Origin of the sequence: Streptomyces sp. NBC_00250 (genome assembly GCF_036192275.1) — a bacterium.
Taxonomy (GTDB): domain Bacteria; phylum Actinomycetota; class Actinomycetes; order Streptomycetales; family Streptomycetaceae; genus Streptomyces.
Genome location: NZ_CP108088.1, coordinates 4,035,565 through 4,934,993, shown reverse-complemented (window position 1 = coordinate 4,934,993; position 899,429 = coordinate 4,035,565). Strand labels below are relative to the sequence as shown.

General features: G+C 71.3%; 839 protein-coding genes, 19 tRNA genes, 3 rRNA genes, 1 other RNA gene, 8 pseudogenes and 3 riboswitches (1 of these 873 running past the window's edge). Of the genes and pseudogenes, 437 read left to right on the top strand and 433 right to left on the bottom strand.

Going from position 1 to position 899,429, the window contains the following annotated elements:
- Window positions 1-12 precede the first annotated feature (12 nt).
- Both OG259_RS22400 and OG259_RS22395 read left to right on the top strand, forming a co-directional pair.
- Window positions 13-2,274: a (Fe-S)-binding protein gene (locus OG259_RS22400; protein WP_328943881.1), complete on the top strand. Its 2,262-nt coding sequence runs from the start codon at window positions 13-15 to the stop codon at window positions 2,272-2,274.
- A 262-nt stretch (window positions 2,275-2,536) separates the two neighbouring features.
- Entirely contained in the window at window positions 2,537-3,418 is an 882-nt protein-coding gene (locus OG259_RS22395) for a Yip1 family protein (RefSeq protein WP_328943880.1), read from the top strand.
- A gap of 70 nt (window positions 3,419-3,488) precedes the next feature.
- Here OG259_RS22395 and OG259_RS22390 read toward each other — a convergent pair whose 3' ends face one another.
- Together OG259_RS22390 and dcd are read right to left on the bottom strand one after the other, a co-directional pair.
- A complete protein-coding gene (locus OG259_RS22390; protein WP_030323619.1) occupies window positions 3,489-3,986 on the bottom strand; it encodes a phosphoribosyltransferase in 498 nt (165 codons plus the stop codon).
- A 13-nt stretch (window positions 3,987-3,999) separates the two neighbouring features.
- Window positions 4,000-4,575: a dCTP deaminase gene (gene dcd / locus OG259_RS22385; protein ID WP_315894033.1), complete on the bottom strand. Its 576-nt coding sequence runs from the start codon at window positions 4,573-4,575 to the stop codon at window positions 4,000-4,002.
- A 401-nt stretch (window positions 4,576-4,976) separates the two neighbouring features.
- On the opposite strand from dcd, the gene OG259_RS22380 reads away from it, so the two are divergent.
- Window positions 4,977-5,047: transfer RNA gene (locus OG259_RS22380), tRNA-Gly, on the top strand.
- An 88-nt stretch (window positions 5,048-5,135) separates the two neighbouring features.
- On the opposite strand, the gene OG259_RS22375 is transcribed toward OG259_RS22380, so the two are convergent.
- From OG259_RS22375 to OG259_RS22365, 3 genes are all read right to left on the bottom strand, one after another.
- Window positions 5,136-6,410, bottom strand: a complete 1,275-nt coding sequence (locus tag OG259_RS22375; protein ID WP_328943879.1) for a M23 family metallopeptidase — start codon at window positions 6,408-6,410, stop codon at window positions 5,136-5,138.
- A 484-nt stretch (window positions 6,411-6,894) separates the two neighbouring features.
- Window positions 6,895-7,347, bottom strand: coding sequence for a GNAT family N-acetyltransferase (locus tag OG259_RS22370; protein WP_328943878.1), 453 nt, complete (start codon window positions 7,345-7,347; stop codon window positions 6,895-6,897).
- 126 nt (window positions 7,348-7,473) lie between these two features.
- Window positions 7,474-8,109: a TetR/AcrR family transcriptional regulator gene (locus OG259_RS22365; RefSeq protein ID WP_328943877.1), complete on the bottom strand. Its 636-nt coding sequence runs from the start codon at window positions 8,107-8,109 to the stop codon at window positions 7,474-7,476.
- Between the two features lie 127 nt (window positions 8,110-8,236).
- On the opposite strand from OG259_RS22365, the gene OG259_RS22360 reads away from it, so the two are divergent.
- A complete protein-coding gene (locus tag OG259_RS22360; protein ID WP_328943876.1) occupies window positions 8,237-9,172 on the top strand; it encodes an alpha/beta fold hydrolase in 936 nt (311 codons plus the stop codon).
- Window positions 9,173-9,647: 475 nt separating this feature from the next.
- Here the strand turns inward: OG259_RS22360 and OG259_RS22350 are convergent, their stop codons facing one another.
- The 4 genes from OG259_RS22350 to OG259_RS22335 form a co-directional block, all read right to left on the bottom strand.
- On the bottom strand, window positions 9,648-10,751 hold the full coding sequence (locus tag OG259_RS22350; protein ID WP_328943875.1) for an HTTM domain-containing protein: 1,104 nt from the start codon (window positions 10,749-10,751) through the stop codon (window positions 9,648-9,650).
- Window positions 10,752-10,818: 67 nt separating this feature from the next.
- Complete coding sequence (locus OG259_RS22345; protein ID WP_328947149.1) at window positions 10,819-11,430, bottom strand: DUF5819 family protein; 612 nt, start codon at window positions 11,428-11,430, stop codon at window positions 10,819-10,821.
- 245 nt (window positions 11,431-11,675) lie between these two features.
- Window positions 11,676-12,926: an ice-binding family protein gene (locus tag OG259_RS22340; protein ID WP_328947148.1), complete on the bottom strand. Its 1,251-nt coding sequence runs from the start codon at window positions 12,924-12,926 to the stop codon at window positions 11,676-11,678.
- Between the two features lie 458 nt (window positions 12,927-13,384).
- A complete protein-coding gene (locus tag OG259_RS22335; RefSeq protein ID WP_328943874.1) occupies window positions 13,385-14,239 on the bottom strand; it encodes a helix-turn-helix domain-containing protein in 855 nt (284 codons plus the stop codon).
- A 1,443-nt stretch (window positions 14,240-15,682) separates the two neighbouring features.
- On the opposite strand from OG259_RS22335, the gene OG259_RS22330 reads away from it, so the two are divergent.
- From OG259_RS22330 to OG259_RS22315, 4 genes are all read left to right on the top strand, one after another.
- Entirely contained in the window at window positions 15,683-15,886 is a 204-nt protein-coding gene (locus tag OG259_RS22330) for a cold-shock protein (protein WP_328943873.1), read from the top strand.
- Window positions 15,887-16,228: 342 nt separating this feature from the next.
- Window positions 16,229-17,743: a DEAD/DEAH box helicase gene (locus OG259_RS22325; protein WP_328943872.1), complete on the top strand. Its 1,515-nt coding sequence runs from the start codon at window positions 16,229-16,231 to the stop codon at window positions 17,741-17,743.
- Window positions 17,744-17,788: 45 nt separating this feature from the next.
- Complete coding sequence (locus tag OG259_RS22320; RefSeq protein WP_328943871.1) at window positions 17,789-18,190, top strand: CBS domain-containing protein; 402 nt, start codon at window positions 17,789-17,791, stop codon at window positions 18,188-18,190.
- A gap of 48 nt (window positions 18,191-18,238) precedes the next feature.
- On the top strand, window positions 18,239-18,550 hold the full coding sequence (locus OG259_RS22315; RefSeq protein ID WP_328943870.1) for an SCO5918 family protein: 312 nt from the start codon (window positions 18,239-18,241) through the stop codon (window positions 18,548-18,550).
- A gap of 112 nt (window positions 18,551-18,662) precedes the next feature.
- On the opposite strand, the pseudogene OG259_RS22310 reads toward OG259_RS22315, so the two are convergent.
- Window positions 18,663-19,019 (bottom strand): annotated as a pseudogene (locus OG259_RS22310) (hypothetical protein); the annotation flags it as partial.
- A 669-nt stretch (window positions 19,020-19,688) separates the two neighbouring features.
- Here OG259_RS22310 and OG259_RS22305 point away from each other — a divergent pair.
- A complete protein-coding gene (locus tag OG259_RS22305) occupies window positions 19,689-20,027 on the top strand; it encodes a MerR family transcriptional regulator (RefSeq protein ID WP_209495626.1) in 339 nt (112 codons plus the stop codon).
- 78 nt (window positions 20,028-20,105) lie between these two features.
- Here the strand turns inward: OG259_RS22305 and OG259_RS41795 are convergent, their stop codons facing one another.
- From OG259_RS41795 to OG259_RS22280, 5 genes are all read right to left on the bottom strand, one after another.
- Window positions 20,106-20,372: a hypothetical protein gene (locus tag OG259_RS41795; RefSeq protein WP_443051996.1), complete on the bottom strand. Its 267-nt coding sequence runs from the start codon at window positions 20,370-20,372 to the stop codon at window positions 20,106-20,108.
- On the bottom strand, window positions 20,369-20,593 hold the full coding sequence (locus OG259_RS22295) for a hypothetical protein (protein WP_328947337.1): 225 nt from the start codon (window positions 20,591-20,593) through the stop codon (window positions 20,369-20,371). The genes OG259_RS41795 and OG259_RS22295 overlap by 4 nt, the downstream gene beginning before the upstream one ends.
- Before the next feature lie 229 nt (window positions 20,594-20,822).
- Window positions 20,823-21,482, bottom strand: a complete 660-nt coding sequence (locus OG259_RS22290) for a response regulator transcription factor (protein ID WP_328943869.1) — start codon at window positions 21,480-21,482, stop codon at window positions 20,823-20,825.
- A complete protein-coding gene (locus OG259_RS22285) occupies window positions 21,479-22,543 on the bottom strand; it encodes a sensor histidine kinase (RefSeq protein ID WP_328943868.1) in 1,065 nt (354 codons plus the stop codon). The genes OG259_RS22290 and OG259_RS22285 overlap by 4 nt, the downstream gene beginning before the upstream one ends.
- Before the next feature lie 35 nt (window positions 22,544-22,578).
- On the bottom strand, window positions 22,579-23,214 hold the full coding sequence (locus OG259_RS22280; protein WP_328943867.1) for a DUF998 domain-containing protein: 636 nt from the start codon (window positions 23,212-23,214) through the stop codon (window positions 22,579-22,581).
- A gap of 506 nt (window positions 23,215-23,720) precedes the next feature.
- On the opposite strand from OG259_RS22280, the gene OG259_RS22275 reads away from it, so the two are divergent.
- The 7 genes and pseudogenes from OG259_RS22275 to OG259_RS22245 all read left to right on the top strand — a co-directional run bounded on the left by OG259_RS22275 (window position 23,721) and on the right by OG259_RS22245 (window position 28,173).
- Complete coding sequence (locus tag OG259_RS22275; RefSeq protein WP_328943866.1) at window positions 23,721-24,068, top strand: transcriptional regulator; 348 nt, start codon at window positions 23,721-23,723, stop codon at window positions 24,066-24,068.
- Window positions 24,065-24,734, top strand: a pseudogene (locus OG259_RS22270) (nucleotidyl transferase AbiEii/AbiGii toxin family protein). Before OG259_RS22275 ends, OG259_RS22270 begins: the two are co-directional and overlap by 4 nt.
- A gap of 426 nt (window positions 24,735-25,160) precedes the next feature.
- Window positions 25,161-26,360 (top strand): PP2C family protein-serine/threonine phosphatase, encoded by a 1,200-nt coding sequence (locus OG259_RS22265; RefSeq protein ID WP_328943865.1) that lies wholly within the window; start codon window positions 25,161-25,163, stop codon window positions 26,358-26,360.
- Window positions 26,361-26,707: 347 nt separating this feature from the next.
- Entirely contained in the window at window positions 26,708-27,262 is a 555-nt protein-coding gene (locus tag OG259_RS22260; RefSeq protein ID WP_328943864.1) for a DUF5994 family protein, read from the top strand.
- A 4-nt stretch (window positions 27,263-27,266) separates the two neighbouring features.
- The gene (locus OG259_RS22255; protein ID WP_328943863.1) at window positions 27,267-27,476 is read left to right on the top strand and encodes a hypothetical protein; all 210 of its coding nucleotides are present in this window, start codon (window positions 27,267-27,269) and stop codon (window positions 27,474-27,476) included.
- 105 nt (window positions 27,477-27,581) lie between these two features.
- Window positions 27,582-27,860 (top strand): hypothetical protein, encoded by a 279-nt coding sequence (locus tag OG259_RS22250; protein WP_328943862.1) that lies wholly within the window; start codon window positions 27,582-27,584, stop codon window positions 27,858-27,860.
- A gap of 40 nt (window positions 27,861-27,900) precedes the next feature.
- Window positions 27,901-28,173, top strand: a complete 273-nt coding sequence (locus tag OG259_RS22245; protein WP_328943861.1) for a hypothetical protein — start codon at window positions 27,901-27,903, stop codon at window positions 28,171-28,173.
- A gap of 32 nt (window positions 28,174-28,205) precedes the next feature.
- Here OG259_RS22245 and OG259_RS22240 read toward each other — a convergent pair whose 3' ends face one another.
- From OG259_RS22240 to OG259_RS22230, 3 genes are all read right to left on the bottom strand, one after another.
- On the bottom strand, window positions 28,206-29,063 hold the full coding sequence (locus OG259_RS22240) for a hypothetical protein (protein WP_328943860.1): 858 nt from the start codon (window positions 29,061-29,063) through the stop codon (window positions 28,206-28,208).
- Window positions 29,064-29,455: 392 nt separating this feature from the next.
- On the bottom strand, window positions 29,456-30,748 hold the full coding sequence (locus OG259_RS22235) for an MFS transporter (protein WP_328943859.1): 1,293 nt from the start codon (window positions 30,746-30,748) through the stop codon (window positions 29,456-29,458).
- A gap of 8 nt (window positions 30,749-30,756) precedes the next feature.
- Window positions 30,757-32,010, bottom strand: a complete 1,254-nt coding sequence (locus OG259_RS22230) for an aminotransferase class V-fold PLP-dependent enzyme (RefSeq protein WP_328943858.1) — start codon at window positions 32,008-32,010, stop codon at window positions 30,757-30,759.
- On the opposite strand from OG259_RS22230, the gene OG259_RS22225 reads away from it, so the two are divergent.
- Entirely contained in the window at window positions 32,009-33,439 is a 1,431-nt protein-coding gene (locus tag OG259_RS22225) for an aminotransferase-like domain-containing protein (RefSeq protein ID WP_328943857.1), read from the top strand. The two genes, OG259_RS22230 and OG259_RS22225, sit on opposite strands and share 2 nt — an antisense overlap.
- A 64-nt stretch (window positions 33,440-33,503) precedes the next feature.
- Here the strand turns inward: OG259_RS22225 and OG259_RS22220 are convergent, their stop codons facing one another.
- Window positions 33,504-34,310: a GNAT family N-acetyltransferase gene (locus tag OG259_RS22220; protein WP_328943856.1), complete on the bottom strand. Its 807-nt coding sequence runs from the start codon at window positions 34,308-34,310 to the stop codon at window positions 33,504-33,506.
- A gap of 282 nt (window positions 34,311-34,592) precedes the next feature.
- On the opposite strand from OG259_RS22220, the pseudogene OG259_RS22215 reads away from it, so the two are divergent.
- A pseudogene (locus OG259_RS22215) lies at window positions 34,593-34,694 on the top strand (hypothetical protein); the annotation flags it as partial.
- 486 nt (window positions 34,695-35,180) lie between these two features.
- Window positions 35,181-35,882 carry a response regulator transcription factor gene (locus tag OG259_RS22210; RefSeq protein WP_328947147.1) on the top strand — a complete coding sequence of 234 codons (702 nt, stop codon included), beginning with the start codon at window positions 35,181-35,183 and terminating at the stop codon, window positions 35,880-35,882.
- 60 nt (window positions 35,883-35,942) lie between these two features.
- Here OG259_RS22210 and OG259_RS22205 read toward each other — a convergent pair whose 3' ends face one another.
- From OG259_RS22205 to OG259_RS22180, 6 genes are all read right to left on the bottom strand, one after another.
- Window positions 35,943-36,170, bottom strand: coding sequence for a DUF6243 family protein (locus tag OG259_RS22205; RefSeq protein WP_328943855.1), 228 nt, complete (start codon window positions 36,168-36,170; stop codon window positions 35,943-35,945).
- Between the two features lie 184 nt (window positions 36,171-36,354).
- Window positions 36,355-37,725, bottom strand: a complete 1,371-nt coding sequence (locus tag OG259_RS22200; RefSeq protein ID WP_328943854.1) for an FAD-binding oxidoreductase — start codon at window positions 37,723-37,725, stop codon at window positions 36,355-36,357.
- Between the two features lie 268 nt (window positions 37,726-37,993).
- A complete protein-coding gene (locus OG259_RS22195) occupies window positions 37,994-38,737 on the bottom strand; it encodes a response regulator (protein WP_443051995.1) in 744 nt (247 codons plus the stop codon).
- Window positions 38,738-38,742: 5 nt separating this feature from the next.
- Entirely contained in the window at window positions 38,743-39,924 is a 1,182-nt protein-coding gene (locus OG259_RS22190; protein WP_328943853.1) for a sensor histidine kinase, read from the bottom strand.
- Window positions 39,925-39,934: 10 nt separating this feature from the next.
- Entirely contained in the window at window positions 39,935-42,154 is a 2,220-nt protein-coding gene (locus OG259_RS22185; RefSeq protein ID WP_328943852.1) for an MMPL family transporter, read from the bottom strand.
- A gap of 104 nt (window positions 42,155-42,258) precedes the next feature.
- Window positions 42,259-43,143: an aldo/keto reductase gene (locus OG259_RS22180; protein WP_328943851.1), complete on the bottom strand. Its 885-nt coding sequence runs from the start codon at window positions 43,141-43,143 to the stop codon at window positions 42,259-42,261.
- Between the two features lie 57 nt (window positions 43,144-43,200).
- On the opposite strand from OG259_RS22180, the gene OG259_RS22175 reads away from it, so the two are divergent.
- The gene (locus OG259_RS22175) at window positions 43,201-43,863 is read left to right on the top strand and encodes a DNA-binding response regulator (RefSeq protein WP_328943850.1); all 663 of its coding nucleotides are present in this window, start codon (window positions 43,201-43,203) and stop codon (window positions 43,861-43,863) included.
- 138 nt (window positions 43,864-44,001) lie between these two features.
- On the opposite strand, the gene sigJ (OG259_RS22170) is transcribed toward OG259_RS22175, so the two are convergent.
- Complete coding sequence (sigJ, locus tag OG259_RS22170) at window positions 44,002-44,958, bottom strand: RNA polymerase sigma factor SigJ (protein ID WP_328943849.1); 957 nt, start codon at window positions 44,956-44,958, stop codon at window positions 44,002-44,004.
- Window positions 44,959-45,104: 146 nt separating this feature from the next.
- On the opposite strand from sigJ (OG259_RS22170), the gene OG259_RS22165 reads away from it, so the two are divergent.
- The 7 genes from OG259_RS22165 to OG259_RS22135 all read left to right on the top strand — a co-directional run bounded on the left by OG259_RS22165 (window position 45,105) and on the right by OG259_RS22135 (window position 49,117).
- Window positions 45,105-45,548, top strand: coding sequence for a hypothetical protein (locus OG259_RS22165; protein ID WP_328943848.1), 444 nt, complete (start codon window positions 45,105-45,107; stop codon window positions 45,546-45,548).
- Window positions 45,549-45,726: 178 nt separating this feature from the next.
- Window positions 45,727-46,137: a VOC family protein gene (locus OG259_RS22160; RefSeq protein ID WP_328943847.1), complete on the top strand. Its 411-nt coding sequence runs from the start codon at window positions 45,727-45,729 to the stop codon at window positions 46,135-46,137.
- Between the two features lie 31 nt (window positions 46,138-46,168).
- Window positions 46,169-46,615, top strand: a complete 447-nt coding sequence (locus OG259_RS22155) for a helix-turn-helix transcriptional regulator (RefSeq protein WP_328943846.1) — start codon at window positions 46,169-46,171, stop codon at window positions 46,613-46,615.
- Between the two features lie 5 nt (window positions 46,616-46,620).
- On the top strand, window positions 46,621-47,268 hold the full coding sequence (locus OG259_RS22150) for a glyoxalase (RefSeq protein WP_328943845.1): 648 nt from the start codon (window positions 46,621-46,623) through the stop codon (window positions 47,266-47,268).
- 97 nt (window positions 47,269-47,365) lie between these two features.
- Window positions 47,366-47,863: an iron chaperone gene (locus tag OG259_RS22145; RefSeq protein ID WP_328943844.1), complete on the top strand. Its 498-nt coding sequence runs from the start codon at window positions 47,366-47,368 to the stop codon at window positions 47,861-47,863.
- A 573-nt stretch (window positions 47,864-48,436) separates the two neighbouring features.
- The gene (locus tag OG259_RS22140) at window positions 48,437-48,640 is read left to right on the top strand and encodes a cold-shock protein (protein WP_055598357.1); all 204 of its coding nucleotides are present in this window, start codon (window positions 48,437-48,439) and stop codon (window positions 48,638-48,640) included.
- A 192-nt stretch (window positions 48,641-48,832) separates the two neighbouring features.
- Window positions 48,833-49,117, top strand: a complete 285-nt coding sequence (locus tag OG259_RS22135) for an SCO5918 family protein (protein WP_328943843.1) — start codon at window positions 48,833-48,835, stop codon at window positions 49,115-49,117.
- 60 nt (window positions 49,118-49,177) lie between these two features.
- Here the strand turns inward: OG259_RS22135 and OG259_RS22130 are convergent, their stop codons facing one another.
- Window positions 49,178-49,537 (bottom strand): hypothetical protein, encoded by a 360-nt coding sequence (locus OG259_RS22130; RefSeq protein WP_328943842.1) that lies wholly within the window; start codon window positions 49,535-49,537, stop codon window positions 49,178-49,180.
- 69 nt (window positions 49,538-49,606) lie between these two features.
- A complete protein-coding gene (locus tag OG259_RS22125) occupies window positions 49,607-50,206 on the bottom strand; it encodes an MBL fold metallo-hydrolase (protein WP_266893758.1) in 600 nt (199 codons plus the stop codon).
- Window positions 50,207-50,333: 127 nt separating this feature from the next.
- On the opposite strand from OG259_RS22125, the gene OG259_RS22120 reads away from it, so the two are divergent.
- The 3 genes from OG259_RS22120 to OG259_RS22110 all read left to right on the top strand — a co-directional run bounded on the left by OG259_RS22120 (window position 50,334) and on the right by OG259_RS22110 (window position 53,347).
- On the top strand, window positions 50,334-51,296 hold the full coding sequence (locus OG259_RS22120; RefSeq protein ID WP_328943841.1) for a GlxA family transcriptional regulator: 963 nt from the start codon (window positions 50,334-50,336) through the stop codon (window positions 51,294-51,296).
- Window positions 51,297-51,449: 153 nt separating this feature from the next.
- Window positions 51,450-52,913 carry an APC family permease gene (locus tag OG259_RS22115; RefSeq protein ID WP_328943840.1) on the top strand — a complete coding sequence of 488 codons (1,464 nt, stop codon included), beginning with the start codon at window positions 51,450-51,452 and terminating at the stop codon, window positions 52,911-52,913.
- Window positions 52,910-53,347 carry a hypothetical protein gene (locus OG259_RS22110; RefSeq protein ID WP_328943839.1) on the top strand — a complete coding sequence of 146 codons (438 nt, stop codon included), beginning with the start codon at window positions 52,910-52,912 and terminating at the stop codon, window positions 53,345-53,347. Before OG259_RS22115 ends, OG259_RS22110 begins: the two co-directional genes overlap by 4 nt.
- Window positions 53,348-53,374: 27 nt before the next feature.
- Here the strand turns inward: OG259_RS22110 and OG259_RS22105 are convergent, their stop codons facing one another.
- Window positions 53,375-54,340: a S1 family peptidase gene (locus OG259_RS22105; RefSeq protein ID WP_328943838.1), complete on the bottom strand. Its 966-nt coding sequence runs from the start codon at window positions 54,338-54,340 to the stop codon at window positions 53,375-53,377.
- A gap of 233 nt (window positions 54,341-54,573) precedes the next feature.
- On the opposite strand from OG259_RS22105, the gene OG259_RS22100 reads away from it, so the two are divergent.
- Window positions 54,574-55,533 (top strand): D-2-hydroxyacid dehydrogenase family protein, encoded by a 960-nt coding sequence (locus OG259_RS22100; protein ID WP_328943837.1) that lies wholly within the window; start codon window positions 54,574-54,576, stop codon window positions 55,531-55,533.
- A 148-nt stretch (window positions 55,534-55,681) separates the two neighbouring features.
- Here OG259_RS22100 and OG259_RS22095 read toward each other — a convergent pair whose 3' ends face one another.
- The 4 genes from OG259_RS22095 to OG259_RS22080 all read right to left on the bottom strand — a co-directional run bounded on the left by OG259_RS22095 (window position 55,682) and on the right by OG259_RS22080 (window position 58,643).
- The gene (locus OG259_RS22095) at window positions 55,682-56,038 is read right to left on the bottom strand and encodes a GntR family transcriptional regulator (RefSeq protein WP_328943836.1); all 357 of its coding nucleotides are present in this window, start codon (window positions 56,036-56,038) and stop codon (window positions 55,682-55,684) included.
- A gap of 2 nt (window positions 56,039-56,040) precedes the next feature.
- Window positions 56,041-57,000: a hypothetical protein gene (locus OG259_RS22090; RefSeq protein ID WP_328943835.1), complete on the bottom strand. Its 960-nt coding sequence runs from the start codon at window positions 56,998-57,000 to the stop codon at window positions 56,041-56,043.
- Between the two features lie 207 nt (window positions 57,001-57,207).
- Window positions 57,208-58,083, bottom strand: coding sequence for an alpha/beta fold hydrolase (locus OG259_RS22085; RefSeq protein ID WP_328943834.1), 876 nt, complete (start codon window positions 58,081-58,083; stop codon window positions 57,208-57,210).
- Between the two features lie 116 nt (window positions 58,084-58,199).
- Complete coding sequence (locus OG259_RS22080) at window positions 58,200-58,643, bottom strand: MarR family winged helix-turn-helix transcriptional regulator (protein ID WP_266893774.1); 444 nt, start codon at window positions 58,641-58,643, stop codon at window positions 58,200-58,202.
- 92 nt (window positions 58,644-58,735) lie between these two features.
- On the opposite strand from OG259_RS22080, the gene OG259_RS22075 reads away from it, so the two are divergent.
- Window positions 58,736-59,083 carry a DoxX family protein gene (locus OG259_RS22075; RefSeq protein WP_328943833.1) on the top strand — a complete coding sequence of 116 codons (348 nt, stop codon included), beginning with the start codon at window positions 58,736-58,738 and terminating at the stop codon, window positions 59,081-59,083.
- A gap of 2 nt (window positions 59,084-59,085) precedes the next feature.
- A pseudogene (locus tag OG259_RS22070) lies at window positions 59,086-59,541 on the top strand (ATP-binding cassette domain-containing protein); the annotation flags it as partial.
- A 4-nt stretch (window positions 59,542-59,545) separates the two neighbouring features.
- Here the strand turns inward: OG259_RS22070 and cobN are convergent.
- The gene (gene cobN, locus OG259_RS22065; RefSeq protein WP_328943832.1) at window positions 59,546-63,166 is read right to left on the bottom strand and encodes a cobaltochelatase subunit CobN; all 3,621 of its coding nucleotides are present in this window, start codon (window positions 63,164-63,166) and stop codon (window positions 59,546-59,548) included.
- A gap of 72 nt (window positions 63,167-63,238) precedes the next feature.
- Window positions 63,239-63,390, bottom strand: a riboswitch (cobalamin riboswitch).
- A 181-nt stretch (window positions 63,391-63,571) separates the two neighbouring features.
- On the opposite strand from cobN, the gene OG259_RS22060 reads away from it, so the two are divergent.
- From OG259_RS22060 to cobJ, 3 genes are read left to right on the top strand one after another with little or no spacing between them, the layout of a single operon-like run.
- Window positions 63,572-64,810, top strand: a complete 1,239-nt coding sequence (locus tag OG259_RS22060) for a cobalamin biosynthesis protein CobG (RefSeq protein ID WP_328947145.1) — start codon at window positions 63,572-63,574, stop codon at window positions 64,808-64,810.
- 14 nt (window positions 64,811-64,824) lie between these two features.
- Window positions 64,825-65,460, top strand: a complete 636-nt coding sequence (locus OG259_RS22055) for a precorrin-8X methylmutase (RefSeq protein WP_266900827.1) — start codon at window positions 64,825-64,827, stop codon at window positions 65,458-65,460.
- A complete protein-coding gene (gene cobJ, locus OG259_RS22050; RefSeq protein ID WP_328943831.1) occupies window positions 65,457-66,965 on the top strand; it encodes a precorrin-3B C(17)-methyltransferase in 1,509 nt (502 codons plus the stop codon). Before OG259_RS22055 ends, cobJ begins: the two co-directional genes overlap by 4 nt.
- Before the next feature lie 7 nt (window positions 66,966-66,972).
- On the opposite strand, the gene OG259_RS22045 is transcribed toward cobJ, so the two are convergent.
- Both OG259_RS22045 and OG259_RS22040 read right to left on the bottom strand, forming a co-directional pair.
- A complete protein-coding gene (locus tag OG259_RS22045) occupies window positions 66,973-68,487 on the bottom strand; it encodes a serine hydrolase (RefSeq protein WP_328947144.1) in 1,515 nt (504 codons plus the stop codon).
- A 185-nt stretch (window positions 68,488-68,672) separates the two neighbouring features.
- A complete protein-coding gene (locus tag OG259_RS22040; RefSeq protein ID WP_328943830.1) occupies window positions 68,673-69,404 on the bottom strand; it encodes a cobalt-precorrin-6A reductase in 732 nt (243 codons plus the stop codon).
- Between the two features lie 12 nt (window positions 69,405-69,416).
- Between OG259_RS22040 and OG259_RS22035 the strand changes: the two genes are divergently transcribed.
- Window positions 69,417-70,544: a cobalt-precorrin-5B (C(1))-methyltransferase gene (locus tag OG259_RS22035; RefSeq protein ID WP_328943829.1), complete on the top strand. Its 1,128-nt coding sequence runs from the start codon at window positions 69,417-69,419 to the stop codon at window positions 70,542-70,544.
- Window positions 70,545-70,562: 18 nt separating this feature from the next.
- Here the strand turns inward: OG259_RS22035 and OG259_RS22030 are convergent, their stop codons facing one another.
- A complete protein-coding gene (locus OG259_RS22030; protein WP_328943828.1) occupies window positions 70,563-71,276 on the bottom strand; it encodes a hypothetical protein in 714 nt (237 codons plus the stop codon).
- 62 nt (window positions 71,277-71,338) lie between these two features.
- Between OG259_RS22030 and OG259_RS41790 the strand changes: the two genes are divergently transcribed.
- Window positions 71,339-71,413, top strand: coding sequence for a 50S ribosomal protein bL37 (locus tag OG259_RS41790; protein ID WP_015034725.1), 75 nt, complete (start codon window positions 71,339-71,341; stop codon window positions 71,411-71,413).
- Between the two features lie 106 nt (window positions 71,414-71,519).
- On the opposite strand, the gene cobM is transcribed toward OG259_RS41790, so the two are convergent.
- The 3 genes from cobM to OG259_RS22015 all read right to left on the bottom strand — a co-directional run bounded on the left by cobM (window position 71,520) and on the right by OG259_RS22015 (window position 73,701).
- Entirely contained in the window at window positions 71,520-72,269 is a 750-nt protein-coding gene (cobM, locus tag OG259_RS22025) for a precorrin-4 C(11)-methyltransferase (protein WP_328943827.1), read from the bottom strand.
- Entirely contained in the window at window positions 72,266-73,489 is a 1,224-nt protein-coding gene (cbiE, locus tag OG259_RS22020) for a precorrin-6y C5,15-methyltransferase (decarboxylating) subunit CbiE (RefSeq protein ID WP_328943826.1), read from the bottom strand. The genes cobM and cbiE overlap by 4 nt, the downstream gene beginning before the upstream one ends.
- 83 nt (window positions 73,490-73,572) lie before the next feature.
- A complete protein-coding gene (locus OG259_RS22015; RefSeq protein WP_328943825.1) occupies window positions 73,573-73,701 on the bottom strand; it encodes a DUF6126 family protein in 129 nt (42 codons plus the stop codon).
- A 153-nt stretch (window positions 73,702-73,854) separates the two neighbouring features.
- On the opposite strand from OG259_RS22015, the gene OG259_RS22010 reads away from it, so the two are divergent.
- From OG259_RS22010 to OG259_RS22000, 3 genes are read left to right on the top strand one after another with little or no spacing between them, the layout of a single operon-like run.
- Window positions 73,855-74,940: an LLM class flavin-dependent oxidoreductase gene (locus OG259_RS22010; RefSeq protein WP_328947143.1), complete on the top strand. Its 1,086-nt coding sequence runs from the start codon at window positions 73,855-73,857 to the stop codon at window positions 74,938-74,940.
- 3 nt (window positions 74,941-74,943) lie between these two features.
- Entirely contained in the window at window positions 74,944-75,582 is a 639-nt protein-coding gene (locus OG259_RS22005) for an FMN reductase (protein ID WP_328943824.1), read from the top strand.
- Between the two features lie 52 nt (window positions 75,583-75,634).
- A complete protein-coding gene (locus OG259_RS22000) occupies window positions 75,635-76,063 on the top strand; it encodes a universal stress protein (protein WP_328943823.1) in 429 nt (142 codons plus the stop codon).
- Between the two features lie 10 nt (window positions 76,064-76,073).
- On the opposite strand, the gene OG259_RS21995 is transcribed toward OG259_RS22000, so the two are convergent.
- On the bottom strand, window positions 76,074-77,246 hold the full coding sequence (locus OG259_RS21995) for a MerR family transcriptional regulator (RefSeq protein WP_443052138.1): 1,173 nt from the start codon (window positions 77,244-77,246) through the stop codon (window positions 76,074-76,076).
- Between the two features lie 148 nt (window positions 77,247-77,394).
- On the opposite strand from OG259_RS21995, the gene OG259_RS21990 reads away from it, so the two are divergent.
- Window positions 77,395-77,766, top strand: a complete 372-nt coding sequence (locus OG259_RS21990) for a VOC family protein (RefSeq protein WP_266893801.1) — start codon at window positions 77,395-77,397, stop codon at window positions 77,764-77,766.
- Between the two features lie 9 nt (window positions 77,767-77,775).
- Here OG259_RS21990 and OG259_RS21985 read toward each other — a convergent pair whose 3' ends face one another.
- Both OG259_RS21985 and OG259_RS21980 read right to left on the bottom strand, forming a co-directional pair.
- The gene (locus tag OG259_RS21985) at window positions 77,776-78,642 is read right to left on the bottom strand and encodes an ABC transporter permease (RefSeq protein WP_328943822.1); all 867 of its coding nucleotides are present in this window, start codon (window positions 78,640-78,642) and stop codon (window positions 77,776-77,778) included.
- Complete coding sequence (locus OG259_RS21980; RefSeq protein ID WP_328943821.1) at window positions 78,639-79,688, bottom strand: ATP-binding cassette domain-containing protein; 1,050 nt, start codon at window positions 79,686-79,688, stop codon at window positions 78,639-78,641. The genes OG259_RS21985 and OG259_RS21980 overlap by 4 nt, the downstream gene beginning before the upstream one ends.
- A gap of 176 nt (window positions 79,689-79,864) precedes the next feature.
- Between OG259_RS21980 and OG259_RS21975 the strand changes: the two genes are divergently transcribed.
- The gene (locus tag OG259_RS21975; RefSeq protein WP_328943820.1) at window positions 79,865-80,428 is read left to right on the top strand and encodes a hypothetical protein; all 564 of its coding nucleotides are present in this window, start codon (window positions 79,865-79,867) and stop codon (window positions 80,426-80,428) included.
- On the opposite strand, the gene OG259_RS21970 is transcribed toward OG259_RS21975, so the two are convergent.
- The 4 genes from OG259_RS21970 to OG259_RS21955 all read right to left on the bottom strand — a co-directional run bounded on the left by OG259_RS21970 (window position 80,386) and on the right by OG259_RS21955 (window position 83,521).
- Window positions 80,386-80,790, bottom strand: a complete 405-nt coding sequence (locus OG259_RS21970; RefSeq protein WP_328943819.1) for a hypothetical protein — start codon at window positions 80,788-80,790, stop codon at window positions 80,386-80,388. The genes OG259_RS21975 and OG259_RS21970 overlap by 43 nt on opposite strands.
- A gap of 130 nt (window positions 80,791-80,920) precedes the next feature.
- A complete protein-coding gene (locus OG259_RS21965) occupies window positions 80,921-81,391 on the bottom strand; it encodes a RidA family protein (RefSeq protein ID WP_328943818.1) in 471 nt (156 codons plus the stop codon).
- Window positions 81,392-81,586: 195 nt separating this feature from the next.
- On the bottom strand, window positions 81,587-82,060 hold the full coding sequence (locus OG259_RS21960) for an RrF2 family transcriptional regulator (protein ID WP_328947141.1): 474 nt from the start codon (window positions 82,058-82,060) through the stop codon (window positions 81,587-81,589).
- A 129-nt stretch (window positions 82,061-82,189) separates the two neighbouring features.
- Entirely contained in the window at window positions 82,190-83,521 is a 1,332-nt protein-coding gene (locus tag OG259_RS21955; RefSeq protein WP_328943817.1) for an aminotransferase-like domain-containing protein, read from the bottom strand.
- A gap of 76 nt (window positions 83,522-83,597) precedes the next feature.
- Between OG259_RS21955 and OG259_RS21950 the strand changes: the two genes are divergently transcribed.
- From OG259_RS21950 to OG259_RS21915, 8 genes are all read left to right on the top strand, one after another.
- Window positions 83,598-84,404 (top strand): alpha/beta fold hydrolase, encoded by an 807-nt coding sequence (locus tag OG259_RS21950; RefSeq protein WP_328943816.1) that lies wholly within the window; start codon window positions 83,598-83,600, stop codon window positions 84,402-84,404.
- A 37-nt stretch (window positions 84,405-84,441) separates the two neighbouring features.
- Window positions 84,442-84,873, top strand: coding sequence for a DUF7144 family membrane protein (locus OG259_RS21945; RefSeq protein ID WP_328943815.1), 432 nt, complete (start codon window positions 84,442-84,444; stop codon window positions 84,871-84,873).
- A gap of 12 nt (window positions 84,874-84,885) precedes the next feature.
- Complete coding sequence (locus OG259_RS21940) at window positions 84,886-85,326, top strand: hypothetical protein (RefSeq protein ID WP_328943814.1); 441 nt, start codon at window positions 84,886-84,888, stop codon at window positions 85,324-85,326.
- An 85-nt stretch (window positions 85,327-85,411) separates the two neighbouring features.
- Window positions 85,412-86,407: an endonuclease/exonuclease/phosphatase family protein gene (locus tag OG259_RS21935; RefSeq protein ID WP_328943813.1), complete on the top strand. Its 996-nt coding sequence runs from the start codon at window positions 85,412-85,414 to the stop codon at window positions 86,405-86,407.
- An 18-nt stretch (window positions 86,408-86,425) separates the two neighbouring features.
- Window positions 86,426-86,662, top strand: a complete 237-nt coding sequence (locus OG259_RS21930) for a DUF2630 family protein (protein ID WP_266893823.1) — start codon at window positions 86,426-86,428, stop codon at window positions 86,660-86,662.
- A 112-nt stretch (window positions 86,663-86,774) separates the two neighbouring features.
- Window positions 86,775-88,727, top strand: coding sequence for an FUSC family protein (locus OG259_RS21925; protein ID WP_328943812.1), 1,953 nt, complete (start codon window positions 86,775-86,777; stop codon window positions 88,725-88,727).
- Between the two features lie 197 nt (window positions 88,728-88,924).
- Window positions 88,925-90,397, top strand: coding sequence for an APC family permease (locus OG259_RS21920; RefSeq protein WP_328943811.1), 1,473 nt, complete (start codon window positions 88,925-88,927; stop codon window positions 90,395-90,397).
- Between the two features lie 80 nt (window positions 90,398-90,477).
- On the top strand, window positions 90,478-91,467 hold the full coding sequence (locus OG259_RS21915; RefSeq protein WP_266893829.1) for a hypothetical protein: 990 nt from the start codon (window positions 90,478-90,480) through the stop codon (window positions 91,465-91,467).
- A 32-nt stretch (window positions 91,468-91,499) separates the two neighbouring features.
- Here OG259_RS21915 and OG259_RS21910 read toward each other — a convergent pair whose 3' ends face one another.
- Window positions 91,500-93,560, bottom strand: a complete 2,061-nt coding sequence (locus tag OG259_RS21910) for a PhoX family protein (RefSeq protein ID WP_328943810.1) — start codon at window positions 93,558-93,560, stop codon at window positions 91,500-91,502.
- Between the two features lie 256 nt (window positions 93,561-93,816).
- Between OG259_RS21910 and OG259_RS21905 the strand changes: the two genes are divergently transcribed.
- The gene (locus OG259_RS21905; RefSeq protein WP_328943809.1) at window positions 93,817-95,553 is read left to right on the top strand and encodes a VWA domain-containing protein; all 1,737 of its coding nucleotides are present in this window, start codon (window positions 93,817-93,819) and stop codon (window positions 95,551-95,553) included.
- Here OG259_RS21905 and OG259_RS21900 read toward each other — a convergent pair.
- Both OG259_RS21900 and OG259_RS21895 read right to left on the bottom strand, forming a co-directional pair.
- Window positions 95,520-96,668, bottom strand: a complete 1,149-nt coding sequence (locus OG259_RS21900; RefSeq protein ID WP_328943808.1) for an ATP-binding protein — start codon at window positions 96,666-96,668, stop codon at window positions 95,520-95,522. The two genes, OG259_RS21905 and OG259_RS21900, sit on opposite strands and share 34 nt — an antisense overlap.
- Entirely contained in the window at window positions 96,665-97,321 is a 657-nt protein-coding gene (locus OG259_RS21895; RefSeq protein ID WP_266893837.1) for a response regulator transcription factor, read from the bottom strand. The genes OG259_RS21900 and OG259_RS21895 overlap by 4 nt, the downstream gene beginning before the upstream one ends.
- Before the next feature lie 89 nt (window positions 97,322-97,410).
- On the opposite strand from OG259_RS21895, the gene metG reads away from it, so the two are divergent.
- Window positions 97,411-99,018, top strand: coding sequence for a methionine--tRNA ligase (gene metG / locus OG259_RS21890; protein ID WP_328943807.1), 1,608 nt, complete (start codon window positions 97,411-97,413; stop codon window positions 99,016-99,018).
- A gap of 75 nt (window positions 99,019-99,093) precedes the next feature.
- Here metG and OG259_RS21885 read toward each other — a convergent pair whose 3' ends face one another.
- Window positions 99,094-99,447, bottom strand: a complete 354-nt coding sequence (locus OG259_RS21885; protein ID WP_328943806.1) for a DoxX family protein — start codon at window positions 99,445-99,447, stop codon at window positions 99,094-99,096.
- A gap of 100 nt (window positions 99,448-99,547) precedes the next feature.
- Window positions 99,548-99,652 (bottom strand): annotated as a pseudogene (locus OG259_RS21880) (Uma2 family endonuclease); the annotation flags it as partial.
- Window positions 99,653-99,945: 293 nt separating this feature from the next.
- On the opposite strand from OG259_RS21880, the gene OG259_RS21875 reads away from it, so the two are divergent.
- On the top strand, window positions 99,946-100,722 hold the full coding sequence (locus tag OG259_RS21875; RefSeq protein WP_328943805.1) for a triphosphoribosyl-dephospho-CoA synthase: 777 nt from the start codon (window positions 99,946-99,948) through the stop codon (window positions 100,720-100,722).
- Here the strand turns inward: OG259_RS21875 and OG259_RS21870 are convergent.
- The 3 genes from OG259_RS21870 to OG259_RS21860 form a co-directional block, all read right to left on the bottom strand.
- Window positions 100,719-101,654, bottom strand: coding sequence for an intradiol ring-cleavage dioxygenase (locus OG259_RS21870; protein WP_328943804.1), 936 nt, complete (start codon window positions 101,652-101,654; stop codon window positions 100,719-100,721). The two genes, OG259_RS21875 and OG259_RS21870, sit on opposite strands and share 4 nt — an antisense overlap.
- Before the next feature lie 77 nt (window positions 101,655-101,731).
- Window positions 101,732-101,941 (bottom strand): DUF397 domain-containing protein, encoded by a 210-nt coding sequence (locus OG259_RS21865; RefSeq protein WP_328943803.1) that lies wholly within the window; start codon window positions 101,939-101,941, stop codon window positions 101,732-101,734.
- Complete coding sequence (locus OG259_RS21860) at window positions 101,938-102,813, bottom strand: helix-turn-helix domain-containing protein (protein ID WP_328943802.1); 876 nt, start codon at window positions 102,811-102,813, stop codon at window positions 101,938-101,940. The genes OG259_RS21865 and OG259_RS21860 overlap by 4 nt, the downstream gene beginning before the upstream one ends.
- Before the next feature lie 154 nt (window positions 102,814-102,967).
- On the opposite strand from OG259_RS21860, the gene OG259_RS21855 reads away from it, so the two are divergent.
- Entirely contained in the window at window positions 102,968-103,399 is a 432-nt protein-coding gene (locus OG259_RS21855; protein WP_328943801.1) for an ATP-binding protein, read from the top strand.
- A gap of 295 nt (window positions 103,400-103,694) precedes the next feature.
- The gene (locus tag OG259_RS21850; RefSeq protein WP_328943800.1) at window positions 103,695-104,600 is read left to right on the top strand and encodes a helix-turn-helix domain-containing protein; all 906 of its coding nucleotides are present in this window, start codon (window positions 103,695-103,697) and stop codon (window positions 104,598-104,600) included.
- On the opposite strand, the gene OG259_RS21845 is transcribed toward OG259_RS21850, so the two are convergent.
- Window positions 104,564-105,418, bottom strand: coding sequence for an MBL fold metallo-hydrolase (locus OG259_RS21845; protein WP_328943799.1), 855 nt, complete (start codon window positions 105,416-105,418; stop codon window positions 104,564-104,566). The genes OG259_RS21850 and OG259_RS21845 overlap by 37 nt on opposite strands.
- 87 nt (window positions 105,419-105,505) lie before the next feature.
- On the opposite strand from OG259_RS21845, the gene OG259_RS21840 reads away from it, so the two are divergent.
- Window positions 105,506-106,114: a helix-turn-helix domain-containing protein gene (locus OG259_RS21840; RefSeq protein WP_328943798.1), complete on the top strand. Its 609-nt coding sequence runs from the start codon at window positions 105,506-105,508 to the stop codon at window positions 106,112-106,114.
- 55 nt (window positions 106,115-106,169) lie between these two features.
- Here the strand turns inward: OG259_RS21840 and aspS (OG259_RS21835) are convergent, their stop codons facing one another.
- Window positions 106,170-107,996, bottom strand: coding sequence for an aspartate--tRNA ligase (gene aspS / locus OG259_RS21835; protein ID WP_328943797.1), 1,827 nt, complete (start codon window positions 107,994-107,996; stop codon window positions 106,170-106,172).
- 170 nt (window positions 107,997-108,166) lie between these two features.
- Here aspS (OG259_RS21835) and OG259_RS21830 point away from each other — a divergent pair, with 170 nt between their 5' ends.
- Both OG259_RS21830 and OG259_RS21825 read left to right on the top strand, forming a co-directional pair.
- Window positions 108,167-110,281, top strand: a complete 2,115-nt coding sequence (locus OG259_RS21830) for a SpoIIE family protein phosphatase (protein ID WP_328943796.1) — start codon at window positions 108,167-108,169, stop codon at window positions 110,279-110,281.
- Window positions 110,282-110,503: 222 nt separating this feature from the next.
- The gene (locus OG259_RS21825; protein ID WP_328943795.1) at window positions 110,504-111,319 is read left to right on the top strand and encodes an MBL fold metallo-hydrolase; all 816 of its coding nucleotides are present in this window, start codon (window positions 110,504-110,506) and stop codon (window positions 111,317-111,319) included.
- A gap of 14 nt (window positions 111,320-111,333) precedes the next feature.
- On the opposite strand, the gene OG259_RS21820 is transcribed toward OG259_RS21825, so the two are convergent.
- The 3 genes from OG259_RS21820 to OG259_RS21810 all read right to left on the bottom strand — a co-directional run bounded on the left by OG259_RS21820 (window position 111,334) and on the right by OG259_RS21810 (window position 114,272).
- A complete protein-coding gene (locus OG259_RS21820; protein ID WP_328943794.1) occupies window positions 111,334-112,422 on the bottom strand; it encodes an AI-2E family transporter in 1,089 nt (362 codons plus the stop codon).
- A 276-nt stretch (window positions 112,423-112,698) separates the two neighbouring features.
- Window positions 112,699-113,661: a pirin family protein gene (locus OG259_RS21815; RefSeq protein ID WP_328943793.1), complete on the bottom strand. Its 963-nt coding sequence runs from the start codon at window positions 113,659-113,661 to the stop codon at window positions 112,699-112,701.
- A gap of 119 nt (window positions 113,662-113,780) precedes the next feature.
- Window positions 113,781-114,272, bottom strand: coding sequence for an SseB family protein (locus tag OG259_RS21810; RefSeq protein WP_266893878.1), 492 nt, complete (start codon window positions 114,270-114,272; stop codon window positions 113,781-113,783).
- Window positions 114,273-114,531: 259 nt separating this feature from the next.
- Here OG259_RS21810 and OG259_RS21805 point away from each other — a divergent pair, with 259 nt between their 5' ends.
- Window positions 114,532-116,361 carry an acyl-CoA dehydrogenase gene (locus tag OG259_RS21805; protein WP_328943792.1) on the top strand — a complete coding sequence of 610 codons (1,830 nt, stop codon included), beginning with the start codon at window positions 114,532-114,534 and terminating at the stop codon, window positions 116,359-116,361.
- Between the two features lie 109 nt (window positions 116,362-116,470).
- Here OG259_RS21805 and OG259_RS21800 read toward each other — a convergent pair whose 3' ends face one another.
- Entirely contained in the window at window positions 116,471-117,022 is a 552-nt protein-coding gene (locus OG259_RS21800) for a YciI family protein (RefSeq protein ID WP_328943791.1), read from the bottom strand.
- A gap of 86 nt (window positions 117,023-117,108) precedes the next feature.
- Between OG259_RS21800 and OG259_RS21795 the strand changes: the two genes are divergently transcribed.
- Window positions 117,109-118,416 carry a M18 family aminopeptidase gene (locus OG259_RS21795; RefSeq protein WP_328943790.1) on the top strand — a complete coding sequence of 436 codons (1,308 nt, stop codon included), beginning with the start codon at window positions 117,109-117,111 and terminating at the stop codon, window positions 118,414-118,416.
- Window positions 118,417-118,480: 64 nt separating this feature from the next.
- The gene (locus OG259_RS21790) at window positions 118,481-118,825 is read left to right on the top strand and encodes a hypothetical protein (protein WP_328943789.1); all 345 of its coding nucleotides are present in this window, start codon (window positions 118,481-118,483) and stop codon (window positions 118,823-118,825) included.
- A gap of 56 nt (window positions 118,826-118,881) precedes the next feature.
- Here the strand turns inward: OG259_RS21790 and OG259_RS21785 are convergent, their stop codons facing one another.
- Window positions 118,882-120,684: an NHL domain-containing thioredoxin family protein gene (locus OG259_RS21785; protein ID WP_328943788.1), complete on the bottom strand. Its 1,803-nt coding sequence runs from the start codon at window positions 120,682-120,684 to the stop codon at window positions 118,882-118,884.
- 99 nt (window positions 120,685-120,783) lie between these two features.
- Here OG259_RS21785 and OG259_RS21780 point away from each other — a divergent pair, with 99 nt between their 5' ends.
- From OG259_RS21780 to OG259_RS21770, 3 genes are read left to right on the top strand one after another with little or no spacing between them, the layout of a single operon-like run.
- The gene (locus OG259_RS21780) at window positions 120,784-122,277 is read left to right on the top strand and encodes a DUF7507 domain-containing protein (protein ID WP_328943787.1); all 1,494 of its coding nucleotides are present in this window, start codon (window positions 120,784-120,786) and stop codon (window positions 122,275-122,277) included.
- Window positions 122,278-122,279: 2 nt separating this feature from the next.
- The gene (locus OG259_RS21775) at window positions 122,280-123,029 is read left to right on the top strand and encodes a bestrophin-like domain (protein ID WP_328943786.1); all 750 of its coding nucleotides are present in this window, start codon (window positions 122,280-122,282) and stop codon (window positions 123,027-123,029) included.
- A gap of 32 nt (window positions 123,030-123,061) precedes the next feature.
- The gene (locus OG259_RS21770) at window positions 123,062-123,553 is read left to right on the top strand and encodes an LURP-one-related/scramblase family protein (RefSeq protein WP_328943785.1); all 492 of its coding nucleotides are present in this window, start codon (window positions 123,062-123,064) and stop codon (window positions 123,551-123,553) included.
- 12 nt (window positions 123,554-123,565) lie between these two features.
- Here OG259_RS21770 and OG259_RS21765 read toward each other — a convergent pair whose 3' ends face one another.
- A complete protein-coding gene (locus tag OG259_RS21765; RefSeq protein ID WP_328943784.1) occupies window positions 123,566-124,768 on the bottom strand; it encodes a trans-sulfuration enzyme family protein in 1,203 nt (400 codons plus the stop codon).
- Between the two features lie 63 nt (window positions 124,769-124,831).
- Here OG259_RS21765 and yczR point away from each other — a divergent pair, with 63 nt between their 5' ends.
- From yczR to OG259_RS21740, 5 genes are all read left to right on the top strand, one after another.
- Window positions 124,832-126,337: an aminotransferase-like domain-containing protein gene (yczR, locus tag OG259_RS21760; protein ID WP_328943783.1), complete on the top strand. Its 1,506-nt coding sequence runs from the start codon at window positions 124,832-124,834 to the stop codon at window positions 126,335-126,337.
- A gap of 101 nt (window positions 126,338-126,438) precedes the next feature.
- Window positions 126,439-126,879, top strand: coding sequence for a hypothetical protein (locus OG259_RS21755; RefSeq protein ID WP_328943782.1), 441 nt, complete (start codon window positions 126,439-126,441; stop codon window positions 126,877-126,879).
- 14 nt (window positions 126,880-126,893) lie between these two features.
- Entirely contained in the window at window positions 126,894-128,351 is a 1,458-nt protein-coding gene (locus OG259_RS21750) for a hypothetical protein (RefSeq protein WP_328943781.1), read from the top strand.
- A 40-nt stretch (window positions 128,352-128,391) separates the two neighbouring features.
- Window positions 128,392-129,000 carry a hypothetical protein gene (locus OG259_RS21745; protein ID WP_328943780.1) on the top strand — a complete coding sequence of 203 codons (609 nt, stop codon included), beginning with the start codon at window positions 128,392-128,394 and terminating at the stop codon, window positions 128,998-129,000.
- 113 nt (window positions 129,001-129,113) lie between these two features.
- The gene (locus tag OG259_RS21740) at window positions 129,114-129,956 is read left to right on the top strand and encodes a histidine kinase (protein WP_328943779.1); all 843 of its coding nucleotides are present in this window, start codon (window positions 129,114-129,116) and stop codon (window positions 129,954-129,956) included.
- Between the two features lie 200 nt (window positions 129,957-130,156).
- On the opposite strand, the gene OG259_RS21735 is transcribed toward OG259_RS21740, so the two are convergent.
- Window positions 130,157-130,954, bottom strand: a complete 798-nt coding sequence (locus OG259_RS21735; RefSeq protein ID WP_328943778.1) for a carbon-nitrogen family hydrolase — start codon at window positions 130,952-130,954, stop codon at window positions 130,157-130,159.
- 155 nt (window positions 130,955-131,109) lie between these two features.
- On the opposite strand from OG259_RS21735, the gene OG259_RS21730 reads away from it, so the two are divergent.
- Window positions 131,110-131,937, top strand: coding sequence for a maleylpyruvate isomerase family mycothiol-dependent enzyme (locus tag OG259_RS21730; RefSeq protein WP_328943777.1), 828 nt, complete (start codon window positions 131,110-131,112; stop codon window positions 131,935-131,937).
- Window positions 131,938-131,941: 4 nt separating this feature from the next.
- Here OG259_RS21730 and OG259_RS21725 read toward each other — a convergent pair whose 3' ends face one another.
- The 6 genes from OG259_RS21725 to pdhA (OG259_RS21700) all read right to left on the bottom strand — a co-directional run bounded on the left by OG259_RS21725 (window position 131,942) and on the right by pdhA (OG259_RS21700) (window position 138,163).
- Complete coding sequence (locus tag OG259_RS21725) at window positions 131,942-133,297, bottom strand: MFS transporter (protein WP_328943776.1); 1,356 nt, start codon at window positions 133,295-133,297, stop codon at window positions 131,942-131,944.
- Window positions 133,294-133,935 (bottom strand): GntR family transcriptional regulator, encoded by a 642-nt coding sequence (locus OG259_RS21720; protein WP_328943775.1) that lies wholly within the window; start codon window positions 133,933-133,935, stop codon window positions 133,294-133,296. The genes OG259_RS21725 and OG259_RS21720 overlap by 4 nt, the downstream gene beginning before the upstream one ends.
- Before the next feature lie 66 nt (window positions 133,936-134,001).
- The gene (locus tag OG259_RS21715) at window positions 134,002-134,469 is read right to left on the bottom strand and encodes a hypothetical protein (RefSeq protein ID WP_328943774.1); all 468 of its coding nucleotides are present in this window, start codon (window positions 134,467-134,469) and stop codon (window positions 134,002-134,004) included.
- A gap of 82 nt (window positions 134,470-134,551) precedes the next feature.
- Window positions 134,552-135,955 carry a dihydrolipoamide acetyltransferase family protein gene (locus tag OG259_RS21710; RefSeq protein ID WP_328947140.1) on the bottom strand — a complete coding sequence of 468 codons (1,404 nt, stop codon included), beginning with the start codon at window positions 135,953-135,955 and terminating at the stop codon, window positions 134,552-134,554.
- Between the two features lie 31 nt (window positions 135,956-135,986).
- Entirely contained in the window at window positions 135,987-136,967 is a 981-nt protein-coding gene (locus OG259_RS21705) for an alpha-ketoacid dehydrogenase subunit beta (RefSeq protein WP_328943773.1), read from the bottom strand.
- 2 nt (window positions 136,968-136,969) lie between these two features.
- The gene (pdhA, locus tag OG259_RS21700) at window positions 136,970-138,163 is read right to left on the bottom strand and encodes a pyruvate dehydrogenase (acetyl-transferring) E1 component subunit alpha (protein ID WP_328943772.1); all 1,194 of its coding nucleotides are present in this window, start codon (window positions 138,161-138,163) and stop codon (window positions 136,970-136,972) included.
- A gap of 343 nt (window positions 138,164-138,506) precedes the next feature.
- Between pdhA (OG259_RS21700) and OG259_RS21695 the strand changes: the two genes are divergently transcribed.
- From OG259_RS21695 to OG259_RS21685, 3 genes are all read left to right on the top strand, one after another.
- Window positions 138,507-139,166 carry a response regulator transcription factor gene (locus tag OG259_RS21695; protein ID WP_328943771.1) on the top strand — a complete coding sequence of 220 codons (660 nt, stop codon included), beginning with the start codon at window positions 138,507-138,509 and terminating at the stop codon, window positions 139,164-139,166.
- Window positions 139,167-139,312: 146 nt separating this feature from the next.
- Entirely contained in the window at window positions 139,313-139,765 is a 453-nt protein-coding gene (locus OG259_RS21690) for a pyridoxamine 5'-phosphate oxidase family protein (protein ID WP_328943770.1), read from the top strand.
- Between the two features lie 213 nt (window positions 139,766-139,978).
- Window positions 139,979-140,977, top strand: a complete 999-nt coding sequence (locus OG259_RS21685; protein ID WP_328947139.1) for a phosphotransferase — start codon at window positions 139,979-139,981, stop codon at window positions 140,975-140,977.
- Window positions 140,978-140,983: 6 nt separating this feature from the next.
- Here OG259_RS21685 and OG259_RS21680 read toward each other — a convergent pair whose 3' ends face one another.
- The gene (locus OG259_RS21680) at window positions 140,984-142,615 is read right to left on the bottom strand and encodes a protein kinase domain-containing protein (protein ID WP_328943769.1); all 1,632 of its coding nucleotides are present in this window, start codon (window positions 142,613-142,615) and stop codon (window positions 140,984-140,986) included.
- Between the two features lie 274 nt (window positions 142,616-142,889).
- Here OG259_RS21680 and OG259_RS21675 point away from each other — a divergent pair, with 274 nt between their 5' ends.
- A complete protein-coding gene (locus OG259_RS21675) occupies window positions 142,890-144,554 on the top strand; it encodes a protein kinase domain-containing protein (protein WP_328943768.1) in 1,665 nt (554 codons plus the stop codon).
- A gap of 188 nt (window positions 144,555-144,742) precedes the next feature.
- Here OG259_RS21675 and OG259_RS21670 read toward each other — a convergent pair whose 3' ends face one another.
- Window positions 144,743-145,237 carry a hypothetical protein gene (locus OG259_RS21670; RefSeq protein ID WP_328943767.1) on the bottom strand — a complete coding sequence of 165 codons (495 nt, stop codon included), beginning with the start codon at window positions 145,235-145,237 and terminating at the stop codon, window positions 144,743-144,745.
- A 148-nt stretch (window positions 145,238-145,385) separates the two neighbouring features.
- Here OG259_RS21670 and OG259_RS21665 point away from each other — a divergent pair, with 148 nt between their 5' ends.
- From OG259_RS21665 to OG259_RS21645, 5 genes are all read left to right on the top strand, one after another.
- A complete protein-coding gene (locus OG259_RS21665; RefSeq protein ID WP_328943766.1) occupies window positions 145,386-145,508 on the top strand; it encodes a hypothetical protein in 123 nt (40 codons plus the stop codon).
- Window positions 145,509-145,604: 96 nt separating this feature from the next.
- Complete coding sequence (locus OG259_RS21660) at window positions 145,605-146,330, top strand: PadR family transcriptional regulator (protein ID WP_328943765.1); 726 nt, start codon at window positions 145,605-145,607, stop codon at window positions 146,328-146,330.
- Between the two features lie 136 nt (window positions 146,331-146,466).
- The gene (locus OG259_RS21655) at window positions 146,467-147,201 is read left to right on the top strand and encodes an ABC transporter ATP-binding protein (protein WP_266893935.1); all 735 of its coding nucleotides are present in this window, start codon (window positions 146,467-146,469) and stop codon (window positions 147,199-147,201) included.
- Window positions 147,198-150,065, top strand: a complete 2,868-nt coding sequence (locus OG259_RS21650) for an FtsX-like permease family protein (RefSeq protein ID WP_328943764.1) — start codon at window positions 147,198-147,200, stop codon at window positions 150,063-150,065. Before OG259_RS21655 ends, OG259_RS21650 begins: the two co-directional genes overlap by 4 nt.
- A 97-nt stretch (window positions 150,066-150,162) precedes the next feature.
- Entirely contained in the window at window positions 150,163-150,708 is a 546-nt protein-coding gene (locus OG259_RS21645; protein ID WP_189833073.1) for a bacterial proteasome activator family protein, read from the top strand.
- A 126-nt stretch (window positions 150,709-150,834) separates the two neighbouring features.
- Here the strand turns inward: OG259_RS21645 and OG259_RS21640 are convergent, their stop codons facing one another.
- The 7 genes from OG259_RS21640 to pdhA (OG259_RS21610) all read right to left on the bottom strand — a co-directional run bounded on the left by OG259_RS21640 (window position 150,835) and on the right by pdhA (OG259_RS21610) (window position 159,017).
- Window positions 150,835-151,821, bottom strand: a complete 987-nt coding sequence (locus tag OG259_RS21640; RefSeq protein ID WP_328943763.1) for an NAD(P)H-quinone oxidoreductase — start codon at window positions 151,819-151,821, stop codon at window positions 150,835-150,837.
- Window positions 151,822-151,908: 87 nt separating this feature from the next.
- Complete coding sequence (locus OG259_RS21635) at window positions 151,909-152,970, bottom strand: potassium channel family protein (RefSeq protein WP_328947138.1); 1,062 nt, start codon at window positions 152,968-152,970, stop codon at window positions 151,909-151,911.
- A gap of 20 nt (window positions 152,971-152,990) precedes the next feature.
- Window positions 152,991-154,403, bottom strand: coding sequence for a molybdopterin molybdotransferase MoeA (locus tag OG259_RS21630; RefSeq protein ID WP_328943762.1), 1,413 nt, complete (start codon window positions 154,401-154,403; stop codon window positions 152,991-152,993).
- Window positions 154,400-155,254, bottom strand: a complete 855-nt coding sequence (locus OG259_RS21625) for an NTP transferase domain-containing protein (RefSeq protein WP_328943761.1) — start codon at window positions 155,252-155,254, stop codon at window positions 154,400-154,402. The genes OG259_RS21630 and OG259_RS21625 overlap by 4 nt, the downstream gene beginning before the upstream one ends.
- 144 nt (window positions 155,255-155,398) lie before the next feature.
- Complete coding sequence (locus OG259_RS21620) at window positions 155,399-156,793, bottom strand: dihydrolipoamide acetyltransferase family protein (protein WP_328943760.1); 1,395 nt, start codon at window positions 156,791-156,793, stop codon at window positions 155,399-155,401.
- Window positions 156,793-157,767, bottom strand: a complete 975-nt coding sequence (locus OG259_RS21615) for an alpha-ketoacid dehydrogenase subunit beta (protein WP_266900833.1) — start codon at window positions 157,765-157,767, stop codon at window positions 156,793-156,795. The genes OG259_RS21620 and OG259_RS21615 overlap by 1 nt, the downstream gene beginning before the upstream one ends.
- Window positions 157,768-157,856: 89 nt before the next feature.
- Window positions 157,857-159,017 (bottom strand): pyruvate dehydrogenase (acetyl-transferring) E1 component subunit alpha, encoded by a 1,161-nt coding sequence (gene pdhA, locus OG259_RS21610; protein WP_328947137.1) that lies wholly within the window; start codon window positions 159,015-159,017, stop codon window positions 157,857-157,859.
- Between the two features lie 177 nt (window positions 159,018-159,194).
- Between pdhA (OG259_RS21610) and OG259_RS21605 the strand changes: the two genes are divergently transcribed.
- Complete coding sequence (locus OG259_RS21605; protein ID WP_443051994.1) at window positions 159,195-159,785, top strand: Lrp/AsnC family transcriptional regulator; 591 nt, start codon at window positions 159,195-159,197, stop codon at window positions 159,783-159,785.
- A 206-nt stretch (window positions 159,786-159,991) separates the two neighbouring features.
- Here OG259_RS21605 and OG259_RS21600 read toward each other — a convergent pair whose 3' ends face one another.
- Both OG259_RS21600 and OG259_RS21595 read right to left on the bottom strand, forming a co-directional pair.
- Window positions 159,992-160,585, bottom strand: a complete 594-nt coding sequence (locus tag OG259_RS21600; RefSeq protein WP_328943759.1) for a TetR/AcrR family transcriptional regulator — start codon at window positions 160,583-160,585, stop codon at window positions 159,992-159,994.
- Complete coding sequence (locus OG259_RS21595) at window positions 160,582-162,189, bottom strand: 3-hydroxyacyl-CoA dehydrogenase (RefSeq protein ID WP_328943758.1); 1,608 nt, start codon at window positions 162,187-162,189, stop codon at window positions 160,582-160,584. The genes OG259_RS21600 and OG259_RS21595 overlap by 4 nt, the downstream gene beginning before the upstream one ends.
- A gap of 124 nt (window positions 162,190-162,313) precedes the next feature.
- Here OG259_RS21595 and paaN point away from each other — a divergent pair, with 124 nt between their 5' ends.
- The gene (gene paaN, locus OG259_RS21590; protein ID WP_266893951.1) at window positions 162,314-164,011 is read left to right on the top strand and encodes a phenylacetic acid degradation protein PaaN; all 1,698 of its coding nucleotides are present in this window, start codon (window positions 162,314-162,316) and stop codon (window positions 164,009-164,011) included.
- 92 nt (window positions 164,012-164,103) lie between these two features.
- Here the strand turns inward: paaN and OG259_RS21585 are convergent, their stop codons facing one another.
- The 3 genes from OG259_RS21585 to OG259_RS21575 are packed head-to-tail and all read right to left on the bottom strand — an operon-like array spanning window position 164,104 to window position 166,963.
- Window positions 164,104-164,805: a TrmH family RNA methyltransferase gene (locus tag OG259_RS21585; RefSeq protein ID WP_443051993.1), complete on the bottom strand. Its 702-nt coding sequence runs from the start codon at window positions 164,803-164,805 to the stop codon at window positions 164,104-164,106.
- Window positions 164,802-166,082 (bottom strand): HTTM domain-containing protein, encoded by a 1,281-nt coding sequence (locus tag OG259_RS21580; protein ID WP_328943757.1) that lies wholly within the window; start codon window positions 166,080-166,082, stop codon window positions 164,802-164,804. The genes OG259_RS21585 and OG259_RS21580 overlap by 4 nt, the downstream gene beginning before the upstream one ends.
- The gene (locus OG259_RS21575; RefSeq protein WP_443051992.1) at window positions 166,079-166,963 is read right to left on the bottom strand and encodes a DUF5819 family protein; all 885 of its coding nucleotides are present in this window, start codon (window positions 166,961-166,963) and stop codon (window positions 166,079-166,081) included. Before OG259_RS21575 ends, OG259_RS21580 begins: the two co-directional genes overlap by 4 nt.
- Before the next feature lie 112 nt (window positions 166,964-167,075).
- Here OG259_RS21575 and paaA point away from each other — a divergent pair, with 112 nt between their 5' ends.
- The 6 genes from paaA to OG259_RS21545 all read left to right on the top strand — a co-directional run bounded on the left by paaA (window position 167,076) and on the right by OG259_RS21545 (window position 171,980).
- Window positions 167,076-168,098, top strand: coding sequence for a 1,2-phenylacetyl-CoA epoxidase subunit PaaA (gene paaA, locus OG259_RS21570; RefSeq protein WP_328943755.1), 1,023 nt, complete (start codon window positions 167,076-167,078; stop codon window positions 168,096-168,098).
- Window positions 168,095-168,382 carry a 1,2-phenylacetyl-CoA epoxidase subunit PaaB gene (paaB, locus tag OG259_RS21565; protein WP_266893959.1) on the top strand — a complete coding sequence of 96 codons (288 nt, stop codon included), beginning with the start codon at window positions 168,095-168,097 and terminating at the stop codon, window positions 168,380-168,382. Before paaA ends, paaB begins: the two co-directional genes overlap by 4 nt.
- Window positions 168,379-169,134: a 1,2-phenylacetyl-CoA epoxidase subunit PaaC gene (paaC, locus tag OG259_RS21560; RefSeq protein ID WP_328943754.1), complete on the top strand. Its 756-nt coding sequence runs from the start codon at window positions 168,379-168,381 to the stop codon at window positions 169,132-169,134. The genes paaB and paaC overlap by 4 nt, the downstream gene beginning before the upstream one ends.
- Window positions 169,128-169,625 carry a 1,2-phenylacetyl-CoA epoxidase subunit PaaD gene (gene paaD / locus OG259_RS21555; RefSeq protein WP_328943753.1) on the top strand — a complete coding sequence of 166 codons (498 nt, stop codon included), beginning with the start codon at window positions 169,128-169,130 and terminating at the stop codon, window positions 169,623-169,625. The genes paaC and paaD overlap by 7 nt, the downstream gene beginning before the upstream one ends.
- The gene (locus tag OG259_RS21550; RefSeq protein WP_328943752.1) at window positions 169,626-170,729 is read left to right on the top strand and encodes a 2Fe-2S iron-sulfur cluster-binding protein; all 1,104 of its coding nucleotides are present in this window, start codon (window positions 169,626-169,628) and stop codon (window positions 170,727-170,729) included. It begins immediately after the preceding gene.
- Window positions 170,730-170,846: 117 nt separating this feature from the next.
- Complete coding sequence (locus OG259_RS21545; RefSeq protein ID WP_328943751.1) at window positions 170,847-171,980, top strand: acyl-CoA dehydrogenase family protein; 1,134 nt, start codon at window positions 170,847-170,849, stop codon at window positions 171,978-171,980.
- A gap of 6 nt (window positions 171,981-171,986) precedes the next feature.
- Here the strand turns inward: OG259_RS21545 and OG259_RS21540 are convergent, their stop codons facing one another.
- The 4 genes from OG259_RS21540 to OG259_RS21525 form a co-directional block, all read right to left on the bottom strand.
- Window positions 171,987-172,331 carry a rhodanese-like domain-containing protein gene (locus OG259_RS21540; protein WP_030321294.1) on the bottom strand — a complete coding sequence of 115 codons (345 nt, stop codon included), beginning with the start codon at window positions 172,329-172,331 and terminating at the stop codon, window positions 171,987-171,989.
- Window positions 172,332-172,388: 57 nt separating this feature from the next.
- Window positions 172,389-173,132 (bottom strand): hypothetical protein, encoded by a 744-nt coding sequence (locus OG259_RS21535; RefSeq protein WP_328947135.1) that lies wholly within the window; start codon window positions 173,130-173,132, stop codon window positions 172,389-172,391.
- A gap of 543 nt (window positions 173,133-173,675) precedes the next feature.
- Window positions 173,676-175,175, bottom strand: coding sequence for a DUF2252 domain-containing protein (locus OG259_RS21530; protein ID WP_328943750.1), 1,500 nt, complete (start codon window positions 175,173-175,175; stop codon window positions 173,676-173,678).
- Window positions 175,176-175,278: 103 nt separating this feature from the next.
- Window positions 175,279-176,352, bottom strand: a complete 1,074-nt coding sequence (locus OG259_RS21525; RefSeq protein WP_328943749.1) for a hypothetical protein — start codon at window positions 176,350-176,352, stop codon at window positions 175,279-175,281.
- A gap of 228 nt (window positions 176,353-176,580) precedes the next feature.
- Here OG259_RS21525 and OG259_RS21520 point away from each other — a divergent pair, with 228 nt between their 5' ends.
- Window positions 176,581-177,012: a MarR family winged helix-turn-helix transcriptional regulator gene (locus OG259_RS21520; RefSeq protein ID WP_328943748.1), complete on the top strand. Its 432-nt coding sequence runs from the start codon at window positions 176,581-176,583 to the stop codon at window positions 177,010-177,012.
- Window positions 177,013-177,045: 33 nt separating this feature from the next.
- Here OG259_RS21520 and OG259_RS21515 read toward each other — a convergent pair whose 3' ends face one another.
- The 4 genes from OG259_RS21515 to OG259_RS21500 form a co-directional block, all read right to left on the bottom strand.
- On the bottom strand, window positions 177,046-177,705 hold the full coding sequence (locus tag OG259_RS21515; RefSeq protein WP_328943747.1) for a response regulator transcription factor: 660 nt from the start codon (window positions 177,703-177,705) through the stop codon (window positions 177,046-177,048).
- 37 nt (window positions 177,706-177,742) lie between these two features.
- On the bottom strand, window positions 177,743-179,524 hold the full coding sequence (locus tag OG259_RS21510) for a sensor histidine kinase (protein ID WP_328947134.1): 1,782 nt from the start codon (window positions 179,522-179,524) through the stop codon (window positions 177,743-177,745).
- Between the two features lie 292 nt (window positions 179,525-179,816).
- Window positions 179,817-180,851 carry an aldo/keto reductase gene (locus tag OG259_RS21505; RefSeq protein WP_328943746.1) on the bottom strand — a complete coding sequence of 345 codons (1,035 nt, stop codon included), beginning with the start codon at window positions 180,849-180,851 and terminating at the stop codon, window positions 179,817-179,819.
- Between the two features lie 22 nt (window positions 180,852-180,873).
- Window positions 180,874-182,343, bottom strand: coding sequence for an MFS transporter (locus OG259_RS21500; RefSeq protein ID WP_328943745.1), 1,470 nt, complete (start codon window positions 182,341-182,343; stop codon window positions 180,874-180,876).
- A 57-nt stretch (window positions 182,344-182,400) separates the two neighbouring features.
- On the opposite strand from OG259_RS21500, the gene OG259_RS21495 reads away from it, so the two are divergent.
- From OG259_RS21495 to OG259_RS21485, 3 genes are all read left to right on the top strand, one after another.
- Complete coding sequence (locus OG259_RS21495) at window positions 182,401-183,276, top strand: helix-turn-helix transcriptional regulator (protein WP_328943744.1); 876 nt, start codon at window positions 182,401-182,403, stop codon at window positions 183,274-183,276.
- A 181-nt stretch (window positions 183,277-183,457) separates the two neighbouring features.
- Window positions 183,458-183,994 (top strand): cupin domain-containing protein, encoded by a 537-nt coding sequence (locus OG259_RS21490; RefSeq protein ID WP_328943743.1) that lies wholly within the window; start codon window positions 183,458-183,460, stop codon window positions 183,992-183,994.
- Window positions 183,994-185,037, top strand: a complete 1,044-nt coding sequence (locus tag OG259_RS21485; RefSeq protein ID WP_328943742.1) for a 3-oxoacyl-ACP synthase — start codon at window positions 183,994-183,996, stop codon at window positions 185,035-185,037. Before OG259_RS21490 ends, OG259_RS21485 begins: the two co-directional genes overlap by 1 nt.
- 217 nt (window positions 185,038-185,254) lie before the next feature.
- Here OG259_RS21485 and OG259_RS21480 read toward each other — a convergent pair whose 3' ends face one another.
- From OG259_RS21480 to OG259_RS21465, 4 genes are all read right to left on the bottom strand, one after another.
- Window positions 185,255-186,106, bottom strand: coding sequence for an AfsR/SARP family transcriptional regulator (locus OG259_RS21480; RefSeq protein ID WP_328943741.1), 852 nt, complete (start codon window positions 186,104-186,106; stop codon window positions 185,255-185,257).
- A 301-nt stretch (window positions 186,107-186,407) separates the two neighbouring features.
- Window positions 186,408-186,857 carry a MarR family winged helix-turn-helix transcriptional regulator gene (locus OG259_RS21475; protein WP_266893988.1) on the bottom strand — a complete coding sequence of 150 codons (450 nt, stop codon included), beginning with the start codon at window positions 186,855-186,857 and terminating at the stop codon, window positions 186,408-186,410.
- Between the two features lie 92 nt (window positions 186,858-186,949).
- Window positions 186,950-187,381 carry a hotdog fold thioesterase gene (locus OG259_RS21470; protein ID WP_266893990.1) on the bottom strand — a complete coding sequence of 144 codons (432 nt, stop codon included), beginning with the start codon at window positions 187,379-187,381 and terminating at the stop codon, window positions 186,950-186,952.
- Window positions 187,382-187,392: 11 nt separating this feature from the next.
- The gene (locus tag OG259_RS21465; RefSeq protein WP_328943740.1) at window positions 187,393-188,952 is read right to left on the bottom strand and encodes an MFS transporter; all 1,560 of its coding nucleotides are present in this window, start codon (window positions 188,950-188,952) and stop codon (window positions 187,393-187,395) included.
- Between the two features lie 175 nt (window positions 188,953-189,127).
- Here OG259_RS21465 and OG259_RS21460 point away from each other — a divergent pair, with 175 nt between their 5' ends.
- The gene (locus OG259_RS21460; RefSeq protein WP_328943739.1) at window positions 189,128-190,096 is read left to right on the top strand and encodes an aldo/keto reductase; all 969 of its coding nucleotides are present in this window, start codon (window positions 189,128-189,130) and stop codon (window positions 190,094-190,096) included.
- A 285-nt stretch (window positions 190,097-190,381) separates the two neighbouring features.
- Here the strand turns inward: OG259_RS21460 and OG259_RS21455 are convergent, their stop codons facing one another.
- The 10 genes from OG259_RS21455 to OG259_RS21410 form a co-directional block, all read right to left on the bottom strand.
- Complete coding sequence (locus OG259_RS21455) at window positions 190,382-191,119, bottom strand: HAD family hydrolase (protein ID WP_328943738.1); 738 nt, start codon at window positions 191,117-191,119, stop codon at window positions 190,382-190,384.
- The gene (locus tag OG259_RS21450; protein ID WP_328943737.1) at window positions 191,116-192,762 is read right to left on the bottom strand and encodes an FAD-dependent monooxygenase; all 1,647 of its coding nucleotides are present in this window, start codon (window positions 192,760-192,762) and stop codon (window positions 191,116-191,118) included. Before OG259_RS21450 ends, OG259_RS21455 begins: the two co-directional genes overlap by 4 nt.
- Entirely contained in the window at window positions 192,750-193,508 is a 759-nt protein-coding gene (locus OG259_RS21445) for an SDR family NAD(P)-dependent oxidoreductase (protein ID WP_328943736.1), read from the bottom strand. The genes OG259_RS21450 and OG259_RS21445 overlap by 13 nt, the downstream gene beginning before the upstream one ends.
- Before the next feature lie 108 nt (window positions 193,509-193,616).
- Complete coding sequence (locus OG259_RS21440) at window positions 193,617-194,603, bottom strand: 3-oxoacyl-ACP synthase III family protein (protein WP_328943735.1); 987 nt, start codon at window positions 194,601-194,603, stop codon at window positions 193,617-193,619.
- Window positions 194,604-194,657: 54 nt separating this feature from the next.
- Window positions 194,658-195,410, bottom strand: a complete 753-nt coding sequence (locus OG259_RS21435; protein ID WP_328943734.1) for an SDR family oxidoreductase — start codon at window positions 195,408-195,410, stop codon at window positions 194,658-194,660.
- Entirely contained in the window at window positions 195,407-196,666 is a 1,260-nt protein-coding gene (locus OG259_RS21430) for a beta-ketoacyl-[acyl-carrier-protein] synthase family protein (RefSeq protein ID WP_328943733.1), read from the bottom strand. Before OG259_RS21430 ends, OG259_RS21435 begins: the two co-directional genes overlap by 4 nt.
- Window positions 196,666-196,905 (bottom strand): acyl carrier protein, encoded by a 240-nt coding sequence (locus OG259_RS21425; protein WP_266894008.1) that lies wholly within the window; start codon window positions 196,903-196,905, stop codon window positions 196,666-196,668. Before OG259_RS21425 ends, OG259_RS21430 begins: the two co-directional genes overlap by 1 nt.
- A 109-nt stretch (window positions 196,906-197,014) precedes the next feature.
- Window positions 197,015-198,070 carry a ketoacyl-ACP synthase III family protein gene (locus OG259_RS21420; RefSeq protein ID WP_328943732.1) on the bottom strand — a complete coding sequence of 352 codons (1,056 nt, stop codon included), beginning with the start codon at window positions 198,068-198,070 and terminating at the stop codon, window positions 197,015-197,017.
- A 6-nt stretch (window positions 198,071-198,076) separates the two neighbouring features.
- Entirely contained in the window at window positions 198,077-199,135 is a 1,059-nt protein-coding gene (locus OG259_RS21415) for a ScbA/BarX family gamma-butyrolactone biosynthesis protein (protein ID WP_328943731.1), read from the bottom strand.
- Between the two features lie 342 nt (window positions 199,136-199,477).
- On the bottom strand, window positions 199,478-200,407 hold the full coding sequence (locus OG259_RS21410) for an NADP-dependent oxidoreductase (RefSeq protein ID WP_328943730.1): 930 nt from the start codon (window positions 200,405-200,407) through the stop codon (window positions 199,478-199,480).
- A gap of 171 nt (window positions 200,408-200,578) precedes the next feature.
- Here OG259_RS21410 and OG259_RS21405 point away from each other — a divergent pair, with 171 nt between their 5' ends.
- The 8 genes from OG259_RS21405 (at window position 200,579) to OG259_RS21370 (ending at window position 210,661) form a co-directional block, all read left to right on the top strand.
- A complete protein-coding gene (locus tag OG259_RS21405; protein WP_266894016.1) occupies window positions 200,579-201,220 on the top strand; it encodes an MBL fold metallo-hydrolase in 642 nt (213 codons plus the stop codon).
- Window positions 201,217-202,239 carry a quinone oxidoreductase family protein gene (locus OG259_RS21400; protein WP_328943729.1) on the top strand — a complete coding sequence of 341 codons (1,023 nt, stop codon included), beginning with the start codon at window positions 201,217-201,219 and terminating at the stop codon, window positions 202,237-202,239. The genes OG259_RS21405 and OG259_RS21400 overlap by 4 nt, the downstream gene beginning before the upstream one ends.
- Before the next feature lie 45 nt (window positions 202,240-202,284).
- The gene (locus tag OG259_RS21395; RefSeq protein WP_328943728.1) at window positions 202,285-203,862 is read left to right on the top strand and encodes an acyl-CoA mutase large subunit family protein; all 1,578 of its coding nucleotides are present in this window, start codon (window positions 202,285-202,287) and stop codon (window positions 203,860-203,862) included.
- Between the two features lie 63 nt (window positions 203,863-203,925).
- Entirely contained in the window at window positions 203,926-204,336 is a 411-nt protein-coding gene (locus OG259_RS21390) for a cobalamin B12-binding domain-containing protein (protein WP_328943727.1), read from the top strand.
- Window positions 204,333-207,143: a non-ribosomal peptide synthetase gene (locus OG259_RS21385; protein WP_328943726.1), complete on the top strand. Its 2,811-nt coding sequence runs from the start codon at window positions 204,333-204,335 to the stop codon at window positions 207,141-207,143. The genes OG259_RS21390 and OG259_RS21385 overlap by 4 nt, the downstream gene beginning before the upstream one ends.
- Before the next feature lie 13 nt (window positions 207,144-207,156).
- Window positions 207,157-208,113: an NAD-dependent epimerase/dehydratase family protein gene (locus OG259_RS21380; RefSeq protein ID WP_328943725.1), complete on the top strand. Its 957-nt coding sequence runs from the start codon at window positions 207,157-207,159 to the stop codon at window positions 208,111-208,113.
- Window positions 208,114-208,127: 14 nt separating this feature from the next.
- Window positions 208,128-209,225 (top strand): methyltransferase, encoded by a 1,098-nt coding sequence (locus tag OG259_RS21375; RefSeq protein WP_328943724.1) that lies wholly within the window; start codon window positions 208,128-208,130, stop codon window positions 209,223-209,225.
- Window positions 209,222-210,661: an FAD-dependent oxidoreductase gene (locus OG259_RS21370; protein ID WP_328943723.1), complete on the top strand. Its 1,440-nt coding sequence runs from the start codon at window positions 209,222-209,224 to the stop codon at window positions 210,659-210,661. The genes OG259_RS21375 and OG259_RS21370 overlap by 4 nt, the downstream gene beginning before the upstream one ends.
- A 145-nt stretch (window positions 210,662-210,806) precedes the next feature.
- Here OG259_RS21370 and OG259_RS21365 read toward each other — a convergent pair.
- Window positions 210,807-210,893, bottom strand: a tRNA-Leu gene (locus OG259_RS21365).
- Window positions 210,894-211,326: 433 nt separating this feature from the next.
- Here OG259_RS21365 and OG259_RS21360 point away from each other — a divergent pair.
- From OG259_RS21360 to pknB, 6 genes are all read left to right on the top strand, one after another.
- Window positions 211,327-212,187 carry a DUF3662 and FHA domain-containing protein gene (locus OG259_RS21360; protein ID WP_328943722.1) on the top strand — a complete coding sequence of 287 codons (861 nt, stop codon included), beginning with the start codon at window positions 211,327-211,329 and terminating at the stop codon, window positions 212,185-212,187.
- 10 nt (window positions 212,188-212,197) lie between these two features.
- The gene (locus OG259_RS21355; protein ID WP_328943721.1) at window positions 212,198-212,725 is read left to right on the top strand and encodes an FHA domain-containing protein FhaB/FipA; all 528 of its coding nucleotides are present in this window, start codon (window positions 212,198-212,200) and stop codon (window positions 212,723-212,725) included.
- A gap of 179 nt (window positions 212,726-212,904) precedes the next feature.
- Complete coding sequence (locus tag OG259_RS21350; protein WP_328943720.1) at window positions 212,905-214,398, top strand: Stp1/IreP family PP2C-type Ser/Thr phosphatase; 1,494 nt, start codon at window positions 212,905-212,907, stop codon at window positions 214,396-214,398.
- Between the two features lie 26 nt (window positions 214,399-214,424).
- Window positions 214,425-215,864: an FtsW/RodA/SpoVE family cell cycle protein gene (locus OG259_RS21345; protein ID WP_328943719.1), complete on the top strand. Its 1,440-nt coding sequence runs from the start codon at window positions 214,425-214,427 to the stop codon at window positions 215,862-215,864.
- The gene (locus OG259_RS21340) at window positions 215,861-217,327 is read left to right on the top strand and encodes a peptidoglycan D,D-transpeptidase FtsI family protein (protein WP_328943718.1); all 1,467 of its coding nucleotides are present in this window, start codon (window positions 215,861-215,863) and stop codon (window positions 217,325-217,327) included. Before OG259_RS21345 ends, OG259_RS21340 begins: the two co-directional genes overlap by 4 nt.
- Window positions 217,328-217,482: 155 nt before the next feature.
- Window positions 217,483-219,501 (top strand): Stk1 family PASTA domain-containing Ser/Thr kinase, encoded by a 2,019-nt coding sequence (gene pknB, locus OG259_RS21335; protein WP_328943717.1) that lies wholly within the window; start codon window positions 217,483-217,485, stop codon window positions 219,499-219,501.
- A gap of 81 nt (window positions 219,502-219,582) precedes the next feature.
- Here pknB and OG259_RS21330 read toward each other — a convergent pair whose 3' ends face one another.
- From OG259_RS21330 to OG259_RS21305, 6 genes are all read right to left on the bottom strand, one after another.
- Complete coding sequence (locus tag OG259_RS21330; RefSeq protein ID WP_328943716.1) at window positions 219,583-220,257, bottom strand: class E sortase; 675 nt, start codon at window positions 220,255-220,257, stop codon at window positions 219,583-219,585.
- A gap of 37 nt (window positions 220,258-220,294) precedes the next feature.
- The gene (locus OG259_RS21325; RefSeq protein ID WP_328943715.1) at window positions 220,295-221,503 is read right to left on the bottom strand and encodes a class E sortase; all 1,209 of its coding nucleotides are present in this window, start codon (window positions 221,501-221,503) and stop codon (window positions 220,295-220,297) included.
- Window positions 221,500-222,138, bottom strand: coding sequence for an aminodeoxychorismate/anthranilate synthase component II (locus OG259_RS21320; protein WP_328943714.1), 639 nt, complete (start codon window positions 222,136-222,138; stop codon window positions 221,500-221,502). Before OG259_RS21320 ends, OG259_RS21325 begins: the two co-directional genes overlap by 4 nt.
- On the bottom strand, window positions 222,135-222,296 hold the full coding sequence (locus tag OG259_RS21315; RefSeq protein ID WP_015034837.1) for a hypothetical protein: 162 nt from the start codon (window positions 222,294-222,296) through the stop codon (window positions 222,135-222,137). Before OG259_RS21315 ends, OG259_RS21320 begins: the two co-directional genes overlap by 4 nt.
- A 64-nt stretch (window positions 222,297-222,360) precedes the next feature.
- On the bottom strand, window positions 222,361-223,029 hold the full coding sequence (locus OG259_RS21310) for a class E sortase (RefSeq protein WP_328943713.1): 669 nt from the start codon (window positions 223,027-223,029) through the stop codon (window positions 222,361-222,363).
- Between the two features lie 61 nt (window positions 223,030-223,090).
- Window positions 223,091-223,858, bottom strand: coding sequence for a DUF881 domain-containing protein (locus OG259_RS21305; RefSeq protein WP_328943712.1), 768 nt, complete (start codon window positions 223,856-223,858; stop codon window positions 223,091-223,093).
- A 140-nt stretch (window positions 223,859-223,998) separates the two neighbouring features.
- On the opposite strand from OG259_RS21305, the gene crgA reads away from it, so the two are divergent.
- Complete coding sequence (gene crgA / locus OG259_RS21300; protein ID WP_030321260.1) at window positions 223,999-224,253, top strand: cell division protein CrgA; 255 nt, start codon at window positions 223,999-224,001, stop codon at window positions 224,251-224,253.
- Between the two features lie 326 nt (window positions 224,254-224,579).
- On the opposite strand, the gene OG259_RS21295 is transcribed toward crgA, so the two are convergent.
- Both OG259_RS21295 and OG259_RS21290 read right to left on the bottom strand, forming a co-directional pair.
- Complete coding sequence (locus tag OG259_RS21295; protein ID WP_328943711.1) at window positions 224,580-225,464, bottom strand: rhomboid family intramembrane serine protease; 885 nt, start codon at window positions 225,462-225,464, stop codon at window positions 224,580-224,582.
- Window positions 225,465-225,486: 22 nt separating this feature from the next.
- Window positions 225,487-226,014, bottom strand: coding sequence for a peptidylprolyl isomerase (locus tag OG259_RS21290; protein WP_328943710.1), 528 nt, complete (start codon window positions 226,012-226,014; stop codon window positions 225,487-225,489).
- A gap of 174 nt (window positions 226,015-226,188) precedes the next feature.
- Here OG259_RS21290 and OG259_RS21285 point away from each other — a divergent pair, with 174 nt between their 5' ends.
- Window positions 226,189-226,902 carry a DUF5324 family protein gene (locus tag OG259_RS21285; RefSeq protein WP_328943709.1) on the top strand — a complete coding sequence of 238 codons (714 nt, stop codon included), beginning with the start codon at window positions 226,189-226,191 and terminating at the stop codon, window positions 226,900-226,902.
- Window positions 226,903-227,228: 326 nt separating this feature from the next.
- On the opposite strand, the gene OG259_RS21280 is transcribed toward OG259_RS21285, so the two are convergent.
- A complete protein-coding gene (locus OG259_RS21280; RefSeq protein ID WP_328943708.1) occupies window positions 227,229-227,615 on the bottom strand; it encodes a DUF6344 domain-containing protein in 387 nt (128 codons plus the stop codon).
- Between the two features lie 419 nt (window positions 227,616-228,034).
- Between OG259_RS21280 and OG259_RS21275 the strand changes: the two genes are divergently transcribed.
- Window positions 228,035-228,283 carry a hypothetical protein gene (locus OG259_RS21275; protein WP_328943707.1) on the top strand — a complete coding sequence of 83 codons (249 nt, stop codon included), beginning with the start codon at window positions 228,035-228,037 and terminating at the stop codon, window positions 228,281-228,283.
- Window positions 228,284-228,362: 79 nt separating this feature from the next.
- Here the strand turns inward: OG259_RS21275 and OG259_RS21270 are convergent.
- A tRNA-Ala gene (locus tag OG259_RS21270) sits at window positions 228,363-228,435 on the bottom strand.
- Window positions 228,436-228,563: 128 nt separating this feature from the next.
- Here OG259_RS21270 and OG259_RS21265 point away from each other — a divergent pair.
- Together OG259_RS21265 and OG259_RS21260 are read left to right on the top strand one after the other, a co-directional pair.
- Window positions 228,564-229,112 (top strand): helix-turn-helix domain-containing protein, encoded by a 549-nt coding sequence (locus tag OG259_RS21265; RefSeq protein ID WP_328943706.1) that lies wholly within the window; start codon window positions 228,564-228,566, stop codon window positions 229,110-229,112.
- 59 nt (window positions 229,113-229,171) lie between these two features.
- Window positions 229,172-230,539: a serine/threonine-protein kinase gene (locus tag OG259_RS21260; RefSeq protein ID WP_328943705.1), complete on the top strand. Its 1,368-nt coding sequence runs from the start codon at window positions 229,172-229,174 to the stop codon at window positions 230,537-230,539.
- Between the two features lie 22 nt (window positions 230,540-230,561).
- On the opposite strand, the gene OG259_RS21255 is transcribed toward OG259_RS21260, so the two are convergent.
- The 12 genes from OG259_RS21255 to dnaA form a co-directional block, all read right to left on the bottom strand.
- On the bottom strand, window positions 230,562-231,869 hold the full coding sequence (locus OG259_RS21255; RefSeq protein WP_328943704.1) for a hypothetical protein: 1,308 nt from the start codon (window positions 231,867-231,869) through the stop codon (window positions 230,562-230,564).
- The gene (locus OG259_RS21250; RefSeq protein ID WP_328943703.1) at window positions 231,866-233,776 is read right to left on the bottom strand and encodes a vWA domain-containing protein; all 1,911 of its coding nucleotides are present in this window, start codon (window positions 233,774-233,776) and stop codon (window positions 231,866-231,868) included. The genes OG259_RS21255 and OG259_RS21250 overlap by 4 nt, the downstream gene beginning before the upstream one ends.
- A gap of 153 nt (window positions 233,777-233,929) precedes the next feature.
- Window positions 233,930-234,064, bottom strand: coding sequence for a DLW-39 family protein (locus OG259_RS21245; RefSeq protein WP_003958712.1), 135 nt, complete (start codon window positions 234,062-234,064; stop codon window positions 233,930-233,932).
- Between the two features lie 158 nt (window positions 234,065-234,222).
- A tRNA-Ile gene (locus OG259_RS21240) sits at window positions 234,223-234,296 on the bottom strand.
- Window positions 234,297-234,394: 98 nt separating this feature from the next.
- The gene (locus OG259_RS21235; protein ID WP_328943702.1) at window positions 234,395-234,961 is read right to left on the bottom strand and encodes a DUF3566 domain-containing protein; all 567 of its coding nucleotides are present in this window, start codon (window positions 234,959-234,961) and stop codon (window positions 234,395-234,397) included.
- A gap of 106 nt (window positions 234,962-235,067) precedes the next feature.
- The gene (gene gyrA, locus OG259_RS21230; RefSeq protein ID WP_328943701.1) at window positions 235,068-237,704 is read right to left on the bottom strand and encodes a DNA gyrase subunit A; all 2,637 of its coding nucleotides are present in this window, start codon (window positions 237,702-237,704) and stop codon (window positions 235,068-235,070) included.
- Window positions 237,705-237,745: 41 nt separating this feature from the next.
- Complete coding sequence (gene gyrB / locus OG259_RS21225) at window positions 237,746-239,776, bottom strand: DNA topoisomerase (ATP-hydrolyzing) subunit B (protein ID WP_328943700.1); 2,031 nt, start codon at window positions 239,774-239,776, stop codon at window positions 237,746-237,748.
- A 412-nt stretch (window positions 239,777-240,188) separates the two neighbouring features.
- Window positions 240,189-240,767: a DUF721 domain-containing protein gene (locus OG259_RS21220; protein WP_266894081.1), complete on the bottom strand. Its 579-nt coding sequence runs from the start codon at window positions 240,765-240,767 to the stop codon at window positions 240,189-240,191.
- The gene (gene recF / locus OG259_RS21215; protein WP_328943699.1) at window positions 240,764-241,885 is read right to left on the bottom strand and encodes a DNA replication/repair protein RecF; all 1,122 of its coding nucleotides are present in this window, start codon (window positions 241,883-241,885) and stop codon (window positions 240,764-240,766) included. Before recF ends, OG259_RS21220 begins: the two co-directional genes overlap by 4 nt.
- A gap of 60 nt (window positions 241,886-241,945) precedes the next feature.
- On the bottom strand, window positions 241,946-242,824 hold the full coding sequence (gene gnd / locus OG259_RS21210) for a phosphogluconate dehydrogenase (NAD(+)-dependent, decarboxylating) (RefSeq protein WP_030321240.1): 879 nt from the start codon (window positions 242,822-242,824) through the stop codon (window positions 241,946-241,948).
- Between the two features lie 120 nt (window positions 242,825-242,944).
- Complete coding sequence (dnaN, locus tag OG259_RS21205; protein ID WP_015034855.1) at window positions 242,945-244,075, bottom strand: DNA polymerase III subunit beta; 1,131 nt, start codon at window positions 244,073-244,075, stop codon at window positions 242,945-242,947.
- 1,017 nt (window positions 244,076-245,092) lie between these two features.
- Complete coding sequence (gene dnaA / locus OG259_RS21200) at window positions 245,093-246,856, bottom strand: chromosomal replication initiator protein DnaA (RefSeq protein ID WP_328943698.1); 1,764 nt, start codon at window positions 246,854-246,856, stop codon at window positions 245,093-245,095.
- A gap of 394 nt (window positions 246,857-247,250) precedes the next feature.
- Here dnaA and rpmH point away from each other — a divergent pair, with 394 nt between their 5' ends.
- The 9 genes from rpmH (at window position 247,251) to OG259_RS21155 (ending at window position 253,987) form a co-directional block, all read left to right on the top strand.
- Window positions 247,251-247,388, top strand: coding sequence for a 50S ribosomal protein L34 (gene rpmH, locus OG259_RS21195; RefSeq protein WP_030205020.1), 138 nt, complete (start codon window positions 247,251-247,253; stop codon window positions 247,386-247,388).
- Window positions 247,389-247,408: 20 nt separating this feature from the next.
- The gene (gene rnpA, locus OG259_RS21190; protein WP_328943697.1) at window positions 247,409-247,780 is read left to right on the top strand and encodes a ribonuclease P protein component; all 372 of its coding nucleotides are present in this window, start codon (window positions 247,409-247,411) and stop codon (window positions 247,778-247,780) included.
- A complete protein-coding gene (gene yidD / locus OG259_RS21185; protein ID WP_215065479.1) occupies window positions 247,777-248,103 on the top strand; it encodes a membrane protein insertion efficiency factor YidD in 327 nt (108 codons plus the stop codon). The genes rnpA and yidD overlap by 4 nt, the downstream gene beginning before the upstream one ends.
- Before the next feature lie 3 nt (window positions 248,104-248,106).
- Window positions 248,107-249,429 carry a membrane protein insertase YidC gene (gene yidC, locus OG259_RS21180; RefSeq protein ID WP_328943696.1) on the top strand — a complete coding sequence of 441 codons (1,323 nt, stop codon included), beginning with the start codon at window positions 248,107-248,109 and terminating at the stop codon, window positions 249,427-249,429.
- A 29-nt stretch (window positions 249,430-249,458) separates the two neighbouring features.
- A complete protein-coding gene (locus OG259_RS21175; RefSeq protein ID WP_189833698.1) occupies window positions 249,459-249,968 on the top strand; it encodes a Jag family protein in 510 nt (169 codons plus the stop codon).
- A 117-nt stretch (window positions 249,969-250,085) separates the two neighbouring features.
- Window positions 250,086-250,802, top strand: coding sequence for a 16S rRNA (guanine(527)-N(7))-methyltransferase RsmG (rsmG, locus tag OG259_RS21170; protein ID WP_328943695.1), 717 nt, complete (start codon window positions 250,086-250,088; stop codon window positions 250,800-250,802).
- Window positions 250,803-251,038: 236 nt separating this feature from the next.
- A complete protein-coding gene (locus OG259_RS21165; RefSeq protein WP_328943694.1) occupies window positions 251,039-252,115 on the top strand; it encodes a ParA family protein in 1,077 nt (358 codons plus the stop codon).
- Window positions 252,112-253,212, top strand: a complete 1,101-nt coding sequence (locus OG259_RS21160; protein ID WP_328943693.1) for a ParB/RepB/Spo0J family partition protein — start codon at window positions 252,112-252,114, stop codon at window positions 253,210-253,212. Before OG259_RS21165 ends, OG259_RS21160 begins: the two co-directional genes overlap by 4 nt.
- A 157-nt stretch (window positions 253,213-253,369) precedes the next feature.
- A complete protein-coding gene (locus OG259_RS21155; protein WP_266894112.1) occupies window positions 253,370-253,987 on the top strand; it encodes a GNAT family N-acetyltransferase in 618 nt (205 codons plus the stop codon).
- A 97-nt stretch (window positions 253,988-254,084) separates the two neighbouring features.
- On the opposite strand, the gene trxA is transcribed toward OG259_RS21155, so the two are convergent.
- The 7 genes from trxA to OG259_RS21120 form a co-directional block, all read right to left on the bottom strand.
- Entirely contained in the window at window positions 254,085-254,417 is a 333-nt protein-coding gene (gene trxA, locus OG259_RS21150; RefSeq protein ID WP_328943692.1) for a thioredoxin, read from the bottom strand.
- 46 nt (window positions 254,418-254,463) lie between these two features.
- On the bottom strand, window positions 254,464-255,429 hold the full coding sequence (gene trxB / locus OG259_RS21145) for a thioredoxin-disulfide reductase (RefSeq protein WP_328943691.1): 966 nt from the start codon (window positions 255,427-255,429) through the stop codon (window positions 254,464-254,466).
- Window positions 255,430-255,568: 139 nt separating this feature from the next.
- The gene (locus OG259_RS21140; RefSeq protein ID WP_328943690.1) at window positions 255,569-256,516 is read right to left on the bottom strand and encodes a zf-HC2 domain-containing protein; all 948 of its coding nucleotides are present in this window, start codon (window positions 256,514-256,516) and stop codon (window positions 255,569-255,571) included.
- Window positions 256,513-257,223, bottom strand: a complete 711-nt coding sequence (gene sigM, locus OG259_RS21135; RefSeq protein WP_328943689.1) for an RNA polymerase sigma factor SigM — start codon at window positions 257,221-257,223, stop codon at window positions 256,513-256,515. Before sigM ends, OG259_RS21140 begins: the two co-directional genes overlap by 4 nt.
- A 106-nt stretch (window positions 257,224-257,329) precedes the next feature.
- A complete protein-coding gene (locus OG259_RS21130; protein ID WP_328943688.1) occupies window positions 257,330-259,054 on the bottom strand; it encodes a protein kinase family protein in 1,725 nt (574 codons plus the stop codon).
- A 119-nt stretch (window positions 259,055-259,173) separates the two neighbouring features.
- Window positions 259,174-261,417: a murein biosynthesis integral membrane protein MurJ gene (gene murJ, locus OG259_RS21125; protein WP_328943687.1), complete on the bottom strand. Its 2,244-nt coding sequence runs from the start codon at window positions 261,415-261,417 to the stop codon at window positions 259,174-259,176.
- Between the two features lie 45 nt (window positions 261,418-261,462).
- A complete protein-coding gene (locus OG259_RS21120) occupies window positions 261,463-263,838 on the bottom strand; it encodes a DUF6049 family protein (RefSeq protein ID WP_328943686.1) in 2,376 nt (791 codons plus the stop codon).
- A 211-nt stretch (window positions 263,839-264,049) separates the two neighbouring features.
- Here OG259_RS21120 and OG259_RS21115 point away from each other — a divergent pair, with 211 nt between their 5' ends.
- The gene (locus OG259_RS21115; protein ID WP_328943685.1) at window positions 264,050-265,516 is read left to right on the top strand and encodes a CCA tRNA nucleotidyltransferase; all 1,467 of its coding nucleotides are present in this window, start codon (window positions 264,050-264,052) and stop codon (window positions 265,514-265,516) included.
- 80 nt (window positions 265,517-265,596) lie between these two features.
- Here the strand turns inward: OG259_RS21115 and OG259_RS21110 are convergent, their stop codons facing one another.
- The 3 genes from OG259_RS21110 to OG259_RS21100 form a co-directional block, all read right to left on the bottom strand.
- Window positions 265,597-266,856 carry an MFS transporter gene (locus tag OG259_RS21110; RefSeq protein WP_328943684.1) on the bottom strand — a complete coding sequence of 420 codons (1,260 nt, stop codon included), beginning with the start codon at window positions 266,854-266,856 and terminating at the stop codon, window positions 265,597-265,599.
- Window positions 266,857-266,931: 75 nt separating this feature from the next.
- Entirely contained in the window at window positions 266,932-268,014 is a 1,083-nt protein-coding gene (locus OG259_RS21105; RefSeq protein ID WP_266894130.1) for an inositol-3-phosphate synthase, read from the bottom strand.
- Between the two features lie 48 nt (window positions 268,015-268,062).
- A complete protein-coding gene (locus tag OG259_RS21100; protein WP_328943683.1) occupies window positions 268,063-268,743 on the bottom strand; it encodes a PadR family transcriptional regulator in 681 nt (226 codons plus the stop codon).
- Window positions 268,744-269,296: 553 nt separating this feature from the next.
- On the opposite strand from OG259_RS21100, the gene OG259_RS21095 reads away from it, so the two are divergent.
- The 3 genes from OG259_RS21095 (at window position 269,297) to OG259_RS21085 (ending at window position 273,529) form a co-directional block, all read left to right on the top strand.
- Window positions 269,297-269,476 carry a hypothetical protein gene (locus OG259_RS21095; protein WP_328943682.1) on the top strand — a complete coding sequence of 60 codons (180 nt, stop codon included), beginning with the start codon at window positions 269,297-269,299 and terminating at the stop codon, window positions 269,474-269,476.
- Window positions 269,473-271,890 (top strand): transglycosylase domain-containing protein, encoded by a 2,418-nt coding sequence (locus OG259_RS21090; RefSeq protein WP_328943681.1) that lies wholly within the window; start codon window positions 269,473-269,475, stop codon window positions 271,888-271,890. The genes OG259_RS21095 and OG259_RS21090 overlap by 4 nt, the downstream gene beginning before the upstream one ends.
- Before the next feature lie 127 nt (window positions 271,891-272,017).
- Window positions 272,018-273,529, top strand: a complete 1,512-nt coding sequence (locus OG259_RS21085; protein WP_443051991.1) for a glycosyltransferase family 87 protein — start codon at window positions 272,018-272,020, stop codon at window positions 273,527-273,529.
- A 29-nt stretch (window positions 273,530-273,558) separates the two neighbouring features.
- Here OG259_RS21085 and OG259_RS21080 read toward each other — a convergent pair whose 3' ends face one another.
- The 3 genes from OG259_RS21080 to OG259_RS21070 form a co-directional block, all read right to left on the bottom strand.
- Entirely contained in the window at window positions 273,559-274,590 is a 1,032-nt protein-coding gene (locus tag OG259_RS21080) for an alanine racemase (RefSeq protein ID WP_328943679.1), read from the bottom strand.
- A gap of 103 nt (window positions 274,591-274,693) precedes the next feature.
- Window positions 274,694-275,812 (bottom strand): lipid II:glycine glycyltransferase FemX, encoded by a 1,119-nt coding sequence (locus tag OG259_RS21075; RefSeq protein ID WP_266894140.1) that lies wholly within the window; start codon window positions 275,810-275,812, stop codon window positions 274,694-274,696.
- Window positions 275,813-275,931: 119 nt separating this feature from the next.
- Window positions 275,932-276,246 (bottom strand): hypothetical protein, encoded by a 315-nt coding sequence (locus OG259_RS21070; protein WP_328943678.1) that lies wholly within the window; start codon window positions 276,244-276,246, stop codon window positions 275,932-275,934.
- Between the two features lie 284 nt (window positions 276,247-276,530).
- On the opposite strand from OG259_RS21070, the gene rpsF reads away from it, so the two are divergent.
- The 4 genes from rpsF (at window position 276,531) to rplI (ending at window position 278,249) form a co-directional block, all read left to right on the top strand.
- Window positions 276,531-276,821 (top strand): 30S ribosomal protein S6, encoded by a 291-nt coding sequence (gene rpsF, locus OG259_RS21065; RefSeq protein ID WP_015034882.1) that lies wholly within the window; start codon window positions 276,531-276,533, stop codon window positions 276,819-276,821.
- A 74-nt stretch (window positions 276,822-276,895) separates the two neighbouring features.
- Complete coding sequence (locus OG259_RS21060; protein WP_328943677.1) at window positions 276,896-277,492, top strand: single-stranded DNA-binding protein; 597 nt, start codon at window positions 276,896-276,898, stop codon at window positions 277,490-277,492.
- A gap of 55 nt (window positions 277,493-277,547) precedes the next feature.
- Complete coding sequence (gene rpsR, locus OG259_RS21055) at window positions 277,548-277,784, top strand: 30S ribosomal protein S18 (protein WP_003956534.1); 237 nt, start codon at window positions 277,548-277,550, stop codon at window positions 277,782-277,784.
- A gap of 18 nt (window positions 277,785-277,802) precedes the next feature.
- Window positions 277,803-278,249 carry a 50S ribosomal protein L9 gene (gene rplI / locus OG259_RS21050; RefSeq protein WP_266894146.1) on the top strand — a complete coding sequence of 149 codons (447 nt, stop codon included), beginning with the start codon at window positions 277,803-277,805 and terminating at the stop codon, window positions 278,247-278,249.
- Window positions 278,250-278,368: 119 nt separating this feature from the next.
- Here the strand turns inward: rplI and OG259_RS21045 are convergent, their stop codons facing one another.
- Window positions 278,369-279,706 carry an MATE family efflux transporter gene (locus OG259_RS21045; RefSeq protein WP_328943676.1) on the bottom strand — a complete coding sequence of 446 codons (1,338 nt, stop codon included), beginning with the start codon at window positions 279,704-279,706 and terminating at the stop codon, window positions 278,369-278,371.
- A gap of 423 nt (window positions 279,707-280,129) precedes the next feature.
- Between OG259_RS21045 and dnaB the strand changes: the two genes are divergently transcribed.
- From dnaB to OG259_RS21030, 3 genes are all read left to right on the top strand, one after another.
- Entirely contained in the window at window positions 280,130-281,611 is a 1,482-nt protein-coding gene (dnaB, locus tag OG259_RS21040) for a replicative DNA helicase (protein WP_266894150.1), read from the top strand.
- 84 nt (window positions 281,612-281,695) lie between these two features.
- Window positions 281,696-282,289, top strand: coding sequence for a TetR/AcrR family transcriptional regulator (locus OG259_RS21035; protein WP_328943675.1), 594 nt, complete (start codon window positions 281,696-281,698; stop codon window positions 282,287-282,289).
- Window positions 282,286-283,122, top strand: coding sequence for an alpha/beta fold hydrolase (locus OG259_RS21030; RefSeq protein WP_328943674.1), 837 nt, complete (start codon window positions 282,286-282,288; stop codon window positions 283,120-283,122). Before OG259_RS21035 ends, OG259_RS21030 begins: the two co-directional genes overlap by 4 nt.
- Before the next feature lie 150 nt (window positions 283,123-283,272).
- Here the strand turns inward: OG259_RS21030 and OG259_RS21025 are convergent, their stop codons facing one another.
- Window positions 283,273-284,130 carry an alpha/beta fold hydrolase gene (locus OG259_RS21025; RefSeq protein ID WP_328943673.1) on the bottom strand — a complete coding sequence of 286 codons (858 nt, stop codon included), beginning with the start codon at window positions 284,128-284,130 and terminating at the stop codon, window positions 283,273-283,275.
- 2 nt (window positions 284,131-284,132) lie between these two features.
- Between OG259_RS21025 and OG259_RS21020 the strand changes: the two genes are divergently transcribed.
- Complete coding sequence (locus OG259_RS21020) at window positions 284,133-284,423, top strand: hypothetical protein (protein WP_328943672.1); 291 nt, start codon at window positions 284,133-284,135, stop codon at window positions 284,421-284,423.
- A gap of 42 nt (window positions 284,424-284,465) precedes the next feature.
- Entirely contained in the window at window positions 284,466-285,848 is a 1,383-nt protein-coding gene (locus tag OG259_RS21015; RefSeq protein WP_328943671.1) for a serine hydrolase domain-containing protein, read from the top strand.
- Between the two features lie 75 nt (window positions 285,849-285,923).
- Here OG259_RS21015 and OG259_RS21010 read toward each other — a convergent pair whose 3' ends face one another.
- The 3 genes from OG259_RS21010 to OG259_RS21000 form a co-directional block, all read right to left on the bottom strand.
- Window positions 285,924-286,376 carry a GNAT family N-acetyltransferase gene (locus OG259_RS21010; protein ID WP_328943670.1) on the bottom strand — a complete coding sequence of 151 codons (453 nt, stop codon included), beginning with the start codon at window positions 286,374-286,376 and terminating at the stop codon, window positions 285,924-285,926.
- 52 nt (window positions 286,377-286,428) lie between these two features.
- A complete protein-coding gene (locus OG259_RS21005; RefSeq protein ID WP_328943669.1) occupies window positions 286,429-286,887 on the bottom strand; it encodes a MarR family winged helix-turn-helix transcriptional regulator in 459 nt (152 codons plus the stop codon).
- A gap of 210 nt (window positions 286,888-287,097) precedes the next feature.
- The gene (locus OG259_RS21000; protein ID WP_328943668.1) at window positions 287,098-287,961 is read right to left on the bottom strand and encodes a GNAT family N-acetyltransferase; all 864 of its coding nucleotides are present in this window, start codon (window positions 287,959-287,961) and stop codon (window positions 287,098-287,100) included.
- Between the two features lie 119 nt (window positions 287,962-288,080).
- On the opposite strand from OG259_RS21000, the gene OG259_RS20995 reads away from it, so the two are divergent.
- Together OG259_RS20995 and OG259_RS20990 are read left to right on the top strand one after the other, a co-directional pair.
- The gene (locus OG259_RS20995; protein WP_328943667.1) at window positions 288,081-288,734 is read left to right on the top strand and encodes an HAD family hydrolase; all 654 of its coding nucleotides are present in this window, start codon (window positions 288,081-288,083) and stop codon (window positions 288,732-288,734) included.
- Between the two features lie 106 nt (window positions 288,735-288,840).
- A complete protein-coding gene (locus OG259_RS20990) occupies window positions 288,841-290,196 on the top strand; it encodes a globin domain-containing protein (protein ID WP_328943666.1) in 1,356 nt (451 codons plus the stop codon).
- Here OG259_RS20990 and OG259_RS20985 read toward each other — a convergent pair.
- The 5 genes from OG259_RS20985 to OG259_RS20965 form a co-directional block, all read right to left on the bottom strand.
- The gene (locus OG259_RS20985; RefSeq protein ID WP_266900841.1) at window positions 290,139-290,618 is read right to left on the bottom strand and encodes an NUDIX domain-containing protein; all 480 of its coding nucleotides are present in this window, start codon (window positions 290,616-290,618) and stop codon (window positions 290,139-290,141) included. The two genes, OG259_RS20990 and OG259_RS20985, sit on opposite strands and share 58 nt — an antisense overlap.
- 91 nt (window positions 290,619-290,709) lie before the next feature.
- The gene (locus OG259_RS20980) at window positions 290,710-291,606 is read right to left on the bottom strand and encodes a LysR family transcriptional regulator (RefSeq protein WP_328943665.1); all 897 of its coding nucleotides are present in this window, start codon (window positions 291,604-291,606) and stop codon (window positions 290,710-290,712) included.
- 325 nt (window positions 291,607-291,931) lie between these two features.
- On the bottom strand, window positions 291,932-293,056 hold the full coding sequence (locus OG259_RS20975; protein ID WP_328943664.1) for a cystathionine gamma-lyase: 1,125 nt from the start codon (window positions 293,054-293,056) through the stop codon (window positions 291,932-291,934).
- 5 nt (window positions 293,057-293,061) lie between these two features.
- Entirely contained in the window at window positions 293,062-293,553 is a 492-nt protein-coding gene (locus tag OG259_RS20970) for a low molecular weight protein-tyrosine-phosphatase (RefSeq protein WP_328943663.1), read from the bottom strand.
- Window positions 293,554-293,562: 9 nt separating this feature from the next.
- Entirely contained in the window at window positions 293,563-293,940 is a 378-nt protein-coding gene (locus OG259_RS20965; protein WP_030317984.1) for a phage holin family protein, read from the bottom strand.
- 51 nt (window positions 293,941-293,991) lie between these two features.
- On the opposite strand from OG259_RS20965, the gene OG259_RS20960 reads away from it, so the two are divergent.
- The 4 genes from OG259_RS20960 to OG259_RS20945 all read left to right on the top strand — a co-directional run bounded on the left by OG259_RS20960 (window position 293,992) and on the right by OG259_RS20945 (window position 296,437).
- Window positions 293,992-294,309, top strand: coding sequence for a cupin domain-containing protein (locus OG259_RS20960; RefSeq protein WP_328943662.1), 318 nt, complete (start codon window positions 293,992-293,994; stop codon window positions 294,307-294,309).
- A 319-nt stretch (window positions 294,310-294,628) separates the two neighbouring features.
- Complete coding sequence (locus OG259_RS20955) at window positions 294,629-294,847, top strand: DUF5326 family protein (RefSeq protein ID WP_266894180.1); 219 nt, start codon at window positions 294,629-294,631, stop codon at window positions 294,845-294,847.
- A 237-nt stretch (window positions 294,848-295,084) separates the two neighbouring features.
- On the top strand, window positions 295,085-295,855 hold the full coding sequence (locus tag OG259_RS20950; protein WP_328943661.1) for an IclR family transcriptional regulator: 771 nt from the start codon (window positions 295,085-295,087) through the stop codon (window positions 295,853-295,855).
- 138 nt (window positions 295,856-295,993) lie between these two features.
- Window positions 295,994-296,437, top strand: a complete 444-nt coding sequence (locus tag OG259_RS20945) for an SsgA family sporulation/cell division regulator (protein ID WP_266900842.1) — start codon at window positions 295,994-295,996, stop codon at window positions 296,435-296,437.
- A gap of 9 nt (window positions 296,438-296,446) precedes the next feature.
- On the opposite strand, the gene OG259_RS20940 is transcribed toward OG259_RS20945, so the two are convergent.
- Window positions 296,447-297,856 carry a YibE/F family protein gene (locus OG259_RS20940; RefSeq protein ID WP_443051990.1) on the bottom strand — a complete coding sequence of 470 codons (1,410 nt, stop codon included), beginning with the start codon at window positions 297,854-297,856 and terminating at the stop codon, window positions 296,447-296,449.
- A gap of 211 nt (window positions 297,857-298,067) precedes the next feature.
- Between OG259_RS20940 and thiC the strand changes: the two genes are divergently transcribed.
- Complete coding sequence (gene thiC, locus OG259_RS20935) at window positions 298,068-299,861, top strand: phosphomethylpyrimidine synthase ThiC (RefSeq protein WP_328943659.1); 1,794 nt, start codon at window positions 298,068-298,070, stop codon at window positions 299,859-299,861.
- Between the two features lie 87 nt (window positions 299,862-299,948).
- Here thiC and OG259_RS20930 read toward each other — a convergent pair whose 3' ends face one another.
- The 3 genes from OG259_RS20930 to OG259_RS20920 all read right to left on the bottom strand — a co-directional run bounded on the left by OG259_RS20930 (window position 299,949) and on the right by OG259_RS20920 (window position 303,614).
- The gene (locus OG259_RS20930; protein ID WP_328943658.1) at window positions 299,949-300,614 is read right to left on the bottom strand and encodes a hypothetical protein; all 666 of its coding nucleotides are present in this window, start codon (window positions 300,612-300,614) and stop codon (window positions 299,949-299,951) included.
- A gap of 159 nt (window positions 300,615-300,773) precedes the next feature.
- A complete protein-coding gene (locus OG259_RS20925; protein WP_328947133.1) occupies window positions 300,774-302,189 on the bottom strand; it encodes a metallophosphoesterase in 1,416 nt (471 codons plus the stop codon).
- A gap of 318 nt (window positions 302,190-302,507) precedes the next feature.
- Entirely contained in the window at window positions 302,508-303,614 is a 1,107-nt protein-coding gene (locus OG259_RS20920) for a LacI family DNA-binding transcriptional regulator (RefSeq protein WP_041130217.1), read from the bottom strand.
- Between the two features lie 484 nt (window positions 303,615-304,098).
- Here OG259_RS20920 and hisC point away from each other — a divergent pair, with 484 nt between their 5' ends.
- The gene (gene hisC, locus OG259_RS20915; RefSeq protein ID WP_328943657.1) at window positions 304,099-305,202 is read left to right on the top strand and encodes a histidinol-phosphate transaminase; all 1,104 of its coding nucleotides are present in this window, start codon (window positions 304,099-304,101) and stop codon (window positions 305,200-305,202) included.
- Between the two features lie 111 nt (window positions 305,203-305,313).
- Here hisC and OG259_RS20910 read toward each other — a convergent pair whose 3' ends face one another.
- Complete coding sequence (locus OG259_RS20910) at window positions 305,314-305,694, bottom strand: cyclophilin-like fold protein (protein WP_328943656.1); 381 nt, start codon at window positions 305,692-305,694, stop codon at window positions 305,314-305,316.
- Between the two features lie 204 nt (window positions 305,695-305,898).
- Between OG259_RS20910 and OG259_RS20905 the strand changes: the two genes are divergently transcribed.
- The 4 genes from OG259_RS20905 to OG259_RS20890 are packed head-to-tail and all read left to right on the top strand — an operon-like array spanning window position 305,899 to window position 313,824.
- The gene (locus OG259_RS20905; protein WP_328943655.1) at window positions 305,899-307,407 is read left to right on the top strand and encodes a cytochrome ubiquinol oxidase subunit I; all 1,509 of its coding nucleotides are present in this window, start codon (window positions 305,899-305,901) and stop codon (window positions 307,405-307,407) included.
- Between the two features lie 18 nt (window positions 307,408-307,425).
- Window positions 307,426-308,427, top strand: coding sequence for a cytochrome d ubiquinol oxidase subunit II (gene cydB, locus OG259_RS20900; protein WP_328943654.1), 1,002 nt, complete (start codon window positions 307,426-307,428; stop codon window positions 308,425-308,427).
- A gap of 28 nt (window positions 308,428-308,455) precedes the next feature.
- A complete protein-coding gene (gene cydD, locus OG259_RS20895; RefSeq protein ID WP_328943653.1) occupies window positions 308,456-312,091 on the top strand; it encodes a thiol reductant ABC exporter subunit CydD in 3,636 nt (1,211 codons plus the stop codon).
- A gap of 20 nt (window positions 312,092-312,111) precedes the next feature.
- Window positions 312,112-313,824, top strand: a complete 1,713-nt coding sequence (locus OG259_RS20890; RefSeq protein ID WP_328943652.1) for a GAF domain-containing sensor histidine kinase — start codon at window positions 312,112-312,114, stop codon at window positions 313,822-313,824.
- A 22-nt stretch (window positions 313,825-313,846) separates the two neighbouring features.
- On the opposite strand, the gene OG259_RS20885 is transcribed toward OG259_RS20890, so the two are convergent.
- Window positions 313,847-314,707 carry a Cof-type HAD-IIB family hydrolase gene (locus tag OG259_RS20885; RefSeq protein WP_328943651.1) on the bottom strand — a complete coding sequence of 287 codons (861 nt, stop codon included), beginning with the start codon at window positions 314,705-314,707 and terminating at the stop codon, window positions 313,847-313,849.
- Between the two features lie 196 nt (window positions 314,708-314,903).
- On the opposite strand from OG259_RS20885, the gene OG259_RS20880 reads away from it, so the two are divergent.
- Window positions 314,904-315,560, top strand: a complete 657-nt coding sequence (locus OG259_RS20880) for a DUF6083 domain-containing protein (RefSeq protein WP_328943650.1) — start codon at window positions 314,904-314,906, stop codon at window positions 315,558-315,560.
- A gap of 126 nt (window positions 315,561-315,686) precedes the next feature.
- Here OG259_RS20880 and OG259_RS20875 read toward each other — a convergent pair whose 3' ends face one another.
- The 6 genes from OG259_RS20875 to OG259_RS20850 form a co-directional block, all read right to left on the bottom strand.
- Window positions 315,687-316,580, bottom strand: coding sequence for an LLM class flavin-dependent oxidoreductase (locus OG259_RS20875; protein WP_328943649.1), 894 nt, complete (start codon window positions 316,578-316,580; stop codon window positions 315,687-315,689).
- Window positions 316,581-316,605: 25 nt separating this feature from the next.
- Entirely contained in the window at window positions 316,606-317,058 is a 453-nt protein-coding gene (locus OG259_RS20870; RefSeq protein WP_328943648.1) for a hypothetical protein, read from the bottom strand.
- A gap of 15 nt (window positions 317,059-317,073) precedes the next feature.
- On the bottom strand, window positions 317,074-317,634 hold the full coding sequence (locus OG259_RS20865) for an RNA 2'-phosphotransferase (RefSeq protein ID WP_328943647.1): 561 nt from the start codon (window positions 317,632-317,634) through the stop codon (window positions 317,074-317,076).
- 141 nt (window positions 317,635-317,775) lie between these two features.
- Window positions 317,776-318,705, bottom strand: coding sequence for a MerR family transcriptional regulator (locus OG259_RS20860; protein ID WP_328943646.1), 930 nt, complete (start codon window positions 318,703-318,705; stop codon window positions 317,776-317,778).
- 199 nt (window positions 318,706-318,904) lie between these two features.
- On the bottom strand, window positions 318,905-320,740 hold the full coding sequence (locus tag OG259_RS20855) for an SDR family oxidoreductase (RefSeq protein ID WP_328943645.1): 1,836 nt from the start codon (window positions 320,738-320,740) through the stop codon (window positions 318,905-318,907).
- The gene (locus OG259_RS20850; protein WP_328943644.1) at window positions 320,740-321,585 is read right to left on the bottom strand and encodes a M24 family metallopeptidase; all 846 of its coding nucleotides are present in this window, start codon (window positions 321,583-321,585) and stop codon (window positions 320,740-320,742) included. The genes OG259_RS20855 and OG259_RS20850 overlap by 1 nt, the downstream gene beginning before the upstream one ends.
- Before the next feature lie 264 nt (window positions 321,586-321,849).
- On the opposite strand from OG259_RS20850, the gene OG259_RS20845 reads away from it, so the two are divergent.
- Genes OG259_RS20845 through OG259_RS20830 form a run of 4 tightly spaced genes read left to right on the top strand, consistent with a single transcriptional unit; the run spans window position 321,850 to window position 325,380 of the window.
- Window positions 321,850-322,830: an ABC transporter ATP-binding protein gene (locus OG259_RS20845; protein WP_328947132.1), complete on the top strand. Its 981-nt coding sequence runs from the start codon at window positions 321,850-321,852 to the stop codon at window positions 322,828-322,830.
- A complete protein-coding gene (locus tag OG259_RS20840) occupies window positions 322,827-323,738 on the top strand; it encodes an ABC transporter permease (RefSeq protein WP_328943643.1) in 912 nt (303 codons plus the stop codon). Before OG259_RS20845 ends, OG259_RS20840 begins: the two co-directional genes overlap by 4 nt.
- Complete coding sequence (locus OG259_RS20835; RefSeq protein ID WP_328943642.1) at window positions 323,735-324,646, top strand: ABC transporter ATP-binding protein; 912 nt, start codon at window positions 323,735-323,737, stop codon at window positions 324,644-324,646. Before OG259_RS20840 ends, OG259_RS20835 begins: the two co-directional genes overlap by 4 nt.
- 14 nt (window positions 324,647-324,660) lie before the next feature.
- Window positions 324,661-325,380, top strand: a complete 720-nt coding sequence (locus OG259_RS20830; RefSeq protein ID WP_266894232.1) for an ABC transporter permease — start codon at window positions 324,661-324,663, stop codon at window positions 325,378-325,380.
- Between the two features lie 92 nt (window positions 325,381-325,472).
- On the opposite strand, the gene OG259_RS20825 is transcribed toward OG259_RS20830, so the two are convergent.
- Window positions 325,473-326,789, bottom strand: coding sequence for a CynX/NimT family MFS transporter (locus OG259_RS20825; protein WP_328943641.1), 1,317 nt, complete (start codon window positions 326,787-326,789; stop codon window positions 325,473-325,475).
- Window positions 326,789-327,466, bottom strand: coding sequence for a FadR/GntR family transcriptional regulator (locus OG259_RS20820; RefSeq protein WP_328943640.1), 678 nt, complete (start codon window positions 327,464-327,466; stop codon window positions 326,789-326,791). Before OG259_RS20820 ends, OG259_RS20825 begins: the two co-directional genes overlap by 1 nt.
- Window positions 327,467-327,589: 123 nt before the next feature.
- Here OG259_RS20820 and lpdA point away from each other — a divergent pair, with 123 nt between their 5' ends.
- Both lpdA and OG259_RS20810 read left to right on the top strand, forming a co-directional pair.
- Window positions 327,590-328,993: a dihydrolipoyl dehydrogenase gene (gene lpdA, locus OG259_RS20815; RefSeq protein ID WP_328943639.1), complete on the top strand. Its 1,404-nt coding sequence runs from the start codon at window positions 327,590-327,592 to the stop codon at window positions 328,991-328,993.
- Window positions 328,994-329,082: 89 nt separating this feature from the next.
- Complete coding sequence (locus tag OG259_RS20810; protein ID WP_443051989.1) at window positions 329,083-329,688, top strand: rhomboid-like protein; 606 nt, start codon at window positions 329,083-329,085, stop codon at window positions 329,686-329,688.
- Window positions 329,689-329,886: 198 nt separating this feature from the next.
- On the opposite strand, the gene OG259_RS20805 is transcribed toward OG259_RS20810, so the two are convergent.
- The 9 genes from OG259_RS20805 to OG259_RS20765 form a co-directional block, all read right to left on the bottom strand.
- On the bottom strand, window positions 329,887-330,693 hold the full coding sequence (locus tag OG259_RS20805) for an HAD family hydrolase (RefSeq protein WP_328943637.1): 807 nt from the start codon (window positions 330,691-330,693) through the stop codon (window positions 329,887-329,889).
- Entirely contained in the window at window positions 330,690-331,979 is a 1,290-nt protein-coding gene (serS, locus tag OG259_RS20800; protein ID WP_266894242.1) for a serine--tRNA ligase, read from the bottom strand. The genes OG259_RS20805 and serS (OG259_RS20800) overlap by 4 nt, the downstream gene beginning before the upstream one ends.
- Window positions 331,980-332,478: 499 nt before the next feature.
- The gene (gene pheA / locus OG259_RS20795) at window positions 332,479-333,414 is read right to left on the bottom strand and encodes a prephenate dehydratase (protein WP_266894244.1); all 936 of its coding nucleotides are present in this window, start codon (window positions 333,412-333,414) and stop codon (window positions 332,479-332,481) included.
- A 147-nt stretch (window positions 333,415-333,561) separates the two neighbouring features.
- Window positions 333,562-334,833 carry an iron uptake transporter deferrochelatase/peroxidase subunit gene (efeB, locus tag OG259_RS20790; protein WP_328943636.1) on the bottom strand — a complete coding sequence of 424 codons (1,272 nt, stop codon included), beginning with the start codon at window positions 334,831-334,833 and terminating at the stop codon, window positions 333,562-333,564.
- A gap of 3 nt (window positions 334,834-334,836) precedes the next feature.
- Complete coding sequence (locus tag OG259_RS20785) at window positions 334,837-336,786, bottom strand: copper resistance CopC/CopD family protein (RefSeq protein ID WP_328943635.1); 1,950 nt, start codon at window positions 336,784-336,786, stop codon at window positions 334,837-334,839.
- A gap of 45 nt (window positions 336,787-336,831) precedes the next feature.
- Window positions 336,832-337,287: a copper chaperone PCu(A)C gene (locus tag OG259_RS20780; protein ID WP_328943634.1), complete on the bottom strand. Its 456-nt coding sequence runs from the start codon at window positions 337,285-337,287 to the stop codon at window positions 336,832-336,834.
- On the bottom strand, window positions 337,284-338,018 hold the full coding sequence (locus OG259_RS20775) for an SCO family protein (protein WP_328943633.1): 735 nt from the start codon (window positions 338,016-338,018) through the stop codon (window positions 337,284-337,286). Before OG259_RS20775 ends, OG259_RS20780 begins: the two co-directional genes overlap by 4 nt.
- Before the next feature lie 48 nt (window positions 338,019-338,066).
- A complete protein-coding gene (locus tag OG259_RS20770) occupies window positions 338,067-338,849 on the bottom strand; it encodes a YcnI family copper-binding membrane protein (RefSeq protein WP_328943632.1) in 783 nt (260 codons plus the stop codon).
- A 122-nt stretch (window positions 338,850-338,971) separates the two neighbouring features.
- Window positions 338,972-339,763: a hypothetical protein gene (locus OG259_RS20765; protein ID WP_328943631.1), complete on the bottom strand. Its 792-nt coding sequence runs from the start codon at window positions 339,761-339,763 to the stop codon at window positions 338,972-338,974.
- A gap of 214 nt (window positions 339,764-339,977) precedes the next feature.
- Here OG259_RS20765 and OG259_RS20760 point away from each other — a divergent pair, with 214 nt between their 5' ends.
- Entirely contained in the window at window positions 339,978-340,463 is a 486-nt protein-coding gene (locus OG259_RS20760) for an ATP-binding protein (RefSeq protein ID WP_328943630.1), read from the top strand.
- A 164-nt stretch (window positions 340,464-340,627) separates the two neighbouring features.
- Here OG259_RS20760 and OG259_RS20755 read toward each other — a convergent pair whose 3' ends face one another.
- Both OG259_RS20755 and OG259_RS20750 read right to left on the bottom strand, forming a co-directional pair.
- Window positions 340,628-342,088 (bottom strand): aminopeptidase P family protein, encoded by a 1,461-nt coding sequence (locus OG259_RS20755; protein WP_328943629.1) that lies wholly within the window; start codon window positions 342,086-342,088, stop codon window positions 340,628-340,630.
- 135 nt (window positions 342,089-342,223) lie between these two features.
- Window positions 342,224-343,675 (bottom strand): PP2C family protein-serine/threonine phosphatase, encoded by a 1,452-nt coding sequence (locus tag OG259_RS20750; protein ID WP_328943628.1) that lies wholly within the window; start codon window positions 343,673-343,675, stop codon window positions 342,224-342,226.
- Window positions 343,676-344,240: 565 nt separating this feature from the next.
- Here OG259_RS20750 and OG259_RS20745 point away from each other — a divergent pair.
- A complete protein-coding gene (locus OG259_RS20745; protein WP_328943627.1) occupies window positions 344,241-344,921 on the top strand; it encodes a bifunctional DNA primase/polymerase in 681 nt (226 codons plus the stop codon).
- Window positions 344,922-345,191: 270 nt separating this feature from the next.
- A complete protein-coding gene (locus OG259_RS20740) occupies window positions 345,192-345,836 on the top strand; it encodes a hypothetical protein (protein WP_328943626.1) in 645 nt (214 codons plus the stop codon).
- Between the two features lie 219 nt (window positions 345,837-346,055).
- On the opposite strand, the gene OG259_RS20735 is transcribed toward OG259_RS20740, so the two are convergent.
- The 3 genes from OG259_RS20735 to OG259_RS20725 all read right to left on the bottom strand — a co-directional run bounded on the left by OG259_RS20735 (window position 346,056) and on the right by OG259_RS20725 (window position 348,829).
- Window positions 346,056-347,033, bottom strand: a complete 978-nt coding sequence (locus OG259_RS20735) for a DUF5926 family protein (protein WP_328943625.1) — start codon at window positions 347,031-347,033, stop codon at window positions 346,056-346,058.
- A gap of 237 nt (window positions 347,034-347,270) precedes the next feature.
- Complete coding sequence (locus tag OG259_RS20730; protein WP_266894270.1) at window positions 347,271-347,894, bottom strand: ATP-binding protein; 624 nt, start codon at window positions 347,892-347,894, stop codon at window positions 347,271-347,273.
- A 104-nt stretch (window positions 347,895-347,998) separates the two neighbouring features.
- Window positions 347,999-348,829, bottom strand: a complete 831-nt coding sequence (locus OG259_RS20725; protein WP_328943624.1) for a glycerophosphodiester phosphodiesterase — start codon at window positions 348,827-348,829, stop codon at window positions 347,999-348,001.
- 202 nt (window positions 348,830-349,031) lie between these two features.
- Here OG259_RS20725 and OG259_RS20720 point away from each other — a divergent pair, with 202 nt between their 5' ends.
- The 13 genes from OG259_RS20720 (at window position 349,032) to OG259_RS20660 (ending at window position 361,192) form a co-directional block, all read left to right on the top strand.
- Complete coding sequence (locus OG259_RS20720; RefSeq protein WP_328943623.1) at window positions 349,032-350,531, top strand: S1C family serine protease; 1,500 nt, start codon at window positions 349,032-349,034, stop codon at window positions 350,529-350,531.
- A 48-nt stretch (window positions 350,532-350,579) separates the two neighbouring features.
- Window positions 350,580-350,667, top strand: a tRNA-Ser gene (locus OG259_RS20715).
- Window positions 350,668-350,871: 204 nt separating this feature from the next.
- The gene (locus OG259_RS20710; RefSeq protein ID WP_328943622.1) at window positions 350,872-351,081 is read left to right on the top strand and encodes an antitoxin; all 210 of its coding nucleotides are present in this window, start codon (window positions 350,872-350,874) and stop codon (window positions 351,079-351,081) included.
- 120 nt (window positions 351,082-351,201) lie between these two features.
- On the top strand, window positions 351,202-351,726 hold the full coding sequence (locus OG259_RS20705) for an O-acetyl-ADP-ribose deacetylase (RefSeq protein ID WP_328943621.1): 525 nt from the start codon (window positions 351,202-351,204) through the stop codon (window positions 351,724-351,726).
- A gap of 457 nt (window positions 351,727-352,183) precedes the next feature.
- Window positions 352,184-352,489, top strand: coding sequence for a hypothetical protein (locus OG259_RS20700; protein ID WP_015034951.1), 306 nt, complete (start codon window positions 352,184-352,186; stop codon window positions 352,487-352,489).
- 202 nt (window positions 352,490-352,691) lie between these two features.
- Window positions 352,692-353,858: an acyl-CoA dehydrogenase family protein gene (locus tag OG259_RS20695; protein ID WP_328943620.1), complete on the top strand. Its 1,167-nt coding sequence runs from the start codon at window positions 352,692-352,694 to the stop codon at window positions 353,856-353,858.
- On the top strand, window positions 353,855-354,817 hold the full coding sequence (locus tag OG259_RS20690) for a bifunctional MaoC family dehydratase N-terminal/OB-fold nucleic acid binding domain-containing protein (RefSeq protein WP_328943619.1): 963 nt from the start codon (window positions 353,855-353,857) through the stop codon (window positions 354,815-354,817). The genes OG259_RS20695 and OG259_RS20690 overlap by 4 nt, the downstream gene beginning before the upstream one ends.
- 1 nt (window position 354,818) lies before the next feature.
- Window positions 354,819-355,883: an acyl-CoA dehydrogenase family protein gene (locus OG259_RS20685; RefSeq protein ID WP_328943618.1), complete on the top strand. Its 1,065-nt coding sequence runs from the start codon at window positions 354,819-354,821 to the stop codon at window positions 355,881-355,883.
- A gap of 56 nt (window positions 355,884-355,939) precedes the next feature.
- Window positions 355,940-356,323: a MaoC family dehydratase gene (locus tag OG259_RS20680; RefSeq protein ID WP_328947131.1), complete on the top strand. Its 384-nt coding sequence runs from the start codon at window positions 355,940-355,942 to the stop codon at window positions 356,321-356,323.
- Window positions 356,320-357,486, top strand: a complete 1,167-nt coding sequence (locus tag OG259_RS20675; protein ID WP_328943617.1) for a lipid-transfer protein — start codon at window positions 356,320-356,322, stop codon at window positions 357,484-357,486. Before OG259_RS20680 ends, OG259_RS20675 begins: the two co-directional genes overlap by 4 nt.
- Before the next feature lie 283 nt (window positions 357,487-357,769).
- Window positions 357,770-358,702: a DUF1906 domain-containing protein gene (locus OG259_RS20670; protein WP_328943616.1), complete on the top strand. Its 933-nt coding sequence runs from the start codon at window positions 357,770-357,772 to the stop codon at window positions 358,700-358,702.
- 125 nt (window positions 358,703-358,827) lie between these two features.
- Entirely contained in the window at window positions 358,828-359,373 is a 546-nt protein-coding gene (locus tag OG259_RS20665; protein WP_266894292.1) for a SigE family RNA polymerase sigma factor, read from the top strand.
- Window positions 359,374-359,539: 166 nt separating this feature from the next.
- The gene (locus OG259_RS20660) at window positions 359,540-361,192 is read left to right on the top strand and encodes a long-chain fatty acid--CoA ligase (RefSeq protein WP_328943615.1); all 1,653 of its coding nucleotides are present in this window, start codon (window positions 359,540-359,542) and stop codon (window positions 361,190-361,192) included.
- Between the two features lie 70 nt (window positions 361,193-361,262).
- Here OG259_RS20660 and OG259_RS20655 read toward each other — a convergent pair whose 3' ends face one another.
- Entirely contained in the window at window positions 361,263-365,294 is a 4,032-nt protein-coding gene (locus OG259_RS20655; protein WP_328943614.1) for a PAS domain-containing protein, read from the bottom strand.
- 147 nt (window positions 365,295-365,441) lie between these two features.
- The gene (locus tag OG259_RS20650; RefSeq protein WP_328943613.1) at window positions 365,442-365,867 is read right to left on the bottom strand and encodes an SSI family serine proteinase inhibitor; all 426 of its coding nucleotides are present in this window, start codon (window positions 365,865-365,867) and stop codon (window positions 365,442-365,444) included.
- 344 nt (window positions 365,868-366,211) lie between these two features.
- Here OG259_RS20650 and OG259_RS20645 point away from each other — a divergent pair.
- Together OG259_RS20645 and OG259_RS20640 are read left to right on the top strand one after the other, a co-directional pair.
- Window positions 366,212-366,302: transfer RNA gene (locus tag OG259_RS20645), tRNA-Ser, on the top strand.
- Between the two features lie 200 nt (window positions 366,303-366,502).
- A tRNA-Arg gene (locus OG259_RS20640) sits at window positions 366,503-366,575 on the top strand.
- A 92-nt stretch (window positions 366,576-366,667) separates the two neighbouring features.
- On the opposite strand, the gene OG259_RS20635 is transcribed toward OG259_RS20640, so the two are convergent.
- Window positions 366,668-367,027, bottom strand: coding sequence for a hypothetical protein (locus OG259_RS20635; RefSeq protein ID WP_328943612.1), 360 nt, complete (start codon window positions 367,025-367,027; stop codon window positions 366,668-366,670).
- A gap of 556 nt (window positions 367,028-367,583) precedes the next feature.
- Here OG259_RS20635 and OG259_RS20630 point away from each other — a divergent pair.
- The 5 genes from OG259_RS20630 to OG259_RS20610 all read left to right on the top strand — a co-directional run bounded on the left by OG259_RS20630 (window position 367,584) and on the right by OG259_RS20610 (window position 371,358).
- Complete coding sequence (locus tag OG259_RS20630; protein WP_328943611.1) at window positions 367,584-367,925, top strand: hypothetical protein; 342 nt, start codon at window positions 367,584-367,586, stop codon at window positions 367,923-367,925.
- A 217-nt stretch (window positions 367,926-368,142) separates the two neighbouring features.
- Entirely contained in the window at window positions 368,143-368,802 is a 660-nt protein-coding gene (locus OG259_RS20625; RefSeq protein ID WP_328943610.1) for a signal protein, read from the top strand.
- A gap of 450 nt (window positions 368,803-369,252) precedes the next feature.
- Window positions 369,253-369,837 carry a hypothetical protein gene (locus OG259_RS20620; protein WP_328943609.1) on the top strand — a complete coding sequence of 195 codons (585 nt, stop codon included), beginning with the start codon at window positions 369,253-369,255 and terminating at the stop codon, window positions 369,835-369,837.
- 188 nt (window positions 369,838-370,025) lie between these two features.
- A complete protein-coding gene (locus OG259_RS20615; RefSeq protein ID WP_030318096.1) occupies window positions 370,026-370,391 on the top strand; it encodes a PH domain-containing protein in 366 nt (121 codons plus the stop codon).
- 142 nt (window positions 370,392-370,533) lie between these two features.
- Window positions 370,534-371,358: a BRO-N domain-containing protein gene (locus tag OG259_RS20610; RefSeq protein WP_328943608.1), complete on the top strand. Its 825-nt coding sequence runs from the start codon at window positions 370,534-370,536 to the stop codon at window positions 371,356-371,358.
- Here OG259_RS20610 and OG259_RS20605 read toward each other — a convergent pair.
- The gene (locus OG259_RS20605; RefSeq protein WP_328943607.1) at window positions 371,343-371,738 is read right to left on the bottom strand and encodes a hypothetical protein; all 396 of its coding nucleotides are present in this window, start codon (window positions 371,736-371,738) and stop codon (window positions 371,343-371,345) included. The genes OG259_RS20610 and OG259_RS20605 overlap by 16 nt on opposite strands.
- A gap of 25 nt (window positions 371,739-371,763) precedes the next feature.
- On the opposite strand from OG259_RS20605, the gene OG259_RS20600 reads away from it, so the two are divergent.
- From OG259_RS20600 to OG259_RS20560, 9 genes are all read left to right on the top strand, one after another.
- Entirely contained in the window at window positions 371,764-372,633 is an 870-nt protein-coding gene (locus OG259_RS20600) for a DUF2797 domain-containing protein (protein ID WP_328943606.1), read from the top strand.
- Between the two features lie 96 nt (window positions 372,634-372,729).
- Entirely contained in the window at window positions 372,730-373,065 is a 336-nt protein-coding gene (locus OG259_RS20595; RefSeq protein ID WP_328943605.1) for an antibiotic biosynthesis monooxygenase family protein, read from the top strand.
- Between the two features lie 112 nt (window positions 373,066-373,177).
- Complete coding sequence (locus OG259_RS20590; RefSeq protein ID WP_328947130.1) at window positions 373,178-374,050, top strand: amidohydrolase family protein; 873 nt, start codon at window positions 373,178-373,180, stop codon at window positions 374,048-374,050.
- 68 nt (window positions 374,051-374,118) lie between these two features.
- Window positions 374,119-374,862, top strand: coding sequence for a response regulator transcription factor (locus OG259_RS20585; protein WP_328943604.1), 744 nt, complete (start codon window positions 374,119-374,121; stop codon window positions 374,860-374,862).
- A 6-nt stretch (window positions 374,863-374,868) separates the two neighbouring features.
- Complete coding sequence (locus tag OG259_RS20580; RefSeq protein WP_328943603.1) at window positions 374,869-376,443, top strand: sensor histidine kinase; 1,575 nt, start codon at window positions 374,869-374,871, stop codon at window positions 376,441-376,443.
- A gap of 26 nt (window positions 376,444-376,469) precedes the next feature.
- The gene (locus OG259_RS20575; protein ID WP_328943602.1) at window positions 376,470-377,753 is read left to right on the top strand and encodes a bifunctional glycosyltransferase family 2/GtrA family protein; all 1,284 of its coding nucleotides are present in this window, start codon (window positions 376,470-376,472) and stop codon (window positions 377,751-377,753) included.
- Window positions 377,750-379,945: an ArnT family glycosyltransferase gene (locus OG259_RS20570; RefSeq protein ID WP_328943601.1), complete on the top strand. Its 2,196-nt coding sequence runs from the start codon at window positions 377,750-377,752 to the stop codon at window positions 379,943-379,945. Before OG259_RS20575 ends, OG259_RS20570 begins: the two co-directional genes overlap by 4 nt.
- A gap of 79 nt (window positions 379,946-380,024) precedes the next feature.
- Window positions 380,025-381,551 carry an MFS transporter gene (locus OG259_RS20565; protein WP_328943600.1) on the top strand — a complete coding sequence of 509 codons (1,527 nt, stop codon included), beginning with the start codon at window positions 380,025-380,027 and terminating at the stop codon, window positions 381,549-381,551.
- Between the two features lie 35 nt (window positions 381,552-381,586).
- Window positions 381,587-382,402, top strand: a complete 816-nt coding sequence (locus OG259_RS20560) for a TetR/AcrR family transcriptional regulator (RefSeq protein WP_328943599.1) — start codon at window positions 381,587-381,589, stop codon at window positions 382,400-382,402.
- An 81-nt stretch (window positions 382,403-382,483) separates the two neighbouring features.
- On the opposite strand, the gene OG259_RS20555 is transcribed toward OG259_RS20560, so the two are convergent.
- Together OG259_RS20555 and OG259_RS20550 are read right to left on the bottom strand one after the other, a co-directional pair.
- On the bottom strand, window positions 382,484-384,115 hold the full coding sequence (locus OG259_RS20555) for an MDR family MFS transporter (RefSeq protein WP_328943598.1): 1,632 nt from the start codon (window positions 384,113-384,115) through the stop codon (window positions 382,484-382,486).
- Between the two features lie 15 nt (window positions 384,116-384,130).
- The gene (locus OG259_RS20550) at window positions 384,131-384,622 is read right to left on the bottom strand and encodes a MarR family winged helix-turn-helix transcriptional regulator (RefSeq protein ID WP_328943597.1); all 492 of its coding nucleotides are present in this window, start codon (window positions 384,620-384,622) and stop codon (window positions 384,131-384,133) included.
- A gap of 190 nt (window positions 384,623-384,812) precedes the next feature.
- Between OG259_RS20550 and OG259_RS20545 the strand changes: the two genes are divergently transcribed.
- Complete coding sequence (locus OG259_RS20545) at window positions 384,813-385,046, top strand: hypothetical protein (protein ID WP_266894332.1); 234 nt, start codon at window positions 384,813-384,815, stop codon at window positions 385,044-385,046.
- Between the two features lie 72 nt (window positions 385,047-385,118).
- On the opposite strand, the gene OG259_RS20540 is transcribed toward OG259_RS20545, so the two are convergent.
- Window positions 385,119-385,751, bottom strand: coding sequence for a TetR family transcriptional regulator (locus OG259_RS20540; RefSeq protein ID WP_328943596.1), 633 nt, complete (start codon window positions 385,749-385,751; stop codon window positions 385,119-385,121).
- 100 nt (window positions 385,752-385,851) lie between these two features.
- Between OG259_RS20540 and OG259_RS20535 the strand changes: the two genes are divergently transcribed.
- Window positions 385,852-386,790 (top strand): oxidoreductase, encoded by a 939-nt coding sequence (locus tag OG259_RS20535; RefSeq protein ID WP_328943595.1) that lies wholly within the window; start codon window positions 385,852-385,854, stop codon window positions 386,788-386,790.
- Here the strand turns inward: OG259_RS20535 and OG259_RS20530 are convergent.
- From OG259_RS20530 to OG259_RS20490, 9 genes are all read right to left on the bottom strand, one after another.
- Window positions 386,777-387,601 (bottom strand): hypothetical protein, encoded by an 825-nt coding sequence (locus OG259_RS20530; protein ID WP_328943594.1) that lies wholly within the window; start codon window positions 387,599-387,601, stop codon window positions 386,777-386,779. The genes OG259_RS20535 and OG259_RS20530 overlap by 14 nt on opposite strands.
- A 50-nt stretch (window positions 387,602-387,651) precedes the next feature.
- On the bottom strand, window positions 387,652-388,557 hold the full coding sequence (locus OG259_RS20525) for an RNA polymerase sigma factor SigF (protein ID WP_328943593.1): 906 nt from the start codon (window positions 388,555-388,557) through the stop codon (window positions 387,652-387,654).
- A 235-nt stretch (window positions 388,558-388,792) separates the two neighbouring features.
- A complete protein-coding gene (locus tag OG259_RS20520; protein ID WP_030318136.1) occupies window positions 388,793-389,638 on the bottom strand; it encodes an RNA polymerase sigma factor SigF in 846 nt (281 codons plus the stop codon).
- A gap of 244 nt (window positions 389,639-389,882) precedes the next feature.
- Window positions 389,883-390,176 (bottom strand): Dabb family protein, encoded by a 294-nt coding sequence (locus tag OG259_RS20515; protein ID WP_055599441.1) that lies wholly within the window; start codon window positions 390,174-390,176, stop codon window positions 389,883-389,885.
- Between the two features lie 10 nt (window positions 390,177-390,186).
- Window positions 390,187-390,351, bottom strand: a complete 165-nt coding sequence (locus OG259_RS20510; RefSeq protein WP_015034987.1) for a hypothetical protein — start codon at window positions 390,349-390,351, stop codon at window positions 390,187-390,189.
- Window positions 390,352-390,821: 470 nt separating this feature from the next.
- Window positions 390,822-390,906, bottom strand: a tRNA-Ser gene (locus OG259_RS20505).
- Window positions 390,907-390,973: 67 nt separating this feature from the next.
- Window positions 390,974-391,402, bottom strand: a complete 429-nt coding sequence (tadA, locus tag OG259_RS20500; protein ID WP_328943592.1) for a tRNA adenosine(34) deaminase TadA — start codon at window positions 391,400-391,402, stop codon at window positions 390,974-390,976.
- Window positions 391,403-391,464: 62 nt separating this feature from the next.
- The gene (locus tag OG259_RS20495) at window positions 391,465-392,001 is read right to left on the bottom strand and encodes a tRNA adenosine deaminase-associated protein (protein WP_266894349.1); all 537 of its coding nucleotides are present in this window, start codon (window positions 391,999-392,001) and stop codon (window positions 391,465-391,467) included.
- A gap of 283 nt (window positions 392,002-392,284) precedes the next feature.
- Entirely contained in the window at window positions 392,285-392,494 is a 210-nt protein-coding gene (locus OG259_RS20490; RefSeq protein ID WP_328943591.1) for a hypothetical protein, read from the bottom strand.
- 92 nt (window positions 392,495-392,586) lie between these two features.
- Here OG259_RS20490 and upp point away from each other — a divergent pair, with 92 nt between their 5' ends.
- Window positions 392,587-393,222, top strand: coding sequence for a uracil phosphoribosyltransferase (gene upp / locus OG259_RS20485; protein WP_015034991.1), 636 nt, complete (start codon window positions 392,587-392,589; stop codon window positions 393,220-393,222).
- Between the two features lie 100 nt (window positions 393,223-393,322).
- Here upp and OG259_RS20480 read toward each other — a convergent pair whose 3' ends face one another.
- Complete coding sequence (locus tag OG259_RS20480; protein WP_328943590.1) at window positions 393,323-393,952, bottom strand: LytR C-terminal domain-containing protein; 630 nt, start codon at window positions 393,950-393,952, stop codon at window positions 393,323-393,325.
- A 117-nt stretch (window positions 393,953-394,069) separates the two neighbouring features.
- Window positions 394,070-394,366 carry a type II toxin-antitoxin system VapB family antitoxin gene (locus OG259_RS20475; RefSeq protein WP_015034993.1) on the bottom strand — a complete coding sequence of 99 codons (297 nt, stop codon included), beginning with the start codon at window positions 394,364-394,366 and terminating at the stop codon, window positions 394,070-394,072.
- 97 nt (window positions 394,367-394,463) lie between these two features.
- Here OG259_RS20475 and OG259_RS20470 point away from each other — a divergent pair, with 97 nt between their 5' ends.
- Window positions 394,464-396,080 (top strand): helicase HerA-like domain-containing protein, encoded by a 1,617-nt coding sequence (locus OG259_RS20470; RefSeq protein WP_328943589.1) that lies wholly within the window; start codon window positions 394,464-394,466, stop codon window positions 396,078-396,080.
- A 14-nt stretch (window positions 396,081-396,094) separates the two neighbouring features.
- Here the strand turns inward: OG259_RS20470 and OG259_RS20465 are convergent, their stop codons facing one another.
- The 5 genes from OG259_RS20465 to OG259_RS20445 form a co-directional block, all read right to left on the bottom strand.
- Window positions 396,095-397,648, bottom strand: coding sequence for a M28 family metallopeptidase (locus OG259_RS20465; RefSeq protein ID WP_328943588.1), 1,554 nt, complete (start codon window positions 397,646-397,648; stop codon window positions 396,095-396,097).
- A gap of 115 nt (window positions 397,649-397,763) precedes the next feature.
- Window positions 397,764-398,417, bottom strand: coding sequence for an HhH-GPD-type base excision DNA repair protein (locus OG259_RS20460; protein WP_328943587.1), 654 nt, complete (start codon window positions 398,415-398,417; stop codon window positions 397,764-397,766).
- A 42-nt stretch (window positions 398,418-398,459) separates the two neighbouring features.
- Window positions 398,460-399,488: an alpha/beta fold hydrolase gene (locus OG259_RS20455; RefSeq protein ID WP_328943586.1), complete on the bottom strand. Its 1,029-nt coding sequence runs from the start codon at window positions 399,486-399,488 to the stop codon at window positions 398,460-398,462.
- Between the two features lie 10 nt (window positions 399,489-399,498).
- Window positions 399,499-400,059 carry an RBBP9/YdeN family alpha/beta hydrolase gene (locus tag OG259_RS20450; RefSeq protein ID WP_328943585.1) on the bottom strand — a complete coding sequence of 187 codons (561 nt, stop codon included), beginning with the start codon at window positions 400,057-400,059 and terminating at the stop codon, window positions 399,499-399,501.
- A gap of 77 nt (window positions 400,060-400,136) precedes the next feature.
- Window positions 400,137-402,419: an excinuclease ABC subunit UvrA gene (locus OG259_RS20445; protein ID WP_328943584.1), complete on the bottom strand. Its 2,283-nt coding sequence runs from the start codon at window positions 402,417-402,419 to the stop codon at window positions 400,137-400,139.
- A gap of 99 nt (window positions 402,420-402,518) precedes the next feature.
- Between OG259_RS20445 and OG259_RS20440 the strand changes: the two genes are divergently transcribed.
- Window positions 402,519-403,304: a TetR/AcrR family transcriptional regulator C-terminal domain-containing protein gene (locus OG259_RS20440; RefSeq protein ID WP_328943583.1), complete on the top strand. Its 786-nt coding sequence runs from the start codon at window positions 402,519-402,521 to the stop codon at window positions 403,302-403,304.
- 65 nt (window positions 403,305-403,369) lie between these two features.
- Here OG259_RS20440 and OG259_RS20435 read toward each other — a convergent pair whose 3' ends face one another.
- Entirely contained in the window at window positions 403,370-404,008 is a 639-nt protein-coding gene (locus OG259_RS20435) for a TetR/AcrR family transcriptional regulator (protein ID WP_328943582.1), read from the bottom strand.
- Window positions 404,009-404,187: 179 nt separating this feature from the next.
- On the opposite strand from OG259_RS20435, the gene wrbA reads away from it, so the two are divergent.
- Complete coding sequence (wrbA, locus tag OG259_RS20430; RefSeq protein WP_328943581.1) at window positions 404,188-404,796, top strand: NAD(P)H:quinone oxidoreductase; 609 nt, start codon at window positions 404,188-404,190, stop codon at window positions 404,794-404,796.
- A gap of 82 nt (window positions 404,797-404,878) precedes the next feature.
- Here wrbA and OG259_RS20425 read toward each other — a convergent pair whose 3' ends face one another.
- Window positions 404,879-405,166 (bottom strand): metal-sensitive transcriptional regulator, encoded by a 288-nt coding sequence (locus OG259_RS20425; protein WP_266894376.1) that lies wholly within the window; start codon window positions 405,164-405,166, stop codon window positions 404,879-404,881.
- A gap of 79 nt (window positions 405,167-405,245) precedes the next feature.
- Window positions 405,246-406,007: a TetR/AcrR family transcriptional regulator gene (locus tag OG259_RS20420; protein ID WP_328943580.1), complete on the bottom strand. Its 762-nt coding sequence runs from the start codon at window positions 406,005-406,007 to the stop codon at window positions 405,246-405,248.
- Between the two features lie 64 nt (window positions 406,008-406,071).
- On the opposite strand from OG259_RS20420, the gene OG259_RS20415 reads away from it, so the two are divergent.
- Window positions 406,072-407,541 (top strand): MFS transporter, encoded by a 1,470-nt coding sequence (locus OG259_RS20415; protein ID WP_328943579.1) that lies wholly within the window; start codon window positions 406,072-406,074, stop codon window positions 407,539-407,541.
- 97 nt (window positions 407,542-407,638) lie between these two features.
- Here the strand turns inward: OG259_RS20415 and OG259_RS20410 are convergent, their stop codons facing one another.
- Window positions 407,639-408,181, bottom strand: a complete 543-nt coding sequence (locus tag OG259_RS20410; protein ID WP_328943578.1) for a GNAT family N-acetyltransferase — start codon at window positions 408,179-408,181, stop codon at window positions 407,639-407,641.
- A 91-nt stretch (window positions 408,182-408,272) separates the two neighbouring features.
- Window positions 408,273-408,689 carry a YciI family protein gene (locus tag OG259_RS20405; protein WP_328943577.1) on the bottom strand — a complete coding sequence of 139 codons (417 nt, stop codon included), beginning with the start codon at window positions 408,687-408,689 and terminating at the stop codon, window positions 408,273-408,275.
- A 159-nt stretch (window positions 408,690-408,848) separates the two neighbouring features.
- On the opposite strand from OG259_RS20405, the gene OG259_RS20400 reads away from it, so the two are divergent.
- Window positions 408,849-409,478, top strand: a complete 630-nt coding sequence (locus OG259_RS20400) for a MarC family protein (RefSeq protein WP_328943576.1) — start codon at window positions 408,849-408,851, stop codon at window positions 409,476-409,478.
- 15 nt (window positions 409,479-409,493) lie between these two features.
- Here the strand turns inward: OG259_RS20400 and OG259_RS20395 are convergent, their stop codons facing one another.
- Window positions 409,494-410,786, bottom strand: a complete 1,293-nt coding sequence (locus tag OG259_RS20395; protein WP_328943575.1) for a winged helix DNA-binding domain-containing protein — start codon at window positions 410,784-410,786, stop codon at window positions 409,494-409,496.
- 16 nt (window positions 410,787-410,802) lie between these two features.
- The gene (locus tag OG259_RS20390) at window positions 410,803-411,720 is read right to left on the bottom strand and encodes an alpha/beta fold hydrolase (RefSeq protein WP_328943574.1); all 918 of its coding nucleotides are present in this window, start codon (window positions 411,718-411,720) and stop codon (window positions 410,803-410,805) included.
- 149 nt (window positions 411,721-411,869) lie between these two features.
- Here OG259_RS20390 and OG259_RS20385 point away from each other — a divergent pair, with 149 nt between their 5' ends.
- Entirely contained in the window at window positions 411,870-412,730 is an 861-nt protein-coding gene (locus tag OG259_RS20385; RefSeq protein WP_328943573.1) for a helix-turn-helix transcriptional regulator, read from the top strand.
- A 179-nt stretch (window positions 412,731-412,909) separates the two neighbouring features.
- On the opposite strand, the gene OG259_RS20380 is transcribed toward OG259_RS20385, so the two are convergent.
- The 3 genes from OG259_RS20380 to OG259_RS20370 are packed head-to-tail and all read right to left on the bottom strand — an operon-like array spanning window position 412,910 to window position 415,845.
- Window positions 412,910-413,968 carry an aldo/keto reductase gene (locus OG259_RS20380; protein ID WP_328943572.1) on the bottom strand — a complete coding sequence of 353 codons (1,059 nt, stop codon included), beginning with the start codon at window positions 413,966-413,968 and terminating at the stop codon, window positions 412,910-412,912.
- A 9-nt stretch (window positions 413,969-413,977) separates the two neighbouring features.
- The gene (locus OG259_RS20375) at window positions 413,978-414,853 is read right to left on the bottom strand and encodes an alpha/beta fold hydrolase (RefSeq protein ID WP_328943571.1); all 876 of its coding nucleotides are present in this window, start codon (window positions 414,851-414,853) and stop codon (window positions 413,978-413,980) included.
- Between the two features lie 14 nt (window positions 414,854-414,867).
- The gene (locus OG259_RS20370) at window positions 414,868-415,845 is read right to left on the bottom strand and encodes an ArsR/SmtB family transcription factor (RefSeq protein ID WP_328943570.1); all 978 of its coding nucleotides are present in this window, start codon (window positions 415,843-415,845) and stop codon (window positions 414,868-414,870) included.
- Between the two features lie 140 nt (window positions 415,846-415,985).
- On the opposite strand from OG259_RS20370, the gene OG259_RS20365 reads away from it, so the two are divergent.
- Window positions 415,986-417,263 (top strand): MFS transporter, encoded by a 1,278-nt coding sequence (locus OG259_RS20365; protein ID WP_328943569.1) that lies wholly within the window; start codon window positions 415,986-415,988, stop codon window positions 417,261-417,263.
- 10 nt (window positions 417,264-417,273) lie between these two features.
- Here the strand turns inward: OG259_RS20365 and OG259_RS20360 are convergent, their stop codons facing one another.
- From OG259_RS20360 to OG259_RS20345, 4 genes are all read right to left on the bottom strand, one after another.
- Complete coding sequence (locus OG259_RS20360) at window positions 417,274-417,483, bottom strand: DUF4287 domain-containing protein (protein WP_328943568.1); 210 nt, start codon at window positions 417,481-417,483, stop codon at window positions 417,274-417,276.
- A gap of 76 nt (window positions 417,484-417,559) precedes the next feature.
- Window positions 417,560-419,812 (bottom strand): FtsX-like permease family protein, encoded by a 2,253-nt coding sequence (locus OG259_RS20355; protein ID WP_443051988.1) that lies wholly within the window; start codon window positions 419,810-419,812, stop codon window positions 417,560-417,562.
- A complete protein-coding gene (locus tag OG259_RS20350; RefSeq protein ID WP_328943567.1) occupies window positions 419,809-420,483 on the bottom strand; it encodes an ABC transporter ATP-binding protein in 675 nt (224 codons plus the stop codon). Before OG259_RS20350 ends, OG259_RS20355 begins: the two co-directional genes overlap by 4 nt.
- Window positions 420,484-420,546: 63 nt before the next feature.
- Window positions 420,547-420,960: a hypothetical protein gene (locus OG259_RS20345; RefSeq protein ID WP_328943566.1), complete on the bottom strand. Its 414-nt coding sequence runs from the start codon at window positions 420,958-420,960 to the stop codon at window positions 420,547-420,549.
- A 288-nt stretch (window positions 420,961-421,248) separates the two neighbouring features.
- Between OG259_RS20345 and OG259_RS20340 the strand changes: the two genes are divergently transcribed.
- Window positions 421,249-421,833 carry a hypothetical protein gene (locus OG259_RS20340; protein WP_328943565.1) on the top strand — a complete coding sequence of 195 codons (585 nt, stop codon included), beginning with the start codon at window positions 421,249-421,251 and terminating at the stop codon, window positions 421,831-421,833.
- 82 nt (window positions 421,834-421,915) lie between these two features.
- Here the strand turns inward: OG259_RS20340 and OG259_RS20335 are convergent, their stop codons facing one another.
- Together OG259_RS20335 and OG259_RS20330 are read right to left on the bottom strand one after the other, a co-directional pair.
- Entirely contained in the window at window positions 421,916-422,320 is a 405-nt protein-coding gene (locus tag OG259_RS20335) for a VOC family protein (RefSeq protein ID WP_328943564.1), read from the bottom strand.
- A gap of 116 nt (window positions 422,321-422,436) precedes the next feature.
- The gene (locus OG259_RS20330) at window positions 422,437-422,631 is read right to left on the bottom strand and encodes a hypothetical protein (protein ID WP_328943563.1); all 195 of its coding nucleotides are present in this window, start codon (window positions 422,629-422,631) and stop codon (window positions 422,437-422,439) included.
- Between the two features lie 112 nt (window positions 422,632-422,743).
- On the opposite strand from OG259_RS20330, the gene OG259_RS20325 reads away from it, so the two are divergent.
- Window positions 422,744-423,388 (top strand): TetR/AcrR family transcriptional regulator, encoded by a 645-nt coding sequence (locus OG259_RS20325; RefSeq protein ID WP_328943562.1) that lies wholly within the window; start codon window positions 422,744-422,746, stop codon window positions 423,386-423,388.
- 229 nt (window positions 423,389-423,617) lie between these two features.
- Here OG259_RS20325 and OG259_RS20320 read toward each other — a convergent pair whose 3' ends face one another.
- Complete coding sequence (locus OG259_RS20320) at window positions 423,618-426,344, bottom strand: DNA translocase FtsK (protein ID WP_328943561.1); 2,727 nt, start codon at window positions 426,342-426,344, stop codon at window positions 423,618-423,620.
- 545 nt (window positions 426,345-426,889) lie between these two features.
- The gene (locus OG259_RS20315; protein ID WP_328943560.1) at window positions 426,890-428,440 is read right to left on the bottom strand and encodes a hypothetical protein; all 1,551 of its coding nucleotides are present in this window, start codon (window positions 428,438-428,440) and stop codon (window positions 426,890-426,892) included.
- A 1,237-nt stretch (window positions 428,441-429,677) separates the two neighbouring features.
- Here OG259_RS20315 and OG259_RS20310 point away from each other — a divergent pair.
- Both OG259_RS20310 and OG259_RS20305 read left to right on the top strand, forming a co-directional pair.
- Entirely contained in the window at window positions 429,678-430,280 is a 603-nt protein-coding gene (locus tag OG259_RS20310; RefSeq protein WP_328943559.1) for a restriction endonuclease, read from the top strand.
- A 202-nt stretch (window positions 430,281-430,482) separates the two neighbouring features.
- Window positions 430,483-431,325, top strand: a complete 843-nt coding sequence (locus OG259_RS20305; RefSeq protein WP_328943558.1) for a PE-PGRS family protein — start codon at window positions 430,483-430,485, stop codon at window positions 431,323-431,325.
- Here OG259_RS20305 and OG259_RS20300 read toward each other — a convergent pair.
- Window positions 431,255-432,586: a hypothetical protein gene (locus OG259_RS20300; protein ID WP_328943557.1), complete on the bottom strand. Its 1,332-nt coding sequence runs from the start codon at window positions 432,584-432,586 to the stop codon at window positions 431,255-431,257. The genes OG259_RS20305 and OG259_RS20300 overlap by 71 nt on opposite strands.
- A gap of 396 nt (window positions 432,587-432,982) precedes the next feature.
- Window positions 432,983-433,270 carry a hypothetical protein gene (locus tag OG259_RS20295; RefSeq protein WP_328943556.1) on the bottom strand — a complete coding sequence of 96 codons (288 nt, stop codon included), beginning with the start codon at window positions 433,268-433,270 and terminating at the stop codon, window positions 432,983-432,985.
- 285 nt (window positions 433,271-433,555) lie between these two features.
- On the opposite strand from OG259_RS20295, the gene aspS (OG259_RS20290) reads away from it, so the two are divergent.
- A complete protein-coding gene (gene aspS / locus OG259_RS20290) occupies window positions 433,556-434,872 on the top strand; it encodes an aspartate--tRNA(Asn) ligase (protein ID WP_328943555.1) in 1,317 nt (438 codons plus the stop codon).
- A 65-nt stretch (window positions 434,873-434,937) separates the two neighbouring features.
- Here the strand turns inward: aspS (OG259_RS20290) and OG259_RS20285 are convergent, their stop codons facing one another.
- The 6 genes from OG259_RS20285 to OG259_RS20260 all read right to left on the bottom strand — a co-directional run bounded on the left by OG259_RS20285 (window position 434,938) and on the right by OG259_RS20260 (window position 438,967).
- Complete coding sequence (locus tag OG259_RS20285; RefSeq protein ID WP_328943554.1) at window positions 434,938-435,720, bottom strand: hypothetical protein; 783 nt, start codon at window positions 435,718-435,720, stop codon at window positions 434,938-434,940.
- A gap of 15 nt (window positions 435,721-435,735) precedes the next feature.
- Window positions 435,736-436,614 (bottom strand): radical SAM protein, encoded by an 879-nt coding sequence (locus OG259_RS20280; protein ID WP_328943553.1) that lies wholly within the window; start codon window positions 436,612-436,614, stop codon window positions 435,736-435,738.
- On the bottom strand, window positions 436,611-437,912 hold the full coding sequence (locus OG259_RS20275; RefSeq protein WP_328943552.1) for a radical SAM protein: 1,302 nt from the start codon (window positions 437,910-437,912) through the stop codon (window positions 436,611-436,613). The genes OG259_RS20280 and OG259_RS20275 overlap by 4 nt, the downstream gene beginning before the upstream one ends.
- 4 nt (window positions 437,913-437,916) lie before the next feature.
- The gene (locus OG259_RS20270; RefSeq protein WP_019888352.1) at window positions 437,917-438,276 is read right to left on the bottom strand and encodes a hypothetical protein; all 360 of its coding nucleotides are present in this window, start codon (window positions 438,274-438,276) and stop codon (window positions 437,917-437,919) included.
- 212 nt (window positions 438,277-438,488) lie between these two features.
- Window positions 438,489-438,755, bottom strand: coding sequence for a hypothetical protein (locus OG259_RS20265; RefSeq protein ID WP_328943551.1), 267 nt, complete (start codon window positions 438,753-438,755; stop codon window positions 438,489-438,491).
- On the bottom strand, window positions 438,752-438,967 hold the full coding sequence (locus OG259_RS20260; protein ID WP_328943550.1) for a hypothetical protein: 216 nt from the start codon (window positions 438,965-438,967) through the stop codon (window positions 438,752-438,754). The genes OG259_RS20265 and OG259_RS20260 overlap by 4 nt, the downstream gene beginning before the upstream one ends.
- 538 nt (window positions 438,968-439,505) lie before the next feature.
- Between OG259_RS20260 and OG259_RS20255 the strand changes: the two genes are divergently transcribed.
- Window positions 439,506-440,525 carry a DNA-binding protein gene (locus OG259_RS20255; RefSeq protein ID WP_328943549.1) on the top strand — a complete coding sequence of 340 codons (1,020 nt, stop codon included), beginning with the start codon at window positions 439,506-439,508 and terminating at the stop codon, window positions 440,523-440,525.
- 16 nt (window positions 440,526-440,541) lie between these two features.
- Here OG259_RS20255 and OG259_RS20250 read toward each other — a convergent pair whose 3' ends face one another.
- Window positions 440,542-441,564 (bottom strand): NAD-dependent epimerase/dehydratase family protein, encoded by a 1,023-nt coding sequence (locus OG259_RS20250; protein ID WP_328943548.1) that lies wholly within the window; start codon window positions 441,562-441,564, stop codon window positions 440,542-440,544.
- 198 nt (window positions 441,565-441,762) lie between these two features.
- Here OG259_RS20250 and serS (OG259_RS20245) point away from each other — a divergent pair, with 198 nt between their 5' ends.
- Complete coding sequence (serS, locus tag OG259_RS20245) at window positions 441,763-443,055, top strand: serine--tRNA ligase (RefSeq protein WP_328943547.1); 1,293 nt, start codon at window positions 441,763-441,765, stop codon at window positions 443,053-443,055.
- Window positions 443,056-443,336: 281 nt separating this feature from the next.
- Here serS (OG259_RS20245) and OG259_RS20240 read toward each other — a convergent pair whose 3' ends face one another.
- The 5 genes from OG259_RS20240 to OG259_RS20220 form a co-directional block, all read right to left on the bottom strand.
- Window positions 443,337-444,128 (bottom strand): plasmid replication/partition related protein, encoded by a 792-nt coding sequence (locus tag OG259_RS20240; protein ID WP_328943546.1) that lies wholly within the window; start codon window positions 444,126-444,128, stop codon window positions 443,337-443,339.
- 324 nt (window positions 444,129-444,452) lie between these two features.
- Window positions 444,453-446,153: a relaxase/mobilization nuclease domain-containing protein gene (locus OG259_RS20235; RefSeq protein WP_328943545.1), complete on the bottom strand. Its 1,701-nt coding sequence runs from the start codon at window positions 446,151-446,153 to the stop codon at window positions 444,453-444,455.
- Window positions 446,150-446,710, bottom strand: coding sequence for a MobC family plasmid mobilization relaxosome protein (locus OG259_RS20230; protein WP_328943544.1), 561 nt, complete (start codon window positions 446,708-446,710; stop codon window positions 446,150-446,152). The genes OG259_RS20235 and OG259_RS20230 overlap by 4 nt, the downstream gene beginning before the upstream one ends.
- 215 nt (window positions 446,711-446,925) lie before the next feature.
- Window positions 446,926-448,287 carry a hypothetical protein gene (locus OG259_RS20225; protein ID WP_328943543.1) on the bottom strand — a complete coding sequence of 454 codons (1,362 nt, stop codon included), beginning with the start codon at window positions 448,285-448,287 and terminating at the stop codon, window positions 446,926-446,928.
- Between the two features lie 251 nt (window positions 448,288-448,538).
- Entirely contained in the window at window positions 448,539-450,059 is a 1,521-nt protein-coding gene (locus OG259_RS20220; RefSeq protein ID WP_328943542.1) for a DnaB-like helicase N-terminal domain-containing protein, read from the bottom strand.
- 322 nt (window positions 450,060-450,381) lie between these two features.
- Here OG259_RS20220 and OG259_RS20215 point away from each other — a divergent pair, with 322 nt between their 5' ends.
- The 3 genes from OG259_RS20215 to OG259_RS20205 all read left to right on the top strand — a co-directional run bounded on the left by OG259_RS20215 (window position 450,382) and on the right by OG259_RS20205 (window position 453,106).
- Entirely contained in the window at window positions 450,382-450,876 is a 495-nt protein-coding gene (locus tag OG259_RS20215; RefSeq protein ID WP_328947128.1) for a helix-turn-helix transcriptional regulator, read from the top strand.
- 170 nt (window positions 450,877-451,046) lie between these two features.
- A complete protein-coding gene (locus OG259_RS20210) occupies window positions 451,047-451,343 on the top strand; it encodes a helix-turn-helix domain-containing protein (RefSeq protein WP_328943541.1) in 297 nt (98 codons plus the stop codon).
- Window positions 451,340-453,106, top strand: coding sequence for a tyrosine-type recombinase/integrase (locus tag OG259_RS20205; protein ID WP_328943540.1), 1,767 nt, complete (start codon window positions 451,340-451,342; stop codon window positions 453,104-453,106). Before OG259_RS20210 ends, OG259_RS20205 begins: the two co-directional genes overlap by 4 nt.
- 127 nt (window positions 453,107-453,233) lie before the next feature.
- On the opposite strand, the gene OG259_RS20200 is transcribed toward OG259_RS20205, so the two are convergent.
- From OG259_RS20200 to OG259_RS20185, 4 genes are all read right to left on the bottom strand, one after another.
- Window positions 453,234-456,311 (bottom strand): type I restriction endonuclease subunit R, encoded by a 3,078-nt coding sequence (locus OG259_RS20200; protein WP_328943539.1) that lies wholly within the window; start codon window positions 456,309-456,311, stop codon window positions 453,234-453,236.
- Window positions 456,312-456,314: 3 nt separating this feature from the next.
- Window positions 456,315-457,604 (bottom strand): restriction endonuclease subunit S, encoded by a 1,290-nt coding sequence (locus tag OG259_RS20195; protein WP_328943538.1) that lies wholly within the window; start codon window positions 457,602-457,604, stop codon window positions 456,315-456,317.
- On the bottom strand, window positions 457,597-459,150 hold the full coding sequence (locus OG259_RS20190) for a type I restriction-modification system subunit M (protein ID WP_328943537.1): 1,554 nt from the start codon (window positions 459,148-459,150) through the stop codon (window positions 457,597-457,599). Before OG259_RS20190 ends, OG259_RS20195 begins: the two co-directional genes overlap by 8 nt.
- Before the next feature lie 427 nt (window positions 459,151-459,577).
- Window positions 459,578-459,665, bottom strand: a tRNA-Ser gene (locus OG259_RS20185).
- 117 nt (window positions 459,666-459,782) lie between these two features.
- Here OG259_RS20185 and ffs point away from each other — a divergent pair.
- The 6 genes from ffs (at window position 459,783) to OG259_RS20155 (ending at window position 468,544) form a co-directional block, all read left to right on the top strand.
- An RNA gene (ffs, locus tag OG259_RS20180) (signal recognition particle sRNA small type) lies at window positions 459,783-459,881 on the top strand.
- A gap of 205 nt (window positions 459,882-460,086) precedes the next feature.
- Window positions 460,087-462,204, top strand: coding sequence for a DNA polymerase III subunit gamma and tau (locus tag OG259_RS20175; RefSeq protein WP_328943536.1), 2,118 nt, complete (start codon window positions 460,087-460,089; stop codon window positions 462,202-462,204).
- Between the two features lie 61 nt (window positions 462,205-462,265).
- Complete coding sequence (purD, locus tag OG259_RS20170; RefSeq protein ID WP_328943535.1) at window positions 462,266-463,516, top strand: phosphoribosylamine--glycine ligase; 1,251 nt, start codon at window positions 462,266-462,268, stop codon at window positions 463,514-463,516.
- 251 nt (window positions 463,517-463,767) lie between these two features.
- On the top strand, window positions 463,768-465,708 hold the full coding sequence (locus OG259_RS20165) for a hypothetical protein (protein WP_328943534.1): 1,941 nt from the start codon (window positions 463,768-463,770) through the stop codon (window positions 465,706-465,708).
- A 378-nt stretch (window positions 465,709-466,086) separates the two neighbouring features.
- A complete protein-coding gene (locus tag OG259_RS20160) occupies window positions 466,087-467,547 on the top strand; it encodes a N,N-dimethylformamidase beta subunit family domain-containing protein (RefSeq protein WP_266894422.1) in 1,461 nt (486 codons plus the stop codon).
- Between the two features lie 88 nt (window positions 467,548-467,635).
- The gene (locus OG259_RS20155) at window positions 467,636-468,544 is read left to right on the top strand and encodes a phosphoribosylaminoimidazolesuccinocarboxamide synthase (protein ID WP_328943533.1); all 909 of its coding nucleotides are present in this window, start codon (window positions 467,636-467,638) and stop codon (window positions 468,542-468,544) included.
- Window positions 468,545-468,647: 103 nt separating this feature from the next.
- Here OG259_RS20155 and OG259_RS20150 read toward each other — a convergent pair.
- The 8 genes from OG259_RS20150 to OG259_RS20115 form a co-directional block, all read right to left on the bottom strand.
- Window positions 468,648-468,723: transfer RNA gene (locus OG259_RS20150), tRNA-Gly, on the bottom strand.
- 22 nt (window positions 468,724-468,745) lie between these two features.
- On the bottom strand, window positions 468,746-469,378 hold the full coding sequence (locus tag OG259_RS20145; RefSeq protein ID WP_328943532.1) for a response regulator transcription factor: 633 nt from the start codon (window positions 469,376-469,378) through the stop codon (window positions 468,746-468,748).
- Entirely contained in the window at window positions 469,375-470,619 is a 1,245-nt protein-coding gene (locus OG259_RS20140; protein WP_328943531.1) for a sensor histidine kinase, read from the bottom strand. The genes OG259_RS20145 and OG259_RS20140 overlap by 4 nt, the downstream gene beginning before the upstream one ends.
- 29 nt (window positions 470,620-470,648) lie before the next feature.
- A complete protein-coding gene (locus OG259_RS20135) occupies window positions 470,649-471,428 on the bottom strand; it encodes an ABC transporter permease (RefSeq protein ID WP_328943530.1) in 780 nt (259 codons plus the stop codon).
- On the bottom strand, window positions 471,425-472,399 hold the full coding sequence (locus OG259_RS20130) for an ABC transporter ATP-binding protein (protein WP_328943529.1): 975 nt from the start codon (window positions 472,397-472,399) through the stop codon (window positions 471,425-471,427). Before OG259_RS20130 ends, OG259_RS20135 begins: the two co-directional genes overlap by 4 nt.
- 172 nt (window positions 472,400-472,571) lie before the next feature.
- Window positions 472,572-472,647: transfer RNA gene (locus OG259_RS20125), tRNA-Gly, on the bottom strand.
- Between the two features lie 82 nt (window positions 472,648-472,729).
- A tRNA-Gly gene (locus OG259_RS20120) sits at window positions 472,730-472,801 on the bottom strand.
- Between the two features lie 134 nt (window positions 472,802-472,935).
- Window positions 472,936-473,277, bottom strand: coding sequence for a histone-like nucleoid-structuring protein Lsr2 (locus OG259_RS20115; protein WP_266894434.1), 342 nt, complete (start codon window positions 473,275-473,277; stop codon window positions 472,936-472,938).
- A 366-nt stretch (window positions 473,278-473,643) separates the two neighbouring features.
- Between OG259_RS20115 and purS the strand changes: the two genes are divergently transcribed.
- From purS to OG259_RS20090, 5 genes are all read left to right on the top strand, one after another.
- Window positions 473,644-473,889 (top strand): phosphoribosylformylglycinamidine synthase subunit PurS, encoded by a 246-nt coding sequence (purS, locus tag OG259_RS20110; RefSeq protein WP_017240564.1) that lies wholly within the window; start codon window positions 473,644-473,646, stop codon window positions 473,887-473,889.
- Window positions 473,886-474,566 (top strand): phosphoribosylformylglycinamidine synthase subunit PurQ, encoded by a 681-nt coding sequence (gene purQ, locus OG259_RS20105; protein WP_030318250.1) that lies wholly within the window; start codon window positions 473,886-473,888, stop codon window positions 474,564-474,566. Before purS ends, purQ begins: the two co-directional genes overlap by 4 nt.
- Window positions 474,566-476,815, top strand: coding sequence for a phosphoribosylformylglycinamidine synthase subunit PurL (gene purL / locus OG259_RS20100; protein WP_328943528.1), 2,250 nt, complete (start codon window positions 474,566-474,568; stop codon window positions 476,813-476,815). Before purQ ends, purL begins: the two co-directional genes overlap by 1 nt.
- A gap of 114 nt (window positions 476,816-476,929) precedes the next feature.
- Complete coding sequence (locus OG259_RS20095) at window positions 476,930-477,439, top strand: ArsR/SmtB family transcription factor (protein WP_328943527.1); 510 nt, start codon at window positions 476,930-476,932, stop codon at window positions 477,437-477,439.
- A 31-nt stretch (window positions 477,440-477,470) separates the two neighbouring features.
- A complete protein-coding gene (locus tag OG259_RS20090) occupies window positions 477,471-478,301 on the top strand; it encodes a M23 family metallopeptidase (RefSeq protein WP_328943526.1) in 831 nt (276 codons plus the stop codon).
- On the opposite strand, the gene OG259_RS20085 is transcribed toward OG259_RS20090, so the two are convergent.
- Window positions 478,289-478,693 (bottom strand): nuclear transport factor 2 family protein, encoded by a 405-nt coding sequence (locus OG259_RS20085; RefSeq protein WP_266894442.1) that lies wholly within the window; start codon window positions 478,691-478,693, stop codon window positions 478,289-478,291. The two genes, OG259_RS20090 and OG259_RS20085, sit on opposite strands and share 13 nt — an antisense overlap.
- Before the next feature lie 76 nt (window positions 478,694-478,769).
- Here OG259_RS20085 and OG259_RS20080 point away from each other — a divergent pair, with 76 nt between their 5' ends.
- The 4 genes from OG259_RS20080 (at window position 478,770) to purM (ending at window position 483,388) form a co-directional block, all read left to right on the top strand.
- A complete protein-coding gene (locus OG259_RS20080; protein ID WP_328943525.1) occupies window positions 478,770-479,558 on the top strand; it encodes a maleylpyruvate isomerase family mycothiol-dependent enzyme in 789 nt (262 codons plus the stop codon).
- 61 nt (window positions 479,559-479,619) lie between these two features.
- A complete protein-coding gene (locus OG259_RS20075; RefSeq protein ID WP_328943524.1) occupies window positions 479,620-480,519 on the top strand; it encodes an META domain-containing protein in 900 nt (299 codons plus the stop codon).
- 217 nt (window positions 480,520-480,736) lie between these two features.
- On the top strand, window positions 480,737-482,263 hold the full coding sequence (gene purF / locus OG259_RS20070; RefSeq protein WP_030318264.1) for an amidophosphoribosyltransferase: 1,527 nt from the start codon (window positions 480,737-480,739) through the stop codon (window positions 482,261-482,263).
- Between the two features lie 57 nt (window positions 482,264-482,320).
- On the top strand, window positions 482,321-483,388 hold the full coding sequence (gene purM / locus OG259_RS20065) for a phosphoribosylformylglycinamidine cyclo-ligase (RefSeq protein ID WP_328943523.1): 1,068 nt from the start codon (window positions 482,321-482,323) through the stop codon (window positions 483,386-483,388).
- Between the two features lie 140 nt (window positions 483,389-483,528).
- Here purM and OG259_RS20060 read toward each other — a convergent pair whose 3' ends face one another.
- A complete protein-coding gene (locus tag OG259_RS20060; protein WP_030318267.1) occupies window positions 483,529-483,783 on the bottom strand; it encodes a DUF3073 domain-containing protein in 255 nt (84 codons plus the stop codon).
- 280 nt (window positions 483,784-484,063) lie between these two features.
- Window positions 484,064-485,155: a Leu/Phe/Val dehydrogenase gene (locus OG259_RS20055; protein ID WP_328943522.1), complete on the bottom strand. Its 1,092-nt coding sequence runs from the start codon at window positions 485,153-485,155 to the stop codon at window positions 484,064-484,066.
- Window positions 485,156-485,311: 156 nt separating this feature from the next.
- On the opposite strand from OG259_RS20055, the gene OG259_RS20050 reads away from it, so the two are divergent.
- Both OG259_RS20050 and bldC read left to right on the top strand, forming a co-directional pair.
- Window positions 485,312-486,220, top strand: coding sequence for a hypothetical protein (locus OG259_RS20050; protein WP_328943521.1), 909 nt, complete (start codon window positions 485,312-485,314; stop codon window positions 486,218-486,220).
- A gap of 592 nt (window positions 486,221-486,812) precedes the next feature.
- Window positions 486,813-487,019, top strand: coding sequence for a developmental transcriptional regulator BldC (bldC, locus tag OG259_RS20045; RefSeq protein WP_003949541.1), 207 nt, complete (start codon window positions 486,813-486,815; stop codon window positions 487,017-487,019).
- Between the two features lie 341 nt (window positions 487,020-487,360).
- Here bldC and OG259_RS20040 read toward each other — a convergent pair whose 3' ends face one another.
- The 3 genes from OG259_RS20040 to hrpA all read right to left on the bottom strand — a co-directional run bounded on the left by OG259_RS20040 (window position 487,361) and on the right by hrpA (window position 491,824).
- Entirely contained in the window at window positions 487,361-487,600 is a 240-nt protein-coding gene (locus tag OG259_RS20040; protein WP_328943520.1) for a DUF6274 family protein, read from the bottom strand.
- A gap of 127 nt (window positions 487,601-487,727) precedes the next feature.
- Window positions 487,728-487,801: transfer RNA gene (locus OG259_RS20035), tRNA-Asp, on the bottom strand.
- A gap of 84 nt (window positions 487,802-487,885) precedes the next feature.
- Window positions 487,886-491,824 (bottom strand): ATP-dependent RNA helicase HrpA, encoded by a 3,939-nt coding sequence (hrpA, locus tag OG259_RS20030; protein WP_328943519.1) that lies wholly within the window; start codon window positions 491,822-491,824, stop codon window positions 487,886-487,888.
- A gap of 124 nt (window positions 491,825-491,948) precedes the next feature.
- On the opposite strand from hrpA, the gene OG259_RS20025 reads away from it, so the two are divergent.
- Genes OG259_RS20025 through OG259_RS20015 form a run of 3 tightly spaced genes read left to right on the top strand, consistent with a single transcriptional unit; the run spans window position 491,949 to window position 494,029 of the window.
- Complete coding sequence (locus OG259_RS20025) at window positions 491,949-492,305, top strand: hypothetical protein (protein ID WP_328943518.1); 357 nt, start codon at window positions 491,949-491,951, stop codon at window positions 492,303-492,305.
- A gap of 57 nt (window positions 492,306-492,362) precedes the next feature.
- Window positions 492,363-493,190, top strand: a complete 828-nt coding sequence (locus OG259_RS20020; protein WP_328943517.1) for a DsbA family protein — start codon at window positions 492,363-492,365, stop codon at window positions 493,188-493,190.
- On the top strand, window positions 493,187-494,029 hold the full coding sequence (locus OG259_RS20015) for a cytochrome c biogenesis CcdA family protein (RefSeq protein WP_328943516.1): 843 nt from the start codon (window positions 493,187-493,189) through the stop codon (window positions 494,027-494,029). Before OG259_RS20020 ends, OG259_RS20015 begins: the two co-directional genes overlap by 4 nt.
- A gap of 97 nt (window positions 494,030-494,126) precedes the next feature.
- Here OG259_RS20015 and OG259_RS20010 read toward each other — a convergent pair.
- The 3 genes from OG259_RS20010 to OG259_RS20000 form a co-directional block, all read right to left on the bottom strand.
- Window positions 494,127-494,200 (bottom strand) — tRNA-Phe (locus OG259_RS20010).
- A gap of 22 nt (window positions 494,201-494,222) precedes the next feature.
- A tRNA-Asp gene (locus OG259_RS20005) sits at window positions 494,223-494,296 on the bottom strand.
- 40 nt (window positions 494,297-494,336) lie between these two features.
- Window positions 494,337-494,409: transfer RNA gene (locus OG259_RS20000), tRNA-Glu, on the bottom strand.
- 104 nt (window positions 494,410-494,513) lie between these two features.
- On the opposite strand from OG259_RS20000, the gene OG259_RS19995 reads away from it, so the two are divergent.
- The 6 genes from OG259_RS19995 to OG259_RS19970 all read left to right on the top strand — a co-directional run bounded on the left by OG259_RS19995 (window position 494,514) and on the right by OG259_RS19970 (window position 500,685).
- Window positions 494,514-494,864 (top strand): metallopeptidase family protein, encoded by a 351-nt coding sequence (locus tag OG259_RS19995; RefSeq protein ID WP_328943515.1) that lies wholly within the window; start codon window positions 494,514-494,516, stop codon window positions 494,862-494,864.
- Between the two features lie 112 nt (window positions 494,865-494,976).
- Window positions 494,977-495,699 (top strand): hypothetical protein, encoded by a 723-nt coding sequence (locus OG259_RS19990; RefSeq protein WP_328943514.1) that lies wholly within the window; start codon window positions 494,977-494,979, stop codon window positions 495,697-495,699.
- Window positions 495,700-495,896: 197 nt separating this feature from the next.
- Complete coding sequence (locus OG259_RS19985) at window positions 495,897-498,305, top strand: DEAD/DEAH box helicase (RefSeq protein ID WP_328943513.1); 2,409 nt, start codon at window positions 495,897-495,899, stop codon at window positions 498,303-498,305.
- A gap of 153 nt (window positions 498,306-498,458) precedes the next feature.
- Window positions 498,459-498,531, top strand: a tRNA-Lys gene (locus OG259_RS19980).
- 150 nt (window positions 498,532-498,681) lie between these two features.
- Window positions 498,682-500,079, top strand: a complete 1,398-nt coding sequence (locus tag OG259_RS19975) for a diacylglycerol/lipid kinase family protein (protein WP_328943512.1) — start codon at window positions 498,682-498,684, stop codon at window positions 500,077-500,079.
- Window positions 500,080-500,085: 6 nt separating this feature from the next.
- Window positions 500,086-500,685, top strand: a complete 600-nt coding sequence (locus tag OG259_RS19970; RefSeq protein WP_328943511.1) for a phosphatase PAP2 family protein — start codon at window positions 500,086-500,088, stop codon at window positions 500,683-500,685.
- 31 nt (window positions 500,686-500,716) lie between these two features.
- On the opposite strand, the gene sigJ (OG259_RS19965) is transcribed toward OG259_RS19970, so the two are convergent.
- Entirely contained in the window at window positions 500,717-501,667 is a 951-nt protein-coding gene (gene sigJ / locus OG259_RS19965) for an RNA polymerase sigma factor SigJ (RefSeq protein WP_328943510.1), read from the bottom strand.
- A gap of 196 nt (window positions 501,668-501,863) precedes the next feature.
- On the opposite strand from sigJ (OG259_RS19965), the gene OG259_RS19960 reads away from it, so the two are divergent.
- From OG259_RS19960 to OG259_RS19920, 9 genes and pseudogenes are all read left to right on the top strand, one after another.
- Window positions 501,864-502,358, top strand: a complete 495-nt coding sequence (locus OG259_RS19960; RefSeq protein WP_328943509.1) for a rhodanese-like domain-containing protein — start codon at window positions 501,864-501,866, stop codon at window positions 502,356-502,358.
- 53 nt (window positions 502,359-502,411) lie between these two features.
- Window positions 502,412-502,485, top strand: a tRNA-Met gene (locus OG259_RS19955).
- 108 nt (window positions 502,486-502,593) lie between these two features.
- Entirely contained in the window at window positions 502,594-503,334 is a 741-nt protein-coding gene (locus OG259_RS19950; protein WP_328943508.1) for a MerR family transcriptional regulator, read from the top strand.
- Between the two features lie 110 nt (window positions 503,335-503,444).
- Complete coding sequence (locus OG259_RS19945; protein ID WP_328943507.1) at window positions 503,445-503,834, top strand: hypothetical protein; 390 nt, start codon at window positions 503,445-503,447, stop codon at window positions 503,832-503,834.
- A gap of 64 nt (window positions 503,835-503,898) precedes the next feature.
- Complete coding sequence (locus OG259_RS19940; RefSeq protein WP_328943506.1) at window positions 503,899-504,939, top strand: PLP-dependent cysteine synthase family protein; 1,041 nt, start codon at window positions 503,899-503,901, stop codon at window positions 504,937-504,939.
- The gene (locus OG259_RS19935; protein WP_328943505.1) at window positions 504,936-506,153 is read left to right on the top strand and encodes an MFS transporter; all 1,218 of its coding nucleotides are present in this window, start codon (window positions 504,936-504,938) and stop codon (window positions 506,151-506,153) included. Before OG259_RS19940 ends, OG259_RS19935 begins: the two co-directional genes overlap by 4 nt.
- Window positions 506,154-506,322: 169 nt before the next feature.
- Window positions 506,323-507,553 (top strand): annotated as a pseudogene (locus OG259_RS19930) (PP2C family protein-serine/threonine phosphatase).
- 201 nt (window positions 507,554-507,754) lie between these two features.
- Window positions 507,755-507,900: riboswitch (cyclic di-AMP (ydaO/yuaA leader) on the top strand.
- Between the two features lie 11 nt (window positions 507,901-507,911).
- On the top strand, window positions 507,912-509,075 hold the full coding sequence (locus tag OG259_RS19925; RefSeq protein ID WP_328943504.1) for a M23 family metallopeptidase: 1,164 nt from the start codon (window positions 507,912-507,914) through the stop codon (window positions 509,073-509,075).
- A gap of 63 nt (window positions 509,076-509,138) precedes the next feature.
- On the top strand, window positions 509,139-510,086 hold the full coding sequence (locus OG259_RS19920; RefSeq protein ID WP_328943503.1) for an aldo/keto reductase: 948 nt from the start codon (window positions 509,139-509,141) through the stop codon (window positions 510,084-510,086).
- 52 nt (window positions 510,087-510,138) lie between these two features.
- Here the strand turns inward: OG259_RS19920 and OG259_RS19915 are convergent, their stop codons facing one another.
- The 4 genes from OG259_RS19915 to OG259_RS19900 all read right to left on the bottom strand — a co-directional run bounded on the left by OG259_RS19915 (window position 510,139) and on the right by OG259_RS19900 (window position 515,191).
- Window positions 510,139-511,467: a PrsW family intramembrane metalloprotease gene (locus OG259_RS19915; RefSeq protein ID WP_328943502.1), complete on the bottom strand. Its 1,329-nt coding sequence runs from the start codon at window positions 511,465-511,467 to the stop codon at window positions 510,139-510,141.
- Between the two features lie 67 nt (window positions 511,468-511,534).
- Entirely contained in the window at window positions 511,535-512,338 is an 804-nt protein-coding gene (gene trmB / locus OG259_RS19910) for a tRNA (guanosine(46)-N7)-methyltransferase TrmB (RefSeq protein WP_328943501.1), read from the bottom strand.
- Between the two features lie 71 nt (window positions 512,339-512,409).
- Window positions 512,410-513,594, bottom strand: a complete 1,185-nt coding sequence (lhgO, locus tag OG259_RS19905; protein WP_328943500.1) for an L-2-hydroxyglutarate oxidase — start codon at window positions 513,592-513,594, stop codon at window positions 512,410-512,412.
- A 109-nt stretch (window positions 513,595-513,703) separates the two neighbouring features.
- Window positions 513,704-515,191 carry an MFS transporter gene (locus tag OG259_RS19900; RefSeq protein WP_328943499.1) on the bottom strand — a complete coding sequence of 496 codons (1,488 nt, stop codon included), beginning with the start codon at window positions 515,189-515,191 and terminating at the stop codon, window positions 513,704-513,706.
- A 571-nt stretch (window positions 515,192-515,762) separates the two neighbouring features.
- Between OG259_RS19900 and OG259_RS19895 the strand changes: the two genes are divergently transcribed.
- The 3 genes from OG259_RS19895 to OG259_RS19885 all read left to right on the top strand — a co-directional run bounded on the left by OG259_RS19895 (window position 515,763) and on the right by OG259_RS19885 (window position 522,166).
- Window positions 515,763-517,991, top strand: a complete 2,229-nt coding sequence (locus tag OG259_RS19895) for an asparagine synthase-related protein (RefSeq protein WP_328947127.1) — start codon at window positions 515,763-515,765, stop codon at window positions 517,989-517,991.
- A 116-nt stretch (window positions 517,992-518,107) separates the two neighbouring features.
- Window positions 518,108-518,704: a Uma2 family endonuclease gene (locus tag OG259_RS19890; RefSeq protein ID WP_443052137.1), complete on the top strand. Its 597-nt coding sequence runs from the start codon at window positions 518,108-518,110 to the stop codon at window positions 518,702-518,704.
- Between the two features lie 72 nt (window positions 518,705-518,776).
- Window positions 518,777-522,166 carry an AfsR/SARP family transcriptional regulator gene (locus OG259_RS19885; protein ID WP_328943497.1) on the top strand — a complete coding sequence of 1,130 codons (3,390 nt, stop codon included), beginning with the start codon at window positions 518,777-518,779 and terminating at the stop codon, window positions 522,164-522,166.
- Between the two features lie 84 nt (window positions 522,167-522,250).
- Here the strand turns inward: OG259_RS19885 and OG259_RS19880 are convergent, their stop codons facing one another.
- Together OG259_RS19880 and OG259_RS19875 are read right to left on the bottom strand one after the other, a co-directional pair.
- Window positions 522,251-524,329, bottom strand: coding sequence for a sigma-70 family RNA polymerase sigma factor (locus tag OG259_RS19880; protein ID WP_328943496.1), 2,079 nt, complete (start codon window positions 524,327-524,329; stop codon window positions 522,251-522,253).
- A 264-nt stretch (window positions 524,330-524,593) separates the two neighbouring features.
- On the bottom strand, window positions 524,594-525,391 hold the full coding sequence (locus OG259_RS19875) for a TetR/AcrR family transcriptional regulator (RefSeq protein ID WP_328943495.1): 798 nt from the start codon (window positions 525,389-525,391) through the stop codon (window positions 524,594-524,596).
- 353 nt (window positions 525,392-525,744) lie between these two features.
- On the opposite strand from OG259_RS19875, the gene OG259_RS19870 reads away from it, so the two are divergent.
- Together OG259_RS19870 and OG259_RS19865 are read left to right on the top strand one after the other, a co-directional pair.
- Entirely contained in the window at window positions 525,745-527,109 is a 1,365-nt protein-coding gene (locus OG259_RS19870; protein WP_328943494.1) for an NAD(P)/FAD-dependent oxidoreductase, read from the top strand.
- A 106-nt stretch (window positions 527,110-527,215) separates the two neighbouring features.
- A complete protein-coding gene (locus OG259_RS19865; RefSeq protein ID WP_328943493.1) occupies window positions 527,216-528,880 on the top strand; it encodes an ATP-binding SpoIIE family protein phosphatase in 1,665 nt (554 codons plus the stop codon).
- A gap of 4 nt (window positions 528,881-528,884) precedes the next feature.
- On the opposite strand, the gene OG259_RS19860 is transcribed toward OG259_RS19865, so the two are convergent.
- Window positions 528,885-530,153 (bottom strand): MFS transporter, encoded by a 1,269-nt coding sequence (locus OG259_RS19860; RefSeq protein ID WP_328943492.1) that lies wholly within the window; start codon window positions 530,151-530,153, stop codon window positions 528,885-528,887.
- A gap of 154 nt (window positions 530,154-530,307) precedes the next feature.
- On the opposite strand from OG259_RS19860, the gene OG259_RS19855 reads away from it, so the two are divergent.
- The 4 genes from OG259_RS19855 to rrf all read left to right on the top strand — a co-directional run bounded on the left by OG259_RS19855 (window position 530,308) and on the right by rrf (window position 536,665).
- On the top strand, window positions 530,308-530,874 hold the full coding sequence (locus OG259_RS19855; protein WP_030318311.1) for a MarR family winged helix-turn-helix transcriptional regulator: 567 nt from the start codon (window positions 530,308-530,310) through the stop codon (window positions 530,872-530,874).
- Window positions 530,875-531,537: 663 nt separating this feature from the next.
- Window positions 531,538-533,063, top strand: a 16S ribosomal RNA gene (locus OG259_RS19850).
- Window positions 533,064-533,352: 289 nt separating this feature from the next.
- Window positions 533,353-536,474, top strand: a 23S ribosomal RNA gene (locus OG259_RS19845).
- 74 nt (window positions 536,475-536,548) lie between these two features.
- Window positions 536,549-536,665, top strand: a 5S ribosomal RNA gene (rrf, locus tag OG259_RS19840).
- Together the 16S, 23S and 5S rRNA genes form the textbook arrangement of a ribosomal RNA operon.
- 100 nt (window positions 536,666-536,765) lie before the next feature.
- On the opposite strand, the gene OG259_RS19835 is transcribed toward rrf, so the two are convergent.
- From OG259_RS19835 to OG259_RS19820, 4 genes are read right to left on the bottom strand one after another with little or no spacing between them, the layout of a single operon-like run.
- Complete coding sequence (locus OG259_RS19835) at window positions 536,766-537,434, bottom strand: response regulator transcription factor (protein ID WP_328943491.1); 669 nt, start codon at window positions 537,432-537,434, stop codon at window positions 536,766-536,768.
- A gap of 50 nt (window positions 537,435-537,484) precedes the next feature.
- Window positions 537,485-538,735 (bottom strand): sensor histidine kinase, encoded by a 1,251-nt coding sequence (locus OG259_RS19830; protein WP_328943490.1) that lies wholly within the window; start codon window positions 538,733-538,735, stop codon window positions 537,485-537,487.
- A gap of 12 nt (window positions 538,736-538,747) precedes the next feature.
- On the bottom strand, window positions 538,748-539,548 hold the full coding sequence (locus OG259_RS19825) for an ABC transporter permease (RefSeq protein ID WP_328943489.1): 801 nt from the start codon (window positions 539,546-539,548) through the stop codon (window positions 538,748-538,750).
- Window positions 539,545-540,447 carry an ABC transporter ATP-binding protein gene (locus tag OG259_RS19820; RefSeq protein ID WP_328943488.1) on the bottom strand — a complete coding sequence of 301 codons (903 nt, stop codon included), beginning with the start codon at window positions 540,445-540,447 and terminating at the stop codon, window positions 539,545-539,547. Before OG259_RS19820 ends, OG259_RS19825 begins: the two co-directional genes overlap by 4 nt.
- 133 nt (window positions 540,448-540,580) lie before the next feature.
- On the opposite strand from OG259_RS19820, the gene OG259_RS19815 reads away from it, so the two are divergent.
- Window positions 540,581-541,138, top strand: coding sequence for a GNAT family N-acetyltransferase (locus OG259_RS19815; protein WP_328943487.1), 558 nt, complete (start codon window positions 540,581-540,583; stop codon window positions 541,136-541,138).
- A 3-nt stretch (window positions 541,139-541,141) separates the two neighbouring features.
- Here OG259_RS19815 and OG259_RS19810 read toward each other — a convergent pair whose 3' ends face one another.
- The 6 genes from OG259_RS19810 to OG259_RS19785 form a co-directional block, all read right to left on the bottom strand.
- Window positions 541,142-542,689 carry a type IV secretory system conjugative DNA transfer family protein gene (locus OG259_RS19810; protein WP_328943486.1) on the bottom strand — a complete coding sequence of 516 codons (1,548 nt, stop codon included), beginning with the start codon at window positions 542,687-542,689 and terminating at the stop codon, window positions 541,142-541,144.
- On the bottom strand, window positions 542,690-544,084 hold the full coding sequence (locus tag OG259_RS19805) for an ATP-binding protein (protein ID WP_266894529.1): 1,395 nt from the start codon (window positions 544,082-544,084) through the stop codon (window positions 542,690-542,692).
- Between the two features lie 20 nt (window positions 544,085-544,104).
- Window positions 544,105-545,658, bottom strand: a complete 1,554-nt coding sequence (locus OG259_RS19800) for an SCO6880 family protein (RefSeq protein WP_328943485.1) — start codon at window positions 545,656-545,658, stop codon at window positions 544,105-544,107.
- A complete protein-coding gene (locus OG259_RS19795; RefSeq protein WP_328943484.1) occupies window positions 545,655-546,977 on the bottom strand; it encodes a hypothetical protein in 1,323 nt (440 codons plus the stop codon). Before OG259_RS19795 ends, OG259_RS19800 begins: the two co-directional genes overlap by 4 nt.
- Window positions 546,967-547,800 (bottom strand): hypothetical protein, encoded by an 834-nt coding sequence (locus OG259_RS19790; protein ID WP_328943483.1) that lies wholly within the window; start codon window positions 547,798-547,800, stop codon window positions 546,967-546,969. Before OG259_RS19790 ends, OG259_RS19795 begins: the two co-directional genes overlap by 11 nt.
- A 144-nt stretch (window positions 547,801-547,944) precedes the next feature.
- A complete protein-coding gene (locus tag OG259_RS19785) occupies window positions 547,945-548,253 on the bottom strand; it encodes a hypothetical protein (protein ID WP_024757447.1) in 309 nt (102 codons plus the stop codon).
- A 320-nt stretch (window positions 548,254-548,573) separates the two neighbouring features.
- Between OG259_RS19785 and OG259_RS19780 the strand changes: the two genes are divergently transcribed.
- From OG259_RS19780 to OG259_RS19765, 4 genes are all read left to right on the top strand, one after another.
- Window positions 548,574-549,608, top strand: a complete 1,035-nt coding sequence (locus tag OG259_RS19780; RefSeq protein ID WP_328943482.1) for a C40 family peptidase — start codon at window positions 548,574-548,576, stop codon at window positions 549,606-549,608.
- Between the two features lie 248 nt (window positions 549,609-549,856).
- A complete protein-coding gene (locus OG259_RS19775) occupies window positions 549,857-550,579 on the top strand; it encodes a phosphatase PAP2 family protein (protein WP_328943481.1) in 723 nt (240 codons plus the stop codon).
- A gap of 313 nt (window positions 550,580-550,892) precedes the next feature.
- The gene (locus OG259_RS19770) at window positions 550,893-551,738 is read left to right on the top strand and encodes a hypothetical protein (protein WP_328943480.1); all 846 of its coding nucleotides are present in this window, start codon (window positions 550,893-550,895) and stop codon (window positions 551,736-551,738) included.
- Window positions 551,739-551,855: 117 nt separating this feature from the next.
- A complete protein-coding gene (locus OG259_RS19765; protein ID WP_266894543.1) occupies window positions 551,856-552,041 on the top strand; it encodes a hypothetical protein in 186 nt (61 codons plus the stop codon).
- 87 nt (window positions 552,042-552,128) lie between these two features.
- Here the strand turns inward: OG259_RS19765 and OG259_RS19760 are convergent, their stop codons facing one another.
- The gene (locus tag OG259_RS19760) at window positions 552,129-552,485 is read right to left on the bottom strand and encodes a metal-sensitive transcriptional regulator (RefSeq protein WP_266894545.1); all 357 of its coding nucleotides are present in this window, start codon (window positions 552,483-552,485) and stop codon (window positions 552,129-552,131) included.
- Between the two features lie 192 nt (window positions 552,486-552,677).
- Between OG259_RS19760 and OG259_RS19755 the strand changes: the two genes are divergently transcribed.
- Complete coding sequence (locus tag OG259_RS19755; protein WP_229315230.1) at window positions 552,678-553,298, top strand: DUF47 domain-containing protein; 621 nt, start codon at window positions 552,678-552,680, stop codon at window positions 553,296-553,298.
- A gap of 6 nt (window positions 553,299-553,304) precedes the next feature.
- Window positions 553,305-554,303, top strand: coding sequence for an inorganic phosphate transporter (locus OG259_RS19750; RefSeq protein WP_328943479.1), 999 nt, complete (start codon window positions 553,305-553,307; stop codon window positions 554,301-554,303).
- Between the two features lie 104 nt (window positions 554,304-554,407).
- Here the strand turns inward: OG259_RS19750 and pstB are convergent, their stop codons facing one another.
- The 11 genes from pstB to mshD form a co-directional block, all read right to left on the bottom strand.
- Window positions 554,408-555,184, bottom strand: a complete 777-nt coding sequence (gene pstB / locus OG259_RS19745; RefSeq protein ID WP_121830846.1) for a phosphate ABC transporter ATP-binding protein PstB — start codon at window positions 555,182-555,184, stop codon at window positions 554,408-554,410.
- 29 nt (window positions 555,185-555,213) lie between these two features.
- The gene (gene pstA, locus OG259_RS19740; protein ID WP_328943478.1) at window positions 555,214-556,287 is read right to left on the bottom strand and encodes a phosphate ABC transporter permease PstA; all 1,074 of its coding nucleotides are present in this window, start codon (window positions 556,285-556,287) and stop codon (window positions 555,214-555,216) included.
- Window positions 556,284-557,258: a phosphate ABC transporter permease subunit PstC gene (gene pstC / locus OG259_RS19735; protein WP_328943477.1), complete on the bottom strand. Its 975-nt coding sequence runs from the start codon at window positions 557,256-557,258 to the stop codon at window positions 556,284-556,286. The genes pstA and pstC overlap by 4 nt, the downstream gene beginning before the upstream one ends.
- 107 nt (window positions 557,259-557,365) lie before the next feature.
- Entirely contained in the window at window positions 557,366-558,508 is a 1,143-nt protein-coding gene (gene pstS / locus OG259_RS19730) for a phosphate ABC transporter substrate-binding protein PstS (RefSeq protein WP_328943476.1), read from the bottom strand.
- A 306-nt stretch (window positions 558,509-558,814) separates the two neighbouring features.
- On the bottom strand, window positions 558,815-559,258 hold the full coding sequence (locus tag OG259_RS19725) for an NUDIX hydrolase (protein ID WP_328943475.1): 444 nt from the start codon (window positions 559,256-559,258) through the stop codon (window positions 558,815-558,817).
- On the bottom strand, window positions 559,255-560,238 hold the full coding sequence (locus tag OG259_RS19720) for a CHAD domain-containing protein (RefSeq protein WP_328943474.1): 984 nt from the start codon (window positions 560,236-560,238) through the stop codon (window positions 559,255-559,257). Before OG259_RS19720 ends, OG259_RS19725 begins: the two co-directional genes overlap by 4 nt.
- Window positions 560,225-562,501, bottom strand: a complete 2,277-nt coding sequence (locus OG259_RS19715; protein ID WP_328943473.1) for an RNA degradosome polyphosphate kinase — start codon at window positions 562,499-562,501, stop codon at window positions 560,225-560,227. Before OG259_RS19715 ends, OG259_RS19720 begins: the two co-directional genes overlap by 14 nt.
- 212 nt (window positions 562,502-562,713) lie before the next feature.
- Window positions 562,714-563,670 (bottom strand): ABC transporter permease, encoded by a 957-nt coding sequence (locus OG259_RS19710; RefSeq protein ID WP_328943472.1) that lies wholly within the window; start codon window positions 563,668-563,670, stop codon window positions 562,714-562,716.
- Window positions 563,667-564,521 (bottom strand): ABC transporter ATP-binding protein, encoded by an 855-nt coding sequence (locus OG259_RS19705; protein WP_328943471.1) that lies wholly within the window; start codon window positions 564,519-564,521, stop codon window positions 563,667-563,669. Before OG259_RS19705 ends, OG259_RS19710 begins: the two co-directional genes overlap by 4 nt.
- The gene (locus OG259_RS19700; RefSeq protein ID WP_055601792.1) at window positions 564,518-564,904 is read right to left on the bottom strand and encodes a GntR family transcriptional regulator; all 387 of its coding nucleotides are present in this window, start codon (window positions 564,902-564,904) and stop codon (window positions 564,518-564,520) included. Before OG259_RS19700 ends, OG259_RS19705 begins: the two co-directional genes overlap by 4 nt.
- A gap of 88 nt (window positions 564,905-564,992) precedes the next feature.
- Window positions 564,993-565,919 (bottom strand): mycothiol synthase, encoded by a 927-nt coding sequence (gene mshD, locus OG259_RS19695; RefSeq protein ID WP_328943470.1) that lies wholly within the window; start codon window positions 565,917-565,919, stop codon window positions 564,993-564,995.
- A 152-nt stretch (window positions 565,920-566,071) separates the two neighbouring features.
- Here mshD and OG259_RS19690 point away from each other — a divergent pair, with 152 nt between their 5' ends.
- Window positions 566,072-567,895 (top strand): bifunctional metallophosphatase/5'-nucleotidase, encoded by a 1,824-nt coding sequence (locus OG259_RS19690; RefSeq protein WP_328943469.1) that lies wholly within the window; start codon window positions 566,072-566,074, stop codon window positions 567,893-567,895.
- A 147-nt stretch (window positions 567,896-568,042) separates the two neighbouring features.
- Window positions 568,043-568,906: a phosphatidylinositol-specific phospholipase C gene (locus OG259_RS19685; protein ID WP_328943468.1), complete on the top strand. Its 864-nt coding sequence runs from the start codon at window positions 568,043-568,045 to the stop codon at window positions 568,904-568,906.
- A gap of 52 nt (window positions 568,907-568,958) precedes the next feature.
- On the opposite strand, the gene OG259_RS19680 is transcribed toward OG259_RS19685, so the two are convergent.
- The 5 genes from OG259_RS19680 to OG259_RS19660 all read right to left on the bottom strand — a co-directional run bounded on the left by OG259_RS19680 (window position 568,959) and on the right by OG259_RS19660 (window position 574,390).
- Window positions 568,959-570,386, bottom strand: coding sequence for a sensor histidine kinase (locus OG259_RS19680; protein WP_328943467.1), 1,428 nt, complete (start codon window positions 570,384-570,386; stop codon window positions 568,959-568,961).
- A complete protein-coding gene (locus tag OG259_RS19675) occupies window positions 570,383-571,111 on the bottom strand; it encodes a response regulator transcription factor (RefSeq protein WP_328943466.1) in 729 nt (242 codons plus the stop codon). Before OG259_RS19675 ends, OG259_RS19680 begins: the two co-directional genes overlap by 4 nt.
- A gap of 32 nt (window positions 571,112-571,143) precedes the next feature.
- The gene (locus tag OG259_RS19670) at window positions 571,144-572,346 is read right to left on the bottom strand and encodes a S1C family serine protease (protein ID WP_328943465.1); all 1,203 of its coding nucleotides are present in this window, start codon (window positions 572,344-572,346) and stop codon (window positions 571,144-571,146) included.
- Between the two features lie 172 nt (window positions 572,347-572,518).
- Window positions 572,519-573,547, bottom strand: a complete 1,029-nt coding sequence (locus OG259_RS19665) for a LacI family DNA-binding transcriptional regulator (RefSeq protein WP_328943464.1) — start codon at window positions 573,545-573,547, stop codon at window positions 572,519-572,521.
- A 24-nt stretch (window positions 573,548-573,571) separates the two neighbouring features.
- On the bottom strand, window positions 573,572-574,390 hold the full coding sequence (locus tag OG259_RS19660) for a response regulator transcription factor (RefSeq protein WP_328943463.1): 819 nt from the start codon (window positions 574,388-574,390) through the stop codon (window positions 573,572-573,574).
- A gap of 257 nt (window positions 574,391-574,647) precedes the next feature.
- Here OG259_RS19660 and OG259_RS19655 point away from each other — a divergent pair, with 257 nt between their 5' ends.
- From OG259_RS19655 to OG259_RS19625, 8 genes are all read left to right on the top strand, one after another.
- Complete coding sequence (locus OG259_RS19655) at window positions 574,648-575,469, top strand: alpha/beta hydrolase family protein (RefSeq protein WP_328943462.1); 822 nt, start codon at window positions 574,648-574,650, stop codon at window positions 575,467-575,469.
- Window positions 575,470-575,514: 45 nt separating this feature from the next.
- Window positions 575,515-575,769: a MoaD/ThiS family protein gene (locus OG259_RS19650; RefSeq protein WP_030323286.1), complete on the top strand. Its 255-nt coding sequence runs from the start codon at window positions 575,515-575,517 to the stop codon at window positions 575,767-575,769.
- Window positions 575,770-575,779: 10 nt separating this feature from the next.
- Window positions 575,780-577,036: a hypothetical protein gene (locus OG259_RS19645; RefSeq protein ID WP_328943461.1), complete on the top strand. Its 1,257-nt coding sequence runs from the start codon at window positions 575,780-575,782 to the stop codon at window positions 577,034-577,036.
- A gap of 122 nt (window positions 577,037-577,158) precedes the next feature.
- The gene (locus tag OG259_RS19640; RefSeq protein WP_328943460.1) at window positions 577,159-577,845 is read left to right on the top strand and encodes an LmeA family phospholipid-binding protein; all 687 of its coding nucleotides are present in this window, start codon (window positions 577,159-577,161) and stop codon (window positions 577,843-577,845) included.
- Window positions 577,846-578,165: 320 nt separating this feature from the next.
- Window positions 578,166-578,246, top strand: a complete 81-nt coding sequence (locus OG259_RS41785) for a putative leader peptide (RefSeq protein ID WP_350203226.1) — start codon at window positions 578,166-578,168, stop codon at window positions 578,244-578,246.
- 197 nt (window positions 578,247-578,443) lie between these two features.
- Window positions 578,444-579,289: a sulfurtransferase gene (locus OG259_RS19635; RefSeq protein ID WP_266894598.1), complete on the top strand. Its 846-nt coding sequence runs from the start codon at window positions 578,444-578,446 to the stop codon at window positions 579,287-579,289.
- A gap of 51 nt (window positions 579,290-579,340) precedes the next feature.
- Entirely contained in the window at window positions 579,341-579,628 is a 288-nt protein-coding gene (locus OG259_RS19630; protein WP_015035121.1) for a DUF1416 domain-containing protein, read from the top strand.
- A gap of 96 nt (window positions 579,629-579,724) precedes the next feature.
- Window positions 579,725-579,988, top strand: coding sequence for a DUF3099 domain-containing protein (locus OG259_RS19625; RefSeq protein WP_073911713.1), 264 nt, complete (start codon window positions 579,725-579,727; stop codon window positions 579,986-579,988).
- Window positions 579,989-579,999: 11 nt separating this feature from the next.
- On the opposite strand, the gene OG259_RS19620 is transcribed toward OG259_RS19625, so the two are convergent.
- Window positions 580,000-580,365 (bottom strand): DsrE family protein, encoded by a 366-nt coding sequence (locus tag OG259_RS19620; protein ID WP_328943459.1) that lies wholly within the window; start codon window positions 580,363-580,365, stop codon window positions 580,000-580,002.
- A 259-nt stretch (window positions 580,366-580,624) separates the two neighbouring features.
- On the opposite strand from OG259_RS19620, the gene OG259_RS19615 reads away from it, so the two are divergent.
- From OG259_RS19615 to ygfZ, 6 genes are all read left to right on the top strand, one after another.
- Complete coding sequence (locus OG259_RS19615) at window positions 580,625-581,440, top strand: hypothetical protein (RefSeq protein WP_328943458.1); 816 nt, start codon at window positions 580,625-580,627, stop codon at window positions 581,438-581,440.
- Between the two features lie 17 nt (window positions 581,441-581,457).
- Complete coding sequence (locus OG259_RS19610; RefSeq protein ID WP_328943457.1) at window positions 581,458-582,300, top strand: hypothetical protein; 843 nt, start codon at window positions 581,458-581,460, stop codon at window positions 582,298-582,300.
- Window positions 582,297-583,172, top strand: coding sequence for a hypothetical protein (locus OG259_RS19605; protein ID WP_328943456.1), 876 nt, complete (start codon window positions 582,297-582,299; stop codon window positions 583,170-583,172). Before OG259_RS19610 ends, OG259_RS19605 begins: the two co-directional genes overlap by 4 nt.
- Before the next feature lie 238 nt (window positions 583,173-583,410).
- Complete coding sequence (locus OG259_RS19600; protein WP_266894612.1) at window positions 583,411-583,983, top strand: FABP family protein; 573 nt, start codon at window positions 583,411-583,413, stop codon at window positions 583,981-583,983.
- A 39-nt stretch (window positions 583,984-584,022) separates the two neighbouring features.
- Window positions 584,023-584,517 carry a Fur family transcriptional regulator gene (locus tag OG259_RS19595; protein WP_328943455.1) on the top strand — a complete coding sequence of 165 codons (495 nt, stop codon included), beginning with the start codon at window positions 584,023-584,025 and terminating at the stop codon, window positions 584,515-584,517.
- A gap of 30 nt (window positions 584,518-584,547) precedes the next feature.
- Window positions 584,548-585,513, top strand: a complete 966-nt coding sequence (gene ygfZ, locus OG259_RS19590; protein ID WP_328943454.1) for a CAF17-like 4Fe-4S cluster assembly/insertion protein YgfZ — start codon at window positions 584,548-584,550, stop codon at window positions 585,511-585,513.
- Window positions 585,514-585,544: 31 nt separating this feature from the next.
- Here the strand turns inward: ygfZ and dtd are convergent, their stop codons facing one another.
- A complete protein-coding gene (gene dtd / locus OG259_RS19585; protein WP_266894618.1) occupies window positions 585,545-585,970 on the bottom strand; it encodes a D-aminoacyl-tRNA deacylase in 426 nt (141 codons plus the stop codon).
- A gap of 138 nt (window positions 585,971-586,108) precedes the next feature.
- Between dtd and OG259_RS19580 the strand changes: the two genes are divergently transcribed.
- Entirely contained in the window at window positions 586,109-586,729 is a 621-nt protein-coding gene (locus OG259_RS19580; RefSeq protein WP_328943453.1) for an RsiG family protein, read from the top strand.
- Window positions 586,730-586,827: 98 nt separating this feature from the next.
- Window positions 586,828-588,084, top strand: a complete 1,257-nt coding sequence (locus tag OG259_RS19575; RefSeq protein ID WP_328943452.1) for a GNAT family N-acetyltransferase — start codon at window positions 586,828-586,830, stop codon at window positions 588,082-588,084.
- A 13-nt stretch (window positions 588,085-588,097) separates the two neighbouring features.
- Here OG259_RS19575 and OG259_RS19570 read toward each other — a convergent pair whose 3' ends face one another.
- Together OG259_RS19570 and OG259_RS19565 are read right to left on the bottom strand one after the other, a co-directional pair.
- Window positions 588,098-588,865: an ABC transporter permease gene (locus tag OG259_RS19570; RefSeq protein ID WP_328943451.1), complete on the bottom strand. Its 768-nt coding sequence runs from the start codon at window positions 588,863-588,865 to the stop codon at window positions 588,098-588,100.
- Window positions 588,858-589,823, bottom strand: a complete 966-nt coding sequence (locus OG259_RS19565; RefSeq protein WP_328943450.1) for an ABC transporter ATP-binding protein — start codon at window positions 589,821-589,823, stop codon at window positions 588,858-588,860. Before OG259_RS19565 ends, OG259_RS19570 begins: the two co-directional genes overlap by 8 nt.
- A gap of 251 nt (window positions 589,824-590,074) precedes the next feature.
- On the opposite strand from OG259_RS19565, the gene OG259_RS19560 reads away from it, so the two are divergent.
- The 3 genes from OG259_RS19560 to OG259_RS19550 all read left to right on the top strand — a co-directional run bounded on the left by OG259_RS19560 (window position 590,075) and on the right by OG259_RS19550 (window position 593,533).
- Window positions 590,075-590,803 (top strand): TetR/AcrR family transcriptional regulator, encoded by a 729-nt coding sequence (locus tag OG259_RS19560; RefSeq protein WP_328947126.1) that lies wholly within the window; start codon window positions 590,075-590,077, stop codon window positions 590,801-590,803.
- Window positions 590,800-591,456: a TetR/AcrR family transcriptional regulator gene (locus OG259_RS19555; RefSeq protein ID WP_328943449.1), complete on the top strand. Its 657-nt coding sequence runs from the start codon at window positions 590,800-590,802 to the stop codon at window positions 591,454-591,456. Before OG259_RS19560 ends, OG259_RS19555 begins: the two co-directional genes overlap by 4 nt.
- A 70-nt stretch (window positions 591,457-591,526) precedes the next feature.
- Entirely contained in the window at window positions 591,527-593,533 is a 2,007-nt protein-coding gene (locus tag OG259_RS19550; RefSeq protein ID WP_328943448.1) for a HelD family protein, read from the top strand.
- Here the strand turns inward: OG259_RS19550 and OG259_RS19545 are convergent.
- From OG259_RS19545 to OG259_RS19535, 3 genes are all read right to left on the bottom strand, one after another.
- Complete coding sequence (locus OG259_RS19545) at window positions 593,445-594,452, bottom strand: helix-turn-helix transcriptional regulator (protein ID WP_328943447.1); 1,008 nt, start codon at window positions 594,450-594,452, stop codon at window positions 593,445-593,447. The genes OG259_RS19550 and OG259_RS19545 overlap by 89 nt on opposite strands.
- Window positions 594,449-595,894 carry an MFS transporter gene (locus OG259_RS19540; protein WP_328947125.1) on the bottom strand — a complete coding sequence of 482 codons (1,446 nt, stop codon included), beginning with the start codon at window positions 595,892-595,894 and terminating at the stop codon, window positions 594,449-594,451. The genes OG259_RS19545 and OG259_RS19540 overlap by 4 nt, the downstream gene beginning before the upstream one ends.
- 176 nt (window positions 595,895-596,070) lie before the next feature.
- Window positions 596,071-596,556: a MarR family winged helix-turn-helix transcriptional regulator gene (locus OG259_RS19535; RefSeq protein WP_328943446.1), complete on the bottom strand. Its 486-nt coding sequence runs from the start codon at window positions 596,554-596,556 to the stop codon at window positions 596,071-596,073.
- A gap of 76 nt (window positions 596,557-596,632) precedes the next feature.
- Here OG259_RS19535 and OG259_RS19530 point away from each other — a divergent pair, with 76 nt between their 5' ends.
- Together OG259_RS19530 and OG259_RS19525 are read left to right on the top strand one after the other, a co-directional pair.
- Window positions 596,633-597,112, top strand: coding sequence for a hypothetical protein (locus OG259_RS19530; protein WP_328943445.1), 480 nt, complete (start codon window positions 596,633-596,635; stop codon window positions 597,110-597,112).
- A gap of 166 nt (window positions 597,113-597,278) precedes the next feature.
- The gene (locus OG259_RS19525) at window positions 597,279-598,025 is read left to right on the top strand and encodes a class I SAM-dependent methyltransferase (RefSeq protein WP_328943444.1); all 747 of its coding nucleotides are present in this window, start codon (window positions 597,279-597,281) and stop codon (window positions 598,023-598,025) included.
- Between the two features lie 36 nt (window positions 598,026-598,061).
- Here the strand turns inward: OG259_RS19525 and OG259_RS19520 are convergent, their stop codons facing one another.
- From OG259_RS19520 to OG259_RS19505, 4 genes are all read right to left on the bottom strand, one after another.
- Window positions 598,062-598,772, bottom strand: a complete 711-nt coding sequence (locus OG259_RS19520; protein WP_328943443.1) for a DUF5710 domain-containing protein — start codon at window positions 598,770-598,772, stop codon at window positions 598,062-598,064.
- Between the two features lie 82 nt (window positions 598,773-598,854).
- Window positions 598,855-599,268: a VOC family protein gene (locus tag OG259_RS19515; RefSeq protein WP_328943442.1), complete on the bottom strand. Its 414-nt coding sequence runs from the start codon at window positions 599,266-599,268 to the stop codon at window positions 598,855-598,857.
- 64 nt (window positions 599,269-599,332) lie between these two features.
- Window positions 599,333-599,740, bottom strand: coding sequence for a helix-turn-helix transcriptional regulator (locus OG259_RS19510; RefSeq protein WP_328943441.1), 408 nt, complete (start codon window positions 599,738-599,740; stop codon window positions 599,333-599,335).
- An 88-nt stretch (window positions 599,741-599,828) separates the two neighbouring features.
- A complete protein-coding gene (locus tag OG259_RS19505) occupies window positions 599,829-600,503 on the bottom strand; it encodes an ATP-dependent endonuclease (RefSeq protein WP_328943440.1) in 675 nt (224 codons plus the stop codon).
- A gap of 95 nt (window positions 600,504-600,598) precedes the next feature.
- On the opposite strand from OG259_RS19505, the gene OG259_RS19500 reads away from it, so the two are divergent.
- From OG259_RS19500 to OG259_RS19490, 3 genes are all read left to right on the top strand, one after another.
- Entirely contained in the window at window positions 600,599-601,051 is a 453-nt protein-coding gene (locus tag OG259_RS19500) for a helix-turn-helix domain-containing protein (RefSeq protein ID WP_328943439.1), read from the top strand.
- 46 nt (window positions 601,052-601,097) lie between these two features.
- Window positions 601,098-601,676 carry a hypothetical protein gene (locus OG259_RS19495; RefSeq protein WP_328943438.1) on the top strand — a complete coding sequence of 193 codons (579 nt, stop codon included), beginning with the start codon at window positions 601,098-601,100 and terminating at the stop codon, window positions 601,674-601,676.
- Window positions 601,677-601,765: 89 nt separating this feature from the next.
- Window positions 601,766-602,110 carry a DUF2516 family protein gene (locus tag OG259_RS19490; protein ID WP_266894651.1) on the top strand — a complete coding sequence of 115 codons (345 nt, stop codon included), beginning with the start codon at window positions 601,766-601,768 and terminating at the stop codon, window positions 602,108-602,110.
- A gap of 118 nt (window positions 602,111-602,228) precedes the next feature.
- Here the strand turns inward: OG259_RS19490 and OG259_RS19485 are convergent, their stop codons facing one another.
- From OG259_RS19485 to OG259_RS19475, 3 genes are all read right to left on the bottom strand, one after another.
- Window positions 602,229-603,467: a PP2C family protein-serine/threonine phosphatase gene (locus OG259_RS19485; protein ID WP_328943437.1), complete on the bottom strand. Its 1,239-nt coding sequence runs from the start codon at window positions 603,465-603,467 to the stop codon at window positions 602,229-602,231.
- A 436-nt stretch (window positions 603,468-603,903) separates the two neighbouring features.
- Window positions 603,904-604,953 carry a C40 family peptidase gene (locus tag OG259_RS19480; protein ID WP_328943436.1) on the bottom strand — a complete coding sequence of 350 codons (1,050 nt, stop codon included), beginning with the start codon at window positions 604,951-604,953 and terminating at the stop codon, window positions 603,904-603,906.
- Between the two features lie 310 nt (window positions 604,954-605,263).
- Window positions 605,264-606,058, bottom strand: a complete 795-nt coding sequence (locus tag OG259_RS19475; RefSeq protein ID WP_266894657.1) for a class I SAM-dependent methyltransferase — start codon at window positions 606,056-606,058, stop codon at window positions 605,264-605,266.
- A 244-nt stretch (window positions 606,059-606,302) separates the two neighbouring features.
- Between OG259_RS19475 and mshA (OG259_RS19470) the strand changes: the two genes are divergently transcribed.
- From mshA (OG259_RS19470) to OG259_RS19460, 3 genes are all read left to right on the top strand, one after another.
- Window positions 606,303-607,670: a D-inositol-3-phosphate glycosyltransferase gene (mshA, locus tag OG259_RS19470; protein WP_328943435.1), complete on the top strand. Its 1,368-nt coding sequence runs from the start codon at window positions 606,303-606,305 to the stop codon at window positions 607,668-607,670.
- On the top strand, window positions 607,663-608,175 hold the full coding sequence (locus OG259_RS19465; RefSeq protein ID WP_328943434.1) for a YbjN domain-containing protein: 513 nt from the start codon (window positions 607,663-607,665) through the stop codon (window positions 608,173-608,175). The genes mshA (OG259_RS19470) and OG259_RS19465 overlap by 8 nt, the downstream gene beginning before the upstream one ends.
- A gap of 85 nt (window positions 608,176-608,260) precedes the next feature.
- A complete protein-coding gene (locus OG259_RS19460; protein ID WP_328943433.1) occupies window positions 608,261-609,916 on the top strand; it encodes a glycosyl hydrolase family 28-related protein in 1,656 nt (551 codons plus the stop codon).
- Here the strand turns inward: OG259_RS19460 and OG259_RS19455 are convergent.
- On the bottom strand, window positions 609,900-610,880 hold the full coding sequence (locus OG259_RS19455; RefSeq protein ID WP_328943432.1) for an AraC family transcriptional regulator: 981 nt from the start codon (window positions 610,878-610,880) through the stop codon (window positions 609,900-609,902). The genes OG259_RS19460 and OG259_RS19455 overlap by 17 nt on opposite strands.
- Before the next feature lie 106 nt (window positions 610,881-610,986).
- Here OG259_RS19455 and OG259_RS19450 point away from each other — a divergent pair, with 106 nt between their 5' ends.
- Window positions 610,987-611,919 (top strand): MBL fold metallo-hydrolase, encoded by a 933-nt coding sequence (locus OG259_RS19450; RefSeq protein WP_328943431.1) that lies wholly within the window; start codon window positions 610,987-610,989, stop codon window positions 611,917-611,919.
- Here OG259_RS19450 and OG259_RS19445 read toward each other — a convergent pair.
- A complete protein-coding gene (locus OG259_RS19445; protein WP_328943430.1) occupies window positions 611,909-613,213 on the bottom strand; it encodes an MDR family MFS transporter in 1,305 nt (434 codons plus the stop codon). The two genes, OG259_RS19450 and OG259_RS19445, sit on opposite strands and share 11 nt — an antisense overlap.
- Window positions 613,214-613,349: 136 nt before the next feature.
- Here OG259_RS19445 and OG259_RS19440 point away from each other — a divergent pair, with 136 nt between their 5' ends.
- A complete protein-coding gene (locus OG259_RS19440) occupies window positions 613,350-614,108 on the top strand; it encodes a phosphoglyceromutase (protein WP_055601085.1) in 759 nt (252 codons plus the stop codon).
- Window positions 614,109-614,222: 114 nt separating this feature from the next.
- Here the strand turns inward: OG259_RS19440 and OG259_RS19435 are convergent, their stop codons facing one another.
- A complete protein-coding gene (locus OG259_RS19435) occupies window positions 614,223-615,368 on the bottom strand; it encodes an epoxide hydrolase family protein (protein ID WP_328943429.1) in 1,146 nt (381 codons plus the stop codon).
- Between the two features lie 63 nt (window positions 615,369-615,431).
- Between OG259_RS19435 and OG259_RS19430 the strand changes: the two genes are divergently transcribed.
- From OG259_RS19430 to OG259_RS19415, 4 genes are all read left to right on the top strand, one after another.
- Window positions 615,432-616,460, top strand: a complete 1,029-nt coding sequence (locus tag OG259_RS19430) for a helix-turn-helix transcriptional regulator (RefSeq protein ID WP_328943428.1) — start codon at window positions 615,432-615,434, stop codon at window positions 616,458-616,460.
- A gap of 170 nt (window positions 616,461-616,630) precedes the next feature.
- A complete protein-coding gene (locus tag OG259_RS19425) occupies window positions 616,631-617,968 on the top strand; it encodes a S41 family peptidase (RefSeq protein ID WP_328943427.1) in 1,338 nt (445 codons plus the stop codon).
- 157 nt (window positions 617,969-618,125) lie between these two features.
- Entirely contained in the window at window positions 618,126-618,476 is a 351-nt protein-coding gene (locus OG259_RS19420; protein ID WP_328943426.1) for a hypothetical protein, read from the top strand.
- Window positions 618,477-618,532: 56 nt separating this feature from the next.
- The gene (locus tag OG259_RS19415) at window positions 618,533-619,012 is read left to right on the top strand and encodes a GNAT family N-acetyltransferase (RefSeq protein ID WP_328943425.1); all 480 of its coding nucleotides are present in this window, start codon (window positions 618,533-618,535) and stop codon (window positions 619,010-619,012) included.
- Between the two features lie 468 nt (window positions 619,013-619,480).
- Here OG259_RS19415 and phoU read toward each other — a convergent pair whose 3' ends face one another.
- Complete coding sequence (phoU, locus tag OG259_RS19410; RefSeq protein ID WP_266894680.1) at window positions 619,481-620,161, bottom strand: phosphate signaling complex protein PhoU; 681 nt, start codon at window positions 620,159-620,161, stop codon at window positions 619,481-619,483.
- 265 nt (window positions 620,162-620,426) lie between these two features.
- On the opposite strand from phoU, the gene OG259_RS19405 reads away from it, so the two are divergent.
- A complete protein-coding gene (locus OG259_RS19405; RefSeq protein ID WP_328943424.1) occupies window positions 620,427-621,656 on the top strand; it encodes a sensor histidine kinase in 1,230 nt (409 codons plus the stop codon).
- The gene (locus tag OG259_RS19400; protein WP_017242433.1) at window positions 621,653-622,333 is read left to right on the top strand and encodes a response regulator transcription factor; all 681 of its coding nucleotides are present in this window, start codon (window positions 621,653-621,655) and stop codon (window positions 622,331-622,333) included. The genes OG259_RS19405 and OG259_RS19400 overlap by 4 nt, the downstream gene beginning before the upstream one ends.
- A 67-nt stretch (window positions 622,334-622,400) precedes the next feature.
- Here the strand turns inward: OG259_RS19400 and OG259_RS19395 are convergent, their stop codons facing one another.
- On the bottom strand, window positions 622,401-623,039 hold the full coding sequence (locus OG259_RS19395; protein WP_328943423.1) for a DUF461 domain-containing protein: 639 nt from the start codon (window positions 623,037-623,039) through the stop codon (window positions 622,401-622,403).
- 628 nt (window positions 623,040-623,667) lie between these two features.
- Here OG259_RS19395 and OG259_RS19390 point away from each other — a divergent pair.
- The 5 genes from OG259_RS19390 (at window position 623,668) to rlmB (ending at window position 628,314) form a co-directional block, all read left to right on the top strand.
- Window positions 623,668-624,150 (top strand): CarD family transcriptional regulator, encoded by a 483-nt coding sequence (locus OG259_RS19390; RefSeq protein ID WP_003953493.1) that lies wholly within the window; start codon window positions 623,668-623,670, stop codon window positions 624,148-624,150.
- 331 nt (window positions 624,151-624,481) lie between these two features.
- Window positions 624,482-625,231 (top strand): 2-C-methyl-D-erythritol 4-phosphate cytidylyltransferase, encoded by a 750-nt coding sequence (ispD, locus tag OG259_RS19385; RefSeq protein ID WP_328943422.1) that lies wholly within the window; start codon window positions 624,482-624,484, stop codon window positions 625,229-625,231.
- Window positions 625,221-625,730: a 2-C-methyl-D-erythritol 2,4-cyclodiphosphate synthase gene (ispF, locus tag OG259_RS19380; protein ID WP_328943421.1), complete on the top strand. Its 510-nt coding sequence runs from the start codon at window positions 625,221-625,223 to the stop codon at window positions 625,728-625,730. Before ispD ends, ispF begins: the two co-directional genes overlap by 11 nt.
- 124 nt (window positions 625,731-625,854) lie before the next feature.
- Window positions 625,855-627,255 (top strand): cysteine--tRNA ligase, encoded by a 1,401-nt coding sequence (gene cysS / locus OG259_RS19375; RefSeq protein WP_328943420.1) that lies wholly within the window; start codon window positions 625,855-625,857, stop codon window positions 627,253-627,255.
- Window positions 627,256-627,354: 99 nt separating this feature from the next.
- Window positions 627,355-628,314: a 23S rRNA (guanosine(2251)-2'-O)-methyltransferase RlmB gene (gene rlmB, locus OG259_RS19370; RefSeq protein WP_328943419.1), complete on the top strand. Its 960-nt coding sequence runs from the start codon at window positions 627,355-627,357 to the stop codon at window positions 628,312-628,314.
- 116 nt (window positions 628,315-628,430) lie between these two features.
- On the opposite strand, the gene OG259_RS19365 is transcribed toward rlmB, so the two are convergent.
- Together OG259_RS19365 and OG259_RS19360 are read right to left on the bottom strand one after the other, a co-directional pair.
- Complete coding sequence (locus OG259_RS19365) at window positions 628,431-629,063, bottom strand: NUDIX hydrolase (protein ID WP_328943418.1); 633 nt, start codon at window positions 629,061-629,063, stop codon at window positions 628,431-628,433.
- A gap of 37 nt (window positions 629,064-629,100) precedes the next feature.
- The gene (locus OG259_RS19360; RefSeq protein ID WP_328943417.1) at window positions 629,101-630,744 is read right to left on the bottom strand and encodes a hypothetical protein; all 1,644 of its coding nucleotides are present in this window, start codon (window positions 630,742-630,744) and stop codon (window positions 629,101-629,103) included.
- A gap of 160 nt (window positions 630,745-630,904) precedes the next feature.
- On the opposite strand from OG259_RS19360, the gene OG259_RS19355 reads away from it, so the two are divergent.
- Entirely contained in the window at window positions 630,905-632,518 is a 1,614-nt protein-coding gene (locus OG259_RS19355; RefSeq protein ID WP_328943416.1) for a DoxX family membrane protein, read from the top strand.
- 72 nt (window positions 632,519-632,590) lie between these two features.
- Here OG259_RS19355 and OG259_RS19350 read toward each other — a convergent pair whose 3' ends face one another.
- The 3 genes from OG259_RS19350 to OG259_RS19340 form a co-directional block, all read right to left on the bottom strand.
- The gene (locus tag OG259_RS19350; protein WP_328943415.1) at window positions 632,591-633,307 is read right to left on the bottom strand and encodes a nucleotidyltransferase family protein; all 717 of its coding nucleotides are present in this window, start codon (window positions 633,305-633,307) and stop codon (window positions 632,591-632,593) included.
- A gap of 67 nt (window positions 633,308-633,374) precedes the next feature.
- Complete coding sequence (locus OG259_RS19345) at window positions 633,375-633,785, bottom strand: hypothetical protein (protein ID WP_328943414.1); 411 nt, start codon at window positions 633,783-633,785, stop codon at window positions 633,375-633,377.
- Between the two features lie 226 nt (window positions 633,786-634,011).
- Window positions 634,012-635,109: an ABC transporter ATP-binding protein gene (locus OG259_RS19340; RefSeq protein ID WP_030323200.1), complete on the bottom strand. Its 1,098-nt coding sequence runs from the start codon at window positions 635,107-635,109 to the stop codon at window positions 634,012-634,014.
- Between the two features lie 182 nt (window positions 635,110-635,291).
- Between OG259_RS19340 and OG259_RS19335 the strand changes: the two genes are divergently transcribed.
- Window positions 635,292-635,365: transfer RNA gene (locus OG259_RS19335), tRNA-Thr, on the top strand.
- Window positions 635,366-635,436: 71 nt separating this feature from the next.
- On the opposite strand, the gene OG259_RS19330 is transcribed toward OG259_RS19335, so the two are convergent.
- The 6 genes from OG259_RS19330 to OG259_RS19305 form a co-directional block, all read right to left on the bottom strand.
- Complete coding sequence (locus OG259_RS19330) at window positions 635,437-636,582, bottom strand: tyrosine-type recombinase/integrase (protein ID WP_328943413.1); 1,146 nt, start codon at window positions 636,580-636,582, stop codon at window positions 635,437-635,439.
- Complete coding sequence (locus OG259_RS19325; RefSeq protein ID WP_328943412.1) at window positions 636,582-636,785, bottom strand: helix-turn-helix domain-containing protein; 204 nt, start codon at window positions 636,783-636,785, stop codon at window positions 636,582-636,584. The genes OG259_RS19330 and OG259_RS19325 overlap by 1 nt, the downstream gene beginning before the upstream one ends.
- Before the next feature lie 2 nt (window positions 636,786-636,787).
- On the bottom strand, window positions 636,788-638,191 hold the full coding sequence (gene repSA, locus OG259_RS19320; protein WP_328943411.1) for a replication initiator protein RepSA: 1,404 nt from the start codon (window positions 638,189-638,191) through the stop codon (window positions 636,788-636,790).
- Between the two features lie 4 nt (window positions 638,192-638,195).
- Window positions 638,196-638,372, bottom strand: a complete 177-nt coding sequence (locus OG259_RS19315; RefSeq protein ID WP_328947336.1) for a hypothetical protein — start codon at window positions 638,370-638,372, stop codon at window positions 638,196-638,198.
- A 91-nt stretch (window positions 638,373-638,463) separates the two neighbouring features.
- Complete coding sequence (locus OG259_RS19310; RefSeq protein ID WP_328943410.1) at window positions 638,464-638,841, bottom strand: GGDEF domain-containing protein; 378 nt, start codon at window positions 638,839-638,841, stop codon at window positions 638,464-638,466.
- A gap of 575 nt (window positions 638,842-639,416) precedes the next feature.
- The gene (locus tag OG259_RS19305) at window positions 639,417-640,376 is read right to left on the bottom strand and encodes a tyrosine-type recombinase/integrase (RefSeq protein WP_328947124.1); all 960 of its coding nucleotides are present in this window, start codon (window positions 640,374-640,376) and stop codon (window positions 639,417-639,419) included.
- Window positions 640,377-641,604: 1,228 nt separating this feature from the next.
- On the opposite strand from OG259_RS19305, the gene OG259_RS19300 reads away from it, so the two are divergent.
- Window positions 641,605-642,000 (top strand): hypothetical protein, encoded by a 396-nt coding sequence (locus OG259_RS19300; protein ID WP_328943409.1) that lies wholly within the window; start codon window positions 641,605-641,607, stop codon window positions 641,998-642,000.
- A gap of 791 nt (window positions 642,001-642,791) precedes the next feature.
- Here the strand turns inward: OG259_RS19300 and OG259_RS19295 are convergent.
- Window positions 642,792-642,938 (bottom strand): integrase, encoded by a 147-nt coding sequence (locus tag OG259_RS19295; RefSeq protein WP_328943408.1) that lies wholly within the window; start codon window positions 642,936-642,938, stop codon window positions 642,792-642,794.
- A gap of 956 nt (window positions 642,939-643,894) precedes the next feature.
- Between OG259_RS19295 and OG259_RS19290 the strand changes: the two genes are divergently transcribed.
- The 4 genes from OG259_RS19290 (at window position 643,895) to OG259_RS19275 (ending at window position 647,243) form a co-directional block, all read left to right on the top strand.
- Entirely contained in the window at window positions 643,895-644,479 is a 585-nt protein-coding gene (locus OG259_RS19290) for a hypothetical protein (protein ID WP_328943407.1), read from the top strand.
- Window positions 644,480-645,102: 623 nt separating this feature from the next.
- Window positions 645,103-645,969: a tetratricopeptide repeat protein gene (locus OG259_RS19285; RefSeq protein ID WP_328943406.1), complete on the top strand. Its 867-nt coding sequence runs from the start codon at window positions 645,103-645,105 to the stop codon at window positions 645,967-645,969.
- Window positions 645,918-646,247, top strand: coding sequence for a CPCC family cysteine-rich protein (locus OG259_RS19280; RefSeq protein WP_328943405.1), 330 nt, complete (start codon window positions 645,918-645,920; stop codon window positions 646,245-646,247). The genes OG259_RS19285 and OG259_RS19280 overlap by 52 nt, the downstream gene beginning before the upstream one ends.
- A gap of 735 nt (window positions 646,248-646,982) precedes the next feature.
- On the top strand, window positions 646,983-647,243 hold the full coding sequence (locus tag OG259_RS19275) for a hypothetical protein (protein WP_328943404.1): 261 nt from the start codon (window positions 646,983-646,985) through the stop codon (window positions 647,241-647,243).
- Between the two features lie 87 nt (window positions 647,244-647,330).
- Here the strand turns inward: OG259_RS19275 and OG259_RS19270 are convergent, their stop codons facing one another.
- Together OG259_RS19270 and OG259_RS19265 are read right to left on the bottom strand one after the other, a co-directional pair.
- On the bottom strand, window positions 647,331-648,059 hold the full coding sequence (locus OG259_RS19270; RefSeq protein WP_328943403.1) for an AAA family ATPase: 729 nt from the start codon (window positions 648,057-648,059) through the stop codon (window positions 647,331-647,333).
- Between the two features lie 69 nt (window positions 648,060-648,128).
- Window positions 648,129-649,529, bottom strand: a complete 1,401-nt coding sequence (locus tag OG259_RS19265; protein ID WP_328943402.1) for a hypothetical protein — start codon at window positions 649,527-649,529, stop codon at window positions 648,129-648,131.
- Between the two features lie 432 nt (window positions 649,530-649,961).
- Here OG259_RS19265 and OG259_RS19260 point away from each other — a divergent pair, with 432 nt between their 5' ends.
- Window positions 649,962-652,046, top strand: a complete 2,085-nt coding sequence (locus OG259_RS19260) for a restriction endonuclease (RefSeq protein WP_328943401.1) — start codon at window positions 649,962-649,964, stop codon at window positions 652,044-652,046.
- A gap of 174 nt (window positions 652,047-652,220) precedes the next feature.
- Here OG259_RS19260 and OG259_RS19255 read toward each other — a convergent pair whose 3' ends face one another.
- The gene (locus OG259_RS19255) at window positions 652,221-653,609 is read right to left on the bottom strand and encodes an NAD(P)/FAD-dependent oxidoreductase (protein ID WP_328943400.1); all 1,389 of its coding nucleotides are present in this window, start codon (window positions 653,607-653,609) and stop codon (window positions 652,221-652,223) included.
- A gap of 150 nt (window positions 653,610-653,759) precedes the next feature.
- Between OG259_RS19255 and OG259_RS19250 the strand changes: the two genes are divergently transcribed.
- The 3 genes from OG259_RS19250 (at window position 653,760) to OG259_RS19240 (ending at window position 655,593) form a co-directional block, all read left to right on the top strand.
- Window positions 653,760-654,647 (top strand): aminoglycoside phosphotransferase family protein, encoded by an 888-nt coding sequence (locus OG259_RS19250; RefSeq protein ID WP_328943399.1) that lies wholly within the window; start codon window positions 653,760-653,762, stop codon window positions 654,645-654,647.
- A 111-nt stretch (window positions 654,648-654,758) separates the two neighbouring features.
- The gene (locus OG259_RS19245; RefSeq protein WP_328943398.1) at window positions 654,759-655,238 is read left to right on the top strand and encodes a GNAT family N-acetyltransferase; all 480 of its coding nucleotides are present in this window, start codon (window positions 654,759-654,761) and stop codon (window positions 655,236-655,238) included.
- Window positions 655,239-655,248: 10 nt separating this feature from the next.
- The gene (locus tag OG259_RS19240) at window positions 655,249-655,593 is read left to right on the top strand and encodes a hypothetical protein (RefSeq protein WP_266894719.1); all 345 of its coding nucleotides are present in this window, start codon (window positions 655,249-655,251) and stop codon (window positions 655,591-655,593) included.
- 52 nt (window positions 655,594-655,645) lie between these two features.
- Here the strand turns inward: OG259_RS19240 and OG259_RS19235 are convergent, their stop codons facing one another.
- Together OG259_RS19235 and OG259_RS19230 are read right to left on the bottom strand one after the other, a co-directional pair.
- Window positions 655,646-656,644 carry a zinc-binding dehydrogenase gene (locus OG259_RS19235; protein ID WP_328943397.1) on the bottom strand — a complete coding sequence of 333 codons (999 nt, stop codon included), beginning with the start codon at window positions 656,642-656,644 and terminating at the stop codon, window positions 655,646-655,648.
- A 57-nt stretch (window positions 656,645-656,701) separates the two neighbouring features.
- Entirely contained in the window at window positions 656,702-657,892 is a 1,191-nt protein-coding gene (locus OG259_RS19230) for an NAD(P)-binding protein (protein WP_328943396.1), read from the bottom strand.
- A gap of 126 nt (window positions 657,893-658,018) precedes the next feature.
- Here OG259_RS19230 and OG259_RS19225 point away from each other — a divergent pair, with 126 nt between their 5' ends.
- Window positions 658,019-658,693 carry a pentapeptide repeat-containing protein gene (locus OG259_RS19225; protein WP_328943395.1) on the top strand — a complete coding sequence of 225 codons (675 nt, stop codon included), beginning with the start codon at window positions 658,019-658,021 and terminating at the stop codon, window positions 658,691-658,693.
- A 23-nt stretch (window positions 658,694-658,716) separates the two neighbouring features.
- Here OG259_RS19225 and OG259_RS19220 read toward each other — a convergent pair whose 3' ends face one another.
- Genes OG259_RS19220 through OG259_RS19210 form a run of 3 tightly spaced genes read right to left on the bottom strand, consistent with a single transcriptional unit; the run spans window position 658,717 to window position 661,260 of the window.
- The gene (locus tag OG259_RS19220; RefSeq protein ID WP_266894727.1) at window positions 658,717-659,217 is read right to left on the bottom strand and encodes a hypothetical protein; all 501 of its coding nucleotides are present in this window, start codon (window positions 659,215-659,217) and stop codon (window positions 658,717-658,719) included.
- 13 nt (window positions 659,218-659,230) lie between these two features.
- Window positions 659,231-659,947: a response regulator transcription factor gene (locus OG259_RS19215; RefSeq protein ID WP_328943394.1), complete on the bottom strand. Its 717-nt coding sequence runs from the start codon at window positions 659,945-659,947 to the stop codon at window positions 659,231-659,233.
- Complete coding sequence (locus OG259_RS19210) at window positions 659,944-661,260, bottom strand: sensor histidine kinase (protein WP_328943393.1); 1,317 nt, start codon at window positions 661,258-661,260, stop codon at window positions 659,944-659,946. The genes OG259_RS19215 and OG259_RS19210 overlap by 4 nt, the downstream gene beginning before the upstream one ends.
- 132 nt (window positions 661,261-661,392) lie before the next feature.
- Between OG259_RS19210 and OG259_RS19205 the strand changes: the two genes are divergently transcribed.
- Both OG259_RS19205 and OG259_RS19200 read left to right on the top strand, forming a co-directional pair.
- The gene (locus OG259_RS19205; protein ID WP_328943392.1) at window positions 661,393-662,391 is read left to right on the top strand and encodes an ATP-binding cassette domain-containing protein; all 999 of its coding nucleotides are present in this window, start codon (window positions 661,393-661,395) and stop codon (window positions 662,389-662,391) included.
- Window positions 662,388-663,194 carry an ABC transporter permease subunit gene (locus OG259_RS19200; RefSeq protein WP_328943391.1) on the top strand — a complete coding sequence of 269 codons (807 nt, stop codon included), beginning with the start codon at window positions 662,388-662,390 and terminating at the stop codon, window positions 663,192-663,194. The genes OG259_RS19205 and OG259_RS19200 overlap by 4 nt, the downstream gene beginning before the upstream one ends.
- A gap of 7 nt (window positions 663,195-663,201) precedes the next feature.
- Here OG259_RS19200 and OG259_RS19195 read toward each other — a convergent pair whose 3' ends face one another.
- From OG259_RS19195 to OG259_RS19185, 3 genes are all read right to left on the bottom strand, one after another.
- Window positions 663,202-664,407, bottom strand: a complete 1,206-nt coding sequence (locus tag OG259_RS19195; protein ID WP_328943390.1) for an FAD-dependent monooxygenase — start codon at window positions 664,405-664,407, stop codon at window positions 663,202-663,204.
- A gap of 103 nt (window positions 664,408-664,510) precedes the next feature.
- On the bottom strand, window positions 664,511-665,131 hold the full coding sequence (locus tag OG259_RS19190) for a response regulator (protein WP_030223700.1): 621 nt from the start codon (window positions 665,129-665,131) through the stop codon (window positions 664,511-664,513).
- The gene (locus tag OG259_RS19185) at window positions 665,131-666,396 is read right to left on the bottom strand and encodes a histidine kinase (RefSeq protein WP_443051985.1); all 1,266 of its coding nucleotides are present in this window, start codon (window positions 666,394-666,396) and stop codon (window positions 665,131-665,133) included. Before OG259_RS19185 ends, OG259_RS19190 begins: the two co-directional genes overlap by 1 nt.
- Window positions 666,397-666,647: 251 nt before the next feature.
- Here OG259_RS19185 and OG259_RS19180 point away from each other — a divergent pair, with 251 nt between their 5' ends.
- Window positions 666,648-667,187 carry a GlcG/HbpS family heme-binding protein gene (locus OG259_RS19180; protein WP_266894742.1) on the top strand — a complete coding sequence of 180 codons (540 nt, stop codon included), beginning with the start codon at window positions 666,648-666,650 and terminating at the stop codon, window positions 667,185-667,187.
- 104 nt (window positions 667,188-667,291) lie between these two features.
- On the top strand, window positions 667,292-668,728 hold the full coding sequence (locus tag OG259_RS19175) for a M1 family metallopeptidase (RefSeq protein WP_328943389.1): 1,437 nt from the start codon (window positions 667,292-667,294) through the stop codon (window positions 668,726-668,728).
- Here the strand turns inward: OG259_RS19175 and OG259_RS19170 are convergent.
- Genes OG259_RS19170 through OG259_RS19160 form a run of 3 tightly spaced genes read right to left on the bottom strand, consistent with a single transcriptional unit; the run spans window position 668,725 to window position 672,176 of the window.
- Window positions 668,725-670,383 carry a sensor histidine kinase gene (locus tag OG259_RS19170; protein ID WP_328943388.1) on the bottom strand — a complete coding sequence of 553 codons (1,659 nt, stop codon included), beginning with the start codon at window positions 670,381-670,383 and terminating at the stop codon, window positions 668,725-668,727. The genes OG259_RS19175 and OG259_RS19170 overlap by 4 nt on opposite strands.
- 10 nt (window positions 670,384-670,393) lie before the next feature.
- The gene (locus OG259_RS19165; protein ID WP_328943387.1) at window positions 670,394-671,245 is read right to left on the bottom strand and encodes an ABC transporter permease; all 852 of its coding nucleotides are present in this window, start codon (window positions 671,243-671,245) and stop codon (window positions 670,394-670,396) included.
- Entirely contained in the window at window positions 671,223-672,176 is a 954-nt protein-coding gene (locus OG259_RS19160) for an ABC transporter ATP-binding protein (RefSeq protein WP_328943386.1), read from the bottom strand. Before OG259_RS19160 ends, OG259_RS19165 begins: the two co-directional genes overlap by 23 nt.
- A gap of 108 nt (window positions 672,177-672,284) precedes the next feature.
- Here OG259_RS19160 and OG259_RS19155 point away from each other — a divergent pair, with 108 nt between their 5' ends.
- Both OG259_RS19155 and OG259_RS19150 read left to right on the top strand, forming a co-directional pair.
- A complete protein-coding gene (locus OG259_RS19155) occupies window positions 672,285-672,977 on the top strand; it encodes a response regulator transcription factor (protein WP_328943385.1) in 693 nt (230 codons plus the stop codon).
- Window positions 672,974-673,432 carry an NUDIX domain-containing protein gene (locus OG259_RS19150; protein WP_328943384.1) on the top strand — a complete coding sequence of 153 codons (459 nt, stop codon included), beginning with the start codon at window positions 672,974-672,976 and terminating at the stop codon, window positions 673,430-673,432. Before OG259_RS19155 ends, OG259_RS19150 begins: the two co-directional genes overlap by 4 nt.
- Here OG259_RS19150 and OG259_RS19145 read toward each other — a convergent pair.
- Both OG259_RS19145 and OG259_RS19140 read right to left on the bottom strand, forming a co-directional pair.
- Window positions 673,395-673,934 (bottom strand): GNAT family N-acetyltransferase, encoded by a 540-nt coding sequence (locus tag OG259_RS19145; protein ID WP_328943383.1) that lies wholly within the window; start codon window positions 673,932-673,934, stop codon window positions 673,395-673,397. The two genes, OG259_RS19150 and OG259_RS19145, sit on opposite strands and share 38 nt — an antisense overlap.
- A gap of 65 nt (window positions 673,935-673,999) precedes the next feature.
- Entirely contained in the window at window positions 674,000-674,575 is a 576-nt protein-coding gene (locus tag OG259_RS19140; RefSeq protein WP_328943382.1) for a TerD family protein, read from the bottom strand.
- A 115-nt stretch (window positions 674,576-674,690) separates the two neighbouring features.
- Here OG259_RS19140 and arfB point away from each other — a divergent pair, with 115 nt between their 5' ends.
- Window positions 674,691-675,131, top strand: a complete 441-nt coding sequence (gene arfB, locus OG259_RS19135; RefSeq protein WP_266894752.1) for an alternative ribosome rescue aminoacyl-tRNA hydrolase ArfB — start codon at window positions 674,691-674,693, stop codon at window positions 675,129-675,131.
- Window positions 675,132-675,147: 16 nt separating this feature from the next.
- On the opposite strand, the gene OG259_RS19130 is transcribed toward arfB, so the two are convergent.
- A complete protein-coding gene (locus OG259_RS19130) occupies window positions 675,148-675,711 on the bottom strand; it encodes a flavin reductase family protein (protein ID WP_328943381.1) in 564 nt (187 codons plus the stop codon).
- Window positions 675,712-676,120: 409 nt separating this feature from the next.
- On the opposite strand from OG259_RS19130, the gene cdgB reads away from it, so the two are divergent.
- On the top strand, window positions 676,121-677,848 hold the full coding sequence (cdgB, locus tag OG259_RS19125) for a diguanylate cyclase CdgB (protein WP_328943380.1): 1,728 nt from the start codon (window positions 676,121-676,123) through the stop codon (window positions 677,846-677,848).
- 95 nt (window positions 677,849-677,943) lie between these two features.
- Window positions 677,944-678,918: a CBM35 domain-containing protein gene (locus OG259_RS19120; RefSeq protein ID WP_328943379.1), complete on the top strand. Its 975-nt coding sequence runs from the start codon at window positions 677,944-677,946 to the stop codon at window positions 678,916-678,918.
- Window positions 678,919-679,006: 88 nt separating this feature from the next.
- Here OG259_RS19120 and OG259_RS19115 read toward each other — a convergent pair whose 3' ends face one another.
- The 4 genes from OG259_RS19115 to OG259_RS19100 form a co-directional block, all read right to left on the bottom strand.
- The gene (locus OG259_RS19115; RefSeq protein ID WP_328943378.1) at window positions 679,007-679,426 is read right to left on the bottom strand and encodes a hypothetical protein; all 420 of its coding nucleotides are present in this window, start codon (window positions 679,424-679,426) and stop codon (window positions 679,007-679,009) included.
- Window positions 679,427-679,557: 131 nt separating this feature from the next.
- Entirely contained in the window at window positions 679,558-680,478 is a 921-nt protein-coding gene (locus tag OG259_RS19110; protein WP_328943377.1) for a 1-phosphofructokinase family hexose kinase, read from the bottom strand.
- A 136-nt stretch (window positions 680,479-680,614) separates the two neighbouring features.
- On the bottom strand, window positions 680,615-681,757 hold the full coding sequence (gene nagA / locus OG259_RS19105) for an N-acetylglucosamine-6-phosphate deacetylase (protein ID WP_328943376.1): 1,143 nt from the start codon (window positions 681,755-681,757) through the stop codon (window positions 680,615-680,617).
- Window positions 681,757-682,707 carry an ROK family protein gene (locus tag OG259_RS19100; protein ID WP_328943375.1) on the bottom strand — a complete coding sequence of 317 codons (951 nt, stop codon included), beginning with the start codon at window positions 682,705-682,707 and terminating at the stop codon, window positions 681,757-681,759. The genes nagA and OG259_RS19100 overlap by 1 nt, the downstream gene beginning before the upstream one ends.
- 252 nt (window positions 682,708-682,959) lie before the next feature.
- On the opposite strand from OG259_RS19100, the gene OG259_RS19095 reads away from it, so the two are divergent.
- The 3 genes from OG259_RS19095 to otsB all read left to right on the top strand — a co-directional run bounded on the left by OG259_RS19095 (window position 682,960) and on the right by otsB (window position 685,557).
- A complete protein-coding gene (locus OG259_RS19095) occupies window positions 682,960-684,243 on the top strand; it encodes an ABC transporter substrate-binding protein (protein WP_443052136.1) in 1,284 nt (427 codons plus the stop codon).
- 78 nt (window positions 684,244-684,321) lie between these two features.
- Complete coding sequence (locus tag OG259_RS19090; RefSeq protein WP_328943373.1) at window positions 684,322-684,582, top strand: DUF3263 domain-containing protein; 261 nt, start codon at window positions 684,322-684,324, stop codon at window positions 684,580-684,582.
- Window positions 684,583-684,714: 132 nt separating this feature from the next.
- The gene (gene otsB / locus OG259_RS19085) at window positions 684,715-685,557 is read left to right on the top strand and encodes a trehalose-phosphatase (RefSeq protein ID WP_328943372.1); all 843 of its coding nucleotides are present in this window, start codon (window positions 684,715-684,717) and stop codon (window positions 685,555-685,557) included.
- A 47-nt stretch (window positions 685,558-685,604) separates the two neighbouring features.
- Here the strand turns inward: otsB and OG259_RS19080 are convergent, their stop codons facing one another.
- Window positions 685,605-686,492: an NAD(P)-dependent oxidoreductase gene (locus OG259_RS19080; protein WP_328943371.1), complete on the bottom strand. Its 888-nt coding sequence runs from the start codon at window positions 686,490-686,492 to the stop codon at window positions 685,605-685,607.
- Between the two features lie 97 nt (window positions 686,493-686,589).
- On the opposite strand from OG259_RS19080, the gene OG259_RS19075 reads away from it, so the two are divergent.
- Window positions 686,590-686,937 (top strand): winged helix-turn-helix transcriptional regulator, encoded by a 348-nt coding sequence (locus OG259_RS19075; protein WP_328943370.1) that lies wholly within the window; start codon window positions 686,590-686,592, stop codon window positions 686,935-686,937.
- Window positions 686,938-686,973: 36 nt separating this feature from the next.
- Here OG259_RS19075 and OG259_RS19070 read toward each other — a convergent pair whose 3' ends face one another.
- The 3 genes from OG259_RS19070 to OG259_RS19060 form a co-directional block, all read right to left on the bottom strand.
- Complete coding sequence (locus tag OG259_RS19070) at window positions 686,974-688,416, bottom strand: alpha,alpha-trehalose-phosphate synthase (UDP-forming) (protein ID WP_328943369.1); 1,443 nt, start codon at window positions 688,414-688,416, stop codon at window positions 686,974-686,976.
- Between the two features lie 94 nt (window positions 688,417-688,510).
- Window positions 688,511-690,337 (bottom strand): DUF7927 domain-containing protein, encoded by a 1,827-nt coding sequence (locus OG259_RS19065; protein WP_328943368.1) that lies wholly within the window; start codon window positions 690,335-690,337, stop codon window positions 688,511-688,513.
- 77 nt (window positions 690,338-690,414) lie between these two features.
- Complete coding sequence (locus OG259_RS19060; protein ID WP_328943367.1) at window positions 690,415-691,383, bottom strand: glucosyl-3-phosphoglycerate synthase; 969 nt, start codon at window positions 691,381-691,383, stop codon at window positions 690,415-690,417.
- A 149-nt stretch (window positions 691,384-691,532) separates the two neighbouring features.
- A riboswitch (SAM riboswitch) is annotated at window positions 691,533-691,677 on the top strand.
- Between OG259_RS19060 and thrC the strand changes: the two genes are divergently transcribed.
- The 4 genes from thrC (at window position 691,671) to groL (ending at window position 695,861) form a co-directional block, all read left to right on the top strand.
- Entirely contained in the window at window positions 691,671-692,981 is a 1,311-nt protein-coding gene (gene thrC, locus OG259_RS19055; protein ID WP_328947122.1) for a threonine synthase, read from the top strand. Its footprint overlaps the riboswitch before it by 7 nt.
- Window positions 692,982-692,995: 14 nt before the next feature.
- Complete coding sequence (locus OG259_RS19050; RefSeq protein WP_328943366.1) at window positions 692,996-693,274, top strand: MoaD/ThiS family protein; 279 nt, start codon at window positions 692,996-692,998, stop codon at window positions 693,272-693,274.
- 411 nt (window positions 693,275-693,685) lie between these two features.
- The gene (locus OG259_RS19045; protein ID WP_015035246.1) at window positions 693,686-693,889 is read left to right on the top strand and encodes a cold-shock protein; all 204 of its coding nucleotides are present in this window, start codon (window positions 693,686-693,688) and stop codon (window positions 693,887-693,889) included.
- A gap of 343 nt (window positions 693,890-694,232) precedes the next feature.
- Window positions 694,233-695,861 (top strand): chaperonin GroEL, encoded by a 1,629-nt coding sequence (gene groL, locus OG259_RS19040; protein WP_017238234.1) that lies wholly within the window; start codon window positions 694,233-694,235, stop codon window positions 695,859-695,861.
- 90 nt (window positions 695,862-695,951) lie between these two features.
- Here groL and OG259_RS19035 read toward each other — a convergent pair whose 3' ends face one another.
- Complete coding sequence (locus OG259_RS19035; protein WP_328943365.1) at window positions 695,952-697,685, bottom strand: hypothetical protein; 1,734 nt, start codon at window positions 697,683-697,685, stop codon at window positions 695,952-695,954.
- Window positions 697,675-699,309, bottom strand: coding sequence for a hypothetical protein (locus OG259_RS19030; protein ID WP_328943364.1), 1,635 nt, complete (start codon window positions 699,307-699,309; stop codon window positions 697,675-697,677). The genes OG259_RS19035 and OG259_RS19030 overlap by 11 nt, the downstream gene beginning before the upstream one ends.
- A gap of 222 nt (window positions 699,310-699,531) precedes the next feature.
- Between OG259_RS19030 and OG259_RS19025 the strand changes: the two genes are divergently transcribed.
- Window positions 699,532-700,002 (top strand): SRPBCC domain-containing protein, encoded by a 471-nt coding sequence (locus OG259_RS19025; protein WP_328943363.1) that lies wholly within the window; start codon window positions 699,532-699,534, stop codon window positions 700,000-700,002.
- Between the two features lie 16 nt (window positions 700,003-700,018).
- Here OG259_RS19025 and OG259_RS19020 read toward each other — a convergent pair whose 3' ends face one another.
- Both OG259_RS19020 and OG259_RS19015 read right to left on the bottom strand, forming a co-directional pair.
- On the bottom strand, window positions 700,019-700,375 hold the full coding sequence (locus OG259_RS19020) for a deoxyxylulose-5-phosphate synthase (RefSeq protein ID WP_328943362.1): 357 nt from the start codon (window positions 700,373-700,375) through the stop codon (window positions 700,019-700,021).
- 41 nt (window positions 700,376-700,416) lie between these two features.
- Window positions 700,417-701,256, bottom strand: a complete 840-nt coding sequence (locus OG259_RS19015) for a class I SAM-dependent methyltransferase (protein ID WP_328943361.1) — start codon at window positions 701,254-701,256, stop codon at window positions 700,417-700,419.
- 414 nt (window positions 701,257-701,670) lie between these two features.
- On the opposite strand from OG259_RS19015, the gene OG259_RS19010 reads away from it, so the two are divergent.
- Window positions 701,671-704,766, top strand: a complete 3,096-nt coding sequence (locus OG259_RS19010) for an FG-GAP-like repeat-containing protein (RefSeq protein WP_328943360.1) — start codon at window positions 701,671-701,673, stop codon at window positions 704,764-704,766.
- 441 nt (window positions 704,767-705,207) lie between these two features.
- Window positions 705,208-706,506 carry a lysine 2,3-aminomutase gene (locus tag OG259_RS19005; protein ID WP_328943359.1) on the top strand — a complete coding sequence of 433 codons (1,299 nt, stop codon included), beginning with the start codon at window positions 705,208-705,210 and terminating at the stop codon, window positions 706,504-706,506.
- Window positions 706,507-706,520: 14 nt separating this feature from the next.
- On the opposite strand, the gene OG259_RS19000 is transcribed toward OG259_RS19005, so the two are convergent.
- Both OG259_RS19000 and OG259_RS18995 read right to left on the bottom strand, forming a co-directional pair.
- Window positions 706,521-707,264, bottom strand: a complete 744-nt coding sequence (locus OG259_RS19000) for a transporter substrate-binding domain-containing protein (protein ID WP_328943358.1) — start codon at window positions 707,262-707,264, stop codon at window positions 706,521-706,523.
- A gap of 11 nt (window positions 707,265-707,275) precedes the next feature.
- Window positions 707,276-708,211: an aldo/keto reductase gene (locus OG259_RS18995; RefSeq protein ID WP_328943357.1), complete on the bottom strand. Its 936-nt coding sequence runs from the start codon at window positions 708,209-708,211 to the stop codon at window positions 707,276-707,278.
- 83 nt (window positions 708,212-708,294) lie between these two features.
- Here OG259_RS18995 and OG259_RS18990 point away from each other — a divergent pair, with 83 nt between their 5' ends.
- Together OG259_RS18990 and OG259_RS18985 are read left to right on the top strand one after the other, a co-directional pair.
- Window positions 708,295-708,837: a GNAT family N-acetyltransferase gene (locus OG259_RS18990; protein ID WP_328943356.1), complete on the top strand. Its 543-nt coding sequence runs from the start codon at window positions 708,295-708,297 to the stop codon at window positions 708,835-708,837.
- Between the two features lie 111 nt (window positions 708,838-708,948).
- Window positions 708,949-710,442 carry an alpha/beta hydrolase gene (locus OG259_RS18985; RefSeq protein ID WP_328943355.1) on the top strand — a complete coding sequence of 498 codons (1,494 nt, stop codon included), beginning with the start codon at window positions 708,949-708,951 and terminating at the stop codon, window positions 710,440-710,442.
- 61 nt (window positions 710,443-710,503) lie between these two features.
- Here OG259_RS18985 and OG259_RS18980 read toward each other — a convergent pair whose 3' ends face one another.
- The 3 genes from OG259_RS18980 to OG259_RS18970 all read right to left on the bottom strand — a co-directional run bounded on the left by OG259_RS18980 (window position 710,504) and on the right by OG259_RS18970 (window position 713,949).
- Window positions 710,504-711,985 carry a PTS transporter subunit EIIC gene (locus tag OG259_RS18980; RefSeq protein WP_328943354.1) on the bottom strand — a complete coding sequence of 494 codons (1,482 nt, stop codon included), beginning with the start codon at window positions 711,983-711,985 and terminating at the stop codon, window positions 710,504-710,506.
- 34 nt (window positions 711,986-712,019) lie between these two features.
- A complete protein-coding gene (gene murQ, locus OG259_RS18975; RefSeq protein WP_328943353.1) occupies window positions 712,020-712,949 on the bottom strand; it encodes an N-acetylmuramic acid 6-phosphate etherase in 930 nt (309 codons plus the stop codon).
- Between the two features lie 82 nt (window positions 712,950-713,031).
- Entirely contained in the window at window positions 713,032-713,949 is a 918-nt protein-coding gene (locus OG259_RS18970; RefSeq protein WP_266894811.1) for a MurR/RpiR family transcriptional regulator, read from the bottom strand.
- 113 nt (window positions 713,950-714,062) lie between these two features.
- Between OG259_RS18970 and OG259_RS18965 the strand changes: the two genes are divergently transcribed.
- Window positions 714,063-714,419, top strand: coding sequence for a hypothetical protein (locus OG259_RS18965; protein ID WP_328943352.1), 357 nt, complete (start codon window positions 714,063-714,065; stop codon window positions 714,417-714,419).
- A 13-nt stretch (window positions 714,420-714,432) separates the two neighbouring features.
- A complete protein-coding gene (locus OG259_RS18960) occupies window positions 714,433-714,702 on the top strand; it encodes a DUF4031 domain-containing protein (RefSeq protein ID WP_328943351.1) in 270 nt (89 codons plus the stop codon).
- Between the two features lie 21 nt (window positions 714,703-714,723).
- On the opposite strand, the gene OG259_RS18955 is transcribed toward OG259_RS18960, so the two are convergent.
- From OG259_RS18955 to OG259_RS18925, 7 genes are all read right to left on the bottom strand, one after another.
- A complete protein-coding gene (locus tag OG259_RS18955; RefSeq protein ID WP_328943350.1) occupies window positions 714,724-716,076 on the bottom strand; it encodes a hemopexin repeat-containing protein in 1,353 nt (450 codons plus the stop codon).
- A 73-nt stretch (window positions 716,077-716,149) separates the two neighbouring features.
- Window positions 716,150-716,380, bottom strand: coding sequence for a hypothetical protein (locus OG259_RS18950; protein ID WP_328943349.1), 231 nt, complete (start codon window positions 716,378-716,380; stop codon window positions 716,150-716,152).
- A 73-nt stretch (window positions 716,381-716,453) separates the two neighbouring features.
- The gene (locus tag OG259_RS18945) at window positions 716,454-716,654 is read right to left on the bottom strand and encodes a hypothetical protein (RefSeq protein WP_328943348.1); all 201 of its coding nucleotides are present in this window, start codon (window positions 716,652-716,654) and stop codon (window positions 716,454-716,456) included.
- A gap of 137 nt (window positions 716,655-716,791) precedes the next feature.
- Window positions 716,792-716,998: a hypothetical protein gene (locus tag OG259_RS18940; RefSeq protein WP_328943347.1), complete on the bottom strand. Its 207-nt coding sequence runs from the start codon at window positions 716,996-716,998 to the stop codon at window positions 716,792-716,794.
- Window positions 716,999-717,043: 45 nt separating this feature from the next.
- Window positions 717,044-717,244 carry an anacyclamide/piricyclamide family prenylated cyclic peptide gene (locus OG259_RS18935; RefSeq protein ID WP_328943346.1) on the bottom strand — a complete coding sequence of 67 codons (201 nt, stop codon included), beginning with the start codon at window positions 717,242-717,244 and terminating at the stop codon, window positions 717,044-717,046.
- 27 nt (window positions 717,245-717,271) lie between these two features.
- On the bottom strand, window positions 717,272-717,454 hold the full coding sequence (locus OG259_RS18930) for a hypothetical protein (RefSeq protein ID WP_328943345.1): 183 nt from the start codon (window positions 717,452-717,454) through the stop codon (window positions 717,272-717,274).
- 33 nt (window positions 717,455-717,487) lie between these two features.
- Window positions 717,488-719,908, bottom strand: coding sequence for a S8 family serine peptidase (locus tag OG259_RS18925; RefSeq protein WP_328943344.1), 2,421 nt, complete (start codon window positions 719,906-719,908; stop codon window positions 717,488-717,490).
- Window positions 719,909-720,449: 541 nt separating this feature from the next.
- On the opposite strand from OG259_RS18925, the gene OG259_RS18920 reads away from it, so the two are divergent.
- Complete coding sequence (locus tag OG259_RS18920) at window positions 720,450-720,929, top strand: AfsR/SARP family transcriptional regulator (RefSeq protein ID WP_328943343.1); 480 nt, start codon at window positions 720,450-720,452, stop codon at window positions 720,927-720,929.
- Here the strand turns inward: OG259_RS18920 and cpt are convergent.
- The 3 genes from cpt to OG259_RS18905 form a co-directional block, all read right to left on the bottom strand.
- Complete coding sequence (gene cpt / locus OG259_RS18915; RefSeq protein ID WP_328943342.1) at window positions 720,926-721,468, bottom strand: chloramphenicol phosphotransferase CPT; 543 nt, start codon at window positions 721,466-721,468, stop codon at window positions 720,926-720,928. The two genes, OG259_RS18920 and cpt, sit on opposite strands and share 4 nt — an antisense overlap.
- Window positions 721,469-721,548: 80 nt before the next feature.
- Entirely contained in the window at window positions 721,549-722,751 is a 1,203-nt protein-coding gene (locus tag OG259_RS18910) for a Cmx/CmrA family chloramphenicol efflux MFS transporter (RefSeq protein WP_328947121.1), read from the bottom strand.
- A gap of 223 nt (window positions 722,752-722,974) precedes the next feature.
- Window positions 722,975-723,745, bottom strand: coding sequence for an HD domain-containing protein (locus tag OG259_RS18905; protein ID WP_328943341.1), 771 nt, complete (start codon window positions 723,743-723,745; stop codon window positions 722,975-722,977).
- 177 nt (window positions 723,746-723,922) lie between these two features.
- On the opposite strand from OG259_RS18905, the gene OG259_RS18900 reads away from it, so the two are divergent.
- From OG259_RS18900 to OG259_RS18820, 17 genes are all read left to right on the top strand, one after another.
- Window positions 723,923-725,356 carry an MFS transporter gene (locus tag OG259_RS18900; RefSeq protein WP_328943340.1) on the top strand — a complete coding sequence of 478 codons (1,434 nt, stop codon included), beginning with the start codon at window positions 723,923-723,925 and terminating at the stop codon, window positions 725,354-725,356.
- Window positions 725,357-725,455: 99 nt separating this feature from the next.
- The gene (locus OG259_RS18895; protein ID WP_328943339.1) at window positions 725,456-726,685 is read left to right on the top strand and encodes a trans-sulfuration enzyme family protein; all 1,230 of its coding nucleotides are present in this window, start codon (window positions 725,456-725,458) and stop codon (window positions 726,683-726,685) included.
- A 64-nt stretch (window positions 726,686-726,749) separates the two neighbouring features.
- Window positions 726,750-727,289: a MaoC family dehydratase gene (locus tag OG259_RS18890; RefSeq protein ID WP_328943338.1), complete on the top strand. Its 540-nt coding sequence runs from the start codon at window positions 726,750-726,752 to the stop codon at window positions 727,287-727,289.
- Window positions 727,290-727,476: 187 nt separating this feature from the next.
- Window positions 727,477-728,325 carry a class I SAM-dependent methyltransferase gene (locus tag OG259_RS18885; RefSeq protein WP_328943337.1) on the top strand — a complete coding sequence of 283 codons (849 nt, stop codon included), beginning with the start codon at window positions 727,477-727,479 and terminating at the stop codon, window positions 728,323-728,325.
- Entirely contained in the window at window positions 728,322-729,365 is a 1,044-nt protein-coding gene (locus OG259_RS18880) for a class I SAM-dependent methyltransferase (protein ID WP_328943336.1), read from the top strand. The genes OG259_RS18885 and OG259_RS18880 overlap by 4 nt, the downstream gene beginning before the upstream one ends.
- A 26-nt stretch (window positions 729,366-729,391) precedes the next feature.
- The gene (locus OG259_RS18875) at window positions 729,392-730,285 is read left to right on the top strand and encodes a diiron oxygenase (RefSeq protein ID WP_266894836.1); all 894 of its coding nucleotides are present in this window, start codon (window positions 729,392-729,394) and stop codon (window positions 730,283-730,285) included.
- A gap of 42 nt (window positions 730,286-730,327) precedes the next feature.
- On the top strand, window positions 730,328-731,227 hold the full coding sequence (locus OG259_RS18870) for a hypothetical protein (protein WP_328943335.1): 900 nt from the start codon (window positions 730,328-730,330) through the stop codon (window positions 731,225-731,227).
- Between the two features lies 1 nt (window position 731,228).
- Entirely contained in the window at window positions 731,229-731,666 is a 438-nt protein-coding gene (gene acpS / locus OG259_RS18865; protein WP_266894838.1) for a holo-ACP synthase, read from the top strand.
- Between the two features lie 19 nt (window positions 731,667-731,685).
- Window positions 731,686-731,937, top strand: a complete 252-nt coding sequence (locus tag OG259_RS18860; protein WP_328943334.1) for an acyl carrier protein — start codon at window positions 731,686-731,688, stop codon at window positions 731,935-731,937.
- Window positions 731,934-733,142: a methionine adenosyltransferase gene (gene metK, locus OG259_RS18855; RefSeq protein WP_328943333.1), complete on the top strand. Its 1,209-nt coding sequence runs from the start codon at window positions 731,934-731,936 to the stop codon at window positions 733,140-733,142. The genes OG259_RS18860 and metK overlap by 4 nt, the downstream gene beginning before the upstream one ends.
- 3 nt (window positions 733,143-733,145) lie before the next feature.
- Window positions 733,146-734,129, top strand: a complete 984-nt coding sequence (locus OG259_RS18850; protein WP_328943332.1) for a carbohydrate kinase family protein — start codon at window positions 733,146-733,148, stop codon at window positions 734,127-734,129.
- A complete protein-coding gene (gene metH / locus OG259_RS18845; RefSeq protein WP_328943331.1) occupies window positions 734,126-737,599 on the top strand; it encodes a methionine synthase in 3,474 nt (1,157 codons plus the stop codon). The genes OG259_RS18850 and metH overlap by 4 nt, the downstream gene beginning before the upstream one ends.
- Window positions 737,596-738,456, top strand: coding sequence for a methylenetetrahydrofolate reductase [NAD(P)H] (gene metF, locus OG259_RS18840; RefSeq protein ID WP_328943330.1), 861 nt, complete (start codon window positions 737,596-737,598; stop codon window positions 738,454-738,456). The genes metH and metF overlap by 4 nt, the downstream gene beginning before the upstream one ends.
- The gene (gene ahcY / locus OG259_RS18835) at window positions 738,449-739,882 is read left to right on the top strand and encodes an adenosylhomocysteinase (RefSeq protein WP_328943329.1); all 1,434 of its coding nucleotides are present in this window, start codon (window positions 738,449-738,451) and stop codon (window positions 739,880-739,882) included. The genes metF and ahcY overlap by 8 nt, the downstream gene beginning before the upstream one ends.
- A gap of 2 nt (window positions 739,883-739,884) precedes the next feature.
- Complete coding sequence (locus OG259_RS18830) at window positions 739,885-740,556, top strand: maleylpyruvate isomerase family mycothiol-dependent enzyme (RefSeq protein ID WP_328943328.1); 672 nt, start codon at window positions 739,885-739,887, stop codon at window positions 740,554-740,556.
- A gap of 208 nt (window positions 740,557-740,764) precedes the next feature.
- Complete coding sequence (locus tag OG259_RS18825) at window positions 740,765-744,475, top strand: non-ribosomal peptide synthetase family protein (RefSeq protein ID WP_328943327.1); 3,711 nt, start codon at window positions 740,765-740,767, stop codon at window positions 744,473-744,475.
- A gap of 155 nt (window positions 744,476-744,630) precedes the next feature.
- Window positions 744,631-745,383, top strand: a complete 753-nt coding sequence (locus OG259_RS18820; protein ID WP_328943326.1) for a DUF4232 domain-containing protein — start codon at window positions 744,631-744,633, stop codon at window positions 745,381-745,383.
- 22 nt (window positions 745,384-745,405) lie between these two features.
- On the opposite strand, the gene OG259_RS18815 is transcribed toward OG259_RS18820, so the two are convergent.
- Window positions 745,406-746,260, bottom strand: coding sequence for an ABC transporter permease (locus OG259_RS18815; RefSeq protein ID WP_328943325.1), 855 nt, complete (start codon window positions 746,258-746,260; stop codon window positions 745,406-745,408).
- The gene (locus tag OG259_RS18810) at window positions 746,257-747,177 is read right to left on the bottom strand and encodes an ABC transporter ATP-binding protein (RefSeq protein WP_328943324.1); all 921 of its coding nucleotides are present in this window, start codon (window positions 747,175-747,177) and stop codon (window positions 746,257-746,259) included. Before OG259_RS18810 ends, OG259_RS18815 begins: the two co-directional genes overlap by 4 nt.
- Before the next feature lie 207 nt (window positions 747,178-747,384).
- Between OG259_RS18810 and OG259_RS18805 the strand changes: the two genes are divergently transcribed.
- Window positions 747,385-748,560 (top strand): sensor histidine kinase, encoded by a 1,176-nt coding sequence (locus OG259_RS18805; RefSeq protein WP_328943323.1) that lies wholly within the window; start codon window positions 747,385-747,387, stop codon window positions 748,558-748,560.
- Window positions 748,557-749,219, top strand: a complete 663-nt coding sequence (locus OG259_RS18800; protein ID WP_328943322.1) for a response regulator transcription factor — start codon at window positions 748,557-748,559, stop codon at window positions 749,217-749,219. Before OG259_RS18805 ends, OG259_RS18800 begins: the two co-directional genes overlap by 4 nt.
- 5 nt (window positions 749,220-749,224) lie before the next feature.
- On the opposite strand, the gene OG259_RS18795 is transcribed toward OG259_RS18800, so the two are convergent.
- Window positions 749,225-749,971, bottom strand: coding sequence for a dienelactone hydrolase family protein (locus OG259_RS18795; protein ID WP_328943321.1), 747 nt, complete (start codon window positions 749,969-749,971; stop codon window positions 749,225-749,227).
- A 108-nt stretch (window positions 749,972-750,079) separates the two neighbouring features.
- Between OG259_RS18795 and OG259_RS18790 the strand changes: the two genes are divergently transcribed.
- Entirely contained in the window at window positions 750,080-750,259 is a 180-nt protein-coding gene (locus tag OG259_RS18790; RefSeq protein ID WP_328943320.1) for a hypothetical protein, read from the top strand.
- A 6-nt stretch (window positions 750,260-750,265) separates the two neighbouring features.
- Here OG259_RS18790 and OG259_RS18785 read toward each other — a convergent pair whose 3' ends face one another.
- Complete coding sequence (locus OG259_RS18785) at window positions 750,266-750,622, bottom strand: hypothetical protein (protein ID WP_328943319.1); 357 nt, start codon at window positions 750,620-750,622, stop codon at window positions 750,266-750,268.
- 265 nt (window positions 750,623-750,887) lie between these two features.
- On the opposite strand from OG259_RS18785, the gene OG259_RS18780 reads away from it, so the two are divergent.
- The 5 genes from OG259_RS18780 to OG259_RS18760 all read left to right on the top strand — a co-directional run bounded on the left by OG259_RS18780 (window position 750,888) and on the right by OG259_RS18760 (window position 756,574).
- Window positions 750,888-751,706: a DUF397 domain-containing protein gene (locus tag OG259_RS18780; protein WP_328943318.1), complete on the top strand. Its 819-nt coding sequence runs from the start codon at window positions 750,888-750,890 to the stop codon at window positions 751,704-751,706.
- 178 nt (window positions 751,707-751,884) lie between these two features.
- Complete coding sequence (locus OG259_RS18775; protein WP_328943317.1) at window positions 751,885-752,853, top strand: hypothetical protein; 969 nt, start codon at window positions 751,885-751,887, stop codon at window positions 752,851-752,853.
- A 101-nt stretch (window positions 752,854-752,954) separates the two neighbouring features.
- The gene (locus tag OG259_RS18770; protein ID WP_328943316.1) at window positions 752,955-753,407 is read left to right on the top strand and encodes a nuclear transport factor 2 family protein; all 453 of its coding nucleotides are present in this window, start codon (window positions 752,955-752,957) and stop codon (window positions 753,405-753,407) included.
- A gap of 313 nt (window positions 753,408-753,720) precedes the next feature.
- Complete coding sequence (locus OG259_RS18765) at window positions 753,721-755,280, top strand: carboxylesterase/lipase family protein (RefSeq protein WP_328943315.1); 1,560 nt, start codon at window positions 753,721-753,723, stop codon at window positions 755,278-755,280.
- 163 nt (window positions 755,281-755,443) lie between these two features.
- Window positions 755,444-756,574 carry a serine hydrolase domain-containing protein gene (locus tag OG259_RS18760; RefSeq protein ID WP_328943314.1) on the top strand — a complete coding sequence of 377 codons (1,131 nt, stop codon included), beginning with the start codon at window positions 755,444-755,446 and terminating at the stop codon, window positions 756,572-756,574.
- Between the two features lie 101 nt (window positions 756,575-756,675).
- On the opposite strand, the gene OG259_RS18755 is transcribed toward OG259_RS18760, so the two are convergent.
- Together OG259_RS18755 and OG259_RS18750 are read right to left on the bottom strand one after the other, a co-directional pair.
- Window positions 756,676-757,422 carry an NUDIX domain-containing protein gene (locus tag OG259_RS18755; protein ID WP_328943313.1) on the bottom strand — a complete coding sequence of 249 codons (747 nt, stop codon included), beginning with the start codon at window positions 757,420-757,422 and terminating at the stop codon, window positions 756,676-756,678.
- On the bottom strand, window positions 757,419-757,799 hold the full coding sequence (locus tag OG259_RS18750; protein ID WP_328947120.1) for a DUF4406 domain-containing protein: 381 nt from the start codon (window positions 757,797-757,799) through the stop codon (window positions 757,419-757,421). Before OG259_RS18750 ends, OG259_RS18755 begins: the two co-directional genes overlap by 4 nt.
- Before the next feature lie 124 nt (window positions 757,800-757,923).
- On the opposite strand from OG259_RS18750, the gene OG259_RS18745 reads away from it, so the two are divergent.
- The 8 genes from OG259_RS18745 to OG259_RS18710 all read left to right on the top strand — a co-directional run bounded on the left by OG259_RS18745 (window position 757,924) and on the right by OG259_RS18710 (window position 763,570).
- The gene (locus tag OG259_RS18745) at window positions 757,924-758,682 is read left to right on the top strand and encodes a DeoR/GlpR family DNA-binding transcription regulator (protein ID WP_328943312.1); all 759 of its coding nucleotides are present in this window, start codon (window positions 757,924-757,926) and stop codon (window positions 758,680-758,682) included.
- A 110-nt stretch (window positions 758,683-758,792) separates the two neighbouring features.
- The gene (locus OG259_RS18740; protein ID WP_328943311.1) at window positions 758,793-759,071 is read left to right on the top strand and encodes a hypothetical protein; all 279 of its coding nucleotides are present in this window, start codon (window positions 758,793-758,795) and stop codon (window positions 759,069-759,071) included.
- A gap of 98 nt (window positions 759,072-759,169) precedes the next feature.
- Complete coding sequence (locus OG259_RS18735) at window positions 759,170-759,478, top strand: DUF2087 domain-containing protein (RefSeq protein ID WP_328943310.1); 309 nt, start codon at window positions 759,170-759,172, stop codon at window positions 759,476-759,478.
- Window positions 759,475-760,104, top strand: a complete 630-nt coding sequence (locus OG259_RS18730; protein WP_328943309.1) for a LysE family transporter — start codon at window positions 759,475-759,477, stop codon at window positions 760,102-760,104. Before OG259_RS18735 ends, OG259_RS18730 begins: the two co-directional genes overlap by 4 nt.
- Window positions 760,105-760,161: 57 nt before the next feature.
- Window positions 760,162-761,112, top strand: coding sequence for a MerR family transcriptional regulator (locus tag OG259_RS18725; protein ID WP_328943308.1), 951 nt, complete (start codon window positions 760,162-760,164; stop codon window positions 761,110-761,112).
- Between the two features lie 147 nt (window positions 761,113-761,259).
- A complete protein-coding gene (locus OG259_RS18720) occupies window positions 761,260-761,709 on the top strand; it encodes an SRPBCC domain-containing protein (protein ID WP_328943307.1) in 450 nt (149 codons plus the stop codon).
- Window positions 761,706-762,056 (top strand): ArsR/SmtB family transcription factor, encoded by a 351-nt coding sequence (locus OG259_RS18715; RefSeq protein ID WP_328943306.1) that lies wholly within the window; start codon window positions 761,706-761,708, stop codon window positions 762,054-762,056. The genes OG259_RS18720 and OG259_RS18715 overlap by 4 nt, the downstream gene beginning before the upstream one ends.
- A 164-nt stretch (window positions 762,057-762,220) precedes the next feature.
- The gene (locus OG259_RS18710) at window positions 762,221-763,570 is read left to right on the top strand and encodes an amino acid permease (protein WP_328943305.1); all 1,350 of its coding nucleotides are present in this window, start codon (window positions 762,221-762,223) and stop codon (window positions 763,568-763,570) included.
- On the opposite strand, the gene OG259_RS18705 is transcribed toward OG259_RS18710, so the two are convergent.
- Window positions 763,521-764,213, bottom strand: coding sequence for a TetR/AcrR family transcriptional regulator (locus OG259_RS18705; protein WP_328943304.1), 693 nt, complete (start codon window positions 764,211-764,213; stop codon window positions 763,521-763,523). The two genes, OG259_RS18710 and OG259_RS18705, sit on opposite strands and share 50 nt — an antisense overlap.
- 77 nt (window positions 764,214-764,290) lie before the next feature.
- Window positions 764,291-765,475 (bottom strand): MFS transporter, encoded by a 1,185-nt coding sequence (locus OG259_RS18700; protein ID WP_328943303.1) that lies wholly within the window; start codon window positions 765,473-765,475, stop codon window positions 764,291-764,293.
- Window positions 765,476-765,612: 137 nt separating this feature from the next.
- Here OG259_RS18700 and OG259_RS18695 point away from each other — a divergent pair, with 137 nt between their 5' ends.
- A complete protein-coding gene (locus tag OG259_RS18695) occupies window positions 765,613-766,179 on the top strand; it encodes an NADPH-dependent FMN reductase (RefSeq protein WP_328943302.1) in 567 nt (188 codons plus the stop codon).
- Here OG259_RS18695 and OG259_RS18690 read toward each other — a convergent pair.
- Entirely contained in the window at window positions 766,160-766,495 is a 336-nt protein-coding gene (locus OG259_RS18690) for a hypothetical protein (protein ID WP_328943301.1), read from the bottom strand. The two genes, OG259_RS18695 and OG259_RS18690, sit on opposite strands and share 20 nt — an antisense overlap.
- Before the next feature lie 87 nt (window positions 766,496-766,582).
- Complete coding sequence (locus tag OG259_RS18685) at window positions 766,583-766,747, bottom strand: hypothetical protein (protein ID WP_328943300.1); 165 nt, start codon at window positions 766,745-766,747, stop codon at window positions 766,583-766,585.
- Window positions 766,748-766,815: 68 nt separating this feature from the next.
- Here OG259_RS18685 and OG259_RS18680 point away from each other — a divergent pair, with 68 nt between their 5' ends.
- Window positions 766,816-767,871 carry a saccharopine dehydrogenase family protein gene (locus OG259_RS18680; protein WP_328943299.1) on the top strand — a complete coding sequence of 352 codons (1,056 nt, stop codon included), beginning with the start codon at window positions 766,816-766,818 and terminating at the stop codon, window positions 767,869-767,871.
- Window positions 767,872-768,264: 393 nt separating this feature from the next.
- Window positions 768,265-769,785: a chitinase gene (locus OG259_RS18675; RefSeq protein WP_328943298.1), complete on the top strand. Its 1,521-nt coding sequence runs from the start codon at window positions 768,265-768,267 to the stop codon at window positions 769,783-769,785.
- Window positions 769,786-769,937: 152 nt separating this feature from the next.
- Here the strand turns inward: OG259_RS18675 and OG259_RS18670 are convergent, their stop codons facing one another.
- Window positions 769,938-770,681, bottom strand: a complete 744-nt coding sequence (locus OG259_RS18670) for a PIG-L deacetylase family protein (protein WP_328943297.1) — start codon at window positions 770,679-770,681, stop codon at window positions 769,938-769,940.
- Window positions 770,682-770,821: 140 nt separating this feature from the next.
- Here OG259_RS18670 and asnB point away from each other — a divergent pair, with 140 nt between their 5' ends.
- The 6 genes from asnB to OG259_RS18640 all read left to right on the top strand — a co-directional run bounded on the left by asnB (window position 770,822) and on the right by OG259_RS18640 (window position 778,020).
- A complete protein-coding gene (asnB, locus tag OG259_RS18665; RefSeq protein WP_328943296.1) occupies window positions 770,822-772,642 on the top strand; it encodes an asparagine synthase (glutamine-hydrolyzing) in 1,821 nt (606 codons plus the stop codon).
- Window positions 772,643-772,751: 109 nt separating this feature from the next.
- A complete protein-coding gene (locus OG259_RS18660) occupies window positions 772,752-773,663 on the top strand; it encodes a hypothetical protein (RefSeq protein ID WP_328943295.1) in 912 nt (303 codons plus the stop codon).
- Window positions 773,664-773,754: 91 nt separating this feature from the next.
- Window positions 773,755-774,501, top strand: a complete 747-nt coding sequence (locus OG259_RS18655) for an SDR family oxidoreductase (RefSeq protein ID WP_266894913.1) — start codon at window positions 773,755-773,757, stop codon at window positions 774,499-774,501.
- Window positions 774,502-774,574: 73 nt separating this feature from the next.
- Window positions 774,575-776,140 carry a class I tRNA ligase family protein gene (locus OG259_RS18650; protein ID WP_328943294.1) on the top strand — a complete coding sequence of 522 codons (1,566 nt, stop codon included), beginning with the start codon at window positions 774,575-774,577 and terminating at the stop codon, window positions 776,138-776,140.
- 145 nt (window positions 776,141-776,285) lie between these two features.
- A complete protein-coding gene (gene mshA / locus OG259_RS18645) occupies window positions 776,286-777,599 on the top strand; it encodes a D-inositol-3-phosphate glycosyltransferase (protein WP_328947119.1) in 1,314 nt (437 codons plus the stop codon).
- Window positions 777,600-777,816: 217 nt separating this feature from the next.
- Window positions 777,817-778,020 carry a hypothetical protein gene (locus tag OG259_RS18640; protein ID WP_328943293.1) on the top strand — a complete coding sequence of 68 codons (204 nt, stop codon included), beginning with the start codon at window positions 777,817-777,819 and terminating at the stop codon, window positions 778,018-778,020.
- A gap of 142 nt (window positions 778,021-778,162) precedes the next feature.
- On the opposite strand, the gene OG259_RS18635 is transcribed toward OG259_RS18640, so the two are convergent.
- The 7 genes from OG259_RS18635 to OG259_RS18605 all read right to left on the bottom strand — a co-directional run bounded on the left by OG259_RS18635 (window position 778,163) and on the right by OG259_RS18605 (window position 784,146).
- The gene (locus OG259_RS18635) at window positions 778,163-779,215 is read right to left on the bottom strand and encodes a helix-turn-helix transcriptional regulator (protein WP_328943292.1); all 1,053 of its coding nucleotides are present in this window, start codon (window positions 779,213-779,215) and stop codon (window positions 778,163-778,165) included.
- A gap of 126 nt (window positions 779,216-779,341) precedes the next feature.
- Window positions 779,342-780,460 carry a helix-turn-helix domain-containing protein gene (locus OG259_RS18630; RefSeq protein WP_328943291.1) on the bottom strand — a complete coding sequence of 373 codons (1,119 nt, stop codon included), beginning with the start codon at window positions 780,458-780,460 and terminating at the stop codon, window positions 779,342-779,344.
- 142 nt (window positions 780,461-780,602) lie between these two features.
- Window positions 780,603-781,043, bottom strand: coding sequence for a Fur family transcriptional regulator (locus tag OG259_RS18625; protein ID WP_266894922.1), 441 nt, complete (start codon window positions 781,041-781,043; stop codon window positions 780,603-780,605).
- 111 nt (window positions 781,044-781,154) lie between these two features.
- A complete protein-coding gene (locus OG259_RS18620; RefSeq protein WP_328943290.1) occupies window positions 781,155-782,048 on the bottom strand; it encodes an SAM-dependent methyltransferase in 894 nt (297 codons plus the stop codon).
- Between the two features lie 165 nt (window positions 782,049-782,213).
- Window positions 782,214-782,489 (bottom strand): GNAT family N-acetyltransferase, encoded by a 276-nt coding sequence (locus OG259_RS18615; RefSeq protein ID WP_328943289.1) that lies wholly within the window; start codon window positions 782,487-782,489, stop codon window positions 782,214-782,216.
- Between the two features lie 353 nt (window positions 782,490-782,842).
- A complete protein-coding gene (locus tag OG259_RS18610) occupies window positions 782,843-783,760 on the bottom strand; it encodes a M56 family metallopeptidase (protein ID WP_328943288.1) in 918 nt (305 codons plus the stop codon).
- Window positions 783,757-784,146 (bottom strand): BlaI/MecI/CopY family transcriptional regulator, encoded by a 390-nt coding sequence (locus OG259_RS18605; RefSeq protein WP_328943287.1) that lies wholly within the window; start codon window positions 784,144-784,146, stop codon window positions 783,757-783,759. The genes OG259_RS18610 and OG259_RS18605 overlap by 4 nt, the downstream gene beginning before the upstream one ends.
- Window positions 784,147-784,229: 83 nt before the next feature.
- Between OG259_RS18605 and OG259_RS18600 the strand changes: the two genes are divergently transcribed.
- Window positions 784,230-784,397, top strand: coding sequence for a hypothetical protein (locus OG259_RS18600; protein ID WP_328943286.1), 168 nt, complete (start codon window positions 784,230-784,232; stop codon window positions 784,395-784,397).
- A gap of 27 nt (window positions 784,398-784,424) precedes the next feature.
- Here the strand turns inward: OG259_RS18600 and OG259_RS18595 are convergent, their stop codons facing one another.
- The 3 genes from OG259_RS18595 to OG259_RS18585 form a co-directional block, all read right to left on the bottom strand.
- Window positions 784,425-784,706, bottom strand: coding sequence for a metal-sensitive transcriptional regulator (locus tag OG259_RS18595; protein ID WP_189834861.1), 282 nt, complete (start codon window positions 784,704-784,706; stop codon window positions 784,425-784,427).
- 82 nt (window positions 784,707-784,788) lie between these two features.
- Entirely contained in the window at window positions 784,789-787,056 is a 2,268-nt protein-coding gene (locus OG259_RS18590; RefSeq protein WP_328943285.1) for a heavy metal translocating P-type ATPase, read from the bottom strand.
- 97 nt (window positions 787,057-787,153) lie between these two features.
- Window positions 787,154-787,435 (bottom strand): heavy-metal-associated domain-containing protein, encoded by a 282-nt coding sequence (locus OG259_RS18585; RefSeq protein WP_116159589.1) that lies wholly within the window; start codon window positions 787,433-787,435, stop codon window positions 787,154-787,156.
- A 189-nt stretch (window positions 787,436-787,624) separates the two neighbouring features.
- On the opposite strand from OG259_RS18585, the gene OG259_RS18580 reads away from it, so the two are divergent.
- The 3 genes from OG259_RS18580 to OG259_RS18570 all read left to right on the top strand — a co-directional run bounded on the left by OG259_RS18580 (window position 787,625) and on the right by OG259_RS18570 (window position 790,340).
- Entirely contained in the window at window positions 787,625-788,614 is a 990-nt protein-coding gene (locus OG259_RS18580) for a hypothetical protein (protein ID WP_328943284.1), read from the top strand.
- A 52-nt stretch (window positions 788,615-788,666) separates the two neighbouring features.
- On the top strand, window positions 788,667-789,356 hold the full coding sequence (locus OG259_RS18575; RefSeq protein ID WP_328943283.1) for a copper homeostasis protein CutC: 690 nt from the start codon (window positions 788,667-788,669) through the stop codon (window positions 789,354-789,356).
- A gap of 69 nt (window positions 789,357-789,425) precedes the next feature.
- Window positions 789,426-790,340 carry an aminoglycoside phosphotransferase family protein gene (locus OG259_RS18570; protein WP_328943282.1) on the top strand — a complete coding sequence of 305 codons (915 nt, stop codon included), beginning with the start codon at window positions 789,426-789,428 and terminating at the stop codon, window positions 790,338-790,340.
- Here the strand turns inward: OG259_RS18570 and OG259_RS18565 are convergent.
- From OG259_RS18565 to OG259_RS18555, 3 genes are all read right to left on the bottom strand, one after another.
- Window positions 790,337-790,909: a dihydrofolate reductase family protein gene (locus OG259_RS18565; RefSeq protein ID WP_328943281.1), complete on the bottom strand. Its 573-nt coding sequence runs from the start codon at window positions 790,907-790,909 to the stop codon at window positions 790,337-790,339. The genes OG259_RS18570 and OG259_RS18565 overlap by 4 nt on opposite strands.
- 87 nt (window positions 790,910-790,996) lie before the next feature.
- Window positions 790,997-791,416, bottom strand: a complete 420-nt coding sequence (locus OG259_RS18560) for a VOC family protein (protein WP_328943280.1) — start codon at window positions 791,414-791,416, stop codon at window positions 790,997-790,999.
- Window positions 791,413-793,440 (bottom strand): HelD family protein, encoded by a 2,028-nt coding sequence (locus OG259_RS18555; protein ID WP_328947118.1) that lies wholly within the window; start codon window positions 793,438-793,440, stop codon window positions 791,413-791,415. Before OG259_RS18555 ends, OG259_RS18560 begins: the two co-directional genes overlap by 4 nt.
- A 268-nt stretch (window positions 793,441-793,708) precedes the next feature.
- On the opposite strand from OG259_RS18555, the gene OG259_RS18550 reads away from it, so the two are divergent.
- Both OG259_RS18550 and OG259_RS18545 read left to right on the top strand, forming a co-directional pair.
- The gene (locus OG259_RS18550) at window positions 793,709-793,897 is read left to right on the top strand and encodes a hypothetical protein (protein WP_328943279.1); all 189 of its coding nucleotides are present in this window, start codon (window positions 793,709-793,711) and stop codon (window positions 793,895-793,897) included.
- 49 nt (window positions 793,898-793,946) lie between these two features.
- Window positions 793,947-794,255, top strand: a complete 309-nt coding sequence (locus OG259_RS18545; protein ID WP_328943278.1) for a hypothetical protein — start codon at window positions 793,947-793,949, stop codon at window positions 794,253-794,255.
- Window positions 794,256-794,302: 47 nt separating this feature from the next.
- Here OG259_RS18545 and OG259_RS18540 read toward each other — a convergent pair whose 3' ends face one another.
- Both OG259_RS18540 and OG259_RS18535 read right to left on the bottom strand, forming a co-directional pair.
- On the bottom strand, window positions 794,303-795,943 hold the full coding sequence (locus OG259_RS18540; RefSeq protein WP_328943277.1) for a DNA repair helicase XPB: 1,641 nt from the start codon (window positions 795,941-795,943) through the stop codon (window positions 794,303-794,305).
- A 169-nt stretch (window positions 795,944-796,112) separates the two neighbouring features.
- Window positions 796,113-798,635: a helicase C-terminal domain-containing protein gene (locus OG259_RS18535; protein WP_328943276.1), complete on the bottom strand. Its 2,523-nt coding sequence runs from the start codon at window positions 798,633-798,635 to the stop codon at window positions 796,113-796,115.
- Window positions 798,636-798,707: 72 nt separating this feature from the next.
- Here OG259_RS18535 and OG259_RS18530 point away from each other — a divergent pair, with 72 nt between their 5' ends.
- Window positions 798,708-799,766 (top strand): hypothetical protein, encoded by a 1,059-nt coding sequence (locus OG259_RS18530; protein WP_328943275.1) that lies wholly within the window; start codon window positions 798,708-798,710, stop codon window positions 799,764-799,766.
- A 132-nt stretch (window positions 799,767-799,898) separates the two neighbouring features.
- On the opposite strand, the gene OG259_RS18525 is transcribed toward OG259_RS18530, so the two are convergent.
- Genes OG259_RS18525 through OG259_RS18515 form a run of 3 tightly spaced genes read right to left on the bottom strand, consistent with a single transcriptional unit; the run spans window position 799,899 to window position 802,818 of the window.
- Complete coding sequence (locus OG259_RS18525; protein ID WP_328943274.1) at window positions 799,899-800,729, bottom strand: ABC transporter ATP-binding protein; 831 nt, start codon at window positions 800,727-800,729, stop codon at window positions 799,899-799,901.
- The gene (locus OG259_RS18520; protein ID WP_328943273.1) at window positions 800,726-801,817 is read right to left on the bottom strand and encodes a FecCD family ABC transporter permease; all 1,092 of its coding nucleotides are present in this window, start codon (window positions 801,815-801,817) and stop codon (window positions 800,726-800,728) included. Before OG259_RS18520 ends, OG259_RS18525 begins: the two co-directional genes overlap by 4 nt.
- Window positions 801,814-802,818, bottom strand: coding sequence for a FecCD family ABC transporter permease (locus OG259_RS18515; protein ID WP_328943272.1), 1,005 nt, complete (start codon window positions 802,816-802,818; stop codon window positions 801,814-801,816). Before OG259_RS18515 ends, OG259_RS18520 begins: the two co-directional genes overlap by 4 nt.
- A gap of 107 nt (window positions 802,819-802,925) precedes the next feature.
- Between OG259_RS18515 and OG259_RS18510 the strand changes: the two genes are divergently transcribed.
- A complete protein-coding gene (locus OG259_RS18510; protein WP_443051984.1) occupies window positions 802,926-803,561 on the top strand; it encodes an HAD family hydrolase in 636 nt (211 codons plus the stop codon).
- Here OG259_RS18510 and OG259_RS18505 read toward each other — a convergent pair.
- Window positions 803,549-803,827: a hypothetical protein gene (locus OG259_RS18505; RefSeq protein WP_328943270.1), complete on the bottom strand. Its 279-nt coding sequence runs from the start codon at window positions 803,825-803,827 to the stop codon at window positions 803,549-803,551. The genes OG259_RS18510 and OG259_RS18505 overlap by 13 nt on opposite strands.
- 140 nt (window positions 803,828-803,967) lie before the next feature.
- On the opposite strand from OG259_RS18505, the gene OG259_RS18500 reads away from it, so the two are divergent.
- Window positions 803,968-804,351: a cold-shock protein gene (locus tag OG259_RS18500; RefSeq protein ID WP_030322122.1), complete on the top strand. Its 384-nt coding sequence runs from the start codon at window positions 803,968-803,970 to the stop codon at window positions 804,349-804,351.
- A gap of 15 nt (window positions 804,352-804,366) precedes the next feature.
- Here OG259_RS18500 and OG259_RS18495 read toward each other — a convergent pair whose 3' ends face one another.
- The 4 genes from OG259_RS18495 to OG259_RS18480 form a co-directional block, all read right to left on the bottom strand.
- On the bottom strand, window positions 804,367-805,221 hold the full coding sequence (locus tag OG259_RS18495) for a 1,4-dihydroxy-6-naphthoate synthase (RefSeq protein WP_266894975.1): 855 nt from the start codon (window positions 805,219-805,221) through the stop codon (window positions 804,367-804,369).
- Window positions 805,218-806,015, bottom strand: coding sequence for a futalosine hydrolase (locus tag OG259_RS18490; protein ID WP_328943269.1), 798 nt, complete (start codon window positions 806,013-806,015; stop codon window positions 805,218-805,220). The genes OG259_RS18495 and OG259_RS18490 overlap by 4 nt, the downstream gene beginning before the upstream one ends.
- Window positions 806,016-806,022: 7 nt before the next feature.
- Window positions 806,023-806,502: a DUF2771 domain-containing protein gene (locus tag OG259_RS18485; RefSeq protein ID WP_328943268.1), complete on the bottom strand. Its 480-nt coding sequence runs from the start codon at window positions 806,500-806,502 to the stop codon at window positions 806,023-806,025.
- A 107-nt stretch (window positions 806,503-806,609) separates the two neighbouring features.
- Window positions 806,610-807,989: an MFS transporter gene (locus OG259_RS18480; protein ID WP_328943267.1), complete on the bottom strand. Its 1,380-nt coding sequence runs from the start codon at window positions 807,987-807,989 to the stop codon at window positions 806,610-806,612.
- 529 nt (window positions 807,990-808,518) lie between these two features.
- Here OG259_RS18480 and OG259_RS18475 point away from each other — a divergent pair.
- Window positions 808,519-809,448 (top strand): DUF3027 domain-containing protein, encoded by a 930-nt coding sequence (locus OG259_RS18475; protein WP_328943266.1) that lies wholly within the window; start codon window positions 808,519-808,521, stop codon window positions 809,446-809,448.
- A gap of 105 nt (window positions 809,449-809,553) precedes the next feature.
- Here the strand turns inward: OG259_RS18475 and OG259_RS18470 are convergent, their stop codons facing one another.
- Complete coding sequence (locus OG259_RS18470) at window positions 809,554-809,805, bottom strand: type II toxin-antitoxin system RelE family toxin (RefSeq protein WP_328943265.1); 252 nt, start codon at window positions 809,803-809,805, stop codon at window positions 809,554-809,556.
- Window positions 809,802-810,056, bottom strand: coding sequence for a type II toxin-antitoxin system Phd/YefM family antitoxin (locus OG259_RS18465; protein WP_328943264.1), 255 nt, complete (start codon window positions 810,054-810,056; stop codon window positions 809,802-809,804). The genes OG259_RS18470 and OG259_RS18465 overlap by 4 nt, the downstream gene beginning before the upstream one ends.
- A 151-nt stretch (window positions 810,057-810,207) precedes the next feature.
- Between OG259_RS18465 and OG259_RS18460 the strand changes: the two genes are divergently transcribed.
- Window positions 810,208-813,351, top strand: coding sequence for a sacsin N-terminal ATP-binding-like domain-containing protein (locus tag OG259_RS18460; protein WP_328943263.1), 3,144 nt, complete (start codon window positions 810,208-810,210; stop codon window positions 813,349-813,351).
- A gap of 18 nt (window positions 813,352-813,369) precedes the next feature.
- On the opposite strand, the gene OG259_RS18455 is transcribed toward OG259_RS18460, so the two are convergent.
- A complete protein-coding gene (locus OG259_RS18455) occupies window positions 813,370-813,810 on the bottom strand; it encodes a hypothetical protein (RefSeq protein ID WP_328943262.1) in 441 nt (146 codons plus the stop codon).
- 182 nt (window positions 813,811-813,992) lie between these two features.
- Here OG259_RS18455 and OG259_RS18450 point away from each other — a divergent pair, with 182 nt between their 5' ends.
- On the top strand, window positions 813,993-815,240 hold the full coding sequence (locus OG259_RS18450) for an esterase/lipase family protein (protein WP_328943261.1): 1,248 nt from the start codon (window positions 813,993-813,995) through the stop codon (window positions 815,238-815,240).
- Between the two features lie 1,223 nt (window positions 815,241-816,463).
- On the top strand, window positions 816,464-817,399 hold the full coding sequence (locus OG259_RS18445) for a hypothetical protein (RefSeq protein ID WP_328943260.1): 936 nt from the start codon (window positions 816,464-816,466) through the stop codon (window positions 817,397-817,399).
- Between the two features lie 134 nt (window positions 817,400-817,533).
- On the opposite strand, the gene OG259_RS18440 is transcribed toward OG259_RS18445, so the two are convergent.
- The 3 genes from OG259_RS18440 to OG259_RS18430 all read right to left on the bottom strand — a co-directional run bounded on the left by OG259_RS18440 (window position 817,534) and on the right by OG259_RS18430 (window position 822,623).
- Window positions 817,534-819,666 carry a protein kinase domain-containing protein gene (locus OG259_RS18440; RefSeq protein ID WP_328943259.1) on the bottom strand — a complete coding sequence of 711 codons (2,133 nt, stop codon included), beginning with the start codon at window positions 819,664-819,666 and terminating at the stop codon, window positions 817,534-817,536.
- A gap of 76 nt (window positions 819,667-819,742) precedes the next feature.
- Window positions 819,743-822,151 (bottom strand): HAD-IC family P-type ATPase, encoded by a 2,409-nt coding sequence (locus OG259_RS18435; RefSeq protein WP_328943258.1) that lies wholly within the window; start codon window positions 822,149-822,151, stop codon window positions 819,743-819,745.
- A 100-nt stretch (window positions 822,152-822,251) separates the two neighbouring features.
- Window positions 822,252-822,623, bottom strand: coding sequence for a DUF2530 domain-containing protein (locus OG259_RS18430; RefSeq protein ID WP_328943257.1), 372 nt, complete (start codon window positions 822,621-822,623; stop codon window positions 822,252-822,254).
- Window positions 822,624-822,772: 149 nt separating this feature from the next.
- On the opposite strand from OG259_RS18430, the gene OG259_RS18425 reads away from it, so the two are divergent.
- Window positions 822,773-824,224 carry an NCS2 family permease gene (locus OG259_RS18425; RefSeq protein WP_328943256.1) on the top strand — a complete coding sequence of 484 codons (1,452 nt, stop codon included), beginning with the start codon at window positions 822,773-822,775 and terminating at the stop codon, window positions 824,222-824,224.
- On the opposite strand, the gene OG259_RS18420 is transcribed toward OG259_RS18425, so the two are convergent.
- On the bottom strand, window positions 824,194-824,484 hold the full coding sequence (locus OG259_RS18420; protein ID WP_328943255.1) for a hypothetical protein: 291 nt from the start codon (window positions 824,482-824,484) through the stop codon (window positions 824,194-824,196). The genes OG259_RS18425 and OG259_RS18420 overlap by 31 nt on opposite strands.
- 200 nt (window positions 824,485-824,684) lie before the next feature.
- Here OG259_RS18420 and OG259_RS18415 point away from each other — a divergent pair, with 200 nt between their 5' ends.
- The 3 genes from OG259_RS18415 (at window position 824,685) to OG259_RS18405 (ending at window position 828,264) form a co-directional block, all read left to right on the top strand.
- Window positions 824,685-825,128, top strand: a complete 444-nt coding sequence (locus tag OG259_RS18415) for a MarR family winged helix-turn-helix transcriptional regulator (protein ID WP_015035348.1) — start codon at window positions 824,685-824,687, stop codon at window positions 825,126-825,128.
- Window positions 825,129-825,154: 26 nt separating this feature from the next.
- Window positions 825,155-826,492 carry an MFS transporter gene (locus OG259_RS18410; RefSeq protein ID WP_328943254.1) on the top strand — a complete coding sequence of 446 codons (1,338 nt, stop codon included), beginning with the start codon at window positions 825,155-825,157 and terminating at the stop codon, window positions 826,490-826,492.
- A 365-nt stretch (window positions 826,493-826,857) separates the two neighbouring features.
- Window positions 826,858-828,264 (top strand): phage baseplate protein, encoded by a 1,407-nt coding sequence (locus OG259_RS18405; protein ID WP_328943253.1) that lies wholly within the window; start codon window positions 826,858-826,860, stop codon window positions 828,262-828,264.
- A 59-nt stretch (window positions 828,265-828,323) separates the two neighbouring features.
- Here OG259_RS18405 and OG259_RS18400 read toward each other — a convergent pair whose 3' ends face one another.
- The gene (locus OG259_RS18400) at window positions 828,324-828,830 is read right to left on the bottom strand and encodes a GNAT family N-acetyltransferase (RefSeq protein WP_328943252.1); all 507 of its coding nucleotides are present in this window, start codon (window positions 828,828-828,830) and stop codon (window positions 828,324-828,326) included.
- Window positions 828,831-828,863: 33 nt separating this feature from the next.
- Between OG259_RS18400 and thpR the strand changes: the two genes are divergently transcribed.
- Together thpR and OG259_RS18390 are read left to right on the top strand one after the other, a co-directional pair.
- Entirely contained in the window at window positions 828,864-829,436 is a 573-nt protein-coding gene (gene thpR / locus OG259_RS18395) for an RNA 2',3'-cyclic phosphodiesterase (RefSeq protein ID WP_328943251.1), read from the top strand.
- Between the two features lie 200 nt (window positions 829,437-829,636).
- Window positions 829,637-830,626 carry an aldo/keto reductase gene (locus OG259_RS18390; protein WP_328943250.1) on the top strand — a complete coding sequence of 330 codons (990 nt, stop codon included), beginning with the start codon at window positions 829,637-829,639 and terminating at the stop codon, window positions 830,624-830,626.
- A 60-nt stretch (window positions 830,627-830,686) separates the two neighbouring features.
- On the opposite strand, the gene OG259_RS18385 is transcribed toward OG259_RS18390, so the two are convergent.
- Complete coding sequence (locus tag OG259_RS18385; RefSeq protein WP_443051983.1) at window positions 830,687-831,247, bottom strand: MarR family winged helix-turn-helix transcriptional regulator; 561 nt, start codon at window positions 831,245-831,247, stop codon at window positions 830,687-830,689.
- 47 nt (window positions 831,248-831,294) lie between these two features.
- Here OG259_RS18385 and OG259_RS18380 point away from each other — a divergent pair, with 47 nt between their 5' ends.
- Both OG259_RS18380 and OG259_RS18375 read left to right on the top strand, forming a co-directional pair.
- The gene (locus OG259_RS18380; protein ID WP_443052135.1) at window positions 831,295-831,696 is read left to right on the top strand and encodes a carboxymuconolactone decarboxylase family protein; all 402 of its coding nucleotides are present in this window, start codon (window positions 831,295-831,297) and stop codon (window positions 831,694-831,696) included.
- A gap of 86 nt (window positions 831,697-831,782) precedes the next feature.
- Window positions 831,783-832,481, top strand: a complete 699-nt coding sequence (locus OG259_RS18375) for a PH domain-containing protein (protein ID WP_328943247.1) — start codon at window positions 831,783-831,785, stop codon at window positions 832,479-832,481.
- 47 nt (window positions 832,482-832,528) lie between these two features.
- Here OG259_RS18375 and OG259_RS18370 read toward each other — a convergent pair whose 3' ends face one another.
- Together OG259_RS18370 and OG259_RS18365 are read right to left on the bottom strand one after the other, a co-directional pair.
- Entirely contained in the window at window positions 832,529-833,209 is a 681-nt protein-coding gene (locus tag OG259_RS18370) for a GDSL-type esterase/lipase family protein (protein ID WP_328943246.1), read from the bottom strand.
- Between the two features lie 118 nt (window positions 833,210-833,327).
- Entirely contained in the window at window positions 833,328-834,167 is an 840-nt protein-coding gene (locus OG259_RS18365) for an alpha/beta fold hydrolase (protein WP_328943245.1), read from the bottom strand.
- Between the two features lie 95 nt (window positions 834,168-834,262).
- Between OG259_RS18365 and OG259_RS18360 the strand changes: the two genes are divergently transcribed.
- Complete coding sequence (locus OG259_RS18360) at window positions 834,263-835,258, top strand: WD40 repeat domain-containing protein (protein ID WP_328943244.1); 996 nt, start codon at window positions 834,263-834,265, stop codon at window positions 835,256-835,258.
- Between the two features lie 69 nt (window positions 835,259-835,327).
- On the opposite strand, the gene serC is transcribed toward OG259_RS18360, so the two are convergent.
- A complete protein-coding gene (gene serC / locus OG259_RS18355) occupies window positions 835,328-836,446 on the bottom strand; it encodes a phosphoserine transaminase (protein ID WP_328943243.1) in 1,119 nt (372 codons plus the stop codon).
- A 51-nt stretch (window positions 836,447-836,497) separates the two neighbouring features.
- On the opposite strand from serC, the gene OG259_RS18350 reads away from it, so the two are divergent.
- Window positions 836,498-839,296, top strand: a complete 2,799-nt coding sequence (locus OG259_RS18350; protein ID WP_328943242.1) for an FAD-binding and (Fe-S)-binding domain-containing protein — start codon at window positions 836,498-836,500, stop codon at window positions 839,294-839,296.
- A 45-nt stretch (window positions 839,297-839,341) separates the two neighbouring features.
- Here the strand turns inward: OG259_RS18350 and OG259_RS18345 are convergent, their stop codons facing one another.
- Window positions 839,342-839,764, bottom strand: a complete 423-nt coding sequence (locus OG259_RS18345) for a MarR family winged helix-turn-helix transcriptional regulator (protein ID WP_328943241.1) — start codon at window positions 839,762-839,764, stop codon at window positions 839,342-839,344.
- A 202-nt stretch (window positions 839,765-839,966) separates the two neighbouring features.
- On the opposite strand from OG259_RS18345, the gene eno reads away from it, so the two are divergent.
- The gene (gene eno, locus OG259_RS18340) at window positions 839,967-841,268 is read left to right on the top strand and encodes a phosphopyruvate hydratase (RefSeq protein WP_328943240.1); all 1,302 of its coding nucleotides are present in this window, start codon (window positions 839,967-839,969) and stop codon (window positions 841,266-841,268) included.
- Window positions 841,269-841,417: 149 nt separating this feature from the next.
- Here eno and OG259_RS18335 read toward each other — a convergent pair whose 3' ends face one another.
- Complete coding sequence (locus OG259_RS18335) at window positions 841,418-842,275, bottom strand: LysR family transcriptional regulator (RefSeq protein WP_328943239.1); 858 nt, start codon at window positions 842,273-842,275, stop codon at window positions 841,418-841,420.
- A gap of 254 nt (window positions 842,276-842,529) precedes the next feature.
- Here OG259_RS18335 and OG259_RS18330 point away from each other — a divergent pair, with 254 nt between their 5' ends.
- The 9 genes from OG259_RS18330 to OG259_RS18290 all read left to right on the top strand — a co-directional run bounded on the left by OG259_RS18330 (window position 842,530) and on the right by OG259_RS18290 (window position 853,071).
- The gene (locus OG259_RS18330) at window positions 842,530-843,450 is read left to right on the top strand and encodes an EamA family transporter (RefSeq protein WP_443052134.1); all 921 of its coding nucleotides are present in this window, start codon (window positions 842,530-842,532) and stop codon (window positions 843,448-843,450) included.
- A gap of 178 nt (window positions 843,451-843,628) precedes the next feature.
- Window positions 843,629-844,006 (top strand): VOC family protein, encoded by a 378-nt coding sequence (locus OG259_RS18325; protein WP_328943238.1) that lies wholly within the window; start codon window positions 843,629-843,631, stop codon window positions 844,004-844,006.
- Between the two features lie 1,054 nt (window positions 844,007-845,060).
- Entirely contained in the window at window positions 845,061-845,243 is a 183-nt protein-coding gene (locus OG259_RS18320) for a DUF1272 domain-containing protein (protein WP_266900861.1), read from the top strand.
- Between the two features lie 181 nt (window positions 845,244-845,424).
- On the top strand, window positions 845,425-845,856 hold the full coding sequence (locus OG259_RS18315; protein ID WP_328943237.1) for a hypothetical protein: 432 nt from the start codon (window positions 845,425-845,427) through the stop codon (window positions 845,854-845,856).
- A 97-nt stretch (window positions 845,857-845,953) separates the two neighbouring features.
- Window positions 845,954-846,748, top strand: coding sequence for a TIGR03084 family metal-binding protein (locus tag OG259_RS18310; protein ID WP_328943236.1), 795 nt, complete (start codon window positions 845,954-845,956; stop codon window positions 846,746-846,748).
- Complete coding sequence (locus tag OG259_RS18305; protein WP_328943235.1) at window positions 846,748-848,439, top strand: acyclic terpene utilization AtuA family protein; 1,692 nt, start codon at window positions 846,748-846,750, stop codon at window positions 848,437-848,439. The genes OG259_RS18310 and OG259_RS18305 overlap by 1 nt, the downstream gene beginning before the upstream one ends.
- Window positions 848,436-850,034: an acyl-CoA carboxylase subunit beta gene (locus OG259_RS18300; RefSeq protein ID WP_328943234.1), complete on the top strand. Its 1,599-nt coding sequence runs from the start codon at window positions 848,436-848,438 to the stop codon at window positions 850,032-850,034. Before OG259_RS18305 ends, OG259_RS18300 begins: the two co-directional genes overlap by 4 nt.
- Before the next feature lie 8 nt (window positions 850,035-850,042).
- On the top strand, window positions 850,043-851,941 hold the full coding sequence (locus OG259_RS18295; protein ID WP_328943233.1) for an acetyl/propionyl/methylcrotonyl-CoA carboxylase subunit alpha: 1,899 nt from the start codon (window positions 850,043-850,045) through the stop codon (window positions 851,939-851,941).
- On the top strand, window positions 851,938-853,071 hold the full coding sequence (locus OG259_RS18290) for an acyl-CoA dehydrogenase family protein (RefSeq protein WP_328943232.1): 1,134 nt from the start codon (window positions 851,938-851,940) through the stop codon (window positions 853,069-853,071). Before OG259_RS18295 ends, OG259_RS18290 begins: the two co-directional genes overlap by 4 nt.
- Before the next feature lie 47 nt (window positions 853,072-853,118).
- Here OG259_RS18290 and OG259_RS18285 read toward each other — a convergent pair whose 3' ends face one another.
- The 3 genes from OG259_RS18285 to OG259_RS18275 form a co-directional block, all read right to left on the bottom strand.
- Window positions 853,119-854,777, bottom strand: a complete 1,659-nt coding sequence (locus tag OG259_RS18285; protein WP_328943231.1) for an FG-GAP repeat domain-containing protein — start codon at window positions 854,775-854,777, stop codon at window positions 853,119-853,121.
- A 252-nt stretch (window positions 854,778-855,029) separates the two neighbouring features.
- The gene (locus tag OG259_RS18280; protein WP_328943230.1) at window positions 855,030-855,836 is read right to left on the bottom strand and encodes a sporulation protein; all 807 of its coding nucleotides are present in this window, start codon (window positions 855,834-855,836) and stop codon (window positions 855,030-855,032) included.
- An 82-nt stretch (window positions 855,837-855,918) separates the two neighbouring features.
- Window positions 855,919-856,314 carry a RidA family protein gene (locus tag OG259_RS18275; protein WP_328947116.1) on the bottom strand — a complete coding sequence of 132 codons (396 nt, stop codon included), beginning with the start codon at window positions 856,312-856,314 and terminating at the stop codon, window positions 855,919-855,921.
- A 100-nt stretch (window positions 856,315-856,414) separates the two neighbouring features.
- On the opposite strand from OG259_RS18275, the gene OG259_RS18270 reads away from it, so the two are divergent.
- The 4 genes from OG259_RS18270 to OG259_RS18255 all read left to right on the top strand — a co-directional run bounded on the left by OG259_RS18270 (window position 856,415) and on the right by OG259_RS18255 (window position 860,407).
- Window positions 856,415-857,386, top strand: coding sequence for a helix-turn-helix transcriptional regulator (locus OG259_RS18270; RefSeq protein ID WP_328943229.1), 972 nt, complete (start codon window positions 856,415-856,417; stop codon window positions 857,384-857,386).
- 161 nt (window positions 857,387-857,547) lie between these two features.
- The gene (locus OG259_RS18265) at window positions 857,548-859,119 is read left to right on the top strand and encodes an AMP-binding protein (protein ID WP_328943228.1); all 1,572 of its coding nucleotides are present in this window, start codon (window positions 857,548-857,550) and stop codon (window positions 859,117-859,119) included.
- A complete protein-coding gene (locus tag OG259_RS18260) occupies window positions 859,116-859,841 on the top strand; it encodes an enoyl-CoA hydratase family protein (RefSeq protein ID WP_266895056.1) in 726 nt (241 codons plus the stop codon). The genes OG259_RS18265 and OG259_RS18260 overlap by 4 nt, the downstream gene beginning before the upstream one ends.
- Entirely contained in the window at window positions 859,829-860,407 is a 579-nt protein-coding gene (locus OG259_RS18255; protein WP_266895058.1) for a TetR/AcrR family transcriptional regulator, read from the top strand. Before OG259_RS18260 ends, OG259_RS18255 begins: the two co-directional genes overlap by 13 nt.
- A gap of 12 nt (window positions 860,408-860,419) precedes the next feature.
- On the opposite strand, the gene OG259_RS18250 is transcribed toward OG259_RS18255, so the two are convergent.
- Window positions 860,420-861,475, bottom strand: coding sequence for a M4 family metallopeptidase (locus tag OG259_RS18250; RefSeq protein ID WP_328943227.1), 1,056 nt, complete (start codon window positions 861,473-861,475; stop codon window positions 860,420-860,422).
- A 392-nt stretch (window positions 861,476-861,867) separates the two neighbouring features.
- Here OG259_RS18250 and OG259_RS18245 point away from each other — a divergent pair, with 392 nt between their 5' ends.
- Window positions 861,868-862,911: an isopenicillin N synthase family dioxygenase gene (locus OG259_RS18245; RefSeq protein WP_328943226.1), complete on the top strand. Its 1,044-nt coding sequence runs from the start codon at window positions 861,868-861,870 to the stop codon at window positions 862,909-862,911.
- Between the two features lie 171 nt (window positions 862,912-863,082).
- On the opposite strand, the gene OG259_RS18240 is transcribed toward OG259_RS18245, so the two are convergent.
- The gene (locus OG259_RS18240; RefSeq protein WP_328943225.1) at window positions 863,083-864,183 is read right to left on the bottom strand and encodes a citrate synthase 2; all 1,101 of its coding nucleotides are present in this window, start codon (window positions 864,181-864,183) and stop codon (window positions 863,083-863,085) included.
- A gap of 263 nt (window positions 864,184-864,446) precedes the next feature.
- On the opposite strand from OG259_RS18240, the gene pdxH reads away from it, so the two are divergent.
- The 4 genes from pdxH (at window position 864,447) to OG259_RS18220 (ending at window position 869,127) form a co-directional block, all read left to right on the top strand.
- The gene (gene pdxH, locus OG259_RS18235) at window positions 864,447-865,076 is read left to right on the top strand and encodes a pyridoxamine 5'-phosphate oxidase (protein ID WP_328947115.1); all 630 of its coding nucleotides are present in this window, start codon (window positions 864,447-864,449) and stop codon (window positions 865,074-865,076) included.
- A gap of 177 nt (window positions 865,077-865,253) precedes the next feature.
- Entirely contained in the window at window positions 865,254-866,576 is a 1,323-nt protein-coding gene (locus OG259_RS18230) for a PAS domain-containing protein (RefSeq protein WP_328943224.1), read from the top strand.
- 110 nt (window positions 866,577-866,686) lie between these two features.
- Window positions 866,687-867,574, top strand: coding sequence for an isocitrate lyase/PEP mutase family protein (locus tag OG259_RS18225; RefSeq protein WP_328943223.1), 888 nt, complete (start codon window positions 866,687-866,689; stop codon window positions 867,572-867,574).
- A 263-nt stretch (window positions 867,575-867,837) separates the two neighbouring features.
- Window positions 867,838-869,127, top strand: coding sequence for a serine hydrolase domain-containing protein (locus tag OG259_RS18220; protein WP_443051982.1), 1,290 nt, complete (start codon window positions 867,838-867,840; stop codon window positions 869,125-869,127).
- Here the strand turns inward: OG259_RS18220 and OG259_RS18215 are convergent.
- On the bottom strand, window positions 869,124-869,891 hold the full coding sequence (locus OG259_RS18215) for an SIS domain-containing protein (protein WP_266895072.1): 768 nt from the start codon (window positions 869,889-869,891) through the stop codon (window positions 869,124-869,126). The two genes, OG259_RS18220 and OG259_RS18215, sit on opposite strands and share 4 nt — an antisense overlap.
- A 185-nt stretch (window positions 869,892-870,076) precedes the next feature.
- Between OG259_RS18215 and OG259_RS18210 the strand changes: the two genes are divergently transcribed.
- The 4 genes from OG259_RS18210 to OG259_RS18195 all read left to right on the top strand — a co-directional run bounded on the left by OG259_RS18210 (window position 870,077) and on the right by OG259_RS18195 (window position 875,455).
- Window positions 870,077-870,766 carry a metal-dependent transcriptional regulator gene (locus OG259_RS18210; protein WP_030322213.1) on the top strand — a complete coding sequence of 230 codons (690 nt, stop codon included), beginning with the start codon at window positions 870,077-870,079 and terminating at the stop codon, window positions 870,764-870,766.
- A gap of 809 nt (window positions 870,767-871,575) precedes the next feature.
- Complete coding sequence (locus OG259_RS18205) at window positions 871,576-872,652, top strand: alpha/beta fold hydrolase (RefSeq protein ID WP_328943222.1); 1,077 nt, start codon at window positions 871,576-871,578, stop codon at window positions 872,650-872,652.
- A gap of 115 nt (window positions 872,653-872,767) precedes the next feature.
- On the top strand, window positions 872,768-873,991 hold the full coding sequence (locus OG259_RS18200) for an FG-GAP-like repeat-containing protein (RefSeq protein WP_328943221.1): 1,224 nt from the start codon (window positions 872,768-872,770) through the stop codon (window positions 873,989-873,991).
- A gap of 234 nt (window positions 873,992-874,225) precedes the next feature.
- A complete protein-coding gene (locus OG259_RS18195) occupies window positions 874,226-875,455 on the top strand; it encodes an FG-GAP-like repeat-containing protein (RefSeq protein ID WP_328943220.1) in 1,230 nt (409 codons plus the stop codon).
- 540 nt (window positions 875,456-875,995) lie between these two features.
- On the opposite strand, the gene OG259_RS18190 is transcribed toward OG259_RS18195, so the two are convergent.
- Window positions 875,996-876,430, bottom strand: a complete 435-nt coding sequence (locus OG259_RS18190) for a VOC family protein (RefSeq protein WP_328943219.1) — start codon at window positions 876,428-876,430, stop codon at window positions 875,996-875,998.
- Between the two features lie 165 nt (window positions 876,431-876,595).
- Here OG259_RS18190 and OG259_RS18185 point away from each other — a divergent pair, with 165 nt between their 5' ends.
- Complete coding sequence (locus tag OG259_RS18185) at window positions 876,596-877,522, top strand: hypothetical protein (protein ID WP_328943218.1); 927 nt, start codon at window positions 876,596-876,598, stop codon at window positions 877,520-877,522.
- A gap of 45 nt (window positions 877,523-877,567) precedes the next feature.
- Here the strand turns inward: OG259_RS18185 and OG259_RS18180 are convergent, their stop codons facing one another.
- Window positions 877,568-878,107 carry a hypothetical protein gene (locus OG259_RS18180; protein WP_328943217.1) on the bottom strand — a complete coding sequence of 180 codons (540 nt, stop codon included), beginning with the start codon at window positions 878,105-878,107 and terminating at the stop codon, window positions 877,568-877,570.
- A gap of 226 nt (window positions 878,108-878,333) precedes the next feature.
- Between OG259_RS18180 and OG259_RS18175 the strand changes: the two genes are divergently transcribed.
- On the top strand, window positions 878,334-879,197 hold the full coding sequence (locus tag OG259_RS18175) for an alpha/beta hydrolase (protein ID WP_328943216.1): 864 nt from the start codon (window positions 878,334-878,336) through the stop codon (window positions 879,195-879,197).
- Window positions 879,198-879,210: 13 nt separating this feature from the next.
- On the opposite strand, the gene OG259_RS18170 is transcribed toward OG259_RS18175, so the two are convergent.
- Window positions 879,211-881,685 (bottom strand): bifunctional serine/threonine protein kinase/MFS transporter, encoded by a 2,475-nt coding sequence (locus OG259_RS18170; RefSeq protein WP_328943215.1) that lies wholly within the window; start codon window positions 881,683-881,685, stop codon window positions 879,211-879,213.
- Window positions 881,686-881,899: 214 nt separating this feature from the next.
- Between OG259_RS18170 and OG259_RS18165 the strand changes: the two genes are divergently transcribed.
- The 3 genes and pseudogenes from OG259_RS18165 to OG259_RS18155 form a co-directional block, all read left to right on the top strand.
- On the top strand, window positions 881,900-882,451 hold the full coding sequence (locus OG259_RS18165; protein WP_328943214.1) for a DinB family protein: 552 nt from the start codon (window positions 881,900-881,902) through the stop codon (window positions 882,449-882,451).
- A gap of 73 nt (window positions 882,452-882,524) precedes the next feature.
- Window positions 882,525-883,304 carry a class I SAM-dependent DNA methyltransferase gene (locus OG259_RS18160; RefSeq protein WP_328943213.1) on the top strand — a complete coding sequence of 260 codons (780 nt, stop codon included), beginning with the start codon at window positions 882,525-882,527 and terminating at the stop codon, window positions 883,302-883,304.
- 4 nt (window positions 883,305-883,308) lie between these two features.
- Window positions 883,309-883,404 (top strand): annotated as a pseudogene (locus tag OG259_RS18155) (DUF1801 domain-containing protein); the annotation flags it as partial.
- An 81-nt stretch (window positions 883,405-883,485) separates the two neighbouring features.
- Here OG259_RS18155 and OG259_RS18150 read toward each other — a convergent pair.
- Window positions 883,486-883,596, bottom strand: a pseudogene (locus OG259_RS18150) (GNAT family N-acetyltransferase); the annotation flags it as partial.
- On the opposite strand from OG259_RS18150, the gene OG259_RS18145 reads away from it, so the two are divergent.
- Entirely contained in the window at window positions 883,570-883,707 is a 138-nt protein-coding gene (locus OG259_RS18145) for a hypothetical protein (protein ID WP_328943212.1), read from the top strand. The pseudogene OG259_RS18150 and the gene OG259_RS18145 overlap by 27 nt on opposite strands.
- A gap of 87 nt (window positions 883,708-883,794) precedes the next feature.
- On the opposite strand, the gene OG259_RS18140 is transcribed toward OG259_RS18145, so the two are convergent.
- Window positions 883,795-884,253: an Lrp/AsnC family transcriptional regulator gene (locus OG259_RS18140; RefSeq protein WP_328943211.1), complete on the bottom strand. Its 459-nt coding sequence runs from the start codon at window positions 884,251-884,253 to the stop codon at window positions 883,795-883,797.
- Window positions 884,254-884,346: 93 nt separating this feature from the next.
- Between OG259_RS18140 and OG259_RS18135 the strand changes: the two genes are divergently transcribed.
- From OG259_RS18135 to OG259_RS18120, 4 genes are all read left to right on the top strand, one after another.
- Entirely contained in the window at window positions 884,347-885,276 is a 930-nt protein-coding gene (locus tag OG259_RS18135; RefSeq protein WP_328943210.1) for an LLM class flavin-dependent oxidoreductase, read from the top strand.
- Window positions 885,273-885,707 carry a nucleoside deaminase gene (locus tag OG259_RS18130; protein WP_328943209.1) on the top strand — a complete coding sequence of 145 codons (435 nt, stop codon included), beginning with the start codon at window positions 885,273-885,275 and terminating at the stop codon, window positions 885,705-885,707. Before OG259_RS18135 ends, OG259_RS18130 begins: the two co-directional genes overlap by 4 nt.
- Window positions 885,708-885,890: 183 nt before the next feature.
- Window positions 885,891-886,364 carry a carboxymuconolactone decarboxylase family protein gene (locus tag OG259_RS18125; protein ID WP_328943208.1) on the top strand — a complete coding sequence of 158 codons (474 nt, stop codon included), beginning with the start codon at window positions 885,891-885,893 and terminating at the stop codon, window positions 886,362-886,364.
- Window positions 886,365-886,405: 41 nt separating this feature from the next.
- Window positions 886,406-886,792: a DoxX family protein gene (locus tag OG259_RS18120; protein ID WP_328943207.1), complete on the top strand. Its 387-nt coding sequence runs from the start codon at window positions 886,406-886,408 to the stop codon at window positions 886,790-886,792.
- On the opposite strand, the gene OG259_RS18115 is transcribed toward OG259_RS18120, so the two are convergent.
- The 4 genes from OG259_RS18115 to OG259_RS18100 form a co-directional block, all read right to left on the bottom strand.
- Window positions 886,782-887,300, bottom strand: a complete 519-nt coding sequence (locus OG259_RS18115) for a hypothetical protein (protein WP_328943206.1) — start codon at window positions 887,298-887,300, stop codon at window positions 886,782-886,784. The two genes, OG259_RS18120 and OG259_RS18115, sit on opposite strands and share 11 nt — an antisense overlap.
- A gap of 102 nt (window positions 887,301-887,402) precedes the next feature.
- On the bottom strand, window positions 887,403-889,055 hold the full coding sequence (locus OG259_RS18110; RefSeq protein WP_328943205.1) for a transporter: 1,653 nt from the start codon (window positions 889,053-889,055) through the stop codon (window positions 887,403-887,405).
- The gene (locus tag OG259_RS18105) at window positions 889,052-889,897 is read right to left on the bottom strand and encodes an ABC transporter ATP-binding protein (protein WP_328943204.1); all 846 of its coding nucleotides are present in this window, start codon (window positions 889,895-889,897) and stop codon (window positions 889,052-889,054) included. Before OG259_RS18105 ends, OG259_RS18110 begins: the two co-directional genes overlap by 4 nt.
- A 76-nt stretch (window positions 889,898-889,973) precedes the next feature.
- On the bottom strand, window positions 889,974-890,651 hold the full coding sequence (locus OG259_RS18100) for a bifunctional DNA primase/polymerase (protein WP_443051981.1): 678 nt from the start codon (window positions 890,649-890,651) through the stop codon (window positions 889,974-889,976).
- Window positions 890,652-890,918: 267 nt separating this feature from the next.
- Between OG259_RS18100 and OG259_RS18095 the strand changes: the two genes are divergently transcribed.
- Complete coding sequence (locus OG259_RS18095; protein ID WP_266895106.1) at window positions 890,919-892,301, top strand: transcriptional regulator; 1,383 nt, start codon at window positions 890,919-890,921, stop codon at window positions 892,299-892,301.
- 123 nt (window positions 892,302-892,424) lie between these two features.
- On the top strand, window positions 892,425-893,936 hold the full coding sequence (locus OG259_RS18090; protein WP_328943202.1) for a hypothetical protein: 1,512 nt from the start codon (window positions 892,425-892,427) through the stop codon (window positions 893,934-893,936).
- Between the two features lie 9 nt (window positions 893,937-893,945).
- Here OG259_RS18090 and OG259_RS18085 read toward each other — a convergent pair whose 3' ends face one another.
- Entirely contained in the window at window positions 893,946-895,256 is a 1,311-nt protein-coding gene (locus OG259_RS18085; protein ID WP_443051980.1) for an ABC transporter substrate-binding protein, read from the bottom strand.
- Window positions 895,257-895,448: 192 nt separating this feature from the next.
- Between OG259_RS18085 and OG259_RS18080 the strand changes: the two genes are divergently transcribed.
- The gene (locus tag OG259_RS18080) at window positions 895,449-895,892 is read left to right on the top strand and encodes an SCO4402 family protein (protein WP_266900866.1); all 444 of its coding nucleotides are present in this window, start codon (window positions 895,449-895,451) and stop codon (window positions 895,890-895,892) included.
- A 64-nt stretch (window positions 895,893-895,956) separates the two neighbouring features.
- Window positions 895,957-896,808 (top strand): formyltetrahydrofolate deformylase, encoded by an 852-nt coding sequence (purU, locus tag OG259_RS18075; protein ID WP_328943200.1) that lies wholly within the window; start codon window positions 895,957-895,959, stop codon window positions 896,806-896,808.
- Between the two features lie 64 nt (window positions 896,809-896,872).
- Here purU and OG259_RS18070 read toward each other — a convergent pair whose 3' ends face one another.
- From OG259_RS18070 to OG259_RS18060, 3 genes are all read right to left on the bottom strand, one after another.
- Window positions 896,873-897,685, bottom strand: coding sequence for a hypothetical protein (locus OG259_RS18070; protein ID WP_328943199.1), 813 nt, complete (start codon window positions 897,683-897,685; stop codon window positions 896,873-896,875).
- A gap of 97 nt (window positions 897,686-897,782) precedes the next feature.
- A complete protein-coding gene (locus OG259_RS18065) occupies window positions 897,783-899,054 on the bottom strand; it encodes a maleylpyruvate isomerase N-terminal domain-containing protein (RefSeq protein ID WP_328943198.1) in 1,272 nt (423 codons plus the stop codon).
- On the bottom strand, window positions 899,051-899,429 hold the 3' portion of the coding sequence (locus tag OG259_RS18060) for a sigma-70 family RNA polymerase sigma factor (protein ID WP_328943197.1). The gene runs 203 nt beyond the window's last position; 379 of the gene's 582 nt are visible here — the last part of the coding sequence; its start codon lies off the right edge, out of view; the stop codon is at window positions 899,051-899,053. Before OG259_RS18060 ends, OG259_RS18065 begins: the two co-directional genes overlap by 4 nt.

Sequence of the window (899,429 nt, the reverse complement as noted above, 5' to 3'; positions counted from 1 at the left end):
GAGGAGCCCCTCATGCAACTCGCCGCGATCGTCGTGTCGATCGTCATCACGGTGGTGGCCGTCGCGCTGTTCGGCCGTGCCACCGTGCAGATCTACCGGTTCGTGCGCCTCGGCCAGCCCGTGCCCGCGGGCACGCGCACCGGCGACCCCACCCAGCGCACCATCACCCTGGTCAAGGAATTCCTCGGCCACACCCGGATGAACCGCTGGGGCATCGTCGGCTTCGCGCACTGGTTCGTCGCGGTGGGCTTCTTCTCGCTGCTCCTGACGATCGTGAACGCCTTCGGCCAGCTCTTCCAGGCCGACTGGCTGATCCCGATCATCGGCGACTGGCTGCCGTACGAGATCTTCACCGAGTTCCTCGGTCTGATGACGGTCCTGGGCATCGTGACGCTCATCGTGATCCGGCAGCTCAGCAAGCCGACCAAGGCGGGCCGCAAGTCCCGCTTCGCCGGCTCGAAGACCGGCCAGGCGTACTTCGTCGAGGCCGTCATCCTGATCGTCGGCGTCTGCATCATGACGCTGCGCGCCCTCGAAGGCGTCCAGCACCACGTGACCGGCTGGGAGCCGGGCTTCTTCGCCTCGTACCCGCTGATCGCGCTGCTCGACGGCCTGGACCTGAGCACGATCCAGTACCTCACCTACTTCTTCGCGTGCCTCAAGATCGTCACGTCCTTCACCTGGATGATCACGGTCTCGCTGAACACCAACATGGGTGTCGCCTGGCACCGCTTCCTCGGCTTCCCGAACATCTGGTTCAAGCGGAACGCCGACGGATCCACCGCCCTCGGCGCGCTCCAGCCGATGACGACGGCCGGCAAGGAGATCGACTGGGAGGACCCGGCCGAGGACGCCGTCTTCGGTGTCTCCCAGGTCGAGCAGTTCTCCTGGAAGGGCATCCTCGACTTCTCCACCTGCACCGAGTGCGGCCGCTGCCAGTCGCAGTGCCCCGCCTGGAACACCGGCAAGCCCCTCTCCCCCAAGCTCCTCATCATGTCGCTGCGCGACCACGCGCACGCCAAGGCGCCGTACCTGCTCGCGGGCGGCGGCAAGGACATGGAGGGCAACGAGAAGGCCACCGAGGAGCAGCTCAAGGACGTCCCCGCGTCGGCGATCGCCGAGGCCGAGCGCCCCCTCATCGGCACCGCCGAGGAGAACGGCGTCATCGACCCCGACGTCCTGTGGTCCTGCACCACCTGCGGCGCCTGCGTCGAGCAGTGCCCGGTCGACATCGAGCACATCGACCACATCGTCGACATGCGCCGCTACCAGGTGATGATCGAGAGCGCGTTCCCGTCCGAGGCGGGCACGATGCTCAAGAACCTGGAGAAGAAGGGCAACCCCTGGGGCCTGGCGAAGAAGCAGCGCGTCGAGTGGACCAAGGAGGTCGACTTCGAGGTCCCGATCGTCGGCAAGGACGTCGAAGACCTCTCCGAGTTCGACTACCTCTACTGGGTCGGCTGCGCCGGCGCCCTGGAGGACCGGGCCAAGAAGACCACCAAGGCCTTCGCGGAGCTCCTGCACATGGCGGGCGTCAAGTTCGCGATCATGGGCGGCGACGAGAAGTGCACCGGTGACTCCCCCCGCCGCCTGGGCAACGAGCCGCTGTTCCAGCAGCTCGCGCAGGAGAACGTCGCGATGCTGAACATGGCGTTCGGCGAGGACGACGAGGACGAGTCGACGAAGAAGCCGAAGTCGGCGAAGAAGATCGTCTCGACCTGCCCGCACTGCTTCAACACCATCGCCAACGAGTACCCGCAGCTCGGCGGCGAGTACGAGGTCATCCACCACACCCAGCTGCTCCAGCACCTCATCGACGAGGGCAAGCTGGTCCCGGTGACCCCGGTCGACGGTCTGATCACCTACCACGACCCGTGCTACCTGGGCCGCCACAACAAGGTCTACACGCCCCCGCGCGAGATCATGTCGGCCGTCCCCGGCCTGCGTCAGCAGGAGATGCACCGCCACAAGGAGCGCGGCTTCTGCTGTGGCGCCGGTGGCGCGCGGATGTGGATGGAGGAGCGGATCGGCAAGCGCATCAACAACGAGCGCGTCGAGGAGGCCCTGTCCCTCAACCCGGACATCGTCTCCACCGCCTGCCCGTTCTGCCTGGTCATGCTGACCGACTCGGTCAACGGCAAGAAGAACGAGGGCAAGGCCAAGGAGTCCGTCACGGTCGTCGACGTGGCCCAGCTGCTGCTCGAATCGGTGAAGACCCCGGTGGACCCGGAGCCGGAGCCGGCCGAGGAGCCGGAGCCGGAACCGGCTGCCTGAGCCCGATGTGAAAGGGCCGCCCCGCGCGTGAGCGCGGGGCGGCCCTTTTCGTCGTGCCGGAGGCCCCCGTCGCCGACATCTCCGACGCTACGAGTACGACATTGAGCTGATACGTCGGATTTATGGCAGCGACCCCGAGCCTGCCCGCCGACCGTGTCACAGCGTGGTTCGACCCTGGCCACCCCCTAGGGGATGTCACAGCTCAGTGGCAAGGACAGGTCCGGGGAGCGCCCGCACGGCGGAAGCGGGTACGTTCGACGACGTGGCTGGATTCAGGAACGGACGCGGCCGGGACAACCGCCCCCCGCACAATCAACCGCAGCAGGCGCCGTACGGGTACAACGCGGCCCCGCCGCCGTACCCGCAGCAGCAGTGGCAACAGCCACCGCAGGGGCAGCAGGGGCAGCAGGGACACCAGAGGCAGCAGCAGGGCGGCGGGCAGCCCTACGGGGAGCCGGAGTACTTCGGGGAGCCCTACGGCCAGCCGCAGCACCCGCACGCGGCGACGGCGAACAACCCGGGCCACACCCAGATGTTCAGCGTCGACGACCCCTACGCCGGCGCCGCGCCCCACCACGCCGGCGCCGCCCCCGTACCGACGGGCCCCCGGCTCCCGTGGAAGCCCCTCCTGAGCGGCATCGTGCTTCGTCCTGCGGACACGTTCCTGCGGATGCGGGACCACGCCGTCTGGGGCCCTGCGCTGGTCGTCACCTTCCTGTACGGACTGCTCGCGATCTTCGGCTTCGACAAGGCGCGCGCCGAGGCGATCGACGCACCCCTGTCGACCGCGATTCCGTACATCCTGATGACCGCCCTCGGCTTCGTCGTCGGCGGTCTGATCCTGGGCGCGGTGACGCACACGCTGGCGCGCCAGCTGGGCGGCGACGGGGCCTGGCAGCCGACGGTGGGCCTGTCCATGCTGATCATGTCGATCACGGACGCGCCGCGGCTGGTCTTCGCGCTCTTCCTGGGCGGCGAGAACGGCCTGGTCCAGGTGATCGGCTGGCTGACCTGGCTGGCGGCGGGAGCGCTCTTCACGATGATGGTGAGCCGTTCGCACGACCTGCCGTGGCCGAAGGCGCTGGGCGCGTCGGCGATCCAGCTGGTGGCGCTGCTGAGCCTGATCAAGCTCGGCACGCTCTGACCGACGGGAACGAGACGCGAAGAGGCCCCCACCGGTGCGGTGGGGGCCTCTTCGCGCGCTGTGCCGGGGATCAGGCGTCGAGGACCTGGCCCTCGCGCTTGACGACGGGCGGCTCGACCGACCAGGGGAAGTTGATCCACTCGTCGGTCTTCTTCCACACGTACTCGCACTTCACGAGGGAGTGGGACTTCTCGTAGATGACGGCGGAGCGGACCTCGGCGACGTGGTCGACGCAGAAGTCGTGGACGAGCTTGAGGGTCTTGCCGGTGTCGGCGACGTCGTCGGTGATGAGCACCTTCTTGTCGCTGAAGTCGATCGCGTCGGGCACGGGCGCCAGCATGACCGGCATCTCCAGCGTGGTGCCCACACCGGTGTAGAACTCCACGTTCACGAGGTGGATGTTCTTGCAGTCGAGGGCGTAGGCCAGACCGCCGGCGACGAAGACGCCGCCACGGGCGATGGAGAGCACGATGTCGGGCTCGTAGCCGTCGTCGGCGATGGTCTGCGCCAGCTCACGCACGGCGCGCCCGAAACCCTCGTACGTCAGGTTCTCGCGTACTTCACTCATGCCTGCGACCGCCTCACACCTGGGTCCGATGGAAGTTCATGAACGAGCGGGAGGCCGTCGGCCCCCGCTGGCCCTGGTACCGGGAGCCGTACCGCTCGCTGCCGTACGGGAACTCGGCGGGCGAGCTCAGCCGGAACATGCACAGCTGCCCGATCTTCATGCCCGGCCAGAGCTTGATCGGCAGGGTGGCGAGGTTCGACAGCTCCAGGGTCACGTGCCCGGAGAAGCCGGGGTCGATGAACCCGGCGGTGGAGTGCGTGACCAGCCCGAGCCGGCCGAGGGAGCTCTTGCCCTCCAGCCGCGACGCGATGTCGTCGGGGAGGCTGATGACCTCGTAGGTCGAGGCGAGCACGAACTCGCCGGGGTGGAGGATGAACGCCTCGTCGCCCTCGGGCTCGACCTCACGGGTCAGGTCGAGCTGCTCGACCGCGGGGTCGATGTGGGGGTAGCGGTGGTTCTCGAACACCCGGAAGAAGCGGTCAAGCCTCACGTCGATGCTCGAGGGCTGCACCATGAATTCGTCGTACGGGTCGATGCGCACCCGTCCGGCATCGATCTCGGCCCGGATGTCCTTGTCTGAGAGAAGCACGCCCCCACGATACGCAGAGGGCGCGGACCTGCCCCAATCGGCAGGCGTCCGCGCCCCGCCACTCGTCAGCGCCGCCCGGTCTCCACCGGCACCGCGTGCCGCAGCCGCGCACACCTGGGACACCGGATGAGCCGTCCTGGCCCGATCCGCCCGGTCCCGAGCTGCTGAAGCGGGAACGAAGAGGTACTGAACACATGCCCTTCGGCACAACGGACGACGGTGCGCTCCATCGGACCCATCAAGTCCCTTCCCCTACACATGTGGTGGACGGGAAGCCACATTAGGGGATCAACGGGACACCCTCCACGCGGCACTCCGCGCGCGCGGAGGCATGAACTTCGCCTCAAGTGGCGCATGGGGTACAGTGTGCAACGATGCGGCACCGTTCATCAGGCCGCTGTGCGGATGTAGTTTAATGGTAGAACATGAGCTTCCCAAGCTTATAGCGCGGGTTCGATTCCCGTCATCCGCTCTCGAATGAAGGCCCTGGTCTCTGACCAGGGCCTTCATCGTCGTCCATGCCTCTTCAGGTATCGCGTACCGGTGGGGTCGGCCGGGGGTCAGAACTCCAGGACCTCGCGGTCGAGCGGGTAGCGCGCACGGTGGGGTCCGTCGTACGGCGAGGGCGTGATCGGGAGGACACCGGTGGGCTGCAGGCCCAGGTTGTCGTCCCAGAGCCTGGGTTCGACATGTCCGACGACGCGGAACTTCCGGAAGGTGAACGGGGGGCTGTCGGTCGGGAAGAACTCGGGCGTCGTCATCACCTGGAAGTGCAGGTGCGGCGTGGTCGAGTTGCCGCTGTTGCCGATCAGCCCGAGGACCCTGCCGGGTTCGACGTGGTCGCCTTCCCGGACCCTGAGCGAGCCGGGCTTCAGGTGCGCGTAGAGGAGGTAGCGGCCGGGCGCGACCTCCACGGTGACGTGGTTGCCGACGGTCTCCTCGATGGGCGGGACCGGCGGCGTGACGGGCGGCGTGTTGTCGGGGATCCCGTCCTGGACCTCCACCACCCGGCCGCCGGCCGCCGCCACGACGGGCTGCCGGTAGCTCAGGTAGCTGGTGAGCCGCGCGGGGTCGCCCTCCCAGGTCTGCCCCTGCTCTCCGACCCGGTACCAGTCGATCGCGAAGCGCTGCGGTACGTAGAAGCGACCGTTGATCGGGCCGAGGCCGCGCCGGTGGTGGGTGTTGCCGCAGCACGACTCGCTGGAGTACCAGGTGCCGGGGCGGACCGGCGCGTCCAGGTTCAGCGGCGCGGTGCGGTCGGTCGGGGTGATCTGGACCGTCTCCTCGAACGGGGAGGAGCCCGAGGCGGTGAGGACGGCGCCAGAGAGGTGGTGCTCAAGGACCTTGGGCACCCGCTCGCCGCGGTCGAGGGCCAGGTCGATCCAGACGACCCACTGCTGGGAGCCCGGGATCACGGTCGGCGTCGGCCCCGGCGGCGCCGGCGTGTATCCGTCCGCACCGGGCAGGGGGGCGCCCACCGGGTTGGCGGCATCGGCCAGCGCCTGCCCGCTCAGCGATCCCACCACCCGGTGCGTGCGGGCGTCCCGGACCTCGACACGGTCCAGCCGCACCCGTGCGCTGCTGGCCAGCGCGTTCGTGGTGAGCAGTTCGTACGAGAGGTGCGTCTTGCCGTCCGTGGCAATGAACGGAGCCGGTTCCGTCATCACCGTCGCCGTCAGCGGCGTGAACTGGGGGCCGGGCACCGGCGCGGCCTCGCCTGTGCCGTATCCGGGTGTCGTCGAAGCCGTCAGCATGCCGACCGCGAGCACGGCGGCGGCGAGCCCGCGACGTAGCGGGCCGCGGCCGGTGCGGTTGCGAGGGTGGCGCTCTGCCATGGTGCTCTTCCAGTCGTCGGGTCCGGGACCGCGAAGGGCACCGGCACGCCCCGCGCCGGGGCGCAGGCCCATGTAATCCGGCGACGCGGCGCTCGTCGCGCACAGCGCCGGAGGCCGGTGCCGAACTACACCCGTCCAGCCGCACCGGGCCGCCGGGCGGGAGCCGGTACGTGCCCCATCCGTGCCCTCCAGGGCGGTGAACAGCGGTCACCACGGGTACGAGCAGAGCCTCCCGACAGGACCCGCGAAGAGACTTGTCCGCAGGTCAGAGGCCATATGGACGGCCAAAGCAGCGGTGATTCCCAAGCTTATAGCGCGGGTTCGATTCCCGTCATCCGCTCCATGACAAAGCCCCAGGTCAGCGACCTGGGGCTTGTTTGTTGCCCGATCCAGATCCGAGCCTCACACCACCTGTGCACCACATGGGCCCCCGCATGGCCCGCAGTTGGTGCTCAGCTGACGTGGGGATCCGCGTCAGATCCGGTCAGGGCGCCGCATTGCGAAGGTCGGGGCGGTTCCTGGGCAGTCCGAAGCCCGCCATCTCCTTCTCCTCGTACGACAGGAACCCCAGGCTCCGGTAGAACGCGTGGTTGCGTTTGCCCTCGGGTGTCGACTCGTGGTCCGTGGACAGGAGGAAGAAGCGGCAGTGCGAGTACCGCCGCATGAGGTGCTCGACCAGGGACCGGCCTACGCCCTGCCGGTGATACGCAGGGTTGACCACGACATCCTGGACGTAGCAGATGTGTTCGTCGTCGGAGATCGTCCGGGCTAGACCGAGGAGTGTTCCCGAACCGTCTCGTGCCGTGATGACCAGGTGGGAGTTGGCCAGGCCCCGGCACAGCCTGTCGACGTCGCGGGTGTAACCCTCCCATCCGACCGAGTCGTAGAGGCTCAGCATCTCCTCCGGATCGAATGCATCCTCTTTCGCTACGAACACGCTGAGACCCCCATGCGGCAGCGCCGCTCCTCATCCCCGATTCGACACCCCGCCCGACTCCACGTCCGTCGGACCGGTCCAGATCGGTACCACACTCTGCGCCGCGCGCGAGTGCTTCGCGACACGTCAGGTTGAGCCCGCTCCCCTCTCGGACGTCCCGGCAGCCGTGAAGATCCGGTCCAGGTGGTGGCGGAGCACCGCGATCGCCGACTCCGGACTCCGCTGGCCCACGAGGATGCTGGTGCCCATGGTCGCCGCCATCGCGAGCAGGCTGATCGCCTCCGTGCGCGCGTCGGCGTCCGGGTCGGCCAGGCCGGTCCCCTGCGCCTGTTCGAGGAGTCCGGTCATGGCGTTCTCCGCGGCGTCGGGGTTGTCGATGAAGGGCTGGGCGGCCAGCGCCTCGTCGGTCACCGACAGGATCGCGTAGGAGCTGTACAGCAGGTGGAACGTGCGGCTCTCCTCGTCGGTCGGCAGCGAGGCCAGCAGCAGCGCCTCCACCGTGACGCGCGGGCCCGGGTCCGGGCCGACAGCGGCCAAGCGGGCACCCACCCTCGCGGTGAAGCGGTCGGTCAGGTGCTGGAGGCCGTAGAGGAGAAGCTTCTCCTTGGTGTCGAAGTAGTACTGCACGAGCCGGAGCGACACACCGGCCTCCGCGGCCACGTCGCGCATGCCGACGGCATGCAGCCCCTGCCGCCCCGCGACCCGGATGAGCGCCTCGGCGATCTGGGCGCGCCGCTCCTCGTGATCCACACGCTTCGGCATGTTCCCGTGTCTCCGCCTGTCGATGGTGGGTTCGTGCTCCGCTACCCGAACCCCTTCATGATACCGATGTACCACATTGGTGATACGGTCGTACCACGAAGAACGGATCTTCACCGGAGGTGCCGCCGTGCCCGAGAACACCGCCCGCGTACGCGACGTCGGCCGCTACGTCAACGACACCCTGCGCGACCGCTACTTCGCCGCCGCCGATGTCCTCTACGCAATGGGGGCACCCGCCCGCTCCGAGACGGACGTTGAGACGAGCTTCGGCACCACCCACGTCTACCGGTACGGCCCCTTGGACCCCGCCGCCGACTCCCGGACCCCGATCGTCCTGATCCACGGCGCCGGCTACAGCTCGGCGATGTGGTACCCCAACACCCCCGGGCTCAGCCTCGACCGCCCCGTCTACGCCCTCGACACCCCCGGCGACGCCAACCGCAGCGTCCACCGCGAGCCCATGTGGCAACCCGAGCGCGCCGCGCAGTGGATGGACGAGGCCCTCGACGCTCTCGGCCTCGACCGGGTCCACCTCGTCGGCTCCTCCTACGGCGGCTGGCTCGTGCTCAACCAAGCCCACCGGCGGCCCGGACGGCTCGCCTCGGTCACCGCCCTCGACCCCGGCGGCCTGGAGAAGGTCGGCCTGCGCTTCTTCGCCTGGGTCTTCGTGAGCCTGTTCGCCACCTTCGCCCCCAAGGCGCTGCGCCCCCGGCTCGCCAAGTGGCTGGACCAGCCGGTCATCGCCGTCCCCGAGATGCGTAAGTGGATCCAGCTCGGAGCCCGCGCGTACCGGATCCGCCGCCCCGCACCGCTGCCGCTGACCGAGGACGCGCTGCGATCCATCCGGACCCCGCTCTACGTCATCATGGGCAAGCACAGCCTGCTCGTACACCCCAAGCGGCAGCTGGAACGCGTTCCGCGCCTTGTTCCCGGAGCCCGCGCCGAGATCATCACCGCGACGGGGCACGGCCCGCAGATCGACCACCCCGACGTGGTCAACGCCCGGATGCTGTCCTTCATGGAGGACATCGACTCCCTCGGCCCTGCTGCGGTCGACGCATAGGGCTACGACAGGGGGAAACGGCGTCGGCGACGCCCGCGCCGTGCCACAACGTGCCAGTCGGGGCGGTGAACAGCGGTCGACAAGGGGCTCGCAGAAGCGGCCGGGACAGGTCCGCTACCGAACATTCCGGCAGGTCAGAGGGTATATGCACGCCCAAGTGCCGGGTGATTCCCAAGCTTATAGCGCGGGTTCGATTCCCGTCATCCGCTCTTGCATGAAGCCCCAGGTCAGCGACCTGGGGCTCATTGTTGTCTAGACCTCTTGGGGACTCCTCCCGCACCACCTACGCGGCGCCATAGCGTCGCGCGGGTGCGCCTCTGGCTGGAGCCTGACGCGCAACCGCGGCAGACCCTGGGGCGGCTCGGCCGGGAGACGCTCGCACGCGCACGGGACTCGGCAGGCCTGGACCGTCTCCCGTCCGAGGTCAGCCTCCGGGAAGTCCGCCACAGGGCCCATCGCGTGGACTGAACCGCTTTTACCCTCCACTCGGAACGACCTGGTCCTGCGGGGCGGGTAGCTCCGGTCTTCCCTGTGCGGGTACGGATCCCGATCCTGTGGCCCGGCCGGGTGCCGCCTGCCGCATTCCGGTGCGCCGTGCCGCACGGCGCCACAGTCGGGGCAGGAAGGTGTAGAAGCGGTCGGGCAGGAACACGGCGTCCGCGATGATCATCGCGCCGGAGAAGAGCGGCAGCCCCATGAGTACGGCGATGCCGATGTGCATCCCGAGCAGCACAGCAAGAACGGGATACTTGAGCCGGCCGAAGAGTACGAACGGGAAGGCGACCTGGACGAGCACCGTGACGTAGCCGGTGATGGCGATCACCATCGGGAAATCGTCTACGAGGTGGGAGAGCGCGGGCCAGGGCTGGAACAGTTCGAGGTTCAGCGCGTAGTGCAGAGCGGTGCCGCCGCCCCAGGTGGAACCCTGGACCTTGTACAGGCCCGCCGATCCGTAGAGGAAGCAGACCTGTGCGGCGATGACGAAGACGCCGCAGTTGTGCACCACGGTGGTCAAGGTGACGCGGGCGTGGCGGAGTTCCTGCGCGTACAAGCCCCGCACCAGCTCGGGCACGTCGCCCGCACGAGCCGACTTGCGCCGGTCGCGGCGTGCGTCCAGGGACCAGTGCCGACCACACGCGGTCAGGACGAGGTACACGGCCATCAGCAGGACCAGGTTGTCGCCCCCGTCCGTCATGAAGATCGACCTCGCGTGGAACGAGATCACCACGACGGCGAAGAGGACGGACATGACGCGGGTCCGCCAGCCCAGGATGAACAGTACGGACGTGACGACGGCCATCGCGTAGCAGAACTCGAAATAGGCGGGGCTGTCAGACAGGATCAGGACGCTGTTCCAGCCTGTCTGCTCGAAGAGCTGTTCCGCCAGCGCAGGCGTCCAAGGGGAGTCGGGTCCCCAGATCTCTCCGCGGTGCGGGAACTCGCGGAGCAGGAAGACCAGGTAGAGCAGCCCGTAGCCGATGCGCAGCACCGAGGCGGCATACAAGGACACCGGGCGGCCGGTGAGGAGGGCCCACAGAGTGCTGACCTGGCCGAGGAGCCACTGATGGGCGGCACCCATGAGCGAAGTCCCCTGATTCGGCGGGGGTTGGGGCGCGGCTGCCGCAGAGGAGGGCCGGGAGGGCTGCTCATTTCCCATGGGGGGTCACCTTCCACCAGGGCAGGAGCCGGTTCTCGGTGGGTACCGGCGGGCGGTCGCCGACGGCGGTGCCGGGGGCGGCGATGGGCGTCGTGACGACCCGAAGCTGAACGAAGTCGAACGTGTCGCCACCGTGGCGGGCGGCGAAGCGGTCCGCGGCGATATTGCGCAGGTACTTCTGCATCATCGCCGCCCGTTCCGAGCGTGCCGTGTCACTTCCTCCGTGCGTCTCGGCATAGGAGCTCCAGGCGCGGCGCAAAAGGTTCTGAGCCGTGTGGCTCGGAAATGCGTTGTGGTCGACTGCGGCATTGTCCGCGGCGGCCAGGTCGAACCAGGGGCTCACTCGTACCGATCCGTCGGAGGCCGTTCGTGCAGTTCTTGCCAGGACCTTCCGGTTGAAGGAATCGGGGTCCGGTGCGAAAAGTCGCCAATTCTGCTCGAAAAGGGGGTACACCCATCCGTTGACCTGCGGGCTGTACCGCTTCGACACGGGGTTGGAGGGGGCTACGTGAAGGAACACCATGACGACATGGACCAGCGTGGTCACCAGACACAGGACCACGGCCGTGCGCAGCCCCGCTCTCAGTGCCCGGACCCTCATGGGCCGTCTGTCCGGCGGGGTCGCTCTGTCGTGTTCTGGTGGCAGGGGGGCCGGATCGGAACCGCACTGCTGAAGTTCCTGCACGGCCGCTGATTCGATTCCGCTCGACACCGCCCACCCTGTCCTTCGCGTATGCGCTGCTCGCGCCTGAGTCCCTGCGTCTCTCACCGGCGGCACACGACGGAACCGCTGAGGATTCCGCCGCGCGCCGTCATCCGATGAACGGTCTTGATGCGGCCTGCTGCTCAGCCCTCGTGGACCGCGGGCTTGTCGGCGTAGCCGTAGTGCCCGTCGGCCTGCTCACCGTGGTCGCCGTAGTCGCCGTGCTCGCCGTGCTCGCCGTGCTCCGGCTTGCCGGGCCCCTCGTCGTGCCCGTGCTCCGGCCCACCGTGCTCGGGCTTGCCGCCGTGGTCCGGCCCACCGTGCTCGGGCTTGCCGCCGTTCCCGCCGGCGACGTTCCCGCCGGTGATGGAGCCGCCGGTCGTGTTCCCAGCGCTGTTGCCCGACGTGTTACCGCCAGTGGTGTTCCCGGCGGTGTTGCCCACGGTGTTCCCGGACGTGTTGCCCGCGATGTTCCCCGAGGTGCCGCCGCCCACCAGGTTGACGCTGGGCCCGCCGATGAGGGTGCCGCCGATCAGACCCAGAGTCGTACCCGTCGTCGCCCCGGTGGTCCCTCCGGCCGTCGTTCCGGTCGTCGTTCCGGTGGTCGTTCCCGTCGTCGCGCCGGTCGTCGTACCGCCGGTGGCGCACCCGCCGAGGAAGATCCTGTTGTTGTTGAGCGTCACCTCGCCGTTGCGGGCCAGTGCCCGGCCCTCGACGCTCGCCCCCTGGTTCACGAAGATCGAGGTCAGGGCCATGATGGTGCCCACGAAGGTGGAGGTGGTGCCGAGGGTCGCCGAACTCCCGATCTGCCAGTAGACATTGCACGGCGAAGCACCGTTGGTGAGGAGGATCCTGCTGTTGGATGCCGTCGTCAGGGCTTCGGGAATCTGGAACACCCAGACCGCGTTGGGGTTTCCCCCGGCGTTCAGGATCAGGTCACCGGTGAGGCCGACACCGGAGGTGGCCCTGTGGACGCCGGGAAGCAGCTCCTGACCCCCGCCGATTCCTGCGGCGAGCGGGAAGTCCGGCGCCTGGCCCGTGAGTTGGCCGGCCGCGTTGTTGTAGGCCACGATCAGATCGCTCTTGGCCTGGGCGGCCGCGGCGTCCGCGGGGTGCACAGCGCCGAGTACCAGGCCGGGCGGGAAGCCAGTGATGGCCGGGTTCGGGTGCGTCCCGAGGTCGTGGTCGAGCACCGAGTTGCCGGTGTTGGTGACTCCCTGCCCTGCCAGGACCGAGTAGCTGGCGGTCGTGCCCAGAGGAACGGGCGTAGCGATGGCGAGTGCCTGCGTCGACGTGACGGCGACCATGGCGGCGGCAACTGCTGTGGCGAGGGCCGAGGCCAGCCCGCCGGACAGAATGCGGCGCTGAGTCGTTCGAGGGATGTGCAGCTTCATCAAGAGGCCATTTTCTGTGGGGGGCCATGGCACACGCCGGGCCTACGGATCACCCGGGGCGCCTTCTAGCTGTGGCCGCATATTACGCATGAAAATTTGCGCACCCGCACCGGCCGAAAAAGAGGAGGGGGATGAATATAAAAACATTCAACGCCGCGGGGTGTGATGAAAATACGCAATCCCGCGCCGCCGACGGTTCGGAACATCGCCGGATGAGTGAAATTCGATCAGTTCACACGAAGCGACACCGCACACCTGTCCTGAAACCGACCCCGAGGTGAACACGGATGTACGCCGACCGGGTCGAATCAGGACCGCTGCGGCATGGGCGTGGCGCACCCGGGGCGAAAAGCGCAACGAGGCGCGGCAGCAGCGGCGGGTTCTTCCCGGTGCCGGCCGCGTGTGGAGGAGCAGCGGTTCCGGGGCACTGTCGCAGCCCGGCGCGTCGCCCTCGGGGTTCAGGACGCGTAGAGCTTGATGGCGTCGGTGATGAAGTGCCGGCTCTGCTCCGGGGCGAGGGCCAGCGCCCGCAGCCGGGCGTGCGTCACGCTGTACTGCTGTACGTCGGACGCCTTCGCCAGGCAGAGGCCGCTGGTGAACCTCTCCAGATACACCACCGCCTCACGGGTGTCGGAGAACTCCAGGAGGGAGAACTGTCCCGTCAGCCCCGGGTGAGCGCCTGCGCTGTGGGGGAGCACCTCGACGGTGATGTGCGGTTCTGTGCTGAGCGCGTGCAGGTGCTCCAGTTGTTCGCGCATGATCTCCCGGCTGCCGACGACGCGCCGCAGGGCCGATTCGTCCAGGACGACCCAAAGATGCAACCGGCGGGCGGGGTCATAGATCCGGTGCTGACGACGAAGTTGCACCTTCAGCCGCGCGGCGGCCTGGTCGACCGTGACGAGAGGGATCGTTTCCTCAATGACTGCGGCGGCGTAGGCGGGGGTCTGCAGCAGGCCGGGGACCACGATGGCCTCGTAGGCTCGGATGCAGGCGGCGGCCGCTTCCAGGTCGAGAAGGGCGCTATGGGGGATGTCGCCGTAGGAGTGCCACCAGCCCTGACGGCTCGACTCCCTGGCCAGTGCTGTCAGGTGGTCGACGAGACGCCAGTCGGTGACGCCGTAGAGCACGCAGAGATCGCGTACGTCGCGGGGGCTGACCGCACGGCGACCTGTCTCCATGTGACTGACCTTGGCCTGGGAGATCAGCAGTTCCGCCGCGACCTGCGTGCCGGTCATACCGCGGTCCTCACGGAGCCGGCGCAGCTCCGCCCCCAGTCGTCGTCCTGTGACGGTGGGGTTGTTGTTCGCCGCCATGGGCGGTGTACCTCCGGCTCCAAGCCACTACGTGCCCGAGCAGATTGGCATGGAGCACCGGTTGTTGATCACGCGCCGTGCCGCCGGTGTCGTGCGTCGGTAAAGAATTGTGACTAATCAATCTGCCCGGCGTCGCCCATACGAACCAGCGCTCCGCGTGGCCCACGGCGCCCTACGGCGCGCAAGCCGGGCCGCGGGGAGGGAACGGCGGGTGGATCAGTGGGCGAAGCGGCGGGGTGCCACGGAGTTCACGCCGAGGTCGAGAACGGCGGCGATGAGCACCAGTACGCCGGTGGAGAGGAGTTACAGCGCACCGCCGAGCGTCGAGCCGGCGATGATCAGCGCGACCACAACCTCGGCGTCTGTGTCCGTGTTCTGCATCGGGGGCATTCTGCGCTGACTCGGTGCCGCTGCCGGTGCCCCGGCGGGGCGAGCCTTGGCTTCGAGGGCGCGACCCCGCCCAGCCCTTCCAACGTGGCACACCGGCTGCTCCCGGTCGTGGGTCTGCCTGGCGTTGTGCAGCTCATCGGTCTTGGTGTCCGCGTAGACGACTCGACTGCGCCCCCGATTCCTGTGGCCGGCACCCCCTACCGCGCCATGGCCCGTCTGAGCCGCCCGGCCTTGACGTTCACGGGCTCCACCGCCGCCGCCCGGGACTCGACGCCGCGGCCGGGCGCGTCCATGAGGGCACCTCGGCTCTGCAGCCGAGGCCCCGTGGCATCGTGCCCCATCCGTGCCCTTCGGAACGGTGAACAGCGGTCAACACGGGTATCGCCGGATCACCGAGAGGAGCCGCGAAGAGGGGCATTTTCGCAGGTCAGGCACCTTCTGATCGGTGCCGGCTTCGGTGATTCCCAAGCTTATAGCGCGGGTTCGATTCCCGTCATCCGCTCTTGCACGAAGCCCCGGGTCAGAGACCTGGGGCTTCGTCGTTGTCCTGACCTCTCACGACCCGCGTGCCATTCGCGCGCCACTCAGGGCTGTACCGCCGCGCCGAGTGGCCGGCGCCCACCTGCCCGACAAGGGGCTCGAGAGCCCACCACCTGCGGCGACCACCACACCTGGTTCGAGGTCTCTGCGATCGGCGACCTGAACTGCGCGGACGATTGAATCGGAGCTCACGCTTCCGAAACACTGCGCTCGGGGTGAATCAATATCTACGCCCGCGGGGTGAGAGTTTAACGGGCCCCGCAGGGAGAGTATTTCCCCCAACGCGCAGAGCGGGATTATTTTACGCACCGAAGCCCTGCGGCATGCTACTGTCGATCTCGGTTGCAGTTTTGGTACCCATAAAACTTCAAGCGCCTCCGTTCAATCTTCATGCGATCTTGATGACGTAGGCGGCGCTTTATATTTCCGGTCATTTTCCGGTCAGGGCATCATCGCGGCGACACGGCATCCGCACAGTGCGGATTCCGGCGTACTGCCCAAAGGAGAAATGACATGACTGCCGGCACCGTGAAGTGGTTCAACGCGGAAAAGGGATTCGGCTTCATCGAGCAGGACGGTGGCGGCCCCGACGTGTTCGCCCACTACTCGAACATCGCCGCCCAGGGCTTCCGCGAGCTGCTCGAAGGCCAGAAGGTCACCTTCGACATCGCGCAGGGCCAGAAGGGCCCGACGGCCGAGAACATCGTTCCTGCCTGAAGCTGACGCGCAGTTCGTAGCTGGGGCCCGCATCCCTCGGGGTGCGGGCCCCAGCTACACGCATTTTCCGGCAGCGGTTCCACTTGCAGGGCGTCCGCCGATGACCGCCGCCCACGGACCCCCCGGGGACGCCGCCGCTTCGAACCCGCGTCCCGCTGTTGTCCTGGATTTCGAGGTTCGTTCGACGTCGCTCCATTTCAGATTCCAGCGCCTGCGCCGACACGAATTCCATGCGGGCGAGATTAGCTTTCGCATTCCCTTCGGCCCGTTCTTGTGGTTCCCCGCGCTGCTCCACCGTTGCGGGAATTCCTTGGTGACGTGCCGCATCAAGGAAGGTTCTGAATGAACCCCACACGTACGAACAGCCGCTCCTCCCGCAACCGCCGCCGCACCGGCGGCTCCGGTTTCGGCTCCACAGCCGCTCCGGTTCGGGCCGGTCGCTTCGGTTCGTCCGCCCCCAGTCGTGCGGGAGGTCCGAGCCGTTCGGGCGGCCACGGCCGCCGGCCCGCCGCGGTACAGGGAGACTTCGCCCTCCCGAAGACGATCACCCCCTCGCTACCCTCCGTCGAGGCGTTCGGCGAACTCGACATGCCCAGGGAGCTCCTGGCCGCGCTCACCGCGCAGGGCGTGTCCGTGCCGTTCCCGATCCAAGGCGCGACCCTGCCGAACTCCCTCGTGGGTCGTGACGTGCTGGGCCGCGGCCGGACCGGCTCCGGCAAGACCCTCGCCTTCGGCCTGGCCCTCCTGGCCCGCACCGCCGGGCAACGCGCCGAGCCCCGCCGGCCGCTCGCCCTCGTCCTCGTCCCGACACGCGAGCTGGCCCAGCAGGTGACCGACGCCCTCACGCCCTACGCACGCGCCGTCAAGCTGCGCCTGGCGACCGTGGTCGGCGGCATGCCCATCGGACGCCAGGCCGGTGCCCTGCGCGGGGGTGCCGAAGTCGTCGTCGCCACGCCCGGTCGCCTCAAGGACCTCATCGACCGAGGTGACTGCGGGCTGAGCCAGGTCGCGATCTCCGTCCTGGACGAGGCCGACCAGATGGCCGACATGGGATTCATGCCCCAGGTCACCGCCCTCCTGGACCAGGTGCGCCCCGAAGGCCAGCGGATGCTGTTCTCCGCCACCCTGGACCGCAACGTCGACCTCCTGGTCCGCCGCTACCTCACCGACCCCGTCGTCCACTCCGTCGACCCCTCCCAGGGCGCGGTCACCACGATGGAACACCACCTCCTGCACGTGCACGGCGCCGACAAGCACCGGGTGACGACGGAGATCGCGGCGCGCGAGGGCCGGGTGATCATGTTCCTGGACACCAAGCACGCCGTGGACCGGCTCACCCAGGACCTCCTCGACAGCGGAGTGCGCGCCGCGGCACTCCACGGCGGCAAGTCCCAGCCCCAGCGCACCCGCACCCTCGCCCAGTTCAAGACCGGACACGTCACCGTCCTGGTCGCCACGAACGTCGCCGCCCGTGGCATCCACGTCGACAACCTCGAGCTCGTCGTCAACGTGGACCCGCCGACCGACCACAAGGACTACCTCCACCGCGGCGGCCGCACCGCCCGCGCGGGCGAGTCCGGCAGCGTCGTCACCCTGGTCACCTCCAACCAACGCCGCGGCCTGACCCGCCTCATGGCCGACGCCGGCATCGTCCCCCAGATCACCCAGGTCCGCTCCGGCGAGGAAGCCCTCCACCGGATCACCGGCGCACGGACCCCTTCCGGCGTCCCGGTCACCATCACCGCGCCGGCGGCCGAGCAGCGCAAGCGCGGCTCGGTGTCCCGCGGTCGACGCAGTCCCGCTGCGGCGGCCCGCCGCGTGAGCGCGCGGCAGTCCGCCGTCGACGCGGCGGCCTGAACGCCGCGTGAGCAGGCAACCGACCCACCTCTGCAGGAGGCACTTTTGACGCCGGTCCAGACGCAGCCCCGCTCAGCGAACGCCACCCCCATGCACAGGACGGTGGCCGACGCCATGGACATGGCCGCACCACAGGTCTGCGATGACATGACCGTCGAAGTGGCCCTGTCCGTCATGATCAGTGCCCGCGCGGGGCATCTGCTCATCTGTGACGACGACGGGCTGTGCACACGGCTGGTCACCCGAGCCCTGCTCGCCGCCGTCCGTGACAGTGACGCGTACACGGACCGCATCCGGCTGCGCGACGTCCCCGGCGACCGCGGGCCGTTCACCGCACCCCGCACCCCGATGAACCAGGCCGAATACCCGATGAGCCACCGCCGGCTCGACGCCCTGCCCGTCGTGGCCGAACAAGGCAGCGCTCCGGGCGTCCTCGCCCCTGCCTGAACCACCTTCCGCGGCCGGACCCTTCTCTCCTTCTCCCTGTGAGGCAACATGCGCTGCGTCATCGCCCGGTTCCCGTTCGATCTGACCAAGAGCGGCGTCCTGGAATCCATGAAGGGCATCAAGCCCGAGGAGGTCATCGGCGAATCCGTGATCATCGGCCGCCGCACCTACCCCGTCAAACAGGTCGGCCAGGTCATCACCCGCCAGGACCGCCGCGACTTCAGCGCCGGCGAAGTCCTGCGAGCAATGACCCGGCTCGGCTTCACCTGCCGCGACCTTCCCCGGAACGCCACACCCGCACACGCCGTCACCTCGGTCCAGCAGGCATCCGCGCTGCTCGGCACCCCGGTGACCGTCTGACCGACGGGACCGGCGTGAGCCGCCACCCGAACAGCGAAGAGGGCCCGACCAGCACGCATGCTGGTCGGGCCCTCCCGCATACCGACAGGTTTCCCCACGCGGCGCCGTGGCAGTGGTCGGAGTAGCTGAAGTCGCCCATGGTCCAGGCACTGGCATCCGCGATCGAGACGCCGTACATCCCGCCCGTCTCCGGGATCCCCACCGTGCCCTGAAGGATGCGGGCCACATGGAAGTGCAGATGCGTGGGCGGCTCCTCCCCGCGTGGCACAGCGGTGAAGACGGCGGAGAACTCGCCCAATCGGGCCGAGTCCGCCAGGACCTCCGAGACCCGCCGCCTCCACACGGCTTCGGGAGCCAGCCGACCGGTGATGACAGCACCACCGGTGACCACGGTCAGGGACATCTGATTGCTCTGCCCGGACTCCACCAAGGTGGCGACGTCAACGAGCAGCTCGTCAGGCTTCGACATGGGACTCGCGCCCCACGCGCTCTGCTGTGGCCGACCCGAGTGCCTGACCTGCAGTGCAGGTGCTCTGCAGATCCTGGACCGGCCACGAATGTCTACCTCTCCCCAGGGGGCACGAAAATCTATCGCGGCCAGAGTAGACATTGGTCAGTGGCGTGGTTATGGTTTCTCTCGTAACCCAGCGAGACAAGAGAGCCTGGCAGAGACGAACTGCCGGGCCGCAGTACCCGCAAGTGCAGTTGGCAGGACGGTGCGGTGGTGGAGTTCCGAAGCCAGGGTTGTTGCAGGACGGCGACGGGACTGGCGACCGGACCGGGTGGCCCGCAGTAATCAGGGGCCGCCGTGAGCGGGACCGCTGTCATGGCCCCGTAAGTGCAGTACGCAGTCCCCCGTTGGGTAAGCAGTTGATCACCGAGGGAAGAACGGAGGAGCCGAGCGCCATCAGGATCGCCCGGGCGGAATTCTTGAGCCCGGGTACCGCAGGACATCGATAGTGAGGTGGTCTCCGGTCAAGCAACCGCGATCCCCGCGTGCCCGACAGCGTCTCGGTCGGGTCAGCGGAAACAGAAGGCCGGTGCGGTATCAGGACCGGTAGATGGTGTAGTAGTTCCTTCGGGGCCCTGGTGCCGTACGGCACCAGGGCCCCTCAACGCGTTCACCAGAGAGGTGCAAGTGACAGCAGGCGACTCCTTCGACCGTCTCGATGACGACGACTACCCCGCCTACACGATGGGCCGGGCCGCCGAGATGATCGGCACCACCCAGGGATTCCTGCGCGCCCTTGGCGAAGCGCGCCTCATCACCCCGCTCCGCTCCGGCGGCGGCCACCGCCGATACTCCCGCTACCAGCTGCGCATCGCCGCACGCGCCCGGGAACTCGTCGACCAGGGCACCCCCATCGAGGCCGCCTGCCGCATCATCATCCTCGAAGACCAGCTCGAAGAAGCCCAACGCATCAACGCCGAGTACCGCCGCGCTGCCGAATCATCCCCTCCGCCGGCCTCGGACTGAGTTGAGTGTGCCCGTCGGTATCGGCGGGCCCCGCTTCGATACAGGTTCCCGTCATCCGCTCTTGAACAGCGCCCCGGGTCAGCCACTTGGGGCTCTCACCGTCCAGCGCAGCTCGCCGGTGGGGCGGGTCATCGTACTGGGCGGCGGTGGGCGGAGCGGCGCATGCGCATGGTGACGTAGATGAGAGCAGTCCGTCGGCGATGGCACCGATGATCGACCGTGGCCATGGCCACGGTCGTCGGTGCTGGTGTCGACGTAGATCGCCTCCAGCTCTCCGATCCTGCGGCCCCGCGTGTCCACGACGTCGTGGGTGCGCCACTCACGGATGTCCGCCATCTGGATCATGTCGACTCCTTGCGGTCGGTCACCGGTTCGGGAAGCGTGGCGAGAAGGATCTCGGCGGCTTGGGTGACGTTGTCGGCGTGGACCGCACGGGCCATCGCCGCGCGGGCCGCATCCGCCGTGGTGTGCGGCGGGACGGGGCCGACGAGAGCCGCATGGAGGCAGAAGAAGAACGCGGGTGAACCGCGGCCGGGGACGATCCGGCGCCCGATCAGGAGCCGCATGAAGTCGGCTGCCGTGCCACAACGTGCCAGTAGCAGCGGTGAACAACGGTCAGCAGGGGACGGGCCGCGACAGCCCACCCAACACCCTCGACATCCGTTTCCGCAGGTCAGACACCACATGCGGGATCAAGTGCCGGGTGATTCCCAAGCTTCTAGCGCGGGTTCGATTCCCGTCATCCGCTCTTGCACGAAGGCCCTGGTCAGAGACCAGGGCCTTCGCTTTTACTCGTCATCGACCATCGGTGCGCGAGGCGCTGACGAGACCGTGCTCGTAGGCGGTGATGACCAGTTGCACACGGTCGCGCAGGCCCAACTTGGTGATGGCCCGGGAGATGTGGGTCTTCACGGTCAGCGGGCTGATCACCAGTACGGCGGCGATCTCGTCATTGGACAGCCCTTCCGCCACCAACCTGACCACCTCGTTCTCACGTGCCGTCAGCGCGTGCAGTGTGACGGTGGGCCGGGGGCGGTGCGCGAAGCGCTCGATGACGCGGCGGGTCACGCCCGGTGACAGCAGGGAGTCGCCCGCCGCCACGACCTCGACCGCCCGACGTAGTTCGGCCGGTTCGACCTCCTTGGTGAGGAACCCGCTCGCCCCTGCCTGCAGCGCTTCGAAGACGTGCTCGTCGGTGTCGAACGTGGTCAGGATGATCACCCTGGTCGTCGGCTGCTCGGCCAGGATGAGACGGGTGGCCTCGATGCCGTCCATGCCCGGCATTCTGATGTCCATCAGCACGACGTCCGGTCGCAGCAGGGCGGCCTGCCGTACCGCCTCCTCTCCCGAGGCGGCCTCGCCGATGACGGCCAGGATCTTGGCGCGCCCGAGCAGGCTGCGGAACCCCGCCCGCACGAGCGCCTGGTCGTCGGCGAGCAGCACACTGATGGTCATGGCGCCAAGCCTGTCACGCGGTCCGTCAGCGGCAGGACGGCATGCACGGCGAACCCCTTGCCGGCATCGACGCGCAGCGTTCCCCCAAGGGCCGTGACGCGCTCGCGCATCCCGGTCAGGCCGTGCCCTTCCGCGAAGCCCACCGCTGAGCGTCCGTCGTCGGTGACCGTCACCTCCAAGGCTCGTGGCCGGGCCTGCACCCGGATGGTGAGGCGCCCGGCGTCGGAGTGACGCAGGGTGTTGACCACGGCCTCCTGAACGACTCGGTACGCGGTGAGCGCCTGGGCCGCCGGCACGGCATCGGAGTCGCCCTCCGAGTGGTAGCGCACTTCCAGCCCGGCCGCCTCGGCCTGCGAGACCAAGCCGGCAACGGACCCCAAGCCCTGTTGCGGTACGTCGCGAAGCTCACCCACGAACGCCTTCAGGTCGATCATGGCCTGGTTGCGCACCGCGATCGCGGTGCGCAGGGCGGCGCGCGCATCCTCGGGCGCATCGTCCAGAGACTCGACGGCGACGTTCAGGTGGACACCGACGACGGCCAGGGTGTGGGCGACCACATCGTGAACCTCCCGGGAGATGATCAGGCGTTGCTCGACCAGACGGGTCTGTTCCAGCTGCAGGAGACGGGCCTGGCGCTCGGCCCGCCAACGGCCGTACTGGCGCCAGGAATTCGCCGCAGCCGACACCAAGGCCAGCCAGAGCAGTTCGACGCCGCCTCGGGCAAGGGCTTCGGAGGCATCCAGCCCTTGCAAGGCCAGGCCGCATGCCAGGGTGAGGGCGCCGACGGCGGCGGCCCAGGCCGGGCGGCTGAGGGCGGCGGTGAACAGGGCGACGGACAGGGGCCAGACCCCGCCGCCGTCGAACAGGCCGGCACTCTGGTAGCCGACGAGCGCGGCGGCGGACAGGGCGAGCACGAGCACGGGGCGGCGTCTGCGGACCAGCAGCAGACCGCCCAGGATCACACCCAGGCCGAACGTGCCGTGCCACGACAGCGGCGCGCCCATCGCGGCAGGACCTGCACCGATACCCACGGCGGTCAACAGCGCCAGGGCCGGGTCCACCAGCCGCGCCCGCCACCCGCTCTGCGGACGTGAGCTCACTTGACGATGCCTGACGTCACGCATCCCACCGTGGCCGACGTCGAAGGCCGGGGCTTCGCCGAGATGGCGGCCAGGGCCAGCCAGGCCAGATTGAGGGCGATGACGATGCGTTCGGCCAGACCCAGAGGGGCCGTGTGGGTGAGGGCCGTCTTGTCCACCAACGCCACGGCGAACAGCACGAACGCCACCGACGACGCCCACGCGAGCACGGTCAGCCCACGCGCCTTCGAGGTCCGCGCCGGCTCGCGCCGCCACACCACGGTCAGCCGGACGATCGCGATCGCCAGTGCGAGGAATCCCGCCGAGGCCGCGACTCCGTGCACGCCGTCGGAGAGCGAAGGGCGGCTCCAGTTGCCCGGCGGGTCAGCCGGAAAGACAGCAGCGAGCAGTACACATCCCGCCCAGAAGTGCAGCAGCCACCCACCCCGTCCACTGCCGGCGGCCCGCACTGCCACGGCCGCCGACCCGACCGCGACCGCCAGCAGACCGACGGTCACCAGCCAGCCGTGCGGCAGGTTGACGTACCTGCTGACCGTCTCGGCCAACGGGTCATATCCCCTGTTGACCGCATCGGATATCGCGAAGGCAAGGACGGCGACGGCGAAGCCGGCCAGAGAGATTGTCTTGGTCATAGGGCCAGACAGTAGGTCTGGCCTCAGCCCGGGAACATCGTCCTCGACGCGTCATCCGAGTCTGCGTCAGCGGAGTACACGACTACTCCGATCGATGTACGACAGACCAGGACCGTCACACGCTGCCCGGCCCGTCCCCCACGTCACCCTCGGGTCGTGCGCTCGGCCGCGAAGACCTCGTCGAGACCTTGAACGCGGCAATCACCCCCATCGTGTGACGGCCGCCGCGCCGAGCTCCGCGCAGACGGAGGGAGCGTGACCCAGCCGTGCCCTTCGGGGCGGCGAACAGCGGTCACCACGGGTACCCGCGCGCCTGCGGGAAGAGCCCCCCGGGGGCACGCGGAGGGCATGAAGCCCGCATTGTCTCGCCGAAGGTCCCGCATGAGCCCTCTGACCTGCACCTACGCCGTCATCACCACCCCCTGCTGCCCGGTGGAGGCTCTGAGCCGGGGGTTCCCTGTGGCGGAATCACCCGGCCGCCTCCCCTCCTGCGGAATAATCAAGGCATGGCAGCCACGCCCAGCGTCCCCGAGCTCCGCCGCACCAGATTCGCCCGGCGGCTTCCTGTCGAGCTCTCGGAGCTCGCCGGCCCCGCCCACGGCCACATCGACCTTCCGCTGCACCTCGCGTGGTCCGGCCTGTCCCGGTTCGATCTCGACCAGCCCCGATTGCGGATGAGTTGTTACCGGATCGTCCTGGCCGAGGCTCAGCATGATGACCTGGTCCGCTACCTGAACCGGGAACTGCTCGTCATCATGTGGCCTGTCCTGCGCACTCTGATCAGCCGGGACATCCGTGACGTCTGGGAGAACGCCTTCAACGAACTGACCCCCGACGCCCGGGCTGCTGCGTGAATCTCACGGAACTGCACCGGCGGCTCCTCGCAGATGTCCTCGCCGTGGGCGACGTCTACCCGCTCGTACTCACGGGTGGCTACGCCGTCCAGGCGCACGGACTGGTCAACCGGCTCAGCAACGACCTCGATGTCGCCACCGAGAACCCGGAGCCGATGGAGAAGATCGCCGCCACCGTGCGCGCCGGGCTGGAACAACGCGGCTGGCAGGTGCGGGGGTTGGAAACCGACCCTGTCCGCGCGGCTGATCGTCACCGACGCAGCCACAGGCGAGGAGTGCGAGGTCGACGTCCTCAAGGAAGCACTCTGGCGTCCGCCGGTGAAGACCGAGCATGGCCTGGTGCTCTCGCTGGAGGACGTGGTCGGCACGAAGGTCCGCGCGCTGGCGGACCGTGGCCTTGCGCGTGACTTGATCGACGTCCGGGCGGCAGCCGATCGCTGGAGTCACATCGAGCTCGAAGAGCTCGGCCGCCGCCACGCCCGTGACACCTTCGACCTCTCCGACCTTCAGGCCCGGCTCGCCGGGGCGGACTGGATCGATGACACCGAATTCGTCGCGTACGGACTCGACGACCACCAGACCGTCGAGCTGCGCCAGTGGGCTCAGGAGTGGGCCGACGACATCGCCGAGAGACTCCAGGAAGCGGAAAGCCCGCCCGACGACTGATCACCGGGCACCGAGCACGGCGAGAAAGCACTGCATCTCCGAGAAAGGCTGGTCGTGCCCCAGCCGTGCCCTTCGGGGTGGCGAACAGCGGTCGCCACGGGTATCGCCCAGCCAGCGAGAAGCGCCGCACCAGGGGCCGTATTCGCAGGTCAGGCAGCAGATGATCAAGCTGGCGTCGGTGATTCCCAAGCTTATGGCGCGGGTTCGATTCCCGTCATCCGCTCTTGAACGAAGGCCCTGGTCAGAGACCGGGGCCTTCGTCGTCGTGTGGCGTGGCCTGCCGCCGAGGAGCATGCTGATGGCGAGACCGCCGCCAACGGGCCCCGGCCCCCGTGCCTGTCGGGCACCGGCTGCCACCGGCCTGCGTCAGCCCCGGTACGGCCAGGCGCCGCGCAGCCCGTCCGTCGCCCTGTGGAAGGGAGCGGGATGACAGTCGGATCGGCCGGGGATCCGGATCGCTCGGAGAGCTTCGGAGAGGGGCTGCTGGGCGGGCTCCTGGACCGGGCCCACGAGCTGCCACCGCATCTGGTCGGGCCGGTGCTCGCCGACACGGTGGCGCGGCTGAGGGGACGGGATCCGCAGATCCTGCTCCAGGACTACGGGCAGCAGAGACTGGTCCCCCTGCCGGGCGAAGGGCTGGTGGGCGGGGAACCGCAGGTCATCGACGGCTCCGCGGCCGGCCGGTGCTTCCTCACCTCGCGTCCGGTCGAACTCGTGCTGGCCGACGGCGTACGGGTCCTGCTGCCGTTGCTGGACGGGGGCGACCAGGCGGGCGTCCTGGCCGTCACGCTGGACGCCGTCGACGACGACGACCGCCGCCTGCTGCGCAGGATCGCCGGTCTGATCGCCGACATGTTGCAGACCAAGAACGGCCACACCGATCTCTTCTTCCGCACCCGTCGCAGCGAACCGATGAGCGTCGCCGCCGAGATCCAGTGGTCGCTGCTGCCGCCTCTGTCGATGGTGACGCCGCGCGTCACCGTCGCCGGCGTTCTGGAGCCCGCTTACGACGTGGCGGGCGACAGCTTCGACTACGCCCTGAACGGGGACACCTTCCACCTCGCCATGATCGATGCCATGGGTCACGGTCTGGACGCGGCCACGATGGCCACCGTGGCCATCGGCGCGTACCGGCACGCCCGCCGGATCAGCATCGAACTGTCCGAGATCTACCACTTCATGGACCGGGCCGTGGCCGAGCAGTTCGCACCCGACCACTTCGTGACCGCGCAGATGATGAGGCTGGACACGAACACCGGCCGCCTCCAGTGGGTCAACGCCGGGCACCCCGCCCCCCTTCTGATCCGCGGGCACCGCGTCGTAGGCCGCCTGGACAGCCCCACGACCCTGCCCGTCGGCTTCGGAGGAGCACAGCCGCAGGTCAGCGAAGTGACGCTCGAACCGGGGGATCGCGTCCTCTGCTTCACCGACGGGTTGATCGAGGAACACGAGAGCGGACAGGAGGAGTTCGGCGAGGAACAGCTGATCGACTGGGTGAACCGACTGGAGCGGGCGGACCGAGAGGTCCGCGCGGTGGTACGGGACCTCTCCCACACCCTCAAACGGGCACGGGGCAACGCCACTTCGGACGACGCCACGCTGGTCCTGGTCGAGTGGCGTGGATGACGGAGGGCCGTGCCGTGAGGTGCCGGTGAGGCGGGATGCGGGGCGGCAGGAGCTTCGCCGTACGGATCACACCTGCTCCGGGCGGGGTGTCACCGGTTCTGGATGCGTGGCGACGAGGATCTCGGCGGCCTGGGTGACGTCACCGGCCCGCGGACAGGCCCGCGGCCATCGCCCGGACGGCGTGCCCGGCAGGAAATCGCCTGGTCAGAGCGGCTCGTCCGACCGCTGGGCGGAGTACGCTGAAAGTACCGGGAGTAAGTCGAGCACCCGCTCCCACGCGGACGTCGTTTCCGGCGATGAAGACACTGGGCCGCCCTGCAGGGCGGCCCGGAGACGGGTCCGCGGTCATGACCACCACCCTGGCACCCACGCTTTCGGCGCGCCTTTCGCTGACGCCGAAGACCACCCTCGCCGGCCGCCTGGACGGCGCCTGGTGGCCTCGCTCGCGTGACCTGGCCGCCGAACTTCCGCCTCTGGTCGACGCACTGGAGGAGCGCTTCGGACGCATCACACGCGTCGCGGTGAACCCCACCCGCTGGCCCGTCGTCCCGCACAAGGTCGCCGCCACCGGGCACACCGTGCACGTCGGCTGGTTCACCGAACAGGATCCCGACAAGTTGATCCTGCTCTCCTACACCATCGGCCGCTGCGATCTGCTGGTGATCCCACCCGACACCGAACCCGCCGCAGCCGCCCGGCTCATGACCGCCGCCGCCGTCCCCGGCAGCGTCCTGGCCGCCGGTGCCCTGATGTCCGACGAGGCCGCGACCGGCCGCCGTATGCGAGACGCCCGCAGCAGCGAGGACGCCTGGGACACCGACGGCGGATCCGCCCCGGCACCGTTGCGACACCCGGTCGTCGGAGCACGGATGATCCTGCTGCGCGGGAAGCCGCGGAGGTGACCCCATGGAAACCCTGATCACGCTCGCCGTCATCGCCCTCATGATCGCGCTCGGCATCCGCCTGATCCACCGGCTCAATGCCCAGCACGACGCACGCATCGCCACCCACCACTTCGGCGACCCCTTCCCGGCCATTCGCCGACCCCCCGGCCACAGCCACCGCACACCGACGGAGCAAGCCGCCCACCGCCGGATCACGGGCACCTGGCCGTGAGCACCCCTGACCATTCCTCCGACCGAAGGCCGCGGGTGGGGCACCCGACACCCGGGACAACCCACCCGCCGGCTTCTCGCTCGCCCTCCGAAGGGACCACGCACCTTGTACCCCACCGAGTACCCCATCGACACCGCGACCCTGCCCTCGGCCGGTCACGCCGAGATCCGTATCGTCGCCGCCACCCCCGAAGCCGCCCGCGCGGTCGCCCAAGTGATCCGCTGCTCCTTCGCCGGGGCGGAACAGCGCAGCTACCCCGTGCCCGAAGGCGGCACCCGGCTCCACCTCACCGTCGACACCGGATCCGGCGCGGAACCCGCCCTCTCCTGGCTCGCCACCAGCAGACCGACCTCTCTTGCCGGCACCCACGTCGACGAGGTGTGAGGAGCGTCGGCCTTCCTCACACGCATGAAAGGACTCGGTCATGGCGACACTCCGCGAGCGACAGGGCTACCGCGAACGAGTCCTGACCGCCCTCTACGAAGCCACCGAAGGCAACCGTCTCCTCGGAGTCCCGGGGCGGAAGCTGCGCAACGACCTGCGCATCCCGGAGGAAGACCTGGCCGCCGCATGCACGTACCTCGCCGGCGAGGACCTGATCACCGTCGACTGGGAACCGGGCAACACCCCCGCGATGGTCTCCCTGACCCACCAGGGAATCCGCCGCATGGAAGCCGAGGAGGAAGAACGCGGCTGAACCGGACTGCCGTCGGCCCGCTCCTCCCGACGTCATGTCGCTGCCCGGTGCTGGTGACCCACCTCGCGCGCGAGGTCCAGTCCGAGGACGCGGTCGAGAAACGCGAACGTCTCGAACTTGGCACCGGCCGGTACGTCCGCGCGTGACGCCACGGTGAGCAGCGCGTCCAGGACGGCGGGGACGCCGAGATCATCAGCCAGCACGTCATGGGCGTGTCGCAGCACATCGGCAGGCATCGGCCGGGACGGCTCCTGTGCCCAGTCGGCCACCAGCTGCCGCCAGTCCTCCAGCGTCCGCCGGGCCTCTTCGAGCGCAGTACCGGTGACGAAGACCGGCGTGCGGTAGGCGTGGCCGAGCATCAACATCCTCATGGCCAGCGGATCGGCGCCCTCCGGGGCGACGGCCCCCAGGAGCCCTGGGGACGGGAGGTGGGCACGGTCCGCGACGCCCTTCTCCCCCGATGCCGGGCCGACCTGGCCCACGTCGATACGGACCCCGCCGACCGCGTCCTGTGCCGCGGTCCCGTACGCGTGGACGTGAACGTCGGCAGCGGCGCAGAGCGTTCCCTTCGGATGGTGAACACCGACGGTGTCGGGCGGGTGGATGCCAAGGGCGGACAGGGAGCGGTCAAGCGCCTCGGCCTGCTCGTCCGGCAGGTCCGGCAGGTCCGGCATGTCCGGCAGGTCCGGCATGGTCCGGAACGTGCGGGACTGCAGGCCGTGCAGCTCCACTGTGCGCGCCAGTACGTCACCGACCAGGAGCGCCCGCAGGTCCCCCAGGCCGAGCCCGACGTCGCCGGCCGACAGGTGGACGCAGATGCTCAGCAGATGACGGCGTACGGAGGGAATCTCCACGAGATGGCCGGTACGGGTGTCGACGATACGCAGCATGATGCGGAGGCTAGTCGCGGAAACCGCCGGCACCGGGGAGGACCTGACCGGGCGCCCGACATCGGCAGGGCATCGGGCAGAAACGTGCCCCATCCGTGCCCTCAGCGGCGGATGACAGCGGTCGACATGGGCGTGCCAGAGCCCTCGCCACACGTCGCCTGACAGTCTATACGTGCAGGTCAGAGGGCACGTCAACACCCCAGGAGGACGCCGACTCCTTCGACCCCGCTACGGCCGACGCGTAGATTCCCCGGCTTTTGGCGCGAGTTCGACTCCCGTCCTCCGCTGTTGCACGAAGGCCCAGGTCGGCGACCTGGGCCTTCGTCATCGTCCCGAACGGTTCGACCGCGCCGCACCCTCCGTGGGTCCCCAGGAGGACGGGTGGACGCGGATCAGGACCTCCTCTCGGCCGGCGGTTCCGTCGGCAGGGCGGCGAGCCGGCTCACGGGTGACAGAACGAGCGCGATCAGCACGCCGGCGGATCCGATCGCCGCGACGGTCAACGCGCCGTGGGCGCCGAGCCGGCCCGACAGCAGGCCCGCGGACAGGCCGCCGAGGGCGCCGCCGCCGAACAGCAGGGTGCGGAAGACCGCCGTCATCCGGCCCATCATCGACTGCGGGGTACTGGCCTGGCGCAGGCTGACGATGACGACGCCGGCGACACCGAGGCCGAGGTAGCTGGTGAAGAAGGAGAGGACGAACATCCCCACCATCACCGGCCGGGGGCCGGTGGCCAGGACGATCAGCAGGGGGCCGAGGAGAAGGGCCGACTGCGCGACGAGGTAGACCGGCCCGAGCCGGAAGCGTCGGATCACCCTGCGGGAGATCGCCGCGCCGATCAGACCGCCCACCGAGGCGGTCGCCAGGACACCGCCGAGGGCCGTCGATCCCAGGTGCACGTCTCGTGTCCCGTACAGCAGGAACATGGTCCACACGGTGACCATCGAGAAGTTGCAGCAGAACCCGATGAGCGCGAGCGACCGCAGGACCGGATTCCCCAGCACCCAGCGCAGACCGTCCCGGAGTTCGGTCGGCACGTGGCGTTTCACGGTCGCGGGCTCGGGCCGCGGCTCGGGGGTGCGGATGAGCAACAGCGAAACCACGGACGCCAGATAGGAGAACGCGTCCGCGATCAGCGCCACGGGTGCGGTCAGGGCGCCGACCAGGACACCGGCGAGCCCGGGTCCCGCCACCTCGGCCGCCGACGAGCTCATCCCCATCTTCGCGCCGGCCTCGACGTAGCGTTCGGGACCGCGCACCAGGGTCGGCACGTAGGACATCCAGCTCACGTCGAACAGCACCGAGGCGACGCCGACGGCACAGGCGATCAGCAGCAGCGAGACCATGCCGAGCGCGTCCGTCCAGTACAGGACGGGCACGAGGGCCAGCAGGACCATCCGGACGAGGTTGGCACCGAGCATGATCCGCCGCCGCCGGGCCCGGTCCACCCACACGCCGAAGATCAGGGCGAGCCCGAGGTACGGGACGAGCTGCAGGAACCGCAGGACACCGACCTGTTCGTCGGTGGCGTCGAACGCGGTGATCGCGGTCAGCGGCAGGGCCAGGTTCGTGACCTGGGTGCCCAGCAGGGACAGCGTCTCGCCGAGCCAGAACCTGAGGAAGTCGCCGTTGCGCCACAGGCTTTCCGGGGTCGCCTCCGCGGTGGGCGCCTGGAGGGCGGTCACCGGCGCCGTCACCGTCCCCGTCGGCGGTCGGGTGCCTGGCGGACGAGGTCGGCGACCGCGTCGGCGACGTGGTCCACCTCCTCCTCGGTGTTGTAGTAGTGCGGAGACAGGCGCAGACACCATTCGATGCCCTTGTCCCCGAAGTCGAACTGCGCGAACTCGCGGAAGCTGAGCGCCGAGTTGATGCCGCGGGCGTCCATGGCCGCTTTGAACGGCTGGGGCTGCCAGCCCTCCACCGCGAAGGTGACGAGCGCGGCCAGTCGCGGACCGCGGTCGAGCACCCGCACCCCCGGGACGAGTGCGAGCCGGTCGCGCAGCCGGGCCGCGAGCGCGGGTGTGCGCTGCTCGATGGCCTCGATGCCGACCTCGCGGGCGTAGCGCGTCGCGGCGGCGCTGCCGAGCACCGTGGCGTAGGGGAACTCCCATTCCTCGAACCGGGCCGCCGTCGGGGCGGGCTCGTACGCGCCCGGCGCGGTCCAGCGGGCGCCGTGCATGTCGATGAACAGCGGTTCGTAGTCCGCCCGCAGGACGCGATCGGATACGTACAGGAATCCGGAGCCGCGCGGGCCGCGGAGGAATTTGCGGCAGGTGGCGGTGAGGAGGTCGCAGCCGATCTCCTCCACGTCGATGACGAACTGGCCCACCGATTGGCACGCGTCCACCAGGTAGAGCAGGTCCAGCTCCCGGCAGTGCCGGCCGATCTCGGCGATCGGCGAGACGAGTCCCGAGTTGGTGGGGACATGGGTGGCGGACACCAGGCGGGGCCGGTGGGTGCGCATCAGGGCGGCCATCGCCTCCACGTCGACGCCCCCGTCGGGGGTGTCGGGTGCGTGGACGATGCGTACGCCGAATCGCTTGCGCAGGGACAGGAAGGCGATCTGGTTGGAGACGAAGTCGTCACGGGTCGTGAGGATGACGTCGTCGGCCTCGAAGGGGATCGAGGACAGGGCGTTGGCGTAGGCATGCGTGGCGCTGCCCGCGAAGGCGATGTTGTCGGGCGTGGTGTTGATGAGGGCGGCGATCTCCGTGTAGAACGCGCGCACTTCGGTGGCGCGGGCGGCCGACGCCTCGTAACCGCCCATCCGTGCTTCGAGGTTCAGATGGCCGACCATCACGTCGAGTACGGGGGTGGCCAGCAGGCCGCAGCCCGCGTTGTTGAAGTGGATGACCTTCCGGCACCCCGGGGTGTCGGCCCGCAGAGCGGCGACGTCCAGCTGAAGTGCTTCTGAACCAGGGCCAGTAGCGCTATTCTTCTCTCTCATGAATGACGGTAGCACTTCTGGTGAGTTGGCCGACAGCCTTCGGACACTGCTCTCCCGGCTCTCGCCCGGCGACCGACTGCCGAGCAGCCGCGAGCTGATCAAGGAGTACCGGGTCGGCCCCGCGACCGTGGCACGGGCCATCGCCGCACTGGCCGCGGAGGGGGCGGTGGTGACCCGCCCGGGCAGCGGGACGTACGTCGCGCAGCGCACCCGGCTCCGCGACGAGGGCTCCGACACCGGCGCCAACACCGACTGGCAGACGGTCGCCCTCACGGACCGCGCCGTCGACACGCACCTGATCGCCGACCCGCTCGGACCTCCACCGGCCGGGACGATTTCCCTGGACGGCGGCTACGTGCACCGCTCGCTCCAACCCACCCGGGCCCTGAGCGCGGCGCTGGCGCGGGCAGCACGCCGTCCGGACGCCTGGGACCGCGCCCCGGCCGGCGGTCTGACGGCGCTGCGCACCGCGTTCGCCCGCATCGTCGGCGGCAGCGTGGCACCGCAGGACGTCCTGGTCACCGCCGGCGGACAGAGCGCCCTGTCGATCGCGTTCCGGGCCATCGCCGGACCCGGCAGCCCGGTCCTGGTGGAGTCGCCCACCTATCCGCGCGCCCTGACCGCCGCCCGCGCCGCGGGACTACGGCCGGTGCCGGTCCCGCTCGACGCCGACGGACTGCGGCCCGACCTGCTGGCCGACGCGTTCGCGATGACCGGCGCACGGCTGCTGTACTGCCAGCCGACCTTCCAGAACCCGACCGGCACGGTCCTGGCGCCCGACCGTCGCCGTCAGATCCTCGATGTGGCGCGCGCCTCGGGCGCGTTCGTGATCGAGGACGACTTCGCGCGGCACCTGGGACACGGCGGCGCCGTGCCGCGACCGCTGGTCGCCGATGACCGCGACGGCACGGTCGTCCACGTCACCTCACTCACCAAGCCCGCCGCACCGAGCCTGCGGATCGGGGCACTCGTGGCCCGCGGGCCGGTCATGGAGCGCATGCGGGCGGTGCGCCTGGTCGACGACTTCTTCGTCACGCGCCCGCTCCAGGAAGCCGCGCTGGAAGTGCTCAGCTCCCCGTCCTGGGACCGGCACGTCCGCTCTCTCGGTACGGCGCTGCGCGAGCGGTGCGCCGTGCTGGCCGCCGCGGTCGGCGAGGAGATCCCGGGCGCGACCCTGTCCGGGCTGCCGACCGGGGGCCTGCACCTGTGGGTCCGTCTGCCGCCCGGCGTGGACGACGCCGTCCTCACGAGCGCCGCCCGGCAGCGTGGCGTCGCCGTGAGCGCCGGCAGCCGCTACTTCGCCACGGAGCCGCCGGCCGCCCACCTGCGCATCGGGTTCGCCGCCGCGGCCGACCACGCGGAGCTGACGCAGGGGGTACGCCGGCTGGGAGCCGCGCTCCTGGATCTCGGCCCGAAGCGGGAAGAGTGAGGCGCCGGAGGACTTCGTCGTCCGGACCTCTGTCGGCGAGCCGGCGGGCTCTACCGCGACGGTGTCACGAAGCAGAGGCCCACCAGGTCGAGGGCGCCGCGACGGTGTAGCCCAGGGACTCGTACAGCGGCCTGCCCAGCTTCGAAGCGGTGAGGGTGACCGGCAGGTCCGCCACGTGGGCGAGGGCTCCGAGCATGACGGCCCTCCCGACGCCACGCGAACGGAAGGCCGTCGACGTGGCGACCCAGTAGTGGCCGCCGATGCCGTCGTCCACGACGCTGACGCAGGCTCCCGCGGCCACGCCGTCGTGCAGGGCGACGAACACGTCCACGCCCGACTGCCCGATCAGCGCCATCGGGAACAGCTCGCCGGGGCGGTGGGGCTCGAATCCGGCCAGTTCGAAGCCCTCGATCACGATCCGCTCGGCCACCTGGAGGTCCTCGGACCGCTCTACCCGGATCACGTCCAGCGCCGGTTCGCCGACGGGCCCGGGCAGGCGCAGCATGACCGGCATCTGCCAGTTGCGCATGCCCAGATGGTTCAGGTCCGTCGAGCTGAACGGATCCTCGGCGTTCACCGGGCCCGCGGCCCGCCGAACCAGCTCGCTCAACTCGGCCAGTTCGCCCGGGTCGAGGTCGGACTCCTGAATCAGGACCCGCATGCCGGCACGCTCGCCGCCGTCGACCGCGACGAATCCGCGGCGCCGGACGACCTCATGCCCCCGGGACCGGCCGGTCGCGATCCACAGGGCGGCGGAGTTACGGGCCTGACGCATCGGCGCATCGGCCAAGGCCACCGACGTGGACGGGGTCGCGGACGTGGGCGCGGACGTGGGCGTGGCCTGGTCGGCAGAAGTAGATCTTGTTGTCATTGCGCTTACGGTAGTGCGCAGTTGACCCTTCACACAGGCCAATTCCGTGCGCTTCGACTGGGCCACTTTCGGCCCGCGCCACGGCCCGAGGAATCCCCCGCCGAGACCTGGAGCGGGGCCGTCGGCGTCGCCGCCATCGTCTGGCTGGTCCTCGGCGGCGGCTGGACGGCGGGCTTCGCGGTACGCGCCCACCGCGCCCGGCAAGCAGACCAGGCCGCCCGCCGCACCGAACACGCCATCGCCGAGGAACGGCTGCGCATCGCACGGGAGTTGCACGACATCGTGTCGCACAGCCTCAGCCTGATCGCGGTGAAGGCGGGCGTCGCCGGGCATGTCGCCCAGCGCCGCCCCGAGGAGGCCGTGGATGCGCTGCGCGTCATCGAACAGACCAGCCGGGCCGCCATGACCGAGATGCGTCGCACCCTGGGCGTGCTGCGCACCGACTCGGCCACCGCCCCGCTGAGCCCGGCGCCCGACCTCGACGCGCTCGACCGGCTGGCCGATCAGGCACGACAGGCGGGCGTGGAAGTCGAGTTGGACGTCCGGGTCCCGGACGCCGGCCTGCCCGCCGGCATCACCCTGGCCGTTCACCGGATCGTGCAGGAGTCCCTCACCAACGTGGTGAAGCACGCGGCCCCCGCACGCTGCCGGGTGACGGTCGAGGTCGACCTGCGCGAGGTGCGGATCGATGTCACGGACGACGGCGTGCGGGGCGCCGACACCGAGCGGGTCGGGGGGGCACGGCCTGGTCGGCATGCGGGAGCGGGCCATGATGTACGGCGGGACGTTCAGCGCGGGCCCGCGCCCGCGCCCCGGGGGAGGCTTCGCGGTCTCCGCCCGCCTGCCGCAGGACGGCGTGAGGAGGAACGCATGACGGACGCGACCCGGGTGCTGGTCGTCGACGACCAGGTGTTGCTGCGCGGTTCCTTCCGGATCCTCGTCGAGAACGAACCCGGCCTCACCGCCGTGGGAGAGGCGGGCGACGGGGCGGAGGCCGTCGAGCTCGCGCGCCTGCACCGACCGGACGTGGTCCTGATGGACGTCCGGATGCCGGTCATGGACGGCATCGAGGCGACCCGGCAGATCTGTGGATCCCCGGAGACCGCCGGCGCACGGGTACTGATCCTGACCACGTTCGACCTCGACGAGTACGTCTACGCGGCGCTGCGGGCCGGCGCTGCGGGCTTCCTCCTCAAGGACGCCCCGCCCGCGGAGGTGCTCGCCGCCATCCGGGTCGTCGCCACGGGCGACTCCCTGCTGGCTCCGTCGGTGACCCGCCGGCTCATCGAGGAGTTCGCCCGCCGCCCGGACCGGGACTCGGACCAGGACCCGGTCCGGAATCACCGCCCCGCCCTTCTGACCGGGGTGACGGAGCGGGAGCGCGAGGTCCTGAAGCTGATCGCGCGGGGCCTGTCGAACGACGAGATCACGGCGCGCCTGCATCTGAGCATGGGCACCGTGAAGACTCACATCGGCCGTCTGCTGTCCAAGCTGGCCGCCCGCGACCGCGCCCAGCTGGTGATCGCGGCGTACGAGTCGGGAGTGGTGTCGGCCTCCGACGGCGGCCTGTGAACGCCGACCGCGCAGCGGCGGCGTCGTCCTGCGGAGTCCCGCACGGCGGCGGTGTGTCCGTCAGCTCCGTGCGGTGTCCTCGCCCGTCTGCCCCGCACCCTCGGCCGTGCCCTCGGCCGCGCCTGCCTTCTCGCGCATCTTGCGCACCAGCTCCGCCTTCTGGTCGGCGGCACCCTTGCGGTCGAGGTTGCGGTGCGGACCGTTGTTCTGCCGCTCGGCGCGGGACAGCCTCTTGCGCTGGCCGCCGCCCTGGCCCACGGGGTTGTTGATGTTCTTGCTCACGGTCATGGGCTCTCCCGGTGAAGATGCGAAGTGATGTACGGATTCGTCGGTGGGGGGACGGGCGCGGCGACGTCCAGGGACGTCAGCGGGGGCCCATCACACTCTCACTCGTGAATCGGCGTCTGGAAGAACATGACAATGACGTTACCCGGTTCCGTCGGCCCGGCACACCAAGCTCTACGCCGCCCCCCTAGGGCTTGATGTTCTGGTTCAGGTGGAACAGGTTCCCTGCGTCGTACTTCCGCTTGACCTCGACGAGGCGGTCGTAGTTGGTCCTGTAATTGGCCCTGATCCGGTCCTGGTCGTCGTCGGCCATGAAGTTGATGTATCCGCCTTCCTCCGAGTGGGGGGCGGTCGCTTCGTAGTAGTCGCGGACCCACGCGATGTTGGCCTCGTTCGCGGACGGGTCGGGCCACATGCCGGCGATGACGGTGGCGAACGAGGCGTCCCGGTAGGCGAAGGCCGTCGCGTCCGGTGCGACACGGTGGCAGGCACCGTTGATGGGGTAGATGTGGACCGTCGAGTTCACGGCCGGCAGGCGTGGCCCGTACCGCATGTGCGCCTCGATCGCGGCATCGCTGAGGTCGGTCACGAAGTTGGCCTTCCAGTAGTGCTGGAGGCCGGGCGGCACCAGCGCGTCGAAGGCGCTGTTGAGCGCGGGATACGGCATGGGGCCGACGTGCTCGGCGACCACCGGCGCGAAGTCGCGGAAGGCCTGGAGGGCGCGCGGCCCCTCGTCCAGCGGCCCCGCCCAGCACGCCACGATCAGGACGAACGGGTCGCCGTGCCGGTTCTCCGGGATGAACGGGAGCGGCGGGGCCAGCTGGAAGGCCGGGAAGCCGCCGAGTTCCTCCGGCGCGTCGGCGATGTAGTCGGCGAAGGAGCGCAGCACGGTGGCGGCGTCCTCCAGCTCGTAGAGGAGCGGCCCGCCGTAGATGTCCTTGACGGGGCTGAGCCGGAACTCGAAGGAGGTCACCGCGCCGAAGTTTCCGCCGCCTCCGCGAAGGGCCCAGAACAGGTCGTCGTTCTCCTCCTCGTTCGCGACGAGCAGCCTCCCGTCCGCGGTCACCACGTCGGCGGAGATCAGGTTGTCGCAGCTCAGGCCGAGTCCGCGGGCGAGATAGCCGATGCCGCCACCCAGGGTGAGCCCGCCGACACCGGTGGTCGAGATGATCCCCCCGGTCGTCGCCAGGCCGAAGGCGTGCGTCGCCGCGTTGAAGTCACCCCAGGTCGCGCCGCCTTCGGCGCGTGCCGTCCGCCGCACGGGGTCGACCCGCACGCCGCGCATCCCCGACAGATCGGCCACGACGCCGCCGTCGCAGGTACCGAAGCCGGGCACGCTGTGCCCGCCGCCACGCACCGCCAGGTCGACCTCGTTCTCCCGCGCGAAGTCGACCGCGGCCATGACGTCGCCCGCGTTGACGCAGCGCGCGACGGCGGCCGGCCTCCTGTCGATCATGGCGTTGCGGACCTCGCGTGCCGCGTCGTAGCCATCGTCTTCAGGGGTGGTGACCGCCCCGCGGACCCGTTCACGCAACTGCTCGATCGAGAGCTTGCCCATAGCGATCGCTCCTCGTGCCTCTACCCCGCCGGCTCCGCCGGCGAGGGCGCGACACCGGAAGCGGGCATCAGGGCGGGCTCGGGCGGGCATCGTGCGGACAGCCGGGCTCTCTGTGGGATGTCACACCCAGCCACGCACCCTGCTCACCGAGCTCGGCCCCTTCCACGCTACGCCTGTGGCGCGAGGCCTCAACCCGAGATCCGCGGAGGCCGTCCCATGACACCGACCCAGGTCTGCGACCCGGGGCTTTCGTGTGTTCCCTGCCGGGCTAGCGCTGCTCCAGCAGCCCGCTGTTCATCGCCACGACCACGGCGCGCGTGCGGTCGCCGACGTCGAGCTTCGCGAAGATCCGCAGGAGATGGGTCTTCACCGTGGCCTCTCCGATGAAGAGACGCCGGCCGATCTCCGCGTTGGACAATCCGTCGGCGACCGCGCGCAGCACGTCGGCCTCCCGCGCGGTGAGTGCCACGGGCACGGGCCGGCGCATCCTGGCCACGAGCCGTTGCGCGACGCGCGGGGCGAGGACGGTTTCGCCCCGGGAGGCGGAGTGGATGGCTTCGACCAGCTGGTCACGGGTGGCGTCCTTGAGGAGATAGCCGGTGGCCCCCGCCTCGACGCCCCGCTCGATGTCCGCGTCGGTGTCGTACGTGGTCAGGATGAGGACCCGGGTCCGCGCGCCGCTTCCGACGATCTCGGTGGTGGCGCCCACACCGTCGAGTACGGGCATCCGCAGGTCGAGGAGCACCACATCCGGGTCGAGCTGTTCGACGAGCCGTACGGCCTCGCGGCCGTCTCCCGCCTCGCCGACGATGTCGATGGTGGGCTCGGAAGCCAGCAGCGCGACAAGTCCGGCACGCATCACCGTATGGTCGTCGGCCAGGACGACGCGCAGGCGGCGCCCTTGGCTCGTGGCCGTGGTCGCGGTCGCGGTTGTGGCCGTGGTCGCGGTTGTGGCCGTACTCCCGCTCGTACTCGTGCTCGCGCTCGCGCTCGTGGGCTCAGTCGCCGTCATGTCTGTCACACCTGGCCGTTCATGGGGATCATGGCGAGGATCCGGGTCCCGTCGCCGAGCGAGCTGGTGACGGTGAGATCGCCGCCGAATTCGGCGAGGCGCTTGCGCATGCCGTCCAGGCCGAAGCCCTGGGACTCCTCGACGACGAACCCGCGTCCGTCGTCGGTGATCTCCAGCTCGACGCCGTTCCGGTGGCGCGCGAGGACGACGCCGACCGTGGAGGCGTCCGCGTGCTTGCGGATGTTGGCCAGGGACTCCTGCGTGCACCGCAGCAGGGCGACCCGCGTCGGCTGGTCGCACGCGAGGTCCGCCAGCTCCGCCGTGACGATGAGCCCGGTGTCCTCGGTGAACCGGTCCAAGGTGCGGCGGAGCGTCGTCGCGACCGATCCGGCGGCCACGCCGCTGCGGGGGGCCGCGCCGACGAGGACGCGGGCCTCGGCGAGGTTCTCCCGGGCGGTCTGTTCGATGGACTGCAGCTGCTGGGCGCTTCTGTCGGGGGCCACGGCGAGCCCGGACCGGGCCGCCTCCGCCAGCACGATGATGGAGGCGAAGCCCTGGGCGAGGGTGTCGTGGATCTCCCGGGCGAGGCGCTCGCGCTCCTCCGCGGCGCCCTGGCGCTGGTACGCCTCGACCAGCTCCAGCTGGGCGGACCTCAAGTCCGCTCTCAGCCGGGCCCGTTCGTCCCGCAGTGCCAGGGCCCGGGGCGTCACCACCGCGATCAGGACGCCGACCGCGAACACCGCGAGGGAGGAGACGGTGTTGGTGAACAGGACGTCGAAGCGCCGGCCTTCCCGCAGGGTGCCGCCGACCGTGATCGCCGCCGCGCCGAGACCCGAGGAGACGACCGCCGCCTTGAGGCTGTCCGCGAAGACGACGAACTGCGCGAGCATCACGGTGTAGAAGACCCCGAGGCCGTCGCCGACGTACGAGAGACCGCCCAGCGCTGCCACGAGGACGCCCAGATAGCCGTACGGGCGAAGCAGAGGGTTCTCGGGGCGGCAGCGCACGAGCGCGTAGCCGAGGGCCAGGACGCCCACCAGTACCGGTACCCCGACCTTCGTCGTCGTCGGAGCGTCGCCCACGACGGTGATCAGGGTGACGAGGGCGATGAGCGCCCAGGACAGCCCCTCCCACCCGTGGAGTGCCCAGATCCATAACGGGTCGCCGCGCTGCGGTCGTTGAAGCATGATCGTCAGATTACGCACCGGAGCGGACGGGGAGAGCGGCTTCGGGAGCGGCGGGCGTCTCCACGGGCCTCGGCGTGGGTCGCCGTGGCCACCAGGCCCGCTCGCCGAGGAGCAGCAGGAGCGACGGCAGGATCATCATCCTGATGATCACTGCGTCCAGCAGGACCCCCACCGCCAGGCAGAAGCCCATCTGCTTCATCTCGGTGAGGTGCAGGAAGACGAAGGCCGCGAACACCGTGACCATCACCATCGCCGCGCTCGTCACCACCTTGGCCGAGCGGCCGATGCCGTCCAGTACCGCCGCGCGGGCCGTCGTCCCGGTGTCCATCGCCTCCTTGATCCGGCTGACCACGAACACCTGGTAGTCCATCGACAGCCCGAAGAGGATCACGAAGAGGAAGAGCGGTACGCGCGACGCGATCGCCCCGAGGGAGTCGAAGTCCAGCAGGTTCTCCGCCCACGTTCCCTGGAAGACCAGGACCAGCGCGCCGAGCGCGGCGGCGGCGGAGAGCAGGTTGAGGAGGACGCCGATCAGGGCGATCACCACCGAGCGGAAGGCCCAGACGGTCATGAGGAAGGTCAGCAGCAGAAGGGCCCCGATGACCAGCGGCAGCTTGCCGTTCTCGTGCTCCACATAGTCCTGGCCGCGGGCCACGTCACCGCTCACCGCCGTCTCCACGCCGGGCAGCGTGCCGACCGTGGCGGGCAGATGCACCTCGCGGAGGCGGTGGAGCGACTCGATCGCCGGGGCGGAGGGCGCGGGGTGGGGGACGGCCAGTTCGAGCACGCTGGTCCGGCCGTCGGCCGAGGTGCGCACCGTCGGCTCGGCGTTCCGGGCGAAGAGCGGGTCCGTCTGGGCCCGCCGGCCCAGTTCCACCAGCGCCTGCCGGACCTGCGGTGCCCGGTCGGGGGTGGAGCGGGCCACGACCTCGTGCTTGACCAGGAGCTCCGGGAACTTCGCGGTCAGCCGGTCGTAGACCTGCATGGCCGGGATGTCGCGGGAGAAGGTGTCCTTGCCGGGGTCGATGAGCTTCATGCCGAGCGCGGGGGCCGCGATGCCGAGCATGAGCAGTACGGATACGCACAGGGTGATCGCGGGGTGCCGCCGCGCGGGGCGCAGCAGGGCGGTGAACACCCTGCCGTTCTCCGGCTTCACCGGCTTCGTACGCACCGGCTCGCCCCGGCTCGCCCGCCGCGCGGCCTTCTTGGCGGCACGGCGCTCGGTACGGTGGCCGATCTTCACGAGCAGCGCGGGGAGCACGGTCAGGGAACTGGCCACGGCGACCGCCACGACCAGGATCGTGCCCGTCGCCAGCGAGGAGAAGATGACGTCCGTGGCCAGGTAGAGCGTCGCGGTGGAGACGATCACCGCGAGGCCGGATGCCACGATGGCGCGGCCGGCCGTGGCCGCCGCGAGCTCCACCAGTGCCTCGGGGCTGAGCCGGCCTTCGGCGCGGGCCCGTTCCTCGCGTTCGCGCTTGAGGTGGAAGAGCGTGTAGTCGACGCCCACGGCCAGGCCGATGAGCAGGATCATGTTGGTCCCGACGCCGGCGTCGGGGAGGGCGTGGGAGGCCAGCATGGCCAGGCCTATGGTGGCGGCGATCGAGGAGAGTGCGAGGAGCAGCGGCACACCGGCCATGACCACCGAGCCGAAGACGATCAGCAGGATGACGAGGGTGACCGGCAGGGTGATGCGTTCCGAGAGCGCGAGGTCGTCCGAGCGCTGATCGTTGACGCCCTTGCTGATGGCGGGCGATCCGGACTCTTCCACGACCAGGCCGGGGTGGCCGGCGGCCACCTTCGCCGTCTGTTCGAGGAGCGGGACGACGTTCTTCCGCCCCTCCAGCTCGGCGCCCTTCAGGACCACGGTCACGCGCAGGGTGCTGCCGTCCTTCGAGCGGACCGGGGCGGCCACGCTGTCCACCTCCGGCAGCCCGGCCATCCGGTCGGTGAGCTCACGGACCGCGGCACCGGCCGCCTCCGGGTCCAGCGGACCGGACTTCGCGCGGATCAGGACGTGCTCGGTGGGCCGGCGTTGGAGACCGCCCTCGGTCGCCATCGCCTCGGCGTGCCCCGCCTCCCCGACCCAGAAGTCCTTGGTGGTCGCCGCGTTGCTGCCGGACGCGATGCCTGCGCCGAGGCACAGAACGACGAAGACGAACCACCCGATGATCGCGCTCCACGGGTGCCGGGCACTCCAACGGGCCAAACGAACCGGTCGATTTCTCATGCCTCAGATGCTCGTCCGCGGGCCCTTCCTCCCATCAGCCTCGACCGGTTGAACCCGGTGTCCACCAGTCGGTGGACACGACGGGCCCGCATGGCCGAACCGACTCAGTGGGGCAGCGCGTCGAGCTCGGCCAGGTCGGCCTTGGTGAGGGTCAGGGCGGCCGCTGCGATGTTGTCCTCCACGTGGGCCACCGAGGACGTGCCGGGGATCGGAAGGACGACGGGTGACCGGGCCATCGTCCAGGCGAGTTTGATCCGGGCGGGGGAGACGCCGTGTCGGGCGGCGATGCGCCTGAGCGGTTCGGCGGGCTCCGGGCGGCCCAGGCTTTCCAGGGAGAAGAACGGGACGAAGGCGATGTTCTGGCGGGTGCAGGCGGCGAGGACGGCCGGGTCCGGGCGGTGGAACAGCCCGTACAGGTTCTGTACGGCCGCCACCGGGGCGATGCGTTGCGCCTCGGTGAGCTGTTCGGTGGTCGTGTTGCTGAGGCCGAGGTGCCGGATCAGGCCCTGCTCGCGCAGGGCGGCGAGCGCGCCGAACCGCTCGGCGAGCGGCCCGGCCTCGCCGCCGTCCTCGTCGGGCTGGAGCCTCAGGTAGACGAGGTCGAGGCGGTCGAGGCCGAGTTCACCGAGCGTGCGGCGGACGCCGGCGGCCAGCTCGCGGGGCCCGGCCGGGGCGCCCCGGCCGCCGTCGGGGTGGCGGACCGGGCCGACCTTGGCCGCCAGGACCAGGTCCTCGGCGTAGGGGTGCAGGGTGCGGCGGATCAGGTCGTTCGCCGAGAGGCCGCCGTGGAAGTAGAACCAGGCGGTGTCGATGTGGTTCACCCCGAGCTCGACGGCCCGCCGCAGTACGGCCGCCGAGGTGGCCGGATCGTTCGCGGGGCCGGCGATCTCCCGGGCCGGGAGCCGCATGGCGCCGAAGCCCATGCGGGCGACGGGAAGGTCTCCGCCGAGGAGGAAGGCGGAGGAGGCGTTCTCATGGATCGTGGTCATGCCTCCAGATCCTCGGGACCGCTCGTGCCGGAGACGAACGGCTGGCAGTTTGGTGCCATGACGACGAAGAGCATCGTGACGCTGCGGGGCGAGAACGAGCTGATGCGGCGCGCGGGCGCCCTCTTCGACGGTGTGCGGCGGGAGTTCCTCTGCGCGGCCGGGGAACCCGGGACCTGGTCGGCGGCGGCCACGGGTTCCCGTCGCACACCCGTACCGGGCCTGGTGATACGCAAGTTGTACGGGCCCGACGTCTTCCGGGCCTCCGGCGGACGGGAGTTGCTCGACCTCCTCGTCGGGGCCGGTGCGGAGATCCGGATCTCGCCCGCTCCCCCGGCCCGCGAGGCGATCGTCGTCGACCGGCGCCTCGCCGTCCTCGCGGCCCCACGGCCCGCCGCGGGAGGACCCCGTACGTACAGCGTCGTCCAGGAGCCGGACGTGGTGGCCGGGGTGCGAGCCCTGTTCGAGACGGCCTGGGAGACCGCGACGGACCTCGCCGTCTACCGCCGCACCCCGTTCCCCCACCTCGGCGACGCCGACCGGGCCGTACTGCGATCCCTGGCGGCCGGCCACACCGACGAGACGGCGTCCCGCCTCCTCGGAGTGTCCCTGCGCACCTACCGGCGCCGCGTCGCCTCCCTGATGACCGCCCTGAACGCCCGCTCCCGCTTCCAGGCCGGCCTCCGGGCCCGCGAGGTCCTCGGCCACCGCTCGGACACGTGACCGGTCCGCCTCCGCTCCCCGGCCTTCCGCTCCTCTGCCTTCCGCTCCCGTCCTTCCGCTCCCCGGCCTTCCGCTCCCGTCCTTCCGCTCCCAGGCCCGGGACCGGTACGTCCGCTCGCCCGCGTACCGAGACGCCGGTCACCGATCCCGTACGGCCGTGTCCTCCGGTGCGGCCCACGGCTGGAGCTTCTCCGGGTTGCGGACCGCCCAGATGTGCGTGATCCGGTCGCCCGCGAGGCCGAAGGCCGCCACCGTCACGGTGGCGCCACCGCGCTGGGCCACCAGACCGGGACGGCCGTTGACCGAGCGCACCAGGAGCTTCATTCCGGGCACCTGGTCGCCGATCCCGACGATGTAGCGGGCGATCTCCCCGGCACCGACGATCGGGCGGAGCGCCGCGCCGACCAGACCGCCGCCGTCGGCGACCATCGTGGCGTCCGGGTTGAGCAGGCCGACGAGCGCGGCGATGTCCTGGGTCTCCCACGCCTGCTTGAAGTCCTTGATGACACGCGCCTGCAGGCCGGTCGGTGGCTCCGGGGGCCGGGCCGCGCCGACGCGGCGGCGGGCCGACGAGGCGAGCTGCCGGCAGGCCGCGGGGGTGCGGCCGACGATCGTGGCCACTTCGGTGAAGGCGTACCGGAAGACGTCGTGCAGGATGAACGCGACCCGTTCGGCGGGGGTCATGGATTCGAGGACGACGAGGAAGGCCATGTCGACCGACTCGTCCAGGGCGATCCGGTCGGCGGGGTCGGCCCCGCTGTCGCCCGGCCGTCCGGTCGCCCATTCCCTGGAGTCCGGCAACGGCTCCGGCACCCACTCGCCCACATAGCGTTCGCGCCGGGCCCGCGCCGAGCCGAGTACGTCGAGGCAGATGCGGCCGACCACCGTCGTCAGCCAGGCGCCGGGGGACTCGATGGCCTCCTGCTGCCGGTCCGACATGGCGTACCAGCGGGCGAAGGCCTCCTGAACGGCGTCCTCCGCCTCGGCCAGGGAGCCGAGCAGCCGGTAGGCGACATTGATCAACTGCCGGTACTCGCCCTCGGGCCGGGCGGGTACGGGCACGAGCCCGGGTTCTGGTTCCGTACGGCTGCTCATGGTGGTTGCCCCCTCGTTCGATGCGCGCTCGCCATGATCGGTGAGACGCGCATCACTCCGTAACCCCGGTATGCCACCTCACATTCTCGGTGGCTGCGTCGTCGGGCTGTCGAGAGAGCGACCGGCAGCGGAAGGACGGGATCATCATGGCCACGCGGACGACGACGGAGACGGCGGCATCGATGACGGCATCGGCGGGGGCGGAGCGGCGCGACGGCCGGTTCGCGGGGTTCGTGCGCGTCTCGATCGCCCTGCAGACGGTGGGCATCTTCTTCCAGGCGGTCACGGCCGGGATGGCGGTGTCCTCATCAGAGGTCGGATCGACCGTGCACGACCTCGGGTCCAAGGGCATGTACGCGATGTCGATGCTGTACCTGCTCGCCGCGATCCTGGCCTGGCGGCCGGGCGGCGGCCCGGCCCGGCCGATCCTCTACGCGACCGGCTTCCTCGCCCTCGGGACCCTGCAAGTGGTCATGGGCGTCAACCATGTGATGGAGGTTCATCTTCCGCTCGGCGTCTTGATGTTCGGTCTGAGCCTGCTCGATCTCGGTCGGGTGGCGCTCCAGCGGATGCGTCCGGCGAGGGGGTGACCGGGGGCGTCCGGCGAAGCGGCGACCGGGGCGTCGGCGAGGGTGCCCGGAGCGCGTCGGCGAGGGAGACCGAGGGCGTCAGTGAGCGTGACCGAGGGGCGTCGGCGGGAGTGCCCGACATCCACATTCGTCAGGAATCGAGAAGCGGGGGCGATCTCCCCCAACTAGCGTTGTGGGCATGGACATCACCATTCACACCACCGTCCTCCCGCACGACGACCCCGACGCCTCCCTCGCCTTCTACCGCGACGCCCTCGGCTTCGAGGTGCGCAGCGACGTCGGGCAGGGCAGGACCCGGTGGATCACCGTCGGACCCGTCGGTCAGCCCGGTACGTCGATCCTGCTCGCGCCGCCCGGCGCCGACCCGGGGGTCACCGAGGCCGAGCGGCGCACCATCGCCGAGATGATGGCCAAGGGCACCTACGGCTGGATCCTGCTGGCCACCCCCGACCTCGACGCCACCTTCGAGAAGGTGCAGGCCGGGGACGTCGAGGTGGTCCAGGAGCCGACCGACCAGCCGTACGGCGTGCGCGACTGCGCCTTCCGCGATCCCGCGGGCAACCTCGTCCGGGTCCAGCAGCTCCGCTGAAAGGATTCCCCTCATGTGTCATCCTGCGTGGATGAGCGCACTGACCGAGGCGCAGCGCCTGAGTGATCTGGCGCGGTTGCGCCGCGTACGCGACCGGATCGACCGGGAATACGCGCAACCGCTGGACGTCGAGGCGCTCGCCCGCGGGGTGAACATGTCGGCCGGGCACCTCAGCCGCCAGTTCAAGCAGGCGTACGGCGAGGCCCCGTACTCGTACCTCATGACACGGCGCATCGAGCGGGCCATGGCCCTGCTCCAGCGGGGCGAGCTCAGCGTCACCGACGTCTGCTTCACGGTCGGCTGCTCCTCGCTCGGCACCTTCAGCACCCGCTTCACCGAGCTCGTCGGCGTGTCGCCCAGCGTCTACAAACGCCAGGTCGCGGATGGTGAGGCGGGGCTGCCGTCGTGCGTCGCGAAGCAGGTCACCCGACCGGTCAGGAATCGAGAAGCACCGGTCACCACCCCGCAACTAGCGTGAATCCCATGAACGCCAACGACCTCACCAACGCCATCGCCGCCGTCACGATCGAGGTGGCCGACCTCTCGGCCGCCGAGCGTTTCCACACCGCCTCCGGCCTCGGTGCCCATGTGCGCCTGCGGGCCTCGGACGTGCCGACCACGGGCTTCCGCGGGTTCTCGCTCTCGCTCACGGTGTCCCAGCCGGCCGACGTCCGGCACATCGTGGACGCGGCCCTCGCCGCAGGCGCCACCTCGCTCAAGCCGGCCGCGAAGTCCTTCTGGGGCTACGGCGGCGTGTTCCAGGCCCCGGACGGCACCATCTGGAAGGTCGCCACCTCGGCGAAGAAGGACACCGGCCCGGCCACCGGCCACGTCGAATCGTTCGTGCTCCTCCTCGGAGCCACCGACGTCGCCGAGACCAAGAAGTTCTACGTCGAGCACGGACTGACCGTCGCGAAGAGCTTCGGCCGCAAGTACGTCGAGTTCGCCGCCGCCGAAGGCAGCCCGGTCAAGCTCGCCCTGTACGGGCGCCGCGCGCTCGCCAAGGACGTCGGCGTCCCCGTCGACGGCGAGGGATCCCACCGGATCGTGCTCGCCGGCGAGGGCACCGGTGCCTTCACCGACCCGGACGGGTTCACCTGGGAGGCCGCTTCCGTGGCCGCCGCGTCCTGACCCGTACGCGGTAACCCTCCCCCGTCCAGCTCCAGCTCCAGCTCCATTTTCAAGCTCCCACCTCATCCCCAGCCAGCCTTGTGAGAGGAACCCCGTCATGTCGAACACGCGGTCGTCCACCAAGAGCACCAGCACCGGCACCGCCGCCGAGGGCGAGAGCGGTGCGAAGTACGACGGCTTCACCGAGGAAGAGCGGGACGCGATGAAGGAGCGCGCCAAGGAGCTCAAGAGCCCCGCGCGGCGCGTCTCGCGCTCGGCCAAGGCCGACGGGGAGGCCGATGTTCTGGCGAAGATCGCCGAGATGACGGACGCCGACCGTGTCCTCGCCGAGCGGATCCACGCGATCGTCAAGGAGCACGCCCCCGGCCTGGCACCGAAGACCTGGTACGGGATGCCCGCGTACGCCAAGGACGGCAAGGTCGTCTGCTTCTTCCAGAGCGCGCAGAAGTTCAAGTCCCGTTACGCCACGCTCGGCTTCAGCGACCTGGCGCAGCTCGACGACGGCGCCCTGTGGGCGACCAGCTACGCCCTGACCGAGCTCAGCGTCGCCGACGAGACCCGGATCGCCGCGCTGATCGAGAAGGCCGTCGGCTGACACCACCGACGCTCAGGCGGTACGTGAGTGCGGCGGGCGAGCGGGCGGTGCAGGCGGGGGTACGGGAGCGGAACGCGCGGCGCGAGCAGGAGTACGGGAGTGCGGCCGGGAGCGGAACGGGCCGCGCGAGCAGGGGTGTTGAGAGCGGCGGTCGTGGCGGGTCTTCCGCGTCGCGCGGGTGTCGCCGTGACGACCCGCCCGGGAGGACCCGGCCGTCGGCCGGAGGACGCGGCCCGGGTCACGGCGCCGAGGCCCCGCCCGGCCCCTGCTCCACGTGGGCAAATATCCGAGATCGCCCCGTGAGAATTCGAAGCTACGCGCGGTGAAAATTTGTCATGTAAACACACGGGATGGGGCCGCGCGAAATCTTCACCCCGCACGCTCCGTCCCATCGTGCTACTGTCGATATCAGTTGCAGTTGTGGGTCCCGAACGTACGAGTGCCCTTCCGGTTTTTCCGGCGCGCTGGGCACCCTTTTTCATTTCCGGGCTTTTTCCGGGCGGGGCGATCATCGCAGCGACACGGAGTGCGCACCGCGTGCGCTCCGAGCACTGCCCCGAAGGAGAATTTGGCATGGCGACTGGCACCGTGAAGTGGTTCAACTCGGAAAAGGGCTTCGGCTTCATCGAGCAGGACGGTGGCGGCCCCGACGTCTTCGCCCACTACTCGAACATCGCCTCCTCCGGCTTCCGTGAGCTGCAGGAAGGCCAGAAGGTCAGCTTCGACATCGCGCAGGGCCAGAAGGGCCCGACCGCCGAGAACATCGTCCCCGCCTGACACCAGGCGCTGACGCGTAGCACAAGCTGACGAGCTGAGGCCCGCACCTTTGGGGTGCGGGCCTCAGCTCTTTGCAACCCTCAGTACCTCGCAGTACCGCCGTACCCTCAGTACCTCAGGCTTCAGTACCTCATCGGCTGCGGGAATTTCCTGGCCGGCCCCCCTCTGGACCACTTCTCCGCAGGAGTCACCATGCGCTGTGTCATCGCTCGCTTCCCCTTCGAACTCACCAAAGCCGGTGTCATCGAATCGATGAAGGGCGTCAAGCCCGAGCCCGCCGTCGGGGATGTCGTCGTCATCGGGCGCCGCCAGTACCCCGTGAAGCAGGTGGGCGAGGTCGTCACCCGCCAGGACCGCCGTGACTTCAGCGTCGGCGAGGTCGTGCGTGCCATGACCAAGCTCGGCTTCACCTGCCTCACGGTCAGCGCCGCGGAGCAGTCCTCGCCGTCCGAGCCGACCTCCGAGACGACCTTCTGACCGTCCGCGGAGCCGTCCGCGGAGCCACTGGCGGGGGCAGTGGCGAGGCCGGCGCCGGCCTCAGTGGTCGAAGTAGCTGAAGTCGCCGACCGTCCAGGCGCTGACGTCCTCCAGGGCGACCCGGTACATTCCGCCGGTCTCCGGGATACCCACCGTGCCCTGGAGGATCCGGGCGAGGTGGAAGTGCAGGTGGGTGGGTGGCTCGTCCTTCCGTTCGGAGGGACTGAAGATGCCGGAGAACTCACCCAGGCGGGCCGAGTCCGTCAGGACCTCCGACACCCGCTGTCGCCACAGGGCCTCCGGGGCCAGCCGACCGGTGAGGACCACACCCCCCACGACCACCGTCATGGACATCTGATTGCTCTGCCCGGACTCCACCGTGGCGGCAATGTCAACGAGCAGCTCGTCAGGCTTCGACATGGAAGTCGATTCTAGGCGGCGCCCCCTCCCCCGGCCCCCTTCCCGCGCCCCCGGCCGGACCCGTGCCCGCTAGAGCGGCGCCGTGTCGTCCGCCGGGAACGCCGGGCCGTGGCCCGGGACGATCACGTCGGCCGTGGCCAGGACGCGGAGGCGGGAGTCCTTGAGGACGGTGTGGTCGGGGGCCACCGGGTCCTCCACCGGGCCGTTCGGCCGCCACCACAGGTCGCCCACGAAGGCGACGACGCCCGTGTCGGTGCCCGCGAGGAGAGTGATGTCCTCGGGGCTGTGGCCGGGGGTACGGATCAGCCGCAGCGACGGGGCCAGCTCGTGGCCCTCGGCGTCGCGGTCGGTCCACTGGTCGTTCTCGTAGATCGCCTTGTGGTCGTGGACACGGGCCCGGCCGAAGAGGCCGACGTTCATGGTGTTGTCCGGGTGGTGGTGGCTGAGCACCACATCGGTGATGTCGTCGGGGCCGAGGCCGAGCTCGGCGAGCGGGCCGAGGATCCGGTCGCGGCTCGCCACCATGCCGGGGTCGACGATCACATGCCGGTCGCCGTCCCGCACGTAGGAGACGGTGGCGGCCACTCCGGGGCCGGTGGAGAGCGTGTAGCCGGTGGTCAGGATCGTGAAGGTGGCGGTGCGGCCGCTCGGTGCGTCGTGGTTCGTCATGCCCCCAAGTCTTCTGTGCGGCGCGCTCCCTCACGAGTGGCCGTGCTGCCACTGATCGCGGGAATCGTGCCACTCGCCGTACACCGTCACCGTCACCGTCAGTGCCGCGCGTGTCAGACTCGGCGCCATGCCGCCCTTCGTCACCGTCGCCGCCTACGCCCCGCACGGGGTCGGCATGCTCGGCGCCGGCATCGTCTCCGAGGTGTTCGACGCGCGCGGCGGAGGACTCCCGCTCTTCGACTTCGCCCTCTGCACCGACCGGCCGGGCAAGGTCCGCACCGATGTCGGGCTGCCGCTCGTGGTCGAGCACGGTCTCGACCGGCTCGCCGGTGCCGACCTGGTGATCGCCCTGCCCTGGGCGGAGTTCCGTACGCCCCCGGCGCCCGCCGTGCTCGACGCGCTGACCGCCGCGCACGCGCGCGGGGCGCTCGTCGCGGCCCACTGCGTCGGCGCGTTCGCGCTCGCCTCGGCCGGACTGCTCGACGGGCGGCGGGCCACCACGCACTGGCGGTTCGCCGGGCTCCTGGCCGAGCGCCACCCGGACGTCACCGTCGAACCCGACGCCCTCTACATCGACCAGGGCCCGATCGTCACGGGCGCGGGCGCCGCCGCGGGCTTCGACCTCTGCCTGCACCTGCTGCGCCGGGAGTACGGGGCCACCACGGCCAACGCCATCGCCCGGGACCTGGTGCTGCCCTCCCACCGGGACGGCGGCCAGGCCCAGTACCTCGCCACTCCCGTACCCGAGGACAGTCGGGACGAGCGGCTCACCGACGTCCTCGCCTGGGCCCGGGAACACCTCCACGAACCACTTCCCGTAGCGGAGTTGGCGCGCAGGGCGCTGATGAGCCGCCGCTCCTTCGCCCGCCGGTTCGCGGCCTCCACGGGCACCACCCCGCACGCGTGGCTGCTCTCCCTGCGCCTCGGCCGCGCCGAGGAGCTCCTGGAGACCACGGACCTCCCGGTCGAGGAGATCGCCCGGGCGGTCGGCTTCGGGAGCGCGGCGGTGCTGCGCGCCCAGTTCGTACGCCGCCGGGGCGTGCCGCCCCGGTCGTACCGCCGTTCCTTCACCCGTACGCCCACCGTCTGAGGGCGGACCAGGGCCGCGGCCGTCAGGGCCGGGGCCGAGCCGGCCAGCCGGTGCGTCCGCGCACCGGGGTCCCCCTTCCGGACGCCCTCCGCTTGTGGAAGGTCCCCGCACGACCGAGCTTGGGCTCAGCGTGCGACCAGAGGAAGGGCCTCCATGAGCAGCATCGACACACCGGCCGACGTCCCCAGGCCGCGGGCGGCGACGCGACCGGCACCCACCACCCTCACCTGGGTGACGCTCGCCCTCATGACCACCGCGTCGGTGGCGAGTCTGCGAGCCGCACCCACCATGGCCGTCTACGGCCTGGCCTGCGTGTTCCTCTATCTCGTCCCGGCGATCGTGTTCCTGCTGCCGACCGCCCTGGTCTCCGCGGAGCTCGCTTCCGGCTGGAACGGCGGCGTGTACCGATGGGTCTCCGAGGGGCTGTCGAAGCCGCTCGGATTCCTGGCCGTGTGGTGCCAGTTCGCGATGACGATCTTCTACTATCCGAGCCTGCTCGGGTTCGTCGCGTCCACCATCGCCTACATCATCGACCCGGCGCTCGCCAACAGCGGCCCGTACACCGCGATCGTCATCGTGGTCCTCTACTGGTCGGGCGTGTGGGTCTCCTCGCGCGGCACGAAAGCACTGGCCGGACTGGCCAGTGGGGGCCTGATCATCGGCACCCTGATCCCCGGCACCCTGCTGGTGGTCCTCGGCATGGTCTTCCTCGCTCAGGGCAACCCCTCGGCCGCCCCGATGACCGCCTCGAACCTGCTCCCGCAGTGGACGGGCCTGGCCAGCCTCGTCCTGATCGTCAACAACTTCCTGTCGTACTCCGGCATGGAGATGAACGCCGTGCACGTCTCCTCGCTCAAGGACCCGCCGAGGGAGTACCCCAAGTCGATGTTCCTGGCGATGGGCCTCGTGCTGCTGATCTTCATCCTGCCGGCGCTCGCCATCAGCTGGGTCGTGCCCGCCGACCAGCTCAGCCTCACGGCAGGCGTGATGCAGGCGTTCGACGCCTTCTTCGCGTACTTCGACATCGGCTGGCTCACCCCGATCGCCGCCGTCGCCCTGGTGTCCGCCTCCCTCGCCGGCATGCTCACCTGGCTCGCCGGGCCCTCGAAGGGCCTCCTTGAGATCTCCCGCCAGGAGGGCTACCTGCCGCCGTACCTGCAGAAGCTGAACAAGAACGGCATCCAGCAGAACATCCTGGTCACCCAGGGCATCGTCACCACGATCATCGCCCTCGGGTACGCGCTGATCCCGAACGTCTCCAGCGCCTACTGGATCTTCTCGGTCATCACCACGCAGGTGTACCTCATCGTCTACCTGCTGATGTTCGCCGCGGCGATGCGGCTGCGGAAGACCCAGCCCGACCACCCCCGCGGCTACCGCGCACCCGCGCTGAGCGTCCTGTGCGTCGTCGGTCTGCTCGCCTCGCTCGCCGCGCTGTGCATCGGCTTCGTCCCGAGCTCCCAGTTCGGCAGCGGCAGCGTCTGGGCGTACATCGGCATCATCGGTGGCGGCCTCGTCATCCTGGGCTTCCTGATCCCGTGGGCCTTCCTGAAGTTCCGCAAGCCGAGCTGGAAGACGGCCGCCGCCACCGCTCCGAGCGAGGGAGAGCAGGCATGAGTCCCACCCGCTTCGCCTCCGAGCACAAATGGGTCTACGTGGGCGCGATCGTGATCCTCGTCGGCCTCGTCATCACCGGCCTCATCCGGTACGAGAGCGTGAAGACGAACAACGAGACCGCGGCCAAGGCCAACCAGCTCCAGGACGCGCTGGTGGACGCCGGATACCCCTCCCCCGAGACCGACACCATCGAGCGGCTGCTCGGCACCGACGGCGGCCCGGTCTGCGAGGATCCGGGCAGCGCCCTGAAGACGGCGCTGTGGAAGATCCAGCAGGCGAACGGCGCCGCCGGCCCCGGGATGCGCCCCGTCATCACCGACACCAAGGCCGTCGAGGTCGAGCGCATCGTCCTCCAGGTCTACTGCCCGGACCAGGTCGACGACTTCGACGACGCCCTGAACGACCTCAAGACCGACGACACCGTCCGGCGGTAGGGCGCGGGGGCCGGGCGGCTGTACGCGTCAGGCGGAGCGGCGGGCCTTCCTCCGGCGCAGGCCGAGGGTGGTGGCTCCGCCGGCGAGGATCAGTGCGGCGGCCACGCCGGCGAGCGCCGGAGTGTCATCGCCCGTACCGGTCTCGGCGAGGCCGGCGCCCTCTCCCGCGGGCGCCGGGCCGCCGTTGTCCTTCATGGTCCTGCCGATCCAGTCCGCGTAGGCGGGTGCGCTGGTGTAGAGGCCCGGTCCCCCCGAGCAGGGCACGTTCCGGGCGCCGGGGCCCGAGGTCACTCCGATGAGCTCCCACCGACCGTCCCTGCCCTTCTGCAGTTGCGGTCCGCCGGAGTCCCCGACGCAGGCCATGGCCTTGGGCACCGTGCTGATCGTGCACAGCCGGGTCCGGTCCGCGTAGCCGGGCGCGCACTCGGACTCGGCGCCCCTGCGGGTGTCCAGCTCCTGCAGCCGGGGCGCGAAGGCGAACGCGCCGTCGACTGTGGTCCCGAAGCCCAGGAGACGAGTCGGGGTGCCCGGCCGGCCCACCTGCCGTGCGAGGGGGACGGGCTCCCGGTCGACCGGGCGGTCCAGCCGGATCAGCGCGATGTCGTCCTTGTTGGCGGCCTTGTTCTCGCCGTTCACATAGCCGGGGTGGATGAAGGTCCGGTCGAACTTCCGCACGGTGCCGCCGGACTTCCGCCGGTCGCTGCCGACCCTGACGACGCCCTCCACGACGAGGCCGTCGCCCTTCAGACAGTGGGCCGCCGTCAGCACCCACTGCCGGTCGATCAGCGACCCGCCGCAGTTGCCGTCGTTGAGGCCGTACTTCGGGGCCGACTCCGGGATCGTCACCATGAAGGGGTAACTCTCGCTGGAATCATGACCGTTGACGATCGCCGAAGCACTGCCGGTCATCAGGGTGACGCAGGTGGCGGCGGCGAGGACACCGACGGCAGCGGTGCGCGCCGCACGACGGCGCACCGGCTTGTTGCTGAACACAGAGAGTTCCTTCGGCTGGGACATCCGTACGTGCTCAGCCTGCTCGGCCGAGATCCACCGGACCATGGAGCGAGCAGGCGGAAGGCGACTCCGGGCAGCGGCCCGAGGCCGGTGGGGGTATCCCCCCACCGGCAGGTCGTCGGGGGGGGGGAGCCCTCACCGACACCGCCGGGGAGGCTCCCCCCGGCACCGTCGCTCTGGGCAAGGCATCGGGCGTACGCGATCATGCCGTCATGAAGCTGCGCTGCGCCGTACTCGACGACTACCAGGGCGTCGCCCTGACCTCCGCCGACTGGAGCCCGCTCGCCGACCGCGTCGACGTCCGGATCCTGCGCGAGCACCTCACCGACCGGGACGCGCTCGTGGCCGCCGTCGAGGACTGCGAGATCCTCGTCGTCATGCGGGAACGGACCCCGGTCGACGCCGAGCTGCTCGCCCGGCTCCCCCGGCTCCGGCTGCTCATCACCTCCGGGCTGCGCAACGCCTCCATCGATGTCGCCGCGGCACGCGCGCGCGGTGTGACCGTCTGCGGGACCGCCAGCAGCTCCGAGCCGCCCACCGAACTCACCTGGGCGCTCCTCCTCGGCCTCGCCCGGCACGTACCGGCCGAGGCCCGGGCCCTGCGCGAGGGCGGGCCCTGGCAGTCCACCGTCGGTGCCGACCTGGCCGGCCGCACCCTGGGGCTCGTCGGCCTCGGCAAGATCGGCGCCCGGGTGGCCCGGATCGGTCTCGCCTTCGGGATGGACGTCCATGCGTGGAGCCCGAACCTGACGGAGGAGCGGGCGGCCGAGCACGGCGTACGGCTCGCGAAGGACAAGCGGGAGATGCTCTCCGACAGCGACTTCGTCTCGCTCCACATGGTCCTCTCGGACCGCACCCGCGGCCTGATCGGGGAACCCGAGCTGAGGGCGATGCGCCCGCACGCGTACCTCGTCAACACCTCACGGGCGGGACTCGTCGACGGCGGGGCGCTGCTGCGGGCGCTGCGCGAGGGGTGGATCGCGGGGGCGGGCCTCGATGTCTTCGAGACGGAGCCACTGCCCGTGGACGACCCCCTGCGGTCCCTGCCGAACGTCCTCGCGCTCCCGCACCTCGGGTACGTGACGGAGGGGAACTACGGGCGGTACTTCGGGCAGGCGGTCGAGGACGTCGAGGCCTTTCTGGCGGGTGCGCCGGTACGCGAGCTGGGCTGATCCGTTCGCCTGCTCACCCGGCCACCTGATGCACCCGTTCGCCGGAGTCCCGAGCCGCGCGAGTCGCCTGACCTGCCTGAGCCGGCTGACCTGCCTGAGTCGCCGGGGCTGCCTGAGCCGGCTGACCTGCCTGCCTGAGCCGCCTGACTCATCCCAGGCTCGTACGCGCCAGTTCCACGAACTCCTCGTCGGTCAGGCCCAGCTCGCGGGCGTCCGCCGCCGCCTCGCGGAGCCGGGAGACCAGGCGGGCCCGGTCGGGGGCGGTGGCGCCGGGGACGATGACGGCGCCGCGGCCCCGGCGGAGTTCGATCAGGCCCTCCTCGCGGAGCCGCTGGTAGCCGCGGAGGACGGTGTGGACGTTGACGCCGAGGGAGTCGGCGACTTCCCGGGCGGCCGGGAGGCGCTCGCCGGGTGCGGCGGAGCCGTCGGCGAGGGCGCCCCGGACGCAGGCGGCGATCTGGTCGCCGAGGGGCACGGCGGAGGCCGGGTCGACACGGAAGAGCACGGTCAGACCTTCCCATGCCGTTCGGCGAGCGTGTTGAGGAGGGCGGCGGCGGTGTGCGCGTCGGGCACGGTGACCACGAACTCCCGCCCGCTGTTGCGCCGGACGACGAGGGCCTCGCCGGAGTGCAGCATGATGCCGGTCCGGTCGCCCCGGACCCGGTAGCCCCAGCCGCCGAAGTCGGTGTGCACGGCGGGGATGTCGAGCTCCCGGACGCTCGCGCCCGCGACCTCGTCCAGCGGCACGCGCACGCGTGGCCAGGAGAAGAGCGAGGGCCTGACGGTGACGCCGCGCCGGTCGACGGTGACCCGGATCCTGGCGAGGGCCAGGCTCGGTACGCCGATGACCAGACCGGGCAGCGCGAGCAGGGCGTCGGGCCAGGGCTCCCGGACCAGGCCGACCGGGACGGCCAGGGCGATCACCCCGATGAGGGTCATCGGCAGGGAGGCGGTGGCGCGGGTCCAGCCGGCCACCTCGCTCGCGCCGAGCGCGAGCCGGGGGCCGTCGGTCTCGGCGGGCAGTCCGGCCAGGTCGCCCGGCGGGACGAGCAGGGTCAGCCCCCACCCCACGAGGGCGAGTACGGCGGCGACCGCCGCGGCGACCGCCAGGTTGGTGAGCGGCGAGGTGACCCGGGCCGGGTCGACGGCGTCCAGGTTGTCCCGCAGGACGAGGACGAGCAGCGTTCCGGCGAATCCGGCGGTGGCCCACGCTCCCCACAGGGCGGTACGGCGGACGAGGACCCTCCAGCCGGTGCGGAGCACGAGGAGCAGGCCGACGCTGATGCCAGCGAACGCGACACGACCGGTGAAACCGTCGGCACGGCCGCCGTCGCCGCCGCCGAAATGCGTGGCGAGGGTGTCGGGGATCCGGTCGTCCCAGACGGTGAGCAGGATCAGGTAGGTGACGATCGTGAGGTCGAACGGGAGCGCGGCGAAGTTGCGGACTCGGAGCGTGGCGCGGTGCATGAAACCCCCCTTTGTTTGCATCAGGATAGAACAAGTTGTTCGTACTTCGCTAGAACAACTCGACTTCCCGTCGTGTCTCCGTCGCCGACGGCAAGGGCGCGGTCGTCGCCGCCGCGGGCAACGACTCCACCGCGCTCCAGCCCGGAAACGTCGACGCGGCGGCGGCCGTGCAGGCCGCCGCCGCGTCGAAGGGTTGACCGGGGGAGGTCAGTCGGTGCTGTCGTCGAGGGCCGCGCGCAGCGCCTCCGCGAACTCCTCCGGGGCGCCCTGCTGGCCGAACTCGCCGCCCAGGAAGCCGCCGTGGTGGCTCGGGAAGACGGCGAGCGGGGTGCCGACGCCCTCCGCGACGGCGACCGCCGCGCGGGCGGCGAAGGTGCCCTCGGACTCCTTGCCGGCGGCGACGACGATCCGGGTCGGCGCGGCGCGCAGGGCGGTGAAGTCGGGGACGTAGGAGGTGCAGCCGCGCATGTTCTGGCCGAGCAGCGGGTCGCCGCGCGAGCCGTCGTCCTCGGCCGGCAGGCCGAACGCGGCCGGGGAGGGCGCGGGCTCCTCGGCCCAGTTCGCCGGGAACTCGCCCTTGCGGCCGGCCAGCGCGAGGAACTTGGCCATCGCGGGCCCCCAGCCCTCCCGCAGATAGGTCGCGTGGACGTCGGCGCAGACCCCCAGGACCGCCTCCCGGTCCGGGACGACCTGGGCCGTCGGGGGCTCGTGCGCGACGAGGGTGTGCACCAGGTCGCCGCGCCGGGCCACCAGGGCGAGGGCGTTGACGGCGCCGCCGCTGCTCGCGAAGACGTCCACGGGGCCGGCGCCGAGTGCCTCGATCAGCCGGGCCAGATCGTCGGCGTGCTCCTCGGGGAGCGTCTCGGTCGCGCCGTCGGTGCGCTCGCTGCGGGCCACCCCGCGCGGGTCGTACGTCACGACGGTCCGGTCGGTGAAGCGGGAGGCGAGCGTGGTGAAGCCGCTCGCGTCCATCGGGGAGCCGATCAGCAGCAGGGGGCGCTCGTCGGTCCCGGTGCCGGGGCGAACGTCGTAGCGCAGGGTCGCGCCGGCGGTGACCAGGGTGCGGGTGTCGGTCTCGGCCATGGTGATGTCTCCTCGGTGGTGGGCGCTTCACGGGGGTAGACCCCCGGCCCCACCGGAACTCATCGGTCGCGCGCCCGTTCGGGCACCCTTTTGCCCGGCGTCCTTACCCGGCGTCTCTACCCGCCGTCGCAGTCATGCTCGGCGGGGTCCACCACGACCCGGCCCAGCAAACCGCGCAGCAAGGTCTGTTCGGCTTCGGTGAGGTCACCGAAGAGCTCGCGCTCCGCCGCGCTCACCGCCGCGTCGACCCGTTCGAGCGCCACCGCGCCCGCCTCGGTGATCTCCACGATGTGACGGCGCCGGTCGGCCGGGTCACGGCGCCGCTCGGCAAGCCCGTCCGACTCCAACTCGTTGAGGATCGCCACCAGTTGACTGGGGTCGACCTCCATGGCGGCGGCCAGTTCCCGCTGACTCATGGATCCGGGGGCGAGCCGCATCAGCGTCATCGCGTTCCTCGGGTGCAGTCCGGCGACGCCCAGGGCCGCGCGGATGCGCGCGCCGGTGAGCTCGCCGCGGAAGGAGAGGAGGAAGCCGAGGCGGTCGGTCGGGAGAGCTGCCATGCCGTCCACCGTAGCAACAACCCTATTGTGGAGCGATGGAAATCGTTGATACAGTTCAACGATTGAAGCTGTCAGATCATTGGAGTACGTCCATGTTCATCGGTTATGTCGTCGTCGCGGCGCTGCTCGCCTTCGCGCTCTCCGCCTCCGCCTTCCTGACCTTCACGCGCAACCCGCAGATCGTCGGCAGCATGACCAAGCTGGACGTGCCGGAGTCCTGGCTGCCGAGACTGGCGAGCCTGAAGGCGGCGGGCGCGCTCGGCCTGCTCGCGGGGCTCGCCGTGCCGGCGCTGGGCGGGGCGGCGGCGATCGGCGTGGCCCTCTACTTCATCGGCGCCCTGATCACCCACCTGCGGGCCAAGGACTACGAGATCGCACCGGTCGTGGTCCTCACCCTGCTCGCGATAGCCGCGCTGGCGCTCCGCACGATCTCCGCCTGAGCCCGAACGGCGCCGGGAAGAGCACCCTGTTGAAGGGGCTCGCGGGTGAACTCGCCCCGGACGCGGGCACGGTGAAGGTGCCCGCCCGGGTGGGAACGCTCGGTCAGGAGACGGCCCCACCCACCGACCCCCGTACGGTGGGCGAGGCCTTCGGAGTGGACCGCACGGACGAACTGCTCGCCCTCGGTCTCTTCTCCGCCGGGGACCTGACGACCCCGGTCCGGTATCTGTCGACAGGACAGCGCCGGAAACTGGAACTGGCGCGCCTCGTCGCCGAACCGGCCGATCTGCTCCTCCTCGACGAGCCGACCGACCATCCGGCCCCGGCGCTCGTGGAGGAGATCGAGGCCGCGCTCGCGCACTACTCGGGCACGCTGGTCGTGGTCACCCACGACCGTCGCCTCAGGGAGGGCTTCCGGGGCCGCCGCCTCGAACTGGCACCGGCCCCGCCCTGGTGAGGAGTCAGTCCTCGTCGGAGGAGTCCGCCGCCCCTTCGAGGTCGCCCTCGGTCTCCAGGAACACCTGGCGCAGGGCGGCCAGGGTCTCCGGGTCCGGCTTCTCCCACATGCCGCGCGACTCGGCTTCGAGGAGCCGCTCCGCGATGCCGTGCAGGGCCCAGGGGTTGGCCTCCTTCAGGAAGGCCTGGTTCTCCGGGTCGAGGACGTACTCCTGGGTGAGCTTGTCGTACATCCAGTCGGCGACGACGCCGGTCGTGGCGTCGTACCCGAAGAGGTAGTCGACGGTCGCCGCCAGCTCGAACGCGCCCTTGTAGCCGTGGCGGCGCATCGCCTCGATCCAGCGCGGGTTGACCACGCGGGCGCGGAAGACCCGGGAGGTCTCCTCGACGAGCGTCCGGGTGCGGACGGTCTCGGGGCGGGTGGAGTCGCCGATGTACGCCTCGGGGGCCGTGCCCTTGAGCGCGCGGACGGTCGCCACCATGCCGCCGTGGTACTGGAAGTAGTCGTCGGAGTCGGCGATGTCGTGCTCGCGGGTGTCGGTGTTCTTCGCGGCCACCGCGATCCGCTTGTACGCCGTCTCCATCTCGGCGCGAGCCGGGCGGCCTTCGAGCCCGCGGCCGTACGCGTAGCCGCCCCACACCGTGTACACCTCGGCGAGGTCCGCGTCCGTACGCCAGTCGCGGGAGTCGATCAGCTGGAGGATGCCCGCGCCGTACGTGCCCGGCCGGGAGCCGAAGATACGGGTCGTGGCGCGCCGCTCGTCGCCGTGCTCGGCGAGGTCGGCCTGGGCGTGCGCCCGGACGTAGTTGTCCTCGGCGGACTCGCCCTCAAGCCCCGCGACGAGCCGGACGGCGTCGTCGAGGAGGCCGATGACGTGCGGGAACGCGTCGCGGAAGAAGCCCGAGATGCGCAGGGTGACGTCGACGCGCGGGCGGCCCAGCTCGGCGAGCGGGATCGGCTCCAGGCCGTTCACCCGGCGCGAGGCCTCGTCCCACAGCGGGCGGACGCCGAGCAGGGCGAGCGCCTCGGCGACGTCGTCACCGGCGGTACGCATCGCGCTGGTGCCCCACAGGGAGAGGCCCACGGACGTCGGCCACTCGCCGTTGTCGGTGCGGTAGCGCTCCAGGAGGGAGTCGGCGAGCGCCTGCCCGGTCTCCCAGGCGAGCCGGGACGGCACGGCCTTCGGGTCGACCGAGTAGAAGTTCCGGCCGGTCGGCAGGACGTTGACCAGGCCGCGCAGCGGCGAACCGGACGGTCCGGCCGGGACGAAGCCGCCGTTCAGGGCGTGCACCGCGTGGGTGAGCTCGTCGGTGGTGGCGGCCAGGCGCGGCACGACCTGCTCGCAGGCGAAGCGCAGCACGGCGTGCACCTCGGAGCCGTACGCGGCCGCCACGGCCGAGATCGCGTCCACGGACCAGCCCGCCGCCTCCATGCCCTCGACCAGCTCGCGGGCCTTCGCCTCCGCCTCGTCGGCGGTCGTGCGGGTCGCTGCCGACTCGTCGAGACCGAGGGCCTCGCGCAGACCGGGCAGCGCCTGCGTGCCGCCCCAGATCTGGCGGGCGCGCAGGATGGAGAGGACCAGGTTGACCCGGGCCTCACCCTCCGGGGCTCCGCCGAGGACGTGCAGACCGTCGCGGATCTGGGCGTCCTTGACCTCGCACAGCCAGCCGTCGACGTGCAGCAGGAAGTCGTCGAAGCCGTCGTCCTCGGGACGCTGCTCCAGGCCCAGGTCGTGGTCGAGCTTGGCGGCCTGGATGAGCGTCCAGATCTGGGCGCGGATCGCGGGCAGCTTCGCCGGGTCCATGGAGGAGATCTGCGCGTACTCGTCGAGCAGCTGCTCCAGGCGCGCGATGTCGCCGTACGAGTCGGCGCGGGCCATCGGCGGCACCAGGTGGTCTACGAGCGTGGCGTGCACGCGGCGCTTGGCCTGGGTGCCCTCGCCCGGGTCGTTGACCAGGAACGGGTAGATCAGCGGGATGTCGCCGAGGGCCGCGTCGGGGCCGCAGGCGGCGGACAGACCGGCGTTCTTGCCGGGCAGCCACTCCAGGTTGCCGTGCTTGCCCAGGTGGACCATGGCGTCGGCGCCGAAGCCGCCGTCCTCGGCGCGGGCGGCGATCCAGCGGTAGGCGGCCAGGTAGTGGTGGGACGGCGGGAGATCGGGGTCGTGGTAGATCGCGATCGGGTTCTCGCCGAAGCCGCGCGGCGGCTGGATGAGGATCAGCAGGTTCCCGCGGCGCAGGGCCGCGAGGACGATGTCGCCCTCCGGGTTGCGCGACCGGTCCAGGAACATCTCGCCGGGCGCCGGGCCCCAGTGCTCCTCGACGTGGGTGCGCAGCTCCTCGGGGAGCGTCGCGTACCAGCGCTTGTAGTCGGCGGCCGGGATGCGGACCGGGTTCTTGGCGAGCTGCTCCTCGGTCAGCCAGTCCTGGTCGTGGCCGCCGGCCTCGATGAGGGCGTAGATCAGCTCGTCGCCGTCGCCGGAGACGAGGCCGGGAAGGTCGGCCTCGGGGCCGAAGTCGTACCCCTCGGCGATCAGTCGGCGCAGGAGCGAGACGGCGGAGGCGGGGGTGTCCAGGCCGACGGCGTTGCCGATGCGGGAGTGCTTCGTCGGGTACGCGGAGAGGACGAGCGCCAGCTTCTTCTCGGCGTTCGGGATGTGCCGGAGCCGGGCGTGCCGGACGGCGATCCCGGCGACGCGGGCCGCGCGTTCGGCGTCGGCGACGTACGCGGGCAGACCGTCCTCGTCGATCTCCTTGAAGGAGAACGGGACGGTGATGAGCCGGCCGTCGAACTCGGGCACGGCGACCTGGCTGGCGGCGTCCAGCGGGGAGAGACCCTCGTCGTTCTCCTCCCAGGCGGCGCGCGAGCCGGTCAGGCAGAGAGCCTGCAGGATCGGCACGTCGAGCGCGGCGAGCGCGCCCGCGTCCCAGGCCTCCTCGTCGCCGCCGGCCTGTGCCTCGGCGGGCTTGGTGCCGCCCGCCGCGAGGACGGTGGTGACGATCGCGTCGGCGGTGCGGAGGCGGTCGAGCAGCTCCGGCTCGGGGGCGCGCAGGGACGCCACGTACAGCGGGAGTGCCTGGGCGCCGGCGTCCTCGATCGCCCGGCACAGCGAGTCGACGAAGGCGGTGTTCCCGCTCATGTGGTGGGCGCGGTAGTAGAGCACCGCGATCGTCGGGCCGTCGGTCGTCCGGGGGGTGCGCTCCAGCGGGCCCCAGGTGGGGGCGGCCGCCGGGGACTCGAAGCCGTGACCGGTGAGCAGGACAGTGTCGGAGAGGAAGCGGGCCAGCTGCTCCAGGTTCGCGGGGCCGCCGTGCGCGAGGTAGGCGTGCGCCTCGGTGGCGACGCCGACGGGGACGGTGGACGCCTCCATCAGCTGCGCGTCGGGGGCCTGTTCGCCGCTGAGGACCACCACCGGCTTTCCGGCGGCGCGAACCGCGTCGAGGCCCTCCTCCCAGGAGCGGAGGCCGCCGAGGAGCCGTACGACGACCAGCTCGGCCTCGGCCAGCAGGCCGGTCAGTTCGGCGAGGGGCAGGCGGGCGGGGTTGGCGAAGCGGTACTCCACCGGGCCGCCGGCCGCGCGGGCGCTGAGCAGGTCGGTGTCGGAGTGCGACAGCAGCAGAAGCATGGCGAGCGCAGGCCTTCCTCGGGGTTGTCCGCGCCCCGGGTGGTCGTATGGGTTGGGCCTCCCCTTGCTCGAGCAAGCCGAGAGCTTGGGGAAGGGAGTTCCTGACTCACCGTCCCGGGAGCGCGCAGACGCACAGCCCGGGTCGGCTCACAGTGGCGGGACCGCGCCGGATTCTCACCGGGCTTCCTCCCCGGGGTCCTGGGACCCCATGCCGTCTGCATAGTAGATCGTGCGGTCGACGGGCCGGGCCGGGTGACGGAGTCGGCCGGATCACACTGCGGATCACACGGCGGGCGGGATCGTGCGCCGGGCCCGCTGCCGGCCCCGGACCGACCGGCCTCCGCCGCCGCGTCGGCTGCCGCGTCGGCCGGATCGCGCCCGGTGGCCGCCCGGTGGCCCGTCGGTATGCTCGCCGCCATGCCGCCCACCCCGCCCCCGACGCCCGACCCGGGCGAACCTCGCATACGGGACCGTGGCGACGCGTGCCCCGGGGCGCTGCGCCTGCACTCCGCCGACGACGGCCGCCTCGCCCGACTCCGCCTGCCCGGAGGCCGCCTGACGTCCCGTCAGGTCGAGCTCCTGGCGGACGCGGCGGAGACTCTGGGCGACGGACGGCTCAGCATCACCTCGCGTGGCAACGCCGAGCTGCGCGGCCTCTCCGAGGACTGCGGGGCCGAGCTGGCGGCGCTCCTCGCCGAGGCGGGCCTGCTGCCCTCCCCCACGCACGAGCGCGTCCGCAACATCGTCGCCTCCCCGGCCGCCGGGCTCGACGGACTCGGCACCTCCGACGTGCAGTTGTGGGCCCGCGAGCTGGACGCGCTGCTGTGCGCCGCGCCCTGGGCGGCGGCGCTTTCCGGCCGATTCCTCTTCGTCCTCGACGACGGACGCGGTGACGTGGCCGGGCTCGGCGGGGATGTGACCTTGGTCGCAGTGACGTCCGGAGCGGCGGAACTGCACGTCGGCGGTCGAGCCGTCCGGCTCTCCGGCTCCGACGCGCCCGCCGCGGCCCTGGCGGTGGCGGGCGGGTTCCTCGCCACGGCGCGGAAGGCCGGAACCGGGGCCTGGCGGGTCCGGGAACTCCCGGAGGGGTACGAGGTGGACATGGCGGAGTCGGGGGTGACGGCGGAGCCCGTCCACGCACCCGTACTCCCCCACGGCTCACCCCCTTCCCCCGGCGTCCTGGGCCCCACCGCCCTCTCCGTGCTCGCGCCCCTCGGCCGTCTCACCGCCGCCCAGCTCCGGGCGCTGCTGCCCGCCGAAGAGGTGCGGCTCACGCCCTGGCGCGGCGTCGTCGTGGTCGGGGCCGGCGCCGACCGGCTGCCCGCCCTCGACGCACACGGCCTGATCACCCGCCCCGACTCCCCCTGGGCCGGTGTCACCGCCTGCACCGGGCGGCCCGGCTGCGCCAAGTCCCTCGCCGACGTCCGCGCGGACGCGGCCCCGGGCCCCGCACCCGGCCGCGGGCACGGGCACGGCCCCGGCCTCCCCGTGCACTTCTCCGGCTGTGAGCGCCGCTGCGGACATCCGCACGGCGACTGGACCGACGTCCTCGCCACCGCCGGCGGCGACTACCTGGTGGACGGCGTCCCCACCCCCCGTACCGCCCTGCCCGAAGCCGTGACCACGGCCCGCACGACGAGATGAGCGAGAGCAACAGGATGTTCGACTACGAGAAGGACGGGGCGGAGATCTACCGCCAGTCCTTTGCCACGATCCGCGCCGAGGCGGATCTGGCGGGCCTGCCCGCCGACGTCGCCCAGGTGGCGGTCCGGATGATCCACGCCTGCGGCATGACCGACCTCGTCCAGGACATCGCGTACTCCCCCGGGGTCGTCGCGAACGCCCGCGCCGCGCTCCGCGCCGGTGCGCCGGTCCTCTGCGACGCCCAGATGGTCGCGAGCGGTGTCACCCGGCGTCGGCTGCCCGCCGACAACGAGGTGATCTGCACCCTCTCCGACCCGTCCGTGCCGGCGCTCGCCGCCGACCTCGGCACCACCCGCTCCGCCGCCGCCCTCGAACTGTGGCGGGACCGCCTCGAAGGGTCCGTCGTCGCCATCGGCAACGCGCCGACCGCCCTCTTCCACCTCCTGCAGATGGTCGCCGACGGGGCCGGAAAGCCCGCTGCCGTCCTCGGCATACCGGTCGGCTTCATCGGCGCCGCCGAGTCCAAGGAGGCCCTGGCCGCGCAGCAGCTGGGCCTCGACTACCTCGTCGTACGGGGCCGCCGCGGCGGCAGCGCGATGACGGCCGCAGCCATCAACGCGATCGCCCACGAAGCGGAGATCCAGGCATGAGCAAGACCGGAACAGCGTCCGTGAAGGGCAAGCTCTACGGCGTCGGGCTCGGCCCCGGCGACCCGAACCTGATGACGGTGGCCGCCGTGAAGGCCATCGCCGCCGCCGACGTCATCGCGTACCACTCGGCCCGCCACGGCCGTTCCATCGCCCGCTCGATCGCCGCCGAGCACCTCCGTGCGGACCACATCGAGGAGCGGCTGATGTACCCGCTCACGGTGGAGACCACGGACCACCCCGGCGGCTACCGGGGCGCCCTGAACGACTTCTACGAGGAGGCCTCGGCCCGCCTCGCCGCGCACCTCGACGCCGGCCGCACGGTCGCCGTCCTCGCCGAGGGCGACCCGCTGTTCTACGGCTCGTACCAGCACATGCACAAGCGGCTCGCGGACCGCTACGACACCACCGTCATCCCCGGTGTCACCTCGGTGTCCGCCGCGGCCGCCCGGCTCGGCGAGCCGCTGTGCGAGGCGGAGGAGGTCCTCACGATCATCCCCGGCACCCTGCCGGAGGACGAGCTGACGGCCCGTCTCGCGGGCACCGACTCGGCGGTCGTGATGAAGCTCGGCCGTACCTTCCCCACCGTGAAGCGGGCCCTGGAGCGGGCCGGGCGGCTCGACGACGCCCGGTACGTGGAGCGCGCCTTCATGGCGGGCGAGCGGACCGGCGACCTCGTGGACGTCGACCCCGCGTCCGTCCCGTACTTCTCCGTCGCCGTGCTGCCCTCCCGCATCGACCGGGAACCCGCCGTACGCGAGCGGGGCGAGGTCGTCGTCGTCGGCACCGGACCGGCCGGCGCGCCCTGGCTCACCCCCGAGTCGCGCGGCGCGCTCGTCAACGCCGACGTCCTCGTCGGCTACACCACGTACCTGGACCGGGTGCCGGTGCTCCGCCCCGGGCAGATCCGGCACGGCTCCGACAACAAGGTCGAGTCCGAGCGCGCCGAGTTCGCCCTCGACCTGGCTCGCCGCGGCCACAAGGTCGCGGTCGTCTCCGGCGGCGACCCGGGCGTCTTCGCGATGGCCACGGCCGTCCTGGAGGTCGCCTGCGAACCGGAGTACGCGGACGTCCCGGTACGGGTCCTCCCCGGGGTGACCGCCGCCAACGCGGCCGCCGCCGCCGCGGGCGCCCCCCTCGGCCACGACTACGCGACCATCTCGCTCTCCGACCGGCTCAAGCCCTGGGACGTCATCGAGGCCCGGCTGCGCGCCGCGGCCGCCGCCGACCTGGTCCTCGCGCTGTACAACCCGGGGTCGAAGTCCCGTACCCACCAGGTGGCCGCCGCCCGCGACCTCCTGCTCGAACTCCGCTCCCCGGAGACCCCGGTGGTCGTCGCCCGTGACGTCGGCGGCCCCGAGCAGTCCGTACGGGTCGTCACCCTGAAGACCCTGGAGCCCTCCGAGGTCGACATGCGCACCCTGCTGCTCATCGGCTCCTCGCAGACGAGGGCGGTCGAGCGGGCCGACGGCCGGACCATCACGTGGACGCCGCGCCGCTACGGGTGAACGGCGCCTACTGACGGGTGAAGGTGCCGAGACCTTCCTCGTCCAGGTACTCGACGCGGACGGTCCTGCCGTCCGGGGAGAACGTGACGCCGGTGGGACCGACGGCGTTCTCCCCGCGCGTCACGAAGCTGAACGTGTCGCCGTCGTAGTGGGTGAGCTTGTACGACTGGGGCTCCGGCCCCAGTCGCAGGACCAGCCCGCCGTCCGCCTCCACCACCGTCAGACGGCCGTAGTAGTCGTTGGCGTACGTGCCGGTGTAGGCGCTGTTCTCCTTCGCGGCCGTCGCGTCGGCCGGGGGCTTCGCGAAGTCCGTGTCGGAGCGTCCGGCGTCCGCCTCCTGCTCGTACAGGGCGTTGACGAGCGGCAGCCAGTCCCGGCTCGGCTTCCCGTCCTGCGCGGTGTCGAAGAAGTCGAGGGCGACGGCGTCGGCGACACCGACCGGCGCGCCGTTGGTGAGGACGACGATGCCGAGCTGCTCGCCCGGCAGCATCGTGACGTTGGTGTGCGCGCCGAGCGCGAACGCGCCCGTGTGCGAGAGGCGCAGCCGGCCCTCGTCGTCGTACGACACGTTCCAGCCGAGGCCGTAGAAACCGGTCCTCCCGGCGGGTGCGTGCGCCGGGTTGGCGACGGACTCGGGGTGGTGGGTGAGGTCGAGGGCTTCCTCTTCGATGATCCGGCGCCCGTCGAGCGAGCCGTTGGCGAGCTGGAGCCGCAGCCAGGTCGCCATGTCACGGGCCGAGGAACTGACGCCGCCGGCGGGGGACTGGGCGTCCGGGTCCCGCACGAACTGCGCCTTCCACGTCCCGTCGGCCTGCTTGACGTGGCCGTGGGCCCGGTCGGGGTTCGCGATGAAGTCCTGGAAGGTGGAGCTGGTGTCGTTCATGCCGGCGGGCTTGTAGAGCGTGTCCTCGGCGAGCTTCGCCCAGGGCACGCCCTTCTCCGCGGCGACGGCCTCGGCGGCCGCCGTCAGACCGAAGTTGGTGTACGCGTAGCTCGCGCGGAACGGCGCGAGGGGCGCGTACCGCAGGTGGGACAGGATGTACTCCTGGTCGTAGCCGAGGTCTTCCAGCAGGTCGCCCATGTGGTCGGGGAGGCCGCTGCGGTGCGAGAACAGGTCGGCGGCCGTCACGTGATCGGTCACCCACGGGTCCTTCAGCCGGAATTCGGGAAGTTCGGGATTGACCGGCTTCTGCCAGCCGTCCACACCGACGGCCCCGGCGACGACGGTGGAGGCGATCGGCTTGGACACGGAGGCCAGTTGGAAGACGGTGTCGGCGTCGACCTTGCCTTCCCTGCCGACCTCGCGGACGCCGTATCCCTTGATGTGGACGACCTGGTCCTTGTACACGACGGCGACGGAGACCCCGGGCACCCCGGTCTTCCTCATCAACTCCGCGACGCTCGGGTCGAGCCGGTCGACCGCCCGGTCCACGTCCGCCCGGTCGAGCTGCGGCGGCGGCTGAGCCGGGGGCGGTTCGGGTGTCGGGGTGGGGGTCGGACCGGTCCCGGCGAGGGAACCCATGCCCAGCACGGACACGATCCCCGCGGTGACCAGCCATCGGACGGTAACCACGCTTCCATTGAACGCCTGCCGGGGTTGTCTGTCGCGCGGGGGGAACGGAGCCCAGTCCGTACCCGGCCGGCCGGGTACGGACTCCTGCTGCTCGACGACGCCGGGCGGCCGGAGGCAGGGGGCTCTGCCCCTCCTCACACGATGCGCGACTGCACCCAGGCCGCCGCTTCTTCCGGCGTCGTCGCCACCGGTACGCCCTCCGGGACCGGGGGGCGGCGGACGACGACGACCGGAAGGCCCGCCTCGCGGGCCGCGGTCAGTTTCGGGGCGGTCGCCGCGCCGCCGCTGTCCTTCGTCACCAGGACGTCGATCCGGTGGCGGGCGAGGATCTCCCGCTCACCGTCCGGGGTGAACGGCCCCCGGTCGAGGAGGATCTCGGTGCGGGCCGGCATCGGGGCGTCCGGGGCGTCCACCGAGCGGACCAGGAACCACTCCGGGCGGTCCGCGAAGGCCGCCAGGCCCATCCGGCCCGTGGTCAGGAAGACCCGGTCGCCGAGGCCGTCCAGGGCCCCGGCCGCCTCCGCCAGGGACGCCACGGAGCGCCAGTCGTCGCCGTCCCCCGGGACCCAGCCGGGGCGGCGCAGCGCGAGCAGGGGAACATGGGCGGTGGCGGCCGCCCGGGCCGCGTTGAAGCTGATCCGCTCGGCGAAGGGATGCGTGGCGTCGATGACCGCGTCCACGGCGTGCGCGCCGATCCACTCCACGAGCCCGTCGACGCCCCCGAACCCGCCGATCCGGACCTCGCCCTCGGGCAGCCGGGGACTCGCCACCCGCCCCGCGAGGGAGCTGGTGACCCGGGTCCGGCCGTCCAGCAGGCCCGCGAGGGCGCGGGCCTCGGTGGTCCCACCGAGAATGAGTATGTGCACAGGAGCCTCTTCGTGACTTCAGGCGGCGGGCGTGAGGCCCAACTCAAGCACACCGGTCTCCGCCCGGGCTGGACCACGGGCGCCTGCGCGACGGCGGCCACGACGGCCGCGTACACGGCGCTCCTGACCGGCGATTTCCCGGACCCGGTGACCGTCACGCTGCCGAAGGGCCAGACCCCGTCCTTCGCGCTGACGGCGGAGTCCCTCGACGCCGGTACGGCCATGGCCGCCGTGACCAAGGACGCGGGCGACGACCCGGACGTCACGCACGGGGCCGTGATCCGCTCGACGGTACGGCTCCTGCCGGCCGGCTCGGGCGTCGTGTTCCGGGCGGGCGAGGGCGTCGGCACGGTCACCCTGCCGGGGCTTCCGCTGGAGGTCGGCGAGCCGGCGATCAACCCGGTGCCCCGGCAGCTGATGCGGGAGCACGTGGCGGAGGTCGCGGCCCGGCACGGCGGGAGCGGCGACGTCGAGATCACCGTCTCCGTCGACAACGGCGCCGAGATCGCCCGCTCCACCTGGAACCCCCGGATCGGCATCCTGGGCGGCCTGTCGATCCTCGGCACGACGGGTGTCGTGGTCCCGTACTCGTGCTCGGCGTGGATCGACTCGATCCGCCGGGGCGTGGACGTGGCCCGCGCGGGCGGTCTGACGCACGTGGCGGGCTGCACGGGCTCGACGTCCGAGCGGACGGTCGCGGGCCTCTACGAGCTGCCGGAGATCGCGCTCCTCGACATGGGCGACTTCGCGGGCGCGGTCCTCAAGTACATCCGCCGCCACCCCGTCGACCGCCTCACGATCTGCGGCGGCTTCGCGAAGCTCTCCAAGCTGGCCGCCGGCCATCTGGACCTCCACTCGGCCCGCTCCCAGGTCGACAAGGGCTTCCTCGCCGACCTGGCCCGCACCGGCGGCGCCTCCGAGGCCCTCGCCGCGGAGATCGCCGAAGCCAACACGGGCCTCGCCGCGCTCCGCCTCTGCGAGGCCGCGGGCGTGCCCCTCGGCGACCTCGTCGCCGCCCGCGCCCGCGACGAGTCCCTCGCGGTCCTGCGGGGCGCCCCGGTCGCGGTGGACGTGATCTGCATCGACCGGGCGGGGACGGTCGTGGGGCGGTCGGAACCGGCAGGACCTGCGAGCACGTGAGGCTGGAGAAGCCGGGGGTCAGGCCGTCGGGTAGCCGATCTCCCGCACGTCCTCGGCGAGGTCCGCGAGCGTCGCCTCCGGGTTGAGGGCGGCGACGATCTCCGCCGTCAGCGGACGCAGCGCGAGCACGTGGCGTACGGCCTCGATGTCGATCGGCCGCTCGTAGTAGTCCTCGGCGAACTCCACGTACGCCTCCGCCGTGCGGTTCGTCAGCAGGTGGAGGAGACGCCCGGAGCCGTCCGGGTCCTCGCGGTCCTCCAGGTCCGTGAACTTCACCGGGCCCGTGTGCCAGGCCGTGTCCGTGGTCTCGCGCCACAGGCAGGCGGTGGTCACGTGGACCCCGTCCTCGTCGGTGAACGCGGGCTCCGTCAGGTACTCCCGGAAGGCCTCCGGGACCCCGTCGAGCACCCCCGGCCAGGTCTGCCCGTCCGCGAGCGGCCCGAAGGGGCTCATCTGCGACTCGTGGTCGAAGGCCCGCGCGAACGCCCCCGCGGAGGAGAGGACGATCGTGTACTCGCCGCCCGAACCGTCCTTCATCGACGCCAGCTGTTCGCGCTCCGACCAGTGGGCGTCGAAGGAGTAGTACCGGCTCTCCCACTCCGGGCAGAGCACGGCCTCCACCATCGCGAGCCCCCGGCTGTGGTCGCGCAGTTCCTCGATACCCGGCAGCGCCCGGGCCACGTCGTAGACAGTCACCCCTCCATGAGACCGCACGCCGCTGACGGCCGACATGCGGCCCCCAGGTCACGAACCTAGGCTTACCAGCACATACCCCCCGAGCGAGAGGGAGCCCCATGGCCAAGCGAGGCAACAAGAGGCGCGCCCGCAAGAAGAAGAACGCCAATCACGGCAAGCGTCCCAACGCCTGACGTACGGCGCCGGCGTACGGCGCCCGACGTCGGAACAGCCGACGTCCACGCGCCGGGGCCCCGGGGATCGGACTCCCCGGGGCCCCGGCGCGTGCGCCGACGGAGATCAGCAGACGTGCCGGTCGCGCGCCGGGTCGTACAGGTGGCTGTCGCGGAACTCCGAGGCCGCGAGCGTGCGGCCGACCAGGATGACGGCCGTCTTCGTGATGCCGGCCTCCTTCAGCTGGGCCGCGATGTCCTCCAGGGTGCCCCGCAGCACGATCTCGTCGGGGCGGCTGGCCATGGCGACGACCGCGGCCGGGCAGTCCGCGCCGTAGTGGGGGACGAGTTCGCCGACGACCCGGTCCACGTAACGGGCGGCCAGGTGGAGGACGAGCAGTGCGCCGCTGCGGCCCAGGGTCGCCAGGTCCTCGCCCTCCGGCATGGGCGTGGCCTGCTGCGCGATGCGGGTGAGGATGACGGTCTGGCCGACCGTCGGGACGGTCAGCTCGCGCTTCAGCGCGGCAGCGGCCGCGGCGAAGGCCGGGACGCCGGGGACGACCTCGTACGGGATGCCTGCGGCGTCCAGGCGTCGCATCTGCTCGGCCATCGCGCTGAACACCGACGGGTCGCCCGAGTGCAGCCGGGCCACGTCCTGTCCGGCCTCGTGGGCGGCGGCGATCTCGGCGACGATCTGGTCCAGGTCCATCCGCGCCGTGTCGACGAGCTTCGCGTCCGGCGGGCACTCGGCGAGCAGCTCGGTGGGGACGAGGGAGCCGGCGTACAGGCAGACCCCGCACTTCGCGAGCGTCCGCGCGCCGCGCACGGTGATCAGGTCGGCCGCGCCGGGGCCCGCGCCGATGAAGTAGACGGTCATGCTTCCTCTTCCTTGGTGACGGACCACTGGGTGACCGGCATCGCCTGGCGCCAGCCGGTGAAGCCGCCGACGGGGACCGCGGCGGCGACGGCGAGCCGGATCAGTTCGCCGCCGTGGCGGCGGTAGCGGTCGGCGAGCAGCGCCTCGGATTCCAGCGTCACGGTGTTGGCGACGAGCCGGCCGCCGGCCGGGAGTGCGTCCCAGCAGGCGTCGAGGAGGCCGGGTGCGGTGAGGCCGCCGCCGATGAAGATCGCGTCGGGGGCGTCCAGGCCGGTGAGGGCGGCGGGCGCCGGGCCCGTGACCACCCGCAGGCCGGGGACGCCGAGGGCGTCGGCGTTCCGCTCGATCCGCGCCGCGCGTTCCGGTGACTTCTCGACCGCGAGCGCCCGGCAGGAGCGGTGCGTCCGCATCCATTCGATGCCGATGGAGCCGGAGCCGCCGCCGATGTCCCAGAGGAGTTCGCCGGGCGCGGGCGCGAGGGCGGCGAGCGTGGCGGCCCGTACGTACCGCTTGGTGAGCTGCCCGTCGTGTTCGTACGCCTCGTCCGGCAGTCCGGGCACGGCGCCGAGCCGGAGCGTGTCCGGGTCCCGTACGCAGTCGAGCGCGAGGACATGGAGCGCGTCGGTCCGCTCGTAGGGCCAGTCGGCGGCGGTCGCGTCGAGGAGCCGCTCACGGGGTCCGCCGAGCTGTTCGAGGACCCGGACGCGGGTGCCGCCCCAGCCGGTCTCCCGGAGCAGGGCCGCGACCCGGGCGGGGGTCTCGGGGCCTTCGCCGAGGACGAGGAGCCTGCGCCCCGGGTGGAGTGCGGCGGACAGCGCGGCGAGCGGCCGGGCGACGAGCGAGACGGTCTCGACGGCCTCCAGGGGCCAGCCGAGGCGGGCGGAGGCGTACGAGACGGAGGAGGGGTGGGGGTGGATCCGGAGGCGGTCGGCGCCGACGGTCTCGGCGAGGGTGCGGCCGATGCCGTAGAAGGACGGGTCGCCGCTGGCGAGGACCGCGATGGTCCTGCCCTGGTGGGCGGCGAGCAGGCCGGGGACGGCGGGGCGGAGCGGAGAGGGCCAGCTGATCCGCTCGCCGGGGCAGTCGTCGCGGGGCAGCAGGTCGAGCTGACGGGGGGCGCCGATCAGGACCTCGGCGTCGCGCAGGACGCGGCGGGAACCCTCGGGGAGCCCGTCCCAGCCGTCCGCGCCGATTCCGACGACCGCTATCGCACCGTTCACCTGCGTGACTTTACGTGAGGGCCGTTTTCCGGCGGTACGTGGCGGGTCCCACTCGGGCGGCCTCGCCCCCGTCGGGCGGGCCGCTACTTCTGGGCGTGCTGTCCCACGTAGAAGAGGATCCAGACGAAGCCGGCGAACGCGTGCGTGGCGAAGACGTAGATGAAGACACGGAGCATCACTCCGCGCTCTTTCCAGCGCTCCAGATCGGTCATGCGCTCCAGGGTACGGGCCGGGGCGGGCTCGGTACGGGCCGGAGGAGGCGGAGGGGTGGCACCGGAATAGGCGGAGGGGTGGCACCGTTGAGCGGGATAGTTTAAGCTTCAACCACTAGCCGCGAGGCACCAGGAACGCGAGAGGTGAGCACGATGCAGTTCGGGATCTTCACCGTCGGCGACGTGACGACCGACCCCACCACCGGCCGTACCCCGACCGAGCACGAGCGGATCAAGAACACCGTCGCCATCGCGCTCAAGGCCGAGGAAGTCGGGCTGGACGTCTTCGCGACCGGTGAACACCACAACCCGCCGTTCGTGCCCTCCTCCCCCACCACCCTCCTCGGGCACATCGCCGCCCGCACGGAGAACCTGATCCTCTCCACGTCCACCACGCTGATCACCACCAACGACCCGGTGAAGATCGCCGAGGACTACGCGACCCTCCAGCACCTCGCCGACGGCCGCGTGGACCTGATGATGGGCCGCGGCAACACCGGCCCCGTCTACCCGTGGTTCGGCCAGGACATCCGGCAGGGCATCCCGCTCGCCATCGAGCACTACGCGCTCCTCCACAAGCTGTGGAGGGAGGACGTGGTCGACTGGGAGGGCAAGTTCCGCAGCGCCCTCCAGGGCTTCACCTCCACCCCGCGCCCGCTCGACGGCGTCCCGCCGTTCGTCTGGCACGGCTCCATCCGCTCCGCGGAGATAGCCGAGCAGGCGGCCTACTACGGTGACGGCTTCTTCGCGAACCACATCTTCTGGCCCAAGCAGCACACCGAGAAGATGGTCCGCCTCTACCGCCAGCGGTACGCCCACTACGGCCACGGCACCCCCGAGCAGGCGATCGTCGGCCTCGGCGGCCAGGTCTTCATGCGGAAGAACTCGCAGGACGCGGTACGGGACTTCCGCCCGTACTTCGACAACGCGCCGGTCTACGGCCACGGCCCCTCCCTGGAGGAGTTCTCCCGCGAGACCCCGCTGACCGTCGGCTCACCGCAGGAGGTCATCGAGCGCACCCTCTCCTTCCGCGACTACGTGGGCGACTACCAGCGCCAGCTGTTCCTGGTCGACCACGCGGGACTGCCCCTCAAGACGGTCCTGGAGCAGCTCGACATCCTCGGCGAGGAGGTCGTCCCGGTGCTGCGCAAGGAGTTCGAGAACCTGCGCCCGGCCGGCGTCCCCGCCGCCGCGCCGCTCCACCCCGCCGTCATCGCCGCGCACACGAAGGAGTCGTAAGCCATGCAGACCCTGAAGCTGGTCGCGGTCTCCGCCGGCCTCAGCTCCCCCTCCTCCACCCGGCTGCTCACCGACCGGCTCGTGCAGGCCGCCCGGTACCGGCTGGCCGAGCAGGAGTACGCCGTCGACGTCCAGGTCGTCGAACTGCGCGACCTGGCCGTCGACATCGCGAAGAACTTCGTGACCGGCTTCCCCTCCGGGCAGCTCCAGGAGGCGATCGACGCGGTGACCGGCGCGGACGGGGTCATCGCGGTGACCCCGGTCTTCACCGCCTCGTACAGCGGTCTGTTCAAGTCGTTCTTCGACCTGATCGACCCGGCCGCGCTGACCGGCACCCCGGTCCTCATCGGGGCGACCGGCGGCACCGCCCGGCACTCGCTCGTCCTGGACCACGCACTGCGGCCGCTCTTCGCCTACCTGCGGGCCCTCGTCGTCCCGACCGCCGTCTACGCGGCGTCGGAGGACTGGGGTTCCGGCGGTGACGAGGCCTCCCCGACGGGATGGGGGGAGGGGCTGCCCTCCCGGATCACCCGGGCGGGCAACGAGTTCGCCGACACGGTCGCGGCCCGGCCGTCCCGGCGGCTCGACGACGACGAGGTCGTCCCGTTCGAGAAGCAGTTGGCCGATCTGCGCCTGGATTGATCCTTTTGTTACGTTGTGGGGGAGGGTTCCCGACAACGAACGGAGGTCGGCGATGGCCGGCAGGATCGTGGTGGGCGTGGACGGCTCGGAACCGTCCCTGAAAGCGCTGCAGTGGGCGGCCGGGCAGGCCGCCCTCACCGGGGACTCCCTCCAGGCGGTCATCGGATGGGAGTACCCGGCGTCCTGGGCGGCGGCGCCCGGGGTACCGCCGGACTTCAACCCCGAGATGCTCGCCGAGCAGTCCCTGGACGAGTCCCTGTCCAAGGCGCTCGACCCGGCCGTCGCCGCCGGCGTGACCCGTACGGTCGTCAGCGGCAGCCCGGCCCAGGCCCTGATCGACCAGGCCGAGGGCGCGTCCCTGCTGGTCGTCGGCGACCGCGGCTACAGCGGCTTCAAGGCGGCGGTCCTGGGCTCCGTCTCCAGCAGGGTGACCCAGCACGCGCCGTGCCCGGTGGTGGTCGTACGGGGCACGGACGACTGACGGGGCGTCCTCAGGCGGGCACCACGTCCGCCACCACGCACGCCACGTTGTCCGGGCCGCCCAGGTCCCGCGCCAGCGCGACCAGCGCCCCGGCCGCGTCGTCCGGGCCGACGCCCGCGGCGAGCGCGCGGCGGATGTCCTCGGCCGACGCGATCGCCGAAAGCCCGTCCGTGCACAGCAGATAGCGGTCGCCGGGCCGCGTCTCGTGCACTCCCAGCTCCGGCTCGGGCGGCACGTCCCCGCCGTCCAGGGCCTTCAGGAGCAGCGCCCGGTCGGGGCGGTCCGCCGCCTCGGCCGGGTCCAGTTCGCCCGCGTCGACGAGGGCCTGGACGACGGTGTGGTCGCGGGTGAGGCGTACGAACGTGCCGTCCCGCAGCAGGTACGCCCGCGAGTCGCCCACGTGCGCGAGGGCCAGACGGCCGCCCGTCCACACGGCCGCGGTCAGCGTCGTGCCCGAGTCGGCCAGGCCGGAGACCGCGCCGTCGGCCGTGCGGACAGCGTCCTCCAGGGCGTTGAGCACGTCCCCGGCGCGCGCCGAAGGCGACGGCGGCGGTACGGCTTCCAGCGCGCCGACCGCGGCCAGCGCGGCCCGCTCACCCTCGGGGCCGTACCCGTCGGCGACGGCCAGCAGGTGCGGGCCCGCGTGGGCCGCGTCCTGCTGGGCGGCGCGGACCAGGCCGCGGTCCAGGCACACGGCGGTCCGCAGGACGAAGGCGGGAGCGTCGGTCCTCCCCGCCGTCGCCCCCGCCGTCGCCGCGGTCGTCGCCTCTACGTTCATCTCGCCGGTCATCTCGTCGGTCATCTCGGTGTGTCCCCTCAGCCGGTCCACCAGGGAGGCCGCCAGGTCTCGCCGCGCCTCGGTCTCCGACTCGACCCGCGCCCAGTAGCCGCGGATCGCCCGGGCCGCGGCCGCCGCGTCCGACGCGTACAGCCCGCAGACCCGTCCCACCTCGGCGAGCGGCATGTCGATCCGCCGCAGCCAGGAGATCAGCCGGGCCCGTTCGAGCTGTTCCACGGCGTAGTAGCGGTAGCCGGTGAACGGGTCGACACGGGCGGGCGGCAGCAGGCCGAGCTCGTCGTAGCGACGCAGCACCTTGGCGGAGAGCCGGGAGGCGCGGGCGAAGTCCCCGATGGTCAGCATCGGCCCGGGCACGGGCGTGCCCTCGGGCAGGGACGTGGACATGGGCTCTTCGTCGCGCACGGCTCGATTCTCCTCCCTGCGCCGGGCTTTCCGCCCGGCACGACGATGCTGGGCCTTCCCCGCGGGGGAAGGTCAACCGTGAGGCGGCGCACGCCGTGCGCCCGGCTGCCGCCCGGCGCATGATGCCCCCATGGACATCAGACTCGAACTGATCGGCGTGCCCGTCACCGACATCGACCGGGCCAAGGCCTTCTACGAGCGCGTGGGCTTCCACGCCGACCACGACATCCCGGTCAGTGACGACATCCGCTTCGTCCAGATGACCCCGCCCGGTTCGGCCTGCTCGATCGCCTTCGGCAAGGGGATCACGGAGATGGCCCCGGGCTCCCTGGACAACATGCAGGTCGTCGTCACCGACATCGAGGAGGCCCACCGCGAACTCAGCACCCGCGGGATCGAGGTCACCGAGATCGACGACCAGCCCTGGGGTTCCTTCGTCTACTTCGCCGACCCGGACGGCAACCGCTGGGCCGTCCAGCAGACCACCCCACGAGGTCGGTGACAGCGGTGGCTACTTGCGGTTGTAGAGCCGCATGGTGACCGTGCCGAAGACCACCACGAACAGCACGGACCACCCCAGCGACCACGCGATGTCCGCCGCCGGCCAGTTCCCGGCCATCAACTCCCGCACCGCCGAGGCCAGGTGCGTCACCGGGCTGTTGTTCACGAAGGCCTGCAGCCAGCCCGGCATCGTCTTCGGGTCGACGAACACGTTGGACAGGAACGTCAGCGGGAAGATCACCATCATCGACACGCCCATGACGGACTTCTCGCTGCGCAGCAGCAGACCGAACATGGTCCAGATCCACGAGAACGCGAACGAGAACACCAGCAGCAGCGCGACCCCGAGCAGCACGCCCACGATCCCGCCGTCCGGCCGGTAGCCGATGATCATGCCGACGGTCAGCATCACCGCCGAGGCGATCAGATAGCGCACCACGTCGCCGAGGAGATACCCGACCATCGGCGCCGGCCGCCAGATCGGCAGCGTGCGGAAGCGGTCGAAGACGCCCTTCTCGATGTCGGTGTTGACCGAGACCCCCGTGTACATCGTGATCATCACGACGCTCATCACGAGGATGCCGGGCAGCAGGAACTGGATGTACGAGGAGACCGAACCGGCCAGGGCACCTCCGAAGAGGTACGTGTACATCAGCACCATCATGATCGGGAACGCCGTCACGTCGAACAGCTGCTCCGGCACGTGCTTGATCTTCAACATGGCCCGCCAGCCGAAGGTCATCGAGGCGGAGACCGCACTGGGGCGCGGCGGGCGGGACTGCCCCACGAGCAGCTCCGCGAGTTCGTCCGCCTTGGGGGCGACGAAGTCGAGCGCCTCGGTCGTCTGCGTGTCCTTGCCGGTGGTGACGGTGCTCATGCCGTCGGTCCCTTCCGGTGGGTGTCGATGCCGTCGCTGCCGTCGCCGTCGCTGCCGTCGCCGTCGCTGCCGTCCCTGCCGGTCGTGTCCGCGGGCCGGTCGGTCAGCGCCAGGAACACCTCGTCGAGGCTGGGCTGCCCGAGCGCGAAGTTGTCGACCAGGATCCCGGCCCTCGACAGCTCCGCGAGGGCCCGCGCGGCCTGCTCGGCGGCGCCCAGGTCCGTCCCGTGGCCGTTGACGGTGGCGGTGAGCGCCACGGGGTCGGGTTCGAGCTGCACGGACGCCTTCAGAGCGGCCTGGAGGACCCGCTCCGCCTCCGGGCGCTGCTCGGGGTCCCGGAGCCGTACGTGCACCGAACCGGAGCCGACGGAGGCCTTCAGCTCGCCCTTCGTGCCCTCCGCGATCACCCTTCCGTGGTCGATGACGGCGATGCGGGAGGCCAGCTGGTCCGCCTCGTCCAGGTACTGGGTGGTCAGCAGGACGGTGGTGCCCTGGGCGACCACCGCGCGGACGATGTCCCAGACCTGGTTGCGGCTGCGCGGGTCGAGGCCGGTGGTCGGCTCGTCGAGGAACAGCAGGTCGGGGGTGTTGAGGATGGACGCGGCGATGTCGATACGGCGCCGCATGCCGCCCGAGTAGTTCTTGATCTGCTTGTCGGCGGCCTCCGCGAGCCCGAACGCGGCGAGCAGCTGCCCGGAGCGCTCGCGGGCGGCGGGCCGGGAGTGGCCGAGCAGCCGGCCGAGCAGGACGAGGTTCTCGGTGCCGGTCAGGTCCTCGTCGACGGAGGCGTACTGGCCGGTGAGACTCACCCGGCCGCGCACGGTGTCGGCGTCCTTGACGACGTCCTTGCCGAAGACGCGGGCCCGGCCGCCGTCGGGGCGGAGCAGGGTGGCGAGCATCTTGACGGCGGTGGTCTTGCCGGCGCCGTTGGGGCCGAGGACCCCGTAGACGGTCCCGGCGGGGACTCGCAGATCGATCCCGTCGACGGCGCGGTTCGTACCGAAGACCTTGACCAGGCCCTCGGTCTCGATGGCGAGGTCGGTCATACCGTGGATCCTCCAGGAGAGGGCGCGGAAGAGCGCGCGGAAAAGGGCGCTCCCACCAGTCTCCGTCGCCCGGCGCCGTCTCGCCAGGGCGGAGGATCCCGTCTCCGCCTCGCGGTGGAGGCGGACCGCTCTCCGGGGCGACGTCAGGACCCCGGCCCCGGCGGAACGCTGGACGCATGATGAGAACCAAAGCCCTTCCCGACGTGCCCCGTTGGGCCGTCCTCGCCGCTCACGCCGTTCCCCTCGTCACCCTCCCGTCCGGTCTGTGGCGCCTCGCGCTCGTCGCCGGTCTCCCGGTCACGCAGGACGCCGACCTCGGCGCCATGAGCCCGGGGGAGTCGGTGTACGTCGTCTCCCTCAGCGTCGTGTCGGAGCTCCTCGCCTTCCTGACCCTGGGGCTCGTCCGCTCCTGGGGCGAGGTCTTCCCCCGCTGGATGCCGTTCCTCGGCGGGCGCCGGGTGAACCCGGCGGCGGCGACCGGCGCGGCCCTGGCCGGAGCGGCGGGACTGTGCGCGATCGTCGGGTGGGGCGTGTACGCCTCGTACGCGGACCTGGGGCCGGGCATCCAGGGCACTCCGGCACAGGAGGCCCTGCTCGTCGCCTGCTACGCGCCGCTCCTGGCCTGGCCGGTACTGCTCACCGCGGTGGCGGTGGCCTACCGCCGGCGCCGTCGCGACGACGGGAGGCGCGGGGCCGCTCAGTACGGCGCGGGCCGTCCCTCGGCGTCCTCGTGGGTGTAGAAGAGGTAGTAGGCGGCAGCGGCGTTGACCCCGGCGACGATGAGTCCGAGCCCGCTGGACGAGAAGATGCTGGCGCCGGACAGGCTGTAGAGGAACCCGACCGCGATGCCCGACAGGGAACCCCAGGCGGCGGCCCGCAGTTCGCGGGGCAGGGCGCGGCCGAAGCGCCGGAGGACGTAGATCCCTCCGGCGAGCACCACGGCCGAGATCAGCCCGAGCCACAGCTGACCCAGGGTCGTGGGTCCGCCCTGGCGTGCGACGGTCGCCGCGTAGAGGCCGTACAGGACACCGATGATGGTCGGGGTGGCCAGGCCGTGCGTGCTGAACGGCTTCCGGACGGGTATCGCTGCGTGTGCGGCCATGGCAGGAGCTCCTTCGTCTCTCGCCCCCCTGCTGCTTCCCGCACCCTCCAGGGCACACCCGCGCCCGGCGCCCCGCAAGTGGATCAGGCGGCGGGCCGGGCGGCGGGCGGTACGCGCGTCGGGCAGCGGGTCAGGCGGCGGGCCGCACGGCCACCGCGTCGATCTCGAAGAGCATCCCCGGCAGGGCGAGCGCGGCGACCCCGCTGAGGGTCTGGGCCGGCAGCCGCTCGCCGAAGTGGGCGTGCAGGCCCTTGCCGAGGGCCTCCAGCTTGGCCATGTCGTGCTCGACGACGTACGTGCCGAGGCGGACGACGTGCTCCAGGCCGAGGCCGACGCCTTCGAGGGCGAGCCGGAGGTTGGTGAGGGAGAGCTCGACCTGGGCGGCGAAGTCGCCGGGGACGGGGGCGCCGGTGGCGTCGGAGGCGTACTGGCCGCCGATGAAGACGAGCTCGCCGGGCGCGGAGACGGCGTGGCTGTAGCCGAAGGGGGTGGGGTCGTGGAGGGTGCCGGGGTTGGTGATGACCCGCTGGTCGGCGGCGGCTGCGGAGGCGCCGACGGTCTGAGCGGCGGAGGTCTGAGCGGCGGAGGTCTGAGCGGTCATGAGTGATCGTTCCTTCCGGAGAGCGCGGCCACCGGGCAGGCGGCCAGGGTGAGTGCGGCGCGCGAGCGTACGGCCCGTGGAACGGGCGGCCCGGGGTCGACGAGGCAGAAGCCCACCCGAAGCCGGGAGGGCGGCCGTTTTCGGACGTCGGCGCACGTCGCACGTCGCACGCAGAACGCAGAACGTCGGTGGACGTCAGACGTTGGCGAACCAGTGGCGGATTCGCTCCGGCGCGGCCGGTGCCTGGAGTTCGGCCCGCTCCCGGACGTCGTCCAGGGTCTGGGCCATGAGCTCCCGGCGCCAGGCCAGGTCGGCCCGCCCCATGGCCCCGGCGATGGCGCACTCCGCGGCGTACGCCCCCGGCGCCCCCGCACCGGGTCCCTGCTGCCGGATCTCGGTGCAGCGGAAGGCCTCGTCAGGGCCTTCGACGGCGGCGACGACGTCCATCAACGTGATCCGGTCGAGGCCGCGGGCCAGCCGGAAGCCGCCCTTGGGGCCCGAGACCGAGGTGACGATCCCGGCGCGGGCGAGCGCCTGGAGCTGCTTGTTGAGGTAGGCCGGGGGCAGCTCGTGATAGGCCGCGAGGCGCGCGGCGGTGACCGCCCTCCCGGACCCGATCCAGGCCAGGTTCAGGCAGCTGTGCAGTGCCCATTCCACGCCGTCGCCCATCTTCATAACCTGGACTTTACATATCCAGAATAGAGACCGCAAGGAACGTCCCCGAACAGGCCCTGGGGAGAGGGCCGTTCAGGAGGAAGGCCCGTTCAGGAGGAAGGCCCGTTCAGGGGACGGGCGCGCTCAGGCCCCCGCCTCCGCCAGCGCCACGAGTCGCCCCAGGGCCTCGTCGAGCACCGCGCGCGGCGGCGACGCGAGCCCGACCCGGATCGCGTCCGGGGCCGTTCCCGTGCCCACCGCGAAGGCGCTGCCCGGGGTGACCGCCACGCCCGCACGTGCGGCGGCGGCCGCCGTGAACGTCTCCGCCCGCCAGGGCGCGGGCAGCTCCCACCAGCAGTAGTAGGCGTGCGGGGAGGTCCGGACGACCTGCCCGGCGAGCCGCCGCCGGACCAGGGCGTGCCGGGCCTCCGTGTCCGCCCGCTTGGCCGTGACCGCCTCGGCGACCGTGCCGTCCCCGGTCCAGCGGACGGCGGCCGCGAGCGCGAGGCCGCCCGCCGTCCAGGCGCCGGAGCGCAGGGCCTCCGCCACGGCCGCGCGGAGCCGTCCGGGGACCACGAGGTAGCCGACGGTCAGGCCGGGGGCCAGCCGCTTGGAGAGGCTGTCGACGAGGACGACCCGCTCGGGGGCGTGGGCGGCGAGCGGGACGGGCGGGTCCGGGACGAGGAAGGCCCAGGTGGTGTCCTCGACGGCCGTCAGGTCCAAGGTCCGGAGCAGCTCGGCCAGTTCGGCCCGGCGCCCCTCTCCCGCGGTCGAGGAGAGCGGGTTGTGCAGGGTCGGCTGGAGGTAGACGGCGGACAGCGGTGCCGCCCGGTGGGCCGCCGCGAGCGCCTCGGGCCGTACCCCCTCGGCGTCCAGGGCGAGCGGCACGAGCCGGATGCCGAGCCGCTCGGCCACCGCTTTGACCAGGGGATACGTGAGGGCCTCGACGCCCAGCCGACCGCCGGGCGGAACGAGCGCGGAGAGCGCGGCGGCGATGGCCTGCCGGCCGTTCCCGGCGAAGAGCACGCTCGCGGGGTCGGGCGCCCAGCCGGGCCGGGCGAGCACGCTCACCGCCGCGTCGCGGGCCTCCGGGGTGCCGGTCGCGGCGGCCGGCCGGGACACCGCCTCGGCCAGGACGTCGGGCCGGGCGAGGGCGGCGAGCGCGCGGGCCATCAGCTCCGACTGCCCTTCGGCGACGGGGTAGTTGAGCTGGAGGTCGACGGGGGCGAGGCCGGTCGCCTCGGCGAGCGCGGGCCCCGGGAGCGGGGGCGCGGCCCGGACGAAGGTGCCGCGCCCGACCTCCCCGACGACGACGCCCCGGCGGGCGAGCTCCCCGTACACGCGGATGGCCGTCGAGTTCGCGATGGCATGGCGGCGGGCGAAGACCCGCTGCGGCGGCAGCCGGTCGCCGGGCCGCAGCCGCCCGTCCCGTACGGCCGCCTCGACCCGGTCGGCGATCCTCCGGTACTCCTCCACGCCCAGCCCCTCCCCCATTGCACCGAGAGCAAAGATCTTATTGCACCGAGCACTTGGGCCTGCCTAGCCTGCGGACATGCCCGACATCCGCACCCTCGCCACCGAGATCCACTACGAGGACAAGGGCGAGGGCCCCGCCCTCCTCCTCGTTCACGGCCACCCCTTCGACCACACCATGTGGCAGCCCCAGATCGACCGCTTCTCCGCCACCCACCGGGTGATCGCCCCGGACCTGCGCGGCTACGGAAGGACCCCCCTCGGCGCACGGCAGGACAAGACCGGCCTGGGCGACTTCGCCGAGGACCTGATCGACCTCCTCGACGCCCTCCGGATCGACGACTGCGTCCTCGCCGGCCTCTCCATGGGCGGCCAGATCGCCATGGAGCTCTACCGCCGCCACCCCGAGCGGATCCGCGGCCTCGTCCTCGCCGACACCTTCCCCGCCGCCGAGACCGACGAGGGCAAGGCCGCCAGGAACGCCATGGCCGACCGGCTGCTCGCCGGGGGCGCCCAGGCCGCGCGGGAGTACGCCGACGAGGTACTGGACCGGATGGTGGCCCCGTACAACACGCACGCCGCCCCGCACGTGCACCGCATGATGTGCGCGACCGACCCCGCGGGCGCGGCGGCGGCGCTGCGCGGCCGGGCCGAGCGCCCGGACTACCGGGAGACGCTGACGAAGGTCCCGTTCCCCGCGCTCGTCGTGGTCGGCCGGGACGACTCGTACACCCCGGTCGCCGACGCGGAGGACATGCACGCACTCCTCCCCCACTCCACGCTCGCCGTGATCGAGGAAGCCGCGCACCTGCCGAACCTGGAGCGCCCGGACGACTTCGACGCCGTACTGGAGAACTACCTCCGCTCACTCGTACGGCCCAACTGAAGATTCGGAACCGTACGAACGCTCCGACGATGGGGCCATGAGCCAGAACACGGCACCACCCCGCAGGCAGAACTCCTCCTCCGCCGCCTGGGCGAGCGGCGGCACGCTCTTCGCGGGCGTCCTCATGCTGGTCACCGGCTTCATGGACGTCTTCCAGGGCATCGCCGGAATCGCCGAGGACGACGTCTACACCCGCGTCGGCGACTACGTCTTCAAGTTCAACCTCACCACCTGGGGCTGGATCCATCTGATCCTCGGCATCGTGCTCGCGATCGCCGGCTTCGGCATCCTCAAGGGCGCGGAGTGGGGCCGGGTCGCGGGCATCGCGCTCGCGTCCCTGAACATCCTGCTCCAGTTCCTCTTCCTGCCGTACCAGCCGGCCTGGGCGCTGTTCGCGATGGCCATCTCGGTCTTCGTGATCTGGGCGCTCGCGACGGACGAGTCGTACGGCTCGGGCGAGAAGTTCTGAGGAGGCGGGCGCATGAGGCGAATCCCGCGCATCCCCGCTCTCGCTCTCGGGGTCGCCGCCACGGCGACCCTCACCCTCACCGGGTGCGACGCCGCCAAGGAGACGGCCGGCGACATCGTGTCCTCGGCGACCGCGGCCGCCGCCTCGGCGGCCCAGGACAAGATGAACGAGGTCAAGGACGGGGTCAAGGCCACCGGCGACGTGACCGCCGGGCCGACGAGCACCGACGGGGACCGCACGGTCGCGGAGATCACGGCGACCAACCCGAAGGACGAGGACGCCGACTACACGATCATGGTCACCTTCCGGGACGCGGACGGAAACTTCCTCGACTCGGTCGTCCTGAACATCGACGGCGTCAAGCCCGGAGCGTCCAAGACCGGTACGGCACGCAGCAATCGGACGCTCTCGGGCGAACCGACGGCAGAGATCGAGCAGGCCCTGCGACACTGACGGAGTGGACCGAGTCCTGACCGCAGAGAACGCAGAACCCGCAGAACCCGCGGAGAGTACGGAGAGTGCGGAGACTGCAGAACCCGTGAACAGCAGCAGCCCGCCCCCACCACCCCGCGATCAGCCCCTCCGGCCCAGGCACCGCGTCACGGCCTGGGCCGCCGGGCTGCTCCTGGTGGTGCCGGCCCTGGTCACGGCCTGCCGCGTCCTGGACACCGACGCGGTGACCCCGATCCCCCAACTGCTCTCGTTCCTCCCCTGGCTGACGGTCCCCGCCGGCCTCGCCCTGCTCCTCGCCGCCGCGGCCCGGCGCCGCGCGCTGACCTTCGCGGCGGTCCTCGTCCTCACCGCCACCGCCTGGAGCTCCGTGCCGTACATGCCGCAGACCGTCATCTCGTACGGACTGCCGCTCGCACGGGTCAAGGCCATCGCCGCGAACGTCGAATTCGGCCAGGGGACGCGGGCGCTGACCGGCGTGATCCGACGGGAGCGGCCCCAGCTCGTCTTCGTGTCGGAATGCGACCGGGCCTGCCGGGACACCCTCACGAAGACCTTCGCCACGGAACTCCCGCACTACGCCACCGTCGACGGCGAAGGCTCGGTCGGCTCCATCCTGCTCAGCGCCTACCCCCTCCGCGACTGGCGCATGATCCCGGCGGCCATGGGCATGCCGGGCGCCACGGCCGACATCGCGGGCGTACCGGTACGGCTCCAGCTGGCGCACCCGCTGCCGCCGCTGCCCGGCCAGGTGCATCTGTGGAAGCGGGAACTGGCCCGGATCAAGGACTTCGCCGCCCGGCAGGCCCAGGGCCCGACGCTGATCGCCGGCGACTTCAACGCCTCCCAGGACCACGCGGCCTTCCGCGCGATCCTCGCCGCGGGCGGGCTCCAGGACGCGTCCCGGCGCGCGAACGCGAGCCGCACCCCCACCTGGCCCATGGAGGGCCCCCTCCCCCCGTACGTCCAGATCGACCACGTCCTGGTCAACGGCTTCAGCGTCCGCGACGTCCGCTTCCTCGACCTGGCGGGCTCCGACCACCGCGCGGTCCTCGCCGATCTCGACCTGCGCGGGCCGCGCTGATCGGCGACCCTGGAGGACATGGAGAACGAGGAGATCCTGGACGACATCGGAGCCCTCGTAGAGGAGGAACGCGCCCTGCGCCAGCGCACCGGCGGCCTCCTCCCCGAGGAACGCACCCGCCTCGCGGACCTGGAGGTCCGCCTGGACCAGTGCTGGGACCTGCTGCGCCAGCGCCGGGCCAAGGCGGAATACGGCGAGGACCCGGACACGGCCACCCTCCGCCCGGCCACCGAGGTCGAGTCCTACCGCAACTGAGCCGCGGCACCCCCGACACCGCGCCGCCGAGCCGGCTTCCGTTGTGGGCAGGGGCGGGGGGCCGCGGGCCCGACCGGAGCCACCGCGCGGCCCCGGCCAGTACGTTGGCCCCATGGCACGTCCCGCAGGTCCCGTACGGCTCTCCCCGCCCGCCTGGCTGACCGCCGGGTTCAGGCCCGCGCCCGCGCCGATTCCCTGGGCCGCCGTCGGACGTTCCGCCGTCGCGCTGTCCGTTCCGCTCGCCGTCGGGCTGGCCGTCGGGCGGCCCGCCTATGGGGCGCTCGTGTCCATGGGGGCGCTCTCCGGGGTCATCGGCGACACCGCCGACGCCTATCGGATGCGGATCTTCAACATCGCCGTGCCGCAGTTCTTCGGGGCCGTCGGAGTCACTCTCGGGACCGTCGTCTTCGGGCACGGCTGGGTCGCCGTCGCCGTGCTCACCTTCGTCGCGCTCGTCTCCGGGATGATCTCCTCCATCGGGGCCGTCGCCTCCGTCTCCGGACTGCTTCTGCTCCTCAACTCCGTGGTGGGGGCCGGGCTCCCCATGCCCGACCCCTGGTGGACGGCGCCGCTCCTGCTCACCCTCGGCGGGCTCTTCGTCCTCCTCCTCTCCCTCCTCGGCTGGCCGCTCCGCGGCGCCGCGCCCGAGCGGTCCGCCGTCGCCGCGACCTACCGTTCCGTCGCCGAGCTGTACGAGGCCACCGGCAGCGACGCGTACGACGAGAAGCGGCAGGCCGTCACCGCATCCCTCAACCAGTCCTACGACCTGGTCCTCGCCCGCCGCGCCCGGCAGCACGGCCGCGCGCCCTCCCTCGTCCGGCTGCTCGCCCAGCTGAACGTCGTCATCCCGCTCGTCGAGGCCGCCCCCGCCGCCCATCTCCGCGCCCAGCTCTACGGGCCGCTGTCCCCGACGATCCCCGCGGCCGTGCGCGAGCTGGCCGACGCCGTCGACGAGGGCCGCACCGGGGCACCCGTACTCGATCTGCCGACCCCCGAACGGCCTGCCGAGAAGGCCGTCGACCATGCCCTGCGGCACGCCGCCGCCGTCGTCCACAAGGCCGAGCCCGACCCGTACAACGTCGACGACCGGCTCGGCCGCCCCGCCGCGCTCCGGGTGCGGGCCCGCCGCGCCACCCGCGCAGTCCTGTTCTCCGAGGCGTCCTGGCGGTACGGGCTCCGGCTCGCCCTCTGCATCGGGCTCGCGCAGGCGCTCGTCTCGCTGATCGCCGTCCCCCGCTCGTACTGGGTCGCCCTCACCGTCACGTTCGTCATGAAGCCCGACTTCGGCTCGGTCTTCTCCCGCGCCGTGCTCCGCGCCTTCGGCACCGCCGCCGGACTCCTCCTCGCCGCGCTCGTCCTCGCCGAGGTGCCGCGCGGCTGGTGGGACGTGCCCGTGATGTGCGTGCTCGCCGCCCTCATCCCGGCCTTCTCCGCGAAGGGGTACGCCTTCCAGACCGCGGCCATCACCCCCGTGATCCTGCTGCTCTCCGACACTCTCAACCAGCAGGGCTTCGACCTCGTCATGCCCCGCCTGTACGACTCCCTGATCGGCTGCGGCATCGCGCTGGTCGCCGGCTATCTGCTCTGGCCCGAGTCCTGGCACGCCCGGGTCGGCGACCGGCTCGCGGACGCCGTCTCCGACACCGCCGCCTATGTGACCTGCGCGTTCGGAGGAAGCGAGGACCAGGGCGGGCGACTGCGCGCACGGCGGAAGCTCTACCGCGATCTCTCCACCGTCCGCTCCGAGTTCCAGCGCGCGCTCACCGAGCCGCCGCCCACCGGTACCCGCGCCGCCGCCTGGTGGCCGCTCGTCGTCGCCGTCGAGCGGATCGTGGACGCCACCACCGCCGCCCGGATCCGGGTCGACCACGGCGCCCCGGATCCCGACCCCGCCGAGGTCACCGCCGTCGAGCGGGAGCTGCGCGAACTCGCTCAGGGAATCCGTGCGTCGGACACCCTGGTCGAGGTCCGCTCCGAGCTTCCCGGCGACGAGAACGGAGTCCTCGCGCCCCTCCGCCAGGAGGTCAGCGCGGCCCGCGCCATCGCCGGTCCCGACCTGCGGTAAACCTCCCCGCAGGGGCGTACGGGAGGACTTACCGGCGGTCACGGAACGGAACCCTCCCCACCGCCGTTACCGGAAGCCACCCGGGCGACTACGATGCGCTCGATCTCACCGTGATCCGCGCCCGCCGCCGTCGGCAATCGGCCCGGCGGACGGGCCACTTCGCCCTGCCTCACCCCCCGCGCCCCGAGGACCCCGCCATGCGCACCACGAACAGAGGGCTCCAGCCCAATGTCCTCGGCACCTTCGACACGATCGTGATGGCCGTCGCCGGCAGCGCTCCCGCCTACTCGATGGCCGCGACGACCGCCGTGCTCTTCGGCGCCGTCGGCTACGCGGGACCCGCCGCCCTGCTCTACTGCGCGATACCGATGTTCGGCATCGTCCTCGCGTACGCCCGCCTCGGGCGGATCGACGTCAACGCCGGTGCCGGCTACTCCTGGGTGGGCCGCACCCTCCACCCCTTCCTCGGCTTCCTCTCCGGCTGGGCCCTCGTCTTCGCCGCCACCGTCTTCATGGTGGCGGGATCGCTGCCCGCCGGCTCCCTCACGCTCGCCCTCATCGACCAGGACCTCGCCGACAGCACCCCGCTCGCGGCGGCCGTCGGCGCCGGCTGGTTCCTGATCATGCTGCTCGTCGTCCTGGGCGGCGCCCGGCTGACCGTACGGGCGCAACTGATCATGTCCGGCGTCGAGATGCTGATCCTCTTCGGTTTCATCCTCGCCGCCATCGCGCACCGGGGGCGGGCCACCGCCTTCGACTGGTCCTGGTTCTCCTTCAGCCAGTTCGACGGGCCGCAGGGCTTCGCCGCCGGCGCGCTGATCGCCGCGTTCTACTACTGGGGCTGGGACGTCACCAGCAACCTCAGCGAGGAGACCAGGAACAGCCGTCGCACCGCGGGGCTCGCCGCGCTCGTCGGCGTCGGCTTCGTCTTCCTCCTCTTCGTGGCCGTCACAGTCGCCGTGAACGTGCTGCTGAGCGCCGACGAGATCCGTACCGCCGGACCCAACGTCCTCGCCGTCGTCGGCCAGGAGATCTGGCCCGGCATCGGGGGCAAACTCCTCGTCGTGGCCGTCCTCCTGTCCACCGTCGCCACCCTGGAGACCACCCTCCTCCAGGTCACCCGCTCGCTCTTCGCGATGGGCCGCGACCGGACCCTGCCGGCCGCGCTCGGCGCCGTGCACCGCCGGTGGAACACCCCGTGGGTCGCGATCGCCGCCGTCGGCGGCGCCGCCCTGGTGATGTTCGCCGCCGCCGCGGCCGCCGGCTCCGTGCAGCAGATCCTCCGGGACGCCGTCTCCGCGATCGGACTCCAGATCGCGTTCTACTACGGCCTCGCGGGCATCGCCGCCGTCGTCGCGTACAAGTCGGTCCTCTTCCGCTCCGTACGGAACATGCTGCTCGGCGGCCTCTGGCCGCTGCTCGGCTCCGCGTTCATGCTCTGGACCTTCGTCGAATCGCTCGGCGAACTCTCCACCACCGCCCTCACGATCGGCCTCGGCGGCCTGCTCCTCGGCGTCGTCCCGCTGCTCGTGTACTGGCGCAAGGGCAGCGACTACTACCGCCCGGCCCGCCTGGACGCCGCCCGCGCGATGGCCGCCTCGGAGGGCTCGGGCCCGGCCACGCACGCGCGTACGGGCCCCCGGGACAAGAGTTACGCCACGGACTTCTGACCACCGGCAGCACCAGCACCACCGCGACACCCCTCACGCCCACGACTTCTGACGGCAGCCGAACCCGAAGGAGGCCCCCGATGGCCGTACGCCGCCGCTCCGCGCGCTCGGCACGTCCGGAGCGCTTCGCGCCCGACTTCGACCCGGACTTCGGGGACCGCGCGCTGACCGAGGCGCGCCACGACATCGTCATCGGCCGCTGGCAGGGCGTACGGGACCTGCTCGCCGCCACCGGCGACCACTGGGCCCGCCGCACCCACCGGCTGCGGCTCCTCTCGCACGCCGCCGCCGGCAGCTCCACCGTGGAGACCTGGCGGGCCGCCGAGCCGGGCAACCCGGACGCGGCCGTGCTGCGGGCGGCGACCGAGGTCGTACGGGTCTTCGACGCGGCCATCGCCGCCGGCCGGGGCGCCGCCGTCGAAAGGGGCCGGATCGACGCCGCCGTCGACGCCTGCCGGGGCGCGGCCGAGGCGGCCCCCGCCGACCCGATGCCGTGGGTGTCGCTGCTCTCGGTGGCCCGACTGTACGAGGGCGGGGTGCCGCGCCGGGAACTGCGTCACTGGTTCGACGAGTTGCGGCGCCGGGACCCGTACAACACGGAGGGTCACATCCAGGTGCTGCGCTACTGGTCGGCGCGGTGGCACGGCACGCACGGCAGCATGTACGACTTCGCCCGCGACGCGGCGGGCGTGGCCCCGCCCGGCTCCCCGCTGCCCGTCCTCGTGCAGGTGGCCCGGGTCGAGGAGTACCGGTACATCGCGGACGGGGCGCTCGGGCGGGGCCCGGTGCGCGGCTTCGACCAGCACTGGAAGCACGAACTGGCCGTGACGGAACTGCGCCGCACGCACGCGCGGTGGATCGGCGGCCGGGACCCGGGGGCACCGGTCGCACCGGAAGAGGTCGGCGACCTCAACTTCCTGGTCCACGCCGCCTGCTACGCGGGCCAGGTCGAGATCGCCCGGGAGCTGCTCGGGATGCTGGGCACCCGGGCGGCGTGGGTGCCGTGGGCGTACACGGGGGACCCGGAGGAGCAGTTCGTACGGTTCAGGGAGGGCCTGGGGGTGGAGTGACCGAGTCACCCCACCCCCGGGCCCCGTGAGGCTCAGACGCCGATGTCGCGGCCGTCCGTGCGCCAGACGGCGACGACCGACGGGCGGACGATCTTCCCGGGTCCGTCGGGCCAGACCGAGGCGGGCTTCTCGACGGAGGCGCCGTCGATCTCGCCCGGGTGCTGCACGGCCACCAGGACGCGGCGGTCCTGGATGATCGGGCCGCAGGTCTCGGCGCCCTTCGGCACGGTCAGGAACTGCTTGAGCTCACCGCGGCGCTCGCCCTGCGTGGCGACGCCGAACAGGCCGTCGTGCGAGCCGAGCTGGGCGCCGTCGGTGGAGATCCACAGGTTGCCGTGCGGGTCGAAGGCCACGTTGTCCGGGCAGGAGATCTGGGAGACCTTCTCCTTGGGGTAGCCCGCGAAGTAGGTGGCCGGGTCGTTCGGGTCACCGGCGACGAGGAAGAGACGCCAGGCGAAACCGTCGGAGGACGGGTCGTCCCAGTTCTCGGCCAGTTCGAGGATCTGCCCGTGCTTGTTGAGGTTGCGCGGGTTGGCCTCGTCGGCGGGGGCCTTGCCGGCCTTGCCGCGGTCGGTGTTGTTGGTGAGCGCGACGTAGACGCGGCCGGTGCGCGGGGACGGCTCGACGTCCTCGGGGCGGTCCATCTTGGTGGCGCCGACCTTGTCACCGGCGAGGCGGGTGAAGACGTACACCTCTTCGGCGGTCATGCCGGGGACGTGCGAGACGTCGCCGGTGGCGAGCGGGATCCACACGCCGGAGCCGTCGAACTCGCCGTCGGTGGGGTGCTTGCCGGTGCCGTCGATCTCGGCGGCCGGGGAGTCGCCGGTCAGCTTGGCGACGTACAGGGTGCCCTCGTCGAGCAGGGTGAGGTTGTGCTCGCGGGCGGCCCGCGAGTTCCCCTTCTTCATCCGCTTCGAGGAGACGAACTTGTAGAAGTAGTCGAAGCGCTCGTCGTCGCCCATGTAGACGACCGGGCGGCCGTCGTCGGTGAGACGGGGCTGCGCGGCCTCGTGCTTGAAGCGGCCGAGCGCGGTGCGCTTGCGGGGCGTGGAGTCGGGGTCGTACGGGTCGAGCTCGACGACCCAGCCGAAGCGGTGGACCTCGTTGGGCTCCTGCTTGAGGTCGAAGCGCTTGTCGAACCGCTCCCACTTGCGCTCGGTGGCACCGGTGCCGACGCCGTAGCGCTTGTCGGTGGCGCTGGAGCCGTTGGCGAAGTACTGGTTGAAGTTCTCCTCGCCGTGGAGGGTGGTGCCCCACGGGGTGGTGCCACCGGCGCAGTTGTTGAGCGTGCCGAGGACGGTACGGCCCTCGGGGTCGGCGGAGGTCTTCAGCAGGTCGCTGCCGGCGGCGGGGCCGGTCACCTCGAACTCGCTCGTCGTGTGGAGACGGCGGTTGAGGTAGTGGCGGGAGACCGGGGCGAGCTTGCCGGTGCGGTGCTCCTCCTGGACGACGACGACCGACAGGCCGTGCGCGGCCCAGGCGATCTCGACCTGCTCGCGGGTCGGGTTGGCGGCGTCGTAGCCGCGGAACATCAGGACCTCGTCGGTGTACTCGTGGTTCGCGACGAGGACCTGGCGGTCGTGCTCCCCGCGCAGCGGCAGCAGGGAGAGGAAGTCGTTGTTGTAACCGAACTGGCCGGCCTGGGCCTTCGCCGTCTGCTTCTCGGAGTCGAAGGCGGGGGCGCCGCGGAGGATGGGCTCGCCCCAGCGGATGACCACGTTCTGCGAGTAGCCGGAGGGGACGGTGACCTGGTCGGCGGTGTTGGGCGCGACCGGGGTGAAGCGGAGACCGCGGGCGCCGTCGGCCCTGCCGGAGCCGTGGCCGTGGCCCGGCTTCTGGGAGTGGGCTTCGGCGGCGGGGGCGTTGCCGAGGGTGAGGGCACCACCGGCGGCGGAGGCGACGGTGACCACGGCGGCGGCGCGCAGGGCGGAACGGCGGGAGAGCGCACCGGCTATGACGTCGCCGACGTACTCGTTGTCGCTGGTGTTGGGCACCTCGTGGAAGCAGGCGTCACCACAGCGGTAACGGCACGTGAGAGCGGAACGGCCGCCTCCGTGGGGGTTCGTGCTCAGCAGCGGCAGCAGTTTGCGCACTTCGTCCTCCTACGGCGCACACTGCGCCGACATGGTGTCGGGATTCCTTCGGCGGCGACGCTATGTGCGCACATCTGCACAGGGACGGCGATGGAGTGAACGCCGAATGAATGCACGGCAACCGGGGGCGACCGGGTCGCCGAGGAGGGGAGGGGTGGCCGCTAACCTTACGTGTCCGCCCTGGCCAGGGATGAACGTCCCGAAACGCCCAGTACGGACATTCACACGCACCCCACTCATGCGAAAGGGTTCGCCCATGGGTATTCGGAGCATGCTGCGCAAGGTCTTCGGCCGGGACCGCGAGGAATCCCCGGCGACCTCCGTCGTCCCGTCCCAGACGCGTGAGACCACGTCGGCGTCGGCGTCGGCGTCGACGGCCTCGTCCGCCTCCACGTCTTCGTCCTCGTCCTCGTCCTCGGGCACTCCCGAGTCCGAGGCCCGCCGTGCGGCGGACGATCTGGTGGCGGCGTCGTTCGACAACCCGCAGATCCCGCGCGCACGGGCGAAGACGCCTGCGCCGGGAGCGGGGACGGAGACGCCTGCCGCTGAGGCGAAGACGCCGGTTGCGGCCGAGGCCGAGGTGGAAGCGCCGGTTGTGGCTGCCGTCGAGGCCGACGCGGAGCCGGAGGCGACGACGACGCCGGTCGCGGAGGCGGCCGAGCCGCAGGCCGTGGAGCCGGTGGAGACGGTCGAGACGCCGGTGGAGACGCCGGTGGCCGAGGAGTCGGCCCCGGCCGAGACGCCGGCCGAGGCCACGGCGGACGCCGACGCGCCGGCCGCCGCAGAGGCCGAAGCCGCCCCGCAGGAGCGGGACGTGGAGCCTGAGGCGGACGCCGTCGAGGCGGAGCCGACGGAGCCTGAGGCGGCTGCCGTCGTGGACGGGGACGCCGACGCGTCCGCACCGGCTTCGGAGGAGCAGGTGGAGGCGGAGTCCGCCACCGCGGCTCCGGCCGAGCAGGCCGTCGGGCCCGTCGCGGCCGAGCCGCAGACGGGTGCCGACGAGGCCGCCGCCGAGCCGGAAGCTCAGCAGGAGCCCGCCGCCGCGCAGGCCGAAGCGGAGGCCGAAGCAGCCGACACCGCCGCCGAGCCGGAGGCCGACGTCGTGGCTCCGACCGAGCCGGAGGCCGTCACCGTCGAGGCGGAAGCCACCGAGCCTGAGGCCGTCGCGGTCGAGGCGGAAGCCACCGAAGCCGAAGCCACCGAGGCCGAAGCCACCGAGCCGGAGGCCGTCACCGTCGAGGCGCAAGCCACCGAGGCCGAGGCGGAAGCCACCGAAGCGGAAGCCACCGAGCCGGAGGCGGAGGCCGACGTCGCCCCGGAGTCGGCAGGCTCCCCCGCTCTCCCCCTCGCCCGTCTCAAGGCGGCCGCCCCCCACCTCGCCGACGCCTACAAGGCCGCCGGCGCGCAGCTCAAGAAGCAGGGGCTCGCAGGGAGCCGGGCCGCCGTGTACCTCGTCGTCGACCGGTCCGGGTCGATGCGCGGGTACTTCAAGGACGGCTCCGTGCAGCGGCTCGCCGAGCAGGTCACCGCGCTCGCGGCGCACCTCGACGAGGACGCCACCGTCACGACCGTGTTCTTCTCGACGGACATCGACGGGACGGTCGACCTGACCCCCGGCACCCTCACCCCCACCCACGTGGAGGAGGTGAACGCCGGTCTCGGTCGCCTGGGCCGTACCAACTACCACCGCGCCGTGGAAGAGGTCCTGGCGCACCACGAGAAGGCCGACCCGACCCGTACCGCCCTGGTCGTCTTCCAGACGGACGGCGCGCCGGAGTCGAAGACCGCCGCGACCCAGGCCCTGGCCGAGGCCGCGGAGCGTCCGCTGCACTGGCGGTTCGTGGCCTGGGGCGAGGAGGACAACAAGGCCTTCGACTTCCTCCGGAAGCTCGACGGCGCTCCTCGTACCGGCACGTACTTCGCGGGCGTGACCCCCGTGGAGACCGCGCACGCCGCCTTCTACCGCGGACTGCTCGCCGACCTGGAGTTCTGACCCGGGACCGGGGTGACGGTGACCGGCAGGGTCACCGTCACCACCAGGCCGCCGCCTTCCTCCGCGCCCCGCGCCACCGCCCGCACGCTCCCGCCGTGCGCCGCCGCGATCGACCGCACGATGGACAGTCCGAGCCCCGCGCCCGGCCCCATGCGGTCCCGCCCCTCGCCCCGCCGGAAGGGCTCGAAGAGACCGGTCACCTCGTCGGGCGGGACGACCGGACCCGTGTTGGTCACGGTCAGCACCCCGCCCTCGGCGCGTACGTCCACGGTTCCGCCCGGCACGTTGTACGCGACCGCGTTCGTGACGAGGTTGCGTACGAGCTGTCCGAGCAGCACACGGCTGCCGCGTACGACACCTCCGTCGGCCATCACGCACGCGCCCGCGTGCTCCTCCTCGGCGACCTCGCCCAGCGGCACGTCCTCCCGTTCGGCGAGCCCCCGCTCGCCGCGGGCGAGGAGGAGCAGGCCGTCGATGAGGCGTTCGCTGCGCCGGTTGGCGTCGAGGAGCACCTGCCGTACGTCGCAGTCGTCGTCGAGGCCGACCTGGATCGCGACGCGCTGGGTGGCGAGCGGGGTCCGCAGTTCGTGCGACGCGTTGGCGATGAAGCGGCGCTGGCTGTCGAAGGCGGTCTCCAGACGTCCGAGGAGCGCGTCGATCGTGTCGCCGAGTTCCTTGAGCTCGTCGTCGGGTCCGCTCACCGCGATCCGGTCGTGCAGGTTGCGTTCGGAGAGGCGGCGCGCGCGGGCGGTCATCTCGTGGACGGGCCGCAGGACGCGCCCGGCGGTCCACCAGCCGACGACGACGGCGCAGCAGGCCATGACGAGCAGGGCGAGGCTCGACCACATGAGCATCTGTTCACCGGCGGCGCGGCTGATGTCGTCACCCAGCTCGTACGCCTCCACGACGGCGACGCCGCTCGGCACGCCGCTCGCCGCCCCGTTCGCGCGGGCGACGATGGCATCGGTCTCGTCGTCCGTACCGGCGAGGACGAGCAGGTTCACGACGAGCAGCAGCACCGTCCCGAGGACCAGGAAGACACCCCCGTACACGAGCGCGATGCGGGTGCGGATGGTGGACCCGGACCCCAGGTAGCCCGCGTCACCCGAGGTCACAGCTGGTACCCCACGCCCTGCACCGTCCTGATCAGCGCCGGCTCGCCCAGCTTGGCCCGCAGCTTGCTCATGCAGACGCGTACGGCTCCGGTGAAGGGGTCGGCGTGGACGTCCCAGGCGCGGTCGAGGAGCTCCTCGGCGGAGACGGCCGCCCCGTCGGCCTCCAGGAGGATCTGGAGGACGGAGAACTCCTTGGGGGAGAGGTCGAGGTCCCGTCCGTCGCGGGTGGCGGTCCGCCGGACGGTGTCCACGCGGAGCCCGTACCGCTCCAGGAGCGGGGGCAGCGGCGCGCGGGCGGAGCGGCGGCGCAGGGCCCGGACCCGGGAGACCAGCTCGGGGAACTCGAAGGGCTTGCCGAGGTAGTCGTCGGCGCCCAGGTCGAGCCCGGTGACACGGTCCTCCGTCGCGGTGGCGGCGGTCAGCATGAGGATGCGGGTCGGGGAGCCCTCGGCGACGAGCCGCCGGGCGACGTCGTCGCCGTGGACGCGCGGCAGGTCGCGGTCGAGGACGAGGACGTCGTACGGGTGGAGGCCGAGGTGGTCGAGGGCGGCGTCGCCGCTGTGGACGGTGTCGACGGCGAAGCCGGCGCGCCGCAGGCCGGTGGCGACGAGCTCGGCGAGGTCCCGTTCGTCCTCGGCTACCAGTACACGCATGTCCCCCATCCTCCTCGTCCGCGGCCCGCCGCCCGCCCCGGGGTTTATCGATGTGAGTGGATCTTCGTACGACGGTTAGGATTTCGACCATGGCGGCCACTGGATCCGAGAAGCAGGGGGCGAAGGCGTTCTACGTCACGACCCCCATTTACTACGTCAACGACGCTCCTCACCTGGGCCACGCCTATACGACCGTCGCAGGCGACGTGCTCACGCGCTGGCACCGTCAGCGCGGCGAGAAGGTGTGGTACCTCACCGGCACGGACGAGCACGGTCAGAAGATCATGCGCACGGCCGAGGCGAACGACGTCACGCCCCAGGCCTGGTGCGACAAGCTCGTCGAGGAGGCCTGGAAGCCCCTCTGGGAGCACCTGAACATCGCGAACGACGACTTCATCCGCACCACGCAGAAGCGTCACACCGATCGCGTCCAGGAGTTCGTGCAGGACCTGTACGACAAGGACGAGATCTACAAGGGCGGCTACGAGGGCCCGTACTGCGTGGGCTGCGAGGAGTACAAGCTCCCCGGCGACCTCATCGAGGCCGAGGACGGCACGAAGCTGTGCGCCGTCCACAAGAAGCCGGTGGAGATCCTCAAGGAGGAGAACTACTTCTTCAAGCTGAGCGAGTACGGCCCGAAGCTCCTGGAGTTCTACGAGGCGAACCCGGGCTTCATCCAGCCGGAGTCGGCCCGCAACGAGGTCGTGAACTTCGTCAAGCAGGGCCTGGAGGACCTCTCCATCTCGCGCTCGACGTTCGACTGGGGCGTCCCGGTGCCGTGGGACGAGAAGCACGTCATCTACGTGTGGATCGACGCGCTGCTCAACTACGCGACGGCCGTCGGCTACAACGAGAACCCGGCGAAGTTCGACGAGACCTTCCCGGCGAACGTCCACCTCATCGGCAAGGACATCCTGCGCTTCCACGCGGTGATCTGGCCGGCGATGCTGATGGCGCAGGGCCTGCCGGTCCCCGGCCGGGTGGCGGCCAACGGCTGGCTGATGGTCGGCGGCGAGAAGATGTCGAAGTCGAACCTGACCGGCATCAAGCCGCAGGACCTGACCTCGCACTTCGGCGTGGACGCGTACCGCTGGTACTTCCTGCGGGCGATCGCGTTCGGCCAGGACGGCTCGTTCTCGTGGGAGGACTTCTCCGCCCGCTACACGTCCGAGCTGGCCAACGACTACGGCAACCTCGCCTCGCGCGTCGCGGCCATGGTCGGCAAGTACTTCGACGGCGCGCTGCCGGCCTCGACGGCCGACGGCGAGGCGGAGAAGGCGATCCAGGACGGCCTGGCCAAGGCGGTCGCGACCGCCGACGCGAAGATCGGCGAGGAGCTCGACTTCCAGGGCGGCATCCTGGCGATCTTCGACTTCGTGAAGCAGGTCAACGGCTACATCACGGAGCAGGAGCCGTGGAAGGTCGCGAAGGACGACAGCGAGGAGGGCCGCGCCCGCCTCGCCACGATCCTGTACACGGCCGCCGAGTCGCTCCGCGCCGTCGCCGTCCTGCTGAACCCGATCATGCCGGAGACCTCGCAGGCGCTGTGGGAGTCGCTGGGCGCCGAGGCGTCCCTGGGCACGCTGCCCTCGCAGCCGGTCCAGTCCTCCGCCACATGGGGGCAGCTCCCCGCCGGGGCGACGGTGACGAAGGGCGCGGTGCTGTTCCCGCGTCTGGAGGAGCCGAAGAAGGACTGACGTCCGTCTGACGTACGGCGAAGGCCGCCGGCCCTGTTCACAGGGCCGGCGGCCTTTTCCCTACGGGTCACCGGGTCACCAGGTCAGGGCGAGGGCGGCGACGGCGGGGGCCATGTAGACCAGCGGGAAGGGCACGTGGCCGTACGAGCGGGCCCGCAGGATGGTGATCACGGCGCCGGCGAAGTACAGGATCAGCCCGATCGCGGCGAGGGTCCCGATGACCGGCACGTAGAACCCGACGATGAGCCCGGCGGCCCCGGCGGCCTTGGCGGCCCCGAGCCAGTTCCACCACGACTGCGGCACGCCGTACTGGGCGAGGGGCTCGACGACGAACGCGGCCCTGAAGAAGATCGCCGCGGCGGAGAACCCGGCCATGAAGGCGGCGACGGCGGTGACGACGATGGCGGTGGTGGACATCTCGGTGAACATCGCGACGGCTCCTTCAGCCTTGCCCGTGTCCGCCTCGACCGAGCCGGACACTGCACTGACGGAGCGGAGCCGAAGAGTGTGACGGCCCGCGCGAAAAACTTCAGTGGACCCAGTTCTTCAACGGTTCCGTGTCCAGCTCCATCCCCACCGGCTCCGGCAGAGCGACCGTCTTGCCGAAGGGCACCGTCACGACCATCTCGTACCGCTGAACTCAAGGCGCAGGGATTCGTCCACACGTTCGCCAAGACGGGCGAGTTCCTCGAACCCCTCCTGAGTCAGGACGCTCACGGCAGACTCCTCCTGGATCGGTGGCGCCTTCCACGGTACGTGTTCCCCGGCCCGCCCGACCGGGTTCGTCGCTGTCGCCATGACAGCCACGCTGGCATATGCCAGCGCCGTGGGATGCGGGAATCCATGGCCTTCACCCCCGTGGGTGACACAGCCGGTTCACAGGGCGGCGCGAGGAAACCCCCAGGTCCGGTGCCTAGCGTGCGCGGCATGGTCGTGACGCGTGAGGACGAGGTGCTGGCCCGGGCCGCTGTGGAAGGGCTCCTTGCGGGGGTGGAGTTGACGCCCAAGCCGGGGCTTCCGGATGCCCGTGAGGCGGATCTGTCGAGGCTGAGGTGGTCCGCGCGGGCGCTGGAGCCGGGGCTCGCCGCGATGGCGGCGGCCGCGCGGCGGACCGGGGAGCCCGGGAAGGGACTTCGGGGTGAGCTCGGTGCGATCGGGCGGTCCACGGAGCGGGACATGACGCGCGCGGACGGCGGTGCGGGCCCGCACCACGGGGCCGTGTGGCCGCTGGGTCTGCTGGTGGCGGGTGCCGCGCTCGCGCCGGGCGGGACCGTGGAGGAGATCACCGGACTCGCGGGGCGGATCGCGGCGCATCCGGACGGCCGGGCTCCGCGCATGGCCACCCCCGGCTCGGCCGTCTCCGTCCGGTACGGGGCCGCGGGCGCGAAGGGCGAGGCGCGGGCGGGGTTCCCGCACGTACGGCGTGCGTCGGCGGCCCTGCGGACCGCCCGGGACGGCGGGGCGCGCGAGGCGGACGCGCGGATCGGCGCGCTGCTCACCGTGATGGCGACGCTCCAGGACACCGGCCTGCTGCACGCGGCGGGGCCGTACGGCCTGCGCGAGGTGCAGGACGGGGCCCGGGATGTCGTCGAGGGCCGGCTGGCCCTCGACGACTTCGACCGGCGACTGCGGGAACGCGGCCTCCGGCCCCGGGGCAGCGGCCACCTGCTCGCCGCCGCCCTGTTCCTGGACGGCCGCCGTTAGGCGGAGGTCCCCGTGTGGGTCTCGTCCGGGTCGACGCCCATCGTCAGCGTGGCGACGACCCCCTTGGCGATCTTCCCCTTGGGGTACTTGAGGGTGAGCAGACCGCCCTCGGCGCCGTTGCCGGGGTAGATGGTGTCGTCGTCGAGGGTGGTGCGCTCGGTGGTGCTGGTGGAGTACGGGGCGACCTTCGCGGAGTCCAGGACGGCGGCCTCGGCGAAGAAGAGCTGCCCGGTGTGACAGGTGTGCCCGCCCTCGTAGCCGGAGGCCGTCATCTTCCCGCCGACGTGCACCTTGGTGTGGACGTGCACGCACCGCCCCCGGTACCAGCCGGGGAAGACCGTCCGGAACTCCACGTACCCGTGCTTGTCGGTGAGCTGGGTACCGCGCAGGTACCGCTTGTCGTCGGTGGGCTCCTCGTGTCCGCCGCCGCCACCGCCACCGGGACCTCCGGTCGGAGGCGTACCGGTGGGCGCGTCGGTGGGCGGGGTGCCGGTGGGCGGCGTTCCGGTCGGCGGAGTACCGCCCCCGGGGGCACCGCCTCCGCCGCCCGAGCTGAGGCTCTCGTACCCGGAGTAGATGCCGAGCGCGTCGCAGTGCCAGATGTCGACGGCGGCGCCCCGCAGCGGCTTGCAGGTGTCGGAGTCGATCACCTTGAGGCGGACGGTCATCGGGATGCCCTCCCGGTCCTCCGTGATGTCCTTCCGGATCTTGTCCGCGTCGATGTAGTACGGACCTTCGGTGGTCTCCGAGGTCAGCCGGTAACAGGCCTCGCCGGTCGTGGGCTTCGCGGCCGGCTTCTTCCCGGCCGCTCCACCCGCCGAGGCGGTGGAGACGACCCCGACGCCGATCCCCGCCGCGACCACGGCCCCTCCACCGGCGACGAGTGCCCGCCGCCGGGTCATGTCCCGCCTGTGCTTCTGGTTTTCACTCATGGGCGAGGACCCTAGGAACCGCGCCTGTCAGGAACGTGAGAGCGGGCTGTGGCTTCCTGTGTACGTGTACGCCCACGTCAGTTGGCGACGGCGTACGAGACGAAACCCGCCCAGGCGGACGGCGTCAGCGCGAGCTGGGGACCGCCGAGGTTCTTGGAGTCGCGGACGTGGACGGTGGCGGGGGTGGTGGCGACCTCGATGCAGGTGTCTCCGTCGGGGCCACTGCTGTAGCTGCTCTTGAACCACGCCAGTTCGGAGGCGTCCCCGGCGCAGGAGTTGTGGATCATGTTTCTCCCAACAGTTGCTCAATGAGGGTCAGAGACTCTCCTGGCGGGAGGGCCTGAGCCCGGATGGTGCCATACCGCAACTCAAGGATGCGCAACTGCTTCAGGTCCGACACCGGGCGACCGTTGAACGCGCCGTCGGAACGCCCCACAGCCGTGCCGTCCTCGAACTTCAGCAACTCGATCCTTCCGCTCATGCCGGGGTGAGCTCCGCTCATCGTCGGCATGACCTGGAGCGTGACGGTATTCAACCGCCCCACCTCCAAAAGGCGTTCAAGCTGGCGTCTCCGCACCATTGTGCCTCCAACGTTGCGGCACAGCGTCGCTTCTTCCAGCACGAAACCGAGAGCGGGAGCGGGTGACCGCTCGAAGACCGACTGCCGGGCCACACGGGCTGCCACCCGGCGTTCCAAGTCCTCAGGCGAGTAGGCGGGCAGCCACGACTCCATGAGAGCCCGTGCGTGCTCTGGCGTCTGGAGCAGTCCAGCGATGTTGATGGACTCGTACACGCCGATCTCGACCGCCCTCTCCTCCATCTTCGCCAAGGCCCGCATCTTCTTCGGGTATCGGACCTTCGCCACGTCCTCCTTCATCGCCGAGATCAGCCCACCCGCCCCCAACACCTCGTCCGCCTTGTCCAGGAACTCGGGTCGCGGGATCCGCTTGCCGCTCTCGATCTTGTAGATGAGGTCCTCGCCATAGCCGGTGGCCGTCCCGAGCTCGGCGGCCCGCATCCCCACCGCCTCCCTCCGCAGCCTCAACTGCCGCCCCACGGTGGCGACTACGGCCACACCCCAGTCATCGTCGGGATCGACCTCCCACCCCGGCTCGTCCGCTTCGGTCTTGAGCCGCTGCGCCCCACCGTCCACCGACATACCGCACCCTTCCCTCGCCCCTTCGTGGCGCGATGCCCCTACCCCCGAGGCGCGTCCGGACAGCCCGGACAGCAGTGGACAAGGTCCGGACAGTCACCCTACGCATCGACGTCGTCACTGTTCACGGTAGGCGTCGGCGGCCACGCTCGGTGACGTGAATCAGCAGAACACCACCCAAGTACCCCCGTCGACACGTCACTTCAGCGTGCTCCTGTCGCCCACGCCACGCGGGGCCCGGCTCGCCCGGCTGCTCGCCGTCGAGTGGATGCGGGATCACGAGGTGCCGTACGACGTGAGGGAGGCCGCCACCCACGTCGTCGCCGAACTCGCCGCGAACGCCGCGACGCACGGCCGGGTAGCCGGCCGGAGCTTCCGGCTGGCGCTCCGGTCGCAGCCGGAGGTCCTTCGTATCGAGGTGACGGACACCCGGGGCGAGAGCCTCCCGCGCCTCCAACCGCCCTCCCCCGAGGGCGACTCCGGACGCGGGCTGCTCCTCGTCGAGGCGCTGGCCGACCGGTGGGGCGTCGGGATCGGTCCCGTACCGAGGAAGACCGCATGGGCCGAACTCGACCTGCCACGCCCCTGACCTGCACAGAAGGAGCGGTCACCGAACCCCGGAAATGTGGACTCCGGTGGGGCGGACGGTCTCCTCAAGGACGACCACAGAGAGAAAGAACCCCCACCAAGCCCCACCCCTCCGCCCCGCTCGGGCCGGACTCACTCACTCGGGTGAAATACCCCAAGTCGGCTGGCTTTGGACCGGGTTGCTTGATCTACGCTCGGCGCGACAGACCACATCACCGCTGACATGCGTCGGCCCCCGCCGGGACCGCGAATCCCAAAGGCGAGGGCCTGACCACCAAGGAAGTAGGCCCTTCCCGATGGGTACCCAAAACACTAGCGTGCCCGCGCGCTCCCAGTCCCGTAACGACGGGAAAAGCCACTCCTCCTCTCGTATTGCCCGCAGGCACTACGGCGGCGGTGTCGTCCACGACAACACCCGTCACACCACCCGCTTCACGGTGGTCGGCAATCACCTCGCCCAGCACGACGCCCTGTCGCTGACGGCCATCGGCCTGGCCCTGCACATCCAGTCGCTCCCGACCGGCGCCCAGGTCGACATCGACAGCCTCGCCGGCCGCTTCCCCGAGGGAAAGACCCGGATCGCGGCCTCCCTCCGGGAGCTCGAAACCCACGGCTATCTGCGACGTACCCGCGTACGTACCGACGGGGGCCGCATGGTCACCCGTACGGTCTCCTGCAACCAGCCGGGCAGGACGGACGGCGCGGACGAACCGAGCCCCCGGCCCCGACGGGTCGTGGAGAAACCACCGCGCCGCCGCGCCCTGCCCGCCGTACCGCAGCCCGTGTACCCCACCCCGGACCTCCTCCGGACCGCCCTCGGAGTCCTCTCCGGACTCCGCCGCGAGGACCCCCGGCTCCTGATCTCCGCCACGGATGCCGAACACCTCGTCCCGGGCGTCGCCGCCTGGCTGGAGCGGGATCTCACCCCCGAGGCCGTCCACCGCGCCCTGACCCACGACCTGCCCCCGGAAACGCTGCACCGCCCGGCCGCACTCCTGGCCCACCGCCTCACGGCCCAACTCCCGCCCCTGCCGCCCTTCCGCGCCCCGAGCGAGAACCCGGCCACCCGCCACCCCCTCCAGAACTGCGACACCTGCGACCGCGCCTACCGCGCCCCCGAACCGGGCACCTGCGGCACCTGTACGCCCGCAGCCGACAGGCTCGATCAGCCGATCGGTGGTGCGAGGTACTCCAGCGCATAACCGTCGCCGGAGGGGGTCACGCGGGCGATGCCGGGTGAGTCGAGGTGGGCACCGGCCACGAAGTGGTGCGGTTGGGCCAGTTGTTCGAGGAGTGCCGCTCGCGCGGCGCGCGCCTGGGGCTGGTCGCCGTCGAGTTCCCAGGACACGTTCGGCTGATCGAACTGGAGCGTGGGAACGTGCACGGTGTCACCCCAGACGAGAAGACGGTCGGTGCCGCTGCTGATCTCGTAGACGGTGTGACCGGGCGTGTGGCCCGGTGTCGGGATCGCGGTGGTCCAGTCGTTGATCGCGACCTTCTCCGACACGGGTACGACGCGGTCACGGATCGGTTCGAGCCGCCCCGTGAACACCGAGGTGTCGCCCGCGCCGATCCACACGCGCTCGAGTTCGGTGAACGCCTCTGCGCCGTCCGGCGCGATCAGGCCGCTCACGTGGTCTTCGTGCCGGTGGGTGATGGCCACATCGGTGACATCCGCGCGGTCGATTCCCGCTTCGTCGAGCGCGTCGTAGATCAATCCCATGGTGGGGTCGTGCCAGACGTCGGACGCGCCGGTGTCGATGAGAACCGACCGCGTGCCATCGGTGACGTAGAAGGCGTTGACCGACAGCCGCAGGTTGTCGTCGGCCAGCGGGACGGCGGCCGGCAGCTCGTCGAGCGTGCGCCCGTCCTCGTCGCGGAGCCGTGTCGGCGGCATGTCGATGTACCCGTCTCGCAACGAGATCACCTGCAGGTCGCCTAATTCGAACGTGGCATGGTGCCGGCCACTTGAGATCAAACGCATGGAACCCCTCCGTCGTGTCGGGCGCACATCGCACATCGCGTATCTCCGATAGGAGATCGGAATCTCCTATCGGAGAAAACCTACACTGGTGGGCAGCGCGGTACCCATGGATCGAGGAGCACGGTGGCCAAGCAAGACGAAAACGCGGCCGGACCACAGCACGGTGACGACCTGGCCGGCGCGTTCGGCCGTAACGTGCGGCGACGCCGCGAGGAGGCGGACCTGACGCTGGAGCAGCTGTCCACACAGTCGTCGGTCAGCCGGGCGATGCTGTCCAAGGTCGAACGCGGCGAGAAGAGCCCGACGATCGGCGTCGCGTCCAAGATCGCCCACGCGCTCGACGTGTCGCTCTCGGACCTGGTCGGTGCGCCGGCTGCTGCCGCGTCCGGGGTGGCCGTTGTCATGCGCAAGAGCGAGCGCCCCGCTTTCCGTGACCCGGAAACCGGCTTCGAGCGGCACATCGTGTCAGCGGCCCCGGGAGCGGGACGAGCCGAGATGGTCTTCCACCACCTCCCCGCGCAGGTCTCCACCGGGCTGCTGCCCGCGTATCCGGCGGGTACGGAGAAACAACTCGTGGTGCTCGAAGGCGCCCTCACCGTCGCGATCGGCGGGATCAGCGAGACCCTGAACGCAGGCGACTCCCTGTTCTTCCAGGCCGACGCGGACCACGGCTTCGCCAACCGGACGAACGCTCCCTGCGAATACATCATGGTCATCTCGCGCAGAACCTGAAGGGGCCCGGAACCATCGCTGGTTCCGGGCCCCTTCAGTGACAGAACGTCAGTGACTAGCGCGCCGCGTCCGGGTGCACCGCGTCCGTCACCGGGCGGTCCTCGGTCGGCTTCGGGGCCGCCTTCTCGACCGGCTTGCGGAGCTGGATGTTCAGCTCGCGCAGGCGGGACTCGTCCAGCTCGGTCGGGGCGCCCATCAGGAGGTCCTGGGCGTTGCCGTTGAGCGGGAAGGCGATCGTCTCGCGGATGTTCGGCTCGTCGGCCAGGAGCATCACGATGCGGTCGACGCCGGGGGCGATGCCGCCGTGCGGCGGGGCGCCGTACTCGAAGGCGCGGAGCATGCCCGCGAACTCGTGCTCGACCGTCTCGCGCGAGTAGCCCGCGATCTCGAAGGCCTTGAACATGATCTCGGGCTCGTGGTTCCGGATCGCGCCCGAGGACAGCTCGATGCCGTTGCAGACGATGTCGTACTGCCAGCCGAGGACGTCCAGCGGGTCCTGGGTCTCCAGGGCCTCAAGGCCGCCCTGCGGCATCGAGAAGGGGTTGTGCGAGAAGTCGATCTTGCCGGTCTCCTCGTCCTTCTCGTACATCGGGAAGTCGACGATCCACGCGAAGCGGAAGACGTTCTCCTCGAACTGGCCGGCGCGCTTGGCGGCCTCGACCCGGACCGGGCCCATGATCTTGGAGACCTCGTCGAACTCGCCCGCGCCGAAGAAGATCGCGTGGCCGGGCTCCAGGCCGAGGCGCTCGGTGAGGACCTTGACGTTCTCCTCGGTGAGGAACTTGGCGATGGGGCCGGTGAGGGCGTTGCCCTCGCCGACGCGCACCCAGGCCAGGCCCTTGGCGCCGAGGGAGACGGCGAAGTCGCCGAGCTGGTCGAAGAACTTGCGCGGCTGGTCGCCCGTGTTCGGGACGGCCAGGGCACGGACGTGCTTGCCCGCGAAGGCCTTGAACTCCGACGCCTCGAAGACGTCGGAGATGTCGACGAGTTCCAGGGCCGTACGCAGGTCGGGCTTGTCGTTGCCGTACTTCAGCATCGACTCGCGGAACGGGATCCGCGGGAACGGCGAGGTGACGTGGCGACCGCCGCCGAACTCCTCGAAGAGCTCCGTCATGAGCTTCTCGATCGGCTGGAAGACGTCCTCCTGCTCGACGAAGCTCATCTCGACGTCGAGCTGGTAGAACTCGCCCGGCGAACGGTCCGCGCGGGCGTCCTCGTCGCGGAAGCAGGGCGCGATCTGGAAGTACCGGTCGAAGCCGGAGATCATCAGCAGCTGCTTGAACTGCTGCGGCGCCTGCGGCAGCGCGTAGAACTTGCCCGGGTTCAGGCGGGACGGGACGACGAAGTCGCGGGCGCCCTCGGGGGAGGTCGCGGCGAGGATCGGGGTCGCCATCTCGTTGAAGCCGAGGGCCACCATCTTGGAGCGGATGGAGGCGATGACGGCGGAGCGCAGCATGATGTTGCGGTGCATGCGCTCGCGGCGCAGGTCGAGGAAGCGGTACTCCAGGCGCCGCTCCTCGTTGACGCCGTCGTCGGCGTTGATGGTGAAGGGGATCTGCTTGGCGGCGCCCAGGACCTCGACCGTGACGGCCTCGATCTCGATGTCGCCGGTGGCGAGCTCCGGGTTGACGTTCTCCGCGCCACGCGAGACGACCTTGCCGTCGACGCGGACGACGGTCTCCTTCGTCAGCTTGTCGAGGACCTCGGCGGCGGCGGTGCCGGGCCGGGCGACGAGCTGCGTGATGCCGTAGTGGTCGCGCAGATCGATGAAGAGGATGCCGCCCAGGTCGCGCCGATTGTGCAGCCAGCCGCTCAGCCGGACGTCGGTGCCGACGTCAGAGGCGCGGAGCTCGCCGCAGGTGTGGGACCTGTACCGATGCATCGTCGTTCATCCAGTCTTCGGGATCTTGGGTCGTGGACCGCCGCCCGTGGTCCCTGTCACAGATGTCACAGGACACGCGGGCAGACGCACCCAGAGTACCGGCCGGGCCAAGATCGCTTTTCGAATACTCTCGGTGGCGACCTGGTGTCCGATATTCATAAAGTGGGGCAATGCGCACCGAGGACGTCCTGGCCGCGATCGCGACCGGCCTGTGGCGCTGGGACAACGCGTCCGGGATCGTCTCGCTCGACGCCGAGGCCGCCCGGCTGCTCGGGCTGCCCGCGGAGCCCGTCCGGCTGTCCGAAGCGGCCGTGCGCTCGCGATTTCACCCGGTCGACTGGAACGAGATCGACGGGGTCGTGAACCTCGCCGTCGCCGAGGGGACGCTCGCCGAAGCGCGGCTGCGGATCATGGACACGCACGGCCGGGTGATCCGTACCGTACGGAGCAGGTCGAAACCGCTCATCCAGGGGAACGACTACCAGCTGGTCGGCACCCTCCAGGAGGTCGCCGAGCAGTTGCCGGGGACCGCCGCCCGTACGCCCATCACGGGTGACTGGCGCCGTTCCCGCGAGGCCTTCCTGCTGGACGCCGGGCGGGCGCTCGCGGAGGCGCGGTCGACGGCCGAGGTGCTGCGGGTGGCGGCCTCGCTGTCGATGCCCGGATTCTCGCCGGACGGGCTCGCGGTCTTCGGCGTGGCGGGCGACCGGCTGACGGTCATCGGCCACCACGGGCACAGCGAGGGCGACGAGGGGCCGTTCTCGTCGATGTCCCTGGACACCGACTATCCGGCGGCGGAGGTCGCGCGGACGGGCCGGGCGATCTATCTGCCGACCCCCGACGAGTACCTGCGCCGCTTCCCGATGACCTGGCCGCTCGCGCAGCGCTTCGGGCGCCGTTCCTGGGCCTTCGTGCCGCTGATCGTCGCCGGCCGCACGATGGGGGCCTGGATGGCGGCCTTCAAGCACCCGGTCGCCTTCACCCCCGACGAGCGTTCGGTGCTCACGACGGTGGCGCGGATGCTCGCCCAGGCCCTCGCACGCGCGGGCGTGGCCGAGTCCGAGCGCGAGCTGTCGCTCGGCCTCCAGCGGACGATGATGCCGGTCCTCGGGCCCGGCATCCCCGGCATCCAGGTCGCCGCCCGGTACGTGCCGACCGGCGGCGGGCTGCAGGTCGGCGGCGACTGGTACGACATGATCCGGCTGCCCGGCGGCACCTCCCGCACCGGCGGGCGCGGTTCCGGACGCATCGCGCTCGTCATCGGCGACGTCCAGGGCCACGACGTCCGCGCGGCCGGCCTGATGGGGCAGCTGCGGATCGCCCTGCGCGCGTACGCCTCCGAGGGCCACCGGCCGGACGCCGTCCTCTCCCGCGCCTCGCGCTTCCTGTACGGGATCACCGACGGCGACGACGGGGAGGAGAACGGCGGGCCGCGCTTCGCCACCTGCCTCTACCTGGAGGTCGACCTGGAGACGGGGACGGTCGACATCGCGCGGGCCGGGCATCCGGACCCGGCGGTCCGGATGAACGACGGAACGGTTCTTCTCAGGCCCACCGCCGGCGGTCTCCCCCTCGGCATCGATCCGGACACCGACTACCCCACCACCCGGCTCACCCTGGAACCCGGCGAGACTCTGATGATCTGCACCGACGGCCTCCTGGAGACCGGCGGGCATGACCTCGACACGGGCTGGGATCGGGTCAGGGAACTCCTGGAGTCACACGACGGCGAGGATCTGGAACACCTCGCCGACGCCCTCGTGGAGGCCGTCCACGGCCCCGGCTCCCACCACACGACCGGTCCGCTCGCCGACCGCCGCGAGGACGACATCGCCGTCCTGCTGCTCTCCCGCCGGCCCGGCGGGGCGCCGGCCGAGGCCCCGCGCCGCACCCTGATGACGATCGCCCAGGCCGAGCCGGAGCGGATCGCCGAGGCGCGCGAGCAGATGCGGCAGCTGCTGCACGACTGGGCGGACGAGGACCAGCTCGACTCGGCGGTCCTCATGGTCTCCGAGATGGTCACCAACGTCCTCGTGCACACGGACGGCGACGCGCTGTTCGTCGCCGAGGTCGCGTGCGGCGAGAAGTCCCGGCGGCTGCGCGTCGAGGTCTCCGACACGAGCGACGAACTGCCGCACAAGCGCCACCCGGGCGAGATGGCGTCGAGCGGACGCGGCCTGCTCCTGATGGAGATGCTCGCGGACGCGTGGGGCGTCGACCCGCGCGGCGAGGGCAAGGCGATCTGGTTCGAGCTGAACGAGCCGGACTCGGCGAAGGACTGCTGAGGGGGCAGGGGAGCGCGCCCTGCGGGCCGGGCCCGGTGTGCGGGGCTCTGCCGTGGGCGGGGCTCTCGCGTGCGTGTGCGGGGCTCTCGCGTGCGGGCATGAGGCTCTCGCGTGCGCGGACCTCCCGTGTGCGGGGCTCTCCCGTGCGGCGCAGACTGGTGTCGTACGGCCGCCGGGGGACCGCGTCGCGGGACTCGCCTCGGGGGGACCACGGAGCTTGCCATGGACACCCACAAGGTCGGCAGTGACACCACCGTTCTGGCCGACAGCCTCGAAGCACCCGGCATGGGGCACATGCCCGTCAACGCGTACGTCGTCACCGCCACCGAGCCCGTCGTCGTCGACACCGGCCTCTCCCTCGCCGACCGTGACTTCGTCGCGTCGCTCGGCGAGGTCGTCGACCCGGCCGACGTGCGGTGGATCTGGCTCACCCACCCCGACCGGGACCACACCGGCGGGATCTTCGCCCTCCTCGACGCGGCCCCGCACGCGCGCGTGGTCACGACCTTCCTCGGGGCCGGGGAGATGACCACCGAACGCCCCCTGCCCATGGACCGGGTGTACTTCCTCAACCCCGGCGAGTCCCTGGACGTCGGCGACCGCTCGCTGCACGCCTTCCGGCCGCCGCTCTTCGACAACCCGGCCACCGTCGGCTTCTACGACGACCGCACCCGTATCTGCTTCAGTTCCGACTGCTTCGGCGGGCCCATGCCCAGCGCGGAGGTCGCGGAGAGCGGTCACGCGAGCGACCTCAAGCCGGAGGAGCTGCGGCGGGCGCAGCTGCTGTGGGCGACGATCGACAGTCCGTGGGCGCACCTCGTGGACGCCGAGAAGTACCGGGCGACGATCGAGCCGTTGCGGGAGATGGACCCGGAGATCGTGCTGTGCACGCATCTGCCGCCGGCCGTGCGGATGCTGGACCGGATGATCGAGACGATCGCGATGGTGCCGGACACCGACCCGTTCGTCGGCCCCGACCAGGCGGCTCTCGAACAGCTCCTGGCCTCGTTCCAGCCGGGTGGCATGGCCCCCGCCTAACCCTCCTAACCTTCCTAGCCCTCCTTGCCCTCCTTGCCCTCCTTCTCCCCGCCGGGCGCCCCCGGCGGCGCGTACCGCGTGCGCAGCTCGCTGAGGATTCCCGTGGCCGCGGCCGTCAGCGGTACGGCGAGCAGCATGCCCAGGATGCCCGCGACGGACGCCCCGGCCGTGATCGCCAGCATCACCGCGGCCGGGTGCATCTGGACGGTCCGGCTCTGCACCATCGGCTGGAGCAGATAGCCCTCGATCATCTGGACGGCCAGGACGATGGCGAGCACCCACAGCGCGATGGCGAAGCCCCGGTCGGCGAGCGCGACGAGGACGGCGATCGCGCCGGACAGGAAGGCGCCGAGGTACGGGATGTAGGCGGTGACGAAGACGAGCGCGGCGAGCCCCACCGCGCCGGGGACGTCGAGGACGACCAGCCCGATCCCGATGAGGATGGCGTCGACGAGGGCGACGAAGGTCGTCCCGCGCATGAAGCCCTCGACGGCCTCGAAGGCGCGGCGCGCCATGGCCTCGACGAGGTCGCCGGTGGCGCGGGGGGCGAAGGAGCGCAGGGCGCCGGCGGCCCGGTCCGAGTCCCGCAGGAAGAAGAAGATCAGCACCAGGGCGAGGGCGGCGGTGGCGAGCATCCCGCCGACGACGCTGAGGCCCGTGAGCACCCCGGACGCGGCGGTCCCGCCGAACTCCTTCAGGAGGCCCTCGGCGTTCTTGGCGAGGTCGTCGAGGGAGGTCCCGGCCGGGCCGAGGTGCTCGGCGATGTCGGTGGCGGCCTGCCGGAGCGAGGTGATGATCTGGTCGCCGGTCTCGATGAGGGCGGCGACGACGATGTACGTGGCTCCGCCGACGACCGCGAGGACGGCGACGACGGTGAGCGCGGCGGCGAACGACTTCCGCACCTTCATCCGGACCAGGTACCGGTAGAGGGGGCCGAGGAGGGCGGTGCCGAGGATGGCGAGCAGGACGGGGGTGACGACCGTTTCGAAGAAGATGCACAGCCAGATCCCGACGGCGGCGACCCCGGCGGCGAGCAGCAGGACGACGCACCAGGCGGCGGCCCTGCGGGCGGGTTCGGGAAGGAGCGGGGGCGACGTCTGCACCCGACCACCGGACCACGCCCGTCGGCGTGTCGTCGCGCGCGGACGGGCCGTACGGGTGACGGGGCGTCAGCGAGCCCACATGCGCGGCTCGCAGCCCCGAATCACCGCGCGCGCGTAGCCAGGGCCGGGCGCCCACCCGCGTATACGGAGGCCGGGCGCCGCCACGCGGGCCTACGGAGGTCGGGCGTCGCCCACGCGCGCGTACAGGGGCGCGCATCCCCCACGCACGTACGGGGCCGGGCGCGCCGCCCGGCCCCGTATCGCGTGCGACCGTTCCTACTCGCCCATCCCGTGCACCGCCGGGATCGTCCCGAGCCGGCCGGCCTGGAAGTCCTCGAAGGCCTGGCGGAGTTCGGCCTGGGTGTTCATGACGAACGGGCCGTAGTGGGCCATCGGCTCACGGATCGGCTGCCCGCCGAGGAGTACGACCTCCAGGTCCGGGGTGTTCCCGTCCTGCTGCTCGTCGGCGCGGACGGTGAGCGCGCCGCCCTTGCCGAAGACGGCGGTCTGGCCCGTGTGGACGGGCCGCCGTTCGGCGCCGACGGTGCCGCGTCCGGCGAGGACGTACGCGAGGCCGTTGAAGTCCTCGCGCCACGGCAGGCTGATCTCGGCGCCGGGTCGCAGGGTCGCGTGGATCATCGTGATCGGGGTGTGGGTGATGCCCGGCCCGTCGTGGCCGTCGAGCTCGCCCGCGATGACGCGGAGCAGCGCGCCGCCGTCGGGGGAGGTGAGCAGCTGGACCTGGCCGCCGCGGATGTCCTGGTAGCGGGGGGCCATCATCTTGTCGGCGGCGGGCAGGTTCACCCACAGCTGGAGGCCGTGGAAGAGGCCGCCGCTGACGACGAGGGACTCCGGCGGGGCCTCGATGTGAAGCAGACCGCTACCTGCTGTCATCCACTGGGTGTCTCCGTTGGTGATGGTGCCGCCGCCACCGTTGGAGTCCTGGTGGTCGAAGATCCCGTCGATGATGTAGGTGACGGTCTCGAAGCCGCGGTGGGGGTGCCAGGGCGTGCCCTTGGGCTCTCCGGGTGCGTACTCCACCTCACCCATCTGGTCCATCATGATGAACGGGTCGAGGTACTGGTAGTTGATCCCGGCGAACGCGCGGCGCACCGGGAAGCCCTCGCCCTCGAAGCCCGAGGGAGCCGTGGTCACGGCCAGGACGGGGCGGGAGACGGCGTCGGCGGGGGCGGCGACGCGCGGCAGGGTGAGCGGGTTCTCGACAGTCACAGCGGGCATGGTGGGGCCTCCTTGTGCGACCAGTTTAGTTGAACGATGAACTTCCTGCCACCCAGAACGCGGAACGCCCGGAAGGAATTCCTCCCGGGCGTCCCCGCACGTACCAGTACCAGCCTGCGTCAGCCGTACATCCGCCGCATCGCGAAGTCGACCATCTGCTCCACTGCCTTCGCGTCGAAGACCATCCGGTGGTCGCCCTCCATGTCGAGGACGAAGCCGTACCCGGTCGGCAGCAGGTCGATCACCTCGGCGCCGGTGATCACGAAGTACTTCGACTCCTTGCCCGCGTACCGCCGCAGCTCCTTGAGCGAGGTGAACATCGGGATGACCGGCTGCTGGGTGTTGTGCAGCGCCAGGAAGCCGGGGTTGTCGCCGCGCGGGCAGTAGACCTTGGAGGTCGCGAAGATCTGCTGGAAGTCCTCGGGCGCGAGCGTGCCGGTCGTGAAGGCGCGGACGGCGTCGGCGAGCGACGGAGGGGACGGCTCCGGATACAGGGGCGGCTGCTGGCCGTACCCACCCTGCACACCCCCCTGCATACCGGCCTGCATACCGCCCTGCTGCGGCGGGGCGTACTGCTGCTGGGCACCCGGATTCTGCTCGTAGCCGTACATGGGGGCCAGCCTATCGACCCGGGGCCGGTCGCAGCACTGCCCACGGACGGTCGACGCGGAGGGCGGCCCCGGACGGCACCGACCTGACGAATCCGTGCCGAATCCTGCGGCTCGCGTCACAGATGACGGGATAGGGGTTGCTCTTATTACCGGTGGGTAGCATCATCGTAGAGAAGCGTGGGCTACTCACCGGTAGTACGAGCAGGACGCGCGCGCATTCAGGACATCCGCCTCCCCGAGCCTTTACGGAGCCGTCGCCATGGGGCACTACAAGTCGAATCTCCGCGACATCGAGTTCAACCTCTTCGAGGTGCTCGGCCGCGACAAGGTGTACGGCACCGGGCCGTTCGAGGAGATGGACGTCGAGACCGCCAAGAGCATCCTCGACGAGATCCGCCGCCTCGCCGAGAACGAGCTCGCGGAGTCCTTCGCCGACGCCGACCGCAACCCGCCGGTCTTCGACCCGGAGACCAACACCGCCCCCGTGCCGGCCACCTTCAAGAAGTCGTACAACGCCTTCATGGAGTCCGAGTACTGGCGTCTGGGCATCCCCGAGGAGATCGGCGGCACCGTCTCCCCGCGCTCCCTGATCTGGGCGTACGCGGAGCTGCTCCTCGGCTCGAACCCGGCCATCTGGATGTACTCCTCCGGCCCGGCCTTCGCCGGCATCCTCTACAACGAGGGCAACGAGGCGCAGAAGAAGGTCGCGCAGATCGCCGTCGAGCGCCGCTGGGGCTCCACGATGGTCCTGACCGAGCCCGACGCCGGTTCGGACGTCGGCGCCGGCCGCACCAAGGCCACCCAGCAGGAGGACGGCTCCTGGCACATCGAGGGCGTGAAGCGCTTCATCACGTCCGGTGAGCACGACATGGAGGAGAACATCCTCCACTACGTCCTCGCCCGCCCCGAGGGTGCCGGCCCCGGCACCAAGGGCCTCTCCCTCTTCCTCGTCCCGAAGTTCGAGTTCGACTGGGAGACCGGCGAGCTGGGCGAGCGCAACGGCGTCTACGCCACCAACGTCGAGCACAAGATGGGCCTCAAGGCCTCCAACACGTGCGAGATGACCTTCGGCGACCAGCACCCCGCCAAGGGCTGGCTGATCGGCGACAAGCACGACGGCATCCGCCAGATGTTCCTCATCATCGAGTTCGCCCGCATGATGGTCGGCACGAAGGCGATCTCCACCCTCTCCACGGGCTACCTCAACGCCCTGGAGTACGCCAAGGAGCGCGTCCAGGGCACCGACCTGGCCAACTTCATGGACAAGGCCGCGCCCAAGGTCACCATCACGCACCACCCCGACGTCCGCCGCTCGCTGATGACGCAGAAGGCGTACGCCGAGGGCATGCGCTCCCTCGTCCTCTACACGGCCTCCGTGCAGGACGAGATCGCGATCAAGGAAGCGGCCGGCGAGGACGTCAAGGCGCTGCACGGCCTGAACGACCTGCTGCTCCCGATCGTCAAGGGCTACGGCTCCGAGAAGGGCTACGAGCAGCTCGCGCAGTCGCTCCAGACCTTCGGCGGCTCCGGCTTCCTGCAGGAGTACCCGATCGAGCAGTACATCCGGGACGCCAAGATCGACACCCTCTACGAGGGCACCACGGCCATCCAGGGCCAGGACTTCTTCTTCCGCAAGATCGTCCGCGATCAGGGCGCGGCCCTGAACGCGCTGTCCGAGGAGATCAAGAAGTTCCTCGCGGTCGGCACCGGCGGCGAGGACCTGGCCGGCGCCCGCGACTCGCTCGCCAAGGCGGCCGTCGACCTGGAGAGCATCGTCGGCACGATGATCACCGACCTCACCGCCACCGGCGAGGACGTCAAGAACATCTACAAGGTCGGCCTCAACACCACCCGCCTGCTGCTCGCCTCCGGCGACGTCGTCGTCGGCTACCTGCTCCTGCGCGGTGCCGCTGTCGCCGCCGAGAAGCTGGCCGCGGGCGCCACGGGCAAGGACGTCGCTTTCTACCAGGGCAAGATCGCGGCCGCGAAGTTCTTCGCCGCCAACGTCCTGCCGGGCGTGAGCGCCGAGCGCGCCCTCGCTGAGGCCGTCGACGGCTCGCTGATGGACCTGGACGAGGCCGCGTTCTAGGACGCCCTCGCCCACACAGACGACGGCCCGTCCCCGGGGAGGGGGGCGGGCCGTTCTCCTTTCCGCGGCCGTTCTCCTTTCCGCGGCCGCTCCACGAGCAGCGTCGTCCCTACGAGGGCCGGCCGCCGAACTGCCAGTCGTGGACCTCGACGGCCGCGTACGCCTCCGCGGTCAGGACCGCGCGGGCCGCGTCCGGGTCCGGCGCCCGGACGAGCGCCGCCGTGCCCAGCCAGTGGGCGCCGTCGTCCGAGAGCAGCGGCCCGTAGGCGATCAGCTCGTCCCGGCCGGGCGGCACGTCGAGGTCGGCGGCGGGTCCCGTACCGAGACCGAGCACCAGGAACCGGTTGCCGCCGTCGCGGCCGCCGGGGAAGTCCCACATGGTGCGCCCGAGCGTGTTGCGCCACCGGCGCACCATCACGTCCCGGTAGGCACCGGCCTGGTAGTTGGGCTCGTCGAAGGCGAACGCGCGGGCTGCGGCCGCATCGGGCAGATCGAGGATGTGCACGCTGCCGCTGAGCGTCTCGCCGTCCTCGGCGAACGTCGGGCCGCGGGCGATCATCTCCTTCGCGAACCCGTCCATGTAGGACCAGTGCGCTTCGAGCAGTTCCTCGCGCAGGGGCAGGGATCCGGGCCGGTCACGGTGGTAACAGAGGAATTCCATGCCCAAGGATCTCCCTGCCGGACCGACCGGGCGAGCGAATTGCGGGCACGCGTATTCGTATTCCGGTCCCTGCGTAAGGTGAACCCATGAGCAGCGCAGCTTCCCGTCCGACCGCCGGCGCATTCGACCGCGGACACACCGACGACCTCATGGCCTTCCTGATGGCCTCGCCCTCGCCGTACCACGCGGTCGCGAGCGCCGCCGAGCGGCTTGAGAAGGCCGGCTTCCGCAGGGTCGAGGAGACGGCGGCCTGGGACGGTACGACCGGCGGGAAGTACGTCGTCCGCGGCGGCGCGATCATCGCCTGGTACGTGCCGGAGGGCGCCTCCGCCCACACCCCGTACCGGATCGTCGGCGCCCACACCGACTCCCCCAACCTGCGCGTCAAGCCGCAGCCCGACATGGGCGCGCACGGCTGGCGGCAGGTCGCGGTCGAGATCTACGGCGGCACCCTCCTCAACACCTGGCTCGACCGCGACCTCGGCCTCGCCGGGCGTCTCACCCTCCGCGACGGCAGCCACCACCTGGTCGATGTGGACCGGCCGCTGCTGCGGGTCCCGCAGCTCGCCGTCCACCTCGACCGGGGCGTCAACGACGGCCTCAAGCTGGAGCGCCAGCGCCACATGCAGCCCATCTGGGGCATCGGCGAGGTCCACGAGGGCGACCTGATCTCCTTCGTCGCCGCCGAGGCCGGGGTCGACGCCGAGGACGTGAGCGGCTGGGACCTGATGGTGCACGCCGTCGAGGCGCCCGCCTACCTGGGCCGCGACCGCGAGCTGCTGGCCGGCCCGCGCATGGACAACCTGCTCTCCGTCCACGCCGCCGTCGCCGCGCTCGCCTCCCTCGCGGGCCGCGACGACCTCCCGTACATCCCGGTCCTCGCCGCCTTCGACCACGAGGAGAACGGCTCCGAGGCCGACACCGGCGCCCAGGGCCCGCTCCTCGGGAACGTCCTGGAGCGCTCGGTGTACGCGCGCGGCGGCTCCTACGAGGACCGGGCGCGGGCCTTCGCCGGCACCGTCTGCCTCTCCTCCGACACCGGCCACGCCGTCCACCCGAACTACGCGGAGCGCCACGACCCGACGCACCACCCGCGCGTCAACGGCGGCCCGATCCTCAAGGTGAACGTCAACCAGCGGTACGCCACCGACGGCAGCGGCCGCGCGGTCTTCGCCGCCGCCTGTGAGAAGGCGGGCGTGCCCTGGCAGTCGTTCGTCTCCAACAACGACATGCCGTGCGGCACGACGATCGGCCCGATCACCGCCGCCCGCCACGGCATCAAGACCGTCGACATCGGCGTGGCGATCCTCTCCATGCACAGCGCCCGTGAACTCTGCGGCTCGGACGACCCGTACCTCCTCGCCAACGCCCTGGTCGCCTTCCTGGAGGGCTGAGCGCCGGGAAACACCACCGGCCGCGAAACATCCGCGAAAGGCCCCGCTTGGCAGCCTCTGCCTCATGCATCGTCATGAGGGCCCCTCGCGGGGAAAGTTCGCCGTAGGTCTCACCGTCGCCGTCGTGCTCGCCACGGCGGCGACGGCGTTTCTGATCAGTACGTTCAACGAGCGGCCCCCGTGGGGGACGGACATCGCGTACGAGGGGGGCTTCGTCCAGGCCTCCCGCATCCGCGGGTACGACGTGGACGGCTCGCGCACCAAGGCGCTGCTCGCCGGGGAGTGCGCGCTCATGGAGCGGCAGGGGATGGGCGGCGACCGGGCCGTGCACGATCCGGCGGCATGGGTCGCCGGGTGCCTGGACGGGGCCGCGGGGCGCCCGTCCAGGAACCAGGGACTCGTGCGTTAGGGCTGGACTCTTTACCGCGGTAAAGGCCTGTCCGACCCTGATCCGCCGGACACCCCCTAGGCGTCCATGCCCGCGAGGATCAGGGGGAGGCGGGCCGTGCCCGTCTCCGTGATCTTCACCGGGACGCCCCAGTCCTGCTGGTGGACGTGGCAGGCCGGGTACTCGTTCGCCGGGTCGTCGTCGCAGGACGCGGCCATCGCCGAGACGTGCAGGACGCCCTCCGTGAGCTCCGGGTTCAGGTCGAGCTCACGGAACAGGTCCGTGCCCGTGCCCTCGCCCGCGAGGAGGAGTTCCGGCGGGGTGGAGGAGACCAGGAGGCGGGTCGAGGGGCCGTAGCGCTCGTCGAGCTTCTGGCCCGTCGGGGCCTGGAAGACCACGTCCAGGCGGAGGCGGCCCGGGGCGACCTCGGTGGCCTCGCGGCGGGTGCGGTGGGCGACGGCCTCGACCTGGACGGCCTCCTCGGGGAGGCGCAGCCGGGTCAGCCGGTGCCGGGCGGACTCCACGACCACGATGTCGCCGTCGACGAGGACCGCGTCGCTGGGCTCACGCAGGTCCGTGGCGAGCGTCGTCACCTCGCCGGACGCCGGGTCGTAGCGGCGCAGGGCGTGGTTGTACGTGTCGGAGATCGCGACCGAGCCGTCCGGGAGGGCCGTCACGCCCAGCGGGTGCTGGAGGAGGGCCTGGCCGGCGGCGCCGTCGCGGTGGCCGAAGTCGAAGAGGCCCGTGCCGACCGCCGTGTGCACGGTGTATCCGTCGGCCGCCGGCTCGATCCAGCGCACGGCACTGGTCTCGGAGTCGGCGATCCACAGCCGGTCCTCGGTGGCGGCGAGCCCGGAGGGCTGCGCGAACCAGGCCTCGGCCGCGGGGCCGTCCACGAGACCCTCGTTGGTGGTGCCGGCCGCGACCTCGACGGTGTTCGTGGCCGGGTCGTACGTCCACAGCTGGTGGACGCCCGCCATGGCGATCCACACCTTGCCCTGCCACCAGGCGACGTCCCACGGCGAGGACAGGTCGACGTCCAGGGCGGGCCCGGAGGTCGGGGAGCCCTGCCACCACTGCTTCCCGGTGCCGGCGACCCGCTCGATCGCGCCGGTCTCGGGGTCGAGGACGCGCAGGGCGTGGTTCACGGTGTCGGCGACGACGACCTTGCCGTCGGGGAGCTGCGCGAGGCCCTGCGGCTCCCGGAAGACGCCTTCGCCGATGCGGCGCACCACGGTCTCGCCGTCGGCGGCGAGCTCGACGAGCTGGTGGCGGGTGGTGTCGGAGACCAGGAAGTTCCCGGACGGCAGCAGGATGGCCTTGCCCGGGAAGCGCAGGTCGGTCGCGACGGGCTCGGGCGCCACGTAGGGTCCGTCGCCGCGCCGCAGCGTCCCCTTGGCCTCGTGCTCGGCCTCCAGCTCCTCGACGAGGGTCCGGATGGCGTTGGCGTGCCCCTCACCGGCGTGCTGGGCGACGACGTACCCCTCGGGGTCGATCACGACGAGCGTCGGCCACGCGCGGACGGCGTACTGCTTCCAGGTCGCGAGCTCCGGGTCGTCCAGTACGGGGTGGTGCACCTCGTACCGCTCGACGGCGTCGACGACGGCCTGGTGCTCGGCCTCGTGCACGAACTTCGGCGAGTGCACGCCGACGATGACGAGCGTGTCGCGGTGCTTCTCCTCCAGGTCGCGCAGCTCGTCGAGCACGTGCAGGCAGTTCACGCAGCAGAACGTCCAGAAGTCGAGCAGAACGATCTTTCCTCGCAGGTCGGCGAGGGTCAGATCGTCCCCGCCCGTGTTCAGCCAGCCACCCTTGCCGATCAGCTCGGGGGCACGGACACGGGCACGGCGGGGCGGGGTCGCGGGCGCGGAGTCGTTCATGGGTCAAGGGTGCCGTACGGGTGGAAATCGTGGGTCGGGTGGGGCCGGGGTGCGTGTCCGGGGCGGGGTGGGGGCGGGGCCTTGGTCAGCATGACGGGCATGGCGGAGCGCTTGATCGGATCATCTGACCATTCCCTCCGGCGGGTCAGGAGCGGGCTCCTGGCGTTGCTGTGCGCGCTGCCCTGCCTCGCCCTGCCCGCGACCGTCGCTCGGGCCGGTGGGGTCGGGGACGGGGCCTTACGGGTCACCGTGACGGTGAACGGGCGCGGGAACACCGGGACCCGGCCGCCCGACGTCCGGGTCGGCGGGCCGGTCGTGAAGCGGTACCGGCTGGTCAACCGCAGCGAGGCGCATCTGTACGGGGTCGAGGTCGTCGACCCGGCCGTGCCCGGCGGGGCCGTGCGATGCCCCGGGCGGCCGCTTCCCGCGCTCGGGGAGCTGGAGTGCGTCGCCAGGTTCCGCGCCGCGCCCGGGGCGCACCGGGGGACCGCCCGCGCGGAGGGCTCCGTCCCCTCGCTCGGGCGGCGGCTGACCGCGACCGCCCGCGCCGGGTACACCGGGGTCGCGGGCGGCCTCGGCCTCACCGAGCGGGTCACCGTCGGGCCGCCTCCCGGCCGGCGCTCGGTCGGCGTCACGGACACCGCCACCGTCACGTACACCGCCACCGTCACGTACACCGTCACCAACCGGGGCGACCGGCCCCTCCACGCCGTACGCGTCGAGGACACCGCCCTCGGCCTGCGCGCCGGCTCCGTGGACTGCGCCGGGCGGCCCGGAACCGTGCCCCGGCTCGCCCCCGGCGCCTCCGCCCGCTGCACGGCCACGGTGCGGCGGCCCCCCGGCACCCACCGGAGCACGGGGCTCGCCTCCGGGAGCGACCGGGTCTCCACGTACGGGCCCGGCGGGGAGCGGGTACCGGCGCCGACGCTCGTGGCCCGGTCGTCGGCCGTGTTCACGGTGGTCGATCCCGTACGGGCAGCGGAATCCGGACGGACAGCGGATCCCGTACGGACGGCGGGTCCGGTACGGACGGCGGATCCCGTACGGGGGAGGGGGAGCGGCGGGGCGCCGAGCGCAGCTGGGGCGGCTGGTGCACCTGGAGCGGCTGGCGCGCCCGGGGTGGCCGGCGCGCCCGGGGTGGCCGGCGCCCCTGAGGTGGCTGGTGCGCCCGGGGCCGTAGGCGCGCCTGGGGTCGGCGGCCTTCCTGCGCCCGGGGCCGCCGGGGTGCCCGCTGTTCCCGTCCCGGGGGCCGGGGTTCCGGTCCCCGGAGCCGCCGGTGCCGCGGCCGTACCCCCGGAGGCCGTACTCCCCGACGTCTTGCCCCCGGCAGCCGTGCCACCGCCGGCCGTCCCCCCGGCCCAGCCCCTCGCCCCCGCCACAACGGACACGGCAGCCACAGCGGCCACCGACCTCGCCGGCCCCACCGGCCCCGCCGCCGCCCGCCGTGCCGTCGCCCTCGGCGACGAAGGGTTCCTCGGGCGGCTGCGGCGCCGGGGGCGGGAGGCGAGCGAGTTCGGGGTGGTGGCGATGCTGCTGCTGATCCTGATCCCGGCGGCCGTCGCGGCCGCCCTTCTCGGCAACCGGAGAAGCTGACCGTGGCCCTGCTCGAAACGTTCGTCGTGGTCCTCGGCGTCGCGTTCGTCGCCGCCCTCGCCGTCTTCGCCAAGACCAGGCTCTTCCCCGTCCACGAGGACGAGGAGCCCCGGGAGGACGTCGCCGAGTACATCGCCATGATGGTCTCGGTGCTCTACGCCGTCGTCCTCGGCCTCTGTCTGGTCTCGGTCTGGGAGACCCGCTCCTCCGCCGCCGACCACGTACAGGTCGAGGCGAGCGCCCTGCACCAGATGTATCTGCTCGCCGACGCGCTTCCCGCCGACCGTCGGCAGCCGGTGCGCGACGCGGCCAAGACGTACGCGCGTCATGTCGTCGACGTCGAGTGGCCGGTGATGGAGGCGCGCGGGCCGCTCGACCCGACCGGCTGGCGCCTGCTCGAACAGCTGCGGCAGGCCGGCGAGGTGAGCGACTCCGCGAAGGTGCCCCAGCAGATCGCCGCCCAGGAGGTGCTCGCCCAGCTGAGCTACATCGACGACGCGCGGCGCGGCCGGGAGGCGGCGGCGCAGGAGCGGCTCTCCCCCGTGCTGTGGACGGGGCTGCTCATCGGGGGCGCGCTGACGCTGGCGTTCATGTTCCTCTTCGGGATCAGGAGGAGCACGACCCATGTGGTGATGGTGATGGGCCTCTCCGGCTTCATCGCGTTCACCGTGCTGCTGATCCATCAGCTCGACTCGCCGTTCGGCACGACGCTGGGGGCGACCCCGGACGCGTTCACCCGCTACTTCGGGTGAGAAGCACCGGTCGTGCGGGCAGGCATGGCGGCGTGAAATATCTCGTACGGGACAAGATCTTCGCGATCGGCGACGACTACTGGATCGAGGACGAGCAGGGCCGCCACGCCTTCCTCGTCGACGGCAAGGCCCTGCGCCTGCGCGACACCCTGGAGCTGAAGGACCCCGACGGGCAGGTCCTGATCACCCTGCGGCAGAAGATGTTCAGCCTGCGGGATGCGATGACCATCGAGCGCGACGATCGGCCGCTGGCGACCGTCCGCCGCAAGCGGCTCTCGCTGCTGCGCAACCACTACCGGGTGACGCTCGTCGAGGGCACAGAACTCGACGTCAGCGGCCGGATCCTGGACCGGGAGTTCACCGTCGAGTACGAGGGCGAACTCCTGGCCCACATCTCCCGCCGGTGGTTCCACGTCCGCGAGACGTACGCGGTGAACGTGGTCCGCGAGGACGCGGACGCCGCACTGCTCGTCGCGGTGGCGGTCTGCGTGATCCGGATGGCCGAGCGGGAGCGGGAGGACTGACGCGGCGGACGCCTAGAGGGCCTTGTCCAATGCCTGCTCCAGGTCCGTCCACAGGTCCTCGACGTGCTCGATGCCGGTCGAGATCCTGACCGTGCCGGGGCCGATCCCGGCCGCCTCCAGGGCCGCCGCGTCGAGCTGGTGGTGGGACGTGGAGGCCGGGTGCATCACCAGGGTCTTCACATCGCCGAGGGAGACGCTGAGGGAGGCGACGCGGACCGCCTCGACGAAGGTGCGGCCCGCGTCCCGGCCGCCCGCGAGGTCGACGGAGATCACCCCGCCGCCGCCGTCGGGCAGCAGGCGCGCGGCGATCTCCCGGTCCGGGTGGCTGTCCAGGGAGGGGTGCCGTACGGCCGCGACCGCCGGGTGCGCGGCGAGCCGGGCCGCCAGGTCGGCGGCGCTCGCGCACTGGCGCTCCATGCGCAGGGACAGCGTCTGGATGCCGCGGAGGGTGAGCCAGGCGGCGAACGGGTCGGTGGAGGCGCCCTGTTCGACCGAGTGGTGGCGGATGCGTTCGTACAGCTCGGCGTCCTTGAAGACGGCGACGCCGCCGAGGACGTCCGCGTGCCCGGCCAGGTACTTGGTCGCGGAGTGGACGACGATGTCGGCGCCGTGGTCCAGCGGCCGGAAGAGGAGCGGCGAGGCGAAGGTGTTGTCGACGGCGACCGGGACCCCGGCCTCGGCGGCCACGGCGGCGAGCGCGGGCACGTCGGAGACGCGGGTCGTCGGGTTGGCGATGGTCTCCAGGTAGAGGAGCCGGGTCTCGGGGCGCAGGGCCGCCCGCACCTCCTCCGGGTCCGTGCCGGAGACGTACGTGACGTCGACGCCCCAGCGGGTGGCGAGGTCGGTGAGCACCCCGTACGTACCGCCGTACAGGCAGGTCTGGGCGATGACGTGACCGCCGCTGGCGAGCAGGCCGAAGAGGACGGCGTTCACGGCGCCCATGCCGGAGGCGAAGGAGATGCCGGCGGTGCCGCCTTCGAGGCGGGCGACGGCGTCCTCCAGGGTGCGGACGGTGGGGTTGCCGTGGCGGTTGTAGAGGAAGGCCTCGGTGGAGGTGAAGGCGGTGGCGAGGGCGTCGGCCGAGTCGAAGGCGAAGACGTGTCCCTGGTGGAGGGGGACGCCGAGCGGCCGGCTGCCGGTGATCTCGACGTGGGGCGGGTGGACCGTGAGGGTCTCGGGACGGGGGGAGGCCGAGGAGGACGACGTGAGGCTCATGAACTCAGTCTGTGGACAGGCCGTTTGCCTTCCCAGGGCCAATCCCGGCAGATTGGTTCGGCGATGAAACCAATCGACCGGTCCCCGGACGCGTCACCGGACACCCGCGAGGTCCCCGAGACGCTCGACGGCCTCGTCTCGCGGCTCGGTCGCTGGTCCGCCGGCCGTGGGCCCCTCTATCTGCTGCTCGCGGCCCGGCTGCGCCGCCTCGTCGACGAGGGCGCGCTGCCCCCGGGCGCGCTCCTGCCGCCCGACCGGCGGCTCGCGAAGGCCCTTGCCGTGGGCCGTACGACGGTGGTCGCGGCGTACGACACCCTGCGCCAGGAGGGGCGGCTGGTCCGGCGGCAGGGCAGCGGCACCCGGGTCGCGCGGGCCGCGCTCGCACCGGAGGCGACCGAGGGGGCGCGCGTGACGGAGACGTCGAACCCGCTGTTCCTGCACCTCCTGGAGGCGCCGGACGACGTGATCCTGCTGAGCTGCGCGGCCCCGGTGGAGCCCCCGCCCGAGCTGGCGGAGGCGTACCGCTCGCTCGTCCTGCCGGGCGGCGACCTCGGCTACCACCCGGCCGGTCTGGGGGTGCTGCGGGAGGCGGTGGCGGCGCGGTACGCGGCGCGGGGGGTGCCGACCGGGCCCGGGCAGATCCTGGTCACCACCGGTGCGCAGCAGGGGCTTTCGCTGCTCGCCCGGCTGCTGCTGGCGCCGGGGGACGGGGTGCTGGTGGAGGCGCCGACGTATCCGGGGGCGCTGGACCTGTTCCGGGAGGCCGCGGCGAGGCCCCTGCCGGTCGCGGTCGGTCCGGACGGGCTCGACGTGGCGGAGGCGGTACGGGTGATGGAACGCCACCGTCCCGCCCTGGCCTATGTGGTGGCCCGGTTCCAGAACCCGACGGGGACGGTGCTTCCGCCGCTCGCCGGACGCCGCCTGGTGGAGGCGGCGAACGCCCTGGGGGTGCCGCTCGTGGACGACGAGGTCCTCGGCGACCTGGCCTTCGACACCGCACCGGAACCCCCGGCGCTCTCCGCGTACGGCGACGTCATCGGGGTCGGTTCGCTCAGCAAGGTCGTGTGGGGCGGGCTGCGGATCGGCTGGGTGCGCGGCCCGGCGCCCCTGATCGCCCGCCTCGGCCGGCTGAAGGCCCTGCACGACCTGGGCTGCGACGTGCCGTCCCAGCTGGTCGCGGCCCGTCTGCTCGACGACTTCGCTCCCGTACGGGCCGCCCGGCTCCGCACCCTGCGCGCGGGTCACGCCCACCTCCGCGCCGAGCTCGCCCGCCGTCTCCCCTCCTGGTCCTGTGCCCCGGCGACCGGCGGCCAGACCCTCTGGGTGCGGCTCCCCCACGGCGACGGCGTCTCCTTCGCCCAGGTCGCCCTCCGGCACGGTGTGGCCGTCCTGCCGGGTGCGACCACCGACGCCCTCGGCGGCAGCGTCCGGCATCTGCGTCTGCACTTCCTGCTGCCGCCCGACGTGCTCACGGAGGCGGTAGGGAGGCTGGCGGCGGCCTGGGCGGAGTACGCGCCGGTCCCGGGACCGGAACCCGTGTCGGCGTCGCTGCGGGGCATCACGGTCTGAGCGGACAGGTGGAATCCAGCCTTGCGCCCCGGGCATCACCACGGAAACATACGGTGCACCTGCAAAGCGATGATCATTTAATTCCATGGGGGCGCCGCGACATGGGTTTTGACGAGGACTGGGCCGGAATGCGGTCCGCCGCGACCGAACAAGCCCCCGTGGGAACGCGGTTGAACCAGCTCGACGGCGGCGGCGGTGGCGGCACCGCCGGCGGGCCGGCCGACCTCGCCACCGCGCCGGCAAAGAAGAAAGCCGCGGCAAACACCATCGAGACAGAGCTGGAACCGGACACCGCCAAGGCCGCCAAGGTCGCGGACGCCGCCACGACCGCCGCCGTCGGCGCCTTCGACGGCTGGGCGACCGCGGCCGGCCTGAAGACGGTCGAGACCACCTGGGACGACCAGGTGAAGAACCTCCTCGCCCGGCTCGCCTCCGAGAAGACCGCCCTGCGCGGCACCGCCGTCGCGTTCAGCCGGCAGGAGCTCGACACCCGTGCCCGTATGGCGGGGGTCCGGCCGACCTCCTCCATCGAGAAGTACTGAAGAGGCGTACGGACATGCTGACGTACTCCGAGATCATGACGACCGACCTGGGCAAGCTCGCCACCACCGCCGACAAGTGGGCCGAGATGGCGGGCGACCTGCACAAGGTCGAGGAGCGCTACCGGGACAGCGTGCAGTCGCTGACGACGGCGCAGACCTGGCTGGGCGAGAGCGCGACCGCCGCCCACACCAACTTCTCCGCGACCCGCTACGAGTACCAGGCGGCCCAGAGCCAGGCCAAGGCCACGGCGACGCTGCTGCGCAACGCCCACGAGCAGTTCACCGAACTGAAGAAGCAGCTGGAAAGCGCCCGCGCCGACGCCGTCAAGGCCGGGATGAAGGTGTCCGAGCAGGGCAGGGTGGCCTACGACTACGAGCGGCTGTCGCCGAGCGAGCGCAGCGCCCTGCACCACGACCCGGACGGCGCCAAGAGCGTCCGGGAGGCCGAGACGGCCTGGACCGAGCACCTGGACGGCTGCGTCAAGGCCTTCGACGTCGCCGACCAGGACCTGAAGAAGGACCTGGAGGCCGTGGTCAAGGACGGCTACGGCAACAAGAACGACGAGACGCTCGGCACCGGGTTCAACGGTGACGCGGGCAAGGTCGCCGCGGCCGACGACAAGGCCGAGGACGACCGGATGAACCTGGCCTGGCTGAAGATGAAGGACGACGAGACGCTCGACGACTACGTCCAGCGGCTCCAGCGGGACGGCATCGCGAAGCTCACCGGCAACGAGAAACTCGCCGATCTGGTCGACAAGTTCACCAAGGGCACCATCACGGCGGGCGCGTTCGCCGGCGCCCTGACCGCGGCCGGCCTGTACTCGTACAAGCTGTCCAAGGCGGTCCGGCCGCCGTTCGTCCACCCGACCGCACCCGGCACCTTCCTGTCCCGGCAGTTCAACATGCGGCTGGCCGGGGCCGCTCCCGGCAGCCTGCTCACCAAGGTGCCGCCGGGCCTCGCGACCGCGCTGACCGGCTCCGACGAGGCCGCCATGTTCGGCGGGTTCATGCGCAACGGCGCCTTCTTCATGCCGACCGCCGCCGAGGCCAACCTGGTGAAGGTCGCGCAGAACGGCGGCCTCGCCAACGCCGCCAAGGCGGCCGGCTGGATCCGGGGCGCCGGTGTCGTCGGCGGCGTGGCGGCCACCGCGTACGGCGTGGCCAACCTCGCCACGTACAACACGGACATGATCAAGGCCGACCCGGCGAAGTTCGCCTCGGACCTCACCGGGACGGCCTTCAGCGCCTCGATGACGGCACTGACCGTGGCCCCGAACCCGGTCACCCTCGGCCTGGCCGTCGGCACCGGCGTGGCCTACGGGGCCGCGCTGATCTGGGACAACCACGAGGCCATCGGGAAGGGTATCGAGGAGGCCGGGGACTGGATCGGCGACAAGGCGTCCGACGTGGGCTCCGGCATCGCGGACGGAGCGAAGAAACTGGGCAGCGCGCTGAACCCCTTCGACTGAGCCCGTCGAGCCCCTCCCGACAGCGAAAAGGAATCCGTTCATGCACACCCAGGTCAGCCCGTTCGAACTCCACGCGTGGAAGGAGGGAAACCGGCACAACTACAGCGCGGGCTGGAAAGGTGTCTCCCCGGAGTTCGGCGAGATCGTGCTGACCGCCCCGCTCCCCCGCGCCAACCCCGAGACGATCGTCTCGGAGGTACGGGGCGGGCTGCTCCCCGTCACCTCCTTCGAGGCGCGCGGAATGCACGCCGAGGGGCTCAAGCTGCCGACCCTGAACCGGTCCACGCTGCGGGTCGGCGACCGGATGGTGTACGTGGAACGGAACCGTTTCGGCGCCACCCTCGACCAGCGCGCCCTGGTCATGCGGTACGCGGGCGACCACTACCGGCTCGCGGCCCTCGACAAGAACTCCTACGTCCTGACCCGCGAGGCCGACGACGAGGACCCCGGAGTCACGATCACCGTCCGCGAGTCCGGGCGCGGCAAGAACCGCAGGCTCTCCGTGCGGGTCGCCGGACGCGCCGAGGGCGGGGACCTGGCCCTGGCGCTGATCTTCGCGGGCGTCGACCGCGCCGTCCTGACGCGGGTCGGCGCGGTGAAGGCGGGCATCTCCCGCGTGACCCACTTCTGGACCGAGTCCCAGTACTGAGCCCCGCTGCCAGGCCCGGCACCGAGTCCCAGTACCCGCTGCCAGGCCCGGCACCGAGCCCCGGTTCCCACCCCTCGACCGCCACCCACCCGCCCTACCCGAGTGAGCGACACATGCCTTCCTTCGACGTGACCCGATCCCGTTTCCGGCTGACCGACGACGAGGTCTTCGTCCTCGCCCAGCTGGCGACCGGTCAGCCGGTCCCGGAGTCCATGGCGCCCGCCGAGGCGCGGCTGCGGGACGCCGGGCTCACCAACGCGGCCGGGGAGCTGTCCGCGCTCCTGCTGCCCCTGATGCGGACCCTCGTCCAGCCCTCCGTGATCGTCTCCCTGGAGGCGGGCGGCCGGCAGGGCACCCTGCACCACGGGATGCTCATCGGTGACGAGCACGTCGTCTGCCACGAGACCTGGCCGGGCGAGGAGGAGGCGGAGTACCGGCTCGTCGAGCCGAGGACCGTGGTGTGGACGCTGGCCGACCTGATCGCGCTGCGCCGGTCCGACGCCGCCGAGGCGGAGGAGCAGGTCGTCGAGACGACCGTCGGCGTCCTGGAGACGGGACTCACGGCCCTGGAGAAGGCCGCGTCGACGCCCGGCGCGGACGAGCGGGCCCTGGTCGACGAGGCGCTGCGGGCGGCGGGAGCCGCGGACGACACCGCCACGCGGCTCGCACCGCTGATCGTGGAGCTGCGCTCCAACTGGCGGATGACCGCGGCCTGGCAGGGCCGCAAGGACGGCGTGCCGGGTGTGGCGGCCCGCGCGGTCGCCGCCTGGGACTGCGGTCCGCTCGGCCAGTGGCTGCGGGAGCTGCCCGCCGAGCCGATGGCGGAGGGCGGGGCGACGGCCGACAGCCCGTTCCGGCTGCGCCGCGTCGCCCCGAAGCGGATCTGGGAGGAGCTGACCGGCCTGCTGCCGGACGCCACGGAGCTCGTACGGGAGCAGGCGCCGCCGCAGGCCTGACACGGGCTCACCGGGCTCGGTGGACCCGATGTCCTACGGCGGTGGGGCCGGCCGGTGGACCTGATGTCCCACAGCGGTGCCGGCCGGTGGGTCCGATGCCCTACGGCGGTGCCGGGTCGCCCGGCCCTGCTTCGGCGTGGCTGTTCCGCCCCGCAGCGCCCCGCAGCGCCCCGCAGCGCCGCTCAGCCCCGCAGCGCCGCTCAGCCCCGCTTCGGCGTCGCGATCCCCAGGACCCGGTCCTTCAGGGCCGGGAACTGTTCGCGGGTCGTGGTGACCTTCGCCGGGTCCAGGACGACCCGGAGGATCTCCTCGTCCGGGCCCGCCTCGGCGACGGTCTCGCCCCAGGGGTCGACGACGATCGAGTGGCCGGCCTGCTCCACGCCCGCGTGGGTGCCCGCCGTACCGCAGGCGAGGACGTACGCCTGGTTCTCGACCGCGCGGGCCCGGGCCAGCAGGCTCCAGTGGGCGCGGCGGCGGGCGGGCCAGCCGGCCGGGACCACGAAGGCCTGGGCGCCCGCGTCGACGAGCCCGCGGAAGAGTTCCGGGAAGCGCAGGTCGTAGCAGGTGCCGACGCCGACGGTGAGGTGCGGCAGGTCGACGGTGACGAGGTCCTCCCCGGCAGCCATCATCACCGCCTCGCCCTTGTCGAAGCCGAAGCGGTGGATCTTCCGGTAGGAGGCGGCGAGTTCGCCGTCGGGGGAGAGGACCAGCGACGTGTTGTACAGCGCGCCGCCCTCCGCCTCGACGAACGATCCGGCGTGCAGCCAGACGCCGGCGTCGGCCGCCGCGGCGGCCATCTCGCGGTGCGTGGGGCCGTTCAGCGGTTCGGCCTCGGCGGCGAAGGACTCGTACGCGAAGGCGCCCGTGGGCCACAGTTCCGGCAGGACGACGAGGTCGGCGCGGCCGGATTCCTCCCGTACGAGACGCGCCACGCGGGCGCGTCGGGCGTCGACCGGTTCGTCCGGGTCTACCGCGATCTGGATCAGCGAGGCGCGCACACTACCACCGTCCTGGCATTCGAGCCGTCAACACCGGCCTACGATCGTCACACGAAAGCACTGCCGGGGTGCCTTCGGGCAGCGTAACTTAGCGTCCGAGCCTCCCACCCAGTCGTGTTTTCAGCCCGCGCACCGAAGAACCGCCGAGGGGTCCCGTGACCGTCCATCCCAGCCTCCAGAACTACGCCGACGCCTGGACCCACTCCATCGAGGCGATAGCCGAGCTGGTGCAGCCGCTCGTGGAGGGCGAGTGGAACCGGCCGACACCGTGCCCAGGCTGGTCGGTGCGGGACATCGTGTCCCACGTGATCGGCATGGAGACGGAGATGCTCGGCGACCCGCGGCCGATCCACTCCCTGCCGCGCGACCTCTACCACGTACGCAGTGACTTCGCGCGCTACATGGAGGTCCAGGTCGATGTGCGGCGGCACCACACCGCGCCGGAGATGACCTCGGAGCTGGAGTACATCCTGATCCGCCGCGCCCGGCAGCTCCGCAACGAGAACCGCTCCCCCGAGCACCTGATCCGCGCCCCCCTCGGCGCCGAGCAGTCCCTGGAACTGGCCTACCGGATGCGCGCCTTCGACGTGTGGGTGCACGAGCAGGACCTGCGGGTCGCGCTCGGCGTGCCGGGCAACCTGGACTCGGCGGGTGCGCACGTGACCCGTGACGTGCTCCTGGAGGCCCTGCCGAAGGTGGTCGCCAAGGACGCGGGGGCACCCGCCTCTTCGGCCGTGGTCCTCGACGTGAGCGGTCCGGTGGAGTTCCTGCGGACGGTAAGGGTCGACGCGGACGGCCGGGGTTCGGTCGACGGCGCGCCCTCGCTCGGCCCCGCGGTCACGCTCGCGACGGACTGGGAGACGTTCGTGCGTCTCGCCTGCGGCCGGGTCCGGCCGGCCGATGTGGCCGACCGGGTCAAGACGGAGGGCGACGAGGCGCTGGCCCAGGCCATCCTCGACAACTTCGCGGTGACGCCCCGCTGACCCTTCACACGGGGACGTGTACGGCCTCCACCCGGCTGGCGACGAGCCGTTCGCGTTCCCTGCGGTGGGTGCGGGCCTTGAGGCGCAGGATCTGCACGACGCCCAGAGCCTCCAGGACGAAGACCGACGAGAACGCGATCCGGTAGTTGCCGCCGGTCGCGTCGAGCAGCACGCCGACGGCGAGCAGGGTCGTCATCGAGGCCACGAAACCACCCATGTTGACGATGCCGGACGCGGTGCCCTGACGCTCCGGCGGGTTCGCCGGGCGGGCGAAGTCGAAGCCGATCATCGAGGCCGGTCCGCAGGCGCCGAGGACCAGGCAGAGGGTGACGAGCAGCCACATCGGGGCGTGCTCGCCGGGGTACGCGAGAGTGGTCGCCCACAGCAGGGCGGTGGCGGCGACCGTGCCGAGGGCGAGCGGGGCGCGGGCCGTGTGGTGGCGGGCGATGATCTGCCCGTACGCGAGGCCGACGACCATGTTCGACAGGACGACCAGGGTGAGCAGGGTCCCCGCGGTCGACCGGGACAGGCCCTGCGCCTCCACCAGGTACGGCAGTCCCCACAGCAGCAGGAAGACCATCGCGGGGAACTGGGTGGTGAAGTGCACCCACAGGCCGAGCCGGGTGCCGGGTTCCCGCCAGGACTCGGCGATCTGACGGCGTACGAAGGCGGCGCCCGCGTGGGATGGGGGTACCCCCTGCTCGAACGAAGCCGAGAGCTCGGGGGAGGGCTGCGGCTCGTACCCCTCGGGGTGGTCCTTGAGGAAGAGCAGCAGCAGCACGAGGACGAGGACGCCCGCGAGGGAGCTGCCGACGAAGGTGGTCGTCCAGCCGAGGCCGTGCAGGGCGCGGGCGATGAAGACGGTGGAGACGAGGTTGCCGGCCATGCCGAAGAGGGCGGCGACCTGACCGATGAGCGGGCCCCGGCGGGCCGGGAACCAGCGGGTCCCGAGCCGCAGGACGCTGATGAAGGTCATGGCGTCGCCGCAGCCGAGCAGCGCCCGGGAGGCGAGCGCGGTGCCGTACGAGGGGGAGAGCGCGAAGCCCAGCTGGCCGAGGGTGAACAGGGCGACGCCGAGGGTGAGGACCTTCTTGGTGCCGAGCCGGTCGACCATCAGGCCGACGGGTATCTGCATGCCCGCGTAGACGAGCAGCTGGAGTATGGAGAAGGTGGAGAGCGCGGAGGCGTTGACGTCGAAGCGGTCGGCGGCGTCGAGTCCGGCGACCCCCAGGGACGTACGGAAGATGACGGCGACGAAGTAGACGGCGACGCCGACGCCCCAGACGAGGGCCGCGCGACGCCCGCCGGGCGGATCGCCGGGGAGGGTGACGGCGGAGCCGTATCCGTTGCGGCTGCTCACCGGTCCTCACCCCGGACCAGGATCTTGACCCAGCTGAGGTGCTGGCGGACGCAGTGCGCCGCGCCCTCCACGTCGCCGGCTCTTATCCGGTCGAGGATCTCGGCGTGCTCGGTGATGTTCTTGGCGACGCGGTCGGGCTGGGACTGCATCACGGCGACGCCCATCCGCAGCTGGCGGTCGCGGAGCTGGTCGTAGAGGCGCGAGAGGATCTGGTTGCCCGCGTGGCGGACGATCTCGGCGTGGAAGCAGCGGTCGGTGACGGCGACTTCGGCGAGGTCCCCGGCCTCGGCCCGCAGCTTCTGCTCCTCCAGGAGCTCTTCGAGGCGCTCGATGAGCGAGGCGGGCGCGGGCACGGCCCGGCGGACCGCGAACTCCTCGACGAGCAGCCGGGTCTCGACGACGTCGGCGATCTCCTGAGCGGAGACGGCGAGGACGAGGGCGCCCTTCTTCGGGTAGAGCTTCAGCAGCCCTTCCATCTCCAGCTTGAGGAGCGCCTCGCGGACGGGCGTCCGTGACACCCCCACGGCGAGGGCGAGTTCGCCCTCGGTGAGGAGGGTGCCTCCCTCGTAGCGCCGGTCGAGTACGGCCTGCTTGACGTGCATGTAGACACGGTCGGCTGCGGGGGGTGCGGATGCCATGAACACAGCATAGATACAACAGAGGTGCAACAGGCAGGCACGTCCGCGATATGGACGTGGACCCCGCTAGATCCGGTGGTCGTAGTAGTCCGCGCCGCCGACGAGGACCGAGGTGAAGCACACCGGGAGACCGTCCGGCCGGCGCGGGACCTCCTGGGAGGTGCTGCGGGTGAAGCCGAGCGAGAGGCCGGGAACGAAAGGGGATTCGCCTTCGGCCTCGCGGGCCGGGAGGCCCCGTAGCAGCTCGTCGGCGGGAGTGCGGAACACATCGGCGCCGTCCAGGAGCACCCGCGTCGCGGTCTTCCGGCCTTCCCCCGGCCACCACAGCTCGACGGCCGTGACCGTGTCCCGCTCCTCCAGGAGCACCTCGACGCCGACGCCGTCGCAGGCGGTCGAGACGGTCACGAGGACACGGTTCGGCCGGGTGCGCACCCGGGGCTCGCCCCAGGGGGAGACGGCGGCCACCGCCTCGTCGAGCGTCATGCCGAGCCGTACGGGCCCGGCGCCGTGCGGAGGTTCGAGCAGCAGGTCCATTCCCTCACCCTGACGGAAAAGACGTCCGGCGGTGGCCGAAGCCACCGCCGGACGTTTCACGTGAAACAGGCCGATCTGTCCGTCACGCCCAGCTGATCAGGCGCTTCGGCTGCTCCAGGATCGCGGCGAGGTCCGCCAGGAACTTGGAGCCGAGCTCGCCGTCGACCAGACGGTGGTCGAAGGAGAGCGCCAGCGTCGTGACCTGACGCGGCTTCACCTTGCCCTTGTGGACCCACGGCTGGAGCTTGATCGCACCGACCGCGAGGATCGCGGACTCGCCGGGGTTCAGGATGGGCGTACCGGTGTCGACGCCGAAGACGCCGACGTTGGTGATGGTGAAGGTGCCGCCCTGCATCGCCGCCGGGGTCGTCTTCCCGTCGCGGGCGGTGGAGATCAGCTCGCTCAGCGACGCCGAGAGCTCGGGCAGGGTCTGCGCGTGCGCGTCCTTGATGTTCGGCACGAGCAGACCGCGCGGGGTGGCCGCGGCGATGCCCAGGTTCACGTAGTGCTTGAGGACGATCTCCTGCGCCGCCTCGTCCCAGGCCGCGTTGATCTCCGGGTTGCGCCGGACGGCGACCAGGACGGCCTTGGCGATGAGGAGCAGCGGGTTGACCCGCAGACCAGCCATGTCCGTGCCGGACTTGAGCTCGTCGACCAGCTTCATCGTGCGCGTGATGTCGAAGGTCACGAACTCGGTGACGTGCGGGGCGGTGAAGGCCGAACCGACCATCGCCGCCGCCGTGGCCTTCCGTACGCCCTTGACGGGGATACGGGTCTCCCGGGCGTCGGTCGAGACGACGGGAGCGGCCTGAACGGCTGCCGGGGCCGCCACGGGCTCGACCACGGGCGTCGGGGCCACCGGGGCCACGACGGCCGGCGCGGGCGCCGGAGCGGCCGCCGCGTGGACGTCCTCACGGGTGATGATGCCGTCCGGGCCGGTCGGGGTGACCGTCGCCAGGTCGACGCCGAGGTCCTTGGCGAGCTTCCGGACCGGCGGCTTGGCCAGCGGGCGTCCGGCGGCCGGCGCGTGCCCGTTGAGCTGCTCCGGTACGGCGACGGCGACGGGCGCCGCCTGGACCGGGGCGGCCGGGGCCGCCGTGCCCGCGGGGGCCTTGCGCGCCCGCCGCTTGGTGGAGCTGGCGGCCACGCCGTAGCCGACGAGGACCGGCTGGCGGCCCTTGGGCTCTTCTTCCTCGGCCTCCGGGGCGGCGGGGGCCGCCGCCACCGGCGCGGCCTCGGCCACCGGGGCCTCGGGCGCGGCGCCGCCGCCGACGTTCACCGAGATGATGACCTCGCCGACGTCGACCGTCGTGCCCTCGGGGAAGCGCAGCTCGTGGACCGTGCCGTCGAAGGGGATCGGCAGCTCGACGGCGGCCTTGGCCGTCTCGACCTCGATCACGACCTGGCCATCGGTGACGGTGTCACCGGGCTGCACGTACCACTTGAGGATCTCGGCCTCGGTGAGGCCCTCGCCCACATCGGGCATCTTGAATTCGCGGATCGTCACGGTGCTCTCCTCAGTACGCCAGCGAGCGGTCGACGGCGTCGAGCACGCGATCGAGACCCGGCAGGTACTCCTCCTCCAGGCGCGCCGGCGGATACGGCGCGTGGTAGCCGCCGACCCGCAGGACGGGGGCCTCCAGGTGGTAGAAGCAGCGCTCGGTGATCCGGGCGGCGATCTCCGCGCCGGAACCGAAGAACACCGGCGCCTCGTGGACGACGACCAGGCGGCGGGTCTTCTCGACCGAGGCCTGGATCGTGTCGAAGTCGAGCGGGGAGATCGAGCGCAGGTCCACGACCTCGATCGACTTGCCCTCCTCGGCGGCGGCCTCGGCCACCTCGAGACAGGTCTTCACCATCGGGCCGTAGGCCACCAGGGTGAGGTCCGTGCCCTCGCGGGCGACCCGGGCCTTGTGCAGCTCGCCGGGGAAGGCCTCGGTGTCGACTTCGCCCTTGTCCCAGTAGCGGCGCTTGGGCTCGAAGAAGATGACCGGGTCGTCGCTCTGGATCGCCTGCTGGAGCATCCAGTAGGCATCGGAGGAGTTCGCCGGGGTGACGACCTTGAGGCCCGCGACGTGCGCGAAGAGCGACTCGGGGGACTCGGAGTGGTGCTCGACGGCGCCGATGCCGCCGCCGTACGGGATGCGGATGACGACCGGCATCTTCACCGTGCCGAGCGAACGGGCCCGGATCTTCGCCAGCTGGGTGACGATCTGGTCGTACGCCGGGAAGACGAAGCCGTCGAACTGGATCTCCACGACGGGCCGGTAGCCGCGCAGCGCGAGGCCGATCGCGGTGCCGACGATGCCGGACTCGGCGAGCGGGGTGTCGACGACCCGGTCCTCGCCGAAGTCCTTCTGCAGACCTTCGGTGATCCGGAAGACACCGCCGAGCTTGCCGACGTCCAGGCCCATGATGAGGACCTTGGGGTCGGTCTCCAGGGCCTTGCGCAGCGACTCGTTGAGCGCCTTCGCGAGGGGAAGCTTCTGAACAGCCATGATTACTCGGCCTCTCCGTTCGCGAAGGACGCCTGGTAGGCGGCGAACTCCGCGCGCTCCTCGTCGACGAGCGCGTGCCCGTCCGCGTACGTGTGGTCGAAGATCGCCATGTGCTCCGGGACGGGCATGGCGCGCACGACCTCGCGGACCTGCTTGCCGAGGGCCTCGCTCTCCGCCTCCAGCTCCTCGAAGAAGGCCGCGTCGGCGTGGCCCTCGTTCTCCATGTACGCCTTGAGGCGCTGGATCGGGTCCTTCGCCTCCCAGGCCTCGCGCTCCTCGTCCCGGCGGTACTTCGTCGGGTCGTCGGAGGTGGTGTGGGCGGCCATGCGGTAGGTGAACGCCTCGATGAGCGTCGGGCCCTCGCCGCGGCGAGCGCGTTCGAGCGCCGACCGCGTCACGGCCAGGCACGCGAGGACGTCGTTGCCGTCGACGCGGACGCCGGGGAAGCCGAAGCCGCGGGCGCGCTGGTAGAGCGGGACACGGGTCTGCTTCTCGGTGGGCTCGGAGATGGCCCACTGGTTGTTCTGGCAGAAGAACACGACGGGGGCGTTGTAGACCGCGGAGAAGACGAACGACTCGTTCACATCGCCCTGGCTGGAGGCGCCGTCGCCGAAGTACGCGAGCACGGCGGAATCCGCGCCGTCCTTGGCGATACCCATGGCATAGCCCGTGGCGTGCAGGGTCTGCGAACCGAGAACGATCGTGTACAGGTGGAAATTGTTGGTGCTGGGATCCCAGCCACCGTGGTTCACACCACGGAACATTCCCAGCAGATTCGTGGGGTCGACGCCACGGACCCACGCGACACCGTGTTCACGGTAGGTGGGAAAGACGTAGTCGTCGTCCCGCAGGGCCCGGCCGGAGCCGATCTGGGCGGCCTCCTGGCCGAGCAGCGAAGCCCACAGGCCCAGCTCACCCTGGCGCTGCAGCGAGGTGGCCTCGGCGTCGAAGCGACGGGTCAGGACCATGTCGCGGTAGAGACCGCGCAGCTCCTCGGCGCTCAGGTCGATGTCGTAATCGGGGTGCTGGACGCGCTCTCCCTCGGGCGTCAGCAGCTGGACGAGCTCGGGCTCCACAGCGTCCGCCTCGGCGCGCGTGCTCGTCTTCTTGGTGGTGCTGGTGCTCGCGCTTGCGGTGCGCTTGGTGCCGCTGCTGCGTCGCGTCGTCTTGCGCGCTGCAGTGCTCTCCACGGTCACGTGCGTGCTCCTCCGTCGGTCCGGCCCCCGGGTTCGCCGGGCAAGGCCAGTGCGGCTCTCCGCCTTATCCGTACCCTTCGCACGGGGTGGGTGCGACGCGGCCGGGGTCGGGCGTGACAGGTGCCCCGGCGAGCGCCCTGTCTTAGGCACGTTACCCACAGCGCGCCATTCCTGCGAAACCCCACTTGACCTGCGATTTTGCTTGGATTTCCAAGTAAATCGAGAAAAGCGGGAACACCGGCTGGTCAGCGCGTCGGCAGCGGCCGAGAGGGCCGCCGGAACATCCGGCACGTTATCCCGCGCACCCCGGGCGCGGGAAGAGCCAATATGTGAGACTGACTGCGTGCGCGAAGATGGAAAAATCCGGGTATTTCTGCTGGACGACCACGAAGTCGTCCGGCGCGGCGTCCACGAGCTGCTCTCCGTGGAGGACGACATCGAGGTGGTCGGGGAGGCCGGGACGGCGGCGGACGCGCTGGTCAGGATCCCCGCGACCCGTCCCGACGTCGCGGTGCTCGACGTCCGGCTGCCGGACGGCAGCGGGGTGGAGGTGTGCCGCGAGATCCGCACGCAGGACGAGGGCATCAAGTGCCTGATGCTCACCTCGTACGCGGACGACGAGGCGCTCTTCGACGCGATCATGGCCGGGGCCTCGGGATACGTCCTCAAGGCCATCCGGGGCAACGAACTGCTGAACGCGGTACGGGACGTGGCGGCCGGCAAGTCGCTGCTCGACCCGGTGGCGACCGCCCGCGTCCTGGAACGGCTGCGCGACGGCAACAATCCGAAGGGTGACGACAAGCTCGCCAACCTGACGGACCAGGAGCGCAGGATCCTGGACCTGATCGGCGAGGGACTGACCAACCGGGTCATCGGCGAACGGCTCCACCTCGCGGAGAAGACCATCAAGAACTATGTCTCCAGCCTGCTGTCGAAGCTGGGCATGGAGCGCCGCTCGCAGGCCGCGGCGTATGTGGCGCGGCTCCAGGCGGAGCGCCACTGACGCTCGGCTGCCCCGGCCGGCCGGGCTCTCGCCTCACCCGTACGGGTCAGAGCGCGGCCGGCGGCCCCGATTCGGGACCAACGTCCCCGTGAAAGCGGGGCAGGGGCCCCTTTCCGACACGGTGCCGGTGGCGGAGAGTGGATGCCATGTCCACCGACGAGATCCGCGCCATCGAGTTGCTCAGCGGCGTGTCGTACGGCCGGGTGGCGACGAGCATGCGGGCGATGCCGTTCGTCGCACCCGCCCGGCACATCGTGTCCGACGGCCGCGTCCTGCTCCGGCTGCACCGGGGCCTCGGCTACCACCGCGCCTGCAACGGCAGCGTCGTCGCGTACGGCGCGGACAACTTCAACTCGGGCTCGAAGCACCTCTGGTCCGTGCAGTTCACCGGCACCGCCGAGATCGTCGAGCCGGCCGAGGAGGAGCTCGCGGCCTTCGGCGCCGAGCCGGAGCAGGTGGACGGCGAGACCTTCGACCCGGTCTACATGCGGATCGAACCGCAGTTCGTGACGGTGCACGCGCTCGACTACGCGAGCGAGACCCCGGTGACCCGGACCGCCCCCCATTCCGTGCGGCGACACCTCCACCACGTAGCGTGATCTAACATCTGGCGGGTGCCGCGCTCATCTGAAACGCTCACTCCGCCGGCTGTACCGCCCGCCCCGCCGGACGCCGCGACCGGTGCCCCCCGCGCGGCCACCCGGCCCGTCGGCGCCCCGGCACCCCGGACCGCCGGCGTCCCGGCCGCCAGGGCCGTCGGCGCCCCGTCGGCCCGGCCCGTCGGCGCCCCGCCCGCCCCACCCGTCGGGGCCCTGCTGCGCCGCCACCGGCACGCCGGGGAGCCCCTCTCCTGCGTGCCCGTCACCGAAGGGCTGCTCAACCGCGGCTTCCGGCTCTCCACCACCCGCGGCACGTACTTCCTCAAGCAGCACCTGGACGCCCCCACCGCCGACCGCGTCACCATCGCCCGCCAGCACCGCGCCACCCAGCGGCTGCACGCCCTCGGCCTGCCCGTCGCCCCGCCGCTGCCCGACGCCACCGGCCGCACCGTCGCCGTCGTCGACGGCCGCTGCTACGCCCTGCACCCCTGGGTCGACGGCCGCCACCGGGACGGCACCCAGCTCTCCACCGGCTGCTCCCGGCGCCTCGGCACCCTGCTCGGGCAGGTCCACACGGCCCTGGACCGGGTCATGGAACCCTCGGGGCCGGACGGGGCACCCGGGGCCGCCGACGACGGCGTCTGCGCGAGCGCCGACCTGCAGGACACCTTCCGGGCCATCGACGAGCTGATCCGCCTGGCCCGCGCGCACCGCCCCCGCGACAGCTTCGACGCGCTCGCCGAGCACCGGCTCAGGGAGCGCCGCCGGCTCCTCGCCCAGCACGCCCACCACCGTCCGCCGCCCGCCGCGGCCGCCGGCTGGGTGCACGGCGACTTCCACCCGCTGAACCTGCTCTACCGGGGCGCCGAGCCCGCCGCGATCGTCGACTGGGACCGGCTCGGGGTCCGGCCGAGGGCCGAGGAGGCGGTCCGGGCCGCCGCCATCTTCTTCGTACGGCCGGGGGGCGAGCTGGCCCTGGAGAAGGTGCGGGCGTACGCGCGCGCGTACCGGCGGGCGACCGGCGCCGACCGCGCCGAGCTGGCGGCGGCGGCGCACCGGGTGTGGTGGGAGCGGCTCAACGACTTCTGGACGCTGCGCTGGCGCTACCAGCTGCACGACCGAAGGGCCGACCCGCAGTTTCCTGCGGTGTCGGCCCTGGCGGTCTGGTGGACCCGCGAGTACGAGGCGGTACGCGACGCGTTCGCGGGGTGAGACGGGTCAGCCCGTCTCGGTGCCGTCCGTCGGCGGCGGGTCCGAGTTGTTGTTGCCCCCGGTGGGGTCGGTCGTCGTCTCGGTCGGCGGCGGGTCCGTGGTCTCCGTCGGCGGGTCCGTCGGCTCCGTCGGCTCGTTCGTGGGCTCCGTGGGCGGCTCGGTCGTCTTCGACGGCTCGGTCGTCGGCGGAGTCGTGGTCGGCGGCTGGGTCGACGGCTGGTACGTGGTCGGCGGCGGCCACGGTGCCTCCGTGACGCCTCCGTCCGACGTGCCCTGGTCGGTCGACGGCTCCTCGGAGGGCTCCTCCGAGGAGGGCGTGGGCTCCTCCGACTTCGTCGACGGCGAGGTGGTGACCGTCGGCGGCGTCGTGCCGCCCGTGCTGCCGCTCTTCTCGCCCGCCTTGTCGAGGGCGAAGACGACACCGGCGACGACCGCGACCAGCGCGAGCGCGGCGAACAGCCACACCTTGCCGCGGCCGCCCCTGCCACCGCCGTGCGAGCCGTACGACCCGTCCTGGCCGTAGCCGCCGTTCCCGCCCGTACCGCCGTCGTAGCCGCCGTACCCGCCGACGCCGCCGTCGTCCGGGTTCCGCGGGGGAAGGATCGGGCCCTGCGAGGTCTCGCCGTGCATGGGGTGGCCCATCGCGGTCGTCGCGGCCATGCCGCCGACCGGGGTGTGACCGCCGTCGTGCGTCTCGACCGGGCCGGTGTTCCACGTACCGGTGTGGCCGCCCTGCTGCTGGAGCATCTGGAGGCCGTACTGGATGAGGCCGCGCATCTCCTCGGCGCTCTGGAACCGGTCGTCCGGGTCCTTCGCGAGCGAGCGCATCACCAGTCCGTCGAGCTCCGGCGGCACGGACTGCGTGACGTCGGACGGCGGGATCGGCGCGTCCTGGACGTGCTGGTACACGACGGACAGCGGGGTCTCGCCGGTGAACGGGGGCCGCAGCGCGAGGAGTTCGTAGAGGAGACAGCCCGTCGCGTACAGGTCGGAGCGGTGGTCGACGGCCTTGCCGAGCGCCTGCTCGGGGGAGAGGTACTGCGGGGTGCCCATGACCATGCCGGTCTGGGTCATCGTCGACTGCGCGCCGTGCAGGGCGCGGGCGATGCCGAAGTCCATGACCTTCACGGCGCCGCCGTGGGTGATGATCACGTTCGCCGGCTTGATGTCACGGTGCACGATGCCGTGCTGGTGCGAATAGGCCAGCGCCTCCAGGACTCCGGAGACGATGATGAGGGCCTGCTCGGGCCCGGGGGCCTCGGCGCTCATCAGCAGCTCGCGGATGGTGCGGCCCTCGACCAGTTCCATCACGATGTACGGCACGGGCCGGCCGGCCACCAGGTCCTCGCCGGAGTCGTACACGGCGACGATCGCGTGGTGGTTGAGTCCGGCGACGGACTGCGCCTCGCGGGTGAACCGGGCCTTGGAGACCGGGTCCTCGGCGAGATCGGCGCGGAGGAGCTTGACGGCGACCGTACGGCCGAGCCGTACGTCCTCGGCAGCGAAGACCTCGGCCATGCCACCGCGGCCCAGACGGTGCGTCAGCCGGTAGCGGCCGTCGCCGACGACGCCACCGACGCCCCAGGACTCCGCCGACGAGTCGGGCACACCGCCATCTGCTCCGGATTCGGGTGCCATCAGTCCTCGCCGTCGTCTGTCGTGCCGTGTCCAGTCGTCACGCTACAGGCTCCGTACGACAACACAGTCCGAGATGGACCGGCCATCCAACCCCTTCCACGTACACCAGTGCAAATTCGGCAGGATTCCTCCGCCACTTCGAAAACGTGCGGGGAACCTTCCTGTGCGGAGGGTCACGGAACGGGCACCCGGCTTGACGTGTCACTGCCCTCGGGCAGACTTGGCCAGTAAATTCCGGATCAACGCCGCCACGCGCGCGTAGGGGGAAGCACAGATGAGCCAGGACGGCGCACAGGGCCGCTATGCGGGCGGTTCGGTCGCGGGCGGCCGGTACCAGCTGCGCGACCTTCTCGGCGAGGGCGGTATGGCGTCGGTCTACCTGGCCTACGACAGCGCCCTCGACCGGCAGGTCGCCATCAAGACGCTGCACACGGAACTCGGCCGGGAGCAGTCCTTCCGCGAGCGGTTCCGACGCGAGGCGCAGGCGGTCGCGAAGCTGTCGCACACCAACATCGTCTCGGTCTTCGACACCGGCGAGGACACCCTCGACGGCGCCGTCATGCCGTACATCGTCATGGAGTACGTGGAGGGGCAGCCGCTCGGCTCGGTCCTCGCCTCGGACATCCAGCAGTACGGCGCGATGCCGGCCGACAAGGCGCTGAAGGTCACGGCCGACGTGCTCGCCGCCCTCGAGGTCAGCCACGAGATGGGCCTGGTCCACCGCGACATCAAGCCCGGCAACGTGATGACGACCAAGCGCGGCGTCGTCAAGGTCATGGACTTCGGCATCGCGCGGGCCATGCAGTCCGGGGTCACGTCGATGACGCAGACCGGCATGGTCGTCGGTACCCCTCAGTACCTCTCCCCCGAGCAGGCCCTCGGGCGCGCGGTGGACGCCCGCTCCGACCTCTACTCGGTCGGCATCATGCTGTTCCAGCTGCTGACGGGCCGTCTCCCCTTCGACGCCGACTCGCCGCTGGCCATCGCGTACGCGCACGTACAGGAGGAGCCGGTCGCCCCGTCCACCGTCAACCGGTCGGTGACGCCGGCGATGGACGCGCTCGTCGCCCGCGCCCTGCGAAAGAACCCGAACGAGCGGTTCCCGAGCGCGGCGTCGATGCGCGACGAGTGCCTGCGGGTGCTCTCGGCGGGTCAGACCGGTGCCCCGATGATCGTCCAGGGCGGTCCGGTCAGCAGCGGTGCGGGAGTCGGCTCGGCGGTCTTCCCGCCCGTCGGCCAGACCCCGCCGCCCGCTCCGCAGCCCGGAACGCACGGGGTGCAGCAGCCCTACCAGCCGCCGACGCCGCAGCCGGGCCCCTACGGCCCCGCGACCCCGGCGCCCGCCCCCTCGTACGGCTACCCGCAGCAGGCCCCGCCGCCCGCTCCGGCGTACCCGACCCCGGCCCCGCAGTCCGCGTACCAGAACCCCGGCCCCGCGCCGTACGCCCCGGTGCACACGCCCGTGCCCGCCCCGGCGGGCGGCGGTTCGCGGCGGAACACTCCCGTGCTCGTGGGCGCGATCGTCGTCTCCCTGCTCGCGGTCGGCGGCCTGCTCGTGGCCCTCAACCTCGACAAGGACGGGGACCCCGAGGCCGGCGGCACGGGCGGCACCGACACCCAGCAGAGTCAGACCGCGGCCCCCGGTCACAAGGGCCCGGACCTGACCAAGAGCATCGACCCGAAGAAGTGCACGCAGCCGACCGAGTCGAGCGACGACCCCGAGAAGTTCGAGGTCCCCAACTTCACCTACAAGAACCTCCAGTCGGTGAAGGAATGCATCCAGGCGGCCGGCTGGAAGCTCAAGCCCCAGCGCCCGGTGGACGAGAACACCTACGGCGAGGGCACGGTCCTGGAGCAGTACCCGCCGTCGGGCCAGGACATCGCGGCCGAGGACGCCGAGTTCACGCTCACCGTCTCGACGGGCAACCCGGGGCAGTGAGGCGCGACCCTCGGCAGTGACGGGCGACCCTCGGCAGTGACGCGCGACCCGCGGCAGGGGAGCTGACACCTCCTTAAACACCCGCTCCGGGTCGCCGTTACGCCTGCTGCCCCTCTTCCGGATGCCGGAAATGTCCCAGCGTGTCTACGCTGAATCGACCATCTCGGCGGCCTCGGTACGGGAGGGGGTCACCCCGTGACTCCAGCACTCCGCAGGGCACGGGCGCGGGCTCTCGGCCCCGCGCTCACCTGCGTGTTCGCCTGCGCGTGCGCCCTGTACGGGGAGCCGCTCGCGTACGGAGCCGAGGCACCCGGCAGCTCGGTGGGGGCCCCGACGACGCCTTCGACTCCCTCTTCCTCCTCTTCCTCCTCTTCCTCCCCGCCCTCGTCGTCTCCCTCGTCGCCCTCCACGCCGTTCCCCTCGCCCGACGCGCCGTCCGCGACCGTCACTGCCTCCCCTTCTTCCTCCTCCATCTCTCCGGGGCCGACCGGGAGTGCCGGTACGCCCGCGTCACCCGCGCCCGCGCCCACCGGCACCGGGGCGGCCGCGCCCGCCGCGCCGAGCGCCGATCCCAGCGACGCACCCGCCCCCATCGGCTCCGCCTCGCTGGCGGGCCGGCCCGCCGGCGAGGGGCGGCCACGGCCCGGACGGTCCGCGGGCCCGAGCACCCCGGAGAGCGACACGACCCGGTCGTCGGAGGGCTCTCGTACCGAATCGGCAACAGACCCGGAAGCCGCCGAGGCCGCCGAGGAAGAGGCCGGGGGGGTACGCGAGGAGGAGGCCGTCCTCCCGGAGGCGGCGCCCGCCAGCCGGCCCGGCGCCGCGCCACGCATGGCGTCCGAAGCCGCACCCACCCTCGTCCACCAGCGGATTCCCGTCCTCACCCTGGGGGTCGGGATGGCTCTGATGGGGCTCGGGATCGGCTTCCTCGGGCTCCGGATGCGGCGCCGCTGAGCCCCTCGGCCGCGCCCGGGTCCCCCTTGAGGCGGACCTGCCGCTTCCGTCTCAGGACGGTTGTCGGCTCCGGCATACCCGGTATACATACTGAGTATGTCGATCCGCCACGGGCTTCTCGCCCTCCTCGAACGCGGCCCTCGGTACGGCTCGCAGCTCCGTACGGAGTTCGAGTCGCGCACCGGTTCCACCTGGCCGCTGAACGTCGGCCAGGTCTACACGACCCTCAGCCGGCTCGAACGGGACGGCATGGTCGCCCAGGGCGGCGAGGACGCTGCCGGGCACGCCCTCTACGCGATCACCGACAGCGGCCGCGCCGAACTCAGGACCTGGTTCGAGAAGCCGGTGGACCGCACCAGCCCCGCCCGTGACGAACTGGCCATCAAGCTCGCCATGGCCGTGGGCGCCCCCAGCATCGACATCCGCGACGTCATCCAGTCCCAGCGCCGACACACCGTGAAGGCGATGCAGGACTACACCCGCCTCAAGGCCCAGGCACTCGTCGCCGTCGAGAGCGGCGGAGCCCGGGAACGGGACGACGTCGCCTGGCTGCTCGTCCTGGAGCAGCTGATCTTCCAGACCGAGGCCGAGGCACGCTGGCTGGACCACTGCGAATCCCGGCTGATCCGCCTCTCGGCGACGGCGTCGGCGTCGGCCGCCGCAGCCTCCGACTCGGCGCCCGACGCCGAAACGCCGACCACCACGTCGGCACCCCGAACCGAAACGGCCCCGCCGGCCACCTCCGCCACCCCGGCCGGGGCCCCGACGGCCACCGCCCGGCCGGGCGCCGAGGCCGTGCCACCCGTGGCCGGGGCGCGCTGACCGCACCGTCGCGCCCCACCTCGTACCGCCCGCGCACCACCTTCCGTACGGCCCCCGCACCGCGTGCCGTACCGCCCTTCCACCGCTCGCTCCCGTACGCGGCCGACCGCCGCGCACGCCCAAGGGGGGACCCCTCATGTCCGCACAGCAGCCCGTGCTGCAACTCCAGAACCTGACCCGCGTCCACGGCGCGGGTGCCACCGAGGTCCATGCCCTGCGCGGCATCGACCTCGCCGTGTACCCGGGTGAACTCGTCGCCGTCATGGGCCCGTCCGGCTCCGGCAAGTCCACGCTGCTCACCATCGCCGGTGGCCTCGACACCCCCACGTCGGGGCAGGTGATCGTCGAGAACACCGACATCACCCGGGCGAGCGTCAAGGAACTCGCGGCCCTGCGCCGCCGCAGCATCGGTTACGTCTTCCAGGACTACAACCTCATCCCGGCCCTCACCGCCGCCGAGAACGTGGCCCTGCCCCGCGAGCTGGACGGGACCTCCGCCCGCAAGGCGCGCGTCGAGGCCCTCAAGGCGCTGGAGGAGATGGGCCTCGGTCACCTCGCCGACCGCTTCCCCGACGAGATGTCCGGCGGCCAGCAGCAGCGCGTGGCCATCGCCCGCGCCCTCGTCGGCGACCGCCGGCTCGTCCTCGCCGACGAACCGACCGGCGCCCTCGACTCCGAGACCGGCGAGTCCGTGCTGGCCCTGCTCCGCACCCGCTGCGACGCCGGCGCCGCCGGTGTCCTCGTCACCCACGAGCCGCGGTTCGCGGCCTGGGCGGACCGGGTCGTGTTCCTGCGGGACGGCGCCATCGTCGACCAGACCGTGCGCAGCGAGGCCGATTCCCTGCTGTCGGGACAGGTGGCTGAGGCGTGAAGACCTGGTTCCACTCCTGGCGGGCCGCGATCCGTATCGCCCGTCGTGACGCCTGGCGTTCCAAGGGCCGCAGCGCCCTCGTGCTGGCCATGATCGCCCTGCCGATCCTGGGTGTCAGCGGCCTCGATCTGACCATCCGCAGCTCCGAGCTGTCCCCCGCGGAGCGGGCGGACCGCACGATAGGCGCGGCCGACGCCCGGTTCCAGGACTCCGGCTACGGCGGGGTGCCCGTCTTCCAGGACCCGCCCGGCGACATGAACACTCCGGCCAAGGACTACGGGGACTCGGCCTGGCCGAGCGGTTCCGTCGATGTCACCAAGACCTTCCCGGCGGGCTCCACGGTCCTGAAGGACACCATCGGCGGGGCCAAGCTGACGACGGCTCACGGTCTGCTGATGACGGAGGTCCGTGAGCTCAAGGCGGCCGATCCGATCGCCCGGGGCATCACGACCCTCCTGGAGGGGCGTTATCCGGAGAAGAACGACGAGGTGATCGCGACCTCGCACTTCCTGGAGACCAGCGGTCTGTCGGTCGGGTCGACCCTTTCCGCACGCAACTTCGACCGCCAGTACCGCATCGTCGGCGCCTACGAGATTCCCGATTCCCTGAACGCCGACCAGGTCAACGCGCTGCCGGGGGCCTTCCTCGCCCCGTACGCGAAGGCCGCGGAGAAGGCGGGGCTGCAGAAGCCCGGCGCCTCCAGCACCTATCTGGTGCGCAAGTCCGGTGGTTTCACGTGGAACATGGTCAAGGAGCTCAACACCAAGGGTGTCATCGTCACCTCACGTGCCGTGCTCCTCGACCCGCCGGCCAAGTCCGAGGTCCCGCTCTACCAGCGGGGTGGCTGGGGCGACTTCGAGTCCAGCGCGGGGGCCGATGCCGCCGAGCTCGCCGCCCTCGGCACCGTCGTCGGCCTGGCGATGCTGGAGATCTGCCTGCTCGCCGGACCCGCCTTCGCGGTCGGGGCCCGACGCTCGCGCCGCCAGCTCGGTCTCGTCGGGGCCAACGGCGGTGCCCGCAGCCACATCCGGGCCATCGTCCTGAGCGGCGGCCTGGTCATCGGTGTCGCCGCTGCCGTCACCGGTACGGTCCTCGCCCTGATCCTCACCCTGGCGCTCCAGCCGGTCCTTGAGGAGACCATGGGCCAGCGGTTCGGCGCCTTCGACGTCCGGCCGCTCGAAATCCTCGGGATCGCGCTGCTCGCCGTGCTGACCGGTCTGCTCGCCGCGATCGTGCCGGCCATCACCGCCTCCCGGCAGACGGTCCTCGCCTCGCTCACCGGCCGCCGCGGAATCCGCCGCAGCAGCCGGGTGCTGCCCCTGATCGGCCTGACGGCCGTCCTGATCGGCGGCGCGATCGCGCTCTTCGGCTCCCTCGTCAGCCAGCAGTTCATCATCGTGGCGGGCGGCTCCGCCATCGCCGAACTGGGCATCGTCGCCATGACCCCGGCCCTCGTCGGCCTGTTCGGGCGGACCGGGCGCTGGCTGCCGCTCTCGCCGCGGCTCGCGCTGCGGGACGCCGTACGCAACCGGGGCCGTACGGCACCCGCCGTCGCCGCCGTCCTCGCCGCCGTCGCGGGAACGGTCGCCGTCTCCGTCTACATGGCCAGCAGCGAGGCCCAGTACGAGGCCGAGTACCAGGCCCAGCTGCCGTACGGCGCGGTCTCCGCCTTCGTCATGGAAGAGGGCGGCCGGGACGTCCCCGCCGTCCGCGACGCGGTCCAGCGTTTCCTGCCGGTCGACGTCCGCGCCGATGTCGAGCGCGTCGTCGTCGGCAAGCCCAGCTGCCCGGCGTGGGGCGGCGGTGGCAACGACTGCGGCCGCTATGAGGTCGTCGTCCCCCCGGCCAACGAGTGCCCCATGTACGCCACCGTCCCCGGCAACAGTGACCCGTCGGAGCGGTTCACCCCCGAGCAGCGGCGGAAGATGATCGCCGAGGACTGGCGCTGCGACCAGTCCTACTCCGGCCACGGGGTCTACACCGACGGCGGTCTGCTCGTCGGCGACGCCACCGTCCTCAAGGTCCTCGGCATCGAGGACGCCGGAGCCGCGAAGGCCCTCGCCGAAGGCAAGATCGTCAGCTTCAGCCGCGCCCAGGTCGACAAGAACGGCGCCATCGGGATCAAGCAGATCACCGACATGACCGCCGCCGACAAGGCGGCCGAGGAAGGCCGCCCCGCCCCCGGCAAGGTCAGCTCGATCCCGGCCTACCGGGTGCCCGGCAGCCCGAAGACCTACGGTCTCCAGGCCCTGATCACCCCGGCCACCGCCAAGGCCGCCGGCCTCACCACGACACCGATGGGCCTGTACGTCGCCACCGACCGGCTGCCCGACAGCGAGGCGCGCCAGAAGCTCGACAGCGAACTCGCCAAGCTCGGCAGCGACGTCGAACTCCATGTGGAGGAAGGCTTCGTCAACGACAACAGCATCATCCTGCTGGCGCTCGCCGTCTTCGCGGGCCTGGTCACCATCGGCGCCGCCGGCATCGCCACCGGCCTCGCCCAAGCCGACGCCGAGGCCGATCTGAAGACGCTCGCCGCCGTGGGCGCCCCGCCCCGCGTCCGCCGCACCCTCAGCGGATTCCAGTGCGGAGTCGTCGCCGCGATGGGCGTGATCCTCGGCTCGGCCGCCGGAGTGCTCCCCGCGGTGGGGCTCCGGCTCACCGAGGAACGGCAGCAGATCCGCTTCCACGAGGATGCGGTCGCCCAGGGCTGGAGCACCGCGACGGACGTGCCGTACCTCCCGATCGTCATCCCCTGGGAGACCCTGGCCGGCCTGCTCGTCGCCGTGCCGCTCGGTGCCGCACTGCTCGCCGCCCTGGTGACCCGCTCGCGCGGCGCACTGGCCCGGCGCGCGGCGATCTGACGTACTTCGTTGTCGTGCTGTGCCCCCGCACGAGGGTGGATCACCCTCGTGCGGGGGCACACCTCGTGGTGACGCGTGTGTACGAGAGAATGGCGGCATGGAGATGCCGAGGAATGACAGGTCGCAGGAGAGCCCCCAGGTCCTCATCGTGGGACAGGACGGGATGGCGCTCGGCGGCACTCAGGGCGACGACGAACCCCGCGAGGTCCCGGTGACGGAAATGGTCGAGCAGCCTGCGAAGGTCATGCGGATCGGCAGCATGATCAAGCAGCTCCTGGAGGAAGTACGCGCGGCACCTCTCGACGAGGCCAGCCGGGTCAGGCTCAAGGACATCCACGCAAGCTCCGTGAAGGAGCTGGAAGACGGGCTCGCGCCCGAGCTGGTCGAGGAACTGGAGCGGCTCTCCCTGCCGTTCACGGACGAGGCGATCCCCTCCGAGGCGGAGCTGCGCATCGCGCAGGCGCAGCTGGTGGGCTGGCTGGAGGGCCTCTTCCACGGCATCCAGACCGCGCTGTTCGCCCAGCAGATGGCGGCCCGCGCACAGCTGGAGCAGATGCGCAGGGCGCTGCCGCCGGGTGCCTCGCACGACGATGACGACGACGACCGCGGCCACGGCGCGATCCGCTCGGGGCCCTACCTGTAAACAGCCCCTCACCTGCGGTTCCCACGTACGACGGGAGCTGTGGGTCCCTCGTACGGCAGGGGCCGCAGGCCCTTCACACGGCAGGGGCCCGGCACACGGTGTGCCGGGCCCCTGCCGTGTCCCCCGTCAGTTCTGGGGTGCGAGCAGCAGGACCTTGCCGACGTGGGTGCCGGACTCCAGCGCCCGGTGGCCCTCGGCGGCGTCGTTCAGCGGCAGCGTCCGGTCGACGACCGGCCGGACCCTGCCCGCGCCGATCAGCGGCCACACGTGCTCCCGGACGGCGGCGACGATCGCCGCCTTCTCGTCCACCGGGCGGGCACGCAGCGTGGTCGCCATGACGGCGGCACGCTTGGCGAGCAGCGCACCCAGGTTCAGCTCGCCCTTCACCCCGCCCTGCAGACCGATGACGACGAGCCGGCCACTCACGGCCAGCGCCTTCACGTTCCGCTCCAGGTACTTGGCGCCGACGATGTCCAGGATGACGTCCGCGCCCACCCCGTCCGTCGCCTTGGCCAGCTCCTCGACGAAGTCCTGCTCCCGGTAGTCGATGAGGATGTCCGCACCGAGCTCGGCACAGCGCGCCAGCTTCACGGGGCCGCCGGCGGTGACCGCGACCCTCGCCCCGACCGCCTTCGCCAGCTGGATCGCCATCGTCCCGATCCCGCTCGCCCCGCCGTGCACCAGCAGCGTCTCGCCCGGCCGCAGGTGCGCGATCATGAAGATGTTGGACCAGACGGTGCAGACCACCTCGGGAAGCGCCGCCGCCGTGGCCAGGTCGACACCCTCCGGTACGGGGAGGAGCTGACCGGCCGGGACGACGACCTTCTCCGCGTAACCGCCGCCCGCGAGCAGCGCGCACACCTCGTCGCCGACGGCCCAGCCGGCCACCCCCGGACCGAGCGCGGCGATCCGGCCCGAACACTCCAGGCCGGGGTACGGGGACGTGCCCGGCGGCGGGTCGTAGAAGCCCTGGCGCTGGAGCAGATCGGCGCGGTTGACGGCGCTCGCCACCACCTCGACGAGGACCTCGCCCTCGCCGGGCACGGGATCGGGCACCTCGGCCCAGACCAGGGCCTCGGGACCGCCGGGTTCCGGAATCGTGATCGCATACATGGCGGCGAGGCTACTCCCGGCACCGGCCGGAGGCCCGGTACTCCCCGGCCCGGCGCTCCCCGCCCTGGTCCCCCTCCCGGACAGGCCCTAGTCCTCCGGCGGCGTGCTGAGCGGGGTGACCGGCGCGGCGCGCACGATGGTGATCACCCGGTCGGTGAGCTGGAGCGGGCTGGCCGCGGGGTCGTCGTAACCGAGCAGCCGGTGGCCTCGGAGCACGCTCACGACCAGGTCGCCGGTCTCCCGCACGCTCTTGCCCACCTCGCTCTTGGTCACCGGACGCTCGACCAGGTCGAGGCCGGAGCCCTGCTGGATGAGGTCCTCCATCACCGTGCCGGCGCTGGGGCTCAGCACGGAGAGGCCGAGCAGGCGCCCGGCGGCGCTGGCGCTGGTGATGACCGCGTCCGCGCCGGACTGGCGCAGCAGCGGCGCGTTCTCCTCCTCGCGGACCGCGGCGACGATCTTCGCGCCCCGGTTGAGCTGGCGGGCCGTGAGGGTGACCAGCACGGCGGTGTCGTCTCGCTGGGTGGCGATGACGATCTGCCGGGCCCGCTGTACCTCGGCGCGGAGCAGCACGTCACTGCGGGTCGCGTCGCCGACGACACCGACGAACCCGTCCGCGTTCGCCGTCTCGATCACCTTGTTGGAGGGATCGACGATGACGATCTGCTCCTTGCGGAGACCGGTCGCGCAGAGCGTCTGGATCGCGGACCGCCCCTTGGTGCCGAAGCCGACGATGACGGTGTGGTCGCGCAAGGTGGACCTCCAGCGGTTCAGCCGGAACTCCTCGCGGGTCCGCTCCGTGAGGACCTCGAGGGTGGTGCCGACCAGGATGATCAGAAACAGCACGCGCAGGGGCGTGACCAGCAGGATGTTGGCGAGCCGCGCCGTGTCGCTGTACGGGACGATGTCGCCGTATCCGGTGGTGGAGAGCGTCACGGTCGCGTAGTAGGCGCAGTCGAGGAAGTCGAGCGTCTCGTCGGCGTTGTCGTGGTAGCCGTCGCGGTCGATGTAGACGATGAGCACCGTCACCAGGAGCACACCGAGCGCCATGAGCAGCCGCTTGCCGACCTGGCGCAGCGGACGCTCGACCTCCCGGCGCGGCAGCCTGATCTGCGGGCCGGAGATCCGCTCGTCCGCGTGGCGGGCCATGGCGTCACGACTGGGAAGTTTCACGTGAAACACGCTCCTTGGGCCGGTACGGCCCCCTCGGCCGTCGGCCAGGGAAGGTCGAGGACATCCAGCTCTTGACCGGGGCGTGCGCCACCGGGCGGGACGACGGCCAGGCCGTCCGCGGTGGCGATGCCCCGGAGCATGGCCGGTCCGTTGTAGCGCAGGGGTACGGCCCGTCCATCACGGCGGACGACCGGGACGAGCCGGGTGTCGTACGGATGCCCGTGCACCTCGTCCTGGACGGGTACGCGGGGCGGATCCCCTTGCCCTTGGTCGGCCAGGGCCCTGAGGAGCGGCTCGGCCAGGGTGAGAAGCCCGGACACGGCCGCGAGCGGGTTGCCGGGGAGGCCGACGAGGTGGCGGACGTGCCCGGGTCGGCCGGGCTCGGCACGGGTGAGCTCGGCGCGGCCTGGCTCGGCGCGGTTGGGCTCGGCGCCGAGGCGGGCGAGCAGCATCGGGTGGCCGGGCCGGACCTTCACCCCGTCGACCAGGAGGGTGGCGCCGGCCTTGGCCAGCACACCGTGAACGTGGTCCACCGGCCCGGCGGCGGTCCCGCCGGTGGTGAGGACCAGGTCGGCGGTGGAGCCGGTGACGGCCGCGTACAGCTCCTCGGCCTCGTCGCCGATCCGGCGGGTGGCGAGGACGTCGGCGCCGAGCGCCGTCAGCCAGGGGCCGAGCATGGGGCCGAGGGCGTCACGGATGAGGCCGTCGTGGGGGAGCCCGGCCGTGAGCAGCTCGTCCCCGAGGACCAGGATCTCCACCCGGGGGCGCGGTGACACGCGGAGCTCGTCGTAGCCGGCGGCCGCGGCGAGGCCCAGTACGGCGGGGGTCACGACGGTGCCCGCGGGGAGCAGTTCGTCACCGGAGCGGCACTCCTGGCCCCGGGGCCGGATGTCCTGCCCCGGCACGACCTCGCGCAGGGCGTGCAGCAGGGCGCCCTCGGGAGCGGAGCGCTCGGTACCGGAGGGCTCGGTACGGGTGCGTTCGGTACCGGAGGGCTCGGTACGGGAGTGCTCGGTGCGGAGGACTGCGGTGGTCCCGGAAGGGACGCGCGCGCCGGTGGCGATCCGTACGGCCTCGCCGTCGACCGTCGCCGCCCCGGGTGCCTGCCCGGCGAGGACGGCACCCTCCTCACGCACGGTCCAGGGTCCGGGCCCCGCGACCGCCCAGCCGTCCATGGCGGAGGTGTCGAAGGGCGGCAGGTCGGTGAGGGCGAGGAGCGGCTCGGCCAGGACCTGGCCGAGTGCCTGCCCGAGCGGTACGCCGAGCGGCGCCCGGCCGGCCCGCGCGGCGGCCCCGGCGCGGACGGCGGCGGCCCGCGCCTCGGGCCAGGCAGTGGCCCGGTGCGGTTGCCCGTCCCGCGCGTCGGGGGTGGTTCCCGGGGCCACCGGGAGGGGCTCCTTCAGGCTCATCCGGCCTCGTCCTGCTCGGCGGCCCAGCGCTGGGCCAGCGCGGCGGCCTTGCGGGCGGCCTCGGCGACCGCCTCCGGTCCGCCCCCGGCGGCCGCGCTCGCCGCCGCGTAGCCGACCAGGAAGGTGGTCAGGGGTGCGGCGGGGCGGGCCACGCCATGGGCGGCGTCACGAGCCAGATCGAGCAGTACGCCGGTGTCGACGTCCAATTCGATGCCCAGTTCGTCCTTGACTGCGGTGATCCATTCATCCAACACGGTCCCATGCTCCCTGATGCGGGCCCGGGCCGTGGCGATGTCCTCCCAGGTGTCGCAGTCGAAGGAGGCGAGGGGCCCCGCGGCGACCCGGGTGAGCCGCAGCGCGCCGGTGAGCAGCCGCAGCGGGCCGCCTGCGAGGGTGCCGCGCTCCCCGGCGATCCGAGCCAGCTCCCGCCGGAGCGGGGCGGCGCGGTACGCGGCGACGAGCGGCTGGTCCCGCCCCCCGGCGTCGGTGAGGAGCGCGGCCTCGGCCCCGGGGTCCTCGGCGAGCACCCCGAGCAGCCGTCGGACGGTGTCCTCGTCGAGGAAGGGCAGGTCGGCGGAGAGGACGAGCAGGACGTCGGCCCGGGTCTCCCGTACTCCGGCGTCGAGAGCGGCCAGCGGCCCTCCGCCGGGCGGGTCCTCCCTGGTCCAGCGGACGGGGTGGACGGTCGGGCGGGGATCGCCGACGACCACGGTCCGGTCCGCGCCTCGGCAGGCGGTGAGGACCCGGTCGAGGAGTGCCCGGCCTCCGACCCGTACTCCGGGCTTGTCGGCACCGCCGAGGCGCTGGGCGGCACCTCCGGCGAGTACGACGGCGTCATGTGGGGTGGTCACCCGAGCAGTATGGTCCGCCGCCCGTCCCCACCGGCGGGCGCGTCTCCCTCTGCGAGAAGAGTCGGCCGGCCCGCTCGTCTCGCGAGAGCGAGCCGACCGGTGCGTACGGACCCGAGGGGCGGGCCCGTACGCACCGGTCGGGTGTCAGAGCGTGCGGAGCAGGACCGCCGGCTGCTCGACGCAGTCGGCCACGTACCTCAGGAAGCCGCCCGCCGTGCCGCCGTCGCAGACGCGGTGGTCGAAGGTGAGCGAGAGCTGCACCACCTGACGCACGGCCAGTTCGCCCTGGTGCACCCAGGGCTTGGGGATGATCCGGCCGACGCCGAGCATCGCGGCCTCGGGGTGGTTGATGATCGGCGTGGATCCGTCGACCCCGAACACCCCGTAGTTGTTCAGGGTGAACGTGCCACCCGTCAGATCGGCCGGGGTCAGTGCGGACTGCCGTGCGGCCTCCGTCAGCCGGGCGAACTCGGCCGTCAGCGACTCGGCCGTCCGGGTCCCCGCATCCTTGACCACGGGCACGACCAGACCGCGCGGCGTCTGGGCGGCGAAGCCGAGGTGCACGGACGGCAGCCGGACGATCTCCCGGGCCGCCATGTCCACGGTGGAGTTGAGCTCGGGGAACCGGGCCAGGGCGTGGGCGCAGATCCGGGCGAGGAGCGCGAGCAGCGAGATCTTCGGCCCGCCCGCCGCGTTCATCGCCGTCCGTGCGGCCATCAGCTCGGTCGCGTCGGCATCGACCCAGCAGGTCGCGTCCGGGATCTCCGTACGGCTGCGCGACAGCTTGTCCGCCACCGCGCCACGGACCCCGCGCAGCGGAACCCGCTCACCGGCCGAGGCGAGCGCGGGCGCCGAAGCGGCGGCCGGGGCGGGAGCGGGCGCGGGCGCCGGTGCGGCGACGGGCCGCTCCAGGGCCGCGATGGCCAGCTCCACGTCGGCCCGCAGGATCAGGCCCTCGGGCCCCGATCCGTGGATCTCCCGCAGGTCGAGTCCCCGGTCCCTGGCCAGTTTCCGCACGAGCGGCGAGATGACCGGCACCGGACCCTCGTGGCCGGCGACGGCCACGGCCACCGGCGCCGCGACGGGTGCCGGGGCCGCGACGGGTGCGGGTGCCTGTGCCACGGCGTGGCTCTCGTGCCGTACCCGGCGGCGCCGGGCGGCGGGCTCGGCCGTGCCGTACCCGACCAGCACATTGCCCGAGTACTCGGACGACACGGCGGACTCGGCGGCGGTCCCGCCCGCCGTGGGGGTGGCTCCCGGAGCCGCCTCCGCGAGCTCCTCCGGCGCGCCCGTGCCGCCCACGGCGACCGTCAGCAGCGGTGCGCCGACGGGCAGTTCGGTGCCCTCTTCGCCGTACCGCGCGGTGACGACACCGCCGTACGGGCAGGGCACCTCGACCATGGCCTTGGCCGTCTCGACCTCGACGACCGGCTGGTCGATGGCGACGACGTCGCCCACGCTGACCAGCCAGCGGACGATCTCCGCCTCGGTGAGTCCCTCACCGAGGTCGGGCAACTTGAACTCGAGCACCTGCGCCATCAGCTTCCCGCCTCCCACTGCAGCCGTGCCACCGCGTCCAGGACCCGGTCCACGCCCGGCAGATGGTGCCGCTCCAGCATGGGCGGCGGGTACGGGATGTCGAAGCCCGCGACCCGCAGCACCGGCGCCTCCAGGTGGTGGAAGCAGCGCTCGGTCACGCGCGCGGCGATCTCCGCGCCGGGGCCGCCGAAGCCGGTCGACTCGTGGACGACGACCGCGCGGCCGGTGCGCCGCACCGAGGCGCTGACGGTCTCGTCGTCGAAGGGCACGAGCGAGCGCAGGTCGACGACCTCCAGGTCCCAGCCCTCGGCCTGCGCGGCCTCCGCCGCCTCCAGACAGACGGGCACGGAGGGACCGTAGGTGATCAGGGTGGCGCCGGTGCCCCGCCGCCGTACGACGGCCTTTCCGATCGGCTCCACCGGCGCGGGCGCCTCGGGAGACCAGTCGGACTTGGACCAGTAGAGCCTCTTGGGCTCCAGGAAGACCACCGGGTCGTCGGAGGCGATGGCCGCGCGCAGCAGCCCGTAGGCGTCCTCGACGGTGGCCGGGGTGACGACATGCAGTCCGGGGGTGGCCATGTAGTAGGCCTCGGAGGAGTCGCTGTGGTGCTCGACTCCGCCGATCCCGCCGCCGTACGGGACACGGATGACGATCGGCATCGGCATCGCGCCGCGCGTCCGGTTCCGCATCTTCGCCACGTGGGAGATCAGCTGCTCGAACGCCGGGTAGGCGAACGCGTCGAACTGCATCTCGACGACCGGCCGCAGGCCGTACATGGCCATGCCGACCGCCGCGCCGAGAATGCCGGCCTCGGCCAGCGGGGTGTCGGTGCAGCGGTCCTCGCCGAACTCCTTGGCGAGCCCGTCGGTGACCCGGAAGACCCCGCCGAGGGTGCCGACGTCCTCGCCCATCACATGGACGGTCGGGTCCTCTGCCATCGCGTCGCGCATGGCGCGCTGGAGCGCCTGCGCCATCGTGGCGGGCTTGGCCTTGCCGGTCCCGCCGGTCTTGCCGGCGCTCGCGGCGGTCCTGTCCGCCGCGGGTCCGGTCGTCGCCGTCGTCATCACGCCTCACCCTCGGCTTCGAGCTCGGCGCGCAGCTGCGCCGCTTGTTCCCGCAGCTGCGTGGTCTGCTCCGCGTACACGTGCGAGAAGAGGTCCATCGGGTCGAGCACCGGGTCGGCGTTCATCCGCTCGCGCAGGTCGGCGGCCATCGTCTCGGCGGCCTCCGCCGCCGCCCGCTTGCCGTCCTCGTCGAGCAGGCCGCGCTCCGTCAGCTCCCGTTCGAGGATCAGGATCGGGTCGTGCGCCCGCCAGGTCTCGACCTCGCCGGCCGCGCGGTAGCGGGTGGCGTCGTCGGCGTTGGTGTGGGCGTCGATCCGGTACGTGATGGCCTCGACGAGGGTGGGGCCGCCGCCGCGCCGGGCGCGGGCCACGGCCTCGGTCAGCACCTGGTGGACGGCCACCGCGTCGTTGCCGTCGACCAGTCGGCCCGGCATCCCGTATCCGACGGCCTTGTGGGCCAGGGAGGGGGCGGCGGTCTGCTTGGCCAGCGGAACGGAGATCGCGAAGCCGTTGTTCTGCACGAAGAAGACCACGGGGGCCTGCCAGACGGCCGCGAAGTTCAGCGCCTCGTGGAAGTCGCCCTCGCTGGTGCCGCCGTCGCCGACCATGGCGAGGGCCACCACGTCGTCACCCTTGAGCCGGGCGGCGTGGGCGAGGCCCACCGCGTGCGGGAGCTGGGTGGCCAGCGGGGTGCAGAGCGGCGCGATGCGGTGCTCGTGCGGGTCGTACCCGGTGTGCCAGTCGCCGCGCAGCAGGGTCAGGGCCTGCACGGGGTCGAGGCCGCGGGCGACGGCCGCCAGGGTGTCGCGGTACGAGGGGAAGAGCCAGTCCCGCTCCTCCAGGGCGAGGGCGGCGGCGATCTCGCCCGCCTCCTGCCCGGTGGTCGACGGGTACACGGCGAGCCGGCCCTGCTTGGTCAGGGCGGTGGCCTGCGTGTTGTACCGGCGGCCGCGGATCAGCTCCGCGTAGAGCCGGAGCAGCAGCGCGGGGTCGGCGTCGGCCACGGCGTCCGTGCCGAGCACGCGCAGCGGCTCGGTGTCGGGCAGCAGCGGGGCGGGGTCGGTACGCGGCTGCCACGCCGGCGGCGGGGTGGGCCGGTAGTCGGAAATGGCACCGGGCGGCTCTTGGACTGTCGAACTGCGCTGTTGCAACGAGTCCACCTCCTCGTGGGAGCGGGCATAAGACCCGAAGGCGGGTGGCGCGAGTGTGGCGCGCCTCACCTACCGATTGTTCGGTCGTGGAGGCATTTTGGCTACAGGCACCTCCAGCCTGTGGACAAACGGTTCTCCACAGCCTGGGATATGTGCAGGTCGTCCACCGGAGAGAGGCGGGGGGACATGGCGGATGAACAAATGGCCGTCGACCGGAACGAGGTTCCGGACGACGACGAGGGCGGCGCGCTCGGCGGGACCGGGAACGAGGTGCCCGGCGAGGCCCTGAGCGCCCCGGTCGGCATGCCGACGGGCGCGCTTCCGGCACGCCCGCTGGACGCGATCGACCGCGACATCCTGCGGTTGCTGCAAACGGACGGGCGCGCCTCGGTACGCTCCGTGGCCGAGCGGGTGCACGTCTCCCGGGCCAACGCCTACGCGCGCATCAACCGGCTCATCGACGACGGGGTGATCCGCGGCTTCAGCGCCCGGGTCAACCACGAGCGGGCGGGCCACGGAGCCTCCGCCTACATCACGCTCAAGATCGTCCAGAACTCCTGGCGCACGGTCCGCGAGCAGCTCAAAACGCTGCCGGGCGCCACGCACATAGCGCTGGTCAGCGGGGATTTCGACGTTCTGCTGCTCGTCCACACGCCGGACAACCGAACCCTCCGCGAGCTGGTCCTCACCCGGCTCCAGTCGATCCCGGAGGTGCTGTCCACGCGCACGCTGCTGGTGTTCGAGGAGACGGACCTCAACAACGATCCACGCGCCTGAGGGCCGTCCCGGGCGCGGTCCGGGACGACCCTCAGCAGGCCCCCGGGCGCGATCCGGGACGGGCCCTCAGCAGGCCCCCGGGCGCGGTCCGGGACAGGCCCTCAGAAGGCCTCGGCAGATGCTCGACACGCCTCGGCAGATGCCCCTCAGGGCCTCGGCAGAGCCCGGCACGCCTCCGGCGGCTGCCCCTCAGGCCTCGGCAGCCCTCAGCGAGCCGTCCGCAGCCCGTCGAAGGCCAGGTGCGCGACGGTCTGAGCGAGCTGCTCGCGCTCCGCCGGCGCGTCCGGATGCGGCCGGTACCACTCGACCAGCGAGTTGATCATGCCGAAGAGCAGCCGGGTCGCCAGCCGGATGTCCACATCGGCCCGCAGGTCGCCCTCCTCCGCGGCGGCCTTGAGCAGGTCGGCCACCTTGTGGTCGAACTCCCGCCGCCGCTCCATGGCCCACCGCTCGGTGCCCGTGTTGCCGCGCACCCGCAGCAGCAGCGTCACGTACGGCAGCTCCGCGATCAGCACCTCGACCGTGCGGCGGGTGACGTACTCGACCCGCTCGACGGCCCGGCCGCGCACGGCGTCCGGCTCGTCGAGGATCCCGAAGAGCCCGTCGAGCGCCCGGCTGACCGCCCGCCGAAGCAGGTCCTCCTTGCCGGCCACGTGGTGGTAGATCGACGACTTGGAGATCCCGGCCGCCTTGGACAGGTGCTCCATGGAGGTGCCGTCGTAGCCGCGCTCGTTGAAGACGCGCACGGCGACCGAGAGCAGGGTCTCGGGGGTGTAGGTGTCGCGCTTCACGGTGGTCATCGCGCGTCCTCCGCGTCCTCGGCGTACGCCCGGCGCACGATGCCGAGCGCCGGCGCGTACCGGCCGGTGGGATACCGCTCGTGCAGCTCCCCGAGCAGGTCGCACGTGCGCCGGTGGCCGATCTTCCCCGCCCACTCCAGCGGTCCGACCGGATAGTTCACCCCGAGTCGCATCGCCGTGTCCACGTCCTCGGCCGTCGCGACCCCTCGGTCGACCGCGTCGGCCGCGATGTCGGCCAGCATGGCGACCGTACGGGCCACGATCATGCCGGGCACGTCGCCGATCACGGACACCTGCTTGCCGAGCGCCTGGAAGAGCCCCACCGCCTCGGCGAGGACCTCGGGGTCGATGGTCTCGCGGGCCGACAGGACGATCCTGGTCGCGGTCGCGTAGTCGAGTGCGAGGTCGAAGTAGAGGATGTCCTCCCTCGCGTACTCGAAGGAGGTCTCACCGTCCGCGAGACTGAGTTCGCCGCCGGACGGCAGCTCGATGTGGCCGTTGCCCTTCTTGCGCCGGACGGTGATCCCGGCGGCCTCGAAGAGCGCCACCAGCGGCTCGGCCGGACCGAGATCGCCCCGGACCGTGATCCTCTCGGGTGCCTCCGCCGGCGCCGCCGTGTGCGGCTCCGGCCGCTCCGCGCCCTCCGCGTACGAGAACCAGCCCTGGCCCGTCTTGCGGCCGAGCCGACCCGACTCCACGAGCCGGCGCTGCGCGAGCGAGGGCGTGAACTTCGGGTCCTGGTGGAAGGACTCCCAGACGGAGCGGGTGACGGCCTCGTTCACGTCCTGGCCGATGAGGTCGGTCAGCTCGAAGGGGCCCATCTTGAAGCCGCCGCACTCGCGCAGGGCCGCGTCGATGGTGGCCGGGTCGGCCGCACCCTCCTCGAAGACCCGCAGCGCCTCCGCGTAGAAGGGGCGGGCGACCCGGTTCACGATGAAACCGGGGGTGTCGGCGCAGCGCACCGGCGTCTTGCCCCAGCCCTTCACCGTCTCGTACGCGCGCGTGGCGACGTCCGGCTCGGTGGCGAAGCCGCTGACGACCTCGACGAGGGGGAGCAGCGGCGCCGGGTTGAAGAAGTGCAGTCCGACGAACCGGCCGGGCAGCCGCAGCCCTCCGGCGATGGCGGTGACGGAGAGCGAGGAGGTGTTGGTGGCGAGGACGGTGTCGTCGCCGACGACCTTCTCCAGGTCGGCGAAGAGCTGCTGTTTGACGGGCAGCAGCTCGACGATCGCCTCGACGACGAGCGCCGCGTCCGCGAGCTCCTCAAGCTCCTGTGCGGCGTACAGGCGGCCGACGGCCGCCTCACGCGCGGTGGTGTCCAGGCGCCCCTTCTCGACGAGCCGGTCGAGGCGGGCGGTGAGGGCGGCCACGGCCTCCTCGGCGCGGCCCGGGGCGCTGTCGTAGAGGCGTACCGGGTGGCCGGCGACCAGGGCGACCTGGGCGATGCCCTGGCCCATGGTGCCCGTGCCGACGACGGCGACGGCACGGTCCCGCCCGACGGGCCCGAGGGCCCCTTCGGCTACGGCTTCTGCGGCTTCCACGGCGGCGGCAGGCTCACTGGCGGTCACGTCGTCGCTCCCCCTGACGGTCACGTTGGCGCTCATAGGAGTGATCCTCCCCGATGGGTTTTCCACAGGATCGACAGGCCCCCTTGTCCCGACCGATCGTTCGGTTACTCTAACTCCGTACGTGTCTCCCTGCCCAGCTCGACGAGGAGTTGGTCCACCCATGGCCACCGCTCTGCCGACCACCGACCGACTGGCCGAGAAGCACCGGTCCACGCTCGACCAGGCGCTCGACACCATCCGGACCCGTGCCTACTGGTCGCCGTACCCCGAGCACCCGAAGGCGTACGGGGAGGACGGCTCGCTCGACGCGGCGGCCGGCCTCGCCGCGCACCAGGCCCTGCTGAACACCCGCTTCGAGCTCGACCAGCCCGGCACGGACGGCTGGACCGGCGGCGAGACCTCGCCGTACGGCCCCGAGCTCGGCATCGAGTACCCGCACGCCGACATCGACGTCCTGCTCCCCGCGATGCGCGCGGGCATGGGTGCCTGGCGCGACGCCGGGGCCGAGACCCGCGCCCTGGTCTGTCTGGAGATCCTCGCCCGGATCTCCGCCCGCACCCACGAGTTCGCCCACGCCGTCATGCACACCAGCGGCCAGGCGTTCATGATGGCGTTCCAGGCCGGCGGCCCGCACGCCCAGGACCGCGGCCTCGAAGCCGTGGCGTACGCGTACGCGGAGCAGACCCGCACCCCCGCCGGCCGGGCCGACTGGTCCAAGCCGCAGGGCAAGCGCGACCCCCTGGAGCTCAGCAAGGAGTTCACCCCGGTCGGCCGCGGCATCGCCCTGGTGATCGGCTGCAACACCTTCCCCACGTGGAACGGCTACCCGGGCCTGTTCGCCTCGCTCGCCACCGGCAACCCGGTCCTGGTCAAGCCCCACCCGCGCGCGGTGCTCCCGCTCGCGCTGACCGTCCAGGTCGCCCGTGAGGTGCTCGCCGAGTCCGGCTTCGACCCGAACCTGGTCGCGCTCGCCGTCGAGCGGCCCGGCGAGGGCATCGCCAAGACCCTGGCCGTGCGCCCCGAGATCCGGATCATCGACTACACCGGCTCGACCGCCTTCGGCGACTGGCTGGAGGCCAACGCCCGCCAGGCGCAGGTCTACACCGAGAAGGCCGGCGTCAACACGGTGGTGGTCGACTCCACCGACAACTACAAGGGGATGCTCGCCAACCTGGCCTTCTCGCTGTCCCTGTACAGCGGCCAGATGTGCACCACCCCGCAGAACCTGCTGATCCCCCGCGACGGCATCACCACCGACCAGGGCCCCAAGTCGTACGACGAGGTCGTCGCCGACCTCGCCGCGGCGGTCGGCGGCCTGCTGGGCGACGACGCCCGGGCGAACGGTCTGCTCGGCGCGCTGGTCAACCCGGACGTGAAGGCGCGCCTGGAGGCCGCCGCCGGTCTCGGCGAGGTGGCGCTCGCCTCCCGCGAGGTGGCCAACCCGGACTTCCCGGACGCGGTGGTCCGTACGCCGGTCATCGTGAAGCTGGACGGCTCCAAGCCCGACGCGGACGCCGCGTACTTCTCGGAGTGCTTCGGCCCGGTCTCCTTCGCCGTCTCGGTGGACTCCACCGACGACGCCCTGGAGCTGCTGCGGCGCACCGTCCGGGAGAAGGGCGCCATGACGGTCGGGGCCTACACGACCTCGGCGGACACCGAGCGCGCGGTGGAGGAGGTCTGCCTGGAGGAGTCGGCCCAGCTCTCGCTGAACCTCACGGGCGGGGTCTACGTGAACCAGACGGCCGCGTTCTCCGACTTCCACGGCTCCGGCGGCAACCCGGCGGCGAACGCCGCCCTGTGCGACGGCGCCTTCGTCTCCAACCGCTTCCGGGTGGTGGAGGTCCGCCGCCAGGCCTGAGGCACGCACGCGTGGAGGCCCCTCGGGGCCTCCACGCATCGCCTACGACCTCACGCCACCAGGACCTGTCCGGTCCTGATCCGCGGCCGGGCTCAGGGAGTCTCGATCTCCGCGTAGCGCTGCACCCAGGCGTGCATGGCGATGGCGGCGGCCGCTCCCGCGTTGATCGAGCGGGTCGAGCCGAACTGGGCGATCGAGCAGACCATCTCCACGTGCGCGCGGGCCTCCTCGGTGAGTCCCGGGCCCTCCTGCCCGAAGAGCAGCACGCAGCGGCGGGGCAGCACGGTCCGCTCCAGCGGCACGGCGCCCGGCAGGTTGTCGATCCCGATGACGGGGATGCCCTCGGCCGCCGCCCACGAGGTCAGCGACTCGGTGTCCGGGTGGTGCCGGACGTGCTGATAGCGGTCGGTGACCATGGCGCCGCGCCGGTTCCAGCGCCGCCGGCCCACGATGTGGACCTCCTTCGCCAGGAACGCGTTGGCCGTCCGTACCACCGAACCGATGTTGAAGTCGTGGCCCCAGTTCTCCACGGCCACATGGAAGTCGTGGCGGCGGGTGTCCAGGTCGGCGACGACCGCCTCCCGCGTCCAGTACCGGTAGCGGTCCACGACGTTGCGCCGGTCGCCGCCGGCGAGCAGCTCGGGGTCGTACCGCTCGCCCTCGGGCCACGGCTCCGGATGCGGTCCGACGCCGATCTCGGGGGCGAAGCCCTCGTCGTACTGGACCGGCTCGGCGGCCTCGGCTCCCGCTTCGGCCACGGCCTCGGGCGCTGCCTTCTCTTCGGTGGTGCTCACCCGACGAGGGTACGGGGACCGTGCTCCTCACCCGTACGGCGCTGCTCGGGCAGGGTCCCGGCGGACCTGCGCCGCAGCAGCCGGTCCCTGCCCCGTACGGCCCAGGAGCCGAGCGCCAGCAGGAAGGGCGTCGGCAGGAACACGGCGTCGGCGGAGATCATCGCGAGCGAGAAGACCGGCAGTCCGAGGAGCACCGCGATCCCGGCGTGCTCCAGCATCATCACGACGAGCAGGACGTTCTTGACCTTGCGGTGGAAGAGGGTGAACGGGAAGGCGACCTGCACGATCACCGTGCCGTAGGTCAGCAGCATCACCATGACCCCGCTGGTGCCGAGCAGCTCGGAGAGGGCCGGCCAGGGCGTGAAGTAGTCCAGGTTCAGCGGGTAGAACAGCGCGGTGCCGTCCTGCCAGCGCGAGCCCTGGATCTTGTACCAGCCGGCCGTGGCGTAGATCAGACAGACCTCCGCCATGATCACGACGAGGGCGGCGTTGTGCGCGAGGTGGGCGAGGGCGTCGAGCAGGGTGCGCGGCTCCTCCGGCGCGTACCGGCAGACCAGCCACCACAAGCCGTTCCCCAGCCACAGGACCCACAGCAGCACCGGCAGCCACCACTCGCCGGTGACCTCGCTGAACCAGGTGGTGGCGAGGAGGAAGCCGCCGAGCACCGTCCACAGGAGCGGGCCGACGCGATCCTGGCGCGGCGGCTCCCCGGCCCGGGCGGCGCGGGCCTCGCGGGCCGCCCGCCGTGCGTCGAGGGACCACACCTGGGAGCAGCGGGTCAGCACGAGGTAGATCGCGGCGAGGTGGAGGACGTTGTCGCCGCCGTCGCCCACGAAGACGGACCGGTTCAGCAGGGACAGCACGCCGACCATGAAGACGACCGACACGGCGCGGGTGCGCCAGCCGACCAGGAGCAGCACGGCGGAGAGCACGGCGAGCCCGTAGACCAGCTCGAACCAGAGGCCGCCGTCCGACCACATGAGCACGGTGAAGGACCGGTTGTCGGCGATCAGCCGGCGGGCCATCTCCCAGGACCAGGGGCCGTCGGGGCCGTACAGCTCGTGCCGGAACGGCAGCTCGCGCAGCAGGAAGAACAGCCAGGTCAGCGAGAAGCCGATCCGCACGATCGCGGTCTGGTACGGGCCGAGGGAGCGACCCGTGACGGTCTGGACGGCGCGGGCGAGCCGCCGGTCGAAGGGCTCGCGGGCACCTCCACGCGCTCGCGTGGACGTGGTGGAAGGGGGCGTGGGGCCGGGGCTGGGGGTGGGGGTGCTCATCGGCCCGCCTCCGTGTGGCCTCGGTCGACCCCGGTGGGCCGGTCGGCGTCGGTGACCGGCCACCACGGGAGGTCGCGGTAGGCGGGGGCGGTGTCGATCTTCTCGGAGCTCCACTTGGGGGCGGGGACCGCCCGGGTGACGGTACGCAGCTGGACGCGCTTCACGTCACCGGACAGGTCGCCGAGGCGGAGCATCGCGATCCGGCGCATGTACTCCTCCGAGAGGCGGCCGCGCAGCCCGCTGGGGCTGTGGTCGTCGGAGTGGGTGTTGAGGTAGAAGTCCACGGCCCGGCGGAGCTCGTTCTGCTGCGCGTGGCTGGGCATCGGGTTGTGCCGTATCGCCGCGGCGTCCTGGGCGGTGAGGTCGATCCAGCCGGTGGTGCGGCGGCTTCCGTCGTCGGTGGCGAGTTCGGCGCGGACCTCGACGGAGATGTTCTGCTGGAGCGGATTGGGCGCGAAGAGCTTCCAGTTCTGTTCGAACTCGGGGTAGACCCAGTCGTCGACCGCCTGGCCGTGCCGCTTGGTCAGGGTGTTGGACGGCGCCACGTGCAGGAACACCATCGCCAGATGGACACAGGCGAAGACCCCGACGACGGCGAGGGCCACGGCGAGGACGACCTGGTAGGGCATCGACAGCGCCATGATCCCGGTGGTCGCACGGTCCGCCGTGTGTGCCGTGTGTGCCGCGTCCGGGGTGTGCGGCGTGTCCGGGGTGTGCGACGCGTCCGGGATGTCGGCCCGGGCGCATGTCGGGGCGCCTGTCGGGGCGCCTGTCGGCGAGTCCGCCGAGGGATCCCTCAGGGCGTCCGCAGGGGCGTCCGCAGGGGGTGTCGGACGGCCGTCGGCCACGTCAGCCGCGTCCTTTTCGACGTGCGCGTCCATCCCGCCCCGATCTCGATCGGCCCACCTCGGTTATCCACAGGGTTGACACCATACGGGCCGTCGACTCACCATTGAAGTCATTCAACCGAACGATCGGTCGGTAGGGGGTCCGATGACCGCAGTGACGGCAGGGACGGCAGAGACCACGGGCGTGCCCGGCGTGTCGGACGCGGCCGTGGCGGCGGAGCAGGCCGCTTACGAGGCCGTGTTCGACGCCGCCGTGGCCGCCGAGGAGCGGATCGAGCCGCGCGACTGGATGCCCGAGGCCTATCGCGCCTCGCTCGTCCGGCAGATCGCGCAGCACGCCCACTCAGAGATCATCGGCATGCAGCCGGAAGCGAACTGGATCACCCGCGCGCCCTCGCTGCGGCGCAAGGCGATCCTCATGGCCAAGGTCCAGGACGAGGCCGGCCACGGCCTGTATCTGTACAGCGCCGCGGAGACCCTCGGCACCAGCCGGGACGAGCTGCTCGACAAGCTCCACTCGGGCCGCCAGAAGTACTCCTCGATCTTCAACTACCCCACGCTGACCTGGGCCGACGTCGGCGCGATCGGCTGGCTGGTGGACGGCGCCGCGATCACCAACCAGGTCCCGCTGTGCCGCTGCTCCTACGGGCCGTACGCCCGCGCGATGGTCAGGGTCTGCAAGGAGGAGTCCTTCCACCAGCGCCAGGGGTACGAGGCGCTGCTCGCCCTGTCGAACGGCACCGAGGCCCAGCACGCCATGGCGCAGGACGCCGTGGACCGCTGGTGGTGGCCCTCGCTCATGATGTTCGGCCCGCCGGACGACGAGTCGACCCACACCGCCCAGGCGATGGCCTGGAAGATCAAGCGCCACTCCAACGACGAGCTGCGCCAGCGCTTCGTCGACATCGCCGTCCCGCAGGCCGAGGCCCTCGGACTCACCCTCCCCGACCCCGACCTCCGGTGGAACGAGGAGCGCGGGCACTACGACTTCGGCGCGATCGACTGGGCCGAGTTCTGGGACGTCCTCAAGGGCAACGGCCCCTGCAACGACCAGCGGCTGAGCAAGCGGCGCCAGGCCCACGAGGACGGCGCCTGGGTCAGGGAAGCCGCGGCGGCCCACGCGGAGAAGCACAAGCACACCGGCAAGCACGGGGAGGCACAGGCATGACGAGCGACGGTTGGCCGCTGTGGGAGGTGTTCGTGCGCTCCCGCCGCGGGCTGTCCCACACCCACGCGGGCAGTCTCCACGCGCCCGACGCGGAGATGGCCCTGCGCAACGCCCGTGACCTGTACACCCGCAGGAGCGAGGGCGTGTCGATCTGGGTCGTCCCCTCCTCCGGGATCACCGCCTCCTCGCCCGACGAGAAGGACCCCTTCTTCGAGCCGGCCGCGGACAAGCCCTACCGCCACCCGACGTTCTACGAGATCCCGGAGGGGGTGAAGCACCTGTGAGCACCACCCCCGACACACGCGAGAGCGCCGCGACCCCCGAAGCCGCGATCACCGCCGCCGCACTCGCCCTCGGCGACGACGCCCTCGTCCTCTCCCACCGCCTGGGGGAGTGGGCCGGCTCCGCCCCCGTCCTGGAGGAGGAGGTCGCCCTGGCGAACATCGCGCTCGACCTCCTCGGCCAGGCCCGCATCCTGCTCTCCCTCGTCGGCGACGAGGACGAGCTCGCGTACCTGCGCGAGGAGCGCTCCTTCCGGAACGTCCAGCTGGTCGAGCAGCCGAACGGCGACTTCGCCCACACCATCGCCCGGCAGCTCTACTTCTCCACCTACCAGCGCCTTCTCTACGGGCAGCTGGCCTCCGGCGACGGCCCCTTCGCCGGCCTCGCGGCCAAGGCCGTCAAGGAGGTCGCCTACCACCAGGACCACGCCGAGCACTGGACCCTGCGCCTCGGAGACGGCACCGCCGAGAGCCACGAGCGCATGCAGCGCGCCTGCGACGCCCTCTGGCGGTACACGGGCGAGCTGTTCCAGCCCGTCGCAGGCCTCGACGTCGACCACGCGGCCATGGAGAGCGCCTGGCTGACCTCCGTCACGGCCGTCCTCGGCCGGGCCACGCTCACCGTGCCCGAGGGGCCGCGCACCGGCGCCTGGGCCGCGGGCGCCGGCCGACAGGGCCTGCACACCGAGTCCTTCGGCCGGATGATCGCCGAAATGCAGCACCTGCACCGCAGCCACCCGGGGGCGACATGGTGACCATGACCGCCCTGGAGGAGGAGCTGAGCCGGATCGCCGGCGCCGTCCTCGACCCCGAGCTGCCCGTCCTCACCCTGGCGGAGCTCGGCGTACTCCGGGGCGTCCAGGTCACCGGCCCCGGCCGGGTCGAGGTCGCCCTCACCCCGACGTACACCGGCTGCCCCGCCGTCGAGACCATGTCCTCGGACATCGAGCGCGCACTCCACGAACACGGAGTGCCCGAGGTCTCCGTCGTCACGGTCCTCGCCCCCGCCTGGTCCACCGACGACATCAGCGAGGAAGGCCGACGCAAGCTCGCCGAGTTCGGAGTCGCACCGCCGCGCCCCCAGGGCCCGGCCGGCGGCCCGATACCGCTGACCCTGGCGATCCGCTGCCCCCACTGCGGCTCCACCGACACCGAACTCCTGAGCCGCTTCTCCTCCACCGCGTGCAAGGCCCTGCGCCGCTGCACCGCCTGCCTCGAACCGTTCGACCACTTCAAGGAGCTGTAGATGGAGTCCTCAGGCGTGGGCGGCCCGGCCGCCGGACGAGCCGGGTTCCATCCCCTCACGGTGAGCGAGGTCGAGCGGCTCACGGACGACTCCGTGGCCGTCACCTTCGCGGTCCCGCCCGAGCTCCACGAAACGTACCGGCACCTCCCCGGCCAGCACCTCGCCCTGCGCCGCACCGGCGAGCAGGGCGAGGAGATCCGGCGCACGTACTCGATCTGCGCCCCCGCCGCCCCGGCCGGCGAACCCCCCGTCCTGCGCGTCGGCATCCGGCTCGTCGACGGCGGATCGTTCTCGACGTACGCCCTCAAGGAGCTGGCCGTCGGCGACCTCGTCGAGGTCATGGAGCCCATGGGCCGCTTCTCGCTCGCCCCGCGCCCCGGCCACTTCGCGGCCGTCGTCGGCGGCAGCGGCATCACCCCGGTCCTGTCGATCGCGGCCACCCTGCTCGCCCGCGAGCCCGAGGCCCGGTTCTGCCTGATCCGAAGCGACCGCACCGCCGCGTCCACGATGTTCCTCGACGAGGTCGCCGACCTGAAGGACCGCTATCCCGACCGCTTCCAGCTGGTCACCGTCCTCTCCCGGGAGGAGCAGCAGGCGGGTCTGCCGTCCGGCCGGCTCGACCGCGAGCGACTCGCCGCCCTGCTGCCCTCACTGCTGCCGGTCGAGGCGATCGACGGCTGGTTCCTCTGCGGGCCCTTCGGGCTCGTCCAGGGCGCCGAGCAGGCACTGCGCGGCCTCGGCGTCGACCGCGGCCGGATCCACCAGGAGATCTTCCACGTCGACGACGGCTCCGCACCCGCACCGGTCCCGACGGCCGACACCCCCGCGCACGCCACGCTGACCGCGACCCTGCACGGCCGGTCCGGCACCTGGCCCGTGGACCGCGGCGAGACGCTCCTCGACACAGTGCTCCGCTCCCGCGCGGACGCCCCGTACGCGTGCAAGGGCGGGGTGTGCGGCACCTGCCGCGCCTTCCTCGTCGGCGGAGAGGTGCGGATGGACCGCAACTTCGCGCTGGAACCGGAGGAGACCGAAGCCGGATACGTGCTGGCCTGTCAGTCCCACCCGGTCACCCCGGACGTGGAGCTGGACTTCGACCGCTGACGAGAGGCCCCGGCGCCACACCCGACCAACTGCGGCGCCGCCATTCCCTTCCACTAGAACCTGTTCTATCTTGACGAACCGTCAGGACCAGCAGGGGCACAACGGGAGGGCAGGGCAGTGGACTTCACCTTCACCGAAGAGCAGCAGGCAGCCGTCGAGGCGGCCAAGGCGGTCTTCTCCGGCGTCACACCCGACGCCGTACCGAGCCCCGCCCTCACCCCCGGCGCCGTGTCCGAGGACCTCGACCGACCGCTCTGGTCCCGCCTCGCCGCCGCCGACCTGCTGGGCCTCGTACTGTCCCCGGAGCACGGCGGCGGCGGGCTCGACCCCGTCGCCCTCTGCCTCGTCCTGCGCGAATCGGCCCGCGTCCTCGCCCGCGTCCCCCTCCTGGAGACCAGCGCCGTCGCCATGACCGTCGAGCGGTACGCGCCCCCGGAGACGGCCGCCACACTGCTCCCCCGCGTGGTCCGCGGCGAACTCGTCCTCACCGCCGCCGCCCAGGGACGCACCGGCCACGACCCCGCCGAGCGCGCCGTCACAGCCCGCCGCGACGGCACCCACTGGATCCTCGACGGCCTCCAGACCGCCGTCCCCTGGGCCCACGGCGCCGACATCATCGCCGTACCCGCGCACACCACCGACGGCACCACCGTCCTCGCCCTGCTGCCCCGCACGCACGACGGACTCACCCTCACCGCCCAGTACTCCACCAGCGGTGAACTCCTCGCCGAACTACGGCTCGACGCCGTACGCCTCGACGGCACCGACGTCATCGACACCGAAGGCGCCTGGGACCGGCTGCGCGGACTCCTCACCACCGGCACCTGCGCACTCGCCCTCGGCCTCGGCGAAGCCGTCCTCACCATGACGAGCCAATACACCGGGAAACGCGAACAGTTCGGCCACCCCGTGGCCACCTTCCAGGCCGTCGCCGTCCAGACCGCCGACCGCTACATCGACCTGCGCGCCATGGAAGTCACCCTCTGGCAGGCCGCCTGGCGTCTCTCCAGCGGAGCCGAAGCGGCACTCCCCGCCGCCGGGGACATCGCCGTCGCGAAGATCTGGGCCTCCGAAGGGGTACGACGAGTGGTGCAGACCGCCCAGCACCTGCACGGCGGCTTCGGCGCCGACACCGACTACCCCCTGCACCGCTACCACGCCTGGGCCAAGCACCTGGAACTCTCGCTCGGCCCCGCCGCCGCCCACGAGGACGCCCTGGGCGACCTGCTGGCCACCCACCCCCTCGACTGAGACCCGTCAGAGAACGAAGGCCGGGCTTCCGGTACCCGCCACCATCGGGCGCCCGGCACCGTCCCAGGCGAGCATTCCGCCCTCGACGTTCACCGCGTCGAAGCCCTGCTGCACCAGATACTGCGTGACCTGCGCCGAACGGCCACCCACCCGGCACATCACATACGCCCGACCGCGCTCGGCCACCGCCTCGGTCACCTCACCGAAGCGGGCCACGAAGTCGCTCATCGGCACGTGCAGCGCGCCCTCGACATGACCGGCCGCCCACTCGTCGTCCTCCCTGACGTCCAGCACCAGGGCATCGGCCGGCACGGAAGCCGCGTCCACCGAGGGCAGCGGGGAGAAATTCATGGGACCGGCCTTCTCTCGTTCAGTACCGCCCGAAGGAACTCGAGCGCACGGAAAAACCTACTGCACCAACTCGGCCAGCTCGCTCTCCCGCTCGGAAACCTGCGCGAGCAGCTGCTCCGCGATCTCCTCCAGGAGCCGGTCCGGGTCCTCCGGCGCCATCCGCAGCATCGCGCCGATCGCGCTCTCCTCCAGCTCGCGCGCCACCGCCGACAGCATGTCCTTGCGCTGCGCCAGCCACTCCAGGCGCGCGTACAGCTCCTCGCTCTCGCTGAGCCGCTCCTCGGCCGGCACGGGACCGGCCTCCCACTCCGCGGACAGTTCGCGAAGGAGCGTCTCGTCGCCCCGGGCATAGGCGGCGTTCACCCGCGTGATGAACTCCTCGCGCCGCTTCCGCTCGTCCTCCTCGCGGGCCAGGTCGGGGTGGACCTTACGAGCCAGCTCCCGGTAGAGCCTGCGGGCCTCCTCAGTGGGGCGGACCCGCTTCGGCGGCTGCACCGGACGGTCGGTGAGCATGGCCTGGGCCTCGGGGGAGAAACCGTCGGAGTCGATCCAGTCGTGGAACAGCTCGTCCACCCCGGGCATCGGCATGACCGCAGCCCTCGCCTCCTGCGCGCGCCGCAGATCCTCCGGGTCGCCGCTCCGCGCCGCCCGGGCCTCGGCGATCCGGGCATCGAGCTCGTCGAGCCGCGCGTACATCGGGCCGAGCTTCTGGTGGTGCAGCCGCGAGAAGTTGTCCACCTCGACGCGGAACGTCTCGACCGCGATCTCGAACTCGATCAACGCCTGCTCGGCCACCCGCACAGCCCGCTCAAGCCGCGCCTCGGGCCGCTCGTCCTGAGACGACTCACCCTGGGTCTGCTCACCCTGAGGCTGCTCACCCTGAGGCGACTCGCCTTGGGGCTGCTCGTCCTGCGGCGACTCTCCCCGGGACGGCTCGTCCTGCGGCTGCTCACCCTGGGACGCGCCCGGGGGCCGCTCGTCCTGGGACGGCTCGTCCTGGGGCCGCCGGCTCTCGGGGCCCTCGTTCGCACCCTGGTGCACGCTCACGTCTACGCCCGCCCACGTCCTCGTTCCGGCTCGTCCCACCCAGCCTACGGTCCTTCCAGGGGGGCCTCCCCCCTCCCCTCCCCCTCCCCTCCCTCCCCCTGGTCATACGTAGGGCGTCAGCCGACGCCCAGCCCAGCCGGATGCCAGCCGGATGCCGGTCGGACGCCCAGCTCGGCGGGGCATCCGTCGGACGGCCTGCCCGGCGGACGTCGGTCGGACGCCCCGCCCTGCCGGGCATCCACCGGACGCCCCGCCCTGCCGGCCGTCGGTCAGACGCCCCGCCCTGCCGGCCGTCGGTCAGACGCCCAGCTCGGCCGCTATTCGTCCGGAGCGGACGGCGGCGAGCAGGTCCTCGTGGTCCGCGGTGGTGCGGTCCGCGTACGAGACGGCGAACGCGGCTACGGCCTCGTCGAACTCCTCGTTCTTCCCGCAGTACCCGGCTATCAGGCGCGGGTCGGCGCTGTGGGCGTGGGCGCGGGCCAGCAGGGCTCCGGTCATCCGGCCGTAGTCGTCGACCTGGTCCACGGTGAGCGCGGCGGGATCGACGCTGCCCTTGCGGTTGCGGAACTGGCGCACCTGGAAGGGCCGCCCTTCCACCGTGGTCCAGCCGAGCAGGATGTCGCTCACGACCTGTATTCGCTTCTGTCCGAGCACGACGCGCCGGCCCTCGTGGCCGGGGTCCGGCACGGTGAAGCCCGCGGCCGGCAGGTGGGGCAGCAGGGCGGACGCCCGGGCCTCCTTCACCTGGAGCACCAGCGCCTCGCCCCGGTGGTCGAGGAGCAGCACGACATAGGAACGGGTGCCGACGCTGCCGGTACCGACGACCCGGAAGGCGACGTCGTGGACGGCGTACCGCGCGAGGAGCGGCAGCCGGTCCTCGGACACGGTCTCCAGGTACGGGCCGAGGGCGGCGGCGACGGCGGCCGCCTCGGCGTCGGGAACCCTGCGCAGGACCGGGGGAGCGTCCACGAATCTGCGGCCGCCGCCCTCGGCGTCGGTCACGGCCTCGGTCGACCGGGCGGCGAACCGGGCGCTGGTGTTGTTGCGGGCCTTGGCGGAGACCCGCTCCAGGGTGCCGAGGAGGTCGCGGGCGTCGGTGTGGGAGACGAGTTCCTCGTCGGCGATCGCGTTCCAGGCGTCGAGAGCGGGGAGCCGGGCGAGGAGCCGCATGGTGCGCCGGTAGGCGCCGACGGTGTCGAAGGCGGCGGCCCGGCACACCTCCTCGCTCGCTCCGACTTCACGGCCGGCGAGGACGAGGGAGGTGGCGAGCCGCTTGAGGTCCCATTCCCAGGGGCCGACGACGGTCTCGTCGAAGTCGTTGAGGTCCATGACGAGCCGGCCGCGGGCGTCTCCGTAGAGCCCGAAGTTGGCGGCGTGGGCGTCGCCGCAGAGTTGGGCGGCGATTCCGGTGACGGGGGTGCCGGCCAGGTCGTGGGCCATCAGTCCGGCGGATCCGCGCATGAAGGCGAAGGGGCCGGCCGCCATCCTGCCGACCCGCATCGGCGCGAGTTCGGGGACGCGGTCGCGGTTCGACTCCTCGACGGCCCGGACGGCGTCGGGGCGGTCAGCGGCGAGGGCGGGCTGCCGGTGCGCGGAACGCGGGACCCGCTCGCGCAGCTCCTTGCCCCGCTCCTTGGGGGAAGCGACGGGGCGGGTGGTCCCGCCGACGGTGGTGGCCCGGCGCGCGAACCCCGGCACGTGCGGCATGCGCACGCCGTCCGTCCCGCTGTGTGAGCGGCCGTCCGCCCCGCCGTCCGTGTCGCGCTGTTCCGGCACCACGGCCCGGATCTCGTCCATTGCCTGCCCTCCCCCGATGCGAAGTCCAACATCATCCGGGCTGACCGTACCGCCGCGTCCGAGCAGGCGTCTCCCCCTGTGGACAACCGCCTGTGGACAACTCTCAGACCGCGACTGCCTCCTCCATCTCCTGCTCCGTCTCCTGCTCCGTCTGCCGCTCCGTCTGCCGCTCGCCAGCCGCCGCCACCTGCTGCGTCGCCCACCTCGCCTCCGTGATTCCCGCGGCGACGACGAGGGCGGCTCCGGCGAGGAGCCACAGGGCGAGGACGAGGATGTGTCCGCCGAGGGCGCGCCCGTCGAAGTACACATGGCCGCGTACGCCCTCGACGAAGCCCGCACCGTTCCAGAAGGAGTGCAGCGCGCCGAAGAAGCCGGGCTGGAGTTCGGGCCGGTAGATGCCGCCGGAGCTGGTGAAGTTGAGCATGACGAAGAGGACCATCACGCCGAGCGTGGTCCAGCGGCGCAGGAAGGTGTGGAGGCCGACGCCGACGAGCAGGATGCCCGCCGCGTACAGCCAGGACAGTGCCCACACTCCGCCGAGCCCTTGATCGACGAGGTGGAAGAGCGGACCGGCGAAGAGGGTGCCGATCAGGCTGACGACGAGCGACATCGCGGCGGCGAGGAGGGCCCTGATCCGCATGGGCAGAACGGCTCCGGCTCCGCCGATGACGGCGACCGAGGCGTACGCGCCGATGCTGAGGGCGACGAGCAGGAAGAAGACGCCCTGCCCGGTGGGGTCGCCCGAGGCGACGGGGGCCACGTCGGTGACCTTGAGGGGGGCGTCCTCTGCGGCGGCGACCTTGGTGAACACCTTCTCGACGGCCATGGCGCTGGTGTCGGAGGAGGCGGAGGCCACGAGCAGTTCGGGCCGCTCGCCGGGGATGTAGGCGCCGAAGCTGTTCTGCTCGCGCAGCGCGGTGATCGCGGTGTCCCGGTCGGCGACGGTACGGACGTCGAGGGCGCCGGCGCCCTTGTTCTGGAGGGTCTGCGCGAGGACCTGGGTGGTGGGTCCGGAGCCGACGACGTCGACGCGCAGGTCGTGGGGTTGGGGGGCGTGGAAGGCGCCGAGGTAGGCGAGTCCCATGCCGACGCACATCAGCAGCGGAGTGAGCAGATGTCCGAGGACATGCCGCACCGCACCGGTGGTGTTCGGTCCTGCGGACACCGAGACCTCCATGGTTGGCTTTTACAACTAAACAACCGTTGTACTATACAACCGGAAGCGCGTGGCGGGCGAACCGTGCCCGTTACGGCGACGAGGGAGCCCACCATGACCGGCGACACACAGCCACCGCATGAGGCGTCGCACGCACAGCCATCACCCGAGACATCGGGCGTGCCGTCCCGTGGGACAGCGGACGCGCGGCCAGGCGAGACCTCGGACGCGCCACCACGTGAGGCCTCCGTGGACGTCATCCAGCGCGAGCTGACGGCCTTCGCCCGCCGGGCCCGGGCCGCGGCGGCCCGCGTCCACCCCGAGCTGCCGCTCGTCTCGTACACGCTCCTCGCCCACATCGAGGAGCAGCGCGGCTGCCGTGCGACGGATCTCGCGGCCCACTACCTGCTGGACAAGTCGACGGTCAGCCGCCAGGTCGCCGGCCTGGAGAAGCTCGGCTTCGTCGAGCGGCGTCCCGCGCCCGACGACCATCGCGTGCACGTCCTGCACCCCACCGAGGAGGGCACCAGGGTGCTCGCCACCGCCCAGACGAACCGTCTCGCGGCCTATCAGGAACGCCTCAAGGACTGGTCCGCCGAGGACCTCGCCCGCTTCGCCGCCTACCTGCTCCGCTACAACACCGCGGGCACGGCCGGCCTCCCGGACAGCCCCCCGCGCTGACCGGAACGACCGCGCCCGCGCACAGTCCCCCTCCTACAGCCCGGCGTCCCGCGCGAGCAGCGCCGCCTGAACCCGGTTCTCGCAGTCCAGCTTGGCGAGGATCCGGCTCACATACGTCTTCACCGTCGCCTCGCTCATGTGCAGCCGCTTCCCCGCGTCCGCGTTGGACAGCCCTTCCCCGAGCAGCGCCAGCACATCGCGCTCCTTCTCGCTCAGGCCCGCGACCCGCCCCCGCGCCTCCTCGGCGCGGGCCGCCTCCCGGCCCGTGGCGAGCCGCTCCACCACGTGGCGGGTCGCCGCCGGTGACAGATACGCGTCGCCCGCCGCGGCAGCCCGTACCGCCCGGATCAGCTCCGCCGGAGCCGTGTCCTTGAGCAGGAACCCTGCACCCCCGTGCTCCAGGGTCCGCAGTACGTTGTCCCGCTCCCCGAAGGTCGTCAGGACGATCACCCGGGCCGTCGGCACCGCCCGGCGCAGCTCCGGCAGCGCCGACAGGCCGTCGAGCACCGGCATCTGGATGTCGAGCAGCACCACGTCGGCGGCGTGCGCCCGGGTCTGCTCGACCGCCTCCCGGCCGTTGGCGGCCTCGGCGACGACCTCGATCTCCGGGTCGGAGTTGAGGATCATCCGGATCCCGGCCCTGATCAGAGGCTCGTCGTCGGCGATCACGACCCTGATGGGCTGCCCTGCCACAGCTACTCCCCACGGCTCCGGTACGGGCGGGTCGGCGCTAGCGCGCCTCGACCTCGTACGACTTCTTCTCGATCAGCTTGCCGTCCTTGAAGCAGAACCGGAAAACGGGCTCCTTGTCGAAGGTGTCGCTCACCTCCGAGGACATCAGCACCAGGCAGTCCGCGCCGTCCGGCATCGCGGGTCCCTTGCCGCTCAGGCCCGCGGTCGCGATCGTGTCACCGGACGGGAGTTGGCCGCGCACCTCCTTCTCCGGCGCCCCGACCTTCACCGCGTCGTACTTCTCGGGGTCGATCATCCCCTCCTGCACCGACCCCATCAGGAAGTAGAGACCGAAGCCCGCCGCCACCACCAGCAGCACGAGGGCCGCGAACGCGATTCCGCAGCCCAGTGCGATGGAACCGCCCGTGCTTCTGCCCCTGCCCCCACGTACCGCCATAGCGAGCTCCCGCTCCGTGAACGTCCAGTCGGCCGGTCCGACCATGACCGGACGACCATCGCCCGGGAGCGGCCTCGTGGTCTGCTGCCGGAAGTCGTCGGCCGCATCGACCAAAGGCGCTGCCTCCGCGACGGGCGCCGCCCCGTAGGGCAGCATCCCGGCCACCCGGAACCCGCCGCCGTCGGCCGGACCCGCATGGCACATGCCGCCCACCAGCCGGGCCCGTTCGGCGAGGCCGGTCAGTCCCTGCCCGCCGCTGACCACGTCCGCCGCCGGCTCGTCCGTGGGCCGCTCGTTGAGGACCTCGACCACGAAGGTGTCCGGCTCGTACCGCAGTTCGACGCCGATCGCCGCCCCCGGCGCGTACTTGTAGGCGTTGGTGAGGGCCTCCTGCACGATCCGGTACGCGGCGTGGTCGGCCGCCGGTGCCAGCGTCCGCTCCGCGCCCGACCGGCTCAGACCCACCTTGGTGCCGGCCGTCCGCGCCGCCTCCACGAGCCCCTCGATGCCCGCGATCCCGCGCGCGGCGCGGCCCGTCTCGTCCCCGGACCGTCCGGGCGCCGCCGCCGTCCCGTCGGCTGCTTCGATCCCGTCGCGGAGGATCCCGACGACCTCGCGCAGTTCGTGCATCGCGGTCACCGACGCGTTCCGCAGGACGCCGACCACCTCGCGCTGGCGGTCGCTCAGGTCCCGGTCCACCTCCAGGGCTCCGGTGTGGACGGCTATCAGGGCCAGTTGGTGCCCGAGGCTGTCGTGCATGTCCTGGGCGATCCGCTGCCGTTCCCGCAGCCGCGCCTGCCCGACCACCATGGTCCGCTCGCGCAGCAGCTGGGCGTTGCGCTCCTGGAGGGCGTGCAGCAGGGTCCGCCGCTGGGTCCAGTAGCGGTGGGCCAGCCCGGGGGCCAGGGTGGTGCCCAGGTAGTAGAGGGTCGCCATGAACGCGATGGTGAGCAGCCGGTCGCGGTCCCAGGGCCCCAGCAGGCTCGCCCCGACGTTCACCACGAAGGCGGCGATGAACGCCGCGATCGCACGGCCCACCCCCGCGATGTACCGCCCGGAGGACCAGCCGACGACGAGCAGCAGGGGCCCGAAGCCGGGCACGAGGGGCGCGAGTCCCGCGGTGAGGACGAGCACGGTGGCGGGAAGTCTGCGCCGTACGAGCGACAGCACGGCGGACCCGGCGGCGACGCCGGCCAGCAGCCATCCCTCGCCGCCCAGGAGGTCCTCGGTGCCGGCGCCGAGCAGCGCGAGGACCGCGGCGAGTGCCACCTCACCGGTGGTCCTGCGCCCCGACCATTGCCCCGGCACCGCGAACCACGCCCACCCTGCGGCGAGCGCGGCCCCGATCCCGTACGAACTCCGGGTCCCCGACGACTTCGACATAGCGTCCACGCTCGCACGGTAGGCCGCGACCCCGTCCCGGGTCTTCCCTCTTTCGTCTCGCCCCCCGACGACAAAAGTCGCACCCCATCAGCCATCCCCATGAGCCATCCCCGTGAGCCACAGCCACAGCCATCAGCCGACGGTCCCACCGGAAAAGCACGAGCGCGTGAACCCACGAACCCACGAACCCAGGAACCCACGAACGCGCGAGCACGCGAAGGCACGAGCACGCGAACACACGAAAGCCCCGTAGGTCTCCCTGACCCACGGGGCTTCCGCCCGACGGACACCCTCAGCCCTCGTCCGACTCCTTGAGGCGGTCCACGTCGCAGTAGTCCTGGTGCCAGTACGGGTACGGCAGCGGCGGGGCGCTGACCTCGTCGAGGGCGGCGTGCTCCTCGGGGGTCAGCGACCAGGTCGTCGCGGCCAGGTTGTCGGTGAGCTGGCGTTCGTTGCGGGCGCCGATGACCACCGAGGTGACGCCCCTTCCGTCCAGCGCCCAGCGCAGCGCCACCTGGGCCGGGGACACCTCGCGTTCCTTCGCGATCCTGCGCAGGACGTCGACGGTGTCGAAGGCGCGCTCGGGGTCGACGGGCTCGAACCAGCCCACCGCCCGTCGCGTGCCCGGCGGCGGCGTGGCGCCCCGCTCCTGGTGGCCGCTGAGCAGACCGCCGGCGAGCGGGCTCCACACCATGACTCCCACGCCCTCGGCCTCGGCCATGGGCAGCAGTTCCCACTCGACCTCGCGGGCCGCCAGGCTGTACTGGATCTGGTGCGAGGCGAAACGCTCCAGGCCGGCCCGCTCGCTGGCGGCGAGGGCGCGGGTGAGCTGCCAGGAGTTGAGGTTGGACGCGCCGGTGTAGCGCACCTTGCCCGCCCGGACGAGGTCGTCCAGGGCCCGCAGGGTCTCCTCCACCGGGGTGCGGCCGTCCCAGCCGTGCGTCTGGTAGAGGTCGATGTAGTCGGTGCCGAGGCGGCGCAGACTGGCCTCCACCGAGCGCACGATGTGGTGCCGGGACAGGCCGCGGTCGTTCGGACCGCTGCTGCCGTCGGGCATCTGCCAGCGCACCTTCGTCGCGATGATCACGTCTTCGCGTCGGGTGCCGAGGGCGGCGCCGAGGACCTCCTCGGACTGTCCGGCGGAGTACATGTCGGCGGTGTCGAAGAAGTTGACGCCCGCGTCCATGCTCGCGTGGACGAGCCGCCGGGCCTCGATGGTGTTGAGCTGGCCCATGTGCTGGAAGCCGTGGCGGCCGCCGAACGTCATGGTGCCGAGGCAGATCTCGGACACCTGGAGGCCGGTGCGGCCCAGGTAGCGCATACGCATTCGGATCGTCTTCCTCGGTGTCTCAGCGCGCTTCGGCGGGGACCTGGCGGTCCGTCGCGGCGGGGGCCTCGGCCGTCGTCCGGCCGGGCCGCAGGAAGGCGATGGCGACGATGCCCGCGACGAGCAGCGCGCCGGCGGCGAGCAGCAGACCGCCCTGTACGCCTTCCAGGACGGCGGCGGGGCCGCTGCCGCCCGCGGAGTCGATGCCGGCGGCGGCGACGGTGGCGAGGACCGGGGTGCCGACGGTGACGCCGAGCTGCTGGCCCGTGTAGGCGAGGCCGGTGGCCAGGCCCTGCTCGCTGTCGGGCAGGCCCGAGGTCGCGGTGATCATGTAGCCGACGACGGCGAGGAGGTGGCCGAATCCGCCGGTGGCGGTGGCGATGAGGAGCAGCGGCATGCCGCCGGTGGTGTCGAGGAAGTAGAGCGCGGCCGTGCTGACGGCCTGCAGCAGCAGACCGTAGACGAGGGCCCGGTGGACGCCGATCGCGCCGATGATCCGGGCGGCGAAGGCGCCGCCGAGGACGGCGGCGACGCCGAGGGAGGCGAAGGTGAAGCCGGCGTTGAGCGGGCTCATGCCGCGCACCTGCTGCATGTACAGGGTCAGCAGGAACACCATGCCGGTCATCATCGCGAAGGTGATGAGGCCGGTGGCGTTGCCCCAGCTGACGGTGCGGCGGCGCAGCACCTTCAGGTCGACGAGGGGTGCGGTGACCCGCGACTCGACGGCGAAGAAGGCGACGAGGAGGACGAGTCCGGCGGCGAGGGAGACCAGGGTGGTGGTGGCGCTCCAGCCGTTGCGCTCGGCCGAGGTGATGCCGAAGATCACCGAAATGAGGCCGCCGGTGACGGTGACGGCGCCGAGGAGGTCCAGCTTCGGGGTCTCCTCGTTGCGGCTCTCCTTGATGAGGATCGGGGCGGCGATGGCGGCGACGATGCCGACGGGGACGCTGATGAAGAGCGTCACGCGCCAGCTGGTGAGGTCGGTGATGACACCGCCGAGGACCACGCCGGAGAGGAAGCCGAGGGAGAGCAGGGCGCCGTTGATGCCGAGCGCGCGGTCGCGCTGCGAGCCCTCGGAGAAGTTGGTGGTGAGCAGCGACATGGCCGCCGGGGTGAGCATGGCGGCGGCGACGCCCTGGGCGGCGCGGGCCGCGAGCAGGAAGCCGGGCGTGGTGGCGAGACCGCCGGCGAGCGAGGCGACCGCGAAGAGGACCATGCCGGCGACGAACCAGTTGCGGCGGCCATAGAGGTCGGCGGCGCGGCCGAAGAGCAGCAGCAGGCCGCCGGAGGGCAGCGCGAACGCGGTGACGACCCACTGCAGGTCGCTCAGCTTGAAGCCGAGGTCCTCGCCGAGGACGGGGAGCGCGACGCTGAGGATGGAGAAGTCGAGGGCGAGCATGAACTGCGCGCCGCACAGGAGGGCGATGATGAGCCACTGGCGGGTGGTGAAGGGCGCCTTGCCGGGCGGCTGAGTGGCGGAGTCGGGAGTCATGCCAGAAGGCTGGCAAATATCGCCATGGCGTGGGGAGCCCGAACGTATCCTGGGTTCATGACCACCAGCCTCAACGCAGTACGGGAGCCCCGTCGACGCGAGGAGCTCAAGCACTTCCTGCGCACGCGCCGGGAACGGCTCAGGCCCGAGGACGTGGGGCTTCCCCCCGGTGCGCGTCGGCGCACGCCGGGGCTGCGCCGGGAGGAGGTCGCGATGCTGGCCGGCATCGGAGCCTCCTGGTACACGTGGCTCGAACAGGGCCGGGACATCAAGGTGTCGGAGCAGGTTCTGGACGCCATCAGCCGGACGCTGCGGCTGGACGCCGTGGAGCGGGACCATCTGTACCGGCTGGTGGGGATGAACCCGCCGCAGCGCGCGGCGGACGACCTCGCGGACACGGCGCAGTTGACGGCCCTCGTGGAGGGCTGGATGCCGAGTCCTGCGTATGTGATCGACCGGTGCTGGGACATCGTGGGGCTCAACAGGGCGGCCTCGCTGGTCTTCGGTTTCGGCGAGCGGGACACCAACTGCCTGGTGTCCTTCTTCACCAATCCGGCGTTCCGGGCGCGTCATCGGTACTGGGCGGAGGTCGCTCCGGGTCTGGTGTCCGAGTTCCGCAGGGATGCCGCGCGCTATCCGGAGGAGTCGCGGTTCACGTCGATCTCGCGTCGACTGACTGAGGAGAGCGAGGAGTTCGCGGAGCTGTGGTCGCGGTACGAGCTCACGGCGACGAACCAGGGCGTGAAGGGCATCGACCATCCGCGGGCGGGGTTCCTGATCTTCGACCACTCGGTGCTGGAGATCCCGGACCGTCCGGGGATCCGGCTGATGCTGCACACGGCGCGGCCGGGTACGGAGACCCGCGAGAAGGTCGTGGAACTGCTGGGCCGGGACGAGCGGAAGGGCAGGATCTCGCTGGTCGAGGCGGGCTGAGCGGCCGGGCGGGAATCCCGTCAGGAGAGCCGCCCCGAGGCCGGTCGCACAGCGGGTCCGAGGGCGGGTCCGAGGGGCTCGCAAGAGAACCGCTCAAGGCCGACTCAAGGGCAGCACAGGAAGTCACGACAGACCTCATCTCAGTGACAATGCTCTGATACATATGACTGCGATCGTTCCCGTGAGCAGAGGACATTCCGTGGTCAAGAAGAGCAGGCTCATCACCGCCGGTGCCGTCGTCGCGGTGGCGCTCGGCGCCGGATTCGCCACCCAGCCCATGGCCCAGGCCGACGTCACGGCCGACGTCCCCCCGGTCAGCGCGGTCACGCTGAGCCAGGGCATCACCTCGGCACCCTTCAAGATCAAGGCGACCGGCGACCGCAAGGTCCTCTACCGCAAGGCGATCGTGCAGCCGGGCGCCTCCACGGGCTGGCACTACCACGTGGGCGAGGAGATCGCCGTCATCAACTCCGGTACGTTCACCCGGATCGACGGCTCGGACTGCTCGGTGGAGGAGTACAGCGCGGGCGAGTCGCTCGTGGAGCCCGTCGGCCCGACCACCGTGCACATGGGCATCAACAAGGGCACCGAGCCGGTCGAGTTGTACGTCGTCGACATCATCCCCACCAAGGCGACCGCGCCGACCACGGCCGCCCCGGACCCGGGCTGCGACGTCGCCGCGCTGACCTCGAAGAGCACGAGCACCGGGGCCGAGTGATGCGTCTGCCCCGCCCGTTGGGCATCTCGGGCCCCTCGCTCTGGCTGCCCCCGGGCAGGCAGAGCGCGGCCGAGGCGGTCGCGCGTGAGCTGGTCGACGCCGAGACCGCCGACGAACTCGGGTACGCCGTACTGCCGGTGACCGACCTCGCGCCGCCCGAGATGGCGGTCGAGGCCGGCCGCGAGGCACTCTCCGCGGCCGGTGTGGACCCGGGCGCCGTGGGCCTCCTGCTGCACGCCTGGATCCACTACCAGGGCCACGACCTGTGGTCCCCCGCGCACTTCGTCGCCGACCGGCTGGGTGCCGCCGACGCCGTGCCCCTCGGCGTCCAGCAGGTGTGCAACGGCGGTGCGGCGGCCGTGGAGCTGGCCGCCGCCCGGCTCTTCGTCGAGCCCGGCCTGGGGAACGCCCTGATCACCACCGCGGACGCCTTCGTGGAGCCCGGCTTCGACCGCTGGGGCGGGGACTACGGCATCGGGTACGGCGACGGCGCCACCGCCCTCGTCCTGCACCACCTGCCGGGAACCGAGGGCGGCCGGCCGGCCGATCTGGTCCTGCACGCGATCGCCACGGTCGCCGCGCCCCGGCTGGAGCGCATGCACCGCGGCGACGACCCGTTCGGACCGGCGGCCCGTTCCCTCGGGCCGAAGGTCGACATCCGCCGCACCAAGAAGGCGTTCCTCAAGGCGGAGGGCATGGAGGCGTTCACCGCGGCGAGCACCGCGTCGCTGCGGTCGGCGGTGGAGTCGTGCCTGGCCGACGCGGGCCTGTCGGCCACGGGCGACGTGCCGCTGCGGTACGTGGTGGCGCCCCGACTCGGCCGCAAGACCATCGACCTGGCCTACGCGCCGCTGCTGGGCAAGCTCACCGGGGCGGAACTGCTGCGGCCGGGCGCCGACACCGGACACCTGGGCGCCGGCGACGCCGCGGCCAGCCTCGCGGAGCTGCGGACCGGGCGGATGCTGGGTCCCGGCGAGTACGCGCTGGTGGTCAGTGCCGGGGCCGGGTTCACCTGGTCGTGCCTGCTGGTCAGCGGAGCCTGAGACCGGAAGGACCGCGCGCGTCCGCGGGCACGGAGCGGTCCGCGTACGAAGAAGGTCGCAGAAGCAGGTCGCACAAGAAGGTCGCAGAAGCAGGTCGGATACGAGGTCGCATACGAAAGGGTCCGCGGGCACGTGCCCGCGGACCCTTTCACGATGTCGGCCGCCCGGTTCGGCTGGTCAGTGCCGGCCCGGTTCAGCCGGTCACCCCCGGCTCGGTTCAGCCCGTCGCGCGCAGCGCCAGGCTGTGCACCACGCTGCCCATGCTGCGGCGGTCCTGCTGCCGTACGACGGTGGCCCGGTCGGCCGACCTGAGCCGGGGCGTGTCGAGGGACGGCTCGCCGCGCAGGATGTCCTGCTCCATCTGGACCAGGAACGGCGAGGGCTCAAGACCCAGCTCCTCCACCAGCCGGGCCCGCAGCCGCCGCATGACGGCGAGCGACTCCGCCCGTCGGCCGCAGCGGTACAGCGCGAGCATCAGGTGCCGGTGGAAGTTCTCGTGGAGCGGGTGGCGGGCGGTGAGCTCGGTGAGCTCCGGGACCAGGGTGTGGTGCGCGCCGCGCTGGAGGTCGGCGTAGATCCGGTGCTCCAGCGTGCACAGGAGGGACTCGTCCAGGTGGACGATCCGGGCGCCGAGCAGTTCGCCGGCCTCCACGTTGACGAGCGCCGGGCCGCGCCACAGCGCGACGGCCTGATGAAGCAGATCGGAACCCTCGACGAATGCGCCGCGCTGCACCGCGGCGTTTCCGGCAGCGGTCAGCATCTCGTACTCGGCGATGTCGAGCGCGACCCTCCGCGTGGACAGCACATAACTGCTGCCCTCGGTAATGAGGATTTCTTCGGCGATTTCGTTGGCGCTCTTGTCGAGGGCTTCCGCGATGGTGCGGCGGACCTGCCCGATATATGTCTGGATCGTTGCGGTGGCAGTTCGGGGAGGATTGTTCCCCCACAACTCCTGCACAAGCGCATTGACGGATATCGCACTGTCGGCATTGACGGCGAGTAAAGCGAGCAGACGACGCGGCTTGGGTGCCAGAACGACCGGCTCCAGGTCATCATCGAATACGGTCATCGGGCCCAGGACGTGAATCTGCACCATTCCCCCTTATTGGTACATCCATCCCACCCTGCGGTGAAATGGTCGAACCCTTCGCTCCCCGCGCAGGTACGTGCACCTAGCACGAGTCACCAGGTCACCCTAGCAGGAATCCGGCCGAAAACCGTTTTCGGTCGACCGTCGTACGAAATGTTTACGGGCCGGAGCCCCGGCTGTTACCTGCCTCACAGGTGACATAAAAAGAAAACCACCTTGAATTTCGTCGGCAGACGAATTCGAGGTGGTTTTCTACGCGTCCCACATACCCCCGAGGGGTTTATTCGAGGGACCCCAGAACGGCGATCGACCGCTCCAGGTACTCCTCGAACCGGGCCCTTTCCTCGGGCGTGAACTCGGCGCCCAGCGACCCCTCGACGCGCAGGGCCGCCTTGTCGGCCTTCTTCGCGATGGCGCGGCCGGCCCGGGTCGCCCGGTTGACCACGACCTTCTGGTGCAGCTCCGAGGGTTCCCGGAACACCAGGTCGGCCTTCTCCAGGTTGGTCAGGACCGTCGCCATCGTCTGCGGCGTGACCATGCACTCGCGCGCCAGCTGGGCCGCGGACATGCCGTCCGAGACCGACAGCAACAGCAGGACCGAGTACTGGGGAACCGTCAGGCCGAACTCCCGCAGCACGTCCGTCTTGCGGCCGATCAGAGCCTGCTCGGCCCGCTTGATCGTGTGCCCGAGTCGGCCTGCGGCGACCGTCTCCGTCGTCGTCTTCGCCATATCAATAGTCTTGCATACGACAGAGGACGAAGCAGTAGTCGCGCATTGCCTTCGCCGCACCGGCCGGCCGTCGTTCCCCGCGGTGCGTTCGGTCACCGGCCCGCCCGGCGCCTGACCGGCGGGATCGCACAGGTCAGCCGGGCGGTACAGGTGCGCCGGCCGCGTTCGTCGCGGATGACGATCTCGTACGTGGCGGTGTGCGTGCCCACGTGCAGCGGACGGCACTCGCCGGTGACCCGGCCCGACCGCGCCCCGCCGTGGTGGGTGCAGGACAGTTCCTGGCCGACGATGATCCGGTCGGCGCCCGCGTGCGTCCAGGCCGCGAGCGAGCCGAGCGTCTCGGCGAGCACGGCGTTGGCCCCGCCGTGCAGCAGGCCGATCGGCTGGCGGTTGCCCGCCACCGGCATGCTGCCGATCACGAGGTCCGGCTCGCACACCGTGACCTCGATGCCGAGGAGTTCCACCAGCTGCTCGTCGACATAGGGGGACAGGACCTCGACGGGTCCGAGGGCGGTCTGTGTCATGACCCGCCCCCTCAGCGCGCGGAGGCGGGCTCGGGCGACGCCGTGACCGGCTCGGCCTCGGCGGGGGCGGCGGCCGAGGGCTTGCCGCCCTTCAGCAGGCTGCCGACGACCACGGCCGTGACCGCGCAGGCCGCCGCGACGATCCACATGGTGGTGTGCAGGCCGGAGGCGTAGGCGTCGGCCATCGCGGTCACCGCCCGGTCCCGGACCTCACCCGCGGGCAGCGTCTCGGCCGCCTCGGTCAGACCGCCCTGGAGGGCGCGCGAGGTCAGCGCGTCGGCGCCGCCCTTGAAGGCGGAGACGGCGTCGCTGTCGAGGGCGCTCTTGGTGAGCGCCGTGACGAGCGCGCCGAGACCGGCCATGGACACGGCGTCGGAGGTGAGCCGCACCGTGTTGAACATGCCCGCGGCCATGCCCATCCGCTCCGGCTCGACGGCCGAGACGGCCGCGCCGTCCAGGATGCCGAGCGAGATGCCGTACCCGATGCCCAGGAAGAGCAGCGGGCCGGCCAGCGCGACGGTCGAGGCACCCGGCTCCACCATGGTCAGCCAGGCGGCGCCGACGGCGGAGAAGGCGAGCAGGACGAGGAACAGGGTGCGCTGCGAGACCTTCTGCGCGACCACACCGGTGAGGGCGGGCATCACGAGCGACGGGCCGGTCAGCAGCAGCAGGACCAGACCGATCCGGACGGCCGACAGACCGCTCGTGGAGGTCAGGTACGGCGGCAGCACGATGACGAGCGCGACGAAGCTGAACGCCAGCACCAGCGGCACCAGGCAGACGGCGAGGAACTGCGGGCGGGCGAAGAGGCCCAGGTCGAACATCGGGTGCTCGGAGCGGCGCTCCACCGCCACGAAGGTCGCGAGCAGGACCAGACAGCCGACGGCCGAGGCGAGCACGATCGGGTCGGTCCAGCCGCGGCCCGGTCCCTCCACCAGGGCGAGGACGAACAGGGCGATGCCGAGGCCGAAGGCGAAGGTGCCGGCCCAGTCGAAGCGGGGTCCGCGGTTCGGTTCCGTACGGGGCAGCAGCGGCGTGCTCAGCAGGACGAGCGCGGCGACCCCGGCGAGCACCAGGAACACCGAGCGCCAGCCCCAGAGGTTGACCAGGACGCCGCCGAACATCGGGCCGAACGCGAGGCCCGCGCCCAGGAAGGTGCCGAAGAGTCCGAACGCCTTCGCGCGGGCGGGGCCGTCGAAGGCCTGGGCCACGATCGCGGTGATGGAGGCGAGGGCCGCGCCGCTGCCGAAACCGGAGATGGCGCGGGAGAGGTCGAGCAGCAGGATGCTGTTGGAGAGACCCGAGACCGTCATCCAGAACGCGAAGAAGGCCATGCCCCAGGTGAACATCCTGCGGTGGCCCACGCGGTCGGCGAGCGAGCCCATCGCGGCGAGGCTGCTGGAGGCGGTCAGCATGTAGCCGTCGACCACCCACTGGGCAGCGGCGAGGGAGCTGTGCAGGTCGGCGCCGATCTCGGGCACGGCCACGGACGGGCCGGTCACCACCAAGGTCATCAGCGGGCCGACGACGCACGCCGCGGCGAGCGTCGCCCGCGGGTTGCCGGTGGACACGGAGAATCACCCCTGTTCTGTTCTATTCGTTGGCAGGCATGTGTAAGAACTCTGTCATAGAGTAGGAGGCTGAGCATAGGAGATGTCAATGTCGTATGGCAGAGTTCTGCATGAAGACGAGGGCCTGTCACACGAATCGAGTGGGCGGGACTCGGCGGGCACAACGGGAGAGGCGGTGCGCACGAACATGCGCAGGATCCAACTGGGCGGCACGGAGCGGACCTTCGCGGCCGTCGGCATCGGCTGCATGGGCATGTCGTGGGGGTACGACGAACTGGGCCGGGACGAGAGCGAGTCCATCGCGGTCGTACGGCACGCCATCGACCTCGGCGTCGACCTGATCGACACGGCCGACCAGTACGGCCCGTTCACCAACGAGCTGTTGGTCGGCAAGGCGCTGCGGGGCTACCGCGACAAGGCCCTGCTCGCCACCAAGGGCGGGCTCGTCGTCGACGACCCGGCCACCTACAAGAGCCACCGGGACGGCCGGCCCGAGTATCTGCGCTCCGCCGTCGACGCCAGCCTGCAGCGGCTCGACGTGGACCACATCGACCTCTACCAGCTGCACCGCATCGACCCCGAGGTGCCGGTCGAGGAGAGCTGGGGCGCGCTCGCGGAGCTGGTGAAGGAGGGCAAGCTCGGCGCGATCGGGCTCTCCGAGGCGTCGGTGGACGAGATCGGCCGGGCGCACTCGGTCCACCCGGTCGCGTCCGTGCAGAGCGAGCTGTCGCTGTGGAGCCGGGAGGCCCTGAAGGACGGCGTGGTGGAGTACTGCGGGCGCGAGGGCATCGCGTTCATCGCGTTCGCCCCGCTCGGCCGCGGCTTCCTGTCCGGCCTGATCAGCACCCCGCAGGACCTGCCCGAGGTGGACGGGCGGCACCGCATCCCGCGCTTCCAGCCCGAGGCCATCAGCGCCAACCAGGCCATCGTCGACCGGGTGCGTGACCTGGCCGACCGCGTCGGCGCGACCGTCGCGCAGGTGGCGATCGCCTGGGTGCTGGCGCAGGGCGAGCACGTGGGCGTCATCCCCGGCACCAAGACCCGCCGCTACCTGGAGGACAACGTGGAGGCCGGCTCGGTGACCCTCCCGCCCGAGATCCTGGCCGAACTGGCCGACCTGCCGGAACCGGTCGGCGCCCGCTGACCTCGCCGACGACGACCGGCACCCGCACAGGCCGACCGACGCCCGCTGACCCGACCGGCGACGGTCGACGCCCGCCCAGGCTGACCGACGGCCACTGACCCGGCGACGGTCGGCACCCGCGCACGAGGATCCTGCCGCGGAGCCGGACCGCGCGGGCGAGCCCCCGCCACGGAGCCGGTCGGAGCGCCGTGCCGCCCGTCGGAGCGGCGCGTCCGCCCCGCCCGTCGGACAACGCCGAAGGGGCGCCTCGGCCGAGGCGCCCCTTCGTGCTCCTTCTCCCCCGGGTCACACCGGCTGGCGGCGCGTCCCGGCCATCAGGGTGGCCGGGATGACCGGCCAGCCGTGCTCGGCCGCGTGGGCCGTCATCCGCGGGTTCTCGCCGACGACCGTCGGGTGGCCCACCATGCTCAGCATGGTCAGGTCGCCCGGGTCGTCGCCGTAGGCGTAGCAGTCGGCGGGGTCCGCGCCGAACTTCGCCAGCGCCTCCCGGACCGCGTCCGCCTTCGCCGGACCGAACATCGCGTGCCGGATCGCCCCCGTCATGCGCCGGTCCGCGTCCAGCTCCGGCTCCGTGCACAGGACCAGGTCGACACCCAGGTCGTCGGTGATCGGGTGGAGCGTCGCCGGCCAGGAGCCGGAGATGACCACCGTGTGGTGACCCGCCTCCTGGTGGCGGCGCAGCCGGGCGACCGTCGGCTCGATGAACGGCGCGCCGCGCTCGCGCAGATGGGCGTACCACTCCCGCGCCTCGGCGACCACGTCGTCCCAGGGGACACCCGCGTACAGCTCGTAGAACTTGGACACCACCTCGACCGGCGTCACGCCCATCGACGCCAGCCGCCGCAGCGGCTCGACGAGCCGCTCGTACGCGGCGCCGGTGACATCACCCTCCCGCTTCATCCGGTGCCGCAGCAGCGAGAACGGCGTCTTCATCGCGACGAGCGTCTCGTCGGCGTCGAAGAACGCCACCACCGGGCGGGAATGGTCGGTGGTGAGGGGAGGGAGGGCGGGGGACGTGGTCAAGACCGGCTCCTGAGGTGTGCCGCTCGGGTGAGCAGTCGCGTGATGTCCTGGGGGCTCCCGGGGTCGACCCGCGCGAGCAGATGGCCGTCCGGGCGGACGACCGCCACGGCGGGCCCCGGGCCGAGCGCCCGGGCCAGGCCCCGGGGAACGGCACGGGTCAGATCGAGTACGGGGGTGCCGTCGGGCAGCTCCCGGCGGACCCGGTCGCGGGTCCGCTGCCAGTCCGCGGGCGGGGTCCGCGTGCCGGGCCACAGCAGCACGGTGTGCCGGTCCCGGTCGATCGTCGGCCAGCCACCGCTGTCGAGCCGCGGAGCCACGGGGGCCGCCTCGCCCGAACCACCGGCGCCCGGACCGGAACCGGTGACCGGGCCGGAGGCGACCGGGCCGGAGGCGACCGGACCGGACGACACCCTCAGCGGCATACGGGGATGCCGGTCGCCGTCGTAGCTGACGGCCGTCTGACTCAGCTGCGGGGCGAACCTGCGCTGGAAGAGCCCGGTCCGGTCGGCCGCCGTGAACGCGGCGTCCCGCAGCGCGACCTTCGCGGGCGTGTTGACCAGGCCCGCCTTGGTCAGCAGCGCCGTCGAGCGGGCCACCTCGTGCGAGACGGCACGGCGCTCGGAGTCGTACGAGTCGAGGATCGGTTCCCCGAACTCCCCCCGGAGGACACCGGACAGCTTCCAGGCCAGGTTGAACGCGTCCTGCATGCCGGTGTTCATGCCCTGGCCGCCGGCCGGGCTGATCACATGGGCGGCGTCGCCCGCGAGGAAGCAGCGACCGCTGCGGAACGCGGAGGCGATCCTGACCCGCACCCGGAAGGAGCCGCTCCACAGCAGCTCCTCGACGCGGCTGCGGCCGGCCGCCCGGTCGTCGACGACCTGCTGGAACATCTCGCGGGGCGGTGGGTTGTCCTCGCCGTACGCGTCGTGCGGCACGTTCAGGGCGATGCGGTGCACGCCGCCGCCCATCGGCCCGAGCACCATGGCGCCGCTCGGCGCGTAGCAGTAGTGCGACAGGTCCTCGGAGAGGGTGGTGGTCAGCCGGGCATCGGTGATCGCGAACGACACGTCGACCGGCGGGCCGTCGTAGCCGATGCCCAGCTCCTTGCGGACGGTGCTGTGCGCGCCGTCCGCGCCGACGAGCCAGCTCGGCTCCAGCTCCTCGGTCCGGCCGTCCTCGTGCTCCAGCTTGACGGCGGGACCGTCCGCGGCGTTGTCGAGGGCGGTGAGCCGGACGCCCTGCTCGACGGTGCCGCCGAGCGCGGCGAGGCGCCGGCGCAGCACTCCCTCGGTGTCGTTCTGCGAGAGGGTGAGCGCGAACGGGTAGGGGGAGTCGGGCAGTTTGCTCATCCAGGCGGTCGCGAGGTGCCGGCCGCGCGAGTAGAACGCGGTGCCCGCGAGACGGTGACCGGTGTCGAGCAGCTCCTCGGTCACCCCGATCCGGTCGAGCAGTTCGAGGTTGCGCGGCCAGATGACGTTCGCGCGGGAGTGCGCGGTGTGTCCGCGGCCGGCGTCCACGACGCGTACGGGGATGCCCTGCTGGAGCAGTTCGCACGCGACGACCAGCCCGACCGGCCCGGCCCCGACGACGAGGACGGGCCGGTCCGCCCCGTGCACCGTGCGCCGTTCCGTCAGGCCGCCCACATCAGCCCCCCGTTGACCTCGACCACGCTGCCGTTGACGTACGAGCTGTCCTGCGAGGCGAGGAAGACGGCGGTCGCGCCGACCTCGGCGGGACGGCCGAGGCGACCGGAGAGCAGACGGCCGCGGTAGCTCTCCCAGGCGCGCTCGTTGGAGGCGAGTTCCTTGCCCATGCCCTCGTCGATGTAGCCGGGGGACAGGCAGTTGACGGTGATGCCCTTGGGGGCGAGTTCGGCGGCCGAGGTCTTGGTGAACATCTCCACGGCGGCCTTGCTCGCGCTGTACGCGGCGGCGCCGATCGCGGCGCGGCCCGCGACGCAGGACGAGACGTTGATGATGCGGCCGCCGGTGCCGGTCGCCTCGCGGCGGGCGGCCATCGGGCCGATCACCGCGCGCGTGCAGAGGAAGACGCCGGTGAGGTTGGTGGCGAGCGTGGTGTTCCAGTCGTCCACCGAGAGCCGGGCGATCTTGCCGTCCCGGCTGACGCCCGCGTTGTTGACGAGGACGTCGACGCCGCCGAACGTCTCGCCCGCGGCGGCGACCAGCTCGGCCACCGAGGACTCGTCGGTGACGTCGGTGTGGTGGAAGAGCAGCCGGTCGCCGTGGTCGTCGGCGAGTTCCTTGATGTCGTACGGGTTGCGTGCGGCGACCACGACCGAGGCACCCTCCGCGAGGAAGGCCTCGGCTATCGCCCGCCCCAGGCCCCGCGTGCCGCCAGTGATGACGGCCGTCTGTCCGTCGAGCCTCATGGCTCCTCCATCCGATGCTGCTGCGTGTGGTGTGCGTGTGGGGTCGGTAGTGGGGTACGGGTGGGGCGCCGGCGCGGAAGGGGTGCGCCGGCGCCCCGGGGCGGGCCGTCAGTACCAGGTCAGGAGTGCGGCGCCCGCGGTCATTCCCCCGCCGACCGACGCCATCAGGACCCGCTCGCCGCGCTTCAGCGGGCGCTCCCGGTGCGTGGCGTGCAGGGTGAGCGGCACCGAGGCGGCCACCGTGTTGCCCAGGTGCGGCGCGGTGTAGGCGACGCGGTCCGGGTCGATGCCGGCGTCCGCCACGAAGGTCTCCAGGAGCCTGGTGTTGGCCTGGTGGAAGACGAACCGGTCGATGTCCTCCAGGGCGAGCCCGCAGTCGTCGAGCGTCTGGGCGGTCAGCTTCGCGAGCACCGCGAGGGCGTAGTCGCGCACCGCGCGCCCGTCCATCCGGAAGTACTGGTGGCCGGCCTCGCGGGCCTCGGCGTCGAGCGGCGTCCTGGTGCCGCCGCCCTCCACGCCCACGTAGTGGTGGAACTCGCCGTCGGTGACCAGGTGCACCGACTGCAGGCCGTAGCCCTCGGGCACCTCGCCGAGCAGGACGGCTCCCGCGCCGTCGCCGAACAGGCTCACCGTGCGCCGGTCGGACCTGTCCATGATCGTGGAGAACATGTCGGCGCCGACCAGGAGCACGTGCCCCCCGTGCCGACCGGCCGCCAGCAGCCCCTCGGCGACCGAGAGGCCGTAGAGGAAGCCGCTGCAGACGGCGTTGATGTCGAAGGCGGGCAGGGTGGAGAGCCCCAGCTTGTGCTGGAGGATCGCCGCGGTCGACGGCTGCGGCACGTCCGGGGTGCTGGTCGCCACGACCAGCGCGCCGAGCCGCTCGCGGACCTCGTCCGGGACGCCTTCCAGCGCCTCCCGGGCCGCGTGCACGGCGAGGTCGGAGGTGGCGGTGCCCGGCTCGGCGTATCGCCGTGTCAGGACACCGGTCCGCTCGGTCACCCAGGACTCGGGCATCCCCGTCCAGGCGCTGATCTGCTGGTTGTCGACCACCTGGTCGGGTGTGTAGGAGCCGATCGACAGGACACCGACGGGCATGGTTTACCTTCCCTGTGCTTGGTGAGTGGTGGTGGATGCGTGCGGCACGGGGCCTCAGTGACCCATGCCGAGCCCACCGCTGACCGGCAGCACGGCGCCGGTGATGTACGAGGCCTCCTCGCCGGTGAGGAACCGCACGGCGGCGGCCACCTCGTCGGCGCTGCCGGCCCGGCCCAGTGGCGTCATCGCCAGGTACTGGTCCATGCGGGCCGGCCGTACGTCGCGCAGCATGTCCGTCTCGACGAGCCCGGGGGCGACGACGTTGACGGTGATGCCGCGGCTGCCGAGCTCCCAGGCGAGGGAGCGGGCGAGGCCGACGAGGCCGGACTTGGCGGCGGTGTAGTTCGTCTGGCCGGGCGAGCCGGTGAACGCGACGGCGGACGAGATCAGCACCAGCCGGCCCCAGCGCCCGCCGAGCATGCCCCGGGCCGCGTGCTTGGCGACCCGGATGACCGACCGCAGGTTGGTGTCGAGGACGGTGTCGATCGCGTCGTCGCCGAGGGCGAGCAGCAGCCCGTCCCGGGTGATCCCGGCGTTGGCGACCAGCACCTCGACGTCGCCGTGGGCGGCCGCGACCTCCTTGAAGGCGCGTTCCACCTGGGCCTCGTCCGTGACGTCGCACTGCACCCCGAGGAGCCCCTCCGGGGGTTCGCCGGTGCGGTACGTGACGGCCACCCGGTCGCCGCGGGCGGCGAGCGACCGGGCGACGGCCAGACCGATGCCGCGGTTGCCACCGGTGACGAGGACCGAGCGGCCCGAGGGCCCGGAGGAGGCAGCGGGGCTCGCGGGGCCGGGAGTCGCCGTCATGCCGGCGTCACCACGATCACGGCGTTCTGTCCGCCGAAGCCGAAGGAGTCGTTGACCGCCGCGCCGATCTCCATCGGACGGGCCTCCTTGGCCACCACGTCCACCCCGATGCCCGGGTCCAGGCTGTTCAGGTTGGCCGTCGGCGGGACGAGGCTCCGCTCCACGGCGAGCACCGTGTAGACCGCCTCGGCGGCGCCGGCGGCGCCCAGCAGGTGGCCGACGACACCCTTGGTGGAGGTGACGGCGGGCTTCTCTCCGAAGACCCGGCGGAGCATCCCGGCCTCGGTGATGTCGTTGAGCGGGGTCGACGTGCCGTGCGCGTTGACGTGGTCGACCTCGGAGGTGTCGACCAGGGCGTCGGCGAGCGCCGCCCGGATGGCCCGCTCGGCGCCGCCGCCGGTCGGGTCGGGCGCCGACGCGTGGTGGCCGTCGGCCGAGGCGCCGAAGCCGGAGACCCGGGCGCGGATGCGGGCGCCGCGCGCCCGCGCGTCCTCGACCCGCTCCAGGACGAGCATGGCCGCGCCCTCGCCGGCGACGAACCCGTTGCGGTCCGCGTCGAAGGGGCGGGAGGCCGACGCCGGGTCGTCGCGCCGGGTCGACAGCGCTCCGGCGCGGGCGAGGCTGGCCATGGCGGTCGGGGACATCGCGGCCTCGGCGCCGCCCGCCAGGACGATGTCGCAGACACCGGACTCCAGGAGGGCGCGGGCGTACCCGATCGCCGTGTTGCCGGAGGCGCAGGCGGTCGACACGACCTGGTTGGGGCCGAGTGCCTTGAGGTCCATGGCGATGTAGCCGGCGGTCATGTTGACCGGGCCCATCACCATGAGCAGCGGCGAGACGAACTCGGGGCCGTCGGCGAGGTGCTTGCCGTGCTCGCGTTCGACGGTGGACCAGCCACCGAGCGAGGTGCCGACCACCACGCCGACGCGGGGGCCGTCCCAGGCCGCCGGGTCGAGCCCGGCGTCCTCGACGGCCTGCCGGGCGGCGACCACGCCGAAGTGGCTGATCGGGTCCATGCGGACGGCGCTGCGCCGCCCGAGCAGGGCGCCCGCGTCGAAGTCCGGTACGCGGCAGGCGAAGTCGACGGGCAGACCGGCGAGGTCCGGGTCGGTGGCCGCGGTGGACCTGCCCGACCAGACCCGCTCGAAGTTGGCCTCGACACCGAGGCCGGCCGGGGTGACCAGGCCGACGCCGGTGACCGCCACGTCGAAGCGTTTGGTGCGCCCGCCCGGGCGCTGCGTCGGTATGCCGGTCATCAGGCCACCGCGACCTTGGAGTCGATCTCGGTGAGGATGTCGGCGAAGGTGTTCTCCGGGGTCAGCGCCGTCTCGTCGATCTGGACGCCGAACTCCTTCTGCACGATGACGCTGAGCTCGATCAGGGCGAGCGAGTCCAGGTCGAGGGCGTCGAAGGTGGACGTGGTGTCGAGCTCCTCGGTGGGGACGCCGAGCTTCTCGGAGACGAGGGCGAAGAGACGGTCCTGGTGAGCGGACATGAGGGGTTCTCCTTGGGAGTCGGATGCGAGTCGGGTGCGAATCGGGTGGAGCAGTGGATCGGTGATCGGTAGATCGGTGGATCGGTGGATCGGTACGGATCGCGGGAGGTCAGCGCTTGCTGACCACGACCGCGGTGAAGGTGAACCCGCCGCCGCCGTTGAGCACCAGGGCGTGGGCCCCGGGCCTCAGGAGGTCCGAGCGGGCCAGGTCGGCCAGGGAGGCGTTCAGGTCGCCGGCCCCCACGTGCCCGGTGACCCGGCCCAGGTCGAGCACCTCCGCCGAGGTGACGTCCTTCAGCGGCGGGATGTACGCCTCGTTCATCGCCTTGGTGCCCAGGCGGGGGATCACGGCGTGGTGCAGCCGCGGGTCGTCGCCGGTGAGCCCGGCGTCGGCCAGGGCCTCCTCGACGACGGCGCGGATGCGGTCGGCCGCCGTCTTGACGAAGAAGTCGACGCCGTACGCCTTGATGAAGGCGCGCTTGGTGCGCCGCACGTCGATCATCGGGCTGTGCCCCATCGGCGTCGCGTTCAGCTCGTCGTCGCCGCGGTGCATCACCTCCAGTTCGGAGGCGGTCCGGGTGGCGAGCGAGTGCAGCAGCAGGTCCGGGGGGAAGGCGTGCGCCGAGCCGGGCTCGGCCGCGGAGCCGGTGCGGTGGACGAGGACGGCGGTGGCCGCGTCGCCGGCCGCCATCCCGTAGTCGCTGCGCCAGCGGTGCCAGCTCGGCATCAGGAAGCGGTCGGCGGTCGTGACCAGGGCGGGTCCGGCGGACGGGTCGCCCTGGAGTCGGCTCGCGGCCAGTTCGATGCCGATGGCGCCGCCGTTGCACTGCTGGAGCAGCCCGATCGGTACGGCACGGTCGGCGCCGATCCGACTGGCGATGTAGTGCGGGGCGGACCAGGCGTCGTGGCCCTGGTGGTGGACGCTGGCGTGCAGGACGAGGGAGAGGGCGTCGGCGCGGGCGCCGGAGAGCGTGAAGAGCCGGTTGGCGGCCTCGACGGCCATGTCGGGCGGCGCGATGTCCTCGCTGACGGGGAGCGAGGTGTAGCCGAGTTCGCGGGCGGTGCGGGCGTCGATGTCACCGGCGGCCACGGCCTCTTCGGTCGTCTGGAGACCGTCGGGGTACCAGGCCGTCGCGGAGAGACCCAGGGGTGAGTCCAGTCGCACGGCCCGTCACCTGCCGTCCGTGTCGGGCGCCTCGGACGCGGCGGACGGCCCGGACGCGGCGGCCGGCTCGGGCTCCGCGAGGACCGCGACCTCGATGTCGGCCGAGCAGACCGACTCCCCGTCCTGCAGGAAGTCGACGGTGAGGCGCTCGCCGGCCGACGGCGTGACGGAGACCGTGACCGGGCTGTCCAGCTCGACGAACCGGCGGAACGTGGCGCCGAAGGCACGCGCGTACCGCCGGTCGCCGGACTCCCCGGACTCGTCGGAGGCGAGGACCGCGGCCTGGCGGGCCGCCTCCATCAGGGCCATCGCCGGTACGTGGTCCAGCGGGTGGTCGTACATGGCCGCGTGCCGCACCGGGACGTCGAGCACGGCGCGCAGCGCGGTCGTGGCGTCGGGGTGCCGGACCACGTCGGTGAGGACGACGTTCTCCGTCCGCTCGCGGCCCACCAGGGCGGGCGCGACGGGCGTGCCGGTGCGGGTGTGCGGCATGGCGGAGGAGAGCGGCGGGACGGAACCCCGGCTCTTCTCGCGGTGGGCCGTGTAGCCGTCGCGGCTGAGGTATCCGGCCACGACGACGCTCGTCCCGGCCCGTCGGCCGCCCACCAGGAAGACGCACTCCAGGGTGGCCGCGAGGAGCCTGGTGCCGCGCCGCTTGAGGTCGCGCGTGGTGACCTCGACGACGAGCTCGTCCGGGGTGTCGACGCGGGTCCGCAGGGCGGCGAGGTCGGTGAACTCGGTGGTCCAGTCGCTGATCAGGAAGGAGGTGTCGTACGTGACGTCCAGCCACTGGTGCGCCACGACGGTGACCGCCTGGCGGGCGGCCTCCAGGAGGAACAGCGGGTCGAGCAGCGCGGGCCGCTGCGTGTGGTCGTTGTAGTAGCTGTGCGCGCGGGGTGCCTGGACGGCCACGGCGAAGGCGTCGTCGCCGTGCCGGACGGCGTCGGTGACGAAGACCTCCATGACGGCCCGGCGGTGCACCAGGGCGCGGTCCATAGGACGCTGGTAGGCGAGTTCGGCCGCGGCCGGCGCCGCTGCCGTCGGCTCCTGCTCAGCAAGGGTCATGCCCGGTTCCGTTCGTCCGTGGGTCTGCTTCGGCGGGCCCCTGAGGGCATGAATCAAGCCTCACAGCCCCCTCTGGGGTTTCATCTGCGAACGACGGGGCAATCGGCCGTGGCCTCACGTGTGGGCGACTTGAGAGCCGCTGAAGATTCGCTGAAGACCGGCCGCAGAGGCCCCCGGACACACGAGAAAGGCCGCCCCTGACAGGGGCGGCCTCGGGCCTCTCACACGTGTGGGATGCGGATCTTCTGCTACGGGTAGCGCGTCGGGCTCTTCCGGTACGGGTCTCGGACGGGTGCGGTGAGGTCGGCGGGACGGGCCGGATCAGGCCTTTCCGACCGCCGGTCAGGCCGTGCCGACCGCCAGGACGACCTTGCCGCGCACATGGCCGGTTTGCATGAGTTCATGGGCGCGGGCCGCGTCCGCGAGCGGGAACTCGGCGCTCACGTGGACCCGGACCTCGCCGCGGTCCGCCATCGCCACGAGCTCGGCCAGATCGACCGGGTCGGGGCGGACGAAGACGTAGCGTCCGCCGAGCCCCGTCACGTCACCGGAGATGGAGGCGAGCCGTCCGCCCGGCCGCAGCAGCGCCGGCGAACCGGCCAGGGTGTCCCCGCCCATGAGGTCGAAGACGGCGTCGACGCCCTCCGGGGCCAGGGCGCGCACCCGGTCGGCGAGCCCGGGGCCGTAGGTCACCGGCTCCGCGCCGAGCGACCGGAGGAAGTCGTGGTTGCGCTCACTGGCCGTGCCGATGACGCGGGCGCCGAGGGCGCGGCCGATCTGGACGGCGAGCGAGCCGACCCCGCCGGCCGCGGCGTGGACGAGCAGCACGTCGCCGGGGCCGATCTCCAGGTGGCGGCGGAGTGCCTGGTACGCGGTGAGGCCGGCGGCCGGCAGTCCGGCCGCCTCCCGCGCGTCGAGGGAGCGCGGTTTGTGCGCCAGGGTCCGGACGGGCGCGGCGACCAGTTCGCCGTACGTGCCGCGCTGCATGTGGTCGGCGCGGACGTAGCCGACGACCTCGTCGCCGGGGGCGAACTCGGTGACGCCGAGGCCGGTGCGTTCGACGACGCCGGACAGGTCGCAGCCCATCACCAGGGGGAAGTGGGACTCGAACCAGTCGTCGATGTAGCCCTCGCGGATCTTCCAGTCGGCGGGATTGACGCCCGCGTACCGCACCCGGACGAGCACGACGTCGGGGCCGAGGCGCGGTTCGGGGAGATCCATGAGTTCCAGGACCTCCGGGCCTCCGTAACGCTGGACGGCGATGGCCTTCACGGACGAACCCCCTGGTGGGACGGCTGATTGACGGACTGACACGCACCGGACGCCGACCGTACGACGGGTACGGCGGTGGTGGCCCTCGCCACTATAGGGCAGACTTGAGCCAGAGTTCTGCGACACCTATGGCAATTGACATATGACCGAAGGCTCAGCCAAAGTCGCGTCATGCTCGTACTGTCCGCCGCCACCGGCAAGTTCGGAACGAACGTCCACATCGTCGCCGCCGGACCGGGGAATCCCTGCCTCGTCGTCGACCCCGGACACGACTCCCGCGAGGCGGTCCTGCGGGCCGTCCGCGCCCACCGCCTCGAACCCGAGGCGATCCTGATCACACACGGCCACATGGACCACACCTGGGACGCCGTGCCGCTCGCCCGGCACTACGGCGTCCCGGCCTGGATCCACCCGGCCGACCGCTACCAGCTCGGCGCTCCCGCCAAGGGACTGCCCGACTCGTTCCCCCGCGACCTCCTCGTCGGCCACCCCGACCAGGAGCCCGACGAGGTGAGCGAACTCCCCGAGCGGGGCGGCGAACTGACCTTCGCCGCCGGCATCGTCACGGTGCTGCACACCCCCGGCCACACCAGCGGCTCGGTGATGTTCCGCTTCGACAGCGGCGACGCTCCCCTGCTCGCCACCGGCGACACCCTGCTCGCGAACGGCCCGGGACGCGCGGACGCACCGACCGCCAGCCCCACGAGCATGGAGGACTCCCTCCGCATGGTCACCGGCCTCTGCCCGGACGACACCCGGTTGCTCACCGGCCACGGCCCCACCTCCTTCCTCAGCCAGACGGGAATCCGATGACGAACACCGCCCCGACCTCCACGACCTCCGGCAGCCGTATGCGCACCGTCCGCTTCGACGACTTCGGCGCCCCGTCCGTCCTCACCGTCGGCGAGGTCGAGACGCCCGAGCCCGAGGCCGGTCAGCTCACCGTCGACGTCCGGTACGCGGGCGTGAACTTCGCCGAAGTGATGTTCCGCCGCGGCCAGTTCCCGGTCGGCCTGCCGCACTTCCCCGGCCTTGAGGCGGTCGGCACGGTCCGCGCCGTGGGCGAGGGCGTCACCGGCTTCGAGCCCGGCGACCGGGTGGCCGCGCTCACCCTGGGCGGCGGCGGAAACGCCGAGGTGGTGGCCGTCGGAGCCGAGCACGTCGTCCGCCTCGACGGCGAGCTCGCCGACCTCGACGGAGCCCTCGCGGCCGGCGCCCTGTGCAACGTCACGACCGCCCTCGGCGTCCTCACCTCGGCGGGTCACCTCGCCAAGGGAGAGACCGTGGTCGTCCTCGCGGCGGCGGGCGGCGTCGGGACGGCCGCGGCGCAGCTGGCGCGTCAGCTCGGCGCGGGCACGGTCATCGGCGTGACCAGCTCCCCCGCCAAGGCCGAGTACGCGCGCGGCTTCGGCTACGACAGCGTCGTGTCGTACGAGGAGCTTGAGCAGGAGGTGGCCGAGCGGACCGGCGGAGCGGGCGCGGACCTGGTCCTGGACTCCGTCGGCGGCGCGTTCCGGTCGTCCGTGTCCGGCCTCCTGGCCGCCTTCGGCCGACACGTCATCTTCGGCAACGCGGCGGCCGAGGACGTCACCTTCGAGGGCAACCACCCCTGGTACACGAACAGTTCCCTCGCCGGCTACAACCTCGGCGGCGTCGCCGGCCGGGCCCCGGAGCTGCTCCGCGCCCACCTGGAGCAGGCCCTCGCCGAGGTCGCCAAGGGCAGCGTCCGGGTGGACGTGACCGTGCTTCCGCTGGCCGACGCGGCACGCGCGCACGAGCTCCTGGAGACCCGGGCGTCCACGGGCAAGTACGTCCTCGATGTCCGGTCCTGAACAAGGCACGCCCAGCACACAGCCGGTGGAACACGGGGGATACGCATGACGCGCGAGTCGGAGTCGGGACTGCCCATCGAGCCGGTCTACGGACCGGGGGCCCTGGAGGGCTGGGACCCGGCCGGGAAGCTGGGTGAGCCGGGTGGGTATCCCTTCACGCGTGGTGTGTACCCGTCGATGTACACGGGCCGGCCGTGGACGATGCGCCAGTACGCGGGTTTCGGTACGGCGGTGGAGTCCAACGCCCGGTACAAGCAGCTGATCGCGAACGGCACGATGGGTCTGTCGGTGGCGTTCGACCTGCCGACGCAGATGGGCCACGACTCCGACGCGCCGATCTCCTCGGGCGAGGTCGGGAAGGTGGGGGTGGCGATCGACTCGGTCGACGACATGCGGATCCTGTTCGACGGCATCCCGCTGGACAAGGTCTCGACGTCGATGACCATCAACGCCCCCGCCGCCCTGCTCCTCCTCATGTACCAGCTGGTGGGTGAGGAACAGGGCGTTCCGGCCGAGAGGCTGACGGGGACGATCCAGAACGACGTGCTGAAGGAGTACATCGCGCGGGGCACGTACATCTTCCCGCCGAAGCCGTCGCTGCGGCTGATCGCGGACATCTTCAAGTACTGCCGCAGTGAGATCCCGAAGTGGAACACGATCTCGATCTCGGGCTATCACATGGCGGAGGCGGGGGCCTCGCCCGCGCAGGAGATCGCGTTCACCCTGGCCGATGGCATCGAGTACGTCCGCACGGCGGTCGCGGCGGGCATGGACGTGGACGACTTCGCGCCGCGGCTCTCCTTCTTCTTCGTGGCGCGCACGACGATCCTGGAGGAGGTCGCGAAGTTCCGGGCGGCCCGCCGGATCTGGGCGCGGGTCATGAAGGAGGAGTTCGGCGCGAGGAACCCCAAGTCGCTGATGCTCCGTTTCCACACCCAGACCGCCGGTGTGCAGCTGACCGCGCAGCAGCCCGAGGTCAACCTCGTCCGCGTCGCCGTCCAGGGCCTGGCGGCCGTCCTGGGCGGGACGCAGTCCCTGCACACCAACTCCTTCGACGAGGCCATCGCCCTGCCCACGGACAAGTCCGCCCGCCTGGCCCTGCGCACCCAGCAGGTCCTCGCCTACGAGACGGACGTGACCGCCACCGTCGACCCGTTCGCCGGCTCGTACGTCGTGGAGAAGATGACCGACGACGTGGAGGCGGCGGCCCTGGACCTGATGGGGCGGGTCGAGGAGATGGGCGGGGCGGTCAACGCGATCGAGCACGGTTTCCAGAAGAGCGAGATCGAGCGCTCCGCCTACCGGATCGCGCAGGAGACCGACAGCGGCGAACGGGTCGTGGTCGGCGTCAACCGCTACACGATCGACGTCGAGGAACCCTACGAGCCGCTCCGCGTCGACCCCGCCATCGAGGCCCAGCAGGCCGAACGCCTCACCACACTGCGCGCCGAGCGGGATCAGACGGCGGTGGACGCCGCGCTCGCCGCACTGAAGAAGACGGCCGAAGGCACCGACAACGTGCTCTACCCGATGAAGGACGCCCTCAAGGCCCGCGCCACCGTCGGCGAGGTCTGCCACGCACTCCGCGACGTCTGGGGCACCTACAGCCCGACGACCACCTGAGACCTGACGGACGCCCGCGTACGACAGAAGACAGCACACAACAGAAAACAGAGGGGGAATCCGATGGACACGCCGATTCGGGTCGTGATCGCCAAGCCCGGCCTTGACGGACACGACCGAGGGGCGAAGGTCATCGCTCGCGCCTTGCGGGACGCGGGGGTCGAGGTCATCTACACGGGGCTCCACCAGACCCCGCGCCAGATCGTCGACACCGCCGTCCAGGAGGACGCCGACGGCATCGGCCTTTCGGTCCTCTCCGGCGCTCATATGACGCTCTTCGCCGAGGTCCTCAGACTCCTCGACGAGGCGGACGCACGGGACATCACCGTCTTCGGCGGCGGCATCATCCCGGAGGCCGACATCCCGGTGCTCCGCGAGATGGGCGTGGCCGCACTCTTCACCCCCGGCTCGCCCACCCGCGACATCTCCGCCTGGGTGACCCGGAACATCGCCGCACTCGAGGAGGCACGATGACGACCGAGCACGACACGACAGCCGACCACGACACGACCGCCGACCTGGGCGCGCTGCTGATCCGGGCCGCCGCGCGGTTCCCGGAGCACGGGATCCGTTACGGCTCCGCGGACCGGCCGCTCGACTTCCGGCTCCAGACCTATCCGGAGCTCCTTGAGGAGTCGCTGCGCGTCCTCGCCCGGCTGCGGAGGTCCGGAGTGGGCGAGGACCGGATCGTCGCGCTGCTCCTCGAACGGCCGGAGGACTTCCTGCCGGCCCTCTGGGCGTGCCTGCTCGGCGGGATCACGGTGTGCCCGCTGGTCCCCCTGCGCGACGACCCGCAGCGCTGGGCGGCCCAGCTCGGCCACGTCGACACCCTGCTCGACGGGCCGCTCCTGGTCACCGACGTCCGCACGCGCGAGGAACTCCCCGCCGTCCAGAACCTGTCGGTCGTCACCCTGGAAGACCTGGCACCGGCCGGCACGGACGCGGGTACCGAGGGAGACGCGCTTCCGCTCACCCCGGCCTCCCCCGACGACGTCGCCCTCCTCGTCCTCACCTCCGGTTCCACCAGCGCCTCCAAGGCCGTCCGGCTCACCCACGGAAATCTGCTGGCCTCCATGGCGGCGAAGGCCGGAACGCAGTCGCTGACCTCGGACGACGTCACCCTGAACTGGATCTCGTACGACCACGTCGCCGCGCTCCTCGAAGCGCATCTGCTTCCGCTGTCGGTCGGCGCCGTCCAGCTGCAGACCTCCCCGGAGACGGTGCTCGCCGCCCCGATGCGCTTCCTGGAGCTGATCGACGCGCACCGGGTGACGATGACGTTCACGCCGAACTTCCTGCTCGGCCAGCTCAACAAGATCGTCGACCGCCTGCCGGCCGCTCCGTCCCTGGACCTGTCCTGTCTGCGGCACATCGTCTCCGGCGGCGAGGCCAACCCCGTCGCCACGGGCATCGGCTTCCTCGACCGGCTGGCCCCGTACGGGCTGCGCCGCGAGGCCCTGTGGCCCGCCTTCGGGATGACCGAGACCTGCGCCGGCAGCATCTACAACCGGGAGTTCCCCGAGGCCGACCGTGAGGCCGAGTTCGCGGCGGTCGGCCGGCCGGTCGACGGGCTGCGCATCCGGATCGCGGCCGAGGACACCGGCCTGCCGCAGGCCGCGGGCGAGACCGGAGAGGTGCAGCTCACCGGCCCGATGGTCACGGGCGGGTACTGGAACGACAAGGAGGCCACCGAGGCCGCCTTCACCGCGGACGGCTGGTTCCGGACCGGTGACCTCGGCCGGCTCGACGGGGGCCGGCTGACCCTCGTGGGGCGCAGCAAGGACAGCGTCATCGTCAACGGCGTCAACTACTACAGCCACGACCTGGAGTCGGTGCTCGACGGCTTGGAAGGCATCGAGAAGTCGTTCGTCGCCGCCTTCCCCACCCGTCCGAAGGGCAGCGACACCGAGCAGCTCGCCGTCGCGTTCGCGGCCGCCCCCGAGGTGGCCGGCGACGAGCCGGCGCTGCACCGCCTGCTGATAGCCGTCCGGAACAGCGTCGTGCTGCACTGGGGCTTCCGCCCCGCGCTGCTGCTTCCGCTGCCCAAGGACGCCTTCCCGAAGACCAGCCTGGGCAAAATCCCGCGCGCACTGATGCGGCGCCGGCTGGAGGCCGGCGACTACGCCGAGCAGGTGGGCTCCGTCCAGGCCCTGGTCACCCGGCAGCTCGGCGGGTACGTCGCTCCCGAGGGCGCCCGTGAGGAGGCGCTCGCGGAGCTGTACGGCGAGCTCTTCGAGACCGACCCGGCGACGATCAGCGCCACGGCGAGCTTCTTCGACCTCGGCGGCACGTCACTGGACATCCTGCGTCTCAAGAGCCTGATCGCCCGGCGTTTCCCGGGCACGGAGCCACCGGTCCTCGCGATCCTCACCTCGCCGAGCGTCCGCGCGCTCGCCGCCCGCATCGAGGCGGACCGGAGCGACGCGCCCGCGCCGTACGACCCGATCGTCCCGCTGCAGACCAGCGGGGAGGGGACGCCGCTGTTCTGCGTGCACCCGGGCGTCGGCGAGGTGCTCGTCTTCGTCAACCTGGCCAAGTACTTCGTGCACGAGCGGCCCTTCTACGCGCTGCGGGCCCGCGGCTTCAACCCGGGGGAGAAGCCGTTCGCGTCCTTCGACGAGATGGCACGCGCGTACGTGGACGCCATCAGGTCCCGGCAGCCGCACGGCCCCTACGCGATCGCCGGGTACTCCTTCGGCGCGGCGGTGGCCTTCGAGGTGGCCAAGCTCCTTGAGGCCGACGGTGAACGCGTCGACTTCCTGGGCAGCTTCAACCTCCCCCCGCACATCAAGTACCGCATGGACGAGCTCGACTTCGTCGAGACCGCGGTCAACCTGGCCATGTTCCTGGACCTGGTCTCCGAGCAGCGGGCGAAGACGCTGCCCGCCGAACTCCGGCCGCTGGACAGGCGGGAGCAGCTCGGCCGTCTGATCGACATCGCTCCCCCGGAGCGGCTCGCCGAACTCGACCTGGACCTCGAACGGTTCACCGCGTGGGCGGAGCTCGCGGACGGCCTGACCGACCTCGGACGGAGCTACGTGCCGTCCGGCGACGTCGCCCGGATGAGCGTCTTCTACGCCGTTCCGCTCCGCGGCAGCAAGCAGGACTGGCTGGACGACGAGCTGAGCCGGTGGACCGACTTCACCCGCGAGGCGCCCCGGTACCTCGACGTGCCCGGCGAGCACTACACCCTCATGGGCGCCCGGCACGTGGCCGCCTTCCAGTCGATCCTGCGGGCGGAACTGGCCCGGTCGCTGTCCGCCCCGTCCGACGAGCAGTAGAGGAGCCACCCGGATGCAGACACCGACCGGCAAGAAGATCCTGATCACCGGGGCGACCGGACTGGTCGCCCGCACGGCCGCCGAGACGCTCGCCCGCGACAACGAGGTGTGGTGCCTGGGCCGGTTCTCGGACCCGGAGACGGAGCGCGGGCTGCGGGACCGGGGCATCCGGACCCGGCGCTGGGACATGGCCGCGTACGGACCGGACGGGCGGGACGGCCTGGACGAGGTCCCCGACGACTTCACCCATGTCCTGCACGCGGCGGTCGAGCGGGGCGACGGGGACTTCGAGGACGTGGTGGCGGTCAACTCCGTCGGCACCGGCCGCCTGATGACCCACTGCCGATCCGCCGAATCGTTCCTCTTCATCTCCACCAGCGCGGTCTACGCCCCCGGGGCACTGGACCACCGGTACACCGAGACCGACCCGCTGGCGGCCCACTCGGCCTTCCTGCCGACCTACCCGGTGGGCAAGCTGGCCACCGAGGGGGCCGTACGGGCCCTCGCCGTCACCCTCGGCCTGCCCACCACCATCGCCCGGCTCAACGTCGCCTACGGGCCGCACGGGCACGGCGGGGCCCCGGTCATCCACTACCGGGCGATGCTCGCCGGGCAGCCCGTCGCGGTCCCGCACACGGACCAGCACTACTGCTCCCCGATCCACACCGACGACATCGCTCGGCACGTGCCGGGCCTGTGGGCCGCGGCGACGGTGCCCGCGACCGTCGTGAACTGGGGCGGGGACGAGGTCGTCGGCATCACCGACCTCCTCGCCCACGTCTCGGAACTCACCGGGGTGCCCGTCGACTTCGTCCCGGGCGACGTCACCCGCGCGGTCGTCGCGTACGACGACACCCGCCGCCGGAGCCTGGTCGGCCCCTGCGAGTGGTCCTGGCGCGACGGCGTCCGCCAGGTGCTCGAAGCGCACTTCCCCGGCTGTGTCACCGCCGCCGCCCGACAGACCCGATAGAGAGGCCCCCTTTCGTGACCGGTTCCACCGCACCCACCACGTCGTCCGCCGAACCGTCGTGGGAGCCGCCCACCCAGCCGCCCACCGAGTCGTCCACCGGGCCGTCCACCGAGCCGCAGGTGCTGAGCCTGCTGGAGCGCGCGCTGAGCAGCAGCTGCGCCGCCTCGCTGCGGGCGGCCGTGAAGCTCGGTCTCGCCGACGCCCTCGGCGAAGGCCCGGCGACGGCGGACGACCTCGCGCGGACCGTCGGAGCCGACCCGGACGCGCTGCGGCGCCTGCTGCGCTCGCTCACCTGCCACCAGGTGTTCGCCGAGGACCCCGAGGGCCGTTTCGTCCCCTCGGAGATCTCCCGGCTGCTGCGCACGGACACCCCGGACAGCCTCGACCAGCTCGTGCTGTGGATGACCGAGCCGTGGACCTGGGAGCTGTGGGGCCGGCTCGACGAGTCCGTGCGCACCGGCAAGGACGTCTTCGTCGACCTGCACGGGCAGGAGTTCTTCGACCAGGTGCACTCCGCGTGGCCGGAGTCCGCGGCGGCCTTCGACCGTGCGATGACCCAGGCGAGCATCCAGTCCGCCAGGGCCGTCGCGGGAGCCGTGCCGCTGTCCGGCGCGCGGACCGTCGCCGACATCGGAGGCGGCCAGGGCGCACTGCTCGCCGCCCTCCTCGAACACCACCCGGACGTACGGGGCGTCCTCTTCGACCGGCCGGACGTGCTGGCCGGCGCGGACGCCCGGCTGCGCGAGGACGGGACGCTCGCCGAGCGGGCGGAACTGGTCGCCGGGGACTGCCGCGAGGCCGTCCCGGCCGACATCGACGCGTACGTCTTCAAGAACGTCCTGGGGATGAACGACGAGGACGCGGTCGTCGTACTCGGCAACGTCGTACGCACGGCCCGCCCGGGCACCAGGGTGATCATCGTGGAGAACCTGGTCGACGACGGCCCCGGGCAGATGTTCAGCACCGGGATGGACCTGCGGATGCTCCTCACCGTCGGCGGCCGCAAGCACACCCGGCAGAGCCTGCTCGGACTGGTGGAGCGGGCCGGCCTGACCGTACGGGACGTCCGCCCGGTCAACACCTACCAGCACCTGATCGAGGCGACGGTGTGAACGAGAACACCGCGGACGTCCTCGTCATCGGGGCAGGCCCCACCGGCCTCCTCCTGGCCGGCGACCTGGCCACCGCCGGGGTGCGGGTCACCCTGCTCGAACGGCGCGAGCAGGCCGCCGACACCGCCATGACCCGCTCCTTCGCGGTGCACGCCCGCACCCTGGAGCTGCTCGACGCCCGGGGCCTGGGCGACGAACTCGTCGCACTCGGCCGCAAGGCGCCCGTGATCGGCGTCTTCGGCAGGATCGAACTCCGGCTGCACCGGCTGCGCTCCCGCTTCCCGTTCGCCCTGATCACCCCGCAGTACCACGTGGAACGGCTCCTGGAGCGGCGGGCGCGCGCCGCCGGGGCGCGGATCGTGCGGGGCGCCGAGGTGACGCGGCTGCGCCAGAACGACGACGGCGTCGAGGTGGAGACGGCCGACGGGGACGTCCTGACCGCCCGGTACGTGGTCGGGTGCGACGGCGTACGCAGCTCGGTGCGGCGGATGGTCGGCATCGGCTTCCCCGGCAAGTCGGTGGTGCGCTCGGTGATGCTGGCCGACATCCGGCTCACCGAGATCCCCGTCGACGCGGTGACCACCAACTCCAACGCGCACGGCTTCGCCTCCCTCGTGCCGTTCGGCGACGGCTGGTACCGGGCGATCGGCTGGGTCGCGGGAGACGAGCGGCCCGACGACGCGCCGGTGGTGGCGGAGGAGCTCTCCGCGCTGCTGCGCCGGGTCCTGGGCTCCGACTACGGCATGCACGACCCGCGCTGGATCTCCCGCTTCCACAGCGACGAGCGGCAGGCGGTGCGCTACCGCGAGGGCCGGGTGCTGCTGGCGGGCGACGCCGCGCACGTGCATTCGCCCGCCGGCGGCATGGGGATGAACACGGGCCTCCAGGACGCCGCCAACCTGGGCTGGAAACTGGCCGCCGTGGTCCAGGGCCGCGCCGGGCAGCCGCTGCTCGACTCGTACGAGCGAGAGCGCCACCCCGTCGGGCGGCAGGCGCTGCGGGTCTCCGGGGCGATCACCCGGGGCGTGCTGCGGTCCCCCCGCAACGGTCTGACGCGTGGTCTGCGCGAGGTCGGACTGCCGCTCGCGAACCGGCTGAACTCGCTGACGGCGACGGGCGAGCGCCTGCTCTCCGGGATCGGCATCGCCTACCCGGCGCCGCGCGGCAGCCACCGGCTCACCGGCCGTCGGGTCCCCGACCTCCGCCTCTCCGGCGGACGGCGCCTGTACGAGGTACTGCGCGACGGCCGTTTCGTGCTGGTCGCCCACGGCAGCCCGGTACCGGAGACGAAGTGGCTGCACCTCGCGGCCCCGGCGGGGAACCTGCCCGGCCCGCTGCTGATCCGCCCCGACGGCCACATCGCCTGGGCCTCCGACACCCCGGACCCCGAGGCCCTCCGCGCGGCCCTGAGGCACTGGCCGGTGACCGCGGCCTGACCCCGGAGACGTAGCCCACGGTCCCGCGGACGCACCCCGCCCCGCACCCGTGGGTTACGTCACATCCCCGCCCGAAAGAATGAGGGGAAAACGAAACGGTCGGCATCGTGATCACGATGCCGACCGTTTCCTCGGTTTCCCGAGATGGTGCGCGAGGGGGGAGTTGAACCCCCACGCCCTTTCGGGCACTGGAACCTGAATCCAGCGCGTCTGCCTATTCCGCCACCCGCGCATTGGGTGTGCTCCGGGCTCCCTCACCTTTCGGTGCGATCGCCTGGCGACATCAGAAGATTAGCACGTCGCAGACCGTGGATTCACATCCGTTGTTTGGCCTCCGCTCACGGAGACCAAGGTGAGGGAGGGACGGAACGACGGACGCGGGAACGACGGTGCCGAGGACGACGGAAGAGAGGGGAGACCGGCGGAGAGACGGAAGGGAAGGTAGGGGGAGGAAGCGGACGGACCGCCCCCCGGACCCGGACCGAGCCCCCACTCCCACAGCCGGGTGCGGGACACTGTCCACAAGCCGCCTCTACGATCCGTGGGGAAAGCCTGTGAGAGGTGACACTCGTCCACAGGGCAGAGAAGGGGAACCAGCCGATTTCCCGACGCGTGGATACGATCAGTAAGCAGTACGAGGACGACAACGACGGAGGAGGTGCCCCATGGGAGTCATGAAGCGTTTCGAGCAGCGTCTCGAAGGTCTGGTCAACGGCACCTTCGCCAAGGTCTTCAAGTCCGAGGTCCAGCCGGTCGAGATCGCGGGCGCACTCCAGCGCGAGTGCGACAACAACGCGCAGATCTGGAACCGCGAGCGGACCGTCGTCCCCAACGACTTCATCGTGGAACTGAGCACGCCGGACTACGAGCGCCTCAGCCCCTACTCGGGCCAGCTCGGCGACGAGCTCGCCGGCCTGGTCAGGGACTACGCCAAGCAGCAGCGGTACACCTTCATGGGACCGATCAAGGTCCACCTGGAGAAGGCCGAGGACCTCGACACCGGTCTGTACCGCGTCCGCAGCCGCACCCTGGCGTCGAGTACGTCACAGCCGCAGCCTCCCGTGGGCGGCCAGCAGCAGCCTCACCAGCAGCAGGCCCAGGGACAGGGTCGCGGCGGCTACGGGTACCCCCCGGCCGGCGCCCCGCCCATGCCCGCCTCCCCGCCTCCCGGCGGCCCCGGCCACCGGCCGGCGGCGGCCCGTCCCGCGGGCCCCGGCCCCGGTACGCACGGCGGAGCGGGCACCCAGGTCCGCCACTGGATCGAGATCAACGGCACCCGCCATCAGATCTCCCGCCCGACCCTGGTCCTCGGCCGCAGCACCGACGCGGACGTGAGGATCGACGATCCCGGCGTCTCCCGCCGGCACTGCGAGATCCGGACCGGAACGCCCTCGACGATCCAGGATCTGGGATCCACCAACGGCATCGTGGTGGACGGGCAGCACACCACCCGCGCTACGCTCCGCGACGGCTCGCGGATCGTCGTGGGCAGCACCACCATCGTTTACCGGCAAGCCGAAGGGTGAAGCGGGGGCAATGTCAGAGCTGACCCTGACGGTCATGCGGTTGGGTTTCCTGGCCGTTCTGTGGCTGTTCGTCATCGTGGCCGTCCAGGTCATCCGCAGCGACCTCTTCGGTACGCGGGTCACCCAGCGCGGTTCGCGGCGCCAGGAGGCGCGACCTCAGCAGCAGCAGCAGGCGCGGCAGGCCGCCGCGCCGCCGCAGCAGCGCGGCCAGCAGCCCGCGGGCGGTGGGCGGCAGCGCCGCGGCGCCCCGACCAAGCTGGTCGTGTCCGAAGGCACCCTCACCGGCACGACCGTCGCCCTCCAGGGGCAGACGATCACGCTGGGCCGGGCGCACGATTCGACGATCGTGCTGGACGACGACTACGCGTCCAGCAGGCACGCCAGGATCTACCCGGACCGGGACGGCCAGTGGATCGTCGAGGATCTCGGGTCCACCAACGGCACGTATCTCGACCGGACCCGTCTCACCACCGCGACACCCGTTCCGCTGGGCGCGCCGATCCGCATCGGCAAGACCGTCATCGAGCTGCGGAAGTAGTGCTACATCATGAATAGGCGCGAGCGGAGCGAGCGAGTCGGGACGGTCCCCGCCACAGGCTGTGCCGCGCTCCCGACCGGAGCGACTGAAGCGACCGGCGTGACCGGAGCGACCGGAGGGTGGGCAGTGTGGGTCGAGACCGGCCGTACCCCGATGCGGCGTCGACAGGGCAGGTGCGCATGACTCTGTCCCTGCGATTCGCCGCGGGCTCGCACAAGGGCATGATCCGCGAGGGCAACGAGGACTCCGGCTACGCCGGGCCCAGGCTGCTCGCCATCGCCGACGGCATGGGCGGCCAGGCCGCCGGTGAGGTCGCCTCGTCCGAGGTGATCTCCACCCTCGTCACCCTCGACGACGACGTCCCCGGCTCCGACATCCTCACCTCGCTCGGTACGGCGGTGCAGCGCGCCAACGACCAGCTCCGGATGATGGTCGAGGAGGACCCGCAGCTCGAAGGCATGGGCACCACGCTCACCGCCCTGCTGTGGACCGGCCAGCGGCTCGGGCTCGTGCACGTCGGCGACTCGCGCGCCTATCTGCTCCGCGACGGCGTGCTGACCCAGATCACCCAGGACCACACCTGGGTGCAGCGGCTCGTCGACGAGGGCCGGATCACCGAGGAAGAGGCCACCACCCACCCGCAGCGCTCGCTCCTCATGCGCGCGCTCGGCAGCGGTGACCACGTCGAACCCGACCTCTCCATCCGCGAGGTCCGGGCCGGCGACCGCTATCTGATCTGCTCCGACGGCCTGTCCGGCGTGGTCTCGCACCAGACGCTCGAGGACACCCTCGCCAGCTACCAGGGCCCCCAGGAGACCGTGCAGGAGCTGATCCAGCTCGCCCTGCGCGGCGGCGGCCCCGACAACATCACGGTGATCGTCGCCGACGTCCTGGACGTCGACGGCGGCGACACCCTCGCCGGTCACCTCAGCGACACCCCGGTCATCGTGGGCGCGGTCGCCGAGAACCAGGCCGCCCAGCTGAACGACGGCGGGGCCATGCAGACCCCCGCGGGCCGCGCCTCCGGACTCGGCCGCCCGGCCCCGCACCAGCAGCCGCCCGCCGGCGGGTTCGGCCCGCCCGGAAGCGGCGACGACCACGGCTACGGCGGAATGCCCCCGCAGGGCTCCTTCGAGTCGTACACGGACGACGACTTCGTGAAGCCGCGCAAGGGCCGCAAGTGGCTGAAGCGCTCCTTCTTCCTGATCCTCGTCCTCGCGGTCATCGGCGGCGGGCTGTACGGCGGCTGGCGCTGGACGCAGACCCAGTACTTCGTCGGGTCCAAGGACCAGCACGTGGCGCTGTACCAGGGCATCAGCCAGGACCTCGCGTGGGTCTCGCTGTCGAAGGTCGAGAAGGACCACCCCGAGATCGAACTCAAGTACCTCCCCGACTACCAGCAGAAGCAGGTCGAGGACACGATCACGGGCGGCAGCCTCGCCAAGGCCGAGACGAAGATCTCCGAGCTGGCCGTGCAGGCCTCGGCCTGCAAGAAGACCGAGCAGCGCCGTGCCGCCGCCGAGAAGGCCGCCGACCAGGCGAGCAAGCCGCCGGCCGAGACGCCGGACGGCGCCGCCAAACCCGAATCCAAGCCCACCACAGCCGCTCCGACCCCGGGTCCCACCCTCACCGCGGAGGAGCAGAAGCTGGCCTCGAACTGCGGCAAGCAGTAAGCACCCGTAGGGGGCCTTTCACCACCATGAGCGTTGTCACCAACACGACCACCATCGGCGCGATCGAGGCGCCGAGCCGCCGCAACACCGAGCTGGCGCTGCTGGCGTTCGCCGTTGTCATCCCGGTGTTCGCCTACCTCAACGTGGGCCTGGCCATCGACGGCAAGGTCCCGGCCGGCATGGCCGGGTACGGGCTCGGGCTCGCCCTGCTGGCGGGCGTCGCGCACCTGGTGGTGCGGAAGTGGGCCCCGTACGCGGACCCGCTGCTGCTGCCCCTGGCGACCCTGCTCAACGGCATGGGCCTGGTGCTGATCTGGCGGCTCGACCAGTCGCCGCGGCTGATCGCCACCTCGATGAGCCGGTACAACAGCTTCAGTCCCGACGCACCCAGCCAGATGATGTACTCGGCCATCGGCATCGCCATGTTCGTGGGCGTGCTGCTGCTCCTGAAGGACCACCGCGTCCTCCAGCGCTACACGTACATCTCCATGGCGGTCTCCCTCGTCCTGCTGTTGCTGCCGCTCGTCCCGGGCCTCGGCACGGATGTCTTCGGCGCCAAGATCTGGATCAACGTCGGCGGCTTCTCCATCCAGCCCGGTGAGTTCGCCAAGCTGGTCCTCGCGGTCTTCTTCTCCGGCTATCTCATGGTGAAGCGGGACGCTCTGGCCCTGGCCAGCCGTCGCTTCATGGGGCTCTACCTGCCGCGCGGCCGTGACCTCGGCCCGATCCTCACGATCTGGGCGGTCAGCCTCCTCATCCTGGTCTTCGAGAACGACCTCGGTACCTCGCTGCTGTTCTTCGGCATGTTCGTGATCATGCTGTACGTGGCGACCGAGCGGACCAGCTGGATCGTCATGGGTCTGCTGATGGCCGTGGCCGGCGCGGTGATCGTCGGCTCCACGGCCAGCCACGTGCAGTCCCGTGTGGCGGCCTGGCTCGACCCGTTCGAGTGCCTGGAGACGGCCACCGACCCCAACATGCTGAACGCGTGTGACCAGATGACCCAGGTGCTGATGTCCTTCGGCTCCGGCGGCATCCTCGGCACCGGCCTCGGCCAGGGCAACTCCGACCTGATCGGGTTCGCCGCCAACTCCGACTTCATCTTCGCCACCGTCGGCGAGGAGCTCGGCCTCGCCGGTGTGATGGTCTTCCTGCTCCTCTACGGGCTGATCGTCGAGCGTGGTGTCCGCACCGCCCTCGCCGCCCGTGACCCCTTCGGCAAGCTGCTCGCGATGGGCCTCTCCGGTGCCTTCGCACTCCAGATCTTCGTCGTCGCCGGCGGTGTGATGGGTCTCATCCCGCTCACCGGTATGACCATGCCGTTCCTCGCGTACGGCGGTTCTTCGGTGATCGCCAACTGGGCTCTGATCGGCATCCTGATCCGGATCAGCGACACCGCGCGGCGCCCCGCGCCCGCGCCCGCCCCGTCCCCCGACGCCGAAATGACCCAGGTGGTCCGTCCGTGAACAAGCCGCTGCGCCGGGTCGCGATCTTCTGCGGCCTGCTCATCCTCGCCCTGCTCCTGCGGGACAACTGGGTCCAGTTCGTCCGAGCCGACGAACTCAACGCCCACCCCAAGAACACCCGTGTCCGGATCGAGCGATACGCGAACGAGCGCGGCAACATCATCGTCGACGGCAAGCCGATCACCGGCTCCGTCGACTCCAAGGACGAGTACTTCAAGTACAAGCGCACCTACACCGACGGCCCCATGTGGGCCCCGGTCACCGGTTACGCCTCGCAGGCCTACGACGCCAACCAGATCGAGAAGATCGAGGACGGCATCCTCACCGGCAACGACGACCGGCTCTTCTTCGACCGCACGCTCGCCATGTTCACCGGTGAGAAGAAGAAGGGCGGCGACGTCGTCACCACCCTCAGCGGGGCCGCCCAGAAGGCCGCCTTCGAGGGCCTCGGCAGCAAGACCGGCGCCGTCGTCGCCATCGAGCCGAAGACCGGCAAGATCCTGGCGATGGCGTCCACCCCCTCGTACGACCCGACCTCCTTCGCCGGCTACTCGCGCAAGGACGAGAAGGCCTGGGTGGCGCTGGAGAAGGACAAGAGCAAGCCGAAGCTGAACCGGGCGATCCGAGAGATCTACCCGCCCGGTTCCGTCTTCAAGGTCGTGACCGCCGCCGCCGCTCTTGAGAACGGCAAGGTCAAGGACATCAACGCGGCGACCGACACCCCCGAGGGCTGGAAGATCCCGCTCTCCCGCGTGCCCATGAAGAACCACGCCAGCGGCTGTGCCGACGCCAGCCTGAAGCGTGCCCTCGACATCTCCTGCAACTCGGTCTTCGCGAAGCTCGGCGACGACGTCGGCCGCGACAAGATGGTGGAGATGGCCGAGAAGTTCGGCTTCAACGCCGAGCAGTTCACCCCGGTCCGTTCCTCCGCCTCGGTCTACGACAAGACGGCCGACCGCGGTGGCAACGCGCTCTCCTCCATCGGCCAGTTCAACACCGCGACCACCCCGCTCCAGATGGCAATGGTCACAGCGGCGATCGCCAACGACGGCAAGCTGATGAAGCCGTACATGATCGACGAGCTGCGCGCCCCCAACGTCGACCTGCTCAAGAAGACCGAGCCGGAGGAGATGAGCCGGCCGGTCTCGCAGGAGAACGCCCAGCTGCTCCAGCAGATGATGGAGAGCGTCGTCACCAACGGCACCGGTGGCAACGCCGACCTGAACATGGACGGCGTGAAGGTCGGCGGCAAGACGGGTACGGCCCAGCACGGCGCCAAGAACGCGAAGCGCCCCTACGCCTGGTTCATCTCGTACGCGAAGACCGCCGAGGGTTCCCCGGTCGCGGTCGCCGTCGTCGTCGAGGACTCGGCGGGCACCGACCGTGAGGACATCAGCGGTGGCGGCCTGGCCGCGCCGATCGCGAAGGCCGTGATGAAGGCGGTCCTGAAGACCCGGGGCTGACGTCTCGGCCCCGTACGTGCCAGGTACCGGTCAGGTATCAGCTACCGGCCCCGGGCGGATCGTCTTCCCGGGGCCGGTACCGTATCCGCGAACAGCACACACCGCCGGACCACCCATGGGTGCGGTCGGGACAGACGGAGAGGGCTGGATTAGCTATGGAAGAGCCGCGTCGCCTCGGCGGCCGGTACGAGCTGGGCTCGGTGCTCGGCCGTGGTGGCATGGCCGAGGTGTACCTCGGACAGGACACCCGGCTCGGCCGCACCGTCGCCGTGAAGACGCTGCGGGCCGACCTGGCCCGCGACCCGTCCTTCCAGGCCCGGTTCCGCCGTGAGGCACAGTCCGCCGCCTCGCTGAACCATCCGGCGATCGTCGCGGTCTACGACACCGGCGAGGACTACGTCGACGGGGTCTCCATCCCGTACATCGTGATGGAGTACGTCGACGGGTCGACCCTGCGTGAGCTGCTGCACTCCGGGCGCAAGCTGCTGCCCGAGCGCACGCTCGAGATGACGGTCGGCATCCTCCAGGCGCTGGAGTACTCGCACCGCGCCGGCATCGTGCACCGTGACATCAAGCCGGCGAACGTCATGCTGACGCGCACCGGCCAGGTCAAGGTCATGGACTTCGGCATCGCACGCGCCATGGGCGACTCCGGCATGACCATGACGCAGACCGCCGCGGTGATCGGTACGGCCCAGTACCTCTCCCCGGAGCAGGCCAAGGGCGAGCAGGTCGACGCCCGCTCCGACCTGTACTCCACGGGCTGCCTGCTGTACGAGCTCCTCACCGTCCGTCCCCCGTTCATCGGTGACTCCCCGGTCGCGGTCGCGTACCAGCACGTCCGCGAGGAGCCGCAGCCGCCGAGCAACTTCGACCCCGAGATCACGCCCGAGATGGACGCCATCGTCCTCAAGGCGCTGGTCAAGGACCCCGACTACCGCTACCAGTCCGCCGACGAGATGCGCGCGGACATCGAGGCCTGCCTCGACGGTCAGCCGGTCGCGGCCGCCGCCGCGATGGGCATGGGGATGGGCATGGGGAGCGCGCCCGCCTACGGCGGGGGCTACGGCGGCTACCCGGAGGACCAGCCGACCACGGCGCTGCGCCAGGCCGACCCGGCAGGCCAGACCTCGATGCTGCCCCCGATCAACGCGGACGACGGTGGCTACGGCTACGACGACCGCCCGGACCGCCGTCGCGGCGGCCAGAAGAAGTCGAACACCTCGACGATCCTGCTGGTCCTCGCGGGCATCCTGGTGCTCGTCGGTGCGATCTTCATCGGCGTCTCCCTCTTCGAGAAGAAGGACGGCGTCCGGCAGGTCACCGTCCCGCAGCTGGTCGGTCTGACCCTGGAGGCGGCGAACGGGAACGCGACCAACTCCGAGGTGAAGCTGCAGGAGGCCGGCACCGAGCGCTGCGACCAGCCCAAGGGCTCCATCTGCCGCCAGTCCCCGGTCGCGGAGAACGCCGCGAAGATGGACACCGGCGCCACGATCCAGGTGTACGTCTCCGAGGGCGCCCCCCTCGCCGAGGTCCCGGACGTCGTCGAGCAGTCCCAGGAGCGCGCCGAGGAGACCCTGAAGGACAAGGGCTTCAAGGTCAAGGTCGTGCAGGAGGAGTCCGACGAGGACCCCGGCACGGTCCTGCGGCAGAACCCGGACGGTCTCACCAAGGCGGAGAAGAACTCCGAGGTGACGATCACCGTCGCGAAGCAGAAGCTGCTCCAGCTCCCGGATGTGAAGAACCGGAGCTACGACCAGGCCGTTCAGCAGCTGAACGGGGTCGGCTTCAGCAACATCGTCAAGGAGGAGGTGGACAACGACCAGCCCGCGGGCACGGTCGTCGACCAGACTCCTCAGGGCCCCTCGGACCAGTCCAAGGAAGTCCAGATCACGCTCAAGGTCTCCAAGGGCCCGCAGCAGACCCAGGTGCAGATTCCCGGCGATCTGACGAACAGGCCGTTCAAGGACGTCAAGGCGCAGCTTGAGGCCCTGAACCTGGTCGTCGTCCAGGAGGGCTCCGACAAGGAGGACGCGATGGTGCTCGGCACGAACCCGGCCGCGAACTCCATGGTCAACCCCGGCACCTCGATCACCGTCTACACGATCGGTGGCGGAGGCAACGGCGGCAACAACGGGAACCCCGGCGACGGCGGCGGCGGCTTCTTCGACTGACGCCCCCGCGACCGTTCGAAGGGGAGAGCCCCGGCATCCAGTGGATGCCGGGGCTCTCCCCTTCGGTCCTCTTCGGTCACCTCAGCGAAGCTCCGCCGGAGGGGTCCGGTCGCGGTCGACCCTCTCCGTGCGCTCCAGCTCGCCCCAGACGATGTACCGGAAGTCGGAGGTGTACATGGGGGTGCAGGTGGTCAGGGTGATGAACCGGCCGGGCTTGTTCTTGCCGGACTCCTTCGGCACGGGCTGGAGGACGTCCACGTTGTACTTCGTGGTCTCCGGCAGGGTCTTGTAGACCTTGTAGATGTACCAGGTGTCCTTGGACTCGAAGACGATCGCGTCGCCGTTCTTCAACTTGTGGATGTTGTGGAACTTGGCGCCGTGGCCGTCCCGGTGCGCGGCGAGCGTGAAGTTGCCCTGCTTGTCCTGCGGGAGCGCGGACTTGATCGGGTCGGTGTAGTAGCCGGCAACGCCGTTGTTGAGGTTGTCGCTGCCGGTGCCCTGCTTGACCAGGACCTCACCGTTCTTCATCGCCGGCACGTGCAGGAAGCCGATGCCGTCCTTGGTGTCGAGCGCTCCGGGTCCGTCGGCCCAGCGGTCGCGGACCTGGGCGCCGTCCTGGTCCGCGGCACGGTCGGCGAGGACGTTCGTCCACCACAGGGAGTAGACGACGAAGAGGCCGAGCACCACGCCCGCCGTGATGAGGAGTTCACCGAAGAGGCTGATGATCCCGGCGATCCGATTACGCACGCGTGCCACTAGGTCGTCCCGTCGTCCCGTCCGGAGGTGTGGGGTCTCAGCCTACGAGCGCTTTCGGCTTTCCCTGGCTGCGCGGGCGTTCCTCGACCAGCTTGCCCCACACGATCATGCGGTAGGTGCTGGTGAACTCGGGTGTGCAGGTGGTCAGCGTGATGAACCGGCCCGCCTTCGTGAAGCCCGAGCCCTTCGGCACCGGGTCGATCACGGAGACGTTGGAGGGCGATGTCTGCGGCAGGATGCTCGCCATCTCGTAGGTGTAGTACGCGTTCCGGGTCTCGACGACGATCGGGTCGCCGGGCTTCAGCTGGTTGATGTACCGGAACGGCTCGCCGTGGGTGTTGCGGTGGCCGGCGACCGCGAAGTTGCCCTGCTTGTCGGCGGGCATGGCGGTCTTGAGCTTGCCGTCGGAGTAGTGGCCGACCATGCCCTTGTCGAGGACCTTGGCCTTGTTGATGCCCTCGGCGACGGGGACGACGACGTCCAGCTTGGGGATGTACATGATGGCGAAGCCCTCGCCGGGCTCGAAGGCGCCCGGCTTGCTGTCGTCCTTCTCGGCGTCGCCGTTGGCCCAGGTGTCCTCGATCTGCTCCTTGGCCCGGTCGGTCTCCTGACCGGCGAGGATGTTCGTCCACCACAGCTGGTAGGTGACGAAGAGCAGCATGACGACGCCGAAGGTGATGAAGAGTTCCCCGACGGCGCGGCTTGCGACGACGCCGACGCTGTCCTTGGCCGCGCGGGCGGCACGCCGGGCCTCGACGCGGGAGAGCGGGGCCGCGGGCGGGGCGGTCGGCGAGGCGCCGGACGGGGTGGCGGGCGGGCCGCCTCGGCGGCTCTTGCCCCGACCGCCCTTGGCGGCGCGCCGGCGCTCGGCCCGGCCGGGCCCGGGAAGGGCCTCCACGGCCTCCAGAACCGCCGTGTCGCTCGCTGAGGGCCGGGGGACCTCCACCGCCTCGTACGGCTCGTACGAGGGCGTGGAGGAGTCCTCGCGGGGAGCCTCGTGGGGAGCTGCGTAGGGAGCTGTGTAAGGGGTCTCGTAGCCGGACTCGGGTTCCCGGTAGGGCTGCTGGTGCTCCTGGTAGGGCTGTCGAGGCTCCTGGTAGGGCTGCCGGTGCTCCTGGTAGGGCTGCTCGGGGTACGGGGCCGGAGCCGGTTCCTGGTACGGCGAAGGGACCGCGTAAGGGTCCACGGGTATCGGCTCGGGCTCGGGCTCGTTCGTCGCCCGGAACCACGGAGAGCCCGTCGTCACGCGACGGCCTTGCCCACCACCGGCGCGAGCCCCGCCGACCGTCCGACCGCCCCCTTGTCGCCGCACTGCTCCAGCCAGTTGGCGAGCATCAGGTGCCCGTGCTCGGTGAGGACGGACTCGGGGTGGAACTGGACGCCCTCGACGGGCAGTTCGCGGTGGCGAAGGCCCATGATGATGCCGTCCTCGGTCCGCGCGGTGACCTGGAGCTCGGCCGGCAGCGCGGCGGGCTCGGCGGCGAGCGAGTGGTAGCGGGTCGCGGTGAACGGCGAGGGCAGCCCGGCGAAGACGCCCTGGCCCTCGTGCGTGACGAGCGAGGTCTTGCCGTGCAGCAGCTCGGGCGCGCGGTCGACGACCCCGCCGTACGCCACGGCCATCGACTGCATGCCGAGGCAGACCCCGAAGACGGGCACGCCGGTGTCCGCGCAGTGGCGGACCATGTCGATGCAGACCCCGGCCTGTTCGGGCGCGCCGGGTCCGGGCGAGAGCAGGACGCCGTCGAAGCCGTCCTGGGCGTGGCTCAGCTCGACCTCGTCGTTGCGGAGGACTTCGCACTCGGCGCCGAGCTGGTAGAGGTACTGAACGAGGTTGAAGACGAAGCTGTCGTAGTTGTCGACGACGAGAATTCGCGCGCTCACTGGCCGTCCACCGTCACATCGTTGAACGGAAGCAGAGGCTCCGCCCAGGGGAACACGTACTGGAACAGGACGTAGACGACCGCGAGGACCAGCACGATCGAGATCAGCGCCCGCACCCACGCGTTGCCCGGCAGATGCCGCCAGATCCAGCCGTACATGACGTCGACCGCCCCTTCCGTTCGTTACGGGGACCAGAGTACGGGGCGAGGGGGCCGTGGGGGGTCAGCTGTCCAAAGCCTGTGGACGGCCGTCGGCGACCGGACGGGTGGCGTCGAGGTGCGCCCAGACGACCAGCCGGTGGCTGCTGCCCCACTCGGGTTCGCAGGTGGTGAGGGTGAGATAGCGGCCGGGCCCGGCGAAGCCGGACTTCACGGGTACGGGATCGATGACGCCGATGTCCGTGGGCACGGTCCGGTGGGGAGCGCGGTCGACGCGGTACGTGAACCAGGTCGTCCCGTCGGTGAGGACGATCGCGTCGCCCTCGCGCAGCCGGGGGAAGTCCTTGAAGGGGTCGCCGTAGGTGCGGCGGTGGCCGGCGACGGCGAAGTTGCCGGTCGCGCCGAGCCGGGCGGTGCCGGCGTAGTGGCCGAGGCCCTTCTTCAGGGTGCCGACCTCCGTGCCCTGGAGGACCGGCCACTTCCAGTCCTTGCCGAGCCGGGGGACGTACATGACGGCGATGCCCCGGCCGGGGACGTACGGCACGGCCCTGGGGGCGGGGGCGGCGGTCCGGACCGGGGTGCTCGTCCACTCCCGCTGGAGGGTGTCGATCTGGCCGGCGCTCGCGCTCGCGGCCTGGACGCCGGTCCAGTACAGGACGTACACGACGAAGAGGACGATCAGGGCGCCGACGGTGATGCACAGCTCGCTGAAGGTCCTCACGACGAGACGCAAGCGGCCCCTCCCGCAGTCGACGCACCGGGTGTCGGCCCACCAGCGGTCGGCGAGGCGGCTGTCAGCTCACCGGCTTCGCGTAGTGGAGGTCCACTGTGCCCGAGTACCCGGGAAGAGTCACCGCCCTGTGCTCGTCGACTTTCCAGCCGAGCCCGTACGCCTTCACGTACAGCTGGTAGTTCTGGATCGCCGGGGAGCCCGCGAGGGCCCTGTTCAGCTTTCCCCGGTCGCCGACGGCCGTGATCTTGTACGGGGGCGAGTAGACGCGGCCCTGGAGGATCAGGGTGTTGCCGACGCAGCGCACGGCGCTGGTGGAGATCAGCCGCTGGTCCATCACCCGGATGCCCTCGGCGCCGCCCTGCCACAGGGCGTTGACGACGGCCTGGAGGTCCTGCTGGTGGATGACCAGGTCGTTGGCCTGCGGCTCGGGGTAGCCGGGGGCGGCCTGGGCGTTCGGCGGGGCGTCGTCGAGGGTGACGGTGAGACCGGAGCCGGAGACCTCGGTGGTGCCCGCCGCCGCCTCCAGCGCGTCGAGTCTCGCGTCCTCCGCACGGGTGGAACCGTCGTCGCGGGCGGCGAGGGTGTCGACCTGGGAGCGGAGGGCGGAGGTGGACTCGTCGAGGCCCGCGTTCTTGTGGCTGCGTTCCTCGATCAGGTCGGAGAGCCGCAGGAGCGAGGCGTCGGTGCGGATGTTGGTGCCCTTGGCCGTGTTGAAACTCGTGACGAAGATCAGTCCGGCGAGGGCGAAAACGGCAAGGGTGAGCACCTGGACGGGGCGCCACCTCGCGGGGCGGCCGGGTCCTTCGGGAGTGCCGGCGGAATTGCTCAACGTACCCTGATCCCCTTCGGTGCCGCGGAACCACTACGCTAACGGACGCCTGGGGGACTCAGTCGTCCTCCTTCGTCACATCCCGGCGCCAGCCACAGTTCCCTGCGCGGTCACGCAGCGCATCGACAGGAGAGTCCCTCGTGCCGAAGTCACGGATCCGCAAGAAGGCCGACTTCACGCCCCCGCCCGCGAAGCAGGCCACCTCGATCAAGCTGACCAACCGCAGCTGGGTGGCGCCTGTGATGCTGGCGCTGTTCGCCATCGGTCTGGTGTGGATCGTGGTCTTCTACGTCACCGACGGCTCGATGCCGATCGAGTCGATCCGGAACTGGAACATCGTGGTGGGCTTCGGCTTCATCGCGGCCGGCTTCGGTGTCTCCACGCAGTGGAAGTAGCTGCGGGGAAGTAGGGGAGACAGCGGCGGGCGCGGCGATCTAGCGTCCGTACCTGCCGCTCGTCAAGCTCTCCCCTGAACTTATCCACAGCGTTGTGCACAGCACTGGATAACTTACGAAGATCTGTGGATAACTCGCACGAGGTTGACGCCGGTATGACCGGAATCACCCTCGGCGGAGACCGCAATGCCCCTCGCCTCTCTGGAGAAATACCAGGTCAGAGGCGAGGGGCGCGGTCTTTCCCCACAGAACGGGGGGAGATCGCCACGCACTGTGGATAACTCTGGGGAAAGCTCACAGAGAAGCTCGTCCACAGCCCTGTGCGCTCAGGTGAGCGCCGCCGAACGGGCCAGCACGACCCCCAGGTCGATCAGCAGCACCAGCGCCAGGGCCCCGTACTGCACGAGGTCCCGACGGACCCTGGGCGCGTGCACCAGCGCGTACGTCACCAGGAGACCCGCGACCAGACCGCCGACGTGGGCCTCCCAGGAGATCCCCGGTCGGGTGAACGTCATGAGCAGCGACAGGGCCACGAAGAGGACCACCGGCCGCATGTCGTGCCGGCGCCGACGGGCCAGCACCACCCAGGCGCCGATCAGGCCGTAGACGACGCCCGAGGCGCCGAGCGAGGGCTGGTTGGGCGCGGCGACGAGGTAGGCGAGCACGGATCCGGAGAGACCGGAGAGCAGGCACAGGGCCGCGTACCGGATCCGGCCCAGCTCGGGCTCGACGATCCCGCCGATCACCCACAGGCCCAGCACGTTGAAGAGGATGTGCCAGACCTCCTGATGGAGGACGGTCGAGGTCAGCAGCCGGTACCACTCGCCGTCGGCGACCCCGACGACCTCGCCGAGCGCCGGGCTGAAGGCGTAGCCGATGAGCACGAGCTCGTCGACGAGCCGGTCGCCGAACACCAGGACGGCGAGGTACACCGCGAGGTTGATCCCGATCAGGATCTTGGTGACGAGACGGTCGTCCGCCGCCACCCGGCCACCCGCGAGCGTCCGCGGCTGGTTGGCGTCGGCGGCGTGACCGGTCCCCGAACCGTTGCGAACGCAGTCGGGGCACTGGAAGCCGACGGAGGCGGAGACCATGCACTGCGGGCAGATCGGCTTCTCGCAGCGCGTACAGCGGATGCCGGTCTCCACCTCCGGGTGGCGGTAGCAGCGCGGCAGTCCGGAGTGCGGGTTCTCGGAAGGTCGCGGATCCATAGGAGGTGCCGTCCCTTCCGCCTCAGCGCTTCTCGATCACCACGGACTCGATGACCACGTCCTGGAGCGGTCGCTCGGTGTGCGGGTCGGTCGCGGTGGCCGCGATCGCGTCCACGACCTTCCGGCTCTCCTTGTCCGCGACCTCACCGAAGATCGTGTGCTTGCGGTTCAGCCAGGTCGCGGCGCCCACGGTGACGAAGAACTGCGAGCCGTTGGTGCCCGGACCGGCGTTGGCCATGGCCAGCAGGTAGGGGCGGTCGAAGAAGAGCTCCGGGTGGAACTCGTCGGCGAACTCGTAGCCGGGACCGCCCGTGCCGTTCCCCAGCGGGTCACCGGCCTGGATCATGAAGCCCTTGATGACCCGGTGGAAGACCGTGCCGTCGTAGAGCGGGTCCGAGGAGACCTTGCCGGTCGCGGGGTGCGTCCACTCGCGCTCACCGCCGGCGAGCTCGACGAAGTTCCTGACCGTCTTCGGGGCGTGGAACGGCATCAGCCGCACCTCGATGTCACCCAGGCTGGTCTTGAGGATCGCGTACAACTGCTCGGCCACGGTCGCCTTCCGTCCACGTCATGTCGCGTCATGTCACGTCTGCTCTGGCGTGTCCGATCCTCGCATGCCCCGGATGCCCGCCCCACATGCCGGACTTTGCTCCGGGGGGCATGATTCCGAAAAGGATGGAAAGGTGAAAAACCGACATCGTCGCCACCGAGGAGGAGGAATCCCGTGACCCGCATGGACAGCGTGCGCGCCGCGTCAGATTCGGCGAAGGAGAGCGTCCTGCACGCCGCGGAAGTGGTGGCGCCGTACGCCGGCACGGCCAAGGACCAGGCCGCGCACTACGCACAGGAGGCGCGTGCGGTGATCGCGCCGAAGGTCTCGAAGGCCGCTCAACAGGCCCGGGCGCAGGCTCGTGCACAGTACGACTCGCATGTCGCACCGCATGTACCGCCGCGGGTCGACGCGGCCGCACAACGTGCGGCGGTCAAGACCCGCCAGGCCTGCCGTCAGGCGGCCGACTACACCGTCCCGCGTGTCGAGCACGCGGTCGCCGCGACCGGTCCCGTCCTTGAGGAGGCCGGGTCGCGTTCCACTGCCGCCTGGGCCGCGCTGCGCGGTCAGGTGACACCGAGGGACATCGAGAAGATCGTGAAGAGGCACGAGCGGCGAACCAGGGCCGGACATCTCGCCAAGGGCCTTGTGGTCCTGGGCGTTCTCGTCGCCGGCGCCTACGTCGCCTGGAGGTGGTGGGACAAGCAGGCCAATCCCGACTGGCTGGTCGAACCGCCCGCTCCCACCGAGGTGGACGAGGAGGAGACCATGCTGACGTCCGTCGACGACAGTGGGACTTCCCTCGACCCGGAGGTGGAGGCCAAGGAGAACGAGGCCGAAGCCGCGGCCGCAGCCGAAGAGGCCGCCGAACGCGACGAACGCCGCTGACCGACCGGGTACTGCTCTGGGTACTGCCAGGTACTTCTGAGGTACTGCCGGGCACTGCCGGGTACTTCTGGAGTTCTGCCGGGGTCCTGCCGGGCTCTGCTGAGGTCCTGCCGGGCCCTGCTGAGGTTCTGCTGGGGTCCCGCTGGGGTCTGCCGAGGTTCTACGGAGCAGGTTCCACGGAGCGGGTTCTGCGAGGCAGGTCCTGGGAGGCAGGTTCTACGGAGCGGGTTCTGCGAGGAGGCAGGTCCTGCGAGGCAGGTTCCACGAGGCAGATGCTGCGAGGAGGTGCGAGGTGCGGGGAGCATGCGTGATCGTCTCTCCGCGCCCTACGCCGCTGCGGCGAGCGCCAGCTCCGTCAGCGCGGCCGGCTCGTCGTTCTCGGCCGCGGCGTTCGCGCCGGCCGTGGAGCGGTGCCGGGCGGCGGGAGAGGACCCGTGGGCCTCGGCGGCGATGCGCTGCTTGATGGTGGGCGGCAGGGAGCGGTCCCCGACGAGCGGCCACCGGTGTGCCCTCTGTGCCGGTACGGACGCGAGGGCGGCCCGCTCCCCGGCGACGGGGGCCGTGGCGGCGGCGGGGCCGACCGGCTCCTCGGGCTGCTGAACGGCGGGCTGCCCGGTCGCGGCGGCGGTGCCCGCCAGGCCGACGGAGGCGAGCAGGGCGAAGAGGACGGAGATGAAGGCGGTCCAGAACTGCTTGACCTTGGCGGTGGCCATGGCCCCTCACTTTCGTGACGTTCTCGAATGGTTCATTTCGGTTTGCGCGCTTTACGTACTTTCCTCATGATGTGGATGCGCGCCCGATTTCCACGGAACGTCGCCGCTGCCGCGCAGTTCTTCCGATGAACACCACCCGTCCGGAGCAGCGGTCCTTCCGGACCGCCGGATCGGGCCCCCTCAACCGCCCCCTGCATCGCGCCGGTATCGCGCGAACTTGGTGCTCGCGCTGAGCGGCTGCGAAGAGGGGGACGGCCCTGCGGCGGGAAGCGCGAAGCCCACGGGCTCGGCCCCCGCGGAGAAGCAGCCGGGAACGGCGGACACGAAGGCGTCCGAGACCTGGATCGACGCGACGGGGATGTACACGCATCGAGTTCTCCTCCGGCTCCGCGGCGGAGGCGGGCGCGGCGGCCAAGAGCATGGCGAAGAAGAAGAGCGGGGAGGCCGTGAAGGACGGCCGCCCGACGAAGCCGCTGACCGTGGACTCAGAGGCCGACGAGACCGAGGCGCTCACGAACGGGTCCTCCGCCCACGTCTACCTGCGCATCGGCTCGGTCGTGTCGCACATCTACTCGTCCGAGACGGACCCCAGGAACCTGAAGTACGCGGCGGACATCCAGGTCGCCCGCGTCAAGGAGGTCGCGGCAGGCAAGAACCCGGACCGCTGATCCCGGCCGCCGCCCGCCCCACCTCATGAAAACACCCCCTCTGACCTGCGTTTCCGCAGTTCGGAGGGGGTGTTTCTCGTGGAGCCTAGGGGAGTCGAACCCCTGACATCTGCCATGCAAAGACAGCGCTCTACCAACTGAGCTAAGGCCCCGGAACGAAGACAGCGTACCGGGTCACCCCCCATGTCCGGCAAAAGGATTGGGACTCCCGGTCGGCGACCACTCTCCGTAAGATGCTGATCGAGGTTCGCAGTGGCGAACCGAGGGATGGGGAGAAGAAATGGACGCAGCGCAGCAGGAAGCCACGGCGAGAGCCAGAGAGCTTCAGCGCAGTTGGTACGGAGAGCCGCTGGGGGCGCTCTTCCGTCGGCTGATCGACGATCTCGGGCTCAATCAGGCCAGGCTCGCGGCCGTGCTCGGACTGTCCGCGCCCATGCTGTCCCAGCTGATGAGCGGCCAGCGGGCCAAGATCGGGAACCCGGCCGTCGTCCAGCGTGTCCAGGCACTCCAGGAGCTCGCCGTGCAGGTCGCCGACGGCAGTGTCAGCGCCGCCGAGGCCACCGACCGGATGGACGAGGTCAAGAAGTCGCAGGGCGGCTCCGTCCTCACCAGCTCGGGCCAGTCGACCACCGGGTCCGGCGCTCCGACCGTCCGCCGGGTGGTCCGCGAGATCCAGTCGCTGCTGCGCTCCGTAGCCGCGGCGGGCGACATCATCGACGCCGCCGACTCCCTCGCCCCGGCCCACCCGGAACTGGCAGAGTTCCTCCGGGTGTACGGCGCCGGGCGCACCGCGGACGCGGTCGCCCACTACGAGTCGCACCAGAACTGACGCGGTCGGCAGCCGGCCGGCAGGCTTGAGACGAAGCAACGGGGAGCGGACGCAGCACGATGGGTGAGATCTTCGCTGGTCGGTACGAGCTGGTCGACCCGATCGGCCGGGGCGGGGCGGGCGCGGTATGGCGTGCCTGGGACCACCGCCGCCGCCGCTATGTGGCGGCCAAGGTGCTTCTGCAGAGCGACGCGCACACGCTGCTCCGCTTCGTCCGCGAGCAGGCGCTGCGGATCGACCATCCACACGTCCTCGCGCCGGCCAGCTGGGCCGCCGACGACGACAAGGTCCTGTTCACCATGGACCTGGTCGCCGGCGGCTCTCTGGCCCATGTCATAGGGGACTACGGCCCGCTGCCGCCCCGGTTCGTCTGCGTCCTGCTCGACCAGCTGCTCTCGGGACTGGCCACGGTGCACGCCGAGGGGGTCGTGCACCGTGACATCAAGCCCGCGAACATCCTCATGGACGTCACCGGCACCGGGCGGCCGCATCTCCGGCTGTCCGACTTCGGCATCTCCATGCGCAAGGGTGAGCCGCGTCTCACCGAGACCAACTACGTCGTGGGCACGCCCGGGTACTTCGCGCCCGAGCAGCTCCTGGGCGCCGAGCCGGACTTCACGGCCGACCTCTTCGCCGTCGGCCTGGTCGCCCTCTATCTGCTCCAGGGCCGCAAGCCGGACTCGCAGGCCCTGGTCGAGCACTTCCTCACGCACGGCACTCCCGGCGCCCCCGAGGGCATCCCGGAACCCCTGTGGCAGGTGCTCGCCGGACTGCTCCAGCCCGACCCGCAGGCCCGTTTCCGGACGGCCACGGGCGCGCGCAAGGCGCTGACCGCCGCCGTCGACATGCTGCCCGAGCCGCGTCCCGACGAGGAGCCGGTCGAGATCTTCGACCAACTCGGGCCCCTGCCGTCCGGCTTCGGCCCCGAGGGCCCCGCGGGACCCGCCGGCCCCGCTGCCCCCACCGGCTTCGCCGGCGACCCCGCCACGGCCGCCGCACCCGATTCCGTACCGACGCCCGCCCCCACGCCCGTACCGCCCTGGCAGCAGCCCCCACAGCCGCACTACCAGCCCCAGCATCCGGTCACCCCGGGCACCGTCCCGCTCGCCGCCCCGGTCCCGGCTGCCGCGCCGGTGCCCGCGGCCTCCGAGACGGGCAGCTTCCACCTGCCCCCGCCGGTCACGCATCCGACCCCCTCCTTCGAACAGACCCCCACCGCGGCGGTGCCGTACGGACAAGCCCCTACTCATCCATACACCGCTCACCCCGTTCAGGTTCCCGGGCAGCACACCGCCCCCGTGTCCGCCCCGGCGGACGCCCCCGGCCCCGTACGCCGACCGGGACCGCCCCCGAAGGTGACGATCCCGGTCCTGCTGCTCGCACTGGTCTGCTTCGCGGTCGGCTTCTGGGCCCTCGCCCAGACCTGAGCCGACCCACCGACCGAGAGTTCTAGGCCGCCCGCCGCCGCGCCATCAGCGTCCATGCGCCGAGCCCCAGCAGCAGCACCGTGCCGCTGCCGATGCCGGCCGCCGCGACGACCCGCAGGGAGTCGCTTCCCGCCGCCTGCGCCCCGGAGGCGCCGTTCGCCGCCGCCTCCTTGTCGTCGGCGGTCACGGTGAACGGCCCGGGGTCACCGTCGTACCCGGGCCCCGGCTTCGCGGCGCCCCGCACGGAGACCCGAAGGGTCAGCGGCACCGCCTTGTCCCCGTACTCCTTGGCGACCTCCGGGCTGAGCGTGGCCGACAGGTAGTACCAGCCGGCGAACCGCATGCCACTGGTGGCGTTGTCGTAGGTGTGACGGTTCTCGTGGGCCACCGGCCGCTGCGGGTCGAGTGCCAGCGTCGCGGGCTCCCCGTCGTAGCTGACCGTGTTCATGTCGACGAAGCCGAGGGCCGGGTTGTCGAGCGAGAGGCTGAGCGCGTTGCTCACGGAGTCGCCCTCGGCGCCGCTGCCCAGTTCGGCGCTGGCGAAGAGCTGCTGCCCCCAGTCGACGGGCACCCGGTAGAAGAGCGTCTGGCCGGGCCGGATGTCGGCCCGCCACTCGCCCTCCCGCAGCGAGACGGCGTCGTGGAACCCGGCGCCGCCCTGCCTGTTCTGCTGACCACCGGCCGGCGGCGCGGGCGTGGCCGACGCCCAGGCCTCGGGGAGCGCGGTGGGGCCCGCCTTCTTGAGGAGGGGCTCGGTCACGTGCCGGAGTTCCAGTTCCCAGTCGTCCGGGGTGGAGACCGCCGCCGACTCGCGCTCGACGAGCACGTAGTGGGCGCCCTCCTTCTGGCAGGTGGAGGACTCCGGGTCGATGATCCGGCGGGCGTAGGCGGCGAGCGGCCGGGTGTAGGTCCCGGAGCCGAAGTCGACCTCCTGGTAGCCGCACTCGGCTCCGGTGGTGTCCTGGATGCTGACCTTGAAGCCGTCGCCGTACTCGACCTTGCCGCCGGGCTTGGGGACGGCGACGACGGACACGTACGCGTTCCGCTTCGTGTCGAGGTCGACCCGGTAGTAGACCTTGCCGTCCTTCTTGAGGGTGTCCCGGTACGTCTGCCCGGCCTTCAGGGCCTTCGCGTCCAGGCTGGAGGCGGCGCCCTGGATCCGCTGGGCGGAGCCGTCGAAGGCGTACGGCGGTACCGCCGACCCCTCGGCCCCTTCGGCCGCGTGGGCCTGGACGGGCAGTGCCGTCACCGCGCCCACCGCGGCGACCGCCGCGATCAGGGCTCCCGCCCTCCGGCCGATCCCGGTCCGCCTCCCGGCCTGCGTGCTCACGCGTTTCTCCCGTCCGTTCCTGCCCTGCGCCGCGCCCGCCCGAGGGCGATCAGCACCCCGGCGAGCAGCACGAGCGCCCCGCCGCCCACCGCGACGGCCGTGGTGCCGGTCCATCCTGCCCCGCCCGTACCTCCGGTGTCCGCCCGCGTGGTGGATTCGTCCGGCTTCGCGGGGTCCATCGCGCGCGCGTGGTGCTCGGGTCCGGCCTTTTCCTCGCCGAGGACGGCGATCCGGAGGACGACGGTGATCTCGGGGTTGCGGGCGAGCCTGGCCGTGTCGGCGCCGAGGGTGACGGCGATGTAGTGGCCGCCGGGCGTGTGCACGGGGATGACGTTCGGGTCGGGCTCGTACCGGTTGGTCCAGGCGACCGGGACCGTGCCCATCCGCAGCGAGGCCGGGTGCCCGGTGTACGTGGTCTGCGAGGTGAAGACCCCGGTGCCGATGCCGACCGGGTGCCGGGCCGGGGTGTAGACCTCGGTGCCGCCGTACGACATGGCCGGGGAGCCCGGGCCCCTGACGGTCGGCTCGTTGGCGAAGTCGACGTCGTAGCGGAGCTGCTGTCCCCAGCCGACCGGCACCTTGTACCAGAGGGTCTGGGCGGGCAGCAGCCGGTCGCGCCAGACGCCCGGGCCGAGCTCCTCGGCATCGTTGAAGCCGGTGCCGCCCCGGACGTCCTTCGGGTCGCCGGTGGGCAGGGTGGCCTTCGGGCCGCCGGCCCCGTACTCGGGCTGCGACTGGGCCGGGACCGCCCCTGCGGGCAGCGGCTCCTCCACGCCGAAGACGAGCTCCAGGGGCCAGCGGGCCGCGTCGGACTCCGGCTTGCTCTCCCGCTCGACGGCCAGCCAGTAGCGGCCGGCCTTGTCGCAGGTGGAGTACCGCGTCTCGGTGGGGATGCGGGAGACGGCCGAGGTCAGCGGGACCGCGCCCTCGTCCTGGTGGAAGATCTCGGTCTTCGTCGCGCAGTTGCCTTCGTCGCCGACGCCGGAGACCCAGACGAGGCTGGTGGCCAGCTTGTCGACGGTGTCCACGGCGGCGCCCGGTTGGGGTACGGCGGTGGCCGCGAAGTTCGCGGTGGAGGCGGAGTCCAGGTCGACCGCGTAGTAGCGCCGCTCGCCGGGTCCGATGGTGTCGAGGTACTGCCCGGGGGCGATCTTCGGGGCGCCGTCCCTGGCCGGTGTCCCCTCCACCCGGGTGCCGCGCAGCCGGTAGCCGTCCGCGGAGAGGCGGGCGGCCCGCTGGAGCTGTCGGGCGAGCGCGTCGGCGTCGGGCGCGTCGTAGTAGTGGCCGTTCCCGGCCTCGGCGACGCACTCCAGCTGTTCCCGGGCTTCGCCCTTCACCTGGAAGCCGACGGTGTCGATGCGCAGCCCGATGCCCTGGTGGGCGAGCTCCGCCGCGACCTCGCAGGGCTGCGGAGTGCCGCAGGTGTCCTCGCCGTCCGAGATCAGCAGGATCGTGCGGGTCGTGATGGCTCCGGGGGCCGGCTCGGGCAGGTCCTCGGCGGCCTTCCTCAGCGAGAGCCCGATGGGGGTGTCACCCCTGGGCGTGAGCGCGGCGACGGCCGCTTTGAGGCCGGCCCTGTCGAGCGGGGCGACCGGCTTCGCGAGCCGGGTGTCGGTGCAGCCACTGGTCCGGTCGGCGCCGTACACGCGCAGTCCGGTGGGGTGGCCGTCGGGGAGGCCGTCGACGACGGTCCCGACCGCGTCACGGGCCGCCGCCATCCTCGTACGTCCGGGGTCCTCGCCGCCGCCCACCGGGTCGGCCATGGAGCCGGAGGAGTCGAGCACCATGACGAGGCTGCCCCCGCCGGGATCCTCCGTGGTCTCCGCCACGGCTGCCGGAGCGGGTACGAGCAGTAGGGCGAACAGCCCCGCGACCACGCCCCCGGTTGTTCCTCGTCGAACTCTCATGACCGTCCCCCTTGTTCGCGATCACTCAACTTTGCTTAAGCAAGCTAGTGATTTGCTCAGGCGAACTCAAGGAGGTCCGTGTCACGGTCCTGGAACAGCGAAACCCCGGCCGCGCTCACGCGCGGCCGGGGCCTCACCCACAGAATGTGTGTCTCAGACACCCGAACCTGCGGGCACGGAGTCGGTCGCCTCCGTCCACAGATCCTGCTCGGCGCGATCCGCCTGGATCTGGCGGTACACGAGGAGCCCGCCGATGGCGGCCAGTGCGACCAGGAGAAGCTTCTTCACCGCGCGACCTCGTCTTTCGTTGACGTAGGAGACATCTGACGCCCACTCTACACATCGACCGATACCGATCGGTGACCTGTACGAGGTTCAAACCTTCCAACGCCCCCGGGAAAACAGATCGACCCGGACGGAGTAACCGTCCGGGTCGATCGACACTGTGGGGCTAACAGGATTTGAACCTGTGGCCTCATCCTTATCAGGGATGCGCTCTAACCAACTGAGCTATAGCCCCGCCGCGCTCTGCGGTGTGTGTCCCGCGCGCTGACTCCTGAAGATTAGCGCACGTGGGGGCCAGTCCCAAAATCCGTTCCCGGACCGGCCCCGCGCGTCCTACTCGTCCTCGGCGAGCGTGAGCTCCACGCCACCCACGAAGCCGGCCGACAGGTTGTAGATGAACGCGCCCAGGGTCGCCAGAGCGGTCATCAGGACCACGTCGATCACGGCGATCACCGAGGTGAACATCAGCACCCGCGGCAGCGACAGGAACGACTGCAGGTCGAAGCCGTTGGACTCGTTCGAGCCCGTGGCCTCGCTGATCGTGCCGCCGACCGTCGAGAAGACGCCCATGGCGTCCATGACCATCCACAGCACAGCCGCGGCGACGATCGTGCAGATGCCCAGTGCGATGGAGAGCAGGAAGCTCACCTTCATCACCGACCACGGGTCGGCCTTGGCCACCCGCAGCCGCGCCTTGCGCGTACGGGGCGTCGTGCGCGCCCCGGTACGCGGCCGGCGCACCGCACCGGCCGTGCCGCCCGCCGTGCCGCCCGACGCCGGAGCGCCGTACGCCTGCGGCGGGTGGTAGGGCGTGCCCGGCTGCTGCGCACCCGCGCGCTCGCCGGGCAGCGGCCCGTTGTAGGTCTCGTACGAGGGCTGCTGCCCCCGAGTGTCCGTCACCGCAACCCCCTGGGAGTCCGTGGCGGGGCCACGGGCGCCGTTCGCTCCAGCACCAGCAGAAGCTCCGGCGGCCGCCGATGCGGCGCCCGTGGCTCCACTCACGCTCTTACTCCTCGTGCTCCCCGGCCGAGGGCTCCGTGCCCTCGACTGCCTCGGTCTCGACCACCACGGCCTCGACCACCGCGCCTTCGGACGCCTCCACGGCGCCTTCGGCGTCCTCGGCGTCATCGACGTCGTCGTCGCTGCCGGCCTCGGCGTTCCGTGCGATGCCGACGACGGCATCGCGCTTGCCCAGGTTGATCAGCTGGACGCCCATGGTGTCACGGCCGGTCTCCCTGACTTCGTTGACTCGCGTACGAATCACACCGCCGGACAGCGTGATGGCGAGGATCTCATCCGTCTCCTCGACCACCAGCGCGCCCACGAGCGAGCCACGGTCCTCCACGATCTTGGCGGCCTTGATACCGAGGCCGCCACGGCCCTGGACGCGGTACTCGTCGACGGGGGTGCGCTTCGCGTACCCGCCGTCGGTCGCGGTGAAGACGAACGTACCGGGCCGGACGACATTCATCGAGAGCAGCTCGTCGTCCGCGCGGAAACTCATCCCCTTGACGCCCGATGTGGCACGTCCCATCGGACGCAGCGCGTCGTCGGTGGCGGTGAAGCGGATCGACTGCGCCTTCTTGCTGATGAGCAGCAGATCGTCCTCGGCCGAGACCAGCTCGGCCCCGATCAGCTCGTCGGCGATGCCTTCGGCGCCGTTGTCCGTCTCCCGGAGGTTGATCGCGATGACACCGCCGGAACGCGGCGAGTCGTAGTCCTTCAGCGCGGTCTTCTTGACCAGACCGGCCTTGGTGGCGAGCACCAGGTACGGCGCGGCCTCGTAATCGCGGATCGCCAGGATCTGGGCGATCTGCTCGTCCGGCTGGAAGGCCAGCAGGTTGGCCACGTGCTGGCCGCGCGCGTCCCGCCCGGCGTCGGGCAGCTCGTACGCCTTGACGCGGTAGACCCGGCCCTTGTTGGTGAAGAAGAGCAGCCAGTGGTGGGTCGTGGAGACGAAGAAGTGGTCGACGATGTCGTCCTGCTTCAGCTTCGTGCCGCGCACGCCCTTGCCGCCGCGCTTCTGCGAGCGGTAGTCCTCGGTCTTCGTCCGCTTCACGTAGCCACCGCGCGAGATGGTGACGACGATGTCCTCCTCGGCGATCAGGTCCTCGATGGACATGTCACCGTCGAAGGGCACGAGCTTGGACCTGCGGTCGTCGCCGAACTTCTCGACGAGCGCGGCCAGTTCCTCGCTGACGATCGCACGCTGGCGCTCGGGCGAGGCCAGGATCGCGTTGTACTCGTTGATCTTCGCCTGGAGTTCGTCGTGCTCGGCGACGATCTTCTGGCGCTCCAGGGCGGCGAGCCGGCGGAGCTGCATCTCCAGGATCGCGTTTGCCTGGATCTCGTCGATCTGGAGGAGGTCCATCAGGCCGCCGCGGGCGACCTCGACCGTGTCGCTGCGGCGGATGAGCGCGATGACCTCGTCGATCGCGTCGAGCGCCTTGAGCAGACCGCGCAGGATGTGGGCGCGCTCCTCGGCCTTGCGCAGCCGGAACTTCGTCCGGCGGACGATGACCTCGATCTGGTGCGTCACCCAGTGACGGATGAACGCGTCGAGCGAGAGCGTGCGCGGCACGCCGTCGACGAGCGCCAGCATGTTGGCGCCGAAGTTCGTCTGCAGATCGGTGTGCTTGTACAGGTTGTTGAGGACGACCTTGGCGACGGCGTCGCGCTTGAGCACGATGACCAGGCGCTGGCCGGTCCGGGACGAGGTCTCGTCGCGGACGTCGGCGATGCCGCCGACCTTGCCGTCCTTCACCAGGTCGGCGATCTTCTGCGCGAGGTTGTCCGGGTTGGTCTGGTACGGCAGTTCCGTGACCACCAGGCACTGGCGGTTCTGGATCTCCTCGACCTCGACGACCGCGCGCATCGTGATCGAGCCACGGCCGGTGCGGTACGCCTCCTCGATGCCCTTGCGGCCGACGACGAGCGCGCCGGTCGGGAAGTCGGGGCCCTTGATCCGCTCGATCAGCGCGTCGAGGAGCTCCTCGTGGCCGGCGTCGGGGTGCTCGAGCGCCCACTGCGCACCGGCCGCGACCTCGCGGAGGTTGTGCGGCGGGATGTTGGTCGCCATGCCCACCGCGATGCCGGCGCTGCCGTTGATCAGCAGGTTCGGGAAGCGGGCCGGCAGGACCGTCGGCTCCTGGTTGCGGCCGTCGTAGTTGTCCTGGAAGTCGACGGTCTCCTCGTCGATGTCCCGGAGCATCTCCATCGACAGCGTCATGAGCTTGCACTCGGTGTAACGCATGGCGGCGGCCGGGTCGTTGCCCGGGGAGCCGAAGTTGCCGTTGGAGTCGACGAGCGGCATCCGCATCGACCAGGGCTGGGCGAGGCGGACGAGCGCGTCGTAGATCGAGGAGTCGCCGTGCGGGTGGTACGTACCCATGACGTCACCGACGACGCGCGCGCACTTGTAGAAGCCCTTCTCGGGCCGGTAGCCGCCGTCGTACATCGCGTACAGCACGCGACGGTGGACGGGCTTGAGGCCGTCCCGTACGTCGGGCAGCGCGCGGGACACGATGACGGACATCGCGTAGTCGAGGTACGAGCGCTGCATCTCGGTCTCGAGCCCGACGGGCTCGATGCGCAGGACGGGCTCTTCTTCGGTGGTCCCGGTCGGGGTGTTTTCGTCGGCCATTGCTGGTCGTCAGTCCTTTCGTACGGTCAGCTGAGACCGACTCAGATGTCGAGGAAGCGAACGTCCTTGGCGTTGCGCTGGATGAACGAGCGGCGTGCCTCGACGTCCTCGCCCATCAGGACCGAGAACAGGTCGTCGGCCTGGGCGGCGTCGTCCAGGGTGACCTGGCCGAGGACGCGGTGCTCGACGTCCATGGTGGTGACGCGCAGCTCCTCGGCGTTCATCTCACCGAGACCCTTGAAGCGCTGGATCGAGTCTTCCTTGATGCGCTTGCCGCTCTGCTTGCCCAGCTCGACGAGTGCGTCCCGCTCGCGGTCCGAGTACGCGTACTCGAAGTCGTCCCGGCCCCACTTGATCTTGTAGAGCGGCGGGCGGGAGAGGTAGACGTGACCGGCCTCGACCAGCGGCCGCATGAAGCGGAAGAGGAAGGTCAGCAGCAGGGTGTTGATGTGCTGGCCGTCGACGTCGGCGTCCGCCATCAGGATGATCTTGTGATAGCGGAGCTTCTCGATGTCGAAGTCCTCGTGCACACCGGTGCCGAAGGCCGAGATGAGCGCCTGGACCTCGGTGTTCTGCAGGATCTTGTCGATCCGGGCCTTCTCGACGTTCAGGATCTTGCCGCGGATCGGCAGGATGGCCTGGTACATCGGGTTACGGCCGGACTTCGCCGAGCCGCCGGCGGAGTCACCCTCGACGATGAAGATCTCGCACTTGGCCGGGTCGTTCGACTGGCAGTCGGACAGCTTGCCCGGCAGCGACGCCGACTCCAGCAGGCCCTTGCGGCGGGTCAGGTCGCGCGCCTTGCGGGCGGCCACGCGCGCGGTGGCGGCCTGGATCGACTTGCGGATGATGTCCGCGGCCTCGACCGGGTTGCGGTCCAGCCAGTCGTTGAGGTGCTCGTAGACCGCCTTCTGGACGAAGGTCTTGGCCTCCGTGTTGCCCAGCTTGGTCTTGGTCTGGCCCTCGAACTGCGGCTCGCTCAGCTTGACCGAGATGATCGCGGTCAGACCCTCGCGGATGTCGTCGCCCGTGAGGTTGTCGTCCTTCTCGCGGAGCAGCTTCTTGTCGCGCGCGTACTTGTTGATCAGCGAGGTCAGCGCCGCACGGAAGCCCTCCTCGTGCGTGCCGCCCTCGTGGGTGTGGATGATGTTGGCGAAGGAGTAGACGCCCTCGCTGTAGCCGCTGTTCCACTGCATCGCGACCTCGAGGGACAGGGCCTTGTCCTTGTCCTCCGCCTCCAGGTCGATGACGGTCGGGTGGACCAGCTCGCCCTTGCGCGAGTTGAGGTACTTCACGAAGTCGACGATGCCGCCCTCGTAGTGGTACTTCACCGTGCGCGCGGCCGGCTCGGCGGCCGCCTCGGCGTCCGGGTCGTCGGCGCCGACCGTGGCCTTGGCGGACTCGCGCTCGTCGGTGAGCGTGATCGTCAGGCCCTTGTTGAGGAAGGCCATCTCCTGGAAGCGGCGCGAGAGCGTCTCGAAGGAGTACTCGGTCGTCTCGAAGATGTCCGGGTCGGCCCAGAACGTGACCGAGGTGCCGGTCTCGTCGGTCTCCTCGTGCTGCGCGAGGGGCGCGGTCGGGGCGCCCATCTTGTAGTCCTGCGTCCAGCGGTGGCCGTCCGTCTTGATCTCGACGGAGACCTTGGTGGACAGGGCGTTCACGACCGACACACCGACACCGTGCAGACCGCCGGAGACGGCGTAGCCGCCGCCGCCGAACTTGCCGCCCGCGTGCAGCACGGTGAGCACGACCTCGACGGCCGGCTTGCCCTCGGAGGCCACGATGCCGACCGGGATGCCACGGCCGTTGTCGATGACGCGCACGGCGCCGTCGGCCAGGATCGTCACGTCGATGGTGTCGGCGTGGCCGGCCAGGGCTTCGTCGACCGAGTTGTCGACGACCTCCTGCACCATGTGGTGCAGACCGCGCTCGCCGGTCGAGCCGATGTACATGCCAGGGCGCTTGCGCACGGCATCCAGGCCTTCGAGGACCTGGATGTTGCTGGCGGTGTACTGGTTGTTCTCGTTGGGGTCGCCGGAATCGGCCACGAAGCGCCCTTTCTGGCACAGCACAGGCCGTTCTCCGGGCATACGGGAGCGGCTGCGTCGTTCGACTTGTTCCGCAGGGTGGCGGGATTGTCTCCCAGTCTACCGGTAGCGCCGACACTCATGGGGGTTTGCCGGTGCCTGAGTCCGCATGTGCCGCCCTGAGCGGGAGCCAAACGACTCCCCATATCCGGACAGGGGCTTCAGAGCCCTCTGACGGCCACCCAGCGCTTCGACCCGTAGCGCGTTGTGGGCACCGACGCCGCCCCGTCGTGGGCATGCGGCCGCCGGGCGTGGAAGTCCGCCCGGACGGAGTCCGGGGGAGGGTGGGCACAACGCCCACGCGCACGGCGCCCGTCCGCTGTGACCAGCACCACCGGGACCCGCTGCAGCGACCACGCACGTGGCCCGCGCCGAGAAACCGAGGCCGCCCGGCGCCCTAGCCGTACGTGTCCCCGGGCCCGACACTGCCGGGCGCCCGCAGCGGCCCGTACCCCCGCCGCGGCGCCCCCGGCCCCAGCACCTTGATCATCCGCACGGTCCCGTGACCGAGGTCCTCGTTGAGCCGCGCGACGAGCGTCGGCGCGAGCAGCCGCAGCTGCGTCGCCCACGCCGTCGAGTCGCACTGCACCGTCAGCACCCTCGCGTCCGGCTCGTCGTCGAACTTCAGCGGTACGCAGTGCTTGGCCAGGTCCTCGCCGACGATCTGCGGCCAGCGGCCCATGACCCCGCCGACCGCGGCCGGCGTCTCCCAGCCCCGCTCGGTGATGAGCCGGTTGATCGCGGCGCCGAGCGCCATCGGGTCGCGCCCGTCGGCGCGCGCGCCGGAGCGCAGACCGCCCCCGCGCCGGGCCTGCTTCTTCTGCTGGGCGGCAGCGCCCTTGGCCTTCGCCTGTTCCTTGGCGGCGCGCAGCGCGACCCGTGCGAGATCCACACCCGAGGGTTCGGGCACCGACGGCGCGGAAGGCCCCGAAGGCGAAGAGGTATCCACAGGCTGGGGAAGGTTTTCCTCGCTCATACCCGCTCCACCGTCCCTCCGGCCACCTCGTACCGCGTCCCCGCGAGGACCCCCGGTACGTCGTCGTCCACGGCGGCCGTCACCAGGACCTGCTCGCCGCCGGCCACCAGCTCCGCGAGCCGCTCCCGCCGCCGGGCGTCCAGCTCGGCGAAGACGTCGTCGAGGACGAGGACGGGCTCGTTGCCCTCGGACCGCAGCAGGTCGTACGAGGCGAGCCGCAGCGCCAGCGCGTACGACCAGGACTCGCCGTGGCTGGCGTACCCCTTCGCCGGCAGCTCGCCGAGCTTGAGCAGCAGCTCGTCGCGGTGGGGGCCGACGAGGGTGACGCCCCGTTCGATCTCCTGCTTGCGCACCTCGGCGAGCGCGGCGATCAGCTGTTCGTACAGCTCCTCGCGGGTGTGTCCGGTGCCCGGCGCGGAGGGCCGGTACTCCAGCAGAATCGGTCCGCCGCCGGGTGCGAGCTGCTCGTACGCCTTGTCCGCGAGCGGCTGCAGTACGGCGATCAGATCGAGCCGCTGCGCGAGCAGCTCGGCGCCGGTCCGCGCCAGGTGCTGGTCCCAGACGTCGAGGGTGGACAGGTCCATGCCGCGGCCGCCGTGCCGTCGTGCCATGGCCGCCGACTTCAGGAGCGTGTTGCGCTGCTTGAGCACGCGCTCGTAGTCGGAGCGCACGCCCGCCATGCGCGGTGTGCGCGCCGTGATCAGCTCGTCGAGGAAGCGCCGGCGCTCGCCGGGGTCGCCCTTCACCAGGGCGAGGTCCTCGGGCGCGAACAGCACGGTCCGTACGATCCCCAGCACGTCACGCGGTCTGACCTGCGAGGACCTGTTGATACGGGCACGGTTGGCCCGGCCGGGATTGAGCTCCAGCTCGATCAGCTGGGAGCGCTCGCCCTGGGTGACGGCGGCGCGGACGACCGCGCGCTCCGCCCCCATCCGGACGAGCGGGGCGTCGGAGGCGACGCGGTGGCTGGAGAGGGTCGCGAGATAGCCGACGGCCTCGACCAGATTGGTCTTGCCCTGGCCGTTGGCGCCCACGAAGGCGGTGACGCCCGGGTCGAGCGGGACCTCGACCCGGGCGTAGGAGCGGAAGTCGGCCAGCGACAGATGCGTGACGTGCATGGTTGGGCGCCGACCTTCTTCCCCCGGCGGCCGTGCACCGCGGGGTGCACAGCCTGTGGATTACTTCTTCGTCTCGACCGCGTGGCCACCGAACTGGTTGCGCAGCGCGGCGATCATCTTCATCTGCGGGGAGTCGTCCTGGCGGGAGGCGAACCGCGCGAACAGCGAGGCGGTGATCGCCGGCAGCGGTACGGCGTTGTCGATGGCGGCCTCGACCGTCCACCGGCCCTCGCCGGAGTCCGACGCGTAGCCGCGCAGCTGGTCCAGGTGCTCGTCCTCGTCCAGGGCGTTCACCGCGAGGTCGAGCAGCCAGGAACGGATGACCGTTCCCTCCTGCCAGGAGCGGAAGACCTCACGCACATCGGTGACGGAGTCGACCTTCTCCAGGAGCTCCCAGCCCTCGGCGTAGGCCTGCATCATCGCGTACTCGATGCCGTTGTGGACCATCTTCGCGAAGTGACCGGCGCCGACCTTGCCCGCGTGGACCGAGCCGAACTCGCCCTCGGGCTTGAGCGCGTCGAAGATCGGCTGGACCCTCGCCACGTCCTCGGCGGAGCCGCCGTACATCAGCGCGTAGCCGTTCTCCAGGCCCCAGACACCGCCGGAGACGCCGCAGTCGACGAAGCCGATGCCCTTGGCCGCCAGCTCCTCGGCGTGCTTCTCGTCGTCGGTCCAGCGGGAGTTCCCGCCGTCCACGACGATGTCACCGGGGGAGAGCAGGTCGGCCAGCTCGTCGATGGTGGACTGGGTCGCGGCACCGGCCGGAACCATGACCCACACGACGCGCGGACCCTTGAGCTTGCCCACAAGCTCTTCCAGGCTGTGGACATCGGCGAGGTCCGGGTTGCGGTCGTATCCGATGACGGTGTGGCCTGCGCGGCGGATGCGCTCACGCATGTTGCCGCCCATCTTGCCGAGACCGACGAGACCGAGCTCCATCAGAGATTCCTTAAGCGTCGTGTGCGGTTTACCCGGGTCCGAGCCTACGCCCGGACCCGGGTGCACACCTGTGGGGTCAGCCGCTCAGGCGATGCCCCAGCGGCGTCGTCCCGACCGGGATCAACCGGACAGCCGCACCGGCATGATCAGGTACTTGTAGGCCTCGTCCGCCTCGGCGTCGAGCGCGGGCTTGCCGCTCAGCAGCGCCGGCTTGGTGGAGGTCGTGAAGGAGAGCTGGGCGACCGGGGAGTCGATCGCGCTCAGGCCGTCCAGCAGGAAGGTCGGGTTGAAGGCGATCGAGATGTCGTCGCCCTCCAGCTGCGCGTCGACGCGCTCCACAGCCTGTGCGTCGTCGCTGGAGCCGGCCTCCAGGATCAGCACGCCCTGCTCGAAGCTCAGCCGGACCGGGGTGTTGCGCTCGGCCACCAGGGCCACGCGCTTGACGGCCTCGACGAAGGGCGCGGTCTCGATCACCGCGACCGAGTTGAACTCGGTGGGGAAGAGCGTCCGGTACTTCGGCAGGTCGCCCTCGAGCAGGCGGGTGGTGGTGCGGCGGCCCGCGCCCTCGAAGCCGATGAGGCCCTCGCCCTTGCCGGAGCCGGAGAGCGCCAGGGTGACCGTGTCACCGCTCGTGAGCGCCTTGGCGGTGTCCAGGAGGGTCTTCGCCGGCACCAGGGCGACCGCGGAGGCGTCCGGGGACTCCGGCTTCCACAGGAACTCGCGGACCGCGAAGCGGTAGCGGTCGGTGGAGGCCAGGGTGACCGTGTCGCCCTCGATCTCGATGCGCACACCGGTGAGCACGGGCAGCGTGTCGTCACGGCCGGCGGCGATGGCCACCTGCGCGGCGGCGGAGGCGAAGACCTCACCGGGGACGGTGCCGGTCGCGGTGGGCATCTCCGGCAGCGCCGGGTACTCCTCCACAGGCAGGGTGTGGAGGGTGAAGCGGGAGGAGCCGCAGACCACGGTCGCCCGTACACCGTCTGTGGAAATCTCCACCGGTCGGTTGGGGAGGGCGCGGCAGATGTCGGCGAGCAGCCGGCCGGAGACCAGGACGGTGCCGTCCTCCTCGACCTCCGCCTCGACGGAGACACGGGCCGAGACCTCGTAGTCGAAGCTCGAGAAGCTCAGCGCGCCGTCCTCGGCCTTCAGCAGAAGGCCAGCGAGCACGGGGGCCGGCGGACGGGCCGGGAGGCTGCGGGCCACCCAGGCCACCGCCTCGGCAAGTACGTCGCGCTCCACCCGGATCTTCACCGGAACCGCCTCCTGCTTGTTGCTGGCTCTTCGTCGACTGCGGGAACCAGTCTGACGTACGCCGCGGACACTCGGTGCTGCTCGGGGTCAAGTCGCGACAAGAGCGCGTCGGAGCTCCGGCGCCGAGTTGTGCACAGGTCCCACTTCGAAGCGAATTCCGGGCTAACTCTATGTGGGAGTAGTAGTAGGGCCTGTGGAAACGGTGGATAACGTCGTTTTCGCAGGTCAGGCCCGGTTTTTTGTCCACTGCGCCTGTGGGTGGAGCCGGTGGACAACTGGGGTTCTCTGTGGACACCCAAAAGTTCTGCACACCCGATGCACAGGCCATGGGGAGTTCTCCCCAGCGCTGTCCCCAGCTTTACCCACGTTCCCCACAGCCCAACCGTCCCCCTTGGTGTGACGGCTTTCACTCGACGCGGTGAGAGGGGGCGATTCGTTGCCGAACAGTGGACAGGGGTGTGGAGAAGCTGTGGGCAACGAAGCCCGCCCTGTGGGCAGCCGGTGGACAACCTTCGGGACCCCCTGTGGACGAAAGTTTTGTCCACAGCCTGTGGAGATCTTTTACCAACAATTCCACAAGGGGCTGACCTGGGGTGATGATCTGTCAGCAGTCCCGCCTGTGGACACGATCCGGATAACTCGACAGTCCCCACCCTGTGGACGGGAGATCATCCCCCAATCTGTGGAGAACCCGCCACCGGAACGGAGTAATCGAACAGCTCGTCCCCCGGACGAGGTCCCGGGCGGCGGTCGCGAGCGCCGCGGGAGGGCACCGGGAGGGCTTCGGGAGGGTTCTCCGACCCCTTCTGGAGGGTCCGGGAAGGGCTCTGGAACGTCCTGTGGACGGCCTTACGACGGCTTCAGGGGAACGTCAGCAGAGCCCCAGCAGAGCCCAGGAGGGCCTCAGGAGGCCCCCGCGAAGTCCCGGGGAACGCCGAAGGGCGCCCCGGGAGATGTCCCGGAACGCCCTTGCAGGGGTCGGCTGCGGCCGTCCGCCGGCCGGATGTCAGCCGGCGGTCAGCCGTTCTTGATGCGGTTGGTGAGCTCGGTGACCTGGTTGTAGATGGAGCGCCGCTCCGCCATCAGGGCCCGGATCTTGCGGTCCGCGTGCATCACCGTCGTATGGTCACGGCCGCCGAACTGCGCGCCGATCTTCGGCAGCGACAGATCCGTGAGCTCGCGGCACAGATACATGGCGATCTGCCGGGCCGTCACCAGGACGCGGCTGCGCGAGGATCCGCAGAGGTCCTCCACCGTCAGACCGAAGTAGTCGGCCGTCGCCGCCATGATCGCCGGCGCCGTGATCTCCGGAGACGAGTCCTCGCCGCCCGGGATCAGGTCCTTCAGGACGATCTCGGTGAGCCCGAGGTCCACCGGCTGCCGATTGAGGCTCGCGAAGGCCGTCACCCGGATCAGCGCGCCCTCCAGCTCGCGGATGTTCCGCGAGATCCGGGACGCGATGAACTCCAGCACCTCCGGCGGGGCGTTGAGCTGCTCCTGCACCGCCTTCTTGCGGAGGATCGCGATCCGCGTCTCCAGCTCGGGCGGCTGCACATCGGTGGTGAGGCCCCACTCGAAGCGGTTGCGGAGCCGGTCCTCCAGGGTCACCAGCTGCTTGGGCGGCCGGTCCGAGGAGAGCACGATCTGCTTGTTCGCGTTGTGCAGGGTGTTGAAGGTGTGGAAGAACTCCTCCTGCGTCGACTCCTTGCTCGCGAGGAACTGGATGTCGTCGACGAGCAGGATGTCCACATCGCGGTAGCGCTTGCGGAAGGCATCGCCCTTGCCGTCGCGGATCGAGTTGATGAACTCGTTCGTGAACTCCTCGGAGCTCACGTACCGCACGCGCGTGCCCGGGTAGAGGCTCCGCGCGTAGTGCCCGATCGCGTGCAGCAGATGGGTCTTGCCGAGCCCCGACTCCCCGTAGATGAAGAGCGGGTTGTACGCCTTCGCCGGCGCCTCGGCCACCGCGACCGCCGCCGCGTGCGCGAAGCGGTTCGAGGAACCGATGACGAAGGTGTCGAAGAGGTACTTGGGGTTCAGCCGCGCGTGCTGCTCGCCGGGAGCGCCGGAGCCCTGCCCGGAGGAGGCGCCGTGGCCGCCACCCGGGACACCCACGGGACCGCCCGGCCGGGGACCGGGACGGGCACCGTGGTTCTGCGGGTCGGGCAGCTCGGCGCGCTCGGGCCGCTGCTGCTCGTAGCCGCGGGGCGGCTCGTCGTAGCGCGACTGCCGGGACTGCTCGGGGCCGGTGTACGGGGCCCGCTCCTGGTAGCCGCCCAGCCGGGGCTGCTGCCAGGAAAGGTCCTCCTGGGTGCGCGGCCAGGCGCCCGGGTCCGGGCGCTGCTGCGAGTAGTCCGGGTAGGCCGGGCGGGCCGTGGGCAGCCCGTCGTCGGGCATCGGCCGGTGGCCGTAGCCGTCGTACTTCTCGTACGGCTCGGGCTGCTGGCGCTCGTCGTAGCGGGGCTGCTGGGACTGCTGCACCGGGGGCGCCGGCGGAGTCGGCTCGCCGACGGAGTCGTCGACGGTGATCGCGATCCGGATCGGGCGGCCGCACTCACGGCTGAGGGTCTCGCTGATCAGCGGGGCGAGCCGGCCCTCCAGGACGCGCTTGCCCCATTCGTTGGGCACGGCGAGAAGTGCCGTGTCGGCGACCAGGGCCAGGGGCTGGCAGCGCTCGATCCACTGCTTGTCCTTGGGCTCGATCCCTTGCTGACCCTCGGCGAGGAGATGCTCGAGGACGCGTGGCCACACTGCGGCAAGATCAGCAGGTACGTCAGCCACAGGGCACGCTTTCTCGCAGGTCCCACGATGGTGTGGTTCTCGGGGACGGTGGGTCGATGTCCGTGAGGACAGGACCCGTGAGGACAGTAAGGACAGAACGGAAAAGATTGTGGAGTCCGTCCACGGTAGTCGGGGCGGCTGACGTGGTTCAAGTTGTTGTCCACAGCCTGTGCACAATGGGGGGTGGCGACAGGTCGGTTTGACCGGATGGCGTAGCCGCGCGTACCGTGACCAGGTCGAGTTGTCGATGGCTGCTGCCGCCTGCCTCCGATGGGCAAAGATCACGGTTTTGAACGTGTAGCGGTGCACTCGGGCGTATTGCGAGCTACTCGTGGGCGCACGGTGACAGCCAGGCGATGTCCCGCCATCTACGAATCATTTCTGGAGCCCCCGAGTGAGCAAGCGCACCTTCCAGCCGAACAACCGTCGTCGCGCCAAGACCCACGGCTTCCGCCTGCGGATGCGTACGCGTGCCGGCCGAGCCATCCTTGCGAACCGCCGTTCCAAGGGTCGCTCTGAGCTGTCCGCCTGATCTGCTTAACAGGTCATGACGTGCTGCCTACCGAGAATCGGCTGAGGCGGCGCGAGGACTTCGCAACCGCGGTACGCCGAGGGCGCCGGGCCGGTCGCCCGCTCCTCGTCGTCCACCTACGCAGCGGTGCAACGAACCCGCACGCGCCTGGGGAGAGCGCTCCCCCGACGCGTGCGGGTTTCGTCGTGAGCAAGGCTGTGGGCGTTGCGGTCGTACGCAACAAGGTGAAGCGACGTCTGCGCCATCTCGTCCGCGACCGCCTCACCGAGCTGCCCCCCGGTAGCCTGGTGGTCGTACGGGCGTTGCCCGGAGCCGGTGACGCCGACCACGCACAGCTGGCCCGAGACCTGGACGCCGCCCTCCAGCGGCTGCTGGGAGGGGGCACGCGATGAAGTACCCGCTGCTGGCTCTCATCAAGCTGTACCAGTGGACGATCAGCCCTCTTCTGGGGCCCGTCTGCCGGTACTACCCGTCGTGTTCCCACTACGGATTCACGGCCATCGACCGGCATGGCGCGATCAAGGGCACTGCTCTGACCGCCTGGCGCATCCTGCGGTGCAACCCGTGGTCGCCCGGCGGCGTGGACCATGTCCCCGCGCGTAAGCGCCCCCGCTGGCACGAAATGCTGAGGAACGCGCTGCGCGGCGACAAGGGCGGGTCCACCGCCGAGACGAGCCCGGCCGCAGAGACCTCGCCCAATGCTCAAGGAGCCTGATTAGTGGACACGATTGCCAGTCTGTTCAGCTTCATCACCTGGCCTGTTTCCTGGGTCATCGTCCAGTTCCACAAGGTGTACGGGGCGATCTTCGGCCCTGACACCGGCTGGGCCTGGGGCTTGTCGATCGTGTCCCTTGTGGTGCTGATCCGTATCTGTCTGATCCCGCTGTTCGTCAAGCAGATCAAGTCGACGCGGAACATGCAGGCGCTCCAGCCGAAGATGAAGGCGATCCAGGAGCGCTTCAAGAGCGACAAGCAGCGTCAGTCCGAAGAGATGATGAAGCTGTACAAGGAGACGGGTACCAACCCGCTTTCCTCGTGCCTTCCCATCCTTGCCCAGTCGCCGTTCTTCTTCGCCCTGTACCACGTGCTCTCCAGCATCGCCTCGGGCAAGGAAATCGGCGTCATCGACGGCCCGCTGCTGGCCAGTGCCCGTCAGGCGCACATCTTCGGCGCCCCGCTGGCGTCGAAGTTCACGGACACCGCCGCTGAGGTCGCCGCTCTCGACGCCTCGCTGACCTCGGTCCGCATCGTCACCGCGATCATGATCGTCATGATGTCGGCCTCGCAGTTCTTCACGCAGCGCCAGCTGATGATGAAGAACGTCGACCTCTCCGTGAAGACCCCGTACATGCAGCAGCAGAAGATGCTCATGTACATCTTCCCGGTCATCTTCGCCGTCATGGGCGTCAACTTCCCCGTCGGTGTCCTCGTCTACTGGCTGACCACCAACGTGTGGACGATGGGCCAGCAGATGTACGTGATCAACCAGAACCCGACCCCGGGCAGCAAGGCTCAGGACTCCTACCTCCAGCGCCTGCTGAAGAGCGTCACGCAGCACGGCGAGGTCCGCGGCCGTCGCCGGAAGAACATCGTCAAGGTGATCGTCGCCAAGGGCAGCGACCGCAACGACAACGAGCGCCGCTTCTTCGCGGGTCTGAGCAAGGCCGGCTTCGCCGCCCAGGCCGACGGCACCGTGATCAAGAGCGACACGATCGTGGCCGAGGCCGAGGGCGGTCCCGCCGCCAAGCGCCAGCAGCCCAAGCGCCAGACCAAGGCCCAGCGCCAGTCCGCCGCTCAGCACGCCATGGCGAAGGACACCGAGGAAGCTTCCGAGCCGGCCGCCGAAGAGGCGCCGACCACCTCGCTCGAGAAGAAGCCCCAGGGTCCGGCCAAGGCCGCCGCCAAGGATGAGCCGAAGGACGAGGCAGAGGGCGACAAGCCCGCGCGTCCGAGCCGCGCCAACTCCGGAGGCTCCCGCCAGGGCAAGTCCGGCCAGCGCAAGGGCCAGCAGCGGCCCAAGCACCCGTCCTCCAAGAAGTAAGCCTCGCCGAAGCAAGAAGGAGTCCATCCGTGACGGAAGGCACCACCTCCGCCGCCGCCGAGGGTGGCGACACCCTGACCCGCCTGGAGCAGGAGGGTGAGATCGCGGCCGACTACCTCGAGGGTCTGCTCGACATCGCCGACCTCGACGGCGACATCGACATGGACGTCGAGGCGGACCGGGCCGCGGTCTCGATCATCAGCGACTCTGCCCGTGAGCTGCAGAAGCTCGTGGGCCGCGACGGTGAGGTCCTGGAGGCACTCCAGGAGCTGACCCGGCTGGCCGTGCACCGCGAGACCGGTGACCGCAGTCGCCTGATGCTCGACATCGCCGGTTTCCGTGCCAAGAAGCGCGCCGAGCTCGCCGAGCTGGGTGCCAAGGCCGCAGTCGAGGTGAAGTCCACCGGCCAGCCGGTCAAGCTGGACCCGATGACGCCGTTCGAGCGCAAGGTCGTGCACGACGCGATCGCCGCCGCCGGTCTGCGCAGCGAGTCCGAGGGCGAGGAGCCGCAGCGCTTCGTCGTTGTGCTCCCGGCCTGAAGCCTCACGTAGTGTCGGCCCCGTCTGTTCGCAGGCGGGGCCGATCTTTGTCAGCCTGATAGTCAGCCACCACAGTGCGCTCGCACGCGATGCGTGCGGTACGGAAGGACGGTTCCCGTGACGGAGGAAGCGGTGCTCCCCGAGGCTCCGGAGCAGGCGCGGACAGTCTTCGGTGAGTACTTCCCGGAGGCCGTGCGGTACGCGGAGCTCCTCGCGGACGCGGGTGTGAAGCGCGGTCTGATCGGCCCGCGTGAGGTCCCGCGACTGTGGGAGCGCCACCTGCTGAACTGCGCCGTGCTCTCGGAGGTCGTCCCCGAGGGCGTCACCGTCTGCGACGTGGGCTCGGGCGCCGGTCTTCCCGGCATCCCCCTGGCGCTGGTCCGGCCCGACCTGAAGATCACGCTTCTCGAGCCGCTTCTTCGCCGGACGAACTTCCTTCAGGAGGTCGTCGAGCTGCTCGGGCTCGACCATGTGACCGTGGTCCGAGGACGTGCCGAGGAGATGCTCGGCAAGATCACGCCGGTGCATGTGGTGACCGCTCGCGCGGTGGCGCCCCTCGACCGGCTGGCCGGCTGGGGAGTCCCCCTGCTGCGTCCGTACGGGGAGATGCTGGCGCTCAAGGGCGACACCGCGGAGGAGGAGATCACCGGTGCTCGCGCCGCGCTCTCCCGTCTCGGTGTGGTGGCGACCTCGGTGCTGCAGGTGGGCGAGGGGATCGTCGATCCGCTGTCCACCGTCGTCCGGGTGGAGGTCGGCGAGAGCCCGGGTGGTGTGCGGTTCGCGGCCAAGCGAGCCAAGGCGGCCCGGACGAGCAAGACCCGTCGACGCCGCTGAGCGTCGCATACGTACCATTTCGGAGTGTCGAACGGTCCCGGCCGGGCAGCAGGGGCATGGTGTTTCACGTGAAACGTCGCTCACTGCTGCAGGGGATCATCAGCCGCGGTCGCGCGGCTGCCACGCCCCGGGACCGTCGACCCCGCGTGAACCCACCCGCGAGGGTTACGGAGATGTCCACAGAGGTGGATTCACCCACAGAACCCCCGGCCTCGCTGGTTCGCGACCCCGAAAGCATGGCAGGCTCTCCCCATCGCGAGCCTGAAGCCGAGGAGAGTGAATCCTTGCGGTCCGACGCCAACATCGCGGGACCGATGACCGATCCGGTCCCCGGTCCCCGAACCGAATCGGTGGGGGAGGATGTTTCACGTGAAACACCGCCCCCGATGGACGACACCCCCATTGGTCGTGCTGCCCAGCTGGCAGTAGAGGCCTTGGGTCGTGCCGGTGAGGGACTTCCCCGCCCGGCCCAGACTCGCGTGATGGTGGTCGCCAATCAGAAGGGCGGCGTCGGCAAGACGACCACGACGGTCAACCTTGCCGCGTCCCTCGCCCTGCACGGTGCCCGGGTCCTCGTCATCGACCTGGACCCCCAGGGCAACGCCTCCACGGCACTCGGTATCGACCACCATGCCGAGGTCCCCTCGATCTACGACGTCCTCGTGGACAGCAGGCCGCTCTCCGAAGTGGTGCAGCCGGTCATGGATGTCGAGGGCCTCTTCTGCGCCCCCGCCACCATCGACCTGGCCGGCGCGGAGATCGAGCTGGTCTCGCTGGTGGCCCGTGAGAGCCGCCTGCAGCGGGCGATCCAGGCCTACGAGCAGCCGCTCGACTACATCCTGATCGACTGCCCGCCCTCGCTCGGTCTCCTCACGGTCAACGCCATGGTGGCCGGAGCCGAGGTGCTGATCCCGATCCAGTGCGAGTACTACGCGCTGGAGGGGCTCGGGCAGCTCCTGCGGAACGTCGAGCTGGTGCGGGGGCATCTCAACCCCGTGCTCCATGTCTCGACGATCCTGCTCACCATGTACGACGGCCGGACGAGGCTCGCCTCGCAGGTCGCCGACGAGGTGCGCACCCACTTCGCGGAAGAGGTGCTGCGTACCAGCATCCCGAGGTCCGTCCGTATTTCTGAAGCCCCGAGCTACGGTCAGACGGTCCTCACCTACGACCCGGGCTCCAGTGGCGCCCTGTCGTATCTCGAAGCGGCTCGTGAGATCGCCCTGCGGGGGGCGGCCGTGCACTACGACCCGCAGCACGCCCATGTAGGGCACCAGAACCACCAGCGCAGCATGTCGGAGGGGATCCAGTGAGTGAGCGACGTAGGGGATTGGGGCGTGGGCTCGGTGCGCTGATCCCCGCTGCTCCCCAGGAACGGCAGACGCCGGCCGCCGGCGCGGGGGCAGGCATGGCCTCCCCCGGCGCGGCCCCTGTGCTGACCTCGGACCGAGGGGTGGCCGCCGCGAAGCTGGCGACGCTCCCGCAGAGCGCGCAGTCCCCGGAGTCGACGCGGGCATGGAACGAAGCCGAGCCGGTGGTCCGGCCGGAGCCCCCGGCGGGGGCCTACTTCACCGAACTTCCGCTCGACGCCATCGTTCCCAACCGGCACCAGCCGCGTGAGGTCTTCGACGAGGACGCCCTGGCGGAGCTCGTCGTCTCCATCAAGGAGGTCGGTCTCCTCCAGCCCGTGGTCGTGCGCAAGCTCGACGCCGAGGGCTACGAGCTCGTCATGGGCGAGCGGCGCCTGCGGGCCTCCAAGGAGGCGGGTCTTGAGCGGATCCCTGCGATCGTCCGGGACACCGATGACGAGAAGATGCTCCTGGACGCCCTCCTGGAGAACCTTCACCGTGCCCAGCTGAACGCGATCGAAGAGGCTCACGCCTACGAGCAGCTGCTCAAGGACTTCGGCTGCACCCATGACCAGCTCGCGGAGCGGATCGGGCGCTCGCGCCCGCAGATCTCCAACACGCTGCGACTGCTGCGGCTCTCCCCTCCGGTGCAGCGCCGGGTGGCCGCCGGAGTGCTCTCCGCCGGCCACGCGCGGGCGCTGCTCGGTGTGGAGGACCCGGAGTCCCAGGACAAGCTGGCGTACCGGATCGTCTCCGAAGGCCTCTCGGTGCGTACCGTCGAGGAGATCGTGAGCCTCATGGGCTCCGAGGAGCCCGCCGGTACGGTCAAGCCGACGAAGCCGCGCGCCGGTGGCCGGGTCTCGCCCGCGCTCACGGATCTGGCCTCCCGTCTCTCGGACCGCTTCGAGACCCGGGTGAAGGTCGACCTGGGTCAGAAGAAGGGCAAGATCGTCGTCGAGTTCGCCTCGGTGGAGGATCTGGACCGGATCCTGGCAACCCTGGCTCCCGGTGAGGGACGGGTCATGGACCAGAAGAGCACCGAGAAGGGTGCGGAGGGCTGACGCCTTCCACTGTGTGAGGCCGCCGAGGGCGGGTCGCGCTCCGGTCTTCGCCGGAACGCGGCCCGCCCTTTGCCTGTGAGCGGTGTCGTCCGGATCGCCCGATCGATACGATTCGAATGGCGTATCCGTGCTCGATGGCGAGGGAATGAGGAGGGCCGTGGGGCGTCGGCTCGTACCGCTCACGCTGGACAATCTTCCGGACCTGCCCAAGCGGTGTCGCTCCTGTGTGTTCTGGGAGCTGGACCCGGTCAGTGGAGAAGCCGCGGCGAAGGCGGGGCGTCCGGAGCTGGAGAAGGAAGCCTGGATCTCGGGCGTTCTCCTGGAGTGGGGCTCCTGCGGCCGGGTGGTCTACGTCGACGAGGTGCCGGTCGGCTATGTCCTCTACGCTCCCCCGGCCTATGTGCCGCGCTCCACGGCCTTCCCGACGAGTCCTGTGGCGGCCGATGCCGCGCAGTTGATGACGGCCTGGATCATGCCCGGTTACCAGGGCCAGGGGCTCGGCCGGATGGTCGTACAGACCGTGGCCAAGGATCTGCTGCGGCGGGGCTTCAAGGCCATCGAGGCGTTCGGCGACGCCCGGTGGAAGGAGCCGGCCTGTGTACTGCCGGCCGATCACCTGCTGGCGGTGGGATTCAAGACGGTGCGGCCGCACCCGGCCTTTCCGAGACTGCGGCTGGAGCTCCGGACGACGCTCTCCTGGAAGGAGGACGTCGAGATGGCGCTTGATCGACTGCTCGGGGCCGTGCAGAAGGAACCCGTGCTCAGACCGCTCTAGGCGTCGGGACACGAGAACGGCCCGCCCCCGGAAGGGGCGGGCCGTTGCTGTTTCACGTGAAACGCTGCTCTGTTTCACGTGAAACAGAAGGAGAGCATCAGGCCTTGGTCGGCGCGACGAAGTCCGCGAGGTCGCGCAGGATGGCGGCCTTCGGCTTGGCGCCGACGATCGTCTTCACGACCTCGCCACCCTGGTAGACGTTCAGCGTCGGGATGGACATGACGCCGTACTTGGCGGCCGTGGCCGGGTTCTGGTCGATGTTGAGCTTCACGATCTCGATCTCGCCGTGCTCGGCGGCAATGGCCTCCAGCGACGGGGCGATCTGGCGGCACGGGCCGCACCACTCGGCCCAGAAGTCCACCAGGACGGGCTTGTCGCTCTTGAGGACGTCCTCTTCGAAGGAAGCGTCGGTCACAGTCTTCAGGGCCACAGCGGCCTCCTTGATCTCGCGGGGTGTGGGTGAGGAGAGACGGGGGTCAGACCGCGGGGGTCTCGGCCAGCTTCTCGCTGTCGGCGAGGGCGGCCAGGAAGCGCTCGGCGTCCAGGGCGGCGGAGCAGCCGGTGCCGGCGGCCGTAATGGCCTGACGGTAGGTGTGGTCGACGACGTCGCCGGCGCCGAAGACACCGGTGACGTTGGTGCGCGTCGACGGGGCGGCCACCTTGAGGTAGCCCTCCTCGTCGAGGTCCAGCTGGCCCTTGAAGAGCTCGGTCCGCGGGTCGTGGCCCACGGCGATGAAGAGGCCGGTGACGGGCAGGGCGCGGGTCTCGCCGGTCTTCGTGTCGCGCAGGGTCAGGCCGCTGAGCTTCTGCTCACCGTGGATCTCGGTGACCTCGCTGTCCCAGGCGAAGGAGATCTTCGGGTCGGCGAAGGCGCGCTCCTGCATGGCCTTGGAGGCACGCAGGCTGTCACGGCGGTGGACGATCGTGACCGACTTGGCGAAGCGCGAGAGGAAGGTGGCCTCCTCGATCGCGGTGTCGCCGCCGCCGACGACGGCGATGTCCTGGTCCTTGAAGAAGAACCCGTCGCAGGTGGCGCACCAGGAGACACCGCGGCCGGAGAGCGTGTCCTCGTTCGGGAGGCCGAGCTTGCGGTGCTGGGAGCCGGTGGTGACGATGACGGCCTTGGCGCGGTGCACGGTGCCGGCGGTGTCGGTGACGGTCTTGATGTCACCGGTCAGGTCCACGGCGATGACGTCGTCGGGGACGAGCTCGGCGCCGAAGCGCTCGGCCTGGGCCCGCATGTTGTCCATCAGGTCCGGGCCCATGATGCCGTCACGGAAGCCGGGGAAGTTCTCGACCTCGGTCGTGTTCATCAGTGCGCCACCGGCGGTGACGGCACCTTCGAAGACCAGGGGGTTCAGCGACGCTCGGGCGGTGTAGAGCGCAGCGGTGTAACCCGCGGGCCCCGAGCCGATAATGATCACGTTACGGACGTCGCTCACGGGTTTCTTCCTCGTCTCTGCAGACTGCCACTGCCTACGGGGGCGGTCGTCTCGGTCACTCTCACCCCACCCAACGGATCCTAAGGGGCGTACATTCCCGAGACCGCCGCGCGGCACCGTGGCCGGACGGGGAGAGAGATCAGGAGCGCGGGTATGTCTCGCTGAACAGGAGATCGGCTGCCGGGCTTCCGCTGCCGGTGGTGCGGTCCGCGCAGGAGGCGTCGAGCACATAGGCCTGGACCCGGCTGCTGTCCGCGGGGTCGGGGAGGACCAGCAGATAGGCGGGCGATCCCCGGTACTCACCGCGCTCGTGCTCCAGCACCGCGTCGGAGCGACCGGTGCCCGCGAGGACGCAGCCGGGGACCGTGGAGTCCCTGTTCCGCTCGGGGGCCGTGGTCTCGGCCTCGGTGGACATGGATTCCGGTGCGATGCCACGGGGAGTCTGGGCCGTGTCGCCCTCGGCCAGGAGCGCGTGGACCCGGTCCTCGACCGGAGAGCCGGAGAAGGGGCTCAGGGCCGCCCCGGCGGCGGTGTCGGCCTTCTTGGTGTCCCCCGCCTCCCCTCCGGCGGTCACACTGCCCGTCTGGCTGAGATACAGGCTCGTTCCGAGGACCACGGCTCCGAAGGCGGCGCCGAGCGTCGAGAGCAGGGCGATACGCCGGCGGCGGGGCTTCCCGGCCCGGCCGGGGCCGGTGGCGCCGGAGCGACCGGCAGGCCGGTCCGCAGCGCGGGCCGTGACCGGACGGGGAGGGGCAGCGGGAACCGTCTCGGCCGTGGTGCGCGATGTTTCACGTGAAACAGCGGTGTCGCTCTCCGGCGTGGTGGCGTTGAGGAGCGCTTCGGCGGCGAGGGCGGCATCGATCCGTCCGGCGATCTCCGCGGGCATGCGGGGCGGCCCGGGAAGGGTTCCGAGCAGGCCACGGATCTCCTCCAGGGAGGAACGTACGTCCGCGCAGAGGGGACAGCTGTCGAGATGCCGACGGACGGCGGCCGAGCGGGTCGGTGAGAGCAGCCCCTCGGTCAGATCGGAGATCTCCGAGACGTCCGGGTGCTGTGTGGTGTTGGCCCTGCCGGCCGTGGAAGTCACGTGCGCCCACCTCCGCCCTTCACAGCAGCTGGATCAGTCGGTCCGGTATCCGTCGGCCCCGGCACCGGTGGGACGGATGTCCCCGGCGTCCGGTTCCTTCCCCCATCGGGGGGCTCGTTACCCACAGTGTCGGCGCGCAGATGAGTGACCATCGGAAGCAGTCGTGCCCGCCCGCGCGCGCAGCGGCTCTTCACGGTGCCGGTGGGAACGCCGAGGATACGGGCCGCCTCGGCGACCGGGTATCCCTGCATGTCGACCAGGACGAGGGCGGCGCGCTGCTCCGAGGGCAGTGTGGCGAGCACGGCCAGCAGCTCCCGGTGGAGGTCCTGGCGCTCGGCGGGGGCCTCGGCCGACTCGTGGGGTTCGAGGAGCTGCTCGAACCGGGCGGTGTCGTCGATGGACGAGGTCCTGCGGGAGGCGGTCTTCCGGGCGCGGTCGATGCAGGCGTTCACCGTGATGCGGTGGAGCCACGTTGTGACGGCCGACTGGCCGCGGAAGGTGTGGGCGGACCGGAAGGCGGAGATGAGGGCGTCCTGGACGGCGTCAGCGGCTTCCTCGCGGTCCCCCAGGGTCCGCAGGGCCACCGCCCAGAGCCGGTCGCGGTGTCGCCGTACGAGCTCACCGAAGGCGTCGGGATCGCCGGCGACATGGCGGGCCAGAAGGTCGTCGTCCGTCGCCGTCCGGGGATCGTCAGCCGCTGGTGCCACGGTTCCCCTCCTTGCTCGGCAGCCGTGCAGGCATTCAATCCGGTCCGTGCCCGGAAGTAAATGAGCGCCGAGCTGGGCTCGGCGCTCATCGGTGGGACGTGCGGTGTCAGGGGGTGGTCCCCTTGAACGACAGGTTCGTGATGGCCTGCTTGTAGCCGGCTCCGAAGTATTCGTCACCGCTGGAGTACGGCACGGACGTCATCCAGAGGAGTACGTAGCGGGTCTTGACCGGTGTCTCGGTCTCCGGCTTCGCCGTCGAGTCCGAGGTCTCGACGGTGGCGATCTTCTTCATGGTGTCCGGGGTGCCGGACGGCGACAGCGAGTCCGCCGCGTACAGGGTGACCGTGGTGTGCGGGCCGTTGTAGCGGAGCTCTATGGAAGCGGACGAGACGTTCTGTTCGCTCCCGAGGTCATAGACGATCCCTACGCCCTGCTTGTACGGGGCCAGGACGGGGCCGCCGACGAAGGTCTTGGTGCGCCAGTACGAGGCACTGTCGCTGTCGTACGTGTTGCCGACAGCCGAGGCGTTCTGCGGCAGCCCGTCGGGTGCGTACTCCTCGGCGGACTCGATCGCGAGCGGCTTGGGCGGCTCGGGCTTCTCGTCGTCGATCGTCGGAGACGTGTTCGGGGGCTTGGGCGCGTTGTCCTGGCCCAGGAGCCGGTCCGCGATCTGCCAGCTGCCGAGGCCCAGGGCGGCGATCAGCAGGGCCGAGACGGCCCACTTCAGCGCCTTGCCGGTGCGACTCTGCAGCGGGGGCGGCGGGATGACCACCGGCTGGGTGACCGGCGGGCGCACCTGGGGACGCCCGTAGGTGCCCTGCTGGTACGTCGTGCGCTGGTACTCGGGCGGAGGGGCGAAATCCGGCTCGGGCGGCTTCACCCGAGGCATCGCTGCGACGGCCTTGGCCAGCTCGTCCGGGGTCGTGCAGGGCGGCTCCTGGCGCGAGGCGGTGGCCCCGTCGTTGGCCAGGGCGCGCATGGCGATCTCGGAGAGGCCCCGGTGGACGCCGGCGCGGACCTGGTCGGGCGGGAGCAGACCGACGCCCTTGGGCAGGCCGGAGAGCCCGTAGGCGTCGCTGTCGTACGGCCAGCGCTGGGTGAGGGCGGCGTACAGGAGCGCCCCGATGGCCTCGGTGTCGCTGCGCTGCGGGCGCTCGGCGGTGATGCCGCGCAGGGCGGCGTTCACGGCCAGGCCGCGGATCCGGTACTGGCCGGTGGAACTGCGCAGGACGGCGCTCGGCGTGAGCCGGAGGTGGGCGAGGCCTTCGCGGTGGGCGGCGGCCATGGCCTGGGAGACCTGGCTGACGAGCTGGTAGGCGTCGTGGGGCTCCAGCGGGCCGGCCGCGAGCAGCGCGGTCAGCTCGGTGGAGTCCGGCAGCCACTCGTGCACGACGTAGACCAGGTCGTTCTCCTCGACGGCGTCGAGGACCTGCACGAAGCGAGGGTCGCCGAGGAGGGCCGAGGAGCGGGCCGCGGCCAGGACCGAGCGGGCCCTGGGGTGGTCGGCGGGCAGCAGGTGGACCCCGACGGCACGCCGTAGTTTTTCGTCGACGGCACGCCAGCTGCTGAAGCCGTCCAGACGAGTGACGCACTCCTCCAGCCGGTAGCGCCGGGCCAGTTTGTGGCCGCTGTGCAGTTCCGGAGCCGCGATGGAGGGCTGTTCGCCGCTCTGTCGTTCGACCGCCTTCTTGTCCGTGGCCTCGGCGGGCTGTTCCGCCGTCTTCTGCTTGTCCGCCACCCCGTCGGTCGCGGCCGTATCCGCCTTGGCGGTCAGCGGGTCGTCACCGCTGTTGTCGGCCACGTCGACGGCAGCCGTGCTACGTTCCGCCACCGTCGTTCCCTGCCTCCCCATCCGTTGCGCCACATCCAACAGCCAAGCCAATTGTGCCCACAGTCGGACGCTATGCACGACACGCGGCTCCCCCCGATGGTTGTGCGGGACCCGTCGGTTCAGCGTCCCAGGCGTCCGCGCACCATCCCGACCAGGGTGTTCAGCTCGGCGATCCGCATGCGCTTGGCCGCCACGAAGAAGACACCGAGGAGTACTGCTCCGCCGACGAGCAGGGCGACGAGCGAGCCCAACGCGCCTTCGCCGAGGAGCTTCAGCAGGCCGAAACCGACGGCGCCGGAGACGATCGCTGCGGGCACGGAGGCCATGCAGAGGCGGGCGTAGGTCCGCATCACGTGGGTGCCGTCCAGGTCGCCTCCCAGCAGCTTGCGGAGGCGGCGCCACGCGATGCCGACACCGACGGCGTAGGCGAGACCGTACGAGCCGGCCATGCCGACGACGGCCCACTGGGCGGGCAGGACGACGTAACAGATCGCCGAGGCGGCCGCGTTGACGGCGGCGACGATGACCGTGTTGTAGAAGGGCGTCCGGGTGTCCTCGTAGGCGTAGAAGCCGCGCAGCACGACGTACTGGACGGAGTAGGGGATCAGTCCGAGGCCGAAGGCCATCAGGATGAAGCCCATGCCCTGGGCGGCCTCGACGCCGCTGGACGCGTAGAGCAGGGTGCACATCGGGACGCCGAGCGCGAGGAAGGCGAAGGAGACGGGGACGATCGCGACGGCCGAGTTGCGCAGGCCCTGCGAGATGTCGTCCCGGACGGCGCCGGGGTCGTTGTCGTGGGCGGCGCGGGAGATCCGCGGCAGCAGTGCGGCCATCACGGAGACCGTGATGATGGCCTGCGGCATGCCCCAGATCAACTGGGCGTTGGAGTAGGCGAGGAAGCCGGCACCGTTCCTCCCGGACTCCTCACCGGCGGCCGTGGCGAGCTGGGTGACGACCAGGACACCCGCCTGGTTGGCGAGGACGAAGAGAACGGTCCACTTGGCGAGCTTGACCGTCTTGCTGAGCCCGTGGCCCTTCCAGTCGAAGCGGGGGCGGAAGCGGAAGCCCGTCTCACGCAGGTACGGGATCATCGCCAGGGCCTGGACGACGAGGCCGAGCAGGGTGCCGATGCCGAGCAGCCGGATGCCTTCGTCCGGGATGGTCTGCACACCCATGTGCGACTCGGCGGAGGTGCCGTAGACCCAGATGAACAGGCCGAAGGTGACGATCATGACGATGTTGTTGAGGACCGGGGTCCACATCATCGCGCCGAACTTGCCCCGGGCGTTGAGGATCTGACCCATCACCACGTGCACACCCATGAAGAAGATCGTGGGCAGGCAGTAGCGGGCGAAGGTCACGGCCACGCTGTTGGCCGCGGCGTCGTCGGCGATGGTGTTCGACATCAGCCGGATGAGCAGTGGCGCCGCGAAGACGGCCAGGACCACGATCGCGCCGAGCGCCACCATCACCAGGGTGAGCAGACGGTTGGCATAGGCCTCGCCGCCGTCCTCGTCGTTCTTCATCGAGCGGACGAGCTGAGGGACGAACACCGAGTTGAGGCCGCCGCCGACGGTGAGGATGTAGATCATCGTCGGCAGGGTGTAGGCGATGGTGAAGGTGTCACCGAGCAGGGCGGCGCCGAGCGCGCCGGTGATCACCAGGCTGCGGACGAAGCCGGTGAGCCGGGAGACCAGGGTGCCGGCGGCCATCACCGCGCTCGACTTCAGCAGCCCGGAGGCGCGGCCGGACTTCTTGGGTGCGGGGGCGGGCATCGGGTCCGGCTCCGGGGCGGGCGGGGGCACCTGGCCGGGCGTCTGCTGGTCCCGGTAGAGGTGCGCGAAGGCGTCCGGCTCGGGCTCCTCCTCACCGGCCCGGGTCACAAGGTCGTCGACGCCGGTGAACTGGACGGTGCGCGCGTCGTCGCCGTACGGCAGGTGGCGCGAGGGGCCCTCGGGTTCCGGCGCCGGGGTCTGCGCCCACACCCGGGGGTCGGGAGCGTGGTGGGGCGCGGCCGGCTGCTGGTAGAGCGGCTGCGGCTCCTGGTACAGGCCGGGCGGGGGCGGCGGATGCGCGGCGCGGTCGTAGAGCGCCTCGGTCACCGGGTCCTGCGCGGACAGGTCCTGGGCCCGGTACGGGTCATGGGTGAAGACGTCCTGGACGTAGGGGTCCTGGGCGTAGGGGTTCTGCGTGGCGGCGTCCTGCGCGTAGGGGTCGTGTCCCTGCCCCTGCGGGCCAGGAGCCCCCTGCTGCGGGGGCGGCACGGGCGGGTAGCCGGAGCCGGGGGGCGCCGCGGGCGTCCCACCGGACGGCTGGGTGCCGCCCGCGCCCTGGCCGCGGTCACCGTCGTACGGCGCGTTCATGGTTACCCCACCTCATCGTCCCCGGCCGACCGGCCACGACATCGCTCAACGGTCCACTTTCTCACCCGGGCCCGACGGGTCGCCGCTTTCGGGCCCGGTGTCCGGTGTCGGGTCACTCGGCTGCTCGGGTTCGTCCGCGTCGGGCTTCGTCGACGGGGCCGAGGCCTCCTGAGGCGCCGTGTCCGCCTCAGGCTCCGGATCCGTCTCGTCCGGAGTGGTGTCCGTCTCCGCGGCTTCGGACTCGGCGTTCCGCGCGGCCACCCGCTTGCGCTGGCTGTACATCCGCACGCCGGCCAGGACGAGGAGCAGCACGCCACCGGCGATCACGAGCATCACCGTGGGGGTGATCTCGGAGACCCGGACGGTGAAGGTCATCGGCTTCCCGTACGGGGTGCCGTCGTCGGTGTAGAGCTGCGCCGTCATCGGCACCTGGCCGTTGACATAGGCGGAGGCGGAGAACTTCACCGACTGGCTGTGGCCACCGTTGATCTTCACGGGCTGCTCGGCGACCCCGTCACCGTTCAGCTTCAGCCGGTGCTTGTTGTCGGAGGTGAGCCGCAGTACGAGGTGTACGTCCTGCAGCAGCTTGTTCTGGACGGTCACGGGGATCGTCGCGCTGCGGCCGGAGAGCGTGAGGTCGGACTTGTCGACCAGCTGGACCCCCTCGGTGAGGGTCTGCAGATACTCCAGGACGTTGATCCGGTAGAGCGCGGCGGCTCTGGCCTGCCCGCGCCACGAGGTCGACATCTCGCGGTTGATCGCGTTGCTGAACGGGGGCACGACGCGGTACTGGGCGGTGAGGATGACCTTGAAGTCGTCCAGCTCGTCGCGGGTGGTCTTCATGTCACGGAAGGCCTGGACGGGCAGCTCCCGGTCGCGCAGCTTCTTCGGGTACCGGGAGCCGGGGGGCACCGCGGTGGAGGCGTCCGGGTCCGGCTTGGCCGTGGCGGCGGCCAGGAGGTCGCTCGGCTGGCTCCACCGCTTGCCTGAGAGCCCACGCAGGGCGGTCGCCATGGTCTGCGCCTGCGCGACGCTCGGCATCCGCTGCGGGGCGACGACGATGCTGCGCTGGTCCTCGGGCTGTTCCAGGGTGATCGCGAGGGACTGGGCGAGGAACTCCTGGACCGCGAGCGTGGAGTTCTCCGCGCGGACCATGTCCCCGTCGAAGGTGGTGGACAGCAGCGCGTCGCTGACCACCGCCGTGGTGCTGCCGTTGCCGAAGGGGCGGGCAGCCGTGGGCGTGTAGGGGAGGTCGTCGCGGACGCTGTCGCTGCGGGCGATCACCTTGTCGGCCCCGGCAGAGGTCGCCACCGCCACGATGGAGGGGTCGACGGCCCCGTCGACGGGCCAGGCGAACTCGGTGGAGGGCTGGACGTGGAGGATGGTCTCGACCGTCGTCCCGGCGAGGGCGGTCGCCGACTGGAGGTGCCCCAGCGAGCCGGGAACGTCCTTGCCGCGGTGGGCCAGGGAGGCGAGGTCGGGATCGGCGAAGGGAAGGGCGACGACCTTGTGGCCCTGGATCGCCTTCTCGAGGGAGTCCAGCCACCGCTCGGCGACGGCCTGGTTCTTGCCGGGGACGTGCAGGGTGCCGTCCTTGACTCGGTAGCCGTTCGCCATGGCGTCGACCGACGCCAGCAGATCCGGGTCGACCACCCAGGTGACCGGGAGGTCCTTGCCCAGCGAGACCAGCTCGTCGAGGCGCCCGCCCGGCTTCAGCTCGGCGGCCAGGGCGTCGTCCTCGAACACCGGGGTCTGCTGGTCGTCGGTGGCCGTCTCCGCCGACACATGGGCGGAGGAGATCAGCGGCCAGAGGTAGGTGAGCTGGGTCTTCTTCTCGGTGGCCTCGGGCTGGTACGGCACGAAGGTCCGCTCGATACCGAGGACCCGGTCGTAGCGCCGGTCCGAGGTCTGGCCCATGAGGGAGACGCCCAACTGGTAGACCCCCGCGTCGTCGAATCCGAGCTCGGAGACCGGCACGGAGAGGGAGAAGTCCGTACTGAGGCCGGGGCCCAGCCGGGGGACCTTCACCGTGGGGGCGTCGTCGAGGGGGGCCGGGTCGCTGTCGTTCCGGAAGCCGGTCCGCTTGGTGACCTGGTCGATCTCGCTGCGGCTCGTCATCCGGGGCCCGACGTGCAGGTCCACGGTCGCGTCGGTGACGGTCTTCTTGCTCCGGTTGGTCACCGTGCCGGTGATGGTGACCGTGTCCCCCTCGACGGGCGCGCTCGGCGCCAGCGTGTCGAGAGACACATCGACGGTCTTCGAACCGGTGGCGTCCTCGGCGGCGGACGCCGGGGAGGTCGCGGCCGGGGCCTGGAGCAGGCCGGCCAGGAGCGGCGCCCCGAAGGCGACGGTGATCGTGCGCCGCAGCCATCGGCGGGCAGGTGAGGGACCGGTTCCCTGGATGTCTGCCGCCTCGGCCACGCGTTCGCCCGTCCTCGTCGTTGTCTCTGGTGTCAGTGGTGTAGGTGGTTCCCGGTTGCTGTGTCCAGGCATGGTAACGAGGCACGCTGGGAGCAAGTGCCGGGGACTGCTCCAGTGGATCTTCGTCCGGCCCCGTCCGGCGGCTCGGAGGGTCCTGTCCACGGGAAAACGAGGACGTCACCGCGAGCCGGGGCACGTACCCTTTTCTGTTGTGCCGAACGCCAACGAAGACACCCCGACTGCACTGAGCCAGGTGCAACGCCGCGCGGTCAGTGAACTGCTGCGTGTGTCCCCCGTCGCCGACGACCTCGCCCGCCGCTTCCGGGAGGCCGGGTTCAGCCTCGCGCTGGTCGGTGGCTCGGTCCGGGACGCGTTGCTCGGCCGGCTCGGCAATGACCTGGACTTCACCACCGACGCCCGCCCCGAGGACGTACTGAAGATCGTCCGTCCGTGGGCCGACGCGGTGTGGGAGGTCGGCATCGCCTTCGGGACGGTGGGCTCCCAGAAGGAGGCCCGCGTCGGAGACGTCGTTCAGAGCTTCCAGATCGAGGTCACCACGTACCGCTCGGAGGCGTACGACCGGACCTCGCGCAAGCCCGAGGTCTCCTACGGCGACTCCATCGACGAGGACCTCGTCCGGCGTGACTTCACCGTCAACGCCATGGCCGTGGCTCTCCCGGAGAAGGAGTTCATCGACCCGTACGGCGGTCTTGAGGACCTCGCCGCCCGGGTGCTCCGTACGCCGGGTACGCCGGAGGAGTCCTTCTCCGACGACCCGCTGCGCATGATGCGGGCCGCGCGCTTCGCCGCCCAGCTGGACTTCGAGGTCGCCCCCGAGGTCGTCACGGCGATGAAGGAGATGTCCGGCCGGATCGAGATCGTCTCCGCCGAACGGGTCCGTGACGAGCTCAACAAGCTGCTGCTCTCCGCCCACCCCAGGAAGGGCCTCGGGCTCCTCGTGGACACCGGTCTCGCCGACCATGTGCTTCCCGAGCTGCCCGCACTCCGCCTGGAGAGCGATGAGCATCATCGCCACAAGGACGTCTACGAGCACTCGCTGACCGTGCTCGACCAGGCCATCGACCTGGAGGAGGACGGCCCCGACCTGGTGCTGCGCCTCGCGGCCCTGCTCCACGACATCGGCAAGCCGCGCACCCGCCGTTTCGAGAAGGACGGCCGGGTCTCCTTCCACCACCACGAGGTGGTGGGCGCGAAGATGACCAAGAAGCGCATGACCGCGCTCAAGTACTCCAACGAGATGATCAAGGACGTCTCGCGGCTCGTGGAGTTGCATCTCCGCTTCCACGGCTACGGGACCGGCGAGTGGACGGATTCGGCCGTGCGCCGTTACGTCCGTGACGCCGGGCCGATGCTCTCGCGTCTGCACAAGCTGACCCGCTCGGACTGCACCACCCGCAACAAGCGCAAGGCGGGCGCGCTCTCCCGCGCCTACGACGGCCTGGAGGACCGCATCGCCCAGCTCCAGGAGCAGGAGGAGCTCGACGCGATCCGTCCCGACCTCGACGGCAACCAGATCCAGGAGATCCTGAGCATCGGTCCCGGTCCCGCCATCGGTCAGGCCTACAAGTTCCTGCTGGAGCTCCGACTGGAGAACGGGCCGATGGAGCACGACGAAGCCGTCGCCGCGCTCAAGGAGTGGTGGGCCGCACAGGGCTGAGCCGCGTCCCGGCCCTGCCATGTTTCACGTGAAACATCGCAGCGCCGGGACCTGTGAGGGGTGGTGTTTCACGTGAAACATCACCCCTTCGCGCGTTCCCCGCGCAACGCCAGGGCGATTGCCGCGTAGATCACGGCCACCAGGACGATCAGCAGGGTGGAACGGCCGTCGGGTGGCAGCATCAGCGCGGCGACCCCCGCCGCGGCCACGAAGGCCACGTTGAACAGCACGTCGTACAGCGCGAAGACCCGGCCTCGATAGGCGTCGTCCACGGACGTCTGCACCACCGTGTCCGTCGCGATCTTGGATCCCTGGGTGATGAGCCCGAGGACGAAGGCGGCGACGAAGAACGGAGCGGGGGCGAAGGTCAGGCCGAGCAGCGGTTCCAGCACGGCGGCCGTCGCCGCGCACACCGTCATCCACCCGAAGGGGCCGAGCCGTCCCACAGCCCAGGGGGAGAGCACGGCCGCCGCGAAGAAGCCCGCGCCCGAGGCGGCGACCGCGATTCCGAGGAGCCCGAGCCCTTCGGACTCCGTGGAGCTCCACTCGTAGCGGCAGAGCATGAGCACGGTGACGAGCAGCGCTCCGTAACAGAAGCGCATCAGGCTCACCGCGGCGAGGGCGCGGGCCGCCGGCCGTCGTTCGCCGAGGTGTCGCACTCCCTCGGCGAGGCCGCGGGCCGTGGAGGCGAGGGCCGGAACGAGTCGCTGGGGCACGAGGCCGGTATCGGGCCCCAGGAGTTCCCTGGACATCCGCAGGGAGGCGAGGGCGGCGCAGAGGTAGAGGACGGCGCCGAAGGCCACCACGGCCGCGTCGGACTTGTCGGCGATCAGCTGGATGCCGAAGGCGAGACCGCCTCCCACGGTCGCGGCGAGGGTGCCGGCGGTGGGGGAGAGCGAGTTCGCCACGACCAGCCGTTCGGCGTCGACGACTCGCGGGAGCGAGGCCGAGAGACCCGCGAGGACGAAGCGGTTGACGGCCGTGACGGAGAGCGCGGAGGCGTAGAAGAGCCACTCGGGGACGGAGGCGAGGACGAGTACGGCGGTCCCGCCGGCGAGGACGGCCCGCAGGAGGTTGCCGTACAGGAAGACCTGACGGCGCTGCCAGCGGTCGAGGAGCACACCCGCGAAGGGCCCGACGAGCGAGTACGGCAGCAGGAGGACCGCCATGGCGGAGGCGATCGCGGCCGGGGAGGTCTGTTTCTCGGGGGAGAAGACGACGTACGTGGCCAGGGCCACCTGGTAGACGCCGTCGGCGCACTGGGAGAGCAGCCGGACCGCGAGCAGGCGGCGGAAGTTCGTCAGGCGCAGGAGTACGCGCAGATCACGTACGACGGACATGGCAGCAAGACTCACATACGAAGAGGGCCCCCGGGCAGTGCCGCGGGGACCCTCGATCGACAAGCGTGCGGAGCTTTAGCGCTCGACCTCACCCTTGATGAACTTCTCGACGTTGGCCAGGGCCTCGTCGTCGAAGTACTGAACCGGCGGGCTCTTCATGAAGTAGCTCGACGCGGAGAGGATGGGGCCGCCGATGCCGCGGTCCTTGGCGATCTTCGCGGCGCGCAGGGCGTCGATGATGACACCTGCCGAGTTCGGGGAGTCCCACACCTCGAGCTTGTACTCGAGGTTCAGCGGAACGTCGCCGAACGCACGGCCTTCGAGGCGCACGTACGCCCACTTGCGGTCGTCCAGCCAGGCCACGTAGTCCGACGGACCGATGTGGACGTTCTTCTCGCCCATCTCACGGTCGGGGATCTGCGAGGTGACGGCCTGGGTCTTGGAGATCTTCTTGGACTCCAGGCGGTCGCGCTCCAGCATGTTCTTGAAGTCCATGTTGCCGCCGACGTTGAGCTGCATGGTGCGCTCAAGACGGACACCGCGGTCCTCGAACAGCTTCGCCATCACGCGGTGCGTGATGGTCGCGCCGACCTGCGACTTGATGTCGTCGCCGACGATCGGGACGCCCGCCTCGGTGAACTTGTCAGCCCACTCCTTGGTGCCGGCGATGAAGACCGGAAGGGCGTTGACGAAGGCGACCTTGGCGTCGATGGCGGCCTGGGCGTAGAACTTCGCCGCGTCCTCGGAACCCACCGGCAGGTAGCAGATGAGAACGTCGACCTGGCGGTCCTTGAGGATCTGGACGACGTCCACCGGCTCCTCGGCGGACTCCTCGATGGTCAGGCGGTAGTACTTGCCGAGACCGTCGAGCGTGTGACCGCGCTGGACCGTGACGCCCTTGTTCGGGACGTCGCAGATCTTGATGGTGTTGTTCTCGCTGGCGCCGATGGCGTCGGAGAGGTCGAGGCCGACCTTCTTCGCGTCGACGTCGAAGGCGGCCACGAACTCGATGTCACGGACGTGGTAGTCGCCGAACTGGACGTGCATCAGGCCGGGCACCTTGGCCGCCGGGTCGGCGTCCTTGTAGTACTCGACGCCCTGCACCAGCGAGGCGGCGCAGTTGCCCACGCCGACGATGGCTACGCGAACCGAACCCATTCCGGTTGCTCCCTGTGTGATCGTGGAAGCCCTGCTGTGCGCAGGGTTTCACTTGGCGGTGTCGTCGGACGGATCCGGCCGGGTACTGCCCCCGTGCCGGGGCAGGCCGCCCGTCTCTCCAGAATCGTTGTCGTGCAGAGCGGGGGTGTCGGGGCCGGATCGCTGATCCCGCCCCGCCCGCTCGCTCTCGATGAGCTCGTTCAGCCAGCGCACTTCGCGCTCCACGGACTCCATACCGTGGCGCTGCAGCTCAAGCGTGTAGTCGTCGAGGCGCTCGCGGGTCCGGGCCAGGGAGGCGCGCATCTTCTCCAGACGCTCCTCCAGCCGGCTGCGGCGGCCTTCGAGGACCCTCATCCGCACCTCGCGCTCGGTCTGCCCGAAGAAGGCGAAGCGTGCGGCGAAGTGCTCGTCCTCCCAGGCATCCGGGCCGGTGTGGGACAGGAGCTCCTCGAAGTGCTCCTTACCCGCGGCCGTCAACCGGTAGACGATCTTGGCCCGGCGTCCTGCGAGTGAAGCGGCGAGGGCTTCCTCGGGAGCGCTGCCCGGTTCCTCGATCAACCAGCCGTTGGCGACCAGCGTCTTGAGGCAGGGATACAGCGTTCCGTAGCTGAAGGCCCGGAAGACGCCCAGCGAGGTGTTGAGACGCTTCCGCAGCTCGTACCCGTGCATCGGAGCCTCGCGCAGCAGGCCGAGAACGGCGAACTCGAGGATGCCGGAGCGTCTGCTCATTCGTCGCCTCCTCCTCCGCCTTCGGGGCTCTTATGCCGTGCTGATGTATCGACTCGATACATCAGCACGATAGAACGGCCCGTCTGTCTCGACAAGTGGGACCGCCGTGACCGGCGTCACATCGTCAATTCACAGCGATCGACTTGCCTGATTTGGGGTGAACTCCGGCCCTAGGTGGGTTTTGGCCGTGCGTAGTCTGTGCGGCATGCAGAACACCGGGAACCGAGCGCTGCCGAGGGGCGTCAGTGCTCCGGGTGACCGGCTGCGATACGGAGGGGCCTCCGATGGGGTTCCGGCCGTGCGCATTTCGGGGGGACCGGAACTCAACTGCCGCTTCCAGGCCTGTGTGCCTGCCCGAGGAGTAGTCGTTCGATGAGCGAGCATCGTCGCAAAATGCCGCCGCAGCAGCCGCCGACGGGCGGTCGCGCGGCGGCACGGCGCGCTGCCCAGCAGCCGGTGGGCCGCAGGTCGGCCCCGGCCCAGGACGTCGGTACGGGGGCCCCTTCGGCCTCGTACGGACCCCGTTCCTCTCATGGAGAGGAGCAGCAAGCCTATGGAGGTCGCGCGGAGGCCCGTCGGGCTGCCCAGCGCGGCAGCCGCCGCAGGGGGGCGGAGGCCGGCCCCGGTGGCCCGGGTGGCCCCGGGGGCGGACGGCGTGGTGGTGGTGGCGGCGGTGGAGGCCGCGGTCCTGGTCGCGGCCCCGGTGGCCGTCCGCCGGGCAAGAAGCGCATGATCGACTACCCGAGGTACGGCAAGCACGGCTGGCGTCGCTGGATGCCGTCGTGGAAGTTCGTGACGGGCACCTTCCTGTTCTTCGTGGCGAGCGTGATGGGCGCGGCCGCCATCGCGTATTCGCGGGTGGACGTTCCCAACGAGGCTCTGTCCGCGAAGTCGCAGAACAACATCTACTACTGGGCCGACAAGACCCGGATGGTCGCGACGGGCAGCGGTACGAACCGCCAGATCGTTCCGTTCGCGAAGATTCCGAAGTCCATGCAGAACGCGGTGATCTCGGCCGAGAACAAGACCTTCTGGGACGACTCCGGAATCGACCCCATGGGTATCGGCCGCGCCGTGTGGAACATGGCCAAGGGCGGCGAGACCCAGGGTGGCTCGACGATCACCCAGCAGTACGTGAAGAACAACCGTCTTGACGACCAGTCGCAGACCATCAGCCGGAAGGTGAAGGAACTCTTCATCTCCATGAAGGTCGGCAACGAGACCGACAAAGACGAAATCATGGCCGGCTATCTGAACACCGCGTACTACGGACGCGGCGCCTACGGCGTTCAGGCGGCGGCTCGGGCCTACTTCAACACGGACGCCGAGAAGCTCAACCCCAGCCAGTCGGCGCTGCTCGCCGCGGTCCTCAAGGGCGCGACGTACTACGACCCGGCCGGCTATCCCGAGATCGACCCCGAGGCCACGCCCGAGAACAACACCGTGCGGGCCACCAAGCGGTGGTCATGGATTCTCGACGAGATGCAGAAGGACGGGCATCTTCCGGCCGAGGAGCGGGCGAAGTACACGAAGTTCCCCAAGGTCGAGGGGCCCAAGAAGAGTGCCAATCTGAGCGGTCAGATCGGATATCTGGTCAGCACCGCCAAGGCGAACGTCAAGGCGCAGTTCGGTATCACCGAACAGGATCTGGAGCGCGGCGGCTACGAGATCTACACCACCTTCGAGAAGGACAAGGTGGACAAGATGGAATCCGTGATCAAGGACGTGATCAAGGAGAACATCGACCCGAAGAAGCGCCCGAAGACGGACACGCACGTCCAGTTCGGCGGCGCTTCCGTCGACACGGCGACCGGGAAGATCGTCGCCATCTACGGCGGCGCCGACGCCACCAAGCACTTCCAGAGCAACGCCGACAGCACCGGCGCCCAGGTCGGGTCGACGTTCAAGCCCTTCGTGCTGGCCGCCGCGATGAAGGACGGCGTCCGGAACCCGGAGCTCAGCGCCGATCAGGACGCGTCCGAACGCAAGATCCTGGACCCGGACAAGAGCCTCTACAACGGCAAGGACGACCTGGAGATCCGCCGGTACAACGGGGAGATCTGGAAGGACGAGAACGGGGACGAGTGGCGTCAGAGCAATGACGAGGACGCCAGCTACGGGCCGATCTCGCTTCGCTACGCCATGATCAAGTCCGCCAACTCGCCGTATGTGCAGCTCGGCATGGACGTCGGCATCGACAAGGTCCGCAACGCCGCCGTCGCCGCCGGACTCCGCGAGGAGTCCCTGGTCAAGGGCGAGGTGCCGTCCTTCTCCCTCGGTGTCTCCAGCCCGAGCGCCATTCGCATGGCCGGCGCGTACGCCACCTTCGCCAACGAGGGCAAGCAGAACGACCCCTACTCCGTCGAGATGGTGAAGAAGAGCGGCGTCGTCTACAAGGAGCACGAGGCCAAGCCCAAGGTGGCCTTCAGCCCGGCCATCGCCGGCAACGTCACCGACGTGCTGCGGAGCGTCGTGGACGACGACCGGGGTACCGGCCGGAAGGCGCGGATCCCGGGCCGCGCGGTGGCCGGCAAGACCGGTACGACCGACGACAACATGTCGGCCTGGTTCGTGGGCTACACGGCCCAGCTGTCGACCGCGATCGACATGTACCGCTTCGACGACGACGGGACGAAGAAGGACCGCAAGTTCGAGAAGATGTACGGCACGGGTGACCAGCCGACGATTCACGGTTCGTCGTTCCCCTCGCGGATCTGGCGGGAGTACATGACGGATGCCGTGGAGGGCATGCCGCTCGTGGACTTCCCGAAGCCGGAGAAGCTGGAAGGCGCCCAGCCCGTCTTCGGCGGCGGCGCCAAGAGCCCGACGCCGACCCCGACGGCCACGCCGACGCCGACCGAGACCTCGGCGACGCCGACGACGGCTCCCCCGACCACCACGGCGCCTCCGACGACGACTCCCCCGCCGACGCGGACGCCGAAGCCGGGCAAGACGACCTGTGGCGTCTGGGACTGGGACTGCAACAACACCCAGGAACCGGGCAACCCGGGCGGCAACACCGGGCAGCCCACCACCACGCCACCCGCCACCGACACACCGACGCCGACGGACTCAGCGACGGACGGCGGAGGCAACGGCCCAGGTGGGGGCAACGGCAAGCCCGACGACGGGACCTGGATCCCCTGATCCTCGTCCGGGGCACTCGCTGATCCCCCCGTCGACGCACTCCGTGAGGGCCGCCGCGCCCGATCCGTACCTTCCGTACGGGTCGGCCGCGGCGGCTCTCGCCGTTTTCCCGGAGCCGTACGGCAGGATGTCCCCCATGCCGAGCCTCCAGAAGACGAGCGCGCCGCAGGACCGGTCGCAGGGCCGCTCGCAGACGGTCATCCCCACCCACCGGGACAAGGTGGCCGCCGCGGGCAGCGAACTGATCGGCGGCCCCTACGGCCGCCGGGCGGTGACCGGCACCGGGCAGCTGACGCCGGTGCGGGTGATCGCCCTCGTCGCCATCGGCATGTTCGCCCTCGGCATGGTGCAGAAACTGCCCTGCTACAACTGGGCCTGGTTCCGGGGCACGACCTCCCAGTACACCCACGCCTGCTACTCGGACATCCCGCACCTCTTCTCGGGGCGGGGCTTCGCCGACGGCCTGGTGCCCTACTTCGACCGGCTGGGCGGCGACATACCGTTCCTGGAGTACCCGGTCCTGACCGGACTCTTCATGGAGGTCGCGGCCTGGCTGACGCCGGGCGGCGGCGACACCATGCAGCAGGAGCAGTCGTACTGGCTGGCCAACGCGGGTCTGCTGATGGTCTGCGCGGCCGTCCTCGCGGTCTGTGTGGCCCGGACGCACCGGCTGCGCCCCTGGGACGGGCTGCTCGTCGCCCTGGCCCCCTCGGTCGCGCTGACCGCCACGATCAACTGGGACATACTGGCCGTCGCGCTGACCGCCGCCGCGATCCTGATGTGGTCGCGCGAACGCCCGCTGGCCTTCGGCATCCTGCTCGGCCTGGCCACCGCCGCCAAGTTCTACCCGATACTGCTCCTCTGCCCGCTGCTGCTGCTCTGCTGGCGGGCCGGGAAGTGGCGGGAGTACGGGACCGCGGTGCTCGGTGCGGGCGGTGCGTGGCTGGTGGTGAACCTGCCTGTGATGCTGCTGGCCCCCGAGGGCTGGAAGCAGTTCTACCTCTTCAGCCGGGACCGGAACGTCGACTTCGGTTCGATCTGGCTGCTGGTCAGCCAGCGGACGGGCGACGCGATCACGCCTGACCAGGCCAACCTGTACGCGCTGCTGCTGATGGTGGTGGCGGTCGGCGGGCTCGCCTACCTGGCGTTCACCGCGCCGCGCAGGCCGCGCTTCGTCCAGCTGGCCTTCCTGATCGTCGCCGCGTTCGTGCTGACCAACAAGGTCTACTCACCGCAGTACGTGCTCTGGTTGGTCCCGCTGGCGGCGCTCGCCCGGCCGCGCTGGCGCGACTTCCTGATCTGGCAGGCGTGCGAGGTCATGTACTTCGTGGGTGTCTGGATGTACCTGGCGTTCACGACCAGCGGCAACGCCAAGCAGGGACTGCCGGTGGACGGCTACCAGTTCGCGATCGTCCTGCACCTGCTCGGCACCCTGTACCTGTGCGCGATGGTCGTACGCGACATCCTCACGCCCGAGAAGGACCCGGTCCGGCAGGACGGGGGGGACGACCCCTCGGGGGGCGTCCTGGACGGTGCGGAGGACGTCTTCGTCGCGGGCAGGGCGGCCCATCCGGCCCGGCACGCGGCCCCGCCCGCCGAGGACGGGCCGCGGGTGGAATGGGGCACCCCCAGGAGCTGAGCTCCCGGGGGTGAGGGGGACCGGCCGGCTCAGCGCTCGACGAGCCGGTCGAACTGCGTCGTGGTGTGGCGCAGATGGGCCACGAGCTCGTCGCCGACCCGGGGCTCCTGTGCGTCGGCCGGCACGAACAGGATCGACACCTGCATGTGCGGCGGCTCGGCGAACCAGCGCTGCTTCCCGGCCCAGACGAACGGAGAAAGGTTCCGGTTGACGGTGGCGAGACCGGCCCGTGCGACGCCCTTGGCGCGCGGCATGACGCCGTGCATCGCCTTGGGGGCCTCCAGGCCCACGCCGTGCGAGGTGCCGCCGGCGACGACGACCAGCCAGCCGTCCGACGCGGCCTTCTGCTGGCGGTAGCCGAACCGGTCTCCCTTGGAGACCCGGGTCACGTCGAGGACCGCGCCCCGGTACTCCGTGGCCTCGTGGTCACCCAGCCAGAGGCGGGTGCCGATCCGGGCGCGGAAGCGGGTCTGGGGGAACTGCTGCTGGAGCCGTGCCTGTTCCTCGGCCCGCAGATGGCTGACGAACATGGTGTGCAGCGGCAGCCGGGCGGCCCGCAGTCGGTCCATCCACCCGATGACCTCCTCGACGGCGTCGGTGCCGTCCGGGCGGTCCAGGGGGAGGTGGAGCGCGAAGCCCTCCAGGCGCACGTCCTCGGTGGCGGCGTGGAGCTGCGGGAGCTCCTCCTCGCGGACACCGTGCCGCTTCATCGAGCTCATGCACTCGATGACGACGCGGGCCCCCACCAGGGCGTGGACGCCGTCCACCGACGACACGGAACGGATGACCCGGTCGGGCAGCGGAACCGGTTCCTCACCCCGTCGGAAGGGGGTGAGGACCAGCAGGTCGCCGCTGAACCAGTCCTTGATCTTCGCGGCCTCGTACGTGGTGCCCACGGCGAGCATGTCGGCGCCGAACCGGGCCGCCTCGTCCGCGAGGCGCTCGTGGCCGAAGCCGTAGCCGTTGCCCTTGCAGACCGGGATCACACCGGGGAACTGGTCGATGACGGTCTTCTGGTGCGCGCGCCAGCGAGCGGTGTCGACGTAGAGGGAGAGCGCCATGGCCGGCCCGGAACCTTTCTGATGGCAGCGGTGTATCAAAGGTATGTACGAGACTACGGAAACGTCAGCGGTACGGCACGGGGCAGCGACGCGACGTCACGGATCAGCGGCGCGACATGTAGATGTCGAGCGCCTTGTGCAGCAGCTTGTTGAGCGGGAAGTCCCACTCGCCGACGTACTCGACGGCCTCGCCGCCCGTGCCCACCTTGAACTGGATGAGCCCGAAGAGGTGGTCGGTCTCGTCGAGCGAGTCCGAGATGCCCCGCAGGTCGTAGACGGTCGCGCCCATCGCGTAGGCGTCGCGCAGCATGCGCCACTGCATCGCGTTCGAGGGCCGGACCTCACGGCCGATGTTGTCGGAGGCGCCGTAGGAGTACCAGACGTGGCCGCCGACGACGAGCATCGTCGCAGCGGAGAGGTTCACGCCGTTGTGGCGGGCGAAGTAGAGCCGCATGCGGTTGGGGTCCTCGCTGTTGAGGACGGTCCACATGCGCTGGAAGTACGAGAGCGGGCGCGGCCGGAAGTGGTCACGGACGGCCGTGATCTCGTACAGGCGCTGCCACTCGGCCAGGTCCTCGTAGCCGCCCTGGACGACCTCGACACCGGCCTTCTCGGCCTTCTTGATGTTGCGGCGCCACAGCTGGTTGAAGCCCTTGAGGACATCGTCGAGCGAGCGGTTCGCGAGCGGGACCTGGAAGACGTAGCGGGGCTGCACGTCGCCGAAGCCGGCGCCACCGTCCTCGGCCTGCTGCCAGCCCATCTTCCGCAGCCGGTCGGCGACTTCGAAGGCACGCGGCTCGATGTGGGTGGCCTCGACGTCCTTGAGGCGCTTGACGTCCGGGTCCTGGATGCCGGCCTTGATGGCGGCCGAGTCCCAGCGCCGGATGACGACCGGCGGGCCCATCTTCACCGAGAAGGCGCCCTGCTGCTTGAGGTGCGCCAGCATCGGCTGCAGCCAGTCGTCGAGGTTGGGCGCGTGCCAGTTGATGACCGGGCCCTCGGGCAGATAGGCGAGGTAGCGCTTGATCTTCGGGAGCTGGCGGTAGAGCACCAGGCCGGCGCCTACGAGCTCGCCGTTCTTGTCGAACCAGCCGAGGTTCTCCGAGCGCCACTCGGTCTTCACATCAGCCCACGCCGGGACCTGGCAGTGGCTCGCCGCGGGCTGGCTCTGGATGAAACCCAGATGCTGCTCACGACTGATGGTCCTCAGGGTCAGGCTCATGCGGGGCGCTCCTCGGCAGGTGTGTCCCCATCGGTCAGGGGCTCCGGCTCTCGCGCCGAAGCCTACTGTGACCGGGGAGCGCCCCGGATGGGCGTGTACGCCCTGACGTGCCGTTCGGCTCAGCTGACGACGCCGCCGAAGAGCCCGCCGTGGGCCATACCGAGGTAGAAGCCGAACGCCGAGGCGCCGAGTCCGAGGATCAGCAGGAAGCGCTCGCGGGTCGTCACGGAGATGAACTGTCCGTAGCCGCCGGTCAGGATGCCGATGAGCCCCGTCCAGGAACTCAGTAGGTGCAGGTTGTGGAACTGCGCGGTGACGAAGGCGATGACGCCGAGGACCAGCGTCACTCCGACCAGGGTGTCCTGGATGGGGTGCGGTTTGCCGTCGGTGGCGAAGAGGGAGTGGCCGGGGTCGGGTCGCATTGCCTGTGCCATGGGGCACCTCCTGGCGTAGCTGCCGGAAGGCGGCGCATCGTAGCGCCGCCGACATCCGTTGTGTACAGATTGCGTCCCCTCACCAGTGAATTTCAACCGCAGGGCGATGAGCGGGTACTCTGTACGGTCTGCACCGGTGTCTGCCCTGGTCCGTCTGGATCCCGGCAGTGCCCCTCGTTCGCCGAGGGGGACTGTCAGTGGTGGCGGATACCGTTGCTTACGCATCACGACCCTCCTGCCACGGAACGACCGTGGCCGCTGAGTCCAAAGGAGGTGGGTTCCACATGCGTCACTACGAAGTGATGGTCATCCTCGACCCCGATCTCGAGGAGCGCGCTGTCTCCCCGCTGATCGAGAACTTCCTTTCCGTCGTCCGTGAGGGCAACGGAAAGGTCGAGAAGGTCGACACCTGGGGCCGTCGTCGTCTCGCCTACGAGATCAAGAAGAAGCCCGAGGGCATCTACTCGGTCATCGACCTGCAGGCCGAGCCTGCAGTCGTCAAGGAGCTCGACCGACAGCTCAACCTGAACGAGTCGGTCCTCCGGACCAAGGTCCTCCGTCCCGAGACCCACTGAGCGTCTAGCTCAGTGGTCATCGGATCCGAGTAGCAACAAAGCAGCCAGAAGCAATCCCGCCGAGAGGTTCCCCCATGGCAGGCGAGACCGTCATCACGGTCGTCGGCAATCTTGTCGACGACCCCGAGCTGCGCTTCACCCCGTCCGGTGCGGCGGTCGCGAAGTTCCGTATCGCGTCCACCCCCCGCACCTTCGACCGTCAGACCAATGAGTGGAAGGACGGCGAAAGCCTCTTCCTCACCTGCTCGGTCTGGCGTCAGGCGGCGGAGAACGTCGCCGAGTCGCTTCAGCGAGGCATGCGCGTCGTCGTGCAGGGCCGGCTGAAGCAGCGGTCCTATGAGGACCGTGAGGGCGTCAAGCGCACGGTCTACGAGCTGGATGTCGAGGAAGTCGGCCCCAGCCTCAAGAACGCCACGGCCAAGGTCACCAAGACCACCGGTCGAGGCGGCCAGGGTGGTTACGGCGGGGGCGGCGGCGGCCAGCAGGCCGGCGGCGGTGGCAGCTGGGGTGGAAACTCCGGCGGTGGCCAGCAGGGTGGTGGCGGTGCTCCCGCCGACGACCCGTGGGCGACCGGCGGTCCCTCCTCCTCCGGCGGCGGCCAGCAGCAGGGCAGCGGTGGCAGCTGGGGTGGAAACTCCGGCGGCGGCTACTCGGACGAGCCCCCCTTCTAGGGCACGCCCTCGAAGCAGCTCGTACCCCCATTCTTGATCACACAGGAGAAACACCATGGCGAAGCCGCCTGTGCGCAAGCCTAAGAAGAAGGTCTGCGCGTTCTGCAAGGACAAGACCGTCTACGTGGACTACAAGGACACGAACATGCTGCGGAAGTTCATTTCCGACCGCGGCAAGATCCGTGCCCGCCGCGTGACCGGCAACTGCACGCAGCACCAGCGTGACGTCGCCACGGCCGTCAAGAACAGCCGTGAGATGGCGCTGCTGCCCTACACGTCCACCGCGCGATAAGGAAAGGGTGACCGAATAATGAAGATCATCCTGACCCACGAGGTCTCCGGCCTCGGCACCGCCGGCGACGTCGTCGACGTCAAGGACGGCTACGCCCGCAACTACCTGGTCCCGCGTGGTTTCGCGATCCGCTGGACCAAGGGTGGCGAGCAGGACGTGGCGCAGATCCGCCGCGCCCGCAAGATCCACGAGATCGCGACCATCGAGCAGGCCAACGAGATCAAGGCCCGCCTCGAGGGTACGAAGGTGCGCCTGGCCGTTCGCTCCGGCGACGCCGGCCGTCTCTTCGGCTCCGTGACCCCGGCCGACATCGCCTCGGCGATCAAGGCCGCGGGTGGCCCCGACGTCGACAAGCGTCGCGTCGAGCTCGGTTCGCCGATCAAGACCCTGGGCTCGCACCAGGTGTCCGTGCGTCTGCACGCCGACGTGGCCGCGAAGCTCGGCGTCGAGATCGTCGCCGCGTAACGCTGCCCCTGGCAGTCTGCGCTCAGCAGTGAGGAAGGGCCGCACCCCTCGGGGTGCGGCCCTTCCGCTGTGTCGGCTGCCGTCGTTTCACGTGAAACCGGACGTTTCACGTGAAACATTCAGCGTGTGGCGCCGGTGACGATCCAGCGTCCCGAGCGGGAGCGGAGCCAGAGCGTGGCCATCCGGACCGACATCATCAGCGTCATCGCCCACCAGAGCGCCGTCAGCCCGCCGCCGAGCGCCGGGATCGCGAGAGCGACCGGGGCGAAGACGGCCAGCGTCAGCAGCATGGCCCAGGCCAGGTAGGGGCCGTCCCCCGCGCCCATCAGGACACCGTCGAGGACGAAGACGACCCCGGAGATCGGCTGCGAGAGTGCGACGACGAGCAAGGCGGGGAGCAGGGTGTCCTGGACGGTGGCGTCGCCGGTGAAGAGCGGGATGAACAGAGGGCGGGCGACGATGAGCAGCGCGCCCAGGACCACACCGGACACCACGCCCCACTGGATCATGCGGCGGCAGACCTGGCGTGCGCCCTCGGCGTCGTCCGCACCGAGATAGCGCCCGATGATGGCCTGGCCCGCGATGGCGATCGCGTCGAGGGCGAAGGCCATCAGACTCCACAGGGACAGGATGATCTGGTGGGCGGCGACCTCCGCGTCGCCCATTCGGGCCGCGACCGCCGTGGCGATCAACAGGACTGCGCGGAGCGAGAGCGTACGGACGAGGAGTGGGACACCGGCCTGGGCGGAGGCGCGTATGCCGGCCGAGTCGGGGCGGAGGGACGCTCCGTGGCGCCGGGCGCCCCGTACGACCACGACGAGGTAGGCGGCGGCCATGCCGCACTGGGCGATGACCGTGCCCCAGGCGGAGCCCGCGATCCCCAGACCGGCCCCGTAGACCAGCCCGATGTTGAGCGCGCCGTTGGCGGCGAAGCCGCCGATGGCCACGTAGAGCGGCGTACGGGTGTCCTGAAGACCGCGCAGGACGCCGGTCGCGGCCAGGACCACCAGCATCGCGGGGATGCCGAGGCTGGAGATCCGCAGGTACGTGATGGCGTACGGAGCCGCGGTGTCGGAGGCTCCGAAGACATCGACGAGCCACGGTGCCGTGGGCAGCGTCAGCACGACGACGGCGGCGCCGAGGAGGAGGGCGAGCCAGATGCCGTCCATGCCCTGCCGGATGGCGGCCTGGAGGTCTCCGGCGCCGACGCGGCGGGCGACGGCGGCCGTGGTGGCGTAGGCCAGGAAGACGAAGACGCTGACGGCGGTGGACAGCAGAGCGGCGGCGATGGCGAGACCCGCGAGCTGGGGGGTGCCGAGATGGCCGACGATGGCGCTGTCGACCATGAGGAAGAGCGGCTCGGCGACGAGAGCGCCGAAGGCCGGCAGGGCGAGGGAGACGATCTCGCGGTCGTGCTGTCGGCGGACGGCCTGGGAGGTCTCGGGGGCCTGGGTCATGGGGTCAATCTAATCTTCCACAGGTAAGAGATGCAATGCATCTGTGATCCTTACTTTCGAGGGGCAAGGCGCTTCGGGTGTGGGTCGTTTGTTCTGATCTTGGCCCAGGGGCAAAAGTTTTTCTCCCCCACAGCCCCCGGATGGGAAAAGGGCAGGTCAGGCCCATGAGGTCGGGGGGTTTATGAGTTTGTCCACATGGCTGTCCCCCGGTCCGTGCACAGGTTCCGGCGAGTTCTCCACAGACTCTGGCCCTTCACCCACAGGGCCTGTGGATAACCAGATTGGCTGACGCCCCTCGCGGGCCTACCGTGGACCGGCGCCCGACGCGCCAGAAGCGGTCGCAAAGCCACTCGTTGATCAAGCCCGTGGCGTAAGAAAGAGTGGCACGGCGAGGTCCGCGGAGCGGACGGGAGGAGGTGCTTGGTGAGCGTTCCCGAGCCCATGGACGACCCTTGGGCCGACAGCGGACCAAGTGACCGACTGCCCACCCGAACCCGAGGCGAAGGGCGTGGTCGCGGCCGCGGGCGCGACGACCAGCACGAGCGGGGCAACGAGGGGCCGTGGGACGGAGGGCTCTCCGGCTTCGAGCGCGTTCCCCCGCAGGACCTCGACGCCGAGCAGTCCGTCCTCGGCGGCATGCTGCTCTCCAAGGACGCCATCGCGGACGTCGTGGAGATCATCAAGGGCAACGACTTCTACAAGCCCGCCCACGAGACCGTCTACTCCGCCATCCTCGACCTCTACGCCAAGGGCGAGCCGGCCGACCCGATCACGGTCGGCGCCGAGCTCACCAAGCGCGGCGAGATCACCCGGGTCGGCGGCGCCTCCTATCTCCACACCCTGGTCCAGTCGGTCCCGACCGCGGCCAACGCCTCGTACTACGCGGAGATCGTCCACGAGCGGGCCGTCCTGCGACGGCTCGTCGAGGCAGGCACCAAGATCACGCAGATGGGATACGCGGCCGACGGAGACGTCGACGAGATCGTGAACTCGGCCCAGGCCGAGATCTACGCGGTCACCGAGCAGCGCACCACCGAGGACTATCTGCCGCTCGGCGACATCATGGAGGGGGCGCTCGACGAGATCGAGGCGATCGGCTCCCGCAGCGGTGAGATGACCGGTGTACCCACCGGTTTCACCGACCTGGACTCGCTCACCAACGGTCTGCACCCCGGTCAGATGATCATCATCGCGGCCCGTCCCGCCATGGGTAAGTCGACCCTCGCCCTGGACTTCGCCCGGGCGGCGTCCATCAAGCACAACCTGCCCAGCGTCATCTTCTCCCTCGAAATGGGCCGCAACGAGATCGCCATGCGTCTGCTCTCGGCGGAGGCACGGGTCGCGCTGCACCACATGCGCTCCGGCACGATGACCGACGAGGACTGGACCCGCCTGGCCCGCCGGATGCCGGACGTCTCACAGGCCCCGCTCTACATCGACGACTCCCCGAACCTGTCGATGATGGAGATCCGGGCGAAGTGCCGCCGGCTCAAGCAGCGCAACGGGCTCAAGCTCGTCATCATCGACTATCTGCAGCTGATGCAGTCCGGTGGCTCGAAGCGCCAGGAGAGCCGTCAGCAAGAGGTCTCCGACATGTCGCGAAACCTCAAGCTCCTCGCCAAGGAGCTTGAGCTGCCCGTGATCGCGCTCTCCCAGCTGAACCGTGGCCCCGAGCAGCGCACCGACAAGAAGCCGATGGTCTCCGACCTGCGTGAGTCCGGCTCGATCGAGCAGGACGCCGACATGGTGATCCTGCTGCACCGCGAGGACGCCTACGAGAAGGAGTCCCCGCGAGCGGGCGAGGCCGACATCATCGTGGGCAAGCACCGTAACGGCCCGACGGCCACGATCACCGTGGCCTTCCAGGGCCACTACTCCCGTTTCGTGGACATGGCTCAGACCTGACCTCGCCGGCCGTAGAGCCTCACCTTGCTTCCCTAGGACCTCTAGGTTATACCTAGGGGTCCTAGGCGATGTGAGGAGGGGCACATGGTGCGTGCCGGGCTGACGGCGGAGCGGGTCACGATCGCGGGTGCCGAGCTGGCGGACGAGGTCGGACTCGACCAGGTGACCATGTCGCAGGTCGCGCGGCGGCTGGGCGTGAAGGACGCGAGCCTCTACACGCACGTCCGCAACCTGGAGGACCTGCGGGGACGGATCGCGCTTCTGGCGGCGGACGAGAAGACCATCCGCATCGCGGAGGCGACCGCCGGCCGGTCGGGCAGAGACGCTCTGGTCGCCTTTGCGAACGCCTGGCGGGAGTACGCCCACACCCACCCGGGCCGGTACACAGCGACGCAGACCCCGATCCGGATCGACCCTGAGCTGGCCGCGAAGGCATCCGGACCCCGGCGTGCGGTCGAACTGACCTACGGCATGCTGCGCGGCTACGGGCTGACCGAGCCCGACCTGACCGACGCGGTCCGGCTGCTGCGCAGCACGTTCCACGGTTTCGTCGCCTTGGAGGCCGCGGGCGGGTTCGCGCACGCGCGTGCGCCGCAGCAGTCCTGGGTCCGTGCGCTCGACGCCCTGCACACCCTCCTGGAGCACTGGCCCCCGTCCCGAGAAGGAGATTCCTCATGACCGCCCCGACCATGGGCAGCCTGCGTGTGAACGGCGCGACCCTGCACTACGAAGTGCGCGGCCAGGGCCCGCTCCTGCTGCTGATCCCCGGCGGGACGGGCGGCGCGGCCTCCTTCGACGGCATCGCCGACGGCCTGGCCACGGAGTACACCGTCGCGACCTACGACCCGCGCGGCATGTCCCGCAGCACGCTGGACGATCCCGACGCCGAGCAGCACGTGGTCGAGCACGCCGACGACGCGTTCCGGATCCTGGAGCTGATGTCGCCCCGTGAGCCCGCCCGAGTGTTCGGCGCCAGCTCGGGCGCGATCGTCGCAGTGCACTTGCTCACCGCCCATCCCGAACGCGTCGCACGCGTCGTGGCGCACGAGCCCCCGTTGGTGGAGGTCCTTCCGGACGCCTCCGAGCATCGCGCGCTCATCGCCCGTGTGAAGGAGACCTTCCGCACGCAGGGGCTCATGCCGGCGATGGCCGAGTTCGCCGCCGGGCTGAAGAAGGACGGTGAGGCCACCGAGCCGGAGGCCGAGATCGAACTTCCGCCCCAAGCGGCGGCGCGGGCCGAGCAGACGATGGCGAACCTGCCGTACTTCGTCGGCCGCATCGTGCCGAGTTTCATGTCCTACGCGCCGGACATCCACCGAATGGCGGCGCTGTCGGACCGGCTCGTCCTCGCATGCGGCGAGGACTCACGCGGCGAGCTGCCCTACCGTCCGGCCGCTTTTCTTGCCGATCGTCTTGGCATGGAACTCCGGCACTTCCCCGGCGGGCACACCGGACTGACCACACACCCGGCAGAGTTCGGCGAACTCCTGCGGAAGGCCCTCCGTGCCTGAATCCCACTCGCCCTGGGCAACCATGCCGAGGACCGTCAGAGGAACCGACACGACTGACACGGTGCTGAGACCGAACCGATCCGGAACTGTCTGAGCCAGAGGGAAGAACGGCAGGTCGCAGAGTCCCCGGAGGGCAGCGAACCGGAGAACCTACAGCCGGAGGAGCGCGGGAACGACCACGTCCCAGACCTCGCGGGGGAACACCTCGTGGCCGGTCCGCTCCATGGCGAGGAAGCCGGCGCCGGGGACCTCGGCGGCGAGCGCCCGCCCGTGTTCCAGCGGGAACAGCGGGTCCTCGGTGCCGTGCAGGACGAGTGTCGGTGCCGTGATCGCGCCGAGGCGATCCCGCCAGGGCGCTCCGGCATCGATCATGAAGGGGTTGGTGACCTGCGCGGCGATGTCGCGCGCGTGGTCGGCGACCCGCGCGGCCCAGGCGCGCAGGGCGTCGGTGTCGAACGGGCGTGAGGGAGCGGCGAAGGGGCGCTCGCCCTCGACGAGATAGTCGACGACGGCGGCTCGGTCGTCCCAGTCGGGCACCGGCGCGTCCTCGGTGAAGACCGCCCGCAGGGCCTCGGACATCGGCGGCAGGTCGGGCTGTTCGTGGCCCGGCCCTCCGGGGGTCGAGGAAGCGAGGGCGAGTGCGGCGACCCGGTCCGGGTGGTCGAGGGCGAGCAGCTGGGCGACGGCCGCGCCCTGGGACATGCCGACGATCTCCGCGGACCGAAGGTGGAGCGCGTCGAGCAGCCCGGCGGCGTCGGCGACGAGAGCGCGCAGATCGTACGGCGGCTCGCCCGCGGGATATCCCGTGGACCGGCCCGCGTCCCGGCTGTCGTAGCGGATCACGTACCTGCCGCCGGTCGCGAGGCGACGGACGAACTCCTCGTTCCAGGCGAGCATCGAGTGACCCGCGCCGTGGATGAGCAGGAGGGGCGCGTCGGCGGGGTCACCGAAGGTCTCGGTGCACAGTTCGACGCCGTTGGTACGGATGAAGTGTTCGGTGCCTCGCATGGGTGCTGCCGCCTTCCGGTCGCTCTCGTTGCCTGTATCGAAGATGCTGGGCGCAAAGCCGCCTGTCGCGGCACCTCGGTCGCACGGAGGGGCGCGGCCTCGTCGCGCGCGAACCGCGCGAGCGGGACGGCCGCGGCGACGACGTCCTGCCGACCCCCGCCGGGCGTGCGGCATACGACGGTGCGACCTCCGCCCATCTGGCTTCCGTCCACCGGCATTTCGCCTCGCTGCTCTCCCGGGAGCAGCTCGCCGCCCTCGTCGGCATCGAGGAGACCATCGCGGCGCACCGGTAATCGGGAAGCCGCCACGGGGGAAGTTCACGTTGGATGGGTCTCATGACTACATCTTTCGAATCCCTGTTGCCCGGTACCGAGCGGGCTCTGCTGCATCGTGTCGCGGTCGCCCAGTCCGAGGGGCGGGCGCCGTCCTTCGTGGGGGCGGTCGTGCGTGACGGAGCGTTGGTGTGGAGCGGTTCGCGCAGTTGCGTGGACGGGCACGCGCCGGACGCCGACACGCAGTTCAGGATCGGGTCGATCACCAAGGTGTTCACCGCCGTGCTGGTGATGCGGCTGCGGGACGAGGGACTCCTCGGTCTCGACGACTCGTTGGAGCGGCACCTCAAGGGGACCGGCGTCGGGGAGGTGACGATCGCCCAACTCCTCGGGCACAGCGGGGGGCTCGCGGCCGAGACGCCCGGCCAGTGGTGGGAGCGCTCGTCCGCCGCGCTGCGGCCGGAGCTCGCCGACGTTCTGGGGGAGCGGCCCTTCCTCCGGTCGCCGGGGCGCCGTCACCACTACTCCAACCCCGGTTACACACTGCTCGGTTCGTTGATCGAGGCGGTGCGAGGAGTCTCCTGGGAGGAGGCGCTGCGGCGCGAGCTCCTGGAGCCGCTGGGGATGAGCCGGACGACGCTCGATCCGGTCGCCCCGCACGCCGGTGGCTGGGCGGTGCATCCCTGGGCCGATGTGATGTTGCCCGAGCCGTCCGAGGACCTCGGGCTGATGGCGCCGGCCGGGCAGCTCTGGTCGACGGCGGGGGACCTCGCCCGCTTCGCCGCGTTCCTCGCGGCGGGTGACGAGAGGGTCCTCGCCGCGGCTTCCGTGGAGGAGATGGGCGCTCCGGCCTCCGCGGCCGGCGAAGGGGACTGGGAGGGGAGCTACGGGCTGGGTCTCCAGCTCGTACGCAAGGACGGCCGCACCCTGATCGGCCACACCGGCTCCCTCCCCGGCTTCGTCGCGGCCCTCTGGGTGAGCGTGGAGGACGGACTGGCGGCGATCGCCCTCTCCAACGCCACCTCGGGGCCGCTGACGGGGGTCGTGGCCGCCGATCTCGTACGGATCGTGGCGGAGGCGGAGCCGAGGTTCCCGGAGCCCTGGCGCCCGCTTCCCGAGGCCGAGGCCGACGAGGAGCTGCTGGCTCTGACGGGGCCCTGGTACTGGGGTACCTACGCCTACGGGCTCCGGCTCGGCCCCGAGCGGGGCGTGGTGCTCGAACCCCTGCGGGGAGCCGGGCGGCGGGCTCGCTTCCGGGCGCTGCCCGAGGGTGGCTGGGTCGGGCTGAACGGCTACTACGAGGGGGAGACGCTCCGGGCGGTGCGGCGCGCCGACGGCAGTGTGAGCCATCTCGACCTCGGCTCGTTCGTGTTCACCCGGGAGCCGTACGCGCCGGCGGACGCGGTGCCGGGCGGTGTGGATGAGGCGGGCTGGCGTGGCCTCTGAGCCGTTCTGCGGTGTTTCACGTGAAACAGCGCACCGGGACGATGTCCCGGTGCGCTGCTCTCGTGCTCGCCCGTCTCAGAGGGGCTTCTTGAAGCCCACGTGGGAGGCCTCGAAGCCCAGGCGCTCGTAGAAGCGGTGTGCGTCGGTCCGGGTGGCGTCGGAGGTCAGCTGGACGAGGTGGCAGCCCAGTCGTCCGGATTCCTCGACGGCCCACTCGATGAGCAGCGTCCCCAGGCCACTGCCGCGTTCCTCGGCGTGGATGCGGACGCCCTCGATGATGGAGCGGGTGGCGCCCCGGCGGGAGAGCCCGGGGATGATCGTCAGCTGGAGGGTGCCGACGACCTTGTCTCCGCGGACGGCCACGACGACGTTCTGGTGCGGGTCGCTCGCGAGCCGATCGAAGGCGGCGAGGTACGGAACGAGGTCGTCCGGGGATTCGCGCTGCGCGCCCAGGGGGTCGTCGGCGAGCATCGCGACGATGGCTTCGAGGTCCTCCGCGGTGGCGGGGCGTATCTCAAGATCGCTCATGCCCCGCAGCGTACGCCGGGCTCACCTCCGCCATCTCGTCGCGCGGCAACGCTTACGCGGGAACGCTCACGCCCTCCACGACCTGGACCAGCGGGGCCAGCTCCGGGTTCTTCGCGGCCTCGTCGAGGGCCTCGCGCAGGGCGCTGTCGTTGGTGGGGCGAGCTTCTGCCAGAAGCTTCAGGCCGGGCTCGGTGACATCGGTGTAGATGCCGCGCCGGTCGGTGGCGCAGAGGTACCGGGTGAGCAGGCCGCGGTCTTCCAGCCGGGTGACCAGTCGGGTGGTGGCGCTCTGGCTGAGCACGACCGCGTCGGCGACCTGCTTCATCTGGAGGTGGCCGCCCGGTCCGCTGTGCTGGCGGCTGAGGACGTCGAGCAGCGAGTACTCCCGCACGCTCAGCCCGTGCCGGGACTCCAGGGCGCGCTCGATGTGCGACTCGATCCTGCCGTGCAGCAGGGAGAGGGCGCACCAACGCTGGGAGAGCGCGGTGAGTGCGGGGTCGGTCGCGGTCATGGTCTCTCCTCGGTCTCTCCTCGGCACCGGAGCGGCTCTCGACCCAGGGTAGACGATGCGGCGCAATAATGCGCGTCTGCAAGTAATCTGCCGAGGGCCGAGGGCCGAGGGCCGCGAGCCAGGAGCCGAGGCCCGGGAGCCGAGGCCCGGGAGCCGAGGTGCGGGAGACGACGTGCGGAAGCCGAGATCCGAGGCCCGGAAGCCGAGGGCTTATCCGGCCGCGACCGTCAGGGGGGCGAAACGGCGGCGCCAGTCGCCGGGGAGGTCCGGGAGGGAGCGGACCATCACCGCGTTGGACATGATCGAGTCGAGGCCGTTCTCCTTCACCCAGCTCAGCAGAGCCGTGTGACGCACGTCGATGTCCGTACGCAGGGGGCGGTCGGTGGCCGCCGCCAGTGAGGCGATCAGGGCCTGGGCCGTGGCCGGGTCCCGGGCGATCAGCGGTCCGACGACATGCGTGTCCATGTTGGGCCAGATCGCTCCGAAGCCCGTGATCTCGCCGTCCTCCTCCGCGACCCGGAGGTGGTCCGCGAACGCGGGGAGCCGCGTGATGATGTGCGTGCGGTCGAGGCCGAAGACCTCCTGGTCCAGGCGCAGGATCGCCTGGAGGTCCTCCGCCGTCGCCGCGCGGACCGGAACGGCCGGAGCGGGCGTGGTGAAGGTGAAGCGCCCGCGCACCATCTCCGCCCGGCTCGTCTGGACGAAGCCGAGCTGCTCGTACAGGGGCTGCCCGTTCGGCGTGGCGTGCAGGGTGAGCGCGGTGTCCCCCGCCTCCGCCAGGACGTGCTGCATGAGCCGGCGTCCCACCCCTTGGCGCGCGTACCGCTCGGCGACGAGGACCATGCCGATCGCGGCGAGCCCCGGGCCGTACGAGGTGACCACGCTGCAGGCCGCCAGCCCCGGGCCGGACGGGTCGTCGATTCCGTAGCCGGTGCCCGCGGCGAGCAGCAGCCCCCACTTGTGTTCCTCGCGCGGCCAGTTCCGGTTCTCGGAGAGGTCGGCGCAGGCGAGGAGGTCGTCGGAGCCGAGGCGCCGGACGGGGAGCTGAGCGAGCGGGGAGGGGGAGGTCGGCATGCCTTTCAGGCTGACCGACGCGGTGATCTTCCGTCCACCGGTTTAGCGGATCTGGCCGATACGAATGCGCGACCCTTGGCCGGGAGGAGACGTTGATTCCACGTCGTGGCATGGGGACGATGTTTCACGTGAAACCTCGCACTCGACGACTGCACCTCTTCGACCTCGACGGCACCCTGATCCGCGGATCGGCCGCCGCCGTGGAGATCTCCCGGCAGCTGGGTCTCGTCGACGAGATCGCAGCCCTTGAGGAGGGCTTCCTCCAGGGGCTCACCCCGGACGAGTTCGCCGTCCGGGCCCGCGAGCTGTGGTTCGCGCTCACTCCGGACCAGGTCGCGGCCGCCTTCGAAGGGGCGCCCTGGCTGGCGGGCATCCGCGAGGTCTGGGCCGACATCCGGGACCGGGGCGACCGCTGTGCGGTCATCTCCCTCTCTCCGGACTTCTTCGTCGAGCGTCTTCTCGACTGGGGCGTCGACGCGGCACACGGCTCGCGCTGGCCGGCCGTCCCCTTCACCGAGCCGATCCACCGGCCCGGCATCCTCGACGCGAGCGCGAAGGTGCGGATCGCACGGAAACTCTGCGCGGAGTACGGGGTGGATCCGGCCGACTGCGTCGCCTACGGGGACTCGATGTCCGACGCGGAACTCTTCGCGATCGTGCCGGAGACCGTGGCCGTGAACGCGGACCACCATCTTGCCGGGCTCTCCCGTCACAGCTACGCCGGCGGGGATCTGCGCGAGGCCTACGCCCTGGTCCGAAACAGCGCAGCTTAGTCAGAAACCCTGCCCTATGGCCCGAGAACTCCGCTTTCCGTCCGAAGCGGCGTTCGGGAGGGTCATGCTGCGACCACGGAAGCCGGCCAGCGCGAGGGCGAGGCACATGATGGATGCTCCGACCAGCACGAGGGCGGCGGACGACGCGGACGGCCGCGAGCCCGGGGCGACGCACAGGTACGCAGCCGTGGCGGGGGACGGTCAGGGGTCCTCGGCAGAGGATGAGGGCTCCCCTGCGGTTGGCGGTCAGGAGGGCCGGGCGGGGGACGGGAACGAGCCCCGAATACCCGGGGAGGCCTCCGCGGACGCGGTGCTCGTCCGCCGCACCCTGGCGGAGATCGCCCCGGTCGCCGACCGGGTGACCTCGTACTTCTATGCCCTGCTCTTCATTCGCAACCCCGAGCTGCGCGAGATGTTCCCCGTGGCCATGGACACCCAGCGGGACCGGCTCCTGAAGGCGCTCCTCACCGCGGCGGAGCAGATGGACGACGTCCCGGTGCTCACCGCCTACCTGCAGAACCTCGGCAGGGGGCACCGCAAGTACGGCACCCACTCCGCCCACTACCCGGCCGTCGGCGAGGCCCTGATCGGCGCGCTCGTGCGGTACGCGACGACGACCTGGGACGAGGAGACCCAGGCGGCCTGGGTCCGTACGTACACGACGATCTCCCAGATCATGATCGACGCGGCGGCGGAGGACGAGCGGTCGGCGCCCGCCTGGTGGCAGGCCGAGGTGGTCTCCCACGATCTGCGCACCCCGGACATCGCCGTCGTCACGCTCCGGCCCGACCAGCCGTACCCCTTTCTCGCGGGGCAGTACACGACGCTGGAGACCCCGTGGTGGCCACGGATATGGCGCCACTACTCCTTCGCTTCGGCGCCCCGGCCCGACGGGCTGCTCTCCCTGCACGTGAAGGCGGTTCCGGCCGGTTGGGTGTCCAACGCGCTGGTCCATCGGGCCCGCCCCGGAGACGTACTGCGCCTGGGGCCGCCGGCGGGCTCCATGACCGTCGACCACGCCACGGACACCGGCCTGCTCTGCGTGGGCGGTGGCACCGGGATAGCGCCGATCAAGGCCCTGGTGGAGGACGTCGCCGAGCACGGGGACCGGCGTCCGGTCGATGTCTTCTACGGGGCCCGCAGCGGCCACGACCTCTATGACATCGACACGATGATGCGGCTCCAGAAGACCTTCCCCTGGCTCTCCGTCCACCCGGTCACCGAGGAGGAGGGCCGGCTCCCGGAGGCCGTCTGCCGCTACGGCCCCTGGAGCGAACGCGACGCCTATCTCTCGGGGCCGCTCGGCATGGTCCGTCGCGGGGTGGACGCGCTGCGGGGAGCGGGGGTCCCCGCGGAGCGCATCCGCCACGACTTCCTTGCCGAGCTGGCTTCGGCGGCCGCCGATCAGCCCAGGTCGGGGGCGTGCATCGCGCGGACGCCCTCGATGTTGCCGTCGAGGTAGTGGCGCAGGGAGAGCGGGACGAGGTGCACGGCGGCGATGCCGACCCGGCTGAAGGGCACCCGGACGATCTCGTACTCCCCGACCGGTTCGTCCATCTCGGGGCCGTGCCGTAGTGAGGTGTCCATGGAGTCGAGGCGGCAGACGAAGAAGTGCTGGACCTTCACCCCGGAGACCCCGCCGTCGACGATGTGCTCGACGGTGTCGACGAAGCAGGGCACCACATCGGTGATCTTGGCGCCGAGCTCCTCGTGCACCTCGCGGTGCAGGGCCTCGACGACGGTGGTGTCGGTGGATTCCACGCCGCCACCGGGCGTGAGCCAGTAGGGATCCATCCCCGGCTTGGTGCGCTTGATGAGGATGAGATCGTCCCCGTCGAGCAGGATGGCGCGTGCGGTGCGCTTGATCACGGGCCGTTCGTTCATGGGCCGTTCGTTCATGGGAAGAAAATGGCCCGTCCGAGGTGTCCTGAAACTCGCTGTCCCCGGCGGAAACTCATCAGTGCTCCGTGGAGACTCACCAGCCCCCCGCGGCCCGCAGCAGTTCCTCGTGAGCCCGGGCGATGGGCGCGAGCGCGAGCGTCCCCGTGCGCACGACCAGGAAGTAGGTCCGCAGCGGAGGGACCGGGGGATCGAGCAGCGCCACGAGCCTGCCCTGCTCCAGGGCCTCCTCGCACAGATAGCGGGGAAGCACGGCGAGCCCCGCGCCGGAGGCGGCCGATTCCCGCACGGCGCGCAGATCGGGGGCGATGACGGTGGCGGCGACCGCCGGCTTGGTCTCGAAGACGCTCGCCCAGTAGCGGGCGACGAACGGCAGCGACTCGTGCACTTCGACCACCGGGAGCTGCTCCAGGACCACCGCGCCCTTGCGCAGGAGTACGTCGGGGGCGAGCCGGGCCGCCCAGCGCGGCGCCGCGACCAGGACGTACTCCTCGTCGCAGAGCGGGGTGGAGACAAGAAGGCCGCCCCGGGGCCGGGCGGTGGCGACGGCCAGATCGTGGTGGCCCGCGGCGAGCCCGTCGAGGATCTCCTCGGTGTTGCCGAGGAACGACGCCCGTACGGCGAGCCCCTGGCCGACCAGCGGGGTGAGGGCGGGCAGGACGCGGAGCGCGGTGAACTCCGGGGGCCCGGCGACATGGAGGGTACGGACGCCGCTCTCCTCGTCGAGGCCGGTCTCGGCGATCTCCACGAGGGCGTCCAGATGGGGAGCGGCGCGGTGCGCGAGTTCGTCGCCGATGGTCGTCGGTGTGACCCCGCGGGCCTGTCTGAGGAAGAGGGGACGTCCGAGCTGTCGTTCGAGCGTCCGGATCTGGCTGGTGACGGCCGGCTGGGAGAGCCCGAGGAGCGCGGCGGCGCGGGTGAAGGAGCCGGCCCGGTGCACCGTGACGAACGTGCGCAGCAGAGCCAGATCCATGTCCGCCCCCTCCCGGCCGTGCGGCCGTTCGACTCAGGCGGTCGGCTGACGGCGCCTCAGGACCGTCCAACTATAAATAAGTCGATAGGTCTCTGTCGCTACCGTGATTGGACACTGACGCACAGTCAACTAGCCTTGTTCAGGCGGTCTCCGCGCGTGGAACCGAGGCGTTCCGAGCCACGAGGGGGGAGGCTCGGAGCGCCTCGTTCCGTGCGCCCGGGACCGTGAAGGTCGTGCGCCCGGGACCGTGAGGCCCATGTCCCGGGACCGACGGCCGCCGTGAGGCCGATTCCCGGGACCGACGCCGGCCGCGTCCCGGACGCGCTTACGCCCCGGCCTCGTCGAGGGCTCGCAGCACATCGGCGATCAGGTCCTCCGGATCCTCGGCGCCGACCGAGAACCGGATGAAGCCCTCCGCGACCGCGTCCCCGCCCCAGCGCCCGCGCCGCTCCGCCGTGGAGCGCACGCCGCCGAAGCTGGTGGCGTCGTCCACGAGCCGCAGCTCGTCGAGGAACCGCTCGGCCCGCTTCCGGTCCGCCAGCTCGAAGGAGATCACGGGCCCGAAGCGCCGCATCTGCCGGGCGGCCACCGTGTGCGAGGGATCGTCGGGCAGCCCCGGGTAGCGCAGCCCGGTCACGTCGGCGCGCCCGGCGAGCGTCTGCGCGAGTGCGAGCGCGGTGGAGCACTGGCGGTCGATCCGCAGCTGGAGCGTGGCGAGCGAACGGTGGGCGAGCCAGGCCTCCATGGGGCCGGGGATGGCGCCGACGACCTTGCGCCAGCGCCGTACTTCCGCCGCCCGCTCGGGATCGCGGCAGCTGACATGGCCGAGCAGGATGTCGCCGTGTCCGGTCATGCCCTTGGTGTCGCTGGCGACGGAGAAGTCGGCGCCCAGTTCGAGCGGCCGCTGGCCGAGCGGGGTGGCGAGGGTGTTGTCGACGGCCACGAGCGCCCCCACGGCATGCGCCTCGTGCACCAGACGCCGGATGTCGCAGACGTCGAGCCCGGGGTTGGACGGGGTCTCGATCCACAGCAGCCGGGCCCCTTCGAGGACGGCGAGCTGGCCGTCGCCGCCGGTGGGCGCGGTGCGGACCTCGATGCCGTACGCCCTCAGCTGCTCGTGCAGCAACGGCAGGGCCTGGTAGCCGTCGGTGGGCACCACCACCGCGTCGCCCGCCTTCAGCTGGGAGAAGAGGACGGCGGAGATCGCGGCCATGCCCGAGGCGAACACCAGCGTCTCGACGCCCTGCTCCCCCGGCGCTTCCAGCTCGCCGATCGCCCGCTCCAGATGGGTCCAGGTCGGGTTCTCGTCGCGGCCGTACGCGTACCCGCCCGTCGGCTCGCCCGGCAGATGGAAGTGCGCGGCGAAAACCGGCCCCGGCAGGGTCGGCTCGTACTTCACGGGCTCGGGCAGCCCGGCTCGTACCGCGCGCGTTCCGTCGCCGATCTCCATGTCCGTCACAGTGTCCGGTCCTCCAGTTCCAGGCGTACGGCCGCGAGCAGGGCTCCGCTCGCGGCCTCCACCATCTCAAGGCACTCCTCGTAGTCGGCACGGCCCCCGGAGTACGGGTCGGGGACGTCGAGCGCGTTCCCGGCGGCCGGGTCGTAGGAGCGCAGCAGTCGTGTCCGCGCCGCCTCCTCGGGCGTGCGGGCGAGCCGGTGGAGCTCCCGCAGGTGCCCTTCGTCCAGCGCGATCACCAGGTCGATGGCCGGGAACCAGGAGGCCCGGAACTGACGGGCGGTGTGCGCCGAGGTGTAGCCGTGCTCCTCGAGTACGGAGACGGTGCGCGGGTTGGCGGCCTCGCCCTCGCGCCAGACTCCGGTGCCGGCGCTCTCGACCACCACGAGCTCGCCGAGGCCGGCCTCCTCCACATGTCTGCGGAAGACGTGCTCGGCCATCGGCGAGCGGCAGGTGTTGCCGGTGCAGACGAAACAGATGCGGTAGGTCATGGGCGGCACTCAGTCGCCGTCGGGGAGCACGACGTTCAGCGCCCACGAGACGACGGAGATGATCAGACCGCCCAGGACGGCGGTCCAGAAGCCTTCCACGTGGAAGCTGAGGTTGAACTGCTCCGCCAGCCAGGAGGTCAGGAGCAGCATCAGGGCGTTGACCACGAGGGTGATCAGGCCGAGCGTCAGAATGAAGAGCGGCAGCGTAAGGAGTTTGACAATCGGCTTGACCAAGAAGTTCACGAGCCCGAAGACCAGGGCGACGAGAATAAGGGTCAGGGCCTTCTTGCCGGTGCTCTCACCGGTCAGGGTGATGTCCTGGAGCAGCCAGATGGCGACTCCCAGGGCGCCCGCGTTGGCGAGTGTCTTGACTACGAAATTCATCATGTGTCTGATCGTGGCAGACATGATCGGGCCGAGGGCAGGGGCTGACAGGCGATGAAGGCATTCCGACTTGATGAACTGGAGGCGGAGCGTGCCGCGAACGAGGGCGCGTACCTTCAGTTCCTGCGGGAGCGGAACATGTCGGTGGGCCTGTACGCGCTGGACGCCGGGCAGCTCGACCCGCAGCAGCCGCACCGCCAGGACGAGGTGTACTTCGTGGTGAGCGGCCGGGCGGCGATCACGGTGGGGGCGGAGACGACCCAGGTGGCGCGCGGCAGCGTGGTCTATGTGCCGGCCGGGGTGGAGCACAAGTTCCACCACATCAGCGAGGACCTGCGGGTGATGGTGGTCTTCTCCCCTCCGGAGAGCTGAGGGCCGGGGAGCCTGACGGCGAGACCTGGGGGCGGACGGCGAGAGCCGGGGGCGGACGGCGAGAGCCGGGGGCCGGCCCCGAGCCCAGGGCACCGACCTCCAGCCCCAGGCTCCGACCTCCAGCCCCAGGCCCCGAGACCCGGGGTCCGACCCCGAGACCCGGGGTCCGGGAGCGAGGGTCGGGCGGCCCGAACCCCCTAGGGGTCGGATCAGGGGAGAGCGGGGGCCGCAGGGACCCCGTGGGCCTCTCCCGGCCCCTAGCCTTGGAGGTGTTCGGCGCGGAGTGCGCGGAACAGTCTTCGAGAGCGAGGAGTGGACCATGGCCGTACAGGAGATTCTCGCGGGGATGCCCTGGTGGGTGAAGTGGGTGGCCATACCCGCGCTTGCCCTGATCGTCTTCGGCGGACTGATCACCAGCGTCCTGGCCTTCGTGGTCGGAGTGCTCTTCAAGGTGCTGCTCTTCGTGGCCCTCGTCGCCGGACTGATCTACGTCGTACGGAAGTTCAGCTCCTCCGACCGGTCGCGCGAGGAGTGGTAGCACAAGCTACCGATCGGTATGGAGCCGACGGAGGGTATTAGCCCGCCCGGGGGAACGCGCTGGTCGAATCAGGGCGTGGCCCCGGGGGCTGCCACTAGAGTGGAATCCCTCCGCCGCGTTGGGGACTTCAGGCGTAGACCTCCGTACTGACCAGCGGTTTCCCAGGCCCGGCGGGCGCGCGGGGGCGGCCCCCGCGGGCGGATGCAATGCATCCGTCGTCACGCCTGGGGGTGACCTTTGGCCACGGCTACGCAGACGGCTGCGCCTACCTTGATCGGCTCGGTGCAGCGGGCGCTGAGACTTCTGGAGGCCGTGTCCTCCCATGGGGAAGGCGCCCCGGCCAAACAGCTCGCCCGTGAGACGGGCCTTCCGCTGCCCACCACGTACCACCTGCTCCGCACCCTGACGCACGAGGGCTATCTGGTCCGCGAGAAGGGTGTGTTCGTCCTGGGCGACGCCGCGGTCCGACTGGCCGGCGGCGGAGATGTGCAGAATCGTCGCATCAAGATCGAAGACTCCCTTGCCCGTTGGCGGGACGAGATCGGTGTGCCCGTCTACTTCGCCCTCTATCGCGAGGGGGAGATCGAGCTCGTCGCTGTCGCCGACACCCCTTCCGCCCCCGCAGTGGAGGAATGGGCCGACTTTCGCGAGACCGCGCACGCCCACGCGATCGGGCAGTGTCTGCTGAGTCAACTCGATCTGAAATCTCGTCAAGACCACCTTGACCGCCACCCGGTGGAAGCCATCACTCCGTACACGGTGCGTAACCAGCGCCTGCTTTTGGAGCGTTTGGGCGGTTTGGGGCGAATGGAACCCCTGGTAGAGCGTCAGGAATATGCGCTCGGCACGGTCTGTGCCGCAATCCCCATCACTGCGGGTTCCGCGGCGGCCGCAATGGCCATTTCCCTCCCTCTTCACCAGGAAGAACGGTTGCTCCCAGCAGTCGAGCGGCTACGTACGGAGATCGGGAGGCTCTTCAGTTCCCTCGCGTTCTCTATCAGTATCTGAAAAATCACTCCTTGTGATCTGCTAGCGCTTACAGCACGATTGCGTCAAGAGGGCCACGGGGGATCATTCCTGGCCGTTTCGGTCACAGCTTTCAGCAGCTGTGTTTACACAACTGCTTCATCTACTGCGGGGTACATGATGCGAGAGTCCGTTCAGGCCGAGGTCCTGATGAGCTTCCTCGTCTCCGAGGAGCTCTCCTTCAAGATCCCGGTAGAACTGCGATATGAGACCCGGGATCCCTACGCGGTGCGGATGACCTTCCACCTCCCCGGAGACGCGCCTGTGACCTGGGCGTTCGGCAGAGAGCTGCTGCTCGACGGGATCAACCGGCCGAGTGGGGACGGTGATGTGCACATCGCCCCGACGGAGCCCGAGGGACTCTCGGACGTGTCCATCCGACTCCAGGTCGGTGGCGACCGCGCCCTGTTCCGGGCCAGCGCACCGCCGCTGGTCGCCTTCCTCGACCGTACGGACAAGCTCGTTCCGCTCGGTCAGGAACGGACACTCGGCGACTTCGAGGACAACCTGGAAGCCGCACTGGGCAAGATCCTGGCCGAGGAGAACGCCGGACCGGCGGCCTGAGCCGGGACGTCACTTCGCGCGACGGCGCCGTCCGCCGCGTGCGGCCGCGGGCTTCCGGCCACCCGTCGCCGGCAGTCCCCCGGCCTCCGTGCGGTCGGCGGAGACCACCAGGGCCGCGAGCGCCGTGGTGAGCGGCACGGAGGCGACCAGACCGATCGACCCGACGAGCGTCCGGACGATCTCCACGGCGACCAGCTCGCTGTTGGCCACCGTCCCCATGCTGCTCTGCGCGATGGAGAAGAGCAGCAGCAGCGGGAGGGCGGCACCCGCGTAGGCGAGCACCAGTGTGTTCACGACCGAGGCGATGTGGTCGCGGCCGATCCGGATCCCGGCCCGGTACAGCGCGCGCGGCCCCATGCCCGGGTCGGCCTGGTGCAGCTCCCAGACCGCCGACGTCTGGGTGACCGTGACGTCGTCGAGCACACCGAGCGAACCGATGATCACCCCGGCCAGGAGCAGGCCGGACATGTCGATGTTCGGGTACAGGCCGTGGATCAGCCCGGTGTTGTCGTCGGTGTTGCCGCTCAGCGAGGCCCAGCCGATGAACACCGAGCCGAGCAGACCGATCAGCAGCAGGGAGATCAGCGTCCCGAGCACCGCGACCGAGGTGCGGGCCGAGAGACCGTGGCACATGTACAGCGCGATCAGCATGATGGCGCTCGATCCGACCACCGCCACGACCAGCGGATTCGACCCGTCCAGGATCGCAGGCAGGATGAAGAACGTCAGGATCAGGAAGCTCACGACGAGCGCGACGAGTGCCATCACGCCCTTCATCCGGCCGACGACCACGACCGCGACGGCGAAGATCCCGGCGAGCACCGCCATCGGGAGCTTCCGGTTCACATCGGTGACCGAGTACTGCAGATCGCGCGGGGCGTCGGGCGCGTACGCCACCACCACGCCCTGTCCCTCGTGCAGTTGGCGCGGTGCGTCCGGCTGCACGATCTCGGTGAACGTACGCCCCTTCTCCGGACCGCTGGTGACCTCGATCGTCGCCTTCTCGCACTCCCCCTGCTGCGCGTTGACCGCCTCGCGCCCCTGCGGGGTCGAGGTGTCACCGGTCGGCGGGACCTGCCCCGCGTTCACGGAAGCGCAGTCGACCTGCTCGACGGCGACGACCTTGCCCTGCTCGGTCTGCCGGTCGAAGCCCACGCCGGTGCGCTCGTGCGCCGGCGTGCCACCGGGCCACAGGACCACGAGCCCGACCACGACCGCCGTGGCGAAGGGGATCAGGATCGCGGCGATGACCCTGCGCAGGTGCCGGGACACCGGGGTGGCGGGCCCGTGGTTGTGGCTGTGCCCGTGGGATCCGTGTGCCTGACCGTGCCCGTGCGAGCCGTGTGCCTGAGCATGCTCGTGAGGGCCATGATCCTGGTCGGGGGAGTGCGGCTCGGGAGGCTGCTGGGGGGAAGTCACCGACCGATCATCGCAAGAACGGTGGGGGCCCACTGTTCAGCACGCCAGGGATGACGCTAGCGTGGTGGCACCTTTGCACACGCGGGAGCTCGGAGCACCGGGCTGAGAGGGCGCTGATCACCGTACGCGCGTACTGATGTACGTACGGGAGGAGGCTGCGCCGACCGCCGAACCTGTTACCGGGTAATGCCGGCGTAGGGAGATCGGTCTCATGACCATTCAGGATGCACGCACGCCTGCCTCCGAGCAGGACGACACCTCTGCCGACGGCGCCCGCACGCCGGGCTGGCACAAGGGGTACGTCCAGGGCTCGCGCCCCGACCTCCGGGTGCCGGTCCGTCAGGTGCACCTCACCAACGGCAAGGACGTCACGCTGTACGACACGTCCGGCCCGTACACCGACCCCACCGTCGACACCGACGTACGGCGGGGCCTTCCGCCGCTGCGCGAGAACTGGATCATCTCGCGCGGCGACACCGAGGAGTACGCGGGCCGCCCGGCCCGCCCCGAGGACGACGGCATCAAGCACACCTCGCCGCGCGGCGGGGGGCTGAAGAACCTCGACGCCGTCTTCCCCGGCCGCCCGCGCCTGCCGCGCCGTGGCCGCGACGGCCAGGCCGTGACCCAGCTCGCGTACGCCCGCCGGGGCGAGATCACCCCGGAGATGGAGTACGTGGCGATCCGGGAGAACGTCTCCCCCGAGGTCGTACGGGAGGAGATCGCGGCAGGTCGCGCGGTGCTCCCGGCCAACGTCAACCACCCGGAGATCGAGCCGATGATCATCGGCAAGCGGTTCCTGGTGAAGGTCAACGCCAACATCGGCAACTCCGCCGTCACCTCCTCCATCGAGGAGGAGGTGGAGAAGATGACCTGGGCGACCAAGTGGGGCGCCGACACGGTCATGGACCTCTCCACCGGCCGCAACATCCACACCACCCGCGAGTGGGTCCTGCGCAACTCCCCCGTGCCGATCGGCACCGTGCCGCTCTACCAGGCGCTGGAGAAGGTCGACGGCAGGGCCGAGGACCTGACCTGGGAGATCTACAAGGACACGGTCATCGAGCAGGCCGAGCAGGGCGTGGACTACATGACCGTGCACGCCGGCGTACTCCTGCCGTACGTGCCGCTCACCGCGCGCCGCAAGACCGGCATCGTCTCGCGCGGCGGATCGATCATGGCCGCCTGGTGTCTCGCGCACCACAAGGAGAACTTCCTCTACACGAACTTCGAGGAGCTCTGCGAGATCCTCGCGACGTACGACGTCACGTACTCGCTGGGCGACGGGCTGCGTCCCGGCTCGATCGCGGACGCCAACGACGCCGCTCAGTTCGCCGAGCTGAAGACGCTGGGCGAGCTGAACACCATCGCCAAGCGGCACAACGTCCAGACCATGATCGAGGGCCCGGGCCACGTCCCGATGCACAAGATCAAGGAGAACATCGACCTCCAGCAGGAGATCTGCGAGGAGGCGCCGTTCTACACGCTCGGCCCGCTGACCACGGACGTGGCGCCCGCGTACGACCACATCACCTCCGGCATCGGTGCGGCGATGATCGCCTGGTGGGGCACGGCGATGCTCTGCTACGTCACGCCCAAGGAGCACCTGGGCCTGCCGAACCGCGACGACGTGAAGACCGGTGTCATCACGTACAAGATCGCGGCCCACGCGGCGGACCTCGCCAAGGGGCACCCGGGCGCGCAGGAGTGGGACGACGCGCTCTCGGACGCGCGGTTCGAGTTCCGCTGGGAGGACCAGTTCAACCTGGCCCTCGACCCGGACACCGCGCGTGAGTTCCACGACGAGACGCTGCCGGCGGAGCCCGCGAAGACCGCGCACTTCTGCTCGATGTGCGGTCCGAAGTTCTGCTCGATGAAGATCTCGCAGGACATCCGGCGGGAGCACGGCGGCGATCTGAAGGCGGACGAGATCGAGGCGGGCATGGCCGCGAAGTCGGCCGAGTTCGCGGCGACAGGCAACCGCGTGTACCTGCCGCTGGCGGACTGACCCCCGCCAGCCGCTTGAGTCGGCCCGCGACCCCGGGGGAGTCGCGGGCCGGTGGTGTCTCAGGGGCCCGGTGGGGTCGGCGGTGTCTCAGGGGCCCGGTGGGCCGGTGGGTGGGCCGGTGGCGGCGAGGACGTCGCGGAGGAACGGCAGGATGCCGCGCTCCAGCAGGGCGCGGCGCCAGGCCTCCCGGGCCAGCGACAGCTCGTCGTCGGGTGCCGCGGCGGGCGGTCCGCCCGCGCTGACCTCGGCCGGGCTGTTGCGGAGGGCGGTCACCAGGAGTCCCGCGGCGGCGCCGAGCAGTCCGGCGGCGGCGACGGCGCCGAAAACCAGACCTGCCGTGAGGAGGGTCGCCCCGAACACCGCGGTGGGGGCGAGGGCGTGCAGGACCGCGCCGACCAGCAGGAAGATGACGGCGGCCGCGCCCGCGAGGACGGGCACCATGACGGTGAAGATCGCGACGACGCCCGGGCCGGGGCCGGGGCCGGAGCGGTCCGGGGACGCGGGTGCCCGGGTCCCGAGGGCCGCGCGGTTCTGCTCGCGCACCTTCACGAAGTGGTCGTACTCGCTCGCCGCCGCGCTGGTGACCAGAGTCGTCGCGTTCAGGGTCAGGGAGCGTAGTTGGGCGAGAGTGAGCCGGGTTCCGGCCCCGGCGAGATCCGGACGTGCGTGGGCGGTGCTCAGTGCGTCGTCGAGGACCCGCTCGTACTCGGCGCGGTCCTCGGTCAGCAGGTGCGGAGCCACGTTCATGTGCATCCCCCGATGCTCCGTAGGCCCGGATCAGCCGTGGGAAACGGTCGGTTGGGCGGAAACGGAGGAGAGCCTGCTACGGATGGACCGATGGTATTGCGGTCGTGCCACGCGCTGACAGGGTGTTTCCGGAATTCGCCTTCCCCGGATGCGGAGGGTTATGCGTCAGCCGTTCAGGGGGAGTTGGACGACCAGTAGCTTTCCGGCCATGGTCACTCCGCCGTCCATGGCGATCGCCAGCCCGTCGGCGTACACGTGCGGTCCGTCGACGTTCGGGCCCGAATTGCCCTCGCTGTCCTCCGTGCCGACCTGGCCGAGGAGGTACGGGATCGGGCTGTGGCCGTGCACGACCCGGTGGCCGCCGTAGGTGGAGAGCAGCTCCTGGACTGCCTGCGGGCCGCCGTCGTCGCGGAACGCGAAGCGCTTGGTGAACTTCCGGAAGACGTCCCAGACCTCGTCGGCGTCGTTCCGGTTGAGGATCTCGTGGACCGTGTCGTTGACGTCCTCGATGGTCTCGCCGTATTCGAGGTACTCGGTGGTGTCGGAGTGCAGGAGGAGGTGGTCGTCCTCCAGCACCACGGCGTCGAGCCGGGACATCCACTGCAGGTGGACGTCCTGGAGCCGGTCCATGTCGTGCTTCTGGCCGCCGTTGAGCAGCCAGGCGGCCTGGAAGGTGGCGGTGCCCGCGCCGGAGTTCACCGGGGTGTCGCCGAAGCGCTTGGCGCCGATGAGCAGCAGTTCGTGGTTGCCCATGAGGGCCTTGCAGTAGCCGCCGGCGGCGGCGGCCTCGGCGGAGAGGCGCATGACCAGGTCGATGACGCCGATGCCGTCGGGGCCGCGGTCGGTGAAGTCGCCGAGGAACCAGAGGCGGGCGTTGCCGGCGGCCCAGCCGCCGTTCTCGTCGATGAGGCCCTGGGCGCGCAGTGCGGCGACGAGTTCGTCGAGATAGCCGTGGACGTCACCGACGACGAAGAGCGGGCCGGGGCCCTCGCCGCCGGCGACGGCGGGCTCTGCGGCGGGGCCGGGCTCGGGGGTGACCGGGACCTGGACGGTGTCGCCGCGGTTGATGACCGGGAGGTCGCGCTCGGTCGGGGTGTAGCCCTCGGGCATTCCGCCCTCCGGGAAGGCGTTGCCGGGGTGACCCGTGGCGACGGAGACGATGGAGGAGCCGGCAGCGGCGGGGTACGCGGGGGCGGTGAGGCGGCGTCCCAGATGCAGGGTCGGCTCGGCGGGCGCGGGCGCGGTGGGCGCGGGTGTGGCGGGCACGACGGGTGCGGCCACGGGGGCGGCGGGCACGACGGGTGCGGCCACGGGGGCGGCGGGCACGACGGGTGCGGGGGCCGCAGGTGCGGCGGCCGGGGGTGCGGCGGGCGGGACGGGCGCGGGTGCGGCCGTGGGTGCCCGCTCCGCGGGAGCGGGTCCGGCCGGTGGAAGCACCGGCAGAGGCTCCGTGGACGTCGGTTCGGTGGCATGGCCCTGTACGGGCACGCGGGCGTACGGCGGTACACGGAAGTCACGCAATGTCGCCGTGCGCACCACGGGCTCCTGCCCGGCCCCCTGAGTCATGGACCCCTCCACCACCGTCGCGATGCCCTGCACATCGTGGACCGGCCTGGTCGGGGAGGTCCACGATGTCGTGCGCCCATCATAGGAATGAGGGTCCTCCTGTGTGACGCACCAGGGGTGGTGAATCCGGGTCCACTCCGGGTTCACCGGTTGTTTCGCCCGAATTGAGAAGGTCGAGTTCAGGGTTGAGGCCGGATCGGTGGCCGGTTTCGCCGCCCCGGCCCACGGGCAGGGGACGGGACGGCGGATTCGGTGAGGCCGGTTGACGGGGCGTCGATGCTGCGTGGATCAGTGCTGCGTGGATCAGTCGTTCGTGGACCGGTCGTCCGGGGATCAGTCCTTCGCGGGTGAACGCGGTGGGCTGACGGTCGTGCGCGGCGAACGGCGCTGCGAGGAGGTGCGCACGATGAGTTCGGTCGGTATCACCTGCTCGACCGGGCCGTCGGTGTCGATCCCTTCGATGGCGTCGATGAGGAGCTGGACGACGGCCGTGCCGATCCGGCGCGGCTTGAGCGAGAGCGTCGTGATGGGCGGTTCGGTGGTGGCGTAGACGGTCGACTCGCTGCAGCAGACCAGCAGCAGGTCGTCCGGGACGCGCAGTCCGTAGCGGCGCGCGGCCGCGAGGAGGTCGGTTCCGTTGGGGTCGAAGAGGCCGTACACGGCGTCGGGCCGGTCCGGTCGGGCGAGCAGCCGGTCGGCCGCGACGGCGCCCGCGCACGGGTCGTGCGCCGGATAGGCCTCGTAGACGGGGTCCTGGCCCACCCGCTCGCACCAGTTGAGGTACGCGGTGGTGGACAGGCGGGTGTAGGTGTCGGTGGTGGTTCCGGTGAGGAGACCGATGCGGCGGGCGCCGGCGTCGGCGAGGTGGTCGAGCAGATCGAGGACGGCGGCTTCGTGGTCGTTGTCGACCCAGGCGGTGACCGGAAGGGTGCCGGCGGGGCGTCCGTCGGAGACGACGGGCAGGCCCTGGCGGACCAGTTCGGTGACGACCGGGTCGTGGTCGGAGGGGTCGATGACGACGGTGCCGTCGAGGGCGACGTTCGACCAGACGTCATGTCGGGAGGTGGCGGGGAGGATGACCAGGGCGTAGCCCCGGGCGAGCGCCGCCGATGTGGCTGCTCTGGCCATCTCCGCGAAGTACGCGAATTCGGTGAAGGTGAAAGGTTCATCCCCGTACGTGGTCACGGTCAGGCCGATGAGTCCCGACTTCCCGGTGCGGAGCGTGCGGGCCGCCGCGGATGGGCGGTAGCCCAGCCGGTCTGCGACCTCGCGCACGTGACGGCGGGTGGCGTCGGGGAGTCGGCCCTTGCCGTTGAGCGCGTCGGAGACAGTCGTGATGGAGACCCCGGCGGCGGCGGCCACGTCCCGGATGCCTGCCCGGCCCTGCCGGCTTCCCCGGGTCTGTGCCCGGCTCACCTGGTGCTTCCCTGCTGCTGTCATGGCGAGCCGATAGTAGGGCGATGAGGGGCGGTTGGGCCGGTCGCATATGCGGGCGTTGACAGGCACGTTTCTGCATGGCTGAAAGGCGTCAAGAGGCAATGAATCCAAGGTAGTTAGGGCCTTCGCCATGGGACCTATGGTTGTCGAACGGCGTAGGCCTGGCGAGGGGGCGAGGTCTCGAAGAGGTCTCAACTCACCTCTACGGGGGATGCGCGCCACGGCGCCCGCCACCGGCGCACGCCACCCGGGCGCGCGCTCCCCCACTCCGGAATCACTCCGGAATCACTCCGGAGCTACTCCGGAACCGCTCCGGGGGCCGCGGCGGTATCGCCGCGGAGGCCGCTTCGACGTCGAGTCGGAGGCCGGCGCCGGGGAGCCGTGTCCACAGCGTGTCCCTCCTGTTGTCCACAGCCCATTCGCAGCGGAGGGGAATCCTCTTAAAGTGAGGAGTATTGGCGGTACGGACGGTCGAGGAGGCCACACTGTGAGCGAGACCAGCGGGACCAGCGGGACGAGCACGGGCCCGAAGCTGCGCGCCGAGCTGGACGGCGTCCCCACTTACAAGCCGGGCAAGCCGGCGGCCTCTGGCGGCCCGGTGGCCTTCAAGCTGTCCTCCAACGAGAACCCGTATCCGCCGCTGCCGGGGGTCATGGAGACCACGCTGGCCGCCGCCGCGAGCTTCAACCGCTACCCGGACATGGCCTGCACGGGTCTGACCGAGGAGCTGGCCGACCGCTTCGGCGTGCCCGTCTCGCACATCGCGACCGGCACCGGTTCGGTCGGCGTCGCCCAGTCGCTGCTCCAGGCGACCTCGGGCCCCGGTGACGAGGTCATCTACGCCTGGCGCTCCTTCGAGGCGTACCCGATCATCACGCAGATCAGCGGGGCCACCTCGGTGCAGGTGCCGCTGACCGAGGGCGAGGTGCACGACCTCGACGCGATGGCCGAGGCGATCACCGACAAGACCCGGCTGATCTTCGTCTGCAACCCCAACAACCCCACGGGCACCGCGGTGCGCCGGGCCGAGCTTGAGCGTTTCCTCGACCGGGTGCCCTCCGACGTCCTGGTGGTCATCGACGAGGCGTACCGCGAGTTCGTCCGCGACACCGAGATCCCCGACGGCATCGAGCTGTACCGCGACCGGCCGAACGTCGCCGTGCTGCGGACCTTCTCCAAGGCGTACGGCCTGGCGGGGCTGCGGGTCGGCTTCGCGGTCGCCCACGAGCCGGTGGCGGCGGCGCTGCGCAAGACGGCGGTGCCGTTCGGGGTGAGCCAGCTGGCGCAGGACGCGGCGGTGGCCTCGCTGCGGGCCGAGGACGAACTGCTCGGGCGGGTCGGCTCCCTGGTGTCCGAGCGCGAGCGGGTTCACGCCGGGCTCGTGGGACAGGGCTGGACCGTGCCGGACACCCAGGCGAACTTCGTCTGGCTGCGGCTCGGCGAGCGGACCCTGGACTTCGCGGCGGAGTGCGAGAAGCACGGGGTGATGGTGCGGCCGTTCGCCGGCGAGGGCGTGCGCGTCACGATCGGCGAGTCCGAGGCGAACGACCTGTTCCTGAAGGCGGCGGAGGGCTTCCGCAAGGAGGGCTGATCGGCCGCCGGCGAGTTCCACGCACGTCGGCTGACGATCGGCCGCCGACGAGGTCCATACGCATCGGATGCTGATCAGCCGCTGACGAGCTCCCCGCGAATCGGCTGACGATCAGCCGCCGACGAGTTCCACGCGAATCGGGTCGCCGTCCCGGACGGTGGCCAGGACCCCGGGGTCGCCGTCGAGCGCGCCCAGGAGGTTGCACGGGCTCGCGAGCCGGCACTCGTCGCCCCGCGAGATCGGGGTGGGGCCGTAGGGGAGGGCCAGCGCGTCGCCCTCCGTCCAGAAGGCCACCGTGCCCGGGTCGACGACCTGGCGCGCGCCGTCCTCGACGGAGGCGGAGACCGGAGTGTCGAAGTAGACCTCCTCGCCCCAGGTCCGGGCGGTGGAGGAGATCGGGAGAGCCCCCGCGAGCGCCTTGCTCGTGGGGGTTTCCTCAAGGGTGGCCGTGGTGTGTCCGGCCGGCCAGACGATGCGTATCCGAAGGGTCATGCCCAGGATTCAACAATATGTTGAAGGACCTGGGAAGGGGTGACCTTCGGTAGAGGGACCCCGACCGAAGGTACGGATTTCGTATGAGCCATAATGCTTGTGAATGTGAACGCGTTCACAAGCGTGTCCCGGTTCATCCCTGGATGGGTGGGATTATCGGGGCAAACTGCCGATGTGACCACGGCGATGTAAGGAGAAAACGACGTGGACCTCGCTCTAGCGCCAGAGACCTTGGCGCGCTGGCAGTTCGGCATCACCACCGTCTACCACTTCCTCTTCGTCCCTCTGACGATCTCCCTCGCCGCACTCACCGCCGGTCTCCAGACCGCATGGGTCCGCACGGAGAACGAGAAGTACCTCAGGGCGACGAAGTTCTGGGGCAAGCTCTTCCTGATCAACATCGCCATGGGTGTCGTCACCGGCATCGTCCAGGAGTTCCAGTTCGGCATGAACTGGTCGGACTACTCCCGGTTCGTCGGCGACATCTTCGGAGCCCCGCTCGCCTTCGAGGCGCTCATCGCCTTCTTCTTCGAGTCGACCTTCATCGGTCTGTGGATCTTCGGCTGGGACAAGCTCCCGAAGCGGATCCACCTCGCCTGCATCTGGATGGTGTCGATCGGCACCATCCTCTCCGCGTACTTCATCCTCGCGGCCAACTCCTGGATGCAGCACCCGGTGGGCTACCGCATCAACGAGGAGCGGGGCCGGGCCGAGCTCACCGACTTCTGGCACGTGCTCACCCAGAACACCGCCCTCACCCAGTTCTTCCACACCATGACGGCGGCCTTCCTGGTCGGCGGCGCGTTCATGGTCGGCATCTCCGCCTTCCACCTGGCGCGCAAGAGGCACATCCCGGTGATGCGGACCTCGCTGCGACTCGGCCTGATCACCCTGATCATCGCCGGCCTCGGCACCGCCATCAGCGGTGACCTGCTCGGCAAGGTCATGTTCAAGCAGCAGCCCATGAAGATGGCCGCCGCCGAGGCGCTCTGGGACGGCGAGGCACCCGCACCCTTCTCGGTCTTCGCCTACGGCGACGTCGACAAGGGCCACAACTCGGTCGCCATCGAGATCCCCGGTCTGCTGTCCTTCCTCGCCAACGACGACTTCACCTCGTACGTCCCCGGCATCAACGACATCAACAAGGCCGAGCAGGAGAAGTTCGGCCCCGGCGACTACCGGCCCAACATCCCCGTCGCGTACTGGGGATTCCGCTGGATGATCGGCTTCGGCATGGCTTCGCTGACCATCGGCGTGATCGGCCTCTGGCTGACCCGCAAGAAGTTCATGCTGGCACCCGGGATGCGGACCGGTGAGGACGAGGTGCCGAACCTGGTCCTGTTCAAGCGGAAGGCGCTCAGCCCCCGCCTGGGCAAGTGGTACTGGATCGTGGCCCTCTGGACCATGGCGTTCCCGCTGATCGCCAACTCCTGGGGCTGGATCTTCACCGAGATGGGCCGTCAGCCCTGGGTCGTCTACGGCGTGCTGCGTACCCGGGACGCCGTCTCCCCCGGCACCACGACGGGCGAGGTGCTCACCTCGATGATCATCTTCACCGCGCTCTACGCCGCCCTCGCCGTGATCGAGGTCAAGCTCCTCGTGAAGTACATCAAGGCAGGCCCTCCGGAGCTCACCGAGGACGACCTCAACCCGCCCACCAAGATCGGCGGGGACTCTCGTGACCCCGACCGCCCCATGGCCTTCTCGTACTGAGGCTCAGGAGATCGAGGCATGGAACTCCACGACGTCTGGTTCGTACTCATCGCCGTCCTCTGGATCGGCTACTTCTTCCTCGAAGGCTTCGACTTCGGGGTCGGCATCCTCACCAAGCTGCTCGCCCGTGACCGGCCCGAGAAGCGGGTCCTCATCAACACCATCGGACCCGTCTGGGACGGCAACGAGGTGTGGCTGCTCACCGCCGGCGGCGCGACCTTCGCCGCCTTCCCCGAGTGGTACGCCACTCTCTTCTCCGGCTTCTATCTGCCTCTGCTGATCATCCTGGTCTGTCTGATCATCCGGGGTGTCGCCTTCGAGTACCGGGTGAAGCGGCCCGAGGAAAGCTGGCAGCGGAACTGGGAGCAGGCCATCTTCTGGACCTCGCTGATCCCCGCGTTCCTCTGGGGCGTCGCCTTCGGCAACATCGTCCGGGGCGTGAAGATCGACGAGAACATGGAGTTCGTCGGCAGCTTCTGGGACCTGCTCAACCCGTACGCGCTCCTCGGCGGCCTGGTCACGCTCACCCTCTTCACCTTCCACGGGGCGGTCTTCGCCTCGCTCAAGACGGTCGGCGACATCCGGGAACGGGCCCGGGCGCTCGCGCTCAAGCTGGGTCTGGTCACGGCGGTGCTCGCGCTCGGCTTCCTGATCTGGACCCAGGTCGACACCGGGGACAGCTGGAGCCTCGTGGCGATGCTGATCGCCGTGGTGGCCCTGGTCGGGGCGATCGGCGCGATCAAGGTGGGGCGTGAGGGCTGGTCGTTCGCGCTCTCGGGCATCACCATCGCGGCCGCCGTGGCGATGCTCTTCCTCGCGCTCTTCCCGGACGTCATGCCGTCTTCGCTCAACCCGGAGTGGAGCCTTACCGTGACGAACGCTTCGTCGAGCCCCTACACCCTCAAGATCATGACCTGGTGTGCGGCGATCGCGACCCCGCTGGTGCTGCTCTACCAGAGCTGGACCTACTGGGTGTTCCGTAAGCGGATCGGTACGCAGCACCTCGCCGACGCTCACTAGCCGGCCCTTCCCAGGGAGCATGTTTCACGTGAAACCGATCGATCCGCGCCTGCTCCGGTACGCCAGGGCCACCCGTGTCTTTCTGATCGCGGTGGTCGCGCTCGGCCTCGTCGGGGCGGCGCTGGTCATCGCCCAGGCGATGCTCATCGCCGAGATCGTGGTGGGGTCCTTCCAGAAGGGTCAGTCGGTTTCCGCCCTGACCACCCCCCTGGTGCTGCTCGCGGGCATCGCGGCGGCACGGGGCCTGGTCTCCTGGCTGACCGAGCTCGCCGCCCACCGGGCGAGCGCGGCGGTCAAGTCCGAACTCCGCGGCCGCCTTCTCGACCGGGCGGCCGCGCTCGGACCGGGCTGGCTGAGCGGCCAGAAGGCCGGGTCGCTGATCGCCCTCGCCACGCGAGGTGTGGACGCGCTCGACGACTACTTCGCGCGCTATCTGCCCCAGCTCGGCCTCGCGGTGGTCGTGCCGGTGGCCGTTCTGGCCCGGATCGTCACCGAGGACTGGGTCTCGGCGGCGATCATCGTCGTCACCCTGCCGCTCATCCCGGTCTTCATGATCCTCATCGGCTGGTACACCCAGGCCCGGATGGACCGGCAGTGGAAGCTGCTCTCCCGGCTCTCCGGACACTTCCTGGACGTCGTGGCCGGGCTTCCCACCCTCAAGATCTTCGGCCGGGCGAAGGCCCAGGCCGAGTCGATCCGCGCGATCACCTCGGAGTACCGCCGGGCGACGATGCGCACCCTGCGGATCGCCTTCCTCTCCTCCTTCGCGCTGGAACTCCTTGCCACCCTGTCGGTCGCGCTCGTCGCCGTGACCATCGGCATGCGGCTCGTCCACGGCGAACTCGATCTGTACACCGGTCTCGTCATCCTGATCCTGGCGCCCGAGGCGTATCTGCCGCTGCGGCAGGTCGGCGCGCAGTTCCACGCGGCGGCGGAGGGGCTCGCGGCGGCGGAGGAGATCTTCGACGTCCTGGAGGAGCCGGTACGGGACGGGGGCGGCGCGGGTGCCGGCGTCCCCGGCTCCGTGCGGCTTGAGCTGGAAGGCGTGACCGTACGTCATGCCGGTCGGGCCGAGCCCTCGCTCGACGCGATGTCCCTGACGGTCGAGCCCGGAGAGACGGTGGCCCTGATCGGGCCGAGCGGGGCCGGGAAGTCGACGCTGCTCGATGTCGTCCTCGGGTTCGCCGTGCCGGAGGAGGGCGGTTCCGTGCGCGTCGGGGGAGAGCCGCTCGCCTCACTCGACCTGGAGGCCTGGCGGTCGCGGATCGCGTGGGTGCCGCAGCGGCCGTATCTCTTCGCGGGGACGGTCGCCGAGAACGTCCGCCTCGCCCGCCCGGACGCCTCCGACGAGGCGGTACGGGAGGCCCTGCGGGACGCCGGGGCGGACGGGTTCGTCGCGGGGCTGCCGCAAGGGCTCGACACCCCGCTCGGCGAGGACGGCGCCGGACTCTCGGCGGGGCAGCGGCAACGCCTCGCGCTCGCCCGGGGCTTCCTCGCCGACCGTCCGCTGCTGTTGCTCGACGAGCCGACGGCGGCGCTCGACGGTGAGACCGAGGCGGGTGTCGTCGACGCGGTCCGTCGACTGGCGGCTGGGCGGACGGTGCTTCTGGTGGCGCACCGGCCGGCGTTGCTCGCGGTGGCGGACCGGGTGGTGCGGGTCGGCGCGGGCGGGTCGGGTGCTGCGGACGCTGACGCTGACGCGGTTGCGGTTGCGGTTGCGGGCGGGGGCGCGGAAAGCGCGAGCACCGGTGGTGCGGGTGCGGGTGCGGGTGCGGCGTGGGAGGGCGGCGCTGCTGTGAGGGTGGGCCCACCCGTTCCACCCTCCGCGGAACAGCTGCCCACACCCCGGCGGTCCGTTCTGGCGCGGGTGCGGGGGATGGCCGGTGAGCTCAAGGGGCGGATGGCGCTCGCGCTGTTGCTCGGGAGCCTCGCCCTTGGTTCCGCCGTCGGGCTCATGGCCGTGTCCGGGTGGCTCATCTCGCGTGCTTCCGAACAGCCGCCCGTGCTCTACCTGATGGTGGCCGTCACCGCCACGCGCGCCTTCGGGATCGGGCGGGCCGTCTTCCGGTACGCCGAGCGGCTCGTCTCGCACGACGCCGTGCTGCGGATGCTCGCCGAACTCCGGGTCTCCGTCTACCGGCGCCTGGAGCGGATCGCCCCCGCCGGGCTGCGCCGCACCCGCCGCGGGGACCTGCTCTCCCGGCTCGTCCAGGACGTCGACGCGCTCCAGGGCTACTGGCTCCGTTGGCTGCTCCCGGCGGGCGCCGCACTCGTCGTGGGAGTCGCCTCCGCCGGATTCACCGCCTGGCTGCTGCCCGAGGCCGGCGCCGTCCTCGCCGTGGGCCTGCTCGTCGCGGGCGTCCTCGTACCGGCCGTCGGTGGCGCGCTCGCCCGCCGTGCCGAACGGCGGCTCGCCCCCGCTCGCGGAGCCCTGGCGACCGCCGTGGCCGATCTGCTGCGCGGCTGCGCCGAGCTGACCGTGGCCGGCGCCCTGCGGGGCCGGCTCGAACGGACGCGGGCCGCCGACCGTACCCTCACCGACATCGCCTCCCGGCAGGCCGCGGCCGCCGCGCTCGGCGCCGGTCTCTCCGCCCTGGTCTGCGGCCTGACGGTCGCGGCCGCCGCGGTCGTCGGCGTCCAGGCCGTGGCGGCCGGCCGGCTCGACGGGGTGGCCCTCGCCGTGGTCGTCCTCACGCCGCTCGCCGCGTTCGAGGCCGTCACCGGGCTTCCGCTGGCCGTCCAGTACCGGCAGCGCGTCAAGCACAGCGCCGAGCGGGTCTTCGAAGTGCTCGACGCCCCCGTCCCCGTCCACGAGCCGGACCGGCCCGAGACTCCCCCGGCGAGCCCGTTCCCGCTGGAGCTTTCCGGGCTCTCCGCCCGGCACGCCGGGCAGGACCGGGAGGCGCTCGCCGACTTCCGGCTCACCCTGGAGGCCGGGCGCAGGGTCGCCGTCGTCGGCGCCTCGGGATCCGGCAAGACCACGCTCGCCCAGGTGCTGCTGCGGTTCCTGGACGTCGAGTACGGCATGTACCGGATCGGCGGGGTGCCCGCCTGGGAACTCGACGGCGACGCGGTACGGCGGCTCGTCGGCCTCTGCGCTCAGGACGCCCACCTCTTCGACAGCTCCGTCCGCGAGAACCTGCGGCTCGCCCGCACCGGCGCGAGCGACGAGGAGCTGCGCGAGGCGCTGCGCCGGGCCCGGCTCCTCGACTGGGTGGACGGGCTGCCGGACGGGCTCGACACCCTCGTGGGCGAGCACGGCTCCCGGCTCTCCGGCGGTCAGCGGCAACGCCTGGCGCTCGCCCGCGCGCTGCTCGCCGACTTCCCCGTCCTCGTCCTCGACGAGCCCGCCGAGCATCTGGACCTGGCCACCGCCGACGCGCTCACCGACGATCTGCTCCGCGCCACCGAAGGCCGTACGACCGTCCTCATCACCCACCGGCTGCACGGACTCGACGCGGTCGACGAGGTGCTGGTCCTGGACGAGGGCAGGACCGTGCAGCGCGGTCCGTACGCGGAGCTCGCCGTCGCGGACGGTCCCCTGCGCCGGATGCTGGAGCAGGAGCGTCAGACCGATCTGCTGGCTGCCGGCGCGGCGGCGGAGACGACGACCGGCACCACGGTCCACGAGGGCAAGGACCGGCCGACTTTTCTCGCCAAATAGGACTTACTAGGCTCAAGCCCATGACCGCCGCAGCGTCCGATGCCTCGGACCCCCTGGAAGCCGCCACGCAGGCCACCCGCAGCCTCCAGGGGCTGTCCACGGAGCTCACCGCCCGCGTGCCACAGCTCCTGGAAGCCATGCGTTCGGTGGGCACCGGGCTCGAACTCCACTCCACCCTCGACCGCATCTGCGAGACCGCCGCCGAACTCGCCGACGCCCGCTACGCCGCGATCGGTGTCGTGGACGAGGAGGGCAAGGGCCTGTCCGACTTCGTCACCTTCGGCGTCGGCGACGACGTGGCCCGCACGATCGGGCACCGGCCCGACGGGCACGCCGGGCTGCTCGGCGCACTGATCCGCGACCCCCAGACGATCCGGCTCGCCGACCTCTCCGCCGATCCGCGCGCGGCGGGCTTCCCGCCGGGACATCCCCCGATGCGGACCTTCCTCGGCGTCCCCATCCGGGTCCAGGGCGAGATCTTCGGCAATCTCTACCTCGCGGAGAAGCGCGGCGGAGGCGAATTCAACGACTACGACGTGCACATGGTCCGGGTGCTCGCCACCGAGGCGGGCATCGCCATCGGCAACGCCCGCCTGTACGAGGCCGCTCGGCAGCGCGAGCGCTGGATCGACGGCTCCGTCGCCGTCACGACCGCGCTGCTCTCCGGCGGAGACGCGGACGACGCCCTCACGGTCGTCGCCGAACAGGCCCGGCGTCTCGCCGACGCCGACGCGGGGATCGTGCTGCTGCCCGCCGAGGACGGCGGCCTTGAGATCGTCGCCGTCTCCTCGCCCCGGCCCACGAAGTCGCTCGGCGTGGTGATCCCGCCCGAGAGCGCCGTGGTGCGGCGGCTCCTGGACGGCGAGGCGGTATTCGTCGCGGACGCCTCGACCGACCCGCGCATGATCAGCCGGCTGACCTCGCCGTACGGGCCGAGCATGATGCTGCCGCTGCAGAGCGGCGGCCGGGTGCTCGGTGCGCTCGCCACGCCCCGGGTGCGGGGTGGGCGCCAGTTCACCGAGATGGAGCGGACGCTCGCCACGCAGTTCGCCTCGCAGGCCGCGCTGGCGCTGATGATGGCCGACGCGCAGCGGGACCGGGAGCGCCTGGCCGTGTACGAGGACCGCGACCGGATCGCCCGTGACCTGCACGATCTCGTCATCCAGCGGCTCTTCGCCACCGGCATGATGCTGGAGAGCGCCCAGCGCAGGTCGATCGTGCCGGCCGTGCGCGAGGGCGTCGGCAAGGCCGTGGACGAGCTGGACGTGACCATCCAGGAGATCCGTACGGCGATCTTCGCGCTCCAGCAGGGGCCCGCCGAGGCTCCGTCGGGGCTGCGGACCCGCGTGCTGCGGGAGATCAACATGGCGGCCGTGCCGCTCGGCTTCAAGCCCGCCCACCGCTTCCTCGGCGCGATCGACGTGACGGTCGGCGAACTCACCGGGAAGAACCTCATCGCCGCCCTGCGCGAGGCGCTGTCCAACGCCTTCCGGCACGCGGAGGCGAGCCGGATCGAGGTGGTCGTCGACGCCGGCGTCACCCTGCCCGACGGCTCCTCCGGGGTGCGCCTGGAGGTCGCCGACGACGGCATCGGCCTTCCGGCGGGCGGCCGGCGCAGCGGCCTGCGCAACCTGGCGCGTCGGGCCGAGTCGCTGGGCGGCGCGAGCTGGTGCGGGCCCGGCATCGGGGAGGACGGCGGCGGTACGACGGTGGTGTGGGAGGCCCCGTTGTAGGCCCGCTGCGCCCCGCCCAGGACTAGCCCGCGGCGGCCACCTCGGCGACCAGCTGCTCGATGACGACGGCCACCCCGTCCTCGTTGTTGCCGACGGTACGGCCGGAGGCGGCGGCGATCACGTCGGGGTGGGCGTTGTCCATCGCGTACGAACGGCCCGCCCAGCTCAGCATCTCGATGTCGTTGGGCATGTCGCCGAAGGCGACGACCTCCTCGGCCGTGATGCCGCGCTCGGCGCAGCACCGGGCCAGGGTGGATGCCTTGGAGACCCCGAGCGCGCTGATCTCGATGAGGGCGGTGGGGCTGGACCGGGTGAACGAGGCCCGGTCCCCGGCGGCCTCCTTGGCCACCGCCAGGAACGCGTCGGGGTCGAGCTCCGGGTGCTGGGCGAGCAGCTTCAGTACCGGGGCCGCGGCGCCGGGCACCTCCTCGAAGAGGAGCTTCTCGGCGGTGGCGACGGTCGCGCCGGGGTCGAGGAAGAACGGCGGGTACTGGGGCTCGTAGTGGATGCCGGTGGTGAGCTCGACCGCGAAGGAGGTCCCGGGCGCGGCGGCGCGCAGGGCCCGGACGACGTCGAGGGCGACCGGCCGCTCCAGCGGCCGCACCTCCAGGAAGGTGCCTCCGGAGTGGAGGTCGACGACGGCGGCGCCGTTGGCGCAGATCGCCAGGCCGTGGCCGTGGACGTGGTCGCTGACGACATCCATCCAGCGGGCCGGGCGGCCGGTGACGAAGAAGACCTCGATCCCGGCCTGCTCGGCCGCGGCGAGGGCGGCGACCGTGCGCGGAGAGACGGACTTGTCGTCGCGCAGCAGCGTGCCGTCGAGGTCGGTGGCGATCAGCCGGGCCGTCGGGGCGGGCGTGCGCGGGGAGCGGGGAGAGGTCACCGCACCATTCTTCCGCACCGGACGCACGGGCGTGCGGGGAGCCGCACATATGAGTGGCCGGTTTCATGCCGGGCGCCGGTGGTGCCGAGCGGGGGCGGCCGGGTGTTTACGCCCCGACGTGGCCGTAAACGTCCGTTCGTTTTCGGAGTGACGGGGAAGATCCCTGAGAGCTGATGTCGTCTCAAGGGGGCGGGGAATGGGCTCGGGCCGGCGAAAGGGCGAGTGCGACTCCTGCGGTGCGCCGTACGGGACGTGGGTCCCGAGCCTCGGCATGGCCCTCTGCTCGGAGTGCGAGGGGGCGGGATCGGCGCACCCCGCGCGGGACCCGGTGCTGGTGGGTGACGTACTGGCGGGCCTGGTCGACGCCGCGTCGTTCGCGGTGCGCGGCGGGGGTGGCGGTTTCAGCGGTGGCGGCGTGCGCGACGCGCGGCTGGGGGACGAGGCGTGGGATGTCCGGCTCGGCGAAGCGATACGGGATGTCCGGCCGCAGGGCTCCGGCCCTTCGCGGACCGGGAGCGTGGCCGTGCCCGAGCCCCGATCCGGGGGTGGTGTGCCGGGGGCGGCGCGGTCGGCCGCCGCGGTCTGCCGTCGGTGCGGGGCGCGCGCCGAGTGGCACCGTACGGTGCGTGGCCGCTGGATCATGATCGAGCCCGGGGAGCTGGCGACCACCGCGGTCCCGGCGGGCAGCCGCTGGCGGGTCGCGGGCGACGGAACAGCGGTCAACCTGGGCTCCGCGGTGCCGTCCGACACCTGCCGGGTCAGCCACTTCGACGTCTGCGCGGCGGGTCCGGAACCGGTCGGCTCCCCCGCCCTGCTGGCCCTGTGGCGGGGCCACGCCCGGCGGATCGCGTGATCCACCGGGCGAGTGCCTCGGGGCCCGTAGCCGACGCCGACGCCTGATGCACCGGGCGGGCGCCGACGTCTGATCCACCGGGCCGACGCCGACGTCTGATCCACCGCGCGGGCGCCGACGCTGTCGTCAGCCCAGCTGAGCGAGTGCCTCCGTGGCGATCTGCTCGAAGACCGTCTGGTCGGCGGCGAAGTCCGAGTCCGGGATCGGCCAGTGGATGACGATCTCGGTGAAGCCCAGCTCGCGGTGGCGCCCCGCGAAGTCGACGAACGCGTCCACGGACTCCAGCGGTCGGCCGCGATCCGGGGTGAAGCCCGTCAGCAGGACCTTGTCGAGCTCGGCCACGTCGCGCCCGGTCTCGGCGCAGGCCTTGCCGAGCTTCTCGATCTGGCCGCGCAGCGCCGCCACGGACTGCTCGGGGGTGCCGTCCTCGAAGATCTTCGGGTCGCCCGTCGTCACCCACGCCTGCCCGTATCGCGCGGCCAGCTTCAGCCCGCGCGGACCGGTGGCCGCGACCGCGAACGGCAGCCGGGGGCGCTGCACGCAGCCGGGGATGTTCCGGGCCTCGTCGGCCGAGTAGAACGTGCCCCGCTCCGTCACCGCGTCCTCGGTGAGCAGCCGGTCGAGCAGCGGCACGAACTCGCCGAAACGGTCCGCGCGCTCCTTCGGCGTCCACGGCTCCTGCCCGAGCGCGGTGGCGTCGAAGCCGTTGCCGCCCGCGCCGATGCCGAGCGTGATCCGCCCCTCGGAGATGTCGTCGAGCGCCATCAGCTCCTTGGCGAGCGTCACCGGGTGGCGGAAGTTCGGCGAAGTCACGAGCGTGCCGAGGCGGATCCGCTCGGTGGCCGTCGCCGCCGCGGTGAGCGTGGGCAGCGCCCCGAACCACGGGCCGTCCCGGAAGGTCCGCCAGGACAGATGGTCGTAGGTGTAAGCGGCGTGGAAGCCGAGTTCTTCGGCCCGCTGCCAGGTCTTCTGCCCCTCGCTCCATCGGTGGATGGGGAGGATCACCGTACTCAAGCGCATGACTGCCACGATACGCGCGGGAGGATCAGCGGACGTTGCGGTTCATCCAGGGGGTGAGCGAGGCGCCGGGGACGAGCTCCTTGTACGTCTCGTCGCCGGGCAGCGGGACGACCAGCCACCAGCCGGGCGGGAGGAAACGTCCCTTCACATGGGCGAGGCCGCCGTGCACCGAGCGGAGGAAGGCGGGGACGGCGTCGCGGGGCACGTCCTCGAAGGCGATGCCGTCCACGACGATCCTGGCGTCGTCCTCGGGGAAGATCTGAACCGTGACCAGGGGCGATCCGCCCAGTTCGACATAGGCCTCGTGCGGCAGCGAGCCGTCCGGGTCGAGGACGGCGAAGGCGCCGGCGGAGGTGCGCCGGGACGTCCGGTCCGCGCCGATGTCGTCGGTCACCGTCATCTCCAGGTTGAACTCCTGGGCGAACCCGCGGATCGCGGTGACGGCCGCTTCGGTACTGGGCAGGTGCGGGTGAGGCATGGTGACGATCATGCCTCAGCCGGGAAAGCGGAGGAACCGGGGCGGGACGGCGTCCGCCAGCCAGACCCCGTTGGCGCTGACACGGAAGACGTGTCCGGCGCGGTGCATGGCGCCGGCGTCCACGCTGAGCACGACCGGCCGTCCGCGACGCGCGCCGACGCGGGTAGCGGTCTCCCGGTCGGGGGAGAGGTGCACATGGTGGCGGGCCATGGGCCGCAGTCCCTCAGCCCGGATCGCGGGAAGCAGGGCGGCGACCGTACCGTGGTAGAGGTACGCGGGCGGTTCGGCGGGCGGCAGGTCCAGGTCCACCTCGACGGTGTGGCCCTGACTGGCGCGGATGCGGGTGCCCTCGATCGCGAAGCGCTTCTTGTCGTTGGTCGCGACGACGTGGTCGAGTTCCTCGCGGGTGACCGGGAAGCCGTTCCGCGCGAGGGCTTCGAGCAGCGTGTCGATCTCGGTCCAGCCCTGCGCGTCGAGGACGAGTCCGATGCGCTCGGGCTGGTGGCGCAGATGCTTGGAGAGGTACTTCGAGATCTTCACCGTACGGCGTTCGTCCGGTGGTTGTGGTCGGGTCATTCCGTCAGGATGACGGAGCCCGGATCGCCCGGCCAGAGATTTTCGGCTGTCAGGTTTGATCCACAGCCAAAGTGAGTTATCCACAGGGCAGTTGGCAATTCTGTGGACAACAGCCCTCCATTTTAAGGCGTATTGGGTAAATTACCTCTCGATTGGGCGACTTGAGGCAAGAGTATCCAATGTCCTTTTGTGAACTTCCCGTTCGGCTGCCGCGGCGACGAAGGCCGCGACGCCCTCCGGACCCACCAGCCCCTGAACGGCCCGCACCGTCCCGGCCGGTAGCCCCACCGGACGCGGCTCGTCGTCCGTCACCGGATGCCCGTCGGGCGACAGATGGAGCTGAAGGTGACGGGTCGCCAGCAGACGCATGGCGCGGGCCAGTTCGGCGTCCACCGTCTGCTGGGCGAGTGGCCGGAGTCGCCGCACCATCGTCGCCGCCTCGGTCGCGTCCGCGTCCGTCGGCGGCCGGTGCTCCAGGTAGCGCGCGAAGACGTGCTCGGTCGTGAACTCCAGGAAACGGGCGGCGATGTGCTCCACTTGATCCCGAAGTTCCCGCAGGTGTCCGGTGATTGCCGCGAGGGGCACCCCTGCCGCGTACAACTCCGCTGCCACGGCGAGTTCCTGTGGACTCGGTACGAGGTACTCCTCCGTATCCCGGTCCGGGAGCGGCTCCAGTACGCCGAGCTCGACGGCCTCCAGAATGGCGTCCTCGTCCGGCGTGCCGCCGAAGCGGGCGTCCAGCTCCGCGCGGGAGATCCGGTCCGCCTGCTCGTCCGTCCACGGTCCGTGGACCTCCGCGACCAGCCCGAGCACCCCGCCGAGTCCCCGGCCCGTGTCCCAGGCCTCCAGGAGCTCCTTGATCGAAGCCAGGGTGTAGCCCCGGTCGAGGAGGTCGGCGATCTGCCGGAGCCGCGCGAGATGCGCGTCCCCGTACACGTTCGACCTGCCCCGCCGCTCCGGGCGGGGCAGCAGACCGCGGTCCTGATAGGCGCGGATCGTCCGGACCGTGGCCCCGCTGTGATGGGCGAGATCCTCGATCCGGTACTCCGGCTGTGCTGACTGCTCGGACAAACCCGCTCCCACCGACCGCTCGCTCCACCCCGCGCCGCGGGGCCCCTCCTGCAGGGGATCGTACGACCGCGGCCCCGACCCGGCCCCCGCGCGTACGACCGCGATCCCGACCCGGCCCCCCCCCGCTTAGGACAGCAGGCCCGACCCGGCCCCCGCGCGTACGGGCTGGGGCCGGGCCCCGGCCCGCCGCGCTCCCTCCCTACGCCGGCGGCTGCCACCGTGCGAAGGCCCGCAGCGTTCCCGGGCTCAGCCGGGACAGGAAGTGCGCGCCCTTGGCCTCGGGCGTCACCGGGACGACCGCGCGGTCGTGCAGGACCGCCCCCAGGATCGCGTCCGCGACCTTCTCCGGCGGGAAGTTCCGCAGGCCGTACAGCCGGGACGCCTTCTTCTGGCGCCGCTTCTCCTCCGCCTCGTCCGTGACCCCGGCGAACCGCGCGGTCGCCGTGATGTTGGTGTTGACGATGCCGGGGCAGATCGCGGACACCCCGATGCCCTGATCGGCCAGCTCCGCGCGCAGGCACTCGCTGAGCATCAGCACCGCCGCCTTCGACGTGCTGTACGCGGGCAGGGCACGGGAGGGCTGGAACGCCGCGGCGGACGCGGTGTTCACGATGTGGCCGCCCTGGCCGCGCGCGGTCATCTGGGCGCCGAAGACCCGGCACCCGTGGATCACGCCCCACAGATTGACGTCGAGGACCCGCTTCCACTCCTCGCTCGTCGTGTCGAAGAAGGAGCCGGTGAGTCCGATGCCCGCGTTGTTGACGAGGACGTCGACCGTTCCGTATTCGCTCGCCACCTTGGCGGCCAGCTTCTCCATCGCCTGTTCGTCGGCGACGTCGACGGTCTCGCCCCAGGCCTCCGGGGCGCCGATCAACCGGGCCATCTCGGCCGTGCGGACCGCGCCCTCGGCGTCCCGGTCGACGGCCACGACCCGGGCACCGGCCTCGGCGAAGGCGAAGGCGGTGGCCCGTCCGATGCCGCTGGCCGCCCCGGTCACCAGGACGAGCTGGCCGCCGAACCGCTCCGCGTACTCCGGCTTCACCCCGTTCTTCGCCGCCGTCTCCGCGACCGGCTTGGGAGCCTTGGCCGCCGGTTCCTCGTTGGTCCGGACGAACTCGCCGATCCAGGCCGACAGCTGGTCCGGCCGGGTGCGCGGCACCCAGTGCTTCGCGGGCAGCGTGCGCCGGGTCAGGTCCGGCACCCAGTCGCCCAGGTCGTCGTAGAGCCGCTCGGAGAGGAAGGCGTCACCGGTCGGCGTGATCAGCTGCACGGGCGCGTGCGCGTACGCGTCGGGGCGCGGCCTGCCGAGGCGGGCCCGGACGTTGTCCCGGTAGAGCCAGGCGCCGTGCGCCGCGTCGCTCGGCAGCGAAGGCGTCGGATAGTCGCCGGCCGGGACCTTCTCGACACGTTCGAGGATCTTCGGCCAGCGCTTGCCGAGCGGGCCGCGCCAGGCGAGCTCCGGCAGCACGGGCGTGTGCAGCATGTACACGTACCAGGACTTGGCGCCCTGGCCGAGGAGCTGGCCGACCCGGCGCGGGGTGGGCCGGGCCATGCGCCGCTTGATCCAGTGCCCGAAGTGGTCGAGGGAAGGCCCCGACATCGAGGTGAAGGAGGCGATCCGGCCCTCGGTGCGCGCGACGGTGACGAACTCCCAGGACTGCACCGAGCCCCAGTCGTGGCCGACGAGATGGACCGGCCGGTCCGGGCTGACGGCTTGGGCGACCGCGAGGAAGTCGTCCGTCAGCTTCTCCAGGGTGAAGCCGCCGCGCAGCGGGGCCGGCGCCGTCGAGCGGCCGTGGCCCCGGAGGTCGTAGAGGACGACGTGGAAGTCCTCGGCGAGCCGGGTGGCGACCTCGGACCACACCTCCTTGGAGTCCGGGTAGCCGTGCACGAGCAGGACGGTGGGCCGGCCGGTCTCGCCCAGCTCGGCGACACACAGCTCTATCCCGCCCGTACGGACCCAGCGCTCCCGTGCGCCCGCGAGCCCGGTCGCCGGTCCGCCGGCCCTTGCCACCGGCTTCTTGAGCCCCGCCATCAGACCGCCCCCTCGTTCCAGCGCCGCACGTGCGGCAGATCGTCGTCCAGCCAGAATGCGCTCTGCTCCGGGTCCCGGGAGTCGGTGACGACCAGGATCTCCTCGAACTTCGCGCCCGTCCCCCGGAAACCGAGGTGCGGCTCGACCGCCCACAGGCCGGGCTTCGGCGGGTGGTCGGAGAACTTGTACGGCGACCAGAGCGGCGACCAGCCGTCCCGGTGGCCGTGCAGGGCGTCGCTCGCGAGGCCCTTGAGCGCCTGGGTGCCGAAGCCGAAGACCGTCGGCGACCAGCGGCGCTCCTTCACCCGGTCGATCTTGTGGGCGATGACGCCGAAGGGGTAGGCCCGGTGCCGGTTCGCGTACCCCTGGCGGACCATCAGCCGGTCCACGTCCTGGTAGATCTCGCGGAGCGTGCGGCGCTCGCGCACCTCGCGCAGGATCAGCTCGCGGTGGTCCTTGAGGTCGGCGAGCAGCTTGTCGTGCAGGGGGTTGAGGCCCAGGCAGCCGCTGTAGCCGATGTCGGCCGTGTGTCCCTTGTAGACCGGGGCCATGTCGAGGATGAACGGCATCCCCGCCTCAAGACGCCGGTTCGTCGGGAAGAACTGCAGCGGGATCTTGAAGTCCACGAAGGCGGTGCGGTCCCCGAACCAGGCGAACGGCCGGTGGAACCAGTCCCGCACCCCCCGCTCGTACAGCCACTCGCGCTGCATCCGCGCCGCCTCGCGCTCGGTCACCCCCGGCTTGAGCTGCGCCGCGACGGCCTCCGCGCACTCGTAGGAGAGCCGCTGTACTTCCCTGAACCCCCGCAGCTCCGCGGAGAGTTCCCCTGTCACTGCTGAGGCCATGCCACCCGCCGTCCCGTGTGAGCGCCCGACTGCGCTACGCGTCCGTAACTTGACACCGATGAATGTGACAATGACCGGCGGCTGCGTCAAGGGGTCGGACACCGGCCTGTGGAAGAGCGGACGCCTACGCCGATCCCCGAGCCTGTGGAAAAAGACTTTCGTCGCGACCGCCCCTACGGGCTTGTACTCCTCTGGTCGGACAAGGATCGAGCCGTTGGGCTGACGACCGCTGTGGCGCACACCACTACCGTCGAAGGCGTGACTGTGATCGCGACCGAAAGCCTCAGCAAGCGGTTCCCCCGGGTGACCGCTCTTGACCGGCTCTCCCTGGACATCGGACCCGGTGTGACCGGACTCGTGGGTGCCAACGGAGCCGGCAAGTCCACCATGATCAAAATCCTGCTCGGACTCTCCCCCGCCACGGAGGGCACCGCCCAGGTCCTGGGCATGGACGTCCGGACCTCCGGCGCCCAGATCCGTGAGCGCGTGGGGTACATGCCCGAGCACGACTGCCTTCCGCCGGACGTCTCGGCCACCGAGTTCGTCGTCCACATGGCGCGGATGTCCGGGCTGCCCGCCACCGCCGCCCGCGAGCGGACCGCCGACACCCTCAGGCACGTCGGTCTGTACGAGGAGCGGTACCGCCCCATGGGCGGCTACTCGACGGGCATGAAGCAGCGCGTGAAACTCGCGCAGGCCCTGGTCCACGACCCGAAGCTGGTCCTCCTGGACGAGCCGACGAACGGTCTGGACCCGGTCGGCCGGGACGAGATGCTGGGACTGATCCGCCGGGTCTGGACCGACTTCGGCATCTCCGTCCTCGTCACCTCGCACCTCCTCGGCGAGCTGGAGCGCACCTGCGACCACGTCGTCGTCATCGACGGCGGCCGGCTCCTCCGCTCCAGCTCCACCAGCGACTTCACCCGGACCACCACGACGCTCGCGGTCGAGGTCACCGACTCCGACACCCACCCCGACGGCACGGCGGCCCTCCGCGCGGCCCTCTCCGGTGCGGGTGTCACCCTCCACGCGGGCGTGGAGGACGGCCTGCCCGGCGCCGGCCACATCCTCCTCCTGGAAGCCCCGGGCGAGGAGACGTACGACCTCGTGCGGGACACCGTCGCCGGTCTCGGTCTCGGTCTCGTCCGCATGGAGCAGCGCCGTCACCACATCGCCGAGGTCTTCCGCCCCGAGGCGTCCCCGCAACACGAGGACCCGCAGCACGAGGAGGTGCCGGCCCGATGAGCACCCAGACCCCCCAGCCCTCCCAGGCCGCTCCCGACACGACCCGCATCCACAACATCGGCTACCGGTCCTACGACGGCCAGCGTCTCGGCCGGGCGTACGCGCGCAGGTCGCTGTTCTCGCAGTCGCTGCGCGGCGCGTACGGCCTGGGCCGCAGCGCCAAGTCCAAGGTGCTGCCGATGCTCCTCTTCGGTGTGATGTGCGTTCCCGCGCTGATCATCGTCGCGGTCGCGGTCGTCACCAAGCAGACCAAGCTGTCGATCGAGTACACGCAGTACGCGATCTTCCTCCAGGTCGTCATCGGCATCTACCTGGCATCGCAGGCACCGCAGTCGGTCTCCCGCGACCTCCGCTTCAGGACCGTGCCGCTGTACTTCTCCCGGCCGATCGAGCGCGCGGACTACGTGCTCGCGAAGTTCGGCGCGATGGCCTCGGCGCTCTTCCTGCTGACCTCGGTCCCGCTGCTGATCCTCTGGATCGGCTCGCTGCTCGCCAAGATGGACTTCGGCACCCAGACGCAGATGTTCGGTCAGGGACTGCTCTCCGTGGCGCTGCTCTCGCTGCTGTTCGGCGGCATCGGGCTGGTCATGGCGGCGCTCACCCCGCGCCGCGGCTTCGGTGTCGCCGCCGTGATCGGCGCGCTGACCATCTCGTACGGCGCGGTCTCGACGCTCCAGGGCATCGCGTACGGCACGGACAACCTGGGCGCCATCTCCTGGCTCGGCCTCTTCTCGCCGATCACGCTCATCGACGGCGTGCAGACCGCCTTCCTCGGCGCGCCCTCCTCCTTCCCCGGAGGCGAGGGGCCGGGCGCCGGCACCGGTGCGGTCTATCTGCTGGTCGTCCTCGCGCTCATCGCCGGCTCGTACGGCATCCTGATGCGCCGCTACCGAAAGGTCGGGCTGTGACAACGCTCCACATCGACCACGTCTCCCGCTGGTTCGGAAACGTCGTGGCCGTGAACGACGTCACGATGACGGTGGGCCCGGGTGTCACCGGCCTTCTCGGGCCCAACGGCGCGGGAAAGTCCACCCTGATCAACATGATGGGCGGCTTCCTCGACCCCTCCACCGGCAGCGTCACCCTCGACGGGCAGACGATCTGGGGGAGCGAGTCGGTCTACCGCGAGATCGGCGTCGTGCCCGAGCGGGAGGCGATGTACGACTTCCTCACCGGCCGCGAGTTCGTCGTGGCCAACGCGGAGCTGCAGGGCCTCGGCGCCAAGGAGGCCCAGCAGGCCCTGGCCACGGTCGAGATGGAGTACGCGCAGGACCGCAAGATCTCCACGTACAGCAAGGGCATGCGGCAGCGCGTGAAGATGGCCTCGGCCCTCGTTCACGGCCCGTCCGTGCTCCTGCTCGACGAGCCGTTCAACGGCATGGACCCGCGCCAGCGCATGCAGCTGATGGACCTGCTGCGGCAGATGGGCGCGGACGGCCGGACGGTGCTGTTCTCCTCGCACATCCTGGAGGAGGTCGAGCAGCTCGCCTCCCACATCGAGGTGATCGTGGCCGGGCGTCACGCGGCCTCCGGTGACTTCCGCAAGATCCGCCGGCTGATGACGGACCGGCCGCACCGCTACCTGGTCCGCTCCAGCGACGACCGGGCACTCGCCGCGGCGCTGATCGCCGACCCGTCCACGGCCGGGATCGAGGTCGACCACGCGGAGGGCGGACTGCGCATCCAGGCGGTGGACTTCGGACGGTTCACGGAACTGCTGCCGAAGGTCGCGCGCGAGCGGGGGATCCGTCTGCTGACGGTCTCGCCCTCGGACGAGTCCCTCGAATCGGTCTTCTCGTACCTCGTCGCGGCCTGAAAGGAGCCTGACCGATGTACAACCCCACAGTCGCCCGGCTCACCTACCGGGCCCTCCTCGGCCGCCGCCGGGCCTTGATCCTCTTCCTGCTGCCCGGGATGCTGCTGCTCATCGCGGCGGCGGTGCGCGCCTTCAACGGCGCGGACGACCAGGTCGCGGCCGATGTCCTCGGCGGCTTCGCGCTGGCCACGATGGTGCCGCTGATCGGTGTGATCGCCGGTACGGGTGCGATCGGACCCGAGATCGACGACGGCTCGATCGTCTATCTGCTGTCCAAGCCGGTGAAGCGGCCCTCGATCATCTTCACGAAGCTGATCGTGGCGATCGCGGTGACGATGGTCTTCTCGGCGGTGCCGACGTTCATCGCCGGCTTCATCCTCAACGGCAACGGCCAGCAGGTGGCCGTGGCGTACACGGTGGCGGCGCTCGTGGCCTCCATCGCGTACAGCGCGCTGTTCCTGCTGCTCGGCACGATCAGCCGGCACGCGGTGGTCATCGGCCTGGTCTACGCCCTGGTGTGGGAGGCCCTGTTCGGCTCCCTGATCGCCGGCGCGCGGACCCTGAGCGTCCAGCAGTGGGCGCTCGCCCTCGCGCAGAAGGTCACCGGCGACGGCCTGGTCACCTCCGAGGTCGGCCTGACGACGGCGGTGGTGCTCCTCGCCGCGGTCACGGTCGCGGCGACCTGGTTCGCCGGCCACAAGCTCGGCAAGCTGACCCTGGCGGGCGAGGAGTAGACCGGAAGAGCAGGAGACGCGGTACGGCTCCGAGGATCACCGCCCCGTCCCCGGGAGCCCCACCCCGGAGCCGCACCGCAACCCCCCACCCCTCACACCGCCCGGTCCCGGGCGGCGAGCAGTCCCACGGCGAGGGCCGCCGCGCAGACGCCGAGGACCCCGCAGATCGGCAGGGTCCAGGAGCCGGTGGCCTGGTGCAGCGCGCCGGCCGCGAGCGGCCCCGCGGCGGCGAGCAGATAGCCGACCGTCTGGGCCATCCCGGACAGCCGGGCCGCGGTCACCGCGTCCCCGGAGCGGAGCACGATCAGGGTCAGGGCGAGACCGACCGCACCGCCCTGGCCGACCCCGAGCACCGCCGACCAGAGCCAGGCACCCTCCACCGGCGCCACCATCAGACCGGCGTAACCGGCCGCGACCAGCGTGGTGACCAGCACGATCAGTGGACGCTGGCTCCGCATCCGGCCGGCGAGCAGCGGCACCACGAAGGCGCCGGCGACCTGGATCAGGTTGTTGAAGGCGAAGACGACACCGGCCGTGGAGCGGCTCATCCCGTGGTCGGTGAAGATCGTCGGCATCCAGGCGATCAGCACGTACGACCACAGCGACTGCAGGCCCATGAAGAGCGTGACCTGCCAGGCCAGCGCCGAGCGCCAGACGCTCACCGGGCGGCCGCCGACGGCCGGGACGGCCCGTACCTCATGGCCCGTCCGGCCCCGGGCGATCAGCACCTGGGGCAGCCAGGCGACCGCGGCGACGACGGCGAGCAGCGACCAGGAGCCGAGCGAGCCCTCCCAGCCACCGCCGAGCGCCTTCTCCAGCGGCACGGCGGCCGCCGCCGCGACCGTCGCACCGGCGATCATCGCGCCCGTGTAGACCGAGGTCATCGCCGCGGCCCGGCCCGGGAAGTCACGCTTGATCAGGCCCGGCATCAGCACATTGAGCAGGGCGATCGCGGTGCCGACGAGGAGGCCGCCGCCGTACAGCGCGTACACGGAGGGCAGTACGCGCGCGAGGATGCCGACGGCGAGCAGCAGCAGGGCCGCGAACAGGACGCGTTCGGCACCGAAGCGGCGGCCCAGCCAGGGCGCGACCAGCGCGCCCACGCCGAGGAACAGCACCGGCACCGAGGTGACGAGCGAACTCGCCGTCGCGGAGAGCCCGAAGGCCTCGGATATCTCGCCGACCAGGGGCGCCACGCTCGCGAGCGCGGCCCGCATGTTCAGCGAGGCCAGCACGATGCCGGTCAGGAGCAGCGCCGGATGCGCGAGCAGCGCCCGCCGGGCCGCCGCCCCCGCCGCCGACCCCTGGACCCAGGCCTCGGCGTCGACGAGCACGGGCGCGGACGCCGGTACGGGTACGGGCGCGGTGGAATCCCTCGGGCCCGTGCCCGTCTGTGTCTCCGCGCCCATCAGGAGTTCTCCGTCAGCGCCGCGACGGTCTCCATCGGGACCCGCAGCAGCTCGCGGGCCTGCCGCTCCGCCGCCTCCGGGTCGGCCGCCTCGATCGCCGCCACCAGGGCCTCGTGGGCGTCTATGTCGACCGGCGGCATCTCCCGGTCGCCGAGGGCCTCCACGAGCACCTCGTGGACCTGGGCGGAGAAGAACCGGTAGACCTCGACGAAGGCCGCGTTGTGGGTGGCGCCGACGACCGCCAGGTGGAAGGCGAGGTCCGCGTCCGCGTCCCGGTCGCCCTCCTCGCGCAGGGTGGTCAGGGCCGCCCGGAGCCGCAGCAGGTCGTGGGTGTCCCGCCGGGCCGCCGCGAGCCGGGCGGCCTCGGCCTCCAGGGCCACCCGGAGTTCGAGGACGTCGCCCGCGCCCGCGTGCCGCATCCCGCGCAGCACGGCCGCCGGATCGGCGGTCGACCTGACGAAGGTGCCGTTGCCCTGTCGGGATTCGAGGAGACCCGCGTGGACCAGGACGCGGACCGCCTCCCGGACGGTGTTGCGGCCCACGCCGAGCTGCTGCGCGAGCTCGTGCTCGGTCGGGATGCGGTCGCCGACCGCCCACTCGCCGTCCGCGAGCTGTGTCCGCAGCTGGTCCACGACGGAGTCCACCAGCGAGGTCCGTCCCGCCGCCCTGAGTGCCATGCCGTTCCGACCTCTCCATTTGCCCGGTTGCCCAGTCATCCTACAACTGACCGTGTGGGGGACACCGGACTACTGTGGGCCCGTACGCGGACCGAACACCCTCACCACCCTCGGGAGTCAGTCATGTCAGACCGCTTCGACGTCGTCGTACTCGGAGCTGGCCCCGGCGGCTACGTCGCCGCCATCCGCGCCGCCCAGCTGGGCAAGCGGGTCGCGGTCGTCGAGGAGAAGTACTGGGGCGGTGTCTGCCTGAACGTCGGCTGCATCCCCACCAAGGCACTGCTGCGCAACGCCGAACTGGCCCACATCTTCAACCACGAGGCCAAGACCTTCGGCATCAAGGTGGACGGCACCGTCTCCTTCGACTACGGCGAGGCCTTCAGCCGCAGCCGTTCGGTCGCGGACGGCCGCGTCAAGGGCGTCCACTTCCTCATGAAGAAGAACGGGATCACCGAGTTCGACGGCCGGGGCACCTTCCTCGACGCGAACACCCTCCAGGTCGCCAAGTCCGACGGCACCTCGGAGACGATCCGGTTCGACAACTGCATCATCGCCACCGGTGCCACCCCGCGCCTGCTCCCGGGCACCGCCCGCAGCGAGCGCGTCGTCTCGTACGAGGAGCAGATCCTCGCCGCGGACGCGCCGAAGTCGATCATCATCGCCGGCGCCGGCGCGATCGGCATCGAGTTCGCGTACGTCCTCAGCAACTACGGCACCAAGGTCACGATCGTCGAGTTCCTCGACCGGATCGCGCCGCTGGAGGACGAAGAGGTCTCCAAGGAGCTGGCCCGGCAGTACCGCAAGCTCGGCATCGACGTCCTGACCTCGACCCGCGTCGAGGCCATCGACGAGTCCGGCCCGCAGGTCCGCGTCACCGTCACCGGCAAGGACGGCGTCCAGAAGGTCCTGGAGGCCGACAAGGTCCTCCAGGCCATCGGCTTCGCCCCGAACGTCACCGGCTACGGCCTGGAGGCCACCGGCGTCGCCCTGACCGAGCGCGGCGCGATCGACGTCGACGGCCGCTGCCGCACCTCCGTGCCGCACATCTACGCCATCGGTGACGTCACCGCGAAGCTGATGCTCGCGCACACCGCCGAGGCCATGGGCGTCATCGCCGCCGAGACCATCGGTGACGCCGAGACCATGGAGCTCGACTACCCGATGATCCCGCGCGCGACCTACTGCCAGCCGCAGATCGCCAGCTTCGGCTGGACCGAGGCGCAGGCCCGCGAGAAGGGCTACGACGTCAAGGTCGCCAAGTTCCCCTTCGTGGCGAACGGCAAGGCGCACGGCCTCGGCGACACCACCGGCTTCGTCAAGATCATCGCCGACGGCACCCACGGCGAGATCATCGGCGCCCACCTGATCGGCCCCGACGTCACCGAGCTGCTCCCCGAGCTGACCCTGGCGCAGCAGTGGGACCTCACCGTCCACGAGGTCGCGCGGAACGTCCACGCGCACCCGACGCTGGGCGAGGCCGTGAAGGAAGCCATCCACGGCATTGCCGGACACATGATCAATTTCTGAGGTTTCTCCCAGCTCGGGGTGATAGGCACGGATACGTGCCTCCCGAGAGCTCCCCGGGTGGCGAACCGTCCCGACCGATCAGGTCGTGGGTGCGTTCGTCACCCGGTACGCATCTGTGGCTGGCGATCATCGCGATCACCAGCCTCGTCATCGCGCTGTCCCCCGAGGGCCTTGAGACCTACCTCCTGCACCGCAACAGCAGCAATCTCCATCAGCTGGCCCACCACCCGCTGCGGGCCCTGCTCGGCAGCGCGTTCTGGATCGAGGATCCGGCCGACCTCCTGCTGTACGCGGCGCTCTTCGAGCTGATCCACGCGCCCGTGGAACGCTGGCTCGGTACACCGAAATGGCTCTTCGTCGTCGCCACGGCCCACATCGCGGCGACCCTGATCAGCCAGCAGGTCGTCCTGGTGGCCATCCGCCTCCACGACGTGCCGCGCAGCATGGCGCACGTCGTCGACATCGGCGTCAGCTACGGCCTCGCCGCCTCGGCGGGCATCCTCACCTACCGGCTGCCCGGCCCCTGGCGCTGGCTCTACCTCGCCGGAGTGGTGGGCTTCTTCGTCGTCCCGCTGCTCGCCGACCGCACGCACACCGACCTCGGGCACGCGATCTCGCTGGCGATCGGCCTGGCCTGCTACCCGCTCACCCGCGGAAAACCAGTCGCCCCCGAACCGGGCTCCGGAGCACACTAGTTGTGCGGGGGGAACGGGGGATCCCCCGAAGGGGGCGGCCGCTTCGAGCGCGCGGACCTGTCCGTGCGGGCCGCTCCCTCCCGAAACGACGAAGGCCCGCTCCCCTCAGGGGGAGCGGGCCTTCGTCACGGTCATCGAGGCTTTCGAAGCCGCTTTCGAAGCTGTTCTCGACCCGTTCTCGAAGCGGGTCTCGGAACGTCAGGCCGACAGCAGGCGTTCCAGGACGACCGCGATGCCGTCCTCCTCGTTGGAGGCCGTGGTCTCGTCCGCCACCGCGCGCAGTTCCTCGTGGGCGTTGCCCATGGCCACGCCGTGGGCCGCCCAGCCGAACATCGGGATGTCGTTCGGCATGTCGCCGAAGGCGATCGTCTCCGCCGCCTTCACGCCCAGCCGGCGTGCCGCGAGCGAGAGACCGGTCGCCTTGCTCAGGCCGAGCGGAAGGATCTCCACGATCCCGGGCCCGGCCATGACGACGTCCACGAGACCGCCGACCGTCTCACGGGCGGCCCGGGTCAGCTCGTCGTCCGTCAGCGTCGGGTGCTGGACGTAGAGCTTGGTCAGCGGCGCCGCCCAGAGCTCCGCGGGGTCCTCGTACGGGACGTACGGCAGCGGCCCCTCGTGGACCTTGTAGCCGGGGCCCATCAGGACCTCGCCCTCCAGGCCGTCGCGGCTGGCGGCCAGCGCGAGCGGGCCCACCTCCGCCTCGATCTTGGAGAGCGCGAGCCCGGCGAGCTGCCGGTCCAGGGTCAGCGAGGTGAGCAGCCGGTGCTCACCCGCGTGGTAGACCTGTGCGCCCTGCCCGCACACCGCGATCCCCTCGTAGCCGAGGTCGTCCAGGATGTGCCGGGTCCAGGGCACCGCCCGGCCGGTGACGACGATGTGCGCGGCGCCCGCCTCCGTGACGGCGGCGAGCGCGTCCCGCGTGCGGGCCGAGACGGACTCGTCGGCGCGCAGCAGCGTGCCGTCGAGATCCGTCGCGACCAGGCGGTAGGGGAAGGGGCTCACTTGGTGATCGGCTCCAGGACCTCACGGCCGCCGAGGTAGGGCCGCAGGATCTCGGGCACCCGCACGGAACCGTCGGGCAGCTGGTGGTTCTCCAGGATCGCCACGATGGTGCGCGGGACGGCGCACAGCGTGCCGTTCAGGGTGGCCAGCGGCTGGACGGTCTTCTTGCCGCCCTGCTCGTCGCGCATTCGGACGGAGAGCCGGCGGGCCTGGAAGCTGTCGCAGTTGGACGCCGAGGTCAGCTCGCGGTACTTGCCCTGGGTCGGGATCCACGCCTCGCAGTCGAACTTGCGGGAGGCGGAGGATCCGAGGTCACCGGTGGCGACGTCGATCACCTGGAACGGCAGCTCCAGAGCGGTCAGCCACTGCTTCTCCCAGTCGAGGAGCCGCTTGTGCTCGGCCTCTGCGTCCTCCGGAGCGACGTACGAGAACATCTCGACCTTGTCGAACTGGTGGACGCGGAAGATGCCGCGGGTGTCCTTGCCGTACGTGCCGGCCTCGCGGCGGAAGCAGGGCGAGAAGCCCGCGTACCGCAGCGGCAGCTTGTCCGCGTCGATGATCTCGTCCATGTGGTACGCCGCGAGGGGCACCTCGGACGTGCCGACGAGGTAGTAGTCGTCCTTCTCCAGGTGGTACACGTTCTCCGCGGCCTGGCCGAGGAAGCCGGTGCCCTCCATGGCGCGCGGACGGACCAGCGCCGGGGTCAGCATGGGGATGAAGCCGGCCTCGGTGGCCTGGGCGATCGCCGCGTTGACCAGGGCGAGTTCCAGGAGGGCGCCCACACCGGTCAGGTAGTAGAAGCGCGAGCCGGAGACCTTGGCGCCCCGCTCGACGTCGATGGCGCCGAGCGCCTCGCCGAGCTCCAGGTGGTCCTTGGGCTCGAAGCCCTCGGCCGCGAAGTCGCGGATGGTGCCGTGCGTCTCCAGGACGACGAAGTCCTCTTCGCCACCGACCGGGACGTCCGTGTGGACGATGTTCCCGAGCTGGAGCAGCAGCTGCTTGGCCGTCTCGTCGGCCTCGTTCTGCTCGGCCTCGGCGGCCTTGACGTCGGTCTTGAGCTGTTCGGCCTTCTGGAGGAGTTCGGCGCGCTCCTCCGGGGTGGCCCTGGGGATCAGCTTGCCGAGCGCCTTCTGCTCGGATCGGAGCTCGTCGAAGCGGACGCCGGACGACCTGCGCCTTTCATCGGCGGAGAGCAGGGCGTCGACGAGCGCGACGTCCTCTCCACGGGCGCGCTGGGAGGCGCGAACACGGTCGGGGTCCTCACGGAGCAGGCGAAGGTCAATCACCCCACCAGGCTACCGTCGCGCGTTCGCCCGCCCCCACCGGATAACGTCACGCGTGTTGTCACGCGGGCTGTTTCGCCCGAATTGATACCCGTGGAAATGCCGGGAGCCGGGCCTTCGCATTCAGTTATCCACAGGCTGTGCGGAAGATCTGTGGACTACGGGGAAGATCGCGTGGATTTCCCGTCCCGCACCTGGGAATTCCGTGATCAAACGCCATTGAGGCACTCATTTGGGTGGGAATTGCTCGCTCCAAAGAGTTGGTCGGGCGAGCCGTGCTGACGAGGGCTTCTTCCGCATGCTGTGGACAGCCGGGGTGGTGCCGAGGAGTGGCTAGGGCGATTTGTCGACCTTGTCGGGGTGAGCTGTCGACTTGTCCCCAGGTCGAACGCGGAGCCTGTGGATAACCGCTGTGGGTAACTGAAAAATATGCAGGTCGGACTAGTGGTTCGCACCTGTGGACGAACGCTCCCGTCGCCGGGAGCGTTCGGTCACCATCGGGTCAGGCCCGACCGTCCTGGGCCCTCGCCAGCCAGTCGGAGGCCGACATGAACTCCCCGTCCGAGGTGCCGCGCCGCAGCGCCGCCACGTCCTCGACCGCGACGCCCGCCCTCGGGTACGAGCCGAGGAAGCGCACCTTGGGGCAGATCCGCTTGAGGCCCATCAGCGCCTCGCCCACCCGCCGGTCCGAGATATGGCCCTCGGCGTCCACGGCGAAGCAGTAGTTCCCGATCCCCGCCCCCGTGGGCCGGGACTGGATCAGCATCAGGTTCACCCCGCGCACCGCGAACTCCTGGAGCAGTTCGAGAAGGGCACCCGGATGATCGTCACCCAGCCACAGCACCACCGAGGTCTTGTCCGCGCCGGTCGGAGCCGCCGGCCGGGCCGGCCTGCCCACCAGGACGAACCGCGTCTCGGCGTTCTCCGCGTCGTGGATCTCGGTGACCAGCGCTTCGAGACCGTACGTCGCCGCCGCGAACTCCCCCGCGAAGGCGGCGTCGAAGCGGCCCTCCTGCACCAGCCGGGCCCCGTCCGCGTTGGACGCGGCCGACTCCCACAGCGCCTCGGGCAGATGGGCCCGCAGCCAGTTCCTGACCTGCGGCTGGGCCACCGGATGGCCCGTCACCGTCTTGATGTCCGACAGCTTGGTCCCGGGCCGGACGAGCAGCGCGAAGGCGATCGGCAGCAGCACCTCGCGGTAGATCATCAGCGGCTCGCCGGAGGCCAGCTCGTCCAGGGTCGCGGTCACCCCGCCCTCGACCGAGTTCTCGATCGGGACGAGCGCGGCGGCGGCCTCCCCGTTCCGTACGGCGTCGAGCGCGGCCGGGACCGAGACCATGGGGACGAGTTCCCTCGTCGCGGCCTCGGGCAGCGTACGCAGCGCGGCCTCCGTGAAGGTGCCCTCGGGGCCGAGATACGTGTACCGGGTGGCGGACATACCGTCACCCTAATGGGCCCCGGAGCCACGGGCCGCCCGTCCGGTGGGACACGTCCGTCCGTGCGGCGCCCGCTCGGGGAGACACGAATGTCGGCGGGCCGCCCGCTCGGGGAGACACGAATGTCTCCGGGCCGCCCGCCCCGGGGATCACGACTCCAGGAGCCGCTGCCCCACGTACTCGCCCTCGGCGGGACCGCCCGGCACCGCGAAGAGGCCGCTGGCCTCGTGCCGGATGAACGCGGACAGCGCGTCGCCCCGGTCGAGCTTGCGCTGCACGGGTACGAAGCCCCGCAGCGGGTCTGCCTGCCAGCAGACGAAGAGCAGACCGGCGTCCGGCGTCCCGTCGGGAGCGATCCCGTCGTGGAAGGAGAACGGCCTGCGCAGCATCGCCGCCCCGCCGTTCTGTTCGGGGGCGGAGATCCGGGAGTGGGCGTTGTCCGGGATCACCGTCTCCCCGTCGGGACCGCGCTTGTTCAGGTCGAGCTCGGTGCTCTCCGTGCCACCTGTGAGCGGGGCCCCGTCGGACTTCCGACGCCCGATCACCTTCTCCTGCCGGTCGAGCGGCAGCTTCTCCCAGTCGTCGAGCAGCATCCGGATCCGACGCACCACCGCGTACGAGCCGCCGGCCATCCACTCGTCCGCGCCGCCGGCCCCGGCCGGGACGAAGATCCGCCGGTCGAAGTCGGGGTCGGTGACCTTCGGATTGCCGGTGCCGTCGATCTGGCCCATCAGATTGCGCGCGGTCATCGGCTTGGCGGTGGCACCGGCCGAGCGGTTGAAGCCGTTCATCTGCCAGCGCACCCGGGCCGCGTCGCCCGCGTCCTTCTGTACGGCGCGCAGCGCGTGGAAGGCGACGAGCGCGTCGTCGGCGCCGATCTGCACCCACAGATCGCCCTCCGAACGCCGGGCGTCCAGGGCGTCGGCGGAGAAGGCGGGCAGCGGGTCGAGCCCCCTGGGGCGGCGTGCGACGAGTCCGGTGCGGTCGAAGAACGTACGGCCGAAGCCGAAGGTGACCGTGAGGGACGAGGGGCCCGCGTCGAGCGCGACGCCGGTGTCCTCGGTCGTGGCCTTGCCCGACATCAGCGCCTTCGCCGTCACCGACCAGCGGCGCAGCAGGGCGACCGCCTCCTTGCGACCGGCGCCCGGGGCGAGGTCGAAGGCGATCAGATGACCACGGGACTGCGAGGGCGTGGTGATGCCCGCCTGATGTTCCCCGTGAAACATCACCTCGGTCGAACCGACCGTGGTCAGCAGCGGGGTGCCGTCGGTGCCGGCCCCGTCGGTGGTGCCGCCGTCCGACCCGGCCGTGGTGACGCCGACGCCGCCTGCCGCGCCGATGACGAGTCCGGCCGCGCCGGCCGCGCCGACGGTGCCGAGCAGCCGTCGTCGGGAGATCTCAAGGGTGTCGTTCTCGGTCAAGGATCAGCCGATCTTCACGTTCTTCTCGATGGTGGTCTGGTCGATCTCGGACGTCCGGACGGTGACCTGGATCCGCCACTCGCCGGGCATCGGGATCTGGACGCCGCTCGCGCTCCAGTGCCCGGTCTGGATCCGGTCCGGGGCGACGGGCAACGGGCCGACGTTCTTGGCCTCCAGCGTGAGGGCGACCTTGATCTCGGGCACGTCCAGTGGCTTGCCGTTGGGCCGTTCGACGAAGAGGTGCAGCGCGTTGGCCCCGGTGCGGCCGGGGTCGAGGCTGAGCCGGACGACGCCCTTGCCGTCGACGCCGCCGGTGTCGAAGGGAAGCCGGATGTCGACGGGCCGGTCGGGCACGGCGGCCGGACCGGAGGCGGCGGTGCTCCGCCCCGCCTCCTCCTCGGTACGGCCGGGCTCGGTCGAGGTGAGGACGGTGGTCACGGCGAGGAGTACGACGGCGACGGCGGCCTCGGTCAGCACCGAGCGGCGCAGCCCGGCCCGCTCCGGGTCGGCGTCCCGCTCCCGCTTGCGCCGCGCGGTGGCGACGGCGGCCCGCTGGCGGGCGAGCTGAGCGGCCCGCTCGGGATCGGCGACCTCGGTCGCCGCGGTCCCGTCCGCCTCCTCGTCGGCGGCCTTCTCGGCCTCCTCCGCGGAAGCCTGCTCGGTCTCGTCCGCCTCCTCCACGGCGGACTGCTCGGCTTCCTCGACGGGCTTCGGGTCGGCGAGGCGCTGGGTCCAGCGGCGCGAGATCCAGGCGATGCCGATGAGGACGCACATCAGGCCGATCTTGACGAGCAGCAGCTGCCCGTAGCGGGTCCCGGTCAGCGCGGACCAGGAGCCGACCTGGCGCCAGGACTGGTAGATCCCGGTGGCCGCGAGGACGGCGACGGAGCCGAAGGCCACCTTGGAGAAGCGCTCGATCGCCGAGCGGTCGACGGACGGCGCCTTGTAGAGGGAGACGAGCAGCACCGTGAGACCGCCGAGCCAGGCGGCGACGGCCAGCAGGTGCAGGATGTCGACGGGCATGGCGACACCGGGCTGGATACCGGTGGAGGCGTGCTCGGCCAGCGCCCAGGTACCGGCGATGCCGGCGGCGACGACGGTGCCGCCGATGCCGAGCCCGAAGGCGAGGTCCTTCTTCTCCTTGGGGTCGGTCCGCCGGGCGTAGGCGCCGAAGAGGACGGCCACGAAGAGCGCGGCCGCGCCGAGCAGCAGCAGCCGGGAGGTGAGCGCGGCCCCGGTCTTCGTCTCCAGGACGGCCTTCAGACCGGCCAGGTCGAAGGCGTCGGAGAGTTCACCGGAGCCGGTGTACGGGTTTCGCAGGAGCAGCATGACGAGGGTGGCGCCGGTGAGGGTCAGCCAGCCCCGGACCACGGTCTGCTGGACCGGGCGGACGCTCGCCCCGCGCGGCCAGCAGGCCAGGACGAAGGCGCCGCCGCCGACGAGGATCGCGAAACCGGCGTACGAGACGTAGCGCGCGATGCCGTAGAGAGTGCCGACGAGGCCGCCGCCGGCGGTGCGGTCGGGCAGGGCGACGGACGTCGTGGAGGGGGCGCCGATGGAGAAGGTGAAGGCGCCGGAGATGGGGTGGCTGTCGGCCGAGACGGTCTGCCAGGCCACGGTGTACGTGCCGTCGGGCAGCCCGGCACGGAGCTCCACCCCGTAGCGGACGACGGAGCCGCTGCACAGGTCGCGTATCTCTCCGGTGTCGGCCCTCCGGCCCGCCGGGTCGAGGACCCGGATCGAGTCGTCGCTCATGGCGACCTGCTCGGAGAAGGTGAGGTTGACCTCCTTGGGAGCGGTGGCGACCACCGCCCCGTCCCTCGGATCGCTGCCGGTCAGCGCCGCGTGCGCGGACGCGGGCGCGGCACCGGCGAGCAGTGTGCCGAGCAGCGCGGCCGCGAGGATCAGCAGCCGGGCCAGGGCGGTACCGAGGCGCGGGGCGGTGGTTGTCATCTTCCGGTTCACTCCGTCAGTTCTGTGAGAACTCCGTCAACGCGCTCAGTGCTGCGGGTTGTGGCCGGCGGCTTCGACGGGAAGGTCGACCTTGATGGGGTCGGACTTCTCGAAGTGGAGCTCGATGCCGACCTTCTCGCCCTGCTTGGGCTTCTTCTTCAGCTCCATGAACATGATGTGGCTGCCACCACGGGCGAGCTTCAGCTCCCCGTTCGCGGGGATGTCGAAGGACGTCACCTGCTGCATCTTCTGGTTCTTCGTCTCGTGGATCGTGACGTCGTCCGAGATGGTGCTGGTGACCGAGGTGAGCTTGTCCGCGGTGCCGCTGTCGTTCGTGATGGTGAGGAAGCCGCCGGCCATGTCCATCACCGGCTGCGGCATGAACGCGCCGCTGACCTTCAGTTCGGGCTTCCCGTCATCGGACGAGGACGAACACCCGGTCAGTGCGAGCGCGGCGGCGAGCGCCACGGAGGCGGACAGGGTGGTGGTGCGGCGGTTCACGGGTTCTCCCCCTTGATGAGCTTCGGCAGATCCTTGGCGTAGTCGTCGATGGACGCGTCCTCGCCGTACAGGACGTAGCCCTGGTCGGTCGTCGGCGAGAAGGCGATCACCTGTGCTCCGTGCATGGAGACGACCGAGCCGTTCTTCTCCTTCTTCGGCGGGTCGATGCCGATGCCGATCTGCCGCGCCCCCGCCTGGATGGCGGAGAACGGGCCGGTGAGACCGGTGAAGGTGGGGTCGCCCGCGGCGGGCAGCCACTTGGCGAGCTCGGCCGAGGTGTCCCGCTCGGGGTCGGTGGTGACGAAGACGACCTGGAGCTTGTCCTGGTCGGCCTTGGGGAGCTGCTTCTTGGCGATGGCGATGTTGCTCATCGTCATGGGGCAGACGTCGGGGCAGTGGGTGTAGCCGAAGTAGATGAGCGTCGGCTTGCCCTTGGTCCGCTCCCGCAGGTCGTACTTCTGGCCCTTGGTGTCGGTGAGGACGAGCGCCGGCTTGGTGAACGGCCGGTCGAGGACGGTGGCGGCCTTGGTGGTGTCGTCACCGCCGGAGACCACGGCGACCGAGTCGGAGCCCGCGCCGGAGTCCTTGCCGTCGTTGCCGCCGAGGCCGACGGCCGCGGTGATGCCGAGGGCGGCGACGATCGCGGCCGCGGCGACGATCAGCGGGGTGCGCCGACCGGGCCGGGCCGGGCCGTCGCCGGGCTTCGGAGAGGGTGTCTTCTCTGCGGACATGCTGGTTCTTTCCGCTTCTTTCCGGGTTCTCTGGATGAGGTGCGGCGGTCAGGCCGAGCGGCGGCGGCCGGCGAGGACACCGAAGGCGACGCCGGCGATGCCGACGAGGATGCCGATGACGCCGAGGATCCGGGCCGTGGTGTCGGAGGAGGAGGCGGCGGCCGTCTCGGTCTCCTCGTGGGAGGCCGTCTTGTCCTCGTGACCGGCCTTGTCGTCCTTCGGGGCGGAGGCCGAGGCGGACGGGGCGGCGCCGCCGTGGTGGTCCTCGGAGGCGGCGGAGAGCTTCAGGACGGGGGCGGGGTTCTGCGGCTCCTCCGCGCCCTCCTTCTTCTCCTCGATCCAGCGCACGACCTCCTTGTTGTCGTACGTCTGGATCGCCTTGAGGACCAGCTGGTCGGCGTCCTCGGGCAGCTGGCCGAGGGAGAGCGGGAACTGTTGGAACTCGCCGGGGCCGATCTTCGAACCGTCGGCGGTCCAGGTCACCTTGGACACGGCCTTGTCGATCTTCTTGCCGTGCAGCTCCAGCGGCTTGCTGAGCTCGCTCTTGGTCACCACGGCCTTCCAGCCGGGAATGGGCTGCGGCATGACGGAGGCCAGCGGGTGGTCGAGCGGGAAGTTGACCTCGACCTTCACGGTGGAGGCGTTGTCGCGCTCGTTCGGGACCTTGATGTTGACGGTCGCGTAGCCGCCCTTGGCGGCCTCGCCCTGCGGCTGCACGCTCACGTGCGCGAAGGCCGTGCCGGACAGCAGCACGACGGAGGAGAGGGCGATGCCACCGGCGAGGGCGACACGGGAGGCGGAGAGACGGGAGGAGACACGGGAAACGGTCATGGCAGAAGACACTCCAGCTCGGAGAAAGGCGAGGGAGTCCTGCGCGCCGGGGAGGGAAGAGCTCCGCGGGCGTGCGGACGAAGGCGGTCCCGCTCCCGTTGAGCGGACCGCGGCGGGCTGCGTCAGGCTGCGAGGACGCAGTCGACGGCCGGCGGGCCGCGCCTGATCACCGTGTGCTGAAGGGCCTCGGCCACCGGCGGCGGCGAGGAGTCGAAGGCCGTGCGGACCGTCCGGCGCGGCCCCGTACCGGGAAGCGCCGAAAGCCCGGTGAGCAGCGTCCGTACGAGACGGAGTGCGGCCCGCAGCGAGCGGACGGGGGCGTACTCGGCGAGCTCCGTCGCCCCCTGCTCGGAGAGTTCGACGAGGCGGCCGAGGGCGCGGTCGCCGCGGCGCAGCAGCCAGCCCGTGGCGACGGCGGCGAGCAGGTGGCCGAGGAGCATGGGCAGATCGGGCAGCAGCTCACCGGTGGGCGCGGTCGCCGAGGTGGCCGCGTGTCCGAGGTGGGCGTGGGCGCCGCTCGCGGTGGCCGGGTCGAGTCCGGCGTCGCGGATGATCCGGGTGGCGTCGGCGGAGCTGAGGGACGAGGTCCCCGCTCCGCAGACGAGCCGGGCAGCCATCCGTACGAGGGCGTCGTCCGCCTGGGCGCTCAGGGCGAGCTGGTGCTGGCCGAGGCCGAAGAGCGCGTGCAGACCGAGCTGTCCGACGGCGAGGGCGCCGACGACGACACCGAGGGAGCGCTCACGTCCTGCGAAGAGGACGGTGATGCCGAAGACGCCGAGGAATCCGGCGAGCAGCGTCCACAGGGCGATGCCCGCACAGGCGGCGATGGCGTGCCCGAGCGCGGACAGCACGACGCAGACCGCGGTGAACACCGCGGCCCTCAGCAGCCGTGGAGCGAGCGCGGGGGCAGTCATGGCGGGCCCATCATCGCACCACGGGTCCCACCGGTATGAGGCAGGTCCAGAAGGTCGTTTCTCGGGGGTCTTGGGGGTCTTCGGGGTGACATACACCGGCGCACGGGCCCGTTGCATCCGCCGAACGAGCGCTCTTGACGCCTCCGTGCGCTTACGAAGGGTTCTGTCCGGCAATAGGTATCGGTATGTCGAGCCGCTGCCGGGAGGCTGGAGCATGAGCATCTGGTGGTCACTCCATCTGCGGCGCGAGGCCGCGAGCGTGCCCCTGGCCCGAAGGCTTCTGCTGGGCACGATGGAGACGGCGGGCGTCGATCCCGACGTGTCGTACGAGCTGTCGGTCGCGCTGACCGAGGCGTGTGCGAACGCGGTCGAGCACGGCGGTGGCGGCGGAGGGGATTCCGGCGCCGCGGGCCGGGCCTACCGGGTGACGGCGTATCTGGACGGTGAGACCTGCCGTATCGAGGTGGCGGACTCGGGCCCCGGGTTCCCCGGCCCCGACGCGGCCGCCCAGGAGCCGGGTCTCCGCGGCGCCGAGCTGCCCCTGGCGGCGGCGGACGCCGAGCACGGTCGGGGGCTGCGGCTGATCGAGGAGCTCGCGGACCACGTGCAGTTCGGCAACCGCTCGGGCCGGGGCGGCGCGGTGGTCAGTTTCGACAAGATCCTGAAGTGGAAGGACAGCCCTTCCCTGCTCATGGCCTGAGCCCACCGGTGTACGGGCCCCCTGCTCCCCTGCTCACGGCGTGAGTCCCGGGCGCACGGTCCCTGTCCATGGCGTGAGCCCACGGGCCGACGGGCGCATGGGCACGGGGAAGGGCCCCCGCCGGTCGGTCGGCGAGGGCCCTTCGGTTCCAACGTACGCGGACGTCAGCCCTTCAGCGCGGCCATCCACGCCTCGACCTCGTCGGCGTGGCGCGGCAGCCCGTCCGACAGGTTCCGGTTGCCGTCCTCGGTGACGAGGATGTCGTCCTCGATCCGGACGCCGATGCCGCGGTACTCCTCCGGCACGGTCAGGTCGTCGGCCTGGAAGTACAGACCCGGCTCGACGGTCAGGCACATGCCCGGCGCGAGCGTCGTGTCGACGTAGGCCTCGGTGCGCGCGGCGGCGCAGTCGTGGACGTCCATGCCGAGCATGTGACCGGTGCCGTGCAGGGTCCAGCGGCGCTGGAGGCCGAGCTCCAGGACGCGCTCGACCGGGCCCTCGACGAGGCCCCACTCGACGAGCTTCTCGGCGAGGACGCGCTGGGCGGCGTCGTGGAAGTCGCGGTAGGCGGCGCCGGGCTTCACCGCGGCGATGCCGGCCTCCTGCGCCTCGTACACGGCGTCGTAGATCTTGCGCTGGAGCTCGGTGTACCGGCCGTTGATCGGCAGGGTGCGGGTGATGTCCGCGGTGTAGAGCTCGGTGGTCTCCACGCCGGCGTCGAGCAGCAGCAGGTCGCCGGAGCGGACGTCGCCGTCGTTGCGCACCCAGTGAAGGGTGGTGGCGTGCGGGCCGGCGGCGCAGATGGAGCCGTAGCCGATGTCGTTGCCCTCGACGCGGGCGCGCAGGAAGAAGGTTCCTTCGATGTAGCGCTCGCTGGTGGCCTCGGCCTTGTCGAGGACCTTGACGACGTCTTCGAAGCCGCGGGCGGTGGAGGCGCAGGCCTTCTCCAGCTCGGCGATCTCGAAGGAGTCCTTGATGAGGCGGGCCTCGGAGAGGTAGACGCGGAGTTCCTCGTCGCGCTCGGCGGTGACCTTGTCGGTGAGCGCGGCCTCGATGCCGGCGTCGTGGCCGCGGACGTTGCGGACGGGGCCGGTGGCCTCGCGCAGCGCCTCGGCCAGCTCGCGGACGTCCTTCGCGGGGACGCCGAGGAGCTGCTCGGCCTCGGTGAGGGAGTGGCGGCGGCCGACCCACAGCTCGCCCTGGCCGTCGAGCCAGAACTCGCCGTTCTCACGGTCGGAGCGCGGCAGCAGGTAGATCGTCGCCTGGTGGCCGCTCTTCGTCGGCTCCAGGACGAGGACGCCGTCCTGCGTCTGGTCGCCGGTGAGGTACGCGTACTCGGTGGAGGCGCGGAAGGCGTACTCGGTGTCGTTCGACCGGGTCTTCAGCTTGCCGGCGGGGATCACCAGACGCTCGCCCGGGAAGCGGGCGGAGAGCGCGGCGCGGCGCGCGGCGGTCTTGTCGGCCTGGGCGATCGGCTCCAGTCCGCGCAGCTCGGTGTCGGCCCAGCCGGACTTCATGTTCTCGGCCAGCTCGTCGGAGACGCCCGGGTACAGGCCGTTCTTCCGCTGCTTGATCGCCTGCTCTTCGGTCTCTTCCGGGGTCTCCGGCGTGAGCTCCTCGGCCACGGGTCTGCCTCCTCTTGGTACGACACTGAACCCCCACCATCGTACGGTCGTACGGAAGGGGGCCCAGGGCCGGAAGACCCATTACCGGAATCTCACGCTCCGGTTACTGTCGCCTACAGTCTCGCGTCCTGCCGCTCAGTCGAAGCGGGCGGCCAGCAGGACCACGTCCTCCCCGTCGACGGCGGTGTCGAGGCCCTCGGGCAGCAGGGTCCGCAGGACGTGGTCGGCGACCGCACCCGGGTCGCCCCGGTCCGCCTTCGGCACGCTCGACGCCGCCGCGTGGAGCCGCGCGAAGGCACGGTCCATGGCATCGCCGGTACGGCGCAGCAGCCCGTCCGTGTAGAGAAGCACCGTTTCTCCGGGTGCAGGGGACAGCTCCACGCTCGGCGCCTCCCAGCAGGAGAGCATCCCGAGCGGAGCCGAGAGCGAGGTCTCGACGAACTCCGTCCGCCGCTCGCCGATGACCAGCGGCGGGGCGTGCCCGGCCCCGGCGAGGACGATCCGGCGCTGCGCCGGTTCGGCGTACGCGAAGAGCGCGGTCGCCGAGCGGGCCGGTTCGGTGAGCCGGAGCAGGAGCTCCAGGTCGGAGAGGACGGCGACGGGGTCCTCGCCCTCCATCACGGCGTACGCCCTGAGGGAGGCGCGCAGTCGTCCCATGGCGGCGAGCGCGCTGGGCCCGGTCCCGGAGACGGAGCCGACGGCGAGTCCGAGGGCGCCCTCGGGCAGCGGCAGGGCGTCGTACCAGTCGCCGCCGCCCCGGGGGCCGGTGCGGTGGCGGGCGGCGAGCTGGACGCCGGGGACGCGGGGGAGACGGCTGGGGAGCAGTTCCTCGGCGACGGTGGCGACCTGCACGCGGGCGCGTTCCACCTGGAGGAGGCGGGCGAGCTGCTCGGTGGCGAAGCGGCCGTAGAGCCCGATGAGGTGGCGCTGGCGGTCGGTCGGTTCGGCGGGCTCGTCGTAGAGCCAGACGGCCGCGCCGAGCCGGCCGGCCTCCTCGGTGGCGAGGGGGAGGGCGTAGCTGGCGGCGTAGCCGAGGCGGGCGGCGACCTCGCGGTGGCGCGGGTCGAGGCCTTCCTCGGTCCGTACGTCGCGGATGGCGATCGGATCGGGGACCCGCTCGGGGTGGACCGGATCGGGGAGGCCGTCGAGGAGGCGGCCGTAGCTGCTGGTGCCGCGCGGGACGGTCTCGATGGTGCCGAGGTCGGAGTGGGCGAGACCGAGACCGATGGTGGAGGCGGGGCCGAGCCCGTCGGCCGGTTCGAGGACGGCCATGCCGCGGCGGGCCCCGACCAGGGCGGCGCCCGCGCCGAGCACCTCGCGGAGGGCCTCGTCCAGGGAGGAGGTCCTGATGAGGCGCTCGGTGAGTTCGTGGAGGGTGGTGAGGTCGGAGACCCAGGCGGCGAGCCTGTCCTGGATCAGCGCCCCGGGTGGGGGGACCGGATCGGAGGGTGCCGCCGCCGCGGGCACGCCGGGGAGAGGTGCCGCAGTGTGCGGGGGCCCGGGAACCGTTGAATCGATTCCAGCCACTTTCGGCATGTGTGGGGCGCTCATGTCAGTCGGCTTTCCGACCGGTGCGTTTGACGCCATAGCATCGCAAACCCCCATGTCATTCTGAGCCGCTCGATGCATCCACATGTACACGCACAAGAGGAACGATGTCCAGCATTGTCCCCACGGGACTTGTGGTGTCCGTGAGGTCGTGCGAGAGGGTTGAAGTCCACGGCAAGTTGGCCGAAAATTGTCCTCGGTGTGCACCTTTTGCGGTCGACTGGCGTCGTTTCAAAGCGCGTCATTCCGAGCGTGCTGGGTACGTAATCGGTGACAGGCAGGGGCAGTTGGAGCTGCCCCGGAACGCGACGCGGAACCCCGGCGTCTTTCATGCCGCAGGCCGCAGCCCGTCACCGAGTGGCGGGGAACGTGTTCTGACCCGCCTCTGGTGCTGACCTGGCTCCACCTCGTTCTGACCTGGCTCCACCTGGTACTGATCCCGCTCCATCTGGTTCCACGTGGTTCCACCTGGTTCCGGCCCGGCCGGCCCCGCTCCGACAGGGGTCGCCACCCCGCCGACCCGGTACGCGCTGATACGCACGGTGAAGTGTCCTGCACATGGTGTGATGTGGATTCGGCGTTCAACGGAAAGGAACGAGCGCTCATGCGCGAGATCCTCGGAAGGCGACGCAGGCTCCGGTTCCGGCGCAAGGCGAGGACCGCCCGGCTCGACGCGGCGGTCACCTTCGCCGTCGAGTGGGACTGGCCCGTCCTGCCGGGAGCGGGCCTGAGAGCGACGACCCGCACGGCCGCGGGGCCCGCCTGCTCCTGCCCCGACCCCGACTGCGTGGTGCCCGGCGCCCACCCCTACGACCCCGGGCTGCTGGCGGCCACCACGGACGAGCGGATGATCCGCTGGTGGTGGACCCGGCGGCCGGACGCCCCGGTGGTGCTCGCCACGGGCGGCAGCGCGCCCTGCGCGGTCAGCCTGCCCGCGGTGGCGGGCGCGCGAGCGCTCGCCGCGCTCGACGCGACGGGCATGCGGCTCGGCCCGGTGGTGGCGACCCCGACGCGCTGGTCGATCCTCGTCGCCCCGTACGGCCTCGAACGGCTCGGCGAGCTGCTGTACGCGAAGGACAGCGTCCCCAGCTCGCTGCGCTTCCATGGAGAGGGCGGCTATCTACTCCTGCCGCCCTCGGTCGCCGGCACGGGACAGGTCCGATGGGAACGGGCACCCCTCGCGGGCTCCGCCCGACCGTGGCTGCCGGACGTCGAAGCGGTGGTCGACGCGCTCGTGGACGCGAGCACGAGCACCCCGGGCGGCGGGAGCCGGCTGGCTTACTGAGGGGCGCACCGGGCGGCGGGAGCCGGTTGGCCTGCTGAGGGGTGCACCGGGGCGGGCGGGCGCCGACCGGCCTGCTGAGGGGTACACCGGGGCGGGCGGGCGCCGACCGGCCTGCTGAGGGACCGGCCGAGACGCCTCTTCACCCGAACGGGTGTGTCCTGGTCCGACTTGTACGGGAAACGGGCGCGCGGCCGACCGCGCGCCCGTCGGCCGCCGATATGTTCACCCCACCGTTCAAGATCTCCAGCCGAGCAGGAGCAGGTGGGGCGCATGAGTCCGGTGAACCTCCGCGTGGTCGGACTCGGGGCCGCGGTCACGGTCGCCGTGCTGCTGCCGCTCGTCGCGATGGCGGGGTCGACGGGAGAGCCCGTACGACCGGCGGGTGCGACCGATGCCGCCGACGCCGTCCATGCCGCCGACGCGAAGCCCGGGGAGCTGCTGAAGGGGCTCGGTCTGGGGCCCCGTACGGAACCCGCCGCCGACCCGGCCACCCCCGGCACCCGCGTCTCCCCCGGCGCCCCCGTCACTCCCCGTCATGCCCCCGCCGCTCCGGGGTCCCCGGAGCGGGTCACGAACTGTGGGCCGGAACTCGCCTCTCCCGAGGGGGTCGAGGCGCAGACCTGCGTCCTGGCGGAGGGTCCCGACATCTGGGCGCGTACGTACTACCGGAACGCCACCGGCCAGGATCTCGACGCGTTTCTTACCCTCATGGCCCCCGGCGGGCGGACCGTACAGGTCCGCTGCCCGGTTACGGCGCAGGACGAACCGGGAACCTGTGAAACGCCCAGGGAGCGCGGTCGGGGCATGGCCACGGCGTATACGGCGGTTGCGGAATTCGCGGGCACGGGCGAGGGGGACAACACTCCACTGCTGCTCCGGGCCGGTAGCAACACGGCGGACAGTGAAGGAAGTTGAGCGTCGACGCCCCGGACCTGCCGGAAGCGGACATGGAAAGGCCCGATCGCTGGCGACGGGGGATGCACCAGCGACCGGGCTTCCAGAACGGTAACAAGAGATCTGCTGTTCGCAAATTCGATCTCGGTTATTCGGACAGGGATTTACCTGTCCGCAGACCGGGTTGTGGTGGAAGTCACCGACTGGTCGGTCTGTCAGTCACCGATACCACGTGGGGTATCAGCTGAGAGTCACCTGACGGTTCGTGAGGCCGCCGCGTGCCCGACGCTCCTCCGCGGTGAGGGGGGCGTCCGATGCGAGCGCCTCGGCCAGCCGCTCGGCGAACTCGGCGGCCGGCTTCTCGCACTGCTCGGCGGTCATCGAGGTCGGCAGGTCCCAGACCGGCACCATCAGACCGTGCGCGCGGAACGAGCCGACGAGCCGGGTGTCCGCGCCGATGGAGGTACCCCCGGCGGCCTGCAGGCGGGCGAGCGCGTCGAGGAGCTTCTCCTCCGGGTACGGCATGACCCAGCGCAGGTGGTTCTTGTCCGGGGTCTCGCACCAGTACGCGGAGTCGACGCTTGCCAGCTTCACGGTCGGGATCGCGGCCGCGTTGGCCCGCTCCAGGGAGGCGGCGACCTCCGGGTCGGCGCCCTCCGCGGACTGCGGGATCCAGAACTCGAAGCCCTCGTGGACCTCGGGGGCGAACACGGCGTCCGCGTCGAGCAGGTCCTGCAGGCGCGGGCCCTCGGCCGGGACGCGGCGCGGCGGGACCGGGGTGCCCGGCTCGGTCTCCAGGGCGCGCTGGAGGGTGTCGGCGAGGTCTCGGGCGAGGTCGCCGGAGGTGGAGTCGTTCTGCAGGGCGAGCAGGACGGAGCCGTCGTCGCGGCGGAGCGCGGGCCAGGCCATCGGCAGCACGGTCGCGAGCGTCACGGAGGGAACGCCCTCCGGGAGGCCGCCCTTCAGGGTGAGCGGCACGGTGGCGGCGGGCACCAGCTCGCGCAGCGCGACCCAGTCGCACTCGCCGGCCAGGCCCTCGAAGGGGCGCTGGACGAGCTCGGTCACGGCGTGCGCGGCGGCCCGGCCGTGACACGCCTTGTAACGGCGGCCCGAACCGCACGGGCACGGCTCGCGCGCCCCGACGACCGGGATCTCCCCGTTCGTGACCTGTGCCTGACCGGTCTTGCCGGCCTTCGTCTGGGGGCGCTTCTTGGCCATGGTGTGGCTTTCTCCCGATCGCGGCGGTGCGGTGCTTGTTCCGGGCGCGAGCCTAGCCGCACCGGGCACCGACACCCTTCAGGCGGGCCGCTGCCCCCTGAGGGGGCGCGGCCGCCGTACGCCCTCGGGATCGCCGTACGCCCTCGGGATCGCCGTACGCCCTCGGGATCGCCGTACGCCCTCGGGATCGCCGTACGCCCTCGGGATCGCCGTACGCCCTCGGGATCGCCGTACGCGTCAATCCAGGTCGTCGTACGCGTCCAGGATGTCGAAGCGGGAGCCGCCGCCGACGCGGGAGGCGAAGTCCTCGCGGCGGTGTCCCTCGGTGACCACCACCCAGACCGTCACTTCGCCGGTCGCGCTGTCCCGTACGCCCCAGTCCTGGGCCAGCGCGCTGATGATGTTCAGCCCGCGGCCGCCCCGTGCGGTCACCGACGGCGTCGCCGGAACGGGCCGGGTCGGACCACCGCCGTCCGTCACCTCGACCCTGAGGCCGCCCGCCGGGTCCACCCGCCAGGCCGCCCGTACGTCCCCGTCGCCCCGATCCGCGTGACCCAGCGGCCTGCCGTAGCGACAGGCATTGCTGAGCAGCTCGGAAAGGATCAGTACCGCGTCGTCGACGACCGATTCGGACATCCCGCTGCGGTACAACTCGTCCCGCATCCGGTGTCTCGCCTCACCCACGCCCGCAGGGCCATGGGGTACGGCCATGCTCGACGACGTGGGCACCTCCTGTGCCACCACCAACGCCACCCCCGAGACCTCCTTTGCCCCACGCCACCGTGTGGATGCCCCAATGGACTGGACCGGAAACCGGCCAATCCGCGTTCGATGAGGCACTCGTGACGATCGCGTACGCATCGAACGCGCCGGTGCACACCCTGAAAGCCCTGTGAACCCTTGTGACGTAAGGGAAAGGGGAGGCTGAGGGGGCTGAGGTGAGAGGTCGAGAGGGGCGGAAGTGCTCAGTCGCGGCGCAGGTCGGAGAGCTGGGAGAGCACCTGCTTGGGACGGTTGGTGATGATCGCGTCCACGCCGAGGCGCTCGCAGAGTTCGACGTCCTCGGCCTCGTCCACCGTCCAGACGTGCACCTGGTGTCCGGCCTTCTGGAGCCGCAGGATCACGGCCGGGTGGTGGCGGACGATCCGGATCGAGGGCCCGGCGATGCGCGCGCCCGCGGGGAGCCGCCCGTCGCGCAGCCGTGGTGAGACGAACTGGGCTAGGGAGACGGTGGGGAGCGTCGGGGAGGCCGCGGCGATCCGGTGCAGGGAGCGGGCCGAGAAGCTCATGACGCGTACGGGGGAGTCGGCGGGGGACGCGGGCGCGTCCAGGCCGAAACGCTTGAGGAGCTGGAGCAGCCGCTCCTCGACCTGACCCGCCCAGCGGGTGGGGTGCTTGGTCTCGATGGCCAGCTCGACCCGGCGTCCGGCGTCGGAGACCAGCTCCAGGAGCCGCTCAAGGGTGAGGACGGAGGTGTACCCGGGGTCGCCCCAGTCGGGGCTCTCGCCGGCGTCGTCGCGGCCCTTCCAGGTGCCGAAGTCGAGGGTGGCGAGATCGGCGAGTTCCAGGGCGGAGACGGCGCCGCGGCCGTTCGAGGTGCGGTCGACGCGGCGGTCGTGGACGCAGACGAGATGGCCGTCGGCGGTGAGCCGGACGTCGCACTCCAGGGCGTCGGCGCCGTCCTCGATGGCCTTCACATAGGCGGCCAGGGTGTGTTCCGGTGCGTCCTCGGAGGCTCCACGGTGGGCGACGACCTGGAGGGGGACGCGGTTCGGGTGCTGCCGTGCGTGAGTCACGGCGTCATGGTGCCATTGGCGGCGTCGGGCGGGCACACCGGAAGGCGTCCGATCTGTCCGTATATAAAGGTGGGGGTGAGAATGCACAGCTCCCCCTTACAGCGGCCTGACGTCCTGTGGGAAAAGCTGGTGCAGCACCCTGGAGCCAGTAGGTGGCCCCGTAGGTACCACCACCCCGCCCAGTCAACGAGGAGAGCGAGCTGTGAGCACCGAGAACGAGGGCACGGCGGTACCGGCGGACCCGGCTGCCCCGTCGACCCCTCCGACGCCTCCGTCGCCTCCGACGTCCGCGTCGACGCAGACCCCGGCCCCGGCCCCGACGGACGCCCCCGCGGACGCCCCCGCGGACGCCCCGACGGTCGCGCAGGCGCAGGCCCCGGACCCGACCCCGGCACCGGCACCGACCCCTGTCCCGGACCCGACCCTCACCCAGGAACCGGTCGCGGCCGCGCCTGCCGCTCCCGTCCCGGCGGCCGCGGCGGCCGGAGTGGCCGGTGGCTGGCCGCCGCCCCCGCCGACCGTGCCGTCCTGGGGCGCCCCGCTCCCGCCCGCACCCCCCGCGTCCGCGGCGCCGCGCAAGCGGACCGGCGGCCTCGTGGCGGCCGTCCTGGTCGCGGCGCTCGTCGCGGGCGGCATCGGCGGCGGCATCGGCTACTGGGCGGCCCAGCGCGGTGACGAGGGCGTCAGCTCGACGACGGTCTCCGCGGGCGAGGCCCCGGCGTCCTTCAAGCGCGAACCGGGGACGGTCGCGGCGGTCGCGGCGCAGGCGCTGCCGAGCGTCGTCACCATCCAGGCGAAGTCCGGCGGTGCGCAGGGCGAGAGCGAGGGCGGTACGGGCACGGGCTTCGTGTACGACCAGGAAGGCCACATCGTCACCAACAACCACGTGGTGGCGTCGGCGGCGGACGGCGGCACGCTCTCCGTGACGTTCCCGGACGGCAAGTCGTACGACGCGGAGGTCGTCGGCCGGGCCGAGGGCTACGACGTGGCCGTACTGAAGCTCACGAACGCGCCGAAGGGGCTGAAGCCGCTGCCGCTGGGCGACTCCGACAAGGTGGCGGTCGGCGACTCGACGATCGCGATCGGCGCGCCCTTCGGCCTGTCGAACACGGTGACGACGGGCATCATCAGCGCCAAGAACCGCCCGGTGGCCTCGGGCGACGGCTCCGGCGGCAGCAACTCGTACATGAGCGCGCTGCAGACGGACGCGTCGATCAACCCCGGTAACTCGGGCGGTCCGCTGCTCGACGCGAGCGGTGCGGTGATCGGCATCAACTCGGCGATCCAGTCCACGGGAAGCGGCTTCGGCCAGTCCCAGGCGGGCTCGATCGGCCTGGGCTTCGCGATCCCGGTGAACCAGGCGAAGAACGTGGCCCAGCAGCTGATCAAGACGGGCAAGCCGGTGTACCCGGTGATCGGCGCGACGGTGAACATGCAGGAGCAGGGCGAGGGCGCGACGATCGCCTCCCAGGGCTCGGGCGGCACCCCCTCGGTGACCCCCGACGGCCCGGCGGCGAAGGCGGGCCTGAAGGCCGGCGACGTGATCACGGGCTTCGGGGGCCACCCGATCGACAGCGGCCCCTCCCTGATCAGCGAGATCTGGACCCACAAGCCGGGCGACCAGATCAAGATCACCTACGAGCGCGACGGCAAGACCTCCACGGCCACGGTCACCCTCGGCGAACGCACCGGCGACAGCTGACCGGCTAGGCTGTCCCCCGCGCCGCACGTGGACACACCGCCGGCGCGGGGTGGGTTGCCCGAGCGGCCTAAGGGAACGGTCTTGAAAACCGTCGTGGCGCGAGTCACCGTGGGTTCAAATCCCACACCCACCGCCAGTGGAACGGCCCCTGACCAGGCAGAACGGTCAGGGGCCCTTCTGTTGTCCGCTTCCTCGGGCGGTGGTGCCGTGAGGCCCGCCCGGTCCATGGCCCGTGGTGCGTGTGCGCAGCGTGCCGGTAGGCCTCGGCGGCTCTGCGGATGCGGGACCCGGGTGGTGCCGTGATGCTGGAGGGGCTGGAACAGTGGCTAGGAGGGCCAGGATGTCTGTGTTCGACAAGCTCAAGGGAATGCTGAAGGGCCACGAGGATCAGGCCTCCAAGGGTGTCGACAAGGCCGGTGACTTCGTCGACGAGAAGACGCAGAGCAAGTACAGCGGTCAGGTCGACACCGCCCAGGAGAAGCTCAAGGAGCAACTGGGAGGCACGGGCCAGAACCCGGACTCTCCGCCGCAGCCCCCGCCCCAGCAGTAGCGCGGAGGCGCGCAGCGATCGTCAGGGGCGCCCCGGATCTCATATCCGGGGCGCCCCTTCGGGGTTCACCGGGTTTCAATGGACTCGTCGGAGGGGTGTGGCCGGAGGAAGGTTTCTACCGTGGTGCGGATCGTGCTCGTTCAGGGGGACATCACCGCCGAGGCGGCGGACGCGATCGTGAACGCCGCGAACTCCTCGCTGCTGGGCGGTGGCGGCGTCGACGGGGCCATCCACCGGAAGGGCGGTCCCGAGATCCTCGCCGCCTGCCAGGACCTGCGGCGCTCGCACTACGGCAAGGGCCTTTCGACCGGGCAGGCCGTGGCGACCACGGCGGGGCGGTTGCCGGCCCGGCATGTGATCCACACGGTCGGGCCGGTCTGGTCGCGTACGGAGGACCGTTCGGAGCTGCTGGCCTCCTGCTACCGCGAATCCCTGCGGGTCGCCGACGAGTTGGGGGACCGCACGGTCGCGTTCCCCGCCATCTCCACCGGGATCTACGGCTGGCCGATGGACGACGGTGCCCGGATCGCCGTGGAGGCGGTACGGGCCACCCGTACCGATGTGGAGGAAGTCCGCTTCGTGCTCTTCGACGCTCCGGCCTACGCGGCCTTCGAGGCGGCGGTGGGGGAGCGGGACGTCCCGTAGGGGGCGCGGCGCGTCTGCCAGGCGCGGGGAGGCGTCGTTCGTAGAGCACGAACCTCCCCTCGGGGTCGAAAGTCTTCTCCCGTGCGATGTGCGCGTTCGGCTCGTTCCGTCGGAGGACTCGCCGTTGCGATCTTGTGAGGGCGAGATTGGCGGAAAATCTGCCGGAACGCTTCCTCCCTTGCGCCGCACGGTCGGTGGCTGTCCTGAACTCTTCCCGGCGGTGTGAGCTGGGCCTTTCCGCGGAGCGCCCGGGTTTATCGGCTTGTCCTCACGCTTGCGGGGGAATCGGGTGCTCCGGGGTGGTTCGCCGGGGATTCGGTGGGCAACTCTGGATTCGCGACGTCGAGCACGAACGACCGGGGCGGTCGGCCAACTGCCTTGGGAATGGCCGTACTTCAGATCACTTCAGAGCAGTTCCGTGCAACAGCACCAGCTTTCAGTTCCCGGAGGAACAGACATGGCAAGCATCCGTACCGCCCGCATCCTCGCCGCTGCCGCCGCCCTGCCCCTCGCCGCCGCGCTCTTCACCGGGGTGGCCCAGGCCGACAACGGTGGGTTCGCGGACGACGGATCGAACACGAGCGTCGCCACGATCATCGGCAGCGGCGTGGGTGGGGACAACTTCGGTAACTCGACCACGACGCAGCAGGTGGCGACCGGTTCCGGTGCCTCCAATCAGAACAACACGGCCAGTGTGAACGGCTCCGCCTTCACCCACATCGCCCAGAACAACGCGGTGGTCAACTTCAACCCGTGGTGGTGACCGGCTCAGCACGGCAACCGGCCCGACGGGGGGCGTGACCGCGGTGTGAACGACGGCCTGTGCGCCGGTACTTCGGTACCGGCGTGCGGGCCGTCGTGTTTTCCCCGCCGGGGGAGCCCGTCCGTCGGTCGGCGACCTTGACAGAGGTCCATTATCTGACGGACAGTCAGAAACCTCAGTCGTCCCACGGGAGGCCGTCGCCGTGCACCTCGCCCCGACCGAGCGGCAGCTACGGCTGCGCGCCGAACTCCGCGCGTACTTCCGGGACGTGATGCCCGAAGGACCGCCTCCTGCCACCGACACCGGCGCCCAGCGCCGGCTGCTCCGCCGGATCGGCGCCGACGGGCTTCTCGGGCTCGGCTGGCCCGAGGAGTACGGCGGGCAGGGCCGCGGCCCCGACGAGCAGTTCGTCTTCTTCGACGAGGCGTACCGCGCGGGCGCCCTCGTCTCGATGGTCACCCTCAACACGGTCGGCCCCACCCTCATGACCTACGGGACCGAGGAGCAGAAGGCCTTCTTCCTGCCCCGGATCCTCCGCGGCGAGACCGTCTTCGCGATCGGGTACAGCGAGCCCGAGGCCGGCACGGACCTCGCCTCCCTCCGGACGCGGGCGGTCCGCGACGGCGACTCCTGGCTGATCGACGGCCAGAAGATCTTCACCTCCAACGCGCAGAACGCCGACTGGATCTGGCTCGCCTGCCGCACCGACCCCGACGCGCCCCCGCACCGGGGCATCTCGATCGTCCTCGTCCCCACCGACGCGCCCGGCTTCTCCTGGACCCCGATCGCGACCGTCGGCGGGCTGACGACCACGGCCACCTACTACGACGCGATTCGGGTCCCCGCCGGGAACCTCGTCGGGCCCGAGCACGGCGGCTGGGGGCTCATCACCAACCAGCTCAACCACGAGCGGGTCGCGCTCGCCGCGATCGGCATGCAGGCCGAGGACTTCTTCGCCGCCGTGCTCGACCGGGCCCGTACCCCCGATCCGGTGACGGGGAGGCGGCGCATTGACGAGCCCTGGGTGCGGATCCGAGCCGCTGAAGCGCATGCCCGGCTGGCCGCGACACGCCTGCTGAACTGGCGTTTGGTGGGGGATGTGGGGGCCGGCCGGCTCGCTCCCGGAGATGCGAGCGGCGTGAAGTTCATGGGAACCGAATCGGCGGTGGAGGTGTATCGAATATGTCAGGAGATCGCGGGTGGAGCGGGGACGGTGCGAGCGGGATCGCCGGGGGAGTTCGACGCCGGTGAGCTGGAGCGCATGAACCGGGCCGCCCAGATCAACACCTTCGGGGGAGGGGTGAGCGAGGTGCAGCGCGAGATCGTCGCGAGGATGCGGCTCGGCATGAAGGGGAGGGGTCGGCGATGACCCTCACACGGAGCCAGGACGGGCCGGACCCGTCGGCGGACGGGCTGTACGAGCGGCTCACGGGGTTCGCGGGGCGGTCCGCCGCCACGGCCGGCGTCGGCAAGGACCCGGTCAACCTGCCCATGATCCGGCACTGGTGCGAGGCCATGGGGGACGCCCACCCCGCCTACCGGGGGCCCGACGCCGTCGCGCCGCCGACGATGCTCCAGGCCTGGACGATGGGCGGCCTCTCGGGGCACACGGACCGATCCTCCGCCCACGAGGAACTGTTCGCCCTCCTAGACGGGGCCGGATACACCTCCGTGGTCGCGACCGACTGCGAGCAGGAGTACCTGCGGCCGCTGCGGCCCGGCGACGAGATCACCTTCGACACCGTCATCGAGTCCGTCTCGGAGCTCAAGACCACCAAGCTCGGGGCGGGCCACTTCGTCACCACCCGGACGGACGTCCGGGCCGACGGCGAGCTCGCGGGCACCCACCGCTTCCGCATCCTCAAGTACGCGCCCGCGGCCAGGCCCCCCAAGCCCGCCGCCGCCCCCAAGCCCGCCGCCCAGGCCGCCCGGCGGCCCCGGCCCGTGATCAACCGGGACAACGCCGGATTCTGGGAGGGCGTGGCCGCGCACCGGCTGCTCATCCAGCGCTGCGGCGACTGCGCGGCCCCCCGCTTCCCCTGGCTGCCGGGGTGCGCCGACTGCGGCTCGGCGGAGTGGGACACCGTCGAGGCGAGCGGCACGGGGACGGTCTTCTCGTACGTGGTGATGCACCACCCGCCCTTCCCGGCCTTCGACCCGCCCTACGCGGTCGGGCTGATCGAACTCGCCGAGGGCGTACGGATGATCAGCAACGTGGTGGGGGTGCCGTACGACAAGGTGCGGATCGGGATGCCGGTGCGGCTGGAGTTCCTGCGGGTCGACGCGGAGCTGGAGCTTCCCGTCTTCCGCGCGGGAGGGGAGGACTGACATGGACTTCACCCCCACCGAGGAGCAGGAGGCGGCCCGGGAGCTGGGCGCCCGGATCTTCGCCGACCTCGCCACCCACGAGCGGCTCAGGGCGGTCGGCACCGGCACCGACGCCGAGCTCTGGAAGGCGCTCTGCGCCGCCGGACTGCCCGGCTCCGTCGAGGAGACCGGCCTGCTCGGCCTGGTGCTGCTCCTGGAGGAGCAGGGACGCGTGACGGCCCAGGTGCCGTTCGCCGCCGGCTGTGTGTACGGGATCCTCGCCGTCGCCCGGCACGGTACGGACGAGCAGCGCGCCCGGCTCATGCCCGGACTCCGCGACGGCACGACGGTGGTGACGGGGGCCTTTCCGGCGTCCGGCGCGGTCGTCTCGCGCGAGGGACGGCTCAGCGGGACCGTGGACTGGGTTCCGTGGCTCAGGGACGCCACCCACGTCCTGGTCCCGGACCAGGACCGCACCCTGTGGCTGGTCCGCACCGAGGACGCGGCCCGGGTCGATCCCGTCGAGCTCACCGCGCCCTGGTCCGCCGGTCGGCTCGTCCTCGACGGGACGACGGGGGAGCGGCTCGGGGCTCGGGAGCGGCCCGGAGCCGGGGAGCGGCGTGGGGAGGGCGCCGCCTACGCGGACGTGCTCGCCGCCGCGCGGATCGCGTTCGCCGGGCTCCAGGCCGGGGTCTGCGCCGGGTCGCTCGCCAGGGCCGTGGAGTACACCTCCGTACGTGAGCAGTTCGGCCGCCCGCTCTCCACCCACCAGGCCGTGCAACTGCGGGCCGCCGACGCCCATATGGACACCGAGGCCATCCGGGTCACCGCTTACGAGGCGGCCTGGCGTTTCGACGAGGCCCTGGACGCCACCGGGGCGGGCCTGACGGCCGCCTGGTGGGCCTCCGAGGCGGGGAAGCGGGTCGTGCACGCCGGGCAGCACCTGCACGGCGGCCTGGGCGCGGACCTCGACCACCCCGTCCACCGGCACTTCCTGTGGGGCCGGCAGCTCGACGCCTACCTCGGCTGCGGCACCGAACTCCTCGCCGAACTCGGCGACCTGCTCGCGGAAGGAGAACTGTCATGAAGCAGGTCGTGAATCCTGCCGTGAAGCCCGTCGTGGAGTCGGTCGTCGAGTCCGTCATGAAGCCAGGGGACGAGCTGCCGCCGCTGACGGTCCCGATCACCCGCACCCTGATCGTCGCCGGGGCCGTCGCCTCCCGCGACTACCAGGACGTGCACCACGACGCCGAGCTGGCCCGGGAGAAGGGTTCCCCGGACATCTTCATGAACATCCTCACGACCAACGGTCTCGTCGGCCGGTACATCACCGACCACTTCGGCCCCCGCGCGGTCCTCCGCAGGGTCGCCATCCGGCTCGGCGCCCCCAACCACCCCGGCGACACCATGGTCCTGACCGGCACGGTCACCGCGGTCGACGGGGACACCGCACAGGTCCGGGTGGTCGGGGCCAACGGGCTCGGGCACCACGTCACCGGGACGGTCACCGTGGAGGTGCCGCGATGAGCCTCCGCACCCGGGACGGACTCGGCGGCCGGGCGGCCGTGGTGGGCATCGGCGCCACCGAGTTCTCCAAGGACTCGGGCCGCAGCGAGCTCTCCCTCGCCGTCGAGGCGGTACGGGCGGCGCTCGACGACGCCGGGCTCGCTCCCGCCGACGTCGACGGCATGGTCACCTTCACCATGGACACCAACCCCGAGATCACCGTCGCCCAGGCGGCCGGCATCGGCGAGCTGTCCTTCTTCTCCCGGGTGCACTACGGGGGCGGGGCCGCCTGCGCCACCGTGCAGCAGGCCGCGCTCGCCGTCGCCACCGGGGTCGCCGAGGTCGTCGTCTGCTACCGGGCGTTCAACGAGCGGTCCGGGCGCCGCTTCGGCTCCGGCGTCCAGCAGCGCGAGCCCTCCGCCGAAGGCGCCGCGCTCGGCTGGCAGCTGCCCTTCGGGCTGCTCACCCCGGCCTCCTGGGTCGCGATGATCGCGCAGCGGTATCTGCACACCTACGGATTGACCCCGGACGCCTTCGGTCATGTCGCCGTCACCGACCGGCGCCATGCGGCCCGCAACCCCGCCGCGTACTTCCACGGGAAGCCGATCACCCTCGCCGACCACGCCGCCTCGCGCTGGATCGCCGAGCCGCTGCGGCTCCTCGACTGCTGCCAGGAGACCGACGGCGGCCAGGCGATCGTCGTCACCTCCGTCGAGCGCGCCCGCGACCTGCGGCGCCCGCCCGCCGTGATCCTGGCGGCGGCGCAGGGCGCCGGCCGGAAACAGGAGGCGATGACCAGCTTCTACCGGGACGAGCTGACGGGCCTTCCGGAGATGGGCGTGGTGGCCCGGCAGCTCTGGCGGACCTCCGGGCTCGCACCGAGCGACATCGACGTCGGCATCCTCTACGACCACTTCACCCCGTTCGTGCTGATGCAGTTGGAGGAGTTCGGCTTCTGCGGGCCGGGAGAGGCGGCCGACTTCGTCGCGGCGGACGCGCTCCCGCTGAACACGCACGGAGGGCAGCTCGGCGAGGCCTATCTGCACGGCATGAACGGCATAGCGGAGGCGGTACGGCAGCTGCGCGGCACCTCCGTGAACCAGATATCCGGGGCGGAGCGGACCTTGGTCACCGCGGGCACCGGGGTTCCCACGTCCGGGTTGATCCTGGGCACGGACGGCTGAGGCGACGGCCCCTGCGGTGGCCGGGCGGGGCGGGCGGTTCTTCACTCGCGGCATGAGCACACACGCACCGCCGCCGGAGCCCGTACCCACCCCGACATCCAGGCCCGTCGCCGTACCCGCCCCGACACCCACCCCGACATCCACACCTGTCGCCGTGCCCCCGCCCGCACTCACACCGTCCCCGACCCCTTCACCGTCCCCGAACCTCTCCCCGACCCGCTCACCGTCCCAGGCCCCCTCACCCACCCGCTCGCGGTTCGCTTCGCCTCCCGGGGTGCGGGCCGTGGTCGGTGCACTGGTGGCGGTGCTTGCCGGGGCGGCCCTGGTCGCCGCTCCCCTCCCGGCCTCCGCGGCCCGAGAGGGAGCCGGGTCCAGGACCCCGTCCCGCTCCGCCGCCCTCGCCGCCCCCGCCCACTACGTCGGTCGGGCCTTCGACACCTGTGAGGCGCCGTCCCTCGCGGTGATGAAGGCCTGGCGCAGCTCGCCGTACGGCGCCGTCGGGATCTACTTCGGCGGCCGGGGGCGCGGCTGCCCGACCCAGCGGGAGCTGAACCCCGCCTGGGTCGCCTCCGTCCACGCGATGGGCTGGCGGCTGCTGCCGCTGTTCGTGGGGTCCCAGGCGCCGTGCGTCACGGCCGCCGCCAAGCGGCCTTTCGCCATCGGGAGCAGCCCCGTGAGCCAGGGCACCCGGGAGGGGGCCGACGCGGTGCGGGCCGCGTCCGCCCTCGGGCTGGACACGAGCAGCCCGCTCTACCTCGACATCGAGGCGTACCGCTCGGGTGACGCGGGCTGCACGGCGACCACCCTCTCCTTCGTCCGCGCCTGGAGCCGGGAGGTGCGGCGCCTCGGCTACGTGCCCGGGTACTACAGCAGCGCGGACACGGGGGTGCGGGACATCGAGGCGGCGCGGCGGGCGGGTACGCAGGACCTGCCCGCGGTGATGTGGTTCGCGCGCTGGCTGGGGCGGCCCACGCTGTACACCGAGCCGGTGCTGCACCCGGAGGCGTGGATGCCGCACGCCCGGATCCACCAGTACGCGGGCAACGTCACCGAGGCGTACGGCGGGCGCCGTCTCAACATCGACCGGAACGCGATGGACGCGCCGGTCGCGAGCGTCACGCCGGTCGCCGCGTCCCTGGCCCGCGGGACGCCTGACGAGGACTCGGCAGCGCCGATCGGGGTCGAGGAGGGGACGTTCGGCGGCCCTCGACCCTGACGCGGACCCGAGGGGTCTCCACCCATAGGAGGTGAGGCCGTCCCCACCTCTACAACCTGAGGCGGACAGCGGGTCGGGACCTGGGGCCGATCCGCCGGGCGGCCCTCCCCTCCTAGCGTGGAGTCATGACTCCGCCACCCTCTGGCCCCGTCTGCGCCGGTGCCTCGCAGTACGCGTCGTACTCGACCTTCTCCTCGTACGTACGGGCGCGTGGGCCCGTGCTGCTGCGCACCGCGCGCTCCCTGACCGCCAACCCCTGCGATGCCGAGGACCTGCTGCAGACCGCGCTGGCCAAGACGTTCGTCGCCTGGGAGCGCATCGAGGACCACCGTGCCCTGGACGGCTACGTACGCCGCGCGCTGCTGAACACGCGCACGTCGCAGTGGCGCAAGCGCAAGGTCGACGAGTTCGCCTGCGAGGAGCTGCCCGAGCCGGCCGGTCTCCCGGAGCCGGACCCGGCCGAGCGGCAGGTGCTGCACGACGCGATGTGGCGTGCGGTGCTGAAGCTGCCCGAGCGTCAGCGTCAGATGGTGGTCCTCAGGTACTACGAGGACCTCAGCGAGGCCCAGACCGCCGAGGTGCTCGGGGTGTCCGTCGGCACGGTCAAGAGCGCGGTGTCGCGAGCGCTCGGCAAGCTCCGCGAGGACCCGGAACTGACCCCCGTCCGGTAGCCCTGCCGACCCGAGGGCCCGAAACCCAGGGCAATCGCCACATACCGCCACTCCTGCCAGCGATCACTGGCAATTTCCGTACTCTCGGGTAGTGACATACCGCGCGGTACGTGCGCAGAATCGCCACACCCTTTCTGCCACGTAGCGCCCACCGGGAGGACGCCCCGTGTACAGCACCATGCAGGACGTACAGCTGACCGTGAGCCGCATCCTCAAGCACGGGATGACGATTCACGGGAAGTCGATCATCACCACCTGGACGGGCGAGCCCGAGCCGCAGCGCCGCACGTTCGCGGAGGCCGGAGCACGCGCGCACCAGCTGGCCAACGCCCTGCGCGACGAACTCGGGGTCACCGGCGACCAGCGGGTCGCGACCCTCATGTGGAACAACTCGGAGCACGTCGAGGCGTACTTCGCGATTCCCTCCATGGGTGCCGTCCTGCACACCCTCAACCTCCGACTTCCCCCCGAGCAGCTGGTGTGGATCGTCAACCACGCCGCCGACCGGGTCGTCCTCGTGAACGGCTCCCTGCTCCCCCTCCTCGCCCCGCTGCTGCCGCACCTGCCGACGATCGAGCACATCGTGGTCGCGGGCCCCGGGGACCGCTCCGTCCTGGACGGCGTGGCGCCCCGCGTGCACGACTACGAGGAGCTGATCGCGGGCCGTCCGACCACGTACGACTGGCCCGAGCTGGACGAGCGTTCGGCCGCCGCCATGTGCTACACCTCCGGCACCACCGGCGACCCCAAGGGCGTCGTCTACTCGCACCGTTCGATCTACCTGCACTCGATGCAGGTGAACATGGCCGAGTCGATGGGCCTCACCGACAAGGACACGACCCTGGTCGTCGTCCCGCAGTTCCATGTCAACGCCTGGGGCCTGCCGCACGCCACCTTCATGACCGGCATCAACATGCTCATGCCGGACCGCTTCCTCCAGCCGGCCCCGCTCGCCGACATGATCGAGCGCGAGAAGCCGACCCACGCGGCCGCCGTCCCCACCATCTGGCAGGGCCTGCTCGCCGAGGTCACCGCGAACCCCCGCGACCTCTCCTCGATGTCCCAGGTCACCATCGGCGGCGCGGCGTGTCCGCCCGCGCTGATGGAGGCGTACGACCGCCTCGGTGTCCGCCTCTGTCACGCCTGGGGCATGACCGAGACCTCCCCGCTCGGCACGATGGCCCACCCGCCGCACGGCCTGACCGCCGAGGAGGAGTGGCCGTACCGCGTCACGCAGGGCCGCTTCCCGGCCGGTGTCGAGGCGCGTCTGGTCGGCCCGGCCGGCGAACACCTGCCCTGGGACGGCGAGTCCGCCGGTGAGCTGGAGGTGCGCGGCACCTGGATCGCGGGCTCGTACTTCGGCGGCATCGACGGCGAGGCCATCCGCCCCGCGGACAAGTTCAGCGAGGACGGCTGGCTCAAGACCGGCGACGTCGGCGTGATCAGCCCCGACGGCTTCCTCACCCTCACCGACCGTGCCAAGGACGTCATCAAGTCCGGCGGCGAGTGGATCTCCAGCGTCGAGCTGGAGAACGCGATCATGGCGCACCCGGAGGTCGCCGAGGCCGCCGTCGTCGCCGTGCCGGACGAGAAGTGGGGCGAGCGCCCGCTGGCGACCGTCGTCCTCAAGGAGGGGGCGACGGCGGACTACGAGACGCTGAAGGCCTTCCTCGCCGACGAGGGCGGCATCGCCAAGTGGCAGCTGCCGGAGCGCTGGGCGATCGTGCCGGCGGTGCCGAAGACGAGCGTGGGCAAGTTCGACAAGAAGGTCATCCGAAAGCAGTACGCGGAGGGCGAGCTGGACGTGACCCAGCTGTAGTCACCGGCGGTGGAACCGGTACGGGGAGGGCTTCGACGACGAAGCCCTCCCCGTACCGCGTTCCCGCGTTCTAGTTGGTGCCGATCTTCGCGAGCAGGTCGACGATCCGGGCCTGGACCTCGGCGCTGTTCGAGCGCTCGGCGAGGAAGAGGACCGTCTCGCCGGAGGACAGCCTCGGCAGCTCCTCCTCGGCGAGGTCGGCAGAGGTGTAGACGACGAGCGGGGTGCGGTTGAGCTGCCCGTTCGCCCGCAGCCAGTCGATGATCCCGGCCCGTCGGCGGCGCACCTGCATCAGGTCCATCACCACGAGGTTGGGCTGCGTCTGCGTGGCGAGGGTGACCGCTTCGGTGTCCGTCGCGGCCCGGGCGACCTGCATTCCGCGCCGCTCCAGGGTGGCCGCGAGCGCCTCGGAGATGTCCTCGTTCTCCTCGATCAGCAGGACCCTGGACGGGTGCTGCTCGCTGTCGCGCGGCGCGAGCGCCTTGAGGAGTACGGCGGGATCGGCGCCGTACGCCGCCTCCCGGGTCGCCTGCCCGAGCCCGGCCGCGAGGAGCACGGGAACCTCGGCGGCGACGGCCGCCTGACGGAGCGACTGGAGCGCGGTACGGGTGATGGGCCCGGTCAGCGGGTCGACGAAGAGCGCGGCCGGGAAGGCGGCGATCTGGGCGTCGACCTCCTCGCGGGAGTGCACGATCACCGGCCGGTAGCCCCGGTCGCTCAGCGCCTGCTGGGTGGAGACGTCGGGAGCGGGCCAGACGAGCAGCCGGCGCGGGTTGTCGAGGGGCTCCGGGGGGAGTTCGTCGTCGACGGGGCGCGGCGCGGGCCGGTTGGCGACCTCGACGGCGCCACCGGGGCCGTCGAGCGGCTCGGGCCCCTCGGCGGAGCCCTCGGCGGGGGCCCCTATGGCGTACGCGCGGCCCTCGGGCGCGGCGGGGACGAGCCCGAGCGCGGCCTCGGGCTGCGAGGGGGCCTGGGCCGGAGACAGGGCCTGGGACGGGGTCTGGGCCAGGGCCTGCGAAGGGGATTCCGTCTGCGGGTGCGGCCTGGCCTCGCCGTTGGCCGGTGCGGGGAGCGCGGCGGGGACCGGCGGGTCGACCTCCGGCGGGGTGGCGAGCTTGCGCCGCCGCCCGGAGCCGTTGGAGGGCGCCCCGGAGGCCGTGGGGGCCGCCGGGACGGGAGAGGCCACGGGGGCGACGGGGACCGCCACAGGAGGGACGGGAGGGGAGGGCGGGGAGGCCACGGCGGTCGGAGGGACGAAGGGGACGCCCTGCCCGAGTGTGCGGACGCTGAACGCCCGTCCCTGGGTCGAGTCCTTCGGCATGGGCAGCTCGGGCGGCAGCGGTACGGAACCGGTGCCGGTGCCGGAACCGGTGCTGTTGCGGGGCTCGGGCCGCGCCGGGGAGGACGACGCCGCGTGCGGCACCTGCGGCACCGAGTCCGGCTCCGGCTCGGGCGGCGGGGGTGCGACGGCCCGGCGGCGCCCGGTCGGCTCGGCCGGCGGCATCACGGGCGGGACCGGCGTCTGCACGGGGCCCTGCGGCTGCCCGTGCGGATGGGGCTGCGGAGGCGTGTGTTCGGTGCCGGGGACACCCCGTGCGGCTTCGTGCTGCCCTTCGTCGGAGACCGGCAGCGGCCCGGCGACGGGAGCGGCACCCGGCAGGGCGAACGGAGACACGACCTCGTCGGGGGCGCGGTCGGCGTCAGCGGGCGGGAGCGCGAAGGGCGTCCGGGGCCCGGCCTCGGCCGCGGCCGCCCGTTCCTGCGCGGCGGCGAGCGCACGCCGACGGCGCCCGCTCGGCTGTACCTCGGGAGCGGCCTCCGCGGAGGCGACGGCCGGCAGCGCACGCGCGAGGGCGGGAGCCGAAGCAGTCCCCGAGGGCTCGACGGAGACACCCTGCGGCGGCACGGCGGCGCCGAGCGCGGCCCGTCCCTGTGCACCCTCGGCGGCGGTCACGACGGACCCCTCAGCGGGCCGCCCGCGCCGGCGCCCGGTCGGCTCGACGCCGGAAGCGCCGGAAGCGCCGGAAGGGCCTGAGGCGGAGGCGGAAGGGGCCGAGCCCGAGGCGGAAACGGCCTGCTCGACGCCCGAGTTCTGCTGGGCCGGGATCAGGTCGGCGGTTCCTCCGGCGGCCTCTCCCGTACGGGCACGGCGGCGCCCACTGGGTTCCGCACCGCCCTCAGGGGCGACCGAACTCTCCAGGAAGGCATCCGTGGATCCGCGCCGGGCCCGCCGCCGCCCCCCACCGGAGCCCTCCGTGGAGTCACCGAAAGGAGCGGACGGAGCGGACGGAGCGGGCGGGGCGGGCGGGGCGATAGGAGCGGGAGGAGCGAGAGGAGCGGAAGGGGCTGTGACGGGCGCGGAGGCCTGAGCGGGCAGCGCGAGCGCCTCCCGACCACCACCGGTCGGCCCATCAGCCGGTCCACCGGCCGGTCCAAGAGCCAGCGCACCGCCCGGCCCGCCGTTCCTGCTCTCCGCCGACCCCGCCGCGGCCGTCGGCCGCGTCGCGGGGATCGTGCCCCGCCCGGTGCCGAGCGGGACCTCCAGCACATACGCGCCGCCGCTCGTCCCCGGCACCTCGTGGGTCTGCACGACACCGCCGTGCGCCGCCACGATCCCGCGCACGACGGGCCCGTGGACCGGGTCGCCGCCCGCGTACGGGCCGCGGACCTCGATCCGTACGACGTCACCGCGCTGTGCGGCCGCGACGACGATCGTGGAGTCGGCCGGTACGGAGCCCTGGGCGGTGGTCCGGTTCTTGCCGGTCGCGTCGACGCCGGCGACGTCCGCGACGAGGTGCGAGAGCGCGGTCGCGAGCCGGGCCGCGTCGACCTCGGCCTCGATGGGCGGCGCGTGCACGGCGAACTGGGCGCGGCCGGGCCCGATCAGATCGACGGCCCCGTCGATGCCCGCCGTCACGACGCCGTCGAGGAGCGCGACGTGCTTGTCGAGCGCTTCCGTGCCCGCGTCCAGGCGCTGGTAGCCGAGGACGTTGTCGACGAGCGCCGTCATCCGGGCGTAGCCGGCGGCGAGGTGGTGCAGGACCTGGTTGGCCTCGGGCCAGAGCTGTCCGGCGTCGTCGGCGGCGAGGGTGCCGAGCTGGGCGCGCAGCTCCTCCAGGGGGCCGCGCAGCGACTCGGCGAGGACGGCCGTGAGCTGCTCGTGCCGGGCGGCGAGGGAAGCGTACCGCTCCTGCTGCGCCTCCCGTTCGGCGGCGTTCCGTTCGGCGCGGTCGGCGAGTTCCGCCGCGTTCCGCTCGGTCAGTTCGGTGATCTCGGCGGCGTGCTCGTCGACGAGCTGCTCGTACGGCCTGCGGTCGGTGAAGGTCATGACGGCGCCGACGAGCTGGTCGCCGTCGCGGACCGGAGCGGTCGTCAGGTCGACCGGCACCCGGTCGCCCTTCTTCGCCCAGAGGACCTGCCCGCGGACGCGGTGCTTGCGGCCGGACTTGAGGGTGTCGGCGAGCGGCGAGTCCTCGTACGGGAAGGGCTCGCCGTCGGCCCGCTTGGAGAGGATCAGCGGGTGCAGCTCCTGGCCGCCGAGTTCGCCGGCGCGGTAGCCGAGGATCTGGGCGGCGGCGGGGTTGACCAGGACGACGCGGCCGTCGGTGTCCGTGCCGACGACGCCCTCGGCGGCGGCGCGCAGGATCATCTCGGTCTGCCGCTGCGAGCGGGCGAGTTCGGCCTCGGTGTCGAGGGTGCCGGTGAGGTCCCGGACGACCAGCATGAGCAGCTCGTCGCCGGTGTAGCCGCCGTACGAGTCGTAGGCCTCGCGGCCGTCCTCCAGGCTGGCGCTGGTCACCTCGACGGGGAACTCGCTGGCGTCCGTGCGGCGGGCGATCATGCGGGCCGGCTTGGTGCGGCCCCGCTCGTCGGTGCCTTCGGGGCGGCGCATGGAGCCGGGGATGAGGCGCGAGTCGAACTCGGGCAGGAGGTCGAGCAGGCCGCGCCCGACGAGTGCGGTGCCCGGCGTCTCGAACATGCCGAGGGCGATGGTGTTGGCGTTGACGACCGTGCCGTTGCAGTTGACGAGCACGAGGCCGTCGGGGAGGGCGTCGAGTATGGCTGCGAGGCGAGCAGCGCCCCGGGATGGCCTGCTGCTCACGACGACGTTCCTCCCTGACGCACTGCAACGTGCATGCCCTATCGGCCGGCCGGCCCCATCTTGCCCCTCGGGCCGCACCCTGTCACGGAAGGGAGTCTAAGGGAGGCTCCGGGGGGTGACCCCGGTCTCATCCTGGCCCATCCTGTCTCATCCCCGGACAAGAGGAAGGACCGGCTCCAGATTTTCCCAGCGGTCGATCTCGCAGCCGTCGGCGCGGGAGAAGCGGGCGTCGACCGAGCGGCCCTGCCAGGTGCCGGTGATGTGCGCGACGGCGGGCCCGCCGTAGACCTGCGTACAGAACTGGTCCGCGGGCACGGGCTCGAACGGGTTCTCGCCCGTCTTCGCGAGCTGCTCCAGACGCGCGCAGGCGTGCTCGCGGGCCGGGTGGGTCCCGCCCGCCCGGTCGTCACACGTCAGCTCGAAGGTGCCGTCGGCGTTCGGGTATCCGCTCTCGGAGACGGTCACGGTCAGCGCCTCGGGCGGCGAGAGCAGGGGCAGCGGCGGCAGCGGACCGAACCCGGCGGTGCCGGCGGCGGCGGTGGCGAGGGTCGAGAGGACGAGGCGGCGCAGCATGCGGATCTCCAGGAACGGGGGAGCGGGTGTGCGGCGGGCAGGCGCGGGCGCACGGCGTGCCCCGCCCCGCCCCCTCTAACGCTCCGGGCGCCGGGGCGTTGCGCAAGCGGGGTACGCCGAGCGGCTCAGGGCGGCGGCTCCGGAGCGGAGGGCGGCTCCGGGCGTGCGGCGGATCCGGCCGGGAGGGGCTGGGTAACGACTCCGGTGGTTCCGGCGGACGGCACGACGGGGGCGCTGGGCTTTGCTCTCGACCCCGGAGGGCTAGTACGGTGAGAATCGATTGGTGACAGCCGGTTCGCCTGTGTCATCATCTGCACGCACCACCGCGCATGCGCGAGGTGCATGGAGGCGTCGCCTAGTCCGGTCTATGGCGCCGCACTGCTAATGCGGTTTGGGTCTTAAAGCCCATCGAGGGTTCAAATCCCTCCGCCTCCGCCCCTACCGAAGCCCCGGCCCCACAGGCCGGGGCTTCGGCCGTTCCCGAGGGGGTCCGATCCCTGGTCTGCGCGACGTTTTCGCAGGTCACAAGGGGTGGGGTCAATGGATTTCACATGGCGGCGGCAGTCATGTAATGTTCTGTCTGTCGCCGCGAGCGGGTCGAAAGACCGGGGAGCGAAGGCAAGACAAAAGAACAAGCACTCGTAGCTTAACGGATAGAGCATCTGACTACGGATCAGAAGGTTGCAGGTTCGAATCCTGCCGAGTGCACACAGATCAGAGGCCCCCTGGACATCGTCCAGGGGGCCTCTGGCATCAGCGGGTGACATCAACGTGCTGTCGTCCTGTCGCTCGTACCCGGCTCAGAACCCGCTGCAGGTGGCTGCCGCCGATGGGCCGGAGGCGGTGGCTGTCTTTGGCGAGTCGTTGTCCACGCTCACCGAGCATGTGGCCGTCCCTCCTGACCCGCTCAGACTGATGAGCAGTGATCCACCCTTCATGAAGCCCTTCGTCTTCAGGGTCTTCCGCCACGGCAGCTTCTCGACGGTTTCGGATCTTGACGAGACGCCATCGTCGTTCCAGAAGGAATAGGCGATGGTTACGTCTCTTGCGTCGCCAGTGACCGCGTACTCCACCGTGACTTCTTTCGACACTTCGTTGGAGATGCCCGCGATGACGGCTACGCACCCGCCTGCCGCCAGCAGGACCAGGATGAGCAGCACCCACGGCCACTTTCGCCGCTTCTTCCTTGGCGGTGCTGCTCCATAAGGTGCGCCACCGCCCGGCGGGGCCTGCCAGCCTGCCCCGGCGTGAGGTTGCTGTGCACCCTGCCCCCACGGCTGCTGGTACGGATCTGGGCGGGGCTCTTGCCCTGATGGGGGTTGGTTCATGTCATCAGCGTCCGACTGCGCGCTCAGGCGCGCTACTCCGCTTCAGGGTCCTCACGCCCGTTCGACTGACGAGGCGAGGGCGAGTCGTGGTCGTCCTCGTCCTGGTCGGTCCCCAACCCCAAAGCGTCGTCCATTCGCTCTGCCGCCGCAGGCCCGCCCGGCCTGCTGTCGATCGGGGGCTGAGGGATGCCGCGCGGCGTACCCAGGCTTTGTGACCGTTTGGGCGCCGCTCAGCTCAGCAGTCAGGGGCGCCGACGACCCAACCACTGACACGGGACGAGGGACTCTCGCCTGAGTGGACGAGGGCCCTTTCAGCTATCCGAGTGCCAGCACCAGACTGTCGGCGCGCCCAGCCGAGGGAGAAGTGGGGATTGGGTCTCATTACGCCATGAGCGATGGTAATGAGATCAGCCGCGCCGTAGCGGATTCGCTGAGAGGCGTGGAGGATCAACCCGCTGAGGTAAGGCAGGCCGTGGCGGCTTCAGCGGCCGCAGCCGCAGTCAGACGCCTAGTCCCGCTGCCGGCTGAGGCGGGTACCAGGCTGTGGACAATGCTCGTGGGCACGCTGTGTGTCATCCTGCTGGGCTCCGTGGGCTGCCTTCTCTACGCGGCGCTGAACAAGATGGAAACGGACATGCTCTTCACCGTCTTCAGCTCGTCGCTCTCTGGGCTGATCGGCCTCTTCGTGCCACCGCCGACGGCCCAGTCTGATGGGTCGTCGGGAGCCTGACATCACTACCTGGCATCAACGACTACGCACCCTGACGGATGCCCACGGATCCGCGCGGGTGCCCTACGCCTGGTCTACGTGCCAGGTCGACTGATCAGCAGCGAAGTACGGCAACGGGCTCAGGTCCGAGCGCTGAGGGTCGCGGCTTAGGGTGTCCGCACATGTCGCAGGTCGACCGGGGGGTCGACGGATCGGTGCGACACGCGGAGGGGCGTTCATGAAGATCAAGGTGGGCAGAGCGGCGCTGACGGCCGTGGTGCTGTCCGTGTCGGTGGGATGTGGGGCAGGGACCGCGGGCCCCGGGACAGGTGAGCGCACAGCGGCGCCCTCCTCGGCGTCGCCCCCGGCGGCGAGGGGTCTCTCTTCCCGGGATCTGCAGAGCAGGTGGTGGACGTGGGCGGCGTCCGAACCCGAGCGGACGAACCCCGTTGTCGATCAGGACGGAAGCGCATGCGCGCGCAATCAGGCGAAGGACGTGTGGTTCCTCGCGGGCTCTTTCGGCGATCGGGTCAAGCGAACGTGCACCGTCCCTGACGGAGTGCCTCTCGCCTTCCCCCTGGTGAACCTCGTCGCGGACCCGTCGTCCTGCGAGGGCTTCATGAGTGCGGCCAAGGGGTCCGCGACGCTGGACGGCAAGAGGATCGACTCGGAGGAGCACCCCGGGGAGCGGATCTCGGTGCTGGGTGTCGCCGACAACCCCGTCACCGGAACAGACGGACGCACCTTCGGCACGGGATGTGGCCTGTGGGTCCAGCTGCCACCGCTTGAACCCGGGCCGCACGTCCTGACGATCCGCGGTGAGTCCGGCGATCTCGCGGTCGCGGTGGACTACTCCCTCGACGTCGGTACCGCTTCACAGGCCTCTTCCTGGGCCTGAGCGCGAAAAGCTCGACCTCCGCGCTGTGAACGGAGGACTCTTCCCCTGAAGTTGACGGCACAACCACGCGAGGTGTCCGCCGTGGACCAAGCCCTGAAGACCTTGGAGCACGAGTTCCGTTCCGAGCCCGGAAGCTTCCCGCGGCCGATTGCCATGTGAATGCTCGCCCCATGGCGACCCCGCCAAAGCCGCTCCACGACCCGGCAGTTCAGCTGCCGCTTCCATTTGCGAGACGCATCCGGCGAGCGCATGGTGGTAGTGGGGAGAGGGCTCTGGTATCGGAGATCAAGGCAGCTGGCCGGGCCCCAAGTCATCGGCGCCCTTGTCGCGCCCGGCCGAAACGCGCCCTAGGCGCATTCCTCGTGGCCTCCTTCAGGTGAATCACTCTTGCGCGCTACTGATAAGCGCCTGCCCTGAGGTCTGCGGCGGTTGCTACAGAGGGGCACTGGAATGGAATTCTTCCCGATCGTCACCCTTGTCATCGCGACATTCCTTCTCCTGATAGGGATCGTGGGACGCGGGGCGAGCATGGGGTCGTCCCAGTTCCACATCACCCTGGAAGGGAGCATCGGACGCCTCCCCAGGGCCGCCATCCTGGCTGTCAGCATCGTGACCTACATCCTGGCCATTTTCGGATTCATCTACGTGGCACAGTCGAAGTCGGAACCGAAAACGACTCCTACGACTCCTGTGACATCCGTGTCTTCGACAGATGCGCCGAGTTCCCAAATCGCGGTAAATTTCGCGAGTACTCTGTTTGACGAGGAGGGGGTTGTCGAAGAGCGGGACGAGATAGTTATCGCTGGATCTGATCCCGTGGTTCTGACTATGGACAAAGATGATTCCAGTGCAGCAGACGTCTTTTATTTTGACAAGGCTGTGTCCGACCTGGCGGTGAACTATACCGTCAGAATTGTCATTACATACTCGGACGGAACCGTGAACGAATATGAGGGGAAGGGGGAGCTGGTTGCAGAAGATGGCGCAACGTTTACCGTTGTATTCGATAGAAACGGCGTGCCTGCGCTCGAATAGCGTTGAATTTCCTTCTTCGGGGAAGTGTTCTGCGTCCCGACCCGACGCAGGGGCTGCCGGCGGTGGCTCCTGGCGAGCCGTAGCCGGTGAGGTGGGGGTTCGGGGTGGTCCGGGGGCCTTCGGTGTTGGCGGGTCGGGGGGTTAGGGTCGGATGATCGTTCTTTTCATTCGACGGTGGGGGTTGGGGCATGGCGCTCTTCGGAAACGCGCACGCGATTGATCCGGCGCAGGCGCAGCAGGACTACGCGCGGCTGCTCGGGCAGGGGGAGCAGGTGCACGCCGCGTACCTGCTGATCCGCGACACGATCTTCTTCACCGACCGGCGGCTCGTGCTGGTCGACAAGCAGGGCATCACCGGCAAGAAGGTCGAGTACCACTCGATCCCGTACAAGAGCATCACGCACTTCGCGGTCGAGACCGCCGGCACCTTCGACCTGGACGCCGAGCTGAAGATCTGGATCTCGGGCAGCCAGCTGCCGGTCCAGAAGACCTTCACCAAGGGTGTCGACATCTACGAGGTGCAGGCGATCCTCACGCAGTTCGTCGCCCGGTAGGCAGCGGGGCACCGCCATAGGCGTAGGGGAGGGATTTTCGGGGTCATACCCGGGAATCCCTCCCCTTTTGGGTGAACCTGTCTTATTTGCATGTCAGTTGAATATGCCTTCGTCCTAGCTTGCGAGGCGGAGGTGATGATCGATGGACGCGATCGACATCGATGACTTGGTGTACGCCGCCACGGGTGCGCCCCTGCGGCGCCTGACCGCCCGGGACGGGACCCACTGGTTCCCCGTCGTGGACGTGGCGAAGCGGCTGGGGTACGCGGGGACGCGGGAGGCGCTGCGGACCGTGGACCTGCCCGGGACGTGCCTGGCGTCCGCGCGGGAGCTCGCCGGGGGTGAGGAGTTCCTCGGGCGGTGCGGGATCAGGGCGGCGACGCGGATGGTGAGCCTGCAGGGGCTCGTCCAGCTCGTCGGGGCCTGCCGGAGACCGGAGGCCGGCCCGTTCCGGGCGTGGACGGCCGAGGTCATAGCGGCGATCCAGCGGTACGGGGGGTACGGGCTCGAACCCTCCCCCGTGCACGCCGGGTTCGTCCTGCCGCAGGAGCTCGTCGACGTCCTCGTACGCCTCGACGGGCAGTTCGACGAGCGGGACGCGGCGTACGCCGAGCACACCGAGTACGCGGAGCTGCTCCGTGAGACCCGGCGGAGTCTCTCAAGGGTCGCCGACTCCCTTGAGCGGCTCTCCGTGCCGCGCCAGCGCACCGGCGCCGCCGTAGCCCTCACCCCGCAGGAGCTCGTCGAGTCCTGGGCCATCACCGGGGACGTGCGCACGGTCGCGAGCTGTCTCGCCCCCGGCCTGGTCCGCGGCGGCGTCCGCTACCGGGCCCAGGACGTCACCCGGCGCACCGGTCTCTCCGGCGAGCGCGTCCGGGACTGCGTACGCCTCCTCATCGAGCGCGGCTGCATGCGGGAGGTCGGGGGGCCCGACGCCGACGGGGCGCGGATCTACGTCCTGCCCTGAGCCGGCACGACGACGATCTGGTACGCGTCCGTGTAGACGACCCGGCCCGGGTCGGCCGACTCCAGGCGGACGCAGGGCACTCCGTGGTCCCGCAGGATCCGCAGGTACGGGTCGACCCTGGCCAGTGCCTCGGTGGCCGTCGGCCGGAACCAGGCGGCCGCGCCCGGGTTCAGCTCCGGGTCGTAGACCGTCGGGTCGACCGCGGTCGGGTTCGGGAAACGGGCGTCGTACCAGTCGTTCGAGGAGCGCCAGATCGCCCACTCCTCGGGAGTCAGCCTGCCCTCCCGGGCCAGCAGGTTGGTCAGGCCGAACACTCCGGGGTGATTGCCCCGGGGGCCCGGGGCAGGCGACTGGAACCGGATGTGTCGGAGACTGGGCATCCACGGAGCATAGGGAGGCGCGGGCGTGGAGTGGCAGTGTCGGGGGATCACCTGGAGCGGGGGCGTGCCCGGGCTGCGGTGGCGGGGCGGGAGGGTCAGCGCCCTCGCGTACGGGCAGGGGCTCGCCTTCCGGGCCGTGGGGGAGCGGCGGTGTCCCGGGGCCCGGGGGAACCCCTGTCCCCTGGAGGCCGTCGTGCCGGGCCGGGCCACCGGTGGGCGGTGCGCGGAGTGCGCGCGGCTCGACCGGGCGCACTCCGTGGCCGCCGACACCTTCCTGGACGACCCGCAGCCTTACCGTGTGTACCTGGCCTGGTTCGGGCCCGGTATGACCAAGGTGGGGATCACCGCCGAGGCCCGCGGCGAGGCCCGGCTCCTCGAACAGGGCGCCGTCACGTTCAGCTGGCTCGGGCGGGGGCCGCTGATGGCCGCCCGGCGGACCGAGGAGGTGCTGCGGCAGGCGCTCGGGATCCCCGACCGCGTGGCGTACGAGCGGAAGCGGGCCGGCCGGCACGCGCTGCCGGCCGCCTCGGAACGGGCCCGGGAGGTCGGGGAGCTGCACCGGCGGGCACGGGAGGTGGGCGGCTGGACGGAGACCCTGGAGCCGCTGGAGTTCGCCCCGCGTGACCACGCCCCGGCCTTCGGTCTCGACGGGCTGCCGCCGCTCGCCGGCACGGTCACGGAGCTGGTCGACGGGGGTGTCGTCAGCGGGCGGCTGCTCGCCGCCGCCGGGCCCGATCTGCACCTCCTCGACCCGGGCGGACGCTGTCTCGCCCTCGACACCCGGCTGATGGGCGGCTGGGTGCTCCAGGCGGCAAAGGAGGGCGAGGCCTTGTCCGTGCCGGTGTCGGAAGCGGTGTCCGCCGTCGACCCGAGCACCCAGGGCGAGCTGTTCTGAGGGGGCCGCCCCACCGCAGCGGTCCCTTCGTAAAGTCTTGGATCCTGTTGCCCGGGCGCCGTGGACATCCCCCACCGGCCCGGCGAGGGTGATCACATGACCCCCGAGCTGGTGGCGGACCTCGAACCGCCCTACTACACCGCTGTGTTCACTTCGATCCGGCCAGACGCCCCCGAGGGCTATGCCGAGACGGCCGCACGGATGGACGAACTCGCCAGAGAGATGCCCGGCTTCCTCGGCCATGAGTCCGCCCGCACTCCCGGCGGCATCGGCATCACCGTGGCCTACTTCCGGGACCTGGAGGCGCTCGACGCCTGGCGTCTGCACGCCGAGCACCAGGCCGCCAAGGCCCACGGCCGCGAGCACTGGTACGACAGCTACAGCGTCCACATCGGCAAGGTCGAACGGAGTTACAGCTTTGAGCGCGAGTAGCGAGAGCCATGAGAGCCGAGAGCACCGCGAGCACCGCGCGAGTAGCGAGAGCCACGAGAGCCGAGACCACCGCGAGAACCGCGCGAGTGGTGAGCGCCGCGAGGCCGACGACATCCGGGCCCTCGTCGAGCGGCTCGGCATTCCCGGGCTCGTCGATGTGCACACGCACTTCATGCCGCAGAACGTCCTCGACAAGGTCTGGGCCTACTTCGACGCCGTCGGCCCGCTGACCGGCATGGAGTGGCCCATCACCTACCGCGAGGAGGAGGAGCGCCGGCTCGCGCTCCTGCGCGGCTTCGGGGCGGTCGCCTTCACCGCGATGCTCTACCCCCACAAGCCCGGGATGGGCGCCTGGCTGAACTCCTGGGCCGCCGACTTCGCCGCCCGCACCCCCGACTGTCTGCACACCTCGACCTTCTTCCCCGAGCCGGGCGTCGACCGGTACGTCCAGGAGGCGCTCGCCGCCGGAGCCCGCGTCTTCAAGGTGCACCTTCAGGTCGGCGGCTTCGACCCGAACGACCCCGCGCTGGACGGGGTCTGGGGAGCCCTCGCCGACAGCGGCACCCCCGTCGTGGTCCACTGCGGCTCCGGGCCCACTCCGGGCAACTTCACCGGACCCGGGCCCATGGCGCGGCTGCTCGCACGGCACCCCAGGCTGCGCGTGATCGTCGCCCATATGGGGATGCCCGAGTACGGCGACTTCCTCGATCTCGCCCAGCGGTACGAGGGGGTCCACCTGGACACCACCATGGCCTTCACCGACTTCAGCGAGCGACTGGCGCCGTTCCCCGAGGCGGAGCTCAAGCGGCTCGTGGACGTCGGCGACCGGATCCTCCTCGGCTCCGACTTCCCGAACATCCCGTATCCGTACGTGCACCAGCTCCAGGCCCTCGAACGCCTCGGGCTCGGGGATGACTGGCTCCGCGGCGTCCTGTACGAGAACGGCGCCGCGTTGTTTCACGTGAAACCGTCCGCGGACCTCTGAGTCCTTTCTCAGGGAATTCACAGGAAAGGGAAAGAGGCCTCTCAGCGGCGCCCGACAGCGTGGGTTCCATGACCGTCACCACACGCCGTACCGGCACCCGCGCCGACATGCTCCGTGCCGACGGAACCGCCGTCCGCGTCCTCGTCGTCGACGACGAGGCCTCGCTCTCCGAGCTGCTCTCGATGGCCCTGCGCTACGAGGGCTGGCAGGTCAGAAGTGCCGGGGACGGCGCTGCCGCGCTGCGCTCCGCGCGTGAGTTCCGGCCCGACGCCGTCATCCTCGACATCATGCTTCCCGACGTCGACGGGCTGAGCCTGCTCGGCCGGATCCGGCGCGAGCTGCCCGACGTACCGGTGCTCTTCCTGACGGCGAAGGACTCCGTCGAGGACCGGATCGCCGGACTCACGGCGGGCGGCGACGACTACGTCACCAAGCCCTTCAGCCTGGAGGAGGTCGTGGCCAGGCTGCGCGGGCTCATCCGCAGGTCCGGGGCGGCCGTCGCGCGCAGCGAGTCGCTGCTCGTCGTCGGGGACCTGACCCTCGACGAGGACAGCCACGAGGTCACCCGGGGCGGGGTCTCCATCCACCTCACGGCGACCGAGTTCGAGCTGCTGCGCTATCTCATGCGCAATCCGCGGCGGGTGCTCAGCAAGGCGCAGATCCTCGACCGGGTCTGGTCGTACGACTTCGGCGGTCAGGCCAATGTCGTCGAGCTCTACATCTCGTACCTGCGGCGGAAGATCGACGCGGGGCGCGCCCCGATGATCCACACCCGGCGCGGGGCCGGCTACCTCATCAAGCCGGGGGAGTAGCGGCTCGTGTGGCGAGGTGCAGGGCAGCGGACACGGTCTCCGCGGACAAGGGGGCCGTGGTCGCTGCGGACCCGTCTCGTCGTCTCGGCGGTCGCGCTGATCGCGGTCGTCGCGGCCGTCATCGGAACCGTCACGACGATCGCGTTCCGCTCGTACCTGTACGACCAGGCCGACGACTCGCTCCGAAGCGTGTCCACGCGGGCCGCCGGGCCGCCGGACCGCGTCGGCCTGCCCGATCCGGAGAGGGAAAGGCAGGACAGGCCGCCGCTCGGCTTCCTCAAGGACCCCGGCGCGCCGATAGGGACGCTCGGTGCGGTCCTGATCGGCGGGGAGGTCTCCGAGGCCGGCTACTCGACGGAGGCGGCCGGGGAGACCGGCGCGGACCTGCCGCTGTTCCCGGTCGAGAGTCTCGACGCCGCCCAGCAGTCCGTGCTCTCCGCCGTCCCGCGTGACGGACGGCCGCACACCGTCGACCTCCCGGGCGGCCTGGGTTCCTACCGGGTCGAGTACGCGGAGGGCGGCCGTGGCACCTTCCTCATCGGCATCCCCCTCACCGAGGTCGAGGACGCCCTCTCCACCCTGATCCTCGTCGAGCTCAGCGTCACCGGCGCCGGGCTCTTCGCCGCCTCGCTCGCCGGAACCGTGCTCGTCCGGGTGGCCCTGCGGCCGCTGCACCGGGTCGCCGTCACCGCACGGCAGGTCGCCCGACTTCCCCTGCACAGCGGTGAGGTGGCACTCCATCAGCGGGTCCCCGACGCGGAGGCCGATCCCCGGACGGAGGTCGGCCAGGTCGGCGCGGCCATCAACCGGATGCTCGACCACGTCCACTCGGCCCTCGACGCCCGCCAGCAGAGCGAGACCCGGGTCCGGCAGTTCGTCGCCGACGCCAGCCATGAACTGCGCACCCCGCTCGCCTCGATCCGGGGGTACGCGGAGCTGACCCGGCGCGGCCGCGAGGAGTGCGGGCCCGACACCCGGCACGCGCTCGGCCGGATCGAGTCCGAGGCGACGCGGATGACGGGCCTGGTCGAGGACCTGCTGCTGCTCGCCCGGCTCGACGCCGGACGACCCCTCTCGTACGAGCCCACCGACCTCGTCCCGCTGGTCGTGGACGCCGTGAGCGACGCCCGCGCCGCAGGGCCCGACCACCACTGGTGCATCGAACTGCCCGAGGACGGCGGGACGCCGGTACGGGCGGACGGCGCCCGGCTCCAGCAGGTGCTCGTCAACCTCCTCGCCAACGCCCGTACGCACACACCGCCCGGCACCAAGGTCACCGCGCGGCTCCGTGCGGAACCCGGTGCGGTGGTCGTCCAGATCGAGGACGACGGGCCCGGCATCCCGGCCGCGCTCCTCCCCGCCGTCTTCGAGCGGTTCGCGCGCGGTGACGCCTCACGCTCCCGCAACGCCGGATCCACCGGCCTCGGGCTCGCCATCGTCCGGGCGGTCGTCGTCGCCCACGGCGGTGACGTGACCGTCGAGAGCGTCTCCGGCCGGACCGCCTTCACCGTCCGGCTGCCCGCCGCCCACCCGGCGGAAGCCCACTCACAGGCAGGCCACAGGCTCATCACACAGCCGTGACAGCGGCCCCGGCGAGTGTCGGTGGCATGCGAACCCCAACGATCGCGGGGCCCACGTCCGGGGCCCTCCCCGCCCGGGAACACCTGCCGGTGAACATCGCGGGACGGCCCGTCCTGGACGTGGTGATCCCCGTCTACAACGAGGAGAAGGACCTGGAGCCGTGCGTCCGCCGGCTCCACGAACACCTCCTCCGGACCTTCCCGTACGGCTTCCGCATCACCGTCGCCGACAACGCCTCCACCGACAGCACCCCCGACGTCGCCGCCGGCCTCGCCGCCGAGGTGCCCGAGGTGCGCTCCGTACGTCTGGAGCAGAAGGGGCGCGGCCGGGCGCTGCGGACGGTGTGGTCGGGCTCGGACGCCCCCGTCCTCGCCTATATGGACGTGGACCTGTCCACCGACCTGAACGCTCTGCTCCCGCTGGTCGCGCCGCTCATCTCCGGCCACTCCGACCTGGCGATCGGCTCCCGGCTCGCCCGCTCCTCGCGGGTGGTGCGCGGCCCGAAGCGGGAGTTCATCTCCCGCGCGTACAACCTGATCCTGCGCGGCTCGCTCGCCGCCCGGTTCTCCGACGCGCAGTGCGGCTTCAAGGCCATACGGCGGGACGTCGCCGAGCGGCTCCTCCCGATGGTGGAGGACACCGGCTGGTTCTTCGACACCGAGCTGCTCGTCCTCGCCGAGCGCGCCGGGCTGCGCATCCACGAGGTGCCGGTCGACTGGGTCGACGACCCCGACTCGACCGTGCACATCGTGAGCACGGCCACCGACGACCTCAAGGGCGTCTGGCGGGTCGGGCGGGCCCTCGCGACGGGTTCGCTGCCCCTCGACCGGCTGTCCAGGCCCTTCGGGGACGACCCCCGGGACCGTGAACTCAGCGGTGTGCCGGGCGGACTGGCCCGCCAGCTGGTCGGCTTCTGCGTGGTCGGGGCCCTGTCCACGCTCTTCTACATCGCCCTGTACTCGCTCTTCCGGCTCGGTGTCGGCCCGCAGTTCGCCAACGCCGCCGCCCTCCTGGTCTCCGCCGTCGCCAACACGGCGGCCAACAGGCGGCTCACCTTCGGGGTACGGGGCCGGGACCGGGCCGTCCGCCATCAGGCGCAGGGGCTCGTGGTCTTCGCGATCGGCCTGGCCCTGACCAGCGGTTCGCTCGCCGCTCTCGGCGCGGCGACCGGCGATCCGGCGCACTCCACCGAGCTCGCCGTCCTGGTCGTCGCCAATCTCGCCGCGACCGTCCTGCGCTTCCTCCTCTTCCGGCTCTGGGTCTTCCCCGAGCGGGCCACCTCAAGGAACGACCCAAGGAACGACCGATGACTTCGACCTCCCTGGCCGCGTCGGCCGGCGCGGCCCATGCCGCGCCGTCCCGCGGTGGCCCCCTCACCCGGCTCTGGCGCGGCCGCGCCGACGACGCCCCCTGGGTCCGGCCCGCGTTCCTCGGTCTGCTCGCCGTGACCACCGTGCTCTACCTGTGGAACCTGAGCGCCTCCGGCTACGCCAACTCCTTCTACTCCGCCGCCGTCCAGGCGGGCGGCGAGAGCTGGAAGGCCTTCTTCTTCGGCTCGCTCGACGCGGCCAACGCCATCACCGTCGACAAGCCCCCGGCCGCCCTCTGGCCGATGGCCCTCTCCGTCCGTCTCTTCGGCCTCGGCTCCTGGCAGATCCTCGTGCCCGAGGTGCTCATGGGCGTGGCTACCGTCGCCGTGCTCTACGCGGCCGTACGGCGCCGGTTCGGCGCGGGCGCGGGTCTGATCGCGGGTGTGGTCCTGGCGCTCACGCCCGTCGCGGCGCTGATGTTCCGCTTCAACAACCCGGACGCGCTGCTCGCCCTGCTGATGACGGTCGCCGTCTACTGCGTACTGCGCGCGCTCGAACAGGACAAGGGCGCGGCGAAGTGGCTCGTGTGGGCCGGGGTGGCCTTCGGCTTCGCGTTCCTCGCGAAGACCCTGCAGGCCTTCCTGATCCTGCCGCCGCTCGCCCTCGTCTACGGGGTGTGCGCGCCGGGCGGCATCGGGCGCCGGATCGGCCGGCTCGCCCTGGCCGGGCTCGCGATGATCGTGTCGGCGGGCTGGTGGGTGGCCCTGGTCGAGCTGTGGCCGGCGTCCTCCCGCCCGTACGTCGGAGGCTCGCAGAACAACAGCTTCCTGGAGCTGACCTTCGGCTACAACGGCCTCGGCCGCATCAACGGCGACGAGACCGGCAGCGTCGGCGGCGGGGGAGGCGGCGGTGGCATGGGCGGCGGCCGTTGGGGTGAGACCGGCATCGTCCGGATGTTCAACGACTCCGTCGGCGGCCAGATCTCCTGGCTCCTGCCGGCCGCGCTGATCCTGCTCGTCGCGGGGCTCGTCGTCACCTGGCGGGCGCCCCGGACGGACACGGCGCGTTCGGCGTTCCTGGTGTGGGGCGGTTCGCTGCTGATCACGCTCGCCGTGTTCAGCTTCATGGCCGGAATCTTCCACGAGTACTACACGGTGGCCCTGGCCCCGTACCTCGCGGCGCTCGTCGGCATGGGCGCGGCCGTGCTCTGGGAGGAGCGCACCCGGCTGCTCGCCTCGGCGGCCCTCGCGGTGACGGTGGCGGTGACCGCCTGGTGGGGCTGGACCCTGCTCGGGCGGACGCCGGACTGGTTGCCGTGGCTGCGCTGGACGGTCCTCGTCGCGGGCGCGGTGGCCGCGCTCGGGCTGCTCTTCGCGGGCCGGATCGACCGGCGCCTCGGCCTCGTGGTCGCGGGCCTCGGCCTGGCGGCGGGACTCGCGGGTCCCTTCGCGTACACCCTGGCGACGGTGGACTCCGGACACCAGGGTTCGATCGTGACGGCGGGCCCGGCGGGCGGCGCCATGGGCGGCCGGGGTCCCGGCGGCGGTGGCGGCATGCGGATGTTCGAGGGCGGGGGATTCCCCGGCGGCGGACAGATGCCCGGTGGTCGCGGCGGTCAGGGCGGTCAGATGCCCGGCGGTCCCGGTGGGCAGGGCGGTCAGGGCGGCGGGCAGATGCCCAACGGCCAGGGCCAGGGCCAGGCTCAGGGCCAGACCCAGGGCCAGATGCCCGGCGGCACCCCGCCGCAGGGCATGACCCGAGGCGAAGGCTTCGGTGGCGGCGGCATGGGCGGCCTGCTCAACGGCGCCAGTGTCGGTACGGAGGCGAAGAGCGCGCTCCTCGCGGACGCCGACTCGTACACCTGGGTCGCGGCCACGGTCGGCGCCCAGAACGCGGCCAGCTACCAGCTCGCCACCGAGAAGCCGGTGATGGCGATCGGCGGCTTCAACGGCAGTGACCCGTCCCCGACCCTCGCGCAGTTCAAGCAGTACGTCGCGGAGGGGAAGATCCACTACTTCATCGGCAGCGGCGAGAGCGGCGGTAGCGCCGGCGGCACCGGTGAGGACGGCGGCCGCATGGGCGGCGGCGGTGGTCCCGGCGGCAACTCGGAGATCTCCACCTGGGTCGCGGAGACCTTCGAGAAGGTCACGGTCGGCAACGCCACGTTCTACGACCTGACCACCAAGAAATAGATAAGCGCTATACAGCGTAAGAGAGTCCTTGTACGGTGTACGAGACCTAGTCCCGTACACCGTACAAGGAGCCCTGCCCATGACGGCGACGACCGCCGCGACCGAACCGACCGCCACCGGCGGTCACCCGCAGCGCTGGCTGATCCTCGGCGTCATCTGCCTCGCCCAGCTCACCGTGCTGCTCGACAACACCGTGCTCAGCGTCGCCATCCCGTCGCTGACCTCCGAACTCCACGCGACCACCACCGACATCCAGTGGATGATCAACGCGTACTCGCTCGTCCAGTCCGGCCTGCTGCTCAGCGCGGGCAACGCCGCCGACCGCTACGGCCGCAAGAAGCTGCTCGCGATCGGACTCGCGCTCTTCGGCCTCGGCTCGCTCGCCGCCGGACTCGCCGACTCCACCGCCCAGCTGATCGCGGCCCGCGCGGGCATGGGCGTCGGCGGCGCGCTCCTGATGACCACCACCCTCGCCGTCGTCATGCAGATCTTCGACGACTCGGAGCGGGTCAAGGCCATCGCGCTCTGGTCCACCGTCGCCTCCCTGGGCTTCGCCGGCGGGCCGCTGATCGGCGGCGTGATCCTGAACCACTTCTGGTGGGGAATGATCTTCCTGATCAACATCCCGGTCGCGGTCGTCGCCCTCGTCGCCGTCCTCAAGCTCGTCCCGGAGTCCAAGAACCCGCAGGGCGAGCGCCCCGACCTGCTCGGCGCGCTGCTCTCCACCATCGGCATGACCGCCGTCGTGTACGCGATCATCAGCGGCCCCGAGCACGGCTGGGTCTCCGCGCAGGTGCTGGTCCCGGCCGCGATCGGTCTGCTGGGCCTCGGTGCGTTCGCGCTGTGGGAGTTGCACACCCCGTACCCGATGCTCGACATGCACTTCTTCCGGAACCAGAAGTTCATCGGCGCCATCGGCGGTTCGATCCTGGTCGTCTTCGGCATGGGCGGCTCGCTCTTCCTGCTCACCCAGCACCTGCAGTTCGTGCTCGGCTACGAGCCGCTTGAGGCCGGTCTGCGGATGGCGCCGCTCGCGCTGACGATCGTCGGCCTCAACCTGACCGGCATCGGCCCGAAGATCGTCATGAAGCTGGGCACCCCGCCCACCGTCGTCCTCGGCATGACCCTGGTCGCCGGTGGTCTGACCTCGATCTCGCTGCTCGGCGGCGGCACGGACGGCAGCTACGCGGGCATGCTCCTCGGCCTGGTCCTGATGGGCGGCGGCATCGCCGTCTCCTCCCCGGCCATGGCCAACGCGATCATGAGCTCGATCCCGCCGGAGAAGGCGGGCGTGGGCGCCGGGATCAACGGCACCCTCGCCGAGTTCGGCAACGGCCTCGGTGTCGCCGTCCTCGGCGCCGTCCTCAACGCCCGCTTCGCCGCGCTCGTCGCCGTCACCGCGACCTCCCTCCCGGCCGCCCTGGCCGCCGCGGGCAGCGAGGCCGAGCGCCAGGAGATCTCCGACGCCTTCGCCTCCGGCCTCCAGACCAGCCAGCTCGTCGGCGCGGTCGCGGTCTTCGCCGGCGGCCTGGTCGCGGCGGCTCTGCTCCGGCGGGCCGAGCGCACGGAGAAGGCCCTGGCGCCCGAGCAGTCCATCGCTGCCTAGCATGGTCACGGAGCACTGACAGACGGAGGAACGCGATGGTCAAGGCAGCCGACCGGGCCAAGAACCCGGCGCGTTCCAGCGTCTGGCTGGAGACCCGGACCCCGCGGAGCGGCGGCGGTCCGGCCGGTCTCGACCGGGACCGGATCGTCGCCGCCGCGATCCGGATGCTCGACGAGGAGGGCCTGGCCAAGCTGTCGATGCGCAAGCTGGCGGCCGAGCTGAACGTCACCGCGATGTCCCTGTACTGGTACGTGGACACCAAGGACGACATCATCGAGTTCGCCATGGACAGCGTGTACGGCGAGTTCGACCTCGCGGCGGTGGAGGCCGCCGACGGCTGGCGGGACATGATCCGGGAGCTCGCCCTGGGATACCGCCGGATGCTGGTCCGCCACCCGTGGATGTCCCCGAGTGCCGGGCAGTACCTGAACATCGGCCCGCACGCGATCGCCGTCGGCACCAAGATCCAGGAGGCGATCGGCGGCACCGGCCTGCCGATCGACCGTCAGCCCAGCGCGACGTCGGCGGTCTTCCAGTTCGTGTACGGCTACGGGACGATCGAGTCCCAGTTCGGGCGGCGTGCGGCGGAGGCCGGGATGTCGCAGGACGACTTCTACGTGGAGTCCGTCAAGGCCTTCCGCGACAACCCGGGCTTCGTGGAAGCCATCGAGCCCATGGCGGAGATCCTCGACGAGCGGGCCACGCACGGCAGCGTCACCGAGATGTGGGACCGCGACTTCGCCTACGCGCTGGACGTCCTGGTGGCCGGCATCGAGACCATGGTTTCCCGTGAAACCGAGGCTCGCGGGACCGAGGCTCGTGGGACCGGGGCCACTGAAACCCGGAAATGACGGAGCGGCGGGCCGTCCCCTGCCCGCCGCTCCGTACTGGACCCGGCCGCGCCTCCGCTCGAAGCGCGCCCGGGAGTCTTTCTAGGCCTCCGCGACGGCCTCCGCGGCCACCGGCTTCTCGTCGGCCTTCACCGAGCTGCTCTTCAGGGCGACTTCCTTGATGAAGAGCGTCACCACGAAGGCCAGCAGCGCGAACGGCGCCGAGTAGAGGAAGACGTCGCCGACGCCGTGCCCGTACGCGCTCTCCATGACCGTGCGGATCGGGGCCGGCAGCTTGTCCATGTCGGGGATCCCGCCGCCCGAGCCGCCCTGGCCCATGGCGGCCGCGGCCTTCGGGCCGAGCTCGGCCAGGCCCTCCTTGACGTAGTCCGTGACCCGGTGGGCCATGACCGCGCCGAGCGCCGAGACACCGATCGCACCGCCCAGGGAGCGGAAGAAGGTGACGACGGAGGAGGCGGCGCCGAGGTCGGCGGGGGCCACCTGGTTCTGGGTGCAGAGCACCAGGTTCTGCATCATCATGCCGAGGCCGAGGCCGAGGACCGCCATGAACAGCGCGATGTGCCAGTACGTCGTGTCGTAGCGGATCGTGCCGAGCAGGCCGAGACCGCCCGCGGCGAGGGCGCCGCCGCTGACCAGCCACGCCTTCCAGCGGCCGGTCTTGGTGATGATCAGACCCGAGACGGTGGAGGAGACGAACAGGCCCGCGATCATCGGGATGGTGAGGACGCCGGACATCGTCGGCGACTCGTTCCGCGCCAGCTGGAAGTACTGGCTGAAGAAGACCGTGCCAGCGAACATCGCGACACCCACGAAGAGCGAGGCGAGCGAGGCGAGGGTGATCGTGCGGTTGCGGAAGAGGCGGAGCGGGATGATCGGCTCGCTCGCCTTCGACTCGACGATCAGGAAGATACCGCCGAGTGCGATCGCGCCGAGCACCATCACGGCCGTCTGCCAGGACATCCAGTCGTACTTGTCGCCCGCGAAGGTGACCCAGATGAGGAGCAGGGAGACGGCGGCGCTGATGAAGAAGGCGCCGGCCCAGTCGACCTTGACCTTGCGCTTCACGACGGGGAGCTTGAGGGTCTTCTGCAGGACGATCAGCGCGATGATCGCGAAGGGCACGCCCACGTAGAAGCACCAGCGCCAGCCGAGCCAGTCGGTGTCGGTGATGACGCCGCCGAGCAGCGGGCCGCCGACGGTGGCGACGGCGAAGGTCGCGCCGAGGTAGCCGCTGTAGCGCCCGCGCTCACGCGGGGCGATCATCGCGGCCAGGATGATCTGGGAGAGGGCGGTCAGACCGCCGACGCCGATGCCCTGGACGACACGGCAGGCGATGAGCATGCCGGTGCTCTGCGAGAGGCCGGCGACGACCGAGCCCGCCACGTAGATGACCAGGGCTATCTGGACGAGCAGCTTCTTGGAGAAGAGGTCCGCGAGCTTGCCCCAGAGCGGGGTGGTCGCGGTCATCGAGAGCAGCGCGGCGGTGACCACCCAGGTGTAGGCGGACTGGCCGCCGCCCAGGTCGGTGATGATCTGGGGGAGGGCGTTGGAGACGATCGTCGAGGACAGGATGGCGACGAACATGCCGAGCAGCAGCCCGGACAGCGCCTCCATGATCTGCTTGTGCGTCATCGGGGCGCCGCCGGAGGCGGTGTCCCCCTGCTTGGCGCTCCCGCCGCTCACACCGGTCTCTGGTGTGGTGGTCGTAGCCATCAAGTTCCTTCGTTCTCAAGCGTGGTGGGCCCGGCAGTCCCCGAAGGAATCGCGGAGGCGGGCGAGCAGGGTGGTGAGCAGTTCGACGTCGTCGTCGGACCACTCCGCGAGGGTGCGGGCGAGCATGTCGGTCAGCCGTCGGTCGAGGACGGCGAGCATGTCTTCGCCCGCCCGGGTCAGGTGCAGGATGCGGGAGCGTTTGTCGGCGGGATCGGGCAGTCGCTCGACCCAGCCGCGGTCCACGGTGTGGGCCACGTGGCGGCTGCTGACCGACATGTCGACGGCCATGAGTTCGGACACCCGGCCCATCCGCATGTCGCCGTGGTGGTTGAGCAGGGCGAGGACGATGGCGGATCCGCTGGGGCACTCGGTGGGCAGGACCCGCGCGAGGCCGCGCTTCACCGCTCCGATGGCGCTCACCTGGCGGGCGAGGTTCTCGTAGCGATTGCCTCGGTCCGTCGAGCTGTCCGTCGAGCTGTCCACCGAGCGGTCCGTCGAGCCGTACATCAGGCACTCCGTAGATGTTGTTGCTTAGGGCAACCATAGAGATGGATGGTTGCTCCAGGCAAACTAAATCGGTCAAACAGCGCTAAAGAATCGGCAAAGGTGGAGCGGAGGTGTGGGTCGCGGATGCTTCCGCCGAGGTCGGGGTACGGGGCTTGGGCCCGTCACCCGTACTTCGCTAGGGTCCTGACCCATGGCACACAACCCCCAAGCACCGTACGGCCAGGGCCAGGGCCCCGAGGGCTCCTACAACGACCCCGCCGGCAGCACCCAGATGTTCCGCGCCTTCGTCGACGAGGGCGCCCCGCAGCAGCGGCAGCCGCAGGCCGCGGCCACGTCGTCGGGTGGTCCGAAGGTCGGCCTGATCGTCGGAGTGGTCGCGGTGATCGTCGTCCTGGCGGCCGTCGCGTGGCTGGCCCTGGGCTGACCGACCCGTCCTTCACCGAGCCCCGGGTGGGCCGGATCCGCACCGCGCGGACCCGGCCCGCCTTTTCGTTTCCTACCGCGGGGTGACGGAGTCCAGCGCGGGCGCGAGGACCGCGAACGCCTCCCCGATCAGCGCGGCCGGGTCCGCCGCGCTCTCCGTGTCCTCCCCCTCGCTCCACCGGCGCAGTACGGCGTCGAACGCGGCCAGTGCCATGCCCGCGGCCAGCCGGGGATAGAGGTCGGCCCCGGGGTCGCGCCCCAGCCGGACCGCCAGCTCCTCCGTCAGTTCCTCGCGCCACTGTGCCTGGTGCTCCAGGAGGCGGGCGAGCAGTGCGGGGGTCCGCAGGATCAGCCGGACCACCGGCAGGGCGCGCTCGGCGTGGTCGCCGCACGTCTTCAGGGGTACGGAGACGGCGTGCAGGAGTGCCTCGGAGGGGCGCTCCCCGGCGGGCCGGGCGGCGAGCCCGACGCGCATGTCGGCGCCCATCCCGGCCAGGAACTGGACGACCACGTCCTCCTTGGACGCGAAGTAGCGGAAGAAGGTCCGCTTGGAGACCCCGGCGGTGGTCGCGATCTCGTCGACGGTGACCGCGTCGAAGCCCTTGAGGGCGAGCAGTTGGAGGGCCGCCTCGGTGAGCTCGGTCGCGACGAGCTGACGTTTGCGCTGGGCCAGGCTGACGGGGCCGGTGTCGGGGCGGGTACTCACCGGGGAATGGTAACGCGGTGCCTCCGATGACACCAAGACCCCTCTACGTCATTCAGACGCGTGCTTGACACTCGGTGACACAAACGGCAGCGTGTGTCGCATGACCAAGAAGCAGAGCTGGACCGCCGACCGGATCCCGGACCAGACCGGGCGGCTCTTCGTCGTCACCGGGGCCAACAGCGGTCTCGGCCTCGCCACCACCCGCGAGCTCGCCCGCCGGGGCGGTCGCGTGGTCCTCGCCGTACGGGACGAGGAGAAGGGCCGCCGGGCCGTCGACGAGCTCGTGGCGGCCGGAGTCGCGCCGGACCTCCTCGACGTACGACCGCTCGACCTGGCGGACCTCGACTCGGTACGCGCCTTCGCGGGCCGGATGCGCGAGGAGCACGACCGCCTGGACGTACTGGTCAACAACGCGGGCGTGATGGCTCCGCCCCGCACCCTCAGCCCCCAGGGGCACGAGCTCCAGTTCGCCACCAACCACCTCGGCCACTTCGCGCTCACCGGGCTGCTGCTCGATCTGCTCGCCGCGGGGCGGGACCCCCGGGTGGTCACGGTCAGCTCGATCAACCACCGGCAGGGCCGCCTCCGCTTCGACGACCTCGCCGGTGAGCGCGGGTACGCGCCCATGGCCTTCTACAACCAGTCGAAGTTCGCCAACGCCGTCTTCGGGCAGGAGCTCCACCGGCGCCTGACCGGGACCGGCAGCCCGGTCCGCGGGGTGCTCGCCCATCCCGGCTACACCGCCACCCGACTCCAGATCCGGGACACCTCCGGCCTCCTGCGCTGGGTCTTCACTCACCTCGGCAACCCGCACATCGCCCAGAGCCCGGAGAGGGGCGCGCTGCCGCAGCTGTACGCGGCGACCGAACCGGGCCTGGCGGGCGGCGAGTTCATCGGCCCCGACGGCATGGCCGAGCTGCGCGGCGCACCGACCCGGGTCCGCCTCTCCGAGGCGGCGGCCGACGCCGGGACGGGCCGCCGGCTCTGGGGCGTCTCGGAGGACCTCACAGGGGTGCGCTTCCCCGTCACTGCCAGCTAGCGGAGACCTTCCGGGTGTCGATCCGCATCCCCAGCGGCACCCGCCAGGAGTCCACGCACACGGTGTACGTCTCCGTCCGCGCCGTCCCGGCGGCGATCGGCGCCGGCAGCGGCTGGGTGGAGGTGAGCGTCGCCCAGTCGACGCCGAGGGCGCCGATGACATGCGTGGCGAAGGTGACCGTGCCCGAACGCGCCGCCGTACCCCCACTGTTCGAGAAGGTGACGGTCACCTTCTCGCACCAGCGCCGGTCCCCGTCGGCGAGCACGGGCGCGGAGACGGTGACCACGGCGGGCCCGGGCGTGGGCTCGGGTGTGGGGACCGGGGTGGGGGTGGTGGGCGCCGGGGTGCCGGTGCCGGGCGCGGGCTCGGAGGGCGGTGCGGAGGGCGTACGGGGAGGGGCGCCGGCGTCGGGACCCGGGGGCGTACCGCCGGAGCCGCCCGGCGCGGTCGTCGGAGCCGCACTCGACCCCGTACCCGTGTCGGTCCCCGCGCTGGACCCCGTACTCGCGTCCGCACCGGAAGACCCGGGTGTGCCCGGGGGTGCTGTGTCCCCACCCGTCGGCGGCGGCACGGCCGACGGGTCCGGTTCCGGTTCCGGCGAGGGCGACGACGTGCTGGACGTGTCCCCGCGCGTCGTGGGGCCGTCCAGGGGGACGAGCGTGACCGCGCCCGAGGGCGTGCCCGCACCGCCCGGGGAGGGGCCGGCGCCCACCGCCGCGTACCCCTCGCCGTCTCCTCCACCGCCACAGGCGGTCAGCGCTCCGCCGAGGCAGAGCGCCACCGCCACGAGTCCCGGCTTCCTTCGCCTCATGGCCGCCAGTCTGGCTGACGATCCGTCAGTAAGGGAGCCCTTCGGGGAACTCAGTCCGCGATGAGGCCCTCGCGCAGCTGGGCGAGGGTGCGGGTGAGCAGCCGCGAGACGTGCATCTGGGAGATGCCGACCTCCTCGCCGATCTGCGACTGGGTCATGTTGGCGAAGAAGCGCAGCATGATGATCTGCCGCTCGCGGGGCGGGAGTTTGGCGAGCAGCGGCTTGAGCGACTCGCGGTACTCGACGCCTTCGAGCGCCGTGTCCTCGTAGCCGAGGCGGTCGGCGAGCGAGCCCTCGCCGCCGTCGTCCTCGGGGGAGGGGGAGTCGAGCGAGGAGGCGGTGTACGCGTTGCCCACGGCGAGGCCGTCGACGACGTCCTCCTCCGACACCCCGAGCACGGCGGCGAGTTCGGGCACGGTCGGGGAGCGGTCGAGCTTCTGGGCGAGCTCGTCGCTGGCCTTGGTGAGGGCGAGGCGCAGCTCCTGGAGCCGGCGCGGGACGCGCACGGACCACGAGGTGTCACGGAAGAAGCGCTTGATCTCACCGACGACCGTCGGCATCGCGAACGTCGGGAACTCCACGCCCCGTTCGCAGTCGAAGCGGTCGATCGCCTTGATGAGGCCGATGGTGCCGACCTGGACGATGTCCTCCATCGGCTCGTTGCGGGAGCGGAAGCGGGCCGCCGCGTACCGCACGAGGGGGAGGTTGAGCTCGATCAGGGTGTCGCGGACGTAGGTCCGCTCCGGGCTGTCCGCGGCGGCGCCTTCGGTGTCGAGGGCGCGCAGCCGGAGGAAGAGGGAGCGCGAGAGGGTGCGGGTGTCGAGGGCTCCCGACGTGACGACCATCGGCGGAGGCGAGGCCTCCGCGCTGTCGGTCGCGGTCGGCGCCGTCGTCTGCGCGGGCACGGGAACGGGCGTGAGCGTGAGCACCTTCGAGCTGCCCAGTTCTGTGGACATGCCACCCCCTTGAGGTCGCGGACGGTCGCGGTGGCCGCGACCATCTGAGGAACGCAGCCACCACCTGAATACCGGCGGCGGGGCTGCGGCAAACTCGGTTCCAGCAGAATGTCACATGTCGGCAACACGCTGTAGTGACTTGTCGACAAGGCGAGGGTGCATATCCGCAGGAAACAAGGGGTGTACGGCATTTGGGGCGCCGCAGAACTGCTCCGAACCGGTCTACCCGTTCCGGTTACGCCTCGATTCTGTTTGCGGATCTCAAACGCGCGAAGCTGCGGGCGAGGAGCCTTGACACGTGCATCTGGGAGACGCCGAGTTCCTGGCTGATCTGAGACTGGGTCAAGTTGCTGTAGTAGCGCAGCATGAGGATCCGCTGCTCCCGCTCGGGCAGTTGTACGAGCAGGTGCCGGACGAGGTCGCGGTGCTCGACACCGGCCAGGGCGGGGTCCTCGTAGCCGAGCCGGTCGAGCAGCCCGGGCAGCCCGTCGCCCTCCTGTGCGGCCTCCAGGGAGGTCGCGTGGTACGAGCGTCCGGCCTCGATGCAGGCGAGCACCTCGTCCTCGCCGATCCGCAGCCGCTCGGCGATCTCGGCGGTCGTGGGAGAGCGGCCGTGAGCGGTCGTCAGGTCCTCGGTGGCGCCGTTCACCTGGACCCACAGCTCGTGCAGCCGGCGCGGCACGTGCACGGTGCGGACGTTGTCGCGGAAGTACCGCTTGATCTCGCCGACGACCGTCGGCATGGCGAAGGTCGGGAACTGGACGCCACGGTCGGGGTCGAAGCGGTCGATGGCGTTGATGAGGCCGATGGTGCCGACCTGGACGACGTCCTCCATCGGCTCGTTGCGGGAGCGGAAGCGGGCCGCCGCGTACCGCACGAGGGGGAGGTTGGCCTCGATGAGGGCCCCGCGCACCCGGTGGTGCTCCGGAGTGCCCGGTTCCAGGTTCTTGAGCTGCCCGAAGAGCACCTGGGTGAGGGCGCGGGTGTCGGCGCCGCGGGTGCTCTGGGGCCGGGGGCGAGGGGTCTCCGCGCCGCCTGCCTCGTGCTGGGGCGGGACTTGAGGCGCTGTACTGGCCGGCACGTTCACGCCACCCCTTTGGCTGGTCTTGCTGGTCGACTGGGTCAACTACGGTCAACTCATCCGTCAAAAGCGGTCATAGCATCACAAGACATGTCCACTGTGTGCAAGCACCGCATAGCCACGTGTTGAGGGCATGTTGGCGGAAAAAGGGGAGGTCACGCACGGAATCGCGGACGAAAAAGGCCCCCCACCCCGACGGTGGAGGGCCTGCGGGGCATCTGGTCGATCCCCGGCGCGGAACGGACTAGAACGCGTAGTCCGCGATCACCCAGGTGGCGAACTCGCGCCACTGGGCGACACCCGCCTGGTGCGCGGGGTGGTCCAGGTAGCGCTGGAGCGCGTCCGTGTCCTCGACGGCCGAGTTGATGGCGAAGTCGTACGCGATCGGCCGGTCCGTGATGTTCCAGTCGCACTCCCAGAAGCGGAGCTCCGGAATCTGGTCGCCGAGCGCGCGGAACGCCTCGACACCGGCGACGACACGCGGCTCGTCGCGTGCGACGCCGTCGTTGAGCTTGAAGAGGACCAGATGGCGGATCACGAAAGGGCTCCTAGTTGATGAGTTCGGTCATGAACTCGCCGACACCCTGGGCGGCGCTGGAAATGCCCTCGAACCCTACCTGCACCAGATCGGCCGCCCGGGCCGGGGACGTGACGATCGTGTACAGCACAAAGACCACGACCGCGTACAGCGCGACCTTCTTCGCTTGCACCATTGCCCAGTCCTCCCCTGTTCCCCCGCCTGTTCCCCCGCCGTACGACCGCGCCACTCTAACCGAGGCTTTATGGACCAAGGGCCCGGTGATCGAGGCCTTTTGCCGCCCCCCGGAAGAGTGACGGGCGAGCAGGATGGATGTCGAGCCCGGAGGATCTGGCAGGAATCCGAAGGGCTCCTGGAACCGGCCCGCACTGCGGGGTCCGCGCCGCAAGCTTCCCCCTGACTGCGGCGCAGGACTTGTAGGACCGGTTCTCATCGGGGGGAGCGGCTTGTCCCCCCGATGCCGCTCCCCCCGTCCTAGCTTCCCGTCCTGGCTTCTTGCCCTGGATCCCCGCCCTGGCCCCGTCCCCACGGAAGAAGGCCCCGGCCGCGCCCCGAGCGCGCCGGGGCCTTTCCGGTACGGGCACAGGGGCGGTGCGGGGATACGCCGAAGGGCCCGGTGCAATGCACCGGGCCCTTCGATCGAAGCGGTAGCGGAGGGATTTGAACCCTCGGTGACTTGCGCCACACTCGCTTTCGAGGCGAGCTCCTTCGGCCGCTCGGACACGCTACCGAGAGAGAGCTTAGCCGAAACTGGCGCTGCGATGAAATCCGTATCCCCCGCGAGGTCAGGAGGGGTGTCAGCGGGTGCGGAAGAAGGCCGTCAGCTGCTCCGCGCACTCCTCGGCGAGCACGCCCTGGACCACCTCGGGGCGGTGGTTGAGCCGGCGGTCCCGTACGAGGTCCCAGAGCGAACCCGCCGCGCCCAGCTTCTCGTCGGGTGCGCCGAACACCACCCGCTCGACCCGCGACTGGACGAGTGCGCCCGCGCACATCACGCACGGCTCCAGGGTCACGACGAGCGTGCAGCCCGTCAGGCGCCACTCGCCGGTCGCCGCGGCCGCCCGGCGCAGGGCGAGCACCTCGGCGTGCGCGGTGGGGTCTCTGGTCGCCTCCCGCTCGTTGTGCCCGCGGGCGATCACGGTGCCGTCGGGGCCGAGCACGACCGCGCCGACCGGTACGTCACCGGCCGGCACGGCCGCGTCGGCCTCGGCGAGAGCGAGGCGCATGGCGTCCCGCCAGGGGTCCCGAACGGGGTCGGGGGCAGCTCCTACGGGTACAGCGCGTGCCACTAGCGGACGGCCTCCAGGACCTCGGCGGCCCCCAGAGCGTCCGCGATCTCCGCGAGCGCGTCGCTGTCGAGCGCCAGCAGATCGGCCGGCGGCATGCCGAGGTCCGCCAGGATCAGCCGGTCGCCGACCGGAGCGGCGGGCACGGCCTCGGCGGCGACGCCCGTCTCCTCGTCGTCCTCGTCCGAGTCGCCGTCGAGCGGCTCCCCGTCCTCGGTGCCGTCCAGGTCCAGCGACTCGAGCTCGTCGACGATGTCGTCCAGGTCGTCGCCGAGGATCTCCCGGGTGAGGATCTCCCCGTACGAGGAACGGGCGGCGGCGGCGCCGTCCGAGACGTAGATGCGAGGGTCTTCCTCACCCTCGATCCGAACGATCCCGAACCACGCGTCCTCCTGCTCGATGAAGACGATCACCGTGTCGTCGTCCGAGGCCTCGCGGGCGAGCTCGGTCAGATCCGACAGGGTCTCCACGTCGTCGAGCTCCGTGTCGCTCGCTTCCCACCCGTCTTCGGTGCGCGCGAGCAGTGCGGCGAAGTACACCTGACTCTCTCCCACTGATCAGAGGTGTGACGATCCGGCGGCGCGGTCCTTATGCCCCGCCCAATCGGCATCGTGACAGAAACGACGCCGACAGGAGAGGTCTTCGGCTCTTGCGTCGTGCATCAGTCTGAACGACCCCGCGATCGGGCGGGCGTGCGACCCCGGCGCACGCAGGGGGCGCACAAGGGGACGGGCCGGGGGGACACGCCGGGCGGGGCCGGGGACGGGCCTGGGGCGCGCCGTACGGGCCGGGGACGGGCCGGGGTACGCGCGGGTAAGGCCCTCACCAGCGGAAGGTCCGCATCCGCATGGCCTGGCGCATCCGGGCCGCCCGGGCGCGTCTCGGCTGTACGCGCTCACGCAGCGCCTTGGCCTCGCCCAGTTCGCGGAGGAACTGGGCGCGGCGCCTGCGGCGCTCCGCGTCGGTCTCCTGCACCGGCTTCCGGGCCGCCCCCTCGGCGGCGTTCTCGGCCGGTTCTTCCAGGTCGGGCATGGGCCACTCCACCCCATCGCCGGGTCCCCGTGTCCCCACCTTCCCCCAGTGGCGCGGGTCGACGCCAGTGCGCGGCGGGCTACTGTTGAGTCATGCGTCTCCACGTCGTCGATCACCCGCTGGTCGCCCACAAGCTCACCACGCTGCGCGACAAGCGCACGGATTCCGCGACCTTCCGTCGGCTCGCCGACGAGCTGGTCACCCTGCTCGCCTACGAGGCCACCAGGGACGTCCGGACCGAGCAGGTCGACATCGAGACCCCCGTGACGCCCACGACCGGCGTGAAGCTGTCGTACCCGCGTCCGCTGGTGGTCCCGATCCTGCGCGCCGGACTGGGCATGCTCGACGGCATGGTCCGGCTGCTCCCGACCGCCGAGGTCGGCTTCCTGGGCATGATCCGCAACGAGGAGACGCTGGAGGCGTCGACCTACGCGACGCGGATGCCGGAGGACCTCTCGGGTCGTCAGGTGTACGTCCTGGACCCGATGCTGGCGACCGGCGGCACGCTGGTCGCGGCGATCCAGGAGCTGATCAAGCGCGGCGCCGACGATGTGACCGCGGTCGTGCTCCTCGCCGCTCCGGAGGGCGTCGAGGTCATGGAGCGCGAGCTCGCGGGCACCCCCGTCACCGTCGTCACGGCCTCGGTCGACGAGCGTCTCAACGAGAACGGCTACATCGTTCCGGGCCTGGGCGACGCGGGCGACCGCATGTACGGCTCCGCCGAGTAGCAGGCTGCCGGCTTCGCCGAGGAACAAGCTGTCGGCTCCGCCGAGCAAAGCCTCGGCTGAGGCCTCGGCTGAGGCCCCTTCCAAGGCCTCAGCCGGCTCTTCAGCACTTTCCGGTCGGTACGGGCGCGGGTTTGGTCAGGGCGACCAGGGCCGCGTCCGCCGTCGTTTTCGGGGACAGGTTCTTGAAGGCGGTCCCGATGATCAGGTCCACGTCCGCGGTGCCCCGGGTGTCCGTCTTGGTCGTGGCGCCCGCGAGCTGGGTGCCGAGGACCGGGAAGGCGCCCTTGGTGGCGGTAGTGGCGCCGAGCAGCAGGCCGGCGCCGGGGACCTTCTTGTCGTAGGCGGTGGGTGCATTCCCCACCTTGCCGATCTTGAAGCCGCGTTTCTTGAGCTCGTCCGCGGTCGTCTTGGCGAGCCCGCTGCGCGGGGTCGCGTTGTAGACGTTGACCGTGATCTGGGCGGGCTTGGGGAAGGCGGCCGCGGGCGGGGTCGTCGCCTTGGCGACGGGTTTGCAGTCGGCCTGTCTGCCGGCCGTCGTCTTCTTGCCCTCGTCGCCCGAGAAGACGTCGACGAGCTGGAGCGTGCCCCAGCCGGCGGCGCCGAGCACGACCACGGCGGCCGCGGCCGCGAGGACGATCCTGCGACGGCGCCGCGGGCGGCGCATGCGGGGGTAGGTGTCCCCTGTGATGCGGTACTTTCCGCCCATTCCGGGGGGAGTGAGCATGCTCATGAACGCAGCGTAATGCCGCCCGTCGGCGATGCCTACTTGATGATCATGTGATCGCGTCCGGATGGGGGCGAACTGACCCCGAAAGGGTCAGCGGGTACGGGGCCGGTCGGCGCCGTCTCAGTCCATTTCCAGGACGCGGGCGTGCAGCACCTGGCGCTGCTGGAGCGCCGCGCGGACGGCGCGGTGCAGTCCGTCCTCGAGGTAGAGATCGCCCTGCCACTTCACGACGTGCGCGAAGAGGTCGCCGTAGAACGTGGAGTCCTCGGCGAGCAGCGTCTCCAGGTCCAGCTGGCCCTTGGTGGTGACCAGCTGATCGAGGCGGACCGGGCGCGGGGCGACGTCCGCCCACTGCCGGGTGCTTTCCCGGCCGTGGTCGGGATACGGCTTTCCGTTTCCGATGCGCTTGAAGATCACACGGAAAGCCTACCGGGCGAGCGGCTACCGGCGCAGCCATGCACGGGCAGTGGGATGCTGGTGCAAACCGTGACAAAACCGGAATTGGGGTGCCGTGATGAGCGTGAGCGAGCAGCCACCGGCCGCTGCCGGAGGAGCCCAGGAGGCCCCTGCCGCCGCACCGGCCGGGCCCGCCGCCGAGATCGCCGCCGGGTACGCCTTCGAGGGCGCGGCACTCGATCTGGGGGCTCTGCTCTGGGACGGTGCCTGTCACCCGGACGCGCCGATCCGGATCCCGCTGCCCGTGCTCAACCGGCACGGTCTGGTCGCCGGGGCCACCGGCACCGGCAAGACGAAGACCCTGCAGCTGATCGCCGAGCAGCTCTCGGCGAACGGCGTGCCGGTCTTCCTCGCCGACATCAAGGGCGACGTCTCCGGCGTCTCGGCCCCCGGGAAGGACGGCGAGAAGGTCCGGGAGCGGGCCGCCCAGGTCGGCCAGGAGTGGCGGGCGACGGGCTTCCCCTGCGAGTTCTACGGGCTCGGTGGGACCGGCCCCGGCATCCCGGTGCGCGCCACGGTGACCAGTTTCGGCCCCGTACTCCTGTCGAAGGTGCTCCAGCTCAACCAGACGCAGGAGCAGTCCCTCGGCCTGATCTTCCATTACGCCGATTCCAAGGGCCTGGAGCTGGTGGACCTGAAGGACCTGCGGGCGGTGGTGGCGTTCCTGGTCTCGGACGTCGGGAAGGCCGAGCTCAAGGGGATCGGCGGGCTCTCGACGGTGACGGCCGGGGTGATCCTGCGGTCGATCACGGCCTTCGAGCAGCAGGGCGCGGGGAACTTCTTCGGGGAGCCGGAGTTCGACACGTCCGAGTTCCTGCGGACGGCGGCGGACGGTCGGGGGATCGTCTCGGTCCTGGAGCTGCCGGCCGTGCAGGACAAGCCGCAGCTCTTCTCGACGTTCCTGATGTGGATGCTGGCGGACCTCTTCAACGACCTTCCGGAGGTCGGTGATCTGGAGAAGCCGAAGCTGGTCTTCTTCTTCGACGAGGCGCATCTGCTGTTCAAGGGGGCGTCGAAGCCGTTCCTGGAGTCGATCACCCAGACGGTGCGGCTGATCCGCTCGAAGGGGATCGGCGTGTTCTTCGTGACGCAGACGCCGAAGGACGTGCCCTCGGACGTGCTCGCCCAGCTCGGCAACCGGGTGCAGCACGCGCTGCGGGCCTTCACCCCGGACGACGCGAAGGCCCTCAAGGCGACGGTGCGGACGTTCCCGAACTCGCCGTACGACCTGGAGGAGGTCCTCACGGGGCTCGGTACGGGCGAGGCGGTGATCACCGTACTGAGCGAGAAGGGCGCCCCGACCCCGGTGGCGGCGACCCGGCTGCGGGCGCCGGAGTCGCTGATGGGCCCGATCGACGCGGCGGCCCTGGACGCGGCGGTGAAGGGCTCTCCGCTGTACGGGCGGTACGCGGAGGCGGTGGACCGCGAGTCGGCGTACGAGAAGCTGACGGCCGAGCAGCGGGCGGCGGAGGCGGCGGCCCTGGAGGCAGCGGCGGCCAAGGAGGCCGAGAAGCCGCAGAAGGAGGGTGCGGCGAGGGCTCCGAAGCCGGAGCCCTCGCTCGCCGAACAGGTGGTGGGCAGTGGGATGTTCAAGTCCCTGGCGCGGTCGATCGGCACCCAGCTGGGCCGGGAGATCAGCCGGTCGATCTTCGGTACTGCCCGCCGTAAGCGGTAACAGGCCCTACAGGGCTACTGGGTGACCTCGTCGTGGTCGCTGTGCAGGCCGCCGCCGCTGCTCTCGCCGCCCGTGGTCGGGGTGGAGACGACCGGCTTGCGCAGGGAGGAGATGTCGTGGGCGTAGGTGCCCACGGCGTTGGCGATGACCTTGATGTTGGCGTCGAAGGCCTTCATGTCGACGTTCTTCAGGTCGTCGCCCTTGGCGTGGTAGTTCACGTCGTACGCGACGCCCGCCGTGCCGCCGAACTTGGCCGCCTGGGCCGCGGTCTTGATGCCCTCGGCGCCGGTGAAGGTGCCGCCGGAGGGGATGCCGACCTCGATGAACGGGCCGTAGTCGGAGCGGCCGGAGAAGTCGGTGCCCTCGTGCGGGAGTCCGCGCTTGTCCATGAAGCCGGTGATGTCCCGCTCCAGCTGGGCGGAGCCCTCGGGGCCCGCGCCCGCGCCGACGTTGTCCGAGTTGTCGCCGTCGTAGACGAACAGGCCGTAGTTCGGCGAGGCGATCATGTCGAAGTTGAGGTAGAGCTTGATCTCGCTCTTGTCGAGCGCGGTGAGGTTGTTGACGTAGTGCTCGGAGCCGAGGAGGCCGTTCTCCTCCGCGGACCACCAGGCGAAGCGGACCTTGTTGCGGACCTTGTCCTTCGACTTGGCGAGCTCCAGGGCGGTCTGGAGGAGACCGGCGGAGCCGGAGCCGTTGTCGTTGATGCCGGGGCCGGCGGTGACGGAGTCGAGGTGCGAGCCGAGCATCACGGTGTTGGCGGCGTTGCCGCCCTTGGTCTCCGCGATGACGTTGTTGGTGATGCGCTTCTGCTGGAGCTGGCGGACCTCGAAGGAGAGGTTGATCGCGCCCTTGGCGAGGTCGGCGGCGAGCTGCTCGCCCTCGGCCTGGGTGAGGCCACCGGTCGGGATCTTGCCCGCGGCGGGCTCGCCGAGGGTGCCGGAGAGGACGCCCGCGACGTTGTTGTAGATGAGCGCGCCGGCGGCGCCGGCCGCGGCGGCCTGCTGCTGCTTGATCGCGAAGGAGCAGCCGCCGCGCTTGATGAGCGCGATCTTTCCGGTGAAGGTGCCCGAGGCGTAGTCGCCGGGCTCGCAGCCGGTGGTGCCGTCGGCGTCGACGGTCACGGCGGCCAGATCGGCCTTGATGCCGCCGACCGGGGTGGACGTGGTGTACGTCATCGCCTTGACGTCGAGGGCGCGGGGCGCGGGCGAGACGACGGAGACCTTCTCGGCGAGCGTCTCGGTGTAGATGAAGTCGAACTGCTCGTACGAGACGTTGTAGCCGGCCTTCTTGAGCTGCTGGTACACGTACGCGGCCGAGGCGTCGTGTCCGAGGGTGCCGGCGGCGCGGTGACCGCCGGCCGAGTCGGCTATCGCCTGGAACTTCTGCAGGTGCTTGTAGGCGCCCTGGCCAGTGGTTTCGCGGACCAGCTTCTTCGCCAGCTGGGCGGCATCGCGGGCGGGTGCGGCCGTGGGGTCCTTCACCGCGGTGGCGGGGGAGGCAAGGACCAGCGGGGTGGCGAGGGCGGCGGCGGCCAGAATGGCCGCGGCTCGGCGCTGGGTAGCGTTCACAGAAGTCCTTCCCGTTACGGACGAGGTTGAGGGGAAGTTAGCGATCAGCAGGGCGTTCTGTGAACACCTTCTCCACAATTCCTGTCACGTAGAGCAGGATTGAAATCTGGAATTTTCAATTCCCGGACGGTTTCTGATCCTTGGTGGCTTTTGCGGCTTTCTCTGCTTTCGCCGCCGCCTTCATCTCCTGCTTGTGCGCCCGTACCTTCGCCAGCGACTCCGGGCCGGTGATGTCGGCGGCCGAACGGTACGAGCCCTGCTCGCCGTACGCGCCCGCCGCCTCCCGCCAGCCCGCGGGCCGCACGCCGTACTGCTTGCCGAGCAGCGCCAGGAAGATCTGCGCCTTCTGTTTGCCGAAGCCGGGCAGCGCCTGGAGCCGCGCGAGCAGCTCCTTCCCGGTCGCCGCGTCCGCCCAGACGGCCTCGGCATCGCCCCCGTACTCCTCGACGAGGAAGGCGCACAGTTGCTGTACGCGCTGGGCCATCGACCCCGGGTAGCGGTGAACGGCCGGCTTCTCGGAGAGCAGCGCGGCGAACTCCTCGGGGTCCCGGGCGGCGATCTCGTGCGCGTCGAGATCGTCCGCGCCCAGCCGCGAGGCGATGGTGTACGGCCCGGAGAACGCCCACTCCATCGGGACCTGCTGGTCGAGGAGCATGCCGACGAGCGCGGCCAGCGGCGACCGGCCGAGCAGCGCGTCGGCCTCCGCCTGCTGGGCGAGATGGATCTCCGGGTACGGGGCGGCGGCGGGGCTCTTGGACACGGGGCTCATGCCTCGATCATCCCGCCCTGGCGGGCCGCCCGCCCGGTGGATTCACCCCATCGCGAAGTCGTCCAGGGCGGTGAGGATCAGCTTCCCGGTCTCCTCGCCGCCCAGGTGACCGGCGCTCTCGACCACGTGCAGCCGGGCGTCCGGCCAGGCCCGGGACAGCTCCCAGGCGGTGCCGAGCGGCCCGCCCATGTCGAGCCGGCCGTGGATCAGGACACCGGGGATGCCGGCGAGCCGGTGGGCGTCGCGGATCAGGGCGCCCTCCTCCAGCCAGGCGCCGTGCGCGAAGTAGTGCGAGCAGATCCGGACGAAGCCGAGCCGGGTGTCGTCGACCCGGTCGGTGTAAGGGGTGCCCTGGCCCTCCATGGAGAGGACCGCGTCCTCCCAGGCGCACCAGTCGGCGGCGGCCTTCTCCCGGACGGCCCGGTCGGGGTGGTTCATGAGGGCGGCGTAGGCGCCGACGAGGTCCGAGGCCCCGTCGCTCGTCGCAGCCCCGCCGGCGCCCGAGGCCCTGTCGGTCCCCGAGGCCCCTTCGGCCCCCGAGGCCCTGTCGGCCAACGAGGCCCCTTCGGCCCCCGCTCGGAAGCGCTCGTGGGCCTCGGGGAAGAACCGCCCCACACCCTCGTACAGCCAGGCCGTCTCGGAGCGGCGGGTGGTCGTCACGGCCGCGATCACGATCTCCGTCACCCTCTCCGGGTACGCCTCCGCGTACGCCAGGATCAGCGTGGAGCCCCAGGAGCCGCCGTACAGCAGCCAGCGGTCGATCCCGAGGTGCTCGCGCAGCCGCTCCATGTCCGCGACCAGGTGCGCGGTGGTGTTCACGGCCATGTCGGCGGCCGGATCGCTCGCGTGCGGGGTGGAGCGGCCGCAACCGCGCTGGTCGAAGAGGACCAGACGGTACGCCTCCGGGTCGAAGAAGCGGCGGCTGCGCGGCGAGGACCCGGAGCCCGGCCCGCCGTGGACGACGAGCGCGGGCTTGCCCTCCGGGTTGCCGGAGACCTCCCAATGGATGAGATTGCCGTCGCCCACGTCGAGCAGGCCCTGGTCGTACGGTGCGGCGATGTCGGAGTACATCCGGTCGAGCTTAGTGACCCTTGATGCGCACCGTGGGGTCCTCGCACCATGCCAGGAGCGCGGGCCACTCCCCGTACCCCGAATCGGGGTTGAGGTGCTTCCCGTCCGGTACGAGGTCCACGTCGAGGCCGAGCGGGAGGCCGTAGTGCAGGTCGGCGCCCTCGGGGCAGTAGGGGTCGCCGTCGCCGTACACCAGGCGCGCGTCGAGACCCGGCTCGGTCAGGTCGAGCCCGTCGGCGAAGGCGGCGATCCCGGGGATCGAGGCGGTCACCGGCGGCGAGGGCGGGGCGACGAGCAGCACCCGGTCGGCGAGCGGCCTGCGGGCGCCCGCCCGCAGCCACAGCAGCACGGACAGGCTGTGCGCGAGGACCACGAACTCGCCCTCGGCCGGCCGCTTCCCGTGCTCGTCGAGCGCGGCGAGCCAGTCCGCGAGCACGGGCGCGTCCGGCTCGGGCAGCTGCGGGTAGCGCACCTCGTGGCCGCGCGCCCGCAGCTCCCCGGCGAGCCAGTGCTGCCAGTGGCCGGGCGGGCGGTGGTTCTCGTAACCGTGCAGGATCAGATACGTGGTCATGCCACGATCCTGCGGCCGATGCCCGGCCCCGGTCCACCACCGTCCACGGAGCGGGCGTCCGGTCGCACCGCGACGGCTCAGCCGCCCACGTACTCCCTCAGATGGCGGGCCGTCAGGGTGTCTCCCTTCTCCACCAGTTCGGCGGGCGTGCCCTCGAAGACGATCAGGCCGCCGTCGTGTCCTGCGCCCGGACCGAGGTCGATCAGCCAGTCGGCGTGGGCCATGACGGCCTGGTGGTGCTCGATCACGACGACCGTGTTGCCGGCCTCGACGAGCCGGTCGAGGAGGGCGAGGAGCTTGTCGACGTCGGCCAGGTGGAGGCCGGTGGTCGGCTCGTCGAGGACGTAGACGGCGCCCTTCTCCGCCATGTGGATGGCGAGCTTGAGGCGCTGGCGTTCGCCGCCGGACAGCGTGTTGAGGGGCTGGCCGAGGCGGAGGTAGCCGAGACCGACGTCCTTGAGGCGGCCGAGGATCGTGCGGGCCTGGCTCTTGGTGGTGAAGAAGTCGTACGCCTCCTCGATCGACAGCGACAGGACCTCGTGGATGTTCTTGCCGTTCAGCCGGTACGTGAGGACCTCGGGCGTGAACCGCTTGCCCTCGCACTCCTCGCAGACCGAGGCGACGCCCGCCGCGATGGCCAGGTCGGTGTAGACGAGCCCGAGGCCGTTGCAGCGGGGGCAGGCGCCCTCCGAATTGGCGCTGAAGAGGGCCGGCTTGACGCCGTTGGCCTTGGCGAAGGCCGTACGGATCGGGCCGAGGAGCCCGGTGTAGGTCGCCGGGTTCGAGCGGCGCGAGCCCCGGATGGGGGACTGGTCGGCGACGACGACCCCCTCGCGGCCCGGCAGGTTGCCGTGGATGAGGGAGGACTTGCCGGAGCCCGCCACACCCGTGACCACGGTCAGGACCCCGGACGGGATCTCGACGCTCACGTCCTTGAGGTTGTGCTGCGTGGCGCCGGTGATGCTCAGGGCGCCGCTGGGGACGCGTACCTCCGTGCGGAGCTTCGCCCGGTGCGCGAGGTGGTTCCCGGTGAGGGTGCCGGAGGTGCGCAGGCCGGGAACGTTTCCGCTGTAACAGATCTCGCCGCCCGCGGTGCCGGCGCGCGGACCGAGGTCGACGACGTGGTCGGCGATCTCGATGACCTCGGGCTTGTGCTCGACGACGAGTACGGTGTTGCCCTTGTCGCGCAGCCGCAGGAGCAGGTCGTTCATGCGCCGGACGTCGTGCGGGTGCAGCCCGGTGGTCGGCTCGTCGAACACGTACGTGACGTCGGTCAGCGGGGAGCCGAGGTGGCGGACCATCTTCACGCGCTGGGCCTCGCCGCCGGAGAGCGTGCCGGAGGACCGGTCGAGGGAGAGGTAGCCGAGGCCGATCTCGACGAGCGAGTCGAGGAGTTCGCGCAGGCCGGCGAGGAGCGGGGCGACCGAGGGGTCCTCGATCCGGCGGACGAACGCGGCGAGGTCGCTGATCTGCATCGCCGAGCACTCGGCGATGTTCACCCCGTCGATACGGGAGGACAGCGCGGCCCGGGTGAGCCGGGCGCCCTCGCACTCGGGGCAGGTGCGGAAGCCGACGGCCCGGTCGACGAAGGCGCGGATGTGGGCCTGCATGGCCTCCCGGTCCTTGGCGAGGACGGTCCGCTGGAGCTTCACCACGAGGCCCTCGTAGGTGAAGTTGTTGGTGCCGACCTTCACCTTGCAGGACGGCTTGTGGAGGAAGTCCTCCCACTCCTGGTCGGTGAAGTCCGCGAGCTTCTTGTCGGGGTCGTAGAAACCGGAGTGGGCCATGACCTGCCACATCCAGGAGTCGACGGCGTAGCCCGGCACGGTGATGGCGCCCTCGTTGAGGGACTTGGTGCGGTCGACGAGTTCGTCGACGTCGATGTCGGAGATCTGGCCGGTGCCCTCGCAGCGCGGGCACATGCCCTCGGGCAGGTTGAAGCTGAAGGCGCCCGAGGTGCCGACGTGGGGGGTGCCGAGGCGGCTGAAGACGATCCGCAGCATCGTGTACGCGTCGGTGGCGGTGCCCACGGTGGAGCGCGAGTTGGCGCCCATCCGCTCCTGGTCGACGACGATCGCGGCGCTCAGGTTGTGCAGTCCGTCGACGTCGGGGCGGGCGAGGGACGGCATGAAGGACTGCAGGAAGGCGCTGTACGTCTCGTTGATCAGCCGCTGCGACTCGGCGGCGATGGTGCCGAAGACGAGGGAGGACTTCCCGGAGCCGGAGACCCCGGTGAAGACGGTGAGGCGGCGCTTGGGGAGGTCGACGTCGACGTTCCTGAGGTTGTTCTCCCGGGCCCCGCGGACCTGGATGACGTGGTGGCTGTCCGCTGCGACGGGGTGGTTCACCGGGTGGTTCATGCGTGCGCCTCCGATGGTCGTCCTGCTGGCCGGGAAAGAGTACTCTATACAGCGTATAAAGTAAGGCGATATCGGTTTGACCTGCGAGAACGGAACGACATGGTGGCGGCGAAGGGGAACGACAGCAGCGGCGCGGGCGACCCGGCGCGCACCCTGGAACTCCTCTGGCGCGACGGCTCGGCCGCTCCGGCGGGGCGCCGCGGCCCCCGGCAGGGCCTCACGGTCGACGCGGTCGTCGAGGCCGCCCTCGCCCTCGCGGACGGCGGCGGGCTCGCCGCGCTGACCATGCGCGCGGTGGCCCAGCACCTCGGAGTGACCCCGATGACGCTCTACACCTACGTCCCCGGCAAGGCGGAGCTCCTCGACCTCATGCTGGACAGCGTCTTCCTGCGGATGGACCGGCCGCCGTTCCGCCTCGACGAGCCCTGGCGGGCCCGCGTCACCGCGGTCGCGGACGCGAACCGGGCCCTGCACCTGCGCCACCCGTGGCTGGTCGAACTCCGCATCGTGCGCGCCCCGTTGGGGCCCGGCGTGATGACCAAGTACGAGTACGAGCTCGCGGCCTTCGAGGGGCTCGGCCTCGACGACGTGGCCCGTGACTCGGCGCTGACGTACGTCCTCGGTTTCGTGCAGTCCGGCGCGCGGGCGGAGCTCGACGCGCGGGCCGAGGAGCGGGAGAGCGCGATGTCGGACGGGGAGTGGTGGGAGGCCCACGAGCCGCTGCTCGCCCGGGCGTTGGACGAGTCGCGGTTCCCGCTGGCGCGGCGGGTGGGGGAGGCGGCGGCGATCGCGTACGACGGGCTGTACGACGCGGAACACGCGTACCGCTTCGGTCTGGCGCGGGTGCTGGACGGGCTGGTGGCGCTGGGCTCGCGCGCCGTCTAGAGCGATCTGACCTCGGGCCGGCAGCCTTCAGCCCGCAGCCGGGAGAAGTCTCCGTGCCCCCGCCTTCAGGCCCGCAGTCGGAGCAGTTCCCGTACCCCCGCCTTGAGGCGATCGGCCGACAGTTCCTGCTCGACGGCCAGGTGGTGCATGACGTCCGGCGAGAACGACGAGAGCAGCAGGTGCGCGAGGAGCGTGCTGTCGGACCCGGGCTTGAGCCGTCCGATGAGCAGGGCCACATGGGTGTGCATCACCCGGTACGCGCCGCTGTGGTAGCGGGCGCGGGGTGCGGCGGTGTGCGCGGCGAGCAGGAGCGAGCGCTGCTCGCCGACGCGGTCGACGAGCGCGTCGAGGAAGGCGTCGAGCCGCACCTCGGCCGGGGCGCCGGGTCCGAGCGGCGGCGGGCCGCTCATGTACGCCTCCTGGAACTGGCGCTCGCGGTCGTCGAGGAGCGCCCACAGGAGCTGGGAGACGTCGCCGAAGCGACGGTAGACGGTGCCGACGCCGATGCCGCTGGCGTGGGCGACCTGGTTCATGGTGACGGCCTCGGGGCCGTCCTCGGCGATGATCCGGGCCGCCGCGTCGAGGATCTTGCGGCGGTTGCGGGCCGCGTCGGCGCGTTCCGGCGCGGGGGCGTCGACGGTGGGGAGCAGTCCGAGCAGCGGCGCGGCCGCCGTGCCTCCGGCCTGCGGATTCTCCGTGCTCATCTGCCGACTCCCTGTCCTTGGTGCGTGCGCCGCCTGCGCGCGCTGTGGCTCGTTCGCGCCCCGTCTCCCCCTTCCGGTAGCCCTCGATGTGAGCATACCCGTGCCCCTTGCGAACCGGATAGGGATCCGCTTAACCTCGAAGCATTGAAACGGAAACTGATCCGGTTGAGGAGATCGCCATGTCCGTGAAGGTCGCCGTCATCTACTACTCGGCCACGGGTAGCGTCCACCAGCTCGCCCAGGCCGTCGCCGAAGGCGCCGAGAAGGCCGGTGCCGAGGTGCGTCTGCGCCGGGTGCCCGAGCTCGCCCCCGCCGCCGCGATCGACTCGAACCCGGCCTGGCGCGCGCATGTGGACGCCACCGGTGACGTGGAGGTCGCCACCCTTGAGGACCTGGAGTGGGCGGACGCGTACGCGCTCGGCTCCCCGACCCGCTTCGGCAACGTGGCCGCGCAGCTCAAGCAGTACATCGACACCACGGGCGGCCTCTGGCAGCAGGGCGTCATGGCGGACAAGCCCGCGACGGCCTTCACCAGCGCGCACAACCTGCACGGCGGCAACGAGTCGACGCTGCTCGCGCTCTACAACACCTTCCACCACTGGGGCTCGGTCATCGTCTCCCCCGGCTTCACCGACCCGGCGGTCTACGCGGCGGGCGGCAACCCGTACGGCACGGCGCACCCGGGTGCGAACGGCGCCCCGGAGGAGAACGTCCTCGCGGCCGCCCGCTACCAGGGGCGGCGCCTGACGACGTTCGCGAAGCGCCTGAAGGGCCTCGCGGTCGACTGACGGGTGCCCGGAGACGAGCCGTACCCCCGGGGGATCTCCCCCGGGGGTACGTGTGTCCGGCGGTTCTGAGGTGCCGGCGGGCCTACGCCAGCGACAGGAAGAGCTTCTCCAGTCGCTTCCGCATCGCGTCACGGTCCTCACCGTTCCGGCGGGCGTCCTCGACGTCGGTCAGGCACTGCTGGAGTCCGGTCGCGATGATCGCGAACCCGGCTCGGTCGAGGGCCCGGGAGGCGGCGGCCAGCTGGGTCACGACCTCCTCGCAGTCCCGGCCTTCCTCGATCATGCGGATCACGCCCGAGATCTGGCCCTGGGCCCGGCGCAGCCGGTTCAGTACCGCCTTGAGCTCCGCACCAGCGAGATCCAGTTCCACAGCCACTCCTCACAGATACCCCAGGGGGTAATTTACTCCCCGCGCGGGGCTCCGTCGAAGACCAAGGATGACACCTGTGTCAGGGTGCGGGCTCGGAAGCGGGCGGGGAGGCGGGCGCGGGGGCGGCTGCCGAAGCAGGAGTGGGCGCGGGCGCGGGGGCGGCGGCGTACCGGCGGAGGAACATCTCCACCCCGTCCACGACGAGCCGCTCGCCCAGTTCCTCGCCGAGCTCCGTCCCGTACTGCTCGAACACCATCTGCGGGAAGACGAGCAGCGAGTAGAGCTGGAGGACGGCGACCTCCAGGTCGGGAATGTCGAGGAGCCCGCGGTCGGCGAGGGTGCGCAGGGCGTCCGCGACGGCGGGGTGGTGGCCGGCCGGGCCGTGTGCGCGCCAGGCGCGGCCCAGCTCGGGGAAGCGGTGGAGCTCGGTGGCGACGAGGGTGCGCAGGGCGCGGCCCTCGGCGTCGGCGCGGACGGCCCGCCCCCAGGCGCGACCGGCCTCGACGAGCGCGGCCTTGAGCCGGTCGGGCCCGTCGGCTTCGACGAGCCGCGCGAGATCGGGCCCGCCGGTCTGTCCGTCACCCGCCGTCTGTCCGTCACCGGCCAGGGGCTCGTCGAGGACACCCGCGACCACGGCGGTGAAGAGGGCTTCCTTGCTGCCGAAGTGGTTGTAGACGGTGACCTTGGAGACGCCCGCCTCGGCGGCGATGGCGTCCATGCCGACGCCGAAGCCCTCGCGGAGGAAGAGGTCGCGCGCGGCCCGTACGACGGCCTGCCGCTTGCGGGCGGCGCGGGGGCCGGTGGGGGCGGGCTTGGCGGCCGGTGCGGGCTGGGCGTCCATGGCTCCACCCTACCAACGGAACTGTACTGTTGAGTTCAACTGTACTGTGCCGTACAGTTCAGTTATGCCCACCGACGACACCGCACCCTCCCCTGCCCACGCCCACTCCGAGGCCCACTCCGAGGCCCCTGCCCCTGACCACCCGCAGCCCGACCCGCGCCGCTGGAAGGCCCTTGCGCTGATCTGCGCGGCCCAGTTCATGCTGGTCCTCGACGTGACGGTGGTGAACGTCGCCCTACCGGCGCTCGCCACCGACCTCGACCTCGGACGCACCGCTCTGACCTGGGTCGTCACCGCGTACACGCTCTGCTTCGGCGGGCTGATGCTGCTCGGCGGACGGCTCGCCGACGCCCTCGGAGCGCGCCGCGTGCTCCTCACCGGACTGGCCCTCTTCACCGCCGCGTCCCTGACGTGCGGCCTCGCGCCGAACGCCGGCGTCCTGCTCGGCGGCCGCATCGCCCAGGGCATCGGCGCCGCGCTGCTCTCCCCGGCGGCACTCGCCCTGGTCACGACGATGTTCCACGGCCGCGAAAGGCCCAGGGCGCTCGGCGTCTGGGCAGCCATCGGCGGTACGGGCTCGGCGGTGGGCGTCCTGCTCGGCGGCGCGCTCGCCTCGGGCCCGGGCTGGCCGTGGATCTTCTACGTCAACGTCCCGGTGGGCCTCGCGGTCCTGGCGACCCTCCCGAGGTTCGTACCGGCGACGGCGAAGCGCACCACGGTGGGCGGCCTGGACATCCCGGGAGCCCTGCTCGTCACGACGGCGACCGGCGCACTCGTCTACGCCCTGGTCACGGCGGGCGACTCCGGCTGGACGTCGACGGCGACCCTGCTGCCCCTCCTGGGGGCGCTCGTGCTCTACGGGGCTTTCGCGGCGGCCGAGCGAAGGGCCCGCACGCCACTGATGGACCTGCGGATGTTCACCCGGCGACCGGTCGTCGCGGGCTCGCTGCTCATGCTGGTGGCGACGGCGCTCCTGATCTCGTTCTTCTTCCTGGGCTCGATGCAGCTCCAGCACGTCCACCACCTCGACGCCCTCCGCACCGGCCTGCTCTTCCTCCCGGTGGCACTCACCACGGCGATCGGCGCCCACCTGGGCTCGCGGCTGGTGGCCACGGCGGGCCCGCGCGCCTGCGCGACGGGCGGCCTGACGATCGCGGCCCTGGGCTGCCTGCCGCTGGTGTTCCTCAGCCCCGACTCCGGCCCGTGGACCACTCTCCTCCCGGCCCTGGCGACGGCGGCGTTCGGCCTCGGCGCGGTCTTCGTCTCGGCGACGACCACGGCCCTGGGCCTGATCGCCCCGCACGAGGCGGGCCTCGCCTCCGGCATCGTGAACACCTTCCACGAGCTGGGCGGCTCCATCGGCGTGGCGACCGTCTCCACCGTCGCACTGACCGCCACGACCCCCACCCCCGACGGCCTCACCCTCGCCTACACCCTCTGCACCCTCACCGCGGCAGCCACAGCCCTGGCCGCCCCGTTCCTCATCCCCCGAGGCCGCCCCCACCTGACGGGCGGCCCGCACGGGATGCACTGAGCGGCCGACCGCGGCACGAGGCGACTGCGCCACGAGCCGACCGGGGCAGGAGGCCGACCGGGGCACGAGGCCGACCGGGGCACGAGGCCGACCGAGGTCAGAGCGGGGCCAGGACCATCAGGACCTCGTCCCGATCGTCCCCGGGGGCCAGGCGAAGGGCGCCCGGCCAACGGCCGATCTCCTTCCAGCCGAGGCGTCCGTAGAACGTCTCCAGGCCGACGCCGCCGCGCGCGGCGAGACGGAGCTGCTCAAGACCCATCTCGTCGCGGGCGATCTCCCGTACGCGACGCAGGAGAGCGGCCCCGATGCCGAGGCCCCGCAGACCCGTCCGCGTCTGGACATGGTGCAGCGTCCCCCAGTGCGCGATGAGTTCGAAGGGGTCGCGGCGGACGTTCAGCCACCCGACGAGTTCGTCGTCGAGCGAGGCGACCACGAGGCGGCTCGTCCCCGGGGCAAGGCCCGCGACGAGGGAGTCGACCGCGGGGGCGGCCAGGCGCGCGTCGATGGGAGGGAAGGGGAAACCGGCCGCACCACCGGCGTTGGTCACCTCGATCCAACAGTCGACGAGTTCGTGCCGCAGCTCGGGGGAGACGTCCTCCGGAGCCGTGACCTGTCGTATGTCGAGTGTTCCGATATCCACGCGGGCGATCCTCGCACCCGACACGGACAGTGCCGGGTGCGAGGGAGCGGGTGAGTCCTGGCGCGGGCCGGCCGGTCCTGGCTCGGACCCGTCAGTCCTGGCTCGGGCCCCTCTCGTCGACCTGGCGGACGACCACCGCGTACTCCGGGGCGCCGGCCGGCTGGGGGCAGCGGGCCACCTGGGCGGCGATTTCCGTGACGCGTTCCAGAGAGGCGCAGTCCAGCAGCCAGTAGCCGGCGATGACCTCCTTCGTCTCCGCGTAGGGGCCGTCGGTGACGACCGGCTTGCCGTCGCCGTCCACGGTCACGAACCGGGTCGAGGACGGGGCGGTGAGGCCCTGGCCGTCGATCATCTCGCCGTTCGCCGTCAGTTCCTCGTTGATCGCGTTCATGTGCGCGAACATCGCCGTGAGGTCGGCCTTGGTCCAGGCGGGGCTGCTGTCGGTGGGGCGGCCCACCATGGCCTCGTAGTCGGCCTGGCTGCCCTGCACCATCACCAGATACTTCATGACGTCCTCCTCGCGTCTCGTTCTCTGCTTCCTGGGGGGTGCTGCGGTACTCCGTACCGCCTCTCGCAGCACAGTCGGAGCCGAGGACCGGTTCTCGACACCGCGCGGACAGCAGCCGCAGAACCGGGAGAAATCACCCGCCCGCACCATGATTCCGGTGTGAACGCCTTCAGCTACTCCGCCGCCTTCATCACCTTCTTCTCCGTCGTCGGCCCCCCGAAGGTCCTCCTCGCCTTCGCCGGCCTCGCCCAGGTCCACTCCGTGAGCCAGCTGCGGACCATCGCCCTGATCTCCTCGGGCGCGGCCGTCCTCGTGGGCCTGGTCGTCGGCATCACCGCCCCCTGGCTGCTGAACGTCTTCCACATCAGCACCCCCGCGCTCCAGCTCGCGGGCGGCCTCATCTTCTTCGTCTACGCCGTCGGGCTCGTCCTCGGTCTCCACCTCGGCTCCAGCACCACCCACCAGGACGCCCCCGACCTGGTCAGCGGCGTGCGCGACCTGCTCATGCCGTACGTCGTGAGCCCGCTCGCCATGACCGCCGTGCTCATCGAGGCGGCCGCCCGCAACTCCTTCACCTGGCGCTCGACCGTCGTCGGCTCGTACGTGTCCGTCATCGCGCTCGACCTGATCTGCGTCCTGCTCCTCGCCCGCGTCCTGCGCCGCACCCACCACGCCACGATCGAGCTCCTCGGCCGTCTCCTGGGCCTGCTGCTCGCCGCCGTCGGCGTCGACCTGGTCCTCGACGGCCTCTCCGACCTGGGCGTCCCGGGCCTGTACCTGCGCCACTGAGCCGCCGGGACGCGATCAGCCGCTCAGCTCGCGCTCCAGCGGCGTACGGAAACGAGGCGTCACCCGTACGCCCCCGGCCCCGGAATCGGAGCCGGCTTCGGCCCCGGAATCGGAAGGAGACCCGGAATCGGAAGGGGACCCGACCCCGACCCCGCCCCCGACCCCGCCCCCGATCCAGCCCGCCAGCCGCTCCGTCTCCGCCCCGATCGCCCGCTCCGCCGCCGCCCCCACGTCCGTCAGGAGCCGGTGGACGATCTCGCCGTCCGGGCGCTGCGCCCAGCCGCCGACGATCCGGCCGTCCCACCACACCGTCGGCCCGATGTTCCCGCTGCGGTCGTACAGCGCCGCCCGGTGCTCCGGGTCCAGGTACCAGTCCCGGGCCTGCCACCCCATCGGCGTCGGATCGAGCGCGGGCAGCAACGCCGCCCAAGGACCCGGATCCCGGTCCGTCACGGGGTCGAGGTCGTCCGGCAGGACGTACCCGGTCCCCTCGTCGAGCGTCACCGGCACCGCCCCGACGGCGGCGAGCGCCCCGCGGACATCCGTCACCTTCCACCCCGTCCACCACTTCAGATCCGCCTCGGTCGCCGGCCCGCACGCCCCGAGCCACCCCCGGATCAGCTCCGCCCGCGCCTCCGCCGGATCGAGAACGGAGTCGGAAGCGGAGTGGGGAACAGCGGGCGCCCAGCGAAACCGGCTCGACGTCCAGGTGCCCTGCGGCCGGCCCCGTACGATCCGCCCCTCCATGCCGAGCACCCGCAGCACCCGGCTCGCGACGGACTGGACACCCTCCTGGCGGGTGCCCTTCCCGTACACATACGTCGATCTCAACCGCGGTACCGCTCCACCGAGTTCGGTTCCGGTGGCCTCGCCCCGCACGGCCAGCTCGGCCAGAACGAGCCGCTCGGTCTCCGCCAGCCACTCCGCGTCGAAGGTGCTGCCGTCCGCCAAGTGCTTGAGGAGCGTGGTGCGTTCGCGGACCGCGGCCGGTCCGGTCGTCGAGGCCTGTACGGCGGGGGCCAGCGCGGAGGGGAAGACGAAGACCGTGTGCCGCATGCCGTGCATCCGGACCAGCGACCGGTCCTCGTACAGCGCCCGCTCGACGTCCGCCACCGGCCCGACCTTCTCGGTCAGCCGCGCCCCCACCGCGAGGAACACACTCGCCGGGTCCGTCCCGTGCAGTGCCACGAGCGAGCCCGCGACCTCCTCCGCCGACCCGGCCCGCGCGCCCCGCGCCAGCCGGTGCCGCACTCCGAGCCGCGCCCTGCGCTCGGCGGCCCCGATCGTCCTCGCCCTCGTCTCACCCATGCGGTCAAGGATGACCTCAGGCACCGGCGGACACGAGGACATCCGACCCGAGGACAACCGACCCGAGGACATCCGACCCGAGGACATCCGACCCGAGGCCCTCGGACCCGAGGCCCTCGGAGCCGAGGCCCTCGGAGCCGACGCCCGAGTCGAGGAAGTCCGTCACCGTCCTCACGAACTCGTCCTCCTTCTCGAAGAAGACGACATGACCGGCGTCGATCTCCGCGTACGAGCTGCCGCCGATCGCCGCGTGCAGCTCCCGGCTGTTCTCCACCGGGACGGTGGCGTCCTGCGCGCAACCCACCACCAGCGTCCGTGCCGTGATCCCGGGCAGCAGCGCGCGGATGTCGACCTCCAGGTCGAGCGCCACGTGCCGCAGGGTGCCCGGAGTGGGCGGCATGTTCGGGATGAGCGCCTCGACCCCCTCGCGGCCGATCGAGTTGAGGAAGCCGCGGCTGAACCCGGTCATCGTCACGCTCCGCCCGAACCCCGCCGGGTCGAACTCCCCGAGCCGCTGCCAGAGCGTGAACAGGTTCCGCAGGTACTCGTCGCCGTCGGTGTACGCCCACCCCGCGACCAGGACGAGACGGTTGACCAGGTCGGGACGGAGGGCGGCGACGGTCGCCGAGACCGGGGAGCCCATGGAGAACCCGAGCAGGTCGACGGGCCCGGTGCCGGCGTCCTCGATCACCGCGATCACCTGCGCGGCGAGCGACTCGACGGTCAGCGGACCGCCGTCGTCGACGGTCCGGTCGGCGCCGGACAGGTCCAGGGTGATGACCGTACGGCCGGAGGTGAAGCGGGGCGCGGTCTGCCCCCAGTTGACGACGGCGCCACCGGAACCGGTGCCGTGGACGAGGAGCAGGGCGGGCCCGGCGCCCGAGCCCTCGACGTCGTAGTGGACGCGGGCGGTGCCGACGGTGACGGTGGCCATGATTTCTGCTCCCGGTGCTGGTGGGCGGGGTGTCCTTGGCTGACACCGAAGACTCTGCCGCCCACCGGAAACAGGCGGGAGAGCCCTTCCGACCCTGGGATCGCCAGTCCCTGGATACGGCCTGGATGAGGGGTCGGGCCTCCGGCAGGATGATCCGCATGACGATCGACCGCCGTGAACTCGCCGACTTCCTACGCCGTTCCCGCGACCGGGTCCGTCCGCAGGACGCGGGCCTCCCGGCCGGTCCCCGGCGCCGTACGCCCGGACTGCGCCGCGAGGAGGTCGCCCAGCTGGCCGGCATGTCCGCCGACTACTACATCCGCCTGGAGCAGGCCCGCGGCCCGCAGCCCTCGCCGCAGATGCTCGCCGCGCTCGCCCGCGCGCTGCGGCTCGACACGGACCAGCGCGACCACCTCCACCTCCTGGCCGGACACCGCCCGCCGGCGGGACCCATGGCGGGCGACCACGTCGCACCCGGCCTGCTCCACCTGCTCGACCAGCTGGCGACGACCCCCGCGCAGGTCCTGGGCGACCTGGGGGACGTACTGGCGCAGAACGCGATGGCCCGCGCGCTGCTCGGCGGGGTGTGCACGGTGTCGGAGCACGGCCGGAACGTGGTGTGGCGCTGGTTCGCCGACCCGGAGGCCCGTACGGCGTACCCGGCCGAGGAGCACGCCTACTACAGCCGCCTCCATGTCGCCGATCTGCGCGCGGCGTTCGGCCGCCGCTCGGGCGACCCGGCCGCGACGCGGCTGGTGGAGCGGCTGTGCGGGGCGAGCGAGGAGTTCGCGGAGCTGTGGGACCGGCACGAGGTGGCGGTCCGCCGGAACAGCCGGATGCGGGTCGCGCACCCGGTGATCGGCACGGTGGACCTGGACTGCCAGGTGCTGCTCGCCCCGGAGGGAGAGCAGCGGCTCGTCCTGTTCACCCCACCGCCGGGCACGGACGCGGGGGAGCGGCTCGCGCTGCTGAGGGTGGTGGGCACGGAACAGTTCACGGCGACGACCTGATCGGGCTCGCTCAGCGACGGTCGCACCCGTCCACGGTCCCACCCATCCCCGGCCTGAGCCGGCAACCCACGACCGCAGCAACCCACGACCTGAGCCGACCGGCCACGACCTCGGCCTCTTGAGGCCTCTTGAGGTCTCTTGAGGCCTCAAGAGGCGGACCGGCCCCGGCTCCAGTCTGCTCAGCCCGCCGCCCGCTCCTCCAACGGCCGCCGCCGCAGGGCGGGTTCGGTCAGGGCGGGCGGCTGCCAGACGCCGTCCGCGCGGTAGAGGTTCGTCCCCGGCGGCACGATCGCGTCGATCCGGTCCAGGACCTCGTCCGTGAGGACGACGGGCGCGCCCTTCAGCAGCCCCTCCAACTGCTCCATCGTCCGGGGCCCGATGATGACGGAGGTCACGGCCGGGTGCGAGGCGGCGAAGGAGATCGCGAGTTCGGGCAGGGAGCAGCCGATCTCGTCGGCGAGGGCGACGAACTCCTCGACGGCGTCGAGCTTGGCGGCGTTGCCCGGAAGCGTCGGGTCGAAGCGGTGCGGGGTGAGCGCCGGGCGCCCGCTGGTGAGGTCGATCGGCCGGCCCTTGCGGTACTTGCCGGTGAGGAAGCCGGAGGCGAGCGGCGACCAGGTCAGGACGCCCATCCCGTACCGCTGGGCGACGGGCAGGACGGAGGCCTCGATGCCGCGCGCGAGCAGCGAGTACGGCGGCTGCTCGGAGCGGAAGCGGCGCAGCCCGCGCCGCTCGGCGACGGCGTGGGCCTCGACGATGTCCTCGGCGGGGAAGGTGGAGCAGCCGAACGCCCGGATCTTCCCCTGGCCGACGAGGTCGCCGAGGACGTCGAGGGTCTCCTCGATGTCCGTGCGGTGGTCGGGCCGGTGGACCTGGTAGAGGTCGATCCAGTCGGTGCCGAGCCGCTTGAGGCTGTTCTCGACGGCGCGGGTGATCCAACGACGGGAGAGACCGCCCCGGTTGGGGCCCTCGCCGCCGAAGGGGAAGTACACCTTGGTGGCGAGCACGGTCTCGTCCCGCCGACGGGAGTCGCGCAGTGCCTTGCCGACGATCTCCTCGGACTCGCCGGCGGAGTACATGTCGGCGGTGTCCACGAAGTTGATGCCCTGGTCGAGGGCCGCGTGGATGATCCGCACGGAGTCCTGGTGGTCAGGATTGCCGACGGCGCCGAACATCATCGTGCCGAGGCAGTACGTACTTACTTCGAACCCGGTCCCGCCGAGTACCCGATAGCGCATGCGCGCACTCTAGGAATTGGAGTGCGCTCCAAGGCAAGGGGTGTGCGGGCCGGCCTGGAGGGCGTCGCTGCGGAGGAAGTCGACGACGAGCCGGTGCAGGATCCCGGGCCGCTCCAGGTGTACGTCGTGGCCGGCGCCCGGCAGGCTGGCGCCGTGCAGCGCGGGCCGGAGCCGGACCATCTCCGCGTACTCCTCGCCGTCGATGATTCCGCCCCGCTCGCCCTGCCCGAGGACGGCGAGTGTGGGGCAGGTGATGGCGGTCCACTCGTCCCAGAAGGCGCGGGCGGCGTGGTCGTCGAGGGACCGCACCATGACCTCGGGGTCGAAGCGCGGCCACAACCCGTCGGCACGCTCGTCGAGCCCACGGGCCCAGCCCTCCCCCACGGGATCCGTCCCGCCGCCCAGGTAGGCGACGGCCGCCTCTCGCGAGGGGAACGGCACCGGCCAGGCCCGCAACCAGCCCCCGATCTGCTTCTGGATGCCGGGGTCGGCCCCGCCGGGACCGGCCTCGACGAGGACGAGGGCGCGCGGCAGACCGGGGTGGGCGGCGGCGGTGAGGAGAGCGGTGCTTCCGCCCATCGACTGTCCGATCAACACGGGACGTTCGAGCCCGAGTCGGTCGACGACGGCGACGACATCCGCGACGTAGGCGGCCCGCGAGACGTCCTCGGGGTGCCGTTCGCTGCCGCCGTGCCCGCGCTGGTCGAGGGCGACGACGCGATGGCCGGAGTCCCGCAGGAGTCGCGCCGTGTCGTCCCACTCGCCGGCCTGCCCGGCGAGCCCGTGGAGGAGGAGTACGTCGGGCCCGGAGCCGCCCCAGTCGCGGCAGGCCAGCCGTACCCCGTCACGTGTCACGAACCGTTCCGACCAGGAGGAAGGAGTCATCTCTCCATGATCCCCTACGGGTTGAGGAGCTGGTCGGCGACGGCGGTGCGGGCGTAGAGGACGGAGCGGCCGCTGCGGTGGGCGGTGACGAGGCCGGCGTTCCGCAGGGCGATGAGGTGCTGGGAGACGCCGGCGGCGGACAGTCCGCAGTGCGCGGCGAGTCGGGTGGTGGAGGAGGGCGTGTCGAGCTCGGTGAGGAGCAGGGTTCGGGAGCGCCCGAGCACGGCGGCGACGGCTTCCGTGGCGTCGGCGGTACGGGGCTCCCAGACGGCACCGAACCCCAGTGCCGGATAAGCGAGTTGGGGAGGGTCGGGATGGACGGACCGGGTGAGGACCCGGGGCCAGGCGAACACGGAGGGGACGAGCAGCAGCCCGGACCCGGCCTGGTCGCGGCTGAGCGAGCAGTGCCGCCGTACGAGCCGCAGGGTGCCGTCGTCCCATCGCACGGTGTCGTGGAGCTCGCTCAGGACCCGGGCGGAACCGTGCTCGGCGACCTGCCGGGCCCGGTGGAAGACATCGGCTTCCAGTACCTGCTGGATCCGGGCCCAGTAGGGGGCGAGGGCAAGTTCCCAGTAGGTCTCGATCTCGTGTGTGACCTTGTGGAGGGCGGCCGGCGGATCGTCCTGCAGAAGCCGGAGCTTCGCATCGGGATCCCCCTCCTCGGCCAGCATGCGGAGGTCGTTGCGTACCTGCTCGGCGGGGGTGCGGCGGATGGCGTCGAGCTCGGCGTCGAGGGTGGGGAAGGGCCCGGAGGGGGTGGGGTTGAGGAAGTCGGCGAGGTATCCGCGCCCGGGAACGAGCGCGGCGAGCCACCCCCGGTCGAGCCCGGCCCGCGCCATCCGGGGCCGGACCTGGGCGGCCCAGCGCCGATGGGGGGCGGAGTCCGGCCGGCCGACGAGGACGCGGTAGCTGGTGACGACCTCCCACATGGGGGAGACGGCGAAACGGGTCTGGGCGAGGTCGGCGGCGGAGAAGCTGAGCCCGGATTCCAAGGTTCCACGTCCTAGCTGCGAGAGGAGCGCGCGAGAGGAATGCGTGAGAGGAGCGCGTGAGGGGAGTGCGTGAGAGGAGATTGGATTCGGCCTGAGCTTAATCAATGGAGGAGCGGGGGATGTCCGAGCAGGCTCGCAGCATGCCAACTCGCACCCCCTCCGGGACTGCTCCCCGGACTCCGTCGTTCATCCCGTCCTCCTTCCAGGGGCTGCCGCCCGTCGTGTGGACGATCTTCGCGGGAACGATCGTCAACAGGCTCGGCTACCTCGTGACCCCGTTCCTGGTCTTCTTCCTGGCCGCGCGCGGAGTGACGGGCACGGAGACCTCGTACGTCCTGGGAGCGCTGGGCGCGGGCAACCTCCTGGGCCCGGCCGTGGGCGGCATCCTGGCCGACCGGATCGGACGCCGCCCCACGATGCTGATCGGCCTGATCGGCGCGTCGGCGGCACAGGGCGCGCTGTTCCTGGCCCCCGGCGTATGGACGATGGCAGCGGCGGCGCTGCTGATCAGCGCGGCGGGCAGCACGGTGTCACCGGCGGCGTACGCGCTCCTCGCCGACGCCGTGGACAGCGAGCGCCGGCAGCGCGCGTACGCCCTGTTCGGCTGGGGAGTGAACATCGGCACGGCCGTGGCGGGCATCCTCGGCGGCTACCTGGCCGCACACGGCTACTGGTTGCTCTTCGCGGTCGACGCGGGCTCGATGCTGCTGTACGCACTGGTGGTGGCGGTCCGCCTGCCGGAGCCGAAGCGCGGGACGGCGGAGGGGAAGTCCGGAGGGAATGCCGAGAGGGCGGGGTCCGAGACGGCGAAGAAGGACGGCATCGGATACGGGGTGGTACTCCGCGACCGCCTGGCGCTGCTCCTGCTGCCGCTCTTCGGGGTCCAGCTCTTCGTGTACTCGCTCACCGAGGTCGCCCTGCCGCTGGCGGTCCACGACAGCGGCCTGTCGCCGGCGGTGTACGGGGCGATGGCGGCGGTCAACGCGATCCTGGTCGTGGCGGTGCAGCCCTTCGCGACGGCCCTGCTGGCCCGGCTCCCGCAGCTGGCGGTGCAGAGTGCGGGCAGCACGCTGATCGCGGTGGGAGTGGCGCTCACGGGTCTGGCGGACGGGATCGTCGGCTACACGGTGTCGGTCGTCGTCTGGTCCCTGGGCGAGGTGGTCGTCGCGGGCATCGCGGCGGGCGTCGTGGCCAACCTGGCCCCGGCACACGCCAGGGGCCGCTACCAGGGGGCGTTCAGCTGGACGTGGGGAGTGGCCCGGTTCGCGGCGCTCACCCTGGGGGTCGCCACGTACACGACGCTGGGCCCGTCGGCCCTGTGGTGGACGGCCCTGGTGGCGGGCACGGCCACAGCGGCGGCGACGCTCGCGCTGACGGCGCGGGTGAACGCCCGCACGGCCCATGAACTGGCCGCGTGAGCAGGTGCCGCTACTTCCCCTCGGCAAGCGTGTGGGCCACGAGCGCGTTCGCGTGCCCGTGGCCCAGCCCGTGCTCGGCCTTCAACCAGGAGACCAGCTCCATGTGCTTGGTGAGCGGCGAGGAACGGATGAGCTCCTGCCACTCGGAGACCGGCCGCCCGTACTTCTTCTCGATGGAAGGGAAGTAGCTGGCAGGACCCTTGACGACGTTCTCGGCCACGGGAATCTCCTCGGTGTGGGCGGGGCAACTCAAGGTAGGACCCCCACCTCACCGAAAACTCATCGGCGCGGCAACCTCAATCCCGCCGAATGTGCTCGGGATCGATGTGCCGCCGCACCATCGGCACGGAAGCGAGCGCGGCGGCGAGCAGCACCCCGAGCGCACAGACGAACAGCAACGGCAACCCGTCCCAGTCCCAGTGCACAGCCCCACCCCCGGTGATCAGATAACTGGACTCGGCAAGCCACCCGGTGACGATCGCCGCCCCCAACCCCACCACGAGCGGCAACAACACCTGCATGACCTGCACCCCCCGCAACGTCCCCGCCCGAGCCCCCAACAAGGCCAGCGCAGTCACCTGCCCCCGCCGCTCCATGGCCCGATCGGCCACGGACACCACGAACGCGGCCACCCCGATGACAAGCCCGAGCACCATCCCGACGGCCAGCAGACTCCGGATGACGGTGAGCTGAGCGAGCGAGTCGATGACGATCCCGACGGGCTCGACGGAGGAGGTGGGCGCGATGGCCCCGATGCCGTCGAGAACGGAACGGATGGTAGCGGGGTCGGCGTCGCTGAGAAGAACGAGATTTCCTTGGGAGAGGACAGTTCCCTTGGGGATCAACGATGGTGGAATGAGCAGGCTGGGTCCGGAAAAGTTCGACGGCTGGTAGGCGCGAACCGTGACACTCGCCTCTGGGACGGTGACGTCGAGCTTTCGGCCATTGCTCAGCAAGAACGGGAACTTTCTGCCTGGCAGGGCATCTGCGTCGACAGAGAAGTTCCGATCACGGATTCGCAGCACCTTGTGCTCCATGCATCCTTCCGCCTCCTCCACGAAGGCATCGAGCTGCCGGCATGTGGCAACTACGGCCAGGGTTCGAGAAGGGCGGTTCCCAGAGGGTTCGTACCACGAGGCCGAAGACATCGCATGGGCCTGCACATCTGCCACCCGGGCCGTCTCCACCTGTTGATGGGTGCTCAGCTGGGAGAACGGCAGGCTGTACTCCTGGACGGGGTTGCTAGGGCGGCCTACTTGATCCAGTTCGACTAGCACGCCGTGAGTGAGTGAGGCTCCGAACACCAGCAGCACAAGCCCAGTGGCCACCCGCAATGATGCTCCCGGATCGACCTCCGTACGCCGCATCGCCAACACCACTGGCAATGAGTCTGCTGATCCTGCCAGCCGCCGCGCCAGCCACGCCGTGATCGGCGCCAACCCGAAGACGAGCCCGGCTCCGGTAAACAGCACGGCACCGGGTACCAGCACCGAATTGGCTGACCCTCCTGAGGGGTCACGCCCCACCACGCTGAGCACGCAGTACCCCCCGATGATGCCGAGGCCAGGGACTAGCAGCAGCATCCCGAACTTCTTCGGAGGCTTGCGCTCTCCCGTACGCCGCACACTGATCGGGGACAGGGCGGCCCGCCGCGCACTGAACTGCCCCACGAACCATGCGAGCGCCGGGCACCCGAGCAGGCACACGGCCAGGGTCGCCACTGAGGGCCGGCCATCGGCCGGGTACCAGTGCAGCCCGGGCAATCCGACCCGTGCCATCACCTCGTTGGCCCCGACGTACCCCGCGATCCCGAGTACGGCCCCGAGCAGGGCGGCGGCGGCGCTCTCCGCGGCGTTGACCCGCAGGGTGTCCTTCATGCTGAGTCCGACGAGCCGGAGGGCAGCGAGCCGTCGGGCGCGTGACTCTCCGGAGAGCCGGGCGCAGACGGAGAGAAAGATGACGAGTGGTAACAGCACGATGCACCCGAGGGTGAAGCGCAAGATATTGAGCGTCGTCGGCTCGACGATCTGACGCCACGACTGGCTGGTGCCGAAGCTGCCCAGTTCCTCTGCTTCGGTCAGCGTCGCTGGAGTGGTGCCGATGTACGCATACAAATCTTCGGAGTCGCCCAATCCCTCCGGCGTGATGGTGCCGGTCACGCGGCCGGGGACGAGACCGGCTGTCCCCGGGTGTGTAGCCAGGATCTCACCGAGCTTCGGTGAGATGATTGCTTCACCGGCACCGGGAAGCTTCTTGATACCCGGGGGTACAGGGGTGGGCCCAGGACTCGTCTGCGCCACGAAGACCCGATGGAGTGGCCGTGAACCATACGGATCCCGAAATTCCTGGTACAGAACGTTACTTGTGCCTGGGTTCGGTTCACGAGCGGCCGTGCGAGCGTCATGAGCTGTGAGGATCGACGGAATGGCGAGGACTGCCGCAAGGCAGGAGATTCCGAGCGCCGAGCCGAGTGCCATCAAGAGAAAGCGGGCCCTTCCCCGACGCCCACTGCCCCACAGCAGGCGAAGTCCGAGGGTGAACGCGTTCACACAGCCACCCTTTGAGACAGGAGGCCGTCCGACATCGTGTACTGCGTATCGGCCCTCGCGGCGACGTCGGCATCGTGCGTCACGATGATCACGGCCGTCTTCTGTCTCCGCGCCAGCTGAAGAAACTCCTCCAGCACAGCAGCCGCGTTGGCGCTGTCGAGTGCCCCGGTCGGCTCGTCCGCGAACACCACGTCCGGTCGGTGGACCAGAGCCCGCGCAACCGCAACGCGCTGACTCTGGCCCCCCGACAGCTTCGAGGTCCTGCGCCGCAACAGATCACCCATCCCGAGCCGCCCCAGTACCTGGGCGGCCACCGCGTGGGCATGCGTCTTGCTGATCCCGGCGAGCCGGAGGGGAAGCGCCGCGTTCTCCTCGACGGTCAGTTCGGGCAGCAACTCCCCGTACTGGAATACGAACCCGAGGCGGGTACGACGCATGGCGCTCAGCTCCCCGTCGGGCAGCGTCGAAAGCTGCACCCCGTCGAAGGTCACAGTGCCGTTGGTGGGAGGTAGAACGCCGGCAAGGCAGTACAGCAACGACGACTTGCCCGACCCACTGCTGCCCATGATGGCGGCAACTTCACCGCGCTTGAGTGTGAAGTCGGCATTGCTTACAGCTTGCTGAGTGCCGTAGAAGAGATCCACGCCGTCGGCGCGAAGGATGACGTCCATCGTGGTTCGCACTCCCTTTGACGAGGGGAGCCGCTGGTCGACGGCTCCCCGAACCGTTGACTGCTAGCGCTTGAAGGGGCGAATCGGCGAGCAGTTGTTCGGACGTAGCGACCCGCGGTCCCGGCACACTCGCATGTCAGCTGAATTCGTGTAGCGAGTCGCGCCGTCGTAGACGATGTTCTCCAGCTGGACGCTGCTCTTCTGTACGCCCTTGAATCGCTGCCATCCGTAGGAGTGTGCCCTCACCTCCACGTAGGTGTTGTGGCCGTCGGAGTAGTTGCCGTCACGCAAGGAACCCCTGAAACGAAACGCTCCGTGCTTCTCTCCTGCTGGTTCCCACCTGTACTCCACGTCTTCAAAGTGGGCTCCCGTGGTTGTCAGAGGATCCTTGACGGAATGCCACGAGTCCGCCACCGCCACCCCCATCCCCCCGAAGAACAGCCCCGCGGCCACCACCGCCGTAGCGAACTTCCTCATCGATAACCCCTGTTTGGTCGAGCCGACTGGTCATCACAGAAAGTATCGACATCACTACACACCGGTGGTCGCAGTAACGTCCCTCCCTCCCATCACCCCCCGATCCAGTGAACGCGGCCCCGTGGAACCCGCAGCACCTTCAGGGGTGGCGAACTGGTCGCCGGTGACGTCGTGTTAGCCCCGCACAGCCGCCCGCTGCGCGGCCGGCTCACCCTCCCGGCGCCCCGTAGGGGTGATCATCGGTGCGCCTGCGCGAGGGGGTGCGGCGGCGTCCCCAAAGATGCCCGCATGCCGAATTCCCCTTCCCCTTCCCCGTCCTCTTCGTCCTCCAGGCTGCGCCGAGCGCTTCTGCCACTCGTGGCCGCCGTCGCCCTCCTGGCCACCGCCGGTTCATCCGGTGCCGGCGCCGTGGAGGCATGCGGTTCCGTCATCACGGCGCCGCTCGCCCGGCCTGTATCCGCCGACGATCCCTGTCCCAGCGCCGACCCGGTCGTGTGCCGGATCCGCGTTCTGCCGATGGACGAGAAGGTCGAGGCACAGCGGACCCGGATGCGGTACCACGGGCTCCTGGAGGACATGCACCGCACGGAGGCCGCCATGCGGGAGGCGGGTGCCACGGACGAGGAGATCGCCCGGGAGCTGGTCGACATGCGGAACCAGGCCAAGGAGATCACCCGCGCCGGTATGACCCGGGAGGAGGTCCGGATCCTGGAGGAGCGGAACGTCGCCAAGTACGGCAACCCGCTCGGCCCCACCGCGGACCAGCTGTACGCCAAGTACGGCTCCTGGCAGCAGGTGATCGACGCGTCGATGCGGACCAGCTACGCCGTCGACCGCGAGCTCAGCCTCGAGTACCGCCCCTGCCCCGTGTAGGCGGGCGGAACGCACGTACGCCGGTGGGCCGGAACGCATCAGCGTCCCGGCCCACCGGCGTTCCCCGCATCGCGGGGGTCTCCTACTCGGTCGTGCCGTGTGCGGCGGAGGGCGTGACCCATTCGACCAGCTGGACGACGACGCCGTTGGGGTCGGTCAGCTGGAACAGGCGCTCGCCCCAGGGCTCTTCGCGCAGCGGCATCGTGATGGGGGCGCCCGCAGCGCGCAGGCGGGCCTCTTCCGCCGCGAGGTCGGTCACGGTCAGCGCCAGGATCAGGCCGGCGGCCTGCTGGTCGCGCTGCTCGGGCGGGAGTACCTCGGTGCCCCGGCTGAGCAGCACGATGTCGACGGCGGCGTCCTCGCGGGTCAGCGAGGCGAAGCCGTCGGCGGCCATGGCCACCTGGTAGCCGAGGTGGGTGGTGAGGAACTCGCGGGAGGCGTCCACGTCGGCGACGGTGAGGGAGAGGGTGGAGGTTGAGACGTTCACGGCGACTCCTCGCTGGTCAGGCGGCAGGCGATCAGGCGATCAGGTGGTCGAGCGGTGGAGCGGTGGAGCGGTCAAGAAATCAAGCGGTCAAGCGGCCAGGTGGGCGGGGCCGGGTCTCAGTACGTGCGCCGCGGCGCCTGGATCCGGTTGCGGGTGGCGGTGGGCGCCCCGCGGTGGCCGGTGCGCGGCAGTTCGCGGAGCGGGCGCCGCTGGGCGGTGACGGGCGCCGGCCCCGTGTCCTGCCCGCCGACGGCGGCGGCGAGCTTCGCGGTGCTGAACGTGGCGGGATCCAGCTTCGGCAGATGCGGCATGCGCGACCTCTTCCCTCTGGTTCTACGAGGCGATTTTTGCGACGGGTGTAACTTTACGCACGACGGCGCGAGTGCGTCAAGCATATTTTTACGTCGCGTGTAAGATTCGCTCATGGGTACCGAGAGCATGGGACTCCGCGAGTCCAAGAAGCAGGAGACCAGGCAGCTGATCTCCGACCACGCCACCCGCCTCTTCATGGAGCAGGGTTTCGAGCAGACGACCATCGCCGAGATCGCCACGGCGGCCCGCGTCGCCAAGAAGACGGTCACCAACTACTTCCCGCGGAAGGAGGACCTGGCTCTCGACCACCACGAGGCGTTCACCGCGACCCTGGCCCGCGCGGTCGCCGACCGGGCCGCGGGCGAATCGGCGCTCACCGTGCTGCGGCGCGAGTTCGCCGCCGCGGTGGAGCGGTGCGACCCCGTCGCGGGCTTCGCCGGACCGGAGTTCGCCCGCATGATCGCCGAGAGCCCCACCCTGAGCGCCCGCCTGCGCGAACTCCACGACCTGCGCGAGGAGGCCCTCGCCGAGGCCCTCGCGGCCGACGTCCCCGCCGACCCTTCGCCCGAGCGCCCGGCCATCGCCCCCCGGGCCGCTGCGGCACTCCTCGGCGCCGCCCACCGCCTGCTGTTCCAACGGATCCAGGAACTCACGCTCGCCGGGGAGCCCAATGCCCGGATCGCCGCCACCGTGGCCCCGGAGGCCACGTACGTCTTCGACCTCCTCGAAGCCGGCCTCCCCGCCGGGGAACACTGACCGACCCCGGCAACGCCGAAGGGCCCCGCTGCAAGCAGCGGGGCCCTGTCGACGAGTTGCAGGGGATCATCGACCCCGGGAGCACCAGGATCCCGGCGGCACGAGCGCCGTCCGCGACCGAATGTCGCAACGGGCCGTGGTCTCCACGCCCGAGCCTTGATCCTCGCCCGCGCCTTGATCCTCCCCGGCGGTTCGGACGCTGCGTCCCGGATCGCCGCGGATGCGCGGTTCAGGCGCTGCGCCCCGCATCGCGGCGGATGAGGGCGAGCACCCTGGTCAGCTCATAGGGCGGGACGAGCACCTCGCGCGCCTTGGACCCCTCACTAGGTCCGACGATGTTCCGTGACTCCATCAGGTCCATCAGCCGTCCGGCCTTGGCGAAGCCGACGCGGAGTTTGCGCTGGAGCATCGATGTGGAGCCGAACTGTGTGGAGACGACCAGTTCGGCCGCCTGGCACAGCAGGTCGAGGTCGTCGCCGATGTCCTCGTCGATCTCCTTCTTCTGCCGGGTGGCGACGGTGACGTCCTCCCGGAAGACCGGGGTCATCTGGTCCTTGCAGTGCTGCACGACGGCCGCGACCTCGGCCTCGGTGACGAACGCGCCCTGCATGCGGACGGGCTTGTTGGCACCCATCGGCAGGAACAGTCCGTCACCCTTTCCGATGAGCTTCTCGGCGCCCGGCTGGTCCAGGATGACGCGGCTGTCGGCGAGGGAGGAGGTCGCGAAGGCGAGCCGGGAGGGCACGTTGGCCTTGATGAGACCGGTGACGACGTCCACCGACGGCCGCTGGGTGGCGAGCACGAGGTGGATGCCGGCGGCCCGCGCGAGCTGCGTGATGCGCACGATCGAGTCCTCGACGTCCCGGGGCGCGACCATCATCAGGTCGGCGAGCTCGTCGACGATGACCAGCAGGTACGGGTACGTCTTGAGCTCCCGCTCGCTGCCCTCGGGCAGCTTGATCTTCCCGTCCCGGATGGCCTGGTTGAAGTCGTCGATGTGCCGGTAGCCGAACGCCGCCAGATCGTCGTAGCGCAGGTCCATCTCCTTCACCACCCACTGCAGGGCCTCGGCGGCCCGCTTCGGGTTGGTGATGATCGGGGTGATCAGGTGCGGGATGCCCTCGTAGGCGGTGAGCTCGACCCGCTTGGGGTCGACCAGGACCATCCGGACGTCCTCGGGGGTCGCTCTTATCATGATCGAAGTGATCAGGCAGTTGATGCAGGAGGACTTGCCGGAGCCGGTGGCACCGGCGACCAGGACGTGCGGCATCTTCGCCAGGTTGGCCATCTCGTAGCCGCCCTCGACGTTCTTGCCGAGCGCCACCAGCATCGGGTGGTCGTCCTCGGCCGCGGCCGCGAGCCGCAGCACGTCGCCGAGGTTGACCATCTCCCGGTCACTGTTGGGGATCTCGATGCCGACCGCGGACTTGCCCGGGATCGGCGAGATGATCCGCACGTCCGGCGAGGCCACGGCATACGCGATGTTCTTGGTCAGCGCCGTGATCTTCTCGACCTTCACCGCGGGCCCGAGCTCGACCTCGTACCGCGTGACCGTCGGCCCCCGGGTGAAACCGGTGACCGCCGCGTCGACCTTGAACTCGCTGAAGACGTTGGAGAGCGAATCCACCACGGCGTCATTGGCGGCACTACGCGTCTTGCCCGGCCCACCCCGCTCCAGCAGATCCAGCGACGGCAGCGCGTACGTGATGTCCCCGGGCATCGACCGGGACTCCGCTCCGGACGGCGCGGCCACCTCAGCTCCGGACAGCGCGGCCACCTCCGCTTCCGGCAGGACCTTGGTGGGGGGTGGGGGTGGCAGAGGCCGGGTGATCGACTGACGCGGGACGTTGCCGCCGGTGATGTCGCGGGCCTGTTCGCCGGCCACAGCGGTGGTCCGGGGTGCGCCGTCGCTCGGAGGCGAGGGAGGCAGGCCCGAGAGCACCGCCCCGTCGAGCGCGGCGGCAGCCGCTGCGGCGACGTCCCGAGGATCGAACGGCCGTCGTTGTGGGGCCGGCGGAGGCGACGAGGGATAGGGCGGGATCCGCACCGGCGAAGGCGATCGCCAGAGACGCTGTGCCAGCTTCCGGATCGCTGTTCCCGCGGAAGGACTCGGGCGGGCCGCGCTCATGCCGCGCAGGCGATGCGCCACCTCCGCCGCGCTCTGCGGCCGGTGCGCGGGCTGCTTCTCCAAGAGCGCGAGGATCAGCTCGTCCCACCCGGCCGGAAGGCCCGACCGGTAGCGCCCGGGGGGTGCCGGGGTCTCGGTGACGTGCTTGACGAGCAGGGCGACGTGGTTCGCCGCCGAGAACGGGGGGCGACCGGTGACGAGGGCGTAGAGCACACAGCCCAGGGAGTACAGGTCGCTCCGGTGGTCCACCGGAACCGCATGGGCCTGCTCCGGAGACATGTAGGCCGGGGTTCCGACGGACGTCCCGACTTCCGTCAACGTCGTGTGGGGTGACGTGGTGTCCAGGAACGCGGCGATGCCGAAGTCCAGGATCTTGACGACGCCACGCGCCGTGACCATGACGTTGGCGGGCTTGATGTCACGATGCAGCACTCCGGCCGAGTGTGCCGTCGCGAGCCCGTCACACATCTGACCGCCCCAGCCGGCCGCCACGGAGAGGGACGGCAGTCCCTGCTCGATGATGTGGTCGAGGGGCTGTCCGCCGATCATCTCCATGACGATGAAGAGCAGTGCACGACCTTCTGCTTCGGTCGAGCCGATGTCGTGCAGGGTCACGATGTGCTGGCTGTCGAGGCGTGCGACCGCTTGAGCCTCACGGTCGAACCGAGCGATGGCACGGGGGTCCGGTTCGTTCCCACCGGCTGTCAGGGTCTTCACCGCGACTTCCCGGCCCAGGCGCTCGTCGTAGGCGCGCCACACCTGGCCCATGCCGCCTTCGCCGACGAGTTCGATCAGCCGATAGCGGCCGACAATGCGTGTCCCCTCCACTGGGCCCCTCCCCGGCATCAGCAGCGAAGTCGACCGCCGGCGCGGCGCGCACGCCTTCCGGCGATCTCTTCGCGGCGACAGCTGCCTCGCCGATCCTACGGCTCTGCCGGAGACGAGTTGAGGGAGAAACGGCATTGAGGGCGGGCCCGAGGGGCACCGCGGTGGAGAGCGGTCGTGCGCGCGAGGGATCGTCGCAGGCCGTGAGCCGGCTGTGAATCCCGGACGGCTTCGGATCCCGGCGCACCACGACCACCAACGTCGAAGGGCCCCACCGCGAACGGTGGGGCCCTTCAACGAATTGCCCGGTGAGAGCAATGGCGGAGGATACGAGATTCGAACTCGTGAGGGGTTGCCCCCAACACGCTTTCCAAATGTTCGTACGGGGGTCCGGCGAGGGTCGTAGGCGTCCTGACCTGCGACGGAGTGTTCGCGGTGGCCTTGTCCGGACCGGGCCGGACGGGGGCGAATGAGACCAGGACTGAGACCAGCCGAGCCCTTCGGCCTCTACTGCCGGTCCCCCCGTTACGGCTCCGCAGCCGACCGGGTCAGGACAGGCCGTACAACTTCAGCCCGACGTGGTCGACGATCCAGCGGTATGCCTCGCCGTCGATCGCGAAGTAGATTCGGCCCACCCGGTCCTTGCTGGTGTGGTCATCGAGCTTGATGTGGGGCTGCCGATCCCAAGTCTTCTCGTCGAAGTTGAACTCGTGCAGCCCCTTGATCCGCAGTGGTTCGTCTTCAGGCGCATAGGTCAAGGCCGTTTGGTTGCCGATCCAGGAGACCAAGGATTCACCGACCCTACTCTTCTTCCCCCTCCATGCCTTGGCGAGAGCGGCCAGCGAGTCCAGTGCCTCCCTCATACGCTCGAAGTCCTTGTACGAACACTTGCGCCACTGCGTCTTCGCGTTTGGTGTGAAGACGAGAGCTCCCCCGGATTCCTGGGTCCACCGGTCCCAGTCGCTGGAGAAGTCGCGGCTGACGGAGACCAGGTGCTGTGCTGCCACCTCAGCCGGCTCTGCAGGCGAAGGCGCCGCCTCGGCGTCGAGGCGAGCCTCCAGGTTCGCAACGTCGATCTCCAGTCTGCCGACCTTGCTCTCCAGCACCTCGTTTTCTTCGAGAAGCTTGAGGGTCTGACTCCGCTCCTCCGCCAGCTTTGCCTTCAGGAGCACGATCTGTTCGGTCTCGGCTTCCCCTGCCAGGCTCTCGAGGATGGAGTTCGTCTCGGCTGAGCGGACTGCGTCCCAGTGGCGGTCCCTGCCTCGTGCGACAACGCTGAGAGGGGCGAGGAGTCGCATCATCGTGCGCAGGAGCGCCTCATGGTCGCCGCAGAGTTCGCTCGGTCCCCACCATGGATTGCGGGCTTCCAGCGTGGGCCAGTACAGCCGCGCACCGTCCCTGGGCAGCAGGCTTCGGTCCACGCTTGTGTTGAAGGAATCGAAGGCCAGCCAACCCGAAACCACCACCACATGGGCTAGACCTGCAAGACGGCGTGCGGCTTTGCGCGCGAAGGCATCCGAAGGCCCCATCATGCGGATTGATGAGACGGCGAGGACTGGAAGCCGCCTCTGTGGGCTGCCCAGGCGCTCCAGCACCGCGGGAACCTGAGCGGCGAGGACCGGCGTCGCGGCTGCGGCGATCTTGTCGGAACCCTCCGCGCGATGGAGTTCGGGATCAGCCATGATTCCGTTGAGCGCGCGAGGCGGCTTCAGGTCTTCCACCGTCGCTGGCGCGAGCACGCCACCACTCTTCCGCCCCATTGCGACACGGAAGCGCGTCTTCTCGTCGTATTGGGATGCAGTCAGCTGACATAGGAACCGGCCGCCTCGAGGCAGGTCCTGTTCGATTTCCATCCGCAAGGCCCGCACATCGTTGCTGACAGCGACAGGGGTCCAGGTCACGTGCTGGTCGGGCCTGCCAGGGCCGTGTCCAGGGACCGTGATCTGGCCGCTGTCGACCATGAGATCCGTGGCTGACAACCCGGTCGATCCTGGGTCAAGGTGCTCTTCCATATGTGACAGGAGTCGATCGAAGGCGGCTGAGGTGCCACCCTCACCCGCCACGCCTACCTCGAAGCCAACGACGTACAGCTGCTGCATTGAGCCCCCTTACACCGTTCGAGGTTCAGGGCGACGAGTCCTGCCCTCCGCGCCAGAACCGGGGCAGCATACTGTCACGGCAACACCCGTACGGCGCAGTCATGTTCGGTGCATGAGGCCAGTGCCTGCCCCTCCTCCGATAGTCCGAGCGAACGAAATCGGTCAACAGTTGAACGGCACCCTGCTCGCTGCGCTGTCTGACTAGGCTTGATCGCGCTACGCAGCCGATCGAGACCTCTGACAGACACGCCGGAGTGACAGTGGCCAATCCTTTCGCGCCGCCGCCGAAGAACGCACATCGGCCACCCTGGTCTGCGTTAGACGAGTACCTGTGGCACACGTGCGACATTCTCGCCGATCTCCTCGAAGGCCGAATGGCTGGCCGCCCACTCGTCGCCACGACCGCCCGGCTCGCTCAAGGAGACTGCGCCCTTGCCGTCGGGCCCGGGCAACGTTCGACCTGGCGAGCCCTGGGAAACGGGAGATATCAACACAGCAACGTGGTCGCGGCCGGTAGTCCGGCCTTCGTCATCGGCAGTTTGGTGGGCTCCGCGCTCGGCAACTCCTCTCGGCGTCGTCAAGCGGAGCACGATGCACAACCGCGGTGGGTGCTGGACGGCGCGGGAGAGGTGACCATCACCCTGCGGAGGCTGTTCTTCGCCCATCCGGTAGCTGAGCTTGACCTCGACTGGAGGGCGCTCAGCACGATCGATCTCGTAGCCCCGGATGTGTTCCAGACAAGCTTCGTTAACACCCGCGGGCAACACGCGACGATCCGTGTGCATACGCCGTGGGCATCGCTCATCTTCGTCGTCGCTGCTGTTACGGCGTTCCCAGCTCACCCCCGTCTACTTGGGCGAGGGTGGCTGCCAGCAGACTTCGAGTCGCGATGCGCAAGCATCGGGCGCCCATGTCGCCCAGCTGCCCAGCTTGCGTCAGATGGACGCCGGCAGTGATCGGGAACGAGCGGGAGCCGGCGTGGCCCGTCGCGTTATCGGTCGTTGTTACCGGGCGGATGAGCGGTCCCTCATAGGCGGGAGGAGCGGAGGACCGGTTGTCAGCCATTGGCTGATCGGCGCCCTTACGGTTCGGTGCCTCCTCCTTGATCCTGCTGTGCTGGACTACAGGGAGGGTCATGGGGGCGGCACGGAAGCGGCGGGTATCGGCTGCGCGCAAGCGACGCCAGCAGCGACTCAAGATCGGAGCCCTGGCTGGGGCCCTGAGCATCGTCGTGCTGGTGGCCTTCTGGAGCGTGATCTGGCCCTATCTCGTCGGTGCGCTCATTCTCGGTGGCGTCGCCGGCTGTGGGTGGTGGTTGTGGCGCACCGATCGGTTCATCCGGGGCGGTGATCGGCAGTGGAGGCATGACGAGGCCGTGAAGGCTGGACACCGGACGCTGGCCGAGGTCGACGTAATGACGGGGACGGAGTTCGAGGACTTCGTCGTGGACCTGTGCCGACGAGACGGGTGCACCGACGTGCGGCGGGTCGGTGGCTCGCACGACAACGGGGCTGACGTGCTGGGGTGCCTCCCCGATGGGCGGAGCATGGTGATCCAGTGCAAGCGGTACACGCCCAAGAGCAAGATCCCCAGCCGGGAGATCCGTGACCTGCTCGGAGCGAAGGTGCACTTCAAGGTCGACGTGGCGATCTTCGTGGCCACGACGTACTTCAGCGGGCCGGCGGAGAAGTTCGCCACGGAGAACGACATCCTCGCCGTCCACCGTGATCACCTCGGGTTGTGGAACAACGGCGCCTCGCTGGTGTCACTCGGTGCGGTAAACGGCTTGGGGCAGGGTGACCGCCGGCATCGGGAGCGGTGGAAGAAGACGTACGAGTAGAGGGAACGGCCGTGGCCCGCCTCGACCGGGACGCGTGGACGCTGAGTACCCGCCAGGAAGATTCAACGCGTCGCTCGACTGCAGATGGCACAGGTATTGGGCCCCTGATCGCCCCTGAAGGAACCTCCGTGGCGCTCAGTTCCATCTGCTGGTTTTGGCAATCGCCGGGCAGCCGGATCAACAGCCCTGGCTCAATGGACCCATGGAGATGGGTGAGCACTGGGCCTACCGAGCGAGGCCGAAGGAGCTGGGCGGCCCGGTTCGTCGGGTCGAGGTAGTACGGGTAGGCGGTCGTGGCCGGGCTGATTGGCTCCACGTGCGGTTCCTCGACGGTGACGACGCCGGACTGCAGGAGTGGGTCGACGCGACTTCCCTCGTGGCGCGCTGGGAGGACGTCGCGGCGTTTCGTGCGGACGACGCGAGCGAGCTCGCTCTGGCCGAGGCGTCGCGGCATGTGCGGGGGAGTGCCGACTTCGAGGCCGCACGGTTGATCCTCGGGTTCGTCCGCCCGAAGAGCAAGCTGCGGCTGCGGCGCAGTGTCGCGGACGCAGGGATCCTGGAGATGGGCAGTCTCGACGGCAGCGCTCCCCTTGTCGGCATGGATCCCGCGGAGCTGCGAGGCGATCCGATGGTCTACGAGAACCGCTACAGCAGGTGTCTGGCAGGGTGGCCGGTCACTGAGCGCATCGCGCGCCTCGTGGCCGGGCGTCTTGCCGAGGACATCCTTCCGGAGGTGGACCGCAGGCAGCAGGCCATCGATCAGGAGCGCACGCAGTCCTCCTGGTACTCCTACAGCCGCCGGGACGACCGCAAGCTGGACGCGGAAGCGGCCGTCCTGCGGACCGTCCGTGAGTGGTGTGGTCAGGACAAGGCCGAGCGCTACGACGAGCTGGTCGCCCTGCGCGAGGAGGTCGTCCGGCTCGGGAAGCTCGTGGAGAAATCGGTGAAGGCCCTACGCGACCGCGGGCACGGCGTCATCGCCTCCACCATTGAGCGCGACCTCGGGGTCCATATCTCCAGCCTTGATCCAGACGTTCGTCGGTGAAGCCGCGCCACCGCTCCGGCGCCGGCTTGGGCGGCTCGGCCTCCGCCTTGGGTTCTTCCTGCTTCGGAGGCTTCTCTTTCTCCGGCCGCTGCGGATGCCAGCCGTCGAGGAACGGCCGCAGCTGGTCGCCCGTGGGTTCGGCGTGGAGGCTGTGGCCGGTCAGGCTTCTGCCAGCCACGGTCGGGTCGAGCCGGTCAGCCTCCGCCTTCCCCCACGCTGACCACTCGCGGAGCCGCTCGGCTTCGTGGGCGTCGTCCGAGGTGGAGGCGGCCTCGTCGAGCGCGGCGCAGAAGGCCCGCATCTCCCCTGCGGCCCGCCACTGCGCCAAGGCGGTGCCGAACCGGTCGACCCGTACGGCGTCCACTGCCTTGATCGTCGCGACGCTGACCGCCGCTTCCCATTCTCGCCGCGTGCGCTCCTTCTTCTCCGCCTTCCGCCGGCGGTGCTCCTCTTCTTCCTGGACCTCTCGCAGGCGGCGTTCCTCCTCCTGACGCTCCCGCTCCTCCCGCTGACGCTGTTGTTCCGCCTCCCGCGCCAGCCGGGCCTGCTCCTCTTCCTCCGCGCGGGCCTTCAGCGCTCGGAGGACGGCGTCGATCTGGTCCTCCAACGGCTTCTTGGCGGTGTCGGACCATTCCTTCGTCCAGCCGTAGCGGTAGCCGTAGCTGTACCCCGATTGCTGGGCCACCTGCAGCTCCAGCTCGCCGGACGGTTCGAGCCGGTGGGCCGGGGTGACCCGCTGCCATTCGTACGTCCGCCGGCCCGGCTGCGTGGGCACGTACCGGACCTGCTTCTGCCGTTCCTTGAATCTGATCTCGTACGTCCTGCCGTGGACCGTTAGCAGCGGCCGCACCTGCCTGCGCTTCTTCGACACCGCGATATCGCCGTGCCGCGCGAGGGCCTGCTCGGCGAGGAGCCGAAGGAGAGAAAGCACCCGTGGGAGGACCTCGTCCGAGATCTCGAAGGCGCTGTGATCCGCGGTGACCGCTGCGATCACGTCCTCGACGTCGGTGATCACACGGCTGCGCGCCAGGCGGATTCGGTTCCACTCGGTGTCGTCCTCGCCCGTCGCCCGCAGCAGGCCGAGGAAGAAGTCTCCCTTCGCCCGACCGCTGTATTTCAGGTGGTAGCCCTTTGGTGCGCACTGCCGCGCGGCGTCGAACGCTCGGCGATAGCGGGCCCGCTCTTCGGCGTTCGGATCCGGGATCCGGAGGAACCGGCCGGCCTTCTGCACCTCCGCGATCAAAGCAGTGCCGATTTCCACCGGCGACTGCCGTGGCGGTTTCGCGGGGCGCGCTGGCGCTGGCTTCGCCTCGGGCGGGGGTGTCGCCCGCTGACGGGGAGAGGGCGCAACCTCTGGCTTCGGCTCGACGGCTAATGGTCGTTGCTTGCGCGGGGCTGGCTCGGGCCGGTCGGGGTGGTGTCCGTGTTCCAGATAGAAGCGGCCGCCATCAGTGATCTCCGCTCGCCACTTCCCACCGTGCTTGGGCATGGTGATGAGGCCCCGGCCTTTGAGGGCACGCGCGGTGTGGGCGAGTTCCGGGCTTGCCGAGGTGACGGGATCCGTTCCCTCTCCAATGCGAGTGAGCAAGGCCAGCTGTCGATCGTTGAGCGGCGACCATCGGTACATGGTGACCGTCGTACCGGTCCTACCGAGCGCCTACAACCAGAATGGTGATGTTCCCGCATTCTGCTGCTCGAGCGTCTCCACGATCGGGCTGGCCATGCCGGCGGCCTCCTGCGCAAGCGCGTACTCCTCGCCGCATGACCCGGCGTCCGCCCGGCCCTGCCGGTGGCTGTCCGTCAGCTTGATACGGAAAGTGATCCAGGACCTGAGTTCAGCCGTCGCCGACATGCCGGGGACAGCGGCGTGTGCGCAGCTCTGTCGATGATCGTCATTCGGCCAAGTCTTCGCCGTCACGGTGATTGCGTTGCAGGGGCCCTTCACGCTCCCTATCGTGGTGGGCAACGCGTAGATGGAGACGAGTAGCCAAGGATCACGCGAGCAGAGAGAGCCGCCGGTAGCTGGGAAGGCGGACTCGCGCCCGAGGTGAAGACCCTCCTGAGCGCGGGGAGGAACGGCCCTATGGCCCAATGCCCCGCCGGTTTGCCGCCGTCATCGGGCTGAATGAGGCCGCCGCTGTCTGGCGGTGGCAAAGGCGTGGTGGCACCGCGAGTACCCTTCTCGCCCACGCTCCCAAGGGATCATGACGACGCCCCCTGGAGGGCTGCGATGATCCACACTACGAGCCGCGTTCTGACCTCTGACCTACGTGGCCACCTCGACCAGACCGTCTCCGTGTCCGGCTGGGTAAACGCACTCCGGCTGCAGCGGAAGATGCAGTTCGTGATCCTGCGCGACCACGCTGGCATGGTCCAGGTGACCCACAAGCGCGACGGCGGCCCGCTGGAGGCTGTCCTCGAGTCCCTCACCCCGGAGTCCGCCGTCCGGATCACCGGCCGCGTCGTGGACGCGGCCCAGGTCAAGCTCGGCGGTCTGGAGCTCGTCCCCGAGTCGGTCGAGGTGCTGAACCTGGCGGAGACGCCGCTGCCGATCGACGAGCAGACCGGGCCCGAGCACCGGCTCGACTGGCGGTTCCTCGACGTCCGCAAGCGCGAGACCGCGCAGCTCGTGTTCACCGTGCAGACGACCTTGGAAGAGGGACTGCGCGAGTACGCCATGGAGCACGGCTGCACGGAGATGCACACCCCGAAGCTGATGGGGACCGCCTCGGAGTCCGGGGCGGAGGTGTTCAAGCTCGGGTACTTCGACCGGTCGGCCTATCTGGCCCAGTCGCCGCAGTTCTACAAGCAGATGGCGGTGGCGGCCGGCATCGACCGGGTCTTCGAGATCGGGCCGGTCTTCCGGGCCGAGCCGTCGTACACCTCGCGGCACGCGACCGAATTCACCGGCGTGGACGTGGAGCTGTCGTGGATCGACGACGTCGAGGACGTGATGGTCTTCGAGGAGCGGATGCTGGCGCACGCCATCGCTAAGGTCGCCGAGATCCACGGGGAGCGGATCCGGGAGGTCTTCGGGGTTGAGGTGGCGGTGCCGGAGACGCCGTTCCCGCGGATCACGATGGCCGAGGCTCAGGAGGTCCTGCGGGCTGGCGGCTGGGACCCGGAGGGGGTGAAGGAGGACCTGGACCCGGACGGTGAGCGTCGGATCGCCGCGCACATGAAGGAGCAGACCGGGCACGAGTTCGCGTTCATCACGCACTACCCGGCGAGCATCCGGCCCTTCTACCACATGCGCCCGGCGGACCGGTCGGACCTGACGCTCAGCTTCGACCTGCTGTGGAAGGGCCTGGAGGTCACCACCGGCGCCCAGCGCGAGCACCGCTCCGACGTCCTGCTGAAGCAGGCGGAGGAGAAGGGCATGAACACCGAGCCGATGCAGGACTACCTGAACATCTTCCGGTTCGGCTGCCCGCCCCACGGCGGCCTCGGCGCCGGCCTCGGACGGATCCTCATGGTCATGCTCGGTCTGGACTCCATCCGCGAGGCGGCCTTCCTCTTCCGCGGCCCGAACCGCCTGACTCCCTGATTGAGTGCGTACGTGCTGCTGCCCCCCACCGCCGACTGGCGGTGGGGGGCAGCAGCACGGGGTGATCAGTAGCGGGTGTGGCCCAGGTCGAGGGCCCATGCTTCGGCCGGGTTCTTGTCCCAGTGGGACCGGAGGGCGAGCTCGCGGTCGGCGTAGCGGCCCTGGTGGCACAGGCCGCCGTGGGACAACGTGACGCTGAGGGCGAGCGGAGACTCCGTGGTGACCCAGTGCGGGGTCAGGGCGTGGCTCCACAGCTGGTCACCGGGGTGCATGGTCACGGACTGCCGGTCCGTCTCGTCGTGGGCCGGCGGTTCCTCGGCTGTGGTCTCACCGAGGACGGCGGCTTCGGCCGACAGGTGCTTGTCGGGGTTGTGGTAGCTGTGGAAGGTCTTGGTGCCGTGGACCTGCCAGACGAGGCCGTGCGAGTTGTCGTTGTGGTACGTCGACGTGGCCCCCTGAGAGGACAGGAAGAGGATAGGCGCGCACCGCTGCCAGGTGAATCCCTGGGAGGCGAGGTACGTGCGCCAGGGGATCACGACCTCGTCCTGGAAGCCGTCCAGGAGTTCGCCGTAGAACCGGGAGAGGTTGAAGTGCACCAGGCGGAAGGGCCAGGTGCTGATCTCCTCGACCGGGGCCGTCCGGAAGGCGGCAGTGCGGTCCATGCGGACCTGCCAGTCCTCCTCGCCGAGGATGGTGAACCGCACCTCTTCGTCCTGGCGGATGTGGTCGAGTATGTCGATGGCGGGTATGAAGAGGTAGTCGAACGGGACGTGCAGGCGAAAGTTCGGCGGCTGCCTCCAGCAGGCGGTGAAGTTGTGCGGGTCGGTGACAGAGACCGGTGCGTGCACGATGGCTCCCTGGTCTCAGGCCGCCGCGCAGGCGTGCGACGCGGGGCGGCAGATGGCGGCGCAGTCGGGTCCGACACGGTCCTTCGACGGCGCTTCGAGGAAACCCCTGATCTCGGCACGCGGGGCCTGGACGCTGACCCCGTCCACGCCGTAGGGGCAACGTCGTATCTCGCCTTCGGCGGACATGTAGAGGGTCGCTGACCGGCAGGGATGGCCCTCGTCGTCGGACAGCTGCATCCGACGCAGATCATCGAGGTAGGACCGGTACGCGTTGGACAGACGGAAGCGCCCGGCAAGGGTCGCCGTGTCAGCCTCTCTGAGCTTCACAGAGTCCTGGAGCGATCCGCCGGCCCTGATCAAGCCCTGTTCGTTCAGGAGTACGGGGCTGAGCTGGACCTCAATGCCTGTCCCGGCGACGAGGCCGGCGATCTGCGCTGCCTCCTCCTCCGCCACGTCCAAATAGGTCAAGTGGAGGACCTTCGCGGGAACGTCCACGGCCAGCAGCGTCGCAACGGCGGAGGCCACGGTCCGGGTCGTCCGACCAAGGGCCATCGCGCCCTCGGAATCGGCCGAGACGGTGACGTTGGTCAGAAGGTGCTCGACCTCCGCGAGGGCGGTGACCTCGGCCTCGGTGCGGGCCGAGGTCACCATGGACACCGCCATGCCGAACTGGTGGGCCAAGCGGACGAGCTGCCGGAGCTGGGGGTGATGGGTCGGCTCGCCTCCGGTCAGGCAGACGCCCTCCACCCCGGTCTCCTTCAGCCGGGACAGGGCCCGGGTGTAGGTGTCGATGCTGAGGAAGCCGTGGGCGCGGTCCGCGCGGAAGCAGAAACCGCAGGCGACCTTGCAGTGGCCGGCCGTCGAGACCAGCGCTGTGCGGGCGGGCGTGCTCATTGCACCCCCGTGTTGTCCCAGACCGCGATGGCCACGGTGCTGGTGTAGAAGGCGCACATCTGCGGGTCCGGGGTGTCGCCGCCGATGAGGGCCTGCTCGTTTCGGGACGGTCCGCCGCAGATGGCCAGGGCCGGGCAGTCGCCGCAGGCGGGGATCGGGGCGACTTTCTTGGCCGCAGCGGCCAGCAGGCCGGGGTTTTGGCGGAGCTCGTCGACGGTGTGGAGGAACGAGGGCTCGGTGAAGTTGATGTCGCAGACGCTGACCCGGTTGCCGGGCAGCAGGGCGGCGTTCAGGCTGCGGTCGCCCTGCATGTGGTCGAACAGCATCGGCCGGCGGGTGTCGAGAGCCTGAAACGCGCGGTCGAGGACGGAGAAGAGCATCCCGCCCCTGCCGAGCGCGGTCAGGCGGGCCTCGTACAGCTCGCGGGCCAGATCGGCGCCGTTGACTCGCCACTCACCCCCCGTGGGGATGGGGGTGTTGACGTAGATGAACTTCAGGCCGAGGTCGTCGATGATCCACCGCACGGTCTCGGCCAGACGCCCGATGTTCGATGCCGTGGGGGTGAGGTTGCATCCGACGTGCAGGCCCTTGGCCGCGACCAGGCGGCCGACGTTGCGGCGGATCCGGTCGTCGGCGGGCTGGCCACCCAGGAGGAGCCGGTTGGCGGAGTTGATTCCGGGCGGGCCGTCGATGGAGATGCCGACGCCGTACTCGCGCTGCACGAAGTGGTCGAGGGCTTCGTCCGTGAGGCGGGCGCCGTTGGTGACGACGGTGCGGCGGACACGTGCGACGCCGTGGCGGGCGGCGAGGGTGTCGGCGAGTTCGTCGCCGTACTTCATGAGGTCGAAGCGGATGGTCGGCTCGCCGCCGAACCACTGGATGGACACCTCCTCCCGGCCGGCGTTCTGCTCGAACAGGAACTCCAGGCCGGTGGCGAGCTCCTCCTCGGTCATGTCGGGCTTGCCGCTGTTGGTGTCGACGAAGCAGTACGTACAGGCCATGTTGCAGCGGTCGGTGAGGACCACCCGGAGCCCGCTGATCCGTTGCGGTGTCGGGTCGAAACCGAGGGCGTTGAGGCGGTTGTGGAGTGCTTCACGGCGGTCGGCGGCGGGGCCGTCCTGGGTGAAGCCGAGCCCGGCGAGGGCTTCGTGGGTCGCGGTCGGGGAGACCCCGGCGAGGTCAGCGACCTCGCCGGAGTCGAGAAGCACACTTTCCAGGGTGACCGGGTCGAGGAGTACAGCCTCCCCGGCCCGGTCGTACTGGAAGTACTTCCCCCACAGCTGCAGGGGAGCGGCCACTGGGTCAGGCCGCCGTTTCCTCTTCGGCGATGCCCAGCTCGGCCATCACGGCGCGGACCTGCTCCTCGGCGCCGGCCTGGAGCTGGGCCGAGGCCGCGGGGCTGCCGCCGTCGGAGAGGACGATGACGCCGGGCAGCGTCGGGTTGGGCACGATGACCGTGAGGCCGGCGGGCTCGGTGCTGATGACCATGATCGCGTCGTTCAGCTCGACCCAGTCGGTGCGCTCCTTGAGCGCGTCGAGGATGCGACCCTGCTTCTCGCGGAAGGAGGCGCGCTCGCCCATCCACACACCCGCCTTGGACTTGGAGTCCACGACGTCCGCGTAGATCAGGTGGTTCTGCTTCTCTTTCCTGGGTGTCGGCATGCCGATCTCCTTGATGGAAGGGTGACTGCCCGGGTTGGGCAGCTCTGATCCGCTCTGCTGGCCGCCGGTCGGAGAGCCGACTGCACTCCGACCGGTTTGTTGCTCGGCGCCCAGGGGCGCCGTTTCCCACGCGTGGTCGTCTGGTTGACCGGCAACGGGCGGGAAGTCTGCTCAGCTCCGGGTGCCGTTGCCCCGTGCCGACTGGACGGTGGTCACCGAGTGTCCGCCGCCACGTTCGAGGCGCTCGGGAGCAGGGGCTGGAGCGATCCGGGATCCGCCGTCCACTCGCGACCCGAGTCGTCCATCGGACGCATGTGCGCGACCCTCTTGACCACCTTGTCGGTGGTCTTCGAGGTGTAGACCAGCACGGTGGCGACGGTTCCGCGTCGTCCGCTGGAGGGCTGGACGACCTCTCGGCCGAGGAGCTGGTGGCCACGGTCGTCCGCCACCCAGAGATTCGCGTCGTTGGCCGTGATCACTGGGCACCCCCGAGACCGAGGAAGGCGTCGAACTGGGCGGAGCTCCAGGTGGCGGGATCACCGTGCTCGGTTCGGAATGCCTCCGCCGCCCGCGGCAAGCGGCGCCTCTCCAACGACGGGGCCGCGTCCGACTCCGCGTACGGGGCTACGGCTGCCTCGTACTGCGGGTTGGTCGCGCCGGGGGTTCGGCGGGGAAGCCGGGGGCTGCTCACGGTCCGTTCCCTTCGCTGGTCTCTTTGGGGTGGCGTAAGAGTCGCTCCAGTGCGGGTGTCACGGCCATGACGCGGCGAGTGTCATCTGGTGCCCACTTGGGTGTGTGGGGTGTCATGGAGGTGGCATCGGCATGTCATGTGCGCGGATTCCATTGCAGATCAAGCCTGTTGGCCGGTAGGCAACGCATAGGGACGGGGCGATGTGGTCCGTCTCCTGACTTTGAGGGAGCGACCGATGCAAGATCCGGCCACGCTGCTACGGGTGTTAGTCCAGCAACGACGCTGGCGGTACCGGGACTTCGCCACCGCCTTCGCACGGGCGGCATCGCAGGCCGGCTTACCGGGCCTGTCGGTATCGGAAGCGCAGTTCCGACGGTGGACGTCGGGCCGGATCAAAACCCTGCCGGGACCGGATACATGCCGCGTGCTTGAGCACCTGTTCGAGGTGGAGACCGTCGCCCTTTTCGGTCCTCCACCTGCGTCGTCCCCGACCATGTCGGGGGCTCCCGCTGTGTACGACCTCGAAAGTGACATCGCCATGACCGCACGTGACGCCGCAGATGAAGCCGGTGCTGCCGCCGCGCAGTCCGTATCCGACACCACCATCGACCAGCTCCGCGACGATGCTCTTGCCCTCGCCCGCTCGTATGGGGCGGTGAGCGCGTTCGACATCTTCCGGCGCGCCAGAGTGCTTCGCACGGAGGCGGAGCACCAGCGGGGGCTGACACAGGTGCCCGCCCAGCAACAGGACCTGCTGATCGTGGCGGGGCAGGCGTGCGCGCTGCTGTCGACCGCCGCGTTCGACCTCGGCTCCCTGGACGACTCGGCGCGCCTTGCTCGGTCGGCAGCCCTGTACGGGGAGATGGCTCGGTTCGATCCGCTGCGCGCGTACGCGACCGGCTCCTTGGCGATCTGCGCCTACTTCACGGGGCGGCCGTCCGAGGCGGTACGGCAGGCCCGGACGGCGCTGGCCTATGCCGGATTGGGGGACACCGCGCGTCGTCGACTGCTGTCCATCGAGGCTCGCGCCCACGGACACCTCGGAGACCACGAGCGGGCGACACGGGCGCTCGTCGCATCGACCCAGCAGGATCGAGGGGAGCGGGACGAGCTGCACGACGGCGTGGGCGGCGAGTTCGCGTTCAGCGAGGAGCGGCTGCTGATGTCCAACGGCACGACGGCCCTCCTCGTCGGCGACGGGGTAGGTGCCGAGACCACCGCACAGCAGGCATTGGCCCTTGTCTCGTCCCGGCCGCCGGCTCGGCAGTCGGTGTCGGTGCGCGGGAAGGCCGCGGCCGACCTCGCCGCCGCGCAGCTCCTGCGGGGCGACCTGGACGCGGCGGCCGTGACGCTGGAGACGGTCTGGGCGATTCCTGAAGACCAACGCGTGGCGGGACTGCTGGAGCGCACCGGGACCTTGAGGCGGGCGCTGACCGCCCCCGCGTTCAGGGGGGCGGGCGCGGCGGTCACGCTGGGCGAGCGGATCGAGGAGTTCGGCCGCCGCTCAGCGCCGAGGCAGCTGGGTACTGGGCGGGGACTGCTCGCCGTCGACTCCTGACCCGCTCCGCCCCTTCCTACCTTTGCCCGAGGGCAGTGAGGATCCGGGCCTCCTTGTCCGGGGCCACTCCGTGTTCGGACCACCTCGGGTGCTCGACCGGTCGTCCATCCGCCTGCATCCACGCCCAGGTGTCGGCGATGGTGTCCGCGAGCGGACGGCACCGGAGCCCGGCTGCTGCGGCACGGGAGGCGTCGACGGACCACACGCCGGCATGGGTACGCCACAGCGGAAGCTCTGTCCACTGCTTGACGTCGTGCGCCGTGAGGGTCGCAGCGTCGGTCCACACCGGATGGCCGACGCCGCCCGTGATCGCGAGGCATGCGCTGATGAAGTCCGCCCAGCTGATGCCCTCGGGGTGGGCGATGTTGAAGGCCCGCCCGGGGGTACTGGCCGCGGCCTGATCGACGGCGAAGACGGCGACGTCGCGCACGTCGACGGGCTGGATGCGCTGCTCGCCCGGCGCCGGGACAACGATCGGGCCGCCGCGATGGGCCCTGGTGAGCCACCACGGGAGGCGGCCGACGTACTCGCCGGGGCCCAGGATCACCCCCGGCCGTACGAACACCGAATCGTCCCCGAACGCGGTCCTCACCGCGGCCTCTCCGCCAGCTTTCTGGAATCCGTACTTCGTCGGGCTGCCGTCGGCGCCGGTGTGACCGAACGACTCGTCGGCATCCGGTGGGCACTCCAGCAGCGGGGAATCCTCAGTGAGCGGGTGGTGGGGCCAGCCCTGGTAAACGGACACCGTGGAGACGTGCACCCACCGGGCGGCAACCGGGCGCAGGGCCTCGGTGGCGAGGAGTACATCACGAGGCGAGAACTCGCTGCTGGAGGTGTCGATGACGGCATCCCACGGCCCTTGGCTGGCCAGCCGCTTCACGTCATCGGGGTCAGTCCGGTCACCGCGGACCGTGTCGGCGCCCTCTACTGCACCGGAACGGCCGCGGTTGAAGGTTGTCACCTCCCAGCCCCGTCGCAGAGCTTCGTCAACAATCGCGCGGCCGAGGAACCAGGTGCCGCCCATCACCAAAATCCGCATGGGCTCGACCCTGTCACGAAGCACCAGGCGGGCACCATCCCGACCCTGGTCGAGGCTGGCGGGATCTGGACAGTACGTGAGCCCAGTGGCGCTGCGCCGTAGACATCACACGGCGATATTCCGGATCCGCGAGGGGTCGCTGTTGCTACCGTCGCTCTGGAATCCCCATCCCACTCGCTGGATAAAAAGGATCCCCTCATGCATGACGCCCGCGCCCTGATCGAAATGGGTGCCGAAGCTGTTCGCCGGCTCGCTCGTCGCGGTTATTCCCTGGACCTGTCCCGGCTGGAAGACCTCCAGTCCCGGCGCAACCAGAACATCCGCTCAGCCGACGAGCTGCGGACGGAGGCCAAGCGGGTGGCGAGCGAGGTTCAACAGGCGGCCAAGCAGGGCGGCGATATCTCCAAGATGAAGGAGCGCGCCCGCGAGCTGAAGGACCAGATCCGGGACATCGACGCCGAGCAGGAGCAGGTGCAGGAGGAGCTGCGCGAGCTGCTCCTCACCATCCCGAACCTGCCCGACGACGCGGCCCCCGACGGCGACTCCGAGGAGTTCGCGGTCGAGGTCCGGCGCGTCGGCACCCCGCCGGCCTTCTCCTTCGAGCCGAAGGACCACGTCGACCTGGGCGAGAGCACAGGCATCCTCGACTTCGCCCGGGCGACGAAACTGTCGGGCCCCCGGTTCGTCGTCTCCCGCGGGGCGGGCGCTGCCCTGGAGCGCGCACTGGCGACGCTCTTCCTCGACATCCACACCCGCCGGCACGGGTACGTCGAGCACGCGGTCCCGTACCTGGTCAGCCGCAAGACGATGACCGGCACCGGACAGTTGCCGAAGTTCGAGGAGGACCTGTTCAAGACCGGCGTAGCCGACCGTGAGCTGTTCCTCATCCCGACGGCCGAGGTACCGCTGACCAACCTCTACGCCGACGAGATCATCCCGCCGGCCGACCTGCCGCTGGCACTGACTGCGCACACGCCGTGCTTCCGGTCCGAGGCAGGCTCGTACGGTCGTGACACCCGGGGCCTGATCCGCCAGCACCAGTTCGCCAAGGTCGAGATCGTCCAGATGGTCGACCCGGCGGACGCGGACGCCACGCTGGAGACGATGGTCGACCACGCCGAGGCGTGCCTGAAGGAGCTCGGCCTCGCGTACCGCGTCGTCAAGCTGGCCGCCGGTGACACGGGCTTCTCCGCCCAGCTCACGTACGACATCGAGGTCTGGATCCCGAGCCAGAGCACCTACCGGGAGATCTCCTCGGTCTCCAACTTCGGCACGTTCCAAGCCCGCCGCGCCAACATTCGCACCCGCGGCGAGGACGGCAAGCCCAAGCTCGTCGCCACCCTGAACGGCTCCGGCCTGCCCATCGGCCGCACCCTGGCCGCGCTCCTCGAGCAGTGCCAGCAGCAGGACGGCTCGATCGTCCTGCCGGAATCCCTCTTCCCGTACCTAGGCTTCCGCCGCATCTCGGCGGACGGAACACCGGAGGCGTAGCGCGTACCGGGCTCTGTTCGGCGAGCTCCGAGTTCCGTGGCCGCCGGTTGCCCGCCTCGTCGAGGGTGAGCCGCGCCGGTAAGCGCGACCCTCTGGGGGCCAGTGCGTTTCGGCGCTAGCCCCCAGAGGGCGTCATGAGGTCAAGTCGGGCTATGGAGCCATGGGATGAGGACGCGACTCCGGAGGTGCCGGCCATCCCTCTCGAAGGACCCGGTGAGGTGTGGGGCAGACGTGGCCCGCCTGCCGAATGTTCTTCCGTTGCCGGGTCCCACGGGTAGGGCTCAGGGGAGGTCACGCTCCCGCCATACAGCGTCCATTTCGGTCAGCGCGGTCATCGCGTGGGCGATGGTCTCGCGGGTGACGGAGCGGCCCGGAGCCTGGTACTGGGGGTCGTACTTGGCAAAGGTTCTGGTGCCCCGCGTCTGCGCCAGAGACGTCACGACGTCGCACAGGAGATAGGTCGCGACCCTGCGCTGTCGTGCGTCTTCCTTGAGGCGATCCCGGTGCTTGGTCCATGCCTGAAGCGCGGTGAGTTCGCCCATGATGACCGAGTCCGCGAGGTCAGGGGCCTCGGTGTGCAGCCGGGCCAGGTACTCCTGGCTGGCTTGTGCCCGGGCCTTGTTGGCGAGTGCGATCTCGTGGGCCTTGTCCAGACTGACAGTACGCGTGATGACCGGTTCAACGAGCTCGGGCTCGTGTCGCATGACCATGTCGGCGAGCTCCAGTCGGCCAGTGGAGACACCGGTCGTCTCACTGAGGGAACGCATCGCCTCCTCGGGGGAGAGGTGCTCGTGCGCCTTGGTGCCGGCCTGGGCCTTGGTAGCGATCATCGCGGCCTGTCCCGTGGTCAGTTTGCGCTGGCGGATGTTGACGGACAAGGCGTATCCGTCGGGATCATCGCCTTCGTAGGTGGTGAAGCGGGGTTCGACTCCGAGAGCCTTGCAGACGGCGAGTCGGTGGCGGCCATCGAGGACGGTCCCATCGGGGCCGAGGACGATCGCGTGACGCAGGCCGTGGGTCCTGAACGACTCGGTCAGCTCGTGGAGCTCTTCGTCGGTGAGCGGCGGGAACATGGCAGCGGTGGGGTGGAACTTCAGGGTGGTGCTCCTTGTGGTGTGGGTGTGCCGACAGCACCGTGCGGTGCTGTGCGGCTTGGTGGGGTTGGGCGCAGGGCCCGGGCATGTAAATGGTCTGGGGAATCCCCGGTTTGGCTAACCGGGGATCGTCGGCTATATACGTCGGCCCTCCCACGGCAATCGCGTCCGGATCCGTCTGTGCCCCTCGGCACGCAGAACGGCCACAGTGGCGGCCGGTCATACGAGCACAGCCGCGGTGTGCTGCGGGGCAGTCGTGTCCTGCTGGGCACAGCGCGGGTGCCACTGAGAAGACTTCAGGGGTCAGCGTCGCGGGCGGTTGGGCCGGACTCCGGGGACTGCTGGCAGCTGTGCGGCGGTGGCCTGCTGGCCGGTCACCGCCGCCGTGGTGCGGAGGCGGGCGGCTTCAGCCCGAAGGTTGGGGCTTGGGTTGCGGCTGGTGTGCTGGAGTCGGGTGATCAGGACGCGGGCCGGCTGGCGGGCTGTACCCAGTTCGCGCTGGGCTGCGGCCTCCTTCAGGAGCTGGTGGGGTTGGTGGCCTTGGGCCTCCGCGTCGGCCAGGAGGGCGGCGAGGGCGGGCCAGCTGGGGTCGGTGAGGATGCGGTCGGCCTGGTCGGGGACGGCGGCGCGGACGTCGTGGGCGAGAGTACGGCGGGTTTCCTGCTTCGGTTGACGCTGTTCGAGTACGACGAGCGTGGGGGTGAGGGCCTGGTCGGCGGCTGCCTGTAGGTGGTGGAGGGCTTGGCGGGCGGCGTCGGCCTGGTGGGCGTGGCCCTTGGCCTCGTGCCAGCGGTTGGCGATGATCCCGGCCCACAGGAGGGCGGCGATGAGGGCGGCAAGGGCGCTGCCGTCGGGGCCGGTGGCGGTGTGGACGATGTCGCGGGCCGCGTTCCGGATGGCGTGGGCAGCGCGGTCTTCTGCCCGGATCTGGGAGCGCTGGGCGCGGGCGAATGCCTTGGATGCGGCCTGGAGTTCGGCGCGGAGGTGGATGGGCGCTTTCTGGGATGTGGCTTCGAGGAGTTCACCGAGGGCGGTGATGTGGGCCTGGGCGTGCGTGTCGTCGGCAAGGTCGGTGCGGAAGCTGTCGAGGGCTTCGGTGGCCTGGTGCCAAGCGGTGGTCGGTCGGTTGCGCCGGGCGGTGGGGTGTTCCACGGGTTGGCCGGCTTCCAGGCGGGCCTGGAGCTTGGGAAGCGTGAGGTCGGGAGCGATCTTCCCGCCCGGGTGGAAGATCTGTTCGCCTTCCTTGTTGAGGTCGCCGGGACGGCCTGCGGCGTAGCCGAGGAGGTCTCCGGAAGGTCCGCGGCGGGCCTTGATCGCGATGCCGTCAGCTTCGAGGTAGCCGAGGAGTTCCTCGGCGGTGCGCGCGTGAGGGATGGCGGCGCGGATGCAGTCCTGGAGCCATTCGCGGCTCGTCTGCTCCCAGCCGAGGCGCTGCGCCTTGTGCATCTCGGCCTGGGTGGGGGCGCGGGTGCCAGTGCGGTCGCCCTTCTTCAGGCGACGCAGACCGTAGTCCTTCTCGATCTCGCGGCAGGCGTCGCCGACGCGGATGCCGCTGTCGTGGAGTTTGGGGCGGCGACCGTCCTCTCGGACGGTCGTGGCGAGGATGTGGATGTGGTCGTCCGCGTGGCGTACGGCGATCCACCGGCAGGCCAGGTCGTCTCCGGGCGGGGCGATGCCGGCGGCTTCGACGATGCGCTGGGCGATGTCGGCCCACTCGGTGTCGGAGAGGTGGCGGTCTTCGTGGGCGGTGCGGACGGGGCAGTGCCAGACGTGGTCGCTGACCTTCTTGCCGAACTCGCTGTTCCGAAGACGGACGGGCTCATCGAGGTGGCGGGCGAGCTGGGTGAGGGTGGCATCGGGGTCGCGGCCGGGGTCGGGCATGCCGAGCATGGCGAAGCCGGCGACGATGTGCGGGTCGCTGTGCTCGTCGTGGCGGCCGGGGCCGTAGAGGTAGGCGAGCAGGCCACGGGTGTTGGACCCGGCCGGTTTGATGGCGGCGATCACGCGGCCAGGTCCTTCCCGGATTCGGTCGGTTCGCGCAGGGCATCGGCGATCAGCTCCAGCAGGCGGTGGAGCTCGTCGAGACGGTGTCGGATGTCGGGCGGGGTGAGGTCGCTGTTGAGGGCGCGGGCGATCTGGTTGACGTTGACGCCGATCCGGTTGAGCTCGCGCAGCACCTGGGCGCGGAACATGTGGGTACGGCGGCGGTCCTCGGACAGCGGCAGGTTCGCGGTGAACCGACCGGATACGAATGCGAGGACGATGTCGGCGGCGAAGCCGGATTCCCCCTTGTAGCCGTGCTCGGCGGCGGCCTCCTGGAGGCCGGCGTGCTCGTCGCCGGTGAAGCGCAGCGGGCCGACGCGCACGGTCCGCTTGGTGCCGGTGAAACGGCGGATTGCCGGCTCGACGCTCTGCACCGCTCGCTCGCCGGCCGTCGGCTCGGTGGCATGTGTGGGGCGGAGGATCTGCTGCTGGACGGCGTGGAGCGTCTCTGGGTCGGGGCCGCCCTCGGTCCCGACCTCCCGGTCCGGCGCCCCCTGGCGCTGGGCCGTCTCCGCCACCCCCGGGGCGGCGATCCCCGAAGACCGGCCTTGAGTCGGACTCGGGGTACTACTGGCTCCGCCAGGGGCAGGCCGTCCGAACGCGTTCCGCAAACGCTCCTTCAGCGTAGGCGACTTCGTCAGCGACGGCAGTACGCCGGGGTTGCCAGCGTGGTGGGGGTCGTGCGTCACGATCGGGATCTCCGGGAGGGGAGGGAGGATGGGTGAGGTGGTCGTCAGCCGTCGTGGGAGGCGTTCAGTTCGGCCTTGACCGCGCGGACGATGGCGCCGGCGTCGTCGCTGGCGACGGTGTATCCGTCGCCGCGTACGGCCTGCTCCAAGAGGTCGCGAGACAGGCGGCCGTACTCGCCGTTGAGTCGGTGGGCGTAGTCGCGAAGGATCTCGTCGGTAGCGCGAGGCTTGTGGCCCGGCCGTTTCGGCTTCGACGTAGCGCGCTTGACCGGTGCGGTGCCAGAGCCGCTGCCCGTGGGCGGCGGAGCCGCCTCTTGCAGGCGGGCTGCCCGTTCCGGTCGGGCTGTCGTTTCCGGGCCGGAGCGGGTGGTGGGATTCGGGCGGGTGGATTGCGGGCGGACGCCCGGGTGGGGTTCTTCGTCGCCCGGAACTGATGGGTGCGGGCGGGCGCGGTCTTCTGCCCGCCCCTTGCCTCCCGCCCGCTCGTTGACGTCAGCCCGGGAGTGGTCGGGCGGGCTGACGGGCTGCCCGGCGGGCGTGGTCCAGCGCTCGGGCAGGCCGATGGTGGCCAGGGCGGCTGCTTGACGGCGGGTGGCGAGCTGGCGCAGCAGCTGCTCGTTGCGGAGCGGGTCGGCGTCGATGCCGGAGCGGGCGAGGGCCTTGGACAGACGGCGCACGGTGCGCCGGCCCGCCCGTCCGGTGCGCTGCTCGGGCGTCATCTCGGCGAGGCGGGCGGCCAGAGCGACAGCCCGGTGCGTAGCCCGGTCGCGGATGATCTGGGCGGCGCCCTGGTCCTGCTCGACGATCCCCAGGCGGGCGAGCAGCCGCTCGCGGGCCTGCCGTGTGAGGACGGCGGCGAGCCCGCGGGAGGCGGCGTCGGGGGTCCGCTGGCGGAGCTCGATGCCCATGGCCAGGTGCCACAGCACGGCGGCCATCACCGGGCCGGTGAAGGCACGCACGGTGCCGCCGACCGGGCCGGACTCGGCGTAAGCGGGGATGGTCTGCATGGCGGTGATCACCCAGACCAGGACTCCGGGCAGGCCGGCCGCCTGCCGCGGCCCGTGCAGGTTCTGGCGGGCCATCAGGGCCATCGAGAACAGGGCGAGCTCGGCGGCGGCGAACATCGCGGCGCGCTCGGCGGTGTTCCGCATGTCGAGGTAGTGGGCGGCGAACCGCCAGCTTGTGTCCGCGCTGTACGCGGTGCACACGAGCGCCGCCACGGTCGCAGTGGCGACTGCGGCCGAGACGCGCCGCTTCCGATCGCGGGTGCGGTGTTGGCTGCGTCGCGCCTTCAGGCACGCGAGCAGTGCGCCGGCGGCGACGGCCAGGACGGCCAGGGGCAGGAGCGGACCATCGGTGAACGGGAGCGAAGCGGCGGCGAGCATGTCGGTTATGGCAGGGGGCATGTACGGGGCTACTCCGGGGCGAGTGAGGAGGCGATCACGGCGTTCACGGATGAGGGCGTACACGCGGGCCCCCTTCTAAAGGGGGCCCCGCGCGTGATCGCTTGGGTGCGTGTACGGCGTGGACGGTCGCGTGATCGCTCTACCTGCGGTTTTGCGGTGAGCGTGTGCGCTGTGGGCGGTTCACGGCGGTGTGCGGGCGCGGGGGCCGCGTGGACGGTCGCGTGAACGCTTTCAGGGGTTCGGTGCGGGGCTCAGCCGACGGCGGTGAGGTGGCGGGCGGAGGCGTAGTAGCGGGCCTGCTGGCCGCCTCCGGCCCCTCCGGCGATGCCTTCTGCCTTGGTGGCCAGGCCGCTGTCGACGAGGCGGCTGAGGTGGCGTCGCGCCTTCTCGATGTCGGCGCGTTCGGGGTCGCCTCCGCCGATGAGGACGGTGGCCAGGTCCCGTGCGGTCAGCCCGTTGGGGGCGTTCTGCAGCAGGACAGCGGGGTCCTTGGTGGGGTCGAGGGTGGTGGTGCCGCGTACGTGGTCGTGGGTGACGTCCAGGGGGCCGACTTCACCGGTGGAGGTTTTGAGGTGGTGCAGGGTGACCGCGGGGTCGCCTGCCCGGCCGGTGACGAACAGGACGCTGCCCGCGCCGGAGGTGAACCAGGTGGAGCCGTAGACCTGGTCGAGGCTGGGACGCTGGCCGCGCGGTGCGTCGGCGGTGGCCTTGCGCTGGTGGTGCAGCTCCATGATCTCCACGCCGTTGCGAATGGCGCGCATGCGGGCGTTGTGGAAGGCGACCGCGAGGCTGTCGTCGACCATCGTGCTGACCGCGTCCTTGAGGCTGTCGATCACGATGGTGTCGGCCTGGTGGGCGGCGGCGAGGTCAGCGAGGAGGTCGGGCTCCTTGTCGAGTGTGGCGGGCAGCGGACCTTCCCAGACCACGAGCCGCTCGCGCAGGATCTTCTCGTCGGTGGGGAAGACGCGGCGGGCCATGGCCTTGGCGATCTGCTTGGGGCGGTCCATCGCCAGGTAGAGCACGCGCCTGCTGGGGGCGACGGGCATCTCCAGGACGGTCTCCTGCAGGCCGATGCGGGCGAAGATCACCTGATGGGCCAGGGTCGTCTTGCCGACGCCCGGAGCGCCGACGATCATCAGGCTCTCGCCAGAGGCCCAGACGGTCTTCTCGCGGGTGCCCCACAGGGGCTCGGTGTCCGCGCCGCTCTCTTTGACGAACGACCATCCGTTGGTGGCGAAGCGGGACAGCCGTCCCTGTCCCGAGGCGAGTGCGCGCTCGCGTTCGGCGCGTACTTCCGCTTCGACCTCGCTGCGGATCGCCTCGGGATCAGCGCCGGGTTCCTGGGCCCGCTGGAGGGTCCGTACAGCGGAGGTCATCAGGCGGCGTAGGTCGGCCTTCGCGCGGACGATCTCCGCGTGGTGCTCGGCGCTGCCGGTGCCGTAGGGCGCGTCGGCGAGCTGGAACACGTAGGTGGGACCGCCGACCCGTTGCAGATCGCCTTGCTGCTGGAGCAGTTCGGTGAGGACGATCGGGTCGGTCGGCTTGTCCTCGCGGTGCTGGGTGAGGAGCGCGCGCCAGATGGTCTCGTGGGCGGGCCGGTAGAAGGCGTCGTCGCCGAGGACGGGCCGGACCGCGTCGATGACGTCGGCTTTGTGCATGCAGGCGCCAAGGACCGCGCGCTCGGCGTCCAGGTTGAACGGGGGTTCCGTCGGGGTGGGACCTTCGTCGAAGCGGGATGGCGTCTGGGATGGCAGGGTCGTACCCTGGGTCACGGAGCTCCTCATCCGGCAGGCCATTACGGGGCGGCAACCCCGGCCTCCGGTTTCGATCGTTCAGGGATGGATGGTTGTGCGGTGGAGCCTCTACTTCGGCCCCGGTGTTCGTAGCACCGGGGCCGCTTGCGTGTGCGGATCCGTCCGCCGCTGTACGGCGGACTACGACCATAGCCGAGATTTTCGGCAGTGCAACGCCTTGCATTTCACTCCGCAACGATGTTTAGTTGTGGATGCTGGCCCCAGTGGACCCGTTGTCGTGTGAAGGGAGGTGCGAGTGAGCGGTGAGGAAGGTGCGGAGCGTGCCGGCCCCGGTCGTCCGATGCCGGAGGAGCACGTCGCTGCCCGCATCAAGCTGGAGCGCGAGGTCCGCGGTTGGAGCACGGTGAAGCTCGCCGAGGAGATGGCCGCCGTCGGCCATCCGATCAACCAGTCGGCGATCTGGCGCATCGAGAGCGGCAAACCCCGTCGCAGGGTCAACCTCGACGAGGCGCTCGGCTTCTGCAAGGTCTTCGACATCACCATGCAGGACCTGACGGGGCCGCCAGGAGAGCTGGCCACGCCCCGCATTCGCGAGCTTGCCCGTGAGTACGTCCAGATGACGCGCGAGTACCACCAACTGCGAGCGACGATCGACCGGAACCAGATGCACCTGCACGAGATCGACATGGAACTCAATGCATACGGGGACAAGGGCCCCGAGCAGAGAGGACAGGTCGACGAACTCCTCCGGCTCGAAGAACGGGCCCTGCAGAGGAGCCTGCACCCATCCCGGGCGCACCTGCGAAACCAGGGGCAGCCACCCACAGGCGAATAGTCGGCCGCTGCCCCTTTCATGGCGCTACGAACGCCGAGAACCCCCACGCACGGCGACATCCGTCGCCGACCATCATCCACCGACCCATCCATCCCTGAACGACGCCACCGGCCAGGCCGACGGGAGTTGCCGCTCCCGCGACGCCGCGATGCCGGCGGGAGGAGTACCCCATGCCGCAGCCCGCGCTGCCCATTTCCCAGATAGCCCAGCTCCTGGACGTCCCCGAAGACGCCCTGCGCACCCTGATGGCCGAGCGGCGATCCGTCGGCGACACGACCTTGGTCGCCCTCACCGTCGCCGAGGCCGCCCGCCGGATCGGCATCGGCCGCACCAAGCTGTACGAGTACGTCTCCTCCGGCGAGATCGTCTCCGTCAAGATAGGCAGTTTGCGCCGCATCCCAGCAGAGGCGGTGAACGAATTCCTGGCCCGCCGTCTGTCGGCGACCGACTTCGGAGCTGCCGCATGACGCGAGCCTCCGCACCGAAGCCCCGCCAGCCCAACGGCGCCTCGTCCATCTACCTCGGCAAAGACGGGCGCTGGCACGGCCGCGTCACCGTCGGCGTCAAGGACGACGGCACCCCGGACCGTCGCCACGTCGGCCGCAAGACCCGAGCCGAGGTCACCAAGCTCGTACGCGAGCTGGAACGGCAGCGCGACAAGGGCGCCGTCCGCAAGGCCGGCCAGTCGTGGACCGTGAAGACATGGCTCACCCACTGGGTCGAGAACATCGCCGCCGCGCACGTCTCGGAGAACACGATCGACGGCTACCGCGTCGCGGTGAACCACCACCTCATCCCCGGCCTGGGCGCCCACCGCCTGGAGAAGCTCGACCCGGAGCACCTGGAGCGCTTCTACAAGAAGATGCAGGACAACGGCAGCGCCGCCGGCACCGCCCACCAGGCCCACCGCACGATTCGCACGGCGCTGAACGAGGCCGTGCGCCGCAAGCACCTCACGGCGAACCCGGCCTCCATCGCCAAGGCCCCCAAGGTCGAAGAGGAGGAGGTCGAGCCGTACACGGTCGAGGAGGTCCAGCGGCTCCTCGCTGAGGCCGCCAAGCACCGCAACACCGCCCGTTGGGTCATCGCGCTCGCCCTCGGCCTGCGCCAGGGCGAGGTCCTCGGTATGCAGTGGGACGACGTCGACTTCGAGCTCGGCGTCGTCCGCGTACGCCGTGGCCGGCTGCGGCCCCGCTACAAGCACGGCTGCGGCGAACGCTGTGGACGCAAACCCGGCTACTGCCCCCAGAAGATCAACACCCGCCGTGAGACGAAGAACGCCAAGTCCCGCGCCGGCCAGCGCCCCATCGGTGCCCCCGATGAACTCCTCCAGCTCCTGCGCCAGCACAAGGAGGAGCAGGCACGCGAGCGAGCCCGGGCCCGTGACCTGTGGACGGAGAAGGGGTACGTCTTCACTTCGCCCACCGGCGAGCCCCTGAACCCGAACACGGATTACCACAAGTGGAAGGAGCTGCTGAAGGCCGCTGGCGTCCGCGATGCCCGCCTCCATGACGCCCGCCACACCGCAGCAACTGTCCTGCTCATCCTCGGCGTCTCCGACGCGGTCGTCGACGCCATCATGGGCTGGGAACCCGGCAAGTCCGCCCGGATGCGCCGCCGCTACCAGCACCTGACCAGCCGCGTCCTCAAGGACACCGCCGCCAAGGTCGGCGGCCTCCTGTGGGGCACGGACCAGGCGGAGGGAAGCGCCGCGCCGGAGGCCGACCAGAGCCCCGTCCCCGCCGAGCTGATGGTCCACGTGGCCCGCCTCGGCGAGCGACGCGTGCCCTTCCTCCACCGCGAGCACGCCGACGAGGTCGTCACACGCTGGAGCGAGGACTGGCCCGACCACCCTGCCGAGGTCGAAGAATGGGACCGCTGGCGCTGGGAACACCAGGGCCCCGGCGGCCCGAGCGCTATCCGCGACCGCGTGCCGGAGCGGGCCGTTGTCTTCCACGCCCGAGCCCTGTTCCTCCCCGGCGGGGAACGCGCGGCGACCGGGGTCCCGGAGCAGTGGTCGGTGCCGGCCTGGGACTTCGAGACCGACCGCTACACCGACCGCGCCTCGGCCTGGCGCACGGCCCGACGACCCGGCACGGGCCAGGAGGTCGAGGCTCAGGTGCGAGGCACGGACAAGGCGGCTGTAGAGGCGGACTTCGCCGAGGCGTGTGCACAGGCTGTGGATCGAGCGCGGCATCCTGGGAAATACGGGGACACCGAAGACTGGTAGCGCCCCAGATTGCCGCCCACCACGGCGAATCAATGGGGTGCCGACCAGGTGATGCCAAGGTGTGCATCGGGCCAACGCGCGACGAGGCCCGGCAACCGCCACAGGTTGCCGGGCCTCAGTGCGTACATCAGTCGACGAGATAGTGGGCTTCGACGTAGGCCACGGTGGAGCCGTAGGGCTCTCCCACCGGCTTCAACATGTACCGGCGGAAGACTGCGGCGGTGCCACGGCGGACACCGCGGTTGCGGGCCTCAGCGTTGTCCCATGACTGGGCGAGGGTGCGCTTGACTACCTGGTCGATCTCTTCGGCCAGGTTCTGCTCGGTGACGGTGAGGCCGGGTGGCGCGTGGTCGTGGATGATCCGCGACAGGACACCCACATGGTCGTCGTCCAGTACGACGGCTTCGTCGGGGTGCTTCTCGGCGTTCACGATGGCACGGGCGACCCGAAGTGCTTCGGCCAGAAACTCCAGGGCGTCCTGGGCGTTCTGGATGATCCGATCCCGCAGCTGCCTGATCCGCTCTGCCAGGGCGGTGTACTTCGCGGACCCCGGTTCGATGCCTTTCTCGAGGGCAGCCTTGATGTGGTCCAGGATCTCCGCCGCAGACGGCGGCCTTTTGTCCTCGCTGTCGTCCTCGTCGGGCTTGGGACGGACGAGGGACAGCAGCTCCTTGAGGATGGTGATGCCCTGAGCGTCCAGGACGAGGGCTTCTTCCTGGGAGGCGGCCACCGAGAAGGAGTGGACGTGGGCGTTGATTATCTCCAGGACCATCGGCCCCAGCTCGCCCAGTCGCTCCTTCCTTTCCTCGTCAGAAGACTTCTTGAACAGGGTCGTGTACGCAGACCCGAAGAGCCCGAAGCCGTCCTGGTACTTGGCGACCCGCTTGTCTGTGTTGATGAGTGGGTACAGGCGGGCCAGAAGCCGGTAGTTCTTGCTGAAGACCTCGGCGGCGTCAGGGTTGGCGTCCAGGAAGCCGTTGATGCAACGTACGGACTCGTATCCGTGGGCTGTGAGGTCGAGGCCGTCCACGTCTGCGAGGAGGTCTTCGATGCGGGCGAAGGTGGTGCGGAACTCGGCGACGAGGTCGGTCAGGTCGGTTACGAACCCACCGCCCTTGCCGGCGGACCCCTCCGAGGTAGGGTCGACGACCGCACGCTGGACCTCTTCGGCCAGGCTGATGTAGTCCACGACCACGCCGGTGGTCTTCACGAATCCGGCCGGGGACACCCAAGTGCGGTTCGGGCGGGTGATCGTCTGGAACAGGTTGTGAGCCTTCATTGGCTTGTCCAGGTAGAGGACGCCCTCGTTGGGGGCATCAAACCCAGTCATCAGCTTGGCCGTCACGACCAGGAAGCACAGTGGGTCATCGGGGGTGAGGAATCGCCGCTTCTGGTCCTCCTCGTCGACCTCGGAGAGCCGGTAGGGCCGCATGGCCGCTTCCTCGGTCTTGGCGTCCGAGACGTGGATATTCACCTCTGCGGTGATCCGATCGTGCTTGCCGACCTCGGCGAGTACCTGCGACGCCTCGAAGCCGGCCAGCAGCTCGTTGATCTTGTCCGTGTATGCCACGGCCAGCTCACGGTTGTAGGCGACGACCTGCGCCTTGAGGCCGTTGCGATAGGTGCCGGCCAGGTAGTGATCCACGATGTCCTGGCAGACCGTGTGGATGCGTTCGGGGTTGGCAAACACCGAGGTGAGGCGCCCGAACTTGCGGGACAAGGTTTCACGGTCGGGGTCGTCGAGGTCGAATTCGTCGGCGAACTGGTCGAACTCGGCCTGTAGAGCACGGTCGTTCATCTCGAAGGTGACCGGGTGCGGGTCCAGCATGACTGGAACGGTTGCCTCGTCCTGCAGAGACCGGGACACCGAATACCGGTGCAGCACCCTGTTCGGGTCGCTCTCCTCGCCGAAGAGGGCGAAGGTGTTGGTGGCGAGGTTCCTGACGGGTGTGCCGGTCATGCCGAAGAACTTCGCGTGCGGCAATGCTGCGCGCATCTGCCCCGCCAGGGACTCTTCCTCGGATGACTGGGTGCGGTGTGCCTCGTCGACCAGCACGATGATGTTGCGACGGGTCGACAGGTTCTTGCCGGCGTCGGCGAACTTGTGGACAGTCGTGGAGATGACGCCGCGCACATCGTCAGCCAGCAGGGAACGCAACTCCTTGCTGGTGGAGGGCTGGTGGAAGTACGCGTTGCCCATCGCGGAGGTGAATACCCCGGATGTTTGCCGCACGAGCTGGGTTCGGTCCGAGAGCAAGATGATCGTGGGCGACTCGGTACGGGTGTCAGCCAGCAGCAGCGAAGCAGCGAACACCATCAACAGCGTCTTCCCGCTGCCTTGGTGGTGCCAGACCAGACCCTTCTTGCCGTCGGCCAGGACCCGCCTGTGGATCAGGTGGGCGGCCTCCATCTGTGGGTAACGGGGCAGGTACTTCTTGTCCGCCCCGCCCCCAGAGGTGTCGAAGAGGACGAAGTTTTCGAGCATGTCCAGGACCGTGGCCGGGTTGAGCAGCAGCTCGACGGAGCGCTGCACGTCGGCCTGCCCGGACAGGTTCTCGTCGTCGTCAGTGGATCGGAACGGCTGCCACAGGTTCAGGGGCGCACCAGCGGCACCGAACCGCAGCTTCAGCCCATCGGAGGCGATGGCGAAGACGTTGGGGGTGAAGAACCACGGGTACTCGGTGGCGTACACGTCGTTGATCTCGCGCGCGGCGTCGGCCCACCCGGACTTCGCGGTCGGTGATTTAACCTCGACTACTACCAGGGGCAGGCCGTTGACCCAGTAGACGAGGTCGAATCGCCGAGGGGTCTTGCCGGGGACGGTTATGGTCACCTCGTCCGACACGACTAGCGTGTTGGCGGTCGGGTGCTCTAAATCGATGACCTTCAGGGTGTGCCACACGCCGTCAGCGTCCCGGAACTCCTTGTGTCCGCGCAGCAGTTTCAGCACCTGCTCGTTGGCCCGCACCAGCCCGCCGTCGACGGCGTTGACCGTCGCGATGATCTCCTCGACTACGGCGTCCACGTCGAACCCGTCGATCACCCCAGGGTTGAGCTGGACGATGGCGTCACGCAGCTGGCCGGCGAGCACCGTTTGCGTCGTCTCCCGCGGCAGCGACCTGCCCGCTGTGAAGCCCCATCCCATCGGGAGGGACCACTGGATCATCAAGTTCTGAAACTCGCGCTCCCGAATGCCCTTCGTCACGGCTCAGACCTCCAACTCGGCAGACTTGATGTCGATCGCGCAGTCCAGTAGCCCCGCCGCTAGGCTTGCGCGGGTCGCTCGGAGACCGCTCGCCTGGATACGGAGGGAGTCCATGGTCTCTACGATGGCCCCGAGACGCCCCGCCCAATCCTGCTGGACGGACAATGGGATGTCCGGGACGGGGAATCTGCTGAGGGTCGCGCGGTTGATGGAGGCGATCCCTGTCGTCTGGGTGCCGAATGTCTCGAACCACTCCCGACCGAAGGTATTACCCCAGGCAGACACGAAATATGGGTCGAAGTGCCGATTGGTGACCCGGACCCTGAAGACGTGGTTCTGGTGGATGCAGTCGGGAATCTGGTCCTCCCAGACGTGCCCCCGACCGAGTTTGTCCTTGTCGCCGCCCTCGTTCATCAGAATGTCGCCGGCATACAGTCGGAGCTTGTCTGCCTTGGCCTGGGTGGTCTGGATTCTCGCCACCTCAGACAAATCCAGATGATGCCGGTGGACATTCGCCACCCGCAGGTATGGCACCTCCACAAGGTCTGGCTGCTCAAGGTCCTTCTTGTTCTTGGTGAGCCCTCCGGAGATGTCGCAGAACGACGCCAACGGGACCGTCGCCTTGTCGGTAACCGCTGCTACCATCTCCCGTCCCAGCGCCCACCAAAGCTTATCGAGCACGTCTGCCTCGGTGTCGAGCGCGGTGATCTGGTCATCAACTGCGTCGAGCAGCTCGACGATCCGTGTCTGTACCTCGCGGGGCGGGATCGGAAGTTGGATCTGCAAGAGTTGCTCTGGGTTGAGACGCTTGCGCCGTTGGACTGTCCCGCTCACCCGATTCTTCATCTCCGTCCACAGGCGCGGTGAACGACAGACGTGCCTAATCCATTCGGGCATCAGCTCTGGGCCGAGCGTGAACGTCGGGAACTCGTTACTGACGACGAATCCGTCGAACTCGGTAGGCACTACGGTGATCGGGCCTTCCCATGCGGTCAATTTGCGCATTACGACCTGGTCGGCGCGCAGTACGTTCATTGCCGCGTACGCTGTGTCTCCGCCGTCGAATTCGCCTTTAGCGACAAGCCCCTTTCCTGCGTTCAGGACCCCGGCCAGACGATAGGTGGTTGCAGGATTCATCGGGGTGCGCTGAATATCGAGGCGCATTACTTCTCCGAGCCGACGCAGTGCGTAGCTGTCACTCATCGAAGCCCTCGATCCCTGCGGCGGAACGGCTGCCTTGCGACGCACAGGAGTCTCCAGGTCACCGAGGCTGATCTGCTGCCAGTCACTCATCGAAGCCCTCGATCCCTGCGGCAGAGAGGACCGCTAGCATGCGCTGCTCGGCCTTCTGGCGCTCAGCCCGGGCGATGTTGTAGGCGTCGATGAGGGTGCCGAGGTCCTCCTGCTCGGCGGCGGCCTGCTTGATGTAACGGCCGATGTTGAGGTCGTACCCGTTCGCCACGATCTCTGTGCTGGGGACAAACCGCGCAGAGAGGCCGGCCTCTCCATCACCGTCGGAGCCCGAATGGTAGGCAGTCACGACGTCGGCGATGTCTGCGCCAGTGAGGATGCTGCGGTTCTTGGCTTTGGTGAACCGTGTGGAAGCGTCGATGAACAGCACGCCGTCTTCTCGCTTCGAGGCCTTGGTGCCGGGGGCACGGAAGACGAGGATGCAGGTCGGAATCGATGTGCTGTAAAAGAGGTTCGCAGGTAGCCCGATCACGGCTTCAAGCAGGTCGTCGTCCAGGACACGCTTGCGGATGGCTGATTCCTGGCCGCCTCGGAAGAGGACGCCGTGCGGCAGGACGACGCCGGCGCGGCCCTTCTTCGGATCCATGCTGGCGATCATGTGCTGCACGAATGCCCAGTCCGCCGACGACTGTGGGGCGACCCCTCCGATGGCGCGCGGGTCGTTGGCCCAGGGCTTCCACTTCATGCTGTAGGGCGGATTGGCGACAATCACGTCGAATTGCTTGACGGACCCGTCCGGCTTCTTGAAGCGCGGGTCCCTCAAGGTGTCGCCGACCTCGACCTTGAACTCGGTCAGGTTGTGCATGAAGAGGTTCATGCGGGCCACACCTGCGGTATCCGTTACCGCTTCTTGCCCGTTCAGGCTGAGTGTGTACCCCCGCCCGCCGTGGGCCTTCAGGAGGCTCGCGGCGGCAATGAGCATGCCACCAGACCCGCAGGTCGGGTCGTACACCGACTCGTGGTTCTTGGGGTCCAGCAGCTCGATGATCAGTTCGACGACCTCACGCGGGGTGAAGAACTGGCCGGCGCGGGTGCCTGACCCGTCGGAGAAGCGCTTGAGCAGGTACTCGTACGCTCCACCGAGCACGTCGTGGGACATGTTGCCCTCGTGCATTTTCGGGGTGCGGTCCATCGCCCGCATGACCGACGCCAGCACTTCCGCCGGCAGCACCGCTTCCTGGGTCCAGGTCATGGACCCGAACAGACGGGAGAACTTGTCAGGGTTGGCCGATTCGATGGCCTGGAGGGATGCACGAACCCGCTGCCCAAGGCCGTGCTGGGCGACGGTAGCGAGGATGGACGACCAAGAAGCGCGGCGCTCCTGGACGGTGCCAGCGTGGATGAACGGAATCTCGAACGACTGGTGGTCGCGGTACTCGATCTCGCGGGCTTCCTCGGGGGAGAGGCCGTCCAGGCCCTCGTACTGGGCCAGGAACTCCTGGTGGTTGTGCTCCCAGGTGTCCGACAGGTACTTCCAGAACATCAGCGGGAAGACGACCGAGGAGTACTGCGCTTCGGGCATCGCCACGCGCAGCTCGTCGGCGGCGTCCCACAACCGGTTCTCGATCTCCTGCTGGGTCACTGCCATCAGATGAGGGTGTCCTTGCTCGTCAAGAAGGTGGCGGTCTGGAAGCCGTGGCGTTTCCGCTGGGCATCCTATTTTGTCCCTCCGGCAGTGGGGCGTGGTCAGCGCTTCTACTGGCTGGTTCAGGTCGACGGAGGCCAGCGGCAAAGGTGGGCCAGTGGGTGGGGAGGAGCGCACATGCGCGGCGGCGGGGCTCCATGGAGCAACGTCCACGCTGAGCGTCGAGCGCGGGAAGAGCAGGACGAGGCGCGGAGGAGGTCCGGGCTCTCACTCGATGCCCCGATCCTTGAGAAGGGACCGGCGCTGGAGTCTGCCCGCAGAGGTTCAGGGCCGTCCGTCCTGCGCAACTGAGACCAAAACTGAGACCACGCACGTCGAAGGGCCCCACCGCGAACGGTGGGGCCCTTCGACATCGTGCCCGGTGAGGCACTGGCGGAGGATACGAGATTCGAACTCGTGAGGGGTTGCCCCCAACACGCTTTCCAAGCGTGCGCCCTAGGCCTCTAGGCGAATCCTCCGCGGCGAACATTACATGACCGGAGAGGGTGCTCGCGAACTCGATCCTGGTGGGGGGTGGTGAGGGGGTCCGGGAGGGGGCGTGGGGCCTTGGGGGGTCTGCGATCGGGTACTCTGGGCGGAGCCCCTCACGCGGTGCTATCTGACTGAACTCCCCCAGGGCCGGAAGGCAGCAAGGGTAGGTCGGCTCTGGCAGGTGCGTGGGGGGCGCTTGCGTTCCCGTGCGGGGAGTGGATCCGGGGGCTGTGGGGGCGTCGTGCCGGGGCGGCTCCCGCTGTCTGCGAGGGCGGCTTACGAGGGCGGCCTCCCGCTGTCTGGGAGGGCGGCGTACGTGGGCGGCTCCCTGTCTGTGAGGGGCGGGGTCCGGGTGGAGCCGCGGCGGTTTTTCCCGGGTTGTCGGTGGGCGCCTATAACCTCGTACATGTGTCGTCTCTCGCGCTCTACCGCCGCTATCGCCCCGAGTCCTTCGCCGAGGTCATCGGGCAGGAGCATGTCACCGACCCGTTGCAGCAGGCCCTGCGGAACAACCGGGTCAATCACGCGTACCTGTTCAGCGGGCCCCGTGGCTGTGGCAAGACGACCAGTGCGCGCATTCTCGCGCGGTGTCTGAACTGCGAGCAGGGGCCCACGCCGACGCCCTGCGGGGAGTGCCAGTCCTGCCGTGACCTCGCGCGGAACGGGCCGGGGTCGATCGACGTCATCGAGATCGACGCCGCCTCGCACGGTGGTGTGGACGACGCCCGTGACCTGCGGGAGAAGGCCTTCTTCGGGCCCGCCTCCAGTCGGTACAAGATCTACATCATCGACGAGGCCCACATGGTCACCTCGGCGGGCTTCAACGCCCTCCTGAAGGTGGTCGAGGAGCCGCCGGAGCACCTCAAGTTCATCTTCGCCACGACCGAGCCCGAGAAGGTCATCGGGACGATCCGGTCGCGTACGCACCACTACCCCTTCCGGCTCGTGCCCCCCGGCACCCTGCGGGAGTACCTGGGCGAGGTCTGCGGGCGCGAGGGCATCCCCGTCGCGGACGGCGTGCTGCCGCTCGTCGTGCGCGCCGGTGCCGGTTCCGTGCGTGACTCGATGTCCGTCATGGACCAGCTGCTCGCCGGAGCCGCCGACGACGGCGTGACGTACGCCATGGCCACCTCCCTGCTGGGCTACACGGACGGGTCGCTGCTCGACGCGGTCGTGGAGGCCTTCGCCGCCGGTGATGGCGCCGCGGCGTTCGAGGTCGTCGACACGGTCATCGAGGGCGGCAACGACCCGCGCAGGTTCGTCGCCGACCTCCTTGAGAGGCTGCGTGACCTGGTGATCCTGGCCGCCGTGCCGGACGCCGCCGAGAAGGGGCTCATCGACGCCCCGGTCGACGTGATCGAGCGCATGCAGGCGCAGGCGTCCGTGTTCGGTGCCGCCGAGCTCAGCCGGGCCGCCGACCTGGTGAACACCGGACTCACCGAGATGCGCGGCGCCACCTCGCCCCGGCTGCAGCTGGAGCTGATCTGCGCGCGCGTGCTGCTGCCCGCCGCCTTCGACGACGAGCGGTCCGTCCAGGCGCGCCTCGACCGGCTGGAGCGCGGTGCGGCCGCCGCGCCCGCGCCCGTCTTCACGCCCGGACCTCCCGCGACCGCCATGGGGTACGTCCCCGGTCCCGACGCCCACACCCCGATGGCCCCGCCCCCGCCGGCGCCCGCGCCTGCCCCCATGCCCGTCCAGGCTCCGCCGCAGGCCGCACCGGCACCGGTCCCCGAACCCGTCCAGGCACAGCCCGCCGCGCCCCGTCCCGGTGCCTGGCCCGGCGCCGCCGCCCCGGGCGGTGGCGCCCCCGGCGCCTGGCCCGGCGCGTCCGCCCCCGCGGCCCCGGCTCAGGCCGCCCCCGCTCCCGTGCACGCACAGCCCGCGCCGCAGGCCCCCGCGCCCGCCCCCGCCGCCTCGGGCGGCGGCGGGGACACCGCCCAGGTGCGCAACCTCTGGCCGCAGATCCTCGACGCCGTGAAGAACCGGCGACGTTTCACCTGGATCCTGCTCAGCCAGAACGCGCAGGTCGCGGGCTTCGACGGCACCACCCTCCAGCTCGGCTTCCTCAACGCCGGTGCCCGCGACAACTTCGCGAGCAGCGGCAGCGAGGACGTCCTGAAGCAGGCTCTCGCCGAGCAGTTCAACGTGAACTGGAAGGTCGAGGCGATCATCGACCCCTCGGGCGGTGCCTCGCCGCCGCCCGCCGCCACCGGCTTCGGCGGGTCGGGCGGGACCGGAGGCTTCGGCCGCCCCCAGGCCCCCGCCCCCGCGCCGGCCTTCCAGCAGGCCCCGCCGCCCGCCCCCGTACAGCCGCAGGCGCAGGCCGCTCCCGCGTTCCCGCAGGCGTCCGCCCCGGCGCAGGCCCCCGCGCCCGCGTACACGCCGCCCGCGCCGCAGCCCGTGGCGCCCGAGGACGACGTGCCCGAGGAAGACGATCCGGACCTCGTCGACTCCGCCCTCTCCGGTCACGACCTGATCGTGCGCGAGCTCGGAGCCACCGTTGTGGAGGAATACACGAACGAGTAGGGGCGTCTCGTTCAGTGGCCCGCACAAGGGGCATCCCGGTCGGCGGACTACCCTGGCTGGCGTGAAGGTCCTCGTAATCGGCGGCGGCGCCCGCGAACACGCCCTGTGCCGCTCTCTCTCCCTCGATCCCGACGTCACCGCTCTGCACTGCGCGCCCGGCAACGCCGGAATCGCGGAGGTCGCCGAGCTGCACCCCGTCGACCAGCTGGACGGCGACGCCGTCGCGCGCCTCGCCACCGAGCTCGGCGCCGGCCTGGTCGTCGTCGGTCCGGAGGCCCCGCTGGTCGCCGGTGTCGCCGACGCCGTCCGCGCGGCCGGCATCCCCGCCTTCGGCCCGTCGCGGGAAGCGGCGCAGCTGGAGGGCTCCAAGGCGTTCGCCAAGGACGTCATGGCCGGCGCCGGGGTGCCCACCGCCCGCAGCTACGTCTGCACGACCCCGGAGGAGATCGACGAGGCGCTCGACGCCTTCGGCGCTCCGTACGTCGTGAAGGACGACGGCCTCGCCGCCGGCAAGGGCGTCGTCGTCACCGACGACCTCGCCCAGGCCCGGGCCCACGCGCTCGCGTGCGACCGCGTGGTCATCGAGGAGTACCTCGACGGCCCCGAGGTCTCCCTCTTCGCCATCACCGACGGCACCACCGTCCTCCCGCTCCGGCCCGCGCAGGACTTCAAGCGCGCGCTCGACGGCGACGAGGGTCCGAACACCGGTGGCATGGGTGCCTACTCGCCGCTGCCCTGGGCCGACCCGAAGCTGGTCGACGAGGTCCTCGCGACCGTCCTCCAGCCGACGGTCGACGAGCTGCGCCGCCGCGGCACGCCGTTCTCGGGCCTGCTGTACGCGGGGCTGGCGATCACCAGCCGTGGCGTACGGGTCATCGAGTTCAACGCGCGCTTCGGCGACCCCGAGACCCAGGTCGTCCTGGCCCGGCTCCGCACCCCGCTGGCGGGCATCCTGCTGAACTCCGCCAACGGCACCCTGGACGACCAGGCCCCGCTGAGCTGGAGCGACGATGCCGCGGTCACCGTGGTCGTCGCCTCCCACAACTACCCGGACACCCCGCGCACCGGTGACCCGATCGAGGGCCTCGACGAGGTCACCGAGCAGGACGCCCCCCACGCGTACGTGCTGCACGCCGGGACCCGTCGGGACGGCGACGCGATCGTGAGCGCGGGCGGCCGCGTCCTTTCGGTCACCGCGACCGGAACGGACCTGGCGCAGGCCCGCGAGCGCGCGTACGCGGCGGTCGGCCGTATCCGTCTTGACGGCTCCCAGCACCGTACGGACATCGCGCGGAAGGCCGCCGAGGCCTGACGGCGCCGCCGATTTCTCGCGCGGCCGTGCGGTGGACCGTACGGCCGCGCGAAATCCATCACCTTTGCCCAAAGCCATACCTTCGAGTGACGGCTGGGCCATCCGGATGACGTCCGCCGAAGCCCCAACTAGGGTGCGGCGGAGGCGTTCCGGCACTTGGCCCACCGGCATTGCGATGTCAGTGACGGGTGCCACAGTGGGGGAGTGAGCAACACCGCCACAGGCAGTCCCGACATGGGCAGGAGGGGGTGATGTACGGCGTGTCCGGTACCGGTTCCGTTGTCGGCGAGGAGTGGGGAGCGCGCGCCGCGCACTCCCGGGCCCTCGCCGTCCTCCGGGTCCGCGGCAGGGCGCTGGGCCTCGCGGTCCTCCCCGCCGCCGTGGCCGTCGTCCTCTACGCGGGCGGGGTCACCGGCCACTTCACCGGCTCCGGCTGGGACACGGCCCGCTGGGTCGTCACCGTCCTCGCGATCCTCGTCCTCCTCGCCGCCACGGCCGTCGCCCTCGTCGTCGTCCGGGCCCGCCCGGCCGCCACTCCGACGGTGGAGCTCTCCGAGACCGCCGCCCCCGACCTCTACCGGCTCGTCCGGGACCTGGCCGACCGGCTCGACGTCCCGGCACCCGCCGCGATAGCCCTGACCCCGGACTGCGACAGCTGGCTGGAGGACCGCACCCACCGGGCCCACCGCGCGCTGCGCACGCAGGCCGGCGGTGAGGGCGACGGCGAAGGCGCGCCCGTGCTCGTCATAGGTTCGCCCTTCCTGTGGTGGATGCGCGTCGGCGAGCTGCGGGCGGTCCTCGCCCCCGTCGTCGCCGGTACGGGCCCCGCGGGGCACCCCGACATAGCCGCCGCACGCCGCTTCGTCCGAGGCCTGGACGCCGCCGTGGCCGTCCCCGGGACCCCCGGCCTCGACCCCGTCAGCCGGCTCGGCGCGCGAGGCGTCGGGCAGGTCGCCCGCGTCCTCCTCCGCGCCTGCCGCGGGCACGCCGCCGAGATGGAGCGCGGGGTCGCCGCCGCCGGCTCGGAGCGTGCCCAGGCCGTCGACTACGGCGTACGGATCGTCGCCCAGGAGCAGGTCGGCCTGGCGTACGCGGGCTGGGACCGGCTCCTGACCCGCGTCGCGCTCCCCGCCTGGCGCATGGGCCGCTGGCCCGCCAAGCTCGACGCGGGCGTGGTCTCTGCCCTGACCGAACTCTCCCGCCGCGACCGGCTCGCGGACGGCTTCTCCTCCCGGCTCGGCGAGCGCCCCGCCTGCGACCTCCTGGAGGAGCCCGGTGCGGTCGACGAGGCCACCTCGCTGCTCGCCGCCCGCCTCTTCCACGGCGGCCCGGCCGCACCCGGGCCCGACTGGTCCCCGGTGGAGTGGAGCCAGTACCCGGAGGAGGTCGTCGACCGGAAGTGGCGCACCGACGCGGCCCGGCTGCACCAGGTCCTGGACGGCCTCGGCCTGGCGGACTCCGCGGCCGGGAGCGGGGCGGGGAACGGTGCGGGAGTCGCCGACGGCCCGACCCTGACCCGGGTGATCGCCCACCTGTCCACGGAGCCGACGAAGCCCTCCGACGCCGACGCCGACGGGAACGCCGACGCCGACGCGCGTGTGGACGCCGACGTGGACGGGACAGCGCCCGAGGCCGCCGCCGCCGAGCTTCCGCCCGCGGAAGGCGATCACGCCCTCGCTCACGACGACGGCCACGTCACCGACACCGACACCGGTACCGATACTGACGAAGAGCCCGTCAACCCTGCCGCCGAGGCGCTCGCGGGCGCGCTCAGCGCGCTCCTCGCGCGCGAGGAGGCCGAACGGGAGGCGCGGGTGGCCGCCACAGCGCTGACCGCCGAGGCGGCGGCCCCGAGCGCCGAGAAGGACGACCGGTCCGGCAGTACACCCCCCGTGGCCGTCAGCGGCCCCGACGGGCCCTTGCCGTTGTTCCCGCTCCAGCCGCCCCGTTCCGGCCGCGATCTGCTCGCCGACCACGTCACCGCGATGGTCTGCTGCGCGGCCGTGGACACCGCCGAGGCCACCCCCGGCCTCGACTGGCTCGACGGGCCCGCCCTGCTCGTCGGCGGGGAGCGGGCGGCGGACCTCGGCCCCCGTGTCCTCGCTCTCGTCGAGGACGGCGACCCGGAGCCGCTGCGGGTCTGGCTGGCCCGCACGGGAGTACGCCCGGAGAAGCCCGTACGCCTGGTCTGAAGCCTGGTCTGAAGCCTGGTCTGAAGCCTGGTCTGAAGCCGGGCCTGAAGCCGGGCACGAAGCCGGGCCTGAAGCCGGGCCCGAAGCCGGGCCTGAAGCCGGGGCCGAGGCCACCCGGGACGCGCCCCGGAGATCACCCGTTTCGGAGCCCTGGCTTCCACTCTCGTCAATTCACGACGAACGGTGACGGAGTGCGTGCGTTATGTGATGTGCTGGAGACCGCCACTGACAGAGGCACGAACCAGGGGCCTGAACCGGGCGCCTGAATCAGGGGCACGAACGGGCGCCTGAACCAGCGGCACGAGCCGAGGCACGTACACGGCGGGCATACAGCAGGCACTGACCAGCCGACCCGGGGGAGTCGAGGGAGGGCGCAGCATGGGGGCGGACCAGATCAGGCGGTGGGAGTCGGGCGCACTCGCGCACGCCGTCACCGATCCCTTCGGCCAGGGCCCGTTGCCCTGGCTGCGCGGTTCCGAGAACTACTTCGACGACACCGGACAGATGGTCCCCTGGTACGCGGACGAGATCCTGGCCAGGGGCGGCAGCGGCGGCCCGCGCACGGCCGACGACGTCCGCCGCCAGATCAAGGGTTTCGCGTCCGACGGGGCCGTGGCACCGGGCGAGTCGATCGACTTCCACATCACGGTCGATCCGCCGCAGCAGTTCTCGGTCGACGTCTACCGGATCGGTCACTACGGCGGCGACGGCGCCGCGAAGATCACCACGAGCCCCCGGCTCTCCGGGATCGTCCAGCCGGCCCCGCTGACCGCCGACCGTACGGTCTCCTGCCACCACTGGTGGCAGTCCTGGCGGCTGCAGGTGCCCAGCTACTGGTCGATCGGCGCGTACGTCGCCGTCCTCACCACCGCCGACGGCTACCGCTCGCACATCCCCTTCACGGTCCGCGACAACCACCCGGCCGATCTGCTCCTCGTCCTCCCGGACGTGACCTGGCAGGCGTACAACCTCTACCCGGAGGACGGCCACACCGGCGCCAGCCTCTACCACGCCTGGGACGAGGAGGGGCGGCTGCTCGGCGAGCAGGACGCGGCCGTCACCGTCTCCTTCGACCGCCCGTACGCGGGCGCGGGGCTGCCCCTCCACGTCGGGCACGCCTACGACTTCATCCGCTGGGCCGAGCGCTACGGCTACGACCTGGCGTACGCCGAGACCCGCGACCTGCACGCGGGGCGGGTCGACCCGAGCCGCTACCGGGGTCTGGTCTTCCCGGGGCACGACGAGTACTGGTCGGCGCCGATGCGCAAGACCGTCGAACTCGCCCGCGACCAGGGCACGTCGCTGGTCTTCCTGTCCGCCAACACCATGTACTGGCAGGTGGAGCTGGGCCCTTCGCCGTCCGGGGTGCCGGACCGGCTCCTCACCTGCCGCAAACGGCGCGGCCCCGGCCGCCCCGCGCTCTGGCGCGAGGTCGACCGGCCCGAGCAGCAGCTCCTCGGCATCCAGTACGCGGGCCGGGTGCCCGAACCGCACCCGCTGGTCGTGCGGAACGCCGAGCACTGGCTCTGGGAGGCCACCGGAGCCGGTGACGGCGACGAGCTCCCCGGTCTGGTCGCGGGCGAGGCCGACCGCTACTTCCCGCGTACGGCGCTGCCCGAGCACCAGGGCCGCATCCTGCTCGCCCACTCGCCCTACCGGGACGGCGACGGGGCGCTCCGGCATCAGGAGACGAGTCTCTACCGGGCGCCCTCGGGTGCCTGGGTCTTCGCCTCCGGCACCTTCGCCTGGTCGCCGTCGCTCGACCGGCCGGGCCATGTCGACGCCCGCGTCCAGCGCGCCACCGCGAACCTCCTCGACCGGATCTGCAAGAGGGACTGAGCGGGGGGTCACACGGCCTGGCGGCCGGAGCCGCCCGGATGTGCGAGAGAATCGGACACGCTCCTGGATCAACCTACGCGGAGGAACCGTGTCCGGATTCGTAGAAAAGCCCGAGCCCGTCCAGGTCCCGGGCCTCACCCATCTCCACACGGGCAAGGTGCGCGACCTGTACCGGAACGAGGCCGGCGACCTCGTGATGGTGGCGAGCGACCGCATGTCCGCGTACGACTGGGTGCTGCCCACCGAGATCCCCGACAAGGGCCGGGTCCTCACCCAGCTCTCCCTGTGGTGGTTCGACCAGCTCTCCGACCTGGTCCCGCACCACGTCCTCTCGACCGAGCTGCCGGCCGGCGCCCCCGCCGACTGGGCGGGCCGCACCACGATCTGCAAGTCGCTGGCCATGGTCCCGGTCGAGTGCGTGGCCCGCGGCTACCTCACCGGCTCCGGCCTCCTGGAGTACGACGAGTCCCGCACGGTCTGCGGCCTCGCGCTCCCCGAGGGCCTCAGCGACGGTTCCGAGCTGCCCGCCCCGATCTTCACCCCGGCCACCAAGGCCGCGGTCGGGGACCACGACGAGAACGTGTCGTACGAGGAGGTCGCCCGCCAGGTCGGCGCCGAGACGGCCGCGCTGCTGCGTCGGACGACCCTCGCCGTGTACGGCCGGGCGCGGGACATCGCCCGCGAGCGCGGGATCATCCTCGCGGACACCAAGTTCGAGTTCGGTTTCGACGGGGAGACGCTCGTCCTCGGCGACGAGGTCCTCACCCCGGACTCCTCGCGCTTCTGGCCGGCCGACCAGTGGGAGCCGGGTCGTGCCCAGCCCTCGTACGACAAGCAGTTCGTCCGGAACTGGCTGACCTCCCCGGCCTCCGGCTGGGACCGCAAGAGCGAGCAGCCCCCGCCGCCGCTCCCGCAGGAGATCGTGGACGCCACGCGCGCCAAGTACCTGGAGGCGTACGAGCTGCTGACCGGCAAGGCCTGGTCCGACAGCTTCTGACCTCCCCGGCCCCCGGCCCCGACGCGAGCGCCGGGGGCGGGGGTGAGGGGCATGCGTCAGGGAACGAGAAAGCCCCCGGTCGATTCGACCGGGGGCTTCTTCATGGAGCGGACGACGAGATTCGAACTCGCGACCCTCACCTTGGCAAGGTGATGCTCTACCAACTGAGCCACGTCCGCATGCGCCGTAGCGCGGAGCCAACTATACCCAACCTTTCGCCTGTGCGAGACGCACTGCCGTGTGCCGGTTCTCGGCACCGAGTTTCGCGGCGGCCGAGGAGAGGTAGTTCCGGACGGTTCCGGGGGAGAGCGAGGCGCGCCGGGCGATCTCCGCGACGGGCGCCCCGTCGGCGGAGAATTCGAGCACCTCGGCCTCCCGCGCGGTCAGCGGGGAGTCCCCGGCGGCGATGGCGTCGGCCGCCAACTCCGGGTCCACGTAACGGTTTCCGGCGTGCACGGTGCGGATGATCTCGGCGAGCCGCTGGGCGCTGACGGTCTTCGGGACGAAGCCGCGGACGCCGGCCGAGAGGGCCCGCTTGAGGTGGCCGGGGCGGCCGTGGCCGGTCACGATCATGGTGCGGCAGCCGGGCAGTTCGTCCCGCAGGACTGTGGCGACCCTCACACCGTCGGCGCCCGGCATCTGCAGATCGAGCACGGCGACATCGGGTCGGTGGGCGCGGGCCATGGCGAGCGCCTCGGGACCGGTGGCGGCCTCGGCGACGACGACGAGGTCGTTCTCGAGACCGAGCAGCGCGGCGAGCGCACCACGGATCAGATGCTCGTCGTCGGCGAGCAGGACGCGCACGGGTACGGGTACGGATACGGCCGCGGTCATCGGTCCGCCCCCGTCCGGGGTACGGGGATCCGGGCCGTCACCAGGAACGTACCGCCGTCCCCCGGCCCCGCCTCAAGCGTCCCGCCGACCGCGGCGAGCCGCTCCCGCAGCCCGATGAGCCCGGTGCCGGCACCCAGGCCGCCGCCACCGGCCCCTCCGCCGCCGTCCCCCGCACCCGTCCGCACCCCGTCGTTCTCCACCGTCAGCAGCACCGTGTCCTCCTCCTTCCGCACGGCGATCGCGCAGCGCCGCGCGTCCCCGTGCCGCAGTACGTTCGTCGTGGTCTCCCGGACCACCCAGCCGAGCGCCGACCGGACCTCGTCGGGCAGGTCGAGCCCGGGCCCCGGGGAGTCGACGGCGCAGTCGATCCCGGCCGCGCCGAGCACGCCCCGCGCGCCCTCCAGTTCCACCCGCAGGTCCGCCTCGCGGTAGCCGCGTACGACGTCCCGCACCTCTCGCTGGGACTCCTGCGCGATGCGCTGGACCTCGATCATCTGGTCGACGGCCTCCGGGCGTTCGCGCCGCGCGAGCTGGACGGCCAGCTCGCTCTTGAGGGCGATCACGGAGAGGTTCCGGCCGAGGATGTCGTGCAGGTCCCTCCCGAAGCGCAGTCGTTCCTCGGCGACCGCGAGCCGGGCCTGTACGTCGCGGGCCTCGCGCAGTTCGAAGACGACGCCGAGCACCCAGAGCGAGAGGCGGACGGTGACGGCGAGCCAGCCGGTGATGAAGGCGACGCTCGTCACGGTCGTGAGGGTCTGTGTCATGTCCCGGCCGGTGAGCGGCACGAGGGCCAGGAGCACGCCGGCCAGGAGTGCCTGGTGCAGGGCGGTGGTCCGGCCGGGATGGATCAGGCAGTGCCCGGCGAGGAAGGGGACGAGCGCGGCCCCGAGCATCCCCGGCAGCAGCCCGGTCAGGTCGGCGGTGGCCGCTTCCACGAGGACGGCTCCGGCGGTCGCGGCCCCGGCCGCCGCGGCGGGCAGCACCTCACGCGGCGGGAGTACGGTCCCGGGCCTCAGGTACGCGTCCATGGCGCGGTGGAGGAAGCGGTGGCAGAGCACCCCGTTGGCGAGGTTCAGCAGCGGGGCGACGACGACGAGGACGAGCGGGGCCTCGTGCCGGATCGGGCGGATCAGGAGCATCAGCCCGAGAACGACCACGGCGGACCACAGCAGCATGTACGCGGTGACGCGGGTGTAGAGGTCGACCTTGGCCAGGCCGCTCCGGCCGCTCCAGCTCTTCACGGGCGAAGGCCCCTCCCTCGATGACTCGTTCAGCGCCGGGGCTCCCAGCGGAACCACCGCTGGACGGCGAACACCGACACCATGATCCAGGCCACCGTGACCGCCGTCGCCCCCAGCAGGTCCCCCGCCTCCGCGCCGCCGGCCCAGCCGGCCCGTACGAGCGTCATGACCCCGGTCACCGGAAGCAGTTCGCAGAAGGCCGCGAGCCGTTCGGGAAGCATGGAGAGGGGGACGAAGAGCCCGGAGCCGATGGAGGAGATCAGGACCAGCGGCAGGGCGGTGAGCTGGGCGCTCTCGGGTGTGCGGGTGATGGCCGAGGTGGCCGCGGCGAGGACGGTGAGCAGGATGGTGCCGAGGACGACGCCGGCCAGGAGCAGATCGGGACGGGCGGGTGCGGGCAGGTCGAGGACGGCGATGCCGCCGATCGTCAGGACGGTGCACTGGGTGAGGGCGAGGGTGGCGGCCGGCAGTGCGATCCCGGTGAGGATCTCGGGGTCGGTCGGTTCGCCCGTACGGAGCCGCTTGAGGACGAGGGTTTCGCGGCGGGCGACGAAGGCGGCGACGAGGTTGCTGTACACGCCGATGAGGAGTCCCATGCCGATGGCGCCGGTCACGGCGACCTCGGCGATGCTCGTGCCGGCCTTGCCGAGGTCGGCGCTCCGGAGGGAGCTGCGGACCGCTTCGACCATGAGGAGGGGGACGAGGAGGGCGCCGAAGAGCGCGGTGCGGTTGCGGAGGAGGAGCGTCAGCTCGGCCCGCCCGAGGGCGACGAGCCGCGTGCGGGAGGGGATCTGGGCGAGAGCACTCATCGGGAGGCCTCCAGTGCGGCTCGGGACGCCTCCGGTGCGGCGGGTGCGTCGGACGGGAGTGTCTGCGCGGCGATGTCGAGGAAGGCCTCTTCCAGCGAGGCGGACCGCGCGTCGAGCCCTTCGAGGCGTACGTCCTCGTCCCGGGCCCAGCCGAGGAGCACGGCGAGGTCGTCCTGGAGGGATTCGGTACGGATCTCGATCCGCCCGTCGTCCTCGGCGGCCCGCAGGCGCAGCGGCAGCCGGGCGGCGGGGACCTCGGGGGGCAGGGTGAAGCGGATGCGGGCGGGCCGGGCGGCGGTGACCTCGGCCGGTGTTCCGGAGAGGACGATCTGTCCGCGGTGCATGATCGCGAGCCGGTCGGCCAGGGTCTCGGCCTCCTCCAGGTAGTGGGTGGTGAGCAGCACGGTGGTGCCGCCGTCGCGGAGGGCGCGGACGAGTTCCCAGGTGTCGCGGCGGCCCTTGGCGTCGAGGCCGGTGGTGGGTTCGTCGAGGAAGAGGACCTCGGGGCGGCCGAGGAGTGCGAGGGCGAGGTCGAGGCGGCGTCGTTCGCCGCCGGACAGCTGTTTGACCCGCACGTCTTCGCGGCCGGTGAGCCCGGTGGCGCCGAGGGCTTCGTCGGCGGGCCGGGCGTGGGTGGTGCACCCTGCCCACATCCGTACGGTTTCGGCCACGGTCAGATCGGAGGGGAAGCCGCCTTCCTGGAGCATCACGCCGATCCGGGGGCGGACGGCGGACCGTTCGCGGTACGGGTCGTGGCCGAGGACGCGGGCGGCGCCGGCGCTCGGGGCGGCGAGGCCTTCGAGGAGTTCGACGGTGGAGGTCTTCCCGGCGCCGTTGGTGCCGAGGAGGGCGAAGATCTCGCCGCGGGGGACGGTGAAGGAGATGCCGCGTACGGCCTCGAAGTCGCCGGAGTAGCCGCGGCGGAGGCCTTCCGCCTCGATCGCGGGGGTCGCACGGGTCGCGTTGGTCATGTGTCCAGGCTCTCGGCGGCGCGGCCCGTCCGGCAGTGCGCGCTGTCACCACCCGTTTCTGACAAATGTCATGGGGGTGGCGGGAGTCGGGGGCACTCGGGGCGCATGGGACTCATGGGACTCATGGGGATACGCCGAAGGCCCCGGTTCCAGAGAACCGGGGCCTTCGATCTGGAGCGGACGACGAGATTCGAACTCGCGACCCTCACCTTGGCAAGGTGATGCTCTACCAACTGAGCCACGTCCGCATTTTGCTGCCGCTCAGCTTTCACTGGGCGGTGCGAGCACCACTCTACCTGATGCACCGGAGTGCTCGGTCTTGCGATGCAGAGCGGGTGACAGGAATTGCACACTGCGCCTTCCCCCTGGAAGGGGGATGTTCTGCTACTGAACTACACCCGCACGCTGCGTGAGGTGGGGCTTTGCGGCCTCGCCCCTCGGCGTGTTCCAGACTTTAGCGGATCATGGGGGGTGCAATGCAAATCGGCTCGCCCCGCCCCGTCGGCGGGCCGGGGCCCCGCCGCGTCCGCCCAGCCTCAACTCGCGGCGCGGAAGGCCTCGTAGACCCGCTTCGGGATCCGGCCGCGGGCGGGCACCTCCATCTTGTTGGACTGCGCCCAGGCGCGGACCGCCGCCGGGTCGGGGGCCAGGGAGGTGTGGGTGTACGTCTCCAGGGAGGGGCTCCGGCCGGTCAGGGCCCTGGCCGGCAGCTTGCGTCCGGCGGCGAGGTACGGGGCGAGAGCCTTGCGGAGTTTCTTTGCATTGGCAGCATTCAGGTCGATCTCGTACATCTTCCCGTCGAGGCCGAACGCGACCGTTTCAGCCGCTTCTCCGCCGTCCATGTCGTCGGAGATTGTGACCACCACACGCTGAGCCACGGATATCGGTCCTTTCCTGCGGCCGACGCCGCAGAGGGGGCGCTTGTGACGCCTCTGACGTGCGGCGATGCCGACCGTACGGCTGTGCCGGGACAATGCTGATTTCTTCTCGATTCCTTTGTACAGCGGTGGGCGTCGCATTGTGAAGCCCTGGCAATTGTTTCAGCGTGTCCCGGTGCAATGAGGTTCGCAATATTTCACTCGAATTTTGCGTGGGTGTGCCCCGTCGGGGGCGTGCGCCGTGTTCGCTGGTGGAGCGGCTCCGTGGCCTGGCTTTTGGAGGATCCTTCAGATCTCTACCCGCGTAGAATTTGGAGACAGGTACGCTGAGGGAACCGCCCACGCAACACACCACCGGGAGTGCCAGTGGCACGCGTCGTAGTCGACGTCATGCTCAAGCCGGAGATCCTCGACCCTCAGGGGCAGGCGGTGCAGCGTGCACTGCCCCGCCTGGGATTCGCCGGAATCGCCGACGTCCGTCAGGGGAAGCGTTTCGAGCTGGAGGTGGAGGGACCGGTCGACGACGCCGCCCTCGCCCGCATCCATGAGATGGCCGAAACCTTCCTTGCCAACACTGTGATCGAAGACTTCATCGTGAAGGTGGAGTCGTGACCGCACGCATCGGCGTCGTCACGTTCCCCGGAACGCTCGACGACCAGGACGCGCTGCGTGCCGCCCGCCTCGCGGGCGCCGAACCCGTATCGCTCTGGCACCGCGACAAGGACCTCAAGCAGGTCGACGCCGTGGTCCTGGCCGGCGGTTTCTCCTACGGCGACTACCTGCGGGCCGGAGCCATCTCCCGCTTCTCGCCGGTGATGGAGACGATCATCGAGCAGGCGAAGGCGGGCATGCCCGTCCTCGGTATCTGCAACGGCTTCCAGATCCTCACCGAGGCCCATCTGCTGCCGGGCGCGATGCTGCGCAACAACCACCTCCACTTCATCTGCCGCGACCAGAAGCTGCGGGTGGAGAACGCGGAGACCGCCTGGACCTCGGACTACACCGAGGGCCAGGAGATCGAGGTCCCGCTCAAGAACATGGACGGCCGGTACGTCGCCGACGAGCGCGTCCTCGACGAGCTGGAGGCCGAGGGGCGGGTCGCCTTCCGCTACCTCGACGTCAACCCCAACGGCTCGCTGCGTGACATCGCGGGCATCACCAACGCCGCGGGCAACGTGGTCGGCCTCATGCCGCACCCCGAGCACGCCGTCGAGCCGCTCGTCGGCACCGGCAAGACGGACGGCCTCGGTTTCTTCACCTCGATCCTCAAGAAGCTGGTCAACGCCTGATGAGCCTCGACACCGTCAAGCACGCGAGCGAGACGCCGGACAGCGAGCAGCCCTGGAAGGAGCTCGGCCTCAAGGAGGACGAGTACGCGCGCATCCGCGAGATCCTGGGCCGCCGTCCCACCGGCGCCGAGCTCGCCATGTACTCCGTCATGTGGTCCGAGCACTGCTCCTACAAGAGCAGCAAGGTCCACCTGAAGCAGTTCGGCGAGAAGGTCCCCGAGAACGACGCCATGCTGGTCGGCATCGGTGAGAACGCGGGCGTCGTGGACGTCGGCCAGGGGTACGCGGTCACCTTCAAGGTCGAGTCGCACAACCACCCCTCGTACATCGAGCCCTACCAGGGCGCGGCCACCGGCATCGGCGGCATCGTCCGTGACATCCTCGCCATGGGTGCCCGCCCGGTCGCGGTCGTCGACCCGCTGCGCTTCGGCGCGGCCGACCACCCCGACACCAAGCGCGTGCTGCCCGGTGTCGTCGCCGGCATCGGCGGCTACGGCAACTGCCTCGGCCTGCCGAACATCGGCGGCGAGGTCGTCTTCGACGAGTGCTACCAGGGCAACCCCCTGGTCAACGCCGGCTGCATCGGCGTGATGAAGCACGAGGACATCCACCTCGCCAAGGCCTCGGGCCCCGGCAACAAGGTGATCCTGTACGGCGCCCGCACGGGTGGCGACGGCATCGGCGGCGTCTCGGTCCTCGCGTCCGAGACCTTCGACGACACCAAGCCGACCAAGCGCCCCGCCGTCCAGGTCGGCGACCCCTTCCAGGAGAAGCTCCTCATCGAGTGCACCCTGGAGATCTTCAAGGAGAAGCTGGTCGCGGGCATCCAGGACCTCGGCGGCGCCGGGCTCTCCTGCGCCACGTCCGAGCTGGCCTCGGCCGGTTCCGGCGGCATGCGCGTCGAGCTCGACCGGGTCCACCTGCGCGACGCGACCCTCTCGCCCGAGGAAATCCTCATGAGCGAGTCGCAGGAGCGCATGTGCGCGATCGTCGAGCCCGAGCACGTCGACCGCTTCCTGGAGATCTGCGAGAAGTGGGACGTCATCGCGGTCGTCATCGGTGAGGTGACCGAGGGCGAGCGTCTGGAGATCTTCTGGCACGGCGAGCAGATCGTCGACGTGCCGCCGCGCTCCGTCGCCCACGAGGGCCCGACCTACCACCGGCCGTTCGCGCGCCCGGAGTGGCAGGACGCGCTCCAGGCCGACGACGCGGGCAAGCTGGCCCGGCCGCAGAACGGCGAGGAGCTGAAGGACCAGGTCCTGAAGCTGGTCTCCTCCCCGAACCAGGCGTCGAAGTCCTGGATCACGGACCAGTACGACCGGTTCGTGCAGGGCAACACGGTCCTGGCGCAGCCCGAGGACGCGGGCATGGTCCGCATCGACGAGGAGACCAACCTCGGCGTGGCCATGGCCACCGACGGCAACGGCCGGTACGCGAAGCTCGACCCGTACACGGGTGCGCAGCTCGCGCTGGCGGAGGCGTACCGCAATGTCGCCGCCTCCGGTGCCAGGCCGCTGGCGATCTCGGACTGCCTGAACTTCGGTTCGCCCGAGGACCCGGCCGTGATGTGGCAGTTCGCCGAGGCCACGCGTGGTCTCGCGGACGGCTGCCTGCAGCTCGGCACCCCGGTGACCGGCGGCAACGTCTCGCTGTACAACCAGACCGGTGAGGTCGCGATCCACCCGACGCCGGTCGTGGCCGTCCTCGGTGTGATCGACGACGTCAACCGCCGTACGCCGATCGCCTTCGCGGAAGAGGGCCAGCTCCTCTACCTGCTCGGCGACACGCGCGAGGAGTTCGGCGGCTCGGCCTGGTCCGAGGTCATCCACAAGCACCTCGGTGGCATGCCGCCGGCCGTGGACCTCGACCGGGAGAAGCTGCTCGGCGAGATCCTGATCTCGTCCTCCCGCGACGGCATGATCGACGCGGCGCACGACCTGTCCGACGGCGGTCTCGTGCAGGCGGTCGTCGAGTCCTGCCTGCGCGGCGGGAACGGCGCGCGCCTGGTCGTCCCGGAGGGCCTGGACGCGTTCACGTTCCTGTTCAGCGAGTCGGCCGGCCGTGCGGTCGTGGCCGTCCCGCGCAGCGAGGAGCTCCGCTTCACCGACATGTGCGGTGCGCGGGGTCTGCCGGCGGCGCGGATCGGTGTCGTCGACGGCGACGCCGTCGACGTCCAGGGCGAGTTCGCGCTCTCCCTGACGGAGCTGCGCGCGGCGCACGAGGCGACGATCCCGGCCCTGCTGGCCTGATCGGCGCCTGACACTCAGCGGTGGGGGAGCCCCCGTCCGGACCTTCGGGTCCGGACGGGGGCTTTCTCGTTTCGACGCTTGCAGGAGATTACGTAATTACGTAATCTCAACATCATGGAGCTGGAAGAGCGGGTCGCCGAGCTGGAACGGCGCATGGCGGCCCTGGAAGACGCCGGGCGCCCCGCGCCCGAGGCCACCGACGGCGCACTCTGGGCCCTCGAAGGACTCAAGGCGCAGCTCGCGGCGGACGTGGGGGAGCGGGGCGAGGACGGCGCGGTCGTCTTCACGGGATCGGTCCGGCTGCCGACCCGGGAGCGGTACGAGTGGCAGTTCGGCGCCTTCACCGGGCAGCTGTTCGAGGAGGACTGGGCGGATGCCGCCGAGTCCTTCGCCGCGCTCGGCCATCCCGTACGGCTCCGCCTGCTGCGGGAGATCCTCGGCGGCCGGCGTACCGCCGCCGAGCTGGCGGAGCTCGAAGGGATCGGCACGACCGGCCAGATCTACCACCACCTGCGCCAACTGACCGGCGCGGGCTGGCTCAAGACCGTCGGACGCGGGCGCTACGAGGTCCCGGGAGCCCGGGTCGTCCCGCTCCTGGTGGTCCTCACCGCGGCCCGCCCTTAACGGTCACCACGAATCCTCGGAGGGAATCCGGATGTCCTCAAGCGCATCACCGGCGGTTCTCCACCGTGCGCTCTGGCTGGCGTTCATCGTCCAGGTGATCGCCTCCTTCGCCGTCGAGCTGCCGTACCCGTACTGGGCGGGCTGGCTGCCCGCGATCGCCGCGATGATCCTCGGCGTCGGGCTCTCCCGGACCGCCCGAAGCCGGGCCATGGCCGCGACCCGCGCCACGGTCGAGGTGGCCCCGCCGGTCACCGGCCGCTGGTCGGCGCTGAACAGCCCGGCGGACCGGACGCCCAGCCACGGCACCCACCAGCTGGGCCAGACGTACGCGATCGACGTCACCCGGGAGGACGAGGCGCAGCCCCGCCCGGCCTTCGCGTGGCTGTGGCCGGTGGTCCGGCGGAGCGAGGACTTCCCGGCCTTCGACGCGCCGCTGCTCGCGGTCGCCGACGCGACCGTCGTGCACGCCGAGGACGGGCAGCGCGACCACCTGAGCCGCAACTCGCCGGCCGCCCTGCTCTATCTGCTGCTGATCGAGTCCGCCGCCCGGAGCCTCGCGGGAGCCCGCCGGATCACCGGGAACCACCTCGTCCTCGATCTCGGCGACGGTACGTACGCGATGTACGCGCATCTGAAGCGCGGCTCGCTCGTGGTCCGGGCGGGCGACCGCGTCCACGTGGGCCAGGAACTCGCCCGCTGCGGGAACTCCGGCAACTCCACCGAGCCGCACGTGCACTTCCAGCTGATGGACGGCCCGGACCTGAACACGGCGAGCGGCGTCCCGTTCACCTGGCGCGGTGTCGGCGTGCCGAAGAACGGCGAGACGTTCGAAGTGCCACGCGATTCCGTCTACTCGGCCTGACCCCAGAAGGCGTCGGACTGCGCGATGTCCGCCACGCATTCGTCGATGTCGGAGATCTTGCCGCCGATGATCGTGAAGACCAGCGCACCCTTCATCTCGATGCCCCGGTCACCGCGCTCGGCGTAGAACGTGTTGGCCGCCACGGCATGACCGCGGCCGTCGACGGAGATGCTGTCGAGCTCGACGCGCATCTTGCCACCGGTGAGCTCGAACATCTGTCCGTACATGGCGAGGACGTTGTCCCGGCCCTTGAAGTGGCCGGAGATCTGGCTCTCGCCGGGCGAGTGGTGCGTACAGTCCGCCGTCATCAGCGTGCCGACGGTCTCCATGTCTCCCTTGGTCCAGGCTTCGAAGCCCCGGCGGACCAATGCGGCGTCAGGGTGCTCGGCCATGGCTGATCGACCCCTCTCGTACGGGTGGGTGAGCGGGCGGTCCTCCCCCTCTCAGTCTCCGACTACCCTCGCCCCCATGCCACCGGCCAAGAAGCGCACCCGCAGTTACGACTCCGCCCGGACCAGGGCCGCCGTGCTCGCCCAGTTCGGGAACGTCCGGGAGGCGGTGACCGCGCTCACCCCCGAGCAGCTCGACGCGCCGACCCGGCTGGGGGAGTGGACGGTACGGGAGCTGGCGGCGCACCTGACGATGGTGCTCGCCTCGATGACCCGGAAGCTCGCGGAGACCGAGCCGGCCCGCCGGGAACTCGCCCTGCTCGACTGGCCCCTGGCCACGGTGACGGAGGCGGCGAGCATCGACGAGGACACCCGGGCGATCGACACGGCCGACCTGCCGGTGCTGTTCGCGGAGACGGCGGAGCGGTACGGGGCGGCGATCGCGGGCGTCTCCGACGAGCGGCTGGTCCCGACCCGCTTCGGCGCGATGACCCTCGCCGACTTCCTCGTCACCCGGACCGTCGAACTCGTCGTCCACACCGACGACCTGAACGCGGCGACCGGGGCCGGCGTCCCCTTCGACCGGCAGGCCCTCGCCGCCTGCACCCGGCTGCTCGCCGACGCGCTCGCCGCGAAGGCCCCGGGCGGGGCGGTCGAGGTGCGGATCCCGCCGTACGCGGTGGTGCAGTGCGTGGAGGGCCCCCGGCACACCCGGGGCACCCCGCCCAACGTGGTCGAGACGGACCCGCTGACCTGGATCAGGCTCGCGACCGGGCGGGCGCGGTGGGCGACGGAGCTGGACGAGGCCCGTGTCAGCGCGAGCGGCGAGCGCGCCGACCTCAAGGACCTCCTGCCCCTGATGGGCTGAGCTTCCCGTACGGGCGGGAGCGGCGACGGAACCGACTTCCGCCGCCGCCCGTCCCACCGCCATGCAGACGCAGACGCCGCGCACCCTCGCCTCCGCCGCTTCCGCCGCCGCCCTGGTCCTCCTCCTCGCCGCCTGCGGCACGGAGGGAGGCACCGCGGGAGCCGGCTCCGGATCCGGTTCCGACACCGTCTCCCCCGACCTGCCCGTCGCCGGTAGCCACTGGACGATCGGCGCCGTCACGGTCGACGGCCGCAGGTCCGCCGCCCCGGACGGCGCCCGCGTCGAGTTCGGCGCGGACGGCCGCGCCCGCGGGAACAGCGGCTGCAACACCTTCGGGGCGACCGTCGCCGTGAAGGGGGACACCCTGACCGTCTCCCCGCAGGAGATCACCGAGATGGGCTGCCCCGAGGACCGGCAGCGCTTCGAGACGGAGCTGGTCAAGGCCTTCACCGGCCCGCTCAAGGGGAAGCAGAAGGGCGAGGCCCTCACCCTGACCTCCCCGGACGGCCGCAACGGCCTGGAGCTGACCGCCGAGGCGGACCTCCCGCTGCGTGGCACGACGTGGAAGATCGACGGGCTGATCTCGGGGGACACCGCGTCCTCGCTGCCCGCGGGCAGCGGCGACAAGGCCCGTCTCGTCCTCGGCGCGGACGGTCGGGTCACCGGGAACCTGGGCTGCAACAACTTCGCCGCGACCGCCCGGGTCGAGGGGAAGACGCTCACGATCGAGGGCCCGGCGGCGACCACCCGGATGATGTGCACGAGCCCGCAGATGCAGCTGGAGACGAAGCTGTACGAGCTCCTCGACGGCCCGCTCACCTACCGCCTGGACCACCGGACGCTGACCCTCACCAACGCCGCGGGCGAGGGCCTGGGGGCGAAGGCGGCCGCCGGGACGACTGGCGAAACCTCTGAAGGAACGGGCGGAACGGACGGCCAAGAGCCCCCGGCGTCCCGGTGAACGACTCTCCGCGGGGTGCACTCCGTCACATCGCGGAGAGGGTCACCGCCTGGTACGAGCGTCCGCTCGGGAAGCCCTCGGGGCCGGAATCCCTTACCGCGCCTGCTTCGTAGCCCCCTCCAAGCCCGAGATGATCAATTCATGCGATCGCACAAGCTCGGAGGCCCCGGATTTCCTCAATTCGGACCAGTGGTCGAGCCCGTCTACACTCGGAAACGTGCCACGTGGTGACGGTCGACTCAATCACGACTTGCTCCCCGGAGAGAAAGGCCCCCAGGACGCTTGTGGCGTCTTCGGTGTCTGGGCTCCGGGTGAAGAGGTCGCAAAGCTCACGTACTTCGGGCTCTATGCCCTCCAGCATCGGGGCCAGGAATCCGCGGGAATCGCGGTCAGCAACGGCTCCCAGATCCTCGTCTTCAAGGACATGGGCCTCGTGTCCCAGGTCTTCGACGAGACCTCTCTCGGTTCCCTCCAAGGTCATATCGCGGTCGGTCACGCCCGCTACTCGACCACCGGGGCGTCCGTGTGGGAGAACGCGCAGCCGACGTTCAGGGCAACCGCCCACGGCTCGATCGCGCTCGGCCACAACGGCAACCTGGTGAACACGGCGCAGCTCGCCGAGATGGTCGCCGACCTGCCCAAGAAGGAAGGCCGCAGCACCCGTGTCGCGGCCACCAACGACACCGACCTGCTCACGGCGCTCCTCGCCGCCCAGGTCGACGACGAGGGCAAGCCGCTCACCATCGAGGAGGGTGCCGCCAAGGTCCTTCCCGATGTCCGCGGCGCCTTCTCCCTCGTCTTCATGGACGAGCACACGCTCTACGCGGCCCGTGACCCGCAGGGCATCCGCCCGCTGGTCCTCGGCCGTCTGGAGCGCGGCTGGGTGGTCGCCTCCGAGTCCGCCGCCCTCGACATCTGCGGCGCCAGCTACGTCCGCGAGGTCGAGCCGGGCGAGATGATCGCGATCGACGAGAACGGCATCCGTACCTCGCGATTCGCGGAAGCGAAGCCCAAGGGCTGTGTCTTCGAGTACGTGTACCTGGCTCGCCCGGACACCGACATCGCCGGCCGGAACGTGTACCTCTCCCGCGTGGAGATGGGCCGCCGCCTGGCGAAGGAGGCGCCCGTCGAGGCCGACCTGGTGATAGCGACGCCGGAGTCCGGCACCCCGGCCGCCATCGGCTACGCCGAGGCCTCGGGCATCCCCTTCGGCGCCGGTCTGGTGAAGAACGCCTACGTCGGGCGCACCTTCATCCAGCCCTCCCAGACCATCCGCCAGCTCGGCATCCGGCTGAAGCTGAACCCGCTCAAGGACGTCATCAAGGGCAAGCGCCTGGTGGTCGTCGACGACTCGATCGTCCGCGGCAACACCCAGCGCGCTCTGGTCAAGATGCTCCGCGAGGCCGGCGCGGCCGAGATCCACATCCGGATCTCCTCGCCGCCGGTGAAGTGGCCCTGCTTCTTCGGCATCGACTTCGCCACCCGCGCGGAGCTGATCGCCAACGGCATGTCGATCGAGGAGATCGGCAAGTCGCTGGGCGCGGACTCGCTCTCGTACATCTCGATCGACGGGATGATCGAGGCGACCACGATCCAGAAGCCGAACCTCTGCCGTGCCTGCTTCGACGGCGAGTACCCGATGGAGCTGCCGGACCCCGAGCTGCTCGGCAAGCAGCTCCTGGAGACCGAACTGGCCGCGGGTCCCGCTGCCACGGCGGCCTCCGACGCGCTCCGCCGTCCGTGAGCACCGTCGCCCGTAAGACCCCGCTGCAACCGCAGTACGACACGAAAGTTCTTCAGCATGTCTGAGACCACTGGTGCCAGCTACGCGTCCGCGGGCGTCGACATCGAGGCGGGTGACCGCGCCGTCGAGCTCATGAAGGAGTGGGTGAAGAAGACGCAGCGCCCCGAGGTCCTCGGCGGCCTGGGCGGCTTCGCCGGCCTCTTCGACGCCTCCGCCCTCAAGCGCTACGAGCGGCCGCTGCTCGCCTCCGCCACCGACGGTGTCGGGACGAAGGTCGACATCGCCCGCCAGATGGGCGTGTACGACACCATCGGCCACGACCTGGTCGCGATGGTCATGGACGACATCGTCGTCTGCGGCGCCGAGCCGCTCTTCATGACCGACTACATCTGCGTCGGCAAGGTCCACCCCGAGCGGGTCGCCGCCATCGTCAAGGGCATCGCCGAGGGCTGTGTCCTGGCCGGCTGCGCCCTGGTCGGCGGCGAGACGGCGGAGCACCCGGGCCTCCTCGGCCCGGACGACTTCGACGTGGCCGGCGCGGGCACGGGTGTCGTGGAGTACGACCGGCTGCTCGGCGCCGATCGCATCCGTACGGGGGACGCGGTCATCGCCATGGCCTCCTCGGGTCTTCACTCCAACGGGTACTCGCTCGTCCGGCACGTGGTCTTCGACCGCGCCGGCATGACCCTCGACCAGCGGGTCGAGGAGCTCGGCCGGACGCTCGGCGAGGAGCTCCTGGAGCCCACGAAGATCTACTCGCTGGACTGCCTGGCCCTCACCCGGACCACGGACGTCCACGCGTTCAGCCACATCACGGGCGGCGGTCTCGCGGCCAACCTGGCCCGGGTGATCCCGGACGGTCTGCACGCCACGGTCGACCGTTCGACCTGGGCGCCGGGCGCGATCTTCGACCTGGTCGGCAAGGCCGGTCAGGTGGAGCGCCTGGAGCTGGAGAAGACCCTGAACATGGGCGTCGGCATGATGGCCGTCGTTCCGGCGGACTCCGTGGACGCCGCCCTGACGACGCTGGCGGACCGGGGCGTCGAGTCCTGGGTCGCGGGCGAGATCACCGAGCGCGGCGCGCACACCACGGGCGCCGAGCTGGTCGGGGACTACGCGAACTAGAGCAGGGCAGTACGCGGACGGGGCGCTCCTGAGGGGCGCCCCGTCCGCGTTGTGCCGTCTGCGGTCGGGCTCGGACGCGGACAGCACAGAAACCCGGCCGGGTGATCCCGGACCGGGTTTCTGTGCTGCGATTCAGAAGGTCAAGCGCGACGCGGGGACGCACTGGGACCGGACTCGTCGTCCTCGTCCTCGTCGTCCTCGTTGTAGAGATCCGCGTACTGGGCGTACGGGTCGTCTTCCTCGTCGTCGTCCTCGAACGGCTCGCCATTCGGCGGCTGGTTCGAAGTCGAAGCGCCCAGCTCATTGGCCAGACGCGTCAGGTCTGTCCCGCCGCTGCTGTACTTCAGCTGGCGGGCGACCTTGGTCTGCTTGGCCTTTGCCCGGCCGCGCCCCATGGCTCGACCCCCTCGGTGACGGGGCTCGGTGGCCCCAGAGTCTTGACACGCGTTCATGATTCGGAACGGACTCTCGACAGAGAGACCGGTCCGTAGGGCTTCAACGGTACCTGTTTCCGCGGGTCTACGGTACGCCGCGCGCATCACATACCCCGGTACAGAACCTTCGAGGTGCCCTTTCCTCGCTGGTCAATCGCGATTTTAACCTCTTCTTGAGGGCCGACCCGCCGAGGGGCGTGAGCGAAGTCTCTCCGGCGGCGGGTCGGACCCCGGGTACGGCTCAGGCGCGGCGCGCGTCCGCCATCCGCTGCTCGGCGATCCGGTCGGCCGCCGCGGCCGGCGGAATCCCGTCCGCCTTCGCACGTGCGAAGATCTCAAGGGTGGTGTCGAAGATCTTCGTCGCCTTCTTCTTGCAGCGGTCGAAGTCGAAGCCGTGCAGCTCGTCGGCGACCTGGATCACGCCACCGGCGTTGACCACGTAGTCGGGCGCGTAGAGGATCCCGCGGTCGGCGAGGTCCTTCTCGACGCCGGGGTGGGCGAGCTGGTTGTTGGCCGCACCGCAGACGATCTTCGCGGTGAGGACCGGCACGGTCTCGTCGTTCAGGGCGCCGCCGAGCGCGCAGGGCGCGTAGATCTCCAGACCCTCGACGCGGATCAGCGCGTCGGTGTCGGCGACGACGGTGACCTGCGGGTGCTTGTCGGTGATCCGGCGCACCGACTCCTCTCGCACATCGGTGATCACGACCTCGGCGCCGTCCTCCAGGAGGTGCTCGACGAGGTAGTGGCCGACCTTGCCGACGCCCGCGACGCCGACCTTGCGGCCGCGCAGCGTCGGGTCGCCCCAGACGGTCTGCGCGGAGGCGCGCATGCCCTGGAAGACGCCGAAGGCGGTGAGGACGGAGGAGTCGCCGGCGCCGCCGTTCTCGGGGGAGCGGCCGGTGGTCCACTTGTTCTCGCGGGCGACGACGTCCATGTCGGCGACGTAGGTGCCGACGTCGCAGGCCGTGACGTAACGGCCGCCGAGGGAGGCGACGAAGCGCCCGTAGGCGAGGAGGAGCTCCTCCGTCTTGATCTTCTCCGGGTCGCCGATGATGACGGCCTTGCCGCCGCCGTGGTCGAGACCGGCCATGGCGTTCTTGTACGACATGCCGCGGGCCAGGTTGAGGGCGTCGGCGATCGCCGCGGCCTCGGTGGCGTACGGGTAGAAGCGGGTGCCGCCGAGGGCGGGGCCCAGGGCGGTGGAGTGGAGGGCGATGACGGCCTTGAGGCCGGTGGCGCGGTCCTGGCAGAGCACGACTTGCTCGTGGCCACCCTGCTCCGAGTGGAACAAGGTGTGCAGTACGTCAGCAGGAACGCCGGTCACATCGGTCACGGTGGTGACTCCCAAGTACGAAGCGGCGGTTTGCGGCCCTCCCTACGGGTGGGGGAGGACCAGTTCGGCAAGAGAGTAAGTCCTACCTGGGCGTAGATCAGCGGCAGTGCTCAGGATCACCCCCTCCCGGAGTACCTCCGTGGAAGGATTTGCGACATGTCGGTCGCCTCCTCGGTCCTCATTCCCTACGCGTCCTATCTGCGGGTGTACGAGCCGCTGGCCGCGTTCCCCGAGCCGGAGCGGACCCATTGGGCCCGGTACGCCCGCCGGCCGCGCACCCCGGGGGCGCAGGAGGAGCTGCGGCGCTCCCTCGCGGACCTGCTTCCGACGCCCCCGGTGCCGGTGCCGGTGCCGGTGCACGAGAGCGGGGAGGCCTTCGTCGCGCATCTGGACGGGGTGGTGGTGATCTGTCCGTGGCGGACCCGGCTGCGGGGGTGGCTGGCCCTCCAGGAGCTGGCGGACCAGTTCCCGGAGCCGGTGCTGGACGCGATGCTGCCGCCGGTGGTGCGCGCCCAGGTGGCGGCGGACCACGAGCGCTGGCTGGAGCGGAACCCGGACGCGCGGCCGTGGATCCGTACGGCGGTCTGGCAGGTGCCGCTGCGCTGGTTCGCCCTCTTCGGCGACGAGGACCGGCAGTACGAGCCGGGGGAGTCGGCCGGGAGGGGCGGTGCGGGCGGCGAGGCCGGCGAGGCAGGCGAGGGCGGTACGGAGCGGGGCCGGGCGCCGGTGCTCCGCTACCGGACGACGATGGCGCAGGCGCGTCGGCGGCTGGCGCGGGCGCTGCGGGCCCTGCGGGAGTCGATCGACGACGGTCCCATGACGGAGGGGCTGATCGAGGTGGGGCGCTGGCTGGAGGAGTTCCATCCGCGGGCGCTCGTGGAGCTGGACTTCGGCGGTCTGGTGCACGCGGTCACGGAGGAGTGGCTGGCGGAGGACCGGTCGGCGGCTCAGCTGGCGGAGGGGATCGCGGCGCTGCGGGCCGGCGACGGCGAGGGGGCGAGCGAGGCGTACGGGCGACTCGCGGAGCGCTGGCGGACGGTCAGGGATCTGCGCTTCGCGAATTGACATCACTCGGGCATCTTCGTCAGGTCGGTATCGACAAGACATGTCCGGCCGGTGTAAATGATCTTCAGGGGTGTCCGAATCTGCATGCCCGGATTTCGGTGCTCCTCTTCGTCCGCGACGGTTCGGGTCTTTCGGCACCCGTACGGCGGGGACGTTGGTCCCGATCCGGGCCTTTGGCTCAAGCGTGACGGACAGCACTTACCGCACCCTTGCGCCCATCACCCACCCTCGTGCCAAAATAGGACAAGGAGTCCGGGGAGGGTTCCTTCCGTCCATCTATGGGCGGAACGCTCAGCATTGCACTCTATGGGGGGTCTGAGGACTCCTGATCGCTCTGTGACTGATCGTCACAGTGGCGTGACTGTCCGTTATGGCATGGTCCATCGACTTCCGCCGCTGATGAACACCTGCGAGGGCAATTCCATCGGTTTGGCCGACGTGGCTGGACGGATGGTGTAGTTGTAGTGCCGAGGACAAGCCGTTCGTCCTATAACCGACTCGGCCCGCTTCTGCCATTTCGGGCAACGCGGGTCAAGGTGCAGAATTTAGAGGAAAGAACCGAGAAGGTTCGGTTCTCCCGAGGAGGCCGCTCATGACCGCTCGCACCCCTGATGCCGAGCCGCTGCTGACCCCTGCCGAGGTTGCCACGATGTTCCGCGTGGACCCGAAGACGGTGACCCGTTGGGCGAAGGCCGGGAAGCTCACGTCCATCCGCACCCTGGGTGGGCACCGCCGGTACCGCGAAGCTGAGGTTCGCGCACTGCTGGCGGGCATTCCGCAGCAGCGCAGCGAGGCCTGAGGTCGCGCAAACACCCCGTAGTACCCCGCAGTACCCCGTAACACCGGGCCTGTCCGGATCCCCCAATCCGGTCGCCCACACCTAGCTCTGCCGACGGATTCCTGCCCCAACAGGCCTTCGTCAACGATCGCGCTGGACTCCGCCGGGTCTGGCGCGATCTTCTTTTGTGTCCGGCGCCACTCTTCGAGGAGCGGTGCAATTGCACATATTAAATCGGGCCGGTGTAGGGAGGGTGTAAGTGAAGCGGTTTCTGAAACTACCTCAGTGACTCCCGTCACACCTGCGAAGTCTTGCCAAGGAACAGCCTGCCACTTCGCGGAACGCCCCCAACCCGCCGTTGGTCATGGGTCGGTGGGACTTTCGTCCTCAGTGCCGCCCGTCGGCCCCGTGGGCCCGGGTACGCCGTCCTGGAGCTCCGGAAGGTCCTGGAGCTCCGGAAGCTCCGGGAGCTCCATGGAGAGCCGCAGGAGGCGGTGGCAGACCACGCAGTGGCGGGTGAGGTGTCCGTACCGGGACGCGGCCGCCAGATGGGCGCGTAGCAGTGCTCTCGTCTCGTGCCGTGCTGCGGACGCCGCGGCCATGCGCGACCACCTCCGGTGTGGGCCCCCGAATCCCTGATGTCCGGGGTACCGGCGGGCGCGCGGCCCCGTCAAGACACGGGAACACAAAGAAAGGCCCGCATCTCACGATGCGGGCCTTTCCTGAAAGCGAACCTGACGGGACTTGAACCCGCGACCTCCACCTTGACAGGGTGGCGAGCTAACCAACTGCTCCACAGGTCCTTGCTCGCAGCCCCTCGTAAGTGGCTGCGAGGAACACTGTACAGCAGGTCAGCGGTCCGGTCGAACTCACCGACGGGCGCCCCGCTACGGGGCCGCCGCGTCGATCGCCTTCACGATCCGCTTGTCCGAGACCGGGTGTGCCGTGCCCAGCGCGTGGGCGAAGTAGCTCACCCGCAGCTCCTCGATCATCCAGCGGATGTCGGTGACCTCGGAGGGCACCGGGCGGCCCTTCGGGAGCTGTTCGAGCAGCCAGGCGTACTCGTCCTGCATCTCCTGGACCTTCTCCATCCGGGTGGTGTCCCGCTGGACCCCGGTCGGCATCTGCTGGAGCCGCCGGTCCACCGCCACCAGATAGCGCATCAGGTCCGGGAGCCGCTTCAGACCCGTACGGGTGACGAAGCCGGCCGGCATCAGCCACGCCAGCTGCGCGCGCACGTCGGTCAGGTTGTTGATCAGCGCCAGGCTGTTCGTCGACTTCAGCCGGCGCTCGCACGCCTGCCAGGCGGCCAGGATCTGCTGGACCTGTCCCACCGTCCGTACGGTCGTGTCCACCAGGTCCGCGCGGACCTTGTCGTACAGCTTCCGGAACGACTCCTCGTCCCACGCCGGACCGCCGTGCTCCGCGATCAGCTTGTCGGCCGCCGCGGTCGCGCAGTCGTCGAAGAGGGCCTGGATCGAGCCGTGCGGGTTCGAGGACAGGGCCAGCTTCTGCTGGTTGGTCAGCTTGTCCGAGGCGAACTTCGCCGGGTTCACCGGGATGTTCAGCATGATCAGCTTCCGGGTGCCCCGCCACATCGCCCGCTCCTGCTCGGCCTCCGTGTCGAAGAGCCGTACGGCGACGGTCGCGCCCTCGTCCACGAGCGCCGGGTACGCCTTGACCGGCTGGCCGCCCCGCTTGGTCTCGAAGACCTTCGTGAGGGTGCCGACCGTCCAGTCCGTGAGCCCCGTGCGCTCCAGGGAGGGCCCTGAGCCGTCCGGGCCGCCCGTGGCCGCCGCGGCGGCCTGCGAGAGGGCCTTGCGGGCCTTCGGGCGCAGCTGCAGCCGCAGCGTCTCCAGGTCCTTGTCCTCGGCGAGCTTCCTGCGCCGCTCGTCGACGATCCGGAACGTGACCTTCAGGTGCTCGGGGACCTTCGCCCAGTCGAAGTCGTCGGCCGTCACCGGCACGCCGACCATCCGCTGGAGCTCGCGGGCGAGCGCCCCCGCCAGCGGCTCCTGCACGGGCACGACCACGTCCAGGAAGCGGGACGAGAAGTTCGGCGCGGGCACGTAGTGGCGGCGGATCGGCTTCGGGAGGGAGCGGATCAGCTCGGTGACGACCTCCGCGCGCAGCCCCGGGATCTGCCACTCGAAGCCGTCGTCCGTCACCTGGTTCAGCACCTGGAGCGGGACGTGGACGGTCACGCCGTCGGCGTCCGCGCCGGGCTCGAACTGGTACGTCACCCGGAACTTCAGCGGACCCTGCCGCCAGGAGTCCGGGTAGTCGTCCTTGGTGACCCCGGCGGCCTTCTCGTTGATGAGCATCTCGCGCTCGAAGTCCAGGAACTCCGGCTCGTCATGGCGTTTGTGCTTCCACCAGGAGTCGAAGTGGGCTCCGGACACGACGTGTTCGGGGACGCGCTTGTCGTAGAAGTCGAAGAGCGTCTCGTCGTCGACCAGGATGTCCCGGCGCCGCGCCCGGTGTTCCAGTTCCTCGACCTCGGTGAGGAGCTTGCGGTTGTCCGCGAAGAACTTGTGGTGGGTGCGCCAGTCGCCCTCGACGAGCGCGTTCCTGATGAACAGGTCGCGGGAGACCTCGGGGTCGATCCGGCCGTAGTTGACCTTGCGGTCGGCGATGATCGGGACGCCGTACAGCGTCACCTTCTCGAAGGCCATCACGGCCGCCTGGTCCTTCTCCCAGTGCGGCTCGCTGTACGTCTTCTTCACCAGGTGCTGGGCGAGCGGCTCGATCCACTCGGGCTCCACGCGCGCGTTGACCCGGGCCCAGAGGCGCGAGGTCTCCACCAGCTCGGCGGACATGACGAAGCGCGGGGGCTTCTTGAAGAGCGCGGAACCGGGGAAGATCGCGAACTTGGCGCTGCGGGCACCCAGGTAGTCGTTCTTCGCGCCCTCCTTCACGTCCTTCATGCCGATGTGGCTGAGGAGACCGGCGAGCAGCGACACGTGGACGGACTGCTCGGGGGCGTCCTCCTCGTTGACGTGGATGCCCAGCTGCTTGGCGACCGTCCGCAGCTGCGCGTAGATGTCCTGCCACTCGCGGATGCGCAGGAAGTTCAGGTACTCCTGCTTGCACATCCGGCGGAACGAGCTGGAGCCGCGCTCCTTCTGCTGCTCACGGACGTACCGCCACATGTTCAGGAAGGCGAGGAAGTCGCTCGTCTCGTCCTTGAACCGGGCGTGCTGCTGATCGGCCTGCGCCTGCTTCTCCGCCGGCCGCTCACGCGGGTCCTGGATGGAGAGCGCGGCCGCGATCACCATCACTTCCCGTACGCAGCCGTTCTTGTCGGCCTCCAGGACCATCCGGGCGAGCCGGGGGTCGACGGGCAGCTGGGCGAGCTTGCGGCCCTGCTGCGTCAGCCTCTTCTTCGGATCCTTCTCGTTCGGGTCGATCGCGCCCAGCTCCTGGAGGAGCTGCACGCCGTCCCGGATGTTCCGGTGGTCCGGCGGGTCGATGAAGGGGAACTTCTCGATGTCGCCGAGACCGGCCGCGGTCATCTGGAGGATGACGGAGGCCAGGTTCGTACGGAGGATCTCGGCGTCCGTGAACTCCGGGCGGGTCAGGAAGTCGTCCTCGGAGTACAGCCGGATGCAGATGCCGTCGGACGTACGGCCGCAGCGGCCCTTGCGCTGGTTGGCGCTGGCCTGGCTGACCGGCTCGATCGGCAGTCGCTGCACCTTGGTCCGGTGCGAGTAGCGGGAGATGCGGGCGGTGCCCGGGTCGATCACGTACTTGATGCCGGGGACGGTCAGCGAGGTCTCGGCGACGTTCGTCGCGAGGACGATCCGGCGGCCGGAGTGCGCCTGGAAGACCCGGTGCTGCTCGGCGTGCGAAAGGCGCGCGTAGAGCGGGAGGACCTCGGTGTTGCGGAGCTGCCGCTTGAGGAGCGCGTCCGCGGTGTCCCGGATCTCGCGCTCGCCGGAGAGGAAGACCAGGACGTCGCCGGGGCCCTCGGACTGGAGCTCGTCGACGGCCTCGCAGATCGCGGTGATCTGGTCCCGGTCCGAGTCTTCCGAGTCCTCTTCGAGGAGGGGCCGGTAGCGGACCTCCACGGGGTACGTACGGCCGGAGACCTCGACGATCGGGGCGTCGCCGAAGTGGCGGGAGAAACGCTCCGGGTCGATCGTCGCCGAGGTGATCACGACCTTGAGGTCGGGGCGCTTCGGGAGCAGCTGGGCCAGATAGCCGAGCAGGAAGTCGATGTTGAGGGACCGCTCGTGGGCCTCGTCGATGATGATCGTGTCGTAGGCGCGCAGCTCGCGGTCCGTCTGGATCTCGGCGAGCAGGATGCCGTCCGTCATCAGCTTCACGAAGGTCGCGTCGGGGTTCACCTGGTCGGTGAAGCGGACCTTCCAGCCGACGGCCTCGCCCAGCGGGGTCCGCAGCTCTTCGGCGACCCGCTCGGCGACCGTGCGGGCGGCGATCCGGCGGGGCTGGGTGTGCCCGATCATGCCCCGGACGCCCCGGCCGAGCTCCAGACAGATCTTGGGGATCTGGGTGGTCTTTCCGGAGCCCGTCTCACCGGCGACGATCACGACCTGGTGGTCGCGTATCGCCTCCAGGATCTCGTCCTTCTTCTGCGAGACGGGCAGCTGTTCGGGATACGTGACCGCGGGCACGCGTGAGGCGCGCCCGTCGGTGCGCTCCTTGGCCTTGGCCGCCTCGACGGCGATCTCGTCCAGGACGGCCGCGCGGGCCTCGGGCTTGCGGATGCGGCGGGCGCCTTCGAGACGGCGGCCGAGGCGGTGGGAGTCCCGCAGCGAGACCTCGGCCAGGACGGACTGGAGGGCGGCGAAGGAAGTAGACATACGGAATCCAGGATCGCACCTGCGGCCGAGAAGCGGCGAACCGATTTACGAGTGGTTCCCCGAGGGGGCCCGCGCGAGGGTGCGTACTATTTCGGGCACGTCGACCGGACCGGAGAGGTTTCGCATGTTCTGCACCACCCGCGCGGCGGCGTTCGTCGCGCTCGCGGCTCTGGTGCTCGGCCTCCTGGTGTGCGGAGCGACGGGCCCGTCCTCCCCCGGGGTGCCGACGACGGCCCCGCTCGTCGCGCTCGCGGCCGTACCCGGCTGCGACCCGGGCCACCCCGTCGAGGAAGGGGCCGCGGGTCCCGTCGTACCGCCGCGTGCGAGCGGCTTCGCCGAGCTGCTGCCGGCGCTCGCCGCCGACCGGACGCCGTGCGGGGCCCGGGTGCTGGATCCGGGCGGCCGGGGCGTGTCGGCCGGGCGGGAGCCACCCGCGCGCGTACTCCTGTCTCCCGTGGAGCTGTCGGTCCTGAGGGTGTAGACGGACGGCCGCCCTCCGCCGTCCGTCCCGTCCTGCGTACCTCAGGAGCACTTCCGCATGTCCAAGCCCAAGCCCACGTCCCTCTCGGCGTCGACGTCCAAGCCCCCGTCCGCGCCCGCCTCGAAGTCCAAGCCGGTCGTCATCGTCGCCGGCGTGGCGCTCGCCGCCGTCCTGCTCGGGGTCGTCTCGTACACCGCCACCAGGCCCGCCTCACCCGGCACCGCCGGCTCCTCGTCCGTCGCCGAGGTCTCCGCGGACCCGACCGCCGGCGTCTACGCCGAACTGGAGGCGTACGCCCGGCGCGACGCCTCCGACAAGCTCGCCGTCGGCCGGGCCGACGCGCCCGTCGTGCTCATCGAGTACGCCGACTTCAAGTGCGGCTACTGCGGGAAGTTCGCCCGGGACACGGAGCCGGTCCTGGTGAAGAAGTACGTCGAGAACGGCACCCTGCGCATCGAGTGGCGGAACTTCCCGATCTTCGGCGAGGAGTCGGAGGCCGTCGCCCGCGCGTCCTGGGCGGCCGGGCAGCAGGGCCGGTTCTGGCAGTTCCACCGGGCGGCCTACGCGGAGGGCGCCAAGGAGAAGGGCTTCGGGAAGGACCGGATCGCCGCCCTCGCGAAGGAGGCGGGCGTGCCCGACGCCGCCCGGTTCGCGAAGGACAGCGAAGGGGCCGCGGCCCGCGAGGCCGTCCGCGCGGACCAGGAGCAGGGGTACTCCCTCGGCGCCACCTCCACCCCCTCCTTCCTGATCAACGGCCGGCCGATCGCGGGCGCGCAGCCCCTGGAGACGTTCACGGAGGCGATCGAGGCGGCGGCCAGGACGGCCAAGGCGGCCGAGCCGACCACGCCGACCGACGACGCCAAGAAGCCGGGCGCCGGGCAGTGACCTCCGGCATCGGCTACTTCGCGGCCTTCCTCGGCGGGCTGCTCGCCCTGCTCAGCCCGTGCAGCGCCCTGCTCCTGCCCGCCTTCTTCGCGTATTCGATCGACACGCGCGCGAAGCTGGTGGCGAGGACCGGCATCCTCTACGCGGGTCTGGCGACCACCCTCGTCCCGCTCGGCGCGGCGGGCTCCTTCGCGGGCCGCCTCTTCTACGGCCACCGGGACCTGCTCGTCACCGTCGGCGGCTGGCTGATCATCGGCCTCGGTGTCCTCCAGATCCTCGGTCTGGGCTTCGCCTCCCGGCGGATCGCGGAGGCGAGCGGCCGGATCCGGCCGACGTCGGCGCTCTCCGTCTACGCCCTCGGCCTGGTCTACGGCCTCGCGGGCTTCTGCGCGGGTCCGATCCTCGGCAGCGTCCTCACGGTGGCGGCGCTGAGCGGCAGCCCGGCGTACGGGGGACTGCTCCTCGCCGTGTACGCGCTCGGCATGGCCGTCCCGCTGTTCGTCCTGGCGCTGCTCTGGGAGCGGTACGACCTGGGCCGGCGGTCCTGGCTGCGCGGCCGGCCGCTCCGGGCGGGCCGCCTCACGCTCCACTCGACGTCGCTGCTCTCGGGCCTGTTCTTCGTGGCCCTCGGGACGCTGTTCCTGGTCTTCGACGGGACGACCGCGCTGCCGGGCCTGCTGTCCGTGGACGACTCGTTCGCGGTGGAGCAGCGGGTGGCCTCGCTCGGCCGGGCGGTGCCGGACTGGGCGCTGCTGGTCGCGGTGGTGGCCGTGGTGGCGCTGGTGCTCGCGCTGCGGGCGAGGCGGGGGAGCCGTACGGGGGAACGCGAGGAGGTGTGACGGTACGGGGAGGGGGCGCCGGCCTCCTCCCCGTACGCATCTCCGCGTGCAGACACACGAAGAAGGCCCCGTTCTTTCGAACGGGGCCTTCTGTCTGTGGCTGGGGCCGGGGTCGAACCGGCGACCTATCGCTTTTCAGGCGATCGCTCGTACCAACTGAGCTACCCAGCCACGAAGCCGTTTCCAGCTTCAGCGACTCTGACGGGACTTGAACCCGCGACCTCCACCTTGACAGGGTGGCGAGCTAACCAACTGCTCCACAGAGCCAAGCTTGTGCGCGATCACTAGTCTCGCACACGGTAATACGTGCCCCCAACGGGATTCGAACCCGTGCTACCGCCTTGAAAGGGCGGCGTCCTGGGCCACTAGACGATGAGGGCTAGAGGCTCACCTGCGCACTTCTCAGTGCGTCGGGGACGTGAGAAGCATATGGGATGGCGGCCGCTATCGCCAAAACGGTTTCCGGCGGGGGGACAATGGGCGCGTGCTGGAGATGACGCGCGAGGAGTTCGAAGAGCTTGTCGCCGAGGCCCTGGACCGGATTCCGCCGGAGCTGACGCGGCTGATGGACAACGTCGCGGTGTTCGTGGAGGACGAGCCTCCCTCCGACGATCCCGAGCTGCTCGGGCTGTACGAGGGGACGCCGCTGACCGAGCGCGGTGAGTGGTACGCCGGTGTGCTGCCGGACCGGATCACGATCTACCGGGGGCCGACGCTGCGGATGTGCGAGTCGCGCGCGGACGTGGTCGCGGAGACCGAGATCACCGTGGTGCACGAGATCGCCCACCACTTCGGCATCGACGACGAGCGGCTGCACGCGCTGGGCTACGGCTGAGCCCGCCGCCGGGTCGACGCTCGGACCGGCTGGGGCGTGTCCCTTGTGGCGCCAAGGGAGTTGGGCAGTGCACGCGTTCCGTTCCTGCCTGTTGTGTCCTGGAGGTGCCCCCGTGCGCCATTTGCCCACCCCGGTGAGATGGGCCGCCACCGCGCTGGCCGTCGCGGCCTGTGCCGGTCTGAGCGGCTGTATGAGTGTGAGTGACGAGGGGGCGAAGCCGGCGCCCGGCGCGTCCGGCGGGAAGCGGGGCGTGGCGACCGAGTCCGGCGGCGGCGGCGCGGGACTCCCGGGCGGCGACGGCGGCTCGTGGAACGGCAGGCCGGACGCGGGTGGCCCGGACGTGGCCGGCGCGGGTACGGAGTCCCCGGTGCCGAGCGGTTCGCCCTCGGGTACGGCCAAGCCCTCCCCCGGTGCGGTGCTGCCGGTGGAGGTTCCGGGCGGCCCCGCGGCCCCGTCGAAGCCGCAGCCGACGGGCGGCCAGGGCGGCCCGGGCGGCGGTGCGGGCGGCTCCGCCGGGAACGGCAGCGGTGGCGGTGACGGCGGCGGCAACGGAAGCGGCAGCGGGGGCGGCGGGAACGGTGGAGGGGCGAACGGCGGCGGTTCCGGCGGTCCGGGCGGCGAGGTCACGCCGACGCCGGAGCCGACCGTGCCGACCCCCGAGCCGACGCCGGAACCGACCTCGAACCCGACCCCCGAGCCGACGCCGGAACCGACCTCCAACCCGACCGATCCGCCGTCGCCCGGAGCCGACACCCAGATGGGTGCGATGCGTGCGGCGGACGGGCCGGGAGCGCCCCCGGAGCCGATGGCGTCTCCGCAGGTCGGACCGGTGTGACGGAGTCCGATTTGCCATAGGTGAGGGAGAGTGCGTATGGTGGTAGATCGTTTGATCCCATTGCCCGGCGCCGACACAGAAGAGCGCCGTGTGGCGCGTACTCTCCCTAGCCGTGGCTGACCGCATTGAGGCGGTCGTTTGCGAAATCACGGAGTTGACGGGCGCGTGCCGAGACTCCGGAAGGTTTCGCATTTCGCATGTCCATTTTCAGTTCTGACCACGCCGTCATGCCCGAGAACGACGAGATCGTCGAGGCCGTAGAGGCCACCGAGATCGTCGAGACGGCCGTCCTCGACGCTGCCGACATCCTCGACGCCGACATCGACGCCGACGACATCGTCGACGCCCTCGACAGCATCGACACCGACTCGGACGACTCCTTCGAGGAGCCCGCCGAGCCCACCATCACCTTCGGCGACCTCGGTCTGCCGGACGGCGTCGTGCGCAAGCTCGCGCAGAACGGCGTCACCACCCCCTTCCCGATCCAGGCGGCGACCATCCCGGACGCCCTGGCCGGCAAGGACATCCTGGGCCGTGGCCGTACCGGCTCCGGCAAGACGCTCTCCTTCGGTCTGCCGCTCCTGGCCGGTCTGGCCGGCGGCCACACCGACAAGAAGAAGCCCCGCGGCATCATCCTCACGCCGACCCGTGAGCTCGCGATGCAGGTCGCGGACGCCCTCCAGCCCTACGGCGACGTGCTCGGCCTCAAGATGAAGGTCGTCTGCGGCGGTACCTCCATGGGCAACCAGATCTACGCCCTGGAGCGTGGCGTCGACGTCCTCGTCGCCACCCCGGGCCGTCTCCGCGACATCATCAACCGCGGCGCCTGCTCCCTGGAGAACGTGAAGATCGCGGTCCTCGACGAGGCCGACCAGATGGCCGACCTGGGCTTCCTGCCCGAGGTCACCGAGCTGCTCGACCAGATCCCCGGCGGCGGCCAGCGCATGCTCTTCTCCGCCACCATGGAGAACGAGATCGGCACCCTGGTCAAGCGCTACCTGACCGACCCCGTCACGCACGAGGTCGACAGCGCCCAGGGCAACGTCACCACCATGACCCACCACGTCCTCGTCGTGAAGCCGAAGGACAAGGCGCCGGTCACCGCCGCCATCGCCGCCCGCAAGGGCCGCACCATCATCTTCGTCCGCACCCAGCTCGGCGCGGACCGCATCGCGGAGCAGCTGTGCGACGCCGGTGTGAAGGCCGACGCGCTGCACGGCGGCATGACGCAGGGCGCCCGTACCCGCGTCCTGGAGGACTTCAAGAAGGGCTACGTCAACGCGCTCGTCGCGACCGACGTCGCCGCCCGAGGCATCCACGTCGACGGCATCGACCTGGTCCTCAACGTGGACCCGGCCGGCGACCACAAGGACTACCTGCACCGCTCGGGCCGTACCGCCCGTGCCGGCCGCTCCGGTGTCGTGGTCTCCCTGGCCCTGCCGCACCAGCGCCGTCAGATCTTCCGTCTGATGGAGGACGCGGGCGTCGACGCCTCGCGCCACATGGTCGGCGGCGCCGGCGCGTTCGACCCCGAGGTCGCCGAGATCACGGGTGCCCGTTCGCTGACCGAGGTCCAGGCCGACTCGGCGAACAACTCGGCCAAGCAGGCCGAGCGCGAGGTCGTCGACCTGACCAAGCAGCTGGAGCGCCTGCAGCTCCGCGCCGTCGAGCTCCGCGAGGAGGCCGACCGCCTGGTGGCCCGCGCCGCCCGTGAGCGTGGCGAGGACCCGGAGGCCGCTGTCGCCGAGGTGACCGAGGCCGCCGAGGCCGAGATCGCGGCCGCCGCCGTCGAGGCCGAGCGTGCCGCCCGCGCCGAGGAGCAGCGCCGCGAGGAGCGCCCGGCCCGCGACGAGCGGGGCAACTACGAGCGTCGTGACCGTGGCGGCTTCAACCGCGACGACCGTGGCGACCGTGGTGGCGACCGCGGTGGTTTCCGTGGCGGTGACCGTGGTGGCTTCCGTCGCGACAACGACCGTCCGTCCGGCGGTTTCCGTCGCGACGACCGTCCGTCGGGTGGCTTCAACCGCGATGACCGTGGTGGCGACCGTGGTGGCTTCCGTCGCGACAACGACCGTCCGTCCGGTGGCTTCCGTCGCGACGACCGTCCGTCGGGTGGCTTCAACCGCGATGACCGTGGTGGCGACCGTGGTGGCTTCCGTCGCGACAACGACCGTCCGTCCGGCGGTTTCCGTCGCGACGACCGTCCGTCGGGTGGCTTCAACCGCGATGACCGTGGTGGCGACCGTGGTGGCTTCCGTCGCGACAACGACCGTCCGTCCGGCGGTTTCCGTCGCGACGACCGCCCCTCCGGCGGCTTCAACCGCGACGACCGCCCCTCCGGCGGCTTCAACCGTGACGACCGCGGCGGCCGTTCCTTCGAGCGCCGCGACGACCGTCCGGCCGGCGGCCACCGCGGCAGCGACCGTCCGTTCAACCGCGACCGTCGCGACGACCGCCCCGCCGGTGGCTTCCGCGCCGGTGGCGGCGACCGCCCGTACGGCCGTCGTGACGACCACCGCGGCACCGGTTCGACCGGCTCGGCCGGCTCGACGGGCGGCTCCTTCGCCCGCCGTGACGACAAGCCGCGCTGGAAGCGCAACGGCTGAGGTCGACTGACCTGACAGCGGAGCAGGGCCCGTACGACACTTCGGTGATGTACGGGCCCTGCTCGTTGTTCCGGCGACTGATCCACGCCGTGTCGGATACCCGATCGGTTCGGGGGATCTCTCGGGCTATGCTGCACGGGTGTGCTTGTCCACGGGCCGTTAGCTCAATTGGCAGAGCAGCGGACTTTTAATCCGTTGGTTGTGGGTTCGAGTCCCACACGGCCTACGTGTGGCGGGCGGGGGGTTGCGACCTCCCGACCGCCGAGAAGCGCCCCGACCGGTTTCGACCGGTCGGGGCGCTTCATCGTTCCCGGGCACGGCGTGCGGGACCGTGGGGGAATCTGGAGCATGGACGCTGAGCGTGGAGGTGGGGACCATGACGGTGAACGGATCCGGTGATCCGATGGGGGAGGCCCGGACCCTGGCCCGGTGGGCCCTCGGTGCGGCCGCGGCGACGGTGCTGCTGCTGCTGACGGGGCTCGGCGCCGGCGGGCTGCTCGTCCTCGTGAGCGCGCTCCTGGGGCTCGCCTGTTCGGCCGTGGGCATCTGGTGGTTCCTCGCCCACCGCGGGCCGTTGCGGGTGCTCGGCGCGCTGCTCGCCGTCGCCGCGCCCCTCCTCGTCCTCGTCCTGTACGTCGTCTGGGGGCTGTGGCTGACCGCGCTCACCGCCGTCGGGCTGTGGAGCGTGGCGCTGCTCTGCGCGCGGGCCGCCCTGCGGCGTCTCCGCGACCTGGACGGCAAGGGGCGGGGTGCGCGGGCCGGCCTCGTACGCGGGGAGCGGCGGCCACGGCCGCAGCGGCCCGTGCTGATCATGAACCCGAAGTCCGGGGGCGGGAAGGTCGCCCGCTTCCGCCTCGTCGAGCGCGCCGAGAAGCTGGGCGCCCGGGTCGTCGTCATCGACCCGTCCGTCGAGACCGATGTCGCCGCGCTCGCCCGGCAGGCCGTCGCCGACGGCGCCGACCTGCTCGGGGTGGCCGGCGGCGACGGCACGCAGGCGCTCGTCGCCGCCGTGGCCGCCGAGCACGACCTGCCGTTCCTCGTCATCTCCGCCGGAACCCGCAACCACTTCGCCCTCGACCTGGGCCTCGACCGCGCCGACCCGGCCACCTGCCTCGACGCCCTCGTCGACGGTGAGGAACTCCGCGTCGACCTCGGCTCGGTCTCCGGGCGGGCCTTCGTCAACACCGTCTCCTTCGGTGTGTACGCCGATGTCGTCCAGCGCCCCGAGTACCGCGACGCCAAGGCGGGCACCGCCGTCGACGTCCTGCCCGACCTGCTCCAGGGCGGTGAGGGCGACCGTCTCGACGCCACCGCCGACGGCCTCCGGCTGCCCGCGCAGCAGGCCCTCCTCGTCAGCAACAACTCGTACGCGGCGCCCGATCCGTTCGGCGCCGCCGCGGCCCGCAGACCGCGCCTGGACGGCGGCGAGCTCGGGGTGATCGCCATCCGCGTCGACGGGGCCGCACAGGCCGCCGAGATGGCCGTACGGGGCACCCAGTCGGCCGGCTTGAACGTCCTGACGGCCGCGCGCGTCGAGGTGACGGGGAAGGCCCCGGGGCCGGGTGCGGGGCCGGCCGGGAGCTCGGACGGGACCATCGCCGTCGCCGTCGACGGTGAGGCGCTGACCCTGCCCACCCCCGTGGTCTGCACCCTCCGCCCCCGCGCCCTGCGGGTCCTCGTGCCGCGCCACCGCCCCGGCGTCATCGAGCCCCGGCCGCCCATGGACTGGCGGCGCATCACCGAAATCGCCTTCCAACCCTCCCCGAGGAGCTAGCGGCACATGACCGGGACGACGCCGACCACCACCACGACCACGCATCCCGTCCGGGCCGTCCTCAGGGACCTCAGGGCGATCGACGGGGCCGTGTACGCCGCCGTGGCCGCCACCCCCACACCCACGCTCGACTCGGGATTCCGCAGGCTCTCGAACGCGGCCGATCATTCCAAGATCTCGTTCGCCGTGGCGGCCACGCTCGCCCTGGTGCCCGGGCGGCCGCGCCGGGCGGCCCTCGCCGGCCTCGGGGCCATCGCCGTCGCCTCGGCCACGGCCAACCTGCTGGGCAAGCGTCTCGTCCGCAGGCCGCGGCCGGACCGGGAGGCGGCCCGCGTCGTGGTGGGCCGCCATGTGCCGATGCCGGACTCGGCCTCGTTCCCCTCCGGGCACACCGCGTCGGCGGTCGCCTTCGCCACCGCCGTGGGCGTGGTGCTGCCGCCGGCGGCCGTGCCCCTGGAGATCCTTGCGATGGCCGTGGGCTACTCCCGCGTCCACACCGGGGTGCACTACCCGGGTGATGTCGCCGCGGGCGCAGTCCTCGGCATCGCGAGCGCCGCCGTCTCCCTGGCGGCCGGGGCCTCCTTGGCGGCCGCCAGGGGGAAGTGACCGGGCGTCAGCGGTACGCGCCCCGGCCGCGTCAGTACGTGGCGCGGGCCAGGTCCTCCTCCGAGAGGCCGAGCGCGGCGAGCCGCTCCGGATCCGCCAGGATCTGGAGCCCGACGATCCGGTCCCCGGAGATGGTGAACGACATGAGTGCGGCCGGGCGTCCGTTGGAGACCGACAGGACCGCGGGTGCGCCGTTGACGACCATCCGCAGTGCTCCCGTACGGAACTTGGCGTAGGTGAGCGCCTGCGAGATGACGGCCTCGGCGCCCCGGACGACCTTGGAGACGGCCGCGAGGGTCCGGCCGCCGTCCGCGCGCAGCACCACGTCGGGGTCGAGGACGGCGAGCAGCCCCTCGAAGTCGCCGCCGTGGGCGGCGGCGAGGAAGGCGTCGGCGATCTCCCGCTGGCGGCGCGCGTCGGGCCCGGCGGCGGGGGTGGCGTCCTGCACGCGGCGGCGGGCGCGGCTGGCGAGCTGGCGGGTGGCGGCCGGGGTGCGGTCGACGATCCGCGCGATCTCGTCGAAGGAGACGGCGAACATGTCGTGCAGGACGAACGCGAGCCGCTCCGCCGGTCCCAGGGTGTCCAGGACGACGAGGAGCGCCAGGCCGACGGACTCGGTGACCTCGGCTGCGTGCTCCGGGTCGGTGGTGTCGGCGACCCGGACGATCGGGTCGGGGACGTAGTACTCCAGCGGGTCCTCGCGGCGCGAGCCGCGCGAGCGGAGCATGTCGAGGCAGACGCGGCCGACGACGGTGGTCAGCCAGCCGCTGAGGTTCTCCACCGCGCTGACGTCGCTGCGGCTGAGCTTGAACCAGGCCTCCTGGACGGCGTCCTCGGCCTCGCTGAGCGAGCCCAGCATCCGGTAGGCCACCGCCCGCAGGTGCCCCCGGTCGGCCTCGAAGCGCCGGGCCAGCAGGTCCGTGTCGGTGTGGTTCTCGCGGTCCTTGTCCACTCGTCGATCTCCCCGTTCGCGTCCCGTCATGTCCTCATGACGGATGGAACCGCGCCGATGTGACACCGGCGCGGAGGTGGCGGAAGCGGTGACGGCGGCTCTCGCAGTCCCGATGCGTGAGATCCACGCCGTCCCCCGGCGAACGCCCGGGATTCCCCGGTCGGTGCCCCCGACCACCGTGGATCGTCACTTCAGCACGGTGATCTTCGTCCGTAGATTGATCACCATGACGACGACAACGCCGCAGGTCAACCCCGTACTCCGCACCCCGCCGGCCTCTCCCGCCGCCGCGGCCGCGTACTTCTCCGCGAGCCTCGCCTTCCACGCCGATGTCTCCGACGTGGCCTCCACCCTGGCCACCGCGGCCACCGACGGCACCGACCCGGGCTTCGTGGTGATCGACTCGCGGTCGACCGCCTCCTGGGACCAGGGGCACGTCCCCGGCGCGATCCACCTGCCGACCGCGCTCATCCCCGAGCAGGCCGAGCAGCTGCTCGACCGGTCCGTGCCGGTCGTCACGTACTGCTGGGGCCCCGGCTGCAACGGCGCCACGCGCGCCGCGCTGGCCCTCGCCGAGCTGGGCTTCCAGGTGAAGGAGATGCTCGGCGGCTTCGAGTACTGGGTGCGCGAGGGCTTTGCGTACGAGACGTGGGAGGGCCCCGCGGAGAAGGCCGCGGACCCCCTCACGGCGCCGGTCGACTCCGACGACTGCGGGTGCTGACGTAAACCGATTTCGTGATCGCCCCGGTCATGCCGTAGAGTCGTGTTTACCGACGCGGGGTGGAGCAGCTCGGTAGCTCGCTGGGCTCATAACCCAGAGGTCGCAGGTTCAAATCCTGTCCCCGCTACTCAGTAGCAAACGAAGGCCCGGATCCAGTCACTGGATCCGGGCCTTCGTCGTGTTGTCGTCCTTCGGGCTTGACCTTTACGCAACGTCAAGATTTAGCGTTCTCGGCATGGAGTGGTCGATCCAAGAGATCGCCAAGAAGGCCGGCACCACCAGTCGCACCCTCCGGCACTACGGAGACCGCGGACTGCTGGAGCCGAGCCGGATCGGCGCGAACGGTTACCGGTACTACGACCAGGCGGCGCTCGTGCGGCTGCAGCGGATCCTGCTGCTGCGCGAGCTGGGGCTCTCGCTGCCCGCCATCGCCGAGGTCCTCGCGGGGCAGCGGGACACCTCCGCCGCCCTGCGCACCCATCTCGCCCTCCTGGAGCAGGAGCGCGAGCGCATCGGACGGCAGATCGCCTCGGTGCGGACCACTCTCCACAAGACCGAGAACGGAGAAGAGCTCATGGCCGACGAAGTGTTCGACGGTTTCGACCACACGGTGTACGAGGAGGAGGTCACCGAGCGCTGGGGCCGCGACGCGTACGAGAAGGGCGACCGCTGGTGGCGCTCGCTCACCGCGGCGCAGAAGAAGGCGTTCATGGACGAGCAGGCCGGCATCGCCCGGGACTTCGCGCGGGCGCTCAAGGACGGCCTCGCCGCCGGCAGCGACGAGGTGCAGGCCATCGCGCGGCGCCAGGTCGCGTGGCTTTCCACCACCACGACCCCGAGCAAGGAGTACGTGATCGGCCTCGGCCGCATGTACGTCGACGACCCGCGCTTCACCGTGAACTACGACAAGCACGGTGAGGGCACCGCCGTCCTGGTCCGGGACGCGATGGAGATCTACGCGGAGCGGAACCTGTAGCGCCTCCGGCCCGGCTGTCGGAAGCCCCGGCTGTCTGAAGTAAACGGTGGCCAAAACCGTGCCCGCCTCTTTGCGGGTGCGCGTTGCCCCACCGTAGTGTCACGCGCACCATGAGTGACAAGCGTGTGGGTGATGTGCGACGGCGGGCGCCCGCCGTCCTCGTCCTGCCCGTCCTGTTCGCGCTCCTCACCCTCCTCGTCAGCGTCTGCCACGGCTCGCACGGCCATGTGCTGCCCCCCTCGGGCTCCGCGACGCTCGTCTCGGCCCCCGCGCCGCCGCACGGCTGCGAGCGGCCCGGAGAGGCGTGGTCCTTCGACGCCCATCTCCCCGCGCAGGCCTCCGCCGCGCCCCTCGCCGCGCCGGACTCGGGCGGAGCCGTACTCCTGCCGTACGCGGCCGACCTCCGCACCGATCCCCGCGCGCGCTGTGTCCGGGGCAGGGCGGGACCCGGCCCCGAGCCGGGTCGGCTGCTCATCGCCCTCGGAGTGGACCGGAACTGAGCCGGGTCTCGCCCTTGCGTGACCAGGTCCCTTTCCGCGTGCCAACCCCAAGGACATGCCACCCATGAACAACCTGCTGTCCGGCAGTCTGCTGCCCGTCGCCGAGCAGACCGTCGGCAACACTCCCGTCCTCCGCACGGACGACGGCTACTGGGCCAAGCTCGAAGGCTTCAACTTCGGCGGCATCAAGGACCGTGCCGCCCTCTACATGGTCGAACAGGCCCGCCGCCGCGGTGAGCTGCGGCCCGGCGCCCCGATCGTCGAGTCGACCTCCGGGACCCTCGGCCTCGGACTCGCCCTCGCCGGGGTGCTCCACGGGCATCCGGTGCACGTCGTCACCGATCCCGGTCTGGAGCCGATCGTCGAGCGGATGCTCGTCGCCCACGGCGCCCAGGTCCATGTCGTACGCGAGCCGAGCCCGGAGGGCGGCTGGCAACAGGCCCGGATGGACCGGGTCGCCGAGCTGCTCGTGAGCCTCGACGGGGCCTGGTGGCCCAACCAGTACGGGAACCCCGACAACCCCGACGCGTACGCGGGGCTCGCCGCCGAACTGTCCGGGCAGCTCGACCGGATCGACGTCCTCGTCTGCGCCGTCGGCACCGGCGGCCACTCGGCCGGCATCTCCCGGGCCCTGCGCGCCACCAGCAGCCCCGCCCTCGAACTCGTCGGCGTGGACTCCATCGGCTCCACCGTCTTCGGCCTGCCGGCCGGGGAGCGGCTGATGCGCGGCCTCGGCTCCTCCATCCACCCGGGCAACGTGGACCACGGCGCCTTCGACGAGATCCACTGGGTGGGCCCCGCGGAGGCGGTACGGGCGGCCCGCCGCCTGGCCTCGCGTCAGTTCGCGACGGGCGGCTGGAGCGTGGGCGCGGTCGCGCTGGTCGCCGGATGGCTGGCCCGCACCCGGCCGCGCGGGACACGGATCGCGGCCGTCTTCCCCGACGGGCCGCAGCGGTACTTCGACACCGTCTTCAACGACGAGTTCTGCGCGGCCCACGGCCTCCTCGACGGGCCCGTACGGGAGGATCCGGCCGGGTACGTCTCCGCCGACACGGTCAGCGGCTGGACCCGCAAGGTCATCGACCGGACGGGGTCGGCGCGTTGACCACGACGGCGGCGCCTCCCGAGGGAGGCGTCTGGAAGCAGAGCCGTAGCTTCGAACCGGCCGTACGGCTCCTCTTCCTCAACCAGCTCACCATCAACCTCGGCTTCTACATGCTCATGCCGTACCTGGCCGCGCACCTCGCGGACGGGCTCGGCATGGCGGCCTGGGCGGTCGGGCTCGTCCTCGGCGCCCGGAACCTCTCGCAGCAGGGCATGTTCCTCGTCGGCGGGGCGCTCGCCGACCGGCTCGGCTTCAAGCCGCTCATCGTGGCGGGCTGCGCGCTGCGGACGGTCGGCTTCGGGGCGCTGGCGTTCGCGCAGTCGCTGCCGATGCTGATCGCCGCCTCGCTGGCGACCGGCCTCGCGGGGGCGCTGTTCAACCCCGCCGTACGGGCCTGCCTCGCGGCGGAGGCGGGGGAGGAGCGACGGGTCGAGGCCTTCGCGCTGTTCAACGTCTACTACCAGGCGGGCATCCTGCTCGGGCCGCTCGTCGGGGTGGCCCTGACAGGGGTGTCGTTCCGGCTGACGTGTGTGGTGGCGGCGGTGCTGTTCGCCGGGCTGACCCTCGTACAGCTCCGGTACATGCCCACCTCGGGGGCCGCCGCCAGGGGGAAGGAGGAGCGCGGGCAGTTCCGTACGGTGCTCTCCCACCGCACCTTCTGGTTCTTCTCGCTCGCGATGACCGGCTCGTACGTGCTGTCCTTCCAGGTCTATCTGGCGCTGCCGCTCGCCGCGGGCGGCACGGGGCCCACGACGGCGCTCTTCGTCGTCTCCGCCCTGGTCGCGCTGGCCGGGCAGCTGCGGATCACCGCCTGGTGCAAGCGGCGGCTGAGCCGGGAGCGGTGTCTGGTCCTCGGGCTCGCCCTGATGGGCGGGGCCTTCCTGCTCCCGGCCGTCCTCGGCCGGGGGCTGGTGGGGCTGCTGCTGTGCGCGGCGGTCCTGGCCGTCGCGAACGCGGTGCTCTACCCGTACGAGATGGACACCGTCGTCGCCCTGTCCCGGGGGCGCTGGGTGGCCACCCACTACGGGCTCTACAACACGGTGTGCGGGATCGGGATCACCCTCGGGAACCTGGGGACGGGCGCGCTGCTCGACGTGACCGGGTGGTCGGCGGTGCCGTGGCTCGCGCTGTGCGCGGTGGGGCTGGTGTGCGCGGCCGCGATGGCGCTGCTGGCGAGGGGAGGGCGGCTGTCCGAGGGGGCTGCCACGGACTGAGCCCCCTGCTCGCTCCGGCGCTCCTCCGCGCGCGTGCCCCCCGATCCGGCCCGGCCCCGCTCCGTACGCCAGTCGGCCCCGTGGGAGTCGCCGCCCCGTTCGGCGGCGGCGACCCTGGGAGGGCGCGGTACGGGCCGCGGCCGGGTACGGACCGGGCAGGAGAGCACAGGTGGGGCACCCCCTAGGAGTGGGCGGCGAGCGGCGGGGCGGGAACGGCCGTCGCCCTTACGGGGGCGCCCGGAGGTTCATCCGCGCCCTGCCGCCGCTGATCATCCTGGGCGGTGTCTTCTTCGACCTGCTGACACCGGCCACCTATACGGCGGCGCCGCTCTTCTCCGCCGCCCCGCTGATCGCCGCGCCCTTCTTCTCCACCCTCATCACGCTCCTCGCCGGGCTCGCCGCCGTCCTGGCCTCCGTCGGGCTGCACCTCTACAACAGGACGATCTCCGACATCCCGTCCCTGACGGAGACCCTGACCGTTTTCACGGTCTCCGCGCTCGCGCTGCTCATCAACCGGGTCGTGCGCCGCAGCGGCGAGCGGCTGGCCTCGGCGCGGGTCATCGCGGAGACCGCGCAGAAGGCGGTCCTTCCGATGCCCGACGAGCGGATCGGCGGGCTGCAGTGCGCGGCCCGTTACGAGGCGGCGCAGGCGGACGCGTTCATCGGCGGTGACCTGTTCGCCGTCCAGGACACCCCTTACGGGGTGCGGTTGGTGGTCGGCGACGTCCGGGGCAAGGGGATGGACGCGGTCGAGGCCGTCGCCATCGTCATCGGGGCGTTCCGGGAGGCGGCCGAGCAGGAGCGGACCCTGGAGGGCGTGGCGCAGCGCCTCGAACGGGCCCTCGCCCGGGAGGGCACCCGCCGGCACGGGCTCGACGCCTTCGAGGGGTTCACCACGGCCGTGCTGGCCGAGATCCCGCGCGGCGACGGGGGCGGCACCTTCGACGGTTTCGTACGGGTCGTCAACCGCGGGCATCCGCCCCCGCTGATGCTGTACGCGGACGGGCGTCTCGACACGCTGGAGCCGGGTGAGCCGGCGCTGCCGCTCGGCATGGGCGAGCTGGCGTCGTGGCCGGACCGGGCCGAGGCGCGGCCGTATCCGCCGGGCGCGACGCTGCTCTTCTACACCGACGGCCTCTCGGAGGCGCGGAACCCGGCGGGCGTCTTCTACGACCCGGGGGGGGCGGCTGGCGGGAGCGATCTTCCCGGGGCCCGAGGAACTGCTCGACGCCCTCGTGGACGACGTACGGCTGCACACGGGCGGCGGGTCGACGGACGACATGGCGCTGCTCGCGCTGAGCCGTCCGGCGGCGGGGCAGCCGGAGCGGCGGCGGACGATGCCGGTGGTGCCGCCGGGCGGGCCGGGAGCGCCGCGGGGCGAGCCCGGTCACCGGCCGTAGTCGCGAGGTGTCACTGCGATAACAATTGACATAACGTCAGATCGCGAGGGTTTCGGCACTCCTTGCTGAAGGGGGGTCAACTCGGGCCATTCCCCCTCAATTCAATGAATGATCAAGAGGAACAGCTTGGAATCGGCACCCCCTGTCTATTAACGTTCGATAACGCAGCGCGGTCGTCCCAGCCGTCGCAAGAGGCGGCACCGTGCGCACGCGCCGAATCCTGAAAAGGAACCGGGGAACCACTACTTGGGGTGAATCGGGCCCTTCGCACCTGTGCGACGAGCCCGTAGGAGACCTTCCTGCTCCGAACCCGTCAGCTAACCCGGTAGGCGAGAAGGAAGGAAAGGAGCGCGCCCCCGTGGCGTCCAACACTCCCGCACCCGAAGCCCCCTTCGATGCCTTCGGTGGTGGTGCGGGTCCTGCCGCCCCGGACACCGAGTGGAACCCCACCGAGGGCTCCCTCCGCGCCGAGAGCCGCTCCGGCGGCCGGCACCGTGTCGTCAAGCAGCGCTCCAACTTCGCCCGTTCCTCCACCGTCCTCGGTGTCGGTGTGATCGCGGCCGTCGGCGCCGGCGGCCTCGCCACCGCGCAGGAGAAGCCCCCGGTCGCCATTTCGCTCCCGGACCTTCCCGACCTCGCGGACCTCCACCTGCCGGACGCCCACGACCTCCCCGGTGTCGGTGACCTCCTCCCCGAGGAGTCCCACGAGACGGTCACCGCGGCCCGCGCCAACCCGAACCCGCTCACCGTCGCCACGTACGCCACCGCCGACGACGAACAGGGCACGAAGGCCACGCAGGTCACGCAGGCATCCCTGGTCAGCCGGGACGGTCAGGCCACCAAGGCCGCGACCGGCAACGCCGGCGAGGCCCTGCGCGCCCGCATCCTCCAGCAGGCCGAGCAGCAGCAGGCCTCCGCCGACGCCGCCGACAAGGCCGCGGCGGAGGAGGCGGCGGCCGAGAAGGCGGCCGCGGAGGCCGCGGCCAAGGCCGACGCCGCGGAGAAGGCGGCCGCCGAGGCGAAGGCCAAGGCCGAGGCGGAAGCCAAGGCGAAGGCGGAAGCCGAGGCCAAGGCGAAGGCCGAAGCGGCGGCCGAGGCCGAGCGCCTCGCCAAGCTCGCCGCGAGCTACACGCTGCCGCTCTCCTCGTACAGCCTCAGCGCCACCTACATGCAGTCCGGCTCGATGTGGTCCTCCGGCTACCACACCGGCCTCGACTTCGCCGCCCCCACCGGCACCCCGCTCAAGGCGGTCCACGGCGGCACCGTCAAGTCGGCCGGCTGGTCCGGCTCGTACGGCTACCGGGTCGTCCTGGAGCTGGAGGACGGCACCGAGATCTGGTACGCCCACATGTCGTCCATGACGGTCTCCGCTGGCCAGACCGTGGGCACCGGCGAGACGATCGGCCGCGTCGGCGCCACCGGCAACGTCACCGGCGCCCACCTCCACATGGAGGTCCACACGCCCGGCGGCTCCGGCCTCGACCCGGCGGAGTGGCTCCGCTCCAAGGGCCTCAGCCTCTGACACCGCCGCTCGTCCCCGTGACGTGACGGAATAGGCCCGGCGGTGCGGACGGTTGTGTCGGCCATGACCACTCTCCGCCCGCTGGGCAGCTCCGACCTGCACGTCTTCCCGCTCGCCCTGGGCGGCAACGTCTTCGGCTGGACCGCCGACGAGTCGCAGTCCTTCGCCGTCCTCGACGCGTACACCGCCGCAGGCGGCAACTTCGTCGACTCCGCCGACGTCTACTCCGCCTGGGCCGAGGGCAACGAGGGCGGCGAGTCCGAGACCGTCATCGGCCGCTGGCTCGCCTCGCGCGGCAACCGCGCCGACGTCGTCGTGGCCACCAAGGTCGGCGCCCACCCCCACTTCAAGGGGCTGTCCGCCACCACCATCAAGGCGGGCGCCGAGGAGTCCCTGCGCCGCCTCGGCACTGACTACATAGACCTCTACTACACGCACTTCGACGACGAGTCCGTCCCGGTCGAAGAGATCGTCACCGCCCTCGACCAGCTGGTGAAGGACGGCAAGGTGCGGGCCGTCGCCGCCTCCAACATCTCCCCGGAGCGGCTGCGCGCCTCCCTCGACTTCGCCGAGTCCGAGGGCCTCGCCCGTTACGTGGCCCTCCAGCCGCACTACAACCTGGTCTCCCGGGACACCTACGAGGGCCCCCTCCTGGAGACCGTCGAGCGGGCCGGGCTCTCCGCCGTCCCGTACTACGGCCTCGCCTCCGGCTTCCTCACAGGCAAGTACCGCCCCGGCACCACCGTCGACAGCGCCCGTGCCTCCGGGGCCGGCGGGCACCTGGACACCGAGCGGGGCCGGGCCGTGCTCTCCGCCCTCGACACCGTCGCCGAGGCGCACGGCGCGGAACTCGCCTCCGTCGCCCTCGCCTGGCTCGCCTCCCGCCCGACCGTGGTCGCCCCGATCGCCTCGGCGCGCACGGTCGAGCAGGTCCCGGCGCTCGTCGCGGCGGCCGAGCTCACGCTCACGGAGGCGGAGCTGACCCTCCTCACGGAGGCGTCGGCCGCCTAGGGGGTGTCGTGTCCGGAAAGTCCCGCCCGGCCCGCTGCTTTCCGGACACGATCTAACGCCGGTACGGGTTGAAGCCGTCGTAGTCCAGGTACTGCGGCGGCGCCCACACCTGGCCCGTCGCCCGTGCCGCGTACGTGAGGGCGGGAGAGGCGACCTCCCGGCGCTGCCACAGGTGGTGGAGCAACTCCTGCTCCCGGACCGGGAAGTCGGGCCCGGCCGTGCCGCGCCGGGCCCGGTCCCGCAGGAACGCGAGGGTCGTCGCGAACGACTCGTACTCGCCGACGGTCCGCGCGGCCGGCGGGCCGTACGTACGGGCGGCGAAGGAGCGGGCCAGCTGGCGGGCGCGCATCGAGGCGAGCGCGAGCGGCTCGGCGGGGGAGATCCAGCCGGCCGCCGCGTACGCCGGGAGCTCGCCGGATATCGTGCGCAGCTCGCGCTGCCGGCTCCACACCGCGAGCCAGGTCAGCAGGCCGAAGGCCGGGACCATCAGCGCTCCGTACACCGCGTAGAAGGCCAGCGGGCCGCCGAAGGTGGCCGAGCCGTTCCACGCGGCGTGCAGGGTCATGGCGAGCAGCAGCCCGGCGAGCGGCAGCAGCACCCGGCGGAGTCGCCTGCCGCGCGGTGCGAGGGCGGCGAGGCCGAAGCCGATGCCGGTGAGCACGGTGAAGAGCGGATGCGCGAACGGCGACATCACGACCCGGACGAAGAAGGTCGCGGCGGTCACCGAGCCGAGGCCGGTGGAGCCGAACTCCTGGTCCTCGCCGAAGGCGTTGCCGAGGTAGAGGATGTTCTCCGTGAAGGCGAAGCCGGTCGCGGTGAACCCGGCGACCACCACGCCGTCGACGAGCCCGCCGAAGTGCTTCCTGCGGAAGAGGAAGAGCAGCAGGACCGCGGCGGCCTTCGCGCTCTCCTCCACCACGGGCGCGACGACCGTCGCGCCGAGGGTGTCCGCCGAGGCCGGATCCGCGGTGGCCGTCGCGATCCAGCGGACCGCGAAGGAGTTCGCCAGGATCGCGACGAGCGCGGCGGCGAAGGCGCCCCAGGCGAACGCGAACAGCAGGTTCTTCCACGGCCCCGGCTCGACCCGGTCGAGCCAGCGGAACGCCGCCATCAGCAGCGGTACGGGGAGCACCGCGAGGCCCAGTCCGACGAGGAAGCCCTCGGTGCCGGTCTGCTCGCGGACGAGCCCGAGGATGAACAGGGCGCAGATCGCGAGCACGGTGATGACGGTGACGGCCCGGACCAGCCGGCTGCGCCAGAAGGCCCGGCGGGGCCGGTAGCGCCACTGGGACCGGTCGGCGGCGGCCGGGAAGGCCGGCTCCTCGGTGTCCCGGTGGGGGACGGGAGCGGTGCCGGCTGCGGTGGGGGCGGGGTAGGACACGTGAGCGACCCTAACGACCCCCACCGACAGGGGGCGAAGGATTAGCGCCCCCGGTGGCTTTCTTCGGTCACTTCCTCCGGAAGAGGAGATCGTGCACGACGTGGCCCTTGTCCAGCCCCTGGCCCTCGAAGCGGGTGAGGGGACGGAAGTCGGGGCGGGGCGCGAAGCCGCCGTCGGGCCGGGTGTTCTCGAAGTCCGGATGCGCGGAGAGCACCTCCAGCATCTGCTCGGCGTACGGCTCCCAGTCGGTGGCGCAGTGAAGCACGCCGCCGGGCCTGAGCCGGGTCGCGAGGAGGCTGAGGAACTCGGGCTGGATGAGGCGCCGCTTGTGGTGGCGGGCCTTGGGCCAGGGGTCCGGGAAGTAGACGCGGCAGCCGTCGAGGGCGTCCTTGTCGAGCATCTCGCGGAGCAGGATGATCGCGTCGCCGTTGGCGACCCGGACGTTGGTCAGCCCGTTCCGGTCGGCGAGACCGAGCAGATTGCCCTGGCCGGGGGTGTGGACGTCCACGGCGAGGATGCCGGTGCCGGGGTCGGCGGCGGCCATCTGCGCGGTCGCCTCGCCCATGCCGAAGCCGATCTCGAGGACGACGGGAAGCCCGTCGAACATCTCGCCGAGGTCGAGGACCCGCTTGCCGTCGATGTCGAGACCCCAGTCGGGCCACCGCTTGAGCAGCGCCTCGGCCTGACCGGTGGTGACGCGGCTGCGCCGCGGCTGGAAGCTGCGGATCCGCCGCTCGTGATGGGACCCGGCGGGATCGGGCAGGGGCCCCTCGCCGGGCGCGAACCTCTGACTGCCCCGCTGAGTGACGGGCTGTACGGACTCGGCGGACGCGGCAACGGGCGGCGCGCTGTTCTCTGGCTGCTCAGACACAATGCCCCCGATTCTACGGCGCCCCACCCCACCTCCGCCCTGGGACGGGTGTCGGGCCGCAGGGGCCGGGGCTACAGCAGGGCCAGTGCTCGGCCCGCTACCTCTCGGCCGATCGGCAGTGACGCCGTCGCCGCGGGGGAAGGCGCGTTCAGGACGTGGACCGTCCGCGCCGCCTCCCTGATCAGGAAGTCGTCGACCAGCGTCCCGTCCCGCAGCACCGCCTGCGCCCGGACGCCCGCAGCCGCCCGCCGCAGGTCCGACTCCTCCACCACCGGAAGCAGTCGCCGTACCGCCTCCGTGAAGGCCCGCTTCGACACCGACCGTCGCAGCTCGCCCGCCCCGTACCGCCAGTGCGCCCGGGCGATCGCCCAGGAGCCGGGCCACGCGAGCGTGCCGGCCAGCTCGCGGGGCCGGACGACGGACCAGCCGTACCCCTCCCGCGCGAGCGCCGGTACCGCGTTCGGTCCGATGTGGACGCCGCCGTCGATCCCCCGTGTCAGATGCACCCCGAGGAAGGGGAACGCCGGGTCCGGCACCGGATAGACCAGACCCCGGACGAGCGAGGGGTCCGCCAGCTCGTAGTACTCCCCCCGGAAGGGCACGATCCGCATGCCCGGGTCGTCGCCCGCGAGCCGCGCGATCCGGTCGCAGTGCAGCCCCGCGCAGTTCACCAGGACCCGCGCCCGCACCACCCGGCCGTCCGCCGTCCGCACGGCGACCCCCCAGGGGCGCCGGTCGATGACGGTGACCTCCGCCCCGTACAGGATCCGGGCTCCGGAGGATTCGGCGAGCCGCTCCGACACCGCGCCGTAGTCGCAGATGCCGGTCGTGCCGACGTGGATCGCGGCCAGGCCCCGCACCCGCGGCTCGTACTCGCTGATCTGGGCCGGACCGAGCTCCCGCACCGGGATGCCGTTCTCCCTGCCGCGCTGCACGAGCGCGTGCAGCCGGGGCAGCTCCTCGCGCGCGGTGGCGACGACGAGCTTGCCCGTCACCTCGTACGGAATGTCCCACTCCGCGCAGAACTTGACCATTTCGGCCGCGCCCTCGACCGCGAACCGGGCCTTGAGCGATCCCGGCCGGTAGTAGATCCCGCTGTGGATCACCCCGCTGTTGCGCCCCGTCTGGTGGCGCGCGAGCGCGTGCTCCTTCTCCAGCACCGTGACCCGCGTGCCGGGAGCGGCGCGCGTCAGGGCGTACGCCGTCGACAGACCGACGATCCCGCCGCCGATCACCAGCACGTCACAGTCAAACACCAGCGCCACCTCCCACCCCCGATAGTGCACTGGCCCACTGACAATCCCGTGAAACCTCGCGCGACATCACGAGACGCAGGTCACGCTCCCGAGCCGCCCCGCGTCCCGCTCACACCGGCGCGACGAGCAGCGGCCGGGCCCGTTCCCGCAGCTCCATCACCCGGGGCTCGTCCCCGTACGGTTCGAGCCGGTGCAGCAGATCCCGTACGTACTCCGTCGTCCGTGCCGAGGAGATCCGTCCCGCCACCTCCACCGCGCGCGTGCCCGCCGCGCAGGCCGCGTCGAGATTGCCCGACTCCAGTTCGGCGACGGCGGAGACCACGAGCCGCAGTCCGTGCGAGCGGACGAACTCCTCCGTCGGCCGGGAGAGCGCCTGCTCGGTGAAGCGGCGCACCTCGCGCGGCGCCTTCAGATCGCTGTAGCACTCGGCGGCGTCGGCGCAGAACCGGTCGTACGAGTAGAAGCCCAGCCAGGTCGGGTCGCCGTCGCCCTCCCGGGAGCGCTCCAGCCAGCCCTCGGCGGACTTGAGCGCGGCCGCCGCGGCGACCCCGTCACCGGCCTTCGCGTGCGCGCGTGCCTCGACGAGCCGGAAGAAGGACATGGTGCGGGCGGTGGCGAGCCCCCGGTTCCTCTCCAGCGCGGCCTGGGCGAGGTCGACGCCCTCGTCGGCGAAGCCCCGGTAGGTGGCCTGGAGGGACATGGAGGCGAGGACGTAGCCGCCGAGGGGCACGTCGGCGGCGGCGCGGGCGAGCCGCAGCGCCTGGATGTAGTAGCGCTGGGCGGCCTCCTGCTGCCCGGTGTCGAAGGCCATCCAGCCGGCGAGCCGGGTGAGCTCGGCGGTCGCGCCGAAGAGGGCCCGGCCGACCTCGTCGGAGTACGAGGCGAGCAGCAGCGGGGCCGCGTCCACGCGTAAGCACTCGGGGACCATGGACGAACGCCAGTCCCCGCCGCCGTACTTGGAGTCCCACCGGCGGGCGTCCTCGGCGGCCTCGCGGAGTTTGGCGACGTCGCTGTGCCCCACGCGCACGTACTCCGGCGGGGTCGCGGCCGCGGCGGCGGTCCCGGTCCCCGTCGAGGACGCGCCCGCGACCGTGATGCCGGCTCCCGGGGGGCGCGGGGCCTCGCGCTCCACGGACGGGTCGGCCGGGGTTATCAGCCAGCGGGACGCGGGAGTCGCGTACGCGCTCACCGCGAAGGATCCGGCGAGCGACTGCCAGATCCCGCCTCCGCCGGCCCGGCGCCCGGCGAGATCCAGCCGGTACAGGTCGGTGGCGGAGCGCACGGCCTCGCCGACGTCGCGCGGGAAGGCGAGCCCCACCTCGGGCGCCGGGTCGGCGTCGGCGAGGCCGATCTCGTGCAGCGGCACGGGCCGGCCGAGCTTCTGCCCGATCGCGGCGGCGATCAGATGCGGGGCGGCGCCCTGCGGCACCATGCCCTTGGACACCCATCGGGCGACCGAGGTCTTGTCGTAACGAAGCGTCAGGCCCCGCTGCGCACCGAGGTCGTTGACGCGCCGGGCGAGCCCGGCGTTGCTGATTCCCGCGAGGGCGAGAACCGTGCCGAGCTTTTCGTTCGGCCCGCGTTGCTCCCTGGACATGACGCCACCCCTCGACAACCCAGACGGCCGCCACGACGCCGGGCATAGGCGTGCGGCATTCGTAAACACAGCGTAGTTCGCCGCATCCCTACCGTTAAGGGGCGGTGTTCCGTATGGCGAGATTGTTGTGTGAAAGGCCGACAGCCGGGCCCGGCTGCCCGGCTCGTGCTCCCGCCGTGTGGCCGTGCGCCCGGCCGTGCGCTCTCTCCGGGCGGCCGGGAGAGCGCTTCCATGAATATCGCGTGGGTCGGCCCGCTCGGCCGGGATCAGTGTCCCGGACCAGTGGGCTGGGGGATACCGCCGCCCCATTCCCCGCGGGCGGCGGACGGCGCCGGGAGGCGGGAGCGCCTCCCGGGCTGCCGGTGACCGGTGGGAAGCGGTGTGCGAGGGCGGATGCCCCGCACGCGTTCCGACCCCGCCGGGGAGGGTCGATATTTGGCCGAATGACGCCGGTGGTCAACTGGCCCATGCCAGGGGCGCATTCGGCTTTCGCACGCGTGCGCCCGGACTCCGCCCCGTGCGCCGTTGTCGTGGCAGCATGTCTCCCACCGAAACGGATGTGGAGGCGCCGATGCGATGGCTGGTGGGCTGGAGCAGTGTCGCCGCGAGCTTCGCAACGACGGCCGGGGCCCGGGCGGGATCGGTGAGCACCACCTACGACCGCGGTCACGGCGGCTCGCAGCCCGGCTACGGAGCGGCATACCCGGCGGACGGCGGCTACGGAGCGACGTACTCCGCGGGCTCCGGTCAGGCCGCCGCCACCGAGGGGCGCACGGTGCAACCGGTCGGCGCGCAACTCCTCTGGGGTGACCCCGACCCCCTGTGGGCGGTCGGCGACTGGCGCCCCGACGAGGTGCGCGTGGTGGCCGTCGACGACCACACCCGCCTCGCCGTCCTCGGCTGTTGCGCCGCGAGCGACGAGGAACTGCGGATCGGCCTGCTCACCGCGCGCGGGGGCGCGTTGCGGCATCTCACGGCCTGGCCCGGCAGCTACACGGCGGTCGTCAAAGCCGGCCGCCGCGTCACCGTCACCGGTGATCTCGCGGGCGCCCGGCCCGTGTTCCACACCCCGTGGGCGGGCGGCACCGCCTTCGCCACCGCCGCCCTGCCGCTCGCCGACCTCGTCGAGGCCCAGCTCGACATCGGCCATCTCGCCGCACTCCTCGCCTGCCCGGAGACCCCGGAGGCACTGCGCGACTCCACCCCGTACGAGGGGGTCCGACGGGTGCCGCCGGGGCACGCGCTGATCCTGCGGGAGGGCTCGCGGGAGATCACCGGGTACGAGCAGGTCGCCTCGCTCGCGGTCGCGGCGGCCGAGGCCGACCCCCGGCAGGCCGTCGAAGGGGTCAGGGACGCCCTCATCGAAGCCGTACGCGCCCGGCTCACCGCGCCCCGGCACGCACCGGAGACCCCGCTTCCCGACCCCGGCCCCGTCCCCGGCATGGGGCCCGCCGACCGGCGCGCGGCCCGGGGCGGGGGCCCGGCGCCCGGCATCGGCGCCGACCTGTCCGGCGGCAGCGCCTCGGGCACGCTCGCGCTGCTCGCGGCGGGCCTCCCGGGGGTGCCGGGCACGATCACCGGGCACGGCACGGGCGCGGGGGAGAGGCTGCTCGCCGTCACTTTCAACGACCTGGCCACGCGCGCGGGTTCGGACCGCGAGGACGAGCTGAAGCGGGCCGGGGAGCTCGCGGCCGACCCGCGCCTGCACCATGTGGTCGTCGCGGGCGGCGAGGAGGCGCTCCCGTACGCCGCGCTCGACGGGCCGCTCACCGACGAGCCGGGCCCTTCGCTCGTCACGGCCGAACGGCACCGCAGGCGCCTCTCGGGCGGCAGCGCCGACCACTTCACCGGCATGGGCGCCAAGCAGGTCCTGGACGCGCACCCGGCGCGCCTCGCGGACCTCCTGATGGACCGCAGGCGCCGCTCCCTGGTGCGTCCCGTGACGGCGCTCGCCAAGGCCTCGGGGCCCTCGGCGGGCTCGCTCCTGGTGCCCCTGACCGTGTACCGGGCGGCGCGGAAGCTGGCCCGTACCCCGTACCGGACGGGCCTGGAGGCGGCGGCCCAGCGGGTCCTGGAGGCGAACCGCACGGCTCCGGACGGCTTCGGCCCCCTGGAGGCGTCCCTCTCCGCGCTGACCTGGTCGCGCCCGGGTCCGGCGGCGCGCTGGCTGACGGGGGAGGCGCTGGCTGAAGTATCGGTTCGCCTGAACCGGGCGGCGACCCTGCCGACCTCTGTCCAGCGCCCGGGCGAAGCACGCGCGCGTGCCGCCCTCGCGCGCGCGGCGGCCGACCACCGCGTCCTGGAACAGGCCGCCGAGATCCGCGGCCAGCGCCTGCACGCCCCCTTCCTCGACAACCAGGTCGTACGGGCCTGCCGGGAGCTCCCCGAATCGCTCCGGGTCCAGCCGGACGCACGCGCGGGCGTGCTGCGCACGGTCCTCTCCGGCGCCGGCATCCACGACCTCCCCCCGGGCTGGGGCGCCCCCCACCCGGCGGTCCCGGCCGCCGCCACGCGCGCGGGGCTGCGCGCGGCGCTCCCGCACCTGATCGCCCTCTTCGACGCCCCGCTGCTCGCCGACGCGGGCCTGATCGAGGCCCGCGTGGTCCGCGAGGCCCTCCGCGCGGCGGCCGACGGCGAACCCGTCCCCCTGGACGGCCTGGCCGACCTCGTCTCCACCGAGCTCTGGCTCCGCCGCCTCATGTCCCGCCGAGGCTCCTGCTGGACCAACACGACGGAACCACGCGCCCACCGCGCGGTGCAGGGCCCCCTGATTCCCGCGACGAGGTCACTCCCGGCGTGAGGGGCCCGGACGAAACGTCACAGCACGCTCGTTCGAGTGAACGCGCTCCGGACCTCGTCGGCCTGCCCGTCCTAAGCTGAGAGCGTCGCACCGAGCGAGGGAGGTCCAGCATGGCGATGCCGCTGCCGGTTCCCGAGGACGCGTTCTCCGAGGGCGTGCCCGACCGTGAGGGTGCGACCGTCCAGGAGACCTTCGAGCTGTTCAGTGCGCTGGCCCCCAAGGGCTGGCGTGTGGAGCTGATCGAAGGGGAGATCCACGTGGTACCTCCGGCCAACGGAGAGCACGAGGTGATCGTGACCGAAGTGGTGGAACAGGTCATCGCCCGACGCGTCGACCGGGAGCTGCGCAACTTCACGGGCATCGGCCTCACCCTGCCCGGAACCACCGACGCGGTAAGAGTCATCCCGGACCTCGTCATCGCCCCCAAAGGCAGCTTCGACGACCAGCAGGAGTGGCACGCCCCCGACCCCGTGCTTCTCGTCGCCGAGGTGACCTCCTCATCCACCGCGCGCCGCGACCGCGTCCAGAAGATCAGGGCCTACGCGCGCGCCGGCATCCCCCTCTACCTGCTCATCGACCGCGAGGCCGGCGAGGCCGTCATCTGTTCCGGTCCTTCCGGCGACGACTACGGTCACAAATCCATCCACAAGCTGGGGACAGTGGTCCCCCTTCCCCATCCGCTCGGTTTCGAGCTCGACACCGGCGCGTTCTGACGGCCGCGATCCGAGGGTCACCCCCGGGTAAACCCCGAGGCGTACGTCCGTGCCGCCGGACACAATGAGCCGGTGCGGTATCTCATCCTCGGCACCACCGAGGCCCTCGACCCCCGCGGCGCCCGCCTCCCCCTCGGCGGCGCCCGGCTGCGCGCGCTGCTCGCCGCCCTCGCGCTGCGCGGCGGACGCGCCGCCTCCGTCACCGAGCTGGCCGACGACGTGTACGGGGACGCCCCGCCGCAGGACGCCCCCGCCGCTCTCCAGGCCCTGGTCGGCCGCCTCCGGCGGATCATCGGCAGCGACGCCGTCGCCTCCACCCCCGGCCCCGGCTACCGGCTCGTCGCCGCCCCCGAGGACATCGACCTGTACGTCTTCGAGCGCCACGTCCAGGACGCGGGCGCCCACCTCGAAGCCGGCGACCCGGAGAAGGCCGCCACCCTCCTCCGCCTGGCCCTCGGCCTCTTCCGGGGCGCCGCCCTCGCCGATCTGTCCGGCCCGGCCGGCGTCCGCCCCGAGGCCCAGCGGCTCGCGGCCCTGCGGCAGCGCGTCGAGGCCGATCTACGCCGGGGCGCCACCGACGGACTCGTACCGGAGCTGACCGAACTCACCACCACGTACCCGTACGACGAGGCCTTCCGCGCCCATCTCATCCGCGCCCTGCGGGCCGAGGGCCGCCACGCCGACGCCCTCACCGCCTACGAGTCGGCCCGCCGTACCCTCGCGGACGCCCTCGGCGCCGACCCGGGCCCCGAACTCACCGCCCTCCACCGGGAACTCCTCGCGGGCCCGCCCCCGAGCCCCGCGCCGAGCCCCGCCCCGGGCCCTGCCCGTACGGGCACCGCGTGGGGGCCGCCGACCGCCCACCCGCAGCCGAAATCCCCGCCGGACCACGCGCAATCTCCCAGCCGGGCGACCCCCACCGTCCTCCCCGGCAACATCCGCCCCCGTCTCACCTCCTTCGTGGGCCGCGAGCCCGAACTCGCCGCGCTCCACGCCGATCTGGCCCGCTCCCGGCTCGTCACACTCACCGGCCCCGGCGGCTCGGGCAAGACCCGCCTTGCCGAGGAGGCCGCCCTCAGGGCCGTAGCCCCCGCCACGGGCCCGGTGGCGAGCACCGACGCCCCCGCCACCGGCCCCGTCACGAGCACCGACGCCCCCACCCCCGCCTGGATCGCCGAGCTCGCCCCGCTCGACGACCCCGAGGCCGTCCCCGGCGCCGTTCTCTCCGCGCTCCGGCTCCGCGAGATCAACCTGATCACCCGCGACGGCGCCGCCCTCCAGGACGACCCCACCGCCCATCTGGTCGAACACCTCGCCCGCCGCCCCTTCCTCCTCGTCCTCGACAACTGCGAGCACGTGATCGACGCGGCCGCGGCCCTCGCCGAGACCCTCCTCACCCACTGCCCCCAGCTCCGCGTCCTCGCCACCAGCCGCGAACCCCTCGGCGTCCCCGGCGAGGCGGTCCGCCCCGTCGAGCCCCTTCCGCCCGACCCCGCGCACCGCCTCTTCGCCGAGCGCGCCCGCGCCGTGCGCCCCTCCTTCGACCTCGCCCGGGACGGCGCCGCCGTCGACGAGATCTGCCGCCGCCTCGACGGCCTGCCCCTCGCCATCGAACTGGCCGCCGCCCGGCTGCGGCTGCTCACCCCGCGCCAGATCGCCGACCGTCTCGACGACCGCTTCCAGCTGCTCACCTCCGGCTCCCGCACGGTCCTGCCCCGCCAGCAGACCCTCCGCGCGGTCGTCGACTGGTCCTGGGAGCTGCTCGACCCCGACGAGCGAACCCTGCTCCGGCAGGTCTCGGTCTTCGCCGGCGGCTGGGACCTCGCGGCGGCGGAGGCCCTCTCCCCGCGCGCCGCGGACTCGCTCGGCGCCCTGGTCGACAAGTCCCTCGTCGTCGCCACCCCCACCGAGGGCGGCGAGATGCGCTACCGGCTCCTGGAGACCATCCACGAGTACGCGGTCGAGCGCGCCGGCGAGACCCCGGCGCTCCTCGCCGCCGCCGAGGCCACCCACACCGCCCATTTCACGGCCCTCGCCGAGGCCGCCGAGCCCAAGCTCCGCTCGGGCGAACAGCTGCCCTGGATCGCGCGCATCGAGAGCGACCTCGACAACATCCGCGCCGCCCTGCACCGCACCGTCGTCACCGCCCCCGACGAGGCCGCCGCCCACCGCCTGGTCTTCGCCGTGGGCTGGTTCTGGTGGCTGCGCAACTACCGCCCCGAAGGCCTGACCTGGGTGGACCGCACGGTCGCGCTCGGCGACGACCCGGCCGACCCCGAGGACCTCCGCTACTGGCCCCGCATGCGGCTGCGCATGCTGCAGTTCTTCCTCGCGGTCGACAGCCGCACGCTGGGCGACTTCCAGGAACCGGAGGCGATCGCGCTCGCCCGCCGCGTACGGTCCGCGTTCGGTGAGCCACCGGGCCCCGAGGGCGCCCGGTTCCCCGGCCTGCTCTGGCCGTTCACCGCGTACCTCACCGAGGAACCGGCCGTGGTCCGCGGCCTCCTCGACGAGGCCGTCGCCAACTGTCGCCGCCACGGCGGCGACTGGGAGGTCGGCGTCAGCCTCATGTTCCGTACGCACATGGTCGTCGACATGCCCGGCGGCATGCCCGGCATCGACGAGGACCTGGCCGAGCTCGGCCGCCTCGCCCGGAGCGTCGGCGACCGCTGGATGGGGGCCCAGATCGCGAGCGCGACGGGCGAGGCCCATATGCTGCGCGGCCGCAGCGAGGAGGCCGGGGAGGCGTACGAGGAGGCGCTCCGGCTGGCCCGCGAGGTCGGCGCGCATGCAGAGTCGCCGTTCCTCATCGCCCGCCTTGCCGAACTCGACTATCAGGCAGGGGACATGGAGGCCGCCGAGAAGGGCCTCGACGAGGCCGCGCGGGAGGCGGAGCGCTACTTCGTGCGGGACACCGGCGTGTTCGTCTGCTTCCTGCGTGCCGTCCTCGCCCTGCACCGCGGGGAGGTCGCGGAGGCCCGCGCCCAGCTGGAGGAGGCGGGCCGCACGGCCGCGACCGGTGCGCCCCCACCGCACTTCGAGGCGGCCCTCGTGGGGCTGTCCGCGCGCGTCGAGGCGGGCGAGGGCCGGGCTTCCGCCGTCGCCACGGCCACCGACGCGCTGCGCGGTGCGCGGGACGCGCAGTGCGCGGACTTCATCACCGCGGGCCTGGCGGAGGGCCTCGCGATCGTCCTGTCCTCGGCGGGCGAACCGGCTCTGGCGGTACGGATCATGGCGGCCGTCGACGGCTGGCGCGACGAGCGGCCCCGTTCGGTTCCGGGCCTGCGTGACCTGGAGACGGTGACCGACCGCGCGCTCGCGGCGCTCGGCCCGTCGGGCCTCGCCGCCGCCCGCGCGGCGGGGGAGGGCCTCGGCATCGACGACGTACTGGCCCTCGCGGAGACCGTCACCGCGAGGCCCGCCCCGGACGGAGACGGGAGCGGGACCGTCGGGAGCGGCTGACCCGGGACGTTCGAGACCGTCAGGAGCGGCTGATCAAGGGCGTGCGGAACCGTCTCGGTCAGCTGACCGAGACGTACGAGTACGTCAGGAGCAGCTGATCTGGGACTGCGCCCAGTCGGCGACCGCGGCCCGCCCGAACGGCGTGTGCTCCTCCACCACCAGCCGGATCGTGCTGCGGCCGGAGATGTCGACGTGCACCGGGATCGGCGGATCGCCGGCCCGGACCACGTCGGAGCGCCAGAGCCGCTCCTCGTCCCCGTACACGGAGAAGCGGACGCCGCCGACACCGAGCAGGGCGCTCAGGTCGTCGACGCCGACGATCGCGTCGTAACTCGTGCACTGCCGGTTGAGGTCGATCAGCAGGGACGAGGGCGCGTGGACGCTCACCCCGTGCGCGTACCGCGTACCGCCGAGGGAGAGGCCGTTGCGCTGCCACATCCAGCTGCTGTCCGAGAGGGCGACCTCGGGCTTGGAGCCGTCGCCGAAGATCCCGTAGTCCAGCTCGTTGACCTGGTAGACGCTCGGCGGCGCGGGCGGCGGCGTCGGCTTCTGCGAGGGCTTCTCGGGACTCGGCGTAGGCGTAGGCGTGGGTGTCGGCGTCGGGCTGGGCTTCGGCGGCGGCGTCGGCTTGGGGGACGGCTTCGCGGGAGTCGGCTCCGGGGAGGGCTTCGCGGGAGTCGGCGTGGGTGTCGGGGTCGGCGTCGGCGTGGGTGCCGGCGGCTCGGACCGTACGGGCGGAGGCGGCGGTACGGGCTTCGACGTCGGCTTCGGCGGGGGTGCGGGCTCCGCCGGTACGACGGGGGTGACCACGGGCTGCGTGGGCCGGGGCGCGGCCACGGGCTGCGGATCCCCGGCCATGGCCCAGACGAGCCCGGCGGCCGCGGCGACGGCCACGGCCGCCGCGACACCGGCCTTCGCCGGCGCCCCGAGACCCTCGGCGGCGGCACCACCGGAGGCCGCGCCCCCGGAGGTCCCGGAGGCGGCCGCGGCCGCACCGGCCGCGCCCGCGCCGACGGCGCCACCGGCGACGACACCGGCGGCCTTGAGCGAGTACCCGGCGGCGAACCAGCCGATGACGGCGACGGGCAGCAGCGCGGGGATCCCGGCGTTGACATGGGCCAGCTCACCGGCGGCGAGCCGGCACTTGGCGCACTCGTCCAGGTGCTTGCGCAGTCCGCGCTCGGCGCGCATCCGCAGCCCACCGCGCGCGTAGGCGCCGAGCCGGTCCGCGTACCGGGCGCAGTCGCCGCCGGCGGTCAGGGACTGGCTGACGTGGGCCTGGAGGTAGGCCTGTTTGAGGCCTTCGCGGGCACGGCTGGCGAGGACGGCCGTGGCGTTGGCGGTCAGGCCGAAGAGCGGCGCGACCTCGCTCGGGGACTCCTCCTCGACGGTGGTGTGCCACAGCACGGCCTGCCAGCGCTCGGGCAGCGAGCGGAAGGCCTGCATGGCGAGCGACTGCTCGGCCTCGTGCATGGCCCGGACGTCGGCGCCGAGGTCCATCGTGTCCTGGTCGGAGACCTCGGAGGAACGGGCGGCGTCCGCCGCGAACACGGCGAAGTCCTCGACCAGGTGTTCCCGCTTCTGGGTCCTGGCCCAGTTGGCCGCGGCCCGCCGGACGGTGGTCATCAGATAGGCGCGTACGGCCTGTTCGGGCCCGGCGCCGCCCCGGACCGCCTGGAGGGTGCGGGCGAAGACCTCGGCGGTCAGGTCGTCGGCGGTGTGCGCGTCCCGGCAGCAGGTTCTCGCGTACCGGCGCACGGCCTCGGAGTGGCGGCGGAACAGCTCCTCGTACGCGGAGTCGTCGCCCTCCCGCATGAGCTGGACGAGCTCGGCGTCGGAGGGCGGCAGTTCGAGGGGCGGCGGAAGCACGGTGTCGTGCGGCTCGTCGTCCTCGACAGTCGCCGCGTTCCCGGTCGTCCCGTCCCCGGCGTGGTCGGCGAAGGTCGTGGAGGCCGCCCCCGCGGCAGCCCCGGAAGCGGTGCCCCACCCGGACGCCTTGCCCTCACGCTGCTGCGGCACGCTCGCGTCGAGCGGCTCTACCGGACCTGGTGCGCCGGAGAGGCCTCCCGGCCCGCCCTGGCTGGGCACCTGCCGTGAGGGCGTGCCCCCGGTCTCCGCGGTGCCGCCGTTTCCCAGCGGCTCGTCCCGACCGTCACCGCTCATCGCGGAAGCCCCCGTACGCATGCTCAGACCCGAACACCGACCAAGCCTGCCACAGAGCGCGGGCACGCCGAAGCGCCGCGTCCACTTACCACTCGTCCGGGGCGACTTCGTGTATCCGGGCGTAACCGCTCACACGTTCGTGTCATGCTCGTTGGTCCGCCCGGACCACAAAAGGGCCGAAGTACCGAAGTGCCGAAGCGCCGAAGCACCGAAGCACCGAAGCGCCGAAGCGCCGAAGCGCCGAAGCGCCGAAGGACGAACTCCCTACCGGGAGCGCAGCCCCTCAAGCAGGATGTCGAGGAGCCGGGTCGAGGCCGCCGCCTGCTGCACCGCGTCCGGCAGGGCCGGGGCGGCGGTGGCGATGACGAGGAGAACGTCCGCCACGGTCACATCGGCCCGCAGCTCACCCGCCTCACGCGCCCGGTCGACCAGCCGGCCGACCACCTCAAGGAGCTCCGCGGCGCCCGAGTCGTCCTTCTCCTCGGCCGGTACGGCCCGCGGCGCGACCACGCGCGCGTCGGTCTGCTCGCCGAGACCCCGCTGGTACGGCACCCGCGCCGCGTCGTCCGCGTCGTGGGACTCGCCACCGAACGGCAGCACCGTGGCGTCGTCCACGCCCACCCGCAGCACCTGCGGCGGAAGGAGCCGGCCCGCGCCCGAGGCCACCGAGGTCCGCAGGAACCGGGAGAGCGCCGACCACGGCTCGTCCTCCTGGCCCAGCGCGGCCCGCGCCTGCTCGGTCAGCCGGGAGGTCTCCTCCTCGGCTATGCGCCGGACCAGCACGTCCTTGCTCGGGAAGCGCCGGTAGACGGTGCCGACCCCGACACGGGCGCGGCGTGCCACGTCCTCCATCGGAGCCCCGTAACCGAGCTCGCCGAACACCTCGCGCGCGGCGCGCAGGACGTGCTCCAGATTGCGCTGGGCGTCCACCCGCAGCGGCGCGGACCTGCCGCCGGCCACCGGTGCGCCATTGCGCTCCGAGCCGACGACGCCCGCGTGCGGGCCGTCGTCCACGGTCGCCGTGCCGGCGCCCGTCTGCCATCGTGAATCCTGAATCTGCATAAGCGTTCCCCCGCTCATGATGTCTCCCCCCGGAGACTCCCCGCCCTGATACGGGGCTTCCGGTCGACGAGCGCTTCGGTCCACGCGCTCCCATCCGACACCCCGACGAAGTACGAACATAGTTGAGTCCGGGTCAATTCAGAAGGGGGAGTTCCGTACGGTGCGCCCCCCGATCGGAGCAAGGACCGGAACACTCCCGATTCAGACCCCCGACCGAACCCGGCGCGGCCCCCCTGACCTGCACCGTTGTGGCCGCACCCCCCTCATGCGCCACCCCGCGCCTCCGTACCCCTCCGGTCACACAATTTGCCGGGGCTGTGGACAAACCACGGACGGCGGTGCGTCATGGGACAGTGACGGAACCTGCGCGCATTCTCGTGGTCGGCGGTGGCTACGTCGGCATGTACACCGCGCTGCGCCTCCAGCGGCAGCTCAGGGCCGAGCTCAGAGCCGGCGACGCCGAGATCACGGTGGTCACCCCCGAGCCGTACATGACGTACCAGCCGTTCCTGCCCGAGGCCGCCGCCGGCTCGATCTCCCCGAGGCATGTCGTCGTGCCGCTCCGCCGGGTCCTGGACCGCTGCCGGATCGTCATCGGCGAGGTCCTCTCCGTCGACCACGCCAAGCGGACCGCGACCCTCTCCACCCTCGCGACCGTCGAGGAGGGCGCCGGCGCCGTGGACCTCACGTACGACGAGCTGGTCATCGCGCCGGGCTCGGTCTCCCGCACCCTCCCGGTCCCCGGCCTCGCCGACCACGGCATCGGCTTCAAGACGGTGGAGGAGGCCATCGGCCTGCGCAACCACGTCATCGAGCAGATGGACATCGCCTCCTCGACCCGTGACCCCGCGATCCGCGACGCCGCCCTCACCTTCGTCTTCGTCGGCGGGGGCTACGCGGGCGTGGAGGCGCTCGCCGAGCTGGAGGACATGGCCCGCTACACGGCGCGGTACTACCACAACGTCAAGCCCGAGGACCTGCGATGGGTCCTGGTCGAGGCCTCGGACCGGATCCTGCCCGAGGTGGGCGCGGAGATGGGCAAGTACGCCATCCGCGAGCTGCGCGGCCGGAACATCGACGTACGCCTGGAGACCCGCCTCGAATCCTGCGAGGACCGGGTCGCCGTCCTCAGCGACGGCACCCGGCTGCCCACCCGCACCGTCGTCTGGACCGCGGGCGTCAAGCCCGCCCCCGTCCTCGCCGCGACCGACCTGCCGCTGAACGAGCGCGGCCGGCTCCGCTGCACGGCCGAGCTCGCCGTCGAGGGCGTGGCCCACGCCTGGGCGGCCGGTGACGCCGCCGCCGTCCCCGACGTGACCTCGGACGAACCCGGCAAGGAGTGCGCGCCCAACGCGCAGCACGCCGTCCGCCAGGCCAAGGTCCTCGCCGAGAACATCACGGCCTCCCTGCGCGGGCAGCCGCTCAAGGAGTACGCGCACGCGTACGTGGGCTCCGTCGCGTCGCTCGGCCTCCACAAGGGGGTCGCCCACGTCTACGGACGGAAACTGAAGGGATATCCGGCGTGGTTCATGCACCGCGCCTATCACCTCAGCCGCGTGCCCACCTTCAACCGCAAGGCCCGGGTCCTCGCCGAATGGACCCTGTCCGGCCTGTTCAAACGGGAGATCGTCTCCCTCGGGTCGCTGGAACACCCCCGCGCCGAATTCGAACTCGCCGCCGCTCCGCCACCCGACCACGGCGACAAGCCGTCGTCCTGACATCACTGTCAGTGCACTCGTCCACACTGGACGTGTGACCATAGGTGGGCTCACACCTGCACAGCGTGACTCTGCACGGCACCGACACCACGAGGCATAGAGATCCGTGAACTTCACCCGTTGGAGCGCCCGGCTCCCCGGCACACAGCGCCGCGCGGCGCGGGGGACCGAAGGCTCCGTGCCCGCCGCCCGCGGTGAGTACGCGCAGCAGCTGGGGCAACTCGCCGACGACACCGCCGACACCGGCGGCGTCGCCGTCGAGACCGGCGACGTACCCACCCTTGAGGACTTCTCCGTACGAGAGCTCCTCGGCCGTCTCCCCGGCCTGGTCGCGCTCGTGTACGGCCCGGAGCACCGCATCGCGTACGTCAACGACGCCTATGCCGCCGCCTTCGGCCCACGCCCCGCGGGCGCCGCGGTCGCCGACACCTGCCCGGAGGCGGAGGAGCTCGGCCTGCTGCCCCTCATGGACCAGGTGCTGCGCAGCGGCAAGCCGCGTACGGTCAAGTCCCGCCGCACCCAGGACGGCGGCTCGTACACGGTGACGTGCCTGCCCGTGGACAGCCCGGACCTCGACGGCGGCGGAGTCCTCGTCCACGCGGCGGACGTCACCGACCACGCCGAGGCCGCCGAGCGACTGCGGGCCAGCGAGCGCCGCCACCGAGAGACCGCCGTCACCCTCCAGCGCTCCCTGCTCCCGCAGGACCTGGAGCAGCCCGACGACCTGCGGATCGCCGCCACCTACCAGCCCGGCGGCACCGACGCGGCCGTCGGTGGCGACTGGTACGACGTGATCACCCTCGGCGCCGGCCGCACCGCGCTCGTCATCGGCGACGTGATGGGCCGGGGCGTGCGCGCCGCCGCCGTCATGGGCCAGCTCCGCACCGCCGTCCGGGCCTACGCGCGCCTGGACCTGCCCCCGCACGAGGTGCTCCAGCTGCTCGACGGCCTCGCCGCCGAGATCGACGCCAGCCAGATCGCCACCTGTGTGTACGCGATCCACGACCCCAACGAGGGGAAGCTGGTCTACGCCTCGGCGGGCCACCTCCCGATCCTCGTCCGGGACGAGGACGGCAGCGTCCGCCGCGCCGAGGACCCGACGGGCCCGCCGCTCGGCACGGGCGGCTGGCTGCACACCTCCGGCTCCATCGCCCTGCCGCCCGGCTCGACCGCCGTCCTCTACACCGACGGGCTGGTCGAGCGGCGCCGCGAGGACATCGACGAGGGCGTCGCCGCCCTGGCCCGCGCGCTCTCCGGCGCGAGCGGCACTCCGCAGGTGGTCTGCGACCGTCTGCTCCGCTCCCTGGGGGTCACCGCGGAGCACGACGACGACGTGGCCGTCCTGGTGGTCCAGCACCCCTCCCGCAAGGGAGCGGACGCGGAGCTCTTCCACAACGCGGCCCTGGAACTCCTCGGTGGAGTCGAGGCCGCTCCCCGCGCGCGTGCCTTCGCCTCCGGGGTCCTGTCGTCCTGGCGCTTCCCGGTCGAACTGCGCGACCTGGGCGTCCTCGCCACCAGCGAACTGGTGGCGAACTCCCTCCAGCACGGCACCCCGCCCATGCGGCTGCGCCTGCGTCGTACCGACCGCCGCCTGATCATCGAGGTGACGGACGGGGACGACCATCTGCCGCGCCGCCGCAGGGCGGAATCGGAGGACGAGGCGGGTCGCGGGATCTCGATCATCGCGACGATCGCCTCGTCCTGGGGGAGCCGCCGCACACCGGGCGGCGGCAAAGCGGTCTGGTGCGAGTTCGCCCTGCCCGACCACTGAGAAATCAGGCTGCCGCGGTCTCCTTCTCGGGCACGTGCTGCGCCACGACCCGGGACGGCTTCACGGCAAGCGACGGCTGGTTCTGCTCCGGGGTCAGCTGCTTGCCCAGCCGCACCGCGAGGAACGTGATGCCGAGCGAGAAGAGCACGAACGTCACGATGTACGGACCGTGCAGCGCGGCCCCCATGGGCCCGCCGACGGCCGGCCCCACGGCCAGCGCCAGCTGCTTGACCAGCGCGAAGGCCGAGTTGTACTGCCCGACCATCGACTCCGGCGCCAGATCGGCGACCAGCGGCGCCACGGTCGGCGACAGCATCGCCTCACCGAGCCCGAAGAGGGCGTACGTGGAGACGAAGGCCGCCGTCGCCATGGCCTGGCTGCCGTGCCCGAGGCCCGCGTACCCGGCGATGAGCCAGGCCACGGTCCAGATCAGACCCACGGCCGCGATCACCCGGGTCCGCTTGCGGCGCTCGACGAACTTCAGCACCAGGAACTGCGCGGCCACGATCACCGCGGTGTTGGCGGCGAGCGCGATACCGAGCGTCGAGGGCTGGATGCCGGCGGCCTCGGTGCCGTAGGCGGCGAGGCCCGACTCGAACTGTCCGTAGCAGGCGAAGAAGAGGACGAAGCCGAGGACGCACAGCTGCACCATCGCCTTGTGCCCGAGCAGCGCGCGGACACCGCCGCCCTTGCCGCCCTCGGAAGGACGGGCGCCCTGGAACGCGGGGGAGCCCGGCATCCGCACGGTCCCCACGATCGCCGCCAGGACCAGGAACATCGCCGCCTCGATCGAGAACAGCAGGATGAAGCTGCCCGGACGGTTCGTGTCGACCAGTAGACCGCCGATCAGACCACCGACACCGAGACCCAGGTTCTGCAGGAAGAACTGCATGGCGAAGGCCCGCGTGCGGCCGACGGGCGTCGAGCACCAGACGATCATCGTGGCGAGGGCCGGCTGGAGCACGGCCGTACCGGCACCGAGCAGCGCCGCGGCCCCCACGGCCGCGGGCACGCTGGAGGCGAAGCCCATCGCCACCGCACCCACGGCGGCGACGACCGAGGCGACCAGCAGGACCGGCACGGGCCCGCGCCGGTCGATGGCCCGCCCGCTGAAGGGCAGCACCACGAGTGCGGCCATGGCGAACACGGCCAGGACGATGCCCGCCGTGGCCGCGCCCAGATCCCGCACCTGCGCCACGTACACATAGAGGTACGGCACGGTGAAGCCGAGTCCGAACGCGCTCAGCGCGCTGCCTGCCTGAATACGGCGCATCGCTGCGCCCCTCGCCTCGGTCACACTCACCCACTTCGGTCGCAGGTTCAGAGGTGTAGCCCTGAACCTTGAAGACTTCAACACTAAAGTTAGACCCTTAACAGTACACACCGAAGGACTTCAACGCCAACGAGAGCCGTGGGATACTCGCCGCATGTCCGACAACCCCGAGCGGTCCGGCCCGCAGGCTCCGCAGGAGCCGAGCCTCGACGAGCAGATCGCCGCCTACCAGCGCGAGTTCCGCGACCTCGACCCCCAGGTCGAGAAGGTCGTCTCCGCCCTCGGCCGGCTGAACCGCCGGATGAACGTGGCGTACGGACGCCAGCTCGCCGACCTCGGCATCAGCAACGCCGAGTGGGAGGTCCTCAAGACCCTTGTCCTCGCCGGCGAGCCCTACCGTCTGGGCCCCGGCGAGCTCGCCAAGCGCCTGGGCCTCACTCCGGCCGCGATGACCCACCGCATCGACCGCATGGCGGGAGAGGGCCTGGTCACCCGCGACCGCGACGAGAACAACCGCGTCCGGGTGATCGTCGAGCTCACCGACGAGGGCCGCTCGAAGTGGCTGGAGGCCATGCGCATGGCCACGGACTTCGAGGAGGAGCTGCTCCAGGACCTGACGTCGGACGAGAGGGGAGTACTCGGCGAGATCCTCATCCGTCTCCTCCGCCGGGTGGAGCTCACCCAGCCCGACGCCGGCGGTCGCCTGACGGACCTCGACTGAGGTCCTCCGGGGTCACCCGAGGCCATCTGAGAGGGGGTTGACACGCCCCCACCGGATGCGTAATGTTCTCCGAGTTGTCACAGAGCCGGAACGGTTCTTCGACAGCCACTCCGCCGCTGATAGCGGCACCTCTACTCAGCACGAACTCCCCACCGGGAAGAATTTCGGCATGCCGAAATTCATTTCGAAAGCTCGATTATGAGCCGCCGGGGAAATCCGCTAGAGTTTGAGACGTCGGAACGGCCCAACAGCCGCAAAGACAAACCCCGCTGACTGGGAATCAGACGCCGAAAGGATCTGATAGAGTCGGAACCGCCGGAAGGGCCCGGAGCGAAAGCGAATGGGACCGGAAAGCACCGAGGAAATCGGATCGGAAAGATCTGATAGAGTCGGAAACGCAAGAACGAAGGGAAGCCCGGAGGAAAGCCCGAGAGGGTGAGTACAAAGGAAGCGTCCGTTCCTTGAGAACTCAACAGCGTGCCAAAAATCAACGCCAGATTAGTTGATACCCCGTCCATCTTCGGATGGCGAGGTTCCTTTGAAAGTCCTGCCGGCCCTTGTGGCGGGTAGGCAACATACACAGCGAGGACGCTGTGGACAGTCGGCCTTATTCCGGTCTGACTGTCCCGCTCAACGCGAGTGTCACCCGATTACGGGTAAACATTCACGGAGAGTTTGATCCTGGCTCAGGACGAACGCTGGCGGCGTGCTTAACACATGCAAGTCGAACGATGAAGCCCTTCGGGGTGGATTAGTGGCGAACGGGTGAGTAACACGTGGGCAATCTGCCCTTCACTCTGGGACAAGCCCTGGAAACGGGGTCTAATACCGGATAACACCGGCTTCCGCATGGGAGCTGGTTGAAAGCTCCGGCGGTGAAGGATGAGCCCGCGGCCTATCAGCTTGTTGGTGGGGTAATGGCCTACCAAGGCGACGACGGGTAGCCGGCCTGAGAGGGCGACCGGCCACACTGGGACTGAGACACGGCCCAGACTCCTACGGGAGGCAGCAGTGGGGAATATTGCACAATGGGCGAAAGCCTGATGCAGCGACGCCGCGTGAGGGATGACGGCCTTCGGGTTGTAAACCTCTTTCAGCAGGGAAGAAGCGAAAGTGACGGTACCTGCAGAAGAAGCGCCGGCTAACTACGTGCCAGCAGCCGCGGTAATACGTAGGGCGCAAGCGTTGTCCGGAATTATTGGGCGTAAAGAGCTCGTAGGCGGCTTGTCACGTCGGGTGTGAAAGCCCGGGGCTTAACCCCGGGTCTGCATCCGATACGGGCAGGCTAGAGTGTGGTAGGGGAGATCGGAATTCCTGGTGTAGCGGTGAAATGCGCAGATATCAGGAGGAACACCGGTGGCGAAGGCGGATCTCTGGGCCATTACTGACGCTGAGGAGCGAAAGCGTGGGGAGCGAACAGGATTAGATACCCTGGTAGTCCACGCCGTAAACGTTGGGAACTAGGTGTTGGCGACATTCCACGTCGTCGGTGCCGCAGCTAACGCATTAAGTTCCCCGCCTGGGGAGTACGGCCGCAAGGCTAAAACTCAAAGGAATTGACGGGGGCCCGCACAAGCAGCGGAGCATGTGGCTTAATTCGACGCAACGCGAAGAACCTTACCAAGGCTTGACATATACCGGAAAGCATTAGAGATAGTGCCCCCCTTGTGGTCGGTATACAGGTGGTGCATGGCTGTCGTCAGCTCGTGTCGTGAGATGTTGGGTTAAGTCCCGCAACGAGCGCAACCCTTGTCCTGTGTTGCCAGCATGCCCTTCGGGGTGATGGGGACTCACAGGAGACCGCCGGGGTCAACTCGGAGGAAGGTGGGGACGACGTCAAGTCATCATGCCCCTTATGTCTTGGGCTGCACACGTGCTACAATGGCCGGTACAAAGAGCTGCGATGCCGCGAGGCGGAGCGAATCTCAAAAAGCCGGTCTCAGTTCGGATTGGGGTCTGCAACTCGACCCCATGAAGTCGGAGTTGCTAGTAATCGCAGATCAGCATTGCTGCGGTGAATACGTTCCCGGGCCTTGTACACACCGCCCGTCACGTCACGAAAGTCGGTAACACCCGAAGCCGGTGGCCCAACCCCTTGTGGGAGGGAGCTGTCGAAGGTGGGACTGGCGATTGGGACGAAGTCGTAACAAGGTAGCCGTACCGGAAGGTGCGGCTGGATCACCTCCTTTCTAAGGAGCACAGCACCGATTGCAGGCAAATGTTCTGCACGGTCAGCTCATGGGTGGAACGTTGATTAGTTGGCACAGTCTCTCTCCGAGAAATCGTTAGTACTGCTTCGGCGTGGAAAACGAGCTTCGAGGAACGGACTGTGCTTGGCACGTTGTTGGGTATCTGAGGGTACGGCCGTAAGGTTTGTATCTTCGCGATGCCGGCCCCAGTGAACTCATCTGCTTGTCGGGTGGGGTGATGGGTGGCTGGTCGTTGCTTGAGAACTACACAGTGGACGCGAGCATCTGTGGCCAAGTTTTTAAGGGCGCACGGTGGATGCCTTGGCACCAGGAACCGATGAAGGACGTGGGAGGCCACGATAGTCCCCGGGGAGCCGTCAACCAGGCTTTGATCCGGGGGTTTCCGAATGGGGAAACCCGGCAGTCGTCATGGGCTGTCACCCATGCCTGAACACATAGGGCATGTGGAGGGAACGAGGGGAAGTGAAACATCTCAGTACCCTCAGGAAGAGAAAACAACCGTGATTCCGGGAGTAGTGGCGAGCGAAACCGGATGAGGCCAAACCGTATGCGTGTGATACCCGGCAGGGGTTGCGCATGCGGGGTTGTGGGATCTCTCTTTCACAGTCTGCCGGCTGTGAGACGAGTCAGAAACCGTTGATGTAGGCGAAGGACATGCGAAAGGTCCGGCGTAGAGGGTAAGACCCCCGTAGCTGAAACATTAACGGCTCGTTTGAGAGACACCCAAGTAGCACGGGGCCCGAGAAATCCCGTGTGAATCTGGCGGGACCACCCGCTAAGCCTAAATATTCCCTGGTGACCGATAGCGGATAGTACCGTGAGGGAATGGTGAAAAGTACCGCGGGAGCGGAGTGAAATAGTACCTGAAACCGTGTGCCTACAAGCCGTGGGAGCGTCGCTCATTGAGTTTACTCAATGGGTCGTGACTGCGTGCCTTTTGAAGAATGAGCCTGCGAGTTTGCGGTGCGTTGCGAGGTTAACCCGTGTGGGGAAGCCGTAGCGAAAGCGAGTCCGAATAGGGCGATTCAGTAGCGCGCTCAAGACCCGAAGCGGAGTGATCTAGCCATGGGCAGGTTGAAGCGGAGGTAAGACTTCGTGGAGGACCGAACCCACCAGGGTTGAAAACCTGGGGGATGACCTGTGGTTAGGGGTGAAAGGCCAATCAAACTCCGTGATAGCTGGTTCTCCCCGAAATGCATTTAGGTGCAGCGTCGTGTGTTTCTTGCCGGAGGTAGAGCACTGGATAGGCGATGGGCCCTACCGGGTTACTGACCTTAGCCAAACTCCGAATGCCGGTAAGTGAGAGCACGGCAGTGAGACTGTGGGGGATAAGCTCCATGGTCGAGAGGGAAACAGCCCAGAGCATCGACTAAGGCCCCTAAGCGTACGCTAAGTGGGAAAGGATGTGGAGTCGCAGAGACAACCAGGAGGTTGGCTTAGAAGCAGCCACCCTTGAAAGAGTGCGTAATAGCTCACTGGTCAAGTGATTCCGCGCCGACAATGTAGCGGGGCTCAAGCGTACCGCCGAAGTCGTGTCATTGCAGCAATAGGGCCAACGCCCGCTGTGATGGGTAGGGGAGCGTCGTGTGCCGGGTGAAGCAGCCGCGGAAGCGAGTTGTGGACGGTTCACGAGTGAGAATGCAGGCATGAGTAGCGATACACACGTGAGAAACGTGTGCGCCGATTGACTAAGGGTTCCTGGGTCAAGCTGATCTGCCCAGGGTAAGTCGGGACCTAAGGCGAGGCCGACAGGCGTAGTCGATGGACAACCGGTTGATATTCCGGTACCCGCTTTGAAACGCCCAATATCGAATCAGGCGATGCTAAGTCCGTGAAGCCGTTCCGGACCCTTCGGGGAAAGGAAAGTGGTGGAGCCGACGAACCAGACTTGTAGTAGGTAAGCGATGGGGTGACGCAGGAAGGTAGTCCAACCCGGGCGGTGGTAGTCCCGGGGTAAGGGTGTAGGGCGTTGTCCAGGTAAATCCGGACAGCATATAGCCTGAGACCTGATGCCGAGCCGATTGTGGTGAAGTGGATGATCCTATGCTGTCGAGAAAAGCCTCTAGCGAGTTTCATGGCGGCCCGTACCCTAAACCGACTCAGGTGGTCAGGTAGAGAATACCGAGGCGTTCGGGTGAACTATGGTTAAGGAACTCGGCAAAATGCCCCCGTAACTTCGGGAGAAGGGGGCCACGTCTGGTGATCGGATTTACTCCGTGAGCTGGGGGTGGCCGCAGAGACCAGCGAGAAGCGACTGTTTACTAAAAACACAGGTCCGTGCGAAGCCGTAAGGCGATGTATACGGACTGACGCCTGCCCGGTGCTGGAACGTTAAGGGGACCGGTTAGCTCTGTTTCGACAGGGCGAAGCTGAGAACTTAAGCGCCAGTAAACGGCGGTGGTAACTATAACCATCCTAAGGTAGCGAAATTCCTTGTCGGGTAAGTTCCGACCTGCACGAATGGCGTAACGACTTCTCGACTGTCTCAACCATAGGCCCGGTGAAATTGCACTACGAGTAAAGATGCTCGTTTCGCGCAGCAGGACGGAAAGACCCCGGGACCTTTACTACAGTTTGATATTGGTGTTCGGTTCGGCTTGTGTAGGATAGGTGGGAGACTTTGAAGCCGTGACGCCAGTCATGGTGGAGTCGCCGTTGAAATACCACTCTGGTCGTGCTGGATGTCTAACCTCGGTCCGTGATCCGGATCAGGGACAGTGTCTGATGGGTAGTTTAACTGGGGCGGTTGCCTCCCAAAGGGTAACGGAGGCGCCCAAAGGTTCCCTCAGCCTGGTTGGCAATCAGGTGTTGAGTGTAAGTGCACAAGGGAGCTTGACTGTGAGACCGACGGGTCGAGCAGGGACGAAAGTCGGGACTAGTGATCCGGCGGTGGCTTGTGGAAGCGCCGTCGCTCAACGGATAAAAGGTACCCCGGGGATAACAGGCTGATCTTCCCCAAGAGTCCATATCGACGGGATGGTTTGGCACCTCGATGTCGGCTCGTCGCATCCTGGGGCTGGAGTCGGTCCCAAGGGTTGGGCTGTTCGCCCATTAAAGCGGTACGCGAGCTGGGTTTAGAACGTCGTGAGACAGTTCGGTCCCTATCCGCTGCGCGCGCAGGAATATTGAGAAGGGCTGTCCCTAGTACGAGAGGACCGGGACGGACGAACCTCTGGTGTGCCAGTTGTCCTGCCAAGGGCATGGCTGGTTGGCTACGTTCGGGAGGGATAACCGCTGAAAGCATCTAAGCGGGAAGCCTGCTTCGAGATGAGTATTCCCACCTCCTTGAGAGGGTAAGGCTCCCAGTAGACGACTGGGTTGATAGGCCGGATGTGGAAGCCCAGTAATGGGTGGAGCTGACCGGTACTAATAGGCCGAGGGCTTGTCCTCAGTTGCTCGCGTCCACTGTGTTAGTTCTGAAGTAACGAACCGTGCCGATATCCGGTTGGTCAACTTCATAGAGTTTCGGTGGTCATAGCGTTAGGGAAACGCCCGGTTACATTCCGAACCCGGAAGCTAAGCCTTTCAGCGCCGATGGTACTGCAGGGGGGACCCTGTGGGAGAGTAGGACGCCGCCGAACAATCATTGTGGGAAAGCCCCGCACCTTATGGTGCGGGGCTTTTCTGCGTTTACGGGCCGGAACCCCTTGCGAGGCCCTTTCCCTTCGAGCCCCGTGCGGGTCAGGCCGGCGCGACCAGCTGGGTGTCGTACGCCAGGATCACCGCCTGGACGCGGTCGCGGGCGCCGGTCTTCGCGAGGATGCGGCCGACGTGGGTCTTCACCGTCGATTCCGCGAGGTGGAGGCGTTCGGCGATCTCCGTGTTCGTCCAGCCCTGGCCGATGACCGTGAGGATCTCGCGTTCCCTTTCCGTGAGGGAGGCGAGCCGGGGGTCCTCCGGGCCAGGGTCCGTGGTGGGAGAGGACGGCAGGTGGTGGATGTACGCGTCCAGGAGACGGCGGGTGAGGCTCGGGGCGACGACCGCGTCGCCGCTCGCGACCGCGCGGATGCCGGCGAGGAGCTCCTCCGGCTGGGCGTCCTTCACCAGGAAGCCGCTGGCACCGGCGCGCAGGCCGTCGTACGCGTACTCGTCCAGGTCGAAGGTGGTGACGATCAGGATCCGGGTGCGGGCGCCGGCGGCGACGATCCGGCGGGTGGCCTCGATGCCGTCGAGGCCGGGCATCCGAATGTCCATCAGGACGACGTCGGGGTGGTGGCGGTCGACCAGCCGGATCGCCTCGGTGCCGTTCGAGGCCTCGCCGACGACGGTCATGTCGTCCTGGCTCTCCAACAGCATGCGGAAACCGAAGCGTTGCATCGGCTGGTCGTCCGCGATGAGAACGGTCGTCACGAGGGGGTGCCCTTCCGAGGAAGTCGAAGAACTCGAATAAGTCGAGGAAGTCAGGATGGTCGGGGGAGGCGGGGAAGTGTGAGGGTGACTCGCCAGCCGCCGGTCGGCAGCGGGCCGCTTTCGAGGGTGCCGTCGTAGAGGGCCGCACGTTCACGCATGCCCGTGAGCCCCTGGCCCGGCGGTGCGGCCGGGGCCGGGGCTCCCGTGTTCGTGATCTCCGCTCGTACCTCGCCGGGCGCGTACGTCAGGAGGACCGTTGCGCTCGCGCCCTCGCCGGCGTGCTTGAGGGTGTTGGTCAGGGCCTCCTGGACAGTCCGATAGACCGTCAGCTGGGCGCCTGGCGTGAGCGGTTGTGCAGGGGGCGCGTCGGGGGTGCCGACGGCATCGAACCGTACCGGCAGACCTGCCTTGCGTACTCCGGTGATCAGGGTGTCCAGGTCGGCCAGGGTGGGCTGGGGGTCGCGAGCCGCCTCCTGTTCGTCGTCGCGCAGGACGCCGAGGAGGCGGCGGAGTTCGGCGAGGGCCTCGCGGCTCGTCGTACCGATGGCGTCGAGGGCCTGGGTGGCGCGCTCGGGGTTCTTGGCCGCCGCGTACCGGCCGCCGTCCGCGAGGCCCGTGATGACCGAGAGGTTGTGGCCGATGATGTCGTGCATCTCGCGGGCGATCCGGGTGCGTTCGGCCGCCGCGGCCAGCCGGACCTCCTGGTCGCGTTCGATCTCCAGGCGGCGGGCCCGGTCGACGAGGGACGCCGTGTGGTCCTTGCGGGAGCGGACCGCGATGCCGAGGAGGGCGACGAGCGCGTACGTCCACAGGGTGGGGACGACGTGCTGGTCCCAGCTGCCCCGGGGGAAGCGGAGCGCGCCCGTCAGGAGCGGCGTCAGGAGCAGGGCGGCGGCGCCCAGGAGGGCACGGGGCGGGCGGGTGAGGGCGATGTGGAAGAGCGGGATCAGCTGGAGGTAGCCGGCCTGGAGGAAGGCGCCCGACGCGGCGCTGACGAGCGCCGCGCAGGCCATCACGGCGAGGACGGCCGTGGGGTTGCGGCGGCGCAGGTACAGCGGAAGGGCGAGGGCCAGGCTGAGGGTGATCACGAGCCAGACGGGGACGGACGGGTCGGGGGCCGTGGTCCGCCAGCCGCCGGAGGCGTCCACGAGCGCGGCCACCGTCCAGAAGAGCGTGAGCGTGGTGTCCCACAGCCAGGGGCGGCGGGAGTCGACGGCACGGGCGCGCGTGAGCAGTCGCTGGGTGTGTCGGCTGAGCCCCGTCGTTCCGGGTGTCGTGTCCCGTGCCGTCTCGGTGGTCACGTGATCATCTCCTCATACGTCCCGGCGCTTGAGCAACAGCGCGGGGACGGCGAGTGCGGCGGTCGCCCACAGGAGCAGGGCGAGGAGGGCGGCGCCGGGGGTGGCGGCGCCCGGCATCGGGGTGGCCGAGCCGAGGGCGCCGGCGGCCTGGGTGGGGAAGTACCGGACGACCGTCTCCATGGCCTCGTACGGGAGCATCCCGAGGACCTCGGGCAGGATCATCACGCCGCCGACGAAGGCGCCGATCGCGCCCGGTACCGAGCGGAGGGTCGCGCCGAGTCCGAGGGCGATCAGGCCGAGGAGGGTGATGCCGGCGGCGTTGCCCGCGAGGGCTCCGAGGACACCGTCGTCGGCGAGGGAGGCGGCCTGGTCGGTGTCGGAGAGGAAGAACTGGGCGATGAGGAAGGTCAGCAGGTTGGTGACGAACGTGAGGGCGAGGACGGCGCCGGTGTAGACGGCCGCTTTCGCCCACAGGACCGGGAGGCGGCTCGGGACGGCGGTGAGCGTGGCGCGGATCATGCCGGTCGTGTACTCGCCCGCGGTGACCAGGATGCCGAGGACGGCGAGGGCGATGGCGCCGAGCTGGGAGCCGTAGAGGGTGAGGATGACGGTGTCGACGTCGGAGTCGCCGCCGTCGGAGGTGTAGGTGGCGCCCATGAGGATGCCGACGCCGAGGACGAGTGCGACGGCGCTGAGGACGGTGATCCAGGTCGAGCGGACGGTCCGGAGCTTGTGCCACTCGGAGTGCAGTACGCGCGCGTGGGTGAGGCGGGGGACAGGGGTGATCTTCGGTGTGGCCGTCTCGGTGGTCATGCGGTGGCTCCCTGGTACTCGACGGAATCGTGGGTGAGGGCCATGAACGCCTGCTCCAGGGAGGCGGCCTGAGGGGTCAGTTCATGGAGGGGCAGTCCGTGGGCGGCGGCCGTGCGGCCGATCTCCGGTGCGTCCGGGCCGGTGACGAGGAGGGTGTCGGGGGCCTCCACCGTGATGCCGGCGCCGGGGAGCAGGTTGCGCAGCCGGTCGGCCTCGGGGGTGATGACCTTGACGGAGGTGCCGCCGGAGGCGCGGACGAGCTCGTCGACGGTGGTGTCGGCGAGGAGCCGGCCCTTGCCGATGACGATCAGGTGGTCGGCGGTGAGAGCCATCTCGCTCATGAGGTGGGAGGAGACGAGGACCGTACGGCCTTCGGCGGCCAGGGACTTGAGGAGGGTGCGGATCCAGAGCACGCCCTCGGGGTCGAGGCCGTTGACCGGCTCGTCGAGGACGACGGTGGCCGGGTCGCCGAGGAGTGCGGCGGCGATGCCGAGGCGCTGGCCCATGCCGAGGGAGAAGCCCTTCACGCGCTTGTCGGCGACATGGGTGAGGCCGGTGAGGGCGAGGACCCGGTCGACGCGGGAGCGGGGGATGCCGTGGGTGAGGGCGAGGGCCGTGAGGTGATGGCGGGCGGAACGGCCGGGGTGCACGGAGCGGGCTTCGAGGAGGGCGCCGACGCGGGTGAGCGGGGCGCCGTGCCGGGCGTAGGGGCGGCCGTCGACGGTGGCGTGGCCGCGGGTGGGGGCGTCGAGGCCGAGGATCATGCGGAGGGTGGTGGACTTTCCGGCGCCGTTGGGGCCGAGGAAGCCGGTGACGGCGCCGGGGTGGACGGTGAAGCTGAGGTCCTGGACGACGGTGGTGTCCCCGTACCGCTTGGTGAGGTTCTCTGCTCGGATCATGTCTTCGACGTTAGGGAGCGGGCGGGGGGCGTACGTCCGACCTGGGGCGGGAGGTGGGGCGTGGGCGTAGTACCGGGGTACGACAGGGGAAAAGCCCTTGTCAGGGGGGTGTGGTCGTCGGAGGATCGGCCCCATGGACTTTTCGATACGTGTCATCCGCGCCGACGAGTGGGAGCAGACCCGCGAGATCCGTCTGGCGGCGCTCCGGGACCCGATCGCGCATCTCGCGTTCCTCGACACGTACGAGGACGCCGTGCAGCGCCCGGACTCCTTCTGGCAGGACCGCGCCGAAGGGGCGTCCGACAGCGGCGAGGGGAAGGTGCGGCAGCTCGTGGCCGAGGCCTCGGACGGGAGCTGGGTGGGCACGATCTCGCTCCTCGTGGAGCGGACGTCGGACGAGGTGCGTTTCGGTGAGCCGGCGAAGGTCGACCAGACGCACATCGTGGGTGTCTACGTACGACCTGAGGCCCGCGGTACGGGTGTGATCGACGCGCTGTTCCGTGCGGGAGTGGAGTGGTCCTGGTCGCTGGCGCAGCCGGTGGAGCGGGTGCGGCTGTACGTCCACGAGGACAACGCGCGGGCCGCCGCCTTCTACCGTCGCTTCGGGTTCGTGGCGACGGGGGACCGGGTGGCGGTGCCGGGGCACGACACGGCGATGGAGGAAGAGTACGAGATCCGGCGGGCCCTCTAGGGGTCAGCGGCTCAGGGAGGTCTCCGGCCACCTGGTGCGGGCCTGTTCCGGGGAGCGCATCAGGGCCAGGGTCGGGAGGCCCTGGGTGTGGCCGGTGGCGAGGAGCTCCGGGAGCTGGGGGAGCGGGGCCACGGCGGCGACGTCGTCCAGGACGAGGGTCATTGGTGGGTCGAGCCGACCGTCGGATGACCGTGCGGCCATGCGGCGGCCGTGCTCGACCACGCTTGCGGCGAGCGCCGTCAGGAGCGGCATCGCGCCGGGGTGGGTGCGGGGATCCTCGATCGGTTCCCCCACCACGTAGAGGGTGCCCCCTTCGGGGAGGAAAGATGCCAGCGCCAGCGAATCCGTTCGATTCGGCGTGCAGGCCTCCCTGATGTGGATCGAGGAGAGCGACGCCAGCGCACGGGCCGTCAGTTCCTGTGCCAGGCGGCGGCTTTCCGGGTGTGCGGTGAGCGCCGATTCGAGCAGCCCCGCGTGGCCGGAGGCCGCCTTCGGGTGGCTGCGGAGGATCCGTACCGGCTCGTGGGCGCCGGCGCCCTGGGCCCAGCGGTGGACCTGGCGGAACGGGCGCCCGTCGATGGCCGCGGCGTGCAGCCAGCAGCGCAGGAGCGTTTCCGCAGTGTCGGCGGTGGCCGCGTCCAGACGGGAGTGGGGGCGTACGGGGGCCAGCAGGGCGATCGCCCGCTCCGTGGCCACGGCCGGGTCCTCGCAGCGCTCGGACGGCGACCAGTGGAGCCGCGCGGGGGTGTCGCACAGGTGGCCGGGGTCGTGGACGAGGACGGGGCCGAGTTTGCCGCGTGCGTCCTTGGTCGTGGACCAGAGTGTGGGGTCGGAGGTGACGACCAGGACCGGGCCCTCGGCGTCCTGGATCGCCTGCACGGCGGCGGGACGGCGGGCGGCCGGGGGGCCGTAGAAGGTGCGGGGGGTTCCCGTGGGAGTAGGGGTGAGAGCGGGCGGTGCGGGGGCGGGGTCCGGCTCCGGTGCCTCCACCGTGGCCGGGCGGCGGGGAGCGGGAGGAGCCGCCTTCCGGGCGGGCTCCTCGCGTACGGGCTCCTCACGCACAGGGCTCTCACGCACAGAGCCCTCGTGTACGGGCTCTGGGGGCGCCTGCTTCGGGGTCTGCCGTACGGGCTCCTCGTGCGCGGGCTCCCGGATGTCGCGTACGGGCTCCCGGGTCGGCCCGTACGCGCCCGCCTTCCTGTTCGCCCGTACCGCTCGCCAGCGGGCGATCGTGCCCAGGGCGAAGACCGCGAGGACGAGGAGGATCATCGCCTCGCCGATCAGCAGGCCCCAGAACAGGCCGTATCCCGACAGCTGGCCCGGTGGGGTGGTCGGCCAGGCGGCGGCGAGGTCCGTCGGCGCGGTGGCCAGGGAACGCAGGGCCGAGGGCGTGCCGGTGAAGGCGACGCCCTGCGGCCAGGTGCCGTGGGAGAAGAGGCCGGCCAGGCCGGTCGCCGTCCACACCAGGACCGTGAGACAGAGGAGGAGGGCGAACAGGCTGAGCAGCAGCCCGTCGGAGACCCCTCCGCCTCCCTTCCGTGCTGTTTCCATCTATGCCACCGTCGACTGCGAAGTGCCGTTCATCTGCTGCTCGATGAGGATCGCGCGCTGCTCCGTCTCCCACTCCAGCTCCGGGTCCGTGACGGAGGCCTCCGTCATGGCGCGGTCGGTGTAGACCAGCGGGCGTTCTCGTTCGGTGATGAGGTGTTTGACCACCTGCACGTTGCCGTTGACGTCCCAGACCGCGATGCCGGGGGTGAGGGTCGGGATGATCTCGACCGCCCAGCGTGGCAGGCCGAGGACCCGGCCCGTGTTGCGTGCCTCGTCGGCCTTCTGGGCGTAGATGGTCCGGGTGGAGGCCATCTTGAGGATCGCCGCGGCCTCCTTGGCCGCCGCTCCGTCGACGACGTCGGAGAGGTGGTGGACGACGGCGACGAAGGACAGGCCGAGGCGGCGTCCGAACTTGAGCAGCCGCTGGAACAGCTGCGCCACGAACGGACTGTTGATGATGTGCCAGGCCTCCTCGACGAGGAAGATGCGCTTCTTCCGGTCGGGGCGGATCCAGGTGTGCTCCAGCCAGACGCCGACGATCGCCATGAGGATCGGCATGGCGATGGAGTTGCGGTCGATGTGGGAGAGGTCGAAGACGATCAGGGGCGCGTCGAGGTCGATGCCGACGGTCGTCGGGCCGTCGAACATGCCCCGCAGGTCACCGTCGACGAGGCGGTCCAGGACGAGGGCGACGTCCAGGCCCCAGGCCCGTACATCGTCTATGTCGACGTTCATCGCCTCGGCCGATTCGGCCTCGGGGTGGCGGAGCCGCTCCACGATGTCGGTGAGGATCGGCTGGCGGTGGGTGGTGTGCTCGGTGACGTAGGCGTGGGCGACCTTGAGCGCGAAGCCGGCGCGCTCGTCGAGGCCGTGGCCCATCGCCACCTCGATGATCGTACGGAGCAGGGCGAGCTGCCCGGTCGTGGTGATCGACGGGTCGAGCGGGTTGAGGCGGATCCCGGAGTCGTTGGCGACCATCGGGTCCAGGCGGATGGGGGTTATCCCCAGCTCCTGGGCGATGAGGTTCCATTCGCCGACGCCGTCCTCGCCCTGGGCGTCGAGGACGACGACCTGCCGGTCGCGGAAGCGGAGCTGGCGGAGCACGTACGTCTTCTCCAGGGCCGACTTGCCGTTGCCGGACTCGCCGAGGACCAGCCAGTGAGGGGCGGGGAGCTGCTGCCCGTACAGCTGGAAGGGGTCGTAGATGTACCCCTTGCCGCTGTAGACCTCACGGCCGATGATCACGCCGGAGTCGCCGAGGCCGGGGGCGGCGGTCGGCAGATAGACGGCCTGGGCCTGCCCGGTGGAGGTGCGGACGGGCAGGCGGGTCGTCTCCACCTTGCCGAGGACGAAGGAGGTGAAGGCGTCGGTGAGGACGGACAGCGGATCTCGCATGGGTCTGTGCCCCTTCGGCCCTAGCGGCGGATGCCGGTCGCGAACGGCAGGGTGTTCACAAAGGCCCGGTGGTGCTCGCGGTCGCACCACTCCAGCTTCAGGTACGACTTGCCGGCGGAGGCCCTGATCGTGCGCTTGTCCCGGGCCAGGGCCTCGGGCGAACGCGACGACACCGTGATGTACCCGACCAGGTTCACTCCGGCCGCGCCACTGGCGAGATCTTCACCCCGCTGGTCGAGCCGGCCGTGGGCGGCGATGTCGCGCGGGTCGACCGTGCGGTTCATCTTGGCGGCGCGGCTGGCGTCGGCCTCGTCGTTGGTCTTCTCGGTGAGCATCCGCTCGATGGCGACCTCGGTGGGCTCCAGATCCATGGTCACGGCGACCGTGCGGATCACGTCCGGGGTGTGGACGAGCAGCGGGGCGAGGAAGTTGACGCCGACGGGGGTCATCGGCCATTCCTTCACCCAGGCGGTGGCGTGGCACCAGGGGGCGCGGGTGGAGGACTCGCGGGTCTTCGCCTGGAGGTACGTCGGCTCCATCGCGTCCAGTTCGGCGGGCCAAGCGTTTCGTTTCGTCATGGCCTGGATGTGGTCGATGGGGTGGTCCGGGTCGTACATGGAGTGCACGAGGGAGGCGAGCCGGGACTGGCCGAGGGGCTGGCGGACGCGGATGTCGGCCTCGGCGAGGCGGGCGCAGATGTCGGTGAGCTCGCGGGCCATGACGACGGCGAGGCCCGCGTCGCGGTCGAGCTTGCGGGCGCCGGAGGCGTGCTTGGCGGCGCGGGCCATGGCGTTGGCCTCGGCGGCGAGTTCGCGCGTGTAGTGCATACAGGCGACGAGGTAGGCGCGGTGCTGCTCGCTGGAGGTGGAGACCATCGACTGGAGTTGGTCGTACGACTCCTGGAGCCACGCGGGCGCGTGGGGGTCGCCGCGCTGGCCGACGTCCTTGGCGTGCGCGTCGGGGTCGGCGGGGAGGGTGCGGGCCAGCATCTGGAGGCGGGTCACGAACCCGTCGCCGTTGGCGACGTGCTTCAGGAGCGTGCCGAAGCGGTCGACCAGGGCTTCCTGGTCCTCGCTGTCGCGCAGGCCGACGCCGGGGCCCTCGATCTCGATGGCGGCGGTGACCGTACGGCGGTCGGCGTGCAGGAGGACGGCGATCTCGTCGGGGCCGAAGGGGGCGGCGAGCCAGCCGACGCGGCCGATGCCGGGCGGCGGGCCGACCTCGACCTCGCGGCCGTCGAGGCGGGTGCCGGCCTCGGTGACGACGGAACGGTACGCCGTGCCGCGCTTGAGCATCCGCTTGTAGCTGCGGTTGATCTCGAACCACTTGTAGAACGTGCGGTGCTTGTACGGGAGGTACACGGCGGCGATCGCGAGCATGGGCAGGCCGGCGAGGAGCGCGATCCGCAGGGGGAGGAGGGGGACGAGGAGTCCGCTCATCATGCCGAGGAAGGCGCCGACGATGATCAGGGCGATCTCGCCGGTCTCGCGGTTCTTGCCGACGATCGCATTGGGCCGGGCCCGGCCCACGAGATACGTACGGCGGGGCGCGACCGGCTGGGACTGGGTCGTCAACGCCCTGCACCTCCAGAGTTCTTGCGGTTGCTGTGCGGGGTGCCCGCGGTGGGGCTGCTGCTACGGGGCGGAGGCGGGGGAGTCGCGCCGCCGCCACCGCTTCCGCCGCGACTGCTGTGGGCGGCCATGCCGCCGGACATGGGGTTGGCGGGGCGGGCCGGTTGGGCGCCCTGGCCACCGCCGCCGTCGCCGCGGGAGCTGTGGGTCTTGATGCCCTGGGAGACGAGGGACGCGGGGGAGGAGATGACGGCCGCGGCCGCGTTCTCGCCGGCGCGGTGGAGGCGGTTGTTGCGGGAGGCGGCGATCTCGTCGCCGAAGCCGGGGACGAAGCGGTAGATCATCGCGGAGGCGAAGATCGCGAGCAGGATGATCGCGAGGCCGGAGACGACGGCGGAGAACGAGTCGGGTCCGGTGCCGGAGGAGAGCGCGCCGGCCAGGCCGAGGACGATGACGATGACCGGCTTGACCAGGATGATCGCGATCATGATGCCGGCCCAGCGGCGGACGTGGCCCCACATGTTCTTGTCGACGAGGCCGGAGTAGACGACGACGCCGAGGAGGGCGCCGACGTACAGCATGACGGCGCGGAGGAACAGTTCCAGGTAGAGCACGCCCGCGGCGAGGACGGTCACCAGGGACACGATGATCAGCATGATGGGGCCGCCACCGATGCTGTCGCCCTTCTGGAGGGCCTCCTTGAAGCTGCCGAAGAAGATGTCGGTCTGCTGACCGGTGCCGGAGGCGATGACCTCGGTGACGGCGTCGGTGGCGTTGACGACGGTGTAGAGGATCAGCGGCGTGAAGGCGGAGGCGAGGACCGTCAGCCAGAGGAAGCCGATGGCCTCGGAGAGGGCGGTGGTGAGGGGGACGCCGCGGATGGCCCGCTTGGCTACCGCGAGCAGCCAGAGGAGGAGGGTGAGGACGGTGGAGGCGGCGAAGACGATGGCGTACCGGCCGAGGAACTCCGTGTTGGTGAAGTCGACGTCGGCGGTTTCTTTTACGGCTTTGGCGAGGTAGTCGATGATGGCCACGGCGGCGTCCGCGCAGCCGCGGGCGAGCGAGGACAGCGGGTCGACCGCGGAGGTGGGGTCGGTGGCGGGGCTCCCGCCTCCGCCGTTCTGGCCCTGCTCGCACAGATCCCGTGCCTGTCCCACGATGAGGCCGCAGCCGTTGTCCGAGGCGCTCGGGGACGGCGTGGGCCCCGACGGGGTCGGGGTGGGTGCCGCATGGGCGGTCGAGAGGGACAGGAAGGGCGCGGCGAGGAACGCGGCGGTGAGCGTGGCCGACGCGCGGCCCGCCAGGCTGCGGCTAGCGGGCATAGGTGAAGCCTCCGTAACCCTCGACGGCCTCGGCGATCTCGTCGGCGACGGAGGCCCGGTTGTCCCCGTTGACCGGGGTCGGGCCCTCGGCCTGCGTGGACGAGGTGATCCGCCAGTCACCGCCGACCCAGGTGAGCTTCTGCGTGAGGGTGAACCAGGTGGACGTGACGGGCTTGGTCGAGCCCGTGCCGGCCAGGCCGACCAGTCCGGTGCACCAGACGTCGACCGTCGCGGAGGTGTCCGTGTAGTCGCGGACCTTGGCGCCGACCGGGATGGTGCGGGACACGAAAGTCAGGCCGGAGGGCGCGCTGCCGTTCGCGTCGAGTCCGATGCTGCTCAGGAACTCGGCCGTGTAGGAGGTGTCCAGACGCTTCAGCAGGTCGTCGGTGACGGCGGGATCGTGGGTGGAGCGCACGATGTCCTCGCGGGGGCCGTCCTGGAACATGCCGACCGAGCCCAGCGCCACCGCGTAGTTCGTCGCCGCGCTCTGTGCCCCCTGGTCGTCGTGGGCGTAGCCGGTGGGGATGTGGCCGTTCTTGCCGGTGACCGGGCGGGTGCCTGTCGCTGCTGTGGCGGCCGTTTTGCCGGGGGTGTCGGAGGAGGGGGCCGCGTCTGCCGGGTCGGCGCCGCCGCGGTTGGCGAAGGCGATGGCCGCGACGAGGAGGACCACCACGCCGACGACCGTGAGGAGGGAGCGGGAGCTGCGGACGGGGCGGCGGGCGCCGCCGTACACGTCGCCGCTGTTGCCCTCGGGCAGGCGGGTCCGGGTCTGGCCCGAGCCGCCCACGCCGCCGAAGCTGTCGTGCTCGTCACCGGGACTCATGCCGGGTACGCCCCCTCACTGGTTCGCGGTACGGGCAGTGCTGCAACATGGCTGGTCTGGCTCGTCTGGCTGGTACGGATGGGCTGGCTGGGCTGGCTGGACATCAGGGGGCGCGATCTCAGGGGGGCGGTGTCCGACGGGGAGTCAGACGGCCATTCCGTACACGATGGTGAACAGCGTCCCCAGGGATCCGATGATGAAGACACCGGTCAGGCCGGCCACGATCAGGCCCTTGCCCTGTTCCGCGCTGAACGTGTCGCGGAGGGCGGTCGCGCCGATGCGCTGCTTGGCCGCTCCCCAGATGGCGATGCCGAGGCAGAGCAGGATGGCCACGGCCATCACGACCTCGATCATCACCTTGGCCTCGTTGCCCAGGCTCCCGAAAGGCCCCCAGTTCGGGGCGATTCCACCGATGATGGTGGTGATGTCGCCTTTTTCGGCCGCCAGGTACATGTAACTCACCGCCCCTGTATGGGTAGTTAGTCGCCCCTGCCGGACGGCATGGGTCATCGCCCTATCTTCGCTGATGAAACCGCTCGCGTGTGACGGCTTGACGGCTCTCTTTACCCGATCCCCGCACATCTGACCGACTTGACCGTCTTGACCTGCGGTGGTGTGGCCGGTTTCTATGCAAAGAAGCGTATGGTCACTCTGTGTATCACGGAGAGTGACTCCGGGCAATGATTGTCGTTGTTGCACTCTTGGGGCGGCGTCAGGCGGCGTCCCGCCGCCTAGACTGGCCCGGGGGCGTACTGCCATGAGCCGAGGGGTGGTTGACGGTGCGTAGGGCCGGCAAGGCGTGGCTGTTGGCGGGTGGGGCCTTCGGGGTCTGTCTCGGTTTCGTCGCACTGCTCGTCATCGGTACGTACTCGGCGGCGGCCGGGCTCGTCGGTGGTGCGGGCAGCGGCAAGAACGGCACCGTGGGGCTCGCCAAGGGTTCGGTTCCCGCGCTCTACCAGGGGTTGGTGCAGCAGTGGGGGAACCTCTGCCCCGCCATCAACCCGGCTCTGCTCGCCGCCCAGCTCTATCAGGAGAGCGGTTGGAACCCGCGGGCCGTCTCCTCGGCCGACGCCCGGGGCATCGCCCAGTTCATCCCCGGCACCTGGGCCGGTCACGGGGTGGACGGTGACGGGGACGGTGACCGGGACATCTGGGACCCCAAGGACGCGATCCCGTCGGCCGCCTCGTACGACTGCGAGCTCGCCGGCTATGTGAAGAACGTGCCCGGGGATCCGGCGAGCAACATGCTGGCCGCGTACAACGCGGGCGCGTACCGGGTGATCAAGCACGGTGGGGTGCCGCCCATCAGCGAGACCCAGAACTACGTACGCATCATCAAGTCCCTGGAGAAGAGCTTCGCCCGGCCGCTCGGGCGCGTCGACCCCTCCCGGCAGGCGGCCGGCGCGATCCACTACGCGCAGCAGAAGCTCGGCACCCCGTACCTCTGGGGCGGGACGGGCACGGCCGCGCAGAACGGCCGGTTCGACTGCTCCGGGCTGACCCAGGCCGCGTACGACGCCGTCGGCGTCCGGCTGCCGCGCGTCGCCAACGACCAGTACAACGCCGGGCCGCATCCGAGCAGGGAGGAGTTGCTGCCGGGCGACCTCGTCTTCTTCTCGGACGACCTGACCGACTCCCGGGCCATCAGGCACGTCGGGATCTACGTCGGCGGCGGGTACATGATCGACGCGCCGCGCACCGGGGCGGTGATCCGCTTCGACCGGATCGACACCCCGGACTACTTCGGCGCGACCCGGGTCACGGCGGAGGGCGCGGCGGCGTTGCCGACCCATCTGCCGCAGGCCTGAGCCGAGCAGACGGACCGTCCGAGCAGATGGACCGTCCGGGCAGACGGACCGTCCGGGCGTACCGGACATGGCCGGAACTCTCCGTCATGCACAGGCCCTGAGCTGCGGTGAACCGTCACTCTTCGATAACGTCATCATGATCCACCGGAGAGAGCGGAACGTGCGCCTCAAGCGGTTCGTTCCCTGATCCGACCGCTCTGACCACGGGGGTTGGAAAACACAGACACGAGAGCAAGGGGCCTCAGCAGATGGCTGGACTCGCATCGGACGGTTCGAACCCCGATGTCAGCCTGCTCTACGACATCAACGGGCTGGCCAAGGCCGCCCCGCCGTGGTTCGACCGCGTCATGGAATTCGTCGGCGAGTACGGGCTCATGCTCGCGATGGCCCTCGTCTGCCTGTGGTGCTGGTGGAGCATCCGCCGCCGCGGCACCCTCGCCGACTCCGTCTCGGCCGCCGCCGGGCTCGTCTGGGCCCCGCTGGCCGCCGGGATCGCCCTGCTCGTCAACATCCCCATCCGCGGCTTCGTGGAGCGCCCCCGGCCCTTCAAGGACCATCAGGGGCTTGAGGTCCTCATCGACGGGAAGACCGACTTCTCCTTCGTCAGCGACCACGCCACCCTGGCGATGGCCCTCGGCGTCGGCGTCTTCGTCGCCCACCGCAGGTGGGGGCTCGCCGCCATCGGTCTCGCCCTCGCCGAGGGCTTCGCGCGGGTCTACATGGGCGTCCACTACCCGACCGACGTGATCGGCGGCTTCGCCCTCGGTACGGCGGTGGCGCTGCTTCTCGCCCCGCTCGCCCTCGCGCTGCTCACCCCGGTGCTCTCCGCCGTCGCCCGCTCGGGCCGCGGCGCGCGCCTCGTCCGCTCCCGCCGGGCCGACGCGCCCCGGCACCCGGAGACGGTCGGCATCCCCGAGCCCCGTGTGGGCGGCCCGGCCACCGGCACCGACCACAACGACCTCGCGGCCTGATCGGCGGACACCGCTCCGTCAGTTCTCTTCGCCGGCCGTCGTACGGACGTGGTCCGCCGCGTCCGTACGGGCGCGGTCGCGGGATCTTCGGGCCGGGCCCGTCCAGCCGCAGCTGCAGCGTGCAAGCGCGAACGAACCGCGCTCCGTCGTCGTGGTGGTGTGGGGAGAGGCCTGCGCGTGCACCTCACCACCGTACTGCGCGTGACGGCACGCCCCGACCGTCGTTATGGGATCGGGTGTCCCCGGACCCGCGGGGTCCGGGGAAGGGCGGGTCCCGGGCAAACAGCGGTGAGGCGTTGGGGGTTGGCAGGCGATGGTGGTGCAGCTGCGGTACGGGCGTCCGGGTGCTCGTGGGAGCGGGGCGTTCGCCGTCACCGCCGTCCTGGTCGGCTCCCTCGTCGGGCCCGCGGCGGTCACGGGGTGCGGCGCCCCCGGGGACCCGAGGCCGACGGTCGATCCCGCGCTCGCCGTACGGAGCGCCGCCGACGCGCTGACGAAGGCCGGCACCTCCAAGGCGAGCACCTCGATGGAGATGGCCGCCGGCGGGACCCGGGTCACCATCCGGGGCGAGGGCGGCTACGACTTCCGGCGCCGCACCGGCCGGCTCCAGGTGGTGCTGCCGAAGGACGCGGCCGGGGCCAGTGAGCACCGGCCGATCACCGAGCTCCTCACCCCCGGCGCCCTCTACATGAAGAACCGGGGGGCGGGGGTGCCCGCCGACAAGTGGGTGCGGGTCGACACCACGACCCTCGACGACGGGAACCTGGTCACGGGCGGGGCCACCGATCCGGCCGCCGCGGCGGAGCTGCTGCGGGGCGCCCGGCAGGTCACGTACGTCGGCGAGAGCGAGCTGGCAGGGGTGAAAGTCAGCCACTACCGGGGGGTCGCGGACATCGGGCGGGCCGCCCGGGCCGCGTCGCCGCAGCTCCGGGGAGCGCTCGCCGCGGCGGCGAAAGGGTTCACCACGGACACCGTGCCCTTCGACGCGTATCTCGACGGGGAGGGGCGGCTGCGGAAGGTGCGCCATCAGTTCAGCTTCAGCAACCAGGGCCGTACGGTCGCGGTCGCGTCGACGACCCTGCTGTACGGCTTCGGGGTCCGCGTCGAGGTGACGCTGCCGGACCGCCGGGACATCTACGCCGGGAAGATCAAGGCCTGAGCAGGCCGGGGTTGGCATGGACCATCGGCAAATGGTCCGGACGTGTCATGCGCGGTGCGTGTCGCCGTCCCTACGCTGGGAGACCGCTGGGAGACCGACGCCGGCAGGAAGAGGTGGATGCGCGTGGCCCCGCCCGGTACAGCAACCGTGCCCGCAGACCCGGACTGTGTCGCCCTCGCCGAGATCGAACTGTGCGGGGAGCTGATCATCGCCGCGTCGGCCGCGGACGGGGAACGGCTCAGCGCCGACCGGATCGACGAGGTGCTGAGGGTGGCGGCGGAGCGGGCCGTGGAGGATCTCTGAGGACCTCGGGCGGTACGGCCCGGCTCACCCCGCGTACGGGCTCGGCGTCCCGCCCGCGCGCACCGCCCCGTGCGTACGGCGGAGGCCTCAGGTGCGGAGCATGCGGGCGATGGCCTTCGTGGCCTCCTCGACCTTGGCGTCGATGCCCTCGCCGCCCTTGGTCGCCGCGTCCGCGACGCAGTGCCGCAGGTGCTCCTCCAGGAGCTGGAGCGCGAACGACTGGAGCGCCTTCGTCGAGGCGGAGACCTGCGTGAGTATGTCGATGCAGTAGACGTCCTCGTCGACCATCCGCTGCAGACCGCGGATCTGGCCCTCGATCCGGCGGAGTCGCTTGAGGTGTTCGTCCTTCTGTTTGTGGTAGCCGTGCACACCGTGCTCGTGGTCGGCCGGCCCGACGGCCTCGACGGCCTCGGGGGTGACCTGGTCCGCCTCGGTGGTCGTCATCGCGTCCTCCCGTTGTCCATTAAGGGGGTGTATACCCCTCGTGGGTATATGGTACCGATCCCCGCCGATCCGGACGGGGGCCCGTGCTGTTCACTGTGCCTGATGGGCGACACTGAGAGACGCCGGTTAGCCGTGGCCGGATGATGCGCCTAGCATCAGCCTGACCGAAACCCAGCACCCCGAGGACCTCACGTGCGATTTCGTCTGACCCCCAGGGAGACGAGCTTCTACGACATGTTCGCCGCGTCCGCGGACAACATCGTCACGGGCTCGAAGCTCCTGATGGAACTGCTCGGAGCGGAGCCTTCCGCCCGGGCCGAGATCGCGGAGCGGATGCGGGCAGCGGAGCACGCCGGCGATGACGCGACCCATGCGATCTTCCACCAGCTGAACTCCTCCTTCATCACGCCGTTCGACCGCGAGGACATCTACAACCTCGCGTCCTCCCTCGACGACATCATGGACTTCATGGAGGAGGCCGTCGACCTGGTCGTCCTCTACAACGTCGAGGAACTCCCCAAGGGTGTCGAGCAGCAGATCGAGGTCCTCGCGCGCGCTGCGGAGCTGACCGCCGAGGCGATGCCGAACCTGCGGACGATGAAGGACCTCACCGAGTACTGGATCGAGGTCAACCGGCTGGAGAACCAGGCGGACCAGATCCATCGCAAGCTGCTCGCCCAGCTCTTCAACGGCAAGTACGACGCCATCGAGGTGCTCAAGCTCAAGCAGATCGTCGACGTGCTGGAAGAGGCGGCCGACGCGTTCGAGCACGTGGCCAACACGGTGGAGACCATCGCGGTCAAGGAGTCCTGAGGCTTCGTGGACACCTTTGCTCTGATCGTGACCATCGGTGTCGCGCTCGGCTTCACGTATACGAACGGTTTTCACGACTCGGCCAACGCCATCGCCACCTCGGTGTCGACGCGGGCGCTGACCCCCCGGGCCGCCCTGGCCATGGCCGCCGTCATGAACCTCGCCGGTGCCTTCATGGGCAGCGGGGTCGCCAAGACGGTCAGTGAGGGTCTGATCGAGACGCCGCACGGTGACAAGGGGATGGGCATCCTCTTCGCCGCGCTGGTCGGCGCGATCATCTGGAACCTGGTGACCTGGTACTTCGGTCTGCCGTCCTCCTCCTCGCACGCCCTGTTCGGCGGCATGGTGGGTGCGGCGCTCGCCGGCGGTACGGAGGTCATCTGGGGTGGCGTCCTCGACAAGGTCGTCATCCCCATGTTCATCTCGCCGGTCGTCGGCCTCGTGGTCGGTTACCTGGTGATGTGCGCGATCATGTGGATGTTCCGCAAGGCCAACCCGCACAAGGCCAAGCGCGGCTTCCGCATCGCCCAGACGGTGTCGGCGGCGGGCATGGCGCTGGGCCACGGTCTGCAGGACGCGCAGAAGACGATGGGCATCGTGGTGATGGCCCTCGTCATCGCCGACGTGCAGGACTCCGGCGACGACATCCCGGTGTGGGTGAAGATCGCGTGCGCCGTGATGCTCTCGCTGGGTACGTACGCGGGTGGCTGGCGCATCATGCGGACGCTCGGCCGGAAGATCATCGAGCTGGACCCGCCGCAGGGTTTCGCGGCGGAGACCACGGGCGCGTCGATCATGTTCGGCTCGGCGTTCCTCTTCCACGCGCCGATCTCGACGACTCACGTCATCACCTCCGCGATCATGGGTGTGGGCGCGACGAAGCGGGTCAACGCGGTGCGCTGGGGTGTCGCGAAGAACATCATCCTGGGCTGGTTCATCACGATGCCGGCCGCCGCGCTGGTGGCCGCAGCCAGCTATTTCGTGGTGCAGCTCTTCTTCGGCTGACGTACGGACCAAATGGTCGGGCCCGGCTCCCTGTGGGGAGCCGGGCCCTTCGTCGTACGGTGGCACCGCCATGCAGCACCGTAGACGAGCTCGGGGAGCGCGGTTTAGCCGAAGCGGCCGGAGATGTAGTCCTCGGTCGCCTGGACGCTCGGGTTGGAGAAGATGCGCTCGGTGTCGTCCAGCTCGATCAGCTTGCCGGGCTGGCCGACGGCCGCCAGGTTGAAGAAGGCCGTGCGGTCCGAGACGCGGGCGGCCTGCTGCATGTTGTGCGTCACGATGACGATCGTGAAGCGCTCCTTCAGCTCGCCGATGAGGTCCTCGATCGCCAGCGTCGAGATCGGGTCGAGGGCCGAGCAGGGCTCGTCCATGAGCAGGACGTCGGGCTCGACCGCGATGGCGCGGGCGATGCACAGACGCTGCTGCTGACCGCCGGAGAGGCCGGAGCCCGGCTTGTTGAGGCGGTCCTTGACCTCGTTCCAGAGGTTGGCGCCCTTGAGGGACTTCTCGACGATGTCGTTGAGCTGCGACTTCTTGTACTTGCCGTTGAGCCGCAGGCCCGCCGCCACGTTGTCGAAGATCGACATGGTGGGGAAGGGGTTCGGGCGCTGGAAGACCATGCCGACCGTGCGGCGCACGGCGACCGGGTCGACGTTCGTCCCGTACAGGTTCTCGTCGTCGAGCATCACCTTGCCCTCGACGCGGCCGCCGGGGGTGACCTCGTGCATGCGGTTCAGGGTGCGCAGGAAGGTGGACTTGCCGCAGCCGGACGGGCCGATGAAGGCCGTCACGGAGCGGGGCTCGACGGTCATGGAGATGTCGTCGATCGCCTTGTGGGCGCCGTAGTACGCGGAGAGGCCGCTGACGTCGATTCGCTTGGCCATATCAATTCACTTCCAGAGGTGGACGCTGGTCAGCGGCCGGTCTTGGGGGCCTTCCAGCGGGCGATGCCGCGGGCCACCAGGTTGAGGATCATGACGAAGGCGATCAGGACGAGCGCTGCGGCCCATGCGCGGGCCACGGCTGCGTCGGTGCCGACCGCGTACTGCTCGTACACGTAGAGCGGCAGGGAGGACTGAGCGCCTTCGAAGGGGTTCGGGTTGATGAGCTTCGTACCGAACACGAGGAGCAGGATCGGGGCCGTCTCGCCGGTGATACGGGCGACCGCGAGCATGACGCCCGTGGTGATGCCGCCGATCGCGGTGGGCAGGACCACCTTCAGGATGGTGCGCCACTTGGGGATGCCGAGGGCGAGGGAGGCCTCGCGGAGCTCGTTCGGGACGAGCTTGAGCATCTCCTCGGTGGAGCGGACCACGACCGGCATCATCAGGATGGCGAGGGCCATCGCGCCGGCGAAACCGGAGGGGCCGAAGCCCAGCATCAGGTTCCAGGTGGCGAGGATGAAGAGGCCGGCGACGATCGACGGGATGCCCGTCATGACGTCGACGAAGAAGGTGACGGCCTGGGCGAGCTTTCCGCCGCCGTACTCGACGAGGTAGACGGCGGTCAGGAGGCCGATCGGGGCGGCGATCACGGTCGCGATGGCGACCTGCTCGATGGTGCCGAGCAGCGCGTGGTAGACACCGCCGCCGGCCTCGGCGTCGAGGACGCCGTTCATCGAGTGGCTCAGGAAGTACGGGTCGAGGACTTCCATGCCCTTGCTGATCGTGACCCAGCCGAGGGAGACCAGCGGGACGACGGCGAGCACGAAGCAGACCCAGACCAGGCTGGTGGCGACGTTGTCCTTGGCCTGACGCCTGCCCTCGACCTTGGTGGTCAGCGCGTACGTGGTGAGGACGAAGAGCAGGGCGGCGATCATGCCCCACTGGACCTTGCTGTGCCAGCCGGCGGCGAGGCCGATGCCGACGGCCGCGGCGATGGAGCCGGCGGCGATGGCGATCGGGCTCCAGCGGGGGAGGCGGGCGCTGGAGAGCGAACTGGCGCGCTTGACCGTCGAGACCGGACGATCCTGTATGGCGTGGCTCATGCCGCTGCCCCCGAGTACTCCTTGCGGCGGCCGATGATCCAGCGGGCGGCGCCGTTGACCAGCAGGGTGATGGCGAAGAGGACGAGACCGGACGCGATCAGCGCGTCCCGGCCGAACTCGTTGGCCTCGTTGAACTTGGCGGCGATGTTCTGCGCGAACGTGCCGCCACCCGGGTCGAGAAGGTGGCCCGAGATGAGGAAGCTGGGGGAGAGGACCACGGCGACGGCCATGGTCTCGCCGAGTGCGCGGCCGAGGCCCAGCATGGAGGCGGAGATGATGCCGGAGCGGCCGAAGGGCAGCACCGACATGCGGATGACCTCCCAGCGCGTGGCGCCGAGGGCGAGGGCGGCTTCCTCGTGCATCTTCGGGGCCTGGAGGAAGACCTCACGGGTGACGTTGGTGATGATCGGAAGGATCATGATCGCCAGGAGGATGCCCACGGTGAAGAGGTTGCGGGCGGGGCCTTCGTTGGCCTTGTCGAAGATGTACGTCCAGCCGAAGTACTGGTCGAGCCACTTGTTGAGGCCGTCCAGGTACGGGACGAGGAAGATCGCGCCCCAGAGGCCGTAGATGATGCTGGGCACGGCGGCGAGCAGGTCGACGACGTACGCGAGCGGCTTGGCCAGCTTGCGCGGGGCGTAGTGCGAGATGAAGAGGGCGATCCCGATCGCGACGGGCACGGCGATGAGCATCGCGATGATCGACGAGACGATCGTGCCGAAGGCGAGGACGGCGATGCCGAAGACCGGCGGGTTGCCGGCCGGGTTCCACTCGAAGGTGGTGAAGAAGTTGGCGCTGTCGTCCGAGATCGCGAGGACGGCGCGGTAGGTGAGGAAGCCGGCGATCGCGGCCATGATCACGAGGAGGGTGATGCCGGAACCTCGGGAGAGCCCGCTGAAGATGCGGTCCCCGGGGCGCGAGGCGCTCTTGGCGCGCCGGCTCCTCTGTATGTCTGGTGTGGTGGTAGCCATCTGCTTCTCCGGTCTGCGGGGCCCCTACGGATGTACGGGCTCCTGGCGGCGGTGCACCGGATGCCGGGTCCGGCCCCCCGGTGCGGGGGGCCGGACCCGGCCGGGGGTCAGGACAGGGTGGGGACGATCGCGCGGACCTTCGCGGCGATCTCGGCCGGGAGCGGGGCGTAGCCGGCGTCGGCGAGGACCTTCTGGCCCTCCTCGCTCACGGTGTAGTTGAGGAAGGCCTTCAGGGTCGGCAGGGTCTCCGCCTTGTTGCCCTTGTCGCAGGCGATCTCGTAGGTGACGAGGACGATCGGGTAGGCACCCTCGGCCTTCGTGGCGTAGTCGAGGGAGAGGGCGACGTCGTTGCCCTTGCCCTTGACCTTGGCGGCGGCGATGGCCTTGGACGCGTTCTCCGAGGAGGCGGCGACCGGGGCGGCGGCACCGGTGTTGATGGCGACCGTGGAGATCTTGTTCGCGGTGGCGTACGAGAGCTCGAAGTAGCCGATGGAGCCCTCGGCGTCCTTGACCGCGGTGGCGACACCGGAGGAGCCGTTGGCGGCCTGGCCACCCTGGGCGGGCCACGACTTCGACTTCGGGTCGTGCTTCCAGTCGGCCGCGGCGGCGGTCGAGAGGTACTTGCCCAGGTTCTGGGTGGTGCCCGACTCGTCCGAGCGGTGGAAGGCCTGGATCGTGCTGTCGGGGAGCTTGGCGCCCGGGTTCAGCTTGGCGATCGCCGGGTCGTTCCACTTGGTGATCTTGTTGTCGAAGATCTTGGCGATGGTGGAGGCGTCGAGGATCAGGTTGTCCACGCCGTCCAGCTTGTAGCCGATGGCGATGGGGCCGCCGACCATGGGCAGGTTGATGCCCGTGCCGCCCTTGCAGATCTTCTGCGACTCGGCGACCTCTTCGTCCTTCAGGGCGGAGTCGGAGCCCGCGAAGGCGACCTGGCCCTGGTTGAACTTGGTGATGCCGCCGCCGGAGCCGATGCCCTGGTAGTTGATCTCGACGCCGGAGCACGCGGCCTGGAAGTTCTTGACCCACAGGTCCATCGCGTTCTTCTGCGCGCTGGACCCGGCGGCGAGGAGCTGGCCCTTGGCGCCCTCGCAGGCGATGTCGGAGGCGGCGGCGGAGGTCTTGGTGCCGCCTTCCTTGGCCGGCGTCTCCGTGTTGTTGTCCGAGCCACACGCCGAGAGGACGAGCGCACCGGAGACGACGAGGGCACCGATCGCGGAGGCGCGAAGCCCGTTCTTGCGCGAAAGCTTCACTTTCGGGTGTTCCTTCCAGAAGCCGCCCTGTCGCGGACCGAGTGTCCCGAACGTTCTACGGCGGCGTGTGTCGGTTGGTGGTGCATCGCTGTGCTCTGTGCACCGTGTAAGGCCGAAATTAGGCAGAACAGGTGAAGCGGTCGGCCGCACAGAGTGAACGGAAAGTGAACCGTGCCGTAAGGCCGGGTGCGGGCGCCTCGGGGGGCGGCGGCGGGGGGTGGCCGACGGCGGAGGCACGGGCCGTCGGCGGCGTGCCGGCCGCTGGTCTGTGACGGCCGGCCGCCGGTCGTCCATGGCGATCGGCCGTCAGCCCGCCGTCGTCGCCCGCAGGGCGTCCAGGAGTTCCCGGTCGCGGGCCTGGGTGAGGCGGGGGCGGGCCTCGTCCGGGGGGAGCCAGAGGAGGCGGTCGACCTCGTGGCTCGGGGTGAAGGGGCCTCCGAGGGCGCGGGCCGACCAGTACTCGACCTCCTTGGGGCGCCCGTCCACCGTGTAGCGGACCGTCGGCAGGCGGGGGCCCAGCTCGCAGTGCTGGCCCGTCTCCTCAAGGACCTCGCGCAGCGCGCACGCCTCCGCCGACTCGGCGCGCTTCCGCTTGCCCTTCGGGTGCGACCAGTCGTCGTACTTCGGCCGGTGGACGAGCGCGATCTCGATGCCGTGGCCGGAAAGCGCCGGGCGCCAGAGGACGCAACCGGCCGCCCGGACGGTGTCCCGGCGCTCCCCGGCCTCGTACCCCCGGCGCTCGGCCGTCACGGGACCGGCGCCGTCGTTCTCCGCCAGGCCCGCTGGAAGGCGAAGCGGGACGCCTCGACCTCGTGGCGCTGGTCGGCGTGGAGGACACCCAGGGCGTACGCCGTCGCGGGGGCGATGCGCGGGGTGCGGGCGGCCGCGGCGGCGGCCGAGGCGGCTTCGGCGGCGTCGCGGTGCCGGTCCAGGGCCCGGGACGCCTCGTACAGCACGGAGTCGGGTTCGCCCCCGGTGTGCAGGGCCTCGGTGGCGTAGCGGTGCAGCCGGAGCAGGAGCCGTGTCTGGTGCCAGGGCGCGTCCTGGCTCTCCGCGGCGGCCAGGGCGAGCGCCTCCGCGTTGTACGGGTGGGCCGCCCGTGTCAGGGGCAGTGCGGCGACCGCGTCCAGGAGGCGTCGTTCGGCGACTTCGGCGGGGCCGTCCAGGACCTCGACGGCGGGGGCCGCGCCCACCGGGCCGAGCGGTACCTCGGAGGCGAGGAGTGCGACGGCGTCGGCGACCGCGTGGAAGCGGGCCGAGCCCAGCGCCTGCAGCGATGCCGAGTGGGCTCGGGTACGGGCCAGGGTCAGCTGCCGTTCGAGGAGGGCGCCGGCCCGTGCGGCGCCGACGGTGAGTCCGGCCGCCTCGCTGCCCCGGGCGGCGGGGACGGGCCCCGCTCCGTTCGACAGGCGGGACAGCGCGTCCACCAGGCGGACGAGCCGCGAGGTGCAGGCCTGCTCCAGGGCCAGCGTCCCCGAGAGCCAGGCGAGCTCGGGGCGCAGCTGGTCCGCCCAGGCCGTGTCGAGCAGCGGCCGGAACGTGTGGAGCGTCCCGCCGATCCGGCGGGCGGCGGCCCGCAGCGTGCGGGCGGCCTCCTCCGCTCCGGCCGTGTCCGAGCCGCTCTCGCCGTGGAGCCGGAGGCCGCGGAGGAAGTCCGCGGCTCGGGCGTGCAGGTAGGGGGCCAGGACCTCGCCCGCCGTGACGTCCTGCAAGTGGTCAGGGTTGTGCACGCCGGCGCCTCCGCGCGTCGATGAGCATCTCCTGGACGTGCCGTAGGGGGCGGCCCTCGGGGTCGGTCGCGTGCCGCGTCCAGTTCCCGTCGGGGCCGAGGTGCCAGGAGGAGGTGGTGTCGGACATTCCGGTCTCCAGGAGCCGGGTGAGCGCGGCCCGGTGCGCCGGGTCGGAGACCCGTACGAGGGCCTCGATCCGGCGGTCCAGGTTGCGGTGCATCATGTCGGCGCTGCCGAACCAGACCTCGGGTTCGCCGCCGTTGCCGAAGGCGAAGACCCGGGAGTGCTCCAGGAAGCGGCCGAGGATCGAACGGACTCGGATGTTCTCCGAGAGGCCGGTGACGCCGGGGCGTACGGCGCAGATGCCGCGCACCCAGATGTCGACCGGGACGCCGGCCCGCGAGGCCTGGTAGCAGGCGTCGATGACGGCCTCGTCGACCATCGAGTTGACCTTGATCCGCACGTACGCGGGCCGGCCGGCGCGGTGGTGGGCGATCTCCTTGGTGATCCGGGAGACCAGCCCGTCGCGCAGCGATTTCGGGGCGGTGAGCAGCCGCCGGTACGTCTCGCGGCGGGAGTAGCCGGAGAGCCGGTTGAACAGGTCGGAGAGGTCCGCGCCGACCTGCGGGTCGGCGGTCAGCAGGCCCAGGTCCTCGTACAGGCGGGCCGTCTTCGGGTGGTAGTTGCCGGTGCCGACGTGCGAGTAGCGGCGGAGCAGCTCGCCCTCCTGCCGCACGACGAGGGACAGCTTGCAGTGGGTCTTCAGGCCGACGAGGCCGTAGACGACGTGGCAGCCGGCCTCCTCCAGCTTGCGCGCCCACTTGATGTTGGCCTGCTCGTCGAAGCGGGCCTTGATCTCGACGAGGACCAGGACCTGCTTGCCGGATTCGGCGGCGTCGATGAGGGCGTCGACTATCGGCGAGTCGCCCGAGGTCCGGTACAGCGTCTGCTTGATCGCCAGCACGTCCGGGTCGGCCGCCGCCTGCTCCAGGAAGGCCTGCACGGACGTCGAGAACGAGTCGTACGGGTGGTGCAGGAGCACGTCCCGCTCGCGCAGCGCCGCGAAGATGTCCGGCGCGGACGCCGACTCGACCTCGGCGAGGTCGCGGTGGGTGCCGGCCACGTACTTGGGGTACTTCAGTTCCGGCCGGTCCTGCCCGGAGATCCCGAACAGACCGGTCAGGTCGAGCGGTCCGGGCAGCGGGTAGACCTCGGCGTCGGAGATCTTCAGTTCGCGGACGAGGAGATCGAGGACGTACGGGTCGATGGACTCCTCGACCTCAAGGCGCACCGGCGGCCCGAAGCGGCGCCGCATGAGCTCCTTCTCCAGGGCCTGGAGGAGGTTCTCGGCGTCGTCCTCCTCGACCTCCAGGTCCTCGTTCCTGGTCACCCGGAACATGTGGTGCGCCAGCACCTCCATCCCGGGGAACAGCTCCTCCAGGTGTGCCGCGATCACGTCCTCCAGCGGCACGTACCGCTGCGGGGAGGCCTCCAGGAAGCGGGACAGCAGGGGCGGCACCTTCACGCGCGCGAAGTGGCGGTGGCCGCTCACCGGATTGCGTACGACCACGGCGAGGTTGAGCGAGAGTCCCGAGATGTACGGGAAGGGGTGTGCCGGGTCCACGGCCAGTGGGGTGAGGACCGGGAAGATCTGCTGCCGGAACAGGGTGAAGAGCCGCGCCTGCTCCTTCTCCGTGAGCTCGGGCCAGCGGATCAGGTGGATGCCCTCGTCGGCCAGGGCCGGGGCCACGTCCTGCTGGTAGCAGGCCGCGTGCCGGGCCATGAGCTCGCGCGACCGGGTCCAGATCAGTTCCAGGACTTCGCGGGGCTGGAGGCCGGAGGCGGAGCGGGTGGCGACGCCGGTGGCGATGCGGCGCTTGAGGCCGGCGACCCGGACCATGAAGAACTCGTCGAGGTTGGACGCGAAGATCGCGAGGAAGTTCGCCCGTTCGAGGAGCGGGGTCGTGGGGTCCTCGGCGAGTTCGAGCACGCGCTCGTTGAACGCGAGCCAGCTGCGTTCCCGGTCGAGGAAACGGCCCTGCGGCAGCTCGTCGCCGAGCGCGCCGTCGTCCTCGTACGTGTCCGGGTCGGCGTCCAGGTCGGCGTCGATGTCGGTGACGACGGCCCCGTTCACCACCTGTGCGCGGTGCGCGGCTATGGAGCCGCGGGACGTCGAGGCGGACGCGGAGGGCGTCTCGGCGGACGACGGGGCGGACGGCTTGGCGGAGGACTGGACCGGGACCTCGGCGGGCTGCTGGCTCATGACCCCATTCTTCCGCGCGAAGGGGTGGTCGGGCGCGTCGGAGCGGGCCGTGGGGGAGGGAAGTCTCCCTTTGGGGAGGGCCGCCCTTCCGGGCGGGGGCACGGAGCGCTTCATTGCGTGAGCGTCGCAAGCGCGTCTGAATGGCCGGTAACGACGACATGTCGTCCGGGAATCGGGGGCGGGGCCGTGTGCGGCCCCGCCCGCTTGATCCTTTAGGGGTGCCGGGCGCGCAGGACGCGGAAGGCCGCGAAGAGGGCGAGGGCGGCGAGGGCGAGGACGATGCCGGTCTCGATGAGCTGGGTGGGCCAGAAGTGTGAGCCGGGGTGGTAGTCGAGGTACTGGGAGGCGATCGGCTCCTGGGGGAGGCAGCTGCCGTCGATGGCGGGGACGGGTTCGCTGGAGCAGAACCAGCCGGGCCAACGTTCCCCGGAGGCGCTGATCAGGCCTTGTTCCATGAGCAGGCCGTGCTCGGGCATGGTGAGGACGGTGGACTCCGCGTCGGCCGGGCCGGTGATGGTCGTCACCGGCAGGAAGTCCCAGCGGCGGGCGCCGAGGATCAGCAGGACCAGGCCCACGACCCCGCCGGTCACGGCCATGGCCACGAGGGTGCGGCGGATCAGCAGACCGACGAGGGCGCCGACGGCGACGGCGAGCAGGACGTAGGCGACGAGGGCGGTCCCGGTGGCCTCGTAACTGCCCCGGTCGGCCCAGTGGAGCTCGCTGCTGCCGCCGACCCGTACCCAGCCCAGGGCGTAGACGGCCATCAGCAGGAGCGTGGCTCCGACGGCTGCCGCCGTGGACGTCAGCAGCTTCGAGCCGAGCCATCGGGCCGGGCTGATCGACTGGGTGAGGGAGAGCTTGTACGTCCCGGATTCCAGCTCGCGGGCGATGAGCGGGCCCGCGACGAAGGCGCCGACCAGGAGGGGGAGCAGGACCACGCCCATGGAGAAGTACTCCATGGCCCAGCGGAGCGTTGCGTACCCGCGGTTGTCGATGGACGGGACCTGGTAGCCGTCCTGTACGTACACGTCCGGTGTCTGCGCGTCCCACAGGCGCAGTCCGCCGATCACCGCCAGCGTCAGGACCACCAGGGCCCCCGTCAGCCACAGTGTCCGCCGGTACTGGCGGACCGTCACCCAGTGGGGGCCCTTCAGGGCGAGCGTGCTCATGCCGGGGCTCCTTCGGTGGTGCGGAGGTGGGCGAGGAGGAGGTCCTCGAGGGAGGGCTCCGTGGTCTCCCAGGGGCCTTCGACCGGGCCCTCGCGGCGGATCAGGGCGGTGAGCTGACGGCCCGTCGTGCGGGATTCGACGACCGTGTGCGGGGCGAGGTCGGCGACCGGGCCCCTGAGCAGTGCGTGGGCGGCGAGGAGTTCGTCGACGGGTCCGTCGAGGCGGATCCGGCCGCCGTTCAGCAGGAGGAGGTGGTCGCAGGCGCCCTCCAGCTCGGTGAGGATGTGCGAGGACATGACGACGGTGGTGCCGTGTTCGGCGGCGTCGGCCATGAGCAGGCCCATCAGCTGGTGCCGGGCGAGCGGGTCGAGGTCGGCCATCGGTTCGTCGAGGAGTAGCAGTTCGGGCCGTTTGCCGAGGGCGAGCGCGAGGGCGACGCGGGTGCGCTGGCCGCCGGAGAGGGTCCGTACGACGGAGTCGGGGTCGAGCGCGTCGGCCATGACCCGCAGGGCGGCGGCCTCGTGCCAGCGGCCCGGGTTGAGCTCGCGGCCCATCCGCAGGGTGTCGGCGACGGTGAGCCGGGGGTGGAGCGGCTTGTCCTGGGCGACGTACGCGAGGTGTTCGCGGGCCGGGGCGTGGATCGTGCCCTCGGTGGGGCGCAGCAGCCCGGCGGCGAGGGCGAGGAGGGTGGACTTGCCGGCGCCGTTGGGGCCGACGAGGGCGCAGACGCGGCCGGTGGGGAGGGCGAAGTCGCACTCCCGCAGGGCCCAGCCGCGGCCGGTTCCCCGGCCCCTTCCCCCGTATTTCTTGCCCAGGAGATCGGCCTCCAGTGCGATGCCGTCTCTTGTCATGCGTCGTCCCCCTCGAAATGTTCCTTCAGTACGGATGTGAAGAGCGCGGCCACGTCCTCGCGGTCCAGTCCGGCGGTGCGGGCGCGGCGGGCCCAGTCGGCGAGCTCGCCGCGCAGGGGCGAGTCGGCCGGGCCGGTGCCGAGCGTGGCTCGGACGAAGGTGCCGAGGCCGCGGCGGGCCTCGACGAGGCCTTCGCGTTCGAGCTCGCGGTAGGCCTTGAGGACCGTGTTCGGGTTGATGGCCGTCGCTTCGACGACCTCGCGTGCGGTGGGCAGTCGGTCGCCTGGCTCCAGGAGGCCCATCCGGAGGGCCTGTTTCGTCTGCTGGACGATCTGGAGGTAGGTGGCGACGCCACTGCGCCGGTCGATGCGGTACTCGACCACGATGCTTCCACCACCCTTTCACTAATCAAGTAGTGAAAGGGTGGTGCAAAGAAGGGGGCGGTGTCAACCGCCCCCTTCCCGAAGGGTGTTACGACTCCGTGCGGTACATGAGGTCCACCTCGTGCGTGACGAAGCCCAGCCGCTCGTAGACCGTCACCGCCGCCGTGTTGTCGGCGTCCACGTACAGCATCGCCGTCGGCAGTCCCTGCGCCGCCAGGTGCCGCAGGCCGATCGCGGTCAGGGCCTTGCCGAGGCCGCCGCCCTGGGCGTCGGGCAGGATGCCGACCACGTACACCTCGCCGAGCTGCTGCTCGGCGTGGGTCTTCGTCCAGTGGAAGCCGACGAGCCGGCCGTCCTTCTCGGCGAGGAAGAAGCCCTTCGGGTCGAACCAGGGCTCGGCGATCCGGTCGTCCAGGTCCCGCTGGGTGAGCGAGCCCTGCTCCGGGTGGTGGGCGAAGGCGGCGGCGTTGACCGCGAGCCAGGCCGTGTCGTCCTGACCGGGGACGAAGGTGCGGACGGTGACGCCCTCGGGGAGCACCGGCTCCGGGATGTCGAGCGGGGTGAGGGGGCGCCTGAGCTGGCGCAGTTCGCGGAAGAGCGTCAGGCCGAGGACCTGGGCGAGGTGCCGGGCGGCGGACTTGCCGCCGTGCGCCCAGACGCGCAGCCGCTTGCCGGAGGCGGCGAGCAGGGTGGTGCCGAGCGCCCGGCCGTGGCCGCGGCCGCGGTGGGAGGGGTGGACGACGAGCTCGGCGGCCGGGGCCTCGATGGGGTCGGTCTCCTCCAGCTGGGCGTAGCCGTAGAGGTGGGTGCCGACGGTGAGCAGGAAGTGCCGCACGCCCTCGCGGCCGCCGTGACGGAGGTAGAGCCGGCCCTGCTCGGAGACGGCGTGCATGCCGTCGGCCTGGTCCGCGGCCTCCAGCAGGTCCAGTACGTCCTGGATCTGCTCGGGCGTGAGCTCGTCATAGGTGTGGATCTGCCGTCCGGGTTCGAGGGCCGGCGCCGCGTCGGAAGTCATGGTTACGAGCCTACGGCGACACTTCGTCAGTCAGAGGCAACTGTCTTGTAACCAGCTACCCCCTGTTGCGCTACGCGCGTTGACTCTAGGCTGCAGCGGCATACGGGGAGTACGTCAAGGCCGCGAACAGGGGCAAGGGGACTAGGGGAGAGATGGCAGCGACACCGAGGAAGAACAAGACCGGACGGCGAATTCTCGCCGCGGGTGCGGGACTTGCGACGGTCGGGGCGCTCGTCGCCGCGATGCCGTCGGCCGGGGCCGACGGCGACGCCTTCGCCGCCGGGCACGGCAAGGGCTGGGGCCGGATGGTCGACGTCCAGCTGCTCTCCTTCAACGACCTCCACGGCAACCTGGAGCCGCCGGCCGGTTCGTCCGGTCAGGTCACCCGGGTCAAGGAGGACGGCACCACCGAGAAGATCGACGCCGGTGGCGTCGAGTACCTGGCCACGCACCTGCGCCAGGCCCGTCAGGGGAATCGTTACTCCGTGACGGCCGCGGCCGGTGACCTCATCGGTGCCTCGCCCCTGCTGTCCGGGCTCTTCCACGACGAGCCGACCATCGGGGCCCTGAACAAGCTGGACCTCGACGTCACCTCGGTGGGCAACCACGAGTTCGACGAGGGCGCGGTCGAGCTGGCCCGGATGCAGAACGGCGGCTGTCACCCGACCGCCGGCTGCTTCGTCGAGGGCAAGAAGTTCAAGGGCGCCGACTTCCCCTACCTCGCCGCGAACGTGACGAAGGAGAAGACGGGGAAGCCGCTGCTCGACCCGTACTTCATCTGGGAGAAGAACGGCGTCCGGATCGGCTTCATCGGCGTGACCCTGGAGGGCACCCCGAACGTCGTCACCGCCGAGGGCGTCAAGGGCCTCAAGTTCGGCGACGAGGTCGAGACGATCAACAAGTACACGAAGATCCTGGAGCGCAAGGGCGTCAAGTCCATCGTCGCCCTGGTCCACGAGGGCGGCATGCCGGCCTCGGCCGCGTACAACTACAACTGCGACGGTGACGGCGACGGTGACGGCGAGGGCGTCTCGGGCGCGATCGTCGACATCGCCAAGAACGTCTCGCCGCAGGTCGACGCGCTGGTCACCGGCCACACGCACCAGGCGTACGTGTGCTCCATCCCGGACCCGGCGGGCAAGCCGCGTCTGGTCACCTCGGCGTCCTCGTTCGGCAAGCTGTACACGGACACCACGCTGACGTACGACCGCGCCACCAAGGACATCGTGCGCACGGCGGTGGCCTCGGCCAACCACGTCGTCACGCGTGACGTGCCGAAGGCCGCGGACGTCACGAAGCTGATCGAGGACTGGCGCACGCTGGCCGCCCCGATCGCGAACCGTCCGCAGGGCTTCATCGCCGCCGACATCAACGGTCGCGGTTCCACGGCGTTCGAGAAGCCGCTCGGCGACCTGATCGCCGACGCGCAGCTGGAGGGCCTGGCCCCGGCGGACAAGGGCGGCGCTCAGCTGGCCCTGATGAACCCGGGCGGTATCCGCTCCGACCTGGTGTACGCGGCCTCCGGCAGCGAGGGCAACGGCGTCGTGACGTACGGCGAGTCGTTCACCGTGCAGCCCTTCACCAACATGATGAACGTGGTCGACCTCAGCGGCGCGAACCTGATCTCCGCGCTGAAGCAGCAGGTCAGTGGCTCGAACCTGAACTCCGTCAAGATCCTTCAGGTCTCGAAGGGCCTCACCTACACGCTCGACATGACGAAGACGGGCGCGGACCGCGTCGTCGACGGCACGATCAAGCTGAACGGTGAGCCGATCGACCCGTCGAAGACCTACCGCGTCGCGATGAACGAGTTCCTCGCGGGCGGCGGCGACGGCTTCGCGGCCCTGGCCACCGGCACCGACAAGCTGGTCGGCGCCTCGGACCTGGACGTCTTCAACGCCTACCTGGCGGCCCACTCCTCGGCGACCGCCCCGCTGCCGGTCCCGGCGGCGGACCGCATCACCGTGGTGCAGTAACCCGGAAAGTCCCGAGGGGGCGGCGGACCGTTCCGACGGCCCGCCGCCCCTTTTCCGTGCCCGCCGCCCCTTTCCGTGCCCGCGGCACGCCTTCCGGGGCCGACGCACTCTGGCGGGTGTTGTTGTGGACCTGTCATAGTGCGGCGCATGGAGCGACGACGCTTTCTCGCAGGAGCCGTGGGAGCCATGGGTGCCGGGGCACTCCTCCTCGCGGGAGCCCCCACCGCCTCGGCCGTGGACACGCGCGCGTGGATGGGCGGACACGGGGACGGGACGCCCCTCCAGCGGCTCACCATTCCCGGCACGCACGACTCCGGCGCGCGCTTCGGCGGGCCCTGGTCGGAGTGCCAGAACACCACCATCGCCCAGCAGCTGGACAGCGGCATCCGGTTCCTGGACATCCGCTGCCGGGTGACCGGCGGGTCCTTCGCCATCCACCACGGCGCCTCCTACCAGAACATGATGTTCGGGGACGTCCTCGTCGCCTGCCGGGCCTTCCTCGCCGCGCACCCCTCCGAGACGATCCTCATGCGGGTCAAGCAGGAGTACTCGGAGGACTCCGACGCCACCTTCCGCGCGGTCTTCGACGACTACCTCGACGCGCGCGGCTGGCGTTCCCTCTTCCGGATCGGCGACGGGGTGCCCCTGCTCGGCGAGGCCCGCGGCCGGGTCGTGCTGATCGCCGACAACGGCGGACTGCCGGGCGGCCTGAGGTGGGGGGACGGCTCCCTCGCCATCCAGGACGACTGGAACGCCCTCCCCGACCCCAAGTACGCCAAGATCGAGGCCCACTTCCGCGCGGCCGTGGCCCAGCCCGGCCGGCTGTACGTGAACTTCGTCAGCACCTCCGCCTACCTCCCGCCCCGCTGGAACTCCGACCGCCTCAACCCGCGCGTGCACGGCTACCTCGACTCGGCGGGCGCGTCCGGCGCGAAGGGCCTCGGCATCGTCCCCATGGACTTCCCCAACACCCGCTCGGGACTGGTCGAGGCACTGCTCCGGCACAACTAGGGGCAGACACGACCTGGCGACCGGCCAAGGCCGGGGCACGGGCTCTCCCCGGTCACAGCTCCGGTGGCGGGGTCGGGGCCCCCGGCAGTCGGACCGTCGCCACCGTGCCGCCGCCGCTCTCCGCCGGGGTCAGGGCGACCGTCCCGCCCGCGTGGTGGACGGTGCGGGCCACGATCGAGAGGCCGAGGCCGGAGCCCGGGAGGCTGCGGGCCGACGGTGAACGCCAGAAGCGGTCGAAGACGTGCGGGAGCTCGTCCGGGGCGATGCCGGGACCCTGGTCGCGGACCTTCAGTTCGCCGCGCATCAGGGTCACCTCGACCGTGCCCCGGGGCGGCGAGAACTTCACCGCGTTGTCGAGGACGTTCACCAGGGCCCGTTCCAGAGCGGCCGGTTCCGCCCGTACGTACCAGGGCGCCAGGTCCGTCACGAAGGTCAGCTCCGGGCCCCGCAGCCGCGCCCGGTCCAGGGCCGTCCGCAGGATCGTGTGGAGCGGGACCACTTCGAGGGGGCCCGGCTGCGCCGCGTCCGGGCGGGCCAGTTCCTGGAGGTCGCCGATCAGCGCCGCCAGTTCCGTCATCTGCGCCTTCACCGAGGCCATCAGGGCCCGCCGGTCGTCCGGCGGGATCGCCCGGCCGGTCTCCTCGCTGCGCGCGAGGAGCTCGACGTTCGTGCGGAGGGAGGTCAGCGGCGTCCGCAGTTCGTGTCCGGCGTCCGCGATCAGCTGCGCCTGCCGGTCCCTGGACGTCGCCAGCGCCGCCGTCATCGCGTTGAACGAGCGCGACAGACGGGCGATCTCGTCCTCGCCCTCGACCGGGATCCGCACGGTCAGGTCCTCGGTCGCGGCCACGTGCTCGACCGCCCCGGTCAGCCGGTTCACCGGCTCCAGACCGGTCCGCGCCACCCACAGGCCGGCCGCGCCCGCGCCGACGACGCCGATCCCGGAGACCAGGAGCAGCATCCAGCGCAGGGTGGACATCGAGTTGTCGATCTCGTCGAGGGGGCGTGCGACGGAGACCGCGAGCAGGCCGATCGGGCCGTTGTCCGGGTAGGTGTAGACCCGCATCTCCCGCCCGGCCTCGTCCTTCACGGTGTGCAGGGCGAACTCCAGCTGCCCCCGAGCCACCGCGAGGTCCCCGACCCCGGTTGGGATCGCGGCCTTGCCCGCGGTGCACACGGTGCCGTCGGCGAGGATCACCTGCACCGTGTGCGAGACGGTCACCGGGGGCGGTGTGGCGCCCTGCCGACAGAGGGCGAGCAGGCCCTGCACGCCGTTCCGGTCGAGCCTGGTGTTGCGCAGCGAGGAGTCCAGCTCGTTCTCCAGCTGCGCCCGCGTCACGAACCAGCACGCGAGCGAGACCGCGCCCACGGCCACCGCCACGGCGACCGCCGTGAGGAGGGCGAGCCGCGAGCGGAGGGGACGGGAGCGGAACCACGCGAGGGGGCTTCTCAGACCCCCGCGGCCCGTCCGGGAACCGCTCACTCCCCGCCTCCTCCGCGCAGCGCGTATCCCACGCCCCGCACCGTGTGCACGAGGCGCGGCTCGCCGCCGGCCTCCGTCTTGCGTCGCAGGTACATCACGTACACGTCCAGTGAGTTCGAGCTCGGTTCGAAGTCGAAGCCCCATACGGCCTTGAGGATCTGCTCCCGGGTCAGCACCTGCCGCGGGTGCGCCAGGAACATCTCCAGGAGGGTGAACTCCGTCCGCGTGAGCTCCACCGTCCGCCCGCCCCGCGTCACCTCGCGCGTGGTGAGGTCCATCCGCAGGTCCTCGAAGGCCAGCACGTCGGCGTCGGCCTGGCCGGAGGCCATGGCGGAGGCGTACGAGCTGCGCCGCAGCAGCGCCCTGATCCGGGCGAACAGCTCGTCCAGCTCGAACGGCTTCACGAGGTAGTCGTCGGCGCCCGCGTCGAGCCCGGTGACCCGGTCGCCGACCGTGTCGCGCGCGGTGAGCATCAGGATCGGCACGGTCGAGCCGGAGGCCCTGATCCGGCGGGCCGCCGTGAGCCCGTCCATCCGGGGCATCTGGACGTCGAGGACGACGAGATCGGGGGCGTACGACTCCATCCGGGCGAGCGCGTCGAGTCCGTCCACGGCGTCCTGCGTCCCGTACCCCTCGAAGGCGAGGCTGCGGCGCAGGGCCTCCCGTACGGCGGGCTCGTCGTCGACGATGAGGATGCGCTCGGGTTCGTGTCGCTGGACGGTCATGGGCTCAGCGTCGCATGTCGCCCGTTCGCCGGTCAGTTGTCGCCGCCCGCGCGCAGGCTCTCCAGGTCGGCCTTCACGGTGTCGACCGGGATCGCGAATCCGAGGCCCACGCTGCCGGCCGTCGAACCACTCGAAGAACTGGGCGAATACATGGCCGAATTGATTCCGATGATCTCGCCGTTCATATTGATCAACGCGCCGCCGGAATTCCCCGGATTCAGCGAGGCGTCGGTCTGCAGCGCCTTGTACGTGGTCTTCGACGAGCCGGTGTCGCCGTTGAACTGCTGTCCGCCGAACTCGAACGGCCAGCCCTGCCGCGGGTCGTACTGCTGCCCCTGCCGCTGGTCCTGGCCGGCGCTGTCGTCGTCCTTGGCGACGGTCACGTCCCGGTCGAGCGCGGAGACGATGCCGCTGGTGACGGTCCCGGTGAGGCCCTCGGGGGAGCCGATCGCGACGACCTGGTCGCCGACCCGCACCTTGGACGAGTCGCCGAGGGTGGCCGTCTTGAGGCCGGAGGCGCCCCGGAGCTTGATGAGGGCGAGGTCCTTGTCGGGGTCGGTGCCGACGACCTCGGCCTCGTAGGACTTGCCGTTGCTGAGCTGCACGGTGATCTCGGACGCGCCGGAGATCACGTGGTTGTTGGTGACGATCTCGCCGTCGGAGGTGATGATCACGCCCGAGCCGGTGGACTTGCCGGCGTTCGAGCTCGCGGAGATCTCGACGATCGAGGGGGAGACGGCCTCGGCGACGCCGGCGACCGTGCCCGTGCTGCTCGCGGAGACGTTGGTGCCGTTCACGGCCGAGGAGGCGGCGACGGGGGTGTCCGAGCCGAGCTGCTGGACGAGCGTCGCCGTACCGCCGCCGATGGCCGCGGCCGCGATGGCCACGGCCGCCATGAGGCCGACCCCGCGCTTGGCGCGGCGACGGGAGCCGGGGCCTCCGGCGGGAGCGTCGGCCGGGGCGCCCGTCGCGGTGACGGGCGGGGCCGGCGGGCCCACCGGCGGCGGTACGTGTCCACCGGACGGCCAGATGGTGGTGCCGGGCTCGGTGACGATCGGCTGGGTGGAGAGCGGCTGCGTCGCGTGGGGCTGCCGGGCGGCGTACGGCTCGCCCGCGGTCGGCTGCTGGGCGGTCTGCTCGGCGCCGGCCGGCTGCGGGGCCGGGGTGTACGGCGGCCTCGGCGGCTGCGGCGGATAGTAGGGCTGCTGCGGCTGCTGCTCCTGGAAGTCCGTCATGGCTATGACTCTCGGAGCCGTACATGAGAGTCGTCTGAGGACCGGGTGAGAAGCCCGACAGAAGCCTGTATGCCCGATATAAAGAGCCCTCCCGGGAGGGCTCCTGGGAGGGGGCTCTCGGGGAGGGCTCTGGGGGAGGGCTCTGGGGGAGGGCTCTGGGCGGGTGAACCGCTCAGCCGCCGTCGCAGCCGCAGGAGCGGCGGACGACCAGGGACGACGGGAAGACCTTCACGCGCTCGCGGCGCGAGCCCGCCACGCGGAGCGAGTCGTCCAGGACCAGGTCCACGGCCGCGCGGGCCATGGCCGGCCGGTCCGAGGCGACCGTGGTCAGCGGCGGGTCGGTGAGACCCGCCTCCTTCACGTCGTCGAAGCCGGCGACGCCCAGCTCGGCCGGCACCTCGATGCGCAGCTCGCGCGCCGCCCGCAGCACGCCGAAGGCCTGGTCGTCGGTGGAGCAGAAGATGGCCGGCGGCCTGTCCGGGCCGGCGAGCAGCTTGAGCGCCACCTGGTAGGCGTCGTAGCGGTTGTACGGGGCCTGGAAGAGCCGGCCCTCGATCGAGTGGCCCGCCTCCAGCATGGCCCGCCGCCAGCCCTCCTCGTGGTCGGCGACCGGGTCGCCGACGGCCGGGGTGTTCGGGATGCCGCCCATGCAGGCCACGTACGGGTAGCCGTGGTCCAGGAGGTGCTGGGTGGCGAGCTGGGCGCCGACGATGTCGTCGGTGACGACGGCGACGTCGTCGAGGGCCTCGGGCCGCTCGTGCAGCAGCACCACGCGCGCGTCCCAGGCCTCGACCTCGCTCGCGGCCCGCTCGCTCATGCCCTGGCTGACCAGGATCAGACCGGAGACCCGCATGCCGAGGAAGGCCCGCAGGTAGTGGACCTCGCGCTCGTCGCGGTAGTCGGAGTTCCCGACGAGGACCATCTTTCCGCGCTCGGCGGCGGCCTGCTCGACCGCGTGCGCCAGCTCCGCGAAGAACGGCTGCCGCGCGTCCGGGACGATCATGCCTATGAGGTCCGTGCGCCGGGACGCCATCGCCTGGGCGACCCGGTCGGGCCGGTAGCCCAGTTCCTTGATCGCGGCGAGGACACGCTCGCGCGTGGCCGGGGCGACCGGCCGGGGTCCGTTGTTGATGACGTAGCTCACGACCGCAGTCGAGGTACCTGCCAGTCGAGCTACGTCATCCCGCGTCACCTTGGCCACGCGCGGCAGTCTACGCGGGGTGACCTACCTACCGGCAGGTCGCACTGTGGCGTCCGCCACGTTCCTGTCCTCCAGAGGGGTGACATCTGCCGTGGCGTCCTTGACGCGGGTGCCCTCGGCCTTGACCCGGGCCTCTTCCTTCGCCCGGGCCTCCTCCGCCGCCCGCTCCACCTTCTCGGGGGTGACGAAGCGGTAGCCGACGTTACGGACGGTGCCGATGAGCGACTCGTGCTCGGGGCCGAGCTTGGCCCGCAGACGCCGTACGTGGACATCGACCGTTCGGGTGCCGCCGAAGTAGTCGTACCCCCACACCTCCTGCAGGAGCTGCGCGCGCGTGAAGACGCGGCCCGGGTGCTGGGCCAGGTACTTGAGGAGCTCGAACTCCTTGAAGGTCAGGTCCAGGACCCGGCCCTTGAGCTTCGCGCTGTACGTCGCCTCGTCGACCGACAGGTCGCCGTTGCGGATCTCCATGGGGGAGTCGTCCGCGACGATCTGCTGGCGGCCCATGGCGAGGCGCAGCCGCGCCTCGACCTCGGCCGGTCCCGCGGTGTCGAGGAGGACGTCGTCGATGCCCCAGTCGGCGGTGACGGCCGCGAGGCCGCCCTCGGTGACGACGAGGATCAGCGGACAGCCGGGCCCGGTGGAGCGCAGCAGCTGGCAGAGCGAACGCACCTGCGGGAGGTCCCGCCGGCCGTCGACGAGGATCACGTCCGCGCCGGGGGTGTCCACGAGGGCGGGGCCCTCGGCCGGGGCGACCCGGACGTTGTGGAGCAGCAGGCCGAGGGCGGGCAGCACCTCGGTGGAAGGCTGGAGAGCGTTGGTCAGGAGCAGCAAGGCGCTCATCGCGCACCACCTGCCGTCCCTGCCGTCGGTCGGTCGTGCTTCGGTCGCTCGCTCATAACGTCGGTTCCTCCTCGGTCCCTGCGAGGACGTGCACTGCTTCGTACAGACACTGTTCGTACGGGCACTGCTTCGTACGGATCACTGTCGGCTCCCGCGCCCGGAGAGCTTTTGTTCATCCGTCCGTAACAACGGTCGGAAAACGCAAAAGGACCCGGGGGCTGCGTCGCCCGGATCCTCTGCACAGGAGAATAGCCCACATGAGTTCAGAGGGAGAGGGCGGATTTCATATGGTGGATGTCTCCCTGATCACTTCCGGCTCCCGACGGGCAATGTTGCGTACGGATGACGATGTCCGTATCGAGGCGGTTTACGAACCGCCCAGGGCAAGTGTCACCGATACGGCGGTCACCGGGACGGCGGTCGTCGTGGCCCACGGCTTCACCGGGGCGGCGGACCGGCCCGCCGTCCGGCGCGCCGCCCGTGTCTTCGCGGACCGCGGCGCGGCCGTCGTGACCTTCTCCTTCCGCGGCCACGGCGGCTCCGGGGGCCGCTCCACCGTCGGCGACCGGGAGGTCCTCGACCTGGCCGCCGCCGTCCGCTGGGCACGTGAGCTCGGCCACGCGCGCGTGGCGACGGTCGGCTTCTCCATGGGCGGGTCCGTGGTTCTGCGCCACGCCGCCCTCGACCGGGACACGGACGGACGCGCCGACGCGGTGGCCGCCGTCTCCGCGCCCGCCCGCTGGTACTACCGGGGAACGGCGCCGATGCGCCGCGTCCACTGGATGGTCACCCGGCCGGCGGGGCGCCTCGTCGGGCGGTACGGGCTCCGCACCCGGATCGACAGCCGGGCCTGGGACCCCGTGCCCCTGTCTCCCGTGGAGGCGGTGCCGCTGATCGCACCGATCCCGCTCCTGATCGTGCACGGGGACCGGGACGCGTACTTCCCGCTCGACCACCCGCGGATGCTGGCCGGGGCGGGCGACGCCGAGCTGTGGCTGGAGCGGGGGATGGGCCACGCCGAGAACGCGGCGGACGAGGAGCTGCTCGCCCGGCTGGGGGACTGGCTCACACGCGGATAGCCCATCATGGGGGGCGGCGCGCACACGAACGAAGGGAGCGCCGCTATGGCAGCGGGAACCATCCGCTACTGGGCCGCGGCCAAGGCCGCCGCCGGTGTCGCGGAGGAGCCGTACACCGCCGAGCACCTCGCGGAGGCCCTCGACGCGGCCCGCGCGAAGCACCCGGGCGAGCTCGTCCAGGTCCTCAAGCGGTGCTCGTTCCTGGTCGACGGTGACCCCGTCGGGACCCGGAGCCATGAGACGGTACGGCTTGCCGAGGGCGGCACGGTCGAGGTGCTCCCCCCGTTCGCAGGAGGGTGAACCCCAGAGCATGAGCAATGACCAGTACTACGGCGGTCAGCAGTACGACCCGTACGCGAACGGGAACGGGAACGGGAACGGGCAGAACCCGAACCAGGGCCCGGCGAACCAGGGCCCCGACGTCACGCAGACGTGGGAGGGCCAGACCTGGGACACCTCGTACCAGCCGGCCGTCTCGTACGAGCAGGTCCAGGCCGAGCGGGCGCGGGCCGCGCAGCAGGAGGCGTACCGGCAGCCGTACGCGCCGGACCGGCAGCAGCCGTACACGCCGTACGCGCCGGACCAGGCCTCCCCGGCCGCCCAGCCCTCCGCGGCCTCCTACGAGTCGTACGAAACCCCCGCCCCGTACTACGCCGAGCCGCAGCAGGCCCAGGCCCAGGGTCAGGCGCCGATCCCGGCCCATGCCGCTGTGGCCCACGCGGCCCCGGTGGCCCCGGTGGAGACCGCCCCCGGCCCGGTGGCCGATGCGGGGCCTTCGTACTCCTCGCCCACCACCTCCGGGAACACCCGGATCACCGACGCCCAGCGCGCCCGCGCCGAAGGCCGCTCGCCCGTGATCGAGCCCGGGATGCAGCCCGCCGCGCTGACCGCCGTCCTCGGACTGCTGCTCGCCGGTGGCGCCGCCCTCGGCACGTACGGGCTCCTCGTCCCGCTCGTGCTGCTCCAGGGCCTCACCGCCGCCGGCTGGTTCCGGCTCAACGGCATGTGGCCCGCCCGGCAGGGCATCGCCCTCGCCTTCGCGGGCGGCCTCGCCGCCGACGCCGCCCTGCTCGCCACCGGCCGGGAGAACGCGGCCGCCGCGATCCTCGGCACCCTCGGCGTCTGGGTGCTGCTCTGCCTGGTCCTCCAGCTGCGCAGCCACGCCGACCCGGACGAGCGCATGTACGGCCTGATGGCCACGATCGCCTCGGCGGCGCTCACCGTCGTCGCCACCGGACACCTCGGCGCCGAGCCCGACGCGGTCGTCGTCGGCGGGGTCGCGGTCGCGGCCGCCGTCCTCGCCCGGGCGCTTCCGCTGCCCGGCCCCGTCTCCCTGATCGCCGCGCTGCTCGCCGCGGCGGGCGCGGGGATCGCGGCCGGCGGCCTCACCGATCTGGGCTCCTCCGGGGCGCTGCTCGGCCTCGGGGCCGGGGTCTGCGCGCTCGTCGGCCTGCGGGTGGCGAGCTACGACTATCCGTCCCGCTTCGTGCACATGACGGCCGGGGTCGCGCTGCCGCTGACGGCCGCCGCGCCGGCGGTCTACCTGCTGGGCCGGGCCCTGGCCTGACCCCGACGCGGCCCTGACCGGACCCTGATCCAGGACGGGCACGGGAACCAACCGGCCCCTCGACACGTCGATCTTCGTGTCGGGGGGCCGGATTCATCCATCCATCGGGGGGACGCACAGCCATGCGAGCACTGCGGATTCTGTTGATCGTGGCCGTCGTGCTGGGCGGGGTCCTCGTGGGGATCGACCGGCTGGCCGTGTCGTACGCCGAGGACGAGGCGGCGGGTCGGGTGAAGCTCGCCTCCGTGGACAGCGATGCCATCGAGGTCGACATCAAGGGCTTCCCGTTCCTGACCCAGGTCGCGGACAAGCACTTCGACGAGGTCGACGTGAAGGCGACCGGCGTGAAGGCGACGGCGGGCAGCAAGCTCATCCGGGTCGGCGAGCTGACCGTGGCCCTGCGGGACGTGACCGTGACCGGTGACTGGTCGGGCGCGAAGGCGGGTTCCGCGAGCGGGACGGCCCTCATCTCGTACGCGGACCTCACCGCGGCCTCCGACCGGGAGGCCACCGTCGCCTACGGCGGGAACGGCAAGGTGAAGGTGACCGGTGGAGTGACGGTCATGGGCCGCACCCTGACCCGTACGGTCCTCTCGACGGTGACCGTGGTGAACGGCGACACGATCCGGGTCCGTGCCGACGAGGTGCCCGGTGAGGGCATCCCGGGCATCGAGGAGCTGGTCCGCGCGCGCACCGACTTCGAGCGCCCGCTCGGCGTGATCGCCGGCATGAAGGTGGAGAAGGTCGAGCCGAGGCCGGACGGTCTGGCCGTCTCCGTGACCGGCACGGACGTCGTCCTGGCGGGCTGACCGCCCCGGCACGACCCCAGGGGCGACCCACGGCACGGCGCCCGGTACGACGCCCGGTGCGACCCGCGGCAGTACCCCGGCCCCATCCGGGGCGCGCCCGCGTGCGACACCCTCGCGGCACCCGGATGCCCCCGATGAGTACCCGTTGGTCACATGCTGAGACGCCGCTGTCCGCTCCGTAGAAACGCTGGTCGGCGCCCGGGTGCGGAGGCTTGCGGAGCACGCCCTCACGGTGATCGCGTCTCGCATCTCGGACGATCGCGTCTCAAAATACGACACACCGGTGACACGGCCGCCTGTCCGTCCCTACGATCGAGGGCATGAAGCGACAGGCGGATCTCACGAAGCGGCGGGCAGTAGACCTGTGCCGCGTCGCCGCCATGCTCTGTCGCACCGTCTGAGCGGGACTCACCACTCCCGTATTCCTCAGGCCCTCCCACCGAGGTCAGGGCCGCCCCGTGTAGCCGTACGCACGTCCGTTCCGCACGTCCTTCTTGCCCGACGAGTAGCCGACGAGTAGCCGACGAGCCTCCCGCGACGAGGCGTACCGCACCACACCCGCACCACACCGCCGCACACTGCCCCGGAGGAGAACAGCATGGCTCGCAGCGACGTCCTGGTCGACGCGGACTGGGTCGAGGCCAACCTCGACAACCCGCAGGTCGCCCTCGTCGAGGTCGACGAGGACACCTCGGCCTACGAGAAGAACCACATCCGCAACGCCATCCGGATCGACTGGACCCAGGACCTGCAGGACCCGGTCCGCCGCGACTTCATCGACCAGGAGGGCTTCGAGAAGCTCCTGTCGGCGAAGGGCATCGGGAACGACACCACGGTCGTCCTCTACGGCGGCAACAACAACTGGTTCGCCTCCTACGCCTACTGGTACTTCAAGCTCTACGGCCACCAGGACGTGAAGCTCCTCGACGGCGGCCGCAAGAAGTGGGAGCTCGACTCCCGCGACCTGGTCGACGGCTCCGAGATCCCGGCCCGCCCGGCCACCGAGTACAAGGCCAAGGCCCAGGACTCCTCGATCCGCGCCTTCCGCGACGACGTCGTGGCCGCGATCGGCGCCCAGAACCTGGTCGACGTCCGCTCGCCCGACGAGTTCTCCGGCAAGCTCCTCGCCCCGGCGCACCTCCCGCAGGAGCAGTCGCAGCGCCCCGGCCACGTGCCGAGCGCCCGCAACATCCCGTGGTCGAAGAACGCCAACGACGACGGCACGTTCAAGTCGGACGACGAGCTCAAGGCCCTCTACGAGGACGAGCAGGTCGACCTGGCGAAGGACACCATCGCCTACTGCCGCATCGGTGAGCGCTCCGCGCTCACGTGGTTCGTCCTGCACGAGCTGCTCGAGGTCTCGAACGTCAAGAACTACGACGGCTCGTGGACCGAGTACGGCTCCCTCGTCGGCGTGCCGATCGAGCTCGGCGCCAACAAGTAACTCCCCGGATCCTCCCTCCTCCGGACCCCTCGACCGTAAGGACAGAACGACATGTGTGGAGCGCAGCCCGGCGGCCCCGACGCCTCGACGATCAAGCCCGGTGAGACCACCATCCAGGGCTTCGTGACCAAGGACGGACAGCCCGTCACCGGTTACGTCCGCCTCCTGGACTCGACCGGCGAGTTCACGGCCGAGGTTCCGACCTCCGCCACCGGCCAGTTCCGTTTCTACGCGGCCGAGGGCACCTGGACCGTCCGCGCCCTGGTCCCCGGCGGCACCGCCGACCGCCAGGTCGTGGCGCAGCACGGTGGCCTCGCCGAGGTCGCCATCGCGGTCTGATCCGCGACACCGAACCGGCCGAAGGGCCGTGCCTCCTGGGGGGTTGGACGCCATTCCAGGACTTGAGGCACGGCCCTTCGGTCGTACCCTGGAGGTGTGTACGCACGACGTCGCCACGTCTATTTCTGGATGATGGGCGCCTGCCTGCTGCTCTTCGTGGGCGCCTGGGCCGTCGTGCGCCTCTTCTCGATGCCGGTGGCCATCGGCATGTGCGTGGTCGCCATGGTCATCCCCCCGGTCGCCGCGATGGTCGCGAACCGCCGGGGCCCGGAGGACCGCTGGTGGGACGACCCCTCGGGCGACCCGAAGTCGGACGAGTGGTGGGACGAACTCGACGGCAAGAAGCGCCGGGAGCCCTGACCGGTGGCTGACTAGTAGACGAGCGCCTGCGTCTCGTCCGCCATCGCTTCCTGGACGAAGAGTTGCGCGCCGGCGATGCGGAAGCCCTCCAGGAGGTCCTTCTCCTCGATGTCGCGGCGGGCCGCGCACTGCGTGCAGACCGTGATGCGGCCCCCGCTCGCCACGATTCCGTCGATCAGGTCCGGCAGCGGTGCGGCGTGCGGGAGCTCGAACTCGGCGGCGCGGCCCGGGAGGGCGAACCACGAGGACTCGCCCGTCAGCCAGAGCGAGACCTCGACGCCGCTGGCGGCGGCGACGGCGGCCACCGTGAAGGCCTGGGAGCAGCGTTCGGGGGCCTCGGCCCCCGCGGTCACCTTGATCACGAGCTTCTTCGGCATATGCCGAACTGTAATGTGCGGCACCGCAACCCCCGGTGTCCCCCACGTGTCTGCTGGGTGCGCGGATGACGGAATCCGCGCTTCAGGTCTCGTGGGGGGACTCTTGAGCAACGAAGAAAGCACCCGAAATCCGGAAACGGCGCCGCCGCCGACCCCGGAGCCGGGCACGGAAACCGCACCCCCGGACGCGTCGCGGGACGCATCGGAGGATGTGGCTCCGGTCACAGCTCCGGTCACAGCGCCGGCCGCGGTATCGGTCGTGGAGCCGACTGCGGACACGGTCTCGGAGCCGGTCGCGGACGCGGTCGACGACTCGGCCGCGGAGCCCGCCGTGCCGCCCGTCGCCGTACGGCCGCGCCCCCGTGTCCTCCGTACCGTCGGACTGATCGCCGTCGCCGCCGTCCTCGGCCTCGTCGGCGGCACCGCCGTCGGCTACGGCATCCAGGCCGACCGCGAGCCGACCGCCCTGCCGCCGCTGAACCAGCCGGGCCTCGCCCACCCGAAGCCGCTCCCCGCGGGGCAGAAGGCGGAGCCGATCCCGGCCTCGGAGGACCTCCGCGCGAAGGCGGAGGGCGACCTGCGGAAGCTGCTGCTGCCGAAGCCCGCCGGAGCGAAGAAGGCCGAGTTCGCCGACGCCGACGGCTGGATGCCGGTCAGCGAGTTCGCGTCGAACTTCAAGGGGCCCGGCAACGCGCTCGACTACCAGCTCGACCTGGGCATCCGGCGGGTCGCCGTCACCTCCTGGGAGACGGGCGAGCACAAGGTGACCGAGATCCGGCTCGTCCAGTACCGCTCGAACGACGTCCTCGGCGCGCAGGAGTACGTCGAGGACCAGCAGGGCTACATGCCGGACGAGGACTTCGCCGACAACGAGGGCAAGGCCCTCGAAGGCTCGTCCGACGGCCGCTACTACCTCTTCCCCGTGCAGCGGAAGGCCGGCTACCTGGACATCCACGAGGCCCGGGCCTACTTCTACCGCGGTGACATCGCGGTGGAGATCTTCGTCGTCGACACCGAGAAGGTCTCCGAGAAAGACATCCGTTCGCTGGCCGAGCGACAGCTGGGGCGCCTGTGAGTGAGGACCGGAACGACGTGACCGAACCCGTGGCCGGACCCGTGACCGAAACCGTGGCCGTACCCGGCACCGAATCGGTGGCAGAGCCGATGGCGAAGCGGGGTGTCCGGCGGGTCCTGATCCGGGTCGTCCTGCCCTCCGTGCTCGTCCTCGGCCTGATCGGCGGCGGCGTCACCTACACCGCGCTCACCGTCTCCTCCGCCGACCGCACCGCGCCGACGCGGTTGTGGGGCACAGCGGAGAAGTCCGCACAGGACAAGGACCCGGCCGCCGCGCGGGCGCGCGGCAAGACCGGAACGCCGCTGAGCAAGCTCCTCCTGCCGCTGCCGGAGGGATACGAGTTCGGCCCCGACGAGGAGCTGTACGGGAACGACGGCGAGCTCGGCGCCGCGGACGCCACCGCCCTGATGAAGCAGGCGGGCGAGGGGCTCTCGGGGAAGAAGCGCCGCGCGTTCGAGAAGGACGTCGACAAGCTCGGCATCGAGGGCATCGGGGTCCGGTCCTTCGCGGACCTGAACAACGACGTCGTCGTCTCCGTGGAGCTGGCGCGGATGAAGGACAAGAAGCAGATCAAGAACACCTACCGGCTGCGCAAGGAGGTCATGGACCTTCTGGAGTTCCCCAAGGGCCCCAAGGTGAAGGACCACCGGAACGCCGTCTGCTACCTCGCGCCCGAGGACGACTCCCTGGACAAGAAGGAGCGGGCCGCGGCGCTGGAGGAGATGATCTGCCTCGCGTACGACTCCGAGGTCTTCGTCATCGTCAAGGCGGCGGGCGCCAAGCCGTTCGACAAGGCGCGCGTGGCGAAGCTGCTGACGCGGCAACTCGACCACATCGCATCCCCGGGGGAGTACGTATGACCGAGCAGACCCTGACCCAGCCCGGGACCCAGCCCGGGCCCGAGGCGCCGGCCCCGGCGGAGGCCCCGGCGGAGGTCCGGGCCCAGCCCCCCGCCCCCGCTCCGGAGAAGCCGAGGAAGTCCCGCCGGCCGCTGCTCCGGGGCATCGCCCGCTGGACCGCCGCCGTGCTCGTCCTCGGCGGTGTCGGCACCGGTACGGCCATGGGGATCACCGCCATGGAGCGCACCGACGTACCGGGGCTGGCGACCGAGTCCGACGGCCGCTGGGACTACCCGAGGCTCGCCCTTCCGGCGCTGCCCGACGGCACCCTGCGTCCGTTCACCGAGGGCAACGACGGCGAGGTCCACCACGCCGACCTCCGGCAGCTGCTGCTGCCCGCTCCGGCGGGTGCCACGGTCGACCCGAAGCTCAAGGGCGGCTGGGTCGGCCTCGACACGTACCTCGCGCACTTCCACGCCGACGACCGGAGCGCGGTGAAGGAGGCCCTGGCCGAGTCCGCGCTGCGGCACGTCGCCGCCCGCGGCTGGACGACGCCGGACGGCACGTCCACGCGCGTGTACCTGATGCGGTTCACGTCGGTCGCGTTCGCGGAGGCGTTCAAGGACGAGGTCCTGGACGCGGGCACGCGCGGCAGCCGGCTTCCGGCCGGTGTCGACGGCGAGACGTTGGACTCCTCCCTGAGCGACGTCCGTCTCTCGTTCCTGTCGCTGTACTCCTTCGACGAACGGAAGCCCTACGGCCCCGAGCAGACGCGGTGGGCGTACATCCAGGCCGGTGACACGCTCGGTCTGGTCGTCCAGTCCCGCAAGGGCGAGGCGCTCACCGTCCCGTTCCAGCAGACGGTGGCGCTTCAGGCGCAGCTGCTGAGCTGATCATCGGCGAGACCCACCTCACCGAGTGGGCCGGGCCCCCGCCTACTAAGCTGGGGTCCGGCCCGTTCCGCCTTCACCGCTCAGTCGAGGAGCACCCTGTGATCATTTTCTTCGAAACCCTGCTGGTCCTGGTCGCCGTCGGCGTGCTCGCCTTCACCGGACTGGTTGTGAAGAAGCTGTACCAGGGTCAGCGCTAACACCCCTCGCCAACCACTCCTAGAGAACGCCAGAGCTGCTCATGATCGAGATCCCGTCCGACCTCAACCCGGAGCTCGTCCCCCTCGCGTTCCTGCTCGGCACGTGGGAGGGCGCGGGCGTCGCCGACTTCCCCGGCGCCGAGAAGTGCAACTTCGGCCAGTCCGTGACGTTCAGCCACGACGGCCGTGACTTCCTCGAGTACACGTCCCACTCCTGGGTCCTGGACAACGAGGGCAACAAGGTCCGTCCGCTGGAGAGCGAGAGCGGTTACTGGCGCATCGACAAGGACCGCAAGGTCGAGGTCGTCATGGTCCGCGACCAGGGCATCGTCGAGATCTGGTACGGCGAGCTCGCCGACCAGAAGCCGCAGATCGACCTGGCGACGGACGCCGTCGCCCGCACCGCGGCCTCGGGCCCGTACTCCGGTGGCAAGCGGCTCTACGGCTACGTCAAGAGCGACCTCATGTGGGTGGGCGAGAAGGCGACCCCCGAGGTCCCGCTGCGGCCGTACATGTCGGCCCACCTGAAGAAGGTCGTGACGCCGGAAGAGGTCGCGGAGATGGCCCGCAACCTCGGCGACCTGCCGGACGACGGCATCGCCTTCTTCCGCTAGACCCTGGGGTGGCGCACCGCGCCCTCATACACTGGGGGCGTGGTGAGCACCGACTGGAAAAGCGACCTGCGGCAGCGCGGCTATCGGCTGACGCCGCAGCGTCAGCTTGTCCTGGAGGCCGTCGACGCGTTGGAGCACGCGACGCCCGACGACATCCTCGTCGAGGTCCGCAGGACCGCGTCCGGGGTGAACATCTCCACCGTCTACCGGACCCTGGAGCTCCTGGAGGAGCTCGGGCTCGTGAGCCACGCCCATCTGGGGCACGGGGCTCCGACGTACCACCTCGCCGACCGGCACCACCATCTGCACCTGGTCTGCCGGGACTGCTCCGAGGTGATCGAGGCGGACGTCTCGGTGGCCGCCGAGTTCACCGGGAAACTCCGCGAGACCTTCGGCTTCGAGACCGACATGAAGCACTTCGCCATCTTCGGGCGGTGTGGGAACTGCGCGAAGAAGTCGACGGAGGCCGCCGTGGAGGCCACCCGGGCCGCGGACGGGCCCACCGAGGCGACCGGCGGCGACCGCGCCCCGTAGGACCCTCCCGCAGAGTCGTAGGCTTCTTCCATGAAGAGCCCTCTGCTGTCCCTGCCCGGCGCCGTCGCCGCCGAAGGCCGCGACGAAGGTGTCGCCGCGCATTACGGCGACCTGTTCCGTGAGCAGCGCGCCCTCGCCGACGGACGCGGTTTCGTCGACCTCTCGCACCGCGGTGTCGTCGCCGTCACCGGTGACGACCGGCTGAGCTGGCTGCACCTGCTCGTCACCCAGCACATGACCGACCTGGCGCCCGGACAGGCCACCGAGGCGCTGATCCTCTCGGCGAACGGGCACATCGAGCACGCCCTGTACCTCGTCGACGACGGCGAGACGGTGTGGGCGCACGTCGAGCCGGGGACGCGGGAGGAGCTCGTCGCGTACCTGGAGTCGATGAAGTTCTTCTACCGGGTCGAGGTCGCCGACCGCACCGACGACATCGCCGTCGTCCACATCCCGGCCGGTTCCATCGCCGAGGTGCCCGCGGGAGCCGTCGTACGGGAGACCCCGCACGGCCGAGACCTGTTCGTGCCCCGCGCCGACCTGGAGTCCTTCGCGGCCTCCCACGGGCCGGCCGCCGGCATCCTCGCGTACGAGGCGCTGCGCGTCGAGGCCCACCGGCCCCGGCTCGGCTTCGAGACCGACCACCGGACCATCCCGCACGAGGTCGGCCTCATCGGCAGCGCCGTCCACCTGCAGAAGGGCTGCTACCGGGGCCAGGAGACCGTCGCCCGGGTGCAGAACCTGGGGAAGCCGCCGCGCCGACTGGTCTTCCTGCACCTGGACGGCAGCGAGGTGCTGCTGCCCGGGCACGGCACCCCGCTCCGGCTCGCCGCCGACGGTGAGGAGGGCCGCCAGCTCGGCTTCGTGACCAGCTCCGTCCGCCACCACGAGCTGGGGCCGATCGCCCTGGCCCTGGTGAAGCGGAACGTGCCGGTGGACGCCCCGCTGATCGCCGGGACGACGGCCGCCGCGCAGGAGACCGTCGTCGAGCCGTAGTCCCCGGCTCCCGGTGGTTCCTTCTGCCGGCTCAGACGTCGATCAGCACCGTGAACGGGCCGTGATTCGTGAGCGAGACGCGCATGTCCGCTCCGAACCGGCCCGTCTCCACGTGCGCGCCCAGTTCGCGCAGCCGGGCCACGACCTCGTCCACGAGGGGCTCGGCCACCGGGCCGGGCGCGGCCGCGTTCCAGGTGGGGCGGCGGCCCTTGCGGGCATCGCCGTAGAGCGTGAACTGGGAGATGACGAGCAGCGGCGCGTTCACGTCCGAGCACGACTTCTCGTCGTCCAGTACCCGGACGGACCAGAGCTTTCTGGCCAATTGGGCGGCCTTCTCCGGGGTGTCGTCATGGGTCACCCCGACCAGCACGCACAAGCCCTCGCCGGTGATCTCACCGACGGTCTCCCCTGCGACGACGACGCTCGCGCCGTCCACCCTCTGCACCACTGCACGCATACGCCCCAACCTACCTAGCGGCCACCAGTCCGGCGGATGAGGGGCCGAACGGGTGCAGAGCGCCTGCACGCGTGCGTGCAGGAGTGGCACCATGCGTTGAGGCGGTGCGGCTCCGCACCGGTCGAGGGGACGATTCTCATGAGTGCACCTGGCACCGGGCCGACGCCGTCCGGCCCCGTACCGCTGATCCGCGCCGGAACCAGGGGCGGTGGACCGGGCGGAGGCCCGGGCACCCGCCCACCCGTACAGAGGACCGCCGAGCCGGCCCTGCCGGACCGGACCCAGCCCGAACTGGGTGCGCTGCGGCTGCCCGAGCTGCGCGCGCTGCGCCGCGACGCGCAGAGCGACGAGGCCGACCTGAGCTACGTACGGCGGATGCTCCAGGGCCGTATCGACATCCTGCGGGCCGAGCTGGCACGGCGGACCGATCCCGAGGCCCCGGTCCTCGACCGGCTCTCCGAGATCCTCGCCGACGTGCCCTCGCGGCACCGCAGCTCGGCCCGGCACGTGACGCTGTCGACGCCGCGCAGCGAGGAGTACCGGCGGCTGGCGGCCGAGATGCTGTCGGAGGTCGAGCTGTCGGACCTGACGGCCCGTACGGACGACGAGCTGCACGCGGGGATGGGGCGGCTCGCGGGCTACGAGCAGCAGATCTCCCGCCGTCGGCAGCACCTCCAGCGGACCGCCGACGACTGCAGCGGGGAGATCGCCCGCCGCTACCGGGAGGGCGAGGCGCAGGTCGACGATCTGCTGGCGTGAGCCGCGGACGAGGCCGCGGAGCCCGGGCCGCGGGGCTTCCGGGTGGGCGCGGGGAAACTCGGATGCGGGTGCGCCGGGGCCGTGCGTAGGGTCGAAGGATGACTGTCGACGTACGCGCGGTGACGGAGTCCGAGTTCCCCGACTGGCTGCGCGCCCTGCGCACCGGGTTCCTCCGCCCGCCGGTCGTGACCGACGCGGAGGTCGCCGACCGGCTGGCGCACGTCGACCCCGCGCGGACGCTCGGGGCCTTCGACGGGGACCGTCTCGTCGCCACCTTCCGGTCGTTCCGGCAGGAGGTCAGCACGGTCGGCGGCGGCAGCCTCACGGCCGACGCGATCACCCAGGTCACCGTCTCCCCGACGCACCGCAGGCGCGGGCTGCTCAGCCGGATGATGACCTCCGACCTGGCCGCCGCGAAGGAGCGGGGCGACGCGATCGCCACCCTGATCGCCGCCGAGTACCCGATCTACGGGCGGTACGGCTTCGGCCCGGCCAGCTGGTGCAGCGCGTGGAGCGTGGACGTCCGCCGGACCGGGCTCGACCCGCGCCGCTCGGGCCGTCCGGAGGACGGCGGCCGGATCGACATGACCGACGCCGACGAGATCCGCAAGATCGGCCCCGGGACGCACCGCCGGCTCGCCGGTGTCCGCGCCGGGGTGACCGACCGTTCCCCGCGCGACTGGGAGGTCGGCACCGGGCTCAGTGTGCACAGCGAGTCGTGGCGGGAGCCGTTCTACGCGGTGTACCGGGCGGAGTCCGGCGAGGTCGAGGGCTTTGTGGCCTACACGGCCGACGACAAGTGGGACGACGCCAAGCAGCCGATGAACACGGCGACCGTACGGGATCTGATCGCCGTCACCCCGGCCGCGGAGCGGGCGCTGTGGCACTACCTCTGCTCCATCGACTGGATCGGCACCGTCCGCTCCGGCTACCGGGCCCCCGACGACCCGCTGCCGCTGCTCCTGCCGGACCCGCGCGCCGCGAAGCTGCTGACGCATGCGGACATGCTGTGGGTGCGGGTCCTGGACGTCGTCCGGGTCCTGGAGAGCCGGACGTACCCGGTGGCGGACAGCCTCGTGCTCGACGTGCGGGACGGGGGCGGGACCGGGGACGGGCTCGCCGGTGGGCGGTACCGCCTCGACGCCTCCCCGGACGGCGTCTCCTGTGTCCGTACGACCGAGTCCGCCGATCTCGCCTTCGACATCGCCGAGTTGAGCACTTTCGCCTTCGGCGACGAGTCGGCGGTACGGCTCTCCCGGGTCGGGCGCGTCGAGGAGCTTACGGCCGGCGCGGCCGCCCGCGCCGATCTGCTCTTCCGTACCTCGCTGCGGCCCTTCTCGCCCGACATCTTCTGATCCCCGCAGGGGGTCAGCGGGTACGGAGCCGGAAGAGGATTCCTGACGCGGCGAGCGCCAGGACGAGCAGGCCCGCGCACCAACCCAGGGCGATCCACGGCGAGTTGCCGACCGGCTGGTCGAGCAGCAGGCCCCGCATGGACTCGATCAGCGGGGTCACCGGCTGGTGCTCGGCGAAGCCGTGGAGCCAGCTCGGCATGGTGTCGATCGGCACGAACGCGCTGCTCGGATACGGCAGGAACATCATGAAGAAGGTGACCGCGCCGGCCGCCTCCGCCGTTCTGGTGACCAGGCCGATCGCCGCCGACAGCCAGGACACCGCGGTGATGTAGGCGAGCAGCAGTCCGATCGCCGCGAGCCAGCCACCCGGTGTGGCGGCGGGGCGGAAGCCGATGACGAAGGCGGCGCCGAGGACGAGCGTGGTGGAGAGCGCGTTGCGGGTGACGGCGGCGGCGACGTGTCCGGCGAGGAACGGCGTCCCGCCGACGTCGAGCGTGCGGAACCGGTCGACGACCCCGAGGCGCATGTCCTCGCTGACGGAGACGGCGGTGCCCGACGCGCCGAAACCGGCGCAGAGGACGAGCACGCCGGGGACGACGTAGGTGACGTACCGGGTGCCGGTGTCGATGGCGCCGCCGAAGAAGTAGACGAAGACCAGCATCAGCATGATCGGCAGCATCATCGAGGTGATGACGGCGTCGAGGTTGCGGCGGCTGAGGCGGATGCCGCGCCCGGCGAGGGTGCTCGCGGCGGTGAGTCCGCCCGTGAGGACGTCAGACATGGCTGGGCTCCTTGTCGGCGGTGAGGGGCCTGTCGGCGGTGAGGGTCAGGAAGACGTCGTCGAGGGTGGCCGTGTGCAGGCTGAAGCGGGCGATGTCCCGGCGCTCGGGGTCGAGTGCGTCGAGCAGCTCCCGTACGTGGCCGGCGCTGCCGTCGGTGGGGATGCCGAGCGTGCGGGTCTCGGGGTCGTGGTGGGCGGTGGGGCCCGCGAGCGTGCCGAGCCGCAGGCGGCTCTCCTCGTCGTACGCCACGATGTCGAGGCGGTGGGCGGCGTACCGGGCCTTGAGGTCGGCGGGGGTGCCCTCGGCGAGGGTGCGGCCCTTGCCGAGGACGGCGATCCGGTCGGCGAGGCGGTCGGCCTCCTCCAGGTACTGGGTGGTGAGGAAGACCGTCGTGCCGCCGTCGGAGAGTTCGCGGACGACCTCCCACAGTTCCTGGCGGCTGCGCGGGTCGAGGCCGGTGGTCGGTTCGTCGAGGAACATCACCTGGGTCGCGCCGGGGTCGCGGACGAGACCGGCGGCGAGGTCCAGGCGGCGACGCATGCCGCCCGAGTACGTCTTCGTGAGGCGGTCGCCCGCCTCGGTGAGGCCGAAGCGTTCGAGGAGCTCGGTGGCGCGGCGGTCGGCGGCGGGGCGGGAGAGGCCGGAGAGCCGTGCCGCCATCCGGAGGTTCTCGGTGCCGGTCTGGTTCTCGTCGACGGCGGCGAACTGTCCGGTGAGGCTGATCGCGCGGCGGACCCGGGAGCGCGCGGTGACGACGTCGTGTCCGGCGACGCGCGCGTGGCCGGTATCGGGTGTGGTGAGGGTGGCGAGGATGCGGACGGTCGTGGTCTTCCCGGCGCCGTTGGGGCCGAGGAGGGCGAAGACGGTGCCGCGCGGGACGTGGAGGTCGAGGGCGTCGAGGACGCGGACGTCTCCGTAGGTCTTGGTCAGGCCGATGGCTTCGATGGCCGGAGGCATGGGTGTGCTCCCTGGGCGTGTGGACTGCTCTGCCGTACTGCGTATGCCGTACGCGTTACTGCGTAAGGGTTACGCATTACTAGGATGGGTGTCAAGCGTGCGAGGTGGCCGGGAGGCGGCGGGTTGTGACGAACGGCGAGGAACGTACGGGCGGCGGGAGCGGCGGCGACGGTGCGACGGGCCCCGACGGCAGCGGTGCGGCGGGCTCCGGTAGCGGCGGCGGCGGTGCGGCGGGCGACGGCGGGAGCTTTCTGCCGCCGAGCATCGAGGCGGCCTGGGGGCTGCGGGAGCGCCCTTCGAAGGGCCCCAAGCCCGGCCTGACCCTGGACCGGATCGTCGACGCGGCCGTCGCCCTCGCCTCGGCCGAGGGGATCGGCGCCGTCTCCATGGGCCGGGTCGCCAAGGAGCTCGGCGCCTCGACGATGTCGCTCTACCGGTACGTCTCCGCCAAGAGCGAGCTGTACGTCCTCATGCAGGAGGCCGCCACGGGCGCCCCGCCCGAGCTCTTCCCGCCCGGCACCGACTGGCGCGAGGCGCTGGAGTCCTGGGCCTCGGCGCTGCGCGAGATCTACCACCGCAACCTCTGGATGCTGCGACTGCCCGTCTCGGGCCCGCCCGCGACCCCGAACCTGGTTGCCTGGTGGGAGAAGGCCCTCGTCGCCTTGGGGGGCACCGGCCTCGACGCGGGCAGCAAGATCTCGGTGACCATGCTGGTCGGCGGTTTCGTCCGGAACGACGCCCTGGTCATGGCCGACCTCGCCGCCGTCATCGCCGCCGGCGAGGCGAGCCCGGAGGAGATCCTCGCCCGCTACGGCCACACCCTGCGGCGGCTCGCCGACCCGGAGAGGTACCCGGAGGTGGCGCGCGTGCTGGAGTCGGGCGTGATGGACGCCGCCGACGACCCCGAGACCGAGTTCCGCTTCGGCCTCGCCCGGATCCTGGACGGGGTCGCCGTGCTGGTGGAAGGGCGTGCCTCGTGACCCCCGACCGTGCTGCCGCCGCCGCCGTCCCCGGGCTGCGCGAGCGGAAGAAGGAGCGCACCCGGCAGGCCCTGTCGGACGCGGCCGTCGCGCTCTTCCTGGAGCGGGGCTTCGACGCCGTCTCGGTCGCGGAGGTGGCGGCCGCCGCCGAGGTCTCCAAGCCGACGCTCTTCCGGTACTTCCCGGCCAAGGAGGACCTGGTCCTCCACCGGTTCGCCGATCACGAGGACGAGTCGGCCCGGGTGGTGACCGCGGCGCGGTCGGCCGGTACGGCCCCGCTCGACGCGCTGTACGCGCACCTGCTCGACGGCCTCGCTCGACGCGATCCGGTCACCGGGCTCTGCGACCATCCGTCGGTCCTGGCGTACCTCCGGCTCCTGTACGGCACTCCGGCGCTGGTCGGTCGCCTCCACGCGTACCGGGTGAGGTCGGAGGAGGCCCTGGCGGGCGCACTGGCCGGCGGTGCGGAGGGGGCGGGTGGCCCTCTGCTCGCGCGGCTCGCCGCCGGGCAGATCGTGACCGTGCTCCGGGTCCTCGCGGAGGAGAACACGGCCCGGATCGCGGGCGGAGAGACGGCCGACGGGGTGGCGGCGGACGCGGTGGCGGCGGCGGGGCTCGCCTTCCGGGCGCTGCGGGAGGGGCTCCCGTACTGAACGGCGTACGCGGATCTCGTAGACAAGTAAAAAATGTAACCCAGTAACGTTTTCGGTTAGGCTTGCCGGAATGACGTCACTGGATTTCGAGCTCGCCCGCGAACGCGCCCACCACGACGCCTGCCGTGCCGCCCTGACCCGGATGACCGAGGACGTCGCCGAGCAGGTCGTCATCGGCGAGGACACCGCCGCGTCCGGCGCCGACGCCGAAGCGCTCGGCCGGCATCTGCGCAGCCGCGCCAAGGGGATGCGCGAACAGCCGCCGGGACCGCTGTTCTTCGGCCGCCTCGACCTCGACGACGGTCAGGTCCACCACATCGGCCGCCGCCGGATCGGCGAGGACCCGGCCGCCCCGCCGCTCGTCGTCGACTGGCGCGCGCCCGTCTCCCGCGCCTACTACCAGGCAGGCGCCCGCGACCCGCAGGGCGTCCTCCGGCGCCGCCGCTTCGGCTGGGCCCCGTACAGCAAGGGCGTTTCGGAGGACCTGACCGCCCTGGAGGACGAACAGCTCACGGCCGGCGGGGCGGTGACGGTCAGCGCGCTGCTCGCCGGGGAGATCGAGCGGCCCCGGGTGGGCCCGATGCGGGACATCGCGGCCACCATCCAGCCCGAACAGGACGATCTCGTACGCTCCGACCCGGCCGCCTCCCTGTGCGTGCAGGGCGCGCCCGGCACCGGCAAGACCGCCGTGGGCCTGCACCGGGCCGCGTACCTCCTGTACACCCATCCGCAGCGGATCCGCCGCTCCGGGCTCCTCGTCCTCGGACCTCACCGCGCGTTCCTCTCGTACATCTCCGAGGTGCTGCCGTCGCTCGGCGAGACCGGGGTCCGGCAGGCCACCCTCGAAGACGAGATCGCCCGGCACCCGGTGCGCGCCGAGGACGGCGGGACGGCGGCCCGGGTCAAGCACGACGCCCGGATGGCGGAGGTGCTGCACCGCGCGCTGTACGGCAGGGTCGACCCGGCCCCGGCGGGCGACCTCGCCGTGCGGGACGGCTCGTCGCACTGGCGGCTGCCGGCCGCGCAGCTCGCCGGGATCGTCGCGGCCGTACGGGAGGAGGCGCCGCCCTACGCGACGGGCCGCGAGCGGGTCCGCGCCCGGATCGTGCGGGCCCTCCAGCTCCACGCCGAACGCCGCTGGGGGCCCATGGGCGCGGCCTGGGCGCGGCGGATCGAGCGGGCGCGGGCGGTGACGGCGTTCCTCGACGCGTGCTGGCCGAAGGCGAGCCCGGAGGAGGTGCTGGCGGCCTTCCTCACCGACCCCTGCGGCGCTTCCGACGGAGTGCTCGCGGAGGACGAGCGGGCGGCGATCCGCTGGGAGCGGCCGCCGCGCTCGTACCGCTCGGCGCGCTGGACGGCCGCCGACCTCGTGCTCCTCGACGAGCTCGCGGGTCTGATCGAACGGCCCGAGAGCTACGGCCATGTCGTCGTCGACGAGGCGCAGGACCTCTCGCCCATGGAGTGCCGGGCGATCGCCCGACGCACCGAGTTCGGCTCGCTGACCGTCCTCGGCGACCTGGCGCAGGGCACCACACCGTGGGCGGCCCGCGACTGGGACGAGCAACTGGCCCATCTGGGCAAGGCCGGGACGCCCGTGGTGCCGCTCACCCTCGGCTACCGGGTCCCGGCGGCGATCGTGGACCTCGCCAACCGCCTCCTGCCGCACTTGGGCGCGGACGTACCCGCGGGCCGGTCCGTCCGGAAGGACGGCGAGGTGACCGTCCTGCGGGGGACGGACCTCCACGCCGCCGCTCTTGAAGCGGTGCGCGAGGCGCTCACGGCGGAGGGCTCGGTGGGGGTGATCACGGCCGACGGCCTGGTCGGTGGGGTGGAGACGGCGGTACGTGAGGGCGGGACGGCGGAGGAACGGGTGACCGTGCTGCCCGCGAGCGTCGTCAAGGGCCTGGAGTTCGACCATGTCGTCGTGGTCGAACCGGCCGCGATCGTGGCGGCCGAGGCGCGCGGACCGAACCGGCTGTACGTGGCGCTCACCCGGGCGGTGTCCCGGCTGACGCTGGTGCACGCGGAGGAGCTGCCGGAGTGGCTGGAGGCGTCGACTGCCCGTAGAGCAGGGTGAGTTCGGCCCCTATGCGGGCGAGGGCGGTACGTGCCTCCGGCGGGTCGAGGAGCTCCACGCGGGTGCCGAGGCCCGCCAGTTGGGCGGCGATCACCTCGGGGGAGGGCCCGTCGACCTCGATCGCCGTCCAGCCGTCCGGGGCGCGCTCCCCGAACCGTATCCGCCCGCCGAGCAGGCCCTCCAGGACCGGCTCCGTGCCGGGGGCGGTCCGGCCCCGTACCGTCGCGGCGACCAGCCGGTCCTCCATCCGGGCGGCGAGCGCGCGCCAGGCGGTCGGCAGGTCGAAGCCCTCGGGGCGTACGGCGGGGGCGCCGGTCTCGGTCACGGAGGTGACGCGGCCGATCCGGAAGGTCCGCAGGCCGTGCTCGGTGTCGGCGACCAGGTAGCGGATCCCGGACTTCGCGGCGATCCCCAGCGGCTGGACGGTCCGCTCGCGCGGCTCGCGGCCGGGGCGGGCGTACCCGATCCTGACCTCCCTGGCCTCGACCACCGCCCGCTGCAGCGGGGCGAGTCGGGCCTCCTCGGTCTCCGTTCCCGCCCAGTCGGTGCCGTCGGAGATCCCCGCGCGGGCGGCGGCCTCGGCGCCCTCCCGGAGGGTCGGGGGCAGGGCCCGTACGAGCTTGCGCAGGGCGGTCCGGGTCTGCGGGCTCGCGGCGGTGTCCGGTCCGGTCAGGAGGAACAGCGCGCGGATCTCGGGGGCGGTGAGTCCGGTCAGATCGGTACGGGCTCCGCCGACGAGGGACCAGCCGCCGCCCTGGCCCGCCTGCGAGTACACCGGGATCCCGGAGCTCGCGAGAGCTTCGAGATCCCGGCGTGCGGTGCGCTCGGACACGTCCAGTTCCGCGGCCAGTTCGGCGGCGGTGACGCGCTGCCGGGTCTGGAGGAAGAGCAGGGCGGCGACGAGTCGGTCGGCTCTCATGCCGCCATTGTCGCGGGGGTGTTCGCCTCCTTCCCCTCCTTCGCCTCCTTCGCCTTCTTCGCTTCGTTCGTCGGCTTCGGCGTCCCCGGCGTCCCCGGCGTCTTGGGGCGGCGCAGGACGGTGAAGGCGATGGCCAGGGCGGCGAGCAGGAGGCCGGCGCCGACGGCGAAGGCCAGGTGGTAGCCGCCGGTCAGGGCCTCGGTGGCGGGTCGGCCGGCCGCGGTGAGGCTCTCGGTGCGGGTGGCGGCCAGGGTGGAGAGGACCGCGATGCCGAGGGCCATGCCGATCTGCTGGGTGGTGTTGAAGAGGCCGGAGGCGAGGCCCGCGTCCTTCTCCTCGGCGCCCGACATGGCGAGTGAGGTGAGGGCGGGGAGCGCCAGGCCGAACCCGGCGGCGAGCAGCATCACGGGGAGCAGGTCGGTGACGTAGGAGGCGTGGACGGGGACGCGGGTCAGCAGGCCGAGGACGCCGACGAGCAGGAGGAGGCCGGTGACCAGGACGTTCCGCTCGCCGAAGCGGGCGATGAGGCGGGCCGAGGCACCGAGGGAGACGGCACCGATGACGGCCGCGGCCGGCAGCATCGCGAGACCGGTCTCGGCGGCCCCGTACCCGAGGACCTTCTGCAGGTAGAGGGCGACGAGGATCTGGAAGGAGAAGAGCGCGGCGACCATCAGCATCTGGACGGCGTTGGCGCCGGAGACGCTGCGCGAGCGGAGGATCCGCAGGGGCATGAGCGGGTTCGCGGTCTTCGCCTGGCGGACGAGGAAGGCGGCCAGGAGGGCGAGCGCCAGGGCTGCGAGGCCGAGGGTGTGCGCCGAACCGGCCCCGTACTCCTCGATCTTGACGACCGCGTAGATGCCGGTCATGAGGCCGGTGGTGACGAGCACCGCGCCGAGGACGTCGGCGCCGGCCCTGAGCCCGAGGCCCTGGTCGGCGGGGAGGGCGCGGAGGGCCACGAGGAGGGTGGCGAGGCCGATGGGCAGGTTGATGAAGAAGATCCAGTTCCAGGTGAGGGCATCGGTGAGGATGCCGCCGAGGACCTGGCCGAGGGAGGCGCCCGCGGCGCCGGTGAAGCTGAACACGGCGATGGCGCGGGCCCGTTCGCGCGGCACGGTGAAGAGCGTGACGAGGATGCCGAGGCCGACGGCCGAGGACATCGCGCTGCCGACGCCCTGGAGGAAGCGGGCGGCGATGAGGACGCCGGGGGAGGTGGCGACCCCGGCGAGGAGGGAGGCGGCGGTGAAGATCCCGGTGCCCGCGAGGAACATCCGCTTGCGGCCGATCAGGTCGCCGAGGCGGCCGGCGAGGAGCAGGAGCGAGCCGAAGGCGATCAGGTAGGCGTTGACGACCCAGCTGAGGCCGACGGGGGTGAAGCCGAGGTCGCTCTGGATGGCGGGCATCGCGACGGTGACGATGCTGCCGTCGAGGATCGTCATGAGCATGCCGGTGGCGAGGACGCCGAGGGCGAGCTGGCGGGAGGGGGTGCGGGCGGAAGCGGGCACGGGGATCACTCCTGTTCGGTGGAGCCGACAGGAGAGACGTTAGCAGAAGGTTTTGTTGCAGACTATTTTTTACGGAACGGCTTGGGGGCGTGCGGGGCGCGCGGGGTGGGCGGGGGCTAACCGCGCTGGCGTGCCCGGCGGGCCGGCCTCGGGCTCTCGACGGGGGTCTCCAGGTGGCCGGTGACCAGCAGGTTCAGGGCGCGCAGCAGGGCGGCGTGCTCGTCGTCGGGGAGGGAGGTGAGGGCGCTCTCGTGGACGCCGTCGACGATCTTCTGGCTCTCCCGCGCGACCTTGGCCCCCGCCTCGGTCACAGCGATGATCCGCGCCCGCCGGTCGGTGCTCGACGGCCGGCGCTCGGCGAGTCCGGCCTTCTCCAGGGCGTCGACGGTGACGACCATGGTGGTCTTGTCCATGTCCCCGATCTCCGCGAGCTGCGCCTGGGTGCGCTCCTCCTCCAGGGCGTGGACGAGGACGCAGTGCATCCGGGGGGTCAGCCCGATCGCGTCGAGCGCGGCGGCCATCCGGGTCCGCAAGGCGTGACTGGTGTGGTCGAGGAGGTAGGAGAGGTCGGGCTCGGTGCGGGTGGGTGCCATGGCTGTCATGCCTGCCAGGGTAACGAGGATCGATCCGTCGCGGATTATCGAGAAGTGGACGAGTGGCTCGGGTCAGGATGGACGCATGGTGACCCCGCTGCTGTTCCTGGACGTCGACGGCCCGCTGATCCCCTTCGGGGCGGGCGACCGGGAGTATCCGACGTACCCGCCCGCGCCGCCCGCGCCCGTGAGCCCGCTCCTCGCGCGGCTCGATCCCGCGCAGGGGCCGCGGCTCGCGGCACTGCCGTACGAACTCGTCTGGGCGACGACCTGGGAGGACGATGCGAACGCCTGGGTCGCCCCGCGCCTCGGGCTGCCGGCTCTGCCCCTGGTCAGGTGGCCCGGGGACGGACCCGATCCGGTGGCGGGGGTGCACTGGAAGGCGCCCGCGCTGGTGGCCTGGGCCGGCGGGCGGCCGTTCGCCTGGGTGGACGACGAGATCGGCGCGGCCGACCGGGACTGGGTGGCCACCCACCACCCGGGCCGGGCGCTGCTCCACCGGGTGGACGCCCGGCGCGGGCTCGCGGCGGCGGACTTCGAGGCGCTCACCGCCTGGGCGGACTGAGTGCCACTCCAACTGAGGCCTCACTGACGGGTGTTGGGTGATACGAGGGTCGTCCTGCCGACTTCTCGTGTCATCCGCCAGTACGGCTGACGGGGCAGGTCGGAGCAGACTCGACGGGCGCGCAGGACTTCTGGATCACACGAAGAAGCACACGAGGGGGCGCCGCATGGGCGGGCAGCAGCAGTACGACGGGATCGGCGAGGCGTTCGAGGGATTCAAGTCCCTGCCGATGATCCGCTACGGGGAGGTGCCGAGCTTCCTCGCCATGGTCGGGGACGTGAGCGGCGCGTCGGTCCTCGACCTGGCGTGCGGCACCGGCTTCTACAGCAGGGAGTTCAAGCGGCGCGGCGCCAAGGACGTCTTCGGCGTCGACATCTCCGTCGAGATGATCGCCGCCGCACGGGAGATCGAGAAGCGCGACCCGCTGGGCGTGCGCTACGAGGTCGGCGACGTGGCCGAACTGCCCCTTCTCGACCGGCGCTACGACATCGCCCTGGGCGTGCAGTGCCTCAACTACGCCGAGGGCATCGCCGGGATCGAGCGGATGTGCCGCAGCATCCACCAGAACCTGGTGCCGGGCGGCGAGTTCTTCGTGCTCGCCCAGAGGCCCGACTACGCTTTCGACTGCACGTCCCTGCCCGCGTACGGGTTCCGCTGCGAGCCGACCGGCGAGGAGACCGAGGCGGGTTCTCGCGTGCGGGTCACGGCGCTCCTCGACCCGGAGCCGATCAGCATCGTCTCCACGATCCCGCGCCGCGAGGTCTACGAGGAGTGTCTGCGGGCGGCCGGGTTCAAGGACGTGGAGTGGGTTCCGCTGCAGGTGTCGGAAGAGGGCGTCCGTGAGTTCGGCGAGGACTTCTGGGCGGACCTCCTGGAGAAGCCGCCGCTGGTGATGCTGCGCTGCCGTGCCTGAACGGCGGACGGGCTGGCCCAGGGGCGTTCCGCCGGATCACGGCAGGGGCCGCTGCCGGGGCAGGGTGTCGTCGGCGACCCGGGCACGGTCGCCCGCTCCGGGCGGCGGGGCGAGGGTGATCCCCGCCCCGGTGAGGATGCCGAGGTCCAGCTCCCAGTCGTAGCGGGAGCGGTCCTGCCAGACGTCGAAGGCGGCGCGGACGTGTTCCCGGGCCTGCGGTCCGCTCATCCCGGTGACCTTCATCAGGTGGGCGAAGGCCTGGTCCTCGATGCCGCGCACCTGCGCCAGGCCGAAGTGGGTGACGGTGTGGCAGTCGGTGCAGAGGCAGATGAGCCGCCGGAGGGTCTGGACGCGGGCGGTGGTGTCGTAGGTCCACCGCTCGTGGGCCTCCAGCCACCGCCGGGCCGCCCGGTCCTCGCCCGCCCCGCAGGCCTCGCAGCGCTGTCCGGCGCGGCCGGTGATCATCCGGCGCAGCCGCTCCCAGTCGGCCTGGGCCACGCAGGACCGGACGTTGGTGAACCAGCAGGTGCGCGGGACGAGGTCGACGAAGAGCCCGCTGCCGAGTGCCCGGTCCTCGCCGGGCAGCAGGTCGGGTACGGCCGCGGCGGCGGCCCACCGGGCCAGTTCGGCCATGCCGGCCCGGGGCGCGAACCACCGCTTGGCGGCGGGATCCCAACGGGCCCCGCCGCGCTTGGCCGCGTCCTTCTCGGCGTACGGCACGTCAAGCCAGACCCGCTCAACCGGCATGTGGAACCCCCCTGTTGGCCTCGTTCCATGGTGGCACGGGCCGCGGAGGCCGACAGGGGGTTCGGGGAGGTTCGGGGTGCTGTCAGGAACGGGGCTGGGTGAACCGCAGCATGTTGCCGGCCGGGTCGCGGAAGGCGCAGTCGCGGACGCCGTACGGCTGGTCGACCGGCTCCTGGAGGACCTCGCCGCCGGCGGCCCTGATGTGCTCGAAGGTGGCGTCGACGTCCTCGGTGGAGAAGATCACGCCGCGCAGCATGCCCTTGGCGAGCAGCTCGGCCACGGCCTGCCGGTCGGCGGGGGAGGCGTTGGGGTCGGCCAGCGGCGGTTCGAGGACGATCTCCACGTCCGGCTGCGCGGGCGACCCTACGGTCACCCAGCGCATCCCCTCGAAACCGACGTCGTTCCGCACTTCGAGGCCGAGGGCGTCGCGGTAGAAGGCGAGGGCCTTGTCGTGGTCGTCGACTGCGATGAAGCACTGCGAGAGCTTGACGTTCATGAGATCGAAGCTACGGCGGACGGCAAGATTCCGCTTCTCCGGAACCGACCGATGGGGGATCCCCTCAACTCTTTCGTACCGGCCGGGTACGGACCTTGGCGACGCAGGCGGGGATCGCGGCGCCGTCGTCGTGGCGGCGGGCGCGGTAGGCGGACGGAGTCTCGCCGACCAGCTCGGTGAAGCGGGAGCTGAAGGACCCGAGCGAGGTGCACCCGACGGCGAAGCAGACGTCCGTGACGCTCAGGTCGCCCCGCCGGAGCAGGGCCTTGGCCCGCTCGACGCGGCGGGTCATGAGGTAGCCGTACGGGGTCTCGCCGAAGGCGGCGCGGAAGCTGCGCGCGAAGTGCCCGGTCGACATGAGGGCGACGGAGGCGAGGGCGGTCACGTCGAGCGGCAGCGCGTAGTCGCGGTCCATCACGTCCCGCGCACGGCGCAGCCGGACCAGGTCCTCCAGGGTCACGTTCACCAGCATGGCACGGCGGGGGAGGGCGGGCGCGGGGTCGGCGGGGGAGGGCAGGGTCGGCGGGGGAGGGCGGGGGCAGGGTCGGCGGGGCAGGTCCTCAGCTCGCCGACGCGGACACGTGCGCGAGCAGGCGGTCCAGCGGGCGGGGCACCTCGGCGAGGGCCAGGGCGTCGATGAGCGAGCGGGCGTACTGGCTCTTGCGGCCGCTGATGGTGCCCATGAAGCGGCGCAGCTGTCGGTCCACGTTCCGCTCGCGCTGGGCGGGCTGCTTCTGGAAGATGCGGAAGGCCCGCAGATCGCCCTGGGCGTCGACGACCCGCTGCACCGACTCGGCACCGAGGGAGCGGATCAGCTCCTCCTCCAGGTCGGCGACGCACACGTAGAAGCCGAGCGGCTCCATGTCGGCGCGCGCGAGGTCGTGGCCGAGGCCCGCTCGTTCCAGGGCGCGCGCGAAGTGGCTTTCCTCTCCGGCGTCGCACAGACCGGCCAGCCGTACGTCGAGCCCCCGGGGCCCGAGCAGCTGCACGAATCTGCCGATGTTCGTCGCTCCTCCGAGCGGGACGACGGCGATGCCCTCCGCGGCGAGGGAGCGGCCGTGCCGGGCGGCCAGCGCGTCGAGCGCGACCTCGTCGCTGACCCCTTCGACCAGTACGGCCGTCCGCAGCTCGGCGCCGGCCGCCAGCTCGCGCGCCGCCGCCGCGGCCGCCGGAGCCTGCGCACCGTCGGCCGCCCACTCGATGACCGCCTGCCGGAACCGCGCTGTCGCATCCATGATCCCCAGTTTTCTCATTCATGGGGCGTGAGTCGAGGGCGACTATTGCAAGCACCTGCTTGCAATAGTTAGCAAACGCTGGCATGGTTCGGAGCATGGCATCGCTCAACGTCGGCAATCTCGGTGAGTACCTCCGCGAGCAGCGGCGGACCGCACAGTTGTCCCTGCGGCAGCTCGCCGACGCCGCCGGGGTGTCGAACCCGTACCTGAGTCAGATCGAGCGTGGGCTGCGCAAGCCCAGCGCCGAGGTGTTGCAGCAGGTCGCGAAGGCGCTGCGGATCTCCGCCGAGACGCTCTACGTACGGGCCGGGATCCTCGACGAGAAGGAGCGGGAGGAGCTGGAGACGCGCGCCGTCATCCTCGCCGATCCCTCGATCAACGAGCGGCAGAAGCAGGTGCTGCTCCAGATCTACGACTCCTTCCGCAAGGAGAACGCCGCGGAGGCCGCGGAGGCCGCCGAGGCCGCCGGAGCCGCCAAGTCCGGCGGAGCCGCCGAGGCCGCCGCCGAGGCGGCCGGGGCAGCGGCCCCCGATGCCGAACGCCGCTGAGCCAGCCCTCGCTCGTCCGTACGTCACATCCGGGAGGACCACCAGCATGGCCATCATCGACGAACTGCGTACCCCTCTCTACTTCGCCGCCGGCACCGCCGACCTCGCCGTGCAGCAGGCCAAGAAGGTTCCCGGCCTGATCGAGCAGATCGCCGCCGAGGCGCCCGCCCGCATCGAGGCCGTACGGAAGACCGACCCCAAGGCCGTGCAGGAGAAGGTGACCGCGCAGGCCAAGGAGGCCCAGGCCACCGTGCAGTCGAAGTTCGCCGATGTCGTCGGCGGTCTCGACACGGACCTCAAGAAGCTCGGCGAGACCGCCCAGGACCTCGCGCTGCGCGGTGTCGGCGTGGCCGCCGAATACGCCGTCAAGGCGCGCGAGAAGTACGAGGAGGTCGCCGCCCACGGCGAGGAGGCCGTGAAGGCCTGGCGTGGCGAGGTCGCCGAGGAGATCGTGGAGATCGCCGTCGTCGTCGAGCCGGAGGAGACCGAGGCCGAGGAGCCGGTGGCGGCCTCCGCCGAGTCCGCCGCGTCCGAGCCCGCCGAGGCCAAGAAGGCGCCCGCGAGGAAGACCACCGTCCGCAAGGCCCCCGCCAAGAAGGCGGCAGTCGCCGCCGAGAAGGAGTAGGGCCGGGCACCAATACGGGTACCTGGTGCGTTGAACCGGGTACCTTGACCGCGAGGCGCTCTTCCCCTCTTCCCTAGGCGGTGCTCAGCATGTTGCGCGACGGATTCGACTCCCTCCTCTCCCTGGTGATGTTCCTGATCTTCACCGGCTTCGCCGTCGCCGCGCTCGCCTTCGCCGCCATGGCGCGCGAGGACGCGTATCGCGCCGCCGAGAAGCAGACGAAGAAGTTCTGGCTGATCATCCTGGGCATCAACCTCGCCCTGAACCTGATCTTCCCGATGCTGTTCCTGCAGATCGCGGGCGTGATCGCCGCCATCGTCTTCATGGTGGACGTCCGCCCGGCGCTCCAGCAGGTCTCGGGCGGCGGGGGCGGGCGCCGGGGCGGCGGCTCCAGCAGCGACGGACCGTACGGTCCCTACAACGGCGGCCGGTAGCTGTCGGACCGGCAGCCGTAAGACCGGTAGCTGTCGGACCGGCAGTCGTAAGACCGACAGCCCTGAGGCCGACAGGCTTGAGGCCGGTAACCGCGAGAAGTGACGTCAGGGCCCGGGGTCATCCCCGGGTCCTGCCCCTTTCCCGGTCCCTTTCCAGGGCCAGGACCGCGACGTCGTCCGTCAGCTCGCCGCCGTTCAGGGACCGGACCTCCGTCACCGCCGCCTCCAGGAGCTCCTCGCCCCGCAGGCCCGACGCCAGCTGCCGGTTGATCATCCCGACCATTCCGTCCTGGCCCAGCCGCGGCGAGCCGGGTCCGGCCGAGCGCCCCTCGATCAGACCGTCGGTGTACATGAGCAGGCTCCACGCCCCGCCGAGCTCGACCTGCCGGCGCGGCCAGCGGGCGCGCGTCAGCAGGCCCAGGGCCGGGCCGCCGTCCTCGTACGGCAGCAGCCTGGCCGCCCGCCCCTGCCGGGCGATCAGCGGCGAGGGGTGTCCGGCCAGGCACAGGCCCGCGCGGCGCCCGTCGGGCGCGATGTCGACGGTGCAGAGGGTCGCGAAGATCTCCTCGCTCTCCCGCTCGTGCTCCAGGACCTGCTGCATGGTGGAGAGCAGCTCGTCCCCGCACAGGCCCGCGAAGGTCAGGGCCCGCCACGCGATCCGCAGCTCGACACCGAGCGCGGCCTCGTCGGGGCCGTGTCCGCACACGTCGCCGATCATCGCGTGGACGGTGCCGTCGGGCGTACGGACCACGTCGTAGAAGTCGCCGCCGAGCAGCGCGCGCTCGCGGCCGGGCCGGTAGTGGGCCGCGAACCGCAGGTCGGAGCCCTCCAGGAGCGGCGTGGGGAGCAGGCCGCGCTCCAGACGGGCGTTCTCCTGGGCCCGGAGGCGGGACTCGGCCAGTTTCACCTGGACCGCATCGGCCCGCTTGCGCTCGACCGCGTACCGGATGGCGCGGCTGAGCAGCCGCCCGTCGAGTTCCTCGCGGAAGAGGTGGTCCTGGGCGCCGACGCGCACCGCCTCGGCCGCCAGCTCCGCGTCGGCGGAGGCCGCGAGGGCGAGGACGGCGTGGCGCGGGGCGAGGCGCAGGATGTGCCGGAGCGGGGCGAGCGGGTCGTCTCCGGCGGCGGCGCGGGGGCCGGGCAGGGACAGGTCGACGAGGACGCAGTGGACATCGTCGGTGAGGAGCCGCTCGGCCTCGGTGAGGTTGCGGGCGGTACGGATGCGGACCCGGGTGCCGGCGGCGTCGAGCAGTTCGGGTACGGCGAGGGCACCCGCCGGGTCGTCCTCGACGACCAGGAGAGTGAGATCGGTGCGATCGGTGCCTGTGACTGTGCCTGTCATAGCGGTGGCGTCCATGGCGGTGGCGTCCGTAGTGGCGACGTCGCCGGGTCCCGCAACGGCAGAGACGTTTCTCTGACGCGGTACGGATACGGGCATCGGTCCGGGTTTCCTTCCCTCCCCCCGAGGGTGCGCAGGGCGCCGGGTGGCGTCCCGCCCGTCCCGGACCCTAGCGGTAGGGCGGTGCGCAGCGGAATGGCGATCAACGGGTGAGCGGCCGCGTCGTGATTGGCATATGCCGCGGAAGGGGAGGTACTTGCCCGTGTACGGCTGAGCGGGCGCCCCGAAGGCAATGAGAAACGTCACGCCGGGCGGGCGCCCATGGTTCCGCCTCCGCACGTGGACTCCGTCACGTCGGACGGATGTCCACCCGCGCGGGCTCACGTCGAGCGGACGTCACGTCGGGCGGGCGGACGGCCCCCCTCGTGTCACCTCGGGCGGCCGGCGGCCCCTGTCACGTCGGGCGGACGACTCCCAGGATCTCCATCGAGCCCGCGCCCGCGAGCGTCACGTTCCGGCCGGGGCGCGGCGCGTGGACGATCGTGCCGTCGCCCACGTACATCCCGATGTGGCTCGCGTCCTTGAAGTAGACGATCAGGTCGCCCGGCCGCATGTCCTTGATGTCCACGCGCTGCATCAGGCGCCACTGCTCCTGCGAGGTGCGCGGGATCGGCCGGCCGGCCGATCCCCAGGCGCGCTGGGTCAGTCCCGAGCAGTCGAACGAGTCCGGGCCCTCGTCGCCCCACCCGTACGGCTTGCCGATCTGGGCGGTCGCGAACTGGATCGCCTTCCTGGCCTCCGGCGTCGTGTCCGCCTTCAGGCCGGCGAGGATGCCGGTGCCGATCCAGGTCGTCTGGGCCCTGGCCCGCTCCTGCTCCTCAAGGCGCCGAAGCCGCTCCCGCTCCTCGGCGGCGAGTTCGGACTCCAGCTTCTTCGCCGCGGCGATCTTGCCGTCGATCTCCTTCTTCGCCTGGGCCTGCCGGATGCGGTTGGCCTCCAGCTTGGTCCAGTTGACGCCCGCGTCCTTGGCGTAGAGGTCCAACTGGGCCTGGGTGCGGTTCATTTCGCCGAGCAGGTCCGTGGTGGCCTTCGCCCCGGCCTTGAGGCGTCCCGCGTTGTCGAGGAAGAGCTGCGGGTCGTTCGTGAGGACGAGCTGCGCGCCGTCGGGGAGTCCGCCGTTGCGGTACTGGGCGCGGGCGGTCGCGCCGGCCCTGGCCTTGAGGGCCTCGATCTTCTCGCGGCCCTCCACGATCATCCGGGCGACCCGGACGATCTCGGCGGACTGATCCTTGGTCTGCTCGTCCGCGAGGTTGTACGCGTCGGTGGCGACGGCGGCCTGCCGGTACAGGGCGTCTATCTCCTTGCGCACCTCCTCCAGGCTCTTCTTGGGAAGAGGCGGCGGCAGCGGTGCGGCGGCGGCCTGGAGGGTCAGCGCGGGCGAGGCCAGCACGGTCAAGGCGCAGATCACGGTGATCGCGGCGGTGGCGTGGCGGCGTCGGTTCACGAGCTCCCCCTCGAGTGACCAAATCTGATTTACCGTCAGTAACTTAGTGGTGACCTTGGCGATAGTGCCATGCGAAACCACAAAGCAACAGGGGAAACCGGGGCCTGTCGGGCCGGCTCCCCCCACGGGGGACGAGTGATACGTGCGTGGCGTTCCCGGCGTACGGGAAATTCAGCGGGAGTTAGGGAAAGAAGGGGCCCGAGTGGTCACCCCCGAGGTGCCGGCGCGCCTCCGGTGTGGTCACCCCCGAGGCGCGTGCGCCTCCCGTCTCCCGCTCACCCCCGAGGCGCGTGCGCCTCCCGTCTCCCGCTCACCCCCGAGGCGCCAGCGCCTCCCACCGCACCGTCACCTCGCCCTGGCGCCACCGCCGGGGACCGTCCGTCAGGGGCCAGTCCGCCGCCAGGTCGCGGACGGAGCGGATCCACCGCTGCCGTGCGCCGAGCGAGGCGTACGGGGCCGCCGCCGCCCATGCCCGGTCGAAGTCCCGCAGGAACGCGTGCACCGGCTCGCCCGGCACGTTGCGGTGGATCAGCGCCTTCGGCAGCCGCTCCGCCAGGTCCGAGGGCCGCTCCAGCGAACCGAGCCGGGTCGCGAAGGTCACCGTCCGAGGGCCGCTCCCGTCGAGCGCCACCCACACGTGCCGGCGTCCGATCTCGTCGCAGGTGCCCTCCACGAGCAGCCCGCCGGGTGCGAGCCGTCCGCACAGCCGCCCCCAGACGGCCGCGACCTGCTCCTCGTCGTACTGGCGGAGCACGTTCGCGGCCCGGATCAGGGCGACCCGGCCGGGCACGGGCACCTCGAAGCCGCCGTGCAGGAAGGAGAGGCCCTCGTGTTCGTACGGCTTTGCGGCCTCGACGCGGGCGGGTTCGATCTCGATGCCGTAGAGGCGGGTGCGGGGTTCGGCGGTGCGCAGCCGGGCGAGGAGCTCGACGGCGGTCCAGGGGGCGGCCCCGTATCCGAGGTCCACGGCGAGCGGCGGCTCGGGGGAGCGGCGCAGGGCGGGCCCGTGGACGGCGGCGATCCAGCGGTCCATGCGGCGCAGCCGGTTGGGGTTGGTGGTCCCGCGGGTCGGGGTGCCGACGGGGCGGGTGGTGCGCGGGGCCATGCCGAAAGCGTACGGGGTGGGGGTCGGGGGCCCGCGCGCCCCGGCGGTCGCCCGGTCACGCCGGCAATCGCCTGGTCATGCGGGCGATTGCCCGCCCACCCCGGTAATGAATTGGCAAAGTGCCGTGTGCGATGGAAATGAAAGGGTCCATTCCGGTGTTGTCCGGGCCGGAGGGCGCACCACGCCCTCCCGCCGTCATGCCCACGGCGCCCATGCTCAGCCCCCGAGCGGAAGGACGGCCGACGTGAGCCAGTACGTGTCCCGGTTCGCCGGTACCCGGCACCGGCACCCGGCACCGACCCGGCTCCGGCTCCCCGGCCGGAACCGCACCCCGCGCCGCGTGGCCATGCTCAGCGTCCACACCTCCCCGCTGCACCAGCCCGGCACGGGCGACGCGGGCGGCATGAACGTCTACATCGTCGAGCTGGCGAAACGACTCGCCGCCATCGACATCGAGGTCGAGATCTTCACCCGGGCCACCACCGGCGGCCTCCCCCCGGTGGTCGAGCTCACCCCCGGCGTCCTGGTCCGGCACGTCGACGCGGGCCCCTACGAGGGCCTGGCCAAGGAAGAGCTGCCGGCCCAGCTGTGCGCCTTCACGCACGGCGTGATGCAGGCGTGGGCGGGTCACCGCCCCGGCCACTACGACCTGGTCCACTCCCACTACTGGCTCTCCGGCCACGTCGGCTGGCTGGCCGCCGAGCGCTGGGGCGTCCCGCTCGTCCACGCCATGCACACCATGGCGAAGGTCAAGAACGCGGCGCTCGCCGAGGGCGACACGCCCGAGCCCGCGGCCCGGGTGATCGGTGAGACGCAGATCGTCGACGCCGCCGACCGGCTCATCGCGAACACGGCCGAGGAGGCCGACGAGCTCGCCCGCTTCTACGACGCGGACCCCGGCAAGATCGCGGTCGTCCACCCGGGTGTCAACCTCGACCACTTCCGCCCCGCCGACGGCCGCGCCGCCGCCCGCGCCCGGCTCGGGCTGCCGCAGGACGCCTTCATCCCGGTCTTCGCCGGCCGCATCCAGCCGCTGAAGGCCCCGGACATCCTGCTGCGCGCCGCCGCCGAGCTGCTGGACCGGGATCCCTCCCTCCGCTCCCGCATGATCGTTCCTGTGGTCGGCGGCCCGAGCGGCAGCGGTCTCGCGAAGCCGGAGGGGCTGCAGAAGCTGGCCGCCCGGCTCGGCATCGCGGACATCGTGCGCTTCCACCCGCCGGTGGGCCAGGACCGGCTCGCCGACTGGTTCCGGGCGGCGAGCGTGCTCGTCATGCCCTCGTACAGCGAGTCCTTCGGCCTGGTCGCGATCGAGGCGCAGGCGGCCGGGACCCCGGTCGTCGCGGCGGCGGTGGGCGGCCTGCCCGTCGCCGTACGGGACGACGTGACCGGCTTCCTCGTCCAGGGGCACGACCCGGTGGACTACGCCCGCGCGCTGGGCCGGTTCGTGGCGGACCCGTCGCTCTCGGCCCGGATGGGGGCGGCGGCCGCCCTGCACGCCGGGTCCTTCGGCTGGGACACGGCGGCCTCGGGCACGGCGGATGTGTACACCGCTGCCGTGCACGACCATCGGCTGCGGGAGAACCGCCGTCGCGTACGCTCCCACCATGGCTGATCTTGAGGACGTCCGGCGGACCGTCGAGGACACGTTCAAGGACGCGGAACTGGAGTGGGAGTCGCCCGAGCCGGGCTCCTACGTGGTCAAACTCCCCGGCACGCGCAAGCTCTTCACCACGCTGTCGCTGCGCGTCGGCCGCCACTCGCTCTCCCTCAACGCCTTCGTCATCCGCCACCCGGACGAGAACGAGGCGGGCGTCCACCGCTGGCTGCTCGAACGCAACCTCAAGCTGTACGGGGTGAGTTACGCGGTCGACGGCCTCGGCGACATCTACCTCGCCGGCAAGCTCCCGCTCGCTGCGGTGACGCCCGAGGAGCTGGACCGGCTGCTCGGCTCGGTCCTGGAGGCGGCGGACGGTGACTTCAACACGCTCCTGGAGCTGGGGTTCGCCTCGGCGATCCGGCGCGAGTACGAGTGGCGGGTCTCGCGCGGCGAGTCGACCCGGAACCTCGACGCGTTCAAGAACCTGACCCGGAAGTCGTCGGAGAAGCCCGCCAGCTGACCCCTTCCCGCAAGGGCCTTCTCCTGCCATGCTCACGGCCAACGCAGATCTGAACACCGTTCATATATGTGAAGGGCTCAGGTTCATGGCACTCAGCAGAAGGCAGTTCGTCGGCGGCGCGGTGGCGGTGGCGGGAGCGGCGGGCACGACGGGCTTCACCGCACCGGCCCCCGCCCGCCCCACCCCCCTCTGGCGCGAGTTCGAAGCCGCCCCCTACACCCACCCCCAGATCCCGTACGTGGGCCGGGCCGGCGCCCACGGCGGCGCCCGACGCGCGCCCCGCCCCCGCGTCGCCGCGAACGCCCTCACCTACGGGGCCACCCCGGACGGCTCCACGGACTCGGCGCCCGCGATCAACCGCGCCCTCGCGGAGGCGGGGGAACGCGGCGGCGGCACGGTCCTCCTGCCGCCGGGCACGTACCGGATCGACGACTACCTGCGGATCGGCCACAGCGGGCTCGTCCTGCGCGGCGCGGGCTCCGGCCGCACGACCCTGCTCGCCACCCGGAACCTCACCGAACTGATCGGCCCGTACGGCTCCCGCTACGGCGGCGACAAGTCCTCCTGGTCCTGGGCCGGCGGCCTCGTCTGGCTCTCCCCGCGGGCCCGGCACGCCTCCCTCGTCGCCGCGATACGGGACCGGGCCTGGCCCTTCGAGGGCTGGACCGGCAACCGCCGCGACGAGTGGACCACCCTGACGGCCGTCCGCCCGGCCCGCCGGGGCGACCGCTCGGTGACGGTCGAGGACCCCTCGGCACTCCGGCGCGGCCGACTGGTCGTCCTCCGACTCGCCGACGACCCCGACCACACCCTCCTGGAGCACATGGCGGGCGGAGGCCCGGGCCCGGAGGCGTACACCTGGGACGACAAGACGAAGCTGACCAGCTACGTCCCCTACGAGTGGCCCGTACGGGTCACCGCCGTGCACGGCCGGACGGTGACCCTGGAACGCCCGCTTCCCCTCGACGCCCGCCCGGAGTGGGACCCCCGACTGGTCTCGGGGGTCGAGCCGCTCACCGACTCGGGGGTGGTGGGCCTGACCCTGGAGGCGGTGGAGACGCCGCAGTCCCCGCACCTCCTCGACAAGGGCTACAACGGCGTCACCTTCCAGTGCGCGTACGACTGCTGGGCGGAGGACGTGGTGGTCCGCCACGTCGACAACGGCTTCGGCTTCGTCGCCGCCTCCGCCTGCACCCTGCGCCGTACACGGGTGGAGGGACGCGGCTCCCACCACCCGTACTTCTGCCGGGAGGGCGCGCACGACAACCTGGTCGAGGACTTCCGCATCGCGGCCCGTACGGTCCCGGCCCCGGCCGGCACCCAGCTCCACGGCATCAACGTCGAGGGCCTGTCCAGCCACAACGTCTGGTCGCGCGGCGTGATGGAGACGGGCACCTTCGACACCCACCGGGGCATGCCCTTCGCGAACGTACGGACCGAGATCACGGTCGAGAACAACGGCCGCCACGGCGGCGACGCCTCGGCGGGTCCCCTCTACGGCGCCCGCTTCGCACACTGGAACGTGACGGTGACGAACGGCCGGGCCGGGCTCGTGAAGATCGACACCATCGCCCCGTACAGCGCGACGGTCGGGATCAGTGAGGTCCGCGAGTTCGACCAGACCGACGTCCCGGACTTCACCGGCGACCTCCACACGCGCGTGGAGGCGTACGGAAGCCCGGGATCGGTGCACCCGGGGAACCTGTACGAGGCACAGCGCGCGCTCAGCCGTCGGCGCTAGCCGCGCCCGGCAGGGCCCTGTACTGCCCGGGGGTCGTGCCGAACTCCCGGCGGAAGGCGTGCGAGAGGGCGTACGGCGTGCTGTAGCCGACGCGTCGGGCGACGGAGGACAACGGGTCCCGGGTGTCCCGGAGCAGGGCGGCGGCGCGGGTGAGCCGCCACCAGGTGAGGTACGCCATCGGGGGCCGGCCGACCAGGGCGGTGAAACGGCGCGCCAGGGTGGGGCGCGAGACGCCCGCCTCGGCCGCGAGCAGGTCATTGGTCCAGGGGGCGGCCGGGTCGGTGTGCAGGGCCCGCAGCGCGGCGGCGGTCACGGGATCGCCCAGGGCGGCGGGCCAGGTGCCGGCCGTTCCGGCCCGGCTCGCGGGGCCGGCGTTCTCGGCCGTCCAGGAACGGATCATGTAGACGAGGAGCAGGTCGAGCAGGCTCGGCAGCGCGACCCCCGAGCCGGGAAGCCGCTCGCCCACCTCGCGGCCGAGCAGTTCGATGGCGGAGCGGAGGCCGGGATCGGCGCGGTCGGTGCCGTCCGCGGCCCGGTTCGGGAGGTGGACGAGCGCGGGTAGCTCCGCCAGGAGCGGGTGGACATGGCTGCGGTCGAGCCGGTACTTGCCGCACAGCATCTCGACCGCGGTGCCGTCCCCGGGGTCGACGGGCGGGGGCGGCCGCGAACCGGTCCCGTCCAGCCACCGCTCGAAGGACACCGCGCGCGCGAGCCTCGCCGCGTCGGCGGGCCCTTCGGCGATCACGTGTCCCGTCCCGTGCGGCAGCAGGACGGCGTCGCCCGGACCGAGTTCGACCGGGTCGCCTCCGTCGGGCAGCAGCCAGCAGTTCCCCTCCAGGACGACGTGGAAGCCCGCGCCGTCGTACGGGGCGAGGCGGGTGCACCAGCTCCCGGCGACCCGCACCCGTTGGGAGGAGGGCCGCCCGATCCGTACGGCCGAGATCGCGTCGCTCACCACGTCCATCGCGCCAGCGTAGTCCCGCCGGACGGATCCGCGGTGAGACGTACGCGTATCCAACGGAGCCGTACGGGCATTGAGAGGCTCAATCGTGCCCCCTAACGTCGACGGCATGACGGATGAGAGCGCACAGCGCATGGTCCTGGGAGACGTCGAGATCGTCCGGGTCGTCGAGTGGCAGGGGCCGTTCGCCGGCACCCGCGAGCTCGTCCCCTCGGCCGGCGAGGAGACGTGGAAGGACAACGAGGACTGGCTGGCGCCGGACCACTGGGAGCCGGAGGGTGACCGGGCGGTCATGTCCCTGCAGACGTGGGTGCTGCGCAGCGGGGGCCGGACGATCCTGGTCGACACGGGGGTGGGCAATGGGCGCGAGCGGCCCGGCTCGCCGCAGTTCCACCACTGGCAGGGGGACTTCCTCGGCCTCCTGGAACGGGCCGGCGTCCGACCCGAGGACGTGGACGTCGTCGTCAACACCCATCTCCACGCCGACCACGTCGGCTGGAACACCCGGGCCGCCGAGGGCGCGGAGGGCGCGGAGGGGGAGTGGGTGCCGACCTTCCCGCACGCCCAGTACCTCGTACCGGCGGCCGACGACGCCCACTTCGGGCCGGACAACGCCTACGGCGGCGGCCTGAGCGAGGACGACCGGCTCGTCTACGAGGACAGCGTCGCGCCCCTCCACCGCGCGGGCCGGACCGTGCTCTGGGACGGCGTCCACCGCATCGACGAGCACCTCACCCTGGAGTCCGCGCCCGGTCACACACCCGGCTCGGCCGTACTGCGGCTCGCGTCGGGGGGAGAGCGGGCGGTCTTCGTCGGGGACCTCCTGCACAGTCCCGTGCAGATCCTCGACCCCGCGCACAACAGCTGCTTCTGCCTGGACGCGGCGGCGGCGTCGGTCAGCCGCCGCCGGATCCTCGAACGGGCCGCCGACGAGCGGGAGCTGGTCGTGCCCGCGCACTTCGGCGGGTCGGGCACCGCCGAAGTGCGCAGGGAGGGGAGCCGGTTCCGTCTCGCCGGGAGGGATTCCTCCGTCAGGCGTTGACGGAGGACTTGTCGGCGGAGTCGTCCGCGGTCCTGTCCGCGACGCTGTCGCCGGCGGGGCGGTCGAGGACGTCGCTGTCCTCGGCCAGGGCCTTGCGGAGCCGGAGGCTGTAGCCGACGGCGGCGAGGAGGCCGATCGCGAAGGTCGCCGCCCACAGGACACCGGGGCCGGGACCGTCGACGATCGCGCCGGCGCCGATCGGGGCGACGAAACCGGCGACGGCCCAGGACATGCCCATGACGCCCTGGTAGCGGCCCCGGGCGTGCTCGGGGGCGAGGCGGGCGGTCGCGGCGGCGTTCGTCGGGACGTGGATCATCTCGCCGACCGTCCAGACGACCACGGTCGCGGCGAAGGCCACCACCGAGGAGCCGGCGAGGGCGGTGGCGCCGGTGCCGACGGCGAAGAGGAGGGAGGAGAGGCTGAGCAGGACGACGGGGGAGCGCTTGTCGGTCAGCTTGTTGACGAGCAGCTGGAAGCCGACGATCACGATGCCGTTGACGGCGATGACGACGCCGTAGGAGGAGGGGGAGAGGCCCTTGTCCGCCATGGTGAGGGGGAGGCCGATCCAGGGGGCGGTGAAGACGACGCAGACGAAGAGGTTGAGGAGGACGAGGGTGCGGAAGGGGGCGTCGCGCAGCACGGTGAACATGCTGACCTCGGCTTCGACGACCGGCTTGCCGGCCTTGTCGGTCCGGGCCTCGGGGCGGGTCTCGGGGAGGCGGAGGAAGACGATGACGGCGCACAGGACGGTGGCGACGGCGTCGACGACGAACAGCGTCCGGTAACCGAGGAAGATCGCGGCGCCGCCGGCGATGGAGGCGATGGCGAAGCCGAGGTTGAGGGCCCAGTAGTTGAGGGCGTAGGCCCGGCGCACGTCGTGGGCGGGGACCATGTCGGCGATGGTGGCGTTGATGGAGGGTCGGACGGCCTGCATGGCGACGCCCATGAGGAGGACGACCGTCGCGATGGCCCAGGCGCTGGTGACGACGGCGAGGGCGGCGGCGGAGGCGGCGGCCGCGAGGTGCATGGTGACCATGGTGGGGCGGCGGCCCCAGCGGTCGGTGAGCGCGCCGCCGAGCGGGGAACCGGCGACGCCGCCGAGGCCGTGGAGGGCGACGACGAGTCCGGCGAACCACGCCGAGTGCCCGAGTTCCACCGTCAGATAGAGGGACAGGAAGGTCAGGACGAAAGCCCCGGTCCGGTTGACCAGGGTCGACAGCCAGAGCCACCAGAAGCCCTGCGGAAGTCCGGAAACCGTCGTACGGGCTGATCGTCTGAGCGAGTCGATGGACATGTGTGGCCGGCCCCCTGCTGTGTAAACCTTGATGTAAGTCCCTCTTGCGGCAGTCGTAACTTACGCATCTCAGGTGCCGGACGCCAGCGGATTGACGACGCGCGTCAATCGTCGGCGGTCTATTAGGCTCGTACGCATGGCCGACGCACCGTACAAGCTGATCCTCCTCCGCCACGGCGAGAGCGAGTGGAACGAGAAGAACCTGTTCACCGGTTGGGTGGACGTGAACCTCACCGCGAAGGGTGAGAAGGAGGCGACGCGCGGCGGCGAGCTGCTCAAGGACGCCGGCCTGCTCCCCGACGTACTGCACACCTCCCTCCAGAAGCGTGCCATCCGCACCGCCCAGCTCGCGCTGGAGTCCGCGGACCGCCACTGGATCCCCGTGAACCGCTCGTGGCGCCTGAACGAGCGCCACTACGGCGCCCTCCAGGGCAAGGACAAGGCCCAGACGCTCGCCGAGTTCGGCGAGGAGCAGTTCATGCTGTGGCGCCGCTCCTACGACACCCCGCCGCCGCCGCTCTCGGACGACAGCGAGTTCTCGCAGGCGCACGACGCGCGCTACGCGACGATCCCGCCGGAGCTGCGCCCGGACACCGAGTGCCTGAAGGACGTCGTGGAGCGCATGCTCCCGTACTGGTACGACGCGATCGTCCCGGACCTCCTGTCGGGCCGCACGGTCCTGGTCGCGGCCCACGGCAACAGCCTCCGCGCGCTGGTGAAGCACCTCGACGGCATCTCGGACGAGGCCATCGCGGGCCTCAACATCCCGACGGGCATCCCGCTCGCCTACGAGCTGGACGAGAACTTCAAGCCCCTCAACCCGGGCGGCACCTACCTCGACCCGGAAGCCGCCGCCGCGGCCATCGAGGCGGTCAAGAACCAGGGCAAGAAGTAGCCCAAGCCACGATCAAGGCCCCCACCTGCGGATTCTCCGCGAGTGGGGGCCTTGTTCATGCCTGTGGGCCCCGGTGGGCCGTGAGGCGCCGGCCCACCGGGGGTCGTGCCGGGTTCAGCCGGCGAGTCCGCCGAAGAAGGCGCGGACGTCGGTGACGAACGCCTCGGGCTGCTCCAGCGCGAGGAAGTTGCCGCCGCGCTCCAGCTCGGTCCAGTGGGTGACGTTGTGGTCCCGCTCGGCGAAGCGGCGGATGGCGACGTCGGTGCCCAGGGCCACGGCGACACCGGTCGGGACGGTGCCGCGAGCCTTCGGGGCCCAGGCGCTCGCGTCGTGGCCCGCCTCGTAGTAGAGGTTCGCCGAGGAGCCGGCCGTGCCGCTGAACCAGTAGACGCTGACGTTCGTCAGCAGGCGGTCCCGGCCCACGGCGTCCTCGGGAAGCTCGGCGGCGGGGTCCGTCCACTCCTTGAACTTCTCGGTGATCCAGGCGAGTTGGCCCACCGGCGAATCGTGCAGACCGTAGGCGAGGGTCTGCGGACGGGTGGACTGGATGGCGTTGAAGCCCATCTTGTCCTGCTGGAACTCCTCCAGCCGGGCGAGGCGCTCCTGCTCGGGTCCGGTGAGCCCCTCGAATTCGGCGGGGTCCCCCGAGGGGAAGGTGATCAGGCCGTTGACGTGGATGCCGACGACCCGATCGGGTGCCTGGCGCCCCATCTCGGCGGCGATCCAGGCGCCGCCGCCCGTGCCCTGGACGCCGTAGGAGTCGTAGCCGAGCCGGCCCATCAGCTCGACGAACGCGCCCGCGATGCGTCCGGTGTTCCACCCGGCCTCGCCGAGCGGACCGGAGAAGCCGGTGCCGGGCGTCGAGGTCACGATGACGTGGAAGTCCTCCGCCAGCGGTCGGATCACCTCGACGAACTGCACGAACGAGCAGGGCCAGTCATGCAGCAGAAGCAGCGGGACGGCCGCCGGATTCTCCGAACGGACATGCAGGAAGTGGATGTTCTGCCCGTCGATCTCGGTCGTGAACTGCGGGAACTCGTTGAGCTCCGCCTCCGCCTTGCGCCAGTCGAAACCGTCGGCCCAGTACGCGGCCAGGGCCTTGAGGTAGTCGGTGGGGACCCCCCGGCTCCAGCCGGTGCCGGGGATCTCCCCGCCCCAGCGGCTACGGGCCAGCCTGTCGTGCAGATCGTCGAGCTCGGCCTGCGCGATGTCGATGCGGTACGGGTGGATCCGGGCGTCGGTGCTGCTGCTGATCTCCATGGATGAAACAGTATTCTCGATATAGGCACGATGCGTTCCTAATGGCAAAACAGGCTGGGTCTCATGCTCGATACCTCCGCACGACTGCTGCGCCTGCTCTCCCTCCTGCAGACCCCGCGAGCCTGGCCGGGATCCGAACTGGCCGAGCGCCTGGGGGTGAGCGGCCGCACCGTTCGCAACGACATCGACCGACTGCGCGAGCTCGGCTATCCCGTGGACGCCACGCGCGGATCCACCGGTGGCTACCGGCTGGGTGCCGGGGCGGCGGTGCCTCCGCTGCTTCTCGACGACGAGGAGGCCGTCGCGGTGACGATCGCGCTGCGCACCGCCGCGCAGGGTGCTGTCCCGGGCACCGAGGAGAACTCGCTGAGGGCCCTGGTCAAGCTGGAGCAGGTGCTGCCCTCGCGGCTGCGCCGACGGGTGCGGGCACTCCAGGCCTACACCGTGGCCGTGCCCGCCGACCGTCCGGCGCCGACCGTCTCGGCGGAGGTGCTGACCACCCTGGTGTCCGCCTGCCGCGACCGGGAGCGACTGCGCTTCGACTACCTGGACCACGCCGGCTCGGCCACCCGCCGCGTGGTGGAGCCGTACCGGGCGGTGAACTGGGGACGGCGCTGGTATCTGGTCGCGTGGGACGTCGAGCGCGAGGACTGGCGTACGTTCAGGATCGACCGGATCCGGCCCCGCACCCCGACAGGACCGCGCTTCGCGCCGCGCGAACTGCCCGGCGGCGACGTCGCCTCGTACGTCTCCCGACGGGTGTCGAGCGCGGCCTGGCGCCATCACGCGCGCGTGATCGTCCATGCGCCGGCCACGGAGGTGATCGAGCGGATCAACCCCGCGGTCGGCACCGTCGAGGCCGTCGACGCCGACAGCTGCGTCCTGACCACCGGGGCCGACACGGTGCAGACCCTCGCCGTGTATCTGGGCATGCTCGACTTCGACTTCGACGTCACCGAGCCGGAGGAACTGGTCACCCACCTCCGCCGGCTCGCGTCGCGCTATGCCCGCTCGACACCGACTCCGCCGACACCGACCTCGTCGACTCCGCCGACACCGCCACCGACTCCGCCGACCACGTCGGCCCGCTGAGGCGGGCGTCCGGGGGTTACCCCCCGATCGGGCCACCGGTTCGCCGGATGTTCCCCGGGCATGCGTCCCGGCCATGATCGTTTTCTGTGTGGGGCCGCACAGGCCCGGCACGCCGTGGACGAGAACGGGGAAACCGAATGCGACACAAGAGGCTCGGAGGAGCCATCGCCATGACGATCGTCATGGCGTCGACCCTGGCCGCCGGGACGGCCCTGCCCGCCGTCGCGGCGGGACACCCGACCGGCACCGGGAGCTCGGTCGACGGCGTCTGGCGCGTCGACGGCTACGGCGCGGTCCTGTCGATCGCGGACGGGCACCTGCAGGAGTACCAGACCACGGCGATCAGCTGTGTACCCGGCGAAGCGGCCGTAGAGACGGCCCCGGGCACCTATCGCACCGAGGACAAGACCCTGCTCACGGTCCGCCCGCAGGGAACGCTGCACGTGGCCGGCGCCACCGGCGACCGCCGACTGCGGCGCCTCGCAGCGCTGCCGAAGACCTGCGACCACGTGCTGCCCGCCGACAAGGTGACGGCGCTGACGGCCTTCGACGTCTTCTGGCAGACCTTCGAGGAGAACTACCCCCTCTTCGCGGCCCGGGGCATCGACTGGCACGCCGTCCGGGACACCTACCGCCCCAAGGTCCACGCGGACACCACCCGCGAGGAACTCTTCCCCCTCCTCGACGACATGGTGGCTCCGCTGAACGACGCGCACGTCTCCGTCTCCGACGGGGACCGCGATTCCGATCCCCACCTCCGACCCGGCACCCCGAGCGACCTCCGGCAGCTGGACGTCAGGGCCAAGGCGCACATCGTCCGGCGGGACCTCGGCGGGAAGAACCCACAGGAGTACGGGAACGGTCGCATCTCCTACGCCGACCTGCCCGACGGGCAGGGCTACCTGCGGATCTCCGGATTCGGGGGCTACCACCCGACGGACCGCACGTACGCCCGCCAGCTCGCCGAACTGGACCGGGCACTGGACGCCGTCCTCACCCGTGAGCGCACGGACTCCCTCCGAGGGCTCATCATCGACCTCCGGGTCAACGGCGGCGGCGACGACGCCCTGGGCGTGCACCTCGCCGGACGCCTGACCGACACCCCGTACCTCGCCTACCGCAAGCGCACCCGGTACACCCCGCCGCAGCCCGTCCGGGTGGAGCCGGCCCACGACGCCCCCCGCTACACCGGCCCCGTCGCCGTGCTCACGGCCGACACGACGTTCAGCGCGGGGGAGACCTTCGTCCAGGCCCTCATCGACCGACCCGGCCGGACCGTCCGCATCGGCGGACCGACCCAGGGCGTCTTCTCGGACATGCTGGAACGCTCGCTCCCGAACGGCATGGAGTTCACGCTCCCGAACGAGGAGTTCCTGACCCGCACGGGGAGGACCTTCGACGTCACCGGCATCCCCCCGCACCTGCCGACACCGGTCTTCACCGAGGAGGAGTTCCAGCAGAACCGCGACTCCGCCTTCGACACGGCCGTCGCGGCGCTGAAGCGCTGAAGCAGCGCTGAGGCCCGGCACGTCGAGGCCCGAACCACGGGAGCTGCGCCGGACGGGTGAGGGGGAAACCTTCCGGCGCGCCCGCTCCGCGTGGGGGCCATGAGGAGGAGGAATGAGTGCGGAGGAATCCGTACCCTCCCAGGAAAAGAGAACGTTCGTGCGTCTCCGGCACTCCCTCGCCGCCGTCTGCGGTGCCCTCGCCCTCACCGCCACCCTCGCCTCCCCCGCCCACGCCACCACCGGCGACTTCAGCTACCGGTTCGTCGGGCTCGACGGGTACCCGCAGTGGGTCACGCTCCACGACCCGGCCGGCCCGGGATGCATCACGATCCCCGAGGCCGCGGACCCCAGCTCCTCCGAGCCCGCGTTCGCGCCGCACAACGACACCGACGACTTCGCGACGGTCTTCACCGAGCCCGACTGCACCGGCGACTCCTGGACCCTCCGCCCCCACGGACGCCCGGCCTCCGACCGCCTCAAGCTCCGCTCGGTCTGGTTCGCCGGCTGAGCGGACGGGCCTTAAACGGCTGGGAGAACGTCCGTCCCGTCGCTACCGTCCAGGTCATGAGCACCGGTACCCAACCCTCACTCCGCCTGGAGAAGGTCACCCCCGCCACCGTCGACGCCGCCCTCGACCTGCGGGTCCACCCCCATCAGGAGCAGAACGTCTCCCCCGTCTCGCGCTCCCTCGCCGAGGCGTACGCCTTCGGGGACGCCGCCTGGCCGCGGCTGATCTTCGACGGCGACCGGCTCGTCGGCTTCCTGATGGCCTTCCTCGACCTCCCCTGGAACGAGAAGAAGGACCCCACCGACCGGCGCAGCGGTCTCTGGCGACTCAACATCGCCGCCGATGTGCAGGGCAAGGGGTACGGGCGCTTCGCCGTCGAAGCCGTACGCGACGAGCTGCGGCGGCGCGGCGAAGAGCGCCTCTACGTCACCTGGGCACCCGGGGACGACGGCCCCGGCGCCTTCTACGAGCGCCTCGGTTTCCGTACGACGGGGGAGACCTCGGGCGACCAGATCGTCGGCGTCCTGGACATGTAGAGCGGGACACGTCCTGGACGTACAGGGCGGGACACGTCCTGGACATATGGCCCGGGGCGCAGAGAGAACCCGGGGCGCAGAGAGAAGGGGGTGGGGTGCGGATGCAGCACCCCCGCACCCCACCCCCACCCGTTCCGTCAGCCTGAGCAGCCGCCGCACTGGCACGGGGCACCCGACTGGCAGCCGCAGCCGCAGCCCGAGCCGCATCCGCAGGCGCCCAGCAGCGGCAGGTGCACCATCTCGCGCGGCGCCTCCGGCCCGGAATCGTTCGTCATGGGGGATTCGGCCATGGGGGTCCCTCCCTTTCGAGGCGCACGTCGCCTCCCCCCATTGCATGCCCACCCGGGCGGGCGCATCAACGGCGCATCGGCGCCCGTACGCCCGTGTGCGTGGGCACATGGGCGCCCGGGCGCGCAGGGTCTGCCCGGCGGATCATGGCCGCGACGACCCTGATCCGCCGGACGGACGCTACGCGCCCTCGACCGGCGCGTCCGCCGCCTGCAGCTCGTCCGCGTGCTCACCCGTCACCAGGTACACCACACGCTTCGCCACCGACACCGCGTGGTCGGCGAACCGCTCGTAGTAGCGGCCGAGCAGCGTCACGTCGACCGCCGTCTCGATGCCGTGCTTCCAGCGGTCGTCGATCAGGTGCTGGAAGAGCGTCCGGTGCAGCAGGTCCATCTCGTCGTCGTCCTGCTCCAGCTGGAGCGCCAGGTCGACGTCCTTCGTGATGATGACCTCCGCCGCCTTCGCCATCAGGCGCTGCGCCAGCTGTCCCATCTCCAGGATGGTCGCGTGCAGGTCCCGCGGCACCGCCGACTCCGGGAACCGCAGCCGCGCCAGCTTCGCCACGTGCTGGGCCAGGTCGCCCGAGCGCTCCAGGTCGGCGCTCATGCGCAGCGAGGTCACCACGATCCGCAGATCCGTCGCCACCGGCTGCTGCCGCGCGAGCAGCGCTATCGCCCGGGCCTCCAGGTCGTGCTGGAGGTCGTCGACCTTCTGGTCCGCCGCGATCACGCTCTCGGCGAGCTTGAGATCCGCGTCGAGCATCGCCGTCGTGGCGCGCCCGACCGCCGACCCGACGAGCCGGGCCATCTCGACCAGGCTTTCACCGATCGAGTCCAGTTCCTCGTGGTACGCGTCCCGCATGGATGTCCCTCTCTACGCAAAGCTCCGGGGTCCGGGTGGGGCTCAGGACCCCCACGCTCCCACGTTCGGCCCCCTACGCGTCCGGTTCCACCCCCTCACATGAACCGGCACTTTCCCCAAGGTGAACTCTGGGCGACACGCGCCACCGCTCCGGTCAGGGCAAATGAACCGGTCCCGTCTCCACGGTGAACTCTGGGCGACGACTGTTCGAGCAGCCACTCGGACGGCTGGGAGGGAGTCGTCGAGCCCGCATAACCTTGGGGGCATGGACGTGAACGCGGCGGTTGCCGCATTGGCCGCGATCGCCGGCGTGTGCACCGGCGTGATCGCCATGCTGGCGTTCCGCTGGAGCGAGCGCGACCAGGCGAGACCCACCCGAACCTCACTGCACACCGACGCCGTGCTCCCGCCCGGCGTCGACACCGTGCTGTCCGTGCTGCGCTCCTCCGCGGTCGTCCTCGACGAGAGCGACTCCGTGGTGAAGGCCAGCTCGGCGGCGTACGCGCTCGGCCTGGTCCGAGGCGGGAAACTGGCCGTGGAGCCCATGCTCAACATGGCCCGCGACACCCGCCGCGACGGAGAGATACGGCAGGTCGAGCTGGACCTGGCACGGCGCGGCAGCGGACGCGGCGAGGCCCTCGCCGTCTCCGCCCGGGTCGCCCCGCTGGGCTCGCGCCTGGTGCTGCTGCTGGTCGAGGACCTCACCGAGGCCCGTCGTATCGAAGCGGTACGGCGCGACTTCGTCGCCAACGTGAGCCATGAGCTCAAGACCCCGACGGGCGCGCTCTCCCTGCTCTCCGAGGCGGTCATGGACGCCTCGGACGACCCCGAGGCGGTCACCCGCTTCGCCGGCCGCATGCAGATAGAGGCGACCCGCCTCACCAACCTCGTACAGGAGCTCATCGACCTCTCCCGCGTGCAGAACGACGACCCGCTGGAAGACTCCGAGCCCGTGTCCGTGGACGAACTCGTCGCCGAGGCGATCGACCGCTCCCGGCAGCCCGCCTCCACCAAGCAGATCACCATGGTCTCGGGAGGCGCGGCCGACCTCTACGTCTGGGGCAGCCGCGGCCAGCTCGCCGCCGCCCTCGGAAACCTCGTGGAGAACGCCGTCAACTACTCACCGGCCCGTACGAGGGTGGGCATCGCCGCCCGCCACATCGCGGCGCCGGGCGGGGACCTGATCGAGATAGCCGTGACCGACCAGGGCATCGGCATCTCGGAGAGGGACCGCGAGCGCATCTTCGAGCGCTTCTACCGCGTCGACCCGGCCCGCTCCCGTGCCACCGGCGGTACGGGACTCGGCCTGGCCATCGTCAAGCACGTGGCCGCCTCCCACGGGGGAGAGGTCACCGTCTGGAGCACCGAGGGTCAGGGCTCCACCTTCACCTTGCGGCTGCCCGAGGCGGGCGCCGTACGGGACCGCCGACCCGCCTCGTCCCCCACCCCTGATCTCATGACCGAACCGCTTCCTGCCCCGGAGGTCCTTCCGTGACCCGAGTGCTCGTCGTCGAGGATGAGGAATCCTTCAGCGACGCCCTGTCCTACATGCTTCGCAAGGAGGGCTTCGAGGTCGCCGTAGCGGCGACCGGGCCCGACGGTCTCGACGAGTTCGAGCGCAACGGGGCCGATCTCGTCCTCCTCGACCTGATGCTTCCGGGGCTGCCCGGTACCGAGGTGTGCCGTCAGCTGCGCGGCCGCTCGAACGTCCCGGTCATCATGGTGACCGCCAAGGACAGCGAGATCGACAAGGTCGTCGGGCTGGAGATAGGAGCCGACGACTACGTGACGAAGCCCTTCTCCTCGCGGGAGCTGGTCGCCCGCATCCGCGCGGTCCTGCGCCGCCGCGGTGAGCCGGAGGAGGTCACCCCCGCGGCCCTGGAGGCCGGCCCGGTCCGAATGGACGTCGACCGCCACGTGGTGACGGTCTCGGGCGGCAAGGTCGACCTGCCGCTGAAGGAGTTCGACCTCCTGGAGATGCTGCTGCGCAACGCGGGCCGTGTGCTGACCCGTATGCAGCTCATCGACCGGGTCTGGGGCGCGGACTACGTCGGCGACACCAAGACCCTCGACGTCCACGTCAAGCGCCTCCGCGCCAAGATCGAGCCGGACCCGGGCGCCCCGCGCTACCTGGTCACGGTCCGAGGCCTGGGCTACAAGTTCGAGCCGTAGAAGCGGTGCATACGTGAAGGGCGCCTCCCCGCCGGGGAGGCGCCCTTCACGTATGCCTGTGTGCGGGTCAGTGACCGGCCGCGTGGCTCGCCTCGCCCGACGGCTCGCCGGAGGCCTCGCCGCCGTGCTCGCCCTCGGCCGCGCCGGAGGGCGTCGCGGTGGCGGTCGGCTGGGTGCCCGGGGGCGCCGGGAGGATGGTCGGACCGAAGTCCTTGAAGTAGCTGGTCGCCGGGACGACGAAGGCGCTGAGGCTCACGTCGCCGGTCTCGCTCAGCTTGAAGACGACCTTCTGCGCGTCACCGTCGCGGGCGGCCTCGCTGCCGTTCTCGATGACGGCGGAGGCGTTGCCCTCGCCGCCGATCACGACGGAGCCGCCGGCCGGGACGACGATCGGGCCGGCGCCCGTGGCCGCCTTCAGCGCCACGGTGGCGCTGCTGCCCTGGAGGGAGATGGCGTCGAGCGTCTGGGGCTTGTCACCGTTGTTGAAGACGGTGGCCGAGACGACGGCCGGGCCCTTGGCCACGTCCAGCGGCTGGGTGATCACGAGCGCGTTCTGGATCTTGACATCGTCCACCGTGACGGCGGCGTTGTCCGGCTTGATTTCGAGCGTCTGCGCGTCGTTGCCCGCTCCACAGGCGGACAGCGCGGCGATGGAGAAAACGATGGCGGTGGCGGCGAGGGCGCCGCGTCGAAGGCTGCGGCTCACGGCGGCGGCATCTCCTAGGACGTACGGACAAGCTACGGACAGGCTTCGGAACTAAAGACCAACTAAGGGTGTGTCAGCGCGCTCAGGTTACCGAGCCGCACTCTCCGTCCCGCACCCGACCCGCCCCTAACCGGCCATGGGGTCCCCGGGGCGGTCCCGCGAGCCGTCCACCGCTCTCGCCGCACACCGGCGGCCGTGGCCGGATCGCGACCCATTGACCTGTTGTTCACATAACCGCCTTGATCAATTCGAGGGCCGCGCCGCATTCCCCGGAGCCGTACCTCCGGAAAAACCCCGACCCGCGTCGGCTGATCAATTACGGAATCACCCGGTGATGCATCCGTACGGGTGGACGATCCTCGAACGGAGTACGTTGGGAAGGCCACTCCGAACCCGACAAAACGGGGCATCGACCCTCCCTGGAGGGGCTGCGGGTAGGTGTAACGTGCGCGTTTCTCTCCGTCCGCGCAGCCGCTCCGACCTGCGAATACCGCCTTCCGGAAGCCCTCCGCAGCACGTTCGTGTTGCTGTTGTCAAGCCCCGAGATATGCCCTGACCTGCGAAAACGCCATTCAGAAGAAGCCGTATCCGTGTTACCCTGGATAGCCACGGAAGGGGTACCTGTCACATGACGTTCAAGGTTGGCGACACCGTGGTCTATCCCCATCACGGGGCCGCGCTGATCGAGGCCATCGAAACTCGCCAGATCAAAGGCGTGGACAAGACCTACTTGGTGCTCAAGGTCGCGCAGGGCGACCTGACGGTTCGCGTGCCGGCGGACAATGCGGAGTTCGTTGGTGTTCGCGACGTAGTCGGTCAGGACGGGCTGGACCGGGTCTTCGAGGTGCTTCGCGCGCCGTACGCCGAAGAGCCGACGAACTGGTCCCGTCGCTACAAGGCAAATCTCGAGAAGCTCGCCTCCGGCGATGTCATCAAGGTCGCCGAAGTAGTCCGCGACCTGTGGCGGCGCGAGCGCGAGCGCGGTCTCTCCGCCGGTGAGAAGCGCATGCTCGCCAAGGCTCGGCAGATCCTGGTCAGCGAGCTGGCCCTCGCGGAGAACACGAACGAGGACAAGGCCGAGGCTCTCCTCGACGAGGTCCTCGCGTCCTGAGCGTGCTCTGACGACATCCGAGCGCGCTCACAAGTGAAGCGATGCCGCGGTGCCCGCTGGCGTGCTGTGATCCACACAGTGCTGCCGCCGGGCGCTGCGGCATGTTCATGTACGTACTGTCTGTCACGTACGGCATGCATGCGTACGCCACGTACGCATGTTCATGTACGTACGTCCACATCCCCCTCTTACTTCTTCACGTCCGAACCCCTGTGCTCGGGCGGCACGCCTCGACCGTCGTCACGGAAAGGGCCCGGTCAAGGCGGAGCGTCCGGCACGGTGAGGCCATACCCATGTCGGCCGCGGAAACAAACCTGCCGGAGTGCAACCGATGTCAGACGAAGCGCGTCCTTCTCGTACCGCCGTGGTGATCCCGGCGGCCGGACGGGGCGTACGCCTCGGTCCGGGCGCCCCCAAGGCGCTGCGCGCGCTGAACGGCACCCCCATGCTCATCCACGCCGTCCGTGCGATGGCCGCCTCCCGTGCGGTCTCGCTGGTCGTCGTGGTCGCACCCCCCGACGGCGCCGCCGAGGTCAAGAACCTCCTCGACGCCCACGCCCTCCCCGAGCGGACCGACTACCTGGTCGTGCCCGGCGGTGACACCCGCCAGGAGTCCGTGCACCTCGGCCTCCAGGCGCTCCCCGAGGGCATCACCACCGTCCTCGTCCACGACGCCGCCCGCCCGCTCGTCCCCGTCGACACCGTCGACGCGGTCATCGAGGCGGTCCGGGACGGGGCCGTCGCCGTCGTCCCCGCGCTGCCCGTCGCCGACACCGTCAAGGAGGTCGAGCCGGCCGAGAAGCCGGGCGACCCCGAGCAGGTCGTCGCCACCCCGGTCCGGGCCCGCCTCCGCGCCGTCCAGACCCCGCAGGGCTTCGACCACGACACCCTGGTCAACGCCCACGCGACCGTCGCCCTCACCGGTGAGGGCGCCACCGACTGCGCCGGCATGGTCGAGCGGCTCGGCGCGCCCGTCGTCGTCGTGCCCGGCCACGAAGAGGCGTTCAAGGTGACCCGTCCCCTCGACCTCGTCCTCGCCGAGGCCGTACTCGCCCGCAGGAGGGCCAACGATGGCTTCTGATCTCCCCCTCGTCCCGCTCGTCGGCATCGGCACCGACGTCCACGCCTTCGAGAAGGGCCGCGAACTCTGGTGCGCCGGCCTCCTCTGGGACGCCGACGAGAACGACGGGTACGGCCTCGCCGGGCACTCCGACGGCGACGTCGCCGCCCACGCCGCCTGCGACGCGCTCTTCTCCGCCGCCGGCATCGGCGACCTCGGCGCCCACTTCGGCACCTCGCGTCCCGAGTACTCCGGCGCCTCCGGAGTCACCCTCCTCGCGGAGGCCGCCCGGATCGTCCGCGCCGAGGGCTACGAGATCGGCAACATCGCGGTCCAGGTCGTCGGCGTCCGCCCCAAGGTCGGCAAGCGGCGCGACGAGGCCCAGAGGGCACTGGGCGAGGCGGCCGGCGCCCCGGTCTCGGTCTCCGGCACGACCACGGACGGCCTCGGTCTGACGGGTCGCGCGGAGGGCCTCGCGGCGCTCGCGACGGCACTCGTGTACCGGGTGGCACGCCCGTAACCGCGTTCCGGAGCGGCGGTCGTCACGTTCACCGGTACCGGCATCCACCGGTACCGGTGAAAAACGTCATCGGAGACGGGGAACAGGTATCGGGGCACTACCACACGCCCACTACCCTGGAGTGGTGACTATTCGCCTGTACGACACCAGCGCCCGGCAGATCCGTGACTTCACCCCGCTCACGCCGGGCTGCGTCTCGATCTACCTCTGTGGCGCCACCGTCCAGGCGGCCCCGCACATCGGACACATCCGGTCGGGGCTGAACTTCGACATCATGCGCCGCTGGTTCGCCTACCGCGGCTACGACGTCACGTTCATCCGCAACGTCACCGACATCGACGACAAGATCATCGCCAAGGGCGCGGACCAGGTCCGCCCCTGGTGGTCCATCGGCTACGAGAACGAGCGCGCGTTCAACGCGGGCTACGACGCCCTCGGTTGCCTGCCGCCGACGTACGAGCCCCGCGCCACCGGGCACGTCCCCGAGATGATCGAGATGATGCGCGGCCTCATCGAGCGCGGTCACGCGTACGAGGCCGACGGCAGCGTCTACTTCGACGTGCGGTCCTTCCCGGGCTATCTGGAGCTGTCCAACCAGGACATCGACGACCTGCGCCAGCCCACCGAGGACGGCATCACCGGCAAGCGCGACCCGCGCGACTTCGCGATGTGGAAGGCCACCAAGCCGGGCGAGCCCGACTGGGAGACCCCCTGGGGCCGCGGCCGTCCCGGCTGGCACCTGGAGTGCTCGGCGATGGCCCACAAGTACCTGGGCTCCGCCTTCGACATCCACGGCGGCGGCCTCGACCTGATCTTCCCGCACCACGAGAACGAGATCGCCCAGGCCAAGGCCTTCGGCGACGACTTCGCCTCGTACTGGGTGCACAACGCCTGGGTCACCATGGCCGGCGAGAAGATGTCGAAGTCGCTCGGCAACAGCGTGCTGGTGTCCGAGATGGTGAAGAACTGGCGCCCCATCGTCCTCCGCTACTACCTGGGCACCCCGCACTACCGGTCGATGATCGAGTACAGCGAGGAGTCCCTGCGCGAGGCCGAGTCGGCGTTCGCCCGCATCGAGGGCTTCGTCCAGCGCGCCACCGAGAAGGCAGGGAAGGACGTCGCCCCCGCCGCCGAGGTGCCGCCGGCCTTCGCCGAGGCCATGGACGACGACCTGGGCGTGCCGCACGCGCTCGCGATCATCCACACCACCGTCCGCCAGGGCAACAGCGCCCTCGCCGCGGACGACAAGGACGAGGCCATCGCCCGCCTCGCCGAGGTCCGTGCCATGCTCGGCGTCCTCGGCCTGGACCCGCTCGACCCGCACTGGGCCGAGGAGACCGGTGGCGGCGAAGAGCTCCACGGCGCCGTCGACACCCTCGTACGGCTCGTGCTGGAGCAGCGCGAGTCGGCGCGCGAGCGCAAGGACTGGGCGACCGCGGACGCGATCCGCGACCAGCTCAACCAGTCCGGCCTCGCCATCGAGGACAGCCCCGACGGCCCCCGCTGGACGCTGGGCAACCGTTAGAAGACGTGCCGCTCGGGCCTCCGGGCGGCACACTTCAGTTACAGACCTTGTACGAGGGCCGAGTACGCCTCCGTACGCAACACCGAGGATTAGGTAGTCATGGCCGGGAACAGCCAGCGCAGGAACCGTCGCACGTCCAACAAGAAGGGTGCGACGATCGGCAGCGGTGGCCAGCGGCGCAAGGGCCTCGAAGGCAAAGGCCCGACGCCCAAGGCCGAGGCCCGCAAGGGCCACAAGGCATTCCGCGTCAACAACGCGATGGCCCGGAACGCGGCCAAGCGCAAGCCCGTCGCCCGCCGCGGCGGCAAGGGCCTGTCCGAGATGGTCGTCGGCCGCAACCCGGTCTTCGAGGCCCTGCGCGACGGCGTGCCCGCCACGACCCTGTACGTGCAGCAGTTCATCGACAACGACGAGCGCGTGCGCGAGGCCCTGAACCTCGCCACCGGCCGCGGCAACATCAACATCATGGAGGCGCCGCGCCCCGAGCTCGACCGCATGACGAACGGCCTGAACCACCAGGGCCTCGTCCTCCAGGTGCCGCCGTACGAGTACGCGCACCCCGAGGACCTCGTCACGGCCGCGTTCGACGACCACGACGACCCGCTGATCGTCGCCCTCGACGGCATCACCGACCCGCGTAACCTCGGCGCCGTCGTCCGCTCGGTCTCCGCCTTCGGCGGCCACGGCGTCGTCGTCCCCGAGCGCCGCGCCGCCGGTATGACCGCCGGTGCCTGGAAGACCTCGGCCGGCACCGCCGCCCGTACCCCGGTCGCCCGCGCCACCAACCTGACGCGCTGCCTGGAGCAGTACCAGAAGGCCGGTGTCACGGTCGTCGGCCTCGCCGCCGACGGTGACCGCGACGTGCACGAGCTGGCGGAGCTGGGCGGTCCGGTCGTCATCGTCGTCGGCTCCGAGGGCAAGGGCCTGTCCCGCCTGGTCGGCGAGACCTGCGACTTCCTCGTCCGCATCCCGATGCCGGGCGGCGCCGAGTCGCTCAACGCCGGTGTCGCCGCCGGTGTCGTGCTCTACGAGGCGGCCCGCCGCCGGATGGCCCGCTGACACCGGCTCCGTAGGCCACCGGGCCGGTAGCGACCGGCCCGGAAAGCCACCGTCCCGGAAAGCCACCGGCCCGGTGGCTCATCGGCAGGACACCCCTCGCCGTACCCGCGCTCGCCTCAGGCCGTCAGGCCCGCCAGGCGGGCGCGGGTCATCGTGGCGATGGTGAAAGCGTCCGTGATGCGGCCGTCGGCGATCATCCCCTCCGCCTCCGCGAAGGGGATCGTCAGCGAACTCCGGATGGCCTCCGCGTCCGCCAGTCGGCCGATCGCGTCGATCCGGGCCGCGAAGAGGAGGACGCGGTCGCCCGTCATCCCGCTGTCGGGATGCAGCTCGCCCAGCGGGATCAGCTCCTCCACCCGCGCCCCGATCTCCTCGTCCACCTCCTTCGCCGCGTTCTCCGCGCTCGACAGGCCTCGGGTGCCGAAGCCCCGGGGCAGCTCCCACTGCCAGGACCGGGTGGCGTGCCGGTAGTGCTCGATGAGCACCATCCGGTCGCCGAGCAGCGGCAGCACGACACAGCCGGGCTCGGCCGCCGCGCTCAGGGCGCGGATGTACGTGCCCTCCCGGCCGTCCGGGAAGCGCACCGGATCCCGGACGAGCAGGACGTACGGATCCTGGTAGAGCACCCCTCCGGCGGCCGCGACCGCGTCCGGGTCGGTGAGGATCTCGATGCCGCCCGGCTCGTTGCGGAACAGCTCCGGCCGCTCGGCGCGCAGCTGCTCGTAGCGGCGCGCGGGCTCCATGCTCATGCGCGGACCCTGCCTCTCCCGGCCCCTGGCCGGCTCGTCACTGGTCGGGCTGGCACTGCTGGTCGGCCTGGCGGGGTACGCCGGGGAGCCGTCCCGTCTCGACGACCCGCCCTCCGTACGCCCCCAGGATCGCCTCCCAGTCCCGCTTCAGACTGCCCAGCCGCAGCGTCGGCAATGTCAGCGAGTGCCCGAGGCCTCCGCGCCGGCCCTTCGTGCCCCGGTCGCGGAACTCCAGCCGGATGGTCAGCGCCCCCGCGGCCGCCGTCAGCATCTGGATGGACCCCGCGAGCAGCGACACCTCCTCGCCGCTCGTCACCTGGAGGGCGACCCCGCCCGCCTCGATGACCAGGACCGAGACGATGTCCCGGGCGAACCCGCTGCCGCTGCCGCTCGTCGCGCGCGCGGTCCGCAGCATCCGCGCGTGCCGCCGCGCCACCTCGGAGGTACCCGCCGAGAACTCCTCCGGAGAGGGGATCCGCCCGTCCTGGAAGCCGCCGCGGACGAAGGAGTCGAGCGAGTCCACGTACGCCCGCCACTCCTCCTCCCGCCGCAGCCGGTTGACGTCGGCCAGCGAGAGACCGGCGTACGAGTTCGGCCCGTCCACCGCCCGGTGCAGCGCGTCCGCGAACAGATCGCGCAGCAGCCGGCCGATCGCCTCCGGGTCGTCGTCGCGGGGCCGCAGGTCGCTGCGCAGCTCCTGGAGCGTCGAGCGGGGCGGGGAGTCCGGCGGGGTGACCGGGATCAGCCCGCCGGCCCGGGGCACGCCCAGGCTGTAGAGCAGGTCGACCAGCTGCTTGGTGGGCACGACGTGATCGCCGTCGCGCAGCAGGTTCTGGTACGGATCGGTGCCGGGCCGGGTGATGAACCGCTGGTAGAGCGCGTTACGGGTGATGTCCCGGTCGTTGTCCTGCTCACCGGCCCAGAAGTAGATGTCCTTGAGGACGCCCTCGCGCATCGACCTGGCCAGCTCCTCCGGGATGCCGAGGTCCTGGGCGAGCTGCGGCGCCCGGAGCCGGCGGAGGGCGGAGACGTTCGTGGAGAAGAAGTTGCCGACCTGGCCGGCCTTCTCGCCGTTGGCCTCGTCGTCCCAGTCGAAGCGGACCAGCGCGGGTTCGGCCTCCTCCGTCACGAGCCGTCGCCAGGCGTGTCCGACGGCCCGGTCGTGGGCCCAGGTGAAGTCCGCGGCGGGTTCCCGCTCCGTGTAGAGGTACGGCACCAGCACCCGGTCGTTCAGGAGCCGGATGAAGGCGTCCCGCTCCGCGGGGTCGGCGGACGGCAGGTAGTTCGCGTACAGCGCCTCGTTGTTGAGGAGGAACGCGCGGTTGACCACCAGGGTGCCGCTGTTCACGAGCGAGCGGCGTAGCTCGGCGGAGGCGGCCTCGACCGCTTCCACGGGCGGTCGGGCCGGCGCGGAGGCGTGCTGGCGGGCGCCCGCGAGTCCGGCGGGCAGCCACTGGTTGTCGAGGGCCTGTGCCATCACGGGATAGTCGTGGAGATCGCCGAAGACGAGCTGGTGGGACTCCCGTTCGGGAGTGGCGGGACCTTGGGACTCCCGTAAGGGACGGCCCGGAGTCCTGGCCGCGGAGGGTGCGGAATCCCCGGGAGAGCGGGGCTCGGGCACCCTGTTCCGTGCGGTGTCCGGGCTCTGCTCGGTCCCCGGCTGCGGGACGGGATCGGTCATGACGGCGCTCCCCTGCATCGTCCGGGTCAACTAATGTGATTCTAGGGAAGATTGACGATCGGTAACCGAACGTCGGTTCCTCCGGCACCGTTGATCTTGACGGGTCTCGGACATTTGCGAGCCGTCAAGGCAGTGTCCTAAACCCAGATCACTCGGTTAGATGAGTGTGGACACCAGAACGCCCCGGCCGGGGTTCGACGATCAGCCCGCGTTGAGCATGGTCAAGGTGGATTCCGATCCCGCCCAGGTGATCGTGAACCACGCCAGCTTCCGTGTGCGGCTCGCGCCCGCCCCGCAGCCGAAGATCGGCGCCGGCGCCCGCACCGCGGCCCTGTCCGGGGCCGCGGCAGGAGCGGGCGGACCGCGCCGTCGTCCCGTCGTATGGACCGGAAAGTCCTCACCGGGCGCGACCGGCCTCCTCCAGGCCGTCCGCGAGTCCTCCGTCTCCACGCTCGACCCGGCCGTCGGCCACGGCGGGCACGGTGGTCACCGGGGTCTGGAGGCGGGCGCCACCCAGGCCATCCCGCGCTTCGACGAGACGATGCCCAACCCCGTGGTGACGGCCGACTCCGGCCCCCTGCTGCCGCCGATGCGCCGCGCCGAGGGTGCGTACGACGAGCTGTACGACCTCCGGACCGAGACCGGCGGCGGACCGGGAGCGTACGAGGACGAGACGACCGACGGCCGGCCCGCGCAGCGCCACGGCCAGGACGCCGTCCGGCACGCCTACTACCCCGGCCGCCGGATGAACCTTGGCGTCGTCCTCCTCCCGCTCCGCGTCTTCCTCGGCTTCATCTCCATCTACGCGGGCATGGGCAAGCTCTGCGACCCCGTCTACTTCGACGGCGGCGAGCGCGGCTCCATGGTGAAGTGGCTCAACTCCCTGCACCCCTGGGCCCTCGCCGAACCCCTCCGGGACTTCGCCCTCCAGCACCCGGTCGGCGCCGGACTCACCGTCGCCTTCCTCCAGGTCGTCGTCGGCGTCCTCACCGTCCTCGGACTCTGGCAGCGCGCCGCCGCCGTCGTCGGCGCCCTGCTCTCCGCCGCGCTGATCCTCACGGTCAGCTGGAAGACCGTCCCGGTCTACGACTCCGCCGACATCATCTACCTGGCCGCCTGGTCCCCGCTGATCATCGCCGGCGCCCCCGTCTACTCGCTCGACGGCCGCATCGCCGGAGAGGCCTGGCGCACCCTCGGCCCCCGCGCCGACCTCTGGGACCTGCGCCGGCGCGTCACGCGCCGCAGCACCCTCCTCGCCTCGGTGGTCGTCGGCCTCACCCTCCTCATCGGCTCCGTCCTCGGCGGCGCCGTCCGCTCCACCGAGATGGTCACCGTCCCCGGCCCCAACGACGACCCGATCAACCACCTCCCCGGGCAGCCGCTCCCCACCGAGCCGACGCGTCGCGCCCCCTCCAAGGCGGCGTCCACGGCGCCCGCCCCGGCCGCGACCAGCGAGGCCCCGGCGGAGCGCGAGGAGACGCAGGAGGCGAGCCGGCCCACCGAGACCACCCGCGAGGCCACCCGGACGCAGCAGCAGCGCCCGACGGCCACGCAGGGCACGGGCACCGGCACGGGCGGCGGCAGCAGCCGTACGCCGACGCAGTCCGACCCGGAGCCCCCGCCGTCCACCAGCGACACCCCGAGCAGCACGGGCGGCAGCACGTCGAGCGGCGGCACCAGCGGCGGCTCGACCGGCAGCTCCACGGGCACGCCGACCGAGAGCGGCTCGACGACGGGCGGCGCGAGGAACCCGATCGGCGGCCTGCTGGGCTGAACCGGCTGACGGGACAGCGAGAAGGGCGGCACCACGAGAACGTGGTGCCGCCCTTCTTCGCGCCTCTCCGGTTCAGCCCCTCTGGGCGGCGAGCTCCTTGGCGGCCTCGGTGAGGTCCTTGGCGGTGTCGATGGCCCGCCAGTAGGCGCCCTGGGGCAGCGGGAAGCCCGCCAGGCGCCGCTCACGGGCGAGCCGGGGGAACGTGGTGCGTTCGTGGTCGCCCAGGTCCGGGAGGAGCTCCGTGAAGGCCGCGGAGAACACGTACACGCCCGCGTTGATGAGGAACGGCGACGGCGGCGACTCGATGAAGTCGGTGATGTGCCCGAAGGTGTCGGTCTCGACGGCGCCCCACGGGATCCGGGGACGGGCCAGGGCGAGGGTGGCGAGGGCGTCGCGCTCGGCATGGAAGGCGGCCATCTCGCGCAGCGAGAAACGGGTCCAGATGTCGCCGTTGGTGGCGTACCAGGGCTGGTCCGGCGCGGGCAGGTGCGCGGCGGCGTACTTCAGGCCTCCGCCGCGGCCCAGGGGCTCGGTCTCGACGACCGTCGTCACCTTGAGGGGGAGGTCGGCGCTCTCCAGCCACTCCTGGAGGACCTCGGCGAGATGGCCGCAGGAGACGACGGCGTCGGTCACGCCCTCGGCGGCGAGCCAGGAAAGCTGATGGCCGATGATCGGGGTCCCGGTGCCCGGGATCTCGACCATCGGCTTGGGGCGGTCGTCGGTGTACGGGCGCAGCCGGGAGCCCTGGCCACCCGCCAGGACCACGGCCTGCGTCGGAGAGGTGTGCATACGGGGAACGATAGGCGCCCCGCAGGCGAGAGGTCCGGACGCGCGACGTCGCTCCGTGTGCGGCTGTTCAGCTCGCGCGCATCACGCCGGTCGCGTAGGAGGTGTCGCAGACCGGTCGCGAGAAGCCCTGGGCGCGGGACGGGCCGTACTGCTCGACGGCGGCGCGGCCGAGGGAGCGGGCGATGGACATGCAGTGCTTGGCGAGCGAGGGCCGGTTCTCCACCTCGCGCTGGAGGTGGGTGAGGGCCGTGCCGGGGTCCTTCTCCTGGAGCTCGGCGAGGAGCTGGTCGCGCAGAATGTCCTGCGGTGCACGGGGCTTGGCCCGGACGGAGACCTCGGAGGAGGACGCCGTGAGCTGGGTCCCGGAGTCCTGACCGGCCCACGGAACGGCGGACACCGCGAGCGTTCCCGAGAGCACCAGGACGATGGGCAGGACGAGGGCGAGAGAGCGGCCGATTCGGCGGGCAGTGTGCGTCACGCAGGCGAGCGTAGCGGCCGGTAGTGATATGGCGACATTTAGTCACTCTCGCGGGGGATGGTTCGAAGCGGCTTTTCGAATTCCGTGTTGACGCGAGGGGTGGGGGTGGGCCCGGAATGCCGGGGTTTTCGGTGGTAAACCCCCACTGGGTCCTCCACCAAGACGAACGACCCCGCATCTGCAAGAGATACGGGGTCGTTCGGCCAGAGGATCAGTCGATCGCGAGTCAGTCGCTGAGGCGGGCGCCGGTGGACGTCGAGAAGACGTGCAGCTCGGCGGCGCGCGGGACGACGTGCAGCGTGGTGCCCTTGGCGGGGACGTCACGGCCGCCGACGCGGACGACCAGGTCCTTGTCCTCGCCGCCGACGCGGGTGGAGCCGTACACGAAGCCGTCGGAGCCGAGCTCCTCGACGACGTTGACGGTGACGGCCAGGCCGTCCTTGCCGGTGGGGCCCTGCACGTCGAAGTGCTCGGGGCGGACGCCGACGGTGACGGTGGTGTCGCCGTTGGCGGAGGCGGCGGCGATGGCGTCACGGGAGACCGGGACGACGCTGTTGCCGAACTTCACGCCGCCGTCGGTGATCGGGACCTCGACCAGGTTCATGGCGGGGGAGCCGATGAAGCCGGCGACGAAGAGGTTCGCGGGCTTGTCGTACATGTTGCGCGGCGAGTCGACCTGCTGGAGCAGACCGTCCTTGAGGACGGCGACGCGGTCGCCCATGGTGAGGGCCTCGGTCTGGTCGTGGGTGACGTAGACCGTGGTGATCCCCAGACGGCGCTGGAGGCCGGCGATCTGCGTACGGGTCGAGACACGGAGCTTCGCGTCGAGGTTCGACAGCGGCTCGTCCATGAGGAAGACCTGCGGCTCACGCACGATGGCACGGCCCATGGCGACACGCTGACGCTGACCGCCGGAGAGTGCCTTCGGCTTGCGGTCGAGGTACTCGGTGAGGTCCAGGATCTTCGCGGCCTCTTCGACCTTGGTGCGGATCTCGGACTTGTTGACACCGGCGATCTTGAGCGCGAAGCCCATGTTGTCGGCGACGCTCATGTGCGGGTACAGCGCGTAGTTCTGGAACACCATCGCGATGTCCCGGTCCTTGGGCGGCAGGTGCGTGACGTCGCGGTCACCGATGCGGATGGAACCGGCGTTGACGTCCTCGAGACCCGCGAGCATGCGCAGGGAGGTCGACTTGCCACAGCCGGAGGGCCCGACGAGGACGAGGAACTCGCCGTCGGCGATCTCGATGTCGAGCTGGTCGACGGAGGGCTTGGTGGCACCGGGGTACACCCGGGTCGCCTTGTCGAAAGTGACGGAAGCCATGGTGATGTGTCCCTTCACCGGCAGGAACGTGCCGGACGATCCGAGTAAAGGAAGGATTGAGGTCTAGTCCACCTGGATGAACTCCACGTGACGCTACCTGGCGCCGCGGGATCTGTCAGCACTCCGAGGCCCGTGATATTTCCGACCGCCGACAGGACGTCGTTGGTTACACTGCACTCGCTGCCTCCTTAGCTCAGCTGGCCAGAGCACCGCTCTTGTAAAGCGGGGGTCGTCGGTTCGAACCCGACAGGGGGCTCAACGAAAAGGGCCAGCGCAGGGGCATGTTTCCCCGGCGCTGGCCCTTTCCCATGATCGCGGCCGTGCCACCTACGTGCCAGATGGCCCTTCCGGGCGGGCTTGGCGGGCCTGGCGGATCATCTCGCCGAGCTTCCCCGCGATGTGCTGATCACGGTCGCTCGTCATGTGCTGGTAGATCAGCGCGGCCCGGGTCGTGCTGTGCCCCATCCGCGTCATCAGCTCCCGGGTGCTGGCGCCGGCACTGGAGGCGAGGGTGTTCCCGGTGTGGCGAAGGTCGTGGAAGTGGACGTCATCAGAGACGCCGGCGGTGGTGCGAGCGGCGGTCCAGTCGTCCCGGAAGTTGCTCCGGCGGAGGAGGCCACCGCGGGGACCCTGGAACAGGTGGCCGTCCTGCCCGGTGCCGGCGAAGTGCTCCAGGTGGTGAGCGAGCTCGGGGACGAGTTCGACGGGGAAGGCGACCGGCCGGACGCCGGCGGCGGACTTCGGCGCCTTGTCGGCCAGCGTGCCGTTCTGCAGCTCGGACTGAGCCCGGCGGACCAGGACCACGGAGCGGGTCAGGTCGAGGTCCCGGCGGCGGAGCGAGGCCAGCTCGCCGAACCGGAGCGTGGTGAAGGCAGCGAGGAGGACGAGCACCCGGTGGTGCGGTCGGATCGCGTCGGCCACGGCGTACACCTCGGCCACGGTGAGGACGGGGCGCTCCGGGACGTCGTAGCGGTCGGCGCCCTTGATGCGGCACGGGTTGCGGCGGATCAGCTCGTCGTCCACCGCCGTGTTCAGGATCGCGCGGAGCAGTTGGTACGCCTTGACGACGGTCGGCTCGCCGATGCCGTCCTCTAGGAGAGCGGTCCGCCAGGCTCGTACGCGGGGAGTGGTGATCGCTGCGACCGTCCCGGCGCCGAAGGTCGGCTTGATGTGGAGGCGGATCACGCTCTCGCTCCGCTCCCGGGTGTGGTCCTCCAGCTTGCGGTGCTTCAACCAGTCGTCGGCGTACGGCCCGAAGGCGACCTTGCCAGCGTCGGGGGCCTGGTAGGTGCCGCGGATGATCTCCGCCTCGATGGTCGTCAGCCAGACGAGGGCGTCGGTCTTGGTGTCGAAGGTGTGCGGCGCGGACTTGGTCTCGCCCGACAGCGGGTCGCGGTAGCGAGCCTGCCAGCGGCCGGACGCGAGCTGCCGCACAGTGCCGAACCGACGGCGCTGGCCCTTGCGGTTCGCCATCAGGCCACCTTCCCGTAGCGACGCTCGACTGGCTGCACGGTGTGCGACGCGATGTACGCCTCGATGGCGGGCTCCGGGATGCGGACGTGGCGTCCGACCTTGACGAAGGTGATGCGTCGTTCCTCGATCAGCCGCCGAGGGAACCGGACGGTGGTGCCGAGGAGTTCGGCGACCTGGTCGACAGTGAGCAGACGTGCGGACATGGTCACCACTCCCCTTCGGCTGACAATTCGAGTTGGGTGCGGATCTCGCGGGCGTGTTCGCGGTTGTGCTGGATGTCGCGGCGGATGTTGGCGGCGAGCCATGACTCGCCGGGTGTGTGGCCGTGGCCGGCGTAGGTCCAGTGGGCGAGGACGAGGGTGGTGGACTCCGGGTGTTCGCCGGGGTCGGGGAGGCCGAGGGCGGTGCGTTGTTGGTGGGCGCGGTAGTCGGCGCGGACCTGGCGTAGGGCGCCGAGGGTGGTGGAGTAGCGGCGGGATTTGGTGGAGAAGTGGCCGCGGAAGCCGAGCATGTGGGCCCAGGCGCGGAGGCGCCGGTCGGGGTAGGCCGGATCGAGGTCGATGCAGGCTTCCATCAGCCGCCGGGGGTGGTCGGGGACGTCGAGGAGGATCAGGGCTTCCTTGTTGCCGACGGGGTGGTCGACGGAGCCGGTGGTCTCGGCGGCTTTGGTGGCGTACTTGGCGACGTAGGCGGCGACGGCCTGTTCGGTGAGGTCTTCGCCCTGGCCGAAGGCGCCGATGGGCTGGACGTCGAGCTGGGCGCCCCAAGTGAGCGTCAGGTCCTGGCTGACGCCGTGCGCGGGAGCGGCGGGGACGACCACTTGGACGCGGGTGGCGGCGGCGTGGATGGCGTCGGTGAGGAGTTCGAGGGTGGCCCAGTGCGGGGGCGGGGTGTGGGCGCCTGCGGGGCCGTCGAAGCGGATGACGGCGTGGAAGTGGACGGCGCCGCGCTTTTGGTACTCGGCGACCTTGCCGAAGGAGACGCGGGACTGTTCGCGGGCGGTTTTCTGGGTGAGGCCGGCGCGTCCGGCGATCTCACGGCGGAGGTAGATCGTGAAGTAGCGCCAGAGTTCGGAGGCGTGGTTGTTCCAGAGGACAGCGCCCGCGTAGTCGTACGCGTACGGGTTGAGCGGGGTGCCGAGTTCGGGCGCGTCCTCTTGGTGCTGCTTCCCGCAGCGGCAGGGTCGTTCCCCGGGCCGGTTGTGGACAGGGCCGAAGGACGGGGCGGTGAGGGTGGCGAAGACTCGGGGGTGGTCGCGGATGGTCTCCGGGGTGCCCTTGTCGGGGTTGCCGACGAGTCCGGCGCGGATGAGGTGGTAGGTGTCGCCTGCGTAGGTCCAGGCGCAGGAGGGGCAGCGGGAGGCTCGCCGGTTGCCGCATGCGACGCGGAGGACCCCGCCGGGTTCGGCGTCGGTGTTGTACGCGTGGAGGACGGTCCTGGTGGCGGGGTCGAGGGTCTTGGTGCCGCCGGTGAGGCGGATGGGGGCGGTGCAGCCGCCGGTGCGGCGGAGTTGTTCGGTGAGGCGGTCGAAGCCGGGGGACCCGGCCATCCGGAGCAGGTCGCTCAGGGTGGCCGGGTCCAGGCCCGCCTGGAGGGCGGCGTCGGTCAACGGGTCACTTCCCGGCGCGGGTGAGGGCGGCGGGGAAGGTGCGGCCGAGGCCGCGGCAGGTGGGGCAGTGGACGGGGATGGTGGCCCGGGTTCCGTCGGTGGCGGGGAGGCCGGTGGTGATGGTGGCGGTGGCGAAGCCGTCGCAGTCGCGGCAGACGCGAGGGGTGGTCTGGGGCATCATGAGCTGTCCCTTTCGGGTCCGTTGGATCTGGGAGGGGTTGAGGCGCCCGGGGCGGCGGAAGTTTGGCGACCGAGGCCGTCCCGGGGGCCGCTCAGCGTGTGTTGCGCCTGCCATGGCCCTTGGCCGCGTACATCGAGGCGTCGGCGGCCGAGAGGGCGTCGGTCAGAACCGGGACCGGCAGCTGGTCGCGGTGGCAGTGCCCGACCGAGGCCGAGACCGGCAGGGCGTGACCGCTGTGCGTGACCGGCTCGTCCAGCGCGATCCGCAGGGCGAAGAGGCCGGCGGTGTGGCCGGGGTCGGTGACGATGGCGGCGAACTCGTCTCCGCCGAGGCGGGCGGCGATGCCGTGGCGTCCGCACCAGTCGCTCAGGCGCTGGGCGGTGGCGGTGAGGACCGCGTCTCCGGCGGCGTGGCCGTGGGTGTCGTTGATGGCCTTGAAGTCGTTTTCCCGTACTAAGAAATCGATCATGGTCTCCACCTATGAGCAACGAAGAGAAGAAAAGGCTTTGAGGCGTCGAGGTCGACCGTGGAACCTGAGTGCATGGTGATGAGCAGACGAAGCGATGCCTCGTAGGAATCCGGCAGCCGTCCGGGCTGCGACAACTGATCGGGTCACCCGCGGAGCGGAGGTGGTGCCTGGTCTGTCCGGCACTGCTGCCAGCGCGGTTGCCCGGCTGGAGGCCGGCCAGTTCGGCGCTGGTGCCGTTGGGCGAGCGTTTTCCGTCTGGAAGAGGTCGGTCCAAGGTCCAGCGCGCTTCCTGCGGTTCAGGGAGGACGATTGCGGCGTGCTTGAGTGCTGTCGTGTTCATCTCGCCGCGCGTGATCTCTTGGAGGCGACTGCGATGCAGCTGCCGGCTCATGCTGCAAAGGAACTGCGGGCGCTCATCAAGCCCTATGACCGGATCTTCGAGTCACGGTCGCTTGCTGACCCGGGAACACCGACGTCGGAGTGGTGGTGGCATCGCAGGTTTGTTCCCTGACTGTGAGAAGCAGCGTGAGGAGGCGAGGTGCGGCTGCTTTGACCAGCCGCACCTCGCATACTCGTCAGGACTTCTTGATCTGTGGGATGCCGAGATCAGTGATGCGGGCAGTGCTGGGTGTCGTGGCCCGATCAAGGGCGGCCAGCTTCTTGCGTGCGGCTTGGAGGCTGACACGGAGGCCTTCGGCTTCGCCGAGCCATCCGTTGAGCTTGGCCTCGTCGATGCGGTCGCTCAGGCTTTTGATGATCTCGATGAGGCGTCTCCGCTGGCTGGGGTCCATGCGGAGCATGGGGCAGCGGACGCAGGCGTGTTCGTGCTTGCAGGGCGTCCCGTAAGGCCGTCCGCAAGTGCCCAGTTCGATCTTGCGTAGGGCGAAGTGTTGCTGGAACTCGCGCCACTCCTCGTCGGTGGGCTCGCGGTATTCGGCCTCGGGCCGCAGGGCGCGACGCTGGTCGAGGAAGGACCTGTAGGGGCGGATCAGGTCGTCTTGGAAGACCGCGAGGTATGCCTGGGTGGTGTTGAGGTCTTCGTGCCCCAGGAGACGGGCGGCGATGTGGACGGGCAGACCTCCGGTGACGGCTTCGGTGGCGAACATCCTGCGGAAGTCGTGAGGGGTGAACCTCAGTGGTTCGCCTGCTGCGTCCCGGAGTCCGGCCCGGTCGAGAGCGCGGTCAAGGAGGTCTTGGACGGTCCCGTGGCTGATGACCTCGGTGCGGTGGCCGCGGGCACGGCGCTGGAACAGGTGCGGGAGCATCGGGCCGAAGACGCGTTCGTGGCTGTCGTACTGGCTGACCAGGGGAATTCTGCCGCCGTTGGCGTTGCGGACGCGCGTGATGACGGTGGCAAGGACGCTGGCCAGTTCCGGGCTGACCAGCAGCAGCCGCTCCTGGTTGGTCTTCGAGGGAAGGATCTGGAGGAGTGGGACGAGTTCCCCGGTGTCGGTTAGCCGGTAGGAAACCAACGCGAGGTGGGTGATCTCCAGGAGCTCTTCGCGGCGGATGCCGGTATGCCGGAGGGTTTCGATGATTGCCCAGACCCAGAACGCTTCGAGCGCTGCCGACTGCGGCCAAGACGGGCGACCAAGAGACGGCTAGCGGCGAGGGAGGGGTGGCCTCTTGCGCATGGCCGGCCGACTGCCGGGCCTGAGGAGGGCGGGGCGCCGTACCCCCGCCGTCACGGATGACGAGAGCGTGAGGCGACCGCACCACCGGGAAGGGGCGGGCGGGGAGCAGCTGCTGCCGCGAAGTGGCAGAGGCCGGTGTGGTCGCTCCGCGTCGGTACCGGTCTCACCGTGGCTGATGAGTACGTCGTCCGACGCCAGGCCCGCACTCACTTCATGTACGTGCGGGTCGGCGGCAGCCGGGATGACAGCACGGGCTGGAAGCGGCTCGGACGACGGGGTGCGATTTTCAGCCAATTCACTTCCCCGGCTGAGGGGGAGATTTGAGGGGTCATACCCGGATTGTCCAGCACAGACAAGCGTCCTTGGCATATGACACAAAGGCTCTTCCGGACACCCCCGGCATATGCCGTGCGAATATTCGCAGCTCAGCTTGGTTCACCTGCGCTTTGGTTTTGCCATTCATGAATTGCTTCGGGGTGGCTAATTGCCATTGTCGGCGTCGTGCCGGATTGAGTGTCTGCCCGACTGGCCGATGTCCGCACGCTGTTAGGTTCGCTCGCGAAAAGAGTGGCCCCGCCCCAGTCTGGCGAGACGTGAGGGGGCGAGGCCTAGCCGACGCGAGCCCAACGGGCGCGCCGACAGTAAGGAGTCCTCTATGTCTAAGCTGGACGCACCTACCGAGCCTGAGCCTAGTGACCGCAACGCCAGCGTCAACACCCGATCTCTGGCCATGGTCTTGACGGCCATCGGAACCCTGCTCGTTGGAGTAGGGACGGTCGTCACCGCTTTTCGGTAGCGATACAGCAGCGCCGGACCGCAACCCCAGCAACCGGCCCCGTCCGATAGCGCCCCTCTAAGGCCTCGGAGCGGCCGGTATGACCGCCATTGACCGATCCGGCTAGAGCTACGGATCGGGAGGTGGCAGCCCAGGACCCGCCTGCCACTCACGTGCCAGACAGAGCGGGTAACGGCGGTCAACGACGGGTGCCACAGGGAGCCTCAGGGTTCGCTGTGGCGCCCGTATGCGCTGGTCAGAAGCCAAGCTCGGCTGGAAGATCGGTGATTCCCAAGCTCATGCCGCGATCGCGCATCAGACCTGCTCCCAGAGGTGCGTTGTACGGTCCGCGCCATGGCTGAGAGACCGACAACGAGCTGGCGCGAGGGCATAGGCCGTGAGGCCGAGCAACTGGCTGCCGGAACTCTGGATCCTGACTGCGCTTGCATGGCCGACTTGTATCCGGATGAGCTCCTGGTGGCGACCGATACTGTCCTCGACGCCTTCGACGCGGACGTGGCCGGGCTGGACAGCGCAGAGGATGTCAATGTTTTCGCCGTGGTCGAGCGCGTCGTCCTGGCCCTGAATGCCGTGGACGACATCCACTGCGGCTACGAGACGGACGAACGTGAGGCGCTGTGCGACTACATCGACACGACTCTGACTGAGCACGGCGTCGACGTGGTCGCGCTGACCGCCCGGCACGGGCTCGGGCGATATGAGCTCACGGACACGTGGCGCAACTGGTAGACACTCCTATCGACGGTTTCACCGTCGTGCCACACCCGTGCCAGATAGGGCGGGGACCCATGGTGAATGGGGTGCGGTCGGCGCCAGCGCAAAGGATCAGCGCAGCCCCAACCGTGCAGGTCAGGCACAAGGCCGCCCTCCCGCTCTTGTAAAGAGGTTGTGATCCCACCCGCTTTGGCTAGGCGGGGGCACCTACGACGGCCTGTTACCAGGATCAGCAGCTCTCGGCTGACACAGTCAGGGCCAGTCGGCCGGCAAGTCGACCGATGGACCCTGAGCCATGCGCCTCAGCGTGCTCCCGTGTGCGCCTTCCCAGCCCGCGAGGTTGTAGAGACGCTGCGAGGGTCCGTGCGGGCTCTTGGGAGGGAGAGGACGTGACCCAGCCGAAGTGTGGGGCTCCAAAGAAAGGCGGGGGTCGGTGTATGCGACTGGCTGTCGTGGGCAGCGGTCAGTGCTATCAGCATCAGGGAGCGTGGACTGCCCGCGCACAGGAGGATCGAAAGAAGAAGGAAGCTGAAGCGAAGAAGCAGGAGCTTCGGAAGAAGAAGCGGTCTTGGTGGTGACCGGCGGCTGACGTCCACGGCTGACATCAACGGCGGTGGATGCGGGAGGCCACAGGTGGTCGACAGCGGCAGGTGAGCCCTCGGCCGTTGGCTGCGTATGGTCGGTTCGATCGAACTTGTAAAGCGGGGGTCGTCGGTTCGAACCCGACAGGGGGCTCAACGAAAAGGGCCAGCGCAGGGGCATGTTTCCCCGGCGCTGGCCCTTTCGCATGATCACGGCCGTGCCACCTACGTGCCAGATGGCCCTTCCGGGCGGGCTTGGCGGGCCTGGCGGATCATCTCGCCGAGCTTCCCCGCGATGTGCTGATCACGGTCGCTCGTCATGTGCTGGTAGATCAGCGCGGCCCGGGTCGTGCTGTGCCCCTGCTCCTGCACGAGGTGAGCTGACGTGGATGTCGCCCTGTCCAGCACCCCCGACCTGGGGGACCCAACGAGGACCTCGCGATCGGCAGCGCCGAGTGCCTCGTGGTGCTGGACGGTACTGGGATGCCCAAGGGACTGCCCACCGGATGCATCCACGGCGTGGCTTGGTTCGTCCAGAGGCGGGGCAACTCGCTGCACAGAGAGGCCACCGAAAGCCGACGGAACCCGACTCACTGCCTCGCTACCGCCATTGAGCGGACGGCGGATCTTCACCGGGGGACCTGCGATGCGGACAGTCCGTTCTCCCCGTCAGCGATGGTCGCCGTACTTCGAGTGCAGGACGAGCAAGCCGAATGGCTCGTGCTGGGCGATGGCTCTCTCGTCCTCGACGAAGGGCAAAAGCCCCTAGTCGTCACTGATCAACGCCTCAAAGCGGTGGCTAGCGAGAAGCGAGCAGCCTTGCGCGCGGCCGAGCCGGGGCCACAGGAGGAACGGGCAACGCACACCTCGTTGGTCGAGGAAGAGCGGGCACTGGGCAACCGGCCGGGCGGGTTCTGGGTGGCCGCTGCGGAGCCCGAAGCTGCGGCCGAGGCTCTTACGGGCACCATCCCGATCACACACCTGAGACGAGCGGCGCTTCTCAAGGCACCCGCCGCGCGCGGCGCGGCGCGCGCGGCCCGTCGCCCGGGCCTGCGCTCCTGTCTCCGCCCCGCTCCAGCCCAGCCGCCGGCCCGCACGCCTGACAGCTCGGGTTGATGGGTGACGAACCGCGAAGCGGCCGAGGCAGTCCGCGAGTGCGGCTCAAGACGATGCCTCCGGCGGGGGCGCTCAGGCTCCGGGATGGAGGGGGCCGGTACACGGGTGCCGGCCGGTGGGGTGTGGCAGACGGGATGGGAGTTGGGGTGGCCGATGTCGGGCGATGGAGCCGTTCAGCACCTCATGTCAGTACCCCAAAGCAGAATGGACTTATGAGCGATGCAGCTTCGATTGCACTGATCACTGCGTTGTCAACGCTTGCCGGCGCTGGCATCACCAGTTGGCTCAGTTTGCTAACTAATCGTCACCAGTTCAGACACCAAGAGAGGTTGACGAACAAGGAGCGAGATGAGGCCAGGCGAGACCAATACCGCACAACACGCAAGGAAGCGTACGTACAGTTCATAAATCAGGCAGTGCGGACTGCACACGCGATAGGCGCGATGGTCAAGCCGGAAGCTCGAGTCTCCGAGGAGACTTACCTCAACGCCGCTACACAAGCTGATGAGAGACTGGCGGAGCTGTGGCCACTTCTGGCGCTGGTGACCATCGAAGGGCCGGCCGAGGTGGCCGACCTGGCAGACCAGGCCGCGAATGCTCTAATGGCCGAAGGTGCGAAGGCTGGCAAGTTCCATCGACACCCTGATTCGAAGGAAGAATTGATCGCAGCGTCACGCGCCCGTTGGCAAGCACAACGCGACTTCGCACGGGCTGCTCGGGACACCGTTGCCATCCCTGCGCAACCAGGCGAGAGCGAGTTGCTTGCACCGCCGCACTCCCCCGAACTTGCCGCTTAACATCACTTCCTGCAACGCGCCCTGACTGTGCCGACTGGAACGCGTATGTTCGCCGCGCCCAGGCAAGGAGTGGTGCGCGGCCGACGCTGGCAGGTGATCTCCTGGCCATCGACGAAGCCCGGCCGTCGGTTAGGTCCCGGACGAGTCTCCGGGCCACCCCCAGACAGGCCGGGGATGCAACCATTCCTTTCAGAGCTGGAACCCCCGGAAGCCGACCGCGCGCTTGAGACCATAGATGCCTGCACTGACAACCGCCCTGTCCCGTGATTGGCCGTTGCACGCTGAGTGTCTAACTGCGTGACAACGCCGACGAACAGCGGCGAACGAGCGCGAACGCCTGCGGACCATCCACGCAGGTGAGAGGCATGCCAGGCCAAGGCGGGGCCCTACCCCGAGTTGCTTCGGGACGAAGAGGTCGTGGGTTCAAATCCCGCCACCCCGACGCTGAAGTGCAAGGTCAGAGGCCGGTAGCAAATTTGCTACCGGCCTCTGACCTTGCTGGCCCCGGATCAGGTCGAACCCGTACACCACTCCCCTGGGCGCAACCGTTTCGACACCCCTTCCCAGCACCCCTTCAGTCGTCGTGCGAAACTCCCTCCCTGGTCAGAGGGAGGGGCAGGGGCGTGGAGAAATCCGAGGCGAAGCAGTTGCTGGAACGGGCTCGCGAGATGTGGGATGCGGAGGAGTGGCTGCGTTCCGCCGAGCTGTACGAGCAGGTCCTTGCTCACTATCCGGACGAGGGTCCCAGCGCGGAGTGGTGGTACGACGCAGCACTGGCGTACAAGTTTCTGCGTAACTGGGCAAAGGCCTACGAACTCGGCCGTGAGGCTGCTGCCCGCTCGCCGCGCGGCGAGCAGGACCCGGCGTTTTGGAACCTGGGGGTCGCTGCCACGATCCAGCGTGACTGGTCGACCGCCCGTGACGCTTGGGAGGGTTTCGGGATTCCGATGCCAGAGGGCGAGGGGGAGATCAACGGCGCCTTCGGCCCGGCGTGCGTACGGCTGGACACGGGCGGCGAGCGCGAGGTGGTCTGGATCCAGCGGCTCTGCCCGACGCGAGGACGCGTGATGAACGTTCCTGCCGCGAAAGGCCGGCGCTTCGGGGAGATCGTTGTGCACGATGGGGAGCCGACCGGCGAGCGGACGTACAACGGCCAGAGAGTCGCTGTCTTCGACGAATTGCTGCTCTTCGAGGCCTCTCCGCTGCCGACGCTGCATGCGACCGTAGACGCAGCGGATGCATCCGACGTCGACGCCTTGGTGGCTTCATTCTTCGCGCAGGACTTCGGTGCCGAGCCGGCGAGCAGCTGCCACATGCTGTGCGCATGCTGCAGCGAGGGGCGGGTCGACTGGGATGAGGCGAGCGTGCCGACACATGGTGGCTCACAGACTGTCTGGCTGGCCGCCCCTGAGACCGAGGCCCGGCAGCTACTGGATGCGTGGGCGATGGCCGGCGAACGCAGCTGGAACGGACTGGAGCTCTTTGGTTGAGCCCCGGGAGTGATGGGAAGGCCGAGGTCAGCCCGTACCGCTGTCCCTGCTGCGGCTTCCTGACGCTCGATGAGCGTGGCAGCTTCGACATCTGTCCTGTGTGCTTCTGGGAGGACGACGGACAGGACGACCACGACGCCGACCAGGTTCGAGGTGGTCCGAACGGTCGACTGAGCCTCACGGAGGCACGTCAGAACTTCCAGGCCATGGGAGCCTGCGACGAGCGGTGTGCCGCATTCGTACGCGATCCTCTGCCGCACGAACACCCAGCGGTCTGACATCACCGGCTGACATCAACGTCGCCAGACTGCCCCGCATCTCGGCGTCCTGGACTGGATGCCGAACCGGTCGGCAAGCAGATGTCCGAGCAGCTCGCACGGCCCAGGGAGCGAACATGTAAAGCGGGGGTCGTCGGTTCGAACCCGACAGGGGGCTCCAGGCAGGACATGCGAAGACCCCCGACCGATCTTGGTCGGGGGTCTTCGGCATTTGGCGTCGCGATCCTGTTCTCGGCGTTTTGCTGCGGCGAGTCGGCCGGGTCAGGGCCAAGACCAGGCCGTTGGTCAGCACGAAGTACGCCGGATGCACCCAGCCCTCCTCCTTCGACAGGAGGCCCGGCCCCTCTTCGCGGTACAAGTGGCGCCTGAGGCGTTCGTAGGCTGGACCGCCGGCTACGAGGAGCAAGGGGGCGGTGAGCACGGCACCGACCCAGATGCCGCACCGAAGGGCGAGTTGAGAGCGTCCGGCTATGCGCACAGGGTGAAGTATGGGCCCGCGGTGCTCGGCCGAGTCCGTCGGTTCCGACATCCACGGCTGACATCGACGACGTCGGACCGATGTCGTCCCCGCGGCCCCGCCACCCTCTGCGAGATTCTCCACGAGGTCCCGATCGACCCGCCGGGCGGACTGGACCCCGACCCATGGCTGCCCGTACTCGCCCACGGGCCGGCTGGCATCATCCTCGGACGACCGCTGGTCACAGCGGTGCTCAGGGGAGGGGATCGGTTGTGGTTGTGGGTATCGCGCTGTTCGTACTGGGACTGGCGGGCGTGGCGTGGGGGGCGATGTTCCTCTTCAACGTGCGAGGCGCGGCGGACAAGGCAGTCGAGCGGCGCAACGCCGTCAGGGCTGTGACCGCAGCGCGGACGCTGGACATGAGCCTTACGGAGCCGTCGCGATTCGGTGCCTGGTTCTTCCGGCTCGCGGGTGGCATCGTCTTTCTCGGCTCACCCGTGGTCGCGCTCGCCGGCCTCGCCATCGCGACCCTCGAATGACAGCTTGATCGGCAGGTTCAGCCGCTGCGGCCGTCGTGCTGATCCGGGGCAGGGCCGGCGTGCAGGCGCCGGGTCGGTGCTCCCACGTCACCCTGTTCCACTGAGAGATGGTGAGGCTGCATCTCGTACCCGAAGCAGGGTGACGACGGCTGCCTCGATGGGGTCGATGTCCGGGGCGCCATCGCTTGAGGTCTCGACTTCGACGATGGCGTCGGCTTCCGCAGGCGGAGCGAAGATCGACGGCTTCATCTCGCCTCGCTGGAACTGAGCGGCGAGCTGTCGGTCGACTGCCCCGCCTCTGGCCGCGCGGGCGCGGAGGCGCTCGGCGATCACCGAGTCGCGGGCCACGACGTGAACTGCGAGCACCTGGGCGTCACATGCGCGGAGTGTGTCCAGCAGCTTGCGCGACAAGACGGAGGATTCCACGACGAAGCTCAGCCCTGAGGAGGCGAGGAGCCGGGCCGTGTCGACCATGACGGACTCGGCGCGGAGGCTCAGTGGGCCGCCGGCGATGTGGAAGTCCGGGGTGAGCTGAACACCATCGTCCTCGGCCACGGAAGCGGAGGACAGCCCGAGGCCGGCCTTGATCTCGTCCCGGGTCAGGAACGGCACCCCTAGGTGGCGCGCCGTCGCTCCGGCGACGGTGGTCTTTCCGGCCCCCGGGGACCCGCATACGGCGACCACCAACGGCCGTTCACACCTCGACATCCACTGATCCTGTCGGGTCCCGACGCCGGTGTCCACCAGTCGATCATGAACGGCCGGGCGGTCCTCCGTGTCCTCACCCGGCTTGGCCCGCTCGTGAAGGTTCGCCACCCACAGGGGGTTTCGGCCCCTGTGGGTGGCGTCGGCGGCGGTGCCGGCCTCAGCTGCTCCCCGGCCGGGCTACGTCAGCCAGGCCAGCAAGGCCTGCCGCTCTTCTTCTTCGAGGGCCACGACGCTCTCGATCCGCTTGACGATGAAGGTGGAGTAGATGCCCTTGATCTGATCCGTCGTCAGAGGGCCGCGTAGATTCTTGGAGAAGAGAAGGGCCTTCGCGATGTAGTCCAGATGGGGCCTCGAAACGGAAGGGAGCGTGGAGTCGAGCTGACGTGCTCGACGAGTCAAGTCGTTGACCCGGGAGAGTTCCGTGATCGACTCGGTCCAGTCGGCTTCCTCGGATGCGCGAGCCAGCCTCTCGTAGGCGGCGTCGAGCTGCTCTTCGCTGACGAGCGGGAAGTTCTTGTCGATCTCTTTGAGGGTGCGTGCCGCCCGTGGAATGTTCGTGGGTGCGATCGAACCCGCCGCGGCCGATGCCACGAAATCGGCGGGCATGACGTAGGCCGGCGGCCGATCCGTGATCGTCACTCCGCGCGACGATGCCCGGACGAGTGATTTGAACGAATGGAATCCGAACCAGCCCTGGCTGACCTCCTGCCCGAATTCGCGCTGGAGCTCCCAGGCCAGGCTCGCGAGATCGATCGGGCGATTCAGGTTGTCCAGGCGTTCCCGCAGGTACCGCGTGGCGGCCTCCTGCGATCCCGCCTCGCTTCTGGCTTCTGCCGGGATCTCTTCCGGGACCAGCTGCAATGCTATCGATGCGGCTTCCGTGGGCTCGTCGATGGCCGCGACGGAGAGTCGATCCAACTCTTCTCGCAAGTCCTGCGCGATGTCGTCCACCGCGGCGAGCAGGTCGGCCATCCGCCTGCTGAGCGTTCGCACCAGTACGGGCGGCTCGCTGCCCGGCTTGTAGGTGTCCTCGTGCGTCAGTTCTCCCCAGCCGTCCTGCAGGAGGGTCCTGACCTGCAATTCGCACGTCACGAGGTGCCAGTCGACGCTCAGGGGAATCGCGGTCAGCAGGTTGACGTGGACCGCGCGGTAGCCGCTGGGCTTGGGGTCGTCGGAGTAGTTCTTCCAGGAGTCGGCCTCCTGGGTGAGGACGGATTCGAAGGTCCCGTCGGCGACCGGAAGGGCCTCGACCAGCCTCATCACCCGGATGACGTCCGATTGGTTGTTGCACGTGATGCGGAGTCCGACGAGATCGTCGATGATCTGTGGAATCTCGTCCAAGCGGTTGATCGAATCGCGGTACTTCGGCAGGTTGAGCTTTCTCCATGTCCGAGCCTTGCTCTTGACTCGCCTGCCGGTGATCCTGACGCGAGCGCCCTCCATCTCGCTGAGTTTGTCTTCCAGGTATTCGGATAACGCTCGTGCGGCAGCGTCCTTGGCGGTGTCGAGGTACTTCCTCTTGTGTGCGTCGTACCAGTCGCTGAATTCTTGATAGGAAAAGGGAAGCTCATTCGGCAATTTACGCCTCCTGGGTGGGGACATGTCTGAATGGGGCGATCGCTCAGAACGACGACGGACGTGAGGCCAGGGGTGATGCTTCGCCTCCAGGGCGCCGTGGAGGCGCTGTGCCGCGTGGCGGCCACGGCGTGCGGCACAGACCGCGCCCGCCGCCCTGGCGGTCGTCGTCGCTCCCGCCGGCGGTGAGCGGTTCAGCCGCTCCTACTTGGTCCATGGGGGCCCCCAGCTCGGTTGCCGTCTGCCGTCTGCCGTCTGCCGTCTGCTGCCTCTGACCTCGCGTGAGCTCAGGTGGACAGCGTCTTACACGCACCTTGCGGCATCAACAGGGCCTTGGTCCGGCGTTCTTGTGTTCCGGGGCTTGTCGGTCCGCGACACTTGTTCGTCACGGGGGTTTGTCGGTGGCGTGGGGTGTTGTCGGGGAGGGTGTGGCGGATGAGTCGGCGGGCCGGGGGGCCTATCGGGGTGTGGGCCGAGCAGCAGCGGGTGGCTCAGCGGCAGCGGGAGGGGCAGCATCAGGCCGTGCTGCGGCAGCAGCGGGACGCCGAGCGCGTGCAGCGGGCTCACGAGCGGGATGTCGCCCGGATGCAGCGGGAGCAGCGGGCCGCCTATCGGCAGCAGCGGGACGCCGATGCTCTGCGGCGTACCCAGGAGTTGGACGCTCGGGTGCGGGTGTTGGAGGGCTTGCTGGCCGCCGGGTGTCGGGCGCCCGCCTTCAGCGTCGAGGCCTTGCGGCGCGGGGAGGACGTCGAGCCGTTCTCGCCCGGGCCCTTGGGCGAGCCCGTACCCATGCCGGATCAGCGGTTCTATCAGCCCGAGGCCGCCTGGACGGCTTCCGGGCGTGCCCAGGCCGAGCGGGACGCGCGCGCCCGGTTCGAGCGGGACTGGTACGCGGCTCAGGCCGCCGAGGCCCGGCGGGTCGAGCAGTTGGCCGCCTACCGGAGGGCGTACGACGAGTGGGCCGCGGACCGGCTTGCCGAGATTCGTGCGCACAACAGTGGGGTCGCCGGGACCGAGGCCGCCCTCACGAGCGGGGATCCCGAGACCGTCGTCGAGTTCTTCTCGGCCGTGCTCTTCTCCTCCGCCGGGTGGCCCGAGGGCTTTCCCCGCGAGGTGTCCGCCGCCTACGACCGGGGCGGGCGCGGCCTCGTTCTCGACTGGGACCTGCCCGGGTACGACATCGTGCCCGAGGCCAAGGGCGTCAAATACCTGCCCAGTACCGATCAGGAGAAGGAAGTCCCCCGGCCCGTCACCCAGCGGCGGGCCCTCTACCGGGACGTGCTCGCGCAGAGCGTGCTTCTCGTCGTACGGGAGCTTTTCGCCGCCGATCGGTTCGGTGCCCTGGGGAGGGTTGCGCTCAACGGGTACGTGGGGGGCGTCGATCCCGCCACCGGGCTGGCCTCGCGGGTGTGCGTCGCCTCCGTGGTCGTGGAGCGGGGCGGCTTCGAGCGGCTGAACCTGGAGTTCGTCGGCGCTGTGGAGTGCCTGACCGGCGCGCTTTCCGGGAAGCTGTCCGCCAAGCCCGACGAGCGGGTCGCCGTCGCGCCGCTGCTGACCCCTGAGCAGGTCGGGGCCGACGTCGTCGTGCAGGGGGACGGGGAGGAGCCCGATCTGCTCGCCATGGATCCCATCGCTTTCGAGGGGCTCGTCGCCGAGCTCTTCCGTGCGCGGGGGCTTCAGGCCGTCACCACCCGTCGGTCCAACGACGGTGGCGTGGACGTCGAGGCCCTCGACCCCGATCCCATCAGCGGCGGATCCATCCTCGTCCAGGTCAAGCGGTACCGGAACACGGTCCCTCCCTCCGCCGTACGCGACCTCTTCGGGACCGTGCAGGGCGCCGGTGCCAACAAGGGTGTTCTCGTCACCACTTCAGGGTTCGGGCCCGGCTCCTACACCTTCGCCAACGGCAAGCCGCTGACCCTCATCTCCGGGACGGAGCTCGTCGATCTGCTGCATCAGCACGGGCTCCGGGGGCGGTTGGGACCCGCGGCGACACCCGCGCCCGCTCCCGTCGGACCCACGGCCGAGGCCGACGACGACTTCAACCTGCTCGGGATGGACTGGGCCGGGTCCGCCTCGCTCGACGTCTGCGCGCTCGTCTGCTCCGGTCAGCGGGTTCTCGGCGACGAGTGGTTCGTCTTCTTCAACAACCCCTCCACACCCGACGGTTCCGTCGCCATGGTCGCCACCCCGCCCGGCGACCGGGCCGCCGTCCGCGTCGGCTTCGACGCGTTGCCGGCGTCCGCCGACCGGCTCGTGCTCGTCGCAGCCGTCGACCCCGAGGTGAATCCGGACGCCGATCTCGGCGGGTTCACCGACGCCGGCATCCGGCTGCGCGACGACTCCGGCACCGAGCTCGACCGGCTCGTCGTCTCCGACGGGCGGCCCGGTGAGACCGCGCTCGTCCTCGGGTCCTTCCGTCGGCGCGCCGGCGGCGACTGGGACTTCGTCCTGGGCGGCAAGGGGTATCAGGGCGGGCTGGAGGAGCTCGTCGGGGACTTCGGTATCGAAGTGGAGTGAGCCGACAGAGGGAGAGGGAGGGGAGCGTCCCGCGCTCCCCTCCCTCCCGCCGGCAGCCGACGAGGCTCCTCCCGCCGGCAGCCGACGAGGTTCCTGCCGCCGGCAGTCGCCGAGGTTCCTGCCGCCGGCAGTCGCCGAGGTCCCTCCCGTCAGCGGCCTCCGAGGTTCCTGCCGTCAGCGGCCGCTCAGGCGGTTCGCCAGGACCGCCACCCTGTCCGTCTTCGCCGCGTGGCCCGTCGCCTCGCGGCGGTCCGCGCCCCGGAAGGCCGCGTACATCGTCTGGACTCCCAGCCAGCGCAGCGGCTCCGGTTCCCACTTGCGGACCTTGTGGTTCACCCAGGGGAGGGCGGTGAGGTCGGTCGGGCCCGACTGGCCCGAGTCCTGCTGGATGAGGTCGCGGAGCGTGCGGGCCGCGAGGTTGGCCGTGGCGACGCCCGAGCCCACGTAGCCGCCTGCCCAGCCCAGGCCCGTCGAGCGGTCCAGGGTGACCGTGGCGCACCAGTCGCGCGGGACGCCGAGGACGCCGGACCAGGCGTGGTCCACCCGTACCCCTGCCAGCTGGGGGAAGAAGCGGACCAGGACGTCGCGGAGGGCCTCGATCGTCTGCGGCTGGGTGCGACCGTCGTTGTCGGTCCTCGAGCCGAAGCGGTAAGGGACTCCCCGGCCGCCGAGTGCGATGCGGCCGTCGGCGGTGCGCTGGGCGTACATGTAGGCGTGCGCCATGTCGCCGAGGGTCTCGCGGCCGTCCCAGCCGATCGACTCCCACTGGGCGTCGGTGAGCGGCTCGGTGGCGATCATCGAGGAGTTCATCGGCAGCCAGGTGCGGCGCTGGCCCGCGAGGGAGGCCGTGAAGCCCTCGGTGCAGCGCAGGATGTACGGGGCGCGGACGGTGCCGTACGGGGTGACCGCGTGCTTCGGTTCGATCTCGGTGACCGGGGTCGACTCGTGGATCGTGACGCCGAGTGCCTCGACGGCCGCCGCGAGGCCCTTCACCAGCTTCACCGGGTGCAGGCGCGCGCCGTGCGGGGTCCAGGAGGAGCCGACGGCGCCGGTGACGCGGATGCGGTCGGCGGTCTCGCGGGCTCCGTACAGGACCCGGTCGGTCTCGCCGAAGGCGATCTCGGCGGCGTGGAATTCCTTGAGGCGGGCGAGCTGGGCGGGGGAGAGGGCGACTTCCAGGACGCCGCCGCGGTGCTGGTCGGCCTCGATCTTCTCGGTCTCGCAGACGTCGAGGACCTCGCCGACGGTGTCGTTCATCGCCTGCTGGAGGCGGACGGCGGCCTCGTGGCCGTGGAGCTTGGCGTAGCGGTCGCGGCCGGCGATGCCGTTGTAGAGCCAGCCGCCGTTGCGGCCGGAGGCCCCGTACCCGCAGAACTTCGCTTCGAGGACGGTGATGTTGAGGAAGGGGACGGCCTTCTTGAGGTAGTAGGCGGTCCACAGGCCGGTGTAGCCGCCGCCGACGATGCAGACGTCGGCAGTGGTGTCGCCGGGGAGCGGTTCGCAGGGATCGGGGGCGCCGTCCTGCGCGTACCAGAACGAGATGCCGCCGTTGACCGTACTCATGTGTATCCCTCTTCCGGGTGCGTGGGCGGGAGGTTACCGGGGGCCCCGGCCCTGTGGATACGGGTGCTTCGGCGGCAGGGCGGGGAGGCGCTGTACGACGCGGCTCGAATCTCGAAGGCGCCGCGCGCCGCCGCTGTCTAGGGTCGTGGGGTGATTCACGTACCCGAGGAACTCGCGGCGTCGCAGGCGAAGTACAACGGTGAGGCGGGGCGGGCGTTCATCGCCGCGCTGCCGGAGCGGGCCGAGGAGTTCCTCGACCGGTGGGGGCTGCGGGTCACGGGGCCCTCCATGTACGGGGTGGCCTCCCTGGTCCTGCCCGTCGAGCGGGTCGCGGACGGCACGCGGGCCGCGCTCAAGATGCAGATCCTCGACGACGAGACCGAGGGGGAGCCCGTCGGTCTGCGCACGTGGGGCGGGGACGGTGTGGTGCGGCTCCTCGACCACGACGCCGGTACGGGCACGATGCTCCTGGAGCGGCTCGACGAGGCCCGGCCGCTGACCTCCCACGGCGACACGCGGGAGGCGCTCGGCGTCGTGGCGGGACTGCTCGCCCGGCTGACGGCGGTCCCCGCGCCGGAGGGGCTGCGTCGGCTCGGCGACATCGCGGCCGGGATGCTCGCGGACGTGCCGGACGCGGTCGCACGCCTCGGCGCGGACGACGCGGCGGTGCTGCGTGACTGTGCGGCGGCCGTACGGGAGGTGGCGGGCGAAGCGGGCGACCGGCTCCTCCACTGGGACCTGCACCTGGGCAATGTCCTCGCGGCCGGGCGCGAACCGTGGCTGGCGATCGACCCCAAGCCGCTCGCCGGCGACCCGGGCTTCGACCTGCTGCCGGCCCTGATGGACCGCTTCGATCCCGACGACTTCCTGTGGCGGTTCGACCTCCTCGCCGAGGTCGTCGGCGACCGGGGGAGGGCGGTGGCGTGGACGCTGGGGCGGGTGCTGCAGAACGGGCTGTGGGACGTGGAGGACGGGGAACCGGGTCTGGACGCGGAGCAGGTGGAGGTGGCGCGGATCCTGCGGGCGGCGCGGGGGTGAGGGGTCCGGCCCGGTGAATCCTCTTGGCGAGGACCGGTCCGCGCGGGGGTGAGGGGTCCGGCCGGTGAAACCTCCTGGCCAGGACCGGTCCGCGCGGGGCAGGCTGGCCCCATGATCCGTACAGCCACGCCTGCCGACGTCCCCGTCATCCACTCCCTCGTCCGTGACCTCGCGGAGTACGAGAAGGCCCTCGACGAGGTCCGTACGACTCCGGAGCAGCTCCACGAGGCCCTCTTCGGCGCCCGCCCCGCCGCCTTCGCGCACGTCGCCGAGACCGAGGCGGGCGAGGTCGTCGGCTTCGCGATCTGGTTCCTCAACTTCTCGACCTGGCGCGGGGTCCACGGCATCTACCTGGAGGACCTGTACGTCCGTCCGGAGGTGCGCGGCGGCGGCCACGGCAAGGCGCTGCTCACCGAACTGGCCCGGATCTGCGTCGAGCGCGGGTACGAGCGCCTGGAGTGGTCCGTACTGAACTGGAACAAGCCGTCGATCGACTTCTACGCGTCCCTCGGCGCCCGCCCGCAGGACGAGTGGACCGTGTACCGGCTGACGGACGGGGCGCTGGCGGAGCTGGGTGGGGCGGGGGTGTAGGAAAGGGGTCATGGATACGGTTACGGACATCGAGCAGCGGTTTCAGCGGATCACGGCCTTCATCGAGGCGCGGTTGACGCCGCTCTTCGACCCGGCGAACGGCAGTGACCACGGCTTCGGCATGGACGACACCTCCCGGGCCCTGCGCGCCGCGCGCTACACCGTGCAGGCCGCCTCCGCCGTCAACGGGCTCGTGGAGAAGCGGGAGTCGGCGCCGGAGCTGCGGCAGGTGGTGGACCAGGCGCTGGAGCACAACTGGGACGTGCTGCGCTCCGTCGCCCGGATGTGGGAGGACCACCCCGACTTCCTGAAGGAGTTCAAGGCGCACTCCTGGGATGTCGTCGGGGCCGTCTGAGGCCACCGCACCCCTCAGGGGTGCGGTGTCGATCAGGCCGGCAGGACACCCGCTAGGGGATCAGGACCACCTTGCCCGTCGTGCCCCTGTTCTCCAGGGCGCGGTGGGCGCCCGCCGCGTCCGCGAGCGGGAAGCGGTGGACCGCCGGGCGGAGGGTGCCGGTGGTCGCCGCGTCGAGGGCGGCGAGTTCGAGGTTGCGGACGTCGCCGCCCGCCTTCCGGATCATGACGGGGCCGAGGACGGACTCCGAGGTGATGCCGCGCGCGTCCAGTTCCTCCGGTGTGAAGGTGAGCGCCTCGCCGTCGTGGAGTCCGGCGCCCGACCAGCCGAACACGACGTGCTGTCCGCCCTTGCCGAGGAGGTCGACGGCGGCGCGGCCGGTGTCGCCGCCGACCGAGTCGAAGACGACGGTGGCGGTGCGCCCGCCCAGGTGGGCGCGGACCTTCTCGGGCCAGTCGGGCCGCTTGTAGTCGACGGCCAGGTCGGCGCCGTTCTCCTCGACGAGGGCGACCTTCGTGGGGCCGCCGGCGAGGCCGATGACGGTGGCGCCGGCGTTCTTGGCGTACTGGACGAGCAGGGTGCCGATGCCGCCGGCCGCCGCGGGGACGACCGCCACCGAGTCGGGGCCGAGGGCCGTGAACTGCAGGATGCCCAGGGTGGTGCGGCCGGTGCCGATCATGGCGACGGCCTCCGCCTCGCCGAGGTGGTCGGCCAGGGCGTGGAGGCGGGTGGCGTCGGTGACGGCGAGTTCGGCGTACCCGCCGGGCGCCATGCCGAGGTGGGCGACGACCCGCTTGCCGAGCCAGGCCGGGTCGGTGCCCTCGCCGAGGGCGTCGACGGTGCCGGCGACCTCGCGGCCGGGGACGGTGGGCAGCTCGGCGGGCGCCGGGAACGGGCCCGTCATCCCCTCCCTGAGCGCGGTGTCGAGGAGGTGTACGCCGGCTGCCGCGACCTTGATGCGGACCTGGCCGGGGCCCGGTACGGGGTCGGGGGTCTCCTCGTACGTGAGGTTCTCGGCGGGGCCGAAGGCGTGGAGGCGGATGGCGTGCATGGTGTTCCCCGTTCGTCGCGTGGGTGGGCGTTGTCCGACGAGGAACAGCCTCCGACCTCAAGCATGCTTGAGGTCAAGGCCCTTCCTCAGGACACCTCGTTCCGAGCGCAGGGCCAGCGACACCGCTTCCACCGCGCTCGTGAACGACACCTCCGCGAGGACGCCGGGCGCCGCCACCTGGTCGCCCACCAGGTAGACACCGTCGCCCCGGTCGACGGCCGGCCGGTCGCGCCAGGTCGTGCCGGGCAGGTCGACCGCTCCCGTACGTCCCTGGCACACCGAGTCCCGCCGCCACACAGCCCGCTCGCGCCAGCCCGGGAATCCGAGGTCGAGGAGCCGTTCCGCGTGGGCGACGCCGTCCGCCTTCGACTCGCCCGGGCCGATGGGCAGCTGGGCCTGGATCAGCTGCTGTCCGGCCGGGGCCAGCGACGGGTCCTGGGCCGTGAACCGCTCGATCCAGCCCGGCGCGTCCAGGTCCGAGACCACGAACGGGTCGCCCTTGCGGGTGCTCAGGGCCAGGTCGAACAGGACCGTACGGCCGCTCTCCCACGTCAGCGACGGGTCGCCGAGGAGCCGGGAGGCGGCGGGCAGGGAGGTGGCGACGATCACGGGACCCTCGCCGAGCGGCAGGGCGTCGAGGCTGTCGACACGGGACGACGTCTCGATCCGTACGCCTGCCTCCCACGCGTGCGCGACCATCCGCTCGATCAGCTGACCCCAGCCGCCCCGGATGAAGTGCGCCTCCGGCGGCACGGAGGTCGCCCGATGGAGCCGCTCCTGCACGAAGCGTGCGGAGAGCGAGCCCGGGTCGTGGTGGAACGTCGCGACCGCCGCGTACGTGGCGGCGGCGTGCGCTCCCCGCTCGCCCACGAGCCCGGTGGCCCAGGTGCGGAAGTCGACGTCCACGGGGGCCTGTTCGGCGTTGCGGAGGGACTGGCGCAGCATCCCGAGCGGCGGGGTGCGGCGCAGGGCACCGCCGCGGTGGAAGCGGAGCTTGAGGGCCTCGGAGACCGGCAGCGGGGCCAGCGCGCCGAGGAGGCCGCGCTGCTTGAGCCAGGTCCAGTGCGGGCCGCCGGCGTAGATCGCGTGCGGGCCCTCGTTGGCGAGGTACGGGCCCTCGGCGGTGCGAGCCCGGCCACCGGGGGTCCGGTGCGCCTCGTGGACGGTCACCTTGACGCCCGCCTCGGCGGCGGTGATGGCCGCGGTCAGTCCGGCGAAGCCGCCGCCGATGATCGTGAGCTTCCGCATGTCGCTCTCCCTCTCGATCGGGTCGACCTCTCGTCGACCCCGTGTCCGGTCTCGCAAAGGGGACGAGCGGCGGGGTCGCGTTCGTGACATCGGGGCGTTGTCAGTGGCGTACATCACCATGGGGTCATGGCGACGACTCGGAAGAAGAAGGCGGCTGTGGCGGGGGCGCGGCGGCCGGAGCTGCGGCTTCCTCCCCTGGAGGCGTACGAGGGAGGGCTCGAACCGGACGGGGACTACGACGGCCTCGAACTGACCGGGCTCGACCTCACGGGCCAGTCGGGGGAGGGCGCGCGGTTCCTGGACTGCGCGCTGCGGGAGTGCGGGCTCGACGAGGCGCGGCTGACGGGGGCCCGGTTCCTCGACTCGGTGCTGACCGGCGTACGGGGGGTGGGGACGGTCCTCGCCGGGGCGCAGCTGCGGGACGTGGAGGTCGTGGACGCGCGGCTCGGCGGGGCGCAGCTGCACGGGGCGGTGCTGGAGAGAGTGGTGGTGCGGGGAGGGAAGAGCGACTACCTGAACCTGCGGGCGGCGAAGCTGAAGGACGTCGTCTTCGAGGGGTGCGTGCTCAGCGAGACCGACTTCGGGGGCGCGGTGCTCGAACGGGTCGAGTTCGTGGACTGCGTCCTGACGGGGGCGGACTTCAGCGGGGCGCGGCTCAAGGACGTGGACCTGAGAGGGGTCCAGCGGCTTGAGATCGCGCGCGGGGTGGAGTCCCTCGCGGGGGCCGTGATCTCGACGGCCCAGCTGTTCGACCTGGCGCCGGTGCTCGCGGCGCAGCTGGGGGTGCGGGTGGAGGGGTAGGGGGGCCTGGGCCCGGGGGGGGGTCAGGGCACGCGGGGGAAGCGGGCCTGGAGGGACCAGATGGCCGGGTTGTCGGCGAGGCCCTCGTGCATGTCCGTGAGGTCGGCGATCAGGTCGTGGAGGAAGTCGCGGGCCTCGCGGCGGAGCACCTTGTGGTTGAAGGTGACCGGCGGTTCGTCGCCCGGCATCCAGTCGGCCTCGACGTCCACCCAGCCGAAGCGGCGCTCGAAGAGCATGCGGTCCGAGGACTCGGTGAAGTCGAGCTCGGCGTACTGCGGCTGGGAGGCGCGGTTGCCGCGCGGGTCCTGGTCGAGCTGCTCGACGATGTCGCACAGGGCCCAGGCGAAGTCGAGGACCGGCACCCATCCCCAGGCTGTGGACACCTCGCGGTCCGTCTTGGTGTCGGCGAGGTACACGTCCCCGCAGAACAGGTCGTGACGCAGGGCGTGGACGTCCGCGTGGCGGTAGTCGGTCTGCGGCGGGTCGGGGAAGCGACGCGAGAGGGAGTAGCCGATGTCGAGCACGTAGCCGATGGTGTCACGGCGCCAGGCCCGCCTCGTACGCGAGGATCACCAGCTGCACCCGGTCGCGGGCGTCCAGCTTGGCGAAGAGGCGTGCCACGTGCGCCTTGGCGGTGGCCGCGCTGATGTGGAGCCGTTCCGCGATCTCGCCGTTGGACAGCCCCCGGCCGACGAGGGCGAGCACCTCGCGCTCCCGCGCGGTGACCCCGGCGAGGGTGCGGGGATCACGTTCGGGTGCCCGCCCGGGGCCGGACACGGGAGCGGCGCCGGACCCGGCAGCGGCGGGCTCGGGGCGGGCCGCGAACTCCTCGATCAGACGGCGTGTGATGCCCGGTGCGATCAGGGCGTCCCCGGCGGCGACGACCCGGATCGCCGCGAGGATGTCGTCCAGGGCCATGTCCTTGACCAGGAAGCCGCTGGCCCCGGAGCGGAGCGCGCCGTACACGTACTCGTCGTCGTCGAAGGTGGTGAGGACGAGGACCCGGGGCGCGCCGGGGCCGGCCGTGACGATCCGGGTCGCCTCGATGCCGTCCATGCCGGGCATCCGGACGTCCATCACGATCACGTCGGGCCGGAGGTCGCGCGCGAGCCGGACGGCCTCGTCGCCCGTGCCCGCCTCGCCGACCACGAGGAGGTCGGGGTTGTCCGCCATCAGCACGCGCAGGCCGGCCCGTACCAGCGGCTGGTCGTCGACGAGGAGGACGTTGATCGGGGCGGAGGGGCTGCTGCTCATGGGGCGGGGGTTCCTTCCTGGGCCGGTTCCGGGGCCGATTCCCGGGCCGGTACGGGGGACGGCTCCCGGGCCGCGAGCGGCAGGGGCAGCGGCACGGGCAGGGGGAGCGGCAGGGGCAGTACGGCGGTCACGTGGAAGCCGCCGCCGGGGCGCGGGCCCGCCGAGAAACGGCCGCCGAGGAGTGCGGCGCGCTCGCTCATACCGATGATGCCGTAGCCGGTGGAGGCGGGTGCGGCCGGTGCGGCGGCTGCGGCGGGTGCCGTGCCGGGCTTCGTCGGCCGGCCGTCGTCCGTGATCTCGACGAGCAACGCGTCCTCGCCCCGCTCCACGGTCACCCGGCAGATGGCCGTGCCCGCGTGGCGTACGACGTTGGTCAGCGACTCCTGCACGATCCGGTACGCGGCGAGGTCGACCTCCGGGGGCAGCGACCGGTCCGGGTGACCGAGGTGCCGCACTTCGACCCGTACGCCCGCGTCCGCCGCCGACGCGACGAGCCGGTCCAGGTCCGCGAGGCCCGGCGCCGGATCGCGCGGCGCGGGCGCGACCCCCGACCCGGGCCCTTCCGCGTCCTTCGCGGAGGCCCGCAGCGCGCCCAGGGTGCGGCGGAGACCGGCGAGGGTCTCCCGGCTGGTGGTCTCGATGGTGGCGAGCGCGTTGCGGGCCTCGGCGGGCTGGGTGTCGATGACCCGGCGGCCGACGCCCGCCTGGATGGCGATGACGCCGATGCTGTGCGCGATCACGTCGTGCAGCTCGCGGGCGATCCGCAGCCGTTCGGCGGTGACGGCCTCGGCCGCCGTCCGGGCGCGCAGCTCCGCCGCGTGCGCGCGCCGCTCGCGGGAGGCGTGCCCGAGCAGCCCGGCGGTGAGCAGCGCGAGGGCCAGGGCGACGACGGTGGTGACGAAGACGTTTTGGCCCGAGGTCATGTACAGCGCCGAACCGATCTGCACGGTGAGCGTCACGGCGGCGGCGGGCAGGGCGACCCGGAGGAGCGGACGACGGGCCGCCAGGAGGCCGACGCAGGCGTCGGCGGCGAGCACCGGAAGGTACAGCAGCTCGGCGTACGGCCGGGTCGTCGACGCGGCGAACAGGCCGACGAGCAGCAGCCCGAGCGCCGCCTCGGGCCTGCGGCGCGCGAGCGGGAGCAGGAGCCCCACGGCGACGACGGTGAGGAACAACCGCAGCTCGGTGGAGCGGAAGGGACCCGCCTGCACGCCCGCGAAGAGGACGAAGGGATGGACGAGAGCGGCGCACCAGACCAGGAGGGTGGGGATGCGTCCGGGGGCCGGCGGGGACGGGCTGGGCGTGGCGGGCATGCGGTCGATCGTAGGCGCGGAGGGGTGGCCGGACATCGGCCCGCGGGCGTACGCCCACGGGCCACCGGCCCCGCCCGGTTGTGGCCGGCGAGCCGATGCCGGCGGGGGTGTCGTGGCGGCAGCGTGGGCCGGGTGATCGAAGCCCACGAACTGACCAAACGTTACGGCCGCCGCCCGAGCGGCCGCCTCGCCGACGGGAACACTCCCTCCTCCACCTCGACCACGTCCTCCGGCCGTGGTCGCCTCGCCGTCGACCGCCTCAGCTTCACCGTTCGGGCCGGGCGGGTGACCGGGTTCCTCGGGCCCAACGGGGCCGGGAAGTCCACGACCCTGCGACTGATCCTCGGGCTCGACGAGCCGACCTTCGGGACGGCGACCGTCGGGGGCCGGCGGTTCAGGGAGCTGCCCCGGGGGCTGCGGCACGTCGGGGCGCTGCTCGACGCGCACGACGTGCACGGCGGCCGGACCGGCGACGGGCATCTCGCCGCGCTCGCCCGGACCAACGGCATCCCGCGCCGCCGGGTCGGCGAGGTCCTCGACGAGGTGGGACTCGCCGAGGCGGCCCGCCGCAGGATCGGCGGCTACTCCCTCGGCATGAAGCAGCGGCTCGGGATCGCCGCCGCCCTCCTCGGCGACCCGCCCGTGCTGCTCTTCGACGAGCCGGTCAACGGCCTCGACCCGGAGGGCGTGCTGTGGGCGCGGGGGCTGTTCCGGCGACTCGCCGCCGAGGGCCGCACGGTGTTCGTCTCCAGCCATCTGATGAGCGAGATGGAGCACACCGCCGACGACCTCCTCGTCATCGGCCGCGGCAGGCTGATCGCCGCCGAGAGCCTGGCGGCCTTCGCCGCGCGCGGCACCCGCCACCGTGTGACCGTGCGGACCGCCGACCCGGCCGCCGGACCGGACCTCGCCGACGCGCTGGCCCGGGCCGGGGCGACCGTACAGCGCCCCGAGGAGGGGGAAGGGCCGTTCACCGTGGCCGGGATGGAGGCGGACCGGATCGGGGTGCTCGCCTTCCGGCACGGCACCCCGCTCGCCGAACTGGCGTCGCGCGGCTCGTCCTTGGAGGACGCGTTCATGGAACTGACCGCCGACAGCGTGGAGTACCGGCAGCGGGGAGGAGCCAGGTGACGAACGCCCGTTTCCGTGATCTCCTCGCCGGCGAGTGGATGAAGCTGTGGTCCCTGCGTTCCACCCCCTGGGCGTTCGGCGTCGGCGCGTTCGCCGTCCTCGGCATCAACCTCAACGCGTCCTACGCCGACTACCGGAACTACCCGCACTACGCCGAGGGCATCCGCGAACTCTTCGTGCCCATCTGGGCGATGCGGGACGCCTTCACACTCGGCGGGGCCATGGTGTTCATGCTGGCGACCGGGGCCGTCGGCGCGCTCGTGATCGTCGGCGAGTACGGCACCGGCCAGATCCGTACGACCTTCGCCGCCGTTCCCGACCGGCGGTCCGTGATCGCGGCGAAGACGCTCGTCCTGGCGGGCGTGATGCTCGTGTACGGGGCGCTCGTCGCCGTGGCGTCCTTCGCCGCCACCCAGGCGGTGCTGTCCGGCCGGGACGTCGGCATGTCGATCGGCTACCCGGGCGCCGCGACGGCCGTCACCGCGTCCGCGCTGCTCGCCCCCGTGTGCGCGCTCGTCGGCTTCGGCCTCGGGGCGCTGCTCCGGCACACGGCGACGACGATCGTCACCCTCACCGGTGTGCTGCTCCTGCTGCCCGCGCTCGTCGACGGGCGCAGCCGCTGGTCGGCGACGTTCCTGCACGCCCTGCCGCAGGGCGCGTGGAAGCCGCTGACGCAGGTGGGGGACTCGCCGGTGCCGGTGGAGTTCCCGTGGACGGCGGGCGGGGCGTGGACGGTGTACGTGGTCTGGTCGCTCGGCGCCGTGGCGGTGGCCCTGGTCGCGGTCCACCGCCGGGACGTGTGAGAAGTGCTCAGCGGCGGCCGTGCACCGCGCGCGCCACCCGCGGGCCCAGCCAGCGCTTGAGGCGGCGCAGTGGCTCCAGCCGTTCGGCGGCCCGGTCGATCCGGTAGTAGAGCTGCGGCGGGATGTGCGGGAGCAGCGGCGAGTGGCGCTGGCCCAGGAGTGCGAACATCCGGGCCGGCTCCAGGCGCATGTACCGCGGGAGGTTCTCGTACCACTGGGCGCTGTAGCGGGCGGCGCTCTGCGCGGAGACGAGTTCGGCGCGGCGCCGCTTCCCGTAGGTGGTGAGGGCCGTGTCCAGGTCGGGGTTCGAACGCAGGGCGTCCGCGAGGGCGAGCGCGTCCTCCAGGGCCAGGGTGGTGCCCGCGCCGATCGAGTAGTGCGTGGTGTGGGCGGCGTCGCCGAGGAGGACGAGGTTGCCGCGGTGCCAGACCCGGTTGGTGAGGGTGCGGAAGGTGAGCCACTGGGCGGGCTCGTCGGCCCGGTCGCGGCCGATCAGCTCGTGACCGTCGAGGAGGTCGTGGAACAGCTTCTCCAGGAGGTTCAGGCTGTCCGCCTCGCCGAGCGTGTCGAGGCCGAGGCCCGTCCAGGTCTCCGGGGAGCACTCGACGACACAGGTGGAACGCTCGCCGCTGAACCCGTAGGCGTAGCACCAGATCCAGCCGTGGTCGGTCTCCTTGAAGGCGAAGCTGAAGGAGTCGAAGACCTTGGTGGTGCCGAGCCAGACGTACTGGTTGCGGCCGCCGGCGACCGTGCTGCCGAAGTGCTCGGGGTGGGCCTCGCGGAGCACGCTGTTGACGCCGTCGGCGGCGACGACCAGATCCGCGTCGGCCAGTTCGGGCGCGTCCGGGCCGGTGATGTCGTGCTCGAACTCGACCCGTACGCCCAGTTCCTCGGCCCGGTCGGCGAGCAGCGCGAGCATCCGCCGCCGCCCGATGCCGAAGCCCGCGTCGCCTCGGTGGACGGTCCGCTCGTCGCGCACGATCGCGACCCCGTCGGTCCAGGTCACCGACGCCTCGGCGACGGCGGCCGCGGACTCGGGGTCGCCCGCGCGGAGCTTGTCGAGGAGCCCGGCCCAGTACGTCACGCCCCAGCCGTACGTGGAGCCCTCGGGATTCCGCTCGTAGACGGCGATCTCGTGGGCGGGGTCCTGCCGCTTCAGCAGGATCGAGAGGTAGAGGCCGGCGGGACCGCCGCCGACGATCGCGAGCTTCACGTGCGCTCCCACTGGACTGACCGGGCCTGAGGCATGACACCGTGCTGTCGAACGGCAACGCAGGGTAGCAGTGGTGGGCCCCCGGGTGTGCACGAAGCGCGGCCTACGGCAGCAGGCGTCGTTCCTTCGCGACCGCGACGGCGCCCGCGCGCGTGTCGACGCCGAGCTTCGCGTAGATGCGGCCCAGGTGGGTCTTCACCGTCGCCTCGCTGATGAACAGGGCCCGCGCGATCTCGCGGTTGCCGAGGCCCCGGCCGAGCTGGCCCAGGATGTCCCGCTCCCGGTCCGTGAGGCTCGGGCCCGCCGCGCCCCGCATCCGGTCCATGACCCGGCTGGCGACCGGCGGGGAGAGGGCGGTGCGGCCCTGGGCGGCCGAGTGGATCGCGGCGAACAGTTCCTCGGGCCGCTCGGCCTTCAGGAGGTAGCCGGTGGCGCCCGCCTCGATCGCCCGGGTGATGTCGGCGTCCGTGTCGTACGTGGTGAGAACGAGGACGTGGACTCCCGTGGGGGCGATCAGCCGGGTCGCCTCCACGCCGTCGATGCCCGCGCCGAGCTGCAGGTCCATCAGGACGACGTCCGGCTTCAGCTTCGCCGCCATCGCGACGGCCTCCTCGCCGCTGCCGGCCTCGCCGACGACCTCGATGTCGGGGGTGCTGCCGAGCAGGGCCAGCAGGCCGGCGCGGACGACGACGTGGTCGTCGCAGAGGAGGATCCGTACGGACATCAGGACTCCTGGGAGAACGGGTTCGAGGGCGGGGTCGACTGCGAGGGCGGGCTCTGGTGCGGGTGCGGGTGCGGGTGCGGGTGCGGGTTCGGGTTCTGGTGCGGGCCCGGGAGCGGGATCGCGGCCGAGAGCACCGTGCCCTCGCCCGGGGTGGACTCGACTGTCAGGGTGCCGCCCAGCTGCCGCGCCCGCACGCGCATCGCGGGCAGCCCGTGCCCCCGTACCCCGCCCGGCTTCTCGACCGGGTCGAAGCCGCGGCCGTCGTCGGCGATGTCCAGGACCACCTGGTCGTCGAGGTACGTGAGGGTCAGGGCGGCGGAGTCGGCGCCGGCATGCTCGCGGATGTTGGCGAGGGCGCCCTGCGCGATGCGGAGCAGCGCCGACTGCACCCGTTCGGGGAGCGGCACGGCCGTCCCGTCGACGCGGAAGGCCGTCGACTCGCGGGCGGCCAGGCCGCGCAGGGCCTCTTCGAGGCCGCCGCCCTCGGCGAGATCGGCCGGAGCGAGGTCGTGCACGAAGCGGCGGGCCTCGGCGAGGTTGCGTTCGGCGATGGACTCGGCCGTACGGACATGGCGGCGGGCGGTCGCCGGGTCGCTGTCCCAGGTGCGGTCGGCCGCCTGCAGCAGCATCTGCTGGCTGGACAGGCCCTGCGCCAGGGTGTCGTGGATCTCCATCGACAACCGCTGGCGCTCGGCGAGGGTGCCCTCGCGGCGCTCGATCGCGGCGAGCTCGCGCCGGGTGCGGATCAGGTCGTCGATGAGCGCCCGCTGCCGGGCCGCCTGCCGGTCCGAGTACACGAACACTCCGGTGGCGATGGCGGCGACGGCCGGCGGGGCGACGATCAGGTTCGGGTCCCAGCCGCCGTGCGCGAGCTGCACCTGCGCGAACACCACGAACGCGGTGAGCAGCGTGACCAGGCCGAGCGCCGCCCGCGCCGGGAGGGTGCGCAGGCCCGTGTAGAAGAGCGGCACCGCGCACCAGGCGAAGCTCGGTGCGAGGACGACGAGGAGGATCCAGACGGCGACGACCGTGCTCAGCCAGGCGATCCGGCGGGGCGCCGCGCGGGTGCCGACGACGGGGCCGAGGAGGTAGAGGGAGGCGAGGGCGCCGGAGAGGGCGACGATCCAGGGGCTGCGGTCCTCCCAGGGGTGCCGCAGCAGGAAGCGGGCGAGCGAGGCGCCGAGGAGGAGGAAGAAGGCGATGTGCATGACCCGCGCCAGCCAGGGGGCGTCCGGGTCTTGGTCCGTCTCCGTCGGCCGTGTCACGTTCTCACCTTCTTGACCTGGGGATATCTGTCCATCCTGGCCCGGAGGGACCACGAGGGCATCAGCCGATCGGCTGACCCGGTCGTCCTCCAGTGTGCGTGAGGAGGGCAGCCGGACCGTGGACCGTGCGGCCCGGGTTCCGACCACAGGATGGATGGCAGAGCGAAGGAACGGACCACTCACACGGTCCACCTCGGCTCGGCTCGCTTCTCCTCGTCGTTCCGCCCCTCCTCACCCTCACGGAGTTCCTCATGAAGAAGATCCTCTTCGGTGCCACCGCCGCCGCTGTCGTCGCCGCCGGTACCTTCGGCGCCGTCTCCGCGAACGCCTCCGCCCCGGCCGCCGCCCCCGCCGCCGTGGTCCGCGCCGACGCCGGGGACGACAACCTCCAGCAGTCGACGCACCTGACGATCGAGGCCGCGACCAAGGCTGCGCAGGCGACCCTCGACGCCGCCGAGAAGGAGAACCAGCGCGTCTCCGTCGCCGTCGTCGACCGCAACGGCAACACCATCGTCACCCTCCGCGGCGACGGCGCGGGCCCGCAGTCCTACGAGTCGGCCGAGAAGAAGGCGTACACCGCCGTCTCCTGGAACGCCCCGACCTCCGTCCTCGCCGGCCGCCTCGCCCAGGCCCCGAACCTGAAGGACATCCCCGGCACCCTCTTCCTCGCCGGTGGCGCCCCGGTGACCGCCAAGGGTGCCCCGATCGCGGGCATCGGTGTCGCCGGCGCCCCCTCGGGCGACCTCGACGAGAAGTTCGCCCAGGCCGGCGTCGCCGCCCTCGGCAAGTAACACCGCAGCTGCACACCCACAGCTGTCCCCAGCTGGTGATGGCGCCCGGATCCCCCGCCGGGTGCCATCACCTTTTCCGTATCCGCCCTGCTTAGGATCGATACGTGACACAGCGCAACCGGACTGACCGGCACCACCGGACCGGAGCCGCCGCGGGCGGCCTCGCCGCCGCCCTCACCGCCCTCGCACTCCTCGCGGGCGGCTGTACCGAGGCGACCGGCGGCGTCCGTGGCACCCCCGGGGCCGCCGGGCTGCGCGACCCGTTCTTCCCCAAGCTCGGCAACGGCGGCTACGACGTGAGCCGCTACGCCCTCACCCTCGCCTACGACCCCCGGACCGGGCGGCTCGACGGCACCGCCGAGATCACCGCCCGCGCCACCCAGGACCTCAGCGCCTTCAACCTCGACCTCGCCGGACTCACCGTCGACCGGGCGTCCGTCGACGACGCCCCCGCCGCCGCCAACCGGGCCGGGAACGAGCTGACGCTCCGGCCGCTGGAGGAGATCCGCGAGGGCGCGGAGTTCCGGGCCAGCGTCACCTACGGGGGCGTGCCCGAGCCGATCACGGACGCGGACGGCTCCGAGGAGGGCTGGCTGCGCACCGACGACGGAGCCGTCGCGGTCGGCGAACCGGCCGGTTCGATGACCTGGTTCCCGGGCAACCACCATCCCTCCGACAAGGCCGCGTACACGCTCACGCTCACCGTCCCCGCCGGGCTCGAAGGCATCTCCAACGGCGTCAGGACCGCCCGCCGGACGACGGCCGACGGCCGCGTCACCACCGAGTGGCGCACGACCGAACCGATGGCGAGCTATCTGGCGACGGTCGCGATCGGCCGGTACGAGACGGACGGGGCGGGGTCGGCGACCGCCCCCGGTTCCCTGCCCGTCCTGACCGCCGCCGAGCGGTCGGTCGCGGCGGGAAGCGCCGCGCTCCGGGACGAGATCCCCGAGATCATCGACCGGCAGACCCGGCGCTTCGGCCCGTACCCCTTCTCCACCGCCGGTGCGATCGTCACCGAGGACGGGACGCTCGGGTACGCCCTGGAGACCCAGACGCGGCCCGTCTTCCCCGCCGCCGCTTTCGACCGGACGACACTGGTCCACGAGCTTGCCCACCAGTGGTTCGGGAACTCGGTCACGCCCGCGACCTGGCGGGATCTGTGGCTGAACGAGGGCTTCGCGACGTACGCAGAGTGGCTGTACACGGAGGAGTACGAGCACGTTCCCGCCCGGACGCACTTCGAGCGGGCCTTCGCCCAGGACGCGAACTGGGCCTTCCCGCCCGCCGCGCCGCCGGCCGCCGAGAACCTCTTCGACCCGCCCGTGTACCAGCGGGGCGCGATGGTCCTGCACAAGCTGCGCGAGACCGTCGGGGACGAGACCTTCGACGAGATCCTGCGCGGCTGGCCCGCGAAGTACCGTCACGCCAACGCCTCCACGGCCGACTTCACCGCCTACGCGGAGAGCGTCGCGGGCCGCGGTCTGGACGAGCTGTGGGACGTGTGGCTGTACGGCGACGGCAAGCCGGCGAAGCCCTAGGGGACCAGCACGTCCTTGGCGGCCAGCCGCGGGCCGGACCAGCACAGGCGGTAGAGGTCGACCTCCGCCAGGAGGTTGCCGTTCGACCGGTAGAACACGCACTCCGTGCCGGGCGGCCGCGGCGCAGCACGCGCGTCGTCCGGCGGATACGGGAAGGGGCGCGCCGGGAGCAGCTCCGCGAGCTCGGCGCGGGTGCCGCCGACGTGCAGTTCTTCGTAGCGGGACGGCGCCAGCACACCGGTGCTCAGCTGGTACGCGAGGAACACGGCGGCCGGCACGAAGAAGAGCGCCGCTCCGGCGGGTATCGCGAACGCGGCCGCGAGCCTGAGCCGGGTGCTGCGCCGCACCTGGGCGAGCCGCCGGGCCGCTTCGGACGCGGAGCCGCCGGTGTGAGGTCCGCCGCTGTTCTTCGTGCGGTCTTTCTGCTCTCCGCCGTCCTGTCCTCCGACGTCCTGCTCTCCGCCGTCCTTCGCGGCGTCGTGTTCCCCGGCGTCGTGGGGTGGGGTCGCGCGGTGCGGCAGGGTGGCGCTGACGTGGAAGCCGTCCTCGTACGGGCCGGTCCACAGGGTGCCGCCGAGGACGGTGACCCGTTCCCGCAGCCCCGCCAGACCGTGGCCGCCGACCGGCCGTACGGCCGACGGGCCCGGCACCGGGAGGGCGTTGACGACCCGTACGCGGGTGTGGTCCCGCGCGTGGTCGTGGGTGATGCGGACCTGGACAGTGCTGCCGGGCGCGTGTTTGACGGCGTTGGTGAGGGCTTCGCGCACCACCCGGTACACGCCGCGTTCGATCAGCGGGGAGAGCGCGGGCGGCGGTCCCTCGCGCTCCCACCGGACGGGCACGCCGGAGGCGACGGCCCGGCCGAGCAGCGCCTCGACGGTGTCGGCGGGGGTCACGGCCGCATGCGGGAGCGCGTCCGGCCCCGTGCGCAGCACCGTGACCGTCTCCCGCAGCTGGTCGACGGCGTCCGCGATCGTCCCGCGCAGCTCGGCCAGGTCCTCCCGGTCCCGCGCGGCGAGGGCGGGGGAGAGTTCGAGGGCCCCGGCGCGCAGCGCGGCGAGGCTGAGGGCGTGGCCGAGGGAGTCGTGCATGTCGGCGGCGATGTCCGCGCGTTCCGTCAGCCGGGCCCGCTCCGCCACGAACCGCTGCCGTTCCTCCAGGCTGCGTGCGAGTCGCCAGCCGCCGCTCACCAGCTCGGTCCGCCCGCGCCAGTACCGGCCGGCGAGCCAGGGCAGGAGGAGCGCGGTCGGCAGCACCGTCAGCGTGTAGAACCACCACACCGGCCCCGCCCGCAGGACGGCGCAGACGGCGAGGGCGGCGGCCAGGCAGCCCGCGAGGACCAGCAGCGGCGTGCGCGCGCCGGCGGTCCGCACCCCGAGGAGACAGCTCGTCGTGCCCAGGGTGAGGACGGCGACGTGCGCGGGGCTCGTGGCGTCCGCCAGGCCCGCGGCGCACAGGGCGCCGGCCAGGGCGACCGCCGCCGTCGGCCGGTGCCGGGCGAGCGGGACGGCGGCGGTCGCCACGAGGAGCGGGAGCACCAGGTCCCTCGTGACCGAGGGGTTCGGGTCGCCGCGGAACCAGACGACGTGGGCGCCGCACAGGGCCGCCCAGAGGGCCAGGTCGCCGAGGAGGCGCCGGTGCGCCGGGGCTGTCATCCGTCCGACGCTACGCGTCGCGCCGGAGCAGCAGGTAGCGGCCCGTCAGATGGGCGGCCAGGGCCCAGGCCGCCAGGAGCAGGACCGCCACGCCCGGGGGATGGGGGGTGTCGGGGCCACCGTGCATGAGGTGGCTGCCCAGGCTGTGCGGGAGCAGGTCGTGGACGGCGAGCAGGGCGGGGCCGCCCAGCGCCAGGAGGGTGGTCGGCAGCGCCCAGAGCAGGGTGACGAGGATGGTGAGCGCTCCGGCGGCGTGCCGGGTGGCGAAGGACACGCCCACGGTGAGGACGGCGACGAGGGCGTAGTAGCCGCCGACGGCGAGGGTCTGACGGGTGGCCAGGGCGGCGTCGAAGGAGGCGTGACCGGAGAACGGGGCCCAGGCCACCGCCATGCCCAGGACCGCGCTCACGGTGCCGGCGGCGAACGAGACCGCGGCGGTGAGCAGGGCCTTGGCGAGCAGGACCCGGTGCCGGACGGGCACCCAGAGGAGCGAGGCGCGGATGCCGGAGGTCGTGTACTCGCTGGTCACCGTGGTCATGGCCAGGACGACGACGGCGAACTGGACGAGGACCGCGGAGGAGACGGGGGCGTTGCCGAGGGGCTGGACGGGGTGGGCGTTGATGCGGGCGATCGAGCCGTAGTAGTAGGTGAACACCCCGGTGACCGCGAGGGCCGCGAGCAGACAGATGTACGGGGCGCGGACGGACCACAGCTTGGTCCACTCTGCGCCGAATGCCCCCGCGAGGCCGGCGTGTCCCGGGCTCGCGTCCGTGAGGCCCCTGCCCGTCGGACCGCTCCCCGTCGGACCGCCCGCCGGCGGACGGCCGTCCGTGGTTCCGTTACGCGTACGGGTCGTGTTCACCGTTCTCCCCTCCTGTCACGTACTCGACGCTCTGTGCCGTCAGTTCCATGTACGCCTCCTCCAGGGAGGCCCCGACGTCGCTCAGCCGGTGCAGCCGGATGCCGTGGCGGTGGGCGAGGTCGCCGACCTGGGCGGCGTTCCGGCCCCGGACGACGACCGTCCCGGGGGAGGGCGATGTCTCCGCCTCCACCGTCACTCCGGACTCGGCCGCGAGGTGGCGGACGAGAACGGACCGTTCTCCGGGATCGGGCACCTCGGCCCGTACGGACGCGGTGGCGCCGCCCGCGAGGAAGTCGGCCATCGGGGTGTCGGCGAGCAGCCTGCCCCGGCCGATGACGACGAGGTGGTCGGCCGTCAGCTGCATCTCGCTCATCAGATGGCTGGAGAGGAAGACCGTGCGGCCCTGGGCGGCCTGCCCCCGCACGAGCCGGCGCATCCAGCGCACGCCGTCGGGGTCGAGGCCGTTGACGGGTTCGTCCAGGATGAGCGTCGGGGGGTCGCCGAGGAGAGCCCCGGCCACTCCGAGGCGCTGGAACATGCCGAGTGAGTACGAACCGGCCCGGCGGCGGGCCGCCTTGGCGAGGCCCACCAGGTCCAGGACCTCGTCGACCCGGCGTACCGGGATGCCGTTGCTGCGGGCGTGCGCGACCAGATGGGAACGGGCCGTACGGGACGGGTGCACGGCTTTGGCGTCGAGGAGCGCCCCGACCTCTCGGACCGGGTGGCGCAGGGCCGCGTAGGGCCTGCCGTCGATGAGGGCGGAGCCCCGGGTGGGGTGGTCGAGGCCGAGGATCATCCGCATCGTGGTGGATTTCCCGGCGCCGTTGGGACCGAGGAAGCCGGTCACCTTCCCTTCGCGGACGTCCAGGGTGAGGCCGTGCACGGCCGTCGTGCCGCCGTACCGTTTCGTGAGTTCTCTGAGTGCGATCACGGGGTGGACGCTAGGAGCGGGTGCCGGGACGGCGCATGGGGCGTTCGGCAGCGGCTTCCTTCCCTTCGTCAGGGGTACGGCCCCTTCCTCCGGCCGTAGGCTCGACCGGTGGAAGAGAGCGCAGCAGCCCGCCGTCCGGTCCGTGTCCTGGTGGCGGACGACGAGGCGATGGTCCGGGCCGGGGTGCGGGCCATCCTGGCCCGGGACGAGCGGGCGGAGGTGGTCGCGGAGGCCGCCGACGGGCACGAGGCCGTCGAGCTGACCCGCCGGCACCGCCCCGACGTGGTCCTCCTCGACATCCGGATGCCGGGCCTCGACGGCCTGGCGGCGGCGGTACGGATCCACCGCGTGCAGCCGACGGCCGGCGTGATCATGCTGACGACCTTCGGGGAGGACGCGTTCATCTCGCGCGCGCTCGAAGAAGGGGCCAGCGGTTTCCTGCTGAAGGCGGACGACCCCCGGGAGCTCCTCCACGGGGTCCAGGCGGTGGGCGCGGGCGGGGCGTATCTGTCTCCGAGGGTGGCCGCCCGGGTCATCGCGGGCCTGCGCGCCCACCGGGCGGCCAGGCCCCACCGCCCTCTCGACCACCTGACGCCACGGGAGCGGGACGTGCTCGCGGGGCTCGGCGTCGGACTCTCCAACGCGGAGATCGGCGCCCGGCTCCATCTGGTCGAGGGCACCGTGAAGGCACACGTCAGCGCGGTCCTCGCCAAGCTCGGGGCCCGCAACCGGGTGGAGGCCGCCATCACCGCGCACGAGGCGGGACTGGTCCCGCCGATGAACCCGGAGGGGAACCGATGAACGCGGAACCGATGAACACCCCTGTGCGCAGACGCGTCTCGGCCTACGCGATCTGCGTCGAGCGCGAGCAGCTGCTCCTGACCCGTCTGTCGGAGGCCTCGCCGGTCTTCGAGCCCGGTCTCTGGCATCTCCCGGGCGGCGGGATCGACCCCGGCGAGCAGCCGGTGGAGGCGCTGGCGCGCGAGCTGTACGAGGAGACGGGCCGGGTGCTCGCCGGGGCCCGGCTGGTCGACGCCCGTACGTACACGGCCACCCGGAACGGTGTGGCCTGGCACCTGGTGGCGGTCTTCTACGCGGTGGAGCTCCGCCCCGGTGATCCCCTGGTCGTCACCGAGACGGACGGCAGTACGGAGGCCGTCGCGTGGCGGCCGCTGACCGGGCCGGCGGAAGAGCTCTCCCCGGCGGCGGCCGACGCGCTCACCCTGATCGGGGTCGGGCCAGGGCCTTCCGCATGACCACGCACGCGCGGCCGTGGGCGAGGTCGGGGCGGCGGTCGGTCTCCTCGTAACCGAGGGAGGTCCAGAAGGCGAGGGCCTTCGGGTTGTTCTCCAGGACGGCGAGACGCAGGCCGGTGCGGCCCTCGGCGCGGAAGCGGTCCTCGACGTACGCGGCGAGCCGGCGTCCGTGGCCCGCGCGCCGTTCGTCCCCGTGGACCATGAGGAGTCCGAGCCACGGTTCGGGTTCCGCCGGGTCGGGGTGGCGGCCGAGGGTGAGGGCGACGGCGACGAGCCGGCCCTCGGAGCGGGCGAGCAGGACTTCGGCGGTGGGCCGGGCGAGTTCGTCGGCGAGGGCGGCCGCGACCTGCTCGGGCCGGATGTCGGACGGGTCCGGGAAGTCGCCGCTCAGCTGCTGGAACTCCTCGTTCGAGGCGTACAGCGCGGTGAGTTCGGTGAGCAGCGGGCCCGGGAGGGCCGCACCGTCCTCCAGGGCCTTGGGCGCGAGGGCTTCGACGATCACGCGGGCAAGGGTAGAGCCCCGGCGGGGAAACCCGGCCGGGGCTCAACGGTGCTGCGGGGCGTCGGTCAGAGGTTGACGCCGAAGTCGCGGGCGATGCCCTCGAGACCCGAGGCGTAGCCCTGGCCGACCGCGCGGAACTTCCACTCGGCGCCGTTGCGGTACAGCTCGCCGAAGACCATGGCGGTCTCGACGGCGGCGTCCTCGGAGAGGTCGTAGCGGGCGAGCTCGGCGCCGCCGGCCTGGTTGACGATGCGGATGTACGCGTTGCGCACCTGGCCGAAGTTCTGCGAGCGGTTGACCGCGTCGTAGATGGAGACCGGGAAGACGATCTTGTCGACGTTCGGCGGGAGGGCCGCGAGGTTGACGTTGATCTGCTCGTCGTCGCCGCCGCCCTCGCCGGTGCGGTTGTCACCGGTGTGGACGATGGTCTGGTCCGGCGTCGACTTGTTGTTGAAGAAGACGAAGTGCGCGTCGGAGGCGACCTTGCCCGCCGCGTCCACGCCGATCGCCGAGGCGTCGAGGTCGAAGTCGGTGCCGGTGGTCGTACGGACGTCCCAGCCGAGGCCCACGGTGACAGCGGTGAGGCCCGGGGCCTCCTTGGTCAGAGAGACGTTGCCGCCCTTGGACAGGCTCACAGCCATGGAAAGTCCCTTTCATCGTGGTGTCTTCGCCTGGAGAAACGCGTGTCGCCCTCCCACGGTTCCCGTGGGGTTCCCGGCGAAAACAGGATGACTCCGATGGCCCCCTGCGGGGAACATGGGGGGCATGTCCGGTCCGTATCCCATCCGCGGCTCCGTCTCGCTCCCCGAGGCCGAGCTCCAGTGGCGTTTCTCGCGTTCGTCGGGCCCGGGCGGTCAGCATGTGAACACCAGCGACTCGCAGGTCGAGCTCCGCTTCGACCTCGCGGCCACCGAGTCCCTCCCCGAGGTGTGGAAGGCCCGCGCCCTGGAGCGCCTCGCAAGCCGCCTCGTGAACGGCGTCGTGACGGTCCGCGCCTCGGAGCACCGCTCCCAGTGGCGCAACCGCGAGACGGCCGCGGTCCGGCTCGCCGCGCTCCTCGCCGAGGCGACCGCCCCGCCGCCGAAGCCCCGCCGTCCGACGAAGATCCCCCGCGGTATCAACGAGCGGCGGCTGCGGGAGAAGAAGCAGCGCTCGGAGACCAAGCGGACGCGTCAGTCCCGCGGCGACTGGGGCTGAGCCCTCCGAAGCGGACTCAGGACAGCTGCCGGTACTTCCCCTGGTAGTAGGTCAGCGGCCCGCCCGCCGGCGCGACGGCGCCGACCGTCAGGACCCGGCCCACCACGAGCGTGTGGTCGCCGGCCACGACGCGGCTCTCGGTACGGCACTCCAGGGTCGCCAGCGCACCGCCCATGAGCGGGGCGCCGCTCTCCTCGCCTCGGGCGTACGGCAGGTCGGCGAAGAGCAGCCGGTCGCTGACCCGGTTCTTCATGGCGAAGCGCCCGGCGATGTGGCGCTGGTTCTCGCCGAGGATCGACACCGCCCAGACGGGTACGTCGGTGAGCAGGTCGTCCATGCGGGAGCCGTTGCGCAGGCTGACCAGGACCAGGGGCGGGTCGAGGGAGACCGACACGAAGGCCGTGGCGGTCATGCCGACGTCCTCGCCGCGCGGGCCGTCGTCGGGGTCGTGCGCGGTCACCAGGACCACGCCGGCCGCGAGGCGGGACATCGCCGCCCGGAAGTCGTCGTTGCTCACCCCCTCAGCATGAGGGATGGCCAGATCGGACACGGGGGGCGAGGCGGGGCTCTTCTGCAGCACACCCGCACGCTAGCCCCGGCCCTCCGGGCGCCGCATCGGGCCGGGGGACCAGCCCGCGCCCCCCGCCGGTCCTAGGACCCGGGGTCCGGCAGGGCGCCCCCGGGTCTCGTGCGGCGTCCTCGCGGGGCCTCGTGCGGGCGCCCCCGGCGCGTCTCGTACGGCGTCCTCGCGGGGTCTCGTACGGCGTCCCCTGCGCCTCGTCCGACAGCCCCCGGACGGCCGGAACCCGTGGGTGGCCGGATTCCTACGCGACCCGCCATGACCTGCTGTGACTTGAGTCACAGAGGCGAGTATTTGCTGACCCTGTGTACCGGGTGCGCAGCTCGCTGTGATTCAGTGGCGGGGACAGTGCAACACGAAGCCGATGAGAACCCTGGAGTTGCTGTCGAGGTCTCGGGGAGAGCGAGCGATGGAGACCGAGTCGGAGCCGTACGTCCGTCTCTCGACCCTGCGGCAGCTGCATCAGGTCGTGGCGGACCTCAACACTGCGCGCAGCCTGGCGGACACCCTGCAGACCGTCGCCGACGGTGTGGTCGCCGGTCTCAACTACGAGCTGGCCTGTGTCAACCTCGTACGCCCCGACGGTGACCTCGTCGTCGCCGCCTTCGCCGGAAGCTCCGCCGCCGAGGCCCTGATCACCGGCCGGGTCGGCTCCCGCGCCTCCTGGGAGCGGCGCCTGTCCATGGCGACCGCCTGGGGCGACCTGCGGTTCATCCCGCACACCGAGGGCTGGGTGCTGATGGAGGACGACGTCCCCCAGTGGCACACGGACGGCCCCGCGCCCCGTTTCGAGGACGAGTGGCACCCGCACGACCGCCTCTACGCCCCGATGTACGCGTCCGGCTCCGGCCGTGAGCTGCTCGGCGTCATATCCGTCGACCGCCCGCGCAACGGCCGGCACCCGGGCCCCTGGGGCCAGGAGGCGCTCCAGATGTACGCCTCCCAGTCGGCGATCGCCATCAGCAACGCCCGGCTCCGTTCCAACATGCAGCGGGCCCTCGTCCGGCTGGAGCGGGAGCAGCAGGCGCTGCGCGCCAGCGAGGAGTCCTTCCGGCAGGCCTTCGAGTACGCGCCCTCCGGCATGGCCATCGCCGAGATGGGCGGCGACCAGCACGGCCGCCTCCTGCGCACCAACGACGCCCTGTGCCGTCTCCTGGGCCGTCCGGCCGCCGCCATGCGGCGCTACTCCTTCGCCGACCTGGTCCACCCCGAGGACATCGGGACCCTTCTGCGGACCTCCGCCGAGGGCGGCCGGGCCGAGCTGCGGCTCGGGCGGCGCGACGGCACGTACGTGTGGGTGTCCCTCCGTAACTCCGTCGTCGCCGACGCGGCCGACGGTCCTCGCTTCCTCCTCACCCACGTCGAGGACATCGAGGAGCGCAAGCGGCACGAGCTGCAGCTCGCCCACCGTGCCTCGCACGACGCGCTCACCGGCCTCCCCAACAGTGCCGAGCTGCGCTCCCGGCTCTCCGCCCGGCTGTGCGAGCGCCCGGCGGCGGAGCAGGCCGCGGGGTACGGCGGGGGCTACGAGTCGGGGCGTGACGGCGGTTACGACTCCGGCTACCACGCGGGTCACACCGGCCAGTCGGGCCACGCCGGGCACGCCGGTCACTCCGGTTACGAGTCGCCGTACGAGCACGAACACGAGCACGGCTTCGGTTTCGAGCCGGCGGGTGTCGGCCCGTACGACCACCACGTCCACATCGTCGCCCCCACGGGCGGTGACATCGACGACGGCACCAAGGGTCTCGCCGTCCTCTTCTGTGACCTCGACGGCTTCAAGTCGATCAACGACCGCTTCGGGCACCACACGGGTGACGCGGTTCTCATCGAGGTCGCCCGCCGTCTGACCACCGGGGTCCGCGACGGGGACACGGTCGCCCGGCTCGGCGGTGACGAGTTCGTCGTCCTCGCCGACGGCCTCGGCGCGGCCGACGCGGCCGACCTGGCCGTACGCCTGCGGAACGCGATCATTCCGCCGATCAGGGTGGACGGTCGGGCGGTCCGGGTGGGTGCGAGTTTCGGCATCGGCTGGGCCGAATGCGGGATGACCGTGGAAGAGGTCCTGAACTCCGCCGACCAGCGGATGTACGTGGAGAAACGCTCCCGCGCCAAGGTGCACCGGCGCGCCGGCTGAGGCTCCTGACACGCCCGGGACCGCTTCGGGGGCTGGTCCGTTCGAGGTAGGCTCGGCCGGTCGGCGACGGCTGGCGAGCATGGAGAGGAACCCGGATGGCTGCCGGTAACGACGGCGCGAACAAGCCCGAGAACGACGACCCGTTCGGCTACCTGTACGAGGACGGTCAGGCCGCGGGCGCCCAGCCCCCGGGTGGGGGCGGCTACGGCTACCCCGGCCCCGCCGCGGCTCAGCCCGGCGTGCCCCGGACCTCGTACAACCAGGTCAGAACGGTCGGCGAGCGCCAGTACGGCGGTCAGCAGCACGCGCAGCCCTACGTACCGCCGCAGCAGCAGGCCCCGTACGGCCAGCCGCAGGCGCAGTACGCCGCCCCCGAGACGTACGGCGGTCCGCCGACCCGGCAGGTCCCGCCGCAGCAGCACCACGGTGGCGGCTCCGGTCGAGGCCCCAACACCCGGGGCATCCTCATCGGCGCCGTCGCGGTCGTCGCGGTCGTCGTGGTCGGCATCGCGGCCGCCGTGATCACCAACTCGGGCAACGACGACGACAAGGACAAGCAGGCCGGCACCGGCGGCACCGCCACGACCGCGCCGGTGAAGCCGTCCGAGGAAACCAGCAGCGAGCCGACCGCGGACGAGACCCCGGCCGAACTCCCGAAGCAGGACGCGGCGACGCTGAAGCTGGGTGGCCCGGCGGCCCTCGCTACGACCGTGAAGGGCGCGAAGGGTCCGGGCGGGTCCTACGTGGCCTTCAACGGCGAGGGTGGCTCGGCGAGCTGGTCCGTCGAAGTGCCGAAGTCCGGCGAGTACACCCTGCGCATCATCTACAGCGTGCCCGGCAAGGACGCCAAGACCTCGCTTACGGTCAACGGCACGCCGCCGCGCGAGGTGAACATGTCCAACTTCGCCAAGGCCGCCGAGGGCGACTGGGAGAAGGGCTGGACGTACACGTACGCCTACGTGGACCTCGACAAGGGCAACAACGCCCTGAAGATCTCCTGCGAGACCGGAAACTCCTGCGACGCGATCCTGGACCAGGTCTACCTGGAGGCGGGTAAGACCGGTCGGTGACCGCCGGGCCGCCGCGGCCGCCGGCCGGAAACGGTCCGGCGGCCTCTCGGGCGTAGCCCTGGGTCATGCGGTGACGGGGCTCGGACGCCTACCAGTCGGTGCAGTGGTTCTTCGTGGTGCCGTCACTATTGACGCGGGCGACCTGGATCCCGATGTCGAAGAGGCCGTTCTGGTGCGAGGCCGTGGTGTTCCAGGTGCTGGTCTTGCCCCGGCCCTGGGAGTTGGTGCGCCACGGCCAGTAGTGGATCTTGCCCCAGACGTCCTTCGAGACCAGGCGGATCCGGACGCTGTTTCCGTCGCCGACCGTGTCGGTCAGAGTGAACTTGATGGGAATCGTGGCGTCGGGTCCGTGCCAGTTGGTCGCGGACATGTCCCCGTATGCGCCGGTCGTGCCGCAGCCGCGGACGACGGTGAAGCCGTCGGCGGCGTTAGCCGACCCGGCCGTCGACAGAGATAGTGCGAGTGCCGAAACGAGGACTCCCGCAGCGGCCATGACCTTCTTTGACATGCGCATTCCTGATGCGGTGCGAACGATTGTTCTTGATTTTCGCTCGCACGTTCGAACGGATGCCACGTCTGCTGCGCTAGGTAGTCAAGTCGGCAGGAAGAGGCCGGTGTCTGGCTCGAATGGCAGGGCCCTCAGGCGACGTCTGCCGTGACGCGGACCTGCGCCAGCAGTTCCGCGTAGGCCGTCGGGTCGAACTCGCCGGCCACCGGGGAGAGCACCGTCGCCGCCGAGAGGGCGACCGCGCGGGACAGGCGGTCGGGCCAGGGGGCGTTCTCGACGAGGCCCGACAGCAGGCCCGCGACGGCCGAGTCGCCCGCGCCCGTCGGGTTGCCCTTCACGGCCGCCGGCGGGGCCGCGCGCCACAGGCCCTCCGGGGTCGCGGCGAGGAGCCCTTCGGGGCCGAGCGAGGAGATCACCGTGCGGGCGCCCCGGCCCCGTGCCTCGCGGGTCGCGCGCAGCGGGTCGCGGGAGCCGGTGAGCTGGGCGAGTTCGTCGGCGTTGGGCTTGACGAGGTCCGGGCGGGCGGCGATGCCGCGTCGCAGTGGTTCGCCGCTGGTGTCGAGGAGGACGGGCACTCCGGCCGTACGGGCGAGGCGGACGAGTTCCGCGTACGCGCCGACGTGGATGCCCGGCGGGAGGCTGCCGCAGAGGGCGACCGCCGCGGCGCCGTCCAGGAGCGCGGTGAAGCGGGTGCGGAAGACGGTCCACTCGGCGGCGGTGACGGTGGGGCCCGGTTCGTTGAGCTGCGTGGTGTCGCCGGTGGCGTTGTCGACGATCGCGACGGTACGGCGGGTGGGGCCCGCGGTGTCGACGAGCTCGTCGCGGACCGGGGTCGCGGCGAGCTGCTCGCGGAGCACGGCACCCGTGGCGCCGCCCGCGAAGCCGGTCGCGACGGTCTCGTGGCCGAGTGCGGCGAGGACCCGGGCGACGTTGAGCCCCTTGCCGCCGGGGCGTTCGATGACCTGGGTGACCCGGTGCGAGGCGTGCGGGACGAGGGCGGGGACCCGGTAGGTCAGGTCCACCGCCGTGTTGAGGGTGACCGTGAGAATCACCTGTCCACCCTCCGTACTCCCTGTGAAGTCCTGTGGAACGCGCGCTCCGACGGGGACTGATCATGCCAAACGAAAGGCGGCAGGCCCAGACCCCCGGCCCACCGCGCTTCCGTATGACTCCGGATCAGGAGCGTGCTCAGGCCGTCGGGTCGACGATCCACTCGCCCTTGCGCATGACGCCCTTGAGGTCGAACTCGGCGTCGAGGACGGCGATGTCGGCGTCCTTGCCGGGTTCGAGGGAGCCGACGCGGTCGTACACGCCGAGCAGGCGGGCGGGGTTGGCGGAGATGGCCTGGACGACCGACTCGACGGGGAGGCCGTCGATGGTGGCGGCGCGCTTGAACGCCCGGTCCAGGGTGAGGGTGGAGCCCGCGATGGAGCCGCCCTCGACGAGGCGGGCGACGCTGTCCTTCACCTCGACCTCCAGGGGGCCGAGCATGTAGCGGCCGTCGCCGAAGCCGGCGGCGTCCATGGCGTCGGTGATGAGGGCGACGCGGTCGGCGCCCGCGTGGTGGAAGGCGAGCTCCAGGGCGGCGGGGTGGAGGTGGGTGCCGTCGTTGATGAGCTCGACGGTGATCCGCTCGTCCTCCAGGAGGGCGGCGATCGGGCCGGGCGCGCGGTGGCCGAGGGCGGGCATCGCGTTGTAGAGGTGGGTGGCGACCGTGGCGCCCGCGTCGATGGCCTCGACGGTCTGCTCGTAGCTGGCGTCGGTGTGGCCGATGGCGGCGATGATGCCGTGCTCGGCGAGCAGGCGTACGGAGTCGAGGCCGCCGGGCAGCTCGGTGGCGAGGGTGACCATCTTGGCCTGGCCGCGGGCGGCGTCGATCAGCTTGCGGACGTCGGCCGGGTCGGGGTCGCGGAGCAGCGTCTCGTCGTGGGCGCCCTTGCGGCAGGGGGAGATGAACGGGCCCTCGAAGTGGAGGCCGGCGATCTCGCCCTGCTCGGCGAGCTCGGAGAGCAGTCCGGCCCGCTGGGTGAGGAAGTCCATCTCGCCGGTGACGAAGGAGGCGACGACGGTGGTGGTGCCGTGCAGCCGGTGGGTGTGGACGCCCTTGAGGACCTCGTCGACGGTGCCGGAGGTGAAGGACGCGCCGCCGCCGCCGTGGTTGTGCATGTCGACGAAGCCGGGGACGAGCCAGTGGCCGGTCAGGTCGACGGTGGGGGCGCCCTCGGGCGCGCTGCCGGTGATGCGGCCGCCTTCGACGATCACGCGTCCGTTCTCGACGATTCCGGTGGGCAGCACGACGTGTGCGCCGGCGAGAACCTTGTGATCGGCCATCAGGCGGAAACCTCCGAGTCGGTGGGGTGCTGTTCGGCGAGCAGGTCCCAGGCGAGGAGGCCCGCGCCCAGGCATCCGGCGGTGTCCCCGAGGGCCGCCGGGACGATGGCGGGCAGCTTCTGGAACGTGACTCGCTCCTCCACCGCGGCCCGAAGTGGTGTGAACAAGGTTTCCCCCGCCTCGGCCAGCCCGCCACCGATGATGAGCGTGCGGGGGTCCAGCAGGGTGAGCGCGGTGACCAGGCCGTCGGCGAGGGCGTCGACGGCGTCCTGCCAGACCTGGACGGCCGTGGCGTCGCCGGATTCGACGGCCTTGGCGCAGTCGGCGGCGTCGGCGTCCGGGTCGCCGCTCGCCTCGGCCCAGGCCTGGGAGACGGCGGAGGCGGAGGCGTACCGCTCCAGGCAGCCGCGCTGGCCGCAGCCGCAGGCGGTGCCGCCGGGGCGGACGACGATGTGGCCGATCTCGCCGGCGTAGCCGTGGGCGCCGGCCTCGATGCGGTCGCCGATGCCGATGGCTCCGGCGATGCCGGTGCCGAGCGGTACGAAGAGGAAGCGGTCGGCGCCGTTGCCCGCGCCGATACGGCCTTCGGCGAGGCCGCCGGTGCGGACGTCGTGGCCGAGGGCGACGGGGACGCCGTCGAGTCTTTCGCTGAGGAGTTCGCGCATGGGAACGTCGCGCCAGCCGAGGTTGGCCGCGTAGACGGCGATGCCGTTCTCCGCGTCGACGATGCCGGGGACGGCGACGCCGGCGGCCGCGGCGGGCTCGCCGTACCGCTCCTGGCCGAGGGCCCGGAGATCTTCGGCGAAGCCGAGGATGGTCTCCACGACGGCCTCGGGGCCGCGCTCGCGCCCGGTGGCGCGGCGGGCCTCGTGGAGCAGGGTGCCGTCCGCCCCGACGAGGGCGGCCTTCATACCGGTGCCGCCCACATCCAGGGCGATGACGTGTCTCACGGGTGACAGTTTGGCGCGCGGAGACCCAAAAGGTCTAGTCCACTGCTGAGGATTGTTGCGTACGGATACAAATTCGGGAGTCACCATGGGTCCACCATGGGTCCACCCCGGGTCCGGCATGGGCTTTTCATCCCCCTGGCGTTGCGGAAGTGATACCCGAGTGGTGTAGACCTCATACCCGCGCGCGGGAGAGACTTACGGCCCTGCGCAGAGCAAACGTGCGGCTCGATGCAGCTCAACGACGAGCAAAAGGTGGATGAAGCCGTGGAGCGGCGACGATTCCTTGGACTGACCGCGGCCGTCGCCGCACTCGGACTGACCGCCACGGTCGCCGGCTGTGGCTCCCTCGGAGGCGACTCCGGTGACGTGACCCTCAGACTGGTCGCCGCCGACTACGACCTCAACGGTGGCGACAGCACCAAGAAGTACTGGACCGACCTCGTCGCCGCGTTCGAGGCCGAGCACCCCGGCGTCAAGGTCGAGGTGCAGGTCGAGTCCTGGGACGACGTCGACCGCAAGGTCGCCGAGATGGTCAAGGCCGACGAGGCCCCCGACATCGCGCAGATCGGCGCCTACGCCGACTACGCGGCCGCCGGCGACCTCTATGCCGCCGACGAGATGCTCTCCATACCCGTCCAGTCCAACTTCCTCCCGCCGCTCGTCGCGGCCGGTGAGCACAAGCGGACCCAGTACGGCCTGCCCTTCGTCGCCTCCACCCGGCCGCTGTTCTACAACAAGGCCCTCTTCGAGGACGCCGGCGTCGAGCCCCCCACGACCTGGGACGAGCTCGCCGCGGCCGCCGGGAAGCTGAAGGACAACGGTGTCCGCACCCCCTTCGCGCTGCCCCTCGGACCCGAGGAGGCCCAGGCCGAGGCCCTGATGTGGCTGCTCAGCGGCGGCGGCGGCTGGACCGACGGCACCGACCACTACTCGGTCGACTCCGACGCCAACGTCAAGACCTTCGAATGGCTCAAGACCAACCTCGTCGGCAAGGGCCTCACCGGACCCGTCGCCCCCGGCAAGCTCAACCGCAAGGCCGCGTTCGCCTCCTTCGCGAACGGCGAGGTCGGCATGCTCAACGGCCACCCCTCGCTGCTGAAGGAAGCCGCCAAGAAGGGCGTCGAGGTCGGCCAGGTCCCGCTCCCCGGCGCCGACGGCCAGGCCAAGGCCGCGATGGGCGTCGCCGACTGGATCATGGGCTTCAAGCAGAACGGTCACCGCAAGGAGATCGGCGACTTCCTCAACTTCGTCTTCTCCGACGAGAACGTCCTGAAGTTCGCCGGCGACAACGACCTCCTGCCGGTCACCGTCACCGCCTCCACCCGCATGGAGACCGAGCCCGAGCACGCCAACCTGCGCGTCTTCCTCAAGACCCTCCCGGACAGCCAGCTCCCGCCGGTCGGCAAGACGTCCTGGGCCAAGGTCAGCGAGAACGTCAAGCAGAACATCGGCAAGGCCGTCACCCCGGCCGGCCGCCCCGCCGAGGTCCTCGGCGCGATCGGCCGCGCGGCGACGGCGGCGGAGAACGCCGAGTAGGTCGGGCGCCCCCCCCGGTGTGCTGGGCGGGCCGGGCGGGCGACGGCGCCGTGGAGCGCCGGGTAATAGGTTGTTCGTATGACCGAAGAGCGGGAAGCAGTGGACGGCGACGAGGGCGGGCTCGGTGAGCGCGAGCAGGCCCTCCTCGCCGTCGAGCGCCGCTCCTGGCCCGGACCCGGCGCCAAGGAGCGCGTGGTCCGCGAGAGCCTCGGGCTCTCCCCGACGCGCTACTACCAGCTGCTCAACGCCCTCCTCGACGACCCGCGCGCCCTCGCCCACGACCCGGTGACGGTGAACCGGCTCCGCCGGGTCCGCGAGGAGAGGCAACGCAGGCGCTGAGCACCCTCCGCGAGGAGAAGCCGCGCAGACGCTGAGCACCCTCCGCGAGGAGAAGCCACGCAGGCGCTGAGCACCCGGCCCGTCTCGTTCGTGCCCCTGACGCGGGCGCCTCGCGTCGGTAGGGTCGTGAGCATGGTCAGCAGCCTCCCGCACCCGACCACATCCGCCGGCCGCGACGGTCTGGCCGCGCTCCTCGCGCGGCCCGCGAAGGCCGTCGTCGCGCTCGACTTCGACGGCACCCTCGCCGAGATCGTCCCCGACCCCGAACGGGCCCGCGCCCACCCCGGAGCCGTCGAGGCGCTCGCCGCACTCGCCCCCGAGGTCGCCTCCGTCGCCGTCGTGACCGGCCGCCCCGCCGGGGTCGCCGTCCGGTACGGCGGCTTCGCCGGCGTCCCCGGCCTGGACCACCTCGTCGTCCTCGGCCACTACGGAGCCGAACGCTGGGACGCCGTCACCGGCACCGTCAGGGCCGCCGCCCCGCACCCGGGCGTGGCCTCCGTCCGCGCCGAGCTCCCCGGCTTCCTCGACCGGGCCGGCGCCTGGCCGGGCGTCTGGATCGAGGAGAAGGGCCGCGCGGTCGCCGTCCACACCCGCCGCGCCCTCGACCCCGAGGGCGCCTTCGAGGCCCTCAAGGGCCCCCTGGGCGACCTCGCCACCCATCACGGCCTCGTCCTGGAACCCGGCAGGATGGTCCTGGAGCTGCGCCCCCCGGGCATGGACAAGGGCGTCGCGCTCGCGGAGTACGTACGGGAGGTCGGCGCCGGGTCCGTGCTCTACGCGGGCGACGATCTGGGCGACCTGCCCGCCTTCGCCGCCGTCGAGAAACTCCGCTCCGACGGCACCCCGGGCCTCCTGGTCTGCAGCGGCTCCACGGAGGTCCCGGAACTGTCCGACCGCGCGGACCTCGCGGTCGCGGGCCCGCCGGGAGTGGTCGACTTCCTCGCGGCGCTTGCGGAGGCCGTACGGGAGGGCTGAGGCCCGCCGGGCTCGGGGCGGCGGAGTCGGGGATCGGGAGGAACCGGTCAGCCCTTCCGCACCAGCAGGTCCACGACGCCCGTCAGGTCCTCATCGCCGCTGCCGATGTCGAGCCGTCGGCGCATCAACGCGAAGTAGGGGGCGATCAGTTCGGGGCTGACGCCCTGCCCTTCGGCGGTGTCCAGGAAGGTGGGGACGCCGGCCACCTGCATCGCCAGGTTCGACACGACGTCCGTGGTGCGGTCGCCGCTGCTCAGTTGCCGGGCCGTTCCGTGGACCGACGGGGCCATCGCGGTGAGCCAGCCGGCGAGCAGCGGGGCGAAGGCGACGGGGTCGATGTCCTCCTCGCGGATCAGGGCGAAGGCGTGTGCCGCCCCGGCGAACATCCCGTACATGGCGCTGAGCAGGGCCACGTCGTGGAGGGCCGCGAAGCCCGGGTCCTCGCCGACGTACGTGGCGCCCGCCGGGACGGCCAGGGCCTTCTCGTACTGCTCGAAGAGGGCTCGCGAGCCGCTGTAGAAGACGTAGCCGCCGGCTTCCGGGACCCCGATCATCGGCGGTACGGCCATGATGCCGCCGTCCAGGTAGCGGGCGCCCCGCGCCTCGGCCCACGCGGCGCGGGCGCGGGCCTGGGCGGGGGTGCCGGTGACCAGGTTCACCAGGTCCTTTCCGACCAGGTCGGCGTCGGCGAGCGCCTCCTCGACCGAGGCGTCGTCCAGCAGGCAGACGATGATCAGGTCGCTCGCCGCGACCGCCTCGGCAGCGGTGTCGGCCGTCTTCGCGCCCTCGGCGGCGAGCGGCGCGGCACGGGCCGGGGTGCGGTTCCAGGCGGTGAGCGGATGGCCGGCGGCGAGCCAGGTGCGGGCGAGCGCGGTGCCCATCGCGCCGAGGCCGAGCAGGGTGACGGGGGTCTTCTCGATCGTGTTCGCTGTCATGACGGCAAGGCTGCTTCAGGCCTCTGACCTGCTCAAGTACCCACTTGGAAGTGGGTGGTTACCCTGAGGTGAGCGAACAGGTCAGGAGGGGTGGCGCATGGCGACGCTGAATCGGCCCGGAGCCGGGGACGGGCACGTCTGCGGGATCGACGCCGCCATGGAGGTCATCGGCGGCAAGTGGAAGGTGCTCATCCTCTGGGCCCTCCACGAGCAGCCGCACCGCCGCTTCGGGGAGCTCCGCAGACTCGTCCCGGGCATCACGGAGAAGGTCCTCGCCTCGCACCTGCGGGAGCTGGAGGCGGACGGCATCGTGGACCGCGTCTCCTACGAGGAGGTCCCGCCCCGCGTCGAGTACGCCCTCACGAAGGACGGCGTCCGCCTCAACGAGGCCCTCGAACCACTGGCGGCGTGGGGGCGTGAGCGGAGGGACTCCCCGCCCGCGTGAGCGGAGGGACTCCCCGCGGGCGGGAACGCCTACCCGCTAGCCCTCCCTCAGGGCCTCCAGCTGGTTCAGGAACCAGCGCTGCGGGGGCAGGGCCGTCGCCGCCGCCGCGAGGCGCTGCGAGCGGTCGGCGCGCTCGGCCGCCGGCATCGACAGGGCGGTGTGGAGGGCCTCCGCGGTCTCCGACACGTCGTAGGGGTTCACCGTGAGGGCGTCGCGCATCAGCTCCCGGTACGCGCCCGCGCCTGTCGACAGGACGAGCGCGCAGCCCGCCTCCGAGACCACCGGTATCTCCTTCGCGACCAGGTTCATGCCGTCGCGCACCGGGTTCACCAGGGCCACGTCGGCCAGGCGGTAGGCGGCCAGGGAGCGGGTGAAGTCGTCCTCCACGGAGACGACGACCGGCTGCCAGTCGGCCGTGCCGAACTCGGCGTTGATCTCCTCGGCCAGTTCCGTCACCGAGGCCGTGTACTCCCGGTACGAGGCCAGGTCCTGCCGGGAGGGGTACGCCGAGGCCAGGTGGACCACCCGGTCGCGCCACTCGGGGTGGACGGTGAGCAGCTCCCGGTAGGCGAGCAGGCCGCGCAGGATGTTCTTCGACAGCTCCGTGCGGTCGACGCGGACGATGGTCTTCCGGCCGCCGACCTCCTCGCGGAGCCGGGCCAGCCGCTCGTCCACCTCCGGGCGGTACGCGAGGGCCCGCAGCTCATCGCCGTCCACACCCAGGGGGTACGCCCGGACCCGGGTGCGGCCCTTCCCGACGCCGTAGCGGCGCCACTCCACCCCGTGCCAGGGGTCACCGCTCGGCCACACCCCCTCGGCCATGCCGGTCGAGTCGTCCCGCTGGGAGCAGCAGTCGATGAAGAGCGAGGCCCATCGCCAGGTGTGGAAGCCCAGCTCGTCCGCGCCGAGCATGCCCCACAGCAGCTCCTCGACGATGTCGTCCGGCACCATCCGCAGGTACTCGGAGGACGTCCAGGGGGTGTGGGTGAAGTGCCCGATCCGCAGGTCGGGGCGGAGCTCCCGCAGCATCCCGGGGACGAGCGCCAGGTGGTAGTCCTGCACCAGGACCGCCGCGCCCTGGTCCGCCTCGGCGGCCAGGGCCTCGGCGAAGGCGCGGTTGTAGGCGCGGTAGGACGCCCAGCGGCGCCGGAACTCCGCGTCGAAGACCGGCTCGCGCGGGATGTCGTACAGGTGGTGGTGGAGGAACCACAGCACCGAGTTCGCGATGCCGTTGTACGCGTCGGCGTACACGTCCGGGTCGATGTCCAGCATCCGTACGCCCGGCTCGCCGATCCCGCGCCGGACGGCCTCCCGGTCGCCCTCGCCGAGCGCCGCGCACACCCACAGGCTGTCCTGCGAGGAGACGGCGCTCAGCCCGGAGACCAGGCCGCCGCCGCCCCTGCGGGCGTCGAGCTCACCGTCCTCGCCGAGCACGTACGAGACGGGGCCTCGATTGGATGCCACAAGAACAGAAGCCATGTGGCGAACCTAGCCCGTCCCGTAAACGCTCAAACGTACGTATACGAGACGGGTGGATCCGGCCACGGAGGGTGGCCGGACCTCCGGGCGGCCGTCAGTTCTCGCGTCGGCCGCGCATCGCCGCCTTCGCCACCACGCCCGTCGCCGCGAGGGCGAGGCCGAGCGCGCCGAGCAGCCACAGCCGCTCACCGTTGCCGCCGGTCTCGGCCATCGAGCCGCCGTCGTTCCCGTGCGGCCCGGGGGCCGGGGGAGCGGGGGAGGACTCGGCGGGGGCCGGGGCCCAGGTGGGGTCCACCGGGGTCGGGGTCGGCGTGGGGTCCACCGGCGTCGGGGTCGGCGTCGGGGTGGGCGTGGGATCCACCGGGGTCGGCGTCGGCGTCGGCCTGGGTGTCGGCTTCGGTTTCCCGATCGCCGGGGTCACCGCGCACGCCGGGTCCCGGCTGCCGTCTCCGCAGTTGGAGCGGGGTGTCTCCACCTTCACGCTGTTGCGGAGCTTCCCGTCGCCCGTCGGCGGGTTCTTGATCTTCACCGAGTAGGTGACGGTCACCGCCTTCCCGGCCGGGACGGTGCCCACGTACCCGATCTTCGGCGCCGTGTACGTCGCCCTGCCCAGGGTCGTCTTCACGTCGCCGTTGTAGTCGGCGTCGTCGAGGTTCCCGGCCAGATCGTCGCTGAACGCGGCGTTCGGATAGTCGAGCGTGCTGATGTTCTTCGCGGTGATCGTGTACGTGAGGGTGTCGCCCGGCTTCACCGTGCGCGGGCTCGCCGTCCTGGTGATCTCCAGGTCGGGGACCGGTACGGAGAAGGCGAGCGCGGAGGGCACGTAGGTGTCGCCGCGGGTGGTGAAGGTCAGGTCGGCCGAGGTCGCGCCCTGGGGGATGGCGCCGTCGGGGATGTCGAAGGCCTTGGCGTCGATGCTCAGGTTGTTGATCAGCTTGGGGGTGACGGCGCCGTCGTCCTCGCTGACGAAGAAGTTGCGGGTGTTGCCCGTGTGGGCCTCGGTGACGTTCTTGCCGTCGACGAGGAAGGTGTCCCCCGGGGTGTTCCGGTCGCCCTCGTACGCGGTGATGCCGGCCCGCACCTTGCCGCCGCTCCGGTGGAAGCCGTCCACGGTGATCGTGGTGGCGGGGGAGGTCGAACGCTGCAGGACATGGCCGCCGTACACGTACACGGTGCGCCGCTCGGGGGCGTGGACCGGATCCGGGCCGGGGAACTTGTGGACGACGGTCAGCGACCAACCCGCCACGCAGCCCTTGCCGTCGGGCGCCCAGATGTTGCCGACGGCCACCTGCGCGTCCGTCCCCGAGACGCCCGCGAAGGCGGCGGTCACGTCCGACTCGCCCGTGTAGTAGTGCGGGCCGTTGGTGTCGGCCGGGTCGGCGACCATGCTGTCGATCGAGACCGGGGCAGCCGCGGCCGAGCCGACCTTGATCAGCGGGGTGGTGGTCGTCGGGTCGCCGGGCGAGGGCTCGACATCCGTGCCGGAGATGTCGCAGCGCTTCAGCCGCGCCCCGCTCGGACCCTTGTACGTGCCGTCGTTGCCGCCCCAGAAGAGCCGGGCGTATGCGACCTCGGCGCCCGCCGGGATCCGCACGTGGCCGGTACTGGAGCCGTATCCGCCGCCGGTGCCGCCCGCGTCGATCCGCCGCATCACGAAGGTGTTGTTGTCGTCCGAGCCCTGGCCGCTCGCCGCGGTCGCACAGCGGGCGGCCAGGTCGGCGGGGGCGGCCGGGCAGCCCATCACCGTGTTGCCGATCGTGGTGAAGTCGCCGTACAGCGACTCGTCGTACCGCTTGCCGAAGGGCTCGACCACATCCGCCGCGGCCGGCCCCGCCGCGGTGAAGGCGAGCGAGCCCGCCGCCAGTCCTGCGGCCGCGACGACCGCGAGCACCCTGCCCAGGTGTTGTTGTCTGAAGCGCATAAAAGGGCAATGTAGGCAAAACGGATCATCATGCGGCGTTACGCCACGCGGTCGGGCCATGCGGTCAGGCCGTCCGGTCAGGCCACGCGGCGGTGCGCGTACTCCGCGATGTCGGCCATCGGCGGCCGCTCCTCCGTGTCCACGTCGTACGTCCGCGGCTCGAAGCCCTTCTCGCCCCGCTCGAACTGGGTCAGCCGCGGCCGCACCAGATGGCCCCGCGAGAGCCGCAGCTGCGCCGTCCGGTAGATCGCCGCCGCCATCCGGCCCAGCGCGAGACCGTCCTGGTGCCGGTGCTTGCGCACCCCCACGTCCACCTGTGCGAGCGCGTCCAGACCCACCGTGTGCAGGGCGTCCACGAGCAGCCCCAGCTCCACTCCGTAACCGACCGGGAAGGGCAGCCGTTCGAGCAGCGAGCGGCGGGCCGCGTACTCACCGCCGAGCGGCTGCACGAAGCCGGCCAGCTGCGGCCAGTGCAGATTCAGCAGCGGGCGCGCCACCAGCTCCGTCACCCGACCGCCCTGGCCGGCGGTCTTGCCGGAGGCGAGCCCGTTGAACTCGGGGCCGAAGGGACGGTCGTACATCGCCTTCACGAAGTCGACGTCCGGATCGGTGAGCAGCGGGCCCACGATCCCCGTCACGAAGTCCGCGGAGAAGTCCCGCAGGTCGGCGTCCACGAAGCACACGACGTCCCCGGTGGTCACCATCAGTGACCGCCACAGCACCTCGCCCTTGCCCGGCACGGCCGGTATCCGCGGGAGTATCGCGTCCCGCGCGACCACCCGCGCCCCGGCCGCCGCCGCCACCTCCGCCGTACGGTCCGTGGAGCCCGAGTCGATCACCACCAGCTCGTCGACGAGCGGCACCGCCTCCGACATCAGCTCGCGCCGGATCACGGCGACGATGTCACCGACCGTCGCCTCCTCGTTCAGCGCCGGCAGGACGACGCTGACCTTCGTGTTTCGCTTGGCGGCGAGGATTCGCTCCAGCGGCCGGTCCTCCACGGACCAGGACCGCCGGTCCAGCCAGCGCTCCACCTCTTCCAGCACGTGATCTCCATCTCGCGGTTCGGACGGCCGGTCCAAGCGTCCGGGCCTTCGGTTACAGTCTTGAACAACGCGGATGCCCGATGCACGTCGGGGTGCCGCCCGCGCCGGAGCGCAGGAACGAAAGTTCACCGCGCTTCACAATCGAATACCGCTCATCCAGAGGGGCAGAGGGAAACGGCCCGTTGAAGCCCCGGCAACCCTCCAGTCGGTTACTCGTCCTCCAGCGAGGCTCCCGGCTAGGGAAGGTGCCAAATCCGTCTCATGGCGAAAAATTCGTCATGGGAAAGATGAGGAGAAAGGGCCTCGCCTCCATGGCTGTACAGACTGTTACCCCCGCCACTTCGGTCGACCTCGGTCCCGCGTCCGGGCTCTCCTGTCGCGAATGCGGTGAAAAGTTCGCACTCGGCCCGATCTTCGCCTGCGAACTCTGTTTCGGACCGCTCGAAGTCGCGTACGACCTCCCCACCGGTGACCCCGAGGCACTGCGCAAGCAGATCGAGGCCGGCCCCGCCAACATCTGGCGCTACGCCCCCCTGCTGCCCGTCCCCGCCGACGTCGCCGACAAGCCGAACCTGAACCCGGGCTGGACCAAGCTCGTCCAGGCCGACAACCTCGCCCGCGAGATCGGCGTCGCCCCCGGCAAGCTCTTCGTCAAGGACGACTCGGGCAACCCGACCCACTCCTTCAAGGACCGGGTCGTCGCCCAGGCCATCGAGGCCGCCCGCGCCTTCGGCTTCACCACCCTCTCCTGCTCCTCCACCGGCAACCTGGCCGGCGCCGTCGGCGCCGCCGCCGCCCGCGCCGGCTTCCGCTCCTGCGTGTTCATCCCGCACGACCTGGAGCAGGGCAAGGTCGTCATGGCCGGTGTCTACGGCGGTGACCTCGTCGCCATCGAGGGCAACTACGACGACGTCAACCGCTTCTGCTCCGAGCTCATCGGCGACCCGCTGGGCGAGGGCTGGGGCTTCGTCAACGTCAACCTCCGCCCGTACTACGGCGAGGGCTCCAAGACGCTGGCGTACGAGATCTGCGAGCAGCTCGGCTGGGTCATCCCCGACCAGCTCGTCATCCCGATCGCCTCCGGCTCCCAGCTCACCAAGATCGACAAGGGTCTGCAGGAGCTCATCAAGCTCGGCCTCGTCGAGGACAAGCCGTACAAGATCTTCGGCGCCCAGGCCGAGGGCTGCTCCCCGGTGTCGGTGGCCTTCAAGGCCGGGCACGACGTCGTACGGCCCCAGAAGCCGAACACGATCGCCAAGTCGCTCGCGATCGGCAACCCGGCCGACGGCCCGTACGTCCTCGACATCGCCCGCCGCACCGGCGGCGCCGTGGAGGACGTCGACGACGAGCAGGTCGTGGCCGCGATCAAGCTCCTCGCCGAGACGGAGGGCATCTTCGCCGAGACCGCGGGCGGCGTGACGGTCGGTGTCGCGAAGAAGCTCGTCGAGAACGGGCTGATCGACCCGAACCTCACCACCGTCGTCCTCAACACCGGCGACGGACTCAAGACCCTGGACGCGGTGGCCGACACCTCTCAGGCGACCGCCACCATCCGCCCGAGCCTCGACGCGTTCCGCGACGCCGGCCTGGCCCTCTGAAAGGTTACGAAGACATGGCCGTGAACGTCCGCATCCCCACCATCCTCCGCACCTACACGGGCGGTCGGTCCGAGGTCCAGGCCGAGGGCGCGACCCTCGCCGAGGTCATCGCGGACCTGGAGAAGAACCACACGGGCATCTCCGCCCGCGTCCTGGACGACCAGGGCAAGCTGCGCCGCTTCGTCAACGTCTACGTGAACGACGACGACGTCCGCTTCGAGCAGGGCCTGGAGACGGCCACCCCGGCCGGCGCCGGCGTCTCGATCATCCCGGCCGTCGCCGGCGGCTGCTGAGCCGTCGCTCCGGCCACACCGGTTGTCCCGTCTTTCTTGAATTGCCCCTTCCGCGTCATAAAGCGGAAGGGGCAATTCTGCATGGTTGAGCGCGGTAGAGTTGGGGAAGTCCCCTCCGCTGCTCATGCCGGGCGCATATGAGAATGCGTCCCCGCACGACAAGAAGCAGCCAAAGTGCGTGTGCGATGTGTACCCTCTGCACGCTTTGCCGGGCCCGACTTGCCCCGTAACTCAAGGGATTCTCCCCAATTCGCCTTTCCGCGACGCCCAGAATTCTCGCTCGATTGACCTGTTGCAGAGGGCAGTTGGGCAGATACATTCAGCGGCGGTCGACGCGTTCCGGCGCAGGGTCTGACCCGGGTCCGCGAAGTGCGGTCCCGCGCAAGGGCCACAGTAATAGGGGAGTTAGGCATGGCTCAGGGCACCGTCAAGTGGTTCAACGCGGAGAAGGGCTACGGCTTCATCGCGGTCGACGGTGGTGCGGATGTTTTCGTCCACTACAGCGCGATCCAGATGGATGGCTACCGCAGCCTCGAAGAGGGACAGCGAGTCGAGTTCGAGATCTCGCAGGGCCAGAAGGGTCCGCAGGCGGACATGGTCAAGCTCGCCGTCTGAGCGCGGCGCGATCGGCCACCGACGCAACGCCGTCGAGGGGTCCGCATCCCTGAGGGGATGCGGACCCCTCGTGCGTTCCCGGACCCCTCCCGCGCCCCTCGCGCGCCCCTTCCGTCACCCCCTGCCCCGCATCCCGATCATCGAGAGTCGCTTGCACTCTCCTAGGGCGAGTGCTAATCATTGGCGTTAGCACTCGGAAGGTGAGAGTGCTACGAGGATCGGGCAGACGAGGCCGCCGGCCGGGTGGGGCAAGGAACCACGCGGAGCTACGGAGGCCGTCCGTCGCGGGCGTCGGCGCGGTCCTGGAGCGTTATCCACCCCATGTCCGGGAGGACCACTTCACATGGCCAAGATCATCGCGTTCGACGAGGAGGCCCGGCGCGGTCTCGAGCGCGGCATGAACCAGCTCGCTGACGCCGTCAAGGTCACCCTCGGCCCCAAGGGTCGCAACGTCGTCCTCGAGAAGAAGTGGGGCGCCCCCACGATCACCAACGATGGTGTTTCCATCGCCAAGGAGATCGAGCTCGAGGACCCGTACGAGAAGATCGGCGCCGAGCTGGTCAAGGAAGTCGCCAAGAAGACGGACGACGTCGCCGGCGACGGTACGACCACGGCCACCGTTCTCGCCCAGGCGCTCGTCCGCGAGGGCCTGCGCAACGTGGCGGCCGGTGCCAACCCGATGGCCCTCAAGCGCGGTATCGAGAAGGCCGTCGAGGCCGTCTCCGGCGCCCTGCTCGAGCAGGCGAAGGATGTCGAGACCAAGGAGCAGATCGCTTCCACGGCCTCCATCTCCGCCGCCGACACCCAGATCGGCGAGCTCATCGCCGAGGCGATGGACAAGGTCGGCAAGGAAGGCGTCATCACCGTCGAGGAGTCCCAGACCTTCGGTCTGGAGCTGGAGCTCACCGAGGGCATGCGCTTCGACAAGGGCTACATCTCGGCGTACTTCGCCACCGACATGGAGCGCATGGAGTCGTCGCTCGACGACCCGTACCTCCTCATCGTCAACTCCAAGATCTCCTCGGTGAAGGACCTGCTCCCGCTCCTGGAGAAGGTCATGCAGTCGGGCAAGCCCCTGCTGATCATCGCCGAGGACGTCGAGGGCGAGGCCCTGTCGACCCTGGTCGTCAACAAGATCCGCGGCACCTTCAAGTCCGTCGCGGTCAAGGCCCCGGGCTTCGGCGACCGTCGTAAGGCCATGCTGAACGACATCGCCATCCTCACCGGCGGCACGGTCATCTCCGAGGAGGTCGGCCTGAAGCTGGAGAACGCGGGCCTCGACCTGCTGGGCCGCGCCCGCAAGGTCGTCATCACCAAGGACGAGACCACCATCGTCGACGGTGCCGGTGACAGCGAGCAGGTCGCCGGTCGCGTGAACCAGATCCGCGCCGAGATCGAGAACTCGGACAGCGACTACGACCGCGAGAAGCTGCAGGAGCGCCTGGCGAAGCTCGCCGGCGGTGTTGCGGTCATCAAGGCCGGTGCCGCCACCGAGGTCGAGCTCAAGGAGCGCAAGCACCGCATCGAGGACGCCGTTCGCAACGCGAAGGCGGCCGTCGAGGAGGGCATCGTCGCCGGCGGTGGCGTGGCCCTGCTCCAGGCTTCCTCGGTCTTCGAGAAGCTCGAGGCCGACCTCTCGGGCGACGAGGCCACGGGCGCGAACATCGTGAAGCTGGCCCTTGAGGCCCCGCTGAAGCAGATCGCGGTCAACGCCGGCCTCGAGGGCGGCGTCGTGGCGGAGAAGGTCCGCAACCTGCCCGTCGGCCACGGCCTGAACGCCGCGACCAACGAGTACGTCGACCTCATCGCCGAGGGCATCATCGACCCGGCGAAGGTCACGCGCTCCGCGCTGCAGAACGCCGCGTCGATCGCCGCGCTGTTCCTCACCACCGAGGCCGTCATCGCCGACAAGCCGGAGAAGGCGTCCGCGCCGGCCGGCGGCGGCATGCCGGGCGGTGACATGGACTTCTGATCCTCCGGGATCGGTTGTTCATCGCTGAACGCGAACGAGGGCGGCACCCCCACCAGGGGGTGCCGCCCTCGGGCGTTTCACGAGAGTCGATCAGCGCACGTCGACGTAGTCGGCCCACGAGAACGGCGACGTGAAGTGCGTGGCGTCCCCGTAGTACCGGAGGCGCCACGTACCGTCGACGGTCGCCTTCGCCTTGAGCGAGATCTTTCCGTCGGCGGCCGGGCGGCCGGTGGCGACCTGACGCCAGGCCGTCGAACCCTTCGCCTGGAACTGCAGGGCCACGGACCCGCTGCCGAACGTCCGCCACGCCCCGCTCGTGTAGTGCTGGAGCGTGCCCGTCGCGGTCACATAGGCGCCCTTGCGGACCGGCTCGGGGCCGGCGTTCATGCCGACGATCCGGGTGGAGGTGCGCACGAGGCGGAAGACGTTGCTGCTCGACTCGGCGTACGCGTCGCTGGTCAGGTGACGGACGCGGTAGTAGCCGCCGGTGCTCTTCCCGGCGACGGAGAACGACGTCCAGTAGCCGTCGCTCGTCTGCGCACCGGCGAGCTTCCGCCAGCCGGTCTTCCCGTCCGCCGACTGCTCCAGCTGGACGTACTGGGCCCCTCCGGTGGAGCGGGTGCCCAGCGTGTACCGGGCCCGGAAGATGCCGGCCACCGAGACCCGGCCGTCGGCGGCCAGGCTGCGGGAGAGCAGGTCGATCCGGGACTCCCACGGCACGGCGATCCGGCCGTTGACCGCGGTGTACTTCAGGAACGGGTCGGCGGTCCGGACCTGCCAGTACTCGTCGTAGGTCGAGAGCCCGGAGGCGGCGATCAGTCGTACGGAGAAGCGCCCGTTCGCGTCGGTGAGGACGGTCGTGCCGTACGGGGTGTTGCTCGTGTACTCCCCGAGGGAGACCTGGAGGGTCTGGCCCGCGAGCGGGGCCTGCCCGGCGGCCGTGTCGGTGACCCGGCCGCTGATGGTCACGGCCTCGCCGCTGAGCGCCCGCTTCTTGTCGGCGGTGGCGGTGATCTTCACCGCGCGCCCCGTCACCTCGTACACCCGGCGCGTCTCGGCGACCGAGCCGTGCACCTCGGTGCTGTCCTCGGAGAACGTGGCCTCGAAGGTGGCGTAGGCGTCGTTCACGGGCATCGGGCTGCCGAGGAACGCGCCGGTGGCGTCGGTGACCACGGTCGTGGCGGAGCCCGGCGTCGTGTACGTGGGTGCGACGGTGATCGTGCGGCCGGACAGCGGCACCGCGTCCCCGGAGCCGGGCTGGATGCCGAGCAGCGTGCCCTTCGGGCGCGCGTTCCGGTCGTCCCAGGCGGGGGTGCCGATGCCGAAGGTGTCGAACTGCGGGCGCAGCCGGAAGTCCAGCGTGCCGGCGTCGGTGCGGGTGAGCTTGTTGCCCAGCGAGTCGGTGGCCGTGACGTCGATGGCGTACGTGCCGAGGGCCGGGATGGTGCCGCCGTCCTCGGTCAGCCGCAGTGCGGCCTCGGCGGGCAGCACGAACCGGCCCGCGGTCAGCGGGTCCCAGGGGTTGCCGGGTGCCAGGGCCGGGATCTCGGCGAGGACGGTGTCGCCCTGCCGGATCCGGGCCGACACCTTGGCGACGGTGGCCCGCGGGGCGTCGGTCCAGGCCGCCACCTTGAACGTGCCGCGCTGGGCGTCATCGGTGAGGGCCGGGCCGATGCCGATCGGGCCCGGGGCGGCCGCAGCCGCCTCGGCGCTGCCGATCGGGGCGGTGCCGGTCAGGGCGGCGGCGGGCAGGGTGGTGACGGTCAGCGCCGCGACGGTGAGCACCGCCGCGAGGGAGAGGCGTCGGCGGAGGTCAGCGCGCATCGATGTACTTCGCCTTCGTCTCGCTGTAGAAGTAGCCGGCCGGCGGCTGCAGGACCGTGGCCCAGGAGCCGTCTTCGTAGGCGGTGGCCCGGTAGCTGAACTTGCCGCTGCTGTTGGTGGAGATGCTCTTGGTCACCCAGTACCAGGTGTTCTCGCCCTTGGGCTTGAACAGGAGCGTCAGCTTCACGCCGGGGAGCGGCTTCCAGACCCCGTTGACCTTGCGCTGGACCGTTCCGGAGACCGTCATCTTGCCGTTCACCGTGGGCCGGGTGGGGCTGATGGTGAAGGCGGAGAAGCGGGTCTCGGAGCGGGCGAGGCGGACGGCCGACCCGGTCTTGGCCACGAACCGGTCCGTCTCCGTGTGGTGGACCCGGTAGAGGGCGGTGGTGTAGCCCCAGGCGGAGAGGGTGTACGCGCAGTAGTTGTCGGTGGTGCCGGAGCGCAGGGTGCCCCAGGTGCGCCCGCCGTCGCGGGAGACCTGGAGGGCGACCGGCTGCGTCCTTTCGCAGTACGTGTTGCCGCTGCCGAGCCTGCCGGTCGCGGTGACCTTGCCGTACGCGTCCAGGGACATCTTGTAGGCGCCGTACGAGAACTGCTGCGGGACGACGATGTCGCTCTTGTCGTACGGGCGGGGCGTGCCCGCGAAGTACGGCGAGGGCCGCAGCGAGGTGAAGATGTCCGCGGTGGCGTAGGTCGGGCGGGCGTTGAAGGAGAAGGTGCCGTTCGCCGCCGTGTTGTTGCCGCCGATCACGTTCGACGCGGTGTTCTCGTACTGGGGCTCGCGGCTGGTGGCGACGACGGGAACGCCCGCGAACGGCTTCCAGCCGGCCGGGGTGAGCCGCTCCACCCGTCCGCTCACGCGCACGTCGGTCCCGGCGAGGACGCGGTACTTGCTGATGTTCGTGGTGATCCGGTACTTGAGGGTCGCGTCGGCGGGCAGCCACGGCAGGGAGGCGGCGTCGTCGGGGTCGAGACCCGGTGTCGTCCCCACGATCTTGGCCGTGCCGCCGGTGACGGTGCCGTTGGGCGTGACGGGGAGCGAGAACGTCCCGTCGGCGCCCACGGTGGCGAACGCGGTGACGGTGCGCGTCGTGATGTTCTCGATGGGCAGACTGACCTGCACCTTGGTGCCCTCGGGGGCGGTGGTGCGCTCGCCGGTCGCCGGGTTCCACAGGGTGGTGGTGCCGGTGAGCACCGCCTTGCGGTGGTCCCAGTCCGTCGAGGAACGGTCGTAGGACAGGTTCCCGACGCCGATGTGCGGCAGATGGTCGTAGGTGCCGGCGGTCCACTGCTTGGTGGTCTCGCCGGGCAGGCGGTAGTCCACCCTGATCGGGTAGCTGCCGAGTGCGGTGCCCTCGGGCAGGGTGAGCGGTGCCTTGGTCGTCAGCCAGCTGCCCTTGGGTTCCACCTCCTCCGTGGAGGCGAGGACCGCGGCGTCGGCGGCGGTCGAGGCCAGGACGCTGACCTTCACCCAGAGCGCGGTGCTGGGCAGGGTGACGGTGTAGCGCCCGTCGTCCTCGGTGGTGCCCTGGACGGCGGTCCAGTCCGCGTGTGCGGCCGGGGCGTGGACGACGGCGGGCACGATGACGCCCGCCGAGAGTGCGAATACGGCTGCGGCACGCACGAGGGCGTGCGGAAGCCTGCGCGTAGAGCGCGGCAAAGGGGACCCCCCACAGGTCTGAAGACGGCGGCTGCGCCATGGTCGAGGCGGCCGCGTGGCAGAACTTTAGCGCTCACCTGTTGAACATGTTCACTTGGTTTAGAAAGTGCTCGGTCGGTTTACGAAAGTGCTCGGCCGGGGCGTCGGGGGGATCCTGGAAGTGCCCCTGCGTGAAGGGAACGGACCATGGTCACCCTCCTGACGACGCCGGCCGACCGCGAGCTGGTCATCACCCGCACCTTCGACGCCCCGCCGGCCCGCGTCTGGGAGGCGTGGACGGTCCCCGCGCACGTGCGGGAGTGGTACGGGGTGTCCGCGCTGACCACGACGGTCCTCGACATCGACCTGCGGGTGGGCGGCGCCTGGCGCTGGGGGCAGACCGCCCCCGACGGTCAGCAGATCGTCTTCTCCGGCACGTACGAGGACGTCGTCCCGGTCGAACGGCTCGACTACACAGAGGTCTTCGAGCAGATGCCGGACACCGCAGCGGTCCGTGTCACCCTCACCTTCGACGCCACCCCGGACGGCGGTACGGCCCTGACCAGCACGTCCTTCTGGCCGTCGAACGAGATCAGGGACCAGGCGCTCGCGGCGGGCATGGAGGCGGGGGTGCGGGAGCAGTACGACCGCCTCGCGGAGCACCTGACGTCGATGTGAGGGCCGGCCGGGCGGATCAGTGCCCGCCACCCCTCTCATCCACGCCGAGGAGGGCCTTCGCGATCGGCTCTCCGGTGCGCTGGGCGCGCACCAGGCCGGCCTTGACCTCGGAGAGGGTGCGGGGGCGGTAACCGGGCCCGCCGAAGCAGCAGTTCTTGTGGAACCGGATGCCGGCACGGAGGACGACGGACAGCGCCCGCCAGGCCGAGACGTCCCGGCGCCGGGGCGGCGCGAAGGCGGACCCCACGTGGATGAGGGCGCGCGCACAGCGCGGACACCGCCGCTCGCGCGCCCTGTCGTACGGCTCCGGGTACGACTGCTTGTACGAGGCGCGGCACGGCAAACAGACGTATGAAGTCCTCGCGTGGCCCATGGAGTTCAGGGTAGGGGCGCCGGGTGCCCGCCCCCACCGGATTACGGGCGTCGGAAGAGGGCGGTCCAGAGGAAGGATTCGCCGAAGAACGGGGAGTCGGCGGGCTCGTCGCGCATGCGACGGATCTCGACCTCGGTCAGTCCGGACCGTGTCAGGTCCGGGGTGGTCGGGCCGGGCTCTGTCGGGTCCGGCTCTGTCGGGCGGGGCTCTGCTGGGCCGGGCTCTGTCGGCTCGGCGAAAAGGGTGCGCAACGACGTGTCCGTATAGGCGAGTCCACCGTCGAGCCGGCCCTGCCGGTAGAAGTCGGCGTCCGGTAGTTCGGAGCCCATGCCGCCCTCCCCGGCGGCGAACGCGGTGAGCGCGAAGTGCCCGCCGGGCGCGAGGACGCGGTCCAGGAACGCGAGGTAGCCGACGCGGCGGTGCGGCGGCAGGTGGTGGAAGCAGCCGGAGTCGTAGACGAGGTCGTACGGTCCGTCGAGGCCGGTGCCGGGTGCGAAGGCGTCGCCGCGGACGAACCGGATCCCGGTGGTTCCGGCGTCCCGGGCGCGTTCCTCCGCCCACCGGATGGCGGTGGGGGAGAGGTCGACGGCGTCCACCCGGTAGCCGAGCGAGGCGAGGTGCAGGCTGTTCCGCCCGGGCCCGCACCCGAGGTCGAGGGCCCGGCCGCCGCCGGCCGGAAGCAGCCCTCGCTCGCCGTACGACACGAGGTTCTCGTCCGGCTTGGCGACGAAGAAAGGCACCGGTTTGTCCCGGTCGGCGTAGAACCCGTCCCACCAGTCGGCCCCACCGTCGGACCACCGGTCGGCCTCGGGTGCGAACAGCCCGTCGAGCAGGGTGAGTACGTCCTCGATCGTACGGATGTCACGGTTGTTCAGGTCCATCTGGATCCCCCTCCGAGTCTCCCCTCAGGGTAGGGGGCGGAGGGGTGAAAGCCCAGGTCAGGGGTGATGTGCGGGGGTGTTCTGCAGGTGCTGGGCGGGCTGCGGCCGGGGGTGGAGCCCCGAGGGGTGGCGCCCCGGGCGCGGGCTCCCGGAAGGTGGCCTCCAGGGCCGGGAAGAGGGCTTTCCGGCCCGCGCGCAGGTGGGTTTCTGGCGCGTTTGATTCGCGTGAATGTACGATCCGGCTGCCGACAGGGGGGGTCCCGCCGGCCCCGGCCCGCGCGGTCCACTTCGCCCTGTCGTGCCTGCCTTGCCTGCCTTGCACGCTTGCCTGTCGGGCCTGTCGGGCCTGTCGGGCCGCCCCCCTGTGTCGCTTCCGTCTGCATGCTTCACACCCGCACGAGGGGACACACGTACTTGTCCGTCCGAAGAGCCGTCGCGCTCGCACTGAGCGCGACCCTGGGCTTCACCGGCCTGACGGCCGCAGCCACCGCACCCGCCGCCGTCGCCGCCACCGGGTCCGATGCGCCGTACGACGTGACGATCGCCGCGAGGCCCACCGTCGCACCGCCGCACCAGAGCCTGTACGCCGCCGGGACCGGCCTCCAGACATGGGGCGACGACACCGAGCAGACGCTGCGCTGGCAGAGCTTCCAGGACGGGCGGGTCGCCGAGTTCGGCGCCTGCGGCTATCAAGGCTCCGACGCCGTCTTCCACGGTGACAAGGTCGTCTGCCTCGGATCCGCCGGCAGCGCGACCACCCTGCACGACTTCGCGACCGGCGTCACCCGGTCCCGGTACATCCCCGAAGGCCACAGGCTGCTGCCCGCCTTCGGCCCGGACCGGCTCCTGAGCTACGCCCCCGGCGCCGATGGCTCCACCTCCCTCCACCTCCTGGGCGTCGGCCCCGGTGCGCTCGCCGACCTGGAGGTGGACCTCCCGGGACGGAGCAATGAACGGCCCGAGGTCATCGCCTTCGACGGCGTCGGCGCACTCGTCCGGTACGGGGACGGCATCGGCAAGGCGCTCGGCCTCGTCGACTTCGGCACGGGCGGATTCGTCGGCGTGCCCGGCAAGCCGAGCGCCCCCGGCAACCTTCTGGCGTCCCTCAGCGCCGACTGGATCGTCCAGTACCACGAGTACGAAACCTCCGAGGCCTTCGTCGTCTCCCGCAAGGACACCGGCGACCAGGGCCGGACCGTGAAGCTGGTGACCGGAGCCGCCGGCACCTACGCGTCGCTCGCCGTCCTCGGCGACTGGATCGTCGGCAACTACACCGATACCGACACGTACGGCCCGCGCCCGCTCAAGGCCACGTCGATCACCGGCGCCCGGCGCGACCTGGGCATCCTCGCCGCCCCCGGCTCCGGGATCCTGACCGGCTCGGACGCCGACGTGTACGTGGTCGGCGGCACGGACTCCGCCCACTGGGGCGTACGCCGCGTCTCCCTCGACGCCGCGCGCCTCCCGGTCACCACGCAGGTCCTGGCGACCCCGCCCACCCCCGTCGAGCGGTCCCGCCTCTCCATGGCGAACGGCCGTCTCGGGGTCGAGCACACGGACAAGTCGTGGAGCCACCAGGGATACGACCTGTCCCTCACGGCCCCGCGCAAGACCACCCCGACCTGGAGCTGCGAAGCGGAAGATCCGCTCTGTGGCGCGCTGACGCCCACCGGTGACGGCCGCCTGGTCGGTGTCGGCCAAGCGGACGGTCCCCCCGTCGGCGGGGGGTCGGAGCCCTGCTACAGCTGCGTCGTCGAGGCCACCGTGGCGACGCCCGGCGGCACCACGCGGACCTTCACGCTGACCTACCCGAACAGGATCAGCCGGCCCGAGACCGTGGGTGCCACCGGCCGTTTCGTGCACTTCGTCGGCACCGAGGGCGGCTACCGCCGTTCCTACGTCGCCGACATCGAGACGGGCAAGGTCGTCAAGACCGGCAACATGAAGGCGTCCCTGTGGGGCGACCGGATCTGGACGGCATCCTGGGACGACGACACCGTCTCGGCGGTCGACGTGCGGACGGGCGCCGTCGTCGAGAAGATCGCCCTCGGGAACGGTTGCGTCAACCCCGACATCAGGGCCGTCGGCAAGTGGATCTCCGCGCTCTGTGAGGACGGAGACTCGGTGACGGTCTACAACCGCGAGACGAAGGCGAAGATCCCGGTCCACCTCCCGATCACCATGATCGGAGAGGAACTGCACCTGGGAGACGGGTTCCTGGCGTTCAACGGCTATGAGGCAGGCGGGCTCCAGACGATCGACGTCCGATCCGGACGGCCCGTCCTCAAGCACATCGGCCACGTGCCGGAAAGCCACCCCGGTCCCGACGACGGCTGGACGGTCGACCGCTTCGGCGGCGGCATCGCCCACATCGACGACCAGCAGGCGATCCACATCGTCGGCCTCGGTGGTGTCACCAGCCGCCTCACCACGTACGACAGGGCCACCGCGACGTCCGTCAACCTCAGGTCGGGCGCCTGGAAGCCGCGCTGGTGGCTTTCCAAGCCCGCCGGCTCCTGGTCCCTCGTGCTGAAGCACAAGGCCACCGGCAAGGTCGTCCGCACCCTGACGGGCGGCGAGGCCCGGGGTCTCGTCGCTCCGGCGTGGGACGGCAAGGACACGGCGGGCCGGTACGCCGCCAACGGCGCGTACACCTGGACCCTGACCGCCAAGCCCGCCGACGGCCAGGGCGCCGACCTCGTCCAGACCGGATCGGTCGGGGTGACCGGCGGCGCGACCGTCTGGCGCGACCTCGCCGGGGACGACGGTTTCGGTGACCTGCTGGTGATGGACACCGCGGGCCTGGTGTCCATGTACCGGGGCACGGGCACGGGCGCGCTCTCGGCGCGGATCGCCGGTACGGGAACGAAGTTCGCGACCTCGTCGGTGGCCGTGCCGTTCGGCGACGTGAACGGCGACCGGTGCGCGGACGTGCTGGTGCGCGTCGGCGACCAGCTGCGCGCCTACCGGCCGGGCTGCGGAAAGGTGGTCTCGGCCTCCTCGCCGTACACCCCGGTCGGCACGGGCTGGGCACAGTACGACGTCCTGACGTCCCCGGGCGACGCGAACGGTGACGGGTTCATCGACCTGATCGCACGTCAGGCCTCCACCGGCGACGTGTACTTCTACGGCGGTACGGTCGACCACCGGGTCAAGTCCCGGGTGAGGATCGGCGCCGACTGGAAGCTGTACAAGAAGCTCTTCGGCGCCGGTGACCTGAACGGCGACGGCCGCGGCGACCTGCTCGGCGTGGACGCGGCGGGCGTGCTCTGGCGGTACTACGGCACGGCCACCGGCGGCGTCACCGCGCGCGTCAAGGTCGGCGGCGGCTGGGGCGGCTACTCCTCCCTCGTCGGCACCGGCGACCTCTCCGGCGACGGCCGCACGGACCTCGTCGCCCGCGACACCGCCGGCAAGCTGTGGCGGTACAGCGGCACCGGGACCGGTCTCTACGGCACCCGGGCCCTGATCGGCACGAGCGGCTGGAACACGTTCAAGACGCTCTCCTGACGCTTCCCCGTCCTGCCCCACTTGATCCGCTCCACCCGAGGGCCCGGCCACCACGGCCGGGTCCTCGGCGTGTTCCGGGGGCGTTCCGGTGCGGTCCGCCATCGCCGTCCCCGCCGGAGGAAAGGCGCCAATCTGGCAGACGTCCCGCCCGCACGCCCCCGTGCACCCCGGCCGAAAGCCCCCGGGTGTGAACCCGGTCGTATCGGCCCGGACCGGCCGTCGGCGCCGAGCGCCGCTGTCCGGTACGTGTCACGGACGATTGGCCGGAGTCCCGGGTTGCCCCCGATCCGGCCCACCGCTAGCGCTCTTGGCGGCAGCGGCCGCACTCCCCATCATCGCCCTGGGGTGGGCCGCCGCACCGGCCCTCAGCGAGCCCTTCGGGGAGGCGACGACCGTGCAGCCGACCGACGTTCCTGCGTGGGTGAGGGCGAGGGGGGACGGGTGACCGTCCACACGGGTCACCGCCTCGGCCGACTCATCGCCGACCGCACCGGGCAACCCGCCCTCGCCCACGACGCCGACGTCGTCGGCCGGGTCCTGCCCTTCAGGATCGGCTCCCACGCCGCCGACGAACTCATCGACTGGTCGCGCGCCCCAGACGACCCCCTCTACCGGCTCCTCATGCCCCACCGCGACCTGCTCGCCCCCGCGGACTTCGCCGCCGTCGAGCAGACCCTCCGGGACGGCGACCGGGACCGACTGCGGCTCGTCGTCGACGGCCTGCGGGAACGGCTCGACCCCCACCCGGCCGGCCGGGACGGCGGGGAACTCCGGCACCCGTACCCGGAGACGCTGCTCGTCCTCCCCCACCAGGGCCCCGGCCAGGGCCGGACCTGCCCCAGCCACTGCGCGTCCTGCTTCCGCTGGCCCCACTTCACCGGCGACCCGGCGCGCGGGCGGGCGCTCGGCGGACCCGGAGCGATGACCGCCCACCTGGCCCGGCACCCGGAGATCACCGAGGTCGTCCTCGACGGCGGGGACCCGCTGCTGATGCGGACCGAGCTCCTCGATCCGTACGTCACGCCGCTCCTCGACCGGCCGCACGTCCGGACGATCCACATCCGCACCAAGGCCGTGTCCCTCTCCCCACAACGCTTCCTCGACGCCCCCGACGTCGACGACCTCCTCCGCCTCCTCGAACGCGTCGTCGCCTCCGGCCGCCACCTCACCCTGCTGCTGCACGTCTCCCACCCCCGGGAACTCCACCCGGAACCGACCCGCCGAGCCGTCGGCCGCCTCCTCGCGACGGGAGCGGTGCTGCGCACCCGAGGCGCCGTCCTGCGCCACGTCAACGACGACGCCGGAGTCTGGGCGCGCCTGTGGCAGGAGCAGACCGAGCTGGGCCTCGTCCCGCACCGCATGCTCGTCGAGCGCGGCACGGGCGTGCGCCGCTGCTTCGGCCTGCCGCTGGCCGCGGTCGTGGATGTCCACGGGGAGGCGGTACGGCGGGCTCTGGGGCCGGTGGGTCGGGGGAGCGGACCAGTGGTCGGCCCGGTGGGCGGCCCGGTGATGTGCACGGAGCGCGGCCCGCTCGCCGTCGACGGGATCGTCCAGCTACGGGACGGCCCCGCCTTCGCCCTTCGCGCGCTCCGGACCCGCGGCCCCGCCCCGGCCGGCACGGCGGCGTACGCCCGCTTCGACCCGACGGCGAGATGGTGGGACGAGCTCATCCCTTACGGGCCCCGGGACCGGATCCTGATCCCGGGGGAGCCGCTGACGCCGGAGGACGTGGTGGGCTGAGGCCTCCCGGAACGTCAGGCGGGCGGGGCGAGCAGGGCCTCGTCCTGTCCGGCCCGGCGCAGGGACTCCGCGACGAAGCCGTTCGCCTTCAGCTCCTCGACGGTGGCGCGGAGGAAGGCGACGGTCTCCGGGGCGCGGGTGACCGTCGTCCCGACCGCCTGTCGGATCTCCATGAACCGGCCCTCGATCAGGCGGACTTCGGGATTCCGTGCGACGTACGAGGTCATCGGCTGCCGGATGCCCGCACCCGCCTCCAGCCCCTCCTCCCGGAACGTGTCGACGCCCTCCTCCCCGCGTACGACCGTCGCGTGCGCGAGGGATCGGGAGAGGAACAGGTCGTACGCGGAACCCTGCTTGACGCCGATCCGGACGCCGGGCGCGTCCACGTCCTCGACCGTGGTGAGGCCGGAGCCCCGCGGGACGGCGTACACCCCCTCGATGACGACGTACGGAGCGGTGAACGCCACCTCCGTCTCCCGCGCGGGATCCACGGCGAGGAAACAGAGGTCCGCCCGGCCGTCGGCCATCGCCTCGAACGACTTCCGCGCCGCGTCGAAGCAGAGCAGCTCGACCGGCAGACCGAGCCGCGCCCCGATCTCCCGCGCCAGATCGACGGTGATCCCGGACGGAGCCTCGGGGGTGCCCTGCGCGAGCACCGGGTTCCCGAGATTGACGGAGGCCCGGAGGACGCCGGTGGGGGCGAGGTCGGCGGCGAGAGCGGGGGCGGCGGAGGGAGCGGGGCTCGGCGTGGTCGTCATGAGGACGGAGTCTAGGGAGCCTCGGGAACGGGCTCGCGGTGCAGCGTGTCGAGGAGGGCCAGGTCCTCGGTGGTGAGCCGGAGCGCGCCTGCGGCGACATTGGCGGCGAGGTGGTCGGGGTCGCCGGTGCCGGGGATGGCGAGGAGGTGGGGGCCCTGGTGGAGGGTCCAGGCGATCCGGACCTGGGCGGGGCTCGCACCGTGCGCCTCGGCGACGGCGAGGACCTCGGGGCTCTCGGGGGCGGTGGCCCCGCCCTGACGGCCGGCGGCGGCGATGGCGTAGAAGGGTACGAAGGCGATGCCCTGTTCACCGCAGAGACGCACGAAGTCCGCGTACTCGGGGCGGACCCCGATCCCGTACATGTTCTGCACGCAGACGACGGGGGCGATGGACTGCGCCTCGGCGAGCTGCTCGGGGGTGATGTTGGAGACGCCGAGATGCCGGATGAGGCCGGCCTCGCGGAGCTCGGCGAGGGCGCCGAAGCGCTCGGCGATCGAATCGGTGCCGACGATACGGAGGTTGACGACGTCGAGGTGGTCGCGGCCGAGCTGGCGCAGGTTCTCCTCGACCTGGCCGCGGAGCGCTGCGGGGGTACGCGCGTGCTCACTCCAGGCACCGGAGGCGTCCCGGCAGGGGCCGACCTTGGTGGCGATGACGAGGTCGTCGGGGTAGGGGCCGCCGAGGGCGCTGCTGATCAGCTCGTTGGCGGAGCGGAGCGGGGAGAAGTAGAAGGCGGCGGTGTCGATGTGGTTCACGCCGAGGTCGACGGCCTTGCGCAGAACGGCTATCGCCTCGTCGCGGTCGCGGGGCACGGCCTGCTCGACGAGCGCCTCACCGCGCTGGGGCAGCCGCATGGCCCCGAAGCCGACGCGACGGACGGTGAGGTCACCGAGGGCCCAGGTGCCTGCGGCGGAAGCGGGGGTGGTGGGGGTGGGGGTGGTGGTCATGCGGGGGATGATCCCCCAGGGGCGGGGCGGCTGCCATCGGATATCGGTTTGCCGTCGGCGGAGGCGTCGGATAGGAAACGTGCATGCTGACGGGTAGCAAGGTCGGGCTCAGGGCTCGGCACGAGGAAGACATCCCGGTCCTGCGGACCGAGCTCTACGACGACGTGGTCAACGGCTCGCGGGCCGAGAGTCGGCCTTGGCGGCCGATGACGCCCGGATCCGAGGACTCGCGGCTCGTGGTGGACGACAAGGTGGAGGGGCACGTCCCGTTCTCCGTGGTCGAGCTCGACGGCGGCACCTTGGTCGGGACGGCCACGTTGTGGGGGATCGACAACCACAGTCGGTCCGCCCACATCGGCCTCGGGCTGTTGCCGGCCTGTCGCGGCAAGGGGTACGGCACCGACGTCGTCGCGGTGCTCTGTCACTACGGGTTCGTCGTGCGTGGTCTGCATCGGCTGCAGATCGAGACCCTGGCGGACAACGCCGCGATGCTGCGGTCCGCCGAGCGCAACGGCTTCGTCCGCGAAGGCGTGTTGCGTTCCTCGGCCTGGGTGATGGGTGAGTTCCTCGACGAGGTGTTGCTCGGACTTCTCGTGCGGGAATGGAAGCCCGACCTCAAGGGGTAGGGGGCGCCCCTTGGCCGCTGAACACCCCATTTGCTTCCGGGGGTTGGCCCTACCCCCGGGCCGCGTGCCTGCCGGATGGGATCGGCGGTCCCGGTTCGCGAGGCTGTGTGCATGACAGCGAATCGCGGACGTAGCGCCCTTCTCATCGCCCTTTCCGTCGCCACCGTCGGCGGCCTCGCCCTCGCCGGGGGCGGTGTCGCTCCCGCCTCCGCCGCCGGGCTCGACTGGGGGGTGTGCGATCCCGCCGTGAAGCCGCTGCCCGGGCAGCAGTGCGCCAAGCTCTCCGTACCCCTCGATTACGCCGATCCCGACGGCGAGCAGATTCAGCTCGCCGTCTCCCGGATCGTCAGCACGCGGCCCGACGTCCGGCGCGGGACGCTCATGGTGATCCCCGGCGGGCCCGGTAGTTCCGGGGTGCAGCGGCTCGCGCAGAAGGGGGCCGCTCTCGCCGGCGAGATGGGCGGGGCCTATGACCTCGTCGCCTTCGATCCCCGGGGGGTCGGTGGGTCCGCCAAGGCCAGGTGCGGGCTTGCCGAGGCCGATCGGTGGATGGTGACGCTGCGGTCCTGGCCCGGTGCCGACGGGTCGATCGACGACAACGTGGCCCGGTCGAAGCGGACGGCCGAGGCCTGTGCCCGTACGGGGGGTGCCATGCTGCGCGGGCTGACCACCGCCAATCAGGTGCGGGATCTGGAGCGGCTGCGGCAGGCGCTCGGGGAGCGGAAGCTGTCGGCCTGGGCCGTGTCGTACGGCACCTATGTCGCCGCCTCGTACGCCGAGAAGTTTCCCGGGCGGACCGATCGCTGGGTTCTCGACAGCAGCAACGACCCCGACCCGAAGCGGGTCGCCCGGGGGTGGTTGGAGGGGACGTCGCGGGGTGTCGAGGACCGCTTCCCCGACTTCGCCGCGTGGGCTTCCCACCCGGACAGGGGGGAGGGGCGCCTTGCCCAGCGCCCCGAGGACGTGCGGCCCCTCGTGCTCGATCTTGCCGCTCGCCTCGACCGGGAGCCTCGCCCCACCGGCACCACCGGCGTGGCTCTCACCGGGACCATGCTGCTTCAGGCTCTTCAGCAGGCGCTCTACTCCGACGACTTCTTCCCCGCCTTCGGTCAGCTCGTCACCGAGGCGCTCGACCCCGACGGTTCGCCCGTGCTGCCGCGTGAGCTCGCCGGCGCCCTGCCCGACGAGGCCGCCGCCATCACCGTCGGCGTGATCTGCAACGACGTCGACTGGCCGCGGGAGTCCGTACGCGGCTACCGGAAGGCCGTCGCCGCGGACCGTGCCGCGCACCCGCTGACCGGCGGCCTGTCCGTGAACGTCACTCCCTGCGCGTACTGGAAGGGCGGGGCCGTCGAGAAGCCCGTGCGCATCACCGACCGGGGGCCGTCCAACATCCTGATGATCCAGAACCTGCGGGATCCCTCCACCCCGTACTCCAAGGGGATGGGCATGCGGCGCGCCCTCGGCGACCGCGCGCGGCTCGTCTCCGTCGACCACGGCGGGCACGGGGTCTATCTCGGGAACGGGAACGCTTGTGGGGATCTGGCCGTGACCCGGTTCCTCAAGGAGGGTGTGCGCCCGGCCGAGGACGTTCTGTGCCGGTAGGCCCGGACGCGCGAGGGCCCGGCCGGATGTCTTCCGACCGGGCCCTCGCGTACGGGTGTGCTCAGACCTTCGCCGGCTCCGGCTCCGGCTCCGGGAGTGCCGTCGCGACCACTGTCTCCGGCTGCTCCGTGTCCACGTCGAACTCCTCCAGGAGTTCCTTGCTGAAGCCCCAGAAGTACGTCGCCACGAATCCGGCCAGGTAGCCGACGATCAGGCCGCCCGCGTAGACGGCGATCGTCTCGCCGAGCCCCTTGTTGCCGTCGAGGAGGGGGAACAGTGCCCAGCCGGACGGGCCGATCGCGGTCGAGCCGACCGTGTCGCCCAGCATGCTGAACAGTCCGATGAAGCCGCCGCCGAACGCTCCGCCGACGCAGGCCGTGATGAACGGGCGGCCCAGAGGGAGCGAGACGCCGTAGATCAGGGGCTCGCCGACGCCCAGGAAACCGGCCGGGAGGGCCGACTTGATGGTGCGGCGGATCGAGCCGTTGCGCGGGAGCTTCAGGTAGACGGCCATGGCCGCGCCGACCTGGCCCGCGCCCGCCATCGCGAGGATGGGGAGGAGGGCCGTGTAGCCCTGCTGCTCGATGAGCGTGGTGTGGATGGGGATGAGTGCCTGGTGGAGGCCGAGCATGACGAGCGGGAGGAAGAGGCCGCCGAGGACGAAGCCCGCTCCGGCGCCCGCGTTCGCGAGGAGCCAGTCGGCGAAGTCGCCGATGGCGGTGGAGATCTCACCGGCCACGAACATCAGGCCGAAGATCGTGACGAGGCCCGAGATCAGGACCGTGAGGGTCGGGGTGACCAGGACGTCCAGCGCTTCCGGCACCCAACGGCGGCACCACTTCTCGACGTACACCGCGAGGATCGCCGCGCCGAGCGCGCCGAGCACACCGCCCTGGCCCGGGGAGAGCGTCTGGCCGAAGGCGTCGATCTTGGCGACGCCGGGGAAGACGATGATCGCCGCCACCGCGCCGCCGAGGATCGCCGTACCGCCGAACTCCTTCGCCGTGTTGTAGCCGACGAAGACCGCGATGAGCGCCATGAAGCCGCTCGCCATCGCCGCGAGGGCGGGGGTGACGCCGGGCAGCCAGCCGAGGTTGATCAGCAGTCCGTTGAGGCCGGCGATGATGCCGCAGCCGATGAGCGCGGGGATCAGCGGGACGAAGATGTTCGCGATCCGGCGGAGGAAGAGCTTGAACGGGGTGGAGTTCTTCGCCTTCTGTGCCGCTTTGAGGGCCGCGCCCTGCGCCGCCAGGTCGTCGGCGGTGTGCGATGCCGCCGGAGGGGCCGCTGCCACCAGGGCCTCGATCTCCGGGGTCACGCGGGCGACGGTGCCCGGACCGAGGACGATCTGGTACGTGTCGTCCTCCACCACACCCATCACGGCGGGCAGGGCCTTCAGGGCCTCGTCCTGGACGAGCGAGCGGTCGTGCAGTCCCAGCCGGAGGCGGGTCATGCAGTGGGCCACGGAGCTGATGTTCTCGGCGCCGCCGACGAGGGGGAGGATCGCGGCGGCGGTGGCGCGGTTCTTGTCGTCTGTGCTCATGGTGCGGTGGTGCCTTGCTGTGAGGGGAGGGGGCTCAGCCGGTCTTCGCGTGCAGCGCCGCACGCAGGTGACCCCGGGAGGCGGTCAGCCGCTCGGCGGCCGTGGGGGCGTCGATGTCGGCGAGGATCATGAGGATGGCGTTCTTCACCTCTCCGTCGGCGGCGGCGAGGGCGGTCTCGATCTGCTCGTCAGGGGCGCCGGTGGCCAGGGCGACGATCCGCCGCGAGCGGGCCTGGAGCTTCTCGTTGGAGGCGCGGACGTCGACCATCAGGTTTCCGTACGTCTTGCCGAGCCGGATCATCGTGATCGTCGAGATCATGTTGAGGACGAGCTTCTGGGCGGTGCCCGCCTTGAGCCGGGTCGAGCCGGTGAGCAGCTCCGGGCCGGGGACGACCTCGATGCCGTGTTCGGCGGCGGCGGCGAGCGCGCTGTCCTCGTTGCAGGAGAGGCCGATGGTGAGCGCGCCGCACGCGCGGGCGTGTTCGACGGCGCCGATGGCGTACGGGGTGCGGCCGGAGGCGGAGATGCCGACGACGGTGTCGTTCGCGGTGACGCCGAGTGCGGTGAGGTCCTCGGCGGCGAGTTCCTTGGAGTCCTCGGCGCCTTCGACGGCCTTGACCATGGCGGACGGTCCGCCCGCGATGAGGCCGACGACCTGGGTCGGGTCGGTGTTGAAGGTGGGCGGGCACTCGCTGGCGTCGAGGACGCCGAGGCGGCCCGCGGTGCCGGCGCCCATGTAGATGAGGCGTCCGCCCCGGGCCATGCGCTCGGCGGTGGCGTCGATCGCGGCGGCGATGGCGGGGAGCTGCCGGGCGACGGCGGCGGGGACGGTGGCGTCCTCGCCGTTCATGAGCGCGGCGATCTCGGCGGTGGGGAGCTGGTCGATCTCGGCCAGTTCCGGACGGAACGCTTCGGTGGTGAGGGTGGCCAGCTGGGCGCGGAGTTCGGAGTACGTAGCAGACACGAGCGGCTCTTTCGGTGCTGTGGTCGTCAGCGGGTGCGGTGGTCGTCGGCGCGTGTGGTGGTCGCCGGGTGGTGCGGGTGGTTCAGCGGGTGCGGGGTGAGTGGCGGTGGGCGAGGGCTTCGTACGAGGCGGCGAGGGCAGGGGCCGCCGTCTCGTACGTACGCTGCGTGACGCAGGTGAACAGGCAGTCCACGACCAGGAGTTGGCTGGTGCGGGACGACATGGCCGCGGGGCGCAGTTCGCTCTCGCGGGCCGTGGAGGTGGTGAGGATGTGGTCGGCGTACTGCGTGACCGGTCCGTCCGGGCGGCCGGTGATCGCGACCGTGGTCGCCCCGTGGTCGAAGGCCACCCGGAGCGGTTCTATGACGTCGCCGGTGGAGCCGGAGTGGGTGATGGCGATGGCGACGTCGCCGGAGCGGAGCTGTACGGCGTTGGTGACGGCGAGGTGCGGGTCGCTGTGGGCGTGCGCGATGAGGCCGATGCGGAGGAGTTTCTGGCCGAGGTCCTGGGCGACGAGGCCGGAGGCGCCGATGCCGTAGATGTCGATGCGGCGGGCGCCGGCGAGGGCGGCGACGGCGGCGCCGAGCTGGACGGTGTCGAGTGCGGCGGCGGTGTCGGCGAGGGTCTGCTGCTCGTCGTAGGCGAGCTTGGCGACGACGTCGGCGATCGGGTCGTCGACGGCGATGTCGGCGGTGACGGCGGGTGCGCGGCCGGACTGCTGCTGGGCGGCGAGGCCGGCGAGGGCGAGTCGTAGGTCGCGGTAGCCGGGGTAGCCGAGGAGGCGGGCGGTGCGGACGACGGTCGCCTCGCTGGTGCCGGTGAGCTCGGCGAGGCCGGTGACCGTGAGCGCGGCGCAGCCGGCCGGGTCGCCGGCGACGGCTTCGGCGACCCGCTGCATGGAGCGGGTCATGGACGGCGCGAGGGTGCGGACCTTGGCCGCGAGGGCGGCGGGGGCGGGGGGCGCGTCGCCGGTGAAACTTTCCTTCACTTCATTGGTCACATCTGAAAGATACTTTCGGCGGGGTGGGTGGACAAGACCCCATCGGTCCCGGATCCGGGTGGGACCTTCGCCCTTTTTCGCGTGCGGGGCGCGCCCCGGGTGACAATGAGTGGATGGACGACATAGACCCCGTGGAGCAGGCGCTGCACGCCGCCCGCGCGCTGGTACTGGCCGACCTGGTGGCCCGCAAGGTCGCGGCCGCCGAGGTCGTGTCGATGGTGGAGGACGCGGTGACCCACCGGCGCTGGTGGGTCGAGCAGTGGCCCGAGGGGCTGACGTACGTCGCCGGTCTCGTCGCCCAGGACGTCCAGGACGCCCTGCTCGAACGGTACGGCCGCTGGCCGCTCTGCCCGGTCTGCTCGACGGGCGACCCGCACGCCCTGGACGTGGAGCCCGAGCTGGGGCCGGACCCGCACTGGGTCTGCGGCAAGCAGGGGGTCGTGGTCGCGCCGGTGGGTGGGCTGACGTGAACGGCGACGCCGCATGACCCTGTACATCGATCCGCCGACGTGGCCGGGGCACGGCCGTATGTGGTCGCACCTGGTCAGCGACGTCTCCTTCGAGGAGCTGCACACCTTCGCCGCCTCGATCGGCGCCCCGCCGCGCGCCTTCGAGCGGGACCACTACGACATCCCCTCCGACCGGTACGCGGACGCCGTGACGGGTGGTGCGGTCGAGGTCGGCTCCAAGGAGCTGCTCCGGCGCCTCACGGAGGCGGGACTGCGGCGGCCGAAGGGCCGGCCGGCTTCCTGAACCGCCCGCTGCGCCGGGTCCTCAGGGCAGCCGGGTGACGCCGATCTGGATGTGGAAGTGGTCCTGGTGGGCGGCGCGGAGGTTGGCGTTGTCGCTGCCGGGGGCGGCGTCGGCGGCGTAGTCCGGGTAGATCACGAACCCGGTGCCGCCGAGTTCGGGCATGGGCCACTTGTTGCCGGCGCCGATCGTCGTCGCCTCGCACTCGAACGTGGCGAACCGGAAGGCGGTCGTGAAGAGGCCGAACCCGAGCGGGTCCACGGCGGGGTCGATGCGGACCCTGACGCCGGCCGGGCGCGGCAGGTTGCCCCAGTCCTTCTTCACCGACCGGGTGAACGCGGACCCGTTCAACTCCCCGGTGATGCCCGAGAGATCGAGCGCGCGGCCCTGGTTGTGACAGTCCTTCAGGTTCGGTCCGCCGTGGCCGATGCCCAGGTGGAGGAGTTCGGCGACGTCCGGCGCCGAGGAGTTGATCCAGCGGGTGAGGCGGTACAGCGCGATCAGCATGCGCTGGTCGAGGTTGTCGATGACCGCGGACGTCGGCGCGATCTGGTTCGTGTAGCGGACTCCGCCGAACGTCGGCGGGCTCACCACGACCCGCTGGTCGGGCGTCGGTGACACGATCCCGGCCGGTCCGTCGACGAACGCCGGGCTCTTCAGGGTCAGTTTGCCGCGCCGGATCAGGTCGGCCATGAGCTTGTTCGCCTGGGCCGGAGTCAGCATGCGGGCCGGGGCCACGGCCCCGGACGGGGTGGGCGCGAGACGGAAGGAGGCGTCCAATGGACCGCTCGCGTCCACCCGGTCGGCATCCACGTCGAAGCGCTGGAACTCCTCGCCGCGGAAGAAGTAGGCGAACCGGCCGCCCGGGTAGGTGGCGGCGTCCACGCCGCCGGGGAAGAGCCCCGTCCAGTTGCCCGCGATGGGGCGGGGGTAGTCGGGGTCGACGCGGTCCGCGGTCATGTCGTACCGGGCGTAGGAGTCGCCCTTGAAGAGGTACACCTTGCCGTTTCCCCAGTTCACGGCCGCGTCGATGCCGGTACGCCAGTCGGGTCCGCCGCCGGCTCCGGTGGGCAGTCCCGGCCAGCCCTCCTCAAGGGTGAAGTGGGGTGGCAGGTACTCGGCCTCGACGGTGTCCGCGCTGTTGTCGGTCGGGTTGTCGTAGCGGACGTAGGTGTTCCCGAGGAAGGCGTACCCCTTGCCCGCACCCCACCAGACGAAGGCGTCGGGGGAGCGGGGGAGGCCGGGCCAGTTGGAGAGGGGCAGTCCGGAGTCCTCGCGGACACCGGTGACCGAGTCGTACCGGTCGTAGGTGTCGTCGGCGTGGAAGAGGTACGTCTTGTCGTTCGGCCAGGAGACGGCCGACCTCACTGTGACCATGGGACTCTCGGCTCCTTCCTGCGGGGACGGGCCGCCGGGCGGGTGGCCCGTCCCCTTCCCTTTCCCTCATCCCTCACAGGACGCCGGACCACCGGCAGCCCGCCGGGGCGCTCTGCCAACCGCGGCCGTAGCTGTGCACGAGCGCCGCAGGACCCCCGGGCAGACTTCCGAAGTTGCCCCGCGGCTGGGTGTGTATCCGCTGCTCCTTCCCGTCGACGTCCACGAAAACGGTCACGAAGCGATACGGCGGGTAGTGCTCCCGCCGGTCCACCGCCTGCGCCAGCTTCGGCAGATCGAGTCGCATGATGCTTCCTCGGATCGGGTGGGACCGATGTCGGGTGCATGCCCCGGCACCGGTCCCGCAGGTGACTCAGGATTCAGAACGGCAGGACGTCGCCGAGGAGGCTGCCCAGGAACCCGCTGGCCGCCGCGCCGCCGGAGGCGTCGCTGCTCTCGGCGTACTTGTCGCGCTGGACGGGTGCGGACTGCTGGGGGAGCTGGAGCCGGAGCTGCCCGGCGGCGGACCGACGGGGAGTGTCGCTGCCGGTCTCGGGGGTGGCGTGGGTCTCGTCGAACATGACGGTTCCTTTCTCTTGATGCCCGGTCAGGGGTCGGCTGTCAGGCGTTCACGTCGGAGTTCGCGTCTCACATCCGGCCGGCCGGGCCGGTCGTGGTGGCGTAGCGGGACATGACTGCCCCGGTGCCGGTACAGGGGTCAGAAGAATTCCTTGATCTGGGCCACGATGCCCGGCGACAGGATGGCGCTGGCCGCCGCGCCGCCGGAGGCGTCGCTGCTCTCGGCGTACTTGTCGCGCTGGACGGGTGCGGACTGCTGGGGGAGCTGGAGCCGGAGCTGCCCGGCGGGGGACCGGCGGGGTGTATCGCCTCCGGTCTCGGGGGTGGCGCGGGTCTCGTCGAACATGCTGCTCTCCTCTGCCTGCGGCCCCTGCTGCGGGGCAAGGGGGCGTCAGAACGGGATGATGTCGCCGAGCAGGCTGCCGAAGATGCCGCTGGCCGCCGCGCCGCCGGAGGCGTCGCTGCTCTCGGCGTACTTGTCGCGCTGGACGGGTGCGGACTGCTGGGGGAGCTGGAGCCGGAGCTGCCCGGCGGCGGACCGACGGGGAGTGTCGCTGCCGGTCTCAGGGGTGGCGTGGGTCTCGTCGAACATGACGGTTCCTTTCCTCGAAGGCTCCGGTCAGCCGGCTATGCCGTACTGGGCGTAGCACATCTGCCTGGCCGGGCCGGTCTTGGTGGCGCAGGAGGACATGGCGGCCACGGCGCCGGTACGGGCGTCGCGGGCTCCGGCGTCGGGGCCGTCGCGGTGGACGGGCCGGGCCTGGAGCGGCATGGCTCCCGGGCGGTTGCGGCGGGTGTCCATGGCGGTGTCTCCTTTCGGTGGTCGGCGGGAGTCTCAGAACGAGCCGAGGAACGTGTGGACCGGGGCGAGGGTGACCGGCAGTTCGTCGCTCACGTCGATGGTGAACAGGTACGAGAGCCGGGACCTGCGTTCGTCCTCGGGGTCGTAGAAGGTCACGGTCACGTCCTGGCAGTCCGAACCGACCCTGCAGTACGGGCTCTTGGTGACGGTGATCGTGTCGAGCGCGTACAGGTTCTTGGAGGATCCCGGCACCTTGCTCGCGGACAGCAGGCCTTCCGCGATCTTGTCGCCGAACAGGAAGGCGTTGGTGCCCATGTAGTTGAGCGCGCGGTCGGCGGAGGTCTGGCCGAGGTTGCGGAACTGGTAGTAGATCTTGTCGAGGAGGGAGCGGATCGTCAGCTTCAGGTCGTCCTCGTCGCGGACCTGGACCTTGCCCTGCTTCTTGTCGGCGGACGTCGGCGGAGGGACGTCGGCGTCCTTCTTGACCTGGTCGAAGACGAGGTCGACGAGGGCTGCCTCGTTCCACGTGTACAGACCGCGGCTCTTCACCTCGACGACCGGCACGATCTGACCGGAGTAGAGGCGAGTGGTGCGGTTGGTGAGGACGCCGGGTACGGAGACGCGGGAGATGTATCCGTCGCGTTCGACCGGGTCGTCCGGGTTGAGGGCCTGGCCCGCGATGGCATCACGGAACACCCGGTAGACCGTCGAGACCGGCGGATTGGCGAAGAGGCGGAACAGGTCGGCGTCGGTCTTGCCCTGCTCGGTGGCGATCCGGTCCGGTGCCTTGCGGGCGCGCTTCGCCTCGACCGGAGGAACCAGCGGCTCGCTCCAGTCCATGCCCACGGACGGTTCGGCCTCCAAGGCGTACACGGTGGCGCCGTCCATGGTGAGGGTCCAGGTGACCTTGTCGGAGACCCAGGGGGAGGTCGCGAGGTAGTCGCGGAGCTGGCGGGGACTGTAGGGGTCCGGCGACTGTTCGACCGCCTTGCCGTCGACCTGCACCTCTACGTACGGCATCGACTGCCGGAAGCTGTCCCGGCGTGCCTCGGTCGGGTAGTCGAAGCCGATCGTGCCGATGGCGTAGATCAACTGATGGGGGGAGCCGCTTCCGGTGCCGCCGCAGCTGCAGGCGGCCGGGTCGCCGCCGCAGCCGCACGAGGGGCGCACACCGGCGCTTGTCGAGGCGTAGGGGGCGTGAACAGGGGGCGCAGTTGCAGGCGGTGAGGAGACCGGGGCGGCCTGGACCGGGGCGGCTTGGACCGGAGCAGCCTGGACCGGAGCTTGGGCGGCCGGAGCCGGTGCCTGGGCCGGCGGCGGTGCCTGGACCGGGGCGGCGACCGGGGGCGGTGTCGGCGGGGCGGGCGGCAACGGGGGCAGCGCGCCGCCGTCGGCGGAGATGCCCGCCGGTACGGGCGGGGCCGCTGGTGCGGGGGCCGTGGGCTGCGTGGGTGCGGGGGCCGCCGGTGTCCCGTACGGCGCGGGAGTCTCGTACGCGGCCGGGGTGACCTGCGGCGCCGGGGCGTCGGACGGCGTGGGGGCGGCTGCGGGAGTGGTCACGGCTGTCTCCTCTTTCCTGGTGGTGAGGGCGAGGGCCTGGACGGCGTCCAGGCTGCCGCCGAGGCGGCGGCGGCAGGACGGGGCGTCCGGGTCGGCACAGTCGGGGGCTGTGGCGGTCGCGAGCAGTACCTGCCCCGCGGCCTTCGGGTCGGCCGCTCCGCCGTCGGCCAGCTGGGCCGCGACGAGGAGCGCCGCGGTGCCGGCCACGAGCGGGGTGGCGAAGCTGCTGCCGGTGAGGGTGGCGAGCCCGCCGCCGGGTGCGGCGCCTTCGATGTCCTGCCCGGGGGCGAGGACGCCGTGGGCGCGGTAGTCGGCACCCCAGTTGCTGATGTCGAGCGGGGAGCCGTCGGCCGCGGCGGCGCCGACGGCCAGGACGGAGGGGACGGCGGCCGGGACCTGGAGGGCGTCGGCGCCGTCGTTGCCCACGGCGGAGACGACCAGGACTCCCCGGTCGTCGCAGAGCTTCAGGGCCCGTGCGAGGAGGGCGTCGGCCTGGTTGGCGTCGGTCCGTTCGCCGCCGCTGATGTTGATGACGTGCGCGCCTTCCTCGACGGCGCGCTCGATGGCGCGGGCCAGGTCCACCTGGGGCACCCGGCCGTCGCCGCCGTCGCGGAAGACGGGAAGGATCAGGCCGCGGGAGCGCGGCGCGAGTCCGGTGACGGGGCTGCCGGGCATGCCGAACAGCAGGCTGGCGACGTGGGTGCCGTGCAGGGACATGGGGCCGGAGCTCGCGGGCTCCTGCACCAGTGTGTCCAGGCGCGTAAGATCCGCGCCGGCGAAGCAGGGGTGGGAGAGGTCGACGGGGCCGTCGAGCACGGCCACGCACACCCGCGGGTCGCCGAACGGCTCGTCCGGCCGAGAGCGGAGTTCTCCCAGGACTGCCCGAGGCTTCATCTCGGACCTGCTTTCCGTGCCCGTGGGCACCGCGTGCGGAAAGGCTTGTCGGTCCGACCTTCGGGTGCCGTTGTCGGTGCTTCGTCACCCGGAATGTGCAAGCGGCGTCGCCGGAGCGTTTCCGGTCCGTTGCCGGGGTGTCCTCCGGGCCGTTTGGCCGCCGGTCAGGCCAGGGGCGCGGCGGGCCCCGCGACGTTCCGATCTGCCGCGGGGACGGTCGGGGCGGTGCGGTGGACGCCTGCGCGGCGGGCCGGTGCGGGCGGATGCGCGGATGCGTGATCCACCGGCCGGTTGCACAGTGAGGGATGTGTCATCGAACGGCGTATACCTCGAACTGCTCGGTGCTTTCGAGCTCTCATACGCCGGATGCCGTATCCCTCTCCCTTCAGGGGCGCAGCGCCTGTTGGCGCTTCTCGCCGTGCACTCGGCCGGCGGTGTGCACCGGGGTGCGGCAGCCGAGCGACTCTGGCCCGACTGCACTCCCAGCAGAGCTTCAGCGAACCTCAGGACCGCGCTGTGCCACGGCCGGCGGGCGGGTCCCGTGATCGCGGTGGAGTGTGTGGACCACCGGCTGCGGCTGGCCCCGGTGGTCCAGGTCGACCTGCACACCGTGCGGGGCCTGGCGCAGGGCGCCGTGGCGGACGCCCCGCCGCCCGCCGACCCGGAGTCGCTGGTGGCGAAGCTCGGTGAGGAGCTGCTGCCCTCCTGGTCGGACGAGTGGCTGGTCCTGGAGCGGGAGCGCTGGGACCAGGTGCGGTTGCACGCTCTGGAGAGCCTGGCGCAGCGGCTGCGGCGGGACGGCGAGTATCTGGCGGCGGTCCAGACGGCGCTGACCGCCACGGAGATCGACCCGATCCGTGAGACGGCGCACCGCATCCTCATAGAGATCCACATCGCCGAGGGCAACACGGCGTGCGCGGTGAAGCGCTACAAGGAGTATCAGCGGCTGCTGCGGCGGGAGTTGGAGGTCGAGCCGTCGCCGTTGATGACGCGCCTCGTGCAGGATCTGACGTCGGCCTAGGCGGAGTTCGCGACGTGGGCGGCGATCGTCCGCGCGCATTCCAGTGACTCGGTGTGGGTGGTGTCGACCTCCACGTCGTAGACGACGCCCCGGTGCACGCTGTCCGCCTGCTTCGCGGCCATTCCGGCGACCCGGTCGCCGCGTGCGACCTCGCGGCCCTCGGCGACGGCGCCGTCGCAGCGGACGCCGACCCAGAGCACGTCGAGGTCGCCGGTGAGGTTCCGCCAGCGTTCCTGGGCGGCGGCTCCGCTCAGGAAGACGTCGTCGATGACGACGCGGGCGCCGGCGCGGGCCATGGTGACGACGCCCTGGGCCCAGGCGCCTTCCAGGGCCCGGAAGTCGGCCCCGACGTTCACCCCGCCGTCGGCGTCGAACTCGATGCCGTCGTCGGAGCTCTGCATCTTCAGCGGCATCGCGTCGATGAGCGAGTCGACTCCGAACGCCAGCCACGGGTCGGGCAGTACGGCCTGGAGGCACCGTACGATCCCGGACTTCCCCGCGCTGGAGCCGCCGTTGAGGATGATCATCTGTGTCGTCACCGCGCCACAGTACGGCGGTGACGGCGCCGTACGAAGCGGATTTCGGCCGGCGCGGAGGAGCACGGTCTCCTGTGGGGGCGTCAGCGGGACGACACGGCCTTCTCGGCCTGCGGGACGCCGGACGTCACCACGCGGGACGGGGACTTGTGGAGCCTCAGGGCCACCGCCGCCGTCGCGAGGCCCAGTGCGGTCATCGCCGCGCCCGCCCAGGCGGTCGAGGCGAAGCCGAGGCCGGCGTCGATGACCGTGCCGCCGAGCCAGGGGCCGCCCGTGTTGCCGAGGTTGAACGCGGCGGTGGTGGTGGCGCCCGCCAGAGTGGGGGCGGCTCCGGTGACGTTGAACAGGCGGGCGTTGAGCGCCGGGGCCGTGTAGAAGGCGGAGACGCCCAGGAGGAAGGTCAGCGCGATGGTGGCGACCGGGCTGGAGGCGAAGAGGGCCAGGGCGACCAGGAAGACGGTGGAGGCGGCGATGCCGGTGAGCAGGACGCCGAAGAGGTGGGCGTCGGCGACCCGGCCGCCGATCGCCGTACCGATGACGGCGCCGATGCCGAAGAGCCCGAGGACGCCGGAGACCCAGCTCTCGTCGAGGCCGGACACACGGGTGAGCAGGGGGGCGAGGTAGGAGAAGGCGCAGAAGACGCCGCCCGCCGCGAGGGCGGTGACGATGACGGCGAGGAGGACCTGGCGGTCGCGGTAGATGGAAAGCTCGCGCTTGAGGCGGGGCTTGGTCTCGGGGAGCGGGATGCGGGGGATGCGGGTGACCACGCCGACGAGTGCGATCGCGGAGGCGAGGCCGACGGCCCAGAACGCGGAGCGCCAGCCCAGGTGCTCGCCGAGGAACGCGCCGGCCGGGACGCCGAGGACGTTGGCGATGGACAGTCCGCCGATCATGACCGCCATGGCCCGGGCGCGGGAGCCGACGGGGACCATGGCGATGGCGACGGCCGCGCCGACCGCCCAGAAGCCGGCGCAGGCGAGGGCGCTGACGATGCGGGAGGCGAAGAGGACGGCGTAGTCGGGGGCGAGTGCGCCGGCTATCTGACCGAGGCCGAAGACGGTGATCAGGGCGATGAGGGTGGTCTTGCGGGGGAGCCGGAGGGTGGCCACCGCGAGGAGTGGTGCGCCGACGACCATGCCGATCGCGAAGGCCGAGATGAGCAGGCCCGCGCGGGGGATGGAGACGTTCATGTCCTCCGCGATGGGCGGGAGGAGCCCGGAGAGCATGAATTCGCTCGTGCCGAGCGCGAAGACGGACAGGCCGAGGATGTAGACGGCCAGCGGCATGCGGGTGCCGGGGGCGGGTGATCCCGAGGCCTCTGCGGAGGGCTCGGCGGCGGGTGTCGTGGGCTCGGCGGAGGAAGGCGGCATGACATGCGTCAACCTGGCCTTTGTTCCTGTCATTCCCGGATCGCGGGGGATCTCGGCATGCGGGACAGTGCTGGTCCGGGCCTTGTCGGGCGGGAGGTGTCACTCTCCGTCGCGTGCGGGCGTCAGCTCGTGTGTGCGCTCATCCGGTTCCGGACGTGTTCGTCAGTTCCGCGAGTTCGCGTTCCAGGTTCTCCCGCGCCCTCTCCTCCCAGACCGCCGCTCCGTAAGGCGTGCGGAAGAGGCGGGGCAGTCCGAGGAGCTGGCGGAGTACGGCGGCGCGGCCTTCGCGGAAGGCGTCGGCGGGGACGAAGCCGTACTCCTCGCGGACGGCCGCCGCATACCCCCGGTAGGTGTCGGGGTCGCTCGCGAGGATCGCGAGGTCCGCGTCGCAGAGGGTCTCGCCGTTCAGGTCGCCCGGGGACGGGTCGTGGGTGATGGTCAGGCGGACCAGGCGGGCGACCTCCGCCACCTCGTGCGGGGTGAGTCCGGCCTCGGTGAGTGCCCTCTCGGCGAGGACCGCCGAGCGTTCCTCGTTCTCGGAGCGGTCGGGCCGGTAGACCGCGTCGTGGAACCAGGCGGCGAGCCGTACGAGCTCCAGCTCTCCGCCCTCGCCGCCCTGGTCGGCGAGTTCGTCGATGCGGGCGAGGACCGCCCGGAGGTGGTCGACCGTGTGGTAGCGGCGCTGCGGCTCGGCCCAGCGGGCCAGCAGGTTGCGGCCGTACGGGGTGGGGTCGGCGCCCTCGCGGCCGGCGCGGGCGGCGTGCAGGGTGGCGTTCCAGCGCCGGAGGAGCTCGGGGTCCGGGGCGGCGGTGTGGCCGTGTCTCTGCTCGGTGGTGCCGTCGTGCCCGTGCTCGACGGTGCCGTCGTGCCCCTGTCCGGCGGTCTTCGCGTGCTCTTCCTCGGCGGTCATGGGGGCATTCTGCCCGGCCGGGGGTGCGGAAGCAGTGCTTCCCACGCACCCTCGGCGCCGCCCTCACCTCACTCTTACATACCCCCTATGGGTATGCTACGGTGCTCCGCACAGGTACCCCCTAGGGGTATGCCCCGGCTCCCGGTCGGGGGTCGTCGCGAGCGAAGGGTCAGGGCAATGTCAACCGTCAATCCCCGGCGCTGGTGGGCACTTGTCGTGCTCGCCGCCGCCCAGTTCATGGTCATCATGGACACGTCGATCATCGGGGTCGCGCTCCCCGAGATGCAGAAGGACCTGGGCTTCTCGCAGAGCGAGCTCCAGTGGATCTTCAACGCCTACGTGATCGTCTTCGGCGGCCTCCTGCTCCTCGGCGGACGCCTCTCCGACCTCGTCGGAGCCCGCAAGATCTTCGTCGCCGGCTGGGCGGTCATGATCGTCGGCTCGGTCCTGGCCGCCGCCGCGCAGACCGCCTGGGTCGAGATCGCGGGCCGCGCCGTCCAGGGTGTCGGAGGTGCCCTCATCGCGCCGTCCGCCATGACCCTGCTGATGATGCTCTTCATGCACGACCCGAAGGAGCTCGGCAAGGCGATGGCGCTCTACGGCGCCGCCGCCCCGGCCGGTGGCACCGCGGGCGTCTTCCTCGGCGGTGTCTTCACCGAGTGGATGAGCTGGCAGTGGGTCTTCATCATCTACATCCCGATCGGCCTCGCGACCCTCGCCGCCACCAAGCTCCTCCCGAACGTCGAGTCCCGCCGCGGCTCCGTCGACATCCTCGGCGCCGTCGCCGTCACCGCCGGTCTCGCGCTCGCCGTCTTCGCCGTGGTCCGCGCCCCCGAGGTCGGCTGGGGCTCCACCGGCACGATCCTCCAGCTGGTCGGCGCCGCCGCCCTCCTCGTCCTCTTCTTCGTGATCCAGAAGAGCATCAGCGAGCCGCTCATGCCGCTCAGCGTCTGGCGGGTCCCGCGCCTCGGCTCCGCCAACCTGGCGATGACGCTGCTCGGTGCCGCCTGGATCCCGATGTGGTACTTCCTCAACCTGTACCTCCAGCAGGTCCTCGGCTTCGGAGCCTTCGAGTCCGGTGCCGCGCTGCTCCCGATGACCGTGCTCCTCATGATCTTCATGACGGCGATCACCGCCCGGCTCATGCAGAAGTTCGGCGCCAAGCCGCTCATCGGCATCGGCCTCCTCGTCCTCGCCGCCGGCCTGGTCTGGCTCGCCGCCGTCCCGCCCACCGGCACCTTCGTCGTCGACGTCCTGCCCGCCTCGCTCGTCGCCGCGCTCGGCATGTCCCTCGCCTACATCCCGGCGATGATCGCCGCCATGTCGGGCGCCCCGCAGGAGCAGGCCGGTCTCGCCTCCGGCATCGTCAACACCACCTACAACGTGGGGTCCGCGCTCGGCCTGGCCGCGCTGACCGCCGTTGCCATGTCCCAGGGCGCCGACCAGCTCGGCAACCTGCCGAAGCTGACGGACGGGTTCTCGTCCGCCTTCATCGGCGCCGCGATCATCGCCGCCGTCGGCGGCGTGATCACCCTCCTCGTCATGAAGGGCGACAAGGCGGCCGCCGGAGCCCCCGCTCCCGCCTCCGAGGGCGAGAAGGTCTCCGTCTGAACTGTCCCGACCCACCCCCGAAGGGGCCGTTCGATGTCCGTCTCCGGACTTCGGGCGGCCCCTTTCTCCGTACCCACACCCATGCAAAAGGGGTAAGCGATGGAACTGAACACCCGTGCCGTGCACGTCGTCAACGAGCCTCTCCCGAGCGGCAGTCGGCCGCTCTCCGTGCCCCTCGTGCAGTCCTCCGCCTTCGCCTTCGAGTCCGCCGCCGAACTCGCCGACGCCATGGCGGGACCCGACGGGCAGTACGTCTACAGCCGCCGCGGCAACCCGACCGTACGGGCCCTGGAGCAGACCCTCGCCGGGCTCGAGGGCGGCGCCGGGGCCCTCGCCTTCGCCTCCGGCATGGGCGCCGTCAGCGGGATCCTGCTCGCCCTCCTGCGGCCGGGCGACCGCGTGGTGGCCCAGCGCTGTCTGTACGGCGGCACCCATGCCGTCCTGGCCGACCTGGCCGAGCGGTACGGGATCGAGGTCGTACGGATATCCGGCGACGATCCGGCCGAGTTCGAGGCCGCCGCCGTGCACCCGGCCACCCGGCTGCTCGTCATGGAGACCATCGCCAACCCCACCGGCCAGGTCCCCGACCTCCCGGGCCTGCTCGCCGCCGCCCGCGCGCTCGGGGTGACGAGCCTCGTCGACAACTCGCTCGCCTCGCCCGTACTGTGCCGCCCCCTGGAGCACGGTGCCGACATCGTCGTCCACTCGACCACCAAGTACCTCTCCGGGCACTCGGACGTCCTCGGCGGCGCCGCCGTGTTCGCCGACGACGGGCTGCGCCGCAGGATCTGGCCCCGGACGGTCGAACTCGGCGCCTGTGCCGACCCGTTCGCCGCCTGGCTGACCCTGCGTGGCATCCCCACCCTGCCGCTGCGGATGCGCGAGCACTGCGCCAACGCCGCCGCCCTCGCCGAGCGGCTCGCCGCCCACCCGGGCGTCACGGCCGTCCACTACCCGTGGCTCCCGGGCCACCCCTCGTACGAGCACGCCCGCAAGGCGCTCGACGGCGGCGGGGGGCTGCTGTCGTTCGAGCTCGCGGGGGGCCGGGAGGCCGGCCGGGCCTTCATCGAGTGCGTACGGGTGGCCACGCTCGCGCTCTCCCTCGGCGGGGTGGAGACCCTCGTGACGCACCCGGCGTCCACGTCCCACCGGGAGCTGGACGAGGCCGCTCTGGGGGCGGCCGGGATAGCCCCGGGGCTCGTACGGATGTCGGTCGGCATCGAGGACGTCGAGGACCTGTGGGCCGACGTCGAACAGGCTCTCGGTCAGGCTGCCGAACAGGCCCGCGGTCAGCATCGTTCCCGGCCTTCTTTTGGGTTGACAAAATAAATGACTGATTCGTAGATTGGGGTGTGCCAGGGAAAGACCACTCCTAGGTCAAGGGGGGCGCGCGATGCGCTACTTCGAGGACTTCCGGCCCGGCGACGTCCACGAGCTGGGCGCCGTCACCGTCACGGCGGAGGAGGTGCTGGAGTTCGGCAGGCGCTTCGACCCGCAGCCCTTCCACACGGATCCCGCGCGCGCGGAGCAGTCGCAGTTCCGCGGCCTGATCGCGAGCGGGTTCCACACCCAGGCGATGTTCATGCGCCGCTATGTCGACGGACTGCTCGCCTACAGCGCCTGTATGGGCTCGCCCGGCATCGACGAGGTCCGCTACCTGCGGCCCGTCCGCCCGGGCGACGTCCTCACCGCGCGCGTCGAGATCCTCGGCTCCACCCCGTCGCCGTTCAATCCCGCCACCGGCACCGTCAAACCGCGGTGCACCCTGGTGGCCTCCGACGGGACGGCCGTGTTCAGCATGATCCTGCACAGCATCTTCCGCCGGCGCCCCGCCGACTCCGAGGCCGACCATCTGTCGTCGATGCCCGCGGCCGAGGATCCCGTCGCCTGTGCGCGACCGGCCAAGACCTGTGTCCCGGTCATGAGCGCCTGACGAACCGTCCTTCGCCAGGCCCTTGAACACGGCCGTCCGTACATCCGGACCCGTCCACGCACGGATGGACCCGTCCACGCATGGATGGACCTGTCCGCACACCCGGACCCATCCGTCCCTCCGGACCCATCCGTCTCCGGACCCGTCCGAAGCCCCGTACATCCACCGAAGTGAAGGGGGACCTCCTGTGGAGGCCGTATCCCGCACCGCCCAGTGGACCGCCGCCGCGCGCGCCCTGGAGACCGAGCGCGAGGACCGGCTGTTCGCCGATCCCTACGCGCGCACCGTCGCCGACCGGATCGGCTTCGAACTGCTCGAGCGCTACGCCGGGGGCGGCACCGTGCCGTTCCTCGCCATCCGCACCACCTACCTCGACCGCGCCGTCGTCCAGGCGGTGGAGGAGCGGGGCATCCGCCAGGTCGTCTTCCTCGCCGCCGGCATGGACACCCGTTTCTTCCGGCTGCCCTGGCCCGACGGGGTCACCGTCTACGAGCTCGACCGCCCGGCCCTCCTGGAGGCCAAGGCCGAGATGCTCAAGGACGAGCCGCAGCCGGCCGGCCGCACCCGGATCACCGTCCCGGTCGACCTGACCCAGGACTGGACCGGCCCCCTCAAGGAGGCGGGCTGGAAGAGCGAGGAGCCCGTCCTGTGGGTGGTCGAGGGGCTGCTGTTCTTCCTCCCCGAGCAGGCCGTACGGACCCTCATCTCGACGCTCTCCGCGCACGCCGCGCCCGGCTCCGTGCTGCTCGGCGACGTCATCTCCCAGGCCGCCCTGGAGAACCCGCTCGCCCGCGGCTTCATGAAGGCCCTGGACGAGGACGGCAACCCGTGGCTCTTCGGCACCGAGGAGCCCGAGGCGCTGCTCGACGACTGCGGCTGGGCCGTACGGGAGGTCAGGCAGCCCGGTGAGGAGGGCGCCGACTTCGGGCGCTGGCCCTACCCGGTCCCGGCGCGTTCGGTCCCGCGCGTACCGCGGTCCTTCCTGTTCACCTGCGACCTGCCGGGCACGCGCGGCTTCGAGGAGGCGGCGGCATGAGCGCCCACGACTTCCACCAGCGGGTCATCACCGACGCCGGTGCGGCCGTCCGCGGTCTGACCGTCTCCCTCGGCCAGCGCCTCGGCCTCTACCGGGCCCTCGCCGAGCAGGGCCCGCTCACCGCCGCCGCGCTCGCGGAGGCGACCGGCACGAACGAGCGGTACATCGAGGAGTGGCTGCACGCCCAGCTCTCCGCCGGGTACGTGGAGCGGCACCCCAGCTCCCTCACGTACACGCTGCCCGCCGATCACGTCGAGGTCCTCGCGGACCCGAAGGCCGTCACGTACGCCGCCGGGTTCTTCACCGCCCTGAAGGCGCTGTACGCCACCGAGGACCTGCTGGTGGAGGCGTACCGCACCGGTGACGGCGTCGGCTGGGCCGAGCACGACGCGGCCCTCGACACCGGCATGGGCTCCTTCTTCCAGCCGACGTACGAGCACAAGCTCGTCGCCGACTGGCTGCCCGCCCTCCACCAGGTCACCGACAAGCTCGCCGCCGGCGGCACCGTCGCCGACGTGGGCTGCGGGGTCGGCCACACCACGCTGCTCATCGCGAAGGCCTTCCCGAACGCCACCGTCCACGGCTTCGACTACTCGGAGGAGGCCATCTCCATCGCGCGGGAGCTCGCCGAGGAGGCCGGCCTCTCCGACCGGGTCGTCTTCGAGGTCGCGTCCGCCGACGACTACCCGGGCTCCGGCTACGACCTGGTGTGCTTCTTCAACGCCCTGCACGACATGGGCGACCCGGTCGCCGCCGCCCAGCACGTCCACAAGTCCCTGGACGCGGACGGCACCTGGATGCTCGTCGAGTCGAACGTGTCCCCGCAGGACATCGACGTCCAGACGCCCGCCGCCCGCATGTTCATGGCCCTGTCCGCCGTCATGTGCCTGCCCGTCGCCGTCGCCCAGCGCGGCCCGCACGCGCTCGGCAACCACTCCGGCGAGAAGGCCTTCCGGGGCATCGCGGAGGAGGCCGGCTTCACCCGCTGGCGCCGCGCCACCGAGACCCCGGTGAACGCGGTCTACGAAGTCCGGCCGTAACCCCCCATCGTCAGAGGAGCACGATCATGGGCGCCACCGCCCCCCTGCCCGTCACCGACCGGTTCATGGAGGTCCTGGAGCGGCTCAGCGAGCGCTCCGTCGAGGACTACTACAACCCGTACCAGACCTTCCAGTGGCCCGAGACGCTGGAGGAGAACCGCTTCTGGATGACCCCGGAGCTGCTCACCGTCTACGGCACCGAGCACTACGACGCCCTCGGTGAGGAAACGCTTCAGCGCCTGTCGAAGTGGGAGTCCATCAACTTCTACAGCCTGAACGTCCACGGCATCCGCGAGCTGCTCATCGAGGTCGTCGGCCGCATCCACATGCCCGGCTTCGAGGTGCCCTCGGACTTCTTCCACCACTTCATCGGTGAGGAGAACGAACACATGTGGTTCTTCTCCGAGTTCTGCCGCCGCTACGGCCACAAGATCTACGGCTCCACCGCCATGCGCGCCGACGCCGCCTGGGAGCCCGAGGTCGAGAACTTCCTCGTCTTCACCCGCATCCTCTTCTTCGAGGAGCTCGTCGACCACTACAACTCCCGGATGGCGAAGGACACTTCGCTCTGCCACACCATCCGCGAGGTCAACCGCATCCACCACCAGGACGAGTCCCGGCACATCGCCTTCGGGCGCGAGCTGGTCTCCCTGCTCTACGGCCGGATGTGCCAGGCCGTCAGCGCCGAGCGGGTCCGCGAGGTGGAGGCGTACCTCAAGCGGTACGTCGTCTACAGCGTCAACTCCCTCTACAACCCCCACGTGTACCGCGACGCCGGCATCCCCGACCCGCTGGCCCTGCGCAACGCGCTGGTCGCCGACGAGAGCCGCCGCCCCCACGAGCGCAAGGCGATCCGCAAGCCCCTCGCCTTCTTCCTGAAGACCGGGATCTTCTCCGACGACACCCTGCCCGTCGTCTGAGCGGCCAGGGCCTGGACCTCCCACCCGAGAGGTGAAGAGATCATGACCGTGACGACCCCCGCGACCGGCGGGGACATCAAGGGATCGACGAGGGGCCTTCCCTCGCTCGGTCCCGAGGGGACCCGCCTGCTGCGGCTCCTCGACGACACCTTCGAGAGCTGGGGGGTGACCGCGGGCGCCCGCCCGATGACCATGCCCCCGCTCCTGCCGGCCGCCGATCTGGCGAAGCTGGACTACTACGACAACTTCCCGCACCAGGCCGTCCTCGCGGCCCCGCTCGACCTGGAGGGGCGCCTCACCGCCCCCTTCGACGGCGAGCGCGGGCAGTGGCCCGCGGCCGCCCTCGAACCGGCCGGCCTCGGACTGCCCTCGGCGTCCTGCTACGCCGTCTACCTCGACCACCAGGGCACCGCGGTCGCCGACGACACCCTCGTCACGATCTGCTCCTGGTGCTTCCGCAAGGAGACCCACTACGAGGGCATGCGGCGCCAACTCGGCTTCCGCATGCGGGAGATCGTCGCCATCGGTGCGCGCGAGCACGCCGAGACGCACCTCGCGGACTTCACCGCCCGCATCCAGTCCTTCGCCGCGGCGCTCGACCTGCCGCTGCGCAGGGAGGCGGCCTGCGACCCCTTCTTCGACAAGGGCGGCTCGAAGGCGGTCCTGCAGCGGCTGACCCCGGTGAAGTACGAGTTCCTGTACGAGGACCTGGCGATCGCCTCGGTCAACACGCACCGGAACTTCTTCGGCGACCGCTGCGACATCACCCTCGCCTCGACCGGCGGTCCGGCCTTCACCAGCTGTGTCGCCTTCGGCCTGGAGCGGTGGCTGTCCGCACTGACCCGGCGCCACGGCGGCTGGGAGGCCGCCACGGGGGCGGTGCTCGACGCGAACGCCCGCATGCGGGCCGATGCGAGCAACGCGGCCGGGCCGGTGATCTGACGTGCCGGCCCGTCCCGCCGCCCCGCCGGCGGGCGGCCTGGGGTGGGCGAACCTCGGCATGGACATCGTGTCCGTCAACCGTGTCCGCAGGCTCCTCGCCCAGTACGGGGAGCGGTTCTTCGAGCGGATGCTCACCCCCGGCGAGCTCGCCGATTGCCGTACCTCCTCCGGGCTCGACGTGCTGAGCCTGTGCGGGCGGATCGCGGCCAAGGAAGCGGCTTTCAAGACCTTACGGGTCAGGGGCAGGTTCCTGCCCTGGCCGGACATCGTCGTGCGGCGTTCCGAGGGCGGCTGGCCGCTCGTGGAGCTGCACCGTTCGGCCGCCGAGATGGCCGCGGAGTCCGGCATCACCGAGATCACCGTGTCCATCAGCCACGACGTGGACTACGCGGTGGCGGTGGCCGCTCCGATCATCGCGCCCGCCACACCCATCCATTAGCAGCTAAAGGAGAGCAACCATGGCCGACGGCCTGCAGACGGTGAAGAACTGGATCCTCGAGCGTCACCCGGAGCGCGACGACATCGCGGCCGACCTCGACCTGATCGAGAACCGGCTCATCGACTCGCTGTCCTTCGTCGAGTTCGTCTTCCTCCTGGAGCAGGAGAGCGGCACCGCGATCCAGATGGAGACCCTTGAGGTCGAGTCCATCCGCACCCTCGGTGCCATCGAGCAGCACTTCTTCAAGACCCCGGTGGAGGCTCAGGCATGAGCCGCCGCCTCTTCACCTCGGAGTCGGTGACCGAGGGACATCCGGACAAGATCGCCGACCGGATCAGCGACACCATCCTCGACGCGCTGCTCGCCGAGGACCCGTCCTCGCGGGTGGCGGTGGAGACCCTGATCACCACGGGTCTCGTGCACATCGCCGGCGAGGTCACCACCTCGGCGTACGCGCCGATAGCGAAGCTGGTGCGCGAGGCCGTCCTCGACATCGGCTACGACTCCTCCGCGAAGGGCTTCGACGGCGCCTCCTGCGGCGTCTCGGTGTCCATCGGCGCCCAGTCGCCGGACATCGCGCAGGGCGTGGACACGGCGTACGAGTCCCGGGTCGAGGGCGCGGGCGACGAGCTCGACGCGCAGGGCGCCGGTGACCAGGGCCTGATGTTCGGATACGCCTGCGACGACACGGCCGAGCTGATGCCGCTGCCGATCGCGCTCGCCCACCGGCTCTCCCGCCGCCTCACCGAGGTCCGCAAGAACGGCACCGTGCCCTACCTGCGGCCCGACGGGAAGACCCAGGTCACCATCGAGTACGACGGGGACCGCCCGGTCCGCCTCGACACGGTGGTCGTCTCCTCGCAGCACGCGGCGGACATCTCCGTCGAGGGCCTGCTCACCCCGGACGTCCGGGAGTACGTCGTCGAGCACGTCCTCAAGGAGCTGGTCGAGGAGGGCGTGAGCCTGGAGTCCGACGGCTACCGGCTCCTGGTGAACCCGACCGGGCGCTTCGAGGTCGGCGGCCCGATGGGCGACGCCGGACTCACCGGCCGGAAGATCATCATCGACACCTACGGCGGGATGGCCCGGCACGGCGGCGGCGCCTTCTCCGGCAAGGACCCGTCGAAGGTGGACCGGTCGGCGGCGTACGCGATGCGCTGGGTCGCGAAGAACGTCGTCGCGGCCGGTCTCGCCCGCCGCTGCGAGGTGCAGGTCGCGTACGCCATCGGCAAGGCCGAGCCGGTCGGTCTCTTCGTCGAGACCTTCGGCACGGGCACCCTGCCGGACGAGCGGATCCAGGAGGCCGTCAGCGCGGTCTTCGACCTGCGGCCGGCGGCGATCATCCGCGACCTGGACCTCAAGCGGCCGATCTACGCGAAGACGGCGGCGTACGGCCACTTCGGCCGCGAGCTCCCCGAGTTCACGTGGGAGCGCAGGGACCGTGTGCAGGCCTTGAAGAAGGCAGTGGGGGAGTAGGCCATGTGTATCGCTGTCACGGGATCCATCGCGACCGACCATCTGATGACCTTCCCCGGCTGGTTCAGCGAGCAGCTGCTCGCCGACCGCCTGGACCGGGTCTCCCTGTCGTTCCTCGCCGACAACCTGGAGGTCAGGCGTGGCGGAGTGGCAGCGAACATCGCCTTCGGACTCGGTGTCCTCGGTCTCCGTCCCGCCCTCGTGGGCGCGGTCGGCGCCGACTTCGAGCCGTACCGGGTCTGGCTGAAGGACCACGGTGTGGACACCGACTCGGTGCGCGTCAGCGAGTCGCTCCACACCGCCCGGTTCGTCTGTACGACCGACCGGGCCCAGAACCAGATCGCCACCTTCTACGCGGGGGCGATGGCCGAGGCGCGCGAGATCGACCTCCGCGAGGTCGTGGCGCGCACCGGCCGGCTGGAGCTGGTCCTGGTCTCCCCGGACGACCCCGAGGCCATGCTGCGGCACACCCGCACCTGCCGTGACCTGGGGATTCCCTTCGCCGCCGATCCGTCGCAGCAGTTGGCGCGGCTCGACGGGGAGCAGGTGCGGGAGCTGGTGGACGGGGCGCGGTTCCTGTTCACCAACGAGTACGAGACGGCGCTGCTCCTGGAGAAGGCCGGCTGGGCGGAGGCGGACGTGCTGCGCCGGGTCGGCACGTGGGTGACCACCCACGGTGAGGCGGGCGTCCGCATCCGGGGCGAGGGCCGCGAGCCGCTGACCGTGCCGGCGGTGGAGGTCGCGGCGGTCGTGGACCCGACGGGGGTCGGGGACGCCTTCCGGTCCGGGTTCCTCGCGGGCTGGCTGTGGGGTGTGCCGGAGCGGTGCGCGGCGCAGCTGGGCTGTGCGGTGGCGGCGACGGTCCTCGACTACGTGGGGACGCAGGAGTACCGGCTGCACCGGGAGCCGCTCCTGGACCGGATCAGGACGACGTACGGGACGGTCTGCACGGCGACTCTGGTCACCCATCTCAGGGGGCTCTCATGACCGTCGTACGGAGGTCCCTGCGGGAGGAGTTCGCGAAGCGGGTCGTGGTGGCCGACGGGGCGATGGGCACGATGCTCCAGGCCGCCGACCCGACGATGGACGACTTCCAGAACCTTGAGGGCTGCAACGAGATCCTCAACCTCACCCGCCCCGACATCGTCGCCTCCGTCCACGACGCCTACTTCTCGGTGGGTGTGGACTGCGTCGAGACCAACACCTTCGGGGCGAACCTGGCCGCGCTCGCCGAGTACGGCATCGAGAACCAGGTGTACGAACTGTCCGAGGCCGGCGCCCGGATCGCCCGCGCCGCGGCGGACGCGCACACGGCCGCCGACGGCCGCCCCCGCTGGGTCCTCGGCTCCATGGGCCCCGGTACGAAGCTGCCGACCCTGGGCCACGTCACGTACGAGCCGTTGCGTGAGGCCTTCCAGCAGAACGCGGAGGGCCTGATCCGGGGCGGCGCGGACGCCCTGCTCATCGAGACCTCGCAGGACCTGCTCCAGACGAAGGCGGCCGTCATCGGCGCCCGCCGGGCCCTGGACTGGGTCGGTGTGGACCTGCCGGTGATCGTGCAGGTCACGGTGGAGACGACGGGCACGATGCTGCTCGGCTCGGAGATCGGGGCGGCGCTCACCGCCCTGGAGCCGCTGGGCATCGACATGATCGGTCTGAACTGCGCCACGGGCCCGGCGGAGATGGCCGAGCACCTGCGGCACCTGTCCCGCCACGCCCGTGTCCCGATCTCGGTCATGCCGAACGCGGGCCTGCCCGTCCTCACCTCCGACGGCGCCCACTATCCCCTGTCGCCGGCCGAACTGGCCGACGCCCAGGAGGCGTTCGTCCGCGAGTACGGCCCCGCGCTGGTCGGCGGCTGCTGCGGTACGACCCCGGAGCACCTGCGGGAGATCGTGGACCGGGTGCGGGGCGCCGCCGTCCTCGACCGGCGCCCCGAGCCGGAGCCGGGCGCGTCCTCGCTCTACAGCCATGTGCCGTTCCGGCAGGACACGGCGTACATGGCGATCGGTGAGCGCACGAACGCCAACGGCTCGAAGAAGTTCCGCGAGGCCATGCTCGACGGCCGCTGGGACGACTGCGTCGAGATGGCGCGGGACCAGATCCGCGAGGGCGCGCACATGCTCGACCTGTGCGTGGACTACGTGGGCCGGGACGGCACCGCGGACATGGCGGAACTGGCCGGCCGCTTCGCGACGGCCTCGACGCTTCCGATCGTCCTCGACTCGACGGAGATCGGGGTGCTGCGGGCGGGTCTGGAGAAGCTCGGCGGCCGGGCGGTCGTCAACTCGGTGAACTACGAGGACGGCGACGGCCCCGAGTCGCGGTTCGCACAGGTCACGGCCCTGGCGAAGGAGCACGGCGCCGCGCTGATGGCGCTGACGATCGACGAGCAGGGCCAGGCCCGCAGCGTCGCGCACAAGGTGGCGATCGCGGAGCGCCTCATCGAGGACCTGACCGGGAACTGGGGGATCAGGGAGTCGGACATCCTGATCGACACCCTCACGTTCACGATCTGCACCGGTCAGGAGGAGTCCCGCAGGGACGGCATCCACACGATCGAGGCGATCAGGGAGCTGAAGCGGCTCCACCCGGACGTCCAGACGACCCTGGGCCTCTCCAACATCTCGTTCGGCCTGAACCCGGCCGCGCGGATCGTCCTCAACTCGGTCTTCCTCGACGAGTGCGTGAAGGCGGGCCTGGACTCGGCCATCGTGCACGCGTCGAAGATCCTGCCGATCGCCCGCCTGGAACCGGAGCAGGTGGAGGTCGCGCTCGACCTGATCCACGACCGGCGCCGGGAGGGCTACGACCCGCTGCAGCGCTTCCTGGAGATGTTCGAGGGCGCGACGGCGAAGTCCCTGAAGGCCGGCAAGACCGAGGAGCTCCTCGCGCTGCCCCTGGACGAGCGCCTGAAGCGCCGGATCATCGACGGCGAGAAGAACGGCCTGGAGGCCGACCTCGATGAGGCCCTCGCCGGGCGTCCCGCCCTGGAGATCGTCAACGAGATCCTGCTCGACGGCATGAAGACGGTCGGCGAGCTGTTCGGCTCCGGTCGGATGCAGCTGCCGTTCGTGCTGCAGTCAGCCGAGGTCATGAAGACGGCGGTGGCGTTTCTCGAACCGCACATGGAGAAGACGGACGCCGACGGCAAGGGCACGATCGTCCTCGCCACCGTCCGCGGCGACGTCCACGACATCGGCAAGAACCTCGTCGACATCATCCTCTCCAACAACGGCTACAACGTCGTCAACATCGGCATCAAGCAGCCGGTCTCCGCGATCCTGGAGGCGGCGGAGGAACACCGGGCGGACGTCATCGGCATGTCCGGCCTGTTGGTGAAATCCACCGTGATCATGAAGGAGAACCTCCAGGAGCTGAACGGCCGCGGCCTGGCCGGGCGCTTCCCCGTGATCCTCGGCGGCGCCGCCCTCACCAGGGCGTACGTCGAGCAGGACCTCCACGAGCTGTACGAGGGCGAGGTGCGGTACGCCCGCGACGCCTTCGAGGGCCTGCGCCTCATGGACGCGCTCATGGGCGTCAAGCGTGGCGTCCCCGGAGTCGTACTCCCGCCGCTCAAGCAGCGGCGCGTGCCGAAACGCGAGACCCCGCTGCTCGCGTCGGACGTCCGGGAGTCGGAGCCGGCCGGCCGCTCCGACGTCGCCGCCGACAACCCCGTACCCGAGCCCCCCTTCCTCGGGACCAGGGTCGTCAAGGGCATCCAGCTCGCCGAGTACGCCTCCTGGCTCGACGAGACCGCCCTCTTCAAGGGGCAGTGGGGCCTCAAGGACACCGAGACCATCGAGACGGAGGGCCGGCCGCGGCTGCGTGCCTGGCTCGACCGCCTCCAGACGGACCACCTCCTCGAAGCAGCCGTCGTCCACGGCTGGTTCCCCTGTGTGTCCAAGGGCGACGACCTGATCGTCCTGGACGAGGACGGAGGCGAGCGGACCCGCTTCTCCTTCCCCCGCCAGCAGCGGGGCCGCCGCCTCTGCCTGGCCGACTTCCACCGCTCCGAGGACTCCGGCGAGATCGACGCCGTCGCGATGCAGGTGGTCACCGTCGGCTCCCGGATCGGCGAGGAGACGGCGAAGCTCTTCGCCGCCGACGCCTACCGGGACTATCTCGAACTCCACGGCCTCTCGGTCCAGTTGGCGGAGGCGCTGGCCGAGTACTGGCACGCGAGGGTGCGCGCCGAATGGGGTATCGCGGGCTCCTCGGAGCCGGCGTCCCTGGACGGCATGCTCCGCACCGAGTACCAGGGCTGCCGCTACTCCCTCGGCTACCCGGCCTGCCCCGACCTGGAGGACCGGGCGAAGATCGCCGCGCTCCTGCGCCCGGAGCGGATCGGGGTGGAGCTGTCGGAGGAGTACCAGCTGCACCCCGAGCAGTCGACGGACGCGATCGTCGTCCACCACCCGGAGGCGAGCTACTTCAACGCGGGAGGCCGCAGGTGAGCCCCACGTACTCGTTCGAGTTCTTCCCGCCGAAGACGGGCAGGGGCGAGCGGACCCTGTGGGAGGCGATCCGCCGGGTGGAAGCCCTCTCCCCGGACTTCGTCTCGGTGACGTACGGCGCGGGCGGCTCGTCCCGCGACCGGACGATCGAGGTGACGAAGCGGATCGCGACCGAGACGACCCTGCGACCGGTCGCGCACCTGACGGCGGTCGGACACTCGGTCGCGGAGCTACGGGCGATCATCGGCGCCTACGCGGACGCCGGGGTACGGGACGTCCTGGTCCTGCGCGGAGACCCGCCGGGCGACCCGCGCGGCCCGTGGACCCCGCACCCGCGGGGATTCACCTACGCCCACGAACTGGTCGCCCTAGTCCGCTCGTTGGGCGACTTCCGGATCGGGGTGGCGGCCTTCCCGGAGGGCCACCCGCGGTCGGCGGGTCCGGCCGACGACCTGGCGCACTTCGTCGCCAAGTGCCGGGCGGGCGCCGACTACGCCATCACGCAGATGTTCTTCGACCCGGAGGACTATCTGCGGCTGCGCGACCGGGTCGCGGCCGCCGGCTGCGACACCCCGATCATCCCGGAGATCATGCCGGCGACGGACGTACGCCAGATCCGGCGCTTCGCGGAGCTGAGCGACGCCGCGTTCCCCGAGGACCTGGCACACCGCCTGGAGGCGGCGAAGGACGACCCGGAGGCGGCTTACCGCATCGGCGTGGAGCACGCGACGCGGATGGGCCTGCGGCTGCTCGACGAGGGCGCGCCGGGCCTGCACTACATCACGCTGAACAAGTCGACGGCGGCCCTGGAAATCCACCGAACCATCATGAGCGCAAGGAGCGTTGTCCATGTCTGACGCATTCACGGATTACAAAGTCGCCGACATCTCCCTCGCCGCATTCGGCCGCAAGGAGATCACCCTGGCGGAGCACGAGATGCCGGGCCTGATGTCGATCCGCCGCGAGTACGCGCCGACGCGGCCCCTGGCGGGGGCGCGGATCACCGGCTCCCTCCACATGACCGTACAGACGGCCGTCCTCATCGAGACGCTGGTCGCGCTCGGCGCGGAGGTCCGCTGGGTGTCCTGCAACATCTACTCGACGCAGGACCACGCCGCCGCCGCGATCGCCGCCGCCGGCATCCCGGTCTTCGCCTGGAAGGGCGAGACCCTGGAGGAGTACTGGTGGTGTACGGAGCAGGCGCTGACCTGGCCGAACGCCGACGGCCCCGCTGCGTCCGACGGTCGGTCCCCGCACCTCGGCCCGAACATGATCCTGGACGACGGCGGGGACGCGACGGTCCTCGTCCACCTGGGCGTCGAGTACCAGAAGACGGGCAGGCTGCCGGAGGCCGCCAACGAGGAACTGGCGGTGATGCGGGCCCTGTTGGAGAACAGTGAGCTCGACTGGTCGACCATCGCCACCGGCATCCGCGGCGTGACGGAGGAGACCACCACGGGCGTCCACCGTCTGTACGAGATGCACCGCGAGGGCGCGCTGCTCTTCCCGGCGATCAACGTGAACGACGCCGTGACGAAGTCCAAGTTCGACAACAAGTACGGCTGCCGCCACTCGCTCATCGACGGCATCAACCGCGCCACGGACGTCCTCATCGGCGGCAAGACGGCCGTCGTCTGCGGCTACGGGGACGTCGGCAAGGGATCGGCGGAGTCCCTGCGCGGCCAGGGCGCGCGGGTCGTCGTCACCGAGATCGACCCGATCTGCGCGCTCCAGGCGGCGATGGACGGCTACCAGGTCGCCACACTGGAGGACGTGGTGGAGACGGCGGACATCTTCATCACGACCACGGGCAACAAGGACATCATCATGGCGTCCGACATCGCCCGCATGAAGCACCAGGCGATCGTCGGCAACATCGGCCACTTCGACAACGAGATCGACATGGCCGGCCTGGCGCGGATCCCCGGGATCGTGAAGGACGAGGTCAAGCCGCAGGTCCACACGTGGACGTTCGAGGACGGCAAGGTCGTCATCGTCCTGTCGGAAGGCCGCCTGCTGAACCTCGGCAACGCGACCGGCCACCCGTCCTTCGTGATGTCGAACTCCTTCGCCGACCAGACGCTCGCGCAGATCGAACTCTTCACGAAGGCGTCCGACTACCCCGTCGGCGTCTACACCCTCCCCAAGCACCTGGACGAGAAGGTCGCCCGCCTGCACCTGGACGCCCTGGGCGTACGCCTCACGACCCTCCGCCCCGAGCAGGCGTCGTACATCGGGGTCCCGGTGGAGGGCCCGTACAAGCCGGACCACTACCGCTACTGATGATGTGTACGAACGATGACGGGCGCGACCCGTGGCTCCCGGACCGCCTCCTCAGGACGGAACGGGACCTGCTGATGCCGCTCCTGCGCCGGACACCCGAGGAGGCGTACGAGCTCCGCACCGCCTGCCCCGGGTGGACGGCGCGGCAGGTCCTGGCCCACTGCGGTGCGGCCCTGGTCAGGATCGTCGAGGACCGCTTGGAAGAGGGCGTGTTCCTGCCCGAGGCGAACGCCTGCGACGTCGCCGAACGCGAGGACTGGCCGCTGGCCCGGATCCTCGACGAACTGGAACGCGGCCTGACGGAAGCGGGACCGGTCATCGCCCGACGCGAGGACGGCCGGCTGGACGCGGTGGCGCTCGGCGAATGGGTCCACGCGGGAGACGTGAGGGAGGCCTTCGGCGAACCGGGCGCGTACTGCGGCAAGGCTCTGGAACTGGCGCTCCCCCTCCTGTCGGTGACGAGCCGCAAGCGCGAGACCCCGCGCCTGGTGGGAGTCCTGGAGGACGGCACGACGTCCCGGGTCTCCCTCGGCAACGAGATCGAGGGCCGCCCCCCGGCCACCTTCAAGGGCGACGCGTCGACCCTGATCCGGATCTACGCGGGCCGCCCCCTGGTGAGAACCCGCTACGAACTGAGGGGCGCGACAGAACAGGAACTCCTGATCTACCGCTGACCCCGCCCCGCCGGCTCCCCGGACCGCCGGTGCGTGCCAAGCCCACACTCCCCGCCCGCCGCCGTGCCGGCACACGCCCCGCGCCCTCGCCACCCGCCGTGCGGACACACGCCCTGCGCCCGCCGCCACCCGCCCGTGTGGGCAATCGTCCCGCTGGGGCCCACAACGCGGGCGCGGGGGCGGGGGGCAGTACACAGAAGGGACCACCATGCGCACGCTCGACCGGCTCCTCTACGCCGAGACCCTGCACCGCCCCGACGCCACCGCCGTGGCATACGAGGACGAGATTCTCACCTTCCGGGAGCTCTCGGAGGGCGCCCTGGTGCTGGCCCAGTACCTCCGCTCCCTGGGCGCGGCGGCGGACACCCGCGTCGGCGTCCACATCGAGCCGTCACTCGAACTGGTCACGGCGACGTGGGGCACCCTCTGCTCCGGCGCCGCCTACGTCCCCCTCTCCCCCGAGTACCCGGAGGAACGCGTCCGGTACATGGTCGAGGACAGCGCCGCCCGCATCGTCCTCACCCAGGACCACCTCCGCGCCCGCGTCACCGACCTCTCCCCGCCCGGTACGACCGTCGTCACCCTCGGCGATGCCGTGCGGCACGCCTGGCGCACCGCGGGTGAGGAGCCGGAGGCGTACGACATCCGGGAGACGGACCTCGCGTACGTCATCTACACCTCGGGCTCGACGGGCCGGCCGAAGGGCGTCATGGTCGAGCACCGCTCGCTCGCGGCCCAGATGCGCTGGCTGGCGGCGGAACACCGACTCGCCCCGGGCGCCGTCGTCCTCCAGAAGACGCCGATGAGCTTCGACGCGGCGCAGTGGGAGATTCTCGCTCCGGCCGTCGGCGCCCGTGTCGCCGTGGGCCCGCCCGGTGTCTACCGGGACCCCGAGGCCCTCATCGACACGATCCGCACCCACCGCGCGACGATGCTGCAGGGCGTCCCCACCCTCCTCCAGGCCTTGGTCGACACCGAGCGTCTCGCCTCCTGCACCACCCTGCGCCGTGTGTACTCGGGCGGTGAGATCCTCTCCCGCAACCTCGCGGCGCAGCTCCTCGCCGAGCTCCCGGCCGCCGAGCTGATCAACCTCTACGGCCCCACCGAGTGCACGATCAACGCCTCCTCGCACACGGTCGACCGCGCGACCGTGTGCGACCCGACCGGCCCCGCCGCCTCCACCGCCATACCGATCGGCAGACCGGCGTACGGCACGACCTTCCACATACGCGACGGCGAGCTGTGCATCGGCGGGGTCCAGGTGGCGCGGGGGTACCTGGACCGTCCCGAGCTGACGGCGGAGCGTTTCATCACCACCGACAGCGGCGAGCGTCTCTACCGGACCGGCGACCTGGCCCACTGGAACGAGGACGGCACCGTCCAGTTCGCCGGCCGCGCCGACAACCAGATCAAGCTGCGCGGCTTCCGCGTGGAGCTGGACGAGATCGCGCTGGCGATCGAGAACCACGACTGGGTGAAGAACGCGGCGGTCATCGTGAAGGACGAGCCCCGCACGGGTTTCCAGAACCTCGTCGCCTGCGTCGAGCTGTCGCCGAAGGAAGCCGCCCTGATGGACCAGGGCAATCACGGCGCCCATCACCAGTCCAAGGAGTCGAAGCTCCAGGTCAAGGCGCAGCTGTCGAACGCCGGCACCCGTCCCGACGCCGACCTGGCGGGCCTCCCCACGGTCGTGCTGGCCGGGAGCACGCCCACGGACCGGATGCGGCGCACGGTCTTCGCCCGCAAGACCTACCGCTTCTACGAGGGCGGGGAGGCCACGCGCGCGGACATCCTGGCGGCTCTGGCCCGCCGCCCGGAGGGCATCGGCTCGCGGGCGGTCGGCAGTCTGACGGCGGCGGACCTGGGGGAAGTCCTGCGCTGGTGCGGCCAGTTCACGAGCGAGGAGCGGCTGCTCCCGAAGTACGGTTACGCGTCACCGGGCGCGCTGTACGCGACGCAGCTGTACGTGGAGCTGCGCGGCATCGCGGGCCTGGAACCGGGCACTTACTACTACCACCCGGTCCGGCACCAGCTGTACCGGACGGGTGAGGGGACGCCCGGCGACACCCCGCTCCTCCGCTTCGCCTTCCAGGGCCTGCGGTCGGCGATCGAGCCGGTCTACAGGAACAACATCCAGGAGGTCCTGGAGATCGAGACGGGTCACATGGTGGGCCTGTTCGAGGAGGTCCTGCCGGGCTACGGCCTGGACATCAGGCCGTACGGGGAGGGGGACGGGTCCTTCGAGGTGGTTCCGTACGACGAGGAGTCGCGTACGGCCCCGGAGGTCGACGTCTACGTCCAGTCGCACGGGACCCGCGTGGCGGACCTCCCCGAGGGCCAATACGCCTACGTTCAGGGCGACTTACGCCAGATCTCCTCCGACCTGGTCGAGAAGAAGCACGTCATCGCGATCAACCAGGCGGTGTACGGGCGGGCATCGTTCGGCATCACGGTGATCAGCCGCACAGCCGCCACGAACCGCGCGTACATCGACCTGGGACGAGCTCTCCAGCGACTTCAACTGGGCGGCCACGGGCTCGGGTTCATGCCCTCGGGGTACGGCTCGAAGTCGGGTCGTCCGCTGCCGTCGGCCCGCCGCGTGGACGAGATCCTGGCGGCGGCGGGCCGTCCGGCCGGCCCCTCGTACTTCTTCGTGGGCGGCCGGGTCAGCGAGGAGCAGCGGCTGAGCGAGGGCATGTACGAGGACACGGTCCACATGAAGGGTCCGGCGGAGATGATCCGCGACGACCTGGTCCACCACCTCCCCGACTACATGATCCCGAACAGGGTGGTCGTCCTCGACCGGCTGCCGCTCTCGGCGAACGGCAAGGTGGACACGAAGGCGCTGGGCGAGCTGGCCGTGGTCAACGCCGGGCTGCACGGCCGTCCGCACGTCCGGCCCCGGACGCGTACGGAGAGCCGTCTGACGGAGATCTGGTCGGCGGCGTTGAAGTACGAGGACGTCGAGGCGGTCTCGGTCCTGGACGACTTCTTCGAGTCGGGCGGCAACTCCCTCATCGCCGTCGCCCTGGTCACCAGGATCAACCGCGAGTTCGGCGCCCGGCTGCCGCTCCAGATCCTCTTCGACCGCCCGACGATCGAGAAGCTCGCCCACCGGCTGGACGGCGCGGCGGCGGCCCCTGCCTCCCGCCTGGTCCGGCTCCACGCGGCCGGCGCGCAGCCGCCCGTCTACTGCTGGCCGGGTCTCGGCGGCTACACGATGAACCTGCGGCACCTGGCGGACGAGATCGGCATCGACCGCCCGTTCTACGGGGTGCAGGCGTACGGCATCAACCGGGGTGAGGAGCCGTACGCGACGATCCGCGAGATGGCGGCGGCGGACGTGGAGGCGATCCGCAGGCGCCGGCCGACGGGCCCGTACACGCTCTGGGGCTACTCGTTCGGCGCGCGGGTCGCGTTCGAGTCGGCGCATCTCCTTGAGGCGGCGGGGGAGCAGGTGGAGAACCTGTTCCTGATCGCCCCGGGCTCGCCGAAGGTCCGCTCGTCACGGACGGGGGGAGCGAACTACGAGAACCCGGCGTTCGTGACGATCCTGTACTCGGTGTTCGCGGGAGTGGTCGACCCGACGGTGGAGGCCGCCGACAGGGAGAGCTTCGTGAAGCGGGTGGCGGCGGACTTCCCCGCCCTGGAGGAGGACTTGATCGGCCGGATCGTCTCGATCGTGGAGGAGACGTTCGAGTTCACGTACACGTTCAGGGAGTTGTCGGAGCGGCAGGTGAAGGGACCGGTGACGATCTTCAAGGCCTCGGGTGACGACTACTCCTTCCTGGAGAACACGGCGGGCTGGTCGACCCGCCCGCCGACGGTGGTGGAGCTGGACGCGGACCACTACAGCCTGCTGCGCCAGCCGGATCTGAAGGAGCTGGTCAAGAAGATCCGGTACCGGTTGGGGCAGTAGGGGCCACGGGATCCGGCGACCGGTCCGGAAGCGTCCGCTCCCTGTCCGCGCTCGGTAACGATCCCCCCGCGGGTCGTGATTTCGACGACGGCGCGCCTCATCCTGAGCCACGCAGTGTGCATACACGCAGGCCAAGAGTCACGGGGGATCGTGAAATGAGCACCGTCCGTAGGAACACCCGCCGCACAGGGAAGCTCGGCGCCCTGGGGCTGACCGCCGCCGCGCTCCTTTCGGCCACGGCCTGCGGGCCGAGCGACGACGCGGCGGGCGGGACCCCGCCGTCGCCGACCAGGTCGACGGCCCCCACGAGCGAACCGACGGCCCCCACGACCGGCCCGACGACGGCCCCCACGACCGGCCCCGCGTCGCCGTCGACGCAGCCGGGCGACTCGGGCAGCACCGACGGTTCGCCCTCCGCGAGCGAGCCGCCGGGCACGACGGGCGAGACGGACTGGCAGCCGAAGGACGGCATCTGCTCGGACCTGAACACGGAGGTGAAGGCGGACTGGGCGCTGCCGCCCGTGAAGGACGACTCGAAGCTCGAACTCGTCATCACCAACACCAGCGACAAGCCGTGCAAGCTCTACCACTACCCGATGGTCAAGTTCGGCAACGACCTGCCGTACCTGCCGGTCGTGAAGAGCTCCAGGCCGCAGTCCGTGATCGTCCTGGGTCCGGGCAAGGAGGCCTACGCGGGCGTGCTGACCCGCTCGGGGAGCAAGGAGGTCGCCTCCTTGGAGAAGATGCTGATCAAGGCCCCCCAGGGCAAGAGCCTGCCGCCCGTCGACACCAAGGACGGCATGCTCCTCGAACTGCCCGCGAAGGGCGTGTACGTGGACAAGGGCGCCCGCGTGTCGTACTGGCGGGCCGACTCGGAGAGCGCCATCTCGGCCCTGTACCCGCAGTAGCGGGCGTGTCCCGGACGTGCGTTCACACGTCGCGGTGCCGCACGACGACCACGGCGAGTACGACCGCGATCAGCGGCCAGAGCGCGTACACGGCCCACGAGCCGGGCACGGTGGCGCTGTAGGCGAGCGAATGGGGCTCCGGCGCCCAGGTCTGCGCCAGGCGCTTCCACGCCGTGACCGGCATCGCATGGCTGATGGCGGCGGACCAGCGTGCGCTCTGCGAGAAGATCGGCGGCAGCATCACCAAGGTGAAGGCGCTGGAGACCATGGTGGTGGCGCTGTGCCTGATCAGAGCGCCGAAGCCGAGGCCGATCAGTGCGCAGACCGGGGCCAGCAGGGCGGACGCCACCAGCGCCCGGAGCACTCCGGGATGGGTGAGCGGAACCCCGGCCCCCTGTCCGTCCAGGATGGCTTGGGAGACCAGGAAGCCGCTGGTGGAGACGACCGTGCCGACCGCGGTCCAGAGCGCGGCGGTGACGACCGCCTTGGCCAGCACCACCGCACCACGGTCGGGTACGGCCACGGTGGTGGTGCGCGTCAGGCCGCTGCTGTACTCGCTCACGACGGTGAGGGCGCCGACGCTGCCGGCGACGAGCATCAGCGTCATGTAACCGGCCGCGGGGAACGCGTCGAACACGAGGAATCCCCGATCGGCCTTCGCGGCCGGGCTCATCGTCCGGAGGCTGTTGACCTCCGCAAGTGCCGCCACGGCGGCGGACCCGATGACGAACAGGGCGGTGAGCGCGAGCGTCCACGGGATCGAACGCAGGGACCATGTCTTGATCCACTCGGAGGCGAGCAGGTCGCGGAAGCGGGCGGGCGGCTCGGCGACGGCCGCGGACGAGACGGCCGTGGGGACGGAGGTGACTGTGGTCATCGGGGCTGCCCTGCCTGGTATTCGACGCTGTCGGCGGTGAGTTCCATGAATGCCTCCTCCAGTGAGGCGGTCCGGGCGGTCAGCTCGTAGAGCTGGATCCGGTTCTCGAAGGCGAGTGCTCCGATCCGGTCCGCCGGCAGCCCGGTCACGGCGAGCTTCTCGGTGCCCGGTGAGCCCTCCGGCTCGACCGAGGCGCCTGCGGTGGTCAGCACCGCAGTCAGCTCGGCGGCCTGCGGGGTGCCCACCACGACGCTGAGCCGGGTGCTGCGGGCCGCGAAGTCCCCCACCGACTCGGCGGCGATGAGCCGGCCCCGGCCGATGACGACGAGCTGGTCGGCGGTGTTCTCCATCTCCGACATGAGGTGGCTGGAGAGGAAGACCGTACGGCCCTCGGCCGCGAGGCGCCGGAAGAGACGGCGCATCCAGAGCACACCCTCCGGGTCCATGCCGTTGACCGGTTCGTCGAACATCAGCACCGGTGGGTCGCCGAGCAGCGCGGTGGCGATCCCGAGCCGCTGCTTCATGCCGAGCGAGAAGCCGCCGACGCGGCGGGACGCGGCCTCGGCCAGGCCCACCTCGTGCAGCACTTCGTCCACCCGGCGCGGGGAGATCCCGTTGCTGCGGGCCAGGGCGGACAGATGGGCCGCGGCGGTGCGTCCTCCGTGGACCTGGCCCGCGTCGAGGAGTGCGCCGACGTGCCGCAGACCGCGCGGGTGGCTGCGGAAGGGGACGCCGCTGACGGTGGCGGCGCCGCCGGTGGGCGCGTCCAGGCCGAGGATCATCCGCAGGGTGGTGGTCTTGCCGGCTCCGTTGGGGCCGAGGAAACCGGTGACCTGGCCCGGTCGCACGGTGAAGGACAGCCGGTCCACGGCGGTCTTGCCGCCGTAGCGCTTGGTGAGTTCGTTGACTTCGATCACAGCGACAACCCTGCCGGGAGGGCCTCGCCCGGTCATGGGGCCGTGGGTGGCAATGGTGCGGCCGCCTTCGCCCGTGGTCGTACGTCCGCGGGCCGATTCCGCGGGGGCGGCGGCTGGATAGTCTCGCGGGATGGATGCCCTACCGACCGCCTCGTTCCTCGTGTGCGTCGCACAGCGCGGTCTCCCTCCCGAAAGGCCGCACCAGCGATGACGAGAACGAAGATCACGGCCTGGGCGGGAGGCGCCGTGTATCTCCTCGCGGTGGGTCTGCTCGTGGGAGGTGCACCGCGGGCTTCGGGCACGGTCCACGGTTTCGGGGCACTGCTTGCGGCGAGCCTGCTCGTCGGTGTGCTGCGCCGCGCGCCGCTCCTCGCCCTGTCCATGGCGCTCTTCGGGTCCACCGCGGTGGTGGTGGGCTCCCCGGGCTCCCGTGCGAGCCTGTCGGCCGCGTACCAGGGCGAGTTCCTGTCGTATCTGGCGGTGGACCTCGTCCTGGGCGCCATCGTCGCCACCTGCGCGCGGCGCGCCTCGATCGTCGCCGTGGCCGGATCCCTCCTCGTGCAACTCCTGGTCATCGGCGGCTTCTCGCGCTCGGACGATCTCACCGTCGACGCCGTGATCGCCCTCCTGGCGATGGCCACGGCCTGCACGGGTGGACTCTTGAGCCGCGAGCGCCGCGAGCACGCGGTGGCGCTGCGCTCACAGGAGACGGCCGAGGCCGTGATCGCCGAACGGCTGCGGATCGCCCGGGAGTTGCACGACATGGTCGCGCACAGCATCGGCATCATCGCCATCCAGGCCGGGGCGGCCGGCCAGGTCATCCGGACCCGGCCCACGGAGGCCGGTGAGGCCTTGCGGGCCATCGAGGTCACCAGCAGGGAGACCCTGTCGGGCCTTCGCCGCACCTTGGTCGCACTCCGTCAGGCGGACCCGGGCACGACGGCCTCGGGGAACCCGGCGGCCCTCGCGCCCTCGCCGGGCCTGGCGGACCTCGACCGGCTGGCGGCGGCCACGGCCGACGCGGGAGTACGGGTGGAGGTGCGCCGCAGCGGGGAGGAGCGCACCCTGCCGGCCGACATCGACCTGTCCGCCTTCCGTATCGTTCAGGAGGCGCTGACCAACGTGGTCCGCCACGCGGGCACCGGACGCTGTCGGGTGCTCGTCGACTACGGGAACGAGGAGCTGTCCGTGGAGGTCGTCGACGACGGGCACGGTGCCACCGAGGACGGCCCGGCCCATGGCTTCGGTCTCGTGGGCATGCGGGAGCGGGTCGCCCTGCTGAACGGCGACTTCACCGCCGGGACGCGTCCCGAGGGGGGTTTCCGGGTGACGGCCCGACTGCCGCTGCCCGCCCCCGTCGGAGCTCCGGTGGAGGCCCGATGACCGCCGGTCCCGTACGCGTCGTACTCGCCGACGACCAGCCACTGGTGCGGTCCGGCCTGCGCCTGGTCATGGCCGATCACCCCGACCTGGAGGTCGTCGGTGAAGCCGCGACGGGCGCCGAGGCGGTCCGACTGGTCAGGGACACCGACCCCGACGTCGTGGTGATGGACATCCGGATGCCCGGCATGGACGGGATCGAGGCCACCCGTCTGATCACCGCCGGCCCGACCGCGACGCGTGTCCTCGTCCTGACCACGTTCGACGAGGACGACTACGTCTACGGCGCGCTGCGGGCCGGAGCGAGCGGCTTCGTGGTCAAGGACATGGCGCTGAACGACATCCTCGCGGCGATCCGTGTGGTCGCCGTCGGCGACGCGCTGATCGCACCTGCGGTCACGCGCCGGCTGATCGCCGACTTCGCCGGGCGCCCCCCGCAGCGCTCCCCACGTCACGTCGAGGGCATCACCGAGCGGGAACGGGAGGTCCTGACCCTCATCGGACGCGGCCGGACGAACACCGAGATCGCGGAGGACCTCTTCATCACGGTGGCCACCGCCAAGTCGCACGTGTCACGCCTGCTCACCAAACTGGGCGCCCGGGACCGGGTCCAGCTCGTGATCACCGCCTACGAGGCGGGGCTCGTCACGCTGCCCGGCTGAAGTGATCAGTTCGTGAGGGTGCGTTCGAGGAGGGACAGCAGGCGGTCCCAGTGGCGCCGCGTCCCGTCCGGGCTGAAGGCGCTGGTGTCGGCCATGGTGAAGCCGTGGACGGTGCCGGGGTAGATCTCGTTGGTGTGGCGGACGCCGGCGGCTTCGAGGATCTCGTTGAGCCCGCCGAACTCCTCGGGCGTCATGTCGCTCTCGGCGACGCCGAAATGGACCTCGGCGGTGACCTTCGGGGCGAGGAGGTGCGGGCTGTCGGGCGCGTCCGTGATCAGCGCGCCGGGGTGGAACCCGGCGACGGCGGCCACCCGGTCCGGGTGGGCCGCCGCGGTACGCATCGCCAGGACGGCGCCCAGGCAGTAGCCGACGACGGCGACGGGCCCGGCGGCGACCTCGGGCCGGCCGGTGAGGAACGCGAGGTAGGCGTCGGCGTCGAGCAGGGCGCGTTCGGTGGTGTGCGCGACGTAGAAGGGCATGAGCTGTTCGAAGAGCGCGGGCCGGTCCTCGTCCCCGATGAGCTCGGGAAGGTCGATGAGCGGCGCCTGCCCGTCCCGGTAGTAGACGTGGGGGACGAGCACGAAGTATCCGTGCCCCGCCAGTTCGCGCGCCATCTCCTCCAGCCGGGGCCGCAGCCCGAAGACGTCCATGTAGAGGAGCACGCCCGGGTGCCGCTCGCCGTCGTCGGGGAAGGCGGCGAACGCGTCGGCCTGGCCGTCTGGAGTGGGGATCTGCAGTGTCTTGGTGGCCATGGGGACGACCGTAACAGCGAAGATCAACCCAGGCGCCTGCAGGGCGAGTTACGGGCTGCGCACATGGGGCGGACGGGGGCGGGGGGCCTGACTCCTACGATGACGCCCATGACGCCCATGACGCCCAGGCCCTTCGACCTGGTGATGGGCATCGGCGACGGGGCGACGGTGAGGAACTGCCCCCCCGCCCGGGCCTTCCGTACCTTCACGGAAGGCCTCACCGCCGCTCTCGCGTTCGCCGACGAACGAGGCGAAAGCGCCTCCGCCTCCGCCTCCGCATCCGTCTGAAACCGGTCAGTCGAACTTCCATCCGTACGTGGTCAGGATCGGGTCGCAGTGGGAGCGAAGGCTCTGGAGCTGGGCCGCGTACTGGTCGGGGGTCGCGTCCTTGTTCCCGTCGAGCCACGCGCCGTGCGCGTAGAAGGTGTCGCGAAACGCCTTGAGGTCGGACTCGGCGATCCTCTGGGGGGACTCCGGGTGCTTGAGCAGGAAGTGGAGTTGCCGGAGGTAGAGCGCCAGTCGCGCGAGTTCGGGGTTGTCGGCGGTGATCTTCTCGCCGGGTTCGATGAAGTCCGCGTCGATGACCATGCCAGAGGTGAATTCAGGCGTGGGCATGGAGCGGAGGGCGGTGTCGAGATCGTCGTTCGTCACGTTGTGGGTCCTTTCGGCATCGGGAGGCTTGGGTGACCCGGGTGATGCGGATGACTCGGGTGACTCGGTTGCGTTGAGTAGAGCCGATGGGGAACAGAACGTGTGTGCATTGGTCCCCTCCTGGGCGAGTCAGGAAGCCCTGGCCGGCTGCGCCCGCCCAGGCGCCTCCCCGCTTCCGGCTCGTGGTCGGCCGAGGCCCGGGATCCGCGTGTCCCCCCGCGATACTCGGTGGAGCCGGGCGGGAGGGCGCCGCAGGATGGGGTGTATGAGTCCGCCGACCGTTCCGCACCGGGTGGAGTTCCTGCGCCACCCCCACCCCGGCTACCCGCACCTCACCGTCTGGGGCATCCGGATCGGCGGCACCGACCTGCGCGTCCTCGTGGCGGAGGCCACGCGCGCCCTCTGGAGTCGGGAGCTCGACGAGGACGACGACACCCCGCAGGAACGCGAACAGTTCCTGCTGCGTCAGCATGCCCCGCTGCACCTGGATGCAGGGGATGCAGGGGACGCCGACGGTGCCGGGGACGCCGAGGATGCCGGGGAAGCCGACGATGCCGGGGACGCCGACGGCACCCGGCCCCGGCCCACTTCCTCGGCCACGCGTCACGGGACCTCGGCGACCGCGACACCGGAGCCCTGTGCCTCCTGGGCTGCTCCTGCGGGATCGACGCGTGCTGGCCCCTGCTCGCCCGGGTCCGCGCCACCGCGACGGAGGTCACCTGGTCCGGCTTCCACCAGCCCCACCGGCCGGAGTGGGGAGAGCTGCCCCTGGGCCCGTACGTCTTCTCGCGCCCTGCCTACGACGAGGCCCTGGCCACGCCGGTCCGTCTCACCCAGGACCCCCTCGCCCCGCTACTCGGGGAGGAGTAGCACCAGGAGGGCGACACACAACGCGCCGACGGCCACCCCGAACTGGCACAAGAGCACGTACAGCGGAGCTGACAACGACTCCTGCATCGAAGTGGCCGACAACCTTCCCCGTATCCACGTCCGGGACACGAAGGACCACTCCCAGGGCGAGCTCACGGCCACACCGACCGCCTGGGCCGCGCTCACCGCGTTCGCGCGCGCCGACACGCACTGACCCGCCTCCCGGCGGACCTCCGGCCCCTGCCCTACGGCGGGGGCCGCCGTCATGCCGGGCGCGTGGACCGGCGGGCTGTGCGGGGCGGCGCACAGCCGAAGCCGGCGCCGCGTTGCGCCGTGCCGCTCGTGGCAAGATCTCTCCGCCCCGCCGATTCGGCGGTCAGGGAGGGGATTTCATGTCCATCGAAGCTGCGGACTCCGCGGCGCGGCTGAAGACCGAGCAGAACGATCCGGACCGCGAGGAGTGGCTGCGGCAGGACAGTAGGAGACGGCGCCGCAAGATCGGGCTGCGGGTAGGGGTGGGGGTGCTTCTGGCCGGGGCGTTCGGGTTCTCGCTGTTCGACGTCGCGGCCGGTGAGGGGTCTGCGAACGAGCCGTTCGAGCCGGGGCTTCTTGAGGAGGCGATGTGGCCCGATGACTGGCCTCTCACCACCGGCCTTCCGTTCCGGGGCTCTCCCGCGGCCCGCTGGGACAGGACCGATGTAGCGAGCAGCATGCTGCCGCCCTACCTGGTCCGCCCCGTCGCCGGGATCAGCAAAGAGCAGGTGACCAACGGCCTGAACACCATGCGCGACTTCGTGAGGGAGGCCAACGTCTCCGACGAGGTGCTGACCGGCGAGCGCCCCGAGAGGGCTCTCGCTCTCCTCGCCCCCGGTGATCCCACCCGGCGCGAACTGGAGGCTGCCCTAGAACGCCCCGTGCAGGGCCGCAGCCCACTGGAGACGTTCACCCGATTCGATCCCGACGAGGTTGTCGTCCTGGAGGACACCAGGGCCCGGGGCTCGATGACCTACGAGGCCACGCCGGCCGGGGAACTCCTGGTGCACGCCGACTACACCTTCGTCTACGCCGTCCTGAAGACCGAGGGCGGCTGGGAGGTCCGCCCCGGCCGTGACGAAGTGGCCAGGGTGGTCGTACGGCGCCGACTGAGCGCGACAGTGCGGGAAGGGAAACTCGTGCTGGGTCCCTCCACGTACGTGATCGCCAACGATGCCTGCCCGGCGCCGGAGGACGGCTTCATCCATCCGCTCTTCTCCAAGGAGGCGGCCGAGGTGAAGGGCGGGAAGCGGTTCGACCCGTACGCGGCCGGTACCCGACTGGCCGGCGCGCCCCCCGGCATCTGTCTGACTCCCACCCGCACCTGACGGGCTCCTGCCTCGCGCGGGAGACGGCGCAGCCGGCCGTGTCGAACGACGACGTCTGATTCCCGCGAGCGCGGTGCGCCTTCGCTGATCATGCTGGAGTCATGACGACGGCATCCACCGAAGACGCTGAGAAGGTCCTCACCGGCATGTACGCGGCTGAGGCCGAGTATCTGGCGGCCGGCGGCCCCGGCGAGGCTTCGTTCGGCCTGCTCGCCCCGTTCTTCGCGCCGGATGTCGAGCTGCACCAAGCCGATGCTCTGCCGTACGGGGGTACGTGGCGTGGGCACGAAGGGATGGCGCAGTTCTTCCTCGCGATGGGGCAGGCGTGGGAGACGTTCGACATGGTGGAGCAGGAGTTCCTTGCCACCGGCGAGACCGCGGTCGTACTCACTCAGGTCCGTGCTCGCGCTCGTGCGACCGGCCGTGAACTCAGCTTCCCGATCCTGCAGACGATCACGGTCAAGGACGGGCAGATCACCGAGGTCCGTCCGTTCTACTGGGACACTCAGGCCATCGCCGCCGCCTGCGCAGGGGCAGCGTCGCCGACGGACTGAGACGGACTGAGACGGACTGAGACGGACTGAGGCGGACTGAGGCGGACTGCGACCGACTGCGACCGACTGATCTGAACCCCGGCGGTCAGACGTACCTCAAGGCGCTCGGCTCGGCCGGCGGCGTCGGCGGCGTCGGCGGCGTCGGCGGCGTCCGCGTCCGCCCGGAGGGGATTCACATCAGGGGTGTGTGAGTCGTCGTGATCTCGGTGTTGGCCCTCGCGCGCCGGGTGATGCCAAGCTGAAGCCCCGCCCCGCCCAACCCCCTCCCCACCCCCGGCGTTTCGGCATGTGCACGAGAGGCAGCCCCGTCCCCATGGACATCTTCAAGACGAAGAACGGTTCGGTTCGAGGGTTTCGGCCCGCTGCCGATGTCGTCGCCGTCCTCGGTATCCCCTACGCCGCCCCGCCGTTCGGCGCCCACCGGTTCCGCGAACCCGTCCCTGCGCCCGCGTGGTCCGGCGTGCGCGACTGTACGGAGTTCGGCCCGATCGCCCCGCAGTCGGCGCAGCTGCCCGGCGCACCCGTGTGGTCCCCCGGCGACGAGGACATCCTCAGCGTCAACGTCTGGACCCCGGCCGGCGACGGCGGCAGTCTGCCCGTTCTGGTCTGGATCCACGGCGGCGCCTACACCTTCGGATCGTCGGCCCAGCCCGACTTCGACGGCACCGCGCTCGCCCGCGCCGGTCTCGTCGTCGTCACCCTCAACTACCGCATCGGGTTCGAGGGCTTCGGTCACGTCCCGGGCGGCGACGTCACCGGTCACCCCGACAACCGGGGCCTGCTCGACCAGGTTGCGGCCCTGCGCTGGGTGCGGGACGACATCGCCGCCTTCGGTGGCGATCCCGGCAACGTCACCCTCGCCGGCCAGTCCTCCGGTGCCGCATCGGTCGCCTGCCTGATGGTGATGGACAGCGCCCGCGGCCTGTTCCACCGGGCCATCGCCCACAGCGTCGCCAGCCCGTACTACACCCGCGACATCGCCGCCGCGACCACCGGCGAGATCGCCGCGGCGGCAGGCTGCCCCGCCACGCCCGAGGGCCTGGCCTCCATGGCTCCGCAGGCCCTGGTCACCGCCTCCGACCAGGTCGTCGACGACTACCGGCGCGACCCCGCCTCCGGATCCCGCCACTACGACCCCTCGCTCTACGCCCCGGTCCTCGACGGCGACGTCCTGCCCGTCGACCCCCTCACGGGGATGGCCGCCGGCGCGACGCGCGGGGTGGACCTGCTGGTCTGCCACACCACGGAGGAGTACTGGCTGCTCGACGCCGTCGACAGCTGCGCGAAGATCACCACCGACGAGCAACTCGCTCTCTTCGCTGCGGACTTCGGCCTCCCGGGTGGCCTGGTGGACGGCTATCGCGCCGCGATGTCCGCTGCCCCGGTTCTCGACGTCTACCTCGCCGTCTTCGGCGACCTGCTGTTCGGCGAGTACAGCAACCGGCTCGCCGAGGCTCACGCCCGTGCCGGCGGCCGGGCGTTCCTGTCCCGCTTCGACCGTCGGCGCACCGGGCCGGGCGGGGTCGTACGGGCCTGGCACTGCGCGGACATCCCCTTCGCCTTCGGCAACCAGGGCGACGACTCCGCGGCCTTCCTCATCGGCGGTACGCCCACGCCCGCCGACCACGAACTGGGCCGCCGCATGGTGCGCGCCTGGGCCGACTTCGCCACCACCGGGGACCCAGGCTGGCTGCCGGTCGACAACTCCGGCAGCCAGGCCGCCGCCGTATGGAGCACGGACGACAGCCGCGTCGAGGACGGGTCGGGCAACCTCGGCGCGCTCCCTGCCCCCGGTGCTCTCCCTGCCCCCGGCGCGCTCCCTGCCCTCCGTGCTCTGTGGGCCGAGGTCGAGTTTCCGGTTCTGCGTCCCTGAACCGGGGGATCACCCCCGGTTCATGATCAGGGGTCGGGGCAGGGGGCGGGCCAGGGGTCGGTAGGGGTCCGATCAGGGTGATCACCGATGGGCTACGGCCGCTGCACGGAGCAGAGTTGGTGGTGTCAGCAGGTCCCGTCAGCACCGCTCCGGAGGACATTCGATGCGCACGCGTCTCGCCGCCACCAGCCTCGCCTTGGCCGCCGCTCTCACCGCCGGTGTCGCGGCGCCCGCGGCCTTCGCCGCGACGGAGGCCGGCACCGCCCAGGCCGAGACCCCGTTGGCCACGGGCGCCACTGTCAAGGACATCCTCGGCCGCCTGCCCGATGGCGTCATCGCGGGTGCGGTCGTCAGACACGACGGGAAGGGGGCGGCCGCCGGGCCGGTCACCGCCGACGCTCATTTCCGGATCGGCAGTGTCACCAAGACGTTCACCAACACCGTCGTCCTCCAACTCGTCGCCGAGCGCCGGATAGCACTCGACGCCCCCGCGCGCAGATACGTCCCCGAGCTGCTCCCCGAGGCGTACGACGGGGTCACCGTGCGCCGGCTCCTCGACCACACCAGCGGGTTTCCCAGGCCGGCCCGGACCCCGGGCCCGTACGACGGGCCCGGGTGGCAGTTCAAGTCCGTGACGCCCCAGGACTCCCTGCGGGAGTCGTTCGCCGCGGCCGCCGCGGCGAACGTGCCGCCGCCGGCCCCCGGCTCGGAGCAGCAGTACAACGGACTCAACTCCCTCGTCCTCGGACTGCTCGTCGAGAAGGTCACCGGCCGTTCCTTCGCCGGCGAGCTGGAGCGGAGGATCATCCGGCCGCTGCACCTCCGCCACACCAGCCTGCCCGCCGCCGACGACCTGAGAATTCCCTCACCCCACGCGACGGTGTACGTCGCCGGGCAGGACGTCACGGAGCAGAGCCCCTACCCGTGGGCGGAGGGCGGCATGATCTCCACCGCCGCCGACCTGGACCGGTTCTTCACCGCGTTGTTCCGGGGGCGTCTGCTCCCGCCCGCCCAGCAGAAGCTGGTCTTCGACGTGCCGAACGTGAAGAGCTCCGCCGACAACAAGAACTGCCTCGGCGGTCCCGCCTGCTTCAGCGTCGGCGGACTCATGCGCTACAAGCTCAACGAGAAGGAGTCCGTCTGGGGCAAGACGGGGTCCCGCCCCGGCTGGGACAACGGCTTCTTCGCCACGAAGGACCTCCGGCACCGTGTCGTGTACTCGCTGAACACGACGGGGAGCGGCGATGTCCTCAAGCGCATCCAGGACATAGTCGGCGCAGCGCTCACCGACTGACCTCGCATCCCGAACCCAGACCCTCGCATCCCGAACGCCGAACTCGCATCCCGAACCCCGACCCCCGAAACCCGCACTCCGCGCGTCCGCAACCAGGTGTCTCAGGCGAACGGGCCGTCCAGGGCAGCCCATTGCAGGAGCAGGATGGTCTTGCCGTCGGCGATGCGGCCGTCGCGGGTCATGGCGAGGGCCTCGGTGAAGGGCAGTTCGAGGACCTCGATGTCCTCGCCGTCCTCTTCGAGTCCGCCGCCTGCCCCGGTGCGGTCGGCCGGGGTGTAGGGGGCGGCGAAGAAGTGGAGGCGCTCGGTGACGGAGCCGGGGCTCATGTAGGCGTCGAGGACATGGGTGAGGGGGCCGAGGGTGACGCCGAGTTCCTCGGCGCTCTCGCGGCGGACCGCGGTGAGCGGGTCGTCGGCGTCGAGCAGCCCGGCCGCCGCTTCGACGAGCATGCCGTCGGGGTGGTCGTTCACGTAGGCCGGGTAGCGGAACTGGCGGGTGAGCAGCACGGTGCGGCGTGCGGTGTCGTACGGCAGGACGACGGCGCCGTTGCCCCGGTCGTAGGTCTCACGCTGCTCCGTGACCCAACGTCCGTCGCGGCGGCGGTAGTCGAAGGTGGTCCGCCGCAGGACGTGCCAGCCCTGGGAGGTCAGCTCGACGTCACGGACCACGACGCCGGGGTTCCGGTCGAGGGCGCGCCCGGCCTGGTGGAGTCCGGTCCGGCCGCGATGGTCGGGGACTTCGACTCCGGGTCGGTCGCGGTGGTCGGGGACGCCGACGCCGGGGCGCTCGCTCGCGCGTCCCCTCGTGGGGGTGGTGCTCAGGTCGCCCCTCGCGCGGTCGGCGGTCATGCTTGCGCCTCCCTCTCCCCGTGCGGTGTGCGGCGGGGGATCTCCGCCACGTCGCTGTAGACCGGCAGGCCGCGGTGGCGGGCGGTGGCGACGTCCTGGTCGGCGCCGGTGGAGTCGCCGGGCAGGCGCAGTACGGCGTCGCAGTGGGCGAGCAGGCGGTCGGCGGCCGGGTAGAGCACCTGGTCGGCGAGGGGGTCGGTCAGGCCCGCGCCGGCCGAGTGAAGGACGGGCAGGGCGATCCATTCGCCGATCACCGGGAGGTGGCCCGCGGCGAAGATCGGCCAGGCCGCCGCTTCGAGGCGGGCGAGGTTGGCGGCCATGGCCTGCGGGTCGCCGTCGGTGCCGGAGCGGTAGGGCCCGGCGATGAGGATGAGCATCGGCTTGTCACGCGTCTGCTTGTCACGCGTCTGCTTGTCACTCGTCGGCTTGTCACGCGTCGGGATGTCGGTCATGGCGCGCTACGATACATGCAGAAACGTGCAAGAACAGGAGAGAATGCGGATGCTGGCTGCCGAACGGCGCGACCACCTGCTGGAACTACTCGCCCGGGAGGGCAAGATCGTCGCCAAGGACGTCGCCGCCGAGCTGGGGATCTCCGAGGACAGCGTGCGGCGCGACCTGCGCGACCTCGCGAGCGAGGGACTGTGCCAGCGGGTCTACGGCGGGGCGCTGCCCGTTTCGCCGGCCGTGGCGGACTACCGGTCGCGGCAGTCCGTCGCCCCGGACGGCAAGCGGAAGGTGGCGGAGGTGGCCGCCGGTCTGGTGCGGCCGGGCGGTGCGCTGATCCTCGACGGCGGCACCACCGCCCTGGCCGTCGTCCACGCGCTCCCGCAGGATCTGGCCTGCACGGTGATCACGCACAGTCCGACGATCGCCGCCGCCCTGATCGACCATCCACAGGTGGAGGTCTTCCTCATCGGCGGCCGCATCTACAAGCACTCGGCGGTCGCCTGCGGTGCGGCCGCCGTCGAGGCCGCGCAGAACGTCTCCGCCGACCTCTGCTTCCTCGGTGTCACCGGCGTGCACCCCGACGCGGGACTGACCACCGGCGACGCCGAGGAGGCCGCGATGAAGCGGGCCCTGGCGGCACGGGCGGCGGACACCTACGTCCTCGCCTCCTCCGAGAAGATCGGCACGGCTTCGCGGTTCCGTGTCCTGCCCTGGGAAGAGATCAGTGGGCTGATCACCGACGCCGACCCGCGGGACCCGGTGGTCGAGCAGCTCACGGCGCGGGGTGTGGAGGTCCTTCCCGCCGGCTGACGGCCGCGTAGCTCGTTCGGGGCGTGCTGCCGTGCGGGGTGCCCTGCTCGCTGGTGTGCTGGTCGGGATCCCCCCGACCCTCATCCCCGTCCCCGTACAGGAGCAGCGCCATGGCTGTCATCGTCACCGTCGAGATCCCCGGCGGCACCCGGAAGCAGTACGAGGACACGACGCGGCTCCTTGAGGCCACCGAGTGGTTTCCGCCGGCCGGGTTCATCGCGCACGCCGCCGGGCCCGACGGGAGCGGGGGATGGCGGATCGTGGACTTCTGGGACTCCGAGGACGCGTTCCTCGCCTTCGTGGAGAAGGCCAAGCCGATCTTCGACCAGGGCGGTCTCCCCACGATCCTGCCCACGGTGCAGGAGGCCGTGAACGTCATGCTGAAGTGAGCGGACGAAACCTCTGATCGCCCCCGAACGTCCCCTGGGGCCGACGGGAGGTAAAACCCTTTGCGGGGTGGGGTCGATGGCCGTCAGGCTTCTCCGCCATGACCAGTCATCCTTCCCGCCCCGTCGCGGACCTGTTCTCCGCCGACGGGCGCCTCAAGGCGATCCCGCGCAGGCCCGCCCGCCGCGAGGCCCTCCTCGACCACCTCGCCGAGACCCTCTTCGAGGCCGGTCGGGACTACCGCGAGCCCGAGGTCAACCAGGCCCTGCTCACCGTCCACGAGGACTTCTCCGCCCTGCGGCGCTATCTCGTGATCGGCGGCTTCCTCGCCCGGACCAAGGACGGCTCGGCCTACCGCCGACAGCAGCGGCCCGGCTCCCCCGAAGGCGCGATCCCCGCCGTCGCGTGACCGCCGCGGTGGTGGCCGGCCTGCTCGCCGGCTACGGAATCGCGATCCCGGTCGGCGCGGTCGGCGCCTACCTCGTGGCCGTCACGGCCCGTACCGGCTGGCGTACGGGCGCGGGTGCGGCCTTCGGCGTCGCCACGGCGGACGGGGTGTACGCACTCCTCGCGGTGGCGGGCGGCTCCGCGCTGGTGCCGCTGCTGGCCCCGGTGATGACCCCGCTCCGGTGGGCCTCGGCCCTGGTGCTCGTGGTGCTCGCCGTACGGGCGGCGCACCTGGCCCTCGCCGCGTACCGGACGGGCGGGCTCGCGTCCCGCGACGACGGGACGGAACTCACCCCGGCCCGCGCGTATCTCACCTTCCTGGGGATCACGATCCTCAACCCGATGACGGTGATCTACTTCGCCGCGCTCATCCTCGCGACGGGCCCCTCAGCGCCCGCCACCCTCCCCGACCGCATCGCGTTCGTCGTCGCGGCCCTCGTCGCCTCCGCGAGTTGGCAGCTCCTCCTCGCCCTGGGCGGGACGCTGCTCGGCCGGACCCTGACGGGGACCCGGGGCCGGCTGGCCACGGTGCTCGCGTCGAGCACGCTGATCGTGGTCCTCGCGGTACGGCTCGTGGTCCGCTCCTGATCCCTCCACGTCCACGGCTTGACTCTCGGGTTACCGGAGACGGCACAGTCTCCTCTCGTGGACAGGACGAATCTGCTGCCGATCGGGCAGTTCGCGCAGGCCAGTGGCCTTTCGATCACCGCGCTGCGGCACTACGACGCAAGCGGTGTACTGACACCGGCCTTCGTCGATCCGGACACCGGCTACCGCTACTTCCGGCGTGACCAGCTCCGCGGCGCACAGCTCGTCCGTGCGCTGCGGCAGCTGGACATGCCGGTCGAGCGGGTGCGCGCCCTGCTCGCGGGCGGCGGCGGCGATGCCGCCGACCTGGAACGGGCACTCCGAGCGCACCTCGAAGCCGCCGAGCGCCGGCTCGACGTCCAGCGCTCCGTCGTCCACAGCCTGTTGACGAGACTGACCGGACCGAGCGGACCGACCGGATCGACCGGATCGAGCGGACTGGCCGGACTGACCGAAGGAGCCGAGATGAACCACCGCGTCACCCTCCGCCAGAGCACCCCCGAGCGCGTTCTCGTGCTCGGCGCGACGGTGAACCACCACGGCCTGGACCCGTTCCTCCGTACCGCCTACGAGAAGCTGTACGCGGTCGCGGGCCGGGGGCCGCTCACGTTCACCGGGCCCGCGTTCGTCCGGTACCACGGGCTCTGCGACGAGGAGAACGAAACCCTGGTCGAGGCGTGCCTGCCGTTCTGGGAGTCGGGCGCGCAGCCGGGGGAGTTGGGTGAGGGGATGTCCGTACGGGACGACCCGGAGCGCACGTATGCCTGCACCGTGGTGGAGGGCGCGGCGACGGCCTTCCCCGAGATCCTCACCGCGTACGACGCCGTCGCGAACTGGATCGCCGAGCACGGCTTCACCTTCGCGGGCCCGGTCCGCTCGACCTTCCTCCGCTGGACCGGCACTCCGGACGACCCGGACAACCAGATGGAAATAGCGTGGCCGGTGGCCGAGCCGGGCGCTGCCCCGGAGAGCGACCCCGACCTGCGCGGGGTCCCGCGGAGCAAGTGAGCCGTCGGGCCTTCGCCCGCACCTGCATGCACGCCCACGCTCTCCGAGGTGCAACCGTGTGGTTGCGACCGAGGAGGGCATGTGCAACTCTGGGGTTGCAGTCACTTCCTTTCAGGTGGCGCTTCCTACGCGAAGAAGGAGTCCCCCATGAGCGAGGACCGGATCGAGCGCGAAACCCTCATCGACGCACCTCTGGAGCGCGTCTGGACCCTGGTCGCCCAGCCCGGTTTCTGGGTGGCCGACGAAGGGAGCCTGGCCGGGACCGTGGCCCGCGAGGGCGAGTCGATGGTCGCGAAGAACTCCGTGCACGGCACCTTCCCCGTACGCGTCGAGAAGGTCGAGCCGCCGACCTACGTCGCGTACCGCTGGGCCAGCGCCTTCTCCGGGCAGGAGCTGACCGACGACAACACCACCCTCGTCGAGTTCACCCTCACCGAGGAGGACGGCGGCACCCGGCTCCGCGTCGTCGAGAGCGGCTTCGCCGCGCTCCCGGGCTCGGATGAGCTGCGCACCCAGGCCGTACGGAACAACACCGATGGCTGGCCCCAGGTGCTCGACGCGTTCAAGAAGCGTGCCGAGCAGGCCCCGTCGTCGTGACGCGGGAACTCCCCGAAGGGCCGGGGGCGGCCGAGTCCGCCACCGACAGCGTGCTCGGCGCCCTCGCCGATCCCACCCGGCGTCGGCTGCTCGACCTCCTCGCCGAGCAGGGGGAGGCCACCGCGACCGCTCTCGCCGCCCGTCTCCCCGTCTCGCGCCAGGCGATCGTCAAGCACCTGGCCGTGCTCGACACCGCCGGGCTCGTCTCCGCCGCCCGCGTCGGCCGGGAGGTCCGCTACGCGGTCCGCCCGGCCGCGCTCGACGCGACGGCCCGCTGGATGGCCGCCCTCGCCGCCGACTGGGACCGACGCCTGGCGGACATCAAGCGGATCGCGGAGAACGGCTGACGACGACTCACGGTGACGACTCACGGTGACGACTCACGGCGGCCGACGACGGTTCCGAGGGGCGTCCCGGGACGTCTCGACGTCTCATGTCCTGAACCGGCTTGCTCTCCGGGGCGATGATCAGCCAAGCTCCTCCGCTGGTCGTCTGTAATTCGGGGGGAATCATGACAGGGCGGGTACTCGGCGCCGGTCTGCGGCAACGGCATCTGGCCATGATCGCGTTGGGCGGCGCGATCGGCGCCGGGCTCTTCGTCGGTTCGGGGTTCGGGATCGCGGCCGCCGGGCCCGGCATCCTCGTCTCGTACGTGCTCGCCGGCGCCCTGACCGTCCTGGTGATGCGGATGCTCGGCGAGATGTCGGTGGCCAACCCGGTCACCGGCTCGTTCGCCGAGCACGCGCGCCGGGCGTTCGGGCCGTGGGCGGGACTGCTCGCCGGGTGGATGTACTGGGCGCTGCTCGTCGTGAGCGTCGCCGCCGAGGCCGTCGGAGCCGCGCACATCGTCGGCGGCTGGGTGCCGGCCGTGCCCGGCTGGGCGTGGGTGGCCGTCTTCATGAGCGCGTTCACCGTGAGCAACCTGGCGGGCGTACGGCACTTCGGCGAGCTGGAGTTCTGGTTCGCCGGCCTCAAGATCGCCGCGATCTTCGGCTTCCTCGTGCTCGGCGCCGTCGTCCTCGCCGGCCTGCTGCCCGGCCACCCGTTCCCCGGGACCGCCCACCTCATCGGCGACGGCGGCTTCCTGCCGCACGGTTGGCACGGGGTCGCCGTCGGCATGGTGGCGGCCGTCTTCGCGTTCGGCGGCCTGGAGACCGTGACCATCGCCGCGGCCGAGTGCGACGACCCGGTCCGGGCGGTGCGCACGGGCGTACGGGCCGTCATGTGGCGGGTCGCGGTCTGCTACCTCGGCTCGATGGCCGTCATCGTCACCCTCGTCCCGTGGAACGCCCCGGGCGTCGCCGAAGGCCCGTACGCCGCCGTGGTCGCGAGCATCGGCGTCCCCGGCGCAGCCGACCTGATGAAGGCGGTCGTCCTCGTCGCGCTCCTGTCGGCGATGAACGCCAACATCTACGGATCCTCGCGCATGCTGTACGCCCTGGTCGGACGCGGCGACGCACCCCGCGCCCTGGGCAAGGTGCGCGCCGGGGCGGGCGTCCCGTACACGGCCGTTCTCGCCTCCGCCGCGTTCGGCTTCGTCTCGGTCGTCCTCAGCCTGCTCTGGCCGCGTACGGTCTTCCCGTTCCTGCTCAACTCCATCGGCGCCGCGATCCTCCTCGTGTGGGCGCTGATCGCCGCCTCCCACCTGCGCCTGCACGGTCCTTCCGTACGCGCGGTGCTCGCGCTCGCGGGGATCGGCGGGGTGCTGCTCTTCATGCTGGGCGACGCGGCGAGCCGCACCCAGCTCCTCACGACGGGGGCGTGGGCGGCGGCCCTGCTCGTATGGGCCTGGGGGAGGAAGGTGAGGAACGTCAGGGACGGGCGGCGTACCGAGCCAGGAACAGATCCACTCCCGAGCTGATCACCCGCGTCAGCTCGGCGTCGTCGATCTCGGCGTCGGGCGAGAAGGTACGGACGAGCTGCGGCACCCCCACGGTGGCGGCGACCAACTGCTGCACGGCGAGCGCCGGATCGGGCGCGTCCAGGGTGCCGCGGGCGTTCAGCTCGGTGAAGGCCTCGACGAGCGGGCCGTTGTTCATGTCGTAGCTGACCCGGTACCAGAGCTGGCCCAGCTGCGGGAAACGGTCTATCTCGCCGATCACCAGGCGCCGCAGCGACATGATGTCCGGGCGCAGCAGGATGCGGGCCCAGTCGGTGGTGAGCCGGACGAGGGCGGCGCGCAGGTCGGGGGCGTCGGCGAGGGTGGAGTTGGAGGGCTCCAGGTCCGCGTACGTCTTCGGGAGCACGCCGCCGATGACGGCGAGGAACAGCCGTTCCTTGCTGCCGAAGTGCTTGTAGATCGTCGCCTTGGAGACGCCCGAGCCGCGGGTGATCGCGTCCATCGAGGCCGCCGAGTAGCCCTCGGCGAGGAACTCGGCGAGGGCGGCGTCGATGATCGCCTGGCGCTTGCGCGAGGCGGCGTCGGCGGGGTCCGGGATGATCGGGATGCCGTACTCGTCGGTCGCGTCGGTCGAGTCGGACTGAGGTTCGGCTCCGGCGCCCATGGGGTGTTCCTTAGGTGTGGTGGCGGGACCGTCAGTATATGAACTGAACGGTTTGGTCTGTAAAGCTGGAGAGGTGCCTACAGGGACGCCGCCAGGGCCGGGCCGGCCGCGACGCCGATCAGGAAGGCCAGGTTGAACAGGCCGATGGCGAGCCCGTGCCGGGCCGCCGGAAGCCCCTCCGTCGCGGCGCCCGTGAGCAGTCCCTGACCTCCGGCCGTGACCAGCGCGCTCGTCCCCGAGGCGAGGATCACGGCCACCGGCCAGGGTGCGGTCACCGCGAGGGCGGCGGCGCCGAGCGAGCCGAGGGCGAGGGCGAGACGGACGCGGCGGGGCCCGAGCGCCGGGGCCGCGCGGACGAGGAGCCAGGACAGCAGGGCACCGGCGAGCGCGGCCAGCGAGGCGACGGCCCCGGTCTCCACGGAACTCCAGCCGGTGAGCGCGGAGACGCGGCGCGGAGCCGCGTACAGCAGACCGAAGTTGACGGTCGAGACGGCGAGCATGAGCCCGGCGGCGGTAAGGAATCCCCGGTCGCGGAGGATGTCGAGGGGGAGGACGGATCGGCGTCCGGTGGTACGGGTGTCGCCGGCACCTTCGTCCCCGACCGTCTCCGGCTCCCTGCCCGCCAGACTCCGCGCCTGCAGCACGACGAGCAGGCTCAGCAGCGGCAGGACCAGGGCCGCACGCCAGCCGGCCGCCCCCGCCACCGCGGCCCCGGCGAACAGACCGACGGTGCCGCCGGCCGCGCTGCCGATCGCGACCACGCCGGGGGTGCGGCCCGAGCGGTCGTGGCCGGCTATGTGGAAGGCCGCGACGTTGAGGCCGGCCGCCCCCGCCGCCTCCATGACGCGCCCGGCGACCGCCAGGGGCAGACCGGGGGCGAGGAGGACGAGGGCCGCGCCGAGGGTGACGAGGACGGCTCCCGCCCCGATGACCCCGGCGGGGCCGTGTCGCCGCCCGGCCGTGGCGGTGAGCAGCGGGGTGCCGACCGCCATGCCGAGCCCGAAGGCGGTCATCAGCCAGGCCGCGGAGGCGGGGGAGACGGCCAGCTCGTGGGCGGCGTCCGGCAGGGCGAGGCTCGCCCCGGACACCCCCATCGCGGCGGGCGCGGCGAGCGCGGCGAGCAGCAGACCGGTCCGGGTCGGGGTCCGGGTCGGGGTCGGTGTCGGGGTCGCGCTCCGGGTCGGCCTCCGGGTCGGGGTCCCGGCCCCGTTCGCCGCCGTGGGATCGCGCCTGGAGTCCTGTTCGGAGCTGGTGGTGGCCATGGATCGAATGAACTACACCATTCGGTTCAGTGTCAAGACTGAACTGTTTGGTTGACAGACTGAACCGATCGGTTTAGCTTTCTGGTCGTCGGAGCCCGGAACTCGCCGGCTCCACTCGATCAGCCAGGGGGCACCCCATGACCGCGTCCAAGATCCTCGCCATCTCCGGCTCGCTCCGCGCCGACTCGCACAACACGCAACTGCTGCACGCCGCCCAGAAGTTCAACCCCGGTGGCCTGGAGATCGAGATCTACGAGGGGCTGCGCGAGATCCCGCCGTACGACCTCGACCTCGACACGCCCGAGCGGCGCTCCGACGCCGTGAACGAGCTCCGCCGTCGCGTCACGGAGGCGGACGGAGTGCTCATCGCCACCCCGGAGTTCAACTACTCCATCCCCGGCGTCCTCAAGAACGCGATCGACTGGCTCAGCACCGACTGGACCCGCTCCGAGGGCGTGCCGCTGCGCCGCAAGCCCACGGCGATCCTCGGCGCCGGACCCGGTGCCTTCGGCACGGTCCGTGCGCAGCTCGCGCTCCGTCAGATCTTCGTCTGCGTCGACGCCGACGTCGTCGTGAAGCCCGAGGTGCACGTCTTCAACTCGTACGAGCGCTTCGACGCCGCCGGCAACCTCGTCGACGAGGCCACCATCGAACTCCTCCAGGGTCTCCTGGGCGCCCTCAAGGTCAAGATCGACGCGGTGTGACCGAACCCGCGGCCGTCACCGCTCCCGCCACCGCCACCGTCACGGTCACCGCTCCCGCGACGGCGAGCACCGCTCCCGCCGCGAGGACGCCCCTGCGTGAGTGCCAGGAGAGGACCGACCAGCACGACTGGGCGGAGAGCAGGGAGCCGACGCTCGCCCAGGAACCCACCGAGCCGGCCGACAGCGCGGAACCGACCGAGCCGACGGACAGGAACGAGCCGACCGAGCCGATCGAGAGCGTCGACCCGACCGAGCCGATGGACAGGAACGAGTCCCGCGACCAGAGCGACAGCGACGAACCGCAGCGAGCAGTCATACCTCGATCCTAGGCGTGTCGTGGCTCCTGGGCGTGTCGTGCCGATCGGACGGGTCGCGACGCCTGCCGCCGTCGTTCCCGGACGTCTCAGCCTCCGCAGGCCGGCAGGAACTCCAGGCCCTCCGGGGCGCCGAAGCGCACCACCGCGAGATACGCCTCCGGGTAGTCGCAGCCCACTTCCGTCCACTGGAGCGCGAAGACGGTCCAGACGACGAAGACGGCCAGGAAGAACCAACGCCAGCTCGTTGACATGTACGCCAGGTACCCGCCGGACCTGCGGAGGAACCGCTTCCTCCGCCCGTCGCAAGGAATGCCGCCCCATGAGCACACAGCACCCCACCCCCACCCCTGCCGCCTTCCCCACCGTCGCGGTCGTCGGCGCGTACGGGCACACCGCCGCCTTCGTCCTCCGCGAACTGCGCCGACGCGGCGGCTTCGGCCTCCTCCTCGTCGGCCGCGACCCCAGCAGGCTCGACGCCGTGGCCCGGGACCATCCCGGGGCCGAGGCGCGGGTCGCGGATCTGGCCGACCCCGCCGCCCTGGACCGCGCGCTCACGGGCGCGGCCGTGGTCGTCAACTGCGCGGGCCCCTTCGCCGCCACCGCGCCCCTGGTGATCGACGCGGCCCTGCGCGCCGGCATCCCCTACCTGGACGTCGCCGCCGAACAGTCCGCCGTCCTGGCCACGTTCGAGCGGTACGCCGACCGGGCCCGTGAGGCGGGAGTGGCGGTCGTGCCGGCGATGGCGTTCTACGGCGGGCTCGGCGACCTGCTCGTCGGCGCGGCGAAGGGGGACTGGGAGGAGGCCGACGAGATCACGATCGCGATCGCGCTCGACAGCTGGCTGCCGACCGAGGGGACCCGTAGAACGGGACGGAGCAACGCCGGCGGGCACGTGGTCTACAAGGGTGGCCGCTTCGTCCCGCCGGCCGCCGAACCGACGTCGTCCGTATGGGAGTTCCCGGGCGCTTTCGGCGAGCAGAAGGTCGTCGAGTACACGACCGCCGACCAGGTCACCGTCTCCCGCCACGTTCGCGTCCCGGACATTCGCGTCCTCATCAACGAGGCGCCCCTGCGCGACCTGCGCGACCCCGGGACGCCGCCGCCGACGGCGGTCGATGCCGACGGGCGCTCGGCGCAGACCTTCGTCGTCGACGTGGTCGTCCGCAGGGGCGGCGAGGAGCGCCGCGCGAGCGCGTCCGGGCAGGACATCTACGCGGTGACCGCGCCCCTGGTGGTGGAGGCGGCCACCCGCATCCTCGACGGCCGGGCGACCGGGCCCGGCGCGCTGGCCCCGGCGAGCCTCTTCGACGCGACGGACTTCCTGCACGCGCTGGCCCCGGCGCACCTGACGTTCCGCCCGCACGTCTCGTCGTAGGAGTCGTAGGAGTTGCAGGAGTTGCAGGCGTTGCAGGAGTCGTCGAAGCCGAAGGAGTCGGCGGAGCCGTCAGGGCCAGGGGCGGCCGGGTGGCCGGGCGGTGGGGCCGCGTCTCCCGCGCAGGGGACGGGAGACGCGGCCCCACCGCCCGGGGCGTCGCCGGCGTGGCTCATTGGACCAATCCGTCCGCTCGCGCGCATCGGTCCAGTACGCGCGCACCTTCACTGGATGCACCACACAACGACAACCCAAATTGGTCTAGTCCATCTTTTGTTCAAGCGCGGCCCAAGTCATTGACGCGGCCGGGACGGCAGGGTTTCCGTAGGGCAAATGCCGTGCGCCCCAACGGTGTTGGCGCACACCCCGCCCCCCCACAGTCATTGGATTGCCATGATGAGACGCGTACGGTCCCTCCGCTCCGCCCTCACGGCCGCGGCGACCGCCGTGGCCGCCCTGGGCCTCGCGGCGACCGCCACCGCCCCCGCCCAGGCGGCGACGCCGCTTCCCGAGCACGTCTTCGCCCCGTACTTCGAGGCCTGGACCGGGGAGAGCCCGGCCGCCCTCAGCGCCCAGTCGGGGGCCAAGCACCTGACGATGGCCTTCCTCCAGACGGCGGCGAAGGGCTCGTGCACCGCGTACTGGAACGGCGACACCGGGACACCGATCGCCCCGGCCTCGTTCGGCGCCGACATCAAGACCATCCAGTCCCGCGGCGGCGACGTCATCCCCTCCTTCGGCGGGTACACGGCCGACACCACCGGCACCGAGATCGCCGACAGCTGCGCCGACGTCAGCCAGATCGCGGCCGTCTACGAGAAGGTCATCACGACCTACGACGTCACCCGGCTCGACATGGACATCGAGGTCGACGCGCTCGACAACACCGCCGGCATCGACCGCCGCAACAAGGCCATCAAGCTCGTCCAGGACTGGGCCGCCGCCAACGGGCGCCAGATCCAGATCTCGTACACGCTCCCGACGACCACCCACGGCCTCGCCGCCGGCGGGCTCGCCGTGCTCAAGAACGCCGTGACCAACGGCGCGCGGGTCGACGTCGTCAACCTCATGACCTTCGACTACTACGACAACGCCGCCCACGACATGGCCGCGGACACCAAGACCGCCGCCCAGGGCCTCTACGACCAGCTCGCCAAGCTCTACCCCACCAAGACCCCCGCCCAGCTCTGGGGCATGATCGGCATCACCGAGATGGTCGGCGTCGACGACTTCGGTCCCGCCGAGACCTTCACCCTCGCCAACGCCCGTACGGTCTACGACTGGGCGGTCTCCAAGGGCATCGACACGCTCTCCTTCTGGGCGCTCCAGCGGGACAACGGAAGCTGCCCCGGCGGCGCCGCCGCGGACAACTGCTCGGGCATCCAGCAGAACACCTGGGACTTCTCGCACGTCTTCGCGCCGTTCACCAGCGGCACCACCGCTCCGGCCGACGACTTCTCGGTGACCGCGACGCCGGCCTCCGCCACCGTCACGGCGGGCTCCTCCACCACGGCCACGGTGAAGACCGCGGTCACCGCCGGTTCGGCCCAGACGGTGAACCTCACGGTCGGCGGACTGCCCGCCGGCGTCACCGCCTCGCTCAGCCCCACCTCGGTGACGGCCGGGGGCTCCTCGACCCTCACGGTGAACACCACGACGGCCGCGGTCTCCGGCACGTACCAGATCGTGGTCGACGGAGCGAGCCCCTCGGCGGGCCACGCGGCGGTGCTCACGCTGACCGTCACCGGCGGCACCACCGCGTGCACGGCGGCCCCGTGGGTCACCTCCACCGTCTACACCGGCGGCCAGCAGGTCTCGCACAAGGGCCACACCTGGAAGGCCAAGTGGTGGACGACGGGCGAGGAGCCCGGCACCACCGGCCAGTGGGGCGTCTGGCAGGACCTCGGCGTCTGCTGACCACCCCGTCATGGTGGGCGTCTCCTGACCACAGCGCCCACCGCGCCCGGTGCCCGTCGCCCACGGCGGCGCGGCGCCGGGCCGCCCGGCCGGGGTCCGCCGACGCGGCGGACCCCGGCCGATGCCGTCCCCGTCCCGCCGGCTCCCTCCGCTCAGTCGATGTGCACGATCTGGAACGCCTCCGCCATCCGGCCCGGCGGCAGTCCGCCCGCCGTGGCGTGTTCGCCCAGCCAGGTGCGCAGGAGGCCGGCGAGGTCGTCGAAGTGGGCCGTCTGGGACGTGTGGATGCGCAGGGCCTCGACCTTGCGGTCGAAGACGGAGGTGACGTCCACGTACTGGTTCGGGGTGGGCCCGGTCATCAGCCACAGTTCGTGGACGGTCCAGGGCTCCAGGCCCTCCTCCTTGATCAGGGAGGCGTGGGCGAAGGGGTTGCGGGCCTCGGGGTAGACCGCGCGCAGACAGGCGTCGCCGACCGCGCGGTGGTCGGGGTGGAGGTCGGCGACCCGCGCCCAGTTGATCTCGGGGGAGGGGATGATCGCGCGCTGCGGGCGTACTTCGCGGATGACCCGGCACAGGTCGCGGCGGAGTTCCACGGAGGCTTCCACGAAGCTGTCGGGGTAGCCGAGGAAGCGGACGTCGGCGACGCCGCTGAGCTTGGCGGAGTGGACCTGTTCGGCGCGGCGCAGATCCGCCATCGCCTGGCGGGGGAGCTGTTCGTCGTAACCGCCGGCGCCGCCGTCCGTGACGATGCAGTACGTGACACGGGTGCCGCGCTCGATCCACTGCATGACGGTGCCGCTCACGCAGAACTCGATGTCATCGGGGTGCGCGGCCACGACGAGCAGCGACGCGGGGGCGGTGCGGTCGGTGCGGTCGGTGCCGTCGAAGTCCTCCATGAGGTCAGCCTGTTGGGGTGACGGGGGCGTCGCAAGGCCAAGCCGTGGCGTGAACTGGACATGGCACTTACGCGCCATTCAAAAACTTGGTAGATTCAAATCATTGGATGTGACGGGTAACGCGCTTGGAGGGTGACGGCATGTGCAGGATTCTCGGCTCCTTCGCCGCCGGGGCGGACCGCCCCGAGCCGGCCCAGCTCGCGGCGGTGTCCGCCCGCCAGCGCCACGGCGGACCCGACGAACACCACGTGCTCAGCGGGCCCGGCTGGTCCCTCGGCTGCGACCGGCTCGCCGTCACCGACCCCTGCGGCGGCCAACAGCCCTACCGGCTGCCCCACCTCCCCGGCATCCTCGCCGTCCTCAACGGCGAGATCTACAACCACACCGAGCTGCGCCGGACCCTCGCCGCCCGCGGCCACCGCTTCCCCGACCGCTGCGACGGCACCCTGCTGCCCGCGCTGTACGCCGAGTACGGCCCCGCCTTCGCCGAGCACCTCGACGGCATGTTCGCCGTCGCGATCCTCGACCTGCGCCCCGGCGGTACCCGACTCCTGCTCGCCGTCGACGACATGGGCATGAAGCCGATCCACCTGCACCACGACCCCTACGACGGCTCCACCCGCTTCGCCTCCGAGATCCCCGCCCTCCTCGCCTTCGAAGGAGTACGGATCTCCCCGCGCGACGAATCCCTCGACACCGTCCTCGCCACCCGTACCTCCTTCTCCACACACACCGCGCTCGAAGGCGTCAGCGTCCTGCCGCCCGGCGCCACCGCCCTCGTACGGCCCGGCGCCGCACCCGTCGTACGCCGCCGCGGCCCCCACCGGACCACCCCCGTCGGCGACACCCAGGACGTCCTGCGCCACGAGGTGCGCCGGCTCGCCCAGGCCGAGGTGCCCGTCTGCGCCATCACCAGCGGCGGCCTCGACTCCGGACTCGTCACCGCGCTCGCCGCCGAACACGCCCGCGAGACCGACGCGCCGCCGCTGCACACCTTCCACCTCACCTACCGCGGTCGGTGGCCCGACTCCGAGGCCGCGTACGCCCGTTCCGTCGCCCGCCGGACCCGGACCGTGCACCACGAGGTCACCGTCGACCCCGACGAGCTCGGCTCCCTCCTCACCCGCACCGTCCGCCACCTCGGCCAGCCCAACGCCGACCCCATCACCCTCTCCACCTACGCACTCTTCCGCGCCGTCCGCGAGAACGGCTTCACCGTCGCCCTCACCGGCGACGGCGCCGACGAACTCTTCGGCGGCTACGACCGCATGCGCGCCGCGCTCACCGCCCCGGCGGGCACGGACTGGGCCGGGAGCGACTGGGCGGGCGCCTACGCCGACGCCCTCTCCGCCGCGCCCCGACTCCTCCGCGAATACCTCTACACCGCCAACTACCGCGCCCACATCGCCGATCAGGGCTCGGCCGCCGACCGCATCGAGCAGGAGCTGCGCTCGGCGGAGGCGGTCGGCGCGGACCGGCTCACCGCGATGACCGCGTTCGAGACGCGCTGGCGGCTGCCCGCGTACCACCTGCGGCGCGTCGACCACCTCTCGATGGCGTGGGCCGTCGAAGCGCGGATGCCGTTCTGCCAGCCGTCGGTCGTGACACACGCCCGCTCGCTGCCGACGGCGGCGCGGACGGGGAAGCGGGCGCTGTACGAGGCGGGCGCGGAGCTGCTCCCCGCGGCGGTCCTGCGCCGCCCGAAGCAGCCCTTCACCCTGCCGATCGCGGCGATGCTCGCACCGGGCAGCCCGCTCCTGGACACCGTCCGGGAACTCCTCTCCCCGGCCCGCCTGGTCCTCGGCGGAAAGGTCCGAGCGGACCGCGTCCAGAAACTCCTGGCCCGCCACCTGCAACGCCCCTCCCGGCACGACGCCCAGGCACTCTGGGCCCTGGCGGTCCACGAGTTGTGGACGGAGGTGGTCCAGGGCATGAGAATCCCGATCGGCTGTGCGGCCTGACCCCTCGGGACCTCCCCGTCCCGAACCCGCGCCTGCCGCCCCCACGCGCCCCGTTGCCCACCGCCCCACCGCCCCGGCGGAACGACGGCCCACCACGCGGGCCACCGTCGTGCGGGCACATGACGCCCCCGGCCCCACCCTCGTCCTCCGGCTCGACCACCTTCCCCCCGGCGCCCTCGCCCTGGGTGGCGAGTTGGCGCGATTGCGCCACGCCCTCGCCGGCACGGCCCACGCCGCCATCAACAAGATCGCCCTGTACGGCCCCGGACCCGGCCCCGGCCGACGCGGCCTCGTCTACCGCTTCGTCCAGGCCCTCCCCACCGCCGGTTTCGACTTCCGTACCGGCTGCGGCCACTCCCTCCTCGCCTGCGTCGTCGCCGACGGACGCCCCGGCCCGGTCACCGTCCGCGCCGTGACCACCGGCGACACCGTGCTGTGCGAGCCCCAGCTCAACCCCCAGCTCAACCCCCAGCTCAACCCCCCGCACCAGCCCCCGCCCCCGCCCCCCGCGGACGCGTACACGCTCAGCTTCCTCAAGGCCCCCACCGCCCCCGGCACCCTCCCCACCGGCCGCCCCGTCGACCTCCTCGACGGCACCCCCGTCTCCCTCGTCCGGTACGGGAACCCCTACGTCTTCGTCGACGCCCGCCATCTCCGCGGCCCGGACCACCTCGACCGGCTCCTCTCCCTCCGGGCCTCCGCCGCACGGCTCCTCGGGTATCCGCCCCACTCCGCCCTCCCCAAGATCGCGGCCTTCGCCACCCGTCCCGACGGCCGCCTCTCCGTCCGTGCCCTCACCGTCGGCGGCTGGCACCCCCGGCTCGCCCTCACCGGCGCCGCCGCCCTCGCCGCCGCCGGGGCGCTCGACGGCACCGTCGTCCCGCCCGTGGACGGCGAGGTCCGGACGCCCGGCGGTACCGTCACCGTCTCCACCGCGCCCGACCGCGTCCGCGTCCACCACAAGCGCGCCGAGGTGCTGGACAGGCTCGTGCTGCCGTGGCGTATCCACGCAACGGCGTGAACGCGCACCCCTCTCACCAGGCCCGGAGTCCCTTTCCTCTGCCACGCTGAAATGGACCGGCAATCGGTATCCGTGGGGAGAGCAGACACACATGAAATTCGAGAATCTGCGTGTCGTCGTGACCGGAGCGTCCCGCTATTTCGGTCGCGCGCTCGCCGTCGGATTCGCCCATCTCGGCGCCGAGGTCTATGTCTCGGCGCGGACCGTCGAGGCCGCCGAACGCACCCGTACCGAAGTCATGGGATCGGCCCGTGACCGTATCCACGCGTTCGGCTGCGACCTCAGCAGGCCGGCCGAGATCCGGGAGTTCGCCGCCCGCGTCGGCGAACACACCGACCGGGTCGACCTGTTGGTGAACAACGGCGCCCGCTGGCTCGACGGCATGGACCTGGAGGCGGCGAGCGACGCCGAGATCGTCGAGACGATCGAGTCGACGGCCGGCGGCACGGTCCTCATGGTGAAGCACTTCCTGCCGCTGCTGCGCGGCTCGCTGCGGCCCGACATCGTCAACATGGTCGCCGTCCGCGACGCCGAAGGCGCCTCCGCCGCGACCGCCGGCGTCGCCCACGAGGCCTTCTGGGCGGCGAAGAGCGCCCAGGCCGGATTCGCCGACATCCTCTCGCGCCGACTGCGGCCCTCCGGGGTCCGCGTCTTCTCCCTCTTCCCGCCCGACTTCTCGACCTCCGATCCGCGTTTCGCGGAATGGGACGGATCGAATCCGGACGGAATAGCACCCGACGAGAAGCTGACCACCCAGGCGCTTTTCGAATGCATCGTCTACGCCGTCGAGCAGCCCCGCGACTGCTTCATCCGCTCCTTCCACTTCGAGCCCCGCTGACCGCCCTGCGCCGACAGCGCTCCGCCGTACGCGACCGCTGAAGCCCACCGCACCACAGCGTCAAGGAGGTCCCATGAGCACCCCTGTCTGGATCACCGCGACCCCTCCCGCCACCCACGGCGAACTCCACATCGGCCATCTCGCCGGGCCGTACGTCGCCGCCGACGTCCTCACCCGCTATCTGCGCGCCGAGGGAGAGGCGGTCCGGTTCACCACGGGTACCGCCGATCACGCCAGTTCCGTCGAGGTCCGGGCGCTGCGCCACAACCGCAAGCCCGAGGAGGTCGCGGAGGGCTACCGTGCCGCGATCACCGCGGACTGGCTGCGTTCGGGCGTGGAGTTCGACCACATCGTGCGCCCGCGCCGCGACAAGGGATACGGACGCTGGGTGCAGGACCTCTTCGGGCGGCTCTTCGCGCAGGGCGTCATCGCCCCGCGCACCCGCCTCCTCCCGTACTGCGAGCCGTGCGACCGTTGGCTGTACGGGGCGCACGCGACCGGCAGCTGCCCGCACTGCGGCGCGGTCAGCGACGGCGGGATGTGCCACGAGTGCGCCCGTCCCAACGACGGCGGCGACCTCATCGGCGCCCGCTGCGCGCTCTGCGACACTCCGGCGGTGGCCCGCCGCTGCCGCCGGCTCTACGTACCCCTGGAGCCGTTCCGGGAGACGCTGGCCGAATACTGGGCGACGGCAGGCCTGCCGCCGCGGCTCGCCGCGCTGTGCGAGTCCCTCGTCGAGGACGGCCTGCCGGACATCGCGGTCGGGCACCCCGCCGAGTGGGGCCTCCAGGTCCCCGTCGAGGGCTTCCCCGACCATCGGATCGACGGCTGCTTCGAGGCCGCCGCGATGCACCTCTTCGGCTACGACGTGAAGGGCCCGCTGCCCCGCCGCGCGATCCACTTCTGCGGATTCGGGCACGCCTTCTGCCACGCCGTGCTGCTGCCGGTGCTGCTCCTCGCGCAGGACATCAAGCTGCCGCAGGACTTCAACGTCAACGAGTCGTACGTCATCGAGGAGGGCGTCCAGGAGGGCAACGTCTGGGCCCTCGACCTGCTCACCGAGTACGGCTCCGACACCCTGCGCCGGCATGTCCTCCAGGCCCGTCCGCTCGGCCGCCGCACGGTCTTCCAGCGGGAGCGGCTCGCCGCGGCCCGGCGCGAGCTGGACGAGAACTGGAACAGCTGGCTGTCCCGGCTCTTCGCCGCCGTACGGGAGGAGTGCGGCGGGCGCGCCCCGCAGGCGCTGCCCGGCGGCACCGGCTGGGAGATCCTGGAGCGGCGGCTGCACCGGGGCGTCGACGACCTGCGCGAGGCGTACGGCCCCGATGCCTTCGACCCGCGCCGGGCGGTCGCCGTCCTCGACGAGATGGTCCGTTCGGCGGCCGACTTCGGTCACGTCAACGCCCACGAGCGGTGCCGTCCCAGCACCTCCTGCCGTCATCTTCCGGCGCTCGCAGCCCAGTTGGCGGTGGCCTCGGCCCTGTCGGCGTGGTCGCGGCCGGTCATGCCCGAGGGTGCCGACCGGCTCGCGGCGGCGCTCCAGGTGGCGCCGGGACGCCCGATCGACTGGCAGGCCCTGACGGGTCCGCTGCCGGGGACCAGGCTGGCACCGCCGTCGGGCCCGGTCTTCGGATTCTGAACCCCGTAACTACTAAGCAACTAAGTACTTCAGTACGAGCAGTGTCCCACCCCCACCCTGCCGCGTGACCGTGCGCGCGCGAGCGACGCGCAGGGGCACGTGGCTTCCCTCCCCTCAGGAGCCCCTCGTGTCCCTGCGCGTCGCCATGCTCAGCGTCCACACCTCCCCGCTCCACCAGCCCGGGACGGGGGACGCCGGCGGGATGAACGTCTACATGGTCGAGCTGTCCCGTGCCCTGGCCGAACAGGGCGCGGAGGTCGATCTGTTCACCCGCTGCCGGGGCGAGGGCCTGCCGCCGCTCGTCGAACTCGCCCCCGGTGTGCGGGTCCGGCATCTGCACGCGGGGCCGCGCGAGGCGCTGCCGAAGGAGGCCATGCCGGATCTGGTGGTGCCGTTCTCGCTGGCCCTGCTCAAGGAGGAGCGGCGCTACGACCTGGTCCACTCGCACTACTGGCTCTCCGGGCAGGCGGGCCGGATCGCCTCGGTGGGCTGGCGGATCCCGCTGGTGCACACCGCGCACACGCTGGCCCGGGTGAAGAACGCCTCGCTCGCCGCCGGCGACACCCCCGAGCCGGAGCTGCGGGTGCGGGGTGAGTACCAGGTGGTGGGCGCCGCCGACCGGCTGATCGCGAACACGGCCGACGAGGCGGAGGCACTGCGCTCGCTGTACGGGGCGGAGGGGGAGCGGACCGAGGTCGTACGCCCCGGGGTCGATCTGCGGACCTTCCACCCGGGCGACGGGCGGGCGGCGGCGCGGGCCCGGCTGGGGCTTCCGGCGGACGCGTTCGTGCCGTTGTACGCGGGGCGCATCCAGCCGTTGAAGGGCCCGGACGTGCTCGTGCGGGCGGTGGCCGAGCTGCTGCGGGACTCTCCCGACCTGCGCCGCCGGCTTCTGGTGCCGGTGGTGGGAGGGCATTCGGGCGCGACCCGTGAGGGGACGGCCTGGCAGCTCGCCGGGGAGCTGGGGGTGACCGATGTGCTGCGGTCCTGCCCGCCCGTGCCGCAGGAGCGGCTCGCGGACTGGTTCCGGGCGGCGGACGTCCTGGTGGTGCCCTCGCGCAGTGAGTCCTTCGGTCTGGTGGCCCTTGAGGCGCAGGCCTGTGGGACTCCGGTGCTCGCGGCGGCGGTCGGCGGGCTTCCGACGGCGGTGTGGGACGGGGTGACGGGGCTTCTGGTGCACGGTCACGATCCGTCGGAGTACGCGCGGCGGCTGCGCTGGCTCGCGGCGCACCCGGAGGCGGTGGAGACGATGGGGGAGGCGGCGGTGCGCCATGCGCACGGGATGAGCTGGCGTGCATCGGCCGAGCGGACCGTCGAGGTGTACCGGGGGGCGCTGGCGGAGACGCGCCGGCCGGTGCTCTTCGGTGGGGATCGGGTGGTGGGGCAGGGGCGGCGGCACGCCCCTGCCCCGACGGCCCCTCTCTCCTGGAGGAACGAGAAGGCCGTAGCACAAGTCTAGCACCTCTTTTGGTTCGACCAAAGATATGGGGGGCTCCGGATGCACCAATTCCGTTGTACGGATGGCGGATTGACGCATCCACGCCATGGCGGGTCCACGCAGAGACGATCCCTGGATTCGTTTCGGGGGCGGGGACAGAATGGAGATGTCTTCAGGGAACGCCCGGCGGCACGGGCCCCCGGAAGGCGGAATTCACATTCCAAGTCCTGGAGGAATCATGTCCGTTGCGCAGACCACCGGCATCCGCAAGACCGTCCGTCAGCTCCTGGTCGCGGTGGCGGCCTGTACCGCCGTCGCGGGCGGCGCCACCTTCGCCATCGGCTCCGACGCCGACCACCCGGTCGCCCCCCAGACCGTCGCCGGCGTCGCCGAGGACAACGGCTGGCCGGTCATCCCCCCGAAGCCGACCCCGACCAACTGACATCACCCCTCGGGAAATTCACCCCGCGGATTCCCCTCGGGCACGCCCCGGAATTCTTGAGCCGCCAGGCCCCGCAATCGCTGCCACGATTGTGGGGCCCCGGTATTTCCCCCCGCGCCACGGCCGGCCGTGAATGCGGCGGTCAGTCCAGCCAGCCGAGCCGCACCGCACGCGCCCCCGCCTCGAAACGGCTCGTCGCGCCCAGCTCCTGCATCAGCTCCGAAATCATCCGGCTGACCGTCCGCAGCGACACCCCGAGCGTCCGCGCGATCCGCTCGTCCTTCATCCCCGAGGCCAGCATGAGCAGCGCCGCACGCTGCTGCTCCGAGAGGCCGTCGCCCCCGGCCTCCGCGGTCGTCTCGTTCCCGTACGGCGTCGCCGTGTGCCAGCAGTGCTCGTACAGACTCAGATACGGCCGCACGAGCGCGCTGCCCCGCGCCAGGATCGCGCCCTCGCCCGGCTCCTCGGGGCGGATCGGCACCAGGGCGAACTGCTGGTCGGCGATGATCAGGTTCATCGGGACGACGGGCGCCAGGCGGATCTCCACACCCAGCTCCGCCCGCTGCCCCAGGAACTTCTCCATCTCCGGGTCCGTGGCCTCCTGCCGGCCGTAGATGGCCCGCACCCGCACCCCGTTGGCGATCTGCCGCCGGTCCCGGTCGAGCATCCGGTCCGGGTTCTGCCGCCCCGGCGTCCCCGGGTGCAGCGCGGCCGAACTCTCCTGCATCACATCGGTGATGTCCTCGATGGCCTGCTGGATCCTGCGGTAGTCGGTCAGCGCCTCGACGTGCGCCTCCGCCCGGGTGAGCGCCTCGGCCCGCAGATAGGAACCCGCGAGGATCTCCAGAGTGCTGTACGCCTCGTCCGCCTCCGCCAGGTGCTCCCGCAGCCGCTCCCGCTCACGCTCCAGGAGCCGCAGCAGCGCGATCTCCGGGTCGATCGCCGCGACCGTGTCCGTCTCGGAGCGCCAACTGCCGTCCTGCACGGCGGCGATGGTGGCGTGCGCCTGCCCCGTCGGCACGATCAGGCCCAGGGTGAGGAGTTCGCCGCGACATCGCTCGTACTCCTCCGGAGCGAGCCCGAGTTCCCTGCGGACCTCCTCGAAGTCCGAGACGCCCCGGCGGCGCAGCTCCTGGTACACGGCAAGGAGGACTTCGGTCGTGTCCTCCCCGATGCCGTCGCCCGCAGTGACCATGGCGAAGTGACCCCCTCATCCTCCGAGTCGCCCCGCCCTCACCTTGTCATACGGCTCGGCGGGAGTCCGTCGTGCAATGCCCGTACCCGTACCTGCGCCTACCGTGTCGCACAGGAACTCCTTGGGCTAGACCCCCTGTTCGGATCCCTCGCCGTCGAGCAGGCCGAGCCGGGCCGCCTTCACCCCGGCCTCGAAGCGGCTCGCCGCGCCCAGTTCCTGCATGACCTCCGAGAGGAGCCGGCTGACCGTCCGGAGCGAGACCCCGAGGCTCCGTGCGATCTGTTCGTCCTTGATCCCGGAGGCCAGCATGTGCAGCGCGGCCCGCTGCTGGTCGGACAGTCCGTCGCCACCGCTCTCGCGGGGCTCCTCGCCGTACCGGGCGGCCGCCTGCCAGCAGTACTCGTAGAGCGCGAGGTAGGAGCGGACGAGGCCGGGGCCGCGGGCCAGGATGGTGGGCGAGTCCGGGTCGTGCGGGTCGGTCGGCAGCAGGGCGAAGTTCTCGTCGGCGAGGACCATGTTCATCGGGACGACGGGGGAGAGGCGCAGCTCCACCCCGAGCGCGGCCCGTTCGGCCAGGTGCTGGGTCATCTCGGGTACGGTGCCGACCCGTCGGCTGTACATGGCGCGGACCCGCACGCCCCGGTCGGCCCGGCGGCGGTCCCGGTCCAGCTCGGCGGCCATGTCCTCACGCCGGACGGACCCGGTGTGCATGACGTGCACGGCGGTACGGACGGACTCCGTGAGCTCCGTCAGCTCGCGCAGCACCCGCTGCGGGTCGGTGACGATCTCCACCTCGACCTCGGAGCGGGGGGCGGCCCCGGCGCGCAGGAAGGGTCCGGCGAGCGCTTCGAGGGCGGTGTGCGCACGGCTGGTCGCGGCCAGCCGGTCCTGGAGCCGGTCACGCTCCCGGCGCAGCAGCCGCAGCAGGGCGACGTCGGGGTCGACGACGGTGGGGACGGCGGAGCGGGCGCGGCTCTCCGGGTCCCGGGGGGTCTCCGGTCCCGACGGGCCGCGAGGGGTGTCCGGTGCCGAAGGCTCCTGAACGGTGTGCGGTTCCGAAGGGTCCTGAGGGGCTGTGAGTCCTAAGGAGGCGAGTTCCTCGCGACATCGCTCCCGCTCTTCGGCGGTGAGCTCCAGGCGGTCCGCGGCCTCGTCGAAGGCGGTGCCGGGGCGGGCGCGGAGTTCCTGGTAGACGGCGAGGGCCTGCTCGCTGCCCACGCGGGACACGGCGGCGTTTCTGGACACGGCGCAGCAGACTCCCCTCGGATCCGGCGGACCCTGTTGAATCGCCCCGCTAGACCCTGCCACAAAATCGAACGACACGCACGGAGTTGACCGGCGACCCGGTCCGTGGGCGGGCGTCGGCTCGCGCGGTCCTGACTGCGGCTCAGGCGGCGGGGGCGCTCGCCCGGCAGTCGGGGCACAGGCCCTTGAAGACGACCTCCGCGTCCTCCACCCGCCACTTCGGCAGGGCGCCCTTGGGCGGGGCGGGCGCGGCGGCCGCGACGTTCTCCACGCGGCCGCACACCGTGCACAGCGCGTGCTGGTGTGCCGGTCCGGAGATCTCGAAGACCGCGGGCAGGCCGGGCCGGTCGAACTTGCTGACCAGGCCCGTCTCCTGGAAGTGCCGCAGCATCTCGTACACGGCCTGGCTGGTCAGCGTGCCGAGCCGCTCGCGGGCGGTCGTGGTGATCGCCTCGACGTCGAGATGGCCGCCGGCGGCGAGCACCGTGAGCACCTCCAGGCGCGGGCCCGTGACCCGCAGCCCGACGTCGCGGAGGCGCTGGATCACCGCCTCGCGGCCCGTCAGCTCTTCCACGACTGCCATCTTCTCCGCCCGCCACCTGGTCGGCTCAAACTTTTGTGGGCATCGTACCTCTTGCTCGTCAACCTCGTCAGGTGTGCTTGTCGACCTCGTCAGGTGCCTCCGGCCGTCCGTTCAGTCGTCCGTCCGGCACACGAGCAGCACGGACTCGGTCCGGTCGTCGATCCGGTGCCGCCGCCGACCCTCGACGTGCAGCCCCGCCGAGTGCAGCTCGGCCGCGAGCCGCTCGGGGTCCACGATCCACTTGTCGGTGGTCAGCACGACCCGCTCCGTGGACAGCTTCCCGGTCCTGACCGCGTAGTACGTGATCCGCTCGCTCATCGACGGCAGGTCGAAGACCTGCCGGGCCACCACCCACTCGTCGATGCCGTCGAAGCGCGGCACCTGGAACGCCCAGGTCCGCTGCGGCTCCGCGATCAGCCCCGGCAGCTGGTGCGCCGTGTAGTCGAGGGCGAGCGCCCCGCCCGTCTCCAGATGGGACGCCACCTCCCGCAGCAGCTCCGGCCGCCGCGCCGGGGGCACGGCGGTGACCATCGCGCCCGCGAGCAGCGCGAGCCGGTAGCTGCCTTCGAGCCGCAGCTCGGTGAGGTCCGTCCGGTGGGTGACGACCAGACCGGCCACCTGCGGACCGATCCGGCGGGCCCAGCTGTCGAGGCGCTCCAGGGCCGAGGCGTCCCGGTCCACGGCTTCCACGGCGAAGCCGTGCCGGGCGAACGGGACGGCGAGCCGCCCGGCGCCGGAGCCGAGGTCCAGAACGGGTCCGCCGGTGGAGCGGGCGAGGCTGAGGTACCGGACGATGTCCGCGCTGTGCGGGCCGAGCAGGGCGTCGTGCAGCCAGACGGAACTCTCGTCGGCGGAGGAGACGGATTCGAGCCCGGGAAGGGTGTCCGAGGTGACCCGGACGCCGGCCCCGGGAGCGGGCTCGTGCTCCCGGCCGTATCGGGACGGCAGGACCGGAGCGAGCGCTGCGGGCACGACGGGCAGGGAAGTGCCGCTCGGTGTGTGCATCGCTCCTCCAGGGGCTCGCTCGGTCCATGCCGTCCGGACGAGGCACCCGTGCCGCCGGGGACCGCGCCGCTGGACCCATCCTGACCTGGGGAGGGAACCCCGATCCACCGGATGGGGCTGCGTGAACACGCGATGGCGTGGATCTGCCACGCCCGGAGGCACGACCTACAGCGTGCGGCTCCAGCGTTTGGCGGAGAGGGCGGTGAAGCCGAGGTGGCCGTAGAACGGCAGCGCCGGGTCCGTCTCCGCGGGGAGCTCCACCCGCTGGTCCCGGGCCCCGAAGCTCCGCATCCGGTCCGTGGCCGCCGCCAGCAGGGCCGTACCCACGCCCCGGCGGCGGGAGCCGGACGCCACGGCCAGGGCGTACACCTCGCCCTCGCCCGGGACCGGGACGCCGCCCGCGGCGACGCCGACGACCGTGCCCTCCGCGTCGGTGGCCACGAGCCAGCCGAGCCAGCCGGGCGCGCCCCCTGGAATTTCAATTTCCGCTCGTATGCGGGGGAGTGCGCATTGTGCGGAGATCAGTCGCCGCATCGGGATTTCGTCCAGTATTCCCGCGTAGCTGCTCCGAATGACGTCGGCAAGCAGCCTGGATATCGTCGTCGCATCGCCGGCCGCGGCCGTCCGAACGCCAGCCAGCTGCATTGGTTTTGTACCCTTCGACGTGCCGAGCCCGATCCCCAACATACCCACAATAGCGGGGAATTCAGTTGTTCGTGACCGATGCGAAATCTACGAATTCGCTTAGTAAATAGGGCCGTTCGGCATGTCGGACGGGTGCTGAACCGAGTCAATTATCCGGGGAAGGAACAGCAGGCGACGATCAAGGGGGCCATCGCGAGCCCTGCGGCCGCGATGGTCGACAGGCCGCGCAGAACGGGATGTCCGGCGCTGTGCGGAGTGAGGATGCGCCGCATCCGCAGCGCCGCCGAGGGCCCGCCCGCGGCGAAGGCGGACTTGGGTGCCCGCCCCGACGCGAGCGCGTACAGCGCTGTGGCCAGCGCGTCCCGCGTACATCGGCGCAACGCCCGGTCGTCCGCGGCCATTTCGAGCAGCAGCGGTACGGAACCCCCGCCGTGCCGGGCGAGGGGGAGGCGCGGGAAGACGGCCGCGAAGGCCTCCGACGCGGCGACGAGGAGATGGTGCCGACCCGTGATGTGCGCCCGCTCGTGCGCGAGCGCCGCCGCGAGCTGGGCGGGGGTGAGGGTGTCCACCGCGCCCGAGGAGACCACGACCCGGCGGGAACGGCCCGGCAGGCAGTACACGGCGGGCCGCGCGTCATCGAGGACGGTGGCCCGCAGGGCGGGGTCGTACCGTCCGACGAGCCGCAGCACCCCCGCGTGCCGCACCCGCACCCGGCGGGCCCTGACCAGCCGGCGCACGAACGCGGCGGCGGGAATCGACAGGACGGCGAGGGAGAGCGAGAAGGCGAACCGCTCGCGCCCGTCGAGGTTCAGGAGCTCCTCGACCGTGGGTAGCTGGAAGGCGAACATCATGTCCGCCAGACGGTGGCTGCTCTCGCCCGACAGGACCAGCTGGGCGGGCAGCAGGGCGGTCGCGGCGGCGAAGGCGGCGCCGCAGGCGGCCCACACGCCGAGTGCGAGCCGGGGCGCCTGCTGTGCCCAGCGCGCCCGGACGAGCAGCCAGGGCACGAGGAAGCCGGTGAGCACGGCGAGCCCGAGGGGGACGAGGACGTGGTGGTTCACGTTCACGTGCCGCTCCCGCCGGGCTGCGGGTCGTGGTCGCCGCGGGCGGCGCGCAGGGCCGCGTCGAGGGCGTCCATGTCCTCGTCGGAGATGACCTCCACGAACCGCAGGAGGGCGGCGGGGCGGTCCTGGCTGTCGCCGAGCGCGTCCCGCATCAGGCCCGCGGTGTACTCCTCGCGGCTGCGGACGGGCTCGTACAGCCAGGCCCGGCCGGCCTTCTCGCGGCGGAGCCAGCCCTTGCGGTGCAGGATGTCGGCGACCGTCATCACGGTCGTGTAGGCGACGCGTCGTCCTCGATTGATGTCGTCGACGACCTCGCGGACCGTGGCGGGCCGCTGCCAGGCCCACAGTCGGTCCATGATCTCGGCCTCCAGCTCTCCCAGCCGGCGCACGTGCATCCCCTCCCCCTACGGGCGGCTCATCGTACGGGCCGCTCCCCTCGCCGAGGTATACCCCCCAGGGGTACGGTGGCGGGATGTCGACCCTCATGAAGACCCTTACGCGAAACCGCCCCTGCGCGAAGGCCTGCGACTCCGGTCTGCCCGGATCGGTGGAGCTGGTGCTCCTCCGGCAGCTGCTCGGCCTCTGTCTCCGGCTGAGTCTCACGCTGTCCGCCGACTGTCCTTCACACAAGGGCGGTTGATACCGGCCCACCGGTCCGGCACCTAGGTCATGTCCGGATCAGCCGGGCGATCGCCTTCGACGCCTCGCCCACCTTCTCCTTCGCCTGGTCCCCGCCCTGCGCGATGGCCTCCGTGACGCAGCAGCTCAGGTGCTCGTCGAGCAGGGCCACCGCGCAGGACTGGAGGGCCGCGTTGATCGCGGAGACCTGGGTGAGGACGTCGATGCAGTAGACGTCCTCGTCGACCATCCGCTGCACCCCCCTGACCTGGCCCTCGATCCGGCGCAGGCGTCTGATGATGTCTTCCTTGTGCTGTCCGTAACCGGCCACGACGGGCTCCTCGGAGATTCGGCGGGGAAGGGTGGGTCCGCCGGTGGAATCACCGGCGGACCCGTCGGGCAGTGGATGTCCGTCAGCGGTCGGCGGCCTGGAAGCCCCGCAGGCGCAGGCTGTTGCCGACCACGAAGACCGAGGAGAAGGCCATGGCCGCGCCCGCGATCATCGGGTTGAGCAGTCCGGCCGCGGCGAGCGGCAGGGCCGCCACGTTGTAGGCGAAGGCCCAGAAGAGGTTCGAGCGGATCGTTCCGAGCGTCTTGCGGGAGAGCCGGATGGCGTCGGCCGCGGCCCGCAGGTCTCCGCGTACCAGGGTCAGGTCGCCGGCCTCGATGGCGGCGTCCGTACCGGTGCCCATGGCCAGACCGAGGTCGGCCTGGGCGAGCGCGGCCGCGTCGTTGACCCCGTCGCCGACCATGGCGACCGAACGACCCTCCGCCTGCAGCTTCTTGACGACGTCGACCTTGTCCTGCGGCATGACCTCCGCGATGACCTCGTCGATGCCGACCTCGGCGGCGACGGCCTCCGCGACCGCCTTGTTGTCACCGGTCAGCAGGATCGGCGTCAGACCGAGCGCGCGCAGCCGCTTGATGGCCTCGGCGCTGGTCTCCTTCACCGCGTCGGCGACCTCCAGGACCGCGCGGGCCTCGCCGTCCCAGGCCACCGCGATCGCGGTCTTGCCGGCCTTCTCGGCGGTGTCCTTCGCGGACTTGAGGCCTGCCGGGAGTGCCATGGCCCATTCGTCGAGGAGCTTCTCGCGGCCGACGAGGACGGCGTGGCCGTCGACGATGCCCTGCACGCCGAGCCCGGGGATGTTGGCGAAGTCCTCGGGGGTGGGCAGCTTCCCCACCTTGGCGGCGGCGCCGGTGGCGACGGCCTGGGCGATCGGGTGCTCGGAGGAGTGCTCCAGGGCGCCCGCGAGCCGCAGGACGTCCTTCTCGTCCACGCCCTCGGCGGTGTGGACCTTGATGAGGGTCATCCGGCCGGTGGTGACGGTGCCGGTCTTGTCGAGGACGATCGTGTCGACCTTGCGGGTGGTCTCCAGGACCTCGGGTCCCTTGATGAGGATGCCGAGCTGCGCGCCGCGGCCGGTGCCGACCATGAGGGCGGTCGGGGTGGCCAGGCCGAGGGCGCAGGGGCAGGCGATGATCAGTACGGCCACGGCGGCGGTGAAGGCCGCGGTCAGCCCCTGCCCCGTACCCAGCCAGAAGCCGAGGGTGCCGAGCGCGAGCGCGATGACTACGGGTACGAAGACGGCCGAGATCCGGTCGGCGAGGCGCTGGGCGGCGGCCTTGCCGTTCTGTGCGTCCTCGACGAGCTTGGCCATGCGGGCGAGCTGGGTGTCGGACCCGACGCGGGTGGCCTCGACGACGAGACGGCCGCCGGCGTTCAGGGTGGCGCCGGTGACGGAGTCCCCGACGGAGACCTCGACCGGCACGGACTCGCCGGTGAGCATGGAGGCGTCGACGGCGGAGGAGCCCTCGACGACGGTGCCGTCGGTGGCGATCTTCTCGCCCGGACGGACCAGGAAGCGGTCGCCGACCTGGAGGTCGGCCGTCGGTACGGTGACCTCCTGGCCGCCGCGCAGAACGGTGACCTCCTTGGCGCCCAGCTGCATCAGCGCCTTGAGCGCGGCGCCCGCCTTCCGCTTCGAGCGGGCCTCGAAGTACCGGCCGGCGAGGATGAAGGCGGTGACGCCGGCCGCGGCCTCCAGGTAGATGTTCCCGGCGCCGTCGGTGCGGGCGATCGTGAACTCGAACGGGTGGGTCATCCCCGGCGTACCGGCGGTCCCGAAGAACAGTGCCCACAGGGACCAGAGAAACGCGGCGATGGTGCCGACCGAGATCAGCGTGTCCATGGTGGCGGCGCCGTGCTTGGCGTTGGTCCAGGCGGCGCGGTGGAACGGCCAGGCGGCGTACACGACGACCGGCGCGGCGAGCGTGAGGCTCAGCCACTGCCAGTACTCGATCTGGAGCGCCGGGATCATCGCCATGGCGATGACCGGCACGGCGAGCGAGACGGCGGTGACCAGCCGCTGCTTGAGGGGCAGCAGTGCCGCGTCGGCCTTCTCCTCGTCGGAGGGGCCCTCCGGAGCGCCGGGGGCCTCGGTCTCGGGGGGCGCGGGCTCGGCGGCGGTGTAGCCGGTGGCCTCGACGGTGGCGATCAGCGCGGCGACGTCGATGTCGGCGTCGAAGGTGACCTTGGCCTTCTCGGTCGCGTAGTTGACGGTGGCCTCGACCCCGTCCATCCGGTTGAGCTTCTTCTCGATACGGGCCGCACACGAGGCGCAGGTCATGCCGCCGATGGCGAGCTCGACCTGGGCGGTGCCCGGTGTCGTCGTTGTCATAGCTCCTGCTCCTCGTACGTGCGGGTTCGGGGGCCGGGGCCCGGGTGGGACGGGGCGGGCCCCGGCGGCCGAGGGAAGGCCCTGAGCGGGCTGTAGGTCAGGCGCGGCCGGTGAGCTCGTAGCCCGCGTCGTCGACCGCCGCGGTGATCGCCGCGTCGTCGGGCTCGCCGCCCGTGGTCACGGTCACCAGACCGCCGGCGACGTCGACGTCCACCGAGATGACGCCGTCGAGCGCGCTGACGGACTTGGTGATCGCGGACTTGCAGTGGCCGCAGGTCATGCCGGAGACGGCGTAGACCGTGACGGTGCTGTCGGCGACCGCGACGGCGGTGGCCTCCGTGGTCGAGCAGCTGTTGTCGGGGGTGCAGCAGGAGCCCATGGCTTCTCCTCGGTCGAATCCGGTTCAGTGGATACCCTCGGGGGGTATCGGCTTCTGGTTCCATGTATACCCCCCTGTGGTATCCGACGCAAGCAGATCCCCGACTTGACTTGATACCCCCCAGGGGTATGGTGAAGTGCATCGAACGGCCACCGCCGGCCGCCACCACCCACGTACGGGAGAGCAGCCATGAACACCGGAGTGAAGATCACTGCCTATGCCGCCGCGCTCGCCGCGACCTTCGGGGCCGCGTACGGGGTGGGCAAGGGCGTCGGCCCCGTCGAGGAGCCGGCGAAGGCCGCGCACGGGGAGCACGCGGCCGCGTCGTCCACCCCCTCGAAGAGCGCGGCGGCGGACGGGCACGCCGGACACGAGGAAGGTGCCGCCGACGGCACGGCGGCCGCCCCCGCCGCCGACACCCCCGGCGGCCTCCAGGTCTCCGAGGGCGGCTACACCCTGGCCATGGAGACCCCCGTCCCCGCCGCGGGCAGGAGCACCCTGAAGTTCTCGATCAAGGACGAGGCCGGCAAGAAGGTCACCGCGTTCACCACCGAGCACGGCAAGGAACTGCACTTCATCGTCGCCTCGCGCGACCTCAACACCTTCCGCCACCTGCACCCCGTGAAGGCGGCCGACGGCACCTGGTCGGTGGCCGCCGACCTGCCCGCCGCGGGCGGCTACAAGGCCTTCGCCGACTTCAAGCCCGCCGCGCCCGGCGCCAAGGGCATCACGCTCGGCGTCGACCTCTCCGTACCGGGGGCGTACGCGCCGAAGCCGCTGCCCGCCGTCGCCCCGACGTCCACCGTCGACGGCTACCAGGTCCGCCTCGGCGGCACCCTGGACCCCGGCAAGGCCGGCGAGCTCCGGCTCACCGTCACCAAGGCGGGGAAGCCCGTCACCGACCTGGAGCCCTACCTCGGGGCGTACGGACACCTCGTCGCCCTGCGCGACGGCGACCTCGCCTACCTCCACGTGCACCCGAACGAGGGCGGCCCCGGTCCGGACGTCTCCTTCACGGCGACGGCGCCCAGCGCGGGCACGTACCGTCTGTTCCTCGACTTCCAGCACGAGGGCAAGGTGCGGACGGCGGCCTTCACGGTCACCACGGGTGGCGGCAAGGCACCCGTTCCCGCAGCCGATGAGGCCACGCACGATGCGGGAGAGCACGCGCACGGATAGGCTGGCCATTGGACTAGACCTGTAGAGACGCATTCATGGAGGAATCGGCTCGATGAGCAACCGTGCAGTCCTTGAGGTGATCGCCCTCGACGAGGAAGACGCGGTCGCTGCCCAGACCGGTGGAGCCGACCGGCTCGAACTCGTCACCGACATGGCGGCGGACGGACTCACCCCGTCCCTGGCCGGTTTCGCCGCCATCCGCGCCGCCGTCGACATCCCGCTGCGCGTGATGCTCCGCCTCACCGACGGCTTCGCGGCCGGTGACGTCGACTCACTGGTCGGGCGTGCCCTGGAACTGCGCGCGGCGGGCGCCGACGAGTTCGTCCTCGGCTTCCTCACCCCCGACGGCGAGCCCGACCTGGTGGCCGTCGAGCGGCTCATCGCCGTCCTCGACGGCGCCCGCTGGACCTTCCACCGGGCGATCGACCGCGCCGCCGACCGCGACGGACTGCGCAAGCGGCTCGCCGACCTGCCCGGCCTCGACACCTATCTGACGGCCGGCGCCGCCACCGGCGTCGACGACGGCCTGGCCACTCTCAAGGCCGAGAGCGCCCGCGCTGGCGAGCCCGGCTACGAGGCCCAGATCCTCGTCGGCGGCGGCCTCCGCCTCGACCACCTCCCCGGACTGCGCGCGGCCGGCCTCGACGCCTTCCACATCGGCGGCGCCGCCCGCCCCCAGGGCTGGGCGGCCCCGGTCTCGGCGGACGCGGTACGGACGTGGCGCGAGGCGCTGGACGCGTAGCGGCCGGGCGGGGGTTCACGGGAAAAATCGCCTGGCCGGGGGCGAGGGATGCCCGCTAGCCTCCCCGGCATGGCAGCCACCCCGATGCAACCCGGCGAACTCGACATCGACACCGCGCTCGTCGAGCGGCTCGTCGCCGCACAGTTCCCCGAGTGGGCGGGACTTCCGCTACGGGCCGTGGCCTCGGCCGGTACGGACAACGCGATGTTCCGCCTCGGCGACGACCTCGTCGTACGGCTGCCCCGCGTCCCGTACGCGGCCCGCCAGGTCGAGAGGGAACAGCGCTGGCTGCCCCTGCTCGGCCCGCACCTGCCGCTGGACGTCCCCGTCCCGGTGGGGCGGGCAGGGGAGAGCGCGGAGTTCCCGCTGCCCTGGTCGGTCTACCGCTGGCTCGACGGGGACGACACGCACAACGTCCCGCTGGCCGATCTCGCCCACGCGGCCGCCGAGTTGGGCCGCTTCGGTGCCGCCCTGCGCTCCCTCGACGCGAGCGAAGGACCCGCCGCGTCCCGGGGCGGCCCGGTCACCGCGTGGGAGGAAGGCAACCTGCCGCGCGCGATCCGTGACCTCGGCGCCGAAGGCCTCGTCGACGCCGAGCTCGCGACCGCCTCCTGGGAGGCGGTCCTGCGGCTCCCGCAGTGGGACGGCGCACCCGTCTGGATCCACGGCGACCTGCTGCCCGGCAACCTGCTCGGCCGCGAGGGCAGGCTGAGCGCCGTCATCGACTTCGGCGGCGTCGGTGCGGGCGACCCGGCCTGCGACATGATGCCCGCCTGGACCCTGTTCACCGCCGACACCCGCCCGCTCTTCCGCGAGGCGGCCCGCGTCGACGACGCGACCTGGGCGCGCGGCCGGGGCTGGGCCCTGGCCTGGGGCCTGGTGACCGAGCACTACTACCGCGAGACGAACCCGGTGCTCGCGTCCATCGCCCACCGCACCCGCACCGAGGCCCTGGCGGAGTACGCGGCGCCCGTCACCTCCTAGCGGACGACGTCGAACACGTTCTTCTGGATGCCGTTGGAGTACGCCTCGTGCTCGACGAGCGTCAGCTTCTGCGTGTCCTTGTCCGTCTCGCTGAACAGCCGCTTGCCCGCCCCGAGCAGCAGCGGGAAGACGAGCAGGTGGTACCGGTCGATCAGGCCGGCGTCCGACAGCGCCCGGTTCAGCGAGGCGCTGCCGTGCATGATGATCGGGCCGCCCTCGGTCTCCTTCAGCGCGGCGACCTCGTCGAGCGAGCGCAGGATCGTGATCTCGCCCCAGTTGTCCACCAGGTCGTCCTCGGTGAGGGTCGTGGACACCACGTACTTCGGCAGCGTCTTGTAGCGGGCGAAGTCCTCCATGTCCGGCCAGACGGCGCTGAACGCCTCGTAGCTCGCCCGGCCGAGGAGCATCGCGCCGGCCTCCTCCTGCTCCTGGCCCTTGAGCGCGTACGCCTCCGGGACGAAGTCCATCTCCTTGAAGGTCCAGCCCGAGTTCCGGTAACCGGGCTCGCCGCCGGGGGCCTCCACGACACCGTCGAGCGAGACGAAGGCAGAGCTGATCAGGGTGCGCATCGGGTTCTCCCGTGAGGTTCTCGACGGCCGCTCAGCACCGGTGCTCAGCAGCGACTACAACCTATAGACCGGGGCTCGCGAAGAAACTCATCGCTCGTCGGTGTCTTTCTGCGTGGCGGCGACGAGCTCCACCTCGAACCCGTCGGCGTTCTCCAGGTAGGCCGCGTAGACGCCCTCGCCTCCCGCGTACGGATGCCGGTCGGCGAACAGCAGCCGCCAGCCGTGCGCCGGCGCCTCGGTGACGAGGGCGTCGACGGCGGCCCGGTCGCCGGCGTGGAAGGCCAGGTGGTTCAGGCCCGGCCGGAGCCGGTCGTGCCGGTCCGACGTGCGGGCCGGGGACTGCTCGACGACGAGGTAGCAGGAGTCGAGCGCCCAACTGCGGCCGCCCTCCCAGCGCTGGAAGGGCTCGTACCCGAGGGCGCCGAGGAGCCAGCCGAAGCTGGCCTCGGCGACGGCGAGATCGCCCACCCACACCTCGACGTGATGCAGGGCCCCGGGGCGGGTCACGCCGGTTCCAACTGGTGGGGAAGGGGCGCCGAGTGAAGAATCGTCAGCCCGGAAACGGCGCGGGTCAGCGCCACGTACAGCCGTCGCAGGCCGGTCCGCTCGTCGGGCTCGCCGTCGACGACCGCCGCCGGCTCGTCCAGGACGACGTAGTCGTACTCCAGGCCCTTCGCGAGCGAGGCCGGGACCAGGGTCAGCCGGGACTCGGCCGTGGTCTCCTCGCCGGGGGAGAGGTACGCGAGACCGGCCGCCGTCAGCGCCTCCGCCAGCGGCGCGATCCGCGCGTCGGCGGCGATCAGGCCGATGGAACCCTCGTGGGCGAGCGTCTCGACACAGGCCGCGACGACGTCCTGGTCGAGCGCGTCCGTGTGGCGTACGTCGAGCGAACCGGGGTTCTCACGCACCGACTCCACCGCCGCGAGCCCCGGCGACATGTGCGGCAGGAGCCGCGAGGCGTACGCGATGACCTCACGCGGCACACGGAAACCGGCGGTCAGCTCCTCCACCACCGCCTCCGGCTTCCCCAGATGCCCGAGGGCCTCCGCCCAGCTCGCCGTCGCCCACGGCGTCGTGCCCTGCGCCAGGTCGCCGAGGATCGTCGCCGAGCCGGTCGTGCAGCGCCGGCCCACCGCCCGGTACTGCATCGGGGACAGGTCCTGCGCCTCGTCGAGGACGACATGGCCGAGCGAGTGCGTCCGCTCCACCAGGTCCTGGGCCTCGTCGACGAGGACCGCGTCCGCCGCCGACCACTTCGCCGTCTTCACGCTCCGCGCGGGCTTCGCCCACAGCAGCAGCTTCTGCTCGTCCTCGGTGAACAGCCCCTCGGCGTGCTCCGCGAGGAACTCCGCGTCGCCGAGCAGCCGGAGCACCAGCTTCGCGGGCTCCACCAGCGGCCAGCACTCCTTCACGACGGCCTTCACCGCCGTGTTCCGCGCGACCGCGTTCTGCACCCGGTCGTCGGGTGCCTCGCCCGCCTGCTCCATCCGGACCAGGACGGCGTGCGCGATGCGCTGCGGCAGCGCCTCACGGGCGGCCCCGTACCGGATGTCACGGTCCATCAACTCCTGGACGATCTCCTCCAGTTCGTACGCGGGCACCCGCCAGCGGCGCGAGCCGCGCACCACCATCAGGGACTCCTTCGGCAGCGCCGCGTGCGAACGCACCGCGCGCCGCAGCAGCTCCGCCATCCGGGCGTCACCCTTGACGACGGCGGTCGCGGCCTCGTCCGTGCCCCGCACCTCGACCCGGCCGCCGACGAGATCGTCGACGGTGGCCTGCTTCACCTCCAACTCGCCGAGCGCGGGAAGGACTTGCTCGATGTAGTGGAGGAAGGACCGGTTCGGCCCGATGACGAGCGTCCCGGTACGGGCGAGCCGCTCCCGGTGCGCGTACAGCAGATAGGCGACACGGTGCAGACCGACGGCCGTCTTACCGGTCCCGGGCCCTCCCTGGACGCACACGGTCCCGGAGAGATCCGACCGGACGATCCCGTCCTGCTCGGGCTGGATCGTCGCGACGATGTCCCGCATCGGACCGACACGCGGCCGTTCGATCTCCGCCTGGAGCAGTCGGCTGGTCTGCTCCAGCTCCTCGGGGTCGGAGAGGTGCTCGTCCTCGTACGCGGTGAGCTCGCCGCCCGTGTAGCCGAAGCGCCGGCGCAGTCCGACGTCCTGCGGGTCCTTCTTCGAGGCCTGGTAGTACGGCTGCGAGACCGGCGCACGCCAGTCGATCACCATCGGGTCGCCGTCGGCGTCGTGGACGTGCCGCCGCCCGATGTAGAACCGCTGCCCTTCCTGCGTGGTGTGCAGGTAGTCGAGCCGCCCGAAGAACAGCGGCGTGTGGGACAGGTCGGCCAGCGCCTTGATGCGGTCCTCGATCTGCCGCCCGAGCACCACCGCGTTGACCCAGTTCGCGGTGACGTCCTTGATGTCGAGCGCCTCCACGTCCTCGCGCATCGCGCGCAGTGCGGCGCGGGACGAGGTCAGATGGGCGCGTTCGCGCGCGAGGGGATCGTCGGACACGGGCACGGACACGGACACGGCGGAGCCTCCGGGGCGAATGCGCGGATACACGGACACGTCGAGGTGGCCGCCGGTTACCGACCGGGCGGCGGCTCTCCACGAAGGGAGGCGGGGAAGCTGGCGAGTGTAACTCCTGAGCAGGGCCGGGAGCGAACCGTTTTCCCCCATCTCCACCCCGTAGGGGACGGGGTCCGTCTCACGTCGGACACGACCGCCGCCCCGGTTCACCCCCCAGAGCGATGTGTCATGAATGTCCGGATTCCATCATGGAGACATGACCGCGACGACCTTCACCCTCGTGACCACCGTGACCCGCCCCCGGGTCCGCCCCCTCGACACCGCCTTGCGCGCGATGCGCGCCTTCGGCGGCGCGGCGGCCGGCGTCGCCCTCCTGGGCGACTACGGCCCACCGGAGGCGGGCGTCAGGAACCCGCGACCTGAGTACGCCCCCGGCCCCGACTGAGTACGAGAACGCCTGCCGCCACGGGGCCGATCCCTGATGTGATCGCCCCATGACGACGACGCCCACCGACTCCACCGGTCCCATCGACCCCTACGCCCCGAGTCCCCGCTCCCGGCGCGTCATCGCCGGCTTCGGTCTCCTCCTCCTGGCGGCGTGCTTCGTGGCCACCGTCGTGGTGGTGCTCATCGGCGCCATCGAGGGAGAAGACGTCTCCGCGGGATACTTCACCACGGCCTTCTGGTCCCTGGGTCTGGGAGCCCTCGCGGGCGTGGCCGCCCTGATCGCCCCCCGCAAGGGCCTGGTGATCGCCGAATACTCTCTGGCGGTCATGGCCCCCGTGGTGGTGCTGATCGGCTAGGGGTGTCCTGCGGATCAGGCCGACAGGACACCTCCTGGGAGACCGCTCTACGGCGCGAGCAGCTCATCGGCGTCGACGATCCGGTAGGCGTACCCCTGCTCGGCGAGGAACCGCTGCCGGTGGGCGGCGAAGTCCTGGTCGATGGTGTCGCGGGCGACCACCGAGTAGAAGTGGGCCTGGTGGCCGTCGGCCTTCGGCCGGAGCACCCGGCCGAGGCGCTGAGCCTCCTCCTGGCGCGACCCGAAGGTGCCGGACACCTGGATGGCGACGGTCGCCTCGGGCAGGTCGATGGAGAAGTTCGCGACCTTCGACACGACGAGCACGCTGATCTCGCCGGTACGGAAGGCGTCGAAGAGCTTCTCGCGCTGGGCGTTCGAGGTCTCGCCCTTGATGACGGGGGCGTCGAGGTGCTCGCCGAGTTCGTCGAGCTGGTCGATGTACTGCCCGATGACGAGGATCTGCTGCCCCTCGAACTTCTTCACCAGCGCCTCGGTGACCTTCCGCTTCGTCGCGGTCGTGGCGCAGAAGCGGTACTTCTCCTCGGCCTCGGCGGTGGCGTAGGCGAGCCGCTCGGAGTCGGTCAGGTTCACGCGGACCTCGACGCAGTCGGCGGGCGCGATGTAGCCCTGCGCCTCGATCTCCTTCCAGGGCGCGTCGAACCGCTTGGGCCCGATGAGCGAGAAGACGTCGGACTCGCGTCCGTCCTCCCGCACGAGGGTGGCGGTGAGCCCGAGCCGCCGCCGGGCCTGCAGGTCGGCGGTGAACTTGAAGACGGGCGCGGGCAGCAGGTGCACCTCGTCGTAGACGATGAGTCCCCAGTCCCGGGAGTCGAACAGCTCAAGGTGCGGATAGATGCCCTTCCGCTTGGTGGTGAGCACCTGGTACGTGGCGATGGTGACCGGCCGGATCTCCTTCTTCGTACCGCTGTACTCGCCGATCTCGTCCTCGGTGAGCGAGGTCCGCTTCACCAGCTCGTGCTTCCACTGGCGGGCGGACACGGTGTTGGTCACGAGGATCAGCGTGGTCGCCTTGGCCTGAGCCATCGCACCGGCCCCGACCAGCGTCTTTCCGGCACCACAGGGCAGTACGACGACCCCGGACCCACCGTGCCAGAAGCCCTCGACGGCCTGCTTCTGGTAGGGCCGCAGGGACCAGCCGTCCTCGGCGAGGTCGATCCGGTGGGCCTCGCCGTCGACGTAACCGGCGAGGTCCTCGGCGGGCCACCCCAGCTTCAGCAGCGTCTGCTTGATCTGCCCGCGCTCCGAGGGATGAACGACGACGGTGTCGGCGTCGATCCGCTCCCCGACGAGCGGCTGCACCTTCCGCGACCGCAGGATCTCCTCAAGGACGGGCCGGTCGGTGCTGGTGAGCACGAGCCCGTGCGTCGGATGCTTGGACAGCGTGAGGCGCCCGTAGCGGGCCATGGTCTCGGCGATGTCGACGAGCAGCGCGTGCGGGACGGGATAGCGCGAGTACTCGACGAGCGCGTCGACGACCTGCTCGGCGTCGTGCCCGGCGGCCCGCGCGTTCCACAGGCCGAGGGGCGTCAGCCGGTACGTGTGGATGTGCTCGGGCGCCCGCTCCAGCTCGGCGAACGGCGCGATGGCCCGCCGACAGGCGTCGGCGAGTTCGTGGTCGACCTCCAGGAGCAGCGTCTTGTCACTCTGGACGATAAGAGGTCCGTTCACGTGATCAGGTCCTTCCGACACCGTGCCGTTCCCGTAACGGCCAATCCTCCAGTGTGCCTGAAGCCGCTGCCCGAGGGGACTCGGCCCGGACGGGGCTGGGTCCGGGCTTCAAGAAGGTCCCGACGCCGACGACACCTCCAGGCGACCTGAGCCGGTCCTGACGGCCCCGCTACACCTGGTCGTCCGCCAGTTCCGCCACGCCCGTGATGCGGTGCAGGGGGTACGTGCGGACCTCGTCGGCCGTGTGGTCGTAGCCCGTCACGAAGCCGCCCTCCACCCTGACCGGGGCGATCACCCGCTGGCTCGCCGCACCCTCCGCGTTGACGTAGCCGATCCAGACCGCCGAGCCGGTCATCGCCGCGGCCTGGACCGTCGCCAGGGTCTCCGCCGCCGACGTGCGCGGGAGGGCGCCCGCCGCCGTCGGGGCGGCCGGCTCCTTGCGTACCGCCGTCGCCGCCCGGTCGCCCGCCCGGATCGCCTTGACCGCCGCGCCGAGCAGCGTCGTGTCCGGGGCCGGCGGGCCGTCCGGTACCGGCACCGGGGCCGTACGCGCGGGCGTGCGGTACGCGTCCGCGCGGGTGATCAGGACGTCGCCCGTCGTCGACTCGGCCGCCGGCGCGTACCCCATCGACCGCAGCCCGTCGAGCAGCGACGCCGGGTCCGTCTGCGCCGCGAGCACCGTCGGCGCGAGCCTTCGGAGGCCGAGGGACGAGGAGCGCCGGTCCGCCAGGATCTCGCCGAGGACCGTGTCGTCGTCGCAGCGCACGTACGCGGACGCCGCCCCGACCCGCAGATGGCCGTGCCGTCGCGCCACGTCGTCGATGAGGTACGCGAGCGGCTGCGGGACCGGCGTCCGGGAGTGCGCCTTGAGGAATTCGTGCAGGTCGGTGGCGGTCTGCCCGGAGTCGAGCGCGCGCCGTACGGACCCGGGCGTGAACCGGTAGACCGTCGCCCCACCCTTCGATTCCACGTCCGCGAGGACCGCGAGGGCATCCGCCAGCGGGCGCCGCAGCGGCCCCGGCGCGACCACCGTCAGGTCCGCCTGGAGGAGGACGTGGTCGACGGCCTCCGGCAGGAGCGGGGCGAGCAGCGTCGCCGCCCTTCCCGCCGCCACCGACAGTTCGACGCCCCCGCCCAGCTCTCCGGCGGACGCGGCCTCCGCCAGCGGGAGGTTGAGCAGGGCCCGTGCCGGCCCCGACAGGGCGCCCCGACCGGTCAGCCCGAGGAGTTCCGCCTCCGCGAGCGTCCAGCGGGCCAGGCGCGACCGCAGGTCGCCGCGCTCCTCCGAGGACGCCGCTCCCCTCAGCGGACGCTCCCACCGCAGCCGCGCGAACAGCGACTCCGGCTCCGCCGCCGACCCCGGCGGCAGCGTCGCGAGCAGCCCGAGCACCCGGTGCCGGACCTCCGGCGCGGGCGACCGGTCCAGATCCGGGCCGAGCACCGACAGCGTCCGGCCCTTCGTGTCCTGGCCGCCGACCAGACCCGACGTACGGGTCGCCGACAGCCACGGCGTGACGAGCAGCGCCCAGCGCTCCGCCGGCGGCAGATCGAGCCAGTCGTCGTACGCCGGCGTCGGCGCGTACCGCTCGTCCGCCTCACCGTCCGACGCGAGCAGCCCCGCCCCGTAACAGAGCTCCAGCCAGAACGCCGTCGTCTCCTCCGAGACGTCGAGCACCGCGGCCGTCCGCTTGAGGTCCCGCACGGACAGACCGCCCGCCCGCAGAACCTGCGGACCGCCGCGGTCCCAGGACTTCAGCAGCTCCTCGACCGTCGCGAGCGCCAGCTGTGCCTGCCCCGCCGCCGCACTGTCCACAACCTGTGGGCGGTACTCGCGCTGCACCAGCGGCTCCGGCGCCAGCGGCTCCGGCGCCCGGTGCGCCCGCCCGCCCCGCAGGTGCAGCGCCACCTCACGCGGCAGCACCATCGTCCGCGGCGACACCGGCAGCAGCAGCCCCCGGTCGCGCAGCCACTGCACCGGAGCCGCCGGCTTCGCCGTCACCTCGCCGTACGGCGGACCCCACACCAGCCGGTCCAGGACGGACAGCGCGTCCGGCGACGCCGTGTCGAGCAGCGAACCCATCCGGTCCCGGTCCGTGAAAAGCTCCGTCAGCACCGCCACCGCCGACACCGGATCATGCGTCCCCGGCAGCCCGGCGGCCGCGATGATCTCCTGCACCCGGCCCGGCGACATCCCCGACGTCGCCTCGGCCACCGTCGGCCCGAGCCCCGTCGGCGACGGATGCTGCGCCGACGGGGCCAGCAGCTCCCGCGCCGTCCGTACGAGCCTCAGCCGCTCGTCATCGCCCCACACCAGCGCCTGCTCGCGCAGCAGCGCCACCGCACCCGGCAGCGCCGCCTCGATCTCCGCATCACCCTCGTCGCCGGTGAGCAGCTCCAGGAGCACGGGGTACGGGGCCGGGTCCGGAGCCACCGCCAGCGCTTCGGCCGTCTGGAGGGCGAACCGGTCGAGCCGCTCCAGGGCCCGCACCACCGAACCCCGCGTCCCGGCGCGCGTCGCCAGCTGCGTCAGATCGTTCGGCACGGGACTCACCAGGTCGGGCCGTGCCCGCAGCAGCGCGGCGAGCCCCTCGTCGCCCCGTGCGCGCAGCGCCTCCGCGAGTGTGCGGGGCGCCGCGGCGGCGCCAGTTACCTCGGGCACGTGCGCCTCCCGGTCGAGCTCACCGATCCCCATCCGGACCACGTTAGCCGCTGCGCAGGCGCTAACGTCGGGCCGTACCGGGCGAACCGGCCGTGGAGGGGCACCGTGGGGATCGAGAGCGACCAGTTGGTCTACGACTATCTGAGCCGGGTCGGCGATCTGGCCCAGCAGCGACAACTGCCGGCGAGCGACCGGATGCGGCTGGTGTCCACCCTCCGCAACGAGATCGACCGCCGCCGCGCCACGCACGGCGAGGAGAGCCCGGCGGCGGTACGGGGCATCCTCGGCGCGCTGGGCACCCCGGACGAGGTGGTGGAACGCGCGGAGGGCCCGGGCGCGGCGTCCACACCGACACCGACACCGACAGAGGCAGCGACAGCGGCGTCCGCGCCGAAGCCGGTGCCGAAGCCGCGCAAGGCGGACCGGGCGGGGAAGCGCATCGGGTGGGTACCGGGGAGCCGCCGGTCCCGCGACGGAGCGGCGCCGGCCGCGGCGCCGAAGACGGACACCACCCGCTCCGCCGACGCCCCGGACGCCGGTGGCAGCGGTGAGGCCGGCCTCACCGACGGTTCCGGCGGAGACGCCGACTGGTGGCGGGTCGACGCCGCCGCGGACCTGCCGGGTTTCGTCGGCGGGGTCGAACGCCCGGACCTCTTCACGGAGCCCGTCCCCGACGAGGAGGACGAGGACGAGGCCGAAGGCGACGAGCTCGCGCCGGGGAAGCGCCGACGCCTCGCCCGTATCCTCCTGCGCCGCAAGCCCCGGGCCCCCGAAGCGCAACCGGAGATCGAGGCCGAGCCCGAGGCGGCCCCCGTCTCCCGTCTCCGCCTCGCGAACCCGTTCGTCCTGCTCGCCGCCCTCCTCCTGCTCGGCGGCGCGATCTTCGGCTCGCTCGTCGCCCTGGCCGCGGGCTGGCTCATCGCGTACGCCTCGCGCCGCCTGACCCCCGGCGAGGTGAAGGGCGCGGTCCTGGTGATCCCGGGCCTCGCCGCCGCGTCGGGCATCGCCTGGCTGTGGGGCCGGGTGGAGGGCCGCTGGGGCGCCCCGGTGACGGCGGGCGGCGAGGCGATGGGCGCGGCGATCTCGGAGACCTGGCCGTGGGTCCTGAGAGGCGCGGCCGTCGCCTCGGCCCTGTTCCTGCTCTGGCGCGCCCGGAGGCGCTGACGGGGCGGGGCCCAGCTCACCCCCCCCCGGAAATCCCCGGGTGGGAGGCGGGGCCCAGCTCACCCCATCCGGAGATCTCCGGGTGGGGGCCGGGGCTCAGCTCACCCCCGGAAGACTCCGGGGGGCCTCAGCTCACCCCGCGGAGATCTCCGCGTCCACCGCGGTCTCCGTGTCGTCCGCGTGCCACGGCGCCCCCGGCACCACCAGCGGCGACCCCGTCACCGGGTCCGGGACCACGACCGACGCCAGCCCGAAGACGTCCCGTACGAGCTCCTCCGTCACGATCTCGCCCGGCGGGCCCTCCGCCACCACCCGGCCCGCCTTCATCGCGATCAGGTGGTCGGCGTACCGGGCCGCCTGGTTCAGGTCGTGGAGGACGAGGACGACCGTGCGGCCGCGCAGCCGGTTGAGGCGGCGGACCAGGTCGAGGACCTCCACCTGGTGGGAGATGTCCAGGTAGGTGGTGGGCTCGTCGAGGAGCAGCAGGTCCGTCTCCTGGGCGAGGGCCATCGCGATCCACACCCGCTGCCGCTGCCCGCCCGACAGCTCGTCGACGGAGCGGTCGGCGAGCGCGGCGACGTCCGTGCGGTCCATGGCCTCGACGACGGCCCGCTCGTCCTCCTCCGACCACTGCTTCCACCAGGCCTGGTGGGGCTGACGGCCCCGCGAGACGAGGTCGGCGACGGTGATCGCCTCCGGCGCGACGGGGGTCTGCGGAAGCAGTCCGATCGACCGGGCGATCCGCTTCGTGGGGAGCTTCGCCAGCTCCTCCCCGTCGAGGAGGACCGCGCCGCCCGCCGGCTTGAGGAGCCGGCCGAGCGCCCGCAGGGTGGTGGATTTGCCGCAGGCGTTGGGGCCGACGATCACGGTCACCTTGCCGTCGGGGATCGCCAGGTCCAGCTCGTGGACGACGGTGCGGTCCTCGTAGGCGAGCGTCAGCTCGCGCGCGGTCAGCCTGCTCACGCCTTGCCTCCTGCGGATGCTGCGGTACGGCTCCGGACGATGAGCCAGATCAGGTACGGGGCTCCGACGGCCGCCGTGAGGACGCCCACCGGAAGCTCGATCGGCGACAGGAGCCGCCGGCCGAGCAGGTCGGCGAGCACGACCACCGCGGCGCCGGTCAGCGCCGAGGCGAGCAGCGGGATCTGCGCGGTACGGGTCATCCGGCGGGCGATCTGCGGCGCGAGCAGCGCCACGAAGTCGACCGGGCCGGCAACCCCCGTCGCCACGGACGCGAGCACGACACCCACCGCGACGAGCCCCAGCCGGACCCGCCCGAGCCGTACGCCGAGTGCCGTCGCCGTGTCGTCGTCGAGGGACACGGTCCGCTGGGCGCGGGCCGCCCACAGCACGGCCGGCAGCATGAGCAGCAGCGTCCAGCGGATCGGCGCGGACTCGTCCCAGCCGCGCCCGTTGAGCGAGCCGGTCATCCAGATCTGGGCCTGCTGGGCGACGAGGAAGTCGCCCTTGGTCATGAAGAGGGTGGTGAGCGACCGCAGGGCGATCGCGAACCCGATGCCGATGAGGACGAACCGGGTCGCGTGCAGCCCGCCGCGCCACGCGAACACGTACACGAGCGCCGCGGCGACGACACCGCCGGCGATCGAGAGGTACGGCAGCACGGTGTACGAGCTCAGCCCGAAGGTCATCGCGGCGACGGTGACCGCCCCGGCGCCCTGGCTGATGCCGATGATGTCGGGGCTGGCCAGCGGGTTGCGGGCCACGGTCTGGATCAGGGCGCCCGCGACGCCGAACGCGGCGCCGACGGCGAGGGCGACGACGAGCCGGGGCTCCCGCAGCTCCTCCACGACGAACGTCGAGGGCGACGCGTGCCCGAGGAGGATCCGTACGACCTCGGACGGGTCGACGAACCTCTCACCGACGCAGAGGTAGGCGACGGAGGACGCCGCCAGGAGCACCAGCAGGCCCACGGTGACGGCGGCGGACCGCCGGTGGACCAGGAAGGAGGCGCTTCCGGCGCGCACGAGTCCGTACCCGGCGGGCCGGACGCCCGCGGACTTCACGGGGCGCCCGTCGAGAGAGGTGGTCATGCCGCCACCGCCTTCCGGCGGACGAGCGTGACCAGGAACGGCACCCCGATCAGCGCCGTCATCACCCCGGCCGGGACCTCGCCCGGCGGGAACACGATCCGTCCGGCGACGTCCGCCACCAGCAGCATCACCGGACCGATGACGGCGGCCATCGGCAGCACCCACCGGTGGTCGGAGCCGACGACGGCCCGCGCGATGTGCGGGACGGCGAGGCCGACGAAGGCGACGGGCCCGGCGGCGGCCACGGCAGCGCCGGTGAGGACGGTCGCGCCGATACCGCCGACGATCCGCACGGTCGCGACCCGCTGCCCGAGGCCCTTGGCGACGTCCTCGCCGAGCGCGAGCGCGTCGAGCCCGCGCGCCACGGAGACGACGAGGACCGTGCCGAGCAGCAGGAAGGGCCAGATCTGGCCGACGATCTGGGCGTCGCGCCCGTCGAGGGAGCCGATCTGCCAGAACCGGAACTCGTCGAGCGCCGAGGCCTTGGTGGTGAGGATGCCGGTGGTGACGGAGAGCAGCAGCGCGTTGATCGCCGCCCCGCCGAGCGCCAGCTTCACGGGCGTCGCCCCGCCGCGCCCGCCGGAGGCGATGGCGTGGACGGCGACCGCGGCGAGCGCGGCGCCGGCGAACGCGAACCACACGTATCCGGTGAGCGTGTGCACCCCGAAGAAGGCGATGGCGAGGACGACGCCGACCGAGGAGCCCTGGCTGATGCCGAGGATGCCGGGGTCGGCGATCGGGTTGCGGGTGATGCCCTGGAGGGCGGTCCCGGCGAGCGCGAGCGCCGCGCCGACCATCAGCCCGATGAGGGTGCGGGGGACGCGGAGCTGCCGTACGACCTCGGCGTCGGGACTCGTACCACCGTGCAGCAGGGCGTCGAGGACCGTGGACGGGGCGATGGCGCGGGCGCCGACGGCGAGGCTGAGGAGCACGGCGAGGAGCAGGGCGACGAGCGCCGCCGAGGTCGCGAGGACCCGTCTGGAACGGAAAGCGGCTGGCATCAGGACCCATCGGGTGGTGCGGGGTGTGGGGCGTACGGGGTTTGGTAAGGCTTGGCTCAGTGTAAGCAGCAGCCATATTCGAACACCTGGGCCGGAGGTCCCTCAGAATGGCTCCTATGACGACCTCTGCCACCACGCCCGCGCCGACCGTCGGTTTCGACCTCGACCTGACGCTGATCGACTCCCGCCCCGGCATCAAGGCCGCCTGGGAGGCCTTCTCCGCCGAGTCCGGCGTCCCCGTCGACGCGGATCTCGTCGTCAGCCGCCTCGGCCCGCCGCTGGAGCAGGAGATGGCGTACTGGGTCCCCGCGGAGCAGGTGACGGAGATGGTGGCCCGCTACCGGGCGCTCTACCCGGCGTACGCCATCGAGTCCTCGCCGCCGATGCCGGGCGCCCGGGACGCGATCGCCGCCGTCCGCGAGGCGGGCGGCCGCACCATCGTCGTCACCGCGAAGAACGGCCCGCACGCCGAGCTGCACCTCGCGCACCTCGGCATCGAGCCGGACGCGGTCGTCGGCGGCCTGTGGGCCGAAGGGAAGGCGGAGGCCCTGCGCGCCCACGGCGCCCAGGTGTACGTCGGTGACCACGTCGGCGACGTCCGCGGCGCCGCCACGGCCGGCGCCCTCTCGGTGGCCGTCGCCACCGGCCCCTGCGCCCCCGAGGAGCTGCAGGAGGCGGGCGCGGACGTCGTCCTGGCCGACCTGACGGACTTCCGAACCTGGTGGGAGGGCTACCTGGCCTGAACCGGTGCGGCCGGAACGCTGCGCGCCTGCCGCCGCTGGGCCGCGATCGCGCGCAGCACACCGGCGCCGGCGACGAGGAATCCGACCCCCATCAACATGGAGACGGTGTACGCGACCGTGGGAAACGGGTCCGTGCCGAGGAACAGCGGAGCCACGGTGACCAGCGTCGCCACCGCGCCGATGGCGAAGAGGATGACACCGACCTTGACGAGGCCGTCACCCGGAGCGCTGTCGTTCGCCGGTGCGGCGGGGGTTTCACTACGCATCCCGCCAGGGTAGTTCCCAGGCCGAAGGAACACATCGGCGACGTCTTGCCACCGGCCTCCGGACCATTAGCCTGGTGCCGGCGGGCCGGTCGGCCCGCTGTTTGCCATCCCCATCGACGAGGACGAGGACGAGGACAGACGTGCCTACCGGCAAGGTCAAATGGTTCAACAGCGAGAAGGGCTTCGGCTTTCTCTCCCGCGACGACGGCGGCGACGTCTTCGTCCACTCGTCGGTGCTCCCTGCCGGAGTCGACGCGTTGAAGCCGGGACAACGGGTCGAGTTCGGGGTCGTCGCAGGCCAGCGCGGCGACCAGGCTCTGTCCGTCACGATCCTCGACCCGACCCCGTCCGTCGCCGCGGCACAGCGCCGTAAGCCCGACGAACTGGCGTCCATCGTGCAGGACCTGACGACGCTCCTGGAGAACATCACGCCGATGCTGGAGCGCGGCCGCTACCCCGACAAGACGCAGGGCGCCAAGATCGCGGGCCTGCTGCGCGCGGTCGCGGACCAGCTGGACGTCTGAGTCGGGCGGCCCCGGCTACGGGAAGGCGAGCGAGTCCGGGCCGAGGGGCGGTACGAGTCCCTCGGCCGCGGCTCGGGTGAGCAGCCCGCGGACCGCCGCGTAACCGTGCTCGCCGAGGTCGGCCGTGAACTCGTTGACGTAGAGACCGATGTGCTGGTCGGCGACCTTCGGGTCCATCTCCTGCGCGTGCTCCAGGACGTACGGGCGGGAGGCCACCGGGTCGTCCCAGGCCATCCGCACGGACGTACGGGCCGCGTCGGCGAGCCGCCGCAGGGTCTCGGCGCCCAGGGAGCGGCGGGCGACGATCGCACCGAGGGGGATCGGCAGACCGGTCGTGGACTCCCAGTGCTCGCCCATGTCGGCGAGGCAGTGCAGACCGTAGTTCTGGTACGTGAAGCGGGCCTCGTGGATGACGAGCCCCGCGTCGACCTTGCCGTCGCGCACGGCGGGCATGATCTCGTGGAACGGCATCACGACGACGTTCCCGACCCCGCCCGGCACCTTCTCGGCCGCCCAGAGGCGGAACAGCAGATACGCGGTCGAGCGCTCGCTCGGCACGGCGACGGTCTTCCCGGCGAGGTCGGCGCCGGTCGCGGTGTCCCGGGTGAGGACGAGCGGGCCACAGCCCCGGCCGAGGGCGCCGCCGCAGGGCAGCAGCGCGTACTCGTCGAGGATCCACGGCAGCACGGCGTACGACACCTTCAGGACGTCGTGGGTGTCGGTGCCGCTCTCGGCCCAGCCGTTGGTGACGTCGATGTCGGCGAAGGTCACGTCGAGGCGCGGGGCGCCGGGGACGCGGCCGTGGGCCCAGGCGTCGAAGACGAACGTGTCGTTCGGGCAGGGCGAGTAGGCGATCTTCAGCTTGGTCACGACGGCTCCAGCTCCACGAAGACGGTCTTGCTGAGCAGCTCGAAGGCGTGCCGGAGGGCGTCCAGGGCCTCGCCGATGCGCCAGGCGGCGCGGTCGCGGGGGCCGACGGCGTTCGACACGGCCCGGATCTCGACGACGGGCACGCCGTACGCGGCGGCGGCCTCGGCGACCCCGAAGCCCTCCATCGCCTCGGCGGCGGCCCCGGGATGGCGCCCGGCCAGCTCGGCGGCGCGGCCGGCGGTGCCGGTGACGGTGGAGACGGTGAGCACCGGCGCGACGGTGCACGGCCGGCCACCGGCGTCCAGGGCGGCGGCGACACGGCCGGTCAGGGCCTCGGGCACGGGGTGGACGGACCGCCCGAAGCCGAGCTCGTCGACGGCGAGGTACCCGTCGGGGGTCTCCGCGCCGAGGTCGGCGGCGACGACGGCCGAGGAGACGACGACGGATCCGAGGGGCGCGAGCGGCCGGAACCCGCCGGCGATCCCGGCGGAGACGACGAGGCCGTAGGGGCTCCCGCCGGGGTTCTCGGTACGGGGGTTCTCGGTAGGGGGGTTCTCGCTGCCGAGAAGCGAGGCGTACGCCAGCGCGGTCCCGGTCGAGGCGGCGACGGCGGCGGGTCCGACCCCACCGACGAGCACGTCGATCCGGACACGGTCGCCGGGTGCGTCCGTGTGGCGGCGCAGGACGAGACCCCCCGGCAGCGGGAGCAGCTCGGGGCCGCCGAGGCCGAGGCCGGCGGAGACGGAGTCCGCCTCCGCCGCCACGGCCGTCACGATCAGGATCCGGTGGACCACCGGAGGATCAGGATTCCTTCTTCAGCTGGAAGTGCCAGACACCGGTCAGCTTCTTGCCGGTGTTCTCGACGATGGTCACCTGGGTCTTGTCGGTGGCCTCGCCGGTCTGGCTGGAGAAGAAGGCGCTGGCCGGAATGGTCCGGTACGTCTTCTTGTACGGCTCGGGCTCGGCCTGCTGGCCGCCGAGGAAGATGGTCCAGCCGTTGTCCGCGATCTCGGGGTCGACCCCGAAGCGGATCTTGTCGTCCATCGCCACGGTGATGGACTTCTCGGCCTTCTTGTTGAGGCACTGCTGGATCTGCGACTCCTTGATGGCGTCGCCGTCGTTGTAGCAGGCGGCCTCGGAGTTGATCGAGTCGGACCCGACCGTGACAGTCGCGATCGGAGTCGGCTTGTCGCAGGCGGAGAGTACGAGGAGCCCGGCGGAGACGGCCCCGAGGGCGACGGCGGCCCGGCGGCGCGAGCCGGAGAAGAACGCAACGGTCATGAGCCGAAGGCTATCGGGCCGCCGCGCCCGCGCCACGCGGGGGTACGGCGTGCCGCCCTCGGGTACCGGAACGAGCGCCCTTCCCGGTCCCCGCTCCCCGCCCAGGACTACGCCACCCGCGTCTTCGAACGCCCCTTCGGCCCCGGCCGCTGCCGGGCCGCCGCGAGCAGCCCCCGTACGGAGAGGAGCGCCCCCGTCGCCAGGATTCCGGCAGCCACCGCCATGCCCAGGGTCCCGTTCAGGGGCAGGGCGATGCCGATCCCGCCGCCCACCACCCACGCCATCTGCAGCGCCGTCTCGGAACGCGCGAACGCCGAGGTCCGTACGACCTCCGGCACGTCCCGCTGGATCAACGCGTCCAGCGACAGCTTCGACAGGGCCTGGGTGAGACCCGCGACCGCGCCCAGGACGGCCACCATCGCCCCGCTGAAGAAGATCGCCGTACAGATCGCCGTGGCGCAGACCACGCTGATCATGGTGGCGATGATCACCTCGGGCCCGTGCCCCCGGTCCCGCAGCAGCGAGCCCATCGCCGTACCGCACGCGTTGCCCACGCCCGCCGCGACGCCCACGATCCCCAGCGACACGGCGGCACTCTGCCCCGACAGCGGGTGCTCGCGCAGCAGGAACGCCAGGAAGAAGATCAGGAAACCCGACAGCATCCGCTGCGCCGCGTTCGCCTCGAGCCCGTGCAGGACCGAGGGCCCCACCGTCCGCAGACTCGGCTTCCGCTCGCCGTGCGTCAGCAGGTGCGCCCGCCGCTCACCCTTCGCCGAGTCCACCTTGGGCGGCATCCGCAGCGCCCAGAACGCCCCCAGCAGGAACAGCGCGCACGCCCCGTACAGCGGATACCGGGGCCCCAGCACCTGCAGCCCCGCCCCGATGGGCGCGGCGATGCCCGTCGCGAGCAGCCCGGCCAGGGTGACCCGCGAGTTCGCCTTCACGAGCGAGAAGTTCGGTGGCAGGAGCCGCGGCACGACCGCACTGCGCACCACCCCGTACGCCTTCGAGGCCACCAGGACCCCGAGCGCCGCCGGGTACAGCTCGACGCCGCCGGTGACGACCGCCGCCGACATCATGATCGCGAGGACCGCCCGGGTCAGCATCGCGCCGGCCATCGCGGCCCGCCGCCCGTGCGGGATGCGGTCGAGGAGCGGGCCGATCACCGGAGCGAGGAGGGTGAAGGGCGCCATGGTGACGGCGAGGTAGAGGGCGACGCGCCCGCGGGCCTCGTCGGTCGGCACGGAGAAGAACACGGTGGAGGCGAGGGCGACGGTGATCATGACGTCCCCGGCACCGTTCACGGCGTGCAGCTCGATCAGTTTCCCGAGCCCCGACTCGCCCGCGCCGTGCGCGTGCGTGGCCTTGCGGATGCCCTTCGCCGTGCCCGTGAACGGCAGGTGCAGGGCGCGGCCGACCTTCCGGCCCGCTCTGCGGAGCGGTCCGGCATGATCTTCGGATCGTGCGGGGGACCGTGCGGCTGCCACTCCGTCATAGTGCCCCACCAGCGCGCCGGACGAACCGTGGCGCGGCGGTACAAGGCTCCATCGGACCGAGGCGGACCGAGGCGGATCGAGGTGGACCGCCGCGGACCGGCGCGGCCGAACGTCGAGACAAACACCGGGACAAACATCGGGACAAACGCCGGGACAAGCCTCGGCGAACTCCCTCCGGCCGGTCCTGGGATCGCCTTCCGGACCGCCTTCGGAACTGCCTCCGGACCGCCTTCCGGACCGCCCCGGGCGTCCGCGATCCGGGCCACTTGGGGCGGGCATGTGGGCTGAGGCCCGCGAACGGGGTAGCGTGCGTAGCGCGTCACCGGCGGAAGCTCTCGGCCGCGCGCCTCTTCGGCATCCCGCAGAATGGATGGCGATAGGTGTGCCCGAGACACGCGAGACAAGTCGGGTGCGCGGACGTCGATGCGGCCCACAGGTCCGCTCCGCCCGCCGCCCGTGGCTTCGCTCCCGCCCCTCGGCCGGCGCACCCGTGAGACGGCGTAGGAGAGAAGCGAGACCTGTGAGTGCTGCGACGACGCGAAGCGGTACCCCGCGTACCCCGCGAGCCACGCGTATCCCCGACCGCCTGTGCGCCGAGGCCGTAGACCTCGCGCGGGAGGCCGCCGAGGAGGCGGCCGCCCCCGGGATCGTCGGCGCACACGTCGAGGTGGTCGCCGAGGGTGACCGCGTGGTCACCCACTACTTCGAGTCCAAGGAACCCGGCTACCGGGGCTGGCGCTGGGCGGTGACGGTCACCCGGGCCTCCCGCGCCAAGAACATCACCCTCGACGAAACCGTCCTGCTCCCCGGCTCCGACGCCCTCCTCGCCCCCGAGTGGGTGCCGTGGAGCGAGCGGCTGCGCCCCGGCGACATGGGCCCCGGCGACCTGCTGCCGACCGAGCAGGACGACCTGCGCCTGGAGCCCGGCTACTCGGGCGAGGACGCACCGCCGCCGAACTCCGTGGTGTCGGAGGAACTGGCGGACCACCTCGACGTCGAGGACGCCGAGATCGTCACCCGCACCCCCTCACGGGGTGCGATCGCCGCGGTCGCCGAAGAGCTCGGCATGCGCCGGGCCCGGGTCCTCTCCCGGTACGGCCTCCACATGGCCGCGGACCGCTGGGAGGAGTCCTTCGGCGCACGGACGCCGATGGCCCAGGCCGCGCCGGCCACCTGCGAATCCTGCGCCTTCCTGGTGCCGCTCGCCGGCTCCCTGAAGCAGACCTTCGGCATCTGCGCCAACGAGTTCGCCCCCGCCGACGGCCGGGTCGTCTCCCTCGCGTACGGCTGCGGCGGGCACTCGGAGGCGGCGATCATGCCGAAGCCGCCGCGGCCGGCGCCGCCGGTCCTGGACTCGATGGGCGCGGACGCCTTCCCCCTCCGCCCGGCCAAGGACTCCGGCTCGACGACGGAACCGGACGCCATGTCGGAAGACCTGGGTCACTCGTAGTCGATTCCACGCCGCGCTCGTATGCCACGTTCGGGGCGTACGGAAGGGCGGGGCGTACGGAAGGGCGGACCTGGGGGGTCCGCCCTTTGCCTCATGCCGCCCGCGTCAGCCGAGGCGGCCGACGTGGATGACCACGACCGTGACGGTGTTCTCCGTGATCTCGTACAGCACCCGGTAGCGGCCTACGTGCATGCGGCGCAGGTTGGGCGAGCCGTACTCGGCGCTGCCTTCCGGGCGGGGTTGCCCGGCGAGCAGGTCGACCGCGTCCATCAGTTGGCGCAGCCCGTCCGGATCGTCCTTGAGGAAGCGCGTGGCCGCATCGATCGCGGCCTCGTCCCAGACGATCTCGTACGTCACCCGCGCCCCAGTCCGAGGCGGGCGCGGACGTCGTCGTGCGGCACACCGTCGGTCTTCCCCGCGCTCTGACGCTCGCGGTACAACGCCAGGGCCAGGGCGTCCTCCAGGTCGGCGAGTTCCTGGGGGTTGATGAGTACGGCCGCGGGCTGGCCGTGATCGGTGATCGTGATGCGCTCACGGGCATGGGACGCACGGCGCACCAGTGATCCGAACCGGGCTCGCGCTTCGGTGATCGGGAGAGTCTCACTCATGTGCAGAACTGTACACTTCACGCGGGTCTCCTGTGAGTGATTCCGCGCGCCCCGACCTCGGACGTGCCCCAGCGGCGGGGGAGGGGCGGGGCGCGGTACCTTCGGGCCCCGATGTCGCCATCCCGACCCGGCATCATCACCGCCCCGCAGAGTGGAGTCAGACGTGAGCGTCAGCGTCCGGACGACGACCGACGGAACCGATCCCTTCGGCACCGCACGGCTGCGGCGGGGTGTGCTCGACGCCTGGGGCGCGTCCCCCGCCCGGTTCCGGGAGGACGCCAACGCCGAGGAGGACCTCGCCCTCGGCGGCTACCGCGACCGCCTCGTCGTCGAACTCGCCCAGAACGCCGCCGACGCCGCCCACCGCGCCGGCGTCACCGGCCGCCTCCGCCTCACCCTGCACCCGGCCGACCACGAGGGCCCCGCGATCCTCGCCGCCGCCAACACCGGCGCCCCGCTGGACGCCTCCGGCGTCGAGTCGCTGTCCACCCTCCGGGCCTCGGCCAAGCGCGAGCAGACCCACGGCGCCGTCGGCCGCTTCGGCGTCGGCTTCGCCGCCGTCCTCGCCGTCACCGACGAGCCCGCCGTCCTCGGCCGCCACGGCGGTGTCCGCTGGTCCCTCGCGGAGGCCCGCGAACTCGCCGCCGAGTCCGCCAAGTACAGCCCGGGCCTCGGCGACGAACTCCGCCGCCGCGACGGCCACGTACCCCTCCTGCGGCTTCCGCTGCCCGCCGAGGGCACCGCTCCCGACGGCTACGACACCGTCGTCGTCCTCCCGTTGCGCGACACCGCCGCCCGCGACCTCGCCGAACGGCTCCTCGCCTCCGTCGACGACGCCCTCCTCCTCACCCTCCCGGGGCTCGCCGAGATCGTCGTGGAGACCCCCGAAGGGGTACGAACCATCCACCGTTCCGATGACGAGGGATACGTCGTCATCGAGGACACCGCCACCGGCACCCACCGCTGGCGGACCGTCTCCCACGGCGGCCCCCTCGAAGCCGAACTGCTCAAGGACCGCCCGGTCGAGGAGCGCCTGCGCCCCCACTGGTCGGTCACCTGGGCCGTGCCCGTGGACACCGACGGAGCCCCTCGCTACCCCCGGACGACCCCGGTCGTGCACGCCCCCACGCCCACCGACGAGCCCCTCGGCATCCCCGCGCTGCTCATCGCCTCCCTGCCGCTGGACACCGCGCGGCGGCACCCGGCGCCCGGCCGGCTCACCGACTTCCTGGTGCAGCGCGCGGCCGACGCGTACGCCGAACTCCTCGCCGAGTGGCAGCCGGTGACGACCGCCACGCTCGACCTCGTCCCCGGCCCGCTCGGCAAGGGCCCCCTCGACGGGGCACTGCGCGAGGCGATCCTGGACCGGCTGCCGAGGGTCGCGTTCCTGGCCCCCGCCGCCCCCACCGAGGAACTCCCCGCACTCCGCCCGATCGAGGCCGAGGTCGCGGAAGGCGCGGGCACGGACACGGTGGACGTCCTCGCCGAGGTGTTCCCGACGCTCCTTCCGGCCGGCCTGGAGCGCCGTCCGGAACTCCGGACCCTCGGCGTCGGCCGCGTCCCCTTCACCGAGGCGATCGACCGCCTCGCCGGGGTGGACAGGCCGCCGACGTGGTGGTGGCGCCTGTACGACTCCCTCGCGGGCATCGACCCCGACCGCCTCTCGGGCCTCCCGGTACCGCTGGCGGAGACCGCCGAAGGCGCCCGTATCCGTACGGCGATCGGCCCCCGCCAGGTCCTCCTGCCCCAGGAGCGGACCCCGGCCGAACTGACCCGGCTCGGCCTGAAGGTCGCCCACCCCGAGGCCGCCCACCCCATCCTGGAGAAGCTGGGAGCCCTGCCCGCCACGCCCCGCGCGGTCCTGACGACCCCGCAGGTACGGGCGGCGGTCGCGGCCTCCCTCGACGCGGGCGAGATCTGGGACGAGGACGCGGACGCCCTGGACGCGGACGAACTCGTCGAGACGGTCCTCGGCCTGGTCCGGGACGCGGAACTCGACCCGGGCGAGGAGCCCTGGCTGGGCGCCCTGGCCCTCCCCGACGAGGACGGCGAACTCTCCCCGGCGGGAGAGCTGGTGATGCCCGGCTCGGCGTTCGCCGCCGTCATGCGCGAGGACGAACTGGCCTACGTCGACGCCGAACTGGCCGCCCGCTGGGGCGAACAGCCGCTGGCAGCCTGTGGAGTTCTCGCGACCTTCGCGCTGGTCCGCGCCACCGACCTGCTCCTCGACCCGGACGAGGTCGAACCCCGCGAGGGCGACTACCCGGAGCCGGACGACGCCGGACTCCTGGACGCGGTCGACGTGTGGTGCGAGGACGTCCTGGACCGGCTGCCGGAGTCGCCGGTGCCGCCGGTGGCGACGGAGATCGTGGCCGTACGGGACCTGGACCTGGTCGACGACGACGCCTGGCCGCAGGCACTCGCGCTCCTCGCGCAGCCGCCGCTGCGGGACGCACTGACCCAGCCCGTACGGGTGCTGCTTCCGGACGGCACGACGGAGACGGTCCGCTCGTACACGGCGTGGTGGCTCCGCGACCACCCGGTCCTGGACGGCCGCCGCCCGGCGGGCCTGCGAGCGGCGGGCACGGACCCGCTGTTGATCGGCCTGTACGACTCCGCCGACGCGACGGGCTTCGACGACGAACAGGTCCTGAGGGCGCTGGGCGTCCGTACGTCGGTGGCGGCACTCCTGGACGAACCGGGAGGCGCGGCGGAACTCCTGACGCGGCTGGCGGACTCGTCGCGCGAGGTCACGGACGCCCAACTCCACGCCCTGTACACGGCCCTGGCGGACCTGGACCCGGAGCAGGTGACGCTGCCGGACGAGCTGCGCGCGGTGGTGGACGGCGAGGCGGTCGTGGTGGACGCGTCGGAGGCGATGGTGGCGGACGCCCCGGACCTGCTGCCGCTGGCGGGCGGGGTGCCGCTGCTGCCGGTGGCACCGTCGCGGGCGGCGGACCTGGCGGAACTGTTCCAGGTCAGGCGCCTGAGCGAGGCGGTGGAGGCGGAGGTGGCGACGGTCGGCGAGGAACACGAGGTGCCGGAGTCGGTCCGGATCCTCCTGGGCGCGACGACCCCCACGACCTACATCGAACACGAGGAACTCCGGGCGGCGGACACGGAACTCGACTGGCGCCGCACCCCGGACGGCGTGGTCCACGCGTCCACCCTGGAAGGCGTGGCGGCAGGCCTGGCCTGGGCAGCCGGCCAATGGCCCCGCCGCTTCGAAGTGGCGGCCCTCCTGGAGGACCCGTCGAGGACGGCGGAACTGGCCCGGGACCGCTGGTTCGACTGAGGCCGGTGGAAGGCGAGGTCAGCGGAGGGCGGGGTCGGCGAGGTCGAGGGTCAGCAGGTTGTGCCAGTCGTTGGTGAAGACGGCCCGGCTGCCCTCGTAACGCACGCCGAGGAACGGGTTGGAGCGGTCCATGAAGGCGACCCACCGCAAGGAGCGGTCGCCGTCGAGACGGGCGAGATGACCGACGTTGCCCATCCCGCCCCCTCCGCCGAGGACCCACCCCGACCCGTCGGGCAGCGGGCTCTCGAACCAGACGTCCGCCTCGCAGGTGCCGTACTCCGCGACGACCTCGGCCACGTCGAACGGCTCCCCGATCCGGAAGGGAATCGGCTGCCCGGCATCGGGGTGGTACGCGCCGGGCCCGTCGACGTACAACTCACGGCCGGTGCCGTCCGCCCGGTAGAACCCGTCGCAGTACGGCATCTCGCCACGGTCCCAGAGCTGCTCGACGATTCGCATGACCCCAGGGTGCCGGACGGGAGGGGGACTGGGGCCTGTTGCGAAAGTGCTGGTCACAAGCCGAGAGCCGTTTCGTCCACGAAAGAGTGATCTTGCTCGATTGTGGTGCGGTTTGGACCCAAGTGCCGAGACTATATCCGTGTTCGGTATGACCAGCCGCGACACCAAGGAGTCGTCGAAGCATGTCCAAGCCTGTCGTCAGCATCTGGGGCCCCCTTCCGGGAGCTCAGCCCGCAGCCACCGCAACGGACCCCTGGGACACCGAGTGGGAGCTCCGCAACGGGACCGCCTGGGTCTTCTACAGCTCATCCGAGCAGACGGCCGTCAGGCGGCCGGTGATCCTCGCCGACGGCTTCGCCATGGGAGGAAGCAACGGCCACGCGCTGTACGAGGGCCTGGAGAACGGGGACTACCCGTTCATCTCCACGCTGCGTGAGAGCGGCTTCGACGTCGTCCTCCTGGGCTTCGACGACCGGTCCGCGTCCATCCTCGACAACGCCGACGTCGCGATCGAGTGCATCCGCAGGACGCTCGCCGACCGCGAAGGCGACGCCATGCTGACGGTGGGCGGCTTCAGCATGGGAGGCATGGTCACCCGCTACGCCCTGGCCAAGATGGAACGGCAGAGGGAGGACCACCAGACCTCCACCTACCTCTCCTACGACACCCCGCACCGCGGCGCGTGGCTGCCCCTCGGAGTCCAGGCATTCGCCCACTTCGTGAAGGCACACTGGGGCAAGACCAACCCGCTCCTCAGCCTCTACTCCGACCTGGTCAACAGCCCGGCCGCACGCCAGATGCTGCGCTGGCACGTCGAAACCGGCACCGAGACCACCCTCGACGTCGCCGCCGGCCAGGATCAGGAACGGACCGACTTCCTGGAAGCACTCCAGCGGGTGGGCGACTGGCCCCAGCGCCCCCGCCTGCTCGGTGTCGCCAACGGAACGGGCACCGGCGTCGGGAACGACATCCCCGCCGACGAGATCGCGATGAGCGCCGCCGGACCGAAGGCGAGCGCCCAGCTCCGCACCCAGAGCCAGGGACGGCAGACCGTCGCCACGATGGCGGAGGCGCGGAAGGCCCCGATCTCGATCAACACCACCGGCTTCCCCGAACTCGACGGGGCTCCTGGCGGCCTCTTCCCCAAGGCGCCTCTCCTGGAAGACGCCGCCAACTTCGGCATGGCTGCCGTGCTGGCCGCGATCGTCAACGAGCAGCCGGCGGAGCTCACCCACAACACCTCCACCTTCGTCCCCACCATCAGCGCCGTGGCGTCGGCGGACATCGACGACCAGACCGCCCTCTACTCCAAGGTCGACCGCGAGAGCAGCGACCTCCACGACTTCCTCTGCGCCACCACCAACGAAGGCCACACCGTCATGACCCCGGAGCTCGGCAAGTGGATCCTGGCCCAGCTCCAGGAAGCGTGACCATCGGCCGAGAACGCCTTCGGCGGGTAGCGCTTCCGGCAAAGACCGCACTGCCGAACGCCATCCGCTGACACACCCCCGACGACGGCCTAGCCCTCCAGCACCACAAGGGCGAGGCCGTCGTTGCGTGCTGCTCGGGTCCTGGGGGTTGGGGTGCCTCATGGGCTTCTGGTGCGGCCGCCCTCTTTCCGAGTGTGAAAGGGCGGCCGGGGGCGTGGCCTACGCGGGGGCTTTGTTTGTTGCCGGGCGCCGTGGGCGTCTTTTCGGGCCGGTGGGTGGGGCGAGGCCGGGCATCGGTTGTGCTCGCCTTGGCTGTGCCGGTGAGTGGGTGGGGGCTGGGTTCGCGGTCGGGGCCGGTGGGTGAAGTTCGGTGGGTCGGGGGTGCGCTGTCGTTGAATGGGGCAGTTGGGCTCGGTTCGGCGGGCTATGGTCGCGGGTTGGTGGGGATTCAGGCCCCGCTGGTCTGTGTTCGTGGGTGGTGGGCGCTGTCGGCGAGGGGTTCATGCAGTTTCTCCGCCTGATAAGGGCGATTCGCCCCCTTCGGGGCTTAATCCGGGGCCTGTTACTCGGAGAAATGCAGGGTTATCCACCCCGCCCACCCACCGGGAGCGAACAGCGGGGCCTGAAGCCCGACCCGGGGACTCCTTCAGCCGCTGAGCGCCGCCCAGCTGCCCCATTCAACAACCGCGCACCCCGATTGGCGCGATGGGGACCCACCGGCACCGGCCACTAGCCAAGCCCCCACCCACCGGCCGGCAGACGCACGCCGTCCCCGGATACTGCCCGGGGCCCGGCGGTGACCCCGCCCCCCGCACCGCCGGAAGGAGCGACTCTCGGAAAGAGGGCGGTCCCACCCGCACCAAGGGGGTCGGGTCAATCTGAGGGCCTGGGCCCCGAAGTCGGAGGTCGGCTCGCTCAATTGCCGCCTCCTGGGGAGGCGCTGGGTAGTTCCTGGGTTGACGCGCGCTCTGACCGGGGCGTGCCCAGCCACGCCCCGGTCCTGCTCGATGCCCTTTTAATCAACGGGAGAGAACTATCCAACCCACCCCTCCCGCTCCCCAACTCCCCTGGCCACACGATCGGGTGAAGGTGTGTCCGGAACGCGGACAGGTGGGGTTGGGGGTGCGGTACGGTCAGCGCCAATAGCGGCATATGACAAGTCGGCCCCCGCCAGAACTCAGAATCCTGACGAGGGCCTAGTAACCAGGAAGTAGCGCTTCCCAATGACTTACCCGCAGTCTAACGCGGCCCTGTCCGCGCGCCCCGTTCCCTTTGAGATTCCCCTCGACGCGCCTCGCTCCGGGGTCATTCACCTACGGCACCGGCACACCGACCGGTTCACCGTCGTCGGCAACCACCTCGCCCAGCACCCGTGCCTCTCGGCCGCCGCGATCGGGCTCTGCGTCTACATCCAGTCCCTGCCCGACGGCGCCGACGTCACCGTCAAGACGCTCACCCTTCGGTTCCGGGAGGGCGAGATCACCATCAGGCGGGCCCTCAACGAGCTCGTCGCGGCCGGGTACGTCGAGCGGCGGCGGGTCGCCCTCGGCGGCGGGCGGTTCGCCACGCGGACGCTGTCGTACGACAAGCCCGGGTGCGGGGCGCGCAACCGGCGGGCCACACCCGCCCCCGAGGCCGTACAGGCCGAGTCGGCCGAGTCGGAGGCGGAGCCCGTGCCGGTCGTCGCACCGGATCCCGAGCCTCGCCCCGTACGGCCGCAGTCGTCCGCCCTCCACGGGCCCGCCGCCGACATTCTCGCTCGGCTTCGGACCGTCGACTCCCGGCTGCTGCTCTCCTGGCGGGACGTCCTGCGGCTCGCCCCCGGTGTCGAGGAGTGGCTGGCCAGGGCGGCGAGTCCGGAGCAGGTGCTCCGTACGCTCACGGCCGCCCTTCCGCCCGCGCACGTGCCCATCCACCACCCGGGCCGCTTCGTCGAGTTCCGGCTCTCCGCGCTCCTGCCGCCTCCGCTGGCCGCCGTACCGCCGCCGCCGGTGACCGACGGACGCGCGCCGCTCGTGAACTGCGACGGGTGCGACCGTGGCTTCCGTAGCCACGACCCGGACATGACCTGTCCGGACTGTCGCGCCGTCACTGCCTGCGCGCCATCCTCAGATCATGCGTTGGGCCACGGGACCGAGGTTTCGGTTGCGGTCTCGTAGTCGCAGCCGGGGTTGTCCCAGCCGTAGAGCCGGTCGACCTGGTTGCGTGACCAACCCGAGTCCGCGCCCGCAACGACGGTGTAGGCCTTGCCAGTGCCCTTGACCTGGGCGTTGAGGCTGGGGCCGGGCATGGCCTAGCGGGCGGGAGTTCCCTTGGCGGGAGGTTTCGTACCGGTCGACGTCGCTGGGGCGAGGAAGGAGCGGATCCGTTCCCCGGGGGCGGGGGAGATGACGATGTCGCCGAGGACGACGGGGTGCGTCGCGTAGCGGGCGCCTCTGGAGGCTGGTGGGACTTCAGGTGCCGCCGTGGTCTTGTACGCCGGGGGTCGCTGCTGCCACAGGACGCCGCCGGTTCCACGGTCGAGGCCGATGACCGTGCCGTCCAGGGCGGTGAAGTGGACGCGGTCACCGTCGACCGTGGGTGCGGAGAGGTCTTTCTGGAGTGTGGTGGTCGACCACAGGAGCTTCATCGCGGACATGTCGTACGCGCTGACGACCCCGCCCTTGCGCTGGGTGAACGCGGTGCCGCCCGCCATGCCGAGCAGCCATTCCGAACCGCTGAGTGCGACGGACTTCGTGGCTCCGGTCCTGCGGTCGAGCCGCAGGAGTGCGACCGTGGGGTCCGTCTGCGGGGAGGACAGATAGACGTCGTCACCGGACACGCCGACCACGTGGGCGCCGCGGGGAAGCGTACGGCTCCAGAGGGCATCACCGGAGCCCCGCGACAGCTCGCCGATTTCCTCGTCCCTGCCCTTGCCGTCCTTTCGGACCACGTAGACGCGGCCCGTATCCGATTCGGGCAGGGTGCCGGGTGCGAACTCGTCCCAGCGGGTGGTGGACGTCCACTCGCGTTGCAGGTCCAGCGCGTGAAGGGCGGTGACCTTTCCCTGCCGTACGCACAACAGCGTTTCCTGGTCGAGGCGGCAGTCGTCGACACCGGTGAGGGTTCGCTCGCCCTCGGGCTTCCCCGATTCCGTGTCGAACCTCCGGATGGTGAGGCTGTTCCCGCCTTGGACGTTGGTGAAGGCGGTGACGAAGACGCCCAGGGAGGTGACGCTGATGCCGGACGCGTATCTCCCCTCCGGGTCGGTCTTGTGCCAGACCACCTTGCCGGTACGTGCGTCCACTCGGGCGACGTGCGTGTCGGTGCCGGTGCACCACAGGGCCGGGAACTCGTAGTGGCAGCTGGGCATGTCGCCGCTCGGCCTGTCGTTCTTCCACGGCAGCTGCGTCGTCCACGGCTTCCACCCCGGCATCCGTACCGGCGTCGGCGTCGGGCTTGGCGTGGTGGCCGTGGCGAGCGGCTTCCCTCCGCCTCCGTCCGCGTCCGGCCACCACATCCACACCCCCACCAGCCCCGCCGCGCACGCCAGTGCTCCCAAGGCCAGGGCTCCGCGTCGGAGGCGGGTCCGGCGTACGCGGGTCAGTTCCGCCTCGCGGGCCGTGGCGCGCTGGGTGCGGCGTTCTCGGCGGGAGGAGAGGAGGGTCAGGAGCGATTCGGGGTCGGGGCGTTCGGCGGGGTCCTTGTGCAGGCAGGGTTCCACCACGGGGCGGAGGGAGTCGGGGAGGCCTGTGAGGTTCGGGTCCTCGTGGACGGCGTTCCAGGCGATCGCGTACGGGGTGTCGGCGTCGAACGGGCCGTGGCCGGTAGCCGCGTAGACGAGGACGGAGCCGAGGGCGAAGACGTCGGCGGCTGGGCCCGTGTCGCGGGGGGTTCGGAACTGTTCGGGCGCCATGAAGAGGGGCGTTCCGAGAATCTGGCCGCTCTCGGTGAGGGCGGTCGCGTCCACGACCCGTGAGATGCCGAAGTCGATGACCCGTGGCCCGTCCTCGGCCAGCAGGATGTTCCCGGGCTTGAGGTCCCGGTGGACCAGGCCCGCGCGGTGGATGTCGCGCAGCGCCTCGCAGAGGCCTGACGCCAGCCGCCAGACCTCGTCGGCCGGCAGGGGCCCCCGGTCGTTCACCACGTCGGCGAGTGTCGGGCCGTCGACGTACTGGGTGGCCATCCACGGGGTGGGGCCGTCCGTGTCCGCGTCGAGGACCGGCGCCGTGAACGCGCCGCTCACCTGCCGGGCCGCCTGGACCTCGCGGGCGAACCTCTCGCGGAAGCCGGGCTTCGCCGCCAGGTCCTCACGGATCACCTTCACGGCGACCGCCCGCCCGGACGGCGAGTGGGCGAGATACACCTCGCCCATTCCGCCGGCTCCCAGCAGCTCGGCCACTTGGTAGTGCCCGAGCATGGTGAGCCGCGTTTCCCCCGATGCCATCCCCACCCCAACCCGATGATCACGCTCGATCGACCGGCCACCCTAGCGGTGGTGCCCCCTCTCTGGGGAGCTTGGTTCAGGCCGGGAACCTCCGGTCCACCCACCGCCACGCGACCTCCAGGAGCAGGCCTCCCGCCACCGCGATGAAGACCGCCGCCCACGGCAGCGTCGTGCCCACCAGCTTCAGGGCGAAGAAGTCCTGGAGCCACGGGACGACGAGGACCAGCAGGAACGCGCCGGCCATCGTGGCGACCAGGGTGAGGCGCCACCAGGTGTACGGGCGGGCGATGATCGCCAGGACCCACATCGAGACCAGGAAGAGCGTCAGGGTGGCGGCGCTCGTCTCGGCCGCGAGGGCGTTCGGGCCCGTGTAGTGGTGGCGGGCCAGGAGGTACGTCGTGAAGGTGGCCGCCGCCGCGATGACGCCGCCGGGGATCGCGTACCGCATGACCCGCCGTACGAAGTTCGGCTTCGCCCGTTCCTTGTTCGGCGCGAGCGCGAGGAAGAACGCCGGGACGCCGATCGTCAGCGTGGAGAGGAGGGTCAGGTGGCGGGGGAGGAAGGGGTACTCGACCTGCGAGCAGACCACCAGGACCGCCAGGAGGACCGAGTAGACCGTCTTCGTCAGGAAGAGGGTGGCCACTCGGGTGATGTTGCCGATGACCCTCCGGCCTTCCGCCACCACCGACGGGAGCGTCGCGAAGCTGTTGTTCAGGAGCACGATCTGGGCCACCGCCCTCGTCGCCTCCGACCCCGAGCCCATCGACACGCCGATGTCGGCGTCCTTCAGCGCCAGCACGTCGTTCACGCCGTCGCCCGTCATCGCGACGGTGTGCCCGTGGGACTGGAGCGCCGCCACCATGTCCCGCTTCTGCCGCGGCGTGACCCGGCCGAAGACGGCGTTCTCGTCGAGGACCTTCGCCATCTCCTCCCGGTCGGTGGGGAGCGTGCGGGCGTCCACCGTGTTCGCCGCGCCCGGCATGTCGAGCTTTCCCGCCACCGCGCCGACCGAGACCGCGTTGTCGCCGGAGATGACCTTGGTGGCGACGTTCTGGTCGGCGAAGTAGGCGAGCGTGTCGGCGGCGTCGGGCCGCAGGCGCTGCTCCAGGACGACGAGTGCGGTCGGGTGGGCGCCGGTGGCGACGTCCGGGGAGTCGAGTTCCTGTGCGGCACGGGCGAGGAGCAGGACCCGCAGGCCCTGTTCGTTGAGGTGGTCGATCTCCGTCAGCGTCGTGTCACCGGCGGGCAGCAGCACGTCCGGCGCGCCGAGAAGCCACGTCGAGTCCTCGCCGTTCCCCTCGCTGAACGCCGCCCCGCTGTACTTCCGCGCCGACGAGAACGGCAGCGCCTCCGTGCACCGCCACTCCACCGTGTCCGGGTAGGCGTCGATGATCGCCTGGAGGGACGCGTTCGGGCGCGGGTCCGATTCGCCGAGGGCGCCCAGCACCTTCCGTACGTACGTCTCGTCCGAGCCGTTCAGCGGGCGCAGCTCCGTGACGTCCATCCCGCCCTCGGTCAGCGTGCCCGTCTTGTCCAGGCACACGACGTCCACGCGCGCGAGGCCCTCGATCGCCGGGAGCTCCTGGACGAGACACTGCTTGCGCCCGAGTCGTACGACTCCGATCGCGAAGGCGACCGAGGTGAGCAGGACGAGTCCTTCGGGGATCATCGGGACGATGCCGCCGACCGTACGGGCGACCGCGTCCTTGAAGTTGTCGTCCTTGACGACGAGCTGGCTGATCACGAGCCCGATCGCGGTCGGGATCATCATCCACGTCACGTACTTGAGGATCGTGGAGATGCCCGTGCGGAGTTCGGAGTGGACGAGCGTGAAGCGGGAGGCCTCTTCGGCGAGCTGCGCCGCGTAGGCCTCGCGGCCGACCTTGGTGGCGGTGAAGGCGCCGCCGCCGGCGACGACGAAGGAGCCCGACATCATCCGGTCGCCGGGCTTCTTCACCACGGGGTCGGCCTCGCCGGTGAGCAGTGACTCGTCGATCTCCAGGCTGTCGGCCTCGGCGACCTCGCCGTCGACGACGACCTTGTCGCCGGGGCCGAGTTCGATGAGGTCGCCGAGGACGATCTCGGAGGTGGAGAGTTCGGCGGCGACGCCGTCGCGCCGGACGGTGGGTTTCGCCTCGCCGATGACGGCGAGTCCGTCGAGCGTCTTCTTGGCGCGGAGTTCCTGGATGATGCCGATGCCGGTGTTGGCGATGATCACGAAGCCGAAGAGGCTGTCCTGGATCGGCGCGACGAAGAGCATGATCGCCCACAGCACGCCGATGATCGCGTTGAAGCGGGTGAAGACGTTGGCGCGGACGATGTCGGTGGTCGAGCGGGAGCTGCGTACGGGGACGTCGTTGACCTCGCCGCGGGCGACGCGTTCGGCGACCTCGGCCGAGGTGAGTCCGGCGGGACGGTGGACGACGGGCGGACCCACCGCCTCGGCCTCGCTGCCGTCCGTGTCGATCTTCGCCCGCTGAGTCATGTTTTCGACGGTACGACCGGAATCGACCGTTCACCTGCCGAGAAGGGCGAAGATCAGACCGGGGGAGGAGGCGAATCGTCCCCCGGTGCCATGCCGAGTGCTATGCCTCGGGACCCTGGGTCGACTCGGTCCCGCCAGAGGTCCCGCCAGAGGTTCCGGCGGAGGTCCCGCCAGAGGTCCCGGCCGAAGTGTCGGTAGAGGTCCCGCCCGCGGCCTCCGCCGCCCGCGCCGCCTCGTGCCGCTTGATCGCCGCGTCGCGCTTCCGTACGTACCAGATGCCGATCAGGCCGAGGCCCGCTCCGGCCAGGCAGGTCCACACCCACCAGGTCAGGTCCCGGTCGTCGAACCAGCCGTAGAACGGGACCTGGACGAGGAAGAGGACGAACCAGAGGATCGTTCCGCCGGTGATGGTGGCGACGACGGGCCCTTCGAGGGGCTCGGGTGCCTCGTGCTTCGGTGTCCACTTCGCCATGGGGGTCAGTCTAGGTGGCGGGAAATCGTATCTACGCGCGGAGATAGACGCTCGCTCGTTCATGTGTTCATACTGAAACGGTTTGCCTCTGGCGGGTTTCCTTCGTATGAACCGCCAAACGGACGTCTCCCGAAGAGGAACCCCACCCCATGAGCACCACGGCCACCGCCAAGGCCATGTCCCCCGAGCCTTCCGCTCCCCAGGAGCCGACCTCGGGTCTCGACCGCTACTTCAAGATCTCGGAGCGCGGCTCGACCGTCGCCCGCGAGGTCCGTGGCGGCTTCGCCACCTTCTTCGCGATGGCCTACATCATCGTGCTGAACCCGATCATCCTCGGCAGCGCCAAGGACATGTACGGGCACCAGCTCGACGGCGGCCAGCTCGTCACCGCCACCGTCCTCACGGCGGCGTTCTCGACGCTCCTCATGGGTGTCATCGGCAACGTCCCGATCGCCCTCGCCGCCGGCCTCGGCGTCAACACGGTCGTGGCGCTCCAGCTCGCGCCGAAGATGTCCTGGCCCGACGCCATGGGCATGGTCGTCCTCGCGGGCGTCGTCGTGATGCTGCTCGTCGCGACCGGTCTGCGCGAGCGCGTGATGAACGCGGTCCCGGTCGGCCTGCGCAAGGGCATCGCGATCGGTATCGGCCTCTTCATCATGCTCATCGGTCTCGTCGACTCGGGCTTCGTCTCCCGCATCCCCGACGCCGCGCACACCACCGTCCCGCTCCAGCTGGGCGGCGACGGTCACCTCACCGGCTGGCCGGTCCTGGTCTTCATCCTGGGCACGCTCCTCACCCTCGCGCTGATCATCCGCAAGGTGCCGGGCGCGATCCTCATCTCCATCGTCGTCATGACGATCGTGGCGATGGTGATCAACGCGGTCGCGACCGTCCCGTCCTGGGGTCTGACCACCCCGGAGTGGCCGGGCAACCCGGTCGCCTCGCCCGACTTCGGGCTGGTCGGCGAGGTCAGCCTCTTCGGCGGCTTCGGGAAGGTCGGCTACCTGACCGGCGTCCTCTTCGTCTTCACCGTCCTGCTGTCCTGCTTCTTCGACGCCATGGGCACGATCCTCGGCGTCGGCGACGAGGCCAAGCTGATCGACAAGGACGGCAACTTCCCCGGCATCAACAAGGTCCTGCTCGTGGACGGCCTGGCCGTCGCCTCCGGTGGCGCGACGTCCTCCTCGGCCACCACCTGCTTCGTGGAGTCCACGGCGGGCGTCGGCGAGGGTGCGCGCACGGGTCTGGCGTCGGTGGTGACCGGCGGTCTGTTCTCGGTGGCGCTGTTCCTCACGCCGCTGGCCACGATGGTCCCGTCGCAGGCGGCGACGCCCGCGCTGCTCGCGGTCGGCTTCCTGATCCTGGCCGGTTCGGTCAAGGACATCGACTGGAGCGACTTCACCATCGCGGTGCCGGCGTTCCTGGCCATGGTGATGATGCCGTTCACGTACTCGATCACGAACGGCATCGGCATCGGCTTCATCGCGTTCAGCGTGCTGCGTCTGGCGACCGGCCGGGGCCGTGAGGTCCCGGCGGCCATGTACGTCGTGTCCGCGGTCTTCGTCTTCTACTACGCGATGCCGGCGCTCGGCCTCACGTGATCGCGGGGGGCGTCGGTCGCCGCGCCGGCCGCCCCGGTCGCCGCTCCGGCCGCCGCCCCGTCGGCCGGAGCCGAGAGCGGCTCCGCACCGTAGAACTTCTCCGTCTCGTCGACGGCGGTCTTGAACCGCTCGTCGAAATCCTCGCGAATGAGCGTCCGGGCCACGTAGTCCTGGACGCTCATTCCTCTTTTCGCGGCGTGACTTCTGAGCCGGTCGAGCAGCTCACCGTCGATGCGCAGGCTGAGCACTGTCGATCCCATGCCGTTCAGGGTCGGGGCTGCCCGGGCTTCTTTGCGTCACTTTCCGGATCCGACTCACTCGTTTGGGTGATACATGGATGCCGAAGCGTGATCTGTGTGCGTCCGGTTCACGCATGGGTGCAGGTGTACGGGTGTGATCCACGCGACGTCGGCGCGTTCCTGTTGGTATTTAGACAGAGTAATGAGTTAGGCTAACAAACATGCCTGACCTGTCCCACGGCACAGCCGACGACGCCGCGGCCGTGAACGCGCTCCGCTCCTCCGTCATGCGACTGGGCCGACGCCTCAAGCACCAGCGCGTCGACGAGTCGCTGAGCCCCACCGAGATGTCGGTGCTCGGCACCCTCGCGCTCTGCGGCTCCGCCACACCCGGCGAGCTGGCCCGCAAGGAGCACGTCCAGCCGCCGTCGATGACCCGCATCGTCGCGCTGCTCGAAGCCAAGGGACTGGTCCGGCTGGAGCCGCACCCCGACGACCGCCGACAGAAGGTCGTCAGCCAGACCGAGCAGGCCGAAGCCATGCTCGAAGAGTCCCGCCGCAAGCGGAACGCCTGGCTGGCCACCCTCGCCGAAGGCCTGGACGAGGACGAATGGGCCAAGCTGCGCGCGGCCGCCCCGGTCCTGGAGAAGCTCGCCCACCTGTAGTCCATGCGCCAAGGAGGCGACGCACTTTGAGTACGGGACCCGGAGCAGACTCCGCACCCGTCCACAAACCCACCCTCAAGACCCGTGGGCGGGGGGAAACCTTCTCCTCGCTCCGTATCCGCAACTACCGGCTGTTCTTCACCGGAGCGATCGTCTCCAACACCGGTACGTGGATGGCCCGTATCACCCAGGACTGGCTGGTCCTGAGCCTCACCGGCTCGGCCGCCGCCGTCGGCATCACGACGGCCCTGCAGTTCCTGCCGATGCTGCTCTTCGGCCTCTACGGCGGAGTCATAGCCGACCGCTACCCGAAGCGGCTCCTGCTCCTCTTCAGTCAGGCGGCCCTCGGCCTCTGCGGCCTCGCACTCGCCGTCCTCACGCTCTCCGGCAGCATCCAGGTCTGGCACGTCTACCTGATCGCCTTCCTCCTCGGCATGGTGACCGTCGTCGACAACCCGGCCCGGCAGGCCTTCGTCTCCGAGATGGTCGGCCCCGACCAGCTGCGCAACGCCGTCTCCCTGAACTCTGCGAACTTCCAGTCCGCGCGGCTCGTCGGCCCCGCCGTCGCCGGTGTCCTCATCGCCGGAGTCGGCAGCGGCTGGGCCTTCCTCCTCAACGGCCTCTTCTTCCTCGCGCCCCTCACGAGCCTCCTGCTCATGCGGACGAGCGAACTCCACAAGGTGGAACGCGCCCCGCGCGGAAAGGGCCAGCTGCGAGAAGGCCTGCGGTACGTGGCAGGGCGGCCGGACCTGATCTGGCCGATCGTCCTCGTCGGCTTCATCGGTACCTTCGGGTTCAACTTCCCGATCTGGCTCACCGCCTTCTCCAGCGACGTCTTCCACGTCGGCGCCGGCACGTACGGCTTCCTCAACACCCTCATGGCGGCCGGCTCCCTGGTGGGCGCCCTCGCGGCGGCCCGCCGCGGCTCGACCCGGCTGCGGATGCTGGTGATCGCGGCGGCGGTCTTCGGAGTCCTGGAGATCGCGGCGGCCCTGTCGCCCGCGTTCTGGCTGTTCGCGCTGCTGCTGGTACCGATCGGCATGATCGGCCTCACGGTCAACATCACCGCGAACTCGGCCGTCCAGATGGCCACGGACCCGGCCATGCGGGGCCGGGTGATGAGCCTCTACATGATGGTCTTCGCCGGCGGTACGCCGATCGGCGCGCCGCTCCTCGGCTGGGTCACCGACACGTACGGCGCCCGCGTCGGCTTCGCGACGGGAGGCGTCATCTCCCTGACGGCGGCGATCGTCGTCGGCCTGGTCCTGGCCCGCGTGGGCGGCCTCAAGATCGCCTGGGCGTGGCACCACGGCCACCCGCAGGTACGGTTCGTGGCGCGCGAGCGGCTGGCGACGGCGGCCTGACGTTCCGGGGTGGGGCAGAAGGTCCGCGGCCTGACTTTCCGGGGTGGGGCAGAAGGTCCGCGGCCTGACTTTCCGGGGCGGCAGAAGTTCTGCGGCCCGGCTTTCCGGGGTGGGGGCGGAACTTCTGCCTCCACCCCGACCTCGACCCCGGCCCTCCGCCCCGCCCTCCGTCAGGCCCCCGAAATTCCCCCCTCGACCCCTCGCTTCCCTGTGCGAAGATCGCGGCACCGTGCAGGTGAAGATCTTGAAAGGGGGGCTTGCACGCCCATGACCATGCGTTCCGCCCGCATACCGGGCCGCGGCACGTCGAAGGCTCCGGCGGCCACCGCCGCACCCTCGCAGCGACGAAACGGAGCCGTTCCGCCATGCCGCTGACCCGCCGCACTCTCCTGACCGCGATGGCCGCCACTCCCGTCCTCGCCCCCGTCGGAGCCGCCCAGGCGGCCGTCCCCGAGGCCGCGCCCGCGGCCGCGTCCTTCGCCGAAAGCCTGCCGCCCGGCAGCCTGCCCGCGGGGCACAGGTTCGACCTGAAGGCCGAGCCCGTCGACCTGTTCGGCAAGGAGATCAGCCTCAAGCACACCAGGGTGCACCAGCAGGTCGCCTTCGATCCGGTGACCGGCCTGGCCTACGCCGTACAGCTCATGAGCGGCGGCCGTCGGCTCCCGGACGAGCCCGTCTCCCTGCCCCTCGAAGATCGCGACCGCCTGGGCCACCTGTGCGTCAACCAGCTCGCGCCCGACGGCACCGTCCTCGCCGTCATGCACCTGAGGGGCTTCGGCCACGGCGGCGGACTCGGTGTCGAGCACGTCGACGGCACGCCCTGGCTCTGGCTGGAGACCGACGCGGACCCCGTCCCCGGTGACGGGAACCCCGACACCCACGAGCGCGCCTACGGCAAGCACATCGGCCGGATCGCGTTCAAGGCCGACGCCATCGTCGACGCCGGGAGCCCGCTCGTCGAGGTGTTCGACCCCGTCCCCGGAGCCTCCCAGGTCACCCCGTCCCTGGACGTCGACCACGGCCGTATCGCGGTACGTCATGTGTCGTCCGGCACCGTGGGGTACCGCGTCTACGACCTCGCCGCCTTCAAGAGCCGCGACTTCACCCCGGAGCGCAGCTTCCCGGCGAAGTACCGCACCCAGGCCTGGTGCCTGTACGGGAACCTCGTCTACCAGAACGAGGGTTCCGCCTACGACGTCGACAACCCGAGCCCGGGCAACTCCTGGTGGAACGTCTACGACGTCACCACCGGCGAGGTGATCGAGCGGACCTTCAACACCACCGCGCTCCAGCTGGCCCACCGCGAGACCGAAGCCATCACCGTCCGCCGGACACCCGACGGGCCGCAGCTCGTGTTCGGCTTCGCCACCCAGGAAGATCGACGCATGGCCCTCTACGGCATCACCAGCACCACCGACGGCACCGGCGACCACGTCCCGTGGACCGACCTGGAGTGGGACGCCAAGGTCTACGTCGCCCCCAGCACCAGCTACCGCCCGCAGTACCGCCAGTCGGGCAACCGGGTCGACCTCCACCTCCGGGTGACGCGCGTCGACGGCGCGCCGTGGACGAGCGGCGAAACGATTCTCACGCTCCCGACGCACATCCGCCCCCGCCGAACCCAGGGCATGGTGGGTCAGACCACCGGCGCCGGGGTCACCGGCCCCCTCACCATCCGCTGGGAGGTCACCGCCGACGGCTCGCTGCGCATCTACGACGAGCGCGGGTTCAAGGGCTGGATCGGGCTGGACGCCGGGTACTTCACCAGCTGACCGGTGGACCGACCGACCGCGTGACCGGCCGGCCGCGTGCCTGCTGGAGCGGCGGGTCCTCAGACCCGCCGCTCCAGCACCTGGCCCGCCCAGTCCCCGACCAGGAACGTGTCCGTCGGGGTGAAGCCCTGGCCCTCGTAGTACGCGACGAGCCGGCCCTCGCTGCCCGCGAAGCAGTCCACCCGCAGCAGCGACACCCCCTGCCGCCGCGTCTCCTCCGCCGCGTGGGCGAGCAGCGCCGCGCCCACCCCCAGTCCGTGGAACCGCGCGTCGGTCGCGAGCAGCCGTACGTACACCTCGGGCTCGTCCGCCGGGGCGATGTGCTGCCCCGGGAACGGTGTCAGCGTCATCGTCCCCGCGGGTACGCCGTCGACCTCGGCGATCCACGGATCACCGGCGCCCATCGTGTCCTGCACCTGCTTCACCGCCTTGGGCCGCGCGGAGAACGGCTCGGTGCCCCACTGGGCGGTGATCCCTTTGCCGTTGAGCCAGACCACGGCACTGTCCAGCACGTCGAGTATCGCGGGGAGGTCCTCCGCCGCGCCTTTCCTGATGGCGATCTTCATGCCGCAGAGGCTAACCGCTGCCACACTCGCCTCATGAGGCTCTTCGCCGCCGTCCTGCCGCCCGCCGGGCGCCTTGACGAGCTCGGACACGTCGTCGACCGTCTGCACCGGCTCCCCGGGGCCGACGGGCTCCGCTGGACCTCGCGGCCCGGCTGGCACCTCACGCTCGCCTTCATGGGGGAGGTCGACGAGGAGCTGCTGCCCGAGCTCCGCGTCCGGCTCGCCCGGGCCGCGCACCGCACGCCGCCGTTCCCGCTGAGGCTGCACGGCGGCGGGCACTTCGGGCGGCGCGCCCTGTGGACCGGAGCGGCCGGCGACCTGGACGAGCTGCGGCTGCTCGCCGAGCGCGCCGACGCCGCCGCGCGCAGGGCCGGGGTCCCGATGGACGAGCACCGCCGCTACCAGGCGCATCTGACGCTCGCCCGCGCCCGTACGGACGAGCTGGACCTGCACCCCTTCCTCGACGAGCTCGGCACCTTCGAGGGCGCCCGCTGGGAGGTGGGGGAGCTGGCCCTGGTGCGCTCGAACCTGCCGGTGAGCGGGGTGCGGGGCGAGCAGCCCCGGTACGAGCAGATCGGCGGCTGGCCCCTGGAGGGGGCGGGGTGAGGGTGCGGGGTCAGGGGCGCGGCGGACGGCCGGGTAACCTCGAAGCGTGGATCCGAAGACCCGAAACCGAATCATGGCCGGCGTGCTCGTTCTGATGTTCGCGATCATCGCGGTGGCGTCGGTGTCCGGCCAGTAGCCCCTACCCGCCCCGTGGGAACCCCCTTGCTTCGAGCGCACTCGAAGCAGTTGGCTTGGCGACCATGGAGTACACGCAGCTCGGACGCACCGGACTCAAGGTCAGCCGACTCGTCCTCGGGACGATGAACTTCGGCCCCCAGACGGACGAAGCCACCAGCCACGCCATCATGGACACGGCGCTGGACGCGGGGCTCAACTTCTTCGACACCGCCAACGTGTACGGCTGGGGTGAGAACAAGGGCCGGACCGAGGAGATCCTCGGCTCCTGGTTCGCGAAGGGCGAGGGTCGTCGCGACCGGACCGTCCTCGCCACCAAGGTCTACGGGAACATGGCCGCCGACGGCGACGCCTGGCCCAACCACGACAAGCTCTCGGCGGTGAACATCCGCCGCGCGGTCGACGCCAGCCTCAAGCGGCTCGGCACGGACTACATCGACGTCTACCAGTTCCACCACGTCGACCGCTCGACCCCCTTCGAGGAGATCTGGCAGGCGATCGACGTCCTGATCCAGCAGGGCAAGGTCCTCTACGCCGGCTCCTCCAACTTCCCCGGTTACAAGATCGCCCAGGCCAACGAGACCGCCGCCCGGCGCGGCTCGGTCGGCCTGGTCAGCGAGCAGTGCCTCTACAACCTCTTCGAGCGGCGCGCGGAGATGGAGGTCATCCCGGCCGCGCAGGAGTACGGCCTCGGGGTCATCCCCTGGTCGCCGCTGCACGGCGGTCTGCTCGGCGGTGTCCTGAAGAAGGAGGCCGAGGGCAAGCGGCGTACGGAGGGCCGCGCGGCGGCGACCCTCGCCGACCCGGTGTCCCGCGCACAGCTCCAGGCCTACGAGGACCTGCTCGACAAGCACGGCCTGGAGCCGGGCGAGGCGGCCCTCGCGTGGCTGCTCACCCGGCCGGGTGTGACGGGCCCGATCGTCGGCCCGCGCACCCCGGAGCAGCTGACGAGTGCGCTGCGCGCCCTGGAGGTGGAGCTGAGCGAGGAGGTCCTGGCCGGTCTCGACGAGATCTTCCCGGGCCCGGGGCCGTCGCCGGAGGCTTTTGCCTGGTAGGCGCGCCTCCAGGTGGTGAATGCCTTCCAGGCGGTGGGTGCCTTCCAGATGGTGGACGCCTCAGGGGGCGCCGAGCCAGCTGGTGGCGTCCAGGCGGAACGCCGTCTCCGCGGGGACGACGTTCCGCAGGGCCGCCTCCAGGTCCCGCACGCGGTCCGCGCCGAGGGTCGTGGCCCATTCCGCCCGTAGTTCGTCGAAGATCGCGGCGGAGCGGGCGAGGGCCGCGTACCCCCGTGGGGTGAGGTGGACGAGTTTGCGGCGGGCGTCGGCGGGGTCGTCGGCGCGCTCGGCGTAGCCGAGGGCGAGCAGCCGGTCGACGGTCTTGCCGGCGGCCTGCTTGGAGACCCCGAGGCGCCGCCCGATCTCGCTGGCGGTGGCGCCTCGGGCGCCGATGGCCTGCATGGCGAAGCCGTGAGCGGGGCGCAGGTCGGGGTGGCCCTCGGTGGCGAGGCGGGCGTGGAGCCGGTCGATGAGGGTGCGGAAGCCGCCGAAGAGGAGCAGGGGGAGCTCGTAGCCCCGGCCGCCGCCGCTTTCTTCGGTGCTGTTTTCACGGCCCGCGTGTTCACCGTTGCCATTATCGACAACCTGGTTTACGTTTTCCTTCGACATATGGTCAACCATGTTGTCGATTCTACTCGCCCGAGCCAGGAGACGCCTTGTCCGTGGACATGTCCGCCCGTACCGCCAACGCCGTCGCCCTCCTCAAGGAGTCGCCCGAGACCCTCGACGGCTTCCTGAAGCTCAGTCAGACCTTCGAGTCCACCACCCTCGATCCGCACTCCCGTGAGACGGTCATCCTCACCGTCGCCGCCCGCAACCAGTGCCACCTCTGCGTCGACATGCACGAGGCCAAGATGGCCGCGCTCGGTCCGGCGCCCGACCCCGAACGCCTCGCCGCCGTACGCCTCTTCACCCTCCGGGTCCTCGCCTCCTCGGGTGCGGTGACCGATGAGGAACTGGCCGCCTTCCAGGCCGCCGGCTACACCCGCCGCAACGCCCTGGAGGTCGTCCTCGGCATCGGCGCGTACACCCTCTCCACCTTCGCGAACCGGTTCACCAGGGCGTCCTGAGGAATCACCGAAAGGCCTTATGAATCAGGCGAGTTGAGCCCTACCCTGATCCTCCGTCACGCGGGGGACACCAGGGGGAGTGAACCATGCAAGCGGAACGCGTACTGCCACGTGAGTACCGGATCAGCCCCGGCAGGCTGGCCGCCGTCTACATCGCGGTGGGCGTCGGACTGCCCACAGCGGGGCTGCCGATCTGGACCGAGGAGGGCATCCCCGGCTGGGGCAAGGCACTCGGCACCCTGCTGCTGCTCGCCCTCCTCGGCCGGCTCGCCCTCGCGGCCCGGAGCTGCTCCACCTCCGCCGATCTCAAGGGCATCCGGGTCCGCGGCATGGTCAAGAACCGGCGGCTCGCCTGGGAGGACATCCATGACCTCAGGGCCGTACCCAACCCGAGCGCGGGCATGAGCCAGGGGCAGCCGCGGATCATCTCGTACATGTACGGGCGCGACGGGCGCCGCGTCCAGCTCATGTACGTGGACGACAACCACGTCGCCGTCGACCGCGAGATCGCCGCGCTCCGGGTCGCCTGGGAGAGGCACCGCGGAGAGGACTGGTCGCCGAACGCCGCGGCCGACCGGCGGATCGACCGCCGGTCCCGCCGCGAGAGCTCGCTCCTCCGCGCGCTGTCCTGGGCCCTCATGTCGGTCCTCGTCGCCGTCGTCCTCTTCCTCGTCCTGCTGTTCACGGACAGCGACGCCATGAGCCCCGAGTGGATCCTGATCACCCCGGTGGTGATCTTCCTCGTCGTCTGGATCGGCTCCAGCCTCCGTGACCGGAGTCGGTAGCGGTACGGGCCGCCCCGCGACCGGAGTCAGCCGCCCCGCGACCGGAGTCAGGAGCGGTACGGGCCGCCGAGCCCCCACGCCTGGTGCATCGCGTCGGCGAAGGCCGCGGCCAGTTTGTGCTCGCCCGTGGGGCCCGGGTGGGTGCCGTCGTAGGTGTCCGCGTCGAGGTCGTACGACTCCGAGATCGCCGCGAGGAGCAGCGGCGAGGCGGCGGTGTCGAGGTCGGCGACCGCCTTCGCGAGCAGCTCGTTGAAGCGCTCGCACTCGGTGGCGAAGGGCGCGTCGTACCCGGCGCGCACATTGGGGATGACCGGCAGGAGGACGGCCCGGACGTGCGGGTTCGCGGCGCGGGCCGCCGCGACGAACGCCCGGACGTTCTCCTCGGTCTGCTCGCTGTTGGTGTAGAAGCCGAGGTCGATCAGACCGAGCGAGATCAGCAGCACGTCGGCGCCGGTCGACGTGACCGTCTCGCCGATCACCGGCGCCATGTGCAGCCAGCCCTCGCCCCAGCCGGCCAGATGGCGCCGGGCGTGGGCGGGGAAGGCGGGGTCGGCGTACGCCTCCGAGGCCGGGGCGTCGGCGGTGGGGTCGTACAACGCGGTGCGGGGGCCGACGATCTCGTACCCACCGGGGAGCGTCGACTCCAGGTGCCGCCACATGCGGTACCGCCAGGTCCAGTCGCCGGCGCGTCCGATGGTCATGCTGTCGCCGACGAACAGAAAACGCATGGTCATATCATCGCGGACGGCGTCCCGGACCTGCGACGTGATCCGGGACACGGGCCGGGGCCTCCCTCCCGAGGGCCCGATCCGGGACACGGGCCGGGGCCGCTCCCCCCGAGGACCTCTACCTCAGGAAGTCCCCGACCGTCACCGTGAACCGCGCCGCGTCGTCGTGCCACGGGAAGTGCCCCGCCCCGTCCAGCACGGTGAAGGACCCCTTCGGGAACAGCTCCGCGTACGCGGCCGCCGTCGGGACCGGCGTGTTCACGTCCCCCTCACCGGCCACCACGAGCACCGGCCGCGCGAACTCCGCGAACACCGCACGCGTGGCCCCCGGGTCGAACGCACCCTCGCCCGCGAAGACACCCGCACCCTCACGGTTCCGCTGCCCCTCCCCGGCGGCGTGCCGCTCCCGCGCGGCCTCGTCCCAGGTCCCGTGGAAGAACGGCGTCACCGCCTGGAAGCTCTCGCCGGTCCCGCGCCCCGCCGTGACCTCCTCCAGCGCCGCGTACGCCGGGCCGAACCACGGCTCGTCCCGCCGCAGCCGCGCCGCCGCCAGCCGCTCCTCCGGTGCCGTGTCCAGCCCGACGGCCGCCGTGCCCGGGGTGACGAGCACCAGCCTGCCGACGCGCTCGGGGTACCGGGTCACGTACAGCGCGGCGAGGTTCGCGCCCGCCGAGTGCCCGAGGACGTCGACGGTGTCGAGGCCGAGGTGCGCGCGCAGCGCCTCCACGTCCTCGACGAGCCGGTCGCAGCGGTACGAGGCCGGGTCGTCCGGCACGGCCGACGCGCCCGTACCCCGGAGGTCGAGCCGGATCAGCTGCCGGTGCGCGGTCAGACCGCCGAGGTCGCCGAGATAGGCGGAGTCCTGGAGCGGACCGCCGGGGAGACAGAGGAGCGGGGCGCCGGAACCTGAGACGTGGAAGGCGAGCGTCGTGCCGTCGGGCGCAGAGAAGGTGGGCATGGGCGTGACCCTGACAGCAGCTCCGGGGCAGGTCAAGGAGGTTTCAGGGTCGGCGGACCCGGCTCTCGTCCCCGCGTCGTGGCACGCTGGGGGACATGCGATCTGCTCTGTGCGCCCTTGGCGCGGCGGCGGCCCTGGTGCTGCTCCCGGCCGGTCATGCCCGTGCCGAAGGACAGGAGCCGGACCGGGACTTCACCATCGAGGACTCCCGTATCACCGAGTCCAGCGGCCTCGCCGCCAGCCAGGCCCACCCGGGGATCTACTGGACGCACAACGACCAGGACGCGCCCCTGATCTACGGCATCGACTCCCGTACGGGCAAGACGGTCGCGACCCTGACCATGCAGGGCGTGGGCACCCCCCGCGACATGGAGGCGATCGCCGTCGGCCCGGACGGCGACATCTACGTCGGCGACATCGGCGACAACCTCGACGGCAGCTGGGACCACGTCTGGGTCTACCGCTTCCCCGAACCGAAGGTCCTCAAGGACCAGAAGGTCGCGGCGAAGCAGTACGTCGTGAAGTACGCCGACGGGGCGCGCAACGCCGAGGCGCTGATGGTCCACCCGAAGACCGGCCGGGTGTACATCGCGAGCAAGAACGAGGACGGCGGCGGCTTGTACGCGGGCCCCGAGCGGCTCTCCTCGTCCGGGACCAACGTCTTCCGGCGCATCGGGGAAGTCCCCTGGGTGACCGACGGCGCCTTCTCCCCCGACGGCGACCACCTCGTCCTGCGCGGCTACCTCATGGCGCGCGAGTACGGGTGGAAGGACGGCCGCCTCGCCGACGAGGGCACCTCGATCGGGGCCACGTTCCAGGGCCAGGCGGAATCGGTGACGTACACGAGGGACGGCTCGGCGTTCATGCTCGGCGCCGAGGGCGCGAACAGCCGGGTGGTGCGGCTGGACCGGCAAGGTGCGGGGAGCCCCGCGGAGAAGCCGGGCGGCTCCCCGGACACCCCGGGCGCACCGCAGGCCCCGCAGTCGCCGGCCGCCGACGGCGAGAAGGGCAACGTCACCGTCGGCTTCCTGGTCCTCGCGGGCGCGTTCGTCCTCGTCTTCGGCGTGAAGCGTCTGCTGCGGCGGGACTGAACCGGCGTACGCACGACGAAGGCCCGGCATCGGATCCGTCCGATGCCGGGCCTTCGTGAGAACCGAGTGCTACAGCTTCTCGATCACGTAGTCGATGCAGGCCGTCAGGGCGCGCACGTCCGCCGGGTCGATCGCCGGGAACATCGCGATCCGCAGCTGGTTGCGGCCCAGCTTGCGGTACGGCTCGGTGTCGACGATCCCGTTCGCGCGCAGCACCTTCGCGACCGCCGCCGCGTCGATCTCGTCCGCGAAGTCGATCGTGCCGATGACCTGCGAGCGCTTCGCCGCGTCCGTGACGAACGGCGTCGCGTACTTGGAGTCCTCGGCCCAGCCGTACAGCGCGTCCGAGGACTCCTTCGTCCGGGCCACGGCCCAGTCGAGGCCGCCCTGGCCGTTGATCCACTTCAGCTGCTCGTTGAGCAGGAAGAGGGTCGAGAGCGCCGGGGTGTTGTACGTCTGGTTCTTCAGCGAGTTGTCGATCGCCGTCGTCAGCGAGAAGAACTCGGGGATGTGCCGGCCCGAGTCGTGGATCGTCTGCGCCCGCTCCAGGGCGGCCGGGGAGAACGCCGCCAGCCACAGGCCGCCCTCGGCGGCGAAGGACTTCTGCGGGGCGAAGTAGTAGACGTCCGTCTCGGTGATGTCGACCGGGAGGCCGCCCGCACCGGAGGTCGCGTCGACCAGGACGAGGGAGCCCGCGTCGGCACCGGCGACCCGCTTGATCGGGGCCGCGACACCGGTGGAGGTCTCGTTGTGGGTGTACGCGTAGACGTCGACGCCCGCCTCGGCCACCGGCTCCGGGTGGGTGCCCGGGTCGGAGGAGATCACGGTCGGCTCGGCCAGCCACGGGGCCAGCTTGGCGGCCTTCGCGAACTTGGACGAGAACTCGCCGAAGGTGAGGTGCTGCGACTTGTGCTCGATCAGACCGTGGGTCGCGACGTCCCAGAAGGCGGTGGAGCCGCCGTTGCCCAGGATCACCTCGTAGCCCTCGGGGAGCGAGAAGAGGTCACGGATGCCGGTACGTACCTCGCCGACCAGGTTCTTGACCGGAGCCTGGCGGTGGGACGTGCCGAGGAGAGAGGTGCCGGTGGCGGCCAGGGCGTCCAGCGCCTCCGTACGCACCTTGGAGGGGCCCGCGCCGAAACGGCCGTCGGCGGGCTTGATGTCAGCGGGAATCTGGATATCAGCCACGAGGCGGAGAGTATCGGGTCGGGAAGGGGCCGGTCGCCGGATGTCCGCCCGATGAGACGAGGTCTGAGACATCCTGGGCTTGTGGGAACACACCAGGAAAGCGCCGGGGAGCTCGCAGAACTCGCCGCCGGGCTGCGCGCGGCCGTCGCCGGAGAGGTCGACTTCTCGGCCACCGCCCGCGCCCTGACGACCATGGACGCCTCCAACTACCGCCGGGTGCCTGCCGGTACGGTCGCGCCGCGCGACGCCGACGACGTGGCGGCGGCCCTGGAGGTGTGCCGGGCGCACGGGACGCCGGTCGTCGCACGCGGCGGCGGCACGTCCATCGGGGGCCAGGCCACCGGCACGGGCGTCGTGCTCGACTTCACACGGCACATGGCGGGACTGGTGTCCCTCGACCCCGAAACGCGGACGGCGGTCGTCCGACCGGGGCTCGTCCTCGACCGGCTGCGGGCGGCGGCACGCCCGTACGGCCTGACCTTCGGCCCCGACCCGTCCACGCACAGCCGCTGCACCCTCGGCGGCATGATCGGCAACAACGCGTGCGGGGCGCACTCGGTCGCCTGGGGAACGACGGCGGACAACGTGCGCTCGCTGGATGTGATGACGTACGGAGGCGCGACATTGACGCTGGGGCGGGGTGGGTACGGCGCCCCCGCCGGACTCCTCGATCTCGTCGACCGTCATCTCGCCCTCCTGAGGACCGGCTACCCGGCCGGTCTGCCCCGCCGTATCTCCGGGTACGCGCTGGACGCGCTCCTCCCGGAACGGGGCGTGGACGTCGCCCGCGCGTTCTGCGGCAGCGAGGGGACGCTGGGAGTGGTGACGGAGGCGACGGTGGCCCTCGTCCCGCTGCCGACCGAGCCGGTCCTCGTGGTCCTCGGGTACGCGGACGAGAGCGCGGCGGCGGAGGCCGCGGCGGGACTCCTCCCGTACGAACCGCTCACGGTGGAAGGGATGGCGGCCGATCTCGTACGGGGCGCTTCGGGGCTGCCGAAGGGCGGGGCCTGGCTGTTCGTCGAGACGGACGGGGAGGGAGCGGCGCGGCGGCTCGTGCGGGCGGCCGACGCGATCGACTCCGCCGTGGTGCGGGACCCGGCCGGACAGCGGGCGCTGTGGCGGATCCGGGAGGACGCGGCGGGCACGGCGACACGGGCCCCGGGGGGCACCTCTCGGACGGGAGCAGGGGGAGGCGGAGAGGCATGGCCGGGGTGGGAGGACTGCGCGGTGCCGCCGGCGAGGCTCGGCGCGTACCTCCGCGAATTCCGTGCGCTGCTGAGGGAGTTCGGGCTGCGAGGGGTGCCGTACGGGCACTTCGGCGACGGTTGTGTCCACGTCCGGATCGACTTCGACCTGTGGACGGAGAAGGGGGTACGGGACTTCCGCCGCTTCTCGGAGGCGGTGGCGGACCTCGTCGTCGCCCACGGCGGCTCCCTCTCCGGGGAGCACGGCGACGGGCAGGCGCGCGCCGAGCTCCTGCCGAAGATGTACGGGGAGGAGCTCGTCGCCCTGTTCGGCGCGGTCAAGGACGTGTGGGACCCGGACGGCGGCCTGAACCCGGGGATGCTGGTCCGCCCGCGCCCGCTGGACGAGGGGCTGCGATTCGCCGGACTCCCGCTCGTGGGCGTGGGAAGGGAGGCGGCCCGCTGCGTGGGAGTGGCCAAGTGCCGTGTGGAGGGACCGAGTTCGGGGCCGGGCGTGATGTGCCCCTCCTACCGGGCGACGGGGGAGGAGAAGCACTCCACCCGGGGGCGGGCACGGCTGCTCCACGAGATGGCACTCGGCGAGGTCATCACGGACGGCTGGCGCTCGGAGGAGGTCCGGGAAGCGCTGGACCTGTGCCTGTCCTGCAAGGGCTGCCGCAGCGACTGCCCGGTGGGCGTCGACATGGCCGCGTACAAGGCGGAGTTCCTGGACCGGCACTACGCGGGACCGCTCGGCTTCCTGCGCCGACCGCGCTCCCACTGGACGATGGGGCGGCTGCCGCACTGGCTGGACCTGTTCGGGCGGGGCCTGAACGCCGGGATGCGGCTGCCGTTCGCGGCGCGCCTGGCGGGGGTGACACCGGAACGGGCGATGCCACGCGTCGCGGAACGGACCTTCACCTCCTGGTTCGCCGAACGCGCCTCGGCCCGCCCGCCGGCCGTGACCCTGTGGCCGGACACCTTCACCGACCACCTGGCCCCGGAGGTCGGCCGGGCGGCGGTCCGGGTCCTGGAGGCGGCGGGACTGGGCGTGGCGCTGCCGCAGGGAAGGGTGTGCTGCGGGCTCACGTATGTGTCGACGGGGCAGCTGGGGGCGGCGCGGAAGGTGATGCGGCGGGCGCTCGACACCATGGGGGGCAGGGAAGGGCCCGTCGTGGTCCTGGAACCCTCCTGCGCCGCGACCCTCCGCACCGACCTGCCCGAGCTGCTGCCGGACGACCCCCGCGCCGGCCGCCTCGCCGCCTCCGTCCGCACCTTCGCCGAAGCCCTGGAGACCCTGGCACCCGACTGGACCCCGCCCCGCCTGGACCGCCCCGTCACCGGCCAGACCCACTGCCACCAGCACGCGGTCCTGGGCGACGCGGCGGACCGCCGCCTACGCGAACGCGCAGGACTGACAGGGGATCTGGCGGGCGGCTGCTGCGGCCTCGCGGGCAACTTCGGCTTCGAGCCGGGCCACTACGAGGTCTCGGTGACATGCGCGGAGGACCAACTGCTCCCGGCCCTCCGGGGCGCGGCCCCCGACGCGGCCGTCCTGGCGGACGGCTTCTCGTGCCGGACGCAGATGGGGGACCTGGCGGGAGTGCGGGCGCGGCACTTGGCGGAACTGCTGGCGGAGGGGGTGGACGCGGGGGAGGGAGTGTAGGGGTGCGGGTCGGCGAGGCGTCTGGGGGCGAGCCGGGTGCGAGGGCTAGCGGGCGGCCAGTCGCTCCATCAGTGTGGCGCTGCGGGCCAGTACCTCACGCTCCTCGCCGGTGAGTTCGAGCTCGATGGCCTGGGCCAGCCAGCCCGCCCTGCGTCCGCGCTCCGCCTCCAGGGCCGCCTGCCCTGCGGGGGAGAGCTCCACCAGGGACTTGCGGCCGTCCGTGGGGTGCGCCCGGCGGACGACGAGCCCCTGTTCCATGAGCAGCCCGACCGCACGGGCCATGGACTGGGGTCGTACGCGCTGGTCCGCCGCCAGGTCGCTGGTGGTCATGGCCCCGTTGCGATCGAGGGTGCCGAGTACGGAGGCCTGGCCGAGCGGGATCCGGTCCTCGTGCTTCACGCGGCGCGTGAGCTTGCCCATCGCTATACGCAGTTCGGTGGCGACGGCGGCGGGTTCCGGGGTGGGCATACGGCACTTTAACCGGTGACCACCGGCGGAGCTCTGCCCCTCTGCCGCGCAACCGGACTGCGCAGCCGAACTGTACAGCTGAACTGTGCAGGCTAACTGAGCAGCTGAACTGAACAGCATTGCTGTAGAGTCGGTGCTGTCGCGGCAGGCGCCAGCGTTGTCGCAGCAGGGTCGCGGCGTGCGCCAACGCGAAGGACCTCCCATGGTTTCCACGGCAGTCGTGTCCACCGTCATCCAGTCCGTCACCGCCCGCCGGGTCATCGACAGCCGGGGCAACCCCACCGTCGAGGCCGATGTCCTTCTCACCGACGGATCCCTCGGCCGCGCCGCCGTCCCCTCCGGCGCCTCCACCGGCACACGGGAAGCCGTGGAGCTGCGCGACGGGGACCCCGGGCGCTGGCACGGCAAGGGCGTCGACCGTGCGGTCGCCCACGTCAACGGCGACATCGCCGCCGCGGTCGTCGGACGCGACGCCGGCGACCAGGCGGGACTCGACGCCGCTCTCGTCGCCCTCGACGGCACGGCCGACAAGTCCCGGCTCGGCGCCAACGCGCTCCTCGGCGTCTCCCTCGCCGCCGCCAAGGCCGCCGCCGCGGCCCACCGCCAGCCGCTCTACCGTTACCTCGGCGGCGCCGACGCCCGCCTTCTCCCGCTGCCGATGATGAACATCGTCAACGGCGGCGCCCACGCCGACAATCCGCTGGACTTCCAGGAGTTCATGATCGCTCCGGTAGGTGCGGAGACCTTCGCGGAAGCCGTCCGCATGGGCTCCGAGGTCTTCCACACGCTCCGTCGCGATCTGCTGTCCGCCGGGCACGCCACGGGCGTCGGCGACGAGGGCGGCTTCGCGCCCTCCCTCCGTACCGCCGAGGAGGCGCTCGACTTCGTGATGGCGGCCATCGAGCGCACCGGTTACCGGCCCGGCGCGGACATCGGCCTGGTCATGGACCCGGCGTCGTCGGAGTTCTTCCGCGGCGGGGTGTACGACTACACGGGTGAGGGGGTGCGTCGTACGCCCTCCGAGCACGCCGACTACCTGGCCAAGCTGATCGACGCGTACCCGATCGTCTCCATCGAGGACCCGATGGCCGAGGACGACCTGGACGGCTGGCGGGAGCTGACCGCCCGTGTCGGCGACCGCTGCCAGCTCACCGGCGACGACGTCTTCTGCACCAACGAGAATCTGCTGCGCGAGGGCATCCGTACCGGCGTCGGCAACTCCGTCCTGGTCAAGGTCAACCAGATCGGCACCCTGACCGAAGCCCTCGCCACGGTCGCCACCGCGCACCGCGCGGGCTGGACCGTCGTCATGTCGCACCGCTCCGGCGAGACGGAGGACACCACCATCGCGGACCTGGCGGTGGCGACGGGCTGCGGCCAGATCAAGACCGGCTCGCTGTCCCGGTCCGACCGTACGGCGAAGTACAACCAGCTCATCAGGATCGAGGAGGAGCTGGGTGCGTCCGCGCGGTACGCGGGCGGCGCGGTGCTGGACCGTTCCTGACGGGCCGCGCGGCGCGACGGCCGCGGCCTTCGGTGTCGGCGCCGGCTTTCGGCGTCGGCTCTGGCTTTCGGTGTCGACCCTGGCTTTCGGTGTCGACCCTGGCTTTCGGCGTCGGCCCTGGCCTTCGGTGCCGGCCCTGGCCTTCGCTCTCAGTTTCCGCTGACGATCTCCCGCGCCATGGCGACCAGCGCCCCCGTCGCCGGGTGCGGGAACGCGTCCCGCCAGGCCAGGACCACCGGCAGCGGTGGCGCGTCGGGCAGCGGCCGGTAGGCGACGCCCGGGTGCGGGTGCAGGGCCGCCGTGGACGCCGAGGAGACGCCGACGCCCCGGCCCGCCGCGATCGCCGTGAGCCAGTCGTCGGTGTTGGCGACCGTCACGGTCGCCGCCGGGCGCGCGGCGGCCGACCAGAGCGTGAGGGTGGTCGTACCGGAGACGGTGTTGAGGACGACGGTGCCGTCGGCCAGGTCGTCGAGGGTGAGGGCGGGACGGTCGGCCAGCGGGCCGTCGGCGGGCACGGCGGCGACGCGCTCCTCGGTCGTGAGCTCCTCGGTGGCCAGGCCCGGCGCGTCGACCGGCCCCCGCAGCAGGGCCGCGTCCACCTCGCCCCGGGTGAGTCCGGCCGTGCGGTCGTCGATGCGGAGGAGTTCGAGGGGAGTCTCGGGGTGCTCGCGCTGCCAGCGCCGGAGCAGGGGCGTGGTGTACGGGCCGAAGGCCGACCAGGCGTGTCCGAGGCGCAGCGGCCGGTGGCGCAGTCTGGCCGGGTCGACGGCGGCCTCGAAGGCGGCGAGTGCTGCGGCGGCCCGGTCCCGGAAGGCGCGGCCCTCGGCGGTGAGGGCGATGTGGTGGGTGGAGCGGTCGACCAGCCGGGCGCCGAGGTGCTGTTCGAGGGCGGCGAGCGTACGGGAGACGGCGGGCTGGGTGAGGTGGAGCCGGGCGGCCGCCCTGGTGAGGCTGGATTCCTCGGCGATGGCGAGGAAGCAGCGGAGGTGGCGTAGCTCGATGCTCATGCGTCCGGAGCATAACCGCAGCACAATCGGCATTTCCGGCGCCGCGCGGACGCTCGTAGCGTGGGAGGGGAGAGAGGGAGCTGGGGGAGGGGAGCGGGAGGGGGACGTCGGGACGGACCGCCTGTAGTGCATTATCGTGAACTGGGAGTACAGTTCATTAAACCTTGTTGTGTGGTCTGGTGTGGTCTGGTGTGGAGGAGCGGTCGGTGGACAGTCCGGTCAAGGAAGTGACCCCGGCGGCGGTCGCGGCCGGCGTGGAACCGGTGGGCACCGCCCCCGGATCCGTCCGCGCCCGGGGGCCGAAGGGCCTGGCGGGCCACCGCTTCGGGCCCGTCGCGCTCGTCGTCACGGGTGGGCTGTCCGTCCAGTTCGGATCGGCTCTCGCCGTCCTCCTCATGCCCCGGGCCGGCGCCCTCGGCGTCGTCACCCTGCGGCTCGTGCTCGCCGCGGCGGTCCTGCTGATCGTCTGCCGCCCGAAGGTCCGCGGCTACGGCCGCGCGGACTGGGGCACGATCGTCGCGTTCGGCACGGCCATGGCGGGGATGAACATCCTCTTCTACCAGGCGGCCGACCGGATTCCGCTGGGCGCCGCCGTGACCCTGGAGGTCCTCGGCCCGCTGATCCTCTCCGTGGTCGCCTCCCGCCGCCTGATGAACCTGCTCTGGGCGGGCCTCGCCCTCGGCGGCGTCGTCCTGCTCAGCGGCGGCGGCTTCGACCGCCTCGACCCGGTGGGCGCGGCCTTCGCGCTCGCGGCGGGCGCGATGTGGGCCGCGTACATCGTCTTCAGCGCGCGTACGGGCCGACGCTTCCCGCAGGCGGACGGGCTCGCGCTCGCGATGGCCTTCGGCGCCGTCCTCAGCCTGCCACTGGGCATCGCGGAGGCGGGCGACAAGCTCCTCGTACCGTCGACGATCGGCCTCGGCCTCGCGGTCGCGCTGATGTCCTCCGTCCTGCCGTACACCCTCGAACTCCTCGCCCTGCGCCGCCTGCCCGCCCCCACCTTCGCGATCCTGATGAGCCTGGAACCTGCCATCGCGGCGACGGCAGGCTTCCTCGTCCTCAGCCAGGCCCTGTCACTCACCGACGCCGCCGCGATCGCCCTGGTCATCGCGGCGAGCATGGGCGCGGTACGGACGCAGGTCAGGGCTGCCAAGTCTGCGCCGACGACGCTCTAGCGGGCTCGGGTCAGCGCGGTGCGGGGCAGGCGGGCGAGGCCCGGATCTTGGGTGACGGCTGGCCGGCTGGACCGGCTGGACCGGCTGGACGGCTGGACGGCTGACCGACTCGGGGTGGGCCCGGCGGCGGGCAGCGGGCAGGGGGTAGGGGGCAGGGGGCAGGTCCTAGGATCCGCGCATGATCGCTGAACTGCAGTGCCTCGTCATCGACTGCCCGGCGCCCGCCGAACTCGCGGAGTTCTACCGCGCGGTGCTCGGTGGCGAGGTCGACCGCCCGGACAGCCGTTGGTCCCTGGGCGAGGCGTGGTCCACCCTCCACACCCCGGCTGGGCTCGTCCTCTGCTTCCAGGGGGTCCCCGACCACCGCCCACCGACCTGGCCGTCCCCGGAACGCCCCCAGCAGTCCCACCTCGACTTCGCCGTCCCGAACCTGGACGAGGCGGAGGAGCAGGTCCTGGCGCAGGGCGCGACCCTCCTGGACGCGGGAGAGGGCAAGAGGAGCTGGCGCGTTTACGCGGACCTGGCGGGACACCCGTTCTGCCTGGTCAGGCACTGAGGGGTCTGATGGGCGGGGTCTCCTAGGCGCGAGGGGTGGGCCGGGTTCGTGGGCTTCTGGTGGGACCGCCCTCTTTCCGAGAGTCGCTCCTTCCGGCGGTGCGTCAAGGGCGCTCCCTGCGGTCGCGTCGCTGCGCGATGGCCTTCGGCCACCCTTGACCCACCGCCTCCAGGAGCGAAAGACCTCTCGGAGGGCGGTCCGGGGGGCGGGGTCACCGCCGGGCCCCGGGCAGTATCCGGGGATTGCGTGCGTCTGACGGCCGGTGGGTGGGGGCTCGGTTTGCGGCGGGGGTGGGTGGGCTTTCCTTCGGCCGGTCGGGGGTGCGCGGTCGTTGGATGGGGCGGCCGGGCGGCGCTTAGCGACGAAGGGTCGTTCGGGGTGGGGCTTCAGGCCCCGCTGGTCACTCCCGGTGGGTGGGAGGAGTGGAAACCCTGCACTACTCCGAGTAGCACGTCTCGGACAAAGGCTCGAAGGGGGCACTTCGCCCATTCCGGGCGATGAAACTGCAAGAAACTCTCGCCAGCCGCTCCCACCACCCACGAACACAGACCAGCGGGGCCTGAAGCCCGACCACCCACCGACCGCAACCCGCTGAGCCAAGCCCGACCGCCCCATCGCACGGCCGCGCACCCCCCGACCGGCCGGAAGGGCACCCACCCAGCCCCGCCACAAACCGAGCCCCCACCCACCGGCCGTCAGACGCACGCACCGACCCCGGACACTGCCCGGGGCTCTGCGTAGGCCGGGTCCCCCGGCCGCCCTCCGAGTGTGAAAAGGCGGCCTCCGCCGCCGGGTCAAGGGTGGGCGCAGCCCATCGCGCAGCGACGCCGGAGGCGCCCTTGACGCGGTGGTGGAGGCCGCCACACTCGGAAAGAGGGCGGCCGCACCCGCACCTCATCAGGACCCCCGACCCCAAGGACCCCCGCTGGCCCGAGCCGAGCCGGCCCTCGCGCGACCCGATCCTGTTGATCATTGGCCCTCCGGCTGTTTCGGGGGTGTCGGGGTCGCCTCGACGATGGGGGTGTTGTCCGACGTTCGAGGAGGGGAGCCCGTCGTGGCCCTGGAGATGCGTGAGCAGTGCGAGCGGTGTGAGGTGGCGGTGCTGGTGGTGGACGGGCCCGCGCGGATCTGTTCGTACGAGTGCAGCTTCTGCGTGCCGTGTGCCGACGCCATGAGCGATGTCTGCCCCAACTGCGGTGGCGAGCTCGTGCCCCGGCCGCGGCGAATCCTCAAGTAGCCGTCTAGCCGTCTAGCCGTCTGGCCGTCTGGCCGTCTGGCCGTCTGGCCGTCTGGCCGTCTGGCCGTCTGGCCGTCTGGCCGTCTGGCCGTCTGGCCGTCTAGTCCAGTTCGTTGCTGGCGGGGGCGTCGTCCAGGGCTCTATACATCGCATGTATACACTCTGCGTATAGTCACGCCTCATGACACCCTCCTCGTCCTCCTCGCCCACCCCCCTCGCCCCGCGGCTCCTCAAAGCCGCGATCGTCTCGCTGATCGCCGTCGCCGCTTCACACCTCGTCCTTTCCGACACCCTGTATCTGGCCCTCAGCGGTCAGGCGGCGGCGACGTTGGGTGTGGGGCCCGGCTACTCCACCGATCAGGCGTTCACCGCCGCGATCATGAACACCGTCCTCCTGATGCCGTTCGTCCTGTGGGTCGGCATGCGCCTCACCGGGGAGCGGAGAGTCGGGCCGATGGTCCTTGTGGGCACTGTCGGTTGGGTCGCCGTCCTGGGTGACGGCATCGACGCCGTCGATGACGTCCCCGGCGCCCTGCTTCCTCTCCGTTCCCTCGTTCTCGTGGTCGCGGTCACCGTCCTGGCCGCCGTCGTTCAGAGGCGGCGGAGGGGGTGAGGTCAGAAACTAAAGCAAGCACGCTTGATTGTTTCTGGTCCCGCTGTCATGCTCCTCGCGAAGGCCCGTGAACGCCCGTCCCCGAGGGGAGCGCACCGTGTCCGACCCCGTCGTCGTCCTCGACGACCTGCGTGACGAGAGTGACGAACTCGACCGTCTCGTCGGTGAGTTGAGCGAGGAGCAGTGGGGTACGCCCACCCCCGCGCCCGGCTGGACCGTCGCCCATCAGATCGCGCACCTCGCCTGGACCGATCGTGCCGCGCTTCTCGCCGCCACCGACCCCGACGCCTTTGCCGCCGAGGCCGGGAAGGCGCTCGCCGCTCCCGATCGTTTCGTCGACGACGGGGCCGAAGAAGGGGCGGCGCTGCCGGTCGCCGAGCTTCTCGCCCGTTGGCGCGAGGGGCGCGAGCGGCTTCAGGGCGCCCTTCGCGCGGTGCCGTCCGGTGCCCGTTTCCCCTGGTACGGGCCCCCCATGAGCGCCCCCGCCATGGCCACCGCCCGGCTCATGGAGACCTGGGCGCACGGGCAGGACGTCGCCGACGCCCTCGGGATCGTCCGCGCTCCTACCGACCGCCTCCGGCACGTCGCCTGGATCGGCCACCGCGCCCGTGACTACGCCTTCCTGGTGCGGGGGCTCCCGGCGCCCGCCGAGCCGTTCCGGGTGGAACTCGTATCTCCTGGTGGGGAGTTGTGGGTGTACGGGCCCGAGGGTGCCGCCCAGCGGGTCACCGGGACCGCCCTCGACTTCTGTCTGCTCGTGACCCAGCGCGTTCACCGTGACGACACCGCTCTCGTCGCCGTCGGTTCCGACGCCGAGCACTGGCTCACCATCGCCCAGGCCTTCGCCGGACCGGCGGGCCCCGGCCGCGCGGCCGCGACCGGGGAGGTCTGATGGTCCTCCGGATCGGCAACGCCTCCGGCTTCTACGGCGACCGTTTCGACGCCGTCCGCGAGATGCTCACCGGCGGTGGACCCGAGGGCGCGATCGATGTCCTCACCGGCGACTACCTCGCCGAGCTGACGATGCTCATCCTCGGCCGCGACCAGCTCAAGGACCCGTCCGCCGGGTACGCGAAGACCTTCCTGCGCCAGATGGAGGAGGGCCTCGGGCTCGCCCATGAGCGCGGCGTGCGGATCGTCACCAATGCCGGCGGCCTCAACCCCGCCGGTCTCGCCGATGCGCTGCGCGCGCTCGCCGCGAAACTCGGTCTCCCCCTCCGTGTCGCGCATGTCGAGGGTGACCGACTCCCGCCCACGAGGGACGCGTTGGCCGCCAACGCCTATCTCGGCGGCGCCGGGATCGCCGCCTGCCTCGCCGCCGGGGCCGATGTCGTCGTCACCGGCCGGGTCACCGACGCCGCCCTCGTCACCGGGCCCGCGCAGTGGCATTTCGGCTGGGGTCCGGAGGAGTACGACAAGCTCGCGGGCGCGGTCGTCGCCGGGCACGTCCTGGAGTGCGGGACCCAGGCGACCGGTGGCAATTACGCCTTCTTCCGGGAGCACGATCCGGCGGTCTTCCGCCGTCCCGGCTTCCCGGTCGCCGAGCTCCACGAGGACGGCGGCGCGGTCATCACCAAGCACCCCGGCACCGGCGGCCTCGTCGACGTCGGTACGGTCACGGCCCAGCTCCTCTACGAGACGGCCGGCGCCCGCTACCCCGGCCCCGACGTGACGGCCCGCCTCGACACCGTCCGGCTCACCCGGGAGGGCCCCGACCGGGTCCGGATCGACGGTGTGCGGGGCGAGGCGCCGCCGCCGACGCTCAAGGTCGGACTCAGTCGGCTCGGTGGCTTCCGCAACGAGGTCGTGTTCGTCCTGACAGGCCTCGACATCGAGGAGAAGGCAGGACTCGTTCGGGCCCAGATCGAAGACGCGCTCGCCAACGGGCGGCCCCGTGAGGTCCGTTGGGAGCTGGTCCGCACCGACCGGCCCGACGCCGGCACGGAGGAGACCGCGAGCGCCCTGCTGCGGCTGGTCGTCCGGGACCCCGGCCCCGAGGCCGTCGGTCGCGCCCTCACCGGCGCCGCCATCGAGCTGGCCCTCGCGAGCTATCCCGGCTTCCACGTCACCGCCCCGCCCGGGAAGGGTGCCCCCTACGGGGTCTTCGAGACGGCGTACGTCCCCGCCGCCGACGTCCCGCACACGGCCGTGCTGCCGGACGGGACCCGCGTCCCGGTCCCCGTACCGCCGAGGGCCCGCGATCTGGAACCCGTACCCGAGCCGCCGCTTCCCGAGCCGCTCCCGTCCGGGCCCACCCGGCGCGTCCCCCTCGGTCGGATCGCCGGCGCCCGCAGCGGTGACAAGGGCGGCGACGCCAACATCGGCGTCTGGGTCCGCACGGAGGAGGAGTGGCGCTGGCTGGCCCACACCCTCACCGTGTCGAAACTGGCCGAACTCCTTCCTGAGACCGCCGACTTGGCCGTCACCCGGCACGTCCTCCCGCAGCTCCGCGCGCTCAACTTCACCATCGCCGGAATCCTCGGCGAGGGCGTCGCCTCCCAGGCCCGTTTCGATCCCCAGGCCAAGGCCCTCGGCGAGTGGCTCCGCTCCCGTGAAACAGACATCCCGGAGGGACTCCTGTGACCGTCCTCGCCTCCGCTCTCGACACCGGCGGATCCGACTACCGGGCTCACCGCGCCGCCATGCTCGACAAGCTCACCGCCCTCGACGCCGAGCACGCCAAGGCGCTGGCGGGCGGCGGCGAGAAGTACATCGCGCGGCATCGCAAGCGCGGCAAGATGCTCGCGCGGGAGCGCATCGAGCTGCTCGTCGACCCGGACTCCCCCTTCCTGGAACTGTCGCCGCTTGCCGCGTGGGGCAGCGACTACGCGGTGGGCGCCTCCCTGATCACCGGGATCGGGGTCGTCGAGGGCGTCGAGTGCCTGATCACGGCCAACGATCCGACCGTGCGCGGTGGCGCGTCCAACCCGTGGACGTTGAAGAAGGCCCTGCGCGCCAACGAGATCGCGTTCGCCAACCGCCTGCCCGTCATCTCGCTCGTCGAGTCCGGCGGCGCCGATCTCCCCTCCCAGAAGGAGATCTTCATCCCCGGCGGGGCGCTCTTCCGTGACCTCACGCGTCTCTCCGCCGCCGGTATCCCGACGATCGCGGTCGTCTTCGGCAACTCGACGGCCGGTGGCGCGTACGTCCCGGGCATGTCCGACCACGCCGTGATGATCAAGGAGCGGTCGAAGGTGTTCCTCGGCGGTCCGCCGCTGGTGAAGATGGCGACGGGGGAGGAGAGCGACGACGAGTCCCTCGGCGGCGCGGAGATGCACGCGCGGACGTCCGGGCTGGCCGACCACTACGCCGTCGACGAGGCCGACGCGCTGCGCCAGGCTCGTCGGATCGTGGCCCGGCTGAACCACCGCAAGGCCCACCCGGATCCGAGCGTCGGGGAACCTCCCCGGTACGACGAGGACGAGCTGCTCGGGATCGTGCCCGGGGATCTCAAGACGCCCTTCGATCCGCGCGAGGTGATCGCCCGGATCGTCGACGGCTCCGACTTCGACGAGTTCAAGCCGCTGTACGGGCCGTCGCTGGTCACCGGGTGGGCGAGCCTGCACGGTTATCCGGTCGGCGTCCTCGCCAATGCGCAGGGCGTCCTCTTCGGCCCGGAGTCGCAGAAGGCCGCGCAGTTCATCCAGCTCGCCAATCAGCGGGACATCCCGCTCGTCTTCCTCCACAACACCACGGGTTACATGGTGGGCAAGGAGTACGAGCAGGGCGGGATCATCAAGCACGGCGCGATGATGATCAACGCCGTGTCGAACTCGAAGGTCCCCCATCTGTCCGTCCTCATGGGGGCGAGTTACGGCGCCGGGCACTACGGCATGTGCGGCCGGGCGTACGATCCGCGTTTCCTCTTCGCCTGGCCGAGCGCCAAGTCCGCGGTCATGGGCCCGCAGCAGCTCGCCGGTGTCCTCTCCATCGTGGCGCGGGCGAGCGCCGTCGCGAAGGGGCAGCCGTACGACGAGGAGGCCGACGCCGGTCTCCGGGCGCTCGTCGAGGCGCAGATCGAGTCCGAGTCGCTGCCGATGTTCCTCTCCGGCCGGCTCTACGACGACGGGGTCATCGACCCCCGCGACACCCGCACGGTCCTCGGGCTGTGCCTCTCCGCGATCCACACGGCACCGGTCGAGGGCGCGCGCGGCGGCTTCGGCGTCTTCCGAATGTGAGGCCCCTCGTGATTTCCACCGTCCTTGTGGCGAACCGGGGCGAGATCGCCTGCCGGGTCTTCCGCACCTGCCGTGAGCTCGGCATGTCCACCGTCGCCGTGTACTCCGACGCGGACGCCGACGCCCTGCACGTACGGGAGGCGGACACGGCCGTACGGCTGCCGGGGGCCGCACCCTCGGAGACGTATCTGCGCGGCGACCTGGTGGTGAAGGCGGCGCTCGCGGCGGGCGCGGACGCCGTCCACCCGGGCTACGGCTTCCTGTCCGAGAACGCCGACTTCGCCCGGGCGGTGACCGACGCCGGCCTGGTCTGGATCGGCCCGCCGCCCGAGGCCATCGAGACGATGGGCTCGAAGACCCGCGCGAAGGAGGTCCTCGGCATCGCCCCGCTGGCCGAGGTCACCGAGGCCGACCTGCCCGTCCTGGTGAAGGCGGCGGCGGGCGGCGGTGGCCGCGGTATGCGGATCGTGCGAGAACTCGACGCGCTGGCAGGCGCGTTGGAGTCGGCGTCGGCCGAGGCGGTGAGTGCCTTCGGGGACGGCGAGGTCTTCGTCGAGCCGTACGTCGAGAACGGCCGACACGTCGAGGTGCAGCTGCTCTGTGACACCCACGGCACGGTCTGGGCGCTCGGCACCCGGGACTGCTCCCTCCAGCGCCGACACCAGAAAGTGGTCGAGGAGGCCCCGGCGCCCGGCCTGCCGGCCGCGCTCGAAGCGTCCCTCCTGGACACGGCCGTCCGGGCGGCGAAGGCCGTCGGCTACGTCGGCGCGGGCACGGTCGAGTTCCTGGTCGCGGACGGCCGGGCGCACTTCCTGGAGATGAACACCCGCCTCCAGGTCGAACACCCCGTGACGGAAGAGGTGTTCGGGGTCGACCTCGTCGCCCTCCAGTTGGCCGTCGCCGAGGGCCGCGCCCTGCCCCCGGAGCCCCCGGCCCCGCGGGGCCACGCGATCGAGGCCCGCCTGTACGCGGAGGACCCGGCGCGGGAGTGGGCGCCGCAGACGGGCGTCCTGCACCGCTTCGAGCTGCCCGGGGGCGCGCGGCTCCGCGTCGACACGGGGTACGTCTCCGGGGACACGGTCGGCGTCCACTACGACCCGATGCTCGCGAAGGTGATCGTCCACGCCCCGACCCGCGGCGAGGCGGTCCGCAAGCTCGCCCATGCCCTGGATCGGGCCCGGATCCACGGGCCGGTCACCAACCGGGAGCTGTTGGTGGCCTCGCTCCGGCACCCCGAGTACGGGTCCGAGGATCACCTCGACACCGGGTTCTACGACCGGAACCTGGACGCGCTGACCCGTCCCCGGGAGGGTGAGGAGTACGCGGCGGCTGCCGCCGCCCTTGCCGCGGCAGCCGCCGACACCGGCCGGTTCGGCGGTGGTTGGCGGAACCTGCGTTCGCAGGACGAGACGCGGACGTACGGGGACCACGAGGTCCGCTATCGGCCGGCCCGGGGCGGCGGGTACGAGGTCAAGGCCCCCGAAGGCGTACGGGTCGTCTCGGCGGCCCCCGATCGGGTGCGCCTCGAAGTCGCCGGGGTCGTACGGAACTTCGACGTCTCGGCGTACGAGGACGGCACCGTCCACGCCGGTCCGTACCGGCTCACGGCCCGACCCCGCTTCACCGACCCCCGTGAGCAGACGGCCCCCGGGTCCCTGCTCGCGCCCATGCCCGGCACCGTCGTGCGGGTCGCGGACGGTCTCGCCGTCGGCGATCGGGTCGCCGCCGGGCAGCCGCTCCTCTGGCTGGAGGCCATGAAGATGGAGCACCGCGTCATCGCCCCCGCCTCCGGCACGCTCACCGCACTCCATGCCGCCCCCGGCCGCCAGGTCGAGGTCGGCGCCCTGCTCGCCGTCGTCTCCGACGACGCCACGACCGAAGCAGCACAGGAGGACCAGACCGTATGAGCACCATGATCGAAAGCGAAGAGCTGACCGCGCTCCGCGCCGCGGTCTCCGCGCTCGGCCACCGGCACGGCCCCGGCTTCGACCGGGCCGCGCTGTGGGCGGAGGCGGGCAAGCTCGGTTATCTGGGCGTGAACCTGCCCGAGGAGTACGGCGGCGGGGGCGGCGGCATGGCCGAGCTGTCGATCGTCCTCGAGGAGGCGGGCGCGGCCGGTGCGCCGCTCCTGATGATGGTCGTCTCGCCCGCGATCTGCGGCACGGTCATCGCCCGCTTCGGTACGGAGGAGCAGAAGCGGGACTGGCTGCCGGGTCTGGCGGACGGTTCGCGGACGATGGCGTTCGGCATCACGGAGCCGGACGCGGGCTCGAACTCGCATCGCATCACGACCACCGCGACCCGTACGGAGGAGGGCTGGGTCCTCAACGGGCGGAAGGTGTTCGTGTCGGGTGTCGACATCGCCGACGCGACGCTGATCGTGGGCCGTACGTCGGATGCCAGGACCGGGAGTCTCAAGCCCTGTCTCTTCATCGTGCCGCGTGATGCCCCCGGTTTCCAGCGGCGCCACATCGAGATGGAACTCGACGCGAACGAGAAGCAGTTCGAGCTGACGATCGACGACGTCCACCTGCCGGCCGACGCGCTCGTCGGCGACGAGGACGCGGGTCTGCTCCAGTTGTTCGCGGGGCTCAACCCGGAGCGGATCATGACGGCCGCGTTCGCGATCGGCATGGGGCGGTACGCGCTCGCGCAGGCGGTGAAGTACGCGAAGGAGCGTCAGGTCTGGAAGGCGCCGATCGGCGCCCACCAGGCGATCGCGCATCCGCTCGCCCAGGCGCACATCGAGCTGGAACTGGCCCGTCTGATGATGGCGAAGGCGGCGCACCTCTACGACGCGGGCGACGATCTGGGTGCGGGCGAGGCGGCCAACATGGCCAAGTACGCGGCGGCGGAGGCCTGTGTGAGGGCCGTGGACCAGGCGGTCCACACCCTCGGCGGCAACGGTCTGACGCGGGAGTTCGGCCTGGCCCGGCTGGTCACGGCGGCGCGGGTGGCCCGGATCGCCCCGGTCAGCCGGGAGATGATCCTCAACTATGTGTCGCACCAGACGCTGGGGCTGCCCAAGTCGTACTGATCCGCGCGGTGGGCCCTCGGCCACGGCCGGGGGCCCACCGGGCGGTGTCAGCTGATGTGCTCGTACGTCCAGCCCGTCGCGATCTTGACGCGCGCGGTGAACGTGGCGGCGCCGCGCAGGCCGGTGGCCGTGTAGCGGTAGACGTCGCCGCCGGGGGTGACGGCGACCAGGTCGGCCCGGCCGTCGCCGTTCATGTCGCCCGGTGCGACCAGGTGCGCGTACCCGTCCCAGCCCGAGCCGATCAGGACGCGCGCGGCGAACGGAGCGGTGGGCGAGCCGGTGCCCGGGTGGACGTACAGGCGGTTGTCGTACCGGGAGATCAGGTCGGGGCGGCCGTCGCCGGTGACGTCCCCTGCGCCGATCAGCTTGTCCACCTTCCAGCCGGTGCCGATCTTCACGGCCGCGCCGACACGGGTCGGCGTCTCGTGCTTCACGCCGGGGTAGAGGAACAGAGAGCCCCACAGGTCCAGGCCGAGGACGTCGGTCGGGCCGTCGCCGGTGATGTCACCGATCGAGATCCGCGCCTGGTAGTCGCGGAAGGCAGGGCTGCTGGAGACCATGGAGCCGCCGTCGCCGTACAGGCCGGCGTTGTTGGCGGTCAGCAGGGTGGCCCGGTCGTTGGAGTTCATCGCGTGGACGCTGGACGTGCCCCAGTGGTAGGCGTACTCCCCGGCCGCGCCGAACTGCTTGCGCGCGGTGAACGTGCCGTCGGAGAGCGTTCCGTACGTGAAGGCGGTGCCGGTGGTGTCGACGACGAACAGGCCGTGCTTGCCGTACGCCGGTACGCCGCCCTGGCCGAGGTAGTACGAGAGGTTCTGGCCGCCGCCGCCGTAGTACGTCCGCGGACCGAACTTCCCGCCGCCGACGGAGAGGTACCGGTAGAACGCGCCGCCGGGCGTGCGGGCCAGCAGGTCGGCCCGGCCGTCGTTGTCGAGGTCGTCGGCACCGATGATCTGGTTGTAGGCGTTCCAGCCGCCGCCGATCCTGACGCGGGGCTTGAACGGGGCGGTGGCGGAGCCGGTGCCCTTGTAGAAGTAGAGGTCGCCGGCCGTGGTGCGGGCGACGATGTCGGCGATCGTGTCGCCGTCGACGTCGTTGGTGCCGACGAGCTGGTCGTAGCCCTGCCAGCCCTCGCCGACCTTGACGCGCGTCTTGAACGGCCCGCCGTTGTAGACGGTGCCCCGCCCGGAGTACAGGTAGAGCGTGCCGGACGGGGTACGGGCCAGCAGGTCCTGGAGTCCGTCCTTGGTCAGGTCGCCGGGGGCGAGGACCTTGTTGTAGATGTGCCAGCCGTTCCCCTGCCAGACGAGCCCGGGGTCGGTGGCCGTGGGGCTCTTGGCGGAGTGCAGCCGGAGCGTGCCGTCGGAGCGGATCGTCAGCAGGTCCGGGGTGTCGGTGCCCCACAGGTTGTCCGCGGACAGGATCTCCTGGCTGACGGTGCCGTCGAGGTCGTCCGCGCCGATGGTGAACGGTGCGCTGGTGCCCGTCTTCGACAGGGCGATCGTCAGCTTGCCGGTGGTGGCCGACCGGTAGACCCGGTCGCTCCGGCCGTCTCCGTCCCGGTCGAAGCGGGGCTTCGCGCGGGCCGTGGTGGCCGCTTCGGCCGTGGCGGGCGTGGGAACGACGGACAGCAGGCCCACGCCGAGCGCGAGGGCCGTGCAGGCCGCGAGGCGACGCGTACGACGCCGGTGGTGCGTGTGGAGCAAAGTCCCTCCTGGGACGGGTGGTGGAGACGGGGCCCGAAGGCGTCCGGATCTTAAGGTCCGCAGGAAAAGGAAGGGAAGATCCTCCGCGTACAACCTTTCACCGGCCCGGTCGTCAGGCAGTCCGGTCGTCGGCCGTGCCGTACTGGCCGACGTGCCGGCCGGTCCGGGGCCGGCGGGCGCTGGACCGACGGATCGGTACGGGCGCCCGCCCCTGAGGGCCGCGACCCCCGCGGCCCTCTCGGACCGGCCCGCTCAGTCCTCGTCCTCCTCCTCGGCGGCGTGGCTGCCGCCCAGGAGGACGACCTCGCCGATCCAGCGGCGTACCTCCTCGCCGAAGTCCACCCGGCCGACCTCGTGGTGGGCGGCCACGAAGCGCCGGGCGGGCGGCTTGCTCTTCCAGTAGCGCTCCTTGAGGGCGGCCTTGCGAAGGAAGATCTCGCAGCCGACCGCGTTGGTGTGGAAGTGCAGTTCCAGCTCCCGCGGGCGGTCCTGCCCGGTCTGCCGGTCGACGAGCAGGAGCCCCTGCTGCCGGTAGACGTGGTACTCGGTGCGGGGGATGTTCCCGTTGTGGATGCGCGAGGTCTCCAGGGCGTAGCCCTCGGTGGCGAAGGCGTCGAGGACCGCCTCGTGGAGGGGGAGTGCGGTGATGTGCACGAGGTCGTCGTCCGTCTGGGCCTTGATGCCCTCGGCCTCGACCTCGGTGTGCAGGCCCAGGTGGACCCCGAGCTTCCGTCCCTTCACCTCGGTCAGCGGGGTCTCCCACTTGAGCCGGTGGCGGATGGGAATCCGCCTCTCCTCGCCCTTCTCCAGGGTGAAGTAGCCGCTCATGCTCGGGTAGTCGAAGGTGTCGCCGGTGGAGCCGTCACCGTCGCCCTTGTGGGCCACCGGCGCGTCGGTGACGAGCTTCAGGTAGATCGACTTCACCTCCACGCGGCGTTCGGGGGCGCGCAACACCACTTCCCCGCGCAGCAGGCCGCCCGGCAGCGCAGGCTCGGACTGCACGAGGGTGTCGATTTCGAGCGGTATACCGCCCATGCCCAGAAGACGCTTGAAGACCATGCGCGCAGGCTAACCGGCTGATGACCTTGCAGGGAGCGGAAGTTCGGGCTCCGGCCGGGCCCGGGGCACGGGCGATGTCGCCCTACCCGACGGCGGTGCCCTCCAGCTCGACCAGCTGGCCGGGGATCGCCAGCCGTGTCACCCCGAGCATCGTGGTGGCCGGTGCCACACGGGCGGCTCCCAACCGCGCCGCGAGCACGCCGTAGTGAGGGAAGAGCAGGTCGACGTCGGTCGTGTAGACGTTCAGGCGGACGAGATGGGCGAGAGTCATGCCGGCCTCGCCGAGCACCGCCTCCAGGTTCTCGATGCTCAGGGCCAACTGCGCCGCCATGTCGCCCTCGTGCAGGGGCTTGCCGTCGTCGCTCATCGAGGTCTGCCCGGAGACGTACAGGGTCCGGGTGTGCCCCGTGACGAGCTCGCCCTGGTTGAAGCCCATCTCCAGGGACCACGTCACCGGGTTGATCGCCGTTCGCTCCATCGCCACATCAGCTCCATTCGGTTCACGGGAAGTGCGTACGACGGAGAGACTTCCAAGGAATCACGACACCCTTGGTCATGTATTCCGTTAGCGTTCCCGCATGCGCGCCGACCGGTTGGTCTCCCTGGTGCTCCTGCTGCGTCGGCACGGCCGATTGACCGCGGACACGCTCGCCCGCGAGCTGGAGGTGTCCACCCGCACCGTGCTGCGCGACATCGAGGCGCTGTCGGTGGCGGGCGTCCCGGTCTACGCCGAGCGGGGCCGGCACGGCGGGTTCGCGTTGCTGCCCGGGTTCCGGACGGAGCTCACCGGGCTGAACCACGACGAGGCCCTGGCGCTGCTGACCGCCGGATCGGGGCGCGGCGAGCAGGTGCTGGGCCTCGGCAAGGCGCTGGCCTCGGCCGTGCGGAAGGTGGTCGACGCGCTGCCGGAGCAGCACCTGGCCACCGCGAGCGACGCCGCCCAGCGTTTTCTCGTCGATCCGGAGACCGACCTGCTCTCGCGTCGGCCGGTCACGGACGAGGTACCCGGCGCCGTCATGACGGAGGTCCGGCGCTCGGTGCTGGCCGGACACAAGCTGCGCATCCACTACGCGGCCACGGGCGAGGCGCCGCAGTGGCGCACGGTGGATCCGATCGGGCTGGTCACCGTACGGGAGCGGGGCTATCTGCTGGCCACGAGGGACGGCGAGGACCGCACCTACCGGCTGTCGCGGGTGGTGGCCGCCGAGGAACTCCCCGAGGCTGCGGAGCGGCCGAACCGGGTCGATCTGGACCGGATCTGGCGGGAGCGCTCGGCGCGGTTCCTCGCCGACGGCCACATCACGGTGCTGGTACGGGTCGACCCGGTGCGGCGGGAGGAGCTGCTGGACTCCGCGGTGGCCGTGCGTGCGGAAGCGCCCGACGGGGACGGCCGGCTGCGGCTCGAGCTGACCTTTCAGGACGCGTGGCATGCCGAGTGGGCGCTGTGGCGGCTCGGTACGGATGTGGAGGCCCTGGCCCCGCAGTCGTTGCGGACCTCGCTGCGCGACCGGGCCGCCGCGATCGTCGCCCGATACGGGGGTGCGTCCTGAGGCGGAGGTGTCGGGTTCACGCCGGTCGTCGTTCTTCCCAAGAATCATGCAGGCGTGCTTGATTGTTTCGGTGGAGTGCTGACAAGGTCTCCCCAAGTCGTACCGACACGCGCGATCCTGGCGACCACCTTCCACCTCTCCCACCTCTCCAGGGGGCTTGCATGGTGTTCCACAGCGAGTACGAGGCCGTTCCGACCGTCTCCCTGCCGATCCACGACGCGGTGCTCGGCGGCGCCGCCGAGCGGGGCGACACACCCGCGCTGGTCGACGGGGCAGGGGAGTTCACCCTCACGTACGGACAGGTCGACGCCTTTCATCGGCGGGTCGCCGCCGGGCTCGCCGAGGCCGGGGTGCGGAAGGGGGACGTGCTCGCGCTGCACAGCCCCAACACCGTGCTCTTCCCCGTCGCGTTCTACGCCGCCACGCGCGCGGGTGCCTCCGTCACGACCGTGCATCCGCTCGCCACGCCCGAGGAGTTCGCCAAGCAGCTCCGCGACTCCGCCGCGCGCTGGATCGTCACCGTCTCCCCGCTGCTTCCCTCGGCCCGTGCGGCGGCCGAACTCGCGGGCGGGATCGAGGAGATCTTCGTCTGTGACGAGGCGCAGGATGGCGCCCGCTCCCTGCAGGCCTTCCTCGGCTCGACCGCGCCCGTCCCCGAGATCGGGATCGACCCCGACGAGGACGTCGCCGCGCTCCCGTACTCCTCCGGCACCACCGGCGTCCCCAAGGGCGTGATGCTCACCCACGCCTCGATCGCCACGAACCTCGCCCAGCTGGATCCGGTCATCCCGATGGGGCCCGGTGACCGGATCCTGGCGGTCCTTCCCTTCTTCCACATCTACGGGCTCACCGCCCTCATGAACGCGCCCCTCCGCCAGGGCGCCACCGTCGTCGTCCTCCCCCGCTTCGAGCTCGACACCTTCCTCGGCGCCATCCAGAAGCACCGCATCAACGGCCTCTACGTCGCCCCGCCGATCGTGCTCGCCCTCGCCAAGCACCCGGCCGTCGCCGACTACGACCTGTCCTCCCTGGAGTACATCGTCAGCGCCGCCGCCCCGCTCGACGCGGCCCTCGCCCAGGCCTGTTCGGCGCGGCTCGGGCTGCCGCCGGTCCTCCAGGCGTACGGCATGACCGAGCTGTCCCCGGGGACGCACGTGGTCCCGCTCTCCGCCGCGAACCCGCCGCCCGGCACCGTCGGCAAGCTGCTGCCCTCCACCGAGATGCGGATCCTGTCCCTCGACGACCCCTCGAAGGACGCGGCGCCCGGCGAGGACGGCGAGGTCGCCATCCGGGGGCCGCAGGTCATGAAGGGGTACCTCGGCCGGCCCGACGCCACCGCCGCCATGGTCGACGCCGACGGCTGGGTGCACACCGGCGACATCGGCCGGGTCGACGACGACGGCTGGCTGTACGTCGTCGACCGCGTCAAGGAACTCATCAAGTACAAGGGCTTCCAGGTCGCCCCCGCCGAACTCGAAGCGCTCCTCCTCACCCACGAGGGGGTCGCGGACGCCGCCGTCATCGGCGTCACCGACGCGGACGGCACCGAGATGCCCAAGGCCTTCGTCGTACGCCAGGCCGCCGCGCCCGGCCTCACCGCCGAGGACGTCATGGCGCACGTCGCCGCCCGGGTCTCCCCGTACAAGAAGGTCCGCAGCGTCGAGTTCATCGAAGCCGTGCCCCGGGCAGCGTCCGGGAAGATCCTCCGAAGGGAACTGAGGGACCGCGCATGACGACACTCGTGACATCGGCCGAGGAACGGGGCATCACCACCCTCGCCCTCGACTCCCCGGCCACCCGCAACGCGCTGTCGGCGGCGCTCGTCACCGAGCTCGCCGACGCACTCACCGCCTGCGGGAAGGACCCCGCGGTCCGGGCGGTGGTGCTCACCCACACCGGCGGCACGTTCAGCGCGGGCGCCGACCTGAAGGCGCCGCCGAGCCCGTACGCCTTCGTGGATCTGCTCCGGCAGATCGTCGAGCTGCCGAAGCCGGTGGTCGGACACGTCACGGGGCACGTACGGGCCGGGGGCCTCGGGCTGCTCGGCGCCTGTGACGTCGTGGTGGCGGCGGAGGCGGCCGACTTCGCCCTCACGGAGGTACGGATCGGGGTCGCGCCGGCCGTCATCTCCCTCACCCTCCTCCCGAAGCTGGAGCCGCGCGCGGCGGCCCGGTACTACCTGACGGGCGAGCGGTTCGGGGTGGCGGAGGCGACCGCCATGGGACTCGTCACCGACGGCGAGGAGGCCCTGCCCGGCATCCTCGACTCCCTCCGGGCCGCCTCCCCGCAGGGCCTGCGCGAGGCGAAGCGCCTGGTCACCGCTAGAGTCCTGGAGACCTTCGAACGCGACGCGGAGGACCTGGTGCAGAGGTCGGCCACGCTCTTCGCCTCCACCGAGGCGCGCGAGGGGATGACGGCCTTCCTCGAACGACGGGACCCCGCATGGCGGCTGTGACCGCACCCAAGCAGGACAGGAGCCGCGCCACCCGGCAGCGGCTCCTGGAGGCGGCCGTGTCCTGCCTGGCCGAGCACGGCTGGGCGGGTTCCACGGTCGCCGTCGTCGCGGAACGGGCCGGCGTCTCCCGGGGCGCCGCCCAGCACCACTTCCCGACCCGCGAGGACCTGTTCACGGCCGCCGTCGAGTACGTCGCCGAGGAGCGCTCGCAGGCACTGCGTGCCCTGCCGTCCCGGGACCGCCACGAGGCCGTCGCCGCGCTCGTCGACCTCTACACCGGGCCCCTGTTCCGGGCCGCCCTCCACCTGTGGGTCGCCGCCTCGGGCGAGGAGCAGCTCCGCACGCGCGTGACCGAGCTGGAGGCCCGCGTCGGCCGCGAGTCGCATCGCATCGCCGTCGAGGTCCTGGGTGCCGACGAGTCGCGCCCCGGCGTCCGCGAAACCGTCCAGGGCCTCCTGGACATGGCCCGCGGCCTGGGCCTCGCCACCCTCCTGACGGACGACCGCGCCCGCCGGGAACGAGTGGTCTCCCAGTGGGCGCGGCTGTTGGACGAAGCACTCGCGTAGGGGCGAGGAGGCTCAGACCCCCGGGATCTCCCGCGCCCGGAAGGCGTCCCGCACGGCGTTCGCCGCCGACGTGCCGTACATCTTCTGTGCCGTCTCGACGGTCTTCCGGGCCGCGTCGCCGAAATCGGTGTCGGGTGCGAAGCCGAACTGGGCGTTCACGATGATCCGGTCGGCCGTCCGGGCGCCGAGCGAGGTGCGGATGTCGAGGAGGGCGCGGGACCAGATCTCGCCGTCGGCGTGGACCTCGCCCTCCCGGTCGGCGTACGTCTTGGTGCCGTCGATCCGGCGGAGGCAGTGCGGCGCCTCGCTGTAGCCGGTCGCGTCCCAGTCGGCGACGCAGGCCGCGTCCGCCTTCATCGCCCAGCCGTACTTCTGGACGGCGTGGGTGCCGACCTGCACGGCCAGGTAGTCGCCGAAGGCCTCGCCGATCGCGCCGGCCTCCGGGGTCGTCCCGAAGCCGGGGACCTGCGCGTTGTGCACGGCGTGGCCGTACTCGTGCAGGACCACCTCGGCGTCCTCGGCGTCGTCCACCCCACCCTTGCCGAAGCGGATCTCGCCCTTCTTGTCGGTGAAGAAGGAGTTGTCGGCGCCCCACTGGTTGAGCCGGACCGGCTGCACCCGGTCGTTGGCCCCGGGCAGCTCGGTGCCGAAGCCGAGCCCCTGCAGGTACTCCTGTGCCTCGTTGACCCAGAAGTACGCCATGACCTGCTCGAACTGGTCGTCGGAGCGGTTGTACGCGGCGGCGCCCGCGACGGTGGCGGGCTTGCCCGTCTCGGACCGGACCGCGACCCAGCGGCCGGACAGGCCGCCGCTCGCGTCGAGGTTCCGCAGCGCGACGGTGGCGTACGCGGAGGCGGGGACGTCGCTCGCCGCGTCCTTGTGGTCGGTGAGGGACTGGTCGCCGGTGGCCTGGACCGGGTTCACCATGAAGACGCGGGCCTGGGGGAGCGGGGAGGCCGCCTGGGGGAGGGCGGAGGCGCCGGCGGCGGGCAGCAGCGCGACGGTGGCCGCCGTGGCGGCGGTGGCGACGGCTGCGGCGAGCAGGCCGCGGGACGGGCGGCGGGTCATGGACATCCTCCTGCGTAGGGATGCTGCGACGAGAAGCTTGACGTGCGCGTGACACGTGTGGCGGCGATCTTCGCGTACGTCCGCCCCTTTGAACACCCCTGGGTTCCGGGTGAGAACAACCGGGCCCCGGATGTCGGGACGTGACCCGGGCCACAGTCGATCCACCGCTCCCGCAGTACTCTGGTCGCATGCCTACGCTCGTACGCCGTCGCCACGTGGACTTCGTCCGCGTCACGAGCATGAGCTGTCGCCGCTCCGCCTGACCCCCGAGGGGCACCACCACCGCCCCCCGCCCGGGTCCCTCGTTCAGAGCCCAAGCCGACCGGCACCCGTGGCCCCCGCCCCACCCTTGGCGGCCGCCCCGGGCACCCGTAGACCCCGCGGACGCACACATGACTCGCAGCTCGTACCCCTCGCAGCTCCCCATCGTCGACCTCTCGGCCGCAGACCGTGACCCCCAGGCCCGGCGCCTGCTCCACGCGCAGCTGCACTCCGCCGCGCACGACGTCGGGTTCTTCCAGCTCATCGGGCACGGTGTGACCGAGGCCGAGACGCGGGCGCTGACGTCCGCGATGCACGCCTTCTTCGCCCTGCCCGAGGCCGACCGGCTGGCCCTCGACAACATCAACTCGCCGCACTTCCGCGGCTACACCCGCATCGGCGACGAGCGCACCGCCGGCGCGCGCGACTGGCGCGACCAGCTCGACATAGGCGCCGAGCGCCCCGCGCGCACCCCCGCACCCTGGGAAGCCCCGTACTGGTGGCTCGAAGGCCCCAACCAGTGGCCCGAGGCCCTCCCCGAGCTGCGGACCGCCGCCCTCCACTGGATCGATCGGCTCAGCGGGGTCGCCGAGCGGCTGCTGCACGAGCTGCTCGTCTCGATCGGCGCGCCCGCGGACTTCTACGACGACATCTTCGGGCCCCGCGCCCATCCGCACCTCAAGCTGGTGCGCTACCCGGGCAGCAGCGGCGAGGGCGACGACCAGGGCGTCGGCGCGCACAAGGACTACGGCTTCCTCACCCTGCTCCTGCAGGACCAGGTGGGCGGGCTCCAGGTGCAGCGCGAGGACGGGAACTTCCACGACGTGCCGCCGCTGCCGGGCGCGTTCGTCGTGAACCTCGGCGAGCTGCTCGAAGTGGCGACCAACGGCTATCTGATCGCCACCAACCACCGGGTCGTCTCGCCGCCCGGGGCGACCGAGCGGTACTCGGTGCCGTTCTTCTACAACCCGCGGCTCGACGCCCGGATCACCCCGCTGGCCTTCCCGTACGCGGAGTCCGCGCCCGGCGTCACGGCGGACCCCGCGAACCCGCTGTTCGCCGAGTACGGCCGCAACGAGCTGAAGGGCAAGATGCGGGCCCACCCGCTGGTGGCGGCCCGTCACCACGCGGACCTGCTGCTGCACCCGGAAGCGCAGCCGGCGCTGTCGGCGTAGGGCGCAGGCGGTACGGCGGCCGGGGCCGGCTAAGGCCTGCGGCTACGCCCTACGGCTACGGCCTGTGGCTTCCACGGCTTCCGTGACCGACACGGCGACGGCCCTGACTGTGCGGGTCGGGCCGTCGCCGTGTGCGTCGCGGCAGGAAGTAGCAGGCGGTAGCAGGCGGGATCAGCCCGCGATGTCCTCGAAACCCTCGATCTCGCGCGGGTTCCGCTGGCCGGGGCCCGTGTAGCGGGCGGACGGGCGGACCAGGCGGCCGGTGCGCTTCTGCTCCAGGATGTGCGCCGACCAGCCGGCCGTACGCGCGCACGTGAACATCGAGGTGAACATGTGCGCCGGGACCTCGGCGAAGTCGAGGACGATGGCCGCCCAGAACTCCACGTTCGTGGCCAGGACGCGGTCGGGGCGCCGGTTGTGCAGCTCCTCCAGCGCGGCCTTCTCCAGGGCCTCGGCGACCTCGAAGCGCGGCGCGGCGAGCTCGCGGGCGGTACGGCGCAGCACGCGCGCGCGGGGGTCCTCGGCGCGGTAGACGCGGTGGCCGAAGCCCATGAGGCGCTCGCCCTTGTCGAGGGCCTGCTTCACGTACGCGGTGGCGTCGCCGGTCCGCTCGATCTCCTCGATCATGCCGAGGACGCGGGAGGGCGCGCCGCCGTGCAGGGGGCCCGACATGGCACCGACGGCGCCGGAGAGGGAGGCGGCCACGTCGGCGCCGGTGGAGGCGATGACGCGCGCGGTGAACGTGGAGGCGTTCATGCCGTGCTCGGCGGCGGACGTCCAGTAGGCGTCGACGGCCTTGACGTGCTTCGGGTCGGGCTCGCCGCGCCAGCGGATCATGAAGCGCTCGACGACGGAATCGGCCTTGTCGATCTCGCTCTGCGGGACCATGGGGAGGCCCTGGCCGCGGGCGGACTGGGCGACGTACGAGAGCGCCATGACGGCGGCGCGTGCGAGGTCGTCGCGGGCCTGCTCGGCGGAGATGTCGAGGAGCGGTTTGAGGCCCCACACGGGGGCGAGCATCGCGAGCGCGGACTGGACGTCGACGCGGATGTCGCCGGAGTGCACCGGGATCGGGAAGGGCTCGGCGGCCGGCAGGCCCGGGTTGAAGGCGCCGTCGACGAGCAGCCCCCAGACGTTGCCGAACGAGACGTGACCGACCAGGTCCTCGATGTCGACGCCGCGGTAGCGGAGGGCGCCGCCTTCCTTGTCGGGTTCGGCGATCTCCGTCTCGAACGCGACGACTCCCTCGAGCCCGGGTACGAAGTCGGACATCAGGCGGCTCCTCTATCGATGATCGATCAACCGAGTGCTGGTCGATGGTGGGGACGGTGGGGATTCAACAGATGGTGGGGATTCAACAGCAGTCCAGCCCAAGAGTCTGTACGGTTCCGATGATGCGGGGAAGCGTGACATCCGGCACACTGCGCCGATCCGGCGAGTAAGGATTGACGGCACGCGGTGCCGGGCAGACTGGGGTGCTGCGGCAGGATGGCCCCGTGACCGATCCTGTGAACGATGCCCTGGATCCCGCCGACATGCGCGAGCAGTACCGCACCACGGAGCTGTCGGCGTCCGACCTCGCGCCCGAGCCGATCGCGCAGTTCGCCCGCTGGTTCAAGGAGACCGCCGCGAACCCGGCGATCCACGAGCCGAACGCGATGATCGTCTCCACGGCCACCCCCGACGGCCGCCCGTCCTCCCGCACGGTGCTCCTCAAGCACTACGACGGGGCCGGCTTCGTCTTCTTCACCAACTACGACTCCCGCAAGGGCGCGGAGCTGGCGGCCAACCCGTACGCCTCGCTGCTCTTCCCCTGGCACCCGCTGGCCCGCCAGGTCATCGTCACCGGCCGCGCCGAGCGCATCGGCCGCGACGAGACCGTCGCCTACTTCCGCACCCGCCCGCACGGCTCCCAGCTGGGTGCCTGGGCGAGCCGCCAGTCCTCGGTGATCGACTCCCGCGCCGAACTCCTCGCCCGCTACGGGGAACTCGCCGCCCGCTACCCCGAGGACGCCCAGGTCCCGGTCCCGCCGGAGTGGGGCGGCGTCCGGGTCGTCCCGGACGCGGTCGAGTTCTGGCAGGGGCACGAGAACCGCCTCCACGACCGTCTGCGGTACGTCCGCGAGGGCGACGAGCAGTGGCGCGTGGAGCGCCTGGCGCCCTAGCGACGCGGCTCGCGCCCCGGCCCGTGGCGTGCGCGCTCCCCGCGGCCGCCCCGTGGGTTTGCGTGCTCGTTTCCGCCGCGCAACGATTTCGGTGAACCTGATGTGTTCTGGGTCACGTTCCAGTTGAATGGTTTGCACCAGGGGGAGTGCCAGGGTGAGGCCGGGGGGATTGCCGGGATGAGTGCTTTCACGGGGTCCGCGAGCGAGACCGCTTCCGTTCCCGGGGCGGGGGCCGATCTGCTGGCCGCGCTGCTCGACGGGATGGACGCGGCGCTCTGCGCCTTCGACGCGGACGGGACGATCACGCACTGGAACCGCGAGGCCGAGCGGATCCTCGGCTGGTCCGCCGCCGAGGCCGTCGGGCGGCGCGGGTTCGAGGGCTGGGCGGCGCGGAGCGCGGACGCGGAGGAGACCCTGCAGCGGCTGATGGGGGCCATGAAGGGCCCCGGGCGGCAGGTCCACGAGCTGGCGCTGCTCCGCAAGGACGGCGGCCGGGTGCTCGTACGGAGCCAGGCCGCCGGGGTGCGAGGGGCGGACGGCGCTCCGGCGGGGGTGTACTGCGCGTTCAGCGAGGTCCACGTCCAGCTCGACCTGGAGCGTTCGGTGGCGCTCAGCGAGGCCCTGTTCGAGGACGCCTCCTGGGGAGTCGTCCTCGTGGACGCCGATCTGCGCCCCGCCATGGTCAACGGCCACGCGGCCCGCGCCTTCGGAACCGGGCGTACGGCCCTGCTCGGGCGCCCGCTGGGTGATGTCGTCGTGCACGGGGCCGAGGAGCTGGAGGGCGCGCTCCAGCACGTACTCGCGGAGGGCACGCCGCCGGCGCCCGCCGAGGTCTGGGTGACGCTGCGGACGTCGGAGGGGGAGCGGCGCCGGTGCTGGCGCAGCGGCTTCCTGCGGCTGTCCTCGCCGATGGCGGAGGAGCCGGTGCCGCTGGGGGTGGCCTGGCTGTTCCAGGACGTGACGGAGGAGCGGCTCGCTGCCCGGGAGGCGGACCGGCTGCGGTTCCGGTGGAGTCAGCTGCACCGGGCCGGCGCGGCGGCGGCCGAGTGCGAGGACCCGGCGGAGGCGGCCGCGGTGCTGCTCGACTTCGCCCTGGCCGGCTTCGCGGATCACGCCCTGGTCGACCGGGTCGCGGGCGAGCGGCGCCTGACCCGGACCCTGGCCACTCCGGCGGGCGCCCCGGGCCCGGCCTCGCCGGTGGTGGGCGGCGGCATCCCGCTGCGGTACGGCCCGCGGCACCCGGCGCTCCAGGCCTGGGACCGGGTGGGCACGGTACGGGCGAGCGCGGGCCGGACGGCCGAGGTGTGGGCGGAGGCCCATCAGTGGCCCGGCGACGCGGCCCACGCGGTCTGCGTGGCCCTGCGCTCCCGGGGTCGCACGCTGGGCGTGGTGACGTTTCTGCGGGCGGCGTGCCGACAGCCCTTCGAGCGCGAGGACGTGGTCTTCGCGGAGGCGGTGGCGTCGAGGGTGGCGGCGGCGCTGGACCTCGGGAGGGGTTGAGTCCGCGCGGGGAGCTTCCCCGGGCTGGGTCCGCGCGGGGAGCTTCCCCGGGCTGGGTCCGCGCGGGGAAATTCCCCGCCGCCGGTCCGGCACCGTGATGGGATCCGGCCATGACGACTCCGAAGACTCCGAAGGCCGCCACGATTCCCGCGGTTCCCACGCTTTCCGCGACCCTTCCGGACAGGGCCCGGCTGTTCCGTTCCCTGCACGTGCCCGGCCGGCCGGTGGTCCTGCCCAACGCGTGGGACGTCGCCTCGGCGCGCGTCGTCGCGGACGCCGGGGCCCCGGCGGTGGCGACGACCAGCGCGGGCGTGGCGTGGTCGCTCGGCCGTGGCGACGGTGATCACCTGGGCCGGGACGAGGCGCTGGCCGCGGTCGCCCGTGTCGCGGCATCGGTCGACGTACCGGTCACCGCCGACGTCGAGCGCGGCTACGCGGACGATCCGGCCGGGGTGGCCGAGACCGTACGGGGCGTCCTCGCGGCGGGTGCCGTCGGCATCAACCTGGAGGACACCCTGCGCCCGGACGCCCTGCGCCCCGTGGCCGAGCAGGCCGCCCGGATCGCGGCGGCGCGCGGGGCGGCGGACACGGCCGGGGTCCCGCTCTTCGTGAACGCCCGCATCGACACCCACCGGATGCCGCCGGGGGACCGTGCGGCCTGGCTGGACGAGACGCTGTCCCGGGCCGTGGCCTACGCGGCGGCCGGGGCGGACGGGATCTTCGTCCTGGGCGCGCTGGACGCCGCGACGGTCGAGCGCCTGGTGGCCGCGTCGCCGCTGCCGGTGAACGTCGCGGTCGGCCCCGGGACACTGTCGGTGGCCGAGCTCGCGGCGGCGGGCGTGGCCCGGGTGAGCGCGGGCTCGTCGATCGCGGAGGCGGCGTACGGGCTGGCCGGGCGGGCGGCCCGCGAACTGCTGGAGCAGGGCACGGCGAAGGAACTTGAGGGCGGCGCCGACTACGCCACCCTGAACACCCTGCTCCTGACCGCCACCGACTGACCGCCACCGAGTGGCCGCTACCGACTGACCGCCACCGAGTGGCCGCCACCGACGGGCCGCCATCGGCGGGGCCTGACGGCGATCGGCGCCCGCCGCCCGCAGTCCGACGATCGGCGCGTGACCGGTGCGCGATGTCCGACGGACGGCGGGCGACCCGGTCGGGGTGACCCCGTGAGGATGGTCGCCATGAACCCCGAACTCGAAGTGTTCGCACCGTTCTTGACTCGGACGGACCGCACCGACCCGATCGAAGGACGTACGCCGTGAAGCTCCGGTCGAAGAAGATCCGACTCGTCCTGTGCGCCGGTGTGGCCGCGCTCACGGCCTGCGTGGGGACGGTGGCGGCCGCTCCCGGCCCGGACGCGGCGACGTCCGGGCCCGCCCGTGTCGATCCCGGGAAGCTGAGGTCCGCCATGGACGGTGTCCATCGGGCGGGCGTTCCGGGGGTGTTCGGCGAGGTGCGGGACGCCGGCCGGACCTGGCGCGGAGCTTCCGGGGTCGCCGACCTCGCCACCGGTCGGCCCGTCGACGCCGGGATGCGTCAGCGCGTCGCCAGTATCACCAAGACCTTCACCGCGGCCGCCGTCATGCAGCAGGTCGAGCGGGGCCGGATCGAGCTGGACGCACCCGTCGGTGACCACCTGCCGGACCTGGTGCCGGGGGAGCGGGGCAAGCGGATCACGGTCCGGATGCTCCTCAACAACACCAGTGGCATCCCCGACTACATCCCGTACGCGTTCCCCTCCCTCCAGGAGAACTCGCCCAGGAGCCTGGACGACAACCGGTTCCGGGAGTTCCGCCCGGCCGAGCTGATCGCACTGGGCCTCGCGGCGCCGCCCACGGGCGAGCCCGGAGGCCCGGTGGGCGTCTACTCCAACACCAACTGGCTGCTGCTCGGCCAACTCCTGGAGCGGGTGACCGGCACCACCGCCGAGCGCTACATCACCCGCCACGTCATCGAGCGCGCGGGGCTGCGGCACACGGGGTTCCCGGACGGGCCCCGGATCGACGGGCCGCACCCGCGGATGTACGAGGCCATGTTCGGCCTGCTCGACCCGCCGCGTGACTACAGCGTCTACGGCATGTCCTGGGCGATGACGGGAGCCGGCCTCGTCGCCACCATGGAGGACCTCAACCGTTTCTACGCCGAGCTGCTCGGCGGCAGGATCGTCGGCCGTGCGTCGCTGGCGGAGATGCAGCGCACGATCCCGGTCCGCGCCCTGGACGGGACGATGATCGATTACGGTCTCGGCCTGCACAAGGTCGTCGTTCCCGGCTGCGGCACCTTCTGGGGTCACGACGGCTCGCTCTGGGGAGCCGGGACCATCTCCCTGACCAGGGCCGACGGCAGGCGTCAGATGTCGGTGGCGGTCAACCTGCAGCGGTGGAACGAGCGGGATTCCGAGGGGATCCCGCAGCCCCATCCCATCGACGGCGCCCTGCGGACGCTGTACGGGCGGGCACTGTGCGGCACGGACACCTTCGAGCCCGTGCCGGTGCCGGTGCCCGTGTCGGGGCCCGCGTCCGAGCCCGTTCCCGCCACCGCCCTCTAGTGCCGGTAGAAGATCCGGTCGCCGTACTCCGTCATCACGCGGCCGTTCCACTCGTGGCCGCCGTCGACGTTCCCGGACCGCAGCAGCGGCGGCTCGATGCCGCGGCGGACGAGGTCCTCGGCGGCGGCGGCGAGGGTGGCCTGCATGAGGGCGCTGGTGACGACGGTGGACGCGGGTGCGAAGGGGGCCTCGATGCCCTCGTGGGTGAGTTCCGCGTCCCCGACGGCGATCCGGGAGTCGAGGACGATGTCGCAGTGGTCCTTGAGGTAGGTGCCCGAGACGTGCCGGGACTTCGTCTCCGTCGCGTAGGCCACCGAGGTGACGCCGATGACGGTGAGGCCGAGCGCGCGGGCGTTCATCGCCATCTCGACGGGCAGGGCGTTGCGCCCGGAGAGGGAGATGATGATCAGGACGTCCCCGGCCTTGGCGGGGGAGGAGTCCAGGACCGCGCCGGCGAGGCCGTCGACCCGTTCGAGGGCGGAGCCGAGCGTCGCGGGCATGACGTCGACGCCCACGACACCCGGGACGACGAGCAGGTTCATGAGGGCGAGGCCGCCCGCCCGGTAGACGACGTCCTGGGCGGCGAGCGAGGAGTGGCCCGCGCCGAAGGCGAAGAGCCGGTTGCCGTTGGCGACGGCCTCGGCGATCGCGGCGCCCGCCTCGGCGATCTCGGCCGAGTCGCCGTCGCGTACCTGCTGGAGCAGGCCGATCGCGGCGTCGAAGAACTGTCCGGCCAGCTTGCTCTCGCCCGCGCTGTCGCCCATTCCAGAAGCTCCTTCTCGTCGCCGTCACGTCGTCGCGTCATGTCGTGGTCGTGCCCCGGTCGCCGATCACGGTGCGGTCTGGACCATTGCTCTGTCAATACCGCCTTCGGCCGGTGCGGCCCGGTTGTCGGCGCGATGCGTCAGAATTGGTGCAGGGCCAGCGCACGACTCATCGAGGGGCACGTATGTCCGGACTGATCGACACAACGGAGATGTATCTCCGCACCATCCTCGAGCTTGAGGAGGAAGGTGTGGTCCCCATGCGTGCCCGGATCGCCGAGCGGCTCGACCAGAGCGGCCCAACGGTGAGCCAGACGGTGGCCCGGATGGAGCGCGACGGCCTGGTGGCCGTGGCCAGCGACCGGCACCTGGAGCTCACGGACGAGGGCCGCCGCCTCGCCACCCGCGTCATGCGCAAGCACCGCCTCGCGGAGTGCCTGCTCGTCGACGTGATCGGCCTGGAGTGGGAGCAGGTGCACGCCGAGGCCTGTCGCTGGGAGCACGTGATGAGCGAGGCCGTGGAGCGGAGGGTCCTTGAGCTGCTCCGTCACCCGACGGAGTCGCCGTACGGGAACCCGATCCCGGGCCTTGAGGAGCTGGGCGAGAAGGCGGAGGCCGAGGCCTTCCTCGACGACTCGATGGTGTCGCTCGCCGAGCTGGACGCGAGCGAGGGCAAGACGGTGGTCGTCCGCCGGATCGGCGAGCCGATCCAGACGGACGCCCAGCTGATGTACACGCTGCGGCGGGCGGGCGTGCAGCCCGGCTCCGTGGTGTCGGTGACGGAGTCCGCGGGCGGCATTCTCGTGGGCAGCAGCGGCGAGGCGGCCGAGCTGGACGCGGACGTCGCGGCGCACGTGTTCGTCGCGAAGCGCTGAGGCTTCACAGCTTTCGTACGGAGTCGAGGGCGTCCTGCCGGCCGGTGAACGGACCGGCGGGGCGCCCTTTTCGGCTTCCGCGGCAGTGGTTTCCGGTCAGATGTAGGGGGCGAGGACGCCCCACAGGCCGAGGAAGAGGATTCCGACGGCCGCACCGCCCGTCCACGCCTGCCACATCTTGAGGACGAACCCGTCCTCCTCGGTGGTGACCAGGGCGCTGCCGGCCGGGTCCCTCTCCTCGGGTCGCGTCGGAGTCCCCCTTGGTGAGGACCTGTGAACTGAGCATGACCAACTTGACCCGCAGCGTGGGGCATTGGTTGGACGTGGGGGGCAAGGGATGGCCTCGGTGCGGCCCGGCGTGGCCGACGACCGCCGTGCGCCCCGTTTTACGCCGGAATGGCTACGCCCGCGCCCTCGCCGTGCCACGCTGGGTCGAAGTGGTGCGACACCGGGGGTCGGGCGAGGCGATACCGGGGAGGGGTGGGGCGGTGCGGCGAGTGGATGTGGTGCGTCGGTTGCCGTCCGTCCCGGTGGCCCGTGCGCCCCGGACAGCAGAGGGCCCCGGCGCCCTTGGGCGCCGGGGCCTGTCCTCCCCTGTGCTGACCTGGAGCCCCGAGCTCTCAAGGTCATCCCCTCGGACCGTTTTTCCCCGAGCGGTCCGCCTCCCGTTCAAGATCTCCCCTCGGCAGCGGCCGTCAATCCTTGAGCCCTGTCACTCGAACGAGGGGTGTTGCGCGGCAGGAGCGCATTTTCGAATGCGAGTTCGATAGTCTGGCGTGGTTCGACGGCAAGAAGAGGGGGTGCCAGGGATGGCGCGACGACTCGACGTCACCGGGGCCGACGGCGTACGGCTGGCGGCCTGGGACTTCACGCCCGGGACCGCCCCGCAGACCGGCCCCGGGGTGTTACTCCTCCACGGCCTGATGGGCCACGCCGCCCATTGGGCCCCGGCGATCAGCCGCCTCACGGCAGCTGCCGCCCGCCCCGACACCGGATCCCCCGGCATCGGGCTCCCCGGCCCCGGCGTCCCCGTCCCCGGATCCCCCGGCATCGGGCTCGGCCCCGGCGCCTTCGACACCGGCGCCTTCGACACCGGAGTGCCCCGACCCGGCCCCGGCGCCCCCGCCATCACGCTCCCCGCGCCCGGAGCCCCCTCCGTACTCTCCGCCTCCTCCGTCCCTCGCCGGCCCGGGCCCCACCCCCGCACCATCGCCCTCGACCAGCGCGGCCACGGGCACAGCGACAAGCCCCCCGGCGGGGTGTTCACCCGCGAGGCGTACGTGGCGGACGCGGCCGCCGCCGTCGAGCAGCTCGGTCTCGGCCCGGTCACCCTCATCGGCCACTCCATGGGCGCCCTCACGGCCTGGCAGCTCGCCGCGGAGCGCCCCGACCTCGTCCACGCCCTGGTCATCTGCGACATGCGCGCCTCGGCGCTCGGCGCGGCCTCGCAGCGCGAGTGGCGGGACTGGTTCCGCCGCTGGCCGGCCCCGTTCCCCTCGCTCGACGCCGCCCGCCGCTGGTTCGGCGAGGAGGACCCGTGGGTCGAGCGGCCCAACCCCGCCCGGGGTGCCTTCTTCGCCGAGGTGATGGCCGAGCACCCGGACGGCTGGCGCCCGGTCTTCGACCCGGAGCAGATGCTGACCTCCCGGGAGACCTGGGTGCACGACGCCCACTGGGAGTCGCTGGCCCAGGTCCGCTGCCCGACGCTGGTCGTCCGCGGCCTGGACGGCGAGCTGGGCCGCGCCGAGGCGCAGGAGATGGTCCGGGTGCTGCCCCGCGGGGCGTATGCGGAGATCCCCGACGCGGGCCACCTCCTCCACTACGAGCACCCGGACGCCTGGCGCGAGGCGGTCGGCCCCTTCCTGAACGGCGTCCTCACCTCGTAGATCGCCCTCCTGGGGAAGGGCGACCCCCTCCTGCCGGGCGCGAGTGCCCGGCAGGGTACGGTCCCTCTCGCGGCGCGTTCGAGGCCTTCTCCGCGCCGCCTCAGGGAGGAACCGCATGCGCATATCTCTGCTGCGGCGCGTGGCCACGGTGGCCACGGCGCTGGGGCTCAGCTCGGCCGGGCTCCTGGGCGCGGGCGCCGCGCCCGCCCAGGCCGCGATCAGCGACTGCCCGTCGGGCTACTTCTGTGCCTGGAAGACCGACGACGGCACCGGCACGATGTACAAGACGAACACGAGCGTGGCGACGCTCGGCGGCTGGGACAACACGTTCCGGTCGGTCGTGAACCGCACGAACAAGTTCGCCTGCCTGTACGACGACGCCAACCACGGCCTCGAAGGCGACGTCGGCGTCATGGACCCGAACCCCTCGGGCACCGAGTGGGGCGGTCCCGGCAGCAACTCGGTCAGCTCGGTGAAGTTCGTCCCCACCGAGCGCGAGTGCGCCATGGACCCGTACCCGGTCTGGCACGCGGGTCAGGCCACCAAGGCAGCCGGTTTCGGCGACCTGAACGCCGACCGGACGTCGGACATCCTCGTCCGCGACAAGGCGGGCCGCCTCTGGTTCCTGCCCGGCAACGGGACGGGCAAGCTCGTCGGCGCGGGCGGCTGGAACGTCATGAACGCCCTCACACGCCACGGCGACTTCACCGGCGACGCCCGCGAGGACGTCATCGCCCGCGAGACGGCCAGCGGCAAGCTGTGGCTCTACCCGGGCACCGGCACCGGCAGCCTCGGCGCCCGCAAGCTCATCGGCAGCGGCGGCTGGAACGTCATGAACAGCATCACCGCCTTCGGCGACCTGTCCGGCGACGGCCGCTCGGACGTCCTCGCCGTCGAGAAGTCCACGGGCAAGCTGTGGCTCTACCCGGGCACGTCCACGGGCACCCTCGGCGCGCGCAAGCTGATCGGCGCGGGCGGCTGGAACGTCATGAACACCCTGGCGGCGCCGGGCGACATGAACGGCGACGGCAAGGCCGACCTGATCGCCCGCGAGGCGGCCACGGGCAAGCTCTGGCTCTACCCGGGCAAGACCGGAGCCCTCGGGACCCGCGTCCTGATCGGCGCCGGCGGCTGGAACGTCATGGCCTCCCTCCTCGCCGTCGGCGACTTCGAGGGCGACGGTCACAACGACCTGGCCGCGATCTCCGGCAGCAGCTACTCCTCCAACGTGTTCCGCGGCGAGGGCGCCCTGGTGCTCTACTCGGGCACCGGCACGGGCAAGCTCGAAGCGGGCTTCCCGGAGACCGACAGCTGGTGGAACCTGAACGGCGCGTTCTGATCAGTGAGTCCTGATCGGTGAGTCTTGATCAGTGAGTCCTGGCCGGTGAGCACCGGTGAGTACTGATCGGTGAGTTCGGTCGGCCGAAGGCCTCCACCCCGGGAAACCGAGGGGGAGGCCTTCGTCGTGCCACCAGGAATCGGGGCCCCCGCGATGGCATGGGAAACCGGCGAGGTACGGTCCCTCTCACGGCGCGTCGAGCAGCATGCCTCCGCGCCGCTGGGAGGGAACTCAATGCGCATTTCCATGCTGCGGCGCGTGGCCACGGTGGCCACGACGCTGGGGCTCACCTCGCTCGGCCTGCTGGGCGCGAGCGTGGCGCCGGCACAGGCCGCGATCAGCGACTGCCCGTCCGGCTACTTCTGTGCCTGGAAGTCCGACAACGGCACCGGCACCATGTACAAGACCAACGTGAACAGGGCGACGCTCGGGACCTGGGACAACACGTTCCGCTCGATCGTCAACCACACGAACAAGTACCTCTGCCTGTACGACGGCCCGAACTACGTCGACTCCCTGGGCGCGGACGTGCGTCCCCCCGACCCGGCAGGCACCGAGTGGAGCTTCGTCGGCGATTCGGTCAGCTCGGTGAAGCTCGTCCCCACCGAACGCGAGTGCTTCGGGACCGCGTATCCCCAGTGGAAGACCGCGACCGCCCCCAAGGCGGCCGGCTTCGGCGACATGAACGCCGACCGGAAGTCGGACGTCCTGGTCCGTGACGAGGCGGGCCGCCTGTGGTTCCTGCCGGGTGACGGTTCCGGCAAGCTGGTCGGCACCGCCGGCTGGACCGCCATGAACGCCCTCACCCGGCACGGCGACTTCTCCGGCGACGGCCGCGAGGACGTCATCGCCCGCGAGAGCGCCACCGGAAAGCTGTGGCTCTACCCCGGCACCGGCACCGGCGCCCTCGGCAGCCGCAAGCTGATCGGCTCCGGCGGCTGGAACGGGATGAGCAAGCTCACCGCGTACGGCGACCTGACCGGTGACGGCCGTTCCGACCTGCTCGCCGTCGAGCCGTCCACCGGCAAGCTCTGGGCCTACCCCGGCACCGCCACCGGCACCCTGGGCGCGCGCAAGCTGATCGGGGCCGGCGGCTGGAACGCGATGAACTCGCTCGTGGCGCCCGGCGACATGAACGGCGACGGCAAGGCCGACCTGATCGCCCGCGAGGCGGCCACCGGCAAGCTCTGGTTCTACCCGGGCACCGGCACCGGCTCCTTCGGCACGCGCGTGCTGATCGGCTCCGGCGGCTGGAACGTCATGGCCTCGATGCTCGCCGTCGGCGACTTCAACGCGGACGGTCTCAACGACCTGGCCGGCGTCACCACCAGCAACTACAACGGCGAGGGCTGCCGCGGTGTCGGCTGCCTGGTCCTCTACGCGGGCAAGGGCACCGGCGCGCTCCAGCCGGGGCTCCCGGAGAGCTGGGAAATCAACTGGGCCGACCTGCGCGGCACCTTCTGACCCGTACCTGGTGACGTGTACGTGAGGGCCTCCACCCCGACGGGTGGGGGCCCTCACGGCGTCCCACCCCCGTCCCAGCGGCCTGTTCGATCAGTCGCACGGAATCCTCCGGGGGCGGGGGGCCTGCGCGCGCAGCGTGCTGTATCGGGCGAAGGCGTCTCCCACGTCCGGCTGTTCGCTGGGAATGCAGGGGATTCCGGTAACACCGGTAATCCAGGGGCCTTCACTTCAAGTGGTCTAGAGGCCCACCGGAAATGCTTACTCATGCTGTCGCGCCGGTTCGTTGCGCAGCTCCGCCGGGACGGCCGCCGCCAGCGCCTTGACCGTCGGCGGCGTCCGGACTTGGGAAGCCCATGCGCGCCGCTTCGGCCCGGGCCCGGACAAGACCGTCGTGCCCTGGCGGGAGCGCCGGGACGAACTCCTCCAGGCCCGACTCGCGTAACGGAGAGAGGCCCTGTCGACCCATCGGCCGCGGGGGACTCGTCCGGTGGCTCGTCCCCGCCGGGGGGAGGCTGACGCGCGCGGCCGGGGATCGGTCGCTCAGTCCAGGCAGAATTCGTTGCCCTCGGGGTCGGACATCGCGATCATCGACTCGTCCACGTCGTTGGCCTCGAACCGGTACAGCTCCTTCGCTCCCAGCGCCTCCAGCCTGAGGGCCTCCTCGGCCAGCGCGGCCATCCGCTCGTCCCCGGTCAGTCCGGGCGCGGCGCGCACGTCGAGGTGCACGCGGTTCTTCACCGTCTTGCCCTCCGGGACCTTCTGGAAGTACAGGCGAGGTCCCTTGCCCTCCGGATCCGTGATGGCGGCCCGGAGGTTCTGGAGCTCGGGAGGTACGCCCTGCGCCGTCAGCGCGGACGGCCAGTCGGCGAACCCCTCGGGCGGCGGCTGGGTGCGATAGCCCAGCGCCGCGGCCCAGAACTCCGCCTGGGCGCGCGGATCGGCGCAGTCGTACGTCACTTGGATTTCCCGGGCCATGCTGCTGCCTCCGACCGCTCGTCACTGCACACGATCTTGCCCTGGTCGCCTCCCGGGGCAAACCGCTGTTCCCGCACCGGCCTCTGTCACGGGCTCCGGCCAGGGGACCCCGGCGATGGGGTTCCGTTCCGCATGGTGGAGGATGCGGGGCGGGAGGGGATTTGAATGCGTTCAGAAATGCAAGGGCGGGCGGGCGAGCAGGCGCAGGTGCCTGTGCGCGACAGGATCGGCGAGGTGCTGGCCGCTTCGCTGTCGGTGCAGTTCGTCGAGTCCGTGATCGGGGTGATCGCGCTCTTCGTCTGGCAGGCGACCCAGGAGGGCCCGAGTGCGCCCATCAACCCGATGGGCGTCTTCCTCCTGATCTTTCTGGCGCCGTTCGGGGCCGCCTTCGCGGCCCTGCTGACGTACGCCCTGGTGATCCCGTTGCTGACCGGGGCCGCTCGACTCGGCCGCAGGTTCTCGGGGCGTGAGGCGGGGTGGTGGGTCCCGGCACTGGCTGCCGCCGGAACGGCCCCGGCCGCCCTGGCCGTGACGGTGCTCGCGGAGGCGGGTCCGGTGGCGGGCCTCTGCGGCTGGGTCACGGCGGCGGTGGCGCTCGCCGTCCCCGCGCTCGCCGCCCGCCGGGTGCTGCTTCCGCACCGCCCGCGGCTCTCCGTCCGCGCGGTGTTCGGATGGGTGGCGCTGTACGGGACGCTCGCCGCCGTCACTGCCTTCACGCTGGCCGGCATCGCCCTGTACGCGGGGATCGGATACGAGCCCCCACAGCTGAACAAGGAGCGGATGGCCGGGACGTGGTCCGACGGGAGGGGCGGAACGCTCACCCTCGCGGCGGACGGCAGGGTCACGGCGACCCGCATCGAGACGTCCGACTTCGACGATTCGTTCGAAACCGTGCTGAAGAAGTGCAGCGGTGACGGAACCTGGGAGTACGACCCGGGGAGCGGGCCGTGGTCCCAGTCCGTGACCGTGTCCGTCGCGGACTGCCTGATGGACGAGTGGCGGGTGACCGGAAGTGACGAGCGACCGAAGCTGTTCGTCACCGTCGGCGACCCCGACGACGGGAACTTCTACATTCTGCGGCGTCGCGACTGAAGAGGGTGGCGAAGGTTCATCCGGTTGGCGCGGTCGAGTCGATCCTCAGGGCCCGTGGACGAGATCCGCACCACCGCAGGCCTCGATCAGCCAGGTCAGCGAACCGCTGCCGAACGGCCAGCCGGTGGTGACCACCTGCACCCAGCCGCCGGACTCATCGGTTCCGGCGTGCCACCACCACCAGCTGCGATCGTCACCCCTCCCTTCCTCGGTCGGGTCGAAGCAGTCCAGCCAGCCCGAAAGCGTCCACGGCCCCTGGCTGAGGGCTGCTTTCTGTTCCGGCGTCATCGCCTGCCATCGCCGCATCCATGCCTCGGCATCGACGGGCTCACCGTGCTCCGGCTCCGGGTGTTCGGGCGCGCACCGCTGGACGAACCACGTCGGCAGCAGCTGCGGCCAGCGGTCGAAGGCAGGCCAGTCGCCCACCTGCTCCACCACGCCCGTCAACACCGCACGCGCACGGGAGACGACCTGAGCCGGATCCTCGGCGGTGAACCGGACGCGCACGAGGAACGGAAGCGACTGGTCGTCCTCGGCTCCCGGCCCGGACCGAAGGCGCCGCAACTCGTCCATCGTGGAATCCATGATGAGGAAGTGTGCACCAGCGCGGTCCGGGCCGCACGGCCGTTAATTCCCTGACGGCACCCGGCTCCTGCTGTTACGGTCACCCGCATGTGTTCCGTCATCCACAACTGGCAGTCCCTGCGCGGCCGGTCGACGCGCTGACCGCGATGCCGGCCGCCGTCGGCACGGGGTCCCACGCCCAGGTCCACCGCTCACACTTCACCTCAGGATGACGAGGAACTTCACCATGCGCGCAGACTCGCGCCCCGTTTTCGTATGTGTTCACGGCGGCTCCAGCAACGCCCGGGCCTGGGGCCCGCTGCAGAACGAGCTGGCCCTGCTCGGATACCGCTCCCACGCCGTCGACCTGCCCGGTCACGGCGACTTCGCCGACACCCCTGCCGCCTACTACCGGCAGCCCCAGGACGTCACGGCCCTTGCCGCCGCGCCCTCCGCGCTGCGCGGGGTCACGCTGAAGGACAATGTGCGCCACGTGGTGGACACCCTGCGGCGGCTCGCCGCGTCGGGGCCGATCGTCCTGGTCGGCAACAGCCTCGGCGGCCTGACGATCAGCGCCGTCGCCAACACCGCACCGGAGCTGATCGACCGGGTGGTCTACCTCTCCGCGCTCTGCCTCAGCGATCCGGCCATGCTCACCGAGCCCTGGGACGTCGTCGACGACAACCTCCTGGACGCCGCGGTGGCCCGGATCGCCGTGCCGGGCGTACGCGATCCGGGCGTCGTCCGGCTGAACTGGCGGGCCGCCCACACCGATCCGGACGTGTTCGCGGCGCTGAAGGCCGCCGTCATGGCCGACTCGACCGACCACCAGTTCCGGCTGCTGATCGACTCCCTGGACCCGGACGAGACCTACTCGGCGATGGAACCGGGGGCGCTGGTCCGGGCCGACACGTGGGGGCGGGTGCCGCACACGTACGTCCGGCTCACCGCCGACCGGAGCCTTCCCCTGGCGGTCCAGGACCACATGATCCGCACGGCGGACGCGCTGACCCCGCACCACCCCTTCGACGTGCACACCCTCACGGCTTCGCACGTCGGCTACTTCAGCCGTCCACGGATCTTCGCGGAACTCCTGACGAACCTCGTCTGAGACGTCCCTCTCCTCACGGCCGGTGGTTCGGCGCGAGCTGTTCGCCGGGAGGCACAAGGCCCCTGCCCGTCACCGTCAGACCGGCGGTCAGGGCCGCGAGGAGCGTGCAGAGGACCGCCCACCAGGGAGGTGCGTCGATACCGCCGACCAGCGCCGCGCCGAGGCCGCCACCCACCGCCTGAGCGGTGAGGAGGGCGGCCGAGGCGCCGCCCGCGTACCGGTCGGGCCCGGCGGCGGTCACGGGGGCGATGACGGCGGCGGTCTCGGGGGCGGTCACGGTGGCGAAGATCGGCATGAAGGCCAGGCCGGCACCCAGGCCCGCGAGGATCATGGAGGGCTGCAGCAGAGCGTTCCCGCCGCCGTTCTCGATGCCGAAGATGCCCAGGGCCACCCCGAACGGGGTGATCACCAGGCCCGAGGCGATGAGGACTCGCGGGGCCACGGAGCGGTTCAGCAGACGGGGGGCGATCAGGGAGGCACTGAGGGCGATCGCGACGACCATGGGCAGCATGGCCAGCCCGGTCTCGGCCACGGAATGGCCGAAGGACCACATCAGGATGCGGGTCAGGGCCGGGACCAGGGCGAGGACGCCGACGGCGGCGAGCAGCATGGTGAGGAAGCCGCCGAGCCTGTTTCGCTCCTTGAGGGCGTACGACGGAAGGAGCGGGCTCGACGCGACGCTCTGCCGCCACAGGAAGGCCGCACACAGGAGGAGGCCCACCACGAGCGGGCCGATGACCAGGGGGTTGTTCCAGTTCGGCGACACGTTGGCGAAGCCGTAGCCGAGGGCGCCGACCCCGAGGGTGCCGAGCAGGATGCCCGGCACGTCGAACCGCGTGCCGGTGCGGTCCGGGCGGTCGAGCGGCAGGACGCGTGAGGCGGCCAGGGAGATCAGGGCGAGGATCACGACGATGCCCAGGGCCGGGCCCCAGCCCATCGCCCCGGTCGTGACCATCGGGAGCGCCGGCCCGCCGAGGCTGACCGAGGCGTAGACCCCGAAGGCCTTCCGCCGTCCCTTCTGTTCGGGGAAGGCGGTGGACACCAGGGCCAGCGCCGCCGCCGTCACCAGCGCCCCGAAGCCGCCCTGCAGGACACGGGCCGTGATCAGCACGGTGAGGTCTGCGCCGGCGCTCGCGATGCCGAGCACCGAGGCCACCGCGAGTCCCGAAAGACCGATGACCAACGTCCGTCTGCCGCCGACGCGGTCGGCGAGGTGCCCGCCGAGGAACAGCAGTGCGGCGAAGGTGACCCCGAAGGCGTACGACTCCGGGCTGTCGTGTTCGTAGTAGTCCTGATGCCCGGCCGTCGCCCCGAACAGCGCCGCCAGCTGTGCCAGCACGATCACCGCCAGGGTTCCCCGGCGGCGGGGCGACGGAGCGGGTACGCCGTGGGCCGGAGCGGTCGGGGCCGAGGCGGAGAAGGGAGGCGGGGTGGAGGCGGGAGCGGAGACGGGCGCCGGGGTGGACGGCGTGGTCGGGGTGTAGGCGGGGAGGGCCGGGGAAGCCGGGGCGTACGCAGGGGAGGCCGGAGTGCCGGAAGCCGACTCCGTCACGGGAGAGGCCGGGGACGCTTCGGCACGAGCGGCGGGGACATAGTCCAGCAACTGGGCCGCATGGCGCCCCAGTTGGACCAGCACCTCCCCCGGAAGCCAGACCCCGCCGTCGTCCCCGCCCGTCTGTGCGGCGATCTGCGGAGGAGTGGGCCGCTTGGCCGGGTCCTTCTCCAGACAGGTCCGTACGAGACCGAGGAGGGAATCCGGTACGTTCGTGAGGTCGGGCTCCTCCTCGGCGACCCGGAAGAGGTGCGCGTTCAGGCCGGTGTCGGTGGCGCCGAAGAGGAGACGCCCGGTGGAGGCGTACACGAGGACGGCACCGAGGCAGAACACATCGCTGGCGGGGGTGAGTTCGAGGCCCCGGACCTGCTCCGGCGACATGAAGCCGGGCGAGCCGATCAGCATGCCGGTGCGGGTGTGCAGGCTGTCTCCGGCCAGGCTGTCCATCGCCCGCGCGATGCCGAAGTCGATGACGCGGGGCCCGTCCACCGTCACCAGGACGTTGGACGGCTTGAGGTCGCGGTGGATCAGGCCCGCGTCGTGCACGACCTGCAGCGCGAGCGCGAGCCGGTTGGCGAGGACGCGCACCGAGTGCTCGGGCAGCGGGCCGAAGTCGCGGGCGACGACACTGGTCAGGTCGGGCCCGGCGATGTACTGCGTGGCCACCCACGGCACCGCGACCTCGGTGTCCGTGTCCGCGTCGAGGACATCCGCCGTCCAGTTCCCGCCCACCCGCCGGGCCGCCGCGACCTCGCGGGCGAAGCGCCTGCGGAACTCGGGCTGGGCGGCGAACTCGGCCTGTACGACCTTGACCGCGACCGTACGGCCCATGTCGGAGCGGCCGAGGTAGACGAGCCCCATGCCGCCCGCCCCCAGACGGGCGATGAGGCGGTACGGGCCCACGTACGTCGGGTCTTCAGGGGTCAGCGCGTCCACGTCGGAAATCTATCCGAGGCGTTCGGCGCAGGCGGGGGAACGGATGATCTCGCCGTCGGAGCGGGCGGGAGGTCCCGCACGGTGGTCAACGCCAAGTCCTCGGCCGGACGGCTCGGTTCGGCTGCACGGTAGGGGCGCGCGACGGCGCTCCTCCATCGCCTTCTCGGGCGGCTCGCGCTTCCGCGGCCGGCCATCCGGAGATCATGATGCGGGCATGAAGATTCCCGACCGACGCATCGAACTGTTCACCGGCGCCGGCAGCGAGGGCCGGTTCAGCGGCCCCGCGACCGGTGACGAGCGGGCCATGCTCGTCGCGATGCTGGACGCCCAGCGGGCCACCCTGAAGCTGAAGTGCTCAGGGCTGGAGGCGGAGTTGGCCCTGCGTTCCGTGCCCCCGTCCTCACTCTCCCTGCTCGGCCTCGTCCGGCACCTCGCCGACGTGGAACGCCGCTGGTTCCGGTCCGTCCTCGCCGGGCAGGACATCGAGCTGCGCTTCTCCTCGCCGGAAACCCCCGAGGGCGACTTCGACGGCAGCGGCCCCGAACCCGATACCGTCGAGGAGTCCTGGACGGCCTGGCACGACGAAGTCGCCTTCGCGGAAGCCTTCGTGACCGGGGCCGCGCACCTGGACGTCGAGGGGCGGGACGCGTGGCGCGGCACGGTCTCCCTGCGCTGGGTGCTCATTCACATGATCGAGGAGTACGCCCGTCACAACGGACACGCCGACCTGATCCGGGAACGGATCGACGGAGCCGTCGGAGTCTGATCCCGGCGGCGGCCGGACAGCCGCAACTCACCGCTCCTGTCCGGCGGATCATGTGAAACCGTAGGCTGCGGTGATGGACCGAGCCACCGACATGACCGAGACCCTCGCCCAGCCTGCAACGGCGGCAGATCCCGCCCAGGCGAACGACTACGACAGCTTCGCCGAGGCGTACACGGCGGAGAACGACAACAACCTCCTGAACGCGTACTACGAGCGGCCCGCGGTGCTGGCCCTCGCCGGAGACGTGGCCGGCCGTCGGATCCTGGACGCCGGCTGCGGCTCGGGTCCCCTGTCCGCGGCACTGCGCGACCGAGGCGCCGACGTCACCGGCATCGACTCCAGCGCCGGGATGCTGGAGCTGGCCAGGCGGCGGCTCGGTGCCGACACGGCCCTGCACGTGGTCGACCTGGCAGACCCCCTGCCGTTCGACGACGACGCGTTCGACGACGTGGTCGCGTCGCTGGTGCTGCACTACCTGGAGGACTGGGGGCCGACGCTGACCGAGCTGCGCCGCGTCCTCAGGCCCGGCGGCCGCCTGATCGTGTCCGTGCAGCACCCCTTCGTGGACTACGCGATCCAGGACCCCCGACCCGACTACTTCGCGACCACCAGCTACACCAGCGACTTCAACTTCAACGGGAAGACCGTCCCACTGACCTTCTGGCGCAGGCCGCTGCACGCCATGACCGACGCCTTCGCGGCCGCGGGCTTCCGCCTGACCGTCATCAGCGAGCCGCAGCCCGACCCGGCCGCCCGCGAGCTGTTCCCCGACGAGTTCCAGGCCCTCTCGACCAAGATCGGCTTCCTCTTCTTCGTCGCCGAGGCACCACCGTCGGACAAGGCCCGGGCCTAAGGGGGGATGCCTGCGGTTCCGCAGGCCGGAGAACATCGACTTCGGCCTGGTGCGGGATCTGCTCAAGGCCACCGAGGCCCGGCCCGGCGCGATCTGCTGACACCGCCGGGCGCCGGGGCGCCTCCCGGGACCAGTCGGCACCGTTCCGCCTGCCGCAGGCGGAACGGTGCCGAACGCTGCTTCAGCGGGGCCGCCAGGAGTAGCGGACGTCCGGCTCGCGTTCCTCGTTGCGCTGTCCGTCCGTCCGCTCCACCGCGACGAAGCCGTGCCGCTCGTAGAACCGCTGCGCCGGGTCGTCGTCAAGAACCCGGACCCGGCCACTCTCGCCGTGCTCCGGACGGTCGCCCGCGCGCTGGGCGGCGGGGCCCGCGTCCAGGGCGACGACGGCGAGGCGTACGACTGAGGCGCGGGCCCGGCGACCGCTCCGGACGTTCGCCGCCTCGCCGACTGCCGCTCCGGAGGTTCGCGGCCTCGCCGCCTCCGCGGCCCGTTATCCGGCGTCTCGGACTCGGGAAGGTCCGCGGTAGGGGAGTGTCCGGCTGTAGACGACGCTGGTGGTCGTGCTGCCGAAGCCGGCCAGCTCGTCCATGAGGGTCTCCAGGTGTTCCATGGAGGTCGCGGCCACCTTCAGGGTGTAGCAGTCGTCGCCGGTGGTCCGCAGGCACTCCAGGATCTCCCGGCGCTCGGCGAGCAGCCGCCGCAGCGGCTGGTGATGGTTGCCCGGGTACTTCAGCCGGACCACGGCGAGTACGGGATAGCCGACCTTGGTCAGGTCCACCACGGCGTGATAGCCGGTGATGACGCCCAGCGCCTCCAGGTTCCGCACCCGCTCCGTGGTGGCCGAGGAGCTGAGTTTCACCCGCCTCCCCAACTCGCTCAGGGAGATACGGGCCTCCTGCTGCAGCTGCTCGATGATCGCCCAGTCGACTTCGTCAAGATTCGCGGTCATATCGCGATGCTACCGGCAGAAGCACGGGAGAAGTCCTGTATCACCGGGAGTTTCCAGTTCCGTATCCCGCTGTCGCAGGGATAGCCTCGGACCATGCAACTAGGCGTCAACGTCCCGAACTTCGGACCCGGGACCGATCCCGGCGTCCTGCGCGAGTGGGCGCGGACCGCGGAGGGACTCGGCTTCGACCTCCTGATGATGTCGGATCACGTGGCCGTCACCCCGGACGTGGCCGAGCGGTACCCGGAGCCGTTCTACGAGCCGTTCACCACGCTGTCGTGGCTGGCCGGCATCACCACCGAGCTCCGGCTGGGCACCACCGTTCTCGTACTTCCCTACCGGCATCCGCTCCTGGTGGCACGCATGGCGACCAATCTCCAGCAGCTCAGTGGGGGCCGGTTCGTCCTCGGGGTCGGCGTCGGCTGGGCGCGTCAGGAATTCGAGGCGCTCGGCGTGCCGTTCACCCGGCGCGGCAGGCTCACCGACGATTACCTGGGCACCCTGCGGGACGCCTGGCGCGCGCAGACGGAGACCACCACGACGGCCGCGGTGTCCTCGCCGGTCCACGACCCAGTCCACGACCAAGTCCGCGACCAAGTCCTGGACCAGGTCCATGACCAAGTCCACCACCCGGTCCCCGCACCGGTCCACACCCCGGTCCCCGTCTGGGTCGGCGGCCACAGCGAGGCGGCGATCCGGCGTACCGTCAGGTTCGGCGACGCCTGGCACCCGCTGCGGCTCCCCCTGGCCCGGATGCGCTCGGTCCTGTCGGAGCACTCGCTGCCGGCGTTCGCACCCCGCATCGCCCTTCGCCTGACCGACACACCGGTCGACGACCCCGAACGGCCCGCCGGCGTCGGCACCGTCGAGCAGATCCTCGACGACCTTGAGCAGCTCCGCCTGCTCGGCGCCGACACCGTCGTGTTCGACCCGTACCACGGAGATCCGGAGGAGACCCGCCGGCCCGACCGGGCCTGGCATGCGCTCACCGCCGTGGCCACCCGATGGAGGAACGCATCGTGATCACCACCGCCGACGAGACCCTGCTGCGGCGCGCCATCGGCATCGCGGCCCGTGCCGTCACCCTGGGCGACGCACCGTACGGCTCCCTGCTGGCCGGCCCGGACGGCACCGTGCTCGCCGAGGCCCACAACACGGTGCGGCGCGACGACGACATCACCGCCCACCCGGAACTGAAGCTCGCCCGCTGGGCGGCCCGCGAGCTCGACCCGGAGACGGCCGCACGGGTCACCCTGTACACCAGCTGCCAGCCCTGCGGCATGTGTGCAGGCGGCATCGTCCGCTCCGGGATCGGCCGGGTCGTCCATGCCCTCTCCACCGAGCAACTCGTCGAACTCAACCCGCAGTCGGGCGCCTGGCCGGCGGTGGCGCAGGAGGGCCCGGCGCTGTTCGACGAGGCGCGCGCGCCGATCGACGCCTACTACCGGCCGTAGCTCCCGCGGACAGGGGCTGCCCGCCGGAGTCCGTACCCGACGGCCCTCCGGCCGGGGCCGGTCGACCCTGTTCCAACGGCCCGGCAGTCGGGGTGACGCGGGTCACATTCCGGGATGTCACATCTCGGCGAGCTCGTTCCGTCCTGGGGGTGTAGTCATCGACCGACGACGGAGGAACCCGCCATGAACGCTCGCCTGAACATGTTCGACAGCCCGGTCGCCGTCAAGGCCTGGAAGCACATCATCGCGGCGGGCAAGGTGCTCGCGGACGCGTCGCTGCCGGCCGCCACCGTGGAGCTGATGAGGGTCCGCGCCAGCCAGATCAACGGGTGCGGCTTCTGCCTCGACATGCACACCAAGGACGCCACCGCCGCCGGGGAGACCCCCATACGGCTCCACCTCGTCGCCGCCTGGCGCGAGGCCACCGTCTTCACCGACGCCGAGCGCGCCGCCCTGGAGCTGACGGAACAGGGCACCCGCCTCGCCGACGGCGCCGGCGGCGTCACGGACGAGGCCTGGGCCGACGCCGCCAAGTATTTCGACGAGGACCAGCTCGCCGCCCTGGTCTCCCAGATCGCGCTCATCAACGCCTTCAACCGGGCCAACGTCATGATCCAGCAGCCCGCCGGTGGCTACCAGCCCGGCCAGTACGCCTAGCCGCGCCCGCGCCTCCCCCGTACCTGTTGAAGGAGAACCCCATGAACATCGCCCTGTGGATCGTCACCGGACTGCTCGCGCTCGCCTACCTCGCCGGCGGCGGCTACAAGCTGGTCACCCCGAAGACGAAGATCGCCGCCGCAGGGCCGAGCGGGCAGTGGGTCGAGGACTTCAGCGCCGGGGGAGTCAAGGCCATCGGGGCCCTGGAGGCCCTGGCCGCCGTGGGTCTGATCCTGCCCGCGGTGCTCGGCATCGCACCGGTCCTCGTGCCGCTGGCCGCCGTCGGACTGCTGCTCGTCATGCTGGGGGCGGTGATCGTCCGGCTCCGGCGCCGGGAGCTGAAGCTCGTGGGTGTGGACCTGGCCTACATCGTCCTCATCGGGTTCGTGGTGTGGGGCCGCTTCGGTCCCGAGGCCTTCACCGGCTGACCGGGCCCGGCGCCCCGTCGGCCGCCACGAGCCGCCTCCGGTGGAGGACGGCGGAGCCGGCGGCGCAGAGCAGGGCGACCGTCAGCAGGGCGGCGTGGGCCGGGGTGATGTAGTCGGGGACGACGACGTTGTAGTCGTGGCCGTTCGACCCCTCGCAGACGACACGCAGCGGGAAGAAGTCCCCTCTGCGGCCGACGAGGGAAGGCACGTCTCCGGGGCGCCGCAGCTCGCACTCCTGGGCCTGTTCCTGGTCCTCCGTGAGGAGGACGAGGAGAAGTCCCCACAGGTAGAGGGCGGTTGCCACGGCGAGGGCGAGCAGGGGCACGTCCCGCAGGGCCCGGGTCGGGGTGTACCGCTGGAGGTTCTGCGGCGCGAGCCGCGAGAACAGGTAGACGGTGAGGGCCATCAGGGTCGTCGCCCCGGCGAACAGGGCGACGAGGAGACCGCCGACGTCGTGCCCCTGCCAGGGGTCGGACGCCGACTGCCAGGAATCCCATGTGTCGACCATGGTCGTCACCCTTTCAGGTGGAGGACCGGTCCGACCACGTCGATGGCCCGCCCGGACGGATCCGGGTGGGCCATCGACGTACTGCACGCGCCACCGGCGCACCTACCCCTTGCTGACCGCCGCCAGGATCTCCGGCAGCCGCCTCGCCGTCCGCGGCGCCGCCACCTTCAGGCCCGCCCAGACGAGGAGCGCGCCGTAGAGCGTGCCGGCCGGGAGCAGGAGCCAGAGCAGGGACTGCTGGTCGGAGAGGTGGAGATAGATCGTCCCGCCGATCAGCGGGGCGCACAGCAGCGGGGCCGTGAGCATGCCGCCGAGGATCGAGATCCACGCCAGAGCGCCCTGTCCCGGAGCCACGTTCTTGTAGCCGCTGTCCTGCGGGATCGAGTACGGGAAGGTGGCCGAGGCCACCGCGCCCGTCGCCAGCATCGCGCCGAGCAGGGCGAGCGCCAGGCCTACGGCGTCCGGGAGCCGCGACCAGTCGCCCAGGACGGCGACCGTGAGGACCGTGACGAAGACCGCGTACGGGAGGGTGACCATGAGCAGGGCCAGGGTCCGCGCCCGGAGTTCGGCGTACGCGTCGGCCGTCGTCGAGATGGTCTGGGCGACGATCCAGAACGCCGAGGTGTCCTGCCCGAACTGGTTGTACATCAGCATGCCGAGCATGCCGGAGGCGAAGCACGCCCAGTAGATCGAGCCCGTGCCCTGGAGCGCGTTGACGAGCGGGACGATCAGGCCGAGCGCGAGCGAGGTCACGGCCCCGGCCTTCGTCTTCGGGTCACGCCACAGATAGCGCAGGCTGCGCTCCATGACCGCGCCCGTGCGTCCGTCCGGCAGGATCCGGCCGAGCAGCCCCGCACTGTCGGACTTGGCGCGGACGGACGCGTCCGAGGCCGCGCCGATCGTCGAACCGTCGGGCTCGACCATCAGCCGCACCAGGCTCCGCTGCCACCAGTACCCGAGTCCCGCGAGCGTGGCCGCCGTGAGCAGCAGCCGGACCGTCGCCACCACGTAGTCGCCCTGGCTCGCGGAGTCGACCGCGCCGATCGCCGCGGCCGGCGGCAGCCAGCCGACGACGGCCGTCGCCGGTTCGAGCGACTCCAGACCGCCGGCCTGGCCCAGGCGCTGGGCGGCGAAGTTCACGACCTGCATGCCGACCGCGATGATCAGACCGCTGAGCAGCGCCAGGTCCCGGCCCTTGCGGGAGGTGAGGAGCCGGACGTTGGCGGCGGCCACGGCCCGGGACAGCGCCACGCACGTGACGGTCACGAGGGGGACGGACAGGACGGCGACGACCGTGCCGGCCGCGCCGTGCGCGACGGACAGCGCCGCGCCCAGGACCAGGACGAAGGTGAGGACGGGGCCGATGCCCACGAGGGAGGCCACGAGCAGCGCCCGGACCAGCGGCCGCGGCCGCAGCGGCAGCATGACGAGTCGCGACGGGTCGAGGGTCTCGTCGCCGCTCGGGATGAACAGCGGCATCACCGCCCAGGAGAGCGCGAGGGCCCCCGTGACGAGGATGGCGATGCTGTCGGCATCGGCGCTGCCCCGCATGAGCACGAAGGACAGCAGCAGGGCCGCGGCGAAGAGCGCTCCGATGACGATGGACAGGATGTACGCGACCGTACGCCCGCTCGACTGCCGCAGCCCGTTGCGCAGCAGGCTCAACTTGAGCCGCACGAAGACGGAGGTGAGGGAGGGGACGGGACCGGCCGTGGTGCCGGTGGCGGCCGTGGTCGTGGTCGGGAAGGCGTTCATCGCTGCGCCCCGCCGCCCAGCCAGTCCAGCGAGTCGCCCGCCGCCTCGCGCCCGTTCGCGCCGACCAGTTCCAGGAACGCGGCCTGGAGCGAGGGCGCGTCGCCCCGTACTTCGGCGAGCGTGCCCTGTGCGCGGATCCGGCCCGCGGCCATCACGGCGACCCAGTCGCAGAGCGACTCGACCAGTTCCATGACGTGGCTGGAGAAGACGACGGTGGCGCCGGAGGAGGTGTACCGCTCCAGGACCCCGCGGATGGTCTGCGCGGAGACCGGGTCGACGCCCTCGAAGGGCTCGTCGAGGAAGAGCACCTCGGGGTTGTGGAGCAGCGCCGCCGCGAGCCCGATCTTCTTCCGCATGCCGGTCGAGTAGTCGACGACCAGCTTGTTCTGCGAGCCGGTCAGGTCGAGCACGTCGAGGAGCTGCGCGGCCCGCTTGTCGACCTCGGCACCGGGCAGCCCCCGCAGCCGGCCGCTGTACGCGAGGAGTTCACGGCCCGAGAGCCGCTCGAAGAGCCGCAGGCCCTCCGGCAGGATGCCGATCCGGGCCTTGACCTGGGCGACCGACTCGGGGTCGGCCCACACGTCGTGCCCGGCGACCTGGATGCGGCCCTGGTCGGGGCGGAGCAGGCCGGTGATCATCGAGAGTGTGGTGGTCTTGCCGGCGCCGTTGGGTCCCACGAGCCCGATGAACTTGCCCGCGGGCAGCACCAGATCGATTCCGTTCACCGCGATCTGCTGGCCGAATCGTTTCCACAAGCCCTCGACACGCACAGCGGGCACAGCACCGTCTCCCGGTGCGGCGCCCGCTTTGTCGAACACTCCGTCAAATGCCTGGTCAGGCATGGTCTGTCAGCCCCTCGTCCGTCCCCGTGTGTCTTACGGGCCCCACCCTAAGGGTGGGGCCCGCGGGGACCCAGGGTCAGGACGTCCGGCTTCTCGCCTCCGCCGCTTCCCGGCCACACGCGTAGGCGAGGGCGCTGATCAGTTCCTCCGCGTCGGGGAGCCAGCGGTTCGCCGGTGTGGGGCGCCGGGCCCACTGCACCGCGCCGCAGCCGCCGATGCGGGTGGGCGGGGCCGCCACGTAGTGCCCCTCGCCGCGGGTGGTGAGGTCGATGGCGGCCGGGACCCAGCCGAGCTTGCGGACGAGGTCCGGCACCTTGGTCGCGGCGCCGGGCAGGACGAAGAAGTACATGCGGCGGTCCGGGGTGCAGGTCACCGGGCCGAGCGTCAGCTCCATCCGCTCCATCCGGGCGAGCGCCAGGAACCCGGCGGACTCGGGCACCTCGATCGCGTCGAACGTGCGACCCGTCGGCAGCAGGATCGACGATTTCGGCTGCTTCGACCACATGCGCCGGGCGCCGACCCCGCTGCCGGTCGCCTGGGTCGACCAGTCGGGCCTGACGGCGTGGGCGCCGGGCACGGCGCACGCGTCCGCGCCGCAGGAGCAGCGCTCCCTGCCCTCGACGGCCTCCAGCCAGGTCCCGGGAAACACGTCCCAGTGCCGCTCTTCCGCGTACCGCACGGCGCTGTCCAGCAGCTGCTCGCCTCGCTGCTTGGGGATCTGTGCGGCTTCCGTGACTCCGATGGTCTCTTCCACGGTGAACACAACTTCCCCCGCCACCTGGGGTTACGGCCAGGGGTCCGAGCGGTGTGAGGCATCGATCCTGCACGCGGGGCGCATCGGTGCACGAGCGGGGGCGCGCGGGGGGACGGGGAGCGGGGGTGGGTACGCACAGGTGGGGGCGTCGGCGGCGAAGTCGCGGCCGACGTGTCCGGTTTCGCGTGTTCACATCGGCATTGACCGGATATCCACCGGGCAGTGATCACTTCTCCAGTGATCACCGCACGGCCTCAGGGGGTACTCATGGCAGCCAGGCCACTCGTTCCGCGTCAGCTCAACGAACGGCTCCAGGCGCTCATCCAGGAGGCCGGCTGTTCCAACGCCGGCCTCGCCCGCAGGGTCAACATGGTCGGCGCGGAGCGCGGACTCGACCTGCGGTACGACAAGACGTCGGTGGCGCGCTGGCTGCGCGGGCAGCAGCCGCGCGGGCGCGCGCCGGGGATCATCGCCGAGGCGCTGGGCCGCAAGCTCGGCCGTACGGTCACGATCGACGAGGTCGGCATGGCCAACGGCCGGAACCTCGCGGCCGGCGTGGGGCTCCAGTTCGCGCCGACCGTGCCCGGGGCGATCGAGCAGGTCTGCGAGCTGTGGCGCAGTGACGTGGGCCGCCGCGACTTCCTCTCCGGCTCCACGGTCGCGTCCTCCGCGCTCGTCGAGCCCAGCCGGGACTGGCTGATCACCGGGCCCGACGCGCACGTGGCCCGGATGGCGGGCGCGCGCGTCGGGGTCGCGGACGTGGCGGCCGTACGGGAGATGACGGCGGCGCTCGTCGACCTCGACCGGCGGTTCGGCAGCGGGCACGTGCGACCGGTCGTCGTCCACTACCTCAACAGCGTGGTGTCGGGGATGCTGTCCGGCTCGTACCGGGAGGCGGTCGGCCGGCAGCTGTTCGCGGCGGTCGCCCGACTGACCGAGCTCGCCGGGTACATGGCGGTGGACACGGGTGAACCGGGCCTCGCCCAGCGGTACTACATCCAGGCGCTGCGGCTCGCGCAGGCGGCCGGTGACCGGGGCTACGGCGGGTACGTCCTCGCCGCCTCGATGAGCCACCTCGCCGCCCAGCTCGGAAACCCACGGGAGATCGCACAGTTGGCGCGGGCGGCGCAGGAGGGCGCGCGCGGGAAGGTGCCGCCGCGGGCCGAGGCGATGTTCCTCGCGGCCGAGGCGCGCGGGCACGCGCTGCTCGGGGACGTCAGCGCCTTCGAGACCGCGGCGGGCCGTGCCGTACGGGCCCTGGAGCAGGCCGATCCGGAGTCGGGCGACGACCCGGCGTGGATCGCCCACTTCGACCACGCGTACCTCGCCGACGAACTGGCCCACTGCCACCGGGACCTGGGGAACGCGGCGGAGGCGGCGCGGGCCGCGGAGGAGTCGATCGCCGGGCACCCGGAGACCCGTGCGCGGCGCCGGGCGATCGGCCTGGCCCTGCTCGCCTCGGCGCAGGTCCAGCAGCGGGAGGTCGAGCAGGCCTGCCGGACGGGCACGCGGGCGCTCGAACTGCTCGGCACGCTGCGGTCGTCGAGGGGCGCGGAGTACCTGGACGATCTGCGGGAGCGCCTGGAGCCGTACGCGGGGGAGGCGGTGGTACGGGAGTTCGGGGCGCGGATGGAGCTGTATGCCGCTTAGTCCCTGAGGGGGGCGGTGCCGTTCGAGAAGGTTGTGTAACCGGGCTCACACGTGTGTGCGGAGCCCCGGGCGCACCCGGTAGCGTGAGCCGACGATTCCGTAGGTCCATCAGTAGGAGTCCCGGTGACGCAGAACGGACAGGGTCCGGAGCCGCAGTACCCGGCGGTGCCCCCCGCGCAGAACGCCCAAGGGGGAGCACAGCCGTACGGTGGCGCCTGGGGTCCCGCCGGCGCAGCGCCGGGCGGGCAGCCGCTGCCGCCCGCACAGCCCCTGCCTCCGGAGGCGGCACCGGGCGGCGCCGCCGACATGCAGTCCACCCAGTACCTGCCGCCGATCCCGCCGCAGGGCGCGCCGCAGCCCGGCTACGGCTACCCGGGGCCGGGCGCCCCGGGCGGCGCCGACATGCAGGCGACCCAGCACATAGCGCCGGTCCCGGGCGGAATGCCGCCGGTGTCCCCGGTCCAGGGCGGGATGCCGCAGGCGCCGGGGCAGCACCCGGGCCCGCAGCCGGGCTACGGATACCCGCAGCAGGCGCCCGGCGGGATGCCGCAGGCCGGTCCGCAGCCCGGGTACGGCTATCCGCCGCCGGCCGGGGACATGCAGGCCACCCAGCACATCGCCCCCGTGCCGCCGCAGCAGGGCGGGGGCGCCCAGACCCAGTTCCTGGGCACCGGGCCGCTCCAGGCGCAGGGCCCCGGACCCGCGGGTGCCTCCGACGCCACCCAGTACATCGCCCCCGTACCGGCGCAGGAGCCCGGTGAGCGCCAGCCGCCCGCCGAGTTCGACAACCTCTTCCGTACGGAGGCCCCGCGCGCGCCGCAGGCCCCGCAGCAGCCGCACGCGCAGGCCTACCAGCAGCCCGCCCCGGCCCCGTACCAGCAGCATCAGCCGCCGCAGCACCAGCAGCACCACCAGCCGCCGGCGCCCCCGCAGCAGTACGCCTACCAGGACGCCTACTACGACGACGGCGCCGAGCCGGAGCCCTCGCGCCGCAAGTCGCCGGTCGCGCTGATCGCCGCCGTCGTCGTCGGCTGCGCCGTCGTCGGCCTCGGCGCCGGTGCGCTGCTCAGCGGAGGCGACGAGGACAAGGACCCCAAGAAGGGCCCCCAGAACGTGGCGGAGAGCTCCGCCGCGCCGTCCGGCGAGGCGACGACGCCGCCCACCGAGAAGCCGGCCGACCCGGCGGAGCCGCAGGCGCAGGAGCTGAGCAAGCTCCTCGCGACCAGCAGCAGCAGCCGCGACACGGTGATCAGCTCCGTCGAGTCCATCAAGCAGTGCAAGAACCTGGACAAGGCCGCGAGTGACCTGCGGGGCGCCGCCGAGCAGCGCCGGGGCCTGGTCACCAAGCTCCAGTCGCTGTCGGTCGACAAGATCCCGGACAACCCCGCACTGACGGCCTCGCTCATCAAGGCCTGGCAGGCCTCGGCGTCCGCGGACGACCACTACGCGGCCTGGGCGGACCAGATGAAGGCCAAGAAGGCCTGCAAGGGCGGCAAGGCCCGCTCGACCAACCACCTGGTCGCGGCGAGCGACAAGAGCGGCGAGGCCACCACCGCGAAGAAGAAGGCGGCCTCGCTGTGGAACCCGACGGCCGCGAAGTACGGCCTGGAGAAGCGGACGTACACCCAGCTGTAGGGGACGGGCTCAGGGGGCGCTGAGGACGGTCTCGCCGACGTCGACGAAGCCGGGCTTCTGCGCCACCAGCTGCCCCTTGCGGACCACCTGGAACGTCACCTCGTGGTTGACGATCCGGGGGAAGCCGGGGGCGCCGAGCATGTCCTCGTACTTCCAGCGCAGGGTGGGGGTCAGGCCGCCGGTGTCGATCTTCGCGCCCCGGTCGAGGGCGTGGGCGATCCGGCCGGCCGTGATCTCGTCGGAGTCGAGGCCCTCGATGACCTCCTTGAGGACCGTGTAGGCGATCCAGGTGGTCTGGACGCCCGCGTCGGCCGGGTCGACCCGGTTGTCGGCGAAGGCGTGCTCCTGGATGACCTTCCGCATCGGCGCCCAGCTCTTGTCGGCCGCCTCCGGGTACCAGCCGGTGACGAACGCGCCTTCGAAGGGGCTGTGGGCGCCTCCGGTGCGGTCGATCACGGGCTGGCCGACGCTGCCGAGGACGGAGGAGATCCGCACGGCCTCCTTCTTCTCGCCGGAGTCGTCGCCGGAGCCGTTGCCGCTGTCGCCGCTGTCGCCGCCGCCCTCCTGGTCCGGGAGGCGGCGGAAGGAGTCGAAGAAGGTCTGGGTGCGCTCGCCGAGCACGGCGGTGACGCAGCCGTCCTTCTCACCGGCCTTCTCACGGGCCGTGGTGGCCTGCGCGGTGTACTCGGCGGCGTCCTCGACGGCGGGGATGTCGACGGCCCCCCGGTGGCTCGCCTTGCGCAGGCCGGAGTCGAGGAGCTCGGGGAGCTTGTCGCCGGCGAGGGTGTCGGGCCGGACGAGGGAGACGGTCCGGCAGGACCCGGCGAGCTGCATGCCGTGACCGGCGATGAGGGCCGCCTGGCCGCCGTTGACGGGGTACGAGAGCGGGCTGGTGAACTCGTCCTCGGAGATGCCGTAGCCGCCGATGTACGGGATCTCGGCGGCCTCCAGGGGCGCCATGAAGGCCCGCCCGTTCTGGCTGTACGAGCCGACGACCGCGACCGCGTTCTCGCGGACGGCCCGGCGGGCACACTCGGCGGCGCCGGTGGCGGTGTTCCTCTCGTTGCAGGTGAGGATGCGCAGTTCGTGGCCGTCGATGCCGCCCTGGGAGTTGACCCAGCGGGCGTAGGCCTGCGCCATAGCGGGCATTCCGGGCATATTGGTGGCTCGGGTCTGGTCGGGAGCCCACGTCATCACCGTGACGGGCTCCCTGGAACCCCCCGTGGTACCAGGGAGCACGCCACACCCGGTGAGCAACGAAGCTCCGGCCGCCGCGGTCGTGACATACGCGATGAGTGAGGTCAGTCGCCTACCGGTCATGGGCATGCACATTTCCGCCTCATGGGTAACGCGGGAGTGAGGTCGGTTCAACGGTGGGTGACGTGAAGGTGAATTACGGGGGCTGCGAGGGGGCGGCTCCGGTTACCGGACAAGGGAACGTACGATCGAAACGTGTCCAGTCCAGTCTCCGGTTCGGTTAACTCTTCCCGTCGCGGCCGTCGCTCCTCCACCATGGGCGGCATGCCGCTCAACGACATGCCGTGGTGGCGCTGGCGCAGCAACGTGCGCTCGGCGCTGCACATGCTCTCCGACCCCGGGTTCCACGAGACCACCTGGCTGGCCGGCCTGGACGGGTACGGCGACGTCACCGACGCCGTCTACCGCCTGGTCGAGGACACCTGGCTCGACAACTGGTCCGCCGAGAAATACGTCGGCTCGATCTTCCGAGACACCGGCGAGGCCGCCCTCGTCGACGTCGCCGTCCTCCGGGTGCTGCGCATCATGCACCAGGTGGGCCCCGACGCCCCCGTCTCCGCCTATCTGCAGCACCCCGGGTGGCCGGAGGCCGTACGGGCCGCCCGCGAGGCACACGTACGCCTCGCGCAGGCCGACGGGGAGGACCCCGACACGCCTCCGCGCTCCCTGGACGTGCTGCACATCATGACCGGGTCCTGACCCCGCCGTTCCGTCTGCCGGACAGTGGGTCACCCGGCCCGTCCGGGTGTGGCAGGCTGACGGGATGACCGACCAGTACGTCCTCACCCTCTCGTGCCCCGACAAGCAGGGCATCGTGCACGCCGTGTCGAGCTACCTCTTCATCACCGGGTGCAACATCGAGGACAGTCAGCAGTTCGGAGACCGTGACAGCGGACTCTTCTTCATGCGGGTCCACTTCTCGGCCGAGGCGCCCGTGAACGTCGACAAGCTGCGGGCCAGCTTCGCCGCGGTCGGCGACTCCTTCGAGATGGACTGGCAGATCAACCGCGCCGACCAGCGCATGCGGGTCGTCCTCATGGTGTCGAAGTTCGGCCACTGCCTGAACGACCTGCTGTTCCGCTCGCGGATCGGCGCGCTGCCGGTCGAGATCGTCGCCGTCGTCTCCAACCACACCGACTTCGAGGAACTCGTCGGCTCGTACGGGCTGCCCTTCCGGCACATCCCCGTCACCAAGGACACCAAGGCGGAGGCCGAGGCGACGCTCCTGGACCTCGTCCGCGAGGAGAACGTCGAGCTGGTCGTCCTCGCCCGCTACATGCAGGTCCTCTCCGACGACCTCTGCAAGCAGCTCTCCGGGCGGATCATCAACATCCACCACTCCTTCCTCCCCAGCTTCAAGGGCGCCAAGCCCTACCACCAGGCGCACGCGCGCGGTGTGAAGCTGATCGGCGCGACGGCCCACTACGTGACCGCCGACCTCGACGAGGGCCCGATCATCGAGCAGGAGGTCGAGCGGGTCGGCCACGAGGTGACCCCCGACCAGCTGGTCGCTATCGGCCGCGACGTGGAGTGCCAGGCGCTGGCCCGCGCGGTGAAGTGGCACGCGGAACACCGCATCCTCCTGAACGGCCGCCGCACGGTGGTCTTCGCGTAACGCCCGTCGCCCACCGGCCCACCGGCCCGGTGGGCGGTCGGCCGTCGGCCGACCCCGACCGGCGTCAGCCGAGGATCGAGCCGTCCGACTCGGCGGCTTCGTCGGCGCTGGGGACGGTGACCTTCACCGGCTTGCCCAGCTCGGTGAGCGTGAGCGTGTTGACGGAGAGCGGCATGCCCTCGATGTTCAGCGAGAGACGCATCTTCACGACCCGCTTCCGTCCGTCCACCCACACGTCGGCGGACGCGGGGAGCGGGCCGCCCAGGAGCTTGCGAATCTTGTCCACCAGCGCCCGACGGTCCTCCGCCATCTCCAGGATGAGGGCCGCGTGCGGGAGGTGGCCGCGGTAGTGCGTGACCGGCGCGCCGTTCAGCTTCTCCTCGCCGACCCGCGTGAACCGCTCGCCCAGGGCGACCTGCCGCAGCGTGTACTCGGGGTCGTTGGCGGGCGCCCGGAGGGCGTGGCGGGCCTCGACGTCGGCGCGATCGAGATAGGACCACGGCATCGTCTCGTCGCCGACGGTGCTCCGCAGGTAGATCCGCTTCGAGGTGAGGACCTCCTCGACCTGGGCCACCTTCCCCATGCCCGAACGGAGGGAGCCGAGGTCCCGCGCGAAGTCGTGGGCGCCGCTGGTCGTGATGACGTACGGAGCCGCCGACGGGCTCGTACCGATCTCCGTCCGGTACGAGAACCGGGCGGTGGTCCGGCCGGTCGCCGCGACGGCGTCGCGTATCGCGCGGGTCTCGTCGGCGGGGGTCGTCGCGACGGCGCTCGGTGTCGAGGCCGGGGCGGTGGCGCCGGGCTTCGCTTCCACGGTGGCGCAGCCGGCGGTCAGCAGCGCGGCGCAGAGCAGGACGGACGGAAGCGCACGGCGCATGAGGGAGGAACTCCATGTCACGGGGGCGGGTCGTGCCTCCCGGCAATGTGCACGACACAAGTGCTGACCAGCCTATATGTGCCTCCCGCGGGTCTTTCTACAGGCGGCTCAGCGACGCCACCGCCGACAGGACGTCCTTGATCGCTTCGCGGTCGCCGTCCTGTCCGGCCGCCGCTTCCTCCGGGGAGATGTGGCCCGCCACCAGCTGGCAGAACTCGACGCCGTCCATCGCGACCTGCGCCACCGTCTGTTCCGGTGAGCCGATCGCCGCCGGGGAGTCGAGCGCGATGTACCAGTGGCCGCCGCCCGCGCCCTCCACCTCCAGGTGGAGCGAGCGGCCCGGCGCGCCCGCCGCGACCAGCCGGCGGGCGGGGGACGCGAGGCCCGTGCGGCGGCGGTGCGCCAGGGCCGCCGGGAGCAGACGGGCCGCCAGGTCGATCATGTCGTGCAGATGCGCCCCGCTCGGCGGCGCGTACGGGTACGCCACCGCGTTCGCGATGTCGTCCGCGTGCACCCAGCACTCGAAGGCCCGCTCAAGGAGCGAGTCCCGCAGCGGCAGCGCGAAGTCCTTGTACGTGACCGTCAGGTCCGCGACACCGCGCCCGGCGAACGAGACCGTACGGATCAGCGTGTGGCTCTGCTCCCGCCACGGCCCTCGGATCGAGCGGTTCGGCGGCCGGTCCAGGCCCGACCAGAACGCCTCCGTCCGCTCCGACGGCGACAGTTCCGGAGTCCCGGTGCCCAGCGGGTCTTCGAGCCCGAGCGCCGACGACACCAGGCCGTCCACCGCGAGGAGATGGCCGATGACTCCCGCGACCGTCGCCTTCCGGCGTACGATCCGGTCCCCGTCGTACCACTTCAGCCGCACCGGCGCGTGCCACTCCGACTCGCCGATGTCCCGCAGGAGCGCGTCGAGCCGCGCGGTCTCCGCGTCGTACGGCGTCACCCATTCCGGCACCGGGATGCGCGCCGGGCGCCGGCCCAGGCAGTTCTCCAGGACCCGGGACCGCAGCAGCGGGTCGAGGTCCAGGTCGCGGTCCTCGTGCAGCAGCGTCACCGCGTCCCGCAGCCGCAGCGCCTCGTCCGCGCACGGCGCGCAGGCCGTGAGGTGGTCCTCGACGGCCTTCGTCTCCCCGGCCGAACACGCCGAGAGCGCCCACGCCCCGAGGAGGGACTTGAGCACCCCGTGGCTGAGGACCGGTACGTCGGGCTCGGGTTCCACCCCGGACTTCTCCTCTTCCGGCGCTGCTTCCGGCGCTGAGTTCGGATCGGCCGTCAGGTCCGCGTGGTCGTCCGCCGCCCGACGCGGCCCCGGTATCCACGGGGCGCGTGCGACGTCGTTCCCGTCGTCGTCGTTCGCCCCGGTCACAGCGTCCGTCCGTAGCCGGGCGGACCGCCGCCCTCGGACGCGGGCCGGTTCGCCGAGGAGAGCAGCTGCAGCCCGAGGCGGAGGCGCCGCCGCGCCTCGTCCTCGGTGACGCCGAGGTCCGCGGCGGTCTGCCGGTAGTCCCGCCGCTGGAAGTACGCCAGTTCGAGCGCGGCCCGCAGGGGTGTCGGCATGGACGTCACGATGTAGTCGGCGCGGGCCGCGACGGAGGCCCGCCGCACCTTCTGCTCCAGCTCCTCCGCCGAGCCCCGGCCCGTCTCCGCGTACGCCGTCGCCTCGGCCTGCCGCAGCCGGTGGACGGCCTGCCGCTGTGTCAGCTTGGCGACCCACGAGCGCAGGTTCCCCTGCTTGGGGTCG

What these genes read in the sequence shown, in the direction of transcription:
- OG259_RS22400 (WP_328943881.1), top strand. Translation starts at nt 13, where the DNA reads ATGCAACTCGCCGCGATCGTCGTGTCGATCGTCATCACGGTGGTGGCC.
- OG259_RS22390 (WP_030323619.1), bottom strand. Translation starts at nt 3,986, where the DNA reads ATGAGTGAAGTACGCGAGAACCTGACGTACGAGGGTTTCGGGCGCGCC.
- OG259_RS22375 (WP_328943879.1), bottom strand. Translation starts at nt 6,410, where the DNA reads ATGGCAGAGCGCCACCCTCGCAACCGCACCGGCCGCGGCCCGCTACGT.
- OG259_RS22365 (WP_328943877.1), bottom strand. Translation starts at nt 8,109, where the DNA reads ATGCCGAAGCGTGTGGATCACGAGGAGCGGCGCGCCCAGATCGCCGAG.
- OG259_RS22350 (WP_328943875.1), bottom strand. Translation starts at nt 10,751, where the DNA reads ATGGGTGCCGCCCATCAGTGGCTCCTCGGCCAGGTCAGCACTCTGTGG.
- OG259_RS22345 (WP_328947149.1), bottom strand. Translation starts at nt 11,430, where the DNA reads ATGAGGGTCCGGGCACTGAGAGCGGGGCTGCGCACGGCCGTGGTCCTG.
- OG259_RS22340 (WP_328947148.1), bottom strand. Translation starts at nt 12,926, where the DNA reads ATGAAGCTGCACATCCCTCGAACGACTCAGCGCCGCATTCTGTCCGGC.
- OG259_RS22335 (WP_328943874.1), bottom strand. Translation starts at nt 14,239, where the DNA reads ATGGCGGCGAACAACAACCCCACCGTCACAGGACGACGACTGGGGGCG.
- OG259_RS22330 (WP_328943873.1), top strand. Translation starts at nt 15,683, where the DNA reads ATGACTGCCGGCACCGTGAAGTGGTTCAACGCGGAAAAGGGATTCGGC.
- OG259_RS22325 (WP_328943872.1), top strand. Translation starts at nt 16,229, where the DNA reads ATGAACCCCACACGTACGAACAGCCGCTCCTCCCGCAACCGCCGCCGC.
- OG259_RS22315 (WP_328943870.1), top strand. Translation starts at nt 18,239, where the DNA reads ATGCGCTGCGTCATCGCCCGGTTCCCGTTCGATCTGACCAAGAGCGGC.
- OG259_RS41795 (WP_443051996.1), bottom strand. Translation starts at nt 20,372, where the DNA reads ATGATCCAGATGGCGGACATCCGTGAGTGGCGCACCCACGACGTCGTG.
- OG259_RS22295 (WP_328947337.1), bottom strand. Translation starts at nt 20,593, where the DNA reads ATGCGGCTCCTGATCGGGCGCCGGATCGTCCCCGGCCGCGGTTCACCC.
- OG259_RS22290 (WP_328943869.1), bottom strand. Translation starts at nt 21,482, where the DNA reads ATGACCATCAGTGTGCTGCTCGCCGACGACCAGGCGCTCGTGCGGGCG.
- OG259_RS22280 (WP_328943867.1), bottom strand. Translation starts at nt 23,214, where the DNA reads ATGACCAAGACAATCTCTCTGGCCGGCTTCGCCGTCGCCGTCCTTGCC.
- OG259_RS22275 (WP_328943866.1), top strand. Translation starts at nt 23,721, where the DNA reads ATGGCAGCCACGCCCAGCGTCCCCGAGCTCCGCCGCACCAGATTCGCC.
- OG259_RS22265 (WP_328943865.1), top strand. Translation starts at nt 25,161, where the DNA reads ATGACAGTCGGATCGGCCGGGGATCCGGATCGCTCGGAGAGCTTCGGA.
- OG259_RS22260 (WP_328943864.1), top strand. Translation starts at nt 26,708, where the DNA reads ATGACCACCACCCTGGCACCCACGCTTTCGGCGCGCCTTTCGCTGACG.
- OG259_RS22255 (WP_328943863.1), top strand. Translation starts at nt 27,267, where the DNA reads ATGGAAACCCTGATCACGCTCGCCGTCATCGCCCTCATGATCGCGCTC.
- OG259_RS22245 (WP_328943861.1), top strand. Translation starts at nt 27,901, where the DNA reads ATGGCGACACTCCGCGAGCGACAGGGCTACCGCGAACGAGTCCTGACC.
- OG259_RS22240 (WP_328943860.1), bottom strand. Translation starts at nt 29,063, where the DNA reads ATGCTGCGTATCGTCGACACCCGTACCGGCCATCTCGTGGAGATTCCC.
- OG259_RS22225 (WP_328943857.1), top strand. Translation starts at nt 32,009, where the DNA reads ATGAATGACGGTAGCACTTCTGGTGAGTTGGCCGACAGCCTTCGGACA.
- OG259_RS22230 (WP_328943858.1), bottom strand. Translation starts at nt 32,010, where the DNA reads ATGAGAGAGAAGAATAGCGCTACTGGCCCTGGTTCAGAAGCACTTCAG.
- OG259_RS22220 (WP_328943856.1), bottom strand. Translation starts at nt 34,310, where the DNA reads ATGACAACAAGATCTACTTCTGCCGACCAGGCCACGCCCACGTCCGCG.
- OG259_RS22210 (WP_328947147.1), top strand. Translation starts at nt 35,181, where the DNA reads ATGACGGACGCGACCCGGGTGCTGGTCGTCGACGACCAGGTGTTGCTG.
- OG259_RS22205 (WP_328943855.1), bottom strand. Translation starts at nt 36,170, where the DNA reads ATGACCGTGAGCAAGAACATCAACAACCCCGTGGGCCAGGGCGGCGGC.
- OG259_RS22200 (WP_328943854.1), bottom strand. Translation starts at nt 37,725, where the DNA reads ATGGGCAAGCTCTCGATCGAGCAGTTGCGTGAACGGGTCCGCGGGGCG.
- OG259_RS22195 (WP_443051995.1), bottom strand. Translation starts at nt 38,737, where the DNA reads ATGACGGCGACTGAGCCCACGAGCGCGAGCGCGAGCACGAGTACGAGC.
- OG259_RS22190 (WP_328943853.1), bottom strand. Translation starts at nt 39,924, where the DNA reads ATGCTTCAACGACCGCAGCGCGGCGACCCGTTATGGATCTGGGCACTC.
- OG259_RS22185 (WP_328943852.1), bottom strand. Translation starts at nt 42,154, where the DNA reads ATGAGAAATCGACCGGTTCGTTTGGCCCGTTGGAGTGCCCGGCACCCG.
- OG259_RS22180 (WP_328943851.1), bottom strand. Translation starts at nt 43,143, where the DNA reads ATGACCACGATCCATGAGAACGCCTCCTCCGCCTTCCTCCTCGGCGGA.
- OG259_RS22175 (WP_328943850.1), top strand. Translation starts at nt 43,201, where the DNA reads ATGACGACGAAGAGCATCGTGACGCTGCGGGGCGAGAACGAGCTGATG.
- sigJ (WP_328943849.1), bottom strand. Translation starts at nt 44,958, where the DNA reads ATGAGCAGCCGTACGGAACCAGAACCCGGGCTCGTGCCCGTACCCGCC.
- OG259_RS22165 (WP_328943848.1), top strand. Translation starts at nt 45,105, where the DNA reads ATGGCCACGCGGACGACGACGGAGACGGCGGCATCGATGACGGCATCG.
- OG259_RS22160 (WP_328943847.1), top strand. Translation starts at nt 45,727, where the DNA reads ATGGACATCACCATTCACACCACCGTCCTCCCGCACGACGACCCCGAC.
- OG259_RS22155 (WP_328943846.1), top strand. Translation starts at nt 46,169, where the DNA reads ATGAGCGCACTGACCGAGGCGCAGCGCCTGAGTGATCTGGCGCGGTTG.
- OG259_RS22150 (WP_328943845.1), top strand. Translation starts at nt 46,621, where the DNA reads ATGAACGCCAACGACCTCACCAACGCCATCGCCGCCGTCACGATCGAG.
- OG259_RS22145 (WP_328943844.1), top strand. Translation starts at nt 47,366, where the DNA reads ATGTCGAACACGCGGTCGTCCACCAAGAGCACCAGCACCGGCACCGCC.
- OG259_RS22140 (WP_055598357.1), top strand. Translation starts at nt 48,437, where the DNA reads ATGGCGACTGGCACCGTGAAGTGGTTCAACTCGGAAAAGGGCTTCGGC.
- OG259_RS22135 (WP_328943843.1), top strand. Translation starts at nt 48,833, where the DNA reads ATGCGCTGTGTCATCGCTCGCTTCCCCTTCGAACTCACCAAAGCCGGT.
- OG259_RS22130 (WP_328943842.1), bottom strand. Translation starts at nt 49,537, where the DNA reads ATGTCGAAGCCTGACGAGCTGCTCGTTGACATTGCCGCCACGGTGGAG.
- OG259_RS22125 (WP_266893758.1), bottom strand. Translation starts at nt 50,206, where the DNA reads ATGACGAACCACGACGCACCGAGCGGCCGCACCGCCACCTTCACGATC.
- OG259_RS22120 (WP_328943841.1), top strand. Translation starts at nt 50,334, where the DNA reads ATGCCGCCCTTCGTCACCGTCGCCGCCTACGCCCCGCACGGGGTCGGC.
- OG259_RS22115 (WP_328943840.1), top strand. Translation starts at nt 51,450, where the DNA reads ATGAGCAGCATCGACACACCGGCCGACGTCCCCAGGCCGCGGGCGGCG.
- OG259_RS22110 (WP_328943839.1), top strand. Translation starts at nt 52,910, where the DNA reads ATGAGTCCCACCCGCTTCGCCTCCGAGCACAAATGGGTCTACGTGGGC.
- OG259_RS22100 (WP_328943837.1), top strand. Translation starts at nt 54,574, where the DNA reads ATGAAGCTGCGCTGCGCCGTACTCGACGACTACCAGGGCGTCGCCCTG.
- OG259_RS22090 (WP_328943835.1), bottom strand. Translation starts at nt 57,000, where the DNA reads ATGCACCGCGCCACGCTCCGAGTCCGCAACTTCGCCGCGCTCCCGTTC.
- OG259_RS22085 (WP_328943834.1), bottom strand. Translation starts at nt 58,083, where the DNA reads ATGGCCGAGACCGACACCCGCACCCTGGTCACCGCCGGCGCGACCCTG.
- OG259_RS22080 (WP_266893774.1), bottom strand. Translation starts at nt 58,643, where the DNA reads ATGGCAGCTCTCCCGACCGACCGCCTCGGCTTCCTCCTCTCCTTCCGC.
- OG259_RS22075 (WP_328943833.1), top strand. Translation starts at nt 58,736, where the DNA reads ATGTTCATCGGTTATGTCGTCGTCGCGGCGCTGCTCGCCTTCGCGCTC.
- cobN (WP_328943832.1), bottom strand. Translation starts at nt 63,166, where the DNA reads ATGCTTCTGCTGCTGTCGCACTCCGACACCGACCTGCTCAGCGCCCGC.
- OG259_RS22060 (WP_328947145.1), top strand. Translation starts at nt 63,572, where the DNA reads ATGCTCGCCGCCATGCCGCCCACCCCGCCCCCGACGCCCGACCCGGGC.
- OG259_RS22055 (WP_266900827.1), top strand. Translation starts at nt 64,825, where the DNA reads ATGTTCGACTACGAGAAGGACGGGGCGGAGATCTACCGCCAGTCCTTT.
- cobJ (WP_328943831.1), top strand. Translation starts at nt 65,457, where the DNA reads ATGAGCAAGACCGGAACAGCGTCCGTGAAGGGCAAGCTCTACGGCGTC.
- OG259_RS22045 (WP_328947144.1), bottom strand. Translation starts at nt 68,487, where the DNA reads ATGGGTTCCCTCGCCGGGACCGGTCCGACCCCCACCCCGACACCCGAA.
- OG259_RS22030 (WP_328943828.1), bottom strand. Translation starts at nt 71,276, where the DNA reads ATGTCGGCCGTCAGCGGCGTGCGGTCTCATGGAGGGGTGACTGTCTAC.
- cobM (WP_328943827.1), bottom strand. Translation starts at nt 72,269, where the DNA reads ATGACCGTCTACTTCATCGGCGCGGGCCCCGGCGCGGCCGACCTGATC.
- OG259_RS22015 (WP_328943825.1), bottom strand. Translation starts at nt 73,701, where the DNA reads ATGACCGATCTGGAGCGCTGGAAAGAGCGCGGAGTGATGCTCCGTGTC.
- OG259_RS22010 (WP_328947143.1), top strand. Translation starts at nt 73,855, where the DNA reads ATGCAGTTCGGGATCTTCACCGTCGGCGACGTGACGACCGACCCCACC.
- OG259_RS22005 (WP_328943824.1), top strand. Translation starts at nt 74,944, where the DNA reads ATGCAGACCCTGAAGCTGGTCGCGGTCTCCGCCGGCCTCAGCTCCCCC.
- OG259_RS22000 (WP_328943823.1), top strand. Translation starts at nt 75,635, where the DNA reads ATGGCCGGCAGGATCGTGGTGGGCGTGGACGGCTCGGAACCGTCCCTG.
- OG259_RS21995 (WP_443052138.1), bottom strand. Translation starts at nt 77,246, where the DNA reads ATGTCCACGTCCCTGCCCGAGGGCACGCCCGTGCCCGGGCCGATGCTG.
- OG259_RS21990 (WP_266893801.1), top strand. Translation starts at nt 77,395, where the DNA reads ATGGACATCAGACTCGAACTGATCGGCGTGCCCGTCACCGACATCGAC.
- OG259_RS21985 (WP_328943822.1), bottom strand. Translation starts at nt 78,642, where the DNA reads ATGAGCACCGTCACCACCGGCAAGGACACGCAGACGACCGAGGCGCTC.
- OG259_RS21980 (WP_328943821.1), bottom strand. Translation starts at nt 79,688, where the DNA reads ATGACCGACCTCGCCATCGAGACCGAGGGCCTGGTCAAGGTCTTCGGT.
- OG259_RS21975 (WP_328943820.1), top strand. Translation starts at nt 79,865, where the DNA reads ATGATGAGAACCAAAGCCCTTCCCGACGTGCCCCGTTGGGCCGTCCTC.
- OG259_RS21970 (WP_328943819.1), bottom strand. Translation starts at nt 80,790, where the DNA reads ATGGCCGCACACGCAGCGATACCCGTCCGGAAGCCGTTCAGCACGCAC.
- OG259_RS21965 (WP_328943818.1), bottom strand. Translation starts at nt 81,391, where the DNA reads ATGACCGCTCAGACCTCCGCCGCTCAGACCTCCGCCGCTCAGACCGTC.
- OG259_RS21960 (WP_328947141.1), bottom strand. Translation starts at nt 82,060, where the DNA reads ATGGGCGACGGCGTGGAATGGGCACTGCACAGCTGCCTGAACCTGGCC.
- OG259_RS21950 (WP_328943816.1), top strand. Translation starts at nt 83,598, where the DNA reads ATGCCCGACATCCGCACCCTCGCCACCGAGATCCACTACGAGGACAAG.
- OG259_RS21945 (WP_328943815.1), top strand. Translation starts at nt 84,442, where the DNA reads ATGAGCCAGAACACGGCACCACCCCGCAGGCAGAACTCCTCCTCCGCC.
- OG259_RS21940 (WP_328943814.1), top strand. Translation starts at nt 84,886, where the DNA reads ATGAGGCGAATCCCGCGCATCCCCGCTCTCGCTCTCGGGGTCGCCGCC.
- OG259_RS21930 (WP_266893823.1), top strand. Translation starts at nt 86,426, where the DNA reads ATGGAGAACGAGGAGATCCTGGACGACATCGGAGCCCTCGTAGAGGAG.
- OG259_RS21925 (WP_328943812.1), top strand. Translation starts at nt 86,775, where the DNA reads ATGGCACGTCCCGCAGGTCCCGTACGGCTCTCCCCGCCCGCCTGGCTG.
- OG259_RS21920 (WP_328943811.1), top strand. Translation starts at nt 88,925, where the DNA reads ATGCGCACCACGAACAGAGGGCTCCAGCCCAATGTCCTCGGCACCTTC.
- OG259_RS21915 (WP_266893829.1), top strand. Translation starts at nt 90,478, where the DNA reads ATGGCCGTACGCCGCCGCTCCGCGCGCTCGGCACGTCCGGAGCGCTTC.
- OG259_RS21905 (WP_328943809.1), top strand. Translation starts at nt 93,817, where the DNA reads ATGGGTATTCGGAGCATGCTGCGCAAGGTCTTCGGCCGGGACCGCGAG.
- OG259_RS21895 (WP_266893837.1), bottom strand. Translation starts at nt 97,321, where the DNA reads ATGCGTGTACTGGTAGCCGAGGACGAACGGGACCTCGCCGAGCTCGTC.
- metG (WP_328943807.1), top strand. Translation starts at nt 97,411, where the DNA reads ATGGCGGCCACTGGATCCGAGAAGCAGGGGGCGAAGGCGTTCTACGTC.
- OG259_RS21885 (WP_328943806.1), bottom strand. Translation starts at nt 99,447, where the DNA reads ATGTTCACCGAGATGTCCACCACCGCCATCGTCGTCACCGCCGTCGCC.
- OG259_RS21875 (WP_328943805.1), top strand. Translation starts at nt 99,946, where the DNA reads ATGGTCGTGACGCGTGAGGACGAGGTGCTGGCCCGGGCCGCTGTGGAA.
- OG259_RS21870 (WP_328943804.1), bottom strand. Translation starts at nt 101,654, where the DNA reads ATGAGTGAAAACCAGAAGCACAGGCGGGACATGACCCGGCGGCGGGCA.
- OG259_RS21865 (WP_328943803.1), bottom strand. Translation starts at nt 101,941, where the DNA reads ATGATCCACAACTCCTGCGCCGGGGACGCCTCCGAACTGGCGTGGTTC.
- OG259_RS21860 (WP_328943802.1), bottom strand. Translation starts at nt 102,813, where the DNA reads ATGTCGGTGGACGGTGGGGCGCAGCGGCTCAAGACCGAAGCGGACGAG.
- OG259_RS21850 (WP_328943800.1), top strand. Translation starts at nt 103,695, where the DNA reads ATGGGTACCCAAAACACTAGCGTGCCCGCGCGCTCCCAGTCCCGTAAC.
- OG259_RS21845 (WP_328943799.1), bottom strand. Translation starts at nt 105,418, where the DNA reads ATGTGCGATGTGCGCCCGACACGACGGAGGGGTTCCATGCGTTTGATC.
- aspS (WP_328943797.1), bottom strand. Translation starts at nt 107,996, where the DNA reads ATGCATCGGTACAGGTCCCACACCTGCGGCGAGCTCCGCGCCTCTGAC.
- OG259_RS21830 (WP_328943796.1), top strand. Translation starts at nt 108,167, where the DNA reads ATGCGCACCGAGGACGTCCTGGCCGCGATCGCGACCGGCCTGTGGCGC.
- OG259_RS21825 (WP_328943795.1), top strand. Translation starts at nt 110,504, where the DNA reads ATGGACACCCACAAGGTCGGCAGTGACACCACCGTTCTGGCCGACAGC.
- OG259_RS21815 (WP_328943793.1), bottom strand. Translation starts at nt 113,661, where the DNA reads ATGCCCGCTGTGACTGTCGAGAACCCGCTCACCCTGCCGCGCGTCGCC.
- OG259_RS21810 (WP_266893878.1), bottom strand. Translation starts at nt 114,272, where the DNA reads ATGTACGGCTACGAGCAGAATCCGGGTGCCCAGCAGCAGTACGCCCCG.
- OG259_RS21805 (WP_328943792.1), top strand. Translation starts at nt 114,532, where the DNA reads ATGGGGCACTACAAGTCGAATCTCCGCGACATCGAGTTCAACCTCTTC.
- OG259_RS21800 (WP_328943791.1), bottom strand. Translation starts at nt 117,022, where the DNA reads ATGGAATTCCTCTGTTACCACCGTGACCGGCCCGGATCCCTGCCCCTG.
- OG259_RS21795 (WP_328943790.1), top strand. Translation starts at nt 117,109, where the DNA reads ATGAGCAGCGCAGCTTCCCGTCCGACCGCCGGCGCATTCGACCGCGGA.
- OG259_RS21790 (WP_328943789.1), top strand. Translation starts at nt 118,481, where the DNA reads ATGCATCGTCATGAGGGCCCCTCGCGGGGAAAGTTCGCCGTAGGTCTC.
- OG259_RS21785 (WP_328943788.1), bottom strand. Translation starts at nt 120,684, where the DNA reads ATGAACGACTCCGCGCCCGCGACCCCGCCCCGCCGTGCCCGTGTCCGT.
- OG259_RS21780 (WP_328943787.1), top strand. Translation starts at nt 120,784, where the DNA reads ATGGCGGAGCGCTTGATCGGATCATCTGACCATTCCCTCCGGCGGGTC.
- OG259_RS21765 (WP_328943784.1), bottom strand. Translation starts at nt 124,768, where the DNA reads ATGAGCCTCACGTCGTCCTCCTCGGCCTCCCCCCGTCCCGAGACCCTC.
- yczR (WP_328943783.1), top strand. Translation starts at nt 124,832, where the DNA reads ATGAAACCAATCGACCGGTCCCCGGACGCGTCACCGGACACCCGCGAG.
- OG259_RS21755 (WP_328943782.1), top strand. Translation starts at nt 126,439, where the DNA reads ATGGGTTTTGACGAGGACTGGGCCGGAATGCGGTCCGCCGCGACCGAA.
- OG259_RS21750 (WP_328943781.1), top strand. Translation starts at nt 126,894, where the DNA reads ATGCTGACGTACTCCGAGATCATGACGACCGACCTGGGCAAGCTCGCC.
- OG259_RS21745 (WP_328943780.1), top strand. Translation starts at nt 128,392, where the DNA reads ATGCACACCCAGGTCAGCCCGTTCGAACTCCACGCGTGGAAGGAGGGA.
- OG259_RS21740 (WP_328943779.1), top strand. Translation starts at nt 129,114, where the DNA reads ATGCCTTCCTTCGACGTGACCCGATCCCGTTTCCGGCTGACCGACGAC.
- OG259_RS21720 (WP_328943775.1), bottom strand. Translation starts at nt 133,935, where the DNA reads ATGGCATCCGCACCCCCCGCAGCCGACCGTGTCTACATGCACGTCAAG.
- OG259_RS21715 (WP_328943774.1), bottom strand. Translation starts at nt 134,469, where the DNA reads ATGGACCTGCTGCTCGAACCTCCGCACGGCGCCGGGCCCGTACGGCTC.
- OG259_RS21710 (WP_328947140.1), bottom strand. Translation starts at nt 135,955, where the DNA reads ATGCCCGATGTGGGCGAGGGCCTCACCGAGGCCGAGATCCTCAAGTGG.
- OG259_RS21705 (WP_328943773.1), bottom strand. Translation starts at nt 136,967, where the DNA reads ATGGCTGTTCAGAAGCTTCCCCTCGCGAAGGCGCTCAACGAGTCGCTG.
- OG259_RS21690 (WP_328943770.1), top strand. Translation starts at nt 139,313, where the DNA reads ATGTCCACCGACGAGATCCGCGCCATCGAGTTGCTCAGCGGCGTGTCG.
- OG259_RS21680 (WP_328943769.1), bottom strand. Translation starts at nt 142,615, where the DNA reads ATGGCACCCGAATCCGGAGCAGATGGCGGTGTGCCCGACTCGTCGGCG.
- OG259_RS21675 (WP_328943768.1), top strand. Translation starts at nt 142,890, where the DNA reads ATGAGCCAGGACGGCGCACAGGGCCGCTATGCGGGCGGTTCGGTCGCG.
- OG259_RS21665 (WP_328943766.1), top strand. Translation starts at nt 145,386, where the DNA reads ATGGCGTCCGAAGCCGCACCCACCCTCGTCCACCAGCGGATTCCCGTC.
- OG259_RS21660 (WP_328943765.1), top strand. Translation starts at nt 145,605, where the DNA reads ATGTCGATCCGCCACGGGCTTCTCGCCCTCCTCGAACGCGGCCCTCGG.
- OG259_RS21655 (WP_266893935.1), top strand. Translation starts at nt 146,467, where the DNA reads ATGTCCGCACAGCAGCCCGTGCTGCAACTCCAGAACCTGACCCGCGTC.
- OG259_RS21645 (WP_189833073.1), top strand. Translation starts at nt 150,163, where the DNA reads ATGGAGATGCCGAGGAATGACAGGTCGCAGGAGAGCCCCCAGGTCCTC.
- OG259_RS21640 (WP_328943763.1), bottom strand. Translation starts at nt 151,821, where the DNA reads ATGTATGCGATCACGATTCCGGAACCCGGCGGTCCCGAGGCCCTGGTC.
- OG259_RS21635 (WP_328947138.1), bottom strand. Translation starts at nt 152,970, where the DNA reads ATGGCCCGCCACGCGGACGAGCGGATCTCCGGCCCGCAGATCAGGCTG.
- OG259_RS21630 (WP_328943762.1), bottom strand. Translation starts at nt 154,403, where the DNA reads ATGAGCCTGAAGGAGCCCCTCCCGGTGGCCCCGGGAACCACCCCCGAC.
- OG259_RS21620 (WP_328943760.1), bottom strand. Translation starts at nt 156,793, where the DNA reads ATGGCGCAGGTGCTCGAGTTCAAGTTGCCCGACCTCGGTGAGGGACTC.
- OG259_RS21615 (WP_266900833.1), bottom strand. Translation starts at nt 157,767, where the DNA reads ATGGCGCAGGCGCTCCAGCGCGCCATGCGCGACGCGATGGCAGAGGAC.
- OG259_RS21605 (WP_443051994.1), top strand. Translation starts at nt 159,195, where the DNA reads ATGGCGGATGAACAAATGGCCGTCGACCGGAACGAGGTTCCGGACGAC.
- OG259_RS21600 (WP_328943759.1), bottom strand. Translation starts at nt 160,585, where the DNA reads ATGACCACCGTGAAGCGCGACACCTACACCCCCGAGACCCTGCTCTCG.
- OG259_RS21595 (WP_328943758.1), bottom strand. Translation starts at nt 162,189, where the DNA reads ATGAGCGCCAACGTGACCGTCAGGGGGAGCGACGACGTGACCGCCAGT.
- paaN (WP_266893951.1), top strand. Translation starts at nt 162,314, where the DNA reads ATGGCCACCGCTCTGCCGACCACCGACCGACTGGCCGAGAAGCACCGG.
- OG259_RS21580 (WP_328943757.1), bottom strand. Translation starts at nt 166,082, where the DNA reads ATGAGCACCCCCACCCCCAGCCCCGGCCCCACGCCCCCTTCCACCACG.
- OG259_RS21575 (WP_443051992.1), bottom strand. Translation starts at nt 166,963, where the DNA reads ATGGACGCGCACGTCGAAAAGGACGCGGCTGACGTGGCCGACGGCCGT.
- paaA (WP_328943755.1), top strand. Translation starts at nt 167,076, where the DNA reads ATGACCGCAGTGACGGCAGGGACGGCAGAGACCACGGGCGTGCCCGGC.
- paaB (WP_266893959.1), top strand. Translation starts at nt 168,095, where the DNA reads ATGACGAGCGACGGTTGGCCGCTGTGGGAGGTGTTCGTGCGCTCCCGC.
- paaD (WP_328943753.1), top strand. Translation starts at nt 169,128, where the DNA reads ATGGTGACCATGACCGCCCTGGAGGAGGAGCTGAGCCGGATCGCCGGC.
- OG259_RS21550 (WP_328943752.1), top strand. Translation starts at nt 169,626, where the DNA reads ATGGAGTCCTCAGGCGTGGGCGGCCCGGCCGCCGGACGAGCCGGGTTC.
- OG259_RS21540 (WP_030321294.1), bottom strand. Translation starts at nt 172,331, where the DNA reads ATGAATTTCTCCCCGCTGCCCTCGGTGGACGCGGCTTCCGTGCCGGCC.
- OG259_RS21530 (WP_328943750.1), bottom strand. Translation starts at nt 175,175, where the DNA reads ATGGACGAGATCCGGGCCGTGGTGCCGGAACAGCGCGACACGGACGGC.
- OG259_RS21525 (WP_328943749.1), bottom strand. Translation starts at nt 176,352, where the DNA reads ATGGAGGTCTCGGTGTCCGCAGGACCGAACACCACCGGTGCGGTGCGG.
- OG259_RS21510 (WP_328947134.1), bottom strand. Translation starts at nt 179,524, where the DNA reads ATGTCGAAGTCGTCGGGGACCCGGAGTTCGTACGGGATCGGGGCCGCG.
- OG259_RS21505 (WP_328943746.1), bottom strand. Translation starts at nt 180,851, where the DNA reads ATGCGTATGCGCTACCTGGGCCGCACCGGCCTCCAGGTGTCCGAGATC.
- OG259_RS21500 (WP_328943745.1), bottom strand. Translation starts at nt 182,343, where the DNA reads ATGACTCCCGACTCCGCCACTCAGCCGCCCGGCAAGGCGCCCTTCACC.
- OG259_RS21495 (WP_328943744.1), top strand. Translation starts at nt 182,401, where the DNA reads ATGACCACCAGCCTCAACGCAGTACGGGAGCCCCGTCGACGCGAGGAG.
- OG259_RS21485 (WP_328943742.1), top strand. Translation starts at nt 183,994, where the DNA reads ATGCGTCTGCCCCGCCCGTTGGGCATCTCGGGCCCCTCGCTCTGGCTG.
- OG259_RS21480 (WP_328943741.1), bottom strand. Translation starts at nt 186,106, where the DNA reads ATGACCGTATTCGATGATGACCTGGAGCCGGTCGTTCTGGCACCCAAG.
- OG259_RS21475 (WP_266893988.1), bottom strand. Translation starts at nt 186,857, where the DNA reads ATGGCGAAGACGACGACGGAGACGGTCGCCGCAGGCCGACTCGGGCAC.
- OG259_RS21470 (WP_266893990.1), bottom strand. Translation starts at nt 187,381, where the DNA reads ATGACACAGACCGCCCTCGGACCCGTCGAGGTCCTGTCCCCCTATGTC.
- OG259_RS21445 (WP_328943736.1), bottom strand. Translation starts at nt 193,508, where the DNA reads ATGAGGCTCGACGGACAGACGGCCGTCATCACTGGCGGCACGCGGGGC.
- OG259_RS21440 (WP_328943735.1), bottom strand. Translation starts at nt 194,603, where the DNA reads ATGCCCGTCGGTGTCCTGTCGATCGGCTCCTACACACCCGACCAGGTG.
- OG259_RS21435 (WP_328943734.1), bottom strand. Translation starts at nt 195,410, where the DNA reads ATGACGGCGACTCCCGGCCCCGCGAGCCCCGCTGCCTCCTCCGGGCCC.
- OG259_RS21430 (WP_328943733.1), bottom strand. Translation starts at nt 196,666, where the DNA reads ATGACCGGCATACCGACGCAGCGCCCGGGCGGGCGCACCAAACGCTTC.
- OG259_RS21425 (WP_266894008.1), bottom strand. Translation starts at nt 196,905, where the DNA reads ATGTCCGCTCACCAGGACCGTCTCTTCGCCCTCGTCTCCGAGAAGCTC.
- OG259_RS21415 (WP_328943731.1), bottom strand. Translation starts at nt 199,135, where the DNA reads ATGACCCTTGCTGAGCAGGAGCCGACGGCAGCGGCGCCGGCCGCGGCC.
- OG259_RS21405 (WP_266894016.1), top strand. Translation starts at nt 200,579, where the DNA reads ATGCTCGTACTGTCCGCCGCCACCGGCAAGTTCGGAACGAACGTCCAC.
- OG259_RS21400 (WP_328943729.1), top strand. Translation starts at nt 201,217, where the DNA reads ATGACGAACACCGCCCCGACCTCCACGACCTCCGGCAGCCGTATGCGC.
- OG259_RS21395 (WP_328943728.1), top strand. Translation starts at nt 202,285, where the DNA reads ATGACGCGCGAGTCGGAGTCGGGACTGCCCATCGAGCCGGTCTACGGA.
- OG259_RS21390 (WP_328943727.1), top strand. Translation starts at nt 203,926, where the DNA reads ATGGACACGCCGATTCGGGTCGTGATCGCCAAGCCCGGCCTTGACGGA.
- OG259_RS21385 (WP_328943726.1), top strand. Translation starts at nt 204,333, where the DNA reads ATGACGACCGAGCACGACACGACAGCCGACCACGACACGACCGCCGAC.
- OG259_RS21380 (WP_328943725.1), top strand. Translation starts at nt 207,157, where the DNA reads ATGCAGACACCGACCGGCAAGAAGATCCTGATCACCGGGGCGACCGGA.
- OG259_RS21360 (WP_328943722.1), top strand. Translation starts at nt 211,327, where the DNA reads ATGGGAGTCATGAAGCGTTTCGAGCAGCGTCTCGAAGGTCTGGTCAAC.
- OG259_RS21355 (WP_328943721.1), top strand. Translation starts at nt 212,198, where the DNA reads ATGTCAGAGCTGACCCTGACGGTCATGCGGTTGGGTTTCCTGGCCGTT.
- OG259_RS21350 (WP_328943720.1), top strand. Translation starts at nt 212,905, where the DNA reads ATGACTCTGTCCCTGCGATTCGCCGCGGGCTCGCACAAGGGCATGATC.
- OG259_RS21345 (WP_328943719.1), top strand. Translation starts at nt 214,425, where the DNA reads ATGAGCGTTGTCACCAACACGACCACCATCGGCGCGATCGAGGCGCCG.
- pknB (WP_328943717.1), top strand. Translation starts at nt 217,483, where the DNA reads ATGGAAGAGCCGCGTCGCCTCGGCGGCCGGTACGAGCTGGGCTCGGTG.
- OG259_RS21315 (WP_015034837.1), bottom strand. Translation starts at nt 222,296, where the DNA reads ATGTACGGCTGGATCTGGCGGCATCTGCCGGGCAACGCGTGGGTGCGG.
- OG259_RS21295 (WP_328943711.1), bottom strand. Translation starts at nt 225,464, where the DNA reads ATGGATCCGCGACCTTCCGAGAACCCGCACTCCGGACTGCCGCGCTGC.
- OG259_RS21280 (WP_328943708.1), bottom strand. Translation starts at nt 227,615, where the DNA reads ATGGCCACCGCCAAGGTCAAGCAGTTCTGGACCGCCTTCATCTCCGTC.
- OG259_RS21275 (WP_328943707.1), top strand. Translation starts at nt 228,035, where the DNA reads ATGGCGAAGAAGAAGAGCGGGGAGGCCGTGAAGGACGGCCGCCCGACG.
- OG259_RS21265 (WP_328943706.1), top strand. Translation starts at nt 228,564, where the DNA reads ATGGACGCAGCGCAGCAGGAAGCCACGGCGAGAGCCAGAGAGCTTCAG.
- OG259_RS21260 (WP_328943705.1), top strand. Translation starts at nt 229,172, where the DNA reads ATGGGTGAGATCTTCGCTGGTCGGTACGAGCTGGTCGACCCGATCGGC.
- OG259_RS21250 (WP_328943703.1), bottom strand. Translation starts at nt 233,776, where the DNA reads ATGAGAGTTCGACGAGGAACAACCGGGGGCGTGGTCGCGGGGCTGTTC.
- gyrA (WP_328943701.1), bottom strand. Translation starts at nt 237,704, where the DNA reads ATGGCCGACGAAAACACCCCGACCGGGACCACCGAAGAAGAGCCCGTC.
- OG259_RS21220 (WP_266894081.1), bottom strand. Translation starts at nt 240,767, where the DNA reads ATGAGCGAGGAAAACCTTCCCCAGCCTGTGGATACCTCTTCGCCTTCG.
- recF (WP_328943699.1), bottom strand. Translation starts at nt 241,885, where the DNA reads ATGCACGTCACGCATCTGTCGCTGGCCGACTTCCGCTCCTACGCCCGG.
- gnd (WP_030321240.1), bottom strand. Translation starts at nt 242,824, where the DNA reads ATGGAGCTCGGTCTCGTCGGTCTCGGCAAGATGGGCGGCAACATGCGT.
- yidD (WP_215065479.1), top strand. Translation starts at nt 247,777, where the DNA reads ATGAAGTACCCGCTGCTGGCTCTCATCAAGCTGTACCAGTGGACGATC.
- OG259_RS21165 (WP_328943694.1), top strand. Translation starts at nt 251,039, where the DNA reads ATGGCAGGCTCTCCCCATCGCGAGCCTGAAGCCGAGGAGAGTGAATCC.
- murJ (WP_328943687.1), bottom strand. Translation starts at nt 261,417, where the DNA reads ATGAACGCGCCGTACGACGGTGACCGCGGCCAGGGCGCGGGCGGCACC.
- OG259_RS21110 (WP_328943684.1), bottom strand. Translation starts at nt 266,856, where the DNA reads ATGTCCGTCGTACGTGATCTGCGCGTACTCCTGCGCCTGACGAACTTC.
- OG259_RS21105 (WP_266894130.1), bottom strand. Translation starts at nt 268,014, where the DNA reads ATGGGTTCGGTTCGCGTAGCCATCGTCGGCGTGGGCAACTGCGCCGCC.
- OG259_RS21100 (WP_328943683.1), bottom strand. Translation starts at nt 268,743, where the DNA reads ATGAGCAGACGCTCCGGCATCCTCGAGTTCGCCGTTCTCGGCCTGCTG.
- OG259_RS21095 (WP_328943682.1), top strand. Translation starts at nt 269,297, where the DNA reads ATGGAGGTCGCGCGGAGGCCCGTCGGGCTGCCCAGCGCGGCAGCCGCC.
- OG259_RS21090 (WP_328943681.1), top strand. Translation starts at nt 269,473, where the DNA reads ATGATCGACTACCCGAGGTACGGCAAGCACGGCTGGCGTCGCTGGATG.
- OG259_RS21085 (WP_443051991.1), top strand. Translation starts at nt 272,018, where the DNA reads ATGTCCCCCATGCCGAGCCTCCAGAAGACGAGCGCGCCGCAGGACCGG.
- OG259_RS21080 (WP_328943679.1), bottom strand. Translation starts at nt 274,590, where the DNA reads ATGGCGCTCTCCCTCTACGTCGACACCGCTCGCTGGCGCGCGCACCAG.
- OG259_RS21075 (WP_266894140.1), bottom strand. Translation starts at nt 275,812, where the DNA reads ATGAGCCTGACCCTGAGGACCATCAGTCGTGAGCAGCATCTGGGTTTC.
- OG259_RS21070 (WP_328943678.1), bottom strand. Translation starts at nt 276,246, where the DNA reads ATGGCACAGGCAATGCGACCCGACCCCGGCCACTCCCTCTTCGCCACC.
- rpsF (WP_015034882.1), top strand. Translation starts at nt 276,531, where the DNA reads ATGCGTCACTACGAAGTGATGGTCATCCTCGACCCCGATCTCGAGGAG.
- OG259_RS21060 (WP_328943677.1), top strand. Translation starts at nt 276,896, where the DNA reads ATGGCAGGCGAGACCGTCATCACGGTCGTCGGCAATCTTGTCGACGAC.
- rpsR (WP_003956534.1), top strand. Translation starts at nt 277,548, where the DNA reads ATGGCGAAGCCGCCTGTGCGCAAGCCTAAGAAGAAGGTCTGCGCGTTC.
- rplI (WP_266894146.1), top strand. Translation starts at nt 277,803, where the DNA reads ATGAAGATCATCCTGACCCACGAGGTCTCCGGCCTCGGCACCGCCGGC.
- OG259_RS21045 (WP_328943676.1), bottom strand. Translation starts at nt 279,706, where the DNA reads ATGACCCAGGCCCCCGAGACCTCCCAGGCCGTCCGCCGACAGCACGAC.
- OG259_RS21035 (WP_328943675.1), top strand. Translation starts at nt 281,696, where the DNA reads ATGGTGCGTGCCGGGCTGACGGCGGAGCGGGTCACGATCGCGGGTGCC.
- OG259_RS21030 (WP_328943674.1), top strand. Translation starts at nt 282,286, where the DNA reads ATGACCGCCCCGACCATGGGCAGCCTGCGTGTGAACGGCGCGACCCTG.
- OG259_RS21025 (WP_328943673.1), bottom strand. Translation starts at nt 284,130, where the DNA reads ATGCGAGGCACCGAACACTTCATCCGTACCAACGGCGTCGAACTGTGC.
- OG259_RS21015 (WP_328943671.1), top strand. Translation starts at nt 284,466, where the DNA reads ATGACTACATCTTTCGAATCCCTGTTGCCCGGTACCGAGCGGGCTCTG.
- OG259_RS21010 (WP_328943670.1), bottom strand. Translation starts at nt 286,376, where the DNA reads ATGAGCGATCTTGAGATACGCCCCGCCACCGCGGAGGACCTCGAAGCC.
- OG259_RS21005 (WP_328943669.1), bottom strand. Translation starts at nt 286,887, where the DNA reads ATGACCGCGACCGACCCCGCACTCACCGCGCTCTCCCAGCGTTGGTGC.
- OG259_RS21000 (WP_328943668.1), bottom strand. Translation starts at nt 287,961, where the DNA reads ATGCCGACCTCCCCCTCCCCGCTCGCTCAGCTCCCCGTCCGGCGCCTC.
- OG259_RS20995 (WP_328943667.1), top strand. Translation starts at nt 288,081, where the DNA reads ATGTTTCACGTGAAACCTCGCACTCGACGACTGCACCTCTTCGACCTC.
- OG259_RS20990 (WP_328943666.1), top strand. Translation starts at nt 288,841, where the DNA reads ATGATGGATGCTCCGACCAGCACGAGGGCGGCGGACGACGCGGACGGC.
- OG259_RS20985 (WP_266900841.1), bottom strand. Translation starts at nt 290,618, where the DNA reads ATGAACGAACGGCCCGTGATCAAGCGCACCGCACGCGCCATCCTGCTC.
- OG259_RS20980 (WP_328943665.1), bottom strand. Translation starts at nt 291,606, where the DNA reads ATGGATCTGGCTCTGCTGCGCACGTTCGTCACGGTGCACCGGGCCGGC.
- OG259_RS20975 (WP_328943664.1), bottom strand. Translation starts at nt 293,056, where the DNA reads ATGGAGATCGGCGACGGAACGCGCGCGGTACGAGCCGGGCTGCCCGAG.
- OG259_RS20970 (WP_328943663.1), bottom strand. Translation starts at nt 293,553, where the DNA reads ATGACCTACCGCATCTGTTTCGTCTGCACCGGCAACACCTGCCGCTCG.
- OG259_RS20965 (WP_030317984.1), bottom strand. Translation starts at nt 293,940, where the DNA reads ATGATGAATTTCGTAGTCAAGACACTCGCCAACGCGGGCGCCCTGGGA.
- OG259_RS20960 (WP_328943662.1), top strand. Translation starts at nt 293,992, where the DNA reads ATGAAGGCATTCCGACTTGATGAACTGGAGGCGGAGCGTGCCGCGAAC.
- OG259_RS20955 (WP_266894180.1), top strand. Translation starts at nt 294,629, where the DNA reads ATGGCCGTACAGGAGATTCTCGCGGGGATGCCCTGGTGGGTGAAGTGG.
- OG259_RS20945 (WP_266900842.1), top strand. Translation starts at nt 295,994, where the DNA reads ATGCGAGAGTCCGTTCAGGCCGAGGTCCTGATGAGCTTCCTCGTCTCC.
- thiC (WP_328943659.1), top strand. Translation starts at nt 298,068, where the DNA reads ATGACCATTCAGGATGCACGCACGCCTGCCTCCGAGCAGGACGACACC.
- OG259_RS20930 (WP_328943658.1), bottom strand. Translation starts at nt 300,614, where the DNA reads ATGCACATGAACGTGGCTCCGCACCTGCTGACCGAGGACCGCGCCGAG.
- OG259_RS20920 (WP_041130217.1), bottom strand. Translation starts at nt 303,614, where the DNA reads ATGACAGCAGCAGGGAAGCACCAGGTGAGCCGGGCACAGACCCGGGGA.
- OG259_RS20910 (WP_328943656.1), bottom strand. Translation starts at nt 305,694, where the DNA reads ATGACCCTTCGGATACGCATCGTCTGGCCGGCCGGACACACCACGGCC.
- cydB (WP_328943654.1), top strand. Translation starts at nt 307,426, where the DNA reads ATGGAACTCCACGACGTCTGGTTCGTACTCATCGCCGTCCTCTGGATC.
- OG259_RS20890 (WP_328943652.1), top strand. Translation starts at nt 312,112, where the DNA reads ATGACCGCCGCAGCGTCCGATGCCTCGGACCCCCTGGAAGCCGCCACG.
- OG259_RS20880 (WP_328943650.1), top strand. Translation starts at nt 314,904, where the DNA reads ATGGGCTCGGGCCGGCGAAAGGGCGAGTGCGACTCCTGCGGTGCGCCG.
- OG259_RS20875 (WP_328943649.1), bottom strand. Translation starts at nt 316,580, where the DNA reads ATGCGCTTGAGTACGGTGATCCTCCCCATCCACCGATGGAGCGAGGGG.
- OG259_RS20870 (WP_328943648.1), bottom strand. Translation starts at nt 317,058, where the DNA reads ATGCCTCACCCGCACCTGCCCAGTACCGAAGCGGCCGTCACCGCGATC.
- OG259_RS20865 (WP_328943647.1), bottom strand. Translation starts at nt 317,634, where the DNA reads ATGACCCGACCACAACCACCGGACGAACGCCGTACGGTGAAGATCTCG.
- OG259_RS20855 (WP_328943645.1), bottom strand. Translation starts at nt 320,740, where the DNA reads ATGGCGGGGCTCAAGAAGCCGGTGGCAAGGGCCGGCGGACCGGCGACC.
- OG259_RS20850 (WP_328943644.1), bottom strand. Translation starts at nt 321,585, where the DNA reads ATGGCCTCAGCAGTGACAGGGGAACTCTCCGCGGAGCTGCGGGGGTTC.
- OG259_RS20840 (WP_328943643.1), top strand. Translation starts at nt 322,827, where the DNA reads ATGAGCACCCAGACCCCCCAGCCCTCCCAGGCCGCTCCCGACACGACC.
- OG259_RS20830 (WP_266894232.1), top strand. Translation starts at nt 324,661, where the DNA reads ATGTACAACCCCACAGTCGCCCGGCTCACCTACCGGGCCCTCCTCGGC.
- OG259_RS20825 (WP_328943641.1), bottom strand. Translation starts at nt 326,789, where the DNA reads ATGGGCGCGGAGACACAGACGGGCACGGGCCCGAGGGATTCCACCGCG.
- OG259_RS20820 (WP_328943640.1), bottom strand. Translation starts at nt 327,466, where the DNA reads ATGGCACTCAGGGCGGCGGGACGGACCTCGCTGGTGGACTCCGTCGTG.
- lpdA (WP_328943639.1), top strand. Translation starts at nt 327,590, where the DNA reads ATGTCAGACCGCTTCGACGTCGTCGTACTCGGAGCTGGCCCCGGCGGC.
- pheA (WP_266894244.1), bottom strand. Translation starts at nt 333,414, where the DNA reads ATGTCCGCCACCCGGTACACGTATCTCGGCCCCGAGGGCACCTTCACG.
- OG259_RS20785 (WP_328943635.1), bottom strand. Translation starts at nt 336,786, where the DNA reads ATGACAACCACCGCCCCGCGCCTCGGTACCGCCCTGGCCCGGCTGCTG.
- OG259_RS20775 (WP_328943633.1), bottom strand. Translation starts at nt 338,018, where the DNA reads ATGTCCGCAGAGAAGACACCCTCTCCGAAGCCCGGCGACGGCCCGGCC.
- OG259_RS20770 (WP_328943632.1), bottom strand. Translation starts at nt 338,849, where the DNA reads ATGACCGTTTCCCGTGTCTCCTCCCGTCTCTCCGCCTCCCGTGTCGCC.
- OG259_RS20765 (WP_328943631.1), bottom strand. Translation starts at nt 339,763, where the DNA reads ATGACTGCCCCCGCGCTCGCTCCACGGCTGCTGAGGGCCGCGGTGTTC.
- OG259_RS20760 (WP_328943630.1), top strand. Translation starts at nt 339,978, where the DNA reads ATGAGCATCTGGTGGTCACTCCATCTGCGGCGCGAGGCCGCGAGCGTG.
- OG259_RS20750 (WP_328943628.1), bottom strand. Translation starts at nt 343,675, where the DNA reads ATGGCGTCAAACGCACCGGTCGGAAAGCCGACTGACATGAGCGCCCCA.
- OG259_RS20745 (WP_328943627.1), top strand. Translation starts at nt 344,241, where the DNA reads ATGCGCGAGATCCTCGGAAGGCGACGCAGGCTCCGGTTCCGGCGCAAG.
- OG259_RS20740 (WP_328943626.1), top strand. Translation starts at nt 345,192, where the DNA reads ATGAGTCCGGTGAACCTCCGCGTGGTCGGACTCGGGGCCGCGGTCACG.
- OG259_RS20735 (WP_328943625.1), bottom strand. Translation starts at nt 347,033, where the DNA reads ATGGCCAAGAAGCGCCCCCAGACGAAGGCCGGCAAGACCGGTCAGGCA.
- OG259_RS20730 (WP_266894270.1), bottom strand. Translation starts at nt 347,894, where the DNA reads ATGCGTACGCGATCGTCACGAGTGCCTCATCGAACGCGGATTGGCCGG.
- OG259_RS20710 (WP_328943622.1), top strand. Translation starts at nt 350,872, where the DNA reads ATGTCTGTGTTCGACAAGCTCAAGGGAATGCTGAAGGGCCACGAGGAT.
- OG259_RS20700 (WP_015034951.1), top strand. Translation starts at nt 352,184, where the DNA reads ATGGCAAGCATCCGTACCGCCCGCATCCTCGCCGCTGCCGCCGCCCTG.
- OG259_RS20690 (WP_328943619.1), top strand. Translation starts at nt 353,855, where the DNA reads ATGACCCTCACACGGAGCCAGGACGGGCCGGACCCGTCGGCGGACGGG.
- OG259_RS20685 (WP_328943618.1), top strand. Translation starts at nt 354,819, where the DNA reads ATGGACTTCACCCCCACCGAGGAGCAGGAGGCGGCCCGGGAGCTGGGC.
- OG259_RS20680 (WP_328947131.1), top strand. Translation starts at nt 355,940, where the DNA reads ATGAAGCCAGGGGACGAGCTGCCGCCGCTGACGGTCCCGATCACCCGC.
- OG259_RS20675 (WP_328943617.1), top strand. Translation starts at nt 356,320, where the DNA reads ATGAGCCTCCGCACCCGGGACGGACTCGGCGGCCGGGCGGCCGTGGTG.
- OG259_RS20665 (WP_266894292.1), top strand. Translation starts at nt 358,828, where the DNA reads ATGACTCCGCCACCCTCTGGCCCCGTCTGCGCCGGTGCCTCGCAGTAC.
- OG259_RS20650 (WP_328943613.1), bottom strand. Translation starts at nt 365,867, where the DNA reads ATGCTGCGCCGCCTCGTCCTCTCGACCCTCGCCACCGCCGCCGCCGGC.
- OG259_RS20630 (WP_328943611.1), top strand. Translation starts at nt 367,584, where the DNA reads ATGAGCGATGGTAATGAGATCAGCCGCGCCGTAGCGGATTCGCTGAGA.
- OG259_RS20625 (WP_328943610.1), top strand. Translation starts at nt 368,143, where the DNA reads ATGAAGATCAAGGTGGGCAGAGCGGCGCTGACGGCCGTGGTGCTGTCC.
- OG259_RS20620 (WP_328943609.1), top strand. Translation starts at nt 369,253, where the DNA reads ATGGAATTCTTCCCGATCGTCACCCTTGTCATCGCGACATTCCTTCTC.
- OG259_RS20615 (WP_030318096.1), top strand. Translation starts at nt 370,026, where the DNA reads ATGGCGCTCTTCGGAAACGCGCACGCGATTGATCCGGCGCAGGCGCAG.
- OG259_RS20610 (WP_328943608.1), top strand. Translation starts at nt 370,534, where the DNA reads ATGGACGCGATCGACATCGATGACTTGGTGTACGCCGCCACGGGTGCG.
- OG259_RS20605 (WP_328943607.1), bottom strand. Translation starts at nt 371,738, where the DNA reads ATGCCCAGTCTCCGACACATCCGGTTCCAGTCGCCTGCCCCGGGCCCC.
- OG259_RS20595 (WP_328943605.1), top strand. Translation starts at nt 372,730, where the DNA reads ATGACCCCCGAGCTGGTGGCGGACCTCGAACCGCCCTACTACACCGCT.
- OG259_RS20585 (WP_328943604.1), top strand. Translation starts at nt 374,119, where the DNA reads ATGACCGTCACCACACGCCGTACCGGCACCCGCGCCGACATGCTCCGT.
- OG259_RS20575 (WP_328943602.1), top strand. Translation starts at nt 376,470, where the DNA reads ATGCGAACCCCAACGATCGCGGGGCCCACGTCCGGGGCCCTCCCCGCC.
- OG259_RS20570 (WP_328943601.1), top strand. Translation starts at nt 377,750, where the DNA reads ATGACTTCGACCTCCCTGGCCGCGTCGGCCGGCGCGGCCCATGCCGCG.
- OG259_RS20565 (WP_328943600.1), top strand. Translation starts at nt 380,025, where the DNA reads ATGACGGCGACGACCGCCGCGACCGAACCGACCGCCACCGGCGGTCAC.
- OG259_RS20560 (WP_328943599.1), top strand. Translation starts at nt 381,587, where the DNA reads ATGGTCAAGGCAGCCGACCGGGCCAAGAACCCGGCGCGTTCCAGCGTC.
- OG259_RS20555 (WP_328943598.1), bottom strand. Translation starts at nt 384,115, where the DNA reads ATGGCTACGACCACCACACCAGAGACCGGTGTGAGCGGCGGGAGCGCC.
- OG259_RS20550 (WP_328943597.1), bottom strand. Translation starts at nt 384,622, where the DNA reads ATGTACGGCTCGACGGACCGCTCGGTGGACAGCTCGACGGACAGCTCG.
- OG259_RS20545 (WP_266894332.1), top strand. Translation starts at nt 384,813, where the DNA reads ATGGCACACAACCCCCAAGCACCGTACGGCCAGGGCCAGGGCCCCGAG.
- OG259_RS20535 (WP_328943595.1), top strand. Translation starts at nt 385,852, where the DNA reads ATGACCAAGAAGCAGAGCTGGACCGCCGACCGGATCCCGGACCAGACC.
- OG259_RS20530 (WP_328943594.1), bottom strand. Translation starts at nt 387,601, where the DNA reads ATGAGGCGAAGGAAGCCGGGACTCGTGGCGGTGGCGCTCTGCCTCGGC.
- OG259_RS20525 (WP_328943593.1), bottom strand. Translation starts at nt 388,557, where the DNA reads ATGTCCACAGAACTGGGCAGCTCGAAGGTGCTCACGCTCACGCCCGTT.
- OG259_RS20510 (WP_015034987.1), bottom strand. Translation starts at nt 390,351, where the DNA reads ATGGTGCAAGCGAAGAAGGTCGCGCTGTACGCGGTCGTGGTCTTTGTG.
- tadA (WP_328943592.1), bottom strand. Translation starts at nt 391,402, where the DNA reads ATGCGCCTCGCTCTCGCCGAGGCCGACGCGGCCGTGCCGGCCGGTGAC.
- OG259_RS20490 (WP_328943591.1), bottom strand. Translation starts at nt 392,494, where the DNA reads ATGCCCGACCTGGAAGAACCGGCCGAGAACGCCGCCGAGGGGGCGGCC.
- upp (WP_015034991.1), top strand. Translation starts at nt 392,587, where the DNA reads ATGCGTCTCCACGTCGTCGATCACCCGCTGGTCGCCCACAAGCTCACC.
- OG259_RS20480 (WP_328943590.1), bottom strand. Translation starts at nt 393,952, where the DNA reads ATGAGCATGCTCACTCCCCCCGGAATGGGCGGAAAGTACCGCATCACA.
- OG259_RS20470 (WP_328943589.1), top strand. Translation starts at nt 394,464, where the DNA reads ATGAGCGTGAGCGAGCAGCCACCGGCCGCTGCCGGAGGAGCCCAGGAG.
- OG259_RS20460 (WP_328943587.1), bottom strand. Translation starts at nt 398,417, where the DNA reads ATGAGCCCCGTGTCCAAGAGCCCCGCCGCCGCCCCGTACCCGGAGATC.
- OG259_RS20455 (WP_328943586.1), bottom strand. Translation starts at nt 399,488, where the DNA reads ATGTACTCCGACATCGCCGCACCGTACGACCAGGGCCTGCTCGACGTG.
- OG259_RS20450 (WP_328943585.1), bottom strand. Translation starts at nt 400,059, where the DNA reads ATGACCACGTATCTGATCCTGCACGGTTACGAGAACCACCGCCCGCCC.
- OG259_RS20445 (WP_328943584.1), bottom strand. Translation starts at nt 402,419, where the DNA reads ATGAACCACCCGGTGAACCACCCCGTCGCAGCGGACAGCCACCACGTC.
- OG259_RS20440 (WP_328943583.1), top strand. Translation starts at nt 402,519, where the DNA reads ATGGTGGCGGCGAAGGGGAACGACAGCAGCGGCGCGGGCGACCCGGCG.
- OG259_RS20435 (WP_328943582.1), bottom strand. Translation starts at nt 404,008, where the DNA reads ATGAGCACGGAGAATCCGCAGGCCGGAGGCACGGCGGCCGCGCCGCTG.
- wrbA (WP_328943581.1), top strand. Translation starts at nt 404,188, where the DNA reads ATGTCCGTGAAGGTCGCCGTCATCTACTACTCGGCCACGGGTAGCGTC.
- OG259_RS20420 (WP_328943580.1), bottom strand. Translation starts at nt 406,007, where the DNA reads ATGGACGCCCAGCCCGCACCGGCCGCCAAGCCCGCCCCCACCGGCCCC.
- OG259_RS20415 (WP_328943579.1), top strand. Translation starts at nt 406,072, where the DNA reads ATGCCCACCGACGACACCGCACCCTCCCCTGCCCACGCCCACTCCGAG.
- OG259_RS20405 (WP_328943577.1), bottom strand. Translation starts at nt 408,689, where the DNA reads ATGAAGTATCTGGTGATGGTGCAGGGCAGCCAGGCCGACTACGAGGCC.
- OG259_RS20395 (WP_328943575.1), bottom strand. Translation starts at nt 410,786, where the DNA reads ATGGGTGAGACGAGGGCGAGGACGATCGGGGCCGCCGAGCGCAGGGCG.
- OG259_RS20390 (WP_328943574.1), bottom strand. Translation starts at nt 411,720, where the DNA reads ATGGCCACCGTCACCGTCGGCACCGCCCGCGTCCACTACGACGTCGAG.
- OG259_RS20385 (WP_328943573.1), top strand. Translation starts at nt 411,870, where the DNA reads ATGATCCGCATGACGATCGACCGCCGTGAACTCGCCGACTTCCTACGC.
- OG259_RS20380 (WP_328943572.1), bottom strand. Translation starts at nt 413,968, where the DNA reads ATGCGCTATCGGGTACTCGGCGGGACCGGGTTCGAAGTAAGTACGTAC.
- OG259_RS20375 (WP_328943571.1), bottom strand. Translation starts at nt 414,853, where the DNA reads ATGACTCCTTCCTCCTGGTCGGAACGGTTCGTGACACGTGACGGGGTA.
- OG259_RS20365 (WP_328943569.1), top strand. Translation starts at nt 415,986, where the DNA reads ATGCCAACTCGCACCCCCTCCGGGACTGCTCCCCGGACTCCGTCGTTC.
- OG259_RS20350 (WP_328943567.1), bottom strand. Translation starts at nt 420,483, where the DNA reads ATGGACGTCATCCTTCGCGCCGACGGCGTGGATCTCTTCTACGGCACT.
- OG259_RS20345 (WP_328943566.1), bottom strand. Translation starts at nt 420,960, where the DNA reads ATGAGGAAGTTCGCTACGGCGGTGGTGGCCGCGGGGCTGTTCTTCGGG.
- OG259_RS20340 (WP_328943565.1), top strand. Translation starts at nt 421,249, where the DNA reads ATGCCGAATTCCCCTTCCCCTTCCCCGTCCTCTTCGTCCTCCAGGCTG.
- OG259_RS20330 (WP_328943563.1), bottom strand. Translation starts at nt 422,631, where the DNA reads ATGCCGCATCTGCCGAAGCTGGATCCCGCCACGTTCAGCACCGCGAAG.
- OG259_RS20325 (WP_328943562.1), top strand. Translation starts at nt 422,744, where the DNA reads ATGGGTACCGAGAGCATGGGACTCCGCGAGTCCAAGAAGCAGGAGACC.
- OG259_RS20315 (WP_328943560.1), bottom strand. Translation starts at nt 428,440, where the DNA reads ATGCAGCAGCTGTACGTCGTTGGCTTCGAGGTAGGCGTGGCGGGTGAG.
- OG259_RS20305 (WP_328943558.1), top strand. Translation starts at nt 430,483, where the DNA reads ATGGAGATGGGTGAGCACTGGGCCTACCGAGCGAGGCCGAAGGAGCTG.
- aspS (WP_328943555.1), top strand. Translation starts at nt 433,556, where the DNA reads ATGATCCACACTACGAGCCGCGTTCTGACCTCTGACCTACGTGGCCAC.
- OG259_RS20280 (WP_328943553.1), bottom strand. Translation starts at nt 436,614, where the DNA reads ATGAGCACGCCCGCCCGCACAGCGCTGGTCTCGACGGCCGGCCACTGC.
- OG259_RS20270 (WP_019888352.1), bottom strand. Translation starts at nt 438,276, where the DNA reads ATGCCGACACCCAGGAAAGAGAAGCAGAACCACCTGATCTACGCGGAC.
- OG259_RS20255 (WP_328943549.1), top strand. Translation starts at nt 439,506, where the DNA reads ATGACCGCACGTGACGCCGCAGATGAAGCCGGTGCTGCCGCCGCGCAG.
- OG259_RS20250 (WP_328943548.1), bottom strand. Translation starts at nt 441,564, where the DNA reads ATGCGGATTTTGGTGATGGGCGGCACCTGGTTCCTCGGCCGCGCGATT.
- serS (WP_328943547.1), top strand. Translation starts at nt 441,763, where the DNA reads ATGCATGACGCCCGCGCCCTGATCGAAATGGGTGCCGAAGCTGTTCGC.
- OG259_RS20240 (WP_328943546.1), bottom strand. Translation starts at nt 444,128, where the DNA reads ATGTTCCCGCCGCTCACCGACGAAGAGCTCCACGAGCTGACCGAGTCG.
- OG259_RS20225 (WP_328943543.1), bottom strand. Translation starts at nt 448,287, where the DNA reads ATGCCCCCTGCCATAACCGACATGCTCGCCGCCGCTTCGCTCCCGTTC.
- OG259_RS20215 (WP_328947128.1), top strand. Translation starts at nt 450,382, where the DNA reads ATGCCGGAGGAGCACGTCGCTGCCCGCATCAAGCTGGAGCGCGAGGTC.
- OG259_RS20210 (WP_328943541.1), top strand. Translation starts at nt 451,047, where the DNA reads ATGCCGCAGCCCGCGCTGCCCATTTCCCAGATAGCCCAGCTCCTGGAC.
- OG259_RS20205 (WP_328943540.1), top strand. Translation starts at nt 451,340, where the DNA reads ATGACGCGAGCCTCCGCACCGAAGCCCCGCCAGCCCAACGGCGCCTCG.
- OG259_RS20195 (WP_328943538.1), bottom strand. Translation starts at nt 457,604, where the DNA reads ATGAGTGACTGGCAGCAGATCAGCCTCGGTGACCTGGAGACTCCTGTG.
- OG259_RS20190 (WP_328943537.1), bottom strand. Translation starts at nt 459,150, where the DNA reads ATGGCAGTGACCCAGCAGGAGATCGAGAACCGGTTGTGGGACGCCGCC.
- OG259_RS20165 (WP_328943534.1), top strand. Translation starts at nt 463,768, where the DNA reads ATGTACGGCGTGTCCGGTACCGGTTCCGTTGTCGGCGAGGAGTGGGGA.
- OG259_RS20160 (WP_266894422.1), top strand. Translation starts at nt 466,087, where the DNA reads ATGGGGGCGGACCAGATCAGGCGGTGGGAGTCGGGCGCACTCGCGCAC.
- OG259_RS20145 (WP_328943532.1), bottom strand. Translation starts at nt 469,378, where the DNA reads ATGACCGCGGCCGTATCCGTACCCGTACCCGTGCGCGTCCTGCTCGCC.
- OG259_RS20135 (WP_328943530.1), bottom strand. Translation starts at nt 471,428, where the DNA reads ATGAGTGCTCTCGCCCAGATCCCCTCCCGCACGCGGCTCGTCGCCCTC.
- OG259_RS20130 (WP_328943529.1), bottom strand. Translation starts at nt 472,399, where the DNA reads ATGACCAACGCGACCCGTGCGACCCCCGCGATCGAGGCGGAAGGCCTC.
- purL (WP_328943528.1), top strand. Translation starts at nt 474,566, where the DNA reads ATGAGCCTCGACACCGTCAAGCACGCGAGCGAGACGCCGGACAGCGAG.
- OG259_RS20095 (WP_328943527.1), top strand. Translation starts at nt 476,930, where the DNA reads ATGGAGCTGGAAGAGCGGGTCGCCGAGCTGGAACGGCGCATGGCGGCC.
- OG259_RS20090 (WP_328943526.1), top strand. Translation starts at nt 477,471, where the DNA reads ATGTCCTCAAGCGCATCACCGGCGGTTCTCCACCGTGCGCTCTGGCTG.
- OG259_RS20085 (WP_266894442.1), bottom strand. Translation starts at nt 478,693, where the DNA reads ATGGCCGAGCACCCTGACGCCGCATTGGTCCGCCGGGGCTTCGAAGCC.
- OG259_RS20080 (WP_328943525.1), top strand. Translation starts at nt 478,770, where the DNA reads ATGCCACCGGCCAAGAAGCGCACCCGCAGTTACGACTCCGCCCGGACC.
- OG259_RS20075 (WP_328943524.1), top strand. Translation starts at nt 479,620, where the DNA reads ATGCAGACGCAGACGCCGCGCACCCTCGCCTCCGCCGCTTCCGCCGCC.
- purM (WP_328943523.1), top strand. Translation starts at nt 482,321, where the DNA reads ATGTCTGAGACCACTGGTGCCAGCTACGCGTCCGCGGGCGTCGACATC.
- OG259_RS20060 (WP_030318267.1), bottom strand. Translation starts at nt 483,783, where the DNA reads ATGGGGCGCGGCCGGGCAAAGGCCAAGCAGACCAAGGTCGCCCGCCAG.
- OG259_RS20050 (WP_328943521.1), top strand. Translation starts at nt 485,312, where the DNA reads ATGTCGGTCGCCTCCTCGGTCCTCATTCCCTACGCGTCCTATCTGCGG.
- bldC (WP_003949541.1), top strand. Translation starts at nt 486,813, where the DNA reads ATGACCGCTCGCACCCCTGATGCCGAGCCGCTGCTGACCCCTGCCGAG.
- OG259_RS20040 (WP_328943520.1), bottom strand. Translation starts at nt 487,600, where the DNA reads ATGGCCGCGGCGTCCGCAGCACGGCACGAGACGAGAGCACTGCTACGC.
- hrpA (WP_328943519.1), bottom strand. Translation starts at nt 491,824, where the DNA reads ATGTCTACTTCCTTCGCCGCCCTCCAGTCCGTCCTGGCCGAGGTCTCG.
- OG259_RS20025 (WP_328943518.1), top strand. Translation starts at nt 491,949, where the DNA reads ATGTTCTGCACCACCCGCGCGGCGGCGTTCGTCGCGCTCGCGGCTCTG.
- OG259_RS20020 (WP_328943517.1), top strand. Translation starts at nt 492,363, where the DNA reads ATGTCCAAGCCCAAGCCCACGTCCCTCTCGGCGTCGACGTCCAAGCCC.
- OG259_RS19985 (WP_328943513.1), top strand. Translation starts at nt 495,897, where the DNA reads ATGTCCATTTTCAGTTCTGACCACGCCGTCATGCCCGAGAACGACGAG.
- OG259_RS19975 (WP_328943512.1), top strand. Translation starts at nt 498,682, where the DNA reads ATGACGGTGAACGGATCCGGTGATCCGATGGGGGAGGCCCGGACCCTG.
- OG259_RS19970 (WP_328943511.1), top strand. Translation starts at nt 500,086, where the DNA reads ATGACCGGGACGACGCCGACCACCACCACGACCACGCATCCCGTCCGG.
- sigJ (WP_328943510.1), bottom strand. Translation starts at nt 501,667, where the DNA reads ATGACGGGACGCGAACGGGGAGATCGACGAGTGGACAAGGACCGCGAG.
- OG259_RS19960 (WP_328943509.1), top strand. Translation starts at nt 501,864, where the DNA reads ATGACGACGACAACGCCGCAGGTCAACCCCGTACTCCGCACCCCGCCG.
- OG259_RS19950 (WP_328943508.1), top strand. Translation starts at nt 502,594, where the DNA reads ATGGAGTGGTCGATCCAAGAGATCGCCAAGAAGGCCGGCACCACCAGT.
- OG259_RS19945 (WP_328943507.1), top strand. Translation starts at nt 503,445, where the DNA reads ATGAGTGACAAGCGTGTGGGTGATGTGCGACGGCGGGCGCCCGCCGTC.
- OG259_RS19940 (WP_328943506.1), top strand. Translation starts at nt 503,899, where the DNA reads ATGAACAACCTGCTGTCCGGCAGTCTGCTGCCCGTCGCCGAGCAGACC.
- OG259_RS19920 (WP_328943503.1), top strand. Translation starts at nt 509,139, where the DNA reads ATGACCACTCTCCGCCCGCTGGGCAGCTCCGACCTGCACGTCTTCCCG.
- OG259_RS19900 (WP_328943499.1), bottom strand. Translation starts at nt 515,191, where the DNA reads ATGTCCAGGGAGCAACGCGGGCCGAACGAAAAGCTCGGCACGGTTCTC.
- OG259_RS19895 (WP_328947127.1), top strand. Translation starts at nt 515,763, where the DNA reads ATGCGATGGCTGGTGGGCTGGAGCAGTGTCGCCGCGAGCTTCGCAACG.
- OG259_RS19890 (WP_443052137.1), top strand. Translation starts at nt 518,108, where the DNA reads ATGCCGCTGCCGGTTCCCGAGGACGCGTTCTCCGAGGGCGTGCCCGAC.
- OG259_RS19880 (WP_328943496.1), bottom strand. Translation starts at nt 524,329, where the DNA reads ATGAGCGGTGACGGTCGGGACGAGCCGCTGGGAAACGGCGGCACCGCG.
- OG259_RS19875 (WP_328943495.1), bottom strand. Translation starts at nt 525,391, where the DNA reads ATGCAGATTCAGGATTCACGATGGCAGACGGGCGCCGGCACGGCGACC.
- OG259_RS19860 (WP_328943492.1), bottom strand. Translation starts at nt 530,153, where the DNA reads ATGCGCCGTATTCAGGCAGGCAGCGCGCTGAGCGCGTTCGGACTCGGC.
- OG259_RS19855 (WP_030318311.1), top strand. Translation starts at nt 530,308, where the DNA reads ATGTCCGACAACCCCGAGCGGTCCGGCCCGCAGGCTCCGCAGGAGCCG.
- OG259_RS19825 (WP_328943489.1), bottom strand. Translation starts at nt 539,548, where the DNA reads ATGACCACCGAGACGGCCACACCGAAGATCACCCCTGTCCCCCGCCTC.
- OG259_RS19820 (WP_328943488.1), bottom strand. Translation starts at nt 540,447, where the DNA reads ATGATCCGAGCAGAGAACCTCACCAAGCGGTACGGGGACACCACCGTC.
- OG259_RS19815 (WP_328943487.1), top strand. Translation starts at nt 540,581, where the DNA reads ATGGACTTTTCGATACGTGTCATCCGCGCCGACGAGTGGGAGCAGACC.
- OG259_RS19810 (WP_328943486.1), bottom strand. Translation starts at nt 542,689, where the DNA reads ATGGAAACAGCACGGAAGGGAGGCGGAGGGGTCTCCGACGGGCTGCTG.
- OG259_RS19805 (WP_266894529.1), bottom strand. Translation starts at nt 544,084, where the DNA reads ATGCGAGATCCGCTGTCCGTCCTCACCGACGCCTTCACCTCCTTCGTC.
- OG259_RS19795 (WP_328943484.1), bottom strand. Translation starts at nt 546,977, where the DNA reads ATGCCCGCTAGCCGCAGCCTGGCGGGCCGCGCGTCGGCCACGCTCACC.
- OG259_RS19790 (WP_328943483.1), bottom strand. Translation starts at nt 547,800, where the DNA reads ATGAGTCCCGGTGACGAGCACGACAGCTTCGGCGGCGTGGGCGGCTCG.
- OG259_RS19785 (WP_024757447.1), bottom strand. Translation starts at nt 548,253, where the DNA reads ATGTACCTGGCGGCCGAAAAAGGCGACATCACCACCATCATCGGTGGA.
- OG259_RS19775 (WP_328943481.1), top strand. Translation starts at nt 549,857, where the DNA reads ATGGCTGGACTCGCATCGGACGGTTCGAACCCCGATGTCAGCCTGCTC.
- OG259_RS19770 (WP_328943480.1), top strand. Translation starts at nt 550,893, where the DNA reads ATGGTGGTGCAGCTGCGGTACGGGCGTCCGGGTGCTCGTGGGAGCGGG.
- OG259_RS19765 (WP_266894543.1), top strand. Translation starts at nt 551,856, where the DNA reads ATGCGCGTGGCCCCGCCCGGTACAGCAACCGTGCCCGCAGACCCGGAC.
- OG259_RS19760 (WP_266894545.1), bottom strand. Translation starts at nt 552,485, where the DNA reads ATGACGACCACCGAGGCGGACCAGGTCACCCCCGAGGCCGTCGAGGCC.
- pstB (WP_121830846.1), bottom strand. Translation starts at nt 555,184, where the DNA reads ATGGCCAAGCGAATCGACGTCAGCGGCCTCTCCGCGTACTACGGCGCC.
- pstA (WP_328943478.1), bottom strand. Translation starts at nt 556,287, where the DNA reads ATGAGCCACGCCATACAGGATCGTCCGGTCTCGACGGTCAAGCGCGCC.
- pstC (WP_328943477.1), bottom strand. Translation starts at nt 557,258, where the DNA reads ATGGCTACCACCACACCAGACATACAGAGGAGCCGGCGCGCCAAGAGC.
- OG259_RS19715 (WP_328943473.1), bottom strand. Translation starts at nt 562,501, where the DNA reads ATGAGCCAGCAGCCCGCCGAGGTCCCGGTCCAGTCCTCCGCCAAGCCG.
- OG259_RS19710 (WP_328943472.1), bottom strand. Translation starts at nt 563,670, where the DNA reads ATGAGCACGCTCGCCCTGAAGGGCCCCCACTGGGTGACGGTCCGCCAG.
- OG259_RS19705 (WP_328943471.1), bottom strand. Translation starts at nt 564,521, where the DNA reads ATGACAAGAGACGGCATCGCACTGGAGGCCGATCTCCTGGGCAAGAAA.
- mshD (WP_328943470.1), bottom strand. Translation starts at nt 565,919, where the DNA reads ATGACTTCCGACGCGGCGCCGGCCCTCGAACCCGGACGGCAGATCCAC.
- OG259_RS19690 (WP_328943469.1), top strand. Translation starts at nt 566,072, where the DNA reads ATGGCAGCGACACCGAGGAAGAACAAGACCGGACGGCGAATTCTCGCC.
- OG259_RS19685 (WP_328943468.1), top strand. Translation starts at nt 568,043, where the DNA reads ATGGAGCGACGACGCTTTCTCGCAGGAGCCGTGGGAGCCATGGGTGCC.
- OG259_RS19675 (WP_328943466.1), bottom strand. Translation starts at nt 571,111, where the DNA reads ATGACCGTCCAGCGACACGAACCCGAGCGCATCCTCATCGTCGACGAC.
- OG259_RS19670 (WP_328943465.1), bottom strand. Translation starts at nt 572,346, where the DNA reads ATGACGGACTTCCAGGAGCAGCAGCCGCAGCAGCCCTACTATCCGCCG.
- OG259_RS19660 (WP_328943463.1), bottom strand. Translation starts at nt 574,390, where the DNA reads ATGAGCGCCTTGCTGCTCCTGACCAACGCTCTCCAGCCTTCCACCGAG.
- OG259_RS19655 (WP_328943462.1), top strand. Translation starts at nt 574,648, where the DNA reads ATGAGTTCAGAGGGAGAGGGCGGATTTCATATGGTGGATGTCTCCCTG.
- OG259_RS19650 (WP_030323286.1), top strand. Translation starts at nt 575,515, where the DNA reads ATGGCAGCGGGAACCATCCGCTACTGGGCCGCGGCCAAGGCCGCCGCC.
- OG259_RS19645 (WP_328943461.1), top strand. Translation starts at nt 575,780, where the DNA reads ATGAGCAATGACCAGTACTACGGCGGTCAGCAGTACGACCCGTACGCG.
- OG259_RS19640 (WP_328943460.1), top strand. Translation starts at nt 577,159, where the DNA reads ATGCGAGCACTGCGGATTCTGTTGATCGTGGCCGTCGTGCTGGGCGGG.
- OG259_RS41785 (WP_350203226.1), top strand. Translation starts at nt 578,166, where the DNA reads ATGAAGCGACAGGCGGATCTCACGAAGCGGCGGGCAGTAGACCTGTGC.
- OG259_RS19635 (WP_266894598.1), top strand. Translation starts at nt 578,444, where the DNA reads ATGGCTCGCAGCGACGTCCTGGTCGACGCGGACTGGGTCGAGGCCAAC.
- OG259_RS19630 (WP_015035121.1), top strand. Translation starts at nt 579,341, where the DNA reads ATGTGTGGAGCGCAGCCCGGCGGCCCCGACGCCTCGACGATCAAGCCC.
- OG259_RS19620 (WP_328943459.1), bottom strand. Translation starts at nt 580,365, where the DNA reads ATGCCGAAGAAGCTCGTGATCAAGGTGACCGCGGGGGCCGAGGCCCCC.
- OG259_RS19605 (WP_328943456.1), top strand. Translation starts at nt 582,297, where the DNA reads ATGACCGAGCAGACCCTGACCCAGCCCGGGACCCAGCCCGGGCCCGAG.
- OG259_RS19600 (WP_266894612.1), top strand. Translation starts at nt 583,411, where the DNA reads ATGATCGAGATCCCGTCCGACCTCAACCCGGAGCTCGTCCCCCTCGCG.
- ygfZ (WP_328943454.1), top strand. Translation starts at nt 584,548, where the DNA reads ATGAAGAGCCCTCTGCTGTCCCTGCCCGGCGCCGTCGCCGCCGAAGGC.
- dtd (WP_266894618.1), bottom strand. Translation starts at nt 585,970, where the DNA reads ATGCGTGCAGTGGTGCAGAGGGTGGACGGCGCGAGCGTCGTCGTCGCA.
- OG259_RS19580 (WP_328943453.1), top strand. Translation starts at nt 586,109, where the DNA reads ATGAGTGCACCTGGCACCGGGCCGACGCCGTCCGGCCCCGTACCGCTG.
- OG259_RS19575 (WP_328943452.1), top strand. Translation starts at nt 586,828, where the DNA reads ATGACTGTCGACGTACGCGCGGTGACGGAGTCCGAGTTCCCCGACTGG.
- OG259_RS19570 (WP_328943451.1), bottom strand. Translation starts at nt 588,865, where the DNA reads ATGTCTGACGTCCTCACGGGCGGACTCACCGCCGCGAGCACCCTCGCC.
- OG259_RS19565 (WP_328943450.1), bottom strand. Translation starts at nt 589,823, where the DNA reads ATGCCTCCGGCCATCGAAGCCATCGGCCTGACCAAGACCTACGGAGAC.
- OG259_RS19550 (WP_328943448.1), top strand. Translation starts at nt 591,527, where the DNA reads ATGACGTCACTGGATTTCGAGCTCGCCCGCGAACGCGCCCACCACGAC.
- OG259_RS19545 (WP_328943447.1), bottom strand. Translation starts at nt 594,452, where the DNA reads ATGAGAGCCGACCGACTCGTCGCCGCCCTGCTCTTCCTCCAGACCCGG.
- OG259_RS19540 (WP_328947125.1), bottom strand. Translation starts at nt 595,894, where the DNA reads ATGCTCATGACGATCCTCGACGGCAGCATCGTCACCGTCGCGATGCCC.
- OG259_RS19535 (WP_328943446.1), bottom strand. Translation starts at nt 596,556, where the DNA reads ATGACAGCCATGGCACCCACCCGCACCGAGCCCGACCTCTCCTACCTC.
- OG259_RS19530 (WP_328943445.1), top strand. Translation starts at nt 596,633, where the DNA reads ATGGTGACCCCGCTGCTGTTCCTGGACGTCGACGGCCCGCTGATCCCC.
- OG259_RS19525 (WP_328943444.1), top strand. Translation starts at nt 597,279, where the DNA reads ATGGGCGGGCAGCAGCAGTACGACGGGATCGGCGAGGCGTTCGAGGGA.
- OG259_RS19520 (WP_328943443.1), bottom strand. Translation starts at nt 598,772, where the DNA reads ATGCCGGTTGAGCGGGTCTGGCTTGACGTGCCGTACGCCGAGAAGGAC.
- OG259_RS19515 (WP_328943442.1), bottom strand. Translation starts at nt 599,268, where the DNA reads ATGAACGTCAAGCTCTCGCAGTGCTTCATCGCAGTCGACGACCACGAC.
- OG259_RS19510 (WP_328943441.1), bottom strand. Translation starts at nt 599,740, where the DNA reads ATGCTGGTGAACGTGACCCTGGAGGACCTGGTCCGGCTGCGCCGTGCG.
- OG259_RS19505 (WP_328943440.1), bottom strand. Translation starts at nt 600,503, where the DNA reads ATGGATGCGACAGCGCGGTTCCGGCAGGCGGTCATCGAGTGGGCGGCC.
- OG259_RS19500 (WP_328943439.1), top strand. Translation starts at nt 600,599, where the DNA reads ATGGCATCGCTCAACGTCGGCAATCTCGGTGAGTACCTCCGCGAGCAG.
- OG259_RS19495 (WP_328943438.1), top strand. Translation starts at nt 601,098, where the DNA reads ATGGCCATCATCGACGAACTGCGTACCCCTCTCTACTTCGCCGCCGGC.
- OG259_RS19490 (WP_266894651.1), top strand. Translation starts at nt 601,766, where the DNA reads ATGTTGCGCGACGGATTCGACTCCCTCCTCTCCCTGGTGATGTTCCTG.
- OG259_RS19485 (WP_328943437.1), bottom strand. Translation starts at nt 603,467, where the DNA reads ATGGACGCCACCGCTATGACAGGCACAGTCACAGGCACCGATCGCACC.
- OG259_RS19475 (WP_266894657.1), bottom strand. Translation starts at nt 606,058, where the DNA reads ATGGCCCCGCGCACCACCCGCCCCGTCGGCACCCCGACCCGCGGGACC.
- OG259_RS19465 (WP_328943434.1), top strand. Translation starts at nt 607,663, where the DNA reads ATGGCTGATCTTGAGGACGTCCGGCGGACCGTCGAGGACACGTTCAAG.
- OG259_RS19460 (WP_328943433.1), top strand. Translation starts at nt 608,261, where the DNA reads ATGGCACTCAGCAGAAGGCAGTTCGTCGGCGGCGCGGTGGCGGTGGCG.
- OG259_RS19455 (WP_328943432.1), bottom strand. Translation starts at nt 610,880, where the DNA reads ATGGACGTGGTGAGCGACGCGATCTCGGCCGTACGGATCGGGCGGCCC.
- OG259_RS19450 (WP_328943431.1), top strand. Translation starts at nt 610,987, where the DNA reads ATGACGGATGAGAGCGCACAGCGCATGGTCCTGGGAGACGTCGAGATC.
- OG259_RS19445 (WP_328943430.1), bottom strand. Translation starts at nt 613,213, where the DNA reads ATGTCCATCGACTCGCTCAGACGATCAGCCCGTACGACGGTTTCCGGA.
- OG259_RS19440 (WP_055601085.1), top strand. Translation starts at nt 613,350, where the DNA reads ATGGCCGACGCACCGTACAAGCTGATCCTCCTCCGCCACGGCGAGAGC.
- OG259_RS19435 (WP_328943429.1), bottom strand. Translation starts at nt 615,368, where the DNA reads ATGGAGATCAGCAGCAGCACCGACGCCCGGATCCACCCGTACCGCATC.
- OG259_RS19430 (WP_328943428.1), top strand. Translation starts at nt 615,432, where the DNA reads ATGCTCGATACCTCCGCACGACTGCTGCGCCTGCTCTCCCTCCTGCAG.
- OG259_RS19425 (WP_328943427.1), top strand. Translation starts at nt 616,631, where the DNA reads ATGACGATCGTCATGGCGTCGACCCTGGCCGCCGGGACGGCCCTGCCC.
- OG259_RS19415 (WP_328943425.1), top strand. Translation starts at nt 618,533, where the DNA reads ATGAGCACCGGTACCCAACCCTCACTCCGCCTGGAGAAGGTCACCCCC.
- phoU (WP_266894680.1), bottom strand. Translation starts at nt 620,161, where the DNA reads ATGCGGGACGCGTACCACGAGGAACTGGACTCGATCGGTGAAAGCCTG.
- OG259_RS19405 (WP_328943424.1), top strand. Translation starts at nt 620,427, where the DNA reads ATGGACGTGAACGCGGCGGTTGCCGCATTGGCCGCGATCGCCGGCGTG.
- OG259_RS19390 (WP_003953493.1), top strand. Translation starts at nt 623,668, where the DNA reads ATGACGTTCAAGGTTGGCGACACCGTGGTCTATCCCCATCACGGGGCC.
- ispD (WP_328943422.1), top strand. Translation starts at nt 624,482, where the DNA reads ATGTCAGACGAAGCGCGTCCTTCTCGTACCGCCGTGGTGATCCCGGCG.
- ispF (WP_328943421.1), top strand. Translation starts at nt 625,221, where the DNA reads ATGGCTTCTGATCTCCCCCTCGTCCCGCTCGTCGGCATCGGCACCGAC.
- rlmB (WP_328943419.1), top strand. Translation starts at nt 627,355, where the DNA reads ATGGCCGGGAACAGCCAGCGCAGGAACCGTCGCACGTCCAACAAGAAG.
- OG259_RS19365 (WP_328943418.1), bottom strand. Translation starts at nt 629,063, where the DNA reads ATGAGCATGGAGCCCGCGCGCCGCTACGAGCAGCTGCGCGCCGAGCGG.
- OG259_RS19360 (WP_328943417.1), bottom strand. Translation starts at nt 630,744, where the DNA reads ATGACCGATCCCGTCCCGCAGCCGGGGACCGAGCAGAGCCCGGACACC.
- OG259_RS19355 (WP_328943416.1), top strand. Translation starts at nt 630,905, where the DNA reads ATGAGTGTGGACACCAGAACGCCCCGGCCGGGGTTCGACGATCAGCCC.
- OG259_RS19350 (WP_328943415.1), bottom strand. Translation starts at nt 633,307, where the DNA reads ATGCACACCTCTCCGACGCAGGCCGTGGTCCTGGCGGGTGGCCAGGGC.
- OG259_RS19340 (WP_030323200.1), bottom strand. Translation starts at nt 635,109, where the DNA reads ATGGCTTCCGTCACTTTCGACAAGGCGACCCGGGTGTACCCCGGTGCC.
- OG259_RS19330 (WP_328943413.1), bottom strand. Translation starts at nt 636,582, where the DNA reads ATGGCGAACCGCAAGGGCCAGCGCCGTCGGTTCGGCACTGTGCGGCAG.
- OG259_RS19325 (WP_328943412.1), bottom strand. Translation starts at nt 636,785, where the DNA reads ATGTCCGCACGTCTGCTCACTGTCGACCAGGTCGCCGAACTCCTCGGC.
- OG259_RS19315 (WP_328947336.1), bottom strand. Translation starts at nt 638,372, where the DNA reads ATGATGCCCCAGACCACCCCTCGCGTCTGCCGCGACTGCGACGGCTTC.
- OG259_RS19310 (WP_328943410.1), bottom strand. Translation starts at nt 638,841, where the DNA reads ATGATCGATTTCTTAGTACGGGAAAACGACTTCAAGGCCATCAACGAC.
- OG259_RS19300 (WP_328943409.1), top strand. Translation starts at nt 641,605, where the DNA reads ATGGCTGAGAGACCGACAACGAGCTGGCGCGAGGGCATAGGCCGTGAG.
- OG259_RS19290 (WP_328943407.1), top strand. Translation starts at nt 643,895, where the DNA reads ATGAGCGATGCAGCTTCGATTGCACTGATCACTGCGTTGTCAACGCTT.
- OG259_RS19260 (WP_328943401.1), top strand. Translation starts at nt 649,962, where the DNA reads ATGAGTCGGCGGGCCGGGGGGCCTATCGGGGTGTGGGCCGAGCAGCAG.
- OG259_RS19255 (WP_328943400.1), bottom strand. Translation starts at nt 653,609, where the DNA reads ATGAGTACGGTCAACGGCGGCATCTCGTTCTGGTACGCGCAGGACGGC.
- OG259_RS19245 (WP_328943398.1), top strand. Translation starts at nt 654,759, where the DNA reads ATGATCCGTACAGCCACGCCTGCCGACGTCCCCGTCATCCACTCCCTC.
- OG259_RS19240 (WP_266894719.1), top strand. Translation starts at nt 655,249, where the DNA reads ATGGATACGGTTACGGACATCGAGCAGCGGTTTCAGCGGATCACGGCC.
- OG259_RS19235 (WP_328943397.1), bottom strand. Translation starts at nt 656,644, where the DNA reads ATGCACGCCATCCGCCTCCACGCCTTCGGCCCCGCCGAGAACCTCACG.
- OG259_RS19230 (WP_328943396.1), bottom strand. Translation starts at nt 657,892, where the DNA reads ATGCGGAAGCTCACGATCATCGGCGGCGGCTTCGCCGGACTGACCGCG.
- OG259_RS19225 (WP_328943395.1), top strand. Translation starts at nt 658,019, where the DNA reads ATGGCGACGACTCGGAAGAAGAAGGCGGCTGTGGCGGGGGCGCGGCGG.
- OG259_RS19215 (WP_328943394.1), bottom strand. Translation starts at nt 659,947, where the DNA reads ATGAGCAGCAGCCCCTCCGCCCCGATCAACGTCCTCCTCGTCGACGAC.
- OG259_RS19210 (WP_328943393.1), bottom strand. Translation starts at nt 661,260, where the DNA reads ATGCCCGCCACGCCCAGCCCGTCCCCGCCGGCCCCCGGACGCATCCCC.
- OG259_RS19190 (WP_030223700.1), bottom strand. Translation starts at nt 665,131, where the DNA reads ATGTCCGTACGGATCCTCCTCTGCGACGACCACGTCGTCGTCCGCGCC.
- OG259_RS19180 (WP_266894742.1), top strand. Translation starts at nt 666,648, where the DNA reads ATGAAGAAGATCCTCTTCGGTGCCACCGCCGCCGCTGTCGTCGCCGCC.
- OG259_RS19170 (WP_328943388.1), bottom strand. Translation starts at nt 670,383, where the DNA reads ATGACAGCCCCGGCGCACCGGCGCCTCCTCGGCGACCTGGCCCTCTGG.
- OG259_RS19150 (WP_328943384.1), top strand. Translation starts at nt 672,974, where the DNA reads ATGAACGCGGAACCGATGAACACCCCTGTGCGCAGACGCGTCTCGGCC.
- OG259_RS19140 (WP_328943382.1), bottom strand. Translation starts at nt 674,575, where the DNA reads ATGGCTGTGAGCCTGTCCAAGGGCGGCAACGTCTCTCTGACCAAGGAG.
- arfB (WP_266894752.1), top strand. Translation starts at nt 674,691, where the DNA reads ATGGGGGGCATGTCCGGTCCGTATCCCATCCGCGGCTCCGTCTCGCTC.
- cdgB (WP_328943380.1), top strand. Translation starts at nt 676,121, where the DNA reads ATGGAGACCGAGTCGGAGCCGTACGTCCGTCTCTCGACCCTGCGGCAG.
- OG259_RS19120 (WP_328943379.1), top strand. Translation starts at nt 677,944, where the DNA reads ATGGCTGCCGGTAACGACGGCGCGAACAAGCCCGAGAACGACGACCCG.
- OG259_RS19115 (WP_328943378.1), bottom strand. Translation starts at nt 679,426, where the DNA reads ATGTCAAAGAAGGTCATGGCCGCTGCGGGAGTCCTCGTTTCGGCACTC.
- nagA (WP_328943376.1), bottom strand. Translation starts at nt 681,757, where the DNA reads ATGGCCGATCACAAGGTTCTCGCCGGCGCACACGTCGTGCTGCCCACC.
- OG259_RS19090 (WP_328943373.1), top strand. Translation starts at nt 684,322, where the DNA reads ATGACCGAAGAGCGGGAAGCAGTGGACGGCGACGAGGGCGGGCTCGGT.
- otsB (WP_328943372.1), top strand. Translation starts at nt 684,715, where the DNA reads ATGGTCAGCAGCCTCCCGCACCCGACCACATCCGCCGGCCGCGACGGT.
- OG259_RS19080 (WP_328943371.1), bottom strand. Translation starts at nt 686,492, where the DNA reads ATGACAGCGAACACGATCGAGAAGACCCCCGTCACCCTGCTCGGCCTC.
- OG259_RS19075 (WP_328943370.1), top strand. Translation starts at nt 686,590, where the DNA reads ATGGCGACGCTGAATCGGCCCGGAGCCGGGGACGGGCACGTCTGCGGG.
- OG259_RS19070 (WP_328943369.1), bottom strand. Translation starts at nt 688,416, where the DNA reads ATGGCTTCTGTTCTTGTGGCATCCAATCGAGGCCCCGTCTCGTACGTG.
- OG259_RS19065 (WP_328943368.1), bottom strand. Translation starts at nt 690,337, where the DNA reads ATGCGCTTCAGACAACAACACCTGGGCAGGGTGCTCGCGGTCGTCGCG.
- thrC (WP_328947122.1), top strand. Translation starts at nt 691,671, where the DNA reads ATGAGGAGAAAGGGCCTCGCCTCCATGGCTGTACAGACTGTTACCCCC.
- OG259_RS19050 (WP_328943366.1), top strand. Translation starts at nt 692,996, where the DNA reads ATGGCCGTGAACGTCCGCATCCCCACCATCCTCCGCACCTACACGGGC.
- OG259_RS19045 (WP_015035246.1), top strand. Translation starts at nt 693,686, where the DNA reads ATGGCTCAGGGCACCGTCAAGTGGTTCAACGCGGAGAAGGGCTACGGC.
- groL (WP_017238234.1), top strand. Translation starts at nt 694,233, where the DNA reads ATGGCCAAGATCATCGCGTTCGACGAGGAGGCCCGGCGCGGTCTCGAG.
- OG259_RS19035 (WP_328943365.1), bottom strand. Translation starts at nt 697,685, where the DNA reads ATGCGCGCTGACCTCCGCCGACGCCTCTCCCTCGCGGCGGTGCTCACC.
- OG259_RS19025 (WP_328943363.1), top strand. Translation starts at nt 699,532, where the DNA reads ATGGTCACCCTCCTGACGACGCCGGCCGACCGCGAGCTGGTCATCACC.
- OG259_RS19020 (WP_328943362.1), bottom strand. Translation starts at nt 700,375, where the DNA reads ATGGGCCACGCGAGGACTTCATACGTCTGTTTGCCGTGCCGCGCCTCG.
- OG259_RS19015 (WP_328943361.1), bottom strand. Translation starts at nt 701,256, where the DNA reads ATGGACCTGAACAACCGTGACATCCGTACGATCGAGGACGTACTCACC.
- OG259_RS19000 (WP_328943358.1), bottom strand. Translation starts at nt 707,264, where the DNA reads ATGACGACCACGCCGAGCCCCGCTCCCTCCGCCGCCCCCGCTCTCGCC.
- OG259_RS18995 (WP_328943357.1), bottom strand. Translation starts at nt 708,211, where the DNA reads ATGACCACCACCCCCACCCCCACCACCCCCGCTTCCGCCGCAGGCACC.
- OG259_RS18990 (WP_328943356.1), top strand. Translation starts at nt 708,295, where the DNA reads ATGCTGACGGGTAGCAAGGTCGGGCTCAGGGCTCGGCACGAGGAAGAC.
- OG259_RS18985 (WP_328943355.1), top strand. Translation starts at nt 708,949, where the DNA reads ATGACAGCGAATCGCGGACGTAGCGCCCTTCTCATCGCCCTTTCCGTC.
- OG259_RS18980 (WP_328943354.1), bottom strand. Translation starts at nt 711,985, where the DNA reads ATGAGCACAGACGACAAGAACCGCGCCACCGCCGCCGCGATCCTCCCC.
- OG259_RS18965 (WP_328943352.1), top strand. Translation starts at nt 714,063, where the DNA reads ATGGACGACATAGACCCCGTGGAGCAGGCGCTGCACGCCGCCCGCGCG.
- OG259_RS18960 (WP_328943351.1), top strand. Translation starts at nt 714,433, where the DNA reads ATGACCCTGTACATCGATCCGCCGACGTGGCCGGGGCACGGCCGTATG.
- OG259_RS18955 (WP_328943350.1), bottom strand. Translation starts at nt 716,076, where the DNA reads ATGGTCACAGTGAGGTCGGCCGTCTCCTGGCCGAACGACAAGACGTAC.
- OG259_RS18950 (WP_328943349.1), bottom strand. Translation starts at nt 716,380, where the DNA reads ATGCGACTCGATCTGCCGAAGCTGGCGCAGGCGGTGGACCGGCGGGAG.
- OG259_RS18945 (WP_328943348.1), bottom strand. Translation starts at nt 716,654, where the DNA reads ATGTTCGACGAGACCCACGCCACCCCCGAGACCGGCAGCGACACTCCC.
- OG259_RS18940 (WP_328943347.1), bottom strand. Translation starts at nt 716,998, where the DNA reads ATGTTCGACGAGACCCGCGCCACCCCCGAGACCGGAGGCGATACACCC.
- OG259_RS18935 (WP_328943346.1), bottom strand. Translation starts at nt 717,244, where the DNA reads ATGTTCGACGAGACCCACGCCACCCCTGAGACCGGCAGCGACACTCCC.
- OG259_RS18930 (WP_328943345.1), bottom strand. Translation starts at nt 717,454, where the DNA reads ATGGACACCCGCCGCAACCGCCCGGGAGCCATGCCGCTCCAGGCCCGG.
- OG259_RS18925 (WP_328943344.1), bottom strand. Translation starts at nt 719,908, where the DNA reads ATGAAGCCTCGGGCAGTCCTGGGAGAACTCCGCTCTCGGCCGGACGAG.
- OG259_RS18910 (WP_328947121.1), bottom strand. Translation starts at nt 722,751, where the DNA reads ATGCCGCTGGCCGTCTACATCCTCGGCCTGTCCGTCTTCGCGCTCGGC.
- OG259_RS18905 (WP_328943341.1), bottom strand. Translation starts at nt 723,745, where the DNA reads ATGACCGCCGAGGAAGAGCACGCGAAGACCGCCGGACAGGGGCACGAC.
- OG259_RS18900 (WP_328943340.1), top strand. Translation starts at nt 723,923, where the DNA reads ATGTCAACCGTCAATCCCCGGCGCTGGTGGGCACTTGTCGTGCTCGCC.
- OG259_RS18895 (WP_328943339.1), top strand. Translation starts at nt 725,456, where the DNA reads ATGGAACTGAACACCCGTGCCGTGCACGTCGTCAACGAGCCTCTCCCG.
- OG259_RS18890 (WP_328943338.1), top strand. Translation starts at nt 726,750, where the DNA reads ATGCGCTACTTCGAGGACTTCCGGCCCGGCGACGTCCACGAGCTGGGC.
- OG259_RS18880 (WP_328943336.1), top strand. Translation starts at nt 728,322, where the DNA reads ATGAGCGCCCACGACTTCCACCAGCGGGTCATCACCGACGCCGGTGCG.
- OG259_RS18875 (WP_266894836.1), top strand. Translation starts at nt 729,392, where the DNA reads ATGGGCGCCACCGCCCCCCTGCCCGTCACCGACCGGTTCATGGAGGTC.
- OG259_RS18870 (WP_328943335.1), top strand. Translation starts at nt 730,328, where the DNA reads ATGACCGTGACGACCCCCGCGACCGGCGGGGACATCAAGGGATCGACG.
- OG259_RS18860 (WP_328943334.1), top strand. Translation starts at nt 731,686, where the DNA reads ATGGCCGACGGCCTGCAGACGGTGAAGAACTGGATCCTCGAGCGTCAC.
- metK (WP_328943333.1), top strand. Translation starts at nt 731,934, where the DNA reads ATGAGCCGCCGCCTCTTCACCTCGGAGTCGGTGACCGAGGGACATCCG.
- OG259_RS18850 (WP_328943332.1), top strand. Translation starts at nt 733,146, where the DNA reads ATGTGTATCGCTGTCACGGGATCCATCGCGACCGACCATCTGATGACC.
- metH (WP_328943331.1), top strand. Translation starts at nt 734,126, where the DNA reads ATGACCGTCGTACGGAGGTCCCTGCGGGAGGAGTTCGCGAAGCGGGTC.
- ahcY (WP_328943329.1), top strand. Translation starts at nt 738,449, where the DNA reads ATGTCTGACGCATTCACGGATTACAAAGTCGCCGACATCTCCCTCGCC.
- OG259_RS18830 (WP_328943328.1), top strand. Translation starts at nt 739,885, where the DNA reads ATGTGTACGAACGATGACGGGCGCGACCCGTGGCTCCCGGACCGCCTC.
- OG259_RS18825 (WP_328943327.1), top strand. Translation starts at nt 740,765, where the DNA reads ATGCGCACGCTCGACCGGCTCCTCTACGCCGAGACCCTGCACCGCCCC.
- OG259_RS18820 (WP_328943326.1), top strand. Translation starts at nt 744,631, where the DNA reads ATGAGCACCGTCCGTAGGAACACCCGCCGCACAGGGAAGCTCGGCGCC.
- OG259_RS18815 (WP_328943325.1), bottom strand. Translation starts at nt 746,260, where the DNA reads ATGACCACAGTCACCTCCGTCCCCACGGCCGTCTCGTCCGCGGCCGTC.
- OG259_RS18805 (WP_328943323.1), top strand. Translation starts at nt 747,385, where the DNA reads ATGACGAGAACGAAGATCACGGCCTGGGCGGGAGGCGCCGTGTATCTC.
- OG259_RS18800 (WP_328943322.1), top strand. Translation starts at nt 748,557, where the DNA reads ATGACCGCCGGTCCCGTACGCGTCGTACTCGCCGACGACCAGCCACTG.
- OG259_RS18795 (WP_328943321.1), bottom strand. Translation starts at nt 749,971, where the DNA reads ATGGCCACCAAGACACTGCAGATCCCCACTCCAGACGGCCAGGCCGAC.
- OG259_RS18790 (WP_328943320.1), top strand. Translation starts at nt 750,080, where the DNA reads ATGACGCCCATGACGCCCAGGCCCTTCGACCTGGTGATGGGCATCGGC.
- OG259_RS18780 (WP_328943318.1), top strand. Translation starts at nt 750,888, where the DNA reads ATGAGTCCGCCGACCGTTCCGCACCGGGTGGAGTTCCTGCGCCACCCC.
- OG259_RS18775 (WP_328943317.1), top strand. Translation starts at nt 751,885, where the DNA reads ATGTCCATCGAAGCTGCGGACTCCGCGGCGCGGCTGAAGACCGAGCAG.
- OG259_RS18770 (WP_328943316.1), top strand. Translation starts at nt 752,955, where the DNA reads ATGACGACGGCATCCACCGAAGACGCTGAGAAGGTCCTCACCGGCATG.
- OG259_RS18765 (WP_328943315.1), top strand. Translation starts at nt 753,721, where the DNA reads ATGGACATCTTCAAGACGAAGAACGGTTCGGTTCGAGGGTTTCGGCCC.
- OG259_RS18760 (WP_328943314.1), top strand. Translation starts at nt 755,444, where the DNA reads ATGCGCACGCGTCTCGCCGCCACCAGCCTCGCCTTGGCCGCCGCTCTC.
- OG259_RS18755 (WP_328943313.1), bottom strand. Translation starts at nt 757,422, where the DNA reads ATGACCGCCGACCGCGCGAGGGGCGACCTGAGCACCACCCCCACGAGG.
- OG259_RS18750 (WP_328947120.1), bottom strand. Translation starts at nt 757,799, where the DNA reads ATGCTCATCCTCATCGCCGGGCCCTACCGCTCCGGCACCGACGGCGAC.
- OG259_RS18745 (WP_328943312.1), top strand. Translation starts at nt 757,924, where the DNA reads ATGCTGGCTGCCGAACGGCGCGACCACCTGCTGGAACTACTCGCCCGG.
- OG259_RS18740 (WP_328943311.1), top strand. Translation starts at nt 758,793, where the DNA reads ATGGCTGTCATCGTCACCGTCGAGATCCCCGGCGGCACCCGGAAGCAG.
- OG259_RS18735 (WP_328943310.1), top strand. Translation starts at nt 759,170, where the DNA reads ATGACCAGTCATCCTTCCCGCCCCGTCGCGGACCTGTTCTCCGCCGAC.
- OG259_RS18720 (WP_328943307.1), top strand. Translation starts at nt 761,260, where the DNA reads ATGAGCGAGGACCGGATCGAGCGCGAAACCCTCATCGACGCACCTCTG.
- OG259_RS18710 (WP_328943305.1), top strand. Translation starts at nt 762,221, where the DNA reads ATGACAGGGCGGGTACTCGGCGCCGGTCTGCGGCAACGGCATCTGGCC.
- OG259_RS18705 (WP_328943304.1), bottom strand. Translation starts at nt 764,213, where the DNA reads ATGGGCGCCGGAGCCGAACCTCAGTCCGACTCGACCGACGCGACCGAC.
- OG259_RS18700 (WP_328943303.1), bottom strand. Translation starts at nt 765,475, where the DNA reads ATGGCCACCACCAGCTCCGAACAGGACTCCAGGCGCGATCCCACGGCG.
- OG259_RS18695 (WP_328943302.1), top strand. Translation starts at nt 765,613, where the DNA reads ATGACCGCGTCCAAGATCCTCGCCATCTCCGGCTCGCTCCGCGCCGAC.
- OG259_RS18690 (WP_328943301.1), bottom strand. Translation starts at nt 766,495, where the DNA reads ATGACTGCTCGCTGCGGTTCGTCGCTGTCGCTCTGGTCGCGGGACTCG.
- OG259_RS18685 (WP_328943300.1), bottom strand. Translation starts at nt 766,747, where the DNA reads ATGTCAACGAGCTGGCGTTGGTTCTTCCTGGCCGTCTTCGTCGTCTGG.
- OG259_RS18680 (WP_328943299.1), top strand. Translation starts at nt 766,816, where the DNA reads ATGAGCACACAGCACCCCACCCCCACCCCTGCCGCCTTCCCCACCGTC.
- OG259_RS18675 (WP_328943298.1), top strand. Translation starts at nt 768,265, where the DNA reads ATGAGACGCGTACGGTCCCTCCGCTCCGCCCTCACGGCCGCGGCGACC.
- OG259_RS18670 (WP_328943297.1), bottom strand. Translation starts at nt 770,681, where the DNA reads ATGGAGGACTTCGACGGCACCGACCGCACCGACCGCACCGCCCCCGCG.
- asnB (WP_328943296.1), top strand. Translation starts at nt 770,822, where the DNA reads ATGTGCAGGATTCTCGGCTCCTTCGCCGCCGGGGCGGACCGCCCCGAG.
- OG259_RS18655 (WP_266894913.1), top strand. Translation starts at nt 773,755, where the DNA reads ATGAAATTCGAGAATCTGCGTGTCGTCGTGACCGGAGCGTCCCGCTAT.
- OG259_RS18650 (WP_328943294.1), top strand. Translation starts at nt 774,575, where the DNA reads ATGAGCACCCCTGTCTGGATCACCGCGACCCCTCCCGCCACCCACGGC.
- mshA (WP_328947119.1), top strand. Translation starts at nt 776,286, where the DNA reads ATGCTCAGCGTCCACACCTCCCCGCTCCACCAGCCCGGGACGGGGGAC.
- OG259_RS18640 (WP_328943293.1), top strand. Translation starts at nt 777,817, where the DNA reads ATGTCCGTTGCGCAGACCACCGGCATCCGCAAGACCGTCCGTCAGCTC.
- OG259_RS18635 (WP_328943292.1), bottom strand. Translation starts at nt 779,215, where the DNA reads ATGGTCACTGCGGGCGACGGCATCGGGGAGGACACGACCGAAGTCCTC.
- OG259_RS18625 (WP_266894922.1), bottom strand. Translation starts at nt 781,043, where the DNA reads ATGGCAGTCGTGGAAGAGCTGACGGGCCGCGAGGCGGTGATCCAGCGC.
- OG259_RS18620 (WP_328943290.1), bottom strand. Translation starts at nt 782,048, where the DNA reads ATGCACACACCGAGCGGCACTTCCCTGCCCGTCGTGCCCGCAGCGCTC.
- OG259_RS18600 (WP_328943286.1), top strand. Translation starts at nt 784,230, where the DNA reads ATGTCGACCCTCATGAAGACCCTTACGCGAAACCGCCCCTGCGCGAAG.
- OG259_RS18590 (WP_328943285.1), bottom strand. Translation starts at nt 787,056, where the DNA reads ATGACAACGACGACACCGGGCACCGCCCAGGTCGAGCTCGCCATCGGC.
- OG259_RS18585 (WP_116159589.1), bottom strand. Translation starts at nt 787,435, where the DNA reads ATGGGCTCCTGCTGCACCCCCGACAACAGCTGCTCGACCACGGAGGCC.
- OG259_RS18580 (WP_328943284.1), top strand. Translation starts at nt 787,625, where the DNA reads ATGAACACCGGAGTGAAGATCACTGCCTATGCCGCCGCGCTCGCCGCG.
- OG259_RS18575 (WP_328943283.1), top strand. Translation starts at nt 788,667, where the DNA reads ATGAGCAACCGTGCAGTCCTTGAGGTGATCGCCCTCGACGAGGAAGAC.
- OG259_RS18570 (WP_328943282.1), top strand. Translation starts at nt 789,426, where the DNA reads ATGGCAGCCACCCCGATGCAACCCGGCGAACTCGACATCGACACCGCG.
- OG259_RS18565 (WP_328943281.1), bottom strand. Translation starts at nt 790,909, where the DNA reads ATGCGCACCCTGATCAGCTCTGCCTTCGTCTCGCTCGACGGTGTCGTG.
- OG259_RS18550 (WP_328943279.1), top strand. Translation starts at nt 793,709, where the DNA reads ATGACCGCGACGACCTTCACCCTCGTGACCACCGTGACCCGCCCCCGG.
- OG259_RS18545 (WP_328943278.1), top strand. Translation starts at nt 793,947, where the DNA reads ATGACGACGACGCCCACCGACTCCACCGGTCCCATCGACCCCTACGCC.
- OG259_RS18535 (WP_328943276.1), bottom strand. Translation starts at nt 798,635, where the DNA reads ATGGGGATCGGTGAGCTCGACCGGGAGGCGCACGTGCCCGAGGTAACT.
- OG259_RS18520 (WP_328943273.1), bottom strand. Translation starts at nt 801,817, where the DNA reads ATGACCACCTCTCTCGACGGGCGCCCCGTGAAGTCCGCGGGCGTCCGG.
- OG259_RS18515 (WP_328943272.1), bottom strand. Translation starts at nt 802,818, where the DNA reads ATGCCAGCCGCTTTCCGTTCCAGACGGGTCCTCGCGACCTCGGCGGCG.
- OG259_RS18510 (WP_443051984.1), top strand. Translation starts at nt 802,926, where the DNA reads ATGGCTCCTATGACGACCTCTGCCACCACGCCCGCGCCGACCGTCGGT.
- OG259_RS18505 (WP_328943270.1), bottom strand. Translation starts at nt 803,827, where the DNA reads ATGCGTAGTGAAACCCCCGCCGCACCGGCGAACGACAGCGCTCCGGGT.
- OG259_RS18485 (WP_328943268.1), bottom strand. Translation starts at nt 806,502, where the DNA reads ATGACCGTTGCGTTCTTCTCCGGCTCGCGCCGCCGGGCCGCCGTCGCC.
- OG259_RS18465 (WP_328943264.1), bottom strand. Translation starts at nt 810,056, where the DNA reads ATGAGTGAGACTCTCCCGATCACCGAAGCGCGAGCCCGGTTCGGATCA.
- OG259_RS18455 (WP_328943262.1), bottom strand. Translation starts at nt 813,810, where the DNA reads ATGCGAATCGTCGAGCAGCTCTGGGACCGTGGCGAGATGCCGTACTGC.
- OG259_RS18450 (WP_328943261.1), top strand. Translation starts at nt 813,993, where the DNA reads ATGTCCAAGCCTGTCGTCAGCATCTGGGGCCCCCTTCCGGGAGCTCAG.
- OG259_RS18445 (WP_328943260.1), top strand. Translation starts at nt 816,464, where the DNA reads ATGACTTACCCGCAGTCTAACGCGGCCCTGTCCGCGCGCCCCGTTCCC.
- OG259_RS18440 (WP_328943259.1), bottom strand. Translation starts at nt 819,666, where the DNA reads ATGGCATCGGGGGAAACGCGGCTCACCATGCTCGGGCACTACCAAGTG.
- OG259_RS18435 (WP_328943258.1), bottom strand. Translation starts at nt 822,151, where the DNA reads ATGACTCAGCGGGCGAAGATCGACACGGACGGCAGCGAGGCCGAGGCG.
- OG259_RS18430 (WP_328943257.1), bottom strand. Translation starts at nt 822,623, where the DNA reads ATGGCGAAGTGGACACCGAAGCACGAGGCACCCGAGCCCCTCGAAGGG.
- OG259_RS18425 (WP_328943256.1), top strand. Translation starts at nt 822,773, where the DNA reads ATGAGCACCACGGCCACCGCCAAGGCCATGTCCCCCGAGCCTTCCGCT.
- OG259_RS18420 (WP_328943255.1), bottom strand. Translation starts at nt 824,484, where the DNA reads ATGGGATCGACAGTGCTCAGCCTGCGCATCGACGGTGAGCTGCTCGAC.
- OG259_RS18415 (WP_015035348.1), top strand. Translation starts at nt 824,685, where the DNA reads ATGCCTGACCTGTCCCACGGCACAGCCGACGACGCCGCGGCCGTGAAC.
- OG259_RS18405 (WP_328943253.1), top strand. Translation starts at nt 826,858, where the DNA reads ATGCCGCTGACCCGCCGCACTCTCCTGACCGCGATGGCCGCCACTCCC.
- OG259_RS18400 (WP_328943252.1), bottom strand. Translation starts at nt 828,830, where the DNA reads ATGAAGATCGCCATCAGGAAAGGCGCGGCGGAGGACCTCCCCGCGATA.
- thpR (WP_328943251.1), top strand. Translation starts at nt 828,864, where the DNA reads ATGAGGCTCTTCGCCGCCGTCCTGCCGCCCGCCGGGCGCCTTGACGAG.
- OG259_RS18390 (WP_328943250.1), top strand. Translation starts at nt 829,637, where the DNA reads ATGGAGTACACGCAGCTCGGACGCACCGGACTCAAGGTCAGCCGACTC.
- OG259_RS18385 (WP_443051983.1), bottom strand. Translation starts at nt 831,247, where the DNA reads ATGGTTGACCATATGTCGAAGGAAAACGTAAACCAGGTTGTCGATAAT.
- OG259_RS18380 (WP_443052135.1), top strand. Translation starts at nt 831,295, where the DNA reads ATGTCCGCCCGTACCGCCAACGCCGTCGCCCTCCTCAAGGAGTCGCCC.
- OG259_RS18375 (WP_328943247.1), top strand. Translation starts at nt 831,783, where the DNA reads ATGCAAGCGGAACGCGTACTGCCACGTGAGTACCGGATCAGCCCCGGC.
- OG259_RS18370 (WP_328943246.1), bottom strand. Translation starts at nt 833,209, where the DNA reads ATGCGTTTTCTGTTCGTCGGCGACAGCATGACCATCGGACGCGCCGGC.
- OG259_RS18365 (WP_328943245.1), bottom strand. Translation starts at nt 834,167, where the DNA reads ATGCCCACCTTCTCTGCGCCCGACGGCACGACGCTCGCCTTCCACGTC.
- OG259_RS18360 (WP_328943244.1), top strand. Translation starts at nt 834,263, where the DNA reads ATGCGATCTGCTCTGTGCGCCCTTGGCGCGGCGGCGGCCCTGGTGCTG.
- OG259_RS18350 (WP_328943242.1), top strand. Translation starts at nt 836,498, where the DNA reads ATGAGACGAGGTCTGAGACATCCTGGGCTTGTGGGAACACACCAGGAA.
- OG259_RS18345 (WP_328943241.1), bottom strand. Translation starts at nt 839,764, where the DNA reads ATGCCCACCCCGGAACCCGCCGCCGTCGCCACCGAACTGCGTATAGCG.
- eno (WP_328943240.1), top strand. Translation starts at nt 839,967, where the DNA reads ATGGTTTCCACGGCAGTCGTGTCCACCGTCATCCAGTCCGTCACCGCC.
- OG259_RS18335 (WP_328943239.1), bottom strand. Translation starts at nt 842,275, where the DNA reads ATGAGCATCGAGCTACGCCACCTCCGCTGCTTCCTCGCCATCGCCGAG.
- OG259_RS18325 (WP_328943238.1), top strand. Translation starts at nt 843,629, where the DNA reads ATGATCGCTGAACTGCAGTGCCTCGTCATCGACTGCCCGGCGCCCGCC.
- OG259_RS18315 (WP_328943237.1), top strand. Translation starts at nt 845,425, where the DNA reads ATGACACCCTCCTCGTCCTCCTCGCCCACCCCCCTCGCCCCGCGGCTC.
- OG259_RS18305 (WP_328943235.1), top strand. Translation starts at nt 846,748, where the DNA reads ATGGTCCTCCGGATCGGCAACGCCTCCGGCTTCTACGGCGACCGTTTC.
- OG259_RS18290 (WP_328943232.1), top strand. Translation starts at nt 851,938, where the DNA reads ATGAGCACCATGATCGAAAGCGAAGAGCTGACCGCGCTCCGCGCCGCG.
- OG259_RS18280 (WP_328943230.1), bottom strand. Translation starts at nt 855,836, where the DNA reads ATGGTCTTCAAGCGTCTTCTGGGCATGGGCGGTATACCGCTCGAAATC.
- OG259_RS18275 (WP_328947116.1), bottom strand. Translation starts at nt 856,314, where the DNA reads ATGGAGCGAACGGCGATCAACCCGGTGACGTGGTCCCTGGAGATGGGC.
- OG259_RS18270 (WP_328943229.1), top strand. Translation starts at nt 856,415, where the DNA reads ATGCGCGCCGACCGGTTGGTCTCCCTGGTGCTCCTGCTGCGTCGGCAC.
- OG259_RS18265 (WP_328943228.1), top strand. Translation starts at nt 857,548, where the DNA reads ATGGTGTTCCACAGCGAGTACGAGGCCGTTCCGACCGTCTCCCTGCCG.
- OG259_RS18260 (WP_266895056.1), top strand. Translation starts at nt 859,116, where the DNA reads ATGACGACACTCGTGACATCGGCCGAGGAACGGGGCATCACCACCCTC.
- OG259_RS18255 (WP_266895058.1), top strand. Translation starts at nt 859,829, where the DNA reads ATGGCGGCTGTGACCGCACCCAAGCAGGACAGGAGCCGCGCCACCCGG.
- OG259_RS18250 (WP_328943227.1), bottom strand. Translation starts at nt 861,475, where the DNA reads ATGACCCGCCGCCCGTCCCGCGGCCTGCTCGCCGCAGCCGTCGCCACC.
- OG259_RS18245 (WP_328943226.1), top strand. Translation starts at nt 861,868, where the DNA reads ATGACTCGCAGCTCGTACCCCTCGCAGCTCCCCATCGTCGACCTCTCG.
- OG259_RS18240 (WP_328943225.1), bottom strand. Translation starts at nt 864,183, where the DNA reads ATGTCCGACTTCGTACCCGGGCTCGAGGGAGTCGTCGCGTTCGAGACG.
- pdxH (WP_328947115.1), top strand. Translation starts at nt 864,447, where the DNA reads ATGCGCGAGCAGTACCGCACCACGGAGCTGTCGGCGTCCGACCTCGCG.
- OG259_RS18230 (WP_328943224.1), top strand. Translation starts at nt 865,254, where the DNA reads ATGAGTGCTTTCACGGGGTCCGCGAGCGAGACCGCTTCCGTTCCCGGG.
- OG259_RS18225 (WP_328943223.1), top strand. Translation starts at nt 866,687, where the DNA reads ATGACGACTCCGAAGACTCCGAAGGCCGCCACGATTCCCGCGGTTCCC.
- OG259_RS18215 (WP_266895072.1), bottom strand. Translation starts at nt 869,891, where the DNA reads ATGGGCGACAGCGCGGGCGAGAGCAAGCTGGCCGGACAGTTCTTCGAC.
- OG259_RS18210 (WP_030322213.1), top strand. Translation starts at nt 870,077, where the DNA reads ATGTCCGGACTGATCGACACAACGGAGATGTATCTCCGCACCATCCTC.
- OG259_RS18205 (WP_328943222.1), top strand. Translation starts at nt 871,576, where the DNA reads ATGGCGCGACGACTCGACGTCACCGGGGCCGACGGCGTACGGCTGGCG.
- OG259_RS18200 (WP_328943221.1), top strand. Translation starts at nt 872,768, where the DNA reads ATGCGCATATCTCTGCTGCGGCGCGTGGCCACGGTGGCCACGGCGCTG.
- OG259_RS18195 (WP_328943220.1), top strand. Translation starts at nt 874,226, where the DNA reads ATGCGCATTTCCATGCTGCGGCGCGTGGCCACGGTGGCCACGACGCTG.
- OG259_RS18190 (WP_328943219.1), bottom strand. Translation starts at nt 876,430, where the DNA reads ATGGCCCGGGAAATCCAAGTGACGTACGACTGCGCCGATCCGCGCGCC.
- OG259_RS18185 (WP_328943218.1), top strand. Translation starts at nt 876,596, where the DNA reads ATGCGTTCAGAAATGCAAGGGCGGGCGGGCGAGCAGGCGCAGGTGCCT.
- OG259_RS18180 (WP_328943217.1), bottom strand. Translation starts at nt 878,107, where the DNA reads ATGGATTCCACGATGGACGAGTTGCGGCGCCTTCGGTCCGGGCCGGGA.
- OG259_RS18175 (WP_328943216.1), top strand. Translation starts at nt 878,334, where the DNA reads ATGCGCGCAGACTCGCGCCCCGTTTTCGTATGTGTTCACGGCGGCTCC.
- OG259_RS18165 (WP_328943214.1), top strand. Translation starts at nt 881,900, where the DNA reads ATGAAGATTCCCGACCGACGCATCGAACTGTTCACCGGCGCCGGCAGC.
- OG259_RS18160 (WP_328943213.1), top strand. Translation starts at nt 882,525, where the DNA reads ATGGACCGAGCCACCGACATGACCGAGACCCTCGCCCAGCCTGCAACG.
- OG259_RS18140 (WP_328943211.1), bottom strand. Translation starts at nt 884,253, where the DNA reads ATGACCGCGAATCTTGACGAAGTCGACTGGGCGATCATCGAGCAGCTG.
- OG259_RS18135 (WP_328943210.1), top strand. Translation starts at nt 884,347, where the DNA reads ATGCAACTAGGCGTCAACGTCCCGAACTTCGGACCCGGGACCGATCCC.
- OG259_RS18125 (WP_328943208.1), top strand. Translation starts at nt 885,891, where the DNA reads ATGAACGCTCGCCTGAACATGTTCGACAGCCCGGTCGCCGTCAAGGCC.
- OG259_RS18120 (WP_328943207.1), top strand. Translation starts at nt 886,406, where the DNA reads ATGAACATCGCCCTGTGGATCGTCACCGGACTGCTCGCGCTCGCCTAC.
- OG259_RS18115 (WP_328943206.1), bottom strand. Translation starts at nt 887,300, where the DNA reads ATGGTCGACACATGGGATTCCTGGCAGTCGGCGTCCGACCCCTGGCAG.
- OG259_RS18110 (WP_328943205.1), bottom strand. Translation starts at nt 889,055, where the DNA reads ATGAACGCCTTCCCGACCACGACCACGGCCGCCACCGGCACCACGGCC.
- OG259_RS18105 (WP_328943204.1), bottom strand. Translation starts at nt 889,897, where the DNA reads ATGCCTGACCAGGCATTTGACGGAGTGTTCGACAAAGCGGGCGCCGCA.
- OG259_RS18095 (WP_266895106.1), top strand. Translation starts at nt 890,919, where the DNA reads ATGGCAGCCAGGCCACTCGTTCCGCGTCAGCTCAACGAACGGCTCCAG.
- OG259_RS18085 (WP_443051980.1), bottom strand. Translation starts at nt 895,256, where the DNA reads ATGACCGGTAGGCGACTGACCTCACTCATCGCGTATGTCACGACCGCG.
- OG259_RS18080 (WP_266900866.1), top strand. Translation starts at nt 895,449, where the DNA reads ATGGGCGGCATGCCGCTCAACGACATGCCGTGGTGGCGCTGGCGCAGC.
- purU (WP_328943200.1), top strand. Translation starts at nt 895,957, where the DNA reads ATGACCGACCAGTACGTCCTCACCCTCTCGTGCCCCGACAAGCAGGGC.
- OG259_RS18070 (WP_328943199.1), bottom strand. Translation starts at nt 897,685, where the DNA reads ATGCGCCGTGCGCTTCCGTCCGTCCTGCTCTGCGCCGCGCTGCTGACC.